Annotated in this window: 803 protein-coding genes, 20 tRNA genes, 3 rRNA genes, 1 other RNA gene, 77 pseudogenes and 5 CRISPR repeat arrays (2 of these 909 only partly in view); of the genes and pseudogenes, 481 read left to right on the top strand and 423 right to left on the bottom strand. The window is 37.3% G+C overall.

Annotation, left to right across the window (positions count from 1 at the left end; genetic code table 11):
• From E4O00_RS08175 to aroC, 5 genes and pseudogenes are all read left to right on the top strand, one after another.
• Positions 1-134 carry the 3' portion of a tetratricopeptide repeat protein gene (locus E4O00_RS08175; RefSeq protein WP_253676895.1) on the top strand. Its footprint begins 280 nt before the window's first position, so the window shows 134 of its 414 coding nt (coding positions 281-414); its start codon lies beyond the left edge, outside the window; its stop codon occupies positions 132-134.
• 84 nt (positions 135-218) lie between these two features.
• A pseudogene (locus E4O00_RS08170) lies at positions 219-1,389 on the top strand (hypothetical protein).
• 24 nt (positions 1,390-1,413) lie between these two features.
• Positions 1,414-2,127 carry a hypothetical protein gene (locus tag E4O00_RS08165; protein WP_253676894.1) on the top strand — a complete coding sequence of 238 codons (714 nt, stop codon included), beginning with the start codon at positions 1,414-1,416 and terminating at the stop codon, positions 2,125-2,127.
• 9 nt (positions 2,128-2,136) lie between these two features.
• The gene (gene trmB, locus E4O00_RS08160; protein WP_253676893.1) at positions 2,137-2,862 is read left to right on the top strand and encodes a tRNA (guanosine(46)-N7)-methyltransferase TrmB; all 726 of its coding nucleotides are present in this window, start codon (positions 2,137-2,139) and stop codon (positions 2,860-2,862) included.
• An 8-nt stretch (positions 2,863-2,870) separates the two neighbouring features.
• Positions 2,871-3,980 carry a chorismate synthase gene (aroC, locus tag E4O00_RS08155; protein WP_253676892.1) on the top strand — a complete coding sequence of 370 codons (1,110 nt, stop codon included), beginning with the start codon at positions 2,871-2,873 and terminating at the stop codon, positions 3,978-3,980.
• A 77-nt stretch (positions 3,981-4,057) separates the two neighbouring features.
• Here the strand turns inward: aroC and E4O00_RS08150 are convergent.
• The 8 genes from E4O00_RS08150 to E4O00_RS08115 form a co-directional block, all read right to left on the bottom strand.
• A tRNA-Met gene (locus tag E4O00_RS08150) sits at positions 4,058-4,130 on the bottom strand.
• Between the two features lie 67 nt (positions 4,131-4,197).
• Entirely contained in the window at positions 4,198-4,947 is a 750-nt protein-coding gene (locus E4O00_RS08145) for a hypothetical protein (RefSeq protein ID WP_253676891.1), read from the bottom strand.
• A gap of 181 nt (positions 4,948-5,128) precedes the next feature.
• Positions 5,129-6,763: a chaperonin GroEL gene (gene groL, locus E4O00_RS08140; protein ID WP_253676890.1), complete on the bottom strand. Its 1,635-nt coding sequence runs from the start codon at positions 6,761-6,763 to the stop codon at positions 5,129-5,131.
• A 157-nt stretch (positions 6,764-6,920) separates the two neighbouring features.
• On the bottom strand, positions 6,921-8,357 hold the full coding sequence (locus E4O00_RS08135) for a ribonuclease E domain-containing protein (protein ID WP_253676889.1): 1,437 nt from the start codon (positions 8,355-8,357) through the stop codon (positions 6,921-6,923).
• A 10-nt stretch (positions 8,358-8,367) separates the two neighbouring features.
• Complete coding sequence (locus tag E4O00_RS08130) at positions 8,368-8,868, bottom strand: hypothetical protein (protein WP_253676888.1); 501 nt, start codon at positions 8,866-8,868, stop codon at positions 8,368-8,370.
• Between the two features lie 82 nt (positions 8,869-8,950).
• Positions 8,951-10,996: an NAD(P)(+) transhydrogenase (Re/Si-specific) subunit beta gene (locus E4O00_RS08125; RefSeq protein ID WP_253676887.1), complete on the bottom strand. Its 2,046-nt coding sequence runs from the start codon at positions 10,994-10,996 to the stop codon at positions 8,951-8,953.
• The gene (locus E4O00_RS08120; protein WP_253676886.1) at positions 10,993-11,295 is read right to left on the bottom strand and encodes an NAD(P) transhydrogenase subunit alpha part 2; all 303 of its coding nucleotides are present in this window, start codon (positions 11,293-11,295) and stop codon (positions 10,993-10,995) included. The genes E4O00_RS08125 and E4O00_RS08120 overlap by 4 nt, the downstream gene beginning before the upstream one ends.
• On the bottom strand, positions 11,292-12,449 hold the full coding sequence (locus tag E4O00_RS08115; RefSeq protein ID WP_253676885.1) for an NAD(P) transhydrogenase subunit alpha: 1,158 nt from the start codon (positions 12,447-12,449) through the stop codon (positions 11,292-11,294). Before E4O00_RS08115 ends, E4O00_RS08120 begins: the two co-directional genes overlap by 4 nt.
• A gap of 410 nt (positions 12,450-12,859) precedes the next feature.
• Here E4O00_RS08115 and E4O00_RS08110 point away from each other — a divergent pair, with 410 nt between their 5' ends.
• From E4O00_RS08110 to E4O00_RS08085, 6 genes are all read left to right on the top strand, one after another.
• The gene (locus E4O00_RS08110) at positions 12,860-13,117 is read left to right on the top strand and encodes a hypothetical protein (protein ID WP_253676884.1); all 258 of its coding nucleotides are present in this window, start codon (positions 12,860-12,862) and stop codon (positions 13,115-13,117) included.
• Between the two features lie 530 nt (positions 13,118-13,647).
• Positions 13,648-15,192, top strand: a 16S ribosomal RNA gene (locus E4O00_RS08105).
• Between the two features lie 108 nt (positions 15,193-15,300).
• Positions 15,301-15,374: transfer RNA gene (locus E4O00_RS08100), tRNA-Ile, on the top strand.
• A gap of 180 nt (positions 15,375-15,554) precedes the next feature.
• A 23S ribosomal RNA gene (locus E4O00_RS08095) occupies positions 15,555-18,510 on the top strand.
• A gap of 103 nt (positions 18,511-18,613) precedes the next feature.
• Positions 18,614-18,725, top strand: a 5S ribosomal RNA gene (gene rrf / locus E4O00_RS08090).
• Together the 16S, 23S and 5S rRNA genes with 1 tRNA gene alongside form the textbook arrangement of a ribosomal RNA operon.
• A gap of 85 nt (positions 18,726-18,810) precedes the next feature.
• Positions 18,811-21,390 (top strand): DUF2339 domain-containing protein, encoded by a 2,580-nt coding sequence (locus E4O00_RS08085; RefSeq protein ID WP_253676883.1) that lies wholly within the window; start codon positions 18,811-18,813, stop codon positions 21,388-21,390.
• Between the two features lie 78 nt (positions 21,391-21,468).
• Here E4O00_RS08085 and E4O00_RS14265 read toward each other — a convergent pair.
• Positions 21,469-23,527 (bottom strand): annotated as a pseudogene (locus E4O00_RS14265) (prolyl oligopeptidase family protein).
• Positions 23,528-23,720: 193 nt separating this feature from the next.
• Here E4O00_RS14265 and mraZ point away from each other — a divergent pair.
• The 26 genes and pseudogenes from mraZ to E4O00_RS07935 all read left to right on the top strand — a co-directional run bounded on the left by mraZ (position 23,721) and on the right by E4O00_RS07935 (position 49,725).
• Positions 23,721-24,155, top strand: coding sequence for a division/cell wall cluster transcriptional repressor MraZ (gene mraZ, locus E4O00_RS08070; RefSeq protein ID WP_253679689.1), 435 nt, complete (start codon positions 23,721-23,723; stop codon positions 24,153-24,155).
• Positions 24,156-24,161: 6 nt separating this feature from the next.
• A pseudogene (rsmH, locus tag E4O00_RS08065) lies at positions 24,162-25,110 on the top strand (16S rRNA (cytosine(1402)-N(4))-methyltransferase RsmH).
• Position 25,111: 1 nt separating this feature from the next.
• Positions 25,112-25,396 carry a cell division protein FtsL gene (locus E4O00_RS08060; protein WP_253676880.1) on the top strand — a complete coding sequence of 95 codons (285 nt, stop codon included), beginning with the start codon at positions 25,112-25,114 and terminating at the stop codon, positions 25,394-25,396.
• Positions 25,389-26,820: pseudogene (gene murF, locus E4O00_RS14260) on the top strand (UDP-N-acetylmuramoyl-tripeptide--D-alanyl-D-alanine ligase). Before E4O00_RS08060 ends, murF begins: the two are co-directional and overlap by 8 nt.
• Positions 26,821-27,964, top strand: a pseudogene (gene ftsW, locus E4O00_RS08045) (putative lipid II flippase FtsW).
• Positions 27,957-28,814: a cell division protein FtsQ/DivIB gene (locus E4O00_RS08040; protein ID WP_253676876.1), complete on the top strand. Its 858-nt coding sequence runs from the start codon at positions 27,957-27,959 to the stop codon at positions 28,812-28,814. Before ftsW ends, E4O00_RS08040 begins: the two are co-directional and overlap by 8 nt.
• The gene (gene ftsA, locus E4O00_RS08035; RefSeq protein WP_253676875.1) at positions 28,807-30,051 is read left to right on the top strand and encodes a cell division protein FtsA; all 1,245 of its coding nucleotides are present in this window, start codon (positions 28,807-28,809) and stop codon (positions 30,049-30,051) included. Before E4O00_RS08040 ends, ftsA begins: the two co-directional genes overlap by 8 nt.
• 27 nt (positions 30,052-30,078) lie before the next feature.
• Positions 30,079-31,374 (top strand): cell division protein FtsZ, encoded by a 1,296-nt coding sequence (gene ftsZ, locus E4O00_RS08030; RefSeq protein ID WP_253676874.1) that lies wholly within the window; start codon positions 30,079-30,081, stop codon positions 31,372-31,374.
• A gap of 1 nt (position 31,375) precedes the next feature.
• Positions 31,376-32,290, top strand: a complete 915-nt coding sequence (locus E4O00_RS08025) for a site-specific tyrosine recombinase (RefSeq protein ID WP_253679687.1) — start codon at positions 31,376-31,378, stop codon at positions 32,288-32,290.
• The gene (locus E4O00_RS08020; RefSeq protein ID WP_253676873.1) at positions 32,287-32,976 is read left to right on the top strand and encodes a tetratricopeptide repeat protein; all 690 of its coding nucleotides are present in this window, start codon (positions 32,287-32,289) and stop codon (positions 32,974-32,976) included. Before E4O00_RS08025 ends, E4O00_RS08020 begins: the two co-directional genes overlap by 4 nt.
• A 37-nt stretch (positions 32,977-33,013) precedes the next feature.
• A complete protein-coding gene (dprA, locus tag E4O00_RS08015) occupies positions 33,014-33,946 on the top strand; it encodes a DNA-processing protein DprA (RefSeq protein ID WP_253676872.1) in 933 nt (310 codons plus the stop codon).
• An 18-nt stretch (positions 33,947-33,964) separates the two neighbouring features.
• Positions 33,965-36,131: pseudogene (gene topA, locus E4O00_RS08010) on the top strand (type I DNA topoisomerase).
• Complete coding sequence (gene xerC / locus E4O00_RS08005) at positions 36,124-37,041, top strand: tyrosine recombinase XerC (RefSeq protein ID WP_253676870.1); 918 nt, start codon at positions 36,124-36,126, stop codon at positions 37,039-37,041. Before topA ends, xerC begins: the two are co-directional and overlap by 8 nt.
• A 10-nt stretch (positions 37,042-37,051) precedes the next feature.
• On the top strand, positions 37,052-37,588 hold the full coding sequence (gene hslV / locus E4O00_RS08000) for an ATP-dependent protease subunit HslV (RefSeq protein WP_253679685.1): 537 nt from the start codon (positions 37,052-37,054) through the stop codon (positions 37,586-37,588).
• Positions 37,588-39,052: pseudogene (hslU, locus tag E4O00_RS14045) on the top strand (ATP-dependent protease ATPase subunit HslU). The gene hslV and the pseudogene hslU overlap by 1 nt, the downstream one beginning before the upstream one ends.
• 51 nt (positions 39,053-39,103) lie before the next feature.
• Complete coding sequence (gene flgB / locus E4O00_RS07985) at positions 39,104-39,523, top strand: flagellar basal body rod protein FlgB (RefSeq protein ID WP_253676868.1); 420 nt, start codon at positions 39,104-39,106, stop codon at positions 39,521-39,523.
• Between the two features lie 23 nt (positions 39,524-39,546).
• A complete protein-coding gene (gene flgC / locus E4O00_RS07980) occupies positions 39,547-40,002 on the top strand; it encodes a flagellar basal body rod protein FlgC (protein WP_002671661.1) in 456 nt (151 codons plus the stop codon).
• A gap of 27 nt (positions 40,003-40,029) precedes the next feature.
• Complete coding sequence (gene fliE / locus E4O00_RS07975; protein ID WP_253676867.1) at positions 40,030-40,395, top strand: flagellar hook-basal body complex protein FliE; 366 nt, start codon at positions 40,030-40,032, stop codon at positions 40,393-40,395.
• 65 nt (positions 40,396-40,460) lie between these two features.
• Positions 40,461-42,164, top strand: a complete 1,704-nt coding sequence (fliF, locus tag E4O00_RS07970; protein ID WP_253676866.1) for a flagellar basal-body MS-ring/collar protein FliF — start codon at positions 40,461-40,463, stop codon at positions 42,162-42,164.
• Position 42,165: 1 nt separating this feature from the next.
• Positions 42,166-43,215 carry a flagellar motor switch protein FliG gene (gene fliG, locus E4O00_RS07965; protein WP_253676865.1) on the top strand — a complete coding sequence of 350 codons (1,050 nt, stop codon included), beginning with the start codon at positions 42,166-42,168 and terminating at the stop codon, positions 43,213-43,215.
• 20 nt (positions 43,216-43,235) lie between these two features.
• Positions 43,236-44,162 (top strand): flagellar assembly protein FliH, encoded by a 927-nt coding sequence (fliH, locus tag E4O00_RS07960; protein WP_253676864.1) that lies wholly within the window; start codon positions 43,236-43,238, stop codon positions 44,160-44,162.
• A gap of 10 nt (positions 44,163-44,172) precedes the next feature.
• A complete protein-coding gene (fliI, locus tag E4O00_RS07955) occupies positions 44,173-45,597 on the top strand; it encodes a flagellar protein export ATPase FliI (RefSeq protein ID WP_253676863.1) in 1,425 nt (474 codons plus the stop codon).
• Positions 45,597-46,061: a flagellar export protein FliJ gene (gene fliJ / locus E4O00_RS07950; protein ID WP_253676862.1), complete on the top strand. Its 465-nt coding sequence runs from the start codon at positions 45,597-45,599 to the stop codon at positions 46,059-46,061. The genes fliI and fliJ overlap by 1 nt, the downstream gene beginning before the upstream one ends.
• Positions 46,062-46,075: 14 nt before the next feature.
• Positions 46,076-48,508, top strand: coding sequence for a tetratricopeptide repeat protein (locus E4O00_RS07945; RefSeq protein ID WP_253676861.1), 2,433 nt, complete (start codon positions 46,076-46,078; stop codon positions 48,506-48,508).
• Positions 48,509-48,521: 13 nt separating this feature from the next.
• Positions 48,522-49,034 carry a glycoside hydrolase family 3 N-terminal domain-containing protein gene (locus tag E4O00_RS07940; RefSeq protein WP_253676860.1) on the top strand — a complete coding sequence of 171 codons (513 nt, stop codon included), beginning with the start codon at positions 48,522-48,524 and terminating at the stop codon, positions 49,032-49,034.
• Positions 49,015-49,725: a glycoside hydrolase family 3 N-terminal domain-containing protein gene (locus E4O00_RS07935; RefSeq protein ID WP_253676859.1), complete on the top strand. Its 711-nt coding sequence runs from the start codon at positions 49,015-49,017 to the stop codon at positions 49,723-49,725. Before E4O00_RS07940 ends, E4O00_RS07935 begins: the two co-directional genes overlap by 20 nt.
• Here the strand turns inward: E4O00_RS07935 and E4O00_RS07930 are convergent.
• Genes E4O00_RS07930 through E4O00_RS07910 form a run of 5 tightly spaced genes read right to left on the bottom strand, consistent with a single transcriptional unit; the run spans position 49,718 to position 54,170 of the window.
• On the bottom strand, positions 49,718-50,386 hold the full coding sequence (locus E4O00_RS07930) for a metal-dependent transcriptional regulator (RefSeq protein ID WP_253676858.1): 669 nt from the start codon (positions 50,384-50,386) through the stop codon (positions 49,718-49,720). The genes E4O00_RS07935 and E4O00_RS07930 overlap by 8 nt on opposite strands.
• A gap of 25 nt (positions 50,387-50,411) precedes the next feature.
• The gene (locus E4O00_RS07925; protein ID WP_253676857.1) at positions 50,412-51,512 is read right to left on the bottom strand and encodes a metal ABC transporter permease; all 1,101 of its coding nucleotides are present in this window, start codon (positions 51,510-51,512) and stop codon (positions 50,412-50,414) included.
• Between the two features lie 4 nt (positions 51,513-51,516).
• A complete protein-coding gene (gene troC, locus E4O00_RS07920; protein ID WP_253676856.1) occupies positions 51,517-52,431 on the bottom strand; it encodes a transition metal ABC transporter permease subunit TroC in 915 nt (304 codons plus the stop codon).
• Positions 52,428-53,198, bottom strand: coding sequence for a metal ABC transporter ATP-binding protein (locus tag E4O00_RS07915; RefSeq protein ID WP_253676855.1), 771 nt, complete (start codon positions 53,196-53,198; stop codon positions 52,428-52,430). The genes troC and E4O00_RS07915 overlap by 4 nt, the downstream gene beginning before the upstream one ends.
• A 27-nt stretch (positions 53,199-53,225) precedes the next feature.
• The gene (locus E4O00_RS07910; RefSeq protein ID WP_253676854.1) at positions 53,226-54,170 is read right to left on the bottom strand and encodes a metal ABC transporter solute-binding protein, Zn/Mn family; all 945 of its coding nucleotides are present in this window, start codon (positions 54,168-54,170) and stop codon (positions 53,226-53,228) included.
• 126 nt (positions 54,171-54,296) lie between these two features.
• On the opposite strand from E4O00_RS07910, the gene E4O00_RS07905 reads away from it, so the two are divergent.
• Genes E4O00_RS07905 through E4O00_RS07885 form a run of 5 tightly spaced genes read left to right on the top strand, consistent with a single transcriptional unit; the run spans position 54,297 to position 57,745 of the window.
• Positions 54,297-55,595: a YncE family protein gene (locus E4O00_RS07905; protein WP_371922689.1), complete on the top strand. Its 1,299-nt coding sequence runs from the start codon at positions 54,297-54,299 to the stop codon at positions 55,593-55,595.
• 42 nt (positions 55,596-55,637) lie between these two features.
• Positions 55,638-56,210 (top strand): GNAT family N-acetyltransferase, encoded by a 573-nt coding sequence (locus tag E4O00_RS07900; protein WP_253676852.1) that lies wholly within the window; start codon positions 55,638-55,640, stop codon positions 56,208-56,210.
• Entirely contained in the window at positions 56,203-56,730 is a 528-nt protein-coding gene (locus E4O00_RS07895) for a pentapeptide repeat-containing protein (RefSeq protein ID WP_253676851.1), read from the top strand. The genes E4O00_RS07900 and E4O00_RS07895 overlap by 8 nt, the downstream gene beginning before the upstream one ends.
• Complete coding sequence (locus E4O00_RS07890; RefSeq protein ID WP_253676850.1) at positions 56,727-57,314, top strand: MBL fold metallo-hydrolase; 588 nt, start codon at positions 56,727-56,729, stop codon at positions 57,312-57,314. Before E4O00_RS07895 ends, E4O00_RS07890 begins: the two co-directional genes overlap by 4 nt.
• Before the next feature lie 2 nt (positions 57,315-57,316).
• On the top strand, positions 57,317-57,745 hold the full coding sequence (locus E4O00_RS07885) for a hypothetical protein (RefSeq protein ID WP_371922688.1): 429 nt from the start codon (positions 57,317-57,319) through the stop codon (positions 57,743-57,745).
• On the opposite strand, the gene E4O00_RS07880 is transcribed toward E4O00_RS07885, so the two are convergent.
• From E4O00_RS07880 to E4O00_RS07870, 3 genes are all read right to left on the bottom strand, one after another.
• A complete protein-coding gene (locus tag E4O00_RS07880; protein ID WP_253676848.1) occupies positions 57,742-59,490 on the bottom strand; it encodes a hypothetical protein in 1,749 nt (582 codons plus the stop codon). The genes E4O00_RS07885 and E4O00_RS07880 overlap by 4 nt on opposite strands.
• An 87-nt stretch (positions 59,491-59,577) precedes the next feature.
• Positions 59,578-60,747 (bottom strand): glycosyltransferase, encoded by a 1,170-nt coding sequence (locus tag E4O00_RS07875; protein ID WP_253676847.1) that lies wholly within the window; start codon positions 60,745-60,747, stop codon positions 59,578-59,580.
• A 109-nt stretch (positions 60,748-60,856) separates the two neighbouring features.
• Positions 60,857-62,515, bottom strand: a complete 1,659-nt coding sequence (locus E4O00_RS07870; RefSeq protein WP_253676846.1) for a hypothetical protein — start codon at positions 62,513-62,515, stop codon at positions 60,857-60,859.
• 134 nt (positions 62,516-62,649) lie between these two features.
• On the opposite strand from E4O00_RS07870, the gene tpiA reads away from it, so the two are divergent.
• From tpiA to E4O00_RS07825, 9 genes and pseudogenes are all read left to right on the top strand, one after another.
• The gene (gene tpiA, locus E4O00_RS07865; protein ID WP_253676845.1) at positions 62,650-63,402 is read left to right on the top strand and encodes a triose-phosphate isomerase; all 753 of its coding nucleotides are present in this window, start codon (positions 62,650-62,652) and stop codon (positions 63,400-63,402) included.
• 138 nt (positions 63,403-63,540) lie between these two features.
• Positions 63,541-63,810 carry a hypothetical protein gene (locus E4O00_RS07860; RefSeq protein WP_253676844.1) on the top strand — a complete coding sequence of 90 codons (270 nt, stop codon included), beginning with the start codon at positions 63,541-63,543 and terminating at the stop codon, positions 63,808-63,810.
• Positions 63,779-63,913: a hypothetical protein gene (locus tag E4O00_RS13985; RefSeq protein WP_256483871.1), complete on the top strand. Its 135-nt coding sequence runs from the start codon at positions 63,779-63,781 to the stop codon at positions 63,911-63,913. Before E4O00_RS07860 ends, E4O00_RS13985 begins: the two co-directional genes overlap by 32 nt.
• A 67-nt stretch (positions 63,914-63,980) precedes the next feature.
• A pseudogene (gene secG, locus E4O00_RS07855) lies at positions 63,981-64,335 on the top strand (preprotein translocase subunit SecG).
• Positions 64,336-64,506: 171 nt separating this feature from the next.
• A complete protein-coding gene (locus tag E4O00_RS07850) occupies positions 64,507-65,448 on the top strand; it encodes a PhoH family protein (protein WP_253676842.1) in 942 nt (313 codons plus the stop codon).
• Positions 65,435-67,688 (top strand): annotated as a pseudogene (locus E4O00_RS07845) (HD family phosphohydrolase). The gene E4O00_RS07850 and the pseudogene E4O00_RS07845 overlap by 14 nt, the downstream one beginning before the upstream one ends.
• Entirely contained in the window at positions 67,681-68,148 is a 468-nt protein-coding gene (gene ybeY / locus E4O00_RS07835) for an rRNA maturation RNase YbeY (protein WP_253676839.1), read from the top strand. Before E4O00_RS07845 ends, ybeY begins: the two are co-directional and overlap by 8 nt.
• 2 nt (positions 68,149-68,150) lie before the next feature.
• Entirely contained in the window at positions 68,151-68,927 is a 777-nt protein-coding gene (locus E4O00_RS07830; protein ID WP_253676838.1) for a hemolysin family protein, read from the top strand.
• A gap of 11 nt (positions 68,928-68,938) precedes the next feature.
• Positions 68,939-70,906: pseudogene (locus E4O00_RS07825) on the top strand (tetratricopeptide repeat protein); the annotation flags it as partial.
• On the opposite strand, the gene E4O00_RS14255 reads toward E4O00_RS07825, so the two are convergent.
• On the bottom strand, positions 70,855-71,898 hold the full coding sequence (locus tag E4O00_RS14255; protein ID WP_371922687.1) for a hypothetical protein: 1,044 nt from the start codon (positions 71,896-71,898) through the stop codon (positions 70,855-70,857). The pseudogene E4O00_RS07825 and the gene E4O00_RS14255 sit on opposite strands and share 52 nt — an antisense overlap.
• Positions 71,899-72,019: 121 nt before the next feature.
• Between E4O00_RS14255 and E4O00_RS07820 the strand changes: the two genes are divergently transcribed.
• From E4O00_RS07820 to E4O00_RS07790, 7 genes are read left to right on the top strand one after another with little or no spacing between them, the layout of a single operon-like run.
• A complete protein-coding gene (locus tag E4O00_RS07820) occupies positions 72,020-72,964 on the top strand; it encodes a DUF58 domain-containing protein (RefSeq protein WP_253676836.1) in 945 nt (314 codons plus the stop codon).
• A complete protein-coding gene (locus E4O00_RS07815; protein ID WP_253676835.1) occupies positions 72,949-73,875 on the top strand; it encodes a hypothetical protein in 927 nt (308 codons plus the stop codon). The genes E4O00_RS07820 and E4O00_RS07815 overlap by 16 nt, the downstream gene beginning before the upstream one ends.
• The gene (locus E4O00_RS07810; protein ID WP_253676834.1) at positions 73,868-74,866 is read left to right on the top strand and encodes a VWA domain-containing protein; all 999 of its coding nucleotides are present in this window, start codon (positions 73,868-73,870) and stop codon (positions 74,864-74,866) included. The genes E4O00_RS07815 and E4O00_RS07810 overlap by 8 nt, the downstream gene beginning before the upstream one ends.
• Positions 74,863-75,831: a vWA domain-containing protein gene (locus E4O00_RS07805; RefSeq protein ID WP_253676833.1), complete on the top strand. Its 969-nt coding sequence runs from the start codon at positions 74,863-74,865 to the stop codon at positions 75,829-75,831. The genes E4O00_RS07810 and E4O00_RS07805 overlap by 4 nt, the downstream gene beginning before the upstream one ends.
• On the top strand, positions 75,815-76,429 hold the full coding sequence (locus E4O00_RS07800) for a tetratricopeptide repeat protein (RefSeq protein WP_253676832.1): 615 nt from the start codon (positions 75,815-75,817) through the stop codon (positions 76,427-76,429). Before E4O00_RS07805 ends, E4O00_RS07800 begins: the two co-directional genes overlap by 17 nt.
• On the top strand, positions 76,378-77,805 hold the full coding sequence (locus tag E4O00_RS07795) for an SH3 domain-containing protein (RefSeq protein WP_253676831.1): 1,428 nt from the start codon (positions 76,378-76,380) through the stop codon (positions 77,803-77,805). The genes E4O00_RS07800 and E4O00_RS07795 overlap by 52 nt, the downstream gene beginning before the upstream one ends.
• A 13-nt stretch (positions 77,806-77,818) precedes the next feature.
• Positions 77,819-78,328, top strand: coding sequence for a Smr/MutS family protein (locus E4O00_RS07790; protein WP_253676830.1), 510 nt, complete (start codon positions 77,819-77,821; stop codon positions 78,326-78,328).
• Here the strand turns inward: E4O00_RS07790 and E4O00_RS07785 are convergent.
• Positions 78,320-79,507 carry an HD-GYP domain-containing protein gene (locus tag E4O00_RS07785; RefSeq protein ID WP_253676829.1) on the bottom strand — a complete coding sequence of 396 codons (1,188 nt, stop codon included), beginning with the start codon at positions 79,505-79,507 and terminating at the stop codon, positions 78,320-78,322. The two genes, E4O00_RS07790 and E4O00_RS07785, sit on opposite strands and share 9 nt — an antisense overlap.
• A 52-nt stretch (positions 79,508-79,559) precedes the next feature.
• On the opposite strand from E4O00_RS07785, the gene E4O00_RS07780 reads away from it, so the two are divergent.
• The gene (locus E4O00_RS07780; protein WP_253676828.1) at positions 79,560-80,372 is read left to right on the top strand and encodes a hypothetical protein; all 813 of its coding nucleotides are present in this window, start codon (positions 79,560-79,562) and stop codon (positions 80,370-80,372) included.
• A gap of 45 nt (positions 80,373-80,417) precedes the next feature.
• On the opposite strand, the gene E4O00_RS07775 is transcribed toward E4O00_RS07780, so the two are convergent.
• Together E4O00_RS07775 and E4O00_RS07770 are read right to left on the bottom strand one after the other, a co-directional pair.
• Entirely contained in the window at positions 80,418-80,816 is a 399-nt protein-coding gene (locus E4O00_RS07775) for a GrdX family protein (RefSeq protein WP_253676827.1), read from the bottom strand.
• 62 nt (positions 80,817-80,878) lie between these two features.
• Entirely contained in the window at positions 80,879-82,303 is a 1,425-nt protein-coding gene (locus tag E4O00_RS07770; protein WP_253676826.1) for an alanine/glycine:cation symporter family protein, read from the bottom strand.
• Between the two features lie 235 nt (positions 82,304-82,538).
• On the opposite strand from E4O00_RS07770, the gene E4O00_RS07765 reads away from it, so the two are divergent.
• From E4O00_RS07765 to E4O00_RS07755, 3 genes are read left to right on the top strand one after another with little or no spacing between them, the layout of a single operon-like run.
• Complete coding sequence (locus E4O00_RS07765) at positions 82,539-84,326, top strand: phosphotransferase (RefSeq protein WP_253676825.1); 1,788 nt, start codon at positions 82,539-82,541, stop codon at positions 84,324-84,326.
• Complete coding sequence (locus tag E4O00_RS07760) at positions 84,316-85,881, top strand: BCCT family transporter (RefSeq protein ID WP_253676824.1); 1,566 nt, start codon at positions 84,316-84,318, stop codon at positions 85,879-85,881. Before E4O00_RS07765 ends, E4O00_RS07760 begins: the two co-directional genes overlap by 11 nt.
• Before the next feature lie 3 nt (positions 85,882-85,884).
• A complete protein-coding gene (locus E4O00_RS07755) occupies positions 85,885-86,688 on the top strand; it encodes a zinc dependent phospholipase C family protein (RefSeq protein WP_253676823.1) in 804 nt (267 codons plus the stop codon).
• Here the strand turns inward: E4O00_RS07755 and E4O00_RS07750 are convergent.
• The 16 genes and pseudogenes from E4O00_RS07750 to E4O00_RS07670 form a co-directional block, all read right to left on the bottom strand.
• Complete coding sequence (locus tag E4O00_RS07750; RefSeq protein WP_253676822.1) at positions 86,685-87,815, bottom strand: tetratricopeptide repeat protein; 1,131 nt, start codon at positions 87,813-87,815, stop codon at positions 86,685-86,687. The genes E4O00_RS07755 and E4O00_RS07750 overlap by 4 nt on opposite strands.
• Positions 87,812-88,975 carry a (E)-4-hydroxy-3-methylbut-2-enyl-diphosphate synthase gene (gene ispG / locus E4O00_RS07745; RefSeq protein WP_253676821.1) on the bottom strand — a complete coding sequence of 388 codons (1,164 nt, stop codon included), beginning with the start codon at positions 88,973-88,975 and terminating at the stop codon, positions 87,812-87,814. Before ispG ends, E4O00_RS07750 begins: the two co-directional genes overlap by 4 nt.
• 56 nt (positions 88,976-89,031) lie before the next feature.
• On the bottom strand, positions 89,032-91,128 hold the full coding sequence (locus E4O00_RS07740; protein ID WP_253676820.1) for a methyl-accepting chemotaxis protein: 2,097 nt from the start codon (positions 91,126-91,128) through the stop codon (positions 89,032-89,034).
• Positions 91,129-91,272: 144 nt separating this feature from the next.
• Positions 91,273-92,349 (bottom strand): phosphoribosylformylglycinamidine cyclo-ligase, encoded by a 1,077-nt coding sequence (gene purM, locus E4O00_RS07735; RefSeq protein WP_253676818.1) that lies wholly within the window; start codon positions 92,347-92,349, stop codon positions 91,273-91,275.
• Between the two features lie 47 nt (positions 92,350-92,396).
• On the bottom strand, positions 92,397-93,701 hold the full coding sequence (gene purD / locus E4O00_RS07730) for a phosphoribosylamine--glycine ligase (protein WP_253676817.1): 1,305 nt from the start codon (positions 93,699-93,701) through the stop codon (positions 92,397-92,399).
• A gap of 157 nt (positions 93,702-93,858) precedes the next feature.
• Complete coding sequence (locus E4O00_RS07725; protein WP_253676816.1) at positions 93,859-94,242, bottom strand: hypothetical protein; 384 nt, start codon at positions 94,240-94,242, stop codon at positions 93,859-93,861.
• 13 nt (positions 94,243-94,255) lie between these two features.
• Entirely contained in the window at positions 94,256-94,660 is a 405-nt protein-coding gene (locus E4O00_RS07720; RefSeq protein WP_253676815.1) for a hypothetical protein, read from the bottom strand.
• A 106-nt stretch (positions 94,661-94,766) separates the two neighbouring features.
• Positions 94,767-95,537, bottom strand: coding sequence for a DpnI domain-containing protein (locus E4O00_RS07715; RefSeq protein ID WP_253676813.1), 771 nt, complete (start codon positions 95,535-95,537; stop codon positions 94,767-94,769).
• Between the two features lie 43 nt (positions 95,538-95,580).
• A complete protein-coding gene (locus E4O00_RS07710) occupies positions 95,581-96,252 on the bottom strand; it encodes a hypothetical protein (protein ID WP_253676811.1) in 672 nt (223 codons plus the stop codon).
• 65 nt (positions 96,253-96,317) lie between these two features.
• Positions 96,318-96,746 (bottom strand): OsmC family protein, encoded by a 429-nt coding sequence (locus E4O00_RS07705; RefSeq protein WP_253676809.1) that lies wholly within the window; start codon positions 96,744-96,746, stop codon positions 96,318-96,320.
• 26 nt (positions 96,747-96,772) lie between these two features.
• A complete protein-coding gene (locus E4O00_RS07700; protein ID WP_253676804.1) occupies positions 96,773-97,744 on the bottom strand; it encodes an ABC transporter ATP-binding protein in 972 nt (323 codons plus the stop codon).
• Positions 97,734-98,721 (bottom strand): annotated as a pseudogene (locus E4O00_RS07690) (ABC transporter ATP-binding protein). The gene E4O00_RS07700 and the pseudogene E4O00_RS07690 overlap by 11 nt, the downstream one beginning before the upstream one ends.
• 51 nt (positions 98,722-98,772) lie before the next feature.
• Positions 98,773-100,368, bottom strand: coding sequence for an ABC transporter substrate-binding protein (locus E4O00_RS07685; protein ID WP_253676798.1), 1,596 nt, complete (start codon positions 100,366-100,368; stop codon positions 98,773-98,775).
• A gap of 17 nt (positions 100,369-100,385) precedes the next feature.
• Positions 100,386-101,303: an ABC transporter permease gene (locus tag E4O00_RS07680; RefSeq protein WP_253676796.1), complete on the bottom strand. Its 918-nt coding sequence runs from the start codon at positions 101,301-101,303 to the stop codon at positions 100,386-100,388.
• A gap of 9 nt (positions 101,304-101,312) precedes the next feature.
• Positions 101,313-101,540, bottom strand: a complete 228-nt coding sequence (locus tag E4O00_RS07675) for an ABC transporter permease subunit (RefSeq protein ID WP_253679676.1) — start codon at positions 101,538-101,540, stop codon at positions 101,313-101,315.
• 19 nt (positions 101,541-101,559) lie between these two features.
• On the bottom strand, positions 101,560-102,267 hold the full coding sequence (locus E4O00_RS07670; protein ID WP_253676794.1) for an ABC transporter permease: 708 nt from the start codon (positions 102,265-102,267) through the stop codon (positions 101,560-101,562).
• 244 nt (positions 102,268-102,511) lie between these two features.
• Between E4O00_RS07670 and E4O00_RS07665 the strand changes: the two are divergent.
• Together E4O00_RS07665 and E4O00_RS07660 are read left to right on the top strand one after the other, a co-directional pair.
• Positions 102,512-103,988, top strand: a pseudogene (locus E4O00_RS07665) (4Fe-4S dicluster domain-containing protein).
• Positions 103,989-104,049: 61 nt separating this feature from the next.
• Entirely contained in the window at positions 104,050-105,681 is a 1,632-nt protein-coding gene (locus E4O00_RS07660; RefSeq protein WP_253676793.1) for an ATP-binding protein, read from the top strand.
• A gap of 171 nt (positions 105,682-105,852) precedes the next feature.
• Here the strand turns inward: E4O00_RS07660 and E4O00_RS07655 are convergent, their stop codons facing one another.
• From E4O00_RS07655 to E4O00_RS07645, 3 genes are read right to left on the bottom strand one after another with little or no spacing between them, the layout of a single operon-like run.
• Entirely contained in the window at positions 105,853-106,428 is a 576-nt protein-coding gene (locus tag E4O00_RS07655) for a TIGR01440 family protein (protein ID WP_253676791.1), read from the bottom strand.
• Between the two features lie 35 nt (positions 106,429-106,463).
• Complete coding sequence (locus E4O00_RS07650) at positions 106,464-106,802, bottom strand: AIR synthase-related protein (RefSeq protein ID WP_253676789.1); 339 nt, start codon at positions 106,800-106,802, stop codon at positions 106,464-106,466.
• The gene (locus E4O00_RS07645) at positions 106,768-109,260 is read right to left on the bottom strand and encodes a phosphoribosylformylglycinamidine synthase subunit PurS (protein ID WP_253676787.1); all 2,493 of its coding nucleotides are present in this window, start codon (positions 109,258-109,260) and stop codon (positions 106,768-106,770) included. Before E4O00_RS07645 ends, E4O00_RS07650 begins: the two co-directional genes overlap by 35 nt.
• Before the next feature lie 290 nt (positions 109,261-109,550).
• Between E4O00_RS07645 and E4O00_RS07640 the strand changes: the two genes are divergently transcribed.
• The 7 genes from E4O00_RS07640 to E4O00_RS07610 all read left to right on the top strand — a co-directional run bounded on the left by E4O00_RS07640 (position 109,551) and on the right by E4O00_RS07610 (position 118,109).
• The gene (locus E4O00_RS07640) at positions 109,551-110,165 is read left to right on the top strand and encodes a TM1812 family CRISPR-associated protein (RefSeq protein ID WP_253676786.1); all 615 of its coding nucleotides are present in this window, start codon (positions 109,551-109,553) and stop codon (positions 110,163-110,165) included.
• A gap of 12 nt (positions 110,166-110,177) precedes the next feature.
• Positions 110,178-111,119, top strand: coding sequence for a hypothetical protein (locus E4O00_RS07635; RefSeq protein WP_253676784.1), 942 nt, complete (start codon positions 110,178-110,180; stop codon positions 111,117-111,119).
• Positions 111,120-111,205: 86 nt separating this feature from the next.
• The gene (locus E4O00_RS07630; protein ID WP_253676782.1) at positions 111,206-112,201 is read left to right on the top strand and encodes a CBASS cGAMP-activated phospholipase; all 996 of its coding nucleotides are present in this window, start codon (positions 111,206-111,208) and stop codon (positions 112,199-112,201) included.
• A gap of 3 nt (positions 112,202-112,204) precedes the next feature.
• Positions 112,205-113,134: a cyclic GMP-AMP synthase DncV-like nucleotidyltransferase gene (locus E4O00_RS07625; RefSeq protein ID WP_253676781.1), complete on the top strand. Its 930-nt coding sequence runs from the start codon at positions 112,205-112,207 to the stop codon at positions 113,132-113,134.
• Positions 113,122-113,766, top strand: a complete 645-nt coding sequence (locus tag E4O00_RS07620; RefSeq protein ID WP_253676780.1) for a hypothetical protein — start codon at positions 113,122-113,124, stop codon at positions 113,764-113,766. The genes E4O00_RS07625 and E4O00_RS07620 overlap by 13 nt, the downstream gene beginning before the upstream one ends.
• A gap of 47 nt (positions 113,767-113,813) precedes the next feature.
• Positions 113,814-115,703 carry an AAA family ATPase gene (locus E4O00_RS07615; protein WP_253676778.1) on the top strand — a complete coding sequence of 630 codons (1,890 nt, stop codon included), beginning with the start codon at positions 113,814-113,816 and terminating at the stop codon, positions 115,701-115,703.
• Between the two features lie 9 nt (positions 115,704-115,712).
• Complete coding sequence (locus E4O00_RS07610; protein ID WP_253676777.1) at positions 115,713-118,109, top strand: VWA domain-containing protein; 2,397 nt, start codon at positions 115,713-115,715, stop codon at positions 118,107-118,109.
• Here the strand turns inward: E4O00_RS07610 and E4O00_RS07605 are convergent.
• A pseudogene (locus E4O00_RS07605) lies at positions 118,106-118,808 on the bottom strand (DNA alkylation repair protein). The gene E4O00_RS07610 and the pseudogene E4O00_RS07605 sit on opposite strands and share 4 nt — an antisense overlap.
• Positions 118,809-118,894: 86 nt before the next feature.
• Between E4O00_RS07605 and E4O00_RS07600 the strand changes: the two are divergent.
• The 10 genes and pseudogenes from E4O00_RS07600 to E4O00_RS07550 all read left to right on the top strand — a co-directional run bounded on the left by E4O00_RS07600 (position 118,895) and on the right by E4O00_RS07550 (position 130,832).
• Complete coding sequence (locus E4O00_RS07600) at positions 118,895-119,197, top strand: BrnT family toxin (protein ID WP_253676776.1); 303 nt, start codon at positions 118,895-118,897, stop codon at positions 119,195-119,197.
• Positions 119,178-119,450 carry a BrnA antitoxin family protein gene (locus E4O00_RS07595; protein ID WP_253679674.1) on the top strand — a complete coding sequence of 91 codons (273 nt, stop codon included), beginning with the start codon at positions 119,178-119,180 and terminating at the stop codon, positions 119,448-119,450. Before E4O00_RS07600 ends, E4O00_RS07595 begins: the two co-directional genes overlap by 20 nt.
• 28 nt (positions 119,451-119,478) lie before the next feature.
• Complete coding sequence (locus tag E4O00_RS07590; protein ID WP_253676771.1) at positions 119,479-120,792, top strand: ABC transporter substrate-binding protein; 1,314 nt, start codon at positions 119,479-119,481, stop codon at positions 120,790-120,792.
• A gap of 67 nt (positions 120,793-120,859) precedes the next feature.
• Positions 120,860-122,923, top strand: a complete 2,064-nt coding sequence (locus E4O00_RS07585) for a methyl-accepting chemotaxis protein (protein WP_253676769.1) — start codon at positions 120,860-120,862, stop codon at positions 122,921-122,923.
• Positions 122,924-123,003: 80 nt separating this feature from the next.
• A complete protein-coding gene (locus tag E4O00_RS07580; protein ID WP_253676767.1) occupies positions 123,004-124,068 on the top strand; it encodes a flagellar motor switch protein FliG in 1,065 nt (354 codons plus the stop codon).
• Positions 124,069-124,132: 64 nt separating this feature from the next.
• On the top strand, positions 124,133-124,813 hold the full coding sequence (locus E4O00_RS07575) for a tetratricopeptide repeat protein (protein WP_253676766.1): 681 nt from the start codon (positions 124,133-124,135) through the stop codon (positions 124,811-124,813).
• A complete protein-coding gene (gene mfd / locus E4O00_RS07570; RefSeq protein WP_253676764.1) occupies positions 124,814-128,281 on the top strand; it encodes a transcription-repair coupling factor in 3,468 nt (1,155 codons plus the stop codon).
• Positions 128,282-128,306: 25 nt separating this feature from the next.
• Positions 128,307-129,306 (top strand): annotated as a pseudogene (locus E4O00_RS14250) (ATP-binding cassette domain-containing protein).
• Entirely contained in the window at positions 129,303-130,058 is a 756-nt protein-coding gene (locus tag E4O00_RS07555; RefSeq protein ID WP_253676758.1) for an ABC transporter permease, read from the top strand. The pseudogene E4O00_RS14250 and the gene E4O00_RS07555 overlap by 4 nt, the downstream one beginning before the upstream one ends.
• On the top strand, positions 130,059-130,832 hold the full coding sequence (locus E4O00_RS07550; protein ID WP_253676757.1) for an ABC transporter permease: 774 nt from the start codon (positions 130,059-130,061) through the stop codon (positions 130,830-130,832).
• Between the two features lie 19 nt (positions 130,833-130,851).
• Here E4O00_RS07550 and E4O00_RS07545 read toward each other — a convergent pair whose 3' ends face one another.
• From E4O00_RS07545 to E4O00_RS07475, 14 genes and pseudogenes are all read right to left on the bottom strand, one after another.
• Complete coding sequence (locus E4O00_RS07545; protein WP_253676756.1) at positions 130,852-131,427, bottom strand: HDOD domain-containing protein; 576 nt, start codon at positions 131,425-131,427, stop codon at positions 130,852-130,854.
• Positions 131,428-131,438: 11 nt separating this feature from the next.
• Positions 131,439-132,743 (bottom strand): TldD/PmbA family protein, encoded by a 1,305-nt coding sequence (locus tag E4O00_RS07540; protein WP_253676755.1) that lies wholly within the window; start codon positions 132,741-132,743, stop codon positions 131,439-131,441.
• Entirely contained in the window at positions 132,743-134,125 is a 1,383-nt protein-coding gene (locus E4O00_RS07535; RefSeq protein WP_253676751.1) for a TldD/PmbA family protein, read from the bottom strand. The genes E4O00_RS07540 and E4O00_RS07535 overlap by 1 nt, the downstream gene beginning before the upstream one ends.
• A gap of 14 nt (positions 134,126-134,139) precedes the next feature.
• Positions 134,140-134,407, bottom strand: a pseudogene (locus E4O00_RS07530) (HPr family phosphocarrier protein).
• Between the two features lie 12 nt (positions 134,408-134,419).
• Positions 134,420-135,409: an HPr(Ser) kinase/phosphatase gene (hprK, locus tag E4O00_RS07525; protein WP_253676750.1), complete on the bottom strand. Its 990-nt coding sequence runs from the start codon at positions 135,407-135,409 to the stop codon at positions 134,420-134,422.
• A 152-nt stretch (positions 135,410-135,561) separates the two neighbouring features.
• Positions 135,562-135,852 (bottom strand): HPF/RaiA family ribosome-associated protein, encoded by a 291-nt coding sequence (locus E4O00_RS07520; RefSeq protein ID WP_253676748.1) that lies wholly within the window; start codon positions 135,850-135,852, stop codon positions 135,562-135,564.
• Positions 135,853-135,971: 119 nt separating this feature from the next.
• Positions 135,972-136,856, bottom strand: coding sequence for a M23 family metallopeptidase (locus E4O00_RS07515; protein ID WP_253676747.1), 885 nt, complete (start codon positions 136,854-136,856; stop codon positions 135,972-135,974).
• Positions 136,856-137,389 (bottom strand): cyclic nucleotide-binding domain-containing protein, encoded by a 534-nt coding sequence (locus tag E4O00_RS07510; protein WP_253676745.1) that lies wholly within the window; start codon positions 137,387-137,389, stop codon positions 136,856-136,858. Before E4O00_RS07510 ends, E4O00_RS07515 begins: the two co-directional genes overlap by 1 nt.
• Positions 137,390-137,410: 21 nt before the next feature.
• Positions 137,411-138,608: pseudogene (locus E4O00_RS07505) on the bottom strand (HD family hydrolase).
• Entirely contained in the window at positions 138,605-139,414 is an 810-nt protein-coding gene (locus tag E4O00_RS07495; RefSeq protein ID WP_253676735.1) for a hypothetical protein, read from the bottom strand. Before E4O00_RS07495 ends, E4O00_RS07505 begins: the two are co-directional and overlap by 4 nt.
• An 11-nt stretch (positions 139,415-139,425) precedes the next feature.
• Positions 139,426-141,111, bottom strand: a complete 1,686-nt coding sequence (gene recN / locus E4O00_RS07490) for a DNA repair protein RecN (RefSeq protein WP_253676734.1) — start codon at positions 141,109-141,111, stop codon at positions 139,426-139,428.
• A gap of 61 nt (positions 141,112-141,172) precedes the next feature.
• Complete coding sequence (locus E4O00_RS07485) at positions 141,173-141,604, bottom strand: bacteriohemerythrin (protein ID WP_253676733.1); 432 nt, start codon at positions 141,602-141,604, stop codon at positions 141,173-141,175.
• A gap of 98 nt (positions 141,605-141,702) precedes the next feature.
• On the bottom strand, positions 141,703-143,010 hold the full coding sequence (locus tag E4O00_RS07480; RefSeq protein ID WP_253676732.1) for a hypothetical protein: 1,308 nt from the start codon (positions 143,008-143,010) through the stop codon (positions 141,703-141,705).
• 15 nt (positions 143,011-143,025) lie between these two features.
• A complete protein-coding gene (locus tag E4O00_RS07475; RefSeq protein ID WP_253676731.1) occupies positions 143,026-145,545 on the bottom strand; it encodes a hypothetical protein in 2,520 nt (839 codons plus the stop codon).
• A gap of 398 nt (positions 145,546-145,943) precedes the next feature.
• On the opposite strand from E4O00_RS07475, the gene E4O00_RS07470 reads away from it, so the two are divergent.
• The 5 genes from E4O00_RS07470 to E4O00_RS07450 are packed head-to-tail and all read left to right on the top strand — an operon-like array spanning position 145,944 to position 153,752.
• Positions 145,944-147,419 (top strand): hypothetical protein, encoded by a 1,476-nt coding sequence (locus E4O00_RS07470; RefSeq protein WP_253676730.1) that lies wholly within the window; start codon positions 145,944-145,946, stop codon positions 147,417-147,419.
• A gap of 18 nt (positions 147,420-147,437) precedes the next feature.
• Positions 147,438-149,465 (top strand): transketolase, encoded by a 2,028-nt coding sequence (gene tkt / locus E4O00_RS07465; RefSeq protein WP_253676729.1) that lies wholly within the window; start codon positions 147,438-147,440, stop codon positions 149,463-149,465.
• Between the two features lie 3 nt (positions 149,466-149,468).
• Positions 149,469-150,026, top strand: coding sequence for a signal peptidase I (gene lepB, locus E4O00_RS07460; RefSeq protein WP_253676728.1), 558 nt, complete (start codon positions 149,469-149,471; stop codon positions 150,024-150,026).
• The gene (locus E4O00_RS07455) at positions 150,014-151,876 is read left to right on the top strand and encodes a penicillin-binding protein (protein WP_371922686.1); all 1,863 of its coding nucleotides are present in this window, start codon (positions 150,014-150,016) and stop codon (positions 151,874-151,876) included. The genes lepB (E4O00_RS07460) and E4O00_RS07455 overlap by 13 nt, the downstream gene beginning before the upstream one ends.
• The gene (locus E4O00_RS07450) at positions 151,857-153,752 is read left to right on the top strand and encodes a motility associated factor glycosyltransferase family protein (RefSeq protein ID WP_253676726.1); all 1,896 of its coding nucleotides are present in this window, start codon (positions 151,857-151,859) and stop codon (positions 153,750-153,752) included. Before E4O00_RS07455 ends, E4O00_RS07450 begins: the two co-directional genes overlap by 20 nt.
• On the opposite strand, the gene E4O00_RS07445 is transcribed toward E4O00_RS07450, so the two are convergent.
• Positions 153,728-154,219 carry a CPBP family intramembrane glutamic endopeptidase gene (locus E4O00_RS07445; RefSeq protein ID WP_253676725.1) on the bottom strand — a complete coding sequence of 164 codons (492 nt, stop codon included), beginning with the start codon at positions 154,217-154,219 and terminating at the stop codon, positions 153,728-153,730. The two genes, E4O00_RS07450 and E4O00_RS07445, sit on opposite strands and share 25 nt — an antisense overlap.
• A gap of 32 nt (positions 154,220-154,251) precedes the next feature.
• Between E4O00_RS07445 and E4O00_RS07440 the strand changes: the two genes are divergently transcribed.
• Genes E4O00_RS07440 through E4O00_RS07425 form a run of 4 tightly spaced genes read left to right on the top strand, consistent with a single transcriptional unit; the run spans position 154,252 to position 158,712 of the window.
• On the top strand, positions 154,252-155,355 hold the full coding sequence (locus E4O00_RS07440; RefSeq protein ID WP_253676724.1) for a PilZ domain-containing protein: 1,104 nt from the start codon (positions 154,252-154,254) through the stop codon (positions 155,353-155,355).
• Positions 155,352-156,524: a hypothetical protein gene (locus E4O00_RS07435; protein ID WP_253676723.1), complete on the top strand. Its 1,173-nt coding sequence runs from the start codon at positions 155,352-155,354 to the stop codon at positions 156,522-156,524. Before E4O00_RS07440 ends, E4O00_RS07435 begins: the two co-directional genes overlap by 4 nt.
• Complete coding sequence (locus E4O00_RS07430) at positions 156,518-158,095, top strand: ComEC/Rec2 family competence protein (RefSeq protein WP_253676722.1); 1,578 nt, start codon at positions 156,518-156,520, stop codon at positions 158,093-158,095. The genes E4O00_RS07435 and E4O00_RS07430 overlap by 7 nt, the downstream gene beginning before the upstream one ends.
• Entirely contained in the window at positions 158,092-158,712 is a 621-nt protein-coding gene (locus E4O00_RS07425) for a YigZ family protein (protein WP_253676721.1), read from the top strand. Before E4O00_RS07430 ends, E4O00_RS07425 begins: the two co-directional genes overlap by 4 nt.
• Here E4O00_RS07425 and E4O00_RS07420 read toward each other — a convergent pair.
• The 3 genes from E4O00_RS07420 to E4O00_RS07410 are packed head-to-tail and all read right to left on the bottom strand — an operon-like array spanning position 158,671 to position 161,020.
• Positions 158,671-159,363 carry a FecR family protein gene (locus E4O00_RS07420; RefSeq protein ID WP_253676720.1) on the bottom strand — a complete coding sequence of 231 codons (693 nt, stop codon included), beginning with the start codon at positions 159,361-159,363 and terminating at the stop codon, positions 158,671-158,673. The two genes, E4O00_RS07425 and E4O00_RS07420, sit on opposite strands and share 42 nt — an antisense overlap.
• Before the next feature lie 21 nt (positions 159,364-159,384).
• Positions 159,385-160,569 carry a hypothetical protein gene (locus E4O00_RS07415; RefSeq protein ID WP_253676719.1) on the bottom strand — a complete coding sequence of 395 codons (1,185 nt, stop codon included), beginning with the start codon at positions 160,567-160,569 and terminating at the stop codon, positions 159,385-159,387.
• 10 nt (positions 160,570-160,579) lie between these two features.
• Positions 160,580-161,020 (bottom strand): hypothetical protein, encoded by a 441-nt coding sequence (locus tag E4O00_RS07410; protein ID WP_253676718.1) that lies wholly within the window; start codon positions 161,018-161,020, stop codon positions 160,580-160,582.
• Positions 161,021-161,179: 159 nt separating this feature from the next.
• On the opposite strand from E4O00_RS07410, the gene E4O00_RS07405 reads away from it, so the two are divergent.
• The 15 genes and pseudogenes from E4O00_RS07405 to E4O00_RS07335 all read left to right on the top strand — a co-directional run bounded on the left by E4O00_RS07405 (position 161,180) and on the right by E4O00_RS07335 (position 178,693).
• A complete protein-coding gene (locus E4O00_RS07405) occupies positions 161,180-162,943 on the top strand; it encodes an ATP-binding protein (protein ID WP_253676717.1) in 1,764 nt (587 codons plus the stop codon).
• A 144-nt stretch (positions 162,944-163,087) separates the two neighbouring features.
• Positions 163,088-163,549, top strand: a complete 462-nt coding sequence (gene nrdR / locus E4O00_RS07400; protein WP_253676716.1) for a transcriptional regulator NrdR — start codon at positions 163,088-163,090, stop codon at positions 163,547-163,549.
• Positions 163,550-163,573: 24 nt separating this feature from the next.
• Positions 163,574-165,701, top strand: a pseudogene (locus E4O00_RS07395) (ribonucleoside triphosphate reductase).
• Positions 165,702-165,750: 49 nt separating this feature from the next.
• Positions 165,751-166,707: an FtsH protease activity modulator HflK gene (hflK, locus tag E4O00_RS07390; RefSeq protein ID WP_253676715.1), complete on the top strand. Its 957-nt coding sequence runs from the start codon at positions 165,751-165,753 to the stop codon at positions 166,705-166,707.
• A 4-nt stretch (positions 166,708-166,711) separates the two neighbouring features.
• Positions 166,712-167,767, top strand: a complete 1,056-nt coding sequence (hflC, locus tag E4O00_RS07385) for a protease modulator HflC (protein WP_253676714.1) — start codon at positions 166,712-166,714, stop codon at positions 167,765-167,767.
• A gap of 44 nt (positions 167,768-167,811) precedes the next feature.
• A complete protein-coding gene (locus E4O00_RS07380; RefSeq protein WP_253676713.1) occupies positions 167,812-168,438 on the top strand; it encodes a periplasmic-type flagellar collar protein FlbB in 627 nt (208 codons plus the stop codon).
• A 21-nt stretch (positions 168,439-168,459) separates the two neighbouring features.
• The gene (locus E4O00_RS07375; RefSeq protein ID WP_253723787.1) at positions 168,460-169,950 is read left to right on the top strand and encodes an MBOAT family O-acyltransferase; all 1,491 of its coding nucleotides are present in this window, start codon (positions 168,460-168,462) and stop codon (positions 169,948-169,950) included.
• Positions 169,951-169,965: 15 nt separating this feature from the next.
• Positions 169,966-171,354: an SGNH/GDSL hydrolase family protein gene (locus E4O00_RS07370; RefSeq protein WP_253676711.1), complete on the top strand. Its 1,389-nt coding sequence runs from the start codon at positions 169,966-169,968 to the stop codon at positions 171,352-171,354.
• Between the two features lie 108 nt (positions 171,355-171,462).
• A complete protein-coding gene (gene ispE, locus E4O00_RS07365; protein ID WP_253676710.1) occupies positions 171,463-172,317 on the top strand; it encodes a 4-(cytidine 5'-diphospho)-2-C-methyl-D-erythritol kinase in 855 nt (284 codons plus the stop codon).
• 64 nt (positions 172,318-172,381) lie between these two features.
• Entirely contained in the window at positions 172,382-172,669 is a 288-nt protein-coding gene (gene spoVG / locus E4O00_RS07360; RefSeq protein WP_253676709.1) for a septation regulator SpoVG, read from the top strand.
• Positions 172,670-172,741: 72 nt separating this feature from the next.
• A tRNA-Gln gene (locus E4O00_RS07355) sits at positions 172,742-172,814 on the top strand.
• A gap of 70 nt (positions 172,815-172,884) precedes the next feature.
• Positions 172,885-173,496: a 50S ribosomal protein L25 gene (locus tag E4O00_RS07350; RefSeq protein WP_253676708.1), complete on the top strand. Its 612-nt coding sequence runs from the start codon at positions 172,885-172,887 to the stop codon at positions 173,494-173,496.
• A 105-nt stretch (positions 173,497-173,601) separates the two neighbouring features.
• Positions 173,602-174,969 (top strand): tRNA lysidine(34) synthetase TilS, encoded by a 1,368-nt coding sequence (gene tilS / locus E4O00_RS07345; protein WP_253676707.1) that lies wholly within the window; start codon positions 173,602-173,604, stop codon positions 174,967-174,969.
• Positions 174,970-174,978: 9 nt separating this feature from the next.
• Positions 174,979-177,015, top strand: coding sequence for a tetratricopeptide repeat protein (locus tag E4O00_RS07340; RefSeq protein ID WP_253676706.1), 2,037 nt, complete (start codon positions 174,979-174,981; stop codon positions 177,013-177,015).
• Between the two features lie 64 nt (positions 177,016-177,079).
• On the top strand, positions 177,080-178,693 hold the full coding sequence (locus E4O00_RS07335; RefSeq protein WP_371922727.1) for a S1C family serine protease: 1,614 nt from the start codon (positions 177,080-177,082) through the stop codon (positions 178,691-178,693).
• 11 nt (positions 178,694-178,704) lie between these two features.
• On the opposite strand, the gene E4O00_RS07330 is transcribed toward E4O00_RS07335, so the two are convergent.
• Together E4O00_RS07330 and E4O00_RS07325 are read right to left on the bottom strand one after the other, a co-directional pair.
• Positions 178,705-179,109 (bottom strand): S41 family peptidase, encoded by a 405-nt coding sequence (locus tag E4O00_RS07330; protein ID WP_253676704.1) that lies wholly within the window; start codon positions 179,107-179,109, stop codon positions 178,705-178,707.
• Positions 179,110-179,123: 14 nt separating this feature from the next.
• On the bottom strand, positions 179,124-179,534 hold the full coding sequence (locus tag E4O00_RS07325) for a hypothetical protein (protein WP_253676703.1): 411 nt from the start codon (positions 179,532-179,534) through the stop codon (positions 179,124-179,126).
• Between the two features lie 107 nt (positions 179,535-179,641).
• Between E4O00_RS07325 and E4O00_RS07320 the strand changes: the two genes are divergently transcribed.
• Positions 179,642-180,097 carry a PepSY-like domain-containing protein gene (locus E4O00_RS07320; RefSeq protein ID WP_253676702.1) on the top strand — a complete coding sequence of 152 codons (456 nt, stop codon included), beginning with the start codon at positions 179,642-179,644 and terminating at the stop codon, positions 180,095-180,097.
• Between the two features lie 203 nt (positions 180,098-180,300).
• Here the strand turns inward: E4O00_RS07320 and E4O00_RS07315 are convergent, their stop codons facing one another.
• Positions 180,301-181,074, bottom strand: a complete 774-nt coding sequence (locus tag E4O00_RS07315; protein ID WP_253676701.1) for an Rpn family recombination-promoting nuclease/putative transposase — start codon at positions 181,072-181,074, stop codon at positions 180,301-180,303.
• Between the two features lie 332 nt (positions 181,075-181,406).
• Here E4O00_RS07315 and dnaG point away from each other — a divergent pair, with 332 nt between their 5' ends.
• The 12 genes from dnaG (at position 181,407) to E4O00_RS14245 (ending at position 193,657) form a co-directional block, all read left to right on the top strand.
• Positions 181,407-183,194 (top strand): DNA primase, encoded by a 1,788-nt coding sequence (gene dnaG / locus E4O00_RS07310; protein ID WP_253676700.1) that lies wholly within the window; start codon positions 181,407-181,409, stop codon positions 183,192-183,194.
• Positions 183,187-185,052 carry an RNA polymerase sigma factor RpoD gene (gene rpoD, locus E4O00_RS07305; protein ID WP_253676699.1) on the top strand — a complete coding sequence of 622 codons (1,866 nt, stop codon included), beginning with the start codon at positions 183,187-183,189 and terminating at the stop codon, positions 185,050-185,052. Before dnaG ends, rpoD begins: the two co-directional genes overlap by 8 nt.
• A gap of 42 nt (positions 185,053-185,094) precedes the next feature.
• Positions 185,095-185,925 carry a zinc ribbon domain-containing protein gene (locus E4O00_RS07300; RefSeq protein ID WP_253676698.1) on the top strand — a complete coding sequence of 277 codons (831 nt, stop codon included), beginning with the start codon at positions 185,095-185,097 and terminating at the stop codon, positions 185,923-185,925.
• 14 nt (positions 185,926-185,939) lie between these two features.
• Positions 185,940-186,285: RNase P RNA component class A (rnpB, locus tag E4O00_RS07295), an RNA gene on the top strand.
• Between the two features lie 17 nt (positions 186,286-186,302).
• Entirely contained in the window at positions 186,303-187,238 is a 936-nt protein-coding gene (locus E4O00_RS07290; protein WP_371921874.1) for a tetratricopeptide repeat protein, read from the top strand.
• 17 nt (positions 187,239-187,255) lie between these two features.
• On the top strand, positions 187,256-188,290 hold the full coding sequence (locus E4O00_RS07285) for a rod shape-determining protein (protein ID WP_253676696.1): 1,035 nt from the start codon (positions 187,256-187,258) through the stop codon (positions 188,288-188,290).
• A gap of 5 nt (positions 188,291-188,295) precedes the next feature.
• Positions 188,296-189,159: a rod shape-determining protein MreC gene (gene mreC / locus E4O00_RS07280; protein ID WP_253676695.1), complete on the top strand. Its 864-nt coding sequence runs from the start codon at positions 188,296-188,298 to the stop codon at positions 189,157-189,159.
• Positions 189,160-189,163: 4 nt separating this feature from the next.
• The gene (gene mreD / locus E4O00_RS07275; protein ID WP_253676694.1) at positions 189,164-189,673 is read left to right on the top strand and encodes a rod shape-determining protein MreD; all 510 of its coding nucleotides are present in this window, start codon (positions 189,164-189,166) and stop codon (positions 189,671-189,673) included.
• Positions 189,670-191,523 carry a penicillin-binding protein 2 gene (gene mrdA / locus E4O00_RS07270; protein WP_253676693.1) on the top strand — a complete coding sequence of 618 codons (1,854 nt, stop codon included), beginning with the start codon at positions 189,670-189,672 and terminating at the stop codon, positions 191,521-191,523. The genes mreD and mrdA overlap by 4 nt, the downstream gene beginning before the upstream one ends.
• The gene (gene rodA, locus E4O00_RS07265) at positions 191,520-192,821 is read left to right on the top strand and encodes a rod shape-determining protein RodA (RefSeq protein WP_253676692.1); all 1,302 of its coding nucleotides are present in this window, start codon (positions 191,520-191,522) and stop codon (positions 192,819-192,821) included. The genes mrdA and rodA overlap by 4 nt, the downstream gene beginning before the upstream one ends.
• A gap of 76 nt (positions 192,822-192,897) precedes the next feature.
• Complete coding sequence (locus E4O00_RS07260) at positions 192,898-193,458, top strand: Panacea domain-containing protein (RefSeq protein WP_253676691.1); 561 nt, start codon at positions 192,898-192,900, stop codon at positions 193,456-193,458.
• Positions 193,451-193,657 (top strand): hypothetical protein, encoded by a 207-nt coding sequence (locus E4O00_RS14245; protein ID WP_371922685.1) that lies wholly within the window; start codon positions 193,451-193,453, stop codon positions 193,655-193,657. Before E4O00_RS07260 ends, E4O00_RS14245 begins: the two co-directional genes overlap by 8 nt.
• On the opposite strand, the gene E4O00_RS07255 is transcribed toward E4O00_RS14245, so the two are convergent.
• From E4O00_RS07255 to E4O00_RS07245, 3 genes are all read right to left on the bottom strand, one after another.
• A complete protein-coding gene (locus E4O00_RS07255) occupies positions 193,632-194,711 on the bottom strand; it encodes a tyrosine-type recombinase/integrase (RefSeq protein WP_253676690.1) in 1,080 nt (359 codons plus the stop codon). The genes E4O00_RS14245 and E4O00_RS07255 overlap by 26 nt on opposite strands.
• 196 nt (positions 194,712-194,907) lie before the next feature.
• Positions 194,908-194,980, bottom strand: a tRNA-Met gene (locus E4O00_RS07250).
• 53 nt (positions 194,981-195,033) lie between these two features.
• On the bottom strand, positions 195,034-196,029 hold the full coding sequence (locus E4O00_RS07245; RefSeq protein ID WP_253676689.1) for a phosphate/phosphite/phosphonate ABC transporter substrate-binding protein: 996 nt from the start codon (positions 196,027-196,029) through the stop codon (positions 195,034-195,036).
• A gap of 66 nt (positions 196,030-196,095) precedes the next feature.
• On the opposite strand from E4O00_RS07245, the gene E4O00_RS07240 reads away from it, so the two are divergent.
• Positions 196,096-197,151, top strand: coding sequence for an aldose epimerase family protein (locus E4O00_RS07240; RefSeq protein ID WP_253676688.1), 1,056 nt, complete (start codon positions 196,096-196,098; stop codon positions 197,149-197,151).
• Here E4O00_RS07240 and E4O00_RS07235 read toward each other — a convergent pair.
• Positions 197,148-198,524 (bottom strand): hypothetical protein, encoded by a 1,377-nt coding sequence (locus E4O00_RS07235; RefSeq protein ID WP_253676687.1) that lies wholly within the window; start codon positions 198,522-198,524, stop codon positions 197,148-197,150. The two genes, E4O00_RS07240 and E4O00_RS07235, sit on opposite strands and share 4 nt — an antisense overlap.
• A 182-nt stretch (positions 198,525-198,706) precedes the next feature.
• Here E4O00_RS07235 and E4O00_RS07230 point away from each other — a divergent pair, with 182 nt between their 5' ends.
• Positions 198,707-200,011: an NCS2 family permease gene (locus E4O00_RS07230; RefSeq protein WP_253676686.1), complete on the top strand. Its 1,305-nt coding sequence runs from the start codon at positions 198,707-198,709 to the stop codon at positions 200,009-200,011.
• A gap of 113 nt (positions 200,012-200,124) precedes the next feature.
• Positions 200,125-200,198, top strand: a tRNA-Arg gene (locus tag E4O00_RS07225).
• On the opposite strand, the gene E4O00_RS07220 is transcribed toward E4O00_RS07225, so the two are convergent.
• Positions 200,189-200,605 carry a cytidine deaminase gene (locus E4O00_RS07220; RefSeq protein ID WP_253676685.1) on the bottom strand — a complete coding sequence of 139 codons (417 nt, stop codon included), beginning with the start codon at positions 200,603-200,605 and terminating at the stop codon, positions 200,189-200,191. The genes E4O00_RS07225 and E4O00_RS07220 overlap by 10 nt on opposite strands.
• A 23-nt stretch (positions 200,606-200,628) precedes the next feature.
• Here E4O00_RS07220 and E4O00_RS07215 point away from each other — a divergent pair, with 23 nt between their 5' ends.
• From E4O00_RS07215 to E4O00_RS07205, 3 genes are read left to right on the top strand one after another with little or no spacing between them, the layout of a single operon-like run.
• A complete protein-coding gene (locus tag E4O00_RS07215; protein ID WP_253676684.1) occupies positions 200,629-200,895 on the top strand; it encodes a hypothetical protein in 267 nt (88 codons plus the stop codon).
• A 4-nt stretch (positions 200,896-200,899) separates the two neighbouring features.
• Positions 200,900-201,754: a hypothetical protein gene (locus E4O00_RS07210; RefSeq protein WP_253676683.1), complete on the top strand. Its 855-nt coding sequence runs from the start codon at positions 200,900-200,902 to the stop codon at positions 201,752-201,754.
• The gene (locus E4O00_RS07205; RefSeq protein WP_253676682.1) at positions 201,755-202,612 is read left to right on the top strand and encodes a hypothetical protein; all 858 of its coding nucleotides are present in this window, start codon (positions 201,755-201,757) and stop codon (positions 202,610-202,612) included.
• A 12-nt stretch (positions 202,613-202,624) separates the two neighbouring features.
• Here the strand turns inward: E4O00_RS07205 and pheT are convergent, their stop codons facing one another.
• The 4 genes and pseudogenes from pheT to E4O00_RS07185 form a co-directional block, all read right to left on the bottom strand.
• Positions 202,625-204,355 (bottom strand): phenylalanine--tRNA ligase subunit beta, encoded by a 1,731-nt coding sequence (gene pheT / locus E4O00_RS07200; protein ID WP_253676681.1) that lies wholly within the window; start codon positions 204,353-204,355, stop codon positions 202,625-202,627.
• Positions 204,356-204,607: 252 nt separating this feature from the next.
• Positions 204,608-204,679: transfer RNA gene (locus E4O00_RS07195), tRNA-Gly, on the bottom strand.
• Positions 204,680-204,793: 114 nt separating this feature from the next.
• Positions 204,794-205,781 (bottom strand): annotated as a pseudogene (locus E4O00_RS07190) (Gx transporter family protein).
• A gap of 71 nt (positions 205,782-205,852) precedes the next feature.
• Complete coding sequence (locus E4O00_RS07185) at positions 205,853-206,401, bottom strand: FKBP-type peptidyl-prolyl cis-trans isomerase (RefSeq protein ID WP_253679672.1); 549 nt, start codon at positions 206,399-206,401, stop codon at positions 205,853-205,855.
• 125 nt (positions 206,402-206,526) lie between these two features.
• Between E4O00_RS07185 and E4O00_RS07180 the strand changes: the two genes are divergently transcribed.
• The 8 genes and pseudogenes from E4O00_RS07180 (at position 206,527) to ruvB (ending at position 216,163) form a co-directional block, all read left to right on the top strand.
• Entirely contained in the window at positions 206,527-206,937 is a 411-nt protein-coding gene (locus E4O00_RS07180) for a hypothetical protein (RefSeq protein WP_253676679.1), read from the top strand.
• A gap of 3 nt (positions 206,938-206,940) precedes the next feature.
• Positions 206,941-207,300 (top strand): hypothetical protein, encoded by a 360-nt coding sequence (locus E4O00_RS07175; protein WP_253676678.1) that lies wholly within the window; start codon positions 206,941-206,943, stop codon positions 207,298-207,300.
• A gap of 27 nt (positions 207,301-207,327) precedes the next feature.
• A complete protein-coding gene (locus E4O00_RS07170) occupies positions 207,328-208,893 on the top strand; it encodes a spiro-SPASM protein (protein WP_253676677.1) in 1,566 nt (521 codons plus the stop codon).
• The gene (locus E4O00_RS07165) at positions 208,868-209,821 is read left to right on the top strand and encodes a glycosyltransferase family protein (RefSeq protein WP_253676676.1); all 954 of its coding nucleotides are present in this window, start codon (positions 208,868-208,870) and stop codon (positions 209,819-209,821) included. The genes E4O00_RS07170 and E4O00_RS07165 overlap by 26 nt, the downstream gene beginning before the upstream one ends.
• Positions 209,818-212,436 carry a cytidylyltransferase domain-containing protein gene (locus E4O00_RS07160; RefSeq protein WP_253676675.1) on the top strand — a complete coding sequence of 873 codons (2,619 nt, stop codon included), beginning with the start codon at positions 209,818-209,820 and terminating at the stop codon, positions 212,434-212,436. Before E4O00_RS07165 ends, E4O00_RS07160 begins: the two co-directional genes overlap by 4 nt.
• Positions 212,433-213,923, top strand: a complete 1,491-nt coding sequence (gene glpK / locus E4O00_RS07155) for a glycerol kinase GlpK (RefSeq protein ID WP_253676674.1) — start codon at positions 212,433-212,435, stop codon at positions 213,921-213,923. Before E4O00_RS07160 ends, glpK begins: the two co-directional genes overlap by 4 nt.
• Positions 213,924-213,943: 20 nt before the next feature.
• Positions 213,944-215,119: an iron-containing alcohol dehydrogenase gene (locus E4O00_RS07150; protein WP_253676673.1), complete on the top strand. Its 1,176-nt coding sequence runs from the start codon at positions 213,944-213,946 to the stop codon at positions 215,117-215,119.
• A gap of 11 nt (positions 215,120-215,130) precedes the next feature.
• A pseudogene (gene ruvB, locus E4O00_RS07145) lies at positions 215,131-216,163 on the top strand (Holliday junction branch migration DNA helicase RuvB).
• Between the two features lie 61 nt (positions 216,164-216,224).
• On the opposite strand, the gene E4O00_RS07140 reads toward ruvB, so the two are convergent.
• Together E4O00_RS07140 and E4O00_RS07135 are read right to left on the bottom strand one after the other, a co-directional pair.
• Positions 216,225-217,226, bottom strand: a complete 1,002-nt coding sequence (locus E4O00_RS07140) for a class I SAM-dependent methyltransferase (RefSeq protein WP_253676672.1) — start codon at positions 217,224-217,226, stop codon at positions 216,225-216,227.
• A complete protein-coding gene (locus tag E4O00_RS07135; RefSeq protein WP_253676671.1) occupies positions 217,227-217,859 on the bottom strand; it encodes a redox-sensing transcriptional repressor Rex in 633 nt (210 codons plus the stop codon).
• 399 nt (positions 217,860-218,258) lie between these two features.
• Between E4O00_RS07135 and dxs the strand changes: the two genes are divergently transcribed.
• The 5 genes from dxs to E4O00_RS07110 all read left to right on the top strand — a co-directional run bounded on the left by dxs (position 218,259) and on the right by E4O00_RS07110 (position 226,143).
• A complete protein-coding gene (gene dxs, locus E4O00_RS07130; RefSeq protein WP_253676670.1) occupies positions 218,259-220,193 on the top strand; it encodes a 1-deoxy-D-xylulose-5-phosphate synthase in 1,935 nt (644 codons plus the stop codon).
• Between the two features lie 3 nt (positions 220,194-220,196).
• The gene (gene cdaA / locus E4O00_RS07125; RefSeq protein ID WP_253676669.1) at positions 220,197-221,021 is read left to right on the top strand and encodes a diadenylate cyclase CdaA; all 825 of its coding nucleotides are present in this window, start codon (positions 220,197-220,199) and stop codon (positions 221,019-221,021) included.
• Entirely contained in the window at positions 221,011-221,961 is a 951-nt protein-coding gene (locus tag E4O00_RS07120) for a CdaR family protein (protein ID WP_253676668.1), read from the top strand. Before cdaA ends, E4O00_RS07120 begins: the two co-directional genes overlap by 11 nt.
• A gap of 6 nt (positions 221,962-221,967) precedes the next feature.
• Positions 221,968-222,339 (top strand): holo-ACP synthase, encoded by a 372-nt coding sequence (locus E4O00_RS07115; protein ID WP_253676667.1) that lies wholly within the window; start codon positions 221,968-221,970, stop codon positions 222,337-222,339.
• 447 nt (positions 222,340-222,786) lie between these two features.
• A complete protein-coding gene (locus tag E4O00_RS07110) occupies positions 222,787-226,143 on the top strand; it encodes a right-handed parallel beta-helix repeat-containing protein (protein WP_253676666.1) in 3,357 nt (1,118 codons plus the stop codon).
• A gap of 177 nt (positions 226,144-226,320) precedes the next feature.
• On the opposite strand, the gene E4O00_RS07105 is transcribed toward E4O00_RS07110, so the two are convergent.
• From E4O00_RS07105 to E4O00_RS07090, 3 genes and pseudogenes are all read right to left on the bottom strand, one after another.
• The gene (locus tag E4O00_RS07105; protein ID WP_253676665.1) at positions 226,321-226,965 is read right to left on the bottom strand and encodes an ABC-2 transporter permease; all 645 of its coding nucleotides are present in this window, start codon (positions 226,963-226,965) and stop codon (positions 226,321-226,323) included.
• Between the two features lie 40 nt (positions 226,966-227,005).
• Positions 227,006-227,475 (bottom strand): annotated as a pseudogene (locus E4O00_RS14240) (ATP-binding cassette domain-containing protein).
• A 5-nt stretch (positions 227,476-227,480) separates the two neighbouring features.
• A complete protein-coding gene (locus E4O00_RS07090) occupies positions 227,481-227,768 on the bottom strand; it encodes a GntR family transcriptional regulator (RefSeq protein ID WP_253679670.1) in 288 nt (95 codons plus the stop codon).
• 264 nt (positions 227,769-228,032) lie between these two features.
• Here E4O00_RS07090 and secA point away from each other — a divergent pair, with 264 nt between their 5' ends.
• From secA to purH, 3 genes are all read left to right on the top strand, one after another.
• Positions 228,033-230,789: a preprotein translocase subunit SecA gene (secA, locus tag E4O00_RS07085; protein ID WP_253676662.1), complete on the top strand. Its 2,757-nt coding sequence runs from the start codon at positions 228,033-228,035 to the stop codon at positions 230,787-230,789.
• Between the two features lie 31 nt (positions 230,790-230,820).
• Positions 230,821-231,399: a phosphoribosylglycinamide formyltransferase gene (gene purN, locus E4O00_RS07080; RefSeq protein ID WP_253676661.1), complete on the top strand. Its 579-nt coding sequence runs from the start codon at positions 230,821-230,823 to the stop codon at positions 231,397-231,399.
• A 67-nt stretch (positions 231,400-231,466) separates the two neighbouring features.
• Positions 231,467-233,065, top strand: a complete 1,599-nt coding sequence (purH, locus tag E4O00_RS07075) for a bifunctional phosphoribosylaminoimidazolecarboxamide formyltransferase/IMP cyclohydrolase (protein WP_371922726.1) — start codon at positions 231,467-231,469, stop codon at positions 233,063-233,065.
• 6 nt (positions 233,066-233,071) lie between these two features.
• Here the strand turns inward: purH and era are convergent, their stop codons facing one another.
• Together era and E4O00_RS07065 are read right to left on the bottom strand one after the other, a co-directional pair.
• On the bottom strand, positions 233,072-233,992 hold the full coding sequence (era, locus tag E4O00_RS07070) for a GTPase Era (protein ID WP_253676659.1): 921 nt from the start codon (positions 233,990-233,992) through the stop codon (positions 233,072-233,074).
• Position 233,993: 1 nt separating this feature from the next.
• A complete protein-coding gene (locus E4O00_RS07065; RefSeq protein WP_253676658.1) occupies positions 233,994-234,842 on the bottom strand; it encodes an RnfABCDGE type electron transport complex subunit B in 849 nt (282 codons plus the stop codon).
• A 144-nt stretch (positions 234,843-234,986) separates the two neighbouring features.
• Between E4O00_RS07065 and lepA the strand changes: the two genes are divergently transcribed.
• From lepA to E4O00_RS07030, 7 genes are all read left to right on the top strand, one after another.
• Entirely contained in the window at positions 234,987-236,792 is a 1,806-nt protein-coding gene (gene lepA / locus E4O00_RS07060) for a translation elongation factor 4 (protein ID WP_253676657.1), read from the top strand.
• A gap of 188 nt (positions 236,793-236,980) precedes the next feature.
• Entirely contained in the window at positions 236,981-238,369 is a 1,389-nt protein-coding gene (brnQ, locus tag E4O00_RS07055; RefSeq protein WP_253676656.1) for a branched-chain amino acid transport system II carrier protein, read from the top strand.
• Complete coding sequence (locus E4O00_RS07050) at positions 238,369-238,746, top strand: bactofilin family protein (RefSeq protein WP_253676655.1); 378 nt, start codon at positions 238,369-238,371, stop codon at positions 238,744-238,746. Before brnQ ends, E4O00_RS07050 begins: the two co-directional genes overlap by 1 nt.
• Entirely contained in the window at positions 238,736-239,377 is a 642-nt protein-coding gene (locus E4O00_RS07045) for a tetratricopeptide repeat protein (RefSeq protein ID WP_253676654.1), read from the top strand. Before E4O00_RS07050 ends, E4O00_RS07045 begins: the two co-directional genes overlap by 11 nt.
• Before the next feature lie 3 nt (positions 239,378-239,380).
• Positions 239,381-240,787, top strand: coding sequence for a tRNA (N(6)-L-threonylcarbamoyladenosine(37)-C(2))-methylthiotransferase MtaB (gene mtaB / locus E4O00_RS07040; protein WP_253676653.1), 1,407 nt, complete (start codon positions 239,381-239,383; stop codon positions 240,785-240,787).
• A 58-nt stretch (positions 240,788-240,845) separates the two neighbouring features.
• Complete coding sequence (locus E4O00_RS07035) at positions 240,846-241,988, top strand: hypothetical protein (RefSeq protein ID WP_253676652.1); 1,143 nt, start codon at positions 240,846-240,848, stop codon at positions 241,986-241,988.
• A 30-nt stretch (positions 241,989-242,018) separates the two neighbouring features.
• On the top strand, positions 242,019-242,945 hold the full coding sequence (locus E4O00_RS07030; protein ID WP_253676651.1) for a DMT family transporter: 927 nt from the start codon (positions 242,019-242,021) through the stop codon (positions 242,943-242,945).
• Here the strand turns inward: E4O00_RS07030 and E4O00_RS07025 are convergent.
• From E4O00_RS07025 to E4O00_RS07010, 4 genes are all read right to left on the bottom strand, one after another.
• Positions 242,938-244,221, bottom strand: coding sequence for a glycoside hydrolase family 1 protein (locus E4O00_RS07025; RefSeq protein WP_253676650.1), 1,284 nt, complete (start codon positions 244,219-244,221; stop codon positions 242,938-242,940). The two genes, E4O00_RS07030 and E4O00_RS07025, sit on opposite strands and share 8 nt — an antisense overlap.
• Positions 244,222-244,251: 30 nt before the next feature.
• Positions 244,252-244,794: a 16S rRNA (guanine(966)-N(2))-methyltransferase RsmD gene (gene rsmD, locus E4O00_RS07020; protein WP_253676649.1), complete on the bottom strand. Its 543-nt coding sequence runs from the start codon at positions 244,792-244,794 to the stop codon at positions 244,252-244,254.
• A gap of 21 nt (positions 244,795-244,815) precedes the next feature.
• Positions 244,816-245,259 (bottom strand): hypothetical protein, encoded by a 444-nt coding sequence (locus E4O00_RS07015; RefSeq protein ID WP_253676648.1) that lies wholly within the window; start codon positions 245,257-245,259, stop codon positions 244,816-244,818.
• A gap of 107 nt (positions 245,260-245,366) precedes the next feature.
• Entirely contained in the window at positions 245,367-246,233 is an 867-nt protein-coding gene (locus tag E4O00_RS07010) for an Rpn family recombination-promoting nuclease/putative transposase (protein WP_253676647.1), read from the bottom strand.
• A gap of 225 nt (positions 246,234-246,458) precedes the next feature.
• On the opposite strand from E4O00_RS07010, the gene ettA reads away from it, so the two are divergent.
• The 10 genes and pseudogenes from ettA to ruvA all read left to right on the top strand — a co-directional run bounded on the left by ettA (position 246,459) and on the right by ruvA (position 258,768).
• On the top strand, positions 246,459-248,207 hold the full coding sequence (ettA, locus tag E4O00_RS07005; RefSeq protein ID WP_253676646.1) for an energy-dependent translational throttle protein EttA: 1,749 nt from the start codon (positions 246,459-246,461) through the stop codon (positions 248,205-248,207).
• A gap of 3 nt (positions 248,208-248,210) precedes the next feature.
• On the top strand, positions 248,211-248,945 hold the full coding sequence (locus tag E4O00_RS07000; RefSeq protein ID WP_253676645.1) for an HAD family hydrolase: 735 nt from the start codon (positions 248,211-248,213) through the stop codon (positions 248,943-248,945).
• Positions 248,946-248,993: 48 nt separating this feature from the next.
• The gene (locus E4O00_RS06995; protein WP_253676644.1) at positions 248,994-250,490 is read left to right on the top strand and encodes a S41 family peptidase; all 1,497 of its coding nucleotides are present in this window, start codon (positions 248,994-248,996) and stop codon (positions 250,488-250,490) included.
• A 74-nt stretch (positions 250,491-250,564) separates the two neighbouring features.
• A pseudogene (locus E4O00_RS14040) lies at positions 250,565-251,258 on the top strand (16S rRNA (uracil(1498)-N(3))-methyltransferase); the annotation flags it as partial.
• Entirely contained in the window at positions 251,239-251,982 is a 744-nt protein-coding gene (locus E4O00_RS06980; protein ID WP_253676642.1) for a WecB/TagA/CpsF family glycosyltransferase, read from the top strand. The pseudogene E4O00_RS14040 and the gene E4O00_RS06980, both read left to right, overlap by 20 nt.
• A 9-nt stretch (positions 251,983-251,991) precedes the next feature.
• A pseudogene (locus E4O00_RS06975) lies at positions 251,992-253,120 on the top strand (hypothetical protein).
• A gap of 18 nt (positions 253,121-253,138) precedes the next feature.
• Positions 253,139-254,140: a hypothetical protein gene (locus E4O00_RS06965; protein ID WP_253676639.1), complete on the top strand. Its 1,002-nt coding sequence runs from the start codon at positions 253,139-253,141 to the stop codon at positions 254,138-254,140.
• Positions 254,141-254,561: 421 nt separating this feature from the next.
• Positions 254,562-257,603 carry an insulinase family protein gene (locus E4O00_RS06960; RefSeq protein WP_253676638.1) on the top strand — a complete coding sequence of 1,014 codons (3,042 nt, stop codon included), beginning with the start codon at positions 254,562-254,564 and terminating at the stop codon, positions 257,601-257,603.
• Positions 257,604-257,633: 30 nt separating this feature from the next.
• Positions 257,634-258,170, top strand: coding sequence for a crossover junction endodeoxyribonuclease RuvC (gene ruvC, locus E4O00_RS06955; RefSeq protein ID WP_253676637.1), 537 nt, complete (start codon positions 257,634-257,636; stop codon positions 258,168-258,170).
• Positions 258,163-258,768, top strand: a complete 606-nt coding sequence (gene ruvA, locus E4O00_RS06950; protein ID WP_253676636.1) for a Holliday junction branch migration protein RuvA — start codon at positions 258,163-258,165, stop codon at positions 258,766-258,768. The genes ruvC and ruvA overlap by 8 nt, the downstream gene beginning before the upstream one ends.
• A gap of 32 nt (positions 258,769-258,800) precedes the next feature.
• Here the strand turns inward: ruvA and E4O00_RS06945 are convergent.
• The 7 genes and pseudogenes from E4O00_RS06945 to E4O00_RS06915 form a co-directional block, all read right to left on the bottom strand.
• A pseudogene (locus E4O00_RS06945) lies at positions 258,801-259,512 on the bottom strand (Rpn family recombination-promoting nuclease/putative transposase).
• Between the two features lie 58 nt (positions 259,513-259,570).
• A complete protein-coding gene (locus E4O00_RS06940; RefSeq protein WP_253676635.1) occupies positions 259,571-260,527 on the bottom strand; it encodes a DUF4097 family beta strand repeat-containing protein in 957 nt (318 codons plus the stop codon).
• Positions 260,528-260,535: 8 nt separating this feature from the next.
• On the bottom strand, positions 260,536-260,724 hold the full coding sequence (locus E4O00_RS06935; protein WP_253676634.1) for a hypothetical protein: 189 nt from the start codon (positions 260,722-260,724) through the stop codon (positions 260,536-260,538).
• A 19-nt stretch (positions 260,725-260,743) separates the two neighbouring features.
• The gene (locus tag E4O00_RS06930; protein ID WP_253676633.1) at positions 260,744-261,274 is read right to left on the bottom strand and encodes a DUF1700 domain-containing protein; all 531 of its coding nucleotides are present in this window, start codon (positions 261,272-261,274) and stop codon (positions 260,744-260,746) included.
• A gap of 2 nt (positions 261,275-261,276) precedes the next feature.
• Positions 261,277-261,813, bottom strand: a complete 537-nt coding sequence (locus E4O00_RS06925) for a DUF4097 family beta strand repeat-containing protein (protein WP_253676632.1) — start codon at positions 261,811-261,813, stop codon at positions 261,277-261,279.
• Positions 261,814-261,835: 22 nt separating this feature from the next.
• Positions 261,836-262,477, bottom strand: coding sequence for an HAAS signaling domain-containing protein (locus tag E4O00_RS06920; protein ID WP_253676631.1), 642 nt, complete (start codon positions 262,475-262,477; stop codon positions 261,836-261,838).
• A gap of 9 nt (positions 262,478-262,486) precedes the next feature.
• Positions 262,487-262,801, bottom strand: a complete 315-nt coding sequence (locus tag E4O00_RS06915; protein WP_253676630.1) for a PadR family transcriptional regulator — start codon at positions 262,799-262,801, stop codon at positions 262,487-262,489.
• 183 nt (positions 262,802-262,984) lie between these two features.
• On the opposite strand from E4O00_RS06915, the gene E4O00_RS06910 reads away from it, so the two are divergent.
• Both E4O00_RS06910 and E4O00_RS06905 read left to right on the top strand, forming a co-directional pair.
• Complete coding sequence (locus E4O00_RS06910) at positions 262,985-264,277, top strand: SLC13 family permease (protein ID WP_253676629.1); 1,293 nt, start codon at positions 262,985-262,987, stop codon at positions 264,275-264,277.
• 38 nt (positions 264,278-264,315) lie between these two features.
• Positions 264,316-264,838, top strand: a pseudogene (locus E4O00_RS06905) (DUF2147 domain-containing protein).
• A gap of 2 nt (positions 264,839-264,840) precedes the next feature.
• Here E4O00_RS06905 and E4O00_RS06900 read toward each other — a convergent pair.
• Positions 264,841-265,584 (bottom strand): anaerobic ribonucleoside-triphosphate reductase activating protein, encoded by a 744-nt coding sequence (locus tag E4O00_RS06900; protein WP_253679602.1) that lies wholly within the window; start codon positions 265,582-265,584, stop codon positions 264,841-264,843.
• Positions 265,584-265,880, bottom strand: a complete 297-nt coding sequence (gene nrdD, locus E4O00_RS06895) for an anaerobic ribonucleoside-triphosphate reductase (RefSeq protein ID WP_253679600.1) — start codon at positions 265,878-265,880, stop codon at positions 265,584-265,586. The genes E4O00_RS06900 and nrdD overlap by 1 nt, the downstream gene beginning before the upstream one ends.
• A 379-nt stretch (positions 265,881-266,259) precedes the next feature.
• Here nrdD and E4O00_RS06890 point away from each other — a divergent pair, with 379 nt between their 5' ends.
• The 65 genes and pseudogenes from E4O00_RS06890 to E4O00_RS06575 form a co-directional block, all read left to right on the top strand.
• Complete coding sequence (locus tag E4O00_RS06890; protein ID WP_253679598.1) at positions 266,260-267,012, top strand: ABC transporter ATP-binding protein; 753 nt, start codon at positions 266,260-266,262, stop codon at positions 267,010-267,012.
• A gap of 15 nt (positions 267,013-267,027) precedes the next feature.
• A complete protein-coding gene (locus E4O00_RS06885) occupies positions 267,028-268,548 on the top strand; it encodes an ABC transporter permease (protein WP_253679596.1) in 1,521 nt (506 codons plus the stop codon).
• Positions 268,549-268,566: 18 nt separating this feature from the next.
• Positions 268,567-268,986 (top strand): ABC transporter permease, encoded by a 420-nt coding sequence (locus tag E4O00_RS06880; protein ID WP_253679594.1) that lies wholly within the window; start codon positions 268,567-268,569, stop codon positions 268,984-268,986.
• Positions 268,949-269,902 carry an ABC transporter permease gene (locus E4O00_RS06875; RefSeq protein WP_253679592.1) on the top strand — a complete coding sequence of 318 codons (954 nt, stop codon included), beginning with the start codon at positions 268,949-268,951 and terminating at the stop codon, positions 269,900-269,902. The genes E4O00_RS06880 and E4O00_RS06875 overlap by 38 nt, the downstream gene beginning before the upstream one ends.
• Positions 269,903-270,075: 173 nt before the next feature.
• Complete coding sequence (locus tag E4O00_RS06870) at positions 270,076-270,843, top strand: outer membrane lipoprotein-sorting protein (RefSeq protein ID WP_371922725.1); 768 nt, start codon at positions 270,076-270,078, stop codon at positions 270,841-270,843.
• A gap of 1 nt (position 270,844) precedes the next feature.
• Positions 270,845-272,281: a hypothetical protein gene (locus tag E4O00_RS06865; RefSeq protein WP_253679587.1), complete on the top strand. Its 1,437-nt coding sequence runs from the start codon at positions 270,845-270,847 to the stop codon at positions 272,279-272,281.
• A 643-nt stretch (positions 272,282-272,924) separates the two neighbouring features.
• Positions 272,925-274,067 (top strand): phage integrase N-terminal SAM-like domain-containing protein, encoded by a 1,143-nt coding sequence (locus E4O00_RS06860; RefSeq protein WP_253679585.1) that lies wholly within the window; start codon positions 272,925-272,927, stop codon positions 274,065-274,067.
• Positions 274,068-274,298: 231 nt separating this feature from the next.
• Complete coding sequence (locus E4O00_RS06855) at positions 274,299-274,613, top strand: hypothetical protein (protein WP_253679583.1); 315 nt, start codon at positions 274,299-274,301, stop codon at positions 274,611-274,613.
• Between the two features lie 478 nt (positions 274,614-275,091).
• Positions 275,092-275,322, top strand: a pseudogene (locus E4O00_RS06850) (tyrosine-type recombinase/integrase); the annotation flags it as partial.
• A gap of 190 nt (positions 275,323-275,512) precedes the next feature.
• A complete protein-coding gene (locus E4O00_RS06845) occupies positions 275,513-276,832 on the top strand; it encodes a restriction endonuclease FokI C-terminal domain-containing protein (RefSeq protein ID WP_253679581.1) in 1,320 nt (439 codons plus the stop codon).
• 164 nt (positions 276,833-276,996) lie between these two features.
• Positions 276,997-277,902 (top strand): leucine-rich repeat domain-containing protein, encoded by a 906-nt coding sequence (locus tag E4O00_RS06840; protein WP_253679579.1) that lies wholly within the window; start codon positions 276,997-276,999, stop codon positions 277,900-277,902.
• A 96-nt stretch (positions 277,903-277,998) separates the two neighbouring features.
• Positions 277,999-278,250: a hypothetical protein gene (locus E4O00_RS06835; protein ID WP_253679577.1), complete on the top strand. Its 252-nt coding sequence runs from the start codon at positions 277,999-278,001 to the stop codon at positions 278,248-278,250.
• 404 nt (positions 278,251-278,654) lie between these two features.
• A complete protein-coding gene (locus tag E4O00_RS06830; protein WP_253679575.1) occupies positions 278,655-279,305 on the top strand; it encodes a hypothetical protein in 651 nt (216 codons plus the stop codon).
• A 114-nt stretch (positions 279,306-279,419) separates the two neighbouring features.
• Positions 279,420-280,058 (top strand): hypothetical protein, encoded by a 639-nt coding sequence (locus tag E4O00_RS06825; RefSeq protein ID WP_253679573.1) that lies wholly within the window; start codon positions 279,420-279,422, stop codon positions 280,056-280,058.
• A gap of 156 nt (positions 280,059-280,214) precedes the next feature.
• Positions 280,215-280,499, top strand: a complete 285-nt coding sequence (locus tag E4O00_RS06820; protein WP_253679571.1) for a hypothetical protein — start codon at positions 280,215-280,217, stop codon at positions 280,497-280,499.
• On the top strand, positions 280,423-280,581 hold the full coding sequence (locus E4O00_RS14235) for a hypothetical protein (protein ID WP_371921894.1): 159 nt from the start codon (positions 280,423-280,425) through the stop codon (positions 280,579-280,581). The genes E4O00_RS06820 and E4O00_RS14235 overlap by 77 nt, the downstream gene beginning before the upstream one ends.
• Before the next feature lie 7 nt (positions 280,582-280,588).
• Entirely contained in the window at positions 280,589-280,864 is a 276-nt protein-coding gene (locus E4O00_RS06815; RefSeq protein WP_253679569.1) for a helix-turn-helix transcriptional regulator, read from the top strand.
• A gap of 117 nt (positions 280,865-280,981) precedes the next feature.
• Positions 280,982-281,239, top strand: coding sequence for a DUF3781 domain-containing protein (locus E4O00_RS06810; RefSeq protein WP_038107725.1), 258 nt, complete (start codon positions 280,982-280,984; stop codon positions 281,237-281,239).
• Complete coding sequence (locus E4O00_RS06805; RefSeq protein ID WP_253679567.1) at positions 281,236-281,808, top strand: SAP domain-containing protein; 573 nt, start codon at positions 281,236-281,238, stop codon at positions 281,806-281,808. Before E4O00_RS06810 ends, E4O00_RS06805 begins: the two co-directional genes overlap by 4 nt.
• 64 nt (positions 281,809-281,872) lie before the next feature.
• Complete coding sequence (locus E4O00_RS06800; RefSeq protein ID WP_253679565.1) at positions 281,873-282,562, top strand: hypothetical protein; 690 nt, start codon at positions 281,873-281,875, stop codon at positions 282,560-282,562.
• A 1,415-nt stretch (positions 282,563-283,977) separates the two neighbouring features.
• Positions 283,978-284,235: a hypothetical protein gene (locus tag E4O00_RS06795; protein WP_253679563.1), complete on the top strand. Its 258-nt coding sequence runs from the start codon at positions 283,978-283,980 to the stop codon at positions 284,233-284,235.
• Positions 284,235-284,621 carry a hypothetical protein gene (locus E4O00_RS06790; protein ID WP_253679561.1) on the top strand — a complete coding sequence of 129 codons (387 nt, stop codon included), beginning with the start codon at positions 284,235-284,237 and terminating at the stop codon, positions 284,619-284,621. The genes E4O00_RS06795 and E4O00_RS06790 overlap by 1 nt, the downstream gene beginning before the upstream one ends.
• A 185-nt stretch (positions 284,622-284,806) precedes the next feature.
• A complete protein-coding gene (locus tag E4O00_RS06785; RefSeq protein WP_145475200.1) occupies positions 284,807-285,181 on the top strand; it encodes a hypothetical protein in 375 nt (124 codons plus the stop codon).
• Between the two features lie 80 nt (positions 285,182-285,261).
• Complete coding sequence (locus tag E4O00_RS06780; protein ID WP_253679553.1) at positions 285,262-286,068, top strand: hypothetical protein; 807 nt, start codon at positions 285,262-285,264, stop codon at positions 286,066-286,068.
• 93 nt (positions 286,069-286,161) lie between these two features.
• On the top strand, positions 286,162-286,935 hold the full coding sequence (locus E4O00_RS06775; protein ID WP_024470199.1) for an EcsC family protein: 774 nt from the start codon (positions 286,162-286,164) through the stop codon (positions 286,933-286,935).
• Between the two features lie 84 nt (positions 286,936-287,019).
• Entirely contained in the window at positions 287,020-287,847 is an 828-nt protein-coding gene (locus E4O00_RS06770) for an exonuclease/endonuclease/phosphatase family protein (protein ID WP_253679551.1), read from the top strand.
• 237 nt (positions 287,848-288,084) lie between these two features.
• Positions 288,085-289,362, top strand: a complete 1,278-nt coding sequence (locus tag E4O00_RS06765) for an NHL repeat-containing protein (RefSeq protein ID WP_253679549.1) — start codon at positions 288,085-288,087, stop codon at positions 289,360-289,362.
• A 236-nt stretch (positions 289,363-289,598) separates the two neighbouring features.
• Entirely contained in the window at positions 289,599-289,781 is a 183-nt protein-coding gene (locus tag E4O00_RS06760; RefSeq protein ID WP_253679547.1) for a hypothetical protein, read from the top strand.
• A gap of 166 nt (positions 289,782-289,947) precedes the next feature.
• Positions 289,948-290,226: a BrnT family toxin gene (locus tag E4O00_RS06755; RefSeq protein ID WP_253679545.1), complete on the top strand. Its 279-nt coding sequence runs from the start codon at positions 289,948-289,950 to the stop codon at positions 290,224-290,226.
• Positions 290,168-290,458 (top strand): BrnA antitoxin family protein, encoded by a 291-nt coding sequence (locus tag E4O00_RS06750; protein ID WP_253679543.1) that lies wholly within the window; start codon positions 290,168-290,170, stop codon positions 290,456-290,458. Before E4O00_RS06755 ends, E4O00_RS06750 begins: the two co-directional genes overlap by 59 nt.
• Before the next feature lie 190 nt (positions 290,459-290,648).
• Positions 290,649-291,248, top strand: a complete 600-nt coding sequence (locus tag E4O00_RS06745; protein ID WP_253679541.1) for a hypothetical protein — start codon at positions 290,649-290,651, stop codon at positions 291,246-291,248.
• Positions 291,249-291,479: 231 nt separating this feature from the next.
• The gene (locus E4O00_RS06740) at positions 291,480-292,190 is read left to right on the top strand and encodes a hypothetical protein (RefSeq protein WP_253679539.1); all 711 of its coding nucleotides are present in this window, start codon (positions 291,480-291,482) and stop codon (positions 292,188-292,190) included.
• A 938-nt stretch (positions 292,191-293,128) separates the two neighbouring features.
• Positions 293,129-293,866 carry a hypothetical protein gene (locus E4O00_RS06735; protein ID WP_253679537.1) on the top strand — a complete coding sequence of 246 codons (738 nt, stop codon included), beginning with the start codon at positions 293,129-293,131 and terminating at the stop codon, positions 293,864-293,866.
• Between the two features lie 145 nt (positions 293,867-294,011).
• A complete protein-coding gene (locus tag E4O00_RS06730) occupies positions 294,012-294,650 on the top strand; it encodes a hypothetical protein (RefSeq protein ID WP_253679535.1) in 639 nt (212 codons plus the stop codon).
• Positions 294,651-294,763: 113 nt separating this feature from the next.
• A complete protein-coding gene (locus tag E4O00_RS06725) occupies positions 294,764-295,543 on the top strand; it encodes a hypothetical protein (RefSeq protein ID WP_253679533.1) in 780 nt (259 codons plus the stop codon).
• A gap of 92 nt (positions 295,544-295,635) precedes the next feature.
• Complete coding sequence (locus tag E4O00_RS06720) at positions 295,636-296,958, top strand: MATE family Na+-driven efflux transporter (RefSeq protein ID WP_253679531.1); 1,323 nt, start codon at positions 295,636-295,638, stop codon at positions 296,956-296,958.
• Entirely contained in the window at positions 296,958-297,626 is a 669-nt protein-coding gene (locus tag E4O00_RS06715; RefSeq protein WP_253679529.1) for a histidine phosphatase family protein, read from the top strand. Before E4O00_RS06720 ends, E4O00_RS06715 begins: the two co-directional genes overlap by 1 nt.
• A 149-nt stretch (positions 297,627-297,775) precedes the next feature.
• Positions 297,776-298,414 carry a hypothetical protein gene (locus tag E4O00_RS06710; protein WP_253679527.1) on the top strand — a complete coding sequence of 213 codons (639 nt, stop codon included), beginning with the start codon at positions 297,776-297,778 and terminating at the stop codon, positions 298,412-298,414.
• Between the two features lie 15 nt (positions 298,415-298,429).
• A complete protein-coding gene (locus E4O00_RS06705) occupies positions 298,430-298,576 on the top strand; it encodes a hypothetical protein (RefSeq protein WP_253679525.1) in 147 nt (48 codons plus the stop codon).
• 174 nt (positions 298,577-298,750) lie between these two features.
• Positions 298,751-299,386 (top strand): phosphoribosyltransferase-like protein, encoded by a 636-nt coding sequence (locus tag E4O00_RS06700; RefSeq protein WP_253679523.1) that lies wholly within the window; start codon positions 298,751-298,753, stop codon positions 299,384-299,386.
• A 112-nt stretch (positions 299,387-299,498) separates the two neighbouring features.
• A complete protein-coding gene (locus E4O00_RS06695) occupies positions 299,499-300,506 on the top strand; it encodes a reverse transcriptase family protein (RefSeq protein ID WP_253679521.1) in 1,008 nt (335 codons plus the stop codon).
• 142 nt (positions 300,507-300,648) lie between these two features.
• Complete coding sequence (locus E4O00_RS06690; protein WP_253679519.1) at positions 300,649-300,861, top strand: hypothetical protein; 213 nt, start codon at positions 300,649-300,651, stop codon at positions 300,859-300,861.
• A gap of 170 nt (positions 300,862-301,031) precedes the next feature.
• Positions 301,032-301,280 (top strand): AbrB/MazE/SpoVT family DNA-binding domain-containing protein, encoded by a 249-nt coding sequence (locus E4O00_RS06685; protein ID WP_253679517.1) that lies wholly within the window; start codon positions 301,032-301,034, stop codon positions 301,278-301,280.
• Positions 301,277-301,637 (top strand): annotated as a pseudogene (locus E4O00_RS14230) (putative toxin-antitoxin system toxin component, PIN family). Before E4O00_RS06685 ends, E4O00_RS14230 begins: the two are co-directional and overlap by 4 nt.
• An 82-nt stretch (positions 301,638-301,719) precedes the next feature.
• Positions 301,720-302,313 (top strand): tetratricopeptide repeat protein, encoded by a 594-nt coding sequence (locus E4O00_RS06670; RefSeq protein WP_253679511.1) that lies wholly within the window; start codon positions 301,720-301,722, stop codon positions 302,311-302,313.
• Between the two features lie 177 nt (positions 302,314-302,490).
• Positions 302,491-303,048, top strand: coding sequence for an HD domain-containing protein (locus E4O00_RS06665; protein WP_253679509.1), 558 nt, complete (start codon positions 302,491-302,493; stop codon positions 303,046-303,048).
• A 127-nt stretch (positions 303,049-303,175) separates the two neighbouring features.
• Positions 303,176-303,666: pseudogene (locus E4O00_RS14225) on the top strand (hypothetical protein).
• Between the two features lie 11 nt (positions 303,667-303,677).
• Positions 303,678-304,469, top strand: a complete 792-nt coding sequence (locus E4O00_RS06660) for a class I SAM-dependent methyltransferase (RefSeq protein WP_253679507.1) — start codon at positions 303,678-303,680, stop codon at positions 304,467-304,469.
• A 148-nt stretch (positions 304,470-304,617) separates the two neighbouring features.
• Positions 304,618-304,875: a hypothetical protein gene (locus E4O00_RS06655; protein ID WP_253679505.1), complete on the top strand. Its 258-nt coding sequence runs from the start codon at positions 304,618-304,620 to the stop codon at positions 304,873-304,875.
• 20 nt (positions 304,876-304,895) lie between these two features.
• A complete protein-coding gene (locus tag E4O00_RS06650) occupies positions 304,896-305,465 on the top strand; it encodes an HAD family hydrolase (protein WP_253679503.1) in 570 nt (189 codons plus the stop codon).
• Positions 305,440-305,634, top strand: a complete 195-nt coding sequence (locus tag E4O00_RS06645; RefSeq protein WP_253679501.1) for an HAD family hydrolase — start codon at positions 305,440-305,442, stop codon at positions 305,632-305,634. Before E4O00_RS06650 ends, E4O00_RS06645 begins: the two co-directional genes overlap by 26 nt.
• 26 nt (positions 305,635-305,660) lie before the next feature.
• Entirely contained in the window at positions 305,661-306,647 is a 987-nt protein-coding gene (locus E4O00_RS06640; RefSeq protein ID WP_253679499.1) for a DUF2087 domain-containing protein, read from the top strand.
• A gap of 2 nt (positions 306,648-306,649) precedes the next feature.
• Positions 306,650-307,270 carry a hypothetical protein gene (locus E4O00_RS06635; protein WP_253679497.1) on the top strand — a complete coding sequence of 207 codons (621 nt, stop codon included), beginning with the start codon at positions 306,650-306,652 and terminating at the stop codon, positions 307,268-307,270.
• Between the two features lie 33 nt (positions 307,271-307,303).
• The gene (locus E4O00_RS06630; RefSeq protein ID WP_253679495.1) at positions 307,304-307,909 is read left to right on the top strand and encodes a hypothetical protein; all 606 of its coding nucleotides are present in this window, start codon (positions 307,304-307,306) and stop codon (positions 307,907-307,909) included.
• Positions 307,908-308,724 (top strand): annotated as a pseudogene (locus tag E4O00_RS14220) (RHS repeat-associated core domain-containing protein); the annotation flags it as partial. The gene E4O00_RS06630 and the pseudogene E4O00_RS14220, both read left to right, overlap by 2 nt.
• 58 nt (positions 308,725-308,782) lie before the next feature.
• Positions 308,783-309,061: a transposase gene (locus E4O00_RS06620; RefSeq protein ID WP_210121237.1), complete on the top strand. Its 279-nt coding sequence runs from the start codon at positions 308,783-308,785 to the stop codon at positions 309,059-309,061.
• A gap of 26 nt (positions 309,062-309,087) precedes the next feature.
• Positions 309,088-309,633, top strand: coding sequence for a DDE-type integrase/transposase/recombinase (locus E4O00_RS06615; RefSeq protein WP_253679478.1), 546 nt, complete (start codon positions 309,088-309,090; stop codon positions 309,631-309,633).
• A gap of 61 nt (positions 309,634-309,694) precedes the next feature.
• Positions 309,695-309,964, top strand: a complete 270-nt coding sequence (locus E4O00_RS06610; protein WP_253678376.1) for an integrase core domain-containing protein — start codon at positions 309,695-309,697, stop codon at positions 309,962-309,964.
• A gap of 35 nt (positions 309,965-309,999) precedes the next feature.
• Positions 310,000-310,566, top strand: a pseudogene (locus E4O00_RS14215) (RHS repeat domain-containing protein); the annotation flags it as partial.
• 586 nt (positions 310,567-311,152) lie between these two features.
• Positions 311,153-311,437: a hypothetical protein gene (locus tag E4O00_RS06600; RefSeq protein ID WP_253679473.1), complete on the top strand. Its 285-nt coding sequence runs from the start codon at positions 311,153-311,155 to the stop codon at positions 311,435-311,437.
• Positions 311,438-312,070: 633 nt separating this feature from the next.
• Positions 312,071-313,918, top strand: a complete 1,848-nt coding sequence (locus tag E4O00_RS06595) for an RHS repeat domain-containing protein (protein ID WP_253679471.1) — start codon at positions 312,071-312,073, stop codon at positions 313,916-313,918.
• Between the two features lie 2 nt (positions 313,919-313,920).
• Positions 313,921-314,781: an SEL1-like repeat protein gene (locus tag E4O00_RS06590; RefSeq protein ID WP_253679463.1), complete on the top strand. Its 861-nt coding sequence runs from the start codon at positions 313,921-313,923 to the stop codon at positions 314,779-314,781.
• Positions 314,778-316,667: an RHS repeat domain-containing protein gene (locus E4O00_RS06585; protein ID WP_253679461.1), complete on the top strand. Its 1,890-nt coding sequence runs from the start codon at positions 314,778-314,780 to the stop codon at positions 316,665-316,667. Before E4O00_RS06590 ends, E4O00_RS06585 begins: the two co-directional genes overlap by 4 nt.
• Positions 316,645-317,298 (top strand): hypothetical protein, encoded by a 654-nt coding sequence (locus tag E4O00_RS06580; RefSeq protein ID WP_253679459.1) that lies wholly within the window; start codon positions 316,645-316,647, stop codon positions 317,296-317,298. The genes E4O00_RS06585 and E4O00_RS06580 overlap by 23 nt, the downstream gene beginning before the upstream one ends.
• Before the next feature lie 116 nt (positions 317,299-317,414).
• A pseudogene (locus E4O00_RS06575) lies at positions 317,415-318,068 on the top strand (RHS repeat-associated core domain-containing protein); the annotation flags it as partial.
• Positions 318,069-318,084: 16 nt separating this feature from the next.
• Here E4O00_RS06575 and E4O00_RS06570 read toward each other — a convergent pair.
• Complete coding sequence (locus tag E4O00_RS06570; protein ID WP_253677181.1) at positions 318,085-319,185, bottom strand: ISAs1 family transposase; 1,101 nt, start codon at positions 319,183-319,185, stop codon at positions 318,085-318,087.
• Positions 319,186-319,227: 42 nt separating this feature from the next.
• Here E4O00_RS06570 and E4O00_RS06565 point away from each other — a divergent pair.
• From E4O00_RS06565 to E4O00_RS06470, 20 genes and pseudogenes are all read left to right on the top strand, one after another.
• Positions 319,228-320,091 (top strand): annotated as a pseudogene (locus tag E4O00_RS06565) (RHS repeat-associated core domain-containing protein); the annotation flags it as partial.
• A gap of 4 nt (positions 320,092-320,095) precedes the next feature.
• Positions 320,096-320,644 (top strand): hypothetical protein, encoded by a 549-nt coding sequence (locus tag E4O00_RS06560; RefSeq protein ID WP_253679453.1) that lies wholly within the window; start codon positions 320,096-320,098, stop codon positions 320,642-320,644.
• Positions 320,645-320,694: 50 nt separating this feature from the next.
• Positions 320,695-321,468, top strand: a pseudogene (locus E4O00_RS06555) (hypothetical protein); the annotation flags it as partial.
• A gap of 58 nt (positions 321,469-321,526) precedes the next feature.
• On the top strand, positions 321,527-322,699 hold the full coding sequence (locus E4O00_RS06550; RefSeq protein WP_253679449.1) for an IS3 family transposase: 1,173 nt from the start codon (positions 321,527-321,529) through the stop codon (positions 322,697-322,699).
• Between the two features lie 35 nt (positions 322,700-322,734).
• Positions 322,735-323,307, top strand: a pseudogene (locus E4O00_RS14210) (RHS repeat domain-containing protein); the annotation flags it as partial.
• 875 nt (positions 323,308-324,182) lie between these two features.
• Complete coding sequence (locus E4O00_RS06540) at positions 324,183-328,385, top strand: RHS repeat domain-containing protein (protein WP_253679445.1); 4,203 nt, start codon at positions 324,183-324,185, stop codon at positions 328,383-328,385.
• Positions 328,386-328,494: 109 nt separating this feature from the next.
• The gene (locus E4O00_RS06535) at positions 328,495-328,881 is read left to right on the top strand and encodes a DUF3997 domain-containing protein (protein WP_170225398.1); all 387 of its coding nucleotides are present in this window, start codon (positions 328,495-328,497) and stop codon (positions 328,879-328,881) included.
• Between the two features lie 51 nt (positions 328,882-328,932).
• Positions 328,933-329,388, top strand: coding sequence for a hypothetical protein (locus E4O00_RS06530; protein WP_044979843.1), 456 nt, complete (start codon positions 328,933-328,935; stop codon positions 329,386-329,388).
• A gap of 74 nt (positions 329,389-329,462) precedes the next feature.
• Entirely contained in the window at positions 329,463-331,814 is a 2,352-nt protein-coding gene (locus E4O00_RS06525; protein WP_253679443.1) for an RHS repeat domain-containing protein, read from the top strand.
• 2 nt (positions 331,815-331,816) lie between these two features.
• On the top strand, positions 331,817-332,398 hold the full coding sequence (locus tag E4O00_RS06520) for a hypothetical protein (protein ID WP_253679441.1): 582 nt from the start codon (positions 331,817-331,819) through the stop codon (positions 332,396-332,398).
• Positions 332,399-332,484: 86 nt separating this feature from the next.
• Complete coding sequence (locus E4O00_RS06515) at positions 332,485-334,350, top strand: RHS repeat domain-containing protein (RefSeq protein WP_253679439.1); 1,866 nt, start codon at positions 332,485-332,487, stop codon at positions 334,348-334,350.
• 10 nt (positions 334,351-334,360) lie between these two features.
• A complete protein-coding gene (locus E4O00_RS06510) occupies positions 334,361-334,930 on the top strand; it encodes a hypothetical protein (protein ID WP_253679437.1) in 570 nt (189 codons plus the stop codon).
• 62 nt (positions 334,931-334,992) lie between these two features.
• A pseudogene (locus E4O00_RS14205) lies at positions 334,993-335,718 on the top strand (RHS repeat domain-containing protein); the annotation flags it as partial.
• Positions 335,719-336,357: 639 nt separating this feature from the next.
• Entirely contained in the window at positions 336,358-337,389 is a 1,032-nt protein-coding gene (locus E4O00_RS06500) for a hypothetical protein (RefSeq protein ID WP_253679433.1), read from the top strand.
• Between the two features lie 141 nt (positions 337,390-337,530).
• Positions 337,531-338,224, top strand: a pseudogene (locus E4O00_RS14200) (RHS repeat-associated core domain-containing protein); the annotation flags it as partial.
• Positions 338,225-338,301: 77 nt separating this feature from the next.
• On the top strand, positions 338,302-338,748 hold the full coding sequence (locus E4O00_RS06490) for a hypothetical protein (RefSeq protein WP_253679429.1): 447 nt from the start codon (positions 338,302-338,304) through the stop codon (positions 338,746-338,748).
• 112 nt (positions 338,749-338,860) lie between these two features.
• Positions 338,861-339,136, top strand: a complete 276-nt coding sequence (locus E4O00_RS06485) for a hypothetical protein (RefSeq protein WP_253679427.1) — start codon at positions 338,861-338,863, stop codon at positions 339,134-339,136.
• A 100-nt stretch (positions 339,137-339,236) separates the two neighbouring features.
• A complete protein-coding gene (locus E4O00_RS06480) occupies positions 339,237-339,635 on the top strand; it encodes a hypothetical protein (protein WP_253679418.1) in 399 nt (132 codons plus the stop codon).
• 19 nt (positions 339,636-339,654) lie between these two features.
• On the top strand, positions 339,655-340,404 hold the full coding sequence (locus tag E4O00_RS06475; protein ID WP_253679416.1) for a conserved oligomeric Golgi complex subunit 4: 750 nt from the start codon (positions 339,655-339,657) through the stop codon (positions 340,402-340,404).
• A 467-nt stretch (positions 340,405-340,871) separates the two neighbouring features.
• On the top strand, positions 340,872-341,399 hold the full coding sequence (locus E4O00_RS06470) for a hypothetical protein (RefSeq protein WP_253679414.1): 528 nt from the start codon (positions 340,872-340,874) through the stop codon (positions 341,397-341,399).
• A 28-nt stretch (positions 341,400-341,427) separates the two neighbouring features.
• Here E4O00_RS06470 and E4O00_RS06465 read toward each other — a convergent pair whose 3' ends face one another.
• The 3 genes from E4O00_RS06465 to E4O00_RS06455 all read right to left on the bottom strand — a co-directional run bounded on the left by E4O00_RS06465 (position 341,428) and on the right by E4O00_RS06455 (position 342,311).
• Positions 341,428-341,739 carry a HigA family addiction module antitoxin gene (locus E4O00_RS06465; RefSeq protein WP_253679412.1) on the bottom strand — a complete coding sequence of 104 codons (312 nt, stop codon included), beginning with the start codon at positions 341,737-341,739 and terminating at the stop codon, positions 341,428-341,430.
• A 19-nt stretch (positions 341,740-341,758) separates the two neighbouring features.
• Positions 341,759-342,028, bottom strand: a complete 270-nt coding sequence (locus E4O00_RS06460; RefSeq protein ID WP_253679410.1) for a type II toxin-antitoxin system RelE/ParE family toxin — start codon at positions 342,026-342,028, stop codon at positions 341,759-341,761.
• Between the two features lie 209 nt (positions 342,029-342,237).
• Positions 342,238-342,311: transfer RNA gene (locus tag E4O00_RS06455), tRNA-Val, on the bottom strand.
• 124 nt (positions 342,312-342,435) lie between these two features.
• Between E4O00_RS06455 and E4O00_RS06450 the strand changes: the two genes are divergently transcribed.
• From E4O00_RS06450 to E4O00_RS06395, 12 genes are all read left to right on the top strand, one after another.
• On the top strand, positions 342,436-342,822 hold the full coding sequence (locus E4O00_RS06450; RefSeq protein ID WP_253679408.1) for a desulfoferrodoxin family protein: 387 nt from the start codon (positions 342,436-342,438) through the stop codon (positions 342,820-342,822).
• Between the two features lie 93 nt (positions 342,823-342,915).
• A complete protein-coding gene (gene galE, locus E4O00_RS06445; RefSeq protein ID WP_253679406.1) occupies positions 342,916-343,953 on the top strand; it encodes a UDP-glucose 4-epimerase GalE in 1,038 nt (345 codons plus the stop codon).
• A gap of 143 nt (positions 343,954-344,096) precedes the next feature.
• Positions 344,097-344,408, top strand: a complete 312-nt coding sequence (rplU, locus tag E4O00_RS06440) for a 50S ribosomal protein L21 (RefSeq protein ID WP_253679404.1) — start codon at positions 344,097-344,099, stop codon at positions 344,406-344,408.
• Between the two features lie 5 nt (positions 344,409-344,413).
• Positions 344,414-344,803 carry a ribosomal-processing cysteine protease Prp gene (locus tag E4O00_RS06435; RefSeq protein WP_253679402.1) on the top strand — a complete coding sequence of 130 codons (390 nt, stop codon included), beginning with the start codon at positions 344,414-344,416 and terminating at the stop codon, positions 344,801-344,803.
• A 29-nt stretch (positions 344,804-344,832) separates the two neighbouring features.
• Positions 344,833-345,084: a 50S ribosomal protein L27 gene (rpmA, locus tag E4O00_RS06430; RefSeq protein ID WP_253679400.1), complete on the top strand. Its 252-nt coding sequence runs from the start codon at positions 344,833-344,835 to the stop codon at positions 345,082-345,084.
• 80 nt (positions 345,085-345,164) lie between these two features.
• Positions 345,165-346,313: a GTPase ObgE gene (obgE, locus tag E4O00_RS06425; protein ID WP_253679398.1), complete on the top strand. Its 1,149-nt coding sequence runs from the start codon at positions 345,165-345,167 to the stop codon at positions 346,311-346,313.
• A complete protein-coding gene (locus tag E4O00_RS06420; RefSeq protein ID WP_253679396.1) occupies positions 346,310-347,545 on the top strand; it encodes a nicotinate-nucleotide adenylyltransferase in 1,236 nt (411 codons plus the stop codon). Before obgE ends, E4O00_RS06420 begins: the two co-directional genes overlap by 4 nt.
• On the top strand, positions 347,542-348,783 hold the full coding sequence (locus E4O00_RS06415) for an LCP family protein (protein ID WP_253679394.1): 1,242 nt from the start codon (positions 347,542-347,544) through the stop codon (positions 348,781-348,783). The genes E4O00_RS06420 and E4O00_RS06415 overlap by 4 nt, the downstream gene beginning before the upstream one ends.
• Entirely contained in the window at positions 348,783-349,142 is a 360-nt protein-coding gene (rsfS, locus tag E4O00_RS06410) for a ribosome silencing factor (RefSeq protein ID WP_253679392.1), read from the top strand. Before E4O00_RS06415 ends, rsfS begins: the two co-directional genes overlap by 1 nt.
• 20 nt (positions 349,143-349,162) lie before the next feature.
• A complete protein-coding gene (locus E4O00_RS06405; protein WP_253679384.1) occupies positions 349,163-349,750 on the top strand; it encodes a chromate transporter in 588 nt (195 codons plus the stop codon).
• Complete coding sequence (locus E4O00_RS06400) at positions 349,750-350,313, top strand: chromate transporter (protein ID WP_253679382.1); 564 nt, start codon at positions 349,750-349,752, stop codon at positions 350,311-350,313. The genes E4O00_RS06405 and E4O00_RS06400 overlap by 1 nt, the downstream gene beginning before the upstream one ends.
• 50 nt (positions 350,314-350,363) lie before the next feature.
• A tRNA-Pro gene (locus E4O00_RS06395) sits at positions 350,364-350,437 on the top strand.
• Between the two features lie 113 nt (positions 350,438-350,550).
• Here the strand turns inward: E4O00_RS06395 and E4O00_RS06390 are convergent.
• Entirely contained in the window at positions 350,551-351,975 is a 1,425-nt protein-coding gene (locus E4O00_RS06390; protein WP_253679380.1) for a hypothetical protein, read from the bottom strand.
• 276 nt (positions 351,976-352,251) lie between these two features.
• On the opposite strand from E4O00_RS06390, the gene E4O00_RS06385 reads away from it, so the two are divergent.
• Entirely contained in the window at positions 352,252-354,102 is a 1,851-nt protein-coding gene (locus E4O00_RS06385; RefSeq protein WP_253679666.1) for an AMP-dependent synthetase/ligase, read from the top strand.
• Between the two features lie 126 nt (positions 354,103-354,228).
• On the opposite strand, the gene E4O00_RS06380 is transcribed toward E4O00_RS06385, so the two are convergent.
• From E4O00_RS06380 to E4O00_RS06330, 10 genes and pseudogenes are all read right to left on the bottom strand, one after another.
• Positions 354,229-354,311, bottom strand: a tRNA-Leu gene (locus E4O00_RS06380).
• Positions 354,312-354,373: 62 nt separating this feature from the next.
• Positions 354,374-356,954: pseudogene (locus E4O00_RS06375) on the bottom strand (penicillin-binding protein 1A).
• A gap of 202 nt (positions 356,955-357,156) precedes the next feature.
• A pseudogene (locus E4O00_RS06365) lies at positions 357,157-358,225 on the bottom strand (lipid II:glycine glycyltransferase FemX).
• A 46-nt stretch (positions 358,226-358,271) separates the two neighbouring features.
• Positions 358,272-359,180, bottom strand: coding sequence for a LysM peptidoglycan-binding domain-containing M23 family metallopeptidase (locus E4O00_RS06360; RefSeq protein WP_371922717.1), 909 nt, complete (start codon positions 359,178-359,180; stop codon positions 358,272-358,274).
• A complete protein-coding gene (locus E4O00_RS06355; protein WP_253679362.1) occupies positions 359,167-359,583 on the bottom strand; it encodes a hypothetical protein in 417 nt (138 codons plus the stop codon). The genes E4O00_RS06360 and E4O00_RS06355 overlap by 14 nt, the downstream gene beginning before the upstream one ends.
• Before the next feature lie 54 nt (positions 359,584-359,637).
• Complete coding sequence (locus tag E4O00_RS06350) at positions 359,638-359,808, bottom strand: DUF362 domain-containing protein (protein ID WP_002670897.1); 171 nt, start codon at positions 359,806-359,808, stop codon at positions 359,638-359,640.
• Between the two features lie 395 nt (positions 359,809-360,203).
• Positions 360,204-360,276, bottom strand: a tRNA-Phe gene (locus E4O00_RS06345).
• 90 nt (positions 360,277-360,366) lie between these two features.
• The gene (locus tag E4O00_RS06340) at positions 360,367-361,137 is read right to left on the bottom strand and encodes an exodeoxyribonuclease III (RefSeq protein WP_253679664.1); all 771 of its coding nucleotides are present in this window, start codon (positions 361,135-361,137) and stop codon (positions 360,367-360,369) included.
• Positions 361,138-361,158: 21 nt separating this feature from the next.
• Positions 361,159-361,905 carry a type I methionyl aminopeptidase gene (gene map, locus E4O00_RS06335; RefSeq protein WP_253679360.1) on the bottom strand — a complete coding sequence of 249 codons (747 nt, stop codon included), beginning with the start codon at positions 361,903-361,905 and terminating at the stop codon, positions 361,159-361,161.
• On the bottom strand, positions 361,892-362,728 hold the full coding sequence (locus tag E4O00_RS06330; protein ID WP_253679358.1) for a DnaJ domain-containing protein: 837 nt from the start codon (positions 362,726-362,728) through the stop codon (positions 361,892-361,894). Before E4O00_RS06330 ends, map begins: the two co-directional genes overlap by 14 nt.
• A 141-nt stretch (positions 362,729-362,869) precedes the next feature.
• On the opposite strand from E4O00_RS06330, the gene E4O00_RS06325 reads away from it, so the two are divergent.
• Genes E4O00_RS06325 through E4O00_RS06315 form a run of 3 tightly spaced genes read left to right on the top strand, consistent with a single transcriptional unit; the run spans position 362,870 to position 364,128 of the window.
• Complete coding sequence (locus E4O00_RS06325; RefSeq protein WP_253679356.1) at positions 362,870-363,334, top strand: glutathione peroxidase; 465 nt, start codon at positions 362,870-362,872, stop codon at positions 363,332-363,334.
• Positions 363,335-363,353: 19 nt separating this feature from the next.
• Positions 363,354-363,698 (top strand): cupin domain-containing protein, encoded by a 345-nt coding sequence (locus tag E4O00_RS06320; RefSeq protein WP_253679354.1) that lies wholly within the window; start codon positions 363,354-363,356, stop codon positions 363,696-363,698.
• A 13-nt stretch (positions 363,699-363,711) separates the two neighbouring features.
• Positions 363,712-364,128: an OsmC family protein gene (locus E4O00_RS06315; RefSeq protein WP_253679352.1), complete on the top strand. Its 417-nt coding sequence runs from the start codon at positions 363,712-363,714 to the stop codon at positions 364,126-364,128.
• Between the two features lie 41 nt (positions 364,129-364,169).
• Here the strand turns inward: E4O00_RS06315 and pcnB are convergent, their stop codons facing one another.
• Positions 364,170-365,315, bottom strand: a complete 1,146-nt coding sequence (pcnB, locus tag E4O00_RS06310) for a polynucleotide adenylyltransferase PcnB (protein ID WP_253679656.1) — start codon at positions 365,313-365,315, stop codon at positions 364,170-364,172.
• 162 nt (positions 365,316-365,477) lie between these two features.
• Here pcnB and E4O00_RS06305 point away from each other — a divergent pair, with 162 nt between their 5' ends.
• Complete coding sequence (locus tag E4O00_RS06305; RefSeq protein ID WP_253679350.1) at positions 365,478-366,509, top strand: hypothetical protein; 1,032 nt, start codon at positions 365,478-365,480, stop codon at positions 366,507-366,509.
• A gap of 61 nt (positions 366,510-366,570) precedes the next feature.
• On the opposite strand, the gene guaA is transcribed toward E4O00_RS06305, so the two are convergent.
• The gene (gene guaA / locus E4O00_RS06300; RefSeq protein WP_371922716.1) at positions 366,571-368,115 is read right to left on the bottom strand and encodes a glutamine-hydrolyzing GMP synthase; all 1,545 of its coding nucleotides are present in this window, start codon (positions 368,113-368,115) and stop codon (positions 366,571-366,573) included.
• A 92-nt stretch (positions 368,116-368,207) separates the two neighbouring features.
• Here guaA and E4O00_RS06295 point away from each other — a divergent pair, with 92 nt between their 5' ends.
• The 12 genes from E4O00_RS06295 to E4O00_RS06240 all read left to right on the top strand — a co-directional run bounded on the left by E4O00_RS06295 (position 368,208) and on the right by E4O00_RS06240 (position 377,196).
• On the top strand, positions 368,208-368,585 hold the full coding sequence (locus E4O00_RS06295; RefSeq protein WP_253679346.1) for a VOC family protein: 378 nt from the start codon (positions 368,208-368,210) through the stop codon (positions 368,583-368,585).
• A 28-nt stretch (positions 368,586-368,613) separates the two neighbouring features.
• On the top strand, positions 368,614-369,873 hold the full coding sequence (pgk, locus tag E4O00_RS06290; protein WP_253679344.1) for a phosphoglycerate kinase: 1,260 nt from the start codon (positions 368,614-368,616) through the stop codon (positions 369,871-369,873).
• A 5-nt stretch (positions 369,874-369,878) separates the two neighbouring features.
• Complete coding sequence (locus E4O00_RS06285) at positions 369,879-370,895, top strand: N-acetylmuramoyl-L-alanine amidase (protein ID WP_253679342.1); 1,017 nt, start codon at positions 369,879-369,881, stop codon at positions 370,893-370,895.
• 12 nt (positions 370,896-370,907) lie between these two features.
• Positions 370,908-371,366: a GerMN domain-containing protein gene (locus tag E4O00_RS06280; protein ID WP_253679340.1), complete on the top strand. Its 459-nt coding sequence runs from the start codon at positions 370,908-370,910 to the stop codon at positions 371,364-371,366.
• Positions 371,367-371,460: 94 nt separating this feature from the next.
• Positions 371,461-372,510: a flagellar filament outer layer protein FlaA gene (locus tag E4O00_RS06275; protein WP_253679339.1), complete on the top strand. Its 1,050-nt coding sequence runs from the start codon at positions 371,461-371,463 to the stop codon at positions 372,508-372,510.
• 143 nt (positions 372,511-372,653) lie between these two features.
• Positions 372,654-373,553: a (p)ppGpp synthetase gene (locus tag E4O00_RS06270; protein ID WP_253679337.1), complete on the top strand. Its 900-nt coding sequence runs from the start codon at positions 372,654-372,656 to the stop codon at positions 373,551-373,553.
• Positions 373,534-373,812, top strand: a complete 279-nt coding sequence (locus E4O00_RS06265) for a tetratricopeptide repeat protein (protein WP_253679326.1) — start codon at positions 373,534-373,536, stop codon at positions 373,810-373,812. The genes E4O00_RS06270 and E4O00_RS06265 overlap by 20 nt, the downstream gene beginning before the upstream one ends.
• 76 nt (positions 373,813-373,888) lie before the next feature.
• Positions 373,889-374,158: a 30S ribosomal protein S20 gene (gene rpsT / locus E4O00_RS06260; protein ID WP_010697461.1), complete on the top strand. Its 270-nt coding sequence runs from the start codon at positions 373,889-373,891 to the stop codon at positions 374,156-374,158.
• A gap of 60 nt (positions 374,159-374,218) precedes the next feature.
• A complete protein-coding gene (locus tag E4O00_RS06255; RefSeq protein WP_253679324.1) occupies positions 374,219-374,545 on the top strand; it encodes an HU family DNA-binding protein in 327 nt (108 codons plus the stop codon).
• The gene (gene lnt / locus E4O00_RS06250; protein ID WP_253679322.1) at positions 374,535-376,175 is read left to right on the top strand and encodes an apolipoprotein N-acyltransferase; all 1,641 of its coding nucleotides are present in this window, start codon (positions 374,535-374,537) and stop codon (positions 376,173-376,175) included. The genes E4O00_RS06255 and lnt overlap by 11 nt, the downstream gene beginning before the upstream one ends.
• A complete protein-coding gene (locus E4O00_RS06245) occupies positions 376,162-376,578 on the top strand; it encodes a bactofilin family protein (RefSeq protein WP_253679320.1) in 417 nt (138 codons plus the stop codon). The genes lnt and E4O00_RS06245 overlap by 14 nt, the downstream gene beginning before the upstream one ends.
• 21 nt (positions 376,579-376,599) lie before the next feature.
• Positions 376,600-377,196 carry a CinA family protein gene (locus E4O00_RS06240; protein ID WP_253679318.1) on the top strand — a complete coding sequence of 199 codons (597 nt, stop codon included), beginning with the start codon at positions 376,600-376,602 and terminating at the stop codon, positions 377,194-377,196.
• Between the two features lie 48 nt (positions 377,197-377,244).
• Here E4O00_RS06240 and E4O00_RS14195 read toward each other — a convergent pair.
• Together E4O00_RS14195 and E4O00_RS06225 are read right to left on the bottom strand one after the other, a co-directional pair.
• Positions 377,245-378,184, bottom strand: a pseudogene (locus tag E4O00_RS14195) (hypothetical protein).
• A 79-nt stretch (positions 378,185-378,263) separates the two neighbouring features.
• Positions 378,264-379,706 carry a hypothetical protein gene (locus E4O00_RS06225; RefSeq protein ID WP_253679312.1) on the bottom strand — a complete coding sequence of 481 codons (1,443 nt, stop codon included), beginning with the start codon at positions 379,704-379,706 and terminating at the stop codon, positions 378,264-378,266.
• A gap of 216 nt (positions 379,707-379,922) precedes the next feature.
• On the opposite strand from E4O00_RS06225, the gene gpmA reads away from it, so the two are divergent.
• From gpmA to rplI, 21 genes and pseudogenes are all read left to right on the top strand, one after another.
• Positions 379,923-380,666 (top strand): 2,3-diphosphoglycerate-dependent phosphoglycerate mutase, encoded by a 744-nt coding sequence (gene gpmA, locus E4O00_RS06220; protein WP_253679310.1) that lies wholly within the window; start codon positions 379,923-379,925, stop codon positions 380,664-380,666.
• 14 nt (positions 380,667-380,680) lie between these two features.
• Positions 380,681-382,162 carry a M81 family metallopeptidase gene (locus E4O00_RS06215; RefSeq protein ID WP_253679308.1) on the top strand — a complete coding sequence of 494 codons (1,482 nt, stop codon included), beginning with the start codon at positions 380,681-380,683 and terminating at the stop codon, positions 382,160-382,162.
• A 19-nt stretch (positions 382,163-382,181) separates the two neighbouring features.
• Positions 382,182-386,684, top strand: a complete 4,503-nt coding sequence (locus E4O00_RS06210) for a 2-hydroxyacyl-CoA dehydratase (protein WP_253679306.1) — start codon at positions 382,182-382,184, stop codon at positions 386,682-386,684.
• A 21-nt stretch (positions 386,685-386,705) separates the two neighbouring features.
• Positions 386,706-387,146: a hypothetical protein gene (locus E4O00_RS06205; protein ID WP_253679304.1), complete on the top strand. Its 441-nt coding sequence runs from the start codon at positions 386,706-386,708 to the stop codon at positions 387,144-387,146.
• A gap of 158 nt (positions 387,147-387,304) precedes the next feature.
• The gene (locus E4O00_RS06200; protein WP_253679302.1) at positions 387,305-387,931 is read left to right on the top strand and encodes a hypothetical protein; all 627 of its coding nucleotides are present in this window, start codon (positions 387,305-387,307) and stop codon (positions 387,929-387,931) included.
• A 10-nt stretch (positions 387,932-387,941) separates the two neighbouring features.
• Positions 387,942-388,700 carry an ABC transporter ATP-binding protein gene (locus E4O00_RS06195; RefSeq protein WP_253679300.1) on the top strand — a complete coding sequence of 253 codons (759 nt, stop codon included), beginning with the start codon at positions 387,942-387,944 and terminating at the stop codon, positions 388,698-388,700.
• A gap of 15 nt (positions 388,701-388,715) precedes the next feature.
• Positions 388,716-390,416 carry an ABC transporter permease gene (locus E4O00_RS06190; RefSeq protein ID WP_253679298.1) on the top strand — a complete coding sequence of 567 codons (1,701 nt, stop codon included), beginning with the start codon at positions 388,716-388,718 and terminating at the stop codon, positions 390,414-390,416.
• Between the two features lie 48 nt (positions 390,417-390,464).
• A complete protein-coding gene (locus E4O00_RS06185) occupies positions 390,465-392,747 on the top strand; it encodes a tetratricopeptide repeat protein (protein WP_253679296.1) in 2,283 nt (760 codons plus the stop codon).
• Complete coding sequence (gene aroA, locus E4O00_RS06180; protein WP_253679294.1) at positions 392,744-394,111, top strand: 3-phosphoshikimate 1-carboxyvinyltransferase; 1,368 nt, start codon at positions 392,744-392,746, stop codon at positions 394,109-394,111. The genes E4O00_RS06185 and aroA overlap by 4 nt, the downstream gene beginning before the upstream one ends.
• Before the next feature lie 103 nt (positions 394,112-394,214).
• Positions 394,215-394,859 carry a ligand-binding sensor domain-containing protein gene (locus tag E4O00_RS06175; protein ID WP_253679292.1) on the top strand — a complete coding sequence of 215 codons (645 nt, stop codon included), beginning with the start codon at positions 394,215-394,217 and terminating at the stop codon, positions 394,857-394,859.
• The gene (locus E4O00_RS06170; RefSeq protein WP_253679284.1) at positions 394,807-397,197 is read left to right on the top strand and encodes a ligand-binding sensor domain-containing protein; all 2,391 of its coding nucleotides are present in this window, start codon (positions 394,807-394,809) and stop codon (positions 397,195-397,197) included. Before E4O00_RS06175 ends, E4O00_RS06170 begins: the two co-directional genes overlap by 53 nt.
• Before the next feature lie 61 nt (positions 397,198-397,258).
• On the top strand, positions 397,259-397,795 hold the full coding sequence (locus tag E4O00_RS06165) for an adenine phosphoribosyltransferase (RefSeq protein ID WP_253679282.1): 537 nt from the start codon (positions 397,259-397,261) through the stop codon (positions 397,793-397,795).
• Positions 397,796-397,937: 142 nt separating this feature from the next.
• Positions 397,938-399,707, top strand: a complete 1,770-nt coding sequence (locus tag E4O00_RS06160) for a V-type ATP synthase subunit A (RefSeq protein WP_253679280.1) — start codon at positions 397,938-397,940, stop codon at positions 399,705-399,707.
• A gap of 1 nt (position 399,708) precedes the next feature.
• A complete protein-coding gene (locus E4O00_RS06155; RefSeq protein WP_253679278.1) occupies positions 399,709-401,004 on the top strand; it encodes a V-type ATP synthase subunit B in 1,296 nt (431 codons plus the stop codon).
• A 10-nt stretch (positions 401,005-401,014) separates the two neighbouring features.
• Complete coding sequence (locus tag E4O00_RS06150) at positions 401,015-401,629, top strand: V-type ATP synthase subunit D (protein WP_253679276.1); 615 nt, start codon at positions 401,015-401,017, stop codon at positions 401,627-401,629.
• Positions 401,626-403,482 (top strand): V-type ATP synthase subunit I, encoded by a 1,857-nt coding sequence (locus E4O00_RS06145; protein WP_253679274.1) that lies wholly within the window; start codon positions 401,626-401,628, stop codon positions 403,480-403,482. Before E4O00_RS06150 ends, E4O00_RS06145 begins: the two co-directional genes overlap by 4 nt.
• Positions 403,483-403,497: 15 nt before the next feature.
• Complete coding sequence (locus E4O00_RS06140) at positions 403,498-403,920, top strand: V-type ATP synthase subunit K (protein WP_253679272.1); 423 nt, start codon at positions 403,498-403,500, stop codon at positions 403,918-403,920.
• Between the two features lie 122 nt (positions 403,921-404,042).
• Positions 404,043-404,324, top strand: a complete 282-nt coding sequence (gene rpsF / locus E4O00_RS06135; RefSeq protein ID WP_253679270.1) for a 30S ribosomal protein S6 — start codon at positions 404,043-404,045, stop codon at positions 404,322-404,324.
• A gap of 12 nt (positions 404,325-404,336) precedes the next feature.
• Positions 404,337-404,843 carry a single-stranded DNA-binding protein gene (locus tag E4O00_RS06130; protein WP_253679268.1) on the top strand — a complete coding sequence of 169 codons (507 nt, stop codon included), beginning with the start codon at positions 404,337-404,339 and terminating at the stop codon, positions 404,841-404,843.
• A 40-nt stretch (positions 404,844-404,883) separates the two neighbouring features.
• Entirely contained in the window at positions 404,884-405,153 is a 270-nt protein-coding gene (gene rpsR, locus E4O00_RS06125) for a 30S ribosomal protein S18 (protein WP_371921897.1), read from the top strand.
• Between the two features lie 115 nt (positions 405,154-405,268).
• Positions 405,269-405,854 (top strand): annotated as a pseudogene (gene rplI, locus E4O00_RS06120) (50S ribosomal protein L9).
• Between the two features lie 470 nt (positions 405,855-406,324).
• On the opposite strand, the gene clpX reads toward rplI, so the two are convergent.
• The 5 genes from clpX to E4O00_RS06095 form a co-directional block, all read right to left on the bottom strand.
• A complete protein-coding gene (clpX, locus tag E4O00_RS06115; protein ID WP_253679262.1) occupies positions 406,325-407,572 on the bottom strand; it encodes an ATP-dependent Clp protease ATP-binding subunit ClpX in 1,248 nt (415 codons plus the stop codon).
• A complete protein-coding gene (gene clpP / locus E4O00_RS06110) occupies positions 407,559-408,158 on the bottom strand; it encodes an ATP-dependent Clp endopeptidase proteolytic subunit ClpP (protein ID WP_253679260.1) in 600 nt (199 codons plus the stop codon). The genes clpX and clpP overlap by 14 nt, the downstream gene beginning before the upstream one ends.
• A gap of 42 nt (positions 408,159-408,200) precedes the next feature.
• Complete coding sequence (gene tig / locus E4O00_RS06105) at positions 408,201-409,556, bottom strand: trigger factor (protein ID WP_253679258.1); 1,356 nt, start codon at positions 409,554-409,556, stop codon at positions 408,201-408,203.
• An 84-nt stretch (positions 409,557-409,640) separates the two neighbouring features.
• A tRNA-Gly gene (locus E4O00_RS06100) sits at positions 409,641-409,712 on the bottom strand.
• A gap of 34 nt (positions 409,713-409,746) precedes the next feature.
• Positions 409,747-409,826 (bottom strand) — tRNA-Leu (locus E4O00_RS06095).
• A gap of 232 nt (positions 409,827-410,058) precedes the next feature.
• Here E4O00_RS06095 and E4O00_RS06090 point away from each other — a divergent pair.
• Positions 410,059-410,607 (top strand): MarR family transcriptional regulator, encoded by a 549-nt coding sequence (locus E4O00_RS06090; RefSeq protein ID WP_253679256.1) that lies wholly within the window; start codon positions 410,059-410,061, stop codon positions 410,605-410,607.
• Between the two features lie 75 nt (positions 410,608-410,682).
• Here E4O00_RS06090 and E4O00_RS06085 read toward each other — a convergent pair whose 3' ends face one another.
• On the bottom strand, positions 410,683-411,870 hold the full coding sequence (locus E4O00_RS06085; RefSeq protein WP_253679254.1) for a cystalysin: 1,188 nt from the start codon (positions 411,868-411,870) through the stop codon (positions 410,683-410,685).
• A gap of 11 nt (positions 411,871-411,881) precedes the next feature.
• Positions 411,882-413,258 carry an APC family permease gene (locus tag E4O00_RS06080; protein WP_253679252.1) on the bottom strand — a complete coding sequence of 459 codons (1,377 nt, stop codon included), beginning with the start codon at positions 413,256-413,258 and terminating at the stop codon, positions 411,882-411,884.
• Between the two features lie 199 nt (positions 413,259-413,457).
• Between E4O00_RS06080 and E4O00_RS06075 the strand changes: the two genes are divergently transcribed.
• On the top strand, positions 413,458-414,516 hold the full coding sequence (locus tag E4O00_RS06075; protein WP_253679654.1) for a s-methyl-5-thioribose-1-phosphate isomerase: 1,059 nt from the start codon (positions 413,458-413,460) through the stop codon (positions 414,514-414,516).
• Here the strand turns inward: E4O00_RS06075 and E4O00_RS06070 are convergent.
• From E4O00_RS06070 to E4O00_RS06050, 5 genes and pseudogenes are all read right to left on the bottom strand, one after another.
• Complete coding sequence (locus E4O00_RS06070; RefSeq protein ID WP_253679250.1) at positions 414,506-415,408, bottom strand: hypothetical protein; 903 nt, start codon at positions 415,406-415,408, stop codon at positions 414,506-414,508. The genes E4O00_RS06075 and E4O00_RS06070 overlap by 11 nt on opposite strands.
• A gap of 121 nt (positions 415,409-415,529) precedes the next feature.
• Positions 415,530-416,567 (bottom strand): annotated as a pseudogene (locus tag E4O00_RS06065) (OmpL47-type beta-barrel domain-containing protein); the annotation flags it as partial.
• A gap of 43 nt (positions 416,568-416,610) precedes the next feature.
• The gene (locus E4O00_RS06060; RefSeq protein ID WP_253679246.1) at positions 416,611-417,105 is read right to left on the bottom strand and encodes an OmpA family protein; all 495 of its coding nucleotides are present in this window, start codon (positions 417,103-417,105) and stop codon (positions 416,611-416,613) included.
• An 82-nt stretch (positions 417,106-417,187) separates the two neighbouring features.
• Positions 417,188-418,526 (bottom strand): annotated as a pseudogene (gene dnaB / locus E4O00_RS06055) (replicative DNA helicase).
• A 64-nt stretch (positions 418,527-418,590) separates the two neighbouring features.
• On the bottom strand, positions 418,591-419,019 hold the full coding sequence (locus E4O00_RS06050) for a DUF2141 domain-containing protein (RefSeq protein ID WP_253679244.1): 429 nt from the start codon (positions 419,017-419,019) through the stop codon (positions 418,591-418,593).
• Positions 419,020-419,153: 134 nt separating this feature from the next.
• On the opposite strand from E4O00_RS06050, the gene E4O00_RS06045 reads away from it, so the two are divergent.
• The 4 genes from E4O00_RS06045 (at position 419,154) to E4O00_RS06030 (ending at position 424,231) form a co-directional block, all read left to right on the top strand.
• Positions 419,154-420,956 carry an alanine--tRNA ligase gene (locus E4O00_RS06045; protein ID WP_253679243.1) on the top strand — a complete coding sequence of 601 codons (1,803 nt, stop codon included), beginning with the start codon at positions 419,154-419,156 and terminating at the stop codon, positions 420,954-420,956.
• A 100-nt stretch (positions 420,957-421,056) separates the two neighbouring features.
• Positions 421,057-422,136 carry an MOSP complex formation periplasmic protein, TDE1658 family gene (locus E4O00_RS06040; protein ID WP_253679241.1) on the top strand — a complete coding sequence of 360 codons (1,080 nt, stop codon included), beginning with the start codon at positions 421,057-421,059 and terminating at the stop codon, positions 422,134-422,136.
• 13 nt (positions 422,137-422,149) lie between these two features.
• Positions 422,150-422,557, top strand: coding sequence for a transcription antitermination factor NusB (nusB, locus tag E4O00_RS06035; RefSeq protein ID WP_253679239.1), 408 nt, complete (start codon positions 422,150-422,152; stop codon positions 422,555-422,557).
• Positions 422,558-422,653: 96 nt separating this feature from the next.
• The gene (locus tag E4O00_RS06030; RefSeq protein ID WP_253679237.1) at positions 422,654-424,231 is read left to right on the top strand and encodes a tetratricopeptide repeat protein; all 1,578 of its coding nucleotides are present in this window, start codon (positions 422,654-422,656) and stop codon (positions 424,229-424,231) included.
• Positions 424,232-424,249: 18 nt separating this feature from the next.
• On the opposite strand, the gene E4O00_RS06025 is transcribed toward E4O00_RS06030, so the two are convergent.
• The 6 genes and pseudogenes from E4O00_RS06025 to E4O00_RS06000 all read right to left on the bottom strand — a co-directional run bounded on the left by E4O00_RS06025 (position 424,250) and on the right by E4O00_RS06000 (position 430,259).
• A complete protein-coding gene (locus E4O00_RS06025; protein ID WP_253679235.1) occupies positions 424,250-424,777 on the bottom strand; it encodes a putative signal transducing protein in 528 nt (175 codons plus the stop codon).
• 10 nt (positions 424,778-424,787) lie between these two features.
• Positions 424,788-426,587, bottom strand: a pseudogene (locus E4O00_RS06020) (oligonucleotide/oligosaccharide-binding fold domain-containing protein); the annotation flags it as partial.
• Between the two features lie 26 nt (positions 426,588-426,613).
• Positions 426,614-427,474, bottom strand: a complete 861-nt coding sequence (locus E4O00_RS06015) for an IS3 family transposase (protein ID WP_256484006.1) — start codon at positions 427,472-427,474, stop codon at positions 426,614-426,616.
• Between the two features lie 13 nt (positions 427,475-427,487).
• On the bottom strand, positions 427,488-427,769 hold the full coding sequence (locus tag E4O00_RS06010) for a transposase (protein WP_253679231.1): 282 nt from the start codon (positions 427,767-427,769) through the stop codon (positions 427,488-427,490).
• A 44-nt stretch (positions 427,770-427,813) separates the two neighbouring features.
• Positions 427,814-428,554: pseudogene (locus tag E4O00_RS06005) on the bottom strand (DEAD/DEAH box helicase); the annotation flags it as partial.
• Positions 428,555-428,637: 83 nt separating this feature from the next.
• Positions 428,638-430,259 (bottom strand): annotated as a pseudogene (locus E4O00_RS06000) (AAA family ATPase).
• A gap of 463 nt (positions 430,260-430,722) precedes the next feature.
• On the opposite strand from E4O00_RS06000, the gene E4O00_RS05995 reads away from it, so the two are divergent.
• The 10 genes from E4O00_RS05995 to E4O00_RS05950 all read left to right on the top strand — a co-directional run bounded on the left by E4O00_RS05995 (position 430,723) and on the right by E4O00_RS05950 (position 437,153).
• Entirely contained in the window at positions 430,723-431,124 is a 402-nt protein-coding gene (locus E4O00_RS05995) for a hypothetical protein (protein WP_253679229.1), read from the top strand.
• A 91-nt stretch (positions 431,125-431,215) separates the two neighbouring features.
• Complete coding sequence (locus E4O00_RS05990) at positions 431,216-431,839, top strand: biotin transporter BioY (protein WP_253679227.1); 624 nt, start codon at positions 431,216-431,218, stop codon at positions 431,837-431,839.
• 20 nt (positions 431,840-431,859) lie between these two features.
• Entirely contained in the window at positions 431,860-432,600 is a 741-nt protein-coding gene (locus tag E4O00_RS05985) for an ABC transporter ATP-binding protein (protein WP_253679217.1), read from the top strand.
• Positions 432,591-433,184 (top strand): CbiQ family ECF transporter T component, encoded by a 594-nt coding sequence (locus E4O00_RS05980; RefSeq protein ID WP_253679215.1) that lies wholly within the window; start codon positions 432,591-432,593, stop codon positions 433,182-433,184. The genes E4O00_RS05985 and E4O00_RS05980 overlap by 10 nt, the downstream gene beginning before the upstream one ends.
• A gap of 51 nt (positions 433,185-433,235) precedes the next feature.
• The gene (locus E4O00_RS05975) at positions 433,236-433,490 is read left to right on the top strand and encodes a type II toxin-antitoxin system RelE family toxin (RefSeq protein WP_253679213.1); all 255 of its coding nucleotides are present in this window, start codon (positions 433,236-433,238) and stop codon (positions 433,488-433,490) included.
• Positions 433,474-433,821, top strand: a complete 348-nt coding sequence (locus tag E4O00_RS05970; protein WP_253679202.1) for a helix-turn-helix domain-containing protein — start codon at positions 433,474-433,476, stop codon at positions 433,819-433,821. Before E4O00_RS05975 ends, E4O00_RS05970 begins: the two co-directional genes overlap by 17 nt.
• Before the next feature lie 59 nt (positions 433,822-433,880).
• The gene (def, locus tag E4O00_RS05965; RefSeq protein ID WP_253679200.1) at positions 433,881-434,390 is read left to right on the top strand and encodes a peptide deformylase; all 510 of its coding nucleotides are present in this window, start codon (positions 433,881-433,883) and stop codon (positions 434,388-434,390) included.
• Positions 434,387-435,352 (top strand): methionyl-tRNA formyltransferase, encoded by a 966-nt coding sequence (gene fmt, locus E4O00_RS05960; RefSeq protein ID WP_253679198.1) that lies wholly within the window; start codon positions 434,387-434,389, stop codon positions 435,350-435,352. Before def ends, fmt begins: the two co-directional genes overlap by 4 nt.
• A 26-nt stretch (positions 435,353-435,378) precedes the next feature.
• Positions 435,379-436,371, top strand: a complete 993-nt coding sequence (locus E4O00_RS05955) for a PASTA domain-containing protein (protein ID WP_253679196.1) — start codon at positions 435,379-435,381, stop codon at positions 436,369-436,371.
• A gap of 62 nt (positions 436,372-436,433) precedes the next feature.
• A complete protein-coding gene (locus E4O00_RS05950) occupies positions 436,434-437,153 on the top strand; it encodes a hypothetical protein (RefSeq protein ID WP_253679194.1) in 720 nt (239 codons plus the stop codon).
• A gap of 99 nt (positions 437,154-437,252) precedes the next feature.
• Here E4O00_RS05950 and rpiA read toward each other — a convergent pair whose 3' ends face one another.
• The 6 genes from rpiA to polA are packed head-to-tail and all read right to left on the bottom strand — an operon-like array spanning position 437,253 to position 443,705.
• On the bottom strand, positions 437,253-437,972 hold the full coding sequence (gene rpiA, locus E4O00_RS05945) for a ribose-5-phosphate isomerase RpiA (RefSeq protein WP_253679192.1): 720 nt from the start codon (positions 437,970-437,972) through the stop codon (positions 437,253-437,255).
• Positions 437,972-439,453 carry a type I 3-dehydroquinate dehydratase gene (locus E4O00_RS05940; RefSeq protein WP_253679183.1) on the bottom strand — a complete coding sequence of 494 codons (1,482 nt, stop codon included), beginning with the start codon at positions 439,451-439,453 and terminating at the stop codon, positions 437,972-437,974. Before E4O00_RS05940 ends, rpiA begins: the two co-directional genes overlap by 1 nt.
• A 2-nt stretch (positions 439,454-439,455) precedes the next feature.
• Positions 439,456-439,674, bottom strand: coding sequence for an SPOR domain-containing protein (locus E4O00_RS05935; protein ID WP_253679181.1), 219 nt, complete (start codon positions 439,672-439,674; stop codon positions 439,456-439,458).
• Positions 439,637-440,302, bottom strand: coding sequence for a hypothetical protein (locus E4O00_RS05930; RefSeq protein WP_253679179.1), 666 nt, complete (start codon positions 440,300-440,302; stop codon positions 439,637-439,639). The genes E4O00_RS05935 and E4O00_RS05930 overlap by 38 nt, the downstream gene beginning before the upstream one ends.
• A gap of 11 nt (positions 440,303-440,313) precedes the next feature.
• Positions 440,314-440,943 carry a dephospho-CoA kinase gene (gene coaE, locus E4O00_RS05925; protein ID WP_253679177.1) on the bottom strand — a complete coding sequence of 210 codons (630 nt, stop codon included), beginning with the start codon at positions 440,941-440,943 and terminating at the stop codon, positions 440,314-440,316.
• Complete coding sequence (gene polA / locus E4O00_RS05920) at positions 440,943-443,705, bottom strand: DNA polymerase I (protein WP_253679175.1); 2,763 nt, start codon at positions 443,703-443,705, stop codon at positions 440,943-440,945. The genes coaE and polA overlap by 1 nt, the downstream gene beginning before the upstream one ends.
• A 139-nt stretch (positions 443,706-443,844) precedes the next feature.
• On the opposite strand from polA, the gene E4O00_RS05915 reads away from it, so the two are divergent.
• The 15 genes and pseudogenes from E4O00_RS05915 to E4O00_RS05840 all read left to right on the top strand — a co-directional run bounded on the left by E4O00_RS05915 (position 443,845) and on the right by E4O00_RS05840 (position 462,569).
• On the top strand, positions 443,845-446,355 hold the full coding sequence (locus tag E4O00_RS05915) for a hypothetical protein (protein WP_253679173.1): 2,511 nt from the start codon (positions 443,845-443,847) through the stop codon (positions 446,353-446,355).
• A 205-nt stretch (positions 446,356-446,560) separates the two neighbouring features.
• The gene (gene citD, locus E4O00_RS05910; RefSeq protein WP_002669237.1) at positions 446,561-446,824 is read left to right on the top strand and encodes a citrate lyase acyl carrier protein; all 264 of its coding nucleotides are present in this window, start codon (positions 446,561-446,563) and stop codon (positions 446,822-446,824) included.
• Positions 446,814-447,683 carry an HpcH/HpaI aldolase/citrate lyase family protein gene (locus E4O00_RS05905; protein WP_253679171.1) on the top strand — a complete coding sequence of 290 codons (870 nt, stop codon included), beginning with the start codon at positions 446,814-446,816 and terminating at the stop codon, positions 447,681-447,683. The genes citD and E4O00_RS05905 overlap by 11 nt, the downstream gene beginning before the upstream one ends.
• Before the next feature lie 16 nt (positions 447,684-447,699).
• Positions 447,700-449,196 carry a citrate lyase subunit alpha gene (citF, locus tag E4O00_RS05900; protein WP_253679169.1) on the top strand — a complete coding sequence of 499 codons (1,497 nt, stop codon included), beginning with the start codon at positions 447,700-447,702 and terminating at the stop codon, positions 449,194-449,196.
• A gap of 67 nt (positions 449,197-449,263) precedes the next feature.
• A tRNA-Thr gene (locus E4O00_RS05895) sits at positions 449,264-449,336 on the top strand.
• Positions 449,337-449,400: 64 nt separating this feature from the next.
• Positions 449,401-452,313, top strand: a complete 2,913-nt coding sequence (locus E4O00_RS05890; RefSeq protein ID WP_253679167.1) for a restriction endonuclease — start codon at positions 449,401-449,403, stop codon at positions 452,311-452,313.
• A complete protein-coding gene (locus E4O00_RS05885; protein ID WP_253679165.1) occupies positions 452,310-454,328 on the top strand; it encodes a site-specific DNA-methyltransferase in 2,019 nt (672 codons plus the stop codon). Before E4O00_RS05890 ends, E4O00_RS05885 begins: the two co-directional genes overlap by 4 nt.
• A gap of 103 nt (positions 454,329-454,431) precedes the next feature.
• A pseudogene (gene lpdA / locus E4O00_RS14190) lies at positions 454,432-455,794 on the top strand (dihydrolipoyl dehydrogenase).
• A 181-nt stretch (positions 455,795-455,975) separates the two neighbouring features.
• Positions 455,976-457,049, top strand: coding sequence for a glycine cleavage system aminomethyltransferase GcvT (gene gcvT, locus E4O00_RS05870; protein ID WP_253679159.1), 1,074 nt, complete (start codon positions 455,976-455,978; stop codon positions 457,047-457,049).
• 60 nt (positions 457,050-457,109) lie between these two features.
• A complete protein-coding gene (gene gcvH, locus E4O00_RS05865; RefSeq protein ID WP_253679157.1) occupies positions 457,110-457,478 on the top strand; it encodes a glycine cleavage system protein GcvH in 369 nt (122 codons plus the stop codon).
• Positions 457,479-457,566: 88 nt separating this feature from the next.
• On the top strand, positions 457,567-458,871 hold the full coding sequence (gene gcvPA / locus E4O00_RS05860) for an aminomethyl-transferring glycine dehydrogenase subunit GcvPA (protein ID WP_253679155.1): 1,305 nt from the start codon (positions 457,567-457,569) through the stop codon (positions 458,869-458,871).
• A pseudogene (gene gcvPB, locus E4O00_RS05855) lies at positions 458,871-460,323 on the top strand (aminomethyl-transferring glycine dehydrogenase subunit GcvPB). Before gcvPA ends, gcvPB begins: the two are co-directional and overlap by 1 nt.
• A 94-nt stretch (positions 460,324-460,417) precedes the next feature.
• The gene (locus E4O00_RS05850) at positions 460,418-461,383 is read left to right on the top strand and encodes a COG2958 family protein (protein WP_253679153.1); all 966 of its coding nucleotides are present in this window, start codon (positions 460,418-460,420) and stop codon (positions 461,381-461,383) included.
• A 432-nt stretch (positions 461,384-461,815) separates the two neighbouring features.
• Entirely contained in the window at positions 461,816-462,085 is a 270-nt protein-coding gene (locus tag E4O00_RS05845) for a hypothetical protein (protein WP_253679151.1), read from the top strand.
• Positions 462,075-462,569 (top strand): PIN domain-containing protein, encoded by a 495-nt coding sequence (locus tag E4O00_RS05840; RefSeq protein ID WP_253679149.1) that lies wholly within the window; start codon positions 462,075-462,077, stop codon positions 462,567-462,569. Before E4O00_RS05845 ends, E4O00_RS05840 begins: the two co-directional genes overlap by 11 nt.
• 19 nt (positions 462,570-462,588) lie before the next feature.
• On the opposite strand, the gene E4O00_RS05835 is transcribed toward E4O00_RS05840, so the two are convergent.
• The gene (locus E4O00_RS05835) at positions 462,589-463,479 is read right to left on the bottom strand and encodes an Rpn family recombination-promoting nuclease/putative transposase (protein WP_253679147.1); all 891 of its coding nucleotides are present in this window, start codon (positions 463,477-463,479) and stop codon (positions 462,589-462,591) included.
• A 129-nt stretch (positions 463,480-463,608) separates the two neighbouring features.
• Here E4O00_RS05835 and E4O00_RS05830 point away from each other — a divergent pair, with 129 nt between their 5' ends.
• The 3 genes from E4O00_RS05830 to E4O00_RS05820 all read left to right on the top strand — a co-directional run bounded on the left by E4O00_RS05830 (position 463,609) and on the right by E4O00_RS05820 (position 465,996).
• Positions 463,609-464,577, top strand: a complete 969-nt coding sequence (locus E4O00_RS05830) for a D-2-hydroxyacid dehydrogenase (RefSeq protein ID WP_253679145.1) — start codon at positions 463,609-463,611, stop codon at positions 464,575-464,577.
• Between the two features lie 76 nt (positions 464,578-464,653).
• Positions 464,654-465,007: a hypothetical protein gene (locus E4O00_RS05825; RefSeq protein ID WP_253679143.1), complete on the top strand. Its 354-nt coding sequence runs from the start codon at positions 464,654-464,656 to the stop codon at positions 465,005-465,007.
• 14 nt (positions 465,008-465,021) lie between these two features.
• Positions 465,022-465,996, top strand: coding sequence for an SPOR domain-containing protein (locus E4O00_RS05820; protein ID WP_253679141.1), 975 nt, complete (start codon positions 465,022-465,024; stop codon positions 465,994-465,996).
• On the opposite strand, the gene E4O00_RS05815 is transcribed toward E4O00_RS05820, so the two are convergent.
• Both E4O00_RS05815 and E4O00_RS05810 read right to left on the bottom strand, forming a co-directional pair.
• Positions 465,969-466,607, bottom strand: a complete 639-nt coding sequence (locus tag E4O00_RS05815) for a tetratricopeptide repeat protein (RefSeq protein ID WP_253679139.1) — start codon at positions 466,605-466,607, stop codon at positions 465,969-465,971. The two genes, E4O00_RS05820 and E4O00_RS05815, sit on opposite strands and share 28 nt — an antisense overlap.
• A 21-nt stretch (positions 466,608-466,628) precedes the next feature.
• Positions 466,629-467,690, bottom strand: coding sequence for a uracil phosphoribosyltransferase (locus E4O00_RS05810; RefSeq protein WP_253679137.1), 1,062 nt, complete (start codon positions 467,688-467,690; stop codon positions 466,629-466,631).
• 166 nt (positions 467,691-467,856) lie between these two features.
• Here E4O00_RS05810 and E4O00_RS05805 point away from each other — a divergent pair, with 166 nt between their 5' ends.
• The 5 genes from E4O00_RS05805 (at position 467,857) to E4O00_RS05785 (ending at position 470,879) form a co-directional block, all read left to right on the top strand.
• Complete coding sequence (locus E4O00_RS05805) at positions 467,857-468,483, top strand: TetR/AcrR family transcriptional regulator (RefSeq protein WP_371922724.1); 627 nt, start codon at positions 467,857-467,859, stop codon at positions 468,481-468,483.
• 82 nt (positions 468,484-468,565) lie between these two features.
• The gene (locus tag E4O00_RS05800) at positions 468,566-469,099 is read left to right on the top strand and encodes an NUDIX domain-containing protein (protein ID WP_253679133.1); all 534 of its coding nucleotides are present in this window, start codon (positions 468,566-468,568) and stop codon (positions 469,097-469,099) included.
• 117 nt (positions 469,100-469,216) lie between these two features.
• Entirely contained in the window at positions 469,217-469,738 is a 522-nt protein-coding gene (locus tag E4O00_RS05795; RefSeq protein WP_253679131.1) for a nitroreductase family protein, read from the top strand.
• Between the two features lie 9 nt (positions 469,739-469,747).
• Positions 469,748-470,293: a radical SAM protein gene (locus E4O00_RS05790; protein WP_253679129.1), complete on the top strand. Its 546-nt coding sequence runs from the start codon at positions 469,748-469,750 to the stop codon at positions 470,291-470,293.
• 64 nt (positions 470,294-470,357) lie between these two features.
• Entirely contained in the window at positions 470,358-470,879 is a 522-nt protein-coding gene (locus E4O00_RS05785; protein ID WP_253679127.1) for a coproporphyrinogen III oxidase, read from the top strand.
• 22 nt (positions 470,880-470,901) lie between these two features.
• Here E4O00_RS05785 and E4O00_RS05780 read toward each other — a convergent pair whose 3' ends face one another.
• Together E4O00_RS05780 and E4O00_RS05775 are read right to left on the bottom strand one after the other, a co-directional pair.
• Entirely contained in the window at positions 470,902-471,279 is a 378-nt protein-coding gene (locus E4O00_RS05780; protein ID WP_253679125.1) for a type II toxin-antitoxin system VapC family toxin, read from the bottom strand.
• Positions 471,266-471,475 carry a hypothetical protein gene (locus E4O00_RS05775; protein ID WP_253679123.1) on the bottom strand — a complete coding sequence of 70 codons (210 nt, stop codon included), beginning with the start codon at positions 471,473-471,475 and terminating at the stop codon, positions 471,266-471,268. The genes E4O00_RS05780 and E4O00_RS05775 overlap by 14 nt, the downstream gene beginning before the upstream one ends.
• Before the next feature lie 174 nt (positions 471,476-471,649).
• Between E4O00_RS05775 and E4O00_RS05770 the strand changes: the two genes are divergently transcribed.
• The 7 genes from E4O00_RS05770 (at position 471,650) to E4O00_RS05740 (ending at position 482,869) form a co-directional block, all read left to right on the top strand.
• Positions 471,650-472,981, top strand: coding sequence for an MATE family efflux transporter (locus E4O00_RS05770; protein WP_253679121.1), 1,332 nt, complete (start codon positions 471,650-471,652; stop codon positions 472,979-472,981).
• Between the two features lie 131 nt (positions 472,982-473,112).
• Positions 473,113-475,260, top strand: a complete 2,148-nt coding sequence (locus tag E4O00_RS05765) for a hypothetical protein (protein WP_253679119.1) — start codon at positions 473,113-473,115, stop codon at positions 475,258-475,260.
• Positions 475,261-475,445: 185 nt separating this feature from the next.
• Entirely contained in the window at positions 475,446-477,020 is a 1,575-nt protein-coding gene (locus E4O00_RS05760) for an RNA-directed DNA polymerase (RefSeq protein WP_253679117.1), read from the top strand.
• A gap of 267 nt (positions 477,021-477,287) precedes the next feature.
• Entirely contained in the window at positions 477,288-477,914 is a 627-nt protein-coding gene (locus tag E4O00_RS05755) for a sister chromatid cohesion protein PDS5 (RefSeq protein ID WP_253679115.1), read from the top strand.
• Between the two features lie 127 nt (positions 477,915-478,041).
• Complete coding sequence (cbiD, locus tag E4O00_RS05750; protein ID WP_253679113.1) at positions 478,042-479,133, top strand: cobalt-precorrin-5B (C(1))-methyltransferase CbiD; 1,092 nt, start codon at positions 478,042-478,044, stop codon at positions 479,131-479,133.
• Positions 479,134-479,255: 122 nt separating this feature from the next.
• On the top strand, positions 479,256-481,085 hold the full coding sequence (locus E4O00_RS05745; RefSeq protein WP_253679111.1) for an NAD(P)-binding protein: 1,830 nt from the start codon (positions 479,256-479,258) through the stop codon (positions 481,083-481,085).
• A complete protein-coding gene (locus E4O00_RS05740) occupies positions 481,079-482,869 on the top strand; it encodes a [FeFe] hydrogenase, group A (protein WP_253679109.1) in 1,791 nt (596 codons plus the stop codon). Before E4O00_RS05745 ends, E4O00_RS05740 begins: the two co-directional genes overlap by 7 nt.
• A 90-nt stretch (positions 482,870-482,959) precedes the next feature.
• Here E4O00_RS05740 and E4O00_RS05735 read toward each other — a convergent pair.
• The 6 genes and pseudogenes from E4O00_RS05735 to aspS form a co-directional block, all read right to left on the bottom strand.
• Positions 482,960-484,613, bottom strand: a pseudogene (locus E4O00_RS05735) (ABC-F family ATP-binding cassette domain-containing protein).
• Between the two features lie 55 nt (positions 484,614-484,668).
• Positions 484,669-485,524, bottom strand: a pseudogene (locus E4O00_RS05730) (NAD(+)/NADH kinase).
• Between the two features lie 45 nt (positions 485,525-485,569).
• Positions 485,570-486,595 carry a DegT/DnrJ/EryC1/StrS family aminotransferase gene (locus E4O00_RS05725; RefSeq protein WP_253679107.1) on the bottom strand — a complete coding sequence of 342 codons (1,026 nt, stop codon included), beginning with the start codon at positions 486,593-486,595 and terminating at the stop codon, positions 485,570-485,572.
• A gap of 5 nt (positions 486,596-486,600) precedes the next feature.
• Complete coding sequence (locus E4O00_RS05720; protein ID WP_253679105.1) at positions 486,601-487,107, bottom strand: chemotaxis protein CheW; 507 nt, start codon at positions 487,105-487,107, stop codon at positions 486,601-486,603.
• Positions 487,108-487,183: 76 nt separating this feature from the next.
• A complete protein-coding gene (trpS, locus tag E4O00_RS05715; protein WP_253679103.1) occupies positions 487,184-488,242 on the bottom strand; it encodes a tryptophan--tRNA ligase in 1,059 nt (352 codons plus the stop codon).
• A 10-nt stretch (positions 488,243-488,252) separates the two neighbouring features.
• Positions 488,253-490,017: pseudogene (gene aspS / locus E4O00_RS05710) on the bottom strand (aspartate--tRNA ligase).
• 148 nt (positions 490,018-490,165) lie between these two features.
• On the opposite strand from aspS, the gene E4O00_RS05705 reads away from it, so the two are divergent.
• On the top strand, positions 490,166-490,669 hold the full coding sequence (locus tag E4O00_RS05705; RefSeq protein WP_253679101.1) for a hypothetical protein: 504 nt from the start codon (positions 490,166-490,168) through the stop codon (positions 490,667-490,669).
• Positions 490,670-490,705: 36 nt separating this feature from the next.
• On the opposite strand, the gene E4O00_RS05700 is transcribed toward E4O00_RS05705, so the two are convergent.
• Positions 490,706-491,449, bottom strand: a complete 744-nt coding sequence (locus E4O00_RS05700; protein ID WP_253679099.1) for an SIMPL domain-containing protein — start codon at positions 491,447-491,449, stop codon at positions 490,706-490,708.
• A gap of 147 nt (positions 491,450-491,596) precedes the next feature.
• On the opposite strand from E4O00_RS05700, the gene glgA reads away from it, so the two are divergent.
• From glgA to E4O00_RS05675, 4 genes and pseudogenes are all read left to right on the top strand, one after another.
• The gene (gene glgA / locus E4O00_RS05695; protein ID WP_253679097.1) at positions 491,597-493,072 is read left to right on the top strand and encodes a glycogen synthase GlgA; all 1,476 of its coding nucleotides are present in this window, start codon (positions 491,597-491,599) and stop codon (positions 493,070-493,072) included.
• Positions 493,073-493,112: 40 nt separating this feature from the next.
• A complete protein-coding gene (locus E4O00_RS05690) occupies positions 493,113-493,634 on the top strand; it encodes a TIGR03546 family protein (RefSeq protein WP_253679095.1) in 522 nt (173 codons plus the stop codon).
• Between the two features lie 2 nt (positions 493,635-493,636).
• A pseudogene (locus E4O00_RS05685) lies at positions 493,637-495,887 on the top strand (TIGR03545 family protein).
• Positions 495,887-497,302, top strand: a complete 1,416-nt coding sequence (locus tag E4O00_RS05675) for an NFACT RNA binding domain-containing protein (protein ID WP_253679089.1) — start codon at positions 495,887-495,889, stop codon at positions 497,300-497,302. The pseudogene E4O00_RS05685 and the gene E4O00_RS05675 overlap by 1 nt, the downstream one beginning before the upstream one ends.
• Here the strand turns inward: E4O00_RS05675 and E4O00_RS05670 are convergent.
• From E4O00_RS05670 to lipA, 6 genes are all read right to left on the bottom strand, one after another.
• Positions 497,297-497,956 (bottom strand): metallophosphoesterase, encoded by a 660-nt coding sequence (locus E4O00_RS05670; RefSeq protein ID WP_253679087.1) that lies wholly within the window; start codon positions 497,954-497,956, stop codon positions 497,297-497,299. The two genes, E4O00_RS05675 and E4O00_RS05670, sit on opposite strands and share 6 nt — an antisense overlap.
• 3 nt (positions 497,957-497,959) lie before the next feature.
• Entirely contained in the window at positions 497,960-498,169 is a 210-nt protein-coding gene (locus E4O00_RS05665) for a hypothetical protein (protein ID WP_253679085.1), read from the bottom strand.
• Positions 498,147-498,812: a hypothetical protein gene (locus E4O00_RS05660; RefSeq protein ID WP_253679083.1), complete on the bottom strand. Its 666-nt coding sequence runs from the start codon at positions 498,810-498,812 to the stop codon at positions 498,147-498,149. The genes E4O00_RS05665 and E4O00_RS05660 overlap by 23 nt, the downstream gene beginning before the upstream one ends.
• A 319-nt stretch (positions 498,813-499,131) precedes the next feature.
• Positions 499,132-499,989, bottom strand: coding sequence for a hypothetical protein (locus E4O00_RS05655; protein ID WP_253679081.1), 858 nt, complete (start codon positions 499,987-499,989; stop codon positions 499,132-499,134).
• Between the two features lie 26 nt (positions 499,990-500,015).
• Positions 500,016-501,371 (bottom strand): tRNA (N6-isopentenyl adenosine(37)-C2)-methylthiotransferase MiaB, encoded by a 1,356-nt coding sequence (miaB, locus tag E4O00_RS05650; RefSeq protein WP_253679079.1) that lies wholly within the window; start codon positions 501,369-501,371, stop codon positions 500,016-500,018.
• 1 nt (position 501,372) lies between these two features.
• Positions 501,373-502,224: a lipoyl synthase gene (gene lipA / locus E4O00_RS05645; RefSeq protein WP_253679077.1), complete on the bottom strand. Its 852-nt coding sequence runs from the start codon at positions 502,222-502,224 to the stop codon at positions 501,373-501,375.
• 121 nt (positions 502,225-502,345) lie between these two features.
• On the opposite strand from lipA, the gene E4O00_RS05640 reads away from it, so the two are divergent.
• Entirely contained in the window at positions 502,346-503,341 is a 996-nt protein-coding gene (locus tag E4O00_RS05640; protein ID WP_253679075.1) for a lipoate--protein ligase, read from the top strand.
• Between the two features lie 92 nt (positions 503,342-503,433).
• On the opposite strand, the gene E4O00_RS05635 is transcribed toward E4O00_RS05640, so the two are convergent.
• The 23 genes and pseudogenes from E4O00_RS05635 to E4O00_RS05525 form a co-directional block, all read right to left on the bottom strand.
• On the bottom strand, positions 503,434-504,384 hold the full coding sequence (locus E4O00_RS05635; RefSeq protein WP_253679073.1) for an ABC transporter ATP-binding protein: 951 nt from the start codon (positions 504,382-504,384) through the stop codon (positions 503,434-503,436).
• Complete coding sequence (locus E4O00_RS05630) at positions 504,381-505,355, bottom strand: ABC transporter ATP-binding protein (RefSeq protein ID WP_253679071.1); 975 nt, start codon at positions 505,353-505,355, stop codon at positions 504,381-504,383. Before E4O00_RS05630 ends, E4O00_RS05635 begins: the two co-directional genes overlap by 4 nt.
• A 12-nt stretch (positions 505,356-505,367) precedes the next feature.
• Positions 505,368-506,240: an ABC transporter permease gene (locus E4O00_RS05625; protein ID WP_371921853.1), complete on the bottom strand. Its 873-nt coding sequence runs from the start codon at positions 506,238-506,240 to the stop codon at positions 505,368-505,370.
• Between the two features lie 11 nt (positions 506,241-506,251).
• Positions 506,252-507,181, bottom strand: coding sequence for an ABC transporter permease (locus E4O00_RS05620; RefSeq protein ID WP_253679069.1), 930 nt, complete (start codon positions 507,179-507,181; stop codon positions 506,252-506,254).
• Between the two features lie 164 nt (positions 507,182-507,345).
• A complete protein-coding gene (locus E4O00_RS05615) occupies positions 507,346-508,881 on the bottom strand; it encodes an ABC transporter substrate-binding protein (RefSeq protein WP_253679060.1) in 1,536 nt (511 codons plus the stop codon).
• Positions 508,882-508,982: 101 nt separating this feature from the next.
• Positions 508,983-510,672: pseudogene (locus tag E4O00_RS05610) on the bottom strand (diphosphate--fructose-6-phosphate 1-phosphotransferase).
• Between the two features lie 11 nt (positions 510,673-510,683).
• Positions 510,684-511,271 (bottom strand): recombination mediator RecR, encoded by a 588-nt coding sequence (recR, locus tag E4O00_RS05605; protein ID WP_253679058.1) that lies wholly within the window; start codon positions 511,269-511,271, stop codon positions 510,684-510,686.
• Between the two features lie 18 nt (positions 511,272-511,289).
• Complete coding sequence (locus E4O00_RS05600) at positions 511,290-511,595, bottom strand: YbaB/EbfC family nucleoid-associated protein (RefSeq protein WP_253679056.1); 306 nt, start codon at positions 511,593-511,595, stop codon at positions 511,290-511,292.
• Between the two features lie 73 nt (positions 511,596-511,668).
• A complete protein-coding gene (locus E4O00_RS05595; protein ID WP_253679054.1) occupies positions 511,669-512,265 on the bottom strand; it encodes a ribonuclease HII in 597 nt (198 codons plus the stop codon).
• On the bottom strand, positions 512,265-513,551 hold the full coding sequence (locus E4O00_RS05590) for a hypothetical protein (RefSeq protein WP_253679052.1): 1,287 nt from the start codon (positions 513,549-513,551) through the stop codon (positions 512,265-512,267). Before E4O00_RS05590 ends, E4O00_RS05595 begins: the two co-directional genes overlap by 1 nt.
• A complete protein-coding gene (locus E4O00_RS05585) occupies positions 513,508-513,750 on the bottom strand; it encodes a hypothetical protein (protein ID WP_253679050.1) in 243 nt (80 codons plus the stop codon). The genes E4O00_RS05590 and E4O00_RS05585 overlap by 44 nt, the downstream gene beginning before the upstream one ends.
• Positions 513,751-513,772: 22 nt before the next feature.
• Positions 513,773-514,465 (bottom strand): chitobiase/beta-hexosaminidase C-terminal domain-containing protein, encoded by a 693-nt coding sequence (locus E4O00_RS05580; protein WP_253679048.1) that lies wholly within the window; start codon positions 514,463-514,465, stop codon positions 513,773-513,775.
• Entirely contained in the window at positions 514,462-515,064 is a 603-nt protein-coding gene (locus tag E4O00_RS05575; protein ID WP_253679046.1) for a phosphoribosyltransferase, read from the bottom strand. Before E4O00_RS05575 ends, E4O00_RS05580 begins: the two co-directional genes overlap by 4 nt.
• A 63-nt stretch (positions 515,065-515,127) precedes the next feature.
• Positions 515,128-516,241: pseudogene (locus tag E4O00_RS05570) on the bottom strand (glycosyltransferase family 4 protein).
• 73 nt (positions 516,242-516,314) lie between these two features.
• A complete protein-coding gene (gene mltG, locus E4O00_RS05565) occupies positions 516,315-517,340 on the bottom strand; it encodes an endolytic transglycosylase MltG (protein ID WP_253679044.1) in 1,026 nt (341 codons plus the stop codon).
• 15 nt (positions 517,341-517,355) lie between these two features.
• A complete protein-coding gene (locus tag E4O00_RS05560; protein WP_253679042.1) occupies positions 517,356-517,550 on the bottom strand; it encodes a hypothetical protein in 195 nt (64 codons plus the stop codon).
• Positions 517,547-518,509: an MBL fold metallo-hydrolase gene (locus tag E4O00_RS05555; RefSeq protein ID WP_253679040.1), complete on the bottom strand. Its 963-nt coding sequence runs from the start codon at positions 518,507-518,509 to the stop codon at positions 517,547-517,549. The genes E4O00_RS05560 and E4O00_RS05555 overlap by 4 nt, the downstream gene beginning before the upstream one ends.
• Positions 518,510-518,536: 27 nt before the next feature.
• Positions 518,537-518,983, bottom strand: coding sequence for a YkgJ family cysteine cluster protein (locus E4O00_RS05550; RefSeq protein WP_253679038.1), 447 nt, complete (start codon positions 518,981-518,983; stop codon positions 518,537-518,539).
• Between the two features lie 73 nt (positions 518,984-519,056).
• Positions 519,057-519,138 (bottom strand) — tRNA-Tyr (locus E4O00_RS05545).
• Between the two features lie 5 nt (positions 519,139-519,143).
• Positions 519,144-519,218, bottom strand: a tRNA-Thr gene (locus tag E4O00_RS05540).
• 78 nt (positions 519,219-519,296) lie between these two features.
• Entirely contained in the window at positions 519,297-519,824 is a 528-nt protein-coding gene (locus E4O00_RS05535; RefSeq protein WP_253679036.1) for a hypothetical protein, read from the bottom strand.
• 83 nt (positions 519,825-519,907) lie between these two features.
• A pseudogene (gene ligA / locus E4O00_RS05530) lies at positions 519,908-521,855 on the bottom strand (NAD-dependent DNA ligase LigA).
• A gap of 12 nt (positions 521,856-521,867) precedes the next feature.
• Positions 521,868-522,734, bottom strand: a complete 867-nt coding sequence (locus E4O00_RS05525; RefSeq protein WP_253679034.1) for an Rpn family recombination-promoting nuclease/putative transposase — start codon at positions 522,732-522,734, stop codon at positions 521,868-521,870.
• 129 nt (positions 522,735-522,863) lie between these two features.
• Here E4O00_RS05525 and E4O00_RS05520 point away from each other — a divergent pair, with 129 nt between their 5' ends.
• The 4 genes and pseudogenes from E4O00_RS05520 (at position 522,864) to E4O00_RS05500 (ending at position 525,695) form a co-directional block, all read left to right on the top strand.
• On the top strand, positions 522,864-523,898 hold the full coding sequence (locus tag E4O00_RS05520) for a polyprenyl synthetase family protein (protein ID WP_253679032.1): 1,035 nt from the start codon (positions 522,864-522,866) through the stop codon (positions 523,896-523,898).
• Positions 523,899-523,901: 3 nt separating this feature from the next.
• Positions 523,902-524,426 (top strand): tetratricopeptide repeat protein, encoded by a 525-nt coding sequence (locus tag E4O00_RS05515; RefSeq protein ID WP_253679030.1) that lies wholly within the window; start codon positions 523,902-523,904, stop codon positions 524,424-524,426.
• A 2-nt stretch (positions 524,427-524,428) separates the two neighbouring features.
• Positions 524,429-525,233, top strand: a pseudogene (locus E4O00_RS05505) (TIGR00282 family metallophosphoesterase).
• Positions 525,215-525,695 (top strand): annotated as a pseudogene (locus E4O00_RS05500) (SoxR reducing system RseC family protein). Before E4O00_RS05505 ends, E4O00_RS05500 begins: the two co-directional pseudogenes overlap by 19 nt.
• 7 nt (positions 525,696-525,702) lie before the next feature.
• On the opposite strand, the gene E4O00_RS05495 reads toward E4O00_RS05500, so the two are convergent.
• Positions 525,703-527,154 (bottom strand): hypothetical protein, encoded by a 1,452-nt coding sequence (locus E4O00_RS05495; protein WP_253679022.1) that lies wholly within the window; start codon positions 527,152-527,154, stop codon positions 525,703-525,705.
• A 132-nt stretch (positions 527,155-527,286) separates the two neighbouring features.
• Here E4O00_RS05495 and E4O00_RS05490 point away from each other — a divergent pair, with 132 nt between their 5' ends.
• Entirely contained in the window at positions 527,287-528,063 is a 777-nt protein-coding gene (locus E4O00_RS05490; RefSeq protein ID WP_253679020.1) for a hypothetical protein, read from the top strand.
• Positions 528,064-528,139: 76 nt separating this feature from the next.
• Here the strand turns inward: E4O00_RS05490 and E4O00_RS05485 are convergent, their stop codons facing one another.
• The 14 genes from E4O00_RS05485 to E4O00_RS05420 form a co-directional block, all read right to left on the bottom strand.
• Positions 528,140-530,257 carry a hypothetical protein gene (locus E4O00_RS05485; protein ID WP_253679018.1) on the bottom strand — a complete coding sequence of 706 codons (2,118 nt, stop codon included), beginning with the start codon at positions 530,255-530,257 and terminating at the stop codon, positions 528,140-528,142.
• A gap of 2 nt (positions 530,258-530,259) precedes the next feature.
• Positions 530,260-531,396, bottom strand: a complete 1,137-nt coding sequence (locus E4O00_RS05480) for a hypothetical protein (RefSeq protein ID WP_253679016.1) — start codon at positions 531,394-531,396, stop codon at positions 530,260-530,262.
• Positions 531,397-531,406: 10 nt separating this feature from the next.
• Positions 531,407-532,315, bottom strand: a complete 909-nt coding sequence (locus E4O00_RS05475) for a hypothetical protein (protein ID WP_253679014.1) — start codon at positions 532,313-532,315, stop codon at positions 531,407-531,409.
• 35 nt (positions 532,316-532,350) lie between these two features.
• Positions 532,351-532,776 (bottom strand): hypothetical protein, encoded by a 426-nt coding sequence (locus tag E4O00_RS05470; RefSeq protein ID WP_253679012.1) that lies wholly within the window; start codon positions 532,774-532,776, stop codon positions 532,351-532,353.
• On the bottom strand, positions 532,773-533,120 hold the full coding sequence (locus E4O00_RS05465) for a hypothetical protein (protein WP_253679010.1): 348 nt from the start codon (positions 533,118-533,120) through the stop codon (positions 532,773-532,775). The genes E4O00_RS05470 and E4O00_RS05465 overlap by 4 nt, the downstream gene beginning before the upstream one ends.
• Positions 533,117-533,416, bottom strand: a complete 300-nt coding sequence (locus E4O00_RS05460; RefSeq protein WP_253679008.1) for a beta propeller repeat protein — start codon at positions 533,414-533,416, stop codon at positions 533,117-533,119. The genes E4O00_RS05465 and E4O00_RS05460 overlap by 4 nt, the downstream gene beginning before the upstream one ends.
• A 3-nt stretch (positions 533,417-533,419) precedes the next feature.
• On the bottom strand, positions 533,420-534,712 hold the full coding sequence (locus tag E4O00_RS05455; RefSeq protein ID WP_253679006.1) for a hypothetical protein: 1,293 nt from the start codon (positions 534,710-534,712) through the stop codon (positions 533,420-533,422).
• Positions 534,713-534,771: 59 nt separating this feature from the next.
• Positions 534,772-535,470 (bottom strand): DUF2715 domain-containing protein, encoded by a 699-nt coding sequence (locus E4O00_RS05450; protein ID WP_253679004.1) that lies wholly within the window; start codon positions 535,468-535,470, stop codon positions 534,772-534,774.
• A 400-nt stretch (positions 535,471-535,870) separates the two neighbouring features.
• Complete coding sequence (locus tag E4O00_RS05445; protein ID WP_253679002.1) at positions 535,871-536,731, bottom strand: Rpn family recombination-promoting nuclease/putative transposase; 861 nt, start codon at positions 536,729-536,731, stop codon at positions 535,871-535,873.
• A gap of 69 nt (positions 536,732-536,800) precedes the next feature.
• Positions 536,801-538,132: a citrate lyase holo-[acyl-carrier protein] synthase gene (gene citX, locus E4O00_RS05440; RefSeq protein WP_253679000.1), complete on the bottom strand. Its 1,332-nt coding sequence runs from the start codon at positions 538,130-538,132 to the stop codon at positions 536,801-536,803.
• 13 nt (positions 538,133-538,145) lie between these two features.
• A complete protein-coding gene (locus E4O00_RS05435) occupies positions 538,146-539,165 on the bottom strand; it encodes an adenylyltransferase/cytidyltransferase family protein (protein ID WP_253678998.1) in 1,020 nt (339 codons plus the stop codon).
• A gap of 5 nt (positions 539,166-539,170) precedes the next feature.
• Positions 539,171-539,734 carry a Fe-S-containing hydro-lyase gene (locus E4O00_RS05430; protein ID WP_253678996.1) on the bottom strand — a complete coding sequence of 188 codons (564 nt, stop codon included), beginning with the start codon at positions 539,732-539,734 and terminating at the stop codon, positions 539,171-539,173.
• A gap of 15 nt (positions 539,735-539,749) precedes the next feature.
• Positions 539,750-540,595 carry a fumarate hydratase gene (locus E4O00_RS05425; protein WP_253678994.1) on the bottom strand — a complete coding sequence of 282 codons (846 nt, stop codon included), beginning with the start codon at positions 540,593-540,595 and terminating at the stop codon, positions 539,750-539,752.
• 80 nt (positions 540,596-540,675) lie between these two features.
• Entirely contained in the window at positions 540,676-541,347 is a 672-nt protein-coding gene (locus tag E4O00_RS05420) for a DUF2259 domain-containing protein (protein ID WP_253678992.1), read from the bottom strand.
• A gap of 125 nt (positions 541,348-541,472) precedes the next feature.
• On the opposite strand from E4O00_RS05420, the gene sdaAB reads away from it, so the two are divergent.
• Positions 541,473-542,135: an L-serine ammonia-lyase, iron-sulfur-dependent subunit beta gene (gene sdaAB / locus E4O00_RS05415; protein ID WP_253678990.1), complete on the top strand. Its 663-nt coding sequence runs from the start codon at positions 541,473-541,475 to the stop codon at positions 542,133-542,135.
• A 21-nt stretch (positions 542,136-542,156) separates the two neighbouring features.
• The gene (gene sdaAA / locus E4O00_RS05410) at positions 542,157-543,053 is read left to right on the top strand and encodes an L-serine ammonia-lyase, iron-sulfur-dependent, subunit alpha (protein WP_253678988.1); all 897 of its coding nucleotides are present in this window, start codon (positions 542,157-542,159) and stop codon (positions 543,051-543,053) included.
• 26 nt (positions 543,054-543,079) lie between these two features.
• Here sdaAA and E4O00_RS05405 read toward each other — a convergent pair whose 3' ends face one another.
• The 6 genes from E4O00_RS05405 to ppdK form a co-directional block, all read right to left on the bottom strand.
• Complete coding sequence (locus E4O00_RS05405; RefSeq protein WP_253678986.1) at positions 543,080-543,523, bottom strand: NfeD family protein; 444 nt, start codon at positions 543,521-543,523, stop codon at positions 543,080-543,082.
• Positions 543,524-543,589: 66 nt separating this feature from the next.
• Positions 543,590-543,793: a 50S ribosomal protein L31 gene (rpmE, locus tag E4O00_RS05400; RefSeq protein WP_253678984.1), complete on the bottom strand. Its 204-nt coding sequence runs from the start codon at positions 543,791-543,793 to the stop codon at positions 543,590-543,592.
• A 36-nt stretch (positions 543,794-543,829) separates the two neighbouring features.
• Entirely contained in the window at positions 543,830-545,380 is a 1,551-nt protein-coding gene (rho, locus tag E4O00_RS05395) for a transcription termination factor Rho (RefSeq protein ID WP_371922723.1), read from the bottom strand.
• A gap of 285 nt (positions 545,381-545,665) precedes the next feature.
• Positions 545,666-545,737 (bottom strand) — tRNA-Glu (locus E4O00_RS05390).
• 83 nt (positions 545,738-545,820) lie between these two features.
• Positions 545,821-546,198 carry a chorismate mutase gene (gene aroH / locus E4O00_RS05385; protein ID WP_253679650.1) on the bottom strand — a complete coding sequence of 126 codons (378 nt, stop codon included), beginning with the start codon at positions 546,196-546,198 and terminating at the stop codon, positions 545,821-545,823.
• 116 nt (positions 546,199-546,314) lie between these two features.
• Positions 546,315-549,086: a pyruvate, phosphate dikinase gene (gene ppdK, locus E4O00_RS05380; protein WP_253678980.1), complete on the bottom strand. Its 2,772-nt coding sequence runs from the start codon at positions 549,084-549,086 to the stop codon at positions 546,315-546,317.
• A 95-nt stretch (positions 549,087-549,181) separates the two neighbouring features.
• Here ppdK and E4O00_RS05375 point away from each other — a divergent pair, with 95 nt between their 5' ends.
• Complete coding sequence (locus E4O00_RS05375) at positions 549,182-550,318, top strand: CapA family protein (protein WP_253678978.1); 1,137 nt, start codon at positions 549,182-549,184, stop codon at positions 550,316-550,318.
• Between the two features lie 20 nt (positions 550,319-550,338).
• On the opposite strand, the gene E4O00_RS05370 is transcribed toward E4O00_RS05375, so the two are convergent.
• The 11 genes and pseudogenes from E4O00_RS05370 to E4O00_RS05320 all read right to left on the bottom strand — a co-directional run bounded on the left by E4O00_RS05370 (position 550,339) and on the right by E4O00_RS05320 (position 563,032).
• The gene (locus tag E4O00_RS05370) at positions 550,339-551,781 is read right to left on the bottom strand and encodes a lyase family protein (protein ID WP_253678976.1); all 1,443 of its coding nucleotides are present in this window, start codon (positions 551,779-551,781) and stop codon (positions 550,339-550,341) included.
• A gap of 73 nt (positions 551,782-551,854) precedes the next feature.
• Positions 551,855-555,106 carry an adenylate/guanylate cyclase domain-containing protein gene (locus tag E4O00_RS05365; RefSeq protein ID WP_253678974.1) on the bottom strand — a complete coding sequence of 1,084 codons (3,252 nt, stop codon included), beginning with the start codon at positions 555,104-555,106 and terminating at the stop codon, positions 551,855-551,857.
• A gap of 42 nt (positions 555,107-555,148) precedes the next feature.
• A complete protein-coding gene (locus E4O00_RS05360) occupies positions 555,149-555,460 on the bottom strand; it encodes a hypothetical protein (protein WP_253678972.1) in 312 nt (103 codons plus the stop codon).
• A 238-nt stretch (positions 555,461-555,698) separates the two neighbouring features.
• Positions 555,699-555,968, bottom strand: a complete 270-nt coding sequence (locus E4O00_RS05355) for an integrase core domain-containing protein (protein WP_253678376.1) — start codon at positions 555,966-555,968, stop codon at positions 555,699-555,701.
• Positions 555,969-555,984: 16 nt separating this feature from the next.
• Positions 555,985-556,572 (bottom strand): DDE-type integrase/transposase/recombinase, encoded by a 588-nt coding sequence (locus E4O00_RS05350; RefSeq protein WP_253678970.1) that lies wholly within the window; start codon positions 556,570-556,572, stop codon positions 555,985-555,987.
• A gap of 26 nt (positions 556,573-556,598) precedes the next feature.
• A complete protein-coding gene (locus E4O00_RS05345) occupies positions 556,599-556,877 on the bottom strand; it encodes a transposase (protein WP_210121237.1) in 279 nt (92 codons plus the stop codon).
• Between the two features lie 55 nt (positions 556,878-556,932).
• Positions 556,933-557,097 (bottom strand): annotated as a pseudogene (locus E4O00_RS05340) (DUF4469 domain-containing protein); the annotation flags it as partial.
• A 52-nt stretch (positions 557,098-557,149) separates the two neighbouring features.
• The gene (locus tag E4O00_RS05335; RefSeq protein ID WP_371922722.1) at positions 557,150-557,302 is read right to left on the bottom strand and encodes an SUMF1/EgtB/PvdO family nonheme iron enzyme; all 153 of its coding nucleotides are present in this window, start codon (positions 557,300-557,302) and stop codon (positions 557,150-557,152) included.
• Positions 557,303-557,486: 184 nt separating this feature from the next.
• On the bottom strand, positions 557,487-558,680 hold the full coding sequence (locus tag E4O00_RS05330; RefSeq protein WP_253678968.1) for a formylglycine-generating enzyme family protein: 1,194 nt from the start codon (positions 558,678-558,680) through the stop codon (positions 557,487-557,489).
• A 173-nt stretch (positions 558,681-558,853) separates the two neighbouring features.
• A complete protein-coding gene (locus E4O00_RS05325; RefSeq protein WP_253678966.1) occupies positions 558,854-559,564 on the bottom strand; it encodes a DNA-binding domain-containing protein in 711 nt (236 codons plus the stop codon).
• 18 nt (positions 559,565-559,582) lie between these two features.
• Positions 559,583-563,032 (bottom strand): InlB B-repeat-containing protein, encoded by a 3,450-nt coding sequence (locus E4O00_RS05320; RefSeq protein WP_253678964.1) that lies wholly within the window; start codon positions 563,030-563,032, stop codon positions 559,583-559,585.
• A 192-nt stretch (positions 563,033-563,224) separates the two neighbouring features.
• Between E4O00_RS05320 and E4O00_RS05315 the strand changes: the two genes are divergently transcribed.
• Positions 563,225-563,983 (top strand): helix-turn-helix domain-containing protein, encoded by a 759-nt coding sequence (locus E4O00_RS05315; RefSeq protein ID WP_253678962.1) that lies wholly within the window; start codon positions 563,225-563,227, stop codon positions 563,981-563,983.
• Positions 563,984-564,004: 21 nt separating this feature from the next.
• On the opposite strand, the gene bamD is transcribed toward E4O00_RS05315, so the two are convergent.
• Genes bamD through E4O00_RS05300 form a run of 3 tightly spaced genes read right to left on the bottom strand, consistent with a single transcriptional unit; the run spans position 564,005 to position 568,825 of the window.
• Positions 564,005-565,486, bottom strand: coding sequence for an outer membrane protein assembly factor BamD (gene bamD / locus E4O00_RS05310; RefSeq protein ID WP_253678955.1), 1,482 nt, complete (start codon positions 565,484-565,486; stop codon positions 564,005-564,007).
• Positions 565,483-565,899 carry a hypothetical protein gene (locus tag E4O00_RS05305; RefSeq protein ID WP_253678954.1) on the bottom strand — a complete coding sequence of 139 codons (417 nt, stop codon included), beginning with the start codon at positions 565,897-565,899 and terminating at the stop codon, positions 565,483-565,485. Before E4O00_RS05305 ends, bamD begins: the two co-directional genes overlap by 4 nt.
• Entirely contained in the window at positions 565,880-568,825 is a 2,946-nt protein-coding gene (locus tag E4O00_RS05300; RefSeq protein WP_253678953.1) for an AAA family ATPase, read from the bottom strand. Before E4O00_RS05300 ends, E4O00_RS05305 begins: the two co-directional genes overlap by 20 nt.
• Positions 568,826-568,943: 118 nt before the next feature.
• Between E4O00_RS05300 and E4O00_RS05295 the strand changes: the two genes are divergently transcribed.
• Entirely contained in the window at positions 568,944-569,564 is a 621-nt protein-coding gene (locus E4O00_RS05295) for a helix-turn-helix domain-containing protein (RefSeq protein ID WP_253678952.1), read from the top strand.
• Positions 569,565-569,593: 29 nt separating this feature from the next.
• On the opposite strand, the gene E4O00_RS05290 is transcribed toward E4O00_RS05295, so the two are convergent.
• From E4O00_RS05290 to E4O00_RS05275, 4 genes are read right to left on the bottom strand one after another with little or no spacing between them, the layout of a single operon-like run.
• Complete coding sequence (locus E4O00_RS05290) at positions 569,594-570,034, bottom strand: response regulator (protein ID WP_002668975.1); 441 nt, start codon at positions 570,032-570,034, stop codon at positions 569,594-569,596.
• Between the two features lie 21 nt (positions 570,035-570,055).
• Positions 570,056-570,520, bottom strand: a complete 465-nt coding sequence (locus E4O00_RS05285) for a chemotaxis protein CheX (RefSeq protein ID WP_253678951.1) — start codon at positions 570,518-570,520, stop codon at positions 570,056-570,058.
• A gap of 24 nt (positions 570,521-570,544) precedes the next feature.
• The gene (locus E4O00_RS05280) at positions 570,545-571,882 is read right to left on the bottom strand and encodes a CheR family methyltransferase (RefSeq protein ID WP_253678950.1); all 1,338 of its coding nucleotides are present in this window, start codon (positions 571,880-571,882) and stop codon (positions 570,545-570,547) included.
• 16 nt (positions 571,883-571,898) lie between these two features.
• Positions 571,899-574,292 (bottom strand): chemotaxis protein CheA, encoded by a 2,394-nt coding sequence (locus tag E4O00_RS05275; protein WP_253678949.1) that lies wholly within the window; start codon positions 574,290-574,292, stop codon positions 571,899-571,901.
• A gap of 123 nt (positions 574,293-574,415) precedes the next feature.
• Between E4O00_RS05275 and E4O00_RS05270 the strand changes: the two genes are divergently transcribed.
• From E4O00_RS05270 to gap, 4 genes are all read left to right on the top strand, one after another.
• Positions 574,416-575,516 carry an ISAs1 family transposase gene (locus E4O00_RS05270; RefSeq protein WP_253677181.1) on the top strand — a complete coding sequence of 367 codons (1,101 nt, stop codon included), beginning with the start codon at positions 574,416-574,418 and terminating at the stop codon, positions 575,514-575,516.
• 76 nt (positions 575,517-575,592) lie between these two features.
• Positions 575,593-576,750, top strand: a complete 1,158-nt coding sequence (locus tag E4O00_RS05265) for a hypothetical protein (protein ID WP_253678948.1) — start codon at positions 575,593-575,595, stop codon at positions 576,748-576,750.
• Positions 576,750-577,598 (top strand): hypothetical protein, encoded by an 849-nt coding sequence (locus tag E4O00_RS05260; protein WP_253678947.1) that lies wholly within the window; start codon positions 576,750-576,752, stop codon positions 577,596-577,598. The genes E4O00_RS05265 and E4O00_RS05260 overlap by 1 nt, the downstream gene beginning before the upstream one ends.
• An 87-nt stretch (positions 577,599-577,685) precedes the next feature.
• Entirely contained in the window at positions 577,686-578,735 is a 1,050-nt protein-coding gene (gene gap, locus E4O00_RS05255) for a type I glyceraldehyde-3-phosphate dehydrogenase (protein ID WP_253678946.1), read from the top strand.
• Positions 578,736-578,821: 86 nt separating this feature from the next.
• On the opposite strand, the gene E4O00_RS05250 is transcribed toward gap, so the two are convergent.
• The 5 genes from E4O00_RS05250 to E4O00_RS05230 form a co-directional block, all read right to left on the bottom strand.
• Complete coding sequence (locus E4O00_RS05250) at positions 578,822-579,565, bottom strand: YebC/PmpR family DNA-binding transcriptional regulator (RefSeq protein WP_253678945.1); 744 nt, start codon at positions 579,563-579,565, stop codon at positions 578,822-578,824.
• Positions 579,566-579,735: 170 nt separating this feature from the next.
• Positions 579,736-579,960, bottom strand: coding sequence for a hypothetical protein (locus E4O00_RS05245; RefSeq protein WP_253678944.1), 225 nt, complete (start codon positions 579,958-579,960; stop codon positions 579,736-579,738).
• Positions 579,961-580,061: 101 nt separating this feature from the next.
• The gene (locus E4O00_RS05240) at positions 580,062-581,819 is read right to left on the bottom strand and encodes an aminopeptidase P family protein (RefSeq protein ID WP_253678943.1); all 1,758 of its coding nucleotides are present in this window, start codon (positions 581,817-581,819) and stop codon (positions 580,062-580,064) included.
• A gap of 93 nt (positions 581,820-581,912) precedes the next feature.
• Positions 581,913-582,473, bottom strand: coding sequence for a hypothetical protein (locus E4O00_RS05235; protein ID WP_253678942.1), 561 nt, complete (start codon positions 582,471-582,473; stop codon positions 581,913-581,915).
• A 76-nt stretch (positions 582,474-582,549) separates the two neighbouring features.
• A complete protein-coding gene (locus E4O00_RS05230) occupies positions 582,550-583,050 on the bottom strand; it encodes a hypothetical protein (protein ID WP_253678941.1) in 501 nt (166 codons plus the stop codon).
• Positions 583,051-583,186: 136 nt separating this feature from the next.
• Between E4O00_RS05230 and E4O00_RS05225 the strand changes: the two genes are divergently transcribed.
• From E4O00_RS05225 to E4O00_RS05170, 12 genes are all read left to right on the top strand, one after another.
• Positions 583,187-583,606, top strand: a complete 420-nt coding sequence (locus tag E4O00_RS05225; protein WP_253678940.1) for a hypothetical protein — start codon at positions 583,187-583,189, stop codon at positions 583,604-583,606.
• A 69-nt stretch (positions 583,607-583,675) separates the two neighbouring features.
• A complete protein-coding gene (locus E4O00_RS05220) occupies positions 583,676-584,677 on the top strand; it encodes a DHH family phosphoesterase (protein WP_253678939.1) in 1,002 nt (333 codons plus the stop codon).
• Positions 584,678-584,749: 72 nt separating this feature from the next.
• A complete protein-coding gene (locus tag E4O00_RS05215) occupies positions 584,750-585,289 on the top strand; it encodes a hypothetical protein (protein WP_253678938.1) in 540 nt (179 codons plus the stop codon).
• Positions 585,290-585,419: 130 nt separating this feature from the next.
• Positions 585,420-586,280: a flagellin N-terminal helical domain-containing protein gene (locus E4O00_RS05210; protein ID WP_253678937.1), complete on the top strand. Its 861-nt coding sequence runs from the start codon at positions 585,420-585,422 to the stop codon at positions 586,278-586,280.
• 282 nt (positions 586,281-586,562) lie between these two features.
• The gene (locus tag E4O00_RS05205; protein ID WP_253678936.1) at positions 586,563-587,420 is read left to right on the top strand and encodes a flagellin N-terminal helical domain-containing protein; all 858 of its coding nucleotides are present in this window, start codon (positions 586,563-586,565) and stop codon (positions 587,418-587,420) included.
• A 200-nt stretch (positions 587,421-587,620) separates the two neighbouring features.
• Positions 587,621-587,992, top strand: coding sequence for a flagellar protein FlaG (locus tag E4O00_RS05200; RefSeq protein WP_253678935.1), 372 nt, complete (start codon positions 587,621-587,623; stop codon positions 587,990-587,992).
• A gap of 44 nt (positions 587,993-588,036) precedes the next feature.
• A complete protein-coding gene (gene fliD, locus E4O00_RS05195; RefSeq protein ID WP_253678934.1) occupies positions 588,037-589,998 on the top strand; it encodes a flagellar filament capping protein FliD in 1,962 nt (653 codons plus the stop codon).
• 9 nt (positions 589,999-590,007) lie between these two features.
• On the top strand, positions 590,008-590,598 hold the full coding sequence (locus E4O00_RS05190; RefSeq protein WP_253678933.1) for a hypothetical protein: 591 nt from the start codon (positions 590,008-590,010) through the stop codon (positions 590,596-590,598).
• Positions 590,599-590,611: 13 nt separating this feature from the next.
• Positions 590,612-590,872, top strand: coding sequence for a DUF4822 domain-containing protein (locus tag E4O00_RS05185; RefSeq protein ID WP_253678932.1), 261 nt, complete (start codon positions 590,612-590,614; stop codon positions 590,870-590,872).
• 1 nt (position 590,873) lies between these two features.
• Complete coding sequence (gene tsaE, locus E4O00_RS05180) at positions 590,874-591,305, top strand: tRNA (adenosine(37)-N6)-threonylcarbamoyltransferase complex ATPase subunit type 1 TsaE (RefSeq protein ID WP_253678931.1); 432 nt, start codon at positions 590,874-590,876, stop codon at positions 591,303-591,305.
• Positions 591,302-591,958 (top strand): tRNA (adenosine(37)-N6)-threonylcarbamoyltransferase complex dimerization subunit type 1 TsaB, encoded by a 657-nt coding sequence (gene tsaB, locus E4O00_RS05175; RefSeq protein ID WP_253678930.1) that lies wholly within the window; start codon positions 591,302-591,304, stop codon positions 591,956-591,958. Before tsaE ends, tsaB begins: the two co-directional genes overlap by 4 nt.
• Positions 591,959-591,985: 27 nt before the next feature.
• A complete protein-coding gene (locus E4O00_RS05170) occupies positions 591,986-593,152 on the top strand; it encodes an HD-GYP domain-containing protein (protein ID WP_253678929.1) in 1,167 nt (388 codons plus the stop codon).
• A gap of 3 nt (positions 593,153-593,155) precedes the next feature.
• Here E4O00_RS05170 and E4O00_RS05165 read toward each other — a convergent pair whose 3' ends face one another.
• Both E4O00_RS05165 and lepB (E4O00_RS05160) read right to left on the bottom strand, forming a co-directional pair.
• On the bottom strand, positions 593,156-594,361 hold the full coding sequence (locus E4O00_RS05165) for a coproporphyrinogen-III oxidase family protein (protein WP_253678928.1): 1,206 nt from the start codon (positions 594,359-594,361) through the stop codon (positions 593,156-593,158).
• A 3-nt stretch (positions 594,362-594,364) separates the two neighbouring features.
• Complete coding sequence (gene lepB, locus E4O00_RS05160) at positions 594,365-595,066, bottom strand: signal peptidase I (protein WP_253678927.1); 702 nt, start codon at positions 595,064-595,066, stop codon at positions 594,365-594,367.
• 73 nt (positions 595,067-595,139) lie between these two features.
• Here lepB (E4O00_RS05160) and smpB point away from each other — a divergent pair, with 73 nt between their 5' ends.
• Positions 595,140-595,604 carry an SsrA-binding protein SmpB gene (gene smpB, locus E4O00_RS05155; protein WP_253678926.1) on the top strand — a complete coding sequence of 155 codons (465 nt, stop codon included), beginning with the start codon at positions 595,140-595,142 and terminating at the stop codon, positions 595,602-595,604.
• Positions 595,604-596,470 carry a TP0183 family DNA metabolism protein gene (locus E4O00_RS05150; RefSeq protein WP_253678925.1) on the top strand — a complete coding sequence of 289 codons (867 nt, stop codon included), beginning with the start codon at positions 595,604-595,606 and terminating at the stop codon, positions 596,468-596,470. Before smpB ends, E4O00_RS05150 begins: the two co-directional genes overlap by 1 nt.
• Here the strand turns inward: E4O00_RS05150 and E4O00_RS05145 are convergent.
• Together E4O00_RS05145 and E4O00_RS05140 are read right to left on the bottom strand one after the other, a co-directional pair.
• The gene (locus E4O00_RS05145) at positions 596,467-597,021 is read right to left on the bottom strand and encodes an L-threonylcarbamoyladenylate synthase (RefSeq protein WP_253678924.1); all 555 of its coding nucleotides are present in this window, start codon (positions 597,019-597,021) and stop codon (positions 596,467-596,469) included. The genes E4O00_RS05150 and E4O00_RS05145 overlap by 4 nt on opposite strands.
• A complete protein-coding gene (locus E4O00_RS05140) occupies positions 596,996-597,445 on the bottom strand; it encodes a septum formation initiator family protein (protein ID WP_253678923.1) in 450 nt (149 codons plus the stop codon). Before E4O00_RS05140 ends, E4O00_RS05145 begins: the two co-directional genes overlap by 26 nt.
• Before the next feature lie 138 nt (positions 597,446-597,583).
• Here E4O00_RS05140 and E4O00_RS05135 point away from each other — a divergent pair.
• The 9 genes and pseudogenes from E4O00_RS05135 to E4O00_RS05095 all read left to right on the top strand — a co-directional run bounded on the left by E4O00_RS05135 (position 597,584) and on the right by E4O00_RS05095 (position 609,755).
• Positions 597,584-600,224, top strand: a pseudogene (locus E4O00_RS05135) (hypothetical protein).
• On the top strand, positions 600,224-601,162 hold the full coding sequence (locus E4O00_RS05130) for a hypothetical protein (protein WP_253678921.1): 939 nt from the start codon (positions 600,224-600,226) through the stop codon (positions 601,160-601,162). The pseudogene E4O00_RS05135 and the gene E4O00_RS05130 overlap by 1 nt, the downstream one beginning before the upstream one ends.
• Positions 601,146-602,684 carry a 6-hydroxymethylpterin diphosphokinase MptE-like protein gene (locus E4O00_RS05125; RefSeq protein WP_253678920.1) on the top strand — a complete coding sequence of 513 codons (1,539 nt, stop codon included), beginning with the start codon at positions 601,146-601,148 and terminating at the stop codon, positions 602,682-602,684. Before E4O00_RS05130 ends, E4O00_RS05125 begins: the two co-directional genes overlap by 17 nt.
• Complete coding sequence (locus tag E4O00_RS05120; protein WP_253678919.1) at positions 602,681-603,562, top strand: 6-hydroxymethylpterin diphosphokinase MptE-like protein; 882 nt, start codon at positions 602,681-602,683, stop codon at positions 603,560-603,562. The genes E4O00_RS05125 and E4O00_RS05120 overlap by 4 nt, the downstream gene beginning before the upstream one ends.
• Positions 603,513-604,205, top strand: a complete 693-nt coding sequence (locus tag E4O00_RS05115; protein ID WP_253678918.1) for a motility associated factor glycosyltransferase family protein — start codon at positions 603,513-603,515, stop codon at positions 604,203-604,205. The genes E4O00_RS05120 and E4O00_RS05115 overlap by 50 nt, the downstream gene beginning before the upstream one ends.
• Complete coding sequence (locus tag E4O00_RS05110) at positions 604,205-605,635, top strand: diguanylate cyclase domain-containing protein (RefSeq protein WP_253678917.1); 1,431 nt, start codon at positions 604,205-604,207, stop codon at positions 605,633-605,635. The genes E4O00_RS05115 and E4O00_RS05110 overlap by 1 nt, the downstream gene beginning before the upstream one ends.
• A 39-nt stretch (positions 605,636-605,674) precedes the next feature.
• Positions 605,675-606,268: an HD domain-containing protein gene (locus E4O00_RS05105; protein ID WP_253678916.1), complete on the top strand. Its 594-nt coding sequence runs from the start codon at positions 605,675-605,677 to the stop codon at positions 606,266-606,268.
• Positions 606,269-606,465: 197 nt separating this feature from the next.
• Positions 606,466-607,143, top strand: coding sequence for an ABC transporter ATP-binding protein (locus E4O00_RS05100; RefSeq protein WP_253678915.1), 678 nt, complete (start codon positions 606,466-606,468; stop codon positions 607,141-607,143).
• On the top strand, positions 607,140-609,755 hold the full coding sequence (locus E4O00_RS05095; RefSeq protein WP_253678914.1) for an ABC transporter permease: 2,616 nt from the start codon (positions 607,140-607,142) through the stop codon (positions 609,753-609,755). Before E4O00_RS05100 ends, E4O00_RS05095 begins: the two co-directional genes overlap by 4 nt.
• Here the strand turns inward: E4O00_RS05095 and E4O00_RS05090 are convergent.
• The 7 genes and pseudogenes from E4O00_RS05090 to E4O00_RS05060 form a co-directional block, all read right to left on the bottom strand.
• The gene (locus E4O00_RS05090; protein ID WP_253678913.1) at positions 609,752-610,837 is read right to left on the bottom strand and encodes a sensor histidine kinase; all 1,086 of its coding nucleotides are present in this window, start codon (positions 610,835-610,837) and stop codon (positions 609,752-609,754) included. The two genes, E4O00_RS05095 and E4O00_RS05090, sit on opposite strands and share 4 nt — an antisense overlap.
• 1 nt (position 610,838) lies before the next feature.
• Entirely contained in the window at positions 610,839-611,453 is a 615-nt protein-coding gene (locus tag E4O00_RS05085; RefSeq protein WP_253678912.1) for a response regulator transcription factor, read from the bottom strand.
• Positions 611,454-611,459: 6 nt separating this feature from the next.
• Positions 611,460-612,761 (bottom strand): hypothetical protein, encoded by a 1,302-nt coding sequence (locus E4O00_RS05080; protein WP_253678911.1) that lies wholly within the window; start codon positions 612,759-612,761, stop codon positions 611,460-611,462.
• The gene (locus E4O00_RS05075) at positions 612,758-612,955 is read right to left on the bottom strand and encodes a hypothetical protein (protein ID WP_253678910.1); all 198 of its coding nucleotides are present in this window, start codon (positions 612,953-612,955) and stop codon (positions 612,758-612,760) included. The genes E4O00_RS05080 and E4O00_RS05075 overlap by 4 nt, the downstream gene beginning before the upstream one ends.
• Positions 612,956-613,051: 96 nt before the next feature.
• Positions 613,052-613,315, bottom strand: a complete 264-nt coding sequence (locus E4O00_RS05070) for a type II toxin-antitoxin system RelB/DinJ family antitoxin (RefSeq protein WP_253678909.1) — start codon at positions 613,313-613,315, stop codon at positions 613,052-613,054.
• Positions 613,316-613,402: 87 nt separating this feature from the next.
• Entirely contained in the window at positions 613,403-614,767 is a 1,365-nt protein-coding gene (locus tag E4O00_RS05065; protein WP_253678908.1) for a glycoside-pentoside-hexuronide (GPH):cation symporter, read from the bottom strand.
• A 14-nt stretch (positions 614,768-614,781) separates the two neighbouring features.
• A pseudogene (locus E4O00_RS05060) lies at positions 614,782-617,110 on the bottom strand (alpha-galactosidase).
• A gap of 174 nt (positions 617,111-617,284) precedes the next feature.
• Between E4O00_RS05060 and E4O00_RS05055 the strand changes: the two are divergent.
• Positions 617,285-618,403: a transglutaminase-like domain-containing protein gene (locus tag E4O00_RS05055; protein WP_371922721.1), complete on the top strand. Its 1,119-nt coding sequence runs from the start codon at positions 617,285-617,287 to the stop codon at positions 618,401-618,403.
• Between the two features lie 53 nt (positions 618,404-618,456).
• Here E4O00_RS05055 and E4O00_RS05050 read toward each other — a convergent pair whose 3' ends face one another.
• Genes E4O00_RS05050 through E4O00_RS05030 form a run of 5 tightly spaced genes read right to left on the bottom strand, consistent with a single transcriptional unit; the run spans position 618,457 to position 624,253 of the window.
• Positions 618,457-620,886 (bottom strand): endonuclease MutS2, encoded by a 2,430-nt coding sequence (locus E4O00_RS05050; RefSeq protein WP_253678906.1) that lies wholly within the window; start codon positions 620,884-620,886, stop codon positions 618,457-618,459.
• 9 nt (positions 620,887-620,895) lie between these two features.
• Complete coding sequence (gene rsgA, locus E4O00_RS05045) at positions 620,896-621,843, bottom strand: ribosome small subunit-dependent GTPase A (RefSeq protein WP_253678905.1); 948 nt, start codon at positions 621,841-621,843, stop codon at positions 620,896-620,898.
• Between the two features lies 1 nt (position 621,844).
• Positions 621,845-622,684, bottom strand: a complete 840-nt coding sequence (gene murI / locus E4O00_RS05040; protein WP_253678904.1) for a glutamate racemase — start codon at positions 622,682-622,684, stop codon at positions 621,845-621,847.
• A 31-nt stretch (positions 622,685-622,715) separates the two neighbouring features.
• Positions 622,716-623,612: a tRNA (adenosine(37)-N6)-dimethylallyltransferase MiaA gene (gene miaA, locus E4O00_RS05035; protein WP_253678903.1), complete on the bottom strand. Its 897-nt coding sequence runs from the start codon at positions 623,610-623,612 to the stop codon at positions 622,716-622,718.
• An 11-nt stretch (positions 623,613-623,623) separates the two neighbouring features.
• On the bottom strand, positions 623,624-624,253 hold the full coding sequence (locus E4O00_RS05030) for a hypothetical protein (RefSeq protein ID WP_253678902.1): 630 nt from the start codon (positions 624,251-624,253) through the stop codon (positions 623,624-623,626).
• Between the two features lie 93 nt (positions 624,254-624,346).
• On the opposite strand from E4O00_RS05030, the gene E4O00_RS05025 reads away from it, so the two are divergent.
• From E4O00_RS05025 to rlmB, 3 genes are read left to right on the top strand one after another with little or no spacing between them, the layout of a single operon-like run.
• Positions 624,347-625,195 carry a hypothetical protein gene (locus E4O00_RS05025; protein ID WP_253678901.1) on the top strand — a complete coding sequence of 283 codons (849 nt, stop codon included), beginning with the start codon at positions 624,347-624,349 and terminating at the stop codon, positions 625,193-625,195.
• A gap of 60 nt (positions 625,196-625,255) precedes the next feature.
• The gene (locus tag E4O00_RS05020; RefSeq protein WP_253678900.1) at positions 625,256-626,668 is read left to right on the top strand and encodes an MBL fold metallo-hydrolase RNA specificity domain-containing protein; all 1,413 of its coding nucleotides are present in this window, start codon (positions 625,256-625,258) and stop codon (positions 626,666-626,668) included.
• Positions 626,669-626,674: 6 nt separating this feature from the next.
• On the top strand, positions 626,675-627,451 hold the full coding sequence (gene rlmB / locus E4O00_RS05015) for a 23S rRNA (guanosine(2251)-2'-O)-methyltransferase RlmB (protein ID WP_253678899.1): 777 nt from the start codon (positions 626,675-626,677) through the stop codon (positions 627,449-627,451).
• A gap of 65 nt (positions 627,452-627,516) precedes the next feature.
• Here rlmB and hisS read toward each other — a convergent pair.
• The 30 genes and pseudogenes from hisS to E4O00_RS04860 form a co-directional block, all read right to left on the bottom strand.
• Positions 627,517-628,864, bottom strand: a pseudogene (gene hisS, locus E4O00_RS05010) (histidine--tRNA ligase).
• Between the two features lie 42 nt (positions 628,865-628,906).
• Entirely contained in the window at positions 628,907-629,896 is a 990-nt protein-coding gene (locus E4O00_RS05005) for an NAD-dependent epimerase/dehydratase family protein (RefSeq protein ID WP_253678898.1), read from the bottom strand.
• Positions 629,897-629,913: 17 nt separating this feature from the next.
• Positions 629,914-630,678 (bottom strand): glycosyltransferase family 2 protein, encoded by a 765-nt coding sequence (locus E4O00_RS05000; RefSeq protein WP_253678897.1) that lies wholly within the window; start codon positions 630,676-630,678, stop codon positions 629,914-629,916.
• Between the two features lie 544 nt (positions 630,679-631,222).
• On the bottom strand, positions 631,223-632,188 hold the full coding sequence (locus tag E4O00_RS04995) for an EpsG family protein (protein ID WP_253678896.1): 966 nt from the start codon (positions 632,186-632,188) through the stop codon (positions 631,223-631,225).
• 70 nt (positions 632,189-632,258) lie between these two features.
• Complete coding sequence (locus tag E4O00_RS04990; RefSeq protein ID WP_253678895.1) at positions 632,259-633,233, bottom strand: glycosyltransferase family 2 protein; 975 nt, start codon at positions 633,231-633,233, stop codon at positions 632,259-632,261.
• A gap of 11 nt (positions 633,234-633,244) precedes the next feature.
• Entirely contained in the window at positions 633,245-634,378 is a 1,134-nt protein-coding gene (locus E4O00_RS04985) for a glycosyltransferase family protein (RefSeq protein WP_253678894.1), read from the bottom strand.
• Positions 634,379-634,381: 3 nt separating this feature from the next.
• Positions 634,382-635,548: a nucleotide sugar dehydrogenase gene (locus E4O00_RS04980; protein WP_253678893.1), complete on the bottom strand. Its 1,167-nt coding sequence runs from the start codon at positions 635,546-635,548 to the stop codon at positions 634,382-634,384.
• Position 635,549: 1 nt separating this feature from the next.
• Positions 635,550-635,705: a hypothetical protein gene (locus E4O00_RS04975; protein ID WP_253678892.1), complete on the bottom strand. Its 156-nt coding sequence runs from the start codon at positions 635,703-635,705 to the stop codon at positions 635,550-635,552.
• Between the two features lie 80 nt (positions 635,706-635,785).
• Complete coding sequence (locus E4O00_RS04970) at positions 635,786-636,031, bottom strand: hypothetical protein (protein ID WP_253678891.1); 246 nt, start codon at positions 636,029-636,031, stop codon at positions 635,786-635,788.
• Entirely contained in the window at positions 636,019-636,336 is a 318-nt protein-coding gene (locus tag E4O00_RS04965) for a hypothetical protein (RefSeq protein WP_253678890.1), read from the bottom strand. The genes E4O00_RS04970 and E4O00_RS04965 overlap by 13 nt, the downstream gene beginning before the upstream one ends.
• Before the next feature lie 9 nt (positions 636,337-636,345).
• Entirely contained in the window at positions 636,346-637,419 is a 1,074-nt protein-coding gene (gene wecB / locus E4O00_RS04960; RefSeq protein ID WP_253678889.1) for a non-hydrolyzing UDP-N-acetylglucosamine 2-epimerase, read from the bottom strand.
• 20 nt (positions 637,420-637,439) lie between these two features.
• The gene (locus tag E4O00_RS04955) at positions 637,440-638,828 is read right to left on the bottom strand and encodes a polysaccharide deacetylase family protein (RefSeq protein WP_253678888.1); all 1,389 of its coding nucleotides are present in this window, start codon (positions 638,826-638,828) and stop codon (positions 637,440-637,442) included.
• Between the two features lie 8 nt (positions 638,829-638,836).
• Entirely contained in the window at positions 638,837-639,781 is a 945-nt protein-coding gene (locus tag E4O00_RS04950; protein ID WP_253678887.1) for a hypothetical protein, read from the bottom strand.
• Positions 639,782-639,797: 16 nt separating this feature from the next.
• Complete coding sequence (locus tag E4O00_RS04945) at positions 639,798-640,262, bottom strand: GNAT family N-acetyltransferase (protein ID WP_253678886.1); 465 nt, start codon at positions 640,260-640,262, stop codon at positions 639,798-639,800.
• 114 nt (positions 640,263-640,376) lie between these two features.
• A complete protein-coding gene (locus E4O00_RS04940) occupies positions 640,377-641,600 on the bottom strand; it encodes an alanine racemase (protein ID WP_253678885.1) in 1,224 nt (407 codons plus the stop codon).
• Positions 641,587-642,423 carry an aldolase/citrate lyase family protein gene (locus E4O00_RS04935; RefSeq protein ID WP_253678884.1) on the bottom strand — a complete coding sequence of 279 codons (837 nt, stop codon included), beginning with the start codon at positions 642,421-642,423 and terminating at the stop codon, positions 641,587-641,589. The genes E4O00_RS04940 and E4O00_RS04935 overlap by 14 nt, the downstream gene beginning before the upstream one ends.
• On the bottom strand, positions 642,414-643,853 hold the full coding sequence (locus E4O00_RS04930; RefSeq protein WP_253678883.1) for a polysaccharide biosynthesis protein: 1,440 nt from the start codon (positions 643,851-643,853) through the stop codon (positions 642,414-642,416). The genes E4O00_RS04935 and E4O00_RS04930 overlap by 10 nt, the downstream gene beginning before the upstream one ends.
• On the bottom strand, positions 643,846-645,015 hold the full coding sequence (locus E4O00_RS04925) for a glycosyltransferase family protein (protein WP_253678882.1): 1,170 nt from the start codon (positions 645,013-645,015) through the stop codon (positions 643,846-643,848). The genes E4O00_RS04930 and E4O00_RS04925 overlap by 8 nt, the downstream gene beginning before the upstream one ends.
• A complete protein-coding gene (locus E4O00_RS04920) occupies positions 645,012-645,941 on the bottom strand; it encodes a branched-chain amino acid transaminase (RefSeq protein ID WP_253678881.1) in 930 nt (309 codons plus the stop codon). The genes E4O00_RS04925 and E4O00_RS04920 overlap by 4 nt, the downstream gene beginning before the upstream one ends.
• Positions 645,942-645,992: 51 nt before the next feature.
• The gene (locus E4O00_RS04915) at positions 645,993-647,270 is read right to left on the bottom strand and encodes an oligosaccharide flippase family protein (protein ID WP_253678880.1); all 1,278 of its coding nucleotides are present in this window, start codon (positions 647,268-647,270) and stop codon (positions 645,993-645,995) included.
• Between the two features lies 1 nt (position 647,271).
• On the bottom strand, positions 647,272-648,978 hold the full coding sequence (locus tag E4O00_RS04910) for an asparagine synthase-related protein (RefSeq protein ID WP_253678879.1): 1,707 nt from the start codon (positions 648,976-648,978) through the stop codon (positions 647,272-647,274).
• Between the two features lie 303 nt (positions 648,979-649,281).
• Positions 649,282-650,400 (bottom strand): DegT/DnrJ/EryC1/StrS family aminotransferase, encoded by a 1,119-nt coding sequence (locus E4O00_RS04905; protein ID WP_253678878.1) that lies wholly within the window; start codon positions 650,398-650,400, stop codon positions 649,282-649,284.
• Positions 650,401-650,415: 15 nt separating this feature from the next.
• Positions 650,416-650,670 (bottom strand): type VII toxin-antitoxin system HepT family RNase toxin, encoded by a 255-nt coding sequence (locus tag E4O00_RS04900; RefSeq protein WP_253678877.1) that lies wholly within the window; start codon positions 650,668-650,670, stop codon positions 650,416-650,418.
• 18 nt (positions 650,671-650,688) lie between these two features.
• Positions 650,689-651,096: a type VII toxin-antitoxin system MntA family adenylyltransferase antitoxin gene (locus tag E4O00_RS04895; RefSeq protein WP_253678876.1), complete on the bottom strand. Its 408-nt coding sequence runs from the start codon at positions 651,094-651,096 to the stop codon at positions 650,689-650,691.
• Between the two features lie 46 nt (positions 651,097-651,142).
• A complete protein-coding gene (locus E4O00_RS04890; RefSeq protein ID WP_253678875.1) occupies positions 651,143-652,231 on the bottom strand; it encodes a Gfo/Idh/MocA family protein in 1,089 nt (362 codons plus the stop codon).
• Complete coding sequence (locus E4O00_RS04885; protein ID WP_253678874.1) at positions 652,228-652,656, bottom strand: VanZ family protein; 429 nt, start codon at positions 652,654-652,656, stop codon at positions 652,228-652,230. The genes E4O00_RS04890 and E4O00_RS04885 overlap by 4 nt, the downstream gene beginning before the upstream one ends.
• A 2-nt stretch (positions 652,657-652,658) precedes the next feature.
• Positions 652,659-653,153 carry an acyltransferase gene (locus tag E4O00_RS14035; RefSeq protein WP_305880174.1) on the bottom strand — a complete coding sequence of 165 codons (495 nt, stop codon included), beginning with the start codon at positions 653,151-653,153 and terminating at the stop codon, positions 652,659-652,661.
• Between the two features lie 86 nt (positions 653,154-653,239).
• The gene (locus E4O00_RS04870; RefSeq protein ID WP_253678873.1) at positions 653,240-653,665 is read right to left on the bottom strand and encodes a hypothetical protein; all 426 of its coding nucleotides are present in this window, start codon (positions 653,663-653,665) and stop codon (positions 653,240-653,242) included.
• Positions 653,653-653,961 carry a nucleotidyltransferase family protein gene (locus E4O00_RS04865; protein WP_253678872.1) on the bottom strand — a complete coding sequence of 103 codons (309 nt, stop codon included), beginning with the start codon at positions 653,959-653,961 and terminating at the stop codon, positions 653,653-653,655. Before E4O00_RS04865 ends, E4O00_RS04870 begins: the two co-directional genes overlap by 13 nt.
• Before the next feature lie 417 nt (positions 653,962-654,378).
• Positions 654,379-654,549, bottom strand: coding sequence for a hypothetical protein (locus E4O00_RS04860; RefSeq protein WP_253678871.1), 171 nt, complete (start codon positions 654,547-654,549; stop codon positions 654,379-654,381).
• A gap of 182 nt (positions 654,550-654,731) precedes the next feature.
• Here E4O00_RS04860 and E4O00_RS04855 point away from each other — a divergent pair, with 182 nt between their 5' ends.
• Complete coding sequence (locus E4O00_RS04855) at positions 654,732-654,971, top strand: hypothetical protein (protein ID WP_253678870.1); 240 nt, start codon at positions 654,732-654,734, stop codon at positions 654,969-654,971.
• 22 nt (positions 654,972-654,993) lie between these two features.
• The gene (locus E4O00_RS04850) at positions 654,994-655,659 is read left to right on the top strand and encodes a DUF8091 domain-containing protein (RefSeq protein ID WP_253678869.1); all 666 of its coding nucleotides are present in this window, start codon (positions 654,994-654,996) and stop codon (positions 655,657-655,659) included.
• Between the two features lie 127 nt (positions 655,660-655,786).
• On the opposite strand, the gene E4O00_RS04845 is transcribed toward E4O00_RS04850, so the two are convergent.
• Positions 655,787-656,524 (bottom strand): flagellar filament outer layer protein FlaA, encoded by a 738-nt coding sequence (locus E4O00_RS04845; protein ID WP_253679648.1) that lies wholly within the window; start codon positions 656,522-656,524, stop codon positions 655,787-655,789.
• 21 nt (positions 656,525-656,545) lie between these two features.
• Positions 656,546-657,256 (bottom strand): flagellar filament outer layer protein FlaA, encoded by a 711-nt coding sequence (locus E4O00_RS04840; protein WP_253678868.1) that lies wholly within the window; start codon positions 657,254-657,256, stop codon positions 656,546-656,548.
• Between the two features lie 205 nt (positions 657,257-657,461).
• On the opposite strand from E4O00_RS04840, the gene E4O00_RS04835 reads away from it, so the two are divergent.
• From E4O00_RS04835 to E4O00_RS04815, 5 genes are all read left to right on the top strand, one after another.
• Positions 657,462-658,700, top strand: a complete 1,239-nt coding sequence (locus tag E4O00_RS04835; protein WP_253678867.1) for an HD domain-containing protein — start codon at positions 657,462-657,464, stop codon at positions 658,698-658,700.
• Positions 658,701-658,765: 65 nt separating this feature from the next.
• A complete protein-coding gene (locus E4O00_RS04830; protein WP_253678866.1) occupies positions 658,766-659,467 on the top strand; it encodes a late competence development ComFB family protein in 702 nt (233 codons plus the stop codon).
• A complete protein-coding gene (gene purQ, locus E4O00_RS04825; RefSeq protein WP_253678865.1) occupies positions 659,467-660,282 on the top strand; it encodes a phosphoribosylformylglycinamidine synthase I in 816 nt (271 codons plus the stop codon). The genes E4O00_RS04830 and purQ overlap by 1 nt, the downstream gene beginning before the upstream one ends.
• A gap of 22 nt (positions 660,283-660,304) precedes the next feature.
• A complete protein-coding gene (locus tag E4O00_RS04820) occupies positions 660,305-661,624 on the top strand; it encodes an SH3 domain-containing protein (RefSeq protein WP_253678864.1) in 1,320 nt (439 codons plus the stop codon).
• 4 nt (positions 661,625-661,628) lie between these two features.
• On the top strand, positions 661,629-663,623 hold the full coding sequence (locus tag E4O00_RS04815) for an ABC-F family ATP-binding cassette domain-containing protein (RefSeq protein WP_253678863.1): 1,995 nt from the start codon (positions 661,629-661,631) through the stop codon (positions 663,621-663,623).
• 56 nt (positions 663,624-663,679) lie between these two features.
• Here the strand turns inward: E4O00_RS04815 and E4O00_RS04810 are convergent, their stop codons facing one another.
• The 17 genes from E4O00_RS04810 to E4O00_RS04730 all read right to left on the bottom strand — a co-directional run bounded on the left by E4O00_RS04810 (position 663,680) and on the right by E4O00_RS04730 (position 680,454).
• Positions 663,680-664,957: an ATP-binding protein gene (locus E4O00_RS04810; RefSeq protein ID WP_253678862.1), complete on the bottom strand. Its 1,278-nt coding sequence runs from the start codon at positions 664,955-664,957 to the stop codon at positions 663,680-663,682.
• A 244-nt stretch (positions 664,958-665,201) separates the two neighbouring features.
• Positions 665,202-665,831 carry a DedA family protein gene (locus E4O00_RS04805; RefSeq protein WP_371922715.1) on the bottom strand — a complete coding sequence of 210 codons (630 nt, stop codon included), beginning with the start codon at positions 665,829-665,831 and terminating at the stop codon, positions 665,202-665,204.
• Positions 665,832-665,841: 10 nt separating this feature from the next.
• A complete protein-coding gene (locus E4O00_RS04800) occupies positions 665,842-667,797 on the bottom strand; it encodes an NAD(+) synthase (protein ID WP_253678860.1) in 1,956 nt (651 codons plus the stop codon).
• Positions 667,790-668,806, bottom strand: a complete 1,017-nt coding sequence (lgt, locus tag E4O00_RS04795; protein WP_253678859.1) for a prolipoprotein diacylglyceryl transferase — start codon at positions 668,804-668,806, stop codon at positions 667,790-667,792. Before lgt ends, E4O00_RS04800 begins: the two co-directional genes overlap by 8 nt.
• A gap of 11 nt (positions 668,807-668,817) precedes the next feature.
• Positions 668,818-669,567 (bottom strand): FapA family protein, encoded by a 750-nt coding sequence (locus E4O00_RS04790; RefSeq protein WP_371922720.1) that lies wholly within the window; start codon positions 669,565-669,567, stop codon positions 668,818-668,820.
• Positions 669,568-669,652: 85 nt separating this feature from the next.
• Entirely contained in the window at positions 669,653-671,005 is a 1,353-nt protein-coding gene (locus E4O00_RS04785; protein WP_253678858.1) for a flagellar assembly protein A, read from the bottom strand.
• Between the two features lie 11 nt (positions 671,006-671,016).
• Positions 671,017-672,159 carry a nucleotide-binding protein gene (locus tag E4O00_RS04780; RefSeq protein ID WP_253678857.1) on the bottom strand — a complete coding sequence of 381 codons (1,143 nt, stop codon included), beginning with the start codon at positions 672,157-672,159 and terminating at the stop codon, positions 671,017-671,019.
• A complete protein-coding gene (locus E4O00_RS04775) occupies positions 672,150-672,548 on the bottom strand; it encodes a hypothetical protein (protein ID WP_371922714.1) in 399 nt (132 codons plus the stop codon). Before E4O00_RS04775 ends, E4O00_RS04780 begins: the two co-directional genes overlap by 10 nt.
• 50 nt (positions 672,549-672,598) lie before the next feature.
• Complete coding sequence (locus tag E4O00_RS04770; RefSeq protein ID WP_253678855.1) at positions 672,599-673,300, bottom strand: alpha-amylase/4-alpha-glucanotransferase domain-containing protein; 702 nt, start codon at positions 673,298-673,300, stop codon at positions 672,599-672,601.
• Positions 673,281-674,483, bottom strand: coding sequence for a polysaccharide deacetylase family protein (locus tag E4O00_RS04765; RefSeq protein ID WP_253678854.1), 1,203 nt, complete (start codon positions 674,481-674,483; stop codon positions 673,281-673,283). The genes E4O00_RS04770 and E4O00_RS04765 overlap by 20 nt, the downstream gene beginning before the upstream one ends.
• A gap of 91 nt (positions 674,484-674,574) precedes the next feature.
• Complete coding sequence (locus E4O00_RS04760) at positions 674,575-675,114, bottom strand: hypothetical protein (RefSeq protein ID WP_253678853.1); 540 nt, start codon at positions 675,112-675,114, stop codon at positions 674,575-674,577.
• Complete coding sequence (locus E4O00_RS04755) at positions 675,111-675,704, bottom strand: hypothetical protein (protein ID WP_253678852.1); 594 nt, start codon at positions 675,702-675,704, stop codon at positions 675,111-675,113. Before E4O00_RS04755 ends, E4O00_RS04760 begins: the two co-directional genes overlap by 4 nt.
• A complete protein-coding gene (locus E4O00_RS04750; protein ID WP_253678851.1) occupies positions 675,705-676,196 on the bottom strand; it encodes a hypothetical protein in 492 nt (163 codons plus the stop codon).
• Positions 676,189-677,223, bottom strand: a complete 1,035-nt coding sequence (locus E4O00_RS04745) for an RnfABCDGE type electron transport complex subunit D (protein WP_253678850.1) — start codon at positions 677,221-677,223, stop codon at positions 676,189-676,191. The genes E4O00_RS04750 and E4O00_RS04745 overlap by 8 nt, the downstream gene beginning before the upstream one ends.
• A complete protein-coding gene (locus E4O00_RS04740) occupies positions 677,220-678,506 on the bottom strand; it encodes an SLBB domain-containing protein (protein ID WP_253678848.1) in 1,287 nt (428 codons plus the stop codon). The genes E4O00_RS04745 and E4O00_RS04740 overlap by 4 nt, the downstream gene beginning before the upstream one ends.
• The gene (locus E4O00_RS04735; RefSeq protein ID WP_253678844.1) at positions 678,503-679,960 is read right to left on the bottom strand and encodes a hypothetical protein; all 1,458 of its coding nucleotides are present in this window, start codon (positions 679,958-679,960) and stop codon (positions 678,503-678,505) included. The genes E4O00_RS04740 and E4O00_RS04735 overlap by 4 nt, the downstream gene beginning before the upstream one ends.
• 5 nt (positions 679,961-679,965) lie before the next feature.
• Complete coding sequence (locus tag E4O00_RS04730) at positions 679,966-680,454, bottom strand: divergent PAP2 family protein (protein ID WP_253678838.1); 489 nt, start codon at positions 680,452-680,454, stop codon at positions 679,966-679,968.
• Positions 680,455-680,515: 61 nt separating this feature from the next.
• Here E4O00_RS04730 and E4O00_RS04725 point away from each other — a divergent pair, with 61 nt between their 5' ends.
• The gene (locus E4O00_RS04725) at positions 680,516-681,430 is read left to right on the top strand and encodes an RluA family pseudouridine synthase (RefSeq protein WP_253678836.1); all 915 of its coding nucleotides are present in this window, start codon (positions 680,516-680,518) and stop codon (positions 681,428-681,430) included.
• Here the strand turns inward: E4O00_RS04725 and E4O00_RS04720 are convergent.
• On the bottom strand, positions 681,419-683,254 hold the full coding sequence (locus E4O00_RS04720) for a methyl-accepting chemotaxis protein (protein ID WP_253678835.1): 1,836 nt from the start codon (positions 683,252-683,254) through the stop codon (positions 681,419-681,421). The genes E4O00_RS04725 and E4O00_RS04720 overlap by 12 nt on opposite strands.
• Before the next feature lie 172 nt (positions 683,255-683,426).
• On the opposite strand from E4O00_RS04720, the gene E4O00_RS04715 reads away from it, so the two are divergent.
• Complete coding sequence (locus E4O00_RS04715; protein ID WP_253678834.1) at positions 683,427-684,677, top strand: DUF4026 domain-containing protein; 1,251 nt, start codon at positions 683,427-683,429, stop codon at positions 684,675-684,677.
• 2 nt (positions 684,678-684,679) lie between these two features.
• Here E4O00_RS04715 and E4O00_RS04710 read toward each other — a convergent pair.
• Positions 684,680-686,613 (bottom strand): annotated as a pseudogene (locus E4O00_RS04710) (heavy metal translocating P-type ATPase).
• A gap of 189 nt (positions 686,614-686,802) precedes the next feature.
• Positions 686,803-687,156 carry an ArsR/SmtB family transcription factor gene (locus tag E4O00_RS04705; protein WP_253678833.1) on the bottom strand — a complete coding sequence of 118 codons (354 nt, stop codon included), beginning with the start codon at positions 687,154-687,156 and terminating at the stop codon, positions 686,803-686,805.
• Between the two features lie 137 nt (positions 687,157-687,293).
• Here E4O00_RS04705 and E4O00_RS04700 point away from each other — a divergent pair, with 137 nt between their 5' ends.
• The 5 genes from E4O00_RS04700 to E4O00_RS04680 are packed head-to-tail and all read left to right on the top strand — an operon-like array spanning position 687,294 to position 689,805.
• Complete coding sequence (locus tag E4O00_RS04700; protein ID WP_253678832.1) at positions 687,294-687,911, top strand: V-type ATP synthase subunit E; 618 nt, start codon at positions 687,294-687,296, stop codon at positions 687,909-687,911.
• Positions 687,912-687,914: 3 nt separating this feature from the next.
• Complete coding sequence (locus E4O00_RS04695) at positions 687,915-688,466, top strand: DUF2764 family protein (RefSeq protein WP_253678831.1); 552 nt, start codon at positions 687,915-687,917, stop codon at positions 688,464-688,466.
• 51 nt (positions 688,467-688,517) lie between these two features.
• Positions 688,518-689,174 carry a YoaK family protein gene (locus E4O00_RS04690; protein WP_253678830.1) on the top strand — a complete coding sequence of 219 codons (657 nt, stop codon included), beginning with the start codon at positions 688,518-688,520 and terminating at the stop codon, positions 689,172-689,174.
• 48 nt (positions 689,175-689,222) lie between these two features.
• On the top strand, positions 689,223-689,405 hold the full coding sequence (locus E4O00_RS04685) for a type II toxin-antitoxin system HicA family toxin (protein ID WP_253678829.1): 183 nt from the start codon (positions 689,223-689,225) through the stop codon (positions 689,403-689,405).
• Positions 689,406-689,415: 10 nt separating this feature from the next.
• Complete coding sequence (locus E4O00_RS04680; protein WP_253678828.1) at positions 689,416-689,805, top strand: type II toxin-antitoxin system HicB family antitoxin; 390 nt, start codon at positions 689,416-689,418, stop codon at positions 689,803-689,805.
• A 262-nt stretch (positions 689,806-690,067) separates the two neighbouring features.
• Here E4O00_RS04680 and coaD read toward each other — a convergent pair whose 3' ends face one another.
• The 7 genes from coaD to E4O00_RS04645 form a co-directional block, all read right to left on the bottom strand.
• The gene (coaD, locus tag E4O00_RS04675; RefSeq protein WP_253678827.1) at positions 690,068-690,550 is read right to left on the bottom strand and encodes a pantetheine-phosphate adenylyltransferase; all 483 of its coding nucleotides are present in this window, start codon (positions 690,548-690,550) and stop codon (positions 690,068-690,070) included.
• A 613-nt stretch (positions 690,551-691,163) separates the two neighbouring features.
• The gene (locus E4O00_RS04670) at positions 691,164-691,505 is read right to left on the bottom strand and encodes a HepT-like ribonuclease domain-containing protein (RefSeq protein ID WP_253678826.1); all 342 of its coding nucleotides are present in this window, start codon (positions 691,503-691,505) and stop codon (positions 691,164-691,166) included.
• The gene (locus E4O00_RS04665; protein ID WP_253678825.1) at positions 691,495-691,818 is read right to left on the bottom strand and encodes a nucleotidyltransferase family protein; all 324 of its coding nucleotides are present in this window, start codon (positions 691,816-691,818) and stop codon (positions 691,495-691,497) included. The genes E4O00_RS04670 and E4O00_RS04665 overlap by 11 nt, the downstream gene beginning before the upstream one ends.
• Before the next feature lie 309 nt (positions 691,819-692,127).
• Positions 692,128-692,538 carry a putative toxin-antitoxin system toxin component, PIN family gene (locus E4O00_RS04660; RefSeq protein ID WP_253678824.1) on the bottom strand — a complete coding sequence of 137 codons (411 nt, stop codon included), beginning with the start codon at positions 692,536-692,538 and terminating at the stop codon, positions 692,128-692,130.
• Positions 692,535-692,783 (bottom strand): AbrB/MazE/SpoVT family DNA-binding domain-containing protein, encoded by a 249-nt coding sequence (locus E4O00_RS04655; protein ID WP_253678823.1) that lies wholly within the window; start codon positions 692,781-692,783, stop codon positions 692,535-692,537. The genes E4O00_RS04660 and E4O00_RS04655 overlap by 4 nt, the downstream gene beginning before the upstream one ends.
• A 320-nt stretch (positions 692,784-693,103) precedes the next feature.
• Positions 693,104-693,265 carry a hypothetical protein gene (locus tag E4O00_RS04650; protein WP_253678822.1) on the bottom strand — a complete coding sequence of 54 codons (162 nt, stop codon included), beginning with the start codon at positions 693,263-693,265 and terminating at the stop codon, positions 693,104-693,106.
• Positions 693,266-693,330: 65 nt separating this feature from the next.
• Positions 693,331-694,161: a hypothetical protein gene (locus E4O00_RS04645; protein WP_253678821.1), complete on the bottom strand. Its 831-nt coding sequence runs from the start codon at positions 694,159-694,161 to the stop codon at positions 693,331-693,333.
• Between the two features lie 227 nt (positions 694,162-694,388).
• Here E4O00_RS04645 and E4O00_RS04640 point away from each other — a divergent pair.
• The 8 genes and pseudogenes from E4O00_RS04640 to E4O00_RS04605 all read left to right on the top strand — a co-directional run bounded on the left by E4O00_RS04640 (position 694,389) and on the right by E4O00_RS04605 (position 704,505).
• Positions 694,389-696,258, top strand: a pseudogene (locus E4O00_RS04640) (hypothetical protein).
• A 32-nt stretch (positions 696,259-696,290) separates the two neighbouring features.
• Positions 696,291-698,162, top strand: coding sequence for a ribonuclease catalytic domain-containing protein (locus E4O00_RS04635; protein ID WP_253678819.1), 1,872 nt, complete (start codon positions 696,291-696,293; stop codon positions 698,160-698,162).
• Between the two features lie 13 nt (positions 698,163-698,175).
• On the top strand, positions 698,176-699,675 hold the full coding sequence (locus tag E4O00_RS04630) for an NAD(P)H-hydrate dehydratase (protein ID WP_253678818.1): 1,500 nt from the start codon (positions 698,176-698,178) through the stop codon (positions 699,673-699,675).
• Positions 699,672-701,660 (top strand): excinuclease ABC subunit UvrB, encoded by a 1,989-nt coding sequence (uvrB, locus tag E4O00_RS04625; RefSeq protein WP_253678817.1) that lies wholly within the window; start codon positions 699,672-699,674, stop codon positions 701,658-701,660. Before E4O00_RS04630 ends, uvrB begins: the two co-directional genes overlap by 4 nt.
• Before the next feature lie 18 nt (positions 701,661-701,678).
• A complete protein-coding gene (locus tag E4O00_RS04620; RefSeq protein ID WP_253678816.1) occupies positions 701,679-702,317 on the top strand; it encodes an ABC transporter ATP-binding protein in 639 nt (212 codons plus the stop codon).
• Positions 702,277-703,290 (top strand): hypothetical protein, encoded by a 1,014-nt coding sequence (locus E4O00_RS04615; protein ID WP_253678815.1) that lies wholly within the window; start codon positions 702,277-702,279, stop codon positions 703,288-703,290. Before E4O00_RS04620 ends, E4O00_RS04615 begins: the two co-directional genes overlap by 41 nt.
• A 159-nt stretch (positions 703,291-703,449) precedes the next feature.
• Positions 703,450-703,836, top strand: a complete 387-nt coding sequence (locus E4O00_RS04610; protein ID WP_253678814.1) for a thioesterase family protein — start codon at positions 703,450-703,452, stop codon at positions 703,834-703,836.
• A gap of 99 nt (positions 703,837-703,935) precedes the next feature.
• The gene (locus tag E4O00_RS04605; RefSeq protein WP_253678813.1) at positions 703,936-704,505 is read left to right on the top strand and encodes a DJ-1/PfpI family protein; all 570 of its coding nucleotides are present in this window, start codon (positions 703,936-703,938) and stop codon (positions 704,503-704,505) included.
• Positions 704,506-704,708: 203 nt separating this feature from the next.
• On the opposite strand, the gene E4O00_RS04600 is transcribed toward E4O00_RS04605, so the two are convergent.
• On the bottom strand, positions 704,709-704,963 hold the full coding sequence (locus tag E4O00_RS04600; protein WP_253678812.1) for a DUF6364 family protein: 255 nt from the start codon (positions 704,961-704,963) through the stop codon (positions 704,709-704,711).
• Positions 704,964-705,143: 180 nt separating this feature from the next.
• Between E4O00_RS04600 and E4O00_RS04595 the strand changes: the two genes are divergently transcribed.
• From E4O00_RS04595 to E4O00_RS04580, 4 genes are all read left to right on the top strand, one after another.
• On the top strand, positions 705,144-705,746 hold the full coding sequence (locus tag E4O00_RS04595) for a PadR family transcriptional regulator (protein WP_253678811.1): 603 nt from the start codon (positions 705,144-705,146) through the stop codon (positions 705,744-705,746).
• A gap of 29 nt (positions 705,747-705,775) precedes the next feature.
• Positions 705,776-706,363: a GNAT family N-acetyltransferase gene (locus tag E4O00_RS04590; protein ID WP_253678810.1), complete on the top strand. Its 588-nt coding sequence runs from the start codon at positions 705,776-705,778 to the stop codon at positions 706,361-706,363.
• Positions 706,356-706,793 carry a CPBP family glutamic-type intramembrane protease gene (locus E4O00_RS04585; RefSeq protein WP_253678809.1) on the top strand — a complete coding sequence of 146 codons (438 nt, stop codon included), beginning with the start codon at positions 706,356-706,358 and terminating at the stop codon, positions 706,791-706,793. The genes E4O00_RS04590 and E4O00_RS04585 overlap by 8 nt, the downstream gene beginning before the upstream one ends.
• 270 nt (positions 706,794-707,063) lie before the next feature.
• Positions 707,064-707,303, top strand: a complete 240-nt coding sequence (locus tag E4O00_RS04580) for a helix-turn-helix transcriptional regulator (protein ID WP_253678808.1) — start codon at positions 707,064-707,066, stop codon at positions 707,301-707,303.
• Between the two features lie 24 nt (positions 707,304-707,327).
• On the opposite strand, the gene E4O00_RS04575 is transcribed toward E4O00_RS04580, so the two are convergent.
• The 11 genes and pseudogenes from E4O00_RS04575 to E4O00_RS04525 form a co-directional block, all read right to left on the bottom strand.
• Positions 707,328-708,119, bottom strand: a complete 792-nt coding sequence (locus E4O00_RS04575; protein WP_253678807.1) for an ABC transporter permease — start codon at positions 708,117-708,119, stop codon at positions 707,328-707,330.
• 31 nt (positions 708,120-708,150) lie between these two features.
• Positions 708,151-709,173: an ABC transporter ATP-binding protein gene (locus E4O00_RS04570; protein WP_253678806.1), complete on the bottom strand. Its 1,023-nt coding sequence runs from the start codon at positions 709,171-709,173 to the stop codon at positions 708,151-708,153.
• Entirely contained in the window at positions 709,154-709,942 is a 789-nt protein-coding gene (locus E4O00_RS04565; RefSeq protein ID WP_253678805.1) for an ABC transporter permease, read from the bottom strand. The genes E4O00_RS04570 and E4O00_RS04565 overlap by 20 nt, the downstream gene beginning before the upstream one ends.
• Positions 709,943-709,996: 54 nt before the next feature.
• Entirely contained in the window at positions 709,997-710,917 is a 921-nt protein-coding gene (locus E4O00_RS04560) for a helix-turn-helix transcriptional regulator (RefSeq protein ID WP_253678804.1), read from the bottom strand.
• A gap of 67 nt (positions 710,918-710,984) precedes the next feature.
• Positions 710,985-713,700 (bottom strand): annotated as a pseudogene (locus E4O00_RS04555) (valine--tRNA ligase).
• A gap of 113 nt (positions 713,701-713,813) precedes the next feature.
• Positions 713,814-714,371: a hypothetical protein gene (locus E4O00_RS04550; protein WP_253678803.1), complete on the bottom strand. Its 558-nt coding sequence runs from the start codon at positions 714,369-714,371 to the stop codon at positions 713,814-713,816.
• Positions 714,346-714,876 (bottom strand): tetratricopeptide repeat protein, encoded by a 531-nt coding sequence (locus E4O00_RS04545; protein ID WP_253678802.1) that lies wholly within the window; start codon positions 714,874-714,876, stop codon positions 714,346-714,348. The genes E4O00_RS04550 and E4O00_RS04545 overlap by 26 nt, the downstream gene beginning before the upstream one ends.
• Positions 714,873-717,572: an FG-GAP repeat domain-containing protein gene (locus E4O00_RS04540; protein ID WP_253678801.1), complete on the bottom strand. Its 2,700-nt coding sequence runs from the start codon at positions 717,570-717,572 to the stop codon at positions 714,873-714,875. Before E4O00_RS04540 ends, E4O00_RS04545 begins: the two co-directional genes overlap by 4 nt.
• Positions 717,573-717,718: 146 nt before the next feature.
• Complete coding sequence (gene rpsD, locus E4O00_RS04535) at positions 717,719-718,339, bottom strand: 30S ribosomal protein S4 (RefSeq protein WP_253678800.1); 621 nt, start codon at positions 718,337-718,339, stop codon at positions 717,719-717,721.
• Positions 718,340-718,445: 106 nt separating this feature from the next.
• Positions 718,446-718,519: transfer RNA gene (locus E4O00_RS04530), tRNA-Arg, on the bottom strand.
• A 33-nt stretch (positions 718,520-718,552) separates the two neighbouring features.
• Positions 718,553-718,624 (bottom strand) — tRNA-His (locus tag E4O00_RS04525).
• Between the two features lie 142 nt (positions 718,625-718,766).
• On the opposite strand from E4O00_RS04525, the gene E4O00_RS04520 reads away from it, so the two are divergent.
• Positions 718,767-719,324, top strand: coding sequence for a hypothetical protein (locus E4O00_RS04520; RefSeq protein ID WP_253678799.1), 558 nt, complete (start codon positions 718,767-718,769; stop codon positions 719,322-719,324).
• Between the two features lie 38 nt (positions 719,325-719,362).
• Here the strand turns inward: E4O00_RS04520 and E4O00_RS04515 are convergent, their stop codons facing one another.
• From E4O00_RS04515 to E4O00_RS04485, 7 genes and pseudogenes are all read right to left on the bottom strand, one after another.
• Positions 719,363-719,689 (bottom strand): DsrE family protein, encoded by a 327-nt coding sequence (locus E4O00_RS04515; RefSeq protein ID WP_253678798.1) that lies wholly within the window; start codon positions 719,687-719,689, stop codon positions 719,363-719,365.
• Between the two features lie 24 nt (positions 719,690-719,713).
• Positions 719,714-720,745, bottom strand: coding sequence for a hypothetical protein (locus E4O00_RS04510; protein WP_253678797.1), 1,032 nt, complete (start codon positions 720,743-720,745; stop codon positions 719,714-719,716).
• Positions 720,746-720,768: 23 nt separating this feature from the next.
• Positions 720,769-721,701: an ABC transporter permease gene (locus E4O00_RS04505; RefSeq protein WP_253678796.1), complete on the bottom strand. Its 933-nt coding sequence runs from the start codon at positions 721,699-721,701 to the stop codon at positions 720,769-720,771.
• A gap of 2 nt (positions 721,702-721,703) precedes the next feature.
• On the bottom strand, positions 721,704-722,810 hold the full coding sequence (locus tag E4O00_RS04500) for an ABC transporter permease (RefSeq protein ID WP_253678795.1): 1,107 nt from the start codon (positions 722,808-722,810) through the stop codon (positions 721,704-721,706).
• A pseudogene (locus tag E4O00_RS04495) lies at positions 722,803-724,327 on the bottom strand (ABC transporter ATP-binding protein). Before E4O00_RS04495 ends, E4O00_RS04500 begins: the two are co-directional and overlap by 8 nt.
• Before the next feature lie 79 nt (positions 724,328-724,406).
• Positions 724,407-725,480 (bottom strand): BMP family lipoprotein, encoded by a 1,074-nt coding sequence (locus tag E4O00_RS04490; RefSeq protein WP_253678794.1) that lies wholly within the window; start codon positions 725,478-725,480, stop codon positions 724,407-724,409.
• A gap of 133 nt (positions 725,481-725,613) precedes the next feature.
• Entirely contained in the window at positions 725,614-726,540 is a 927-nt protein-coding gene (locus E4O00_RS04485; protein ID WP_253678793.1) for a ribonuclease Z, read from the bottom strand.
• 107 nt (positions 726,541-726,647) lie between these two features.
• Here E4O00_RS04485 and E4O00_RS04480 point away from each other — a divergent pair, with 107 nt between their 5' ends.
• Entirely contained in the window at positions 726,648-726,839 is a 192-nt protein-coding gene (locus E4O00_RS04480) for a hypothetical protein (protein WP_253678792.1), read from the top strand.
• 79 nt (positions 726,840-726,918) lie between these two features.
• On the opposite strand, the gene E4O00_RS04475 is transcribed toward E4O00_RS04480, so the two are convergent.
• Positions 726,919-727,626 (bottom strand): hypothetical protein, encoded by a 708-nt coding sequence (locus E4O00_RS04475; RefSeq protein ID WP_253678791.1) that lies wholly within the window; start codon positions 727,624-727,626, stop codon positions 726,919-726,921.
• A gap of 284 nt (positions 727,627-727,910) precedes the next feature.
• On the opposite strand from E4O00_RS04475, the gene E4O00_RS04470 reads away from it, so the two are divergent.
• Positions 727,911-728,876: a restriction endonuclease gene (locus tag E4O00_RS04470; protein WP_253678790.1), complete on the top strand. Its 966-nt coding sequence runs from the start codon at positions 727,911-727,913 to the stop codon at positions 728,874-728,876.
• A 353-nt stretch (positions 728,877-729,229) separates the two neighbouring features.
• On the opposite strand, the gene E4O00_RS04465 is transcribed toward E4O00_RS04470, so the two are convergent.
• Together E4O00_RS04465 and E4O00_RS04460 are read right to left on the bottom strand one after the other, a co-directional pair.
• Positions 729,230-730,057, bottom strand: coding sequence for a leucine-rich repeat domain-containing protein (locus E4O00_RS04465; protein WP_253678789.1), 828 nt, complete (start codon positions 730,055-730,057; stop codon positions 729,230-729,232).
• 119 nt (positions 730,058-730,176) lie between these two features.
• On the bottom strand, positions 730,177-730,569 hold the full coding sequence (locus tag E4O00_RS04460; RefSeq protein WP_253678788.1) for a type II toxin-antitoxin system HicB family antitoxin: 393 nt from the start codon (positions 730,567-730,569) through the stop codon (positions 730,177-730,179).
• 150 nt (positions 730,570-730,719) lie between these two features.
• Between E4O00_RS04460 and E4O00_RS04455 the strand changes: the two genes are divergently transcribed.
• The 6 genes from E4O00_RS04455 to selB all read left to right on the top strand — a co-directional run bounded on the left by E4O00_RS04455 (position 730,720) and on the right by selB (position 735,295).
• A complete protein-coding gene (locus E4O00_RS04455; protein WP_253678787.1) occupies positions 730,720-730,911 on the top strand; it encodes a hypothetical protein in 192 nt (63 codons plus the stop codon).
• A 131-nt stretch (positions 730,912-731,042) separates the two neighbouring features.
• Complete coding sequence (locus E4O00_RS04450; RefSeq protein ID WP_253678786.1) at positions 731,043-731,225, top strand: type II toxin-antitoxin system HicA family toxin; 183 nt, start codon at positions 731,043-731,045, stop codon at positions 731,223-731,225.
• On the top strand, positions 731,225-731,626 hold the full coding sequence (locus E4O00_RS04445; RefSeq protein WP_253678785.1) for a type II toxin-antitoxin system HicB family antitoxin: 402 nt from the start codon (positions 731,225-731,227) through the stop codon (positions 731,624-731,626). The genes E4O00_RS04450 and E4O00_RS04445 overlap by 1 nt, the downstream gene beginning before the upstream one ends.
• Before the next feature lie 445 nt (positions 731,627-732,071).
• A complete protein-coding gene (locus tag E4O00_RS04440) occupies positions 732,072-732,677 on the top strand; it encodes a hypothetical protein (RefSeq protein WP_253678784.1) in 606 nt (201 codons plus the stop codon).
• A 186-nt stretch (positions 732,678-732,863) separates the two neighbouring features.
• Positions 732,864-733,451, top strand: a complete 588-nt coding sequence (locus E4O00_RS04435; RefSeq protein WP_253678783.1) for a hypothetical protein — start codon at positions 732,864-732,866, stop codon at positions 733,449-733,451.
• 71 nt (positions 733,452-733,522) lie between these two features.
• Positions 733,523-735,295, top strand: a complete 1,773-nt coding sequence (gene selB / locus E4O00_RS04430) for a selenocysteine-specific translation elongation factor (protein ID WP_253678782.1) — start codon at positions 733,523-733,525, stop codon at positions 735,293-735,295.
• Positions 735,296-735,335: 40 nt separating this feature from the next.
• Here the strand turns inward: selB and E4O00_RS04425 are convergent, their stop codons facing one another.
• On the bottom strand, positions 735,336-736,985 hold the full coding sequence (locus tag E4O00_RS04425; protein ID WP_253679637.1) for a Na/Pi cotransporter family protein: 1,650 nt from the start codon (positions 736,983-736,985) through the stop codon (positions 735,336-735,338).
• 115 nt (positions 736,986-737,100) lie between these two features.
• Positions 737,101-738,357, bottom strand: coding sequence for a cation:proton antiporter (locus tag E4O00_RS04420; protein WP_253678781.1), 1,257 nt, complete (start codon positions 738,355-738,357; stop codon positions 737,101-737,103).
• A gap of 171 nt (positions 738,358-738,528) precedes the next feature.
• On the opposite strand from E4O00_RS04420, the gene E4O00_RS04415 reads away from it, so the two are divergent.
• A complete protein-coding gene (locus E4O00_RS04415) occupies positions 738,529-739,740 on the top strand; it encodes a S1C family serine protease (RefSeq protein WP_253678780.1) in 1,212 nt (403 codons plus the stop codon).
• 6 nt (positions 739,741-739,746) lie between these two features.
• Complete coding sequence (locus tag E4O00_RS04410; RefSeq protein ID WP_253678779.1) at positions 739,747-740,634, top strand: hypothetical protein; 888 nt, start codon at positions 739,747-739,749, stop codon at positions 740,632-740,634.
• On the opposite strand, the gene E4O00_RS04405 is transcribed toward E4O00_RS04410, so the two are convergent.
• The 9 genes and pseudogenes from E4O00_RS04405 to E4O00_RS04365 form a co-directional block, all read right to left on the bottom strand.
• A complete protein-coding gene (locus E4O00_RS04405) occupies positions 740,624-741,223 on the bottom strand; it encodes an RlmE family RNA methyltransferase (protein ID WP_253678778.1) in 600 nt (199 codons plus the stop codon). The two genes, E4O00_RS04410 and E4O00_RS04405, sit on opposite strands and share 11 nt — an antisense overlap.
• Positions 741,210-742,631 (bottom strand): sigma-54-dependent transcriptional regulator, encoded by a 1,422-nt coding sequence (locus E4O00_RS04400; RefSeq protein WP_253678777.1) that lies wholly within the window; start codon positions 742,629-742,631, stop codon positions 741,210-741,212. Before E4O00_RS04400 ends, E4O00_RS04405 begins: the two co-directional genes overlap by 14 nt.
• Positions 742,628-743,830, bottom strand: coding sequence for a two-component system sensor histidine kinase NtrB (locus E4O00_RS04395; protein ID WP_371922713.1), 1,203 nt, complete (start codon positions 743,828-743,830; stop codon positions 742,628-742,630). The genes E4O00_RS04400 and E4O00_RS04395 overlap by 4 nt, the downstream gene beginning before the upstream one ends.
• Positions 743,827-745,116, bottom strand: a complete 1,290-nt coding sequence (locus tag E4O00_RS04390) for a hypothetical protein (protein ID WP_253678775.1) — start codon at positions 745,114-745,116, stop codon at positions 743,827-743,829. Before E4O00_RS04390 ends, E4O00_RS04395 begins: the two co-directional genes overlap by 4 nt.
• Positions 745,117-745,125: 9 nt before the next feature.
• Positions 745,126-745,594, bottom strand: a pseudogene (locus E4O00_RS04385) (CvpA family protein).
• A gap of 4 nt (positions 745,595-745,598) precedes the next feature.
• Positions 745,599-746,031, bottom strand: a pseudogene (locus E4O00_RS14185) (putative toxin-antitoxin system toxin component, PIN family).
• The gene (locus E4O00_RS04375; RefSeq protein ID WP_253678773.1) at positions 746,028-746,276 is read right to left on the bottom strand and encodes an AbrB/MazE/SpoVT family DNA-binding domain-containing protein; all 249 of its coding nucleotides are present in this window, start codon (positions 746,274-746,276) and stop codon (positions 746,028-746,030) included. Before E4O00_RS04375 ends, E4O00_RS14185 begins: the two are co-directional and overlap by 4 nt.
• Before the next feature lie 61 nt (positions 746,277-746,337).
• Positions 746,338-747,513, bottom strand: coding sequence for an undecaprenyldiphospho-muramoylpentapeptide beta-N-acetylglucosaminyltransferase (murG, locus tag E4O00_RS04370; protein ID WP_253678772.1), 1,176 nt, complete (start codon positions 747,511-747,513; stop codon positions 746,338-746,340).
• An 86-nt stretch (positions 747,514-747,599) separates the two neighbouring features.
• The gene (locus E4O00_RS04365; protein ID WP_253678771.1) at positions 747,600-748,439 is read right to left on the bottom strand and encodes an Rpn family recombination-promoting nuclease/putative transposase; all 840 of its coding nucleotides are present in this window, start codon (positions 748,437-748,439) and stop codon (positions 747,600-747,602) included.
• A 176-nt stretch (positions 748,440-748,615) separates the two neighbouring features.
• On the opposite strand from E4O00_RS04365, the gene E4O00_RS04360 reads away from it, so the two are divergent.
• A complete protein-coding gene (locus tag E4O00_RS04360; RefSeq protein ID WP_253678770.1) occupies positions 748,616-749,782 on the top strand; it encodes a haloacid dehalogenase-like hydrolase in 1,167 nt (388 codons plus the stop codon).
• Positions 749,783-749,824: 42 nt separating this feature from the next.
• The gene (locus E4O00_RS04355; protein WP_253678769.1) at positions 749,825-750,361 is read left to right on the top strand and encodes a nitroreductase family protein; all 537 of its coding nucleotides are present in this window, start codon (positions 749,825-749,827) and stop codon (positions 750,359-750,361) included.
• Positions 750,362-750,363: 2 nt separating this feature from the next.
• Here E4O00_RS04355 and E4O00_RS04350 read toward each other — a convergent pair whose 3' ends face one another.
• Positions 750,364-752,448, bottom strand: a complete 2,085-nt coding sequence (locus E4O00_RS04350) for a hypothetical protein (RefSeq protein ID WP_253678768.1) — start codon at positions 752,446-752,448, stop codon at positions 750,364-750,366.
• 306 nt (positions 752,449-752,754) lie between these two features.
• On the opposite strand from E4O00_RS04350, the gene E4O00_RS04345 reads away from it, so the two are divergent.
• On the top strand, positions 752,755-753,633 hold the full coding sequence (locus E4O00_RS04345) for an Rpn family recombination-promoting nuclease/putative transposase (RefSeq protein WP_253678767.1): 879 nt from the start codon (positions 752,755-752,757) through the stop codon (positions 753,631-753,633).
• A gap of 178 nt (positions 753,634-753,811) precedes the next feature.
• Here E4O00_RS04345 and E4O00_RS04340 read toward each other — a convergent pair whose 3' ends face one another.
• The 4 genes from E4O00_RS04340 to E4O00_RS04325 are packed head-to-tail and all read right to left on the bottom strand — an operon-like array spanning position 753,812 to position 763,734.
• Entirely contained in the window at positions 753,812-757,867 is a 4,056-nt protein-coding gene (locus E4O00_RS04340; protein ID WP_253678766.1) for a right-handed parallel beta-helix repeat-containing protein, read from the bottom strand.
• Between the two features lie 21 nt (positions 757,868-757,888).
• The gene (locus E4O00_RS04335) at positions 757,889-759,103 is read right to left on the bottom strand and encodes a fibronectin type III domain-containing protein (protein WP_253678765.1); all 1,215 of its coding nucleotides are present in this window, start codon (positions 759,101-759,103) and stop codon (positions 757,889-757,891) included.
• Positions 759,093-761,870 (bottom strand): FecR domain-containing protein, encoded by a 2,778-nt coding sequence (locus tag E4O00_RS04330; RefSeq protein WP_253678764.1) that lies wholly within the window; start codon positions 761,868-761,870, stop codon positions 759,093-759,095. Before E4O00_RS04330 ends, E4O00_RS04335 begins: the two co-directional genes overlap by 11 nt.
• A complete protein-coding gene (locus E4O00_RS04325; protein WP_253678763.1) occupies positions 761,824-763,734 on the bottom strand; it encodes an adenylate/guanylate cyclase domain-containing protein in 1,911 nt (636 codons plus the stop codon). Before E4O00_RS04325 ends, E4O00_RS04330 begins: the two co-directional genes overlap by 47 nt.
• Positions 763,735-763,881: 147 nt before the next feature.
• Between E4O00_RS04325 and E4O00_RS04320 the strand changes: the two genes are divergently transcribed.
• Together E4O00_RS04320 and E4O00_RS14180 are read left to right on the top strand one after the other, a co-directional pair.
• Positions 763,882-764,292 (top strand): hypothetical protein, encoded by a 411-nt coding sequence (locus E4O00_RS04320; RefSeq protein WP_253678762.1) that lies wholly within the window; start codon positions 763,882-763,884, stop codon positions 764,290-764,292.
• A gap of 25 nt (positions 764,293-764,317) precedes the next feature.
• Positions 764,318-767,073 (top strand): annotated as a pseudogene (locus E4O00_RS14180) (hypothetical protein).
• Positions 767,074-767,102: 29 nt separating this feature from the next.
• On the opposite strand, the gene E4O00_RS04300 reads toward E4O00_RS14180, so the two are convergent.
• Positions 767,103-767,864 carry a lysophospholipid acyltransferase family protein gene (locus tag E4O00_RS04300; protein WP_253678758.1) on the bottom strand — a complete coding sequence of 254 codons (762 nt, stop codon included), beginning with the start codon at positions 767,862-767,864 and terminating at the stop codon, positions 767,103-767,105.
• A 25-nt stretch (positions 767,865-767,889) separates the two neighbouring features.
• Positions 767,890-770,017 (bottom strand): annotated as a pseudogene (locus E4O00_RS04295) (ATP-dependent DNA helicase).
• A 154-nt stretch (positions 770,018-770,171) separates the two neighbouring features.
• On the opposite strand from E4O00_RS04295, the gene E4O00_RS04290 reads away from it, so the two are divergent.
• Positions 770,172-771,050: an Rpn family recombination-promoting nuclease/putative transposase gene (locus tag E4O00_RS04290; RefSeq protein WP_253678756.1), complete on the top strand. Its 879-nt coding sequence runs from the start codon at positions 770,172-770,174 to the stop codon at positions 771,048-771,050.
• Between the two features lie 16 nt (positions 771,051-771,066).
• Positions 771,067-772,275 (top strand): OmpA family protein, encoded by a 1,209-nt coding sequence (locus tag E4O00_RS04285; RefSeq protein ID WP_253678755.1) that lies wholly within the window; start codon positions 771,067-771,069, stop codon positions 772,273-772,275.
• 1 nt (position 772,276) lies between these two features.
• On the opposite strand, the gene E4O00_RS04280 is transcribed toward E4O00_RS04285, so the two are convergent.
• From E4O00_RS04280 to cmr1, 8 genes are all read right to left on the bottom strand, one after another.
• Positions 772,277-773,677 (bottom strand): aspartate ammonia-lyase, encoded by a 1,401-nt coding sequence (locus tag E4O00_RS04280; protein ID WP_253678754.1) that lies wholly within the window; start codon positions 773,675-773,677, stop codon positions 772,277-772,279.
• 132 nt (positions 773,678-773,809) lie between these two features.
• Entirely contained in the window at positions 773,810-775,039 is a 1,230-nt protein-coding gene (csx2, locus tag E4O00_RS04275) for a TIGR02221 family CRISPR-associated protein (protein WP_253678753.1), read from the bottom strand.
• A 92-nt stretch (positions 775,040-775,131) separates the two neighbouring features.
• Positions 775,132-776,379, bottom strand: coding sequence for a type III-B CRISPR module RAMP protein Cmr6 (cmr6, locus tag E4O00_RS04270; protein WP_253678752.1), 1,248 nt, complete (start codon positions 776,377-776,379; stop codon positions 775,132-775,134).
• A 12-nt stretch (positions 776,380-776,391) separates the two neighbouring features.
• Entirely contained in the window at positions 776,392-776,775 is a 384-nt protein-coding gene (gene cmr5 / locus E4O00_RS04265; protein ID WP_253678751.1) for a type III-B CRISPR module-associated protein Cmr5, read from the bottom strand.
• A gap of 10 nt (positions 776,776-776,785) precedes the next feature.
• Positions 776,786-777,703 carry a type III-B CRISPR module RAMP protein Cmr4 gene (gene cmr4, locus E4O00_RS04260; protein ID WP_253678750.1) on the bottom strand — a complete coding sequence of 306 codons (918 nt, stop codon included), beginning with the start codon at positions 777,701-777,703 and terminating at the stop codon, positions 776,786-776,788.
• 18 nt (positions 777,704-777,721) lie between these two features.
• On the bottom strand, positions 777,722-778,717 hold the full coding sequence (locus E4O00_RS04255) for a type III-B CRISPR module-associated Cmr3 family protein (protein WP_253678749.1): 996 nt from the start codon (positions 778,715-778,717) through the stop codon (positions 777,722-777,724).
• Positions 778,714-781,494 carry a type III-B CRISPR-associated protein Cas10/Cmr2 gene (cas10, locus tag E4O00_RS04250; protein ID WP_253678748.1) on the bottom strand — a complete coding sequence of 927 codons (2,781 nt, stop codon included), beginning with the start codon at positions 781,492-781,494 and terminating at the stop codon, positions 778,714-778,716. Before cas10 ends, E4O00_RS04255 begins: the two co-directional genes overlap by 4 nt.
• The gene (gene cmr1 / locus E4O00_RS04245; protein ID WP_256484005.1) at positions 781,484-782,494 is read right to left on the bottom strand and encodes a type III-B CRISPR module RAMP protein Cmr1; all 1,011 of its coding nucleotides are present in this window, start codon (positions 782,492-782,494) and stop codon (positions 781,484-781,486) included. The genes cas10 and cmr1 overlap by 11 nt, the downstream gene beginning before the upstream one ends.
• Before the next feature lie 233 nt (positions 782,495-782,727).
• Positions 782,728-784,903: a CRISPR direct-repeat array (repeat unit 35 nt; unit sequence GTCGTAATCCCTTAAGTCAGGTCTAAAATTTATAC).
• A gap of 398 nt (positions 784,904-785,301) precedes the next feature.
• Between cmr1 and E4O00_RS04240 the strand changes: the two genes are divergently transcribed.
• Positions 785,302-786,216, top strand: coding sequence for an Rpn family recombination-promoting nuclease/putative transposase (locus E4O00_RS04240; RefSeq protein ID WP_253678746.1), 915 nt, complete (start codon positions 785,302-785,304; stop codon positions 786,214-786,216).
• A 570-nt stretch (positions 786,217-786,786) separates the two neighbouring features.
• Positions 786,787-787,700: a CRISPR direct-repeat array (repeat unit 35 nt; unit sequence GTCGTAATCCCTTAAGTCAGGTCTAAAATTTATAC).
• 272 nt (positions 787,701-787,972) lie between these two features.
• Here the strand turns inward: E4O00_RS04240 and E4O00_RS04235 are convergent.
• The 14 genes from E4O00_RS04235 to E4O00_RS04170 form a co-directional block, all read right to left on the bottom strand.
• Positions 787,973-788,530 carry a 4Fe-4S single cluster domain-containing protein gene (locus tag E4O00_RS04235; RefSeq protein ID WP_253678745.1) on the bottom strand — a complete coding sequence of 186 codons (558 nt, stop codon included), beginning with the start codon at positions 788,528-788,530 and terminating at the stop codon, positions 787,973-787,975.
• An 8-nt stretch (positions 788,531-788,538) separates the two neighbouring features.
• The gene (locus tag E4O00_RS04230) at positions 788,539-790,389 is read right to left on the bottom strand and encodes an AAA family ATPase (RefSeq protein ID WP_253678744.1); all 1,851 of its coding nucleotides are present in this window, start codon (positions 790,387-790,389) and stop codon (positions 788,539-788,541) included.
• A gap of 1 nt (position 790,390) precedes the next feature.
• The gene (locus tag E4O00_RS04225; RefSeq protein WP_253678743.1) at positions 790,391-791,563 is read right to left on the bottom strand and encodes a hypothetical protein; all 1,173 of its coding nucleotides are present in this window, start codon (positions 791,561-791,563) and stop codon (positions 790,391-790,393) included.
• 1 nt (position 791,564) lies between these two features.
• Positions 791,565-793,958 (bottom strand): PIN domain-containing protein, encoded by a 2,394-nt coding sequence (locus E4O00_RS04220; protein WP_253678742.1) that lies wholly within the window; start codon positions 793,956-793,958, stop codon positions 791,565-791,567.
• 123 nt (positions 793,959-794,081) lie between these two features.
• The gene (locus E4O00_RS04215) at positions 794,082-794,516 is read right to left on the bottom strand and encodes an AAA domain-containing protein (protein WP_253679633.1); all 435 of its coding nucleotides are present in this window, start codon (positions 794,514-794,516) and stop codon (positions 794,082-794,084) included.
• Between the two features lie 46 nt (positions 794,517-794,562).
• Positions 794,563-796,788 (bottom strand): DEAD/DEAH box helicase, encoded by a 2,226-nt coding sequence (locus E4O00_RS04210; protein WP_253678739.1) that lies wholly within the window; start codon positions 796,786-796,788, stop codon positions 794,563-794,565.
• A 113-nt stretch (positions 796,789-796,901) separates the two neighbouring features.
• Positions 796,902-798,233: a hypothetical protein gene (locus E4O00_RS04205; protein ID WP_253678737.1), complete on the bottom strand. Its 1,332-nt coding sequence runs from the start codon at positions 798,231-798,233 to the stop codon at positions 796,902-796,904.
• Between the two features lie 320 nt (positions 798,234-798,553).
• A CRISPR array of direct repeats spans positions 798,554-799,176; the repeat unit is 35 nt; unit sequence GTCGTAATCCCTTAAGTCAGGTCTAAAATTTATAC.
• Positions 799,177-799,469: 293 nt separating this feature from the next.
• Positions 799,470-799,868 (bottom strand): CRISPR-associated protein Csx20, encoded by a 399-nt coding sequence (csx20, locus tag E4O00_RS04200; protein ID WP_253678736.1) that lies wholly within the window; start codon positions 799,866-799,868, stop codon positions 799,470-799,472.
• The gene (gene csx2 / locus E4O00_RS04195) at positions 799,844-801,109 is read right to left on the bottom strand and encodes a TIGR02221 family CRISPR-associated protein (RefSeq protein ID WP_253678735.1); all 1,266 of its coding nucleotides are present in this window, start codon (positions 801,107-801,109) and stop codon (positions 799,844-799,846) included. The genes csx20 and csx2 (E4O00_RS04195) overlap by 25 nt, the downstream gene beginning before the upstream one ends.
• Positions 801,110-801,119: 10 nt before the next feature.
• Positions 801,120-804,440 (bottom strand): AAA domain-containing protein, encoded by a 3,321-nt coding sequence (locus E4O00_RS04190; RefSeq protein ID WP_253678734.1) that lies wholly within the window; start codon positions 804,438-804,440, stop codon positions 801,120-801,122.
• A 6-nt stretch (positions 804,441-804,446) separates the two neighbouring features.
• The gene (locus tag E4O00_RS04185; protein WP_253678733.1) at positions 804,447-805,103 is read right to left on the bottom strand and encodes a hypothetical protein; all 657 of its coding nucleotides are present in this window, start codon (positions 805,101-805,103) and stop codon (positions 804,447-804,449) included.
• Positions 805,104-805,119: 16 nt separating this feature from the next.
• Entirely contained in the window at positions 805,120-805,692 is a 573-nt protein-coding gene (locus E4O00_RS04180) for a GumC domain-containing protein (RefSeq protein WP_253678732.1), read from the bottom strand.
• Between the two features lie 4 nt (positions 805,693-805,696).
• Positions 805,697-806,254, bottom strand: coding sequence for a hypothetical protein (locus tag E4O00_RS04175; protein ID WP_253678731.1), 558 nt, complete (start codon positions 806,252-806,254; stop codon positions 805,697-805,699).
• 61 nt (positions 806,255-806,315) lie between these two features.
• On the bottom strand, positions 806,316-806,738 hold the full coding sequence (locus E4O00_RS04170) for a hypothetical protein (protein WP_253678730.1): 423 nt from the start codon (positions 806,736-806,738) through the stop codon (positions 806,316-806,318).
• 633 nt (positions 806,739-807,371) lie between these two features.
• Between E4O00_RS04170 and E4O00_RS04165 the strand changes: the two genes are divergently transcribed.
• The gene (locus E4O00_RS04165; protein WP_253678729.1) at positions 807,372-807,794 is read left to right on the top strand and encodes a hypothetical protein; all 423 of its coding nucleotides are present in this window, start codon (positions 807,372-807,374) and stop codon (positions 807,792-807,794) included.
• 53 nt (positions 807,795-807,847) lie between these two features.
• Here E4O00_RS04165 and cas2 (E4O00_RS04160) read toward each other — a convergent pair whose 3' ends face one another.
• Genes cas2 (E4O00_RS04160) through cas1 form a run of 3 tightly spaced genes read right to left on the bottom strand, consistent with a single transcriptional unit; the run spans position 807,848 to position 809,470 of the window.
• Entirely contained in the window at positions 807,848-808,135 is a 288-nt protein-coding gene (cas2, locus tag E4O00_RS04160; RefSeq protein ID WP_253678728.1) for a CRISPR-associated endonuclease Cas2, read from the bottom strand.
• A gap of 13 nt (positions 808,136-808,148) precedes the next feature.
• Complete coding sequence (cas2, locus tag E4O00_RS04155) at positions 808,149-808,424, bottom strand: CRISPR-associated endonuclease Cas2 (RefSeq protein ID WP_253678727.1); 276 nt, start codon at positions 808,422-808,424, stop codon at positions 808,149-808,151.
• Positions 808,421-809,470: a CRISPR-associated endonuclease Cas1 gene (cas1, locus tag E4O00_RS04150; RefSeq protein WP_253678726.1), complete on the bottom strand. Its 1,050-nt coding sequence runs from the start codon at positions 809,468-809,470 to the stop codon at positions 808,421-808,423. The genes cas2 (E4O00_RS04155) and cas1 overlap by 4 nt, the downstream gene beginning before the upstream one ends.
• Positions 809,471-809,614: 144 nt before the next feature.
• Positions 809,615-809,871: direct repeats of the CRISPR family, unit length 29 nt; unit sequence GTCGTAATCCCTTAAGTCAGGTCTAAAAT.
• Between the two features lie 565 nt (positions 809,872-810,436).
• A CRISPR array of direct repeats spans positions 810,437-810,837; the repeat unit is 35 nt; unit sequence GTCGTAATCCCTTAAGTCAGGTCTAAAATTTATAC.
• Between the two features lie 442 nt (positions 810,838-811,279).
• Between cas1 and E4O00_RS04145 the strand changes: the two are divergent.
• Positions 811,280-811,936 (top strand): annotated as a pseudogene (locus tag E4O00_RS04145) (Rpn family recombination-promoting nuclease/putative transposase); the annotation flags it as partial.
• Positions 811,937-811,967: 31 nt separating this feature from the next.
• On the opposite strand, the gene cas6 reads toward E4O00_RS04145, so the two are convergent.
• Genes cas6 through E4O00_RS04130 form a run of 3 tightly spaced genes read right to left on the bottom strand, consistent with a single transcriptional unit; the run spans position 811,968 to position 815,535 of the window.
• Positions 811,968-812,882 (bottom strand): CRISPR system precrRNA processing endoribonuclease RAMP protein Cas6, encoded by a 915-nt coding sequence (cas6, locus tag E4O00_RS04140; RefSeq protein WP_253678725.1) that lies wholly within the window; start codon positions 812,880-812,882, stop codon positions 811,968-811,970.
• A gap of 5 nt (positions 812,883-812,887) precedes the next feature.
• The gene (locus E4O00_RS04135; protein ID WP_253678724.1) at positions 812,888-813,457 is read right to left on the bottom strand and encodes an NUDIX domain-containing protein; all 570 of its coding nucleotides are present in this window, start codon (positions 813,455-813,457) and stop codon (positions 812,888-812,890) included.
• Positions 813,454-815,535 carry a hypothetical protein gene (locus E4O00_RS04130; protein ID WP_253678723.1) on the bottom strand — a complete coding sequence of 694 codons (2,082 nt, stop codon included), beginning with the start codon at positions 815,533-815,535 and terminating at the stop codon, positions 813,454-813,456. Before E4O00_RS04130 ends, E4O00_RS04135 begins: the two co-directional genes overlap by 4 nt.
• 156 nt (positions 815,536-815,691) lie before the next feature.
• On the opposite strand from E4O00_RS04130, the pseudogene E4O00_RS04125 reads away from it, so the two are divergent.
• From E4O00_RS04125 to E4O00_RS04115, 3 genes and pseudogenes are all read left to right on the top strand, one after another.
• A pseudogene (locus E4O00_RS04125) lies at positions 815,692-817,405 on the top strand (YifB family Mg chelatase-like AAA ATPase).
• 75 nt (positions 817,406-817,480) lie between these two features.
• The gene (locus E4O00_RS04120; protein WP_253678722.1) at positions 817,481-819,244 is read left to right on the top strand and encodes a phospho-sugar mutase; all 1,764 of its coding nucleotides are present in this window, start codon (positions 817,481-817,483) and stop codon (positions 819,242-819,244) included.
• Positions 819,244-819,897, top strand: coding sequence for a 3'-5' exonuclease (locus tag E4O00_RS04115; RefSeq protein ID WP_253678721.1), 654 nt, complete (start codon positions 819,244-819,246; stop codon positions 819,895-819,897). The genes E4O00_RS04120 and E4O00_RS04115 overlap by 1 nt, the downstream gene beginning before the upstream one ends.
• A gap of 82 nt (positions 819,898-819,979) precedes the next feature.
• Here E4O00_RS04115 and E4O00_RS04110 read toward each other — a convergent pair whose 3' ends face one another.
• From E4O00_RS04110 to E4O00_RS04100, 3 genes are all read right to left on the bottom strand, one after another.
• Entirely contained in the window at positions 819,980-820,138 is a 159-nt protein-coding gene (locus tag E4O00_RS04110) for a hypothetical protein (RefSeq protein WP_253678720.1), read from the bottom strand.
• A 119-nt stretch (positions 820,139-820,257) separates the two neighbouring features.
• Positions 820,258-821,232 (bottom strand): phytoene/squalene synthase family protein, encoded by a 975-nt coding sequence (locus E4O00_RS04105; protein ID WP_253678718.1) that lies wholly within the window; start codon positions 821,230-821,232, stop codon positions 820,258-820,260.
• Complete coding sequence (locus E4O00_RS04100; protein WP_253678717.1) at positions 821,222-822,751, bottom strand: phytoene desaturase family protein; 1,530 nt, start codon at positions 822,749-822,751, stop codon at positions 821,222-821,224. The genes E4O00_RS04105 and E4O00_RS04100 overlap by 11 nt, the downstream gene beginning before the upstream one ends.
• 281 nt (positions 822,752-823,032) lie before the next feature.
• Here E4O00_RS04100 and E4O00_RS14175 point away from each other — a divergent pair.
• From E4O00_RS14175 to E4O00_RS04060, 6 genes and pseudogenes are all read left to right on the top strand, one after another.
• Positions 823,033-825,429: pseudogene (locus E4O00_RS14175) on the top strand (RND family transporter).
• Positions 825,430-825,452: 23 nt separating this feature from the next.
• Entirely contained in the window at positions 825,453-826,232 is a 780-nt protein-coding gene (locus E4O00_RS04080) for an outer membrane lipoprotein-sorting protein (RefSeq protein ID WP_253678710.1), read from the top strand.
• A 45-nt stretch (positions 826,233-826,277) separates the two neighbouring features.
• The gene (locus E4O00_RS04075) at positions 826,278-827,732 is read left to right on the top strand and encodes a hypothetical protein (RefSeq protein WP_253678708.1); all 1,455 of its coding nucleotides are present in this window, start codon (positions 826,278-826,280) and stop codon (positions 827,730-827,732) included.
• 123 nt (positions 827,733-827,855) lie between these two features.
• A complete protein-coding gene (locus tag E4O00_RS04070; RefSeq protein WP_253678707.1) occupies positions 827,856-828,998 on the top strand; it encodes an OmpA family protein in 1,143 nt (380 codons plus the stop codon).
• Entirely contained in the window at positions 828,982-829,563 is a 582-nt protein-coding gene (locus tag E4O00_RS04065; RefSeq protein ID WP_253678705.1) for a hypothetical protein, read from the top strand. Before E4O00_RS04070 ends, E4O00_RS04065 begins: the two co-directional genes overlap by 17 nt.
• Positions 829,523-833,932, top strand: a complete 4,410-nt coding sequence (locus E4O00_RS04060) for a hypothetical protein (RefSeq protein WP_253678703.1) — start codon at positions 829,523-829,525, stop codon at positions 833,930-833,932. The genes E4O00_RS04065 and E4O00_RS04060 overlap by 41 nt, the downstream gene beginning before the upstream one ends.
• A gap of 107 nt (positions 833,933-834,039) precedes the next feature.
• On the opposite strand, the gene E4O00_RS04055 is transcribed toward E4O00_RS04060, so the two are convergent.
• Both E4O00_RS04055 and E4O00_RS04050 read right to left on the bottom strand, forming a co-directional pair.
• Positions 834,040-834,843, bottom strand: coding sequence for a DMT family transporter (locus E4O00_RS04055; RefSeq protein ID WP_253678702.1), 804 nt, complete (start codon positions 834,841-834,843; stop codon positions 834,040-834,042).
• Between the two features lie 189 nt (positions 834,844-835,032).
• Complete coding sequence (locus E4O00_RS04050; RefSeq protein ID WP_253678701.1) at positions 835,033-836,445, bottom strand: YfcC family protein; 1,413 nt, start codon at positions 836,443-836,445, stop codon at positions 835,033-835,035.
• Positions 836,446-836,553: 108 nt separating this feature from the next.
• On the opposite strand from E4O00_RS04050, the gene E4O00_RS04045 reads away from it, so the two are divergent.
• Entirely contained in the window at positions 836,554-837,234 is a 681-nt protein-coding gene (locus E4O00_RS04045; RefSeq protein WP_253678700.1) for a TetR/AcrR family transcriptional regulator, read from the top strand.
• Positions 837,235-837,261: 27 nt separating this feature from the next.
• A complete protein-coding gene (pepD, locus tag E4O00_RS04040) occupies positions 837,262-838,695 on the top strand; it encodes a beta-Ala-His dipeptidase (RefSeq protein ID WP_253678699.1) in 1,434 nt (477 codons plus the stop codon).
• A 133-nt stretch (positions 838,696-838,828) separates the two neighbouring features.
• Here pepD and E4O00_RS04035 read toward each other — a convergent pair whose 3' ends face one another.
• Positions 838,829-839,254, bottom strand: coding sequence for a hypothetical protein (locus tag E4O00_RS04035; protein WP_253678698.1), 426 nt, complete (start codon positions 839,252-839,254; stop codon positions 838,829-838,831).
• 53 nt (positions 839,255-839,307) lie between these two features.
• Positions 839,308-839,817, bottom strand: coding sequence for a hypothetical protein (locus E4O00_RS04030; protein WP_253678697.1), 510 nt, complete (start codon positions 839,815-839,817; stop codon positions 839,308-839,310).
• Positions 839,818-839,861: 44 nt separating this feature from the next.
• Here E4O00_RS04030 and E4O00_RS04025 point away from each other — a divergent pair, with 44 nt between their 5' ends.
• The 3 genes from E4O00_RS04025 to E4O00_RS04015 are packed head-to-tail and all read left to right on the top strand — an operon-like array spanning position 839,862 to position 841,040.
• Positions 839,862-840,140, top strand: a complete 279-nt coding sequence (locus tag E4O00_RS04025) for a transposase (protein ID WP_253678696.1) — start codon at positions 839,862-839,864, stop codon at positions 840,138-840,140.
• 26 nt (positions 840,141-840,166) lie between these two features.
• Positions 840,167-840,754: an IS3 family transposase gene (locus tag E4O00_RS04020; protein ID WP_253678695.1), complete on the top strand. Its 588-nt coding sequence runs from the start codon at positions 840,167-840,169 to the stop codon at positions 840,752-840,754.
• Entirely contained in the window at positions 840,711-841,040 is a 330-nt protein-coding gene (locus E4O00_RS04015) for an integrase core domain-containing protein (RefSeq protein ID WP_253677867.1), read from the top strand. The genes E4O00_RS04020 and E4O00_RS04015 overlap by 44 nt, the downstream gene beginning before the upstream one ends.
• A gap of 119 nt (positions 841,041-841,159) precedes the next feature.
• Here the strand turns inward: E4O00_RS04015 and E4O00_RS04010 are convergent, their stop codons facing one another.
• The 19 genes and pseudogenes from E4O00_RS04010 to E4O00_RS03920 all read right to left on the bottom strand — a co-directional run bounded on the left by E4O00_RS04010 (position 841,160) and on the right by E4O00_RS03920 (position 861,056).
• On the bottom strand, positions 841,160-841,561 hold the full coding sequence (locus E4O00_RS04010; protein WP_253678694.1) for a hypothetical protein: 402 nt from the start codon (positions 841,559-841,561) through the stop codon (positions 841,160-841,162).
• Positions 841,562-841,563: 2 nt separating this feature from the next.
• Entirely contained in the window at positions 841,564-842,661 is a 1,098-nt protein-coding gene (locus tag E4O00_RS04005; RefSeq protein ID WP_253678693.1) for a hypothetical protein, read from the bottom strand.
• 10 nt (positions 842,662-842,671) lie between these two features.
• Positions 842,672-843,421 (bottom strand): hypothetical protein, encoded by a 750-nt coding sequence (locus tag E4O00_RS04000; protein WP_253678692.1) that lies wholly within the window; start codon positions 843,419-843,421, stop codon positions 842,672-842,674.
• A 19-nt stretch (positions 843,422-843,440) separates the two neighbouring features.
• On the bottom strand, positions 843,441-843,839 hold the full coding sequence (locus E4O00_RS03995) for a hypothetical protein (protein ID WP_253678691.1): 399 nt from the start codon (positions 843,837-843,839) through the stop codon (positions 843,441-843,443).
• A 101-nt stretch (positions 843,840-843,940) separates the two neighbouring features.
• Complete coding sequence (locus tag E4O00_RS03990) at positions 843,941-844,333, bottom strand: hypothetical protein (RefSeq protein WP_253678690.1); 393 nt, start codon at positions 844,331-844,333, stop codon at positions 843,941-843,943.
• Between the two features lie 523 nt (positions 844,334-844,856).
• Positions 844,857-845,087 (bottom strand): annotated as a pseudogene (locus tag E4O00_RS14170) (RHS repeat-associated core domain-containing protein); the annotation flags it as partial.
• 217 nt (positions 845,088-845,304) lie between these two features.
• The gene (locus E4O00_RS03980; protein ID WP_253678688.1) at positions 845,305-845,610 is read right to left on the bottom strand and encodes a hypothetical protein; all 306 of its coding nucleotides are present in this window, start codon (positions 845,608-845,610) and stop codon (positions 845,305-845,307) included.
• Between the two features lie 529 nt (positions 845,611-846,139).
• Positions 846,140-847,081 (bottom strand): annotated as a pseudogene (locus E4O00_RS14165) (RHS repeat domain-containing protein); the annotation flags it as partial.
• Between the two features lie 27 nt (positions 847,082-847,108).
• On the bottom strand, positions 847,109-847,729 hold the full coding sequence (locus E4O00_RS03970) for a hypothetical protein (RefSeq protein WP_253678686.1): 621 nt from the start codon (positions 847,727-847,729) through the stop codon (positions 847,109-847,111).
• Positions 847,730-848,269: 540 nt separating this feature from the next.
• A pseudogene (locus E4O00_RS14160) lies at positions 848,270-848,830 on the bottom strand (RHS repeat domain-containing protein); the annotation flags it as partial.
• Between the two features lie 35 nt (positions 848,831-848,865).
• Complete coding sequence (locus E4O00_RS03960) at positions 848,866-849,195, bottom strand: integrase core domain-containing protein (RefSeq protein ID WP_253677867.1); 330 nt, start codon at positions 849,193-849,195, stop codon at positions 848,866-848,868.
• Positions 849,152-849,739, bottom strand: a complete 588-nt coding sequence (locus E4O00_RS03955) for an IS3 family transposase (RefSeq protein ID WP_253678684.1) — start codon at positions 849,737-849,739, stop codon at positions 849,152-849,154. Before E4O00_RS03955 ends, E4O00_RS03960 begins: the two co-directional genes overlap by 44 nt.
• Before the next feature lie 26 nt (positions 849,740-849,765).
• Entirely contained in the window at positions 849,766-850,044 is a 279-nt protein-coding gene (locus E4O00_RS03950) for a transposase (protein WP_210121237.1), read from the bottom strand.
• A 58-nt stretch (positions 850,045-850,102) separates the two neighbouring features.
• A pseudogene (locus E4O00_RS03945) lies at positions 850,103-851,305 on the bottom strand (RHS repeat domain-containing protein); the annotation flags it as partial.
• A gap of 163 nt (positions 851,306-851,468) precedes the next feature.
• Positions 851,469-852,032, bottom strand: coding sequence for a hypothetical protein (locus E4O00_RS03940; protein ID WP_253678683.1), 564 nt, complete (start codon positions 852,030-852,032; stop codon positions 851,469-851,471).
• Positions 852,013-856,515 (bottom strand): toxin TcdB middle/N-terminal domain-containing protein, encoded by a 4,503-nt coding sequence (locus tag E4O00_RS03935; protein ID WP_253678682.1) that lies wholly within the window; start codon positions 856,513-856,515, stop codon positions 852,013-852,015. Before E4O00_RS03935 ends, E4O00_RS03940 begins: the two co-directional genes overlap by 20 nt.
• Positions 856,499-858,574: a hypothetical protein gene (locus tag E4O00_RS03930; RefSeq protein ID WP_253678681.1), complete on the bottom strand. Its 2,076-nt coding sequence runs from the start codon at positions 858,572-858,574 to the stop codon at positions 856,499-856,501. The genes E4O00_RS03935 and E4O00_RS03930 overlap by 17 nt, the downstream gene beginning before the upstream one ends.
• Positions 858,575-858,665: 91 nt before the next feature.
• Positions 858,666-859,583 carry a hypothetical protein gene (locus E4O00_RS03925; protein WP_253678680.1) on the bottom strand — a complete coding sequence of 306 codons (918 nt, stop codon included), beginning with the start codon at positions 859,581-859,583 and terminating at the stop codon, positions 858,666-858,668.
• Between the two features lie 372 nt (positions 859,584-859,955).
• Entirely contained in the window at positions 859,956-861,056 is a 1,101-nt protein-coding gene (locus E4O00_RS03920) for a SpvB/TcaC N-terminal domain-containing protein (protein ID WP_253679631.1), read from the bottom strand.
• On the opposite strand from E4O00_RS03920, the gene E4O00_RS03915 reads away from it, so the two are divergent.
• Complete coding sequence (locus E4O00_RS03915) at positions 861,055-861,222, top strand: hypothetical protein (protein ID WP_253679771.1); 168 nt, start codon at positions 861,055-861,057, stop codon at positions 861,220-861,222. The genes E4O00_RS03920 and E4O00_RS03915 overlap by 2 nt on opposite strands.
• 318 nt (positions 861,223-861,540) lie before the next feature.
• Here the strand turns inward: E4O00_RS03915 and E4O00_RS03910 are convergent, their stop codons facing one another.
• The 17 genes and pseudogenes from E4O00_RS03910 to E4O00_RS03815 form a co-directional block, all read right to left on the bottom strand.
• Entirely contained in the window at positions 861,541-861,717 is a 177-nt protein-coding gene (locus tag E4O00_RS03910) for a hypothetical protein (RefSeq protein WP_253678670.1), read from the bottom strand.
• A 66-nt stretch (positions 861,718-861,783) separates the two neighbouring features.
• Positions 861,784-862,482 carry a hypothetical protein gene (locus tag E4O00_RS03905; protein ID WP_253678669.1) on the bottom strand — a complete coding sequence of 233 codons (699 nt, stop codon included), beginning with the start codon at positions 862,480-862,482 and terminating at the stop codon, positions 861,784-861,786.
• Positions 862,483-862,628: 146 nt separating this feature from the next.
• Positions 862,629-863,063: a hypothetical protein gene (locus E4O00_RS03900; RefSeq protein ID WP_253678679.1), complete on the bottom strand. Its 435-nt coding sequence runs from the start codon at positions 863,061-863,063 to the stop codon at positions 862,629-862,631.
• A 46-nt stretch (positions 863,064-863,109) separates the two neighbouring features.
• The gene (locus E4O00_RS03895; RefSeq protein ID WP_253678678.1) at positions 863,110-863,976 is read right to left on the bottom strand and encodes an NADase-type glycan-binding domain-containing protein; all 867 of its coding nucleotides are present in this window, start codon (positions 863,974-863,976) and stop codon (positions 863,110-863,112) included.
• 16 nt (positions 863,977-863,992) lie between these two features.
• A complete protein-coding gene (locus E4O00_RS03890; RefSeq protein ID WP_253678677.1) occupies positions 863,993-864,856 on the bottom strand; it encodes an RHS repeat domain-containing protein in 864 nt (287 codons plus the stop codon).
• Between the two features lie 322 nt (positions 864,857-865,178).
• The gene (locus E4O00_RS03885) at positions 865,179-865,802 is read right to left on the bottom strand and encodes a hypothetical protein (protein WP_253678676.1); all 624 of its coding nucleotides are present in this window, start codon (positions 865,800-865,802) and stop codon (positions 865,179-865,181) included.
• A 19-nt stretch (positions 865,803-865,821) separates the two neighbouring features.
• Positions 865,822-869,968, bottom strand: a pseudogene (locus E4O00_RS14155) (toxin TcdB middle/N-terminal domain-containing protein); the annotation flags it as partial.
• A gap of 148 nt (positions 869,969-870,116) precedes the next feature.
• Positions 870,117-871,604 (bottom strand): hypothetical protein, encoded by a 1,488-nt coding sequence (locus E4O00_RS03860; protein WP_253678673.1) that lies wholly within the window; start codon positions 871,602-871,604, stop codon positions 870,117-870,119.
• 46 nt (positions 871,605-871,650) lie between these two features.
• Complete coding sequence (locus tag E4O00_RS03855; RefSeq protein ID WP_253678672.1) at positions 871,651-873,717, bottom strand: hypothetical protein; 2,067 nt, start codon at positions 873,715-873,717, stop codon at positions 871,651-871,653.
• Between the two features lie 499 nt (positions 873,718-874,216).
• Entirely contained in the window at positions 874,217-875,233 is a 1,017-nt protein-coding gene (locus tag E4O00_RS03850; protein ID WP_253678671.1) for a SpvB/TcaC N-terminal domain-containing protein, read from the bottom strand.
• Positions 875,234-875,274: 41 nt separating this feature from the next.
• On the bottom strand, positions 875,275-875,451 hold the full coding sequence (locus E4O00_RS03845) for a hypothetical protein (protein WP_253678670.1): 177 nt from the start codon (positions 875,449-875,451) through the stop codon (positions 875,275-875,277).
• Between the two features lie 66 nt (positions 875,452-875,517).
• Positions 875,518-876,216, bottom strand: a complete 699-nt coding sequence (locus E4O00_RS03840) for a hypothetical protein (protein ID WP_253678669.1) — start codon at positions 876,214-876,216, stop codon at positions 875,518-875,520.
• Between the two features lie 249 nt (positions 876,217-876,465).
• Complete coding sequence (locus E4O00_RS03835) at positions 876,466-877,317, bottom strand: NADase-type glycan-binding domain-containing protein (RefSeq protein WP_253678668.1); 852 nt, start codon at positions 877,315-877,317, stop codon at positions 876,466-876,468.
• Positions 877,318-877,349: 32 nt separating this feature from the next.
• Positions 877,350-878,132, bottom strand: a complete 783-nt coding sequence (locus tag E4O00_RS03830; RefSeq protein ID WP_253678667.1) for an RHS repeat-associated core domain-containing protein — start codon at positions 878,130-878,132, stop codon at positions 877,350-877,352.
• A gap of 20 nt (positions 878,133-878,152) precedes the next feature.
• Positions 878,153-878,428 (bottom strand): hypothetical protein, encoded by a 276-nt coding sequence (locus E4O00_RS03825; RefSeq protein WP_253678666.1) that lies wholly within the window; start codon positions 878,426-878,428, stop codon positions 878,153-878,155.
• Between the two features lie 9 nt (positions 878,429-878,437).
• A complete protein-coding gene (locus E4O00_RS03820; RefSeq protein ID WP_253678665.1) occupies positions 878,438-878,620 on the bottom strand; it encodes an HNH endonuclease signature motif containing protein in 183 nt (60 codons plus the stop codon).
• Positions 878,617-879,072, bottom strand: a complete 456-nt coding sequence (locus E4O00_RS03815; protein ID WP_253678664.1) for a hypothetical protein — start codon at positions 879,070-879,072, stop codon at positions 878,617-878,619. Before E4O00_RS03815 ends, E4O00_RS03820 begins: the two co-directional genes overlap by 4 nt.
• Positions 879,073-879,379: 307 nt before the next feature.
• Between E4O00_RS03815 and E4O00_RS03810 the strand changes: the two genes are divergently transcribed.
• Complete coding sequence (locus E4O00_RS03810; RefSeq protein WP_253678663.1) at positions 879,380-883,468, top strand: FlgD immunoglobulin-like domain containing protein; 4,089 nt, start codon at positions 879,380-879,382, stop codon at positions 883,466-883,468.
• Between the two features lie 118 nt (positions 883,469-883,586).
• On the opposite strand, the gene E4O00_RS03805 is transcribed toward E4O00_RS03810, so the two are convergent.
• Positions 883,587-884,528, bottom strand: a complete 942-nt coding sequence (locus tag E4O00_RS03805; protein ID WP_253678662.1) for a TatD family hydrolase — start codon at positions 884,526-884,528, stop codon at positions 883,587-883,589.
• Positions 884,529-884,567: 39 nt separating this feature from the next.
• Between E4O00_RS03805 and E4O00_RS03800 the strand changes: the two genes are divergently transcribed.
• Both E4O00_RS03800 and E4O00_RS03795 read left to right on the top strand, forming a co-directional pair.
• Positions 884,568-884,651, top strand: a tRNA-Leu gene (locus E4O00_RS03800).
• A 106-nt stretch (positions 884,652-884,757) separates the two neighbouring features.
• Positions 884,758-885,504 (top strand): septal ring lytic transglycosylase RlpA family protein, encoded by a 747-nt coding sequence (locus E4O00_RS03795; RefSeq protein ID WP_253678661.1) that lies wholly within the window; start codon positions 884,758-884,760, stop codon positions 885,502-885,504.
• A 76-nt stretch (positions 885,505-885,580) separates the two neighbouring features.
• Here the strand turns inward: E4O00_RS03795 and E4O00_RS03790 are convergent, their stop codons facing one another.
• Positions 885,581-886,579: an omptin family outer membrane protease gene (locus E4O00_RS03790; RefSeq protein WP_253678660.1), complete on the bottom strand. Its 999-nt coding sequence runs from the start codon at positions 886,577-886,579 to the stop codon at positions 885,581-885,583.
• Positions 886,580-886,714: 135 nt separating this feature from the next.
• Between E4O00_RS03790 and E4O00_RS03785 the strand changes: the two genes are divergently transcribed.
• Complete coding sequence (locus tag E4O00_RS03785) at positions 886,715-887,989, top strand: glucose-1-phosphate adenylyltransferase (RefSeq protein ID WP_253678659.1); 1,275 nt, start codon at positions 886,715-886,717, stop codon at positions 887,987-887,989.
• A 15-nt stretch (positions 887,990-888,004) separates the two neighbouring features.
• Here E4O00_RS03785 and E4O00_RS03780 read toward each other — a convergent pair whose 3' ends face one another.
• The 12 genes from E4O00_RS03780 to E4O00_RS03725 all read right to left on the bottom strand — a co-directional run bounded on the left by E4O00_RS03780 (position 888,005) and on the right by E4O00_RS03725 (position 900,249).
• Positions 888,005-890,503: an ATP-dependent Clp protease ATP-binding subunit gene (locus E4O00_RS03780; protein ID WP_253678658.1), complete on the bottom strand. Its 2,499-nt coding sequence runs from the start codon at positions 890,501-890,503 to the stop codon at positions 888,005-888,007.
• A gap of 8 nt (positions 890,504-890,511) precedes the next feature.
• Positions 890,512-891,585, bottom strand: coding sequence for an ATP--guanido phosphotransferase (locus E4O00_RS03775; protein WP_253678657.1), 1,074 nt, complete (start codon positions 891,583-891,585; stop codon positions 890,512-890,514).
• On the bottom strand, positions 891,569-892,072 hold the full coding sequence (locus E4O00_RS03770; RefSeq protein ID WP_253678656.1) for a UvrB/UvrC motif-containing protein: 504 nt from the start codon (positions 892,070-892,072) through the stop codon (positions 891,569-891,571). The genes E4O00_RS03775 and E4O00_RS03770 overlap by 17 nt, the downstream gene beginning before the upstream one ends.
• Positions 892,069-893,406, bottom strand: a complete 1,338-nt coding sequence (locus tag E4O00_RS03765; RefSeq protein WP_253678655.1) for an ABC transporter permease — start codon at positions 893,404-893,406, stop codon at positions 892,069-892,071. The genes E4O00_RS03770 and E4O00_RS03765 overlap by 4 nt, the downstream gene beginning before the upstream one ends.
• The gene (locus E4O00_RS03760; RefSeq protein WP_253678654.1) at positions 893,403-894,083 is read right to left on the bottom strand and encodes an ABC transporter ATP-binding protein; all 681 of its coding nucleotides are present in this window, start codon (positions 894,081-894,083) and stop codon (positions 893,403-893,405) included. The genes E4O00_RS03765 and E4O00_RS03760 overlap by 4 nt, the downstream gene beginning before the upstream one ends.
• A complete protein-coding gene (locus E4O00_RS03755; protein WP_253678653.1) occupies positions 894,076-895,356 on the bottom strand; it encodes an ABC transporter permease in 1,281 nt (426 codons plus the stop codon). Before E4O00_RS03755 ends, E4O00_RS03760 begins: the two co-directional genes overlap by 8 nt.
• Position 895,357: 1 nt before the next feature.
• A complete protein-coding gene (locus E4O00_RS03750; RefSeq protein ID WP_253678652.1) occupies positions 895,358-896,062 on the bottom strand; it encodes a hypothetical protein in 705 nt (234 codons plus the stop codon).
• Positions 896,063-896,941: a signal recognition particle-docking protein FtsY gene (ftsY, locus tag E4O00_RS03745; protein ID WP_253678651.1), complete on the bottom strand. Its 879-nt coding sequence runs from the start codon at positions 896,939-896,941 to the stop codon at positions 896,063-896,065.
• Positions 896,931-898,514, bottom strand: coding sequence for a hypothetical protein (locus E4O00_RS03740; RefSeq protein ID WP_253678650.1), 1,584 nt, complete (start codon positions 898,512-898,514; stop codon positions 896,931-896,933). Before E4O00_RS03740 ends, ftsY begins: the two co-directional genes overlap by 11 nt.
• Positions 898,511-898,831 (bottom strand): response regulator transcription factor, encoded by a 321-nt coding sequence (locus E4O00_RS03735; protein WP_253678649.1) that lies wholly within the window; start codon positions 898,829-898,831, stop codon positions 898,511-898,513. The genes E4O00_RS03740 and E4O00_RS03735 overlap by 4 nt, the downstream gene beginning before the upstream one ends.
• A protein-coding gene (prfB, locus tag E4O00_RS03730; protein ID WP_253678648.1) for a peptide chain release factor 2 occupies positions 898,828-899,950 on the bottom strand; the annotation gives its coding sequence in 2 pieces (ribosomal slippage) (positions 898,828-899,883 and positions 899,885-899,950; 1,122 coding nt in all). Before prfB ends, E4O00_RS03735 begins: the two co-directional genes overlap by 4 nt.
• A 5-nt stretch (positions 899,951-899,955) precedes the next feature.
• Positions 899,956-900,249, bottom strand: coding sequence for a CRISPR-associated protein Cas2 (locus E4O00_RS03725; protein WP_253678647.1), 294 nt, complete (start codon positions 900,247-900,249; stop codon positions 899,956-899,958).
• Between the two features lie 124 nt (positions 900,250-900,373).
• Between E4O00_RS03725 and E4O00_RS03720 the strand changes: the two genes are divergently transcribed.
• Positions 900,374-900,691 (top strand): hypothetical protein, encoded by a 318-nt coding sequence (locus E4O00_RS03720; protein WP_253678646.1) that lies wholly within the window; start codon positions 900,374-900,376, stop codon positions 900,689-900,691.
• Positions 900,639-901,778: a TP0584 family protein gene (locus E4O00_RS03715; RefSeq protein WP_253678645.1), complete on the top strand. Its 1,140-nt coding sequence runs from the start codon at positions 900,639-900,641 to the stop codon at positions 901,776-901,778. The genes E4O00_RS03720 and E4O00_RS03715 overlap by 53 nt, the downstream gene beginning before the upstream one ends.
• Positions 901,779-901,821: 43 nt before the next feature.
• Here E4O00_RS03715 and E4O00_RS03710 read toward each other — a convergent pair whose 3' ends face one another.
• Positions 901,822-902,922 carry an ISAs1 family transposase gene (locus E4O00_RS03710; protein WP_253678644.1) on the bottom strand — a complete coding sequence of 367 codons (1,101 nt, stop codon included), beginning with the start codon at positions 902,920-902,922 and terminating at the stop codon, positions 901,822-901,824.
• A 216-nt stretch (positions 902,923-903,138) separates the two neighbouring features.
• Between E4O00_RS03710 and E4O00_RS14150 the strand changes: the two are divergent.
• The 8 genes and pseudogenes from E4O00_RS14150 to E4O00_RS03665 all read left to right on the top strand — a co-directional run bounded on the left by E4O00_RS14150 (position 903,139) and on the right by E4O00_RS03665 (position 911,343).
• Positions 903,139-904,624, top strand: a pseudogene (locus E4O00_RS14150) (peptide ABC transporter substrate-binding protein).
• A 108-nt stretch (positions 904,625-904,732) separates the two neighbouring features.
• Positions 904,733-904,806: transfer RNA gene (locus tag E4O00_RS03695), tRNA-Val, on the top strand.
• Between the two features lie 90 nt (positions 904,807-904,896).
• Positions 904,897-906,051 carry a tyrosine-type recombinase/integrase gene (locus tag E4O00_RS03690; RefSeq protein ID WP_253678641.1) on the top strand — a complete coding sequence of 385 codons (1,155 nt, stop codon included), beginning with the start codon at positions 904,897-904,899 and terminating at the stop codon, positions 906,049-906,051.
• A 434-nt stretch (positions 906,052-906,485) separates the two neighbouring features.
• Positions 906,486-907,226 (top strand): hypothetical protein, encoded by a 741-nt coding sequence (locus tag E4O00_RS03685; protein ID WP_253678640.1) that lies wholly within the window; start codon positions 906,486-906,488, stop codon positions 907,224-907,226.
• Positions 907,227-907,515: 289 nt separating this feature from the next.
• A complete protein-coding gene (locus tag E4O00_RS03680) occupies positions 907,516-907,860 on the top strand; it encodes a hypothetical protein (RefSeq protein WP_253678639.1) in 345 nt (114 codons plus the stop codon).
• Between the two features lie 63 nt (positions 907,861-907,923).
• Positions 907,924-908,388, top strand: a pseudogene (locus E4O00_RS14145) (Bro-N domain-containing protein); the annotation flags it as partial.
• A 364-nt stretch (positions 908,389-908,752) separates the two neighbouring features.
• On the top strand, positions 908,753-910,729 hold the full coding sequence (locus E4O00_RS03670; protein ID WP_253678637.1) for a terminase gpA endonuclease subunit: 1,977 nt from the start codon (positions 908,753-908,755) through the stop codon (positions 910,727-910,729).
• A 410-nt stretch (positions 910,730-911,139) separates the two neighbouring features.
• Positions 911,140-911,343 (top strand): hypothetical protein, encoded by a 204-nt coding sequence (locus E4O00_RS03665; RefSeq protein ID WP_253678636.1) that lies wholly within the window; start codon positions 911,140-911,142, stop codon positions 911,341-911,343.
• 58 nt (positions 911,344-911,401) lie between these two features.
• On the opposite strand, the gene E4O00_RS03660 is transcribed toward E4O00_RS03665, so the two are convergent.
• Complete coding sequence (locus E4O00_RS03660; protein WP_253678635.1) at positions 911,402-911,611, bottom strand: helix-turn-helix domain-containing protein; 210 nt, start codon at positions 911,609-911,611, stop codon at positions 911,402-911,404.
• A gap of 410 nt (positions 911,612-912,021) precedes the next feature.
• Between E4O00_RS03660 and E4O00_RS03655 the strand changes: the two genes are divergently transcribed.
• From E4O00_RS03655 to E4O00_RS03600, 12 genes are all read left to right on the top strand, one after another.
• On the top strand, positions 912,022-912,381 hold the full coding sequence (locus E4O00_RS03655; RefSeq protein WP_253678634.1) for a hypothetical protein: 360 nt from the start codon (positions 912,022-912,024) through the stop codon (positions 912,379-912,381).
• Positions 912,362-912,673, top strand: coding sequence for a hypothetical protein (locus E4O00_RS03650; RefSeq protein WP_253678633.1), 312 nt, complete (start codon positions 912,362-912,364; stop codon positions 912,671-912,673). Before E4O00_RS03655 ends, E4O00_RS03650 begins: the two co-directional genes overlap by 20 nt.
• Positions 912,674-912,780: 107 nt before the next feature.
• Positions 912,781-913,083 (top strand): hypothetical protein, encoded by a 303-nt coding sequence (locus E4O00_RS03645; protein ID WP_253678632.1) that lies wholly within the window; start codon positions 912,781-912,783, stop codon positions 913,081-913,083.
• Positions 913,077-913,814: a phage portal protein gene (locus tag E4O00_RS03640; protein WP_253678631.1), complete on the top strand. Its 738-nt coding sequence runs from the start codon at positions 913,077-913,079 to the stop codon at positions 913,812-913,814. Before E4O00_RS03645 ends, E4O00_RS03640 begins: the two co-directional genes overlap by 7 nt.
• Entirely contained in the window at positions 913,795-914,709 is a 915-nt protein-coding gene (locus E4O00_RS03635) for a phage portal protein (protein WP_253678630.1), read from the top strand. The genes E4O00_RS03640 and E4O00_RS03635 overlap by 20 nt, the downstream gene beginning before the upstream one ends.
• Entirely contained in the window at positions 914,702-915,190 is a 489-nt protein-coding gene (locus E4O00_RS03630) for a hypothetical protein (protein ID WP_253678629.1), read from the top strand. Before E4O00_RS03635 ends, E4O00_RS03630 begins: the two co-directional genes overlap by 8 nt.
• Before the next feature lie 4 nt (positions 915,191-915,194).
• A complete protein-coding gene (locus E4O00_RS03625) occupies positions 915,195-915,440 on the top strand; it encodes a hypothetical protein (protein WP_253678628.1) in 246 nt (81 codons plus the stop codon).
• A gap of 45 nt (positions 915,441-915,485) precedes the next feature.
• A complete protein-coding gene (locus E4O00_RS03620; RefSeq protein ID WP_253678627.1) occupies positions 915,486-916,310 on the top strand; it encodes a hypothetical protein in 825 nt (274 codons plus the stop codon).
• Positions 916,311-916,320: 10 nt separating this feature from the next.
• Positions 916,321-916,503: a hypothetical protein gene (locus E4O00_RS03615; RefSeq protein WP_253678626.1), complete on the top strand. Its 183-nt coding sequence runs from the start codon at positions 916,321-916,323 to the stop codon at positions 916,501-916,503.
• The gene (locus tag E4O00_RS03610; protein ID WP_253678625.1) at positions 916,500-916,868 is read left to right on the top strand and encodes a DUF4406 domain-containing protein; all 369 of its coding nucleotides are present in this window, start codon (positions 916,500-916,502) and stop codon (positions 916,866-916,868) included. Before E4O00_RS03615 ends, E4O00_RS03610 begins: the two co-directional genes overlap by 4 nt.
• Before the next feature lie 88 nt (positions 916,869-916,956).
• Positions 916,957-917,526, top strand: a complete 570-nt coding sequence (locus E4O00_RS03605) for a hypothetical protein (RefSeq protein WP_253678624.1) — start codon at positions 916,957-916,959, stop codon at positions 917,524-917,526.
• Between the two features lie 306 nt (positions 917,527-917,832).
• Complete coding sequence (locus E4O00_RS03600) at positions 917,833-918,348, top strand: SHOCT domain-containing protein (protein ID WP_253678623.1); 516 nt, start codon at positions 917,833-917,835, stop codon at positions 918,346-918,348.
• Between the two features lie 37 nt (positions 918,349-918,385).
• Here E4O00_RS03600 and E4O00_RS03595 read toward each other — a convergent pair whose 3' ends face one another.
• Together E4O00_RS03595 and E4O00_RS03590 are read right to left on the bottom strand one after the other, a co-directional pair.
• Positions 918,386-918,700: a BrnA antitoxin family protein gene (locus E4O00_RS03595; RefSeq protein WP_253678622.1), complete on the bottom strand. Its 315-nt coding sequence runs from the start codon at positions 918,698-918,700 to the stop codon at positions 918,386-918,388.
• Entirely contained in the window at positions 918,669-918,977 is a 309-nt protein-coding gene (locus E4O00_RS03590) for a BrnT family toxin (protein ID WP_253678621.1), read from the bottom strand. The genes E4O00_RS03595 and E4O00_RS03590 overlap by 32 nt, the downstream gene beginning before the upstream one ends.
• 328 nt (positions 918,978-919,305) lie before the next feature.
• On the opposite strand from E4O00_RS03590, the gene E4O00_RS03585 reads away from it, so the two are divergent.
• The 6 genes from E4O00_RS03585 to E4O00_RS03560 all read left to right on the top strand — a co-directional run.
• On the top strand, positions 919,306-919,665 hold the full coding sequence (locus E4O00_RS03585) for a hypothetical protein (protein WP_253678620.1): 360 nt from the start codon (positions 919,306-919,308) through the stop codon (positions 919,663-919,665).
• Positions 919,646-919,996, top strand: coding sequence for a hypothetical protein (locus E4O00_RS03580; RefSeq protein WP_253678619.1), 351 nt, complete (start codon positions 919,646-919,648; stop codon positions 919,994-919,996). Before E4O00_RS03585 ends, E4O00_RS03580 begins: the two co-directional genes overlap by 20 nt.
• A 456-nt stretch (positions 919,997-920,452) precedes the next feature.
• The gene (locus tag E4O00_RS03575) at positions 920,453-920,653 is read left to right on the top strand and encodes a helix-turn-helix domain-containing protein (RefSeq protein WP_253678618.1); all 201 of its coding nucleotides are present in this window, start codon (positions 920,453-920,455) and stop codon (positions 920,651-920,653) included.
• 360 nt (positions 920,654-921,013) lie between these two features.
• Positions 921,014-921,430 carry a hypothetical protein gene (locus tag E4O00_RS03570; RefSeq protein WP_253678617.1) on the top strand — a complete coding sequence of 139 codons (417 nt, stop codon included), beginning with the start codon at positions 921,014-921,016 and terminating at the stop codon, positions 921,428-921,430.
• Between the two features lie 10 nt (positions 921,431-921,440).
• Positions 921,441-922,535, top strand: a complete 1,095-nt coding sequence (locus E4O00_RS03565; RefSeq protein WP_253678616.1) for a head maturation protease, ClpP-related — start codon at positions 921,441-921,443, stop codon at positions 922,533-922,535.
• Positions 922,536-922,746 carry the 5' portion of a hypothetical protein gene (locus E4O00_RS03560; RefSeq protein WP_253678615.1) on the top strand. Its footprint extends 164 nt past the window's final position, so 211 of the gene's 375 nt are visible here — the first part of the coding sequence; it begins with the start codon at positions 922,536-922,538; its stop codon lies off the right edge, out of view.

Genomic DNA, 922,746 nt, shown 5'->3' with positions numbered 1-922,746 from the left:
ATTACGAATTAGGCAAGCTTTATATCAGCTTGGATAAAAAGGCCGATGCAAGACTTATTTTGGAAGGGGTATTGAATAAAAATCCGAATTACTCAAAGGCTCAGGAGATTCGCTCTATACTTTCTTCCCTTTAACTGGGCTATAGAATGTTTCATAAAATTATGTTAGAATTAAAAGTATAGTTGGATAGTACTTGATTATAGGAGATAAATGATTTTATGGCTGCAGGTGAAAAGAAAAGGATTTTGGATCTTCCTTTAAAGCTTATTTTGACTAGGGAAGGTTCTACTTTTTTTATAAAGAGAAATAAAAAACTCCTTAAATTTAAACTTGCCGGAAACATTGAAGAATACGGCATTTCTCTCGAGAAATTTATGCCTGAAACTATTCAACGCCTGCTTTTGGTCGATTACATCTCAAAGATTGAAATTTCAAAGCCCGAATTCGTATCTTCGAGGCAGGAGGTTATGGACCTTTCCAAGCTGATAGTTTATTCGGTTTTGTATAAACAATATGATGATTATATTTTTAAACAGATTTTAAATTCTCCTGTTATAAAAAAAATGGAATAGGCAAAATCCTGCAAGCATAATTGACGAAAAAACCCGCATAAACGAAAAATTTTTGGCCAATGTATTACAACAAAACGAAAAAATGATTTATGAGGCAAAACAAGAAATAGTAAAACCTCTTTTTTCTTTTATAACAAAGAACAATGCTCTTTCTCCCGAAGAAAAAAATATTCAGCTTTTTTTGGCTGAAAAATTTTTAAACATGATGAGGCCTTTTACTTGGTTTATTATTACCAAATTTAGGATGCACAAGGATTTTGATCTTATTCTAAAAACAATCCGTACCTCGCTTACCGAATACATGGACAAAACCAAGATAGCCGAGTACATAGCACTAATGCTTATGGAGCTTATTCTAAGTGCTGAAAACATGAATTTGCGTAAAGAAGCCGTAACCTTGTTCCCTGAGCTTGATGATCCTCAAGAAGCTCTTTTTGATCCGGAAATACGCCGAAGGCTGGTTGCCGAGCTTGAAAAAAAACAAGAGCTGGTATTTGTTTCTTGGAAACTTGGAAGCGGCGGCACAACCTCAATCGGTACACAGGGAAAACTTCAGATTACCCTTTACAGCAAAAATGAACAGTCGGATGCTGTCAGGGCTAACTTAAATGACTTAAAGATGGCCGATGTCGACAAAAATTCTTTAATCGATTTTTATCGAGATCTTCCTGAAGGATCTGAAGATTTGAATTTGGGTATGTACTATATTTCTTATCTAAATGATGCGTGCGAAAAGGTAAATGTCCGCTTTGAATCGAGTGCAAACCGCTTTGAAGATACGGACCTTACCGTAATGAATATGTCCTTTATGTTTTAACATGAAGATGATACCGGTATTTAAATGAATAAAAATGATAAAAAAAAACAGCTAAAAAGAATTTTGTTTTTTTCTGTTGCGGCTTTTTTTCTTTCGTGTTCATTCGATAAGCCGGAAATACCTGCACTTTCCGTAAAAATTCTAAAAATTGAAACGGATGCCGGAACAACCGAAGAAAGGCTTTCGGCATTTTTAATGTACAAGGATGAAAACGGAAGGAATGATTATTCTTCGATTCAGCTGGTTCATTTGGAGTCGGGATTTACATGGGTTTTAAACAGGGAATCTACTTCTTTTTTTTCTTCATCTCAGTTTAGATCTTCAGATGCCGAAAAAACTTTGTGGGCCGGATCCAACAAGATTGCTTCTCCATTTGGCAAAATTCCCATAGGCGAGTATTCCCTTGTTTTGGAAGATTTGTCCGGAAACAGTTCCATAAAAAAAATTACCGTAAAAGAGCCTGAGGCTGCCGAGTCTAAGCCCTTTGTTTTTCAGATTCAAGCCGGAAGATGGACGGTTGAAGGTATTGAAGATTCCTCATTTAAATCTTTTTTTCTTATTCTTTCGGGGGCCGATAAACAGCCTCTTTTTGTTCACGCCTTACCCTACGGCTCTAAACACGAAGACTCGATTTCTTCTTTGACCGAAAAATATCCTGATACCCGTTATATTCAATGTATGGCTCAAAATGCCCAAGGTAATACAGCCTATTTGACAAAGTACCATAGTTTGTATTAGTATCAAAGAATGAATACTACTGAAATTACTCAAAAGCCAGATGTTCCGTCTCATTTTAGATCTATAAAAACATTTGTCCTAAGGACAGGACGGATGACCGAGGGGCAAAAAAGAAATTACGAGTCTTTTTATCAAAAATGGTGTATTCCATATACAGAAACTCTACTAGACTTAAAAAATCTTTTTCAGAATGATAATCCTGTAATTATCGAGATCGGTTTCGGTATGGGAACGGCAACTGCTCAAATTGCCGAAGATAATCCCGATAAAAACTATCTTGGTATCGAAGTTTTTAAGGCCGGTGTTGGAAAACTTTTGGGCGAAATAGAAGAAAAAAAATTGAATAATTTACGGATTATAGAGCATGATGCAATTGAAGTTTTAGAAAATATGATAAGCGATGAAGGCGTTGACGGCTTTCATATTTTTTTCCCCGATCCGTGGCAAAAAAAACGGAATCACAAGAGGCGGCTTGTCAGAAGGCCCCGAACCGATTTGCTTTCAAAGAAATTGAAACAGGGCGGTTATGTTTATATGGTAACCGATTGGGAAAATTATGCCGATGATGCCTTTGAACAGTTGAGCGAAACTCCCGGTCTAAAATCCAAGTACGAAAAATTCGCTCCAAGTCAAAGCTGGAGGCCTACAACAAAATTTGAAAAAAAGGGCTTAAAAAAAGAGCATGTGATAAATGAGCTCATATTTGAAAAAAATCCTTGCAAAAAGTTTTTATAGGGGAAGTTATGGGTACAAATTCTTTTGGACGGTTTTTTTGTATAACCACATTTGGTGAAAGCAGGAGTGCAGGGGTAGGGGCCGTAATTGACGGATGCCCTGCCGGTATTCCGCTTTGTGCTGATGATATTCAAAAAGAGCTTAACCGCAGAAAACCTAAAAACTCTTTTGAGGATGACGGCAGCATAAAAAAAGTTTTTTCTACACGCCGAAACGAGGATGATCTTTGCGAAATTTTATCCGGAGTTTTTGAGGGTAAGACCATCGGAAGTCCCATCGCTGTTTTGGTCAGAAACAAAGAAACCTCTGCCGCGGATTATGAAGACTTAAAAGATGTGTACCGTCCCGGGCATGCCGATTATGCTTATGATGTAAAATACGGGCATAGGGACTATAGGGGCGGAGGCCGATCTTCCGGCAGGGAAACTATAGGCCGTGTAATAGGCGGTGCTGTTGCAAAAAAAATGCTTGAAGCCTTTGCCCTCATGGCAGATAAAAAACCTGTTGAGATTAAGGTAAGAGCCGAAGAAATTGCAGGTCTTAAAACGGGAATTCCTATTAAAGAAGATGATGAGCTCCCTAAGGCCGTTTTTCAAAAGCTGACAGACTTGGCTTCTACGGGAGACTCGGCCGGATGCGTTTTATCTTGTTCTATTTTAAATGTGCCTGAGGGACTCGGCTCTCCAGTGTTCGGTAAGCTTGATGCAGTTTTATCGCAAGCCTTAATGTCTATAGGTGCAGTTAAGGGTATAGAAATTGGAGGCGGTTTTTACTCGGCTTCTATCCCCGGCAGCGAGAATAATGAAATTGCAAAAAATTATTCGGGCGGCATTTTAGGCGGAATTTCGTGCAACATGGACTATGCATTAAACTCCTATATTAAAGACGAAAAAAAAGAGGCGCACACCTGTCAGATAGACCTTAAAATTGCCGTAAAACCCGTTCCTTCAATAAGAATGAGCCAAACCTCTTTTAATAAAAGAGGGGAGAAATGTATTCTTTCTGTAGGAGGAAATCACGACATCTGTCTTTTCCCGCGTATTGTTCCTGTCATTGAAGCAATGTGCTATATTGTGCTTGCCGATGCATTTTTAGCATCAAAGGTGGAAAGGTTTTAGAACTTAAAAAAATCTTGGGAATTCCGGAATAAAAAACAATAAAAAAAGGCACTCATTTGAGTGCCTTTGAAACAAGCTAGCGGCAATAGGGCTTGAACCTATGACCTAACGGATATGAGCCGTTTGCTCTGCCAACTGAGCTATACCGCCGTAAGAGCTTTGAGTATATAAAAAATATACATTTATGTCAAGCCCTAATTTACAAATTGTCAATAATTTAAAAATCTAAACTTAAAACTTTAAATATTGAGATAATCTTAGGATTTATACCCTCGTAGAGATAAATGTTTTTTCTGTCTTCGTTTTTTACTCCTTTGAGTTCTCTAAGTTTTTCTAGGGTTTCTTCATTTGTACTCTTTTTTGCATAAATTGCACCTATATCGACAAGCTTTTTACTGACGATGAGCTCTCCTCCGGATGCAAGGTTTTGAAGCCTACATGCGAGGTTGATACCGTATCCTACATAGTCTCTATACATTAACTGCGAAGCCTCCGCCGATATTTCATATTTATAGACCTTATCTAAAACTAAGGCTCCGCCTATGGATAAATTCTTGTGGTCTTTAAATAATTCTTCATCGGCAAATTCTATAAATGTGGTAAAAACTGTGACAGCTTCTTTTATTGCAACCCCATCCAATTTATCCCAGATGACTAGTGCTCCATCACCTAAAAGTTTATAATAGGAACAGTTGTATGCAAATTGATTAATACATGAAAGAAAATTCGATGAAAACGATTTAATCAAACTAAAAACTATAGGTTCATCATTATCACGCATAAAACTGCTGAAACCGCGTACATCAATACAAAGAATCAAAGAATTAGGTCTTGTTTCACCCAGGTATACATCGTTGAAAATATCTATCGGGCCCTTTTTTAGGGCATCCAATGTCAAAGAATCCAGCTCTACTGTTTCGCCTTTTGATTTTCCAAGTCCTAATTCCGACATAATATCATCAGTCATAAGTGTATTGTAATATATATTTAAAAAAATAGCAAGATAAATTTATTGTAATTTTAAAATAAAAAAAGCCTCGTATTATTAAATACAAGGCTCTTTTTTATGAATCTAAAGACTTAGTACATTCCCGCGCATAGGGTAAGCTTAAATTCTGGTACATACCCTCATAGGGTGAACTAAAATTCTAGTACATACCCATGCCGCCCATGTCGGGTGAGGGCATTGCAGGTCCGGCTGCTTTTTCGGGAACATCCGTAATTGCACATTCTGTTGTTAAAAGAAGACTTGCGATAGAAGCTGCGTTCTGTAAGGCAGAGCGGGTAACCTTAGCAGGATCAATGATTCCGGCCTTTACCATGTCTGTCCATTCCATCTTAGCGGCATCAAAGCCTATACCTTTCTTTTCTTTAGCTTTTTCTGCAATAACTGCTCCGTCCAAGCCTGCATTTTCTGCAATTTGGCGGATAGGCTCTTCAAGGGCACGCTTTACAATCTTAAAGCCTACTTTTTCGTCCTCTGTAAGAGAGCTCATGTCAGCCTTTTCTAGGGCTGCGATAGCCTGAATCATTGCAAGACCGCCTCCTGCAACAATACCTTCCTCGATAGCTGCCCTTGTTGCCGAAAGAGCATCTTCAACTCTGTGCTTTTTCTCTTTCATTTCAACTTCGGTTACGGCACCGATCTTTATAACGGCAACACCGCCTGAGAGCTTAGCCAATCTTTCTCTTAATTTTTCGCTGTCATATTCGGAATCTGTTGCTTCAAGTTGGGCCTTAATCTGTGAAACTCTGTCCTTAATGTCCTTGGATTTTCCGGCTCCGTCGATAATCATGGTGTTGTCTTTATCGATCTTAATGCTCTTGGCCTGTCCCAACATTGAAATTTGAGCGGCTTCAAGCTTAAAGCCTAATTCTTCAGAAACTACCTGTCCGCCGGTTAAAACGGCAATGTCTTCAAGCATTTCCTTTCTTCTGTCGCCGAAACCGGGGGCCTTAACTGCACAGGTCTTTAATGCTCCTCGGAGGCTGTTTACAACCAAGGTTGCGAGGGCTTCGCCTTCAACATCTTCTGCGATGATTAAAAGAGGGCGGCCTGACTGGGCTACCTGCTCCAAAAGAGGAAGGAGGTCTTTCATTGTTGAGATTGATTTATCGTGGATGAGGATATAGGGATTTTCAAAAACAGTTTCCATTCTGTCCCTGTCTGTTACAAAGTAAGAAGAAATGTAGCCCCTGTCGAACTGCATACCTTCTACATAGTCCGTAACGGTTTCCATTGTCTGGGCTTCGCCTACGTCGATAACTCCGTCCTTTCCTACCTTGGCGATAGCATCTGCGATGATCTTACCGATTTCAGAATCATTGTTTGCAGAAACTGAGGCAACATGGGCAACTTCTTCGGAACCCTTAATTTCTTTTGAATTTTTTTGGATATCTTCAACGGCGATAGCTACTGCCTTGTCGATACCGCGTTTTAACTCAAGCGGGGTCATTCCGGCAGCCACGGCCTTTAGGCCTTCTTTTACCATGGAGTATGCAAGAACGGTAGCCGTTGTGGTTCCGTCACCTGCAACATCATTTGTCTTTGTTGCAACTTCTTTTAAAAGCTGGGCACCCATATTTTCAAATTTGTTTTCAAGCTCGACTTCGCGTGCTACAGATACGCCGTCCTTTGTAACTGTAGGGGCTCCGAAACTCTTGTCGATAAGAACATTTCGTCCCTTGGGGCCGAGTGTAACCTTTACTGCATTTGAAATTTGTTCAACACCGGCAAGCAGGCTTTTTCTAGCCTCTTCATTAAACAATAATTGTTTAGCCATTTTAGCTCTCCTTAAGAATCTATATTAGTTTGTTAATTATCGTGGATATAAGATACAAAAAAAAGTGTAAAACGGCAAGTGGGTAGGGTAACTGGGAGTGTGTAATCGGTTTTATTACCAATTACACACTTTATACATGGTTGCAATTAATCAGATTTTATTTTCCCTTCTTGAGAAATGCGTCCTTAAAGCCTAATTGTTTAAAGCGTTCAAGAACAGCTCCGGTTTCTTGCGGTTTTAAGGGTCCTACAAATATGGTGTACTTGGTGTTGTTTTTTACAAAACTTTCTTCAACCACCATAGGATAGGTTTTTCCGTATTTTTTTAAGACCTCATCCCGATTATATTTATCATTATAAACAACGATTTGAACATAGGTTTTTCCGTTTTCCAGCTTGCCGGAAGCGGGCTTAATCTCATTTACTATAACCGTTGTTTCTTCTTCGGGTTTTTCTTCGTTTGCAGCATATATATCCGCATCGTTTTCTTCATAAGTTTCCGGATCTTCGGCTTCTTCTGAAGGGATCTCTTCGGCCGGTATTTCTTCATTAGGAGAAGGAACTTCCTCAACCGGAACGGGCTCTTCCTCAATCGGGGCAGGTTCTTCTTTAACAGGAGCCGGTTCTGCTTTGGGTAATATTGAAGCAATTACCTCAACCTTTTTTTCTTCATCAGGGGCTTCCTCAACCGGTTCCGATACAGGCTCTATGAATTCAACATCCTCTACGGTTTCTTTAGTTTTTTCAGGTTCTTGAGGTTCGTCTATTTCTGAAACCGCAGCCGTTGGTTCTTCTTTTTTTACTTCAGGCTCATTTATAGCGGCAACAGTTATAGGAGGATTCTCTTTTGCCGGTTCCATGTAGGTCTCGGTTTCGATAGGAGCAACTTCTTCCGGTGGAATAATTTTTTCTGCAACGGGTTTAACCGGAGGCTGCGAGATAACCTCTACGGGTTCTGTCTTAACTTCTTCAACCTCTTTAACAGATGATTCCGGAATAATTTCTACCGGTTCTGTCTTTTCTTCAGCGGCAGGAAGAAGAAGGGGCTCGACACTTGGAACAGTCTCTTCTTCAGCTTTTTTTTCTAAAGGAGCCTCAGGCGGAGGAAGAATTTCTATTAAGCCGTCAGCATTTTGCGGATCTTCAAGTTTTTCCGTAGTAGCCGATTCTTCGGCCGGGCTTTCAATATGAGAGGCTACAAAAAGAGCCGGATTGGTATCTAAGTCTTGAGATTCGGGGCCCGTCGCTGCAGAATTGTTTGCATCTTCTTCTTCGTTTACGGGACTAGGTGTAAGTACTCTTATTCTGATAACCTTACCTCTTGGTACAAGAAGTTTTTCTCCAAGTTCAGGTGAGAGACTGACGAGAAGTCCGGGAATTCCTGATGGGCCGATAACAACGGCTCTCGCCTTAATGCTTTTTTCAAGGTTTGTTATTTCTAAAAGTGTATGTTTAGGGAACATATCGCTCCTGACAAATAAGCCTCCCGAAGGGAAATCTGTAGGAGATCCGATTCCTCCGTTTCCTTCCCAAACCGCCCATATACATGAAAACGATATAATGAATATCAATGAAAATAAAACCTTTTTGTTCATATACCTCTCCTTATCTCCTGCTAATTGCCTCGAATATTTCTTTTGCTATTTTGTCCGCCAATTTTTCGGCCTTTTTTTCTACATCTCTTTCTTTTAATTTATCTATGTCTAAAGTTTTTTTGTATATCTCTTTTTCAGTCCCGAAATCTAACATTCGGATTGTCATTTTTTGCCAATCAGGCTCTTTTAACTCCGTTTTTTTATTAAAAACGAGCTCATCTCCATATTGCATATAAAAAATCATCAGATAGTTGGGGCTTTCTTCAAAAAATGATTTTATTTCTGCAAGCGAAATATCTTCTTCGGATTTTATTTCGCTTACCGGAATGCTTGTGGCAATAAAGCCTTCGTCAAAAAATTTGTCGAAAAGAGAATCTTCAAAAATTTCGGTAATGCTTCTGCATTTTTCGTGAGCATCCTTATTTTGAAAACAGGCAAAGGCTGCCGTGTCTGCAAAGGCAGAGCTTAAAAAAATGAAAAATAATATACCGCCTATGTATTTTTTTAACATAAATAGTCCTCAAGGTAGATTATCGGTATTCTAAAAGAAAGGTTGAGAGAATTTAAAAAGGGGCTTTTTAAGCCCCTTTAATTTATAGGTTTTCCAATATCTTGTTTAAACTATCCTTTGCATCGCCTAAGAGCATCATGGTGTTGGGATTAGGCTCATACAAGGGGTTGGGAACTCCTGCATAGCCGGGCTGGAGGTCGAAGTTGCAGATTATGAGCTTTTTAGCCTTTTCTGCAGCCAAGACAGGCATTCCGTAAATAGGAGTGCCTTCCGCCGTGTTTGCGGCAGGGTTTACTACGTCGCTTGCACCGATTATGATGGCTAAATCCGTCTTATCGAAGTCGGGATTTATGGTTTCCATTTCGTAGAGCTTGTCGTAGGGGATGTCAACCTCGCAAAGGAGTACGTTCATGTGGCCGGGCATTCTTCCTGCAACGGGATGAATGGCGAACCGCACATTTTTTCCCATTGATTCGAGCTTGTCTGCCAGCTGTTTTACCAAGCCTTGGGCCTGTGAAAGAGCCATACCGTAGCCGGGGATAACTATGATTTCCTTTGCTTCGCTGAACCAAGGGCCGATTTGAGCTTCGGCAGGTTGGTTACCGCTTGCAGCCTCACCTGTGTTACCGCCTCCTGTACTGACTGATGCTCCGCCGCTGGCACTCTTAGTTCTAAGAGAGTCAAGCATGGTGTTAATACTATCCTTTGCATCGCCTAAGAGCATCATAGTGTTGGGATTAGGTTCATACAAGGGGTTTGGAACTCCCGCATAGCCGGGCTGGAGGTCGAAGTTGCAGATTATGAGCTTTTTAGCCTTTTCTGCAGCTAAGACAGGCATTCCGTAAATAGGAGTGCCTTCCGCCGTGTTTGCGGCAGGGTTTACTACATCGCTTGCTCCGATTATGATAGCCAAATCCGTCTTATCGAAGTCGGGATTTATGGTTTCCATTTCGTAGAGCTTGTCGTAGGGGATGTCAACCTCGCAAAGGAGTACGTTCATGTGGCCGGGCATTCTTCCTGCAACCGGATGAATGGCGAACCGCACGTTTTTCCCCATTGATTCGAGCTTATCTGCCAGCTGTTTTACCAAGCCTTGGGCCTGTGAAAGAGCCATACCGTAGCCGGGAATAAAGATTATTTCCTTAGCATCGCTAAACCATGAGGGAAGCTGAGACTTATCGGCATGGCCTGTTGCCGTAAGCTCGTTTTGAGACGGTTTTGTTTCTGCCGATTGCGTATTTTGCTTCTCTGCGGCTTCTTTTGAGGCTGGTTCCGAAGGCTGAGCCGATAGTGCAGGCTTTGCCGATTTAGCGGGGGAAGCTGCTTTGCTAAAAAGAATTGAAGCGAGGCTTCTATTCATTGCCCTGCACATAATTTGTGTAAGCAAGAGGCCTGAAGCTCCGACTATGCCTCCAACCGAAACCAAAAGAATGTCTCCTATTGCCATACCTGCAATTGAGGCGGCAACACCCGATGTGGAATTTAAAAGAGAAATCGTAATCGGCATATCCGCTCCGCCTACGCGGATTGCAAAGAAAATACCGAAAAGAATACTTATAACAAGCCCTGCAACCGAAATGCTCATCATCAGTTCCGGCTTAATAGGAAGAAGAACAATAAAGACGAGCATTCCCAAAAAGCTGATTGTGGTCAAAGCCTGGTGTGCCGGTAAAACCGTAGGTTTTTGAGGAAGAAGCTTATGAAGCTTTCCTGCTGCAATTAAGCTGCCCGAAAAGGTCAGAGCTCCTACAGCCAAGGCTATTCCGCCCGTAATAACAGCGAAGATTCCGGTCTCGGCATTAACAGCTGCTAAGGTTAAGAGGGCTGCAACAGCTGAAGCTGCCCCTCCTAAGCCGTTAAGTAAGGCTACTGTTTGGGGCATGGTAATCATTTCTACTTTTATTGTGAGATAAATACCTATTGCCGCTCCTATTGCGAGTCCTGCCCACATCATTCCTGCAGAAAAGATCTGATATTTATACAGAGTTACGCATACGGCTGCAAGCATACAAAGGGCGCTTAAGCGGTTTCCCTTAACTGCCGATTTTACCTTACTCATCATGTTAATTCCTAAAAGAACCCCGATGCTGAGTACTCCGCAAATAATATAATAAACCGTATCCGTCATTTTGTATCCTCTTTAGATTCGTTGCCTGTTTTAAACATTTTAAGCATTCTGTCCGTAAGACCGAAGCCTGCAACAACATTTATTGTAGCACAAATGATTCCTATACAGCCGAAAACCTTGCTTCCTGTGGCAATTGCAGCTGCCGTCGCTGTCATTGTAGCCAAAATGGTAATACCGGACAAGGCATTCATCCCCGACATGAGCGGGGTATGTAAAAGGCTTGGTACGTTCTTGATCAGTTTGTAGCCTATAAGGGTTGTTACAACAAAGACAAGAACCAGTATCAATTCCAAACTCATATACCCATTGCCTCCCTGGCTCCCTTATGAACGATTTCACCGTCAATGGTGGTAAGAATACCTTTTACAATGTCATCGTTTCGGTCAAGCTCGATTTTTCCGTCCTTGATAAGGTAGCGGGTAAGATTGCATATATTTTGAGCAAACATCCATGTAGAGCTTGAGGGGAGAAGTCCCGGTATATTTTTGATACCTACAAGGTGTACATTGTGCTTTTTAAGAACTTCGCCCGGAGGTGTCAACTCGCAGTTTCCGCCTTGGTCGATTGAAATATCAACGATTACAGAGCCCGGTTTCATGGTTTTTACCATTTCTTCGGTGATGATAACCGGAGCGAGTTTTCCCGGAACTAGGGCTGAAAGGAAGATTATGTCCATATCCTTAATGTGGGGAGCGAGCATCTTTCTTTCGTTTTCTAATGTCTCTTTTTTAAGATGAAGAGCATAGCCTCCTTCGCCGATAGCTTCTTCTTCGGGAACGCCTAAGTCGATTATCTTTGCACCAAGGGACTGAGCCTGTTCACGGGCGGCAGGACGGATATCGGCTGCATAAGTTACGGCTCCTAGTCTTTTGGCTGTTGCAAGGGCCTGTAAGCCTCCTACACCTGTTCCTACGATCAAAACATTCATAGGCTTAATCATACCGACAGCACAGAAAATTTGAGGAATAAAGCGCGGCAAGAGGTTTGCGGCAATTAAAATTCCCTTGTAACCTGCGCAGGTGCTCATCGAAGTAAGAGCATCCATGTTTTGAGCTCTTGAAATTCTGGGTACACCGTCAAGAGTTAAAGAAATAACGCCTTGTTTTGCCATGTTTTTAACCATTTCGTGGTTAACCGGAGCTGCAGGGTGAATAAAGGTGATAAGATACTGTCCTTTGTGCATCATATCGATTTCGTGACAGCCCATTGCTTCATTATAAAGGGGTTCTTTTACCTTTAAAATAATTTCCGAATCGGCGAAAAGTTTTTTTACATCCGAAACAATTTCCGCTCCGGCCTTTTCGTATTCCGGATCATGGAAATAGGCGCCTTCACCGGCCCCTTTTTCTACTAAAACTTTGTGCCCATCTTTAACCAGAAGTTCACATGTTTCCGGGGTTGCGGCAACACGGTCTTCTCCATGCATGATTTCCTTAGGAATACCAATAATCATAAAATCCTCCTAGAGAGTACAGTTTTATAGATTTCTGAACTCTTAATGTAACTTGATTATACCATGGTAGAGACTTACCGTCAAGGATTGATTTATATGCTAAAGTTGACAATAATTCCGTTTATTTATGCTTTTATTATAAGGGCTCTTATATAGTTTTTGTAGTTATGATATAATAAAAATCAATGGTATTTGTATTTAATGCCGGCTAAATTAATTCATTAGGAGAAAGAAATGAAATTATCAAAAAAAATTATTCTTTTGGGTTTAACCCTATCAGTTTTGTTTGTTCATGTAAAACAAATGAAGTAAAAAGTAGTCCTGTTGCGGAAAATCCAGTAGGCAAATATGATGTTGTTGCAGATGCTGTAACAAAGCAATGTCCGATAAAGGTGGCAGACGGAATACAAATGGACAAAGTAGAATATAATAAAAGTTCTCATAGTTTGAAATACATATACACTTTTACTAAAATGGCAAAATCGGATAATAGTGAAGCTACTTGGAAGTTGATCGAAGCTGTAACAAGGGAAACTCTGGTTGCTGAATTTAAGTCGCAACCTGCCATCGGTCAATTTAGAAACGATAAGCTTAACTTAATTTTTGTGTGCAACGATAAAAATAATGTACACCTATTTACTGTAATGCTCAAGCACGGCGAGTATTAAAGGTTTAAGAATTGTGAAAAAAGCCGATTAATTAGGTTTTAAAAATGTAAAAAAAATATTTTTTTTTTACAAAAAGCACTTGACAAAAGTTTTAGAATGGGATATATTCCCTCTCACCGTCGGTTACGGCGGTGAGCTTTGAAAATGGTAGAAAATACCAGAAAAGTTTTGAAGAGTTTACCTTTTAACGAAGAATAAAACTCTTTAGTCTTTCAAGTTTTAACACTTACAAAAAGATTAAAAAAAATAAAAAAACTTTTAAAAAGCTCTTGACAAAAAGTGAGAAAATAATGTATACTCCTTTTTGCTCGCTGCATAGCTTTTTCAAAGCCTTGCAAGCGAATGATGTTTGAAACTAAGAGGGAAGGGAAAGAACAAAAATAGCCAAAGCGTAAAGCTTTTGGTAAGGAAAGTATCAAAAACCGATAGAGGTTAGCTGATTAACTTCTATCAAATTCCTTAACAATAATATGTAAGGGACAAACTTAATATTAAAATCAACCGCTCTTTAAGGGCGGATTGAAATAATAATGATGGAGAGTTTGATCCTGGCTCAGAACGAACGCTGGCGGCGCGTCTTAAGCATGCAAGTCGAACGGTAAGGGAGAGCTTGCTCTCCCCTAGAGTGGCGGACTGGTGAGTAACGCGTGGGTGACCTGCCCTGAAGATGGGGATAGCTAGTAGAAATATTAGATAATACCGAATGTGCTCATTTACATAAAGGTAAATGAGGAAAGGAGCTACGGCTCCGCTTCAGGATGGGCCCGCGTCCCATTAGCTAGTTGGTGAGGTAAAGGCCCACCAAGGCAACGATGGGTATCCGGCCTGAGAGGGTGAACGGACACATTGGGACTGAGATACGGCCCAAACTCCTACGGGAGGCAGCAGCTAAGAATCTTCCGCAATGGACGAAAGTCTGACGGAGCGACGCCGTGTGAATGAAGAAGGCCGAAAGGTTGTAAAATTCTTTTGCAGATGAAGAATAACCACAGGAGGGAATGCCTGTGAGATGACGGTAGTCATGCGAATAAGCCCCGGCTAATTACGTGCCAGCAGCCGCGGTAACACGTAAGGGGCGAGCGTTGTTCGGAATTATTGGGCGTAAAGGGTATGTAGGCGGTTAGGTAAGCCTGGTGTGAAATCTACGAGCTCAACTCGTAAACTGCATTGGGTACTGCTTGACTTGAATCACGGAGGGGAAACCGGAATTCCAAGTGTAGGGGTGGAATCTGTAGATATTTGGAAGAACACCGGTGGCGAAGGCGGGTTTCTGGCCGATGATTGACGCTGATATACGAAGGTGCGGGGAGCAAACAGGATTAGATACCCTGGTAGTCCGCACAGTAAACGATGTACACTAGGTGTCGGGGCAAGAGCTTCGGTGCCGACGCAAACGCATTAAGTGTACCGCCTGGGAAGTATGCCCGCAAGGGTGAAACTCAAAGGAATTGACGGGGGCCCACACAAGCGGTGGAGCATGTGGTTTAATTCGATGATACGCGAGAAACCTTACCTGGGTTTGACATCAAGAGCAATGACATAGAGATATGGCAGCGTAGCAATACGGCTCTTGACAGGTGCTGCATGGCTGTCGTCAGCTCGTGCCGTGAGGTGTTGGGTTAAGTCCCGCAACGAGCGCAACCCCTACTGCCAGTTACTAACAGGTAATGCTGAGGACTCTGGCGGAACTGCCGATGACAAATCGGAGGAAGGTGGGGATGACGTCAAGTCATCATGGCCCTTACGTCCAGGGCTACACACGTGCTACAATGGTTGCTACAAATCGAAGCGACACCGCGAGGTCAAGCAAAACGCAAAAAAGCAATCGTAGTCCGGATTGAAGTCTGAAACTCGACTTCATGAAGTTGGAATCGCTAGTAATCGCACATCAGCACGGTGCGGTGAATACGTTCCTGGGCCTTGTACACACCGCCCGTCACACCATCCGAGTCGAGGGTACCCGAAGTCGCTAGTCTAACCCGTAAGGGAGGACGGTGCCGAAGGTACGTTTGGTAAGGAGGGTGAAGTCGTAACAAGGTAGCCGTACCGGAAGGTGCGGCTGGATCACCTCCTTTCTATGAGAAAGGGCTTTTGAAGGTTACTTTTAACCTTCTATTCAAGTCTTGAAGTACACAAGACAACCGATACTTCCTTTTCGTTCTTTCCTGAAACTCTTTTTTATAGGGCCTGTAGCTCAGTCGGTTAGAGCACTTCTCTGATAAGGAAGGGGTCATTAGTTCAACTCTAATCAGGCCCATACCGATTGAAAAATCGGCTCAATAGCTTAGTTTTTATGAACTTAGGCGAACAGATATTTGACATAACTAGGGAAGGGAACGAAGGCGTTTAAAAGTTTTAAGACTTTTAGGCGTAAAAGAAAAATAAAAAAATACAAAACTTCTTTTTGAAAAGAGTAAGAAAGAAGGGACAATAATATGGTCAAGCGAATATAGGTTTATGGCGAATGCCTATGGAGCTAAGAGGCGAAGAAGGCCGTGGTAAGCTGCGAAAAGTTCCGTGTAGGAGCACACATCCTGTGATACGGAAATAGCCGAATGGGGTAACCCGTCAGTAGTGATACTGACATTACACTCTTGAATAAAATAGAGAGGTAAAGCGATACTGAGTGAACTGAACCATCTAAGTAACTCAAGGAAAAGAAATCAAGTGAGATTCCGAAAGTAGCGGCGAGCGAAATTGGAGGAGCCTAAACCCTTTAAGGGTGTTGTAGGGCTGCATCGGCGTAGGACCGACAAGTTACAAATTCGATTTATAGCAGAAAGGTTTTGGGAAAGCCTGGCGAAGAGGGTGAAACCCCCGTAAGCGAAATAAATCGGACTTGTTGATGCAGTACCTGAGTACGGCGGGGCACGAGAAACCCTGTCGGAAACCGGGTCGACCACGATCCAAGGCTAAATACTACTTAGCTACCGATAGTGAACAAGTACCGTGAGGGAAAGGTGAAAAGAACCCCAGTAAGGGGAGTGAAATAGAACCTGAAACCGTAAACCAACAAGATGTTACAGCCCGAAAGGGTGGTAGCGTGCCTTTTGTAGAATGAGCCTGCGAGTTACGATATGCAGCGAGGTTAAGGAATAGAAGTTCCGGAGCCTAAGGGAAACCGAGTCTTAATAGGGCGAATAGTTGCATGTCGTAGACCCGAAGCCGGAGTGATCTAGTCATGAGCAGGTTGAAGCAGCGGTAAAACGCTGTGGAGGACCGAACTATAATCTGTTAAAAAAGGTATGGATGACTTGTGACTAGGAGTGAAAGGCTAATCAAACCCGGAAATAGCTGGTTCTCCCCGAAATGCCTTTAGGGACAGCCTCATACAAAATTATCGGAGGTAAAGCACTAGTTGGACTAGGGGGCGTCAAAGCCTACCAAACCCAGTTAAACTCTGAATGCCGATAATCAACGTATGGGAGTGAGACTGCGTGCGCTAAGGTTCGTAGTCAAAAGGGAAACAGCCCAGACCGTCAGCTAAGGTCCCCAAATACTGCTTGAGTGTGAAATGAAGTGTGGATACAAAGACAGCCAGGAGGTTGGCTTAGAAGCAGCAATTCCTTTAAAGAGTGCGTAACAGCTCACTGGTCGAGTGTCCATGCGCAGATAATGTAACGGGGCTAAGCAGTATACCGAAGCTACGGGTCTTACGCGATTTAATGTGTAAGGCGGTAGGGGAGCATTCCATTAACTGATGAAGGAATACCCGCGAGGGATTCTGGAGGAGATGGAAGAGAGAATGCAGGTATAAGTAACGAAAAGGGAGGTGAGATCCCTCCCCGCCGAAAATCTAAGGTTTCCTGGGTAAAGGTAATCTCCCCAGGGTAAGTCGGCCCCTAAGGCGAGGACGAAGGTCGTAGTCGATGGGAAATCGGTTCATATTCCGATACCTTTTATAATTTCGATGGCAGGACGCATGAGGTGAAACCCGGCCGGCTAACGGATGCCGGTCAAAGTAAGCGAGCCGTTAAAAAGGATGATAGGCAAATCCGTCGTCCAAGGTAAGCTGCGACAGCGAGGGACACTACGGTGGAACGAAGCGGGCGTAATCAAGGTGCCGGGAAATACTGTCTAAGGCTAGGTTATAAAAGACCGTACCGTAAACCGACACAGGTAGATGGGATGAGAAATCTAAGGCGCTCGAGAGAACTCGCGTTAAGGAATTCGGCAAAATGCACACGTAACTTCGGAAAAAGTGTGACCTCCTTTTTTTAAAATGTGGAGGTGGCAGAAAGCAGGCCCAGGCGACTGTTTATCAAAAACACAGCCATCTGCGAACCAGCAATGGGACGTATAGGTGGTGACACCTGCCCGGTGCCGGAAGGTTAAGAGGAGAGGTTAACAGCAATGTGAAGCTTTGAATTGAAGCCCCGGTAAACGGCGGCCGTAACTATAACGGTCCTAAGGTAGCGAAATTCCTTGTCGGGTAAGTTCCGACCCGCACGAATGGTGTAACGATTCTGGGCACTGTCTCAACGCGAGACTCGGTGAAATTTATATACCGGTAAAGAAGCCGGTTACCCATAGTTAGACGGAAAGACCCCGTGAACCTTCACCGCAACTTATTATTGGGACTTGGTTTATCATGTGTAGAATAGGTGGGAGGCTATGAAGCTTGACCGTTAGGTTGGGTGGAGCCGAAATGTGAAATACCACCCTTGATAAATCAGGTTTCTAACCGCTGTCCGTGAAACCGGAAGCGGGACAGTGATAGGCAGGCGGTTTGACTGGGGCGGTCGCCTCCTAAAGAGTAACGGAGGTGCGCGAAGGTCTCCCTCACGCCGGTTGGAAATCGGCGCAGCGAGTGTAAAGGCACAAGGAGGCTTAACTGCGAGAGTGACAGCTCGAGCAGATACGAAAGTAGGTCTTAATGATCTGGCGGTAGCGAGTGGAAGCGCCGTCACTTAACGGATAAAAGGTACTCCGGGGATAACAGGCTGATATTCCCCAAGAGTTCACATCGACGGGAATGTTTGGCACCTCGATGTCGGCTCATCGCATCCTGGGGCTGAAGCAGGTCCCAAGGGTTTGGCTGTTCGCCAATTAAAGCGGTACGTGAGCTGGGTTCAGAACGTCGCGAGACAGTTCGGTCCCTATCTGCTATGGGCGTTGGATACGTGAGAGGAGCTGTTTTTAGTACGAGAGGACCGAAATGGACGAACCTCTGGTGTACCGGTTATCCTGCCAAGGGTAATTGCCGGGTAGCTAAGTTCGGAAGGGATAACCGCTGAAGGCATCTAAGTGGGAAGCCCGCCTCAAGACTACGTATCCCTGAGGGTTTAACCCTCCTAAAGACTCCTTGCACACTACAAGGTTGATAGGTTGGAGGTCTAAGCACAGTAATGTGTTCAGCCGACCAATACTAATAAGTCGTGAGGCTTGACCATATTATTGTTTCTTTTTTCAAACTTTATAATGTTCTTTCTTCGTTCTCATTCTTAGTACACTTAAAACTATCAAAGTTTTAAGTCCTTATTTTGTTTATTATTGCCAGGTGGCCATAGTGGAGAGGTAATACCCGTTCCCATCCCGAACACGGAAGTCAAGCTCTCTTACGCCGATGATACTGCTGATCAAGTGGGAAAGTAGGATGCTGCCTGGCTTTTTTTTATCCTCAATAGTTAACTTCTCCTTGCTTTATTTACTAAAAAATGTTAGTATCTAACTCTTTAAGACGGAGTTAGTTTATGGTTTTATTCTTGATTATTCTAATTGCTTTTTTACTTTATATTATTTTTCTGCCTATAAAAAATACCTTAGAAATAAAAAAGCAAAAAGAAGAGATTGTTAGGTTAAAAAGCAAGATTTCAGATTTGGAATTTAAATTTCGATCCTTCGATAATGTTTCCCCGGAAGTGGGGACTACGAATCTTGTAAATGAAGACGTTGAAACTGTAAATGCTGAACTTGAATCAGAAGAATGGATTAAGGCCGGTGAAGGCTCCAAAAATGAAGATAATGCAGCTTATTCTTTTATGGAAAAGTCTGAAAAATCTGTAGAAAAATCAGGTTCAAACGAAGGTCCGGCAAAAACTGAAGTTAAAGAAAAATATTCTACTATTTCTCCTTATATCAAAAAATTTTTTTCTATCGAATCCATTATCAGTAAGCTGGGAATTATCCTGCTCTTGATCGGAGTGGGTTTTATCTTTAAGTTAAGCTATGACAAGGGATATATAACGCAAGAAGTTGCCTTGTTTATAGGCGGTCTGATCGGCTTGGCTCTTTGCTTTTTCGGCTTTAGAACCTCGGCAAAATCCCGTCTTCTTTTAAGTCAGGTTCTATTCGGAGGCGGTATAGCCGTTTTTTATCTTACAGCCTACGCAGCCTATTTAAGATACGGTATTTTAGGTGATTTTTCTGCCTTTATATTTTTGAGCTTGATTACAGCCCTTTCTTACACCCTTTCGATTATGACGGCTTCTTCATCGATATCCATAATCGGATTGCTTGGTGCCCTCATAATACCCTTTGCCGTAGATTTGGGCTTTTTGGGCTTGACTGGCTTCGGCCTATATGTTCTTGCCGTTTCTGTTCTTTCATCGGCTGTTTACTTTTTTAAACGATGGAGGCTCTTACAGTTCACTTCCTTAATTTCATTTTTAGGAATTTTAACCCGGCTTTTACTTACTACGCCTTTAAATGTCGAGGATGCGGTTTTGTTTTTCGGCCTTATACTTTTGTTGATGGCCGTTCACACCATTCCCGATCTTTATTTTTATTTAAAGGATGATGAAACGAAAAAAGATAAAATTCTGTCACCTGCTCTTGCGGTTTTAAATTTGGGCTTTTCCTTATTTTTAACCTATAAACTCTCGGTTTATAAATTTGCACCTCAAAGTACTGCCTATCTTATTTTTTCTTTTTTTTATATAGTTTTAGCTTATCTTGCCTTTAGAAAAAAAAGAATGGATAACTTGGGACTTATCTACCTTGCAGGAGTCTTTGTTTCTCTTTATGTAACGGTAGTAGACAGATTTACCTATGATGTTCAGCCGGTTCTTATACTCAGCATGGCCTTTTTAGGATTTTGGCTTTTCCGCAAGCGCGAAGAAACTAAGGTGTTTGTCTTGCTGCATATTCTTTTTTCTGTAGGTTATATAATGTCTATACTTTCTCTCGGAAAATATTTTTGGCATTTTACACCTTTTAAAATTTTTCTTCAAGGAAGTTTTTACCTTGTGCCGATGAGTTTATCCGTATTTGTGCAAAAAGAGAAATTTAAAAGGGCTTATCAAGGTTTTGTTTTTCAAGCTTATGCCCTTATATTTTTGATTGCGGTCTTGTATAAGGTTGATATAGAAAGTACGGAATTTTTTGTTCAAGGTCTTATTCTTGTGCTCATAGTTGTTTATAACCTTATGCATCATAAACTTAAAAAACGATGGTACTATGAAAGGGCAATAGATGCTGAAGTTTTTATTCTGTTTATTTTTTCCCTTGCTTACACTTTAAATTACTTTTTTGGATTAAACCGCTCTTATTTATTTCTTTTTTTGGGAATTGAAGCGGCTATGAGTTTTTCTCTTTATGGTCTTTCTTTGATAAAAGAAAAAACCGAAAATGCCAGATTTTTTTACAGGCTTTGTTTTTTTATTTTTATGCTTAAAATCCTGCTGGCCGATTTTTCGATTGCAGCTGAAGAATTTAGATACGGAATTTTACTTTCGGGGCTTTTTATTTTGGCTTTGGATAAATTTTATAAAAATAAAATTAGTAAAGATAAATTGAGCTTAAACATAGGCCGAATATTTTTGATTGCCATTGCCTTTTTTTATTACGGATTTTTTTACAGCCGTATGCCTCACAGAGATGCTGTCCTCATCAAAATTTGGAATGTAGATATTCTTTCGGTTGTGATAAATATTTTAAATGCCCTTATTTTGATTGCTTTCTTTAAGATGTTAAAGCTGCCTCAAATCCTTTATTTTGCAGTTATCAGTCTTATATTTGTTTTTTTGAGCTTTGTGGATATTTACCTTCCCATAAACAACGGCGGAGTCTTAACCCTGCTTTGGGCTTTTTATTCTATAGCTTCTTTTATTTATTATTTGAGGAAGGGAAGGGCCAGGATGGTTTATATTTCGCTTGGACTCATAATCCTTGTTGCTGCAAAATTGATTGTAGTCGACCTAAGCACCTTAAACATTTTATCGAAGGTTATCACTTCCTTGGTTTTCGGTGTAGCCCTACTTTTATTGAGCTATGCAATTCAGCCCATGTTAAAAAAGTTCGGAAAAACGGATGCAGTTCCCGCTGAAAAATGAGTAGAGGACTGGAACTTATAGAATACTTGCAGCAATGCGAGCCTTAAAAGATAATTTTTAAGGCTCGCATTTACAGGCTTAGATTTTATGGCCTGTTTGCTTAAAGATGAAAGCGTAGATATCCGCTGTTTCTTCTATTATCTTTGCCGTGGGTTTTCCGGCACCGTGGCCTGCTTTTTCGGTTATACGGATTAGTATCGGGTTTTCTCCCTTGTAGGTGTCGTGCAAGACTTGAGCATATTTAAATGAGTGTGCAGGAACAACCCTGTCGTCATGGTCTCCCGTACATACCATGATGGAAGGATAATCGATTCCTTCTTTTACATTATGGAGGGGCGAATAGGCGTAAAGATATTCGAACATCTCCTTACTGTCCTCGCTGCTTCCGTATTCATCGACCCAAGCCCAGCCTATGGTAAAATGCTGGTAGCGGAGCATATCCAAAACTCCGACTTGAGGGATTGCAACTGCAAAGAGATCGGGGCGCTGATTTGTTACGGCTCCTATCAAAAGGCCTCCGTTTGAACCTCCTTGAATTGCAAGCTTTTTATTTGAAGTATACTTGTGTTCTATCAAATATTCGCCTGCTGCAATAAAATCGTCGAAGACATTTTGTTTTTTCATCTTCTTTCCGGCTGAGTGCCATTCTTCTCCGTATTCAAGCCCTCCGCGTAAATTTACGCAGGCAAAAATGCCTCCTTTTTCCAAAAAGGCCATCCGCGCTGCGGAAAAAGCAGGAGGAAGTGATATTGCAAAGCCTCCGTAACCGTACATGAGGGTAGGATTGTTTCCGTCGAGCTTAATATCTTTTTTTGAAACAATGTGCATAGGAATCTTCGTTCCGTCCTTGCTCTTAAAAAAAGACTTGTTCGCATTTAAAATCTTCCGTATTTACCGGAATAGCAGGAACAAAAAAATCTTGTAGGCTGTTTGTTTTTATATCATACCGTATGATTTTGTTGGGAGTTGTATAAGAAGTAAAGCTGAAAAATATTAGGTCTTCATTTTTTCGGACTCCCGAAAAACCTATGCTTCCGTTTTTGGGAAGGTTAACCCTTGTTTTATTTTTTCCATTAAGATCATGGATAAAAACTTCATCTTGAACATCCCTCATATAAACCGTAAGCAGCTTTCCTCCGCAAATGGCTGCACTCGATAAAAGGCAGTCTTGTTCGGGAATAACTTCTTCGGTATTTTTTTCATCGGCAGCATTTATGGGTGTCTTGACTATGCGGTAAAGGGGTGCTTTTGAATTTGTAAGCAAATATAAGAATTGATTGTCAGTTTCAAGCGGCCAAACACTGTCTTTAAAGTGTGTATTGTATTGTTTAAAGCATTTTGTGCACTTAGGGAGTCCTTTGCTTAAATCTGCAACAAAGAGCATACTGCCTTCATTTCCTACTTCAAAGGCTGTAACAAGGATGGTTTTCTCGTCTTCGGTTGTGCTTGCAGAAAAGGATCGGAGTGGCTGCTCCTTATCTTCAAATATAAGTATATCTTCGCTTTCGTTTGTTCCAAGCTTGTGGTATTTTAGCTTTTGAAATTCGTTTTTTTCGGTTAAGGCCTTGCCCTTATCGGGGGCATCATATGAACTGTAAAAAAAGCCGTCCTTGTACCATGCAATATTGGAAAATTTGACCCAGTGTATGTGGTCGCCGGTATCGGTCTTTTTCTCTGCATCGAAGACAAAGATTTCTTCCCAGTCTGAACCGCTTCCCGATACGGAGTAGGCCATATACTTTCCGTCTTTGGAAAAGGCAATATTTTTTAAGGCGATGGTTCCGTCCGTGCTAAGAGTGTTCGGGTCAAAAAAAAGTTCGGGATTGCTTTCCGATTTTTCGCTCCCTTTTTGGCGGTACATAACACTTTGGTTTTGCAGGCCTTCCGTTCTAAAAAAATAATAAAAGTCTCTTGCCTTAAAAAGACCGGATCGCTTTTCGTAGTCCCAAATTTCTTCGAGGCGTTTTTTTAATTCTGCCCGAAAAGGAATTTTTGATAAAAATCCTTCCGTTTTTTTGTTTTCTTCTTTTACCCAGGCTATGACCTCGGGGGCGTTATCGTCTTCAAGCCATCTATATGGATCTGCTACTATGGTTCCAAAGTAGTTATCTGACACATTTGATTGTTTATATTGCATAATAATCTCCTAAAGTTCCTTTAAAATATTGGCAAATAATAGAAGAAACTTGCTTTTTTTTCAATAGGTTTAAATAAATATTCAAAATATTAAAAAAATTAGTCTTTTTTCTTATAGACCGCTTGACAATCTAAATTTTTATGATACAATGGGTATAAGTGGGAGAAAGTAGTAAAAAGTGGGTAATTTTGCAATGACCGGAGAATATAAGAATACTCTTGATGAAAAAGGAAGGATTATGTTCCCTGCAAAGATCCGTGCAGAATTACCCGACTCAAATTTAGTTATTACACGCGGTGTAGGTAACTGTCTTTGGATTTTTACTGCGGATAAGTGGAAGAAGTTTTCGGATGAAATTATGAAGAAAACTTCTTTGTTTAAAGCTCAATCCTTGCTGGTTATGAGGCGTTTAATTGCCCCTGCCCAAGAAATCGAGATTGACAAGAACGGCCGTATATCTATTCCCCAGAGCCTTAGGGATTGTGCCGGGCTCGAAAAAGACTGCATTATTTTAGGTCTCGGTAAATGTTTTGAATTGTGGGACCTGAAACAATATGAACAATACTTAAAGGAGAGTGAGCCGGATTTTTCTGAAGCTGCCGAAGCTCTGGGGGAAATAGGTTTTTAAATTTTTATGCATCCAGTTCATACATCGGTGTTGCTTGAAGAGTGTCTTGATTTCTTAAAACCTGATGCTTCCCATAATCTTTTTGTAGACGGAACATTGGGAGAGGGCGGACATACTGAAGCTTTTTTAAAAAGATATCCTCAACTTAAGACTATAGGTGTCGATGCCGATGCTTCTATTCAAGAACGGGCAAGGGAAAGACTGAAGCCTTTCGGTGACCGTGTCCGGTTTCATTTAGGCTGGTCTGACGATTTTTTTAAAAACTATCCCAAAGATTCTGATCCTCCCAATTTAATTCTTTTGGATCTGGGTATATCGATGTTCCATTATGTAAAGTCGGGGAGGGGGTTTTCTTTTTCTTCGGATGAACCCTTGGATATGAGGTTGAATCCAGATCTTAGTTTAAGTGCAGCAGATATCGTCAATTCTTATAATGAAAAAGATTTGGCGGATTTAATTTTTAATTACGGTGAAGAGCGTTACTCAAGGAAGATCGCTTCCCGCATAGCGGAGCAAAGGAAGGTATCGGGTTTTACCAATGCAAAGGAATTGGCCGATTGTATTTACAAGGCTGTTCCGCAAAGCTACAGGCACGGAAAAAATTCATCCTGCGACAAAAACCTTCCAAGCCCTTAGGATTGCTGTTAATGGTGAGCTTGATAGGCTGCCTCGTCTTTTGGATCTTGCGTTTTCTGCCCTTGCTCCCAATGGTAAGTTTGGTGTTATTACTTTTCATTCTCTTGAGGATAGAATTGTAAAAATGTATTTTAAAGAATTGGGGAAAAGCTGTACCTGCCCCGAAAATGTGCCGATATGTAAGTGCGGGGGCAGGCCTAGAGCCGAAGTTTTAACAAAAAAAGCTGTTAAGGCTTCTGATGAGGAGATAAGGCAAAATCCTCCGTCAAGAAGTGCACGGCTTCGAGTTGTGCGTAAAATTGATTATCGGGAGAGTTAAAATGAAAAAAATACTTGCTGCGGTCTTAACATTGCTTATTCCTCTTTTCTTATTTGCTATGGTTTTGCAATCCTCACGCTATACAAGTGTCGAAAGAGATTTGGCTGATTATAATAAGGAACAGGCTAAAATTATTGAGGAAAATAAAAAGAAGATTTCCGGTATTTCGATTTTATCGAAACCTGAGCGTATCGAAAGAATTGCCGTAGAAGAATTAAAAATGAGAAAGGCTTTGTCGAGTGAAATTTTAAGGGTCTCAATTTCAAAGGAGAATAAGGATGGCTAAAGAAGAAGAAAACAAAGATTCAGATTATTCTCTTATGACTCTTGAAGAATTGCTTAGAAGTACTGATGGAAAACTTGTGCATGATGCAGATTCTTCTAAGAGCTTTTCATCTGTTGTTATAGATAGCCGAAATGTAAAAGATAATTCTCTTTTTATTCCTTTACGAGGAGAAAATCAGGATGGTCATATTTATATAGAGTCTGCTTTAAAGAACGGGGCTAAATTTTTTATTGCTGACTTTGATCATCTTAATCAAAATGAGGCAGGATTATTGTCCTTATGCAAAAAGTATAATGCTTCATGTGTTGCCGTAAAAAATAATTTAAAAGCCTTGCAGGATGCTGCAAGATTTTATTTATCGAAATTTCCTAATCTTTATAAGATAGGGATTACGGGATCGAGCGGTAAAACAACTACAAAAGAAATTTTGTCTTCGATATATTCTCAAAAATATAATACCATATCGACAAAGGGAAATTTAAATTCGGAAACAGGCTTACCGCTTTCAGTTTTTGAAGTGCGTCCTGAACATGAGGCCGGTATCTTCGAGCTCGGTATGAACCGCAGAGGCGAGATAGCCGAAATAACGAGTGTTCTTTTACCAAACGCCGCTATAATTACAAATATAGGAACCGCCCATATCGGTATTCTCGGCACAAAGCAGGCAATAGCTGAGGAAAAAAAAAGAAATTTTTTCCTGCTTTGATGATGAGGCTTTAGGGGTTATTCCTGATTGTGAGTTTACGGAATTTTTAAAAGATGTTTCTCACGGTTTCATTTTTACGGTTTCCGATAATGATTCTTCATTAGTTCAAAGAGTTGAAGATGCCGGTGTATCGGGTTCTAAAATTTTTTATAGAGAAGAAGAAATTTTATTTCCTTTACCCGGAGCGTATAATGTAAAAAATGCTCTTTTATGTATAGCCTTAGCAGAAAAAAAAGGTTTTTCGGCTAAGGAAATTAAATCTGGTTTAGAAGCCGTGCGGGCACTGTTTGGTAGATCGCAGGTTTTGCACGGCTTTGTAACCTATTTTTTGGATTGCTATAATGCAAATCCCGATTCAATGAAAAGTGCAATAGAGTTTTGTGATTCTATAAATACCGAATTTACAAAGCATTATGTTTTGGCTTCAATGCTTGAGCTCGGCACGGAGTCGGATTATGAACATAAAAAGATTATTGAAGCTGCTTTGAATTGCGATGCAGATAATTTATATTTTTTTGGAGATGATATTTTTTCCGCTTTTCAAGGTTTAAAACTGTCTTCTTCAAAAAAAATATATAAGTTTAAAACAAACGAATTTGAGTTATTAAAGGAGATGCTTAAAGAGAATTTATCTAAAGATGATTTTGTTTTATTAAAAGGTTCAAGATCAATGGAGCTTGAAAGATTGGAATCCGTTTTAAAAGAGGGGAATGTTTAAATGGTAAGACATATTATTGCAAAAAAAAATATTCATTCCGAAAAATATGACTTTGTTTTTGCAATGTCTGTTCTTCTCCTTTTCGGTGTAGGTTTTGCAACATTGTATTCTGGTTCTATTCATTACGCACAACGCTTTTTTGACAATCATCTTTATTTTGTCGGTAAGCAGATAAAACATTTTATCGCAGGCATTGCTGCAATGATGATTTTTCTTTTTATAGATTTTTCTACAATAAGAAAAATGCTGCCTGTTATAATGTTGATAACTCTTGTTTTGTGTTTGTTGCCATTTGTTCCCGGAATCGGTGAAGAAAGAAATGGTGCATCCCGTTGGGTAAATATTGCAGGTTTTATGTTTCAGCCGTCTGAACTTTTAAAACTTTCTTTAATTTTATTTTTAGCCAATTTTTTTGATAAGAAAAACGGTAACTATGATCAGCCGCTGCTTTCGGTTATTACGCCTTTTATAATAATATCCGGATTTTCTTTTTTGGTGTATTTGGAAAACGATTTTTCTTCTTCAATGTTTATTTTTTTTATAGGGGCATTGATGTTCTTTATAGCGAATGTTCCGATATGGTGGTTTATTAAAGGTTTTTTAAGTTTTGCTCCCATATTTATTTTGATGATTATAACAAAAGAATACAGGATGGAGCGTATCTTATCTTTTTTGGATCCTTCAAGAAGCCCTTTAGATTCAGGTTTTCAGATACAGGCTGCACTTAATGCCTTAACGAGCGGAGGTGTGTGGGGACTCGGATTAGGAAACGGTTTACGCAAGATAGCAAGTGTACCTGAAATATATTCGGATTTTATATTTGTTGTATGGGCTGAAGAGATGGGCTTTATCGGCGTGTTGTTTTATCTTGCGTTACTTGCTTTTTTTGCTGTTTTTGGATATAGAATAGCTTTTGGTTGTAAAAATAGATTCGGTGCTTATGCTGCTTTTGGAGCTGTCAGTTGTATCGTGTCACAGTCTTTGGTAAACTGTGCTGTTGTTTCAAAAATGATTCCGGCCACAGGAATTCCTCTTCCGTTTTTTTTCATCGGGAGGATCTTCATTGGTAGTTACTTTTTGTTTATGCGGTTTAATTTTAAATGCATCAGGATATGTAAATAAAAAGGAGAATATGGATGGCTGATATTTTATATACATGGAAAAAAGATGATTATTTGAATGATGCATGTTTTGATGATAATGTCATTATCGATAATAAACCTTCAAAACTTAAATCGAATGTAATTAGAGTTCTCATTATTAGTTTGGTATTACTTTTATTTGTAGAGGCAATATATTATGCAATAATTTTACCATATAGTTCGATTGCTGCAATAAATATTTCGGGTTGTTCAGATTTAAGTTCTATAGAAGTAAAAAAACTTGCAGGCCTAACTAATAATACAAAATGGCTTTCTATAAATTCCTCTGAAGTTTCTAAGAGGCTTGTGTCCTATCCAGGAATTGCATCTGCGACTGTAGAAAAAAAATTTCCGGATAAGGTTTTAATTAAGATAGTTGAAAGGAAGGCTGTCGCTTTAGCATTTACCGAAGTTGCCGGTAAAACAGTTCCAATGGAAATAGACGGATATGGTGTGGTGTTTAGAATAGGCTCTCCTATTATCCAATCTAATTTACCTATTATTACGGGATTGACATTTAAAAATCCTAGTGAAGGTATGCAGGTAAACGAAAAACTTTCACCGCTTTTTCTTCAACTTGATATTCTACAAAAAAAGCATCCGCTTTTATTAAACGAAATATCCGAAATAAAAATTCAGCCGAAAAAATATGGAGGATATGATTTAGTTTTGTATCCATTGAAAAGTAGGGTTTCGGTTATAACAAATAAATTTTTAACAGAAGAATCTTTACAATATATGATTCTTATTCTTGATGTATTAAAAGATGTAAATTTAGAAAAAAATATTGTCGGAATTGATTTTCGTGGTGGTAATGCCGTTTATATAAAAAGAGAGGCTAAAAATGAGTGATAATATAATTGTAGGTTTGGATATAGGAAGCAAAAATATTAGAGTTGTTGTTGCCGAAAAAAATGAAGAAGGACATGTACAGATTACAGGCATAGGCACCGCTGAGTCAACCGGTATGAGTAAGGGTATTGTTACTAATATAGCAAACACTGTTGAAAGTATAAATAAGGCAGTAGATGAAGCTGAGGTTATGTCCGGAGTAGATATTTTTAATTGTATTGTAGGATTGGGCGGTGTACATATAGATGGAATAAATTCCAAGGGGGTCTTTCCTATAAGAGATAAAGGAAAAAATAATAAGGAAATAGACCGTTCCGACATAGATGCCGTAATTAATTATGCTCAAACGCTTGCCTTCCCAGGTGATAGGGAAGTTATTCATGTTGTGCCTCAGTCTTATACCGTCGATAAGCAGCATGGAATAAAAGATCCTTTAAATATGATAGGTACCAGACTTGAGGCGGAGGTTCATGTAATAACAGGGTCAAGTACGGCAATAAAAAATATACCTAATTGTGTTGAAAGAGCTAACTTACATATAGACGGCTTAATGTATAACGGTTTGGCAGATGTAAGATCTGTTATGACAAATGATGAGCAGGAGCTTGGTTCTATTTTAATAGATATTGGAGCCGGTACTACAGATATCGTAGTTGTGCAGAATGGCGGTCCTATAATTACAACTTCTTTGCCTGTTGGAGGAATACAGGTTACAAATGATCTGTCGATAGTGAAAAGTATTCCATTTGACATGGCAGAAAAAATAAAAATTTCAAGCGGCTGTTGCTGGATGCCATTTGTTGAAAGCGACGAACAGGTTCTGATTCCCGCTTTTGGGGGGAGAGGTCCTGAAGAAGTATATCGAAGCGAAATATGCGAAATATTGCAAGCAAGAATGGCTGAAATTTTTGTAATGGTAAAGAACAAGGTTGATAGTCTTATGCAAGGTTCTCAGCTTGGCGGTTCTGTTGTAATATGCGGAGGAGGGGCTTTGTTAAACGGTATAACAGAGTTAGCTGATGAAATATTCGGTATGCAATCTGCCCGTCTTGGAATTCCGTCAACTATAGGAGGAGTTGTAGGTCAATATCGAAGCCCGGAATTCGCGACTGTTTTGGGATTAGTATTGCATAGATTAGATGATCTAAATAAGTTGAGAAAGGTTTCAAGTTCAGGAAAACAAAATTCGGGGCTTGTTTTTTCAAAAATAAAAAATTTTATAAAAGAATTATTTTAAAATTGCATACGGGAGGGTGTTATTAGTATGTTATATGAAGTAATGAAAGACAAGGTAAATGATGAAGTTGTTGAAGCAGGCACTCCGGCTATAATAAAAGTTATAGGTGCAGGTGGCGGCGGATCAAATGCAGTAAACAGAATGATGTCCAGCAGCATGAGGTATGTTGACTTTATAGTTGCAAATACCGATTTACAGGCTTTAAATCATTCAAATGCTCCTTTAAAATTACCTATCGGAACAAAAATTACAAAGGGTTTAGGTTCAGGAGGTGATCCCGGCATCGGAGAGAAGGCTGCTATTGAAGATCGAGAAATAATTGCAAATGCAATCAAAGATGCTGATATGCTTTTTATAACTGCCGGAATGGGAGGCGGCACGGGTACGGGTTCGGCTCCAGTTATTGCCGAAATTGCTAAGGAGCAGGGAATCTTAACGGTTGCTGTAGTTACAAAGCCCTTTGCATTTGAGGGCCGCAAAAGAATGGCTCTTGCAGAAGAAGGAATAAAAAAATTAAAAGAATCCGTGGACACCGTAATTACTATTCCGAATCAGCATTTATTGAAGATGGTAGACCCTTCAACTCCTGTTGTGGAAGCATTTAAAAAAGCGGATGATGTTTTGCGTCAGGCTGTTCAAGGTATCTCTGATTTAATTTATCAGCATGGAGAAATTAATGTTGACTTGGCTGATGTAAAAGCTGTTATGAAAGAACAGGGAAATGCTCATATGGGTGTCGGTATAGGTGAAGGCCAAAATAGGGCTGTAGATGCGGCAACAAATGCTCTTAATAATCCGCTTCTTGAAGAGGCTAGAGTTGAAGGAGCTAAAAATCTTTTGGTAAATATTTGCGGAAGCGAAAAATTAACAATGCATGAGCTTGCAGAGATCATGGATATTATTAATGCCGGTGCCGATCCGGATGTTGCAACTTTTTTTGGTGCGACTATAGATCCTTCTGTGGAAAATAAAATTGTTGTTACCTTAATTGCAACAGGTTTTAGATCAAACGATAAATTTCCTATTGATGAAGCTCAGCCTGCTCAAAAGCCTGTTCATGATAATGCAGAAAATTTGATGTTCTCTGATGATTCGTTTATGACTTCGAGAGAGTGGACTAAGGTTAATAAAACGACACCTCCTTCTCTTTCAGGTCTTGGTGCAAGAAATCGGCATGAGACTTCCCCTGAAAAAAACTATGAAGGCTGTTATGTTTCAGAAAGGAAGCCGTCTTTTAGTTCTATCGTTCCTCCTATGGAAAGTGATTTGGATACTCCTGCTTGGATTCGTAATCAAAATGTTTTAAGAGTAGGAGGAAAATAAACTGACAAAAATACAGCTTCGGGCTTTTTACGGATTTTTAATTTCAGCGGAATCTCATTCAAAAGCGACAGCTCAAACCTATATTAATACTTTGCAATTATTTCAAGAGCATATGTCAGACCGCTTAATTGAAAATGCAAGTGAAGCCGACTGTATTAATTTTATTTTGCATAGATCCGAATCCGGAATTATGGCCAAAACCATAGCCAAGGATATTGCAGCTCTTAATTCCTTTTTTAGATTTTTGATTATCGAAGGAGTTAGAAAAGATAATCCGAGTGAGGGTATAGAAAGACCAAAAAGAGAAAAAACTTTACCGAGAGTTTTATCTCCGGAGGAAGTAGACAGTCTTTTTGCTGCAATACCTTTGGATTCTCCGAATAATATTAGAGATAGGGCTTTATTTGAGCTTATTTATTCTGCAGGTCTTAGGGTTAGCGAGATTGTTAATTTAAAACTGGAAGATATTTTCTATGATGAAGATTTAATTAAGGTTACAGGAAAAGGAAATAAAGAAAGAATTGTTCCGTTTGGAAGTGCTGCAAAGTATTGGCTTAAGCAGTATATACTTGAAGCACGTGCCGAATTATTAAAACCTAAGCATCCTGAAAATACATTGACTTCAGGTTCCGTGTTTTTAAATAACCGCGGTTCCGTTTTGACCAGAAAGGGAATTTGGAAAAGAATAAATGAGCTTTCAAATTTTTCAGGTATTGAAACAAAGGTTCATACCTTAAGACACTCTTATGCCACGCATTTACTTGCCGGAGGAGCGGATTTGAGATCTGTACAATGTCTTTTAGGTCATTCCGATATTTCTACAACTCAAGTTTATACGCATATCGAGGATAAGTCTCTGCAAATGTATCATAATAAATTTTTTGATACTAAAAAATTAGAAAGAGGTATAAAATGAAAAAAAGTTTTTTTTCCGTAATAACTATTTTGTTGTTGATTATTATATTGGGTAGCTGCAATAAGGTTACGGGTATCCGCAGACTTCAGGAATTGGAGGAGGGAGTCAGCAATCCTAATACTGAAGCCGAATTGAAAGATGCTATAAGAAAATATGAAAAAAGAGTTGATGATATAATGATTGCAGAAGGAAGAGTCGGTATATGGTATAAAATACTCGGCTCAAGATACATGGATCAAAAAATGTATAAAAAAGCCTTGCAGGCTTTTCAATCTGCATTGGAATATTATCCTGAAAATCAAAATTTATTTTATCAGGTAGGGCTTGCTGCAAGTTTAACGGCAGATAATTCTTTAGATTTTGAATTAACCGGAACCGATATAGAGAAAAAAAGATATTTTTCTCTTGCCGTTTCGGCTTATACGCGTGCACTTGAAATAGATCCTAAACATTCAAAAGCTGTTTATGCCTTATCGGTATTGTATATCTTTGAATTAAATAGACCGGCCGATGCGATTCCCATTTTGGAAAAAATTGCCGAGTGGGAAAAGAAGCCTATAGATCATTTATTTTTACTTGGTGCGGCTTATTATATGACAGGTAAAAATGAAAAAGCAATTGCAATTTATGATCGAATTATTCAAATTTCAAGCAGTGCAGAAAAAAAGAGCTCAAGCGGAAAATAATATTAGGGAGATTAGGGCTTCGGGAGGAAGATAAAAAGTGAATATATCCGGAAAAGAAAGTTTATACATAGGATTATCTCATTGTTATTTTCTCAAAGGAAAAGAAAAACTTCTTCTATCTGAAAAGCTGGACTCCTTATCCTCTCTTGTATCGCTTTCTATAAAAGATATTTCGGAAACTATAGGCCGGCAGGTTAGACCAAAAAAATGGGATAAGGATTTACTTAATTCTCTTACGGATTCAAGTATCAAGGTTATGAATTCATATGATGTGAGAATGCTTTATTTCTATGATTCGGATTTTCCTCCGCAGCTTAGAGAAATTCCCGATCATCCCTTTACCGTTTTTTATCGCGGAACCTTGCCTTCTCAGGAGAAACCGATGCTTGCGATGGTCGGAACCAGACAGCCTACCGGAGAAGGAATTGAACAAGCTTTGAATTTAGGAAAAGAGGCTGCAGAAAAAAACATTACGGTTGTGTCGGGATTAGCCTTCGGTATAGATGCTTTTTCGCACAGGGGATGTCTTGAAGGAAAGGGAAAAACCGTAGCTGTTTTGGCTTGCGGGCCTGAAATGATTTATCCCCGTTCAAATAAAAAACTTGCGGCAAGTATTTTGGAATCCGGAGGATGTATCTTAAGTGAGTATGCTCCGGGAACGGAACCTCTTTCTTACCGCTTTCCTGAACGCAATAGAATTATTTCGGGACTATCCCGTTCTGTTTTAATTGTAGAAGCTCCGAAAAAATCGGGAGCTCTTATTACTGCAGATTTCGCATTAGAGCAGGGCAGGGATGTTTATGTATGTGAACCTATTTTACATTCTTTGCAAAACGCAGGCAGCCTTAGTCTTTACGAACAAGGTGCCTTTGCTATAAAATGTATAGATGATATTTTACATGATTGGAAATATCCTACGGAAAATAATTTAAAAAAAGATCAGCAAAATATGCTGTTTACCAATTTATAGATTATGAGGTGTTGATTTATGGAAAAAACATTGAGTGAAACAAAAAAAACTAAACGTACTGCAAAAAAAACAAAACAGCATTGCTTGGTTATAGTCGAGTCTCCTGCAAAGGCTAAGACTATCGAAAAATATTTAGGGAATGATTATATAGTAAGAGCCTCAATGGGGCATCTTATAGATTTGCCTAAGTCAAGATTGGCAATAGATATAGAAAATAATTTTACTCCTGAGTATATCACGGTTAGGGGCCGTGCTAAAATTTTAAAAGAATTAAAAAAGGAAGCGAAGAAATCTTCAGGTGTCTTTCTTGCAAGTGATAATGACCGTGAAGGAGAAGCCATAGCTTTTCATTTGCATGAAGCCTTGGTTGAAGAATGTTCTTCACCTATAAAAAGAATTGTTTTTAACGAAATTACTCCCATTGCAATTCAAGAAGCCGTAAAAAATCCGTTGGATATAGATATGGGAAAGGTAAATGCTCAAAAATCGAGAAGGGTTTTGGATAGACTTGTAGGATATAACTTATCTCCTCTTCTTTGGCAAAAAGTAAAAAACGGTCTATCGGCAGGCCGTGTTCAATCTGTTGCCCTCCGCTTAATCTGCGAGAGAGAAGAAGAAGTTGAAAATTTTATACCGGATGAATATTGGACTCTTGACGGAGACTTTAAATACAATAAAACTTCTTTTGAAGCCCAGCTTGTAAAATACAATGACAATAAACCCGAATTGAAAAATCAAAAAGAAGTTGATGCAATTATAAAAGAGTTGGGTTCATTGCCGGCTCTTGTCGATGATATTAAAATTACTGAAAAAAGTATCAAGCCTCGTCCTCCTTTTACGACTTCTACATTGCAGCAGGTTGCGGCAAATAGAATAGGTTTTACTTCCAAAAAAACAATGCAGGTGGCCCAGCAGCTTTATGAAGGAGTTGCAGTCGGTTCTACCCGTGTGGGTTTAATTACATATATGCGTACCGACTCTGTTAGAATATCGGATATCGCTATCGATGCCGTGCGTAAGTGGATAAGCGAAAATCATCCTAAAGAATTACCTGATGAGCCGAATGTATATGCAGCAGGGAAAAAAGCTCAAGATGCACACGAAGCGATACGCCCTACCTATGTTGAATATACTCCTGCATACTTAAAAGAATTTTTAACTCGAGATCAGTTAAGACTTTATTCTTTGATTTGGGAACGCTTTGTTTCAAGCCAAATGAAAAATGCAAAAACAAAAACATCGAGTTACGAAATAAAAGTGGGGAACGCAATTTTCCGTACAGCTTCTACAAAGATAACCGAAAAAGGTTTTTACACCGTTACAAAGACCTTGATTTCAAAAGATGAAAAAGGAACAGCTCTCCCCGCAATGAAGGCCGGTGATGCGATCAGCATTGAAACATTAAGACCTGAACAGCATTTTACTCAAGGCCCTGCCCGTTATACTGATGCAAGTATAGTAAAGATGCTTGAAGAAAAAGGAATCGGACGCCCTTCAACCTATGCTCCTATTATTTCGGTTTTGCTTGACCGCTATTATGTAACTAGAGCAAATAAGCAGCTTGTTCCGACTCAGTTGGGAAGAATTATAAACAGCCTCTTGGTAGAAAATTTTTCCGAAATAATCGACGTTAATTTTACTGCCGGAATGGAAAACCGCTTGGACGAAGTTGCAGAAAATAAAATAGAATGGCCTAAGCTTATGGAAAGTTTTTACGGCTCGTTTAAAGAAAAAGTAGATACTGCCTTGGAAAATGTAGAAAGCATTAAGGGCTCCTTGGATGAGGTTACCGACATTGTCTGTGAAAAATGCGGAAACAAGATGGTAAAAAAACTAGGCCGCTTCGGAGTATTTTTGGCTTGCAGTGCTTTTCCCGAATGTAAAAATACAAAATCGATTCCATTGGCAAAGTGTCCGCGTGAAGGCTGCGGCGGCGACATAATCGCCCGTAAATCAAAAAAAGAGGGGGAAGGAATTTTACGGATGTACTCATTTCCCTGAATGCGATTTTATTTCACACTTTAAACCCATCAATGCATCCTGCCCTAAATGCGGATGGTTTATGGTAGAAAAGTATGATAAGAAAAACGGAAACTATAAGGCCTGTATTAATCCCGATTGCGATTACTTACACAGCGTAGTCGAAGGTGTAGAAGATGTGGAGGTAGATAGAAGTAATGAATGAAATATTTGAAAACTACCTCACTTACAGTGCAGGAGTCAGGCAGTTTACAAAGGCAACAATAGATTCTTATAAAAACGATTTGACTATTTTTGAAGAATGGTTAAAAGCACTTGAGCTGAATGTTTTTGAATTAAAAGCTTCAGATGTTAGAATTTTTATCGCAGAACTTGCAGATAAAAAATTTGCTCCTGCTTCAATAAACAGGATTATGTCTACGCTCAGAGGTTTTTACAAATATGCTTTAAGATTTAATCTTACAAAAACAAATCCCATATCGTCTGTTAGGAATTTAAAACTTGCTCAAAAACTTCCCGTGTTCATGTTTCCTAAACAGGCTAAAGAATTTTGTAAACTGCCTTCAAATTCGGATATTCTTTGGGAGGTAAGGGATGCTGCCTTATTCGCTTCTCTTTATTCTACAGGCTGCCGTGTTTCGGAATTAGCCGGACTTGATATAAAAGATTTGGATAAAACTCTTTCTTATGCCATCGTTTTCGGAAAAGGAAAAAAAGAAAGAAAGGTGTTTTTTGCAGAATTTGCAAGGGATTATTTAAAGGCATATTTAGAAGAAAGAGCTGAACTTCTTGAAAAACAGAAGCTGCAAGCTCAAAAAGGTAACAAGGGAAAAATAAGGGATGCTCTTTTTATAAATCAAAAAGCACAACCCTTAACAAGTAGAGGAATTCGGTATATAATAAACAGGTATGTCGAATTATCTCCTGACTTAAAGCATCTTTCACCCCATGCTTTTAGACATAGTTTTGCATCTACTTTAATTACAAGAGGTGCGGATATAAGGGTTGTACAGGAATTGCTTGGACACGAAAGTGTTTCTACAACGCAAAGATATACGCATATTACGGCTGAGCAGCTTCAAAATTTATATAAGACTGCTCATCCTCATTCATAGGAGTTTTATGATGGATAAAAAAATACGAAGCACGACAGTGCTTGCCGTACGTAGAGACGGAAAAATTGTTATGGCTGGAGACGGTCAGGTAACTATGGGCGAAACCGTTATGAAAGGTAATGCCCGAAAGGTAAGAAAAATTTATGACGGAAAAATTATAACGGGTTTTGCCGGGGCAACTGCCGATGCCTTTACTCTTTTGGAAAAATTCGAAATCAGGGTAAAAGAATTTTCAGGCGATCTGACTCGTGCAGCTGTAGAGCTTGCAAAGGATTGGCGCACCGATAAGATGCTAAAAAATTTACAGGCCCTCTTACTTGTTGCCGACGCAAAGACTACTCTTTTGATTTCGGGTAACGGAGATGTAATAGAACCGGAAGAAGATGTTCTTGCAATAGGTTCCGGGGGAAATTACGCCTATGCTTCGGCCTTAGCCTTGATGCAAAACACAAATCTTTCCGCCCGCGAAATTGCAGAAAAGAGTTTACAGATTGCAGGAAAAATCTGCATCTACACAAACGGAAAAATAGTTATGGAGGAAATATAATGAACGAAGAATTAAAAGAGCTGACACCTAAACAGACTGTTGCAGAATTGGATAAATACATTATAGGACAAAACAAGGCTAAGAGAGCTGTTGCTATTGCTCTCCGTAATAGAATGCGCCGTCTAAAATTGCCGGAAGAAATAAGGGATGAAATAGCTCCTAAAAATATTTTGATGATAGGACCTACAGGTGTAGGTAAAACCGAAATTGCAAGGCGTCTTGCAAAATTGTCGGGAGCTCCTTTTTTAAAGGTTGAAGCTACAAAATATACCGAGGTAGGCTATGTCGGCCGAGATGTTGAATCTATGATCAGGGATCTAATGGCTGTGGGCTACACAATGGTAAAAAGCGAAATGCAGGAAAAACTAAAAGAGCAGGCAGAAAAGAACACCGAAGAATCCTTATTGGATTTGCTTTTGCCCGGTTCAAATAAAAAGAAATCTGCTGCATCGGCCGCCGCTGTGTCTGCAAAAGAGAGTTCTAATGCTTCTGCCGGAACACAGATAGCTCTTCCAGGCATGAGTAATTCTGTTTCTGCCGAAGAGGATAAGGCCCAAAATGAAAACGATATGAGCGGTACCCGCGAAAAAATTCCGTGTAATGCTCCGTGAGGGTAAGCTCGAAGATAAGATGGTTGAGGTTACGATTGCTCCTTCCATGGGGGCTCCTACATTCGAATTTTTTGCAGGCGGTTCAAATATGGAAGATATTGAATCTGCAATGTCCAATATTTCGAATCTGATTATGGGAGGAGCAAAATCAAAACGCAAAAATGTAAGCGTAAAAGAAGCCCGCGAAATTATAATGGCCGAACAGCTTGACCGAATGGTAGATCACGATAAGGTTACGGATGAGGCAAAGCAAAGAGTAGAGCAGATGGGAATTATCTTTATCGATGAAATAGATAAGGTCGCATCCCGCTCCGACCGCGGCGGAGGGCCGGATGTTTCCAGAGAAGGAGTTCAGCGCGACATTCTTCCCATTGTTGAAGGCTCTAAGGTTTCTACAAAGTACGGAGTTGTGGATACACGCCATATTCTTTTTATTGCAGCCGGTGCTTTCAGCGTATCAAAGCCTAGCGATTTAATCCCTGAGTTTCAGGGCCGCTTCCCCTTGCGTGTGGAGCTTGAAGCCCTTCATGCAGAAGATTTTAAGCGCATTCTCCTTGAACCGAAAAATGCTTTGACAAAGCAATATGCGGAACTTTTGGAAACCGAAGGCGTAAAAATAGAATTTTTGGATGAGGCTATTGATAGAATGAGTTTTTTGGCTGCCGATGTAAACAGCAAAAACGAAAATATTGGAGCAAGGCGGCTCCATACGATTATGGAGATGCTTTTAGAAGATATTTCGTTTAATGCAAGCGAGATGAGCGGTGAAACCGTAAAGATCGATGTGTCTTATGTTGATGAAAGATTAAAGGATATAGTACAGGATCAGGATTTATCCCGATATATTCTATAATATGGTTAAGGGGGATTTAAAATTTGCCGAAAATATGCTTAGGAGTGAACTATGGGTTTTAATAGTTTTTTAAGAACAACGGATATACTTCACAGAGCTTTGGATGTAAACTCTTTGCGTTATACCGTTACATCAAACAACCTTGCAAATTCTGATGTTCCTAATTTTAAGCGGACTGAGGTAAATTTTGAATCGGAGTTGAAACGAGCCTTTGATTCCGAAAAAAATGCAAAAGGCGCTTTTCAGCTTGCAACTACTCATCCCTTGCACATAAAATCAAATGAGCCTATAGATTATAAAACGGTTGAGCCTGTGCGTGTTTTGGATTATTTGACTGCCGAAAAGGCAAACGGAAATAATGTAAATCCTGAGGATGAAGCCATGAAAGTATTGAAGGTTCAAATGCAGTATCAGCTTTTAAGTATGATGGCAGGATTTCAGTACAATCAGGTACAATCGGTTTTAAAGTAGAATAAGGAATCGGAGGAAAAAACATGGGATTGTTTACAAGTATAAATATTGCAGCTACAGGAATGGGAGTAGAGCGTCTTAGAACAGATGTAATATCAAACAATATTGCAAACGCTTCCAGCTTGGAAACTCAAGAAGGCGGCCCCTTTAAAAGAAGCCGTGTAATAGTCGGTCAAAAGAAAAGCGGTATCGACTGGCAGACTCCTTTTACTCCTCAAAATGTGGAAAGAGGTGTAGGCGAGGGTGTTAAGGTTCTTTCGATAGAAAAAGATACTTCCGATACCCGCTGGGTCTATGATCCAACCCATCCTAAGGCCTTAAAGTACGGCCCCAAAGAAGGATATGTAGAGTATCCTAATGTAAACATAGTTACCGAAATGGTTGATTTGATTTCGGCTTCAAGGGCTTATGAGGCAAACCTTGCTGTTGTAAACGGCGCAAAGGATATGTTCCAAAGAGCCTTGGATATTGCACGATAAAATGAACAATAAAAATGGGAGGAAAAAATGGTAAACGCTGTAAATGTTGCAAATGTAAATTCGGTACCGGGCCTTTTAGATGTTCCGAAAATTAATGCCGTTGTTACCGATAACTTTAGAGCCAAGATGGTTTCAAATACGGACATGATTGAGCTTGCCGTAAATAAAGAAGCTGCAAGTTTTGAGCAGACAATTTTAAAAGCATTCGACAGCATGAATGCAAAGCAAACTAAAATGGACAAGTTGGGAGAGCAGATGATTGTCGATCCCGAATCGGTAGATGTTCATGATATAACGATGGGAATGGCCGAAGCGAGTTTGTCGCTTAAATTAGCACAAACTATAATCGACCGTTTGGTAAAAAGTTGGAATGATATTACCACAACGAGATAAAAGATAGCCTCGCAAGACTTTAAGCTTAAAATCTTGCAAAGCTCGTTCAGTACATGGGGGGAAACATGAACGAAAAACTTAACAATCTAAAAACAAAGTTTGGGACGCTTTGGGGAAAATGGACAAAGCTCCAAAAAGGCATCATCATCGGGGTAGTTCTTATTGCTCTGGTGCTGATTGTCGTTCTCAGTAGATGGTCTTCAAAGCCGACCTCGGTGCCGGTAATAGACATGGCGATAACCGATGTTGATCTGCGGGATCGAATTATCTTGCGCATTAATGAAGAAAACGTAAAAACTACAATCTCTTCCGATGGTATAATCTCTGTTGCAGATGAAAAAACCGCAAGAAGAATGCGGGCTATCTTGATGCGTGAAGACTTGATACCTAACAATACAAGTCCTTGGGCTTTCTTCGATGTTGAAAGATATTCACGTACCGATTTTGATAGGGAGATTGATTTACGCCGTGCCATTACCGAAGAAGTCAGAAGGCACTTAAAAGCCTTAGACGATATTGATGATGCAAATGTTGTCGTCCGCATACCCGAAAAAGCCTTATTCGAATCGGAACAGCTTCCTGCAACCGCAACCGTCGTTATTTATCCTGCACCCGGAAGCGATATATCTTCTAACCGCAAAAAAATAGAGGGCATTCAAAAAATGCTTAGGCTTGCGGTTCCTGGATTAAAAGATGAAGATATTACGATAACCGATAGCTCCGGTCTTACCTTAAATGATTTTGAAGGCAGGAAAGATGCTGATCGTTTAACTTTAATTGAAAAGCAGCAGAAATTTATTTCTAAACTTGAAAGACAATACGGAGCCAACATATTGATTCCGTTACAAAAAATATACGGTGAAGACAGAGTTAGGGATATAAACGTTAAAATTGATATGGATATGTCGGAGCGCTCTGCCGACACAACAGAAATACGGCCTATAGTTATCAAACCTGACAATCCTGAAACTTCTTATGACGACTCGGAAGTTGTAAAATCGGTTACTGTAAGCTCTGAAAATGCAACGACAATTTGGGAAGGCAGCGGAATCAATCCTCAAGGACCTACCGGTACTGAAGGACAAACGGCTCCTTCGTATCAGGATACAAGAAATATAGTCGGCCGTTCGACTCAGACAATTACAAAAGAAAATCATCTTGTAAGCTCAAGCCAGATAAAAGAGACCTTTCTTCCTAAGATGGGAAGAAGGACCGTATCCGTAAACATAGATGGCCTTTGGGTAAAGAAAAAAGATGTTAACGGAAAATATATTATTAAAAACGGAATGGTCGAGAGAGAATATAAACCTCTTTCAGCTGAAGATATAAAACAAGCCGAAAAAATAATAAAAGATGCCATCGGATTTGATGCAAGTAGAAAAGATTCTGTAAGCGTTTTGAATGTTATGGTTGATAGATCTTCACAGTTTGAACTTGAAGATAGAGAGTATTTTAAATCACAGCAAAGGCAGTTAATTTTCTTACTGTCACTTGCCGGTATTGCGTTGGTATTGCTTCTCTTTATCTTGTATAGAATCATAAGCCGTGAATTTGAAAGAAGAAAAAGGCTTCGTGAAGAAGAACTTTTACGCCAGGCTCAGCTTGAGCGTGAAAGAATGTTGTATGACCAGCAGATGGCAGATGCTGATGTTTCAATGACGGTTGAAGAAAGAAGACGGCAGGAACTTCAAGAAAATGCTATCAATATGGCTAGGGAACATCCTGAAGATGTTGCTCTCTTAATTAGAACTTGGCTCATGGAGGAATAATATGGCTGTAACACCTGCAAAAGAAAGAGGCAGTGCAAAAAAAGGTAAGGATATTAATTCACTTAGCGGAAGACAAAAGGCTGCTATATTTTTGGTATCTCTCGGAGGTGAAATCTCCGCAAAAATAATGGAAAGGCTTCGTGAAGATGAAGTCGAAAAAATAGTTTTTGAAATTGCAAGAACAGAAAGTGTTGAAGCCGAATTAAAAGATGCCGTTCTCCAAGAGTTTCAGGATTTAATGGCGGCTCAAAACTTTATAACAACCGGCGGTATAGATTATGCAAGAGATGTTTTGGAAAAAACATTCGGAAGTCAAAAGGCTATTGAAATAATTAATAGGCTCACGAGTTCTTTGCAAGTCCGTCCCTTCGATTTTATAAGACGTACGGATCCGGCTCACCTTTTGAACTTTATTCAGCAGGAGCATCCGCAGACGATAGCTTTGATTCTTGCCTATCTTGAACCGCAAAAGGCATCTGTTATTTTGCAAAATCTTCCCGATGAAATTCAAAGCGATGTTGCAAGACGTGTCGCAACCATGGATACTACTTCCCCCGATGTTCTCCGTGAAGTTGAACGCGTTTTGGAAAAGAAACTGTCTACGGTTTCAAGTGAAGACTATACGGCCGCCGGAGGTGTTGACAGTATCGTTGAGATTCTTAACCTTGTTGACCGCTCTTCAGAAAAATCTATTATCGAATCTCTCGAAGATGAAGATCCCGATTTGGCCGAAGAAATCAAGAAGAAGATGTTCGTATTCGAAGATATTGTTATGCTTGACGATAGATCCATCAGTAAGGTATTGCGCGAAGTTAATAACGATGAAATGGCGAAAGCTCTTAAACAAGTTGATGCCGAGGTTCAAGATAAGATATTTAGAAATATGTCCAAGCGTGCCGGTGCCATGCTCCGCGATGAAATGGAATACATGGGTCCTATACGTGTTAAAGATGTTGAAGAAGCTCAGCAAAAGATTGTTTCGATTATCAGACACTTGGAGGATAAGGGAGAAATTGTTATCGCCAGATCCGAAGAGGATGAATTGGTATAAAATAAAACGGAGAGTTGCTTATGGCTAAAACTATTTTTAGAGGTTTTGAGGTAAACAAAAACAATAGCGATGTAGTATTTTTACAGCTTAATAAAACTTTTCAAGAAGAGCCTGAAGAAATTATTGAAGAAGAGGTAGAAGTTTACGAAGGGCCGACCATTGACGATTTAAAAAAGCAAGCTGAAGATTTTAGACTTGAATGGGAAATGCAAAAAGAGAAAATGCTTTCCGATGCTAAAGCTGAAGCCGACAGAATTATTAAAGATGCACAAAATGCTGCCTTTGATGAAGTAAAGAGACAGACAGATGAAGCTCAAGTAATTGCTCAAAATGCAAAAAATCAAGCTGAGGATATTATAGCCGAAGCCGAGCAAAAAGCCAGAGATATAATAGCAGACTCCGAAAAAAATAAAGATTCAGTAAATCGTGATGCCTATAAAGAAGGTTTTAACCGAGGCCGTGAAGAAGGTTTTAAAGAAGGAAATCTTGAAGTGCAGCGTCTGACCGACCGTCTTCACACAATAATAAATAAGACAATGGATAGACGGCAGGAAATTCTTTCTGAAACGGAACAACAGATAGTTGATCTTGTGCTTTTAATGACAAGAAAGGTGGTTAAGGTTATTTCAGAAAATCAGCGAAATGTTGTTGTTTCAAATGTTGTTCATGCCTTGCGTAAAGTTAAAGGAAGAGGTGATGTGGTCATCCGAGTAAATCTTGCTGATGTTAAAATGACTACAGAGCATACTCAAAACTTTATATCGGCTGCAGAAAATATTAAAAATATTACTGTTGTTGAAGACTCCACTGTTGATCAAGGCGGTTGTATAATTGAAACGGATTTCGGAGCAGTTGATGCACGCATAGCAAGTCAGCTTAACGAACTTGAACAAAAGATTTTGGAAATATCACCTATTAAAACAAAGATAAAGACCGGAAATATTTAAGGTGCCGACTATGGTAGATCTTTTTGATAAATATACCGATGCTGTTTCAGAAACCGATCCGATAAAATTTACAGGGCATGTTGTACGAGTTCACGATAAATTGATTGAAAGTGAAGGCCCTGTTGCTTCCGTAGGAGAGCTTTGTCAGATTATTACCGATGATAATCCTGACGGGTTAAAGGCTGAGGTCGTAGGTTTAAACGGAGTTACAGTTCAGCTTATGAGTTATACCGATGTTCAAGGTGTAAAAATAGGAGACCGTGTTATTGCAAGCGGTGAAATTCTATCTGTACCTGTAGGAGATGTATTACTCGGCCGTATAGTAGATGCCCTCTGCAAATCTGCTGACGGCAAGCCTGAACCATATTCCGCTAAACGATATCCTGTTGTAGCTTCTCCTCCCGATGCTATGACACGCAAACCTATAAGACAAAGAATTGTTACAGGCATTCGTGCGGTTGATAGTCTTTTGGCTGTGGGACGAGGACAGCGCTTGGGAATTTTTGCCGGTACCGGTATAGGAAAATCTACCTTGCTTGGAATGATAGCTAGAAATACAAATGCCGATATAAATGTCATTGCTCTGATTGGAGAGCGAGGCCGAGAAGTTTTAGATTTTATTGAACATGATTTAGGGCCAGAAGGTTTAAAACATTCGGTAATTGTAAGTGCAACATCGGACCAAAGTGCTCTTGCAAGAATAAGAGGTGCATATACAGCTACGGCAATTGCAGAATATTTCCGTGATCAAGGAAAAGATGTTATGCTTCTTTTTGATTCGGTAACGCGTTTTGCTATGGCTCAGCGGGAAATAGGTCTTGCCATAGGGGAACCTCCTGCAACACGAGGATATACACCAAGTGTTTTTAGTTCGCTTCCTAAGCTGCTTGAAAGAAGCGGTACTTCCGAAAAAGGTTCCATCACAGGTTTCTATACGGTTTTGGTAGAAGGCGATGATATGAATGAGCCTATTTCGGATGCTGTACGAGGTATTTTAGACGGACATATTGTACTGGACAGAAACCTTGCCGAAAGAGGCCAATATCCTGCCGTCAATGTTTTAAAAAGCATTTCCCGTTTGGCAAACAGAGTGTCCGGACAAAATACAAAAGCCGCTTCAAAACGTATGCGAACCTTATTAAAAGACTATACCGAATCGGAAGATATGATAAACTTAGGTGCTTATCAAAAGGGAAGCAGTGCTGCAATAGATGATGCTATCGAACATTATCCCCGCATTTATGATTTTTTAACTCAAGAAGTAGATGATCCTGCGGAACTAAAGGATACGTTGCAAAAACTTTCGGATATTACCGGCATTGATATTCCTCCTGAAGAATTTGATGAAGCCGGTATAGGTGTGGGGGCTATAAAGAAATATGCTCAAAGCTCTGAAGCTGCTTCATTGTATAAATCTGATAGAGAGGTTAAATAATGAAAAGGTTTGAATTTCGGCTTGAAAAACTTTTGAGTTTACGTGAATTTTATGAACATCAGGCAGAAATTGAATTGGCTCATGCTATTGCTCATAAGGATTACATAGATATTGAGTTAAATCAAATTGCTAATTTAAAAATAAAAAACGGTGCCGAATTTAATCCTGAATCGGATAAAATAAACATAACGGATCTTCATAGTGCTCAAAACTATAGTATTTTTTTAGATAAAAAAAAAGATGAATTATTAGAAAAATTGATTATTGCAGAACAAATTATTGAAGAAAAAAGAAAAATTTATATTGAAGCAGCATCAAAACGCAAGGTTATTTCAAAACTAAAAGAAAAAAAACGTGAGGTATGGGAAAAGGAAAATATAAAATCCGAAGAAAACTATATCGATGATCTTGTTACATATAAATTCGGACAAAATAAAAATATTGCAGCTAAAAATTATAATTAGTTAAGGATGAGTACATGTTAAGTATTTTTTTGGAAATAATATATGAAAGGCAACTGCGTAAAATTAATTTAAAAATTCTTAACGATTTTATTAACCTGATAAAAGAAGAAGCACGATCGAATGGAGCAGAATTTTTACAGGTTCAAGGAGGTCTTTATTTTTTATTTAAAAAAAAATCTATTGCTTATTCTTTTTCTGCTGCAAGATTTTTATATAATATAAATAAAATATTAATTGCATATAAAAATAAAATTTCAGAAGTAAGATTTATTACTGACTACTATGAAGAAGAAATTTCAAATGATGAGTTATTTGATTCATTGGTAATGTATAAAAAGCAATTAATACCTGAAATCGGTATTTTTGCCTCAAAATATGCTGCCGATAAACTTGGAAAGTATATCGATTTTACCGAAACCGATTCTTCCATGCTATTATGTAATGTATTTAAATTTTTTGAAAACATTAATTTAATAAATAATAAAAAAAATGATACGCGGCCTTCAATTATATTACACAGAAATGATAGTTGTTTTTGGGCTGTATATAATTTTATTTTATTAAATCCATTAAACATTGATTCTTTAAAATCAATGAATGCTGAAGATAAAAATGCTTTTTTGTCTACAAAAAATGTTTATGTTTATTTAAAAAAACACAGATTTTCTAAGGAAATGCCCCAATATTTTGTAGATGCTTTTTTGACAAATGCTGCAATATACTTGAAGTATTATATAAAAAAACAAAATGATGGAAAATGTGTAAAAATTTTAATAGATAATATAAACGATAAAAAAAATTTAGAAGAAGCAGAAAAAATATATGCTGTTAATAAATTTATTGAGATAGAAGCTTTAGATTCTTTATTGCCTTCAATATATAATATTCCGGATGATTTATTGCAGATAATATATATTATCCTTGTTTCAAGTAAATATTTTTTCTATGATGAAATTATGGATTTTTTACTTTCACTGAATAAAAGCAAGAATTTTTTTGATGATATTTATGCTTGGATGTATTCAATGGGAATTATTTTGGTTGAAAATAATATTTATGCTGTGCCTTATGGATTACTAGAAATTATTGAAAGACGTATTAATCTTAGCAAAAGTATGGCTGATTCCAATATAACTGAATATTTATGGAAAAAATATAAAAACGGAATTTTAAATGCAAATGCTGATGCTGAAAAAATTTTTGATTCTTTGAATTTTAAGTGTAAGTCTGATTTTTTACTTGCTTCACTATTTCATAATTATTCCGATTATTCTATAGAAAGCTTGGATCTAAAAAAGTATAAAAGCGAAACTTTCTATGATGCATTAAAATATTATCAGAATTCTATTATTGCAAACACGGATGACAGCACTGCAAAGTCATATGCATATATAAAAACCGCTATAAGTTTTTTTCAAGAAAACAAATTGGAAGCTGGAGAATACAGAGGTTTTTCTTTGTTGGCTTTCTTTAATTTAACCGAAAATAAAATATCGGATGCTATTACTTATTTTTCTTATGCCCTTGAGAATGCAGAACATTCTCACGATACATCTTTTATTTGTGATGCATTATTTAATATAAGTATTGTATATTTTTTACAGAATAATTTAAAACAATCTATGGTGTTTTTAGATCGTTTAGCTGCTGCCGTTGATGAATATTTTGAACAAGATTGGAAGATTCCATACCTTTTTATGAAAGGCCGTGTTTATTTACAGATAGGCGAATTCAATAAAGCTTCAGAGAATTTTAAGACCGCATCAGATTTTGCTGAACTCTATTTTGATGAATTGTTGCCCTTATGTAAATCTTGGTATGCACGTTCTTTAGCATATATGGGACAAATAAAAAATGCTCAAGAACTTTTATTAAAATATATAGATTATACCGATGATGCATTATTATTTTTGCTTGAATCATTTTTATTTTATCCTATTTTAAAAAATGACTTTGAAAAATTGGATTTGGATATATCTTCAATTTATAGTGAGTATAATAATCCTGGACTCAGAGAATTCCGAAATTTAACATCAGGTTTTAGTATTGCCGAAGATTTAATTTGGTCAAACATTTATAGCATGTCGATTGGTAAAAAAATATTTGATGCTTTTTATAATTATTATAATTGTAAAATTAATTTTTCAAACATGTATGATAAGGAGGAATGTAAGCTTCTTTTATCAAATTTAGAAACTTCTGCTGTTGAGTCATTATATCAAAATGATCCGTATTCATCTTTATATATGTATCTATGTTATGATTTATCGGTTAAATTATATGGAGAGAGTTCTTCTCAAACAGTTGCCTATCTAAGCAAGGCATTTAAGTCGATGCAGAAAAATGTATTAGCTATAGGTGAAAATGATATACGTGATAAGTATATGCAAAATAATTTATGGAACTCAAGACTCTTTAAGGTTGCAAAAACTCAAAAACTTATATAGTATCGGAATGTTTATGAAAGTGTATTTTGCTATTGTTAGTATTTTATTTTCTATTAATTTAAATATTTTTGCCGATGATGCATATATTAGAACTTATATTTCAGAAATGAGTATTGAAGATAAGGCATCTCAAGTTTTAATGATGAGTATTGAAGGAAAAAAAACTTTTCCGCCTCATTTGAGTTCTTATTTTGATTCTTATACACCGGGTGCTTTTATTTTATTCGGCTATAATTTTTCTGATACCCCTGAAGCTTGTGCTTCCTATATAAAATCGGTTAAGCAGTCTATACAAAATTTATCTAAAGCAAAAACATTTATGCCTCCTTTTTTTGCGTCAGACTTTGAGGGCGGAAGAGTATATAGAATACGAAAAATCGGATCTCCTCTACCTTCTCCTAAAAAAATAGCAGAAACATTAACGGAGGAAGAAGCTTTAAATTTATATACTCATACTGCCGAACAGATCAATTTATTGGGAATACATTTAAACCTGGCACCAATTGTTGAAAAAGAAAAGATCTAATGAGTCTGGCTTTTTGGATGACCGTATTTTTTCTAATGATGAGGATGTTTTAATAAAGTATACTAAAGCTTTTATTTTAGGAATGAAAAAAGGCGGGATACTTTCTACAGTGAAGCATTTTCCCGGGAATACGGAAACAGATCCTCATTTTTCAAAAAGTATTATTGATGTCGATAAAGATATTTTTTATAAAGAATTTATTAATCCTTTTCGTAAAATTATTTATGCTTCCGAAGATCCTGTTTTAATTTCTCATGCTGAAGTTTCTTGTATAGACAAAAAGCCTTTTTGTTTTTCAAAAATAGGTATAGAAAAAATTTTGCGTAGTGAACTTAATTTTAAGGGTTTAATTATTACCGATGATATGGCCATGAAGGCCCTGAAAACGCATGGACGCTCTACAGCCGATAATGTGCTTTTAGCTTTAGCAGCAGGCTGTGATATGGTAATGTGTTCCGAACCTAAGTTTAAAGAACTTGTAGAGGTTATTTCAAAAAAAATGAAAACCGAGTCCGATTTTTTAAAAAGAATAGATGATGCGGTATTTAATATTTTAAAAACAAAAATAAAAATGGGTATTATTGATGAAGAATGTAAGCCCATCGAAAAATATAAATTTAATAAAGAAAAATTTTATAAAGTAAAAAAATCTGCTGAAGATGTTTTAAAAAATTCAAAGCAGTCTAAATAATAATTTTTTCGACGAAGATATTTTTTAAAATCATTGTGGAACACGATATTTTATTCCCATCTATTATTATTTCTACCAAACCGCTTTCTTCATTTTTAGTTTGAAGTATTATTTTAGAATTTAATTTTAAATTTATCTTTTTGTAATATTCAAATTGAGCTTCAGAACCTGTAAGCCTTGCTATCGAGTATTCTGTCCCGCATTTTACTTTTTCTATAGGTAAATCTATACTTGTATAGTCTTTTTGATTTTTTTTAGGTATAATGGCTCCATGCGGATCCCTTTTAGGGTTGCCTAAATACTCGTCTATTTTATCTATTAAAATATCTGAAGCGGCATGCTCTAAATTTTCCGCCTCATTATGAACATCCTTCCAATCCATTTTTAGAGTTTGAAATAAAAAAGTTTCAATTAATCGGTGCCTTCTTAAAATATTAAGACCGTATTTTTTGCCTTTCTCGGTAAGGCTGCATCCAATCCTGTTTTGATATTTAATGTATCCGTATTTTTCAAGTTTTTTTACCATCGATGTAGCAGTACCTGGGGTAACATGTAATAATTTTGCAAGCTCACCGTTGGTAATTATATCTTTATCGCTTGCAGATAAAAATTTTACGATCGATTTTAAATAATTTTCTGTTGCAATTTGCGATATTTGCACTCTTCCTCCTAAAAATTAATATAAATTAAATATTTGTAATTGATTTTTCAGCTTCTTCTCTGCCTAAGGGAGATAAAAGAAGTAATCCGTTTTCTTTTTTTATATATCCCAGCCGCTTTGCTGTAAGCACAACGGCTCGAGCCTTTTTTTCTGTCCAGTTAATATGCTCGCATAAATGTTCTTCTCTTGATTCTATCATCATATTTTCTTCACCTTGGTGATGTAAAAGATGTACAATCAGCATTTTAACTGCGAAATTTATTTTTATATTTTTTTGCTCGGCTCTGCGTTTTACCAATCCATCTTTTGGGGAGAATAGGTAAGCCAGTAAAAAGAATAATCCCGTCATAGCTGCCATTGAACCGGCAATACTTCCGTCGATTTTTACTGCAAGGTAAAAGCCGCTTATTGATGCTGCTGAAGCAATCAAAATTGAAATGATTATCATATAGAAAAGACTGTTTGTCAATAAGAGGGCTGCAGCAGCCGGTGCAATCATTAGTGCCGTAACTAAAACGGCTCCGACTGAGTCAAAGGCTCCGACACAGGTAAGGCTCACTGCAAACATTAATCCGTAATGCATAATTGCAGGGGAAAAGCCGAATGTTTTTGCTAAATTTGGATCAAAGGTTGTCAATTTTAGTTCTTTAAAAAATACTATAATAAAAAGCAAATCAAATAAAAGAATCCCGCTCATTTGAACCAAACTTTTTGGAAGAGAAATATTAAATAAATTTATTCGGTCAAAAGGTGCAAAGGCTAATTCTCCCAATAAGACGGAATCGGTGTCCAAATGAACATTTCCTGCATAAAGAGAAACTAAGATAACGCCAAGACTGAATAAAAACGGAAAAACAAGGCCGATTGCTGCATCGCTTTTTATAAGCTTTGTTTTTTGTAAGGCTTCTGTAAAGATAACAGAAGCCATTCCGGCTATAACTGCACCTATTAACGGTATACTTGAAGATAATGTTTTGCTGATAAAAAATCCCAATACTATTCCTATTATTATTGAGTGGCTTATTGCATCGCTCATCAAAGACATTCTTCTTAAAACTAAAAATACTCCGCAGAGAGCACATGAAGCGGAGACAATTATTGCAGTTAATATTATTTCCATATTCATAAATTTAATTCCTTACTTCTCTTATTGCTTTAAGTATTTTGATTTTTACATAAAGTTTTTTTATCTTTGATTGAATGATTCCTCTATGAGGACTAAATAAGATTGAAATAATTGTAAATGCAGTTAAAAAACAAACTATTACTGGGCCTGTGGGCATTTTTAAAACTTGAGAAGAAATTACCGCTCCGCCCATTCCGGATGCTGCTCCAAAAAACGCTGAAAGAATGCACATTATGCTCAATCTATCCGTCCATTGTCTTGCTGCAGCAGCCGGTGCAAGTAAAAGGGCACTCATCAAAATTACTCCGACAGATTGTATTCCTATAACTATTGTAATTACTATTAGAACTGTTAAAATTACTTCCAAAATTTTTGGAGAAAAACCTATTGATTGTGAAAATCCCGGATCAAATGTAGAAAGTTTCAGCTCTTTCCAGAAGAGAGCAACCATTATAAGAATAAATGCTTCGACCATAAAAATTATAATTACATCCTGCTGCGTGATAGTAGCCGCTTGTCCAAAGATAAATTTGTCAAGACCGCTTTTTCCGGCTCCCGGTAATTTTTGAACATAGGTTAAAAGTAAAAAGCCTAAGCCTAAAAATACACCCAACACAATACCTTGGGCTGCATCCGTGTCAACCTTTGAGTTATTTACAATGTTGTTTATAAAAAAAGTTCCTATAAGTCCCGTGATTCCTGCACCGGCTAAAAGCGGCAGAGTCATTTTAGATCCTGTAAGTAAAAATGCTATCACTACTCCGGGGAGAGCAGCGTGTGCAACTGCATCCCCTAGTAAGCTTTGTTTGCGTAAAACGGCAAAGCTGCCTACCACACCCGAACCTATGCCTAAAAGCATTGTTCCTAAAAAAACATTTCTCAAAGTATAATCGTTAAAAAAATTTATTATCTCGTTCATTTTTTTTCAGAATTGTAGGCGATCCTGCCTCCATAGGTTTTACGCAAGTTTTCTTCGGTAAAAACTTCTTCAACACTTCCCTCGGCTATTAATCTTACATTCAATAAGAGAACCCTGTCAAAGTAATCCTTTACTGTTTGAAGATCATGATGAACAACCAAAAGAGTTTTCCCTTTTGCTTTTAGCTCCTTTAAAAGTTTTACGATAGCCTGTTCGGTAGCTGCATCAACCCCTTGAAAGGGTTCATCCATAAAATAAAGATCCGCATTTTGAACAAGAGCCCTTGCCAAAAAAACTCTTTGCTGTTGGCCGCCTGAAAGCTCGCTTATCTGGCGTTTTGAGAATTCTGCCATGCCGACTTTTTCCAAAGCTGACATAGCTTCTTTTTTTTCTTTTTGTCCCGGCCTTTTTATCCATCCCAAATTCCCGTATGAACCCATTAAAACAACATCAAAGACGGTTGTAGGAAAATCCCAATCTACCGAGCTTCTTTGAGGTACATAGGCTATTCTTTTCCTTTGAGATTTATATGATTTTCCGAATATTTTTATTTCGCCTGATGCGGCTGGAAGAATACCCATCATTGCTTTAAGCAAAGTAGATTTTCCGGCACCGTTTGGGCCGACTACCGCTTCCATCGCTCCTTGGGGAACGCATACATCTATATCCCAGAGTACAGGTTTTTCGCGGTAAGCCAAGGTTAGGTCTTCAACGCAAAAAGCCGGAATTAAATTTTCTTGTGAATGTTCGGCACAGCAAGTGTTCATAAAGTCATCCTTGTTAGAATAAACCTTTTATTTTTTCAAGGCATCGATTATCGTGTTTATGTTATGGGTTAACATTCCTATGTATGTTCCTTCGAAGCTGCCTTCATCTCCCATAGCATCCGAAAAAAGTTCTCCGCCTATTTCAACATTATAGCCTCTGGCTTTTACAGCTTCCTGCAAGGCTTTTACATTTTTTTCGGGAACCGAGCTTTCGACAAAGACGGCCGGAAGTTTTCTTTTTGTGATAAAGTCTGCAAGCTCCTGAACGTCCTTTGCTCCTGCCTCGCTTACAGTACTGATTCCTTGTAAGCCCCTTACTTCAAAACCGTAGGCCTTGCTGAAATAATTGAAGGCATCGTGAGCTGTAACAATAACTCTTTTTTCTTGCGGAATTTCCGAAGTTCTTTTTTTGATAAATTCGTCAAGTTCATCTAGTTTTACAATATACGCCTCATAGTTTTTCTTGAAAGCTTCTTTTTTTTGCGGAGCAAATTCTGCCAATGCTTTATATACTGATTCAGTTGCGTGTTTCCAAAGGTTTACATCAAACCAAACATGGGGATCGAATTCTGACTCCTCAAATGGCAATAGATGTTCTTTCGGGATACTTTCGGCAACTGCTACAGTTTTACGGGTAGAAGATATTTTTTTCAAAACCTCGCCCATCTTTGCTTCAAGATGAAGCCCGTTGTAAAAAATAATATCGGCTTTTTGAAGCTTTTCCATGTCTCCTGCGCTGGCTCTGTAGAGGTGGGGATCGACCCCTGCTCCCATTAAGGCTTGTACATTTACCTCATCTCCGCCGACAACCTTTGCTATATCGGCAACCATACCTATTGTGGCGGTAACTTTTATTTTACCGGCATCCTTGGGTTCATTTTTTGTCTCTGTTTTAGAACATGAGAAAAATACCAAACTTGATAAAATAGTAAGTAGTGTTAAGCTTGAGCTTATTAATTTTCTTTTTGTCATTTAAAATCCTTTATTTTGATGTATCAAAATTATGATTCTAATATATCAAAATAAAGCAAAAAGGTCAAGCAAAATCTGAATTTAATCCCATTGACAAATTTCTATAAAATCATCAAAATAAAAATCATGAAATTGTTAATCTATTATTCGTGTTTTGTAAAAAAGTTTTTGTTGTTATCATGTTTTTTTCTTGTTTCGGCATTCGGTTTTGCAGATTTTACATTTGAGCTAAATCTTCAGCCTTTTAAAAATGCGGAATTCTTTGCTGATGATCAAAAAGTTGTCCCTAAGCTTCTATCTTCTGATAAGACCTTGGGCCTTTTGCAGTTTAGCTTAAAAGATTCGGCTCGTACTCTTGTTATAAAAAAGGAAGGCTTCCGTATTCAGACTTTGGATTTGACTTCAATTCAAAACAAAAAAGCCTTTTTAGTCCTTTCTCCGGTAAATTCAAAATACGATGTAGTTAAGGTTTTTCCTACAGGAAAAAAGCCTAAAAGCGTAACCTTTGTAAACAATAATACCGTTGCAGCAGCCCTTCTTGACGGTTCGGGCATCGATATTATAAATATTGAAACCGGAAATACAAAAAGAATTTCGCCTCCAAAAGAATATGCCGAAAAATTCGGCTTTGTAGAATCCCTTGTTCTAAAGCACAAAAACGAATTATGGGTCAGTCAGATGCCTACGGCTTCAATTCACATCTTTGATCTTACGTCTTTTGAATATAAAAGGACTATAAAGACTTCAGGCACTTGGAGTAAGGTCATGGCCTATAATGCCGCCCTTGACAAGGTATATTTGAGTAACTGGACCTCACAGGATATAAGCATCATCGATCCTTCAGCTTATAAAGAAGAAAAAAAGATAAAAACTAAGGCCGTACCGAGGGGGATGGCTTTTTCGCAAGACGGAAAATTTATCTACTGTGCCCAATTCGAAGATGCGGCCGGCAATTCCCAATGTAAACTTATCAAAAAATCTTTGTCCGATTATAAGACCGTTTACGAGGGCGGGGTAAGGGGAGCAAAGCGGCATATCGTTACAGACTATGAACGCAAACTCATCTATGTTTCCGATATGAGGAACAAGATTGTTGAGGTTTATTCAAGCGAAAAGGATGAACTTGTTGCAAGTATCAAGGTTTTTGATAATCCAAACACAATTCAGCTCTCACCCGATAAAAAACTCCTCTATGTTTCATGCAGGGGACCGAATAATCCCGATAAGGGCTATTTGTACAAGGGCTATGTCTTCGGCCGTCTCGATATAATCGACACAAAGACCCTTACCCGTATCGAAAGCATTGAAGCCGGAAATCAGCCTACAGGTTTGGATGTTTCTCCCGACGGAAAAAAAATAGTCTTATCCGATTTTTTGGATAATCGAATAAGGGTGTATGAACTAAGACCCTCACTACTTGAATAAGAAGTTTTTTTTAGTTTAGAATAGAATAAGCAAGGAGAACTTATGGAATATAGAAATGCTAATATCGATGATATTAAGATGGTTGCTGAGCTTCAAAAAAGGTATCATGTGTCTACCGTGAGTGAAGAAGATAAAAAAGACGGTTTTGTAACTACAGAATTTACCTATGAGCAATTTAAGGCTATTATCGAAAAAGAAAACGGATTGACCATAGCCTGCGACAATGGAAAGGTTGTTGCCTATGCTATGGCCGCTTCTTGGGATTTTTGGTCGGCTTGGCCTATGTTCCAATTTATGATTAAGGATCTTCCGAATGTAAGCTATCTTGGCAAGCAGCTTACAACGGAAAACTCTTTTCAATATGGACCTGTTTGTATAGACAAGGCTTATCGAGGAAAAAATGTAGTACGCAATTTATTTGAAACTTCCCGCCGCGAGATGAGTAAACGCTTTCCGATTTTAATTACATTTATAAACGAAGCAAATCCCCGTTCCTTTGCTGCCCACACAAAAAAGGTAGGCTTTGAAGTTATAAAAAAATTCGATTACAATAATAATCATTATTATGAGCTGGGTTACGATATGTCCAAACCTGTAGAAGAAGCTGATGTTTAGTTTTGATAAAAAAACGGAATATAAAGATTTTCTCGCTCTTTTAAAAAAAACGAATTCTTTGAACGGTTTAAATTTATCCGGTTTAGAATTTGAAGGTTTAGATCTTTCAAAAAAATCCTTTACAGGATGCAGCTTTTCAAACAGCAAATTTAAAAACTGTAATTGCAGTAATCTGCATCTTAGAATGTGTTTTTTTGATTTTTGTGAAATAGAGTCATGCAATTTTCAAGGTACCGATATTCAGTTTTCCTCCTTTGGGGGAGCAAAGATTATTGATACAGACTTTAAAAATTCCGAGCTTCTCCAAAATAATTTTAACGGAATCAATGCCGAAGAAGTTTCTTTTAATGATTCTGATCTTTACAGTTCGCGTTTTATGTTTTCTGTTTTAAAAAATGTTTATTTTCAAAACTGTAATCTTAAAAAGACCTCATTTTTAAATATAGAAGAAAACGGCGTTTCCTATAAGTCATCCAATACCCGTGAAGCTGTTTTTACTGAAGGAGACGAATTTGTATGAAAGTTTATCTTCATTTTTCGCCACAGCTTTTTGCAAACACCTATCTTATCGGGAACGAAATCACAAAGGATGCCGTTATCATCGATCCTGCAAAGATCACGGAAAAGATGATTCATCAAATAGAACAAAACGGCTTTAATCTTAAAGCCGTTTTATTGACGCACAATCCTGAAAGCCCTTATGAAACAGGGCTTAATACCATTTTAAAAATTTACAGCCCAAAGGTTTACGCCGGAAGCTGTTTTTCTGAAAATGTAACAATAAATACATTGCGAGGAGACGGAACTATAGATGTAGCAGGTTATCCTGTAAGATATTTTGCAATTCCTGCACATTCTTCATATTCTTACATGTTTCAAATTGAAAATGCTGTATTTACAGGAACATCCTTATCTGCGGGAATGATAGGCCAAACTTCAAATACTTATGCAGAACGGACTCTGCGTAATATTTTAAAAACAAAGCTCATGAGCTTGGATGATAATCTTATTATTATGCCGTTTTACGGCCCTCCTTCTTCTGTAGGAGTAGAGCGTAAATTCAATGCTTCGATTTTTCAGGATTTTGAAAACAAACCTTTTTAAGTATGACTGAAACTTGGCTTTTTTTACCTGATAATTTGATGACCGTTCTCTATGAGGAGCAAAAGTTGATTCAAAGTCTTTTGCCGTTTCCGTTCCGTAAGACAATCCCTTTTTTTAAAACAAAAGAAAAATTTGACAGCCTTACAATCTATCCGCCTATTTTGCATAATTCTTTAATTGTAAGACCTTGTAATTCTCTTAACTCGTTTGAACTGAATGGAGGCTTTGTGTTGGGAGATGCCGGAGATAAAGCCGAAAGCATAATTTTAAACCTTGAAAGCTTAAAGCAAAAAACAAAATCACCTGTTTTTTCCGAGCTAAGCTGCCGCAGCTGGTATTATGCAGATGTCGAATTTAATGAAGAAAAAAGCGGCCTCTGCACATGGAGCATCAAAAACAAGCTCTGGCAAAAGGCCGCAAAGAAGCCTTAATAAGAAATTTTTACACCTACTTTAAAGTAATGATTAAACTCTTTTCCGACAGCCTGTTCTCTCCAAGCTTTTAGCTGTTTATTAGCTTCTTCCATTATTTTAGCAGTGGTGTCTAAATTTGATTCACTAATTTTTCCATTGTATATATTCTTGTTCACCCCCGGATTTATATTTGCTTCAAAGATATAGCCCAATTTAAACTGCATTAGCCCGCCCGACTTTAAAATTGGGAGATTAACTACGCCCTCTAGTTCAAGTTGATTTACATATTGAATTGTCTGCTGGGTTAGGAAAGGAGTTGCCTTTAAGAAAGCATGATCTTTCCATATAGTTGCTCCCGTAGAACTTTCACCTGTTATTGTAGGATGATTAAACACCGAGCCATCAGTAGTATACTTTTTTGTAAGATAATCTCTTAATAGATTTGTATCTGTAATACTTTCAGTTGTATTAGCATGTCTAATAAAAGTGTTAGAAAAATTTATATCAAAACCATGTATTGGCCTAAATTTTACTTTAATTTTAATTCTATCAGAGTTGGGCGGTAAATTACTACCTATGGGTTCTCCGTGGTGAGTGTAATTCTGATAGTTCGGTTTATCATGGTTATGATGATCAACATGTGTATACATATAAGGCATAACAAAAGTGTATCCTAAGTCGATATAGGAAAACCAATGTGTTTTAGGCATACTGTATGAAACACCAAATTGCCCTGACATACGCCATAAAGCACTTTCAAATTTAATTATTTGTGTGAGACCGATATCATCAACATATATGGCTGAATCAAATCTCAAACCTTTTACCGGCTTAATAGTAAAACTAGCTCCTATCAAAGTATTGTCCGGAAATCTGTAAATACTTTGACCCAAATAAAAAACTGAAAAAGGAATTAGATAAATTGGTTCAAATCGTCCACCATATATCATTGTATCAATAAGTGAAAAAGTTACCCATGGCAGGGGACGGATATCAAGAGAATGTGAGGCAAGAAATTTACCGGGAAAAATATCGGTTTCTATATTATCCGGATTATCAGAAGTTGCTGCCAATAATAATAACATTTGATTGTATGCCCATTTTTCTTTATTTACAGTGAAAATAAATTGGCCTGAATGAAATGCATCTTTGGAAACAAAAATACTGTTATCATGAAATGGTCCATATGATGACCTGGCAAGACCGGCCGTAAGATAATATTCGGGTGTTCCTATAGTTACGGATGTATTAAACATATCTAACATTCTAAATTTACCTAGATATGTACCCATATCATCAGCAATGTCTTTATCGGATTGTCTATAAATAGGAAGTAATGTTTTGTTGTCTAATTTGTTAAATAATGTCAAGTCCATATAAGCTGAAACAGTAAGAAAACTAGATATTTGGTAGTTTAATTCAGCCAGCGGTGACAGAAAAAATTGATTTTGTTTTTGGTTGTTTTGTATAACAAATTTATAATGAGTACTACCACCAAAATGGAATATCCTTCCAAAGAAACGAGAGAGATGTTCTCTTGCTTTCCTTTGTTGACCTTCATCTCCATTTTCTATCACATGATTTAGAATTCTTTTTATTTCTTGTAGAGGATATGGACGAATGGAGGGTGTATCATTGATAAGACCTATATTTTCCCAAATGTTTAGATCTTCATAAAAAGGATCAAATAAATCGACAGCGGCTTGCGAAAAAACCGATAGACCCAAAATCATAAAAATGACAATAAAAATTTTATTTTTCATAAATTATTCCTTATCGTATAAAAATACATTATCACAAGTGAAAAACAGAATATAGGATACAAAATAAAAAGTCAATACAAGAAAGATTTAGTCTTCTATAGTTCCAGTGGAATTTATAGGTAATTTAAAATTCCATATAAAATCTGCTATATCATTCAGACCATTTCTTATATTCATTTTTTTTATTTGTTCTCGTACTTCTTCGAGATGCCTATTATCAGAAAATATTTCCGTTATTTTTTCTACTATGTGTTTAGGTTTGGGAATGTACCACCCAAGTTTATTTTGCGTAATATATAGCATATTTCCGAGTTCCTGTCCTTTTATATATGTGGAAATTATAACAGGTTTTCCAAGAGCCAGAGCCTCCATTGGTGTTGAAGCTCCACACTTTGTTATTACACAATCTGCAATATTCATTAGATCCGGTATAAACGAAACAAAGCCGAATATTTTAATATTTTTGAGATTGTAAAACTGAACTAAATATTCAAGACTGTGTCTCAGGGGGCGATTGTTCCCGCATACTACAATTAAGAAAATTTCCGATTTATTTTTGATAAAAGCTTGTACTATTGAGTTTGCATTTTTTAATCCTTCTCCCCCCCCGACTATCAATACGATTTTTTTATCTTTGGGAATTCCTAATTTGTCTTTTATTGAAGCTATTTGATCTTGAGTATATGGTTTATCAAATTTTTCTGAAAGAATCAAAGGAAATTGATGTAGTTTCTCGGCAGGAAATTTATGCTTAGCTAATCCTTCTTGAAGAGCTTTTTTTGAAAAAACAATGAGTTCGGTGTTTCTTTCAAAAAACCATATAGGATGTACCGTAAAGGGATCTGTTACTATACTGATTAGCGGAATATTCGGGTTTACTCTGTTTATGGCTTCTCTGCATATCGGGATAAGGGTATGATGTAAACATACGAGTTTTGTAATTTTGTTTGACTTTAAAAAATTTACTAAATTAGGAACAGTGTAAGGGGTTATTAATTTTTTTAAAAGATGGAGCATGGGGCTTAAAGCATATAGTTGGTAAAATGCAACATATCCGGGTTCAAAATAGTTTGTAGAGGCTAAATATCCCTTTTCAAAAAAGAATTTTAAAAACCAAGCACCCTGATCAAAGCCATCTTTTAAATGACATTCTGCCTGATCCGGGTATAAATCCATTAGTTTGGCTGATAGAGCTTTTGCTCCAGCTATATGCCCGGCTCCTGTTTTTAAATATATAAATCCGATTCTCTGTTTCACTATTCTAATATACGAAAAAATCAATAAAAGTGCAAGAACCCATTTATATCGTATTTGTATATTTAAAGTTGTAATAGACTCTCAATACTTACATTATAGTAATATCATCTTAAAAAATACTATATTCTAAAGCTAGCGAAAGGTCAATTGCATTTCCCTTTATTTTTCCTGAAGCATTTGTCCACGAAAAGGCTCCTCTCACAAGTAAATTATTGAGTATATTGTAGGAACCTGAGAGTTTAATAGTGTTAAAAAATGTTACATTTCCGCTGGGAGTTCTCCAGCTAGCCATTTCGGGATGGTTGTTCCCAGTGATATTTTTCGGGTAGTATACACCTGGTGCTGTTTCTTTATTGAAAAAATTATCTTCATTTTCTCCCTTGCATAACAGTCTATAAGTAAGCATTCCGGAATATTTTTTTGGATTTACAAGAGCAAATTGTGTTATCGCAGTAATTGTATCTGGACCATTAGGATTTGAAATCCATGTTTTTATTACACGATTTTCATGAGAGTTTCCTGAAGATGTTTCTTCCATCCTTTCCGCATAATAACTTATTTTTTTGTTTGAAAGTATATTATACCAGGGATTAGCGTATGTTCCTTCTAGTGATGAAACTAGATAGCCTATTTTTGTAGGATAAACATATTCAATACCCAATAAACCTCCTAAAGAATTTGGCGTAAGAGTCTTGTCTTCAGAAGGCAGTTGGAATTCATTCATACCAAATTGTCCATAAATTCTTAATCCTTTTACAGGGACTATATCCATGGTTATTCCTAGCTGGCTTCCAACTGTTCCACTCTCTGACTTAGGGGGGATTCCAGGAAGATAATCCTCCCTCCATGCAGCATGGTTATGAAAAATCATTGCCGGATTTAAAAATCTTGGATCAAAAAAGGAATTTACTAAAACACCTTCATGTAGGGTTATGCTGATTTGTTTTATAGGTCTGAAAGTTACTTCATGCATAAATAAAAATCGAGTTGGATTTAACTCTGCAATGGTTATATCAAGGCGTAAATTTTTTGTAAATACAGTCCCGGAAAAATAATCTAGACGGTCTGCCGTATCTGCCAATACTATGCTGCCTCCTAGGGTTTTACCTAAATTTAAGGGACCTCTGCCTATGTTTACATTAAAAAATGAGTTTCCTATAGCTGAACCTGCTTTTGTAGGAAAGTGAGCATCTGCATCATGTTGATTGAATGGAAAATTTAAATATTTATTTGGATTCATATTTGAAGATATATCTTTTTGATGAATTAATGAGATGTAAGCATAGAAATAATTTGAAATTAAAAAATCTATAGGAACAGCCAGAGGAGCCGGCATCTCATTGTAGGCTAAAAAATGGTCTATATGCGGACCGAATTCATTAAGTTTATGTGTAAAACGCCCTTGAAGTCCGAATTTTCCATTGATATTGAATTTAAGAAATTCTTGTTTAAGAAGATAATTAGGATTAACTAAGGTCTTTCTTGTATTTTCAAAAACTTTCAACCCTATATTACTCAAATTTGAGCTATCAATCAGCTTTAGAGTGCTATAAAGCTCTGCGGCCGATTGCGGGCGTTTATAGGAAAGAGGTGAGAAACCGTTTTCCATAGCCAAAAAATACAAGGAATCATAGATATCCGTATTTTTTTCGTAAAAAATTTTTGCATAAGGTATGTCTTGTTCTGATTTATTTTCAGATGCAAAAACATTTTGAACTATTCCGGTTATAAAGCATAGAAAAAACATTACTAGATATTTAGATTTCATAAGTACCTCTCATATTGCGAGCATTTTATCACAATAAAAAGTAAAATTCAATTATACTTCTTGACAACTCAGTCATAAAAGGATAACCTGTTTAGGATGAATGAGGGCTTTTGGCCTAAATTTTAGGAGGAAAAATGAAAAAGTTTTACATTGCAGCAAATTGGAAGATGAACATGAACAGGGCTGAGGCCAAGAGCCTTGCAGAGGAAATGAAGGCCGGTATAAAAGACGGAAAAAACAAGTACATGATAGCTCCTTCATTTACCCTTTTGCAGGATGTTGCATCCGTTCTTAAGGGGTCCAATATCCTGCTGGGAGCTCAAAATATGGGCTTGGAAGAAAAAGGTGCTCATACGGGGGAAGTTTCTGTCCTGCAGCTTTTGGATGTCGGGGTTCAAACAGTCATCTTAGGCCATTCTGAAAGACGGCATATATATAAAGAAACCGATGATCTTATAAATAAAAAGGTAAAACTTGCATTAAAGCACGGCTTGGAAGTTATTCTATGTGTAGGTGAACTTCTCGAAGAGCGTGAAGCGGGGCACGCCGAAGCCGTATGTGAAAGGCAGATAAAAAAAGGCCTTGCAGATGTATCTGTAAAAGATTTGGATAAGGTAACGATTGCTTATGAGCCTGTTTGGGCAATAGGCACAGGAAAAAATGCAAGTCCTGAAGATGCTGATGCTATCCATTCTTCAATAAGAAAGACCTTAGACGAGCTTTATGGTGAAAAGGCTGCTAAAGACATGATAATCCAGTACGGAGGCTCCATGAAGCCGGAAAATGCCGAAGGCCTTTTAAAAAAGCCTAATATCGATGGAGGCTTAATAGGCGGTGCCGGACTTAAAACTGAAACTTTTTTGCCGATAGCCTTGTTTTCCGAATAAAACCTTAAAATGACAGGCTTAAACAATATTTTTTTTCTACTTGAAAAAATGAGAATAAAATGCTAGTATCTTAATGACTGTAATAGTTGTTTAGCTTTACAGTATAATAAAATAACTTAAGTTTGGAGGGTTATTAACATGAAAAAGAAATTTTTTGCAATTAGTATTATGGCTTTATTGGTTTTGGCTGTTTTTGCCGAAAATCCTGCTCTTGTAAAGCCTAAAACAGAAAAAATTGAGATTAAAGATAGGCCGTCTGCCGTAATTTATTGGACAAAGATGGATATCCCCGGGTTGGAAAATCAGTTTGAATTTTATCTTACCTATGAAGAGAATAACGACAGCTTTGATGAAGCTATCAGCGAAAAAAATCATTATGGAATTTATCGCCGAATACAAAAGGACTAATGTTTTTTCAAAATTTGAAGTTGAAGATCTAAAGGCTGCTTCAAGAGGAAAAACAAAGACAACCGTCTTAAAAAGGGTTATTTTTAGAAAGGTAAAGGCTTAAGACCTCTTGAAACTTTTATAATTTTTTTGTAAATTATAGGGCATATTTTTATAATTGGAGTTAGATTATGGGTGGTTTAGGTATTGCTTTGTTGGTACTTTTTGTCATAATTTGTGCGATTATTATCTTTTTGGTTCTACTACAAAATGAGGAAGGAGATAGTTTGGGCGGCCTTTTTTCTGGCGGAAGCAACTCGGCCTTCGGTTCAAAATCGAGCAATGTATTAACAAGAGCTACTTATGTTGTTGTTGCCCTGTTTTTTGTAACGACCTTTTTATTGGCCCTTATTACAAAAAAGCCCGTCGGATTCAGGTTTATCCGAAGAGGCAATGAAAAAACAAACTGAAACATCAACTGAATGGTGGAAAACCGACAGCGGTACTGATAATGCCGACGGTGAAACCAAAAAAGACGGTGAGTAGTTGAAAAAGAGATACCGATAAATACGGTATCTCTTTTTTTTAAATTTGTGTATCCATACCTTATTTTGTGTATTTTATGCCTAATATTGAAAGAAAAAGTATTAAATAAGGTCTAAAGGCCTTGACGGAATTCCTTTTTTCCATTTACAATAGACTACTAGAGGTTTATATTTGGAAGACGCATATACAATAGTATTAAAAGATGAACAAGTGCTTTCCGCTCTTTGCGGTGCCAATGACAGAAACTTGGATTTTCTTGAGCAATATCTTGGTGTCCCTGTCGTTTGCCGAGGGAATGAGGTAAGCGTGCTAAGTGCCGATGATGAGGTTTGTAAAAAATTTCAGCATGTGGTTGATAAGGCTGTAAATTCATCTGAAATCAAATCCGGCAATTCATCGGAATATATCGAATCTCTCATATCAACCATAAATGTTGCGGATAAACAGGATCTTTCCTCCGGCTGTATTCATATTCCGCGGGGAATACGTTCGGTATATCCTAAAAATCCCCATCAGCTGGAATTCATCAGCTCTATCCGAAATAATGATATAAGTTTCGGCCTTGGTGCTGCCGGTACAGGAAAAACCTATTTGGCTGTTGCCTGTGCACTCCAGATGCTTATGTCGCGGCAAATGCGTAAGATTGTTTTTACTCGGCCTGTAGTAGAGGCAGGAGAGAGTTTAGGCTTTTTGCCCGGCGACCTTGTTCAAAAAATTACTCCGTATTTAAGGCCTCTTTATGATTCCATAGAGCTATTGATGCCTTTTGAGCTTATACGCCAAATGGAAGAGTCGAATATGTTTGAGGTGGCTCCCTTAGCCTATATGCGGGGAAGAACTCTTCACAATGCGGTAGTAATCTTGGATGAGGCTCAAAATACCACGAAAGAGCAAATGAAGATGTTTTTGACGAGAATGGGGGAGGGTTCCAAGCTGATTATAACCGGCGATCCTTCACAATCCGATATTTCATCATCTAAAAATTCCGGGCTGGTACATGCTGCAAATCTTTTATCTAAAATTCGGGGGATAGGTATAGTACAATTTTCTTCTGAAGATGTTGTGCGTCATTCCCTTGTGCAAAAAATAATTAAAGCTTATGACAAAGAATAAAAAAGAAAGTAAATTCAAAGAAAAAATATCTTCTCTCTGTTTGATATTTAAAAGAAATAAGGCCTTTGTGATTGCGGTTGCGGTCAGCTTTTTGGTTTTGGCTGTGATGGTTTATATCAACGCTTATGAGAATTCCGGCTTTTCCAAGTTGGCTATTTCTGATTTTGAAGTAGGAATGGTCTCTGATAGGGATGTAATTTCAAACCGCAGTATTACTGTCATTGATGAAAAAGCTACCGAAATAAGAAAGGAAGCGGCTAAGCATTCAGTCAGAGCTGTTTTTTATAGGGACAGCTTGGTTTCCGAAAAAATGATAAGAGACTACTCGGAATTTGCGGGTTATATAATACGTTTAAAGGATTCAGCAAAGAGTTTTACGGCCTTTAAATTTATGGTAATGGAAAAATATCCCGTTCTTCTTTCGGAACAGGATTTGGAAAATATATATAAGACTAAAGATTTCTATGAGATTACTTCTGCAGCCCTCAGTATGTTAAAACAGCTTTTTGATATAGGTATAATCGAGATGCCCCTCAACGGTATGGGAGAGCTGCATGATTCCGAGATAAGTTTAGGGTTGAGTCAAAATCAAAAGCAGTCTTATACAAATGTGTTTATTGCAAACCTTGTTTTATTCTACAATGTACGGGATCAAATTAAAAGTTTTCTTTCGGATGTAAAAAAATCAAAACTTGAATCCTATGTTTTGAGTATCGTTCTGCCCTTTGCCCAGCCCAATATTTTATTTGATGCTGAAGAAACCGAGAAAAGAGTTGAAGAAGCCCTAAAAAAGGTTGTTCCGGTAAAGATAAATATAGAAAAAAATCAAAAGATTATAAAAAGAGGCTTTATAATATCTGAAGATGCCTATACGCGTTTAAAAGCCTATGTCGGCGACGGAAGGTATATCGATTTTATGCAGATTGCTGCTGCCTTAATTTTTATAGGCTTATCGCTTATAATAAGTCTTTTTTTGTTTTCTGAAAGAATCATAGGGGAAAGTCTCGATTTTAAATTCAGCTTACTTATTTTAATCTCTTTCGATTTGGTTTATATATTGATTCTTTTTATTTCGAGACTTTCAATATTTTCTTATCCGCTTGATATTGTTCCCATATTGCCGGTAACTTTTTTAACTATGCTGATAGCAGCTTTAATCTCAAGAAAAATTTCGGTTTTTTCCGTCTTTGTCTTTTCCCTTGCAGTTTTCGGTGCAACAGGCTTTAAAATTCAGCCGACCTTGTTTGCCGTTCTTTCAGGGCTTGCTGGTGCCGGTATGGTAAATATTAAGGGCCGAAGGATGGATCTGATTAAAACGGCATCCGGGTTAATTTTGGTTCAGCCTATAATTTTGCTATGTATGTTTGCAATTTTCCCGGGCTCTGCAAGCGATAAATCGGTGCTTTTATTGGGTACTGCGGGCAGCGGCTTTATAAGCGGTATCTTGGTTTTGGGCTTTTTGCCTATTTTAGAAACCTTGATGAATGTTCCCACGAGTTTTAGGCTGATGGAATTGTCTGATCTTAATTCGCCCATTATGAAAAAAATGCTTATTACCGTCGGCGGAACCTACAATCATTCGATGATGGTAGCATCCTTGGCCGAAAGTGCCTGCCGTGAAATAGGAGCAAATTCGATTTTGGCAAGAGTTGGAGCCTATTACCACGATATAGGAAAGATGGAACAGGGCGAATACTTTGTAGAAAATCAGACAAATTATAATAAGCACATGGATATAAATCCCCGTCTTTCGGCTACGGTAATAAGAAGCCATGTAAAAATAGGTATAGAAAAAGCAAAGCAACTGCGGCTGCCTCAGTCCGTTATAGATATAATCGCCGAACATCACGGAAACAGCTGTATATCCTATTTTTATGCAAAGGCAAAAGAACTTGATCCCAATGTAGATATCGAAGATTTTTCTTATCCCGGAACGCCTCCGCGTTCAAAAGAATCGGCCGTTGTCATGCTGGCCGATATAGTTGAAGCAGCCTGCCGGACCTTGGAAAAACCGTCGGTTCCGCGTTTGGAAAAAATTTATAGATGAACTTGTTGCGGGAAAAATCAAGGCAGGGCAGCTTGATAACTCGGAGCTTACATTCCGCGAAGTCAGGATTATAAAGGCCGCCTTCGTCAAAATTTTAGCCGGCTACTATCATTCCAGAATAGAATATCCAAATCAAAAAACTGAGGCAGAAACTAATCAGGTTCAGCCTCAAAAGGAAAATAATAATGTCTAATTCGATTACTGTTTCATTTAACGATGAACCTCCGGGGTCTATAGACCCTTCAAGAGTTGAAAATTTTATATCTGAAGTTCTAAAAGATCTAAACTTGAAAAATTGGGATATTTCGTTGCTGTTTTGTGATGATGATTTTATTCAAAATCTGAATAAACAGTATAGGAATATCGACTCGCCGACAGATGTGCTTTCATTTGAGCAGGGGGACGAGTACTTTGACGAAGCCGGTGAAACAAGGTTTATGGCTGGAGATATAGTTATAAGTATTGACAGTCTTAAGTTTAATGCCGAAGAATTTAATGTAGAAATAAATGAAGAGCTAAAAAGACTGATTGTACACGGCATTTTGCATTTGAACGGGATGGATCATTCGGATAACTCTCCCGAGCAGGAGATGCTTAAATTTCAAGAAGAATTGCTTATGCAATATAAAAATATAGAGATTTATCGGGTATAGTTATGGGTATAATAGACTTATTTAAAAAGAAAGGCAATGTAAACAATATTCTAAAAGAAGGCTTAAATGATGAAAAAAGGGATATGATCCGCGGTGTTGTCGACTTATCCGATACGGCCGTAAAAGAGGTTATGATTCCGCGTATTGATGTTGATTTTTTGGCCCTTGATACGCCTAGCGATGAAATCTTAGACAGAATATCCGAAAGCGGGCACTCCCGTTTTCCCGTATACGATGAGTCCATCGACAATGTTATCGGAATCCTTTATGTTAAGGATATTATTAAGCTTCTAACAAAGAACCAAAAAATTGAACTTGATAAGATAGTGCGCCGTGCATTTTTTGTTCCGGAGTCAAAAAGGATTGATGCTCTTTTGGCCGAATTTAAAAGACGCCATGTTCATATTGCCGTTGCCGTTGATGAGTACGGCGGTGTTTCAGGCATTGTCTGTATGGAAGACATTATCGAAGAGATTGTAGGCGATATACAGGACGAATTTGACAATGAGGGAGAAGATATTACCGAAATTGCCTCCGGTGTCTGGCTTTGCGATGCCCGCGTCGATTTGGATGACTTAGCCGAAACCATTAAAAGCGAAGACTTGCCGGTAGACGAGTTTGAAACCTTGGGCGGCTTTGTATTCGATCTATTCGGAAAAATACCTGCCAAGTATGAAAAAACGGCATGGAATGACTACGACTTTATTGTTCAGGATATGGACGGCCACAAGGTAAAGACCGTCAAAATTGTTTATAACAAGAATTCTACACAAAATTAGGGAGAGAAGTTATGAAAAAGCCTTTTTTCGGATTTATATTTATTGCTTTATTTTCAGCTTCTTTATTTTGTAATCCTGCAGACCTATATCAAAAAGGTGCGGAATATCAGGCTAATGAAGATTGGTATGGGGCTATCGAAATGTACCAATCCGCTTTAAAGGAAAACCCCTCTTATAATTTGGTATATCAAGGGCTTGCAGAATGTTTTTATGCCCTCGACGAGTACGACCAGGCCCTATCCTTTGCAGAATCGGCGCGCAAATATAAAAAAGATGATCCCGATTTACAAAACCTCCACGGGTTTATTTTAGTAGGCCTTGGGAAAATAGATGAAGCCAAAGTTCTTTTTAATCAAGTCTTAAAAAAATATCCCAACAATCCCGAAGCCCGTTTCGGCTTGGCCGAAATAGAGGTTTCCCAAGGAAAGCTCTATCTTGCTTCAGAGATGTATAAGCAAAACCTTCAGCGTCAGGGTGAAAACAGAAAGGCCCTTCTTTCCTTAGCCCTCGTAAGCTATGAGGCCGGAAATGTTAAGCAGGCCGAAGACTATATAAAACGGGCCTTAAAATACCATGGGGATAACCCTCAAGTCCACTATTTTGCAGCCTATTTAAATTCCCTTGACGGAAGACTTGAAGAGGCAGAAGGCCGTATTTATTCGGCTCTTAAACTAAAAGAAGATTATGATGAGGCCTATGCTCTTTTAGCTTCAATTTTATATGCACAAAGACGTTATGAAGAAGTTATAAAGATTTCGGACATGAGGATTTCAAAAAAAAGGGACAGGGCAGATGCCTGGTACTTAAAAACCTTGAGTTTAAGGCGGCTTGAACGGTACGGGGATGCCATAAATGCCGCTAAGGTAGGCCTTTCCTTGGATGCCGATGATGAAATAATGCGCTGTCTTTTAGAAGAAATCGCCATAGAAAATTTAAATTTTGAAGATTCTTTCCGTATGGAGCTTTCAAAATACCATGCCGAAAGAGCCCTCGGCTTTTCCCGCAGGAATATGACCGATCAGGCCCTCTATGAGTACAGGCGTACCTTAAAAATATATCCTTATGATGTCGAAAGCAGGGAGGCTTATGCAGGTATCTTGCTCCGTCTGGGCTATCCCGAAAGATATTTGGAACAGATGCTCTTTATTCAGTCCATAGCAAAAAGCAATACAAGGGTAAATGATGCAGTTGAGGCCTATGAAAAATATCTTTTAGGTTCTATTCAATCAAAGTGGCGTATAGATCCGCTTTATTTGGATAAGGCACACATATCCATAGGCCTATTTTACGCCATGGAAAGCTCGAATGTTTTACATCCTGAGGCCGAGCGTATAACTCAAATCCTTACCTCGGATATTTTTTCTTATAATCCGAGACTGAAAATAACTTCTTATTCGGATAAGCCCGTAACTTACCGTGAGGCTTCAAAAAAATCGCGTACCGAAAATCAGGACTACTTCGGCATTATAAGGCTTAAAGAGAACAGAAGGGATATTCAAATCATATTGGAGCTTTATGTTTCGCGTACAGGTTCTCCTGCAAAAACATTTACCGTTTACCGTTCAGGCAATGACCGCTTTTCAAACGGCATAAGGCGGCTTTCTTCAATGCTTAATGAGGCAATGCCCATTGTAGGCAAGCTTATAAACCGCTATCAAAATGAGGCCGTAATCGATATCGGCAAACACGATTCTGATTTTAAGGATTTAAAAATTGCCGTTATACGAAAGGACTGCTTGGTTATCGAAAAAGAAGGTCTGGGTATGGTTTTTGATCCGTCTGATCTCTTGGGCTATTTTGAGCCTTCAAAATCAGAGGAAAATTTATCCGAGGGGATTTTAAAGAGAAACGGTTACTATGATAGAATGAATGCAGGAGATTCCGTAATTCTTTTTAGCGAAGAGACAAAACAAAAAGAGCTTGAAGATTATACGGATGTCGGCCAAAAAAATTCTTTGTTACTCTTACTTCTTCGAAAAAATTCGCTAGTTCTACAAGGCAATAATGCGCCCATTCTTTTGCCTGAGACGGATACAGGTCTTGGGCTGTCAAAAAATTCCAAGAGGGCCTCGTCATAAATGTTTTGGAAAAAGAGGGTCTGCCCTATATAAAAATGCGTCCTTGCGGAAACCCTGGAAGTCCTGCGTATTCTTAAAAAATTGCTTAGCTCAACCTTACATTTTTGCCAGTTTTTTGTATAAAAATGCTCATTCAGAATTCTTTGCAATTCCATACCCTCACCGCCGTCAGGCGTTTTTTTGTCGTCAGGAAAGATGTATGGTTCAAGTCTTTGAGAAGATATAATAAATTCCCTAAAATCCCTTTTTTCCGCCGTAAGTGCGTTTATAATGGTTTCGGTTTGAGAGGAAAAAAATTCCGTCCTTTTTTTTGTGTGCTTTGAAGGGTTTAAAAAGGGGAGAGGAATAGGGCGGTTTTGTACGGCAATATGTTTTTTTTCTTTTTCTTCGGAAGAACCGAAAACTTCGACAGGACTATTAATCGTGTTTATTCCGTTTATAAACTGAATCTTGCCTGAGGCTATTTCGTTTTCTTCGGCAATAGCGTAATAATAGGGTATTCCGGGAATCGGATAATCGAAAAAGGGAAGTCCGTCATCGGTTATGTTTGCAATCGGAACAGCTTCGGCAAGGGAGGTGATTGATGAAAAGGCCGTTGTTGACCTGTAAAGAATTAAATTTTTTCCCTCAGGTCTTGCTTTCCAGCTGATCATTACCGATTTTTCCCTTGTAAGAATAGAAAAGGACAGAAAGGCAAAGTTCTCATTTTGTTGCAGGGCTTGCGGCTTTTCGGAAAATTCTATTTTTTCGGAACCAGTTTTATCGGGCCTTACCTCGGGTACGAGCTGGGGTTGTTCATTTTCTCCGGTAATAGATTCTCCTGTAAGAGCTTGTTGTTCTGCAAAGCAAAAAGATGTAACAAAAAATAAAAATAAAATCAAACCTTTCTTCATATCTTATATTTTCGGTCTTTTTAAAAAAAAAATCAAGAGGCCGATGTTTGCTCTTATGGCTTTAAGCCGGCGTTTTTGCATATCTTGAATAAAACTCGTTTTAATACTAAAATATAAACTTATGAAAACCGGTTTTATCGCAGAAAGGGCAAAACAGCTTAAAATCTCTTCTCTTTCGATTTCTGAAGGCTTACGGTCCGGCGGGTTCAGTTCGGCTTTTCGCGGTCAAGGAATAGAATTTGACTCGGTACGGGAATATGAGACCGGAGATGATGTGCGTTCCATTGATTGGAACCTTACGGCACGCAGCGGTAAGACCTTTGTTAAGATGTACCGCGAAGAAAGGGATTTAAGCATTTTTATGTGCTTGGATTTTTCGCTTTCGATGGAGCCGGGGCTAGATAAAATCAGTCCTAAGGAAAAAGCTATCGAAACGGCGGCCCTCCTAGCCTTTGCAGGGAGACATATGTTTTCCCCTGTCGGAGCTCTTTTTTTTGACGGAGAAAAGGGGCCCTTATTCCTTCCTCGGACCGGAGAAGAGCATATTTTGGCCGTATTAAAATCTATGGAAGATTTTGCCTTTTACAAAAACCGAAAGCCTGTAAGGGGAACTCAGCTTGCTTCTTCAATGACGGCTGCTTCCAAGATTTTGCGGTCACGCTCCTTGGTGATAATCATTTCGGATTTTAAGGTTGAGGGCTATGAAAAGGAGCTTGGACTCTTGGCGGCAAAACATGATGTTGTGTGCGTCAGGATAAGCGGCTCCATCGATTCTTTTTTACCGGAAGCGGGTTCGATAAGATTTAAAGACCCTGAAAATAATTTTAGGATGCTCTTGCCTACGGGCTCTAAAACCTTTCAGATGGAATATAAAAAAAATTTTACTGAAGAAATATCGCGATGGGAAAATACATGTAAACATTCCCTTGCAAATCCTGTCTTACTCGATGTAAATGAAGATACCGTAAAAGTATTGGGAGACTTCTTTTTATCTAAACAAAGCAATCAGCGTATTTCAAAAAATAATTTAGCCAAGTTGGGAGCAGATGTATGGAAGGCATTTTAATTCCCCAACAGGTTTTTGTGGGGGACTCCGCAGAATTTTTATTTCCCATTGATGCCTTGCAATCTTTTGATCCTTCCGCTTTAATGTCGGGCTCTTTTAAGATTGATAAGATAAAACAAAATACTTTTATGGATGTAACCTCCATTCAAATTAAAAAACAGGAAAAAAAAGAATACATATCCATAAATTTTACTCCATGGGAAACCGGACCTATTTCTTTTCCTCCATTGACTGAGGCCGGTATTTATGATCCGATGCCTCAAGTTTTTATTTTTTCAATATTGGAAACGGCAAATGTTGAGGTTATCCAGCCTCCGCGTCCTCCTCTTTTACTGCCCGGTACAAGTTATCTGCTTTATCTTATCGCTTCAATAAGCGGTGTATTTATTTTTACTTCGATAATGATTTTTTCTGCGGTAAGAAAACATTTTTTTGTTTATTCTTTTTCGCGTGCTCAAAGGATAAGAATTAAGGCCTTGAATAAATCTTTGCGAAAATTAAAACGGCTTGTGTCTTCCGTTTCTTCTGCCGATAGTTTTGAGGTAATTACAAAACGAAAGGACTGGTTAAAGAAATTTGAATTTGCTTTTAGAAAATATTGTTTTAGTTTGACATCATCTGCAAAGGTGTTAAAATCGGAGGAGGGGGACTGTCTTACCTATTCGGAAATATTGGAAAACCTTAAAAATAAATTCGAAAATACATACGGAGTTTACTTTGAATTTGAAAAAATCTTTTTTAAACTTCAAGCTCTCCGTTTCGGAAATACGGAGCTAAAAGAAATTAATTTTGAAATGGAAAGTATGTATTTTTTAAATCAAACTTTTAAGCTTATAAAAATTGCAGAATCCGAAGTTCAAAAAATTATGAACTCAAGCCAAAAAGAAAAAGGGGAGGCTTCAAATGATTAGCTTTAACCATCCCCTTATGCTGTTATTGATTTTATTTTTTCCCTTGTTTTTTATATTAAAAAAAAGCGGTCTTATTACAAGCCCCGAGTTAAAATTAAATTTGGTTAATTGGAAGGGCTTTTTTCCTAAAAAAAATAAACTTATTGAATTCGGGAATCTATTATCTTATCTTCTTTGGTATTGCGGTATTATTCTTTTGATAATAGCAATATCCGAGCCGGTGATTTTTAAAAACAAACAGGTTTATACTGATGCTGGAAGTTCGATAATGTTTTTGCTGGATATAAGTCCTTCTATGGCTGCAAAGGATATGAACGGAGAAACTAGGATCTCAAGTGCAAAAAAAATTATCAGAAAGTTTGTTGCAAAGTATCCGGGGGATTCTTTCGGTTTGACTGCTCTTTCCAGTTCTGCAGCTTTGATTGTGCCTCCTACAATCGACCATAAGGTATTTTTATCCCGCCTTGATTCTTTGAGTATAGGAGAGTTGGGAGAAGGTACTGCAATCGGCATGGGTATTGCTGTTTCTTCTGCCTATATGACGCGGGCTAAGCTTAACTCTTCATACATTGTTTTACTTACTGACGGCGAAAATAACACGGGCGAAATTAATCCGAAAACGGCTGCAGAGGTTTTGGTAAATAAAAACATCGGCTTCTATGTTATAGGAATAGGAAACTCAGGCTATACAACCTTGGAGTATACAGACAGAAAAACGGGGAAGACATACTTGGGCTCTATCTTTTCCAAGTTTGACGAATTTGAATTAAAAAAAATAGCTCAATACGGAAACGGAAAATATGCATCGGCTTCCTCCCCCGAAATTCTTGAAGGAATCTTTAACACAATATCAAAACAGGTGCCTGCTGCCCAGTCGAATTTTACACAGATTATTGAAGATAATTTATATGACTATTTTTTATCGGCCGCAATAATTTCTTTTTTTCTTGTGTGGATTTTACGCAGAATTTTTATGAGGGTATATCTATGATAGCTTTTGAAAATTCGGGGTATATGTTTTTTATTTTATTTTTAATTCCTGCATGGTTCATTTTTTATATCAACCTAAAAAAAATAAAAAAGGCCTATTCGAGCTTGGAGAATACAAAAAAAATAATCAAAAAGGCTAAGATAAGAACCATGTTTTTTTCGGCTGCATGGATTTTTATGATCTTAGGTTTGGCCTGTCCCCTTTGGGGTTCAAAACCTGTTTCCGTAAGGAGGCGGGGGGTATCGGTTATGTTTGTTTCCGATATTTCAAAAAGCATGAGCCTTCAGGATATTAAACCCAGCCGTATTGCTGTGCAAAGACAGTTTTTAAAAGTCTTGCTTGAAAAAATGCATACAACCTCTCATGAGCCTGCTGTAGGACTTGTGCTTACAAAGGGTGAAGGCGTTTTATCGGTGCCCTTAAGTTTTGAAAAAAATGCCGTTTCATCCGCTATTGATGCCTTATCCCCTCTAATCCTTTCTGCCTCAGGCACTAACCTTGAAGCCGGAGTTTTACGGGCCTTGGATTCTTTTGGAGAAAACAGGGGAAACTCAAAAATAATAGTTTTATGCACTGACGGCGGCGAAACATCAGGCTCTCTTTTAAATGCTGCAGAAAAAATAAAAAAAACGGATGCGGTGCTTATCATTGCAGGCTTCGGTACTCTTGAAGACATTAAGATAAATGTCTTTGATGAAAAGGGAAATACTCAATTCAGGGAAGCAAGATTGGAAGAAAAATTTTTACAAAAGGCTGCAAATATAGCCGGAGGTGAAAGTATGTATATACCGGCATTAAGTTCCGGAGCTATAGAAAGCATTTTAAAAATAATAGATACAGGCGTAGAGGGGCTTGAAAAAATGGTTTATATACAGGAACCTGTAAAACGGAATTTTGAAATGCTTTTACTTTCTTTTATTTTTTTATGTTTGGGCGGTATATCCTTTTATGGCAAAAATAAATAAAGTCATCTTTATAATTGTTTTTATTTTTTTTATATCCTCATGCAGTAAAATCGATAAGGCCAGGCTTAATTTCCTTTCGGGATATCTTGCATGGAAACAAAATGATTGGAACACAGCTGCATCAAAATTTTTTAAATCGGTAGATTTAGGCAAAGAAATTAATGATGAAAAAATAAAAGACTATTCCGATTTTGCGATAGGCTCTCTTTATCTTATGCAAAATGAAGATTCCTCGGCTCTTGCCCGTTTTGAAAATATCAAGGAGAATACCGATAAAAGATTGGATTCCTATATTTACTATCAAAAAGGAATAATTTCATTTAAAAATCATGAATACGAAAAAGCCGTCATGTTTTTTAAAAAATCCCTTGAACTTAAGCCGGACAGTGTAGATGCTAAAATCAATTTTGAATTGAGTATGCGTTATCAAAAAAAACAAAAAGACAAGCCTGCAAATTCAAAGGGAGCTGCCGTTATCGAAAATAAACAAGACGATTTATCTGAAAAGACAATTTTAAATTTAATACGAAAAAAGGAGAAAGAGCAATGGCAAAAAAAAGAACAGGAAAACAAACAGCATCAGGCATTCGATTATTAATTCTTTTTCTTTTTTTGTTTTACCCAAGTATTCTCTATGCCGGAATAGAAGATGATATAGAAGTTTCTTTTTCTTCTGGGCCTTTGTTTATAGATTCCGTTTTTGAAATAAAAGTAAAATTGGATGACTATTCTTACAGATCTTCTGATGTGCCTAAGCTAATTATTTTGGATGATGATGAAGCTCTTGAATTTTTGGATTCCGGTATAAATTCCTTGTACGGCGGTATTTTAATTACTAATAAGTATAAATTAAAAAGAATAGGAAACTTTGAACTTGTTCCTTATTTGACGATAGGAAACTATCAAACTAAACTTAAAAATTTTTCCATTCAGGTAGAGCCTCCGGCCTTATCAAAGGATACAATGTTTAAATGGCAGATTTTGGATGTTTCTTCGTTTGCTCCCGTTGAAAAAATAATACAAGGGAAAAAATACCTCATTGTTTTAAAAGGATTTTTTTATGATTATTTTCAAGGCGAGGGAAGGCCTTCCGGCTTGGATATAAACTGTCAAGCTCCTGAAGCTTCAATTTTGGAAGATGCAAAGATTATTCAAGAATTGGAAGCATCTAAGATAGATAATGAAATTATAGACGAAACAGGATGGAAGACCGTTTCTTATTTTTTTTGGACACCTCTTAAATCAGGTACGGTAAGTCTTCCGATGCCGCAGATAAGCATTTCTTCCGACTCAAAAACTTCCCGCAAAGTTTACATTGAAGAGCAAACTGTAAATGTAATAAAAGGAAATCTTGGAAAAGAAGAAATAAGCGGTGACGAAAAAACAGCTTATGAAAGTTTAAGCCTAGCCTTAGATGCCGGTAAAAACGAACTCGGTCAAAGCAAATTGAAAAACAACAAAAACACTTTTGAAGAAAAAAAGGAAAAAGCTTCATTAATTGCAGAGCTTCGTAAAAAAGAATCAGGCCGTATTTTTGCCGGAAAAATAAAAAGTAAAAGACTTGAATACGAAAAAGATTTAAATTTAAAAGAAAGTTTCAGCGTCAGATCTTTAATTCTAAAAAAAATATTTTTGTCTTTATTCTGTATTTTATTTGCTGTATCAATCTACTTTATATTATATAAAAAGAAAAATATAGGAACTAAGATTTTTTTAATCTTAAGTTTGATTTTGGTTTTTGCCTTAATTTTTTTGTATTCAAGACAATATGAAAGAGCCGTTTATATACCGCTAAACAATGATGACCCTCATTTACTTTATCACATACCCGAAACCAGCGGAACTGTGGTAAGCTCATTGGAAATAGGGGAAACCGTTATTGTAAAGCAAAAGACTGCCGAATGGTTTTTTATCGAAAAAAAAGACGGTACCGGCGGTTGGCAAAAAAAATGCGAATTTATTATAACCGATTAGGATGGAAAGAACAATGAAAGATTTCGGATCAATCTTGGACGAGTGGGACAAAATAACCGGAAAGCCCTACGGGAAAAAGCAGATTAAAAAAGACGAACATTCAAATAAAAAAACTCAGGGAGTCAAGGCCAAGGAAGATAATTCAAAAAAGATCAATCCTATGGAGATGTGGTTAAGAAGATATGGAGTCCACGATAAGGATGCTCAAGAAGCCATGCACAATATCGATTATGCCAAGCAACGGAAAATGTTGCGAGAGATGAGATGTGAAGATGAAATAGATCTTCACGGCATGACCTGCGATGAAGCTGAAGCCGCTTTAAATGTTTTTTTTGAAAATTCCATACGTAGGGGCTTAAAGAAAATTTTAATTATTCACGGCAAGGGGAATCATTCAGGCGGCGGAGCCGTCCTTGCCCCCTTTGTCCGCATCTATCTTGAAAAACATAAGAGGGCAGGCGAGTGCGGCCATCCGAAAAATGCCGACGGAGGAACCGGCTCTACATGGGTAATCCTAAAATAAGGCCCCGGAGTTCCGGTCAATGCTCTTTAATTCTTCTTTTGATAACTGCCTTTTTACGGCGAGCTCTTTTGCCTTTGTCTGTACAGTTACGGGATCGCCCGTAGGAGTTGTTTCGCCATAGATCTGCACGATGGGAAATCTCGGATCATCGGGGTTTACATCTATTACCTTGGCTATTTTGCCGTTAGAAAGATGTACATACATTCCGACAGGATAAAAGGACAAAGAATAAAGCAGGGCTTTTAAGATAGTTTCATCATATTGTCCGTTTGTATTTTTTATCATTTCGACAATTCCGGATGAAGCATCTTGAGCTTCTTTATATGGGCGGGGAGCCGTGGCCGCCTCGTATGAACATGCTACGGCTATGATTTTGCCGTACATCGAAATTTTCTCTCTCGTAAGCCCCCTCGGATATCCGAGTCCGTTTTCTCTTTCATGATGCTCCAAAACGCCTAAGCATATGGGCAAAGAAAAAGAAGAGGTTTTTAAAATATTATAGGATAGAACAGGATGAGTAAACAAGGCTTTTTTGCCTTCTTCGCTTAAGGGTGCATCATACATATAATATTGAGGCGGAAGCCTGAACATACCTATTTCGTGCAAAAGACAGGCGGCTCCAAGTTCTATAAGCCTATGAGGCGGCATTTTAAGCTGAAGTCCTATAATAACGGCAAAAATTGAAGATCTCAAAGAATGCATAACCAAATAATTTGTCGGAGAGCTGTATTTTTGCATTTCGATGAGCATGATATTTTTTCTTTCGTTTTTTACAAAATCGCAAAGTTCCTTTATTTTATCAAAAACAAAGCGCGGATCCAGAATTTTTTTCATCGTATAATCGGTAAAAATTTTATCGGTAAACCTTAAAAAGTCCCAGAATTTATTTTCCGTTTCTTCCAGAATTTCCTTTTGTTTTTTTAGTTTTTCCGAAATTATTTCGCTTTCCTTGCTTGAGTCCAGAACATCTTTTCCTGCTGAAGTATCGGTTCTTACACTCATAAAACTTGAAGGTTCCCCGTCAGAATAAAGGAGAGAAAAGTCCCATTCGTTTAAAATAGCCTTTAGTTCGGCGGTAAGCGGAGTTTCCGGAATTAACAGCAAAAATTTCTTATCTAAATAGACATTTTTATTAAAAAATGATAAATCTTTTGTATGTTCTGCATTATAGGTATTCACTTATTTGCTCTCCTGTAGTACAATATATATATACCATTATAAAGGATTTTATATGAAATTAAAAGTACTATTTATTATTTTTAATATCGTCCTAATTTTTTTATTATTTACCGTTTTTTTTCTTCCTTTGTTTTATGCTGACGGTTCATTTATGAGAGAATTTTGGAAGACAAACTGGTTTTTCGGGCCGGTATTTTTGATTCTTATTTTGTTCGTAAATATAATGTTTGTAAACAACAGGCTTTTAATCAAATATATAGAATCCGAAGATTGGTCATCCCTTGCCTCTATGCTAGAGGTAAAAATCTACACAAAAAAACAAATAAGTTACAAAAACTCAAGGCTTTTAGCCGAATCCCTCCTCCTTTTAGGTGATTTTGCCTCAATGAATAAGTTTGCAGACTTTTTAAAAGAACATAAACCAAGTTATGTATCAAAACTTGGTCCCAAATTTGCGGCAGCTAAGATGATTTCGGGGAATTACCAAGATGTTTTTGAATTTACCTCCTATTTAGCCGGCTTAAAAACAACATCAAATGAATGGATTGAGTTTTATTCGGCTCTTTCCCTTCAGATGATGAAAAATTATGAAAAAAGTGCCGCCTTATTTACTAAGGTTTCTGATACTGCAAAAAATCCCTTAGTTAAGAGCTTAAGTACTTATTTTGTTGTTAATGTTTTAAAAGGATATTCTCATCTAAGCGATGAAGAAACAAAAGAAAAAGATCTTTTGTTGCGTTCAATTATGAATAAAAACTATACGCGCGATTCATGGAAGGCCTACATAGAGTCAGAAAAACAAGAAATACATATAATGATTTTAACAAAGATAATAGATGATGTTACAGCTTGGCTCTTCTTCTAAATTCATCAAAAATTATGCTTAATATAAATGAATTTAGAAGATATTTTAGAATTTGACAGAGCCTGAAAATAAATTATAGTCCAGTTCTTGGAAGTCTTCCAAGACATCATCCGGATAGGGCGGGGTTTTACCTCTTTTTACCCTTTCCATTGCCGATTCCCAAAGAAGAAGGGAGTTTGTATCAAGGCTTTCTTGTTCTTCCAAGGCCATACTGCGGTAAGGGTGCTTGTGAAGAGGAATATTTCCTGCCATAGCATGGTTTAAGAGCTTCCAATTAGAATGAATTAAATCCCTTACATTTCGAAAAACCTCATCCCTTGAGTCTAAAAACTTAAGCTCATATCGGTTTTTTAAGCCTGTTCTATCTTCTTCATAAAAGGCCTTGACCTTGGGATTATTTGTAATAATAAGTCTTTGATTATTTGTCTGTGAATCTTTTTGCATATTTGTGTTTCGGAATTAAAAGTAAAGATAAAAGGGCAGCTTGAGCTGCCCTATTTTATTGCTTATTTATACTGACTTGCGTCGTAGGGGAGACCCTTGTTGTAATCTTTTAAGATCTTAGCAACGGTTCCGCTTAATAATAGCAAGGCTATAAGGTTAGGTATAACCATAATTCCGTTAAAGAAGTCCGTCAATTCCCAAACCAAGTCGATCTTAAGCAAGCTTCCGATAAAGATAAAGATAACTACTAGGAGCTGATATGGGATAAGTCCCTTTGTTCCGAATAGGTATCTTATGTTTGTTTCGCCGAAGTAGTACCAGCCGATGATTGTTGAGAAGGCAAAGAAAAGAAGACAGATAGCGATGAAAAGGTAGCCGAATGTGGGTCCGAATAAGTGCTGTGAGAAAGCTTCCTGAACAAGCTTGATTCCCTTCATAGTAGCTTCACCGTTTTCAAATTTTATAACGCCTGAGCTTAAAACGGTAAATACAGTAACGTTTAAAACGATGAAAGTATCGATAAATACTGCAACAATACCTAAAACACCCTGTTCTACCGGGTGTTTTACATCAGCAACAGCGTGGGCATGAGGTGTAGAACCCATACCTGCTTCGTTGGAGAAAAGACCTCGTGCAACACCATATCGTACTGCACGTCCCATTCCGAAACCGAGGGCACCGCCCCAAACAGCTTTCGGATCAAAGGCTCCCTTGAAGATCATGGCAAACATTGCGGGGATCTGTCCTGCGTTGATAATAACAACGATAAGACCGACTACAATGTAAACGATAGCCATAAGAGGAACTACTTTTTCTGTAACTGAAGCAATTCGCTTAACACCGCCCATGAAGATAACACCCGCGATAACTGCAAGAACTGCACCGGTAATCCATGTGGGAACGTGGAAGGCGTTTTGGAAGGCATCGGAAATAGAGTTGGCCTGAACCATATTACCCATAAATCCGAGAGCAAGAATGATTGCTATGGCAAAGAATCCGGCAAGGAATTTTGCAAAGCCGTCTCCGACCTTGTTCTTTAAACCTTCTGAAATGTAGTATGCAGGACCTCCAACTGTCTGGCCGGAGTCATCCTTGGTTTTGTAGATCTGAGCGATAGCAGCTTCTGCAAAGTTTGTTGCCATACCGGCAAGGGCTGCAAGCCACATCCAGAAAATAGCTCCGGGACCGCCCATGATGAGGGCTGTCATAGCACCTACGAGGTTTCCTGTTCCAACCTGTGCAGCAATAGCTGTTGCAACAGCCTGGAAAGAACTCATACCGTGCTTTCCTGCTTCTTTACCGCTTAATGAAAAGTTGCTGAAAAGACGCTTCCAGCCGCTTCCGAATTTTGTAAACTGTACTCCACCTAACCGGATTGTAAAGAACAAACCGGTACCGCATAGAAGCGGAATGAGGAAGTAAACACCCCAAATAAATCCGTTAGCCGAAGAAACTAGGCTTGTAAGATTTTGTAAAAATTGTTCCATAGTGCGATTACACTCCTTTTACGCATATAGCGATATAACTTGTTGAACATTTTAAACAAGCGGCTTTAACTATACAATCAAAATTGCAACTTGTCAAGATATTGATGTATAAAATAAAATACTTTTATATAGAATTCTATCTGCAGAAATGGGGCCTAATATAGCTCACTCTCTATGTTCACTTTTTTATATTAAAAGACTTGACTTTGAACGCTTTTTTTGTATAATGTAAGATATGAAAAGAAGATATTTTCAAATTATAAAACTCATGCAAAAAGATATGGATATCTCTCAAAGAGATATAGCTAAGACCTTAAAAATATCGTTGGCCTATGTGAATAAAATTTTGTTCGATATGGAGCATGATAATTTTTTATATACCGAAGGGGTTCCGCCTTTCGGAAAAAAGAGGCTTACCGAAAAGGCTTTAAATGCCTTTGAAGAGTGCAGGGTTGATAATGCTATAGTTATGGCTGCCGGTTTCGGCTCACGCTTTGTTCCCTTAACCTATGCAACTCCTAAGGGCTTGTTGGAAGTTTTCGGCGAAAGAATGATCGAAAGACAAATTGAACAATTGCAGGCTGCCGGCATTAAGGACATAACCATAGTTGTAGGCTATCTAAAGGAAACCTTTGAATATTTAATAGATAAGTACGGCGTAAAGCTCGTATATAATCCCGATTTTAAGAGTAAAAATAATCTTTCCACCCTTTACCATGTAAGAGAGAAATTAAAAAGTACCTATATTCTTTCAAGCGATAATTGGCTTAGGGAAAATATGTATCATTCCCATGAGTATGATTCTTGGTATTCGGCCGTTAAGGTAACAGGTAAAACAAAGGAGTGGATTTTAAAAACAGGCTTACATGATAAAATCATGGATGTAAAGGTTGGCGGCCGAAACGGCTGGGTTATGTACGGTCCTGTTTATTTTTCAAAAGAATTTTCCAGCAAGATTCGGCCCTTGATTGAAGAAGCCTATAAAAGTGAAGATACAGATGATTGGTACTGGGAAGATGTTTATATGCGGAATATAAAAGAACTCACCATGTTTGCAAACAAACAGGGAGAGCATCAGGTATACGAATTCGAATCTCTTGACGATATCCGTCTCTTTGATTCATCCTATCTTCTTTCATCCCATGATAAATGGCTTGAGCTTATCTCAAATGTATTTAAGCGTCCTGAGCACAGTATCACAAATCTAAAGCCCTTAAAATTCGGAATGACAAATAAATCTTTTTTGTTTGAAGTTGAGGGGGAGGAGTATATTTTTAGAATACCGGGGGAGGGAACTGAAGCCCTTATAAATAGAAAAGAAGAGTACGATGTTTATAAGGCTATTTCTTCTTTAAATTTAAGCGATTCGATTATTTACTTCGATCCCGAAAAGGGAGTAAAGATAACCAAGTTTATTCCCAACTCGCATAATGCAGAAGCCCGCAATCCTGAAGATTTAAAAAAATGTATGAATGTTGCCCGCCGCCTGCATGAGTCAGGCTTAAAAGTTGACCATTCCTTTGATCTCCGTGAGCGGATGAATTATTATGAAAGGCTTGCACAGGAGAAAAATGGTATTTTCTATCATGACTACCATGAGGTAAGGCTTTTGATGAATGAGCTTTTGGAAATAATCGAAAAGATTGAAAAACCTCATGTTTTAAGCCATATAGATCTTGTTCCTGACAATTTTATAATCAATGAAAATGATGTGCATTTAATTGACTGGGAGTATGCGGCTATGTGCGATCCTCTTATAGATATAGCTATGTTTGCCATATATTCTTATTACGATAATAAGGAGCTTGAAAATCTTATGAACCTTTATTTTGAAAGACCTGCAAAAGAAGAAGAAAGAATTCGTATCTATTGCTATGTAGCTCTTTCAGGCTTTTTGTGGGCTCTTTGGACTTGTTATAAGGAAGCCCTGGGCGTGAGTTTTGGGGATTACGGTTTAAAGATGTACCGATATGCAAAGGATTATTATAAAAAAGTAAAGGAGATTATCGATAATGAACACTGAAGATGAATTAGGAGTAAAGGCTCTTGAATTAAAGGATAAAAACGAAATCGACTGGCTTATCACTGTGTTGCCCCTTGCAGTAATAATCTGTTTGACGGTCCTGGTTTTGTTTTTTCCTGTAGAGTCGATGAAGGCTGTAGATGCTCTTTGGTATGTTTTTGTAAATAAGTTAGGCTTTTTTTATATTCTGCTAGGCTTGGGCCTTGTTTTTACAGCCATAGGTTTAGCCTTTTCCCGCTTCGGAACGGTAAAGCTTGGAAATATGGAAAAACCACGTTACGGGAATTTTGCTTGGGGTTCTATGATTTTTACCTCGACTATGGCCGCCGATATTCTTTATTGGTCGCTTATAGAGTGGACATACTATTTTGGAGAAAGCCCCTTCGGTCAGGCATCGCTTTCTCTTGCAGAAAGGCAGGATTGGGCCGCGGCTTATCCCTTATTTCATTGGGGGATAACGCCATGGGCCTTTCACATAGTCCCTGCCGTTGCCTTTGCCTATATGCTTCATGTCAGGGGTAGAACAAAGCAAAAGCTATCGGAAAGCTGCCGTCCGATTTTCGGAGATAGGATTGACGGCCCCATAGGAAAGATGATAGATGTTTTTTCAGTAATAGGACTATTGGCAGGGACGGCTACAACATTCTCGCTTGCGACGCCTCTTTTGTCCTTGGCAGTGTCTACTATTTTTGGAATCCCTCAGGGAAAGATTTTAACCCTTGCCATTCTTTTGATAATAGCTGCGGTATACACGGCTGCCGTTTTATTGGGTTTAAAGGGAATCTCACAGCTTGCAAAGATTTCGGTTATTTCTTTTTGCGTTCTTTTAGGATTGGTTTTTATAGCCTCGCCTAAAATATACATAATCGAAACAAGCATAACAGGAATCGGAAAGGTTATCCAAAACTTTTTTTCCATGTCTACATGGATGGACCCTTTGCGTATTTCGGGAGAGGGCGGATCCGGCTTTCCTCAAAACTGGACAATATTTTATTGGGCTTATTGGATAGCATGGTTTGTTGCAACTCCATTCTTTATAGGAACAATTTCCGAAGGCCGCACAATAAAAAACACCATCATAGGAGGCCTTATATGCGGTATTGCAGGAACTTATTGCTCTTTTATAATACTCGGAAATTACGGACTTCATTTGCAGGCTCACGGAATTTTGGATGCCGCTTCTGCCATAAAAGATACCGATCCTTCTCATGTTATCCTGCAAATTCTTAATACACTCCCTTATGCAAAACTTGTTTTGGGGGTGCTGATAATTACTATGATAGCCTTTTATTCCAGTACATTTGATGCGATTACTCTTGTAATAGCTTCCTACTCTCAAAAGAATTTGGAAAAACATGCCGAACCTAAAAAAGGCTTGCGTGCTTTTTGGGCTATAGTTTTTATTATGCTGCCTGCAGCCTTAATACTTGTAGGTACCAATTTAAACCAGCTTCAAAGTCTTTCTATCATAGCAGCCTTTCCTTTAGGGATTATAATAATACTGATAGTTATAAGCCTTTTTAAAGAACTTAAGCACAATGGGGGATATAGGTAAGATATGCCTGATTTTTACGCACATTATATGCATGGACAAAAGGTTTTTGCCCTATTGTCTGAAAAGACGGCCGCAGAAATTTCAAATAAAAATTTATACAATCTAGGTTTGCAGGGGCCCGATTTTTTATATTTTCATAAGCCCTTTAAAAAGAACAATAATTCTGTTTTGCAGCTTGCAACTGAGATTCATAATAAAAACTGTAAAGATTTTTTTGATGCCGTATTGAAGGATATAAAAATTGAACCGAATACCGACGAGTTTTCATATATGATGGGTTTTATCGGTCATTTCGGCTTGGACAGCTGCTGTCATCCCTATGTAAATGATATGGTCTCCGAAATGAAAAGAGATCATGCAGAGATCGAAATGGAATTTGAAAAATTTTTGCTGAAGCATGAGGGGCTTCATCCTCTTAGGTACAAGGCTCATAATTATATAGATATAAATGAGAAAGAAGCAGAAGCCGTTGCCAATATTTACAAAGGGCTTTTACCCTCTATAACGAAAGAAGATATTTTACGTTCATTCCGTACATTTAAGATTGGTAAACGCTTTTTCTATGCACCTACAAGACTGTCACAGATTTTAAAACTATTATTGATTAGCGTCTTAGGTCTATATAATTTTTTGCAGGGGCATATTATTAGAACACGGGATAATGCCAAAAGTAAAATCACAAATCAAAAGCTTTTTTCTCTTTATAATAACTCGATAGAAATCACTGCCGGGTTAATGGAAAATTTTGCTGCAAGCATTAAAGATAATAAGCCGTTTTTAGAACGCTTTAATTATAATTTTTCTTAAAGAGATTTATTGTTTTTTGTAATCTCTTCTTTTTTATATAATGCTTCTTGTGCATACTTTATTGAAGGAATAGATTCTGCCAGCTTTGAGTAAAGATAAAATGCCTGCTCGTTGTTCCCGTTTTTTAAAAGCGAGTCTGCAAGGTTCATAAAAGCTCTCCAAAAATTTTGTTGCTCGGCCCACAAAACCACATCCTGTCTTCTATGAAGACGGTGAAGCAGATTTGCAAATTCGGTATATTCGTAGTTATAGTCATCTTTTGATATAACTTCATCAAGATTTGTTATGGTTATTATTGAACCCAGAACTGCCGTTGCAAGAGCTCTTCTGTTTTTGCCTGCTTCCAAATAAATGTCCGTTAAATCCATGTAGGCTTTTAAAGCTATCGGATTTTTATTTCTGTAAAGCAAAAAGAATTTTTCGGTTGTCTTTTCTGAAGTTATTGTTTTGATCATTGCTTGAAGCGGATCGCTTTCCAAATTTGTGGTTCCGTATATCGGATCTTCTGTTAAAACAAGTAAAAGATATTTTTCTTGTTCATCATACCTGTGTAAGAGTTTTGATGTGTCTGCAAGAGAATAGATTATGTTGAATCTTTCATCAGGGATTTCCAAAAACATACGTGCATTCCAAGCCTCTTTATAGTAGTGCATGGCTTGTTCATAGTCTCCTTCTGCAAAATAAATTTTTCCTGCCAAAAAATCGGTTTCCGGAAAGGCCTTGCGTTTTTCAAGCCAAGCCATCAGTTTTGAAATAGACTTATCAAAAAATACGGGAGGATGAGTTAAAAAAATATCATCCAAAATTTTACATGCATCGTAATCTTCTCTTTTATTTAAAATTGCATATACATCCGAAATATTGTCGCCTTCCAGTTTTACTCTTTTAGGTTTTAAGGAGTTGAACATATGGTTATATTTTTTTTCTGTCCGGGCCTTGTGTAGATCCCTGGCCTTATTGGTTAAATGGAGGGCAATACCGAACTCTCCTTTTTCTATTTGTATTTTTGCCTGTTCTAAAAGATGCCAAGGTTTTTCGTCTTCATCTATCGTATCCAAAGAAAACAAAACGGCCGAAAAATAAAAGATCAAAAATATAATAAAAATTTTCTTTAGTTGTTTTTTCATAAACTTTGAAGCTCCTCTTTAAAGGCCGTATCTACAGCCTCGATTTTTTCTTCTTCGGTTAAATTTTTTAAATCCAAACGCTTAGTTATTGATCCGTGTTTAAATATGATAACGGAGTCTTCCGCTCCGGTGATTCCAAGGTCGGCATGTTTGCCCTCTCCGGGGCCGTTTACCACACAGCCCATTACGGCAATGCTTATGTCTTTTTTTTCGGACAGGAGTTTTGTCTGCCAGCGTTTTACAAAACCTTGAACATCAAAGCCCTTTCTTCCGCATCGCGGACAGGATATGAGTCTTATTCCTCCCTGCCTTTTGCCGCATTCGGTTAATATTTCTCTTCCGGCGATGATTTCATTTTCGCATGAGTCTGAAAGGCTTACTCTTATGGTGCTACCTATGTTTTGCTCCAAAAGCCGGTAAAATGCTATTGTGGTTTTTACGATACCTTGAATAAGAGGGCCTGCTTCAGTAACGCCCAAATGCAGAGGATTATCGAATTTTTCGGCAAAGATTTCGTTTGCCGTAATTGTTTCGCGTACATTGGAAGCCTTCATAGATACAACGGCATTTTTAAAACCGGCTTTTTCAAATATTTCTATTTCTCTTGCCGCAGCCTCGGTTAGAGCTCTTGCTCTTAAAACGGAAATTTCATCTTCAAAGGCTCTTTTATCCTTATCGGGGTGCCTGCTCATTTTTGCTTCTTCTATTTGCTTTTTTAAGTCTGAAGGCAGAGACCCCGAATTTACTCCTATACGGATTGCGGTTCCCGTATCCTTTGCTTTTTGTATAACGGCTTCGGTCTTTTCTTTTGACCCGATATTTCCTGGGTTTATGCGTATTTTTGCCGTGTTCCCGTCCATGCATCTTAGGGCCAGCTTATAATCAAAATGAATATCCGCCACGAGGGGCATCGGAGTCAATCGGGTGAGTTTTACAAACTGCTCTGCGGAAGCCATGTCGGGAACGGCAAAGCGTACTATATCGCAGCCTAATTGCTCGAACTCGTTTAATCTTTTTGCGATAGAATGAAGATCCGCACCCAAAAGGCTTTCTTTCCACATGGTCTGAAGCAAGATTGGGGAAGTCCCGCCGAGAGTAAGTTTTTTAACCAGTCCTTTTCCGCCTATATGAATTGTACGCGGTATTTTTATAGAGTTCATATCAATCCATTATCGGCAGAAAAGTCTCTTTGTTTAGGTATTTGTTTTTAAGGTCTTTATACCTTGAATTTACTAACTTCTTTTACCAGAACATCAATGCTCATCTTATTTTTTTGGCTTATGCTGTTTACATCCTGTACGGCATTGCTTATCTGGATTGCTCCGGCAGCCATTTCATTCATACTGTCGGTAATTATACGTGTAAGACCGTCTAGCTTTTGCATTTCGCCATAGACATTTTCACCGCCTATCAGCATCTCGGACGAGCCGTCATTGACCTGATTTGTAATGTTATTTATATCTCTTATTGCTGTGAGAACCTCGCGGCTGCCGTTTTCCTGTTCACGCATCGCATCAATGAGGCTTTGACTCATTGATTTTACCTGATCTGAAAGATTGAAAATCGTATTGAATTTTTCTTCCGCTGTTTTTGCAGAAGCGGACAGGCTGTCTATTTCTCCTGAAAGGATTTTAAGGGTTTCGGTGATTGTTTTGCCTTGAGAGCTTGATTCTTCGGCAAGTTTTCTGATCTCGTCCGCAACTACGGCAAAACCCTTTCCGGCCTCGCCAGCATGGGCGGCTTCTATCGCTGCATTCATGGCCAAAAGATTTGTCTGGCTGGCTATGTGCTGAATAACATTTGATGCCTCAAGTAAGCCGCCTGATTCTTCCGCTATTCTTTGAGTTACGGTATTGGCTCCTGAAACCGTTTCTTTTCCGTCAGCAGTAGCTGTTGCGAGTGTTTTTATGACATCGTTTGTCTTGTCAAGAGTTTGGGTGATTGAGGCTATGTTTGAAACCATTTGCTCAATAGCTGATGATGATTCGGCGACGCTTGCAGCCTGACTTTCAATATTTCCATTCAGCTGTTTTATCGTTCTGATTATTTCTTCAATGGTTGCAGCCGTTTCGGTAACACTTGCAGCCTGAGTAAGAGCCTGTTGTTTTACGCTGTCAATGTTCGCACTTATTTGATGTACGGCACTTGCAGTTTCGGTCATATTGCTTGCAAGGTCTGAACCTATGTTTCTCATATCTGAGGCACTGTGCTCTACAGATTTGATTGAGGTTCCAATCTTACTTATTGTTTGATTAAAATATTCGGATAGCTCGGTTATCTCATCATTTCCTGTAACCGGAAGCCTGATGGTTAAATCTCCTTCTCCTTGAGCAATATTTTTTAGTGCGTCAACTACGGTTTTTACAGGTTTTACCATTTTTTTTGCAACAAAAAAGACTATTATAAGACTCAAAAATAGGATACTCAGGCCTATACCGAACATTGAAAACTGTAATTTGTCTACAGTGTCCATAAACTCTTCAATTGGGGCATTTATTACAACGGTCCATCCGGTGTTTTTCATCTTGGCATAAGAGGCAATTTTGCTTATTTTTCCGTATTTATAATATCCGATGGATGGCTTATCTTGTTCTATAGCGAGTTTTTCAAATTCTGCAAGTGAAGTAAATGATTTATCGGTTTTTGCTTTTTCTTGATAGTTTTGCAGATTATATACAAGCTCAAAGTCATTATGAGCAATAATGTTTCCTTTTAGACCCAGAATATAGCAGTAACCGGTTTGGCCTACCACGATATCGGCTATATCCTTTGAAAGCTGCTGCGCCATAACATCGGCTCCCAAGACTCCGATTAGATTTTTATCGTCATCATATACGGGGATGGCAAAGCTGATAAAGATTTTATTGTCGGCTGTAGAATCAATGTAAGGTTCTGCAGAAAATTCTTTTTCTTTTATGGCTTCCTTAAACCATGTATCCTCTGAATAGTCATCCTGTGTACCATCGGGATGATATTGAATTCCTTTTTTATCGACTATGTATAGCTCCTCCAAAAGATCATGAAACTTTAGCTCTTGCTTGAGCAGGGCACTTTTTTCGCTATATGAAATAGAAGCATCTCTGATTTGAGGAATTCTTGAAATTTCTTCAAGAATTTTAAAGAATCCTTCGATCCTCTCATCAATGAGAGCAGCAGTGTCCGAAGCCTTATCTTTTAGATGAATTTCAACTTTTTCGGTTACAGCTTTTCGTGCAATGCTGACACCTAAAAATGCAAGAGTAAAGCCGATTACTAAAATCAAACTTCCAAAAACAAGCAACAATTTTTTCCTAATAGAAAAACGTTTTTTCATAAAAGCTCCGTTATTATTAAATAGATTTCGTATTAGGCCTATAAATTAACAACCGAGATATAGACAAATCCATATCTCGGTAAAGGTCTTAGTACATTATAAGTATATCATAGGTAGATTTGAAATACAAGTTTTATTTTAAATTTATTCTAAAACGGTTTCGGCCTTGGCTTGAGGATTTTCTGCCTTTTCCAGTTTGCCGATTATCCATGAGTCTTCTCCGGCAAGGGAGCGGTATTTTTCGGCCATGTCGGGGGAAACAACGGCTATCATTCCGATACCCATATTGAAGACCCTGTACATTTCGTCCTCGCTTGCTCCTGTCAGTTTTTGGATTAAAGGATAAAGGGGCGGCACGGGCCACGAGCCTTTTTTTACCTTTATAACCAGTCCTTCGGGAATAACCCGCGGAATGTTTTCGATAAAGCCGCCGCCCGTGATATGGGCAAGGCCTTTTACGATTTCGGGATGCTCCTGCAAAATCGGATAGATTGCATTAAGATAGGAGCGGTGAGGCTTTAGCAAAACCTCATGTAAGGGGACCTTTAATTCTGGATAGACAGTATTAAGATCCACGCCTTTAAAGGCGTTTCTAATCAATGAGTAGCCGTTTGTATGGGGGCTTGCCGAGGCAAGACCTATGAGAAGGTCTCCTTCTTTTATGTTTTGTTTTGGTAAAATCTTGTCTTGGTCTACTGCTCCGACAATGGTTCCGGCTATATCGAATTCTCCTTCCATATAGACGCCCGGCATTTCGGCGGTTTCTCCGCCTATGAGGGCACAGCCCGATTCTTTACAAGCCTTTGCCATGCCTCCCACTATGTCGGCAATCATCTGCGGATCCAATTTTGAGCTTGCGACATAGTCCAAAAAGAAGAGGGGTTTTGCTCCCTGGACGAGGATGTCGTCAATGCAGTGGTTTACTATGTCTTGGCCTATCGTTGTATAGATACCGGCCTCTGCGGCAATTTTTACCTTTGTGCCGACCCCGTCAGTTGAGCCTACGAGGACAGGCTTTTTCATTTTAAAAAGCTCTTCGGTGCCGAAAAGCCCTCCGAAGGAGCCTACATCCGAAAGCACGGATTTATTAAAGGTTGACTTAACTGCTTGACTCATAAGGCGGACAGCTTCGTTTCCTGCATCAATGTTTACGCCTGAGGCGCTGTAAACCGAGCTCTTGTCTTTTGATTGCTCTTGGCTTTTATCTTTTGTTTCGTTCATTTTCTTTTTTCCTTTTTATTTAGTTTATTTAAATGCTAATTTTGAGTTTATTTTAAATGTTCCAGTCCGCGTTTTGCAATATCCTTTCTGTACTGCACCCCAGGAAAGTTTATGGTTTTTATTTTTGCATAGATCTTATCCATAGCCCTTTGTAAACTCTTATCGTTTGAGCTTATGCAAAGCACTCTTCCGCCTGCGGTAAAAATTTTTCCGTCTTGAAGGGCGGTGCCCGCATGTATTACGCTCACCTCAGACGAGCTTTCCAGTTCGGGAGCGGACAATTCTACAGGCTTTGATGAGGAAAGAGGGTAGCCTTCGCTTGCAAGCACTACCGTTGCCGCATAGCCTTCCTTCCATTTAGGCATTGCCGTTTCGAGCCTTCCTTCCGCGCAAGATTTCATAGTTAAGGCGAGGTCTCCGTCAAAAAGCTGCATCAAAACTTGAGTTTCCGGATCGCCGAAACGGCAATTATATTCAAGAACCTTGGGGGCAAAGCCCTTGCCTTCCTTTGTGAGCATGAGGCCTGCATAGAGGACTCCGATGTAGGGGGTGCCCCTCTTTTTCATTTCTTTTATAATAGGAAGAATCGTAAGCTCTGCATATTTTTGAGCCGTCTCGTATGAACAAATTGGGGCAGGGGCATATGCACCCATTCCGCCTGTGTTGGGTCCCTCATCATTGTCCTTTAAACGCTTGTGATCTTGAGAGGGCGGCATTACGGCTATCTTTTCTCCGTCCGAAAAGGCAAGGATGGAAACTTCTTCTCCTTCAAGGCGTTCCTCGATAACTACCTTGTCGCCCGATGAGCCGAATTGTTTTTTTACCATTATATTTTTAAGCTCGGCGATGCCTTCTTCTTTTGAGGCAGGGAGGATGACGCCCTTTCCCGCAGCAAGCCCGTCGGCCTTGATGACAAAGGGATGGTCTAAGCCTTCGATGTAGGTCCTTGCTTTTTCAAAATCCGTAAAGGATGAATATCTTGCAGTGGGGATGGAAAGGAGGCTCATCATTTCTTTTGAAAAATCTTTGGAGGCTTCCAATCGGGCACAAGCCTTTGAAGGCCCGAAAAAGGCAATTTTCTTGTTTTGCCTTTTCGCTTTTTCTTTTATAAGGTCTTCAAGGCCTAGACACAGAGGAACCTCGGGCCCTGCAATTACAAGGTCTATTGAAGAGCAAAGAGCAAAATCGGCAAGACCTTCGATGTTTTCGGCCTTTATCGGAACATTTTCCCCCAAAAGAGCCGTCCCCCCGTTTCCGGGCGCTATAAAAAGTTTACCGAGCGAAGGGGATTCTTTTAGCTTTAAAGCTATAGCGTGTTCCCTTCCTCCCGATCCGATAAGCAGTATGTTCATCTTTTCCTCCAAAATAAGGCACTGATGTTTTGAACTTTTAGTATATCAAAATAAGGAGCAATGAGCAAGGGGCGTGAAAAAGCAAAAAAACGCACCCTTACGGCATAGCCTAAAAGATGCGTTTTTGTAAATAATTTAAGGTTTTAATTTAAGAGAATTAATTTTTTTCCCCTGTGAAAGTTCCTTTCTCGTCAGAATTTGTGTACCAAGAACCGGAAACTTGTTTGAGTTTAATTTCTCCTTTAAATTTTATAGTGCTATCGCCGTTTTCCATGGTAGCGACTCCTGAAAGTATTCCTTTTTCGGTGACACTTCCTTTTGCGTGGTATCTGAAGCTGCCGGTATCAAAAATGCCTGAAAAGCTTCCTGAGGCATCTATCGTTCCTGACCAATTTCTTGTATATGTTTTATTAGTAAAAGTACCGCTATAATTTCCGGCATATTTTTTTATATACCATGACGTGGGGCATCCGGTCAAACTAAGCACAAGTGTAAATAAAACCAATGCACTGAGAATTAAACTTAATCTTTTTTTGTTCATAGTAAATTCCTTTTTACTTCTTCTTTCCTGTGAATACACCTTGAGCTCCTTCGTTTGGCATTTTCCATGCACCTGCAACATCTGCTACATTTATTTGAGCTTCAAATTCTATTTTAGTATAGAGAGTGCCTTTTCTGGTAGCAGAGCCTTTAAGTTTACCTATCTTACTTACTTCCCCTGTCATAGAATATTCGGCAAGAGTATTACTACCACTTTCATTTATTGTCATGTTACAGGTTCCTGAAAATGCACCTTTTTTATCGACTGTTCCTGACCATGTTCCTGTTAAGTCGCCGGTTATTGTTCCTTCATAGTTTCCTTGATATGCTTTGTAAACAATATCACATCCGGCTAGGCTTAGTGTAAATGTAACCAAAACCAATGCACCAATAACTAAACTTAATCTTTTTTTGTTCATATTAAACTCCTTTCTGCAAGATTTTGCAGATTTTACATATCTATAATAACATAATAGAGATATTTGTACAAGGGCAATAAAGCGGTATATCAAGAATTTATAGAGTTTATAATTTTTTGTAGTTTCCTCTTCCTAAAAATTGTATAAAACCCTTATCTCTTAAATATTGAAGCTGCTGTCTTAGTTTGTCTTTGATAAAATTATTTTCGGGATGCTTTAATTTCAACTCTTCTTCAAAGGCGTATATTTGACTTAAGGAAAATTCCGGTGAATTTATTTTTTCGATACAGGTTATAGTATCAAGAAGCCAGCCTCTGGATTCAATATTCTTCTTTTTTAGAGTTTTGATTTTTGCATATTTTGTTATTATTTCTTTGGAGTCTGTTTCTATTTGATTTTTTATTATAAATATTTTTCCTGAGTCGGGAATACGGGAAATATCTATATTGCATCCTACCCATCCGGCCCGTCTTGCCTTATTTGATAGAGGTCTTCGTTTTAAAATAATGGAAGGGGTAAAAAAATGATTCGGTATTAAAATGAAATTTGAAACCTCATATTCCTTATATGTCAGAAAAAGAAAGTTCGGATTTTTGGAAGATGTTATTCTTTCAATCATTGTTGTGTAGGCTCCGTCCGTAATTATATTCGGGAGTTTTCCGGAAGAGCTTTCTTTGCTTTTTAGCTCAAAATCCGATTTACAGTTTTTACAGAAAAAATCTCCGGCCGGATAGTTATTAGGGTATGCCTCGATTTTGGATTTCCCGCAAATGGGGCAATTAAAATTTCTTAGGACCCAGTCTTCGGTTAAAACTCTTATCTTTTGAGAATTACTGTGATAGTTTTTTATTAAAGAAAGATCAAACCGGTATATCATAATTGTCTCAAATAACTTTCTACTAACTCGTTCTATTTCCGGATTACTCCCTATCAAACACATCCTTCACCGTTTCTTTTTGAGCTTTCTCTTTTGCTTTTTCGTAGTCGCCTTTAAAAATAAACAAAAGGGAGCCTAGGTTAAAGCCTATATCGCAAAAGAAAAGGGGCTTCCTATCGGCATATCTAAAACCTGTTCTTGCACTTACAAGTTTTGATTTTAGAGGATATTTTCTCCCGGCAAAGGGATAGATTTCTTTTGTAATTGCAAACTCCAAGCCTGCATTTATTTGAAAGCGTGAAATGGTTACGGGATCGGCGGCATGAATACTTGTAAAGAGATTGAGTTCAAGGCTGTCGGATATGTAATTTAAGGTATTATAGCTTAATTCTGCATTTACTAAGGACATTATAAAAAGCCCTTGCTTAAAAAAAGCTGAGCCTTTAACGGATTCTCCATTGACTTTTTCTATTTCTTTATTGTCTCCTTTTATATCCATATAAAAGGGGTTCAAGGATAAGTTAAAGCCGGAATCCAAATCCTTAAAATAAAACTTAAAGGCAGAAATATTCAGATTGAAGGCTGCCTTAGGTTTTTGTGTTTGGAAAAGTCCTCCAAGTTTTACATCTCCTAAGGACCAATAAGAGCTAAGCTCAAAGGCATAGGAGGTGAGGGGGAGGCACATAAGAATAACGACAACTAGTTTTTTATACATCTTATCTTTTTATAGAATACTTATATTAAAACTAAAAAAACGATATTTTTTAGTTTTAATATAAATTATTGTATTATAATCTCACTTGTACATGGTACCTGATTGATAATAGTATTCCTTACAGGGCAACGAAGTTCGATATATTCTATAAATTTTTTAATTTCTTCTTCAGTATTATCTGCTAACACAGTGACTTTAGTATGAATACTTTTAAAAATCAAGGGTAAGCAATTATCTACCTTTTCCAAGGCTCCTATATCGCCCTCCATTTCAAATATTATATCTTTAAGATTAATACCGAATTGCTCAGCAAAAATCCAAGCATTTATACATTTACATGCTCCTAAAGATGACAGAAGAGCTTCAACAGGATTCATAGCTAAATCTGTTCCTCCGGCTTTTATCGGTTCATCCAAAAGCATGGTATGATTACCGGATTCGCATTTCATTCTAAATTTTTCCTCTTTTCTTACTCGAGCTTTAAAAATTGACATAAAACCTCCATAAATAATATAAATATTTATTCAGGATAAAAGCAGGCACATAAGTGACCATGGGCCAATTCTTTTAATTCCGGAATTTCTTCTTTGCATCGTTGTGTAACTTTCGGACATCTTGTATTAAAGCAACATCCTTTTGGCGGATCGTATGGGTTAGGGATATCTCCTTTTAAAATAATTCTATTTTGTCTCGTTTCTGTACTTGCGATGGGAACAGCAGATAAAAGAGCTTTTGTATATGGATGAAGAGCATTTTTAAATAACTCGTCTCGTTCTGCCAATTCAATTACATTTCCAAGATACATAACTGCTATTCTATCACTAATATGATTTACTACACTTAAATCATGAGATATAAAAATATATGTTAAACCTTTTTCCTCTTTAAGTTTTTTCATTAAATTTAAAACCTGTGCTCTTACTGAAACATCGAGTGCTGAAACGGGTTCGTCGCAAATCACCAGTTCCGGATTCATTATTAAAGAGCGAGCGATTACAATTCTTTGCCTTTGGCCTCCGGAAAATTCATGCGGAAAACGATTTAAATATTGTGATCTAAGGCCTACCTCTTCAAGCATTTCTATAGCTTTATCTTGCCTGTGTTTTTTATTTCCTTCTTTGAAAACATTTAGAGGTGCTGTAACAATATCTCCAACAGTCATGCGCGGATTCAATGAGCTGTATACATCTTGAAATATAATTTGCATTTTTTTTCTCAGCTCAAACATCTGTTTATTATTATATTTTAAAATATCATCACCCTTATATAATATTTTTCCGCTTGTTGTAGGCAATAGGCGGAGTATAGTTCTACCTAATGTACTTTTGCCGCAACCTGATTCTCCAACTAAACCAAGAACCTCTTTGGGTTTGACTTTGATATTCACATTATTTACAGCCTTTACTGATTTAGGGTGCCAGTTAAAAAGGCTCCTTGATTCAGAGAAATGTTTGTTTAAATTTACTGTTTCCAGTAGGTATTCAGAGCTCATTTTTATCCTCTTTTAAATTACTGTACAAAAAACATTTTACCCAACCATCTTCAAGATTGTATTCCTGCGGCTCATTTTTTGAACAGATATCCATCCTATTTTTACATCTTGGATAAAACCTACACCCTTTAGGCATATTCCCCGGGGTTGGTACAATTCCTTCAATCGACGGCAAAAAAATCAATATGTTTGTCTACAGGAGGTACTGATTTTAGCAATCCCTTGGTATATGGATGTTTTGGGGAGTTAAAAATTTTTTCTAAAGTATTATATTCAACTGCATGACCTGCATATAATACAAGCACTTTATCAGCCATCTCTGCTACAACACCAAGATCATGTGTAATAAAAACAATGGCTGTCCCTCTTTCTTTTCGTAATGATCTCATCAAATCAAGTATTTGAGCTTGTATAGTAACATCTAAAGCTGTGGTAGGTTCATCTGCGATTAAAAGCTTTGGCTGACAGGCTAATGCCATTGCAATCATAACTCTTTGCCTCATGCCTCCGGACAATTGGTGTGGATATTCATCCAATCTTTTTTCCGGATTTGGAATTCCAACGTCTTTTAACATTTTGAGCGCTTCAGCTCTGGCAGCCTTTCTTTTCATCCCCTTATGTATCATATATGGTTCAATCAGCTGTGATGCAACTGTTTTAGTTGGATTTAAGGAGGACATGGGATCTTGAAAAATCATGGAAATATTATTTCCTCGAATTTCGCACATTTCATCTTCGGTAAGAGTTGTTAGTTCTTGTCCATCCATGATAATATGCCCACCGGATATTTCCCCGTTTATTGATAATAATTGTAAGATTGACATTGCGATAGTGCTTTTACCGCATCCTGATTCCCCAACAACACAAAGAATTTCTCCGTTTTGAACATCGAAAGATACTCTATCTACAATTGTAGTGTATCCTTTTTTTTGTGCAAATCGTACGGTTAATTCTTTTACGGATAAAAGTTTCGGCATTTGGTTCCTTTTGTTGAAGTAACAGACTTCACAGTCTGTTACTTCATAGTATTATTTTACTTTCCATGTCCAAATTTTCCAATTGAGATTGGAAAAGTCGTCAATGATAATATTATCCAATTTTGGATTATAACCGACCAGATTATTTTTTGTAAATAAATATGCAATAGCAGACTCATCTTTCACAGTTTCTTGATATTTATCAAAAATAATCTTTCTTTCATTAAATTCTAGTTTATCATTTCCCTCATCAATTAAGTCGCTGAGTCTTGTATCCTTAATGTGTGAAAAGTTTACAGCGCTATCTATAGCAATCATTTCCCGGCTTTCTCCAGGATCCATTGATCCTCCGGAGCCTATTGTTCCGAAATCGTGAACCCCTTTTCTCATATCAGCCATTAATTTTGAAAAATCTGCCTGAAATATTTCTACTTTCAAACCAATTGCTTCCAAGTCTTGAACAATTAAAGCAGATAATCGTTGATTATCCCCTCCTGCTGATGTATAGAATTTTAATGTTGTATCAAATGGAAAATTTTCTTGGATTAAAATTTGTTTTGCTTTTTCTTTATCAAACCAAATACTTACATTTTTGTTGTAATATGGGCTAAGAGGTGAAATAGGTGTTACAATCGGTACTGCCTGCCCTTGATAAAGAGAATTAACATATATATCTCTGTTTAGCGCCATATTTATAGCTTGTCGGACTCTTTTTGTCATATATGGCTTTTGGGTGTTAATAATCAGCATAGTATAGTTTGTTGATGGAACAGAAGTTGTGTTTATATTTTTATCTTCTACAGCTGCACTCCAATCTTGTAAGGGAATAGCTCCCAATACATTTATATCTATATCTTTACTCATTAAGTTAGCCAGCAAACTTGTAGCACCTACAACCCTTATAACTAAACGCTCAATGTCAGGTGCTCCTTGGAAATAGGCTTCGTTTCGGACTAATTCCATCCTTTCACCGCTAATTTCACTTTCATATTTGAATGGACCTGTGCCTATAGCTTTTGCCCATAATTCAGGTGCATTTATTTCTTGTGGAGTTTTTCCTTCAAAAATATGTTTTGGAATAATAAATACCGTGTCTAAATCATTCATAAAACTTCCAAAAAACATAGGTTTTTTAAATTCAAATGTAACTTCGTAATCATTATTTGCATATACTGCTATGGATTTATCTGAAATTTGAACACCTGATGCATCAACACCCTTAATATATTGCAAATGATAACGGCTGAGAGCATCGACTTCCGGATTAGAATACATTTGGAAGCTAAAGACAACATCTGCAGCCGTAAATGGAGTTCCATCATGCCACTTTACGTTTTCTTGTAGTTGAAAAGTAATTGCGGAACTGTCTGCATTCAATTTCCAACTTTTTGCCAATCTCGGTTCATAATCACCGTTTGCCTTTGACATAAACAATCTATCATAGATCTGATCATAAACAAATCTGCTATAATTGCTGTTTGTATTAAGCGGCATCATTGAATCCCATGGTTTTGCAATAGCTACAGAAACAATTTTTTTTGTTTGCACATCTGCAGTTTCAGATTTTCCGCACGCCGATAGAATAATTGCGATTATGAAAAACATAGTACTCATAATCCATCTCATTTTCTTGTTTTCTTTTTTCATTTTAAAACCTTCCTTTTTTATTTTACATGGATCTTTAAACGCGGATCCAAAGCGTCCCTAATTCCATCACCAAAGAAGTTGATGCTTAATACTGTAAGTACGATGCATAATCCGGGAGGAAGCCATACCCAATAATATCTGGATAAGACAGTAATAGATTGAGCATCATACAGCATATTACCCCAACTTGCTTTTGGCGGTTGAACACCCATTCCAAGAAAACTTAAAGCTGACTCACTTAATATTGCTCTTGCAACATTAAATGTAACTGTGATTAAAATTGGAGGAAAAGCATTTGGTAAAATATATTTTAAAATTATTGAAAAATTGGAAGTGCCTATTGATTTTGCTGCTTCAATATATTCTTTTTCCTTTATACTAAGTACATTTGCATATATTAATCTGGCAAATACTGTCCATTGTAAAACTCCCAATACAATGGTAACAGACCATATGGATGGGCCTATTACAGATACTAATACTAAAATTAAAATTATTGAAGGAAAGGATAGGAAAATATCTCCCAATCTCATTATAAATACTTCCCAAATTTTTTTGTAATATCCTGCAATTAATCCTAACGGTACTCCTATGCTAAGCGATATGAAGGTTGAAACAACTCCTACCATTAATGATGTACGGCCTCCATATATTAACCTTGCAAATAAATCTCTCCCTATAGCATCAGTCCCAAGAATATGTGAACTTGTTGGTGCGGAATTAAATGCAGCCGGATCTGATGTGTATGGGTCTAAATTTAGAATAAAGGGTAAAATAATTACTAAAAGTGATAGGAGTAAAAAAAATATTAACCCCGCCATTGCTAATTTATTACTTAATAATTTTTCTACAACTTCATTGAAATAAGTGTTCTTTTTTTCTTCCAATATATTGTCTGAAGAATATATTTTATCTTCTGTTCTCTTTTTTTCCATAATTTACACCTACTTATATGAAATTCTAGGATCGACTAATCCATAAGCTAAATCTGTTATTAAATTTGCAACTAATACAGCGATTGATATATTTACTGTGATACCCATAATTACAGGATAATCTTTAGCGTTAATGGCTTGAACCATTAAAGTTCCTATTCCCGGCCATCCAAAAACTTGCTCTGTAACCACTGCGCCTCCCACCAATGAAGGAATAGACATGCCTACTACTGTTATAATAGGTATGAGAGAATTTTTAAGTGCATGTGTATAATAAACTTGATTTTTTTTTCAGACCTTTTGCTCTTGCGGTAGTGATATAGTCTTCTTGTAATACTTCAAGCATACTGCCCCGCATGTAACGCATCCAACTGCCTATCTGTTGAAATGATAGAACCAAAGTAGGTAAAATCATGTGTTTTAATAGCATAAGAGTGTTTTTTTGTCCGCTTGCATCAAACAGGCCTCCTGACGGAAGAACTCTTAATTTGATTGCAAAAAAATATATTAATATTAACCCCATAAAAAAATTAGGCGTAGCAACTAGAATAAATGAAAAAGCACTACTGGCATGGTCTCTAAAACTATTAGGCTTAGATGCAGAGAAAATTCCTAATGGAATTGAAATCAGTAAGGATAGAATTAATGAAGATCCTGCCAATAAAGCTGTAATACCCATTCTTTCAAAAATCATTTGTGTCACGGGCCTTTGTGATTGAAACGAAAATCCGAGATCCATGTTAAAAAAATTTTTTAGCCATATGAAATACTGAATGAATATAGGTTGATCAAGCCCAAGTGAATTTCTTTTTCTTTCAAGTTCCATTACTGTTATCCTTGGATCAGCCAAGTATGCATCAAGAGGACTTCCGGCCATAGAAAGGATTAAATATGTAAAAAAAGTTATACCAAAAAAAGTGGGAATGGCTATGAGTAATCTTTTAATTACATATTTGAATTTCATATTTTGCCTTCTATAAGTTGTTATAAAAAATACTGATTTTATAAAATTTTTGTTATTAAAACCAGCTAATACTTATGGTAACTGTATTTTCATAATTTGTCAATACTGATTTTTAAATTCATAAAACTAATAATTAAAATATTTAATACATAATACAATAATTTAATTTTCTTTCCTCCCCCTTGACTATATAGATATTTTTTTATATACATTTATCGTGCCTTTTTAAATCTTAGGGGAGAGTATGCTTAACATAAATAATAACACATCAAACATCAAACGGGAAATCCTTGTCCGCATTGCAAAACTTCAGTTTGAAGGGAAACTTGAGGAGGGTGTACACTATATTCCGAGGGAAATGGTTCCGCGAAACAGTACGCCTATAAGATGCTGTATTTTTCATGACAGGGAAATAATGCGGCATCGGGTAATTGCAAGGCTCGGCTGTTCATTAGAAAACTATGATGAAGAGAAGACCTTGGCAGAATTTGCAAAAGAAGCCTTGGAAAGAAAAAAAGCCGACATGGCCCATGCTCACCGTTTTAGATGAAGCCTGTAATGCCTGCGTAAAAAGCAAGTTTATGATAACAAACGCTTGTCAGGCCTGTGTTGCCCGTCCTTGTATGATGAATTGCCCCAAAACTGCAATAGCAATTTCGGGCGGAAGAGCCCGCATCGATGAAGAAAAGTGTATAAACTGCGGTATCTGTTTAAAAAACTGCCCCTACCATGCCGTTATAAAAATTCCCGTTCCTTGTGAAGAATCCTGTCCTGTTGGTGCCATCTCAAAGGACGAAAACGGCAAAGAAAGAATCGACTATCATAAATGTATCTTTTGCGGAAACTGCATGAGGGAATGTCCCTTCGGTGCTATGATGGATAAGGGACAGATTGTGGATGTCATAAAGCATCTAATGAGCGGTAAGAAGGTTTCCGCCCTATATGCTCCTGCTGTTGCTGCCCAGTTTAAGGCCGTTCCCGGGCAGCTTGAATCCGCCTTAAAAAAGGCCGGCTTCAATAAGGTTTGGGAAGTAGCTATAGGAGCCGACATAACGGCCGACCGAGAGGCTTTAGAATTTGAAGAGAGAATGGAGCACGGCCATATCTTAATGACTACCTCCTGCTGCCCCGCCTATGTTAGGGCCGTAAGAAAACACGTTCCTGCCCTTGTTCCCTGTATTTCGGATACGAGAAGCCCGATGCACTATACTGCCGAGTTGGCAAAAAAAGAAGACCCGGACTGTGTTACAGTCTTTATAGGCCCCTGCCTTGCAAAGAGGAGGGAGGGCTTGGAAGATGAGTTTGTTGACTATGTCTTGTCGATAGAAGAATTGGGAGCCTTGCTGACCGCCAAGGAGATAGACATTACCAAGGAAGATGCCCTGCCCGGAACAATAACGCCGACCTCGTCGGGAAGGGGCTTTGCAGCCTCAGGCGGAGTTGCAGAAGCTGTAAGAGTCCGCCTTAAAAGACCTGAAAACCTTCGGCCCGTACTTATAAACGGCCTTAACAAGGAAGGAATGAAACAGCTTGCCTCCTATGGAAAGATTCAAAGCGGAGAGCTTTCTCACGATTCTTCTACGCCCAACCTTGTAGAAGTCATGGCCTGCGAAGGAGGCTGTATAGGCGGTCCTTCGGTTATCACAAACCAAAAACTCGCCGCAAGCCAGCTAAAAAAATACGCAGAAGAAGGTCTTTCGTATTCGGGAGAAAAAGAGTAGCCTGTTTATTTTCCGGCAGCCTTGAATTGTCAGTTTCGTATTTTTTTGATATAATACAAGCATGAGTACAATAAGAAAAATGCCCATAGGCGTTCAAAGTTTTGAGGTTATACGAAAAGACGATTTTATTTATATCGATAAAACAGAAATCATTTGGAGACTAATAAGTGAGAGCCGTGTTCATTTTTTAAGCCGGCCGCGCCGTTTCGGGAAGAGTCTTTTGCTTTCAACTTTTAAGGCTTATTTTCTCGGCCAAAAAGAGCTCTTTAAGGGCTTAGCCATTGAGAAACTTGAAGAAGCTGAAAAGGGTAAAAGAGAAATTTGGCAGGTATATCCCGTACTCTATTTGGATTTTAACATAGGCATCTACGATACAAGTGAAGGGCTTTTAAACAGACTTGATTCTTTTTTAAAAGAGTATGAAAATATATACGGAAGTACCGGCCTTGATCTCCCTGACCGCTTTCAAAATTTGATAAGGACTGCCCACGAAAAAACAGGCAGGCAGGCCGTCATCCTCATCGACGAATACGATAAGCCCCTCCTTCAAACTATGTGGAAGGATGAAGCCTTAAACGAAATCTACCGCACAATATTGAAGGGCTTTTACGGCGTTATAAAAAGCGCCGATCAATATATCCGCTTTGCCTTTTTAACGGGAGTAACGAAGTTCAGTAAGGTAAGCATATTCAGCGATCTAAACAATCTGCGTGATTTAAGCCTTTTGCATGATTATTCGGCTGTCTGCGGAATTTCGCAAGAAGAACTTGAAGCGGATTTTCAGCCTGAAATTTCTACCCTTGCCGAAAAAAATAATTTGACTTATGAGGAAGCTCTTGCAAAATTAAAGCAAAGATATGACGGTTATAAATTTTCCGAGAACGGAAAAAATATGTACAACCCTTTCAGTCTTTTGAATGTTTTTGCGGACAGTACGATGAGAAGCTATTGGTTTGCAACAGGAACGCCGACCTTCTTGGTCGACTATTTAAAAAAAGCTTATTACAATATTCCGGATTTGGACGGAAATGTTCATCTGGACGAACATGGACTTAACGATTATCGAGCAGATCCGATTCTTCCGATACCGATACTTTTTCAATCGGGGTATTTGACAATTAAAAGCTACAATGAGTTTTCGCGTCTTTATTGCTTAGGCTTCCCTAACGACGAGGTGCGTTACGGCTTTTTGCATAACCTGATGCCGGCTTACACCTCGATAAGACCCGACAAAACAGGGCTTTCAATCTGGGAATTCTACGAACAAATTGAGGCAGGAGATGTAGACGGTTTTATGCAAAAGATGAAGGGAATAATTTCAGGCATACCTTACGATAATTTAACCGAAAAAGATTTAGCCCTCCGTGAACAAAATTATCAGACAGCCGTTTATCTTGTATTCGCTCTTATGAACCAATTTGTACACACTGAAGTTCATTGTGCAACAGGAAGGGCTGACTGTGTTGTAGAATTCAAAGATAAGGTTTATATCTTCGAGTTTAAACTTAGTGCAAACGGTACAGCAGAAGACGCTGCAGCAAACAATGCTGCAGCAAACAATGCCGTAAAACAAATCAAAGAGAAAAACTATGCAGGTAAATATTCGGGCAGCGGTAAAAAAATCATAGCCGTTGGTTCAAGCTTTGATGAAGAAAAAAGGACTATTGCAGAGTGGCAAATTGAGATTTTGTAAAGCTCGCTTTAGTTTTTATTAAATAGTTCTATATATAATTTTACAATATTTTTTCATATTTAAAAATCAAGATTTGATGATTCTTAGCCGTCTGTGTAAGTGGGGTATGAAGAAGTTTTTTGATCCAAGGCCAGAGAATAAGCAAAATCCGAATACTTATCAAAGTCTCTTTTATCGAGGTATTGTAACATTTGGATTTTCATACACAGCCCTTTCCCCTCCGATTAGTTTGGGGCGGCTTTTGAGGGCTGTGAGTCTTGCCGAGCCTATGTACTTGGTTTTAAGCCTTACGGGGACTTGCACAAACCTTACATGCATTCCTATTTCGGTGTCTCCTATGTCCATTCCTGCATGGGCTCTTACGTGCTCTATCATGACTGGGGACTTAAAAAGAGTGTAGGCCGCGAGGGAGGCGGCTCCTCCTGCGTGAAGGGCCGGAACTACCGACACCTCCTCAAAGCCGTATTTTTCTTGTGCCTCCTTTTCGATGACGAGGGCACGGTTTATGTGCTCGCAGCCTTGAACGGCCAAAAAGATTCCCTTGGGTTCAAGGATTGAAAGCAGGGCGGAAACTATTGTCTTTCCGGCTTCTTCATTTGAGGCCTTTCCGATAACTCCTCCCGAAACCTCGCTTGTGCTGCAGCCGAGGACCAGAATGTCCCCGGCTTTTAAGGACGAGGCTTCAAGGAGCTCGGTTAAGGCGGCTAGAGTTTCTTCTCTTATTTTTTCTAAATCGATCCCGCTCATATTTTCCTCACTTAATCTTTGTTAAAGTAAGCCCATTAAAGTTTAAGGCCTGCCTTTCCGCAAGTTTTTCCGATTTCGTAAATTGCCGAGCCTGCCATTTCCTTTTCAAAGGCTGAACGGTTTTCTTCTGCAATTTCTACAAGGAGGCAGCCTGTGGTTTCTCCAAAGAGGCTTGCAATCTTTGAAGCTCCCAGTTTTATGTGAAAGTCACTGCTCAGCTCGGCTCCTATTCCGCTTAAACACATTTCGTAGAGGGCGGCAGCCAAGCCTCCTTCGCTCAAGTCGTGGCATGAAAGCACCAAGCCCCTCATTATGCTTGAGTGAAGTTTTTTATAAAGCTCAGCCGCTTCTTTTTTTAAAGGGAGGAACGGCACCGCTTTCTCCTTGAGGAATGCCGAAAAGTTCTGCAAAGACCGAGCCGCCGAAAGAAAATTGGGGCTTACCCACAAGGTAGATACTTGAGCCTTCTTTTTTTAAATCGGAACCGGGAACCTTTCCTATGTCGGGAACTATTCCCATCGCAGATATTAAAAGCGAGGGCGGAATCGAAACCCTCTCTCCCTCCGAAGTGAGGTACTCGTTATTAAAGGAGTCCTTCCCCGAAATAAATGGGGTCTTAAAAACAAGAGCCGTGTCGTAGCAGGAGCGTGCCATTTCTATCAGAGCCCACATGGTTTCGGGTCGGTTGGGGTCGCCTAAGCAAAAGTTATCGAGGATGGCGGTTTTTTCGGGGTCAGCTCCGGCTGCAACGGCATTTCGGACAGCTTCGTCTATCGCACTTGCTGCAGCTGCATAAGGATCCAAGAGCCCCTGCCTCGGATTTAAGGCATTCGAGATTGCAACGGCTTTTTTTCCTTCCGTTTCCATAGGTTTTATAACGGCTGCATCCTGAGGAACATTTCCTTCGGGGCCGTCATAGGGACGGAGGATTGTGCCGCCTTGAACCTCATGGTCGTAAAGCCTTACTATATCTTCCTTTGAATTTACGGCGTGGTGATTTACCACAGCCTTTAAAGCCTCGTTTAGATCAGGCTCCTTGTATTCGGGATATTTTATAAGAGCCCTTCCTTCTTTGGGAGGAGCCGCTTTGAGCTTTCTTTGCGGCGGGCCCGAATGTAAAAAGCCGCATGAAAGATTTATTATTTCCTTTTCGCTGAAGCGCACCTTTAAAACTGCATCTCCGGTAAAACGGCCGAGGTCGGTTAATTCCACATCGTTTGCATCGCAAAGCTTTTGCAAGGTTTCGAGTTTGTCATGAGGAACGGCGATGACCATTCTTTCTTGAGCCTCCGAAAGCCATAGCTCCCAGGGAGCAAGACCCTGATATTTTACGGGGATTCTCGCAAGGTCTACATCGCAGCCGAGGGTAGAGGCCATCTCTCCTACGGCAGAAGAATAACCTCCTGCTCCGCAGTCTGTAATTGCAGAATAGAGCCCCTGATCTCGGGCATCGATGAGTACTTCTGCAACCTTTTTTTGAATTATGGGCTCGCCTATTTGAACGGAGGAGCCAGCAAAATCGCCTGTGCTTGCATCCATAACCATCGAAGAAAAGGTAGCTCCCCTAAGACCGTCTCGTCCGGTTTTTCCGCCTAAAGAAACAATGTGATCCCCTGCCGAGGGCTTTGTGCGGTGTTTACCTCTGGGGGCGATACCTGCACATCCGCAGTAGACTAGCGGGTTTGAAGCGTAGGCTTCGTGGTAGTGAACGCTTCCGTTTACGGTCGGAATGCCCATCTTGTTTCCGTAGTCCTTAACTCCTTCGATGACACCTGAAATTATGCGCTTAGGATGAAGGGTTCCCTTGGGAACATTTTCTGCCGGAGTGTCGGGATGGCCGAAACAGAGAACATCGGTTACGGCAAAGGGGCGGGCCGAAACGCCCATAACGTCCCTTATAACGCCGCCGACTCCCGTGTTAGCTCCTCCGAAGGGCTCAATGGCAGAAGGATGGTTATGAGTTTCTGCCTTAAAGGAAACTTCGTATTTGTCGTCAAATTCGATTATACCGGCATTGTCCACAAATGAAGAAAGAACCCAAGGGGCATTAATGTCGTCGGTGGCTTTTTTGATATAGGTTTTAATTATGCTGTTTACGCAAAGATCGGGGTAGGCTTTTTTTTGCTCATCGTTGAGAGATGCCCCGTCAATGTCTATTTTTGCCTTAAAGGTTTTATGAACGCAGTGCTCGCTCCAAGTTTGGGCTATCATTTCAAATTCCGCATCGGTGCAAGGCCTTTTTTCTTCCTTGTAGTACTCGCGGATAGCCCTCATCTCGTGGATATCCAGAGCTGCCCGTCTTTCGTTTGAAAGAGCTAAAAGTTCCTCATCGCTCATGGAGGCTATGTCTATGGTTTCAACGCTTGTGTTAGGCCCGTTTTTTCCGTCATGTTCATTGGCCCATGCCGGTTCTACAAAGCCTATTTTATACTGCTCTATAACGTCATTGCATAAAAGACTTTTTGCAATCTTTTCTATTTCGGCTTCGGTAAGCTCTCCCCGAATTTCGTAGGCTTTTCCGCTGGTAATTTCTTCAACGCCGTGAATGCCGAGTTCTTTTACAGCCCTCAAGGCCTCGCGTGAAGATGAGTCCGTAACTCCCGGCTTTAAGGCTGTTTCGATATGGAAAAGATTACTTTTTTCTTCTATCATAAAGTCTTCGGTTTGGCTATACTCGTAAAGCTCATCGCAAAACAAGAAGTCGGCTAAGGTCTTCTTTTCTTCATTTGAAAGATTCCCGCGTACAAAATAAAGGTTTTCCGTACTTATTTCTTTAACGGTCTTAAAGCCCAGAACATGGGCCTGCTTTAAGAGCTCCTCATTTTTGGGCATTTGAAAGTGTAAGTCCTTCTTACTTTTAACACAAAATCGGTAAATATTCATAGACAACCTCTTAAGTTCCGATGGATTTTAAATTAAGTATACTTGAAGATGGGGAAAAAATTCAAGATAGGGGGGAGAGGCGAGATCGGGATTTAACCTTTTAGACATAGTTATAACCTTGTTTTTTTCTTGAAACTGAACTATAATTCTTTAAGAAAAAATGTCAACTTTTTATTAAAATAAACTATATACTAACATTATGCTTTTATAAAATTATAGCATTTTAAAGAGGTTTATATATGAAGATTATTTTCACGACGATTCCTATGAAGGACAAAATCGAAAAACTTAAGTATCCGGTTCAAGGGTACAAGGATTTGGAATATGAGCATCCCGTAATATTCCCTGTAAATGCCGTTCTTGCAAAAACCTTGCAAAAAGGAGAGCGGGTTAAGGTTGTTCAGCTGATGAATGATTCGGGTTCAAGTAAAAAAAATGCAGAAATTTTTAAGACTGAACTTAAAGCTCTAAATGATAAAATAGGAGCTGACATTTCTTTTTTTGATGTGATCGAAGCCTTTGAAGAAAGCAAGGAAAAACACGAAAGCCGATTTAGAAAGCTGCTCGATTATCTTGAGCCTGATGCAAAAATAATTGCCGATATCACCTTCGGTCAAAAGACCTTGCCTATAGTACTTTTTTGCGTTTTAAATTTTGCCGAAAAATTTTTTAATGCCGAAATAAAACACATCATCTATGGGAAGGCTGAGTTTGAAAACGGAGAAATTAAAAAGGACAGTCAATGTATTTTTGATTTAACTCCTCTTTATTATTTAAATACTTTGACATCGGCTATGGAAGCTCCTGACGGAAAATCTGCAATAAAAACTATAGATAAATTCTTTGCTCTGTAGGAGTGTTTTTTAATGAGAGCAAGCAAAGAGAAAAAAGAAAATTTCGAGGCAGAAATTAAATACTTAGCAGACGAGTTTTTCTCAATTCCAAAAGAAGATAACTCTATTGCTTCAAAACGCAACACTTTAAAAGGAAAACTTTGGATTGCGTTATGGAGGTATTATAAAGAGATTCAATATACCAGAGTGGAACATGATGGTGAAATAACAGCCGAAAAGTACAGTAATGTCATAAATACTACAATAGCAAAAGTTATGGAAGCGTATAAGATTGAAAAAGAAACGCCTTTTTTACATTATGTTAATGCAGCCGTTAAAAATGAAATTTCACAGGAAAGACAAAAAAACTATTTACACGGATTAAAGGTACCGCAAAAAATATTCCGGCAATGGAATAAACTTGAGCAGATTGCACAATCACGCGGAATTGATAGCAGTAATATACAAAAAATGCGGGAGCTTGGTTTCATGCTCCATTATTCCGAAGACATATTGGAGCAAGTTTTGGACTTCGGGAAAGTGAAGATTATTCTCGGTACAATCACCCGTGACGGTAAAGAAGGTAGTGTATTTGATGGGCTGGAATCGGATATGAGCAATCCTGAAAAAGAATTTGAAAAAAAAGAAGTGATAGAAACCTCCGTTTATCAATTCCGCATTATTGATGAAATTTTTAAGAAAAAGCAGGAACGGGTAAAAAAATATTTATCGGCCCTTCTTACCTTTGAATTCTTTTCTGCACTCGATGCCTTAAATAAGATGATCGGTCAAAAGCAGAATTTTTCTTTTGTAGATTTAGAATTATATGCTGAGTTGGAGGAAATTGAAGTCAAAGGTTTCAAAGTACCGGCAAAACAGGATATTGCAGCCCGCTTCAAAAGAGATAAAACCGATGCAAGCAGAACTTTAAAAAACTTTTTAAAAGAAATAGAAGAAAAAGTGTCAACTTTGTGATAGAATGCAGTATAAAAATATGATAAAAATTTGCCGATACTATAAAATTTTATTATATTGATTAAATCTAAAATTGAGGAGGGTGCATGGAAAGTAATGATAGAATTGATAAGCATAAAACTTTTAACATACTTTCTATAGATGGCGGCGGTATTTTAGGTTTATATTCTGCTGAGCTATTAAATCTCATTGAAAAAGAACTATTTAAAAACAATAAAACATTTTCTGATAAATTTAACTTGATAGCAGGTACTTCAACCGGCGGTATTATCGCATTGGCTCTTGCATTAGGTTGCTCCCCGGCTCAAATATCCGAACTTTATAAATTTCATGGAGAAAAAATATTTCATAAATCTTATTTCAACTGTCTTTTTAAAAATTGGATAATCACAAATAGATACTCTTCTATTCCGTTACAAAATGCTCTTACCGAATTTTTTGGTGATAGAACTGTAAAGGATTGTAAAACAAATATTTGCATTCCGGCAATTGATGTATCTAATTGTCAGCCCATTATTTTTAAAACAAATCATAACGGAAATTTGACACGGGATATTGATGTAAAATTAGCAGATATTGCTCTTGCAACGTCTGCAGCTCCTACCTATTTCCCCTTGCATAGGTTCGGGTATTATCGCGGCTTAGCTGATGGAGGATTATGGCAAAACAATCCTGCACTATTTGCGGTAATAGAGGCGTGTACTTATTTTGTGGGAGAAGATAAAGCGTATGATAGTATAAATATACTTTCGATTGGCAATCCCTTATCTGCGATAAAAGAAACCGTTTCTGTAGAAACAAGAAAATCAGGTTTAATAAAATGGGCAGCAAAAATGGTTACCATGCCGATGAAAATATCTTCTTTTGGTGTACATAATATTATAAATTTCCTTTCTAAAAATGAAGCTCTGTTCATCAATAAATATTTACGTATTGAAAGTGAAAATTTACCGGATAAACCGGAATGTAAAAAACTATCTTTAGATTCTGCCAATAGGAAAACATATAGATTGTTATCGGAATTAAGTTTTAATGATTTCAACAAAAATAAAACAAATATAATTAATTTTTTTAAGGAGTAATGTATGGCAAATTTACATCAGGCATTTATTGATTTTGGCAAAACCGTTAAGCTCACCGAAGCTAAAAAAACCGATATTCGGCGAAGGCGTGATGTTGTCCGCAATAAAATACGGGTATTTTTTAAAGATGAATTGAAATACAACCAGCCGAAATTTCAATCACAAGGTTCCTTTACCATAAATACCGCCCTAAATCCGATTAACGGAAATGAGGTTGATATTGATGACGGAATTTACTTACAGCATGTTTCACAAAATGAAAATGAATGGCCGTCTCCTAAAGAAGCTCATAGGCTCATTGTTGAAGCACTTGAAGATCATACAAAAGATGGGTGTGAAGACAAAACATCTTGTGTAAGACTTATTTATTCAAATGACTTTCACATAGACTTTCCCATTTATATTATGAAAAACGAACATGCAAGATTGGCTAATACAAAAACCAATACATGGATTGAAAGTGATTCAAAAGATTTTAAAGACTGGTTTTATGCAAATAGAAAAAGTGAGCAAACAAACCGCATTATACGTTACCTAAAGTCGTGGAGAGATTTTACTAAAGCAGATTTTACCAGCATAGAATTAACAATCTTAGTCGTAAATAATTTTTACGGCGATGATCGTGATGATATAGCATTGTATCAAACATTGGAAAAATGTCTAAAAGCTCTTAATACAAACAGAGGAGTCAAGAAACCTGTTTCTCCATACGAAGATTTATGGGAGAATTATTCTGAATCAACGAAAAATATTTTAATACAAAAACTTTCTAAGCTTATGAATGATATAGAAACCGCAATCAATAATCACTCCGATAATCGAGCATCAATTATCATGCGGGAACAGTTTGGAGATAGATTCCCTAAGCTGAATGATAAAACTGCTACTCCTATTAAAGAATTTAGTATAGGAGCAAAACCGTGGCAATTATAGACGAAAGTATCGATTTTATACATCAGACATTTCCTGAAGTTTCCATATATCAAGAAGCCTCATCTGTAATTTTTGAAGGACGCTTTATTTTACGCGGCAGATATAAGGACTTTATTATGGAAGCAGCTCCGCGATTAAAGCTGGTGATGGATCATAATTATCCGCATGTATTACCGAAAGTTTTTGATGTGGACGATGCTGTTAAATATGATCACAAATTTCAAGATAACTCTCTCTGTCTTGCAACGCCCATAGATATTAGACTCAGATTACTATCTTCAAAAAATATTTCTGATTACATTGATGATTTTTTAATCCCCTATTTTATTTCTTATAAATATTGGGAACAATCCGGTAAAAAGATTGATATTTATGGAGACCGTAGTCACGGTAAAAAAGGAATTATTGAATCTCTCGCTGATTTTTTTAATCTTGATTGTAACGATGAAATTACAATACGGCTATTGTTTTCATGGGCTGCCAAGGTAAATAAATTTAAAAAATTGATTCCAAAGGAAAAACAATATGGTTTTATACAGAAATACAGTAATCAAATCTCAAAATTACGGAAATTAGGAATGATGGAATTAAAAAGATATTATAAATGTTTCATAAAAGTGTCAACTTTGTGATAGAATGCAGTATATTATATATATAACATTAAGAATAAGGAGATTACATGAACTATACAAAAGAAGAAGTAATTGAAAAGATTAACAAATCATTTTATGAATTAAAAGAAAAAATACCTGAAGGTGATATTTTGATAAATCGGGTGATTGAAAATGCCGGATTTAAAGGTGAAGAAAAAAATGAAATACTGGAATTATTTAGCGTAAATAAATATGCAGAGTTACTTCAAACACTTGAAAAATTTGAAGTATATACTCCTACCGGAAAAACAGATAAGGCTGTTAGAGAAAAAAAATCGGAAGAAAATATACATACTGCGGCAGATGGGGAAAAACCTATGGAAGATTTGCATAAAAGAATGGAAATATTGTTGAAGTTTTTAAATTCCGGTTTGTACGAAAAAGAAGAAGCGGTACGGCTTGCCCTGCTTTCAATTATTGCCGGTGAAAATATCTTTTTGTTGGGGCCTCCGGGAGTAGCTAAAAGTATGATTGCCCGAAAACTGACTCATATTTTAAAGGAAGATTCAAACGGCAAATCTGCATATTTTGAATATCTTTTAAACGAGTTCAGCACACCCGATGAGTTATTCGGTGCCGTTTCTCTTAAAGCCCTTGAAAATGATGACTACAAACGTAATTCCGAAGGTTTTTTACCTAAAGCGGTAATAGCCTTTCTTGATGAAATATGGAAAGCAGGACCTGCAATTTTAAATACTCTTCTTTCAATTACGAATGAAAAAAAATTTCACAACGGCAAAACAGTGGAATCGGTTCCGCTTAAAGGACTGCTTGCCGCATCAAATGAACTGCCGGCAAAGGGGAAAGGCCTCGAAGCCTTGTGGGATAGATTTGTAGTTAGAATTCTGGTAGAGCCTATCCATTCTGAAAATAGCTTTTTTACAATGATTACCAGCAGTTCCGCTGATACGGATGAAGCAGCTTTTGATGAAACCGTAAAAGCTCAATGTATTTCAGAAGAGGAGTTAAAGGAATTGAGACAGCTGATTGATTTAGTTGAAGTTCCTGAAAGTGTTAAATCAATTATTTCTGCAATCCGTAAAGAACTAATTCATAAAAATGCAGATACTCAGCGAGCCGATGAAGAAAAGTATTATATTTCTGACCGCCGCTGGAAAAGGATCATTCGCCTTTTACGCACCTGTGCTCTTTTAAACGGCAGAAATTTCGTAGACATAATGGATGCAAGTCTTATAGCAGATTGTATTTGGAGTACGGAAAAACAAAAAGAAGAGGTAACAAAAATTGTTCAGAAGCTGATCGGAGAATACGGCTTGGAGTGCAATACCGCCGTTGATGACATCAATGACCAAATAAAAGCATTCGACAATAAAATTTCTCAAACTTGGTATGAAAAAAAAGAAACAATAGCTCAAAAAGCAGGGCCTATTATTGTAAAAGAACCTGATTCCAATGACGAATATTATGAAGTAAAAGATGACGATGGTAATATGTACTACTTTGCTGTAAATCGATACGATGGAAACTATGGAGATCGGCATTATTATTATAATACAAATTGGAATTCACGCCGTATAGCAGAGAGGGTAAGTATCTCAGAAGATCAAAAAACAATTACATCTAATTATGGAATCTTTACTATCCAATGGACTGAGGAAATCAAAGGTAAATCCAAGTTACAAAAAAATAAGGTTTTATTTGATACACTGGCTGTATATACCGCAACAAAAGAAAAATTCGATAAGGAAGATTATCAGCCCATTGCAGATTCCATAAAAGAAGAAAAAGAAAAACTTGCAGCATATAAAACGGAGCAAGAGATTCCTTTTAAAGCCAATCTTTTTGCAGACCCTGAAATCGCCGATATTATCTTTGCAAAAATAGATTCGGCAATGGAAGAACTTGAAGATGCACAAGTTGTACTGGATAAAGCTCAAAACAGGTATACAAAATAGGATATGCTGATGAAAAACATATCTGAAAAATCAAGAAAGTCAACGGAAAATGCACTTGATATTTTGACAGGTATTATGAATAGATTTTCCGCTGCCCCAAATATTGCTTTGATTGATGAAACCGAACTTGGGTGGCTTGAATTAAATATTCAAAGATTGGGAGAATGTGTCAATAAGATACATTTTAAAAAAGGGTTTTCTCAGTTTAATAATTTGGTAAAAGCAAGAAATAATATTGCTCATTCACAAAAAAATGTGTACACTCTTGAAGAAAATCATAAAAGTTTAAAAACAATCTTTAACTATTTTCCGCAATTACAAAATGAACTAAAAGAAAATTTAAGTAGAGCATATTCACAAAATAAGATTATTCGGCAATTTGAAAAATTCGGAGCAAAAGAAGCCGGTAATGAATTTCAACGCTTGCAGCTTGTGGATGCTCTTGATGATAAATGCAATCCGAGCATAAAAGAAGATGATGCCGTTTCATTCCCTGAAAACAAGTTTTCAAAAGCAGCGGAAAAATTATTAAAACCTGAATCGCCGGCACAAAAAGATAGCCTTGCCTACGCTCGTGGGCATAATGGACTTCGCACATCAATTCTTACCGATATTGTAGAGTGGATAACAAAAACAAATAACCGCCTTACCAGTGAAAATCCGTTTATCCATGAAGAAGGCTTTATCAAAAATATTCAACCGCTTACCGCTGAAGCATTTACAGCCGGTAAAATAGATGAATTACGCAGTGAATACACGCAACTGCCTTCGGTAAATGAAAAAACACGGGGGGCTATTGGTCAATCGTCTGTTGATTTTCAGTTTTACAAAAATAAAATAGAACAGCCTGATAAGCTGCAAAAAGCTATCACTGAAAAAGAAAATACTCTAACAGCAATAAAAGAGCAGCTTGATAGTATAGAACAAGCTAATGCTGAAAAAGACAATCTGCTACAACAAGTGCAACATATTGAAGCGACTTTACAGCCGTTAAAATTGCAGATAAAAAACGGAAAAACAGAGGATTCTATCAGTAACGTTCCTGCTGATTCTCAGTTCTACAAAAATGAACAAGAGCAGGCGGAGCAACTGCAAGAAGCTATCACTGAAAAGGAAAATGCCCTAACAGCAATAAAAGGACAGCTTGAAAGCATAGAACGAGCCAATGCTGAAAAGGACAATCTGATACAACAGGTGCAACATATTGAAGCGGCTTTACAGTCGCTAAAATTGCAGATAAAAAATGAACAAGATATTATTACAGAAAAAAATATCTTATTGCGGAACTTTAAAAACGATATTGAAACCGCATATACTGAACGGAAAAATAACTGGGAACTTGAACAAATTGAAAAAAGCCGTAAAAGTTTTATGCAGGAGTTGTACGACAAAATTGCACGATTCAGAAAACTTGAAAATCTTGTTTCCCCGTTTATAGAAGATTTGGGGTATCTATGGGATTTATCCAATACTCCGTTTCAAGATAATGGTTTTGAGATTTTACAACAATATGCAAGTCTTCTTGAAAATGACGAGTTTTTAACGGAACTTGCAAAACTGCTCGGCAGACAGGGAAGGGAACAAAGCCGATACGAAAAGGAACTTCGTGATAAGATAGAAATAATTACGGAATATGAACCGAAGCCTGCTTATCGCGGTGAAATTTCAGGATTGCGGCTTTCAAACGAGATTTCCGCAGCCCTTCCGTCAGAGCTGGCTTTATACAAAAATAGTAGAACAAAAAAATATTTTATGCTTAAATTTGCACAAAAACAGCTTTTGTCGTATGCTTATGAACGGGATAATCCTATTTTACGTGAACAAATCACACAGGAAAAAATCTTAGTTGAAAAATCGGATAATGAACCCAAAGGCCCGATTATCATCTGTGTGGACACCAGCGGTTCTATGCACGGTGCTCCCGAGCAAATTGCAAAAACCGTTACCTTTGCACTGGCAAAAATTGCGATGAATGAAAAGCGCTCCTGTTATCTTATTTCGTTTTCCACCGGTATAGAAACATTGGATTTAAGCAGCTTTAAGGGAGCCGATGCACTTTCAAAATTAGTACAGTTTTTGCGTATGAGCTTTAACGGCGGAACCGATGCGGCTCCGGCACTCACACACGCGGTAAAACAACTACAAACAAATGAATGGAAAAATGCAGATGTTCTTATGGTTTCCGATTTTGTAATGGGCGAACTTCCGGCAGGACTTGAAGAAAAAATAAAAGCCGAACAGGAAAAAGAAACCGGTTTTTACTCGCTCGTTATCGGATCCGACGGAAATAAGCAAACGCTGAAAGCCTTTAACGAAAACTGGAATTACAATCCGGGCAATACGGATGCACAAAAAGAGCTGGTACGTCAGCTTGATTCATTGCGAAGAAGAAAAACTAAAAATTAGCCCTTCACCTTCATTCCTCTTAAAAGCTCTTTTACTTCCTTCGGAATGCGGTAGCTTTCGATGGCTTTTTGGATAGCCTTGTTGTGGGTGAATGTATCAAGCTTTTTGTTTTCGATGTAGGGGAGGGCTGTTTTATATTGCTTGATGAGAGCAAAGCTAAAATACCAAGCTATCATCATGTTTACATAGTACTCGTCTGATCTGATTTTTGAAACAAGCTCCAACATTTCAGGTTTAAAATATTCATCGAGATAATTAGATAATAAAAGTCCGATAGCGTATCTGACGGTATATGTATGCTTCGATCTTATCCATACCAAAATTTTTTTGTAAATTTCTTCATGGTGTTTTTTAAATATCTTAGGAGAAAAGCTGTCGCAGGTTGCCCAGTTGTCGATGTAGGGCAAAAACTTTTCAGTCTCTTTTACGGCTTCATTAAAATCTTTTATGTTTTCGATAAAAAAGCCGTGAAGGTTGTTTTCTTCAAAATACTTGTGCGGCACATCCTTCATAAAGTCCGAAACTTGTTCCGGCTCAGCCTTAAAAAACTCTTTTGCAAATTTACGAAGAACGGGAGTTCTGATGCCTATCATCGTATTTTCATCAATATTGGGAATCAGCTTTTTATTGAAGTTTTTGTACTTTTTATCTTCAAAGGAAAAAAAGTTTGGTTTGGATTAGTGTTTGTTTTGTTTTCATCGAAGCTATTATACCGCTTTTTTTAATTTTTGTCGAGGAGAATAGGCCGGACTTGACAAAATACTATTTTGTATATACAATAAAGCATGGTTAGAGATTGTTTTGAATGGGATACTACTAAAAATGATAATAATAAAAGGAAACATGGTGTTTCTTTTGAAGATGCTATCTTAATTTTTGATGATCCCTATTTGCTTGAAAAATATGATTCAAAACATTCCGAATATGAAGATAGATTTTTAGCAATTGGTTCTATATGTGGTCTGGTGCTTATAGCTGTAGCATATACGGATAGGGCCGGTATAACAAGGATTATATCTGCAAGATCTGCAACTAAGGCAGAAAAGGAATTATACTATGATAAAATCAATGAATATTACGGAAGCTAAGAAAAACTTAACAAAAGAAAAGATTGAAGAATTAAAAGCTTTAAATGATAGGCCGATAGATACTTCAGACATTCCTGAACTAACAAAAGCTGATTTTTTGGAAATGTACCGCCCTGTTAAAAAGCCTTTATCAATAAGACTTGATTCCGATATTATTGCTTGGCTTAAATCATACGGAAAAGGTTACCAAAGCCGTATAAATACTATTTTAAGACAAGCTATGAATACCGATAAAAAAGCAAATGTTTTTTAACGATTAATATTATACTGAGAGGTTTTATATGAAACTTTTAAAAAAGAAATCTTTATGTATTTGTTTTGTGATGTCTTTTTTAATTCTTGCAGGATGTATAAACAAAGAAAAGAAGCAGGTTACTGCCGAAATCGAATTTTGGAGTTTTCCTAATTTTACGTCTGAAACAGGAGAAAGCGGCGGTTTTGAAAAAAGCCTTATCGAAGCCTTTCAAAAAGAATATCCCGGTATTAAGGTTAATTTTACGCTTATAAGTTTTGCAGACGGGCAGGCAAAAATCGAAGCTGCAATAGCTGAAGGCAAGGCTCCGGATGTCGTTTACGATGCACCCGGCCGCATTCTTGCTTGGGCAGCAGCGGGCTTACTGGAACCGTTGGATGATATTCTTGCAGCCGAAAAACCTTATATTACCACAGGACTTTTGGAAATTTCCGCCGGTAAAGACAGGCGTTCGTACATGTATCCCATGCATGAAGGCCCTTTTTCCATGGCCTTCAATAAAGAGATGCTTGAAGATTTGGGACTTATAGATCTTTTACCTTATAAACGCTTGGATCGGCGCTGGACTGTAGCCGAATATGAAACGCTTCTTAGATCTTTAAGAGAAAAACTGCCTAAAGAAAAAACACCCGGAGTTTTTTATTATAAAACTATGGGAGGTGATCAAGGCACAAGGGCTTTTTTGGTAAACCTATTCGGAAATGCTAATCTTTTAAATGAAGACTACTCAAAATATATTTTTAATTCTAATCAGGCTGTAAAAAATTTGACATGGACTATAAATGCAATGAGAGAAGGCTTATTGCTTGACGGTGCAGAGCTTACTTCCAATGATGCAATTTCTATGTTTGCAGAGTCAAAAGCGGCTCACACTATTTTATATTCACCCCAGCTTAATAAAATGTATGACGGAAAACGAAACTATAAGGGTAAAGATTTTACTCCGATTTATATGCCTTTCCCAAATGATGCTTCTGCGCCTTTACTGGAATTTTTAGCAGGCGGAGCATGCGTGTTTAAAAGCTCCGATAAACAAAGAATAGAAGCCGCAAAACTGTTTTTAAAATTTGCTGCAACCGATGAAGTTTGGGCCGGTAAACTTGTAAAAGCTTCAGGAGGGTTTCCGGCTACATCTAAAATTCAAATTGAAACTTCCGATGACGAAATATTGTATAATTCCGTGCTTCAAAAATTTTTTGGGCAATATTATAATAATATAACCGGATTTTCAAAAATGCGGGAATATTGGAATAAGGCATTAAAGGAAGCTTCATCCGGTAAAGATATCCAAAATGTTCTTAACTCTTTTGTAAAAGATGCTGACCGTACTTTGGGAGAATAAAACCTTATGAAAAAACAAAACAAAAATTTAGATAAACAATTTAAATTATTTTCAATAAAAAAATAAAATGGTATCTGTTTTTATATTATTTGCCGTATCTCTTTTAACGGTAATATGTATAATATCGGTGTACCTTGCTTCTTTTTCTCTTATGCGTAATACCGAATATTTTATAAATGAATTAGCTGAAGGTTCGTCTAAAGTTTTAAATGAGAGGGCAGATTCAATATTCAAAAAGTTGGACACATTTTCAAATATGCCGATCATTCAAGATAAGGGAATTTCTTATTCACAGAAAATTGATTTTTTTAAAAATGAACTTCAAATGCTGAAGCAAAGCGGATGGCTTAGTTTCGGAATAAGCGGACTTGACGGTATTTTGTACACCACAGACGATAAAGAGGAAAACATAAAAAATGCCGAGTGGTTTAAATCCGTCATAAAAGGAAAATATGTAATTACGGAACCTGAAATGTCTTTAACAAAAAGAAAATATGTTTCTATAATTGCAATTCCCCTCCGTGATTTACAGGGAAAAATTGTTGGCACTATTAATGCTTCCATTTTAGGCGACTCTTTATCTAATTTAATAAGCGATATAATTGTCGGTAAAACGGGGCAGGCTTATCTTATAAGTCCTTCCGGAATTATTTTGGGAAGCCGCAGGCCGGAAATTTTATATAAAAATTTTTTTGCCGAAATATTAAATTCGAAAGAAACGGATTTTTCGATATTCTTAAAAGATATGCTCGCTTCAAAAAAATCGGCTGTAAAAGTTTCTAAAATAAACGGAATAAAACATATTTCAGCCCTGTCTACAATGAGATATTCGGGATGGAAATTATTGATAACGGCTCCTTCTTCAGAATTTATTTCGGAGAATGTATCCAACTTTTTAAATATTTTTATCCTTGTTGCCTTATGCGGTATACTTATTGCGGTACTTATAGGATTTTTTACTGCAAACAATATTGTTAAACCTATTAATAAAGTAATTGAAGTTCTTAAAAATATTTCTCAAGGCGAGGGTGATTTAACTGTCAGGCTTCCCTTAATCGGTAATAATGAAATTACGGAACTATCCGAATATTTTAATAGAACAATTGCAAAAATAGGAAATTCAATACAGTCTGTAGGGCTTAACAGCCGCTCAATGGCCGAAATCGGTTCTAACCTGGCTTCAAATATGAACCGGACAGCCGATTCCGTTCATGAAATTACTGAAAATATCAACGGCGTAAAACAACAGGCTTTGACACAAGCTGCCAGCGTTACGGAAACATCAGCAACGATTGAACAGATAATCAAAACAATTAAGCAACTAAATGCCTCAATTGAAAATCAGGCTGAAAGTGTTTCGCGCTCGTCGGCTTCGATAGAACAGATGACTGCAAATATTGCTTCCATCACTCAAACCTTGGAAAAGACCGATGGTCTTATTAAAACTCTTGCCGAATCAACTGAAGACGGAAAAGAAACCGTTTCTAAGTCAAATAGAGTAACTCAAAAAATTGCAGAAGAATCGGGCGGACTTTTGGAGGCAAGCAGTGTTATTCAGCATATTGCAAGCCAAACAAATCTCTTGGCGATGAATGCCGCTATTGAAGCCGCTCATGCAGGAGAAGCCGGAAAGGGTTTTGCCGTAGTTGCCGACGAAATCAGAAAATTAGCTGAAGAGTCAAGTGCTCAGGGAAAAACAATTACGGCGACTCTTAAAGCTTTAAGCGGCGAAATCGATTCCTTATCTGCATCTTCTAGAACGGCTGAAGAAAAATTCGGCTTAATTTTCAATCTTTCAGAACAAGTAAAATCTATGAGTGAATCTCTAACCCAATCTATGCGTGAGCAGGGAAATGCCGGTGTAGAAATTTTAAATGCCATAAGGAATATTAATTCGGTAACTTTTGAAGTAAGAAACGGTTCGGCTGAAATGTTGAGCGGCGGTGAACAGGTTGCTGAAGAAATGACGAAATTAGATGAGCTGACCCGAAAAATTACATTAAGCATGAATGAGATGGCTTCGAGTGCAGTTCAGATAAGTAATGCCATGCAAGAAGTAAATGAAATTACACAAAAAAATAAAACCAGTATTGAAAATTTGGCATTTGAGGTTAATAAATTTAAAGTATAGGATAGCTTGAAAAATGTGCGTCTTTTCGTTACTCTTGTTCTTTTAGGTTAATCTATGCTATAATGCCGTTCGAGGTTTTTATGAGCGATATTGAAAGTCAAATGCTGAAAAAGGGGCTTATAAAGGTTCCCATTACTGAAAGTACGGAAAAAGAAAGTTCCTATAAAAAGGTTGCAAAATTCCTTTTTATAATCGGAGCGGAACAGGCAGCCGATGTTTTAAGGCAGCTTACCAAGGAGCAAATAGACAAGGTTGTAGCCGAACTTGTTACGGTTCAATCAATAGATAAAAAAGAAGCCTACGATATACTAAACGAATTTAACGATATCTACAATAAAAACAAAAACCTTTTGGGCGGTGTCGATACGGCTAAGACAATTTTAACAGAAGCCTTCGGCGAGACCAGAGCCGAACAAATTCTTGAAGCCGCCGTTCCTCCCAAGATGCCTGTGCCCTTTGAATATCTTGAAGGTATGGATAAGGAACGTCTGACACGAATACTGCAAGGCGAGCTTCCGGCTACAAAGGCCATAGTTCTTTCACAGTTGGAGCCTAAGCAGGCTGCGGCTTATATAAGTTCCATCGAAGATGAGGACGAAAAAAAAGATATCATTTTACGCCTTGCAAAGCTTAAAAGAATAGATGTAGAAGTTCTCAATCAGGTAAGCGAGGCCTTAAAGAAAAAACTTGCCGATGTAAATTTAAACCGCACAAGCTCTGTTGACGGAGTTTCCGTCTTGGCCGATATTTTGCGTAAACTGGATTATGAAACAGGCTCCAATATCTTGGACTCTTTAGATCTTGAAGATGAAACCTTGACTGAAACTATCAAGCGTAAACTCGTTACTTTAGATGATGTGATAAACATGTATCCCAAGCACATTCAGTATCTTATCTCGCCCATGACCGATAAAGAATTGGCTCTTTTAATACATAATCAAAGTGAAGAATTCAGAAAAGTAATCTTGGCAAATATATCTAAGAGCCGCGCTTCTTTGGTTCTCGATGAAGAGCAGTACATGGGCCCTGTTCTTAAACGCGATTTAAACAATGCCGTCGACCTCTTCTTAGCCCGTGTCAAAAATGAGGCGGAACGGGGCAGGGTTTCCATCGTAAAAGACGAAGAAGATAAGTTCGTGTATTAGACAGGCTTGTGCTCCCCGATTGAATAAAATATAAATTTATGTAAAATACTATACGGAGAAAATTATGATAACCGGAAAACATTTTAAATTTATTCTATTAACTCTTATTTTTACTTCAGGCCTTTTTGTTATGGAGGCCGGAATTCTTTTTGCACAGGATAAGCCGGATGCATTAAAATTATATAGAAACGGCCGCAGCCTTGATTCTATAGGAAGACGGGATGATGCAAGAGAAGCCTATTTATCGGCTATTGAAATTTGCAGAAATGAATTAAAAGAAAATTCTAAAAATATGGATTCTTATGCCGTATACACATGGTGTCTTTTTCGATTGGGAAGATACAAAGATACGGAATTGGTATGCAGCGATGCCTTAAAAATAGGGAAGGATGCCCGAATTATCGAAACTTTGGCAGAGGCTCAATTTTTCCTTGGAAACTATAAGGACTCTTTGCGTAATATGGAAATGTATATCGAGATGGCTCCCAACGGCGAGCGTATAAGCGTTGCCCATTTTTTTGTCGGAGAGATTTACCGAAATACAAAAAAATATCACAAGGCCGATATAGCTTATTCTATTTCGGTTCACCTTGAGCCTTCCAATTCTCTTTGGTGGTACAGACTCGGAATCGTCCGTGAAGCGGCCGGGGAAAAAGAAGGTGCGGTTGCGGCTTATCAAACAGCCGTAAAGCTCCGCCCCGAATTCAAGGAAGCTGCCGAAGCCCTAAAACGGGTAAAAATTTAAATGCCTCAGCCTCTAATAGATTCCTTACAAAGTTCTATCCGCTCATGGAAGGATATGAAAAATGCCTTCGATGAGATAGATGAAAATTCTTACCCCTACAACCTCACGGGGATTTCGGGAGGCCTTTTCGGTTTTTTTTTAACTGAATATCTGTATAAAACCCGCAAGCCCGTTCTCGTGGTAGTGCCTACCGAAAAAGAAGCTGAAGCCGTAAGGGCCGATTTGGATTTTTCCGGAATAGAAAATTTTATTTTGCCTTGGTGGGGCTCTCTTGCCTATAGGCCGATTTCGCCGACAGCTCCCGTATTTTCCGAAAGAGCCGAAGTGCTTATCCGTTTGTTGGAATCAGGGAATGAATCTTATTCAAAAAATAAGCCTCCGGTTTTTATTAGCTGTCAGCGCTCTTTTTTAACTCCTGTTCCTCCGGCCGATTATTTAAAACAAAACAATGTAGAAATCGCTGCGGGTTCAAGTTTGGATATTTTAAGCGTTGCAGAGCTTTTAACCCTTTGGGGGTATACGAGGGTTCCGCGTGTAAGCGTAAGGGGGGAGTTCGCCCTGCGCGGAGAGGTCTTGGATATCTGCCTTGCTTCCAATTCGGGCTCCGAAAAAACGGCTTATCGAATTAAATTTGATTTTGACAAGGTAGAAAAAATAAAGAGCTTTGATATAGCAAGCCAGGGTTCTTTAGAAGAACATAAAAAGATTAACCTCTATCCGGTAAAAGAAGTTATCTGGAATGACGAGCGTATCGATTGCTTGGAAAAAAATTTAAAAACCTATTCGGAATTTTCCGAAAACATTTTAAAGATTATTGATGCCTTAAAAGAATATAAAACCTTTGAGGGAGAAGAAATTTTTTATCCGCTTGCGTTTGAAAAAAGTTCTTCAGTTTTGGAATATGCGGAATTAAATGAGATTCCTGTTTTTTACGCCGATTATGACAGACAAAAAAATTCTTCCGAAGTTTTACTTAGAGAATACATGGGGCTTTATAAAAAAACAAAAACTCAATTTGACGAAAACGAAAAACGAAAGGCCCTGATTTCCGAATATCCCGAACCTCAACGCATCTTACTTCAATTTGAAAGCAATGTACAAAAATATAATAAGTCGATTTATTTTAGAACTCTAGCCGAACAAGAAGAAAAAACAAAAACTCTTAAATTTAAAACCGATCCGCCCCGCAGCTTTTTCGGGAACATAGTTTATTTGCGGGAAGAGTTAAATAATCTTTTAAACGATAATTGGTCTATCTTTGTGTTTGCCGAAAGCGATAATCAAGCTCTCCGTATCGAAGAAATTTTGCATGAAGAGCGGATAAAGATTTTGCCCTATAACCTTTCAGGCGGCTTCGGGATTCCCGACTTAAAAATTTTGGTAATTCACGAAAACGAAATTTTCGGCCGCCGCCGAAGAATTCCAAAATCGGTAAAGACTGCAAAGAGTTCCGTTATCGATACCTTCATCGAATTAAATCCCGGGGACTATGTTGTTCATGTAAATTACGGCATAGGAAAATTCCGCGGTATCGAGCGTGTTAAAATTTTAGACACTGAAAGAGATTATATAAATCTTTTATATGCAAACGATGAAACCGTTTTTATTCCGATTGAGCAGGCCGACCTTGTTCAGCGTTATATAGGAAACGAAGGGGAAGCTCCCCACCTCGATATCCTCGGCTCCAAGTCTTGGGAGAACAGAAAAAACAAGGTAAAAAAATCGGTTGAAGATATAGCGGCAAAACTCATCGACCTTTATTCCAAAAGAAAGGCTAGCACAGGTTTTGCTTTTCAAAAAGACGATGAATGGCAGACGGCTTTTGAGGCTGCCTTTCCTTATGAAGAAACCGATGACCAGCTTACCTGCATAGCCGAAGTAAAAGAGGATATGGAAAAGCCTGTTCCTATGGATAGGCTTATCTGCGGCGATGTAGGTTACGGTAAAACCGAGGTTGCAATGCGCGCAGCTTTTAAGGCCGTTATGAGCGGAAAGCAGGTTGCCTTTTTGTCTCCTACAACTATTTTGACGGAACAGCATTTTGAAACCTTGGACAAGAGGTTTAAAAATTTCCCCGTAAAGCTGGCCCGTCTTTCCCGCTTTGTTCCAAAGGGAGAACAAAAAAAAGTTTTGGAAAAATTAAAAAAAGGCGAAGTTGATATTTTGATCGGAACTCACCGCATAATTCAAAAGGATGTTGTCTTTAAGGATTTAGGTTTGATGATTGTCGATGAAGAACAGCGCTTCGGTGTTAAGGATAAGGAAAGATTAAAACAGATGAAGCACAATGTTGACTGCCTTTCCCTTTCTGCAACTCCCATTCCGCGCACCCTTCACATGTCGCTTTTAAAAATAAGAGACATGAGCGTAATTGCAACTCCTCCTCAAAACAGAAAACCCGTCGAAACGGTAATCGCCGAGTTCAATGCCGAAAAAGTTGCCGAGGTTATAAGGCGTGAGTCTTCCCGGGGCGGGCAGGTTTTTTATCTTCATAACAGGGTTGAAAGTTTGGATGAAACTCTTTTTATGCTTCAATCTCTTTTGCCTGAGATTATGATTGAAACGGCTCACGGTCAAATGTCTCCAAATCAACTGGAAGAAATTTTTGAGCGGTTTAGTATGGGAGGTTTTCAGGTTTTAATTGCGACCACCATAATCGAAAACGGCATCGACATTCCGAATGCCAACACCATCATCATAGACAGGGCCGACATGTACGGCGTTTCCCAGCTTTATCAGTTGAGGGGAAGGGTAGGCCGCTCCGATAAAAAGGCCTATGCCTATCTTTTATATCCTGACGATAAGGCTCTTTCTGAAATTGCAATGAAGCGGCTTCAAGTTATTTCCGACTTTACCGAACTCGGTTCAGGTTTTAAAATTGCGATGAAGGATATGGAAATAAGAGGAGCCGGAAATCTTTTGGGCAGGGAACAATCGGGCGATATTTATTCCGTCGGCTTCGATTTATATTTGCGCCTCTTGGACGAGGCTGTTCAAAAACTTCAAAACCAAGATTATGAGCCCGTTCAAGAATCCGTTATCGAGCTTGAGTACTCGGGCTTTATTCCTGATTCCTATATTTCAAGTCCCGAAACCAAGATGGAAGTTTATAAAAAAATTGCAGCCGTTAAGGTTCAGGGAGACCTCGACCGTGTCTACTCCGAAATTCTTGACCGCTTCGGCCCCGCTCCTTCCGAAGTGGAAAGTCTTTTGGCCCTTTCCGAAATAAAAATTATCTGTAATCATCTTTCGATTTCGAGCCTAAAAGAAAGAAAGGCCGCCGTCCGAATAGAGTTTGCGCGCGTATCAAAAATATCGGTAGATAAACTTTTGCGCATGATAAAAGAATCCGCAGGCCGTGTAAGCCTTGACCCCAAGGCCCCGAATGTCCTCATCCTCCAAACCGGCAAGATAGGCTTAAAAGAAAAAAGCGAATTCATCCGCGAAAAACTCGGCAGCTTGATGTAGGGTAAACTTCAAAGGAAAAATAATTATGCTGGAACTCAAAGATATCAATAAAACATATAAAACTCAAGAAAGAAGATTCGGATTTTTAGGTATTGTAAAAGATATGTTTAAGGCCGATTATTCTGAGGTTAAGGCTTTAACGGATATTTCTTTTAAGATTGAGAATAATGAAAATGTTGCGATAGTCGGCAAAAACGGTTCAGGGAAATCGACCTTGATAAAAATTATTTCGGGTATTTTGCGGCCTACGAGCGGAGAAGTTTTATTTAATCAAAAAAATATTTATGAAAATCAAAAAGAATACAAACGGAATATAGGTGTTATTTTCGGTCAAAGAAGTCAGCTCTACCAAAATATGATTTTTAGAGAATCTTTAGAGCTTTTTAGGCTTATTTATAAAATCGAAAAAGATGAAGCAAATAAAAGGCTCGACAGTCTTATCGATTTGTTTAAGCTTGAAAACCTTTTAAAAAAAGCCCATTAGAGAAATGTCTTTAGGACAAAAAATGAAGTGTGAAATCGCTTTGGTTTTATTTCATAATCCTAAAATCCTTCTTTTAGATGAACCGACAATAGGTTTGGATCTTGAAGTAAAAGAACAATTTTATAATCTGATAAAAACTTATAAACAATCTAATGATATTATTTTAATTTTAATTTCTCATAATTCCGATGATATAATCAATCTGTCTGAAAGATTGTTGGTTTTAAACAACGGAAGATTACAAGAAGATATAAGAACTCATGAATTTATAGAAAATTATGATAAGTCTAAAATTGTTACACTTTTATATAAAAAGAATATTGATTTAACCGAAAAACTACAAAACAATTTTAATATAAGAGAAAAAGATCTTCAAAAAAACAGTATTTCATTTGAAGTTGATAAACAGGTTACAATGGAAGAAATTTTTAATTCTTTAGATGATAAAGAAAATATTTATGATATAAAAATTGAAAATGAAGATTTTTCTAAAATTTTATTAAACTATTACAGGGCTTACAAGGATAAAAAACCGGAATGAAATATTTACTTGGAATTATTTCTTTAAATATTAAACAGCACTTGTATTTTAAAATATCGGCCGTTTTTTCTATATTTTCCTTGTTGTTTTTATTTTTAATAAAATCTTCGATTTGGTCGCAAATAGGAAATACGGATTATATTTCTTATTTTGCAATTATAACTATAGTTGGTTCTTTTATCGGTGTAAATACCGATAGATATTTTCAAACTATCTATCAAACCGGTTCTATTTCTTTTCTTTTATTAAGACCTATTAATTTCGGTCTTAATATCTTTTTAAAAGATTTTGCGGCAGCTACTGCAAGGTTTATATTAAAATCTCTGCCTTTGCTTATAGTTTTAATTTTATTTTTTGACGTGAACATCTATTACGGTGCCCTAAATTTAAGTTTATTTATTTTTTCAGCTTTTTGTGCATATTTATTTAATTGGTTTACGGCTTATATTGTCGGTTTGTGTGTTTTCTTTTACGGTAATAATGAGGGCTTTATTCAAATTAAAAATATTTTATTTTTATTTTTTTCAGGTTCCTTGATTCCTTTTGATTTTTTTCCTAAAACTTTACAAAAAATCTTAAATTATCTACCGTTTCGAGTGTTGTATCAAATTCCCATTGAAGTTTTAAACAGCAGCAATTTAAAATCATTTAGTTTAATATCAAGGCAATTATATTGGATATTTTTACTTTTGGTGTTTACCTGTATTTTTCATAGAAGGGCAATAAAAAAAATAGAGATAATGGGCGGCTAGATGAATTATTGTTATAAACTTTTGGTCTTAAAAATAAAAGAACAGCTTTCTTTTAAAAACGATTCTGTTTTATGGTTAGTTGTTAGGGTCTTAAATTCTATAATGGGAATATTGGTTCTTGTTTTTATTTTCAATAAAACTCTTGAAATAAAAGGGTTTAACAGAGAAGAATGTTTGCTGATTTATTCTTTATATACAATTTCAGTTGATGTGTTTTATTGTTTTTTTGCTTGGACTCTTTGGTATTCAAATACTTATATGCTGCAAGGTAAATTAAGTTTGGTATTAAAACTTCCGGTTAATCCTTTTTTGTATATAACCTTTGATAATTTTTCCCTGTCTGAAGTTTTTGGAATTATTACAGGTTTATCAATTTTTATATATTCGGCTTATACTCTAAATTTAGGCATAGTAATAATCATATCCTTATTCTTATTTTTAATTGCAGGAACTCTCGGTATTATCGGTATATTTTTGATAGTCTCATCTTTTTCTATAAAATATCCTAAAATAGAAGAAGCTTTTTCACCCCTAATGGATATGCTCGATTTTGCTCAATACCCCATATCTATTTATAATGCGTTTATCAAGTTTATTTTAACATACATATTTCCTGTCTCAATGATAGCATTTTATCCTGCGGCTTTTAGCTTGCATAAATATTCATTTAATATTAAATTTATTCTTTTACCGATGTATTCCATAATTATATTTATAATCGGTTATCTATTCTTTATGAAAAGCATAAAAAAATATGAAGGAACAGGAGCGTAGGAGAAATTAAAATAAATCTCTACACTCCGATTCCGAGATTATCTATATCTAAGCCGGATTTTTGTTCAAAGTATTTTTTTAGTTCGATATGTTTGTCCCATTTGTCTTGGGGATAATAGCCGTGGCGTTTTTTGACATCGCTCATTCTTTCTTCTATTTTTGAGGAGCCTTGAGGCAGGGCAATGCTGTCGCATAGCTGGATGAGTCTGTCGTAATCGTCATATTCGTATTCGTCGATAAGCTTTTTTATTTTTTTATAAGCTTCCGGGCCGACATCATTTTTGCCTATGTAGGTTTCTATATCTTTTATGGAAAAGGAATGAGTTATACATACTCGGGCTGCTTCATCATAGCCTAATTTCATAAGATATTCATAACCGTCTATCACATGGGCTAGGGCGGTTACGCCCTCCTGCCGTCCTATATCGTGGAGAAGACCCAAGATATAAGCCTTGGCAGGATCCAAGTCCTTACAGGCTGAAGCGATTTTTTGTGCGCACTTGCCTGCAACGATGGAGTGTTCCCGCCAAGGTCCGGGATTTTTTAAACAAGCCTCTTCAAGTAATCTTTCTGCTTCTTCTTTAGAAGGTAACATTGTTTAAAATTTTACTTTCCTGAAATTGTAATACCTGTAGAATGCATCCACGGAACTATTGCATTTCCATAGTCTACCTTTTCTTTTGAAACCGAAATTATATCGCTGAACATTTTTACGATGTTTCCGGCTATCATCGTTTCGGAAAGAGGTTTTGTAATTTCGCCGTTTTCGATGAGGTAGGAGTTTTTTGCAACACCGGAAAAGTCTCCGTTTGCCGCAGGGCTTCCGCCCGAAAATCGGCCGAGTAAAATTCCTTTTTTGACGGCTTTAATCATATCTGTCTTTGCCGTATTTCCGCCTTCTATTATTAAACCCTCTCCTCCCGAGACGCAGCGGGGAAGTCCGGTTTTTTTGGAGCCGTAAAGCCCTAAAACGAAATCTTTTAAAACTCCCTTTTCGATGAGGGTTTCGTTTTCGGCCTTAAAGCCGTCTTGCGTGTAAAGGCTTTCAAGTTCGGTACCCGGCTTTCGCGGAAATGAATGGAGGGTAAATAAATCCGATAATACTTTTTGGTTTAATTTATCCTTCCAAATGGAGGTGCCGGTAATGAGAGGCATATCGCTCATAAAAAGCCCCAGCATGGTACCTGCAAAATCTATCATACTCATAGGCGTTATAACTATGTCGCCTACAAAGGAGCCTGAAAGAGGGGCGGTAAGAGTTTGATCGCAGTTTTCCCTCATAATCTCATCGAGGTTTCCCCAGTCCTTTAAGGGCTTATCCAAATTAAGGTGAGCGGCTCCGCTATAGTTAAAGCTGCTTGTTCCCTTGCCGTCTTTTGCAAAGAACATTGCAGAAAAATTATATATGCCTGAGCTTTGAGTAAAACGCACACCGTTTGAGTTTGCAAAGTTTTGTTCTCTTCTTGTAAAATCCAAAACGCATTGGTTTAATTGTAAATTAGGATAGGCCGATTTTGTATAATCCAAAAACTCTTTCAGCCTCTCATACATTTTTTCGTTATTGGGCTGCGTATCTCCGTAAGAAAGAGTTTCTCCCTTTTGCATAGGAGAAATATCGTTTCCATCATCCTTTTCGGAAGAGCGTGAAAGGGAAACTGCCTTTGCAGCGTTTTCTTTTAAGGCCTTTTCGCTTAAGTCGTTCCCCGCGATATAGCCCTTTTTGCTTTCTACAAGAGATGTCATAGAAACGGAAATATCCGTAGTAGTCCTGTAAAGGCTTAAACGGCCTGCATCAATATTCATTTCGCTTTTTACGCTTTTTGAAACCCTTGTTGCTGCCTTATCGGCACCCTCTTTTTTAATGGTCTCCAAGATAAATTCCGCATGTTTTATTCCGTCAAATCCGTTCATTATTCACGTCCTCCTACTCCGATTTTACACTTGATTGCAGGCCCGCCCATTCCTACGTTGATGAGCTGCTTTTTTCCGCACATGCCTGCATTGCTCCAACTCATATCGTCGCTTACCATAGTTACGGTTTTTAGCATGTCGAAGGCAACTCCCGCTATTGTGCAGTCCTTTACTGCTTTGCCGATTTTTCCGTTTTTAATTTCATAGCCTAAAACTACGCCGAACATAAATTCGCTTGTAGAATCGGCCTGTCCGTTTGAAGAGCGTACAAAATAATATCCGTCATCGATGCTCGCTATCATATCCTTGAGCTTATCTTTGCCCGGGAGGATGGCCGTGTTTCTCATGCGTACTAAGGGTTCATCCGAAAACTCGTTGGCTCTGGCATTGCCTGTCGGGTCTACTTTGAAGATTGCTGCCGATTGTTTATTATGCATGTAGGAGCGCAAAATTCCGTCTTTGATGATTACTGCATCCTTTGCCGCAACTCCCTCATCATCTATCCAAATCGGAACAGGGCAGAGTTTGCCGTTGTACTCGTATGCAAAGTCTACGAGGGTTACGAGAGGTGTTGCAACTTCCTTATTCATAAAATCTGCTGCGATAGAGCCGGACATTACAAAGTCGGATTCCGTGGTGTGGCCGATTGCTTCGTGGGCAAGAATGCCTGCAAGGTCGGGGCCGAGAACTACGTCGTGAATTCCCGGGCGGGCATAGACTCCGGCTGCCTTTTGTTTTAGGTTTTCGACCATTTCGTCTATCTTGGAATAGTAAAGAGAAGGTTTATCGAAAAGGTTTTTAAACTGGCCGTATCCGCCGAAAACTTCATAAAGGTCTACAGGTTGACCTTCAGCGATTAATTTTAATTGAATGAATAAGTTTGCTCTTGAAATATAGGTGCGGGCATCAGCCTTGTCGGAAGTAATAAGATATCTTTCTGTGCTGTTTGTTCCAATGTTGAACGCTCTTGATTGAAGTTCAGGATATTTTTTTAACGTATAGCTTTCAAGGTCTTTTATAAAATCGATGGCTTCCTTTTGATCGGCATCCTTGGAGGGGTCGTGCTTTCCGTAGGTTCCCTGTCCTGTAAAAGCCGGAAGTTCAGCTTGACTGCTTCCTGTTTTTTTAGCTAAGAATTTAACGTTATCGCTTGCTAATTTTATTGAAGAGGCTATAGCCTCGTCCGTTTGCTCAGGTGATGAGGCAAAGCCCCATACCCCGTCCTTAAAAGAGCGGGCACAAACCCCGGCTTTTTTGCTTTGAACATTGTTTACAAGATCTCCGTTTAGGGCCGTTACAGCCATAGACGTGTTTTCTTGAAGTCTAAGTTCGGTATACTCGGAAAAAAGTTTTGAATGTCTTTTTAAGTCATCAAATTTCATGGTCTTCCTCCATTTTAGTCTTCTTCAAATTTGTTGTTAAAAATAGTTTCGATTGCTTCGCAGGCTTCAGCTTCATCGGGGCCGTCACAGGTTAAGGTTATCTCTGTGCCGTAAGCGGCTGCCATCGTAATAATTCCTATTACCGACTTGGCATTGATTTTTGTATCTTCCCTGCACAAAAAAAATCTCGGAAGAGAAGTTATTCGATTTTTGTGCAATCAAAGCTGCCGGCCGTGCATGTATTCCGGCCCTGTTTTGAACCTTAATAATTTTTGAAATCATAATTTATTCCTTTTAATATGTATCATCATCAGTGTAGTAGGGAGCTCTTGCAGAATCGGTTTCGATCCATCTTAGCACATTTCTGCTGAATTCTCTTGCAGAAAAATATCCCATACTCTTGAGTCTTTCATTTTTAGCTGCCGTTTCCAAAATGATCGGCACATTCCTTCCCGGTTTGACCGGTATTTCCAGCATAGGAATCCTTACATCAAGAATTTCGGTTGTAAGTTGATCCGTTCCCAAGCGGTCATAAACTTTTTCGGCATCCCATTCTTCAAGTTTTGCAACAAGCTGAATCTGCTTTACCTCCCGTATTGCCCCTATGCCGTAAAGCCGGCGTATGTTTATAATTCCTAAACCCCTTATTTCCATGTGGTGACCTATAATCTTATTGGCTCCGCGGCCTACCAGAGTGTTTCCGTTTATACAGGAAATCTCGACTACATCATCGGCTACAAGGCGGTGGCCCCTTTCAATAAGCTCAAGGGCTGTTTCGCTTTTTCCTACGCCTGAGCTTCCCATTATGAGGATGCCGAGGCCGAAAACCTCGACCAAGACCCCGTGTATTGAAATTTTGGGTGCAAAGGTATTTGATAAGATTCGTAAAAGGCGTAAGGCCAGCTCATTTGATGAAAGGGTTGAAGTCAAAACAGGGCAATTATGCTTGTCGCTTATTTCTAAAAATTCCTCAGGCGGCTTTAAACCGTTTGAAAATAAGCAGCACGGAATTTTAAAAGAAAACATTTTTTCGATTGTGGATAAGTCTTTTTTTTCTGTAAGTGTGGCAAGATATGCATATTCTCCCCGCCCGAAAAGCTGTACTCTTTCATTTGCAAATGAATCGAAAAAGCCTGAAAGGGCAAGTCCCGGACGGTTTATATTAGGCTCGATAATCTTATTGGAAAGCCCCATTCTCCCCGATACACAGGTCAATTCAAGGGAGTCATGTTTTTTAAGGTCTAATTCCAAAAGGTTGAGCACCGAAAAGCTTATGTTAGCCATATTTTTACTATACACATTTACGGCCCTTTTGTAAACAGACCTTGACGGATTTTCGGGGTGTTTTCCTGCTTTTAACAATTTAAAATTGGGTGCTAAAATGAAAAAAGGGAGCCCCTTAGAGCTCCCCTAAAAATTAAAACCTTAACTAAAGTTTATTTCTTTTCTTGAACCTTGTCCTTTTCTTTTTTGACTTTTTGGTCGGCTATGTCCATCATTTTGTTGACACCGGCTTCAAACTCATAGTTTTCGGTTGAAACATGAGCCGTGCCCCCCCACCTAAAGTTAATTGTTGTGTCGTAGATAAACTTTTTATCCAGTTTGATAAAGCACTGAATGTCGGTAATAAGATTATCCGCATATTCAATTCTTTTAAACTTTTGATCAAGATAGTTTTTTTGATCCTCGTCCATCGTAAATTTTACTGCTTGAATGTTAATGTTCATAATTTCCTCCACACAATTTCATTGTACTTATAGGATACTACACTTTTGCCGAAAAGTCGAGCATTAAATACAAATAAATAGAAAAAATTTACAAAGGAAATTGTAATTTTAACAAGAAATTAAAGACCGCGGGGGGCCTTTGCAGGATCAATGGGCTTATTTTTATCGTAGACCATAAAGTAGAACCTGGCCTTGCCTGTAAACAACTCCACACCCAGCTCGCCCAATTTTTGGCCTACAGCTATAGTGTCGCCTTTTTTTACTATGACCTTCTCCATTCCGCCGTAAACATAGATATGTTTTGTCTTAGATTGAACAAAGACGACCTGCCCGAAGCCTCGATGAGGGCCTGTAGATACGACCTTGCCTGAACTTACGGCCTTTACCGCCTGTCCTTTTACCGAATCTATAACGACTCCGGTAATTTTCCCTGAAAGGTAGGATACCTTTGAGGCAGGAACGGGCCAAAGGAGCTTGGAATCGGCTTGCTTTGTAGAAGTGCTCGGTTTTACGGCTTGGGAACTCCTATCCTGATCCGGCTTTGTAATTGAAGTCCTGTCTTTCTTATCGGTTTGGGCCGAATCGGTCTTCTGTTCTTGGGCTTTATCTTTAGGAATTTTTAAAATTTGGCCTATTTTTAAGGGTGTTTTTTCGTTAAGGCCGTTTAGTTTAAGGATATCCGAAAACTTAATGCCGAATTTTTTTGCCAAGGCATAAAGGGTGTCTCCTTTTTGTACCGTATGGGAAATATAATCGTCAGATTTAGTTTTAGCATTGTTTTTTTCTGACGTTCCTAATGGAATTATCAGTTTTTGGCCTATCTTTATCTTTGAAGGATCGCTTAAGTTGTTTTTTTTAAGAATAAGATCTATGGGCGTATTATATTTTTTGCTTATAGAATAGAGGGTGTCGCCCTTTTCGATTGTATGGACTACATCTTCGGCAAAACATGAAAAAGAGAATAGAATAAAAAATAAAAGCCGTAATATGTTTTTTTTATACATTAAGCCTCTTTTGGAGGAGCAAACATATCAACCATAAAGGCTAAATCTTCCGGAGAGAATTCAAGGTTCTTTTCCTGTACCCTTTCTTCGTTTGTAGTATTGAGTTTTTGCAATAAACTAAAAACTATATAGGTTAGAATAACGTTTCCTGCCTTTGGATGGGCATTTATATATGCCGTAAATTGTTCTTTTGAAATGAGAAGAATTGTAGAAGGATCCAAGGCGTTTACTGTGGCTGTTGCAGGCTGATCTTTAAAGAGGGATGTTTCGCCGAAACTTGCATTGTTTTGTAAAATGCCGATTTTAACATCTCCCCATTTTCCGTTTTTTACTATTTCAAGTTTTCCGCTTAACAATACAAAAAAGCCCTTGTTTTCGGTGCCCTCGGTAATAATGCTTTCGCCTCGCTCATAAGAAATAATCTCGGAAAAATCGATTATCTGCATCAAATCGGAATCTTCAATGCACGAAAAAATAGCGGTTTGTTTTATTTCTTGAAAAAAAATCTCCCTATCCATTTCTACCTTGTTCATATCTGCTCCATTTTTTTGTTCTTATCGGTATGCATTAAAAAACACATCCGTGCTTAAATTATTTATCTTTGTCCCCACGGGGTAAGCCCCCAGTATGTTTTTGCGGCCTTCTTCCAAATGCTTGGAGGTAATGCCGTATTTGATCGAGCTTTCAGCCTCGACAAAGGCTGCAATCTGGTCGGCAACTCTTACCAAGCGGCCGTCAGTTGCCTTAAATTTCTTATCGGAATATTTTTGAGACAATTCTTCAAAACTTACTATTTTTACTTTTTTGTCCGCAATAACCCTGTTTTCAAATTCATCCGAAATATAATACATAATCTCATCTATAAAAGATTCATCCATTAGGGGTAAAAGCTCATCCTTGACAATACGCTCTTCAATTTCTTTTACGACGGACGGGAGGTGATCCGTTGCCTGTTTTACAGGTGAAATAATATCTCTTGTAACCGCTTCCGGCAGGTCGTGAAATAGGGCCGAAAAAAAGTTGTTGTATCTTCTTTCCCGATTTATGTTTAAGTCATAGCACATTAGGAGGGTTAGGGCTGCTACATAAAAGGAATGGCCCAATACCGTCGTTTGCGGAACCCTGGGCGTTTGATTCCATCTTACCTGAAACCTAAGTTTTTCGATTTCGGTTATAAATTTATGAGGATTTTGATTTGTAAGCAAAAGCTGAATGCCGGTTAAATCCATAAACTCGCAGATTTCTTCCTTTAAAAGTCCGTCAATCTTTGTCAGGCGGAAGGCTTCGTTTACGGGTTTTAGCATTTCGAATTCCCTTATTGTAGAATATTTATGAGCAGCTCGTGAAACCTTCCATGTTAGGTCATCATCATCCGGCTCTTCAAAAAGATAGGAATGAAACTTGCTCTTAAATTCTCCGTCGGGAAAAAAGGTCATTATATTTTTCGAAGATCCACTCGTTTATTTTTTTATATTCTTCAGGGTATTCTTTTCGGATCTTTCTTTGTACCGGAGCCTTGATGTCGCAAAGGGCTATCTTTCTTAATATATCGAATACGGAACCGTCGATTATCCTATCCCAGTCGATTTTTTTTCCTTTTTTTTCTTCGTATTTTCCGATTATGTAGGCTAAAAATGTTTTCTCGGCCGTTTTATCCATTTCGACTATTTCAAAGGGGCGGATAAGATCGTTCCACCGTTGGATAGAGAAAGCTTCAAATAATTTTAAAACCGTCTTTGTAGTAAAAATCATTTTTTAGGTCTATCCTTTTGTTTGATGTCCTTTTCCATCTTATCTTTCCAGATTTCGATTTTACGTTTGACTTCTTCAACTTCCCTATGCTCGTTTAAGACCATGTGAACCCTTCTTAATCCTTCCAAAAAAAGAATTGCGGTTCGGAAGTCGCTCACATTGTTTGTAACGATTTCGTATTTTTCGCGGTATTTGTCGGCAGCCTTTGTAAAAAGTTTTTTTACAAGGCGGAGGTGATAGATAACTGTGTCATAATCTTCCGCATGAGGGTTTAAGCCTGTTTTGCTTATTTCTTTTAAGTCCATTATGTTTTTTGCGACTACTGCAAATCGGGCTTCTATGTCGATAAAGGACCAACGCCATTTGGTGTTTTCTCCATAAGCGTCTATTACCAAATTGATTACTAGTCCTAGTTTTCGTATAAGATAGTATCTTTGCTTTTCGGTAATTTTTGAAATTTGGGCAACACCTTCTTCATATTCAGAAAAAGGGGCATCAATCATATCCGTTACAATTTCTTCAAGATAGATTATGGGCTTATATAGGGTTTTGCGTGCTTCGTTGAGGATGTTTTCGTTTTTTCCTCCGAGGAGGGCGACTGATAGTCTGAATTTTGCTAGATAAAGGGTTGCCAAGTAAATCATTTCGTCGGCAAGTACAAGCCTTTTATAAGCAGCACCGAAGGTGTCTTTTTTTATAAGCGAAAGAATATTTTGCTCATGTTTTAAAACTTGGTTTATTACTTGATCATATTCGTGAACCCGTTTTGTGTAAAGTTCCTTGTTTCCGCCTTTTTCCCCTTCCACAATAATCTCCTCTATCGGACATATTTTAATAGAAGCTCTTCAGCATGTCTGAGAGAAGCCTCGCTTAATTCGTCTCCCGCCAGCATTCTAGCTATTTCTTCAAGTCTGGCCTTGCCTGAAACAGCTGCCGCCGAGGTTTTGGTAGTTTGTCCTATCGTATTCTTTTCTATCTTTATGTGATTATCGGCATGAGAAGCTATTACCGCAAGATGCGTAATGCAAAGAATTTGCTTTTTTTTCGACAGCTTTTTCATGTGGGAAGCTACATTTACTGCAACTTCTCCGCCGATGCCGGTATCAATTTCGTCGAATATCAAGGTGTCCGCTTCGTCCCCTGCGGATAAAACGGTTTTTAAGGCCAGCATAACGCGGGAAAGCTCGCCGCCGGATGCAATTTTTGCAAGAGGTCTTAAAGGTTCCCCTGCGTTGGGGCTTATCATAAATTCTATATCGTCAAAGCCGTAAGGATTTGCCGAGAGTCTGTTCCCTTCAGGAATCCTAGTATCTACCCGCACCTGAAACTTTGTTTTAGGCATTCCCAAATATGAAAGGACATCTTCAACATCTTTTTGAAGTTTGGAAGAAGCTGCCTTGCGTTTTTCGGATAAGGCTCTTCCAAGTTTTAAGATTTTTGACTCCAAGATGCCTATGGCATTTTCAAGATCGGCCTTTCCTTCCTCCCGCTTGGTAAGCCCTTCAAGCTGCTCTTCTGCACTTTGGGCATAGTCTAAGACATCCTTTATTGTTGCCCCGTATTTTTTTGTCAGCTTGTATATTAAAGAAAGCCTTTCTTGCACTTGCTCAACCCTTTCGGGATTAAATGTCAGCTTTGAAAGATAGGAATCTATTGAGGAGCTTATATCATCCAGTTCGTAATATCCTGTTTCAAGCCTTTTTGAAAGTTCTTCAAGGCCTTCATCACAATTTTTTGCAGTTTCAAGATGATGCATTGCCTTTTTTGTAAGGCTGATAATTCCTGCTTCATCGGAAAAAAGTTGGGAAGCCGTATTTAGGGATTCAAAAAGTTTTTCGAATTGGCTTAATTTTTTTTCCTCCGTTTCAAGTTCTTCTTTTTCATCTTCCTTTAGTTTTGCCTTGTTTATTTCATCAACAGCAAACTGTAAAAGTTCCTGCTTTTCGGCAAGTTCTTTTTCTGAAATGTTTAAGCCCTCAAGTTCGGTTCTTTTTTCGGCAAGTTCTGCATAAAGAGAGGTGAACATTTTAACCTCATTGTTTATGCCTGCAAAGCTGTCCAAAAAACGGCGGTGTTCTGCAATTCTAAAAAGAGATTGATGGTCATGCTGACCGTGTATATCCACCAAAAGGGAGGTAAAGTCTTCAAGTTCGCTCCTTGTTACCGGTGTGCTTTGAATCCACGCATTGGATCGGCCGTTTTGCTTTAAATTTCTGCGGATAAGGATGCGGTTATCTTCAGGTTCGATTCCGTGCTCGGCGAGCCATTTTAAGGCCTCGCTGTGTTCATTTCCGATAAAAAAACTTCCCGATACTACGGCCTCATCTGTACCTGAGCGGATAAGGTCGGTAGATGTTTTTCCGCCAAGTAAGAGGGTTAAGGAGCCGATCAATATCGACTTACCCGCACCCGTTTCACCGCTTAAAACGTTTAAGCCGTTTTCAAATTCTACAAAGAGGCTGTCTATTAAAGCTATGTTTTTTACCGATATATTTTCAAGCATTTACTTTCCTTAAATTACAACATTTTTAAGTATAGACTAAAATGAAGCAAATTTCAAGTAATTAAAATTGGGCTTCGGGGTGTTCTTTATGTATATATTCCGACCATTTATGATCGGTTACAGCTATGTGTTCAACCAGCCACTTACCTAAAAAGTCATAGAATTGGCAGCCTGTTTCGATATTGCCTGAAGCCAGCGGAACAATAGCCTCCTGTATTTTTTTTATAAAAGAATTATGGATAGAGGCGTGTTCTTTTAAATCGGGATATCCGTATTCCTGCATAATTTTTTCTTCTTCGGTAAAATGGTAAGCCGTATAATCGGATAGACTCTTTACTATCTTCCCTATTTTAAGTTTATATTCTTCATGGGAAAGCTCAAATAAGGATTTAAACTGTCCCATTATCGATAAAAGTTTTTTATGATGCAAATCTATTGTATTATAACCTACGCTTAATGAGTCTTCCCACTCAAAACCTATAATCTCACTCATAGTGATTATTGTAATGTATTATTAAAAAATGTCAAGGGAGAATAGATATTATAAAAAAGCTGCCCTATAGGACAGCTTTTTTATGGATTATCTAATTTTTAGTATCCGAATACAAGGCCTAAGCCTACTTCAAGTCCTGAGCCTGTAAAACTTCCTAAAAAGGAGGGTGAAGCAGAGCTGATTGAGGTTTCAAGCCTAAATAATCTTAAATCGATAAAGGCGCCGCCCCTGTTTTTCCAAACGCGGTCTTCTAATGCAAGAGAATAGTATACACCAAAAACCTTTAAAAAGTTGGTTTCGATTTTTACGCCTGCGTCTACATAAAAGGGCTTCATCATATGAAATCCGATATTAGGCGAAATGATTAGATATCTGTTTGAAAAAGGAAAAATATCTGAACTTATATTAAGTTTTAAGGGTCTAAAAATTTTTCTTTCTTTCAGTAGTTTGCCTTCAGTATCAAAGACAAAGGGGTTCGGCTTTTGCTCTATCTCAGGGGCGGGTTTTCCTTCTATGATGGAGTTGAGATACGAAAATAGGGATTCTATTTTATAACCTGCATCAAGCTTAACTGTTACACCCTTATCCATGACGGCAGGTAAAATGGGAATGTTTGTTAAAGAAAAATTTAAATCAGCCAATGGTTTAAAACTGTATGAACCTGATAAGCTTAGATCTGCACCGCCTTTTTTAAATATTGAAGCAATATCGAAATTGCCGGTGCCTCCGAACATGAAAAAAAACGGTGTATATACGCTTAAAGTTCCTGATGCAGCTACATTTATTTTCCCGTCAGCACCATTAATCATTGTATATGTAAGCTCGTCATAAGGTATATAAAATGCAGGAATAAAATAAGCGGCACTCAATCTAAATTTAAAATCTTTGATTTTCATTCCGTAAAATAAACCTGTACCTGCAAATGCCGAGCCTGTTGCCGTAAGTTTCCCGGAAAGCACCTTATCGTCGGTATTACCTTTTGCAAGCAAGTTTATAATGCTTTTAGGCATATTTCCGAAAGCATAAGCATCAGCCGTTGTAAAAAAGCCGAATTCGGCCTTTGATTTGATATAAATATCAAAATATATTTTAAAATTCGCAAGGGAAGATACGGCAAATCCTGAACTGGGAAGCCTCTTTGACATTTTATCAAAATCGGCATCTACAGTGCCTTTCGGGTTAAATAAAAAGTCCTTTATAGTAAAATATGAGTTTGAAGCAGACGCACCAATATTGATGCCGAAAGCAAAGGCTGTTCTTCCCTTTTCAAAAAAGCCGTTTTTTTTCTCTTTGGGTTCATATTGAGCCGGCAGTTCGGGAATAACTTCCGGAGAAATATCTTGTGAATAAGAAGTCATTAAAACCAAATTTATAAAAATAAAAAATAAAAATATGCTTTTTTTCATTGAGTGCTCCTAAGGCTAAAAAATTTTAAATTCTTTGTTAATATCCAATTTTGAAGAAATATGGGCTTTTAGTTTTAAGGATGAACCGTTTGTTAAGGTATAATCCCCTTTCGGAAGCATAATCTTAAATTCTGTCAACAAGTTTTCTTGTTTTTTTAGCTTTTCCGCTTCTTCAGCATTTATTTCAAGCGTTAAGTTATTATTTCCGTTTAGCATTTTTAATTCTTTTTCAAGAATATTTGTGCCGCCCTTGTTTTTAAAAATTACCTTTGCAGCAAGCTGAAGCCCTGTTCTGTTTTCATATTCTATATGCATCTTTATGTTTCTGACTGCATTCATCACTTCATTGACAGGATCGCCTTGTGCCTGCGATATAGAGCTCAAGCTGTCATTCCTGGTAATTGTAAAAATATCTGTATCCTTATCAAAATTAATCTTGAGAGGTATCTCTAATAGCAGATCCAGATTCATTTTTTGGTTAGATGTATTTGTTAAGTCATTAGGTGTTATTTCAATTTCTTCAAGCTTTATTTCATACTTAATTTTTAAATCATTGGGTGCAGCATTTAAAATTTCGGATATATCTTTTGTTATCGATGCTTTCGGCAGTTTACCTGTATACGGTTTTGTTTTATCTCTATTATAAAAGCTGTCTGGTAGTTGTTCTATAAATTGAATATCCGATAAACCTGTATCGGCTGATCCCAAAATGTATTTAGATTGACTCGCACCTTCTTTTGTATATTCGGCATAAATTTTCCCCTTAATTTTGTTGTTCTGTCCTTTTAAAATTTCTGAGTTTGCATAAATGTAAAGATTAACATCTTTAAATTTCATGTTTCCCTTTGTAAATTCCTTTATTTTTGATAGATCTGTTGCTCCTTCTTTGGGGAATGTTCCTTTAAGCGTATTATTTGTTTTTGGTGTTATTTTAGCACTGTTCCAATCAATGGTAAGCTTTAATTCCCCTCCCATAGAAACTGGTGTGCCGGGTTCAACATTGTTGATTGTAAGAATCTTATTGCCTTCATCATAACCGCCGGGGAAGGTAATCTTGGTTTTCATGTCGATTTGTCCGCTGTCAACAGCTGCCGGTTTAAATGTAAAACCGTTTTTTTGTATGGTTTTAGTATTTTTACCTCCGGCCGGAAATGTAACCGTCGACTCCGAAAGCCCGAAGGCTGTGGAACTTATTGTTACGCCAATATCATTATCCGTAGGAAGCTGATTATCCATTGTAAGATCAATCTTTGAAATATAAATTTCTTTTACCCATTCTTTTAATGTCTCAGGAATCGGCTGTTCATAAGTATAGACAGGATTAAAAGTATCGGGCATCTTTACCTTTATGTACTTAAATTTTTGTATCTTAAAAGTAAATGCGAGATTTAATTTAGGATCGCCTACATCCTTATATGTTGCGTTATTTATTGTAAATTCGACATTGCCTTTAATTTTTACCGGATTGTTGTTTATTGTTGTACCATTTAAATTATTATCTCCTACAGTAAGAGCTTTATTTAGCCCTCCGTCTTGTTCTGCATTTATATTAAAGTTTAATCCAATATTTTCCCATCCGTATTCCGAAAAGTCGGGGCTTTTTGTTATAACTATACTTCCGGTTTCTATCAATGCCTCTTTAAAATCGCCTTCTACAGGAATTGTTTGTTCAGTGATATTCTGTGTTATTGTGCCGAGGTTAAGTCCTGTAGCTTCTTTGAGAGGTCCCGATATATCGGTAGAAACCTTTAAAATCGTACCGTTATGTGAGGGATTTCCATCAGAGGTGTTTAATGTCAGCCTCAGCTTCATTTTAGGGTAGAGCTTTTTATCTTCAATATTCAGCCTTACCGGTATGGAATTATCTGACCATGAACTTATGTTTTCTTCGCTTTCGGTTAAAAGCTCTATTTTTGTAAAGTTAAATTTAAAATCAGGGGAAGCGTTTTCGATTTTTGTACTTATGTCGAATGTTGCCCCGGATCCAAATGTTAAGCTTTCAAATTTACTTCCTAAGTTTAAATCACGGGTAATCGTTATACCGGCATTTCCGGAAGCTTCGTGTATCGGGGCAACGAATGCCGGAAAAGTAACGGCTTTATTTATTTCGTCTTTTATGTGAGATAAATCTACCTCATAGGATTGAGTTTTATTAATTTCCGGTATAGTAAATTCCTTGTTTTCTAAGGTTTTACTCAAGCCTTCCTTAAATTGTTTAAGGTTGTCTTCAATATTTGTCTTCATATTAAAATTAAGATCTGTTACCGGATAGTGGAACATAAATTTAAGTTCATTGTCATTTGCATCTTTTTTGTACCTAAAAAGATTTTTTAAAAGAGGATCGTTACCTGCCATTTCGGATATTTTTTTTTCGGATATAAATTCTTCAAAACTAAAATCCTTAGAACCTAAATTTAACCTTAGCTCAGGCTTTGCTTTTATCGTAATACCTTTAAAGATTGCAGGTTTGCAGGATAAAATTGCCGCTGCCAAAATAATCAGGGCTGCTAAAACATACTTATTAAACCTTTTCATAAAAACTCCTTTCAAATACTAAAAACGCTGCTGACTTTTTTGATTACGGACATATTAGCATATTTTTACAAAAAAAACAAGATTGTAACTTTTTATGCTCAGGGTAACCGCACCAGAGTTTCATCTTCGCAAAAAACATAGGCTGTTCAACCCGCCTTTCGCCGCTATGCGGCTGCAAGAGGGGTATTCACAGCCTATTTTTTTGCTATTTTGTTCCCCCTATGATGCGGTTCCCCTGTTTTTTTGAACAAAAGAGCGAAATTTTGTTTAAAATTTCGCTCAATAAGGAAGCCAACCGCTTCAGCAATCTGGTGCGGTTGCCGTGTTTTTCTGCTGTAAACTTTAGTTTATTTTCCCGATCTTGAAAAAAAAATATTAATATGCTAGAATGCATAACCATGTTTGACCAATTGGAACCCTTATTACCCGAAATTAACGTATTCTTGCAAAATGTTGGAGAAGTTTTTACTCTTGAAGAACTTAAAAATTTTATCGATCTTAAAGATATTGATGACTCTGTTTTGAGTGTCTTTTTAGTTGCTTCGGGGCTTGCGTATTTTCTTCCCGACCCCGATGAAGAAAACGGTGCATGGATTAGCAGGCACGGCTTTTTTACCGGTAAGGAATTTTCCGTTCAAATTTCCGATACCGAAGATGAAATGCGAATTTTTATACCCGGCTCAAGATTTTTACCCTTTTTGCCGGCAAATCAACAGGTTCATGAGGCAAAAATATTCTATAAAGGAAAAGAAATTCCCAAAAAAAAGGTTTATTTGAGCTTTAATAGAATTTTTTCATTTTATTTTTTGTATAGCGAAAGCGATCTTTCAAATGCTTTATGTGAAGATCATGCAGAAAATGTAGACACATTATCACGAATTAATGATAGCTTTAATCCTGAAGCCCGTTTTGCCGTAAGTGCTTGGGATTTTTCGGCCGTTTTTGATAAATGCAGTTTTAACCATCCAAGGCGTTTTTTGGTGCGTATAAAAGATTGGTCCAATGCAGAGTTTGAAATTTTAAAGGAAGGCAGTGAACTTTTAGAAGAAGATATTGAAAGCTGGTTCAGTGCTTTTGAAGCTTCTGTTCATTCTTCTTTAAAAATATTGCCTATGGAGGCTGCAACTCAAGAAGTGATGTCCTTTGCTTTCTTTTTGGGAGATGATTCTCTTTTTTATGAAAACGCAACTCCCATGGAGATGTATTTTGAACAAAAGGCTGTTTTCGGTGTCATTCCCTATGGTATCGACGAAAAATTTTGGATCTTAGATGAGCCTTTCACAAATCCCGAAGTCTGGTTTGATTATCCTTATGTCAAAAATGAAGAGGAAAGTTTTTTTAATTATATCGGAAGGCCTGTTACCGAGGATATTATAGACTGCTTTGTTTTGGATTTTTTATCCGAAAACTATATAACCCGTTTTAATGATGATGTAAAGAAGCGTTTTATAAAGAAAACTGCGGATCTGTTTGTTCCAAAGTTTATGAATGACCATAAAAATATGTATTCAAAGTGTAAAACTTATTTGGAGGATCATTACGATTACTGGGTTAATTTATACAATCCTTTTCAAGATGATATTTCAAAAGAGCTGCGTTACGGTCTGGTTGACTTGTATATGGACCTTGTAATTCTTTTTAATAATATTGACGAGAAAAAACTAAAACCGTCAGACTTTGATGGGCAATCGTCCTTAATTATATACCAGATTTTTGAAAAACTTTTTCAATTATGCGGCTTTATTTCTTACATAGAAGAGGAAAATGATTCTTTTTTTGAGTTAGTATCTATGTCTCTTGAAAATTTATCTTATATATATGCTGATGTGAAGGTCGAAATCAGAAATCAAATATCGTCCCTCTCAAAAAAATAACAACCTTGGAGGTTTTTTATGAACAATGCACTTGAAGCTATAGCTCTTTCTATCAGAAGTCTTTCGATGGACGCAATCGAAAAGGCAAATTCCGGCCATCCGGGGCTTCCTCTTGGGGCTGCCGAGTTGGGAGCCGCCCTTTATGCTAAAATTTTAAGACATAACCCTAAAAATCCGGATTGGAAGGATAGGGACCGCTTTGTGCTTTCTGCAGGCCACGGCTCGATGCTCTTGTATTCGGCCCTGCATATTTCAGGCTATGATGTTTCGATTGACGATATAAAGAGTTTTAGACAGCTCGGCTCCAAGTGTCCCGGGCATCCCGAATACGGCGACACTCCCGGAGTTGAAACTACCACGGGCCCCTTGGGGCAGGGTATTTCGACGGCTGTCGGCATGGCTGTTGCCGAAAAGATGCTTGCAGCCCGATTTAATACAAACGAACACAAAATAGTGGATCACTACACCTATGCCTTAGTCGGTGAAGGCTGTTTGATGGAAGGCGTATCTTCAGAAAGCTCCAGCTTGGCCGGCCACCTAAAATTAGGAAAACTCATAGTTTACTATGACGAAAATAAGATTACGATAGACGGTTCTACCGATCTCACATTTACCGAAAACATCGAAGAAAGATACAAGGCCTACGGCTGGCAGGTATTGAGGGGTTCAATGTATTCATTTGAAGATATTGAGCGGCTCACTCTTGAGGCCAAGAAGGATGAAAGACCTACCCTTATCATCCTAAAGTCGGTTATAGGGCAGGGGGCTCCGACCGTTGCAGGTAAAAACAAGGCCCACGGCGCTCCTCTCGGCAAAGACGGCCTTGCCGAAGCCAAGAAAAATCTCGGCCTCGAAGGCAAGGGAGACTTTTATGTTGCGGAAGAAGCCTATGCCTTCTTTAAAAAGAGAAACGAGGAATTAGCCCAAGCCGAGGCCGAATGGAACAAAACCTTTGAGGCTTGGTCAAAGGCCAATCCCGAAAAACGGAAAGAATGGGATCTTTCCTTTGCCCAAGGCGGAGCCGACGAAGCCCTTGTAAAATCGGTAAAGCTCCCCGAATTTAAAAAGGATGAGGCAATTGCAACCAGAGCTGCCTCAAAAAAGGCCTTAAACGAGTTTGCAAAGGCCCTTCCCAACCTTGTAGGAGGTTCTGCCGACTTGGAAGGCCCCAATGCCGTAGGCTTGGAAGGCATTTCTGCCTTTTCGCATGAAAATCCTTCGGGCCGCTACCTTTATTTCGGTATCAGGGAATTCGCAATGGGTACAATTACAAACGGCATCCAGCTTCACGGCGGTTTTAGGGCCTTTTGTGCAACCTTCTTGGTCTTTGCAGATTATTTAAGACCGGCCCTCCGTCTTGCAGCCTTGATGAAGCTTCCTTCAATCTATGTTTTTACCCATGACTCAATCTTTGTAGGGGAGGACGGCCCGACTCATCAGCCGATAGAGCTTTTAGCCTCCTTGAGGGCTATCCCGAATGTGCTTGTTTTACGCCCCGCCGATGCGGAAGAAGCCGGAGAAGCATGGAAAGAGGCTCTCTTACACAAGGACGGCCCCGTATGCCTCATCCTAAGCCGCCAAAATTTACCTGTCTTGGAAAAGGCCGATCTTTTTTGGAGGGAGTCGGTTAAAAACGGTGCATACATTGTAAAGGATGTTGAAGCTTCTGCCTGCGGCTGTAGCCTAGGTAAGCCTGAGAGGACTCCCGATGTAACGGTACTTGCTACAGGTTCCGAGGTCAGCATGGCAGTAAAGGCTGCAAGCCTTGTAAAGGATAAAAAGGTCAGGGTTGTCTCAGTTTTATCGAAAGAAAGATTTGAAACTTCTCCTAAGGACTTTAAACATTCCGTTTTGGGCGGATGTAAAAAGCATATCCGCGTTGTTACCGCCGAAGCCGGAGTTGCCCAAGGGTGGGAAGGCTGGACAGGCTGCAAGCACGACAATTTTTCGATTGAACGCTTCGGCACCTCGGCCCCCGGAGGAAAGGTTGCAGAACACCTCGGCTTTACGGCAGAAAACCTGGCAAAGCTGATAGAAAAGAAGTAAAATGTGCCTAAAAATCATAAGAGAAAATTCTTTTTTTTGATTTGTGCCGTATTTTTTCTTATTTTTCTCAAAACTTTTATAGTTGATATAAAGCGTGTTTCGGGCATTTCTATGGAGCCTTCTTTAAAGAACGGGGATTATGTACTTGTCTTTAAAGCTGCCTACGGCGTAAAACATCCCTTCAAAAACAGGTATGTTTTACGCCGTGCAATGCCTAAAGTTGAAGATATAATCGTCTACCGAAAAGACGGCCGTTTTACCGTAAAAAGATGCTTAGGTATTCCGCAAGAACCTATAGAATTTTCTAAAAAATTAGGGTACAATGGCTTTTACGATTATTCGATGAAGGTTTCCGGAAAAGATATACCCTTGACGGCTGTTCAATTTGCTAATTTGGGCGGAATGCTCCGGGGCGTGTCTTCCATGAAGGAGGTCTATCGTATTCCTGCCGGAACAGTTTTGGCCGTTGGGGATAATTTGGATGCTTCATGGGATTCAAGAGATTACGGCTTTGTCCTCGTTGACGGTATTTACGGTAAGGTTGTTGTATGGGAGAAGTAGATAGTTTTATTCCTAAAGGCAGATTTTTGGTTTTTATAGGTTTATTAATATTATTCACCGGTTTGCTTATACTCCAATTTGCAAGGTATATGATAATGAAAGAACCTATAGTTCTTAAGCCCAAAATTGTAACCGAACGCGGTACTATATATGACAGAAATAAAAAAATCCTTGCAGTGCAAACGACAGTCTACAATCTATATGCCGATAAAACCCTTATGAAAAATCCTGCCGATGCCGCGAAGGCCCTTGCTCCGGTTTTAATGCAAAACGAGTCTGTGCTCTTGGAAAAAATTCAAGATTCAAAATCCAATTTTTTATATTTAAAAAAAAGAATGAGCGAAAGCGAAAGAGATTTGGTTAAGACCGTTATAGAAGAAAACAAATTAAGCGGTATTCGGTTTGAGTCCGTATTTAACCGAACCTATCCCGAAAACACCTTAGCCTCAACTGTTGTCGGTTTTTTAGGCGATGACGGCAGGGGCAAAACCGGTATAGAATACTCCCTTCAAAATATCCTCTCTCCTCCGCCTGAAACGAAGGGATATACTGGTAAGGGCTACGATGTTTATTTGAGCATAGACGGAAACATTCAGTATATGCTCGAAAAGCTTATCTCGAAAACGATGGAAGAGACAAAGGCGGAATCTGCTGTTTTTCTTGCAGCGGATGCAAAGACAGGGGAAATTCTTGCCTATGTTAATTCTCCATCTGCTTCTCTTGCAAACTTTATTGAAAGCACGCCCGCACAAAGACTTGATCGTCCTGCAAACTATGTTTATGAGCCGGGATCGGTTTTTAAGATATTTTCAATGGCTGCTTTTTTGGAATTAGGATCTACCAAGGACGGACAAACCTATGACTGCAACGCCCTTTTTGAATTTAACAGGGCGAATGTAAGACCGATAACCTGTTTAAAAACTCACGGAAGGGTAAGCCCAAGGGATGTAATCCGCCTTTCGTGTAATGATGCAACAGCACAAATTGCCGATATTACCGAAAAAAATGCCTTTTATGAAAAGATTAAGCTTTTCGGTTTCGGCTCTAAGACCAATATAGAACTTCCTGGAGAGTCGGCCGGGCTTCTAGCGGCTCCTCAAAACTGGTCTATCCGTACAAAACACACAATTGCCATGGGGCAGGAAATAGGAGTATCTGCCCTCCAGCTGGTTGAAGCCGCAACAGCCTTTACCAATGGCGGTTCCACTATTCGGCTTTCTCTTATTTCGAAAGTTGCCGACAAGGAAGAAAACATTGTCTATCTTCATAAGCCCTCCGTTGTTAACAAGGTTATATCAGAAAAAAATGCCGATCTTCTTTTAAGTTATATGACAACAGGCTCCATAGAAGGAATAGCTTGGAGGGCTTCGATTAACGGTGTACCCATTGCCGTAAAAACCGGAACCGCACAAATGGCAAACGAAAAGGGAGGCGGTTACAGTAAAACCGATTTTATTTCAAGCTGTATAGGAATTTTTCCGGCTGATGATCCTAAGATTATTTTATATACGGCCGTCATAAAACCTGTGGGACAGATCTACGGCTCCGTTGTTGCCGCTCCCGTAATTTCCGAGGCCTCGAACGAGATTATAGACTATCTTGGTCTTGCAAGGGAAAACGCTCCTACGGTTGAGCACACGGGCAGGATTCCCATAAGCGAAAATAAGCCTGTCGTCTTAAAAGATAAGATGCCCGACTTAACTGGTGTTCCAAAAAAACTTTTGCTTGAGCTTCTTTTTCAAAAAGACTTTTCGGTAAAAATTTCAGGCGACGGATATGTTGTCTCTCAAACACCTCAGCCCGGAAATCCCCTTAAAAAAGGAATGAAAATTGAGCTCAATCTCGAATAAAGAAAATTTGATTTATAATGCAAAGCTTTTTTTTAAGCGTTTTCCTGAGCTCTGCACTGCCTTGGGCCTTGACTCCGAAACCGGTATTAAAAAATTTGCCGAAAGAATCCCTGAAAACTATACTCTCGAAGAAGCAAAATTAAAAGAGAAAGATAAAAAGATTTTTACTGCACGCATAAACGGAAAATACCTTCATTCAAAATATAATCCAATAAGTGAAGCCGAAAAAAATATCGCCCTCGATTTTTTTAAAGATAGGAGGGCTAAAGATGCTTGTGTTTTTTACGGTCTCGGCTTGGGCTATACTCAGGAGCTTTATGCAAAAAGCAATCCTCAATCTTCGCTTATTATAATTGAGCCCGACCTTTTTGTTTTTTTTCTTTTTTTACAAAGCCGCCCCTTGGATGATTTTTTTATGCACGAAAATCTGATGCTTCTTTTAGGCCTTTACCCAAAAGACATCTTGGATTTTTTTGAAAGCAAATCTTTTTTTGATATTCCTGTTTTTAAAATTCAGTCCTTGATTGATGTAAGCCCTTCTTGGTTTTCAGAGCTTGAGGCCTTAAAAAAAAGGCGGAACGAAAAGACAAATTTAAACAAAAATACATTAAAAAAATTCGGAAAACTTTGGCTTAAAAATTTTTTAAAAAATATCGGCCGAACCGAAAGTCTTTTAGGTATAAAAAAAATAGAAAATATTTTTTCTTCTTATCCCGCCTTGATAATTGCAGCGGGGCCGGGCTTAGACAATACAATAAATCTTGTAAAAGAAAATGAAGATAAATTTATAATCATTGCAGCTGATACGGCTGTAAGGGCCTGCCATAGACAGGGTCTAAAACCGGACTTTATTCTCTTAATGGATGCCCAATATTGGAACTATCTTCATCTTGCAGATCTTGATATTTCGGATTCGGTTCTTATTACCGAGTCTTCAGTATATCCCGCCGTTTTCCGTCTTAAAACGGCCGCCGGCTTTTTATGCACTTCCATGTTTCCTCTTGCTCAATACATCGAAAAAACTTTAGGAGAAAAGGGTAAGCTTGTTACGGGCGGCTCTGTTGCAACAGCATGCTGGGATTTTGCAAAGATTATTGGCTGTACCGAAATTATTTTTGCAGGTCTTGATTTGGCCTTTCCGGATTTTCAGACTCACTTTAAGGGGAGCCGCTTTGAGGAGGATGTAAATTCTTTTTCGAACCGTTTTTTCCCTTCTGAAACGGCTTCGCACCTAAGTCTTTATTCCGCCTCGCCTCAATTAAAAGAAGGCTATGATGGACAAGTTTTAAGCGACAAGAGAATGCAGATGTACGCTTGGTGGTTTGAAAGTAAGATTGCCGAATTCCCCGATATTAAAACCTATAATCTTTTGCCCCGCGGCTTAAAAATCCCGAACATGCCGGCACTAAAAATGGAAGATTTTTTGATTAAAGCGAAGGCTTCTCCGCTTTCAAAAAAAATAAAAATCGATAAGATGAAGGCTTTAATTAGTCTGACCTCTAAAAAAGAAAATGACGCAGCCGGTTCAAGCCTTTCCTCGGCCTTAAAAGAATTAAGCCGTGAGTTGGAAAGAACCATGAAACTTGCAAAAGAGGGTATGGATATATGCCGGAATATTTTAGACTCTTTACAAAACGGAAAACATCTTGAAGATTCTGTCATAAAAAAAAGTGTAGAAAAACTAAACCTGATAGACGAAAAAATAAAAACCGATAAGACCAACACCATAATAGGTTTTGACCTCTTGCTTGATGAAGATGAAAATAAACCCATTGACGGTAAATCTTTTACCTCGGTTTATGAAAAAAGTTTTTTAATATACAAGAAGATATATGATGCCTGTGCCGTTAATTATCCTTTAAAAATCAAAAGATAGATTATCCCGTTATGAACCGAGTGGAACAATATAATGCAAAGAGCCGCTTTTATCGATGCATTTGATAAGCTGCATTTTGCAAGAAATTTATTTTGTATAATAACATATAGACTTCTAAAAATTATTCCTGCCGCCGCTGCATAAAGCACATTAAAGATTCCTAAGTAACGGTGAGCCGAAGCAAAAAAAATGATGGGCAATATTTCTGAGACTGCCGCCAATTTGCAATTTTGGGAATTTTTTTCATAAAAACTTTTTATCCTGTAAGGCAAATATATTCGGTATAAAATTTCTTCGTAGGCTGCCAAAAAAACTATCTTTGATATAAAGATTAAAATATAAAAGAAGCCTTCAGGCTGAGGCGGCGGCGTAAAAGTCTTGTTATTTAAGATCGGCGGGAGAACAAAAATTACGAAAATAAAGATAAATTCAAATAAAATCTTGAGAGTCTTCTTATCAAAATACATAATTTATGGTATTATATCACAAAGAGATAAATATGTATATTCTTATAGTTTTTGTTATTGTGTTTCTTTTATTAATGGCTTTCTCGTTTACTCTTCCCGGAAGAAAATTTTTGGACTCAATCCGCTTTTTTACCGAAGGGAAGGATAGGGGCTTTTTGTTTTCCAATCTTTTATTGTTGTGGCGTACAGCCAACTATGTCGGACTTGAAGATAAGTCCCGTCTTTTTTGGTCTGTTGCTGCCTTGGACGAATGTATACGATTTATTGCCCGTCAGGTTGAAAACAAGCTGGATGCAGATGTTTCCCAAAAAATGCAAATTTTACTTAACAAACTCTATGATTACCGTACAAAGATTGAACTGGAAGAGGTTCAAAAAAAGCGAAGACTGGAATCGACACATGAGATCTATATAGGCCAAATTTGTATTCTCTTTGTTCCTAGGGAAACGACAGTTTACGGAAAACTTATGGCGAACACAAAGGATGAGCTTGTGTTTGCCCTCTTTGATGCATCTGCAGAAAGGGCCGAAAAGGTTAATTGGCAAAATAAGGCTATAAAGGTTTATTTTTGGAAACAAAATGATGCTGGATATGTATTTACTTCCGAATCTGTGAAGGCAAAAAAAATAGATGACCGCATAGAAATTTCTGTTAAACATTCAAAAAAAATGCTGCGTACACAAAAAAGAAAATCGGTTCGGGCTTCATGCGATATTGAAGGCTTGATGTTTCCTCTTCGAGCCGGAGATCCTTATAATGCCGATTATGAAACTCAAGGCGGTGTAAAATCAAATGTAAAGGATATATCCGAAGACGGGGCCATGTTTTTTGTACGCGGCAAGGCTGCAAAGGGTATACGCATGAAACTGCAATTTAAGTTAAAGAATACCGAAATAGTAATGTGCGGCAAGATTGTCCGCTTTGTGTATGATCAGCCTTCCAATAAATCCCGAATTCATTTTCAATGCGAATTTTTAGATCAAAGAATGAAAAATGCTATTTTATCGTATATATATAATATAGCCGTGGATGATAATACCGAATTTATAAGCAATATTTTGGAAGAAGAAAATAATGCTTTTTTAGACAAAGATGAAACGCTGTATGATATTGCAGAAGATAAGGGGGCTGTATGAAAAAAATAATTTTTATTTTCGCTTTTATCTTTTGTTTTTTTTCCGGATTTGCCGTAGATCAAGATGAGCTTTTGCAATTGCGTAAAGATTTTATTTCTGCAGGAATTGATATAAAGGTTGTTATTTTGCGTTCGCTTTTGCAGTCTGATGATAAAAGCTTAGTTCCGGTATATCAAGATGCTGTTGAATATGTAAAAAATTCTTATGCAATATTGCAAAATGATGAGAGGCTTTTAAATATAGGTATAATGGCGGTAACAAAGCTGGGAGAATTAAATGAGATAAAGTCTTCCGGAAATATACGCTACTTGTTCTCTACTGTTGAAAGCGAGGATTTTCAAATTGCCTGCTTAAAAAGCTTAAGTAAATTAGTACAAAAAGATTCGGCCTTTACTGATTATCTTAATTCTCTTTATGATTCAGGTTTATCCGATTTAATTGCAGGTAAGGCCTTTAATGTAAAGCTTTTAACGGTTTATGCCGAAGCCCTCGGGAATTTTGCCGATCCTTCGTCTTTTGACATCCTTGTGAAGACCTTATTTTATCCTGTAAATGATAGTTTAAAAAATACCGTAAAAACCGCATTAAATAATATTTCTTTTAATTATTTTGATGAAATTTTGGCTAAAACAATACAAAAAAACATACAATATATATGGACACTGTATTTATTGGCAAAAGAAAATAAGCGTATTGAAGGCCCTGAGCTTGGAAGGATTAGTGAGCTTGTAATAGATTACGGGCTTAAAAATCTAAAAGGCCCGGATCTTGAAAGCTCTGAAAATTTGATTGAAGAAACATTGCCTGTTTTATCCGCTTTAAAATGGAGTAAGGCTTCGTCTCAGGTCAATAAATTTTTTTACTATGCACAGAGCTTGCGTAAAACAAGTTCAAGGAGCGATGAATTGCTTATAAAGATCATTGATTGTATGGGAAATCTTGGTACAATCGAATGTTCTCAAAATTTGTCGATATTTTTAGGTGTGTTAAATTCGGAAACCGAAAAAACAAAGCAATACAGCGAGCCCTTAGTGCTCAGTGTAATTACGGCTTTGAGAAAGCTTGGCGACAAAACCGCATTTGACTATCTATTGTATGTTGAATACTTAAATTATTCTGAAACGGTTAAACAAGCTTCTCGAAATGCCATAGAGGAGTTAAAGTGGTAAATGAAAAAAAATTAAAATTCCCTTATAGGTTTTTTGTATTAAAACCGATTGTAGTATCTGCTTGTGCAGCCGTATTATCTTTTTATTTTTTTTGTGCGGTAGAAAATTATTTTAATAAGTTTTTAATAAGTTTAATTTTTATTTTAAGTCTTATAATCGGTTTTATATTTCGAAAAAAGAAGCGGTTTTTTATATTTGCAGGGATTGTTACAGGAAGCCTTGCGGTATTGCATCTCTTTTTTATTTATGCCGAACCCTGTTCTCTTGGGGAATTAAATAAGGTTAACAGTATTCAAGCAGAGCTTACAGGAGAAGCCTATCCTGCAGGCGAAAAATACTATGCTGCAAATGCTAAACTTATATCTTTTTCATATAAGAATGGTGCTAAATTTTCTTCAAGCGGAAATATAAAGATATTTTTTCCCTCGGAGATGGTCCTACAAAATAATGCTTACGGAGTTTCGGCCTATAAGGCCTTCGGTACGGCAGCCGCTGCTCATGCTTCTTTTTCTGTTCCAAGAAAAATTGCTCTTACCAATTTTTCCAAGGGAGTAAGATTTGAAGCTGCCGGGCATTTCGGTACAAAGAAAAGCAGCATAAGCCCCTTAGCCTTTTTTGCAGATAAGTCCGTGCCGGAATTTTTAGGCTGGAAATCTTCAGTTTTAAGGTTCAGGGCTTTTTTGCGTTTTTATCTCATGCGCTTATTGGCCGAGTGGGGAAGTGCCGGGGGCTTACTTTTAGCCCTCCTTTCCGCAAACAGAGATTTTTTAAGCAAGACTGTTTCAGATGCCTTTAGAAATGCCGGCCTTGCCCATGTATTGGCCCTTTCAGGAATGCATGTTTCGTTGGTCAGCTTAACAGCCTTGCAGATGGGATCAATATTCGGAAAAAAAAGCCTCGCAATAAAATTCTCATTAATTTCCATTATCTTCTTTGTTTGGTTTGCAGGGGCCGCTCCATCTCTTAATCGGGCTCTGGGAATGATGATCTTAATTATTCTCGGAAGATCTTTAGGCCTTCAGCCTTCGATGCTTCCGGTTTTATGTACAATGCTGATTTTTCATATTGCCGTAAAACCTGATGATGCTTTGAGTCTAGGCTTTATGCTTTCATATGGAGCCTTGGCCGGTATTCTTATCTTTGGAAGTGCCGTATTCGATATCTTAAACGGGAAAATACCTCCCAAAATCTTGGGAAGTTTTTCTGCTTCGATAGGGGCACAGACATTTACGGCACCTATTGTGATAACTAAGATAGGATCTTTGGCTCCTATAGGTATAATCGCCTCTGTGGTTATAAGTCCCCTTATATCGGCCTTTTTAATTTTCGGGCTTGCAGCAATTTTTATTTCGCTTTTATTCCCCTTTACCGGTTTTATTTTTTCTTATTTGCTGAATGGTTTTTATGATGTGATATATTTTTTTATTAAGATTTTTGCGATAGTCAAACCGTTTACAGCAATGACTTTTTTTGAGACCTTGGCATTTTGCCTTATCCCGTTTACGGCAGGATTGGTTTGTATGTTTTATGCCGATAAGATGTTAAAAATTAGGGAGAGCCTTTTAAGATGAAAATTTTAATGAGATATGTTTCGAGTGAGCTCAGCGTAAAAAATTCAAGATTTTTATCGGAAATTTTCCCTATAAATTCTGCGGCTGAGGCTAGGGAACTTTTAAAAAGCCAAAAAGAAAAATATGAGGATGCACGTCATGTGGTTCATGCCTTTATTGCAGGCGAAAACGGCGAAGTCTTAGGCTGTTCCGATGACGGAGAACCTTCCGGTACCGCCGGCCGGCCGGCTCTTGCCGTGCTCAAGGGTTCAGGTATTACGAACATAATGCTTACTATTACACGCTGGTTCGGCGGTACTCTTTTAGGAACGGGCGGTTTGGTAAAGGCTTATTCCGATTCTGCAAAACTTGTTTTGAAGGAAGCCGAAACTGAAGATCTTATCGAAAAGCTTATTTTCCGATTTGAATGTTCCTATTCCGAATGGGAAAATTTAAAGCGTCATCTTGATGAGTTTTCAGTTGAACATTTAGAATTGGCTTATGAAGAAAAGATAAGATTTAAAGGTCAAATTCCTGAAGAAAAAAAAATACCCTTTGAAGCCTTTATTGAGAATGCTTCAAAGGGCGGTATAAGTTTAGTCTTCCCAGCCGATATTAATGCTGACTTTTGTTACTAATGAAGCAACACTTGCCACATCTTCAAATGCTAAAGTCTGAGATGTAATTGTCGGAGAGTTAGCTTCTGCCTCTGCAAGAGTTTTTACAGTTTGAGGTAAAACCTCATTGGCCTTAATGTTTTGTGCCGGAGTTACCATACCGCTATCGTTAATGATAACCGAGTCCCCGATATTTACCCTAGTTTCAATTCCGTTATTGTTTACATAGGACCAAGAGCCGCTTGTTCCTATTAAAAGACCATCGGATCCGATTTCGCCTGAGGTTCCTCGAACGGAAGCCGTTGCAACAGGAGTTTTTACCTTAAACTCAACCTTCTTTGTTGATGCCGGTTTTATATCCGCTTTCACTGAGCCTACATTTAAGTAAACTTCGGAAGAGACGGCTTCATTCTTTTGTGTGATTTCTTCGATAGTAAGTCTTGTCATAGGCCTAACCGTAATAACTGAACCGTCAATCTTTAAAGTTAGTTCTGACTTAAATCCTGTTGAAATCATACTTCCGGCTTCGATTTTGTTTCCTGCTTTTGCAGGCAGCCAATTTCCGCCTTTTTTTATTTCTGCTTTTCCTTTAACGGCAATTACTTCACCATTCATTGCCGTAAGAGATAAGCTTAGACAAATAAGGCTGATAATAATAAAAATCTTTTTCATTGTTCTTCTCCTATAAAAAATTTAGAAGGAAATTATACCCTTTAATCCTATTCGGGCATCAATATTTCCATTTTTTTCTATGAACATACCCAGGTCTCCGCTTACCGCTATATCTTGAAGTATAGTGTAATTGACCGATGTCGACCATTCAAAGCCTTTAAGAAAGTTTTTTCCTTTAGGCTGAGTCATTCCGTGTGTCATAATGTTAAATTCAGTACTCAAGAATAGATCGGCTATAGGTTTTATGCTCCCATTTAATCCCGTTTTCCATAAGTCATTACTTTCAATAAACTTAACTTTTGAGGCGTTTGAAACTGTAAAAGATTTAAACTCTTGCTTTCCTCCAGAAAACCATTCACTTTTTAAACCTATTTTTGAACTATACTTTTTGAAATAATAATTAAGTTCGCCCAGTACAAAGAATCCGGCTTTTACATCTTTTTTATTCCTTGTTATAATTGAGCTGGTGACTGAGGCATTATAAAAGAGACCTTTTACTATCGGACCATTTAACGATATTGATATATAGTTATTGGTATCTTTCGGATTTGATGTTGCGATAAAAGAGTTCAAATCCAAGTTTGCTGTATGTCTCAATGAGGCAAATGGAATTTTGAATAATGCAGATATATGAGCAAATGATGGGGCTAGATTATAAATTTTTGCTTCTTTTGAGGATATAGCTTTTATATCCGGTGTATTTATTGGGTTTACATAAGTATTCAAAAGTCCGGTATATCCAAGGTTAAAAAATGTTGAAAATTGAGGCATTGTATAAGAAAGATAAATACCGTCAATATTTTGGTTAAGAATCGTTGCAGTAATATCTGATATGTTATATCTTCCTGCTTCAATATTGAAACTATTGCTGCCGATAGGGATTAGAAAACTAAACTTGAGCATATCCAAATTTGCGATATGCGTAATGTCATTTTTAGCATCAAATTTTTTTTGAGGTTTTATAGGTTTTTTTAAATTTAGCAAATATGAAGCCTGAATGGCAAAATTATAGTTTCCTTCTTTGTCCAAGTTTTGTTTAGCCCAAAGGGACAAACTGTCAAAATGAGAGAGTGAAAGATTCTGATTTTTATTCTTTTGGCCGACATCGAGGCCTATACCTGTTTTAAAAATTCCGCCTGCTTCAAAGGCTGAAAGGCTCAGCGAAATAATCAAAAAGAAAAATGTAAGGGTTCTTATTTTTTTCATGTATTTCTCCTTATCTGTCTGCTTTGGGCATTATCTTTGCTAACAGGTTAATCGCGGTAAAGGGCGTAATATTCGAAGAAGGTACCGTTTTTTGCGGTATCATCTTCATTATCTTGAGCTGCCTAAAAGCATAATGCGGATTTTTTGCGATTGAATACCATAAACCGTGTTTTATGGACGAATATTGTAAGGCCAGATTTGAAAATTCGTCAAACCGAATCGGCTCATCATGTTTTTTGTTCTCAAACATTTTAAGCCCCTTAAATTTGTCGAAAGCCGTCTGATAAGAATCAGCCTCCTTAACTTCTCCGATTGCTGTTCCTACGAGGTAACAGGCTTGCCCTCTTGTTAAATTTTTAGAGTCTAAAATCTCATCGACTTTTTCTGCCGATTGTGCAAAAATCAGAGTTCCAATACTTAAACATATTAAAATTAAGAACAATTTTTTCATATTTCCTCCTCAATTTCTCATAAACTTGTACTAAATTATAGCACAAAAATTAAAAAATAACAATCAAAACGATAAAAAAATACAATTATAAATTGAAATCGGTTTCTTCTTGAATTTTTATGCTTTTTGGTGTATTGTTAGTATAAGGCGGGAGGGATTATGGCCGCAGGAAAACAACTGATTAAAGAAAATAGTGCCTACATAGATATTTTGCCTGAGTGGGCACAGGAGCTTTCCAGAAAATATTGTTCAAAAACTGCAAACCTTTACTTTGTGCATGGAAATATCAGGGATTTTTTGCCCCATCAAATGGCTGAATATGGGCATAAATTTTTATTTGTAAGAATAAGGGACTATATTTCCGAAGTTCTTTTCGGGAATCAAGACATAATAGTATATTACGACAAGTCCGGAGGTATTTCCTTTTGTACTTCGGATATGGAAAGAGCCTACCTCGAAACAATGCACAGAAACTATCCAGATGTACCTCCTTCAGCCTTTTTATCCCGTGATCCGGAAGAAGCTTTTTCGTATCTTGAAAGATATTTTGTGCTCAACTTCGGGAAAAATTTGAGGATTGTGCTCATCGCAGATTATGCTGAAACTATAATTCCGGCCGACGAGATAGGAAATTTGGACGAAACCGACAGGTATTGTCTTGTTACCCTAAACAGGTGGTCTCATGAGCCTTCTTTTACGCGGGAAGATATATCCATAATAATGCTTACCGAGAACCTCACAGACCTAAACCCTAGACTTACAGCATCTCCTTCTACCATAAAGGTTCGTATTCCTCTGCCGGATGCTGCCGTGAGGGTTAATTTTTTGGAGCATTTAAGGCGGACAGAGGAAATCCTTTTAGCCGAGAGGGGCTTAAGCCCTGAAAGAATGGGAGCTTTAACCTCGGGGCTGAACCTTTTGAACCTGTACCAGCTTGTAGGGGAGTCCTACCAAGATGATAGGCCTATAAGTTTGGATTATTTGGCCGCCAAAAAGAGGGAAATCATAGAAAATGAGGCCGGAGGCCTTTTGGAATTTATAGATACCGATTATGACCTCTCCCTTGTTTCGGGCCATGACTTTGTAAAAAAGCGTTTTAAAATTGCGGCAAAGGCCTTAAAGGCTGCAAGAACCGATGTTCTCCCAATGGGCTATCTTATTTCGGGGCCAATAGGTACCGGAAAAACCTTTATAGTTTCGGCCTTTGCAGGAGAGATAGGCATTCCCATGGTTAGGTTACGCAATTTCCGCTCACAATGGCAGGGGGCGACCGAATCGAATCTTGAAAAAGTGCTTAATATTTTGCGGGCTATGTCGCCCGTGGCTGTAATGATAGATGAGGCCGATGTTGTTCTCGGAAACCGGACTGCGAACGATATATCCGGTACTTCAAGCCGTGTCTTTGCCCAGATAGCGAATTTTATGGGAAATACTGCATACCGTGGAAAGATAATCTGGTTTTTGATTACCTGCCGCCCTGACTTAATTCCTGTCGACTTAAAAAGGCAGGGCAGAGCAGAGGAACATCTGGCCCTTTTTTACCCGGAGACCGATGCCGAAAGGCTCGATCTTTTTGAAACCCTCCAAAAAAAGCTCCGTATCAAGCTCCATGAGGTAAATTTAAATTCGGTAATAAGGAAGATTAAATTCGATGTATCCGGTGCAGATATTGAAGCCATACTTGTGCGTGCAAAGATGAATGCAACCGTAGAAGGCAGGGCGATGGTTATACAAAAAGACTTGGAGGAAACTATAGCCGATTTTATTCCGCCTTCCTATCCCTACGAAATAGAATTACAAAATTTGGTTGCCGCAATCGAATGTACAAGCAAGGAGATGGTTCCGAAAAAGTACCAATCGATGCAGCGTTCTGCCATGTCCGCCGAAATTTTCGAGATAAAGCAGCTTTTGGGAGAAAAATAATTGAAAATCCATTGACCGCTGTTTGAAGAATTTGATAGCGGCTATTGACACACTATATATAGTGTGTTATCCTGTAGTATATAATTAGATACGCTATTTTTGGGAGGGAAGGATGCCTGCTTTTAGGTGTCCGTTAAGTTAAATATGAGATGTCCGCATTGCGGAAGCAGCGACGATAAGGTTATGGAGTCAAGAACCCTGGCTCAAGGGGAATGTATCCGCAGGAGGCGGGAGTGTCTTGCCTGCGGTTACCGCTTTACAAGTTATGAGCGTATTGAAGAAAAGCCCTTTATGGTTATCAAGAAGGACGGCCGGAGGGAACCCTTTGACAGAAAAAAGCTTGAAAAGGGCATTGAAAGAGCTCTTGAAAAGCGTCCCGTTTCCCTAAACACTATAGAAAATATTGTTACCGAAATTGAAGATCAGGCAATTGTAAATTCGGGTCTTAGCAAAGAAATTGAGACTACAGTCTTGGGGGAGATAGTTCTATCTCATTTGTACTCCATAGACAAGGTAGCTTATATCCGTTTTGCCTCTGTTTATAAACAATTCAGTAATTTGGATGAATTTGTCAGCGAGGTAAAAAAGGTGCGAAAAATAAAGTAAATATATGGGAGGTATTTAAAAATTATGGAGGAAAAAGCTACAAATCAAACGGTGTTTCCTGAGTGGAAGTCCTTTTTAGGTACTATGGAAAAATCGAAGCCGGAAATTTTGCGTTCGGTGGTAAAGCGTTCAGGAGATATTGAGGCCTATAACCGCAAAAAGATAGAGCAAGCAATCAACAAGGCTATAGCCGCCGTCGACGGAAGTCCTAACGATAAAAAAGCTGTTTTTTTAACCGATAAGGTCGAAGAAAAGCTTAAAGCCATTATGGCTTCACGCTATGCTCATTCTATCCCTGCAATCGAAGAAATTCAGGATGTGGTAGAGCTTGTTTTAATAGAACAGCAGGAAGCCCGTCTTGCAAAGGCCTATATTCTTTATAGGGCAAAGAGGGAGGCTGTGCGGGATGCGGAAAGCCTCATGCTCAATATCAACAGCACCATGGACGGCTATTTAAGCCAATCCGACTGGCGCGTAAAAGAAAATGCCAATGTCAATTTTTCATTGGGCGGTCTTATTCTTCATAACTCAGGAACCATTACGGCAAACTATTGGCTTAAAAATATATATACGCCTGCCATTGCCGAAGCCCATATAACGGCAGCCTTTCATATCCATGACCTTTCAATGTTTTCAGGCTACTGTGCAGGCTGGTCTTTAAGACAGCTAATCCACGAGGGCTTGGGCGGTGTTCCGGATAAGATTACCTCAAAGCCTCCAAAACATTTATCAACCCTTATTCAGCAGATAGTCAACTTTTTAGGCATTATGCAAAACGAGTGGGCAGGTGCACAAGCCTTCAGCTCCTTTGACACCTATTTGGCACCTTTCGTAAAAAAAAGACAATATGAATGAAACAAGCGTAAAGCAGTGCCTTCAAAGCTTTGTGTACGGTGTAAACACTCCCAGCCGCTGGGGTTCCCAAGCTCCCTTTACAAACATAACCTTGGATTGGGTATGTCCTCCCGACCTTGCAAACCAAAGGGCCGTTGTCGGAGGCGAAACTCAAGACTTTACCTACGGCGACTGTCAAAAAGAGATGGACATGATAAATAAGCTCTTTATTGAACTCATGCTTGAAGGGGATGCCGCAGGCCGAGGTTTTCAATATCCTATTCCGACTTATAACATCACTTCGGATTTTGATTGGACAAGCCCTAATGCAAAATTGCTTTTTGAGATGACTGCCCGGTACGGTACGCCTTATTTTCAAAACTTTATAAATTCCGACCTAAACCCTGGGGATGTGCGTTCCATGTGCTGCCGGCTTCAACTGGATAAAAGGGAACTGCGTAAAAGAGGCGGAGGTCTTTTCGGCTCGGATGAGTTTACTGGCTCCATAGGGGTTGTAACCATCAATATGCCTCAGATCGGCTACCTATCAAAAACTGAAAAAGACTACTTTGACCGCTTAGACTATCTTATGGATATAGCAAAGCAAAGCCTTGAGATGAAGCGTAAGGTAATCGAAAAGCTCTTGGAAGGCGGCCTATTCCCCTATACAAAGAGGTATTTACATCATTTAAATAACCATTTTTCTACAATAGGTATTTGCGGTATGAACGAGTCCTGCCTAAACTTTTTGGGAGAGGATATTGTGAGCGCAAGAGGTAAGGACTTTGCCGAAAAGGTTTTAACATACATGAGAAACCGCCTTGCAGATTTTCAAGAAGAAACAGGCAGCTTGTTCAACCTTGAAGCTACTCCGGCAGAGAGTACCTCTTACAGACTCGCACGCCACGATAAAAATCAGTTTCCCGATATAATTACTTCAGGAGATGCCGAGCCATATTACACCAATTCAAGTCAGCTTCCCGTTGCCTATACTACCGATGTTTTTGAAGCCTTGGATCATCAAGAAAGTTTACAGCGTAAGTATACGGGCGGTACGGTTTTTCATATCTTCTTGGGCGAGTCTATAAAGGATTGGGAATCATGCAGAGATCTGGTTAAGGCGGTTGCAAACAATTACCGTATTCCTTATTTTTCAATTTCGCCGACATTTTCGATATGCCCGATTCACGGTTATCTTGAGGGCGAGCATTTTGAGTGCCCTTATTGCAAGCGTGAAAAGCAGGCCAAGCTGGAAGCAAAACTGGCCGAGCTTGAAAAAGAAAGGGCCGAAGTATTAAAAGCCTCTTCTAAAATTTAAGCTTTTTAGAATGAATGTTAAAAAATAAATTCTTCATGGAGGAAAAAAAATGAAGCAAAAAAAGGTTGATCCTTCAAAGGTTTTGGGAGTTTTACGCACAATAATAATATTGATAGTGATTGCCCTTATAGCCTTTTCGGGAATAAAAGTTATCCCCACAACAGATAACGGAGTTGTTACCCGTTTCGGTAAATATACAAAGACCCTTGCTCCGGGGCTTAACTTTGTCATTCCATTTGTAGACCAGGTTTACAAGGTTCCTGTTAAGACAGTACAAAAGGAAGAATTCGGCTTCCGAACTTCAAGATCCAGTGAAAGAAGCGAATACCAAAATGCTATTTTGAATGAGTCTTCTATGCTCACAGGAGATTTAAACATTATCAATGTTGAATGGGTAATCCAATACAAGATTGTTGACCCCAAGGCCTGGCTTTTTAATGTTGAGGAAGCTCAAAGAAATAAGACGATCAGGGATGTTTCAAAATCCGTTGTAAACAGCTTGGTAGGCGACAGGGCTATAATGGACATAATCAGTTTAGACCGTGACAGTATTTCTATCTTGGCAAGGGACCAAATGAACGAAAAATATAAACAGGTAGGACTTGGAATTTCAGTTTCATCGGTACAGCTTCAAAATGTCGTACCTCCCAAGGAAGTTCAAGCCGCCTTTGAGGATGTAAACATAGCAATTCAGGATATGAATAGGCTTATAAACGAAGGAAAAGAAGCCTACAACAAGGAAATCCCTAAGGCAAAGGGTGAAGCCCAAAAAATGATTGAAGAAGCCAGAGGTTATGCCTCCGAAAGAATCAACAAGGCAAAGGGTGATGTGGCCCGATTTAATGCCGTTTATTCCGAATATGTAAAGGCTCCCGACATTACGAGAAGAAGACTATACCTTGAAACCCTCGATGCTATTTTTAAAAATAATGAGAACATAACCCTCATCGATAAAAATTTAAAAAACTTTTTACCTTTAAAAGAATTAAATAAGGGAGGAAATTAATTTTATGGAAAACTATGAAAATGTAAATGCTGAAGATGTTCAATACGAAAAAGATTCTTCTAAAAATAAGATAAAGCCTGAAAAAACAAAAAAAGATAAAAAAGGTTTGGGATGGTTTTTCTTTATAGTTATAATTTTTGTTTTGTTTTTTTTCTTAAAGCCTTTTTATACTTTAAATGAGGGCAATGTTGCTATTATCACAAAATTCGGTGCTGTCGTAAAGACCGAAAAAGAAGCCGGTCTTCATTTTAAAATGCCCTTGATTCATACCGTAAACAAGTATACGGCAAAACTCCTTCGCTTAGACGGTGATCCTCAAAAGATTCTTACCTTAGAAAAACAATACCTTGAGGTAAATACCACCAGCCGATGGCGTATAATCGATGTAAAAAAATTCTACGAATCCCTGACCACCTATGAAAGCGCTTATTCACGCCTTTCGGATATAGTGGACTCATCGGTACGGGATATTATTTCGGTAAACAGTCTTGATGATGTTGTAAGAAGTTCCAATATCATAAACGAGAGCCGAAAAACGGAAGAATTTAATATCGATAATGCCGAAGTTGACCTCGGCTCGATAAAGACCGAAAAGGTAAATTTCCCTGTAATAAAAAAGGGAAGGGAAGCCCTTGCGGATGAAATTTTGGATAAGGCAAACAGCCAGCTTGACGAATTCGGTTTGGAAGTTGTCGACCTTATCTTTAAGGAAATTAAGTATTCCGATGAGCTTGAAAACTCGGTCTTCAGCCGAATGATAAAGGATAGAAATCAAATTGCAGGAACATTTAGGTCAACCGGCGACGGCGAAAAACTTAAAATCCTCGGAGAGTTGGAAAACGAAAAGCGGACTATCTTGTCTCAGGCCTATGCCGAGGCAGAAAGGATAAAGGGTGATGCCGATGCCAAGGCTGTTGCAATCTATGCCGAAAGCTACGGCAAGTCCCCCGAATTTTACAGCTTTTGGAAGAGTATGGAAATTTATAAAAATTCATTGCCCGAAACCGAAAAAATCCTTTCAACCGATATGGAATATTTTCAGTATTTGTATAAGCATTAACCTTTAGAAAAATTTTTTCCGATATTGTATAGGGGGTAAAAGTTTTGAGAAGAAGCGGAACTATAGGACGAATTATTGTTCTTTTGATATTGATTGTTTTACTCGTTTTCGGAGGCCTATTGTGGTTTGATTATTTGGGGCTGATAAGCTCAAGGAGTCTATTTTCTCCTGTTTACTCCCTTTTCGGCTTAAAAACTGCGGAGGGAATTGCTCCTTTAGATGCCGATGAGATGGCTGATTTGGAAAATGACCGCTACGAAAAACGCTTGATGGCCTTAGAGCTGCGTTCTCAAGAATTGGACAAGCGTGAAGAAGATGTTCAATCGAAAGAAAACGAAAATAAACAGGTTGCTGAGGAGCTGGATGACCGCAGACTTGCCATAGAAGAAAAAGAAAAGAACTTTAATCTTTTGATTGTGGAAAGAGATGCCCGCGAGGCCAATATAATACAAATAGCAAAATATATAAACGGAATGCCGCCGGATAAGGCTGTTGCTAATCTTCTTTCGATGGATGATCAGGATGTGATAGATGTGCTTAGGGCTGTAGAAAAGATGGCAATAGAGGAAGGTAAAAACTCTTCGGTGGCTTATTGGTTTTCTTTGATGCCTGCCTCCAGGGCTGCAGAGATTCAGCGTAAGATGGCAAATAAGCCTGTTACTTTTCCGTAATAGATAATTTAAACTTAAACCATGTTTTTTCCGACGATTTCATTTGCCCTATTTTTTCTCTCGGTGTTTTTTTTATACTGGTATATTTTTAGGCAGGAAAAAGAACGGAAAATTCTTTTGACGGCTGCATCTTATTTTTTCTATGCGATGTGGGATTGGCGTTTTTGTATCCTGCTTTTTGTATTTACCATGATAAATTATTTTTACGGCTTTCTTATCGATAAAGAAAAAAATTACGCCCCCCGAAAAGCCATCGTTATCATTATTTGCATTCTCGATATTTTATATTTGGGATTTTTTAAGTATCTTTACGGTCTTCTGTCGTATCTTAATAATTTTTTCCCCGAAATGTATTCGGCCTCTCCTTTTTTAAGCCATGTGCGTTCTTGGACTCTCCTGCTTCCTGTTGGTATTTCTTATTATACATTCAGATGTATGAGCTATGTATTTGATATTTATCTATGTAAGATAAGGCATGTAAAATCTTTTTGGGATTTCTTGCTATATGTCTCGTTTTTTCCTCAGTTGTCATCAGGCCCCATTGTTCAGGCTGAATATTTTTTAAAAGACCTCCCTCGGGCTCTTAATTGCGACAATGAAAAAGGTGCAAAACCCATAGCCTTTGACCGTGCAATTTTACTTTTAATTTCGGGCCTTTATAAAAAAATGATAATTTCAAATTTTTTAACTATTCTTGTAACAGACAAAATTTTTGCAAATCCTTCATTTTATAATACATGGGAGCTTATTTTCGGAATACTATGTTATACGATAATTATCTATGCCGATTTTTCGGGATACAGCGATATGGCTATAGGTATAGGTCTTCTTTTAGGTTTTAATACGCCTGCAAATTTTAACAGGCCTTATATCTCAAAATCCGTTACCGAATTTTGGAGAAGGTGGCATATCAGTTTTTCTTCGTGGCTTCGTGATTACCTTTATTTCGGCTTAGGAGGATCCCGCTTCGGCCTTGCCAGAGCTCTCTTTGCTCTTTTTTTCACGATGCTGATTGCCGGCCTTTGGCATGGGGCTTCGTGGACCTTTTTAATTTGGGGAGCAATGCAGGGAACAATGCTTTGTGCCGAAAGAATTTTTTCTGAGATGAAAAAAAATAAAACCGTCTCCGGCGATTTTTTAACCGGCGGGATTTCAGCCGAAGAAAAAACCGGAAAAAAAAGTTTTGACTTTTTAAAAATTATACCGGTCTTTATATTTATAAACATCAGCTGGCTGGTATTTTTTTCGTCATCTCTTTCTGAGCTTGGTTTATATATAAAATCCTTAGGAAATATTATGCAGCCCTTTCAAATTATAAGCCCCTTTATCCTCTTAGTCTTTTTTGCCGGTCTTTTTTTACAGCTTCCTTCGGAAAGTGTAAGAAAAAAAACTTTTACAATATATAGCCGTTTCCCGATGATTGTTAAGGCCGTTATGACCGTGAGTTTTTTAGCCGCTCTTTATGCCGTTTCAACCTCGGGTATACCGCCTTTTATTTATTTTGCATTTTAGGTGAAAATTGAGAGTATGAAATTAAAAGAAAAAATAAAAAAAATAAGCGGTTTTTTTTCTCGTAAACACAAGGGGCCATCCCTTTATTCCGCCAACAAAAGTCTTTTATTTTTTATTCTTTGTATTTTTTTCTTTATGCTTCTTTTAGGCAAATCCTTAGACGATTTTTCATCTAAAATAAAAAATCCTTATGCAGCCTCCGTCTTCAAGGCTGCCGTTAAGCCTGTGTATGAGCTTTCTGAAAAATTAAAACTTGATAAACTCATTCCTTCTGCAAGGATTCTTTTCTTGCATCATGCAGGACTGGACGGATTAAGCGATTGGGATTCTTTTTATTACATGGATCCTGCAGAAATTATCAGTCAGGAAAGGCTTTTAGCCTTGGAAAATATCGGAGAAGATTTTGCTAAGTCTCATAATGAAAAAACTTCTATCAATGAGTTTGAAAAAGAATTGGAAACGGCTCAGGACGGTTTACCGGAAGGCATGACCGATTCCGGTTCAAAACCTGAAGATGCTGCGGCCTTTAAACAAATGGCAGACGAGCTTGAATCAAAGCTCGAAAATCTGAATACTCTTTTAGACAGATTAAAAATTCTCGAACAGCTGAGAATTTCGGAACTTGAAAAACTGAGGCTTGAGCAAAAAGAATTGGAGTTAAAAAAAGAAGATGCCTCTAAGGATGGGGATGCTGATTCTGAAAAGCCTGATGAGCCTAAAAAGGTTTACTCTTATAATGCAGAAAAACCCTTGCGAATCTTAATGATTGGAGATTCTCAAATGCACAGTCTTGCGGCAGGTTTTTTAAGACTTACGGGACAAAAGTCTTCTATCAGAGTAAAAGAGATTTCGGTGCATTCTTCAGGCTTTATAAGAAGCGATTACTATAACTGGCCTAAAAAGCTAAAAAATGTCTTTGAAGAAAGCAAAAATGAACCCTACGATATTGCCGTCATTTTTTTAGGAATGAATGATTATCAAAATTTTTATGCAGACAACGGAAAAGTTCTTGTAAAAGAAACGGAAGGCTGGGAGTCTGCTTATCGGGATAAGATAAAAAATCATCTGGATATTTTATTTGCAAACACAAAAAAAGTGTATTGGCTGGGTATGCCTATTGTTCGGGATAAGATATACAATGCTCAGTTACTTTATATTGAAGAACTGCATAAAAAAATAGCATCAGAGTATTCGTCCGTCCTCCTAAACAAATTCTCCCTTAGCAGCGTGGCACCGGGAATAGGAGTTCCTTATACCGATACCGTCAAAAATGCGGAAGGTAAAAAAATAAGGCTTATGAAAGATGACGGCCATCATTATACGGTTTCAGGCGGAGAATATATTATGAATCCGTTTTTGGAGCTTATTTATAAGGATTGGGATGTAGAACCTTGTACTCCATAATTATCTCTTTTATTTATTGAGAATTATTAAAATGACCTTATAAAAATTAGCTAAATTTCCTTTATTTTGTATTGACAAAACTTTATAATTGGATATAATGCTTAGGACATGATTAAAAGTGCGATTAGCCTTAAGGCTCATGCAAAAATTAATCTGCATTTAGAAGTTTTAGGAAAAAGAAAGGACGGATTTCACGACATTGTAAGTGTTTTTGCTCCGATTTCTCTTGCCGATGAACTTTTAATGCAAAGAATACCGGATAAAAAAGAGTGTAGGGTAATGTCGCCGTTGGCTGACCTGCCTGAAGAAAACACCATTACAAGGGTTTATCAAGAGTTTCAACATTTTACCGGTATTTCCGGCGGTATTTCCGTCAGGATCTTAAAAAGAATCCCTGAAGGAGCCGGATTAGGGGGCGGATCTTCCGATGCTGCTTCGGTTTTGCGGGGGCTAAACTATATGTTTTCTACCGGTTTAACGGAAGAAGACTTAAGGGCTATAGCTTTAAAAATAGGAAGCGATGTTCCGTTTTTTTTGGAATACGGAGCTGCGGTTGTAAGAGGCCGCGGAGAAGAAATAAAAAGAATTTCCGTTTCGTCAGATTATTTTGGGATCTTAATCTATCCCGGAGTAAAAAGTGCAACGCCTAGGGCATACAGCCTTTTGAAGCGTAATGAATCGGAAATACCGAATCCTGCTTTTAATCCTGAGCTTTTTTGCGGCAGAGATTGCCGTGAATGGCCTTTTTTTAACAGCTTTGAAGATGTTCTTTTTCTTGAATATCCTGCAATAAAAAAGGCAAAACTAGACCTTTTAACTTACGGGGCCGATTTTGCTCTTATGAGCGGTGCGGGTTCTTCGGTTTTTGGGCTTTTTAAAGATGAAAAAATAGTCAAAAATGCTTATTCTAAGCTTTTTGCGGAATATCCGCAATGTTTTTTCTTCTTGTTACTTGCGTTCTGATAGAAAGCGTAGTAAAATATTGATAGGTAAGACCTTACCAATATTATTATGCAAGGAGGACGGTATGGAAATTACAGAAGTCCGTGTTCAGAGAGTTAGTCCGGGGAATAGTTTAAAAGCTTATGCTAATATTACGTTCGATGATTGCTTTGTCCTTCATAATGTAAGAGTGATTGAGGGCAGTGAAGGTTTGTACATTGGAATGCCGAGCCGGAAGTTAAGTAATGGTGAGTTTAAAAATATAGCTCATCCGATCACTTCCGAGTTTAGGGAGAAAATGACAAAGGCTGTTTTGGAGGTTTACGAAAAAACGCCGCATATGCCTCAGCAAAATGCAGAGGAAGATATGTAGTTTAAGCAATCGGTTTTGATGTAGTAATAGTTTTTTGGATACAATTTAGCTTTTTGCTTTTTGTATATATTTTGGGACGTCGGCAAGTGGTAAGCCAACGGCTTTTGGTGCCGTCATTCCGTAGGTTCGAATCCTACCGTCCCAGTTTTAAGACCGCTTTTATCGGCGGTTTTTGTGCAAACTAAATAATTGGTAAATAGAGGAGTTCTGGGGTTATGGAACAGAGACTGTTAAATGCAAATGAAAGATCAACATTCGGTAAAAATGCCGCTGTAAAAATGAGAAGAGCAGGACGAATTCCTGCAGTAATGTATGACCGCCACGGCAAATCCGTTTCTCTTGATGTTGATGAAAGAGAATTTATGAAACTTTTTAAGCTTGTTACCGAAAGTACTATTGTAACATTAAATGCTGCCGGAAAGGATTACGAAGTTTTTATTAAAGATTTTCAGCATGATATTGTTACTGACAAGATTAAACATATCGATTTTTATGAAGTAGAACGAGGAAAGACCTTGCGTACAAAGGTTAAGCTCAGACTTGAAGGTTCTCCTGAAGGCGTACGCCACGGCGGTGTTCTTGAAACTGGTATTACCGAACTTGAACTTGAGTGTCTCCCCAAAGATCTGCCTCCCAGAATAGTCGTTGATGTTTCTGCCCTTGATGTAAATCAAGCTATTCATGTAAGAGACATTAAACTTCCTGAAGCTGTTACGGTTTTAACAAGTGATGATATAACTGTTGCAGCTATCAAGTTTGCCGGAAGCGACGCTCCGGCTGCTGCAGAAACTGAAGGAGATGAAGCCGCTGCTGAAGAAGCCAAATAATTTTATTTGATTTTTATAAAAAACCTTCCGTTTATTTAAATACGGAAGGTTTTTTTATTTTCTCTGATCGTTGACCATTTTTATAAATTATGTAAAATCTATCCTATGGCAAAATCGTTTTTAAAAGATGTGTTTCTTGGCTTTTCCTCAATTTCAGATAAAAAAATCGGTCAGCTTGCCGGCCATTATAATGCCCCTGTAAGGCTTTTGCTAGCCGTTTCCGGAGGCGCCGATTCTATGGCTATGCTTTCAGCATTTTTGGAATTACAGCACGATATAAATGCCGAAATCTTTGTCATAACCGTAAATCACAATATAAGGCCTGAAAAAGAAACATTAGGCGATGCCCAATTTGTTTTAGACTTTTGTAAAAATAAATGCCCGTGTATTTTATCAGAAATTCCTAAAAACAAGGTATTTGAAGAAGCTCGGCACCGAAAAACCGGAATTGAAGATGCTGCCCGCTTTTTGAGGTACAGCGAATTTGAAAAAACTGCGGATTCCTTAAATGCAGATTATATTTTGACAGCCCACAATAAAAACGATTATTATGAAACGGTTTTGATGAGGCTTTTTCAAGGTTCCGAACCTGAGGCCCTTATGGGAATCGCTCCAAAAAGGGGCAGATTTATTCGCCCCTTGCTGAACATTACACGCTCCGAAATTGAAGACTATCTAAATGAAAGGAATATCCCGTGGCGGGAGGATGCGACTAATTTTGAAACCTCTTATCTTAGGAATAAGGTAAGGCATAATCTTGTTCCGGCCTTGACTCTCTGCTTTGACGGCTGGCAAAGGGGCTTGGATAAAAGTTTAGCAAAGATAAGGGCTCAAAACGATTTTATTAACGCCTCTTATAGAACGAAAACAGAATCATGGATATTGTATAAAAACGAAAAAGGGGAAGCCTGCTGCCGGTGTAAATTTCTTTTTTTTGTAAGCCTTGACAAAGCTTTAAAACTTAAATTTCTTCAAGAGGGTATAATTCTTTTAAAAGGAAAAAGAAGAGTTCCGTATTCCGTCTTTGAAGATTTAATGAAGCTTTCAGATACAAAAAAAATAGTATTTTCGGGCGGCTTTTGCATAAAAAAAGAAGGCGAGGAGGTCTTTCTTTTTAAAGATTTAAATGATGAAAAACAAAATGAGCTTTTTTATTCCATTTGGATCGATAAGCCTTGTACATTTGATACACCGGCCGGAATTTTTAAGGCTGTAGAAACGGAAAGCGGCTTTTTTGTTGTGCATGAAAGCGATAAAACTTGCGGTATAGGCCCTTTTAAGCCGCCTTTTTGTGTTCGTTCACGGCTTTTAGGAGATGAAATTCAAACGGCTTCCGGCTCAAAAAAATCGGTAAAAAAAATTATAAATGAATGGAATATAGACTACGAAAATAGAAATATTTTGCCGATAATCGAGGAGGGCGGAGTGGTTAAAGGAATATACGGAGCCGCTTTCGGTAAAAAATTTTTATAGGGGTAAAAGATGACATCTTGTAAATTTTATGACTGTAAACTAAAATATAAGATTTTAGCCTTTTTTCTTTTGATTTTTACGGGGCTTTATGCTGATCAAAGTGACAGGGTAAATTTGTCGGCTGCTTTATCATGCTTACAGAATTCCTCCAAACTTTTTACTGAAGAAAAATGGAAAGATGCCTTGTTTGAAGCCCAACTTGGAGAAGTTTATGATCCTAAAACAGCCGACTTTTTATATATTCAGGCAATATGCAGTTTAAAGTTAAATTACCCTAATGAAGATATATTGCAAAAAGCCGATGCAGCCTGTGCCGACGGAATGATATGGCGGTTATACGACATAAATGCCGGCCGTTTATTGGCTGCCCAAGTCAATGCAAGAATGTTAAAATACGGAGAGGCTCTTAAGCTTATAAACCTATTGCCATTTGATTCTGCTGAATCGGACTATGTAAGGGCTGATGCTCTTTACGGCTTAGGACGGCATGAAGAAGCAAAAACTCTTATTTCGGAAGCCTTAGACCGATGGGCCTTTAATCCTAGTTTTGCAAAATTATTCTTTTTGCGGGAACGCGGCAAAAAGGTAAGTTTTTTCGGTAAAAAATTGGCCGAACACATAATTTCACGGCTTTATGCATGGCAGGATGAAGATCCGTCCCTTCTTTTACTTGCGAGCCCTTTTGAAACGAGGTCTGAGGATAATATTCGAAGACTTAAACTATACCGAGGGATGTATTTACCCTTTAGCGAGTCGCATGATATTAGCGGCCTATATAACCGTTCTTACTCTACCTTACTTTGTCTAAGATACGGTATAATAGACGAGCAAACGGCTGTAAACGAATTTTTATCGGCTAAGGTTTATTACTTTAACCCGATTCTAAAGGAATATATTTTGACTCAAGCTATGTATGAATCTCACCTGGTTGAGCTTTTACGCTTGGTAGTCAATACAAAATTAAGAAATGAGCTTAAAACTTTTTTATCGTCCTATGAAGGTTTGATTGTCGATGATGAAAATGGTGATCTTATTATCGATTCTCAAATTTATTACAAAAACGGCCGTCCTTGGTGTGCGGAATTCGATCCGCTTCAAACGGGATACCCGGAATACACTGTAGAATGTAATTTCGGTATTCCTTTAGTAATCCATGGTAAAAAACATTCTTATTCCGTTTCTTATGATTCTTATCCTGCCGTTAAAAATTTTATAAAAGACGGAAAAAGGTACACTATGAGACCTCTTGATCTAAACTGGGCTCCTATAGAGTTAAAAGAACTAAATCTCAAACTATATGGAATGCATCAAAAGGATCAAGCTTTTTTTTCTTTAAAGGCCGATAAAAATATAAGAAGTATTCATGAGGGTACACTGGTTTATTCTTCGGCCTTTTCCGAAGAAAATACGCCTTACATAGACGGCGGCATAAAAAAAATATTCTTTGATAAGGGTATTCCTATAAAAGCCGAGGTAACCGTGTCGGGAGAACTGTATTCTCAAACAAATTATAGAAACGGTTTACCTGTTTTTGAACACACCGATAAAAACGGGGACGGCTACTTTGAAACAAAAACCGAATATGACGCAAACGGCATCTTGAACCGGATATATATAGATTTGAATAAAAACAAACTATATGAGTATTCCGAATATTATGAAAAAAACGATACCGTTACAAAGACTTGGGACAGCAATGAAGACGGGGTCTCTGAAATTAAATATGTGCAATACGAAAACGGAGATGCTCAAACAGAATGGATTCATCCGAAATTTAATAAAATCGTACAGGTTAATTATAAAGAAGGCAAACCGTATCAATTATTAGACGGAAAAGAAAATGTTATTCTTATTCCTTCCGACAAAGGTAAATTGTTTTGGCTTAATAGAAATCCGGTAGAAATTGAAAAAATAAACGAAAAAATTGTGGAAATCTTTAACCAAACAAGTCTGCCGATTGTTTCTTATGTGTTTAGTATAAATAATATCGAAGTTTTTGCTGTTCGTTCCGGAGGTTTTGTTTTTGCTGAAATCGTCAATGAATAAAATAGTTTTTTTCCTTCTCTTTGTAATGATTTTTTCTTGTACTTCAAACAAAAATGTTTCGTATGTGAATTACTCCGATAGATCCAGCGTATTGTATCAGGTTGACTATGCCGAAAAGCTGCTTAAGTCAGGCAAAATAACAGATGCCTTAATAAGATCTCAGATTCTTCATCTTAATACAACAAATTTTGAAGAGGTTGACAAGATTAAGTCGGAATCGATAGAAAGAACTGAAGCCGCATTTTTGGAAAGCATAAGCGAAAAAAAATGGGATGATGCTGTCAGGTATTTTAGGTCTCTTACGGCAATAGGAAAACGCCCTTCAGGATGGACTGAAGAGCGTATCTTTGAAGAAAGGTCTGCCGTGTGGAAAAAGAATTCGGATCTTCCTCTTTTAAATTTACAAAATAAAAAAAATCCATTAGCCGGATCTTCGTCTTCCTTTCCTCAAAATATAGACGATATGATAAAGGGCTCCCTTACCGTTTGGGTGGACAGGGGAACGCGTGTCCAAAGAGGTTATGCCTCGCCCGATATTGTTATCGGTTCCGGCTTTTTTATAGATTCCCGAGGTTATTTTATTACCAATTACCATGTCATTCAAAGCGAGGTCGATAAAAAATATAACGGCTATTCTAGGCTTTATATTAAATCGCCCGATAATCCCAATATAAAAATTCCTGCAAGGGTTGTAGGCTGGGATCCCCTGTTTGATTTAGCCTTGGTAAAGACCGAGTACACACCTCAGTTTATTTTTAATCTGGGTTCTTCGAAGGACTTAGGGGTCGGAAGCCCCATTTATGCAATCGGCTCTCCGGCCGGTTTGGAAAAAACTCTCACATCAGGTATAGTATCGGCAAAGTACCGCAGGCTTTTTTCTATGGTAGATATAATGCAGATAGATGCTGCCGTAAATCACGGGAATTCGGGAGGCCCCATAGTGGATGATAAGGGCCTTGTTCAAGCCGTAGTCTTTGCCGGTCTTGAAAGAAACGAGGGCCTTAATTTTGCAATTCCTGTCGAGCTTTTAAAGGCTATCCTTCCCGATCTATATAAGGGCGGAGAAGTCAGACATTCTTGGCTGGGCTGCTACGGTCAAAACCAAAAGGGAGGCTCCAATACGGCTGAGGGTGTTCCCGCCGGGGTTCTTGTAAACTATGTTCTGCCAGACGGCCCTTTTTCGATTTCGGGTATAAATGAGGGGGCGATAATAAAAGAATTTAACGGTATTCCTGTAAATTCGGTTGAAGAAATACAGGCAAATTTATTATCGATTGCTCCAGAAACTATCGTCCTCATTAAAGGTTATCAAAAAAATAAAGCCGGTATTTATGAAGAAAAAACTTGGCCTGTTTTATGTGCCGAGCGGCCGCTCTATCCCGGTAATTCGGTTTTTAGAAAGGACAGCATAGCAAGATCGATGCTTCCCGTTTTCGGATTTAAACTTGAATCTGTGGGTAAAAGAAATTCCTACAGGGTTTCTGAAGTTATCCCCGGAAGCTTTGCATCCGAAAATGCCTTTGGTGTAAATGACTACATCGAGCTTAACGGAAAAAGATGGGATGAAGATAATGAAGAGATTATTCATGTGAATATCTATACAAAAAAGGTTAGGGCCGGTTATATGGACAGCTTTATGGTTTTAAGCGCCTACCTTGATAATCCCCTTTTCTTTTAAAAGGCTGTGTATTAATTTTTTTCGGATTTTTCTATTATTTCAAGACAGGCCTTTAAAGCATATTGTTGTTTTACAGGATAATCGGGGGCAGTGCCTGTTTCCGCATTGTTTGAGCCGTCAAGGTTTAAGGTGTAGAACATATCGTATTTGATAAGCATTCCGCTTTTGGGAAATTTCAGATAGACAGGATGTATCGGTAACAAGCCCGCTCCGCCTGTATTTTCGCCCATAAGAATTGCAAAGCCTGTTTGCTTACAAAAGGCTGCGAAGGCATCCGAGGCTGAATAGCATTTCCTATTTATAAGAACCCATATTTTTCCGTCAAATTGAAAATCGCTTTTTTTAGGCTCTACGGTATATTCTATATCATAGGATTCTTTAAAAGAAGCCGCCTCTTCTTTATTTAAATTTTCCAAGTGCGGCAAATTCTTTATCTTTGAAATTTTTGCAGGGAAAAGACCGCTATTCGTTTTTCTTTTAATGAAATTGTTTCAATATATTTTTTATATGAGCCGTAATCTACAATTCCTAGATGACCGAAAAAATGATTGTCGGTAATTCCTGAGCATATTATACCGTAAAATTTCATATAATCGATTTCGGTTTTTAAGGTTTTTAATTTTTCGGCATAATATGTTTTTATTGATTTTAAATCGGCTCCGTTTCTTATACATGTATTTTTATTGGGATAGCCCTTATCGATAAAGTCCCAAAAATATTCGTAATCGGCTTTCATTTCTTTTAAGGGGATAAAACGCTCTTCATCGCCCTTTGAATAATTTGAACAAGAAAATAACGAAATAGTAAACACAAAAAAAAGCACAAAATATTTTTTTATCATAGTTATATTATTAAAGATAATTGATTGATTGTCAAGGCGAATTTTCTTCTTGCCGTTTTGTCCTTATTTAATTATATTATTCATACCGTTTACACGTGGAGGTGTTTATGAAAAAACAATCTGTGATTTTTAGAAGGCATATTTTTTTGTTTGCCGTATTTTTGCTTCTTTCGTCTTGTATGCTATACGGGAAAGAGATGCTTATAAACTTTACCGATTTACCCGAAAAAGCTCAAAACTATGTTAAAACTCATTTTCCCGATGCAAAGCCTTTAAGGGCCGAAAAAGAAAAAGACGGTTTATCAGTTAAATACGAGATTAAGCTTGACAACATGATTGAGCTTGACTTTAACTCGAAAGGCGAAATCACCGGTATTGACGGGAACTCAAAACTCCCCGATTCGGTTATACCAAAAGAAATTTTAGACTATGTCAAAAAGCATTATCCCGATAACTATATCACCGATTGGAATCTTGAAAAAAAGACCCAGGAAGTTGAACTTGACAGCGGCCTTGAGCTTAAATTCGATTTAAAGGGAAAATTTTTGAGGATAGATAAGTAAAGGAGGAAATGGAAACTTGTTCAGACGCAAGTTTCCCTCTCCCCCTGTTACCCCCTCTCCCTTCAACGGCTGCTTAGGGGCGTTGCCCCTAAGAACCCCGCTTTCAGGCAAGTTTTGAGCTAATTTTTTAGTTGAGATAAAAACAGAGGTTTTTGGGAAATTTAATGGTTGGGATAGGGGGCTTAATAACAAAACTTATAAAACTACAGTTTTTCTATTTCCGCTTCAGAAAGCCCCGTAATTCTCATAATAAAATCATTATCACATTTTTCCATTTTCATAAGTTTAGCTGTTTCGCGTTTATTGTTATAAGTTCCTTCCGAAAATCCCTTATCCCTGGCGTCCATTTCAAAAGTAGATAATAACCTGTATTCTTGCCTTGCCTGCTCGTTTTGTTTTACTGTTTGTATCATTTCTTCTATCCCCCTTGTAAATTGATTTTTTGCCTTACCTGTTTTAAGGTATGTTAAAAAATCCTTTAATTCTTTGTCTTTCGTATTTTCAAAGGCTTCCGCATTTATTATAACTTTTTTTGTGCCGTCTTGTAAAGATATGTTTTTATCTTCAAGGCAGATATTTTCAAAGGTATAAATAGGCCTGTTTTTGCCTATAACATCAAATAAACAGATAAAAATTATAAAGCTGTCGTTTAAATTGTTATAAGAATTCCCCTTATCCAAAAAAGAAATATCTAGGGCAGCTTGGTAAAATCTCATTCTTTTGGGAATATTCCTTTCGTTGCTGACCTGCATTTCCACATCGTAAAATTTACCGTTTTCTGTTTGTACCAAAACATCAAACCTTACAGACTTTGCTTGTTCGTAGGTTTTAATATTATGCTGTACAGAAATATAAGTAATTCTGCCGATAGTATCGGATAGTATTATTTCGATAAGTTTTTTACAAAAATATGGGTTTTGCATAACCTTACAAAACATAAAATCATCCTGTAATGTTAAATCTTCAAATCTTTTCATTTTTTCTACCATTAATTTTTTTCAAATTCCCCCTCTCATTATATTTATACTTATTATTTGAAAAAAATAGTAAATTAGGAAAAGTTTTTGTAATCGATGCAGTTTAAACAAAATTTCGCACATTTTTCAAAGCAGGGCAAACGCATGATTTGGGTAAATAAAATAGCAAAAAAATAGGCTGTGAATACCCCTCTTGCAGCCGCATAGCGGCGAAAGGCGGGTTGAACAGCCTATGTTTTTTGCGAAGATAAAACTCTGATGCGTTTGTCTGTGCTTGATTTTTAAGCCTCTTTAGTGTACAATCACTTACCTACAAAAAGCGAGGAGTATTAATGCCTAAGATAAGTTCAAAAACAATCGATGCAGTAACCGAAATGACCGATATTGTATCCCTTGTCGAGAACTATACCCGGCTGGAAAAGCGGGGATCTAACTGGTGGGGCTGCTGTCCCTTTCATAACGAAAAAACTCCTTCATTTAATGTTGTTCCCGATAAAAGGATGTATTATTGTTTCGGCTGTCACAAGGGAGGCGGAACAATCAACTTTTTGATGGAGATGGAAAAACTTTCCTTTACTGAAGCCGTTGAGAGGCTTGCAAAAAATGCCGGCATTGAGGTCATCTATGAGGGCGGTTCCTATGTTCCCGATGAAAGTGCAAAGCTTAAAGACGAAATCTTGGATCTTTACGGCAAGGTTGCAGGCAGCTTTCACTATCTTTTAACCCAAAGTCCTACAGGAAAAAAAGCCCTTGACTACCTTCTTTCCCGCAATGTTTCTCCCGAAATAATCGGAAAATTCAATCTGGGATATTCTCCTAAAGACCGATACTGGCTTCATAAGTTTTTGTTGTCAAAAAATTACTCTGAAAGCCTTCTGGAAAAAACGGGCCTTTTTTCTAAAAACTATAAAAATATAGCTTTTTTTTCGGATAGGCTTATGTTTCCGATTTGCGACCGCCACGGAAAAACAATAGCCTTCGGAGGCCGTATTTTGGATGGGGAGGGTGCAAAATACTTAAACTCCTCGGATATGCCCCAATACAAAAAGGGAGAAACCGTTTTTGCCTTTCATCATGCTCTGAGCGAAATCCGCAAGTCCAAATCGGTAATTTTATGCGAGGGCTACATGGATGTTCTGGCCTTTTTTCAGGCAGGAATCGAAAATGCTGTAGCTCCCTTGGGAACGGCTCTTACCCCTGAACAGGTAAAACTTCTCAAGTCCTTTGCAGATACATTTTACCTTGCCTTTGACTCTGACAAGGCAGGGCAGGAAGCTTCTTACAAGGCTATAAAAATTTGCCGCAGTCTTGGTGTAAATGTGCGTGTTTTAAACCTTAAAGAAGGAAAGGACCCTGCCGAAATTCTACAAAAAAAAGGAAAAGAAGGCTTGAAACTTCTTTTGGAATATGCTATAGTAGACGATGATTATCTTATACAAATTGCGTCCATGAGATTTGATATAAGCAGTCCGGAGGGAAAGGCCGCAGCTATAGCCTTTTTGTTTCCGTATATTGAGGTCCTGGAATCCGATATTCAAAGGGAGTCTGCAATTTCTAAACTTTCATCGGCATTTGGTGTCAGTCAACAAGCAATTTTCGGCGATTATACGAACCGCGAAAAAAAGGCTCTAAGGCATATAGTTGACGAAGTAAAACAAAAGCCGGTAAATATAAGAATGAATGCCGAGTTACGATTGGTACTTGCCGTTGCGGCAAATACGGATCTGTTTTCCCGTTTGCGTTCCGAATTGAGCCCTGATGATTTTGAGGATTTTTATGCCAGACATTTGTTTATTGTTTTAGAAGAATGTTATAGAGATGGTGCCTATACGTATGCAAATCTGATGCACAGATGCGGGGAAGAAAAATTAAAAGAAATTGTTTCTCAAACAATTTCTAAAGGTGAATTCGCCGAGAAATCTGAAAAGGTAGTCGATGACGGCATAAATTTTATAAAACAAAATATTCTACAAAAACAAAAAGACAAAATCATAGGCAGATTAAGGTTATTACATGGAGAAAAGAATGCCGATACCGTAAACTTGACAAAAGAACTAATGGAAGAAAAAAAGAATATCGACATTCAACTAAAACAATTAAAGGGAAAGGTGTATGACTGATCTCGAAAAGAATCCTGCGATTATTAAACTTTTGGAATATGCCAAAAGAAAACGCACAATAGGATTGGGTGATCTTGATGATCTATTGCCCGAAGACTTAATGTCTCCGGAAACTATACCCGATATTCTGGATATTTTGGAAGCTGCCGGCGTTCAGATTAAAAATGAAGGAGTATCTGAAACAAATACAGAAGCCGATTCTGATTTTAACGGCGGCCATGATGAAGATTATCGATTGTTGGATGATGCATACGAAGAAGATGATGACGATGCGGATGTAAAGAATTCTTATTCCGATGACATCGAAACTCCGTATATCGAAAAAGATAAACCTAGAATCGAAACGGCAAAAAAACTTGTTAGAACTTCTCACGAAGCCGGGGTTGATGATCCGATTAAGCTTTATCTTCAAGAGATAGGTAAGGAAGATCTTTTAACTGCCGATGAAGAGGTGTCTCTTTCAAAAAGCATGGAAGACGGAGAGGCTATCATAAAAAAGGTTATAAAGAATTCCGGTATTTTGATCCCTGAATTTTTTGTAATCGGTCAAAAGGCCTTTTCAAAACTCGATCCTGCCGAGTCCAATAAGCCTCGCAAAGAGTTAAGTGAAGAAATGGCCGAAAAAAAGCGTCTTAAGCAGGTTTACGGCGACAGCTTACGGAACATATATTCCGAAATTAAGCAATATATTTCTTTAAAAAAGCACTGCTATGACAGGGAAACCTTGGAAAGCTTTTTGGAGAGCCCTGAGCTTCAAACTTTGCGTAAGAAAATTTTTAACAGTCTCAAGCGTATCCACATTGAATCGGAAGAAATAGAAAAAATTTCTGACCGCTTTATTGAGGCAACCGAAAAGGTTCAGGATTATCAAAACAAAAAAGAGAGAAAAGAAAAACAACTCGGTATTAAAAATTATGCCGATCTACGAAAGCTGGGTAAGCGCCTTGCAATTCCGCGGGAAAGGGAAAAACTCGAAAAAGAGCTTAATATTTCTGCCAATGAAGTAAAGGATATATACACTCAAATTCAGGTTTTAACTCGTAAGATACGCAAGATTGAATACGATTTTGAAGCTACGGTAGATGAGGTTATTGATCTTACTTTAGAAATAAAAAACGGCCAGAGAATGCTTAAAAACGCAAAAGATAAGCTTATAAATGCAAACTTGCGGCTTGTTGTTTCTATCGCTAAAAAGTATATCAATCGCGGTCTACAGTTTTTTGACCTTGTACAGGAAGGAAACATCGGTCTTATAAAGGCTGTAGAAAAATTTGAATACCGAAAGGGTTACAAATTTTCTACCTATGCTACATGGTGGATCAGGCAGGCTATTACGCGTTCAATATCGGATCAGGCCCGTACAATCCGCGTGCCTGTTCATATGATAGAGCAGATAAACAAGGTAAACAGAGAATCCCGCCAGCTTATGCAAAAACTCGGGCGTGAACCTAATGATGATGAAATAGCCTTGCAGCTCGGCTGGTCTATCGAAAAAGTTAAGCAGGTTAAAAATGTAGCACGGGAACCTATATCTCTTGAAACTCCGATAGGTGAAGAAGAGGATACTCTTTTGGGAGATTTAATCGAGGATAAGGGTGTTGAAAATCCTTCAAACCGAACGGAACTGACGCTTTTGCAGGAGCAGCTTGAGATGGTGCTTTCAAGTCTTCCTGAGCGCGAGCAGGAGGTTTTAAAAATGAGATTCGGTATTGAGGGCGGATATCCTCTCACACTTGAAGAGGTCGGCTTATATTTCGATGTAACTCGTGAAAGAATAAGGCAAATAGAAGCAAAAGGATTGAGGCGGCTTCGCCATCCTAAACGCAGTAGAAAATTAAAAGATTATCTTGATAATTGATTATGATAATCGTCTATCTTGATAATTAAAGGGGTGTAATTTATGGATAATGATGTATTGGAAAAATTGAGAGCTTTACAGGATATTCTTGCTCGAAAAAATGAACTTGAAACGGAGATTTTGGATGCACCAAAGGCTCTTACACAGCAGGAAGAGCTTTTGGAAAAATTAAAATCCGGTTATATCCAAATGAACAGCGAATATGAAGAGCTGCGTAAAGGTATTGCCGTTTTGAAAGCCGATCTTTTTGAAGCCGAACAAAAAAGAGAAAAGGCCGAAAAGGCAATGGACAATATCGAGACCCAGCGGGAGTATGAAATCTTGCAAAAGGAAATCGATGAGTCTACTACAAAGGCCGAAACTATAAGAAAAGATCTTCAGAGACTTGAAGGCAACTTTAAAATTTTAGATGCAAATATTAAGCAGGAAGAAGCTCTTATTGCACAAACTGAAAAAGAGCTTGAAGAACATAAACAGCTCTTGGATTCTGAAGTTTCCGAAAAGCAAAATAAATTGGAAGAGTTAAAGACTGAAGAAAAAAAACTTTCACCAGGTTTAAGCGATGAAACGATGTTTAAATTCGACAGGATTATTAAGAATAAACATGGTGTAGGTATTGTTTCGGTTCAGGGAAATGTCTGCATGGGCTGCCATATGATTCTTCCCGCTCAGTTTGTAAATGAAGTCAGGTCGGATCGGGATATAAAATTCTGTCCCTACTGCAGCCGTATTCTGTTCTATGAAGAATCCGAATTAACTACTGAACAGGAAGCATATTTTAATGATTCCGATATGGAAGGCTTGCTTGATATTGGGGATTCTGCAAATGAAGACTTCCTTGCAAGTTTTGAAGACGATAAAGACGAAGATTAAAAAAAAATAATTTTGGGATTAAAGGAACCGCTGCATTTGCAGAGGAAAGTCCGGACTCCTTCGGAAACGATGCCGGCTAACGGCCGGGGAACGGAAATGAAAGTTTCCGTTTACAGACAGTGCAACAGAAAGTAAACCGCCGCATTTTGCGGTAAGGGTGAAAGGGCGGGGTAAGAGCCCACCGCGTTTTCGGCAACGGAAACGGCAATGTAAACCTCATCGGGAGCAAGGTTAAGCAGTAAAGAATCTCCGATTCTTAATTTACGGGTTAACCGCGATAAAGGTCTGCTGTAAAGCTGACCTAAGAAAGATGGTTCCGTCTGTTTTACAGAAACAGAATCCGGCTTATTAATCCCTTTTTTTTAGGTATTGTAAAAATGGAATTTTCAAAAGGACGATCGCATAAAAATTTCTCAAAGAAAAAAAGAAGCTCAAAAAAAATTTTTGTAGTTTTGATTTTTCTTTTGTGCGCGGTTTCCGGAGGATATTTTTTATATATCTATAAAAAAAACTATGCAGGCATACCTTCCATGAAAGAGGTGTATGCCGATTGGGCTGAAAAAAATTACGAGAGCGTATACCAAAAAACAGAGAGTATTTTAAAAAGAAGGGCCTATGACGGAGAAGCCTTGGCTATGCACGGTTTTGCCGCTTATTATATTTTTGCCGAACAAACCGATTTTTCGGTAAGCTATTCGTATCTAAATGATTCTATATTGAATTTACGGCAGGCAATGTACCGTGTTTCAAAATCTCAGCAGGCGAAAATTGCCTATGTTTTGGGAAAGGCTTACTATCAAAAAGGTTATTATTATGCAGACCTTGCTCTAAAATACTTGGATATTGCATATAATTCCGGCGGGAAATTTTCCGATTTATCGGAGTTTAGGGGTATGTCGGCATCTCTTTTAGGCGAACCTGAAAGAGCTATCGAGGCTTTTTCGGATGCCCTTGCTAATAGTCCGTCAGACTTATTGTTCTTTGCCTTAGCCGAAAACTATATTAAGATTTCGGATAAACAAAATGCGAAACTTTATTTATTTGAGACAATAGATAAAACTAAGGATACACTTTTAGAATTAAAATGCCGATATTTATTGGGTAGTTTATTTATCGAAGAAAATAAGATAGATGATGCTGTAAAGGAATTTAATACCATTCTTGAAAAGGATATGACCTCTTCTGATGCTCATTACGGTTTGGGTGTTGTATACGAACTTCAAGGAGATTTGATAAAGGCTCGTGCCGAATGGCGGAAGGCTCTTAAATTTGATCCGCTCCATGCAAAAACACGGGCTAAACTAAATTTATAAAAATTTTGGGGGATAAAATGGGTTTTTTAAAAAGATTTTCAACAGATATAGGAATAGATTTGGGTACATGCAATACTATTATCTATGTGAATGGAAAGGGCATAGTTGTAAACGAGCCCTCCGTTGTTGCCGTTGAGAGGGGAACAAAAAGAGTGGTTGCCGTCGGCTCTGAGGCTAAAAGAATGCTTTGGAAAACTCCGGGAAATATTGTGGCTATTAGGCCCTTAAAAGACGGTGTTATTGCCGATATGGACACTACCGAAAAGATGATCCGCTACTTTGTTTCTAAAATTTTACCTAAGCACCGTTTTGTTAAACCCAGAATGGTTATAGGTATTCCAAGCTGTATTACTGATGTTGAAAGTAATGCTGTTTATGAAAGCGCCATGAAGGCAGGTGCCGGTGAGGTTAAGGTTTTGGAAGAATCCTTGGTTGCTGCCATCGGTGCAAATATTCCTATTCACGAGCCTGCCGGAAATATGGTTTGCGATATCGGAGGCGGAACGACCGAAGTTTCGGTTATTTCTCTTTGCGGCATGGTTGTAACAAATGCTATCCGTGTAGGAGGCGATGAGTTCGATCAAGCCATAATTAAGCATGTCCGTTCGGTTGATAATCTTATAATCGGAGAGCAGACAGCCGAAAGAGTCAAGATCAGCATAGGCAACGCTTCGCCCGAAAAAACGATCGAAAAGGTTGAAATTAAGGGTACCGATGCCATCACGGGACTTCCACGCCGATTGGAAATTGACTCTGTTGAGGTCAGGGAAGCTCTAAAAGAACCCGTTACACAGATTGTAGAAGAGATTAAAAGAACCTTAGCCCAGACACCGCCTGAACTTACCGCCGATATTGTTGAGAGGGGTATAGTAATGACCGGAGGAGGCTCTTTACTAAAGGGCCTTCCTAAACTTATAGCTAAGGAAGCCCGTGTTCCTGTAATCTTGGCAGAAAATCCTATGGACTGTGTTGCTATAGGTGCCGGAAGATATTATGAAGTGTTTAGGGATATGACTGTTGACCGCAGTCTATATGACAGCTTAAATAATTAGCTCCTATGAAGAAAAAACTTTCGCTTAAACTAAATCTTGAAGTTTTTCTTTTAATTTTATTCCTTTTAATCTCATCCGTTCTACTCTCTTTTTCAGGCGGCTCTTTTATTTTGGATTTTAAAAGATTGGCCTTCTCGGTAAGTGCCGGAACGGAAAAAGCTGTTTACAATGTTTCCTCCTTTGTGGGAGAAAGCGTTTCTTCCGTAAGGGAATTATGGGATTTAAAAGCAAAATATAATGAGCTTACAAAGCAGCTTGAAAAGTATGAGCTTTTAGAGCGTTCCAATGCCGACATAAAAAGAGAGAACAATGAGCTGCGTACTTTATTGGGCTTTACAGATAATATCCAAATTGCGAATATTCCTGCAGAAATAATAGGTTATGACCCGAACGCTCTTTATTCCGGGATGATTATTAACAGGGGTGTAAAGCATGGTGTTAGAAAAGATATGCCTGTCATTGCCTTTCAAAACGGAAACATGGCCCTTGTAGGTAAAATCTTGCAGGTAGGGAGAGGCTCTTCGATGGTTATACCTATCTATGATTATCAGTGCCATGTTGCGGCAAAGGTTGACTTGGTAAAACACCGCGGTGTTGTAAGCGGACAAGGATCGGAGGATTCTCCGCTAATTATGAAGTACATAAAAAAGAGGGCAGGGGATGACATTAAGATAGGGGATAAGATAATTACCTCCGGATTTGATGATGCTTCAATTTTTCCAAAGAATATTCCGATAGGTTATGTCTCTAAAATTAAGTCCCTTGATTATGAAACCTCGCTTGAGATCTATGTGGATCCGATAATAGATTTTTCTTGTTTGGAATATGTTTTTGTGCTTGATACTTCAAAAATAGAAAAGGAGTTTTAATAAATTGAAAAAAGTTATTTTGTGGACTTCTTTAAGCGTTTTTTTTATAACCCTGCTTCAAACAGCCGTGTTTTCTCATATATCTTTTTTTGCTGTATTGCCTGATTTGGTTTTGCTTACTGTTATTTATATTGCAATTTCTAACGGAGCTATCACAGGTTTGATTTGCGGTTTTATTGCCGGGCTTTTGGCCGATTTTTTGTCAGCAGCACCTATAGGTTTACATTCCTTTATTTTTACTTTGACCGGATATTTAATAGGAAAGTTCTACGGCTTTTATAATTTAAACAAGATAGTGTTTCCATGTATTTTAGGTACCTTAGGTTTTTTATTTAAAGTTCTCCTCTTATTTATTTTAAAAATACTCTTTGGGCAAAATATTCATACCTATGATATTTTTTCGGTAAACTTTGCCATAGAGGCAGCTGTCAATATTGTATTTACTCCATTTGTGTTTTTATTTTTTAATCTCTTTCCTCAAGCCTTTATATCGAAGGAGTATAGCACAATATGAAAAATAATGAAGACAGTTTAAATTCTCGGCTTAGACTATTTGTAATCTTCATATTTTTTATTTTGATAGCTTATACCTATAAACTGTTTTCGATGCAGATAATTTATGGGGATAAGTTTAAGCAAAAGTCCCAAAATATTTCAAAGAGAACAACCCTTATACCTGCTCAAAGAGGTGAGATTTTTGATAGAGAAGCAAATACGCCGATGGTTTTGAACATTGATTCTTTTGCTGTTGATATTGTTCCCGGTGAAGTCCCTCGTCAGGAATTTGATACCGTAATAAGCCGATTAAGCTCAATATTGAAAATTCCTGTTTCACAGATAGAAAAAAAATTGCCCTTAAGTGTCAGAAGGGATTTTAGATCGATAGAAATAAAATCCAATGTCGATTATTCTACCATTGTGCAGGTTGCAGAAAGTATCGATTCTCTTCCCGGTGTTTCATGGCACTCGAAGCCTGTTAGAAACTATGTTGATACCCGTTCCTTTTCTCACATAATAGGATATGTAGGAGATATTACCGCAGATGAGTTGACCCGTTTTTATAATAAGGGATATACCTCAAACAGTATAATAGGCAAGGCCGGAATAGAAAAACAATATGACGAAATTTTACGCGGTACGGATGGGGTGGAATACCGGACTGTAGATGCCAAGGGCAGATACATAGAAAATACTACGGTTGTAACACCGCCTAAGATGGGAAATAATCTTGTGCTTACCCTTGACAAAAGAATTCAAAAACTGGCGGAAGATGCATTAGGTCCCAGAATAGGGGCTGCCGTTGTGTTAAAGCCTACAACGGGCGAGGTCTTGGCAATGGTTTCCTATCCATACTTTGATCAAAACATTTTCGGTAAGGAAATTACAAGCTCTCTTGCAAAAGAATTATTTGAAAATCCTGATAAGCCTCTTTTGAATAGGGCTATAGATGCTGCCTATCCTCCGGCTTCAACATTTAAGGTTATAATGAACACTGCCATTTTAAATGAAAAAGCCTTTCCAACTGAAACGAAGGTTCCTTGTTTGGGTGAGATTGAATACGGAAACCGTGTATTCCGCTGTCATATACGAAAGCCCGGACACGGGAAACTGGCCTTAAATGAGGCTCTTGCGAAGTCTTGTGATGTGTACTATTGGACTGTTTGCCGAGACTACTTGGGAGTTGAAAAAATTGTAGATTATGCAAAACGCTTTGGTCTAGGTCAATCAACTGAGATAGATCTTCCAAGTCAATCCGAAGGCTTTGTTCCATCTCCTAAATGGAAGGAGCGCCGGTTCCATGAAAAATGGCTTAACGGAGATACTATGAATATGTCGATAGGCCAGGGCTATACCCTTGCTTCTCCTCTTCAGGTAGCAAACATGGCGTGTATGGTTATAAATAACGGAATAATCTATAAGCCTCATCTTTTAAAAGAAATAAGAGATCCTTCAAGCGGGGAGATTATCAAAACCGTTCAGCCTCAAATTCTTCATCAAGAAAATATAGGTAAGGAAGTGTTTGACCAGGTTAGATATGCGATGAATCTTGTTACAATTCAAGGAGAAGCCCGCTTCCCAATGAAAAATCCTATGTTCCGCTTTGCCGGAAAAACGGGAACAGCTGAAGTAGGCTTAGAGGATACCTGGCACTCATGGATGGTGGCTTACGGTCCATATGATGCTCCTCCTAAGGATATGATAGTTGTCAGCGTTATTGTAGAAGCTGTAAACGGATGGGAATGGTGGGCTCCGTATGCCGCCAATATAATACTGCATGGTGCTCTTGCAAATCAAACCTATGACGAAACTATAGACTATCTCGGATTTAGACAACTCCCTGCAGTCGTAAGGAGAAGCGAATGAACATACGCAAAATTACAAACTTCGATTATTTATTATTTTTAGCTGTTGTTCTTTTGACATTCATAGGTATTCTTTTTATTTATTCTTCAGGTGTAAATTCTTCAGGAGAGCTTGTTTCAAGAGAATATAGTAAGCAGATTTTATGGTCAGGTACAGGCATTGTTTTGCTCTTGCTTTCATGTATTTATGATTATAGACGGATAAAGGATAGAACATTTTTAATTTATTTGTTGGGTTTGCTTTTGCTTTTGTATACAGGGATTTTTGGAACTGTAAGGCATAATGCAAGAAGCTGGATAGGCTTAAAAAATCTAGGTATCCAGCCTTCAGAATTTATTAAACTCATTTTTATTCTTTTTTTAGCCTACTATTTGGAAAAATCTCAAAATGAAGAACCTCTAAAACGATTTATGAAGGCTATGGCAATCATGCTTGTACCTGTTGCCCTTATTTTAAAACAGCCCGACCTTGGAACAGCAAGCGTATATATTCCTATTTTTTTGATAATGTGTTTTATTGCAGGTATTCCGCTAAGGTTTATCCTTTATGTCTTTTTCCTTGGTGTATTAACAATAGTGTTTACTCTGATGCCTCTTTGGGAGAAGGTAATTTTAAAGACAAGTCATATTATGACAAATATTTTAAAACATTCCCAAGTTTCGATTATTATTCTGTTTGCGATGGGTATCTCAACCGTTATTGCAATGATAGGCAATGTGTTATTAAAAAGAAGATATTATTATTGGATAGCCTATGTTCTTTCTCTTATCACCATTGCTTTTGCGGGCTCCATAGCTGGGGTAAGGGCATTAAAAGAATATCAGATGATGCGTTTGATCATCTTTTTGGATCCTGAAGTTGACCCGTTAAAACACGGCTGGAATATAATCCAGTCAATCACGGCTATCGGTTCAGGGGGCTTAACCGGACGAGGTTATCTTATGGGTACTCAAAGTCATTACCGATATTTGCCCGAGCAAAGTACCGACTTTATTTTCAGTATTTTATCGGAAGAGTGGGGCTTTTTGGGCGGTGTTTTTGTTTTTTTCCTTTACAGTATAGTTTTTTTTAGATTTTTTCTTTCGATTAAGCGCTGCGATGACCTTTTCGGCAAACTTATTGTTTCAGGTATTCTGGCAATGTTCTTTTTCCATTTTTTTGTAAACGTCGGCATGGTTATGGGTATAATGCCGATTACGGGTATTCCTCTATTGTTTTTATCCTACGGAGGGTCATCTCTTTGGACAGCCATGATTTCCGTAGGTATAGTGATCGGAATAAACTTGCGGCAGTTGTAGAAAACCATTAAAAATTGTAAAAAAAGTATTGACAAAAGGCGGCCTAGGTGCTAGATTAAAATTAAGGGGGTATTTTATGAATATACATAAACTTATTGAAGTTGTAAATTATATGCTCAAAAAATATGAGTATCGGCTCAATTATACAAAGCTTCTTAAAATGCTCTACCTTGCCGATCGTCAATCCTACGATGATACCGGCTCTCCCATTACGGGCGATACTTATGCAGCCCTAAAAGCAGGCCCTATATTATCAAATACATATAATCTTATCCGTAATAAAGGTAATCAAAACGACCAGAGCCTATGGAATAGCCGCTTTTTAAAAGACGGTTACGATCTTGTTGCTTTAACCGATAAGATACCATGTAACACTTTATCCGACTACGAAAAAGAAGTTTTAGACGCTATCGACTCTAAATTTCATGATTACACCTTTACGGACCTTATCGAATATACTCATGCAAATTGCCCCGAATGGACTGATCCTAAAGACTCCGCCCTGCCGATAAGTATTGAATCTATCCTGCAAGCCCTGGGCAAAAGCCCCGATGAGATAGCCTTCCTTATCGAAGAAGAACTATCCTTTGCTGAAGAAGAAGCCGCCCTTGCTCAACTATCCGAATTAAATGCCTAAGAAAACCGCCTTTTTAAGCAAGCCTGAAAAATCTAAATCGGGCCAAGAGTTTAGACACTTACGTATTATAGTCTCCGATTCCGATAAAAATAACGAGCAAATAGTGGTATCCGATACCCTTCTAAAAAGAATACAAAATGCCCTAAAGCAATCTAAATTTGTATCGGCTGAGGTTAAATCTCTTTTTCCGTATCTGTAACAATCCCGTAATCAGGCAATAAGTCGATAGCCTCTTTTTTCTTCCTGTCCGTAACCTGTGTATACTGTGCGGTGGTGCTTATCTTGGTATGCCCCAAAAGTTTTTGGACCGTATACAAGTCTGCCCCGGACTCCAAAAGTAGGGTAGCGTGGGTATGTCTTGCCAAGTGCCAGCCTATTTTTTGCCTTACTCCGGCCCGCTTTCCCCATTCGATTAAGTACTGATTCATGTTAGTGCCGGTTGTTGCAACATGAGGGAATATAAAGTCCTCGTCCGTCCTGTTCGGGTTTTCTTCTGCAAGAAGATTCAAAAAGGCTATAGCCTCATCTTTGATAGGTAGATATACGGCCCTCTTTGTTTTTTGCTGAATCTTTGTAAGTGTCTTTTTTTCAAAAGATACGCCGCCCCATCTTAAGCTTTTTAAGTCGCTTATTCTCAAGCCCGTGCAGCAGGCAAACAAAAAAGCCTTTTTAACGTCTGCCCCTAAAATCCCGCCTATGGGTTCTGCAGCAAGTTTTCGGATATCTTCCGGCATTAAGAATTCTTTGATGCTTTCGGGGCAGGGTATGTGTTTAACTCCGTCTGACGGATCCTTGACTATCACTCCATCCCTTACGGCTTTTTTAAACAAGGCCCGTAAGGCCGATGCATAATTTTCGCAAGTCTTAGCGGCAAGCCCTGTTTTTTCTAACAAAGCCCTTTGGTAATCTTCAAACCATTTAGAAGTAATGGAAGACATTTTAATATCCTGAGTAAGTTTTTCAAGCCATTTAAAACCTTTGATAAGAGGGTGTTTTTTACTTTTGCCTTCCGATTCTTTTTTAACATATTCAAAAAGTGTAATTTTTACAAAAGCCGGATCGATAAGCCCCGATGATATAGCAACCAGCGAAGCTTCTTTTTTACTTCGCAAAATTTCTGCCATATCCATAACAGCCTTATTTTGTTCTTTATTCGGGCTAACCGTCAATCCCGTGCTTTCCCTCCACCTTTTCCCGCCGATATATATACTAAGATATATTTTATTGCGGTTAATCCATAGTTTTACACCCATAATTCTCCTTATTTAGTAAGTTTTTGAGCTTACATAGTGCTTACATTTTCGGCAAAAATAAAACAAAATATAAGGAAAATAAACAAAATAAAGTGAAATCCTGCTTTACTTTATGATTGTGTAAGTCTATATAAGCTATAGAAATGTGAAATAAACAATAAAAAAAGGCACTCAAAAGAGTGCCTTTTAATTTGGTTAGCAGGGAGAGGACTCGAACCTCCGACCTCCGGGTTATGAGCCCGACGAGCTGCCAACTGCTCTACCCTGCGATGTGGAACGGAGTATAGCATATAAGAAATATTATGTCAAGTCTTTTTCTAATTTATTTTGTCAAATTTCTGATTTTATCGTACCAAGAGTCTGTAGTTTTAACAAGTTTTGTTTTTTCAGAGTATTTGGGGTACATTCCCTGTTTATCCGCTCCCTTTATTTTAAAAATACCGGGATTATTTGCAGTTTTTTCTGATGTAAGGGCTTCCTGTATTTTGTGTTGTTCATCGGGGGAAAGTGTTTTTGTATTCATTACTATAGGGGCATTTAAGACCGGAATCGATTGAATTACGGTAATTTCGCTTCCGGGAAATTTACCGAAGGGGTCTACAGCACCTTCTGCAACCTTGTAAGATGCCCCCGTTTGATAGTCCTCTCCTTCAATTAAATCATATACTCCTATAGTTTGAGGAATTGCAAAGGCTGCGGCATCAGCGTCTTTTCTAAAAAGGTTGACTTGAGAGCCTTGATGAGAGCCTGCAAAAAGCACCTTAGAAAATACCGAGCTGCCATGAATAAGTTCATCGGTATTATTTAATCCGAATTTTTTTACGAGAAGATTTGCAGGAATTACAAAACCTGATGTAGAACTTGTGGAAACAAATGAAATGTTTTTCCCTTTTAAAAGAGTCAAATCATAATCGTTTCCGTTCTTGTATTGAGGAGCATCTTCAGTTCTTACTGCTATAAGGCTATAGTATAACGCATCTTCCAAGGTTCCGCTTGGGCCGGAATTGGTGGCCGCCGGTACAATGGCCGGATTTCTTTTATGGGCATTTATATAACCCTCGGCTCCTATGTAAGCCATATCTGCGTTTCCGGATATAATAGCTTCTAAGGCTATATTATAATCCGTGGTAGTTTTGATTTCGACGGGGCGGTCTACGGCTTCGCTTATTATTTCCATAAAAGCCTGCCTTGCATCCTTCATTGCCTCGCTTGATTCATTGGGTAAAAATACCATGGTAATCGGCTTTTGAACTTCTTCCTTAGTACATCCAAAAAATAGGAAGGCCGATGCCAACAATAATATAATCTTATGTTTCATAAAATTCTCCATGCCGCATTCTATCATATAATTCAATAATATGCTATACTTATTCGGGAGGTTGATATGAAGATAACTACAAGCGAATTCGGATCATTTTCAAACGGAAATAAGGCCTTATTATTTACTATTTTTAACGGAAAAATGGTGCTTTGCTGTACCAATTACGGAAGCTGTATTACCGGAATTCTTTTGCCTTCAAAAAACGGCGGTTTTGACGATGTTGTTTTAGGATACTCAAGTTTTATAGGATATGTAAATAATTTTCCACACTTCGGATCATTTATAGGGAGATACGCCGGCAGAATATCAAATGCCGAATTCACTTTGGGAAATCAGCAATATCTTCTAACCCCAAATGACGGAGGTAAACACTGTCTTCATGGAGGATACCCCTTTTACGATAAGATGTTGTATGAAGCTTCTACTTTTAAGAATAATCAAGAAGCTGGTGTCGTTTTTTCACGAACCTCACCGGATGGAGAGCAAGGTTTCCCGGGAAATCTGCAAACTGAAGTAAGTTATTCTCTTACCCCCGATAACGAGATTATTATAAGATATAAGGCTGTTTCGGATAAAACAACACCGGTTAATTTTACCAATCACAGTTATTTTAACTTAAATCCTGCCGGAATGCAGTCTAACGGTTCCTATGTTTCGGTTTTAAATCATGAGGTTCAAATATTTGCAGAGCAATATCTTGAAACCAATCAAGAGCTTATTCCGACGGGAAAGTTTTTAAATGTAGAAAATACGGGCTATGACTTTAGAAAACCTAGGCTTTTGAGCGAGGGTGTACAAGAAATAGGCGGAAGTTTTGACAATACTTGGGTTATAAAAAAAGAAGTCAGCGACCGTAAAACTCTGGCTGCAATAGTAAAAGAGCCCGTTACCAAAAGAACCTTAACCGTTTACTCGACACAGCCGGCTCTTATAATGTATACGGGCGGTTTTTTAGACAACGAACTTGGAAAAAACGGAGATGTCTATAATAAATTTGCTGGCCTTTGTCTTGAAAGTCAGGCCTTTCCGGATGCCGTTCATCATCCTCATTTTCCCAATACCGTAATTAAACCCGGTGAAGCTTACGAACACGAAACTCTTTGGCACTTTGCATTTTAAAAACTTATTTTGTATGCAAGACTTCCTTTTATAAAAGGTTTGGCGGTTTCAACTATTATTTCTCCCTTAAAAGAATTTGATGTAAGCCTTGTCTTTTTTATAAGTTCTGCCTGAGTTGAAAAACTAAAGATTCCTTTTTCCCAAGCTATAAATGTTTTCTTATTCTTTTTTAATAATGTATTTTTTTGCATAAAGGAAGCTGAAAGATTTATATTGAAGGCTTTGTTAAATTTTATTTTAATATTCGAGGAAAAAGAATAGTTTTTTACTATAAACGGATTTTTTAATTTGTCTTCCAGTTTTGTATTTCCTTTTATTGAAAAGAGTGTATTGGCAAAAAGTTTGATGGGAATTTTAATTTGACCTTTCAGATCCCACTCGGTATTATCATAATATATTTCGCTCTTTAATTTAAACCGCTTAAAACTAAGGTCCAAACCTATTCCTCCGGAATGTAAATTTTCATAAACTTTTTTCTTTTTAAAATACTTTCGCAAAAAATTATATGAAAGGCCGAGATCTAAAGCTCCAATCTCAATTTTCGGCTGAACAAAGGCCTTCAATGTACCGTCTCTTTCAAATAAGGCTCCGGTGTTAAGCATAAAATAGTCGCTTTGAATATTATACTCGGCCTTGCCAAAAAAATCTAAATTTGAATCGGATTTGTTTTTTTTATCCGGTACTCCATAAGGAATCTTTACTCCTAAGGCCATGGAAAATACCGAGTTTATCAATTCTCCTTGTTCTCCCAATATAAATTCTCCGGAATAAAATTGGTCATAATTAGATGCGGTAAGATTAAATTTAGAGTAGGCTGAATTTGTCAGTGAAGAAAGAATGCTGAAATTTAAAAAGTTGCTTTCATTCTCTTTTTTATAAGATGTACAAAATGAAAGATTCGGCCATATTTCCTTTTGTTTTTGTTCGGACAAAAAAATAAGATTAAAATTTTTTACTGCAAATTCTGTCCCGATGCTTACATCGAATTTTGATTTTGATATTTCAAGCAAATACTTGGGAGAAAGACTTATGCCTTTATAAAAAGGCTTTTTTTCAGAATCATTTTTAAAAAGCATCCTGTTTATAAAACTTGATTTTGTAATTCCGCCGTAAAAAAAGGACAGAGCCGGATAAAGCTTTTTCTTTTCCCGGTATAGGACCGGACTGAATTTTAAGCTGAAGCCTTGAGGTATAAGTGTAAATTTAGGAGTATCTTCTTGAGTTTTTGCTGCCGTATATACTTCAAAAAAAGGATTTTTTGCCTCGGCTTTTAGGTTATAATCAAGGTTAAGATCAATACTCTGTGTAATAGAAAAAAATTTTTTTTCTACAGGTATTTCCGCATTTAAACCAATGCTGAATATCAGCATCATTGAACAAATCCTAAAGAATTTAATAAAAATATTTTTTGTCTTCATACCTATATATAGCTTTTTTTTGTACCGAATACTAATATTGAAAGTTTTTTGATTAAAATTATCTAAAAAAAATAAAATCCGTATATTGCTGCAAATAAAAAATTATGCTACAATACGCCAAGGAGAATTTCTTAGTTATGGAAAGATTTTTTAAACTTAAGGAGCACAATACTACCGTGCGCACCGAAGTCATTGCTGGTATTACTACCTTTTTGGCAATGGCTTATATTTTGGCCGTAAATCCGGGAATTTTAAGTGAAGCCGGAATGGATAGAGGTGCCGTTTTTACTGCAACCGCTCTGTCCGCCGCTATTGCAACCCTCGCCATGGGCTTTTTAGCTAATCTTCCTGTAGCCCTTGCTTCAGGAATGGGATTAAATGCCTTTTTTACATACGGCGTTGTTATCGGTTTAGGTTATTCCCCGTCTACGGCATTAACTGCCGTTTTTTTAGAAGGCGTTCTTTTTATTTTGCTTTCAGTTGTAAATGTCCGTGAAGCTATCGTAAAATCCATACCTGTCAATCTTAAAAAGGCTGTTGCCGCAGGTATAGGTATCTTTATTACCTTTATCGCCTTTCAAAATTCAGGCATAATTGTCGATAATCCTACAACACTAGTAGGACTCGGAGAATTCACTTGGGGCTCTCCTGCTGTTTTAGCCCTTATCGGTTTAATTATAACCTGTGCCCTTTTTATTTTAAAAGTACCCGGAGCAATATTGATAGGAATTTTAGTTACAACCATCATTGGTATTCCTTTAAAGATTACCGTTCCATTCGGCGGTTGGGAAGGCTGGACTCCTTTTAGTCTCCCCTCAGCTCCTGCAATGTTCAATTTTGAGTTTTCAAATGTGCTTTCTTTTAAATTCTTTATTGTATTTGTTTCTTTCCTCTTTGTGGATATTTTTGATACGGTCGGAACCCTCGTGGGTGTTGCAACTCAGGCAAACCTTGTAGATAAAGACGGAAATATTCCCAGGATTAAGCAAGCCTTTTTATCTGATGCTATCGGAACAGTAGTAGGTGCCGCTCTAGGAACCTCAACAGTAACAAGCTATGTTGAAAGTACTGCCGGTGTTGCAGCCGGAGGAAAGACAGGTTTAACATCTGTTATAACAGCCCTTATGTTCATCGCTTCATTATTGTTTTCTCCGATTTTCTTGCTTATTCCTGCCGCAGCCACTGCTCCGGCACTTATAATAGTGGGCTTTTTGATGATGACCCAAGCCGGAGAAATAAACTATAAGGATCCTACTGAAGGAATTCCTGCATTCTTAACGATGATTATGATGCCGTTTACCTACAGCGTTGCTGAAGGTATTGTATACGGCGTTTTGGCCTATGTTATCTTAAAATCAATTAAGGGTAAATTCAAGGAAATACCGCTTATTACTTGGATCTTGTTTGTAATCTTCATGTTAAGATTCTTTGTTAAATTCTAAATTTTGTTATAGCCCCTTCCTGTTTTAGGCAGGGGCTTTCTTAAATTTATATATTATTTGAAAAACTACCTACTTGAACTTTTAAGCTCTTTCAGGTATAATACACATCATCTGATCCGTTAGCTCAGTTGGATAGAGCGGCTGCCTCCTAAGCAGCAGGTCGGACGTTCGAATCGTCTACGGGTCATTTTTTAATTCGTGCAGGGCATCGAAGGGGTATATTCCTTTAACATCTGTAAGAACTACATTATCAAGGGAAGAACCGAAGATTACCGGTATATCTCCTGCCATGAATTCCGAAATAACTTGTCTGCATGCTCCGCATGGGCTTACCGGGTAATCCGCATCTGGCGTTGCAATTGCGATTGCCTTAAAATCCGTTTTTCCTTCAGAAACAGCCTTAAATATTGCCGTACGCTCTGCACAGTTTGTAAGTCCATATGAGCGGTTTTCTACATTTACTCCTGTTACTGTAGATCCGTCTCCCAACAAAAGGGCTGCTCCCACATGAAAATTGGAGTAGGGTGCATAAGCTTTTTTTGAAGCCTCAAGGGCTTTTTTGAATAAATTCTCTAATTCACTTGAAATTTCCATAAAAGTAGTATATCATATTTTCTATGTTATTTAAAGGAAAAAATAAATTTATTTTTATTGGTGTAATTATTATTCTTGTTATATATATTTTTGCAGCCGCAGTTCCAATGCGGGAGGATGTCTATCTGATGCCTGATTGGGCTTCGCCTATACCGAAAGTCCAAAACGGACAAATCTATTCGGGGGAAGCGGCAGCATCTTTTGATGAGCTTAAACAAAGATTTGACGGAAAGTCTCCCATTGTTTTTTCCTTAGGTGAGTCTTTTCGGATATTTTACCGAAGACGGTAAAATTTTGCGGTCCGAAATTGCGGAAGACAGATTCACTGCCTCTTCTTATGCTTGGACAAAATATCCTCAAAAGCCTCTCTTTACAGATATTTACACGCCTGAAGAATTCGATTTGGAAAAACCTTTTTTGCGTATCGATAAGCCCGGCTATGTTTACTTGGATAATGATAGGATTTTTTTGTTTGAGCCTGAAGGTTCTTCACTTTCACAATACGACAATACAGGTAAAAAGCTCTGGCACTATACTCATACCTTTCCTATAACCGCTTTTCAGTCCTCCAAGGCCGGCTGTGTTATAGGTCATTCTGACGGGCTTTTAGTCTGCCTTGATTCCGATGGAAACTCTCTTTTTAGTTTTTACCCCGGGGGCAGTACCTATCAGTCAATAATGGGTGCTGCGATTTCCGAAGACGGAAAACAGGTTCTTTGTTTATGCGGACTCAACAAGCAAAGAGTTGTTCTTATAAATATTTCAGGAAATCAGCATAAAATAATCTACCATTCGTATTTCGAAAAAGATTTAAGAAGGCAGGCCTTTGCCTCTTTTGATAAGTCAGGGGATTTTGCCGTTTTTGAATCTGCGGAAGGTATAGGAATTGTAGACTGTAAAAACTTGACTCTTTCTATTATAAAAGAAGAAGGCTTTATTTCAGGCTTGGGCTTTCAAAATAAAAATAATCTGCTTACGGTGCTTCTTCAAAAAGAAGATGAATGTTCAATCTTGCTGATTGATCCTCCTAATTTTATGATAGGAAAAACTAAGTTTAAATCTAAAAATGCTTTTTTAATTCAAAAAGAGGATAAAATTTATATAGGTACAGACGATAAGATTGCTGCATTGGATGTAAGGGGGCTTTAAGTGAAAAAACATATTTCTAAGTTTTTATTTTTTATTACCTTTTTATGCTCTTACTCCTTTGAATGGCCTGTCGAAAATCCTTATCTTTTGCGTTTATTTGCCCAAAAAGATGGGGCTTCCGTTTCCCGTTCCTTGGTGTTTAAAGATGTTGAGCAGGTGAGGGCTTCGGGCTACGGTAAGAACTTAATAAATATAGACGGCAAAAGCGGCAGCCGATTTTTTCCAAGCACATTGGGAAATGCCGTGGTCTTCATTGATGATGAAGGTCTACAAAGTATTTATGCCAATCTTTCGGACACGGATATTTTTAATGCACGGAAAGAAACGGAATCGGGTTCCGTTTTGGGATATGCCGGAAAATCGGCATGGACAGAGGAAAAGACTTTGATTTTTCAGGTTGCAGATACCCGCAATAATGTTTTAATCAATCCTCTTTTATTTATGCCCGCCTTTGAAGACAAAACCGAGCCTCAAATTCAAAATACCGTTTTGATAAACGGAGATAAGCAGGTTCTTAACCCTGAAACGGTAAAAAAAATAAGGCAGGGGGCCTATGATCTTTATTCTTCAATCTTTGATTTAGCCGAAAAAGGAGGGCAGCCTCTCGCACCTTTTAGGGTGACGGTTTCGATTAACGGAATGAATATAGCAGATCTTCCCTTTGAGGTCTTGAGTTCGGACGGTAAGGATCTTTACCTGCAAAATAAAAAGGCTTCTCTTTCCCTTTTGTATCAAAAAGAGGGCATGATGCATTTGGGAAAGATAAATTTACCCGCAGGAAAAATTGAGCTTATAATTACCGCCCTCGATAAAAGCGGAAATGAAAAAAGGTCTTCTTTTATTTTTCAGGTAGAGTAAAAAAGTTTTGTCTTAGTTTTGAGTTTCCAAAATCTTTTCTATGTTTAATTCGCCTGCAAAGCAGGGAATGTTTATGTCCCAGTTTTCCAAGACTTGAGGATGAATCTCCCCGAATATTCCTATTTGTTCTCCCTTGTAAAGAAGGCCTGCCTGCCTTCCCGAAATAAAGCGCGGGTCATCGGTTTCGCAAACCTTGTATTCTATTCCGAGGTAATATAAGAGGTTTGCCGCCTCGCTTGCTGCCGTGTTAAAGTTGGCGTTTTGCTCTGCCGTCAAAAAGCCTAAACTTTGGGCTGTACCTGTGCCTGTGGAGTGGGCCTCGTCAAAAAAGGCAATTTTTCCCGTCTCAAAAATCTTGTGAGGGTAGACCGCATTTGCAGAGCCCATTTCGGCGTTTAAAAGAGAGGGGAGAATAGAGGGGCGGACAAACTGATAGTTTTCGGACATTGGGTTTGAAATCTCGATGACCGAAGATTCGTCGATACACATTCTTTCGATATAGTCTTTTTTTGATCCCAGATAGTTAAAAATCATTTCCTGATAGCCCATACCTATCATAAGGCCCTTTATTTTTCGGCTTAGCATGGTTGTAGGCAAAAGTCTTCCGATTGTAAATTCGTTGGGCGTTTCCGGAGTAAAGAAGTTAACCGTTTTACCCATCATTACATCTTCGATTATGTCTACTTCATGTAAAAAGTCGTTGCGGTATGGAGATGGTTTAAGCGTAATCTTATTCCCCGAAATTTCGGTTTCCGAGTCCATGCGTTTTAGGGCCTCGGCAATTTCTTCTGCCGTAAAGGAGGAACCTAAAAGCTTGTTGACGGCTTCTACTGTAGTTTCCGCATTTCCCTGAAAATAAAACGGGGTTGTGACGGTTTTTCCGTATCCGGTTTCATAAGGATGTTCTATTTTTACCGGAAGAATTGTGTATCCGCAGTCGGCAAAGTCGCAGGCGACTATATTGGCAGAAAGGAGGATGCTTGTCATGTCCGTACCGGTAAATTCTACAAAAAGATCGGCATCGCCTGCTTGGACGGCTCCTATCCTTGCACTGTTTATAACAGGCGGCATCGAAAGAACTTCTCCATTTGCATCCTTTAGAATAGGAAAAAGTTTTTTGTCTTCAAGTAAGGAAGCATACTCGATTCCCTTGGGATGTTCCTTTAGAATTTTTCGGCATGAAAGAGGATTTTCCATGTCGAGCGGAGTAAACTCTTGCTTATCGGGATCTACAGCCGTGTAATCAATCGGCCATTTTATAAGCTTTGAGCGGTAAACTCCCATTGAAACGGTCTTTCGTTTTCTTCCGAAGTTGCGGCAAAGTTTTTCTTGTGTTTGAATTATGTCTGCAAGCATGAGCTCATCTATGGGCTTACCCGAAATTACAAAGCCTGCTGCAAAGGGGCGGATGTCTTTAAGTTCGGGCGAAACCTTAACTATACGCTCGGCGGAGTTTTGAGTTTTTTCCTTTGATGAAAGAAAGTTTTGATAGCTTTTTGTATTTGATTCGCCTCCTGCATGAATGCGTAAAAGCCTTGTAAGGCCCGCGGTAGACCAAAGGTCGGGGCGGTTTGTGTCGTTTAATTCTATTTTAATAATCCTCTCTTTTTCAGGAAGCGAGGTATCGGGTTTTTCGTCAAGTTCTGCCTTGGCTGATGTTAAAATCTCTTCAAGTTTATCGTAACCGTGTGTTTCTCCCAGCATCTTAAAAAAAAGGCTTTCATTTACTTCAATTTTAGGCATTTTATCCTCCGCAGTTAAAAAAACTGAGAAAAATTATATCATAAATTGCGCCTTTGTGCTATAAGGGGAACTATGGAAAATTCCTTTTTATGTGATAAGTAATTTTTGTAACACTTACTCATTGCATAAAAAAACTGCCCATAAAATTCATGCGACATTTTATGCGACAGTCCAGCAAAAAGAAAAAATAATTGAAACTTTTTTAGGATTTGAAAATCTGTAAATAGAAACCTGATATAGACTTACAAAATAAGCGGATGATGGGAGTCGAACCCACGTCTCCAGCTTGGAAGGCTGGGGTAATAGCCGTTATACGACATCCGCAAGACTTTGGTATTATATAGATTTTTAAAATTTATGTCAATAGTTTTTTTAAAAAAAACATAAAAATTACAGGCGAATAATTTATAGATAAAAATAGATGAGCTTGGGAGTATTCTAAAGTCTGTTTATGCTTAAAAGAACGGAGTCTATTGTGGGGATTATCATTTTGGGTTTTATTTCGTGTTTTACGGATAACAGCTTGTAAAAGACTTCAAAGGCTTCCTCTATTGATTTTCCTATCCGGCTTTTAAAATTCATCCTTGCTTTAAGCATCCATTTCGATATGTATATCATGCCCGTCAAAACAATAGCTTTTTCAAATCCCCGTAACAGGGCTTGATGGGTTACATCGATACTGCCTATGCTGAAAATTATCTTTCCCATGGGCGGAAAAAGGTTAAAAACGGTAATGGCCGTAAACATAAAGATTAAATTTAAAAAATTAAGTTTTTGCCTGTCGGCTGCACAAAGAATCAGGGCTGCCCCCATGACAATGGCTTGTACCGGCAGAAAAGGCACAAAGAGCAAGATTAAAAAAAGGCTTATGCCTGAACCTATCCTAAGATATCTATCCCTTAAAGCTCTGCTTTTTGTTTGCTCGGATTCTTCTTTAGTCTTATACTTTCTGACCGCTTGAGAATTATCCGAAACAAAGTCGAATCTTTCGGCTTTTACTCTTTGGTACCAGACAGATTTTGTTTCGAATTCTGAAGCAAACCATCCTAAAGCAATTGCCGTTATTGCCCCCAAAGAAAATACGGGCGGAATTATATAGACAGCCGATTTTCCGAACATGAGCAGGACTGCCAAAAGAAATTGCAGGCTGTTTGAAACAAAGGCTCCTGCCAAGCTGATTCCTATAAATGAGACGGCTTTCCGCGGAATTTTTCTCATAGAATACATTAAAAGTCCTGAAGAAAAGGTTCCGATTGCAGAAAAAAGAAGAATGTACGAAAAAAGAGTTCCCGAAATTAGGGCTTGGCCTAAAACCTTTATAAGCAAAAGAAGCATAAAGGCCGGAAAAGAGAAGATATCGATACCTAAAAGAAGGGGCAGATTAGCCAAGCCTATCCTAAAAAAAAGGAACAGGCTTGGGAATCATTATTTCGATTGCCGAAAGAAAAAAACAAAATCCTCCGAACAAGGGAATAAGTGAATCTGCTTTTTTGTTTTTTAGCGGCAACCCGAGCACCCGCAGCCGCAAGCGTCTTCGTCATATTCATGACCGCATCCGCAGCCGCCTCCGCATCCTCCGGACATTTGCTGAACTAAGGCCTGCAATTCTTCTTCGGTGGTCTTTTTTACCGATAAGACTTTTACATCAAAATGGAGGGTTTCTCCGGCAAGCGGATGATTTGCATCTATTGTAATCTTATCACCGTCTATTTTTGTGATTCTTACAATCCGGGTGTGATGACCTTCACCTGCTTCAAATTCAAGTCCTACTTCCAACTCGGCACCTTCGGGGAACTGGGAGCGGTTTGTTTCAACTATAAGGTCTTCAAAGACCTCGCCGTAGGCTTCTTCGGGAGGAACAACTTGTTTAAACTCGGCTCCTTCTTCTTTGCCTTCAAGGGCTTTTTCCAAGCCTGAAATAATCATATTATATCCGTGGATATACTCCAACGGACCCATTACATCGGACGAATCAAGAACTTCGCCGTTAGCATCTTTCAGTGTGTATTCCAAACTGACTGTTGTATCTTTTTCTATTTTCATTATAAAGATAATACATATTTTATAAACAAAAATCAAGACTAATGTTACCTCTTGATTTTTTATATAAAATGACTTAAACTTAGTGTAATGCAGTTATTGCAAGTTTCAATAATGTACAGGAGGACAAAATGTTACCTTTTTATTTTCTTTCAATTACAACAAATTTGATTATGGGCCTTACTCTAGTATTTTTTGACAAAACTGTCAGAGGCGATGAGCCTGCTGACCGTGAAAATAAATATCCCGTTTTAAGGGATACAACCTTTTTGTTATTGCTTACAATTTTTTCAGGTTTTACGGCCATTTCAAAGATGCTTAGCCCTGTCGGAACGAATATAGTGATATTGGGAGATTTTTTGCCCGTAGTTGCAGGTCTTGCAGGTTCGGTAGTATTTTTGGGAAGATATTTGGAGTCTAATTCGAATATTACCTTGCCCGATTTTTTCGGTTTAATAAAAAATTATGACGAAATAATCGGCTATGTATGTTTAGCTTCTGCGGCCTTGCATCTTTTATTTTCAAAGGCTATCTTTCTTTAATATATGAAGCGGTTTGCTCTTCTTTTTTTTCTTTTTGTTTTTACAGGGATTCTATCCTGCACAAAGGAAGATCCTTTACAAACCTTGAATTTGCCGCCCGATTCGGCGATGAATGATGCAAACCGCTTTGCCCTAATAATCGAAACCTATGTTTCACTTTTAGACAAGCCGGGGAATGACGGCATAACCATCTCTCATGCCAGAAAGCTGGATGTCTTTCCGGTTGAAGGACTTGAAATAGTAAAAGAAAATGAAGATCAAATTCTTTGGGTAAACTTGGGGAAGGGCTGGATTCAACGATCCTGCGTTCAGCTTTATTCTTCCAAAGAAAAAGTATTGACTGCGGCTAAAAAATTAAAATAAAGTTCCTTTTTTGCCGATATAGGAGCTATGAAGTCTTTTGCTGTTTTATCCGCCTATGATATTTCGGAATATTCTTTTAAAAATTTGGAAAGCGGTATCATTCCGTTTGAAGCATCTTTCCGTGCTGCTGCCGCTCTTCCCGATTGTAAAAAAATCCTTGTTTTAACCTCCTGTTCATGTGAAGAACCTATCAATTCTATCTTAAAAAATATAAAATCTGAAGAGTTAAAAATAGATTGGAAGGTCTCAGTTCTGGAAAAAATAAGTCCTCAAGCCGTTTTTGAAGAGGCGGCAAAAGAAGCCGAATCTTCCGGTTTTGAAAATGTTTTTTTTCTGCATGGAGATGAACCCTTTATCGATTTAAATGCGGCGGAAAAACTTTTTAAGCAGCATATGGAGTACAGGGCCGAGTACAGCTTTGCGGACGGATATCCGGAAGGGCTTCTACCGGAAATTCTTACTTCGGGCCTTTGTCCTATTCTTGCAAAACTTTCCGAAAACGAAACCTCGTTTGAGCGTTCTTTTATTTTTGATACGATAAAAAAAGAAATAAACAGCTATGATATCGAAACCATGATAGCACCCTTCGATTTACGGCATCTGCGTCTCCGCTTTGCCGCCGACTCAAAACGCAATGCTCTTTTGTGCAGCCGTTTTGAAGGTATAAATGCCGAAAACTATGCAGAACTGATAAACAAAAAACAAGAAGAGCTTTTTACCCTTCCTGCATATTATAGCCTTGAAATAAATTCCTCCTATCCTCTTAAGTCGATATATAAACCCAACGAAATTTTATTATCTGAAGAAAAAAACGAAATGGATAAGACGGCACTTTTTTCTCTTATCGAAAAAATTGCGGAGTATTCGGATGATGCCGTAATTTCTCTTTCGGTTTTCGGCGAGCCTTCACTGTATAGCGATACTCTTTCTGTAATCGAAAAAATCTTGTCTTTTCCTAAGTTGTCCGTTTTGATTGAAACTTGCGGCTTATATTGGCCTTCATCATTTATAGAAAATGTCGAAAAAATTATTGCATCAGCTCCAAAAAGAAAAAATAAAATGCTTCCCGTCTATTGGATTGTATGTATTGATGCGGTAAGTTCGGGTATGTATGCTAAGGTTCACTGCCTTTGCGAAGATGAGGCAAACATTAAATTAAAACAAGCTCTTACATTTACAGACAGTTTAAAAAAAGTTTTTCCCGATGCCGTATGGGCTCAAATTATGCGTATGAAAGAAAACGAAGTAGAAGTAGAACCATTTTACCGTTTTTGGAAAAATTTAGGTGTGAATGTAATTATTCAAAAATACGATACATTTTGCAAATTGCTTGAAGATAAGAGGGTTGCAGACTTATCGCCTTTTAACAGGCATCCATGCTGGCATCTAAAAAGAGATTTGTATGTTTTAACTGACGGTTCGGTGCCTCTTTGTAAAGAAGATGTTAAAAGAAAAAATATTTTAGGCAATGCTTTTTCGGACAGCTTAGATTCAATCCGTAAAAAAGCATCTGAGGTATACAGACAACATTTGGAATGCAAATACGGAGATTTATGCGGATACTGCGATGAATACTATACCTACAATTTTTAATGAACGAAAAATCCCTTATACGGTTTTAGGAAAAAGCTCCGGGGATGTTAAAACGGCTGTTTCCGTTGTAGTCTTAAACAGGGGTGCAAGATATTATCTTTCTTCTCTTTTTCAAAATTTGATAGATTTAGGTTTGAGTTCCATTGTTTTTGTGGACAGTTCCCCGCGCGGCTTTGAGCTTGAATCTTTATCTTCTCAATTTCCTGAGGTAAAATTTTTAATTCCTCTCGAAAATGTAACCGTGGGCGAGATGATTAATTTAGGGATTTCGGAAACATCCTCCGATTATGTTATGGTTTTTTGGAACGATATGGTTTTGTCATCTTCGGCTCTCCCTGAAAATTTGACGGATATCCTTAATCAATCGGATGTAGTCTGTCTTGCACCCGTTTTAATAGATGAAAAAAATTCTCTCATCCCCGTACAAATTGTACCATCGGTTACTCACCGAGATTTTTCGACTGAACAATTTTTCTGCAGAAAAGATTTGACTCATACAATTTATATGTATGATTTTGTAGGTATTTATAATCGGGAAAAATTTATTGACATCGGAGGGTTTGATTATACTATAGAGAATCCGTATTGGCAAAATTTGGACTTCGGTTTTAGAACTCATTTATGGGGAATGGAAATTCTTATTTCAAATTTATATAAAATGAAATATGCAGGAGCTCCGCCTCTTGAAGATATTTCTGCAGATAATTCCTATATAAATTTTTATTTAAAAAATTTAGCCCCTCTTGTAGGTAAAAAAGGAGGGTGCTTGCCTTGGTATTTGTTTTTTTCTTATGCAGTAAGATCCGGCTTAAATCCTTTTCTGGCCTATAAACATTTTAAAGCAGTACAGGATTGGGTTCATATAAACAAATACCGTTTTGTACAATCACCTCAAGATTTAATTTATAAATGGGAGCCAAGTATATGATTGGTTTATATGAAGGAACGGCCGTAATTGTGCAAGCCCGCTTGAGCTCTAAGCGTTTGGTTAGAAAGGCCTTGTTGGATTTGGGCGACAAGCCTATCCTATACAGAGTTTTGGATTCGGTTAGGGAGCTTCCTGCCGAGCATTTTATTTTGGCCTGCGATACAAATTCAAAAAAAGAATTTCAGCCCATAGCGGAATCCTTAGGTTATCTTTGCGTTGACGGCTCTGAAGAAGATGTTTTAAAACGGTTTTGTGATGCGGTTGAGTTTGTAAATTCTAAGTTTTCAAAAACGCCTTTAAAAGCAATTATTCGGGTTACAGCCGATAATCCTTTTTTATTTGTTCAAGCGGCTGAAGCTTCTATCCGCCGTTATTTTGAATTGGGGGAGCCGGATTATTTTACCTATACAGGACTGCCTCACGGATCGGGAATAGAAATTATCAAGGCTGATTCTCTTTTAAAAGCAGCTTCCGAAACCGATGACGAATATGCTCATGAACATGTTTCACCTGCAATTTACGGTCATCCTGATAAATACAGATGTGTCAGAGAGACGGCTCCGCCTGCTTGGTATTATCCTGAACTGCGTACTACGGTTGATACTGCCGAAGATTATGAGAAGGCAAAAGAAATTTATAAATACTTAATCATCGGTAAAAAAAATTCTCCCTTTACGGCTGCCGATATAGTTGAGGCTTTAAGCTATGCCGATAGATTGGTGGTTTTTTGTCCTTCCGTTACTCCGGGACGAGGAAGCGGTCATCTGCACAGGGTATGCGATTTAGCTAGATCTCTTCTTGGAAAATTACGATGCTTGATTTATATACCGGAATCCGATTATCCTAATTTTTCAAAAGCTCTTTTAAATTCAATTCCATCGGATATAATCGTAAATGAGTTTCCAAAAAAGGCAGCCCTCATAGTTTTGGATAGATTTAAAACTTCTGAAGATGAGATGGCGTTTTTTAAAAATAAGGGACCGGTTCTGGTAATTGACGAGGGCGGTACGGGCCGACGGCTAGCCGATTTTATTTTGGATATATTGCCTTCTCTAGATAATGTAAGTTCTTCAGATGATGGGGCCATGTCGGAGTGGGTTCCCAATCTTTTTTCGCCTGAGCTGATTTCTCTTCCAGTGAATAGAAGAAAGCAGATTCCGGGTCACAGACTGCTTAAAAACAGAAAAATACATTTGGCTCCAAAAAAAACGAAGGTGCTTGTTGTTTGCGGCGGAGAAAATTCTTATAGGATGACCCTTCCAATTGCACAAATTTTGGCTTCTTTAAAATTTGATGTTTCTGCAATAGATATAAATTTAGGCTTTGAGGATATAAAACGATTTGATGGAAAGGTTAAGGCTTTTTCCAGAATAGATAATTTAAAGGAGAGGCTTCATGAATGGGATTTGGTTGTAACTCATTACGGGTTTATTGCTTTTGAAGCCTTGGCGGCAGGCTGTTATGTTCTTTTGGTTTCTCCTACCGATTATCATTATAAGTTAGGTTTGGCTGCGGGTTTTACATCTCTTCCCGCAGGAATACCTTCGGTTATAGATTTTGCTAATGTATTTTCTCATGGAATTAAGATACCTAATATAATTACGCCGTACTCAGAATCCAAGGATCTTCCTTCTCTCATAAAAAATTTGTCTTTCGGGTCAAGACACCTATGTCCTGTTTGCGGAGAAGACAGTACTTCGGAAATTATTGTACGAACTCCCGATAGGACGATGGGCCGTTGCTACCGATGCGGAATGTATCATATTTCTTTTATAGTAAGCCCTCCAAATAAATATACAAAAACATATTTTTTTGATGAGTATAAGGCCCAGTACGGTAAGACTTATTTAGAGGACTTTGAATCTATAAGAAAACAAGGGATGCGGCGGATGGAAATTATAGATAAGCTTTATCTGGATATTTTTTATCGAAAAAGGGAATACAGTATTTTTGACGGAGAAAAGAAACTTATTGATATAGGCTGTGCCTACGGCCCCTTTGTCCTTGCTGCAAAGTATTCGGGCTGGTACGCTGTTGGTACGGATATTTCGGAAGCCGCAGTAAAATATGTAACGGACGAGTTAAAACTGCCGGCCTTTGTTTCGGCCTTTCCTGCCTTGCCTGAGTCGTATGACTATATTTACCAAAAGCAAATGACGGGAAACGGATTTGAATCTGTTGTAACTCCTATCAAAGACGGAGGTTTTGCTGCCGTTACTATGTGGTTTGTTATTGAACATTTTCAGGACTTGGATTCCGTTTTAAAAAAGGTAAACGATCTTTTGATGCCGGGCGGCATTTTTGCTTTTTCTACTCCCAATCTTTCAGGAGTTACCGGAACATTTTCTCCTTATAAATTTTTTGCAGAAAGTCCGGCAGACCACTATTCCATTTGGGATGCAAAAACGGTTAGAGATCAGCTTGGTATGTACGGCTTTAAGGTTTTAAAAATTGTTTCTACAGGACACCATCCTGAAAGGTTTAGATGGTGTAAAAATCTTAAAAAGAACGGATTGCTTTGGAAAATAGTTTTGTCTATAAGCAAGATGTTTAAACTCGGCGACAGTATGGAAGTCTATGCAATGAAACAGGGAAGATTGGAGGATTTAAGATGAAAAAATATGTATTGGCTTTTGATCAGGGAACTACGAGTTGCAGGGCAATCTTGTTCGATAAAAACGGAAAAAAACTTGCAACTGCCCAGCAGGAGTTTTCTCAAATTTTTCCTAAGCAGGGCTGGGTTGAGCATGATGCCATGGAAATATGGGGAAAGCAAAGCGGGGTAGCCCGCGAGGTTTTGGAAAGAAGCGGAGTTTCCACCCAAGAGATTGCAGCAATCGGCATTACCAATCAAAGGGAAACAACGGTTGTATGGAATAAAAACACAGGCCGCCCCGTTTACAACGCCATAGTTTGGCAGTGCAGAAGAACTGCAGATATCTGCGATGCTCTTAAAGAAAAAGGCTTCTCCGATTCCATCAGAAAAAAAACCGGCTTGATAATCGATGCTTATTTTTCGGGAACCAAGATAAAGTGGATCTTAGACAATGTGCCTGAGGCAAGGTCTATGGCAGAAAAAGGCGAGCTCCTTTTCGGGAACATCGACACCTGGCTTATCTGGAATTTGACCCGCGGCAAGGTGCATGTAACCGATTACACAAACGCTTCGCGCACAATGCTTTTTAATATTCACACTCTTGAGTGGGATGAAGAACTTTTAAAGGCTATGGATATTCCTAGATCCATCCTGCCTCAAGTGAAGCCCTCAAGTCATGTTTACGGCTATACAGATGAACACACCTTCGGCGGAGCTAAGATTCCGATTGCGGGAGCCGCGGGGGATCAGCAGGCTGCCCTCTTCGGCCAAGCCTGTTTTGAAGAAGGTTCTGCAAAGAACACCTACGGTACAGGCTGTTTTATGCTCATGAATACGGGAGAAAAAATTATCGAATCCGAAAACGGACTCCTTACGACTATTGCCTTCGGCATAGATAATAGTGTAAAATATGCCTTGGAGGGAAGCAGCTTTATAGCGGGGGCCGCAGTCCAGTGGCTGCGGGATGAGTTAAAACTTATCTATAACGCCCACGAAACGGAATACTATGCAGGGTTTGTAGACGATACAAACGGAGTCTACTTTGTTCCGGCCTTTTCAGGTCTAGGTGCTCCCTACTGGGATATGTATGCAAGAGGAGCCCTTTTGGGCTTGACAAGGGGGGCAAAAAGAGAACATATTGTCCGTGCGGTCTTGGAAGCCATAGCCTATCAAACAAAGGATGTCCTTTATGCTATGGAAAGGGATTCTAAGATAAACTTAAAATCGCTTAAGGTGGACGGCGGGGCTTGTGCAAATAATTTTTTAATGCAGTTCCAGTCGGATATCTTAAACGTTCCCGTGTTGCGCCCTTACGAAAAAGAGACTACGGCCTTGGGTGCTGCCTATCTTGCAGGCCTTGCAGTCGGCTTTTGGAAAGAGCAGGGCGAGATAAAAAAAATACAGGACATCGAAAGGGAATTTAGGCCGGACATGGAAGAAGAAAAAAGAAGCTCGCTTTATGCCGGATGGAAAAAAGCTGTAGAACGCTCAATGAACTGGGCATAAAGTTTTTATGGAGGTAGAGTATGTATAATTTTGAATTTGAAGTACCGGTTAAAATTTTATTCGGTAAGGGCAGTATCGAGAACTTAACGCCTGAGATTCTCAAATACGGAAAAAGGGTTCTCCTTTGTTACGGCGGAGGAAGCATCAAAAAAATTGGGCTTTATGACACAATCACAAAAAAACTTGATGAAGCCGGAATCTTTTATAAGGAGCTTTCAGGTATTTCTCCTAATCCCCGGATAGAAGAGGTTGAAGAAGGAATAAAAATAGTCCGCGAAAACAAGCTGGATTTTATCCTGCCTGTCGGAGGAGGAAGCTCCATCGACTGTGCAAAGGCTGTTTCTGCGGGCGTAAACTATGAAGGAAGCACATGGGATTTGATCACGGGCAAGGCAGAAATTAAAAATGTTCTCCCGATAGGAACAGTCCTTACCCTTTCTGCGACCGGTTCCGAGATGAACTGCGGAGCAGTTATTTCAAACCTTAAAACCAAGGAAAAGCTCGGCTTCGGAGCTCCGCCGCTTCTTCCTAAATTTTCGGTTCTTGATCCCGAATACACCTATTCCGTTCCTAAAAATCAAACAGCCGCAGGTACGGCAGACATTATGAGCCACACCTTCGAGTGTTATTTTACCCTAAATGACGGAGCCTATCTTCAAGACAGGTTTGCAGAAAGCATCTTAAAAACCTGTATAGAGTACGGCCCCTTGGCTATTGAAAATCCCGAAAACTACGAAGCCCGCTCAAACCTTATGTGGGCAGGCACTTGGGCTATAAACGGCCTTTTAAGCAGCGGCAAAAAAACGGCTTGGTCGGTTCACCCTATGGAGCACGAGCTGAGCGCTTTTTACGACATCACTCACGGGGTCGGCTTGGCTATCTTAACCCCTCATTGGCTGCGTCATTGCTTAAACGATAAAACCGTAAAAAAGATAGCCGATTACGGCATAAATGTTTGGGGACTCCCTAAGGGAGAAGAAGTTTATAAAACAGCCGAAAAAGCAATCGAGTGTACTTCAGGCTTTTTTAAATCTCTCGGCATTCCGATGACCTTAAAAGAAGTAGGAATCGGTGAAGAGCATTTAAGAGAAATGGCCGAAGCAGCCGTTGCTCACCGAGGCAAAAACGGAGTTATCTACGGCTTTCAAGAGCTTAGAGCCGATGATGTTTATGCAATCTTTAAGGCTGCACTTTAAGCGATAAAATTATGAGCGATGATTTTGAGGTAGTGCGCCCCGAAGAGCAGGCCGGGGACGAAAAGGATAGAGCTCTTCGTCCCCGCTCTCTTGCAGACTTTCAGGGGCAGACAAAGGCAAAAGAAAATTTATCCGTCTTTATAAAAGCTGCCCGCGAAAGGGGCGAGAGCCTTGATCATCTTTTTTTTGATAGGCCCGCCCGGCTTGGGTAAAACAACCCTTGCCCAAATTACGGCCAATGAACTCGGTGTAGACTTTAAGGTTACGGGAGCTCCTGCCCTCGATAAGCCCAAGGACTTGGCAGGCATTCTCACCACTCTGACAGAACGCTCCGTATTTTTTATAGACGAGATTCACCGTCTAAAACCTGCCATCGAAGAGATGCTTTATATCGCAATGGAAGATTATGAACTCGACTGGATAATAGGGCAGGGGCCGGGAGCAAGAACTGTGCGCATTCCGATTCCGCCCTTTACCCTTGTCGGGGCGACCACGAGGGCCGGAATGGTTTCAAGCCCCCTCATAAGCCGCTTCGGCATTGTGCAGCGCTTTGAGTTTTACAGTCATGAAGAGCTTGCCTCGATTATAAGCCGTTCCGCTTCTATCCTCGAAATCAAGATAGAAAAAAAAGCCGCCCTTGCCTTGGCCCGCTGTTCCCGCGGAACTCCGCGTGTGGCAAACCGTTTGCTGCGGCGTATGAGGGACTTTGCTCAGGTTGCAGGCAAGAGCTCGATTGACGAGATGACAGTCGCCGCAGGTCTAAAGCAGCTTAACATCGACGGCCTCGGACTTGAAACCTATGACAGGCAGATACTCCGTTCGATTATCGAAAATTACTCAGGCGGCCCCGTTGGTGCCGAAACCCTTGCAATCTCGATAGGAGAATCTCAAGACACTCTGGAAGATTATTACGAGCCCTATCTCATCCAGTCGGGCCTTCTCCAACGCACTCCGCGCGGCCGCATGGTTACGCTCAAAGCCTATGAGCATCTGGGACTAAATCCGCCGAGGGTAGGGGATGGGCAAGAGGGGCTATTTGATTAGATATGGCCGGTCTATTCGATTAAACCTGAGACCTGTCGCTGTGATTAGTGTTTAGGCTGGTCTATTTGTCTTCCTCAATCATCCACATCTTGTGTATTTTTTGATTTCTAAAATCTTCGGGGATTGAGGCCCTTGTTATGTCCCTTACCCTTATCTTTTTTTTGGAAGAATTAATCAGCTCTTCTTCGTCGAATTTTATTTTTTTGGAATTGGTCGAAAAATAAAGTCTTCCATTTTTTGAAAGTACGTCGAGGCAGAGGAGGCAGAGTTTAAGCCAATCCCGGTTTACATCAAAAACATCAGCACTTTTCGAATTTGAAAATGTCGGAGGGTCGCAGATAATTAAATCCCATTTTTTTTCTTCTTCGATTGCTTTTTCCAAAAACCGGATTACATCGCTTTTTATAAGCCGGTTTTTTTCTTCATCGAAAAGCTTGTTTAGTTTTAAATTTTCTTTTGCCCAATTTAAGTAGGTATTTGAGAGGTCTACCGAATCTACTGAAACGGCTCCGCCTTTTGCAGCATGAACCGAAAAACTTCCCGTGTAAGAAAATAAATTTAAAACTTTTTTGTTCCTTGCTTCTTTAAAAATCATGGAACGGGCAGGGCGGTGATCCAAAAAAAGACCGGAATCCAGATAGTCTTCTACATTTATGTAGAATAAACATTCTCCTTCTTTTACCCTTATAAGATTTTTGTTTGAGTTAACCTTTTCGTATTGGTTTTTTCCTTTTTGCTTTTCCCTCAATTTTGTAAAAATTCTTTCCTTAGGTATAGAAAGGCTTGAAGACGCCGCTTCTTCAATTTCTAAAAGCCATTCCTTTTCTTCATCTTGGGATTTTTCGTAGGGTCTCTTGTAAAGATAGATAACCAAAAAAGCGGTCTTTTCCATTCCGTCTGTTTCGGCTAGGTAGAGGTCGACGGCAAGAGGAACTTCAGGAATATCCTTATCATACAGCCTGTAGGCAAAAATTCCTTCCCGTCTTGCCCATTTTGATAAATGTTTAAAGCGTTTTTGCAGGCGGTTTTTAAAAAGCTCCGCCTGATATTGATTTTTTTCCATTTATTTTTTTATGCTCATCATAACACCGAGCATGGCATATCCTGAGCTCAAATCTTCTTTTTGTACTACAACTCCGGCAGGTACATTGATTTTGATACTGGTAAAATTCCAAATTGCCTTGATACCGGCTTTTACCAATGTATTTGCAGCTTCTTGGGCATAGGCTGAAGGAACGGTTAAAATAGCGATTTCAGGGTTATATTCCTTGACTTTTTGATCTAATTCTTCAATTCTAAACACGGGAAGTCCGTGGATTTCTTTTCCTATTTTCTTTTTGTCGGAATCAAAGGCCGCACAAATTTCAAGCCCGAACTCTTTAAGTCCGTTATAGCCTGAAAGAGCTGTGCCCAAACTTCCGGCTCCTATTACAAAGGCCTTTTTTGCTTTATTCCATCCTAAAAATTTTTCGATGGCGGTTATTAGAGATTTAACCGGATAGCCTTTTTTTGGCTTACCTACAATTCCGGTAATTGTCAGGTCCTTTCTGACCTGAATGGGTTCAAGCTCCAATTCTTCGGCAATAACTGTTCCCGATATATATTCCAACTTATCGGCTTCAGCTTTTTTTACAAGCTGCAGATAAGAGGGAAGTCTCCGCACAGATGGAGCTGCAGGTACTTTTTGTTTTGTCATAGAATCCTTCTTAAAAGTAAAAGTATTTAATGATAGATATTACATTTAAATACTTGTCAATGTCAAGGTAACAATTATAGATTGTTTTGCATTTTTAATGATGTTTTTAAATTATCCTTAAAAAAATGGAGCTTTAGTATTGACAAGCTATCAATTTTGTAATATTATTGAGCCTATACTATTATTTAAGGAGAGCCGGAATGCCTTGCGGAAAAAAACGAAAACGAAAGAAGATGTCGACGCATAAACGAAAGAAGAAGCTTAGAAAGAATCGACATAAGAACAAGAAATAAATTAGGAGGGTTTACCCCTAATTGTTCAAATATCTATAGCTTTCGGTTAAACGGAAGGGGGGCTCAGATTTGAAGCCCCTTTTTTTTAGATTTCGGTGGAATATTAATGACAAAAAACACCTTGTTAAGTAAAATAAAAGGCCCCGAGGATATAAAGCTCCTTTCCTATGATGAACTTAAAGCCCTCGCTGTAGAAATAAGAAAAGAAATTCTCTCTGTAGTAGGCCGTAACGGCGGCCATCTTGCAAGCAATTTGGGAGTAATAGAGCTTACGCTTGCGATTCACAGGGTTTTTTCAAGTCCCCATGATGCCATTGTCTGGGATGTCGGCCATCAGGCCTATACTCATAAGTTGATAACAGGCAGACAAGCCCGTTTTTCTACCTTGCGCCTTTGGGACGGCCTTTCGGGTTTTCCGAAAAGAGAAGAAAGCGTCCACGATGCCTTTAATACAGGCCACGCCTCAACCTCCATTTCCGCAGCCCTAGGAATTCTTGAAGGTAAAAGATTAAACAATGATAACGGAAAAGTTATAGCCGTCATCGGCGATGGTGCCATGACAGGCGGAATGGCCTTTGAAGCTCTTTCCAATGCCGGAGAGTTAAAAAAAGATTTAATCGTAATTATCAACGATAATAAAATGTCTATCAGCAAAAATACCGGTGCTTTTTCCGAGTATTTGAGCCGTCTTACCGTTCATGCAGGTTATCAGCGTTTTAAGTATCTATTTGATAAGGCTATCGGTTCGATTCCCCTTGTAGGAAACAAACTTAATTCTGTAATTTGGCGTTTAAAAAGAGGAATGAAGGGGATTTTCTACAAGAATAACATCTTTGTTGACTTCGGTTTTGAATATGTCGGTCCGATAAACGGCCATAGCTTAAGAGAGCTTGAAAAGGTTTTAAAAAACATAAAAAAATTAAACAGTCCTGTTGTTATGCTTGTTGAAACTACCAAGGGTAAGGGCTATCCATTGGCCGAAATAAATCCTGCAGCCTTCCACGGAATCGGCCCCTTTAATATTGCCGACGGAAAGGTAGAAAAAAACGATGCTATTACCTTTACTCAAGCATTCGGAAAGTCCTTGATAAAGGCAGCCGAAAAGAATCCTAAGATCGCGGCCGTAACGGCAGCCATGGAGTCGGGAACCGGTCTTTCTATATTTCATAATAAATTTCCTGAAAGATTTTTTGATGTAGGTATTGCCGAAGGCCATGCCGTTACCTTTGCAGCAGGTCTGGCCTCTGCAGGGATGAAGCCTGTTGCGGCAATTTACAGCACATTTTTACAGCGGGCAATAGATCAGATTATCCACGACACTTCAATACAAAACTTGCCTGTGGTTTTTGCCATAGACCGTGCGGGCCCTGTTCCGGCTGACGGCGAAACCCATCAGGGGCTTTTTGATATAGCATTGCTTCGGCCCATTCCCAATATGACAATCCTTTGTCCTGCATCAGAAAAAGAGCTGGATCTAATGCTTTCGTGGTCCCTCATCCAGGATAACCCGGTAGCAATAAGGTATCCTAAGGCCGATTGTCCTAAGGAAATCCCCGAATTTTCTCATGGTATAGAAAAAGGCCGCGGAGTACTTATAAAGAATTCTGATAAGAGCCGCATTCTTATTGCCTGTACCGGAGGAATGTATAGTGAAGTTAACGTAGCTTCTGCAATTCTTGCTCATAAGGGTCTTTTTACTGATATATATAATTTGAGATTTGCAAAGCCCATAGACGAAAAATACTTTTTAAACATTACAAAAGATTATTCTCACATTCTTTTTGTAGAAGACGGTATGAAGATAGGCAGCCTAAGCTCGTATTTGGAATCTCGTGTTTTAAGTTCGCAAATTAACAAAGCCGGGTATCAAAATAAAAGAACCGAGGTGCTTGCCTTTGAAGATATGTTCTTCCCTCATGGAACCCGATCCGAAATTTTTAAGGGAGCAGGAGTATCCGCAGAACACATCGTTCAAGCCGCAGAATTACTGTTTACAGAAACTCATACATCTTCTACTGCTATTGAGATAAAGGAGCATTAAGATATGGAATTTATTAGAAACATTACGGCTTTTTATTATTCATATCTAAGGCCTGTTTTTGATGTGCTTTTACTGGCTTTTTTGATGTACAAGGCTTATCAAATTTTATTAAAAACTCAGGCAATTCAGCTTATAAAGGGTGCAATGTCGATATTGGTAATTTATGCCGTTGCCATGATTTTTAAGCTTGAAACCCTTTTATGGATTTTAAATACCCTAGGACCCGGCCTTGTCATAGGTGTCGCCATCGTATTCCAGCCGGAGCTTCGTAAAATATTTTTAAAGATAGGGCAGAGCAACTGGCTTAGAACCGGAAAGCACTCAAACCACAGCCATATCGATTCGGTTGTTACAGCTGCCGAAATCTTATCCGATAAAAGGCGGGGAATGCTGGTTGTTTTTATGCGCCGGAATAATTTAAAGGATATTATCGACACGGGAACAAAGCTTAATGCTGGGCTTTCATCCAGTCTTCTGGTTACGATTTTTGGGCATGACACTCCCTTACATGACGGTGCTGCAATTGTGCAAAACGGAATGGTTGTTTCGGCGGGATGTTTTCTTCCTCTTTCTGAACAGCAGGATATAAGAAAGAGCTTTGGAACCCGTCATAGGGCGGCAATAGGCGTTTCTGAAGAAACGGATGCCGTTGTTCTTGTCGTATCCGAAGAAACAGGAGCCTTGAGTCTTGCCTATGATTCCCACCTTTACTACGATTTAGATGCTGATGAAGTTGTCGCTCAGTTGGAACAGCTTTTGGAAATAAAAAAATATTTTGCTCAAGAAGAGTCTTTGGATTTAGCGGAGGCCTTACAAGATGAAAATTAAAAAAATAATTGACCGTTTAGCGGAAAACTGGCTTGCAAAGGTTATAAGTTTTGCACTGGCCATAGTTTTGGTGCAGTTATACAAGGGCAGCCTTTTAGAAAAAAAATATTTTTATGCTCCTCTTGTAATAGAGAATTCGGGAGATCTTGTTCCGGCTGTAAATATTCCGCGGTTGGTAAAAATTTCGGTCTGGGGAGATTCAACAGTTATAGCTCCGATTCGTGAAGAACATATTACCGCCTATATGGATCTATCTTTGATTACAAATCCTGGGGAATACCGAATTCCTATTCAGGCAAAATTAAAGGGCTTGGCTTCTGATGTAACCGATTTTGAGGTTGAGGTTGAACCCTCCGATATAAAATTAACTCTTGAAGAAAGTTTATCCAAGCGGGTTAATGTCCGTCTGAATTTGGGAGGCGTTCCTGCAGAAAATTATGAAGTTTATGAAAGAGATGTGGACCCTTCTACGGTAGAAATAAAGGGCCCTCGCTCTGCGGTTTCTCAAGTGGAAGAAATGCTTACCAACAGCATACAAATCGATAATCGTAAAACGGGTTTTTCTGGCTATGTGGAGGTATTTGCATCTAATCCCCTTGTTTCTGTAGCCGGTACTTCAAGGATTGCCTATTCGGTTAAAATTCGGGAAATAGTAAGCGTTCAAACCTATGGAGGGATCAATTTATTCTTTGATAATTTAGACGCAAAATTTGAGGCTGTTTCAGATATTTCTGCCGGTAACCTAACAGTAAGAGGTGCTAAGTCTGTTATTGCTTCATGGGTTCCGCCTGCAAATGTTTTGAGGGTAAACTGCGGCAATATAACAAAACCTGGCATATACAGTTTGCCGGTTCAAGCTGTTATTCCCGGAAAGCTTTCTCTTATAGATGCAAACCCGAAAAATATTCAGTTTGAAGTCAGGGAAAAGTCTTCCGAATAAAAAACTATGATACTCGGTCTCGGTATAGACATAGTTGAAGTTTCCCGTCTCGAAAAATGGCTGAGCGATAAAAAGCTCCTTGAAAGATTTTTTTGTAAAGAAGAAATTGAATATGTGCTTTCAAAGGAAAACGGAGCAGCCCGCTCCTTGGCCGTCCGCTTTGCGGCAAAGGAGGCCTTCGGTAAGGCTCTCGGAACAGGCTTGACCGGTATAGAGCTAAAAGATATTGCCGTTTCAAACGATAAGGCGGGAAAGCCTTTTTTAAAACTTTCAGGAACCGCCCTTGAAGCCTTAAATAAAAAGGGCGGGGCATCTTGTCATCTTTCGCTAAGCCATGAAAAAACTACCGCCGCCGCCGTTGTTATAATCGAGGCTTGAGATTAAGCGGTGCAGTTCTTGAAATCTGAAGATTTTCGGGGTTGATAATTTAAAGAAAAGGGTTTATAATTTATAGAGATGATAGAGAAATGTACCGATAGAAGATACAAATATTCTCACAAAAAAAGTGCAGAAAGTTTTGTAAACGTACTTGACACGAAACATCATATCGTTCAAACTTCACAACTTCACAACTTCACAACTTCACAACTTCACAACTTCACAACTTCACAACTTCACAACTTCACAACTTCACAACTTCACAACTTTGGGTTAGCTGTGCTCAAATAAATTTACCCTCAAAACGACACAAATTTTCTTACACGATCAAACTCATTAAGCCGGTATTACTGTCTTTGACGGAGGTTTTAAGGTGGAACCTTAAGCTATGTGGGGTGGAAAAAGAGGAGAAAAATAATCGGAAGTTTTCTCTTAAAAGGAGTTTTTATGAAAAAACATAATTTGAAAAAGATTTTTCTGATTTTAACAATTTCAACGGTATTATTGACAGCCGCCGTATTTACAGCCTGTAAACAACTTTTAGATGACCCTGAAGAATTTTTAGAGTACTGGTTGAGCGAAGTTATTCCTGCGGGTTTTGACATTGATAAGCCGGTCAAAACGATAGGCGGTGTTACATGCGTATCGTCTGCGGAAGATGTAAGGGTTAATGTCAAACTGCAAAATCCCAAAAACTTTAAGCTCTTTACACCGGCATCCTCCATAGATGCGGGAAAGGTTATAAGCTTTCCCGGTCTTTCAACACAGCCGGTATACGGCACGGATTATACCTTAAAGCAAACGGCAAACGATAAACTTGAGATCACGTATAAATCGGTCTTTTTACAGCAGCACGAATGGGGTAAGGATGCTGTAGGAGCGGAAATTACCCTTATCTCCGAAGACGGCAGAAAATTCAAGAAAAAGTTTAAGTTTAACCTTAAAGTAAACACACCTCCTCCCAAGCCGTCCGCCGTTCTTGCCGAGACAATTTCGTCTCCGGCTAACTACGTTTTGTGTCTGCAAATTCCCGACATGGACCTGGCGGTTCCGGGCGGGCTTCTCCACAAAGACATTGCACAAATCGAAATAAACGGAACTTCATACCCTCTGACGGTAAGCGGCGGAAACTTTGTAAAACCCGCCGATCCGCACTTTATCGAGTATTCGGCAGTAAAACAGCTTTCGGAAAGCGGTGCGGCTTACGTTCCGTCCGGTAACCGGGTTTTATACTACAATACCGGCTTAGCAGTCGGACAGCCTTACCGAGCTTACACAATCAGCCTCAAGGACAATCAGGGACTGGTCTCCGAAACGCTTGAAACGGGTACTGCCCTGCCCGTACCTCCGCCCGAAACCATTTCCATAACAATCGGAGAACAAGGTACGGGAAGCGGAATTTCGGCTGCCGACCCCGTCATTATAAAAGGGACTGCCGGTACGCCTGAAGCACGGATACAAATTGCGAACAGCGGTACGGGAACAACCGTTCACTGCACGGTAACGGACATCGCAGAGGACACAACGATACGGTATAAGGCAAATCCCGTTATAGCGCCGCTAAGCTTAAAAGGTGGAAACGAAAGACTCTACAAGGTAGAATATTACACGGACGGAACAGGGTATACTTCGTCTCCGTCTAAAACGGTGTATTACAAGGTTCTCAAGCAGTACCCCGTAACCTTCAGCGTAGAAGGCGGAAATGGAACCCTTACCGCCCAAATAAGCGGAAATTCGCCAACATCGGCTAGTCCTATTCAAGTACCCTACGGCGAAAACGTAACCTTTGTTGCACAACCTAATTCCGGCTGGGAAGTAGAAAAATGGACTGTAAACGGCACCCAGGTAACCGGAAACACAACATACGTCCTTAACAACGTAACCGCCGCTGCAACCCTAAAAGTCAAGTTTAAACAAAGTCAGGTTACCATAAACGGCACCGATCCCAATGCATGGGGAAAGCTAAAAGCAGCGGTAGAAGGCGGCACTGTGCAGGTTATTATCATAAGCGGTACAATAAAGGCTCCTAACGGATCAACTAAAATCGAGGTAAAAAGAACCGTTACCGTAGAAGGCGAAAATGAAAGTACCGATATCTTGAATGCCGATGAAAAATGTTTGATTTTCGATGTATGGAATAACGGGGACTTAACTCTTAAAAAACTCACACTCAAAAAAGGTAAAAATGAAGGGGCTACATTCGGCGGAGGTGCAATCTATTGCGGAGGCGGTACCGTAACGGTAGGGAATGTTACTATTACGGACTGCAAAGCCGACAAAGGCGGCGGCATATATATGAACGGCGGCACTTTCAATATGAAAAATAACTCTGTTATAGGCGGACAGGTGTCAACTGACGGCAATAAAGCTGTGGGCGGTTCCGGCGGCGGCGTTTATATGGCAGGCGGCACTTTCAATATGACGAGCGGAATAATAAAGTACAATTCAAGCAAAGACGGAGCAGGTGTTTATATTAAGAAAGGTGCTTTTATAATGAATGGAAGCATACTACAAAATCAAGCGGAAAGCGGAGGTAAAGGATCGGGCATTTATCTTGAAAATGATGCTTCTGCAAGTTTAACCATGAACAAATCGGCATCGGTTTCTACAACAATGTCTCCAAAAAACGACATCTATCTTAAATCAGGCGCAAAAATCACCCTTACCGAAGCATTTTCCTCCGCCGACACGGCAGCCTGTATTACACCGGAGTCACTCTACGACGAAGGCAGACAAGTGCTGGACGAAGCTATAATGTTAGGCGATCCTCAAAACTACAAAAAATTCGAGGTAACGCCGGAACCTAAAGACGGAAATACCATAAACTGGACAATAGATAATCAGGGAAAACTTAAAAAGGTTGGAATACTTATAACCGGCACCGATGAAAATCCATGGAAAAAGCTAAAAACAGCGGTAGGAGCAGCCAATGACGGCGACACTATCGTTATAAGCGGCGAAATAAAGGCAACAGATTTAGCCGGCAATAACGGCGAAATCTTAATCAAGAAAAAACTTACAATACAGGGTAAAACGGGCAAAACTACAGATATTCTTAACGCAAACAAAGATACAAACGGCAAATCTAAACACCGTATCTTTATAGTGAAAATCAGTGACCCTAATAAATCGCTCACCCTTGAAAACCTGACGCTTAAAGGCGGCATGGCGTATAAGAATGGCGGTGCAATTATGACCACCTCCAGCATCATCAATATAGCAAACTGCACCATTACCAAAAACACGGCTATGGATTACGGCGGTGCAATTATGAGCGACGGCAGCATCATCAATATAGCAAACTGCACCATTACCGAAAACACGGCTAAAGAAGGCGGCGGCATGTATATGAAAAACACTACTAGGTTTACAATGGAAAGCGGTGAAATAAAAAATAATACATCAACTTCAAAAGGCGGCGGCGTGTTTGTATATAACCATGGAACATTTACCATGAACGGAGGAGAGATAAGCGGCAACAGTGGAACAGAAGGCGGCGGCGTGTTTGTTGCAGATGTTATGTCCACCTTCCCCCCCTTAAAGATGAAAGGCAGCGCAAAAATAAATACAGACAACGAGATTTACCTTTCAAACGGTAAAACAATAACCATTGTCGGTACTTTAACCCCCGCAGACGGTATTGCAGGACGCATTACTGTACCGGCCGGCAACTATCAGCCGACTACGCAAGTGCTTACCGGCTCTGACGCTCTTTTAAACTCGGAACACAACAAATTTACCGTAACACCGAAAGACGACCAACAATGGAAGATTGACAATCGAGGTTACTTGCAGCAAAGGTAAGGAGGAATTAGGAATGGGAATGACAGATGATTAAATGCCGAATGATAAGTTTTGAGTACGGCAAAGATGGCTATTGAAGCAATCGGTGCAAATAGCTCTTTCCGCTTCAACTCTAAAAATAAAACTGCAAAGTATTATAAAAGAATGTCTTACAAAGATACATTTTAGATGCCTAAGTTAAAATTCCTTTTTCTCATATATTTTAATGCTCAAAAAAATCGAATAATAAATAGAGAAAATAATTATTCCTGCAAAGACTAGGGCCGGTGCAATCCCCTTAAGATTTATTATGTAATCGAAAGGTACACTTAAATTTTTTTTGCTGACAAAATAAATAGTTAGACCATATAAAATGCCCTTTATAGTATTTGCTTTTTTATTGTCAAAGTATTCCAAGGGAATAAATAAGATGTTATATATAAATTGGCAAACTATAAAAATGATAAAGACTTCTTTCGATATAACTATAGGTCTTTTTAATACGGCAGAAACCGTTATATGCGATAAAACTGAAAGAAGCATTGCCGATATCCCGAATAAAAAAATAATAAGATAGCGGCTGAGAACTATTTCTTTCCGGCTTACAGGTAAGGAATTTAATAGGATATCTTCGCCGATTCTAAAGCCTTCTATTCTTTCAATTTTTGTAGCAGCAGAAAAAATATGCATAGATACCACAAACGGAAAAAAGAATCCCAAAATACCGTATTTACTATTTCCCATAACCATAATGGGAGTTAGTATTATTATTGTGATAAGTATCACCATAAAAAACTTATTTTCTCTTGTTTTTCTAATATGTGTTAAAATCAATTGTCTCATAAAATTTCTCCTAACTGTTTATCGAATCTCCTATAAAAACTTAATTTGAAGCCTTTTCATAAAAAAACATGATGTCTTCTAAAGAAGGCTTTTCGATTATTAGGCTTGAAGGAAGACCTTGTTTTTCTTTTGTAAGGGCTTCAAAGCCTACTCCGGTTTTACGTATTCCGATAAACTTATTTTCTATTCCGTCTTTTAGCTCATCAAGACCTCCTTTTACCAGAGAGTATTCCGAAAAAACTATTTCTCCGTTTTTGATAAAGGTGATGTAGTCTGCAATGCGTTCCAAGTCGCTTGTAATATGGGTCGAAAAAAAGATGCTCGATTTTCCGTTTGCCCCGAATCTTTTTTGATTAGCTGCATGATGAGTTTAATCGTTGTGGTTTTTCCTGCCCCATTCGCTCCTATAAACCCCATCACCGTCCCTTTAGGGATTTGCAAGTTTATGTTTTTAAGACTAAAACTTTTATAATCCTTGTTTAAGTCTTTTATGTTTAAAATATAATCAATCATAATTAATCTCCATCAAAAAGAAGCTTTACTATCTGTAAAAATTCTTTTTCCGTTATCTTGAGCCTCTTGGCCTCATCGATGGCCTCGGCTATTTTTTCTTCTATCATACTTACTCCTGCTTCTTTAAGCCTTTCAGGATTTTGGTAGGCTACAAAGGAGCCCTTTCCTTGAACTGAGTCTATAAAGCCGTCTCTTTCCAATTCATCGTAAGCTCTCTTGGTTGTGATGACCGAAATTTGTAAATCCTTCGCCAAGGTTCTTATAGAGGGTAGGGGGACTCCTTCTTCTATTTCTCCGTTTAGGATTGCCTTTTTTATTGCCGAATATACTTGCTCGTATATAGGATCTTGAGATGAATTGGATATAATTATTTTTAAGATTTCCTTTACCTCCTTTAAAAAAAATAGCGGTACCTAATGTATATATAGTATATACTGTATATAAACACTTGTCAAGATCTAAAAAAGAAATTTTATAAAAATTTTTAATCGCAAAAGAACTTAAGCTGTTTCCCTCTTCTCTTTTTCCTTAAATTTTGATACATTATACATAATATGTTAGATTCTATAATTAAAATTCTTTTCGGCTCGAAGCATGAGCGGGATATTAAGGCCATGCTTCCGATTTTACACAAGATAAACGAAAAAGAGGCTTGGGCTCTCTCCCTCTCCGAGGAGGAGTTTAAGGCAAAAACGAATGAGTTTAGGGAACGCTATCAAAAAGGCGAATCCTTAGATTCCTTTATTCCTGAAGCCTTTGCCCTTGCACGCGAAGCGGCTAGGCGTATCTTGGGGGAGCGTCCCTACGATGTTCAGATTTTAGGCTCCCTTGTTCTCCATTCAGGAAAGATTGTTGAAATGAAAACGGGTGAGGGTAAGACCCTTATGAGCGTTGCCGCCGCCTACCTAAACAGCTTGACCGGAAAAGGCGTTCACATTGTAACGGTAAACGATTACCTTGCAGAGCGCGATGCCGACTGGATGAGACCTGTTTATTCTTACCTCGGAGTAAGTGTCGGAGTTATCCTTTCCAATATGGAAAACGATGCCCGCCGTATAGAATATAACTGCGATATAACCTACGGTACCAATAACGAGTTCGGTTTTGACTACCTACGCGACAATATGCAGATGAGGCTGAAGGATAAGACCCAAAGGGAATTCTCCTTTGCAATCGTAGACGAAATCGACTCTATCTTGATAGACGAGGCTAGAACTCCCTTGATTATTTCGGGAGCTGCCGAAGACGACACTCAGCGGTTTTTTGAGGTTGACCGTCTTATCGGCCAATTAAAAGAGGTCGAAAAAAATCCTGAAACGGGAGAGTATCCTAATGAGCTTGAAGGCGAAGAAGTTATCGGGGACTATACGGTAGACGAAAAAAGTAAGAGGGTTTCCTTTACCGATTCCGGTATGCTCCATATTCAGGACATCCTCCAAAGACAGGGACTTATCAAAAGCGGAAACCTCTTTGATGAAGAAAACTTTGAGTACATTCACTATTTTACCCAGTCGGTGAGGGCCCATATTCTTTTCCACATAGATGTAGACTATGTTGTTCAGGACGGACAGGTACAGATAGTAGACGAGTTTACTGGCCGTGTTTTAGAGGGCCGCCGTTATTCGGACGGGCTCCATCAGGCTATCGAAGCTAAGGAGCATATTAAGATTGCTCAAAGGAATAGAACCCTTGCGACCATTACCTTTCAAAACTTTTTTAGAATGTACGATAAGCTTTCCGGCATGACCGGTACTGCCGATACGGAAGCCGTAGAGTTTACAAAGATTTATAACCTCGATGTTGTAGTTATTCCGACTAACCTTCCCGTTGCCCGAAAGGACGAACACGACGTAATCTATCTAAACGAGAACGACAAATTTGAGGCCCTTTGTACCGAAATAAGCGAGGCCTATAAGAGGGGGCAGCCCGTCCTTGTAGGTACGGTTTCTATCGAAAAATCCGAGCTTATTTCAAAACTCTTGACTAAGAGGGGGGTAAGGCACGAGGTTTTAAATGCCAAAAATCACGAGAGGGAAGCCCTCATCATTGCAGAAGCCGGAGCAAAGGGCTCTGTTACCATAGCCACCAACATGGCAGGACGAGGTACCGACATTAAGCTGGGAGGAAGCCCCGAAATGCGCGCCAAAAAACGTACGGGAACAAATCCCAATCCCGATTACTACGAAAAAGTTCTTGCAGAAGAATATGCAAAATGGCAGGATGACTATAACGAGGTAAAATCTCTTGGAGGCCTTTATGTAATAGGTACTGAGCGTCATGAAAGCCGCCGAATCGATAACCAGCTTCGAGGCCGTTCAGGCCGTCAGGGAGATCCGGGCCGCTCCAAATTCTTCCTTTCTCTCGATGACGACCTCATGAGGCTTTTCGGAGGCGAAAATTTAAAGAATGTTATGTCCAAGGTCGGAATGCAGGCCGGAGACCCAATAGAGCATCCTTGGATAAATAAGAGTATCGAAAAGGCTCAGACAAAGGTCGAAACCAGAAACTTCGATATTCGAAAACACTTGTTGGAATATGACGACGTATTAAACGAACAGCGCTCCTTTATCTATGAACAGCGTAACGCAATCCTTGCAGACGAAAACCTCATCGAGCGTATTTATGCCACATTAGAAGAATTTATAAGCGAAAAATTCGATGAGTATAGTTCAAGCTCAAAGACCGAAAAGGAAGAAAGTGCGCGCCGTATAAAGGATATCTTTAGGGAAAAGTTTGCCTATACCCTGACCGAAGAAGATTTTGCAAACATCGATAAAAAGAATCATGAAGAAGAGATAAACGAATTTGTCGAGCATTTTACAAAAGAACTAAAAGAAAAAGAAGCTCTTGCAGGTAAGGAAAACTTAAACATGTTTATCCGCTATCAATATTTGCAGGCTATCGATAAAAAATGGCTCGACCATCTTGAAAATTTGGAATCCTTACGCGAGGCTGTTTATCTTCGCTCCTACGGCCAAAAAAATCCTTTGACAGAGTACAAGCTTGAAGGCTTCGATATTTTTTATTCCATGCTTGACGATATAAGAATCGAAATAGCCTCCCGTCTTGTCCGTGTTCAAATCAGCACGGAAGAAGAAGCCCATGCTTCACGGCAAATGCGTTCCATTCAAGGAAATGCCCAGCATAACTCGATGGGAAGTTTTTCAGGTGCAGGGCAGACAGCCCTTTCTTCCCGAAGCCGACCTGAAAATGCTCAGGTTGTGCGTACCGTTCCCAAGGTAGGAAGAAACGATCCATGTCCTTGCGGCAGCGGAAAAAAATACAAGCACTGCTGCGGAAGAAACGGGTAAGCTATATTTAATGGGTAATTGGTAGTTAGGAATGAAGAAAAAAAAACTTGTGGTATTGGTTTCGGGGAATGGGTCTAATCTTCAAGCCGTAATTGACGGAATAAAAATGAGTTCCATTGATTACACGATTGAGGCTGTCGTTTCAAACAAAAAAGATGCCTTTGCCCTAACCCGTGCCGAAAGGGAAGGAATTAAAACCCTTTATCTTCCCTTTAAAAAAGGATCATCCCGGAATGAATATGATGCCCTTCTTGCCGAAAAGGTTAGCGGATTTAAACCGGACTATGTTTTGCTTTTGGGCTGGATGAGAATTTTAACGGATAGCTTTATAGCTTCATTTAAGGATAGGCTTATAAATCTTCATCCTGCCCTGCCGGGGACTTTTCCGGGAACGGAGGCTATAGAGAGGCAGTACGAGGCTTTTATGAAAGGAGAAATTTCTCGTTGCGGAATTATGACCCACTTTGTTCCCGATGAGGGAGTAGATTCCGGGCCTATTATTTTTGCCGAGGAAGTTCCGATTTTTAAAAATGAGGGATTAGAAGATTTTGAAAAAAGAGTGCATGAGGCGGAACACGCCCTTGTAATAAAAACGCTAAAGGCTTTATGATGGAGGTTTGATAAACAGTTCGGCAGGAATTCTGCCTCACTGTTTATCGGTTTTTATGGAGGAAGTTATGGGATTGGTATTGGCATCGGTTTCGGATAAGACGGGTTTAAAGGATTTTGCAGCCCGCTTAAAAGCGGCAGGTTATGATTTTATTGCCTCAGGGGGAACTGCAAAGACCTTGGAAGAGGCTGGCATTAAGGTAAAAGAGGTTTCCGAATATACCTCTTCGCCTGAAATTTTAGGCGGAAGGGTTAAGACCCTACATCCCATGATTCACGGCGGCATTTTAGCCCGCGATACCGAGGAGGATAGGGCAGAGCTTAAGGCCCTAGGCTTTAGCGAAATCGACATTGTGATAGCCAACCTATACCCATTTGAAAAAACTATAAGCTCCCCGGATTCTACTGAAAGCGATTGTATAGAAAACATAGACATAGGAGGAGTCGCTCTTTTAAGGGCAGCCGCAAAAAACTATTCCCGCGTTGCAATTATCTGCGACCCGGCCGACTATGACGAAATTTCTTCCGAAATCGAAAAGACGGGAGAGATTTCTCTTGCTTTACGCAAAAGATTAGCAATAAAGGCCTTTGATCTTTGTACCCGCTACGATGCGGCGATAACTTCTTGGCTTAGCCGGCTAAGCACTCTAAGCTGCGATATGGAAGAAAAGACATCTTTTGCCCTATGTGCTTATCCCGGGCAGGATTTGCGTTACGGGGAAAATCCCCATCAAAGGGCATGGCTTTACACAAACGAGCCTAAGACCGGTCCCTTAGGAGGCAGGGTCTTGCAGGGAAAGGAGCTTTCTTATAACAATATCCTCGATGCCGATGCTGCATGGAGGGCTGTTTCCATGTTTACAAAACCTGCAGCCATTGTGGTAAAACACCTCACGCCCTGCGGCCTTGCCGAAATAAACGAGGAGCAATCGGACTCCTCCGCTTTTTCTCCCCATTCCGAAGTTTCTTTAGCTCTAAGAGCCGCCATCGACTGCGACCCTGTTTCAGCCTTTGGAAGTATAATCGCCTTAAACCGTCCTTTTGATAAGGCTGCGTTTGAAGAACTCGGTTCCTTGTTTGTAGAATGTATTATCGCCCCTCTTTTTACCGAAGAAGCAAAAGAGCTTTTGTCGGGCAAAAAAAACTTACGCCTCATCGAAGCTCCCTTCCCTCAAGAAAAAGAGCTTTATGAATATAAGTCGGTCTTGGGCGGCTTTTTAAAGCAGGAAAAAGATTTAGGCGAGCCTGAAAGCACGGAATATAAGGATGCGGCTTTAAGAAAGGCGACACCGTTGGAAAGGTCTCTTTTACAATTTGCCATGAAGGCCTGCACCATGGTTAAGTCCAATGCCATTCTCCTTGCAGCCCCGATAGATCCTGCAAATCCTCAAAAAGGCTTTTGCTCTGTCGGCATAGGCTGCGGCCAGCCCAACAGAGTGGATGCCGCCCGCCAAGCCATCGAAAGAGCAGGAGAAAAAGTAAAGGATGCAGTCCTTGCCTCCGATGCCTTCTTTCCCTTCCCCGACACAATCGAAGAAGCGGCTAAGGCAGGCATAAAAGCCGTAATCCAACCCGGAGGCTCAATCAGAGACGACTTAAGCATTGAAGAATGTAACAAACACGGAATGGCTATGCTGGTAACGGGAGTGAGACACTTTAAGCATTAGGAAATTCTAATACGAAATCTTCTGTATAATATTATCTTTTTGGCGCCAATTTTTGTTGACGCGGACTTGAAGATCCAGTTGAACCTTATAAGGAAATATTTTGCGCATTTCGGCCATGGATTTTATTCTTATGCTTTTAATGACGGCGGCTCCCTTGCCTATGAGCATGGCCTTCTGGCTTTCTTTTTCGACGTAGAGGAAGGCCCGTACCCAAAGTTCTTTGCCGTTTTTACGCATTTCTGCATCTTCTACCCCTGCATAGAGGGCGTGGGGAATTTCCTCTCTGGTGTGGGCTATGGCCTGTTCCCTTATAATTTCGGTAATCCTAAAGACGACATCTTGATCGGTGTAGATATCTTCGGGGTAGAGCGGCTCTCCTTCGGGAAGGAGTTCTATGAGGGATGAGAGAATCTCGTTTATGCCCTTATCCTTTAGGGCGGAAATTTCAACGATCCTTTCTTGGGGAATATCGGGAAGGAGCTTTGAGATTTCCTTTTTTGCAAGGTCAACTTTTGAGGTAGCAGGGGCTTTTGGTGCGCCGTCTGCCTTTGAGGCGGCAAGGTCGGCCTTGTTGAGTCCTATTACTGTTTTTCCCTGTAAGGAGCTGAGTAGAGAGCAGATGTTTTTTTCTTCTTCTCCGAATTCCCTCGAAAGGTCTATGAGGTATAGGACGGCATCCCCTTCTTCCAGACGGGTTTTTGCAATTTCTTGAAGTTTTAGGTTTAGTTTTTTTTCGGATTTGTGGTAGCCGGGGGTATCGATAAAAACTATCTGTCCTTTGGTTGTGTTTACGATACCCCTTATTGCATTTCGGGTAGTTTGCGGAATTGATGAGACAATCGAAACTTTTTCGCCCGAAGCAGTATTTAAAAAGGTTGACTTACCGGCGGAAGGGCGTCCTATTATCGTTACAATTCCGCTTTTCATTTTATGCGCTTTGGCAGCCCTCGCATGATGAGCAGGAATTAAACTTGACTTTGTTTTCTGTAAGCATTAGAACTTTTGTCGGGCAGCCCTCAACGCACTTATTGCATGAATCGCAAAGAGCATAATCGACCTTGGGTATTCCGTCTATTACCTTTATCGCTCCCGTAGGACAGTTCTTTTCGCACTTCATACACTTTATGCAGCCTCGCTTACAGTTTTTCATAATCTGAGGCTTACGCGGGTTTTTGCATGAACAGAGGGCTATGGCTCCCTTTTGATCTATAGGAACTGTCGTTAAAACATGCTGCGGGCATTGGGCAACACAGACAGCACAGCCTGTACACTTATCGTAGTCTACTTCAGGAAGCCCATTCTCTTTTATGTGAATTGCATCAAAGGGGCAGGCATTTTCGCAGTCGCCGAGACCTATACATCCCCAGTCGCAGTCTTTTGTTCCGTTAATCGAAATTTTTGCAGCCTTACAGGTTTTGACTCCTATGTAGTCGCATTTGTTTCGGCAGACATCGTGAGAGCCTTGGCAGGTTAAAACCGCAACTCTCGCAGAAGCCGAAGCATCGACTCCCATTATCTTTCCGATAGCTTGAGCTACAGGGGCAGCTCCTACAGGGCATCCGTTTACGGGTGCATCTCCTGCTGCAACTGCTGCAGCAAATCCGTCACAGCCGGGATAACCGCAGGCTCCGCAGTTTGCTCCGGGAAGAACCTCTCTTACGGCTGCTGCCGTCTTGTCCGGTTCGACATAAAATATTTTCTTAAAAAAGCCCAATAAAAGGCCCAACAAAAGAGACAACACCAGCGATACGGCCAAGGTCAATAAAATAATATTCATGCATACTCCAATAAAACTTTATTTCTCTTGTATAATGCCATATTTTCGGCTTTTGTGCAAGTGATGGGTTTTAAAAATAGATTAAGAAAATTGAAGTTAATTTGAAAATTGACATAATTCTTTTTTTTCATTATAATACACCCTATGTTAAATCCTGAAAATATACGCAATTTTTGTATTGTAGCTCACATAGATCACGGTAAGTCGACCCTGTCCGACAGGCTCATTGAAAAGACTAAGATAATAGATGAGCGCTATCACCGCAATCAGATGACAGACGATATGGACATAGAAAGAGAGCGGGGTATTACCATAAAAAGTCACGCAGTCCGCATTCCGTATACGGCTAAGGACGGTAAAAACTATGTTTTAAACTTTGTAGATACTCCAGGTCACGTAGATTTTTCCTACGAGGTTTCGCGTGCCATTGCTTCTTGCGAGGGGGCTATCTTAATAGTGGATGCCACTCAGGGAGTTGAGTCCCAAACCCTTTCAAATATGTATCTTGCTCTTGAACATGACTTGGAAATTCTCCCCGTCATAAACAAGATAGATCTGCCTGCGGCCGATGTGGACGCTGCAAAGCATCAGATAGATCACGATCTTGGGCTTGATTCAGATGTTGCCGTGGCCGTTTCTGCAAAGACTGGCGAAAATATCGATGCCCTCTTTGAATCTATAGTAACAACTTTTCCGCCGCCCAAGGGTTCAAAGGATAATCCCTTGCAGGCCCTTATCTTCGACTGCCACTATGACTCCTACAGAGGAGTTGTAGTCCATGTGCGTGTTTTTGAAGGAATGATAAGGCCCGGAATGACAATACGCTTTATGAATACCGGCGGCGAGTACAAGGTAGAAGAAACCGGAACCTTTGTCCTCGACCTTGTAAAGCAGGATTCCTTGCAGGCCGGAGAGGTAGGCTATATAATTGCCGGTATTAAAACCGTTTCCGATGTCGGAGTCGGAGATACCATCACCGATGCAGCCGCTCCCTGTAAAACTCCCTTATCCGGCTTTAAAGAGGTAAAGCCTGTAGTTTTTTCTTCAGTCTATCCCACTGACACAAATGACTACGAGGAGCTCCGCGAGTCTTTCGAAAAATTAAAACTGAACGATGCAAGCCTAACCTGGGAAAAGGACTCCTCCCTTGCCCTCGGGCACGGCTTTAGATGCGGTTTTTTGGGGCTCCTCCATCTTGAAATCGTACAGGAGAGGTTGGAAAGAGAATTTGATCAGGCTGTTATCTTTACGGCCCCCTCGGTACGGTATAAACTGACGATGCGTACGGGAGAAGAAATTATTTGCGACAACCCGGCCGATTATCCCGATGAGGGGCTTATAGCCTCCGCTGAGGAACCATACATAAAGGCAACCCTTATAACGCCTACAAATTATCTTGGAAATGTTATGTCTCTTTGTATGGAAAAGCGGGGAGTGCAGACCAATATGACCTACTTGGATGAAAAACGGGTTGAGATGACCTATGAGATGCCCTTGGCCGAGGTCTTATTCGATTTTTATGACAGGCTCAAAAGCATAAGCCGGGGCTATGCCTCCTTTGACTACGAGGTTATAGGAACCCGTCCCACCGACCTGGCAAAGATAGATATTTTGATCAACGGAAAGCCTGTTGATGCTCTAGCCCAGCTTGCCTATAAGCCGAGCGCCTACGACAAGGCCCGCCTTGTATGCGAAAAGCTTAAAGACGAAATACCGCGTCAGCAGTTTAAGATTCCGATTCAGGGTGCTATCGGCAGTCAGATAATAGCGAGGGAAACAATTTCTGCCCTGCGAAAAGATGTTCTTGCCAAGTGCTACGGAGGCGACATTACCCGAAAGCGGAAACTCCTCGAAAAACAAAAGGAAGGAAAAAAGCGCATGAAGATGATCGGCGATGTCGAGCTTCCGCAGTCCGCCTTCTTAGCCGTATTGAAGACCAAGGAAGATTAAGCCTTATAATAGGGGGACGGATGGCGGTGGTTCCACGCTTCGAGAGTTTTAGACGCAAGTCTAAAACTCTAAGCTGAAAATCAGACATGGATGTCTGATTTTCAGCGGACCCCCTTTTTCTTTTCTCCAAAGAATGATATAATCCATCGTTGCTTTAATAAATAATTTTATAAGGATGGAATTGACTTATGAGCAAAAAGACCAACGATATTATTGTTATAGGTTTTGCTTTATTTGCTATGTTTTTAGGAGCAGGAAACCTAATCTTTCCCCCTACCTTGGGTCACTTATCGGGAAAGGACTGGATTTTTTCCCTTTTAGGTTTTTTGGTAACCGGGGTTGGAATGCCCGTTTTGGGTATAATATCTATGGGAAAGTGTGACGGTCATCTTTCCAATTTTACCAAAAACATAAATCAATTATTCGGAACATTTTTTATAATCTTTGTTATGCTTATAATAGGTCCTCTTTTTGCTATTCCAAGAACGGCCGCCACTACTTATGAAATTGCCATCAGACCCAACTTCGGCATAAGCTCGGTTTTATCTTCCTTTATATTCTTTGCAATCACCTTGTTTTTTGTTCTAACTCCTAATGATGTTATTGACAGGGTTGGAAAATTTTTGACACCTGCCTTGATAGCTGTTTTAGGCCTTTTGGTTATCAAAGGTTTTGTTACTCCTATAGGAAAACCTTCCGAACCTTTGGTAGATAAGATTTTTTTAAGAGGCTTTAAAGAAGGTTATCAAACTATGGATGCTCTAGGCTCTATGATATTGGCAACCATAGTTATTTCGAGTATAAGTGCAAAAGGTTATACCGATAAAAAATCCCTTTTAAAGATGACTATTTGGACGGGACTTATTGCCTGTATCGGCCTGGGTCTTGTCTACGGCGGCCTTGTATATGTGGGTGCAACAGGAAGTGCCGTTTTACCCGATAATCTTTCTCGAACGGAAATTGTAGTTCAGTCGAGCGAAATTTTGTGGGGCAAGGCCGGACGGGTAGTTTTAGGTTTGGCAATAGGCTTGGCTTGTTTGACTACCTCAATCGGTCTTACTGCAACTGCCGGTGATTACTTTTCTAAGAGGTTTAAAGACGATATCAGCTATCGTGCCACGGTTATTATTATCTGTGTCGTAAGTTTTTTCCTTTCAAACTTCGGTGTCGATAATATTATCTCCATTGCAGGACCGATTCTTGAGGTTATCTATCCTGTAGCAATTGTTTTGATAGTTTTAAATTTATTTTCGGAATTTATACCGAACAAGTATTTCTTCCATGGTGCTGTAATAGGCACTCTTTCGATAAGTGTTCTCCAAGGCTGGGTTGCAGCACAGGATCTTATCAATAACCTTCTTGTCAAGCTTGAAGCCTTTCCGGCTATGGATCAAGTCGGTATGAGTTTTAATACCACAATTAATGTTTTAAAAACGCTTCCTTTTGAAGGCATAGGATTCCCATGGCTTCTTCCGGCTCTCGGTTTTTCTCTTTTATTAGGTTTCGGCTATATTATCATGCAAAAGACAGAAAAAGCTCCATCAATGAAGGACCAATCAGAAGGAAAGGATGAATAATGGCTGAAATAGAAAAAGTTAATTTACTGGATTTGGATGAAGAAGATTACGATACGGTTCTTGCTCCGGATATTCAGTTTAGCGGTAAGATAGAGTGCAAAAAGCCTTTTATGATTAAGGGGCATGTGGAAGGATTTTTGGTTTCTACAAGCGATGTAACTATTGATGAAAATTCTACCGTAAAGGCAAATATCAGGGCTGACAGGGTTGTGATTAAAGGATCTGTCGAGGGAAATGTTTTAGCCGACACTATGGTTCATGTCTTTTCTTGCGGAAGGCTTATAGGTGATGTTACAGCTCCTGAAGTTGTGCTTGAAAGCGGCTGTATATTTAACGGTATTTGTACGATGACAAAGGATAATCAGCTTGGAAGATAAAAAAATAAAGTTATATTTTATCTTTAAATTTTCTATCATTTTTTTTATGATTTGTGGGGCTCCTCTTTTTGCCCAAAGTAAGCCTGATGCTCTTGTTTTGTATAAAAACGGCCGTTATGCCGAGGCTGTTGCCGTATGCGAAGCAGAAATCAAACAGTCTCCTAATAATTTGGACAGCTATGTTGTAATGACATGGGCTCTCTTGGCTGACGGCCGATACCAAAAAACTTATGATATTGCCTTAGCCGGACGTAAAATTGCACAAACCGATCCTAGGCTTATAGCATCTCAAGCAGAGGCTTGTTATCATTTAGGTAAAAATTCCGAAGCCCTTAAACTTTTTCAAGATTATATTTCCTATGCTCCCAACGGAGTGCGTATTTCTTCTTCATATTATTTTATGGGAGAAATATATTTACGGATGGCAAAATACAGGCATGCAGATATTTCTTTTTCTGTAGCGGTTACCCTTGACTCCTTTAACAGTCTTTGGTGGGTTCGTTTAGGCTATGCCAGAGAACAGATAAAAGAATACCGCTATTCCCTTGAAGCCTACAACAAGGCCTTGAGCTTAAACAAAAACCTTGTTGATGCTCAAAAAGGGCGTGAAAGGGTCTTACAGCGTTTTTAATATATGAGCAATTTTTTTTCTGTTAGAATAGAAACGCTCGGCTGCCGCTTAAATCAAGTGGAATCGGATGCCCTTGCCGTCCGCTTTGCCGAGTGCGGTTTTGATGTGTTTTCAAAAGAAACGGAGCTTTCAATTTTACCCGTAAAACTTTGTATAGTAAATACCTGTACGGTTACCGGAAAAGCCGAACAAAAAGCGAGGCGGCTTATCCGCCTTTTATTAAAGGAGCATAATGAGGCTGCCATCCTTGTTACAGGCTGTTATGCTGAACTTGAAGCCGATTCTATCGAAAAAATAAATGAAAGAATCGTAGCCTTTTCCGGCAAAAAAAAGGATGAGCTTGACGAGCTGCCTCAATTTTTAAAAGAGGCTTGCCTCAAAAATACATTTGAAAAAAACGATGCGGTTAACCTCAAAAAAAATATTCTTTTTTTTAGAAATCAGGTATATTCAAAAGAAGATAAATCGGATAAATCTTTTTTGATAAAGGAAGCCGAAAAAAGAAAAGCAATGTTCAAATTAAGCTCTCCGGTTTTCTTTTTTTATTCGAGGGCCAGTTTAAAGGTTCAAGACGGGTGCAATAATGCTTGTGCCTATTGCAGAATAAGACTTGCCAGAGGCTATTCCGTTTCTCTGCCTGCAGAGGAAGCCGTCCGCAGGATAATTCAAATAGAAAAAAACGGATCTTCAGAGGTTGTGTTGTCGGGTGTAAATCTTTCCCAATATAGGGACGAAACTTATGGAGGCTTTGCAAACCTCTTGGCCATGCTTTTGGAAAACACAAAAAAAATAAGACTCCGAATTTCGAGTATGTATCCCGAATGTGTAGATGAAGACATCTTAAAAATTGTAGAGGACAAAAGGATTTGCCCTCATTTTCATCTTTCGGTTCAGTCCGGAAGCGATAAAATTTTAAGGGCGATGAATAGACCTTATAGGGAAGCCGATATAAGAAGAGCTGTAGATAATTTACGCAAGGTAAAGGATAATCCTTTTATAGGCTGCGATATTATTACGGGTTTTCCTTCCGAGACGGAAGATGATTTTTTGCAAACATTTAAGATGTGTGAAGACTTAAAAATTCCCGGCATTCATGTTTTCCCCTTTTCAGCCCGCCCCGGGACAAAGGCATTTTCGATGAAGCCTAAGGTTCCTGAAAGGGAAGCCGGAAGAAGGGCTGCTCTTCTTTCGGAGTTGAGCGAAAAAAACTACCAAAACTATCTGGCTTCATGTAACGGAAAAGTTTTTTTTGGTGTTACCGAAAGGCCTCAAAAAAATGAAGATTTGAGGATTGTAACCGAAAACTATTTGACTCTTCCTTTAAAAGTAAACAATAAAACCGAAAACTATAAGGGAGGAGAAGGAATTTTTGTTGTCATCAAAGGCGGATTTGCATATCTTGCGGATTAGTGTTTTTTATGATAGAATTAATTTACGCCGAATGTATGGAACTTGAGCGGAGGTAAAAATGAAGAAAGTAATTGTTTTTTTGTTCTTGTGTACTGCAGTTGTTTTTTTTGGTTTTGCACAGATTACTATGCCGGAACCTGTAGAACCCTCATATGTTTCTCCGCGGATAAGCGGATTGGGAATTCCTTTTACAACATATCAGGCCGGAACCGAAACATTGTTTACAAATCCGGCTCTCTTTCCTTTTTTGACCAAACGCTGGTCGGCCGGTAAGATTGCTCTGCATGCAAATGAAGACAGTTTTGGCGGTTTTAGTTCCATATTTGCACCCGAAAAAATAAAAGCTTTTACAGACTACCTTTATACAAGTAATAGCAAGTATATTGATTTTGCCGCTACAGGCCCGTTAGCTCTCAGCTTAGCCGATAAAAATTTTGCAGTAGGGATTTTTAACAGATCCATAGCTCATGCCGATGTAGAAAGTACGGTAACAAAAAAGCTGTTAATAGGCGAAGAGCTTTTGCTAACCGGAGGCTACGGTATCTGTGTTTATGACGATGATGTTAATAAGGTAGCTTTGGGCTTTCAAATGAAAGGCTTTTTTCAAACTTTTTCTTATGCTCTGAATAAGAGTAAGGCAGATATGGCTTTGGCTGTTAACTCTCAATTTAAAGATCTAAACATAGTTTTGGCCGGCGGTGTCGGTTTGGATGCAGGCTTTTTATATAAGTATGATAACTACTTTTTTTTAGGGCTTACATGTAAGGATGCTTATACTCCCGTTTTTTTAATTCCGTATAATAGTTTTGAAGATTATAAAAAAGCAGTCACAGCAGGTAAAACACAGTATAAAACGCTTTTACCTAACTTGAGTGTTGGTATAGGTTCAATGCCCATTTTTGAAGATATGTGGACTACAATTTCTTCGTTGTCTTTTTATCTTGATTATGAAAATATTTTGGAGCCTATTTTTAACAAAAATAAGAGTCCTCTTTTAAATATTGCTTTTGGAACCGAAATAGTTTTTCACAAGGTTTTAAGTTTTAGGCTTGGTATGCATGAGCTTTACCCTCATTTAGGGGTAGGACTTGATTTTACCTATTTTCAGATAGACTTTTCTGCCTTTTTAAACGAGCTTGGAAATAAACCGTGGGAAAAACACAAAATAGGTTTGGACCTTGCTTTTTCATTTGAATATTAATTTTAACGTAATTTATTTTTAGGAAATCTTATGTCTTTTGAAGTAAAATCGGGCAGCCGTACTAAAATTCTTTCGCGGTTAGCTCTTCTTTCAGCAACCCTTTTATGGGGAAGTACATTTGTTGCAGTCAGCAGTACAAACGATTTTTTTAAGCCCAACTTTTTATTGGCTTGCCGCTTTTTGCCTGCCTGTCTGATTCTTTGTGCCGTGTTTTTTAAACGCTTAAAAAAACTGGACAAGCGTTATTTACGAGCCGGAATGTTTATGGGGCTTATCATGTTTGCAGGTTATTCCTTGCAGGCTATTGCTATTACCACAGCGGGAGGTCTTCCGGGCAGGAGCTCTTTTTTGGTGGCTACATATTGTGTTCTTGTTCCCTTTGTAAATGCCGTAGTTTTAAAAAAGATGCCTGATAAATTCAATATTTTTGCAGCCTTTCTTTGCTTTGCAGGCATCCTTGCAATTTCTATGCCCGATTTGATTTTAGAAAGCTCAAAAGGTGTAAACTGGGGAGATGTACTTTCTCTTATAAGCAGCTTTATCTTTGCGGTGTACATAGTTCTTCTACCTAAATATATGGAAGAACTAGATGCCCCTCTTATTACTATAGCTCAATTTGCCTTTGCAGGAACCTACGCTCTTATTTTTTCTCTTTTGTTTGAAGATAATTCCGGCACAATTTGGAACTATCAATCCGTCTTCACTCTGGTTTATCTGACTGTTCTTTGTACGGCCCTCTGCGTCTTGCTTCAAGCTGTGGGACAAAAGAATACGCCTCCGACGACTGCGGCCCTTATTTTTTCTCTTGAATCGGTGTTCAGCATCTTCCTTTCGATAATGCTAACCGGCGAAAAATTCACGCCGGCCTTAGCTCTGGGCTGTTCCTGCATCTTTATTGCAATTATAATCTCCGAAACGAAGCTTTCATTTTTGAGGAGGAAACTGCTTATTACTTGACATTATACTTACAAGGCTCGACATATTTTTCCATCATGGATTTATCGACAGCTCTCTTTTTGATCATTTCGCTGTAGAAGTTTCCGCTTTTTTTGATTGTTCTTTCTTGGGTTTCATAATTACAGTGGACAAGGCCGAAACGGGCCGATTCTCCTTCCTTCCATTCGAAGTTGTCGATAAAGCACCAATGATAATAGGCTTCAAAGGGAAGGGGAGACTCGCTTATGAGTTTTAGGTGCTCGTAAATATAGCGGCATCTAAACTGGTCGTTGTTGTCGCAGGTTCCGTTTTCGCTTATGACTATCGGAAGGGGGAGGCAGTTATAACATTTTTGAGCACACTCTATTAGACCTAAGGGATAAATATCCCAGCCCAGATCGTTTTTAGGAGTGTTTTCAAAGGCCTTGTAAGAAAAGCCTCTTACAGCCTGCCTTGAATAATAGTTGACGGCTATAAAGTCAACATAGTTTTTCTTTTTTATGTTTAAAAGATTTTTAAATGGGAATGAAAACTCTCCCTTAAAACAGGCTTCCATGATTCCGTCTTGGAAGAGTTTGCTTATTCTTTTTGCTGCCTTGTGGTCGGCTTTTTTATTTTTATCCTTGGGATGGAAGGCCTGCATATGATGTGCAAAGCTTACCCTTGTGTCCGTGAATCCTTTTTCTTTGCGTATTGTATGGATTAAATCATAGGCCTTGCAGTGGGCGGCTATTAGGACGTTCATTACCTTTAGGGTTTTGGCAATTGATTTTTTTTCAGGCGGCCAAAGGCCTAAAAAGAAGGATTGCACGGCATAGACATTAGGTTCATTTATTGTAACATAGTCGCTGCAAAGACTGCTGAGCTCTCTTATGCAAATTTCTACATAGTTTAAGAAAACTTCAACATTTTCTTTTTTTGTAAAGCCTCCCGAATTTTCAAACCACATTGGATGGCTGAAGTGGTATAGGCTTATTAGAGGCTTGATACCGGCTTTTTGTAAAAGACTTAATTCCGCCTTATAGTGATCAAGAGCTTCCATATCGAATTTACCCTTTTCAGGTTCAATACGGGCCCATTCAAGGGACATTCGGTAAGTTTGAATACCCATCTTTTTTAAAAGCTTGGTATCCTCTTCAACCTTTTCGTAGTGCATATTTGCACGGGCTACATCTGAGCCGTCATTGGTCATCTTGCGGTCGCAAAAATCGTTCCAGTTGGAATTTACCCTTCCTCCCTCAATCTGTGTAGAAGCCGTTGCAACTCCAAGTAAAAATTTTTCCTTTAACTTAAACATATCTTCCTCCATAAAAACTTTTTGTAAGGATTATAAATCTAAAACTTCTTTGCGATAAAAGTCCACGATGGATCTTCCGTATATCCTTTCATCTCTCTTTGTTAAAGAGCCTATTGTTTCAGGCATTGCCTTTTCTGACGGCCTGTGCATCATCACTAGGCCGCCTTCTTTTAATATTTTTGATTCTTCTATTTTTTCTAAAAGTTCTATGTGAAATTTATAGGGGAAGGGCGGATCGAGGTAGATAATGTCAAAGGATTCCTTTGCACGTTTTATAAAGGTCTCTGCAGGCATCCTCTTGCATTCCAGTTTTTTAGCGGCCATGGAAACATTTTTTAATAGAACGGGAAATTTATCCGCATCCTTTTCGACAAGGTAAACAGGGTAGGCTCCGCGCGAGTAGGCTTCCAAGCCGCAGACTCCCGATCCGGTAAAAAGATCTAAAAAAGAAAGACCTGAAAGATCTCCAAGTATTGAAAAAATAGACTCCCTCATCCTGTCCATCGCAGGACGGATTATTCCCTTAGGGCATTCGACCTGCCTGTTTTTTAAACTGCCTCCGGTTATTCTCATAGGAATAATTATAACATAGACCTATCCTAAGTTCAATAACTCTGAAAGTTCATTTTGAGAGACTATATTGTAAGCTTCATTTTGAAAATTAGTGTCGGAAATATCTATATTTATTTTACCTAGAAAATCCTGATGCTTTTTATAAATACCTTCAAAGCGTGCTTTTTCCTGATTAAAAAAAGATTCTCTGCCTAGTTTTTCGGTAAGGATTATTTTCAATACCGCCATATATTTTTTGATACAAAAGTATAGACTGTTCATTGTATCGATATAATCCGGAAGATGTGATTGAGGCTCTATCTGATTAAAAAGTTTTTGGAGAGCAGCATCAAAAAATAAAATATCCCTTATCATCTTATCTGCAAAAATACTTTCTGAAAGTTCTAAATTAAGTCCGTCTTTTATTACATCCAACATTCTGGTTATCTGAAACAAATTATCCTGAAAAACAATCTTATGAAGCATCTTTTTTCCCCTCTTAAAAATAGATTAACTACGGTTCTATTTTATTTTCGGAAGATAAAAAAATGGCTTTAATTTAATTCGTAATTATGAATATCTTCATGTTGAGTTTATAAATTTTCTACTTCTGTTTTTGAAAGCCCTGTCATATGCATTATAAAGTCAAGTTCGCACTTGGCTTGTTTCATAAGCTTTGCGGTTTCAAGAGCTTTTTGGTGGACACCTTTATCAATACCTTGTTCAAACCCTTCTCGATAACCCTCACTTATACAAGAAGCCCTGTCATGTTCATATTTCATGCGGGATTCATACAGCCATTTATCTCTAGGACTCATTTCCATTAATTCTATCGTTGCATTCGCTTTTTTCATCATCGGTGATTCTTGTGATAACATGGTACGTACCTCCCTGTCATTTGTTTCGATAAATTTCAACCAGTTTAATAAGCGTTTCTTTTTATTATGACTATATTTACCTTCTTTTAAGAGTCTTGCTTTTTCAAGGTTTAATATATGAATCTCAAGTTTTGAAACTAAAGGCTCTTTTGTGTCTTGTTCAAGAATAACATACTTATTGTGTAAACGCCTATTCTTATTAAAGCCCTGACCTATCAAGTTTATTGTAATACATTTTGGAAGCTTTGTATAGTCTTGCCCTTCTTTTATACCGGCATTGTACATCTTAGACCAATAATACAAGGTTCTTTCAGGAAAATCAAAATGCCATCTGCTTTGAATTTCAATATCTACAAAGGTTCCGTTCTTTAGTCTTAGTTTGATATCCAAGATACCTAGCTTTTCACTTAAAAGCTCCTTATGAAACTCCTTATCCAAAAGTTCCAATCCTGCAATATTTTCAGATGGAATGTCTAAGATACATTCCAGAAAGTCCTGAAGAACATCCTTGTTTTCATCCACTCCGAATATTCTTTTAAAAGCATAGTCGTTACGAAGTGTTATTGTAAAAAGTCTTTCCATTTTTACCTCTTGAAATAATTTTTACGAAGAGAAAAAAATCCCTCTTTCATAATTATTGTATGAAGAGTCTGCAATAAATAGTAAAATTTAAAAAAGGAACTTTTGAAAATACGAATGATGGAAATGTCGAATGGTGAAAAACTGGAATCTCGAATGACAAATGCCGTCCTTCGCTCTTTTCTCTTCCCCTTGCTTTTTTAGCTGTTCTTTGATAGACTTAAGACCATGGCAAAAACAGTAGACGATAAAAAGATTATTTACACAATGGACAGGGTTTCAAGAACCCATGGAACAAAACAGGTTTTAAAGGACATAAGCCTTTCTTATTTTTACGGTGCAAAAATAGGCGTTATAGGTTCTAACGGCTCAGGTAAGTCAAGCCTCTTGCGCATTATGGCAGGGATTGACGGGGATTATACGGGCGAAGTTTCTTCGGCCCCCGGCTACACAATAGGCTATCTTGAGCAGGAGCCCCAACTTCAAAGCGGTAAGACGGTTCGCGAGGTCGTTTCCGAGGGGGTTCAGGAACTTGTAGACCTCCTTGCGGAATTCGACAAGATAAACGAGGCTTTCGGCGACCCCGATGCAGATATGGATAAGCTCATGGAAAAGCAGGCCAAGGTGCAGGAAAAGCTTGATGCGACCGATGCCTGGAATTTGGACAGCCGTCTTGACTTGGCAATGGAAGCCCTGCGCTGCCCACCCGCCGATCAGGTAGTCGATGTGCTTTCGGGGGGAGAAAAAAGACGCGTTGCCCTTTGCAGGCTTCTTCTTCAAAAACCCGACATTCTTTTATTGGACGAACCGACCAACCATCTGGATGCCGAAACGGTAGCCTGGCTTGAAAGGCATCTTCATCAATATGCAGGAACAATTATCTGTGTAACCCACGACCGCTATTTTTTGGATAATGTTGCAGGCTGGATCTTGGAGCTTGACCGCGGTGAAGGTATCCCGTGGAAGGGCAATTATTCAAGCTGGCTCGACCAAAAGCAAAAAAGACTTGCCCTTGAAGAAAAGGGAGAAACCGAACGCCAAAAGGCTTTAAAACGGGAGCTTGAATGGATAGGTATGAGCCCCAAGGGAAGACATGCCAAGAGCAAGGCCCGTATCAACGAGTACGAAAAACTTTTAGCCCAAGGCTCAAAAGAAAAAATAAAGGATTCTCAAATTACCATTCCGCCGGGACCGAGGCTTGGAAACTTGGTTATAGACGTTAAAAACATTGCAAAGCATTACGGCGACAGAATCCTCTTTGACAAACTTAATTTTTCGGTTCCTGCAGGAGCTATAGTCGGCATCATAGGCCCGAACGGTGCAGGTAAAACAACTCTCTTTAAGATGATAGTCGGGGCTGCCGGTTTTGAGACTCCGGAAGGGGCCGATCAAAAAAAGCAGATCGTAAAACCCGATGAGGGTGAAATCAAAATAGGGGAGTCGGTTAAACTTTGCTATGTAGACCAGACAAGGGAAAAACTTGATCCTAACAAGACGGTTTGGGAACAGCTTTCGGACGGGCTCGATATCATAAAGCTCGGAGCCGCCGACGGTTCTTCAGGCGTACGAGAGGTAAACTCAAGGGCCTATTGCTCTTGGTTTAACTTTTCAGGGCAGGATCAGTCACGCAAGGTAGGCGTGCTTTCGGGCGGAGAAAGGAACAGGCTTAATTTGGCTATGATGCTAAAAGAGGGCGGAAACGTTTTAATGCTCGACGAGCCTACAAACGACTTGGATGTTACTACCCTTAGAGCCTTGGAAGAAGCCTTAGAAAGTTTTGCAGGCTCGGTCCTTGTTATAAGCCACGACCGCTGGTTCTTGGACAGGGTTTGCTCCCATATTCTCGCCTTTGAAGCTGACGGCGAAGTCGTATGGTTTGACGGCAATTGGACGGAATACGCCGAATGGAGACGCGAAAAATACGGTAAGGATGCCGATACTCCTCACAGGGGCGTTTACCGAAAACTCGAAAGGTAGATTATGAAAAGCCCTAAGATGATTATCTTCGATTACGGGAATACTCTTATTTATGAAAAAGAGCTTGATTTGCACAGGGCTTATAGGGCACTCTATGCTCAAATCCATAAAAATCCCGATAAAATAAGCTTTGCTTCTTTTTACGAAAAGGGTATGGCTATTTTTGAAAAGGTAAAATCGAGGGCTTTGCAAAATGATTTGGAAATACACACCCATAGTTTTTATAATTGTCTTTTTCAAAGTCTTAATATAGAATTTGAACTTTCTTACACGGAGCTGGAGCTTCTTTTTTGGGAGGCTCTGGCGCCGTGTTGGGCTATGCCCAATATCGAAAAACTCTTGCTCTTTTTGGAAAGCAAAAATATAAGAACCGGCGTAATAAGTAATATTGCCTTTTCGGGGAAGGCTCTCACTGCCAGAATCAATAAATATCTTCCTCAAAACAAGTTCGAATTTATAATTGCTTCAAGCGAGTACGGCTTTAGAAAGCCCGATTCCCTTCTTTTTGAAGCAGCCTTAAAAAAAGCAAATCTTTCAGCCGATGAGGTTTGGTATTGCGGGGATAATCCTAGGGCTGATGTCATAGGTTCAGCCGCCCTAGGCATAAAGCCTGTTTTGTTTACAAGCAATTTGGCCTGTCCTTACGACAACGAAAGCCATGTTTCTCCCGATTTTGAATTTACCGAAATTACCGATTGGAATGAGCTTATAGACTTGCTTTCAAATATAGAATATTAAAATTCTTTACCCTATTGACAAATTCACAATATAGTTCAAAATAGAAAGATGAATAAAAGAATAACTTGGATAAATACTATTATCTTTTTAACTCTTCTGTTGGCGGCTGTTTTTTTTATGCCGCAAAAGGCTCCGGCTACATCCAATTCCGCTTCAGATCCGGAAGCAGCTGATACTAATTTAAAATATCTTGAATCCGTTTATAAACTGCTTCAGGAAAATTATGTTGATGAGATAGATCCGGCTGTTCTGTATAAAGGTGCTATGGAGGGAATGCTTAATTCTCTTGAAGATCCCTATACTTCATATATTTTTAAAGATACTACCGTAGGACATGATTTGGAAGATACTACAACAGGTGTTTTTTGCGGTATAGGTGTTCATATTACAAAATCGAATATATCCACACCCGAAAGACCTGCCTATGTAGAAATTGCAAGCCCGATTGAAGGTACCCCCGGCTGGAGGGCAGGCTTGCAGCCCGGAGATTATATTATCGAGATAGACGGTGTTAAGACCGAAGATATTACCCAAGAGGATGTTTTAAACATGCTTCGCGGAAAAGAAGGTACTCAGGTTACTATAAAAATTCTCAGGGGTAAAAACTTAACATTTGACCTTACCATAACTAGGGCATTAATCGAAGTTCCTACAATAAAATATACAAAAATCGGAAAGGATATTGCTTATATCCGCTTAATAGAATTTAATCCAAACTCGGCAAAAAGAATAACCGAGGCAATAGAAAACCTACAGGCGGAAGGATGCACAAAGCTCATCTTGGATCTAAAAAATAATCCGGGAGGTTTGATTTCAAGCTCCATAGATGTTGCAAGTATATTTTTGGATTCGGGCCTTGTTGTTTCGACAAAGGGTAGGGCCCGAGGCACCAGCGAAGCCTATAAGGTACGCAGGTTTGTACAAAAAGTGCCTAAAAATATGCCCATAGTTGTTCTTATAAATGAAGGTTCTGCCAGTGCCTCCGAAATTGTTTCAGGAGCCTTAAAAGATCATAAGAGGGCCTACCTTGTAGGAACACGCTCTTACGGCAAGGGCTTGGTACAAAGCGTTGTTCAGCTTAGCGAAAAAGAGCTCGTGAAGTTAACAATAGCCCGCTATTATTCTCCGAGCGGGGCAAACATAGATAAGCTCGGCATCCTTCCCGACTTGGAAGTAATTAGGCCTAATTTTACGCCTGAAGAAGAAAAGAGCGTGCTTGAGCTTTTAAAGACTTCAAAAATTGCAGACTTTACGAGGAGCAAGACTTCTCTAAAAAAGACCGAAATGATTGACTTTGCCAAAAAGCTGGGTGAAGAATACAATGTAAGGCATGAGCTTATTTTGCGTCTTGTAAAGGTAGAATACTACCGCTCCCATGAAAGTCCCGTTATAGATGAAGATGATGAGCAGCTTAAGGCCGCTGTAAATCTATTAACCACGAAGGATGTAAATGCTCTTTGTAAAACTACAAAGACTCTTTTTGAGATGCAGGAAGAAGAAAAGGCAAAGGCTGAAAATAAAGCTATAACTGAAGATAAAAACTGATGAAGCAGCTGATTGTTTCTGCAGAAAACGATAAGGAATTTATCCGGCTGGATAAAAAAAATTATAACTATCTTGTTTCCGTTAGGAGAGTTAAAGAAGGGCAGATCTTAAAGGTTTCTTTAAATGGAGTTAAACCTGCATCTGCTGAAATTTTAAAGATTAATACCGAAAAAAAATATATAGAGCTTAAGCTTTTAAATGAAGAAGATACGGATACCGCTCTTAAAAATGGTGCTGAAATTATTTTAATGCAATGGCTTATAAAGGGCAATCACATGGATATTGCCGTTAGGCAGGCTTCGGAGGCTGGATGTTCTTTAATTGTGCCGGTATTGGGAGAATTTTCTCTTATAAAAAAAAGAAAATATTAATCAAACCGAAAGACGGGAGCGTATAATAAGGGAGGCGAGGCAGCAGTCAGGTTCTCTTGTGAATACAAAAATATTACCCGCCCAAGAGCTGAAGTCTGCTTTAGATGCAGTTTTGGATCATACGGCAAATAAAGAGACCGCCTTTATAATGCTGAGTGAAAAAAAGACTGATTTCTTGAGTCTTTTTGACCGCTTATCGGCGAAGACCGAGGCGATAGTTCTTGCTATAGGATGTGAGGGCGGTATCAGTCCTAAAGAGATTGAATTTTTAAAAGAACATAAATTTGAAGAAGTACATTTTAATACGAATGTACTCCGTGCCGAAACGGCTGCAATTTACTCGATTGCGGCGGCTCAGGTTATAATGGAGGAAAAAGGTGGCTGTAAAAAGAATTAATTTTTTAAATGTTCCGCTTGATGTTTTGCATGAAGAAGATATCGAAGAAACCGTGATATCTCTTTTAAATAAAAAAGGGCCTCAACAGATTATATTTATGACCATTTGGGATATACTTCGAGCCCGCCGCAACGGAGAGTTTAGAAATATGGTTGAAGAAGCGGCTCTTTGTCTGCCTGTTTCAAAAAGCCTGATACGCGGAGCCCGCTTTTTAAAAAAAGATGTGCCTGTAAGACGGCAGCAGTTTTCTGTTGTTATCGATTTTTTGAATGTAATAGACTCCCATTATAAAAGCCTTTATCTTTTTGGAGGCCGACAGGAAAGCCTTGTAATTGCCGAAAAAAATGTACGAAGCACATTTCCGGGGCTGCGCCTGGTAGGACGCTTTGCAGGGTATTATCATAAATCGATGGAACCCCATATTATTTCTGCTATTTCGAAAGCTGCCCCATCCGTAGTGATTATAGGTAAGGGAGTTCCCGGAGGCAGAAAATGGATTTACCGGAATAAGGAGCATTTTAGTTCGGGGCTTTTTATAAGATATGCAAACCTGATAGATATTTTTTCCAAATTTAAAAAACGCCCCTCTGAAAAACTTTTCGATTCCGGATGGGATTTTATAGTTCCTGTGCTTAAAAATCCTTTTAGAATTTTTACCATTTTCGGCTATCTTTGGTATAATATTTTATTGGTTTTTTACAGACTGTTTAGAAAAAACGAGTAGGCAAAACTTATGGAAAATTTTTTGATGAATGTATCGATGTTTTTTTATAAGGTGCAGGATAAGGTCAGCATGACTATGTCGCTTTTTGTTATGGCTGCATGTATCATCGGCATTGTTCTTGTGCTTTTTATTGCAAGTACAAAGGTCAGAAAAATAAACTCGGTGCTTGCAATAGTATTGTCCGCCGTCATATCCTGTATTTTAATGATTCCTTTAATGACGGCTTTTAATTCCTTTGTAAGTAAAAAAATCGTGAATGAGGTAACTAACAGCCAGCTTGCAGAAATAGAAGCACGCAAGGCTCAAATAAAACTTCTTGCTGCAAATCAAGAGCTAAGAGAGAAAGAAAAAGAAATTCTTGACAATAAGATAAGCATGCAAAAACAATCCATCGAAATTGACAGCCTTGAGGAAAGTTTGAGAGTTTTGCAAAATACACAATTAAACATGCAGAGCTTTAAAGAGATATTGGAATTGGGACTATTGGAAGCAAATTTAAAACAGACAAATTTGTATCGAAAAAATTTAAGCGGTATTACAACCGGAATGGGATTAAAAGCCGATCAATACTATGATGAGGGGCTTGTAGTATTAACCCATGATATCGATGCAAAATTCGGTGTCGACTTAAAAAAAATTAAAATTACAGTATCAAAAGATTTTCCGAATATTCTTTGGATAAGGGATATTCAGCCTAAATTTTTGGGAGCAAGTAAAAATAAGCACATAAAAGAGGTTGCCGAAATAAGGCGGGTCGATATAAAAAATAATATTAAAACCTATAGTATCCTAAACGGTCAAGCCGAGGTAAAAAAAAGCAAACCAATATGCTGATTTATGTGAACAGGAGTATCAAACCAGACTTAGCCAAGGTTTTGAAACTAATTTTATGAACGATGCCGTTTTAAAACTTTCCGAAAATTTTATAAAACTTATTTTAAGCCCTCTAAAAAAAGAAATAAGATTTGCTGCGGCTTTGGATGGGACAACTCTTTCTTTGGAAGAATATATTGATGAAGAGTTAAAAAAAATTCGATCTAAGCGTTTAGAAATTGAAAATAATAATAAAAGTCTTGATGAAGAAAATTTAAAAAAAGAAAAAGAGCTTGAAAATTTAAAATCGAAGATTGGAGACTGATTATTTAAGGAGTTCTTTGTGCGAAAAGCTTTTGGCGGTTTTATAATTATACTTTTTTTATTCATTTTAACCTCATGTAAACAGTTTTTTTTAGATATTGACGATGCATTCGGATATTGGAGTTCAAGCATACGAATTGCCGATGTAGAAATATCTTCATTAGGAGTAGATGCTGAAGGTTATCCATGTATATCCAGTAACGGGGACAAGACTATAAAGTTGAAACTTATAAATCCTCAACAATATCAATTAAAGCTTCCCTCCGATCAAGATGCTCCCTCAGACATAATTAAATTTGAAGATGGTGTAAAAGGACAGGATGAAGGAGCTCCTCAATATCTTAAAGACTATGAAATCAAACAAGTAAGTTTGAATGAGCTTCATCTAATCTACAAAGAAAATTTTTTAAGGGTTTCCAAATTCGGTTTTCAAAATTTAAGTCCTACTATAAATCTTTACAATTGTTATGGAATAAAATTCGGAAGCCATACATTTAAACTGAGGTGTAATACTCCGCCGGCTATTGTTGAGTCTTACGATATAAAAATAGGAAAAACAAAGGGTGCCGCTGCTTATTATGTGTTTTGCTTTAATCTTACCAAATCCGTAGATGAGAATAAAGATGTAAATGCCGTCTGTTTTAAGGTTGGAGGAAAAGAATATGAACGTAAATTCTCAATTTCAAATGAAGGTGCTGTAACTCCGTATCCTGAATCGATGACAGGAGTTTATTCTTTGGTTGAAAAAGATAATGTTACCTTTTTACGTCCGGCCGATATGCCGTCTACAGCCGGTTCTCCCGATTCATTGCCTACAGGTAATGATGTAATTTTTTTAAAAACCGATATTCAGGTTGGGGCAAGCAGCATAGCTAAAAATAGTTTTGAAATTTGGCTTAAAGATGAAAAAGGATTAAAATCGGAGAAACGGCAAAAATCTACCTACAGCCGGGATTCATCTTCTGTCCTTCCGCCTCCTACTGGCTTTGCCGATGATTCTATGAAAGATCCTATTAATTGAATGGATGTTTAAGTATCTGAGACAACTGAAATAATTAGCAGTATAAGTCATTGCTTTAAAGGCTGTGAAAAACTGGATAGAGTTAAGCTTTTATGTGATTATAACATTGGTCACTTTTTATGGGTTTTTGAAAATTGTAAGAACTTACAAGATGGCGGTATACAGGTATACAAAACTCAGTATCCTACATATATACTATCACGACTAATCTTATATGTATTAAGTTGCCTGGTACATATGCTGATGATAAAAAAAGAAATTTAGTAAATTTGAACAGAAATATTTTTGTGGTTAACTAAGCTTATTGTATCGCAGTGCTATAATAATTGACACTTCCCCCTCTTTTCCTTAAAATAAGACTGCCTTCTAAGAATTAAAACTTTTTGGAAGGTTTACCTTAATCTGATTTTAGGAAGACCTTATGAGCAATCTTATTCACGGCTTTGAAATTATAAGCAAAAATCCCTTACCCGAATTTAATGCTGTAGGCGTTTATGCAAGGCATAAAAAAACGGGCTTAGAACTTTATCATGTTTTAAACGATGACGATGAAAATCTTTTTTCATATAACTTTATGACGAGCTCTCCCAATTCGACGGGAGTTGCCCACATTATTGAGCACACGGTTTTATGCGGTTCTAAAAACTATCCGCTTAAAGACCCCTTTATGGTTTTGGCAAAGCAGAGCGTAAATACCTTTTTAAACGCTATGACCTATCCCGATAAGACGGTCTATCCTGCAAGCTCCGTGGTTGAAGCCGATTATTTTAACCTTATGTCGGTTTATGGGGATGCCGTCTTTTTTCCCAATCTTGACGAATGGGCCTTTAAACAGGAAGGCCACCGCTTCGAGCTTGACGAAAACGGAAAGATGAGCGTACAGGGAGTTGTCTTAAACGAGATGAGGGCAAATTATTCCGACTTTGACGGAGTGATGTATGACTGGGCTGCTTCTTCCATTTGTCAGGGCAGCATCTATGCCGAAGATTCGGGCGGCTCTCCCTTGGAGATTCCAGATTTAACCTATGAAGAATACAAGGCCTTTCACAAAAAATACTATCATCCCGTAAACTGCCGAATTTTTTTGATGGGAAATATTCCGACCGAAAAGCAGATGAAATTTTTAGAAGAAAAATTCCTTTGTAAATTTGAAGCTGCCGAAAAGCCTCCCTTTGTTCCGCCGATTGAGCCTTATGCTGAACCCCGCTTTTTTTCGGTACCGGCCCCGTCCGGCGGCCCTAATACCGCCGAAGAAGAAGCTGCTCTCAAGGATGCAGTCATGCTTAACTGGCTTCTTCCCGAAACTTCCGATACCGAAAAACTTATGCAGGCCTATCTTATAGGAGAGGTTTTAATAGGGCACAGCGGGGCTTACTTAAATAAGGTGCTCCTTGAGTCCGGAATAGGGGAAGACCTGTACCCATATAACGGAATCGGAAAGAGCCTTAGGAACATAACCATCACAATCGGAATGAAAGGGATTGAAAAAGGAAAGCACGAGGATTTTAAAAAGCTTGTCTTTGAAGCCCTTGAAGAGCTTGTAAAAAAAGGTATCGATCCTAAAGAAATTGAAACGGCTGTCCACGCAATAGATTTTAGCAACAGGGAAATCAGGAGAAACTACGGCCCCTTCGGTATCAACCTTATGGAGCGGGCTATGGCCGGCTGGACCTACGGGGTAAGTCCCGAAAAAACTCTTCAATACACTCCCGTATTCGAAAAGATAAAAAAAGATCTTGCCTCCGATAAGCGGTATGTCGAAAAGCTGATTGAAAAATATTTGATAAAGAATAAGCATCATGCCCTTGTAAGAGTTTACCCTGATGCCGATTTTTGTAAACGCTTGGACGAAAGTCTCGAAAAAAGAGCCGAAAATTTTAATGCTGGTTTGACGGATGAGGATCGAAGGTCAATGCTTAAAGAGCAGGAGAAGATGAATGAGTTTAAGCAAAAAAACGACTCTCCCGAAATGCTCGCCCTCATTCCTCACTTGTCAAAAAAAGATCTGCCTCCTCTTCCGCCTCCAAGTCCTGAAGAACTTGCCCTTATCGGAAAGGTTCCACTTGTTATGCACGAGCAGCCTACAAACGGAATAGGTTATTTTCAATTAGCCTTTCCTGTGGATACATTAAGTCAAGAAGATTATAAATACCTGCCCCTTCTTTCAAGCTGTATCACGGGGATGGGAACTGACAAGCTTTCATGGAGCGAGGTTTCTTCTACGCTTGCAAATTTAATGGGAGGCTTTTCGGCAAGTGCCGCCGTTTTTACCGCAAACAAAAATATTTCTTTGCGTAAAAATACGGATAAGCTAAGGATTTCCGATATAGCCGGAAGGGATTGGCTTTTTCTTTCGGGGAAGATTCTCGGCGAATTGATTCCCGAAGCTGTTTCCTTTGTTTTACGCTTTTTAAACGAAATTTCTTTTGACGACACAAAACGCTTAAACGATTTGGTAACCCAGCGCAAAAACGATTTTGAAAGCCTCCTTGCCCTTGACGGAAACAGCCTCGCCCTTCTTAGGGCTAATGCTCCTCTATCCGAAAAAAATGCACGGAGGGAGATGCTTTCAGGATTAACCCAGCTTAACTTTTTAAGAAACCTATATGCAAAAATAAAGGGAGATAATTCCGAAAACGCTGTATCCGAAAACGGTAATTCCGAGCTTGATAAACTGTCAAAAAAACTGGCTTCAATATATAAATCGATTATGAGCTCTGGTTTGATTATCGAGCTTACGGGCACAAAAGAAAATCTTGCCTCTTTAAAAACCGCCCTTGAAAAAAACTTAAAAGATTTTAAGGCTCCCGATGAGGCAGATAAGATTGTCTTTGAAAATCCTTTTAAATTTGAGCAGGCGGAAGAAAATAGGCTGGAACTTATTCCGGCTTCCCTTCAAGTAGGCTTTGCTGTTTCGGTTTTTAAATCGGCTCAGTTCGGCTCAAAGGCGCAAGCTTCAGAGTCTATCTTGTGTAAGTGGCTTTCAAGCGGCCCGATGTGGGAAAAGATAAGAAGCATAGGAGGGGCCTACGGAGCTTTTACCGTTCCTATGTCCTTGGAAGAGCTTTTAGCCTTTGTCTCCTATAGGGATCCTAACCCGATAAACTCTCTTTTGGAATTCTTAAACTCTATCGACCAAACATTGAGCGAAGACTTTTCGGAAGAGCAAATCGAAAAACTCATTACGGGAAGATACAGCAGGGAGATAGTTCCGCTTACGCCTGCGGCAAAAGGAGCTGCAGCCTTTAGGGATCTTCTTTCAGGTATTTCTTATTCCGAAAAAAAGGAAATGGTTGAAAAGATGCTGGAAACTACGGCTGATGATTTGAGATCTTGTGCAAAAAAACTATCGGCTCAAAAGGATGCTCTTTCTTCGGTAGTGCTGGCTTCGGATACGGCTCTTTCTCAAAAAGAGGCTGTCAAAGAATTTTATCCTTCTCCCATTCTTTCAGAGAAGGTTTAAGAAGTACGAAATGGTTTTAAGGAATTGTCGATGGGTATTTTAAAGGCAGCTTCAAATAAAAAAAATCTCAAACCCTGCGTGATAGGGATTGATCCGGGCTTGGCAAATACGGGTTATGGGATTATAAGTTTTTCGAATAACCGCTTTGAGTGTATAGAATACGGTGCAATATGTACAGACTCTCATCTGCCTCAAGGGGAGAGGCTTTTAAAAATCTTCGATAAGGTTTCCGAGCTCATTGCAAAATACAGGCCGAAGGAGGCCGGTATTGAAACCCTATATTTTGCCAAAAATGCGACGAGCGCTATGTCCGTTTCTGAGGCCCGCGGCGTGGTTCTTTTGGCTTTGGCTAAGGGGGGGGTGAGGGTAGGAGAGTATGCACCCAACTCGATAAAGAAGGCTGTAACGGGAATCGCTCAAGCCGAAAAAAAACAGGTACAGGAAGCGGTAAAATTGATTTTAGGTTTAAAGGAAATTCCTAAGCCCGATCATGCAGCCGATGCCTTGGCCGCAGCCATTACAAAAATAAATTTGGGAGATGTAGGGGAGGTGCAAGCCTATGTTTAACAGTATTTCGGGACTTTTAAGCGGTAAGACTACCGATTCGGTCTATGTTGAAAATTCGGGCATTGAATGGGAAATCTTTGTTTCGGCCCTGGCCCTCGATGCTTTCGGCCCTGTGGGAAGGGAAGTGAAGGTTTATACATGGCTTTATCACAGGGAAGATCAGATGAGGCTTTTCGGTTTTCCCAACCAGGCCGAGCGCTCTCTATTTTTGGATCTTACAAAGGTTGAGGGGGTAGGACCGCGTCAAGCCTTAAAAATAATGTCGGGCTTAAATGCCTCCTCTCTTGAAAAGGCTTTGGAAGAAGGAGACCTTGACACCCTTCAAAAGGCTCCGGGAGTCGGTAAAAAGACAGCTCAAAAAATGATTCTTGCCTTAAAAGGAAAACTCACCAATTTAAATGAGACTTCCTCAAAGGGTCCGATTTTAGTTTCTTCCGAATATGAAGATATTGTAAGGGCCTTAACCGAAATGGGCTTTGAAAGAAAATCCGTCATCGCCCAAGTCGAAAAAATCGCCGAAGAAATGAAGGCTGCAGGCTCCGATCCTCTTAAAAACGAAGAAGAGCTTTTTAGGCGTTCAATCGTCGCTTTAAGCTGAAAGAGAAAATAGTTTTGGCGGATCCATTATGATTATAGTTTTTCAATTTCTGCTTCGGAAAGCCCCGTAACCTGCATAATTTTTTGTATCGAATCCCCTAACTGTTTTAAAATTTTAGCTGTTTCTCTCTTTGCATTGTCTTTAATATCCATTTCAAAAGTAGATAATAATCTGTATTCTTGTCTTGCCTGTTCATTATTTTTTACTGTTTGTATCATTTTTTCTATCTCCCTTGTAAATTCACTATTAACCTTACCTGTTTTAAGATATTCTAAAAATTCCTTTAATTCTTTGTCCTCAGCTTTTTCAAAAGCCTCTGCATTTATTATAACCTTTTGTGTGCCGTCATGTAAAGGTGTATTTTTGTCTTCTATACAAAGATTTTCAAAGGTATAAACAGGCCTGTTTTTGCCTATAACATCAAATAAACAGATAAAAATTATAAAGCTGTCGTTTAAAGCATTATAGGAATTACCCTTATCCAAAAAAAGAAATATCAAGAGCCGCTTGGTAAAATCTCATTCTTTTAGGGATATTCCTTTCGTTGCTTATCTGCATTTCCACATCATAAAATTTACCGTTTTCTGTCTGCACCAAAACATCAAACCTTATGGATTTTGCCTGTTCATAGGTGTTAATACTATGCTGTACAGAGGTATATGCAATTTTGCCTATCGTATCAAATAATATCATTTCAATAAGTTTTTTACATAGCTTCGGATTTTGCATAGTTTTACAAAACATAAAATCGTCCGTAAATGTTAAATCTTCAAATCTTTTCACTTTTTTCTCCAATTTTTGTTTAATCCTTAAACCTGATGCTTACCGAGCCTATTCCGCCTTTGACGGTGATTGTATTTTCGGCGCCTGTTTCCTTTTGTCTGTCGGCTAAAAAGGTTTTTGATTTTTTTCCGTTAATCAATACTTCGCCAAGACCGGCACTTACATCAAAGTTATAATCTGCTGCAGAGCCGTCTATTTTCAGGTCCGCTTCGCCTATGCCGCCCTTGATTGAGGTCTTACCAAGAGCCTTGCCTGAAAAACTAAAAGAACCCACACCGGATCTTACATCCATATTTTTTACGGCCGAGTCTTTAAAGTTTACTTCTCCAACCCCGGCTCTGATTTCGGCATCCTTTGAAATCTTTGCATCATAAATATTTACTTCTCCGACCCCGGCTGCAAGGATAAATTTTTCTACATTTATGTCTCTAATATCCAGTTCACCGACTCCGCTTTTAATTTCGAAATTATTAAATACTATGTTTCGCGGCAGACCTATGTATATTTTTGCCGAATGTTTTTTAAAGTTAAACCCCAGATTCTTAAAAAACTTTGAAGGAGTATTGTCTTCAAAGCTGATTGTGTCTCCTTTTTTTTCTACATCAAAATATTTGGGATTAATTCGGTAAATCTTATAATAAGCTTCATCTTCTTTATCGATTATTTCGATCCTGACTTCTGCAACTTCCGATTTAAGATAAAAATTCTTAATCCCGTTCAGGCTGATTGTTTCAGCCTTTTCGTATTCATCATCAAAATATTCATTCATATCATCCCCCCATGATTCAATATTGTCTGCCATATCATCTATATTTCCTGCTGCCGACATTATTTTATTATAAGCTCTGTCGATAAAATTCCTTTCACGGATTCGATGCTTAGATTTATAAAAAAATCTTCCGCCCAAACTATAACCTATACCTACAAAGATAAGTCCAAAAAAAATAATTAAAACCGTCTTTCCTATTTTATTCATATAAAACCTCAACTTAATAATTTAATAATTGCAAGTATTATCAAAGCCGGAATGCCCAAGATAATTGCACCTACAAATAAAACCGGTATCAGCCAAAAAACCAGTTTAAAGGCTAGAGCTAAAATTCCTCCGACAATCCCAAAGACCGCAGCAAGAATCCCAAAAATAAAAAACATAATTAAAAAAGTAACTAACATTTTCCCTCCATTAAAAACTTTAGATTCTTTTTACCAGCTGCGATATTTTTTTGATTATCGCAGTGACAAAAAAGTACAAAAGTCTTGTAAGACCTATAGCTATTAAAATCAGGCCTATCAAAAGAAGGCCGGATCCGAAATCCACAAAAAGAAGCCCGAAGGCAAAAACCGCTAAGATTCCTCCTCCGAAAACAAGGGCAACCGAGGCAAGGCAAAGCCCTACGCATAATAGGACTATTACTATCGTTAGCCCGACGGCCAGAGGTATGGCGATGGGAGCTGCAAAGATTCCGAGGATTGTAAACCAAAGGGCTCTAAAGCCGCCTCGTGCAGATTTTTTTGCTCCTTCGGCTTCTTTTACGGCATAGTCCGAAAGAATTTTTGAAGCAATGTGGGCCGGACTTCTAAGTTCATTTATTACGGTTTGCTCATTTTCACTTCCTGCTTCATCAAAATATTCTTCGTAGAATTTGACGGCCTCCTTCCTGTCCTTGTATGGCAGATGCCGAAGTCTGTCTTCAAGTTCCTCAATGAATTCCCGTCTTGTCATCTTTATTCTCCTTCCTTGGTTGTTAGTTTAATTGTTCCGAAACTTGTGTTGATTTTTATATTTGTGTTTGCGGATTTACTTCCAATATTTATTCTGTCGCCTCTTTTTTCTACATTTTCTCCGTTTAGTTTTATTCTGCCTTGGTTGGAAGAAATACTTATATCGTAATTTTCTATTCCATTCGGTAAATTAAGATCTATCGGCCCTATGGCAGAATTGATTTTAGCATAGCCGTGTAAATTGCCTTGGAAAATTATGCTTCCTGCTCCAGTGTTCAAAATAGTTTCTGAATTAAAATTACACTTTCGGAATCTATTTGTTCCGGCCCCGGTATTGAAGTTTACTCTGTCTGCGTTTACTTCATTTGCTGTTATATTTCCGGCTCCGGAATTTGCCTTGATGTAAGAGCTTTCTATTTTTATAAAATCAATTGCTCCGGCTCCTGTTGATGCAGAAATATTATCCGATTTTATGTTTTCGAATTTTATATAACCTGCTGAAGAAGAAAGCTTCATACTTTCAATCTCAGCATCTTTCATCTTTATAGCTCCGGCAGAAGTGTTAAAGTCTATTTTTTTGTGTAAACTTCCTTTTACCGAAAAAATTTCCGCAAGTTGTGTATCCTTCAATAATTTCGATATTTACATCTTCTATTTTTAAAGAACCCATTTGGGAATTAAATTCGAGTTTTACAAGATTTGTGTTTTTGGGAATGTTTATCGAGATTTCTCTGTTTGCTGCATTAAAAGAGGTATTGATGTTAAAGTTTTCCAAAAATGAAGCAAAACCTTTTTTACTGAAAAAGAAAACGGGTTTTTCTTTTATTATAAGTTTTCCGTTTTCAATCTTTGCCGAAAAATCATCATCTGCAATATTTTGAGTTGTGTACTCAATCTTTTCCTCTTGAGTGACCCTTATCAAAACGCTTGCAGCCGTTATGTTTAAGATAATTTCGGAAATGCTGTCATCTTGAGAAAATTGTTGAGAAACAACTTGATTATTTTCTCCTTTGTATGATGCCTTATGAAAATCGATAATTTCTTCTGCGAGCTTTTTCGGAGAGCCGAGTTCTTCAATTGCAGCTTCTTCGTTTTCGGCATCTTCAAAATATTCTTCATAAAATTCGATCGTATTTTTTCTATCTTCAGGTTTTAAAACCGAAAGGTAAGAGTTAAGTTCGGTTAAAAATTGATCCTTTGTCATCTTTTTCTCCTAGAGGGCAGTGCCCTTAAAAATTTTGTCTATCAAATCCTTGTATGACTTCCACTCTTCAATGTAAAGTTCGTGCTGCCTCAAGCCGGCCGGAGTTATCTTGTAGTACTTACGGTTTCGCCCGTCAATCGGCTGATCATAAGTTTCCAAATACCCGCTCGTTTGTAAGCGCTTTAGGACAGGGTATAAGGTAGATTCCGATATGGGAAGAAGGCTTTTGACATCCTGCGTGAGCTTGTAGCCGTAAGAATCAGAATCTTTTAAAAGGGCTAAAACGCAGGCTTCAAGTAAACCGGTGTTTATCGAAAAAATCATCCCATTAACCTCCTTGGTATATGTGATATGATATAATATGTTTTATTATATCATTTATGTTTATATATTATATAAAATATAATATTGTGTCAAGTATAAATATAACTTTTTATCAAAAAATTTGACAAATTTATGAATATATGATAGGATATTGTTATAAATTAATTACTACGGAGTTGCTTAATGATTAATCCCTTAATCCTGTCTGTTGTTGTTATGACTGTTCTCTGTTTGCTTCATGTAAATCTTTTGGTTTCGATTGTCCTAGCAGCAATTTTGGGCGGCTTTGTAGGAGGCTTGGGGCTTTCAGGGACAATGGAAGCCATGGTGTTGGGTATGGGAGATAATTCGGAAATAGTTCTTTCTTATGTTTTATTGGGGCTTATCGCTGCGGCAATTAACGAAACTCATCTTGTAGATTTTGTTGCCGTAAAAGCTTATAAAAATTTAAGAGGCAAGAAGTTTTTGCTTTTGTTTTTACTTACCTTTGTCGGAATTATATCTGAAACTGTAGCTCCTATACATGTTTCTTGGATTCCTCTGGTTGTTCCATTCCTTTTGGTTATCATGAACAGTATGAAACTCGATAGACGGGCGGTAGCCTGTAGTTTAACATTTTCATTAAAGTGGCCTTATTTGATTTTTCCCATAGGATTCGGCTTGGTTTTTCATACGATTATAGCAAGAGCCATGGCTCAAAACGGTCTTGAGTTTCAAATAAAAGATGTTTGGAAGTCTATGCTTGTGCCGGGAATGGCTATGGTTGTAGGCTGGTTGATTTCGGTCTTTGTTTCTTACCGTAAACCGCGTGAATATGAGCAAGACGGCTTTGAATTCGATATGGAGTATGAAGTCAAATTTGGAAGAAAAGAATGGGCTGCTGCTATTTCAATCGTAGTTTTGGCTGTAGTTCAGATAATAACAAAATCCATGGCCTGGGGATGTATAGCAAGTATAACCGTTTTGCTTGGAACGGCTACTGCCGATATACGGAAATCCAATGAGCGAATGAACTATAGTATGAGAATCATGGGTGCGATTGCCTTTATAATGCTTGTCGCCGGAGGTTTTTCAAAGATTATGGTTGCTACAGGCAGTATAGACTCTCTTGTGTCTCATACTGCATCCTTATTCGGAACAAATAAGCTTGCGGCAGCTTTTTTTATGCTTTTGATTGGTTTACTGATTACCATGGGGATAGGCACTTCTTTCGGCAGCGTACCGATAATTGCAACTCTTTATGTTCCTTTGGGTATAAAATTAGGCTTTAGCCCGGCTGCGATTGCCTGCCTTGTAGGAACAGCTGCTGCCTTGGGAGATGCAGGCTCCCCGTCATCTGATGTTACCTTGGGCCCGACCAGCGGTCTTATTACCGATCGCCAGCATAACCATATTTGGGATACCTGTGTGCCTACATTCTTACATTTTAATATCCCGCTTTTGATCGGCGGTGTAATCGGTGCTTTAATTCTATAAGAATTAATTCTATAAATATTGAATTGCGGAGGTAAAATATGAAAAAAACAATTTTTATTGCTTTCTTTTTTATTTGTATTTTGGCTATGGGCTTTTCCGAAGATCCTGTTGTAGGGTTATGGAAGAGCGTGGACGAAAAAACTAATGAAGTTACCGGAGTTTGGAACATCTATGAAAAAGATGGAAAGCTTTTTGGCGAGATGCTTGTAACAATAGGGCATGATCCTAAAGAAGCCGCCTCTTCATGCAAAGAATCATATAAAGATTTTCCTAAACCCGGAAAGGTAAATGAGATGCCTCTTGTAGGCACTCCTTTTATTTACAATCTTGTAAAAAAAGTCGGAGGGTTCATGGCATAAGGGGTATATTATAGATCCGGGTGACGGCAAGTATTATTATTGTAAAATAATATTTCATAAGGCTGACGGAAAAAAATATAAGTCCGATACCCTTGAAATGCGTGGTGAAATAGGCTTAGGCATAGGCAGAAGTCAGTATTGGCTTAGAACAGACCGGGCCGAAACCGATGAATTGATCAAAACTAATACGGTTAAAGAATAATATCAGCGGAGTTCCGTGTCGGGAATTAAGCTTTTAGCAAGGGCTGTAAGGCCTTGAGCCTTAGAAAGAGGATAGGGTTCTACCGAGTTCCACTCAGGGCTTAAGCAGACTCCCGGCACAAATTGGGCAAGCCTCCATCTTGCGTTTTTAGGCAGGATGGAGGCTATCTTTTTTATTTCTTCTTCAAATACAAGGGCGGGAGCCAGAACTGTTCTGTATTCTGTTTCCAAATTACCGCTGTTTGATTTTAAAATATCAATTGTTTTCAAAATAGAAGCTTTTGCTTTTTCTGCAGCTTCCTTTGTGTTAGTAGCTAAAAGTTCCCCATATCTTTCGGGAGAGGTTTTTACATCAAGGGCTATCATGTCGGGTTTTAACGAATCCGAATTTATGAGATCTTCCAGCCGTCCGGGGAAAAGGCCGTTTGTGTCTATTTTTACTGCAAGGTTTAAGGCTTTTGCTCTCTCAATTAGTTCAAACAAGGCTGGAGACATTAGAGGTTCGCCTCCAGAAATTACAAGCCCTGAGATAAGGCCCTTTCTTTTTTCCAAAAACATATAAATTTCGGAAAGTTCATAATACTCATTGGCACTTTGCGTATTTCCGTTGAAAGAAGAAGGCGAGGCTAGGGCTAGCTCGGCATTATGACAATAGGGACATCTCATATTACAGCCGGGCAAAAAAACCGCCGCAGCGACGCGGCGGGGAAAATTTACTAAGCTGGTTTTTTGTAAACCTGCAAGCATTAGGCTATGTGTTCTTTTTTTTCTGAAATATTGCAGGAACCTGAAAAGTCAGGGGTATGATTGCTGATGGGCGGGCAATCACAGTTACATCCTGATAGAGTTTTTTCGATCCTTTCGTTTTCGGATGAGAACATAATCCTGTGGTTATATTCTTCTCTCTTGCCCTTGTTCCAGTTTCTCACTGATCTGTAATAGCCTACAATTCTGGCATAAACTTCAGTGCCTGTACCGTGAACATTTTCAAGTTCCTTTTTTACATTTTCAATTTCTGAATTGATTTCTTCAATATTCCTCATTTTATTTCCTCCCGGTTTTCGGAATAAACCGTTATTTAGCGTTTTATTCCTTATATTGCCTATTCTAACACTATATATAGTGTTTGTCAAGCAAAAAAATCTAAAATTAGAGAATTTTTTTAAGTTTTTTTTTACATTGTATTGACAAGAGTTAGGATTTATGTATACTATCTAGCTAGATAACTCATTATATCCTTTGCGGTTAAATTACGTGAATGACTATTTACCGCTTAAAACATGACTTTTGTCACTGGTAAACTGACCGTAAAATATGTAAACTTACAAAAATGTAAGGCAAAAAATTAAAATGTAAGCTCCCGTAAATGCTCGTTTTAATTTTTATAAATATAATTATGTAGAACTTGTAATGGAGGTTTGTATGAATATTGTACAAGTTAAAAACTTAAAAAAGACTTATCCGTTGGGAAAAGTTTTGGTTGAAGCCGTAAAAGGCGTAGATTTTGCTATTGAGCAAGGAGAATTCGTTTCTATATCAGGGCCTTCCGGTTCGGGGAAATCTACTATTCTCAATATGATAGGTTTGATAGATACACCCTCAGGCGGAGAGCTTATCATAAACAATGAAAGTATTTATAAGGAATCTGATTTTGCGTCTCTTCTAAAGAAACAAAACAAAAAGGTTAAGATTCCTAACAGACTTGACAAAAAAATGACAACACTCCGCCACGAGTATTTGGGTTTTATCTTTCAATCCTTTAACCTTGTACCCGTTTTAAACGTATACGAAAATATAGAGTTTCCGCTTTTATTTGGAAGAGCAAAAGAGAGTAAAGCAAAACAAAAAGAGTGGATTAACTATTTGGTAGAAAAGGTAGGGCTTACGGAATGGAAGCACCATAAATCCAACGAACTTTCAGGCGGTCAAAGACAGAGGGTTGCAATCGCAAGGGCCTTGGCTACAAAACCTCAAATAGTTTTGGCAGATGAACCTACAGCGAACCTTGACTCAAAAACGGGTATCCAAATATTGGAGCTTATGAAAGAGGTAAACCGAGAACTTAAAACAACCTTTATCTTTTCGACTCATGATTCAAAGATTGTAGATATGACAAACCACCGCATTAAGATTTTGGACGGTCAAATCCTCGAAGATGTAAAAGCTTCGGCTTAAACTTAGGAAAGTATTATGAATAAGACGATTTTTAAAATGGCGGTAAAAAATCTTTTTGCAAATAAGGCAAAGATGATTATTACCTTATCGCTTATAGGAATAGGAACCTTTTTGGTTATCCTAGGTTTCGGTATCCTAAATTTTTCATTGCAGCAAACTCAGGATGTATGTATAAGCGATTTTTCAGGCGATGTTTTAATTACCGGTAAGCCTGAAAAAGACACTATAATGGTACAGCTTTTGGGAGTTTTTCAGACAGTCAGTGTCAGCATGGATAGGCCTAAGGTGCCTTATCTAACCCCCTTTGAAAAGGTTAGGTCTAAGGTTGAAAGCCTTCCTGAAGTAAGAGGTCTTACTAATTCCGTTTTTGCAAGCGGAATGCTTAAACCCGTTGATCTTCCTGATTCATGGGAGCCTGAGGACAAGAATAGGAGCTCTTTTCCGTATTTACAGATTCTGGGTATTGAGCCTGAAAGCTATAAAAATCTTTTCGATACGATTAAAATTTATGAAGGCGAATTCCCCAAATCTTCAAACGGAAAATTTGCCATGCTTCCCCGCGATAGAAAAGAGAGATTTGAAGATTACTATGGCAGAACTTTAAAACTCGGAGACGAAATATTGATTTCTTCCTTTGCAGGAAAAGCAAGGCAGCAAAAAGTCATAATCACCGGCTTTTTCGATTATGCTCATCCCGATACGGCGATAGACGGAATAGCTTACTTTGATGTAGACACAACCCGCATTCTTGCAGATATGACACTGGGAGCGAGGACTGCAGCGGCAATTCCCGATTCTGTCGATCTAAGCCTTTCAGAAAAATCGGAAGATGAGCTTTTTTCGGATGATTTCGATTCGGATATTATAGACACCGCTGCGAGCTCAAACACAAAGATTGATTATGAAAATCTTTTGGGAAGTACCGAGCTGCGCGATCAGCTCAACCTTGCCGATAATGAGGCTTGGCATCACATAGTAATAAAGCTTAAGGATTCTTCAAAAACTCAAAGTGTAATTAAAACATTAAACGACTGGTTTAAGGAAGAAGGAATAAATGCCCAAGCCTTGGACTGGACTCTCGGAATGGCTATGTATTATGGAGCTATAGAAGGCACAAGAACTCTTTTTATCACAATGCTTGTTATTCTTTCCGTAGTAGTTTTAATCGTTATAATGAATACGCTTGTTGTTGCCGTTATGCAAAGAAGTTCCGAAATCGGAACGATGAGGGCAATAGGTGCTAAAAAAGGCTTTGTAAGAAAGATATTTTTTGCGGAATCGTTTTTTATGTCCTGTGTAGGAGTTATTATAGGCTTGGTTCTTGCTCTTATCGGGGCCGCCGTAGTGAATGCTTTTAATATCAGGGTTGGAGAGATACTTGCAGCCATGTTCGGCGGAAAGCAAATAAGGGTAAGTATTTCTGCCGTTTCTGCTCTTTGGACAATGGCTGCAATGCTTTTAGCAGGCCTTGCCGCAAACTGGTATCCTGTAAGGCTTGCCTTAAAGATAAGCCCTCTTGAAGCAATCAACCGTTAAATTAAGGAAGAATAGATTATGAATATATTAAAAATAGCGTTTAGGAATTTAAACAGACAAAAAAGGCGAAGTATTCTTTTGGTTTTTGCAATAGCCTTTGCTTTCTTTGTCGTTATCTTTATGGACGGCATGACTTCCGGAGCCTTAAACAGCATGGCAGGAGAAATTTCAAAAATTGTAGGCGGTCATGTCTATATAATCGGTTCAAAAAAGGCAGCAGATAAAAATGCCGATGATCCGGCTCAGATTTATATGGATGCAAAAGATATAGAGTTTGTAGAAAAAACCGTGAAAGAATTGGGTATCGATACCGTGTACATCATAAAAAGAAGCCGCTCATCGGGTAAACTCATCTTTGAAGGAAAAGAGGTTACCTCTAAAATTGACGGCTGCAAATTTGATGAAGAAAAAATTTTGCATGACAGTATTCTTTTTTAAAGAAGGAAGCTGGGAAGCCATGAAAAAAGAAAATGCAATTCTTCTTTCCGAATCGGTAGCTCAAAGCTTAAATGTAGATTTACACGACATCGTTTTACTTGAAACCAAGACCTCGAAAGGTCAGCTTACTGTTATTGAACTTCAAGTAGAAGGCATTGCAGTAAACCGCTCTCCGTTCGGCGGAATCACAAATTACATCAATTTTGATTATTTGCAAAAAGTTACGGAACTTGAAAAAGACAGTATAGAAGTATATTCTCTTTTCTTAAAAAATTCCGACATGCAGGAAGCTTATGCTCAGATGCTCGAAAAAAAGTTCGGAGAAATAGGACCGACTGCAAGCAGAGCTCTTGCAAGACAGATAAGTCCTTCACAGCCGGCAAGCAATGTACTTAAACAGCTTGAAGAAGGAAAGTGGAAAGGAACAAAATTCGGTGTAGCGACTTTTTATGATTTTGCTCCTCAGATGGTTACACTGATGAATACCTTAAACGGTATAAGCTTCGGAGTTTTGGTGGTTCTTTTGGTTATTACGATGATAGGTATTTCAAACACCTTTAAAATCATCGTACATGAAAGAAGGGGTGAGGTAGGAACCATGCGCTCTTGCGGCATTATGAGAAGACACGTAAGACATCTTTTCCTTGCAGAAGCTTCATTCTTGTCCTTGTTTGGAGCTGTATGCGGCTTTATTCTTGCCGTTATTGTAATGCAGGTTATATCCTTTATTCCGATTGCCTCGGATTCTCCCTTTTCGGTCTTTACCAAAAACGGATACTTTACATGGAACCTATCGGTACTTTTAGTTTTATTAAAGTTTGCGATAATGTTGGGTTTGACTCTGCTTACAGTAAGGGGCTCAGCTTCAAGAGCCGCTAACATGATTCCTGCCGAAGCGCTTAGGTCAGGAAAATAATTTAAGGAAGTTTTTATAGGAGATTCGATAAATAGTTCGGCAGGAATTCTGCCTCACTATTTATCTTCGAGTTTTGTGCAAAGCACAAAACATCGTATTATTGTATGCGGTTTGTAAACAAACCGCGTGAAAAAACTTTTTTCGGAAGCTGAGGCTTCCTGCAAAAAGTTTTTATAGGAGAGTTTATGAACAAGAAATTTTTGATTGTGCTCATCGCTTTTTTTGTAAGCCTTGCTGCATTTGCTCAGGTTCCTTCTACGGAGGAAATGTATAAGATTATGGACAAAATTTTCGATACAGGGAATTTCGAAAAAGATTTTACCAGTACTCTCACGCTGATTGTCGAAAAACCTAATCAACCTAAGGAAGTTGTGCAGTTTAAACTTTTTAGACGAGATAAGAAAGACCAAACAACCCTTATTCAGCTCGCACCTGAGGCTGACAAGGGAAACGGTTATCTGCAAGAAAAGGACAACCTTTGGTTCTATGACCCAATTGCCCATCAGTTTACTCACTCTTCGCTTAAAAAGAATTTGGCGAACAGTGATACAAAATTATCGGATGTAAATAAAAAGTCCGAATTTAGACAGGCTTGGGAAATTCTTAAAATTGAAGAAGCTAAGATCGGTAAGTATGAAGTTTATGCGGTAACGGCTAAGGCTTTGCAAAAAGATGCAGCTTATGCCCAAGAAAAATTCTTTGTGCGAAAAGATGAACACCTTATTTTAAAAACAGAAAGTTACGGTGCAAGCGGAAAACACATGAGAACTACACTTATACCCAAGTATGCAAAGGTTGAAGGATTACCTCTTCCAGTTCATCAAATCTATATAAATGAACTTATAAAGGGAGAAAAAACAACGCAGATATTTCAAGATTTTAGCACTGCAAGAATTGATGATGTAGTTTTTACAAAGGCTTATTTGGAGAAGATAAACTAATATGAAAAAAATTATAATTTTTATTTTTGCCTTTCTTCCATTTTTTGTATTTGCACAAGAAAACTCTTCCAATTTGGAAGATGAACTTTTCGGCGGGGAGGAAGACACTCTTATTTCTGCAGAAGAAACTCGTTCCGACAGTAAGAGCAATTTAAAGTTTAAAGCCGACCTTGAAAAAGCGAGCCTTACTCTTGAAGCAAAAAAATTGAGAATAGGCGGAAGTTTAAGTTCTTCGATGGGAATAAATTATGCTTGGGAAGATCCTTATTCAAAGAAAGATGATTATTTAAAATCTTTTAAAGATGGAAAAGGTACTTTTAATACAAACTTAAACGGAAGTCTCTTTTTTGATGCCCGTCCTGTTGAAGACTTAAAGCTCTATGGAAAATTCCTTTTCGGTTTTCCTTTTGAGAAGAGTTTATCAGGTGCTCTTACAGTTCCAAAAGGAACGCTTTCATCTAATGAAATAGTCATTCCGGTAACTGTGAACGGGGCAGTAAACATCAAAATACAAGAGCTTTATACGGATTTTTCCGTCAAGGATATTGCCTTTTTCCGTTTCGGAAAACATGCGGTAAAATGGGGAACGGGTTATTTTTACAGCCCTGCCGACGTTATAAACATTTCGAGAATCGATCCTCAAGATCCTACAGCCGATAGGGAGGGCGGGCTTTCTTTAAGAACCCACATAATAATTCCCAAAACCCAGCACAATATCTGGCTCTACCTATTGCCTCCAGGGCAAGGAGACGGGTTTGATCCCAAATACACGGCAGGAGCTGCAAAGGGCGAGTTTGTTATCGGAAACTGGGAGTTGGGCCTGGGCGGCTGGTACAAATACAAAAAAGCTCCCCGGCTTGTTACAACCCTTTCAGGCAGCATAGCAGGCAAGGTTGCCGTCTTCGGTGAAGGTGTTTTTGCATGGGGAAGCGACTATACATATTATGAGACAGATATGACTCCTGCTCCTGAAAAAAGTAAGCCCTTCTTTCAGGCAACACTTGGCGGTTCTTACTCAAATGATGACACACACACAAGCATAGCCTTGCAATATTTTTATAACGGCTTCGGGTATTCAAATACGGATGCGGCTGTAAATATTTTGGATCAAGCAAAAAATCCTGCTTTGCTGTTTAATGCTGCATTTAGGGAAAAGGTACAAAATGTTTTAGCTATGGGAAATATCGGCCAACACTACATCGCTTTTAATTTAAGCCAAAATAAGCTGGGTACCGACAAGTTGAGCCTAAACCTATTTCAGCAATTTGCCGTGTCCGAACTTGAAGGTTTTTCAAAGCTCACTCTTAACTGGAAAATATATAAATTTGCAAGTATGAGCACAGGCCCTTCTTTTAGCTATCCCTTGAGTTCTAAATCAAAGACAAAGGGGGGAATAGGGTATACCTTATCATTCCGCCTAGGCGGCGGCACCTTCTAAGCCGTAAATATAGGGGCATCTACTGCGTTGCTGCGAAAAAATGAATGCTCGACGTATCAAAGATACGCCTCCGCTTCATTTTTCCTCGCGCCTTGTATCTGCTCCCTCTATTTACGGCTTGGCTGTATCTATCCCGCCACGGACGGCGTGTGGTTGGAACTTGAGAGTTTTGCTGCAAGCAAAACTCTAAGATCAAAAATGTACAGGACGTACATTTTTGATCGGCCTCCGGTTAATTTTTATTCGCTTCGCGTCCTCGACTCGCCTCTTGCCGGATTGGATTGATCTCCCGCCACGGACGGTGGGTGGTTCCTTGCTTTGAGAGTTTTAGACGTAAGTCTAAAACTCTAAGATGAACAATGTACACGGATGTACATTGTTCATCAAAATACTTGCATAATCCATAGAAATGTGCGATAATTAATCCGCACATGAGAAAATGGCTGCTTATAGTATGTTACGGCTGCATGATGCCGGCTTTTTCTTACAATGGTTTATGTTCAGGCCGTTTAGTTTATTTTAAATAGAATGGCCGTGCGTAAGTTTTTTGACTAGAGGTTTATTTAGGCGGTTTATCAATCGCCCTAATAAACCATGGGAAAGGTGTGTTATGTGTGTATCATGCAGTTTTAAGGAGGAGTGAATGTTTGTTGAAATACGGCCTTATGAAAATAAGGCTTTGTCGGTAAATTTTAACGCTCAAGGAGAGGATTTTTCTAAGGTGCTCCAAGCAATAAAAAAAGTGCCGGGAAGGGCTTGGCTGCCGGACAAACGCTTTTGGCTTATCCCGGCCGACCGTAATTCTTGTGACATTTTGTTAAACAATCTTTATTATAACGGAATCTGTATGGCAGATTCAGGGTTTACCCCTAAAAATCATACTTCTAACTATGCTGATGCTTTGAATACTGAAACTATTGGGGAAAATGATAGTCCGGCCTCAACTTATCTTAAATCTATTCTACAAAAGCTGGATGAAGTTATTGCTGCCAAACATTACAGTAAGCGTACAAAGGAAGCATACAGCTATTGGATAAGCCGCTTTATTAGCGAAAATAAGGATAAAAATCTTAAAGCTCTTTCCGATGATGAAATAAATTCTTTTGTTAGCCGTCTTGCAGTAAAAGAAAAGGCCGCTGCTTCAAGCCAAAATCAGGCTCTTGCCGCTATTTTATTTCTATACAAAAATATATTGGGCTTAACTATAAATACTCCGGAAAATATAGTCCGTGCAAAAAAGCCTAAAAAGCTTCCCGCTGTGATGAGCCGGGAGGAAACTGCAAAGATATTTTCTATTTTGCCTGACAATGATTATAGTCTTTGTATCCGCCTACTGTACGGAACCGGAATGCGGCTGATGGAAGCCCTGCGGCTAAGGGGGCAGGATATAGACTTTGATAAAAACGAGATTACCGTACATGACGGAAAGGGGGCAAAAGACCATAAAACTATGTTGCCGGTTTCCCTTAAATTTCCGCTGATTCCAGATAACTCCAAAGCACAAGCATTGTATATGGTGTTTGAAAATACAATTGGAACGGGACCTAAAGTAATCTCATCGCTTAGTAAAGGTTTAAGCGCCCATACAAATTATAAAATTGAACAAAAACTTTGCCATCGCTGGAAGGATGTAAATTCACATATTACTAACTATCATTTGCCAGTTGTTTCGCTTCGTTCTGGATGGTATGGAGATTGGGGATTCCATTATAGGCTTATCATTGGCACGCAAAAAGAAACTAAAAAAGAGTACCATAAATTTTCATGGTGGTGGGGACATTGGTGAACCAAGTATTGGACAAAAGACAAATATACGTATTGGTATTATATGCGAGACAATACGTCTGATAGTTCTAAATCTGCCTATCGTGTAGAAGGTGTAAATACAGATTTTTGGGAGCGTTTGGGACAAGTTTTTCAATCAACGCTTGGATTAGTTAAACATAAATAAACTATACTTTCACGACCTTCAACATACGCAATTGTGGGTCGTGAAATGCTTTTGGGAGTAGCATTTATGAAAAAAAAATTAGCATTACTTTTTGGGGCTTTGATTTGTTTTAGTATAGTTTCGTGTGCTGGCGGGATAGTGAATGTACCTTTCGTTATAAGTGTTTACATCGAAAAAGAGGATGGTACTAGATTTAAAGAAAATGAAGTTAGTTTACTAACATTGAATTCAAATGGCAGCATATATACCGATAAGTGTGATAAAAATAATATGCCGATATACAAAGATGGTGGTTTTCGAATACAATATGAGTTAGGCTATGCTCGTTCTATGCGGAAGATAAAGGAAATAGAAAATTCTTGGAAAAAAAAAGATGAATGAGTTTTGGTTTATGATTGATGGTACATCGATTGGTTATGAAGTGTTTACGATGAAACCTTTAGGGGAAAACTATGTCATATTATCAGAACCGAAAGAATCAAAAATAACGTATATCATAAAGCTAAAAAAGAAGTTGTAGTGTAGGTTTGAAGTTACCAAGTCTAACTAAATGTTAGGCTTGGTAATGGTTTTATGTATGGAAAGACAAAATGTAAAAATAGTGGTTATGCAAAAATATTAAATTAGACGCTGAAAAAATTAAAATTTTTAAGATGAGTTTCAATATTTGATAATATTTTGCTGACTTGAAATTTTATATTTTTTCATGTAAAATAAAATAGTAACCGCAAGAAAAGCGGCTATACGGCAAAAGGTATAACAACCGTTTCAAGCTGACATTTCCTTTGTCATGAAAATTGCTTATAATTTGGATGCAATTTTCACGCCAAGCCTACGGCACGGAAATGCAGCTTAAACGAATGTTATTCAGCGCACCCTGCATGAAGCTGTTTTAAGGTCAGGCATCCCGAAACCAATCGGCTGCCATACCTTCCGGCACTCGTTTGCAACGCATCTTTTGGAAACCGGTTACGATATCCGCACAATCCAAGAACTTCTCGGCCACAGCGATGTTAAAACCACCATGGTTTATACACACGTCCTAAACCGAGGCAGTCTGGGAGTGCAAAGCCCCATAGACAGGATGTGAATTTGTTTATTTATTCATTTAGTGAAGATAGGCCTAATCTGCCGACGGTGTTTTATATGGTTGGTTATTATGGTAGAAAAAGCTTATTTTTGTTTTGCGGCAGTTTAGATTGAAAATTATTGAGTTTTATGATATAGTGAGGAAGGGTCGAAGGGGTGTTAGACATACCCTTCGGGCAGAGGAGAAGTAAATGTTAGATAAAGTACAAATTGATAAGATATTGGAAATCTGGAATACATATGATTCATCATCAAAAATAGTAAAAGATACTAAGGGTAATCCAATCGATGATATCGATAAATTAAGAAGGGATTGTTTTCCAGAATTAACAGGTTATATAGAATCATTTTATAAGAATAAAATTACCATTGGAGAATTTAAAACTTTAATAGATAGCTTTAATAAGAGAAATAATTATTGGGGTTTTACCGCAACAAAAGGTCAAATGTTTTTTAATCAACTTGTAAAAGCAAGCAATGAAAGTGAAATAACAAAATTGTTACAGAAATTATTAACTGTACCAGATGATATAAAAGTAGCCGCTGAAAAAATTAATGAACTTGAAACATATTGTAATAAATACTTTTTAAAAGCTAATGATAAACGTAAAGTTCCAAATCCTAGATCAAGTTGTTATTTTCTTTCATATTTCTGGCAAATATTTGATCATAATAAATGGCCAATTATGTATACGTCATTAGTTGAAGCTTTCACTGAAATAGGTATTTGGTCTGAATTTGAAAGTCAAAGTTCAACTTATGAGTATTTTTATAAATTAAACGATAATATTATACTCACTATACAGACTGCCACTGGAAAAACTATTTCTTATTGGGATTTGGAACATGCGTTTTGGGATTTTTATGATAATAGAACAAAAAAAATACTTGGAAAAGAAAAAGATGATCGAGCTGACAAAGAATCACGTTCTGTTATTTCGGTTAACTTTGATATTAATGATTATATAATCCCAAAGATATCAAAGCTTATCGAATTAGGTGAAGATGATAGTAAAACGGCTGCAAAGAAGGGTTATGAATTTGAAAAGGTTGTAGCGGAGGTTTTTAAGCAACTTGATTTTGATACAGAAATATTAGGTCAAGGAACTGGACGGAATCCAGATGTTATAGCGAAAATACGCGAGGAAAATACAGCTTTTTTAATAGATGCAAAAGCATATAGTAAAGGATATAGTTTAGGACTTGATGATAGAGCAATTAGTGAATATATAAATACACATTGTCCAAAATTAGTAAAAGATGGTTACAAAAAAATTGGTTTTATAATTGTTAGTAATTCATTTAGGACAGATTTTGATGAATTTATAAATGAAGTAACTTGGAATACAGAAATCAAGCGATTCATTTTAATCACATCTGAAGCTTTGTTATATTTATTGGCCTATAGAACAAAAGACAAATTAGGACTTCAGGAAATAATTAATTGTTTAGTTTCATTGGGAAATCCAATTACTTCTGATAAAATCATTTCAAATTTCGAAGATGTCTAACACCCGCTTCAACCTGACATTGCGGAGTAGCCGCAAATGCAGGTTAAGCGAATGTTAGATTGACCTGCCTTAAAGGCAGGCAGGTGCGGAACCAATCAAAGCATTCTTTCGACCGAAAAAAAATAGTTGCAATGAAAAGGTCATTGCGAAAGGAAGGTTGCAAGATGAAACAAAAGAGATTGGTTTCACTGATTGGGATGTTGATTTTATTATTTATGCATACTAGTTGTGCTAAAAATGATAAAGTCATATTGTTAAATGCTTTAGATAAAAATGATCTTGATACTGTAGAAAAAATATTTTCTAATCTTGACCAAGATAATCTTAAACAATTGACAGATGAGAATTCATCACCCGGCGGAGATTTTTCATATACATTAAGTAATGATGAAACATGGCTTACTATCACAGGATACAACGGTCCTGGAGGTTTGGTTATCATACCTTCGGAAATAGAAGGGTATCCGGTTAAAATTATAGGTAAGGAAGTTTTTAAAGACAATGATCTGATAACTTCTGTAATAATCTCCTCTGGTATTAAAATTATTGGGGCAGCAAGTTTTTATAAATGTCATAACCTCGCAGCTGTTTTAATACCTTCGAGTATATTAGGTATAGGAGATCAAGCTTTTTTTGGATGTGATAGTTTATCTATTGTGAAAATGATGCATGGTGTTGAAACAATCAGCAGACAGAGTTTTTCACAATGTAATAATCTTACAAGGATTGTAATTCCAGAATCGGTTAAAGAAATTTCTAGTGCAGCATTTCGAGGGTGTGAAAATTTAACTGAGGTACGTCTTAGTGATACAATCGAATATCTTAGTTCAGAAACTTTTTCACAATGTAGAAATTTGCATACTATTAATATTCCAAAGAATATAAAATCAATTTCTACTAGATGTTTTAAAAACTGTATAGAGTTGTATAATCTTGAAATACCAGAAGAAATAAAAGCTATATCATTTTATCAGCCTTATGATAGCGATGCTATTTTCGAAGGATGTAAAAAATTACCGATTGCAACGAGAAAACGTTTAAAAGCGCTAGGGTACAATAAGCCATTGTAAGGTTTATCACTGCTATAATTAACTAGTATTATCATTAAGATGTGCAGATTTTATATGATTTGCTATTAAAATCTTCAAAAATACAGGAGTACTTTTATGGAAAAATTTTTTAATACACTTGCACCTATGCTTCAAGGGATTTGTCAGGCAATAGATTTAAATGAGTATTACAATAACTCAGAACCTTTAAAACATGCTGTAGTAATAACAGCTATTTTACATGATATTGCGCATACTACTGATAAACGCAGAATAGAACATTTAAAGGTTGATTTAAAGCACTATGTTAGTGGATATAAAGTAGAATTTGAGAAATTAGGTATCAACATAAATTTTGAAGTAAAATAATTTAATCTAACACCCGCTTCAACCTGACATTTGTTTTGTCACGAAAGTTGCTTAGGCGGTCGCCTATGGCTCCCTTTTTAATGCAACTTTCGCGCCAACTTTGCCTTAACTCTTCGATTCAGCAAAGGCACAAATGCAGGTTAAGCGAGAAGTTATACGGATGCCTGAAGGCACAATTAACTGCAACTTTGAAAAAGTAGGTTGTTTTTTGTAAATTTAAGGCTTAAAACTAAAATTAAAAGCTTAGGTTCTGTGAGTAAAGTTTTGTTTTATTATAATATCTACTTGGATAAGTAAAAATAAGCTTTCATCTGAGTATTTTAAACTCGTTTAGGAAATCAACGAAATAAAAGTCCTTCGGACGGTCTGGTAATTATAATAATTAACTTACTTAGGAAATAAAAATGAGTCTTATAATAATATTTTTTTTATTGATAATTTATATTCCGTTTCTTTTTATTAAAGATGAAAAGAGTAAATTATATTTCAGAATAATTGTGATAATATCAAATATATGTTTAATGCTTTTATCAATATTTTCTTTTCAATTATTAAGATGTTTAAGTGTTATTGGAGTACTTATATACTTTTATTTATGTATGCTAGTTATAATTTTAAACATCTTATTTGTTATAACAAACATTATAAAACTAAAAAAAATAAGGGGATTATTTTTTTTAATACCAATTGCGTTTTCTATTTTCTTTAGTTTTTTGATTATAAAAAATCAGTTATCGGAAAGAATTGCTTTAAAAATTGAATTTAAAAAATATAAAAATGAGCTTGATAGTTATATTACGAATAATGTAAAAAATGAAAGTATACGAATATTTGATAATTATGTAGGAATTATATGGGATCCTGGTTTTTTAGATACATATAGTGTTATAATTTATGATAAAAATAATAATTTAGATATTTTATATGATTCATCTGAAGATATGTTTGAGGATAAAGAAATGTATAATGAATTTAAAAAAGCTTTTGAATATGAAAAAATTGTTAATTTAATAAAAATTGAGGATAACTATTTTAGATGTAATATACATCAGTAAACGATTGCGTATAACACCCGCTTCAACACTGACATTGCGGACAAGCCGCAAATGCAGGTTAAGCGAATGTTAGCATTATTTATATAGATATTGTGAAACAAAGGAGTAATACTATTGGATGATGAAGAAACTTTTGTCGGATTACCTTTATATGAGGGAAGAAAATCTCTTAGAATTTTGAAAAAAGGTAATTTTAAAGAGAATTATTTATTGTTTATTACCTGCTTTCTTTTGGGTAAACATCATAAAATAATAGAAAGCAGAATAAGAAATAATTTTAAGAATAATATATATATTGTAGAATCATTTATGATGCTTGATGAAATATGCGGTTGCAATAATATCAACATATTTAAACTGGGGACACTTTTCGATTTATTTGAAAAAATAGATTATATAAAATATCAAAAAGAAATATATCATATATTTTGTCTTCAGCTGTGTTCAGGAAAATTTAATAAGAAAAAGAAATATCCTGTTGAATATAAACTTTACAAAGATTTTCAAAATAAAATCCTAAATTTTAATAGAGAACAGTATGATATATTTAAATTAAAAAATACTTCTATTAGATCTATATTTTTCCAAGCTTTAATTTATAAATATGCACAAGATATTTCTGAACAATTGTTTAAAATCGATAATTTTATGTGCATTCTTAGTAAAGAAGATATCATATACCTAAATAGTGAATATAACTCATCAATGTCTGAATTTAAGAAATTAGTAGAAGACTATAATGTAAAGTGCTAACCTCATTTTCAACGCTGATAACCGGGAGTATACCTGTTTATAGGTCAAGCGATAGTTAACACGACACCGCTTCCGCGGTGCAAAAAAAAGAATAGTTTTTATAAATTTTAGCATACCATGTATTGACATCGTATCATAAAAGTGGTCCAATATAACATGGATAAAGAAAGTTGCTTGATATATGAAGGTGTCTTTTTTAGAATTGAATGGTTTTATGATAGAGCAGGATATAGTCAAGCATTTGAATACTTTAAAAAAACATCGCCTTCTCAAAAACGAAAATTTCTTCTGTTAGTAAAGAAAATAGGTGATTTCGGTAAAATATTTGATAAAACAAAGTTCAGGTATAAAGGAGATGAAATTTATGCATTTAAACCTCAGCCTGATAGATATTTATGTTTTTTTAAGAAAGAAAATAATCGTAACAAATGTCTTTTGTAAACGAACAAATAAACTACCACCAGCGGAAAAAACAATTGCTTTAGAAAATAAACAAATATATGAACATTTATATGAGGAGTGATGTGATTATGGAAGAATCGACCTTTGATAAATACATAAAAAATGATATAAAACAAAAAAAGAAGTTTGATAAAGAGTATAATAATTTTCTATTGTCAGAATTTATACTTGAAAAGATGGAAGAAGAAAATATGTCTGTTAGAGAACTTGCAAGAAAGGCTGAAGTATCACCGACAATCATTCAAAAATTAAGAAATAATAAAACAGCCGATAAAATAAATTATCAAACTTTTTTATCTGTTGTAAATTCTCTCGGATACAGGGTAAACATAGAAAGAATATAAAAGTGCTAACACCCGCTTCAACCTGACATTGCGGACAAGCCGCAAATGCAGGTTAAGCGAATGTTAGATGGACATGCTGTCGCATGCAAATAAATAATATACGGATATAAAATCACTATGGAAAATAATGCGGAAATTCTGTATAAAAATGCAGAAAAAATTCATACGACTGAAATGGGTATTGAGCGAATAAAACGTAATCTTGATTTAGACACCCAAGATGTTGTTAAGTGGTGTAAAAATAAAATTCTTGATAAGAGAAGTTCAATAATCAGAAAAGGAAAAAATTGGTATATAAGTATTGATGACATTGTGATAACCGTTAATGCATACAGTTATACAATAATCACAGCCCATAAGAAAAAGGCTATATGACAATAAAAGAATTCGAGAATAAATATTGGTACATGAGTGAACTCAAAGCATTAGCAAAATCGCTTGAAATTCCTTTTGATACAAAAATACGAAAAGATCAGCTTGAAGAGGTGATTATTCAATTTTTAGAAACAGGAACTGTAAATAAAAAGAATAGTTATCAGAGTAAAAGCTGGAATAAAGACATATTGAATAATCATAGTTATGTTGAAAATTTTAGCAACAAAAAAGAAACATGGGAATTCATACATAGTGAAATGGATAGACGAGTTCGAGGATTAAAACCAAAATCAGGGGCGAAATATTGGCTTAATCGCTGGATTGAAAATCAACTTTCTCATGGTGAAAAAATAACGTATAATGATGTCATTTGTGAATATATTCGTTTAAATAAAACTGAAGGAAAACTTCCGCAAATTCCATCCTGTAAATTTAATAACTTTATAAGCGATTATTTAGCAAATGAAAAAAATGCAACACGAGAAGATGCTTTGCAAGCATGGAATAGGCTAAAAGATATGAAGGCAAAAAAAGATTATATAACATGGAAAAAAAATAAAAATACATAGAAAATTTCATCTAACACCCGCTTCAACCTGACATTGCGGAGGAGCCGCAAAGCAGGTTAAGCGAATGTTAGGCGGATTGCCCAATGGGCAACGAGAAAAAAATGAAAAAAATATATTCATTATAGGATTTATGTTTATGGGATTAATATCATGTTTTGTTAAAACAAGAGAAGAAAAATTTTGGAGTTGGTTTTGTAAAAAATCACAATTAATATATAATTATGAGGTAAGTCAAGAAGAAATTTTTGATGAACTTCAAATTCAATTACATAAAATAAATCCCGATCTAACATTTGAAATTAGTTCTGTAAAAAATGGAAAAAGAGAGTTTATAATTAGTGCAGATGGAATATTAGATGCATTTCCTGCAGTAGAAAAATTGTATTCATTAAAACCGGAATTATCAGAATGGACTTTTATTGAATTCCGCCCGAGAAGAAAAATAGAGAATTCAATTAAAATAGGAGATAAAGAACTTCATCCAAATGATGTAAGATTTATGTTTATAAACGATGAAGATAAAAGTAAAGTAGGGATTGTTCTTTTTTGCAATGGATATACTGAGAATGAATATGACATTTATAGTCGAATTGGTTTTTTATTTCTTGATGAATGTCTAGGAGAATATGATGTAGAAAAATTTATTGGAACAATAATAATACAAGGTTTTGATAGTGAATATTTTAACGATTCAATAAAAATAGATTTTTTAGCAACTGAGTTTGATAAAATAAAAGCAAATATAATTAAATAGTATCTAGTTCGATTTAAAAATAACGCCTAACACTCGCTTCAACCTGACATTGCGGATGAACCGCAAATGCAGGTTAAGCGAATGTTAGACAGATGCCTTACGGCACAATTAACTGCAATTTTGAAAAAAATGGTGTGTGTTTTTTGTAAATTAAAGTGTAAAACCCAAATTAAAAGCGTAGGTTCTTTGAATAAAGTTTTGTTTTATTATTTATCTACTTGGATAAGTAAAAATAAGCTTTTATCTAAGGATTTTAAAACTTGTTGAGAAAATCAACTAGTTAAAAGTCCTTCGGACGGTCTGTGTTTATAATAATTATTTTCTAAGGAAAATAAAGTTTTATCTGAGTGTTTTTAAACTTTTTAAGGAAATCGACAAAATAAAAGTCCTTCGGACGGTCTGGTAATTATAATAATTACTTGTTAATGAAAATAAAATTTTAGCTTTATAGTAAAATTGTTGATTTTTTAATTTAATGATGAAAAGCTGTATAGGTTAAAAAATAAAGTCTAATTGTTAAGAATAAGCTTATAATTTTAAGATAATATTATTTATAAAAGTTTAGTTTTGTAAATAATAAAGTTTTACAGTAAAATTTTAAGTTTATTTATTAAATATAGTAATAAAAAGCAAAATAGTGTAAAATTAAAAGCATAATTGTTAATATAAGCGATTAAATAAAATAAAAGTGTCTAACACTCGCTTCAACCTGACATTGCGGAGTAGCCGCAAAGCAGGTTAAGCGAATGTTAGACCGATGCTTTACGGCACAATTAACTGCAACTTTGAAAAAGTAGTGTGTATTTTTTTGTAAATTAAAGCGTAAAACCCAAGTTAAAAGCTTAGGTTCTTTGAATAAAGCTATGTTATAATATCTATAACTTGGATAAGTAAAAATAAGCTTTTATCTAAGGATTTTAAAACTTGTTAAGGAAATCGACGAACTAAAAGTCCTCCGGACGGTCATAGTGATTATAAGAATTACTTTTTAAGGAAAATAAACTTTCATCTTAGGATTTTAAAACTCGTTTAGGAAATCGACGAATTAAAAGTCCTTCGGTCGGCCTGGTAATTATAATAATTACTTGCTAAGGAAAAGAAAACTTTCATCTTAGGATTTTTAAACTTGTTCAGGAAATCTACGAGTTAAAAGTCCTTCGGACGGTCTGATAATTATAATAATTACTTGCAAAGGAAAAGAAAACTTTTATCTGAGAATTTTAAAACTGATTCAGGAAATCAACAAGTTAAAAGTCCTTCGGACGGTCATAGTGATTATAATAATTATTTGGAAAAAGATAAGAACATATAAAATAAATAAAAATTCTGAGAAAACGGCCGTTAATCCACTTGTTTTTTTTCATATTTTAGGTTATATTTTAATTGTGGGATTTCCCACTAAAAGGAGTTTTGTTATGCCTACAATAGCAGTAAAATCCTATGACGCAAAAATTGACTCAAAAAAAAGAATTACATTACGAAACGCATCTTACGAATATTTCCATGTAGAAGAGTATGACGACGGCAGAATCTTGCTTGAACCCAGAGAACTTACAAAGCCTTTTCAAGTTTCAGTAAGAACCTTAAAAGTGATGGATTTAAGCATGGAAAATTTCAAAAATGGTAATGTTTCTAACCCCATAGATATTTCTGCCTATGAGGATATTGAGTAATGTTCAACATCAGAATGGGAATTCCCGAAATGAAAGAATTTTGGGATGATCTGGAAAAGAAAATAAAAAATAATGTTGCTTCTAAAAAAGAAGTTATTTTATTCAAAAAACTGGTAAGTTGTTTTAAGAAACTTGCTTTAGATTCGAAATATCCAAGTCTTTGTACTCATGATATTGAGGTGCTGTCCAAAAGATATGGAATAAAAGTTTGGCAGTCATATTTAGAAAATAACAAACCTGCTGCTGGTAGGGTGTTTTGGGTATATGGTCCAAACAAGTCTGATATTACGATAATTGGTCTTGAACCTCATCCAAACGATAAAAAAGACGCATATCAAAAAATTACACTTTCAAGAAAACCAGAAGATGAGAAAAATAGTGTCTAACACCCGCTTCAACCTGACATTGCGGACGGAGCCGCAAATGCAGGTTAAGCGAATGTTATGTGGACGCCCTACTGGGGCGCATGGTGGAAAAAAAGAAAAATATTCGCTGCAAAAAAAAGTAATCAAAAAAAATGAATTGAACTTTAGGGCAAGGACGAAGAAGCATTTTACAATAGGTATGTTTAATGAAAAAAAGTATCATATTATTAAGTATATTTATATTTTCACTCTTGGTTTTATATGCAAAAAGGACTCCGCCTCCAGAAGTTCCATCGATAATTCATAATGGATACGAGTATATTGCAAATTATTCAGATGGAATTTTTAAGGGAACCGGTCAGATGATTATTAAATCTATTAAAGACTCAAAAATAAAGAAAACAATATCAATTTATTCAATCTGGTATAATCCGTTTTTAGAAAAAGATGTTCAATGGATTTTTATTAAAGAAACAGAATTGATTGATAATGATACGATTCGTATTTATAATGAAAATGATGAAATTTTTGATTTGGAATTAATTAACTATAAAGTTAAGAAAATAAAGAAAATCACATAACACCTGCTTCAACCTGACATTGCGGACAAGCCTTGTTGCAGGTTAAGCGTTAGTTAGATGGATAAAAATAGGATAAAATTTTGGAAAAAAATGAATTAATACAACGGGTAAAAGAATATACCTATTATCTTACAGATGACTATTTGGAAGAAGTATGCAAAGACTTGTTGCAAATTAAAGATACAAATCTTTTCTTCGAAAAATGTTATGAAAATAATGCTATTTATGCATCGGAAAGCCCTTGCCCATTCATTTGTGATTCGGTAACTCATTCACATAAATATCGAGAATTAATATTAAAAAAATATGAAAATGATTGTATTTATAAATTTTGTGAAAAAATGCTATTTGATTCTTCATATATCAGACGAAGAGAAGCATTAATTATAATCTGTGATACCTTAAATATTCATAGAATAACATGTAAAAAAGTACTGGAAGATTATTTTCTTTTTGTAATAGAAAATGATCCGCTTCTTTTATATGATTATATAATGGAATTTACGTGGTTATATGCTTATGAAATCAGAATTAAGAAAAATCTCTATTCAAAAATCTTAAAACTAAATAATGAATATGCTAATCTTATATTATTAGAAACTTTAGATGATTTATCCGTACCTTTTTTTAGTAAGAATGGATTATTAAAATACAAAATTTTATCAAAATTAGCAAGGAATCAAAGTAGATGTGTAAATTCATTTGCTAAAAAAATGAAAAAGAATATGATTATTAGAGATTATAAGAAACAAATTGAAACAAAAAAATATATTTTAGAAAATGGAAGATTGGAATTTAGTAATATAATGTTCATGAATAAAATTGTAAACTATAATAAAGATGATTTTATAAATTTTTATTTGGATTATGTAAAGAAAAACACCTAACACCCGCTTCAACCTGACATTGCGGACAAGCCGCAAATGCAGGTCAAGCGGTAGTTATGTGGACTGCCCTTCGGTCAGCAAAGGAGATTTTTGATGAATAATGAAAATATCTTATTACCTGTTTTAGCAGAAGCTATAAAGATTCCAGGAGTCAGAATAAATAGAAGTGAATTTTTACAAAAATATTTGGGTAAATATTATTCACAAGATAAAATTAGCCAAGCTATAGAAAAAGGTACTTTCCATGCTGGTATTGATGTTAAAGTCATCGATAAAATTGCAGGAAATATTATTGCACAAGAAACTTTAAAATGTACAGGTTCATCTTTTGGATTAGGTATTCCTGGAGGATTTGCGTTAATTGGAACAGTACCTGCAGATTTAGCACAGTATTATGCTTTTAGTATACGAATCATTCAAAAATTGGCTTATATATATGGTTGGCCCGATTTTAATTTGGATGATGCATCTGGAGAATCTATTTATTACATAGTTTTGTTCTTGGGTGTTATGTCAGGTGTAGGACTCGCTAATTCAACATTGAAATTCGTTTCAAATTGTTTATCAAAACAAGCTTTAAAAAAATTACCACAAATGGTACTTTCAAAAGGTATTGTTTACCCATTAGTAAAACAAATTGCAAAGATTCTTGGCAAACAAATGACAAAAGAAGTTTTTGCAAAAGGTGTCTCAAAAACTATACCAATTGTTTCAGGCTTTATTGCTGGAGGTTTAACTTTTGCGATGTTCCAACCTAGTTGCAAAAAATTAAAGAAACAATTGCAATCTGAATTTGGAAAAATATATAATGATGAAGAATTAAAAGATGAATTGAACTTATATAATATTTATGATGAAAACACATAACACAGTTTTCAAAGCCGACAGGCGGTCAAGCCGCCTGCGGTTTAAAACAATGTTAGATGGACACCTTCGGTGCAAGGAGAAAAAATGAAGATAGCTACTTGGAATTTAATGGCTGCAGAGTATTGGTGTAAATTTAAAAGTCAAACATTCATTGAAAAACAAATTGCCAGACAAAGACAAGCATTGGATTTTCTTAAAAATAACCTAAATGCGGATGTAGCTTTTTTACAAGAAGTTTTACTAAAGTCAATTGATGAAACAGAATTAAATGTTAATATTTTTTGGACAGAAAGTCATACATCAAAAAATGCCGGTTCAAAAAATAATGGTTCAGAATGGGGTACTGCAATATTTGTGAACGAAAAGTATTGTAACTTCACCAAAGATATTACTTTAGAAGTATTTCCAAATGAAAATAATAAATATAATAGCGAATATACAGGTAAAGTTAAAGTAGTGCAGGTCAATTTTAATAATAACCAAATACTGTTTTGTAGTCTTCATATAGATACTGATGAAAAAGGCTCCGGACAATTAAAAACTTTTTTTACTGAAGAGTTTGTTTCAAAAAAGAATCTTGTAATTGGAGGAGATTTAAACTGCGATAAGTATTATATACATGGAAATCCTGATGATAAAGTATTCTTTAATGAAACAATAAAGAATTCCAACTTAATAGAATGTGAACCTTTATACAAACAAACATTCTTTCGTGGTAATTTGAACGGTTATAATGATGTGGAAGTAATACAAGATGATCATATTTTTATCAGCAAAGAATTATATCAATTTGTAGAAACACAACACATGGATGATGTAAAGCAATATAAAGGGAAAAACTTCAATTATGGAAAGATCAAAACTTTAAGTGATCATTCAATATTATATATATCCTTAGATGTTAAGGAATAAAATTGCACCTAACACTCGCTCCAACCTGACGATTGTTTTGTCATAAAACTTGCTTAATATGCCTATACGGCACCGCAAGTTTTACGCCAACTTTGCCTTACGCTATACGCTTCAGGCAAAGACACAAATGCAGGTTAAGCGAATGTTAGATTGACCTGCCTAAAGGCAGGCAGGTTTGGAACCAATCGAAGCATTCTTTCGACTAAAATAAAATCATTGTGAAAGGAAGGTTTAAAGATGAAGCAGAGAAAAGTAGTTTCAATGATTGGAGCATTAGTTGTAATAATTAGTGTAGTAGCGTTCATTACCGGTTGTCAACAGGCTAATAGCAACACTATTAATTCTTCAATTAGAAAAGATGTATCATTCATTGATATTGTAGATGCGAAAGCTTTGTTGGTTATCCCTGAAAATAACTATATGAACAGGTCTATAACATCCAATAAAAAGTTTGCTAAAATGCTTTCTGATGGAAGTATATATGAAGTAAAAGTAAAAAATAGCAATGGTGATGAATTAGAAGTTGCAAGCCCAAGTCAAATTTATGATGTTAATGCAAAATACGTTATATTAATTATTGAGAATAATCCATACCTAGTAAGCAAAATTGATGGAAGTGCATTTGATTTATCTCCAATGGGATCTCCAGAAATGCTTCGAGCAAATGCTGGATATAAGGGTGAGTTACGAGAGAGTATTTTCAGTGATAAGTCAAATAATATCTACTATTTAAATGGAGGTGTCGTAAAAAAAATTGATGTGTCAGATCCTAATGTAATTACTGGAAAGAAAATAACACCAGATATTTATTCAATTAGTTGTGTAGATGAATTTGTTGTTGATAATGATGGCAATGTGTTTTTTTCATATGACGATAGAGGAAATGGTTCGTTGTCTTATGCTAAAATAAGAACAGCTAATAATGCTTTAAAAAATATTTTCACTGGAAGTTATAGTGGAGATCATATAACTATAGCATTTAGAGGACTGGATGGGAATATCTATTTTGCATCAAGAGAAGGAGCATTCAAGGTTCTTATTGACACACAATCAAATATCAAGTTTGAAGATTATAATGTTTCTGGGGTAAGCATGGGTAGTCAATATATGCATTGGCTATATTTTCCAGATCGAATATCTGTAATTTTTGATGGAAAAAAATATGAGGTATTTAATAAAAGCGGTGTATGCAGTAAATCAGAAAATTTGGAGTTTCTGAAAACAGGGATATTCAAATTACTAGCCTATAATGCACACAATTATTATGTTGTAACAACAGATGGCCGAATATTACGAGTTGACTTAGATACTGACAATCCAACAGTTTTACTAAATAATAGCGATTATGAATTCTATAAAATTGAAGTTACTGATAATAATCTGATAATTTTCAATGGTCTTAGATTATCAGATTCGAAGAAAGTTTTAGGAACTATCTCTGTGGATGGTAATGTTACTATTTTAGATGATGCACTGTCTGATAACAACGCTATTGTGTTGAAAAGAATAAAATGATTAATCTAACACCCGCTTCAACACTGACATTTGTTTTGTCACGAAAGTTGCTTGATGTGCCTATACGGCACCGCAACTTTCGTGCCAACTTTGCCGCTGCTATGCGCGACGGCAAAGGCACAAACGCAGGTTAAGCGAATGTTAGGTTGACAAGCTAACCGCTTGCGGAAAGACTTGTGCGGAACCGGCCTATAACATTTATTTCGATCTAAAAATAAATTTATAGGAGGCCAAGTATGGCATTTTGGGAAATGTTTGCAAATCAAAATTTTTACGATGGAAAAAAATGGCGGAATAAGGGTGAAAAGATTGAATTTACAACCCGTGGCGATCAAAGACCAACAGTCTTTGATATTTCTAAAGCAACTAGAGAAAAATATGGGAGAGATTTGAGTAATTATTTTAAGTTTCGTGATTAATTTTAGAAGATTATAATATTTTTTAAAATTTAATTATTTCTGCCACTTTTTTGATTTTAAGATAAATTAAAGTCAAAAAGTGGCAGTATAACTATATAAAATATTTTTTTATATAAAATAAAAATATATGTATTGAAAATATTGCAAAAAGTATGTATAATATATTATGACATTTGAATGGGATAAGAATAAAAATCAAATAAATATAAGAAAACATGGTGTTTCATTTGAAGAAGCTCAGGAAGCTTTTTTTGATAAAAATAGAGTTATATTATATGATGAAAGACATTCGGATAAAGAGAAAAGATATTTTTGTCTTGGTAAAGTTGAAGACAAAATATTGACGGTGCGTTTTACCTTACGTAATGAGAATATTAGGATAATAGGTGCCGGATATTGGCGAGAAGGAAAAAGAAGATATGAAGAAGAAAATAGAATACAGTGATGCTCCTAAACAAGTAGCTGAGTCAATGTCGTTATCGGAAAGGATTGATGATTTTCTACCACCACCGGACAGATTAATAAGAAAATCTGAAAAAGTAAAAATTACGATAACGCTGGATAGTGAAAGTATTGCATTTTTTAAAGCTTCAGCAAAGAAAAATAATGTAAAATATCAAACAATGATAAATGAAATATTAAGCAAATATGCTGAAAGATATAGTTATACTATTTGATAATTATAAAAATAAACCTAACACTCGCTTCAACCTGACATTGCGGAGTAGCCGCAAATGCAGGTTAAGCGAATGTTAGATTGACCTGCCTAAAGGCAGGCGGGTAACGGAACCAATCAAAATATTCTTTCGACTGAGAAATAAAAATAATTGCAATGAAAAAAAAACATTGCGAAAGGATGGTTGAAAGATGAAACAAAAGAGGTTAGTTTCAATGTTATTAGTTGCAGCATTATGTACTACATCATTGTTTGCAATTGATCTGAGTGTTGGTGGTGGTATTGATTTTACACATGCCACAAAAAAAGCAGAGATTGATACAGGGTGGTTTAAGGTTAGCCCTAAAGCAACTGGTAATTTTTTTGGTGTAAAATGTTTTTTTGATGCACAATATGTTTTGGGTACTCTCGGTTTTAGCTTTGGTAGTAGTGAAGTTACTCCTTTGGTATCTGGAATTAATATGAGTTACTTTAATATGGCTTTTTTTGGAAAATATCCATTTACAGTTGGTATTGCAAAGATTTATCCCCTGTTTGGATTTGATTTAAATTTTAATATTTCTTGTAAAAAAGATGGAGAAAATTATAAAGAGAATCTTGATTCAAGTTATAATTTTCATCGACATTATGTTGCATTTGGTGTTGGATCAGATGTTTATGTAAAAGAAAGATTATTTTTAAAGCCTAGTTTATTACTTGGATTTCAGATGAATAAAAATATGGGTTCAGCAGCAACGAAAGAGAGCGGTTTTATGTTTAACCTTGGTTTTAGTGTTGGATATAAGTTATAGTTATAACTTTACAGTTTTGCATATAAAAAGTTCCGTAAAATATGCAAAACTGTTTTTAATGGAAGTTTAATATAGTCAAAGTATATAAAGGAAATCGAAAAAATGTGTTAGTTTTTGTTGGAAAAATAAAATCTAACACTCGCTTCAACCTGACATTGCGGATGAACCGCAAATGCAGGTTAAGCGAATGTTAGACGGACGCTCCATAGGAGCGCTTGCTGGGAAAAAGAAATGTATAAAAAGAGTTGTTTAATTTATATTTTAATGGTAATTTTTATTGTATCGGGTTATACACATGAAAATATTTTATCCGTATTTAAAGATTCAAATGGAGAAACAAATTTATCTTTGTGTTTAAAAAATGGATTGATGAAATTAGAAGTAAATTTGGATGAAGAAATTCCAGAAGGAAATCTTTCCGCTATAAATTATATTTTAAAATATACTTATGAGAATCATATTCATAAAATGCGAGGAGAAGAAGATAATAAAGTTTATACAAAAGAAACAGGTGAAGAAGCTGTTTTCGATAAAGAAGGAAATCTTGTTACAAATAGTTGGAATAAAGGATCTTTTAATTATGGCGCATATAGTAAACCTATAAATAAATTTGAAGTAGATATATTGCCGTGGCTAATTTGGGGAAATACGAGAGAAGATCCAACAACTTTTGATGAAAGATTTTATCATTATATTATGGATTTGGATAATGGTATTCAATCTTATATATTTATGGAAGATAAAACTAAATTAGAAAAAATAAAATATTCAAATTTAAATGAAATGGATAAATTAATATATAAGTTTTTCAATTATTTGATATTTAATAATACTTATGAATTTGATTTATCAGAAAAAAATATAGTGAAGTATAAAGAGAATGCTAATAATTATTGGAAATATTTATCACAATTAGTAATATTGTCTGGATATGAAAAATAAAGAAGCGTCTAACACCCGCTTCAACCTGCCATTTGTTTTGTCACGAAAGTTGCTTAAGGCGGTCATTGCTCACGCAATTCCCTTTTTTATGCAACTTTCACGCCAACTTTGCCTTGCTATACGCGTCGGCAAAGACACAAATGCAGGTTAAGCGAATGTTATGTGGGCACCCCTTAGGGTGCAAGGATTAAAATAAGAAAAATGAAATTAGTTTTTTCAAATATTTATTTTTATTCCATTTTAGATGAAGAAAGTTTTGAATTTTATTTAAAAAATATATCAAATAAAATTGAACGAATTGGTTCTAAAATAATTATTCAAATAGAAAAAAATCTTTAACAAAAGAAAAGCTAAGAAATATTTTTGGTTTAATAGAAAGATATTGTATTACCGTTGACAATATAGAAGACTTAATTTCAAATAAAAATAAAGACTACATTCTTAATCCTGCTATGTTTTGGTATAAATATTTTACTAAAAAATAAACTAATGACTTAGATAATTAATATTTATTCTATTTCTATTATTCTATTGATTGTTTTATTTTGATTTTTTTATTAATTTTGTAATTTATTATTTACTAAAAAAATAAATAAATGTTGTATAGCTCAACAAGGTGAATTGCATAATATTAAAAGGCTAGAAAAAATAAAAAATACAATTATTATATTTTTATTATGTCTATGTGTAAAAACATATTTTATAGATAAAAGTAGTGAATTTAGAAAAATTCAAATATTATAACTAGTGCGTTAGAAGAATATAATGATTATATAGGAGAAGAAGTTTTCAATTATAGAGGAATTTGGAAAGGAGTTTATATAATTGAATATAATACGAAATAACACATAACACCCGCTTCAACCTGACATTGCGGAGTAGCCGCGAATGCAGGTCAAGCGAATGTTAGGTTGACGCTTCGCGCAATAAGAGAAAAAATGAAGAAATATAGATATTTAATTATATTATTTTGTATTATGTTGTTTTATAGTTGTTCTGCTAAAACTAAGTATTTAGATGAATATGGTGATATTAAAGGCGAGCACTGTAAGTCGTACTTTGCAATGATCAATGAATATATGTTAAAAAGTTCTGAAATTGATGAAAATAAACTTTTACCAGATATTCTTGAAAACGAACTTATTGAAAAATTACAAGGTTGGAATATTGGCGAGTTTTATTCACTTTCTGTTTATGACTTTGCAGACAACATTGTTGCAAACAATTATTTTGTTATTCAGTCTGATTTAAAACATGGCTTATATGAAGTACATATACCAAAAAGCTATGATACAGAAGAAGGTGGAAAAATATGGAAATGTTATATAAATGTAATCTTTTTAGTTAAGAATAACAAAATTGTAAATTATCATGTTTTGAGAGAAGTTACATACTGTAAATTTATTATAAAAAATAATGAACTTCACTATATAACTGTTGATTCAAGTTTTGGAATGAACTATACACAAATTTATTATCAAGTTTATGATATGAATGATTTAAGTCTTAAAGTCAATGAACTGGTCTTTTCTACAGGTTCAGTTGTTCCTTCCGTTATAGTGTTTTGGAAGCAGAATGGTAGAAAAATTCTTTTTGAAGGCTTTTCCCATAGTGAGAGTGAGTTAATGTTTGAAAAATACTATAAAGAAATTGACCTAACAAGTGTTTCAAGCTGACATTGACTTTGTTATCAAAATTGCTCATAATTTTGATGATAATTTTTAGGTCAAGCCCACTAGCTTCAGTAATTGAGATGGCTCTGGTGTGGCAATCCCCCTTAAGCGAATATTTAGTGGATGCTTTTGGTGAGCTGAGGAAAAAATGAAAGAACAAGCTTTTTATTGTCGCACAAAAGAAAGAAGAAGAGAACTTATTAAAAAATATGATATTTTTCCATTAGCACATTTAAAATTAGTTAATGGTCAAACTAAATTAAGTGCTGCTGTTGATACTATTACCGATCAATATTATTGTTTTACCTATAAAAATAGAATTAATGAAAATGATAAAGGCTCTTTTTTTTGTGGATTGTTTGTGGCAAATGATTTTCTGGATATACTTAATCTAAATTCTCTTCCTCTATTTAATCCGTTTCATTCAGGTACACATAATACAATAAATAAAATAGAAATTAATGTTGAAAAATCAAATAAAGATAATTCTTGGAATGCTTTAGCGAAAGAAGCTTTTATAGCGATAAATATTCTTATTATGGTTTGGAATATTGTTCCATATGGGAAATTAGAAAAAATCCTTAATGATATAGTGAAATATCCAAAATCAGAACCATATTCATGGAAAATAAAAGAGATTAATAGAATCATTGGGTTTGATATTTCAAAAAGAACACTTACAGAAATGATAAATGAACTCATTTCTATGGATAAAAGAATAAAACAATACCAGTTTCCAGAAATGAAAAAAGTTCTTCGAAATGAAGGTATGGATATTTATATATAAAAAACACCTAACACCCGCTTCAACCTGACAAACGGGACTGAGCCCGTTTGCAGGTTAAGCGAATGTTAGGTGGATGCACCTATGGCGCACGATGTTGAATTATAGGAAAATATATGGGTATATTTGAAATTTTTTCCAGCGAATTGTATAATGTAGAAAAATTTTATGAATATTTCTCTGAAGAAGATATAAAGAACATCCCGTTTGATTTATATAATTTAATTGATATAGAACAAAAATATGAAAATCAATTTATATTTCAAAATTTTGTTGAGTTTTTTTCTGATTTATATGTGAGTTTAAATATTAATGATAAAGATTTTAAATATATAGATTCAAAATTGGATGAAATTGATTTTTCTCAGAAGTTTTCATCGTATTTGTATTCTGATTTTTTAATAAAGAAAGAAGGTGCGATTTTTGTATTTGCAAAAATGAGAAAGAAAAGTAACTGTAAATACTTAGAAGCAGCATTTATTAATGACTATCATAAAAAAAATCCTATATTAACTTCTAGATGCCTTAAGGAATTATTCTGCTTGGGAAGCAATAAAGCAAATGAATATGAAAAATTACTTTTTGAAAATATTGATGTAATTAATTTTATTACAATTATTTTGCTTTATGATAAAGATCTTGGTGAAAGAGTATTAGAATTATATAAAAATGAAGAATTTTTAAAAAATATAAAAATTAGCGACATTGAAGATTTTATTATGAGTTTTGAAATATTCATATCAAATTTATTGGCTGTAAATAAGATAAAAGATTTTAAAAGAGATGAATATATAAATAGTTTTAATTACTATATAAAAATATATGGTTTTTATGAGGTAAAGGATTCTAATTCATTTTATAAAAAAAGTCTTCAGGAGTTGAAAATTAACACCTAACACTCGCTTCAACCTGACATTGCGGAGTAGCCGCAAATGCAGGTTAAGCGAATGTTATGTGGACGCCCGTACTGGGGCGCGAGGAGTTTAAAATGAATAAAATCGGTAAGTCATTAAAAAACTTAAATTGGAAATTATTTATTTCCCTTTTAATTATGGGATTGTGTCCTACAATTTATACAACATTAAGAGTGTTCTTTTTAGGGGCTTTACCTGGAGATTGGGCATTTTCAATCGCCGGGCAGCTTTCGTGGGTAAATCTTATTTACGAAATATTAAATGAAGCAATAGTTCTTCCATTATATTTCTTTATGGGAAAATTTGTTGCAGAGAAATCTGAATATGCAAACAGGATAAAAACTGGATTGATTATTTCATTTTGTGTTTATGCTGTTTGTTCTGTTTTAATTTGTTGTTTTACAAATCCTCTTTTGGCGATAATGGCTACAAGTAAAGATATTATTACAGAATCTGCTGTGTATATAAGAATAGAAAGTATTGCAAATATATTCTCTCTTCTGGCAACTTTTCTGCTCGTATGTTTGGTAACATTAGGAAAATCAAAATATGTATATATTCTCACAGGTACAAAACTTGTATTAAGTGTTATTTTTGATACATTCTTTGTTTCTACATTAAATATATCTGCAAATTTCGGTGTAAACGGAATCGGTTATAGTAATATTGTGGTAAATCTTATTCTGTTTATAGTTTCAGTTATTTTGCTCAGTAAAAAAGGTTACTTTATTTTCAGTAAGGAAAAACTTTCTTTTGAATGGGCTAAGGATTTTGTAAAAATTGGCGGTATCTCAGGAATAGAATCTTTTGTCAGAAATATTGCTTATATGCTTATGATAAGCCGTATGGTTAATATGGTAAATGAACAGGGTACTTACTGGGTTGCAAATAGTTTTATCTGGGGATGGTTGCTATTGCCGATTAATCAACTTGGAGAATTGATAAAGCAGGAAGTTAGTACAGATGAAAAGGCGATAAAAAATAATACGCTCGGATATTTTGCAGTTACAGCGATAGTTTGTCTTGTTTGGTTTATAACAATCCCCGGTTGGAAAGGATTTATGGCAAATGTGCTGCAATTTTCTGATGTTGATAAATTGTATAGCCTTGTTATGGTGCTTCTTGTCTTTTATGTATTGTATGCATTGCAAAATGTATTTGATTGCGAGTTTTACGGACTTGGAAAAACAAATTATATGCTTTTTGAATCGATAGTTACCAATTCAATTTATTATGGTATAGCATTTGCTTTGTATCTTGCAGGTAAATGGACTCCGACATTGATAAGTATTGCATTGTTATTCGGTATTGGAAATGCTTTTGACAGTATTGTTTCAGGTGGTGCTTTTGCATATCTTTTGAAGAAAAAAAAGATAAACATTCTGGATGTTGAATAATGAAATTAGTATCAATATATGAACACATGGAAAAAGGTGCTTCAAAAGTACCTGTCGGTCAAAATTGTAAAATCATTTTTCGTCACTCAATCAGAGGAAAAATAGAGTCTGGAGTTGAACGAGAAGTAGCTCTTACTGACGAAGGAATTGAACTCTGTAAAAGTTTTGGAAGAAATTTACAATATGACATCGGATATGTTGCCTCAAGTACTTGTTTACGAAATATTCAAACTTGTGAAAATATCCTTTTAGGGAAAGCCCAAAATAGGAATATTGTAAAAGCTCCTAATGAAATGGAATATCCACAAACAAAAGATATATTTCTAAGCGATAAAGTTTTCAAAGAGCTAAAATTTAATAATCAAGAAATCATTTTTAAATTAAAAAAGGAAGGTTTGGAAGGTTTTAATTCAATACAGGAATCCGCAAAAATAATGCTTGATTATATGTTTTCCAATGGCAATTTAGAGAATACTGTTGATTTGTATTGTACGCATGATTTTCAAATGGCTATTCTTTATGCATATTTATTTGACTTTGCTTCGACAAGGAGAAGTATTGAAAATAATAAATGGCCAATGATGCTAGAAGGTATGATTCTTTGGGGAGAAAAAAATCATTTCTGGTGTAGCTGGAGAAATGAAATTAGGGAGTTTGTAAACACATAACACAGTTTTCAAAGCCGACAACACGGGCAAGCCGTGTTGCGGTTTAAGACAATGTTAGATTGACCTGCCTTGAGGCAGGCATGAGCGGAACCAATCAAAGCATTCTTTCGATGAAAAATAAAGATAATTGCAAGAAGGAAGGTCGAAAGATGAAACAAAAAAGATTAGTTTCAATGGTTGGAGCATTAGTTTTAACAATTAGTGCAGTAGTTTTAATTACTGGTTGTCCGCAGGCTAATGGCGGAATATCAACAAAAAGTATAGTAGAGTTTGATTCTACAAGTGTAAAATGCAAAAAAATAAATTCATCCCCTTATACGGATGTAACAAATGAAAGCCAAATACAAGAAAAGGATGAATTGCTGTTTGAAGCGATTTTGTCTTCAGATAAAATTGTCGAGAATTGGTATATCAATGATGTTAAACAAGAACATAAAACTAATTCGGTAATGTCATATAGGGTAGAAGTTTCCGATATTATAAGTGGAAATCTTAAAGTTAGGTTTACAACTAAAAATCCTGTAAAAGGAAATATAGAATTTGATACTGCAAGTATAAAATGCAAAAAAAAGAATTCATACCCTTATATAGATGTAACAAGTGGAAGTCAAATACAAGAAAAGGATAAATTGATGTTTGAAGCGATTTTACCTACAGGTAAAGTTGTTGAAAACTGGTATATCAATGATGTTAAGCAGGAGTATGAAACTAATTTGGTAATGTCATATAGGGTAGAGGCATCCGATATTGTTGATGGAAAGATTAAAATTCGCGTTGTTTTTAAATAGATACGGAGGAATACTATGAGCAAAAATAAACCAATAAAACCGACTGATAATCAATCAAATATGCAAAATCCCAACAAGGGAACATCCGGAACAAATCGCCAGTATGACCAAAATCAAGGTAATCGTGGCGGGCAGCTTAATCCAAATAAAAAAGGGAAGTAATTTTAGTATATGTAGTAATAAGTGCCGTGATTATTACATATACCATTTATTTATTGGTTAATAATGAATCTAACACTCGCTTCAACCTGACATTGCGGAGTAGCCGCAAATGCAGGTTAAGCGAATGTTAGGTTGAATGCGAGAAAATAATCTAATGTAAAGATATAATACACTATGAATGCACTTATAGAAGCAAAAGAAGCAAAAAAATGGTTAAACCAATTCAGCCTAGAGAATAGAGCAACAGCACAATTACTCTTGGATAGTATCATTATCATTTCGAATGCAGAGTTGATAGAGAATTTAACGAAGACTCTTGAAGAATTCTCAAATAATATGGCTAAAGGGAAAATTGCACTTTTTGTAGTTCGAGAAGTTGAAGAAAATATGTATTTGTCAGAAAATTCTTCACCGAATCGAATAAATGGTCATTCTGGAGTTGGCAGTGAAGGGCTTTTTGCACATCTAATACGTGATATTTCAAGAAAAAATCCGAATTTTTTGGATCATCCTAGTATAACACAGATGCGGAAAGAAAAGTGTCGCCATATATTTTGTATCGATGATATAATTGGAAGTGGAAAAAGATCAAGGAGTTTTTGTAATTGGTTATATGATGATAAAACAATTAAAAGTTGGTGTTCGTTAGGGTATATTGACATTAATGTGTGTGCTTATGCTGTTACATTAATGGGTAAATCGATAATAGAGGAATTAAAATTTGTTAAAACCGTGCTATTTGTTCAAGCTATTGGAAGTGGTAGGTCGTTTTGGACTTCAGAACAAAGAGACAATATAATTTATTTATAATCACTGGTTACCCGCTCTTTATAAAAAGGAAGGACTTCGCAAAGGAATTTCGCAAACTATAATTGATAATGCTATATCCTCTATTAATAAAATACTTGATAAGCGTTTGCCATTGATCCTGACTCTAGGTCATTTAGCTTATCATACTGATATACCATATCATGAATTGCAATTATTTGTTGACAGAAGAAAATATTCATATCGTGATTTCAGAATAAAGAAAAGAAGCGGTGGATTTAGGATGATATCAGTACCTTCTCAAAAATTACTCCATGTCCAAAAATGGATTAATAAATTTATACTTAGTAAAGCTGAAGCAAATCCATATAGCTTTGCATTTATTGAAGGAAAATCTGTAAAACAGTGTGCGGAAACACATCTTGGATGTAAATGGCTAATAAAAATTGATCTTAGGCATTTTTTTGAGTCGATATCAGAAATACAAGTATATGAATATTTTCATTCTCTCGGTTATTCAAAACTTCTCGCATTTGAGCTTGCAAGAATTTGCACAAAGACATATAGATTAGATTCAATAAAATATGATAATGATTATTGGAGAACAAGAACTTATCGTACGTATAAAATATATCAAGATAAACGAATAGGTCATTTACCACAAGGGGCGCCAACAAGCCCTATGCTTGCAAATTGTATTGTTAAAAATCTTGATTATGCTATTGCTAAATATACGACAGAACGTGATATCATTTATACCAGATATGCAGATGATTTGATATTTTCAACAACTAATCCCAACTTTGGTATGAAAAATGCTAATACTTTAATTTCGTATGTATATAGATTATTGCCCAATTATGGCTTAAAACCTAATACCCAAAAGACTAACATACTTCATCCAGGTGCAAGAAAAATAGTTTTAGGTTTATTAGTTGATTCTGACAAATTGAGATTAACTAAAGACTTTAGAACTAGTCTTGAATGTCATTTGTTTTTTTCATGTAAAGACCCAATAGGACATTCGATACAAAGAGGTTTTAATTCTATTCTTGGATTGAAGAATTATATTAATGGATTGCTTTCATATGTAAAATACATTGATCAAGATTATTATTTGAAGCTCAAGAAACGAAAATTAATACCGACTTGGCCAATCTAACACCCGCTTCAACCTGACATTGCGGACAAGCCGCAAATGCAGGTTAAGCGAATGTTAGGTTGACCTGCCTACGGCAGGCAGGTGCGGAACCGACCTATAACATTTATTCGATCTAAAAATAAATATTATAGGAGTAATGATTATGAGTGATGGATTACGTTTTAGATTTAAAAACCTTGATACTGCATGGAACGCCAGAGAAGAGATAAACAAAATAATTAGCGGGTTGCCTGCCAGCGGGGGATATGTCTCAGATTCAGTTACGCTTGATTTGAATGAGATGAGTAAAAATTCTTCAGAGACGACAAGAAAGGTACAGACAATTATAGATCGCTATGGCGGTGAATCATGGTAAAGTACAAATGTTAATGTGCTAAAAACATAGAGTAATCTACATTCCTCCAGATAAACTCATCTAGAGGTTTTTGTTATATAAAACTGTGATTAAGAATATAAATATTTAATAAAAGTTATTGACAGCAAGTATGCATTATAGTATAAGTAAGGAAAGTAAGGAGATGTTTTATGGAACTTGCAAAAGTAACCTCAAAAGGTCAGATTACAATTCCTCTTACGATAAGAAATCTGCTTGGATTAAAAACCGGTGATAAAGTTTTTTTTGAAGAAAGGAGAGGAAAAATTTATATTACAAACGCTTCTCAGATAACTTTGTCAAATGTTCAAGATCAAATGCAAGGGGAAGCAGAAAAAGCAGGCTTTCAAACGGAAGATGATGTTATTACTTATATCAAGGAATTAAGGAAAGCACGTTGAGAGTTTTTGTAGATACAAATATCATTATTTCTACGATACTTTTTCCTAATGGTAAAACGGCTAGAGTTTTTTCCCATTTGCTTGCAAAGCATACGGTGATAATTTCTTCATACACAAAAGAAGAATGTGAGGAAGTTTTTGAAAAGAAATTTCCATTGAAAAAAGAATTGTTGAGTGTTTTTTTTTGATGGAATTAGGTTTGAAGAATTCAAAAGTCCTAAGAAAATTGATGAAAATCAATATCCAAAAATTCGAGACATAAAAGATTTACCGGTTCTTGTATCTGCAATTTTATCTGATTCTGATATTTTGATTACCGGAGATAAAGATTTTGACTTGATTGAAGAAATAACCTAACATCTGCTCAACCTGACATTGCCTTTACGGCAATGTCAGGTTGAGCAGATGTTAGGTTGACCCTTCGGGCGGAGGATTAAAAATGAGTAGAACACTGTGTTTAAAAATACTTTATGTTATAATACTTGCATTGCTGGGAATTATTGTTTATTGGATTATATCAAATACTAGCGAGGAGCATCGATTTATTACTTCTCTTTTTATTGCTCTATTTTTGCTTATACCCGGAAGAGTAAACCAATACTTTTATCAAGATTTCTACAGAGGTAGAAAGTATTTGGATAAAGATGATTTAGATAAAGCGTTATATTACTTTTTAAAATTTGAGCACTGTATTGAGGAAAAGCCATGGAAAAAAAATATTTTATGGATGACATGGTCTTTCTCTATCTATACTATAGATATCTTAGCCATGGTTAAAAACAATATTAGTACTGTTTATATAAGAAAAGAACAATATGAAGAAGCAGAAAAATATATTAACGATGCTTTAAATATTGATGGTAAATATCCACTTCCGTATTTTAATCTTTCTATCATTAATATGGTTAATGGTAAGAAAGAAGAATGTATGAATAACATTGAAAAGAGCAGAAAATTGGGAATGAATAATAGCAAAGTAGATAAGTTTATAAGAAATATGCAGTCTATGTATGCTGATAGTCAATCTGTTTGAAAGTAAAAATAAATCTAACACCCACTTCAACCTGACATTGCGGAGGAGCCATAAATGCTGGTTAAGTGAATGTTATGTGGACTTTGTATTGATCCAATTGTGCTACAAGGAAAATCCTCATATTGTCAAGGTAAAAGCCTTGTATAGAATTATGATAAATGAAGCAGGAGTATAATTTTGTTTAATCAACTCTCTCTCCCCGATGAAGTGGAGTGTATTTTTAGTGAGCTCCGAATTCCGCCACGATTATATGCTCATTTACTGCTTGTTCACGATGTTGCAAATAAATTAATTGATGCCATATCTGTTACTTGGAATACTCTGAACATTGATAAAAATCTTGTTGTGTCTGTTGCAGCTACACATGACATTGGAAAATGTATCCACACAAATGAGCTTTCAGAAGAAGGTCATAAACACGAACAGGAAGGAAAACGATTGCTAATCTCGCTTGGTGTACCGGAAGAAAAAGCAAAGTTCGCTGCTACACATGCAACATGGTCAGAAAAATCAACTATTGAAGATATTTGTGTTTCTCTTGCGGATAAAATTTGGAAAGGAAGTAGAATGCAGGATCTAGAAGATTTATTAATTGGAAAAATCGCTAGTAAAACAAAAACGGAAAGATGGGAAATTTTCAGCTTATTGGATTCTATCATTGAAAATGTTACAAAAGATGCAGATACGCGACTAGCTTTTCAAAATAGTTTTTCCACTATGTGTAGAATCATATAATAAAAAAATTATTTTATTCTGTATAAAAATTTAATAAATAAAAAACATCTAACACCTGCTTACTCTGCAAATGGTGCGTAATAAAAAATAATGTGAATTTTAATGCTAAAGATAAGGAGTATATAAAATGGCAATAGCGATAATATCAACTCTTATGTTGATGGTGTTTTATTTTCTTTTGTTGTATGGAGGAGTAGCTTTTGTTCAGAATAAGAAGTTTTTTCTTCAGCACCTAAAGAAGTTTATGATGCTGTTCCCGACAGAAAAGAAAGATTTCATGGTGCCCATATAATCGGTTGGATTATAATTGCAATTGCTTTTCTTATTTTTTTGAGTTCATTTATATTTGGAGCATGGAACGGAATACATAATAATTTTAATTTTATCGAATTCTTTATAAGATTTTTAATTATGCTTTATGGAATGGAAACTTTCGATATTGTGTTTTTCGATTGGGTGCTTCTATGCCATTCTGATTTCTTCCCTAATTTTTATCCTGAAGTTAAGGATATCGTAGGCCCCCATTTGTTTGGATTTAATTGGAAGCCACATATTATTCATTACATTGTATATATTCCGATTTGTGCTGCACTAGCGTGGTTATGCACTTTATTTTAAGGAACCTAGTTATGAGCAAGAGAATTGAAATATTAAATTCGTTTTATGCTGATACCGATGAAGACAGCCGATTAGACAGAAGCCGTCATGGACAATTGGAGTATATTACTACAATGAACTATATTCACCGATATGCAAAAGCCGGAGCTAAAATCTTAGAGATTGGTGCCGGTACAGGCAGGTATTCCATTGCACTTGCAAAAGAAGGATATAAGGTAACGGCTGTTGAACTGGTAGAAAGCAATCTTGAGGTGCTGAGAAAAAACGGCAGCGGTATTAAAAATATCGTTTCTTATCAGGGAGATGCCTTAAATCTTGATAGATTTGAAGATAATCAATTTGACATTACATTATTATTCGGGCCGATGTATCATTTATATGATAAAAAAGATGTACATAAAGCATTGGATGAAGCAATTCGCGTTACAAAAAAAGGCGGAATAATTTTGACAGCCTTTCTTTCGGTATATGCTATTATGAATAACAATTACCTTAAAGAAAATCTTGCCGCAGGCATAAAGATGAACTTTGATGATGATTATAAAGTTAAGCATTTTGAAGAACAGCTATTTACCGGCTATGATATTTCAGAATTTGAACAGCTTTTTGAGTCTCATCAGACAAAGTATCTGACTACGGCAGCTGTAGACAATATTTTGGAATCGGCAGAAGGTAGAACTGATTTTAAAATGCCGGATAGCGACTTTGACTTATTTGTTAAATATCACTTAGCGACATGTGAAAAACGGGAATTGCTTGGTACTTCCAGTCATCTATTATATATATGCAAAAAAGAAGATTGAATGAATATGCAAAATAATTTTCTATTGAGAAATAAAAATTATGCCGAATTTCTTGTTAAAAACTCATAAAAGTGATACAATAGTTGTAGTTATAATATTTTACCGGAGTTAAAAAATATACGGTAAAATATTATAAAAAGGAGTAAAAATGAATACTAAAAAAGAAGTGTATAAATCAATAGAAAATAATGAATGGGAGTCCGTAAAAAATTTTTATGATCTTAGTACCGGTTTTACAAGAGCTGCTGAAGATATGATTATGCAAACTGAAAAATTTGATATTGTACTGGATAAACAAGATATAAATAATTTAAAAGAAAAAGCTGCCGTAGCCGGTGTACAATATGAAGTTTTTGCTGCAAGTATTTTACATCAATACTTATCCGGAAAACTGATAGAAAAATGAAAGCTTAAATTATCCTCACTATGAAACAATATACATTTTACATTTTCGATATGGGTTCTACCTTATTGGAATTCCATAATCCAATATGGAATGAAGATGAAATACTTAAAACCGGCCATAAGCGCATGATAACCCATGTTGCAAATATTTATGGTCAGCCTATTGCCGATAAAATCAATAAAGAAGTGATTTTACCTTGGTATGACTATGTTGAAAATGAGAGTAAAATTAAAAGAATAGAATACCGTATCTGTGAAGCCTTGTTTTTAAAATTTTACGAATTGGGAATTCATATTTCTTATAAAGAAATTATCGAAATATTAAAAAAAGATTATCTTGATTTTTATAATTATGCCCATCCGAATGAAGGAGTAATTGATTGCCTTAAACTATTAAAGGCTAAGGAGTGTAAAATTGGTGTTGTTTCAAATATCATGTATCCTCAAGAAATATATATTGAAATTTTTAATAGGGTATGGCTTGACACATTTATTGATAATTATACTTTTAGCTATGAAAATACATATATGAAACCTAATCCTTCTATTTTTTTACGAAGCGCTTATGCAGCTAAATGCGAAAATTTCTGAAACGCTTATGGTGGGAGATAATGAAAAAGTCGATATTATAGGAGCAAAAGCTGTAGGATTAAAAACCTGTTTATATGACAAAGATAAAAAATATAAACAGCACCAAGCCGAATTTTATATTAATAATTTTATGGAGCTTATTGATTTTAAGGTACACTATGGATTGTAAATTTATATTTTTAAGGTAGGTATACAATGGATTCACAAATTATAGCTGCTGCAAGATTAGAATCAAGTGGGAACTATGAGGAAGCTCTAATTGCTTATGAAAAAATTATCGTCGAAAATTTAAGCGTTTCGGATGCATTGTATTTAAAAAGATCTATTGCAGCTTGTAAATATTATCTAAAAGACTATGAAAGTGCCGAAAAAGCATTTATTAAAATTTTGGAAGAAGACAAAATAAGTGCCGATGAAAGAGGTGATATTGAAGATTGCTTGTACCTATGCTGTTTATATGGAAATAAGATAGAAAAGGCTGAAAGATATTTTACTAATAAATTGAAATTATCTGAAAATAATTATGAAGAAAACTTGTGGAATTACTGGTATTTGGGTCAAATATATTATTTAAAAAAAGATTATTCAAAGTCAGAGCTTATGTATAAAAAGGCCTTGGATGCTGCAAAAAAATCTAATAATGCAAGAATAAAGTTCTTTTTAGCTCATTTACTCGGTATTCAAATTATTTTAAAAAAGTACGATGAAGCATGGCAAAATATCGAAAAAAATACCGGTTATGAAGATAAATCATCGGGTTTGTATAAAATAGTACTTGGGATATTGAAAAAATATACTTATCCCAATGATGATGCTTGGAAAAAAATATATGATGAAGGAATCAAAGAAGCTAAAAATGAAAAATTTGAAGAAAATATTGAGTTAGGAAATCGGTTATTGAAATATCTGGAGTTAAAACAAGAAATTTCTCAATTTCTTGATAAAAACGGCCGTATTGTAAGGTGGCCTAAAAAAAATTATGACAAAATAAATGTCTTAAAATATTTGCAAGAAAAATTCGATCCCGATAAAAAATACTCTGAAATTGAAGTAAATGAGCTTTTAAAATCTTGGCATACTTTTAACGACTACGCACTTTTAAGGCGTGAACTTTTTGATAAATTCTTATTGGAGCGGACTCCTGATTGTAAAGAATATTGGGTTACTAGGGAGAAAGTTTAGCTATGTTACAATTACGGTTTAAAAAACTTTATTTTATTTTAGCAGTTATAACTATTGGTTTAGCGATGGCTATATTTTTAACTGCCGGTTACTTGAACAGCAATAACAAGGCTAAATCTTATTTTATTGGCAGGATAGAAAATTTTGATGGTTATTTTGTAAATGACAATTATATCCTTGTCAATTTTTCCGGTAATGGAAGTTATCTTTATGGAGGAATAATACATAAAGATAAATTTCAAGATGGAAAAAACTTATCTGCTGAAAACATTGAAAGTTGTTTAAATGCTGAAAATATTTATAAGTTTAAATTAAATAATTATTCTGATAATGCTGTGATATATATCGGGAATTATGATTCGGATAAAAGTATAGAAGTGTTTTTTTATGAATTTATGGGTTGGGGCATTGAATTTCCTATAGAAATTACGCCCTCAGGTATAGTGCAAAAACACGGTATGTTTAATAATATAGTTGTTACTTTTTCGGTAATACTGCATACGCTTCCTGTTTATATTTTTGTATTTATATGCAGTATACTATTATTACTTGTTTTGATAATTTATATAGGTATAAAACTTTTAAGGTTTATAAAAAATAATATTTATTCATGGAAGCTTTAATTTTTAAAGCTTTGTTGTAAATCGGAGGTTTGAATGCGTGAGTATGTATATATTTGGAATAATCCAAATAAAAATTATATTATTGCTTCCGGTATTGAATTTAAAGATATTGTAAGCATAGATAAAAATAAAAATTACCTTTTATTATCGCATGAATCTGAAATTGCAGAATATGATTTAAATACCCGATTTGATTATATCAGGTCTAATAAAATAGACGGTTTATTAAAAGAAGATATATATAGTTTTGGAAATTTTTCTTGGGTCCCATATACGGGAGAAATACTTCCTATACTTTCAAAAAAAACTGTTGCGGAGCTGCTTTATTTTAACCATATTACAGAACCATTTGATAAAATCATTTTTGAGGAGCTATTAAATGAATATTTAGCCTTTGCACATGATGACGGCTGGTTTTTAAAAATGTATTATGATAATTTTCAGTTTATAAATAAAATACTTGAAAAGATAAATAAGAAATTTTCTTGTTACATTAACACATCAGAATTCCAAAAAGGACTTTATGCCTATTGGATAGATAAAAACGGTATAGAAACAGAAATTATATCTGATGATATAGATAAAATTTTAAATAAAAGGAAATGGAAGCATAGATGCCCGTATATTTTCAAAAGATGACGAACACGCACAGCGAGTGTATATAAAGTATGGAAACGGCGTAGAAACACGGTACAAATATGATGAAAAACGGCGTTGGTTAGATACATATAGAAACAAAGAATAACCAAACTCAAGACGTCTTTCAAAAAATAAAGTATAATTTTGATGCAGTAGGAAACGTCCTAGGCTATAATAATGACGCAAGCGCCTACGAAACAAAACAAGAATATAAATACGATAATCTTTACCAGCTTATAAACGTAGAAGGAACAAGTAACCAATACAAAACCAAAAAAAGCTTTGGTGCAACACCTGTAAGCATTGCAAAGTACAGACAAACCTTTGCCTTTGATGGCATAGGCAACATGAAAGAAAAACTAAGCACCACAAACATACCCGGTGCCCAAGGAAACTCCTATCCCAAAGCTGAACTTGATTATAGTTTAAATTACGAATACGACCCGGCTTATGCACACAAGTTAATAAGGGCAGCTAACCGTTATTACCGCTATGACGGTAATGGAAATATCACAGCCGAAAAAGACGGCCCCTTCACAGATGAAGAAGAGTTTGTATTTACATACTCTTATTTTGAAGAACAAGATGTTTATGGTGCAGATTATGGTTTCGGGCTTGACGCTCCTAAAGAAACGGAACAATCAAACCCGCAAGACCTATTTGCCTACAGGCGTAACTACACTTGGAACGAGCGCAACCTCTTAACCAAATCAAGCGACAGAAACTACACAGTACACTACCGCTATGGCGAAGACGGACAGAGAGCACTTAAATACACAGACGAGGGGCGAAGCGAAACCTTATACTTCAATAACTGAACCGTTATCATAAAAGTGCAGACCTAAAAACCCGAAAAATAAAGGAAGGGAAGATATGGTCAAGTACAATAAAGAATTTAAGGAACAGGCACTGCTATTGTCAGATGAGATAGGAGTGAAAAAGGCAGCCGAACAGCTGGGACTCAGTTATTACACGATTGCAGAGTGGAGGAAGGTGAGAAGCCGAAAGGCGAAGGAAGAGAGAATCGCATCGGACAAAACACCGTTAAACGAGAGAGAGCTTGCCATGCAGCGAGAAATACAGGAGCTGAAAAAAGCAAACGAAATACTCAAGGACGCTCTCGGTTTTTTCGTCGTAGACCGGAAGAAGTAAGTACGCAAGGGTTATTCAGCTACATTTTGGAAAATGCAAAAGAGAAAATGTGGTCAATTGTAAAGCTGTGTAGAACCCTAAAGGTGAGCGAAACGGGTTTTTACAAGTGGAAACGGAACCGTACAAAGATGAAACGCTGGCAACTTCTTCTGGTCGAAATACACAAGATTCTTTCACAAGATCCTGAAAACGATAATTATGGAATACAGAGAATGCGATTAGCACTTGAGCAGCGAGGCATAAAAGTTTCTCGCTCGACTATAATCAGAGCGATGAGGAAGGGGAATCTGCTTCATAAGAGCAGAAGAAGCCCTGATGGACTTACCAAAGCCGACAGAAAGGTGCAAAGGCCTGAAAATCTTCTTAAAGGGGACTTTAGCGCAGACGCTCCTAACAAGAAATGGCTGACCGATATAACGCAGGTTCCGTGCAAAGATGGAAAGCTGTATATTGCACCGATGATGGACTGCTTTGCAGGAGAGATAATCGCAGTAGCGATGGACGACAACATGAAAAAAGAGCTTTGTATAAAAGCTCTAAAGGAGGCATATGAATTAAGAAAGCTAGGCTGATGGGCTCATACATCACAGTGATGCCGGCTCTCAATACACGAGTGAGGCGTACAAACTTGAGTTGGCTCGCCGTCATGCAATTCAAAGCATGAGCGGTGTGGGAAAATGTTATGATAATGCGAGAATGGAATCCTTTTTTGCGACACTCAAGAAGGAGAAGCTATACCGCATAGATACAACAAAATTGAAAAGGGAAGAAGTAAAGAAAATCGTCTGGAGGTTTATTGTCTACTACAACCGACGAAGGATTACCACAATGAATCCGAAAGGTTATCCTCCTGCGATTTATCGGGAACTGTTTGAAACCGGTTTATCAAAACCGGCAGCTTAAACTATATTTTAGGGAATTTAGGGTATGCACTATTATTGACTTTTTCAAACTTCTTTACAATACACATACCAACACAAGACCAAAACAACCCTCAAGGGTTAAGAGTACACAAACACATATTCGTAGGGAATTCAAGATTAGTAACCGCCATGACCCACACAGATAACCACGGAGATAACGATGAGCAAAAAGTTAAAAGATATTATTACCACAGTGACCATTTGGGAAGTGCGCAATTTGTAACCGACTGGAAAGGCAGACAGTATGAACATATAGAGTACACACCTTACGGGGAACTCTGGATAGAGGAGACAGCTCCCGGAATTGATAAACTTCCTTTTAGGTTTACAGGTAAGGAACTTGACGAAGAGACAGGTCTTTACTATTATGGAGCGCGTTACCTTGATCCGAAATACAGTAGGTGGCTGTCAGGCGACCCTGCACTTAATGATTACATACCAAAAGCTCCGATAGATGATGAGGCAAAAAAGCATAATGAGAACCTACCCGGAATGGGCGGGGTGTACAACACAGTAAACTTGCATGTTTACCACTATGCGGGGAATAATCCGGTTAAATATACTGATCCGGATGGAAAAGTTTTAAGTGCTGCACTTATTTATGTTGGTAAAGCCTTGATTCAAGGTGGGATTAGTGCTACCGTGAATTATGGCTATCAGGTTGCTAATAATTTTTATGATGGGAAAAGAGGCGCTGCTGCCTTTACTGATGTAAATATTGGTGAAGTTGCTGCATCAGGGTTTTTAGGTTTTGTAAACGGATTAACCATGCCTGGTATTGCAAATACGGCAACTAAATTAGCTCCTAACCTTGCAAAGCGAGGATTTCAAGCTTTAGGTAGTGCATTCGTAAATTCTGTAGCAAGTGTACCTGCTACTGCTATATCGAATGGAGTTAACAATATGATCAATGATACCGATGTTCCTTTATTGGAAGGACTTGGTGAGAATATTCAAACAAATGGAGCTTCAGGTGCTATATCTGGATTTATACAAACTCCATTAAAATTTACAGAGAAACAAATAAAACAAATGATAACTGTTCCTGATGGATATTTATATAAACACTCAGCGGGGCGTGAATTAATAAAAGATTTCATAAATACTGCTAGAGATGAGATTATTGCTGGAGAAATTCAACATTTAATGAAGGAATGATTGAAACATAATGAGAAAAAGACTTGATGATATTATTTTTGAATTTCATGATAAAATAAATTTGATAGTGGTTCTTGCATATCTTATATTTTTTGCTTTATTTTTGTATGAAAAGAATATAATGAGATTTTTTATTGGTTGTATTATAAAGATGTTAAAAATTGAGATGCCTTTAAAATCAAAAGCTACATTTGCGGTATGCTGTTTTGCTGTTTTACTGCTTATTCTTTTAGAGATATTAGTCGCTATTATAGCATTGTGTAGATATTTTATTAAAAATAGAGGGGGGGAATAATACTGGGAATAGATTAAAGATATGTTATTGTTGTAATTAATTATATTTTTGAAGATGAGGATTAAATGCATTTAAAAGATATTTTATTTATTACTAAACAATTTTTTTGGGTTGGTAAAAAAAGATATGATATTATACAGAAAAACTGTGAGGCATTAAAAGAAAGACATGGCGAATGTTAAGCATATCATTATACTATGTTTCTTGTGGAATACTATAAAAAAATTATGAAAAGGCATATAATTCTTTTTATTGGCAGGTAAAAAATAATAGGGCAAAAAGAAAACTTATAGATTGGGGAATTGTACAGTTTGTAATGACCGAAGTTGCTCATTCTAAGCAATATGATATTGCAAGAAAAAGAGCTTACGATTTATTAAATTCAGAAAAATTGAATAAATTACAAATAAGTAAGTTGCAAGGTGTTTTGACATATTTAGATAGAATCAATAAATGATTTCCTCATTATAGTATAAATATTTAAGATACTAAAGGAGAAGACTGAATTTAATGAATATAATGGATTCTTGTTTGTTATCCTATAAGATAAAATATGTAAATGGTCGAAATATGATATTGTAGGAGAAAATTGAAAACTACTTGATAAAACTTTTAAGGTAAATAGAAAAAATAATGAAAACAAAATTTTGCATTTATTCACAAACCAACTATCTCATTTTTCGGACAGCGATTGAAGCAAAAATCCTTTTTGCGGTGTATTTAATCAAATGCGGTTTTTGGAGCGACAGCGTAAAAACACCGCCTGAAAAAAGCCCATGCAGCAAAAAGATTGGAGCGAAAAGCGCGATGCCGGTATTTGTGTACCTTTGCATAGTATTGATAGTACACAAATACCGGCAGTCCGCCGCTCAAAGCTGCTTACGCGAAAGCTTATTACTAAACATCCCAACTGACAGGACTTTTGGAAATAGACATGTTGGATGCAAGGAGCGAGAAAAAATTAACCGCAGGCGTACTATATGTACGTTGAGGATTAATTTTTTTGAAGCGACGCCGCAGGCGGCGTGTATATTTTCAAAAGAATACTACCGCTATGACGCAAACGGCAACATAACGGCAGAAAAAGACGGACCTTTTACCGACGAAGAAGAGTTTGTATTTACATACTCCTATTTTGAAGAACAAGACGTTTATGGTGCAGATTACGGCTTCGGTCTTGACGCACCTAAAGAAACGGAACAGTCAAACCCGCAAGACCTATTTGCCTACAGGCGTAACTACACATGGAACGAGCGAAACCTCTTAACAAAATCAAGCGACAGAAACTACACAGTACACTACCGCTATGGTGAAGACGGACAAAGAGCCTTAAAATACACAGACGAGGGGCGAAGCGAGACGCTTTACTTCAACAATTTTTTCACAATACACATACCAACGCAAGACCAAAATAACCCGCAAGGCTTAAGGGTGCATAAGCACATCTTTGTCGGTAACAGCCGCCTTGTAACCGCAATGACGCATACGGATAACCAAGGCGATAATGAGGAACAGAAGGTAAAGAGGTACTACTACCACAGTGATCACTTAGGCAGTGCACAGTTCGTAACAGACTGGAAAGGCAGGCAATACGAACATATTGAATACACACCCTATGGAGAACTGTGGATTGAAGAGACTGCACCTGGAATAGATAAACTGCCCTTTAGGTTTACAGGCAAAGAGCTTGACGAAGAAACGGGGCTTTACTACTATGGGGCGAGGTACTTAGACCCGAAGTATTCAAGATGGTTAAGTGGAGACCCGGCTCTAAATGACTACATACCGCAAGCTCCGGTAAACGATGAAGCAAAAAAACACAATGAAAACTTACCGGGTATGGGCGGTATATACAACACGGTAAACTTGCATGTGTACCACTATGCAGGGAATAATCCGGTGAAGTATACTGACCCGGATGGGAGAAATATGGAAGATGACTTAGCTAAGTCGTTGGGGGCTACTTCAAAAAAACAAGGTGTTGATTTAAACTTATTTACAGCTAATCCAAAACAAGATTTCTATGATGAAAGTAAACCTGAATTTGGTAATATGAGACAAGCAGCTTCAAGGGCATATAAGTATGCTGCTTTCTTTTATGTAGCAACTCATGGTAATAGAGATATTGCTTCGTCTTGTGGTACAGATGGTTCTTTAAACTATGACGATAGAGCTCCTTTATCTCCTGAAAAGCTTGCTGAAATGATAAAGTCGAATCCAAACTATAATGGTCAGCCTGTTGTATTATGGATTTGTAATAGTGGGCAAGACCCTCAAAATATTGATAATTCTCAAGATTGTTTTGCAAAAAAAGTTGCCGATGCTTTAGGAGAAGGTGCTCTTGTTATTGCATCGACAGGATTTGTCAATTTTAAATCCGGTATTTTCATACGCTCAAATATATCAGGTAATAGAAAAACTAGTATTCCATATACTTCTGTTGATACCGGAGAACAATATAAATTTATTGGAGGAAAATAATAATGAAAAAAATATATTTCTTTTTTTGTTTATTAAATATGTGTTTACTTTTTTCTCAAAATACTGATGATGTTTTCAGATATTTAAAAGAAAAACTGGGAAATATTGATGATGATATTCTCAGATATTTAGCAGAAGAGGTAGGAAATATTGATGATGATGATATCATATATCTAGAAGAGAGAGAACGTAATTCCAATTGTTTTGTTATAAAAGACAATATGGAGCTCTTTGAAAAAGAAAAACTTGCATTACAAGGAGACCTTCGTGCAGTAGATGCCTTAGTTGACCATTATGGGTACATTCAGAATATTAATAATGAATTACGAATATCAAAACTGAACTATTGGCTTGAAATTTTAGTTGAAAATAATACAACCCCTCGCGGACAATATATTTATTATACTATTAAGGAATGTTATAATTTAGGTAATCTAAAAAGAGGCTTGTTTTGGCTGTATATGAGTGCGGCAAGGGGGGTTGAACTGGCACTTTCGAGTGTGGAGTATAGTAGAAAAAAACAAATAGTTTTTACTATGGCAAATAATAGTGATTATCCGATAGAAAAATTAAAAGAAGAACAGGTGTTTTTTTATGAAGACGGAGCATTGAGAGGTTCCGGAACAGCAGCGTATTCGCTTGGAAAATATTATGAAGGGATAAATAAAAAAAATAAAGCTTCATATTGGTATAGAATAGGTGCTCAAAATGGAAATAATGATTGTATGTTGAAATATGCAAAAATGCTAAGAAACAGTGAAAGTGAATTTGATAAACTTCGCAGCAGTTTTTGGATAAAAAAAGCAGTAAATAACGGAAATACAGAAGCAAAAAAAACTACTAAAAGAAATAGGAGAAAATGAAAACTGGTTATCTATTAAAAGAACCCAAGTATCTCTCTCGGACAGCTATTGAAGCAAAAATCCTTTTTGCGATTTGCATAATCGAAAAGCAAGCTCTGACCGGAGGGAAGAGCCTTGCCTGTGAAGGCAAGTGCAGCAAAAAGATTGGAGCGGTATTGGTGCAGCAAGCCGATAGGCGCAGCTTCGAAGCAAGAGCGGTGCTCAATTTTGTTTTCTTCATACTGATAAAAAACAAAATTGAGCAGTCCGCCGCTCAAAGCTGCTTACGCACCTTTGAGCTTCGAGTTTTGCCATTCGGCAAAACATCGGGGATTAAAGTTTTAAATTTACTAAACAAGCCTACTGACAGGACTTTTGAAAATAGACATGTTGGATGCAAGGAGCGAGAAAAAATTAACCGCAGGCGTACTTTATGTACGTTGAGGATTAATTTTTTTGAAGCGACGCCGCAGACGGCGTGTATATTTTCAAAAGAGAATTATCGCTATGACGCCAACGGCAACATCACGGCAGAAAAAGATGGTCCCTTTACCGACGAAGAAGAATTTACCTTTACCTACTCATACTTTGAAAATGAAGACGTATACGGTGCCGACTACGGATTTGGTCTTGACGCACCTAAAGAAACGGAACAATCAAACCCGCAAGACCTATTTGCTTACAGGCGCAACTACACCTGGAACGAGCGAAACCTCTTAACAAAATCGAGCGACAAAAACTACACAGTCCACTACCGCTATGGCGAAGACGGACAAAGAGCCTTAAAATACACAGACGAGGGGCGAAGCGAAACCTTATACTTTAATAACTTCTTTACGATACACATACCAACCCAAGACCAAAACAACCCGCAAGGTTTACGGGTGCACAAGCATATCTTTGTTGGTAACAGCCGCCTTGTAACGGCAATGACACATACCGATAACAGTGGCGACAACGAAGAGCAAAAAGCAAAACGATACTACTATCATGCAGATCACCTCGGCAGTGCACAATTCGTAACCGACTGGAGAGGCAGACAGTACGAACACATAGAGTATACACCCTACGGAGAGCTGTGGGTCGAGGAAGTAGCAGCAGGGTTAGACAAATTACCGTTTAGGTTTACGGGTAAAGAGCTTGACGAAGAGACGGGGCTGTACTATTATGGTGCAAGGTACCTTGATCCTAAGTATAGTAGATGGTTGTCAGGGGATCCTGCACTTAATGATTACATACCTAAAGCACCCATTGACAATGAAGCTAAGAAACATAACGAGAATTTACCCGGTATGGGAGGCGTGTTTAATGTTGTTAATCTTCACGTGTACCACTATGCAGGGAATAATCCGGTGAAGTATATTGATCCGGATGGGGAGGCATCAATTTTATCTCGTAGGATTAATTCTAATGGAACTGTCAAAGCATATAAGATAGCCTCTAAGCTTGGAAAAATTTTTGAATTCGCCAAACATTCTTTGGTAGACTATGGTGAATTGAAAACGTTTAAGGACTCTTATGGAATGGTACATCATTTAGGTCGGAATCAAGGAATTAAGTATAATGAGCTGAAAAATGTTGAGGATAGACAGTATAGCATAAAATATACAAATATGGATGATAACATTACTAAGCAAGCTGTTGAAAATGCTTTGGATATGGAAAGATTTGGGGGTAAATTACCAAATGGTAAACATAATAATGACAGTGCGAAGCAAAAATACAAAATTCTGATAAATGATTGCAATGCATTTACAAGAACTGTATTCAAAGAATACAAAAAATTATGGAAAGAAAATTGGAAAAAAGAGAATAATTCTAATAGTAGATATCAAGCATGGAAAGCTTGGAGAGAGCATTATAAAGATATAACTAAAAGGAGAGGTGAAAAAGTTGAGATTAAATAGTAAATTAGGCATAATATTTATAATGTTGTTGTTTTTTTATTGCGATGCTTTTTCAATGGGAATCCTTTGGAAGCAGAGAGTTTCTCGAAAGAAAGAGAAAGAAGTTGAACAATATATGCAAGGTGTTATTGATAATATTAAAACATTAACTGAAGAAAAATTCATTTCATTATTTTATGAAAGCAAGGTTAGTGTTTGTATGGAAAAGCCGTACAGTGCCTATGAGAATCCCAATATAGGATCTTATTCTTGTATTCCTGATGATATAGAAGAAGTAATTTTTAAGAGCGACTCATTTGATACTGAATCTCCGGCTGTTTGTTTTAAATCATTGACTACAGTATTCTCTCTTGGAGATATTATTGGCAAAGAGAAGCCTGAGATGCATAGACCGTATGGGTTTGATCACGAGGCTATAGCTACATTACTACCATATAATCAGCTTATTGATTATTTTCAGAGTATTTTTATAGAATGTCACGAAAAAATACTTAGTATTTATTTTATAGCTTCATTGTATGATGATGGAAAAGGTAATTTTTATATATTGAATATTATTTGCAGTGTGAATGAACTCAGTTTTAACGAATATGAGCAGAGAAAAAAAGAAAATAATATCATCGGTTCCTAAGTATAAACAGTAGAAGTCATATTTAGATTTAGGGAAATGAGTTTCTTGAATAAAGCTAAATATAGTGATAATTTATTAGCAAACTATTTTTTATAGAAACTGATAAGAGAAAAACTATGAAACCAAAATTTTGCATTTATCCACAACCTAACTATCTCTTTCGGACAGCGATTGCAAGGGAGCAAAAGCAATTTATAAAAATTGCTTTTGCTGTACATCTTTCCGCAGTAATTTCTGCGGAAAGATACCGAAGCGAAAGCGGAGCCCTGAAAAGCGCGATGCTGACACTTGTGTACTTTTACATAATTATGATAATACACAAGTGTCAGCAGTCCGAAGCTCAAAGCTGCTTAGGCACCTTTGAGCTTCGAGTTTTGCCATTCGGCAAAACATCGGGGTTTAAACTTTTAAATTTACTAAACAACCCCACTGACAGGACTTTTGAAAATAGGCGGAGCAGATACAAGGAGTTAGGCAAAAAAGTACCGCAGGCGTATCGGGTATACGTCGAGGACACTTTTTTGCCGTGCGACGCAGTAGATGCCCGTATATTTTCAAAAGAGATGACGCACACAGATAACCAAGGCGACAATGACGAGCAAAAAGCCAAACGGTATTATTACCATTCAGACCACCTTGGAAGCGCACAATTCGTAACAGATTGGCGAGGTAAACAATACGAGCATATAGAATACACACCGTATGGAGAACTCTGGGTAGAAGAAGTTGCAGCGGGGTTGGACAAGTTACCTTTCCGCTTCACGGCACGGCTTACGCATGAATTCCTTAGCTAAATAAAACATTAAACCTAAATGAATCATCAAAAGTACAAAGCATTTTCTTCCTTTTCAGAGTTTTACCGTTTTGATACATTTTCATTCGATTAAAGCAAATCCTCCTTAAAATTGCTATGTTTTCAGCAGTATTTTTTTCTCGAATTTGACATTCATCGTCTCTAAATATTACATCCAGCGACCAGTGTAAGGTGTTTTCTATTGTCCAATGTGTTCTTACAGCTGTTACAAACTCATTTATATCCTCTATACTGCTAATAAAGTAACGCTTTTCACTGTATTGTTTGCCTTTGCACCTTACAGTGCTTTTGACCATTCCAAAACTCTTTAAATTTGCCCATTTATTCTTATCTGCAAACCAGTTTATATTAGAAGAAAGAAAGTATTCTCTTTTTTCTTCTCTGCCATGCCCTATATCCAAGGTTTCAAATCTTAAAAGTGTGTTTTGAAAGTCTTTATCTTCTATAGAAAAATAATCTTTTACATCATTATACGCTGCCGGTTGATTTTCTTTTAGAGCCAATACATAATCACATTTTTTCTTTGTGATTTCTTTTGCTATTTCTTTTTGACAACCCATGGCATCTATAGTAATTATCGAGCTTTTTAGTTTTAAAAGGTTAAGGAGTTCAGGAATTGCTGTGATTTCATTCGATTTTTCAGCACATTTTATTTGTCCTAGTACAACTCCCGCTTCGTGAGCAAATGCACTTACTAAATGAATGCCCTTGCTTTGTTCACTTGCACTTCCACGTAATGTTTTTCCATCAATGTGAATGTATGAACCTGCTGGAATATTAAGGGATTGTTCAATCCACGAGATAAAAAGGCTTTGAAATTGTTTGGGATTAATCATCGCAAGGACTCTTCCTATGGTGTCGTGCGAAGGAACGCCATTTTCTAACAAGAGTCCTACCTCATTTTTTAGCCAATCCTTTTTTACTTCGGCAAATTCCCCTATTTCAAATACAGTTTGAACTCCGCTACAAACAGCACACAGTGCTATTACCAATATTTCACTGATTAGATGTTTTACTTTGCCAGACTGACGATTATCATTAAGTTCGTTAAAATATTCTTTTAATGTTTTCATACTTTAAATATCGGCTATTTTTTTTCGTGCGTAAGCCGTGGCTTCACGGGTAAAGAGCTTGACGAAGAGACAGGATTATACTACTATGGAGCGAGGTATCTTGACCCGAAGTATAGTAGATGGTTGTCAGGAGATCCTGCATTAAACGATTACATACCAAAGGCTCCCATTGATGACGAGGCTAAAAAGCATAATGAAAACTTGCCGGGAATGGGAGGGGTGTTTAATACCGTCAATCTTCATGTGTATCATTATGCGGGAAATAATCCTGTGAAGTATACCGATCCGGATGGAAGGTTCCTGGAAGTCAGTGATAATGGAGATGGAACCTACACTGTATCTGGTGGAAAAGAAAATTCTGATAAAAATATATATTTAACTGTAAATGGCCAGCGAACTGGTGATATTATTGGAGTGATGTTTACAGAGCATTCATTTTTTGATGGAGGTAATGTAGTTGCAGGTGCTGTAATAAACCCTAATGATAGTTCAGGCCAAGAATTTCTTAATGATTTCAAAGAAAATACTCCTAGCTTATTTTCCTATATCTTTAATGAAGGAAAAACTGGCAAAAAATATGATTTTAAAAATATAGGAAGAAAAAATGAAGATAATAAGCTCATATATCATCATAGAGGAATGCCGCTTGGACTCGATAAAGATGGAAATAAAATTTTTGGTACAGCACGTGATGTAGGTAATTATGCCGCAGGTTATATAGCAGGTAGAAAAGGTCTTTCATGGTTTGGAACAAGAGTCGGTTTTGATTCTTATCAATTCTTGGATAATGGATGGCCGCCTAGGGAAGGACAAGAGTCGCAGGCTGCACAATGGAAAGGATTTAATGATGGACAGCATGAATATTTAAAAGCAAATCCATGGATATTTTTGTGGTTGGGAGAATAAATATATGAAAAAAAAGACTAGGGTTATTATTTTATTACTTATTCTATTACCAGCATCATGTACTTTTTATCTTTTGGAATGTAGATTTTATTGTACTATTGGAGAGACTACTTTTACATTTTGGAATACATCTAATGGTTGTTACATTATGCCATATAAATATAAAGGTTTATTATTTCCTAAAAATAATTATATGATAGTAGCGAATGGAGATTATGTCAGGATATTTGTCGGAGATAATGTTGTCTATATTTTTTCAGAAGATCCGTATAAAAGAACCGATTTGTACTTTAGTTCAGATAAAAGTAAATATAAAGTGTTTTCTGGTAGTGAGACTGATAGTGGTAGAGTCTCGGCTTTAGAGCATTGTAAAAAAATGGGGTATACAAATATTTCTATTCATACATTTACAATGAGTATTGATAATAATGAGTCGGATAACTTTACTTTTTATATCAACATTTTTAGGATGCCGATACATGTTTTTATTATAGGTATGAAGCAACCCAAAGCTTTTTATTACTGGTTGACGGATCATATATTTTTTTTATAAAACCCTTATTAGGAGATTGCAATTTGAGTAAATAAGCTAAGGACATAACAATGAACCCAAAACCTTGCATTTATTTACAACCTAACTATCTCACTCGGACAGCGATTGAAGCAGAAATCCTTTTTGCGCTGTGTTTAAGCAAATGCGGTTTTTGGAGCGGCAGCGTAAAAACACCGCCTGAAAAAAGTCCATGCAGCAAAAAGATTGGAGCGAAAAGCGCGATGCTGACACTTGTGTACTTTTACATAATTATGATAATATACAAGTGTCAGCAGTCCGCCAAAAGAAAGGTATTACTAAATAAAATTCTATTACCGGAGGTTTTTCCGCTTACGGATAGGATGGACGGAAGCGGAAAAACACTGCCTTTTGGAAATAGACATGATGGATGCAAGGAGCGAGAAAAAATTAACCGCAGGCGTACTATATGTACGTTGAGGATTAATTTTTTTGAAGCGACGCCGCAGACGGCGTGTATATTTTCAAAAGAATACTACCGCTATGACGCAAACGGCAACATAACGGCAGAAAAAGACGGACCTTTTACAGATGAAGAAGAGTTTGTATTTACATACTCCTATTTTGAAGAACAAGACGTTTATGGTGCAGATTACGGCTTCGGGCTTGACGCTCCTAAAGAAACGGAACAGTCAAACCCGCAAGACCTATTTGCCTACAGGCGTAACTACACTTGGAACGAGCGTAACCTCTTAACTAAATCAAGCGACAAAAACTACACAGTCCACTACCGCTACGGCGAAGATGGACAGCGGGCACTTAAATACACAGACGAGGGAAGGAGTGAAACCTTATACTTTAATAACTGAACCGTTATCATAAAAGTGCAGACCTAAAAACCCGAAAAATAAAGGAATGGAAGATATGGTCAAGTACAATAAAGAATTTAAGGAACAGGCACTGCTATTGTCAGATGAGATAGGAGTGAAAAAGGCAGCCGAACAGCTGGGACTCAGTTATTACACGATTGCAGAGTGGAGGAAGGTGAGAAGCCGAAAGGCGAAGGAAGAGAGAATCGCATCGGACAAAACACCGTTAAACGAGAGAGAGCTTGCCATGCAGCGAGAAATACAGGAGCTGAAAAAAGCAAACGAAATACTCAAGGACGCTCGGTTTTTTCGTCGTAGACCGGAAGAAGTAAGTACGCAAGGGTTATTCAGCTACATTTTGGAAAATGCAAAAGAGAAAATGTGGTCAATTGTAAAGCTGTGTAGAACCCTAAAGGTGAGCGAAACGGGTTTTTACAAGTGGAAACGGAACCGTACAAAGATGAAACGCTGGCAACTTCTTCTGGTCGAAATACACAAGATTCTTTCACAAGATCCTGAAAACGATAATTATGGAATACAGAGAATGCGATTAGCACTTGAGCAGCGAGGCATAAAAGTTTCTCGCTCGACTATAATCAGAGCGATGAGGAAGGGGAATCTGCTTCATAAGAGCAGAAGAAGCCCTGATGGACTTACCAAAGCCGACAGAAAGGCGCAAAGGCCTGAAAATCTTCTTAAAGGGGACTTTAGCGCAGACGCTCCTAACAAGAAATGGCTGACCGATATAACGCAGGTTCCGTGCAAAGATGGAAAGCTGTATATTGCACCGATGATGGACTGCTTTGCAGGAGAGATAATCGCAGTAGCGATGGACGACAACATGAAAAAAGAGCTTTGTATAAAAGCTCTAAAGGAGGCATATGAATTAAGAAAGCTGATGGGCTCATACATCACAGTGATGCTTACTCAATACACGAGTGAGGCGTACAAACTTGAGTTGGCTCGCCGTCATGCAATTCAAAGCATGAGCGGTGTGGGAAAATGTTATGATAATGCGAGAATGGAATCCTTTTTTGCGACACTCAAGAAGGAGAAGCTATACCGCATAGATACAACAAAATTGAAAAGGGAAGAAGTAAAGAAAATCGTCTGGAGGTTTATTGTCTACTACAACCGACGAAGGATTACCACAATGAATCCGAAAGGTTATCCTCCTGCGATTTATCGGGAACTGTTTGAAACCGGTTTATCAAAACCGGCAGCTTAAACTATATTTTAGGGAATTTAGGGTATGCACTATTATTGACTTTTTCAAACTTCTTTACGATACACATACCAACCCAAGACCAAAACAACCCTCAAGGATTAAGAGTACACAAACACATATTCGTAGGGAATTCAAGATTAGTAACCGCAATGACCCACACGGATAACCAAGGCGACAACGATGAACAAAAGGCAAAGCGTTACTACTACCACAGCGATCACCTTGGAAGTGCACAATTCGTAACCGACTGGCGAGGCAGACAGTACGAGCATATAGAATACACACCCTACGGAGAACTCTGGATAGAAGAAGTTGCAGCAGGATTGGATAAGTTACCGTTTAGGTTTACGGGTAAGGAGCTTGACGAGGAAACGGGACTGTATTACTATGGAGCTAGATACCTTGACCCGAAGTATAGTAGGTGGTTAAGCGGGGATCCTGCACTTAATGAGTATATACCCAAAGCACCGATTGATGACGAGGCACAGAAACACAACGAGAATCTGCCGGGAATGGGCGGTGTGTTTAATGTTGTAAACCTTCATGTGTATCACTATGCGGGAAATAATCCGGTGAAATATATTGATCCGGATGGAAGGGATATAATTTTATTGAATAGGTCATATGGTGCTTATAAAGAAGGTCATAATGCTGTGTTAATTGGAAATGATAAAACTGGCGGATGGTTGTATTTTTCTAAAGATGGTAAAAATTTAACTGGATCAATTAACAAGGCAGAATATTTTCCTACACTTGAAAGTTTTATTGAGCATAATAAAAAATTAGATACAGATGAACAATATGATAGGGCTTATCAAGTAAAAACAAGTGCAATGAATGACTCAAGAATGATAGCAGAAGGTCTTGACATTTACGATAAAAAATACTCACTTGATGAAAAAAGAAATGAAATAACCTTAGAAGTAATATCTCAAAACTGTGCAGATTTATGTGCAGACATTGGTAAGAAAGGAGGTGTTAATATATCAAAACCTAAACATTCTCGTTTCCCTGTTGGGACTTTTACAAAACCTAATTTCCAATATGAAGATTTTAAAAAAAATAATAAAGGAGAGGAAATTCAAATAAAATGATAAAAATTTCAATAACGAATTTTATATACAGTAAAATAGCTTTTATGCTTATTCTAATGATTTTTTATATTATCACCTCGGTTAAGGATAATAAATATTTTTTGCAAGTTGTATTTGTTCCAATAATAGTTGTTTTATTTATATTTTTAAATATACAAAAAATTGGATTGTACTTTTTTTTAACTTTATTAATAGTATTTTTTATATCGCATTTTTTAGGCTGTTTAATTGGTTTTTTTATTGAGATAGGATATTTTTTTATTGTTGAAATGTTAAGTGTTATTTTTTATTCTATTTTTCTATTCAATGGTATAATTATATTTATAATATCATATGCTGTTACTGTATTTATTTATAAGATAATACGATGGGTAATTTAGATTTAATTTATGAAAGTAGTAGTTAGATGTTTATTGAAAGAACCCAACTATCTTTTTCGGACAGCGATTGCAAGGGAGCAAAAGCAATTTATACAAATTGCTTTTGCTGTACATCTTTCCGCAGTAATTTCTGCGGAAAGATACCGAAGCGAAAGCGGAGCCCTGAAAAGCGCGGTGTTCAATTTTGTTTTCTTCATAATGCTAAAAAACAAAATTGAGCAGTCCGCCAAAAGAAAGTTATTACTAAATAAAATCATATTACCGGAGGTTTTTCCGCTTACGGTAGGAAGCGGAAAAACAATGGCTTTTGAAAATAGGCGAGGTAAGTACAAGGAGTTAGGCAAAAAAGTACCGCAGGCGTATCGGGTATACGTCGAGGAAACTTTTTTGCCGTGCGACGCAGTAATTGCCCGCATATTTTCAAAAGAAACTGTAAAAAACGGAAACAGAATCTACTCAATAAAAGAATACGAGGTAGACACAGCTCCCCATGCAAGAATAAAAAAAGAAGTAAACACAATACGAGAAAACTACAACGAAATAAAAACCGAAAGCGAATACGAGTACGACAAATACGGCAACGTAACAAAACTCTACGACAAGGGAGACGTAACAAACACAAACGATGACATCATAGCGGAAATAACATATTGGAAAGGCGGAAGAGAAGATAAATACTTTAAAGCCCACCCCGAAAAAATACAGGTCTTACACGGAAAGACCGGAACTCTCTTACGTAAACGGGAGGGTGCATACGACAGCAGAACAGGAGCTTTAACAGAATTAAAACAATACACGTCGCATGGAGCATATCTTGTAAACCGCATAGAATGGACTGATGAAGGGAACATAAAAGCAGTAACAAGCCCGACAGGTAAAAGAGCCGAATACAAATACCTTGACGGCATATACCCTATCGAAATAAAAGAGATAAGCTCTAAAGGAGATAAATCTTACACAAGTAAAATAGAATGGGATCGTATTTTAGGAGTAAAACTAAAAGAAACGGATGCTGCAAACAATACAATGAGCTATAAATATGACAACTTGGCAAGAGTAACCGAAGTACGCAGCCCCTACGACACAAGTGAAACTCCTTACGCAAAATACACATACATTACTCCAAAAGATTCCTTTTGGTACACCGTAACAGAAAACAAAATAAGCACCGAAGCAGAAGATAGCAATGTCATGAAAACAATAGTCCTTCACGACGGCTTAGGAAGAATAAGCTATACAGCAAAAGAAGGAGAAGTGTACATCGACGGAACCGCTGACCAAACCCAAACGGGCTGGAATATTTCAAGTGCAATAAACTATGATAATGTAGGACGAAAGATAGAAGAAGGAATGCCCTTCTTCTATGGAGGAGATTTAGAACAAGAACTATCAAATAAAAACTCTTATCAAGCCCTTGAATCCTTTTACGAACTAAACGATTTTACAAAGATAAGAAACGGAACAAAATACGAGTATGACGATATAGATAGACCTGTTGTAACTACACTTCCAGACGGGCACACACAAAAGACCGAATACTCGATAGATTCTTATTTACAAATAACAAAAAAAACCGACCCATTGGAAAACGTAAGCATAAGTAAAAAAGATGCAAGAGGAAACATACGGGAAGTAGAACGGCTTGATAAAAACAATAGCATCCTTACAAAAGCAAAATACGAATACTCTGTATTAGGAGAAATGCTAAAGGCCTACGATGCCAAAGACAACTTATTGGCCGTAAACTATGATATGCTAGGACGGCGGATAAGTTTAGAAAGTAAGGACACAGGCAAAAAAGAATGGATTTACGATGAGAAAGGAAGGCTGCAAGCAGAAACGGATTCGGTATTAAAAAACAAGGCTGCCGAAATAAGATACGAGTATGACGGCTTTGACCGCATACTAAAAACAGACTATCCTTTTAGCCATGACATAGAATATAAATACGGAGCGCCGGAACAAAATGGAGCCGGGCAAGTAATCTACAAAAAAGATGAAACGGGAGAAACGCACTATACTTACGGAAACTTAAACGAGGTAGTAAGCGAAACAAGAACCATAAACCGCTACGGAGCAGGAAGCAGTCCTGAAACTGCAAGCTTTGAATACCGCTCGGACTACCTCGGCAGAATGCAAAGTATGAAATACCCCGACGGAGAAACAATAACTTACTCTTACGACAAAGGCGGACAGCTAAGTGGAGTTAGCGGAGTAAAAACCTCATCAAAAGGTACAGCAGAATACTCCTATGTAGATAAAATACTCTATGATGAACACGCGCAAAGAGTGTATATAAAATACGGAAACGGAGTAGAAACAAGATACAAGTACGACGAGAAGCGGCGTTGGTTAGATACAATAGAAACAAAGAATAACCAAACTCAAGACATCTTTCAAAAAATAAAGTACTCATTCGACCCTGTAGGAAACGTCCTAGGCTATAATAATGATGCAAGTACTTATGAAACAAAACAGGAATATAAATACGACAACCTGTACCAGCTTATAAGCGTAGAAGGAACAAGTAACCAATACAAGGCTAAAAAAAGCTCTGGAACAACACCTGTAAGCATTGCAAAATATAAACAAACCTTTGCCTTTGATGGCATAGGCAACATGAAAGAAAAGATAAGCACCACAAACATACCCGGTGCACAAGGAAACTCCTATCCCAAGGCTGAACTTGATTATAGCTTAGATTACGAGTATGACCCTGCCTATGCACACCGCCTAATAAGAGCAGGCACCCGATACTATCGCTACGACGCCAACGGCAACATCACGGCAGAAAAAGACGGACCTTTTACAGATGAAGAAGAGTTTGTATTTACATACTCATACTTTGAAGAACAAGATGTTTATGGCGCAGACTACGGCTTCGGGCTTGACGCACCTAAAGAAACGGAACAGTCAAACCCGCAAGACCTATTTGCCTACAGGCGTAACTACACATGGAACGAGCGCAACCTCTTAACCAAATCGAGCGACCGAAACTTTACCGTACACTACCGCTATGGAGACGATGGACAGAGAGCCTTAAAATACACCGACGAGGGAAGAAGTGAAACGCTTTATTTTAATAACTTTTTTACGATACATATCCCGACACAAGACCAAAATAACCCGCAAGGCTTAAGAGTGCATAAGCATATCTTTGTTGGTAACAGCCGCCTTGTAACAGCGATGACACATACCGATAACAGTGGAGACAACGAAGAACAAAAAGCAAAACGGTACTACTATCATTCAGATCACCTCGGCAGTGCACAGTTCGTAACAGACTGGCGAGGTAAACAATATGAACACATAGAGTACACGCCGTATGGGGAATTGTGGATTGAAGAAGTTGCTGCAGGCTTAGATAAACTGCCGTTCAGGTTTACGGGAAAGGAGCTGGATGAGGAGACAGGTTTATACTACTATGGAGCGAGGTATCTTGATCCGAAGTATAGTAGGTGGTTATCGGGAGACCCGGCGTTGGGTGAGTATATACCTATTGCAGGTGAAGATAACTCTAAATTACCTGCCGGAGGAATATTTAATTTAATGTCTTTTAGTTTATTTAATTATGCAAATAATAATCCTATAAAATATATAGATCCTACAGGCAGAAATCCCGTATATGATATTGAAGGAAATTTGATTGGTGTAACAGAAAATTCAGGATTACAAGGGGAAGCCTTTATTATGAATAAAGAAGATTATGATGCAAAAATGAGCCTAGAGGATGCAAAGAATAAAAATTTAGGAATTGAAGGTTTGAACGGAGAAAGAGCCTTAAACAAATTTAATGATAGCTTTGCTGGTTTGAAGGACAGACCGGACTGGGATGGAAAATTAACACTTGAAGAAGCCAATGAGTGGTATAAAAATGGAAATGGACAAGAGTTATTTGTTGATATAAATCAAATAGATTTATCTATGCTTTATTCTTTGGGCGATAAATATATTGGAAAAAGATATGTATTTAATTTGTTTACACTAGGAAGCAAAGATGGTAAAGTTTATGGCTCTTTAACTTTTATTCGTTATCCTAATGATACTTGTAGGGCTTTTGCTGATAAATATGATTTTGACATGAAATCATGGAAAAATCCTCTAAATTGGTTTAGAAATATTGCTACTATTGCAGGAAGTGTCTATGCAGGGAAAGGGGTTCTTTATACTATCAATATTTATGGTAGTGCTCAGTTAAAAAGGAAAAACTAAGATGCGTATTTCGATGTCTTATTATTTTTTTGTTATTGCACTTATGATTCCTATATTAATTATTGTGTATATTACAAGACAAAGCAAATTATATAGGAGTATAAAAATATTGATTTATGGACTTCTTCTATCTTTTATATTTCTTTTATTTTTTACAGTGTTTGATGATGGTTTGTACGAACTTGGAGATGACTTTTGTTATTATGAAGATTTAGCGGCTGTTATGAATGATAATATAGATTTAACTGATATTCCGCCTAAAATACTTTCATATCAGTATGATGATAATTTTATAGTTGCAAAACAAAAACCTAGACGGTATAAGGAGTTCAATTATACTTATAATGAAGACTATAAATATTCTAAAGGCTTGGATTCGGAGTATTATTGGATTATTAAAAAAAAAGAGAAAAAAGTTTTCGGCCCATTGGAATATAGTCAGTTTATTAGGCTGTGTGATGAGTTTTATGTACCGGAAAATTTAAGATTAAATTAAATTTGTTGAGATGTGATTTTGAGTTTTATTACAGTTACAGGTATAAATAATATGGGAGATAAAGAAGTGAGAAAGAAATTTAGTTTGCTATTAATTGTTGTGTTAGGATTTATGATGGTTTCATGTTCTACATTTCCCCAAAGAAAAAAATATGAAAGTTTAAAGAAATACATGAAATCGCATGGATGGTCAGAAGTTAATTATAATCCTGATTTTTCTGATATTATTGAAACTGTATATTATCTTGTATATCAAGAGCCTTTAAAACGTGGAGTAATATCCTGTCATTACTATGAAGTTGATAATGTTACTTTGCGTCTTATAAGTGATAAAAGCAAACCTGATGATCCAAACTTTATGGTATGGATTCCAATAATGCATGAAGGAAAAAGACATTATTTTATGAAAATAAATTATATGTTAGAAGTTGTTGATACATATACTTCTGACTTATATGATATCAATGGTAATTTTATAAGGGAAGAGACACGTAAAATATTTTATTAAATTGTTGTATAAAATAGAATATACAATTTGATAATATTTTTACAAAAATTTATTGAATTGAGATAAATGATGAAATGAAAGTAGAGGTTTGCATTTATTCACAACCCAACTATCTCCCCCGGACAGCGATTGTAAGGGAGCAAAAGCAATTTATCAAAATTGCTTTTGCTGTACATCTTTCCGCAGTAATTTCTGCGGAAAGATACCGAAGCGCTAGCAAAGCCCTGAAAAGCGCGGTGCTCAATTTTGTTTTCTTCGTAATGCTAAAAAACAAAATTGAGCAGTCCGCCAAAATAAAGTTATTACTAAATAAAATCATATTACCGGATGTTTTTCCGCTTACGGACAGGGTGGACGGAAGCGGAAAAACAATGCCTTTTGAAAATAGGTGGAGCAGATACAAGGAGCCTAGTAAAAATAAAGCGGAGGCGTATCTGGTATACGTCGAGCATTTATTTTTGCGTAGCGACGCAGGAGATGCCCGCATATTTTCAAAAGATGATGAACAGGCACAAAGAGTCTACATAAAGTATGGAAACGGAGTAGAAACAAGATACATGTACGATGAGAAAAGAAGATGGCTTGACTCGATAGAAACAAAGAATAACCAAACTCAAGATGTCTTTCAAAAAATAAAGTACTCATTCGACCCTGTAGGAAACGTCCTAGGCTATAATAATGATGCAAGTACTTACGAAACAAAACAAACATACTCTTACGACAACCTTTACCAGCTTATAAGCGTAGAAGGAACAAGTAATCAATACAAGGCTAAAAAAAGCTTTGGTGCAACACCTGTAAGCATTGCAAAATATAAACAAGATTTCAGCTTTGATGGCATAGGCAACATGAAAGAAAAGATAAGCACCACAAACATACCCGGTGCACAAGGAAACTCTTACCCCAAAGCTGAACTTGACTATAGCCTAGCTTACGAGTATGACCCGGCTTATGCACACCGCCTAATAAGAGCAGGTAACCGTTATTACCGCTATGACGCAAACGGCAACATAACGGCAGAAAAAGACGGTCCATTCACAGATGAAGAAGAGTTTGTATTTACATACTCCTATTTTGAAAATGAAGACGTATACGGCACAGACTACGGCTTCGGTCTTGACGCTCCTAAAGAAACGGAACAGTCAAACCCGCAAGACCTATTTGCCTACAGGCGTAACTACACTTGGAACGAGCGCAACCTCTTAACCAAATCAAGCGACAAAAACTACACAGTCCACTACCGCTACGGAGAAGACGGACAGAGGGCACTTAAGTACACCGATGAGGGAAGGAGTGAAACCTTATACTTTAATAACTTCTTTACGATACACATACCAACCCAAGACCAAAACAACCCTCAAGGCTTAAGAGTACACAAACACATATTCGTAGGAAACTCACGTCTTGTAACCGCTATGACCCACACAGATAACCAAGGCGACAACGACGAACAAAAGGCAAAGAGGTATTATTACCACAGCGACCACTTAGGAAGTGCACAATTCGTAACCGACTGGAAAGGCAGACAGTACGAACACATAGAGTACACGCCGTATGGCGAACTTTGGATAGAGGAAGTAGCAGCAGGATTAGATAAACTGCCGTTTAGGTTTACGGGGAAGGAGCTCGACGAAGAAACAGGTTTATACTACTATGGAGCAAGGTACCTTGATCCGAAGTATAGTAGGTGGTTGAGTGGCGATCCGGCACTTAATGATTATATACCTAAAGCACCCATTGATGATGAGGCTAAAAAGCATAATGAAAACCTACCCGGAATGGGCGGGGTGTACAACACGGTAAACTTGCATATTTACCACTATGCGGGGAATAATCCGGTTAAGTATATTGATCCGGATGGGAGAATTTCTTTATCTGCAATTTTACTGGCGAATCCTGATTCTATGAGTAAAGAGGATGCTAGACTTTGGATAAAAGAGCAAGTTATAAATGATAATAGATTTCCCATATGTCAAAAATTATATGCTCTAGGAATGAATGGGGGGATAGATAAATATATTTTTGGTAAAACATCATTAATAGCTCAAAAAATGACATCTGTTTCAAATCACGCTAATGATACTATAAAAAGTCGGTTGAAAGCAGGTAAAATATTTGGAAAAAATGGAACCACTGCTTTTAGTATGTTAGACACAGACCTTTTTGCTTCTTTTGGTGGCGGGGTTCGTTTTGATTGGGACCTTACATCTGTCGACGAAAAGAATAATATTGCTACTGTTATAGTAAATATTGAAGATGTATTTGATTTTAATGATGGTAATGGAAACAGATCTAGAATCGCAGAAAAATTAACAAAAATTGGCGCAAAAGCTGAATTGAAATCTTTTACCCTATCTGGTGAATATGAGCTAAAAATAAAGTTAACTCATAAGGAAATTGAAGTTTTAAAGTCAAAATTGGAGTAAATATGATAGCTTTTTTTACTTCATGCTGCTGTTACGCGGTATGGAATATTTTTATTTATTTTTTATTTAACCAAGGAAAAGGAACAAGTTGGATTTACAATTTTAATCCAGCATATATGATAATTTCACTTATTATATATTTTATGATAAGAAAAATATGGGGGCAGAAAAACAATATAAAGTTGACGCTTTGTTATATTTTGGGATGCCTGACAGTTTTCGGCTTTACATTCTCTGTATGCTGCTTATTGTATTATGAAAGTTTACCGATAGGGCTTTTGCATTTATTTATGCTTTTGCTTTATTATCCAGTAGTGGCAGTGATCAATATATTTTTTTTGTATATTAACGATATCAAAATAACATTAAAAAAAATATTTTTAACTGCTTTGACTACTATATTTGTGATACCGTATTCATTTCTTCTTCCTATGCTGGTTTTCATTATAAATGGCGGTGATCCTTATATCTATATATTGTTTCTTATTTTGGAACCTATAGAATTAATAAAAAATGGAGGGGTAATTTCAGGACTTGCTTTTTTTGAAATTATTATGATGAAAATTTACATTCGGAAAGGATAACTTTTTACTTATTGTTTGTATTCATGGAAATAGCATATTTGATACAAAGCTAATTGATAAAGCTGTTAATGTAAATAGATAAAACTATGAACCCAAAACCTTTCATTTATTCACATCCCAAACATCTCACTTTTCGGACAGCGATTGAAAGGGAGCAAAAGCAATTTATAAAAATTGCTTTTGCTGTACATCTTTCCGCAGTAATTTCTGCGGAAAGATACCGAAGCGATAGCGTAGCCCTGAAAAGCGCGGTGTTCAATTTTGTTTTCTTCGTAATGCTAAAAAACAAAATTGAGCAGTCCGCCAAAAGAAAGTTATTACTAAATAAAATCATATTACCGGATGTTTTTCCGCTTACGGCAAGGATTGACGGAAGCGGAAAAACAATGGCTTTTGAAAATAGACATGTTGGATGCAAGGAGAGAGAAAAAATTAACCGCAGGTGTACTTTATGTACGTTGAGGATTAATTTTTTTGAAGCGACGCCGCAGACGACGTGTATATTTTCAAAAGAATACTACCGCTATGACGCAAACGGCAATATCACAGCCGAAAAAGACGGTCCATTCACAGACGAAGAAGAGTTTGTATTTACATACTCATACTTTGAAAATGAGGACGTATACGGTGCCGACTATGGATTTGGTCTTGACGCACCTAAAGAAACGGAACAATCAAACCCTCAAGACCTATTTGCCTACAGAAGAAATTACACTTGGAATGAAAGAAATTTACTCACTAAATCAAGTGACCGAAACTACACAGTCCACTACCGCTACGGCGAAGACGGACAGAGAGCCTTAAAATACACAGACGAGGGAAGAAGCGAAACGCTTTACTTCAATAATTTCTTTACGATACATATCCCAACGCAAGACCAAAATAATCCGCAAGGTTTACGGGTGCACAAGCATATCTTTGTTGGTAACAGCCGCCTTGTAACCGCTATGACCCACACAGATAACCAAGGAGATAACGATGAGCAAAAAGTTAAAAGATATTATTACCACAGTGACCATTTGGGAAGTGCGCAATTTGTAACCGACTGGAAAGGCAGACAGTATGAACATATAGAGTACACACCTTACGGGGAACTCTGGATAGAGGAGACAGGGCTGTATTACTATGGAGCGCGTTACCTTGATCCGAAATACAGTAGGTGGCTGTCAGGCGATCCGGCGTTAAATGATTACATACCAAAAGCTCCGATAGATGATGAGGCTAAAAAACATAATGAAAACTTGCCGGGACTTGGCGGTGTGTTTAATGTTGTAAACCTTCATGTGTATCACTATGCAGGGAATAATCCGGTGAAGTATGTGGATCCGGATGGGGAATCTGTTGTAGTAGTTACTGCTGTTGTGGTTTGGGGTGTAAATGCCTTATTATTAACAATAGGTATTATTGATGCTGCAGGGCCTTCGAAGGCTGAGCATTTAGCAAGAAATGACAATCAAGCAGGATTAGCACCTTCAGATAGAGAAACTATGGATAAATTGGTAAAGCTAGGGCTCTTTTCAGACTGGGGGAATACAGGTACTCATAACTTGTCTGGGGATGATACAGTAATGAACAGACTAGGAGGACTTGTGTTAGGTGCGCGAGGCTCCAATAAGGATTATAGAGGTGCTACAGGAACGGTATTTGAAGGATGCCAATTTGTTTATGATTCTAATGGTAAATTAGTTACTGATTCACTGAATCAAGGGACTTTTGATACAGCATCTCCAAGCGGTGTTTCGGGAGTCATCAAACATTCTGTAAAAGATGTTTCTCCATGGCTCAAGTGGGGAAATGGAACGGCAAATAACCAAGTAATGTCTGCTGAATTGGAAAACTCAATAAAAAATATTTATAATGACTTTGATGGGGGAAAGATTTCAAAAGATCAAGCAAAAAATGAAATTGAAAACCTTGTAAAAAACTATATAAAACACAATAACTTGGAATAGGAGATTAGATATGTTTAAACTATTAACTTCGATTGTATTGATTGGTGCAAAGATGATCTTTTTTGATTATGTAGTGGATAATCCTAAATATGAATTTGCTGATAAGGATACCGGAACTTCTGTAAATATGCAATTTATACCTACGTCATATAACTCTCTCTTTCGTATAGTTATGAAATCACCGTATGACCTATGGATACATTTTGAGATGCGTCATCGTTTATCTGGACGAAAAGTAGAGTATGTCAGAATAAAGGAACTGGAAATTATTTCAGATGCGGGTGAGAAAAAATCTCTTCTACCATTTATAATTGCATTTATTAGATACTTGGAAAAGGGTGACCCTGAAATTTATAATCCGCCTAACATTCCAAATCTCCTCCATGAAAAAATAAGTATTTTTAAAGACGGACTTAGTTTTAGGTTTTCAAAGATTCCTCTTGATGAGAAAATTGATAAAAAGATTCAAATACATATAAACATGGATATAATATACAAAGATGGAACGGAAAAAAATTATAATCATTATATTCCATTTAAACAAGAAATGCACTATAAGCGATGGATTCCGACGGTATAGTTGTATTCATTATATTTGTAACTTTTTAATGAGCGATTTAGCGGATAATATATTTTTAATTTATGAAAAATAGTCATTTATTTAAACAGTCTAATTATCTCTTTCGGACAGCGATTGAAAGGGAGCAAAAGCAATTTATAAAAATTGCTTTTGCTGTACATCTTTCCGCAGTAATTTCTGCGGAAAGATACCGAAGCGATAGCGGAGCCCTGAAAAGCGCGGTGTTATCAACATCCGTACTTCCTTGTACGGATGTTGATAGCAAGTTTTGCATAAGCAAAACTTGCAAGCTTGAACCATCGCCGTCCATGGCGGAGCTGATATTTGTTTACTTTTATATTATAATGACAAACAAAATTGAACAGTCCGCCGCTCAAAGTTGCTTAAATAAAAAACTGTCGCTATCTAAAATTCCCACTGACAGGACTTTTGAAAATAGGCGGAGCAGATACAAGGAGTTAGGCAAAAAAGTACCGCAGGCGTATCGGGTATACGTCGAGGACACTTTTTTGCCGTGCGACGCAGGAGATGCCCGCATATTTTCAAAAGAGGAGACAGGGCTGTATTACTATGGAGCGAGGTATCTTGACCCGAAGTATAGTAGGTGGCTGTCAGGCGATCCTGCACTAGGTGATTACATACCCAAAGCACCCATTGATGATGAGGCGAAGAAACACAATGAGAATTTACCCGGAATGGGGGGTATATACAACACTGTAAACTTGCATATTTACCATTATGCCGGAAATAATCCGATTAAGTATATTGATCCGGATGGAAGGGATATAATTTTATTGAATAGGTCATATGGCGCTGGTGGTTTTGGACATAATGCTGTGTTAATTGGAAATGATACCGATGGATGGTATTATTATAGTAAGGATGGTAAAGCGGATGGAAATCAGAATGGAATTCGATTTGATAATTTAAATGCTTTCAGACAAGCTAACAACAAGGTTGTGGGAAAAAATAATGAATATGGTGCTAGTTTTAATTATGATAAAGGATATCAGTTGAAAACAACACCCGAGGAAGATGCACAAATGCAAGCTTATGCAGCAGGTAGAGTTAATAAAGATTATTCGCTTTTTGCTGAAAATACAGAACAATTTCTTGATTTTTCTGGTGGATGGAAACAGAGACCCAGCTGGAAATCGATAGCACTTGAAGATAATAAAGCAGAAAATTGTGCCGATTTTTCCGGTAAAGTTATAGAATTTGGTAGTAAAGGGGCGTTTTTTCCGAGTATATTTGGAGCAACTATACCTAATACCCAATATAAAAATTTTAAGAACGCACATCCTAAAGGAAAAATCCTAAATTTTAACCCGCTTCCACCAGGAGAATATAACTATGAAAAAGTGGATCGTATGTATGAGTACATGTATGGATTGTAAATTAAACAATTAAGTATGAGGAATTATGAAATGGCGAAAAAGTCAAGGTTAGTATTATTTGTAGTTTTTGCTGTTATCATTGCTATCATAATTAGATACCAACTTGATAAATATATCATTGCAAAATGTAAAACAGAATATCTTAAAATAAAAGATAAATTTGTATATGCTAGATATCGAAATAATGAATATGAGCTATGGACTAGTGATGAGTATTTTGTTCTTTCTGAGAAAGAATTCATTGAAAAAAATAAATCTTTAGAAAAACTACATCCGCTTGAGTTTGGAACTTATGGATATCATACATTTATACTGCTTGATGATAATACCATTGTTGCAGGCGGATCCGGAAATATTTTTTATATTGATATCCGTACAAAAAAACTTTTAAGGCATTTACGGATGCCTGATAGGAAAGGTGTGTATTTTGATATTTACAATGATAAAGATCTTATATTTATATTTGAGGGCGATGTTTATATCTATGATTATGAATCTGATATAACTGAAAAACAAGAAAGTATAGATATTAAAATTTTTTTAAAAAAACATAAACTTTTCCTGTTTTCAAATAAAATAGCATATTCAAAAAAATATAATATTATGTTGTATCATGCAGAAACAACAGTAGACGAGACTAACCGCACCTTTGGTAATGAAATATTTGTTATCAATTTCAATACCGGTGAAACTTCTTTTCTCGGATATGGAAACCATCCCTACAAAGATGCTGCAGGAGAATTATATTATGCATCTAATAATATAATTTATAGATATGATCCTGAGGAGAATAAGACAATAGAATTTTTTACACATAAGAAAACACTTTTCGAATATAGTGCTGTTATTAACGGCTTTATTATTTTAGAGAACGCTCTTTTTATTTTTACTTCAGGGCATCCTGATTTTAAAGGATTTAAAGGCTGTGAATTAATTATTTATACCGATAAAAATCGTTTAAGATTAAAGAGTATTATTTTTACTGACGGTGCTTATGAAATGGAGAAGAAAAAAAGATTTCTATCTTCTTTTGCCGGAATTGATATAATTCGGCGTAGGTAAGCGAAATAGGACAATAAAACTAAAATAAGAATATGCAATAAAAATAATCATATAAAATAAATTGTGTAAATAGTTGAAATATGATATTATATGAGAAAATAAAAAACTTGGAGGAAAGAGTAACAAGTAATTGATAAAACTATGAACACAAAGCTTTACTTTTATTCACAACCTAACTATCTCACTTCTCGGGCAGCGATTGAAGTGTTACATGCAGTGAGGCAAAGCCGAACTTCCAGCCAAATCCTTTTTGCGGTGTGTTTAAGCAAAAAGCAAGCTCTGACCGGAGGGAAGAGCCTTGCCCGTGAAGACAAGTGCAGCAAAAAGATTGGAGCGGCATTGGTGCAGCAAGCCGATAGGCGCAGCTTCGAAGCAAGCGCGGTGCTGACACTTGTGTACTTTTACATAATTATGATAGTACACAAGTGTCAGCAGTCCGCCAAAAGAAAGTTATTACTAAACAGCCCAACTGACAGGACTTTTTGGAAATAGGCGGAGCAGATACAAGGAGTTAGGCAAAAAAGTACCGCAGACGTATCGGGTATACGTCGAGGACACTTTTTTGCCGTGCGACGCAGGAGATGCCCGTATATTTTCAAAAGAGGAGACAGGGCTGTATTACTATGGAGCAAGGTATTTGGATCCGAAGTATAGTAGGTGGTTTTCAGGAGACCCGGCACTAAATGATTATATACCAAAGGCTCCGATAGATGATGAGGCTAAAAAGCATAATGAAAACTTGCCGGGACTTGGCGGTGTGTTTAATGTTGTAAACCTTCATGTTTATCATTATGCGGGCAACAATCCGGTGAAGTATATTGATCCGGATGGAAGATTACAAAAAAATTCTGATGGAGGTATAGAAAAGACCTATGTTGGAAGGTTAAAAAAACATTTGGCGAGTCTAGTACAATGTATGAATATGATGTTTTCCTTTTGTATACAGATAAAGGTTCCATGATTTTGGGATTTGTTCCAGTCAAAAATACAAAAAAATCAGACATAGGCGGCGAAGTATTTGCAAATAAAGAATATATATTGTTTCCCAATAATGTATCAAATGATGGTTATGAAGAGATTTCGGCAGCTATTGGAGCTTCAATGAGTAAAACGGCAAATTTGAATACTCTTTTACAAGATGAGTGCACTGAAATAAATAAAAATGACGTTCGTAAAGGAGATTTGATTGTTCAAAATTTTAAAATAAATGATGAAGATGAAGCATTATTATTTGCAGAAGTTTCCGATGTGAAGAAAAATATTTTTGGAACAGCAATATATTATGAACGAAATGGACAGACATACAAATTTAGTGAAAAAAAATTTTATGGGGGAAATTATATTTTGGCGGAAAAATGAAGAATAAAATGTTTTTATTTTTTTTATTATTTTTATATCTTTTTTCTCTTGTAAAAAAGAAAAATGTAGTGTATGGGTTTGTTCCGATAGTTTGCAGGACGAAAAGATATATATGGAGCTAACAAATGAGAATAAAGTTATTCTAACTAGTGTTTCAAATTTATATTTATTGTTTTCTCAAAAAGAAAACATCCATAATTATGGAAATATTGAACAGGTAAATACTGATAAATTTTTTGGTGAGTATTTTGAATCACAAAAACTGATTAAGTTTATTGATTCAAAAAAATGCTATAATGTTTATATTATATACATGAACCACGATGTATTAGATTTATTCTTTGAAAATGGAATGATACTTCATTTTAAGAGAATAACTAAAAATTAATTGTCATTGTTTTTATAAAGAGAAGATGTTATGGGAAATAAAGTAATAATAGGAGAAACCTATGAAAAAGAAAAGACATAAATAAAGGGTGATCTAGGTAATGTTAAAAAATCTTATAAAAACAAAACTTTGCATTTATCCAAAGCCTAGTTATCTCTTTCGGACAGCGATTGAAGCAAAACTTGCAAAAAATCAAGCTTTGTTGTACATATCCATATTAAAAAAATATGGTGAAGGCAACGTGCATTTAGGTGATAGCAATGCAAAAGGTACTAGTGGCTTTTTTGCTCTGAATGATAATACGAATGTTTTTTTTCATAGTCCTGAACAAGGTGTTATTCTATATTCTAAGATTCCTGTACCTGATTCAAAGCCATCAAATGTTAGAGCCTTAGCTGTTACAGGACTAGCTCTATATGGCATATATAAAATTCTAAGGACAGCTGCCACAGCAGCAGTGTGTCCTCCTTTAGCAGTGGTGTCTGCTGTTGCACCATAATTTATGGAGGAATATTTAAATGAAAATACCAAGCATATTATTCGGGTCATATAACGAAGTTGTAAAAAGATTAAGGCCGTTGAAAAATCATAATATAGTTTTTATGAAGAATTTTATAAAAAAAATACAAGCTCCGGATAAAATGATGGAAGTTACGGAAGATACACCAATCGTAATGGTTGATGAATATACTACACGTGCAGTACCGAATGCGTTTTTTCCATCAGTTTTAAGTGATTATATTTTATATGAAGAAGTTTATACATCGGATGTGGTGTCGTGGTATATGAAAAAAGCAGTAGAAAATTCATGGTTGATATTGACTGCAGTAGCAAATTCTTACTCTGTAATACGTTTGTATCATCATTTTCATAATAAATTTCAAATACGGTTATTAAATGCTCTTGAAAAATATTGGGATGAACTTGTTAGTGTGGGATTCTGTTATTATAATGATGTTTTGGATGTCAGTCGACAACAAAAACGATTGTTTTTTGAAAATAATTTTGCATTATTAAAAATGTCAAGTATGGTTATGCATATTAGTGATGTGGAGCACATAATAGAAAATTGGAAGAAATTTAAAAGAAATAAACCAGTCATTCCATTTACTGAAAGTTCGCCTTTAGAAGAAGAACAAAAAAAAATAATGATTCAAATAATTAACTCAGGTGCATTAAAAAAAATGTCTAAAGAGCAGTTAGATGCTTTTAAAAAACTATACATAGATTATTTTAAAACATCGTTGCCGGATGATTTGCTTACATGAGAAAGATATTATGAAAATAAAGCCTTATTTGTATTCAGAACCTAACTATCTCATTCGGACAGCGATTGCAAGGGAGCAAAAGCAATTTATAAAAATTGCTTTTGCTGTACATCTTTCCGCAGTAATTTCTGCGGAAAGATACCGAAGCGATAGCGTAGCCCTGAAAAGAGCGGTGCCGGTATTTGTATACCTTTGCATAGTATTGATAGTACACAAATACCGGCAGTCCGCCAAAATAAAGTTATTACTAAATAAAATTATATTACCGGAGGTTTTTCCGCTTACGGTAGGAAGCGGAAAAACATTGCCTTTTGGAAATAGGCGGAGCAGATACAAGGAGTTAGGCAAAAAAGTACCGCAGACGTATCGGGTATACGTCGAGGACACTTTTTTGCCGTGCGACGCAGTAAGGCGCGATATAAATAATATATATTATTTACATACCAATAAAATATATTCCAATTTTGATGATCAATGGTATTAAAAAATATATTATTTCACTTGATTCCTGTTTTTTAAATATTGGGTTAATAACAACAGTTATATTTTTTGAAATAGCGGCTCTTGTAAATTCTTATTATTTGGATTTTGTTTTTATACCGATTATTATTTGGCTTTTCGGTGTGTTTTTTTTGATTTATCTTGTAGTGTGCGAATATAAAACCTATTCAAATGTACAAGAAATTATTGGCCATCTTACTTTGACAGGCAAGCACAAAGATGTTTGTGATACTTTGCTGGAAGGTTTTATTAAATTTGGTACAAGTATGCCTCCTCGTGGGTCGTTTAGATGGTATGGATCTGATGAATATTTATATCAAAAAGCTTTTCTGGAGTTTTCTAATTTGGATTTAACGGAAGAATCGGAAGATCTGATTAAATTCCAAAAACCTATTCGAAAATCACGAATTATAATAAAAATATGGATTGCATTTTTTATAGCTTTTGCCTTGCAAATAATTCCGGTAATAATCGGTATGAAAATACGGCGTTGAGTTTTTCTTATGACTTTTTATAAACTTTCTAGCATTTTGCAAGTACATACTTTTCAATAGGTTGTATTTTTTTTATAGCTTCTTTTGTTTCGATTTTCATAGTATCAAGATCATACTTATTTTGAATATTGAGCCAGAATTCAGGACTTGTATTAAAGACTTTAGCTAGTCGTAGTGCCGTATCTACAGTTACTGATCTTTTGCCTTTAATAATTCGCCCTATGTGAGTTTGTGATATTCCTGTAATTTGTGAAAGTTTATATTCAGTTAATTTATACGGTTGCATAAACTCTTCAAAAAGTATATCTCCTGCGTGTACAGGTTTTAATATATTTTTCATAGTACCCCCTAATGGTAGTCTACAATATCCACGATAATGACTTTTCCGGTGTTCCATTTAAACATATTCGCCATTGATTATTTATTCTGATGCTATATTGACCTTTTCGTTCATGTTTTAAAGCTTCTAAACTGTTTGAAGGCGGAGATTTTAAGTCATTTAATGAGGTTGCAGCATCTATCATTATTAGCTTTTGTCTAGCTCGTTGCTGTACATCTATTGGAATACGTCTCGACGTTTCCATATTCCATATTTTAAATGCTTCCTTATCTTGCCATTTAACAATCATAAGTATATACTATCATTTTTGGCAAGTACTGTCAAGTTGTAGGGATAGACTATTCTTTTTTAGCCATTCTTTCTCCCTTGAAATCAAAGACCTTTGCATAAAATTTTATGCGACACTTTATGCGACAGTCCATCAAAAAGAGAAAAAGAAGTTATGTTTCCAAGGGGATTGAAAACGTGTAAGTCTATATCAGTTATAAACTTACAAAATGGGCAATACTGGAATCGAACCAGTGACCCCAAGCGTGTCATGCTTGTACTCTAACCAACTGAGCTAATTGCCCCTAAAATTCATTAAGATAGTCAGATAATATCTTATTTTTCACTTTACGTCAAGCCCCTTTTTTGTTATATTATGTGTATTACGGATATTATTCTGTAAATTCATATATTTTAGGAGTATAACAAATGAACAAAGAAATAAGCTTTTTCTTATCAAAAGAACACAAGGGAACCGTTATCGGACTTGGCTGCTGCTCTGACGCTAAAGTTTCATGCTGCGGTGAACAGTTGTCTGCCGTAAAAATCGGAAGTGTTGATGCTGCAAAAGAAAAACATGTGCCTGTAATCGAAGTAAACGGAAACACCGTAAAGGTTAAGGTAGGCTCTGTTGCCCATCCCATGACTGATGAACACCACATCGCTTGGATATGTCTTAAAACCGAAAAAGGTCTTCAGTTTAAGGAGCTGCCCGTTACCGGTGCTCCCGAAGTTGAATTTGCTGTTACATCCGATGATAAGGTCATTGAAGCCTACGAATTCTGCAATCTTCACGGCGTTTGGTCAGGAAAATAAGGCTTAAGTTTTATCGGCCTCTAAAAATGAAAATTTTTAGAGGCTTTTTTGTGTATTAAAGTGTGTCTAATCTTAAATTTTAGGGAGTTCAAATTGATTAAAAGAGTACTAGTTACAGGAGGAGCCGGTTTTATAGGTTCTCACATCGTTGCAGATTTATGCGAAAAAGGCTATGAGCCTATTATTTTGGATAATTTTTCTAATTCTTCTCCCAAAATAATTCCGGTATTGGAAAAAATATGCTCTAAAAAGTTGGAGCTTGTACAAATTGACATAAAGGATAAGGAAAAACTCTTTAATTTTTTTAAAGATACCTCTGTCGATGCGGTAATTCACCTTGCCGCTTATAAGGCTGTAGGAGAATCCGTCGAAAAACCCTTAAAATACTACGAGAACAATATTTCCGGGCTTGTCAATCTTTTATCCGCAATGCAGGAACACAAGGTCAAGAAGTTTATATTCAGCTCTTCGGCCACGGTTTACGGCGATGCAAAGGTTGTGCCAATCCCCGAAAATTCTCCCATTTCGGCAACAAACCCTTATGGAAGAACCAAACTGATTTCGGAAGAAATTTTACAGGATACCGCCTTTTCCGACAAGGATTTAAGCATAATTGCCCTGCGTTATTTTAATCCCATAGGTGCCCATAAAAGTGCCGATATAGGGGAGCTTCCTTCAGGTATTCCGAATAACCTTTTTCCATATATCGCTCAAGTTGCCTTGGGAAAACTGCCTCATCTAAACGTCTTCGGAAACGATTATGACACTCCTGACGGAACCTGTATCCGTGACTACATCCACATTTTGGACCTCGCATCGGGACACACCGCTGTCCTAGAGAAATTAGATTCAGGCTTTAAGGGTTTTGACGTATATAACCTCGGAACGGGAATAGGCTATTCTGTTTTGGATATAGTAAACGCCTTTAAAAAGGCTTCCGGTATCGATCTTCCCGTTAAAACGGCTGCTCGGCGTGCCGGAGACGTTCCCCGCTCTTGTGCAAATCCCGACAAGGCCAACAAGGAGCTCAACTGGAAGGCAAAATACAACCTTGAAGAAATGTGCAAAGACGGCTGGGCCTGGTACAAAAAAACACCCCGAGGGCTTTGTGTAAAAATAGATAAAATTTAAATTTTTAAGGCTATGATGAATTATTTCTCAAGCCTATTGACATTTTATACGGTTTTTTGCTATACTTCGACCCTAGTGTTTAAATTTGTTTGGTATAAACCCGTTAATATGCCGGCAAAAGATTTTTTTTATGAGGTATAAAGATGTACGCACTTATTGAGTATAAAGGCAAACAGTATAAGGCTGAAAAGGGCGCAAAACTCGTAGTTGATAAGCTTTCTGCAGAAAGCGGAAGCAAAATCGACATCGACACCGTTCTTTTGATCAGCGATGGCGATAAGGTTACTGTAGGAACTCCCTATGTAAGCGGAGCTAAGGTTTCAGCTACAGTAGGCGATTCTTTCCGAGAAAGAAAGATTATTGTTTACAAGCACAAGGCTAAGAAAAACTACCACAGAACCCAAGGACATAGACAGGCTCATACCTGCATTACTGTTGACGATATTATCGGGTAAGAAAAGTGGTAAAAATTCGGCTTTTTTCAAATGCTGAAAACTGTTTTTCGGCCTTTGAATCGTCAGGCCATGCTTTTCGTGGCGATCACGCGACGCTTGGCAGCCACGCAAGTGCTAATGATGAAGGAAAGCCGGAAAAAGGCGGTAACATAGTTTGTGCCGCCGTTACTATTTTGCTTAAAACGGCCGTGTTAAGCTTGAGCTCGGCGCAAAAAGAGAGTTCAAGCTTAAAGGCCGAGATAAAGGCAGACAATCCGGGTTATCTTTCGGCAAAGGTAACAGCTTTTTCGGACTACGATAGACCCGAATTGCAGTATTTACTGAAATTTTTAACAATAGGTTTAATGGCCATCGAGGCAGAATATCCCGATTGTTTGGATTTACAGATAGCTTAAAGATTTGATAATTTTTTTGGAGGATTATTATGGCACGTAAAAAGGGCGGCAGCGGTGCAAAAAACGGAAGAGATTCCAATCCTAAATATTTGGGTGTTAAGGTTTACGGCGGACAAGAAGTATCGGCCGGTTCAATTTTGGTTCGCCAGCGAGGTACTTCAATCCATCCCGGTCACAATGTAGGCTGCGGAAAAGACTATACATTATTTGCAAAAGCTGACGGTGTAGTTACCTACCATGAAAGAAAGGGTAGAAAGCTCGCCTCAATCGAAGCAAAATAATTTTGCTCTTCAAGCTTAGAATGTATAAATTTGAAAGCCGGTTTTTGCCGGCTTTTTTTGTAGGAAAAAAAGAATCAATTATGGTAAAATTTGCAGATGAATCTAAGATAAGGGTTTCCTCAGGAAAGGGCGGCAACGGCTGTATTGCCTTTAGACGGGAAAAATATGTTCCCATGGGAGGCCCGTCAGGAGGTGACGGAGGACGGGGCGGCGACCTTATATTTGAAATACGCCGAAACATGAGGACTCTGGTTCATTTAAGGCATAAAAGGGTCTATAAGGCAAAAAACGGCGGAGGCGGCGAAGGCTCGCAGCGTTTCGGTAAAAAAGGCGATGACTGCATAATTCCTCTCCCTCCCGGCTGTGTAATAAAAGACCCTGAGACGGGAAAAACTATCTTGGACTTCGGCGATGCGGAAGAAGGCCGCTTTGTTTTTCTCAAGGGCGGAAATGGAGGCTGGGGAAACTGTCATTTTAAGACCTCCACCAATCAAGCACCTAAAACGGCTCTTCCCGGACAAGAAGGGGAAACGAGGGAAATAATCGTAGAGCTTAACATAATAGCCGACATCGGCTTGGTAGGCTTCCCTAATGCCGGTAAATCCTCTCTTCTTGATTATTTTACAAACGCAAGGCCTAAAATCGCTCCCTATCCCTTTACCACTAAGATTCCGAACCTCGGAGTTTTGCGTGTGGATGAAGAAAGGGATGTTATCATTGCCGATATACCGGGAATCCTCGAAGGTGCTTCAGAGGGTATTGGACTCGGTATAAGATTTTTAAAGCACATATCCCGCTCGGCGGGTCTTGCCTTTTTAATTGACCTTTCGGACGATAATTATTTGAAGGCATACGATATTCTTTGCAAAGAATTGGAAAGCTATTCAAAAGAATTGGCCCAAAAGAAAAGGATAATAATTGCAACAAAATTGGATTTACCCGATACAAAAGAAAGATTGGCAGAGCTTAAAAATGCAATCCCCGATCAGGAAATTTTGGGTATTTCGCTTTACAATGAATGGGGATTGGCAGAGGTAAAAAAAGCCTTTATTAAGTTAGCCGATGAAATGCAAAAATCAAAGCCCAAAAAAGAAAGCCTTGACCCATATGAGCAAAATCAGAATTTTATGACGGCGGAACTTGATGATCTTTCTTATGAAGAACAAATCGATGATGAACACTTCGGAGCAACAGTCAGCCTAAGCCGCAAAAGGAAACCTAAAAAATGAGATTGGCAATCTTAGGCGGTTCTTTTAATCCCATTCATCTGGGACACTTAAATTTAGCTTTTGACTCTTATAAAGAATTAGCCTATGATAAGATTGCTATTGTTCCGGCCTATATTTCTCCCTTTAAAATTTTTTGTAATGATACTCAAGTTGAAGACAGGCTCAAGATGATAGACCTTGCCATTGCAGATAAGCCCTGCATGTACTGCGAGCTTTATGAGATTGAACGCAAGGGCGTTTCTTACACAATAGATACAATAGACTATCTCTATCAAAAATTTCCCGATATCGAAGGAAAAATAGGTCTTATTATCGGGGACGATTTAAAAGAAAATTTTTTCCGCTGGAAGGATGCGGAAGAAATTATAAAAAAAACCGACATAATTATCGGTAAAAGAACAGGGGGTAAAGGTTCTTTTAATCTCTCGGATATCGAGCCTGAAAAGGCTTCTATCAAAGAATTAAATAACGAAATTTTAAATATTTCTTCAACCCAAATAAGAGATGCAGTTTTAAAAAATGAAGATTTTTCTTCTCTTGTTCCAAAAGCAGTTTACGATTATATTATAGGACACGGCCTTTATAAGAAAAAAGAAATTCCTGTTTCGGATATTAAAGGCGGTATTTCTCGATTAATCAATGCCGCCGATATACAAGCCAAAATACGGGAAATAGATAGTTTTGCAAAAAGCGTTTTAAATGAATCCCGCTATGCTCATTCGGTGCGTGTCGCAGAATATGCCCGTCATCTTGCAGAAGAGTATAAAACCGAAGGCGTTCCTCCGGCTCTTGCTTATTTTACCGGCCTTGCCCACGACATCTGTAAAAAATGCTCCGATGAAGAGCTTGTAAAACTTGTAGAATCCGATAATCTCGGAATTGATGAGGTTGAAAAGACCCGCTTAAATCTTTTGCACGGCAGGGCTGCTGCCGTGGTTTTGCAAAAAAAATTCGGCATCAATGACGAGTCTGTCTTAAAAGCCGCCGCCTTTCATACCTTCGGGTATGAAGATATCGATGCCTTAGGAAAAATTATTTATATAGCCGATAAGATAGAACCGGGCCGTCCCGATACCGAAAACTTTAGAGAGATGGTAAAATCTTCTTCTCTTAATGAGCTGATGCTTGCAGTCTTGGATTGGAACCTTGACTTTATCCAAAAAAAAGGTTCAAGCATTCATCCTGAAACAAAAAAAATGTATGAGCAAATACAAAAGGAGCTTAAAAAATGAAAATAAAACTCATGGATACCGGAAAAAATATTATTTTCCTCTTAGTAATTCTTATAGTTTTAATTACCTCCTTTGTTTTAGTTCTTTTAAAAATGCAAAGAGATACCGTTCAGGATTATCTTTCCTCCGATAAAATTTTAAAAGTTCTTCTAGTGGTTGAAGACAAGGGCGTGCCGATTTCCATAAGCATACTGGCCTATTATCCAGAAACGAAGAGGGCTGCCATGTTCGATGTACCTGCGAATATAGGTTTGATTATTCAATCCTTAAACCGCACCGATGCTATCGGAGCCGTATACACCGAAAAAGGTATATCGAGTTTTAAAGCCGAAATCGAAAAACTTGCAGGTATTTCCGTGCCTTTTTATCTGACGTGTAACTTGGATAATTTTTCTATGCTGACTGATATGCTTGGAGGGCTTTCGGTTTTTATTCCTTCGCCTGTGGATATAGAAATCGATAATAAGAGAATCCTTTTGCCTTCAGGTTCGGTTTCTCTCGACGGCGATAAAATAAAGGACTTTCTTTTTTATGAGGATGAGTTGGATACGGAAGGCGAAGCCGCTGCAAGAAAGCAAAAGGCCGTTCTTGCTCTTTTTAGGGCAATAAGCGATAACTCGCCTGAAATTTTTTCTAAAGAAAGATTTTCGGTTTTAAGCAATAATTTTAACTCTAATGTTAACGGCTCCGATTTGAAAAATTTAATTGAGTCTATAAGCCGTATGGATTCGGAGCGTTTAGTGCCTCAAAGACTCACCGGAGCTGTCCGTTTTATAGAAGACAAGCGTCTTTTGACCCCTTTCCGTGAGGGCCAGCAAATAAAAGAAATTATACGCCAAACTATTGCCGTATTGGCATCCGATGATTCTTCTGCCCTCGAGCGTGTCTATGCCTTGGAAATTTTAAACGGAACAAATGTGCAAGGACTTGCAAAGAGTACCTCCGAACTTTATCAAAGCTTTGCCTATGACGTTGTCAGCATAGGAAACTCAGAAAATCCTGTAGCTGAAACGGTTTTGATAGATAGAATCGGAAACCCTTCCGTAGCTAAAATTGTTGCAAAGGTTATACGATGTAACAATATTCAAACTACACAGCTTCCTGCCGAAGGCGAATACGGAAGCGAAACCAATGTTGACTTTACCCTGATTTTGGGTTCGGATTTTAACGGCTTTTTTGTCGTCGAAAAAAAGAGCGATAAAAAAGATAACGATGAAAATGATAAGGATAAAAACTGATGATAAAAGATTTTGACTTTTATGCTCCTGCCTTGGAGCTTGGAAAATTATTGCGTGATTTTAAGGGCGAAAATGTTGTTGCCTTGGATTTGCGTGATAAAAACATTTGGACCGATTTTTTTATAATTTGTACCGTAACAAGTGCTGCTCATTCAGGCGGTTTGGAAAAACGAGTGTACGAATTTTTACCCGAACACAACTTGGAAGAATATCACACCAAGCGTAAATCTCCCGACGGCGATGAGTGGAGGCTTATAGATTTGGGCGGTATTGTTGTTCACCTGATGACCGAAACTGCCCGAAATTTTTACAGCCTTGAAAAAATTTGGTTCGATTCAAAAAATATTCTTGAGGACTAAGTCCGATAAGAAGATTTAAAATGAAAAACTCTGATCGATTTAAAAACTATCTTTCGCTTTTTACAAGCTTTTTTAAGATAGGTCTTGTAACCTTCGGCGGAGGACTCGCCATGCTGCCTATCTTAAAAAGAGACTTGTTTGATTCCAAAGGCTGGGTAACCGAGGCCGAAATCTTGGATTATTTTGCAATCGGGCAGAGTACTCCGGGAATTATAGCAGTAAATGTTGCAACCTTTGTCGGGTATAAAAGAGGAGGGATTATCGGTTCAGTTTTTTCTACCGCCGGAGTCGTCTTTCCATCCCTTATAATCATTACTCTGATAGCCGCCTTCGTTTCAAATTTTAACGAATTAGTCTGGGTTCAAAAAGCTTTAAAAGGGATAAATGTCGCCGTTTCCGTATTATTGGTAAAGGCCGTTTTTTCTTTTGGAAAAAAAACGGTTTTGGATTTATGCACATTTTTAATTGCAGCCCTTTCCTTTGTGCTGATGTTTGTTTTTAAGGTGCAGGGTGTCTGGATAGTAATCGGTTCGGCATTTTTAGGCTGGCTTTTTCAAACATTCAAATCAAGGCAGCTTTTAAAAGAGAATAGGGGAGAAGAATCCTGATGAGTTTGATCGGTTTATTCTTTTTGTTTATGTATATAGGGCTTTGTACCATAGGCGGCGGCCTTGTAGCCATCAGCCTTATGCAGCAGGAACTTATTCCTCGCGGGCTAATAAGCTCGCAAGATTTTTTTGCAATGGTTGCCATTTCGGAATCTACTCCCGGCCCGATGGGGATTAATATGGCGACCTACATAGGTTATGAGCTTTACGGGGTTTTAGGAAGCGTGGTGTTAACTACCGGTATTGTTCTTCCTTCGCTTATAGTTATAGTTTTCATAGCACGCTTTGCTTCCGCCTTTCAGGAAAAGCCCTTGGTAAAAAAAAGTTTTTACGGCTTAAGAGCCGGTGCAGTCGGTATGATTGCCGTCGCCTGTTGGCAGGTCATAAATATTTCAGTTTTAAATTTATCTCTCTTTAAAGTAAGCGGTAAAATAACAGACATTGTACATATAAAACAGTTTGCTTTTTTTTGGCTCTTATTTTTTGTAAGTATTTTTTTTAAAAAACTTCATCCGATAGCTTTGGTCGCAGCCGGAGCTATATTCGGCATTTTGTTTTTATAGATAAACCCTATTGACATTTTTTGCATTTTACTATATTATACCTACCGTTACGGGCAATAGCGCAGTTGGTTAGCGTACAAGTCTGGGGGACTTGGGGTCCCCGGTTCAAATCCGGGTTGCCCGATAAAGAACTTCGTTTTAAAAAAACGAAGTTCTTTTTTTTGCCTACAAAAAAGTCAGCCTTATAAAAACCTGCCTTACAAAAAAAGCGGCCAAAAAGACCGCCTTTTTTAAGGTTTAATACCCGAATACCATTTTTATTGTTGCTTCAGCACCTGTCCCTTTAAAACTTCCTGTAAATGAAGGCGATGCTGCCGACACGGCTGTTTCAAGCCTAAAAATTCTTGTTTCCAAGAAAAGTCCTGCCGTGTTTTTCCATACCCTGTCTTCATAACTCATCCCTATGTAGGCCCCTAATACTTTTAAAAAGCGGCTTTCCACCTTTACACCGGCATCTACATAAAAGGGCTTATAGCAATGGCAGCCTAGACTGGGAGTAATAATCAAATAGTCATTAAAAAAAGGCCTTATATCCGAACTTACTGCGAGTTTTAAGGGGCGGAATATTTTTTTTGCAGGCAAATCATAGCTTAATTCCGTTTGGGTAAATTCGGTTGTTGGGGGAATAATATTTTGTTCATTGCCTGGAATCAAATTATCTAGATATTTGATGATTGATTCAATTTCAAATTTCCCTTGATAAGATTTTTCAATGCCTTTATTTAATTCTGATGGAACAATAGGAATATTTTTTATACCAAAATTTAGATTTGCCAGCTGATTAAATGTATATGTGCCTGTAAAACTAACATCAACTCCGCCTCTTGAGAAAATATCTTTTAAATTTAATTTATCGTTTGGATTGCCAAAAATAGGAAGATGTGAGTAAACTTTTAAATTAACAGACCCCTTTGCAAGAATTTTTCCAGTTATAGGATCATTTATAAATTCATAATCTCCTAAATCCGATACAACATAGGCTGCAGGAATAAAGTAAGATGGGCTTACTCTAAATTTAAAATTATTTAAATTCATTCCATAAAAGATACCTGTATCTGCAAATGCAAAAGTTGAGCTCGTTATTTTTCCGTTAAAACCTTGACCTGAAGGATTTCCTTCGGATATAAATTTCATTATACTTTTAGGAATGTTTGCAAATCCGTATACATCTGCTGTAGTAAAAAATCCGAATTCAGCTTTCGAATTTATGTAAATATCAAAATAAATTTTTGCCTTAGCTAAAGGCGATAAAGAAAACCCTGAGTTGGGCAGTCCTTTAGAAATTTTATTTAAATCTACTTCTAATGACTCTTTAAAAAAATCCATTATTTTAAAATAAGAATTTGAGGCTCCGGCTATTGCTTCTATACCAAATGCAAAGGCCTTTCTTCCTCCTTTAAGAAACGGCTCTTTAGGAGGACTAGGCGGACTTTCTTCTATTGCTATCTCTTCTACTACCTCTTCATTGGTTTGGTTATCCTCATTTTGATTATCTTGTTCTTCTATATAGTCGGTCTCACCTTTAGGCTCAAAATAGTCTATTCCGTTTCGTGCTCGAATTTCATGGAGCATAGTTTCTGTTTGCTCATCTATCACATCTTGAGAATTTACTGAGGTCAAAATAAATATGATCATTGGAAATATAAAAAAATATTTTTTCATTTTATAACCTCGAAAAAAGACATGCTTTATTTATAGTTATTTGAGGAAATGGTTAACATGGATATATAATTATTTATTTCCATTTTATTTCCTGCAAGCCTTAGCAATATATCAATTTTTTATATATCAATCAATAGGCTGCAAATATATTTTTTTCTTTATATATTGATATATTCTTATATTTATGATAGCATTTACGGTATGAAAACTCTAGACAAATCACTACCGTTATTATTAAAACGGATTTCTCACAAATATCCCAATATAAGGGCTCAGATGTTTAAGGGCGAAGATAAGGAATTCAAAAGCCTTTCTTATAAAGAACTGTACGGTATAACTCTTGATTTTGCGGCCGGATTGCTTTCCATTGGAGCAAAACCTAAAGATCACATAGGGCTTATAGCGGATAACCGCAAGGAATGGCTTCATGCAAGTTTCGGTATTATGAGTATCGGGGCGGCCGATGTTCCGCGCGGCTGTGATGCTACCGAGCAGGAAATTACTCATATTCTTTCCTTTGCAGAATGTAAATTTGCTGTTTTAGAAAATGAAGCTCAAATCCGGAAAGTTCTTACCCATATTGCAGAAATTCCCCTGTTGGAATCGATTATCAGCATCGATAATGCCGATTTTAAAAAACTTGAAGAAGAATTCGGCATTAAAGAAAGAAAAATCGAATTTCATACCTATGCCGATATTATTAATTTGGGGAAGGCAGCAAGAATTGAAGGTAAATTTAAGCCTGAAGAATATGCCGAAAATGTCGATACCGATGATTTGGCTTCGATAATTTTTACATCTGGAACTACAGGTAATCCTAAGGGTGTTACGATGACCCATAGGAATTTTATGACACAGCTTGTAGAGCTTCCCGATAGAATTATCCTCAAACCCGGTCAAAAAGCTATATGTGTTCTTCCTGTATGGCACTCATTTGAAAGAGCTTGTGAGTATGTTATAATGATTTCAGGCGGTACTATTGCTTATTCAAAGCCTATAGGAAGTGTTCTTTTAGCAGATATGGTAAAGATAAATCCGTCTCTTTTCCCATCTGTTCCCCGAATATGGGAAGCCGTTTATGACGGTATATTTAAGGCAATGAAAAAAAGAGGCCGCCCGCTTTATTATCTTTTCCTATTCTTTATTGATGTAGGAATAAAGACCATGCGTTTGAAGAGAAGAGTTACAGGACAGTGCCCTCATTTCCAAAGAAGAAGTAAATTTATATATCCCGTCTTGGCTTTGCTTCCGCTTTTATGTATAGCTCCTCTTTATTATATCGGAGACCTTCTTATTTACCGCACAATCCGCAAAAAGTTCGGTAAATGTTTTAGGGCCGGTGTTTCAGGCGGAGGAGCCTTGCCTCCCAATGTTGACGAATTTTTTTGGGCTATCCGCATAAATGTAATGGAAGGCTACGGTATTACCGAGACGGCACCGGTTATTTCGGTGCGTCCTATGCCGAGACCCGTGTTCGGAACACTGGGTAAACCTCTTGCCTGTTTTGAAACAAAAATCATAGACAAAAACGGAAAAGAATTGCCGCATAACCGGAAGGGTTTGCTTCTTGTAAGAGGCGATGCTGTAACAAAGGGTTATTATAAGGATCCCGAAAAAACGGCAGAGGTTATCGACAAGGACGGATGGTTTGATACAGGCGACCTTGCAATGAAGACCATTGACGGCGAGCTGATTCTTAAAGGCCGCAGGAAAAATACGATAGTTTTAAGAGGAGGCGAGAACATTGAACCTGTTCCGATAGAGGTAAAACTTCAAGAATCTCCCTTAATTTCTCTTGCTGTTGTTTTAGGTCAGGATCAAAGGGCGTTGGGTGCTTTGATAGTCGTACATAAAGAAAACTTGCAATCGTGGGCTGCAAATAACGGCTTACGGAATGTTCCTGTTTCGGAGCTTGTCCATGACTCCAATGTACAAAAAATGTACGAGGCTGAGGTTGCTGAGCTGGTAAATTCTAAAACAGGCTTTAAGCTCTTTGAAAGGATAAACAAGATTGTTCTTCTTCCCGAAGAGTTCCAAGCCGGAAGGGAATTATCTGCAAAGGGCGAGATGATGCGCCATAAGATAAATCAGCTTTACCGAAAAGAAATATACGAGCTTTTTAAATAAAAATTAAAAAATTTATCAATCTTTTAGCAAAAAGCCCTTATAAGACTCTTTCTTATAAGGGCTTTTTTGTGTGAGGAAAATCTATTATGCAAAAAAAAAGAACTCAAAACATTGAGTTCTTTTTTTTGCGGCGAACTGGACTTGAACCAGCACACCCGTTAAGGCATCAGCACCTCAAGCTGACGTGTCTACCATTCCACCACCGCCGCAACTGGAATGGATTTTATCAGATAATTAAAAAAAAGTCAATAGCAAGATAGTTAATTTTAATTTAAATCCATGGATTTTCAGTTTTATCTTCTTCTTCCTTTTTTTCTTCCTCGGTTTCTGATTCGGCCGATGTTTCTTCATCCTCTGCCGTTTCATTTATCCTTTCTTCATCTACAGGAGGATCCACAAAAATTGAAGGATCTATTTCTATAGGGGCTAGGTCTATTTTGATTTCTTCCTCACCTTGAGCCATTCCTGAGCCTTTCATCCGGTCTATACCTATGTCCCTTAATTTTATGCCGGCTGTATGTTCAGTACAAACTTCTGTAGGTTCTGTTCCGTATAAAAAGGGCAGGGTAATGGTTTCATCTGTGCAGTTCTCCGAAGGTATCATCCCCGATTTTTTGCAGACATCGACCATTATTACACCTTTTTCGGGCCTTACAAAATCTTTAAAGGGCTTATTTTTATGGACCTCACGCATAAAGTTTGCAGCTACATATCCTGAAAGTGCGGCTCCTGCATTATCGGTTCCAAGCGAGTAACTTCCGCGGTCAAAACCGTACCAAACAACTGCCGAGTAGTATGGGGAATATATAGCCGTCCATGAGTCTGCCCAGTTTTGAGTTGTTCCCGATTTTGCAGCCATCGGCATTCTAAATGTCTTTCCCGTTTTTTCGTTTTTATAATCGAATTTTCTACCGCCGGAAGAAGCTCCGTAAAGGGTTCCCAAAGTAAGTGTCTTTTTAAGAATTTCGGTCATAATAAAGGCATTGCTGGGGCTTATAACCTGCATTGCGGCTCCGCGTCTGCGCTGTTCAATTCTGAGATCTCTTTCTGGGTCCATAATCGTAATTCCATCCCTGTTTTCGATAGCTCTTACGGCTATGGGATCTACGGCCCGTCCCTGATTTCCGAAGACAGCAAAGGCTCTTAAAAGCTGAACGGGTGTTACGGCACTAATGCCTAAGGCCAAAGGATAAACCTTTTCAAATGTTCTATCTATTTCCACAGGGTCTGTGATACCCATAAGGCTTGAAATACGGTCTATTGCTCTATCAAATCCTACCAATTCCAGAGTTTTTATAGCCGGAATATTTAATGATAGAGGCAGTGCCTTATATACCAAAACAGTTCCGTTCCATTTTCCGCCATAGTTGTTCGGAATATACTGTACTCCGTCGGCAGATTCAAAAACTTGAGGTGTATCGTCCAGTCTTGTAGCGGCTGTGATTGCCTTTTCGTCAATGGCTGCAGAATATATCAAGGGTTTTATTGTACTTCCTACTTGAAGTTTTGATTGGGTTGCTCTTATAAGCTGATTGGTTTCACTATATTGGCTTCCGCCTATCAAGGCCGTTATATAGCCTGTTTCATTTTCTATCGAGATAAATGTGCCTTCTACGACTCTTTCCATCAATACTTCCTGCATTTTAGCTGTAGACTGTTTGGTAAGAGTTTTTAAGTTGTCGATTCCGCACATGAGGGCAAGCACATCTATCGTATTATTTAATTCGTTCCGGTAATAGGAGTGAGTTTTTACCTTGAGTTGTTTTTCTCCCACATTTAATGATTCTATTCCGAAGCAAAGGCTCAAAAGGGATGTTAGGTTGCTGTATTGTTCTGCCTGACTGAAGGAGGTTGAGGTTGAGGCTGATACCCTGTCATTAGCTATTGCTATGTATTTTTGAAACTCGCGATCCGCTATTTCCTGATGTCTTAAATCGCAGGTTGTGTGTACGGTATATCCGTCCTTATAAAGGTTCATTGTTCCGTACATCATATTGTCGGCTACTTCCCGTCTTACATATTCGGAAAACCATCTGGCCTTATCTTCTCTTGTAAGCCATGCAGATAGGGCAATACGGGTATAGTCAAAGTTAGCCCAATAGTCTTCAAAAGATTCCGTAGCCTCTTTTTTTTGAAAGAAAGCCGAGTCCTACCATGCCTTCAAGGACATTTTCCTGTCTTTCCTTTGCCCTGTTCGGGTAATTAAACGGATTGTACCTTGTAGGGTTCGAAAGCTGAATGATTAAAATTGCAGCTTCTGCGGGGGTCAGTTCGGCTGCAGAATGTCCGAAATAAAAGCGGGAAGCCGCACTTACTCCGTTTGTTCCGCCTCCAAAGTAGGCTTCATTTAGATATAGCATCATTATCTCGTCTTTAGAGTGCCTTCTTTCCATTTGGATAGCCCACCAAAGTTCTTTTATCTTTCTTTTTACACTTTTATCTGTTCTGTCGCAATAGAGAAGTCCTGCAATCTGCTGAGTGATTGTACTTCCGCCTCCTAAAGACCTTCCTGTAAGCTGTCCTATGACAGCCCTAAGGATGGATTTGATTCTAAAACCCTTATGTTCATAGAATAGGCGGTCTTCACGGGCTAAAAGGGCCGCAATCAGGTTAGGAGAAATATCTCCGTAATTTACAAGTTCCCTTTTTTCGTCCAATGAAAATTCCGTGATAAGATCTCCTCTTATGTCCAATATTCTTGAAGGAAGTGCCGGATTAAAGTCGACAAATAATTCGCTTTGTTTTATGTTTTTTGTAAGTGCCAGCATTTTTCCGAGGGCAAAGGCTCCTCCTGCAAGAATCAAAAAAATCACAATAAGATATATATATACTATCTTGCTTAGCTTATTCATAGCTTTATATAAGAACACAATTTTAAGTTTTTTACAAGTAGGTAGGTTTTGACGGTTGTAAAGGCAGTTATTTTTTTAGTTAAGGCAAAAAAAAGAGCCGGTTAAAAAACCGGCCCGCCCATCAGGCTATCGGCAGACGGTGGGTGGGAGGGGAACCGCCCGCCGATACTTATTTATCGGCTAAGTACGGAAAAACTTAAAGCTATCTTCGCTTATTTTTTAAAATAATCCATCTGATTTTATCTGCAATGTTAAACATTTTATACATAAAAGGTTTATAAACAAAATCGAAGGTACCTATGTATTCTACCAATTGAGGATTATATCCCGACTTAAATTTGTGAAATCCGTACCATGAATCATTTGTGTCCGGATTAGGACCCAAACAGCCCCAAAGATCAAAACTAGAGCAATTTAAATTTTTTCCGTATTGAATAGCTTTCCACATTATAAGGTTATTGGGCATCAATTCCCTATGGCTGTTGCTCGATGCTCCATAAGGATAGTAAAGTTTTCCGTTAAAATTAAAAAGAATCCATGCAGTTAAAACTTCATTATTGTATACTGCTTCAAAGATTCTAAGGGTACCTTTTGGAAAAATTTTGAACATCCGCCTAAAGTAATCACCATTATGATTAAAAAAGCCCTGTCTTTTTGTCGTTTCTTCCATCAGCCTTATATAATCATCCATGCCTTCTTCTGTGCTATTATCGATTATAGTAACTCCCTTTTTTTCTGCCAGACGGATATTGTATCTTGTCTTGGAATGAAAAGAAGCTAAAAGTTCTTCTTCCGTTTTTTCTATATCTAAAATAAAATTATATTTTTCAAAAAAAGGCTTTCCGTTTTTTGCTCCGTTTTTAAATAAAAAATTTTTATTTTCTTCGATAAGAATTTCTAAAGAATCTGCTTCTAAATAAGGCTCTTCTTTTATGGACTTATCTTTTTGTACCGGCTTAAAGATATCCGGTTCTATTTTTATAAAGACAGCCCTATGTTTTTTTGCAGCTTCTTTTAAAGCTTCGATGTGTTCTTGCTCGGGCATCAGGGTTTTTGAAGCTATACCGACCGTATAATTAGTTTTGGGTATTTTAGAAAAAATAATCTGAATTCCGCTCTTTAATTTTCCGTCTTCAAAAAAACCTATCCTTTCAGTAGCTGCTCCCATGCTTTTTTTTAAAGTCACCCCAAATCCATGATTGAATTGGATGACATACAAGCTTATCGAACTCGTCTTTATATTCATCTGTTAAGAATTTAGTTTCTTTCATGTATAATCTCCATAAAACATTTTTGCAGAACTATTTATCATATTTACTATTTTTTGTTGTGTACAAAATCAGCAGGATTTTTAGGTATACCTTGCTCATGTATTTCAAAATGAAGATGAGGGCCTGTAGACATTCCTGTAGAGCCCACAGCACCGATTATTTTACCCGATTTTACTGTTTCATTCAAGCTGACATAAACCTTGCTCAAATGGCCGTATAGGCTGGCTCTGCCGTCGGTATGGGATAAAATAATATAGTTTCCGTAAACATTGCTGTAAGATACTTCTTTTATCGTGCCTCCGGCACAGGCCATAACCGGACTTCCTGCGGGAGCTGCAAGGTCTATTCCCGGATGATAGCTTGCCTTTCCTGTAAATGGATCCTGCCTTTTTCCGAAGCCCGAAGTTAAAACCGCTTCTTTTAGAGGAAAACGGTAAAAAGGCATAAAGAAAAAAGCTCTTACGGTTCCGTCAAAAATTTCTCCGGGGAAGCAAAATATCTCCCGATTTTCTTCAAGGCCGTATATTTTTATTTTTAGAGGTTCTGTCTTATGCTTTTTAAACAGAGCTTCTGTCAGTTTTTCGATGTCTGTCAGACCTTTGTCGGGAAGATAAACTGCCGGCATTGTCGGAAGAAGAAGAACACGCCCTGCGATTTCTGTCTGCATCGATTCTATTCTGTTTAATGTTATAATTGCATCATAGGGAATAGAGCAACGGGCTGCAATTTTTATGATTGTGTCTTCACGGTTTGCCTTGTAGGTATAAAATCTGATAGGAAGTTCGTTCCCCGTTTTAGCTGCCGCCAAGGCTTTTCTGGCTTCTGCCACATCATCGCAATATTGAACAAATAGATAATCTTCTATATTCAATTTTTCGATTCGAGGGTAGGGGACTTGAGCGTTTAGTATTGTCTGTAAAAGGAAAAATAAAAGTAGAAATTTAAAAGCCTTCATTACCGTTGTTTTTTGATTGGCTTATGCCGAAGGCTAAAAAACCGTAGATGACAAAAATTAAAACGAGTACGATCATTGCCGGTATTTTATTGAATGTCAAAACCAAGTTGACACATAATATAATACCTCCGATTACCGTTATTTTTTTTAGGATTGAAATGATGAGTCCGCGAGGGCTTTTTTTATATGCCTTGATTGCTTTTTTTACCAAGAGGTAAAGAATCCCGCATACAAAAATACTTATGGAAATTATTGTGTATAAGCTCACATTTGTAGTAGCTAAGAGCCACAAGGGATAGGCTACCGCAAGACCTGCAAGCACACACACTCCGGCAATGGCCGAAAAGGTCAACAGTCCGAAAAAAACGGATCCGTATCCCTTAATAATTTTTCCAAAATTCATAAAACCCTCCGGACTCGTGTTAAGGTTTAATCCTTACTTAAAATTTAAGCCGGATTATTCCTCTGAGATTGCTTCAACAGGACAAACACCTGCGCAAGCACCACAGCTGATGCATGTATCTGCATCGATTACATGTTTGCCGCCGGCTTCGCTGATTGCGTTTACGGGGCATTCACTTTCGCACGCGGCACAGTTCGTGCATTCGTTAGAAATTTTATAAGCCATTTGCATACTCCTTATTGTAAATTTCCGTGATTCTATTATAACATTTACATATAAAAAAGGCAAGGTATCCTATTTTAAAAAAAAAGAGATTGGCACCTTTGCCAATCTCTAAATTAAACGTCCTTGAAGTAAGATTCAAAACGTATCATTATCGGTTATAAAAAACGGCATCCGGATGTCAAAATAATGCCGTCTGTAACCCCGACCGTTATTTATATTATCGGGTATGTGTAAAAAAAACTTAAATTTTTTATTTAAAATGTGATAAAAAGACAGCCGTTAATGATTATTTTTAATCAACAACCCCGACGCAGAGCTTAGCCGATAAACGGCAGGTATTAAATCCTCCGCACTAATAAAAAAAGGGATATAAGAAAATCTTATATCCCTTTGAGTGCCGTCGGACAGAATCGAACTGTCGACACAAGGATTTTCAGTCCTTTGCTCTACCGACTGAGCTACAACGGCGTAACACAGGCGATATTATCAGTTTTTCCAAATTATGTCAATAGATTTTTCAAATCTTTTTCCAATAAATTGCCTTGTTTTATAAATTAATTAATATATCAGCTTAACAGGGCAATGATCCGAGCCCATTACTCCGTCCAAAATAATAGAATCCTTTATCTTAGGCAAAAAAGAATCGTTTACGCAATGGTAGTCTATACGCCATCCGATGTTTTTCTCTCTAGCTCTAAAGCGGTAGCTCCACCATGTATATTTTGCAGGTTCTTGGCAAAAATGCCTGAATGTGTCCGAATAACCTGATGAGGTAAACTCATCCATCCAAGCCCTCTCTTCAGGAAGATAGCCGGGATTTTTTTCGTTGCTCTTGGGGTTTGCAAGGTCGATGGGTTTATGGGCTATGTTGTAGTCCCCGCAAAGGATTACATTGTTTCCTTCTTCTTGAATGGAATCGCAGAATTCGAGGATGGCTGCACAAAAGTCAAGCTTGTAGCCTAGGCGGGCTCCTCCGTCCTGCGAGTTAGGGAAATAAGCCGAAATAATAGAAACCTTGTCAAAGTCGGCAACCAAGACCCTTCCTTCATCATCAAATTCCTTTAAACCCATGGTTCTTACCTGCAAGGGTTCTTTTTTGGTAAAGATTGCGGTTCCCGAATAACCTGCCTTTTTTGCCGAAGCCCAATAGGCAAAATATTTTCCGTTCGGGAGCTCAGGTTCCGTAAGCTCCTTGCTGAGTTGAGGCTTTGCAGCCTTTGTTTCCTGTACGCAAAGTAAATCCGGATTTTCGGTATTAAGCCAATCCAAAAAGCCTTTTTTTTCTACGGCCCTGATGCCGTTTACATTCCATGAAATAATCGAATTCATCATCCCTCCATAAAACTTTTTTTATAACTGCGACAAAATTTCCGTGTGGTCTTCAAAGATGGCAACGGTATGCTCCATGTGGCATGAAACCGACCTGTCGGCAGTTACGACAGTCCATCCGTCTTTTTTTACCTCGACATCGGCCGTTCCCATGTTAATCATGGGCTCTATTGCGACCACCATTCCGGCTCTAAGGCGGGGATTCGGCCTCATTCTTTCGGGGACATTCGGAATGCTCGGATCTTCGTGTACACCTAGCCCGACACCGTGTCCGCAATAGTCGTAAACCACCCCGTAATTATGGGCTCTTGCCAGATTAAAGACTGCCTTCGAAATATCCGAAACTCTTTTGCCTGCCTTACATGCTTCAATTCCTGCGTAAAGGCACTGAGTAGTAACCTCTAAGAGCTTGAGGTTTTCCTTTGAAACATTACCGACAGGATAGGTTACACAAGAATCGCTTATGTAGCCTCCAAGGTCGATTCCTATATCCATAGAAACAAGGTCCCCGTCTTTTATGATTCTTTTGCCGGGAACTCCATGAATTACCTCTTCATTTATCGAAATACAGGCTGCCCCCGGAAAACCTTCAGAATACCAAGCAGGAACACCGCCGATTTTTTTTATATAGTTTACACAAAAATCATCAAGCTCTTTTGTAGTCATACCGGGTTTTATTACCGGTTTTAATTCTTCAAAAAGTTGGGCAAGGGCCTTACAGGACTTTCTGATGCCGTTAATTTGTTCTTCCGTTTTAATTATAATCATAGTGATTCTCCAATTGATTTTGAATAATTTTAATGCCCCTTAGTTTGGGGCTGAGCTGCATTGCCTCATTTAAACACTGTGAAGCTCTGTATGTATCTCCAAACCTATAATATATTTCGGACATACGCTTAAGAATGTTAGCTCTATCTATCTTTTTAAAGCCTAGTTCCATAGCAGCTTCATAACAGTCTAAGGCAAGCTCGTCTTCGGTATACCTATGCAGTTTATCGCTTATTATGGATTTTATCAAGTCAGTAACCTCAGGAAAAAAATGTTTAAAATAAGGCTTTTCTTTTTCCATATAAAAAATTTCTTCCAAAAGCAAAAAAGACTCATAATATTCTCCGCGGAAATAAAGTTCTTCTGCAAGGACAAAGCCGCAGTCCATAAAATCTTCCTTGTTAAAATATTTTGAAAGATAAAAGCCTCCTGCCTCGCTTCTTCTTTTATTATATTCTTCTACGGCCGACTGTTCCAATCCGTGAAAAAGATCAAAAAAGATGAGTTTAGCACGGCTTTCGTAATCCGTTTTTTTTAAAAGCCAAAGCCTGTAGTCAAAACTTTCCGCCGTATTTTTCTTTGAAAAAAAATCGAAATAATCAAATGGATTTTCATCGGCCGTTTTTTCTTTTAAAAGGTTTTGGTAGGCATTTAAAAGAAGCCTCATAGCCGATTCGGATTTTTCCTTTTCTTCTTTAGTTTTATTTTGAGTTAGGTCCGGATGGTGAAGCTTAGCTTTTTTTCTAAAAGCTGTCTTTATTTCGGCTGCCGAGGCTTTAGGTGAAACTCCTAAAATGGCATAATTATCGTTTTTTTTCATCATAGAACCCGTGATGATAGCATTTATTTAGGCCGATGTCTAGTAGAAATTGAAAATTAGCCGACAAACGAAGTCTTACCTAAAACTGCCAACTTATTGAATTTATTCACAGTCTTTTGTATAATTTGATTTAGGAGAAATCTAATGGGAATTTATGATTATACTGTTAAAGACAGCTTCGGAAATGACTTTTCTTTTACTGACTATAAGGATTATGTTATTTTAATAGTGAATACGGCTTGTGAGTGAGGCTTTACCCCTCATTTCCAAGGTTTGGAAGAATTATATCAAGAATATAAGGATAAAAAATTTATTGTTTTAGCCTTTCCATGTAATCAGTTCGGCGGGCAGGATCCGGGAACAAACGAGGAAATCAGAACATTTGCTCAAACCAAGTATGGTGTAACATTTCCTGTAATGGCAAAAATTGATGTAAAGGGAGAAAATGCCGAGCCTCTTTTTTCTTTTTTACAAACAGCTTCAGGGAACAAAAGCATTAAATGGAATTTCACCAAATTCCTTGTTGATAGAAGCGGGGAAAATGTTCAAGTATACGGCTCGCTTACGGCTCCCAAAAAGTTAAAAAAATATATTGAAAAACTCTTATAAAAATTTTTGAGGTGATTTTATGATAATAAACAAAAATGATGTGCCTAAAAAGCTGAAGCCTAATTTACGCGGCGGAACTGGCGAAATAAGCGTTATAGAATTTTTAAGTGTCAGAGAGGTTGAAAATTGCCGTATGTTTTCCGAAATGACTGTTCCGGTTGGAGCAAGCATAGGAGAGCACGTACATACAGGCGAAACGGAGATATATATTATACATGAAGGCAAAGGACTTGTTACAGATATGGGTAAAAAGCAGGAAGTAGGTCCGGGAGATGTGGTCATCACTGAGGATAATCAGCTTCACAGCCTTGAAAATACCGGCTCCGTGCCGATGGTTTTGACCACATTAGTAATTAAACATTAGATAGGAGAATTTTATGGCAAAAGAATTTAAGGCAAAGGCCGAAATCGATTTGGGCGAAGGTTTTAAAGTTGAGTGCGAGGCATCCGGCAAAAAGATTATTGTTGACGAACCGGTCAGCTTCGGCGGAACAGATTTGGGTATGAACCCTATCGAAGTTCTTTTGAGCGGCCTTGGGGCTTGCAAGTGTGTTATCTCGAAAATGCTTGCAAAGAAAAAAGGGCTAAAGCTTGATTATTTGGCTGTTGAATGTGTCGGTGCTTTTAGTGCAGGAAAGGTTGGGCTTTCCGAGATTGAAACGATATATCATATTAAGTCGGATGCTTCCGATGATGAGCTTGAAAAGTTTATGACCTTGGTTGACAATAATTGTCCCGTAAACGAGACACTCAAAAATCCCCTCCCCATAACACATAAACTTATTAGAGTTTAATTTTTATTAAATATTGTGAGTCTTGAAAGATACGGGTTTTATTAATCCGTATCTTTTTGTGTTTCAGGCTTTTTGACCTTTTTCTTTCGGCGGATATGCTTAACCTGTTTACCGAGTTTTGCCGGGCGGGCTTGAGTTCTTTCCATCGAAACCTTAATCCCCAAGTCATTTAAAATACTCTTTACTGCAAATTCCAATTCTTTTCTTTGAGGATTCATCGGAAGAATAAAATGTCTGCACTCTTTATAAACATAAGTGTATACCTCCTGCGGAAGACCTTCAGGATCGGCAATCAGCCTTGTATAATCTTTTAGCAAGGCCCTTAAACATTCTCCCTGTTTTATTTGATGTTTAGCATCTACTTCCTTATCCAAAAGAGTAAGATTTTCTAAATAAATCTTTTTAAACTTGGAAGACGAATCTATAAAAGCACAGGCTCCCGGCTGTATGTAAACATAGAGCTTAAAGTCTAAAAGTTTTTTTATAATATCGCTTGAGTGTCCGCTAAAAATAATCTTGTTTATTTCTTCGGTTATTCTTGAGGGCGACACAAACTCTAAAAGATGTGCATTTTTGCGTATTTGAAGCTGAACAAAAAACGGAATGCTTGAATCCGTCATTGCAGCATACTTGATCGCCCGTATCATTCTTACAGGATCTTCCGAAAATATCAGCTGAAGCGGAATAATGGGCCTGATTTTTTTTGACCTTATATCCTTAACGCCGCCAACATAATCTATCACAAGCTCATGGATGGGGTCATAGTAAAGAGCATTTAGTGTAAAATCCCTTCTGTGGACATCTTCATCGATTGTTCCGAATTTATTGCCTATACTTCCGTCTTCAGTCGAGCGGAAAGTGCTAACCTCATATATTTTTTCTCCAAAAAATATATGGACTAATCTGAACCGCCGCCCTATAATTCTTGAATTTCTAAATATTTTTCTTATTTTTGACGGCTCCGCAGAGGTTGCAATATCGAAATCCTTTGGAACATGACCTATCAAAAGATCCCTTACTGCTCCTCCTACTATGTAGGCTTCAAAACCTTGAGAATTTAAACGCTGTATAATTTTCACGGCTTCAATGTCTATTTTTTCGGGGGCAATGTGGTGCTCGTCCTTAGTATAGACTAAAGCCTGCCGAACCTGCTTTCCTTCGGCATTTTGACCGTATCGAACTAACATTTTTGAGTGAACATTTTGCATGTAAAGGGGCTTTATGTCAATGACTACCGATTATTTTTAGCAAAATTTTATGCTTTTATCTAAAAAAGCCCTTTTAAAATTCGGAATAATGTAGTACAATATTCATTCTATCAATTGCATATTGGAGAAGTTGCGGAAAATATGACAATAAATAATGCCGGACTCGGAACTATAATCTCTACGGATATCGTTGTTCTAAATGATCAAGAAAGAATTTTGGTCGAACATGCATTTGATCGTTTAAACGGTGAATACAAGGCTGCTGTTTTGGAAATAGGAAAAAAACTCATGGATTTGGAAAGAATGTCTGCCGCAATTTCCCGGTTTCCTTCCATTCATGAAACAAGCGTTCTTGCCGGAGAAAAACGGAGTCAGGATACGCTTATAGAGAATTTATGCAAAACCCCCTCTGATGCCCGCACTCTTTCAATGCCGACAAAGGCTGTTTTAGGCCGCGGTTTTCTTGTTGCAAAATTTCATATTTTTTCTGCCTTAAGCAAGGTTGCTTCAAGCTCTCATTTTTCTGAAGAAGAAATTGAAGAGCTTAGATCGGCTACCATGAATATAATGTTTACGATTATGTCGGAAGATGTGTATATTTCGATTTTGGACAGCAATATCCTGGATGAGCAAAAACAAGAAAAGGTGGCCAATGCCCTGATTTATCTTTGGGAACACCGCTTGGATCAAAATACTACTTCTTTTGCACCGGTTTTAACACGCGTTTGGACTGCCCGGGATAGAATAGCCCCGGTATTCGGTACTATGATGGGCACAAGCGAGCTTTTTTTGCTTTCTTCCAAACTTGATGACTCATGGCAAAGTTTTATGCTTGCAAAACTTTCCAATAAAATTGTCGGCCAATCACTTGAAGAATTTTTATTCGGCATCTCATACGAAGATATCCTCTATGTCCGAAATCAACTGGTAAGCTGTAAGATACCTGCAATGGGCAGGGATGATGTATCGAAACTATTAAATAAATCTCTTAATTTTGATAACTCGGATCCTCGTCATTTTTACTCTTCCTATGTGCAGCGCCGAAACAACGCCGATGCCCGTAAACGCCTCAACGCCGCCGGCCCTAAAAACACCATCGAAGACTACTACATCAGCTTCCTATTCGAAAAAGGCTTGGAGCTGAAAGACGGGAAGGCTGAAGGAAAAAAATAAAACCTATTCTCGTCAAGTATTTTTGGGGAGAACTAACGAGAATGGGGAGAATATTTTTAGACTACTCCCACTCAATCGTTGCAGGCGGCTTTGAGGTTATGTCGTAGACTATTCTGTTGATGCCCTTTACCTCGTTTATGATACGGGAAGAAACCTTGTCCAGTACCTCGTAGGGGATGCGTACCCAGTCGGCTGTCATAAAGTCCGAGGTTTTTACAGCGCGCAGGGCGAGGGTATAGTCATATGTTCTAAAGTCTCCCATAACGCCGACCGTCTTTGTGGAGGTAAGCACGGCAAAATACTGGCTTAAATCTTTTTTTATATCGGCCCTTTCAAGTTCGCTCCGCCAGATTGCATCGGCTTCACGCAGGATATCGAGCTTTTCTTCGGTTATCTCGCCCATAATTCTTATGGCAAGGCCGGGGCCGGGGAAGGGCTGGCGGTGCACCAGATAGTCGGGGAGGCCGAGCTCTGTGCCTAACTTTCTTATTTCATCCTTAAATAGGTTTTTTAGGGGCTCAATCAATGATTTAAAACTTATGTGATCGGGAAGCCCTCCGACATTGTGATGGCTTTTTATTACGGCTGAACCCTTGGCTCCGCTTTCAACTACATCGGCGTAAATTGTGCCTTGGGCAAGAAAGTCCACTGTTCCTATTTTTTTTGCTTCTTCTTCAAAAACGCGGATAAACTCTTCACCGATTATCTTGCGTTTTTTTTCGGGATCCGAAACGCCTTTGAGCTTTCCTAAAAAACGGCTTTCCGCATTTACGCGGATAAAATTCATCGGAGCGTCCCTAAAGGCTGCCTCTACCTCATCTCCCTCGTTTTTGCGCATAAGACCGTGATCCACAAAGATACAGGTCAGATTTTTTCCTACAGCCTTGTTTAAAAGGGCTGCAAGCACCGAAGAGTCTACTCCTCCTGATAGGGCTAAAAGCACCTTGCCGTCGCCTACAGTATTTTTAACCTCAGTGATTGCTTCGGTCAAAAAGCTTTTCATGTTCCAATCGCCCTTGGCTCCGCATACATTGTATAAAAAGTTTTTGATTATATTTTGACCTTCTTCGGAATGCTCAACCTCGGCATGGAATTGGATGCCGTAAAGCTTTTTTTCCTTGTTTGCCATGGCAGCATTTTTTGTATTTGCTGTTTGAGCTGCCGAGACAAAGCCCTCAGGAAGGTGTGAAACGCAGTCTACATGGCTCATCCAAACAGAAGATTTATCTTTTATGTTTTTAAAGAGCGGAAGAGCTGTATCGAATTTCGTTAATGTTTTGCCGAATTCTCTTTTTAAGCTTTTTTCGGCCTTGCCGCCGAGGCAATGGGCCATTGCCTGCATACCGTAGCATATGCCTAAAATCGGAATCCCTAATTCAAAAATTTCTTTTGGGGGCAGGGGTGCATTTTCTTCATAAACGCTGTTAGGCCCGCCCGTAAAAATAATACCTATCGGCTTATTTTCTTTTATATAATCAAGAGCCTTGGAGGCACCAACAATATCCGAATAAACATTTAGGTCCCGTACCCGCCTTGCTATGAGCTGGTTATACTGACCGCCGAAATCTACAATTAAAATCTTTTCCGTAATCTTCATAAAAAACATTTTAGCCTATGAGCCGTTTTTTTTCAAGATGTAAAACTTTTAATTGACTTATGGTAATGATTGTGTTATACTTTTTTTTAAGAGGTATACAAATGTTTTTAAACAGTGTAGCCATCCGCACGGATGAAATGGAAAAATCACTTGAGTTTTATGAAAAAGTACTTGGATTTACTTTTAATTATATGATGTCGGCAGCTCCCGGCAAAAGGATCGCTTTTTTGACTGAGCCTGACAGCGGAATGAATTTGGAGCTTATCAGCCATGATGTTCCAAAGCCCGATAACGGAAGCAGAATTTCGCTCACCGTTCAAGTAGAACAAATAAGCGAGGCTGAAAAGTACCTAAAGTCTAAAAATGTCCGCATTACGGCCCCTCCCAGAACCGTAAAAGACGGTAAAAAGATTTTGACTGCCGTAGATCCTAACGGAGTTGAAATAGACTTCATCGAATTCAAAAAAGAAAACGACTAAAGCCATATAAAAATTATCCGGAGGTAATATGATTAAAACAGTAAAAGATGTAAATTTAAAGGATAAACGCATAATAATGCGTGTCGATTTTAACGTTCCCATGAAAGACGGAGTAGTGCAGGACGATACCCGAATAAGGGCCGCCCTTCCTACCATAAACTATATACTTGAACAAGGAGCAAGATCCCTTGTTTTGATGAGCCATTTGGGTGATCCTGCAAAAGATACAAAAAAAGCCAAGGAAAAGGCAGAAAAAGACGGAAAAACCTTTGATGAGGCTTCATACATTAACGGAAAGCACAGGATGAAGCCGGTGGCCGAATACCTATCCGGTCTTCTCAAACTTCCGGTTGATTTTGCTCCTTCCTGCATGGGGCAGCTTGAAAGAGTAAAGGCCCTTCCTCAAGGCGGAATTTTAATGCTTGAAAACACCCGCTTCCATAAGGAAGAAACTTCAAAAGAAAAGGCCGAACAGCAAGTTCTGGCAAAGGAACTCAGCTTGTACGGCGATATTTATGTAAATGATGCTTTCGGCACAGCCCACAGAGCCCATGCTTCTACAGCCGAAATTTCAAACTTTGTCAATACAAGGGTTGCAGGCTTTCTCATGGAAAAAGAAATTAAATATCTTGAACCCATGTTAAATAAGCCCGAAAAACCCATGACTGCAATTATAGGCGGAGCAAAGGTTTCTTCAAAAATCGCAGTTTTAGAAAGCCTTTTAAAAAATGCTTCATCTTTAATAATAGGAGGAGGCATGGCCTATACCTTCTTAAAGGTTCAAGGAAAGAAAATCGGTAAGTCCTTGTTTGAAGAAGATTTTATGGATACTGCCAAAAATCTGTTGGATGAGGCTGAAAAGCAGGGTGTAAAAATCATCCTTCCTATCGATCATGTATGTTCAGAGACTTTTTCTCCAAATGCCGAAGCTGTTTTAGTCGAAAACACCGATATTCCCGATAATCTTATGGGAATGGATGTAGGGCCTAAAACCTTGGAGCTTTACAAAGACATCGTTTTGAAGTCAAAGTCCATCGTATGGAACGGACCTGTCGGCGTTTTTGAATTCGATGCCTTTGCAAAGGGTACCGAAAAAACGGCTTATCTTGTGGCGGAAGCAACCGGAAAAGGTGCTTTAAGCATTGTAGGCGGAGGAGACTCCGTTGCTGCGGTAAATAAGTTCAATCTTGCCGATAAGATGAGTCATGTTTCCACCGGAGGAGGAGCTTCTCTCGAATTCCTCGAAGGAAAAGTCCTTCCGGGCATTGAATGTCTTGACACTATTTAATTTTAATGAGAAATAGGGCAAATAAAAGAGCTTTTTTTTCTGTTTTTCTCGTAATTTTTCTTTATGTAAAAGCCTTTTCTGCAGGTGTTTCAGTTACCGATGCCGCAGGAAGGCTTGATTTGGATATTTCGTGGGATCCTCTTTCTCAAGAACTTATTTTTATGAAAAATAACTCTGAAGTTAGCTGCAAGGTTGGGGAAAGCCTTATAGTCTTCGATAACGAAAAAGCCGATTTTACTCCGCCTCCATATCAAAAAGACGGTCTGACCTTTATCAGCGGTGAAATGTACAAAAAACTTGAAGCCTTTTTTGCCGTACCTCAAAAAGAAGAAAATTATAGAGTAGGGGTTATCTTGATAGATCCCGGTCATGGAGGCAAGGACCCGGGCTGCGTCGGCTCCTATGTCGAAAATAAAAAAACTTTTGTCTTGTACGAAAAGGATATCGCTTTAAAGGTCAGCCTGGACCTATATAAGATGCTCAAAAAAGCCTATCCGGATAAAAAGATTCTTTTAACAAGAAACAAGGATGTCTATCCCACCCTCGAAGACAGGGTAAACATGGCAAATTCCGTAAAATTAAAAAAGAATGAAAGCATTCTCTATGTTTCAATTCATGTAAATGCCTCCCTTAACTCAAAGGCTTCCGGTTTTGAGGTCTGGTATCTTCCTCCCGAATACAGGCGTGAAGTAGTCGATAAAAAAACAGTGCCTAAAGAAATTCATTCCATATTAAATTCGATGATGGAAGAAGAATTTACGATGGAAAGTATCTTAATGGCTCAAAATATTTTGGACGGCTTGGATGCGCAAATAGGAAAAAAAAGTCCCAATAGGGGAATACGCGAAAATCAGTGGTTTGTGGTACGCAATGTAAAAATGCCCAGTGTTTTGATAGAGTTAGGTTTTATCAGCAATAAGACCGAAATTAAGCTGTTAAACTCTCCGGACTACTTGAAAAAATGTGCCTTGGGTATATATAATGGTCTTTCGGCTTTTATAAGCAATTTTGAAACTAATTGATTCGGAGTATTTATGAATCGGATAAAAACAAAGATTATTACGGCATCTTTATTGCTTGTAATAGTTATAGTTTTGAGTTTTACATCGGTTTTCAATAAAAAGTATGACCGGTATGTTCTTTTTTTTAAAAATTCTATAACAGGGAAGATTGATACGGAAATCCGCTATGTTCCTGTTCAAAATATAACGGAGCCGGAGGCTGCTTTTTTTGAAGAATTGATGCTCGGACCTGTAAACCATCATTGTTATTCTTTTATTAGAGCCGGCTCCAAATTGATCTCCTGTTTTGTAAAAGACGGTATTTTATATGCAGATTTACCTGTGGTTTTTACCGAAGATATAAAACAAGAATTTGATTCAGATCAAATTAAGGCTCTTTTACAAAAAAATATATTCACAAATTGTAAGGACTTAAAAGCTGCTTATATCTTCGTTGAGGGTATGGAGATTTACGAATTATTAAAAAAATAGCATTAAAAATCAAAAAAAGTGTTGACAAAATTGAATTATTACGTATACTTATAGTATACAGGGCATAAATTAAGTGCATAAAAGGAGTTTTTGAATGAAAAAAACATTTATACTTGTGGCTATGGCATTCCTCTTAATGGGTGCTGTTGCGGTTGCTGAGGAAGCGATTATTATTGATTTCGCGCTGTTGAATGCCGATATTGTCGCAGATCCCAATGGTAAGATGACACAAAACAGAAGAACTGTTATGGATTACGGTCAGGTAGCCGGAGCCTCTTACACAGATGAGCAAAAAGCTTTGATGAGAGCATCTTTGGCTCTTGAACAGTGGGAAGTTGATTTGAATTCTTCCTCACAGAATCCTGTTTCTGTTGATGTTTCAAGAGTTCAGGGGTCTAAAGTAAGAGATGAAGGCGATAAATTTGCCGGTCAAACACTAATGGGTGTACGCATTTTGTTCCCTGAATGGTCACACAATGCAAGTGCAAAAATTAGGCCCGGGTTTTTAATTCCTGCTTATGAAAAAATGGCTCAAGTTGATGATCAGGGCAATTTACAGGAACCCACTGCAGAAGATAAGGCTTCCGGTAAATCAAGATTTGAAGACGGTTATGGTGTTGTTCGAAATATCGGTGTTATCAAATCTATTGCTGTAAATACCTATGGTATGAACTTCCCCCATGGACTTTATGTTCTTCTTCGAGATCAAAACAACGTAGTTAAGAGATACTTCATGGGTTATCTCTTGTTTGACGGCTGGAGAGAAATGGTATGGAGCAATCCTGCATACGTTTCACATGTAAAAGCAAGAGAATTGAGACTTTATCCTGTTTATCCTGTAGCTCTTCCTCATGTAGCTTTTGACGGCTTCTTAATTACCCGAGATGCAGCTCATGACGGCGGAGATGCTATCGCATACTTCAAAGATGTTAAGATCATCTATGACAAAGCTGTTTTGACAACTGTACGAGACTTTGCTGATGAAGATCTCTGGGGTATTCAGACAGAAAGAGAAATGAAGAGAAAGAAGATTGAAGTTGAAAGATTCGGTCAAACACAGGTTTTACGATTCCTCGAGCAGGAAAAGTTGGCTACAGAAGAAGGTTTTAAACCTTCTGAAGGTTCCGAAAAGAAACAACAATAAGTTCTAGACTTTAAAGCGGTCGAGACGGCTCGGCCGCTTTTATTTGATGTCCCTGTACTAATGATTTTACCAAAATATGTTGTCTGAAGACTTGCCTTGGCTCCCTAAAAAAGAAAAAATTAAGGGATATTTATACTTCTTATGTGCCTCATTTAAATATTTTGATAGTGCGCATAGAGGAGTTTCTGCGTTCTATAGTAAAAATAACTTCTGCTCCCACATATAAAACAAGGGTTAAAAGTTTTAATAGTTATTATCTTAAACTTTTAAAATTTCCGCCTAAAAGCGATACATCGGATTTACCTGTTCTTACGGATATTTTGGGAGTAAGAATAATTTGCCCTTTTTTACAGGACATAAATGAAGTTGAAACAATTTTACTAAAAAACTTTACCGTAATAGAAGTAGAGCGTAAGGGATCCGAAAGAACTTTTAGAGAATTCGGATACGAATCGGTTCATTTTTTACTTGAAATACCTGAAGAATTTAGAGTAGGTCTTGTTTTACCAAAAAATTTAATTTTTGAAATCCAGCTTCGCACTATTCTTCAAGACGCTTGGGCAGAAGTTGAGCACGAACTGGTATATAAGTCGGAGTTTTCTCCATTTGATCAACCTTTAAAAAGAAAACTTGCTTCCATAAACGCAAGTTTAAGTTTGGCCGATATTATTTTTCAGGAAATTCGCGATTATCAAAACAAGCTTAATACCGAACTTGAAAAAAGACGCTTTGAGTTTTATTCGATGGCTGATGAGTATACAGCTCAAGTTTTGCCTGAAACTAATATTGTGCAGCATGATAGTGCAGAACATGGAGAGGAAGTAAAACTTGCCGAGACTATAGATGATTTGATTTTAGCTGCAATTGAAGCCCATAATCAAAATCTTTTTGATAAGGCTGAAAAGATTTATACAAAAATAATTGAGCAAAATCCTAACGATATAGTTTTGTCTGTTGTTTTTAAACACAGAGGTATGGCTTATTTTGCTCAAGCTAATTATCAAGAAGCCTATTCAGATTTTTTTGCAGAGCTGCAAATATAATCCTGCAAATTTTAGATCTCTATATTATGTTGGAATAGCTTTAACTCTCTTAAACAGAGATGATGAAGCCATTGAATATTTTACAAAATCGCTTGAAATAAATAAATTTCAAGCCCATGTTTATTTTAGACGCTCTTTGTCCTATTTTAAACTGGCTTTATATCCTGAAGCAGCCAAGGACTTGGATTCTGCCTCGGATCTTGGTTTAGCTGAAGAAGATGCAAAAAAATTGCGTATAGCTATTGCAAAAAAAAATTGATATGGTGTAATCTAAGCGGCTGTATTATGTCATATACAATAACTATAGTTTTAAATTAATTACGGAGGTACCTTAAATGAAAAATCGATCTGCGATTAAAAGACATAACCAGAGTGAAGTCCGCCGAATGCGAAACCGCTCTGCAAAGAGTGAAGTACGTACGACAGCTCGAAAGTATACTGAGGCTGTTCATGCAGCTAATGCGGAAAGTGCCGCTGCCTTACTTCGAGAGCTCTCAAGTCAGCTTGATTCTGCAGCACGAAAAGGAATTTTGACAAAAAATTCTGCAGCAAGAAAAAAGTCAAGAATGCAGCTTTTGTACAATGCTTCATTTGCAGCAAAATAAGAATGAAGAAAAAACCGCAAAACCGATTTGGGATTGCGGTATTTTTTTATATTTTACAAAATGAAAAAAAAACATTCCAAAATAGACATAATAGATTCCGTTTATCGAAACAATCCTCAATATCAGCTTAAGCAGATTAATTCTATAGCAAATCTGTTTTTAGATGAACTTTCTAAGCTTTTAAAGCAGGGAATTCCTGTAGAAATACGGGGTTTGGGGTCCTTTGATTTTACTGTTCTGCACGGGAAAAAAAATGCACGCAACCCTAAAACCGGAGAATCTGTTTTGACTTCCGATAGGTGTAAGATAAGATTTAAGCCGGGAAAGGAACTAAAAGATTCTTTGAGTAAAATAGAAGTGAAAGAGTTTTCAGGTAATGAAAAATAAATTGATGCTTTTTTCTTTAAACCTTTTACTTGCGGTTTTGGGTTCTGTTTTTTTTGCCTTATCTCATCCGAATTATTTTAACTTAAACGGTTTACAGATTTTGGCTTATGCAGCTCTTATTCCTTTTTTTGTATTGATTAAAAGAACTGATCTTAAATTTTCATTTTTATGGGGAGCCTTTTCAGGAGCTTTATTCTACTTTTTGTTTAATTTTTGGATAATATTTTTTCATCCGATTGCTATTTATATAATAATTGCAAAATATTGTGTTATTTATTCGCTATTATTTTTTGTTTTAAAGATAATCGATTCTTATATGTGTAAAAATGCCTTTGTTTTTCAAGCCGTAGCTTGGGTTGCTTTTGAATATTTGAATACTCTAGGCTTTTTAGGTTATCCTTACGGTATAATAGGATATACGCAATGGAATTTTCCTGTTTTAATTAGAGTATCTTCAATACTCGGAGTGTGGGGGATTTCTTTTTTACTGGTTTTCTTTTCCTCTTGCATGGCCTCTTTCCTTTTTGATTTTTATAAAGAAAAAAACATAAAAAATGTTTATAAAAGATATAAATTGCCTATGATGATTTGGATAGGTGTTTTTTTTGCTTTTATTTTTTATGGAACATTTACAAAGATAGAATTTTCAGGAAACTCAAAGGTAAAAATAGCCCTTGTGCAGCCTAATCATGATCCTTGGATTGGAAATTTTGAAGTTTATAAAAATAATTATGAAAATCTTAAATCCTTATCGGAAAAGGCTATCAAAGAGAATCCTGATCTTGATTTGGTAGTTTGGCCTGAAACAGCCTTTATTCCCAGAATAAGATGGCACTATAAATATTCGTCATCTTCTAATCCTTCTTCCGGTTTGGTCAGAGAGCTTCTTAATTTTTTAAATGAACAAAGAGTTCCTTTTTTGATAGGGAATGATGACGGAGAGATTAGTGAAAATCTTATGGATTCGGAAAATATAGATGCAGGTAGAATAGATTATAATGCCGCTTTGCTATTTATACCGGGGGAGAATGTTTTACCTCCTTCTCCTCAAATTTACCGAAAAATGCACTTAGTTCCGTTTACCGAACATTTTCCTTATCAAAAAATTTTTCCTCAAGTTTACGAATTTTTAAAAGAAAACGATACTCATTTTTGGGAAAAAGGAAAAGAATCAAACCTGCTTGAGTTTAATAATTTAAAAATAGGAACACCCATTTGCTTTGAAGATACCTTCGGTTATATTTCGAGTATTTTTTCAAAAAAAGGTGCCGATATAATTATAAATCTAACAAACGATGCTTGGGCTCAAAGTGCCGTAAGTCAGTATCAGCATTTATCTATGGCTGTTTTTCGTGCTGTTGAAAACCGTCTTCCTGTGTTAAGATCTACAAGTTCGGGGCAGACAGCCTTTATCGATCAAAACGGAAATATTCAAAAAATGCTTCAGCCCTTTATCAAGGACAATTTAATTGCTGATGTAACCTTATTGACAAAAGGATATAAAACCGTTTACTCTTATTTGGGCGATTTTTTTGGAATACTTTGCACAATAGTTTTAGTTTTTAATTTGTGCTTTATCATAATCAATAAATTTATTAAAAAAGATCGGAGGTCAAATGAAACGGAATAATAAATATAAGGAAAAGAATATTACGGTTTTAGGGAAGGAAACCGTTTTTGACGGGGTAATGAAATTCTCCGAAACCTTACAGATTGAAGGAAAATTTATCGGAGCCATTGATTCTCAAGGCTCATTGTATATTTCAAAAAATGCAGACTGTAGAGTTCAGTATGTTAAGGCTGCTTCGATAGTTGTTGAAGGAGCTGTTGTGGGTTCACTATCTGCCGCCGATAAAGTCGATTTAAAGTCAGGATGTTCCGTTAAGGGAAATATTACTGCCGGCCGTCTTAGGATAGCCGATAAGGTTTCGTTTGAAGGTTCTGTGAGAATGATTAAAAATAATAGCTTCCCCGAAAAAAACTTTTTTTCTATAAAGTCGGATCAGCTTAAAGAACAGCTTAGCCGTGAATAATGCTTTTTTTAGGGTGCTTAAATGATTGATTTTGAGCTTATAAAAAAAGTTTTTTTGCTTCTAAAAGAAAGGAACATTAAGCTTATAACTGCCGAATCTTTAACCGGAGGCTTGATAGCTTCAGAGTTTACAAAGATACCCGGGAGTTCAGAGGTGCTTTGGGGCGGATATGTTGTATATACACCGCAAGCAAAAATTTCGCTTTTAGGCATAGAGCCTGCTATAATCGACTCTTTCGGAGTAGTAAGCCTTCAAACTGTAGAAGCTATGACTTTCGGTGCTATAAAAAAATTCTTTGACTCTTCTTGTGGTAATGAGTCTGTTATTTCCATAGCAGTCAGCGGAGCTGCAGGCCCTTCAAGCCTTGAAGGAAATCCTCCGGGTACAGTATGTGTTTCTGCCGCTTTTTTTTATTGGAAAACTTTCGATTCGGAAAAATTAAATTATTCACAAGTTTTAAAAAAAGAAGACCTTGTTTTTAAAACTAATACTTATGTGTTTTCAGGTTCAAGAGATGAGGTAAGAGAGCAAACATTAAATAAAGCTTTTTTGCATGTTCTCTCCTTAATTGAAAGAACGGCAGTCCCGGTTGGGAACTGCCGTAATTTTAAGTGTTGAACCGAAATTAATATATAAACTGTTTTTCTTAAGACTCCTCCAAATCTTTTATTCGTATGGGATAACTTCGGTTCTCCACAAAATCATAAAATGAATAGCTGTGTCCTCGTACTTTGTTCCCTTGTAAACATCCAATATTGTAATCTTAACATCTTCTTGTTCCGGTAAAAAGCTTATATCGATAGTTTGAGGATGGGGCGTATCCTTTACGGTAAATTCTTTTTTCCTGCCGCTTTTAACACCTTCAACCAATATTTTTTTAATCCTTCCGTTTTCATCATAAAGCTTAGGGTTTGAAGCTGAAATATAGCCGTTCATTAAGAGTATGTATTTATCATCACTATTATCCCATGTTTTTATAACAAAGGACTCTCCTATACCCCAGCCGTCTACTCCTTCTACCCAAGGAGTGTCTTGATTCATATCACATAGGTTTTCTATCTTGTACTCTCTTTTTCCTGTTTTTGTTTCTTCGACAAGATGTGAACTTACATTTTCATAATAAAAGTAAGGTGTTTCTCCGGTTCCTCCTGTGGGAAATCTTGTAAAAAAAGTCTGATGCATTTTTTCCCTTGAGTGCGGGTAACATACCTAGGCCTATGACAGCATCCTTGTCTTCTGTCCAAGCTTTTTTTGCCAAGCCCGTTAAAAGCATGAACTTATTACCAAAATAGTTTTTTGAGGTAGGATTAAGGTTTGCATATAGGTCTTCAGGAATATCGGCATCCAATTCAAACAGGGGAAAGCGTCCTACGTACTTTTTTTTGTACTTGTAGATCTTTTTTATTTCTTCCTCTTTTGCATTATACCAGCTTATCTCGACTTTATTTCCTTTTTGGAATTCGATAAAATAAGCAAGAGGTGGTCCATCGCCATAGCTAAATCCCGTTAAATCAAAGTTTTGCCCTATTGCAAAACTGCCCATAATTAAAAAAAGACACAAAAGTGAACTTTTTTTTAATAAACCGATCTTTCTTTTTAAAAACATTTTCTTTTCTCCTTATAAAAGTTTAAGTTTTAAAACCGGACAGGTATTTACCTGTCCGGAAAATCTAAGCTGCAAATATTTAGATATCTACATGCCGTTTAGATGTTATGGTAGTGTGAATATTTTCTGGTGTTATACCTAATAACATATTCATAAATTCATCATGTACTGGTTGTCCTCCTGACTTGGACGAAGTACATCCTGCAGACCAAGGATTAATCCATATCCTATTACCTTCCTTAGGAATATATCCAGGTTTATATTCCGTTGCATGTGGTAAATAGTATTTTTTATTTATGTCATGACGAATTTTTTGGGGAATATTCGGGTCATCAGTTTGATAACGTAATGTATTCGCAAACTTTATTGAATTATATGTACCATCCGCTTGTTTTATCAAACCTTCTGCCGTAAAAAAATACTTACCGTCAGGCAGGGTCATACCGCTATGCTTGTCAGCAAAGGCCTTGCTTTCTGCATTAGCTCCGACCATATCCTTAATATTGCATTTTACAACCTGTCCGTTTGCCAAGCGAACAGTATCAATACTTCGAACCGAATCAAATTTGTTTCCATAACCGTCATGCTCACGTTTAATAGAAATGTTCATGCCGTCAACATTAAAATTATTCATTTCGATATACCTGCCATTTACATCGATAGCAATAATTGGGCTTGAATAGTCATTGAGCTGTTTATCTACGGCAACGGCTTTTCCATTTAACCAACTAGATTCAACTTGACTGGCAAAATCAGTATCCATTTTGGCTAGCAATGCTGCTTTTCCTCTCTCTCTTGGCGATAAAATGTCTTTATTCCTTTTATTTCCGGTATCGGGATCGGCAGATGATTTTGTGTTTTCTGGTAATGGAGTTGTTTGGTTCCCGGTATTCCCATTGTTGCCGGTGTTTCCGGCAGCAGGAGGAGCTTGATTTTCTCCGCTGTTGCTTGAGCCGGAGGAAATTCCATTGCCTGAATAATCATCGTCATCGTCATACTTGTCGTACCAGGAATCATCATAATCATGATCGTCATAATGATTGTTTCCGTTTCCAGTATTGCCGCCGCTGCTATCTCCGCTATTTGACGGACTGGGCGTTTCGTCTGCCGTATTAGAGGAATCATTCTGGTTTGTTCCCTCATTTACAGGTGCCGATTCTGACGGTGCAGGACGTGGGGCAGAATCAACTGGAGCCGGAGCTGTATTATTCGAATCATTTTGTATCGGTATGTTGTCTTTCGGATTAGGCTCAATCGGATTCATATCTGTATCTACAGGTTTGATATTCTTAACCGGATGGGTACTCGGATTAGGTTCAACTGGATTCGTGTCCTTGTCTATGGGGGGGGTCTTTCTAACCGGAGGGGTACTCGGGTTAGGTTCAACTGGATTAAAATCCATTGCCCTGCTCTGCGATGACCGTCCGGTTTTGGTGCCGGAAGTATTGCTTATTCCGTTACCCTTACCGATACTAAAATCATCAAAATTTCTTAAATAATAAGAATTTTTCCTACTTTCCATAAATTTCTCCTTGTAAAAAATATTTTTTCCATGCATAGAAAATATGGAAGCTTTCGGAAATCACTGCATTTTCCTCCTGCCTCCATTATATTATAGCTTTTAGTTAAAAACAATAGTACTTTTAAAAAAATATTATTTTTTTTAGCTTAAATTTTTTCGCTCTTGACACTATTTAGCATATTAGATAGTATCTTTATAAAAAAGGAGAAATTTAGTATGAAATTGGTTTTGGTCAGGCATGGCGAAAGTGAATGGAATAAGCTCAACTTATTTACAGGCTGGACAGATGTCGATTTAAGCGAAAAAGGTGTCGAAGAAGCAAAAGAAGGCGGAGTCTATTTAAAAAAAGAAGGTTTTGATTTTGACATCTGCTATACTTCTTATCTAAAAAGGGCAATCCACACCCTCAATCATATTTTAAACGAGATGGATAGAGAATGGCTTCCCGTCATAAAAACTTGGAAGCTTAACGAAAGACATTACGGGGCCTTGCAGGGCTTAAACAAGGCAGAAACGGCCGAAAAATACGGAGAGGATCAGGTAAAAATTTGGCGCCGCTCCTTTGATATTGCTCCTCCTGTTTTGGAAGAAGGAGATAAGCGTTGTCCCTATTTACAGGAACAATACAGGGGAATTGAAAAATCAGAGCTTCCCCTGACCGAAAGTTTAAAAGATACAATAGCCAGGGCAGTTCCCTTCTTTGAAGAGACTATAAAGCCCCAAATGCTTGAAGGAAAAAGAATTCTTATAACTGCCCACGGGAACTCCCTCAGGGCCTTGGTCAAATATTTTGAAAATTTAAGCGATGAAGAAATCATCTCTGTAAATATTCCGACAGGCGTTCCCTTGGTCTATGAATTCGATAAAGATTTTAAGGTTATAAGCAAACGCTATCTGGGAGACCAAGAAAAAATAAACGCAAAAATAAATGCAGTTGCAAATCAAGGAAAAAAGAAATAAGGTAAGAACATAAAATGAAGCGAATTTTAGTAGGATGCATAAATCACGAGTCGAACAGCTTTAATCCTATTATTACGGGTATTGAAGATTTTGTTATTTTTAAAGGAGAAGAAGTTTTAACAAAAGGTTTAAAACCCTATTACTCTTCTACCGGAATTATCGAAACCATTCAAAAATGGGGCTGGGATGTTGTGCCTGCCGTAGTTGCAAGGGCCGTTCCGAACGGCTTGGTCGATTATAATCTATATACCGAGCTTAAAAAAGAATTTTTAGCCTATATAGATAAGGCCCTTTTAGAAGCTCCGATTGACGGCATCTGCTTAGGCCTTCACGGTTCCTTAAAGGTGCAAAACATAGGCCCTGCCGAAGGAGACCTTTTAAAAGCAATCCGTGAAAAGCTTCCCCATATTCCTTTAACGACCGCCCTCGATATGCATGCTACCGTAACCGATGAGATGATTAAATATTGCGACGGTATCGTAGGTTATAAAACCGCTCCTCATATTGACTGCTATGAAACCGGTGTCCATGCAGCCGAACTTTTAAAAGCTGCCTTAGAGCCTTCAAATAAACTTTGTATAGGAAGGGTAAAAATCCCCATGCTGGTGGCAGGAGAAAAAAGCGAAACCGCCGCCGAGCCTATGAAAAGCTTAATCGCCTCATGCGTTGAGTCCGAAAAGGAAAAAGACTTACTTGCAGCCTCCGTTCTTTTGGGTTTCCCTTGGGCAGACAGCAAGGATAACGGCGTAAACATTGTAACAACAGCCTTAAACGACCAAGCCCTTGCAGACAGGGCAGCCTTAAAGATAGCCAAGGAATTTTGGGCCGAGCGTCATAATTTTAAATTTAAGGTAGAGCATTACGATTCCTTTACTGCAATAAAAACCGCAGTTGAATCGGTAATGCAAAATAAAGAAGGCCCCGTCTTTGTCTCCGATTCGGGAGATAATCCTACAGCCGGTTCTACGGGGGACTCCACCGAGTGCTTTGAAGCTCTTTTAAAACAAAAAGAAGCTTTAAAAGCTCTACCCACTAAGGTGCTTTATTCGGGATTTTTCGATAAGGCTGCCGTTGAAAAATGCTTTGAGGCAGGGGAGGGAGCTTCCTTAGAAATAACTATAGGCGGAACATGGGATAAAATCAACGGCAAAAAAATTCCTTGTTCCGTGAAGGTCTTAAAACTTGTAAAAAACTACGGCGTTTATGATTCCCGATTGGCTTTTGTCGAAATGGAAGACATAAGAATAGTTTTAACCTCAAATCACATAGGCTTCGGGGATGATGAGCTCTTGCCTGCCCTAGGCGTAAATGCAGAAGACTATTGTATAGTTATCGTAAAGCTGGGTTATTTGGAACCCTGTTTTCAAAAAATAGCAAAGAGGGCGATATTGGCGGAATCTAAGGGCTGTTCAAACGAGGTCTTGGAAACCTTGGATTACCCTCAAACTCCGCGTCCAATATATCCCTTGGATAAGGACATGGATATAAAATTATAATTTAAAATCGGTTGGTGTTATGAATAGAGAGAGTGTGCTGCGTTTCGGAATCGATGTCGGCTCGACAACCGTAAAGGTTGTTGTTTTAGAAGATAACGGAAAAATCCTTTTTAGTAAATATCAAAGACACAGGGCCGACATAAGAACGACAATTATATCCGTTTGCGAGCTTGCGGTAGAAGCTGTCGAAAAAAAATACGGAGAAGATGTAGAACTCTCCCTCATTGTAACGGGATCAGGTGGACTTGCCGTTTCGCACTGGCTCAATATTCCCTTTATTCAAGAAGTTGTAGCCTCAACTGCCGCCGTAAAAAAGATAATTCCCCAAACCGATGTTATAATAGAGCTCGGCGGCGAGGATGCAAAGATTACTTATTTTGAGCACGCCAATATCGAGCAAAGAATGAACGGTACCTGTGCAGGAGGTACGGGCTCCTTTATAGACCAGATGGCCGCCCTCTTGGAAACCGATGCCTTGGGCTTAAATGAGCTTGCAAAAAATGCTAAGACTATTTACCCTATAGCCGCCCGCTGCGGAGTCTTTGCCAAAACCGACGTTCAGCCCCTTATAAACGAGGGCGCAAAAAGAGAGGACATAGCAGCCAGTATCTTTCAAGCTGTAGTAAGCCAGACTATTTCAGGCCTTGCCTGCGGTAAACCCATAAGAGGAAAGGTCGCTTTTTTGGGAGGCCCCTTACATTTTTTGGATCAGCTAAGGCACAGGTTTATCGAAACCTTAAAGCTTAAAGAAAATGAGATTATCACTCCTGAAAATTCGGAACTCTTTGTAGCCATGGGGGCAGCCTTGAGTGCTGCCGGAGGCTTTAAGATACCTAAGGCCTCAAGCTCTCCCTTCAATCAGTCTGCTCTCTTGGACCTAAAAAAGGCTCAGTTTAAAACCTCTACAAAAAAGGACGAAAATAAATCGCCTCTTGTCTTTGAAGATGAGCCTGAGACAAAACCCCATTTTATAGCGCTTTCAAAATTCAAAAAAGATATTTATAAGATAGCTTCTTCCGAGATGCCCGAGGTTCAGCGCCTTCCTCCTCTTTTTAAAAATGAAGAAGAACTTGAGACTTTCAGGATAAGGCATGCAGAGGAAACGGCTCCCTCGGCCGATATTTCCTCTGCTTCCGGCCCCGTCTTTTTAGGGCTTGATGCAGGCTCAACTACCACCAAGGCCGTTTTAATCGATGGGGAAGGAAAAATTCTCTGGCGTTTTTATGACGTAAATGCCGGAAACCCTGTAGAGCTTGCAGTAAGGGTTTTAAAAGACCTTTACAAGATGTTTCCTCCAAAGGCCTATATAGCCCGCTCCGTTTCTACAGGATATGGGGAGGGGCTTTTTCAGGCTGCTTTGGGTGTAGATGCAGGAGAGGTTGAAACGATCGCACACTACCGTGCCGCAGAATTCTTTTTACCCGGAGTAGACTTCCTTTTGGATATAGGCGGTCAGGATATGAAGTGCCTCCGCATGAAAAACGGAGCCATAAGTTCTATTCAGCTGAATGAGGCTTGTTCTTCAGGCTGCGGAAGCTTTTTGGATAACTTTGCCCGATCCCTCGGAATGAGCATAAGCGAATTTGCGAGCCTGGCTCTTCTTGCCGAAAAACCCGTAGATTTAGGTACACGATGCACGGTTTTTATGAACAGCCGCGTTAAGCAGGCTCAAAAAGAAGGAGCCTCGGTAGGAGACATTTCTTCAGGTCTTTCTTATTCCGTTATAAAAAATGCCCTCTTTAAGGTTATTAAATTGCGCGATGCCTCCGAGGTAGGAAGCAAGGTAATAGTGCAGGGCGGAACCTTTAATAACGATGCCGTTTTGCGTGCTTTTGAGCTTGTTTCGGGAAGACAGGCTGTCCGCCCCGATGTTGCAGGCCTTATGGGTGCATACGGAGCTGCCTTAATTGCAAAAGATCAATGGCATGACCTTGACGAAGAAAATCTTTCCGAAGGAAAAATAAGATCGAACATTGCCGATATGGAAGGCTTGGAAAATTTTAAGGTAAAGCTTGATTTATTGCGCTGTCCCAAATGCCCGAATAACTGCCTTTTAACCGTAAACACCTTCGATATTTGCGGGGTAAAACGGCGATTTATTACGGGAAACAGATGTGAACGCGGTGCTGAACTTGATAAAAACAGCGGAATTGAAGAGTGTTCATCTCAAGTTTCCTCTAAAGATCAAGAAGCGGTAAACAAAAAAGATATACCGAACCTCTTTGACTGGAAATATAAGAGGCTTTTTAAATATAAGCCGATTCCTAAAAATGAAGCTCCACGAGGCGAGATAGGAATTCCGCGGGTTTTAAACATGTACGAAAACTATCCGTTCTGGTTTACCTTTTTTACTGAGCTGGGATTTTCGGTTAGAATTTCTCCCCGCTCAACCAGAGGAACCTACGAGATGGGTCTTGAATCTATTCCGTCCGAATCGGTTTGTTATCCCGGAAAGATAGCTCACGGTCATATTGAGGCCCTCTTAAAATTAGGCGTAAAAAATATTTTCTATCCCTGTATTCCTTACGAGAAAAAAGAAGATGACGGAGCCGGAAACCATTATAACTGTCCCATTGTTACAAGCTATCCTGAGGTTTTAAAAAACAATATCGATGTTCTAAGGCAGGATGCAAATATAATTTATTTAAATCCCTTTTTACCCTATTACGATAAACACCGCTTAACCGACCGTCTTTATGAAGAATTAGGTGCAAAGTTTTCAATAAGTTTGGAAGAAATAAAAAATGCCGTTAAGTCGGCATGGGCCGAGGAAGAAGACTTTAAAAAAGAAACGGAGGAGAAGGGCGAAGAGGTTTTACGCATAATTAAAGAAAAAAATCTTAAAGGCATTGTGCTTGCAGGACGGCCCTATCACCTTGATCCCGAAATAAACCACGGCATCCCTGAGATGCTCAATGGTCTTGGCCTTGCGGTTTTAACCGAGGACTCGGTTGCCCACTTAGGAAAGATAGAGCGCCCTTTGCGTGTTGTAGATCAGTGGACTTACCACAACCGCCTCTACAGGGCAGGAAACTTTACCTCAACTCAAGAGAATTTGGAATTTATACAGCTTACCAGCTTCGGCTGCGGTTTGGATGCGGTAACGGCCGATCAGGTTCAGGAAATAGTTGAGTCAAAGGGGAAAATGTACACCCTCATAAAAATAGATGAGGGTTCCAACCTCGGAGCCGTGAGAATAAGAGTACGTAGTCTTTTGGCTGCTGTCAAGGAAAGAAAGAGGCATAAACTTTCTTTAAGCAAAAAATCGGCTGCCTATGATAGAATTGTTTTTTCAAAGGAGATGGAAAAACGATACACTATTTTAGCACCGCAGATGTCTCCCATTCATTTTGACCTCATCGGAGCCGCTATTTCGCATTCCGGTTATAACTTTGAAATTCTTACCGAAATCGATCAAACTGCCGTAGAGTACGGCTTAAAGTATATAAACAATGATGCCTGTTATCCTGCCATCATAGTTGCAGGCCAGATGATAGCAGCCCTAAAATCGGGCCGCTACGATTTACGCACAACAGCTTTGGCAATTACCCAAACTGGAGGAGGCTGCCGGGCCACAAACTACATAGGCTTTATAAGACGGGCACTCATAGATGCAGGCTTGGGCTTTGTTCCGGTAATCGGCATCAGTGCCCAGTCCATCGAAAAAAATCCCGGCTTTAAATTAAAGCTCCCTGTTTTACACAGGGTTGCTCAAGCCATGTGCTTAGGCGACCTTTTGATGAGGGTACTTTACCGTACCCGTCCATACGAAAAGGTTGCCGGTTCTGCAAACGAAATATATAAAAAATATGCAGTCCTTATCAAGGATGCTTTGAAAAAAATGTCTACAAGAAAATATAGGGAAATAATAAACGGCATTGTAAGAGACTTCGATAATCTCCCCTTAAAAAATATCCGAAAACCTCGTGTCGGCGTAGTAGGGGAAATATTGGTTAAATTCCACCCCGCAGCCAATAACGATATTTTTAATACAATAGAAAGAGAGGGAGCTGAATGTGTCGTTCCCGACCTCTTAGATTTTTTCCTTTATTCTTCAGCGACAGGAATATATAAAAATACATATCTCGATTACTCGTTTAAAAAACGCTTTATTGCAAGTCTTACAATATGGATTATGGAACGATACAGGAAGCCGATAAAAAAAGCTTTAAAGAGGAGTAAGCGTTTTACCCCTCCTGAAAGTATATACAGACTAGCCGATTCTGTAGACGGAATTTTGCAGCTGGGTAATGTTACGGGAGAAGGCTGGTTTTTAACGGCAGAAATGATAGAGCTCATTCATTCAGGCGTTTCCAATATTGCCTGCGTGCAGCCCTTTGCCTGCCTCCCCAATCATGTAACGGGAAAAGGAATGATAAAGGAATTGCGCCGCCGTTACCCTGAAGCCAATATCTCTGCCATAGACTTCGACCCGGGAGCCAGCGAGGTAAACCAGCTCAACCGCTTAAAACTCCTCCTAGCCAACGCCAAGCCGGGCCTTCACCCCGATGAAACAAAGTGAGATTGGTATTATGGGGTAGTAATGATAAATAATATTAAAAAGAAATGGCTGTTTTTTTTGTCATTTGGTATGGCATTAATAGTAACATCATGGTTGTTATATACTAGTGTTTCCGATTTATATAAATTTAACCGTGAGGTAAAATTAATTTTAGAACAAAATAAAAGAGTTGAAGCTGTTGTTATTGAAAGTTATTACATACGAAGAGACCCTGTTACATATTGGTTTAGAACAGAACATGGGAGAAAATATTATGCCAAATTATTACCTTCTTTTAAGAATCCCGATATTGGAGAAAAATTAGTAATATTGATAGCGGACAATATAAAGTTATGTTTGATCGAAGATATAAAATATAAGCAGATTTTAGGTTATAAATACCATTTGTTGTACGATATTATTATTTCAAGTCTTTCTCTTGTTTTTTCTATAGTTATGCTAGTTATTACTGTTGAAATTTAAGACAAATAAACACTTCCCCCCCCCCTCAACCTTTGTCCTTTCACGGCATTCGTCATTTATAGATTGTCCTTTCTCCCCTTATTGACACTAAACTTGTTATTTTAGTATAATACAAAGTTATCATGGTATAATGCTATTATAAGGATAGCGTGCTATACATGATAGCCGACTATCAAAATGATAGAGATAAGGAGTTTACTTTGACAAGAGATTTAGGAATATTAAAGGGAATTTATCTTGCTCCTTACATGCAGGTTGCTACCGCCTTAATCGGAAAGGCCCGTCATGCAGGAGGCAATATGTTCCGGCACCAGGTAGATACTATGGGCATTCTGATCGACTACGGATACATTGACAGTGTTCTTTTAAAAGCTTCGTTAATCCATGATGTTATCGAAGATATTGAAGATTTCAATGTAAACGAAATCTTAAATATCGATTCAGAATCGGGGCAGGTTTATGAACTTGTTTTGGAAGTTACAAAGAAAAAGGGACAAGAAAAAACCGAGTATCTAAAAAACATAATCAAAAACGGTTCCGATAAGGCTAAAATTTTAAAATGTGCCGACAGGATAAGCAATATGATAAGTTTGGGCTTTGTGACGGATCCCGAATTTATTGAACGTTACTGCAATGAAACGGAACTCTATATTTTCCCCATTGCCTTGGAAGTTAATTTTGAAATGTACAAGGAACTTATGGCCTTGGTGGTTTCACGCAGACAGTATTTGGTTGAGTGCGGCTATCTGGAAGAAAGTGTAAGAAAAATGCGTCAGGCAAGGTAAGGTTTTATTTATGATTGAAATTTCAAATGTTTCAAAGGCCTACGGTTCTTCTAAAACAAAGGCTGTAGACGGTATTTCTGTAAATGTAAAAAACGGCGAAATTTTCGGCTTTTTAGGACCGAACGGAGCCGGAAAAACTACAACAATTAAGATGATAACCGGAGTTCTTAATCCGGATTCCGGCTCAATAATCGTTGACGGCATAAACATAGCTGAAGACTCTATGGAAGCAAAAAGAAGAATAGGCTATGTTACCGATAATCCTGAACTTTTTTCCCAATTAAAGGCGGCTGAATATTTAAATTTTGTCGGAGATGTTTATGGAGTTCCGGCAGATATAAGACAAGAAAGAATAGAGCGTTATACTAAACTTTTCGGAATAAATGAGGCCTTAAACGGGAGTATAGGAAGTTTTTCCCACGGAATGAAGCAAAAACTTTTGGTTACCGGAAGCCTCTTATCAGACCCTGCTGTTTGGATCTTGGATGAACCCATGGTAGGCTTGGATCCCAAATCTGCCTTTTCGTTAAAGGAAATTATGAGAGAAAGAGCTGATGCCGGAAAGGTTGTTTTCTTTTCTACCCATGTTATGGAGGTTGCCGAAAAACTTTGCGACAGACTTGCAATCATAAATTCAGGCAAAATTATGTTTGAGGGTTCTTTACAAGAATTAAGGGAAAAACGAGGAGAAAACGCCTCTCTTGAAAAGCTATTTTTGGAACTCGTTGACGATAAATCTTCTTTTGATTTTGAAAACGGAGAAGCTTAAGAGAGTTAAAAAATTATGAAAGTTTTTTTTAGATTGGTTAAAATTTATTTGGCTTCGGTTTTTAACTTTAAGAATTTTAAGGCTCAAATTCAAAAAAGAAAAAAGAGGGGAGAGCAAACCGTAACAAGAAATTCCAAGGCTAAGATAGCCGGTATTGCGGTCTTGTTTTTGGTGGTCTTTGCAGAGTTTTTGCTTATCTTCGGCTTTTTGATTTTCGGACTATACGGAACGGCGAAGGCTGTCAACAATATAAATATTCTGTTTGAGGTAACGGCTGTTCTTATCTCTTTTATGAGTCTATTATTCGGCTTTATGCTGACTATTTCCACCTACTACATCGGAGAAATTGAAGAACAGTTTTTGGCCATGCCCATTAAACCGCGTACCTTGTTTGCATCAAAATTTTTTGCAAACACAATTAATTCGCTTATTACCTCTGTTGCCTTTTTTGCTGTGTTGATGGGAATCTACGGCTATATGGAAGCCCCTCCTCTTATATTTTATCTATGGGCCCTCATCTGTGCCTTGGTAATCCCTCTACCCATGATTTCGGTCTGTTATTTTTTTAATATTCTTATCATGCGTTTTACTAGAATTTTTAAAAATAAAAATGTTGTCATGGCTGTCAACGGAATTGTAGGTATGTCTCTCGCTTTGGGATTTAATTATATAATCCAATCGGCTACAGGTTCCGACCCTGAGGCTATTTATACAATGGTGGGATCCAATGCTGCCGCCTTTCAATCTTATGGAGCATACTATCCTCCGATAAAACTTGTAGGGTATATTTTAAGTGCTCCGGATTCTGTTTTAAGCTTTTTATATCTCGTATTGCTGATTGCCCTTTGTGCTGTTTTCCCTGCCTTGATTATAGGTTTTATGTCAAAGCTTTACACCGAAAGCCTAATAGGTTTTAACGAAAAGAGCATAAAAAAACTTGAAGCAAAACAAGTTTCCGCTTATTTAAGCAAAAATATAAAAAGATCAAGTCCTTTTATGGCTTATTTGAAGAGGGAATTTAAAATGATGAACCGTACTCCGGTTTACCTTTTAAACGGCCCCTTTTCGATTATTTTTATGCCTGTATTGATAATCGTTATAAGCATTGCAAAGGGTACAAACTTAAATGATGTGCCGCCTCATGTACTTGATTTTATGCAGGGAAATGCAGGTTTTGTAATTACGGGCCTTGCAGCCGGTTTTTTAGGCTCAATGACCAATATTGCGGACACGGCTCTTTCACGGGATGCCAAATTTATTCCCTTTATTAAAAGTTTACCGGTTGATATTGCAGTTTATATGTATGCTAAATTAGCCCATGCTATGATTTTTGCTGTTTTTGCCATAGTGATAGGGGTAGGCTTTGCAAGCTTTGTATTTAAATTCGGCATCTTTCATATAGTGCTGTCATCTATGGTAGCTCTTTGCTTTTCGGCTTTGGTCAATCTAGTGTCCTTATTTTTGGATACTGCACATCCTAAACTGCATTGGGATAATCCTGTTGCCGCAATGAAGCAAAATACAAACATTCTTTTTATAATGTTTTTTAATATGATCATTTTGGCAATTTCTGCCGTTGCCGTATTTTTTACAATGAACTCATATTTATGGGTAATTTTAATTTACTTTTGCGGTATTCCTGCCGCAATTTTTTCAGTTTTAATTAAACCATATGGAATATATGCAGAAAACAAGATAGCAAGTCTCGAATTGTAATTACCTGCTAGACTAAAATGCATTTTTTTTGTAATCTTGTAAAATATTATGGAACGACTTAAGTTATATTTTTATTATTTTAAGAATAAATTTCTAAAAAGATCCGAAAGCAAAAAATCCCGTCTTGTGATTGATCCTGAAGAAATAAAGGAAGAAATATGGGAGGCAGATTTTTCGAAAAAAGAAAATGCCCGCTTTTTGGAAGAAAAAGGAGACGGTTACCAATCATTATTCGAAGAAAATCCAGAAGGTAATCCTTCTTACTTTTTGGAGCTTAAACGAAAGCATCTTTATGCTTGGACCTTAAACCCCGTATTTAGATATAAGGATTTTGTTCTTGATGCCGAAATTGATTTGCCCGGATTTAAAGATAACTTCATTCCTGAGCAAAACTCAAGTGCCGGTTATTGTGCCGCAGGCTTTGTATTCCGTCATATAAGCGATAAGGCTTTTTATTCTCTTCTTATTTCGGATAAGGGATGGATCAGGCTTGAAGCTGTCGTAAATTCCACACCAATGCCAATCTTAGGCTGGACAAAACCTTTAACGGATGTTGATAGTGCAAAATTTAAAATAAAATTAATCTGTGCAGGAACAAGTATCACTATTCTTGTGAACAATACTTGGCTTGGTAAGTTTGATTCCGATATTGTTCAGGCTGCCGGAAAAATCGGTTTTGCAGGGCAAAACTGGGAGACTCATTCAAAGGTAAAATTTTATCTTAACGAATTTAAAATTATTTCACAGCCTCTTCTTGTAGAAAACACCGATTCCGCCGCAAATAATCCTGATGCTATTTCGCCTGAGGCCTATATAAATCTTGCATCAACCTATTATGCTATGGGGCAATATGTTGCCGCTATTTATCAAATAAAACAAGCATGGAAGCTCCGTGAGCCCATTATTCAGGATCATATTTTGGCAGGAAGAATATATTTTGCTCAGCGTTTAAACGAAGAGGCTGAAAAGGAATTTTTGCAGGCCCTGGATATTGAGCATGATGATTATGAAATAATGGCTGAACTTGCAGGCCTTTACTATCAGTCAGGCAATATGAAAAAATTGGGAGATCTTTTAAAATATATTCCTAATGAAGAAATTGAAAAATCTGTCTTGCTTTGCTCTTTACAAGGACATTTTTTGAATTCTCAAGGGGAACATGAAAAATCGGCTGCCTCATATGCAAAGGCCTTTGCATTAAAACCTGATCAAGGTTTATTAAAGTATAATGAGGCAAACGAGCTTAATCTTGCCGGAAATAAGGCGGAAGCTGTAGAAGCCTATTCCGAGGCCGGAAGACTCTTTTTAGCTTCTGAAGAATATAACGAAATGGCCGATGTAATAAACGCCCTTGAGCGTATTGCTCCGGAAGATGAGCGTACTTGGGCCTTAAGCGGTAAATTTTATTATGCCGTAGAGAACAAATGGGAAGCTAAGATTAATTTTAAAAAGCTTTGTGATGCAAAAACAAGCGATTCTACGATATGGTATTTATACGGACTCCTTATTCACGACGAAAACCCTGAAGAAGCTATAAAATTCTTCAAAAAGGCTTGTAAGCTGGGGCCCGAGCACGGCCTTTATCACTTCCGTTTGGCCGAAGCTCTTTATCTGATAGGGGAGGATTGCACTGCTCCTCTTGCAGAGGCTGAAACTCTTGAGCCTAATAACGGCTGGATGTTTAATTTAAAGGCTCTTTGCGCCATAGATGAGGATGATTTTTTTGATGCCCAAATAGAAATTGAAAAAGCCCGCAGTCTTCTTCCTGATGAAATAGTTATTTTGGAAAACTATGTGGAAGTTATGCGTCTTCAAGGCCGATTAAAAGAATGTGCTCCTCTTTTTGATATAGAGGCAGGAACAGCCGACTTGGCGGCAGAAAGAAATAGGGCCGAAGCCTTTCATATTTATGCAAATGCCTTATTTTTTGATGAGCAATATGATGAAGCGGATACTTGGTATCAAAAGGCTTTAAGGCTGAACCCTGAAGATTCCGTTCTTTTAACGGATAAGGCAGAAAACTCGATACAGATAGGCTATCTAAATGATGCAGACGGCCTTTTGGTTAAGGCAATGGATATTGAGCCCACCGAAAGAATATACAGGCTAATAGCCCTTCTTGCGGTAAAAAAAGGCGATCACGCCCGTGCTGAAGTAAGCTTAAGGCAGGCTATCGAAGAATTCGGTGAAAGCGATGAACTTTTATTTGATCTTACAAACCTTTATATTCAGACAAACCGTAAAGAAAAAGCTAAGGAAACTATAAAGCTCTTGGCTGACTGTGAAGATCAAGAACGCCTAAAAGAACTAAAAGCTCTTTTAAAAAAATGATTTTAAAAATTAAAAAATCCTTACCTCTTTCTACATTACCAATAGAGGTTCCGCCATCAAAAAGTCATTCAATGAGGGCCTTGGTGTTGGCTTCCTTTGCAGAAGACTCTTCAGAGATTAAAAATTTTCTTATCAGCGGAGACACTAAAACTGCGATAACGGTATTTGAATCCTTAGGCGTAAAATTCCGAATAGAAAACAAAACAAAATCATCTGCCGATATAATTGTGTTTCCTCCAAAAGCTGGTTTAAAAAAAAGAATTAAAAGTCAACAATCCATAAAAATCGATGCAGGAAATTCCGGCACTCTTTTTTATTTTTTAGGCTCCATTCTTTCTTTAATTTCTTCAGACTTTGTTTTAACCGGAGATTTATCAATTTTAAAACGGCCTCTTGCACCCTTAACGGACATCTATGATGAATTCGGTTTAAAATACGAATTTTTTGACGGTCTTGGAAAAGCTCCGATACGTGTTTTAGGAGAACCAATCAGTATTCCTGAAGATGCATCTTTAATCAAAGGTCTTGAAAAAAAAGCAGTCCATCTTGAAGGAGATTTTTCTCAGGTTGTAAGCGGACTCTTGCTTGGAGCCGCTCTTAGTAATTATTTTTTGCAAATAAATTTACAAAGGGCAGGGGAACTTCCTTATTTAAAAATGACACTTCATTGGCTCCAAACTTGCGGTATTTCGTTCAATGTTTCAGGCGATTTTAAAACATTTAAAATTAATGGCCAGCAAAAAATTCCGGGATTTTCGGCAACTATTCCGGCTGACTGGTCAAGTGCTGCCTTTCCAATTGCCTTGGGCTTGATTACACATTCTGCTATCGGCATAAAAAACATAGATATAAATGATGTTCAAGGAGACTCCGGAATTATAAATATTCTAAAAAAAATGAATGCCGAGATTCACTTTGACGATAAAAATAAAATTCTAAAAGTTTTTCCTTCAAGTTTAAAGGGCGGAACATTTGATTGTTCAGAGATGCCCGATGCAGTTCCTGCTCTTTCTGCAATTGCTTGTTTTGCACAGGGAGAAACTCTTTTAACCAATATAGAAATATGCCGTTATAAAGAATGCGACAGGCTTTTTGCTGTTGCCTCAGAATTAAAAAAACTTGGGGCTGATATTACCGAGGGCAGAAACTTTTTACTTATCAAAGGAAATGACGGAAAAGACTTAATCCCTGCTCGAGTTTTTTCGCATGGGGATCACCGTATTGCGATGATGCTTGCCGTCATGGGGTTTGGTATTGATGGCAAAGATTCTTCAGATTTTATACTTCAAGATGCCGAATGTTTCGATATAAGTTATCCTTCTTTTTTGGATGACCTAAAAAAAATGGGGCTCAACATTGTTTAAGACACGGTTTAATGCTTTTAATAAATAAGCAGTTGACTTTTTCTTTTTAATGTTTTAGAATTTCTTGAGTCATTGCTGGCTTTTAATAATAAAGGATTTTTCAATGTATAATGCACATAAAAAAGTAATTCTTTTTTTGCTTGTTTTTTTTACTTTTAATTTATTTGCTGACGAGGATGTTTTCGTTTTTTACTCTCAGCCTTCATCAATTGCATCCAAATTTGTCACATCCATTTCTCAAGATTCATACGGCCGTATTTGGTTCGGTACTAAAGAAGGCCTAGGTTATTATGACGGTATTAAATATAAAAACTATGAATATATTCCTTTTTCTAAAGATTCAATTCAGTCTTCCCAAATTCAATCCTTGTATAAAGATCCGATAAAGGCAAAAAACGGAAGCGATGTTTTTTGGCTTGGCACCTTTGACGGAGTTGAAATGTTTAATGTTGATACTGAGACATTTACTCATTTCGATATGACTAACTCGATTGTATTCGGTTTTTTAAGGGATTCACGTGGCCGTTTGTGGATAGGTTCATTGGACGGTTTATATATCTTAAATGAAGAAGACGGTTCTGTTGTCGAGTTCTCTCAAACTTCAGAATTTTACATAGGGAATAACGGAATAGCCAATATCTATGAAGACTCCAATGGGCAGATATTTGCCTGCACACACGGCGGTTTATGGGAATATGACGAGTCAAATAAAAGATTTAAACCGTCACGGCTTTTTTGGAAACGATAGCGTTCTTATGGAATCCCTTGTTCATAATATTTTGGAAGAAGACGGTATATATTGGGTATCCGTTTGGAATACCGGATTATTTAGAATTGATCCTAAAAACGGAAAGAGAGACCTTTTTTCATTTTCAAACAATAAAATATCTTGTTTATCAAACGAATTTTCTGATGATGTACTTTTGGTAGGCACCTGGGGAGGAGGCTTAATCAGTTTCGATAAAAATACATATACTTATTCCGAATATACTTCAAGGCAGCGTTCGTTCAATCTTTCAAACGATTTTATTTTTTCGATACATGTAGATAGTTACGGCTCATTATGGGTCGGCACAAACGGCGGCGGTGTAAACATTTATGATACTAAACGTATGTGGTCAAAACTGATATTGCTGCATGAAAATAAAGTAAGCGGACGGGAAAATTCGGTTTCTGATCTGAATAAGGATAAAAACGGAAACTTATGGATAAGTCTTTTAAATAACGGCATAACTTATTATGACTTAAACGCCGGAAAAAAGAAACACTACCGTCATTACAAATCTTCAGAATCGAAAATTATTTCTAATGCCGTGTTTAAATTTCACATAGATAAAAACGAAGATATATGGGTTGGTACTGATCTCGGATTATGCAAGTACGATAAAAAGCTGGATGCCTTTATCGGTGCCGATTTGTACAATAAAAACATAATTGAAGACGGAGAAAGAATCATATACAGCATTATAAGCGATGATAACGGATTTTTATGGATAGGCACTTATGATGGAGGTCTTATCAAATTCTCGCCTTCATCAGGAATTATAAAAAGGTATAAAAATGATCCTAAAAATCCTAATAGTTTGTGCAGTAACCTGATTTTTAGCCTGCTGATAGATTCATCTAACAGACTATGGGTAGGAACCAACAAGGGCCTTGCAGAATATATGCCCTCAACAGACGAATTTACTATATACAGATACGATGTCAATAACAAAAACGGAATTTCTTCTGACAGAATAACCTCATTATTTCAGGATATTTCAGGTAAGTTATGGGTAGGAACCAGTGACGGAGGTATAAATATACTCAATACCGAAACAAAGCAGATCTTAAATTATACTTCAACAGACGGTCTATCTTCAAATTTTATTACCGGTATGACCCATATGGACAATGATTCTGTCTGTGTTGCCGCAATAAAAGGTATGACAATATTTAATCGAAATACCGAAATTATATACAGTTATACTTTTTATAACCATGAAAGACGGTTTACGACAAATCCTGTTATTATTGGACAAGATTGCTTTGTTGGAACACAGGAAGGCGTTTTAGGTGTGGACATTAACTATCTTTTATCCTTTAAAAAACAGGAGGTGCCTGTAAAAATCAGAACAATAGGCGTAAACGGAAATAATACTCCTGCATTTAAAATAGATTTTAAAAAGACTTCCAAATACAAATATTCAGAAAATAATATAAGTTTTGAATTTGCATCTATGGATTTATCTCCGCTTTCAAGACCTTATTATGTGTTTATGCTTGAAGGTTTTGATAAAAACTGGATTAATGCCAATATGAAAAACTATGTGCAATACACCAACCTTGATTCCGGAAAATATACATTCAAAGTAAAAGATATATCGAACCCATATCCTGAACCGGCTTCTTTTACATTTATTATCGAAAAGCCTTTTTGGTTGTCAATGCCTATGTTTGCTGCCTATATTTTAGTTTTGGCGATTATGACATTTTTGGTTTTCAGGCTTCGTCAGCTTTTTCAATATAAAATAGCCAATAAAAAACTCCAAGAAGAACAAAAAGACCTTATATCTGCTAACGAGCAGCTTACCGTTTTATCTACAGTTGACGAATTAACAGGTGTAGGCAACAGGAGGCTGTTGGACACTGTAGGAAAGGATTTATGGCGTAAGGGATTGGATAATAAACAGCAGGTCTCTTTAATCATGATAGATATAGATTTATTTAAACAATATAATGATTTATACGGGCATCAAGCCGGAGATAATGTTCTTAGAAGTGTAGCACAAACCTTACAAAAAAATCTTAGAGCAAAATATGATTTTGTAGGAAGATACGGAGGAGAGGAATTCTTAATTTTACTTTATAATAGCTCTGCCTGCGACACAATGAAGATTGCCGAAAAACTTCGTATTGAGGTTAAAAATTTAAATATTGAACATTCGGCTGCGAAGAATAAGATTTTAACTATCAGTTTAGGTGCTTATACATCTGTACCCACCAATGAGCTTTCATACGAAACAATGCTTTCCTTTGCCGATACCGCCCTATATAATGCCAAAGCAAGCGGAAGAGATATATGCAAAATGTATACGGAGTAATAATTATAAAATCTTACACTTCCTATTGACCATTGCAAAAATAAGGTGTAGACTGTTTCTTATGAAAGATAAAATAATAGATGAAGCCATAAGGCGTGTACCTGATTTCCCTAAAAAAGGAATTCTTTTTTATGATATTACCGGCATCTTGGTCAATCCTAAAGTTTTTAGTTATTGCCTTGATAAGATGACGGAAATGTATAAGGATGAAAAGATAGATGCTATTGCTGCCATTGAGGCACGCGGCTTTATTTTTGCCGCCCCCCTTGCATATAAAATGGGAATACCTCTTATTTTAATTAGAAAAAAAGGAAAACTCCCCGGAGAAACATACTCTGCCTCATATGACCTTGAGTATGGACAGGCCGCTGTTGAAGTTCATAAAACCGATGTGGTAAAGGGTCAAAAAGTCCTTTTATTGGATGATTTGATAGCTACAGGAGGAACATTAAATGCTGCAAGAACTATTATAGAAGAGGGCGGGGCTGAGGTAATCGGTTTTTGCGGGGTAGTGGGCTTACCGTTTTTAAATTATAACAAGGTTCTCAAGGATTTACCGGTAAAAACCCTTATAGAATATGACAGCGAAAAAATTTAGCTCTATTTTTAAGATTTTTGATTTTTTTTTTCTTGCATATTTTTTATTTATGTGATAAAATCTAATCGTTGTTTTGTAATTTTTATAAAACAGCTTTTAAAGTTAGGATTTATGCTTTATCTATAGTATTTGGAGTTATGATATGACTAAAACAAAAGGAAAGGTAGTCGGTATTAACGGTAACATGATAAGCGTTGCTTTTGAAGGCTTGGTTACCCTTAATGAAGTAGGCTATGTTGAAGTTGGTTCAAAAAAACTAAAAAGCGAGGTCATCCGTATTCGAGGTGATATAGCTCAGCTTCAAGTATTTGAAATTACAAAGGGAATAAAGGTTGGGGATGTTGTCGAATTCACAGGAGATCTTCTTTCTGTAGAGTTAGGTCCCGGTCTTTTAGGTCAGGTTTATGACGGACTGCAAAACCCTCTACCGGAGCTTGCAGAAAAAGCCGGCTATTTTTTGGAAAGAGGTATTTATCTAAATGCTCTTTCCCGCACAGCAAAATGGCATTTTACTCCTGTTGCTAAGGAAGGTGATGATCTTAAGCGTGCCGGCTTGCTTGGAACCGTACCTGAAGGCAGTTTTACCCACCGCATCATGATTCCTTTTAATATGTACGGATCTTATAAATTAAAATCTATAAAACCTGAGGGCGATTATACTGTAGATGACACAATAGCCGAGGTTACCGATGAAAGAGGTAATGTAATTCCTCTTACCATGAGCTTTAAGTGGCCTGTAAAACGCCCAATTGATTGCTATGCAGAGCGTTTAAAGCCTACTGAAACATTGGTTACAAAGATGAGAACAATGGATACATTCTTCCCTGTTGCTAAGGGCGGAACTTATTGTATTCCCGGTCCCTTCGGTGCAGGAAAAACCGTTTTACAGCATGCTACCAGCCGAAATGCTGATGTCGACATAGTAATTATCGCAGCCTGCGGCGAGCGTGCAGGTGAGGTTGTAGAAACACTTACCGAATTCCCGGAGCTTAAAGACCCCAAAACAGGCCGAACCCTTATGGAAAGAACGATAATCATCTGTAACACTTCTTCGATGCCAGTTGCAGCCCGTGAAGCTTCAGTTTATACCGGTGTAACTCTTGCAGAATACTACCGCCAAATGGGCTTGGATGTTCTTCTTCTTGCAGACTCTACAAGCCGCTGGGCTCAGGCTCTTCGAGAAATGTCGGGCCGCTTGGAAGAAATCCCTGGTGAAGAAGCCTTCCCTGCCTATCTTGAATCCTACATAGCCGCCTTCTACGAAAGAGCCGGTATTGTCCGCCTAAGCGACGGATCAAAGGGTTCCGTTACAATCGGAGGCACCGTATCGCCTGCGGGCGGTAACTTTGAAGAGCCTGTAACTCAGGCTACTCTAAAGGTTGTAGGTGCCTTCCACGGTCTTTCACGCGAACGATCCGATGCCCGAAAGTACCCCGCTATTCACCCGCTTGATTCCTGGTCAAAGTATCCGAGTGTTCTTCCTTCAGAACAAGTTAAGTACGGAAGAAGCTTTTTACGCCGAGGTACCGAGGTTGAGCAGATGATGAAGGTTGTAGGTGAAGAAGGAACAAGCATCGAAGACTTTATCATTTACTTAAAAGGCGACTTACTTGATGCCGTTTACTTACAGCAAAACTCCTTTGATAAGGTAGACGATGCAGTTTCGGTTGAGAGACAGCAGCATATATATAATATTTTGGTTGAGATTTTAGGTTCTTCATTCAAATTTATTTCTAAGGATGAAGCCCGCTCTTATTTCAGCAAACTTAAACTTATGTTTATCGACTATAACTACTCGCCTTGGGGCTCGGATGCATTTAAATCCCATGAAGACGGAATTAAAAAGCTCATCGCCGAAAAAGCGGATAGCTTAGAGGATAGAGCAAAAAAATTATTGAAGCAGGCGGTGTAAGATGAAAAAGGTATATAGCAAAATAGAATCGATTAACGGTTCGGTTATTACGGTTAAGGCCGACGGAGTTTCATACGGAGAATTAGCCGAGGTTCAAACCCGCTTTGGAGCCTCTCTTGCCGAAGTTAATAAGCTTGACGGAGACTTGGTTTCCTTGCAGGTTTTTGCAGGAGGACGCGGTGTTTCGACCGGAGACGAGGTCCGCTTCTTGGGTAAAGAAATGCAGGTAAGCTATTCCGAAGACTTACTCGGCCGAATATTTAACGGCTCAGGAGATCCCAGAGATTCGGGGCCCGCCCTAAAGGACAACATGATTCCTATAGGCGGTCCTTCGGTAAACCCCTCAAAGCGTATTCTTGCAAACAGAATGATCAGAACAGGTATTCCGATGATCGACGTATTTAATACCTTGGTCGTTTCTCAAAAGCTGCCCATATTTTCAAGCTCCGGCGAGCCTTACAACGAGCTTTTAGCCCGAATAGCCATGCAGGCCGAAGTAGATGTAATTATCTTGGGCGGAATGGGATTAAAATACGACGATTATCTTTATTTTAAAGATACCCTTGAAGAAGCAGGTGCTTTAAGCCGAACAGCCATGTTCGTTCATACGGCAGCTGACCCCACGGTTGAATGTCTTATGATTCCGGATATGTGTCTTGCAGTTGCAGAAAAATTCGCCATCGCAGGTAAGGACGTTTTGGTTCTTTTAACGGACATGACAAACTTTGCAGACGCAATGAAAGAAATTGCCATTATTCAGGAACAGGTTCCTTCAAACCGAGGTTACCCCGGAGACCTTTACAGCCAGCTTGCAGCCCGCTATGAAAAGGCTGTAGACTTTGCCGATGCAGGTTCGGTTACGGTCTTGGCCGTTACAACAATGCCGGGCGACGATGTAACACACCCCGTTCCCGATAATACAGGTTATATTACCGAAGGTCAGTTCTATCTTAAAAACGGACGAATCGAACCCTTCGGAAGTCTTTCACGATTAAAGCAAAACGTAAACGGTAAGACAAGGGATGACCACCGAGCTCTTATGGACAACATGATTAAGCTCTATGCTTCATATAAAGACACCTTAGAGAAAAAATCCATGGGCTTTATGATGAGCGAATGGGACGAAAAACTTTTAAAATACGGTGCAAAATTCGAATCGGGAATGATGGACTTGTCCGTAAACATTCCGCTTGAAGAAGCTTTGAGCCTAGGCTGGAAGATTCTTTCCGAATGCTTTACCCGTGAAGAAACCGGTATTAAATCCGACTTGGTAAATAAGTACTGGCCGGCAAACTAAAGGGTAGGCTATGGCAATAAAACTGACAAAGAATGAGCTGAAAAATCAAAAAGAATCTCTAAAAATGTATAGAAGATACTTGCCGACTCTTCAGCTTAAAAAACAGCAGCTTCAAACCGAAATCCGCACCATCGAAACTAGGGCCAAAGAAGTCAGGCTTCACAGAGATGCCCTTAATAAGGAATTCGAAGACTGGGTAGCAGTATTCGGCGAGCAAAATGTTTTTGTACCCTCTATGGTTAAGATAAAGGAGATTCTGACTTCAACCGGAAATATTGCAGGCGTAAGCATCCCCGTTTTTTCCGGTGCGGAATTTGAACGCTCTAAATATGATCTTTATAAGACACCTCTTTGGGTTGATACGGCTGCCGAAAAAATGCAGGAAGTTTTGAGCTTAGATCTTGAAGCAAAGGTTCTTGATGAACAAGTACGCCTTTTGAATTCAGAGCTTAGAACTACCACTCAGCGCGTGAACCTCTTTGAAAAGGTTAAGATACCTGAAACAAGGGCTAACATAAAGAAAATAACGGTTTATTTGGGAGATCAGCAGGTTGCAGCTGTTGTTCGCGGTAAAATTTCAAAGAAGAACCTTGAAAAGGTTCATGATAAGGATGAAGCTCTATGATTGTACCAATGAAAAAAGTAACTCTTTTAGTCTTAAAAAAAGAGCAGCGTCATGCCTTAAAAGATTTAAGAAAATTAGGACTTGTACACATTGAGGACCGCCCTGCAAACGGAACCCTCATAAACGAGTTACGATCCGAAAAAAATGATATAACTCTTGCTATGAGTCTTTTGACTGAATATCTTCCCAAAAAAGAGAAAAAAGGTGTAACTCCTCCCTCTCTTTTAAGCGAAGAAGATACTCTTACCTTTGTAGATTCAGTATTATCGCTCACATCTTCTTATAAGAGCAATATGGAAGAAGCTGCAAGGCTTTCAGGCGAAATAGCTTCTTATGAAGAGTGGGGTGAAATAGACAGGGCTGATTTTACCTTCTTAGCAGAAAACGGAATTTATATTTTTCCGGCAACAGCCCCGTTAAAGACCTATAATGCTCTTGCTGAAAGCTTAAAAACAATAAGGATCGGGCAAGGCAAGACAGGGGTTAGATTTTTAATCTGGAGCGAAACAAATGCTCTGCCTGACGATTTACCTCAGGATGTTATTCCTTTAAAGCTGCCGGAGACTTCAGTTAAGGCCTTAAAAGAAAAACTAAAGAGCTTGCAGGCAAAGATTGCGTCTTACAAGCAGGAAATGACAAAGATGTCAGCATACCTAAATTCTCTAAATGCCTTGGATGAGATTGTGAGCAAGAAACTTCAATTTGAGATTGTTCATGACGGTATGCAGACAATAGACTTTGGAAGTGAAGAAGATGGAGTCCAGCTTGTTTGGCTTACAGGTTATATTCCAAGTGAAGATGAAGCACAGCTTTCATCCCTTGCAAAGGAAAAGTCTTGGGCCTATCTTTCTCAAGACCCGCAAGAAGATGATCCTGTACCTACAAAGATAAAGAGAAATAAGCTTGTAAATCTTATTTCTCCCTTAATCGACTTTTTGGGTACTGTTCCCGGCTATACGGAACCGGATATTTCTCTTTGGTTCTTGCTATTTTTCGGCATTTTCTTTGCAATGATTTTCGGAGATGCCGGATATGGTGCCGTTTTGTTATTAATTTCAATCGGTTTGATTTTAAAAACAAAGGCAAAAAAACAAAAAGTACCTACAGCTTTTTATATGTTCGGCTATTTGGGACTTATGACTGTCATTTGGGGAGCACTTGTTTGTAACTGGTTCGGTATGCCTACGGAAATTGTTCCGGCCTTCCTTAAAAAGTTGGCTGTGCCGGCAATTGCAAACTTTACACCGGAGGATGTACGCAATCAAAACCAGATATTGCTTTGCTTTACTCTCGGTTTGGTCCAGTTGATGATAGCCCATATCGTAAGTTTATTTAGGAATATTAAATCTCCTAAATTCCTTGCCGATGTAGGCTCTCTTTCAATGCTCGGCGGAATGTATTTTGTGGTTTTAAACCTCGTTGTAGATTCCCAAAAGTATGCAATCAATAATGCCGTTCTTTTTGCGATAGGTGTAGGGTTTGCTTTAAACTTTATCTTTGTAAACTATTCTACAGGAATAGTACCGGCAATTGTTGAAAGCTTGAAGAATATTATAAATATGCTTTTGGGCGTAGTAAACGTATTTGCAGATATTATGAGTTATATAAGACTTTGGGCTGTAGGTCTTGCAGGCGGTGCTATAAGTGCAACCGTAAACGAGATGGCAGGTCCGGCCTTAGGCGGAGTAATAATCTTTGCAGGTGTTTTACTTTTATTGTTCGGACACGGTCTTAACTATATTATGAACGTGCTTTCCGTTATAGTCCATGGTGTTCGATTGAATACCTTGGAATTCTCTAATCATGTGGGCTTGACTTGGTCGGGCTTTAAATATGAACCCTTTAACGAATAAATTTGGAGGAAGGATATGACTTTTGGTTTTTTTGGTGCTGCTGCTGCGTTAGGTATTTCAGCTATCGGTTCTGCAATCGGTCTTGCCGTTGCAGGTCAGGCAACAATCGGTGCATGGAAGCGCTGTTATTTGAATAACAAGCCCGCTCCCTTTAGTTTAGTCGCCTTTGCAGGTGCTCCTCTCACGCAGACTCTTTACGGTTTCTTGCTTATGAACAGGATGCTTACCTCATCTCAGAGCGACTGGTTCTTATTGGGCTTAGGCCTTGTTTGCGGTGTTTCTATCGCAGCTTCTGCTATTGCTCAGGGTAAGGCTTCTGCTTCAGGTTCCGATGCTATGGCTGAAACAGGAAAGGGCTTTGTACAGTACATTACTATCGTAGGTCTTTGCGAAACCGTTGCTCTTTTCGTAATGGTTTTCGGCATGATGAAGTGCTAAAGACTTCAATATACCGGCATCTTATATGCCGGGTATTGACTAAGATGGTATTTTTTGCTATTCTATGAAAACTCCGGCTCGCAGAAAATGCGGGCCTCAGAAATGTGTCCATAGGAGGGAACATGAGAAACTATGAACTTATGACGGTTTTTCCGGTTGAAGAAGATCTTTATAAACCGGGAATAGATGCTCTACATTCAATTCTGGCGGATTTCGGTGTTCAGATCAAATCTGAAGAGCCTTTCGGCGATCGGGATTTGGCTTATGAAATCAAAAAGAAGACAAAGGGACGATATGTTCTTTTCAACATTGAAGCTGATCCTTCAAAGATGATTGAATTGGACAAGCGTTTTAAGCTGATCACTCAAATGTTGACCTATCTTTTTGTCCGTTTAGAGGACTAAAAAGGAGACTTTATGGCAGATATAAACCATGTAGTATTGGTAGGCCGCTTAACCAGAGATGCTGAGCTTAAATATACGTCTTCCGGTATTGCTGTTTGTAATTTTGCCGTAGCTGTCAACAGAAGACGGAAAACAGGCGATGACTGGAGCGAAGAAGCTAGTTTTTTTGACGTGGTTCTTTGGGGACGGCAGGGTGAGGCATTAAATCAATATCTTGTAAAGGGAAAACAGGTCGCTATCGACGGAGAGCTTAGGCAAAACCGTTGGGAGCAAGACGGACAAACCCGAAGCAAGGTTGAGATTGTTGCCAACAATATTCAACTTGTCGGAGGTTCTGCCGGTCAGGGCGGACAACCTCAGTCAGCTCCTCAGCGTCAAGGAGCATATCAGGGCAGTTCAAATAATTCGTATCATGATGGAAATCAGCCTCCTTCTGCTTATCAAAGAAGACCTGAACCTTCATATGACGATTACCAGCCGGATATGGGAAATTCAGATTTGGATAATATTCCATTTTAAGGAGATTTAAATGTCGGACGAAACAATGAATGATGTAGACATGGAAGCTAACATGCAGGAAAATATTCGCGATGGCGAAGATAAAAGAAAGGGTAGATCCTTTTATAGAAAAAAGGTTTGCCGCTTTTGCACACAAAAGTTAAAGATCGATTATAAAGAACCGGACGCTTTACGCCGCTTTATAACTGAAAGAGGTAAGATTCTTCCAAGAAGAATTACCGGAACTTGTGCAAAACATCAGCGAAAACTTGCCGTTGAGATTAAACGAGCAAGAGCTGTTGCCTTGCTTCCTTTCGTTATGAACGAGTAGATTTTTTAATGTAAGCATAAGCCGGCTGTCGGCCTGAGCCTTGCTTACATTAAATAAAACATTTAAGCCCTTTCCGACTCCCGGAATTGGGCCGATATTTTTTAGGAGCTTGTATATGAAAGTAATTTTGAATGAAGATGTTAAGTATCTTGGAGAAGAAGGAGATATTAAGAATGTAGCCAAGGGATATGCCAGAAACTACCTCTTCCCCAGAAACTTAGCCGTTCCTTGTAATGAGTTTACTCTGGCTCATTTTGAATCACGCAAAGAAGAAATTGAAGCTAAAAAAGCTGCAAAACGCCAAGATGCTGCAGGTCTCAAAGAAAGACTTGAAGCTCTTTCAATTAAGATTCTTATGCCCGCAGGACCTAACGGCAAACTTTATGGTGCAGTTACAACTCAAACTCTTTTTGATGAGCTGCAAAAACTTGATTTTGATATTGAAAGAAAGCGTATCGAAATCCCCGGTCAGACCGTTAAGATTACCGGTGTTCATAAGGCCGTTATAAAGCTTTATGAAAATACCTCTGCAGAAATTTCTTTTACTGTTGAGGCTCAGGTTACTGAAGACAAGCCTGTTAAACCTTCAGAGAAAAAAAGGCAGAAAGCCTCGAAAAGATGAAGAAGGTGCAGCAGAAGAAACTTCAGTTACAGAAGAATCCGTATCTGAAGAAGTTCAAAATTCCGAATCGGAAAACTAAAACTTTATAAAATATGCGGATATTTTTATCCGCATATTTGGAACTTAAAATAAAATTTATGGATAGTAAAGATTTAAAGCCTCTTCCCCAATATAATAGATTTACTATTCGCTTTCTAGACCGTTCAATAAGATTTTTGACGGCCTCAATCTCAGTGTTTCTTGTTTTTTATGTTTTAAGCAGCTCTCAGGATTTTTTGGACTCCAGTTTATTTTTCATATTAAATGTATTGATGAGTCTTTGTATCCTACTTATAATTTTTACCTTTGCCGCAATTTTAGTAAAAACTTTTTTTATGATACGATATAAAGAAATTAATCTTATGAGGTTTATTACGGATATTGTTTTATTGTTTTTATCGGTAGTATTGGCTGTTCTTTTTTCTTTTCTTATAGTAATTGCCAAGGGTAATGTATAAAAAAAGACTGCATTAGTACAGTCTTTTTAAGTTATTGTTACTTGATGCTTTTTTAAGCAGTTTTTTCGTCAAGAAGTTTTATCTTAGGTTTTGATGATGTACTTTCTACCATCTTTTTACTTATCAGAAGCTCCTTTCTTCCTTTTAAAGATGGGGCTTCAAACATGGCATCCAGCATTAGCTTCTCGACAATGGATCGTAAACCTCTTGCTCCTGTATTTTGGTCTATAGCTTGTTGAGCAATTGCCGTAATTGCATCTTCATCAAAGTGGAGCTCGACATCATCAAGCTTAAATGTTGCCTGAAATTGCTTTATTATAGCGTTTTTGGGCTCAACCAAGATACGTGTCAAGTCTTCTTTTTTTAGTTCATTTAATGCTACCTTTATCGGAATTCGGCCTATTAGTTCGGGTATAAGACCGAATTTTACTAAATCATCCGGTGAGACCTGATCATACAATTCCGTAAGATTTTTTTCGCTAAGTTTTTTTACCTCGGCTCCGAAACCTATGGGTTTTGTGGAGATTCGGGCTTCTACTATCTTGTCTAAACCAACGAAAGCTCCGCCGCATATAAAAAGGATATTTGTTGTGTCTATTTTAAGCATATCCTGATTAGGATGCTTTCTACCGCCCTGAGGAGGAACGGATGCTGAGGTTCCTTCTATTATCTTTAAAAGAGCTTGCTGAACACCTTCACCTGATACATCTCTGGTAATTGAAACATTTTCGCTCTTTCTTGAAATTTTATCTATTTCATCAATAAAGATTATACCTCTTTCGGCTTCTTTTATATCCCCGTTTGCATTTTGAATAAGCTTGAGAAGAATATTTTCGACATCTTCACCTACATAGCCGGCTTCAGTCAAGGTTGTTGCATCCGCTATAGCAAATGGAACCTGCATTTTTTGTGCAAGGGTTCTTGCTAAAAGGGTTTTGCCTGAACCGGTAGGACCCAATAAAAGAACATTGGACTTTTCGATAACTACATCATCTTCTAGCGGAGGATTCATTATCCGCTTATAATGATTATACACGGCAACAGATAAAACCCTCTTTGCCTGATCTTGGCCTATTACATACTCATCAAGATAATCTTTTAGTTCTTGCGGTGTAGGAATGGGGCCTGTACGGTCAATGGGTCTGACTGTCTTATAGGACTTTATATAGCTTTCACAAAGGTCTACGCATCTATCACAGATGGCTACTCCTCCGGGCCCCGGAACAACAAAACGATCCGAGTTTTCAGGCTTATTACAAAAAGAGCATATTAAAGCCCCATCCAATCTATTTCGAGCCATCTTTTCTCCTATTCATAACGGTATCGATAATACCGTAGGCTAAGGCTTCTTCAGCAGACATAAAGAAATCCCGCTCCATATCAGCTGCTACCTGTTTTTCAGTCTTTCCCGTATTTTCGGCAAAGTATTTTATTGTAAGTTTTTTTAGTCTCACAATTTCCTTTGCTTGAATATTAATATCTACGGCTTGACCTTGAACACCTCCCCACGGCTGATGAATCATAACACGGGAAGAGGGGAGGGCGTAACGCTTATTTTTTGCTCCTCCTGCTAGAAGCACGGCACCCATACTTGCACATTGGCCCAAGCAAATTGTTTGTACATCGGGACGGATATGCTGCATGGTATCGTAAATTGCAAGACCTGCCGTTACAGAGCCTCCTGGACTATTAATATATAGGCTTATATCCTTATCGGGATTTTGTGCTTCTAAAAACAAAAGCTGAGCTACAACCAAATCAGCCGACATATCGTTTATCTCTCCGTCTACAAAGATAATTCTATCCTTTAAAAGACGAGAGAAAATGTCATAGCTGCGCTCTCCGTTTCCTGTTTGTTCAATTACATAAGGTACAAGTGTACTCATTTTCCATCCTTAAAATAACCGGCTAAAAAGCCATCTTGAAATTTAGTCTTTTAAAAGTTCTTCAAAGGTAATTTTTTTGCCTGTCTTGATTGTAGATTTTTCATAAAGAGCTTTAAAAAGTTTTTCTTCTTTTAAGCCTTCGCTTAAATATTCTTTTTCGCGAGGGTTGGCATAATAGCTTTTTAACTCATCAAGAGCAATATCCATTCTTTCCGATAAGCGGACATATTCGGCTTCTATTTCATCATCATTTACTTCAATATTTTTTTCTTTAAGAAGGGTTTCGATTAAAACTCTTTCTTTTAAGTTCTTTTCGGAATCCTCTCTCCAGCCTTCCAAAAGAGCTGCTTTTGATTGGGGACCATTGCCGAACATTTTTTCAAGTTCTTCAGGTGTTGTTCTAAATTGATTGGCCATCATCATCCATCTGGATTCAAGCTCAGCCCTTACCATTGATTCTGGAAGGTCTATTGTGTGCTCCTTTACCATTTGTTCTGTTAAAGCATTTTTTTGTAAAGACTTGATTTTTTCTTCTACACTTATTTCAAACTTTTTCTTGATATCGGCCTTTAGTTCGTCCAAGTTTTTATACTTTTCGTTTATATCTTGGGCAAAGTCATCATCAAGAGCCGGCAAATCCTTGTATTTTAGAGCAGTAAGAGTTACCTTTATCTTCTTTGTTTTTCCGGCAAGCTCCTTGTTTGAGTCATCCTCGGGGAAGGTTTTGGTAATTTCCTTAGACTCACCTTTTTTCATACCAATGATGTCATCATCAATTTTATAGATATTTAGGCCTGAACCTATTGTAAATACAAAATCCTGTCTTTCTGTGCCTGAAATTGTTTTTCCTTCATCATCAAGTTCGCAGTAATTGATTGTGGCAATATGATCTTTTTCTGCTGTACTTCCTTCTTTGCAGGCTGTAACAAGGGCATTTCGTTCTTGAAGCCTTTCAAGCTCTTTTTTTATGTCTTCTTCAGAAACACTTACTTCCGGTACTTCAACAGTAAAGCCTTCAATTTTTTTAATTTCGACCTTGGGGAAAACATCATAGTGGACTGTAAAAGAAAAGTCTTCTTCAATTTTTAATTCCGGTTTTTCTTGAAGTTCGGGATATGAGTAGGGGAGAGGTCTTTCGTATTCGTCAAGAGATTCAAAAATTTCTTTTAAAGAGTCTTCAATAAGGTCGCCTGCCAGATCTCCCTTTATTGCATCGCCGTATTTTGTTTCAAGTACCGATACGGGAACCTTTCCTTTTCTAAATCCCGGTATTTGAAGCTCTTTTGAATATTTATTGAGCAATTTTTTATAGTTTTCTTGAACATCAGCCTGTTTGATTTTTACTGAAAGTTCCGCATGTGATTTTTCTTTAAGAGTTACGTTCTTTTCGTAGTCCATTTTTCCTTCCTTAGAGTTGATTTTAAGACAGCCCTTTTACAAAAGGGTAAAAAAAAAGCGATCCGTTCACCGAATCGCTTTAGAAGCGGGAAACGAGGATTGAACTCGCGACATCCACCTTGGCAAGGTGGCGCTCTACCACTGAGCTATTCCCGCAATTCTACTCCACTTTTTTGTTTTTGTGGAATTGTGCGAGAGGAGGGACTTGAACCCTCACGCCGAAGCACTAGATCCTAAGTCTAGCGTGTCTGCCAATTCCACCACTCTCGCTTAACAGTGAGCGTGTGTATAATATACATAAACCCAAAAAATGTCAAGTATTGCAATTTAATGAGCAAGTAATCTAGAAGCTCTCGCTCACGGGAGGGAGTATATTCTATTTTTATATTTTTGTCAAGACTTTTTCTAAAAAAAATAAAAATAATTGACTTTCGTTGTAAAAATTGATATCTTTGTAAATAAGGTTCGTAAAATTTTGAGCCTAGCTGCTTGGGAGTTTTGAATGCTTGAGGATATTTATAAAAATGAAATAGTTAATGCATGGGTAGAAGATAATGAGCCCATCGATTTGATTGAGAAAAGGTACAAAAATATAAGTTCTGTTGTTGATGGTATGTATGACTTTGTATTGTCGTTTTCTTATTATTATACCATAAGAAGAGATTATGGCACGGATAGGAAATATACTATGATTGAAATGCATATTTTAACGGATATTTACGATCATGAAAATATAACGGTTTCAGCCCTTGCAAAAAAATGGAATAGAACATCAAGTGCTATTTCTCAAATTGTGCATAGACTTATAAAATGGGGATTGGTCTATAAAGAAGTTAATGAATCCGACGGTAAAGTCTTTTTTTTAAGAACTACAGAAAAAGCTAAAGAAACGGTTTTAAAGCATAAAGCTTATGATAATAAAGATAATGTCAAGACTCGAAAAAAACTGTTGGAATCTTTTACTGTGGATGAAATGGCAGCCTTCGATAAAATTCTAAAAGCTTATACACGAATTCTTGAAAAAAATAACAGTAAAAATAAGCCTTTATAAAAACCCTCTTATGCTTCATGTATTAAGCACAAGAGGATCTAAATTTTACTCATCGTAAGATTTTATTTTTGAATGTCATTTTTTTAGATCTTTTAAAGCCTTACTTAGTCTTTCTAATGTTTCTTGAATAACGGATGAAGGAGCAGCCAGATTGATTCTTTCGAATCCTATTCCTCCGTCTCCAAAGATATAACCTTCATCAAAAAATATTTGAGCTTTGTGAATCATAAATTCTTCCATAGCCTTATGATCCATTTTCAATGCTCTAAAATCCATCCATTGTAAATAGGTGCCCTCAATGAGAGGAGCTTTTATTTCGGGATGATTTATTTCAAAAAATTCTTTTACGATTCTTTGATTTTTGTCTATGACCTTTATACATTCATCCAGCCATTTTCCGCATTCTTTATAGCAAATTTCGCAAGCTTTATAACCAAGAGTTGTAAAGGGCATTCCGATTGTAATATCCCGTGATTTTTTGAATCTTTCCCTCATATCAGGATTTTTAATTATTATGTTACTCATACCCATTCCGGCTATATTAAACGTTTTAGATGGTGCAGTAAAAGTAATCATCTTGCGGGCAAGTGCTTCATCAATAGATTGAAGTACTGTATGCTCATAGCCGGGCATAATTAAGTCGAAATGAATTTCATCTGACCAGAGCAGAAGATCACTATTTAAAACTATGTCCTTTATTTTTTGAAGTTCGTCTTTTTTCCAGACCCTGCCTACAGGATTGTGAGGAGAGCAAAAGAGCAAGGCTTTATTATTTTTATCCTTGGATAATTTTTCCAGTTTTTCAAAATCGATCGTATAGTACCCGTTTTTTTCAAGCAGTTCACATTCTACTATCTTGCGCTCCTGATCTTTTACAGCCATAAAGAAAGGATAATAGACAGGAGTTATTATAATAACTCCATCGCCCGGTTTTGTAAATTCCCTAACAGCATTGTACAATGCCGGAACGACTCCCGCCGTATTTATTATCCAGTCTGTTTCAATATTCCAGTTATGTCTATCCTTCATCCATTTTTTTACGGTTCTTTTATACTCTTCAGTTGGGCCTGTATATCCTAACACGGCTTCGTCAAGATATTTTTTTAAACCTTCAATAAGTTCCGGCGGATTTTTAAATTCCATGTCAGCCACCGAAAGAGGAACCACATCATTTCCAACTTGGGGATTTTGTGAATACATTAAGTCCCATTTGAGTGAACCTGAGTTTTTCCTTGAAATTTTTGTTGTAAAATCGTAAACCATTTTTTTTCCTCCTATTCTTCCGTTTCAGCAAGTAAGGCATCTTCTATAATTTGCCTTTTATTTGCTTCCAATTCTTCAATTTTTACATTTCCGGCTTTTAAATTGTAAATTGAGAGGATCGATATTATGACCATAATACCTATCATAAAAAGTTTTTCTTTTGTAGAAAGCATCATAAATAAGTTATAACAAACGATTGCCGCACAAAGTGCCGAGAGTATACAGATGATATCCATAATTATTCTAGGCATATGCAATACAGATTTTTTCCATTGCTCCGGATAGTCTCTTATTACCTTAATACATTTTATATTTGTATATAAATTTGTTAACATAGCAGGTATCATTACCAAAGAGACGATCGCATCTAATTTTAACCCAAGCAAAACCGGTAAAATTGACAGGATATAGTAAATACCGTAAACAGCCCATGGATAACCTGTTTTAGTTGTTTTTGTAAAAAATTTCGGCAGCCAACCTGCTTGTGCCACTTTTAGTATTGGATATCGAACCATTATTATACCGGTAATCATTGATGTTGCTATGGCAAAAACAGCTCCTCCCATTATAAAGAGAATAAAAATTGATCTTGGAAAAATCTCGGCGGCTACAAGTGAAAGATTTTGGCCTGCGACCTCGCTTATGGGAAGAACTCCTGCCGATACATAACCCATTAACCCATAAACAATAGCAATTGCTATTGTTACAAGGAAAATACCATAAGGTATATTTTTTTTAGGCTTCATTGTAACAGCCGATACCGATACCGGACCCATTGTTGTTCCCTGGCATGCCCATCCCATAATTGCTATTCCTGCAATAACTCCTTTAAATCCATCAGTAAAAAAATTAGGATCGGAGAAATATCCAGGTTTTACCTTTGGAATACCGAATACAATGTAAAAGACAATTGCTGCAATTAATACTACAGTCATTATATTGTTTATTGTGGATATAAACTTTGAGCCTCTTATTGTTGCCGCAAAAAATAAAGTAATAATTATGATTGCAATTAATTTTGTGTATGGTATAATTTGCGGTAGTACTATTCCTGCATAGTTTACCATCGCAAGACCATACATAGCGACAGAAAAACCATTAATAAATGTTATATATCCATTTACACCTGTAAAAAAAGGATTAAAAACCAATGCTTTTTGACTATAATCACCTCCTTCAAACATAAACATTGATGATAAAAGTACATTGTAAAAATATGCCAAAAGCATAAAAATACAACCAGCCATAATTGATACCAATATGGATTTGCCGGTAGCGGCAATACCCAATCCCGTTAGCACAAAGATCCCGGAGCCTACAGCTCCGCCAAAACCTAGCGAGAAAATGTTAAATAAATTTAAATTTCTCTTTTCTTTTGTTGTTTCCATACTACACTCCTTTCACTGATTTATAGTTAAGAGTATTTATTATTTATATACTTAACTATCATATATATTATAAAATAGGTTTTTAAAAAACGCAAGAGTTTTAAGTATTTTTTTATTTTATAGTGACTAAATTACAAAAAATGCTTATAATATTGTAAAACTTACAAGTGAATAGGGAAAATTGATAAAAGCTTTGAAAATACGGGAAGATTATAATTTAGGTTTTATTTTGCAATATGAAAATGTTGCTTGGTTTGATGAAGATTACGGCGAAGTACGTATTTTAGACAGGCGTATCTATCCTGCAAAAACCGAATTTTGTGTATGTAAAACTTATACTGAAGTGGCCAAGGCTATTGCCGATATGGTAACTCAAAGCGGCGGCCCTTTTGCGGCTGCGGCTATGGGAATGGCTCTTGCTGCCTATCAAGGAAAAAATCTTATAAAGGCAGAATATCTTGAATTTATGAAAAAAGCTGCCTATGCTTTATCCCATGCCCGTCCGACCACAAGCAAGGCAATGCAGTTTGTTACAGCAGAAGCATTGAACCTCTTTGAATCTCTAATAAAAAATGGAACCTCCTCGAATGACATTATTAAGGCCTTAAAGCAAAATGCCGTAGACCAAAATAATGACCGGTATAAAAAAAATACGGCAGCCGGCGCCATTTTTGCAGACTTGGTTCCTGACGGTTCTTCAATTTTAACCCAATGTTTTGGAGAAACGACGGTAGGGGGATATTTGCGTAGATTTAAAGAAACCAATAAAAAGATTAAAGTATTTTGTGCAGAAACCCGTCCATATTTTCAAGGTGCCCGTTTGACTGCTTCCTTGGCATACGATATGGGCTTTGACACTACCGTCATCACCGATAATATGATTTCCCTTCTTATGAGCGAAAAAAAAATTAACTTTTGTGTTTCGGCTTCAGATGTCATCACTCTTGACGGTTCAATTATAAATAAGGTAGGAACCTTACAGATGGCCATAGCTGCAAAATATTTTGATATTCCTTATTATGCAATAGGCTTTCCCGATAAAAACTATGTTTCGGCAAAAGATGTAAAAATAGAATATCGAGATCCTGAAGAAACTCTCTACGCTATGGGGATCAGAACTGCAATTTTACCTTCTGATTGTAAAAATGAACATAAGGGCGGTTCAATTGCAGGACTTTATCCGGCCTTTGATATCACGCCTTATGAACTGTGTGCAGGTATAATTACGGATAAGGGCTTTTTTAAACCTATAGTTTGAATATAAGACTGATTGCAACCGACTCAAAGAACATATCTATATTCTTTTTCGAGTTGATTATTTTTGTTGTAAAATGATATTCATCATTGTAATTATAGTAAATAGGGGCTGTCTTCCATAAGGCTTGCAGTTTTATTTGTGTTTTTTCAGAGGTTTTAAAAAAAAATTCATTTTTTAGTTCAAAGGTCCATAATTGTTCTGCTTTATTATTTGTAAAAGGAAGAGGCTTATATAGATTTTTATAGCTTATAAGCTCAATTCTTATTGTGTTTAAGTAAAGAGGCATATTGTATTCTATGGAGTAGGACCCGATATATCTAGCCCCATTTCTATTTTCACCTAAATCATTGTCAAAAAACCAAAAGTCGTTATTTTTTAAGAAAACTAGAGCCCTGTAATTTATTATATGCCGTGTTTTTAAAAGAAGACCTGCCCATTTGCTTTTTATTTGAGATCTAAGATCAAAGTATAGCTCAAATCCTCCATAAGTACTAAAAAAAATATTTGAAAAATAAAAAGGACTAATTACCTCTAAATTATTTATATTTTTATTCTGAGCCATACCGTAAAAATTAAGGGCAGGGTAGGCCCATCCTGTTCCCAAAACCGTATTGGTAATAAAATTTATAAACGGAATATAGGCTAGGTTTAAATTAAAAGATCCTAATATGTTTGCAGGTTTTAAACTTAGCTTAAAGCCGAGTTCCGTATATTTTAAGTTTGAGTTTTTATTATAAAATTTTAAAAAATGAGATAGTGAAATATTAAAATTTACCGGATAGTTTAATGCGGCCTCAATTTCGGTTTTTGATTTGTATAAATCTGTATGTGCAAAACCATATGAAAAATTTATGAGAAGAAAAATTAAACAACATATCTTTTTTAACTTCATAATCTTACAAAATAAAAAAGCCGAAGGCGGACTGTCCCGCTTTCGGCTTTTTTTACCTATTATTCGGAAACCGATGAATCTTTATATCGGAAGCCGATTTATCGGTGATGCCTCAATTTTTTTATTGGGCGTTTGCGGGGGTTGTGGCGGGAAGAAGATTCCCGGTTCTGTCAATGATATCAACCTCCGAATTGGGTGTAATCTGATCAACATAGAATGTATATAAAACGGGATCAGAAACATTGCCTACATTGTCGATAGCCTTAACTTCGATTTTGTAAACTGCATTTTGTGTAAATTTGATCGGCTCTACATATTTTGTGTATTCTCCGTCATTTACTTTTACATAAATTGCGTCAACACCTGAAATTTCGTCTTGTGCTGCAAATGAAACTGTTTCGTTTGTAGAAACAATAACTCTGCCTTCTTCATCGACAACATTATTGCTGGGGAATACCATGTATTCCTCATCCTTGTTGATAAGACGGTTAGAATTTGCAATAGTTACAACAGGAGCTGTTCTATCGATAGTAACTGCGATCAACTGAATGGGAGAAAGGTTTCCTACATTGTCGATGGCTGTATAATAAAGATTTACAGGGCCTTCAGCATCCAATGAAACATAGGTCTGCTCGGACTCTTTGCCGTTTCCTGACATTTTAAGGGCATTTAGATCTGTTCCCATATATCCGGCTGCTACACCTGCTCCGCCGACTGCATCGGCTGCAGAAACATACCATTTTGTATTTGCTGAGCAGTAAAGCACTACACCGTCATTGTACAAGGGTTCTGTTGTTTTGATCATTGTATCGGGAGCCGTATTGTCTACAATTACCGACAATGTTTTGGGCAATTCCAGATTTCCGCTGTTGTCAAATCCCCTGTATGAAATATCATATTTTCCTTCTTCAAGAAGTTGGAAGGGGTTTCTGTATCGCATAAAGGCTGCACCATTTAAGGCAAATTCTACAAAGTCAAGACCTGTGTCCTTATCGGTTGATCTGAGTTTAAAAAAGACATCGCTATTTACATAGTTTGTGCCTTCTTCAACATAGTGAATTGCGGGTCTAACATAGTCTGTTCCGACAATCGAAGGAGCCTGAGTCCAAGCTGAAACAGCTAAAACTGAACATACGGCTGCAAAAAAAAATTTTTTTAATCATTAGTTACCTCCAAAATGATTTTTTTAAATTTCATAGTGTTTACTTAACACTGTGAATTTCTACTCTTCGGTTTTTGAAGCGGTCAGTAATCTCAGAATGGCTTCGGGCCGGTTTGCGTGCTCCCTGACCTTCTACGATTATGTTGTTCGCATCAAACAACTTCATTTTTTGAAAATAGCTTGCAACAGCAATTGCCCGCTGTAATGCAATGCGATCTTCTTCCTTTTGTGAGTCGAGTTTTGCACTGTGACCTGAAACGACGATTTTCTTTACATTTTTTGCTTTTAGATCTTCGCCTATTTCTTTAAGTCTCTGTGCAGTAAACTGATCAATCTGATAAGATTGAGATGCAAAGTACACTGTATAAGATGTGTCTTCAGAATCCGCTGTCTTATCTGTTTCTTCTTTTACTGCTTCCTGCTCTTGAGTTTGTTCAGGTTCAGCCGGTTTTTCTTCCTTTTGTTTGGGAGCAGACTTACATGAAAACATAAAAAGAACAGACAAGAGTAAAAGTAATACTCTTACTTTTTTCAAAGAAACCTCCTTAAAAATAATCTTAAGTATATTATCCAGCTTTTTATACCAATAGTCAAGAAGATTTTATGATTTTTATGTATCATTTTTCTTTAGCTTCGGTAACAAAGGTCGTATATTGGGATAAAAATAAGAGAGGAACAGTACCTATCGGGCCGTTTCTTTGCTTTGCTAAAATTAGTTCTGTGGGAATGGGTTTTGCTTCGTCTTCGCTTGTGTCGGCCCTTTCACGGTGTAAAAACATGACCACATCGGCATCCTGTTCAAGAGAGCCGGATTCCCTTATATCGGCAAGACCGGGTTTTTTTCCTTCCGCATCCCTTGTTAACTGAGAAAGGGCGACTACCGGAATATCCAGCTCTCTTGCAAGACTTTTTAGAGATCTTGAAATTTCTGCGATTTGTTCATGGCGTGGTATGCTTGCATTTTCTCCCGTAATAAGGGTTATATAGTCTATAAAAATAATTTTTACATTATATGGCGGACTGCAAAGTTGGCGGGCTATTGCTCTTAAATCCAAAAGCTTCATATTAGGCATATCTACAAGGTAGAATGGTGCTTCATAGAGCAAACCGCAAGTTTCAGATACCTTTCCGAAGTCTCTTGCCGTCAGGTTTGCAGACCTTATTCTGTTTGAATTTATTTTTGCTCTTGAAGCTATCAAACGCTGTACAAGCTGCATATCCGACATTTCTAGAGAAAAAAAAGGCTGTAGGTATTTTTTCATCAATAGCTATGTGGGCAGCCATGGTCATTGCAAGGGCAGTTTTTCCTACGGAGGGACGGGCTCCTATTATGATAAATTCCGAATTTTGAAATCCGTAGGTCATATTGTCCAAATTACCGAAGCCTGAGGGAACCCCTGTGTATTCTCCCTTGCGTTCGTGTAGTTTTTGGAGAACCTCCAAAGTGGGCATTATGACCTCAGCCAAGGACTTAAATGTCGCCGAATTCCCGGCTTCAGTAAGGTCAAAGATGCTTTTTTGAGCCTCTTCCAAGACTGTTCGGCTTGATATACTGTCATCAAAGACATCTGCAGAAATTTTATTTGAAACTTTTAGCAAGTTTCTTCTTATTGCAGCTTCCAATACGATTTTTGCATAAAATTCGTAGTTTGCAGAGCTGGGAACCTCATCCGTAAGAGATGCTATGTAACTTGCTCCTCCGACCGAGTCCAGCTCATTTGTAGAACGAAGATAGTCCGTCAATATTAAAATATCGGCTTTTTGGGAGCGGGTGTCTAATTCCGAAATAGCCTTATATATCTTTTGGTGTTGAGGAGAATAAAAAGCCCCTGCATCTAAGATAGGTCTTACAAAGGTAAAAACATCAGGATCTATTAAAATAGCTCCTAAAACAGCCTTTTCTGCCTCCATATTGTGGGGCGGAAGCTTGTTTTTTAAATTTTTTGTACTATCCATTAAAATTCCTCTCAAGAAAGGGCATTTTAACAGATACTAAGATTAAAATCTAGCCTAAAAAATATTAAATTTTAAAAACTTTAATGCCGACGCTTTTATTTTCTTTGATTTCGACTTTTAACTTGTCAAATCCTTTTGGCTTTCCGCCCTTATGATTGCTGTATCCTACCGGTTCCTTAGGCATACCTAAAAAGTTTCTATCCAGCTTGTCGTTTTCATTGAGATCTTGATAAACAAAAAAAACATACTCGCCTTCAGGAAGTTTTTCCGTTATTGTCATATCCTTAGCTTCTACTTTAATGCTTAACGTCTTTAAAGGCTCTTTTTTCTTAAAAGACTTTGCATCTTGATAGATAGCCAAAAAGAGCTTTCCTTCCATAGTCTCAATGTTTGTAATATTAAGAGTAACCTCGAACTCAGGCTTTGTTTCTTCTGCATTTAAGCTTGTAAAAACCGTAAAAAGAATTGCAAAAGTAAAAATCAATTTTTTCATCTTAAATTTTCTCCCTATATTAACTCTTATTCGGCATTTGCCCGAAAAATCTTTACCGATCAAAAAAGTACACGTATGTACATTTTTGATCGACATATTGACAATTTTTTTCTTATTCTTTAATATATCTTCCTATGAATAAAAATATTACAGTTGATGAACTTCGTTCAAAATATATAGAATTTTTTAAATCTAAAAATCATGTAGAGATATCGGGACGCTCTCTTATACCTGAAAATGACCCAACGGTCTTGTTTACGACAGCCGGAATGCATCCGCTTGTTCCTTACTTGATGGGTGAGCCTCATCCGGCAGGAAGCCGTCTAACGGATGTGCAAAAATGTGTCCGCACAGGCGATATAGACGATGTAGGAGATGCCTCACACTTGACATTTTTTGAAATGCTCGGTAACTGGTCATTGGGAGATTATTTTAAAAAAGAATCCATCGCCTATAGCTTTGAATTTTTAACCGATGAAAAATACTTAGGTATCCCTGTCGATAAACTTTCTTTTACGGTTTTTGATGGAAATGAAGATGCTCCCCGAGATGAAGAGTCTGCTTCTATTTGGGAGAGTTTGGGAGTTTCAAAAGATAAGATTTTCTTTTTACCAAAGGAAGATAACTGGTGGGGCCCTGCCGGAGAAACCGGTCCCTGCGGTCCAGATACGGAAATTTTTATTGATACCGGAAAAAGTGCTTGCGGTTCAAATTGCCGTCCCGGCTGCCATTGCGGTAAATATGTAGAAATATGGAACAATGTTTTTATGCAATACCATAAAAACAAGGACGGCTCATATTCTCCATTGGCAAGAAAATGTGTAGATACCGGAATGGGGGTTGAGCGTACCGTTGCCATGCTTCAAGGAAAACCTTCAGTTTATAATACCGAGGCCTTTACATCGATTATTAAGTCCATCGAGGATTTGAGCGGCGTAAAATACGGAGATAACGAAAAAACCGATACCTCTATCAGAATTATAGCCGACCATATCCGGACGGCCTGTTTTATCTTAGGCGATCCTAAAACTACGCTTCCTTCAAATATAGGGGCAGGCTATGTTTTAAGAAGAATTATTAGGCGGGCCGTAAGACACGGCAAAAAACTCGGCATAGACGGCAGCTTTTTATCGGTTCCGGCTTCTGCCGTCATTGCTCAAAATTCAAAATTTTATACCGAGCTAAAAGACAACGAAAACTTAATTTTAACCGAACTCAAGGCAGAAGAGGATAAATTCCTTGAAACCTTAAAGAAAGGCGAGGCCGAATTCGAAAAAATGCTCCCTAATCTTTTAAAAAATCCTAAAAAGGTAATTCCGGGAAGGATGGCCTTTAAGCTCTATGATACCTACGGCTTTCCGATTGAATTAACTGAAGAACTTGCCTCCGAATCCGGCTTGACAGTGAATAGGGAAGAATTCGATGAGGCCTTTAAAAAACATCAGGAATTGTCGAGAGCCGGAAGCGAGCAGGTATTTAAGGGCGGCCTTGCCGACCATTCAGAACAGACTACAGCCTATCATACGGCTACCCATCTTTTACACAAGGCCCTAAGAACTGTTTTAGGCGATCATGTTCAGCAAAAGGGCTCAAATATAACGGCTGAAAGGCTTAGATTTGACTTTTCTCATCCGGAACCCATGACTGATGCCGAAAAGAAAGAAGTAGAGCGTCTTGTAAATGAGGCTATCAAGGCTGATCTACCCGTAACTATGGAGGTCATGCCCTTGGAAGAAGCAAAAAAAAGAGGGGCTATGGCTTTATTCGGTGAAAAATATGAGGATGTTGTTAAGGTTTACAAAATAGGGGACTTTTCTATGGAAGTTTGCGGCGGTCCTCATGTAGAAAAAACAGGAAACCTAGGAACTTTTTTGATAAAAAAGGAACAGTCTTCTTCTGCAGGTGTAAGACGCATTAGGGCCGTTCTTGAACATTAAATGTAACTTATTGCTTTACAATTTGTTAATATGGCAAAAGTTCGGCTTTGCCTTCTTTAAAATATATCATCCCTACTTGGGATAATAGGTGAGGATAATAATGAAAAAGAAAGTTTTTATTGCAGTGATGTTGGTTGGTTTTTTGGGGCTTTTGTTTGCCCAAAATGATTTGCAGGTTATCGCACAGGTCAACCTTTCAAAAAAGGAACCTATTACTCTGGGGCAGCTTAAAAAGCTTGTGAAGTTTGCCGAGTCGCAAGGCGGAGTAAATATAGTCGCAACTTCCGATAAAAAGCTTGTTTTGGAAAGTTTAATGAGAACTAAGCTTTTAGTTCAAGCTGCTGAAAAAGAGAATATTAAAGTTGCTAATTCTCAAGTCGATGCAGAATTTAATAATGCACTTTCTGCAATTGTAAACTCTCCTATAACCGAAAGTGAATTTGCAAAAATGATAAAACAAAAAGAAAATATATCTCTTGATGAGTTTATGAAAAAGCAAACAGGTAATACTGTTGAAGAAGTAAAGAAAATTATAAAAGATAATCTTATAATCCAAAATTATATAACTTCAAAAAATCAAGCGGAAATATTAAGAATGGCTACACCTACAGATGCTCAAATCCGTGCATACTATGAAATGAAAAAAGGTGAGTTAGTCAGGCCTGATATGGTTAAAATGCTTTTTGTAGCTGTCGAAAAGAAGGGAAAAGACAAGGAAGAACTTGATAAAATTAATGAATTACATAAGAAAATTAAAAAGAACATAAAAGAGATTGCTAATATTAAGAAAAATTCAGAAGCAGGTAATTATGTGGCCCAAGAAGGTTATATACCTAAAACCGCCGAGGGTGCTCAGCTTTTAAATGCTTCTCCTGAAGCCTTGATGGAAATTTTTTCCAAGGATGTAAATCACATATTTGACATACAAGATAGGGTTGACAGCAGGCAGTTTTTTGTTATAACAGAAAAACTTGATGCTAAGATTTTAACTTTAAGCGATGTTCCGGATCCCTCATCTACTATTACCATTTATGATCAGATAAAGGGGCTTATTTCTCAAAGCCTTGCATTAAATGCTTTTCAATCCATTATTCAAACTACATATGAAAGTTTACGCACTGATGATAATTGTAAAATTATAAAAACAGATTCTGAACTTGATAAACTTCTTAATTGGTAATAGATAGATTTTGATGAGTGTAGGCAGAAGAAGAGGACGGATCCTCGCTTTCCAAGCCCTTGCTGCTTGGGATATGGGCGGGGCCGTCCTTGACGATTTATTGAAATTCTCTTGGCAAAATGAAGACACCACTGACCCTAACAGGTATCTTTTTCCTAAAATGATGGTGTTGGGAACAATCGAGAATATAGCCGAAATAGATAAGGCGATTCAATCAAATTTGGATAACTGGGTTATAGAACGCCTTAATTCGGTTGACAAGGCTATTTTAAGATTGAGCGTTTATTCTCTTTTATACCAAAAAGATACCCCTCCGCCAATTGTAATAGACGAGGCTATCAACTTAGCCAAGGATTTCGGAACCGATGATTCTTATAAATTTGTCAATGCGGTACTTGACAGTATTAAAAATAAGTCTTAGAATTTAAAAATGAAGTTTAAAAAGAGAATTTTTAATATTGTTTTTTTACTTTTTCTACTTTTTTCTTGTTCTTTAAAAAACGATGAGCAATCTTTTTTGGAAGATCTTGATCGTATAGATGTGCAAATATCGGAAGGCAGTTCTGCCAAAGCATTGAAGAACTTAAAACGCCTTCAAAAAAAGGCTTCGAATTATATAAATTATGTCAGCATCGTTAAAAGACAGTTAAAGCTTGGAGCAGAACCGGATGCCTTAATGTCTTTACAGGAAGGCATCAAAAAGTATCCCGATTCTGTTGAGCTTCCTGCCTTATTAACTTCTATTCTTATTGATACGGGAAAAGCCGGCGATGCCCTGCCTTATTGCGGAATGTTAAAAGACTCTCCTTATGCCTCCCTGGGGGCTGAGGCTTCTATTTTGGCCGATATTAACTTTAATTCTTTTAACTCGGATTTCAGCCTTTTGAGGGCCGCTTATGATAAAACCGGCAATCAGATTTTTTTAAAAAATGCTGCTGTTGTTTTGGCTTCTCAAGGAAGATTAAGGGAGGCCTCGCATTTACGCTACGTGATTCCGAAAGATATTGCTCCTGATCATCCTTTTTTTTGGAGCTGTATTGTTTACGATTTAGGTGTATTTGATTCAATCTTTGGAGAGTTGTATTTTTCTCTTTTGTATGCAGATAAGGATGGAGGAAAGGGGCCTGCAGCTGAAAATGCAAGGCTTCATCTGATGCTTGCAGCCGATGCGGCTTTTGGTATGGGTGATACTGAAAGAGCCAGAGCCTTTTGGCAGGCGGCTGCCGATAGAAGTCCGGAAGCCTCTCCCATAGTGTTTTACGACTTAGCCTTAACTGCTCCCGATGAAAGAGAGCGTGTGGATCTTTTAATAGAATGTATTGAACTCTATCCCGATTTTTATCCTGTTATAGCACGTTATGTGCGTGAAGACCTTGCCTTGCGTGAGTTAAATGCCCAGGATGAAATTACTGCCTATCTTGAATCTAAGGGCTTTTATTCAATGAAGATGGAGGAGCTTTATTTTACATCTCCCAAGATGACCTATGCATCCGAAGAACTTTTAGAAAGAGCTATGAAATCTTCCGGTTTTGATCCCAAATTTATTTTGGAGGAATTTAGATACAAGCAAATAAAGGATAAAACTTATTCTTCTAAGGTCAAGGGAAAGGCCGAGCTTTGGAAAATTCTTGAAAAATATGGGAAAGAACCTATAATCAGGGAATATGCAAAATGGTATTTTGCTCAATCAGGAGATTTTAATGCTTGTCTCAGCGTGAGTGAAATAGGCAAAAGATATGAAGATTCTTTTTATGCGGGGATAAATTATGCATTGAGCGGAGACTTTGAAAATGCGATTTCTTCTTTTGCGGCAGCTGCCCAACTTCCTGCTTATGCCTATGCGGCCACAGTAAATTCCGCTTATATGTATTATATGTCCGGTTATACCCAAGAAGCTTTAAATGCATATAGCCTTGCCGCATCTATGACGAATGATAAAAAAAGGCAAAGTATGCTGCAGCATGAGATTGCATCAATTTTTTACGAAAGAAAAGCCTATGATAAGGCAATTACCGTTTTAACTTATGCCTTGGAATTAGATTCTAAAAATTATAATGCTGTATCTCTTTTAAAAAAAATAAAAGATATTAATTAAGAGCTTCAAGTTTCAAATTTAATCTTCTTCAAGCTTAAAAACTACTATGCCTGAGGTTTCATTTTTATCGGGAATAAAACTTGATGCAAGCAAAACGGTAATTACGGCTCCTGCTTTTTCGGCCATCGCTGAGGACTTTCCTGATAATCTTTTATTTTCTGCGTATTCCTTTACAATTTTAAATGCATCATCGTAGTCTTCACGAAGAATATAAAGGTCTGTGTGATTAAAGCCTGTAACACCATATCCGACAAGAACCGAAGCTACATGTTCGTTTTCAATCCTATACGGAATATGCTCGCTTTGAAATAAGGATTTTATCATCATCAAGTCTTCTTGATAAAATAAGTGCATAAATTTAACAGCCTTTTTCCCTGATTTAACAGCCTCAAAAAAAATGTCTTCCATTTCTACTATGTTCTCTAAGGCCTTGTCTTCTGCAGCTGTTCCGTCATTTAATCTGACTCCTTGCGAATTTTCTTCCAAAGATTTCTTTAAAAATAAAAACAAAAAAATACCAGCTAAAACGGCAACAAACCACCACATAAACACCTCCTTAGATCATCTTATTCATTTTTCCGTAGATATTGCGGACAATTGTTTTTTGCTCTTCGCTAAAATTTTCTCCTGCAAGGTCAATAAGGCTTTGAAGAGAAACAAGGCATTCGTGCAAGGCTGTATGAAAGCCTCTTGATGTTTTAAACCAAAAATGCCCTGTTCCGTCGCAAAAGAGGGTTATAAAGCCTAATTGCTTTGTAGTTTTTTTTGCGATTGTAGTTCTAAATAAGAGGCTTAAAGAATTTATAAGCACTTCTAAGTCCTCTTCGAAAAAATAGTTTTTATTTTTATCAAAGCGTTTTTCGTCTGCGGTTTTTTCGATTGGCTCAATATTAAAATTATTTACTACATTTAAAATCAAATCCATCTTTTCTCCGGATAAAAGCTCGCTTTTGCCGATTTCGATTTTTCCCCTCAAACCCTTTAACTGCTCCAAGGCTCCGTTTTGGTTTTCCTCTGTATATTTTTGCCTTATAGCCTCGGCCGTGATTTTAAATTCCTTCCAAGGCAGGATGAGATGTTTTTTGCCTTTTATCTTTTTTATAAGATAGCGGGTTCCTTCGATTAGAACACTTTCTTCTTCGCTCTTTTTCTTTTCTTCTTTTGTTTCGGCCCTCTGTTCTTCTTTTCCTGTTTTTGATCTCTTATCTTTTTTTTCTAAAAGGGCAGGGGCGACCTCTTCGATTATCTTTTTTGAAAGAGGGGATACCGACATGGCATACATACGCGAGGTTCTAACTATTTCGCCTGCAACTATAAACTGCTCTTTTTCCTTGTACATGCAGGAGCCGGGATGAATAAAAATCTTTTCTGTGGTAAGGGAGCGGTAAGAATCCCTTCCCTGAGCCGAGCACACAAACTGAATCATTCCCTTGGCTATAGCCGTAAGATAGTGCTCCATCTTTCCGCCGGATAAAATCGGCACGCCCATATCGGAAACGATGAGCTCAAGCTGTTCTTTTATGTTGGCTATTTCGGCCATGACCCTGTCATCAAGATAGTGAATCTTACAAAACCTCTCCTTATCGAGGGCTTGAGAGTACATTCTAAAGGCCTTTAAGAATGAAGCAAAGTCTCCCAAGGGCTCATCGAAGAGGGCATGTGCCTTGCGGGCTTCAATTTCTTCACCCTCGGGGAAGATGACCGGGCTTCTCGCCGATAAAAAGGCTGCAGCGATTAAAACCTCTTCTACAAGGTCGGGGTATTTTGTGATAGCTTCAACTATAATTCTTGACTGCCTCGGAGCCAAGGGAAAAAGACACATCATCTTTCCTATGCTGCTTAAAGAGCGGTCGCTTTCGAGGGCATCTAGCATGTTAAGGGTGTCTATGGCCCCTATGATGCCTTTTTTACCGGGAGGCGAAATAAAGTCGAAATTTTCAAAGTCGAGGATGCCGAGTTCCGCCATGCGCATAACAACCTCGGATAGGTCTGTGCGGTAGATTTCTTCGAGGGTATAAAGCTGCCTTGTTTCAAAATCTTTACGGGTATAAAGGCGGTAGCATACGCCTTCCTGAGTTCTTCCGGCTCGTCCTCGTCTTTGGTTACAAGAGGCCTTCGATATGAGGGTCTCATCCAAGCTTGAGGTAAAGGTAAAAGGATTATAAAAGTTAAGCTTTGCAAGGCCTGAGTCTATGACGGCCGCGATATCGTTTATGGTAATTGAGGTTTCTGCTATGTTTGTCGAGATAACAATCTTTTTTTTGCCGAAGGGAGGAGACTTAAAAACCCTTTCTTGTTCTTCCTTGCTTAAGCGGCCGTAAAGGGGAAGGATAAAAAGTTTTCTGTACCACGGTTTGAACTGACCCCATATTTTAGGACAGTTTAAGCAGATTTTTTCGACTGGCGGCTGCCAGCCGAGATTCTTTGAATACGCTCATTATTGTAATATTTTATAAAATTGTCAATCAGTGCTATCACTTCTTGTTCTGTCGGAGTTCTGATTTTTATTAGCTCGTTATATCCGCTTTCGACTTTGAGAGTTCCGAAAAAATGTTCCATACAGGCATTATCCCAGCAGTTTGCCCTACGGCTCATACTTTGAATGATTTTCTTTTCCCTAAGGCGATTTGTATATGCTTTGGAAGTATATACTGCGCCTTGATCGGAATGAAGAAGTGCTCCGGGTTCAAGGCATGGAAGTTTATCCAACATATCCATAACCAGTTTTTCATCATTATGAGTCGACATGTGGTAGGCACTAATTTGATTTCTATATAAATCAAGCACAGGACTTAGATACAACCATCCTTTTGTAGTACGAAAATACGATACATCTGTACAGAGTTTTGTAAGCGGTTCTGCTGCACAGAATTGACGATTCAGAATATTATTGGGCAGATTTTGCTTGTTTTGCTTTTGTTGCTCGTAATAATGTTTAGGAAACTTTCTTCTCCTATTCTTCGCAAGAAGGCCGTATGCACGGCAAATGCGCTCTATGCGCTTGTGATTTACAATTACACCGAATTTTTGTCTGAGAATGATTGCTTTCGCCTTGTTTCCTCGTCGTAATATGATTTCCTTGGGCAGTTTCTTAAGCAAAGTTATGATTTGTGCATCCTTTTGTGCTTGACGGTCATTGTTCCGGTTATAATAGAATGTTGACTTTGAAACTTCTGCAACTTTACACAATTTCCGTATCTTCGTCCGCGGTGTTATTGATAGGCAGTCCTGAATCGTTTTCAAAACGAGTTTTTTTTTACCTTGTTTTGCAAGTTCCTCTTCGATATTCTTTGCGTACGTTTCCCAAAAAAAGAGCTGCCGTTTTATAATATTCAAGGTCGTGCTCTTCGTTGTTAATTTTCTTTTTCCGAGCCATAGTTGTTATTTCATGCAGACGTGGATTTAGACACCAATCGCGTACGGTATCTCGAGAAAGCCCATATGTTCTGGCGAGTCTTTTGTAGCCGCATGTTCCTCGTTCATATTTTCCTACAACTTCTAGTTTGAAGTCAATACTGTACTTCTCTATTTTTCCCATCTGTACACCTCCAAAAGGTGTCCTAATTTATGGGGTCAGTTCAGTTCCTTTGAAAGCCTTTCGATACAGTCCTTGATTGCCCTTTCCCCGGGAAGAAAAACAAGGATGGCTCCGCTCCGTCCCTCGCTTAAAATGCGCCCTACAATCGAGGCTATCTTGTCCATCAGGGCCGTTTCCGCCTCTTGGGTATCGGTAGAGGCCTTGATCGCGGGAGGGTCAAAGATAAGGGTAACGGGGTAGGTTATGGCATCTATTTTGATTACCGGGCATCCGTCAAAATACATCGAAAATAGATCGGTGTTTATAGTAGCCGACGAAATAATTACCTTAAAGTCCTTGCGTTCGGCTATTATCCGCTTTAAAAGCCCCAAGATAAAGTCTATGTTTAAACTGCGTTCATGGGCCTCATCAACCAAGATTACGGAATACTTACTGAGCCAAGGATCAAGCTTCAGTTCCTGTAAAAGAATGCCGTCGGTCATTATTTTTATCTTTGTATCGCTTGAGGTCTTATCTTCAAACCTCATCTTATATCCGACAAGGCCGGGCATGGGCTCTTTAAGCTGTTTTGAAATAAATTCGCTTACCGAAAGGGCCGCAATACGGCGCGGCTGAGTAACACCTATCATACCTGAACGGCTATAACCTGCTTCATGTAAAATAACCGGCAGCTGGGTAGTCTTGCCTGAGCCTGTGGGGCTTTCTACAACTATTACCTGATTGTGCTCAAGCATTTCCAATATTCTGTCTTTTTGTTCGTATACCGGTAGATTTTTATATTTCATATAGTGAGCATTATAGCCTATTTTTGAGGAGGCTTCAAGTATGGGGCTTTTAGGGTAAATTAGTCAAAATCCTGCATTGAGCTTTAAGATAAATCGCAAGATTCCCAAGTATCGGCCGTTTCCTCGTTGATACCGTCGGCAAAAACAGCACCGATGAGAACTATCTTTTTTCCGCTCATCTTGTAGGGCTCTGCGTAGCCCTTTTCTTTTATCTGTTGGATGGCTTCTTTTGGTGTGCCTGAGCCCATCAGCTTAAACTCAAAGATGTAGATTGTATCATCGGTGTGAACCACACAATCGGCTCTTCCTTTTGAGCTGACTACCTCGGTTTCAACAAACTGCCCCATAAGTGTAAAGATAATATAAAAGGCTATTTGGTAATCCCTTTCCCTCATCTTTACATTTTCCTTTGAAGCAAGGCTGTAAGGAAGGCCTGCACAAGCAGTGTACATTCGCTTCATAAAAGATTCGGTGTTTCCTTTTTCGATATCCCTTATAAAATTACCGATAAATAAGCCGCTTGCATCCTTTGCAATTGAAGTGTAAGAGGGAATAAGGTTATCCAAAAAGCCGTACTTTACCTCGTCGTTCGGAAAGCCTAGTTTATATAAGCCAAGCCTTTCATCATAATCTTTTATGGTTAAGTAACCTGATTGGAAGAGGATAGGAACAGGATTATTTATATCGGGCCTGTAGTCCTGCAATGAGTTTTCATCCATTTCCGCATTTTCTAAAATATCGCGGATGCAAATTTCTTTTTGATTTTGCAAGGTTCTGACCAAAAAGGTAGGGGTTCCTGTTGCAAACCAATAAGAGCCGATTTCTTTTTTTGTAAAGGCATTGAGCAAACTAAACGGATTATAAACACTTTCTCCTTGAGGATGAAAAAGGTAGCCGTCATAACGCTTTTTTAACAAAGCAAGGGTTTCTTCATAGTTTAGTTTACGCTCTTCTGCCAAGGCTTCAATTTCGGGCTTAAACACTTTCTTCAATTCGTTTTCGGTAATACCGCAGATTCCCGAATAATTTTTTTCGAGAGAGATGTCCCTCAAATTGTTTAAATCGCTGAATATACTGACCTTACTGAATTTGGTAACGCCCGTTAAAAAAAGCAAAACGGATATACTCATCGCAAGACTTAATTACCCCGTAAAAACCTTTTAAGATACGCCTATATTCTTCGTTTAAGGGCTCATTTATAATCATGGTTTCAAGGAGGGGCTTATCATATTCATCGACAAGAATAACGACCTGCTTTCCTGTTGTTTCGTATATCTTTTTTATAAGGTTTTTAAAACGGTCCGGGATATCGAGACCTGTGCTTTTGTATATTTCTTCATATTCGTTAAAAAATGAAAGAAAGCGGTTTAAAAGTCCTTCCTTTGAATCATAAATCCCGGCATTAAAATCCAAGTGGAGAACGGGATAATTTATCCAAGCTTCACGGTTTTCAACTTCTGCCAGTTTTTGCTCCGCCTCTTCAATATAGAGCCCTTTAAAAAGCTCCTTTTTGCCTAAAAAGTAAGCCTTTAAGGTAGAAAGAAAAAGACTTTTCCCAAATCGCCTCGGCCTGCTTAAAAAAAAACACGCGGCTTTCAGCGGCAAGTTTCAATATATATTCCGTTTTATCTACATAAACAAAGCCTTCATTACGCAAGACCTCAAAACTTTGAAGGCCTATAGGCAGCCTGCGGATATCGGTCATTTTCTACCCCCTCGCAAATTAATTCTTAATTAGGAATTATAAATTAATTATAGCATATTTTTTTAACTTTTATAATGGGTAGAGCAGGGCAATCACGGAAATCAAGTTTGCTAAAAACTGCCGATAATAAAGGTATGGAAAAGCGAAAATATATTTGATTACTTTAGCGACATCAAAATAATCAGCAATCACGACGGATATTTTTACAGCGTAAACGAAGCTTTAAAAATATTATTACTAGGTCTTCTTTGCGGACGTAAAAACATTAGAGAAATACACGAGTGAGCAACTGAAGATATTATAAAAGAAAAACTTAGCAAAGAATTCGGCATAGAGAAAATACCTTGCTATTATTGGCTTACCTGTCTACTTAAATTGATAAACATAGACTCATTAAATGAATGTTTTATGAATATGGCTTCAAGCTCTTATAAAAACTCTTAATATAAAAGGACATATAATCGTGGCCGATGCCTTAAATTGTCAAATACTAAAAACGGATATTGAAGAATATGTTCAAGATGAAATTTTAAGAAAACAAATGGACACGGCTTGTACGAGTGAAAAAAATCGTGAAAGAGTTGAAAAGCGAACAGCATTCTGTACAACTAATTTAAATTGGATGGATAATAAAGAAGAATGGGCTGTAGAAACCATGCATTGGTTATTGGATGTTCAGTTTAAAGAAGATTTTTGTCGGCTTTTAGATAAAAATCTACAACAAGCCTTGAACATAGGACGAAAAGTAGCATTGAATTTGATATCCAGATACAAACAAAAAAATGCACCTAAAGCTTCTTTGTCACACATTATGTTTAAAGCTCTCATGGATATATCTTTTATCAAAAAGATATTACAAAATTGATTTCCGTGAAGGCAATACGGGCCTTGACATAAGCTCCTTAAATTGTTACCCTATTTTGGTTTAATGGTTATCAATTTGGCTTGGAGAAAATATGAATGCAAATTTTAAGCCCTCGATTGTTACAGTTTTTGTTCCGCTTTTTGCAGCCCTTATTGCCGTAAGCGGTTTTATTGCCTTTCCTCTTCCCGGAACTCCGGTTCCCATAGTGCTTCAAAACATGATGCCTATTTTGGCATCGGGACTTTTGGGAGGGCTTTATGGGACGGCTTCAACTGCAATTTTTTTAGCTGCCGGCTTATTAGGGCTTCCCGTTTTTTCGGGGGGAAGAGGCGGTTTAGCCCATCTTTTAGGGCCGACGGGAGGTTTTTTAATAGGCTACCTTGCAGCAGCCGCTTTTTTAATTCTTTTTTTTCGAAAGCCGGGTGCCAAGGACTTAGGTTTTTCAGGTAAGAATACCGGTAAGAATACCGGCACTTTTATCGATTTTAAGTTTATAAACTACTTAAAAATACTTGCAGCTTCTTTTTCGGGCTTTGCCCTTATCTATGTTTTTGGAATAGCAAGATTTATGCAGCTTACTCAGAGGGGGCTTTTTGAGGCTTTGAGTCTTGCCTGCCTTCCTTATTTACCGGGGGATTTTATCAAGATGATCTTGGTTTCCTTTTTGATTTACAAGCTAAGACCAGTTTCTGCAAGGTATTTTTCAAACACCTAATCTTAAACTTAGATAAAATTATGAGTGAAGAAATTATAAGCTTAAAGAATATAACAAAGACCTTTGTTCAAAATTCCTTTGACGGGGTGTTTAATTTTAAGGCCTTGGATGATGTTTCTTTAAGCGTTTTTAAGGGGGAGCTCCTTCTTATTTCGGGTGCAAACGGTTCGGGAAAGACCCTCCTCATGTCGATTATTGCAGGACTTGTAAGGCCTTCATCGGGGCTTGTTGATGTAAAAGAAAGATGCGGCATAGTTTTTCAAGATTCCGGCTTGCAGATTTTGGGCGAAACACCTGAAGAGGATATTCTCTTCGGGTTAAAAAATATAAAACTTCCGAAAGAGGAAAGAAACAAAAGGCTGGAGGAGGCTTTAGAAAAAACAGGCCTAACAGATAAGAGGTATTATTCTTCCCGCTCCTTGTCGGGAGGAGAAAAAAGGCGGCTTTGCGTTGCAGGAATTTTGGCGATGAAGTTTCCCGTTATCATCTTTGATGAACCCTATGCGAATTTGGATTATGAGGGGGTAGTGCAGGTTAATGCTCTTATTAAAGAATTAAAGGCCGAAAATTATACAATTCTTCTTTTAAGTCATGAGCTTGAAAAATGCTATGCCCTTGCCGACAGGTTTTTGGTTCTTCATCGCGGAAAAAAAGTTTTTGACGGGCTGCCTGATGACGGCCTAAATCAAAACTTAAAAGACTGGAGCATAAGACATCCTCTTTTTTCATACACAAAGAGGGAGGATCTAATTTGGATATAAGACCCTTATTTTCTTATAGGAGGGGAACGAGCTTTTTACATAGGATGTCCCCCCTTTTAAAATTGCTTTTTCTTTTCGGGTTTACAGCCCTCATTTTTTTCTTTCCTAATTATGTGCAGGTTTATTCGGTCTTTTTTATTTTACTTGCCCGTTTTATAGGTTTTTCGCTTTTGGATCAATTAAGGGATTTAAAACCCATCATACCTTATTGCCTGCTTCTGGTAAGCCTTCATATTTTTTCTCTCCTCATAAAAGCGGAAAGCGACATAAAGGACTCAGGTTTTCTTATTTTAAAACTCATTGCCCTTATGCAGTTAAGCTCCCTTTTTTTTAATACCACAACTTCGCTTCAATTAAAAGAGACACTGGAAAAAATTCTACCCTTTCGGACGGCCGCTTTGCTTTCGCTTTTTTTGTTTTTTATTCCTCTTTTGTTTTCCATTTGGACAAAGCTCGACTATGCATGGAAGGCAAGGGGAGGAAAAAAAGGCCTTTTAAAATTTTTTAAACTCCTTCCGATTTTTATCTCTGAAGCTATGTACAAAGGAGAAAAGCTGATGTATGGATTGAAAAATAGAACATAATCGAATACAAAAATGATTGACAGAAACTTATAATTATCTTATAATAAAACAATGATATCGATTCGATGGAGCCGTAAAGCTTCAAAACAACTTGATAAAATACAAAAAACCGATAAGAAACAGATTCTTGAAGCTGTTGATACTTTATCCGGTTTTCCTTATGTTTTAAATGTAAAAGCATTAAGTAATCACAAATATGATTATCGGTTGCGTGTCGGTAGATATAGGATTCTGTTTAATCACATTGAGAAAATACATATACTATCAATCGAGGAGGTAAAAAAAAGAGATGACAACACCTATTGATGTTCAATTTATAGCGGGAAAAGACGGAAAACCTGAGTATGCGGTTATCCCTTTTAAAGCTTTTCAAGCATTATGTAATCATAAGGTAAGAGAATTTAACGAAAAAGAAACAATCCCGCATGAAGTAATAAAAAAAATACATTTGGAAGATATGAGTTCTATTCAGGCATGGCGTGAATACTTAAACTTTACACAAACTGAAATTGCCGAAAAAATGGGAATAAGCCAAGCTGCTTATAGTCAAATGGAAACCTCCAAAAAGAATCGAAAAGCAACTCTGGAAAAAATAGCACAAGCGATGAATATTGACTATTTGCAATTACGAATATGATTTTTATGTATTTACTGCATAGTTGACGGCTTAGCTCTTATTTTGTATAATTATATTCTATGAAAGTATTACATTTAGGTGAAGAAACTTTGAGAGAGGTGTCTAAGCCGGTTGAAAAAATAGATGAAAATATTAGAAGCTTAATAGACGAAATGTTTGTTACCGTCAAAAAAGAAAACGGTATAGGCTTGGCCGCTCCTCAGGTAGGAGAAAACATACGGCTTTTTATAGTATTTATAGATGATCAAAAATATGTTTTTATAAATCCCGAAATTATCGAAACTTCTCAGGAAATGTGTGTGATGGAAGAGGGCTGTTTGAGTATACCAAAGGTCTACGATGATGTTATGCGCCCGTCTTCGGTAAAGGTTCAGTTTTTAAACATTGACGGCAAAATAAAAACCATAGAGGCTTCAGGCCTTCTTGCAAGGGTAATTCAGCATGAAAATGACCACTTAAACGGGGTTCTTTTTATTGACCGTTTAAGCGAAGAAAAAAAAGCCGAAGCTATCGAAAAGTTTGAGCACAAAAAAGCTCTTTTTTCAAAAAAGAGGATCCGCCTGAGATGAGAATCCTTTTTGCAGGAACTCCTTCCTGTGCTGTGTCGGCATTAAATCTTCTTGCTCGCGAATTTGACCTTTGCGGAGTTTTGACTAATCCTCCTGCTCCGGCAGGGCGGAATAAAAAAATGCAGGATTCTGACGCAGCTCTTGCTGTAAAGGAGCTTATAAAAGAAGGTATTCTGCCTGAAGATTTTCCTATTTTAACACCTCAAAAACTAGATGATAATTTTAGAAAAGAACTCGCAGCTTTAAAGCCTGACCTTTTAGTGTGTTTTGCCTATGGTAAAATTTTCGGGCCTAAGACCATGGCTCTTTTCCCGATGGGCGGAATAAATATTCATCCGTCCCTTTTGCCAAGATGGAGGGGCTGTGCTCCCGTTCCTGCCGCTATTATGGCCGGCGATAAACTTACCGGAATTACTATTCAAACTCTTGCCCAAAAAACCGATTGCGGCAATATTTTGGGACAGGTTGAAATTCCTTTAAATAATTCGGAAACTACAGAGAGCCTTTTAGCTGATTGTTCGAACAAGTGCTGTCCTCTTTTGAGGGAAGTACTTTCAGATTTTGAAAATAAATTAAAACTGGCGGCACCTCAGGATGAGTCAAAAGCTCTTTATTGTTCTATGCTTAAAAAAGAGGATGGACTAATAGATTGGTCAAGATCGGCTCAAGAAATAGAAAGAAAGATAAGGGCTTTTACCCCATGGCCGGGATGCTTTAGTTTTAAAAATAACGAAAAAATAAATATAATTGAAGCTCATGTATATGATGAGTCAAACGAAATGACAAAAGATAAAAAATTTGGTACAATACTTGGTGCCGATAAAAAACACGGTATTTTAACTCAAACAGGAAACGGAATATTGGCAGTTTCGGTATTACAAAAACAAGCCAAGAAAAAGCTTGCATGGAAAGATTTTTTAAACGGTTCTCCAGATTTTTTGGAAGGCAGTTTTGAAACATAAATTTTAATATATGGATGGTGTAATCAATGGGTCTTGGTAATCTTGCAGACAGTATAGAAAGTAACGGAAAAGTCATAATCATCACTTCTTTAGTAATGCTTGTGTTTTTTGTTCTAATTTCTACAATAGTGTTTTTTATATCGGTAAAAACTGCCGATCAAGTTTTAGTTCCAAATATTGAAGGTGAAAAATTTGAAGATGCGGTTCTTAAACTTCAAGTTAAAGAACTCTATCCCCGCCTTCAGTTAAGGTTTTCGGATAATCCCGAAGATGCCGGAAAGGTTTTGGAACAAAGCCCTCCTGCCGGAACTATAGTTAAAGCCGGAAAAAGAATCAATTTGATTGTAAGCAGCGGAGCAGTTTTAGATAGGGTAGAAAACTATGTGGGAAAAACCTTATCCGATGTGCAGCAGCATTTTGCATCCTTGTTTACGGCAGGCCGTAAACAGTTGATTTCGATAAAAGAACCTATTATGTACAAATCGAGCTCAATTCCTGCAGGAACGATTTTGGAGCAAAATCCTGCTCCGGATACAAAGATTTCGGATGGCGTTTTTATAGAATTCATTGTAAGTAAGGGGCCTGAGAATGAAAAGATTTCTGCTCCAAATATGGATGGGGCTAAACTTAAAGACATTTACTCCGCAATATCTCAAAGTAAAATTTTGTTTATAATAAAAACAGAAACAAACTCGTCTATTGATGCTCCTTTAGTTGTAAGCCAAAGCATTCCTCAAGATTCATCTGTAGACGCTTATTCTCAAATAGAATTAGGTATGCAATTTCCGGAGTCGACAGAAAAGGTAATCTACGGTGTTTATTCGCCTGTTTTACCTAAATATCCTTATCCCGTAAAAGTTGTAGTTGATGCCGTATATCCCGACGGAAAAAGAACGGAGCTTGTAAGTTTTGATCATCAGGGGGGAAGGTGCGATATTCCTTACGGCCTTCCTCAAGGTACGGTACTTGTTCTTACCGTATTAAATAAACAGGTTCAAATGTTTGAAGTAAAACAGTAAGTCTTGTAACTAAGGCAGAATTTTTATTTTTGATTATTATATTTAAATAAAGGAGATATAGAATGAATAGAAAAGTTTTAAGTATTTTAAGCATAATTATGTTTTTAGTTTTTTTGGGTTCATGTAAAACTATACCAAAAAATGATCCTAATTTTTTAGGAGATTTTTCTCCTGTGGAACTAGGAACTCTTATAGGAGGTTCAGTTAAACGTACGAAGGAAGAAATAAAACCTACGGATTTTAAATTTATTTTTTTCCCTCGTACAAATATTGTATCAATCAATCATCAATTTATGATGATTGACAAGGTTGAAATATTTTTAGATCAAGAAGATAGAGAAATTTTGATTAAGGCAATGGAAACATATTTATCGTCTTTTAATGATCAAAATTTAAGTGTTGCTAATGCTAAAAAGCAAGCTTTTTTCGGAAAGACTAAAATATTTATGACATGGGGGCTTTTCGGAGGAGGAGCTCATGAAGCAGAACCTACATTAAGAGCCGAATATCAATTATTATCCGAAAATAGACCTTATTTTATTTTGGCAAATGCAACTACTAAGGCTATAGGTGAAAATGATGATGCTAATAGCCCGGCTTTACGATTAGCCTTTTCTCCGGCTCAGTGTGAGGACTTTATTGAGCTTTTAAAGCAAGAGAATCTTGTTAAAATTGTAGAGAATATGCAACAAGACTTTGAACGTTTTGAACCTGCAAATAAAAATGAAACCGAAGACGATAAAAATTCTGAAAAAGATAAGGTAAACTACGGCGGGTTTTAAATAATACTTATTTTTAACTAAAAAGGCCGCAAGAAAAATTACAAAAATTTTTTCTTGCGGCTTAGTTTTATATTACAATGACTTAAAGACTTATATATTTTATAAGTCTTCTATATTACCGTCTTTGTCTACAACAAATATTCGAGGTGTATTTTTGGTAAAAAAGCCGTTTTCTACCACACCTGTTATTTTGTTTAAACTTTCTTCTAAGGCTTTGGGATCTACAACCGCATTATCAAGCCACCTTACATCGATTATAAAATTTCCGTTATCGGTAACTACCGGCCCCATTTTTTTTACACCCTCACGCAATATAATAGTCAAGCCTTGAGCTTCAAGAGTTTTTGAAATGCTTAAACGGGCTTCAGGTATTATTTCTATCGGAAGCGCAAATCCTTTTCCCATTGACTTTACTTTTTTTCTGTCATCGGCAATGACTACAAATTCTTTTGAATTATATGCTATGATTTTTTCTTTTAGCAGGGCTGCTCCGCCTCCCTTTATTAGATTTTTATCTGGATCAATTTCGTCTGCTCCGTCTATGGCAAGATCTAAAGAGCCTCCTATTTGCCGGGAGCTTAGAGAATATATAGGGATGCCTAATTTTTCGCACTCTATTGAGGTTTGAAAACTTGTGGGTACGGAGTAGATATTTTTTAACTTACCTGATGATAATAATTGTGAAATACGGTGTACTGCAGGCATGGCTGTAGAGCCTGTGCCGAGTCCTATTTTCATTCCGTCAAAAATTTTACCTTCCGAAAAAAGAGTGTCTACTGCATGATAAGCAACTCTTTCTTTTAATTGTAATGTATCCATTATAAATACTCCTTTCCTGCAAAAGCTTTAAATTGATGATAGGCTTGATATTCCAGCATCTTATATCCATTACAAACCCGGCATCCTGCGGTTCTTGCTCTTTTTAATAATTTGGTTGTTTCAGGTCTATAGATCAGCTCAAATACCTTTTCTTTTCCAGTAAAGGTATAAAAGCTAAGCGGATCTACATCTAAGTTCGGTTCCATGCCTGCATTTGTTGTTTGAATGATCAATTCCGAAAAATTATACAGCTGCTTTATATTTATTGGATCCAAAAGAGCCCATTTAAAATTATATTTTTCTGCAATATTTTGAGCCTTCTCCGCAGTGCGGTTAAAAATACAGGCCTTTCCATGCAGAGCTTTAACCACTTGAGCAACAGCCCGGGCAGCTCCTCCTGCCCCTATAATAGCAACCTTATATCTGCGTAAATCTTTTTCATTTAAAAATTCTATCAGGGCCTGTTCAAATCCGTCAACATCAGTATTGTATCCGAACCATTTTTTGTTTTCGTTTACAAGGGTATTTACGGCTCCGATAAATTTAGAGGCCTCTGATATTGAATTGACGAGCGGTATTATTTCACCCTTAAAAGGGGCTGTAACCGAAAGACCTTTTATGTTAAGAAGATTTGCAAAGTCCAAGGCATCCTTTGGAGATACTGCCGATATAGGAAGGTAAACCGAATTAAGATTTTTTCTTTTAAAGCCTGTGTTATGAATCTTTGGACTTAAACTTGTGTTTACATCCTTACCTATCACTCCGTAAATAGTTGTTGCATTATCTATTTTTGAAAATCCGTATAAATCTTCCAATTTTTCCGGATCTATAAGTTCTTGTTCAAGTTTATTTTTTTTAATATATTCATGAGTAAATGTATATACGATTTGTGAATTTAATTTCTTGGATAGAATCCGTGAAGCAACTCCGTATGGTCCCATAACCGATACGATATATTCCTGATTTTCTATCAGCTTTGATGCTTTAAAAAGTTCTGAAACATCGTTTAAAGAATTTGCTCTGAAGGCAAATTTAGGAATGTCTGTTTCGAAGCGTCGTAAGCCTTCCAATGTTTTTACTATGTTTTTTACAGGAGATTTAGCATGTAGACTTCTAATTATTTTAATATCAAAGGCTCTTGCCGCTTCTTCGATTCCGGATGAATCAAAATCGCTTTCCAAATCTATATAAGAAAAATTTTTTATCGGGTTAGTACTTGCAAAGGCAAGTCCTCGTGCAAAGATTGTCATCCTTGCTCCTTCGCCGCCCATAAAATTGCCGCCGTCAGATTTTCTCCTAACAGTTAAAATGCATGGTATTCCTGCACGCTCGGGAAAATTTCTTAAATATAGAATTTCACTTTGATTTAGATAATCAACTCGCAACTCTGCAATATCAATAAGTTTTTTATATTTTTCTAAGGCGGAAAGATTTTTTTCGATTGTTTTTTCCGTTAAAACAAGACATACCTTTGTAGACATAATCAGCTTTTTTTTCGGTCTTGGGTTACATAGCTTCCTTCAAAGCCTTTAATTTCTTTTATTTTTTTAAGCCAATATTCAGCCTCGGTTTTATTTTTAAAAGGTCCGACTCTTACCCTGTGCGTAAGACCTGTTGCCGTTTCTTTGGTAAAAATTTCTGCCTTCATGTGTTTTGCAGTCAGTTTATCCCTTGCGGCTTCGGCATTTAACCGGCTTGTCAAAGAAGCTGTTTGAACCCAATATATGGTCGAAACCGTTTTTTGAGCCGGGCTTTTTTTTGACGGCAGGTTTTTCCGGTTTTTTGGTTGTCTTATTTTCTGCTTTAGTTTTTTGAACCGGAGTCGCCGGCATTCCTTTTATGGAAGCTGTGCCTGTGTTTTGAGTCTTTGTATCTGGCGCATCTTCTTTTTTTTCGGGCTCGGAAGATTTTTTATTTTCTTGTTGATTTGTTTTTGATTGATTAGTATTTAAATTCGATTCAAGATTGTCAGGTAAACTTGCCGTTTTTTCGTCTTTTTGAGTGTTTGTAAGATCACTTACATTGATTGAGGTTTCGGTTGTTCCTTTTTGGCCTTCACCGTTTACAACAGTTATATTGTTTGCAATATTTACAAGGGTGGTAGAATCAGGCTCAAGCGGAGGAATAGATTCGGGATTTCGTGTCCATTCAAGAGGATCAACATTCGTTTCCGGTTTATCGGCTTCGATTCTGCCTAAATCGGATATCTCTACGGCAGTCATTGTGCTTTTATTACGGAATGGAGCATAGAGGTATAAACCTACTCCGAAGATAATTAGAGCAAACAACGAAATAAACAATACTATCCATAAAATTTTTTTCTGTTCCATAAAAATTAACCTCAAAAGCCTCTTTTTTTGACTTCCTGTAAGAGCTTATCTTTTAGCTTTGCAGGAGACCAAGAGTTCTTTACTACTACAGTATCGGCATTTAAAAATAAGTATTGAGAAAAGAATTCCTTTTGTTTTGAAAATCTTAGCCGAATATTTTTAAAAGGAAGCCTGTCTCTTTTTTTTGCCCTTATAAGACGCAAAATAAAGGGGGCATCTATATAAAGGATAAAAGAACACTTTTTTATAAGGCTTGTCTTGTGAAGGGTAGGGGCGTTTAAAAGAATGGGCCGCTCAGGCTTTTCTGCAAAAGCTTTTTTAATTTCTTCCCATATTTTTTCTTCTATTATGGGAAGAATAAAGTCTTCGTGTTTTTTTAAGAGCGCTTCATCCGAAAAGATAAAGAGGGCAAAGGCTTTTTTATCGATTCCTTTTTCTTTTTTTAAATCTATTCCCAGCTTTTCGGCTTCGGCCTGAAAGAGATTAAAAATTTCGTTTTCATACTCTACAAAGACCCTTCGTGAAACGGCATCAGCATCAATACAATAAAAGCCGTACTCCTCTAAGATGGAGCTTGCCGTGTTTTTCCCTGAGCAAGAGGGGCCTGAAAGCCCTATCAAAATCGGTTGAGAATTGTCCATTAGTGGAATTCTCCCCAGCTCATTCCCGATTCTATGCTTACCCTTAAGGGCACTGAAAGTTTGATTACGCCCTCCATTTTTTCTTTTACGAGGGCCATGACTTTTTCTCTTTCACTTTCGGACGTCTCTATTATAAGCTCATCGTGAACCTGTAAGAGTATGGCCGCATCAAGTTTTTGCTTTTTTAAGGCCTTATCGACTTCAAGCATGGCAAGTTTTACTATGTCGGCGGCCGAGCCTTGAAGGGGGGTGTTTACTGCAATGCGTTCAGCCCCTGCCTTTTCTATCTTGTTTTTGCTGTTTATAGCCGGAAGATAACGCCTTCTTCCCATAATTGTTTCAACATAGCCTCTTTTTTCGGCCTCTTGGCAGACTTGGGCCATAAAGCCCGACACTCCCGAATAGGTGGCAAAATAAGCCTTTATAAACTCGTCAGCTCTTTTGCGGGGAATTCTCAAAGAGGAGGCAAGGCGGAAGGCGCTCATGCCGTACATTACCCCGAAGTTTATGGTCTTTGCGATGCGCCTCATATCCTGTGTTACATCATTTATGTCTACTGCGAAGATTAAACTTGCAGTTTTGGCGTGAACGTCTATGCCCTTATTAAAGGCTTCTACAAGGTTGTGATCCTTTGAAAGATGGGCAAGGATTACAAGCTCAATCTGAGAGTAGTCGGCAGAGATAAGAATCCGCCCCTTTTCTGCCTGAAAGGCCTCCCTTATCCTCCGCCCCTCGTTTCCGCGTATGGGAATGTTTTGTAAGTTTGGGTCACGGCTTGAAAGACGGCCTGTGGCGGTTCCTGTTTGAATAAAACTTGTATGGATTCTTCCGTTTTTGTCCGTCATCTTGGGAAGGGTATCGGTATATGTGGATTTTAATTTTGCAAGAGCCCTGTAATCCAAGATTTTTGCAGGCACTGGGTCTTCTGAGGCAAGATTTTCAAGTACCGAGGTATCGGTAGAGTAGCCCGTCTTAGTTTTTTTGCCCGGGGTCAGTTTTCTTTCTTCAAATAATACTTCTTGAAGCTGTTTGGGCGATGCTATATTGAACTCATGGCCTACGAGTTTATAAATATCCTTTTCGCATTCTTCAAGTTCTTTTCCTAATTCTTTTGAATAAGCGTCAAGTTCTTCTCCCTTTAAAAAGATGCCCTTTATTTCCATCTCGGTTAAAAGTTTTGTAATGGGCATTTCAAGGTCAAAAAAGAGCTTTTCCAAATTATTCTTTTTTAAGAGGGGTAAAAATTTATTATAAAACTTAAGTGTTATGTCTGCATCTTCGGCAGCATAGGGACAGGCTTCCTTTAGCGGAACATCCGAAAAGTTTTGCCCGGCCCTTACAATGTCCTTAAACCTTATTGTTCTTAAACCCAAAACGCTTTCGGCAAGCTTATCCATTCCGTAAGAAGAGCGGGCAGGATCTAAAAGCCATGCGGCTATCATTGTGTCAAAAAGATTTGCCGAAATACCCTTTGCAAGTTTTGACGAAAGGGCTGCCTGAATGTCGAATTTGCCGTTATGCATTATGAGGGTCATCTTTGACTCAAATAGCTTTGATACGGCCTTTTGGGCATCCTTAAAGGCTATGAGCTTGGGAGCCTCCTCCCCAAGTTCAGGGATAGGGGCCTTCAATGGAAAGTAGTAGGCCTCTCCTTCTTTTAGAGCAAGGGAGAAGCCGGATATTTCGGCGTTTAGAGGATCTTCGCTCGTGGTTTCGCAGTCGTATGATGCAAGGCCTTGTTTTACGGCCTCGTCTACTATTTTAAAAAGCTCATCCGCCTCGTCCACAAGTTTGTAATCGCCCTTGTTTTGAGGCAGGGAGATTTCTTCACCTGCCCCTAATTCTTGCGGAAGCATCTCGAGAGGTGCTTTTTCGATAGTAGTTTTTTCGGTAATAATTTTTTCGGAATAGAGCTTTGCAATATTGGGAAGCTCTTCGTTTATAAAAAGACGGGCGGCTGCTTCATAGTCCATTTGGGAAGTAGAGTAGGTGTTTAAATCTTTTTCGATAGGAACATCGAAGCGGAGTTTTATGAGCTCTTTAGAAAAATAAGCCGCTTCCTTTCCTGTTTCTATCTTTGTTTTTAAGGCTCCTTTTAAGTTTTCTGTATTTGCATAAATGCCGTCGAGGGTCTTATAGTCTTCAAGGAGCTTAACGGCCGTTTTCGGGCCTACCCCCTTTACTCCCGGAACATTGTCGGCCGTGTCGCCTATGAGGGAGAGCAGGTCCAACATTCCGGCAGGATAAACTCCCCATTCTTCTTTTACATTTTCGGCTCCTAAGCCTTCCCATGCCTTAATCTTTCCCGGCTTTAACATGGTTGTGGTTTTTGAAACCAGCTGCATTAAGTCCTTATCGCCCGAAATAATCACACATTCACGCCCTTCCTTTTCTGCGAGGGCCGCTATTGAAGCGATTACGTCATCTGCCTCAAAGCCGTTACAGCGGACTGCGGGCAGTTTAAAGATTTTTAAAATTTCTTCTATTTTGTCGATTTGAGCATGGAGGTCATCCGGCGTTTTATCCCTTGTGGCCTTGTATTCTTTGTACATCTCGTGCCTAAATGTGGGAGTAAGGGAATCCAGAGCCGTAACAAAGAGTTTAGGATTATATTCGGTAAATATGGAATGAAGGCTTTTAAAAAAGCCGAAGACAGCCGAAACGTTTTCGCCCTTACTGTTTGTAAGAGGTCTTGAAATAAAGGCAAAATAAGAGCGGTAAATAAGAGCGTAGGCATCCAAAACATAGATTGTATCTTTCATAAATTAAGACCTCCGTTAGAGAGGGATTATACTATGTAAGAGCCATTAAATGCAAGCTCTATTGTTTTTTTTATATTTTTGTGCTATTATGATAAAGGTTGTTTTTATAGATAAAAAAATATCAGTCTTAGAGGTTTTTATGAAAAAGATATTATTACCGGTCTTGTTTTTTGCTTTGATTTTTAGTTCATGTTCTTTGTTTTTTCAAGATGAATACGGAACCGTTACGATAGATTTAGAAGGCGGAAATGCCCGCTCGATCAATTCTTCCACAGGGCTTCCAAATATTGCAGATTCTGAACTTGAAATAGAAATTGCAATGGGCGGCACTCGATCCCTTTACAAAAAAATCCTTGCTTCGGAGCCTAAGTTTTTTCAAGCTAATTTTCCTATAGGTGCAAGGCTGGAAATAAATATAAAATTAAACGGGCCCTCTGCATTGTGGTCGGCTAATGCAAAGCACACCGTAAAGGAAGGCAATAACGATATACAGCTTCTTTTAAATAAAAATGCTTCAGCCTTGGCAACGTTGAGTTTTTCTGTAAATGATGATGAATCAAATGAGTATGAATTTAACATAGCCGGAAGAACAATTGAAATCAGTTCAGCTGATCTGCCTGTCTTTACAAGAGACAGCCGAGGCCGCTTATACATTGCTTATAAAAAAGACAACGATTGGAAGCTAAACCGCTACGAAAGCGATGGAACACTTAATAACTTTGCATCTTCTTCAGATATTTTAACCAAAATTGCCTCTGTCTCAAGTGTAAAACTCGCCTCCGATCCCATAACCGGAAAGGTTTATGCTGCATCAAATTCAAAGCTCTATCTTATAAAGGATGACGGTTCTACAATTGAAACACAGTCCGGAGGAGCCGCCATCCCTGAGGGGCTTATTGCCGTTTATAATAATAACTTATTTGTATTAGATTTAACTCCTGCTGCTCCTAATAATAATTTAAAGATGTTTACTATAACGGAAGGCGGGCGTGGGCTTACACTTATACCAGTCGGCAGCCCTATTTCCATTTTAAAACAACAAATAAAAATTAACTCTTCTCCTCCAATTATTAATCCCATAAAGGTAAATTTTATAAATATCCTTATAAAAAACAATAGTATCTATATTTTATTTGAAGCAAAAACTATACCCGGAACCTCATCAGTTTCTCCCTATTACTCCTTAGGAGGTATGCTTGAATACAATTATGATAGTAATGGACTAAAAGATAATCCAAAAGACTATGGGTTTGACAAAGAAATAACCTATAACCTAAATGATTCAGTAATAACAACATCTCAAGATAACTTTTACGGTGCAGTATCCTTTATCGGCTATGATGAGCAAAACATCTATATTGCCGATGACGGCTGTACATTAAAAAAAGAAAGCAATAATGTAAAAATAGATAAAAACGTAAACCGCATATTTTCGTTTAACACCTCAACCAAAACCCTTTCGTATTCCGCAACAGAAAACAAATGGTTTGAAGAACACAAATCGCTTGTCAGCCCTCCGCCGTCCCCTATTACAGGCAAGGTCTTATTGTGGGAAAAGAATAGTAATCCGAATTTGGGTATGGTTTATTATCAGGTTAATTACAAGAATGATGAGGGTAATTATGATAATTTGCTTGAAGCTTTTATTAAAGGAAAGGGTTCAAGCTCCCTGTCATCGTATAAACAGATACCTACAGATATTTTTTCGTATGATAATCTTGGTAATTTATATGCTGTTTGGAAAATTGAAGGTTCTCCTACACACAAGTATGTTGTTAAACAATATTTATGGGACAGCAGTACTAGTAATTATGTTTACGACAAGGAAGCCAATTTATACTTTAAAGGTAATCAGGGGCTGAATATTGAACCGGATGCTATAGCGATAATATCGGATACGAATAATTATTTGTATTACACTTACAAAGCTAATAATAATACCTTTTTGCTAAGATTGAAATGGAATACTAATTTCGCCGCGGCTTTAAAAGATCCTTCTTTTGAACAGAAAATTAAAGACGCCGGAGGTTCAAAATCTTTTTGTACTGCATTAGCTGTAAATGAGAACGGTATATTTGCAGCAGTAAAAAATATTGCTGGAAGTGATATCAATTATCCCGATAATTATAGTGTTAATATAAAAAAATATAAACATACAAATAGTGCAGATGGAGAAACTTTAGCAAATAATATTGTACCGCAAATTGATGCCGATAACTATACTTTAGAAGACATTTGTGATTTACAAATAAAAGGCGGGGTTTTATACGGCATAAAAACTAAAAAAACAGGTAAACTAAAAGAAGGAACAACTTCTAAGGTGTCTACATCAGGAGAATTATTTAAGATAGAAGCTCTTGATTCTTCATTTTCAAGTTCAACAGTTGTAACATCTCTTTGGTCATCATCATCTCAAACCGACGGCTACGCCCCATACAGGTTCATAGGTACGGTTCCAAGTAAACTATTAATCGCCTCCGACGGTTATTATGTAAAGAAGACACCTAATCAAATTGAAAATAAAAACAAGGTTTTGAGTTTTGACATCAATACAGCTTCAACTAATTGGACCGTTACACCTAAAGATACCAATGCAACATTTTCACGGGAGTTAATGTATACTAACGGAACAGGATTTGACTGGAAGTAGAGTAAAGTACGAAGTACATATTTTAAATGTAAAAAGATAAGGAGTGCAAAGGAAAATTGAGGAAGCTCTTACAAAGACTCCTTAAAATTCCTTTGCGCTCTTTGCGATCTCCGCGGTTAAATCCAAAGCCCGCCCTTCCCCAAGATTGACTTATTCCTTTGATATTGATATAATACTTTCCATATCAAATTTTTAAGGGGTATCTATGCAAATAAAACGAGAAGCGGTTTGCGGAACACTCCAATCAAATGATTGCCTTGTCCGTATTGTTCCTTCCGAAAAACTTGAACTTGATTTAAAAAGCTCGGTTTTAAACGAATTCGGTGCACAAATCAAAAAAACTGTGCAGGAAGTATTGGATGAGTTTGAAGTAAAAAATGCCAAACTCTTTATAGAAGACAAGGGCGCCTTAGATTGCACAATCAAGGCCCGTGTAGAAACAGCATTGAGGCGCGCAAATGAAAAATAGAAGAAGTATGCTCTTTATGCCCGGCAATAATCCGGGAATGTTGGTGTCGGCCGATATTTTGGGTGCCGACTCCATAATTTACGATTTGGAAGATGCCGTTTCATTGGATGAAAAAGATTCGGCCAGAACCTTGGTGCGGAATGCTCTTTCCTTTTTAAATTTTACCCATTCCGAAATCACTGTCAGAATAAACCCTATCGATTCTCCCTATTGGGAAAAAGACCTGGAAGCTATTATTCCCGTTCTTCCCGACGGAATCGTAATTCCGAAAGCCTCTGTCGATGCAGTTCACTCGGTAGAACAAAAAATAAACGAGATAAAAAGTGAGCATAAGATAACAAAAGATTTCAGCTTTCTTATGCTTGTAGAATCGGCCCGCGGAATTATGGATGTAAATTCGATAGCCAAGGCATCCCCGCTAATTCAAGGCCTTCTTTTAGGCGGAGAAGACTACTCCGTAGATATGGGAATTCAGCGTACCCGTCTTTCAAAAGAACTGGAATATGCCCGCTTTAGTTTGACGACTGCCGCCCATGCCTACGGCTTGGACTCCCTCGACACCCCCTTTACCGATGTAGAAGACTTTGAGGGCTTAAGGCTCGATACGGCCTTTAGTAAGAGCATAGGCTTTTCGGGCCGCTTGGTTATAAATCCCCGTCAGGTCGAAGATATTCATAAAATATTTTCTCCTTCCGCTGCCGAAATTGAAAGAGCCCAAGCTATTTTACAGGCAGCAGAAGAAGCCAAACAAAAGGGCTTAGGCGTATTCAGCTTTAAGGGAAAAATGGTTGACTTACCGGTTATCAAGAGGGCTCAGGCTCTTTATGATTCTGCCAAAAACTGGGGCTTGATAAAATAAATTTGAGGAAAAAGATATGAATAACATACTTGGAAGAGAAGGCTTGGATAATCCTTTTAAGGGAGCCTTTGTAAATAAAAAAAATGCAAAATACGAGCTTACAAAAAACGTAAAGCCCGTATTCGGGAAGACCTTATCCTCCGCCCTTGATGAGCTTAACATCCATGACGGCATGACTATAAGTTTTCATCATCACCTTAGAAACGGTGACTATGTTCTTGACATGGTAATGAGGGAAATCCAAAAAAGAGGAATCAAAGATTTAACCGTAATGGCTTCTTCAATTTTTCCCTGCCATGAAATTTTGGTTGAACTTATGGAAGACGGAACGGTTACTCAGCTTATGACCTCTTATATGTCAGGCCCCGTTGCCAAGGCTGTAAGTTACGGGAAGTGTAAAAAGCCCGTAATTATGACCACCCACGGCGGCCGCCCCAGAATGATTCTGGAAAAAGAGGTTACGATAGATGCTGCCTTTTTGGCATCTCCTTGTGTAGACGATCAAGGAAATATTTCGGGCTCTGAAGGAAAGTCGTTTTGCGGCTCCCTAGGTTATGCCGCAGCCGATGCTCAGATGGCAAAAAAGACTATAGCCGTTACCGATACAAGGGTTTCAAAGGTTAAAAGACCCGACATTGAAGGCCGCTTTGTAGACATGGTTGTTGAGGTAGATAAAATAGGAGACCCTGCAGGCATCGTAAGCGGAACAACTCAGATTACAAAGGATCCTATCGGCTTGAAGATAGCCCGCGACTGCCGCACCTTGATTGAACATTCGGGGCTTTTTAAAAACGGATTCAGTATGCAGACAGGGGCAGGCGGTATTTCTCTTGCAGTTGCAGATGAAATGCACCGGGCAATGAAAGAAAAAAATATAAAGGGAAGTTTCGGCTGCGGCGGAATTACAGGCTATTTTGTAAAGATGCTTGAAGAAGGGCTTTTTGAAGATCTTTATGATGTTCAGTGCTTCGATCTTTCAGCCGTAGATTCTACCGAAAAAAATGCAAATCATCACAAGATTTCGGCCGATCTTTATGCAAACCCCAATAATCCCGATCATGTTGCAGGAAAGCTCGATGTCGTTATCCTCGGTGCAAGCGAAATAGACTTGGACTATAACGTAAACGTAACCACAGGTTCTGACGGCATAATATTGGGAGGTTCGGGAGGACACGCCGATACTGCAGCCGGAGCTAAGCTTTCGATAATAGTTTCAAAGCTCTTTAATGCCCGAATTTCTTGTCTTGTAGACAAGGTCCGCACGGTAACCACGCCCGGCGAAACAATAGATGTTTTTGTTACGGATAGAGGTATTGCAATTAATCCGCGCCATGCAGATTTAATTAAAAAATTAAAGGCTGAAACAAACCTTGAAATTAAAACTATCGAAGAATTAAAGGAAATTTCAGAATCCTTTACAGGCAAGCCTCAAGTTAAGCCCCGCTCTGCTGAGGTTGTAGGAATAAGCACCTACCGCGACGGCACTGTTTTGGACGTAATAAACAAGGCTTAAGCTAAAAATTCTTCCTATTGACTTTTTTGTTGATTTTTGGTAAAGTTTCTTTATCAAAAATCAACATGCCAACTTAGCTCACCCGGCAGAGCAGCACCCTCGTAACGTGCAGGTACTCGGTTCAAGTCCGAGAGTTGGCTTTTCTTTTAAAATAGTTTTTTTCTTTCTATAGAATTACTCGTCATTAGCTTGAATGGAGAGGATATGGCAAATTCACAAAATAAGCAGTTTCAATATGAAATACAAGATTATCAAGAAGCTTGTGTAAATAATATTGTTAGTATTTTTGAAGCTTTACGCTGGAAGAAAAACTTTGTTGAAGTGCTTACGGAACACAAAAATAAACACAAATATAATTTTCCGGTGCAAGACACTAAAAACATAGATATAATGATGGAAACGGGAACGGGAAAAACCTTTACTTTTATCAAAACGATTTTTGAGCTGAACCGTCATTATGGATACAAAAAATTTATTATTCTTGTTCCTAGTGTGCCTATCCGTGAAGGAACAAAAACCAACTTAAACGACACAAAAGATTACTTCAAAAGTTTTTATGCCAACGAACAAGAAAAAGAAATTGAAAGCTTTGTTTACGAAAGTGGAAATATTTCAGCGGTGAAACAGTTTATCGGTACTGCACATTTATCGGTTTTGGTGATGACACCAAGTTCTTTTAACAGTAAAGACAATATTTTAAACCGACCGTTAGAAAGGGAGATGAATCAACCCGAACTGTTTTTTAATACCGATAAACCTCCAATGTCTTATTTGGAATGCTTAAAACGCTTAAATCCGGTTGTAATAATGGATGAACCGCATCGGTTTGAAGGGGATGCTTTTAAAACTTATTTTGACGGGTTTGACAACTATTATTTGCGTTTTGGTGCCACATTTCCCAAGGATAAAGATAGCTTACCCCTATCAAATGTCGCATACATATTAGACAGCATTTCTTCGTTTCGACAAAATTTGGTTAAGAAAATTGTGGTGTATACTCAAGATGTAGTTGAGAATACAGACACTCTTATTGGTATTGAGAATAAAAAGGCTATTGTCAGCACTTTAACTAATGGGCTTGTTATACGGCGTGAACTGGGCAACGGTGCAATTTTTAACGGTAAAAGCATAAAAAAAATTCTCAAAGACCAATTGGTCTTGTCGGATGACAGTATTGAAAAAGTTGATTACTCTTTGTCTGATGAATCCCTTAGAGCCATGATACGCCAGACAATCAAGATTCATTTTGAAAAAGAAAAGATTTTATTTGATCAGGGGATAAAAGCTCTCACACTTTTTTTTATGGAAAGTAATATCGGTTTATTCCGAGGTGAAAATCCAAAAATCAAAAACTTTTTTGAAGAAGAATACCAAAAAGAGCGTGTAAGGATTATAAAAAATATAGACAAATCAAGCGAGTATTATAAATATTTGCAAAATGATTTTGACAATGACGGTAATTTGAAAGTTCATAAAGGGTATTTTTCAGGAGATAAAGGAAAAGCCGATGAAAAAGTACAAGCAGGAGTTGACGAGATACTGAAGGATAAAAAGAAGCTGCTTTCTTTTGAAAGTTCTACCCGCTTTATTTTTTCGATTTGGACTTTACAAGAAGGCTGGGATAACCCCAATGTTTTTACCATTTGTAAACTTTCCAATCAAGGAAGCGAAATATCAAAATTGCAGCAGATTGGGCGGGGCTTACGCATTTGTGTCAATCAAGATTTACAGCGATATACGCTTAAAAAGTTGCATGATGACCAAGAGGCTTTTTGGAAAATCAATAACCTTGATGTGGTCGTTTCAAATAAAGAAAGTGGCTTTGTTGAGGCTATACAAAATGAAATTTTGAGTAATTCATTCCTTGTCTCCGAAACATTTACGGAGCAAGAACTCATTAAGACTCTCAAAGAAAAATCAGAATTTGATGATTATACTGTAGTTTATTTGGTTGATGATGTTTTAAAAGATAAGAGAATGATTGTCCGCAAAGCAATTGTTGACGGACAAAGAGTTTATGCAAAATCCCCTGATTTTTTTGCAATTCTGAAGGCACAAAATTTACCCGAAAAACAAGAAAAAGCTCTTAAGGACTTATTCGCAACAGATACTGTCAATTATGTTCAGAAAGCAGAAAATAAAAAAGATAAAAAGAAAGTATTTATTAAAGCAACGCATTTGGAAGAATTTAAAAACCTATGGAACGCTATCAATAAAAACGCTTTTTATGTTTTGGAAGATTTGACCGACGACCAAGAGAAACAACTGATACAAAATATTAAAACACAAATTGAAGAGCTCAATATAGAACAAATACTACTTCAGACAACAAGGGCAGAGCTTGATGTAAATAATCTTGGAGGACAAGGTGCAATTACAGAAACACTTATCGATACGGTTTCGTACAAAAGTAAGGTCGATTATTTGGAATTAGTTCGTACTTTATCAACCGTTACAAAAACACCAATTTCATTTGTTGTAAAAGTGTTCAATGTTTTAAGTGATGATTTCAAGAGCAAAATGCTCACAAATAATCCGGAACAAGCAGTCAGAGAAATTTCCGAAACAATCAAAAAGAATTTAATCGCAATGCTTAAAGCAAATATCACATACGATGGTATTGACGGGGTAGGCTTGCCGAATGTATTTAAAATCGAAGAGGAAAAAACTTATTTGGATACGGGAAGTACCGGAAAATTTCAAAAAGATATTACAAGCGATTTTTCTTTAAAAACGAAATGGGTATTTGAGGAAGTAATAGAATATGATAGTGATTTTGAATTGGAAATTGTAGAGCAAGATCCCGATATCGAAAAGATTGAAATATTCGGCAAACTGCCGCGTTTAAAAATCAAAACGCCTTTGGGCGACTATAACCCCGATTTTTGCTATGCAATCAAAAGTACGGAAGGGAAAAAGGTTTTTCTTATTGTAGAAGCAAAAGGGTATAAAACATCTACAGAGATACCTGCAGATGAAAAAACTAAAATAGATTTTGCCAAAAAGTATTTTGAAGTTTTAAACGAATGCCATAAAGATAAAAACATCAAAATCTCATTTAAAGAACGAATCGGCACAACGCAATTAGCGGCACTTATAACGGAGGATAAAAAATGAATAAAGAAGAATTTATACAAGAAGGATTTACGGTTGTTGCAACCGACAATAATGAGAACAAATTATTGCGTTTTCTAAAAGAAAATTATCCGAGTATTATAAAAGACAATGAAATAGACCTTAACGAACTAAAGGCTATTGCAGGTTTGCCGATCGACGAAAAGGTAAACGGTTACGGATTAAACTTTGTAGGCAGAAATTTTGCACGTGGAAAATATGCACAGAAGACCACAAAAGAATTAAAGCTCAATACACAATTAAGTAAAAATCTTGATACAACCCAGAACTTAGTGCTTAAGGGCGATAATCTGGATAGCTTAAAGATACTTAAAAACCATTACACAGGTAAGATAAAATGTATTTATATAGATCCGCCTTACAATACCGCAAATGATGAATTTGTATATCCCGATAAATTCGACAAAGAAGAGGCTGAAGTATTGGGATTGGTAAATTTAAGCGAAGATGACTTTGCCCGTATGGATTTTAGTTTTAAAACTAAAAAGAGCCATAACGGCTGGCTGAGCTTTATGTATCCCCGTTTACTTTTGGCAAGAGATTTATTAAGTAATGACGGTGTTATTTTTATAAGCATTGACGATAATGAACAAGCAAACCTAAAACTGCTTTGTGATGATGTATTTGGGGAGGAGAATTTTGTTGGAACTATATCTGTAGAAAATAATCCGAAAGGAAGAAAAAATTCTGACTTTATTTCTGTTAGTTCAGAATACCTTCATATTTATGCAAAAAGCAAATCAAATGCTTACTTTATAGATAATATTCCTAAAAATGCAGACGATATGGTCGAGGATGAGGATGGAAATTTTGTTCACAATAGTGGTAAAAGAGTTTTAGTTGGGGAAAATAGCTTTAATAAGATTGTTTTAGATGAAGCTTCTGATAAAAACTATTCAGTGTATTACCGTAAAAAAGATAAGCTCCTAAAAATATTAAAAGAGTCGTTTGGTCAAGTAAATTCAAAATTAATCAATGAAGGTTTTACAAAATATCACTCATTCAATGGAAAACAATTAGTAGAAAATACATATACAGTGACAAAATTTGAAAGTCTATTTGCTAAGGGTGCATTAGAGTTTACAGAGAAAAAAATCTTTGAAAAGAATTTTAATGATACAATAAGAATAAAAAGTCAATTAATCAATAAACGCTATGACGCAATAATAAATGGCAAGAGGCTTAATTATAGTTTAGAACTAACAACAACAGGTGCGGGAACAATTTTAAAAAAACTTTTTGCAACTGATGAACTATATTTTGATGCCCCTAAAAATGTCGGATATTTAAAATTATTAATCTCATTATTCGAAGATTCTGAATATACTGTACTCGACTTTTTCGCTGGTTCCGGCACTACAGGACACGCTGTTATGCAGCTCAATGCAGAAGACGGAGGAAACCGCAAGTTTATTCTTTGCCAAATAGACGAGCCTATCAAGGAAAATAAACCCGCTTACCAGTTTTGCCTTGATAACAACCTGCCGCCCGTAATTTCCAGTATTACAATAGAACGCTTAAAACGGGCAGGTGAAAAAATATCCGAGGAAATAGAAGAAAAAAATAAGAAAAAAGGAGGTGAAATAGATTTTGATATGGTAGCAGAGAGTAGTGTAAGCTATAACAAAAATAAAAGTTTAGATCTTGGCTTTAAGGTCTTTGACAGTGTCGATGCCCCAAAATTGGACGTAGACGAAACAGGTCAGATTTCAATTCTTTTTAATGACAATGACACATTAAGCCGTATTTACAATATAATCTTTACTGTAGGTTTAGATGAGCCGACTCAAGTTCCTGAAGAAGTGATAAAAGATTGTATTTATAAAATCGGCAATCACTATTACATAACCAACAGTGAAAAAATAAGCAAAGAGGATTATTCCGCCGCCATTAAAAATGCATTAAAAGGCTCAGGAAAAGTTTTTATCGACGGTTGGACAGCAAGTCTAAATGGAACTTTGCAAAATTATAAAGAAGACGTGAAGATTGTGTTTTAATATAAATTTCTTTCCCCTTGCTTTTATTAAGGTCATCGTGTATACTTTACAAGATAACAACTATAATGCTTAAAAATTTTTAAGCTGTTTTAGGGAGATTAGTATGTATGATTTAATTGTTTTGGGCGGAGGCCCGGGCGGTTATGTTGCTGCCATAAAAGCAGGAAGGGCAGGGTTAAAAACCGCTCTTATCGAAAAAAAAAGGCTCGGAGGAACCTGTCTAAATAAGGGCTGTATTCCTACAAAATACCTTCTTCATACAGCCGAAGTTTTTGGAAGCTTTGCCGAAAACGACCTGGGTCTTTCAGGTGAAAACTTAAAATACGACATAAACTCCATCTACGAGAAAAAAAATGCCGTTATCGATAAACTTGTAGGCGGAATTGAAAAAATAATTGAAAATGCAGGGGTTGATTTTTTTAATGCAGAAGGCAAAATCACTTCAAAATCTTCAGTAAATGTAGACGGAAAAGAACTTGAGTTTAAAAACCTTATAATCGCAACAGGATCTTCCGTATTTGCTCCTCCCATAGCCGGAATCGAAACTGCTATGACCTCTGACGATATTTTGGGAAAAGAGCCTGTCGATTTTAAGAGTGTCATCATAATCGGCGGCGGCGTTATCGGTATTGAGTTTGCTACAATGTACGCCAATTTAGGAAAAGAAGTTACCATAGTCGAACTTGAAAAAACAATCCTTCCTCCCTTTGACAGGGATATAGCCATGCAGCAAGCCCTTGTTCTAAAAAAAGAAGGGTGTAAAGATAATAAACGGTGCCATGGTAACCAAAATCGAGAAAACCGGCTGTACTTTCACGCTTAAAGAAAAAGAAGAACATATTACAGCTGATGCCGTAATCGTATGTATCGGCCGAATTGCCGAAATAAAAGACATCGGCCTTGAGGCTGCCGGAATTGAGCATGATAAGAGAGGTATAATCACAGATGCCTGCATGAAGACAAATGTTGACGGTATCTATGCTATTGGAGACGCTGTAAAAGGAAACGTAATGCTTGCCCACAATGCCGAAAATCAGGGCCATCTGGTTGTAGAAAATATTGTAAACAATACCAAACATGAAAAGCAAGATGTTATTCCTTCCTGTGTATACTCCACACCTGAGATTGCAGGTGTAGGTCTTTCGGAAAAAGAGGCGGAAGCCAAAGGTATAACTGTAAAAATCGGTAAGGTTCCCATGGGTTCAAACGGAAAATCGGTGCTTTCCGGCTTGGATGTGGGCTTTATTAAGGTTCTCTTTGATCAAGAAGACAGGCTTGTAGGCTGTCAGATGATGTGCGATTCGGCTACAGATATGATAGGAGCTATCGGAACTCTTGTAACAAACAAGGCGAAGAGGGAAAATATCTTAAAATCCATGTATCCTCATCCGACGGTAGTCGAAGCATTCTATGAGGCCGTAGAAGATGTCGAAAAGTCGGCTACACACATGATTTATAAAAAATAATCATAATAGATTTTTAGAAATAACCTAACGGCAAGGCTTATTTTAGCTTTGCCGTTTTTAATCAAAACAATATTTTTTTATATATTTTCCTATTGCTTTTATTGAATATCTGGTATACAATATAATCGGTAATTGATAATGGTTAATTATCAATTATAAATTAATAAAATTGGAGGATGAGATGAAAAGAACACCTTATTATGAAACTTTGCTCGCCAAAGGCGGCAAGTTTGTTGAGTTCGGCGGATATGAAATGCCTATTCAATTCGCCGGTATCTTAAAGGAGCATCTTGCAGTTCGCAATAATGTAGGACTTTTCGATGTTTCGCACATGGGCGAGTTTTATATTGAAGGCGACAATGCCGAAGCTGCCGTAAATGCTCTTATTACGAACGACATTAGGGGAATGGCTGACGGAGATGTCCGCTATACTCTTATGTGCAACGAAAAGGGCGGAATTGTCGATGACTTCCTTGTTTACCGCTATAATCAAAAGAAATTCCTCTTGGTTGTAAATGCAGGAAACCACGACAAGGACTATGACTGGGTAAAAAAATATTTGGATAAGAGCGTTACCTTTACAGACCGCTCGCCTGAAATTGCCCAGCTTGCAATTCAGGGCCCCAATGCTCCTGCCTTGGTAAAAAAGTTTATTGATGCTTCAGCAATGCCCTCCGCTTATTACACATTTAAAACCTTCCAATGCCCCAAGGGAGAAGTAATCGTTTCTCAGACAGGCTATACCGGCGAAGAAGGCTACGAGATCTACTGCCCCAAAGAATGGGCTTTAGAGCTTTTTGATCAGGTTATGAAGGCCGGAGAAGAATTCGGAATTGAGCTTTGCGGTTTAGGCTGCCGGGACACATTACGCCTTGAAGCCGGAATGCCCTTGTACGGACATGAAATGACTGAAGAAACCTTGGCTACCGAAGTAACCTTAAAACCCTTTATCAAACTTGAAAAAGAAGATTTTATCGGTAAAAAAGCTCTCGAAGCCAACGAAGCTAAAAAAATCAGAAAAGGCTTTAAGATGATTGACCGCGGTATTGCACGAGATCACGACAAGGTTTTCTTAGGAGATAAGGAAATCGGTTATGTTACCACAGGAACTTCTTCGCCCTCATTAAAAGTCGGTATCGGACACATGAGAATTGACCGAGGAATTAAGGATGAAGAAGTATTTATTGAAGTACGCGGTAAAAAGCTCAAGGCTAAAATAGTACCTACAAGTTTCTTAAAAGAAATTAAGGGCTAATTAAAAAGGTTTTATAAGTTTTTATTAAAAACTTAAAATATACAAAAATAGGAGTTATATATGGAAATTAAAGAAGATGTAAAGTATTTGGAATCACATGAATGGTTCAAGAAAGAAGGAAACATCGGTCTTATCGGTATCAGTGATTATGCTCAAAGCGAAATGGGCGATGTCGTCTTCATCGAACTTCCGGAAGTAGGAGATGAGGTAACAGCCGACAAGGCCTGTGCTACAGTAGAATCTGTAAAGGCTGTTTTTGAAATTATCAGTCCCATGACAGGAAAGGTTGTCGAAATAAACGAAGAACTTTTAGATGCTCCCGAAAAAATCAATGAAGATGCCTTCGGTTCTTGGTTCTTTAAGGTAGAGCTTTCCGGAGAATCTTCAAAGTTGATGGATGCAGGTGCATACAAAGGTCTTTGCAAGTAATTAAAAATAGGCTTTATAAACAGTTGGGCAGAAATTCTGCCTTTCTGTTTATTTTGAGTGTTGACTTAAATTTTAATTAGGAGGGTTTATGTCAAATTATATTCCTCACTCAGCTGAGGAAACAAAAGAGATGCTTGATCTCATCGGTGTCAAATCTATTGATGACTTATACGGTTTTGAATGTAAGGACTGTAAAACGGTTGATGTAGGCGAGGGCAGAACTCAAGCAGAAGTTGAAAAGTTTTTTCAAAATTTAAGCAGTGAGAACACTGTTTTTAAATCGATATTAAGAGGAGCCGGTGCTTATAACCACTATGCTCCCGCAGCCGTAAGACACTTGGCTTCAAGGGAAGAGTTCTTAACGGCATACACACCTTATCAGCCTGAAATGAATCAGGGCGAGCTTCAAGCAGGTTTTGAATATCAGTCAATGATCTGCGAGCTTACCGGAATGGATGTTTCCAATGCCAGCGTTTATGACGGAGGCACGGCAGTCGCAGATGCTATAGTTATGTCCTTAGGACGAAAACAAAACAAGGTTTTAATTTCCGAATGTGTTGAACCCAGCTCAATCGAAATTGCTAAGACCTATTTAAAACACAGCGGTGTCGAATTTGTAATGATTCCGAAAGACGGTTATAAAACCGATGTTTCAAAGATTAAGGATCTTTTGGATGAAACAGTCGGAGCCGTTATTATGCAGCAGCCCAACCGCTTCGGTACAATCGAAGACTGTGAAGCTGTAGGAAAAATGGTAGAAGGCACCAAAACCCAGTTTGTAATGAGCTGTAACCCCGTTTCTTTGGCAATCTTAAAAACACCGAAAGAATGCGGTGCTTCAATTGCTTTGGGTGAAGGACAGGCCTTAGGTCTTCCTCTTGGAGCAGGCGGCCCCTATCTAGGCTTCCTTTCTACAATCGAAGCCAATATGCGAAAAATCCCCGGAAGAATCATCGGACAGTCAACCGACCATGACGGAAGAAGAGCCTTTGTTTTAACTCTTCAAGCCCGCGAACAGCATATCAGACGCGAAAAAGCAAGCTCAAGTATCTGTTCTAACCAAGCTCTTTGTGCTTTGAGGGCTTCTATGTTTATGACAGCCTACGGAAAAGAAGGATTAAAAACCGTTGCAAATGTTTCTTTAAGCAATGCACACTATTTTGCAGATGAGCTTAAAAAAATCGGCTTAACCGTAAAAAATAACGGCGAGTTCTTCCATGAGTTCGTAACGGACGGAAAGGGAAAGGCTGATGCAATTCTTTCAAATCTTGAAAAAAACGGTGTTTTAGGCGGTTTAAAGATTTGCGATGATGCCATTCTTTGGTGCACAACCGATGTTCTTTCAAAATGCGAACTTGACAAGGCCGTAAAAATCATTAAGGAGGTATTGTAATGAGCGAATTGATTTTTGAAAAAATCCGTAAAGGGTCATAAATTTGCCGAAGCAAAATTAACCGTACCCGAATACAAACTTGATTCAAAATATTTAAGAGCAAGCGATGCAAAACTTCCTGAAGTTTCGGAACTTGAATTTGTTCGCCACTATATGGAATTAAGCAAGAGAACTCACGGCGTAGATAACGGCTTTTATCCCTTAGGTTCTTGTACAATGAAGTATAATCCTAAGCTCAATGAAGAAGTTGCCGCTCTTCCGAACTTTACCAATATTCACCCCTTGCAGCCTGAACACACAATGAAGGGCTGTGTTGAAGTTATGGGCGATTTAGGTAAAAAGCTCGGTGAAATTACCGGTATGGATGCCTTCTCCCTCCAGCCCTCAGCAGGTGCTCACGGAGAATTCACAGCCCTTTTGGTAATCCGAGCTTATCACGAAAAACGCGGCGATCATGCCCGAAACAAGATTTTGGTTCCCGATTCTGCACACGGTACAAACCCTGCCAGTGCTGCAATGGTCGGATGCGAAATCGTAAACATTCCTTCAGATAAAGACGGAAACGTCGATATCGAAGAATTAAAAAAGACTGTAGGAAACGATACGGCAGCCCTCATGCTTACAAACCCGAACACCCTCGGTCTCTTTGAAACCCATATCAAAGAAATTGCCGAAATCGTTCACAAGGCAGGCGGCTTATTGTACTATGACGGTGCTAACCTTAACGCCATCATGGGAAGAGTAAGACCCGGAGACATGGGTTACGACATAGTTCACTTGAACTTGCATAAAACATTCTCAACTCCCCACGGAGGCGGCGGTCCGGGAAGCGGCCCTATAGGTTGTAAAAAGTTCCTTGAAGAATTCTTACCCGTTCCTGTAGTTACAGGTTCAGACGGAAGCTACAAGTTAGACTATAACCGCCCGTATTCAATCGGAAGGGTTAGAAACTTCTATGGAAACTTCCTCGTATTCTTGCGTGCCTATGCCTATATCTTAACTCTCGGAAGCGAGGGCATAAGGGAAAGTTCAGGCTATGCAGTCTTAAATGCAAACTATCTAAAGAAAAAGCTTGAAAAAGAATATGAAGTTGCCTTTGACAGAACCTGTATGCACGAGTTCGTTCTCACCCTTGACAAGATCAAGGAAGAGACAGGTGTAAGTGCCCTTGACATAGCTAAGGGCTTAATCGACGACGGTATCCATCCGCCGACGATGTACTTCCCGCTCATCGTACACGAAGCCTTGATGTTTGAGCCTACGGAAACGGAAAGCAAGTCCACATTGGACTTCACCGCTGACGTTATGATCAAACTCAAAAAAGAAGCTTATTCAAATCCCGAAAAGCTTCACGGCTATCCCTACACACGCCCCATCGGCCGCGTAGACGAAACAAAGGCAGCCCGAGAACCTGTTTTAAGGTACAAGGCTTGCTGCTGTGACTGTAAATAAACAGTATTGAAGCTTTATCCCCCTCTAAAACTGATGTTTTTAGAGGGGGATTTTGTATGCTATTAGATTTATTTGATTATGGAAAAGGAATAAGATGGAGAAACAATATACTTTTTTTGATTTGATTATAGAAGTTTTTGAAAAAGTAAAAAAACCAATGACGCCGGAAGAAGTTTGGGAAAAGGCAGTTGAGTTTTCTTTCGATAAAAAATTAAAAAGCTCCGGTAAAACTCCGGCTGCTACATTAGGCGCAAGATTATATGTAGATGCCAAAGAAAAGGGCGAAAAAAGTACTTTTGTTCAAGTTTCAAAGCGTCCTTCAAGATTTATTTTAAGAAGTTTAAATATAAGCGGAACCGAAATAAAAAAAGAAATCGAGAAAAAAGAAAATTTAGAATTAAAACAAAATAATGAAAGTAGTTTTAATGAGAGAGATTTACATCCTCTTTTAGTTAAATATGTTTATTCAAATCCGCATTTTAATTGTTATACAAAAACTATTTATCAGGAAAATTCGGTAAAAAGAGTAAAAGGAGCTAATGAATGGCTTCATCCTGATTTAGTAGGTGTTTATTTTCCGTTTAAAGATTACTCAAAAGAAACAATGAAACTTCAAACATCATTGAATGTAAATTCTATAAAATTATTTTCTTTTGAAATGAAAAAGCATGTAGATTATTCTAACTTAAGACAGTATTTTTTTCAGGCTGTTTCAAATTCAAGTTGGGCTAATGAAGGGTATTTAGTTTGTTTGAAAATAGATGAAGATCCCAATTTTAAAAATGAACTTCAAAGATTATCTAATGCTTTTGGAATTGGAGTGATAAAGCTTAATACAGAAAGCATAAGTGAATCCGAAATAATTTGTAATGCTAGATATAATGAAAATATAGATTGGGATACTTTGGAAAGGCTTTCAGAAGATAATCCTGATTTTAATAAATTTATATCTGATTTAACTGAAGATATTGCTTTAGGAAAAGTAAAAAGTTCCTATGATAAAGTAATACCTGATGACAAATTGGAAAACTATTTGAAAGAAAAAAATATTATTTACTAAATTACCAAAATCGGTAAAGAACTGTCATAATTTTTTATGAATAAATGATTAAGAAACTTTTGTAGACAAACTCTACCGCAAAACCGCCTTTTCCTACGATGCCGCCCGCACCGCTTTCCTGTTTGAATTATACTTACAGAAAACCGAAGGACTGCTTGCAGGGAAGAAGCGGGGACGGGGGTAGAGGAATAAAAATCGTTTTTAATAAAAAGCTATCCTAATGCTCTGTATGAGATCAAGGTTATCGTTATGTACAATTTACGTCCGTGCTAGGGCATCTATTACGGCTACAATAGGACACCTATTACGGCCGTAATAGATGACCTGTTTCAGCACTACACTAGACGGTCTCGTGAAAATACACTTTCTCCAACACATAGACTTATCTACTTTTTTATGATATAATATTCGGTGTAATCAGGAGGATGTTTTATGAAAATAAAAGACATCTTACCCATAGTTGAACAAGAATTACGCGATGAATATGGTTTTAAAATCTATGACTTTCGTCTGGAAGAACTATATCCTCTTGAAAGCTCTTATATTCAGCCTATGACGGTTTCATTCTTAATACCTGAAAAAAAACCTAAAAATTTATTTACTGCAACGGCTTTAAATTTACCATATACCCGTATTTATAAAAAAATTGATTTTAACATAGATGCAGGAAAAATAGCTCAAATGAGAATGTTTGCCGAATAGAGTTATGCATGTTCCTAAAAAAATTATTTTAGATACAAATGTCTTTCTCTTATATTTAATAGGTATGATAGCTCCGAATAAGATAAAAACTCATAAGCGTACTTCCATTTATTCTGTTGAAGATTATAACTTTTTAATAAGTACTATGAATAACATTGGCTCTGATTTAGAGCTTATAATCTGTCCCAACATAACAACAGAAGTTGATAATCTTTTAAATAATACATTTCAAGGTTATTATAAAGAGAAATATGTTAATGTATCAAAAGAAATATATAAGAAAAGTGTAGAGGTTTATATAAAAACTATAGAATCTATTGAGCAGTATACTTATTATGACTTAGGTATTACCGATTCTGTAATTTTACTGATGGCAAAAAACTGTGATGTGCTTATATCAGGCGATAGCCGCTTGTGTGATTATGCTCGTTCTATGGATATTCCTCTGTTGGATTTTAAAGGTATTATAAATCAGTGCTGTTGATTTTGCTATGAAATCGATTTTATAATGCTTCTATTTCTTTTAAGCTTAATCCTGTTCCTTCGGCTATTTTAGCAATATCAAAACCAAGCCGTTTAAATGCTGCCGCTGTTTCAAGAGCTTTTTGGTATGAGCCTTGTTCAATACCTTGCTCAATGCCTTGTTCAATTCCCTCAGCAAAGGCGATTTCTCGTTCTTCGGCACGCTGTACGGCTATATCGGTTTCATAATCATATTCGACTAGTAACATATTTAATACCTCCTTAGTTTTGCGTTTTAAATAATCACGCAAGATATTGTTTGCTATACATTCTTCAATGGCTTTTTGAAAGCCGTTTTGAGGATCAGTTTTTTTCCATTTCCGTACCGTTTCTACAAATATGGTGTATTCATACATTGTTTTGCAGTTTTTTAATACAGGATGGCATTTTTGATGATTTATGTTTATTACCTTAACTATCAATTCAAGATTAGGTTCTTCTGTTTTTTCAATAAAAGCATCCGATAATTTTAATGTCTTATCACAAGGAAAAGTTTCTTCTCCATTGTAAAATACATAGAATTCCGGAATTGGAATATACAGCAATTTACGGCTATATTTTTCTTTTGACTCAAAGAGTGTTTCATATAATCGAGTAACATATTCAAGGCAGCGTAAAGGCATATTGGGATTGATAGTGGACTGATGTTCCGCCAGAACTATGATTTTATTGTCTACGAGATAAGAAACATCATTATAAAATGTCATATACAAGATTTGGTCAAGCCTTATACTTTTCAGTTGCTCTTTATCGCTAAGAGCAGTATTATGCAACGCATTATATAGCGACAAAAAATTCTCTTTTGCTTTTTCATCTTCACTAAAAAGGTCAACAAAAACCGAGTCTTTGTATTTTCTGTTTGAAGTGCTCATAATTATCCGCCTCTCCTAACTGTTTGTATTATAGCATATATTATAATTTTTTGTAAGCTGTGTTATGCCAAAACTAGCTCTTGACGAATTCGGAAAAATATGGAATTATAAATATACTGAGGTGCTTTTATGAGTGAAAAATTAAATTTGGTTATTCTTGACGGGTTTACTTCCAATCCCGGAGACCTTTCTTGGGAAGAGTTAAAAGCTGTTTCAAATCTTACAATATACGATAAAACAAGTGCAGATGAGCTTATTGAAAGGTGTAAGGAGGCAGATGCCGTTCTTACAAATAAGGTTGCTTTTTCTAAAGAAATAATGGACGCCTTGCCTCGTCTTAAATATATAGGAGTTTTGGCTACAGGATACAATATTGTCGATGTCGAAGCTGCGAGGGCTAAAAATATCTGTGTAACGAATATTCCGTCGTACAGCACGGACAGTGTGGCCCAACTCGTTTTTGCCCTTATTTTTCATTTTTATTGGCATGTAAAAGAGCACAGTGATGAGGTTATGGCCGGAAAATGGACTTCTTCTCCTCATTTTTGCTATCACAGTTTCGATATAAGGGAGCTTTCAAATAAAACCCTTGGGATTGTAGGCTTCGGCAACATAGGTCAGGCTGTTGCAAAAATTGCCATTGCCATGAACATGAAGGTAATCTACTTTAACCGTTCGGCAAAAACCGTCAAGGGCTTTGAAGGAGCAAAACAGGTTTCACTCGATGAGCTTTTTTCTTCTTCCGATATCATAAGCTTAAACTGCCCTTTGACTGAAGAAACAAGGGAAATCATAAATGCAGATTCTTTAAAAAAAATAAAAAAAACTTGTATTATAATCAATACGGGAAGAGGACCTCTTATAAACGAAAAAGATGCAGCTGAGGCTTTAAAAGAAAAGAGGCTTGCAGGACTTGCCTGCGATGTTTTGAGCTCAGAACCTCCGGCTAAGGATAATCCCTTGTTTAGAGCTCCTAATTGCATTATAACGCCACACATGGCCTGGCAGACCTTTGAGGCAAGGGAAAGATTGATAAAAATAGCTGCCGATAACGTAAAAGCCTTTATTTCCGGTAAAGAGATAAACAGAGTAAATTAGATTTTATTCCCCTGTTGTCTTTATTGAAAATTTATGTTACTGTTCTTTTGAGCGAAGCTCTTATAAGGATTTTTATATGAACTGGAAACTTATTTATTTTTTATTGATAGTATTGTTTTTAGGCTTGTTTGCAGGCTTTAATATGAAGAATTCTTGCGATGTTTCTTTGATTTTTTATACATTTGAAAACATACCTGTTTATGTAAGCAATATTTTTTCGTTTTTAATCGGGCTTATATTAACCATTCCTTTTTTCTTCGGAAGCAAAAAGAAAAAAAATAAGCAGCCTAAAGATGTAAAGGAAACCCTTACAGCAAGTGACGGAACCGGAATAAATACCGTAGATTTAAAAAAGCCTAAAAAATCATGGTTTAAGCGCAAAAAAGAATCTAAACCTTCAATGAGCGATACTAATTCTGAAATTAAATGAGGTAAAAAGGGCTTATGAAATTTAATGTAAAAAAAATATTGTTCTTTTTATGCTCTCTCTTTTTTTTACATAGCCTTATAGGTCAAGACTCCTTACCTCAGAACATTCAAAAGATTATCAAAAACGGTTTTACAAAAAAAAATCCTATTGAAGTTTCTTCATTTATTGAAGCCGAAATAAAAAAGATTCCTTCAAAAGATGAAAAAATTATAGCTCTATCTGTTTTGGCCGATTATGAAGAAAGATTCGACTTATTTTCACGAGCCGGCAAACACTATCTTGAAGCTGCAGAGCTTTCCCCTGCTATCGGGGAAAAAACTATTTTAACAAAGGCTCTAGGAGCCTTTCTTTTAGCAGATAACATAACCGAGGCTTCCGAACTTTGCAATAGCCGCTTATTACCGGCGGTTAAAGAACCTTTTTCAAAAGAAGATATAAAAATCCTCACTTTTTTTGAATGGTTAAAACTAAAATCTGATGAAGAAGCCTCTCTTACAAACATCAGAAAATATGTTATCGACTCCAGATTTAAAGAATTTCATCCGGCTCTTCTTTTAAGCCTTTGGTGGATAGAAGGAGATAAAAAGGCTGAAAATACCCTCATAAAAAAGTTTCCTAACAGTATTGAAGCCGGTGTTGTAAGAGGCGATACGATCTTAAGTCCTAAAACTTTTTGGTATTTAATGCCGAAAAATATTTCGTTTAAGGAACCTGATGCTGAACATGAAGAGATCTCCTTAGGCCAAGTTCATTCACAAAGTACAGAAAAATTTTCCGCAAGATTTTATCAAACCGGTTTTTTTAAAACCGAAAACTTTGCAAAAGGCCTTTCTGATGAGCTTAAAAAGAAAGGCTTTACCGTAACAATAAAAAAAGAAGAGCGCGGGGATGAAACCTTTTTTTCGGTTTTAGTTAAAGAGGACGGCAAGGGAGATATGGTTATACGCTTAAAAAGCGAAGGTTATGAGGCTGTTCCTGTTTTTGATTGATCTGCTTTATCTTTTTCGGTATTTGATTTATTTTCATCTTTTTTTAGTTCAGGCGGATTTAAAAGTTTTTCAATTTCCTGCTCAAGTGAATTGATAGTTTTTTTATCATCTTCTTGTGTAAACTTTTCTTTTGATTCGGCGAGAAGTTCTTTTGCTTTTTCATATTTTTTTATGATAATTAAAAGCCTTACATAGTTAAAAAAATATTCGGGAGTTTCCTTGTTCTCAAAATAAATTTTTTCATAAACCGATAAAGCCTTTTCTTCTTTTCCCGCTGAGGCAAGAGCATAGGCGTAGGCTGTAGATAGCTTTATGTTTTCCGGTGATTCTTTGTAAAGAGGTTCAATATATTTTAGACAAGAATTCCAATCTTTTTGAAGGGCATAAACTTGAGCCAAATTATATTGGACCGCATTTTTATATTCTTCAGATTTTTCGGCTTTAAGGTAAAAATCTACAGCCTTAGAATAGTTTTTCAGCTCTGCATAGCTTTGGGCTATCGAAAAATACTCTCCTGCGAGGTCTTCTTCTACAGCCCCTTTTGCAAAAGCTTTTGTAAAAGAGGCAAAAATTAAGATACTAAAAAAAACGATATAAATATTTTTTTTCATTTTTTACCCCTATGAGAATTTTCAGTTTCCTAAAACGGTTTTTTCTATCTGTCTTAACTGAGACCTGTAAAGCCCTGCAATATTTGAGCCGTAATCTGCAAGAAGCTGGATAATATTTCGAGGAGTTTCATCATTATCGCTTCCGTTGATTCTGTCTCCTGCGTCTCCAAGACCGGGCATTATGTAAGCAGAAGCATTTAAGGCTGGATCCATCCAAAGAGTATAAAGGGTACAGTTATCCAAGGCCCGTACAATTCTCAAAGCACCCTTTAATGCCGAAATTACATGGAAGCAGCTTATGGATTTCGGTTTGATACCCAATTTTTTTAGGTGCTTTACAACAGTTACAAGGCTTCCTCCGGTTGCATTCATAGGATCTGCAAAAATAAGGTCCTTGCCGTCCAAGTCTTTTAAGTTAAAATAGGACTTATCCAAATCAAGGATGTACTGCATATCGTCTTCTTTGCGGGAATCATCCCTTTTTATCTTAAAGAGGGCAAAGGGGGTTACATAACCGTGAGAAGAATATTCTTCGATTTCTTTTGAAAGAATCATTGAAGGGAGGAGTGCCCCTCTTAGCATGACGCACATAACGGTATTTTCTATTTTGTGGTCAATGTCGGTTATCTTGTGAACGGCATAGTTTTGCACCGGATCGGTAACAGGGGTTTTTACTACAAGATAATTTTTCTTATCTTTTTGATGCCCCTTATAAGCCAATTTAAAAAGCATTTCAAAGGAACGCTGGGTATAGTATAAGAATTCGCTGTGGTCTGTTTTTATAGAGCGGAGCTTTGCAATAACTCTTGAAGCCTCTGCATGACTTTCGTGTTCCGTATCAAAGGAAAAGATTTTAAGCTGGGGTATTTCCTTGCAGATATTCTGCATAAGATGCCCCATCTCGGTATAGAGCCTTATAACCTCCTCCTTTGCCTTTTTCTTATTTTCGCCGCCTTCCTTTTCCAAAATCGTAAAATTGTCAATAGCTTCCTGATAAAGAGCATTCATCTCATTAAGATGCCTTATATCGTCCTCAGTTAAATATCCGTCAAGAGCTTCTGCTCCCATAATTACCTTACCCATATCGGCTCCTCATTTAAAAATCAAAGAAGTATAAAAGAAAGAAGATAAAAATTCAAGGGGCTAAGTCGAAGTGACACGGCAAATGTCGAAGTACAAAGTACTTTTATATTGACAATTTTTTTTCTTTTAAATATACTGATAACATAGTTACCAAAGAGGCAAAAAAATTAGTACGGGAACTTACGCACAAACACACGAAACGATTCTCAACAGGGGAAAAGAACTTTTTTTAAAAGAAGGCTTTGAGCGTGCCAACTTGCGTGAAATATGCAGGCTTTCAGGCGTTACTACAGGCGGATTTTACCGGCACTTTAAGGATAAGGCCGACCTTTTTTCCGCATTGGTGGAACCTGCAATTCAAGGATTACAAGCACAGTATTCCGCCTCTGAAAAACTGTGCTTCAGCGTGCTTGAAGAAGGCGGCATAGATGAAATATGGAAAGTATCGGTCGAAGCTCTTGAACATTTTGTCTCTTATATTTTTGATAATCTTGAATCCTTTAAGCTGATTCTCTGTTGTGCCTCAGGTACAAAATATGCCGATTTTACCGATTGGATGGTAAAGCGGGAAATGAAGGATATGTATAAAACCTACGAACTGCTTGAAAAAAAAGGCATTGCCGTCCGCCGGCTTCCCGAAAAAGAATTGCACATGCTTACCCATGCGTATTTTTCCTGTATATTTGAAACCGTGCTGCACAACTTTTCAAAAGAAGATGCTTTGCAGTCGATGAAAACCCTCGCCGAATTTTTCTCCGCCGGCTGGAGAAAAGTTTTCGGGGTGGGGGATTAAAAGGACGGAATACCGATTAACAAATTGTTTCCTAAAAACAGAAACATAGAAGGAAAGAGATAGTACTTTGAGACAAAACTTTATGAATAATGAATTTGAAATTGAACTGCAAGATACTGAATGGCAGTTTTCTTATATCGATCATGATAGAGAAATTGTAAGAGCTATTGTAATTGATAATAATGAAAATTATTATTTTGTAAGAGTGCAAAGAGACGATGATTTTGGTAAAGTAACACTGATTGAAACTGCAGGCGGCGGTGTTGAACCTAATGAAAATTTAGAAGATGCAATTAGAAGAGAACTTAAAGAAGAATTGGGTGCGGAAGTTGATATTCTTTCTAAAATAGGAGTTGTCAGTGATTACTATAATTTAATTCACAGGCATAATCTGAACAATTATTATCTTTGCAGAGTAAAATCTTTCGGTGATAAGAATATGACGCAAACAGAAATTGATGACTTTCATTTATCTACCTTAAAGTTACGTTATGAAGAAGCTGTAGATGAATATAAGAAATACTCAAACAGCAGGTTAGGAAAACTCATTGCAAATAGAGAGATTCCGATTCTTATGAGAGCAAAAAAGATGATTGTTGAAAATCCCATATTTTGATAAACAGGATATTTTTATTACAAAACATTTTCCCATCCTCTTGACTTTTTTCTTATCTTAGATAACATTGTTAGCATATAATGCTATCATAAATGCTTTTATATAAGGAGGTGTTGTATGAACACATTTTTGGAACTCGCCAAAAGCAGGCATTCGGTGAGGAGTTATGAAAGGAGAGCTGTTGAGGCGGAAAAGCTTAACAGTATTTTGGAAGCAGGGCGTATTGCTCCTACGGCGGCAAATATGCAGCCCTGCCGTTTTCTTGTTTTAAATGACGAGGCGGCAATGAGTAAGCTGCAAAAAGCATGTACTCCGCACGGGGCACCGCTTGCTATCGTGGTATGTGCCGACACAAAAGCGGCGTGGGTTCGCCCCTTTGACAAGGCAAGCATGACGGATATTGATACGAGTATCGCTGCCGACCACATGATGATGTGCGCTCAGGACATGGGGCTTTCAAGCTGTTGGATTACTTATTTTAAGCCCGATGTAGTGCGTGCCGAATTCAATATCCCCGATGATTTGATTCCGATAAACATTTTGGTTATCGGTTACGGAAAAGAAGCGGCAAAATCGCCTGACCGCTATGACGATGAGCGGAATCCGATGGACATGATAGTTCAATACTCATCATTTTAGAAAAACAAGATGATAGATGTTGAACTCGGTCCTATAAGACCGCCGTCGGAACATCAAAGCCTCTTGTTGCGTTTGACAAGAGGCTGTTCTTGGAACAGATGTTTTTTTTGCGGATTGTATAAGAGGATGCGCTTTTCGGTGCGTTCTACCGAAGAGGTTATAGGCGATATAAAAAAATATGCCGCTTATTACGGGGAGCGCGCAAGTTTTTTTAAATCCTGCTTTTTGCAGGACGGAGATGCCTTTAATATTCCGGCAAAGGATTTGCTTTCGATATTGCATACACTTAAAAAGTATTTTCCGGCACTGCAAGCGGTTACTACCTATGCCCGTTGCGACAGCATCTTGAAAAAGACCGAAACCGAATTACAAGCTCTTTGTGAGGCGGGCTTAAATCACTTGTACCGAGGAATTGAAACAGGCTCGGACACGATATTGCAAAAAATCAACAAGGGAATCAACAACTCCGACGCTCGCATCGGAGTTGTTGTTCTCATAAGGTGGTTGCAGTCGGCTTTAATACCCCTGTTACGACACAGAACGTCTGGGTATTAAAGCCTCCGCACGAATAACCGCAGAGCAAATTGTAAAATCGGGCTTGGCAGCTAAGAAAGCCGGCATGACATTATCGGAATTTACCTTGCTCGGAATCGGAGGTAAATCTCTTTCCGAAGAAAATGCAGTGGAAACGGCTAAGGTAATCAATGCCGTTAATCCCGAATTTATCCGCGTACATCACACGGCATTTAAACCGGATACAAAATTGGGGCGGGATGTCGAAAAAGGATTGTTCGATTTGCAATCGGAAGAGGAAATGGTTTGTGAGCAAAAATTTTTTATCGAGCAGCTTACCGATATTACAAGTTATTATGTGAATGAGCATATTGTAAACTTACTATTGGAAGTGCGGGGAAAACTGCCTGAAGATAAAAATACAATGCTTGCAATTATCGACTCGTACCTTTCGATGAGTGCGGAAGATAAACTTAATTTTGCCGTCGGAAGAAGATTGGGATATTACTATTACCTCAAAGATATGCAAAACGAAGCCGAAAACACCGCCGTTACAAAGTACATAAAAGAAAACCCTAATACCGACTTTGCCTTATTTTGTAATGAGTGCAGAGCCAAGATGATATAGAAAAAGGGAATTGGAAAAATATTTAAATGATGACAGGTTTTATTAAAACTAAATTTAATTCTTTAATTTGTTCAAAAGCTTTATCTGCTGTAATCAACGGAATTTGATTTACTATTGCCGTTGCTGCAATAATTGCATCCGGTAATTTTGTTTTATAGTGTTTACGGATTTCAATAGTTTTTTCTTTGACTTCTTTTGTTAATTGCAGCTCTGAACATTCAGATAAAAAAGCTTTTATATTATTTTGTTCTTGATGACTTATTCCTGAAAACGACAAAAGTTCCATTTCCGAAATTATTGAAAATCCGATTTTTTTGGAAATATAAGGTTTCATACAGGGATTACCGGCAAGCAGATAAATTAAAGCATTTGTATCAGCTAAAAAATCAGTTCCACTCATTCCGCATTTCCTTCTGTATTTTCAATGCATCTTGATGAAATTTTAGTGAACCGAAATATTTTGATAAATCCGTATGTTTTTCTTTTTCGGCTGATTGATTATATCTATAAAGAATATATTGGACATAATTCTGTATATCGGCAAGGCATTCTTGCGGAACCGTTTTTATTTGTTCAACTAATGTTTCATAAACCATATATTTCTCCCTAATTAAGTATATCAAAGGAAGTTTCTTCAAACTACATTATTATATCATTTATTGCCGAATATTTCTACTACTACAAAGTCCCTCCATCCTCTTGACTTTTTTCCTGTTTTAGATAACAATGCCAGCATACAATGTTATCTAAAAATCATGAGGGGGAATAAAATGAACCAAGATATGAAAACACAATTATTGACAAAAAGCCCGATGGAACTTCTTTTTAAGCTTGCGTTTCCCGGAATAGCCGGTATGGTTGTTATCGGGCTGTATCCGTTTATGGACGGGGTATTTGCCGGAAGGATTATCGGAGACTATGCGATGTCCGCAATCAGCATTTCTATGTCGTTGACGCTGATAAACGGAGCGGTGTCTGCACTGCTCGGGGTCGGAAGTGCGTCCATTTTGTCGCGGGCAATCGGCAAGGGAGATGCGGAAACGGTAGATAAAATTTTCGGCAATGTTTGTTATTGGGTGCTGCTTTTCTCGGCAGTGATTACGGCGGCGGGTGTGCTTGCTGCTCCGTATTTTTTGGAAATGGTGGGAGCAAAAGGAGCGATTAAAGATTTCGGCGTACGGTATTTGCGGATTGTGTTTTTAGGTTCGGTATTCGTAAACTTTGCACAAGCCGGAAATATGACCATGAGAGGCGAGGGTGCTCTAAAACAATCCATGTTCATTATGGGAGCGGGGGCATTGCTCAATATTGTGCTGGATCCGATTTTTATGCTTCTTATGGGAGACTATGCTATTGAGGGAGCTGCGGTTGCTACGGTGCTGTCGCAAATTGTGCAGGCGGTTTTGACCCTGCGGTATTTTGCTAAAAAAAGCCCCTTTGTCAAAATACACAAAATTAAAAAGTATAAAGAAATTTACCGTGAAATGTTCGGCATCGGAAGCTCGGCAATGCTTATGCAGCTTTTGTTTGCGGTGCAGCAAACGGTTTTGTTCAAGCAGGCGTTTACCTTCGGCGGCGATAACTGGGGGATTTTGATGTCCGCCACAATGCGCCTTTATATGTTTTCGTTTATCCCGCTTTGGGGCATGAGTCAGGGCTTGCAGCCGGTTATCGGGGCGAACTACGGAGCCAAGCAGTACGGCAGGGTGCGCGAAACGATGAAACTTTTTATGTACGGCGCAACGCTTCTTGCCGCTCTCTCGTGGGTGCCTGCAATGCTTTTTTCAGAAAGCCTCTTATCAATCTTCAATGTGCGCCCCGAAATCATTGCAGCAGGCCGTATCAACTTCAAACTGTTTTATTCCACCTTCATTTTATACGGAATTATGATTATGACGCTTACCTTTTTTCAATCCATCGGCGATGCCAAAAAAGCCGGAGCGATTGTCCTCTTACGCCAGCTCATTCTCTTTGTGCCTGCAATGCTGATTTTTCCTCACATCTTCGGAATCCTTGCCGTCTGGTGGGCTGAACCTGCCGTTGATTTTACAATGATACTTATCGGTCTTATCATGCAGCAGAGAGTGTTGAGGAGGTTGTGATATAGTGTCATTTATTGAGTATTTCATAATAAGAAGGTACCTAGTTGGAAAATGTGAACACTTGTGGTATAATACATATTATTAAGTATAATTTAAATGAAATTGCAGTATCTGACAAAAAGGAGAATAGAATGACTATTTCAAAATTAAAACGAGAAAATATTTTTTGCAATGATTTCAAAGATTTAAAAGTAAATAACGAAATTCAATTTAGTAAAAATGGTGTTGCAGTAATTTATGGACCAAACGGAACAGGAAAGACTAGTCTTGCAATGGTTTTGGCTCAAGAAAAAAATACTGAATATACAGTTCAATTTAACGGTAAAATGTATACGGAACAAGATAATTCATTTGTTCATATAATCCATGATCAAAATGGAAGAAACATAATCGAAGGATCAACCGAAGATTTTATTCTTGGAGATAATATAAAAAGAGAGTATGAGTTAAAAAAAGATCTAGATAGCGGTTTTGACTCATTGTATTCTAATTTAATTAATATTCTCAAAGAAAGATATGGAATTTCAATAAAATCATCAATTTTTTTAAATTTTATATCTGATAATTTATTAAAAAATTATATATCCGACTTAGCAAATAGCAAACAAAAAGGAAAAAATATTTCAAGAGATGAATTTTTAAATCATTTTTCAAGTAAAAACTTAAAAGAAATTAATAAATCTTTTGATGAAGAAAAATTTTCTTTTTTTGTTGAAGATCTAAGAAGTAAGAATTCTTGTTTAAAAGCACTTGAAAAAGTAGTAATCGATTCTTTCTGCAAAGAGGATGAATATGAAAAAATTGAACAAACCGATGATGCTGTAAGAATTCTTGAAAAATATAAAGAAATTCATAATTGTATTGTTTGTGATACACAGATTGACTATAATATCTTATTAACCAGAAAAAAAGAACAAAATAAGCATATCCTTGCATCTTTATCCCAAAATTCACGCAATATAATTGAAAATATTATTAATATAATTCCTATAACAGATAAATTTAATATCAAACAAATCCTTGTAGATGTTTTCAAAACCGGCAATCTTGATGAATTACATGCACTAATTTCAGAGATAAATTTATATAAAAACTATTATAACACTCTCCTTGAAAATACTTTTATTGAAAATATAAAAAATTCAAAATTGTTAGACATTCATACGGAATACTCTCAAATAATTTCGGAAAAACTTGAATTTGAGGATGAAGATGTTCTTTTTATTGAAAAATTCCTCAATAGTTGCCTTGAAAGAAAAATATCTTTATCACGTGATGAAAATAAAAATATTCGTTTATTGCTTGGCAACGAAGAATTTCTAAACCAATCACGTACTGATTTAATGTTAAGTAATGGGGAACAAAATTTTTTATCACTTTCATTTGAACTTCTGAAAGCAAAAAAAACAGATAAAGAATTAATAATTTTAGATGACCCTATTTCAAGTTTTGATTCCATTTATAAAAATAAAATTGCTTATGCAATACTTAAATTTCTCAATAATAAGAAATCACTGATATTAACTCATAATACTGATTTAATAAAATTATTGGAACACCAAGCAAAAGCCTGTTTTACTTTATATTATATGAACAATACGGTAGGAGAAAATAATGGCTTTTTACACATAAATGAAAATGAAATAAAAATATTATTATATATTCCTAATTTAATAAATGTTTTCAGGACAGAGATTAAACAAGAAATTATAGATGAAAAAGCGTTTCTCATATCTATTATTCCTTTTATGAGGGGGTATTGTTTGTTAATAAATGACAATGAAAACAAAGACAAGCTTACAAAATTAATGCATGGGTACGAAACTGAATGTGAAGAATTATCAAAAATATATAATACCGTATTTTCAACCGAAATAATTGAAAATAAATACACAATATCAGCTTGTGATATTCTTAATTATGATGTTAACAATTTACAAATAATAAAAAATGATAATTACCCACTTCTTTCTAAAACATTAATTCATTCCTTTACATATCTGTATTTACGAATGGTTGTAGAAAAAAAACTTGTTGATAAATTTTCTATAAATGTAAAAAAATATGATATGCTTAGCAGCATAATTAATTATTCTTTTTCTGAAAATACAAAGGTTAATATTGAAAATAGAGTTTTCTTTTTATCAAAAAAAACACTATTAAATGAATTTAACCATTTTGAAATGGATATGAATATTTTTCAACCTGCTATAGATATTACAAATTTTGCATTAAAAAAAGAAAAAGAAGATATTATTACAAAACTTGCATCGTTATAAGCAAAGATAGTTTAATTTTCTTTGAGATTTGATTATAAAAACTGATAGAGCTGACTATTGTAAATAACTACTTTTTGATGTAAGTTTTGTGATTATTTTTAAGTAAATGTTAATAGATATAAATGCAGTTTAAAATTCTGCGTGGTATAGTATTAAATAATGATATATGTGGTAGGAGCTATAATATGGAAATACATGAGGCTATAAACCTAGCAATTGATAACATTATTATTGAGGGGCTTAATGATATTTATCCAAATGTTTTTGAAGTGTCTTTGCTCAAGGATATTAATTTTAGAGAAAAGATAATTGAAGCTACTATTCATAAAATAAAAAAAAGTACAATAACAGAGATGGATTTTCAACCTCTTCAATATTCATATTTTCCTAAAAAAGAAGCTTTTGATTTTCGAAAAGCTGCTTCCATACAACCGTGGGATTTAATAAAATATATGTCTCTTGTGCTTTTATGTGCAGAGGAAATTGAAAGTAAAAGACCTGCAAAAGATAAGAATATTGTTTTTTCTTATCGGTTTTATCCCAAAGATGGACGATTGTTTGATACAAATTATGATTATAAAGCATTTCAAAAAAATCTTTCTGATAAGATAAAAGAAAAAAGATATAAGATTTATATAAAGGCTGATATTGCAAATTATTATGATAGACTTAATCTACATCGTCTTGAAAATATTCTTTTATCTTATTGTAGCAATAAGACAATTGTTAAGTTGATAAATCAGTTGTTATTATTTTGGTCTAACAGAGATTCTTATGGCTTGCCCGTTGGTTCAAATCCAAGCAGAATTCTTGCAGAGGCGGAATTAATTGAAGTCGACAATTATCTTTTATCAAAGAAAATAGATTTTATAAGATTTGTAGATGATTACAGAATATTTGCAAATGATGCAAAAGAAGCTCATTACTATTTAAATTTATTTATTGCACGTTTATCATTGGAGGGATTATCTGTAAATACAGGGAAAACCTCAATTGAAAAAACAAAAGAATATCAAGGAGAAACTAAGACGGTATCTACCATTGAAGTAATTGATACCTCTCATGTAAAAAAAAATAAGGGCGAAAATCCAACTCGATTAATTGTAGGTTATTCCGGCCTAATCCCTACGAAATATCGGCAACCAACTCAATCTGAAATAAGTATGTACCAAACAATGGAAGTTACAGAAATTAAAAGTAAAATAGCAGGGGAAGAAATTATAAAACCAGAAATTATTAGAGATTTCGTAAAATATATAGCTATTAACAATGCTTGGAAATTATTAGACACATTATTGGATATAATGGATAAATTTCCTCAGTTTATCCCGTATATTTGTGATATGATAATAAAAAAACAGAATACATTATCAGAAAATGCAAAACATAAAATTAAAGATAAATTTTTGTCTATAATTCAAAGTTCAAAATCTTATCCGGAATATATTTATTTATCTGCTGTAACAATATTGACAGAAAAACAATTTCTTTCTAAAAATGAAGTATTAAATTTTTATAGAGACTTAAGACGTTCAACTGGTGCATTCATTGGTAGATATACAATAGATAGACTTGAAAAATTCTTAACACGAGGCGAAATATTGGAAATAAGGAATGAATTCCATCAAGTTGGATTGTGGGAAAAACGTTCTATTATTAAAATATCAAAGGAAAAATTGGATGAAGAAGAAAGCAGGCCATGGTTGAAAAATATCAAAAGTTCAATAAAAATCGATCCGTTTTCAGAGTTTTTGCTTTGATTTATTACTTTTAACAAAATTTTCCAATCAAATATTATAATTTATGCAATATATTTTAAATGTCAATAATATTTACACGCTCTCATGTGTTGAAAAAGGATAAATTCATCAAATGGATTATAAAAGAAAATCTAAAAAGAATAGACTGATAACATTAGATAGAGCATTAATATAAAATATTAAAATCTGTCTATCTTGATTTTATTAACTTAATGTACAATAATTTACTAAACAAATACAATTTTAATAAGAACAAGGATATCTCCCATGCCCACAACCAACCTCACTCGCTTAAAAGAAATATCCAGAAGACCCAAAGAATCACTTGAAGCAATCAGCACGAACGACATTGCTTTCATACAAGACTGTCTTACTTCTGCCGACGATGAAATTGTTGCTTATGCCTATTGGACGATTGGGCAGATAGGTATTGTAAACCCGAATGCTGTCGCTTCACTTATCAATCAGGCTTTTGCGGATTTGCAATCAGCCTCGGAAAAGGTACGCGAAAATGCCTTATTTGCAATTGGACGGACGGGAAGAGCAAAAATCGATGTTGTTGCAAACAGAATTGATGAAATATTAAGTCTGCATACCGATACCGCCCCAAGAGTAAGAATGTCCATGATTTGGGCGTGCGAGAACATTGCCAATACGGATGCGGAACTTTTTAAAAATCATATCGAAGTATTTGAAAAACTCTTGGATGATCCGGATGAAAAATATGTAAGACCGGAAGCCCCTGAAATTTTTAGAGTCATCGGAAAATACAAACCGGAAATAGTCGCACAATCGTTAGCAAAGCTAAAAGAAAAATTAAATGATACCTGTAAAACAATGCGTATTCACAGTGCCGGAGCCATCAGAATAATAGAAAAGAATTTGACCTTCTAACTTTGATATTTTACATTTGAAGTTTGCCATTCGAACTTCAAAATGTAACATTTGACCTTCTACATTCGACATTTGTACTTCCCCTTCTTTTCTAAACCCCTTTTTAATGCTATAATCCTATCCGTAAATGAAACTGGATTTATATATCGACAAAGACGGACAAAAACTAAGATGCGGATATACTACGGGGAGCTGTGCGGCGGCGGCAGCTAAGGCGGCGGCTTTGATTTTGGGCGGACAAACTTTGACCTCTGTTAAGATAGATACGCCTGCAGGGGTCGTACTTGACCTTCCTGTAGAGCATTGCCGCTCCTATAAAGACGAAAGCGGTATTCTTTTTGGTGAGGCAGCTGTTCAAAAGGATGCAGGGGACGACCCCGACAGTACCGACGGCATCTACATACACGCTAAAGTTTCTTATCGAAATGATGGAAAAGTTATCATCGACGGGGGAGAGGGTATAGGTCGAATCACCAAAAAAGGTCTTTTCGGGGAAGTAGGGGAGGCTGCCATTAATCCGGTACCTCGTCAAATGATAGAAAAAGAAGTTTTAAAAATTTCCGAAAAGGGCTTTAATGTAGAAATTTTCAGTCCGCAAGGAGCCGAAATCGGCAAAAAAACCTTTAATAAAAATATCGGTGTTGAAGGCGGTATCTCTATCATCGGAACAAAGGGTATAGTCTATCCTATGAGCGAGGATGCAATCAAAAAAACCATCTATCTTGAAATAGACGCAATATCACAAAATTCCGAAAAAAAAGAACTCCTCTTGGTGCCGGGAAACTACGGGGAAGGTCTTAAAGAAAAACTAAACACCATAATCGACCTTCCCACCGTAAAAATGTCAAACTATATAGGGGATAGCCTAAGCTATGCCTATTCTAAAGGCTTTAAAACCATGACCTTGCTCGGCCATATCGGTAAATTTGCCAAACTTTCCATAGGTATTTTTAACACTCATAACCGCAGTGCAGATACCCGCATGGAGGCCTTTGTATACTACCTTGCCATGCAGGGGGCAGACAAAAAAACAATCGAAACCGTCAATTCCTTTTTAACGGCTGAAGAAGCCTTCAATTTTCTTGTTGAAAACAAGATGGAAAACCTCATCAAAGCCATGGAAAGAGGGGCCGAAGAAAGAATCAAAAAATATCTCAAGGATGAAAGCCTTTCAATAAGGGTTTTAATCTACTCGATGAAATACGGTCTGGCGGAATAAAAAATTATCAAAATATTTCTTATAAGTTATCAAATTAAAACTTGCTATTTTTATAAACATAGTGTACAATTGATTATGTGTAAAGCGGATTTAACTTAAGTTTATAGAAAAGGAGTATGCATATGAGCCGACTGGAGATATTTTCACAAAACCAATCGCAAATGATAGTTGAAGAGCTTTACAAGAACCTTCAACATCGAATAGAAGCAAGTCCTCCCGGACTTTGTCCTGTTTATATAACACGTGCCTTTATCGAAATGTGTCATGCCCAAACTTGCGGAAAATGTGTGCCTTGCCGTATAGGCCTTTTACAGTTAAAGCATATTTTAACTGATGTTCTAAACGGAAAGGCTGAGATGGAAACAATCAAGCTTATTGAAGAGACTGCAAAATCGATAAGAGAGACAGCAGACTGTGCTTTGGGATATGAAGCTGCCGATATGGTTTACAAAAGCATAATCTATTGCCGCGATGACTTTGAAGAGCATATAAAAAACGGCAGGTGCGGCTGTATAACTACCCAGCCTGTACCCTGTGTAGCTCTTTGTCCTGCAAATGTGGATATTCCGGGATACATTTCTCTTGTAAGGGATGAAAGGTATGCCGATGCCGTTCGTCTTATCAGGAAGGACAATCCATTCCCTTCTACATGTGCCTTTATATGTGAACACCCTTGTGAACATAGGTGCCGTCGAAACATGGTGGATACTGCAATAAATATAAGAGGTTTAAAAAGAGTAGCCGTCGAATTTGCAGGCAAGGTTCCGCCTCCTCCATGTGCTCCTTCTACAGAAAAAAATATAGCCATAGTCGGAGGGGGGCCTGCGGGGCTTACCGCCGCTTATTATCTTCAGCTTATGGGGCATCAAACAACCGTATACGAAATGCTTCCTAAATTAGGAGGTATGCTCCGTTACGGAATACCTAATTACCGTCTTCCTAAAGACAGATTGGATGAAGATATAGATGCAATTCTTGAAACCGGAGTTAAGGTCGTTTACGGTAAAAAAATAGGAACTGATATTGGACTAAATGAGCTTATAAAAGATAATGATGCAACTATTATCGCAATAGGAGCCTCAACCGACAAAAAACTAGGCCTTGAAGGAGAAGAAGCAGAAGGAGTTATTTCTGCCGTTAAGTTTCTCAGAGATGTAGGTATGAATAGAGGTATTGATTTAACCGGTAAAAAAACAGCCGTAATCGGAGGCGGAAATGTTGCCATGGATGCGGTGCGTACGGCAGTACGTCTAAAGTCCGAAAAAGTTACCTGCCTTTACCGAAGAAGGGTTGCCGATATGACGGCCCTTCCTGCAGAAATTGAAGGAGCCCTAGCCGAAGGTGTCGAAATGATGACCTTAAAAGCCCCTTCAAAACTTGAGATAAAAGACGGAAAACTCTCCGGTGTTTGGGTTACCCCTCAGATGATTTCAAAAATAAAGGACGGTAGGGCATCCGTAGTTGCTACAGGAGACCCCGATATTTTTATTCCTTGCGAAGTTCTTGTCGTTGCAATAGGTCAGGATATCGAAACTCAGCATTATGAAGAGTCGGGTATACCTGTTGATCGGGGGAAACTTTTTACCATGCCCAGCGGAGGATTCAAAGGAATGCCGGGCTTATTTTCAGGCGGAGACTGTGCTTCAGGCCCATCGACGGTTATAAAAGCCATTGCCGCCGGGAAGGTTATGGCTGCAAATATAGACGAATACTTAGGCTACAGCCACATTATAAGCTGTGATGTTGAAATTCCCATTCCCAATATTGATGACCGCCTTGCTTGCGGAAGAGTTGAACTTGGAGAAAGGGAGGCCTCTGAAAGAATTAAGGATTTTGAAGGTGTAGAATTCTGTATGAGCAAAAAAGAAGCTTGTCAAGAATCAAATCGCTGTCTTAAATGCGATCACTTCGGCTTTGGTATATTTAAAGGAGGGCGGGAACGATTATGGTAAACTTGACGATAGATAATATAAAAATATCGGCGAATGAAAACATGACTATTATGGAAGCTGCAGAAAATGCCGGCATTCCTATACCCAGACTTTGCTTTTTAAAGGGAATAAATGAAATTGCAGCCTGCCGTGTATGTGTTGTTGAGTTGGAAGGAAAGGAAAAACTTATAACTGCTTGTAATAATTCCGTCGAAGAAGGAATGGTTGTATATACCAACAGCCCTAAGGTAAGACTTGACAGAAGAAGAACAGTTCAAATGATTTTGTCACAGCATGATTGTAAGTGTGCAACCTGTGTAAGAAGCGGAAACTGTACCTTACAAACTCTTGCAAACGAGCTTAATATTCAAGATATATTATATGAAGAACAGCTTGAATATCAGCCTTGGGATAAAAAATTTCCTCTCATAAGAGATTCAAAAAAATGTGTTAAGTGTATGCGATGTATTCAGGTTTGCGACAAGATTCAAAGCCTGAACATTTGGGAATTGGAAGGAACGGGAGCTAGAACCACAATAAATGTTTCAGGCTCAAGAACTATAGCCGAAGCCGACTGCTCCTTATGCGGTCAGTGTATTACGCATTGTCCTGTGGGAGCCTTACGTGAAAGAGACGATACCGAAAAATTCTGGAGGGCTGTTGCCGATCCTGATAAGGTAGTCGTTGTACAAGTGGCTCCTGCAATACGCACGGCTTGGGGAGAGCATCTAGGGCTTGATCTAAAAGATGCTTCAGTAAACAAAATATTCGATGCTCTAAAACGCATGGGTGCGGACTATGTATTTGATACAAGTTTTTCGGCAGATTTAACCATAATGGAAGAAGCCTACGAATTCCTTGAGCGTTTTTCTAAGGGAGAACTAAAAGATAAACCGATGTTTACCTCCTGTTGTCCCGGATGGGTTCGTTTTATAAAAAGCCAATATCCTCATTTGGTTTCTCATCTATCTTCTGCGAAGTCTCCCATGCAAATGTTCGGTGCGGTTATGAAGTCATATTTTGCAGAAAAAATCGGTAAAAAACCTGAGGATATTTTTTCTGTTGCTATTATGCCCTGTGTTGCAAAAAAAAGCGAAATTGATATGGAACTTTTCTATGGCGAGTATGCAGGACATGATATGGACTGTGTTCTTACTACCAGAGAATTTGTAAGAATGATTAAGTCTGCTCATATCCTCCCAAAAACCTTAAAAGAAATAGAGCCTGATAATCTTTTTAGCGATGCTTCAGGCGCCGGAATTATTTTTGGAGCTACGGGCGGTGTTATGGAAGCAGCCTTGCGTACAGCCTATTATGCAATAATGGGAGAAAATTGTCCGCCGGAAGCTTTTAAGGTTGTAAGGAATTCCTCTCAAGAAGAGTCAGGTGTTATTGAAGCCTCTTTTACCTTAAAGGAGAATAATTTGAATATTGCCGTAGCCAGCGGCCTTGCAAATACAAGACGGCTTATCGATTCTATAGAAGCAGGTGAAAAACATTATGATTTTGTAGAAATTATGGCTTGCCCCGGAGGCTGCGTAGGAGGTGGAGGTCAACCCATACATGAAGGCTGTGAATTAGCCTTTGAGCGTGGCCAAAATCTTTATTTTATTGACAGTAATTCAAAATTACGGTATTCCCATGAGAATAAGGATATCAAAGCTCTTTATGAGAATTTCTTTGAAAAGCCTAACAGTCACAAAGCTCATAGTCTTTTACATACGGATCACTTTGTATGGGAAATGCCGCGAAGTCCAAAGCGGGATCGAAAAGGTTATGTAATAAACGAAAAATTTCAATCGTAAGGTTTGATTTTTGTTAAACAGGGAATGTCTATAATAGAAATTATAGCAAGACTATAAAGACTATTTACATTCCCTGTTTTTTATAGATTTTTAAATCTGCATTTTTTTGTCGTTGCCGTATAATTCTTCGCGCAGTTTTTTAACGTGTTCGTCTTTTATATAGTCATCAAAATTCATCATCCTGTCGATTATGCCGTTGGGCGTAATTTCGATAATCCTGTTTGCGATTGAAGAAATAAATTCGTGGTCATGGGAGTTAAAAAGAATAACTCCGGGGAATTCCACGAGGGCATCGTTTAAGCTTGTAATGGCTTCAAGGTCAAGGTGGTTTGTAGGCTCGTCGAGGATTAAAACATTAGCTCCCGAAAGCATGAGCTTACTCAATATACAGCGCACCTTTTCTCCTCCCGATAGAACATTTACGGGCTTTAAGGATTCGTCGCCAGAAAAAAAGCATTCGGCCTAAAAAGCCTCTTACATAGGAATCATCTTGGTCGGGAGAATATTGTTTAAGCCATTCAGTAATATTTAAATCGTTATTAAAATACTCGGCATTGTCCTTATTAAGATAGGCATGGGTTACTGTCTGTCCCCAATAAACATCTCCTGAGTCGGGAGTTAATTTTCCGGTTAAAATATCGAAAAGGGCTGTTTTAGAATTATGCTCTTGTCCTACAAAGGCTATCTTATCGGTTCTGTTTACCGTAAAAGAAAAATCGTTTAAAAGTTGAATTCCTTTTTCTTCTGCAGTGTCAGGTGTTTTATAAGAAATTTTTTCGGTGCGGACAACATTGTTTCCGATTTCCCGATTGGGTTTAAAATGAACATAAGGGAATTTTCGGCTTGTAACTTCTATTTCTTCTAAGGCAAGTTTATCGTATACCTTTTTTCGGCTGGTTGCCTGACGGCTCTTTGCTGCATTCGAGGCGAAGCGTAATATAAACTCCCTTAAATCTTTCATCTTTTCTTCCCGTTTCTTTTGCTGATCCTTGGCCTGTCTTTGCATAATCCTGCTCATCTGATACCAGAAATCGTAGTTACCCGAATACATGCGGATTTTGCCGTAGTCGATATCGCAGACATGGGTACAAACCGTATTTAAAAAATGCCTGTCGTGAGAAACAACAATTATAATATTGGGGAATTCGATTAAAAATTCTTCAAGCCAGGCTATGGATTCAAGGTCTAAACCGTTTGTCGGTTCGTCCAAAAGAAGAATATCGGGTGTGCCGAAGATAGCCTGTGCAAGCAAGACCCGAACTTTTTGACCTTCGTCGAGTTCGCTCATCATTCTGTCATGGTAGTTTTCGTCAAGGCCCAAACCTGAAAGAATCTGCTCTATTTGATTTTCAGCTTCCCAGCCGTTTAAATCGGCAAATTCGGCCTCCAACTCCGAAGCCCTTATTCCGTCTTCTTCACTAAAATTTTCTTTTGCATAAATGGCTTCTCTTTCATTTCGAACATTGTAGAGCTTAGGATAGCCCATAAAAACTGTGTCTTTTACGCTGTACTCATCAAAGGCAAAGTGATCCTGTCTTAAAACTGCCATACGTTCTCCGGGGGTGATACTGAACTCGCCCGAATCGTGCTCCAATTCTCCCGAAAGAACCTTTAAAAAAGTAGACTTCCCGGCTCCGTTTGCACCGATAATTCCGTAGCAGTTGCCCTTCGTAAATTTTAAATTGACATCCTTAAAAAGCGGCCTGTCGCCGAACTTTAAACTTAAATCGCTTACTGTAATCATAAGCTATCATAATACAATAAAGGGGATAAAATGTCAATCAATTCAATTTTTGGTATTAAGTCAATTTTGAAGATGAAGAGCCCGACCAGCCGAGTTTAGACCTTAGGGCCTTGTAAAAATTGTCGGGAGAGCAGCCGGCCATTTTTACCTTATTGGGAGACTCGCTTATTATGATTTCATCATCCTCTTGTAATGAAACCATCTCTTGTCCATCAATTGAAACGATGGTGTCTTTTGCCCTTGTGGGAAGAACTTTTATCTTCATCTGACCGGATGAGGGGAGAACCAGGGGGCGGTTCGACAAGGAAAAGGGAGAAATAGGAGTTAAAACAAAGGCCGATACATCGGGATCTAAGATGGGGCCTCCTGAGGCTGCCGAGTAGGCAGTTGAGCCTGTAGGAGTCGAAACTATGACCCCGTCAGCCCTAAAAATCCCGAATGAAATTCCGTTAAACGAAATATCCAGGTTTATCAGCTTTGCTATGCCGGAACCTGAAACTACAATATCGTTTAAGGCCTCATATTTTACAATTTCTTTATTTTCCCGCCTTATCGAAGCCGAAAGGAGCATTCTTTCATGTAAATCCTCTTTTCCGTTTAAGAGGCGTAAAAGTTCGCCTTCCCATTCCTTGGGTTCAATATTGGCGATAAAGCCGAATCTTCCTAAGTTTATAGGAAAAACCGGAATATTCCGTGGGGCACTGTAACGGGCTGTAAATAAAACCGTACCGTCTCCGCCGAGGCTTATTGCAAGGTCATAGTCTTCATTTAATTCGGGAGAATGGGAGATGCCGTCATATTTGTATACAAAAGAACCGATTCCCCTTGCCGACAAAAAAAAATTCGATTTCTTTACAAATCTTTTTTGCATTGGGTTTTTCGACACTTAAAACTATAAGGGCCTTTTTCAAAATTCACATTCCTTAAAACTTTGCAAGCCTAATTTTATAAAAAAATTAGGGCAGGGTAGCCAGTACTCTTGCAATCTCGGCCGACCTTTTTGCTCCCAATCTTGGATAGAGCGGAAAAAGCACGCATCTTAGTAAAAGAGAAGAAGCATTTATAAGGCTTTCCTGATTTTCTTTTAAATACTCGACAGCCGAATTTTTAAAAGCAAGCTCTATATCTATATCTTTTTTTGCTGCATATTTTTGTACATCCGAAACTCCGGAATTTAAAATCACCGGAAAAGAATAAACAGGATTTACTGTGTCCTCTTTTTGAGCTATCGTTTTATGCTTTCCCTGCATTAAAGAGCGTACATAGGACTCGTGCATTTCCCTACGCTGTTCCATGTTCTTTGCCATCTGTTTTAGCTGAACAAAGGCCAAGGATGCATTTATATCGGGTAATTGGTCTGTAATAGGAGCTTCATCGTAGAGTTTTTTTAAAACTATTGCGTTCCTTCTTTCGGGAGCCAATAATACGGCACCGCCCCCTCCGGTTAAAATATCTTTTTCTTCAAGTCCCAAGATAGAAAAAATACCCATGCTGCCTGCAAATTTTTCCTTATATGCCGCCCCTGCACTTTGCGAAATATCTTCTATTACGGGAATATTTAAGCTTAATATCTTTTCCATGTCGGGTAAAAAACCCAAGGTTTCGTGTAAGATAAGTGCCCTTCCGCCTGTTTGTACGGCATTTTCAAGGCTTTCAAAGGACGGAAAAACGGAGTCAGCTTCTACATCAAGTACAATGGGCTTATATCCTTGGCGGCTTAACTCGACATACTGCCAAGAGGGCGCCAAACTTGAGATAATAACCGATGAGCCTGATTCAAGGTTTAATGCCTTTAAGGCGTATGTTAAGGCGATGGCAGGGCTTCTTAAAGCAGCTGCTCCGGCAACCTGAAAAAACTCGCAAACCTGTTTTATAAGTTTTTGATTCATCTCGCCGGGCCCTATTTTTTCCTCGACCATACATGTAAGAACAGCATCCATTTCGGAGCGTCTTATAGTGGAACTGTAAACGGGTATTTTCATAGTGTTTATAAATTGGTAATCTTCTGTAATTCTTTAGGATTAAACAGCCGGTGAATATCCAATATTATTAGGTAACCGGGATCTCTCCTTACAACGCCGTTAATGTACTCAGCACCGATACCTGCTATCATTTGAGGCGGAGGCTGTATTTCTTCTTTTTTTACATCAACAACGCGGGCAACCCTGTCTATAATAATACCGATCTTGTTGTCTTCAACTTTTATGATTATAAATCCGCCTAAAAATTCATCGCCTTCATCCAAGGATGCTTTTTTTATGTGAAATCTCTTGTGAAGACTTATCACTGGAATAATTTCGCTTCTTAAGTTGAAAATTCCTTCAACATAGTACGGAGCATTGGGGATTGGCCTTACATCCTGAACCCTGACTATTTGGTCAACATCCATAATTTCTACACCGTAAAGTTCTTCGCCAAGTTGGAATGTAACTAATTTTAAAAGGTTATCATTTTCAACCTTGACCTTTTTATTAAGGCTTCCTGCATTTGCCATATAGTTCCTTCCTCCAATATTCTTAGATATTACCACACATACATATAAAATTCAAGGGGAAAAGGAGTTTATGTTATCAATTTTTTATCATTTCCTCAAAATAGTTTATTTTCATTGCAGAGCGTACCGAATGGGTTGTAGCTGCGGCTTTTTCCCTTGCTTTTTTTGTGCCCTCAATTAGGATTTGATATACCGAAGGGAGGTCTTTTTGAAAGGCCTCCCTTTTTTCCCTGATGGGTCTAAGTTCTTCCTGTAAAATGCTGTTTAAGAATTTCTTTATCTTAACATCGCCCAAGCCGCCTTTTTGGTAATGCTCCTTAACCTCATCCAAGCACGAATAATCGCTCCAAAATTCGGGGAAGTGCTCGTTTCGGGCAAAGGCATCGAGATAGGTAAAGACGGGGTTTCCTTCAACCTTTCCGGGATCTTCCACTCGGAGGTGATTCGGGTCGGTAAACATTCCCATTACCTTTTTTTTGATTTCTTCGGGACTGTCAGAAATATATATACAGTTACCAAGGGACTTACTCATCTTAGCCTTTCCGTCCGTTCCGGGAAGCCGTCCGCAGGTCTTGTTAGAGGGCAAAAGTTCTTTCGGTTCTACCAAGGTTTCCCCGTAAAGGGAATTAAAGGAGCGGACAATTTCCCGCGTCTGCTCAATCATCGGCATTTGGTCTTCGCCTACGGGAACGGTATTTGCCAAAAAGGCGGTAATATCGGCTGCCTGACTGATAGGGTAGGTTAAAAAACCTACAGGGATACCTGCATTAAAGCCCCTCATCTTAATCTCATTTTTTACCGTCGGATTCCGCTCAAGGCGGGCGAGGGTAACGAGGTTCATATAATAAAAGGTAAGCTCACAAAGCTCAGGGATTTGAGTCTGCACAAGGATTGTCGATTTTTGAGGATCTATTCCGCAGGCAAGATAATCAAGGGCTACCTCAATTACATTGGATCTAACCTTTTCAAGATTATCTGCATTGTCGGTCGTAGCCTGTGCATCCGCAATCATAATATAAATTTCATCGTATTTACCCGAATTTTGCAAGGCTACCCTGTTTTTTAATGAACCGACATAGTGCCCTATATGAAGTTTTCCTGTGGGCCTATCCCCGGTCAAAATAATATTTTTCATTAAAAAGTCCTTACCTCTTAATAGCCAAATGCAATTCATCCAGCTGTTTTTGGTCAACTTCGCTGGGGCTGTCGTCCATGGGGCTTACTGCAAAGGAGTTTTTCGGGAAGGCGATTACTTCTTTTATCGAACTTTCGCCTGCCATAATCATAACTATGCGGTCAAGGCCGGGAGCAATGCCTCCGTGGGGAGGAGCTCCGTATTTAAAGGCTTCGGTTAAAAAGCCGAATTTCTTTTCCGCCTCGCTTTCATCAAAACCGACAATCTTAAAGATTCGCTTTTGCAACTCAGGGTTATGAATTCTTATTGAACCTGATGCTACCTCATATCCGTTTAAAACGAGGTCGTAAAGGTCTCCCTTTACGGGTTCGGGGTTTTCTTCCATTGTCGGAATATATTTTTCCTGAGGGGCCGAGAACATATGATGAGCCGGATCCCACTTGTTTTCTTCCTCGTTCCATTCAAAGAGGGGGAAGTCCACAATCCAAACGAATTTAAATTCGGCAGGGTTTAAAAGTCCCAAATCTTTTCCTAGCTTGCTTCTGACTGCCCCTAAGGCTGTGCAGGCAATCTTGTATTTGTCGGCTACAAAGAGAATTAAGTCGCCTTTTTCGGCTCCCAGCTTTGAGCAAACCTCTTTTTCCTTTCCTTCAAAGAATTTGGAAATGCCTCCTTCGAATTTTGCTCCTGTTTCCGTTACCTTAATCCAAGCCAAGCCCTTAGCCTTGTATATTTTGGCGGCGGCTTCAAGCTCTTCAATCTTTTTGCGGCTGTAGGCTTCGGCCTGCCCCTTTACTACCAAGGCTTTGACTGCTCCGTCTGAAGAAACGGCATCCTTAAAGACTGCAAAGTTTCCTATTTCTGCCATAAAGGCTGCATCCTGCATCTTCATTTCAAAACGCAAATCGGGCTTATCCGTGCCGTAAATATCGATAGCATCGTCATAGCTGATGCGTTCAAAGTTTTTAGGAAGGTCTACATTTATGCTCTTTTTAAAAGCATACTGCATCATGCCCTCGGTCAAACTTAAAACATCTTCGCGGGAGGCAAAGCTCATTTCAAGGTCAATTTGAGTAAACTCAGGCTGCCTGTCGCCGCGGGCATCTTCGTCGCGGTAGCAGCGTGCAATCTGAAAATATTTATCGAAGCCCGAAACCATTAAAATCTGTTTATAAATCTGCGGAGATTGGGGGAGGGCATAGAATTTTCCGGGATAAAGACGGGATGGAACGAGATAGTCGCGAGCTCCTTCCGGCGTGGACTTAATAAATGTCGGTGTTTCAATTTCCAAAAATTCCTTTGAGGTTAAAAATTCACGAACAGCAAAGGTGAATTTTGATCTAAGAATGATATGCTCCTGCATCGCCTTTGAGCGTAAATCCAAATACCTGTATTTAAGACGTAAATCTTCGTTTGCGTTTGTTTTTTCGTCAATTTGAAAAGGAAGTACCTCGCTTTTTGAAAGCACTTCAATCTTTAATGCCTTAACTTCGATTTCTCCGGTTGCCATTTCCCTGTTTATCATAGAATCGGGGCGCAGCCGTACAAGCCCCTCAACGGCTATACAAAATTCCTGTTTGAGGCTTACTGCAAGGGCCTTTAATTCTTCGCTTGCATCATCATCCACAACAACTTGGGTCAAACCGTAACGGTCGCGTAAATTTAAAAAAAGTAATACCGCCGTGATCCCTTTTTCTGTGAATCCAGCCGTTTAAAACAACAGTTTTTCCTGCAAAATCCTTATTTAAGCCGCCGCAGGTTACGGTTCTTTGCATTTTTTCCATAATTGGATATTATAATTAAAATACAAATGGTATGCAATAGGGAGAAAATTATAAAATTTTTAGGTCTTGTAAAAGCTTTTTGTTTAGTTTATTATGTGAAAACTGCTGTTAACCTTATTGGACTTTTAAGGAGACGTTTATGAGTAAGCTGATGATCTTATTTATTATCTTAAACCTGTTATTTTATATTTTTATAATTTGTTTTCACATTTTCCCCTTATTTAATTTAGGAAAACCGATAAATAGCTCAAAAAAATATTTTGGAAAAAAAATAATTTCGTTTACAAAAAAGAAAATTATGAATAAACAAAATATTTCCCTTTCGCTTTTTACCTTACCTATAATGTATATTTGTTTTACGGTACAGGATAATATGCTCATCAAAATTATAGGTTTTGCTCTTCAATCATTGACCTTACTCTTTGTAGTATATAAGTACTCTAACTCGGCCGGTGTTTACGAAAACGGGCTTATTTACGGCGATTTTTTAACATGGGACAAGATTCATTCTTGGAAGACTGAAAGTAACGGAAAAATCTCCTTGCTCTTAAAAAACGGCTTTAATATAACTATCGAAGAAGAAATCGATACCGAAGCCTTGTCTAAAATCTTAGAGGAAAAACTGGGATTTTCCAAAGGGTAGTTTTGGAAGTATATTTTTAAGCTTCCGGAACTAAGACTATTCCAACTCAAAAACAATGCTTATTTCTGCAGAAACCTCAATTTGTCCCATGGGCGAAAAATTTCCGCCTGCAGCCTCATCGTAGGCGGCTTCTTTTAATTTATTGGCAATATAAGCTCCCGTATAACCGCGGGGTGACATTCCTGACGGATTTTCGCTTATGCTTATTATCTTTCCTAAAGAAAGAGGTTTTCCTCCGTTGGGAGCAGCCTTACAAAGGAGGAGGGCTTTTTCTTCGGCGGCTTTTACGGCCTCAGTCCTTGCCTCATCCATAAGTTTTTTCATGTCGGCAACAGAAAAACCTACATTGTAAATTCTATCTACGCCTGTATTTAAAAGATCAGTTAAAAAAACTTCATAATCTTCAATCCTTGTAAGAAGGACTGCTATATTTTGTACAACCTCGTAGCCGTCAAAATCCTGATAACCGTTATCTCTGTATCTGTATCTCGGGTTAATATTTACGCGTTCAATGCTGATATTCTTTTGCTCAATCTTATACTTTTCAAAAAGCTCTTTTAATTTTAAAATAGAATCATCGTTTTTATTTTTTGCTTCAGATAAGTCCTTATCCTTTGAAAAAACCGAAAACGAAATAGAAACCTGATCCGGAGATCTTAAAATTGCTGATCGTCCTGTAACGCTTATAAAACGAGGTTCGCTTGATGATGGACTACATGAAGTAAATAGTGAAAAACAAATAAACAAAATACCAATACTTTTAACAATAAGATTTTTCATAAAGCCTCCAAATATTTCAAGTATTTAAAATACAATAAAAACAACAAAATTTTGACCGATAAAGTTACGATTTTTTGTTTATAGTCTTTAAAAATCAATAAAACTATGCTATCATACTATATAGAAAAAGTTTTTCTGGAGGAAATTATGAAAATAATGATGGTTACGAGCGAGCTTGTTCCATTTGCAAAGGTAGGCGGTCTGGCTGATGCCGTAACAGCCTTATCAATAGCTCTTTCAAAAAAAGGACATGATGTCAGAATAGTAATGCCTCGTTATTATAAGATTGATAGAAAAAACTTAAAACAAATTCCGGGAGCTATGGCAGTTCATCTCGGCCCTTACGAACACTGGGTAGGAGTTTATGAGTCGCAGCTGCCTTCTTCAAAGGTAAAAGTATATTTTATTGACCATGAGCAAGCCTTCGGCAGAGATGGTGTCTACGGGTCATATTTAGAGCCTGATTTTTCCGATAATACAAAGAGATTTTCACTTTTAGCCCATGCAGCGTTTCAAGTTTGCAGAAAACAGGCTTGGATTCCTGATGTTGTACACGCCCATGATTGGGCTACAGGCTTAGTACCCGTGCTTTTACGCTTTACCGAAAAAAATACCGAATTTAAAAATACGGCAAGTGTTTTTACTATTCATAATATGGGCTATCAGGGGGTGTATTCAAAGCAATCCTTCCCCGATACCGGTCTTGATTGGAGTGATTTTTACAGTACGGGCTTTGAAGATTGGGATAGAATAAATTTTTTAAAAGCAGCCCTTGTTTCATCGGATATGCTTACCGCAGTTTCTCCTACTTATGCAGAAGAAATTAAACGCCCCGAATTCGGTTTTAGAATGGACGGTATTTTGCGTTACAGGGAAAAAGAACTGATAGGAATTTTAAACGGTGTTGATACCTCAATATGGAATCCGTCAAAAGACGAGTACATTCCTTACCGTTATAATTCTAAAACACTTGATGAAAAAGAAAAAAATAAGGCTGTGTTACAGGAAAGGCTTAGCCTTGAAATTGACCCTTCTATTCCGGTTTTTGGAATGGTGAGCCGATTGGTTGATCAAAAAGGAATTTCCGAGCTTTTCGGCCCGATGTACGGTTCGGCCTTTAAAATATGCTCCGATATAAAACTTCAGATGGTTGTATTGGGTGCCGGAGAATCTTGGTGTGAAAAAGAACTTGGATTCCTTTCGCAAAAACTTCCGAATTTTAGAGCTTACATAGGTTATAATGAAGAATTAAGCCATCTAATCGAAGCAGGAAGCGACTTTTTCTTGATGCCTTCAAGGTATGAACCCTGCGGCTTAAACCAAATGTATTCACTCCTTTACGGAACCCTGCCTATAGTCAGAAAAACAGGAGGTCTTGCAGACACTGTAGAAAACTATAATGAAGAAACAGGAGAAGGAACCGGCTTTGTTCTTGATTACCTTAGTCCGCAAAGTATCTATGATACAGTCGGATGGGCAACTTACGCATGGTACAATAAAAAAGATCATATAAAAAAGATGAGAAAAAAGGCCATGGGAAAAAAATTCGGCTGGACAATCTCTGCCGAAAAATACTTAAAAGTATATGCTGACGCTATTGAAAAAAAAGTGTCCATGCTATAGACTAAAAAAAAGGAGGTAAGAGGTTTAAACCTTAGTTTTTATGATACAACATATAGCTTCATTTTTTAGAGCGATTAATGCAAATTCGCATCCCGGGGATATAGCCCATGCTGCAGCCCTAGGACTTTTTTTGGCAATATTACCTAAAAATAATTTGACATTTACGTTCTTATTTTTCTTGTCGATTTTTATCCGCATAAATAAAGGCGCTTTTTTTATATCTTTTATTTTATTCGGATTCATAACTCCGTTTATGGATGTTCTTATAAATAACATAGGTTTTTGGGCTGTACAGCTGCCGTTTTTACGCCCAATATTTATTATGCTGGAAAATATTCCCTTTGTAGCTCTTTTTAAACTTTCAAACACAATGGTTTTAGGCGGTATAATTTGGGGATTAGCACTGTATACTCCTGTATACATATTAACAAGAATTATAACAGCAAAATACCGAAAATATATGCAGCCTTCTGTAGGAAATGTAAAAGGTGCAGGTATTTTGGGTAAGATACCGCTTCTTAGGCACTTAACAAAAATTTCTGAGATAAAGGATAATTTCTAGTTATGGAAGATAAAAATAAAGAATCATTACAAAAAGATGAACTAAAAGCAGCCAAAAAGGCCGCTAAAGAAGCAAAAAAGCTTGAAAAGGTAAAACGGCTTTTTCAAAAGAGGTATACAAAAAGATCACTCAACAGAAAAATTTATAAAAAGATTTTTGTACCGTCAGACAAAGAATTTATCCAAGGCTTTATAGTTTCAAGTATCGATGAAAAAACAAACAAAGAATACTTTGAATTCGATAAGACAAAGATTAACGACAAGGCTCAACTGCAAAGAATAAATAAGATTGCTGCCGAAATAGGCAGACAAAAGGGCAGAGTAAATTTTCCTGCTGTCTTAGCTGCCTTGGCCTGTGTTTTTGCAGTTTTGTTTTTTGTATATATTTTTAGGAATGTATTGGCTAAAAAAATAGTTATAGGAGCTTCAGAAGCCGCCTTCGGTGCAAAATGCGAGGTAAGCCTTGTAGACTTTGACCTATTTAACACTAGGTTTAGAATTCAAGGATATAAGGTTGCAAATAAAAATCAGCCTATGCGTAATTTATTCGAGATTAAAAATATCGACTTTTATTTTAATCTTTTAGAATTAAGCCGCGGAAAATTTGTTGCAGAAAATATGGCTATAGAAGGTTTTACATGGAATACGGAAAGAAAGACCGCTGGAGCCTTACCGCCCAAAAAGCAAAAATCTGTAGATCCAAATAAGAAGCCTAACCCCATTACTCAGCTTATAAACGATGAGGTTAAAAAGGTTCAGTCCAAAATATCGGTTGATAGCGGCTTAAAAGCAGTTCAAGATCAAGTAGATCCAAGAAAAATTCTTGAACGCGAAATGGCAGCTTTTAAAACCCCTGAAGCCGCAGAAAAAATAATAAGCTCTGTAGAGCCGATGGCTGAAAAATGGATTAAGACTAAGGATGATGTAGAAAAACAGGTTGTAGACACGGTTGAAGCTGTGCAAAAACTCATCGGTATAGATGTAAATAAGATCAATGATGTAAAACAGATTCAAGAATTGATTGAGATTATTCAAAAAGTTGTTAAAACGGGACAGGATGATTTTAATTTGGCTAACCGTCTTTTTAACGATGTACAAAACGACATTAAAACGGTTGACCGTATGGCTAGGGATGCAGATGCGGCTCTTAAAAACGATTTAAGCCGCTTAAATAATATTGCAGGTCAAATAAAGTCAATAAATGTCGATACGGGAAAAAAACTTGTTGCCGATCTTATAAATACCTTTATAGTAAAAACATTGGGGGCTTATTATCCTTATTTTGCACAAGGGATGGAGCTTTTACAAAGCTCTCAAAAACAGCCTAAACAAGAAAAAGAACTTACATTGGCTCAAAAATCAAAGGCTATGGAACGCCTTCCTGGTAAGACTTTTATATTCGGTAAAAATTCTCTTCCGACTTTCTTGATACGAAACATTTCGCTTTCAGGTCATCATCCCGAAAAGGATGTTTTTGCAATAGGAGGAACAGCCAAGGCTATAACTAATGATTACGATAAGCTAGGTATTCCTCTTAGGATAAACTTAAACGCTGCCCAAGGCAAACTAAAAGAAAAAGCTGAGGGTATAATCGATTTAAGATCTTACACTAAGGAGCTTGTAGATACGGATTTTACATTTGAAGGCTTGGATATGGATATTCCGTCTCCGGCAGATGCAGTTCCTGCTCTTACAGGTATCTTAAAAACAGGCGGCGGTGTCAAGGTTTCAAAAAATAAGGATGTCGTCATAGATGCAAATATGGAAATCATGAAAAGTGTTCTTGCAGTTCAAAAATTTGAACCGGCCTTTGTTTTTGAAATATACCAAAATGTCTTATCAGATATTAAAAAGATTAATGTTAAGACTCTGCTTACAATTAATAAGGGTGAAAAATTTAAGCTTGATGTAGACACGGATGTCGATAATCAGATAGCAGCCGCATTAAAAAAAAGAATTTGCAAGACAGGTTGAAAAAGTAAAAGCAGAACTCATAAAACAGGGTCAAAAATGGCTTGATGAACAAAAGCAGATTTATAAAAAAGAAATAGATACATTTATGTCGGCCGCTAATCATGCAAAAAAACTTCTTGATGACATTAAAAATTACGAAAAAATATTGGAAAAAAAGAAGGCTGAAGCCGAAAAACGCGTAAAAGAAATCGCTGCAGGGAAAATAAAAGAAGTTCAAAACGAGGTAAAAAAAGAGGCCGAGAATAAGGTTAAAGATATATTTAAAGGGTTCGGCTTCTAATGTCTTTAAACAATAAAGAAATTGATCTCATCCTTGAAGAGCTTAAATTAGAGGGCTATTTTATTCAAAAAATAATTCAGCCCTCTTATACGGCCTTAGTCTTTTACCTATACAAAGATAAACCTCTTACTCTTTTTATTTCTCTTGATGCCGGATCATGCAGACTCCATTCTACACGTCAGAAGATTCCAAAATTCGATAAACCGATGCGTTTTATGGAACTCTTAAAATCCCGTATCAAGGGAGGAAAGATATTAAAAGCAGAACAACTAAACGAAGACAGAATCATACGCTTTCACATTGCAAGCGGAGTAGGGTCGTTTTTTTTATACTTAAGGTTATGGAGCGGGGCAGCAAACATAGTTTTAACCGATGAAAAAGATCTTATAATAGATGCTTTTTACCGCCGTCCTAAGAGGGGTGAAATATCAGGCGGAATATGGCTTACACCTGATCCTCAAAAAATCAAAAAACAGGATTATTCAGTTCGCGAATATGATAAAACAAAAAGTTTTAATGAGGCTATCGAAGAGTGGTATATTAATAATTCTCCCAAAGCCTCAAAACAAGCCTTGACGGATGAGGCTGAAAACATTTACGGAACAAAAATATTAAAAATAGAAAAAGCTCTTGCAAAACTTAAAGCAAAAAGAGAAGAATTTTTAAATGCTCAAAGTTTAAAAAATGCAGGGGATTTGATTTTTTCAAACCTTCATATAATAAAAAAAGGAATGAAATTTGCCGAGCTTGAAGATTACACAAAAAACGGAGCAAAAATCAGTATCAGCTTAGATCCTTTAAAAACGCCTCAAGAAAATGCAAATCTCTACTACGAAAAATATAAAAAAGCAGTTTCAGGGCTGGAGGCATTGGAAGATGATATTCTATCAGCAGAAAAAGAAATCGAAAAGTTAAAGACAAAGATAGAAGAAATAAAAACCGAAGAAAACCCTTATTTAATTCAAAAAATTATTCAAAAAGAAAAAATTCCGGTACAGCAAAAAGCTAAAAATACAAAATCGGCTCCGGGATTAAAATTCTTTTCGGAAGGCTGGACAATATTGGTAGGCAGAACAGCAGCCGAAAACGATGAACTTTTGCGTCATTTTGTTAAGGGGGCCGACCTCTGGCTGCATACAAGGGATTATGCAGGCGGTTATGTTTTTATAAAGGCTAGGGCAGGGAAGAGCATCCCATTGCCTATTTTGATTAAGGCCGGAAACCTTGCAGTTTTTTATTCAAAAGCAAGAAAAAATGCACAAGCCGATCTATATACCACTCAGGTAAAATACTTACGCAGAGCAAAAAATGCACCAAGGGGTACGGTACTTCCTACTCAAGAAAAAAATCTTTCAATAAAAATGGATGAAAAAATTTTAAAACAATTGGAAGAAGAAAAAATATCGGCTTTATAAGTTTTTAAATTCCATTATCGGATTTGCATTTTTACTCATTGTCAAAATTCCGTAACTCTTGTTTGAACCCATCCGCGGCCTTGAAGCGGAACCGGGATTTACCAAAAATATCCCGTTTACTTCTTTTATTAAAGGTACATGTGTATGACCGAAGGCCGCAACCGAACAGGATTGCTGATGTGCAAAATTTAAAAGAGTATTCAGTTCAAAATCTACATAGAACTCATGACCGTGAGTTAAAAGAATTTTTTTTCCGCAAACTTCTAAAAAAATAATTTCAAAAAATTCCAAATACTGTTCGGGATTTTTTTTAAAGCCGAAGCCTGACCCTGTTTTTCCTGCATCCAGATTTAACACATATTTTTTTGAATCACAATTTCCCATAACAAGGGCTGCTACAGGGGGAATGCATTCCATAAGTTCTTTTTCATATTGTGAAATTGTTATATAATTTAAAAAATCTGCAAGCCCGTCTCCTGAAAATAAAACGGCATCGGATTTTGTTCCTTCACGGTCTAAGATATTAATTATCGTATCTTCATTACCGTGTGTGTCCGAGATCAAAATAAGGCGGGCTTTTTCGGCAGATTTTAGCTTTTCAAGATCTTCAGCCGATGCAAAAATTCCTTTATTAAAGTAATCTAAAGAATTCATTGTTTAAGCACCTCCTTCAAGTTTATCCGGATTGATAACCCCTTCGGAATCAGTTTCGCTTTCTGCCGAGTTTGACTCATCATCAGGAACATCCTTGTCATGGTCACCATCAAAATCTTTATAAATTAAAAGATATCTATGAGATTGAAGTCCCGTATCCGAATCGGTGTACGGTTTAATTGTGTATTGATTAGGAAAAAGATCCTTTCCCAATACTGTTTGTGCAGTAAAAAAAGCCTGTCGAAATTCCTCTATGGGAAAAAATTTTTATGTCTTTTTTATGGGCATTTATATCCTCTCCGGCAAATATAGCTGACACAAGCAATAACATTACCTCATTATCGCTTATAACAAAGTCTTTTTCTTCACTCAATAATTGTTTAGGAATTTGAAAATCAACTACAATATCGGAAGCCGCTTCCAATGGGAGAATTTCGTCCATCGGTAAAAGACTTATTACGGCAAGATTCCGATTATTTTCCGCAGCCTGAATCAAGTAACGGCCGCCTCCCTCAGGTATGCCTATTGAAATAAGAATTGTCGTGTTTTGTTCTTCAATCTTATCGTTAATCATTCTAAGACGCGGAAGTCTGCTTCTTTTAACCATATCTGAATAGGTTAAAACTTGAACATGAGAATCAGGTTTTCCAAGAGCATATTCACTTTCAAGATATTTTAAAATATCTTTCCGCTCATAATAATCTTTTCCAAGAATAATTAGGATATTGTTTTTTATAATTCTTTTAGGTTTTATCTTCTCATAAACAACTTCATTTTCCTTATTGTTGCTGCAAGAAATAAAAGCAGCATGGAGGACACTTATAAAAATCAAAAAAATTAACAGTCTTTTTTTCATAATAAATTGTTCCTGTTTTCCTTTTGAAGAAGGAAATTAATCGGAAGTATACTAAAATTTTAAAATAAAGAAAAGAGGAGAAGATAAAGTTTGAGAATCCGCTTTATAGCTTAAAACACCTGGATAAGTAGACAGAACATACATTATAGGAAGTTTTATAAAAGCCTTTTTACAAGAAGTTTAACTTATGTGTTTTTGTAATTTTTACTTTAATATTTTCCCATTTAAAAACCTAATACATTTTATTAAGATGTATACTTTTTATATAAATAATTTAATAACTTAGTATAAAAATATATACATGTTTATAAAAGCTATACTATATCTGCTTTACAATCCAATGTTTTGAATATTTATTTTTTAAGTTTTTATATTTTTGTTCTTTTATTTTTTTATCCTTTTCCAGCTGCCAAAAGTATACTTGAAAAGGAATAAAATCAGGATATATATCTACAATATTGTCGACTAATTCTGAAGCCTGTTCAGAATTACCCATATTTATAAAAGTTTCTATCATCCATAAAAAAATTAATGGATGAGCAAGGTCTTTATTAAAACGCGTTAAGTATGTGTTTAATACAATCTGTAAATTTGTAAAATCAATAAGGGGATTCTTTATTGATTGAAGACCATAATATAAAAATATTCCGTAAATAATATCCCTGTTTTCATTTTTTATATCTGTACTTGCCTGCATTGTTTTATTAATTAATTTGTTTAACTTATCACTTGTATACGGATTTTCATTACCATTAAAAAGCTTGTAAAAATCTTCCAAATATTTATCGATATTATTTTTAGAGCTTTTTTTATTATATTTTGAATCCGTTATTACCCATGCCGGCAAGATTGGATGAGGCGCACTAATATTTATTTTTCCGTCACCATTCATATCGTATAGATAGATTTCCTTTCCGTTTACATATTGGGTAACACCAACCAACTTATTTTCGGATGCCAAAAATTTTGTATCTTCTTTTGTAACAACTTCCTTATACCCTATTATTTCTTGAAACCCGTCAGGCATTTTTATTAATTGAACCCTGCCGATAAAATACCCGGGAGGATTTTTTTTTGTAAAAGCTGCTATGTCATCTTCTACTTCAAAAGAATAATTTTGAGAATATATCCCAAAAACACAAAAAATAAATAAAATCGATATAAAATATTTACGCATATTTTTCCTCCATGCTTTTTATTTTATTATACAAGATTTGCCCTAAAAGTTTTGCCCTTTAATTCTTTTAATTCTGCATGGGCAAAATTCCCTATTAAACTTTCAGGCGGATTGCCTTGGATTACAGCCATTTCACCTTGTTCTGTGTGCCCGAAAAGCTCGGAGCTGTCATTCCTCGAATGTGATTCAACCAAGATATCGGCCTTTTTACCGAGCTTAGCCTTCATTTTTTTTGCAGTAATTTTTAGCTGTAAGTCGATAACTCGTCCGAGCCTTTCTATTTTTACTTCTTCAGGAATCCTGTCAGGATAATTAAAAGCCCTTGTTCCTTCACGCGGATTATAGTGATACATAAAGGCCGAATCGAATTCTATTTCCTGCATCAAGTCTAAAGTAGCCTTTACATCATCTTCAGTCTCGCCGGGGAAGCCCATCAAAATATCTGTACTCAAGGCTATGTCGGGAATGGTTTCTTTTAGGCGTTTTATTCTGTTTTTATAGTGCTCTATAGTGTAAACCCTGTTCATTCTTTTTAAAATTGCATCGGAACCGTGCTGAACGGGAAGATGAACAAGTTTGCAAAGTCTTTTTTCGGCAGCAATTGTATCTATCAAGGCATCGGACATATCCTTAGGATGACTTGACATAAAGCGTATCCATCTTATGATCTCGGTTTTGTCGGCCTCCCTTGCTATAAGGCGTAAAAGCTCGGGAAAATCTATCAGCCTCCCCTCCCCGTATTCTCCTTTGTACGAGTTTACATTCTGACCGAGCAAGGTAATTTCCCTCACCCCCCTTGATGAAAGTTCGGTAATTTCATGCAAGATCTCATTTACCGGACGGGAAACCTCTCTGCCTCTAACATAGGGCACGATACAATAGGTGCAAAAATTATTGCAGCCGTTCATAATCGGTACATAGCTTTGAAAGGATTTAGGTGAATGAGAAAGAGGCGCAAAATAATAACCTGATGAAGGTTTTTCTTCAATATTGTTATGAGCAAATTCTGCCATATAATTATCATCTTTAAGACGGGCTTTGATTTCATCAAAAATTTGCGGCAGCAAATTTCGCTCAAACATTCCGACAACATAATCGATAAGAGGAAATTCTTCCTGTATTTCGGTATAAAGCCTTTCCGCCATACAGCCTATCAAAAGCACAAAAAATTTTCTCTTTTTTTTCAAGCCGGAAAAATGCCCAAGCCTTCCGAGAACCCTGTTTTCTGCGGTTATACGCACGGAACAGGTATTTATTATAAGGAGATCGCAGTGCTCTGCATCGGATGCTGCAGTCCAGCCCTTCTCAAGCAAAACCTGTTCCATTGAGGAGGATTCAGCCTGATTCATCTGGCAGCCGTAGGTTTCAAAAAAGTAAGTCATATTAGCTCAGTACATGCCTTTCAGCGTGATAGCTGGAACGAACGAGAGGTCCGCTCTCCACAAAAGAAAAACCTTTTTGCAAGCCTATTTGTTTATATTCTTCAAAAACTTCAGGTCGTACATATTCTTTAACCTCAATATTTTTTACAGAGGGTCTAAGATATTGACCTATGGTCATTACCTTACAATTTATCTTGCGTAAATCATCCATGGTTTCTAAAATTTCATCCCTTGTTTCGCCAAGCCCCAACATAATACCTGACTTACATACCAAGCCGGAATCGGCAATTTGTTTTAAAACCTTAAGAGAGGTCTCGTATGTGGCCCTGCTTCTGACATGGGGTGAAAGACGGCGTACGGTTTCAAGATTATGAGAAATAACCTCAGGTTTTGCTTCGATAATCATAGCAACCAAATCTTCATGGCCTTGAAAATCGGGGATTAAAACTTCCATAGTAACATTAGGAGTTCTTTCTTTTACAGCTTTTATAACTTCTACCCAATGAGAGGCACCGAAATCTTTGATGTCGTCCCTGTCTACCGAGGTTAATACGACATGTTTTAATTTTAAGGCCTCAACGGATTTTGCAATTTCCATAGGCTCATTAGGATTCAGCGGCAACGGATGACCGGTCGGTACATTACAAAATTTACATGCACGCGTACATATATTCCCGCAAATCATAAAGGTTGCAGTTCCGCATCTCCAGCATTCTCCCTGATTAGGGCATTTGCCGCTGGTACATATGGTGTTTAATTTATGCATTTTAATCGTGTTCGATACTTCTTGTGAAAGTTCTCCACCGGGAAGTTTAATTTTTAACCAATCAGGTTTTCTTTGAGTACAAGTCATAGCTACGCCTTAAAAATTATTTTTTCAATTATATGTTAAAACAATAAAAAGGTCTAGGAGGTGTAAAAGATGTTTTCAAAAACTATTGAATAAAATTTGTTTTTTATTATAATACATTTTCATGAAATACATAGTGAATAATTCGCATGATCCCGAATATAATATGGCCTTTGAAGAGTATTGCTTTAGAAATCTTCCTTTGGAAGATGAAGAATATGTTTTTTTGTGGAGTAACAGCCCCACAATTCTTTTAGGTAAAAATCAAAATACCTATCAGGAAATAAACGAAAAATATATAAATGAAAACGGTATAAAAGTAGTCAGGCGCATTACGGGCGGAGGAGCCATCTATCAAGACCTCGAAAACATAAATTTTTCTTTTGTTACAAAAACAAAGGGAAACGAAAAGATCGATTTTAAAAAATATTATATTCCTATTGTAAACGCTCTAAAAAAAATCGGAGTTGATGCAGAACTTTCAGGAAGAAACGATGTTACTATTGACGGGCAAAAATGTATAGGAGCCTCTCAATCTGTATGGCAGGGACGAGTTTTAAGCGACGGATCCATTCTTTTTAATGTTGAAATGGAGGCTCTTTCCAAGGCTCTCACAGTCAGAAAAGAAAAACTGGAATCGAAGGGTGTAAAAAGCGTCCGCTCAAGGGTTACAAATATAAAGCCCTATTTAAAACGGGATATTACCGTAGACCAGTTCAAAGATGAACTTTTAAAAGCAATCTTTGAAGTTGAAAATCAAGAGCCTGTAGAATATAAACTATCGGAAGAAGAACTTGAAGGCGTGATGAAGATTTATAAAGAAAGATTTTCCCGTAAGGAATGGAACTACGGAGCTTCCCCCAAGGCAGAATACTCTCACTATGAGCGTTTTCCTATAGGCAGTATCGAAGTATTTTTTAATGTCGAAAACATGAAAATAAATTCTTTAAAAATTCACGGGGACTTTTTCGGAACAGCCGATAAGGGAGAGATTGAAGAACTTTTAAACGGCTGCGAATATTCTGAAAGTATTTTAACACAAAAATTATCGGATGTCGATTTAACCCCATATTTCGGAAACATAGAAAAAGAAGCATTTATAGGAATGTTTTTTAAGTAAGCCTTATATTTAAAACAAAAAGAGATTAAAAATTTGATTTTTCAAAAAAAGCACCGATTAAAAACCGGTGCTTTTTTACTTAAAACTAAACCTTATTTTAAATGACAGGCTACAAAGTGACCGTTTCCTCTGTCTTCAAGGTCAGGGCGGACTTCGGAACAGATGGGCATCTTATGGGCACATCTTCCGCAAAATACGCAGCCCTTAGGCGGATCGATGGGACTTGGAACATCTCCCGGGAGAATTATTCTTTCCCTCTTTAAACCGTACTTCGGAATAGGAATTGCAGAAAGAAGAGCCTGTGTATAGGGGTGGATAGGGTTTGAAAATATCGATTTATAATCGGTTATTTCGACTATTTTTCCCAAATACATAACGGCTATCCTGTCGCTTATGTGTTTAACTACACTCAAATTGTGGGATATAAAAAGATAAGTAAGGCTGAATTCTTTTTGAAGCTCGGCTAAGAGGTTCAAAATTTGTGCCTGAATACTTACATCCAAGGCAGAAACAGGCTCGTCCATAACGATGAATTTGGGCTTTAGGGAGAGAGCTCGGGCAATACCGATGCGCTGTCTTCTTCCTCCATCCAATTCATGAGGGTAGGAGTCTTCAAGACGCTCTTCCAAACCTACAATGCTCATAACCTCTTTTACTCTTTTTTGTACTTCGGCCTTTGTTTTATAGGCCTTGTTTACATAAAGGTAGTCTGCAATGAGCTCAAATGTGTTTAATCGAGGATTTAATGAAGAATAAGGATCCTGAAAAACAATCTGCATATCCTGTCTCATCATCCTCTTATCTTTACGGCTCTTATATTCAAGGGTATTATTCCCTTCAAATATTACCTCGCCTGCTGTAGGTTCATGCAATCTTAAAATTGCCCTGCCTGCCGTAGATTTTCCGCAGCCTGACTCGCCTACAAGGCCGAGAGTTTCACCCTTGTTTATGCTGAAACTGATATCGTCTACAGCATGAAGGAGGCCTTTTTTTGTGGTAAAATATTTTTTTAAGTTTTTAACTTCAAGAATCGTACCGCTCATTTTTCACCTCCCTTGTCAAATAAAAAGCATGAAACGCAGTGGGAATCATCCAAATTAATCATATTAGGAACTTCACATTTACACCTTTCGGTTGCAAACTCGCACCTCGGATGAAATTTACAACCTGAGGGAAGGTCTACAGGGTTAGGCGGAGCCCCCTTGATAACATGCAAGCTCTCTTCATCGGCATCCAATGTCGGAATTGAAGCAAACAAGCCCTTTGTGTATGGGTGCTTCGGATCGGTGTAAAGTTTTTCGACAGTACCGTATTCGATAACCGAACCTGCATACATAATTGCAACATGGTCGCAAATTTCGGCAACAATTCCCAAATCGTGGGTTATCATAATCATCGATGTATTGTACTTATTTTGAAGCTCAATCATAAGTTCCAAAACCTGAGCCTGAATTGTAACATCCAAGGCGGTTGTAGGCTCATCTGCAATGATTAACATCGGGTTACAGGCAAGGGCCATGGCAATTACAACCCTCTGCTTCATTCCTCCCGAAAACTGATGCGGGTAGTCATTGATTCTTTCTCTCTTTATGCCTACAGTTTCAAGCATCTGAGCCGTTTTTTCTTTTAGTTCTTCTTTTTGTAAATTCTGATGAAGGGCTAAAACTTCGGCAATCTGCTCGCCTACAGTCATAACCGGGTTTAATGAGGTCATCGGATCTTGAAATATCATCGAAATTTTATTTCCGCGTATTTCCTGCATTTCTTTTTCGGTTTTGCTTAAGATATCTTCTCCGTCAAAAGAAATTTTACCGCTAACTATTTTTCCCGGAGGATTGGGTACAAGCCTCATAATTCCTAAGGCTGTGGTGGTTTTTCCCGCTCCCGTTTCGCCTACAAAGCCAAGAGTTTCTCCCCTTCCCAGCTTTAGATTGAGATTGTTTACAGCCCTTGTTTCTCCGGCTTCAGTTACATAGTAAATACTTAAATCTTCAATGTTTAATAATTCTTCCATAAAAAGCCGTCCTTATCGTTTTAGTTTTGGATCAAGAGCATCGCGCAAACCGTCACCCAAAACATTGAGGGCAAAGATTGTAATAACGATGGCAAGTCCGGGGAATAAGGTTAGATGAGAATAGCTTCTTATATAAGCTCTTCCTCCTGAAAGCATGGCTCCCCATTCCGGAGTCGGAGGCTCAAGACCTAAGCCTATAAAGCTCAAACCGGCTGCATTCAATATTGCATAGGCAACACCCAAGGTTGCTTGAACAATGATAGGAGCCATACAGTTGGGAATTATGTGTTTAAAGATAATTCTAAAATCTGAAGAGCCCCCTGCCCTAGCCGCTTCTATAAATTCCATGTCTACGATGGACATAACAGCCGAACGGACTATTCTGGCATATCCCGGAATTGCTGAAATACCTACGGCAATCATTAAGTTTCCAAGACCCGGGCCTAAAGAAGCAACTATAGCTATTGCAAGCAAAATATTCGGGATAGCTTGAAGAACATCAATAAATCTCATTAATATTGTGTCGACCTTACCTCCGAAATAACCTGTAACAGCTCCGATAAAAGCACCTAGTACCAATGCTATACCTACCGAAATAAAACCTACTTTAAGAGAAATTCTTGCACCGTAAATTACCCTGCTAAGAATGTCTCTTCCAAATTCATCTTGTCCAAAAGGATGCTGCAACGAGGGCGGAGCAAACTGACTGCTCAAATCGGTTTCCGAGAATCCATATGGAGCTATAAAATCTGCAAAAACTGCAGCAACTGAAAGAGCAATTATTATAAAAAGACCGACCATAGCCAGTTTATTTTTCTTCATTCTATGAAAAATTCCTGCAAAACCATGAGGTGTTCTTCTCTTTAATTTTTTCATATTTTCCATTTGTATACCTCCTATGTATATTGTGTTTTAAGCCGAGGATCAACATATGTATAAAGTATGTCTACGACTAAATTAACTATTGCAAATGCTACAGCAACAAATAAAACACAACCTAAAACTACAGGAGCATCTCTTAATTTAATGGAATCAATCATAAGACGGCCTATTCCGGGTATGGAAAAGATAATTTCGGTCATAACTGCACCGCCCATGAGTTGTCCGAATTGGATACCTACTACAGTAATTACAGGTATTAAAGAATTCCCAAGGGCATGTTTAAAAACAACTATTTTTTCTTTTTGCCCCTTTGCCCTAGCCGTTCTTATATAGTCCTGGCGTATTGTTTCAAGCATACTGGAACGCGTCATTCTTGTTAAAACTGCAACAGATTGAGCTCCAAGAGCCAGGGCCGGCAGTATGATATGTTTAAAACTTGTAAACCCTGATGAAGGTAACCAAGCCAGTTTAACTGAGAATAGTAAAATCATCAATAATCCAAGCCAAAATACAGGCATTGATAGTCCTATAAGGGCAAATACCATTGTGATATGATCAAAAACAGAATATTGTTTAATTGCAGAAACTATTCCGAGAGGGATTCCAAAAATAATTGAAACAAGAGTTGCGGCTATTGCCAATTTTATTGTAGAACCTACTCGTGTGCTTATTTCAAGAACTACAGGTTGCTCAGTGATATAAGACTCTCCTAAACTTCCGTAAAAAACGAAATTTTTTAAATATCTTCCAAATTGAACAATAAAAGGATCATCTAAACCCATTTTTTCTCTTAACTTAAGTACTTCTTCAATAGGTGCATTGGTCCCAAGTTTATTTCTTGCCGGATCTCCCGGTGTAAAATACAACAAGGTAAACACAATAAGTGCAACTCCAAGCATAACCGGAATCAGTAACAAAATTCTCCTTATTATGTACTTAAACATAATACCTCCGTATATTGAAAATAAGGCAGGATTTCACGATACGATGACACATCAAATACCCATGAAAACCTGCCCGGCACATTATATATTCAACATTATGCCATAATAGCATAAGAAAATAATATTTTATTTTCTTATGTTTTAATTGCAAAGCAATTTAATTTTTACTTACCTTCAGGTTTAACAGTATGCAAGAAGTGATATCCGTAGGGTGACAATCTCAAGCCTGTAATGTGCTTTCGTACACCAACAGCATCTTCACCATTATACTGGAAGACGGCAGGAGTTAACTCTAACATTCTTTCCTGTATTTGTGTATATACAGCGGCTCTTTCAGGACTATCAAGCATTCTTCTACCTTTCAAAATAAGAGCATCCAATTCAGGATCACTGCACCATGTATAATTGGCTCCTCCGCCTATGGCATCTGAATGGAAACAAGGATAGAATACCATATCGGGATCAGAAGCATCGGGAGTCCATCCAATTTCAAAAATTTCATGCTCTCCCTTGCTTAGCATCTCAAGATATTTACTCCATTCGAGTACTTCAATTGACAAATCAATACCTACTTCTTTGAGCTGTTCCTTCATAATAACAGCCATATCTATTCGCTCTTTTCTTTCGTTAGTTGATAAGCGTAATTTTAGGCCGTTCTCATACCCGGCTTCCTTAAGTAATCTTTTGGCTTTTTCAATATCTCTAGGTATAGGCTTTAGTTTGTTTGCAATTGAATATCTAATTGTAGTTGCAGCAGGTCCTGTAGCAGTTCTACCCAAGCCCTTCCATACAGCCTGTACAATTTGATCGGTATCGATTGCACATGCGATAGCTTGTCTTAAAAGCATATTATTTAGAGGAGGCTTACCGCAGTTCATACCCATGTACTGGGTCATATAGTTATAACTTCTAATAAGTTTGATTTCGTTATTCCCATTAAATCTATCCAAATCATTGGGAGAAACATCGTATACGATATCGGCTCCGCCGGATTCAAGTTCGATTATTCTGTTAGTGGGTTCGGGAATAATTCGGAATTCAAGGTATTTGTAATAAGGCTTTTTGCCCTGATATTCTTCATATCTTTCAAATTTAACCTTATCTGACTTTGTATGACTTACAAATTTATAAGGACCGGTTCCAACAGGTGAGTTTTTGTATTTATCTCCTGCAGCTTCAACAGCTTTTTTGTTCAATATATGACCGCCTGTATGGCACAAAGCTGTTACTATACCTGCATAGGGATTTTTCATGGAGAATTGAACTGTATACTTATCTACAGCCTTAATGCTTTCAGCATCAATATCAGAGAAAATATGTGCTACGTTTGGTGCAGCAACAGCTCTCTTATAACTGAAAACAACATCTTCAGATGTAAGTTCTTCACCATTGTGAAATTTAACTCCCTTTTTTAGATGAAATGTGTAATTCATTCCATCATCGGAAATATCCCACTTTTCTGCCAACATGGGCATAACCATACCATCAGGTGACAAGTAAACAAGGCCTTCATACATTTGCTTCATAGCATTTGAAGAATAAACATCATTTTGAGCTACGGGATCCATACTGATGATATCACTAGACATAGCAACAATCAATGTCTGAGATCGAAGATCATTAGCTTCTCCTCCGCCGCAAGAAATGATGAATGATGAAAGCATCACCATCAAAACAATAATACCAAAAAATTTCTTCATTATACACCTCCTAAGTGCGTAACAAATATTTCACAATTCTAACACGCTGTTTTTTATTTGTCAAGTTTAAATTATTTTTTTATTAAATTTTCAATAAAAATTTATTTTTTAGCCTTTTTCCTTTTCTCTTTTAAATTGCCTTTTTCAAGTAACAGAGTTTTTGTAGGTATATCGCAAACTTCCAGATCTCCGAAATATTGAATAGCTCCCGGGAACCTATAAACGGTTTCAACAGCCCACTTGTCCCTATTTTTTTCGTATGTTTTAAAAGGTTTGCCCTTTAGATCGACTACGGATTTTTTTATAACAGGGGTCATCTTCCCTTTTCTCCTTTCCAAATTCATCATCATTGAAAGAGGTACACCGCAGGGAAGCCAATACTCTACAGCGTCAGTAAGGTTTCTAACCGAAGCTATATAACCTGAAAAGCCGTTAATGGCTAATAAAAAGGCTGTAAATCCCAATGTATAGCAATAGTCCGAATCGAAGTTTGAAGGAAATGCAGAGCGTCCCTCATATCCGAAAAAAGTGAGCATAGGTGCTGAATTTTCCATTATAAGTTCCTTCTTTTTTCATTTCAGTCAATTTTCGGCCGACCAAGTCTATCAAAAGTTTTTCCGTTTCAATACGGGAAACTTGAACATTTCCGTGAGGATCGCGGTCCATTAAAAGCTGTAAAGAAATGTTTTCAGGGAGGCTGTCAAAAAGTGTAAAGGATTTTTTGGACAGGTGTTTTTGAAGCCAAGATTTTTTTCCTGTAAAGGTCTTAAGCTTTGAAAAGGCAGAAGCCTTTCCGGCCATAAGATCGTTTATCTCTTCAATCAATTCATCCATTTCAGGGATAAATTCTATAATTCCTTCCGGAACTAAAACAACCCCGAAGTTTTCTCCCTTTTTGGATCTTTTTACAATTATATCTACAATATAATCCGTAACCTGCTTTAAGGTAACTTTTTTTTCTGCCAACTCTTCACCGATTAAACAGACATTCGGCTGGGTTTTTAAGGCACATTCAAGGGCGATATGACTTGCAGAGCGGCCCATGAGCTTTATAAAATGCCAATATTTGCGTGCCGAATTTACGTCTCGGCAGATGTTTCCGATAAGCTCAGAATAAAGTTTTGTTGCAGTGTCAAAACCGAAGGAGGTTTCGATGTATTGGTTTTTTAAGTCTCCGTCTATTGTTTTAGGAACACCGATAACCTTTGTATCTAATTTAGCCTGAATAAAGTACTTTGCCAAAAAAGCGGCATTTGTATTGGAGTCATCTCCTCCGATTATGATAAGGGCATCCAGTTTTAATTTTTTTACATTTTGGATTGAACTTTCGACCTGTTCCTCGGTTTCAATCTTCGTTCTTCCGGAACCGATTATGTCGAAGCCGCCTGTATTTCTATACTTATCGATTAAGGCTTTTTTTATTTCAACATATCGACCCTTTACCAAACCTTCAGGCCCGCTTAAAAAGCCGTAAAGTTTTGAATTTGGATTTCCTTTTTTTAAGGCATCAAAAAGACCTGAAATTACATTGTGTCCTCCGGGGGCCTGTCCTCCTGAAAGGATTACACCGAATTTTAAAGGCTTGTGTTCTACTTCGGACTTTCCCTTTACAAATCTGATAATCGGCATTCCGTAAGTATTAGGGAATATTTCTTTTAATTCCGCCTGGTCAGATTGTGCATGTGTAGCCTCGCCTCGTTCAGGCTTAATCAAACTCAAAGGTTCCGCAAATACTTTTGGGATTTTCGGTTCGTAATGATAGCGCAATCTCTGCATCGTGGATTCATTCATTTTTTACTCCTTTAAAATTTAATACGGCCGTTTAAACTTCTGGCAAGTGTTAAGCGGTCGGCATATTCCAAATCTCCTCCGACAGGTAAACCGGAAGCAAGTCTTGTTATATTGACAGGAAGATCCTGTAATATTTTTTGAATATATAGGGCTGTGGTATCGCCCTCGATTGTGGGATTTGTTGCAAGAATAACCTCAGTGATTTTGCCTTCATGAATGCGTCTAATAAGCTCGCTTATATGTAATTGATCCGGCCCTACCCCTTCAAGCGGAGCTATCAGCCCGCCCAAAACATGAAACAAACCTCGGTATTCCGGAATTGAAGAAATTGTATTCACATCTTGCGGAAAACCTACGACACAGATAGTACATCTATCCCTTGTTTCGTCCGAACAAATAGAGCAAATCTCATCTTCGGTATAAGAACCGCAGACCTTACAAGGGTGAATCTTTTCATGCAAACTTGATACGGCTTCTGCCAAACGCACGGCATCTGCAGTGCCCTGCTTTAAAAGATGATAAGCAATACGGGCGGCACTTTTATGACCGATACCGGGAAGACGGGAAAATGAATCTATAACGGCATCAATAGCATTCATTAAACTTAATCCCCATTTTTAAAAAGGTAAACCGCCTGCAAGATTTGCAAGGGGCCCCAGTTTATTTTGTAAAAGTTCTTTTAGCTTTGCAACGGCATCGTTATGAGCAGCCCTAATTAAATCCTGAAGCATAGGAACATCACGGTTATCTACAGCTATCGGATCGAGGAAGATGGATTCAACTTCAAAACTGCCTTTTAAGCGGATTTTTACAAGACCTCCGCCAGATACACCTTCTACGGCTTCTTGATCAAGATCGGATTTAAGATTAGCAATTTTCTCCTGGATTTCTTTTGCGTTTTTCATAATATCAAAAGGATTCAATTTGCACTCCTCTACTTTTGTATTTTAATAACTATAAACAGATTAACATTTTTTTTTAAATAATACAAGAGCGTTATATTTTTTTAAGAGAAAAGGATTTCCTTTGAATAGGACTTGGACCGTTACTTCTAATTGCTTCCATGTGTGTTTTTGTACCATAGCCCTTATTTTTTTCATATCCGTATTCGGGATAAAGCCAAGAATACCGTATCATCATTCTATCTCTTGCTGTCTTTGCTAAGATAGAAGCTGCCATAACCTCGTAAACGGAATCATCAGCCTTTACGATGGCTTTAATTGAAGAACAATTTTTAATATTCGGGATGCCGTTACCGTCAACAATAATATCCGGTTCTTCAAATTCGGCATTATTTATTTTACATAATTCTTGAAGTTTTAAATAAAGGCTTTGATAGGCCCGCTCCATAGCCAAAAAAGTTGCCTTTAAAATATTTATTTCATCTATTTCATCATTGGATGCCCAGCCTATAGACCAAATAACATTAGGGTCGGCATATAGAATTTCACGCACTTCTTCTCTTTTTTTTTCTGTAAGTTTTTTTGAGTCTTTTAAAATTGAAACATCAAAACCGGTTGGGATAATAACGGCGGCTGCCGTAACAGGACCGGCAAGAGGGCCTCTTCCTGCCTCATCTATACCGCATAACATTACGGTTCTCTCTCAATCGAATTGGAAAAGCCCCTTACAATGGGCTTATCTTTTATATCCATTCTTGAGTTTTTATTATACCAAACAGCGGTATCCCTATTTTGTAAACTTTCAGGTAAACGGATAATGTTAAGCCTTCCTAAAGATATTTCCGAATTCCAAGCCTCCAGAAATCTTGCAGTAAAATTAGGACTAAGAGCAGCTTTTAAATTATCAAGTTCAATAATCGAATTTGAAGACGATATTGCAGCAACCGAAAATCCTTTTCCGGTAAAATCAATATTTTGAAACACAGCCGAAGAATTGTTTATGTTAAAAATAAGGCAGTACTTTGTCTGCTCCGAATATACCTTAGTATCCGATATATCCAAATGAGAAGAAAAGGAGCTCAAAACAGGGCCGCCTTCAAAGGCTTGAATACTTACATTATTAAGTTTTATACCTGCCTTATCTGCATAAATTATCGGCACTTCACGAGGTTCCTCAGTTCTTTCCCTTCTAAAAATATTGCAGTTTTCTATTTCAAAATTTGCACCGATTACAACAAAGCCCGAATTTTTAGAAAAATGAATTGAAGATTTTTGAGCCGCCGAGGTAATTTTTATATTTCTCGTAATAAGCACCGCTTCATTTAAAATGCAGTCACCTCTTACATAGATCTTCCATTTTCCGGTACCTAACTTATTTTTCTGTGAAAGAGATATCTTATTTATATAGTCGACAGCCTCATATATGGTTGAAAAAGGTTTTGAGGGATTGCCATTGGAATTTTTAATCTTGTAATTATAATCTACATATACCGCATTTTTATCTATTACAAATTCTTTTTTAATATTTGCACTTTTATTTCCGGCTTCGTCCTGATTATAAATATTTACGGAATAAATAGTTTTTTCTCCAGCTGATCCGGTTAAAATAATTTCGTCTTTTGAAGATGAGGTAAAAATGGGCGGTTCAATTTCAATTATTGTATCAGCAGATAAGGATTTTATCTTTATTTTTACATCGGAATTGGTAGGCGATACAGGAGGCGTAAAAGAAACATCAGGCCTTTCGGGAGGCAGTTTATCTATGGTAAAACCGGTTTGAAATTCGCCTTGAAAAAGGCCTCCATAAAACGCTCTTATCTTAACATCAAAAAAACGTTCTTCTTTTAGTCCCAAATCAAAGATATATGAAGCATCTTTTTTAAACTGCTGAGAATTTTTTGATGGGAAAATATAAGTATTGCCGTCACCGATTTCAAAAAAAATAGGTGTAACGCTCATCATCAAATTTAAGTTCAATATTTATGTTTACCGGAGCAGTCGGTACAGATGATAACACCGGTTTTTTAGGTAAAAAAATTTTATTTATTTTTTCTTCATTTGCTTTTACCCAGTATACTATTATATCTTCAGCCCTATCAAAAAAAACAGGTCCGTCATAAATATTCACAAGCTGAGAAACATCCAAAACAGGATCTTCATCTTTAGTTTTTGGCAAATAATAAATAGGTTCATCCGGCTTAAATTCCAAAAAAATACCAGTTGAAAATATTGTACTCAAAATCTTTATCAAAGTGATATTCCTTAAAAGACGGCTTAGATATTTTAGGAGAAGGGATGCCTTCGGGAGATACTTCATATTTTATTATCTTTTCGGAAATATTACCCGATTCGGATACAGCCTTTATTCTAAGTTCTATTTTTCCTTCTTTTTCAAGCTTTATAGGTCCTGTATACACAAGTCCGAAATCCAACGGATCGCTTCCATCCACGGAATATATAACTTGAGTTTTGGGCGGAGCTTGAATTATAAGTTTTTGAATCTCATTCCAAGAGCCTTCTTGGGGACTTAAAACATTTAAAAGTTTTTTTTCTTCGACCTGTTCAACAATGAGATGAGAAGGTTTACCTAATTTTCCGGATGAGGCCTGTATCCAAACGCAGAGCTCCGTACCGAAGTTAAAAAAAGGTTTTTCGCCTTTTTTTAATATGCCGCCTGCATACAAATTAGTAAGAGGATTAAAAGATCTATAAAAAACAAAATCATCTTTATTTTCAGGATATTTTATATCAAGGATTACACCGTCTTTTTTATAGTACTGTCTTATATCAACTTCATCAAATTCATAGCAGTTTAAATCGAAAGCAACAAAAGCAAATAATGCTATAACAAAGCCGATTTTTAAAATGCCATAAATCTTATTTTTTTTCAATCTATTATTCCTTTAAATACATTTCTTAAAGCAGGATTCTTTGAATAATAATTTTCTTCAAGTTCGGAACCTGAAAGACCTACCAATTCATGGCTCATATAATGAATCCACAAATTATCTTTTTCGGTATAAATATCATGCTTTCTGCACCAATAATCGGGATGATATTCATATTGTTCTTTTTTATCATGAAAATATTTATAGTCGTGGACAGCAATTTTTATATTATCTCTTTTTAATCCTTGTTTAATCAAGTCGGATACTAGATAGTTGATTGTAGCACCGGAATCGAAAATATCGTCGACCAATAAGATTAAAGAATCGGCCGACAATTTGCTTGGATGGAGTGTCCAACCGTCTAATACAACTTCCGAGTTATTATGAACTCCGGAATAAGAGTGAGCTACAACTGTTGAATACAAAATCTTTTTTTCATTCTTATAAGCTATTTTAAAAAATTCGCTTATTACATTTGCCAAATAAGCTCCGCCCCTCATAGAGGCATAAATAACATCAGGAATATATCCTTCATCATACATCTTTCTTGCAAGAATGAGTCCGTTATCTCTTACCGTATTGTAATTTAAAAATTCTTTCATAAAATCCTCGTAATATTAGAAGATTATATCATTTTACGGTATATTTTTCAATATATTTTTACCTTATTTTTTTAACAGAGAATCTAAGTATTCGATGGTTTGATTAGCTGTCGTTTCCCAATTATATTGTTTTACCCAGTTAAAACCTTTTTCGATCATTTCTTCTCGTTTTAAAGTATTTTTATCGCAATCAATTAAAGAAGAAATAGCATCAGCAATTTCCTCCGGCTTTTTTGAGTTAAAAAACAGGGCTGAATCTCCCGCAATTTCGGGAAGAGCTCCGGCCCTTGCACAAGCTACCGGAACACCGCATGCCATGGCCTCAATAACGGGTAGGCCAACCCCTTCTATCATTGAAGGAAAAACACAAAGATCTGCCGAGGAATAAAGCTGAGGTAAACTTTCATGGGGAAAATAACCTGTAAGCAAGATATCCGAAGAAAAGCCCGATTGTATTACCGCATTATGAACAGCTTCGGAATTATCCCCGTCAGAACCTGCAATAACAAGACGATGAGGAGAACTTGTCTGTTTTTTAAATAGTGCAAAGGCCCTTATTAATTCTACATGGCACTTTTGAGCATGAGTTATGCGGGAGGCATAAATTATATAAGGCCTTTGAATTGCAAAGGGTTGTATTAAAACCCTATCCTCATCATTTGTTATAGGTTTAAAAAGAGAGCCGTCAATACCGTTATATATTACTTTTATGTCAGAAGCATTAATCCCAAATTGAGTCAAATCGTTTTGAATGTATTTTGTCGGACTTATGATACCTGCCGCATTTTTAAGAGTCCGCTTTAAGCCCATTTGTGCAAGAGTTCCTAAATCTGCAGATAAAAGACTTTGAATGACCAAAATAGAAGGTACATTAAAAATCGGAGGTAGAAGCTCTACTCCGGCAGGATAAATGACGGCATCATATCTTTGTTTTTTGATAAAAGAGTTTAAGTTTTTAAAATGCCAAATTTTTTCCGAAAGTTTTGTATCCGAAATATCTATACCTGTAAAAGAAACATAATCTATATCGGATGTATATGTATACTTATCAAGTTCGGGACCAAAAAGCTCGAATTCGTAATCATTTTTAGGCAAATTTTTTTACAAGAGAAAGTATATAAGAGCCTATGCCTGAGCGGCCGTGATCACATCCGAATGCGTCAACTCCAATTTTCAAAATAAATTCCTCCGAACGCGAATAATTATATCACAAATGATAAATTTGTTCTACAAGTATAAGAATTTTAGCCTTATTGTCCGGCAGCTTTTTTTAATAAAAGACCTTCGCCTGCCTTATTGTGCTCATTTATGGTCTTTGTAAAAATATGCTTTCCTGTATCGGGATCTATCAATCTAAAATAAAAATAATCCGTATTTGCAGGATTGCAGGCAGCATTTAAGGCTGTAAACCCCGGATTTGAAATAGGTCCGGGAGGAAGACCTGCATGAATATATGTATTGTAAGGACTCGGAATTTCCAAATCTTCATAAAAAAGCCTCTTCGGATGCTTTTTATTTTTGATTTCGGTAATTATATATTCAACGGTTGCACATGACTGAAGTCCCATGTTTATTTTAAGCCTATTGGTAAAAACGCTTGAAATTATAGGAGCTTCTTCAGGAATTTGGTATTCCCTTTCGATAATGCTGGCCAAAATTACCTTGTTATAGATTTCGTTAAATTCTTTAGGAAAATTCGGAATAGATGCAGTTTTTTCAAAAAAAGTTTTTATGATCATTTTTATCATCATCTCAGGGCTGTCTTCTTCTCCGAAAAAATATGTATCGGGGTATAAAAAACCCTCGGCTGTTTTTGCTTTTATTCCGTTTTTTTCTAAAAATTCTTGATCTGATGTTATCAAAATAAACTCTTCAGCCTTTATAAGTCCTGCATTTTCAAAAATCTGAGCCGTTTTTTTTAGTGTTAAGCCTTCAGGAATGGTGAGTTTTTTAAGGGCTTGAGAGCCTTGTGTCAGCTTATTCAAAATATCCCGTGTCGTCATTTCAGGCTTTATTTGATATGTACCGGCTTTTAAGTTAAGTTTTTTTAATCTAAGATAAGCATAGGCATAAAGTTCCGAGCGTATAAGATTTTTTTCCTTTAAGCCGCTTATAACCGTTTTTGCGGCAGTTCCGCGGGCTACTTTAAATGTAACAATGGGCTCAGAAAATTCCAAAGGCGGATTATCGAGCGAGAAAACAAAAAATATAGTACCGGCAATAATAAGACCGGCACAAATTAAGATCGTAATGATAATCTTTGATTTATTTTTCATAAAAAAAATCCTTTTTTATTGTACGGACGCTTGTTCAAAAAAAGCCTCTGCTTCTCCTATAGTCATCTTTCCGTAAACATAAGATTCTGCAAAATCCGATAAGGGCTCTAAAACTCCGGGAAGTGAGTAGGCATTTTTTCTTAGATATAGGGCCAATTGTTTTAATTCGTTATCTGAAAACAAATATGATACGGACTCTGTTTCACTCATATTAAAAATGACCTTCCTTCTTGAGCAATAAAAATTTCAATATCTTGTGCACGGGAACAATCCCTATACCAGTCGGCTGTTTGTTTTAATGAAAAAACTTTTTTATCCTGATATGTAGGTTCATGATGAAAAAGAGCAATGCTTTTTATCTTCCAACCGGCTGCAAAGTCTATGGCTACAGAAAATGTAGAATGCCCCCAACCTTCTTTTTGAATAGAATCGGTAAGAGTATACTGAGCATCGATTATAAGCATCTCGGCATCCGTATAAAATTCCGTATTTTGTTCGTTTCTTTCAAAATCCTGCGGACGAAGTTCAGTATCGGTAGAATAAATTATCTTTTTTCCGTTTTCTATTACCGAGTAGGCAGTGCAGCCTCCGGGATGGCGTACGCGATGCCATCCTATCTTTGCATCACCTATTTCAACATATTTTTGATCAGGTTCAATATATTTAAATTCAAAGGAAGCACCAAAACCGTCTTCTCCCAACATTGATATAGGAAAATATGGGTATTTCATTTGATCTTCTAAAAATTCTTTTGCTTTTTTTCGGGTGCTGTAAACAATTATCTTATTTCGGGGGTCATAGGCAGGATTAAAAAAAGGAAGCCCTTGTATATGATCCCAATGAAAATGAGAAAAGAATAAATGATAGGTAGTATTTTTCCCGTAGTCAGGCCTTTTCATCAAATCGATTCCTAACTCCCTAATTCCCGTTCCGGCATCAAAAATTAGATGTTCTCCATCCTTGGTTTCAACCTCAACACAGGAGGTATTGGAACCTATTGTACCGAAGAGCCATTTAGGAAGAGAGGCTAAGAACCTCTCCCTTGAATCCTGACTTTCGAGGTCTTTTAGAGTTATCCTTTGAACTACAGCTGCAATCTTACTTTGCACTTGTTCCGGTGTAAGCGGAGCCGGAAGCGACCCCCTAACACCCCAAAATTTTACAAGCATAAATACTCCAAAATTCTTAATTGAATCTTAATTTACTCTCCGTTTAATACAAGGTTCAGCCTTTCTCCTTGTAAGAATATTTTCAATCTTTTCGGCAGAATAAAATTCACCCTTTCCCATACCCGGACAATATTGGGCATTTATATCCCACATATCCTTTGAACTTAAAATAGAATTCCAAAACGGAAAATCCGAGCATTGACGAGGTCTGGCAGTATAAGCCGTACACCCCTGATTCCAAAGTATACAGTCATAATTGGATTTTTCTTTTAAAGAGAGGTACTCAAAACCGTCATCCTTAGAAACCCAGCGGCAATACACTTTTATAAATTCATCTTTAGGCATAGTTGACCATTCCAATAATCTCGAAAGATCATTTTCGGACAAAAATACAAATCCCGGATCAAATCGGCAGCAGGCCGAACATCTTGTGCATGAAAAATTTAAACCGTTTTTCCAGAATTGACTATTCATGCCTAACAGTATAAAACAAAAAAGGGATTGTTTCAAGCTCTTTTAATAAAAAGACTTAAAACAATCCCAAAAATGGGGAGTCAAGGATTCGGACCTTGGAAGGCATAGCCAACAGATTTACAGTCTGCCCCCTTTGACCGCTCGGGAAACTCCCCATAAAAGCCAACTTAGGGATTCGAACCCTAGACCCCGAGATTACAAATCACGTGCTCTGGACCAGCTGAGCTAAGTTGGCATAGACAACGAAGCTGAGTTTACTCGATATACCGAATTTTGTCAAGAGGTTTTATCTAAAATTTAGATAATTTTTATCTTAATTTTTTATAAATTTGATTTCTCCGTCAGATCCGGCATACAAAAGATATTCGGTATCGGGTTTAAAGTTGCGTAAATTTACGGTTTTAAGTTTTGCATAAGAAAAAACTTTTAAAAGATATGGAGAAAAAACTGCATATCCGTAAAGGCTTTTTATAAGCTCTCTTTCTTCCTTCGAAAAAAAAGAATAATCGTAAATTGCAGGATACCCATTTCGGTTATAATAATCAAAAAGTTTTACACCTGTGCCGTACTTTGACTCATTCGAAAAAAGGCGGTAAGGAAATACTACCGAACCTGACTCAAAGGTAAAAACAATGCATTCAAGATTAAGCTCCCACCCATGCCAAGCCCTTTCGTAACTGTTTATAAGAGCTCCCTTAGGCGTAAAAAAAGAAATAACGGCACTGACCGTTTCGGTATTTTGACCGAATGTTTTTATCACTGTTCCCGTATTATAAATACTTAAATTCGATTTGGAAAGTTTTTGTTTGATAGAACTTAATTTGTAATTATAAAAGTCCATTAATCCGAAGATTAAAAAAAATAAGAGAGAAACTGATAAAAAAATAATTAAAAATCTTTTTTTTCTCTTTTTTAAGAGCAAAATTACACCTTCCCAATAAGTTTTAAAAAAGCCTCTTCGGTTATGATTGCCGTTCCCAATTCTTGGGCTTTTTTGTTTTTAGATGAACCCGAGTCGGGGGTATTGGTTACAAGATAACTTAGGCCCTTTACAACGGAGGATTTTACTGTTCCGCCCTTCTCTTTTACCAAGACTTCAGCTTGGGCCCTCTTCATCGTGTTAAGCTCCCCTGTAAAGCAAAAACTTAAGCCCTTTAAAACGGCCCCATCTTCTGGCGAAGGGGGGGGCTTAATTTTTATATAGCCCTTACCAATCAATCCTGTCATCTCATCTTTTAAGATCGAAAGATTGGTTACCAAGGTACGGGATAGGACTTGCCCGAACTGATAAACATTTGCAAAATCTTCTTCTGAGGCTTTAAGAAGTTTATCCAAATCATCGAAACCTGCTTCTTCAAGTTTTTCGACCATGGTTTCGCCGATTCCTTCTATATCGAAGCCCGCAATAAATTTGGGTAAGCTTATTTCTTTTTTGGAATGAAGAGCCTTATATACCTTTTCGGCAGAGAGCTTTCCCATACGGTCTATAGCCGCCAATTCTTCAACAGTGAGGGTGTATAGGTCCGTAATGGAATTGACCCGTCCCATATCAAAAAAGTCTTTTTATGAGGGTAATTCCGAAATCCCTTATGTCGAGAACGTTTATCCATTTTTCGATTCGGTGATGAATCAGCTTAGGGCAGCTCATGTTGGGACAATAAAGCCTGGTTCCCTCATTGGTAAGGAGGGTGCCGCAGGCAGAGCAGGTATCGGGATATTCTATCTCCTTAGCATCGGGAGGGTTTTCTGCAAGAGCTTCTATTTTAGGAATTATTTCCCCCCTCTTGGTTACCACTACCCGGCTTCCGATTTTCAAGTTGAGGGCCTTGATTATGTTCGGGTTTGCAAGGCTTGCTCTTTTTACGGTAGTGCCTGCAAGACGTACAGGCTCTATAAGAGCTATGGGGGTATAGGTTGCCCCCGACTCGCTCCATTCGATTTCTTTTAAGACGGTAACCGCTTCTTCGAGGCTGAACTTAAAGGCGATCTGTTTTTCGGGGCGGGCCCTTTTCATATCATCGGGATCGATTGTATCGTTTTTTATTACAAGGCCGTCTATATCGTAATCCAAGGAAGGGCGTATATCCATAACATGGGCCCTATATTCTATTACCTCATCGATGCTTTTACAGTATTTTACTTCAACACAATTAAAGCCCGCTTCTTTAAGCCAATCGAGTTTGTCGGATTCGGTTTTAAAGGGGGCTTCTCCCGTAAAGGGGCGGCCTATGCTTCCTTGGACGGCATCATAGGCAAAGAGGTTTAGGTGCTCGCACATTTCCCCGGTCTTTTTTTTCATAAGTCCGTTTGCGGCATTTCGGCAATTAGCCTTATCCTTAAAATATTTTTGATGAACGGAGCGGAGCATTATAACCTCGCACCTTATTCCTCCCGAAAAAGGTTTAGCCCAGTCGGCTCCAAAACCGTCTTTTACCGCGATGTTTTTTATTAGCCCCTTCATTTTAAGAACGTTTTCGGTTATATCGTCTCCGATTTTTCCGTCGCCTCTGGTAACGGCGCGCACAAAGCGGCCTTCTTCGTATTGAAGCTCAAGGCTGGCTCCATCCATTTTATATTGGACGATATATTCTTTAAAGGGCATCTTTAAGGCCCAGGCTTCAAAAGAAGGCGGATCGGCAGCCTTTTCCTGACTTCCCATAGGAATAATGTGTTCGGACTTTGGAAAGCCGTCAGTAGATTCTAAAGGAACGGTAAAAAAAAGTTTATTTTGAGGATCCAGTTCCCTTAACTCATCCCAAAGAGCATCGAATTCCGCATCCGAAATTTCAGGCTGAGCATTATAATAAAGGTCTTGATGCCTTTTAATAGTTTTTTCAAGGTCTAAAATTCTTTTTTCTTCAGTTGTTACCATATTGCTCATTTTTTATAGTTTTTCTATTTCCATTGCGGAAAGGCCTGTAACTTGTATAATTTTCTGAGTTGAATCCCCCAGTTGTTTTAACAACCGCGCAGTTTCAAGTTTTGTTTGATAAGATCCGTCAGCAAAGCCTTGCTGTATTCCAATCATTAGGCTTTCTTGTCGTTGAGCTGCAATATCTGTGTCATAATCATATTCTGCAATTAACATATTGATTACCTCCCGTGATTTTCTTAGTAAGTATTCCTTTAAGATACCTTTTTCTATACATATTTTTACAGCATTGGTAAAGCCGTTTTCCCTATCTAGCTGTGTTCGGACTCTCACCTCTTCTACAAACAAACTATATTCTTCCAGAGTCTTACAGCGGCTTAATACTTCTGCTCCTTTGTTTTTATTTATGTTATATACTTTTACTTCAAGCTCTAATGGAAGAGCATTAGACTTTTTAATAAATGCATCCGACAATTTTAACGTTGTAGATTCAGGATAGTTGTCCGTACCATTATAAAAAACATAAAATTCCGGTGTCGGTATTTTTGATAATTTTCTTAGATACCTATCTGTCGGTGCTTGTAGTTTTTCATACAACCTTGCGATATACTGTAAAAAGCGTAAAGGCATATTTTCATTTATAGTCGACTGATGCTCCGCAAGAACAATAATTTTATTGTCAACAAGGCAGGAAACATCATTTATTATGTTCATGTACATAACATTATCCAACCTTATATTTTCAACGGGACATGAAAGTTTTAAATTCGTGCCATGCAAAGCATTATATAGTGATAAAAAATTTTCTTTTGCGTTTTCATCTTCTGCAAAAAGGTCGACAAAAACCGAGTCCTTATATTTTCTGTTTGCCGTACTCATATCAATTTCCTCATTATTTGCATTATAGCATAAATTTAAGGATTTTAAAAGATATAGGTATTAATTTTAAATAAAGTATACTTTAAAATCAATTGCCAATTTTATGCTTTTGTGATATATTGTGAAGTGATGAGTGAATTAAACAAACGGCTTGAAAATATTGAAAAGACTCTTGACTTATTTTTACCCGAAAAGATAACTTCTTCTTGGATTTCTCAAAGTTTCGGCGAATTAAATGCAAATTTGTCCGATGATTTTTTTTTAAACATAATCAATCCTGTAAGGGATTTGGTAAAGAGGGGCGGAAAAAGGTGGAGGCCCCTTCTATGCGTACTTTCATGTGAACTGGCCGAAGGCGATCCGGAAAAGGCCTACCCCCTTACCCCCCTCATAGAGTTTTGCCATACGGCAAGCCTTGTCCATGACGATATAGAAGACAAGTCGGACACCCGCAGAGGGGCTCCGGCCGCTCACATAAAATACGGGCTTGACACGGCCTTAAATTCCGCCTCATGGCTCTATTTTGAAGCCCTTAATCCCCTGATCAATTATAAAACATCTGAATCGGTAAGGGCCGGAATATATTTGCTTTATTCTCAAAATTTAAGAAGGCTTCACTTAGGACAGTCGATGGATATAGGCTGGCATTCAAATCCCGATATCATTCCGTCCGTCGATGAATACATCACCATGATAAGCCTAAAAACCGGCTCGCTTGCAAAGCTGGCAGGAGAGTTGGGATTTACAGCTGCCGGTAAGGCTATGAATGAGATTTTGGAATACGGAAAACTTATGACCGATATGGGAATAGGTTTTCAGATCTTGGACGATGTTAAAAATATTACCGACGGAAATGCGGGAAAAAAACGCGGAGACGACATAGTTGAAGGCAAAAAAAGCTTACCGGTAATTTTTTATGCAGAAGAAAATCCTAAAGGTGCCGAAAAAATAAAACTTTTATTTAAACAGGCAGCAAAGGAAGGAATAGAATCTCCGGCCGTAGAAGAGTGTATTTCGGCTATTTCTTCTTCAAAGGCCGTAAAAAGGGCCGAAGATTACGGTAAAAAGATTGTAGAAGCTTCATTGATAAAGCTTCAAAATAATTACAAGCAAAACGAAGCAAAAGAACTTATCTTCGATTTGTTTAACACAATATTGAGGTAGAAAATGCAAGAATCGGCTCAATTTTTTAACGATACGGGAGTCAGTATGTCAATTCAAGGCTTTCATAACGAAGCCATAGCCTGCTTAAAAAAAGGACTAGCCCTTGAACCCGACAACAGCCTCATGTGGCTTAACCTCGGCTTAAGCTACTACGCGGCAAAAAGACAAAACGACAGCAAATTTGCCCTTTTTCAATCTTTAAAATACAATCCCTATGAGGCCGATGCTTGGGATTCTTTAGGCCTCGTTCTATTTGAAACCGGAGACATCGATCAGGCCGAAAGAGCCTTTGAAAGTGCCTTAAAACTTGAACCCGAAAACGGCCGCGTTTGGAACAATTACGGAACTGTGCTTTTCAATAAGGAAAACTATAAGGCTGCAAGAAGAGCCTTTGAATCGGCCATTACACTTGATCCTGAAATGGGAGATGCAGTGTTTAATTTGCGTGACACCTATCTTGAATTGGGTATGGATAATTTGGCCGAAAAATGCAATAAAATTTTGAAAGAAATGGATTATCAAGAATAAAAATGAATATTTTATATATTGCCGAAATTACAGGCAAAGCCGGAGTTTGGCTTGTAAAGACACAACTTTCAAATCTAAAAGAAAAATATAAGGCCGACTTTGTTATAGCCAATGCAAACTCTGCTACAGGTTCAGGAGGTCTTGGAAAGCAGCATGCCGTCTATTTAAAAAAATTGGGAGTTGACTGCATAACTTCGGGAGATTTGATCTTTCAAAAAAAAAGACTTGGTGGATGACCTCCATAAAACACCTCATGTACTCCGCCCCTTTAATCTTCCGTCAGAATCTCCCGGTCAAGGATGGAAAATTTTTAACTTCAATAAAAATAAAAAAATAGCTGTAGTTTCAGCAATAGGAAGAATAGGTCATCACAAGATCATGGCAGAAAATCCCTTTACGGAAACCGAAAAACTTATCTCTCAATTAAAGGAAGAAGCTGACCATATTTTTGTAGATTTTTCTTCATTTGCAACTGCCGAAAAGCAGGCCCTAGGCTTTTTACTTTCGGGAAAGGTTTCAGCCCTTATAGGATCGGGTACACGGGTACAGACGGCCGACGAGTGTATTTTAGAAAATAAAACGGCCTATATAACGGATGCAGGCAGAACAGGAAGCCTTAACTCGGTCGGGGGATATGCTATTGAAGATAAGATAAGGGAATACCGAACCTGTCTTCCCGATTTTGGAAAAGACGCCTGGGCCCGCCCCGCCCTCCAGGGCCTTTTTATCAAAACCGATGATGACGGAAACACGATAGAAATAAAAAGAATTTTTGAGGAGTCGGAACTTTGCAAAGACACGGAATAGTTACCTCAGTATTGATCGATAAGAATACGGAAAAGATAAACATAGATTTGGATAATTCACAGACTGAAGACTCATGCTCTATAAAACAAAAAAACTGCTATGCGGTAAAAAACTGTGCAACATGCGGGGGCTGCGGCTTTGCCGGAAAAAACAAGGAAACGGGTCTTTTTGCCGTAAGCGGAAATAAGATTACGGCCTTAAACAAGAGCGGCAGAAATTTAAAAAAAGGAGACAAGGTTATTGTCGAAATTAAGGAAAATCAAACAAGAATTCAAGCCCTTTCTTCGGTTATCCTTCCTATCCTCCTCGCATTTATTTTAAGTTTAAGCTTCTATTTCTTTTTTTTACACCGAAAAAGCAATTGTAGGCGGGCTTTTTTTGGGTCTCATAACGGGAACAGCCCTAGCCTTTCTATTAAAAAATAAAATGGGAGATAAGGCCCTGCCTCAAGTAATAGGTTGATTTTTACTTACGGATTAAATACTCCAGGCTGGGGAGCCCTGATTCTTACCAAGGCTGTAAAGGCATCGGAGTTTAGGTTTATAAATTCTTCTATCGAAGTTTCTTCCCCGCTTTCATACACATCGATATGAAAATTCCCGAAAACGTCAAAATAAGGAAAAAAGGCAGCAATATGATGATACTGACGCAAGGGGGGATTTCCTTTTTCGCGGCTTACAGCACCAAGATAAAAATGCCCTGGCTCGCTTATTGCAAGATAATAAAGAAGGGCTTGTAAATAGGAAGTTTGATAACCTGCATTTTTTTCGTATCCTTTAAACGAAGCAAAATCCTGCTTCACATTATTTTGTCTTATGGGAGGCACAAGGGCAAAGGGTTCAATTGCAACATCGATGCCTGAACCGATTGGTTTTATTGTACGCTTTACGTTTAGACTTAAAGCCGCAGCGGCCAAGTTTCGTATCCATTCAAGCCCGAAATGTAGTTCTTTATCCTTATATGGTTTTGTGAAATATGTATCAGGTACATCGGTTTCGGTTTTAAGGCTTTTAATAAAAATTCCCTGCCCCGCTATCGGCCGAATCATTCCGTCCACTATCCACTTTGCAAAACCTGAGCAGTTTACCCCGCCCCTTATATCTTTAAGTCTTTGATCGGGGCGAATGGCTTTAACAATATCGTCTTCGCTTTGAGGTCTTCCGTCCATCAGATGAACAGGCTTACCGAATTCATCAAAGGCCCCGTCTTCCACATAGACCAAGGTTTTTAATCTATCCCGAACGGTATCGGAAGCGGTTTCTACACCATTATAAAAAATAGGCGGATTAAATATGTCCCAAGGAAGCATATCTTTTGTAATGTCTTTTAGTTTTAAAAGAGGCAGATAATATAAATTTTCAAAGGGAATACCGACAGATATATCTTTTCGTACATAGGCGTTAAAAAGACAGATACTTATTAAGGACTTGTTTTTTGAAGATGAGGGTCTTATACTCAAATAAAGCTCAGGGTTTTCGCGAGGATAAATTTTAATACAGTCAGGAGCTCCGGTTTCATAATTCCTATATAAAATCCATGTCCCCTGCGGAACTTTTTCGAGGTTTGAAAACTCTGTGTCTACAGGGCTTACAACTACAGCTAGGAGATTTTTTTCTTTTAGATACACAGACCTCACCTTAAAAAGATTACCTTGAGAGTCTATTTCAATCTGCAAGTGCTTTAGGGCTATTGTCCCAGGAGAATCAAGCAGCCAATCTCTTGCAATATCCCTTCTCAACAAGGCTGAATCGGGAACTCTGTCCAGGGGAACAAGAGGAATCAGTCCGTCATCGGCCTTTAAAAACTCACTGCCGTATGACTCCTTAATCTCGTCATCAGAATAAACCGAAAAAACCAAAAGAGAAAAAAACAAGATAAAAATATATCTTTTGAACTTAATGTTAAGACTGCCCATGTTCATAGTATCGGATAAATTGAGAGAGAACTTAACTTAGTTGATTCTTGCTTCTTGAATATTATAAGTTAAAAAAACGCCAATAGACTTATTATCACGGGCGGAATATGTTATAATCTTTACCGTTGGAGGTTATTTATGGCAACAGGAAAAGTACATGATGAACATATTGCAATGGTCTTTGGAGAGGAATTTTCTTTAAAAAGGCCGGAAGATTTAAGGCTGATTCAGGATGCGGTCTATGCTTTAATGGATGCAACAGTAAAGGATAAAAACGGAAAAAGGCTGACAGAGGCCTTACAGCGTTTTCGAGATAGGCATATAGCCGACTTAAGCCCCGATGAAATCGTTGCTCCCGAAAGCTCGGCAAGCACCCATCAATACTATGCTCACAGGGGCTGGGATTATAATTACGAGGTTGAAGGGCTTGCCGAACAACAAGTTACCCAAGAATGGCAAATATGGAACAATAAACAAAAAGAGGAATTTAAAACTCATCTTTATAAGAGCCAAGTGCGTTTTAAGCTGGGTAAGGAAATTCTAATTAAAAGCATAAAGGATGTCTTCCCTTCTTTTAACACAAAAAAAACGGAGGCCCTCGCCCGTATATTTTATTATACCCATATTTACGGAGACCTCCGCTGGAATTCCCGCTTGGATTATTTGATAGATGTCCGCGATTTCCGAGACGGCCTTATCAGCGGTTTAAGAGATTTTGCAAGAGCTGAGGATAGAGAAAAAATAAATACGCTCATAAATAAAATTATGAAGGAATTACCTGATGGGCTAAAATTTACAATTCCTCCCCAAGGAGACAATGCCCCAATCGAGGAATGGAAACACTGCCTCCCCATGGATAGAGCTATGGAGGCGGTGTTTGAGTATTTTAGGAGTTGTCAAGTTTTTAAAAATTAACCGCGACGGGCGCAAAGCCGCTTGCCGTTTAGGCGGCAAGCTACGCAAAGGGGGGATTGGAAGTAATTTACTATTATTATGTAGTAAGAATATTTTCTACAATTTGATTTACAAAATTTGTAAATTCTTCAAAATTAAGATTTGAAGACACTTTGCCAAACATAGACTTTTTTTCATTGTAGTTACAAACATCCGTTATTGAATAACTTAAAATTTCCTTCAAATTATTTTTTATATCAGATATTTCAGAATCATCTCCATTGGACGTATTAGAAAAAAGAGTATAAAAATTTAAAATAGTATCTAGAGATTTGTCTATATTCTTACCATCATCACAAAATATACAGACTGAATTAGTAGTTGTTTTTGAAGAAATGGAATCATTTATAATTCGTTTACTATAATCGACCAGTTTATCAAAATCCATTTTTTCAGTTGTAATATCAAAATATTTTTCTCTCATAGTCCTATCAATGCCATAGGTTCTATGAAATATAAATTTTGAAATATTTCCATCTAAAAAATCATGAATATCACTAAATTCTTTCGCGATATTATTATCAATTCGAGAAAAAAGCTCAATGATGCGTATCGAATTGTTTACTGTATAATTATCAGTATTCGACTTACAAAAAGCACAATGACAGTTTTGTTCTTTTTGAGTATTTACCAGCTGATCTATACAGTCTTTTGTAAGTTTTTTTAATTTTTTAATATCTTTTTTTCCATTAGTAATTGCATTTTCAATAAAAAGATCAAAAACTTCGTTCCTCTTTTCTTTTGAAATTTGAGTATCATCAGCATATATTTTTTCTTTTAGCATAGCTACTAACTCATTTTTTTTATCTATAAAATCCTGATCTTGATTATTGCGAATAAGCCTATATATTTTTAATGCTAAATTTAAAGAATCAACAGTTTTTTGATTTTTACATACAATACATTCTTTTTTTGTAGTCAAATTTCTACTGGACTCCAAGAGTTTATTCACAATGGTAGACATAAATTCTTTTTTCTTATCTTCTTCAGGAATAACTGCTAAAAAATTTTTATATGCTTTTTTTCTTAACTCAGTGTCTTGAATCTCGTCTATTATAAATTCCTGAATACAATCTCTAATTATCGGTTTAGAGTTTTGATGGTTTATATTTTGATAAGCTTCACATACATAATCAATACATCTTTCTTTTAATCCATTGAATTGATGGTTATCCGATAGAAGTTTTTTAACTGTATCATAAGGAAAAAATTTCAAATTATCTACTTCATTAAACACCTTATATTTAAACTCATTTGATGAATGATATGCTGATAGTAATTTAAAAATAGTAGATGATTCACAAAAATTTTCAGTAAAAGAATATATCACATTTTTATTCTTTATTACAAAAATATAATATTCAACTAAAGATTTTAATACCTTATCAATTTCAGTCTTTGTATCAGGATATTTTGATATAGATTCTATTATATCATTAACATCATGGATAAGAAGATCAAAAGGCTCAAACCACCTGTTTTTAGTAAATAAATCCAATATATCTTTTACTTTTTTTATGGAGTAGTATATAGCCTCATTTTTTTGCTTTTCAAAATTATCTAGTTTTTTACCGCCTAGATCAAAAAAATAATTAGCTTGGGCATCATTAATTCCTTTAATAAGTTCTTTACAAGTCTGAATAGATTTTCTGGAACAATTATTTTCTATAATGTTCATTAATACATCTATCATGTTGTTTGATATAATATCATTTACTTTGTTATTAAAATATTTTATTACAACTTCATCAATACTTGTTAAATGAGGATATTTTCTATTTTGCAATATTACAGCTAAATGTCTAACAATTTGGTTTTTTTCATAAATTTCATCAAACTTTATATTTAATTCGTTTATAAAAAATAATGATAGATTTTTTTCATCTTCCATGATTTTAAGTTTTTTCCTAAAATCCAACTTCTCAAAATCATTTTTTAAAACAATTTTTTGTTTTTCATCATTAAAATCAGCATCATCAATTTCATCGATTTCAATATCTCTGGTATAATGTATTATATATTTATAATCATCATCTTCTAAAGTATAACCTTCTATCATTGGCTGAGCAATAATAATCTCGGTATTGAAGTTATTAGGCAGTGGTATATTATTTTGTTCTGGAACTATCTCATATTGATTTTCTAAATTAGTCATAATTATTGAATCCTCTCAAAATTAGTTTTTGTATTAGCTTCAAGACATTTCTTTTTATATATGTCGTATTTTGTAAGAAATAAAATAGAATTATTTCTACTATCGTAGTCTATAATTTCTTTAAAATCTACACTTAAATCGCTTCTCTTTGTTATCCATTTGGCTTTTTTATTCGCTACTTCTATAGCTTTTTTTCTTAAATTAAAATAAGACAATAATTGATGAAATAAAATAAGCACAAAAGAAATCATTTGAAAAACTTGATATAAATTGCTTATCTGAACTTTGTTTTCTCCTGTAGTAAGTATTTTTTGAAGAAATGGTTTTAATAAGTTAACAATATCATTTTTAATACTATCAATCGAAAAAAACACGCTTATACCACTTACAGCAATAATGGCAAGTAATACAATAGGAGAGCATATGCTAAGCAAAGTCTGTACAACATATCCAAATAATCTAGCTAATAAACTAATGATCTTAGCAAAAAATTTACTTGCAGCTTTTGTAGTACCAAAAACACGCGTTTTTAGCTGAGAAAGTAACAAAATAATAGCTCCTCCGCCCATAATAGCTATTAGCCATCTCGCTGTTGCATTACCTACAAATACTTCATTATACATATCATCAGGAAAAAAATAAAAAACAAAAATTTTAATTAAAAACAATAGCACGCCAAAACTAAGCACGGAAATAGGTATTTGGCCAATAGAAATTTCAAAGTTTTTTCTCTTTGGAAAGAGCTTATATAAAAAATCGGAAAAAATTACTATTGCTACGATTGCATATTCAACAATGCCAATCCCAGATATAGGAAACAGCACAATACTATAAAATGAAGTATAAATTAAGCTATCTGCTATCAATCTAATATATGAAATATAGGCAGGTTCTTTAAATCCTTTATGATTTGTATACTCTTCATTTACAACTTTTTTTATCTCATAAAAATTATAAGCTTGAAAAATGCCGAAGATTATAAAAACCATATTTTGAGGAAAGAGTAAAATTGAAAATTTTATACTTCCTCCTAATGATCTATATGCACTTGATAAATATAAAAACCAAACGCCTATAACAAGAGACCAAGAAACCTTATATAACTGTTTTTCAGTTTTTTCAAAGGTATAAAAATCCATAAAAACTCCTTTATAATTCAGGTATCGTTTCATCAAAACGATATTTTTTCCAAGCATTTCCTCCAAAAGCTTTTGTTATTTTCCAACTATTGCGTAAATTTTCAAGGTGCTCATAAAAATTTTTAAGGTATTCTGCCTGTGCACGATATCGGCCATTTTCGCCTAATTCATTTTTAAAATCTACCTCACGCATTTTTTGAATATGTTTTTGTAAACTCTTCCATTCAGACTCATTTGAATTACGCGTTTCATATAAACTTCTTATTTTTATGCAGGCAATTATAGCACCTTCTTTGGATAATACACCGCCATTAGGTTCGGTAATATTTTTAAAATACAAATCACATAATTTTGCAGTTTTATTATTATATAATTCATACTTGCTTATACAGTAATACGGTATTATTTCAGAAAAAGCGTATATATCCGTTTTACTTAAATTTATACTTTCAAGATATGAAGTAATATCAATTAAATGCTCTAAAAAATATTCCGGATTATTATATTCTTCAGGTTTTACAGTATCATTTTCAAAATACTTTCCAATCTTAGGTATATTACTGGCTATATCAGCAGCTTTATCTATAATCGTTTGATCTGATTCGTATTTTTTATATTTATAATATGCAGAAAACAATAATAAATATTTACGAGTTTCAGGAGGTATATTATCATCTAAATTTGTATCGATTTTATATATAGCTAAATCTAGTTGCTTATTTTTTATATCGGATAAAATGGATGTAACCTCACTCTTATTAGCTGTTTTTCCATCTAATTGTTTATTTACTGATCCTTCAAATTCTACAAGATCACTAGCATACTTAAATAATGAGTATGCAGGCATAAAAATAAAAGCAAGCAACAGACTCCATTTTATTATCATTATTATCAGTTTTTTTAATTTTTTTTCCCTCATCTTCCAAATTATCCCCTTTTAAACTATTGATAACATCAATTAAAAAATTTTATAACTTTTTTAAAGAAATCCCCTTTTTGACTTACATAGTCTGTTTTCTCGACTATTACATCCGTATTTCCTTTTTCGGTAGCTTCGAATATTTTTTCATATCGAAGACCGTAATGATCTATTAAGATAACTTTAAACATTCTTTCATTTTTAAAAGCTTTCTTACTGTCAAAATTTTGCAAAACAATATTTTCATCCTTTACTTCTTTCACTGTATCTACCAAAGATCCATCAGCGGTAGTCAACCGGCATTCTTTTATTAACTTTTCATCAGTTTTATTAATAATTGTTACAGAGCGATAGTCTTTTTTTCTTGCTTCTGCCACTTGCTTTTCCGTACTCTTATTGCAGCTTGAAATAAAAACTATAATTATAAGCAAAAAAAAGATATATTTTTTATCAATTTTCATTTTTCATCTCCGTGATTCTCAATATTTTTATTCTCATTTAATACAGCCTTTACAGTTTTTTTAGGTTTCTTTATGTCATTTATATCAGAAACAACGTTATTCATTGACTTTGAAGTAACCGCCTTAAAGGAGTTTATTATTAACTTCCCCTCATACTTTAAGTAAAAAACAAACCCGTTAAACGATGATAATATAAAAACTGCTCTGGTGTACTCTCCCATAATATTTCCGGATGTTACTAATTGAAGTATACCTAATCCTGCTATTATTACCCAGATAATACCCGCAACCGATTTCATACCAATCCATGACAATATTGCAACACCAACAAACCAATCCCTCATCTTCCTATTCCTCCCCTCTTATACCAAGTCATACCCCTGTTAAGCGAATAAAAAAGGCCGTTTTCGGTTGCGGCTAAGAGCTCTTTTCCGCCGTCTACGATGTCGTAAAATACTCCTGTTTGATAGCCTTGAAAACGCAGATACCAGGTTTGACCATTATTAAGCGAGTATTCAATGTGTTTGCCGTTTTTTGGGCTTATTCTTATAAGCTCTTTTTCAAGATTAAGCATCATCGGCATCCAAAAACTCCTCATCCCCATCCGCCTGCTCATCACAGGCAGAGGGACTTTTTTCAAAACCTATTTATACTCATCCTTTACATAAGAATCGGGAGAGTCTTTTCTTTGCTCCATCAAAGATTTGAACCAATCAGGGGCATTCGATAAATCGACCATATTGGGGAGCTTAGCCTGATAGACATTTAAAAAGTCGGCAAGATAGAGGATCCAGCGGACATTACCGCCCCAATCGTTTATTTCTGCGGAAGAATAAGGGTAGTTTTTGCCGTAATTTAATATTTTATTAAGTCTAAGCCAAACCCATTGAGTACTTTTCTTTTTCTTAAAATTTGTTTTTTCCCTATCTGTATATTTGAATAAATCTTCGCTATCTTGATAAGACGGAAAAATTATATTACACTCGTTATCCTTATTATAAAAATAAATCTTATTTATTTTTTTCGAATCTGTTCTATAACCTATTTTATATTTCGAATTAAGAAGTAAATCGGCCTTCTTATTTATAAAAGCCGAAGGTTTATCGACAAAATTTTCCGGAATATTTGAACCAACGGTTACAAAAATCCATTTTCTCAACACACGCTCATCTTTATCATCAAATCCTTCTATACCAAAACTATATTGTTGTAAATTCTCCAAGTTTTTTACCTTAAATTCTGTGGAGCCATCTTCAACAGCTTTTAAAATTTCAAAACCCTCATCTCCTATACCTTTTTTTATAATAAATTTTTTAATTGCCGGAATATTTATCCAAGAAAGACGAACTGACTTATCTCCGGGTTTTGCAGTAAATATAAATTTATCAAGTTCAAAATCCAGATCACTTTTACCGTAGTTAGGAACTGTTTTGCGGTATGCCAATACTTCTTTAAACCAGTCTGGAGCATTTGTCATATCGACCATTTCCGGAAGCTTTGCCTCATACATATTTATAAAATCTGCAAGATATAAAATATAAAGGACATTGCCTCCCCAATCATTAGCAGCGGCGGCATCAAAAGGCATTTGTTTTTTATTGGTATTTAAGACCTTATTCATCCTTGTCCAAAGCTTGTTACCGGAATCAGAATTTAACCGTTCAATTTCTTCTTCATCAAATCCAAAAACCTTTTCGGCCTCTTGGTAAGAAAAAGGAAGCATAAGCCTTTTACCGTCTTTTGTGAATTGGATTTTTTCTGAAAGCCCCTCGGTTGTAAATCTTATTTTTTGATTCGATTTAAGAAGTTTTTGCTCATTTTTTTCGCTAAAATAAGGTTCTTTTCCTTCTTTTCCGCTTCCGGTTGTCTCGCATCCGGCAAAAAAAAGACTTACAATAATTGTAAATACAACCAAATTAAAAAAATGTTTTTTCATTTAAAAACTCCTTTTGCGGTAATTTTAACCGCGTATAAAATATTATATCAATTTTTAGTTTAAAATCTAAAAACAGGTCCAAATTTTAAGAAAAAACCGTTAATAAAACCGGTATAAAAACCATCAAGCCTGTTTGTAGAATTTATCATACCAAAAGAAAGTACTTCAGTAATTGAAGCTTCAATTCCAATCTTCTTTGTAAAAAAATATTTGATCCCGACATGAAGAGGAAGTCCAAAATTAACAAACGTAATATTATGCGTAAATCCGTCATTGTTGTGTTCCGTGCTATTGTTAATTTTATTTATTTTAGGAAAACCGACACCTAAAGTTAGACCCGCTGCAGCTGTGACATGAGTATTTTTTATATTCTTATAAGTATACCCAAAAAGAGCACTGCCTTCCCATAATGCTCCTTTTAAATTCAAAACAGCATCATCATAAATATATCCGTCTACATAACTATCATATCTTACAGGATAATCCGTAGCTTTTACTTTTCCGTTTAATAAAAAATATTCACTTAACATAAAAGTAAAACCGTTTTTGGTATTAAGACCTAAATTAAAACCAATAGTAAATGCAGTCCAATTTTCTTTTAAATATGTCGCCGAAGCAATGTTCCCAAAACCTATGAGCGGTGATACGGTAAATTCAATCGGTTTTTCCGGTTTGTTTTGCTTTTCTTCAACATCATTAGAAAATGCCATTCCAAAAACAAAAATAAATAATACGAAAATAACTACTATTTTCTTCATACAAAAACTCCTTTTGCGGTAATTTTAACCGCGCAAAAATATCGGTTTGCAGAAGAAATTTTGTTCTTCTGAAAAAAAAAAGCTTTTTTGTAAAATTTGAGGCAATGCCCATGAAATACAAAAAAGCTTATTATTTAATATTATGTAGATATTATTGAATATTAAGATATGAATAAAATTATATAGATAAAAATTTATCGGGGGGGGGGGGTAAATTTATACATCATTTTATTAAGAGCATTTTTAATAAATTTCATATAAAATACCTCCTCCTTGCCTTTAATTAGGCATAATTATATCCATTTTTATAAGTCTTGTCAAGGAAAAATTTATCTATTGGAGTAATTTAGTTATTAAGTACATATATGAAAATTAATTATTACTTAAAATTAAACAGTATTTAGGACTTAATTTTAAGTTTTTCTATTTCCCCACAGCTTAAACCTGTAGCTTTCGAGATATTTTCAACAGACAAACCTATATCAATTAAGTTTTTTGCAGTCTGCATTACACCATCTTTAAACCCTTGAGCTAAACCTTCTTGTCTGCCTTCTTGTCTGCCTTCTTGTCTGCCTTCTTGTCTGCCTTCTTTCCAGCCTTCTTGTCTGCCGTAGTGATGAGCATCCATTTCAAAACCTGAGATAAAGCGGTATTCGCTGCGAGCTTGTTCGTTGTTTTTTAATTTTTCTATCATCTTTTCTATCCTCTCTGTAAATTCTGTTGTAACCTTACCGGTTTTTACATATTCCAAAAATCCGCTTAAGTTCTTATTTTCTGCTTTTTTAAAAGCATTTGCATTTATTATTATTTTCTTTGCTCCGTCATTTAGAAGCGTTTTTCTGTCTTCAAGGCAAATGTTTTCAAAGGTATAAAGGGGTATATCTTTCCCGACCGAATCAAAAAGACAAAGAAATATTATATAGCTGTCATTTAGGCTGCTATAATGTTCTCCCTTGTCTAAAAATAAAATGTCTAGTGCTGCCTGATAGTAACGCATACGCTTAGGAAGATTATGCTCATTAACTGCCTGCATTTCAATATCATATGATTTACCGGTTTCATCTTTGACTAAAATATCAAGACGTATAGACTTAGCTTCCGAGCCGGTACTTATTGCATTTTGAGATGATAAATATGAGATTTTACCTATTTTATCGGCTAAAGTCAGTTTGAGAAATGTTTTGCAAATTTCTTCATCTTGCATAATTTTGCAAAACATAAAGTCGTCTGCAATGGTTAAATCATCAAAGTTTTTCCTCATTTTTACCTTCCCACAGATATATTATAGCACATAGTATAGATTTTTTCAATTCATAAACGGGGAATTCAATTAAAACACTCCGACAATCCACTCTATCAGCTCCAGATTATACAAAATGATAATCTTGTCTGCTGTTCCGCCTGTAGAGATATTGTTTTTTTCACACCATGCAGAAAATTCGGTAACAGCAGTTTCTTGAGCCGGCCCTTCCTCTATGGAAAGGAGGCTGTTAGCTTTTTTTTGTACTTCAAGTAAGGCCTTTTCCCCCTTACGCTTTACAATTGTAGTGTCGCAAGTTTTTTCAATCATCTTGACAATAATTTTTACAAAACTCTCTCCCTCTGAGGAAGTTTTTTTATAAAGTGGAAGCCAAGCTTGAAAGTGTTCGGCAAAGCCTGAGAGAGCCAAGTCCCTCACTCCCCCGCTCCCTAAATTATTAAAGGCTTGCAAAGAGGCAGGGGAGCATTCTTTAAGTTCAAAATCTTTTTTTAAGGGAAGAGAAAAGGCTGCTATTTCCCTGCTTAAATCGGCAAAGGATTTTTTTTCTTTTATTATGCGGAAGGTGCAGGCATTCAAAATAAGAAGCAAAAATAAAGCCCCCTTGTAGGTGTTTACTCCTCCCGTAAAATCGAAGAGGCATTCTTCTTGTTTTTTTCCGTATTCGCGCAAGGCTTCAAAGGAAGCACAATCTTTTGCACTTAAATTTTTAATTGCATTCCCGATTAGGGGAATACATTCAAGCATGAGTAAAAAATCCATATCCTTGTGAGAGCCTTGGGAATTTGCCGTAACACAGCCGAAGCCCAAGGGACGGCATAGCTCTGTAAGGAGGGAGCTCTCGGTTAAATTACCTAAAAGTTCAAAAAGCTCTTTATCGGAAAACTGCCCGTGGTAAGAGGGCTTGCCGTAAGACCAATCTTGATGAACCTTATCTAAGATAAAATCCATTATTTCTTTTTTGGAATGAGTGCGGCTTCTTGCACAGATAACGGCATCTTTTTCGCACAAAAAACATTTCCGCCTCTGATTATCTTTGGGAAAATCGCTGCGCGAAAAAAGTTTTTCTGAATTTAAAACATCAATATCGGCAAGGCGGCCTAAAGCTTCGGTATTTTCAATTTGTATGCTTAAAGCCTTTACTTCCAATGGAGGAGAGTTTACAATCAAAAAAAAGATTAAGCCCTCTTCATCGGTATAGGAATGAAAAATTTTGACAGGGTTCATCTTTTTTTTACATTCCAAAAAAATGCGGTATACAATCCAATTCGATTCGATTGAGCCTTTTTTTTCACCCGGAATATTTGCCCTTATCACTACAAGGCTTGAAGACGGAAAACTGTGTAAAAGCTTTTTTTCAAATTTATCGGTCTTTTCTCTTTTTTCCAATAAAGACAGGCTCATCTTTTCTCCGGTATTAATTATTTTTTTCTTTTAAAGAACTTAGAAAATTATATGTCGCTTCCGGTAAAAATGAGCGGACTTCTTCAAGACTGTTATTTTGAAATGCACTTCTTACTTGAGTTGCAGAAATGACTTTGTTGTTGTGAGTTTTTTTCCTCTCAATTATTTTTACTTCGCATTGGGGCGGGAGTTCTTTTAACAGAGTTTGATTATATATTTCAGTACTCGGATCCAAGGGTTCCTCTCCCAAAAAGCGGGTTTTAATATTAAATAGAGGTACAAAATATTTTAAAAATATCCTTGCATCGAGCTGGGTTTGATTTTTGCTAATCAAAGTTTTTTCTTTTAAAAAATAAGACGGAAAGGTTGCAGAACTTATTAAAAATTGAGATGAAGGAAGCACTATTACATTTTTTAAGTCTTCAGTATTTTTTTTGATAAGCATAAAGCGGTCTTGAAAAGAAAAAAAACTTTTATCTGTTTCAACCGCAAAAACTAAAAGGCGTTTATCGGTACCGCAATGCTCTAAGGCCTTTTCTATTAAATACCTATGCCCAAGGGTAAAGGGATTTGCATTCATAACGATTGCAGCGTTTTCGGTTGCTCCTATATCGCCGGGGCAAAGGGGAAGAAGCTCATTCTTTAAGACCTCTTCTACAGTTTTTTCTCCACGATACAATAAGGCAGAATCATCCGATGAGGCTAAACTTATAAAACCGGCCCCTGTAAAAAATGAAACGCTTGATCTTTTTGTAAATATAAAGAAAGACTTATAGCCCTCGCCGTAGGCTTCTTTTAAGAGGGCCGAAAGAATTTCATCGGTAAGGCCGATGCCCTTAAATTCATTCTTGACGGCAAAGCATTTTAAGATATTTTTTTCCCGCCCGCCGCAGGCGGCCAAATTGCCGGATTCGTCAAAGATGCCGTAAACGCTTTCAAGAGAATCTGCAATGAGGCCGTTTTCATTTAAAAGAGCTGTAAATTTTTCTTTTTGACTTTTAAGTTCTAAGTTAATTTTTTGTAAATTAGTCATTTAGCTTAGTTGAGGCTTTTTAAATATTCTTCACGGCCCAGCTTGTAAAGGTTATTCCCCTTAGAATCGATGATGCATGTTACAGGGAAGTCTTCAACATAGAGCTTACGGACAGCTTCAGCTCCCAAATCTTCATAGCAGATGACCTCAGCCGATTTTATTCGGCTTTTGATTAGGGCGGCAGCTCCTCCGATAGCGGCAAAATAGCAGGCTCCATGCTCTATTATTTTTGCAACCACCTCATCGTTTCTTTTTCCCTTTCCGACCATGGCCATGAGTCCCTCATCTAAAAGCTGAGGGGTATAGGCATCCATGCGGTAGCTGGTGGTGGGGCCTGCAGAACCTATGGGTTCTCCGGGCTTTGCAGGACTCGGTCCTACATAGTACATGACAGCTCCCTTTACATCTATCGGGAGTTTTTCACCCTTTTCCAAAAGCTCGCACAAGCGTTTATGAGCTGCGTCGCGCCCTGTATAAATATAGCCCGTTAATAAAACGATATCTCCGGCCTTAACATCTTTTAAATCTTCCCTTGTAAGGGGTGTTGTAAGTTTTTTCATTTCAGACATTTTCATCATCCTCCCTTATAAAGTAACTTCCTTATGGCGTGTTGCATGACAGTTTATATTTACACAAATAGGAAGACCTGCAATATGTGTAGGATAGGTTTCAATTAAAACACGCAAAGCTGTAGTCTTTCCGCCGTAACCTTGGGGGCCAATTCCTAAGGCATTTACTTTTTCAAGCATTTCTTTTTCTAAATCTGCATAGAAGGGATCGGGGTTATAACTATCCATCGGTCTCATCAAGGCTTTTTTGGCTATTAAGGTTACCTTATCTACAGTGCCGCCTATTCCGACTCCTACAACAATGGGAGGACAGGGATTGGGGCCTGCAAGCTCTACAGTTTCCAATATGAATTTTTTTACACCCTCAAGACCGTCGGAAGGTTTAAGCATTGCAAGGCGGGACATATTTTCGGAGCCGAAGCCCTTGCCTGCAAACATAATATGAAGTTTATCGCCGGGAACAATATTATAATGAATTACGGCAGGCGTATTATCCTTTGTGTTTACCCTGTTGTAAACCGGATCGGCAACAACGGATTTTCTTAAATAGCCTTCCGTGTAACCCTGCCTTACCCCCTCATTGATAGCGTCTTCAATGTAGCCGCCTTCAATGTGTACATCTTGTCCGATCGTAACAAAGATTACGGCCATTCCCGTATCTTGGCACATGGGCGAATTCGTTCTTTTTGCAATATCGGCGTTTTCTATAATCTGATCGAGAGTATCACGGGCCAGACTCCATTTTTCGGCTTCCCGCGACATCTTTAAACTTGTTAATACATCTTGCGGAAGATAATAGGCAGCCTCTATGGCCATCCTTTTAACTTCTTCCGTAATTTTTTTTGCTTCTACAATGTGCATACTCAAAAATACCCCCAAAGTTATTCTTGGGGGTAATTATAGAACATTAAAAGATTACTGTCAATTGATGAGGAATAGGCTTACAGCTTAATTGTCTCCACCATATATCTGATGGAATTTCCTGTTTTATCGTATTGATTTTTTTCGATTACAAAGATGAGGCTTGTGTTTGTATTATCGATAATTACTTTTTTAATTGCATAATCGCGCACACCGGATCTCGTTTTACCTTTTTGACCGGCTGACTTTTTTATCTTATTTCCGTTAGGCTTTACAATTTCAACTTCAATATAAAAGGATGCTTCTAAATTGGATTTTTTATCCTTGTAGATCATAACCTTATATTCGTCATTGGTTTCAAAGTCTTTAAACATCAAGGTTGTTTCATTTATTGTAGAATCCGTAGCTGCATAAACGGATCTTCCCTCATTTTTATCGCTTATTTTCCATTTTAGAAGAGAAGGTTTTGCCCTGTCTAAAAGGCTTAAAAATATATTCTTACTGTCCTTATCGGCTGTCTCTGAGGTAGGGCTTGTTATAAAGCGGCCTGAAGGCAAAAACTTATTTTCTGCTACATCTACTCCATAAATTTCTGCATAAGCACGGTAGGTTTGATCTGTTAAACCGTATTGTCCGAAAGAAAATTTGCTTCCGTCAGGTGAAAAACCTAAATTAACAAAGGTAGCAATATCGCCTGCAAAAAGAAAAAAAGCACAAAAAATAAAACAAAAAGAAATCAGAGCTTTACGCATAATAACACCTCTCATCTAGCTAAAGTATCGGCTTAAAAAAAAAGAACTTAAGAATAGTACAAAAAAACGAATTGGCTTTTTTCATATTGACCTCGATAATTTTTTTTTATATAATACCGTCCATTATGGATATCTTCGATATTATAGGCCCCATTATGATAGGGCCGTCCAGTTCGCACACGGCTGGAGCCGTAAGAATAGGATATTTAACAAGAGTTCTTCTTGCAGAGCCGGCTATAAAGGCAAGAGTGTATTTACACGGTTCATTTGCCTATACCTATAAGGGGCACGGCACCGACAGGGCTATAGCTGCCGGTATTATGGGAATGAAACCGGAAAATGAGCGTATAAGAAGCAGCCTTACCCTTGCAAAAGAGCAAGGTTTGGACATTACCTTTGAACCTATAGACATTCCTAATGCCCATCCTAACACTGCCTTAATTGAAGTAACCGGCATTGACGGAAAGGAGCTTTCCGTTCAAGGTTCATCCATAGGCGGAGGAAACATCTTAATTACAAAAATAAACGGAAAACCTGTAGAGCTAAGCGGTAAAAATCCTACACTCGTAGTAGAATATCAGGATATTCCAGGAAGAATAGCCGCCATAACAAGTGTAACGGCAAAATACAAGATAAATATTTCTCAAATTCATATCGGAAGGGATTACCGAGGAGGAACCGCCACAATGTGCCTTCAAATGGACGGTTTAAGCGTCGGCCCCGAATTAAAGGAAGATATTTTAGATATTGATCACATACACAATGTCATTCTAATTCAGCCGGTATAAAATTTTAAAAGGGTATAAATCATGAAAACAAAAACAATAGACTATAAAAAAATTGAAGACCTTATAAAAAAAGCTTCAGAAAAATCTGTAAGAATTTCGGATATTATTTTGGAAGATCAAAGCACTTCTCTTGAAGAAAGCAAAGAACATTGTTTCGAAAGAATGCATAAGCATTTAACTGTCATGCTTGAAGCTATCGATAAGGGAACAAACCCTGATATAAGATCGACAAGCGGTCTTACAGGCGGAGACGCCTATAAAATATACGAAAGAGCAGAAAACGGCAAAGCCCTCTGCGGCCCTCTCCTTGCAAACGGCATAAGAATGGCAATGGCAGTTTCGGAATTAAACGCTTCAATGGGAAAGATAGTTGCAGCCCCAACTGCCGGCTCTTGCGGTATCCTTCCCGGAGCAATCGGAGCTGTTCTTAAAACAAAGGATGTAAAAAAAGAAGATGCCGTTATGTCTCTTTTTACGGCAGGAGCTATAGGCATGGTTATAGCTAATACTGCCTCCATTTCGGGAGCTGAAGGCGGATGTCAAGCAGAATGCGGCTCAGCTTCTGCAATGGCAGCAGGTGCCATAGTAGAAATGTGCGGCGGCACCCCTGAAATGGTAGGACATGCAACGGCCATTGCAATTAAATGTATCCTAGGCCTTGTCTGCGACCCGGTGGCTGGCTTGGTTGAAGTTCCTTGCGTAAAAAGGAATGCTTCAGGCGTAAGTTTAGCTTTTACGGCAGCCGAACTTGCTCTTGCAGGAATTAAAAGTGCTATCCCTGTAGATGAGGTTATAATAGCCATGAAAAAAATAGGGGATTCCATGCCTTCATCCTTGCGTGAAACAGCAGAAGGCGGCCTTGCCTGCACAGCTACAGGCAAAAGACTCCAAAAAGAAATCTTCGGACAAAACTTATAAAAATATTAATTTTTAAGATTGTAAGGTTATTTTTCATCCTTTTCTACAATATAGGTAAGCCCCTCTCGTCTAAGGACTCTTACCCTTGAGCCTTCAGGGATTTCTTCAGACATAGAGCGGGCACTCCAAGTTGTACCCTTATACTTTATTCTGCCCTCCTTGTTATGAAAAACAATCTCAACAACATCGGCAAACTCTTCCCCTGCTTTATCGCTTTTTTTATCAGAATAAAAAACAGTTCCCTTAAAAATAGGGGTAAATTTTTTACGCAAAAAAATCAAAGAAAGAACTGAAAATAAGACAAATAAAATTATCTGTAACCAAAGAGCTTGGTTAACGAAAGGAATCAATGTAACAGCAGAAGTAAAAACAGCTCCAAGGCCGAAAAAGATAATGACAAGACCCGGAATTATAAGCTCTAAGCCTATACAAAGCACACCGATCAAAAGCCATATAGACCACCACGCCATAACTACCTCCATAAAAACAAAAAAAGCATAAGCACGAGAAAACCCGTGCTTAGCTTATAAAGACAATCAGTCTTTGATGTTGTATCGTTTCTTAAAGCGATCAATTCGTCCTGCAGTGTCAACAAGCTTTTGCTTTCCTGTAAAAAAAGGATGACACTGTGAGCAGATTTCAACCTTGATATCTTTTACTGTGGAACGCGTATTTATTACGTTACCGCAAGCACAAGTAATGGTTGTTTCTTCATATTTCGGATGAATATCTTTTCTCATACAAACCTCCCAAGGTAGTGTTATAATATACAATATTTAGTCTTTTTGTGCAAGACCAGCATTCATAGATTTTAAAAATGCCTCATTATTTTTTGTTTTATTCATTCTATCGATTAAGAATTCGATAATATCGGCATCATCCATCGAATTTATAAATTTACGCAAGATCCACATAAGCTGCATTTCTTCTTCGGTCAATAAAAGCTCTTCTTTTCGAGTTCCGGATCGTTTTATATTGATAGCAGGGAATAAGCGGCGGTCTGAAAGTTTTCTGTCTAAGTTTACTTCCATGTTGCCCGTTCCCTTAAACTCTTCAAAGATAACCTCGTCCATCTTGCTGCCCGTTTCAATAAGGGCAGTAGCAATGATGGTCAAGCTTCCGCCTTCCTCTATATTTCTTGCAGCACCGAAAAAGCGTTTGGGTTTATGAAGAGAGTTTGAGTCGACACCTCCGGATAGAACCTTACCCGAAGTAGGCATTGTCTGGTTATAAGCTCTTGCCAAACGGGTGATTGAATCTAAAAGAATAACGACATCCATTTTGTGCTCAACAAGGCGTTTTGCCTTTTCAAGCACCATTTCGGCAACTTGAACATGGCGGGTTGCCTGCTCATCAAAGGTAGAAGAAATAACTTCGGCATTTACCGTCCTCTCCATATCGGTAACTTCCTCAGGACGCTCATCTATCAAAAGAACTATAAGATAAACTTCCGGATGATTGGCCTTGATTGCATTGGCTATTTTTTGAAGCATTATGGTTTTTCCGGTTCGCGGAGGAGCTACAATCAATCCTCTCTGCCCCTTTCCTATAGGGCAAAACAGGTTCATGATTCGGGTAGAAATTTCCTGAGTTGCAGTTTCAAGATTTAGCTTTTCCCTCGGATAAAGGGGGGTGAGGTTATCAAAGGGAATGCGGCGTTGAGACTTTGCAGGCTCATCATAGTTGACCGTTTCAACCCTTAAAAGAGCAAAATACCTTTCACCTTCTTTTGGAGAGCGGATTTGACCGTAAACCGTATCTCCGGTTTTAAGATTAAAAAGCCTTATCTGACTGGGTGAAACATAGACGTCATCGGTTCCTGTCAAATAACTGTTTTGCGGAGAACGCAAAAAGCCGTATCCGTCAGGAAGAGTCTCTAAAGAGCCGGAAGCAAAGATAGTGCCTCCCTGATTGGTATGATTTTTAAGAATATGGTAAATCACATCCTGTTTTTTCATTAATGAAAGCTCATCCTCGGGTACACCGTATTTTATAGCCATATCCCTCAAATCATGCATACGCATCTTTGTAAGATCGTTTATAATAATTTTAAAGGAAGTATCAGATACAGGAGCAATTTCTTCTTTTTCCTCCTGAATATCTTTAGGTATGCGTTTTTTTGCAGCTGCACCGCTTTTTTTGGTAGGTGCGGTTTCAGCTTCATCCGAAGAGCTTTCTGCTTTTTTTCGTCCTCGAGAACGGACAACAACTCTTTTTTCAATAATTTCATCAGATGCATCCCCGTCAATTTGTTCTACGGCAGCCTGAATTTCGTTTGCTTCGGCAGCATTCTCTTCAGCATGAGTTTCAGAAGGACTAAGACTCACATCCTCATCAGAATTAATCCCCGTATCAAACAAGGTCTCCTCAGAGGTTTGCGGCAAAGTTTTCCTTTTTCTTATTGTCATCGGATTTTTCTCCTATGCTTGTAACTTAACATATCATTCTAAAATTCAGTATCCGTCTCAAGAGACCGAAAAAGATATGTAAAAATGATGAATTGTTAATGTTGAATAGATTTTTAGTCTAACAAATTTATTTTATTTTGTCAAGTAAAGCATTGTTAGCTTTAAGATTAATAAAAAAATACCCTCGATCAAATCGAGGGTATCCATCTCCTAGGGGAATTGAACCCCTGTTGTCGGGATGAAAACCCGATGTCCTAACCACTAGACGAAGGAGACATGGTCAAAAGCACATTGTGCTGACAAGAATGGAATATATCATATTTCTATAATTGTGTCAAGTAAAATTATAAAAATTCTTTTTATTTATCCTTGTTTTTTATTAAATCAGGCCTTAAAACCTCGGCTCCGCCTATATAAACATGAATCGGTTTTCTCCTAGAATAATAATAAATTAAAATTCGAATAGTTTTAGGTAAGCTGGCTTCTATGCAAGGCTCCAAAGCACAAAAAAGCGGAGTATTTTTCGCAAAACCGTTCTTTCTTAAGGCTGAGGCTGGGTTTAAAGCCCTTATATCATCGGTAACAGTAAACTGTATTGAAACTATATTTTTTTCGGATAAGGAATTTTCCTTTAATATTTGACTGTAAAGACTGACAACAGCCGAAGATATGCTTTCTTGACTGTCTTCACAGCATACAGCTCCGCGCAAAGCTCTTAATTTTTTTATCAGGCTCATTTTTAACAAAATATTTAAATCAACAACCCCGACGCAGAGCATCGGGGTATTAAACCCTCCGCACGAACAAAAACACTGCACCCTGTTTTTACAATGGTACAGTGTTTTAAAATTAATTATTTTTTAGCAGACTTTTTAGCGGTTTTAGACTTTGTTTTTTCGGAAGTCTTAGTCGGCTGTTTTACCCCAGCCTTGGCTTTTGAAGCTTCAACTTCAGCCTGAGCTGCGGCGAGTCTTGCTATAGGAACGCGTAAGGGCGACGCGGAAACATAGTCCATTCCTGCTCTACAGAAAAACTTAACCGAATTCAAGTCGCCTCCGTGTTCACCGCAAACACCTATTTCAAGGTGCTTTTTAACTTCCCTACCCTTTTGAATAGCTGAAGCTACCAAGATACCTACACCTTCTTGATCCAATGACTGGAATGGATCGGCCTTAAAGACACCGGCCTTGTTTTCATCTACATATTCAGGTAAGAATTTACCGGCATCATCACGGCTTATACCTATTGTCATCTGTGTAAGGTCGTTTGTACCGAAGGAGAAAAACTCTGCATATTCTGCAATCTTGTCGGCCAGTAAGGCTGCTCGAGGCGTTTCAATCATTGTACCTACCATGTACTTAAGTTTTTTATCCTTAGCCTTTTTCTCGATTATATCGTCTGCAACAGCTCGAATCCTCTTTTCCAAAATCTTAAATTCTTTTGGATCAATTGTAAGAGGAATCATTATTTCGGGTAAAACATCAACACCTTTTTTTTGAACTGTGCAGGCGGCATTGATAATTGCAGTAACCTGCATTTCAAGAATTTCAGGATAGGTTATGCTCAAGCGGCAGCCCCTGTGTCCCAACATGGGGTTTGCTTCGGTAAGCTGGTCTACGCGGTTTTTAACGCTTGCAAAACTTATATTAAGCTTTTCGGCTAATTTTTGCTGACCTTCTTTGTCATGAGGCACAAATTCGTGTAAGGGCGGGTCAATCAAGCGGATTGTTACGGGATAACCATTCATGGCCTTAAAGATACCCTCAAAGTCCTTTGTCTGATAAGGAAGAAGTTTTTTTAGAGCCTTTTCCCTTGCTTCTTTGTTTTCAGCAATAATCATTTCACGGATGGCCTGTATCCTGCTATCATCGCTAAAGAACATATGTTCGGTTCGGCAAAGGCCTATTCCCTGTGCTCCGTGGCCGATGGCAATCTTTGCATCTTCAGGAGTATCGGCATTTGTTCTTACTCTTATTTTTCGGATTTGGTCAACCCATTCCATGATTTTTTTATAGGCTGCAGGAGGCTTGGGTGTAATCAAGGGTAATTCGCCCTTATAAACAGCTCCTTTTGAGCCGTCCAAGGTAATATAATCGCCTTCTTTTAAGACTATGCCCTTGGCCGAAATTTCTTTTTTCTCGTAATCGATTCTTAAATTTTCACAGCCGACGATACAGCATTTTCCCCAACCTCTGGCAACTACGGCAGCATGGCTGGTTTTTCCTCCGGTTGCGGTTAAAATACCCTCGGCAGCATGCATACCGCCTACATCTTCGGGGCTTGTTTCATGGCGGACTAAAACAGCTCTTTTGCCCTCTTCTGCCGCTGCTTCGGCAGCTTCTGCAGAAAGACAGATAATACCGCAGGCTGCTCCCGGAACGGCAGGAATACCGTCTACAAGATGGGCGGCTTTTAAATCGGCAGCTTTGGAATAATCCAAGGCCTTGTAGAAGACACCTTCAATATCCGAAGCCTTAATGCGGCTGACAGCTTCTTCTTTGGTTATAAGTTTTTCTTCAACCATATCTACAGCCATCTGAAAGGCAGCGGCAGGAAGTCTCTTACCTGTTCGGCACTGAAGCATGTATAATTCACCTTCTTCAACAGTGAATTCCATATCCTGCATATCTTTGTAATGTTTTTCTAAGATTTTTCGTGCATCGCAAAGCTTTTTATAGGCAGCCGGATCTTCTTTTGCAAATACATCGAGCTTAATGGGTGTTCTAATTCCTGCAACAACATCCTCACCTTGGGCATTAAAGAGGTATTCACCATAAAAGTCGTTTTTACCGGAGTTAGGATCCCTTGTAAAACAAACTCCTGTTCCGGAATTATCACCCTTGTTTCCGAAGACCATCTGCATAACATTTACAGCCGTACCTCTGATACCGACAATGTTTTCAACCCTTCGGTAAGTAACGGCCTTGTCTGACATCCAAGAACCGAAAACGGCTCCGATAGCACCCCAAAGCTGTTTTATAGGATCTTGAGGAAATGGAGCTTTTATTTCTTTTTCGTAAAGTTTTTTAGACCTATCGATAACTTCCTGCAATTCAGGTTCATTTACATCGGTATCGGAAACCTTTGCAGTTTGAGCAAGATTAAGACGCTTCTTTGTTCTTTTTTCTTTTACATCATCAAGAATTTTATCGAATTTTTCACGTTCAATGTTCATTGCCGTGGAACCGTACATTAAAATAAATCGGCGATAAGCATCAAGGGCAAATCTTAAATTACCTGTCTTTTCGGCTAAACCTTGAACAGATTGATCATTTAACCCTAAGTTTAAAATTGTTTCCATCATTCCGGGCATCGAAACGGGAGCTCCGGATCGAACCGATACCAATAGAGGATCTTTTTTGTCCCCAAGTTTTTTCCCGGTAATTTTTTCCAGCTTTGAAAGATAAGACTCTACTTGAGCTGTTAGTTCGGCAGGATACTTTCTGTTATTTTTATAATACTCTTCGCAAACCTCGGTTGTAATAGTAAAACCCGCAGGAACAGGAAGCCCTATAGCCGTCATTTCGGCCAGGCCGGCACCCTTACCTCCCAATACTTCCTTCATCGTACCATTACCCTCAGCGCTACCGCCGCCAAAAAAATATACATATTTTGACTTTGCCATTGCATTGTCCTCCTTGAACATTGAACAATTATTACAATATATTGGTATATTGTATCTTGTATAATATCAATTGTCAATGTATAATCACAGTAATTATGAAAAAAAATCTTAAGTTTTATTATTTTTTATTTGCCTCGGCCGTCATATTATTCTCTTGTGCATCTATGTCAAAAGATGTTCCAAATACAGAATCAACTGTGAGCGAAATAATATTGAGCTTTTCAGGCGATATTATGGCCCATGATGTTAACTTTAATATGAAAAATTATAATCGAATTTATGAGGATATAAGGGATATACTGTTAAACGATGACTTAACATTCGGAAACATTGAAACCCCTGTATGTGACGAAAAGCCGCTTTCATCATTTCCGTTTTTTAATGTACACAGTGATTATTTAAGAGCAGCAATAGATGGGGGCTTCGATGTTTTTTCCTTTGCCAATAATCATACCAACGATCAGGGCATTAAAGGAATAGACGGAACTATTAAAAGTTTTAACTCATTAAAAGAAGAATATAAGAATAAAGAGCTTTTTTCTTCCGGTTTAAAAAATAAAGAAGATGAAGATTTTAAACCTTTATTAATCGAAAAAAAAGACTGGAAAATTTTATTTTTATCGGTAACGGAACATATCAATTCTCATGACAAATCAAAGAATCGGCTTTACTACTCTGCACCTTCAAAAACAGGAAGGAAAAAGCTTATTTCAGCCATAAAAAAAATGAAAGAAGAAAATCCTTGCGATATTTTTATTCTGTCTCTTCATTTAAGCGAGGAGGAATACGGCCTTAAGGTTTTAGAAAGCAAAAAAACATGGTTTAAAGCCTTAGCTGATGCAGGAGTTGATATAGTCTGGGCTCATCACCCCCATGTTTTACAGGATTGGGAATTTACCGATACGGAATCCAATAAAAAGGCTTTTTTTATGTATTCCATGGGAAATTTTATTTCGGGTCAAAGGTGGAAGGTAAACTATGCCGATCCTGCTTATTACAGGGAATATACGGGAGACTCAATAATAATGCAGTTAAAACTAAAAAAGATTGACGGCATCTTGCAAAACGAAACGGAAGCAAATCCCGTTTTAATTACAAACTATAACGAAAAAAACGCTCCCGTTATAAAACGCTTTACTCAAGAATGGGCCGAAACCCTCTCCGAAAAGGAAAGGGTCTATTATCTTAAACGCCTTGAACTTATGAAGGCTTATTTACCTAAGCTAAAATAAAAAGCTTAAGGTAATAATTTTTACATTAGGCTCTTGTACTTTTCGGCCAAAGCTTTTGCCTTTACGTTTGCAAGGCCTCGGTAGCGTTCGGGGTTTGCAAAAAACTCTTCGGGCTTATCAAAGTTAAGTTCTTTTAATCTTTCCGTAACAAGGGCAAAGACCTTTTCTTCGGTTTTTAAGGCCTCATAAAAACTTAGCTTTTGATTTTCGGCAGCAAGGGTAATTTTGCGTATTACCTCGTGGGCATCGGAAACGCCGCATTCTGCCAAAAGAATGTAGGCCGGCTCGGCCATAACGCCTCCCCTCACCTTTCCTCCACCCTGTAAAAGGTTTTTAAGCATATTTTCCCTATCGGCCTGTAGCCCATTTAAAATGGAATTCATGCGGTTAAAGGCCAAGGCAAGCCCTGTCAAATAATCGGCTATAAACCTCTGGCTTGCAGAATTGGACAGGTCTCTTTGATGCTCCGAGATTTGATCCATATAAAAACTCATCACTCTTGGCGAAAAGGTCTTCCACAAGCTTTTTACGTGTTCGGAGTTCCACGGGTTCCGCTTTTGAGGCATGGTCGAAGAACCTACCTGAGTTGCACTAAAGTGTTCAAAAACCTCCCCTATCTCGGTTCTTTGCAGATTACGTAAATCGTCTGCAAGGTTTGCAATTATGCCGAAGGCAATATTTGCTTCAAGAAGGAGGCGGAGCATGTATTCGGGCTCAACCAGCTGATGCGAATATTCGGAAGGCTTTAAGCCTAGATAATCAAGATAGATTTTTTCGAATTTCATCGGGTCGGAAACTATTAAAGACGCCGCATTATAAGAGCCGACAGCTCCTGCAAATTTTCCCCGTAAATCCTTTACAAGCTCTTCCAGCCTTAAAATAGACTTACCTAAGCGGGCTACATATTCGGAAACTGCATACCCGAAGGTAATCGGAACGGCGTGCTGACCGTGGGTTCGCCCCACCTGAGGGGTTTCAGCCTCTCTTTCGGCAATATCGCAAAGTAAGATTTCTGTTTTCTTTAAAAGGGGAATTATCACCTTTACGACGGCATCTCTTATCCTCATGGAAAAAGCCGTGTCAAGGATGTCGGCACTCGTGGCTCCTAGGTGAACCAAGGGGGCTGTTACTTCGGGTACCTTTTTCTTTAGAACATTTACCAAGGCCCTTATATTGTGCTGGGTTTTATGCTCTTCTTCGTAAACTTCGGAAGGATCTATATTTAAGGCAATATCGTCCAAGGTTTTCTCAAGCTCGCTGCTCAACTTGGGAAGTAAAGAGCTTTTCTTTTCTTCTGCGATTTTAAGATGGGCCTTTACAAGGGCCATTTCGGCCATGGCACAATAAACGATGCCTGCTTCTTCAGATAAAAAAACCGAAAGTTCATCATAAATCCCGCCTTGCGGAAGGGAATAGCGGTGATCTATCGGCGATATGTTTTTAAAAATACTTCTTGTTTCCATATTCAATATAATGACCTAAAGAAGCTGTTTAGTCAAGCGGTTTAAAAGACAGTGATTTTGCCCTGCCTCGGCTTCAATTCATAGATAGAAATCTTTCAATTTGCCTAATATTGTTTGCCATTTCAGGTTCCAAAACCGTCTTATCAAAAAGATTAAGAGTCTTACGGCAGCCGTCAAAATCTTTTTCCTTAAAGGCTTGTATCAGTTTTTCGTATAATTCTTTAAGCTCTGCAAAAGTCTTTATATTGCCTGTATTTTTATAGCGCACATAATAAGTTGTTACACTTCCTTTTCCTTTTAACTCCCTAGCTGGACGTTTAAAAAGAGGATACCTATCGCCTATTATTGCAGCCGTTTTTTCGGAAACGGTACAGGCCATAGGAGCCGTTGCCGCTTCAAGCCTAAAGGTAGTATTTACTACATCTCCGAAAATATCGAAAACATACTTATGAACACCAACGATGCCTCCCGTTATCTTTCCCGAATCGATGCCTATTTTTACCTGAAAATGAGATTTATTCTTTTTGTTGATGTCCTCAATCACAGAGAGCATTTCAATCGCAGCATCGGCCAAACGGAAGGCGTGATCTTCTTCTCCTCTAAAACCGCAGCAAGCCATGTAGCCGTCTCCCAAGGTCTTAATCCTTTCACAGCCGAATTTATCCATAATGCGGTCAAAATGCGTAAATATATTGTTTAACTCCGAAATAACGGTTTCGGGCGAGTTGGCACTTGACCATTTTGTAAAATTGACAAGGTCGGCGAATAAGACACTCACGGCAGAATAAACTTTCGGCTTTGAGGTTCCCGTTTCAATTAACTCGTCAATAATGGGAAGGGGCAGGGTGTTTCTTAAAAGCTTATCGCTTTTTTCTTTTTCTTCTGCCAGTTCCTTAGTCTTCTCTTTTACCTTTCTGTCAAGCTCCTTGGCTCTTTTATTTAAGGCTCTAAACCTTATCCGTACTCCCGAAAAAATGAGACCGCCTATAAAAAGAATTAAAAAAATATCGAACCAAATCGTCTGATAGAAAAAGGGTTCTTTATAAAATTCTATACCTGTGCCGTTTTCGTTTATAATTCCGTCATTATTGGCGGCTCTTACCCTGAACACATATTTTCCCGGAGAAAGGTTTGTGTAGGCTATTTCGCGTGTTGTTCTTGAGGACTTCCATTCGTTGTCGTAACCCTCCAGCTTGTATTCAAAACGGACTCTTTCCGGTACGGTATAACTGAGGGCGGTAAATTTAAAAAGAATACGTTTAACTTGAGGTTTTATAATAAAGTTATTTTCTTTTAAGTCAAAATCATTGCCGTCCAAAATAACGTTTTCTATAACGACGGGAGGGGAATGTTTATTTGTAACATAATAAGACGGATCGCAGACGGCAACACCTTTTAGGGTCGGAATGTATACGGTATTTTTATCGGTTACATGAGCCCAAGCATTTGCAGATAACTGCCCCGTAAGCCCGTCCAGCCTGTTATATCGGACAAGACCCTCAGCAGGATGCCGGTTTAAAACAGCCTGCAAAAATTTATCGGATTTAACCAAAATAAGTTCCTTGGGTGCCACAATCCAAAGGTTTCCCTGAGTGTCATAGAGGACGTTATATACACTGATAATTTTTTGACCTATTGCAATATTTGCATCGTAAAAAATGCCGTCCTTATAAAGACTTAAACCCTCACTGGTAGAAAACCAAATATTTCTGTCTTTATCTTCGACAATGCGGAAAACAATGTTTCCTATAAGCCCTTCTTCCCTTGTTAATAGTCTCTCCACTTTAATTTTAGGTCTATCTTCCAAAAGAGAAACCTTAAGTTCCGCTGCACCGCTTCCGTCCGTGCCGAGCCAGATACTACCATTCCGGCTTTCCAAAGCACAGAGGATAAACAGGTTGGTCAGGCCATCTTTTTTGGTAAAATTCGTGATTACACCATTATGATAAACGGCAGGGCCCGAGGTGGTTCCTATCCACAAAAGCCCATTGGAGTCACGCAACGTAAAACGTACACTGTTACCCGAAAGGCCGTCTTTTTTTGAAATGCTTTTTATACTGCCGTCCTTAAAAAAAATAAGGAGCCCCTTATCCGAATAGGTAGAAAAATATAAAGAGCCGTCGGCTTCTTCCCGTATTTGTCTTATGCGGTTACCCTCGGTCATTTTAAGAAGATTATCAATATCATCGGAACGCTTTTTTGAAAGTGAAGAGCTTTTTAAACATACGGCACCGTCATCCTTGGCTATCCATATATTTTTATCCATATCTTCCAAAACGGAATTTGAAGCAGTGGGCGGCAGGGATTCCGCACTGGCAAGATCGATAAAACGGCCCTTGCTGAATTTTGCCAAACCGCCGCGCTCCATACCTGCCCAAAGGTTTTCTTCAAAATCGGAACATAAACATGAGACGATATTATTGGGTAAGCCGTTTTCTTCCGAGAAGAATTCGGCCTCTTTGCCGTTAAGCGTTATAATACCCTTATTGGTGGCAATGTACATATTACCGTCTCTGGTACGCAAAAAACGGTTTATACCGATACCGTCAAGGGTTTTAATATCTATGATTTCTTTTATGGAGTTGTTTTTTATCTTGATAATTTTTCCGCTGAGTGTACCGAACCAAAGGGTACCATCGGTATCGACATAGGCTGTCGAAAAGGTATAATCTTTTATTTCCTGTAAATACGGAAGGCTTATTATTTTGCCGTTTTGAATGACCGTAAGACCTTCTATATTGGAACCTACAAAGATTTTATCGTCTACAGGCATAATAAAAAAGACAATACCTATGTTCTTACCGCCTTCATCTAAATGCTCAAATTGTCCGTCAGCTTTACGCCGAAATAATCCTCCTGCCGTACCTACCCACATTACATTGTTTTTATCGAATCTGATTGTACGCACCGAAAGATTGGAAAGGCCGCTTTCAAGCCCGTATTTTTTAAATTGTTTGTTTTTATATGAATATAAGCCTGTAGAGTTTGTGCCTATCCAAATAGTTCCTTCTGCATCTTCATACAAGAAACGAGGTGCAAGTCCTGTAAAGCCATGCTCTTCTTCGGTAAATTCGGTATAGTTATTACCGTCAAAGCGCATAAGCCCGTCATAAGAAGCCAGCCAGATATAACCTGTACTGTCCTGCAGGATATCCATTATCCTGTTTGACGGCAAACCGCTTTTTTCGTCAGCCCAAAAGGTCTGTACCGAAGAAGCCAAATTGTTAAAAGAAATTTCGGCAGCAACCGAAAGCATCATAAAAATTGCCGTGATAGTAAATAATACTTTTTTTTGTACAATTACCCGTCTAATACACTTAACCATTAATTCCACCTCCTCAGCCGATTGTATCATAAAACATGGAATTTATTCAATGCAAAATATTGTCAATTCTTGGACATAGTAATAAGTACCGGAACAGGCATCTGCATAGTCCGCAGGCAACCGTTCGGCCTTGTCCAAAAAACTGTGTATATGTCCCACCATACCCTCTGTTACGGCGAGGATGTTTTTCATTGTAAATCTGACACTGCCGACCGCATAGGTTTTATCGGAAGGTACGGCCCGATTTGTTTCGACGCCCTTGCCTTGTCCGGCATTGAGACAGGTAGAGAAAAGTATCATCATCATAATTGCCGACAGCAGTACCGCTATAGCCGTTAATTTAAATTGTTTCATTTAATCTAATTTGTAGTTTAATGTGTAATCAATGTTTAATTGGTAATGTGTAATTGCCGAAACTTGCCAAGTATTAGTATACAAGTTAAATTGTTAATTTATTATAAAAATCATTCCTCACTACCAATTACCCATATATCCATTATCCATATCCTTATGCGGTAAGTGCGGCTTACCCTATAAGGTAAGCCTGAAAAAGTCAATAATAGTGCATACCCTAAATTCCCTAAAATATAGTTTAAGCTGCCGGTTTTGATAAACCGGTTTCAAACAGTTCCCGATAAATCGCAGGAGGATAACCTTTCGGATTCATTGTGGTAATCCTTCGTCGGTTGTAGTAGACAATAAACCTCCAGACGATTTTCTTTACTTCTTCCCTTTTCAATTTTGTTGTATCTATGCGGTATAGCTTCTCCTTCTTGAGTGTCGCAAAAAAGGATTCCATTCTCGCATTATCATAACATTTTCCCACACCGCTCATGCTTTGAATTGCATGACGGCGAGCCAACTCAAGTTTGTACGCCTCACTCGTGTATTGAGAGCTTAAGCATCACTGTGATGTATGAGCCCATCAGCTTTCTTAATTCATATGCCTCCTTTAGAGCTTTTATACAAAGCTCTTTTTTCATGTTGTCGTCCATCGCTACTGCGATTATCTCTCCTGCAAAGCAGTCCATCATCGGTGCAATATACAGCTTTCCATCTTTGCACGGAACCTGCGTTATATCGGTCAGCCATTTCTTGTTAGGAGCGTCTGCGCTAAAGTCCCCTTTAAGAAGATTTTCAGGCCTTTGCGCCTTTCTGTCGGCTTTGGTAAGTCCATCAGGGCTTCTTCTGCTCTTATGAAGCAGATTCCCCTTCCTCATCGCTCTGATTATAGTCGAGCGAGAAACTTTTATGCCTCGCTGCTCAAGTGCTAATCGCATTCTCTGTATTCCATAATTATCGTTTTCAGGATCTTGTGAAAGAATCTTGTGTATTTCGACCAGAAGAAGTTGCCAGCGTTTCATCTTTGTACGGTTCCGTTTCCACTTGTAAAAACCCGTTTCGCTCACCTTTAGGGTTCTACACAGCTTTACAATTGACCACATTTTCTCTTTTGCATTTTCCAAAATGTAGCTGAATAACCCTTGCGTACTTACTTCTTCCGGTCTACGACGAAAAAACCGAGAGCGTCCTTGAGTATTTCGTTTGCTTTTTTCAGCTCCTGTATTTCTCGCTGCATGGCAAGCTCTCTCTCGTTTAACGGTGTTTTGTCCGATGCGATTCTCTCTTCCTTCGCCTTTCGGCTTCTCACCTTCCTCCACTCTGCAATCGTGTAATAACTGAGTCCCAGCTGTTCGGCTGCCTTTTTCACTCCTATCTCATCTGACAATAGCAGTGCCTGTTCCTTAAATTCTTTATTGTACTTGACCATATCTTCCATTCCTTTATTTTTCGGGTTTTTAGGTCTGCACTTTTATGATAACGGTTCAGCCTGATTTTAGCGTTTTAAGCTGTTTTGTAGCGTTGGCATACTTCGTTTTTACCTCGATGTACCAGCTGCCTGCCGGCAAGTCCGCAGGGATTATTGCCATGAGGCGGGCGGGTTTGTTTTCGGCGATGACGGCAGCTCGGACGGCTTCTCCCGTTTCGGGCGGCTTACGCTGCGCCCTGCGCTGCTCAACCTCTCCGGCAAAATGTGTGAGCTCAAGGGCACCAAGCCAGCCGGAAGCCAAGATTGTTGTTCCTGTTGTCAGGACTGTTGTTGTTCCGTTTGCCTACAGTGCAGTTGTTCGCGTTGTTGTTCCAACTGCCGCCACGTTTGACGCGGTTAGTACCCGACGCGGCCCCTAATAATATCCATACCGTTTTTTAGCCAAAAAATTTTCGAGCCGCTAAAGCGGCTGACACAGTGCAGTTTCATCTTTGCTTCAAAAAATGTACTGCACCGCATCTACGCATTTGTGCTTTGGCAGGTGCGCCGCTTCGGGCGGCTTACGCTGCGCCCTCCACTGCTTACCCGCCTACGCACAAATGCGTGAACTCAAGGGCACCAAGCCAGGCGGAAGCCAAGATTGTAGCCCCCGTAGTCAGGACTGCTGCCGTACCGCGAGCCTACAGCGCAGCCGCCCGCGTCAGAGTACCAGCTGCCGCCGCGTGAAACACGGCTAGTACCCGACGCACCACCCTGAGGATCGGTAACAATACCGCCTTGCATATAAGCAGCATCGTTTGATGCAGGGTCATCCTTATACCAATCAAAACACCATTCCCAAACATTTCCCGACATATCATATAAGCCAAGAGCATTCGGATCTTTACTTTTTACCGCAGCCGTCTTAGTTGTAGCAGGGGTTTGATCTACCCAATCGGTTCCGTTCCACCATTCATCATACACGGCAACTCTTGTAAGTTCATCCCGTAAAGTTTCCCAAGTTTCTCCTGCGGGTAAAGCAAGTCCTGAAAAGCCTATGGGCTTTTTTGCTCCGCTTGCACTGTTTAATTTGGTAAGGTATACATCGCCGTATTGTGCTGCATTTGTTTTATCGCTTCCCTGCCAACGGGCAGCATATTCCCACTCGGCTTCAGTCGGAAGTCTAAAGCCTTTTTTACTCATATCGGCATAAGCGGCATCGCAAGAAGCTGTATCAGTCGCATTTTTTAATACCGCAATATCGGTTTTGCTTTTGCGGTATACGCATTCTCCCTCGCCCATCGTCTTTGCTGTATACGCATTACACCACACAATGCAGTCCCGCCAGCTTATAGTTGTTACAGGCTCTTTTTTTCCTGCTTCTGTGGGAGCGGCTCCTTCGGTTCCGTCGCTGCCTTCTTTTCCCTTATTAGCAAAGACGTAGCCATTACTTTCTGCCCATGTCAGTACCTCGTGCCATACCTCGTACGTTACCTCTGTTTTGCCGAGCTTGTAGGGGCTTAATTTTACCTTACGGCCTGCATGGAATACGCCTTTCCAATAAGCTTCACTTCCGGGTAAGGTGTAGCCAGGGTCAATGCCTACAATGCCTGTTGTCGTAGGTATTATTTTTATAAAGCCGTCGCCTGTATCTTCAAAAAAACCTACATCGGGCGGCGTGGGCGGTGTTCCGCCTCCGCCCGAACCGCCCGCGCTGTTGGGGCAGGCGGTAAAGATAAGTGCGATGAGCAGCACAAAAGCCGCTCCCAAAAAGGCATGTGCCTTGGCAAATGCCTTGGGCTTGTTGTTTGTAAACTTTGTCATATATTCCTCCTGTCAAAGTTTTTTTTAATGTGTAATGTGTAATTGGTAATTTATCGAATTACCGTTCCGGATACCCTCGAACGCTGCTTCGAGACAGTCTCGAACGCTGTTTCGAGATACTCTCGAACACTGCTTCGAGGATGCGTCGAATTATGCTTCGATGTACCGGCGAATTATGCTGCAACAGTCAACGCTTTATTGAACCTTCCGCTTTTAAGCGTTTTGCCGGACTTGTTGCCTTCCAGTATCTTCGTTCGCACTTCTACATAGTAGCTGCCTGCCGGCAAGTCCGCAGGGATTATTGCCATGAGGCGGGCGGGTTTGTTTTCGGCGATGACGGCAGCTCGGACGGCTTCTCCCGTTTCGGGGACGAAGAAGATGCCTTGAGCCGTATCTTTCGGGTCAAACTTGAGCCGGGAACCTACCAGTTGGACAACGCCGCCTGCGGTCAGTACTTCGTTTACCTTGCCCGATACGATGTCGGTAACTTCGGTAATGTAGGGGTTGGTGTCGGAGGCTTCGACCTTTTCGCACTTGATTTTACCTACGGCTTCTTTAAGCAGGGTGCCTGCCGAAAGGTTTAAGTGCACGGTGTGCCGTTTTTTGTCGAAGCTGTCGGCTGCCCCGTTAAAGGTGCCCGATATGCTTAGAGAGGTGTTAAGTAAGGGCGTGTTGAGCGCAGCACCGTCTTTTATAAGGGTGCATACCACCTCTGCGTACACTTGCAAGGCCGCCTTTGTGTCAGCCTTGGTGAGTGTTGAACCTTTTTGCATCATAAGGTCAATGATTTCGTCAAGGGAAAACGAGCGCACTTCGGCAGTTTGTGCCATGTAGTCGTTTTCGTCGGCCGTGAGTAAGTTCTCACGCAAACAATACTTTAACATTTGTTCCTCCCCATTACATTATTCATCTATCCATTTTATTTTCATCGTAACATCGGTGTCGCCGTCGCTGTGGCGGTATTCTTCCGTAAATGACTTTTCCTGACCGTCATTTATCTCAATACGGTGATTTTTCCCTTGGTTTCCGTTTTCCAGACTACCGTCATATGTCCATACCCATCGGTCATTATCATAATCATATGTTACCTTTGCCTTGGTCGTACCGATATGATCATCACCGCCTGCCTCATTGTCATCTTCCCAGATTTCGATATTTACCGGTATTTGTGCAGGGACGTAGCTGAATGACCGTGTAAAGCTTTTATTGATGGAAAGCGTATCTCCGTCTCCTGCCCTCCATAGGTTGCTCTCCGGGCGTTCGTGTATTATCTGTCCGTCAACTTTCATCGTCCAATAATATTCACCTTGATTGCTGGCATCATGTTCTGCTACGCATTTTATCTTCACAAAGGTAACCGTCAATTCCGCTTTTACAAACTTTATAACGTCGCCCTTCTTTTTATACCGCCAATATTCGGTGCCGTTTTTGGGTGTTACTTTAAAGTTATCTCTTTCGGCAGCGGCACCCGTTGCAAGGACTCTGCCGTCGGTATACTCGTTAGGCGTTATCCGTGCGGCAGGTGTGTTTGTCAATGCTTTGGTTACGGTAATGGTTTTTCCGGGTTCCAAATATACTTCGTTGTTTTCGTCAACTTTTGCACCGCCTTGCATTTTAAAGGTACCGTTTACGTATACTCCACTGCCTTTACCTGCACTACAGCCGGTGATCGTGCTTGAGCCTTTCATAATAAGCGTACCCCCATCGACATATACGCCGCCGCCGGCACCTGCGCCCTCATTGCCGTTCTTAAGCGTTATGTTTTCAAGGGTGAGTGTTTTACCGCTTTCCACTTTGAAGATGCGCGACTTGCTGTTTGCGTTCAAAACGGCGGAAGTGTTTTTGCCCCTTATGGTAAGGTCTCTGCCGAGTTTAATTTCGCCTGCATCGTCTCCGCTAGTCGCTTTTATTTCCCCGTTGATAATGATTGTGTGGGCACCGCTCGTCTTTGCCGCTTCTTCTTTAAGCTTTTTCCACGCATCGTTGCCGCCCATTAAATTGAATTCACCCGGTTTAAACTTTACCCTTACGGTTTTTTCGGCAGTTACGTTGGAGAGGGTTGCGGTAGTGCTGTTAGACGGACTTGCCGTTACACCCGTCCAGTTTTCTATATCCCAGCCGTTATCGGGCGTTGCGGTAAAGGTTACGCTTTCGCCGTAGAGTACGGTAAAGCTTGGGCTGTTGCTTCCGCTTGCTGTTTGATGGGAGCCGTTATACATACCTTTAAGGCTTCCGCCCCGTCCGTCTTGTACGCTGAACCTTACGGTATAGGTTTGGCGTTTTACGGTAAATCTTATAGTTTGTGTTGTACTGCCGTTTTGAGCTTTTACTGTAATGATAAACTGCGTTCCACCGTTTGCGGATATGTTTGCGTTTCCGCTAGGACTTACGCTTGCCGTTGCTCCCGTGCTGTTAGCGTCAAACATAAAGTCCGTTACTCTTGCCGTAGTTGAAGCCACCGTGTATTCGGAAGTAAAAGGAGCTGTTTTAAGTTCTCCGTTCAGCTTAAAGCTCGCCAAATTTGCAACGTCGTTTTGTGCACGGGTTACACTTACCGTTTTTGACCATGCAGGATAATTTCCCGGACTTGCTGCAACATTTATGGTAAGATTTTGGGGAACTCCTTCCGTTAAGGTAAGCCCATTAGCAGGTTCAAGTGTAAAGTCAATACCCGTCTGTCCGTTAAACTCAAGGACTATGTGCTCTTTTTTGACCTTATCTTTAGCATACGGCAGGGTAACGGAACCGCCGAGAGCATTTTGTCCGTGTATGGTAAGCGTTTGCAGTGTTAAGGCACTAAGCTGTACGAATTGTACGCTTACCTCTGTATTTGCCGTTACGGTAAGAGAGGCTGAGGCTTGACCGTTCTGTCCGTTAAAACCGTCGGAAGGCGTACATATCCAGTTTCCTACTTTGTATTGGTTCAAGTCGCCCGGTGTTGCGGTAAAGGTTACTCTACCGTTATACGGTACGGTGAGGGTTTGGCTGTTGTCTCCGCTCGCCGTTTCGGTGTTTCCGTTATAGGAACCTTGAAGGCTTCCGTTTCCGCCTACTACACGGAATCTTACAACGAATTCTTTAACCAATTTGACAAAGAAGGTTTTCGATTCGCTTTCGTTGTAGCCCGCAGCACTTGCTTTTAAGGTGATTTTATATATGGCTTCGTTTTCGCTGTCTCCAAGAGCCGGTAAATTAAAATCGGCAGTTGTTGTGCCTGAAACAGTACCTGCAGAAGTCCAGCTGTTTGAACCCAACACCTTTTTTTCTATAGTTCCGGTTATGCTTGCCCCTTCTTTTGCCCGTGCCTGTAAAGTAATTGCCATATTGGTGTTTATTTCATACGGAGAATTCTCGGAATTTTCCGTTATCGGGCTATTGTTGTGATACAGCTCAACGGGCGACAGTTTGCTTGTTGCCGTACTTTTCGTTATTTCGGGGGAGCTTAAGCCTTTTTCGTCGGTCAGTTTAAGTGTGTATTCTTTTGCGGCACCTACTTTTACTTGTACATCGGTTTTTAAATAGATTATCCACTTTTCTGTCGGCGTGTCATCTATGGTAACTCCCTGGTTTACATCGCCGGCTTCCAGTTTTTTCACGCTTGCGACAGGTAAAAGAATGCCCGAATTGCCTATATTAAAGCCGCTTTTATCCGGCTTTACGGTAAGGGGAAGGGTTCGAGGCGCTTCGCTCTGCGGGGTAACGGTAATTGATGCTATGTCTTTGTGCAAAAGCCCCGTACCGTTCGGGCCCGCGTTTTCATTCATATCTTTTACTTCAAAGCAAAGTACGTAGTACCATTTGTTGCCGTCTTGCGTTTTGCACAGGGCCTTGTATTTTAAGGCGGGAGGCGGGGTATTGGCACGCAGTTTAAATGTGTATTTTTGCTCAAACTTTCGGCCTTCTTTATTGTAAAGGGTGATTGTAGGGCTTAAGTTTTGACTGCCCCACTCGGAATATTTTAAAAAGGCTTCCTTATATATCAATTCGATGCGGTCGGAAGATGTTTGTCTAAAATAGTAATCTATTTCTGCCCTAGGCGCATTCATACCGTCGGTACCTTTTACGCCGTTTTCAAAGACTACAATGTCCGAAGGCGAGCCTTGAGCACCGGGGATTTTAAGTATGTATTTTTGAGGATTTGTAAGTTTTAAGATTATGGTTTTATCTCCGGCACTCGGCAAACAAGGATACCCCTCGTTGTCCGTTCCAGCTGCGGGAATTTCGTTTCCGGTAATTAGCACGGTAGATGACCAATATTCAAGATCTCTTTCAATATCCGAAAAAAAGTGATCACAGGCACTTAAAAGCAGTAAAACCGTAATTACAATCAAAAAAGCTTTAAACTTATGCATAAACTCACTCTCCCTAGTCTTTTGAATTATACCCAAAAATACAACAAAATTATATAAAAAACAGGGGGTAAACGCCAAAAAGAACCATGGTGACCCAAAAAAGAACTTTGGTTACCTGCTCAAAATCGGACATCCGTGTCCGATTTTGAGCAGGTATTGCTATTTTTTTTTAATACTACTATAATCAAAAGTATGAAGAAGTTTTTTAATGCCGGCCGTATTATGTATTTGTTGGGAATTTTTGTATTAAGCACTGCAATAGTGATGAATATTACCAATCAATTTCCGCTGGCGGGGTTTCTTCCCGTAGTTATTAGGATTGACTTTGTTATAAATTGCATTTGTCTGTTTTTTTGCCTGATTCTTTTTATAAAACCCAAAAATAATATTCTTACATATATGATGTTTTTTATGGAAGCCGGAGTTACTGCACACATGGGATTCGTGGGTATCGGCACTCTTCTTTTTGCGGCAGGCTGTGTTATGGTTTTTGTAAACGGGGATTTTAAAACCTATTATAAACAAAAAATTGCGGCTCTTACAATTTATTGGCTTCTTATCAGCATCGGTTTGTATTTTTCTTTCAGTATAAGATATTTTATTTTTGAAATTACTTTGACCGGTTTTTATTTTGGGCTTCTTGTATGCCTATATAAAAAGCTTGAAGCAAACCTCTCATATCTTTTGCCTCCGACCGAAATAGTTTCTACCGAAATAAATCTTCCGCCCAAAGGCAGTGTTTTAGAACTGGAAGAATACGGTATCTCAGAACGCCAAAAGGACTTTATTTTAGGCTCGATTATGAACGGAAAAACTTATGAAGAACTGTCGGCCGAATTCCACGTAAGTACTTCTGTCGTAAAAAAAGATATGGCTTCGGCCTGTAAAAGTTTGGGAGTTGCAAACCGGGAAGCCCTGCGTATTCTTTTATTACAGTACAGAATAGAATAATATTTTGTTTATTAAATCCGCCTACTTTATATCGATATAAAATTTCTTAATATACCGTATTCTTGCATCTGCCTTATCCCAAAATTTACTTTGAGGATAGGCTTTTGTTAAGGTTTGATAGGCTTCCAGGGCTTTTTTTACGTTTTTATTCGGTCCGTTTAGCTCGTAAGCCTGCCCTCGCAAAAACAAGGCCTCGTCCAAATTTTCAGAATAATTTTTAAAAAAATTATCTGCTGAATTTATGGCATCAGACGAATTTCCTTCAGAAATATAGCCTCTTATCATACCCAGAAGTTCTGAAGCAGATTTAAATTCTTTTCCGGCTATTTTAGATTCAGGCTTTTCGGTTACCGTTAAAATATCCGGAGAATCATAAACCTTTTCATTCTCATTTTTTTTAATTGAAGAGTCAGGCTTTACAGGTGTTCCGGCTGAAACCGCATCCGATTTATTGGATGAATATTTCTTTTCATTTTTAACATCGGACTTTTTTTCCATCTGAGTATTTACAGGCCCCTTATAATCCGGAGCTTTAACGGTATCGCTTAACTTTGTCTTCGCCTTTTCTACATGAACAGCAATCGAATCCGAAATAAAATTATCAGAAAAAACATCAAAATGAGAAAAATTAAGAATATAAGAGCCTTCATTTAGTGCACCAAAATGAAATGTTGAAGTACCGTTTTGAAGTTTTCTTTGCTGATATTTTATGCCCTTTTGTGCAGAGGACTCTCCTAAATAAACCCATCCTTCTCCCGGGTACACAACTTCAAGCCTCTGACCGGTATAAACATTTACTGAGCGTGAGGCCTTTTCCTCTTTCGTTTCATCAGGTTCGGTGCTGGGAAACTCGGAAAAAACTCTTGCAGGATCGGTATCCTTAATTTTTTCTTCATTTACAGCATCATTATTAATAGGAGCCTTAGCAATATCTGTATCAGGCTTTACCGCTTGCTTTTTCTCGGGCATAGTTATAAGCGGCTGATTAGGAGCCGGAAGAATCGGTCTCTCAAGTTGTTTTTCTTTAGGCTCAGTTAAGGGATAACCGTTAATTACGGAAGGCAAATCCGCAGCATAATTATTACTCAAAGCTGTGTCATTGTCATCTTCGGTATCAATTATAAGCTCCAAGGAAGGCTTATCGGCAACAGGCTTGGGATCAGAAACCGACTTTTCAGAATCCGCTTCAAGCATTTTTTCGGAATCATTATACTGTTCGGAATCCTTATCCTGTAAAATAGAGTCTTCATTTTTTTTAGGTAAAATACCTTTAGCTTTTTGAGTATTTTCAGGTACTTTCATAACAATAATATTCTCGGACTTTTTTACATCTTCAGTCTCTTCGAAAGACTTAGGTTCAATATCATTAGTAACAGAAACTTCAGGTTTTCTATCTTCGGATAAATTTAAATTTTCATCCGAATTTTTTTTTGTACTCGCACAGGAATTAAAAAAGATAAAAATCAAAAATACAATTAATGTAAAGCGTATTGAAAATTTCATGGAGCAGCCTCCAATATTTTATCGGCAATTTTTTTGTTCTGTTTATGCAGTTCCTCCATGTCCTTTTCAGTAGGAGGTTCATACCAATAGTCAACCTCTTCTTTCTCCCATATTTTACGCTGTTCTCTTGAAAACTGAATAGGAGGCAGATAAAGAGGTTCGTCTATAATTTGAAGTTTATCTGTGTTAATCTTACCTGATTGAAAATCCGAATTCTTAGATGATAAGACAGCTCTTTTTGTTTCAGAATATGATGTATCATCTTTTTTTTGTAAAACTATAATCAATAGGAGACTTAAAATTAAGATAAAAATCAAGATGCATACAATTATAATAACCGTCTTTTTTTTATAAGAAAAAAAATCCCGACTGTTTTTTAAAATATCGCTTATCTTACTCTTCAGATCTATCATCTTTTTCTGAAACGTCCTCCTCACCATTTACGGTTTTTATCCTCTTAGGCGGATGAGGCGGAATATAAACTCCTTCCTCAGGCTCTACTTCTTCTTCGACAAATGGCTCATCCACCAAATCTATAGTTTTTGATTCAAGGTCAGATTCATTATCAAGCCTTATGGCGATAACCTTTGAAACACCGGATTCTTCCATGGTAACACCGAGCATGGCGTTTGCCCCCAAAACGGTCTTTTTATTATGAGTAATAACTATGTACTGGCTGACATTTGCAAATTCACGGAGCGTAGTAACAAATCTGGTAACGTTTTGCTCATCGAGTGCAGCATCAATTTCGTCAAGAAGACAGAAAGGAGAAGGCTTAACCATATAGGTTGCAAACAAAAGGGCTACAGCTGTCATTGATTTTTCACCTCCCGATAAGAGGTTTATATTTTCAAGTTTTTTACCCGGCGGCTGAGCAAAGATTTCTATTCCCGACTCAAGAACATTTTTAGGATCGGTTAAGCGTATTTCGGCCCTTCCTCCTCCAAAAAGTCTTCTGAACATATTGTGAAAATTCTTTTTAATCTTATTGTAGGTATCCAAAAAGAGCTCGGTGGATTCGGCCGTTATCTCGTCGGTAATACGCTGCAAGTCGGCACGGGCCTTATCAAGATCGCTTATGTGCTTATTTAAAAATTCATAGCGTTCTTTAACGCTTTCGAATTCTTCAGGAGCCATAAAGTTTACTCTTCCCAAGGAATCAAGTTTTTGCTTAATCGAAGCAAGTCTTTCCCTAAGATCATTTACAGATTCCGTAATAGTAAACATCCTCTCTTCAAATTCCATAAGCTCTCTGGAGTGTTTTTCCCGGAAATTTTCTTTTGTATTACGGATATCGGCTTCAATCCCTGCAAGATCAAAGTGGAATTTTTCCAAAAGAGAGTTTGCCTTCGAAAGCTCTGCAGTGAGTTTATCAACCTTACCCCTCTTGCTGGCAAGATCTGAGTTCTTTATCGAGATTTCGTTTTCAAGCTTTTCAAGCTCGTCACTTATCTTTCTTCCCTCATACTCCAAGGAATTTATCTCGCCTTCAAGTTCCGAAATATCTTCTTCAGTTTGCTTTAACTGTTTTTCCTCTGTAAAAAATTCGTTTTCAAGGTCATGGAGCATTTTTTTCTCGGAAGAAAGCTGCCGTTCCAAAAGTTTAACCTGATCCTCGGCATTTTTTGCCTGAGCATCCACCCTTGCTCTGTTTACACGCAGGTCTTCAAGGGTTTTGCGGTAGTCATTTATCTTGACGGAAAGTTCGTTATTTTCTTCTATCAGAGCGGCAATCTTATTACGGTTATTTTCGATAGATTGCCTGTTTTCCAAGATAGCCGTATCCACGGCTCTTTTTTTGGTAATGATACCTTCGGGAGCCAAAAATTCGTCAATAAAGCCTGCCGAGGATTTTTTATATTTTTCAAGAGCATTTTGAATTTCATCGCTTATAGACAAAAGGGATGTAAAACTTTGAACGGAATCTTCTGCAAATTTCTTTACATCAGAGCCTGAATGATTTTCTATCGAGGCAAAGTCTGAAAATATAGCTTTTTTCCCGGTAATCAAAACCCTTAAACGGTTCAAGGCTCCATCCAAATCTTTTTCGGCCTCCAATCTGCTTGCCGAAGAATAACCTGCAGATCTTAAATTTTTATCAAGCTCGGTAACGATATCCTCTGTTATGGACTTTAATTCAAGCTCCATAGCACCTCTCATATCGTCAAGTCTTCTTATATCGTCTTCAAGTCTTTTTACTTCTTCTTTGTTTGAAGTAATCTTATGGCTTGCCAAATCAATGTTTTTTTCAAATTCTTCGGCATTTTTTTCTATTGCAGAAACCTGTTTTTTAAACTCAAAAACATCGGCATTCTTTTCGGAAATATCGTCCTCAAGACCTTCAATATTTTCCTTGGTCGAAGAAGTCTTAGCCTCAAGCTGATTTAATTTTAGTTTGAGTTCGGAACGGCGTTTATTGTAAATTTGAACCTGCTCCTGCTTACCTTTTTGCTCGATAGCTAGGTTTAATACCTTTGTGCGGTAAGTATTAAACTTTTCTTCCATCTCGTTTACAATATCCATGTTTTCTGAAAGAATTCCGTGAATACCGTCAATTTGTTCCTGTATGGAGTCTCTTTTTTCGGAAGCCTCTTTTAAGCTTTGTTTTTTTGCGGCAAGACCGTCTACAAAGCTTTTTAAACGTAAAAGCTGAATATCCCTTTCATGTTCAAAAAGAGAATCCTTTAGCTCACGGTACTTAATCGTTTGTTCAGACTGAATTTTTAAGGTATCATAGGATCTGCGTACCTCGGCCAAGGCAGCTTCAATCTGTTTCATATTTTCTTGTGTTTTTTCAAGCTTTCTTTCAGCATCCTGCCTCTTTACCTTAAATTTTGTGATGCCGGCAGCTTCTTCAAAAAGATAACGCCTTTCTTCAGGCTTACTGGAAAGAATCTGGTCGATTTTTCCCTGCTCCATAACGGAGTATGCTGCTTTACCTACACCTGTGTCCCAAAAAAGCTCTCTAATTTCACGCAGCTTTGCCGGCTGATTATTTATAAAATACTCACTTTCCCCGGATCTATAAAGCCGCCTCTTTATAGCTATTTCGCTTAACTCTAAATTCAAAAGCCCCTTTTCATTGCTTATTGTCAATGTTACTTCTGCAATATTGAGCTGATTTCTTTTTTCGGTACCGTTAAAGATAACGTCTTCCATCTTGTCGGCCCTTAAAGTACGGGATGACTGTTCTCCCAATACCCACTTTACGGCATCTACTACATTGCTTTTACCGCAGCCGTTGGGTCCGAGAAGGGCTGTTATACCATCTGCAAATTCAATTTTTACTCTATCGGGAAATGACTTAAATCCGAAAATTTCAAGACTCTTAAGAAACATAGTCCGAACATCCTTTTAACATGTACATATACAAGATTATACAATTTATTTGCTTGTTTGTCATTAGGAATTGAAAAAATTTTAAAGGATAGAATAATTTTTCCGATAAGAAAGTATTATGAAAGTTTTGGTTTTTGATAGAAAAATAGACACGCTCACCTTTTTGTGTGAAAAATTGGAAAATCATGGAATTACAACAATTGCTGCTGAAAACGGCAGTAAATTTATATGTAATTATTTGAATCCGGAATTGGATGCCATCATTGTGGCAAAAAAAGAACTGACTCATTATACCTTAAATGAGGCTCAACTGCTAAAAAAGATATACAAAGATATTACAATTTGCAGTTATTTCCACGAAGACTGCTATAATATCAAAAAAATCAATATAGTGAGCTCTTCTGCAATAGCCAAAAATATAAAGGCTAATGAAAAAATACTAAAAATAATTCTTTTAAAATGCAGAAGAAAGCCCGATTTAAATAAGGACTATATTTACAGTCTGCCTAAAAAATCCGGACTCCTATTAAAACATTTGCTTATAAATAGAGAAAAAGGGTTAAGTGACGACGAGATCAGCACAATATTTTGGGGAGAAAAACTACCCTCAAAACGAAACAGCATCTATAACCATGTTTATAACCTAAAACAATCTCTCAAAAAAAGTTTTGACAATAGGTATACAATTTTAAAAACAAACAAGCGTTACAGACTGATAAAGTTAAAAAAAGAGGCTTAAACAACAATATTTAAGCCTCTTTTAAAAAGTTAGGAAATACCTAAAACGCCTGCAACACGCTCCAAAACCTTTTTGCGGTCAAGCGGCTTTACGATGTAGTTTTTTGCTCCAAGCAAAAGTGCTTTTTTTACAAGCTCTTCCTTTCCGAGAGCACTTATCATAACTACCTTGGCATTCTTATCAAAGGCCATGATCTGCTCCAAGGCAGTCAAGCCATCCATTTTAGGCATCGTAATATCCATTGTTACCAGGTCAACATTGGGACATAATTCTTTATATTTTTCAACGCCCTCAAATCCGTCAACAGCCGTAGCAACAACTTCATAACCTTCACTATTCAATATCTGTCCGATTTGTTTTGTAACAAATATAGAATCATCAACAACCAAAATCTTGTAAGGTGTTCCATCCGGTTTTTTTCCTTCAGGTGCCCTCTCGTTAATATTGGGAAAGTCCTGTTTTGATATCATCATAAAACTCCTTTAATTTTCTTATACTCGATCACGAATTGCAACGTTGATTTCTACTTTACCCTGAGGGGCAGACATCGGAACTATTAAGGCTTCAATATCATTATTGGATATCTTCATGTTTTCGCCCGTAAATAGAGCAGGAGGAGTTAAGTCAAACTTAAATCCTAAATCATGAAGCTTAGTTACAGCCTGTGCCGTAATAAGATTAGCCAATTCAGTAATTGTTGCACGAGCAAGCTCATCAAATTCAGTCAACTCTTCACCGTTCATTGAGGATGCAATCTTTAAGGCAGTATCCAAGGTCATATCAAATATGACACGGCCCTCAACATCACCGGCAAGACCGACAATTGCTGCGACACCCATAACCGGCATACAAGTCGATTTTAGGTATAAATCTCCGCGTTTGACTTCTTCATTTAACACTTGTGAAAGAATGTTATACGCGGCTTCACTAAACGGATTAATATACTCTACACGCATTTATTTCTCCTTATCCTTTTATATTTATTCTTTTGTAAAAATTACAATATCACCGGAGCTGTTTCTTAGCCAACCGTCTTGCTTGGGCATAGCCTCATTATGACCCAAAATGATAATTCCAGAATTCTTTAGTTTTTCCCTAAATTCTTCTATCATGGTTCTTTGAACATTGGGATTCATAAAAGAAAGCACATCCCTTGCAACAATTATGTCCATATCGGGAACGGCATTTTGATGAGTACAATCATGATACTCAAAAAGAATCATGTCCTTTATCTCTTTTGAGAATGTCAAACTGCCTGAAGCTGTCTTTGTAACATAAGACTCATAAAGACCTGAAGCAATATCATCAGGAACGGCAAGCATAGGAGCATTTGATATAGCAAGCAAATCCGAATCATTTGCAAAAATCTTTATATGTGCACGCGGATAACGCGTTCTCAATAGAACTGCCAAACTGTATGCCTCATATCCTGGACCGCATCCTATACACCAAACATTGATCACTGCAGAAGTATTTTCCGGAAGCATCTTATAATAAGCATTTATATAAGCCTCGCTCCAAAAACGCTTCGTAAAGGGCGACAAGAAAGAAGATAAAAACTCTCCCGCATCTTTTTCGGATTGAATTTGCAAGTTTCCTGAAGGACGCAGATCCTTCCATTCCAAATATCTCTCCTTGACCCAATTTTCATTAACAGCCGAAATATAGAATTTGCCCATAGCGGACAAGGTATCGCCTATAAATTTTATATCCAAATTTTCCGAAGATTGGCTTGTCTGCTGCTTTACAGGTTCTTTTACAACACTTGCCGCAACAGGGGCTAAGTCTTCTTTGACCTCTTCTTTTTGTTGCCGTGAAGCAAATATCTTATCTACATCAAGAAGAATATATAAGCGGCCTCCATTTTCTACAACACCGTGAATATATTTAATATTTATATCGCCGAAAATAGGATGAGGGGGCTGAATTGTACTGCTGGAAACACCCACAACCTTATCGATAAAGTCAACGACAACACCGAAGGTTTGATCTTGAACATTTATGATAACCATGCTTTCGGCCTGATTTTTTTTGCGGGCAGGTACGGGAATATTAAAGAAAATACGCAAATCGATTATAGGGATAATATCTCCTCGAAGATTATATACACCCAAGACAAACGGAGAAGTATTGGGTACATAAGTAAAGTTTCCCGCCTTTGCTATTTCCTTAACACGCATAATGTCTATTGCATAATCTTTACCGGCAAGGGAAAAAGTTACCATTTTAAAATCTACAACAATCATCTGATCATGTAGAGAGTCAGTATCGCCTATTCCTACGCCTGTATTTACCTTTAGTTCTTTCATTTCTTCCATATCGTTTTTCCTTAACCTACCAAATTGAAGCCTCGCGGCGCTCCCTAGCCTGCATTTCCTGCTTTAAGCCTAGCTCAAGCAGCTGTGCAACATCTATAATCAAAGAAACGGAGCCGTCGCCTAAAATAGAAGCACCGGCAATTCCCGGAGAGTTAGTAAACTGATCTTTCAAAGGCTTGATTACAACGGCCTCTTCACCAATAAGACTATCTACCATCAACCCTACTTTTTTCTCTTCAGTTCCGACAACAACTATATAATTATATCCGTCATCATCGGTTTCTGCCGATGTAATACCGAAAAGCCGGTTAAGCCTTAGAAGGCTGTACACCTCATCACGGACATTAAAAACTTCATAGTTATCTATGCGGTTGATTTCATCCGGCTTGACCCTGTGGCTTTCTATAACCGAAGTAATAGGAATCGAGTAAACCTCGTCCCCAACTCTGATTAAAAGCCCCTGTATGATGGCCAAAGTCAATGGCAATTTTATAATAAAACGGGTTCCGACATTGGGTTCGGACTCAACCATAACCGTTCCGTTTAATTTTTCGATATGAGTCTTAACTACATCAAGACCTACACCGCGGCCTGATACGCTTGAAATCGTTTTACTGGTCGAAAAACCGGGGGCAAAAACCAACTGAAAGGCCTCAACATCGGTAAGATTTTTATTCGGATGTAAAACGCCTCTTTCAACAGCTTTCTGCTTTACGGCTTCAACATCAATTCCGTGGCCGTCATCGGCAACTTCGATAACGATCATATTGCCCTCGTTGCTGGCTTTAAGAAGAAGAATGCCTTGCTCCGGTTTACCCAAGCTTTTTCTTTTTTCGGGAGATTCAACGCCATGATCAAGGGAGTTTCTTACACAGTGCATTATAGGATCAAGCAAGTCTTCTACAACCGATTTATCAAGTTCGGTATCTTCACCTTCGATTACCAATTGAACATTTTTGTTTAAGTCTCTTGAAAGGTCCCGAACTACACGCGGGAAGCGGCTGAAAATCTGACTGATGGGGACCATTCGTATTTTCATAACCCCTTCCTGAAGCTCGCCTGAAATACGGCCCAAGTTTTGGGATGAAGATTTAAACTTCGTTACGGCAGCCTTCATCGAAGAATCAAAATCGCCGAAAACTTCCAAAAGACTTGAGTATTCGTTTAAAACATCCTGCTTTATAGCATTAATATCATAGCCCTGCTGTATCTTTTCAAGATATTCGGGCATCTTATCCAAAAGTCTTCGCGTTTTATCCTTGTAAATTGTACTGGAATTTTGGAACTTATCGTAAAGTTCGGTAAATTCGATAGTGCTTTGATTTAAAGAAGCCTTAGTTATAACGGTCTCACTGACCAAGTTCAAAAGATAATCTATTCTGTTTGCATCTACACGCAGGATTGAGCCCGACGATGAGTGACCGCTTCCCTGCGGGCTTGCTTGAGACTGTTTTTTCTCAGGTTTAGGAGGCTGTTCTTTAGGTTTTTCAACAGCTTTTTCTTCCGTCTTTTCGGCGGTTTTTATCTCCGGAGCACTTACTGCAGGAGCAGCCTGTGCGGGCTGATGAATTTCGTGAGCATCCTCTTTAATTTCAAGCCTTTCGGCACTTGCAGAAAGAGTAACATCCCCTATAAAAGCAGCCTTTTCCAATATTTTGCTGTCCGATGCCGAGGATAAAAAATAAATTACCGTTTCATGGAATTCATCTTCATACAAGGCATCAAAATCGGGAACTGTTTTTAAGACACTGCCGTAGTCTTTTAAAGCGGCAAATACCTGAATACCGCCCACCGAATTCATCAAGTTTGATTCATCAAATTTTACTACAACAGCATACAGATCTTCACCCTTTTGTATTGTCTCAGCCAACTCAAGGATTTCATACTCTGAAAAATAATCTTTAACATCTAAACTGGAAGCAGGAGCCTTCACCTTCGGTTCTGAAACGGGAGGTGCCGAGGCCGGTACAGAAGCCTTTGGAGCAGCCGATTTACCGCTTTTTTTATCGGCCTTTGCCGGAATAAATGACCTAAGCTGATTTACAATACCGGATACATCATCCGAATATATAGAACCCGAAGCTCTGGCATCAAGCATCAGCTTAATTATGTCTATGGATTTTAAAAGCATATCTACCGTTTCTTCAGTTACGCTAACGGAACCGCTTCTAATCTCATCAAGAAGATCTTCCATTGCGTGAGTAAATTGAGACAGCTCAGTCATCTCTACAGTAGCAGAACCGCCTTTTAGAGTATGGGCAGCTCTGAATATCTCATCGACTGCATTGCGGTCCTCAGGATTTTGCTCTATAACCAAAACATTGCTCTCAAGTATTTCTACCTGCTGTTCGGCTTCACTGAAAAAATCTTTTAAAAGTTCTTCATTATTGATGTCAAGATAATCACTCATACATATATTCTATACTATTTACAATATTAGTCAAGAAGAAAATTGCTTTTTTTTATTTTTTTTATTTATAAGAGCTTTTTTTTCACGGCTTACGCACGAAAAAAAATAGCCGATATTTAAAGTATGAAAACATTAAAAGAATATTTTAACGAACTTAATGATAATCGTCAGTCTGGCAAAGTAAAACATCTAATCAGTGAAATATTGGTAATAGCACTGTGTGCTGTTTGTAGCGGAGTTCAAACTGTATTTGAAATAGGGGAATTTGCCGAAGTAAAAAAGGATTGGCTAAAAAATGAGGTAGGACTCTTGTTAGAAAATGGCGTTCCTTCGCACGACACCATAGGAAGAGTCCTTGCGATGATTAATCCCAAACAATTTCAAAGCCTTTTTATCTCGTGGATTGAACAATCCCTTAATATTCCAGCAGGTTCATACATTCACATTGATGGAAAAACATTACGTGGAAGTGCAAGTGAACAAAGCAAGGGCATTCATTTAGTAAGTGCATTTGCTCACGAAGCGGGAGTTGTACTAGGACAAATAAAATGTGCTGAAAAATCGAATGAAATCACAGCAATTCCTGAACTCCTTAACCTTTTAAAACTAAAAAGCTCGATAATTACTATAGATGCCATGGGTTGTCAAAAAGAAATAGCAAAAGAAATCACAAAGAAAAAATGTGATTATGTATTGGCTCTAAAAGAAAATCAACCGGCAGCGTATAATGATGTAAAAGATTATTTTTCTATAGAAGATAAAGACTTTCAAAACACACTTTTAAGATTTGAAACCTTGGATATAGGGCATGGCAGAGAAGAAAAAAGAGAATACTTTCTTTCTTCTAATATAAACTGGTTTGCAGATAAGAATAAATGGGCAAATTTAAAGAGTTTTGGAATGGTCAAAAGCACTGTAAGGTGCAAAGGCAAACAATACAGTGAAAAGCGTTACTTTATTAGCAGTATAGAGGATATAAATGAGTTTGTAACAGCTGTAAGAACACATTGGACAATAGAAAACACCTTACACTGGTCGCTGGATGTAATATTTAGAGACGATGAATGTCAAATTCGAGAAAAAAATACTGCTGAAAACATAGCAATTTTAAGGAGGATTTGCTTTAATCGAATGAAAATGTATCAAAACGGTAAAACTCTGAAAAGGAAGAAAATGCTTTGTACTTTTGATGATTCATTTAGGTTTAATGTTTTATTTAGCTAAGGAATTCATGCGTAAGCCGTGCTTTTTTTTAAACTTAACTAGATTTTTTTTAAAATTTATTGTAAAATATTAAAATATGAGAATCATAGGCAAAAAAATAAAATTTTTATTCTTTTTCGTTTTAATAAACACATCTCTTATTTTTTCGCAAGGTTTTTCTGTTCCTCATTTTGAAAATACCAATATTTTTTACGGTTTAAACACAAAGCCTTACATAACCGCTGCCTCTCTTTTAGAGCTAAAACTTAGGATGGGAGCATCGAACAAATTTTATTTTGATATGAATTTTGATGCAAATGTTGATAATCTCATAGATTTTTTTTCCCCAATTCAAGATCCGAAATTCAACGGTAAATTCCGCTTTTTAGGAGCCTCGCTAAATTTTCCTAAAATAAAAAATATACCGCTTTCTTTTGCAATATTTACAGGGATATACGATACCTTAGGATCAGACTCAATCCTGCAAGAACATCTTAAAGTAAAAATGCCTGACCCGCAATTTAGAAGCTATTATCCGGCATCTGCATTCCGCCCGCGAAATTTTATTGAAGGAACAGGATTCGGCATTTATGGAGCCTTTTCTTCAGGTTTTTATCTTGGAACTTATCTGAGTTGGAACGAAAAACTCAAAGATCAGCTGCAAATAAAATCTTATTTCAGACTGGGCGGAAACTTCGACTTTTTTATCTTCGATTTTTTTGCAGGTGCATCATTTCCAAAAAATGTTTTAAAGACCAAGCTAAGAACAGGAGCAGCAATGCTTTTTTTGGCGGATGACAATTATGATTTTTTTACGGAGATAGGTATAGCGGAAATCAAGGTTACAGATATGACGATGAAAGACTTTACCTCGAATTTTTATGCCTCTTTTGAAGCACGAATAAAAAAAGATCTGATAAAATCAAGCATATCAGCCTTTGTATCGCCTATTTTCCTACTTCCTCAAATTATCAATGATGCTTCTTTAAAAGACTCTTTTTTTGCAGGCCTAAGTGCCGATATAAGATTTGGGAATCTTGAAACAAAAAATATGGAAGGAGGAATTCATATTATGGGAACGGTAAATCCTTTAAAGCCCACAATTATAACTCCATTCTCGTTTTTAATCAGCCCTTTTTATACACTAAATGCAGATGGTTTTACACTGGATTTTCGTCTACCTGTAAACCCCTTGCTTTATAAGGATATATCAAAAATGATAACGGCACAAATATCAATAAAGGCGGTGTACTAATGAATTATCTAAAAAAGATACTCGGTATTTTATTTTTTTTTGTATGTACAGCTATTCTTTTTTCTCTTGATGTTACGACATCCATAAATGTAGGAAGAACACCATTTAACGCAACCGGACTTACAGGAAAAATGCCCGACTTCGGATTTAAGCTGATTTTAAATGAAAATTTAGGTAAAAATGTAAATGGAAAATTAGCTATCGAAAGACATATCGGTATAGGAAATGTAATTTGGGGAAGAATTGCTTATACAACAGAAATTATAAATATCTCGATAGGACCTACTCTCAGCGTATTTAATGCAGGCTTCGACAATAAAAATGTAAGCAGTATCTTTCAGCCAGGTTTAGGCACCTCCCTATACTTTAAATTACCCATAGGATTTTTTACCTCATTGGACACAAATTTTTCGATTCCGGTAGCAGCCAAAACTAAGAATGTATATCTGCAAGACGGACACTTTGATTTGGGTTGGAGATTTCCAAATATAATTGCATCAGTAAAAATAAGTCAAAAAAATAAAAGTATCATTGAAACTTCTGAAGAAACACATATTTCAATAACAGATATAGGATTTTATACTGTATCATATTCAAAACCATCAGGAATAAGACTTCCCTTAAATATAGTCTATAGACTAAATCATTTTCAAAAAGAAGGCTCTATGAATGAAAAAATAGCCAATATTGTATTGGAATCAGGTATCAATCATGCTATTTCAAGCGATATTGAATGGTTTATTAATTTTGAAGCTTCAGTATTTTCTTTTTCTTTAACGAAAAGCGGCAGTACGGTTAATAAGCTTTTTTTCAATGCTGAAGCCGGTATTATGCTAAACCTTAACTAACAACATAAATAAAATGAGTTTAAATAAAGTTGACATATGACCCAATATAGGTTAATATAGAAAAAAATAAAAAATGAGGAGTTTTTTATGAAAGTAGCTATCAACGGATTCGGAAGAATCGGAAGACTTGTTTTTCAAGCCTTGGTAAATCAAAATTTGCTTGGAAAAGACAAATTCGATGTTGTTGCAGTTGTTGACCTTTCAACAGATGCAAAATATTTTGCCTATCAACTAAAATACGATTCAGTTCAAGGTAAAATGAATGCCGAAATCGGCACTGACGGAGATGATGTTCTTGTAGTAAACGGTCACAAAATTAAATGTATATCGGGAAAGGGACTTACTCCTGCACAATTACCGTGGAAAGAACTCGGAATCGAGGTAGTAATTGAAAGCACCGGTATTTATACAAATGAAAAGGCCTACGAGCATATTGAAGCCGGAGCAAAAAAGGTTATTATTTCGGCTCCTGGAAAAAGCAGCGATCCTTCAAAGCCCATTAAGACCTTTGTTATGGGTGTCAATGAAAACGAGTATAAGCCGTCAGAGCATCATGTAGTTTCAAATGCAAGCTGCACCACAAACTGCTTAGCACCTGTTGTACATGTTCTTTTAAAAGAAGGCTTCGGCATTGAAACAGGTCTTATGACGACCATTCACGCCTACACAGCCACTCAAAAAACGGTAGACGGAGTTTCTCTAAAAGATTGGAGAGGAGGAAGAGCTGCAGCCGTAAATATTATCCCCTCGACAACCGGAGCCGCAAAGGCCGTAGGCGAGGTTTTACCTGTTACAAAGGGAAAACTAACGGGTATGTCCTTTAGAGTTCCTACACCTACAGGCTCTGTTGTTGACTTAACGATCCGCACCGAAAAAGATACCTCAATCGAAGAAATCGATAAGGCAATCAAAAAGGCCTCGGAAAGCTATCTAAAGGATGTTTTAGCTTATTGTGATGAAGAAATAGTTTCCACGGATATTATCCATGATCCTCATTCTTCAATATATGACAGTAAGGCAACATTACAAAACAACCTACCAGGTGAAAAGAGATTCTTTAAGCTTGTTTCATGGTATGATAATGAATGGGGTTATTCAAACAGAGTAATCGATTTACTTAAATTTATAACGAAATAAGATTGATAGATATTTAAGTAAAATAAAAAAGCCCTTGCAGTTTTATTCAAGCTGTAAGGGCTTTTCTTATAAAAAGTTTTTAAACCTTATTCCGGCATCTCAAATCCTTCAGGGATTTCGATATTTGTGGATACGGTCTGAACATCATCATCTTCTTCAAGCTTATCGATCATCTTTAAGGCCTTTTGAGTTGTATCGGCATCCAAGGATACATAGGTATCGGGAACCATCGAAACGGCAGCAGATACGGATTCAAAACCCTTTTCCTGCAAGGCTTCAAGAACAGAGGCAAAGTCGTTGGGATCTGTTGTTACGGTTATAACTCCGTCTTCAGCAGCAATATCTTCGGCACCTGCTTCAAGAGCGGCATCCATGATTGCTTCTTCACTTACAACTTCGGCATCATACTCGATAACACCCTTTCGGTTAAACATATAAGCTACAGAACCTGTTGCACCCAAGTTTCCGCCGCTCTTTGTAAAAATATTTCGAACACTGGCAGCTGTTCTGTTTTTGTTATCAGTTAAAACCTCAACCAAAACGGCAACTCCGCCCGGGCCGTAACCTTCGTATAAAAGCTCTTCATAGTTTACGGCACCAAGTTCGCCTGTACCTTTTTTAATAGCTCTTTCTATGTTGTCCTTAGGCATGTTTGCAGCACGAGCTTTTAAAACGGCTGTTCTAAGTCTTGGGTTTGTAGCGGGGTCTCCGCCTCCCATCTTTGCAGCAATTGAAATTTCTTTGATAAATTTGGTAAACAACTGACCTCTTTTGGCATCAGCTGCACCTTTGGCATGTTTAATTGTCGCCCATTTACTATGTCCTGACATGAAAACTCCTTACTCACTTATAAAAAACTAGAAATTAATTTTACACAAAAAAATAAAATATGTCAATGGAGCAAAAGAAAAAAGACCCGATTATAATCGGGTCTTTTTCTTAATCAACAACCACTACGCAGAGCATCGGGGTATTAAACCCTACGCACGAATAAACACTCTTATGCACGTCTTGCGGCAACACCTTTTTCAACAAGGGAAATGAACTCATGCTCATACCACTCCTGTGAATAGGGGAAATGCTTGCGTACTATAGGACGCAATTTAAACTCAATAGTTTCCTTACAAGCTTCACATACATCATATTCGCGGATATGCCAATAAGTCCTGTCGGTAATAGGATTTACCAGCTCTTTTCTACAAATATCACAATTTAATGTTTTCATAATAATACTCCTTATATTGTTTATTCAATATATAACATTTTATATCATTTTTCATACTTTGTCGAGTAAAAAAAACGATTTTTTTAAATTTAGAGATTATCTTAAATAGCCTTTGTTTTTTCGATCAAGAAAGCCTTATGCTCCTCATCTAAATAAGGACTAAGCCTATCGTGAACCTCTTTATGATAATCGTTGAGCCACCTTATATCCTCATCGGATAGAATTCCGGGAACGATGGGACTTGTATCAATCGGACACAGTGTAATTGTCTTAAACTGATAGAACTCTCCATCGTCGGTTTTTGTAAATTCTGTAGTAACGACCAAACTTTCAATTCGAATTCCATGACTTCCTGCAACATAGAGCCCAGGCTCATTGGAGGTAACCATACCGGGTTTCATTGGAACATCTAAAAACTTGCTTGAAATTGATTGAGGCCCCTCATGAACGGAAAGTACAAAGCCTACTCCGTGGCCTGTCCCATGTTTGTAGTCCCTGCCTCTAGCCCAAAGATGTTCTCTTGCGATTGTGTCGATGGCATGGCCTGTGGTTCCTACCTTAAATTTAGCCCTTGCAAGGGAAATATGAGCTTTTAGAACCAAGGTATAGTCGGTTTTTTCCTGCTCTGTCAGCTCTCCAAGTTTTATAGTACGCGTAATATCCGTTGTACCGTTTAAATATTGTCCTCCGCTATCCAAAAGCAAGAAACTTTTAGCTTCAAGTTTTGAAGAATTTGAAGAAGAAGGAGCATAGTGAATGATGGCAGCATTCGGGCCGTATCCGGAAATAGTTTCAAAACTCTCTTCAAAAAAATCTTTGCCTTCGGCTCTAAATTTCAATAGTTTTTCGCTTACATCCCATTCGGTAATACCCTTTCCGGCATTTTCTTCTACCCATTTTAGGATCTTAACCATTGCAGCCCCGTCTTTTTCCATAGCATCATCGAAATTTTTAAGTTCGACATTATTTTTTATTGCTTTAAGAGTTGAGGTCAGATTTAAACCCCTTTCAATATTTGCATTGATTTGAGTATACAAATAAACATTTGTTCTTGCAGGATCTATGTAAACTTTTCCCGCAAGTTTTGCAGTCTCAGCGAAAACATCATCATAGCCCATAACCGTGACGCCTTGGGAAGAAAAATATGACCTAACCTTATCGGTTAATTGTTTTGAGTCAATAAAAATAATAGCCCGAGCCTTATCGACTATAGCATAGGCAGTAACGACAGGATTACATCTTACATCCCTTCCGCGGACATTAAAAAGATAACAAACATCTTCAAGGGCTCCAATAACAGTAGAGTCTGCTTTTCTTTCGGCCAGCATGGAGCGGACTTCTTCAATTTTTTCTTTTGCAGATTTTCCCGTGTATTTTTCCTCTAAGATAAAAGCCTCGCTTAAAACGGCTTTGGGACGATTTTCCCAGATCTCGCCTATTAAGTCTATGTTTGTAATCAGCTCAATACCTTCAAGATCTTTTTCCATGGAATCAAATGTGGAAACGGCAACAACCTTTCCATCCATACCAAGTTTTTCACCTTTTTTTAAATTAGTCTTTAAAAACTCGTTTATGGTAGGCACTCCCGGTTCCAGCATCTTATATAATTCTACACCTGAACCCTCAAGCTGTTTTTCGGCCTGCAAAAAATATCGGCCGTCAGTCCATAAAATAGCCTTATCCTTGGTAACAAGGACGGTTCCTGCAGATCCGGTAAAACCTGAAATAAACTCTCGTGTTTTATAGTTCTCGGGTAAATACTCACTTTGATGCGGATCTGAAGAAGGAATTAAATAAGCACTTAAAGAATGCTCCTTCATTTTTTGTCTTAGAGCAGTAACTCTATCTCGTACATTCATATAAACCATCCTTAAAATATAATTTTATTTCCTTGAGTATACTCTTATTTACATTTTATGTAAACAGTTTAAAGTGCAAAGTATCTAAAACATTTATCGATTCAAATGGTATTGATAGATTCTATAAACTATATCCCTTTTGGCTCCGGTTTTTTCTATATCGGTAATCATAGGAATATTATACTCCCAAATAGTAGAGCCTTCTCCTTCCACATAACCTTTTTCGATTGCTTTTTCATATAATCGGGAATAAATAGCAGCAGAAACGCCCTTATTGTGATATTTCATGTCAACAAAAAGGACAAATGTTCTAAGACGCTTCATCTTGCGTTTGTAGTAAAGGAATTTAAAAATACCGAAAGGAAACAGTTTTCCATTGAGGTGTTTTAATACATCGTTGTAATCGGGTAAGGTAACATTAAAGCCTATGGGTTTACCGTCATCGGTTCTTGCAATAAAGATAAGCTCCTCATCGGCAAAGGAAATAAGTTGTTTTAATACCATATCTATTTCTTTGCGTGTCATAGGCATAAAATCTTCCCATTCTTCCGGTTCAGAGTTAAGAAGAATTGTATGTATATCGCCGGCATCTCTTGAAGCATTCTTTTTTAAATCTATATGATCTACATGAAATCCGTAGCGTTTTTCAACCAATGGAGCTAACCTCACATAACGGCTTGCATCTATATCATCAAAGCGGGCGTGATAGGCATAGCAATCCCAATATTTTTCAAAACCGTACTTTATAAAAAAAATCGTTATAATATTTTTTGTTATAGGTATTCATTATGTAAGTTCGTGTTTCGAAGTTATCGGTTATGAAACCTCGATTGTCTTCCCCTCCGGGAAGAGAAAGAGGCCCCTTAATTCTATCCATACCTTTTTCCAAAAACCAATTTTTGGCAGAATCAAGCATTTTCTCTGCAACGGCATAATCATCAATACACTCGAATTGTGAAATATAGCCGACCTTCATTTTTTTATATTCGTTCAATTTATCGTCAGTCCCGTACAAAATACGGCCTACAGTCTTTCCGTCGATTTGAGCAATCATCTTTACATGAGGGCCTACATCACACAAAGAATTACCGACTCCGGATACATATTTTTTATACTCGCTTATAATAGGCGGAACCCATGAAGTATCGTTCTTATAAAGCTCAAAAGGTAAAAGAGCAAATTCATGTAATAATTTTGAATTATTAACATCAAGTAAAACAATTTTGTCCATAATTTTGTCCTAAATTTTTATTTATATTAATAAAAAGAGAAAATACCATTTTTTATAAGTCTTTGTCAATATTGTAAATTTTTAGGGCTTGCAAAATTCATAACTTATGTGTATAATATGTTAACTGGAGGAATATATGAAGAAATCTATACTGGGATTGGTCTTTTTGGTTCTAATTTTTTCCCTTTTTGCAGCAGCTCCGGCTTTTTCGCAAAAGGTTGAGGAATCTGACGCTTATTATGTAAATGTTCAAATTTTGAAAATATTTGCACATTCAAAAGGGTTTTATGTTATTTACCGAAGAGCAGGATTAAAACATGCTGAAGTTTTTATTCCAAAATCTTGGCTTGAACCTAGAGACGGAAGAGCAAATTTGGAACTGGTAAACACAAGAGTTAATCCATATTTATCTTTCTATATTAAAGACGGAAAATTTGATCACATAAAAATAGCAGCTCCCAGAGATTTAGGAAGCTCAATATGGGGTGCATTAAAAGCACCAAACGATTATGATGGTAAATTTGACGGTGTAGAAAGTCTTGAACTAAAATTTTAACATCTAAAACAATCTAAGCTATTTATATCCTCTAAGGCCAAAACCTTAGAGGAATTTTATGAGGAATACATGCATAATATCAGCAGCTCAAAAATCAGCAAACCTTTAATTCCACAAAAATTGACGGAATTTTTAAATACTTACGAAAATTTTATAATTGCAGGTCATAAAGAGCCCGATGGGGATTGTATAGGAAGCTGCCTTGCAATGTCTTTCTTTTTAAAAAGAAAAAATAAAAACTGTATTTTAATGTCGGCCGGACCTTTTAAGCGTGTAGAGATAAAGGAATATGAAAATCTTTTTACAGACAAGCTGGAAATTTCAGATAAGATAAATCCTAAAACTACAGGTTTGATAATCCTTGACTGCTCAGGCTTTGACAGAGTAGGAGAAATAGCAGAGCTTATCAAAGGTTTTAATTACATTATAATCGATCATCATGCAACCAATACTGAAAAATCCGATGCATCGCTTATAATGACAGATGCACCTTCAACAACATATCTTATTCAATCAATAATTGAAGAAATGGAAGGAAGGCTGACAAAAGAAGAAGCAGAAGCTCTGTTTTTCGGTCTGTGCACCGATACCGGATTTTTTAGACATTTGGATGAGAGAAGTGCCGAAGTTTTTGCTCACGCATCCAGACTAATTAAAGCCGGAGCCAATCCGAAACAAACATTTATGAAGATGAACGGAGGTAAAAAATTTGAATCACGCCTCTTGATTTCAAGAATCCTAAATCGAATGAAGAGATATTATGACGGAAGACTTGTTATTTCTTACGAAACTTATGATGACCTACAGGAATTCGGCCTTGAAGGACGCGACTCGGATATAGTCTATCAGCTGATTCAGACAATAGAAGGAGTCGAAGCTATATGCATCGTACGCCAAGAGTCTCAAACACACTGCTCAGTAGGTTTTAGGTCCTTGGATAAAATTGATGTAAGCAAGATTGCCTCATCATTTGGAGGCGGAGGGCATAAACAAGCCTCAGGTCTGTACATAGAAGGAAAGATTGATGATCTAATCACAAGGTTTGTTGAAGCCTTTGGAGCACAAATGTAAAATTTGACATTGTTTTTTTTAAAATAATGTGATAGAATATTTTTTATAGTTAAAGTTTATGGGAGAATAGTCTTGAATAACGATGAAATTTTGTTTCCTTTATTGGAAAAAGGCGATATAAAACGAACAATGGAAATTGCCGCTGCTGAAAGCAAAAAACCTTTTGAAATTATATCTGAAGGCATGAACATAGTAACGGCATCTGTTTTAGCGGATATACCTTCTGTTTATAAAATGGATTTGATACGAAAAGTAGGAGCTCTTTTTTCTACTCAAGAATATTGTGAGCTGCTAAACCAAAAAATGTTTACCCTTAAGCCTGAAGAAAGGGATAAGCTAAAGGATCAGGGGATTCTTATAAATAAGGAAACAACCCTTCCCTATTGCCAATGGTTTAATATTTTTGAAATAGCCTTTCCTTGGCTGCCCCTTTCGGTGTTTGAAGATTTTGCAATTTATCTTAGGGACGAAAAAAAGCTCATTCTTGATAAAGATACCATTGAATTAGTAAGAGAGAATTTTTCAGTATCAAAACGCTATTCCGAAAGAGAACTTGCACGCCTTTTTGATTCAAATATCCTAAAAGATCCGGCAGACATAGATGAGGAATAAAAAATTAATTTTTTTTAAAAAAGATCTAAAGTTTTAGTAACATAAAACCGATATAGATAACGAGGGTTTTCTACTCTCAAAATAAAGCAAGGATGCTTTATAAAAACATTATTCCAGGGAGGAATATCTTATGATTATCAATCACAACATGAGTGCGATGTTCGCACAGAGAACGCAGGGTGTTACCAATGTACGCATCGGTAAAGACATCGAAAAACTTTCATCCGGTTTACGCATTAACCGAGCAGGCGATGACGCTTCCGGTCTTGCTGTTTCCGAAAAAATGAGAAGTCAGATTCGAGGTTTAAACCAAGCTTCTGCAAACGCTTCAAACGGTATCAACTTTATCCAAGTAGCCGAAGCATATTTGCAGGAAACAACCGACATCATGCAGAGAATCAGAGAACTCGCTGTTCAGTCTTCAAACGGTATCTATTCCGCCGAAGACAGGATGCAGATTCAGGTTGAAGTTTCTCAGTTGGTTGCAGAAGTCGACCGAATTGCTAGTTCAGCCCAGTTTAACGGTATGAATATGCTCACAGGCCGCTTTGCACGCGAAACAGGTGAAAATGTTGTTACAGGCTCTATGTGGTTCCACATCGGTGCAAACATGGATCAGAGAATGCGTGTTTATATCGGCACAATGTCTGCCGCAGCCCTCGGTGTTAGAGGAATCGGAGACGAAAAAATTATGTCGATTGAGACTGCAGAAACTGCCAACCGAGGAATCGGAATCATTGATGAAGGCTTGAAAAAGATCAACAAGCAAAGAGCCGATCTTGGCGGTTACCAGAACAGAATGGAGTTGACAGTTGTCGGTATCGATATCGCAGCAGAAAACCTCCAAGCTGCAGAGTCAAGAATCCGTGATGCAGATATGGCAAAACAAATGGTAGAATATACCAAGAACCAAATCTTGTCAAATACCGGTATTGCAATGCTCTCACAGGCTAACAACAACAGCCAGCTTGTAATGTCTCTTTTAAGGTAACAAATTTGTAAAATACTCTTGTATTTTTTTAATTATAAGAGTATAATATGTGAAGCGTCAGGGGCTATCCCCTGCACGCTTAAACGATCTTTGAAAAAATGCCCTTTATGGGCGGCCCTTATGAAGCCCTGTATTACAGTATTATTAGCAGTTTGAATAAAATTGTTAATAATACTGTCTTTATAATTTGTATAAAAGGCGCTAAATTTTATGCAATATTATAAAATACAGGAGTATTTTTCAGCAAAGGATGCTGAACTATAGGACTTCAGGGAGGGTCATATGATAATTAATCACAATATGAGTGCAATGTTTGCACAGCGACAGGGAGGAGTCAACGAACTTCATCTCGCAAAAAATATCGAAAAGCTTTCCAGTGCGGAAAGAATTAACCGTGCAGGTGACGATGCTTCCGGTTTGGCCGTATCCGAAAAGATGCGAAGCCAGATCAGAGGTTTAAACCAAGCCGGTCAGAACATTCAAAATGGTGTTTCTTTCATTCAAGCAACGGAAGGCTACTTAGGTGAAACTACAGATATAGTTCAGAGATTAAGAGAATTGGCTATACAGGCCGCTAACGGCATTTATTCCGCCGAAGACAGAATGCAGATTCAAGTTGAAGTATCACAGCTTGTTGATGAAGTAGACAGAATCGCAAGTCATGCTCAATTCAACGGAATGAACCTTCTCACTGGACGCTTCGCACAGGATTCCGCATCAGGACCCATGCAGCTCCATGTCGGTGCAAATATGGATCAAAGAGAAAAGATCTTTATAGGTACAATGACAGCATCAGCACTCGGTATTATCGGAGCACAACAAGGCGGAGAAGATAAGATTATTTCTATGTCTTCTGTAGACGGTGCCAATATGGCATTGGGAACCCTTGATAATGCTCTTAAGCAGATTAACAAGCAGAGAGCAGACCTAGGCGGATACCAGAACAGGTTTGAAATGGCATATAACGGTATAGCAATTGCTGCCGAAAATATGCAGGCTGCCGAATCAAGAATCCGAGATGCAGACATGGCTAAAGAAATTGTAGACTATACAAAGAACCAGATCTTGATCCAGTCAGGAACTGCTATGTTGGCACAGGCCAATGCACAGCCTCAGGCTGTTGTTAGGCTTCTTCAATAATGAAGCAGATCTTATAAGGGCCGATAAAAAGAGATAACCGGATGTCATCTCTTAAAATTGAAAGCCTTTAGAAATCTTTAGGAAGAAAGAAGATGCGCCCTTCTTCTTCCTTTTTTTTACTGCTAAGAGTTGATGCTTAAAACGTTATGACTATATTTAGATGTCACGGATGATGTCTATTTAAAGCCAAGGAGGTTTTTATGAGTATAGAAATAAACGGCATAGGGCACCAAGCAGGATTACAACCAAGACGTGATACAGCGATTAACGGCTCAATGAGGGCTGCAGCCGATGTAATAGTACAAAAGGAAGCCGCCGCACAAGCCGAAAATCAAAAAGTACTTGCTGACCCTAATGAAATATCAAAAACTGTTGCACAGATTCAAAAACTATGCGAAATCTGTGATCGAAAATTACAATTTAGAGTAAACAAAGAAACAAACCGCATTGTCGTTAAGGTAATAGATGCAAATACCGACAAGGTAATAAGGGAAATTCCGTCCGAAGAAATACAGAGACTGCAAGCAAGAATACTTGAAACAGTCGGTCTTTTATTCGATGAAACAATCTAGTCGGAATTTTTCCCTTTTTAGGTGTTAAAAAAACAGGGGTTTAAATGTCCGATTTAAGTATACCGGGAGTCAACAGTACATACGAAAAGCTCGTTGAAGCTTTAATGAAAAAGGAAAGAATTCCTCGAGACAGAGAAGCCGACAAACTCGAACGCCTGCAATTACAGGACGATTCGTGGAGGCAGGTCGGTAAATTTTCTCTTGAAGTGCGTAATGCGGCAAGAGAACTATACTCTTTTAATAATCCCTTTGTAGAAAAAATAGCAGAATCCTCAAATGAAAGATCCGTTACGGCTACAGCCTCCAGAGGTGCTAAGGATCAAAATATAAAAATTAATGTTATTCAAGTCGCAGAATCAGATAAATTTTTAACAAAAGAAGTAAATAAAGATATTGAAATAAAAAAAGGAAAATATACTTTTAAGGTAGGAGAAAAAAACGTATCGGTAAACTGGAAGGGAGGAAAATATAAGGGCTTTATAGATCTTGTAAACTCAAGAGCAAAAGACATTTTAAATATAACCGAAATAAAAATCAGCCCTGAAACAAAATCTTTGTTGTTTTCTTCAAATATGACTGGAGAAAAAAACAGATTGGAATTTGCAGATGATGCCCTACCCTTTGCCCTTGAAATGGGACTTATCAAAAAAAACGACTCATCGTCAATAAAAACTTCAGTTTCTTCAATTGAGGCTAAGCCTGAATCATCTCAAAAAATAGATTTTTCGGAATCGGTAAGGGCAAAAGGTCAATATGTAATGGAGCTTACAGTTTCAATTAAGGAACCTTCAGTTCCTGCTGCCGAAAAAGAAGATATGGGCGAAAAAGTTTATGAACAGTTAGGCTCAATCTCATACAGAGGGATTGTAATCCAAAACGAACCTTCAAATGCCGGACTTGAAAAAGCTCGGATGGAGCAGAAGGATAAGGCTGTTCCAAAGGTTGATATGAATATTTTAGCATTAGAATCAACAAGAGGAGTACTTATTCCCCTGCCGCCTCTTTCGGAAAATGCCGAAACGCAGACAATTACCATTCCGTTGGCAGAATACGGAGACGTAAAGGCCCTTGCAATCAACAATAATAATACCGAAAAGGCTGTCTTTATAGAAAACATCAGAATATTTGATCCTAAGGCTGCCGGAGACTATATACCTGTAAACCCTGTTTCAACAGCAAAGGATGCTATAATAAATTTTGAAGGAATTCAAATTAAAAGAGATAAAAACGATATTGACGATTTAATTCCAGGTGTTACCCTGCACGCTCATGAGTCTTCGGAAAAACAAGAAAAACTTACGATAAAACCGAATGTAGAAGCCGTTAAAAATGCAATTATCGAGCTTGTCGCAAAATACAATAGGTTTTTTGCTCAAATCAATATCCTTACACAAAATAAGCCTGAAATAATCGAAGAGCTTACCTATCTTTCAGAAGCAGAAGTTGAGGATGCTAAAAAAAAATTGGGGTTAATGTATGGAGACAGCACATTGATGAGCTTTAAATCGAATTTAAGACAAACAATAAATGCTCCATATAAACCGGCAGACGATTCAAAAATATTTATGCTAAGTCAGCTGGGGGTTTCCACAAAATCGGACAGCTCAGGCGGAGTAGATATGTCCCGTCTTAGAGGCTACTTGGAAATTGACGAAAAAAAACTTGATGAGGCCTTAAATAACAATATGGAAGAGGTTAAACTTTTTTTCGGCTTTGATTCGGATGGAGATATTTTGATAGACTCAGGCCTTGCACATGCAATGTATGAATATATTAATCCTTATACTCAACGAGGAGGTATTTTAGGAATAAAAAATGATGCTTTAAAACTCAAAATGGATGCTTCTCAAAAGAGAATAGAGAACTATGACAAAAAACTTGCCGAAAAAGAGTTAGCTCTTAAAAAGAAATACGGAATAATGGATGGGACCTTAAAAAGTTTGCAAAAACAATCCCAAACAATGGACAATTTTAACAAACAGCTTCAAAATCAAAATAAACAATAAGGGATAGCAATGAAAGTAAAATTAAATGGACAAGACATTGAATTAAAAATTGAAAAAGAAATAACTATAGGCGATGTTCTTGGAAATATAGAACAAGAATGCCGAACACGGAAAAACACTATAACTCAAGTTTGTGTCAACGGAAAAGAATTGACTTTAAGCGAGCTTGATGAGCTTTTTGAAAATCCTCATCAAATAGAAATAGACATTGAGCTATTTACAACAAGCGGAGATGACATAAGGGAGCTTTTAAAAAGCATTGGTGATGAATTTATAAAAAATTCGGAAGAAATTGAAAAAATTCCTGTAAAAGTGCAAACAGGAAGTGATGTAGAAGTTATCAAAGCAATCGAAAGTTTTTCTGTTAATCTTGCAAAATTATATGAAACAGCAAAATTATTCGATATTGCCGACATACCAGACGACTTAAAATTTGGCGAAATGACAATTAGGGAATATCAAACCGAAATATCGTCTAATTTGGATGCTATTATTAATGCAATTGAAGACACCGATACGGTAGAGATTTCCGATATTGCAGAATATGAATTAGCACCGCTTGTAAAAAAGTTGGGAAATGGTTTATTATCAATAACATAACCGGAGATTTAAGATGATTGTTTCTGAAATAAAAAATATTGAAAAAGAAGATACCCATATATATTACCGTCAAAAATATATCGGAACAGCCGTATATACTATATTGGGTAAAGAGCAAGAAGGAAAGGTAGAATTTTTTGTAGAACATAAGCCGACGGGTGAAACCGAAATACAGGTACAGATGATAGACAAGATAGACTATCCTGTTTTACAGATAATGATGGAGTTAAAGGCCTGTGTCCGCCGTTTAATTGAATCAAGGAAATTACCGTAAGATGGAATTTACAGTAAAAACCGAAGAAGATACTATTAGTTTAGGAAAAAAGATAGGAAAAAAATTAAAAAAAGGAGATGTAATCGCCCTTGACGGCTCTTTAGCAGCAGGAAAAACCTATCTGACAAAGGGAATTGCACAAGGCTTGGATATTGAAGAAGATATTACAAGCCCTACTTTTACCCTAATATCTGAATACTCAGGCCGTCTGCATCTATATCATATGGATGTATACAGACTGGACGGAGTTGAGGATTTTTTAGATCTTGGTACTGAAGAAATGTTATATGGAGATGGTGTTTGCGTAATTGAATGGAGTACAAAGGTAAAAGAAGCCTTACCCAAAAACACTATTTATATAGGTATAACTGTAAATGATGATAATTCAAGAAAAATTATTATCAGCAATAAAGACTTTGGTGAGGATTTATGAACATAGTTTGCATCGATACAAGTTGGAACTCTGTTGAAATAACGGCTCAAGGAAGTGAAGGAACATTTACCTCCGTTTTTACGCCGGCGAAAGCAAGACATTCAGCCTTGCTTATTCCTGCAATAGAAGAAGCAGTAAAGCAAGCAGGTTTTTCCGTAAACGAAACAGATGTTGTAATATGTCCTCAAGGGCCGGGAGGTTTTACAGGTCTAAGACTAGCCTACTCGACGGCAAAGGCAATTCAACTGCAAACAAATGCTCATTTTTTTTGTGTTTCTATTTTGGAAGCTCTTTGTTATAGATACGGAGATAAAAATCAATTTTTATCGGTTATTGATGCAAAACGCGACTGCTTTTATGTACAGGCATTTGAAAATAAAAAGCCGATATCGGAAGCCTTTGATATAAGTGCGGAGGATGCAGTTAAACTTATTGATAAAAATAAAAAAACAATTATTTGCGGTTTCGGAACGGAAAAATTTAATGAAGAAGCCAAAGCATCTATCGATTCAAATAATATCACTTTTATAGAAGCACACAAAGAGGCTTTTTCAAACATTTTACTCGATTGTTTTACTGCAAATCAGGCGTGTAAAAAAGTTGAAGATCATGAGGGACCGGTATATATAAGAAAGAGCGATGCAGAGTATTAGGTATTGTAACTAAAGGATTTTAAGCCTATGAAAAAAAAAGAAAAGAAAAGTAAATCTAAAAAAGGAATTAATGAAAAAAGTTTTTTAACTCTCGATGAAGTAGAAATGCTGGATGAGGTAGAAGAAGAATTGGAAGAGCTGGGGGATGAAATTTACCAAGAAGATCCTGACAGTTTACATCATCCGATAAATTTTAACAATACTGAAATTAAAACCGAAGTTTTAAAAACAGCTGTAGACTTACTTGCAACACCTACAGTTTGCTCCATGCTCCTTGATAAGAATTTTTTGATACTATACATAAGCGATGCAGTAAACCGTCTTTTTGAAGGTTATCACAGTATAGAAAAAAAGCCGTTTTTTAACATATTCGGAAGCACGCTTGAAAAATCCACTCTTGATGATCTTTTAGCCAAATTAAGAAATCCTAACCGTGGCTACTCTTGGTCCGGGGTTTTAAAACATAAAACAAGATACCGCAAAACTATGTATACAAAGACAAACATATTTCCCCTATTTGATAATAACTCTCTCAACGGCTACTGGGTTATGTTTGAAGATATAAGCAATTCCTATTTAAGTCAGTATAAAGATATGATGGAAAGCCTATTAAATGCATCAAAATTAAAGGATAACGATACGGGCTTTCATAATGAAAGGCTTAATTATTATTCAAAGGCCCTTGCCGAGACCCTATTTAGAGAAAATTTATTTCCTCAAATAGATGCAGACTTTATAGATAATATTTCATCTCTTGCAGCTATTCACGATATAGGAAAAATAGGAACGCCTGATTATATACTGCAAAAAAAAGGTTCGCTTAACGATGTTGAATGGGCTGTTATGCGGGAGCACACTATCAACGGAACACTCATCCTTGCAAACTACCCTATTCCTATGGCAAAGGAAATCACTCTTAGTCATCATGAGAGATGGGATGGAAGGGGCTATCCTTATAGGCTTGCAGGTGAAATGATTCCTCTATCGGCACGTATAGTGGCGATATCCGATGTTTATGATGCCCTGAGAATGAGGCGTTCTTACAAAGAAGGAATCCCTCATGAAGAAACCGTCGCCCATATTGCATTAGGAGCAGGGGCGCACTTTGACCCTACCCTAATTGAAGTTTTCCAAACTATACATAAAGAGTTCGATTATATCTGGGAACAAAACAAGGACCAAAATCAAGAGTAATTTTTAAAATAAGGTGTCAATCTCTTGAAAGAGATCCCGTAAAAATAAATTTAAATACAGAAAACCGTTTTCGGTTAAGTAAAATTTTTCTTCAGTCAAAACAACAGCCTTCTTATTCAGCCATTTTGAAATAGTATTTCCTGCAAATGCGGTAATATCAGTCCCGAATCGGGATTTAAAAAACGGCCTGTCAATTCCGTCAGTAAGCCGCAACCCCATCATAAAGGCTTCTTCAATAAATTCTTTTTCATTTACGGTTTCGTATTCATAAACCTCATCTCTATTTTGTAAGGTCATCCATTTTTCTATATTTTTAATTGCAGAAAATCTCAATGCGAAAACATTTGCTTGAGCATGTAAATGAACATCGGTATTTACAGAGGCGGATAAAGACTCTTTATCAAAAAAAATGGATCCGAAGGCACCGGGACCGACCCCTATATAGTTTTCCAACCTCCAATATTTCTCATTATGTATACTTTTATATAAATTTTTGTATGAAAAATTAGACACCTCATACTTATTATAGCTATTTTTCTCTAAAATATCCTTACCATAGTTCCATAGTTCGGCTATTTCATCATCTTTTTCATCCGAAATTTTTGTATTTGAACAAAGGGCATATAAAGAAAAATGTTCAGGTTTAAAAGTCAATAATGTTTCTATATCGTCCTTCAAAATAGCCGAGGTTTGATTATTCAGTCCTGCAATTAGATCACAAGAAAGCATCAGATTTTTTTGAGTGCGTAAAAGCTCAAGTGAGGAAAGGCTCATTTTTCTTCCGCCCCTCCTTTTACAGGCACTTAAAACCTCATCATTAAGGGATTGAATACCTACAGAAAACCTGTTAACACCGCCTTTTACCGCTGCTGATAAAAAGTCCTCGGCTAAATCTTCGGGATTAATTTCGACCGTAAATTCTTTGGGAGGATTTTTTTGAGCATCAATTATTTGTGATGAAAGATAATAAATATCATAAGGAGAAAGGAGCGACGGAGTTCCGCCTCCAATATAAACGGTATCCCATTCGCTTATACCGTATTTAGCGGCTTGAATTGTTATATCGTCAGTCAGTCTTAAAACAAAGGGACTTATGGGGCCGGACAAAATATCCTTAAAGCGGCCGGCCTTAACTGAAAAAAAATCGCAGTAATTACATTTTTGGAGGCAAAAAGGTATGTGAATATAAAGACCGGCATTTTTTTTCATCGATCAATAAAATTTAAACTCTTTAAGCGGCCAGTACTTAAGCATAATTTTACCGAATAGTTTTTTATCTCCTTTGACAGGCCCCCAAAGACGGGAATCATCTGTGATTATTCTATTATCGCATAATACAAAATATTCGCCTTCTTTTAAAACCGTTTTCGGATATGTTCCCGAAAAGGGCAATGATGAATCCCAATTTGCAGGAAGATCCTGAACTTCAATATCGTAGTTTTTTTGAGCCAGCTCAAATTCCGTTAAAAAATGATTCGAATCTTGAGTTTTTATGTGCAAAACAAAATTTTCCATGTAGAGGGTATCTCCGGGTAATCCTACAATTCTGCGGATGGAATAAGCATTTGCGTTTTGTATATCAAAGGGCCTTACAAGATGAAAGGTAAAAAAGCCTGTAACAGTATTTACAGCCGATTTAAAAAAGGGCTTTTTTTGTGAAGATGAGCTATTGATAACCACCAAGTCCCCGCGTTTAGCTGAAGCCGTAGAATAAATAGGAGTTGCCAAAACCATATCGCCTGTAGAAATTTCAGGGAACATGGTGTCCGTTTGCAGCCTATAAGTTTTTAGTATATATGATGTTATAAGTACATATGAAATAAAGGCAAACAGCACCAAAAAAATAATAAAAAATACCTTGTTGCGGTATTCCCTCTTCGCAGTATATGAAAAACTTCTGTATTTTGCAGCCATTATTAATCCTCAAGGCATAATATCATTTTCTGCTGTCGTTGACAAGTGTCTAATCTATGAATATAATATATATATGGAGAAAACACCTGTAAAAATAATAGCTAAAAACAAAAAAGCTTTTTTTAATTATACCGTCGAAGAAAAAATAGAATGCGGGCTTGTATTAAAAGGAACGGAAGTTAAATCTTTAAGAGAAGGCAGAATTTCTTTTCCGGATGCCTTTGCAGAAATTAAGGATAATGAGGTTTGGGTTAAAAATTTTCATATTTCGGAATATATTTACTCCTCCGTTTTTAACCATGACCCTGAGCGTCCCAAAAAACTTCTTTTAAAAAAGGACGAAATAAAAAGATTGAAACGAAAAGTTGAGGAAAAAGGCTATACCCTCATCCCCTTGGAATTTTACTTTAAAAACGGTATCGTTAAGGTGCTCTTAGGTGTTTGTAAGGGTAAAAAGACCTTTGATAAGAGGGCAGACATAAAAGACAGAGACCTAAAAAGAGATATGCAAAGGGAGATAAAGATAAGAGGTAAATAATGAAGATAAAAAAGTATTACGGATTTTTAATATTTTTGCTTTTGATGCTGCATATGCCGTTTTTTAGCTCAGTGGGTATGCTTTATGCAGCTCCCACAGTCGGCGTTTTTAAGCTTGAATCTAAAAACATAACGGAACAAACAACAGCGACAATCAGTAATGCTATTTTCAGTTTTGTAAAGGAGTTAAAAAGATACGATATTGTAGATATGCGTTCTACTCCGGTTACCGAAACGGATGCCCGTCAGCGTTTCGATTATGTTTTTGCAGGTAAGGTTACAGGGCTTGAAAACGGAATTCAGCTTGAACTTATGCTGAAAAATTCTTCGGATAATATAACAAGAAGAATATCAAAAATTTATCAAAGCGTTAATTTAATCCTATTGGATTCGCGGGTTCTGGTCTCGGATATTTTTGATAAATCTGTAAATTTATCGGTTACCTACAATTTGGAAGACTCCGAACCTAAAGAAGATGCAGAGGTAGAAGAAGTAAAAAACATAGATATTCTTTCAGGTTCATGGCAGGGAGAAGATGGTCTTGAACGGGTTGAAATTATGAGGGGCGGAAGAGGAATAGCCCTCCTTTCAAGCGGAATAACAATCTTACTTCAAATAAAGTTGAATGAGGGCTATTTGACAATAAATCAATCAGGCAAGGCATTGCCGAGACAATTTATTAACTTACCTGATGAGATAGCCAAAAAGGCAGCAGAGATGGGTAAAACACCATCATGGAAATTCCTTGTTTCCGCCGACAATAAGGTTTTAGCCGGTGAAAAAATAGATATCGAAATAGTGTATCATGGAAACACCCTTGTTTCGGTCAATGAAGTTATAAAAAAAGTACGCTGGGTAAAAAATTAAAGACTTATTTTTAAGGATCCTTGCCTGATTATAAACGGCTCCTTTTCAATTAAACTGACAATCGTAGACGATAATCCTTTTTGATCTCCTCCGTCAATTATCAAAGAAACCTTATCTTCAAACTCTTTTATTATATCCCGAATATCGCTTAAAAGCGGCTCTCCCGAATAATTAACGCTCGTAGAATAAATAGGAAAACCTGTCTTTCCTATTAAATTTCTAAGCCAGATGTCATCGGGGCATCTAAAAGCCGAAGTTCCGCTGCCTTCCTTATCCCTTACAATTAAACTCAAAGGTGCAGGCCAAAGATCTAGAAAGGCTTGAGGAATTGGCGTATCAGTATATTTATAAATGTCTTCCGGTTTTTCAATCAGGCTGATAAAACTTTTTTCAGCCCCTCTTTTTTTGATTTTAATGATTTTTTCTTTTGTAATGGGAATTATACCCGAAAAGCCGTAAACAGTATCGGTAGGAACTATTATGATATCATGATTTTTTAATGCTGAGGCAGCTAACTCTAAAGACTTAGGATCTTTTTTTAAAATAACCATCTTTTTTTACCGCCAGCAGCTGAAAAATGATAACAATGATTCCCAACGAAATAGCGATTGTTTTGCACATATAATCGGATAGAAAATAAGGAGTTTCAATTTTTAAGATTGTTCCGGGATTTAAGGCTTTTCCAAAGCCGGAGTTAAAGTTTACAAGCTTAATTATTCCCTCATTATTATATATATAACCTAATTCATGGGCATAAACGGCAATTGTTTCAGGGTCATATGTTAAATTCCTTATAAGGCTATCCAAATCTTCCCCTGTTTGCCTAAGAGATCGGACATGATTTACAAGTGCATCCCGCTGAATTTCTATAAAACGCTTTGCATATATTCCCTTAGGGCCCAAAAACACGGTCAAAGCAGTGTAAGCGAAAACGCCAATAAAAACGGGAATCATCACTCTAAAATATTTTTCCATAGCTCAAACTATATAACGGCATTTTATCCTTTTTTCTTGAATTTTTTGTCAAATTATTTAGGCTAAATAATTTAGGTTATTTACACATTCTGTCGATATATAGTATAATTATAGATATAAGTTATACGGGAGAATAGCATGGCATTAGATTTTAACAAAATTGAAGAACCGGATGATTCGGTTTTTCCGGTAAAACTTGAAGATGAGTCAAATCTTGATATGTACGGTGTATGGGTAAAAAAACGGCCTGAAAATAAAGAAAGTGATATATTGCCTATAGAAAATGACACTGCTGAGGATCCTTTTGAAAATGACATTCCGGAATTTGATGACCATGATGTCGTTAATTTAGATACTACCGACGAAGGCTTAGATTTTGAAGAATTAACTACATTGAATAATTTTGAAACCATAGAAACATATGAGTCTGATGATATTATTGAAGATGTATCTGTTACTTCTGAAGATGATATTTATGGTGACGAATTCGATATTTTTGATGACTCTGATACAGTAGTTGATGAAGAAGTTCAAGATAATTTTGAGACCGATCTTGCCGAAATGCCTATAGCTGAAGAAGAAGCTGTGCCGGATATAAACGAATTTGAAACTCTCGATTTAGAGGACTTCCTAAGTGAAGACGAGGCCTTTGAAACAGACAATAAAACAGAGGACGATAGCGAATCAGAATCCCCCGAACCTGATAACAATATAAAACTAGATCTTTCTTTTGATGAAGATTATCTAGAAACAAAGGAAAGTGATGCCATAGATTTTGAAGGAAACGATAACTTTGAAATAACCACTGATGAGCCGGAAACAAACGAAACTTTAGAGAAAGAAAAATCTTCGGATATTGAAAATTTAGCCGAAAGGACGATAGAAGATATTTCCGATTTTGATGATATTTTGGATGAGCTTGAGGCTAATGACAAAACTGAGGAAGAAACTAAAGAAGAACTGAAAGAAGATATTCCGCTTAATATTACAATAGACGAATACTCGGATATAACTTCTCTCGCCGGTGAAACCATGGGTAGTAATGATGACTTGGAAGATGTCGAAATATTCAGCGATATTTCGGAATTTGAAGAGGCAGAAGATATTGCAGATTCGGATAAAAAAGAAAAAACAGAGGACGATGGTTTAGTCATAGAGAGCACTATAATTGAAGCAGGAAATATAGACGAAATCCGAAAAGAAAATCAAAAAATAATGGCTAACTCTTCTCCGGCCGAAACGGCAGAAACAACAAAAGAAGTTGAAATAATAGACGATTTTGACTCAATGTTGGACAGTGTTATGGGCGAGGAGACCGAAGAAAAAAGCGATATGTTCTTTGACGATATTGAAGCCTTTGAAAACGATCTTTTGGATTCGGATAACAATGATGTTCCTGAAGAATTTATTGAACCCTCACAAGCAATTCAAGAAGATAAAAAAGCCGAAGAGGTTAAACCGGCTGAGGAAAAATCGAATGTACTTGCAAACGATAAGGCTACCGAAATATTAATTCAAATTGCAAGCGAATTAGTAAATATCAAAAATGAACTTGCAAATATGAAAATTGAAATGGCTCAAACCCAACAAAAATTGGAAGAGTCGCATATATCGGAACCTAAAGAAAACACTGTTACAGATAATATCTTAAATGATGTAACCGAGAGCGATAAGACCGGCTTCTTTAATGATGACGATGGAGATGAAACAATAGCTCTTACAGGTGATGAACTTAATAATATATTAATCACGGCTGATTTTACTGAAGAAAACACAGAAAAAGAATACGAAATCCCTGAAACATTGGACGAAATAAATGATACTTTTTTTGATGATGAGCCGGAAGATAAAAATCAGGCAGAAGAAGATAAGGACGAAGATGATGAAGTTTTTGCCGATGAAGATCTATTAAGTGCCGTACAGCCTGAACATATCAACGACCTAACTGACGATATCAGCTTTCTTGATGAAGATTTAGACTTAAGAATTGAAGAAGCTGAAAGCGAAGAAAAAACAGATACTCCGTTTGATACTGATGATACATCTTTTGATACTGTTGATACGATAGAAGAAAAATCGGACAATGAAGAAAAGGAAGATATTCTTCAAATAGAAGATTTTATTTCGGATGTGATAGCTGATGAGCCGGTTTTGGAAGAAGAAATCTTAGATACATCTGAAGAACAATCATCCGATGAGGAAGAAGGCAATACTATCGAAGACTTTGATCTAAAAATAACAGAACTGGAACTTCCCGACGGACAAAGCATTCCGCTTGGCGATGAATACAGTGATTTTGAAGCTATTACCGACAATATTGAAGAAGGTCATGACGAGGCTTCAGACTTTGCAGATTTAAAGTTTGATGAAAACTTAGAACAAGAAGAAACTCTTACTTCTGATGAACTACAGACCGATGAGATAGTTTGGGAAGATAACTCCGCATCTGCTGCAGCCGAGGAAGAATCAAACCTTTCTCAATATGATAATGTATCAGAGATAATGATGGATAACCATGCAGACTCGGTATTTTCAGCAGAAGAGCTTGATCAGGCAGCTCAAGATATTCCAAGGCTTGACCTTGATGAGAGTGCTGCCGAAGAGCAAAAAATACAGACAGAAACCTTGCCCATCCATTTAAAAGATGAGATTAAATCTGTTCTGACATATATGGATCAGCTTTTAGAAAGTCTGCCTGAAGAAAAAATTGAAGAGTTTGCAAAGTCGGAATACTTTGATACTTACAAACGGCTTTTTTGATGAGCTGGGGATATCCTAATGGGACTAAGGCAGAAGGCGGAGGCTGTAAGCATAAAAGCTTATCAGCCTCTAAAGCCGCATACTGATGAAAGCCCTTCTTCACCTTTTTTTGATGCAAAAAAACATTTTCAAATCTTACTAAAAAATCTGCAAATAGAAAAAGGCGGATTTTTGGTAAAAACAAATGAAGATTTTTATAATCTTTGTTTTGCTTCAGGTGTAGATATAACGACTTTTCATAGATGCATGATACCTTCAAACATTATAGATGGGTTTGAAGTTAAGCAGCATAATCTTTTCTCTCTCAAAAATGATGACTTAAAATCTCTAAAGAATTTTTTTTCTTCTCAGGAGTATGCAAGCATCTCGGAAATTATTTTGTTTTCTGTTGAAGAAAATAAGAGTTTTTTGTTTTTAATAAAATCTCAAAAAGATGTTTATAGGGAAGGCTTTGATTTTGAAAAAGCAGATAAACAAATAAGAGATTTTTTACCCTCGTATGATAAGTATAAAAATATTATAGAAACGGCAAGGCCTGTATATCCATTTCAATACGGTTCAGATACAATAATGCTCAAAATAAAATCGGCGCTCAACTTTAATAATACGGCTCATTTGCTGACAATTACATTTTTTCATGTTTTTATCGACACGGTAAAACTTCAAAGCGATTTAAATACTTTGAGTCTTTATTATTCTATAGCAAACAAAATTCTTAATCTAATGGGAAAATCCAATATGGCAATTTTGGGAATGGACAATAGCCTTTATGCGTCAATATTCTCATCAGAAAACCTGCCTATGGATATTTATACAAAAAAAATAACGGCAAGTTTATCCAATATTTATGGAGAAGAACTGTGTGCAAAAATATTAATTGAGTACAGGGGAAATTCAAAAAATATAACTGAGATAAAAAATTTTTTTAAGGCCGTAATAAATGATAAAACAAGTTAAATTACACTCTTCTTATAATCCTCAAAAGGAAGCAGAAAGATTTTCAGATACAATAAACGGAAATCCTAAAATTATCGTTATCACGGAACCCGGAGAATCTTATCTTGCATCGGTTCTGCGTAAAAAATTTCCTGAAAGTAAATTGATTGCAATGAGGTACACGGATAATTATTTTTTGGAGTCGGATAAACTTTGGGACAAGGTTTGGAGACCGGCTTCAGGAAATGCGTCTTTTTTTTTGGTTAATAATATTCCCGATGAATTTTTAGCTTCTACACTGTTTTTGCCTTGGAAGCCTGCAGAAAAGGTTTGGCCTGATTCCGCTTCATGGGTATGGAAGGAAATATCCCAAGCCGTAAAGATAATTCAAAGCGTAATAGCAACAAGAAGTTTTTTTGGAAAAAAATGGCTTAAAAACATGAGCGGTAACTTTATATTTGCAGAAAAAATTTTGAGCAGGAATTTTTTTAAAGAAATGAATTTGGGAATTGCTGAACCTTGTTTTTTTGCAGCTGCCGGTCCAAGTTTAGATGAGGTATTGGATAAATACACTAAGAATATAAACGGAATGTTTAATACGGCCGCAGCCTCTGCCCTGCCGGCCGTATTAAGCCGGAATATAAGGCTTGATCTATGTATATCGACTGACGGGGGATTTTGGGCTGCAAATCATCTAAAATATTTGCAGGATAAAAATTTTAAGGAAACCGCCCTAGCCTTTCCATTGGAAGCAAAAATTCCTTATAATATTTTAAAAAATAATAACTCAGTTTTTTTAAGTTACGGTTCAGCCCTTGAAAATCTTTTTTTTGACAGCTTAGGAATTGAACCCATTCCTGCAAAAAGAAACGGAACGGTATCGGGTACGGCAATAGAACTTCTCTTGGATAACACCGCGGGGAAAATTTTTATTGCAGGCTTGGACTTAAAAGAATCAAAAGGCTTTTCACATTGTTCACCGCATGAAAGTCAAAAACAAAAAGAAATTAAAGCAGACCGCTTAGATCCTATATCTAATTTTGCAGCTATATCCAACTTTGATCTGCGTTCATTAAAAACTTATGAAAAATGGTTTAGTCAAACACCTAAGAAAAGAGCTGAAAGACTTTTTAGAATAGGACAAAATCTTCCTATGCTAGGCAGTATAAAATCAATATGCGGGGAAAATTTTAAGACTGAGATAAAAATTAATGAAAATGCAAATAAAAAAAATATTCAGACAAAACAATCAAAAAATTCGGCATATAAATCTATCAATGAAAAAAAAGCTATCTTGTCAAAAATTTATCGAAACATAAAAGAAGAAATAAAACACAAAACTTTTTTTGATAAAATCAAAATAAGTGCAAAAGAAACAAGCTTAAGCAGCCCTCAAAAAGAATTATGCGAATTTATTTCTTTTCAAAATTATATGAACTTTTTAAAAGAAAAAGATACTCAAAATGAAGAAGAAATTAAACTAAACCTTGAAAATGAAATAAGCTCTTTTTTAGAAAATCAAATTAGAAGGCTTACACCATGAATTTTTTTGATAAGAATATAGAAGCATTAAAAAGAATAAATTTAAAACTTGCAGAAGATATTATAAATTCTACTGAAAGCTCGGATTACGCCTCCAATACGGAGATAGCGAAAACAGGACTGACTCTCCCCTTACTAAAAAACGGCAAACTCCTCCATTCAAAATATGACCCAATAAAAGAAGCCTCTCGTTTTTTTACGGGAAACGAAAACTTCGTTCTTTTTTGCGGATTGGGGGCCGGTATCCATATAGAATGTTTTTTGAACAATTTTAAATTGAAGTACTGTGCAATAACCGAAGCAAGTTTTGCAAATTTTAAAAGCTTATTTAAAATAATAGATTTTTCACATCTTATTCTAAATAAAAACCTATCTTTTTTACCGCCCTTAGAATCGGAAAATTTTGAAAAAGAATTTATCAATACCTATATTCCAGCCATCTACGGCAATTTTGAGATAAAAATCTTAAGGCCTTGGGAAGAATTTTATAAGGATAAAATACCGAAATTCGAAAAAAAAATTAGAGCCTCATTAGAGAATATACAGGCCGATATTTCGACACAGGCAGCCTTCGGTAAAATATGGATGCGGAACATTATGCATAATTTAAAAACGGCATCGATAATCCTCCCCGCAATACCGAAAATAGATCCCGATAAAAAAGCCTGTATTTTAGGTGCGGGCCCCGGCCTGGAACCGGCCTTGGAAAATATAAAAAGATACAGGAATTCTTTTGTGCTTTTTGCTTCAGATACGGCTTTTCCCATTTTAATAAAAGCAGGAATCGAAGCCGATTTTTTTGTGAGCATGGACCCGCAAAATATTTCTTATGCTCACTGTTTTAGGCCTTTTCCGCAAAAAGACAGTAGGTATTTTTGACCTTTGCTCAAACCCTATTCTTGCAAGGGAATTCTTAAAAAACGGCAACTCATTTTTTTTTACAAAAAGTGCACACCCCTTTGTTCAATATGCTTCCCTTTTTTCTCCATTCCCATATATGGAAACTTCAAGCGGCACTGTGGCTCTTGCGGCAAGATCGGCAGCCCTCTCCCTAGGATTTAAAGATTTGGAGTTCTTAGGCTTGGACTTTGCTTATACCGCAGGAAAGGCATATGCAAACGGAACATATCTTTCCAATCAGTTTGAAAAAAGAGCTTATAAAACTTCACCCTTAGAAACAAAATTTTGTGATTTGATGTTTAGAACAGAGGTAAAAAAAACGGAAAAAAACGGAAAAATAACTTATTCTACATCTCTTCTGGAGGGGTACAAAACTTTTTTTAAAAAGGAAATCAGTCTTAATTCGGCAGATTATAAATGGAAAAAAGAAGAATTTGCCATATTCCCATATGCCGATTTTATAAGTCATTTAAAAAAATCCGTTCATAATGATAAGAAAATGTTGACAACGGCTCTTTTACCTTATTTTGCATATTTAAGTAAAAGATTATCTAAAAATATCTCGGATTTTGCCGATTTAGAACTTGTACTATCTCAAATTCTGGAGTATACTGTAAGTTAATGAAAAAGATGTATATTGGCATATATGCCGCAATAGCCTTATTAGTTATATTAGTAACATTTTCATGGTTTGTGTATGGGATTATAAAGGATTCTGACGCAGGTGTAGAGGAAGCAAAATCTACATTCGCTTACTTTGCAAAACAGATTATAATCTCCTCTGAGAAGGAAGACTTTGCCAAAAGTGAATATAATCAAAAGTTGTATGCACTTGCAGATGAGCTTGAAATTAAGGCCTTTGTTATTTCAAAGCCGTCTAAAAGTATTATAATTTCTTGGCCAAAGGATTCCGGCTTAATAAACTTTGATGAAGGCGGTAATTTTATGGTAAAACCGGCTTCTTTATTTATAAAAAATCATAGCGGAAGAATTAATGTAAAGGCTATGAAAAGCTATGATACCGAGCTTGTACTGACAGCTTCTATTCCGACTTTAAAATCGACAGCAATCTATTTAAGAATCAGAAGTGCTTTTTTTATCATATTGACCGTAACAATTTTAACGGTAATTATAATTCTTTTTACAAGTCTTGCAACTATTAAAGACCGAGTATATGCAGATGTAAACAAAAGAACATTTGAGGACGATTTTAACGAAGATGAAGCGGCTGTAAACCATGCTTCAGAACAAAAATATTACGCCGAACCAAAAGAAGAAGTTTATCCTCATAATTACAGTGAAGCAAAAACAGAAGATGAATCAGTTTTGAAACCTGTAAAAGAAACTAAAAATAAAAACGATGAGAAAATATACAGCCTTGAAGATCTTGATAATTTAAAAATTACACAGCAATTTCCTTATGAATCAGGGAAGGATATAAGCGTTAAAGACGATAAAAACATTAAATACATCAGCTCCGATTCTGAGGAGTATAATAATATTAAGAATACGGCATCCTTCGATGCAGTAAATTCAGAAGCCATAGAAAAGGTAAGAGGCCTTTACTCCCCCATTACGGGAATAAGCTGGCAGGAATATTTACCGGAGTACTTGGAATCGGAATTAAGAAGAGCCGCATCATCAGAACAGGACATAGCCCTAGTGATTATGCAGCTTGACGATTTCAGCCTTGAAAGCATGATAGGAAAAAAGATTGCAGCGCTTTTAATCGACTTTATAAAATTCAGGGATATGATTTTTGAATTCGACAGTAACGGATTTGCGGCGATTCTTCAAGATACAAATTTGGATGAAGCCATGAAAAAGGCCGAGGAAATATACAAGGGAACCAAAAACATTTTAACCGAATACGATATATCTAAAGCAATTTCAATAGGTATTACAACCAGAACATCCCGTCTTATTTCTTCAGGCAGAATGATAGAAGAAGCCCAGGCTGCAGTAACAAGAGCTATCAAGAATAATGAAGATCCTATAGTCGCCTTTAGGGTAAACCCTGAAAAATATAGGGAATTTATCTCGGAAAATTAGCAAAGAGTTTTAGATCTATCTTTATTTTAAGGCAACAAAATGAGTGTTTCACGATTGGAAAAACAGATGGGCTTCATTTTTGAGCTCGAAAAATTAAAAACCGTTTACAGGCAAAACGGCATAATCGGAGGATTAAGGCAGGAAAACAGCGCCGAACATTCTTGGCATATTGCCGTTATGGCCCTTCTCCTCGCGGAATACTGTAAGGAAAAAATCGACCTTCTTCACACCCTCAAGATGCTTTTAATTCACGACATAGTTGAAGTTTATGCAGGCGACACCTTTTTGTACGATACTCAAAAAAGAGAAGAAGCTAAGACCGATGAAAAAATAGCTGCGGATAAAATTTTTTCTCTTTTGCCTGATGACCAAAAAGAAGACTTTATGAATACATGGCTGGAATTTGAAGAGCGTAAAACACCGGAAGCCCAATATGCGGCAGTCTTGGATAACCTACAGCCTCTTTTAAACCATTATTATACAAATAATCGAAATATAATCAAAAAGAATTTAAAAAAATCCCAAATCATCGATAAAAAAGAGTTTATAAAAGACTTTTCCGAGGAGCTTTGGGCCTTTGCCCTTGATATCATAGAAAAGGGAACGGCCTTGGGGCTTTATCAAAATCTTTAAAAATGTCACATAAATGTAAGGTTTCTATGTTATTGTTTTAACCGAAAAAAGAAATTTTTATTCGTGCGGAGGGTTTAATACCCCGACGCTCTGCGTCGTAACAAAGAGTATTAAAGCCGACTGCAACCACCTTATGAGAACAACATACCCCGATGCTTTGCGTCGGGGGTGTTGATTACTTTTAGTGTGAGGTTTTTATGGAAATTATACGGATTGAACATGTGTCCAAGGCCTACGGTACGGGCGATACGCTGATAAAAGCCCTTGATGATGTAAGTATTTCGGTTGACAGGGGCGAGTTTGTTGCGATTGTCGGTTCTTCGGGGAGCGGCAAAAGCTCCCTCCTTCATATTTTGGGCGGGGTGGATTCACCGGATTCGGGAAAGATTTTTATTCAGGGCGAAGATATTTCGAAGTACACGGAAGATGAACTTGCCCTTTTTAGGCGCAGGAAGGTCGGGCTTGTCTATCAGTTTTATAACCTTATCCCGAACCTGTCAATCGAAAAAAATATCGGCCTGCCGCTTGTGCTTGATAAGCAAAAGGTCGACAAGGATAAACTTATCAATCTTGCCGAAAAGCTCGGCATAAAAAATAAGCTAAGCAATTTTCCGCACGAACTTTCAGGCGGACAACAGCAGAGGGCGGCCATTGCGCGCAGCCTGATTTATTCTCCCGCCCTCCTTTTGGCGGACGAGCCTACGGGAAACCTTGACCGCAAAAACACCGACGCGATTATGAGCCTCCTTCAATATGCAAATAAAACCTATAATCAAACCGTTTTAATGGTAACTCATGACGATCGGCTCGCCCTTTCCGCGTCAAGGATTGTGGAATTGTCGGACGGTAAAATTGTAAAGGACGAAGCTCTATGAAAAAATTCGGTATAAAAAATTACGATGTGAAAAAAAACGGAGCCGTCCTCCTCGCCGTTACAATGACGGGCATATTTTTTTCGCTCTTTGTGAATATAGCTTATTCTTCATATTCAAGTAAGATTGCTTCTCTTAAAGAACGCTTCCCCTACGATGCCGTTACCCGCAAATCCTATACGCAGGAGGTGCGCAGCCTCATCGCCGCTCACAAAAAAGTCAAGGAAACCCGCATCATTCGGGACTTGATTTCGATTCGGCATGAAGGTGTTTTATGCACGCTTGAAGAAGCGGAAGGCAGTATGCTCACCCGTGATGCTCTGATTGAGGGGAACTTTCCGAAAGACGACACGGAACTGATAATTTCCATGGAATTTAAAGAAAGGTTCGGTTTTGGAATAGGCGATACAGTGAGCGTAACCGCGGGAAAGCGCATTGTGAGCAGTAAGAGAGAAGCAGCCGAAAGCGAAACTTCCGCCGAAACCGGCACCGAAGAAGGTAATGAGCGGATTGTGCCTGCGGGAGAATATCCTGCTCAAGGCGAAGTCTTCCGTCCTGAAGGAGAGCGCTCCTTTACCATTACCGGCATTTTTAAAAATAACAGGACTACCGTCGCGGCAAATCCGAATGTGAAGACTTCAGCCGTAGGCGATGCTTTTAAGGACGGAAGACATGCAAAAATAGCCCTTGTTTTTGCAAATAAATGGAAGGGCTATAAAACCGTAAAAGACCTCGCTTCTTTGATAGAGCCTGAAACAGAGGACTTCCGCAATGTCTTTTTTGTAAACGATCTTCTTCTTGCCGTATACGGAGCCTTTGACCGAAATGAAATTTCTATTGAGCAAATCCTTACGGTAACGCTTTTTCCTCTCTATCTTGCGGTGGGAACGGTTCTCGTCTTTGTGCTGATGCTTAAAAATATTTACGGCATTTGGGCCTTCAATAAGATACGGACGCTTGCAATGTATAAAAGTATCGGCTCCTCTCGTAAACAGCTCAAAAAACTCGTGGTAAAAGAAGCCTTAAAGCAAGCCCTGCCTGCGGCCTTCTTCAGCCTTATTCCGGGCAATATCCTTTCGTTTCTTATTATCGAGTTTATAAAGGGGACTTCTAAAAACGCTCAACATCAAATTATTTCGAGCTATAATTTCAGTATAACGATGAATCTTATTGCAGGAGTCTTTGTCTTTATCTGTGTTGCGCTCTCTGCAAGTATCCCTGCCCGTAAGCTTTCCCGCATGGGTATTATCGAAGCACTAAAAGGCGGCTTTGAGCTTAAAAAAGATAAACGGAAACAACAGGCAAAAAGCCTTGAAAAAGAATTGCGTAAAAACAACTTTGTTATTTTTAAAGCGAGCACAGCCCTTGTTACCTTTTCGCTTACCGTCAGCTTTTTTATTTTGCTCATGGAAACGGGACTTCATGTAGAGCGCAATTATTGGGAAAGAGAACGCTTTTACGATTTTAGTCTTTTTTTGCGCACCCACAGAAAAGGAATCCCCGAGCCCTTTCAGCGCCTGCAAGAACAGCTCGATAAAAAAGATTATTTAATTTACACGCAAAAATATGCATTTATGTATCCCGAAACTTTTTTGTCGGACGAGTTTAAAAAAAAGGGATTTTATAAAAAGGCGGAAGGTAAACTTTTTAAAAGAGAAAACGGTAAGGCGGTTATCTCGGTGTTCTTTACGGGACTTTTGCCTGAAGATTTTAAAAGATTAACGGGGCACAGCGATTACCGCGGTATTGTAGTGTTTAACGGTGTGAGGAAGAATTTTGAAGATGAGGTTTCCAAGGCTCAATACATTCCCTATTTTGACGAAGGCGTAAAAAGTCTTCCTATAACTCTGTACGGAATCGGCAGTACAGGCAGTGATATGGCGGAAAAAGAATTCGTTGTTGAAAAATACATTAGGGAACTTCCTCAAGATTTTTTATATGATATAAACGAAATTGCAAGCGGCTATGCTACAGTAGTTTTTATTCCGGCAGAAGAATTGGATCGGCTTTTGCATGAACATTTTACTCCAAAAAACGAATACGATTATACGTTTACTCAATATTTTATGAATATCCGCACCGAAGAACATAAAAACACTCCGCTTGCCGATGAAAACTATTATAACAATCTTTTAAAAAATTACATACAGGAGGAAGAACGGTTCAGTGTTGAAGGTGAACAATTGCGCTCGGCCAATAAATCGGCATCCGATGTGCTTTCCCTTTTATTGTATTCGGTATGTGCCGTCTGCACTTTGATTACCCTTGCTACCGTGTACGCTGCCGTAAACATGTTTTTTGCCCGCCGCAAGCGCGAAATATTTTTGCTCAAATCGTGCGGCATTCGGGAAGCTGAACTAAAAGCCTTACTTATGCGCGACTATTTTTATTTTATGCTTCGCTCGGTGCTGTATGCCGTGCCGCTTTGTACAGGCTTAACGCTTTGGTACGGAACATTGAGCATTTCGTTTACGTTTAAACGTTTTTTAATCTATATGAACTATCCTGTGCTCGCAGTTCTTACCGCCCTCATCGCCTCCGCCGTCTACCTCTTTTTCCGCCTTGGCGCAAAGCGTTTTCAAGGCATGAATATAGCGGAGGAGGTAAATAATTAGCTTTTATAAAACGTAAATTTAAATACGGCACCGTTTTCGTTGTAAGCGCAAAGGGTGCCGTTGTTTTTTTCGGCAATGGATTTTGCGATGTTTAAACCTAAGCCGAAACCTTTGGAATCGGGAGTTTTATAAAAGCGGTTAAAGACGGAGCGCAAGGCTTCTTTTTGAATACCGCTCCCGTCATCTTTAAAGATAACTTCCGTGTAAAGGGGCGTTTCGTTAAAAAAGACGTTTACAGTATTTCCCTTTGAAAGATAGGAAGCTGCATTTTTAAAAATATTCATAAAGGCTTCGGTTATCCAATAATAGTCGGCGCTTATAAGGATACCGGAAGATTCGATATGAACGGCAATACCTTTTTGTTCAAAAAGATGTTCGCAAGCCTCATAAGCTTCAAAACAAGCTTCATAAACGGAAAGCGGAGCTTTTTTCATCGGCACGGTTCCGGATTCAAGGCTTGCCGAATGAAGCAGCCTTTCGGTAAGCTCATTTAAGCGGTGCAGCGGAGAATTATCTGCGGACGGGCTTGAGTTTTCCAAAGAAAGGAGCATTGCCGTAATGGGTGTTTTTATTTGATGGGCTATATCTTCAAGATTTTTTTGAAATCTAAGCTTTTCGGCTTGAGCATTTTCCCGTTCAAAAATGAGTTCGGTATACAGCTTGTAAAGCCTATCGTAAAGAATCCCCCCGTTTTTAGGAATCAGTTTTCCCTCTCCTTTTTCAAGGGAATCAAGGTAGGAGGCGATGTTGTCCGTTTCTTTTTTATTCTGCCGCCTGTAAAAAAAACATTCTAAAAGAAAGGCACTCAAAATCAAAACAAAGACGGCACAGAGCATAAGATAAAAAAAGGAGTAGTCCTCCCTATACATGAGTTTTTCAAGGAGTTCCGTTTTTATGCCTTCCGTCCGTATGCTCTCCGTTTTTAGTTTTTGCAAGGCTTCAATCTTTTTCTCGTTGGGAAGATACTGTAATACGGCGGAAAGAGAAGCCGTATATTTTGCCTGAAAGTTTTTGTAAGCAAAAAAACTGAGAGCCGTCAAAATGCAAAAATAAACGGCAAAGCGTATTTTTAAGCCTCTCATGTTAACCCTTCCACCTGTAGCCTATTCCTCTTACGGTTTCTATCTTTGAGCTGCCTATCTTGTTTTTAAGGCGGCTCATCGTAACGGTCAGCGTGTTATCTTCTACAAATGCCTCGTCCTTATCCCAAATATGTTCCAAGATAAGGCTGCGCGTTAAAACCGTGCTCGAGTTATTTAAAAAAAGGCTCATTATTTGATATTCTTTTTTTGTCAATATAATTTCCTTTTTATCGATGAGAATTATAGGCTCTCCGTTTTTTATATTCAAATAAATATCCTGATTATTGTTCCGGCGTAAAATTGCGTTTATCCGCGCCTTAAGCACATTGAGACTGAAAGGCTTTGTTACATAATCGCAAGCTCCCTCTTCCAAGGCCCTGACAATCGTTTGCTCATCATCTTGAACCGAAATAACTATGCAAGCCGATTCTATTTTCGGGATAAGCGGTAAAGAAGATTCTCTGCCAAGGTTTAAATCGAGGAGTATAATATCGGAATCAAGATAGGGCAAAGCCTCTTTTATCGAGGCGGCTTCCGCAATATCGAAATCCGCCTTAAAAAAGGTTTTTATCTCTTTTCGTATCGCATCATCGTCTTCAATTATAAGGAGGGTCATAAGTTTTTACTCTTTTTTAGCCTTTGATTTTTCTGCCAATTCGCGTATATTTTTATTTGCATCGTATTGTATTTCACGGTATATATTGGCATCGGCGACACCATGTTCCATCATTTTTTCGAGCACCCGTCCGCGGCATATTGAACACTTTGTTTTGTGGTAGAGCAAGCGTAGAATATACTTAAAGATATCGTATTTTACCAATTCTTCCGACTCCAAAACGGAGACAACAATATCTTCAATATCGTACATATCGCAGGTATCAAGCAATCCAAGCAATTTCCATTCCCTATCTTCAGAATAAAATTGTACGCAAATTTTTAAAAAACCGGTTGCCGTGTTTTCATCGTAACGTTCAAGCAAAAAATCATATACATCGGGATTACGCATGAGAACGAGGGCTTCAACAAGGTTTGTACGGTATTTTCCGTCTTGAATCGAGTCAAAGGAATCGAATAAGGCTTGAATCGGAACCTGTATACACCGATTTATTGTAAATAAACGGATAAGTCTTTTTTTTAAAGTTTCATCCGCTTTAATAAAACAGGCGGAAAGTTTTTTTATATCCTCATCACTTGCCTGCTTGTCTACCCATCTTATAATCCTGTAAAGTTCAGATCTTTCATTAAAATCAGGTTTTTGTAAGGTTAAAATAACTTCATCTGCCGTATAAGTTTGAACCTTTCTCGGCGAGTGTTCCCGTTTTGTTTGAGCTATGCTCAAATAACGGTCTATAGCAGGATCGTGTTCTTCTTGAAGCATTGCCGTTATTGTTTCAGTATCGTAACCCGTATAGTCTTGGACACATAGGTTGTAAAAATAATATCCTGCAAATTCTTCTATATCCTTATCTTCAATATGAGAGCCGAAATAGCGGGCAAGATATACGACAGCTTCATACTTATCAAGTTTTATAAGTTCATCTATACCGATTATATAAAAAGGTAGCTTTTTTTTTGCATAGTATTCGAACTTTTTATACAAGGCATTTTTTTCAAAGCGTCCGTCCTGTGCCAGCCTGACAGCAAAATTAAATACTTGCTCATCACCCCTATCATCCGAATCCATTTTATTAAAATATGCAATAACCCTGCTGTCAACCTTTTTTCTTTCAGGGTACAACTCCAATAAATCGTATACATAATCGGAACGGCTTCCTTCAAAAGATGGACCGAAAGCTTTATTTTCGATAATATTTTGGTAAAAAATATCTTCTACAATTTCGGAGGGCTGAATACATTTATTTTGAAGCAAAATATACGGAACACCTGTTCCTTTTTCCAATTCCTGTTCAAAAACAGTTATCATATTTCCTGCTCCGGATTAAGTTTTTTTAATCGTTCTGTTTTTCTTTTACGGTTTACTTCCCTTTTATATTCCCCTTTTTTCCATAATTCCATCACTCGATAATCGGGATTTTCACTATCACACATTTTATGTACTTCATTTTTTGACACATTTTGAAAAACACTTTTTACGGTACAATGTATACTTCTCGACATTTTTTCTCCTTGAATACTCATAACAACCATATCATAATTCAAATTATTTTTCACCATAATGAGTTTTGCACTGAATTATTTGTATTTGATTACCGATTATTCTATATCTATCGTGTCATGCAAAATATATTTTCCCTGATTCATCCGTTCAGCTGCCGCTTTTAGTCTTTCCTGATTATATTTATTATAAAAACCTTTTTCGTCACTCATAATTTTAAACGGAATACCGCCGATTCTTAACGATTGACGAATAAAAATATTAAATGCTGTTGTCATATTCATTCCCAAACTATCAAAAAGCTGTTCAGCCTCTTTTTTTATATCAGCATCCATTCTTATATTGACATTTATTTGAGCCATAGAAAATCTCCATTGTCTTAAAATATATTTATATTATACATACGATTATTTACAATGTCAATATAATTGTTTACAAATATGATAAATTTACTCTTTCCTTACCAATTCTCCGCGCTCTTCAAGTTCCGTTAAAATGCGGGCATAGGTTTTTTCGTCGATTTTATAGCGGAGGCGGTAGAGGATGTAGCTGCCGACAATGCAAAAAAGAGGAAAGACGAGCATGGCGCTTTTCATCATCAAAAGGCCTTCTTTTGTAACCTCGGCGGCGGATGAAGCTTCTTTGATTCCCGAAAGGATGACGACTGCACTTACGATGCCGTTTCCGATAGCTCCCGAAAGCTTATTGATAAAGGGCTGAATCGAAAACGAAATGCTGTCATTCCGCTTGCCCAGCTTCCAATGGCCGTAGTCAACGCAGTCGGCAAGGAACATGAGCATCATAAGCTGAATAAAGGCTTGGCCCACAAAGAGCAAAACGCCCGAAATACCTATAAAAAGCATGGTATTTACAGGTGCAAAAAAGAAGATGAGGTAGCCCGCCAAGACCATTATTATGGAAGCCGTATATATGCTCTGCCTTACAAAAAATTTACTTAAAAGCGGAAAAATGATTAGGGCTGAAATTTGGGAAAGGCCGAGAATAACCGCAAATACGGAGTACATACCTTCATCGCCGTAAGCGTACTTAAAAAAGTAGAGGCCGAAACTTGTTGTAGTCATGTAGCCTATCATAAAGAGGGTCATGGCTATTGCCGTCAAAAGGAGCTGGTCGTTTTTTACGATAACGCTTAAAAGTTCTTTGAGGGAGGTATGTTTTTGAGGCTTTGTTATTTCGGGCTCTTTTACTCCGATTAAGGTTATAATTTGACCGAGCCACATAATCACGGTAACCATAATTGCAAAGAAAAAATATCCCTTGGCAAGACTTCCCGTCTTATTGCCCAAAGCGGTTGTAATGGGCACTATGCCTGCAACAACAAAGAAAAGCCCCACATTTGCACAAATACGGGCAATAGCGCCTATTTTTTCCCTTTCCTTTTGATCCACACTTAAAGAAGGCAGCATCGACCAATAGCTTATATCGTTTGTGGTAAAGGCAATTCCCCATAAAAGATAGATAAGGCCGAAGAAGGCAGCATAGGCACTTCCCTTAATCCCGAAATCGGTAAAAAGAAGTATTGTTAAAATTCCTGAGGTCAGGGCTCCGAAGGCTATCCAAGGCTTAAACTTTCCGTACTTGGTCTTGGTATTATCAACTATCAAGCCCATAATCGGGTCGTTACAGGCATCAAAGATGCGGGCTGCAAGGACAATAACCGTAATGCTCCACAATACGTTTGTAGGAACATAGATTACATCGGTCATGTAAAAAATAAGATACATGCTTATCAATGAGTAAACCATATCGCGGCCTATAGTACCCAGACCGAAGGTCCATCTATTTTTATTCATACTTCCTCCAAAATTTATTGCACGGCTTCCTTTGTTACAAATAAACAGGAGCCGAAATCCCCCCAAAGATGGGTCCTATTATTATAATAAGTGCCCATAAACTGATTATTTAAAAGAATACCGTAGTCCAATAGTTTGCCTGAGGCACGGTATTTTTCTACACAATCCCAAAGAGCATAATACTTGTTTACTGTTCTTAAAACAAGACCGTCAGGGTTTAAAGAAAAGGGAAGTACATGCTTAATCAAACCTCCGAAGCGTTTTATGTAGAGCCTTTGAGGTTTTGTTTCAACATCGTATAAGGCATTTTCTTTCATTCCCTTAACCTTTAAAATGCTGTGACCGTCGGCAGCCTTTGCCTTCATCTGAAAAAGGCCTGATACCGCAGTCCTTCCGTCAGAACATTGCCAATGTTTTTGATTATCTTTATGTGTTCCGATAACCGAAAAAGAGCCGAACTGAAAAACTTTTCTGTATTTTTTATAAAAAGAGATTTGCTCTTTTATTTCCTTTTTTTCGGCAGGGGTTAAAAATTTTAAATCCAATTCATAACCTAAAAGCCCGAAGCAGGCGGTATTAAAGCGGGTGCTTAAAGAGGTTTGCCTCAGGGTCTGTTGATGGGGAGAGGCCGAAACATGGGCTCCCATAGCCGAAAGAGGATATAAGAGGCTCAAAGCTCCCTGTATTTCCTGCCTTTCCACGGGGTCGGTATTGTCCGAAGTCCATATCTGGGGAGAAAAGCAAAGCATTCCAAGATCAAAGCGGTTTCCCCCTGAGGAGCAGCTTTCAAGCAGCATGTGCGGGCGGGGAGAAAAGATTCTAGCTAAAACCTCGTAGAGACCTAAAATATAGCGGTGATAAAACTCTCCCTGATTTTTTAAAGAAGGAGAAAAGGCTGCCGATATGTGGCGGTTCATATCCCATTTTACATAAGAGACACCGGCCTCATCCAAAATTTTACCTACATTTTCAACTATATAATCCCTTACTTCTTTACAGCAAAGGTCAAGGACGAGCTGATGTCTCCCCCTGACCGGCTCCCTTAAAGGCTCTTTTAAGGCCCAGTCGGGATGAGAGCGGAATAAATCGCTGTCCTCGTTTACCATTTCAGGTTCAAACCAAAGCCCGAAGTCAAGCCCGAGTTTACGCACCCTGTCGGCAAGGCTTTTAATCCCGCCGGGGAGCTTTTTTGTATTTACCCTATAGTCGCCGAGGCCCGCACTATCGTTATTCCGATCTCCGAACCAGCCGTCGTCAAGCACAAAAAGCTCAACACCTAACTTTTTTGCCTGACGAGCAGAGCGTAAAAGGCTTCGGCGGTTGAACTTAAAAAAATCGGCCTCCCAATTATTTATTAAAACAGGCCGCTCTTTTTCTTTCCATTCTCCCCTTACAATGCACTTATTTATAAAACCGTGCATATTTGAACGAAGCCCGTTAAAGCCCCTGTCCGAAAAAGAAAGAAGCGCTTCGGGCGTTTCAAAGCTCTCACCTTTTTTTAAATCCCAAGAAAAACAATGAGGGCTCATCCCGATACCGATACGGATTAAATCCAAATGGCTTTTTTTGCACAAAGCCGAAATGATTTCCGCTGTAGACAAGGTTAAAGCCGTAGACCTCTCCCCTATCCTCCTCTGCTCCGCGGGCTGCAATAAGAAAGCCCGGATTGTGACGGTTAGAACTTGCTCCTGTTGTTGACTCGTTTACCCACATCCCATAAGAAACTTCTTTTTTATGAAGATGAGCTTCCTTGATCCAGCTTCCGTCAAGGGTAAACATATCAAAGCCCCTGTCAGGAAGGTCAATCATCATACTCATAAGACGGCGTATTTCCAAGGGGTTTTCATTATTATTTGTCAAAACTGCACGCCTTGTTATAAGATTAAAGGAAAGAAAGACCGTATAGTAGAGATCGAGACTTACATCATTTATGTCTTTTAGATTTATGATAAGGGTTTCAGCATCTCCATTTCCGTCAAGAGCGGAAGGAAGAGTCTGCATAGGTTTTAAGCCCCTTTCTATCTTATGGGATTGATACACAAAGTCGTGTGTAAAAGAAGAATCGGGCATTCTGATTTCGCAAGGACTGTAACGGTAGTCTCCCCTGCCGTTTCCCGACCATTGCAGAGGAATGTTATCCAAGACATAGAGGGGGTCTTTTTCGTCATAGCAAACCGTAGAGCCGGTTTGGGCAGTCCGTTTTACAAGGAGACCTTCAAGATCACACCGCTCCATCTTTTTACCGTAATGCACGGTTTCCAAGTGGCCGTAGGGGCTTATGCGGAACCAATAGCTTGAATTTTCAGTTTCCAGATAAAAAACATTATTTTCAAATTGAATCATAGTTCGAATAGTATAGCACAATTTTTAAGGATGTGCAAAGTAAATTTAAGATTAAAACTATAGTATTATTATTAAAAATAAGTTATAATCTATAATAGTATGAAAAAAATTTTAAGATATGTTTTGCTTCTAAGCTGTTTCTTTTTTTTAAGTGTTTCTCTTGCAGCAGAACAAATGTATTCCCCTTCATGGGGCTATGCACTTGACCTCCCTGAAGATTTCGTTTTAGCCAATAGAGAAGGAAATGAAAGATATCTTTTTAAGCATGCAATCCTTCCCGTTGATCTGCAAATAGCCTTGTATGAAGAGCCTCAATTTAAAAACATAAAAGAAGCTGCCGAACATATTTTTAAGCAGTTAAAAATGACTCATAAGGATGTTCCTTTTATATGGAGGAATAAGGAGGCTCTTTTATCGTCAGTTTCTTTTTTATATTCTCCTTCCGAAAAATATAAGCCGAAAGAGCTTTCAGGCTGGGTTTTAACCCTTGCGCTCCCCAATAAAACAGGATGGCTCGTGCTTCTTACCTACACCGACAAGGATAAGGCCAAGGAGTGTGAAAACCTTATGATTTCTTCCCTGGATACCGTTTATACCGATACGATGTCTTATTTTGAACCGGGGCCGGTTACGGCAGCCCTATATCCTAAAACAAAAGAAAAAACTCTCGATTATGTTTTTAACAATAAAAACATTTCCTTCACGATAGATGAATCGGATGCTCAAGCAAACCAATCGGTGATTGACAGGGAGTTTTCGGTTTTGACTATGTATTTAAATCACGATAATTTAATTGCAGCTTGGCAGAGATTTTATAAGGTAATTTTTAGAGATGCTTGGAGCCGTATAGCACCTGCTTCCTTTGCGGTCTATACTTCAATTTTCGATGAAAACAACCAAAGCGGCTTTGCAGAAAAAGCGGCAAAGGAACTTCTCTTTTTAGTTCAAAATTTTAATTACGAAAGAGACAGAAAGGGAAGCGATTTTATGAATTTGCCTCAAGCACTTGCAGAAAAGAGAGGAGACTGCGACAGCAGGGCTCTTCTTATGGTACTCATGTTAAAACAGATGAACATAGATGCAGTTCTTTTGGTTTCACCGAATAAGTCCCATGCCATAGCCGCAGTGGACTGTCAGGGAAGCGGAACCTGTTTTACCCATAACGGCAGAGATTACCTGGGCTGCGAAACTACAGCCCATGTTCCAATCGGCGAAATAGCCGATGAGATAGCTGCTCCCGAAAACTGGTTTCCCGTCGACTTTTACGTAATAGAAGACCTTGAATCAAATTAATCTCAAGGCAGACAAAAGCCAAGGGCTTTTAATTATGCACGGCAAATCCATAGCTATCCCAGACTCACTATCGTCTTTCCGGAGCCGCCTTCCTCGGGCTTTGCAAAGCGGAAGTCTTTGACATAGGGACTTCTTTTTAAAAAATCGTGAGATAATTCTTGAAGAATTCCGTGACCCTTTCCGTGAATAATAGCAAATTCCGTAATGCCGTGCACCAAGACTAGATCCATCTGATCCTGCAAGGCCTTTTGAGCTTCTTCAGCCCTCATCCCTAAGAGGCGGAGCTCAAAAGAAGGGCGTGAGGCCGGGGCACTTGTGTCGCTTATAAGGCTTACAATGGGTTTAGAAAGTTTAAGCTTTTCTTGATTTTCACAAATCTCCATATCGTCCTCGGCAATAGTAAGTTTTAAGTTATCTACGGCAACCAGCCACTTACCTTTTTTTTCTTCACGGATAAGTTCACCGTTACGGCGGAGGCTTTTAATTATAATGCGGGTACCTTCTTGCAGTTTGGAATTTTGAGGAGCCTTGTTTTTTTCTTTTGAAGTATGAATCCTTTCGTCTATTTGCGATTGCTCAAGTTTTAAGGCCTCATGTTCTTTGCCCAAGTCTTTTTCAAAATCGTCAATCCATTTTTTAACGCTTAAAGTTTTTTCGCGGCTTAGTTCGCCCTCTCTAAGTTCACGCACAAGGTTTTCAAGAAATTTTCTTTTTTCTTCAAAAAAAAGATCAAGCCTTTTTATTCCGTCCCGTTTTAGTTCCAATTCTTTTTGCTTTAATTGAAGCTCTTTTAAATCGGAGCGGCGCCTATCCTCTTTTAGTTTTAATTCTTCTTCCTTTTTTTGAAGTTCGAATTCGTTTAAGTCTTCATGCTTTTGAATGAGTCCCTTGATAAGATCGGAAACATCGGCCCTGTTGTTACCCAAATAGGTGTGAGCTTTTTCGATTATATGTTCGGGAAGGCCGTTCCGTTTGGCTATGTCGACTGCATGACTTTCACCCGGAACTCCCATGAGAATCCGATAGGTTGGGCTCAATGTGTTTTGATTAAATTCGACAGATGCGTTTACACAAGAATCCTTGCTGTAGCCGTAATTTTTTAAGGCCCCATGATGGGTGGTAACAAAGACAAAGGCCTTCTTTTCTAAAAGGTCATCGAGGACAGCCATTGCGATTGCACAGCCTTCTTGCGGATCAGTACCGCTTCCAAGCTCATCAAGAATGATAAGACTTTTATCCCCTGCCCTTCGTATAATCTCTGAAACATTTTTCATGTGAGCCGAAAAGGTAGAAAGGGATTGGTCCATTGACTGCTCATCTCCTATGTCGCAGGCTATAAAATCAAAGTAAGGGAGACGGGTTAAGGGCCCTGCAGGGAGGGGCCAGCCTGTTTGATTTATAAGAGCAAAGAGGGCTGCCGTTTTTAAGCTTACGGTTTTTCCTCCGGTGTTAGGTCCCGTTATAATAAGTACCCTGTCGTCCTTAGATAGTTTTAAATCTATAGGAACTGCCGACTTTCCAAGCAGGGGGTGGCGGGCTTGATGAAGATAAAAGGAGATGCCTCCTTCATTTTCAGAGTGAGAATTTTTAGCGATGCTGCCTGCAAAGACACAATTATTGGAATGAGCCCAGCGGGAAGCGGCTGCAATACAATCCAATTTTGTAATTGCCTCACAGGCTTCTTTTATTTTTTCGGTATGCTCTGCAATTTGAGAAGTCAATTCTTGTAAAAGCCTCAAGAGCTCCCGCTCATATTCTGCATGGGCTGCAATCAAATCATTATTTTTTACAACTATTTCTTCAGGCTCAAGATAAAAGGTTTGCCCCGATTGAGAATACTCATGAATTATTCCCGGGATTCTTCCTTTAAAGTTGGATCTTACGGCTATAACCTGTCTTCCGTCCTTTACTGTAGGGAGATTGGATTGAAGCATTTGGCGGGTTGCATCGTTTGTAAAATAGTTCCGCATAGTTTTATCTATATCGTCCTCTATGGAACGTATCTTGCTTTTTATTGCCCGCAAGGAAGGAAGGTCCTGCAATTCCCCGTTTTCATCTATAAAAGAAAATACCAGCTTTTTTAAATGGAGCATATCGGGTATTTTTTTTACAAAGGAAACAATAGAGTTTTCATTCGGCTCTTCATTTTCCAAAAATGGACTTAACCATTCGTGTAAAGAAGAAACGGACAAGGCCAAAAGCCCGACCGAATAAACACCTTCTATATCAAGGGCAGCCCCTTCAATATCGATTCCTTCAAGAAAGGGAAGAACAGGCGGACGGTATTTTATCGGAGGAGCCTTGTATGCCCTTAAAAGATTTAAAAAATCAATCCCTAACTTTTTTTCTTCTTCTATTTTTTTTATATCGGTATCCGGATTCTTTTTTAAACAAAATTCTTTTCCTTCATCCGTTACACAATAGGATGCAATAATTTCTCTTATCCTCGAAAACTGTAAAACTTCCAGCGTATGCTCAATCATAAATCCTTCCTAATATTTTTTTACCGTTTCTTGTAATTCTTTATTTATAAGCTCAAAACTCGTGTACCTATCCTTATGAATATCTCCTTTTTTTAAGGCTTCTAAAAGGGCACAGCCGGGTTCATGGGTATGGGTGCAGGAAAGGCCGAATTTACATGAGCCTATGAGTTTTTCCATTTCGGGGAAATATAGGCCCGTATCCTCAGGCCCTATGCCGTAAATTGCAAAGTTCCTCACACCGGGTGTATCGATTATGTTTATCGAATGTTCTTTGCCCTTTGAGCTAAGGGCTTTTATTTTAAAGTATTCTCCCTGAGTTGTCGTGTGAGTGCCTCTGTCATACTTATCCGAAATTGCAGAGGTTCTTAAATTTAAATCGGGGGCTATAAAATTTAAAAGGGTACTCTTCCCCACTCCGGACTGTCCTACAAGGGCAGAAGTTTTAGCCGAGAGAGCCTCTATTAAGTTGTCCATTCCCCTGCCCTCTTTTGCCGAAACTTCAATCGTTTTATAGCCCAGTCTTTTCCAATCTTCCATCCTCTCTCTTACATCATCAGCTATTTTTAGATCGCACTTGTTTAAGACAATTAAAACCGGAATCTTTTGAATCTCGGCCTGAACTAAGACCCTGTCTACAAAGCGCGGGCGGAAGGGAGGATTTGCGGCAGAGGCGACACAAACAAGGAGGCCGATATTTGCGGCTAAAAGCTGAGGCATATTCAGTTTTTGGTTTAAACGCAAAAAAGAATTTTTTCTTTCGATCAAGCCTGTTACCAAACCCTCATTTTCCGAGTGAGTATCGGGCTCAATGTTTACAAGGTCGCCTGCAGCAAGAGGATTATAGTAAAGAGCAGAATCTTTTAAGACCTTTCCCTTAATGGAACAGTTTCTTAATTTTCCGTCTTCACATTCAACAAAAAAAATATTATTAGATCCTTTTAAAACCAATCCCTTCATTTTAAAAATACCCTAAAACCATATTAAAAAGATCCGCATAAGCGGAATATTTTTTTGTATTTTCTTCAGTTTCTTCCGAGGTGATATAAAAAATATCTTTTTGAATATTTTTTAATTTTGAGTTCTCTTCCTTTAATTTTGAGTTCTCTTCCTTTAATTTTTGAGGAGGAGATATTTTTAATGCCCGGTTTACAACCCCGTCCAATGAGTCCACAATCCTTATATCCGGTTCACAGACGGCCTTAAACTCATCCCTTAAATGTAAAAAGTGAGTACAGCCTAGGACAGCCGTATCGGTTCCTGCCGATTTAAAAAACTCAACCGCAGGCCGGATTGCAGCCTTTTTATCTTCTTCACTTCCCGAAAGCAGGGAGTTTTCTATTTTGCTGACCAAAACCGAATCGGCACGCATAAAAAATTTACAATCCGCTCCGAACTCGTCAATGAGGTTTTGAACATAGATATCGTTTACCGTTCTTTCGGTTGCAAGGACGGCTATCTTTTTATTTTTACTCGCCAAGACTGCGGGCTTTATGGCAGGAACCGTTCCCACAAAGGGAATGCCGAATTTTTTCCTCAAGTGAGAAAGAGCCGAAACAGTCATCGTATTACAGGCTATGATTATAACCGAAGGCCTCAGCTCTTCGATTATCTTTTTTACAAGATTTTGAGTATACTCTATTACTTCTTCAAGTGTTTTTTCCCCATAAGGAAAATGTTTTGTGTCTGCAACGTAGGCACAAGAACTTTGAGGCTCAATTTCTTTTAAGTGCCTTAGATAAGACAGGCCTCCTATGCCTGAGTCGATAAAAACATATTGAATATTTTTTTCTTTTGTCAAATTTTCTCCCCCAAAAATTATCTTAAAAAACTCACTTTAAAATCCAGCTTATTTTTACTCCGTTTTTTTCCATACGTCTAAACCAAGTTTCCTGCCTCTTTGCAAATTGACAAATAGCACGGTAAAGAGAATCAATGTATTCTTCTTTCTTTTCTATTTTGCCTTGAAGGTATTGGGCGGTAAATTTATATTCAAGCCCCAAGCTTTCAAGCCTTTCCCAGGAAAATCCCTCTTTGTGAAGCCTCTCAGTTTCTTCGATCATTCCGTCATTTATACGCTGAATGAGTCTAAGCCTTATCCTTTCCCTTAAAATTTCCCGCGGATATTTAAGGCCGATTATAAGGGGGCGGATATCGGGGCGGCTTGCGTTTAGTATCTCGGCTGCATCGGGATGGGTATTTTTATATTCGGCAATTTCAATAGCCCGCATAAGACGCTCCATGTTTTCAAGGTCGGTTTTATTATGCATCTGAGCCTTATAATCGAAAAAAACTTTTTGCAATTCACTCAAATCCTTACCGGCCAAGGACTCCCTCAGTTCTTCATTTTTCGGAACAGGAATTAGCTCATACTCCCTTATAAGGGCATCGAGATAAAGCCCCGTTCCTCCGGCAAAAATCGGAAGTTTTTTTCTCCTTTTTATATCCTCAAAGGCTCTGTAAGCATCATTTTGAAAATCGAAGACATTGTACTCCCTTTCCAATGTACAAATATCGATTAAGTGATAGGGCACCTCTCCATACTCGTCCAAGTCCTTTCCTGTACCGAGATCAAGACCCTTATAAACCTGCCTTGAATCTACAGAAATAATTTCGCCGTCAAGTTCTTTTGCAAGGCCCACGGCATAGGATGTCTTTCCTGTTGCTGTGGCTCCCAAAACAACGGCAGAATTATATTTATCGGATAAGGACAAAAAATCGAAATTCATAAAATCAAAACTTACAGCCTGCTCCTCAAAATATTTAAGCCGATACCAAGCAAAAACACGCCGCAAGAAACAAAAATATGCATACTTGAAGATTCGGATAAGAACCAAGAAGCAAGAGCATAGGAGCCCAAAAGGCTTAAAGCGAGAAAAGAAATAAAGGCTATCAGATAAACGATAAAATCCATGGAAATCGTTAAATTAGCCGCCAAAATATAGTAAGTAAAATCAAAAATAAGGATTGAGCCTATTATTATAAGGAGGAATAAAATAAGCTCTGTTGAATCAGGAGTATTAATATTCCTGTAAAATAAATAGGCAAAGACGGAGCTAAAAATACCGAAGAGAGACGATAAACTGTTACTCAAAACATCTTCGGAAAGCGACCATGAAATCAAAAAGAAAAAAGTTAATCCAAAAAGAGCATTTAAGAAGAAGTACTGAAAGAAAAACCGCCATAAATGGGAGCTCACGGAAGATGAAATTTGCAAGATCGAAAAAGGAAAAAAAGACACAATTATCAGCGATACTATTCCGCCCAAAATACCGAATAAAAAGGCAGAAAATTTACCGCCTTGCTCGTTTGAAAATAAGGCATATTGTAGAAAAACTAAGGGCAAAACTAAAATAAAAACGAAATTCATGGGAAGCATTTTACCATAAAAATACCAATATATCAAGTATTTTTGAATAATTGACCTTTACAAATATTTTTTTTATTGGTATACTGCTAAAATATGACAATTGCAGGCAGAAACAGAGCTCGTTTAGTTGCTATATCTATTGCAGCTTTAGTTCTTACATTATCCTTAATATCGCTTATCGGTATCGTACTTAACGGAAGTCTTAATAATTCCTTGATAGCAAATACAAAACCGGCCGGAAACTCAATCATTAATGATTTTTTATTCAATCTAGCAAAGAATAACTATGACAGCTATGCCGTATTAATAAGCATCTTAACCTTTCCCTTTTTGTCGCTAGGCTTTTTAATCTTCGTATACTTTACTTTCAAAAAAACTCATGCCATCGAAATATCTTTCTTTGCCATGTTTACACTGTGTATCAGCTTTGAAAGTATAAGACTTATTTTTCCTCTGTATAATTTTTCCAACATAGTACTGGATAGCATAGCTAACCTATCCCGGCTGGTATACTTTTTCAGACTGGCAGGCATTATGTCGCTTTTTATGGCAGGAATCTTTGCAAATAAAATAATAACCAGAAAAATATCGTCAGTATTTTTCTTTGTGTTTTTTATATCTTTTTTGATATGCTTATCGATGCCCATAAATAATTTTTATATAAGCAGATATTTTCTTTCGGATATTAAGGCCGGTCATTCATATATATACTTATTTTTAATAGCCGCAGTTTTAGCCTGTGTAAATTATTTTTTTGTATATATCACAAAAAACATAAAAGAATATCTGTTTGCAGCCTTTTCTCTTACAGGAGCCTTAATCGGCTATTCAATTCTCCTATACACATCATCATACCCCCTCCTCGGTATAGGAATTACATTTTTTGTTTTAGGAAATCTAAGTTTTATAAAATACATACATAGATACCATATATGGCAATGAGAGAAAAAAAATAATAACAAAAGTCTTGATTTTTCACTGATTATGATGTATTCTTAATTTATGGCAATTAAATTTTACTCACTCGGTGCTGCACAAGAAGTTACCGGATCAAAACACATTCTTGAAGTTGATGGGCATAAGTATTTGATAGACTGCGGGGCTTTTCAAGGAAAAAGAGCTGAAGCAGACAAGAAAAACAGGGATTTTAATGTTCCGGCTCCGGAACTGGAAGCTGTCATTTTAACCCATGCCCACTATGACCATTGCGGTCTATTACCCCTCTTGGGAAAACACGGCTTTAACGGCAACATTTATGCGACACCAGCCACAAGAGATATAGCAAATCTTGTTATGATGGATTCTGCAAGAATTCAAGCACGAGATAGGGAGTACTTATCAAAACAGGCCGCAAAAAAAGGAGAAATATTTAAATGGGTGCCTCTTTTTGATGAAAATGACGTAATTCAAACAGTTAATCAATTTGTAACAATTTCATATCATCGGCCGACATGGATAGGTCCAAATGTTCAGCTGGAGTTTTATGATGCAGGTCATATTCTAGGTTCATCAATGGCCTTAATTACCGCAAAGGATTCGGAAGGAAAGGAAGTAAAAATTGCCTTTACAGGAGACCTAGGCCGAAAAAACAAGGCCATTATCCGAGATCCGGATATAATTCCGCCTGTCGATTATATAGTTATTGAAAGCACCTACGGTAACAGGCGCCATGAAGACACTGACAATGCCTTAAAACTTCTTGCCGAAAAAACACAGGAACTTGTAGAAAACAAGGGAAAGATGATAATTCCGGCCTTTGCAGTAGAAAGAACTCAGGAAATCGTCTATTATTTTCACCTATTGGTCGACAAAAAAATAATTCCTGATATTCCGATTTATGTAGATTCGCCTATGGCTGTAAACGCAACGAGTATTTTTCAGGTGCACCCGGAATGCTATGATGCAGAAACCCATCAAGCCTTTTTAACCCATCATAAAAACCCCTTCGGTTTTAACTCGCTCAAATTTATCACCAGCGTTGCAGAATCCAAGGACTTGAATAACATAGACGGCCCCATGGTTATAATAAGTGCTGACGGCATGTGCGAATTCGGACGGATTACTCACCATCTTGCAAACAATATCGAAAAGCCCTCTACAAAGATAATGCTTGTCGGCTTTATGGCAGAAGATACCCTCGGCCGCCGCCTGCAAAACAGAGAACCGGAGGTAAAAATTTTCGGTGAATGGCATCAGGTGAGGGCAGAAATTTTACAGATAAACGCCTTCAGTGCCCATGCAGACTATTTTGAAGCTACGGAATGGCTAGACTCCTTGGAGAATCCTAAACTTAAAACAATCTTCTTGGTTCACGGGGAGCCCAAGGCTCAAAGTTATTTTACCCAATACCTAAACGAAAACGGTTACAAGGATGTAAAAACGGTAAAATACGATGAAACTTATAATCTGGATTAAACATTTATGAAAAAAACAATTACGGGTTTTCATGCAATAGAAGAGATTTTAAGGGCCGAAAAAATTAAAATCGAAAAAGAAAGGAACAGTAAGTCAAGCCTAGAAATTTTTTACTCCAAAGAAGGCCCACGGGTAAAAAAAATCTTGGAAGCCGGACGCAAGCTAAATTTAAAGATCGAAAAAAAAGAAAATAACTTTCTTGACTCTCTTACCAAGACCTTGCCTGAGCAGTTACGGGATCACAGGGGTGTTGTTCTTTTAACTGGGGTTCAAAATCAAAAAAGAGGAATGAGCCTCGATGAGTTTTCTGCAAAACTTGCAGAAAAGGACTCAGCCTTTGTAGTCATTCTTGACTCAATTACGGATCCTCACAACACCGGCTCAATTATAAGGAGTGCAGATCAGTTCGGAATAGACGGAATAATAGTTCCCGAAAACAAAAGTGCCGGAGGATTTGAAATTATAAGCAAGGTCAGTGCAGGGGCGGCAGCCTGGGTTCCCTATGTTGAGGCAACTAATCTGGTTCGCACTGTGGAAATGCTGAAAAAAGAAGGCTTTTGGATTTACGGAGCAGATGCAGGAGGTAAGCCCCTACCGGATCTCAAGTTTCCAAAAAAGACAGCTCTAATTATGGGAAGTGAGGGGAAAGGAATGAGCCGCCTTGTAGAAGAAACCTGTGACGAAATAGTATCGATTCCAACCAAGGGAAAACTCGACAGTTTAAATGTCTCCGTCGCAGCAGGTATTCTCCTATATGAGATCAGCCGGAAAAAAGAAAAATAAAAAAGCCCTGACAAGAAACATTAATTTCTTATCAGGGCTTTTATTGTTAATAACTGCGGAGCTTTTTAATTCTTATATTCTATAATCCTTTTTACGGCTTCGCTAAGAGGCATTTCATCCTCAGTCCTATTAGTCATATCCTTTAATTTGACCTTAAAACTTTGAATATTCTTATCAAATTCTTCAACACAAGAATTTTTAGTTAAGAAAAGTCCCCACCTTATATCTTTTTTTTTCGGCATAGGCGTACTGATGGTTCATTTTTTTAGGTTCAGGATATACTTCAGCATTTATTTTTTCGGTTTCAAAAAATTTAGCCACCTTATATGAAAGAACCTGATCATCCTCAGGTAAAGAAAATACGAGGAGGTCGGTAAAGCTGGCCTTTGTTTTTTGATGACCCAAAAGTTCAAGGGCAGCTAAAAGCCTGTCAAGTCCGATAGAAGTACCTACACCCGTAATACGCTCCTTCATATAAAGAGCCGTAAGGTTATCATACCGCCCTCCGGAACAAACGGAACCTATCGAGGGTAAATCGGTCAAAAATGTTTCAAATACAACACCTGTATAGTAATCCAAACCTCTGGTAATAGAAGGGTCCAAAACTATAGAGTCTTCAATACCCACAGCCTTTACCAAGGAGTAGATATCCCTCATGCGTTTTGTATCTTCATCAGGGCCTCCGGCAAGATTTTCCAAATGGGCAAGAGTTTTTTCAAAGTCCTCGCTGTTTAATTCCTTGCTCACACCGGAAATATAGGCCAATATTTTTTTTGCCTTATCTTCGGAGCTCAAGTCAGTAAGAAGTTTTAAAACCTCATCCTCTCCTATCTTTGCAAGTTTATCGACGGTACGCAAAATTTCTTCGCTGTCTCCGGACAAATCTAAAGACTTTAAGAAACGGTTAAATATTCCCCTATGCGAAACATGAATTTTAAAATTAGAAACGCCTAATTCATTCAAAGATTTTTTGATAAGGCGTAATATTTCAAAATCAACGGCAGCCGTATCTGAACCCAAAATATCAAAATCGCATTGCAAAAATTCCCGATAACGGCCGGCCTGAGGTTTCTCGCCGCGCCAAACCTTTCCTAAATGATAGCGTTTAAACGGAAAATATATTTCGGACTTATGTTCAGCAACAAAACGGGCCAAGGGAACAGTTAGATCAAAGCGCATAGCCACATCCCTTCCGCCGTTGTCATTAAACCGGAAAACCTGCTTTTCGGTTTCCCCTCCGCTCTTTCTCAACAGAATCTCGGAATATTCCAAAGCCGGAGTATCGATGGGCACAAAGCCGTAGTCCCTAAAAACCTTTACCAGCCTTTCCATAAGAAGAGCTCTTTCAATCTCATCCGCAGGAAGAAAATCCCTAAATCCCTTTAAAACTTTTGGTTGTATTAAATCACTCATAGGTCTATTTTACAATATTTTTTTAGATTGGACAAGGGTAGTTTATTCAGTATGGAAAACATGATCGTCTATCCTGTCTATGAATTCGTATTTGATGGTATTGTATAAGCCTTCTTTTAAGCTTACAGGAGGCTTAAACCCGGTTTTTAAAATATTTACAGAATCAAAAAGAGTATCGGCACAGAATTTTTTTACACGGATTGAACTGATTGCGAGCTTTTTCCCCGTTATCTTAGCAAGCAAATCAAAGCAAAGCCCGCCGAAATAGCCCAACCAATAAGGCCAGTGGAAAATTTTATGTTCCTGTTTACCAAGGATTTTATAAACCTCTTTTGTAAGAGAGTTCATATCGAAATCGGGTTTATCTATATAATTAAATAAGTGTTCCCCTGTTCCGTTATTTAAACAAAACTCGATAAAGGCGGCAACATTTTCGACATAGGCCATAGATTTTTTATTCTTTCCATTACCGACAAAGGGGAAAAAGCCTGAACTGATTTGCCTTAAAAGATTATAAACATTTCCCCTATTTTGCTCTCCAAAGACAACTGTAGGACGAATTATTGTAAGAGAATTTTCTTTATCCTTTGCAAGCCACTCACGGTATTTTCCTTCGGCAAGCCACTTGGTTCTGCCGTAATCGTTAAAATAATTTATTTCACCTGTTTCATTTGTGTTAAGAGGTGCAAAACCATAAACGGCAACAGAACTTGTAAAAATAATTTTTTTGATCCCCAACTCAGAGCAAACCTTGCATACATTTTCTGCACCGTCAACATTTACCTCATCATACAGACTTTTTGGTTCGACATCATCCCTATGCTCGGCAGCTAAATTGATAACGCAATCAACATCTGAGCATAACTCTTTTTTTAAAGAAGCCTCATCCCTTACATCGGCAAAGGTTCTTAATTCGGGATAATACTTGCTGTCCTGCTTATCGAGGATTTTAATTTTATGTCCTGATGAGATAAGTCTTTTTGTTAATCTTGTTCCTATAAAACCGGAACCGCCTATTATTGCTATGTGCATTGATATTTTCCTTTATGTTATTTTAAGTATTTAGATATACCTCTTACAGCATATATTGCATAATAATATAAAGAGCTAAAAAAATTCAATTTTAGAATTCGTCTGTAAATATGCCATGTCCATCTGGATGATCTTCCTTTGTCAGAAGATACGGAAGCGGATGAAACTCTATATTTTGCTTCTACTGAATTTGTATTCTTTGCAATAAATCCCTTTCTTAATATCATCAACCATAAAATGTAATCTTCATGCCCCTCATTCAAAAATTCTACTTTTCCAACTTTTGAAACATCATATATACCTGTCAGGTTACCTATTTGATTACCATACAGAGCACTCTCATAAGTAAGCTTATTTGCTGTAATTACCTTCCGATTAAAATTATTATTGGAACTAGTATCAAATTTTACATAATTTGAAAAAACAATAGCTACATTTCTATCTTCAAATAAAGGAATTTGTTTTTCAAGCTTTAAGGGGAGCCATACATCATCACTATCTAAAAAAGCAATGAATCTTCCGTTTGCATTTTTTAACGCAAGGTTACGCGGATAAAAAGGCTTTCCAAACGAGATGTCAGTATGAAACAGTTTTATACGAGAGTCTTTTCGAACATAACTATCTATAATAGAAACGGAATTATCAGTTGAACAATCATTAACAATTAAAAGTTCCCAATCTCTATACGTCTGAGCTAACACAGAATCAATCGACTCTGAAATAGTCTTACCAGAATTGTGAACAGGCATTATTATAGATACCAAACCATCAATATATTCCATAATTTAAAAACTCTTTTACAAAAGTAACAATATCACTATACTTTAAATTCTTCAACAGTATCTGTCCGATGTTCATTCTCAGACAGGAATTTCATATAATCAGATATAATTGAGTCAAATTACTTGTAATAATTAGCCAAAATAGAGAAATATTTCATTTTTATACACACTTTTAGACATACCACACCCTACACAAATATCCGTCGATTTTCATAATTTTCATACTACTATATAATTAGTACCTATTCTGGCTATTAGCTCTCCTGTGCAAAACGTTAATCCGTCATTCACAGCATAAACCAGTCAAGAATTATTTTCACAACCCACTACTTTCAATGGCAATATTTTTAGCCACTTACCCAATACCAAATGCAATTCAGATGTAAGATTTCCATCTTTTAGGCAAATGATTGCATCTGCCTGTCTACTTTGTTCAAGTAAGCTCCTAAAACATTCATCAAGGTAAAGAGGCTTTTCTTTATAGTAAACGGACATTAAAACAGATAAAGACATTTAATTCCCAAAAATATATAAAAATAAAAATTTATAAAAAAAGAATTGAACGATATGGTACTACACCTTGGGCACCTTGAATAAGTACCGTCAATATATAAAATAAAATAAAATATGTTAAAAAAACATACGCAACCAGACTTCTTTCTTTACGATCAAATTTTGAAATACATAATGGATAAAAAATAATTTCACTAACTAAAAAAATATAGTTTAATCTTATCAAAACATTCACTCCATGAGTAACATTGATACCGGCAACAGAAAATATAAATACATTTAACCAAAATCTATGTTCTTTTTGTTGAAAATAAGATAAATAAAAAAATAAAAAGAGGACAATTAAATTTGGAACAACGGATTTTAAAACAGCTAAACTAGAACTTTCAGTAAAAAAAGAAGTTGATAAGTATACTGAATATTTAAAAGATGCCGGTAACAATTTAAGCACTACAGCCTGTATTGGAACAAAAATAAAGACTAAAGAAATAAACCAAAAAACAAAAAAAATACCCGAACACTTTACTTTAAACATAACATATATTAAACCTATAAGTGCTGTATAATGAAAACTAGCTGCAAATAAAGTTATAAGTATAAATCTAAGGTATTTTTTATTTTCAATACTAGGAATCGCCTGTAAAAATATGGATATTGCTATCATTTGCCTAACAGCATTAAAGGCTATAAAGTAATAATTTAATAACACATATAACAATAAAGATAAAAATACGGAACTACTATACTTCTTAATAAATCTATAAAAAAGCAAATTAACAATAAACGAAAAAATAAATACAGTAAATGCATAAGAAAGCCCAACATATTTAAAAAACAAATTTATCAATCTATATCCGGGTTCAATATGTTGATAAGTATCAACCGACAGATTATCATATATGGTTCGATATGTCGGATAGTCCGTTCCAATCTCATAGCGTAAACCTGCAATAACAACAATTAATGTCATAAAAATAAATATCAAAACTTTAAACATTAATTTATCTAACTTTGAGAATACATAAATAAATAAAACGACTAAAATAAAATATAAATAAAACATCTTTCTATTTTAATAACTTTAATAAAAATTTAATTGGCAGAAATTTAGTAATATATATTACAACAGCAATTCTAAACTTTCCACTTGAAATAGGGCGGCGTAAGAGACCACATTCGCCAATTAATTTATTTGTAATATCCATGTCTTTAACATTTGAACGCAAATAATAAAAAATATTGTACAACAATATATTTTCAATCCAAAAATTGGAATATTTATGCAATTCTTTTGTCTGATAAGGAGCAGATAAAAGAATTGTCTTAAAATTTTGAAGAGAATTATACTGAGCCATAGTGTAAGTTTTATAGCCTTGCATTATCGAATCATCTCTAATCTGATATTTAAAACAGTATCTCGAACTATATATTACTTTTTTTGATTCTTTAAATACGCGAAGCAAAAAATTGAGATCTGCACCTATCTTCATTCCTTCAACAAAATATAATGAATTCATGGTAAGTAAACACTTAGACACTAAAACGGAACAAATATGACAATCTATCTTTTTAGATAAAAACTTAGAAAAAAAATCATAACCTTTATCAAAAATATGGTAATCATAGCGAGTATTTATATAATTTTTCTTTTTTTTACCTTTATAAAAAGTTCTATATGCAAATGCAAATACATCAATACCATTACTTTGCTTGATACAGTTAATATAATATTCAATTGTCCCGTTTTCAATGTTATCATCACAATCAAGGAAGTATAAATATTTACCGAGCGAGTTATCAATGCCTGTATTTCTTGCACCCGATTCGCCCTTATTTTCTTGATTTATTAATTTGATAAATGAATAACAATTAGTAAATTTTTCAACAATCTCTTTTGTTTTATCCTTTGATCCATCATTTACCACAATAACTTCACATTCCGAATTTTCTTTACACTGAAAAACAAGATTATTAAGCAAATTCTCTATAAATCTTTCAGCATTATAACTTGGAATAATAACTGATAATAAAATATCATTCATTTCCACAACCTTTAATTTATAAAATTATCTTGTAGAAGCTCAGAAATCACATTTACAACAGGCTTCATCACTACAGTCATATCACAACTATCTTCAGCAAATCGTCTTATATTACTAATTTGATTTGCACGACTTTCTAATTCTTTTAATTTGTTATAAAAATTGATAAGGGAATTAATATTAATGGCAGATTCATCTTCAGGTACATAATAAATATAAGGAAATCCAGCATCCAAAACATCAATTTTCGTTGATGAAATCATAGGTAACCCACGAGCCATATACTCACGGCTTTTTAAAAACGAACCTTTATAAATACCTATACGATGACACCCTAATGAACAAACAGCCATATTCGATCTATCAAATACCATATTTAGTTTTTGACCTGATAATAATCCATGAAACACAATGTAGCTACTCAAGTTATAATTAATAACTTTTTTCTTGTATGTTTCCAATTCCGGACCAGCTCCTACAAAATTTATAAACACTTTTCGTGATGGCTTACACTCATAATAGTTATTCAATCCTTCAATTAATCTGTCATAACCATGCCATTTACTAAATTGTGCTACAGCAATAAGATTTATATCTTCTGTACTACAAGAATTATTTATAGTGGGTATGCTTAAACAATCAATGCCGTTGGTAATTTTAATAGTAGGTATATTGAAAATGCTATTATCATCAGAGTATGTCGCAATATAATCAACATATCTATTTAAAAATTTTCTGAAAAACTTATCGATCAATAAAAATATAAAACCTTTAAAACCGGCATGTTCTTTATCATAAGGATAAGTAGGCACCTCATAAATAATTTTACAGTTATTCTTTTTAAGATATGACAACAACCCAATACAGCCTCTATTTATGGGCGAGAAATGTCTAATATATACAAAATCGACATCTTTAAGAAAATCATAGTTTTTGGATATATACTGCTTTTTATTAAACCAACTATAAAAAAATTTGCATATATAATTATTCTTTTTTTCGGCAACATTTAATAATTCAACATTAAAACCTAGTTTGTTAAAAGAATTTACTTGACCCAGTATTTTTTTTATAACCCCATCTGTATTTCTTTTCTCATCAGTAATCTTATACCCTAAATTTACAATATATAATCCCTTTTTCATATTTTATAACTTAAACACCTTATCACTTTCAATATGCACAGTTTTTACTGCATTCCGCAAATCAACTACCAAACTTGATTTTTCTACAATGTGATCCACATCAAAGCAACTATGGTTTGTAGTAAACACCACGCAGTCAGCCTTTTGTAAAAGCTCATCGTTTAACTCCGTTCCAATCCATTTTTTACCGTTATCATCAATACATTCTTTTATATAGGGGTCATGGTAGATAACATTAGCCCTCTTTTTTGCACATTCTTCCATAACGAGTAAAGCAGGACTTTCCCTAGGATCATCAATATCCGGTTTATAAGCAACCCCTAAAAACAGTATTGTAGAACCGTTCATTGATTTTTGTTTACGGTTAAGTGCATACATAATCTTATTCATCATCTTATGCGGCATTTGATTATTGATGTTTCCTGCCGTGTTTATCATTGTCAAATCAAAATTAAAACCTTTTGCAATGTGTTCCAGATAGAATGGATCGAGAGGTATACAGTGTCCTCCGATGCCGGGACCGGGATAAAAGGCCTGAAAACCGTAGGGTTTAGACTTTGCTGCATCTATTACTTCCCAAATATTTATATCCATCTTTCCTGCAAGAAGAGCAAGCTCATTGATAAGAGAAATATTGATTAGACGATAAGTGTTCTCTAAGATCTTTACCATCTCTGCAACACGGGGACTTGACACAGGATACAAATGCTGAATAGCCTTACTGTACAATGCCACAGCAATTTTTTGAGCATCTTCACCTAAAGCCCCTACAACCTTAGGAGTATTGTCGGTTTTATAATCCTTGTTTCCCGGATCAACCCGCTCGGGACTAAAACAAAGCCAGAAGTCTGAGCCCTCTTTTAAACCGGATTCCTTTTCGATAATCGGTTTCATAAAGTCTTCGGTAGTTGTAGGATAGGTGGTACTTTCAAGGGAAATAAAGGTTCCAGATTTCATGTACTTGCCTATATCGATACAGGACTGCTCAATAAATTTCATATCGGGTTTTTTAAAGTGATCCAAGGGAGTAGGAACACATATAATTGCAGCATCACATTCATTTATACGGGAAAAATCCGTGGTTGCACAAAGTTTTTTCGTCTCCTTTACAACTTTTAGTAAATCTTCATCTTTTACATCACCTATATAGTTTTTACCATTATTCACCATATCAGCCTTCCCTACACTTTTTTTCAAAGCCGAGGACTTGCACGCCTTTTCTTGCAAAAGAAACAGCAAGGGGTAAGCCTACATAACCTAAACCAATAACACCGACCACTTCGGTGTTATCTTCAATTTTTTTCATAATTGTTTCAAAATTTGACATACTGAACTCCTTAGTTCATTATTACATCTATGTTTAGTATAAACTGTTGAAATAAGTTTATACATTCCGGACAATTTCATCTATAATTTTTGTATATGTTTCATCAAAATCATGTAAAAAAGAGCTATAATTAACTTGATATGCTTTAATAAAGACCTTGGAAAGGTTTTTAAACGAATAATCAAATCATCAGAATATCTTTTTTCAAAATAAAATCTGCTTAAACAAGTTCCGCCAGTTAAATAAAATTCTCTTTCTGCTTTAAAAACAACTTGTAAAACTTTATCTTGAAGTCTATACAGTTCCTGATAATCTATACTGTCCAACTTAACTCCTCAATTGTTAAAGGCTTATCAAGAAAATAAGCCTCTACTAAATTTAAACGTCTTTTTGCAATATTTTTATTAAAAACCGGAAGTTTATAACCCTCTATCAGTTTTTCCAAGTCTTCTCTGTAAAATATTTTTAAGCTTGCAAAGAGCTTTGTACTGTTTAATAAAACTTTATCAAATAAAAAGTTTTTTGCTCTGAAGTCATTACCGTAAATTATATTAGAGACTTCATTAACGCTAAAATCCATATCCCAAAAGCAGTCTTTTATTATTTGTTCTATTATTTTTTCATCCGACATAATTATGCCTCAATTCCTCAAAACTGCCGCTATGTTCTCAGCTGTTTCCCCATTACCATAAAGTTCGGGATATTGCTTTGGAACTTTAATATTTTTAAGAGCAAATATTATCTTCTCTGTATCCGCACCTGTAAGGGTATTCCAACCTGAGTCAACCAGTTCAACCCACTCTGTGCTGTCCCGCATTGTGATACAGGGCTTTTTAAAGAAAAATGCTTCTTTTTGTACTCCGCCTGAATCGGTAAGCACGGCGGAGCAAGATTCTTCATACTTAAGCATTTCCAAATAACCAATAGGCTCAATAAGCCTAACATGAGAAGAAAATTGCAAACCTTGTTCCGTAAGTATTTTTTTTGTTCGCGGATGCACAGGAAAAATAAAATTCTTTTCAGAAACAGCGTTGATAGCACTTACAATATTTTTTAATCGTGCCGAATCATCCGTATTTTCAGCCCTATGAATCGTCAGCAAAATAAAATCATCAGGCACATCCGTTTTAACAGCTTTTTTACGATAATAAAGGGAGGCATCATACATGATATCACCCGTTTTACATACAAATTTATTATCAGCAGAAGGTTTTCCTGTAGAGGAAACAATTCCTTCATTTTTTAAATTTTCTACCGCCGTATCTGTCGGACAAAAAAGCCAAGTTGAAAGATGGTCGGTAAGACGGCGGTTTTGTTCTTCGGGCATTGCCATCATAAAAGAACGCAAACCTGCTTCAACATGGGCTACAGGAATATGGAGCTTACTTGCAGCTAAAGCACCGGCTAAGGTAGAATTAGTATCACCATATACAAGCACAAGATCAGGCTTTAAATTTAATAAAAGTTCTTCAATTTTTTCGAGCATGAGTCCAGTCATTTTCCCATGAGAACCGGATCCTATTTGTAAATTATAATCTGGATGAGGAATATCCATTTCTGTAAAAAAAATATCACTCATGTTTTGGTCATAATGCTGACCTGTATGAACAAGTGTTTCTTTTATACCCAAGTGAGGATTATCTTTGATATATCGGCTTAAAACCGCAGCTTTAATAAATTGAGGCCTGGCACCGATGATGGTTAGTATATGCATAAACTAATACCTTCATAAAATTAAAAATCCAAAACTGTTTTATAAAATTCTTTTTGTTTATCAGTTACCAATTCCGTGTTATGAAATAACAGAACAAAATTACCCTTATAAAACCTACACTTATCTTTTAATTGTTTAAACACCTCTAGAGCTTGGTCAGTTAAACCTAAATTCATATACCGCTCGGCAATAATTGAACACTCCATTGCAATAAGAGGCTTCTCTTTAAGCTTGAGCTTTTTACGTTCGATACAATCATAAACCGAATATTCGTAACAAGTACCGCAACGGAAGCCGGGCATATCTGCAAAACTTAAAGTTGAATCATATTCCATGCCTGCACTTTCCCAAACATTAAAAGTATCAGGATTTTGCCATTGCAAATAATGCTGTCTACCGCCCAGTATTTTTTGCTTAACTCCAAGAGAGGAACAAGTGTTTTGTAACAAAACAACATCATCACTAAAGGCTTTTTTATTTAAGTAAGTTCCATAAAAACCGTGTATCCCTATTTCATGCCCTCGTTTATCAATATCTTCTAACAGAGTTTTCATTTCAGAGATTGTTACAGGATACTTAATTTGCATTTCAGGGCTGCTTGAGGGTAAAAAATAAAACGCACTTTTTAGATTACGCTTTTCGCTTTCTGACATAATAAAATCAAAGGTATAGGCAGGATCAGCTTTACTATCTCCCGCTTTTATTTTTTTCCAATTTTTATAAGTGCTTAAAGCGACTTTAGGAGACATCCTTTTTAGAATATCCCCACCCATACATTTTATTATACGTGAAATCGGAGCATTTAAATATAAAAAAGGAACATCTACATCATGAGTAGGAGATATTCTAAACTGCCGTTCTTTTCTTTTAAGATTAGGCCATAAAGTTTTAAGCAAGGCATATAGCAGTTCCAAATATTCGTTTGCAATTGGGCGAAATAAAAATTCTTCTTTGTATGCTATTGAAGATTTTGCAGAAAAGCGGTTATGTTCATCTCTTTCTTTTACAACAATTTCTTCATAGCGGGAAAGCATAAAGAAAATACAGCCTAAGATATCTACTCCGCAGTCGATAGTATTTTCAGTAAATTTGATTTCCGGAATACCATATAAAACAGGGAACTCAGTTTCGCAAATATGAAGTTCATTTGAGAAAGTGTTTTTTAGCTCACTTAGATCATACCGTTTTAGAGGAAAGATCGGCATTGAAGTCTCACCAAGCCAATCGGATGAAGCCTTTATAAAAAAATCAGTATTCAGCTTAATTTGTTTTTCTGCATAAGAAATTAAAATATACTTATATTCCGAATGTGTGAGTTCGTATTCAACCTCGAGCCATTCGGTAAACACAACGTAGCAGGTATATTCAATTTCGGAAGTACAAAAATTAGGTATTTTTATTTTTAACATTATCGACCCTAGTTTCCTAAAAATTTTGACTTTAAATATGATTTACAAACACTTCCCAGATAACGTAAATTTTTAGGACGTATACAAAGATAAGGTACCAAAGGCATACCCCATGCAGATTTTGCAAGAGCTACAGGGGCTATATTAGCACCAACCCAATCAAATCCTATTGCACCAGCTTTTTTGGAATCTTGTAAAACAAAATCATAAATAAGTTGATTAACACCATTTTTTAAATGATCACGAATAGCACCCTGAGACCAATCTATTGTAATACCGTCTTTCAGTACTAATCTTAAACCACCGGAAACAGGTTTTCCATCTTTATCTTTTACCAAATATCCTCTAAAAACATCATTACCCAGTAAATCTGCACATTTTTTTAAATCTTGCACTGATGTATTATGTGAAAATCCTTTTATAACTTCGGTACCTAACAAACAATCAACAATAGCACTCCAATCAGTTGAACATTCAACAAAATATTCTAACCGAATAGCCTTATTAATTTTATTTGTGATTTTAGGAGATACGTTATAATTAAGCGAAAAATATTGAAAAAAAGTATATCTAGGTTCAACAATAAAATCACTCCACTGAAAAGGGCGAGCATCTGTGAAGCCGGGGGGAAGAGCAATAGTTCCACACAAACCTCTATTAAGTAAATCATCAACAAATAAATTCATAACATCTTGATAATCTACATATAACCTATCATTTTTATTTGTGGAGTCTGAAAATTGAAAAGGTAAATAAGGATTGCGAGGAGGCATAAGAACCTGTCCTTTTTTATTAGTATACAAAACTCCCTCAAGTCTGGGATATTCTTTTCCATTTTTTGTATACAAGACTCGTTCAGCTTTTATATTCCACTTATCTTCATTCCATTTAAGCCACCCATCCAAAGCCAACGGATAGTTATCATAAAATCCTATCTTATATATTTCAGACATTTATATTTCCTTAGTTTTAAAAAAAGCAAATCATATAATACCTATCCTCATTCATTGCGGAATCAAAATACTTTTCGATAGGTTCAAAACCTATATTCCTATTAGAAATCAATGAGGAGAAATTATTACATGAAACACGAGATGACATACCTTTCAGCGATGTTTTTGAAAAAATATCATAAGCATATTGCGTTAACGCAGTTCCCAATCCTTTCCCTTGAAACTCAGGTAAAATCCCTCGAAATCCTTGATGAATAGTAGATTCTTGTATATCTTTCTTGTTAAAGTAATAAAACTCGGTACCGATAATTTTTTGTTCAAATTTATCATACAATATAAATACCAATTTACTACCGCATAAGAAAAAAAGAATTTTATTTCTCCGCGACAGCGTATGTCCATTAGAAAGTTTAGAGTATATATAAGATACATCATGTAAATAGTTACGAGTCATAGGAAGTATCATAATATTTTCACTCACTGTTGCCCTTTTTATCTTTTTGAGTTTTAAACAACTAAAAATATTCCGCAAAATAAAAATAATTGTTCGACAGTACTTCATACTACGCACCCATAAATTCATAAAAATTCAAAATTAGTTATAACTTATCAGAATATCTTCCAAAGATTCCTGCCGTTTAATCTCAGTTACCTTATCATTATCAATCATAATAATGGGCACATTTGGTAAAATAAATGGAGGTTTAAAAACAACACTATATGAACCGACATTATTAAAGAGAACATAATCATTTACGTCTAGATTCCCATAAAATTTTCTATACAATACATCATCTTCAATGCAAGTATACCCTACAAAATCATACTCTTTTTTTTCTCCTATTTCTTGTTGTGCCGAATACACGTTTATAGGACGATTGATATTTTTAACAGACGGATTGATATTATAAGTAGACCCGGAAAGAGTTGCATAGTTTTTACCGCGAACAGTTTTTATGGAAATAACCTTAGTAAAAAAAGACATAGTGTCAGCAACTATTGCTGTACCGGGTTCCAATATTAATTCAGGCTTATTAACAATATTATCAAAAACTATGTTCATTGTACTGCATATTGGCTCAGCATAATCTGAAAATGATGGAAAATCTACATCTGATAAAAAATCCAGACTTTCCGTTTTTTTCCCATAAAATCCGCCGCCGAAACTTACATACTCCAAATCTTTTAAAAAGCCTGCTCTCTTTAACTTTAACAACAAAGCTTTCATCTTATCTGCACGATTAACAAAAGCAAACAATCTTCTTTCAGGAAAATGCGAATGTAAACCAGTAAGTTTAATATTAGGATGATTTTCTATTTTTTCAAGCATAATAAAAAAAGATTCATCCTCTACGTCAAATCCAAACCGAGATACTCTATCCAAACCAATATCAAAGTTACATCTTAATCCTATAGAATAAGGTTTACCATATTCAGAAGCTATTTTGCTTACATAATTAAATTCTTCATAGCTATCAAGATTAACATGTACACCTCCAACTATCATTTTATGAAGATAGTCAAACTTTTTATATGGGCCATTATAAAAAATATCCGCATCAGAGACATTATTTCTTTTCGCCATTTCATATTCCATCTCAGAGACAACTTCAGCCCTACCGCCCAGCATATGAATAGCTTTACAAATATGAGGAATATAGTTTGTTTTATATGAGTAAGCAATATGGGTATTCTCATATTTATTCAAAAACGCAGTTAAAAACAAGTTAAAATTGTTTTTAACTTCATTAATATCCAATATATAGAATGAATCTCCATACTGCAAATTCAACTTTTTTAATAAATCATATGTTATCACTTTTATTTTCTCCAAACATTGTATCTATCTTGCTTTTGACAAAACAAAAATTTTTTGTAAATTCTTCATCAGAAAAAGAAGAAACTTTAGCTTCAAAACTTCTAATCTCTTGTATTTTTTCGATAAATTTACATTCTACAATAGACCTATCCCTAATCACATCACCAAGATGAAAAAAACTTCGTGAAAGAATCGCACGAGTAGAACCCAGTCGATAATGCTCAGGTATTATATACTCAGATGGAATTATTCCCTGTCCGAGTCTTCCGATACCACCAAACCCATATGGAACTCCATATGGACGAATCTGATTACAAATACGCTCAACAACTCCATTACTAATTAATTGAAACATAAAATTTAACCCATAAGATAAAGACAAGTCATTTAAGCCTATATGAATTTCATCAAATAAATTATCATTTAAAATCTTACCAAGGAATTGCTCAATAGATTTTGTCTCCAACAATAATATAGTTTTCACCCTGCCATTTACATCATTAACAAAATTAAGGCAATCGATGTATGTTTTAGCCATAGGCAACATTATAATATCAGCACCGGCATCTATAACGCCATCAATCTCTAACTTTGAATCCTTATCATAAGGATTTACACGAACTAAAAGCTGAGATTTTTTCAACTCATTTTTTATTATGGAAATATCAGATATAGAATGAAAAGATTTTACGGTATCCTTATTTTTTTGTCTTTCTTCTTTCCCTTTATACTCTAAATCAATCCAAACTCGATCAACACCGGCTCTTTCACACACACGTGCAGTAAAAGGATCATTGGTAATATACATAAATTTTAATGACATACTGCCTCCCTAATCTCAGGATTATACTCGGGCACCATTTCTTTTACTTTTGAGATAATATGAGAGCTTTCATTATGAGCAAGCTCAATCAAGTTTTCAATCCTATTCAAAAAATCAATTGAGTTATTATTAAAGGGTTTAGCTATAAAGATTTTATTATTAAGAGTATTATTCAAACCTTCTTCATCCGTTAATAGTTCTTCATATAGTTTTTCACCGGGTCGCAATCCTGTTTCAACAATTTCAATATCAACATTCGGAACATATCCAGATAGACGAATTAAATTTAAAGCCATATCATATATTTTTACGGGCTCACCCATATTCAAAACAAAAATTTCCCCTCCTTTAGCAAAGGCACCTGCTTGTAAAACCAATGAAACCGCTTCTTCAATAGTCATAAAAAAACGTATAATATCTTTATGCGTAATTGTTACAGGACCTCCCGCTTCAATTTGTTTTTTAAATAATGGAATAACACTTCCATTACTGCCCAAAACATTACCAAACCTAACAGCAGCATAATTTGTTCTACTTTTACCAGCCATCCACTGTATAATTAGCTCACATAGCCTTTTCGATGCTCCCATAATATTGGTAGGACGTACAGCCTTATCAGTGGAAATTAATACAAAATTTTTACACTTATACCTATCAGCAGCCAAAGCAAGATTATAAGTTCCACCCACATTATTTTTTATTGCTTCATGTGCACTAGTCTCCATAAGAGGCACATGTTTATGGGCAGCAGCATGATATACAATCTCAGGTTGGTATGTTTCAAATATATAGTTTACACGATTTTGATCTCTAACCGAGCCTATTAAAACGACAAGATTTAGGTTAGGATATTTAAATTTTAACTCTTGTTCAATATCATATGCAGTATTTTCATATATGTCAAAAATAATCAACAATTTAGGATCAGCACTTGCAATCTGTCTACACAACTCACTGCCGATAGATCCCCCCCCACCTGTTACTAGAATAACTTTATTATTTAAATAATCAACACAAACACTTTCAATATTAATAGGAGGCCGACCTAATAGATCATTTAAATTGATATCTCTAATTAACCTAACCGAAATATCCGGATCAATAAACTCTTTACGAGACGGCAAAGACCTTAGTTTACACTTTGTTTTTTTACAAATATCTAAGATACTTTTTCGAGTATCAGGAGATGCTGATGGAATAGCAAAAACTATCTGGTCTATCGAAAATTTATTTGAGTATTTTAAAATATCATCTCGATTACCAACAATCTTTACTCCATTTATTTCCTTACCAAGGAGCATAGGATCATCATCAATTATACATAATACATTAAACACAGGATAATTTCTATGTATGTCATCTAACAACTCTTTTCCGGCTTGACCTGCACCAATTATCATTATCCGTACTAAATTTGATTTATCAATCATCACAAACTCCGTTTAAAACTTCCAGCCATTTTTTTCGCAAACTTTCCCATGAATACATAGAATAAATAGGATCGGCATTATTTTTTGCATAGTTATAATATAGAGAATAATCTTCAAAGATACGGGGAAATATATTATTTATATCTTCAAATTTATTATATGCAATATAAAATATATTATTTTTTTCAAGTTCAGGATAGTCTAGCCATACAGGATTTAATACTATAGCTCCGGCATATAAATATTCTACAAGTGAAGCGGAAAGAGCATCCGTAGTTTGTGAGTTGATAAAAATATCAATAGAAGATCTTAACTTTGCAGTAGTTTCTACATCAAAAAAGTCTATAAGAAAAGAATAAGAGATTTGACTCTTTTTCAATAAAACTATTAACTTATTTGCATAATCCGTTTTATCTTGGTTATTAAAAAAATGAAAAACAAGATGTAATCTTTTCTTAATATCATCGGGTAAAGACATAAGACAATTAACAACAGAATCATGCTGTTGCTGTGGAATACCATTATAACCTATAGCTACACATAATTTATTCAAAGGAAATTGAAAAAAAGACTTGACTTTCTCTTTATAATCATTACTTAGTTTTATATATTTTATGTTTGACAATGCTGAAATACCAAAATCTATAATATCATAATTATACCTAGGCATCCCATATTCTAGAGAATATTTTTTAAAAAGACTATTAGTTAAAAAAATAATATAATCAGCAAACTTAAGAAACGGCTTTATTAAAAATAGTATTTTTTTAGAAGCACGTAGTAAATCACTACCCCAATATACAAAAATCAACTTAGATCTTCGTTTTATAAGACATGCAAAAACAGCGGATAAGAAGTCAACATAATGGACACAAATTAAATCAGCTTTTTTTATTTTTTTTACTCGTCCATATAAAATTGCCCATCGTATAAATACATTTATAATTCTAACATTAGAAAAATAATTTAAAATTTTATTATTTGTACAAGAATCAATAACAGCAATGCTATTAGTTCCATAATAATCTTGATTTATATTATGTAGAATAGGATAAAGAGATATTATAGAAATATTTACATCCTTACTTAGATACAATAATACTTCATCAATGTATTTTGGTATGACAAAAGAATCTGGATTTGTAATAATTAATATATTCATAATGAGTATATAGGTGTAAGCCAATTTTTATAGTTTATATACTCACCCGAAACGACCTTCAAATATATTGAATGCAGTTTTTTAGTCAGTAAGCCTACTTGTCCATCACCAATAATCATTCCATCTACTTCCAATATAGGACTGACCTCTGCTGCTGAACCGCATAAAAAGGCTTCATCACATGTATACAGTTCTGTCCTTGTAATACTCCGCTCCTGGACTGTAAGATGTAATTCTTTTTCTGCAAGCTTAATAATTGTATCACGAGTAATACTTTCTAGAATAGAATCAGTAAGGCTTGGAGTTATCAACACTCCATTTTTTACTATAAAAATACAAGACCCAGGGCCTTCTGCAATAAATCCCAAGTTATTTAAAAATAAAGCAGAATCATAGCCACACAATAAAGCTTCTTGCTGTGCAAGTCGGCTATTAATATAATTCGCACCGCACTTCATCCTTGGAGATAGGGTATTATCATTTATACGTAACCATGAACTTATGTGACACCTAATACCGTCATTTAATGGAATAGTCTTTCTTTGTTTTGGAATTGGGGATATAAACATATTCACAGGCCCGGTTGAACTCCATGTCCCTGAATCGCCGTCAATAAAAACCGTTTGTCTGACAGCAATATCTTCCTTATACATATTAGCTTTAACAACATCAATCAAAGCATTCTTAAAAAAAGTTTCATCATGATCAAAATCCATACGAAACAGTTTAATTGAATTCAAAAGACGATTATAATGTGCTTGCAGTCGAAATGCATACAATTGCGACTCATTACCACTCCAATAACATCTTATACCTTCAAACACATTGGCTCCAAATTGTGCCATTGGAGACAAAACGCTAATTCTGGCATCAGAAAGCTTAACAATTGCACCATTAAACCAAATCAAACGTTCATTCTCATCCATAAATTACACCTCACAATATAACAAATTACTCTTACGTCAAAGTGAATTCATTTAGACAACGGTTTTCTTTAATCGATTAAGAACAAATAAGTACATACACATATCCATCAAACCGGAAATCAAAACAGTTAACAGGGTAGAAAAAGCCGCACCAAGTGAACTCCAAAATTTTATAAAATAATAATTCAATAGAATATTTAAAAATCCAATACAAATAGAGCTTATAAGATTATACTTCACATATCGAAGCATAGATAACAAATTTCCAATAGGCACTCTTAAAGTTGATGAAACAATATACGATAAAATTAGTACTTTAAAAATTGGCAGTATTGTTAGATATTTTTCGGTGTACACGATAACAATAATTTTTTCTGCAAAGAATATTAATATCAAGCCAATAATTAAATTCAATAAAAAATTACCTAGCAATAATTTAATAGTGTTAGTTTTTAACCAAATAAAATTCAACCTATTTCTAGCAAAATATGGATAAATAAATGTAATAATACTGAGTGGAACAAAATATAAGGAAAACGGAATCTGTGCTGCTATTTTGTAATCAGCTAAAATTGAAGCATCTGGACAAATAAGACCAATAACAAACACATCAACTAAATACAATGAATGACTTACAGTATTAGTCAGCATACATAATACTGAATATTTTAATATACTATTAGCCTCTTCAAACCATTTGAAACGCTGCCTTAATATCATCCAAATATCATTTTTCAAAAGAAAAAATAATAAAATAATAGAACTAATATAACCTAAATATTTCCCAAAAATATAACCATATAGACCAAAATAATAAGCACCAGCTATTGAAAACGAAACTAAGAAAAATGAAGAAGAATTTGATAGCAATGCAAAAGACTTATTCAAATCTTTTGATCTCAAGTATGAACTTCCCCATGCTATAACATAGCTTAAGGGTAACAGTCCTACTATATATCGAAATATATGATTAGCATTAGGAATCTTAAAATTAAAAACAACGCTAAAAATAAAACCGAACCCTATCAGTATTATATTAAAATAAGTACCAAGTTTTAATGAAAAAACAGCTATCATATTCTGTTTTTTTAAATCATTTGTTTCAGAGGCAAACTGCAAAATTCCATTACTTAAACCTATTCCTTGAAATAATATAAAAAAATCAAGAAAATTATAGCTATATCCGTAAACACCGTAATCGTTTTTTGACAATACCCGTGCAATAATAACTACTGAAAAAAAAGAAAAAAGTTTATTACAAGCACTGGACAAAAAAATATGTAATCCGCCTCTTGAAATAATTTTCTTAATGAATAAATACAATTGCATACTAAAAATAGCTATCTACTATACCTAATACAGTAAGTACAAAAAGTTTCTCCATACCAGAACCTTGTAAAAAAACTTTTTCACAATCATGCTTTATATTAGGATAATCATCCAATTTCATTATGTTTCCTATATAATACTCATCTATAAATTTTTTTAAACTATTATTTTCCAAATACCACTTGGAATAAGGATTCATATCCTCTTTCAGTTTTTTATTTTTAATATATAATTTTACAAGCCATTGCATATATGAAGAACTTTTTATATATCTTTTCATCCGTTGAGTATACACTTTAACACTATTAACATCTGTTATTTTTTTACCTATCTTTTCCCAAACATATTCAGCAGCGGAAGAATGCTTTTTTAATATCCATTTTTTATATATATAACTGTTATAACGCATCCTAATAGGTAATGAAAAACAAAAATCCATAAAATCAGGTTCAATAAATGGAGAAACTTCCTCTGTAAAATGCTGAGTAATTTGATGAGTGCTCATACAACCACAGAAAGCCCTTTCATACATATCTTTTTGTTCATCATTTTCATATATTGACCAGTCATTCAAAATGGGTCGAATTATAGTAGATTCTACACGCTCATCATTCGGAACACCTAAAATAGGATACTTAAAAAAAGATCCCCCTAAAATTGCATCGCCTATTTCGCCTGTATGCACTAATCCATAAGGTGAATCACAAGTATATAGATTTTTATATGCCCAAAACACTCCTCCTATTCCAGAATAGACAGCATTTCCATAATTTAATTTTATAATTTCTGACAATAAATATATCACCTCATGGTCATTTAAAGATCTATATAAATAACCTATACCTAAATCAGTTGCTATCTTTCGTGCTATACTTTCTTCAAAATAATTTGCATTAGAAAAATGAAAAGCAAGTATATCCGAATAACCTAGCTCATGAGCGACCATACAAGTCATTCTGCTATCCAGTCCGCCGCTTAATGTCACAAAATGTTTATACCCATATTGCTGATCTTTTTTAAACTCATAATTTACAGCTCTTATAAATAATCGATCTATTTCCTCAATCGCATCATCTTCAGATATATTAGGATTAATATTATGTTTAAAAACTTTATATTGCTCAAGCTGAAGTTCATTATTTTGAAAAACAAGATAGTATCCAGGACGTAAACGCTTAACTTCCGAAATAATTGTATTATCCAAAACTGTATGGTAATAGGTAATAAGTAAATTCATTGTACGCTCATTTAATGAATATCTTATACCATTTTTCTTTAAAATTTTTGATAAAATATACACACTTGAAGAAACCATGAAAAAATCTTTATTATCAAAATAATACACAGGTTTTTCGCCAGTCTGATTTGTATAAACCCAAATTGACCTACTTTTTTTATCAAATTGAAGTCCAGCAAAAGGACCATAAAAACTTGTCCAAAAAAGGCTAGATGCAGGTACAGTCACTCTATCAGTCAAATTATCTGAATAATTTAAAACAACCCCATCTTGTAAACAAAAACGATCTTGCAGATCAACATAGACATGATCCTTTTCAAATTTTTTAATAAAATTAGCATAAGCTAAAAATAAACTACTGGAGATACAATTATTTCTTTCAACCTCCAATGTATCATCAAGCATAAACTGGTTAGCAGCAATCTTTGATTTAAAATATACAAAAAACCAGCCAACATTTTCATTTTTCATCGGAATCTCCTAGGTAAAATTAATAATAAGATCAAAAAATACTCTATCTATATTCCTTTATATCGCTTCATTTAGTTTCCAAAGCAACATAGTTAAATTCGCTTGTATTTCTTTTTCAGCTTAAACTCAATAATATATACATTATCTTAAACTACAATACTCATATCACTACGCCCCTGATTTGTTCATCAATATGTCTTATCAAAGCTTTATGAGTCAACGTTGAATAAGCGACAAAGTGAAAAAAATAAGGTAATTTTGAAAGCGCTGCTTCCAACGGATCGGATTAGTCACATCCATTTCCTATCTTTTATAAAACTCCGCTATTTTCTCGCAAACATAACCTATCTCATCTTCCGTAAGCTCAGGATACATAGGAAGAGCCAAAACTGAAGCACATAATTTTTCGGCAACGGGGAAGTCGCCTTTTTTATAACCGAGATACTTAAAACACTCCTGTTCATGTAAGCACTTGGGATAATAAACGGTTGTACCGATTCCTTTTTCAGTAAGATAGGTTTGCAGAGCATCCCGCTTTTCAGCCAAGATATTAAAGACGTAATAAACCTCTTTTCCCTTGGTTTTTACAACAGGGATTTTTACCTGAGGTACATTTTTTAAAAGCTCACTGTATTGCTTAGCGTGTGCAGCTCTTTTTTCGATTGCTTCATCAATGTGTTTTAGTTTTACGTTTAAGACCGCAGCCTGCAAACTGTCAAGGCGGGAGTTATAACCTACATAATCATGATGATATTTTTTCGTAGCCCCGTGAACTCGAAGGCTTTTAGCTTTTAGATAATACTCTTCATTATTTGTAATTATAATTCCGCCGTCTCCGTAGCCTCCGAGAGTTTTCGTCGGGAAGAAGGAGTAAATTCCCATATCGCCTATAGTTCCGGCGGTATGTAAAGAACCATTATACAGTTCTTTCATACCGAAAGCTTCAGCCGCATCTTCAAGCACTTTAAGATTATGCTTTTTTGCCAAGGCCATACAGGAAGACATATCGGCAGTTTGTAAAAATAAATGCACGGGAAGAAGGCCTACCGTTTTTTGTGTAATACGCTTTTCGGCATCCTTCATGTCCATACAAAAGGTGTCTTCATCCACATCACAAAAAACGGGCTTACCGCCGAGCCGAGCTATACAAGAACTTGAAGCAAAGAATGTAAACACAGGTGTAATAACTTCAGCACCGTCTTTAAAACCTAAGATATCCGAAGCAAGTACAAGGGCATCGCTTCCGTTTGCAACACCTATTGCATATTTTGCTTTCGTATATGCGGTTATTTTTTCTTCAAACTCTTTAACGGCCTTTCCCAAAATAAAGTCGCCTGCTTCCAAAACTTCCGACAAGGCAGAATCGAATTCACCCTTATGATTTTTATATTCTCTCGTTGCAGTATAGAATGGAACATTCATGTATTCACCTCAAAATCAATCATTAATTATTTTTAACACAGCCCTTGCAAAATCATAAAAAATACTTAGATCTTTCGTTATAATGGCATACACAATATCCATATCAAGAGAATCATACTCGTGTACGGCAATATTTCTAAAACCTATAGATTTGGCAAGACTTAATGCTAGATTTTTATCAATTATTCCTCGTTCTGAAAGAATTAAAAAAACTTCAGCCATTGTCGAAGCCTTTTCATTCAATACCTCCGCCAATTTATCGACCGCCATTTATAACCCGCTTCTTTATTAAATAGTAAAAGCTTTTTCAATAATATATTTTTGTCCGCGCTTATAAAGCGGATAATAATCTTCATACCAATATAAGGCAGTCATAAAATTTTTATGAAATAAGGCCTGTCCTTCATTTTCGCACTTTTTTATACAAAAACCTTCAGTAAAAACCTTATAATGAATCAACCCCTTAATTTTATTTATATCCACCAGATCAATTTCTTTTTTTAAAAGAATTGAAAGCTCCAATTGAAGATTCAATCTAGTATCAAGACTCATAACTTCACTCATAGCCGCAGCAATATCCACATCACTTGTTTCAGTTTCAGTTCCTCTGGCATATGAACCATAAATAATTGCGAGGATAATCTCAGGTCTTGAGTCAAAAAAAGTTTTAAGCCTTTCTATAATATTTTTATTCATCTTAACTAGAAGTGAATTTTTAAAGAAACTCTAAAATTAAACTTAACTAGAAAATCCCCTTCATTTCCATGGTAGAAAAATCGCAAGGAAGATTTACAGGCTGTCCGGTTTTTTGGGACTTATAAATTGCAAGAATTATTTCTAAGGCTTTTTTACCCTTTTCGCCTGAAACTAAAGGCTCTCTACCTTGTTCTATTGCATCAATAAAATCATTAAAAAGAGCTGTGTGGCCGAAGCCATATACTGTAGGCGGATCTTTTTCATCGGGGTTTAAAACCTGTTCCTCAGTGTCTCCCATCTTTTCGGCATCAGCAAATCTCCAAGTTTCCATCTTGTTTACGGCAAGGCCGCCGATTACTACCGATCCTTCCGTACCGAAAAGACTCAAGGTTTCATTTAAGTTTTTAGGGTAAACATCGGCAGTACCCTCTATTATTCCGACAGCACCTGAAGCAAATTCGACTATGGCACAGCCGAAGTCCTCAGCTTCAATAGGACGCATAAAACGCCTTGTTTGAGCCTGAACTCTTACGGCATCCTCTCCCATCATCCACTGCAAAAGATCAATACCATGAGTACACTGATTCATAAGAGTACCGCCGTCCTGTTCCCATGTTCCCCGCCAAGGAGCTTGAGCATAATAAGCCTCATTCCTGTTCCAGCGCACCTGAATCATACCGTGAAGAATCTTACCGAAGCGGCCCATTTCCAAGGCATCCCTTGTCTTTACTACAGGAGCGTTAAAACGGTTTTGAAAGCAGACCGCTAACTTTTTATTGTTTTTCTTAGCCGTATCTATCATTTCTTGAGCATCGGAGGTTGAAAGAGCCATGGGTTTTTCACAGATAACATGGGTACCGTTTTTAAGACAGTGAACAGCTATATCCTTATGTTTTCCGGATTCGGTTGCAATTGTTACTACATCCGGTTTACATTCTTTAAGCATCTCCTTGTAGTCCGCAAAAATTTTTACATCAGCATTTGGAATGGATTTTTTATATTCAAACCGCTTTTCTTCAGCACGTTCTAAGATAGGATCGCAGGCTGCAACGAATTCAACCCTATCCTTCATAGCAACAAAGGCTTCTATGTGTTTAAAACTAATTCGGCCGCAGCCGATTAAGGCAATTTTCATACATGATTCCTTTTTAAAGTAGATTTTTTTATCAGTAAAAGCTTTAACCCCACAGCTAAAAAAGCACCGACAGTATCGGCTAACAAGTCATAAAAGGAAGAACTTCGATTAGGAACAAAATACTGATGCACTTCATCGCTTATACCGTATAAGGCAGTAATACAGACAACAAGTAAAGCATATTTTTGCATATTATTTATCCATTTCTCGGCGGTAAACCAAAAAGTCAGGGTGAAAGCAAAGGAACCGAAAGCTATTATATGTAAAATCTTATCCAAGCCGAAAAAGGGCTTGGAAGGAGACGGCAATTTTGACTGTGAAGATAAGAAAAATATTAAAAAGGCACAAATTATAAAAGATAGACGCATAAAAGCATCAGTCCTACTCAATCTCTTAAAATAATCAAAAAACATATTCTTCGGCAAACTTATGACTTCTCCCCTTCTTTATTTACTTTTCCGTGTACCCTAGCAGGGTTACCATATACAAGGGAGTAAGGCGGCACATCCTTTGTAACTACAGAACCGGCACCTATGAGAGCATATTCACCGACAGTAACACCGCATACAATAGTGGCATTTGCCCCTATTGAAGCTCCTTTTTTTATAATAGTTTTCTTGTATTCGTGCTTACGCTCAACAAAGGCTCTGGGGTTTATAACATTTGTAAAAACACATGAAGGACCGCAAAAAACATCATCTTCTATGATGACATCATCATAAACGGAAACATTGTTTTGGATTTTGACTCCGTTACCTATAACAGCCCTTCCGCCTATGTTTACGTTCTGACCGATCGAGCATTTTTTTCCGACCTTGGCACCGCTCATTATATGAGTAAAATGCCAGACCTTTGTACCCTCGCCTATTTCGGCTCCCTCATCGACATAACTTGACTCATGAACAAAGTAATTTTTTTCCATAAATTAGAATTTCTTAACAAATCTGCTTTTAAAATCAACCTCTAATTAAATCTTCAGCCTTTTTTATAAGAGGCTGATACAAGGTTCTAAAACGATCCCATGAAAAAAAAAAGCAGGTTAATAGCATCAACAACATCATCTTCCCGTTCGGGATACTCGTGAGCAAGATTATTACGAATAGCCCTAAAAAACTGCCAATCATTTACAGAAGATAATAAGCCTAATTTTTCAAGTCTATTAAGCACATCGATAAATGGGATAACTCTATCATCGTTTTCCAATACACTATATAGGGAAGGAATTAACCTTAAACCTATGCAATCCTGCAATTTTGCAAACCTATACAAAAACTGATCTAAAACCGCAATCGCCTCATCATCAAAAGAATTTATACTATTTTCAGTAAGAGGAAAAGAAGGTGTTAAAATTTCTAAGGCTTTTAAAATTCTTGCTTCGTGTTTTTCACATTCGTCTTTAGCAGAAATAAGCTTTAATCTTTCTACTTCTCCCATAAAACAATACCATCCCTATAGGCATTTTTCACAACCGGCCTTTTATCCCTTACTCCGCATGAAGTTATAAGATCAATTTTACGTTCTCCAAGTTTTGTTTGCATTTCGGCTAAGGCATTAATCTTTTCAATAAAAGCCGAAGTCATATCGGATGGTGTTTCAACTAGGAGGTCTATATCTCCGCCTTTTTTATCGTTATCAACACGGGAACCGAAAAGAATTATCTTAAACACTTCAGAAAAATTCTTACAAATGGCATTTATTATAATATCCTTAGAGCGTTCATCTAAACGCATAAAAACCCCATACCGTTTATTTAATTTACCTCTACAGACAGCCTGGAAGGATTTTGCATATAAAAAAAGCTATTTTTTTTCAAAAGAGCATAGAAAACCCTTGCTTTGTTATAATTTTTATAAAAAAGCTCACTTAAACCAAATGACCGGCCGCCTGCAAAAGATCGCCGAAACAGATTCCAATGCCGGAGAAACCTTAATATTCATATGATAATACAATAAAAAATAAAGATTTTCAATAGGTTATACAAATAAAATGAAAATCACCTAACATTAATCCGAACCATAGGCAGTTTTATGCAGCTCTATTATTTTTCTGTGTAAAAAATGATCTACGGTGTCTTTTTCAGCCATACCCAAGTGCCCGCCCTGTCTCCGGATGTAGGAACAGCGTAGGTATCTTTTTCGGTATAAAACTCATATAACTTTTAAGACTGTTTTTTCAGAGCAGACAATTTCGGCAGGCTGCATTATGTCCATGGCAAAAACGCAGTCATAAATCGCCGTCATCGTCAAAGTTTCTTTTAACTGATCCAAAATAATCACTCCTGCAAGCCTTCCGTCATCTACTTTGACAAGCCTTTCCATGAAACATGACATCTCCAATAGATAAAGAAGCGATTAAATCTTCTTCGGTAAAATCAAGACCGTATTCTCCGGATTATTAACAACAGCCCTATTATTATACCGATAACAACGTTATCTTAAAGACAAAAAACAAAATTTTTAATCAAATTGACAAGCTGGTAAAAAGAGTGTAAACTCCTCCCATGACCCTATATGAATATTATATGATTTACCCTAACGGAGAAAAACAAGAAATAGGCGGCCCCATATCCATAGGAGCCTTTTTGGACATCAACGGAAACGAGCTGCCTCAGAGACTTCCTACAAACAAGATGATAGTTTATCAGGTACAAAGTAAACGCACCATAGAAAACCGAGGAATAGTCCAAATTATTTATACTGTAGAACAGCTAGATTCCGAAGAACTTTTAGACTATGTTTAAATACTGAAATCAATTTTTATAAATGATAAATACATATAACGAAAGCGATTTACATAAAAGCCTAAAAGAGCACTTTTGCCCAAAAAACGGAAAAACGGAGCAGCCGCTTTTAGGAAGCATCTGCGATATTCTTTGCGATACGGGAAAGGTAATAGAAATACAAACTTCAAATTTAAGTTCCCTAAGAGTGAAGTTAGAAAAATTTTTACCTAAACACAAGGTTTTGATAATCTACCCTATAGCTTTAACTTCGTATATACAAGTTTTAAATGATGACGGTTCAATACGGCACAGGAGAAAAAGCCCTAAACACGGATCTTTTTTTCAAATATTTAAGGAACTTTCAGGCCTTTATCATTTGATAGACAATAAAAACTTAAGCTTTAAACTTGTATATATAAGCTCCGAGATTATAAAAATAGACAAGGAAGTAAAAAAGCGGAATCCCCTTAGGCCCGGAGTTATAAATAAAAAGCTCATCGAAATACACAGCTCCGAAGACTACAAAAACATGAAGGCTATATGCAAAAAAGTTTTAGATCTTATTCCGGAAGAATTTACAAATCAAGATATAAAAAATATCGGAGCAAAAGGCTATGCTTCATATACGAGCTGGTTTTTAAGCAAGGCAGAACTTATAAGCTCTGAGGGTAAAAAAGGCCGATTTAAACTTTACAAGAAGATTTAGTCAGTACTTATTTAAATTAAATAATTTGTTAAAGCATAAAAAAGGTTAAAAACATCAAACCTGAGTTTTTAACCTTTTTTAAGAAAAAAATAAATTTTGAAAGCTAAAACAACTTCAAAAGTAATTTTTACCAGTTGTCGGACATATCGTCCTTATCTCTCATATCAACTTCATACAAGTCGCTTACAACTCTCAAATCATCAAAGTAGATGTAGTAATGACCATAAGCTTCTTCAGGATCGCATTCAACACGGAAACCTACAATCTTAAGTCCCATGCTTGTTCCATAGTGATAATCTTTCTGGATAATACCTGTTTTTCCGGCAGAGTTCTGCGGAGGAATAGCAACAGTCATAAGTTTCCAGCCTGAGTGGTTTAGCTTACCTACATAGAGTTCAAACTTTTTACCCCAAAAATCTTCTACAATGAGTTTAATTGTATGGGGATAACTTCGTCCTACAACCCAGAAACTGGCTGTTTTAGCTATACCTTCAACAGGGAGAGCCTTTGTTGCATGAACCTCAAAGGAGTTATAACCGCGCCGATAAAAAGAAACCTTTACACCAAGAACCTTTTCATCTGCAAGCTCAAGACCTTCCTCTGCAGGAATGGGCTTTTTATTCAAAGGATTACCGTTAAAAAGCCTGGAGCGGATTACCCCCTCATCAGCCGACATCTTTGCAAACCAAGTACCTTCGCTTTCAAACTTTTCGATAGAAACTTCTTTAATTCTCTGCTCGGCAGAATCAATACCGATTTTATTAGGATCAGCGGCATCTACCGTAGAAAAGTCGTTATTTTGCTGTGCAAAAGAAAATGTCACAAAACCGACCAAAAACAAAAATATAGCAATACTCTTTTTCATCATCTAACCTCCACACCGAAACTATTCGGTTTTTTCACCTTCAAAAGATAGATCTGCCAATTCATAGCCGTCATAAGAATCGGCATAGACATCGGTTAAGGCCTTAAATTCATCAAAGAATATCTTAAATGAGTCTACTCTCTCAAAGGGAGCTGTTCTTATTCTAAACGCTACAAAAGTCATCTTGTTCTTATTTCCAAGGTATCTGGATGCCTGCGGAATGCTCGTAGGAACAGTTACATGCATATTTTTCCAGCCCTTAAAATTAACATAGCCTAGGGGCAATGTATGAGTTCTTCCTTCGCAGTCGCGTACAATGATTTCCAAGTTATAGTAATATCCTGCACCCCAAACCCACATATCCAATCTTTGAACATTTCCTTTAAATACCGGCTCAAAGGGTTTTCCGTCTTTTGAAGGAACAATATCAACCCAGTTGTCGCCCTTTCGGTTAAACTTAAATTCTATACCGATAAATTTAGCATTTTCCTTATCATCATTCATTACTTTTACGGCATGAGGCATTCCTTCCTTATATTGAATCTTAGGATAACCCTCAGTAATAAATTTACTTCCAACAGGCTGATAAGACCACCCCTGACCGTCAGGGTTGTCAAATGTATCGACCATATAAGTTTGATAATTAATCGAACCTTGCTGCGCCGTTAAAGGTGCAAATGCGAACAACAACATCAAAGTAATGCCCGCAAAAACTAAACCGCCATGTTTCATGTATAACTCCTTTTGTTTCGTTTCAAACTCTGTGTTGTATTATATTGTAAAAAACATTATTTGTCAAACAAAAAACAATATTTTCTGCAAAATAAGTACACATAGTGAGTATCGGCAAATTCAATCCGTTTCTACAGGGGTTTTCAAATATAAAATCCCTGTTGTCGACATTATATCAAATTTATGTTATAATATCAATTGCCTTATGACCGAATTAAATGATTTTTCAAAGCCTATTCGAGATCCGATATGGAAACACATATGGATGAATGATGAATTATATGCTCTGACAAAGACGGCTTCGTTTATGCGTCTGTACAATATAAAGCAGCTGGGCCCTACGGAGCTTGTCTATCCGGGGGCAAGTCATACACGGGCAGGCCACAGCATAGGTGTTTACAATATTGCCCTAAAAATGCTCAATCTTTTGTTAAAAAAAGGAGCTGACAGCTGGGTTTCAAAACAGGGAGCCATGTCGTTTTTAGCGGCAGCCCTCCTCCATGACCTTGGGCATTTTCCTTTTACTCACTCCCTTAAAGAATTAAGATTAAAAGAACATGAAGATTTGACGGGTGAGCTTATTTTAAAGGAACCTCTGAGTTCTGCGGTAGCCAGAACAGGGGCAAATACTGAGCAGACAGCAGCAATTATTACCGGTAATGAAAAAAACGATACCGAAACCGTTTTTTTTCAAAAACTCTTATCGGGAGTTCTGGATCCGGACAAGCTCGACTATCTTAACAGGGATGCTTTTTATTGCGGAGTGCCTTACGGCATTCAGGACACCGATTTTATTCTTTCACAGCTCATTCCGGACAAAAAAAACGGAATAAAGATAGAATCTAAAGCTATCTTAAGTGTTGAAAGTATCTTGTTTTCAAAATATCTTATGTATAAGTCGGTTTATTGGCACAAGGATGTTAGGATAGCAACAGCCATGATGAAAAAGGCGATATTTACCGGAATCGAAAAGGGAAGAATCTATCCCGAGGACCTATATCATCAAGATGATGAAGGAATTTTCCGGCTGTTGGAAAAGGCTGACTACCCTGAAAAAAAGCCTGCCGAAGACCTGCGGCTCGGAAAGATCTATCATATAATAGCAGAGAAAGACTTTGAAAGCGGTAACCAAAAGCATATTGACTTAGAAGATCTGAATAAACGCCTAATGGCGGAAGAGGCTTTGGCCGAATATTTTTCGAACCAAACAAAAAGCAGAATAGGCAGTGAAGACATTATTATAGATATACCCGAGAGAATTTCTTTTGAATCGGACTTATTTATAGAAGATGAACAAAAGGTATTCAGCGAAAGCTCTACAGTTTTTTCAAAAGAATTTATCAAAACTCTTGTTCCTTCTTTAAGAAAAATAAGGGTAGCTGTTTCGGATAAAATTTATAAAAAAAGCATAAATCTTAATCAAACAATCTTGCCGATTTTTTAAATATCGGATAGAATAAAATGTCTATGTTGACAATATGAAGAGCAATTAACCTAAGGAGAGTATTTATGATCATTCATAATGTTATGGAAGACTTGGTATACACCGAAGTCAACAAACTATTTGATGAAGCTGAAGAAAAAAAAGAAAGCTGGCTTACATGCAGTTGTATGCAATGCAGAGTCGACACCATGTGCTATGTACTCAATCGGGTTAAACCCCGCTACATTAAATCTGGCAGGGGCCTCGCTCACTTTTTGAAATTCGAAAAAAACGAAAAAATTCAGATTATGGCAGATATTACAAGTTTAGTGATTGAAGGTATGCAAAGAGTTCTTTCTACCAAAAGACCCCATGACCATGATCCGGTAATCGAAGTTGAAAATTCTCCGGTTTTTAATTTTCCTGCAATAACAGGTAATGTTTTAAACGGCAGTAACTTTAAACCGATGGAGGATGCTGTTGTCAGCCTTAAAATGAACGGAGAAATTGTACCTCAGATGAGTATTCTTTGGGATAATCCTTATAAAATATCTGATAAGACCCCAGGAGCTTACACATTTTGCCCCAGACCAATACCGGCAGAAAAAGAAGGCGATGTTCAAAAATTCATTTTTGTACTTAGGGCCGAAAAAGAAGGCTTTGACCCGACAAATTTTTCATTCGATATTGAGCTAACTGCAGATGCTAACACTAAGTCCCCCTTGGACAGTTCAAACTTTTATAACATTAAAAATTTGTTCTTATGCGAACACAGTGAGGAAGAATAATGATGAAACCTAAAGCCCTAGTATTACATGCAACAGGTACCAATAGGGACGGGGATGCGGCCAGAGCCTTAGAGCTTGCAGGTGCTGAACCCGAAATTGTACATATAAACAAGCTAAAAGCCAAAGAAAAAAACTGGAAGGATTATTCGATTCTTGTAATTCCCGGCGGCTTTTCTTATGCAGATGCCCTTGGTGCCGGTAAACTCTTTGCCCTCGATTTAAGCAACTACTTTTTTGATGAGGTAAGCGAATTTGTATCGGCAGGAAAGCCTGTTATAGGCATTTGTAACGGTTTTCAGGTTTTGGTAAAGTCCGGAATCCTTCCCGGAAAAGAAAAAGACGGAAAGGTTATTTTGGATAAGGACGGATATAAAAATAGGCAGGCCACCCTGACCCACAATAAACAGGGAAGATTCGAATGCCGCTTTACAACTATGATTCCTCAAAAATCAAGCTGTATCTGGACAAAGGACCTGAAAGGCAATATACACTGCCCAATAGCCCACGGCGAAGGACGCTTTTTGACAGATTATCAAAAAACTCTCGATGACTTATTCGAAAAAGGGCAGGTTGCCTTGGTTTACGGAGGAAAGGATGCAGCAAAAGGCATACCCGCAAACGGAGAGTATCCCTTTAATCCTAACGGGTCTCTTGCAGATATAGCCGGAATATGCAATGCACGAGGAAATGTGTTAGGCCTCATGCCTCATCCCGAAAATAATGTGGTTATAAGAGAAAGGGATTCGGAAGAAGAAAAGGAACGCACAAGACTCTGCCTGGATATGTGGAAGGCCGGAGTCAACTACGTTCTATAAAAAATTTTCTTGAGGTATTTGCATGAATAATTCTTTTCAAAACAGGAAACTGCTCATTTTTATTGCAGCAATCCTTATATTATCGTCTGTTTTTTTTAGCTCGTGTTCCAAAACGCTAGGCTACGGTGTAGTAAACTGGTCGATTCCCGAATATAATCTTACCGCAGGGGATATAATACCGGTTTATGTAAAATCCAATATCGAAAAGGTTTATATTGTCGGCCTAAACGAAAAAACGGCATTAAGGGTTGAAATTCCCCTATGGCAGCTTACCTTTTTTGAATCAAAAAAAGATGCGGGTAAATTTCAGGCAAAGCTAATCGAACATAAACACTCTTATGCAAGGGTTAAGCTGGACGGTCTCCCGATGCGCTCAAACCCGGACAATACTTCAAATCAGGTTTACCGCCTAAAACTAGGACAGCTTGTAAAAATTCTTTGGTTTGGAGAAGGGGTTCCCGTTTTAAAGGGCGGAAAACCCATGGACGGTCAATGGTATGAGGTTCTGACCGAGGATGGAGTAAGGGGCTGGTGCTTTTCATATAATCTAAACATCTATGATGAAAGAAAAATCGACTCACCGGAAACAACAAATTTAGCACAAGAGTCAGATACGGAACTTGAGGCCGTTCTAAATGAATTTTGGTATCCCGAACATTACCGAAAAATGATAAATAACAGGCAGGTTGACCTAGATAAGATAAGCCTTACATGGGGCTTTTTCCCGGGTTTACGCTCAGGTATTGCAAGAGTAGAACTTGAAAACACAAGGCTTTCTTTCCCATATACGAAGGTTATAAAAATCGGAAACAAGTATCTCTTTGAAGGATCTAACCTTTCAATGCAGATAAGGGGTAAGGATATTATTACCCTAGAATTTTCAGATAAGAGCGGTAAACACAGACTGGAAAACTTTATCACTTTAAATGCAACAACTGAGGATATAATCAATAATGAGATAAAAAGAAGAGAAACCCTAATAGAAAAGATAGCCAAAACTTCATCCGAATTTACATCGGAAAATTTCGGTTCTTTGAAGATTCTTCCTGACGGTCAATTTATTTGGAGCGGATATAACCTACTCTCCCCCTCCATTATACCTTCCGGAGCAGGCTCTTCCGGGAGGGTAAGTTTAAAATATTTTTTGGATAAAAAACTTTTATCCGACTATCAGGGAGCTTTAAGTTTTAGATTCGAAAAAACGGCCGAGCCGGTTGTCTTTATGTACAGTATTTCGTCCAAGGGACTCCGCCTTGAAGCAGTAGAGTCTTCAAGTATACAGGATAATCTTGTAACACGCCGAAGTCTAGATCCGGTAATTCTGTTCTTTGCAGCAAACTAAAGCCATGCCGTTTATACAGCTTTCAAAGATTTCCCTTGCCTTTGGGGACAGAGACATTTTAAAAGATATTACCCTAATTTTAACGGCCGGAACAAAGGCTGCCCTTACGGGAGCAAACGGCTGCGGCAAGTCTACCCTGATGAAGATTGTTGCAGGTCAAATAAAAGCCGACTCAGGGGAGATAGCCTCGGAAAAAGATACATCAATAGCCTACTTACCTCAGTCGGGGATAGTCCACAAGGGAAAAACCTTGGCAGAAGAAGCCGAAACAGCCTTTGCTTACGGCTATGATATTATCAAGGCCATGGATGAGACGGGCGAAAGGATGAAAACCGAAAAGGACGAGCAAAAACTCCTCGCCTTGGCAAACGATTATCATGCCTTGCAGACAAGGCTTGAAAATTCGGGCTGGAATGCAAAAAAAGGCCTTATTGACGAAACCTTGCGCGGCTTGGGCTTTTCTTCTTCCGATTTTAATAAGAACACGGAAGAATTTTCAGGCGGTTGGCAAATGCGCATAGCCTTAGCAAAGGTTCTTTTACAAAATGCCGACATAATTGTTCTTGACGAGCCTACGAACTACCTAGATATTGAAGCCCGCTCTTGGCTTGAGCTTTGGCTTAAAAAATTTAAGGGAGGCTTTTTACTTGTAAGCCATGACCGCTACTTTTTGGATCAAACCGTAAACGAAACTTACGAACTTTTTAAGGGAAACCTAAAAAAATATAAGGGAACTTACAGCGATTATGAAAGAATAAGGACTGTTGAAGTTGAGGGGCTTATAAAGGCCTATGAGCAGCAGCAGGAAGAAATTGCCAAAACAGAAGACTTTATCCGAAAATTCAGGTATACCGAAAGCCGGGCAGCCTTGGTTCAGGACAGAATAAGACGGCTCGAAAAAATGGAAAGGATTGAGCTTCCCGAACACCTAAAAAAAATCCGCTTCAGCTTTCCTCCGGCCCCTCATTCGGGTAAAATTGTCTTACAGGCAGAAGGAATAAGCAGGGCCTACAGTACGGCATCCGGTACTCACAGGGTAATAGAAAATTTGGATTTAACCGTCGAAAAAGGAGAACGCCTTGTTTTGGCCGGAAAAAACGGAGCAGGAAAGTCAACCCTCTTGCGTATTCTTGCAGGAGAAGATAAAAACTTTACAGGCAGCTTAAAAGAAGGAGCCGGGGTTAGAATGGGTTATTTTTCTCAAGACGAATCGGAGACCATTACGGGAAGCGAAAGCATCATAGACCTCCTCGAACGCTCGGCCCCTACCGAACTTGTTCCTAAACTTTACGATATGCTCGCAGCCTTCTTATTCAGGGGGGACGATATTTATAAAAGCCTTTCGGTACTATCGGGAGGAGAAAAATCTAGGCTTGCCCTCCTCCTTCTTCTTTTAAAGCCCTTGAATCTTTTAATCTTGGACGAGCCCACAAACCACTTGGATTTACACTCCAAAGATGTGCTCTTAGATGCCCTAAAACGCTTTGACGGAACCGTAATCTTTGTATCTCACGACAAGGGCTTTATACAAGACCTTGCAACAAGGGTCTTGGAGCTCAAAGCCGATGAAGAGGGATTACAGCCTTCAAGGGTAAGAAACTTTCCGGGAACATACGATTATTATCTTTACCGGCTTGAACAAGAAAAAGCCGATGACGATTCCAAAACTTCCGTAAATGTAACAAAACCTCAAACAGCAGCTAAGCCGATAAACTCGTCCCAGCCGCAAAAATCGGCCGCACTTTCCTATGAGGAGCAAAAAAAACTCCGATCGGAAAGAAGAAAATTAGAAAAAGAAGAAGAGCGGCTCTTAAACGAAATAGAAAAATGCGAAGTGGAAATAGCCGAAAATGAAGCCCTCCTAGCCGAACCCGAAGTCTACTCCAACGGCGAAAAAAGCAGGGCTGTGCAGAACAAAATAGAAGAGCTTAAGGCAAGAGCTGAAGAGCTTTCGGAAAGCTGGGCGGAAGCAGCCTCTAAATTGGAAAACGCTCTTTAAAAGATAAAAAAACTTAACCGTTTCTTAAAAAGAGGGGTTAGCACTGTAAGGCACCTTTACCACTTTAACGAAGTTATCGGGATTACAAGAACTCCGTCTTTACGGCAGTACGCAGCATTTGCCAAGCCGCATATAACACCCATAACTTTCGGATAATTTGCATCCTCGGCTTTTAAACTATCCCTTATATTAATCAAATTTGCGGCAGCCTCATCTATTTGATTTGCTCCAAGCTTAATTTCAAATGCAGCCCAAGAGCCGTCCTGCATTTCGATGACCGCATCGATCTCCCTATTTTTATAATCCTGATAATGATATACTGTAGCATCAAAGGTATCGGCATACACCTTTAGGTCTCGTTCACACAAGGCCTCAAACAAAAAGCCCAATGTAGCCAAGTCGGATAAAAGAGTTTTTTCTCCGGCTCCCAAAAGAGCACAAGCCAAAGACGGATCTGCGAGGTGCCTTTTTTCCATCTGTTTAATACGAACGGACGACCTCATATTATGAGAAAAAGGCCTTTGATTATCGGTTAAAAAGAGCCGGTCAAAGATATTAAGATAGGTTGCAGTAGTTTCTATATCTATATTCTCGTAATCGGCGGAGTTAATATCGTTTTTGAGTGTACGGTTTGATGCCGTACTGCTTTCATTTCGGGCAAGGGATTTAAGGAGAAGCTTCATTTTTGAGGTATCTCGTTTTATACCGTCAATTCTAAACACATCATCTTCTAAAACTGCATGGAGGTATTCTGCAGCCGTTTTTGATGAGCTTTTAGCACTACTGCCTATATTTGCCGGCCAGCCGCCCCTGATTATAAGATTTATAATATCAAGTAAATCGGTTTCTTTTATCGGGGAAAAACAAGGTTTCCCCTCACAAACCTCTTTTAGCGAAACCTCTCCCGTAGAATCCTTTGACTCATACAAGGACATAGGTCTCATCCTCAATCGGCCTATCCGCCCGGCACCGCTGTGTAAAATCCCCTTGTGATTGGGAGTTGCAGAACCCGTAAGAATAAATTGCCCTTTTTTGTTCCTCTTATCCACTTCAAAACGTACCGCATCCCACAAAAGAGGAACATCCTGCCATTCATCAATAAGTCGCGGTGTTTTTCCTTCAAGTACAATATCGGGACTCATTTCAGCCATCTTTCTGTTTTGAAAAGCACCCTGCGGTGAACCCAGGTAGAACGAGCTTTTACTGTGATAGGCTGAAGACCACGTCTTACCGCACCATTTAGGCCCTTCTATACAGACGGCACCAAAAAGAGTCAAATATAAATCTATTTTGTCATCCACAGCACGTGGGATATAATTTTGAACCTTCATCATATAAAATTCCCTACGAATAAATTATATACCAATCCGACATATTTTGCAATACTAATACGATAGATTTTATAATAATAACCATATATATTTTTAAATATAAATCATACATATTTTATAATATTAACCAGATAAATTTTAAAATACTAATCCTATATATTTAGGAATATCAATCATATAAATTTTGAATATACATAATCTAAAATTGTCATAGAGAAAAATAGAGGGGAAAATTAAAAAAAATAGCTTATTTCTGTTTTTTGTCTTGATCGAGTTTTTTGTCGGCGAATTGAAAGAGCTTTCCGGAGCTGACAAGATAGGCACCGGCAGCCAAGAAAAGAATAAACATTACGATTCCGAATATCTTCATAAAATCGCCGCCCTTACTGCCGAAAAAGTAAACGAGGCTGTATAATACGGTAATATTACATATTGCAGCAATTAAATCATAAAAGAAAAATTTATAGAACGGATATTTTACAAAGCCGCTGGTCATGGATACGGCATTCCTTACTCCGAAGGGGATAAAACGGCAAATTATAAAGGTAAAAACACCGTGCCTTTGAAGGGCCTTTAAGAGACGGTATGTGTTTTCCTTTGTTATAATCTTTGAAAAAAGACCCATCGATATGGAACCCTTAGAAATTAGCCTCCCCCAGCCGTATACCATACAATCACTAACAACAGCACCAATATAAAGAGCCGATAAAAAATGAGGAATAGAGGCTTTTTCGCCTTGAGAAAGGATAGCCGACATTGCAACAAGAACATCTTCAGAAATAGGTATATTAAATCCGCCAAGAAGTAAGCCTAAAAAAACCACCAAGGGAAAATAAGTTATATAGTTACCTATCCAGTTCAAAAATGCCGTCAACATAGGCTGTACTTTACATTATTTTAAGCAAAAATTCAAGCTCTGTCAGCCATATTTTTGCCGATATTTCGGACGGCATAAGCCAACTCCCACGCGGTGAAAGAGAAAAACCGGTAACGGAAGCCCCTTCGGGACTGCATGATCTTTTAAACTGCTGCGAGAAAAACCTCTTATAAAACATATTCAGCCATTTTAAAATTTCGGCCTCGGAATATGTTCCATCCTTAAAGGCTTCAAGGGCAAGAAAATAAACCTTTTTAGGAGAAAAACCGTTCCCTATTGCATGATAAATAAAAAAATCGTGAAGTTCATAGGGGCCTATTATATCCTCGGTTTTCTGAGCAATTTCTCCGTTTTTAGGCGGAAGAAGCTCAGGGCTTACAGGCGTATTTATTATATTGGATAGAAGCTCAACAAATGCGGTATTTTTCTTTTCATCTTCAAAGAAAATCTTATTTTCGGCGAAGGCAAGTATACAGTCTTTTAGCAGGGTCTTTGGAATTGCAGAGTTGACCTCGTACATCGACATTTGGTCGCCTCCGTAGGTCATCCATCCCAGAGCAGCTTCAGACAGATCTCCTGAGCCGACCATAATTCCGCCGATTTGGTTTGCCTTATCCATCAAAATTTGAGTTCTTTCACGGGCTTGGGCATTTTCATAAGCAATATCGTGATTACCTATATTCTGCCCTATATCCGAAAAATGCTGAACCATAGCCTTTTCTATAGGAATTTCCAAAAGAGTACAGCCTAAAATTTCTGCCAGTGCCGAAGCATTGTTTTTTGTTTTTTTGGTTGTGCCGAAACCCGGCATGGTAACGGCATAGATGTTTTTAAAATCAATGTTTAAAAGTTTAAGTGCATAGGCAGATGCAAGAAGGGCCAAAGAGGAATCCAAGCCGCCTGAAATACCTACAACGCATTTTGAACAGCCTATAAACTGAAGCCTGCGTGCAAGGGCTGAACCTTGGAAAAAAATAAGCTCCGAAAAGAAGTTATTATATATAAAATTTTTATGAACGGCATCGCAGTCAGGTAAAAAAGGATTTTTTTGTACATGATAATTTAAGTTTTTTTTAGTATTCGAACTTTCTTGTTCTATTAAAATTTCCCAACCGGAATCAGTCTTTTTTGAAAACTTTGAATTCAATTTTTGCATTTTCAAAATTTCAACATCGATGTCTGAATACAAATATGGCGATTCTTTTGAACATTGAATAAACTTTAGTTCTTTTCCGTTTTCAAATATACCGCACTCTCCTGCAAAAATATAATCCGAAACAGACTCCCCCATTCCGCAGTTTGCAAAGGCAAGGGCCGATTTTTGTGCAGATGAAACGGCCTTATAGCCTTGCCTGATAGCAGAAGCACCAAGAGGTTTTGAAGGTTCAGCAAGAGGGGATAAAATAAGATCTGCAGAATAAGAAACATCAAACGAAAACGAAAAACCCTTACCTGGATTATAATAAGCCTCATTGTTTACAATAAATTTAAAATCTTTTCCAAAAGGAATATTCTCTCCGCAGAGAGAAATCAGGCAGGGCTCATCTTCCAAATCGTAAAAATGCGGACCTAGAAATTCCGAAGGAAGATGCGGAACAAGGGCTATGAGTTTTCCGCTCCCGATTACTGCCGAGCAAGAATAAAGTATATTTTTATATAAAAAAGGAAGACCTACAACGGACAAGACGGCAAATTGCTTAGTCTTTTCGGCTATAATTCTTACTGCATCAAAGGCTTTTTCAATTACAAGAGACTGTTTAAAAACGGAACCTAATGAGGCCCCAGTAATTGAAAGCTGCGGAAAAAGAATCAGGTTTACACCATCTTTATCGGCTTTTTTTATTTCTTGAAGATGAATACTTAAATTTTCATCTATGTCCGCAAGAGAAATTTTAGGCGAAGAAACCGCAATACGGTAAAAACCAAGATCTTCAATACAAAAGATAGAAGCTTTTTTTTTATCCATCTTTTTTCCTTTTTTTCTCTTTGGAATTTTTGTCCCGCAAATACAGAAGGAGCATCGCAGCAAGAGAACCCAAAATCATCAAGCTGCATAGTATCTGCCCTGTAGATATATTTTTCCAAGATTCGTAAACATAAATATTTGCAGCCCCATCTCCAAACGATATTGGATAGCCCTTGTTGGCATCCGGCTGGCGGAAATATTCGATAAAAAATCTAAAAAAGCCGTAGCCCAATGTATAAACACAAACAAGAAAACCGTCAAAGGGCTTTTTTTTGCGGATAATCCACAAGATAAGCCAAAGTACAATTCCTTCAAAAAATGCTTCATAGAGCTGGCTTGGATGGCGTGGCAGATTTATCATTGAAGCCCCCTCTTGCACAGCAATACCGGCTTGTTCCGCAAAATTCCTTACCCAGCCTTCGGCCAAATAAAACCGGTCCGAAATAGGAGCTTGAGGAAAAATCATGCCTATCTTGCTCGTAGTTATGCGGCCGTAAAGCTCTCCGTTTGCAAAATTGCCAAGACGGCCGAATGTGTAACCTAGAGGAATTGAAACAGCCATAATATCTGCAACTGCCGCAAATTTAAATTTATATTTTTTTGTCCAAAGAACGGTTCCTAAAAAACCGCCTATAAAACCGCCATGATACGACATACCTTGAAGACCTACAAAGACCAGCTTTCCGGCTCCATCCCTTGCAAATGGCCAAAAAATCAACCAAGGGGCTTTTAGATAGGTTTCAGGATTGTAGACCAGTGTTCCGAAAATCCTGGCACCCAAAATTAGTCCAAAGATTCCCCAGATAAAAAGATCGGCAATGTCATCTTGTGTCATAGCCTTTTGACAACCGGAATATCTTTCAAATTCACCTTGTTTTACCTGATAAGAAAATAAAAAATAGGCAATTCCAAAGGCAACAAGATACATAAGACCGTACCATCTCAAAAAAGGCAGTCCCGGAATAATTTCGGGATGAAGCCACGAAGGATATTGTATAGCTAAAAGCATCGTCAAACCCCTTATTGTTCTAATTCAACTTCTTTAATAGGCGAACATATTATTTGTCCGGTTTTTTCATCGAACTCAAAAAATACATTATGATGAGTTTCCATAACTTCAAAATAACGGCCGTGACTTTCAAGCACAACCCCCGGATAAGCCGAACCTGTAACTGTTATTTTTGAAGGAATGTGAAATTCAAAATTTTCTTTTAGATTAAATATGCGGACTGTAAGAGCACTGTTTCTTTTTAAGAGCTTAACCTTTTTTTGACGCAGAGCATCAATATTCGAAGGATTTTTTTGTAACTCTTTTTCGATTCTTGCAAGCTCGGCATTATTATCTTCTATTTCTTTTTCTCGTACCTCGATTTCGTCCTTTATTAAATAATCCTGTCCGAACGAGATAATTGTCCTTATTGTTTTTTCGGCACCCAAGTCATGTACCGCAACTCCCTTTGCAGCATGAATGCTTCCGCCTAGCAAGACACCTGGACTTCCGGTCAAATGTACCGTACCGTTTGTTTTGACCAAGCACTTAAAACAGTAAGAGGATATGCTTATATCTCCGCCTGAAAAAACTCTGGCATTTTCTGCATATTGGAGATTGGTCTGATTCTTAGCCCAAACAGTTCCCCTGCCCTTTCCGTTTATACCTCCGTTTAAGGTAAGGGAATCCTCCGAATAGATGAGGGCCTTTTCTACAGTGCCGGTAATTGTCAATTTTCCCTTTGATTTTACCTTTACATCATCTTTAATATCGCCGGTAATAATCAGGTTACCTGGAAAACTTATATCGCCGAATTTGGTGTCTATATCGCTTTGAATAGTTTTAAGCGAAGATATTGAAAGAGCATTATTGAATAAAGAAAGCTCGCCTGACTCTGCAGCAAAAAAATTTGATAATATGCTTTTCTTCGGTAACCTTTATAGTTTCGTCATTGGCCGGAAGATCTGTGGGTTCGGCACTTTTTGGATCAATGGGTTCGCCAAAAACATTTTTGCCCTTTTCTCCCTTAGGTAAAAGGCGGGCTGTCAAGATGAGAGCATCTTTTTCAACAGTTGCGATACTTAGATCCTCACTAAAATTTACAGCCCATTCAAGTTTATATGATTCGGGTGCAATGGGAGGCGTTCCGCTCAATATTACAAACTCGCACTCATCGTTTGCCTTTCGTGCAGAATCTATAATTTCGTTTATCCTTGCTTCCGAAATAGAATCTAAAAGATTAACCTCGTTTAATGCCGTTTTTACGCCGATAACCGAAAGTCTCTCACCGGCACCTAAGCCTGACTGCAAAATAAGAGAGGCTTCCATTTTATCGCGGCTTATTACGGCCCTTACCTTAGCATCCCTGTATGGAACTATACGGATTTTCAAACCGCGTTCCGTATTTGCAATTAAGAGAAGACCGGTAACTCCCGCACGCAGCTCGGAATGGTTTTGTACTATGTTTCGTAAATCCAAGAAAAAAGGATCATTGCCGGGAAGGCCGGGAATTGTTTGACCGTATACATCTACACCGGCTTCTCCCAAGCCTGCATCTTCAACCTCGTAAAGCAAATCACCCTTTGTTACAACTGTAAGAGTTTCAGCCTCGGAAAGCGGGTAGTCTTGGTCGGTTGTAGGATTTTCAACATTTGCAGTGCGTAAATCGGGCCTTTTTAAACGGTCTGCCAAACGCTGCACCTCATGGTCGGGAATCTGCTCAAAATGGGTAATAAGTTTTTTGTCCGGGCCCCTTTTAGGAGGAGCTCCTTCAGCAATCAGCATGGAAAATTCCATCTCGGAAGAATTTATAAAATTACTTAACCCTTCTTTTACTTTTGCATTATCTATATTTGCAATATTACTTCTTTGCAGAAGCCTGCTGATTGTAGACATATCGACTTCGTTAGCAGAGTCGGCAGCTTTTCTTACATAGAGGTAGGCCTCAGTTTTATCGGTGTTTGCCGTAATTCTAGCATCAAAGTTCGGATCAAGTTCCAAAGCCAACGGAACCGGTTCTATACCTGACCCAGTATGTTTTTTTAAATAGTCTTCAATAGTTTTTTTGCTTACAAGGGATGCACTTTTGATGCCGTTTCTTTTTGCCTCAAGATAAATAGCATCGGCTGAAGGACAATTTTTGGTATCAAGCAAAGAGCCGAATGTTAAAAACCATTTTCCGCTGTTATTTTTCTTTAATGTCCACGACTTATTTTCCATATACTTTTTTCCTATACTTTAAAGCCCTGCTTAAGAGCCTTTGCTATTTTTGTTTTTAACAATAAATTTTCATTCCTAAGAACATTTATCTCAAACTGCTGAGATTTTATAATTTCACTCATTTCACCCGACGATAAGACCTCCCCTCCGATCAAATCGTCCAAATATTCCATCTTTGACTTAAAATCGGTTTCAGCCTCGGCTTCTGCCGACATAAAAGAATAATCGGAAAATTCCTGAAATTCTTCTACCGTATAATTTTCGGCTTCATATTGAATAAGTTTATCGGCTATGCGGTAGATAGCCTGAGATATCATAGATTGAGGTTTATACCTGATTACGGGAAGTCTTGAAGAAAGAGCCTTATCCTGCACGGCATCCGTGTATATTACCCCGAGATGTTCAAGGTCAATATTCAAATATTGCTTTGCAGAGCGGCGTATCTTCATGGCCTTTTCCGCATCCTTGGGATCATCCATCATGTTCATTATAATGCGGGGCTTAAAGTGAGAAAATTTGCTTAAAAACTTTTTTGTATTGTCAGGGTCAATAGTCATTAGCTCTTGGGTTATTGTCGGAATATAAAGACGCTGCATTCCCGGAACATCATTTTTTAGTTTTTCAAAAAACATTCCGCCCTTCGACTTAGCAGGAAATGATGAACACATCATCCTGAACACTATATTCTTTAAAAAAACATAGGCATCAAGGGTTGAAGTTACTGATGGAGAAGTTATGATAATTCCTTTGGGCGAAAGTAAAAAAAAGTCGAGAATACCCAGATGCGTTCCGGCCCCTAAGTCCAATACCAAAAAATCGGCCTCAAGTTTTAACAATTCTTTTACCAAAGAGTTGCGCTGATATATTTTTAAGGCTGCAAATCCGGGAATTTCGGAATCGCCGGGGATGAACCTTACATTTTCATACTCTGTTTCGATTATTATATCTTTAAATTCGGCAGCTTTCGTTAAAAAAGTACCTATGCCGTTTCTTCGTCCTTGGATACCTAAAACTAAGTGGAGGTTTGAAGCTCCCAAATCAAGATCGGCCAGTACAACCTTCTTACCGGCCTGTCCCAAAGCAATTGCAAGATTTGCAGCTATAAGGCTCTTACCGACACCGCCCTTTCCGCTGGCTATAGGAATTATTTGCATAAAGACCTCTCCCTTTTTAAGCATAAAACTAATATTACAGTATCAATATACAAAAACAATCTTGTTATCCGAGTCTGTAAAATAAACATATCGGCAGTCCAGTCCGTTATACTTACAAAACGGGCTGTTTTTATCAAAAAAAACCATGCCGCAATGATGGATAAAAATTTAATGACGGCAATCATCCTTAAAAGCCGATGAAAATATTTTTCTTGCTGTAATAATAAAAAGAAAAATACAGCCGGTATACATAAAAAAACAAAGGCAGCCCAGTCAACAATACTTAAGGGCCAAGGCTGAGCCTTTTCTATATAAGTAAACAAGAGAACTCTAACTATTTCTATCGCCAATGCTAATATATAAAGTATATAAGGCAAAATGCGTCTCATACTTACAGTTTACGTATGTAAAGCCTTGCGGTCAAGAGGGATAGAGGGCTTTATTTTTCTTTTCCCGATTTTTTTGCATCGACCTTAAAGAAAAGCATCTTTTCGGTTTCAAAGCCGGAATTTAAATCAACCTTCCAAAAAAACAGATTTCTTATTCCCATAATCGGATTTTTTGCCTCAAGAATTTTTTCGTATATGGGAAGAATAATACACTCTGCCACCTCATTCGATTCTATGGTAAAAACCGTTTTTCCTTCGGGTTCATCTATTTGAATCCAAGACATCTTTGAGAAGATATTTTTTTCTTTAGAAGCCTCATATTTTTGATCATCTGCGTATACTGAAACGCTCGGAAGTTTTTTTTCAATAGGGCTTACAGACAGATCTATTTCAACCATAAAATAAGCAGAAAGATTAAAAGGACTTTCGTTTTTTAAGATATATTGAACTTGAACACCTCGATCATTAAAACTGTATTGTTTGCGCAAGGAAACTAATTGATTAAAACTGCGGAAACTTCCTTCGGTTTTCATAAAAAGCTCAAATTTGACCCTGTCGACTTTTACATCCTGATAAAGATTTTCGCAAAAAACGGGCTTGGCAACAGCAGTCTTAAAATCACCCTTTTTAATTATATCAAGTTCATCCGAAGATATAAGATGATCCACAAACAAGCCGGTTTCTTCGGAACATATATCTGCATAGTTTTTATAGGCTGAAAATACATCAAGCTCAAAAATTTTTTCCGCCAAGGGCGTGAATATACATGTTAAGATGCTCCCGCTGGGATATAAACTCCTTAACGCCATCCAAATCAAAATCCAAACTAGTTAAAGAATCTGTAAAAGCACCGGGAATTCGAGTCTGTTTTTCGGCTAAAAGCAAATTTCGGTAGCAGTACTGTCTTAAATACCTGTTATATTTTTTATGCTTACAATCCAAATTAAAAAGAATACCGCTTTCAGCCTTCCACAAATCCAATGAGGAGTTATTTTTACGGGCCTTATCGCCCCGGACCTGATTGACAAGACTATGCACATAAATCATCTTTGCATACATGGCATAAACATTCTGCTTGTTGGCCAAAAGCTGTTTTACCGAAGTTTCTACAAGCTGATTCGAAAATATCGCATTTGAGGCTATAAAACCCTTTTGATATATTCTTTTATTTTTAATGATTTGTCCGGTATGAGTAAGCGAAATCACAGATTCAGTAGCGGAAACACGCTCATAAAACTCCTCCATCCATGATTGCTTGTCCTTCGATTTATCTAAAAATCTAACCGCTGTTTCCCTTGATAAGAAAACTACAAGACTTGTCTCGGTAACAACGCTTGCATAATTACATAAGCAGTCATAAAAGGCGGACGGCTGTAAATCGGTATTTTCAAATTCATATGTCGCAGGAATACCGAATAAGATTTTTCCGCCGTCCTCCATACAAACAGGAGCAAAGGCATTTAAACCGGCTTTGCTAAAAAAACGGGAGTCAAGCAGGCAATATTCCACTCCGCATTTTTGTAAATTTGAAATAACATTGGGATTCCATGCAAAATAGGGAAGATACATTCCGCGAGGTCTTTTATACGAGTGCTTACGCAAAGTGTCCGTCATGTACTCTATCTGACCTATGAGGTCTGCAGAAGGAATCATCGAAACAAAGGGCTCATAAAAGGGATTTCCCAATATTTCTACTTGTTTTCGGCTATGCATTTCGTAAATCACATCAAAAAAAGAGGTGTTTTTACGCTGTATCCATTCCAAAAACCTGCCGTTAAATGCAAGGGTAAATGGAATAGATGGAGAAGAATATAAATTTGAAAAAAAATCTTTATAGTCTTGGGTATAATCTTCTTTTGAAAACTCATCAATGATATTATAGTCAGCGTGAACCGCAAAACATATTTCCAGTTTTTTTTTACCGTTTTTTTCCACAAAAACCCCTTTACACTTTTGCAATATTTCGATTATAAATTATAAGCAAAGCCTTGTCAATCATATGCCCCATTTCAAAAACAAGTGAAAACTAAAAAAATGGCGATAAATCAGTAAGATAAAAAGCCGTCAACATTAGCCCCATGCTTATCAAAAAAAATGAGGCCTTTTTCCATTCGGTAAAAGATTCATTATCTGAAGTTTTTTGTTTTATTGCATTTATGACAAATACAAATACAAAAAGACTTAAAAAACCCGAAATAATCAAATCCATACACTCTTGGTATGCCGAGGCCTGATAGAGGCAAAAAAACACCAATCCCCAACTGAAAATTTTTTCTTCAGGTTTCAAAACACTAAATTTCGGTAATGTAAATTTTAAAATCAAGTTTAAACCTTCTAAAAAAATTATTGTCAAAACAGGAAGTAAAAAACCGGCCCCAAGAGTGTTTAAAACATACCTGCTTGCTCCCCAAAGCACACTTACAGCAATCAAAACCGTTATTAAGTTTTTGATAAAAAATATATATATTTTTTTTGGGCTGTCAAGATAGATATATATACATTCCAAGCCTATTCCGTAAACAAAAACAATCGACGATACAAAAGTATAAAATATAATTAGGCTCATTCTTCTTCTCCCATCTTAATGGTAGGTAATTCTTTAGTAATGGAAAAATAAATCCAGATTATCAAACCGAGGATAATAAAGGCTCCGGCAGTCGTTCCTAAAAACCGGAAAGGCGGATGGCTTGAAAAATAAGGCAGCCTTAGCGATAAAAAGCCGGATGAAACGGGAAAAGAAAGAGAGCCGAAAGCAAAAAACTCCCTTAAGGCTGACAAACCCAAAATCAAGACGGAATACCATATAGGTATATCCAGTGATTCGGAGTCTTCGTAATATTGTTTTAAACCTAAAAAGATGATATATGAAAATGTTAATATATATGTATATACTTGAATAGGTCCATAGACTATAGGTAAGATACCTTCAAGCAAGGCATTAACCAAGGCTGTACCGCTAATCATAAAAACACTTACAAAAACAGAGCTGAACTTGTTAATATCCATGAGCTTTGCTGCATAGTTTCCCAAAAGACCCAAAAATAATATAACCCATAATAAAACGGCTAAAACAATCCCGTACGCAAAATTTGAGGCCGCTGGAATGATGGGACATAGGCCTAAAACAAAGACAATCAGTTTTTTATTGCCTGCCAATTATTTTTCCTCCTCATTGTTTATCTCAAGTTTTTCAAAGGCAGATTCCAGTTTATGTTCGGCGATACTGATAGTCAATGGAGTTATTCCGTAATAAACGGCAGGTTTATCGGCAATTCCTCCTCCCAGACCGCAAAAAAAACATTGCCGTTCCCCTTTAAAGTAAAGAAACAAACCTTGATACATACCATACTTTCCGCTCATATTAAAAAAAGCGGCATAACCTTTTTTTTCTTTCATTTCGACTTCAAAAACCGCATTACAAAAATTCATATTTAAAGAGGAGGGGCTTAAATTTTTTACAAACTTGACCTCCTGATATTCCGAGGTAATAGGAGATTTTTTTATGATATATACAGCTTCCTGCAAGTAGGCATCATTTTTAAGTCCTGAAACTATATAACCGCTTCCCCACAATATAAGCCCTGCAGCCGTAAAAAAAGCAAAAAGGAGAAGGTACTTTTTTATTTGTTCTAAATTAGAGTTATTCATAAATACTCCTTTTTTTCGCCTGTATCTTTATCTCAAGTATTTCGATAAGAGGAGAAATAAGGTTACCTAGGATTACGGCAAAGAAGACTCCTGCAGGGGATGCTCCATGTGCACAGATAAAAAAGGCAAAAACCCCGGTAAAAAATCCGCTCATCGCCTTTCCGTATTTTGTTTTGGGAGAAGATGCAGGATCGGTCATAACAAAAAAAGCTGCAAATAAAACGCCTCCCGTTAAAACTGCCGACAGTATATCGCCTGCAAAATAAATATTTGAAACAGGAACCATTCCGAAGGTCCACACTAAAAATGCATAGGTTGCCAAAAAAACAGAAGGCAGAATATAATCGGCAGCCCTGATAGAAAACAAAATTATTGAAGCTGCCAATGTAACTATATTGTAACGGAAAGCAGGAATTGATGATGTCGAGTTTAAAAAAAGGCTTATATAACCTTCGGGAAGAGTTACACCTACACCATGCAATAAAAGGGAATTAAGGGCAGAAGTAACGGTAAAATCCGTTTGAAGCTTTACAAGACCGTTTGCTTCCATCACTGCAAAAATGCTGCCTTTTTCACTTAAAAGAGCGAAGTCCGAAATCATAGGGGGAAAGGCTTCAGGTCTGGAAATATATGCAGCACATACGGCAAAGGCAACCGGATTTATCCAATTCCGTCCTGTCCCGCCGAAGATGGTTTTTACTATAAATACCGAAAAAGCACTTAAAATAAACACAAAGATAAAGCCTATACCAGCCGGCATAAAAAAGCCTATCAGAAGACCTGAAATAATCAGTTCAAGAGATACAACAAATTTTGAGGAAGCTAAGTATCTAAGTAAATTTTCTACAAATAAAACTCCCATAACTGAAATGACAATATTTAAAAGAGCATAAAAGTCGCCGGTTATAGCCAGAATTAAAATTTGAATACCTAAAAGAGATAAAACTGCAATATTAATCCCTAAAACCGGAAGACGCGTATACACAAAGGGAGCCGCAGTCAAAGACAGGTTCGAGTAAGATTTCATAGAAAACTTCCTTTTTTAATTTTTTTTGACATCTCTAAAATAATGGAGCATAATGGAATACGGGACGGGCAGCAGGCGGAACAACAGCCGCAGCCGCTGCAAATCTTTATTTGCTTTAAAATATCCTCGTTTAAGTCTTCGGCTTCAATCGCTCTGACTATTTTTTTAGGCTCCAAATAAAGAGGGCAGGAACTAAAACATAAACCGCAATTTATACATGCCTCGATAGAATGTTTTTTTATACTGTCCTTGCCCGGGACATGGATAGATTTTAGGGTACTTGTTACTGGAATATCCAAGCTGTCCGCCGACAAACCGCCGATCAGTCCGTTCAAGATAATTTTTGCAGGCATCGTCTTAAAACCGCCGCATTCTTCTATAAGGCTTCCGATGGGGGTACCTATCTTAACTTTTAAGACCTTAGGCTCATTTATAGCCTTTCCTGTTACAAGAACATAAACTGAGGTAATAGGATTATTTGTTCTTACAACCTCATATGTATAGATAGCTGTAGGAATATCTACCAAAAAAGGATTTTCCTTATTTTCAAAATATTTATTTTGAACAAACGGATAATCATTTGAGGCATTTATAAATTTTACCTTACAAAAAGGCTCGCAAGTTTCCGAAATTTTTTCTAACTTGTAAAGCTCTTTTTTATTAAATTTATGAATACAGGTTACAGATGCCGCATTTAAGATTTTAGCCAGTATCCCTATTCCCTCTGCCGTTTCTTCAAAAAAGTTATCGAACAAGATCGAATCAAGACCGGAAGAAGGATCTTTATCGAATAGGTTGATATAAATATCCGTCTCTCCTTTTTTTAAGGCATTTCTTATTTGATAAATAAGGGGTACGGCCGAAATATTTACAGTGTTTAAGATCCCTGAATAACCTATTGCCCTGATAATTTCGGAGTAAGAAGAAGTTCTCCAAGGATAATCAGGCAAGGGACGGCCCAGAATATCAAAAGAGCCTTCAAGTTTTATTGCGGCAGTATGAATAAGACTTCCATCAGGAAGGGTAAAGTCGACAAAATCATACAAAATTCCCGGAATGGAAGAAAATATGCCTACAGAAAAAGGCTCTTCAGTCCTTGCAATAATTTGACCTTCCTTTACGGTTTCTCCCCGCATTACAAGGGTTTCCGGCTGCTTTTTAGAATCAAAAGCTATAGGTATAAAGGCTCTTTGGGGTAAAAAGGCATTCCCTTCAAACGCGGCCGGAAGTTTAGGATATTCTAAAAGCTCTTTACCGCGTTTAAATCTTAAAAATTCCGTCATTTTTCAAACACTCTCAATAATATAATCATCAACGGCATTATAGCCGAAACAAGGGCAACAAGCAATGCCGCACTATTATAACGGTTAAGCGGAAATTTCTTAGGTGCATAAGAAGCGGTTATAAACCGTCCCTGACTGTAAAGCAAGTCCTCAATAGAAGGACTAGGCCTAAAAGAAATAACGCTTTTTATAAACTCATCATCAAAATTGAACACAAGGCCGTCTTGCTCGGTTACTACTCCTTTTTCATCTACAGAAAAATCGCTAAAACTTACCCTTTCGATTTCTTGAGGAGAATGGTCAAGCCGCACAAAGGGCATAACCTTTGCATTCCATGTATCCGAAATAAGGTTTCCCAAATCGGGAAGTTCATCGCCTGTCCTTATCTTTTTTAGTTCATTAAAGGCCTCTTTTGAAAAGCCTGAAATACCAACCTCAGTTTCAGGCACAGGCAAATATAGGGTATTTTGATAAGCCTTCATGGTTTTATTAAAACTAAAATGCAAAAACAAGGATGAAAATACAATAAAAAAAAGAGCACAAGAAGATATTATCAAAAGATGCCTTGTATGCCAAAATTTTGCAACCGATTCCGGATTCATTACATAGGCCCTTATTGTTTTATGAATTTTTTGTGTATCTATCTTTTCTTCTACAAAAAAACTAAACCTTTCAATGATATATGTAAAAGAAGCTCCGGCCGACAAGGCAAAGATAAAAAGAACAAGAGAAATATTACTGTTAAATTTTGCAATTATCAAGGCAACAAAGGGAAAAAAAACTAAAAGAGGATTCTTTTTGATTCTGAACAAAAGTTGCTCCCTGGTAAACTTTAAAGATGAGCCTATCGCTTCAATCCAAAACGCAACCGTATACATGATTAAAATTGAGGAAGAAAGAGCTAAAATGCCTCGTTGAAAGGCTGCATAAAGGACAAAGGGAAAGGCAGCCGAAAGATAATTTTTTTTACGGCAGGTATAGAAAAAAGATACTGCAAAAAAAACAAGAGCAATGCAAAATTGAAACAATGAAAAAGGCGTATCATTTTCTATAAAAAAAGATCCGGTATTTTGCTTTAAAAACCTAAAAAAAGACTTGGTTATCTTCTTATCTGACGGAATATACATATATCTGATATTTTCTTGGTCATTTAAAAACCATTGGGAATACCTCTCCTTATCGGTAAAAGGATATCCTGTATAACCTTGTTCTTCAAAATCCGAAAAGCGGCTCTCAGCAGTTTGGGAGGAAATAACCCCCGTAATCCCGTTTTCTTCCGCTGCCTGCAAAATAGCAGGCTCATTTACATCCATAGGCACAAAAAGAATACGGTAGTCCTTCCACAATGTAGACCTTGAACTCATCGGAACAAAGATCAACAAGAAAAAAGAGAAAATCAGTAAAAAACCTGCAACAATATCAAGACCGAAGATGTATTTTTTAGGTTGATTCATGACTCTTATCCAAAATAAGAAAATAATATTGATGTTATTATGCCTAGAATAATGCCTGCAACAGCTTCAACGGGTTTATGGCCTTGAATTTCCTTTACGGCATTAAAGTTATATCCCTCATTGTTTTCTGCAAACTTTGAACCTAGGTCATTTAGAGCCTTAGCCTGTAAACCGCTGGATCTTCTTACACCCACTGCATCCCTTATAACGATAAGAGCCATAAAACTTGCAAAAATAAAAAGATCCGAGTCAAAGCCCTGCCTTATACCTATGCTGACGGTTAAAGATGCTACAAGAGCGGAATGACTTGAAGGCATTCCGCCGGTACGCCAAAACACAAGTTCTACAAAATCGAGAGGAGTTTTTATTGAGGCATTAAATAATGCAAAAATAGTCTTTATAACCTGACTCATCATCCAGCTTGTTATAGCGGACAAGAAAATCGGATTAGAGCAAAACATAATCCATTGCATTTTATACATCGTTTCCAACATATCCTTAATTCTCTACAAAATAGCTCTTTTGTCAAGTCTGTAAATGGTATATAATATAGAAATGAGTAAAGAAAATAAGATTTTTTATATAGGTGAAGACGATTCCGGCAGACGGCTGGACCGTGTAGTACGCAAATTTTTAGGCAAAATGCCTCTTTCGGGCGTATATTCGGCAATGCGGAGAGGAAAGATACGGGTAAACGGAAAAAAAGAAAACGGTGCCTACATGACCCAAAAAGGCGATGAAATTTCAATGGATTTTAGCCTATTTGCCTTAACGGATTCCGTTTCTGAAGAGAAAAAAAAATATTCGGTTTCAAAACCTGATGTCCTATTAAAAACAAACGATTTAATCTTTATAAACAAAAAAAGTGGAGAGCTTGTACACGGAGAAAAAAGCCTTTGCGAAGCTGTTGCAAAATATTTTCCGCCTAAAGAACAAAGTCTTTCATTTAAAACAGGAGCCCTTCATAGGCTGGACAAGGACACAAGCGGAATTTTAGCCTTTTCTCAAAGCCTAAGGGGAGCCCAAGGCTTTTCAAAGGCCCTTCAAGAAGGAAAAATCGGTAAATTCTACATAGGAATAACCGAGGGAAAACCCTCACTAAAAGAATTTAAAAGCAAAATAAACGGAAAAGAATGTCTTTGCCTAATAAAAATACTTGATTTTTCAAAAGAAGAAAATTTAAGCCTTGTGCTTTTTAATCTTATAACCGGAAGAAAGCACCAAATAAGAATACAATGTTCCCAATTCGGTACGCCCCTTTTAAACGATAAAAAATACGGCTCAAAACAAAAAAAACTATTTTCTGAGTATGTATCACCAAATAAATATTTTTTACATGCTTATAAATTGATTTTTAAAGAAAAATTCTTGGATGAATTACCGAAAGAAATTACCGCCCCGCTTCCAGAAAATTTTAAGAGGGCGGTTAATAGCGTATTCAAGATCGATTTGACAAACCTAAAAACTTAGCTGAGACAGGTACCTCATAACCTTGGCAACAGCCTCCTTATTTTTTCCGCTTATTTCGCTTACCTTGGTTATGATTTCATTTATTTGTCCGGTGTCGCTTCCTATACCGCTCATACCTTGGTCTATCATTTGAGAAATTTCCACTAGCTTGCTAATTTCTTTACTGACATCAGTATTACCTTTAAGTATTGCCAAGGAGCCGTTTTTTACATCGTAAGTTATTTCGCTTATTTCTTTTATCGCATCCAAAACTTGGCTGCTTCCCGAACTTTGCTCTGTCATAGCACTCATTATAGTATTGCTTCCGTTATTTACGGTTGAAAGAATTTTCATTATTTCGGCAAATTGAACTTCCGTAGTTTCAGCGGCGGAACTAAGTTCTTCAATCTTGGTTTTAAGATTATTTAATACGGTTGTAATTGTTTTTCCCTGAGTACTCGATTCCTCAGCCAGCTTTCTGATTTCGTCTGCAACTACGGCAAACCCCTTTCCGGACTCTCCGGCATGAGCCGCCTCAATAGCCGCATTCATTGCAAGCAGGTTTGTTTGACTTGCGATATGCTGAATAACATTGGATGCTTCCAAAAGGCCTTCGGAATCATCTGTAATGTTTTTTGCTATTGTGTGTGCTGTCGAAACAGCCTGATTACCTGATTCTGCAGAAGCGTTTAGTTTTTCGATTGAGTCCACATTCTCTTTTACGGTTCTTGTTACGGACTGAATATTGGAAACCATTTCTTCTATCGTTGCAACAGATTCCGTAACGGCTGCAGATTGGCTTTCAATATTTTTTCCTAATTTTTCTATACCTGCGGCCATTTGTTTTAAAGTTCCCTGCATCTTTACAACACCTGAAGATTGATCTTGTATATGATTTCTGGCAGAAGAAATATTATCGGTTATCTTTCTGACAGCCTCAGAGGTTTTATCCATGTTTGAAGAAAGAAACTCGGCCGTGTCTCCTGAAAGGCCTACACTCTCATTAAGATCTCTCATAAATGTTTTGTTAAATCGTAGAAGCTTCCCGATATCTACCAGTAAAAGAGCAATCTCATCCCTGTTCCAGCTTGCAATAGACTCTTGTTTATAATTTCCGTCAGCCAAATCCTTTATTATTCTTTGAATCAAAAAAATTCGGACCTCGATAGATTTTACTATTATTCCCAAGCTTAGTATGGATAAAACTAAACCGTAAATAAACAGGGGTAAAACGGAACTTATAAGTCTTTCATAAATGTTTTGATTTTCATAACGGACAATGGGAGCAAGCACAAGGAGGATGACCGCAACAATACAGGTTAGACTTGCAATAGTAATTTTTTTTATCATCGAAAAAGATAGGTATTTTTCTTCGACAGGAATAAAGGAAACCCATCTTTCAAAAGCTCTAATAGTGCTTGAAGAAAATATAGTGCCGAGCAAAAATATATTCCCTATGGTGCTAAAAAGGGATGATAGAAACAAACCGGTTTCACCAATAATGCCCACTTCCAAAGAGATAAGAGGTACGGCAGCGGTAAACAGCAAGGGGATAACCAATAAAAATGTCTCATACCTTAGGATGTTCTTTTTTGCTTTTTCGGGGTTTTCTTCCCAATTTATAATTGCAGGAAAAAACAGTTTTTGTTTTATGATAGGACTTAAGACGGCAATCAAAATACCTGCGATGAAGGCTTTGGAACTTACAACAGCCCTCAAATTAGCTGAACTTCCAACAAAAATTGAGGTAAAAAAATTACCTGCAATCCAGCCAATATTGGTAAATAAATCTAAAACTAAAATTTTTTTTGGCGGCGGGGGAACAATTACATTAAGTTTTTCCATAAAATTATCTCCTTTATATGTTAATTTTAAACCTTTTATTTAAATTCCGCAAGGTGAAATTTGATTTATCTTAAACATAAAAAATAATACAATTTAAAATTTTATCTTGCAGTATAAAAATTTTTATTGTATAATTTATCTAAGGTGGGGATGATCTTTTAGGAGGAAAAAGATGGAAAACAAAAAAGTATCATGTATGTATGCCATCCCCTTAATTCCTTTACACTGTGAAAAAGGATTAGAGGAGCTTGATGAAATTGAAATTAAGCTGCATCATAATATAGGTTTTAAAATTTTAGAATTACACAAAACAGAACACAGACTTGATGTTAGAATTTTTTATAAAGACAGTGAGTATAATCTTTCAATAAGCATTACGGACTTTTCATCGGAAAAATTAAAAGATTTTATGTACAATCATATTTTTACGGAAAACGAAAAAGAATTTATAAAAAAGGCAAAAAATGCCGTTTTGACCGAGATGGTATGTAACGGAAACCCTCTAAACTCTTATCATCTTCAAATAAAAATTATAGCCGAGATTTTACATAAAAATCTTATTGCAGTTTATGACTCAAATTCTATCAATGTTCTTTCGGGAAGATGGGTTGAACACGCTGCAAAATCCTCCGTTCCGCCTTGTCCCTTATATGCTTTTTCTATTCATGCTGTTCCCGATAAAAAAGGAGATTTTATATGGCTTCACACTCACGGCTTATCGCGATACGGCTTAAATGAGCTTGATATTTTGGACTCAAAGCCTGACTTTTGTATAGAACACTCCCATTTGCTTCAAAATTTGGCATTAAACTTAATATGCGGAGCCGACAAAAATTGTGCATACATAGGAATACTGCAAGACCATACACCTATTATCTGCTCGCTTGTAATGTACAAAGATGCATTAAATTACTACCAAAATAACAATGTTGCAATTCCTGAAGCCCTTTCTCCCGATAATAAACATACCGATGACAGCCACCTTGCAGTATTTTTATTTACTTCAGCCGCCGAATACAAGGAAAAACATTACCGTCACATAAGTGTTTTTGAAAAGAAAAGGTTTGAAAACCCAATTTATTTTATATCGGAAACGGAAATGCATAGGAGAAAAATTTTGGCAGAAGAACGCTTCGGATTTGTAAAATCTCATTTTGAAAAGAAGGCTTCATCTGTTCTTATAAAAATCTCTATTCCTGTCGATAAGGAATTTTACTCTGAAGAAAACAAAATAGAATATATTTGGTTCGAGCTCCAAAAAATTGCGGAGACTGAGCTTACATTAAAATCTATTCAAGATGCATATTACGTAGAAGGCATAGAAAAAGAAACCGTCACAAAATACAATATCGAATACATGAGCGATTGGATTATTTATACCGGTAAAGAGATGATAACCCCCGATGATGTATACCGTTTATAAGCCTATCTTTTTGCTCTTAAAGAATTAAATACCGCCAATAATGCAACTCCTACATCGGCAAAAACAGCAGCCCAAAGATTGGTAAGGCCTAAGGCACCCAAGGTTAAAAAGCCTAACTTTATACCGAAGGCTAGAGCTATGTTTTGCCAAACGATTTTTCGGGTAAATCTTGCCTGTTTTACGGCAGCGGCAACAAGCCGAGGATTATCATTCATAAGAACAACATCAGCCGCCTCGATAGCAGCATCGCTGCCTATGCCGCCCATGGCTATACCTACATCGGCACGGGCCAGAACCGGAGCATCGTTTATACCGTCCCCGACAAAGATGACAGAGGCCTTTTTATTCTTAGCCTTAACTTCATCCGAAATTTCTTCAAACCTTACAACTTTTTCATGGGGTAAAAGCATTGAGGTATAGTTATTTATACCTAAATCTTCTGCAATTTTTTTGGCAGCCTTTTCGTTATCGCCGGTCAGTATTTCAATTCTTGAAAGACCCAGCTTGTTTAAGTCTGATACAGCTTCTTTTGATTCGTTTTTAAGAGTATCGGTTAGGATTAGACAACCCATGTATCGGCCTTCATAAGCAACATAGACTTGGGTTCCGCCTATTTCGTCTCCGTATAAAGAAACACCGCTTCCTATAGATTCTCTTATAAAAGAGTTCTTACCTGCCAAAAGAGTCTTGCCTTTGTAGTTTACCGAAATACCCTTTCCGGCCTTTTCGTAATAATCGGTAAGCTCTGCATTCGTAAAAGTCTTTGTTTCTTCCTCAGGCAAATTAACCAGAGCACAATCCTGCACAGCCTTAGCTATCGGATGATGGGAGTTAAATTCTGCAAGGGCGGCTAATTTTAAAAGCTCGTCCTTTTCTACATTGTCTGCAGGCATTAAGGCTAAGACCTTTAAAACGCCCTTGGTAAGAGTTCCGGTTTTATCGAAGACTACACTATCCGCCTTTGAAAGAGCGTCAATATAATCCGCACCCTTAATCAAAATACCTCTTTTTGCAGCTCCTCCTATTCCGCCGAAATAGCCTAGAGGAACAGAAATTACAAAGGCACAGGGACATGAAATAACCAAAAATACAAGACCGCGCGAAACCCAAGGAGCAAAACTTTCCCAGCCGATAATCGGCGATGAAAAAATGAGGGCATTTACTATGGGCGGTAAAACAGAAAGAAGAACAGCACCTATCGTAACTATCGGAGTGTAAACCTTTGCAAAGGAAGTAATAAAGCGCTCTACCCTAGCCTTTCTGTTTTGTGCGGATTCGATGAGTTCAAGCATCTTTGAGGCGGCCGTATTTTCCAGTGAGGCGGTTGTTTTTACCGTTATAACTCCTGTTAAGTTTACAAAACCTGCAAGGACGGAGCTGCCTTTTTCGGCAGTACGCGGAAGGCTTTCACCTGTCATAGAAGATGTATCAAGCTCGGCACTTCCTTCATAGATAATTCCGTCCAAGGGGATTTTTTCTCCGGCTTTTACAAGCACAAGGGAACCTACCTCTACTTTTGAAGGGTCTACAAGCCTTTCTTCTCCACCTGGTTTATAAATGCGGGCAAAGTCGGGACGGAGATCCATAAGCTCGATGATTGAACGCCTGGATTTTTTCGACAGCCGAGTGCTGAACCACCTCGCCTAAATTATAAAAAAGCATAACTGCGGCACCCTCGGTCCAATCTCCCAAAATAAAGGCACCTATGGTTGCAACCGTCATTAAAAAGTTTTCGTCAAAGACCTGCCCCTTTAAAATATTTTTTTACTGAGGTAAGCAATACCTTGTAGCCTGCAGTAAGCCAAGCTATAACAAATAAGGGTGTTGAAAAAGCAAGGTAAAAATTTTGAATTCGAATTCCCGTTTTAGGAAAAAAAACATGAGTAAAAATACCTAATACAAACAAAAGGGCCGAAATACCGAACTGAATTATCATCTCTTTTGAAGAGCCGTGATTATGTTCACAGCCGCAGCCTGAATGTTCATGATGGCCGTGTCCGCACCCGCAGCCTGAATGCTCATGCGAGTGATGATCGTGCGAGCAGCCGCAATGTCCGTGCTCATGATGTCCGTGATTGTCATCATGGTTATGACCGTGGCGTTCATGTTCTTTTTTATAATCCATTTACTTACCCTCCCTGATGTGTTCCAAACCGACGGAATATAAGATTCCGACGTGGTTATCGTCTATTGTGTAATAAACCTGTTTTCCGTTACGGCGGCTTTTTACTATTTTAGCCTGCCTTAAAATTCTAAGCTGATGAGAAACGGCTGAAGCGGACATTTCCAAAACTTCAGCAAGATCTGCCACACAAAGCTCTCCCGAAATCAAAGCGGAAACTATTTTAATCCGCGTAGAATCGCCGAAGTTTTTAAAAAAATCACCTAAGTCACTCATAGTCTGTTCGTCGGGCATCTTAGCCCGTGCATGAGCCACAGTTTCTTCATTAGAAATACCTATCTCTTCATCTTCTATCATAATTTTATCACCTATTCATATGAACAACTGTTCATTTATCATTATAATAAATTTAAAAAAATTGTCAAGTCCTATCTTGCTAAGAATTAAATTTTCTGTTACAATATTGAAAGCATAACTTTGTTAAGGAGAAACATATGGAAGTTCAATTGCAAGAGCTTGTTGATAAGATAAAAAAAGAAGGAGTTGCTGCTGCAGATGAAAAAGCAGCAGAAATTATCAGGACTGCAGAAGAAAAAGCAAAGAGTATCATCGAAAAGGCAGAAGCTGAAGCACAAGAAAGCATCAAAAAGGCAGAAGCTGAAGCACTCAGATTTCAAAAAGCTGCAGAATCTTCAATAGACCAAGCCAGCCGAAATACACTCATTTCATTCAGACAAGGTCTTTTAAATGAACTAAATGCAATTATAAAGGCCGAAACAGCCAAAAACTATGACTCATCAGTTCTTAAAAACCTTATTCCTGAAGCAGTCAAGGGCTGGGTAAAGGCCAACAACTCTGAAGATTTATCTGTTATTCTTTCAGACAAGGATCTTAAAGAGCTTGAATCATCCTTGAGTGCAGCATTAAAAGAGCATGTTTCTAAGGGATTGGAGCTTAAAGCCGACAGCAAAACAGCCGGCGGATTTAGGATCGGTACTAAGGATGGAGCCGCCTATTATGACTTTTCGGCAGAAGCCGTTGCAGACTTATTCTCGTCATACCTCAGCCCCAAAACAGCTGAAATCTTAAAAAATGCGGCAAAGGAGCTGTAAAAGGTGGCATCTTATTATTATTTGACGGCTCAACTGCCTTCAATTTTTCCTAATCTCCAGCCTCCTATGAGCTTTAAGGCTTTTAAAGAACTTGCCCTACGCTCTCTTTCAGAAAAGGATGCTCAAATTTTGGAAACACTCTCTCTTGAACCGCCTAGAGAAGATATAAGCACCGGCTCGGCCTATTTGGATAAGTGGTACGAGTTTGAACGCTCCCTCAGAATAGCTCTTGAGCAGGTGCGTTCGGCAAAGCTAAAATGGGAAGTTCCTATTTCCTATGATGAAAGAGTCTTGCTTTCGTCGGCATTTACACCTGTACAAATTGCAAGAACAGCAGCTTCAATGCAAAATCCGCTTGAAGCCGAAAACTTTTTGGACAATGCAAGATTTCAGGCTGCCGACACGGTAAGAGGAGCAGAAGTATTCTCGTCGGATGGAATTTTTTCGTATGCGATTAAACTTCTTTTGAGGGAAAGAGCCTCCAAATTCGATACCGGAAAGGGAAAAGAAGAGTATTCTTCGCTATATAACTCAATTCTTGATGAAGAAAAATAAGCAGACTAGGCCCGGTTTAAAATTGCCGGGTTTTCTGCTGACAGGTTAGCTATGTCCGGTAAATTAAAAGACTTGCGGTTTAAAGTATGGATAGCCTTTTTAACCATCTTGTCGGGGTATATAAATGCAGGGGCTATTCGCAGCTTTTCTTTGCCGGTAAGCCATCATACGGGGAATGTGAGTCATCTCGCCCTTTCAATCGGAAATAAAAACAGTGAAGAGGTTTTAGCCCTTATCTTTATTATTCTTGCCTTTTTTGCAGGAGCCTTTTTGTCGGGCCTATTGTTCCACGAAAGAAAATTTGCATTAAAAAAAAGATACGGCATCTTATTGATGGGTCTTGCCTTAATATTTTTCAACTTGGCCTTTTTCAAAACCCAAGTGCCTCAAAACCTCAAAACATCAGCCCTAAGCTTTGCTGCCGGAGTTCAAAATGCCATGTTTATCTTTTACGGAGACATCCTTGTAAGAACCACCCACATAACGGGCTACCTCACAGACGCAGCCTTTGCCTTAGCTATGTGCATCCGGGGCAAAAAAGACAAATTCCGTTTTTTTATCTTTTACAGCCTTAACATTCTCTTTTTCTTAGGCGGAGGAATTGCAGCAAGCCTTATCAAAATCGACTCATTTTTTATAATCTCAGCAGGTCTTTATTTTATTGCAGGCCTTTACTATTTTGTGATGAGGAAAAAAGGAAAGATTTAAAATAAATTTCCCATTGACATACGTATTTTTTATACGTATAATTAAAATATGACAGCAAAGGAAGTGTTAAAGCTTTTAAAGCAAAACGGCTGGTATATTTGTGAAACTAAAGGTTCACATTATCAATTAACACACTTAAAAATAAAAGGAAAAATAACGATTCCCTTTCATGACGGAGATCTAAAAGCAGGAACATTGAATAGTATTTTAAAACAAGCAGGATTAAAATAAGAGGTATAAAATGAAAAATAAAACATATTTAGCTGTTTTTGAACCGGCAGGAGATGGTGCATATAGTGTGTATTTTCCTCATGTTTTAGGTTGTGTAAGCTATGGAAAAAACTTTATCGATGCACAAAAAATGGCAAAAGAAGCGTTAGAACTTCATATATATGGAATGGAAAAAGACGGCGATAAGCTGCCGGTTGAAGACTTTTCAGATATTCAAACAAACGATGGAGATATAGTTTGTGCTATTACTATTTACCCTGACCTTGTAAAAAATGAAATAGACAGCAGGCGTGTTAGGACAAACTGTACTATTCCCTATGGTTTAAAGTTAAAAGCAGAACAACAAGGTATAAATTTTTCTCAAGTCTTGGAAACGTCATTAAAAGAATTGGTATTATAAGAAGTCCAAAACCAGCCTTTTGAGCAAAAGGACTTGTGTATATTTATTCATTTTAGAATAAATATAAGCATAAAATTAAGAAAAAACAGGACACCGGCTATCGAAATATATAAGCGGAATGGTTTTAGTAAGAACCAAAGGCTATCAATAACCAAGCTTATAGGTGCAAAGAGCCTAAAAAATCTTAGCCGCAAGCCGGAAAAGAAAAATGGGAACTAAAATTTCTATAACAAACATAGCACACCCTTCAACAAAATCAAGTTTAAATTCTATCCATTTTTTCGTTTAAGGCCTTTTCGACTATGGGAGGAACCATCCCGGAAAGGTTGCCCTTGAAGGCTGCCAATTCCTTTATGGAGCTTGAACGCAATACAAAGTACTTTGTGTCGGGAACCATAAAAACGGTTTCTATCTTTTGATTTAAGCCCTTATTCATCACGGCAAGATCGAATTCGTAGGAAAAATCGGAAACGTTCCGCACTCCGCGGATTAAAACATTTGCCCCGATTTTTTCGGCATAATTTACTATCAGCGAATTCCAAGTATTTACAAAAACATTATCCCATTTTTGGGTAAGTTCTTCCATCATATTTTTACGCTCTTCGCCCGAAAACAAGTAGTTTTTGTTGTTATTTACGGCGATTACTACATGCACCTCGGTGAATATCTTTTGAGCTCTTTCAATTACGTTTAAATGCCCGAAGGTGGGCGGATCAAATGACCCTGCAAAAACAGCTTTTACCATTGGCCTACTCTAACATATTATGGGGGCTTTAATCAAGGTATAAATTATTTTTCATAGTGGTATCTATCGGTAAGGTTGAATATCAGCATACATAGACTGCATATTTCTTATAAACTTATCTACTTTGCTATTACTCATCTCCAATTTTCTGCTTCTTCATATTGTTCTTTTCTTATATAAACAGTGATAATATTGTTTTTAACCATGGTAAGACATCTATGGTATATATAGACCATGCCATCTAGAAAATAATTTTTCCATGGTTTTTCCTCAATACAGTGCTCAAATTTTAAAAAAGTAATATAACGCTTTATCTAAATCATCTTTATCCAAATACTTTCTGCCTATGTAGAAATCCTGATAAAAGTATTGGCTATTCTTCCGGCTATAAGCAAAAGTAACACAATAAAAAGCGAAGTAATAAATCGATGGTCCTCGCTAGTACTTGATACATTCCAACAAACAAGAATCCCCGGTAATACAAGTAGTATAACATAAAGCATTTTTAAACAAAGTGTTCTACTCATTTTCTATCCTTAGTGTCAAAGCCGTAAATCCAACATTGTTTTAAACCGGAACACGGCTCCTCCGCAATATCAGGCTGAAACGGGTGTTAGATGAAATTTTTTGATTTTATTTGATCCATTAACTCAGGAATTGATTGAGATGCAATCAGCCAAATTCGATCCGTTAGAATTTCCCCATAGTCATGAACAATTTTGTTTCTTAATCCAATAATTTTCTTCCAAGGAATATCCGGATTTTCTTGCATAAAATCTTTGGACAGATGATTTGCCGCTTCTCCAATTATTTGTATTAATCGTTCAATTGCTAATCTTTTTATACGATTATTTACAAAACTATTATGATTTTCGTCTTTTAAAATATCAATCACTTCTTGTGAATATTTTAATATATCGTAAATATAACTTTTATCACGCTCATTATGAAACATAAAGAGGCTCCCGAGAATTCATTATTGCTTCTCTTCTATATGGATTTACTAAAGCTGCAGGTTCCACTATATCAATATTTCTTTTTGTAATATTTTGAAGATAATCTTGTATATCTAATATATCAAAAAGCGATATTTTCTCAGAATTTCTAAACTCTATAAGAAAATCAACATCACTTTCACTCGTAAAATCATTTCTTATTGAAGAGCCAAAGACAGATATTTCTTTAATATCATACTTAGAAATTATATACTCTAAATCTTTGTGAGTTACATAGATTCCATTGTTTGAAAGCTTCTCAAATACAGTCATTTCTATTTCCCTTCTAAATATACTATATTTTTATCAAAATTTCAAGATAAAGTTAATTTCTTGCTTTAATAGCAATTAAAAAAGCTTAGTATTTGCTTAGATAAAATATTCCTTTATATTTTTTAATTATTATGTGTTAATTTATTTCTGTAATTATCATTTTTATAATATTACCACTTCAAATATCATATAATTAAAGAAAATCATAATTATTAGATTTCATTTATTTTTCTACCGCCAAAGGCTTCCATCTAACATTGTTTTAAACCGGAACACGGCTTCTCCGCAATGTCAGGTTGAATATGAGTGTTAGGTTATTTCTTCAATCAAGTCAAAATATTTTGTTGGCGTAAAAATTAATGGTTTATCAATTTTTATATATTCAAAATCTTTGTCTCCGGTAATCAAAATATCGGAATCAGATAAAATTGCAGATGCAAGAACCGGTAAATCTTTTACATCCCGAATTTTCGGATATTGCTTTTCATCAATTTCATCAGCATTTTTAAATTCTTCAGAATTAATTCCATCAAAAAAAATATTCAATAGTTCTTTTTTTAATGGAAATTTCTTTTCAAAAACTGCTTCGCATTCTTTCTTCGTATATGAAGAAATTATCACCGTATGCTTTTCAAGCAAATGGGAAAAAACTCCAGCCGTTTTACCATTAGGAAAAAGTATCGCAGAAATAACGATATTTGTATCTACAAAAACTCTCAACGTGCTTTCCGTAATTCCCTGATATAAGTAATAACATCATCTTCTGTTTGAAACCCTGCTTTTTCAGCTTCTCCTTGCATTTGAGCTTGAATATTTGATAAACTTATTTGAGACGCATTCGTAATGTAAACCTTTCCTCTATTCTCCTTAAAAAAAACTTTATCACCGGTTTTTAATCCAAGCAGATTTCTTATCTTAAGAGGAATCGTAATCTGACCTTTTGAAGTTACTTTTGCAAGTTCCATAAACATCTCCTTACTTTCCTTACTTATACTATACCGCAATTAGATACTTGTCGTCAATCCAAAAACCAAAAAAAAGCGGAAAATGCGTGAGATTAAAGCTAAATATAAGCTCTGTCAAAAATTACAGATTGAATATGACTGTTAGATTTGCACTTGTATTATTATTTCGTATTGTTTGGATTAAGTTGTCTTCCACGATTACCTTAATTTTAGTTATACCGGCGGTTTGTTCCGGATGTTCCCTTATTAGGATTCTGCATATTAGGTTCATTATCAGTCGGTTTGATCGGTTTATTTTTGCTCATAGTATTCCTCTGTATCTATTTAAAAACAACACTAATTTTAATCTTTTCGGCTACAATGTCGGAAGCCTCTAACCTATAAGCCATCGTTGGAATAGTTTGATGTTCCTGTTTAACATCATTGATATACCAATTCTCAAAAATTTTATTTAGAGACAAAATCGCTTCAAAGTCTAACATGCGCTTGACCTACAACAAAGCTTGTTCTTGTTGTCAGCGTTGAAGCGGGTGTTAGGTAATTTTCTCTAAAACTTTATTTCTTCAAAGTTATTTTCACTGACTACAATTGTACCATCTGGTAACATAAACACAACCTCATCCCAATATTCTTTTTTACAGGTATGTTCTTTTTCGACATATACAAAATAAATAATCCATTTTTTATTTACCTCATCCAGAGAATGCAATTCATATGAGGAAAAAAATAATTCCCGTTTACATAATTCTCTTATATAATAATCGGCAATTTCTTTTAGCTTTTCTTTCTTTATATGTTTTTTTAATTCTTTTTCAGTAAAGTTGCTTTGTATATCAATAAGTTCTTGTCCAATTTTCCATGTGCAATGCATTTTACCTAAATTTTTACTTGAAGAAAGTCCTTGAATAAATTTTAAATTTTTCCTTGAATAATTTACCTGATACAAGCGAACATCCCGAGTCTTTACTTTTACCATTTTTTCTAAGTAAAGCGGAAATTCATTTTCCATAATAAAAAAAGAATTTATCAAAAGCTTCAAATCAGATTCAAAATCATATATCGCCATAGTTCCAAATTGTCCCAAGGTCTTCCCATTTGTCATAAAAGAAATATTTTTATCATCATATATGATAGTAACGGTATATGGAAACCAACACTTACCCCAATCTCTGCTTTTTACAACATTCAAATTATTAATAAACGCTTTTTTTTGATTCTCATCTAATTTTATGGTAACTTCCATTTTAATATTTTTAACAATTACTTCCTGAGCTGTTTTTATTTTGTTTAATACAAGATAGTCTATTTTATCTTGAGTATAAGCTGAATAAATTATAGCATTAAAAAAAATAATTGCAAAACATACTTTATTTTTCATTTACTCTCCTGCGCCAAAAGCGTCAATCTAACATATTTTCTCACTTTTTTCATTATACTCCCCACCCCCTTTTTTTGTCAATCTCATTGACATTTTTTTATATTTTTAAAGGAATTCGGAATGGCAGCCGAAATCCGAATCGAAAAGCTAAAAAAACTGCACATAATCAAAGATAAGGGGCTCGGCTAAATCTTGCTAAAAATCCTATATTGTGCTATTATATGCAAATGATGAAAAGAAAATTTGTACAAAAACTTTGTTGTTTTATTCTTATTTTAATATTTTCTCAAGGCCTAGCCCCTGTTTTTGCCCAAGAAAATGACAAGTCAATTAAAGAAATAAGATCCGATGCCATGGATTTTTATAGAAACGAAATCGCAGCAGCCTCACTAAACGAAATTTCTGCCGAAAATTTAGGTGTTTGGCAGGAAGTGCTCAATGCCTCTCTTTTTATGCTCATAAGGAATAACGAGCTTTACCGAGGTAGGATGCGCCTTATTATTGAAGAAAGTCAAATAATCAAATGTAAAATTTACCCTGACGGAACTATCCTTGTAAGCACCGGTTTATTAGACTATATTGAAGCGAAAATTGCAGAAAATTTGGTTGCCTCGCCAAGAAGAATAAAAAACTTAAACATTGAAAGAGAAAAAATGCTCTCTGCCTTTTTAGCCCATGCAGCGGCATCTTTTGCCCTTGACAATAAGCCGGTCTATTTTTCCGATCCGAGAAGAAGCGGAGAAAAAAACGGCGAACTTTTAAAAGCATATAATTTAACGGCAGACAGCTTTACCCTGATTCTTTTAAAACTTGCAGGATACGATTCAAACATTTTTTATAATCATCTTGAAGAACTAAAAAGAATTCAAACGGATCCTAATTACGCAAAAAGATTTGAAACTTTTTTTACCGAAAATTTTTCACCGCAACAGCGTATAAGTAATTTGCTTAAACACAAGGATGAAGCAGAAGCAATTGCCGATGAAATTTTCTATGTGCTTGATGCCGTTAGAAGCGATGATGAAAATGCCGTTGAAGATGCAAAACAAAGAATCTCAGCCCTGCGGACTTCCTTCCCGAACAATATGTATTTTAAAAGACTGGCAGCAATAGCAGCCCATAAAAAATGGGAGGCAGGACTTTCAAAAGAAAACCTTTTGACTGCCTACCCTGCAGGAATGAAGACTTCAAAAAAACTAAACACCAAATATGAAATTTTAAATTTTGACCCGAAAAGCCTTTTGATAGACCAAATAAAAAAAGATGAAACGGGCATTCCCGGAAATATAAACGATTATGATGAAGCAGTAAGGGCTTATAAAAGCTATCTCAATTCAATCGGAGAATCGGGGATGGAGTCATCCTATGCAATGCTTCTTTTTTATTCTCCCAATATCAACGATAAAGCCGAAGCCCTTTCTCTTGCAGAAAAAGCGTACTTAAGCGAAAGCGGAACGGAAAGTATGATTGCAAGCACAAACTATGCTTCGCTTTTATACCTTTCACAAAAAGATTATACCAAGGCAAAGCTCCTTTTGGAGCCGATGATAAAAAATACGGCAGCAAATGCAGACAGCCTGTTTTTAATTACGGGAAGCATGATAGATAAGAGAATTATTATTTTTAATTATGCAAGAATGCTTTTTGGTTTAGGCGAAGTGAACAAGGCCTTAAAGGCAAGAGAACAATTACGCAATTTAATTTTCTCTATGGAAAAATACACGCCCATTATCTTAAAAAAGATTAAACTCGAAGACACCACAGATGATCTGATTGAGCATTGGGGAAAACCTTCAGGAATAAAATACAATTATTTTTCCGAAAAATGGTTCTATGATTTTTTTAAATGCCGAGGTTTCGATTTCGACTTCAACAAACAACAATATAGAAAAAATTTCGATTTTTACAGGCTCTACTTTGTCGTTACCGAATGACTTAAGAATAGGTGAAAGCAGAAAATCTTTTGAAAGTTTTTTCGGTCCTTCTCTTTATATATCAGGAGATTTGGAAAACTATTTTTATAAGGCAAATAAAATTCAGGTTCTCTATTTAAACGGCTTTATAAGACAGATTTTTATCACAAAACTTGAATCCTAATTATTTGCCATAGTTTATTTTAAGGAATAAAAATGAATACAAATGCAATCGTCCTATATAAAAACCGTCCGGCACTAATAAAAGGACAGACCGACGGTAAATTTGAAATAGAAACGGAAAACGGAATCAAAAAGGTGCGCGAAAAAGATTTTTCTCTCTTAACCCCGAATAACTCCGCATCCTTAAAAACAGTTTTGGCAGCAGTCTGCCCTGCTCCGGATTTTGCGGAAGCTGCCGAGTTTTTTGAAGAAGGTTCAGCCCTATTTTTGGAGATAGCAGAACTGGTTTGGGAAGATCTAAAACCCGAACAAATGTGGGCTGCATGGCTTTTGGTATCAGCCTCTCCTCTTTTTATTGCAGAAAGCCCTGACCTTCCGATTAAGATAAGAACAAAGGAAGAAGCCGAAGCAATCGCCGCTGCCGCAATAAAAAAAGAAACCGAAAAACAGGCGGAAGAGCAAGAAAGAAAAGATTTTATAAACGATTTATCTAAATTTATAAAAGAAAAAAAAGGAGAAACTTTCGACTTAAAAAAATATTCTCACTTTTTGCAGGAAATAGAAGCCCTCGCCTTGGAAAAAACCGACAAGTCAAAGCTCTTAAATGAAGCTCACTTAAAAGAAACTCCGGAATCGGCTCATAAGATTTTAATCCGGACAGGCTATTGGAAGATCGAAAAAAATCCTTACCCCACCCGCTTTAAGCATCCTTTAAATTCTCCAAAGCTGGACCTGCCTCCTATCGAGCATAACGAAAAATACGAAGACCTCACACATCTTACAGCCTATGCAATCGACAATGAAGGCAGCACCGATCCCGACGATGCCGTCTGCTTTGACGGAGAACACTTATGGATTCATATTGCGAACCCTGCCGACATAATTACCCCCGATTCCAAAAGCGATATGGATGCAAGAAAACGGGGAGCCACCCTCTACATTCCTGAAGGAGTGTCCCGAATGTTGGGAGAATCGGCAGTAGATGCCTTTGCCCTCGGTCTCCACCCCGATTCCTATGCCCTGTCGTTTAAACTAAAATTAAACGAGGCGGCGGAAATTCTCGACGTAGATATTTTGCGTACCAAGATAAGGGTGAGCTGTATAAGTTTTGAAAAGGCTGATGAAGAAAAGACGAGTGCAAGCCTAAAGTCTCTTTTTGAAATAGCGGAAAAAAACAGAAAAAAACGGGAAGCAGCCGGAGCAGTTTCGATAGACATGCCCGAAGTTCAAATAAAGGCAGAAACCGAAAATGAAACTCAAAAAGTTTTTATAAACCCCTATAATTTTACCGAATCTTTTTTGATGATAAAGGAAATGATGCTCCTTGCAGGAGAGGCAGCTGCCCGCTTTGCCTTTAAAAACAATATTCCGTTTCAGTTTGTAAGTCAGGAGGCTCCGGAGCTTCCTAAAAAACTACCCGATGGGCTTGCAGGAGAATACAGAAAACGAAAGGCGATGCGGCCGAGAAATGTCGGCACAATTCCTGCAATGCACTCGGCTCTCGGAATTGCAATGTACAGCCAAATTACAAGTCCCCTCCGCCGCTACGGCGACTTGGTTGCCCACCAACAGCTTTTAAAATTTATCGACGGAAAAGAGGTGATGAAAACCGATGACCTTCTTATGCGTATAGCGGCAGGAGACATTGCAGGCAAAAATTGTTCCTATGCCGAAAGAGCATCCCGCCAACACTGGACCTTGATCTATCTTTTACAAAATCCTGACTGGCAGGGAGAAGCCGTAATCCTCGAAACAATAAAAAACACGGCCCGCATTTCAATTCCGTCTATCGGCTATGAAACCGAGATGAGATTAAAAAAAGAATTATCGATTAACGAGCGCATAAATGTAAAAGCGGAGGATATAGATATTCCGAATCTGGCTGTAAGATTTGTGCAAGTGTAAAAGGACAAAACTTATGCAAAATGTTTTTTATTCTTTAAGAGAATTGGATAAAAGAGCCGAAGAAGATTTTAATTTAAAAAACGGAATCTTAATGGAAAATGCCGCCCGCGGTTCCGCAGAAAAAATTAAAAATCTTTTTCCCCTAAAAAAAGGAGAAGCAAAAAAAACTTTACAAATTCTTTGCGGTTCAGGCGACAACGGCGGGGACGGTTTAGCCCTTGCAAGAATCTTGGCCGATGATTTTAATCTTCATGTTGTACTTTTAAAAGAACCTAAGTCGGAACTGTGTAAGCTCCAACACGAAAGATTAAAAGCCTTGAATATTAAAACAGCAAAAAACATCTTGCCCGAATCGGATCTTCTTTTTGATGCATTTTTAGGAACGGGCTTAAAAGGATTTTTAAAAGACGAAGATAAAAAAACAATAGAAAAGATAAATAAGGTCAAGGCTTTTAAAATTGCCTGCGATATACCGAGCGGCTTAAACCTTGACGGAGAAGCAAGTCCCGATGCTGTTGTATGTAACAGTACATTTTCGATGGGAGCCTTAAAGGAAGCCTTTTACTCCGATGAGGCAAAGGATATTACGGGAAAAATAGAGGTGATAGACCTTGGCCTCCCCCGCTCCTCCTACGAGCAAAACGAAAGGCCCGATGTTTTTTTACTCGAAAAAGAAGACTTAAAGCTCCCTTCAAGGAAAAAACAAAACACCCATAAGGGAATTTTCGGCCATGCAGGAATAATTATGGGAGAAAAAAGCGGAGCCTCTCTTTTGGCAGCCTCTGCCGCCTTGGAGTTCGGCTCAGGCCTTGTAACATTGATAGGTGAAAATCCGGAAAGGCCTAAAAACCTAAAGGCCGATTTTATGTATGACAGAAAATCTGAAGCCTGCAAATCAGGCATAAATAAATTTACAAGCCTAGCCATAGGTCAAGGCCTTGGAAGAAAAAACGACGAGCTTTTTTCTATTCTAAAAATAAAGGAAAACCGATCAATGCCTATGGTGCTCGATGCAGACATTTTTTATTATAACGAATTAAAAGAAATTTTACCCAAATTAAGCTCGGCAGTTTTAACTCCTCACCCAAAAGAATTTTCCTCACTTTTAAATATCGCAAATCTTGGAAATTTAAGCATTGAAGAAATACAAAAAAAACGCTTTCCCTTAGCCTTAACTTTTTCAAAAAAATTCCCTAAACTTGTCCTCGTATTAAAGGGGGCTAATACCTTAATCGCTCATAACGGAAAAATATTTATCAACACGCTGGGCTCTCCGGCTCTTTCAAAGGCGGGCTCGGGCGATGTGCTCACAGGTCTTATATGTTCCCTCTTAGCCCAAGGGTACAGCCCCCTCGATGCCGCAATTACCGGAAGTCTCGCCCACAGCCTTGCTTCTCAAAATACAAAAGCAAGCTACAGCTTAACGGCAAGCAAGCTCATCAAAAATTTGGAAAAATTGGAAGGTGAGCAATTAGAAGAAAACAAAATAATCGGATCAGGTAAAATAAAATGAAGCAGTTTAAACTTATTTCGGATTATAAACCCTCAGGAGATCAGGGAGAAGCCATCAAGGCTCTTTCAGAAGGGATAATTGCAGGCGATAAATTTCAAACCCTTAAAGGAGTTACGGGCTCGGGGAAAACTTTTACGATGGCAAATATAATTCAAGCCGTGCAAAAACCGACCCTCATCATAAGCCACAACAAAACCTTGGCAGCCCAGCTGTACAGAGAATTTAAAACCTTTTTCCCGGAAAATGCCGTCGAATACTTTGTCTCTTATTACGACTACTATCAGCCCGAAGCCTATGTGCCTGCCCGCGACCTTTATATAGAAAAAGACGCTTCAATAAACGACGAGATTGACCGCCTCCGCCTTTCGGCAACTTTCAGCCTTATGGAAAGAAAGGACGTTATAGTCGTTTCTACAGTTTCATGTATTTACGGTTTAGGCCTTCCCGAATCGTGGAGGGATTTACGCATAACCATAGAAAAGGGCGTGAACACCGAAATCGAAAAATTAAAAAAACAGCTTATAAGTTTGCAGTACGAAAGAAACGATGCAGTCCTCGAACGGGGCCGCTTCCGCGTCAAAGGCGACGTTATGGAAATTTTTCCGGCCTACATGGAAGATGCCTACAGGGTCGAATTCGATTGGGAAGAAATCGTACGCATAAGAAAATTTAATCCGATTTCCGGAGAGGTGCTTCAAGAATATGAGGAGCTTTCTATTTATCCTGCAAAGCACTTTGTAATGCCCGAAGATGCCATTCCCAATGCCCTTGAAAGAATAAAAAAAGAATTGGAAGAAAGGCTGAAAGTTTTGCACAAAGAAGGAAAACTCCTTGAAGCCGAAAGGTTAAAAACCAGAACCGAGTACGATATAGAAATGCTTTCGGAGATGGGCTATTGCCCCGGCATCGAAAACTACTCGGCTCCCATAGCAAACAGAAAACCCGGAGAGCCTCCAGCAACCCTCTTTCATTATTTCCCCGAGGACTTTTTATTGTTCATGGATGAAAGCCATGTTACCTTTCCGCAGGTAGGAGCTATGTATGAAGGAGACCGGAGCAGAAAACAAAACCTTGTAGACTTCGGCTTCCGTCTTCCCTGCGCCTTAGACAACCGCCCTTTAAAAATCGGCGAGTTTGAAAAGATGCTCAATCAGGCAGTCTTTGTTTCCGCAACGCCTGGCCCAAAAGAAATAAAATATTCTACACGCATTGTCGAACAAGTAATACGCCCCACAGGCCTTTTGGATCCTATCATCGAAATTCATAAAAGCGAAGGACAGATGGAACATATCTATGATGAGGTTATGAAGCGCATTGCAAAAAAAGAAAGGAGCTTGATTTTGACCCTCACAAAAAAAATGGCTGAAGACCTCACCGATTATTTAACCGGCCTTGCCTTAAAGGTAAAATATATTCACAGCGAGGTTGAAACAATAGAGAGGGTCGAAATCTTAAAGGGACTGCGTGCAGGGGAATTCGATGTGCTTATAGGAATCAACCTTTTAAGAGAGGGTATCGACCTACCCGAAGTTTCTTTTATAGGAATTCTCGATGCGGATAAGATAGGTTTTTTGCGCTCCACTACGAGTCTTATTCAGATTGTAGGACGGGCCGCCCGAAACGAAAACGGCAAGGTTGTTATGTATGCCGACAGAATAAGCGATGCGATGAAAGAAACAATCGAAGAAACAAACCGCCGCCGCTCAATTCAGGAAGCCTATAACAAGGAACACGGTATAACACCAAAGACAATAAAGAAAGCCATCGAAGATATTTTAACCAGAGAAAACGAAATCAAAAAAGAAGCAGCCCTTGCAGAAGCCGGCCCCCTTATCAGCAGTCTAAATATTTTAAACCCTGCCGACAGAAAAAAACTTATCAAAAAACTCGAAGCCCAAATGGCAGAATACGCCGACATGCTCATGTTTGAAGAGGCTGCCGTTATAAGAGATAAGATAGAAGAAGTAAGAAGAATAGGAAGCTAGGAAGCCGGGGGGGAATTTATGGATATAAAAATTTTAAATGTAGGGAAAAAATACGGCACATCGCATATTACAAAGGCTCTTGACTCTGTAAGCTTTACGGTAAAAAGCGGTGAGTTTATTGCGATTATGGGGCCGTCGGGTTCCGGAAAAACGAGCCTTTTAAACATCATTGCTGCAATCGATACGGCTTCGGAGGGAAGCGTTCTTTTCGGAGATTTTGAGCTTACAAAAGCTTCAGCTGCAAACCTTGCCGAATTTAGAAAAAACAACTTAGGCTTCGTCTTTCAAAATTACAATCTCCTTGACACCCTAACCTTAGAAGAAAACATCCTGCTTGCCTTGAGCCTTAATAAGCAAAGCAAAAAAGAAATGTTGGAGCGGGCAAAGGAATTGCAAGAGAATTTCGGGATTTACGGACTTCGCAACAAATATCCGCATGAGGTTTCAGGCGGAGAAAAACAGCGTTGTGCCTGTGCGCGGGCTATTGCAAATAAGCCTGCCCTCGTTTTGGCAGATGAGCCGACCGGAGCCTTAGATTCTCATTCGGCACAAATTCTTTTAGAAACCTTTCAAAAAATGAACAGCGAAATGCACACCAGCATTTTGATGGTAACACATGACGTATTTTCAGCTTCTTATGCTAATTATCATTTATAATAAAGCGGCTTATTATTCTTTTGGCGAGTATATTAAGCTGATTGAAAAAAAATTAACTATAACCGAAAGAATTACGCACACGATTTACACCGATGGTCAATCGGCTTTACCTCTCTTTTTAAAAAAAGAAATGGAAATGTCCGATACGGGATATAAAAGATATTATTACCCGACCCACACCTTTTTGCTTTTAAGCGATTATAATGAACTCCGCTCGTCCTTAGACTTAAAACCTGTAAATATAGCACAAGGAGAATATATTCTTCACACCAAAAAAGTACTTTTAAAATTTTTGGATAGCTTTAATAAAGATAACAGCATATCACTGAATGGAAACTTTTTAAAATGCAAGGCCGTTTATGATGAAGGCATTTCGCAAAACGGACACTACGGAAGCGACTACATTCTTGTAGTTGCCGATTCATATAAAAAAGATTTAAACCCATTTTATTCCGTTACGGCTTTGCGTTTTGATAATGAACTTTCCGATTCATTATTAAAGGAACTGAAAAACCTAGATAAAACGGACGGAGAAGGTTATGCACCCGGTAATAATCAAATAATGACGATGGCCGATGATTATTTGGTAAGCCGCCGATTTCTTTTTACTGAGGTACTCCCGATTATCACCATGATTTCCTTTGTGCTTTTTTACATTGCAGCAAGTTTTATGTGTGCAGTTTTAACCGTGCTTTCCATACAACAACTTTCAGATGCAGTAAAATACCGCTTCCGCTACACAATTCTTTTTCAATTAGGACTTTCGCCTTCAGACTTAAAAAAATTGATTTTAAAACAGCTCGCCTTTTATTTTTGTATTCCGGCGCTTTTAGGTATTCTATTAAGCGGAATGATTACAGTTTTTGTAGGTAACTTCTTTTGGTTTCATACAGGTCTTCTTGCCTCAGGTTTTATTCATTTTATATTCAGCCTCATTCCGTTTTTGTCATATACGGAAGTTATTTTTGTATAACTTATAGGCTTTTTATAAAGAATACGGAATTAATATGAAAATAGCATTTTTAGATAGAGACGGCACCATCAATGCAGACTATCAAGATAAATTTTTAGAAACACTCAAGTGCTTGAAAAATTAAAACTTATAATATAAAATACCAAAAAAGGAATTATTATGTTAAAAACAGGTATTAAGGGAAAAGAAGAAATTATCGTAAATGAAAATCATTCAGCTGAAAGTTTGGAAAGCGGAACACTGAAAGTATTCGGCAGTCCTGCGATGATTGCATTAATGGAAAAAACTGCATGGAAAAGCGTGCAGGATTATTTGGAAGAAGGACAAGGATCTGTCGGCACCTCATTGGAAATAAAACATGTTTCCGCAACGCCGCTCGGTATGAAAGTTTATTGCGAAAGCGAACTTACAGACATAGACGGAAAAAGACTTATCTTTTCGGTAAAAGCCTATGACAAAACAGGTTTGATCGGAGAAGGAACACACGAGCGCTTTATCGTCAACAATGAAAAATTTCAAAAAAAAGCAAATGAAAAGATGAAGTAAATATTGGGGAGATGACGGCGTACCTCCGCAATGGAGAATTGATATGAAAATAGGAACTAAGATTGGGTAAATGATGATAATTTATGAAGGAGAAAATAAATGAAAAAAACGGCTTTATTAATTTATGAAACCTATTGTAACTTTGAGATTAGTGTTGCTCTTGAAGGTTTAGCTTTAAAAAATAAAGAGGTAGTAGTATTTGCCAAATATAAAGACTTAATTAAAAGTGAAGAAGGTTTAACAGTATTAGCAGATAGATCAATTGATGAAATAATTATTGATGAATATGATAGCCTTCTATTGCCTGGTGCAGCCGATATTAGATCTGCAATAGAAGATAAAGATATTTTAAATTTTATAAAAAAATTTAAAGATAAAATAATTGGCGCAATATCAATTGCTCCTATCTTACTAGTAAAAACCGAAATGCTTAATGGAAAACCGTTTATGGCAGGAGTAAATAAAGAAGATTTATTTGAAGAAGGATTTACAAACGAAGATCTTAATAAAATGAAAGGATGGGACGATTGTATAAAAAATCCTATAGAAGATGGATATATTGTAACAGATAAGATAGTTACATCTATTGCATTTAATTTTGCAAAGTTTGGACTTCAATTTTGTAAAATGCTTGGCCTTGACATACCGCCCCAAACCTTTGGGCTGTAGTAAATCTTTTATATATCAATTGGTCTTAACTCAATCATCTAATGCCCTAAGATATAGTATAAAACAACACAGCAACATTCTTTATTCCTTTACCTGAATAGCTGTATAAAATTTTCAGGCGAACATACGCGTAATTGAGCCGCTTTATAGTCGGTAGTATTTCTCGTTATAATGTATGCCTGTATCTATAAACACTTTTTTTATCATAAATACTTATCCGATAAGGCTTCAGTTAAAAGCTCATTATAGGGCTTTCCATTATCAGTGAACATACCGGATAATGACTCAGTCAAGGGAGCATTTAAGTTATTAACTGTAAGAAAAGTTTTTTTTGCACCGGAAATATGTTCTAGATACTCACTTACAAGTTTGGAAATACTGCGGTTTTCTTTTTTTGCGTATCGTTTTGCACTTTCCACTATATCCTTATCTATCGTCAGTGTCAATTTTGTAAGCATTAAAAACCTCCACATATGTAGTATATACCAAAAAACACATATCCGTCAAGATTTCCGGTTATTAATTTTTCCCATATATAAGGCATCATAAAAATTATTTTAAAAATAATATAGTAAAAGCATTGACAATACCTAAAAGGTATGTTACTATAAGATATATAGAAAATCGATAGGTGTCTTATGGATAAAATAATTTTAGGAATTTTACTGCTACGCAGGATGACTGCATACGAAATTAAAAATGTTATCAAAAATAATTTTAAGTCTATGTGCAGTGATAGCCTTGGAAGCATTCAGGCAGCTCTTAAAAAATTGCTTGAACTGAATATGGTTAGTTTTGAAGAACTGGTCGAAAAAGGAGTAAATAAAAAAAGATACTCAATAACCGACATCGGGCAAAAGGCATTAATAGATTGGATAAAGGTGCCGCTTAATACTTCAAAAACTAAGAATATGGATTTTGCAAAACTTCTTTTTATGGGTTATGTTCCGAAGGAAAACCGGAAATATTTGATCAATCAAATTATTATCTCCTTAGAAAAAGACTATGCAGCATTAAAATCCGTAAAAGAGTCAATAAATGTTGAAGATGAAAGAGCTGCTTTAAAGAATTATTTACTTACCGATAAAGAGTATCAAAAAAGAATTAAAGCATTGCATAAAAAAAATATATCCAAAAGCATCGAAGACATCGGTACATTCACGATGGCTGCCTTGGACTATGGAATCGACATCGCTGCTTTTAATATAGAATGGTTTAAAAAATTAAAAAAAAGAATATAAAGAACAAACAGGCATTAAAGGAATTCCGTATGAAAAAAATAAGACAAGCACAAGAATCTGATAGAAACAAAATTGTCGATTGCATTCTCGATGCATTTCAAAAAGATTTTTCCGAATTTATAAATAAAGTCGGAAAGAATAAAGTAGAAAGTTTTCTTACAGAATGCATAAGAATAAATTGTTTTTATCTGATAGAAACTGAACAGGAAATTATCGGAGTTTTAGCACTTTCAGATATTAAAGGAAGAGCTATAAATGGAGCAAAAAAAGCAGCTCAAAAATATTTCGGAGCCTTTGTCGGCCGGATTTTATACATGGCAAATTTCAAAGACTTTGAAATTAATTACTGTAAATCGGAAACTATAGGCTTTATAGAATTTGCAGCTGTCAGACAAAAATTTCAAGGCCGAGGTATCGCTTCTTTTTTGATAACAAAAGTAATATCCGAAACAAGTTATACAAACTATCTTTTGGATGTGGTAGATACAAATTATGCAGCAATTAATTGCTATACTAAATTAGGTTTTATAGAAATAAAACGAGATAAAGTTATGTTCGGCAAGCAAAAAGGATTTAAAGAAAAAATATTTATGGAGTATAAAAAAGAAGATGAATAACACAAATAGAACTAAACGAAATATAATTATTTTTACAATTTTCAGTACCCTTTGCGGCTGGATAGGATATTTTGTCGATAAATTATATTTAATAAGTTTTTTGGTATATCCGGTCGTTACTATAATTGTTATTTTACTGGGCGTAATAACAAAAGGTATCAGATTTTCCAATATGAGTATAGGTCTTACGGCCTATTTCGGAATTTTGTTTACACAGATTACAATTCAATTTATAAAAAATATATTTGAAGAATCCGTGTGGAGAGCTTATCTTACAAATCAATTATTAAAGTTAAAATTATCCGATTTAAAAATATATTTGCTTATCGGATTTATATGGCGGCTTTGGCATTTGCCTTATATTATGATATTTCTTTCCGAAAGTGAAATACAAAATACTTTACCTGTTGGAAGATTGACATTTTTTTGATAGGAACAATCGTAGTTACAGTTTGGACGATAATGTATACGGAAATTTTCAGAATTACAAAATCCGTATGGCCGTTGGTTATTGCTCATACCATGGAAGACGCGGTAATAAATCCGTTACTTTTATTGGGTATTGTCTCTATAGAAAAAAATCAAGCATTTCTTTTTTCTCTTTCAGTTGGTTTGATTCCGACAATTCTTTATCTGATAGTGGGATTATCCATTCGAAAATGGAGAACTAACCCAAAATTTTTCTATCAATCAGCAAAAATTGGTAACGGGTTTTAAAGATTGTTTTAACACGACAATAAATGAATACACGCAAAAGGTAAGAATGACAAGGGCGCTTGAATTGCTTTATAATGATGAATTATCCATTGTAGAAATAGCACAGGCGGTCGGCTACTACGGGGACGGCTATTTTCAAAAAGCGTTTAAAGAAACCTACGGCATCAGTCCCGGCCCGGATGCGGAAAGATTTGTAAGACACCTTTTAAAAATCTATACCTAATTTTTTAGAAGGGACTTTATATATTTAGCCCCCATAAGCGGAATATTTTTTTAAGCCTTTTTTCCATACTATTGCACAAAAAACACTTAATACCGCTATCCAACAAGCACCTTTAAGTAAATGGAGAAAAGCTCCATAAAACGGTTCGTTATCAAGCAAAAAACTTACGGGGATATGGGAAATAAAGGCAAAGGGTAAGTTTTTTAAAACCTTAAATACCGGTTCGGGCAAAAGGACAAGAGGAAAAATAATACCGGCAGAAATATTTTTAAGTACCCTTATCGAAGTGTAAAGTGAAGAAACACGCGAAAAGTAAAAGCTGTAGAGGGCTATCAAAAAATCGATCAAAAAATTGATAAGATAACCTGAAAATAAAAAGAGCATAAAAAATACAATCTTCCATGTAAAAAAATTAAACACAAAATATTTTTGTAATAAAAAATATAAAATCAAAATAGGAAGAGCATTCATCGTAATAAAAACAAAACGATGCGGTAAATCGGAAGCAAGTTGGTAAATTGCATAATTATACGGTTTTATAAGATAGGTATTTAAGGTACCGAGCCTTATGTCATCCGAAACTTTAAATATAGAACCGGTTGAGGTGATATTGTATGTTATTAAGGTTAAAAAATAATAAGAAACAATTCCGCCTGCTTCAAGAGGCATATCCGTACTTTGATAACTGACGGCAAGCCATAAAAGCACATTAACGGTAAAAGGAAAAAGCGAAAATAAAAATCCCGAAATAAAATTAACCCTGTACTCCAATTGATTAGCTAAACTTGTCTTAAAAACTTTATAATAGATATTCATAATCTTTCCCTTAAAATAATTAAATAAAAAATCAGCCGGCCGCCGTATATAATTTTCTGATAACATCTTCCATCGATATATTTTCAATGGTAATATCGCTTAGGTCTTCGATAAAATCATTGGAAATACTTTTTAATATATCCAAACTATCTGAAGCATCGGCAGAAATTTTAACGGTATCTTCTCCTCTTTTTTCTGCAAAAAGCCCTTCCCTTTCGTGCAAGATTTTTATAATTTTTTCAGCGTTTGGGAATTTTAATTTTAGTATAAAGTATTTTTTATTTAAAAACTCGTTTTTAAAATGAACAAATGAATCGGAATATATTTTTTCACCGTTGTTTATTAAAATCAATTCGCTGCAAAGAGAAACAATGTCGTTAAAATTATGACTTGTCAATATAAGCGTGGAATGATATGTACTGCAATACTGTTTTAAAAAATCCCGTATAGCATATTGTGTAATAATGTCGAGTCCTATTGTAGGCTCATCAAGAAAAATAAGTTTCGGTTTATGAATGAGGGCTGCTATCAGTTCCATCTTCATCCGCTCTCCCAAAGAAAGCCGCCTCACTTGAACATTCAGCTGTTTTTCGACACCGAGTATTTCGATCATCGTGTTAAGCGTTTTTTTATAATCGGCATCTTCAAGTTCGTAAATAGTTTTATTCAATTCAAAAGAATCCACAGCCGGCAAGTCCCACCAAAGCTGACTCTTATTTCCCATCACCATTGAAATTTGACGCAAATATTCTTTTTTCTTTTCAAAAGGATTGAAATTCAATGCGGAAATCTTTCCTTCCGTCGGAAATATTAAACCCGACAGCATTTTAAGCGTTGTCGTTTTTCCTGCACCGTTTAAACCGATTAAACCCGTTATCGAACCTTGATGAATTTGAAAAGAAAGATTTTTAACGGCAGACTTATAAAGTTTTTCCCGCTTAAATATATTTTTAATGCTTCCTTTAAGACCTGCTTCCTTTTTATAATAAGCATAAGTCTTGCAAATATTTTCTGCAACAATACTGTTCACATTATTAACTGCCTGATCCGACATAGTGCCTTACTCCTCTTTTAAAAATAAAATTTGACAATATAAAAAAGAAAAAACTCGAAACAAAAGAAACCCCGATGTAGTACCTCGGTAATTTTTCTACGGCAAATAAAATCGGAAAATTAAAACAAATAAAAAGCGGAACAACAAATATGAGTATTTTTTGAATCAAGCCGGGATATATCTGCATGGGTTTATTTCCGATTGTAATAAGTTCCGAGCCTATTCCCATAACAATATCCATTCTCATAAACCAAAAAGCTAAGCTCATCAATATAAACATAATCGAATAAATTAAAAAAAAGCCGTTAAGCGAAAGCAAAATATAAAGCGATAATTTTAATGGCGTCATTTTTATATCGAGTTCGATAAAACAATAAATTAAACCTGCAATATTTATGAAGATATTTTTTATTTGAGGAATATCGAATTCGTTAAACGAAATAGTAAAACGCGGCGGCAATGGCTTTAGTAAGATAAAATCCAAGGTGCCGGTATTTATCATTTCGGGTAATCTTTTTAATCCCGGTACTATCAAAAAAGTAAAAAGTGAATCCATAAGTCCGCCTTGAAAGGTAAGCATCAGCATTCGGTACTTATCCCAACCGTTCACCGTTTTTGTGTGAATAAAAATAGTGTTTATAAAAATTAGATACATCAGCATCCATACAAGTTCAAAGGTTCCGCCGCTTATAAAATTGAATTTATATTCCATTAAATTCATAAGGGAACCTTTAAAATATGCTTTCGATATTAAAAAATATTTTTTCATTAAACTGTATCCGTCTCAAAATTGATAACGAATACTATCACAAGAGAGCGACAACTATATGTCGTAATTAGATAAAAAACTTTTTGCGGTTTTTATAAGTTCTTCTTGGTAATCTTTTGGAGAGATAACCTTTACTTTGTCTCCGAAGCTGAGGAGGAGAGCCTTCCATAAGCGCTCCCTTGCAGGAACACGAATATGGGTTTTGCATTTTTGAGAAGAAATTTTTTCGATTACGGAATCGGGGAAGTATTCTTCGATGAGAGGAACATCTGTTTCATCAAAAGCGATTTCTATATCGATGCAGGTTTTATAATAGGCAAGCTCGGCTTCTTTCATTTTTTGTTGTATGTCGCCGTGTTTTATAAAAGACCTTTCTTTTGAGAGAACAAGATTTTGCATCCGTGCAACCTTAAAGGTTCTATATTCTTTTTTTTCTTTGATGTATGAAAATAAATACCATGCATACCATTTATAATGAATGGCAAGAGGCTCCGCGCAAACATGGGAGCTTTTCCCTTCGGAATTGCGGTAATCGAAAACAATATAGTTTTTACTGTTGATAGCCTCTTCTAAAAGCATATTGGAACCCTGCACTTTTTTATTTTCTTTTGTAACGCTAAAATCCCAAAATACTTTTTGCCCGCCCTCTTTTTCGATAATTGCATTGTATTTTTGGATTAAAGAATTGAGCTTATCGTTTGTGTATGAGGTCGCAAGACTTTCCAAGGCGTTTATAATAATCTGCTGTTCGCTGTTTTTGATGTTGATGTTTTTTATTTTATAATTTTCCAAGACAGCATAGCCGCCGTATCTTCCGCCCAATGTATACACAGGGATTCCGGCTTCTGCTATGCTTACCATATCGCGCTGAATAGTTCTAACCGACACATTAAAATAGTCGGCTAAATACTTTGCCGAAACTTTTTCGTGGTTTAATAAATATATAATAATTTCAAGAATGCGTTCAAGTTTCATTTTTTAAATCAGCAACTTTGCGCTCTTTGCACCCCTTGCGGTTTAAAAAGAGTTCAGTATCCCCTGCTTACATTCCCTGTAAATACCCCTTTAGTTTTTCGATACGGCGTAAAAATTCTGTAAGCTTTTCTTTTTCACCTTCGATGACTTCGCTCGGAGCGTTTTTGACAAAATTCTCGTTTTTGAGTTTTAAATCTATCTTTGAAGCATTTTGCTCATTTTTTTCAAGCTCTTTTTCAAACCTCTTTTTTAGCTGTTCGATATCGATTGAGTCTCCCGTTATCAAAAAGGCTTCAAAGCCTGCTCCCACTACACCTATTGAAGAGGCCGGTTTTTCATTAAGCGAAGAAATAAAGCTTAAGTCGGAAAGACCTGAAAGCATTTTAATTATTTCGGCATTTTCGCGGGCAGCTTCTGCAGGAGAATCTTTTTCGATATAAAGAGAAACTTTAAGCTTAACTTGAGGGTCTATACCGCATTCGGCGCGTAAGGCTCTGATGTTGCGGACAATTTCCTGCATGGTTCTAAAGCGGATGGAAGCGGCCTCGTCTATGCGCTCTTTTTTTTCTTCCGGGTAATCGGAGGTCATCAAAATCTCGGCACGGGCCAAGGCACCTTCAGCACAATTTTTAGGCAGTTTGGAATAAATCTCTTCTGTAACAAAGGCTAAAAAGGGGTGAAGGAGGCGTAAGGATTCTTCCAAGACGGCAAGGAGCACCGAGGCTGCCCTATCCTTCTCTTTTTCATCCCCGTATTTAAACGAAAGCTTGGTTCCTTCAACATACCAATCGCAAAAATTATTCCAAAAGAATTCGTAAACCTTTTGAGCCGCCTCATTGTAGCGGTAAGAATCAAGGCTTGTCCTTACAACTTGGGCAGCCTCGTTAAGCTCGTGATAAATCCAGCGGTCAAGTTCTTTTAAAGCATCTCGGCTTACAGGCACAATGGTTCTTCCTGCAAGGTTTCCTAAAATATAGCGCGAAGCATTCCAAACCTTGTTTGCAAATTTCGAGCCGAGCTTAAAGCTTTCCATGTCGATTAAAAAATCCTGACTTTGGGAGCCGCACATAAAGGTAAGAGTAAACTTCATGGCATCAGCCCCGAACTCTTCGATGGCTACAAGGGGATCAATTCCGTTCCCTAAGCTCTTACTCATCTTGCGGCCCTGTTTATCCCTAACCAAGCCGTGGATAAAAATATCTTTAAACGGAGCCTTTCCCGTAAACTGTAAGGAAGCCATAATCATCCTGGCTACCCAAAAGAAGATTATATCGTGCCCCGTAACAAGGGCCGAGGTTGGGAAAAAAGCGTTCGAGGTCTTCGGTTTTTTCTGGCCAGCCGAGGGTCGAAAAGGGCCAAAGCCAGCTTGAAAACCAAGTGTCTAAAACGTCTTCATCTTGTTTTATGTTTTTTGACTTACAGTGAGGACATTCCGTAATATCTGTGCGGCTTACTATTGTTTTGCCGCAATCGGCACAATACCAAACAGGAATACGGTGTCCCCACCAAAGCTGACGGGAAATACACCAGTCACGGATATTATTCATCCAGTGAGCATAAGTGTTCTCCCATTTTTGAGGATAAAAAACAACATCGCCTTTTTTCCATGCGTCTAAGGCTTTTTCTGCCAAGGGCTGCATTTTTACAAACCATTGTTTTGAAACATAGGGCTCTATAGTTGTGTGACAGCGGTAGCAGCAGCCTACAGCGTGCTTTATTTTTTCTTCATTTTTAAAAAGCCCCAAGGCTTCCAAGTCTTCGATCACGGCCTTGCGGGCTTTTTCAGGTGAAAGGCCGCGGTATTTTTCTGGAACAGCCTCGTTCAAGGTTCCGTCGGGGTTTAAGATATTGAGAACCGGAAGATTATGCCTCTTTCCTACTTCCCAGTCATTGGGGTCATGGGCAGGAGTTATCTTTACAACACCGGTTCCGAATTCCCTGTCAACATAAGAATCGGCAATAACAGGAATCTTTCTATTTGCGAGAGGAAGAATTACTTCCTTTCCTATGATGGACGCATAGCGGGGATCTTCGGGGTGAACTGCAACGGCTGTATCTCCCAAGAGGGTTTCGGGACGGGTGGTCGCAATTTCAATTCTTGTTATTCTTTCGCCTTGCTCATTTTGTAAAACAGCCCCGTCAGCCAATTCGTAATAAATATGATACATGCCGCCCTTTCTATCTTCATGTTCAACCTCATCATCGGAAATTGCCGTACCGCATGAAGGGCACCAGTTTACAAGATAGTTTCCCTGATAGATGAGCCCCTGTTCATAAAGAGAAACAAAGACTTCCCTTACAGCCTGAGAGAGTCCTTCATCCAAGGTAAAGCGTTCTCTGTCCCAGTCAACCGAAACGCCCATTTTGCGGAGCTGTTTTGTTATTATCGAGTGATGCTCATCTTTAACTTCCCAAACCTTTTCTACGAAGGCTTCCCTTCCGAGGTCGTGCCTCGTCTTGCCTTCAGCCTTTAGCTTTTTTTCTACAACGGATTGGGTTGCAATACCTGCATGATCGGTTCCGGGAATCCAAAGGGTTTCGTCTCCTTTCATGCGGTGATAGCGTACAATTACATCCTGCAAGGTTTCATCAAGGGCATGGCCTACATGGAGAACGCCCGTAACATTGGGAGGCGGAATGACGACCGTAAAGGTGTTTTTGGTGTTTTTCTTTTTTACCGGGCTAAAGCACTTATTTGCTTCCCAAAAAGAATAAATACGCTCTTCAAATTCTTTAGGATTATAAGATTTTTCCAATTCAATCGCCTGCAATTTTTCGCTCATTGTTTTCTCCATTTATTTTTAAAATACGAGGAAAGATTATAATATGAAAGCGGGAAATTTACAAGTAGGGCTAAAAGCCTGATAGAATTCTTTCAGTGAAGAGCTTTTGGAATCTACCTCAGACTATCGGCTTTTTTGAGCCATTCGTAAAAGTCAAGACCTGAAACCTCGCCGTCGGGAACAAAGAGACGGCCGTCGATCAGGGGGATTATATCTTCTTCTACGGTACCTATGATTGCATCAAAATAAACTCCGTCTATGGCAACATCCTGTATAGGGCTTGGCTTTCCGCTATAGACATAGTGTCGGCTGTATTGGGTAAGGGCCTCATTATCGTTGCCTATAAGAAGGTGCCACAAAAAAAGAGCCGCATCCTTTCTTGTTGCCGTTCCTTTAGAAATGTTGACAGACTCGTCATACCAGCCCGCCGCCTTTAGCCTGTCGGCGAGCATAGGAGACCGCCAAAAGGCAGTACCCGTAATTGAATCGAGGGCATGGGTATTATCCTGAGTCAGGGCTGTCATTTCTATCAGGCTTATCTTAGTTTTAGTTAAAATCTGTGCTGTACTATTTTTTAAATCGGAATCAACCTTGTAAAATTTGCGGCAATATTCCCTCTTTTCACCGTAAAGAAGGCCGTACTCTTCATGCAAAAAAATCCAAGGAAGCATCAAAGGCAACAAGTGCCCGGGTATAATCTTCCAAAAGATAATATACAAAGCCCAACTCAGATTGAAGCCTGTATGCTCGCGGGTTTAATTTAATCATCGAAATCAAATAATCCCTTTTATCTTCGAGTTTTTCGGTTAAGCGAGCTTTGACAAGATATACATACTCTTCGTGAGGGTTATAGTTTTCAGCTCTTTTAAGCATTCTTTTAGCCGAAGACCTATCCCTGACGAGCAAAAAATAGTCCGAATAAAGGGCATATACAAGAGCAAGATATGAACTGTCAGATGACGGAACAGATAAAAGAGTATTTAAATCCTGCCTTATCTGTAAAATCTTTTCCTGATTATTTTCGCGGTACTGCCTGACTATGTTCACCTCAATGTTTTCTATATTACGAATATTATCCTGAGATGAGGCAGTAGAATAAATAGAATCTTTTTGCATTGTCGAACAAGAGACAAAAAGTATAGAAGCGATAAGCATTAAACATAAAAATTTTTTCATTTTGAAACTCCCGTATAAGAATGGATTCGGTTATCTATGCCGCAGCTTATCAATTCAGACTTTCCGTTTCCGTCTACATCGATAAGATACGGAACTCCTGTTCCTGCAATAGGGAAGCCGTTTAACGGCGAAAAGTTCGCGTTATAGGCATAGATGGAATTTCCGCCGCCGGAAACAAGCACATCATCATAGCCGTCCGAATCAAGATCGATTAAACTTATAAGATAATCTGCGGCATTTTTTTGCTTTAAAGGAATTTTGTCGATTATATTACATTCCGTATCTATCTTATATAAAAAGCCGTTATCCGTAATCAAAAAGAACATTTTTAAGTTTTCGGAATAAACCGGCTGCGTCTTACAAGAAGAATTAAGATCTATCGAGTAAGTCTCTCCATCGTTTCCGGATAAAATACTTGAAGGCCTAAGAGTAAACAATCCCTTCTCAGTTAATACAGCTTCATACGAATTATTTTTATATAGAATAGGCTGAACTGCGGAGATGCCGTCAAGAGCCTTGGGATAGCCGGACACAATTTTTCCCTTATCATCAAAAACGTACATATAACTGTCAAAAGAACGAGGAATAGCCGTAATAAATTTTCCGTAAACTGCGGGCGAGCTCCTTAAACGCGTATTCATATCATCCGAATAATAAAAAGATGCAGAACCGTCTACATATAAAAGCACCGGTTTATTTGCAACAGGAACAACAATCTTATCCTGTATAACAGCAGGAGAAGAATTTAATTTTTCTCCGGTCAAAATCGGAAAGCCTGAAGCCACAGTAAGATTATAATCCGTTTTGTAAACACTTCCGCGTGCAGATACGGCCCAAACGGAATTCACAATACCGTTTTTAGTCTCAAGGTTTAAATAGGCCTTATCATCGAGTTTTATCGATTTTAATTGCTTATCAGCGAGGTTTAGGGCATACAGGTTTACCCCGCTTGTCCAATATGCAAAAGGAACATTGTTTACCCCTTTTCCGCAGTATAGATAAGAATTCAATTTGGTCTTATTTTCATACGGAAATGCAGCAAGCTCTCCCAAGGAATGAGCCTCGGTTTTTTGGGCATAAACTTCAAATTTAAGAGTCTTGTCTTTTTCAAAGCGTATTGAAACCAGCCCGCGTCCGAAGCTTTGCAATACAGATTGTAAGGCTTCATTTGTTCTTAAAAATGAAGGAATTTGGTTTTCCAAATTATAATAAACAAAGACAGAAGTTTCGGGAGAAACAGACCTTGTTATGTTTTTCCAGTTTTCGGTTTTTACAAGCAAATTTCCTCTTTTAACATCATTCATCATGGAGGCGAGGGCTTCCGCACTTTGAGAAAGATACAGATAACCGCCTTCGATAAAATAGAAAGGCGAAGGGAGCTCTACATCAAAGCTGCGTAAAAGAGAGGTTAAAATATCAGGGAAATTTATACGAGGTATTCTTATACCGTCAACAAGGGCCGATATATTTCTGTCTACAAAGAATGAGGTATAGATTAATTCGAAGGCCTGTCTGCATAGTTTTTCGTCTTTTAAAGAAACAAAAAAGATGGGAACCTCGGATTGCTTTACTTCAAAAACACCTATTTCTTCTCCCATCCACGAAAAAAGCAAGTCATCTATGCTCTTTTTAAAAACAAATCTTGCAGCCCTATTTGCCGAGTTATATGATTGTAATACGGATGATCCTAAAATATCCTTTCCGTTTTGAAACAAAAATTGAGGATCTCCCATATTTATCAAGCTTATATAATCGGTAGATTTCGGAAGCCTGTTCAATATCCCGGGAATGAAGGCTTGTTTTTTAAGAACCGTACTCAAGCCTTCAAGCTCAGTGTCCCACTTACAAAGCCCCGAAATTCCAATATCCTTATAATCCAAGGTAAGATCAACTTTTGCAGGTTCAGGAAATTTAAGAGCTCTTACAACATTATTGCTTATAGAATCATCTTTTGGTGTGTCTTTGGTAAAATAATTTACATCGCTTAATACGCTTAAAGTTCCGCCTTTTTTTTCTTTAAGAAATTTACGCAATGTTTTAATGTGTTCATCTTCATTCTTTTTAGACAGTCCGGAAAAAAATAAATCCTTGGATGTAGAAACTATTACGGAATCTTTATAGCTTACTGCGTATATGTTTTGACCGCCTCCCAAGTCATACTGCCAAAAGTTTATGCCGTTTTCTTCAAGCTGTTTAAGCTCTTTTAAATCTTCAAACAAATCGGCCTTAAATTTCAGTATAAAAGGTAATAATCTAGTGCCGGCCGATCGGAATCCCAATTTGGCAAAAACCAAAAAGTTATTGCCCGGATAGGCCGCTATGTCTAAACTAATATTAGATGCAGTGCCGAACCACCATGAAGAAAGAAACGGCGATGCCCTAAAGGAACGGATAGCCCCCTGAAGCTGAGCCGTTTCAGGCGAGCTTAAAACGGAATCAAGAGTCTGAACCGAAAGAGTTTTTTGTAAAAGCTGCCCTGCCGACTCAATATTCACATAGGCATAATGCCCTTCAGGTATATATTCGATGGGATTAATGCCGTCAATTGCAGAATAAATAAGAAATACGGCAATAGGTAAAATCAATACGAATAAAATGACTAAAATAACCATTCCAAGCTTAAAAAAAATGCCGTGCTTCTTTTTTGCTTTTACTTCTTTTTTTTGATACAATGATGTTTCGGGATTATCGCTCATTTCTGCTCTCCAAATTTCAAATATGTTTAATATTATAGAACTAAAGAAGCAAAAAATCAAGCATGATGAGTATAATAAAAAAACGGCCCATTCTTTTGAATGAGCCGTTCTCTGCAAGAACTTAAAACCAAATTTAAACTTAAGGCTTAAGCGTTTCTTGAATAGTATTCAACAACGTTCTGAATATTTCCTACAGGCTGAATATCTGTTGTAACAGGTAAAATATTTACTGTAGCAGAAAGTTTTTCGTCATCAACTGTGAGCCAAGAACCTCTAGCACTCTGAGAAGCACTCATATTATGACGGATAAGGGCTTGAATACCTTTTTTATTTTTTGTTGTAATAACATCGTTTACGCTTACGCACATCGAGGGAATGTTTACGGGCTTTCCGTTAATAAAGAAATAAGCATGCGTGACCATTTGCCTGGCCTGTGCACGGCTGATAGCAAAGCCCATTCGATAAATCGTATTATCCAAACGCTGTTCCATCAAGGAAATCATATTATCACCGGTAACACCGGGCATTCGGCTTGCTTTTTTATATAAATTTCTAAACTGGCGTTCCGAAATTCCATAAGCAAATCTGAATTTTTGTTTTTCCTTTAATTGTTCACCATAAACAGAAGTCTTGCCCCGTTTTCTTGCGCCGCGTTCTTTTCCGGGACCATTCGGCTTGCGATCCAAAAGCTTGTCGTATTTCGGATTACCATAGATATTAACGCCGAGTCGTCTAACTGTTTTTCCCTTAGGCTGTTTAATCGCCATTTGTCACCTCTTATAACAATAAAATAGATTATTAAGCCTATCAAAATCAGACTGTTTTGTCAAGTAATTAAAAATTATGGAAACAGTAAAATAGGCGGCAAATCCATGCGCCCGACACGATTCGAACGTGCGACCTGCGGATTCGAAGTCCGATGCTCTATCCAGCTGAGCTACAGGCGCAAAAAGATGCGGAGCCTTATAAGCTCCGCAGAGGGTGGGTAGTGGGATTTGAACCCACGACAACCAGAACCACAATCTGGCGCTCTACCCCTGAACTATACCCACCAAGTATGAGGCATATTATGCTAAAAAATCCAAAAAATGTCAAGCTCTTTTTTTATAAAATTATACAAAGTTCAAGTTTAAGCCTTGAAGACTTAAAAAAAATGTTGTATAATTCAATTTAATAAATCAAAAGGAGATTTTTATGGCGAATTTAAAAGCAATTGACCTTTTTGAAGCTTACGCTCAAAACAAACTTCCGATGGATCATGGATACATCGTTTCATCCTTCTTTAAGGAAGATTCAGCCTACAGTGTTTATGAGGTAATTTCATATTCTACCGTAAAAGATATTTATATGTCAGGCAGCGGATTAACCTTCCAAACAAACGGAAAAAAGCTTTTCCTATTGGTAGAACCGGCAAACTTCCCTCATAAGGCAACAGAACCGGTATTTAGAGATAAGAATTTTCAAGTACCTTTAAGGTTCAAAGAATCCAATGTTTATACTGCAAAAAATCAGTCAAATATAATTTACAGCAAAACTCCGCAAGATGCCATTTCGGCTTTTACCGTAGTAAAACCTGTAGGCATTAACTTTGCATTTCTCTTTTATCCTCTTCCCGATACATTTCAATCTATGGAGCTGTTTTTTGAGAAGACCTTGAACCAAGAAGCAGTTATACCCGTAAGCGATGCCAAGAAGGTTGCAAAGGATTTTGCAGCTCTTTGCGAAAAAATGCTTACATGGCCTAAAGACTAAATTTTATCCGATTAAGCCGGATTGAGTTAAGGTTTTACTTATTCGATAGTGTATTCGATAAAACCTTCAGCTTTCCGGCTTATTATTTCGCCTATTCCGGCCCTGACCGTTCTTATGTTTTTGTAGTTTATATCAGGCATATTTTGACCGGTTAGAGCATTATGGCAAAGGGCTATATCTAAGCCTGAGCCGGTGAAATTATTTTCGATATTCTCAAAATATTTTACAACATCTCCTGCAAAAACAACTTCAATTTCGGCAGTGTCCCCCATTTCTTCGCAATATCTTTTGTAATTAGTTATCTTGTGAATCAGCTTGTCGATTAAATGAAATTTTTCAATCCTGAATAAAACCTTGTAATGCATAGTTCCTTCCTTATATTAATAGTTTTATAAATCTTCAATAGGTATAGACGGTTCTGGCGGAGGCCTTCTTTTTGAATTATGAGTTCTAATTTCGGCATCAAGGTCTTTTACCTGCGACCTCATAAGAAAAGGCTCTCCAATGGAGAATAGTTTTCCGTCATCCGTTATATAAAGAGGCAGATTTTCTAAAACCGAAAACTGAGATTTGGGATAGGTATCGGCTACGGCATGGGAGCCGGGACCTGCCCCAAGAGGCTTAAAAGTCAAAAATAAGCCCTTAGTTTTTTCTGCATCTGTATCCGAAGCAATTATGAACTTTCCTGTCTCATAATTGCGTAAAATGCTGCCTGTGTTAGTTACGCAGGAATATACAAGGCTTCCTCGTTTTAAAAGCCGAGGGAATATGTAGCCTGTTCCGTCATTTCCCTTTACAATAACCTTTTTATCGTTATATTCAAGGTCATCCAGCCAGTAGCGGAAACGGATATAATCGTCTCCCATGAAAAAATAAGCATCGACAGATTCGGGAGGGGCTTTGGGATAAAGGAGGATTCCGTCGGGACTGCCTTGTTCTATCCAAAAACCGTCTAAAGCAATTTTTTTATTGCCAAATGAGTTTTGAGAATTTTCATCTTTTGATTCCGAAAAATCGTCAAGATCTTCTTTTTGTACCTCATATGGAATTTTTTTATAAAATGAAGTAAAAAAGAAGTCATTTTCTACACATACAGGAAAAACAATGGTGTTTTTTACATAGGGATATCTTATTTTTAAATAAAATAAGCTTTTAGAATCTTCCTGTGTTTCCAAGGATGCGGAAAAGGTTCCCGTTTTTTCGTAAACAAAGCGGTAATATGGTTTTAAAACTATCCTCATATCAAGCAAGGAGTCATCTTTTTTTGAAAACTCTATAAACCGGCAGCCGTTTTCCCATAAGCCTTCTATATTAGATACTCTTTGAGATAAGGGAATATCGGAATTTTCTTGCCCAAAGAGATTAAAGGCGATAAAAAAGCTTAATACAAGGCTAAACTGATGAAAAAATCTTTTTTTCATAGGCTCTTCCGTATTAGGAAGGCTTAATAAGGCTGTCCGTCAGCCTTGGGTGCTGCAGAATTTTTGCTGAAAAGCACAAGAGCTATCAGGGTTACCGCATAGGGGAAAATCTTAAGCCAAATCGGCGGTATAAGGCTTAAAGACGGAATCACCTGAGAGACGTTTGCGACAGTTCTGGCAAAACCGAAAAAGAATGTTGCACCCAAAATACCCAAGGGCTTCCATTGTCCGAAGATTAAAGCTGCAAGGGCTAAAAAGCCGAGGCCGTCAACACTTCCGTTAAATTCTCCGGAATAGGTTACAAGGATAACGGCTCCGCCTAAACCTGCCAAGGCCCCGCTCGCACATACGGCAAAGTAGCGCATCCTATGAACATTTACACCTGCACTGGCTACAGCCGAAGGATGCTCTCCGCAGGCCCTAAGCCTCAAACCGAACGAAGTCTTATACAATAAAAACCAGGAAAAAACCAAGATAGCCAAAACCAGCCAAGTGCTCCAATAGCTTTGAGAAAAGAATAAGGGGCCTAAAACGGGAATGTTTGCAAGCCCCGGAATATCTTTTCGGATTATACTGCTTACTCGGACATTTCCTGAACCTAAGATGGCCCTTGCGGTATATACTGTAAGGGCTGCAGCCAGCATATTTATGGCAGTACCGCTTATAATCTGATCTGCTTTTAAGGTAATTGAGGCAAAGGCATGTAAAAGGGAGTATAAGATTCCCATAATTACGGCAGCTAAAAGCCCTATGGGAATAAGAAACCCTGCGGGCACTAAGCCTTCCAAAAGATTTATGGTAATAGCTGCGGCAAAACTGCCTACAAGCATGAGGCCTTCAAGCCCTAAATTGACTACCCCGCTCCTTTCGCTATAAAGACCGCCTAAGGAAGTTACTAAAAGAGGAATCGTATATGCTATAACATAGGGAAATATCGAAGTTAAAGTATGCCACATAATTAGTCAGCCTCCTTGACCGTTTTTTTCTTATATTTTTGTAATTTAGACCAAAAGCGCTTTAACAATAAACTTGTAGCCGTAAAATAAATGATTACGGCAATTATGGTATCTGCTATTTCCGGCGGAACGGTTGTATTAGCACTCATAAAGCCCTTCCCTACATGGAGCACACCGAAAAAGAGGGAGCTCAAGGCAACGCCTACCGAATTTCCGGCTCCTAAAAGAGCGACGGCTATGCCGTCAAAGCCCTGCGAGGGTAAAACGCCTATCTGCATATTTAAGGAATAACCTGCATAGTAGGTTAAGCCTGCAAGCCCCGAAAGAGCACCTGCTATCATCATCGAAAAGATAATGTTTCTATTTACCTTTATACCTGCATATTCGGCACCGCTCTTATTATAACCCGCAGCCTTTAACTCAAAGCCCAGGGTTGTCTTGTCCAATATTATTTTTACAAGAATCATTCCTAAAACACCTAGGAATATCCCGTAGTTTATATACTCGCTTCCGAAGATTTTACTCAGCCATTCCGCCCTCAAGGTATGCTCTACGGCAATGGAGCGGCTTTCGGTTTCTATAAACTCTGCCTTTAGATAACCTTGAACCGAATAATAAACTATCCAATAAGCTATCCAGTTCATCATTATGGTAGAAACTACCTCATGCACATTAAATACGGCCTTTAAAAGCCCTGGAAGAGCCGCCCAAACGGCACCTCCTATCATAGCGGCTATTATTAAAACAAGCAATAAAAGAGGACGAGGCATTGAGCTGTTTAGGGCTATAACTGTAGCACAAAGGCCTCCGATCAGCATCTGGCCTGAAGCACCTATATTAAAAAGCCCCGTTTTAAAGGCAAAACTTACAGAAAGACCTACAAATAGAAGAATTGTAGCTGTTGCAAGAGTATTTCCGATCCGTTCTATATTCATAAGCCCGCCCCGGAAAAGATAGGAAAATGCCGAAAAAGGGTTTGTACCCAATACGGCTATAAAAACGGCTCCCGCAATAAGGCCGAGCAAAACAGCCGAAAAACTGATAATAAAATTGTTTTCGGCTACGTTAAAGTCTTTAAAATTAAGGCTTTTTATTTTAAGCTTACTCATTCTTTCCTCCCATACCTGCCATCATAAGCCCGACCTCTTCTGCAGTAGTCTCTTCAGGGCGTACAATTCCGCTTAAAGCCCCCCTGTGCATGACGGCTATCCTGTCGGAAAGGTTAAAGATTTCGTCAAGCTCAAAGGAAATTAAAAGAACAGCCCTTCCGTTATCCCTGTGTTTTACCAGCTCCTTATGGATGGACTCTATAGCCCCGACATCAAGCCCCCGTGTGGGGTTGACGGCTATTAAAAGAGGAGGATCAAGGGTTATTTCCCTGCCCAAAATCGCCTTTTGCTGATTGCCTCCGCTCAAATCTCCCGCCTTGGATTCTATACCGGAACCTGAGCGGACATCAAAGGCTTCGCTGACCTTTTGAGCAAAGGAGTTTATTTTCTCCATATTTAAAAAAGCCGTGTTTTTGAAAATCTTTTGTGTAATAGGATTTTATGACCATGTTTTCGGCAATAGAGTACTGCAAAACAAGGCCGTGCTTTTGTCTGTCTTCAGGTACATGACCCAGGCCCGATTCGGCTCTTTTTCTTATAGAAAGGTTTGTAATATCTTTTCCTTCCAAAACTATGCTGCCCGATTCGGAAGGCATGAGCCCTGAAAGGGCATAGACCAGTTCGCTTTGACCATTGCCGTCTACACCGGCTATACCTACGATTTCTCCGGCTTTGACATCCAAGGAAAAATTGCTTACGGCAGGAAGTTTTTTTTCTTTTAATACGTTTAAGTTCTTGATTTCGAGAATCGGAGCACCCGGATTTGAAGGGCCTTTCGGAACCTTAAAGTCTACAGGCCGGCCTACCATTTTGGAGGCAAGCTCGTTTTTGGTTGTAGAAGCCACATCGACAACATCTATGAGTTTTCCGCGTCTTATAATCGTGCACTTGTCGGCCGCATCCAAAATTTCCTGCAATTTATGGGTGATAAGGATTATGGCCTTGCCTTCTGAGGCGAGGTTACGCATAATCTGCATAAGTTCGCTTATTTCCTGAGGAGTCAAAACTGCCGTGGGCTCATCGAAGATGAGAATGTCTGCATTCCTGTAAAGCATTTTTAGGATTTCAACCCTTTGCTGCATACCTACAGTTATATTGCTTATAACGGCATCGGGTTCAATAAAAAGGCCGTATTTATCGCTTAATTCTTTTATGCGTTTTTCGGCTTCTTTCCGGTTTAGAATAAAACCGCCTTCTTTACCTAAAATAATGTTTTCGGTAACGGTAAAATTATGGATGAGTTTAAAATGCTGATGCACCATTCCGATACCTAGATCATTAGCATCGTTGGGGCTGTTTATTTTTACCTTCTTCCCCTTCACAAAGATTTCTCCCCTGTCGGCATGATAAAGCCCGAAGAGGATACTCATAAGGGTAGACTTACCCGCTCCGTTTTCTCCCAAAATTGCATGAATCTCTCCGCGTTTTACGCGTAGAGTTATGTCATCATTTGCCACAATTCCGGGAAATTCCTTACGGATATTTCTCATTTCAATCACATAATCAGAATGGGACAATTTGAACTCCTCAAAAAATAAGAAACAGCCCATTCCTCCCGTTTTGAATAACAGGAAAAATGGGCTTTAAGATAGTTGTTTATTTAAAAAGGTCTCCTCGAGTTGCACTTACTACAATCTCGCCCTTTTTGATTTTTTGGTAAATGTCGTTTACCGTCTGCTGTACACTCTCAGAAAGGTTGGGGTTTTTGGCAGGAATTCCTACTCCGTTTTCCTTTGCAGAGAACAATAATGAGCGGCCGCCTGTGAACGATCCGTTTAATTCTTCCTTGATCATATCGTAGGAAGCCTTATCAAGATACTTCATGGCAGATGTAAGAATTACTGAAGATCCGCCGCTTATAATGCCTTCTGCATATTGGTCAACATCAACACCTACAACCCAAACTTTTTTTCCGGCCTGAGTTCTGGTTTTAGCCTCGTTGATAACGCCTACACCTACACCTCCGGCTGCGGCATGAATTACGGTAACGCCCCTGTCATACATAGATGCGGCGATCTGCTGACCTGCAGCAATGTCGGAAAAGCCGCCCTGATATATAAAGTTTTCAGGGTAAATCTCAATTTTGGTGCCGAGCTTTTCGTTTGCATACTTAATGCCCTGCTGCCATCCCCAGTTAAACTTTTGTACTGCGGGAATTTCCATACCGCCGATAAAACCGAAGTTTCCGGTCTTTTGCTGCAAGGCTGCTGCAACACCGGCCAAGAAACCGGCTTCATTTTCTAAAAAGCTGATACCGATTGTATTGGGCCCGTTTTGTGGATCCCAAGAATCTGCAGGATGAGCATTTCCGTCTATTATTACAAATTTAGCATCTTTGTATTTGGACTGGGCCTTAAAAACGGCAGTCTCAAATTTAAAACCGGGACAAATGATGAATTTATAACCTGAATCATAGAGGTTAGATATTTCTTTGATATAATCTGCCTCAGTTGTTCCGACGGGTTTTAGATACTTTACCTTTACACCAAGCTCTTTTTCGGCCTTTTTAATGCCTTCCCATGTTCCCTGGTTAAAGGATTTATCGTCTATAGTTCCGGCATCCGTAACCATACCAACCATTAAAACTTTTTTTCCTTCTTCCTTACTGCAAGAAGCAAATAAGGAAAAAATCAGAAGGAAACCGATAAAAATTTTAACAATATTCTTCATAAAAACTCCTTTTTGCATGTTAAAAGCTGAAATTAAACCTTTTTAATAATCGGCCTTTAACTAACAAAGCAAGTAAATTATACACTGTTTTTAGATTTATGTCAAATTGTAAGAAGCGATATTAGGCCGAGCTTTAATATTCATATTCCAATTGAATATTCATTCTGTCCTTTGAAAGAATAGTGTTTGGGAAGACCTCTCGGGCATGATCCAAAAGAACCTTAAGCTCGTTATCGGTGTAACGCGGACTGTAGTGGATTAGAGCCATCTTTTTAACCTCGGCATCCTTAGCGATTTGGGCAGCCTGAGTGCAGGTCATGTGTTTTTTTTCGGCAGCATCTTTTTCCATGCCTTTTTCAAACATACCCTCACATACAAAAAAGTCGGAATGCCTTACTTCTTGAGCAATGGAAGGCAGGTACTTTGTATCGGTGACAAAGCTGAATTTTCTGCCCTTTCTTTTAGGCCCCATAACATCTTCGGGCCGGATAGTTTTTCCGTCGGCAGAGACTACATCATGTCCTCCTTGGAGCTTGGACCAAAGAGGCCCGCAAGGAACATTTAAAGCCTTTGCAGCTTCGGGATTAAATTCTCCAGGCCTCTCAAACTCTTCAAAGGTGTATCCCATGCATGGCTTTGTATGATCCAGCCAAAAGGAACGCACTTGAAATTCATCGGTAGAATAAACAACGCCCGGCTCCCTTATTTCCTTTACAATAATATCGTAATTGATATACATATCCAAAACCTTCCGGCTGGTTTCCACATATTCGGCAACCTTTGGAGGGCCTATTATGTAAAGAGGCTCTTCCCTGTCAACCTGAGACGAAAGCATGAGGAGCCCGGGAAGGCCGGTTATATGGTCGGCATGGGTGTGGCTTATAAAAATCGCATTGATTCTTTTCCAGCGCAAATTGAGGCGGCGCAAGGCAACCTGAGTACCCTCCCCGCAATCGAATAAAAACAAATCGCCCTCACGGCGAAGTAAAACCGATGTTAAATGTCTATATGGAAGCGGCATCATCCCGCCGCAGCCTAAAATAAAAGCTTCAAGATTCATTGGAAACCGATTATAAGCGATTTTTTACAAAAAAAGCAAGGCGGGGAAATATGCTTATATTAATAAATATGATTGACAAAATAATCAGTATCATAATATAATAAAATATGGTAAAAGAGGTTTCAAAAACAGATAATATTTCAATCAATCAGTTCATAACGGCTGCAATAGGCGAAAAGTTGACTGCATTACAAACCGAAAACTATCTTGAAGACAGGGCAAAAAAAGGCTCCAAAGAAAAGTTTTTAGCAGTTTTAAATAAAGCTCCCGATATTGAGCCGGAAGAATATGATATGTAATTAATTGTTTTTCTACACCCCAACCTGCAATTTTGCTTTTTTCGCGTTAGAAACAATAACTTCAACATCCATAATTCACTCACTTATCACAAAAAATTAATATAACTTTAATTTTTTCAGATGTAAAAACATCAGGCATTTCTGTGCAGCCAGCCAATAAACAATCAGCATCTTCAGCCATGTATTCGCCAAATGCTTCACAAATTTGCTCATAATCATGAATTCCATCTTCAAAATCTTTATCTTTTGTCATTGCAGAAATCATACATCTGTTGCATTTAGCTGAATTATTTTTAAACAAATAATTTATTTTCGTTTTTAGTACATTAATTAGATTCTGTATAGTGTCTGCTTCTACAGAAATGACTTGTATTTTAGTATCAGGCCGATATTTTATGTCATGCAGACTCACAGTCATGTCGTTACCTATTTCTATTGAAATACAAAACTGTATGAGGTTTTCAAAATCAAAATCCGTAGCGGAATCCAGATGAAGATCAAACTTGCTTGTTAAGTTTTTAAATGAAGAATAAACTTTATCATCCGTATAATCAATTACCTCATCAAGACTTTTAATACAACCGATTATACAAGTTTCAAAACCATTACTTCTGTATTTGTCTATCAACTGCTCTACACTATTATGTGTCTGATTATTGTAACAGAAATACATAATTACGAAATCGAGGTTTTCATATTCATATGAAAATTCTATTTCAGCAATAAAAATGTCACCTTCATTCTTCCTTGTAATCTTATATCCCGATTCTTGATCTTTCTGATTCATAATTTGCATCTCCATGATACCGTTATATTTTATCAGAATACTCAATATTAATCTACTATCTCACAGAAATCAATTTTTTAACATGTTTTTAATAAAAGGCTATCCATGAGAGCTATCTTATTTAAACTATATTTATGTTGACACCTATCTGAGTTTCTGATATAGTAAAAAAGGGTCAGAATGAATATTAGGTAGACAAGCTAGCACTTGCAGAATGTTTTGTTTAAACCAACCTAATAATTTTTGACCAAAATAAAATTTTCTATAATTATAGAGGAAAAAAAATGACAATATGGGCATTTGCAAAAATTGATGATACAGAAGCGAGAAAAGCAGTATACGAATCAATCAAAAACGGAAAAAGTAGATTTGGATGGTCTTCTAATGATAAAGATAATTTAAAGAAACACTGGAATGGAAAACACGCTTTCTTATTAAGTATTAAACCAGGAGATTGGATCGTACATGTTAATATGCCAAAATGGGGAATTTGTGTTGCAGCAAAGGTAGTAGGAGAATATGATTTTGATGATGGAGTAAAATGTAGTCGTGGAAATAATTTTAGACATAATATACCTATAGATGTTGAGACAATTGTTGAATTTAATAGGAGATCCGTGGAGATATTGCCGACAGTGAACTTAAATCCTCGACAGAGATATCAAAGAGTATATGCTGTTGCTGATTTTTTGCAATCGATAGAAAATATTAAAACGAATGCTGTTCAAAATAAAAAAACAGAAGATGAAACAAAAGGAATATTTTTCTTAAAAGAAAAAAGTAATGATATTTTAAAAAAAATAACAACTCTTATTCACGAAAATCATAAAGGGAAAAATCTTGAAAGATATTTTGCAAGAGTATTTAGGCAAATACCAAATGTAGTAGATGTAAATGAAAATGGCTTTGGCTGGAAAACAGATTATGGTGCAGATTTAATTGTAACAACCAGCACAACAATATCAAATATTCAGTTTGAAAATAAAATTGTTGTGCAAATAAAATCATATACTGGCGCACATTATGATTTAAAAGCTGTGAAACAAATTGAAACAGCAATAGAAAAATTTGATGCATCTGCAGGAATTATTATCACAACCGCAACAAGAACAAAAGAACTTGAAAAAAAAGTTGAAGAAGCATCTCAGAACATTGATAAACCAATTGAATTAATTGCCGGTGAGGATGTTGCAAAGTTTGTTATTAAATATGACAAAGAACAAAGTCTGATATTTGACTTAAATTATTAAAAGCCTAATACCTATTTCAACACCAGCAAACTGGAGTACCCCATTTGTAAGTTAAGCAGCTGTTAGGTAAACACACTAATCATTTACAGAGATACTTATGCAAAATTTACCTATAACATTTATTTCGAATGAAAAATAAATTTATAAGAGGCCAAAGTATGGCAAAAAAATTGTTTATTATGAGGTTATAAATTCTTATAAAGGAATTCTAAAAGAGACAAGATTTTAAGTAACTAAAGATTCTTCAAAGCATATTGATGCTTGTATAAAAGAAGGTCTTGTTGAAGAAACAGGAGTTTCTACAAACGAAATCAATCTATAAGTGCTTAATTCTCTGTGAGCTGATCCTAATTTTATCCACAAACTTGTGCAACCGTAATCTGCTCATCCCGTATACTGCTGCTCTTTTTCAGCAATGCTTTTACTGCATCGGTTTTCACGGTAAAATGCACATCGGCATTTACATTTTCAAAAGCACTGTCTTCGATATTCATTAAAATGACAGAGTCGATTATTACCGTTTTTAGCTTACTACAGTCTAAAAATGCACTCTCGCCAATCTCAGTAACAGTATTAGGAATCACAACATCGGTTAAATTGGAACAGGCGGAAAATCCCAACGAGGGAATCTCAGTAACACCGTCAGCTATAATAACAGACTTCAAACCACTTGCTGCAGCTATCAGTTTTTTCTTATCTTTTGTATAAATAATATTCTTCTCACTACAATAAACAGGATTTTCACTATCAACACTAAGATGCGTTAAACGAGTGCAGTCGAAAAATCCCCATCCGCCAATATCGGTAACACTACCGGGTATAACAATATGCTCCAAACCGGCAGCCGCAGCTATCAGTTTTTTCTTATCTTTTGTATAAATAATATTCTTCTCACTACAATAGACAGGATTTTCAATATCAACAATAAGCTTTGTTAAACGAGTACAGCCGTAAAATGCAGACTTAGCGATTACAGTAATACTATTAGGTATTCTAACACTTGTTAAACCTGTGCAGCAGTAAAATGCTCTCCTACCAATCTCAGTAACACTATCCGGCAGCACAAGACTACCTATGAGCTTATTGGAATCAGTTACTCTTGTTAACATCCCGTCCGTTATTTCCAGCAGCTGCAAATTTACTTTCTCTTCTGCTGTGAGCAGTGTTTTTATCTGTTTCATACTATAAGACACCTTGTACAGCGGTATGTACACCGCTTAAAATAAATATTTTATTATTGTACATCATTTCCTATATATTTACTACCCGTTCGTAAAGTTAGCTGTATTACATTCTCTTGCTACACCCCAACCTGTAATTTTGCTTTAAGGGCATTTTGCAATTCTTGCGAAAAATTAAGGTTTGCATTTTCGGCCTTGTAGTTTAACCATGCCGGAATGGTAACCGTCTTTTTCACCGATTTTTCTGAAAATTGCCTGCGCCATTTATCCGTATCGGCTATAACATAGTTTACAAATCCGTCTTTTATTTTTACGTCCGATATATTACTGGCTTTTGGTATTGCTTGATTGTTATCTTCATAATGGGCAAGCATCATAGCTATGGCATCCTCTGCCATTTCTATAGCTTCAGTTACTGTGTCTCCGAATGTAAAGCAGCCGGAAATATCGGGAACTCTTACCCCTATTTTTCCGTCATCATTTTCAAAAATAACAGGATATGTATATTTCATTTTTGCCTGCAAGGGCATTATAGCACGTATTAACACGTATTGTCAATCGTTTTTTGTGGAGTTTATCTTGTTGGCTAAATTGCAAAAAATATGCAGGTATTAAACAAAGTAGATTGACAAAGAAATAAGCATCATATATGATACCATACAATGGTAAAAGAAGTTTCCAAATTCGATAACATTTCAATCAATCAGTTTATAACGGCTGCAATAGGCGAAAAGTTGACTGCATTACAAACCGAAAACTATCTTGAAGACAGGGCAAAAAAAGGCTCCAAAGAAAAGTTTTTAGCAGTTTTAAATAAAGCTCCCGATATTGAGCCGGAAGAATATGATATGTAATTGCGGGTGCTTAATTTAATTTTAATGGGTTATTTTTTATTTAGATTTCTAAACTCTAATCTTAATTTCGAAACATAAAAAACTTATTCTCATATCTTGACAATACAACTTATATATTGTATTATTTAAATATGACAGGTAAAGAAATAACCAAAATATTAAAGAAAAATGGATGGACTATTGATAGAATAAAAGGGTCACATCATATCTTCATTAAAGACGACAAAACTATTCCTGTGCCTGTTCATGGAAACAAAGACTTACCTATAGGTACCGTAAAAAATATTTTCCGCCTTGCCGGAATTAAGGAGTGATGATGAAATACTACTGTACATTAAAAAAAGAAGACGGAGTTTATTATGTTGCTTTTCCTGATCTGCCGCATGTATTTACCTTTGGCAATACAAAAAAAGAAGCCTTAGAAATGGCGGAAGAAGCATTAAACGGAGTTTTAGAAAGTGAAATATCACGAGGAATAAAAATAGACCTTCCCAATTTTGTTTCAAAATATGCAGTTGAAGTTGAGCCTAATATTGCATTTGCTATTATGCTGCGTAAAAACCGAGGAAATAAAACACAAATTGAAGTAGCCGATAAACTAAATATATCATATCAGCAATATCAGAATTTAGAGAACCCTAAAAAAACAAATCCGACTCTAAAAACAATAGCAAAATTGCAAAAAATATTTGACTATAAATTTATAAATTTTTAAGATATAAAAAACTTCCCCTCAAAATTCTCAAATTCAATGCTTGACAAATCACACTTTATACACTAGTATTATGCCTATGGTAAAACTAATTATAAACGGCTTGCAATTTAATTTTTCTCAAAATTCAAATTTAGTTGTTAAAAGAGAAGAGAAAAATGTTAGCCAAAGTTTACCCCCCCCCACTTTCTCCATTAGTTCTAATATCTCTAATCGGTAGAGTTTTAGTTTTATTCTACTTAAAAGAATTCTGTCTAAAGAATAGTGTTTTTATATCTTTAAATAGATTTCCTAATTATCAAAATGTTTCTTCACGAATAAATAATAAGTCGGCTAAAATATGTTTGATTGACCTGCCTTTAAATAGACTGGTAATGGAACCGATCGGCATTTTAGATAAAAATTCAATTGCAATGGAAAGGGATATTGCAAAAAGGAAGGATTAAATATGAAAAAAATATTGATAGTTTTTTTCTGTATTATGTTGATTTCTGTAAATATTTTTGCAGAAACTAATGATTTATCAACCGGAAACGGTAACGGAGGAAAGAACAAGATAGGAGCTTGGCTGGGATTTCCTTTTATGGGTTTATCTTACTCACATGAATTTAATGATTTGATGGAGTTGGATTTACTTGTAGGAGTAACAGGACTTTTTCCTCTAAGCCAAAAGTTAAATTTTAGAACAGGACTTCTTTTTACTGTATGGGAACCTGTAATCAAAGGGCAAAAATGTCCTCTTACAATAGGACCTGCTCTTGATGTTCACAGTAACAATGGATTAATTTACCGTAAGGAGGGATACCCTAGAGGATTTTTCTCAGCCGGAGTTCAAGTATTATGCCCTGTACGTTGGGAAATAAATTTCCAAAGAGCACCTTCATTTAACTTATTTATTGAAGCTGCTCCTTCTGTAGGATTCACTTACTATTTTAAAGATATGGATAATACACAAAATGCATTACTACAAAAATGGATAAACAATAGAATGGCTATTGAATTGATACCTCACATAGGACTTGGACTTAGATACCGCATTCCAAATAAAAAATAAAAGTAACCATCTAAGCATATTTTTAAGTTCCATAAAAATATGCTGAACAGTTTATAAATCTATTACGCAGCTTACCTAAATTTATTCTATACCCCAACTTGCAGTTTTGCTTTAAGGTAGTTTTATCTGATGATTGACAAATCAAAGTTTATCAACTAATATAGGTCTATCAAGGAGTGTTGAAAGATGAAAAAATTATTAGCTGTTTTTTTCTGTACATTTTTGATTTCCTCAACTATTTTTGCTGAATCCGATTTATCGGGAAACGGTAATGGAGGAAAGGACAAAATTGGAGCATGGCTTGGCCTACCTTTTATAGGCTTATCATATTCACATGAAATTAATAATTTTATGGAATTTGATTTACTGATAGGCTCAACCGGAACGCCGTTTTTTGCCAGAATTGTAAATATACGCAGCGGACTTCTTTTTACTGTATGGGAGCCGGTAATTAAAGGCCAAAACTGTCCCCTTACAATTGGACCGGCTATTGATATTAACAGTTGGATGACAGTCTATATGCCTGCCAGTATTGGGATTTCATTATTATGCCCAATAAGGTGGGAAGTAAATTTTGAAAAAGTACCTGCATTTAATTTATTTATTGAAGCAGCCCCGGCTATAGGTTTTAGTTATTATTTCGGCGATAGGAATCACAGCTTTGCCCTAAACAATGAATCAAAATGGTTTAACAAAAAAATAAATGATCAAATGTCCATAAACTGGATACCGCATATAGGGCTCGGACTTCGATATCGTATTCAGAATAACTAAACCTCTTCCCCTAATCGCCTAGTTATGATAAAATAAGCAGCCGATAAATATTTATTGACTTGGAGGGAATAATGCCGTATATTTTGGGAACAGCGGGACATGTGGATCATGGAAAAACAGCCTTGGTAAAAAGGCTTACAGGTATTGAAACGAGTCACTTACCTGAAGAAAAAAAACGGGGAATGACAATAGAGCTCGGCTTTGCTTCGCTTGAAGATCCCGTTCACGGCACTGTCGGCATAGTCGATGTTCCCGGCCATGAGCGTTTTATCCGCAACATGGTTGCAGGTACTTGGGGTCTGGATGCGGCTCTTTTAATAGTGGCCGCAGATGACGGCTGGATGCAGATGTCCTCCGATCATTTGCGTGTACTAAAGGCCATGAAGATAGACTCCATCCTTCTTGTAATCACAAAATCGGACCTTGCCGAAAAGGACATGCTTGAGCTTCTTATCGAGGATGCCAATGCCCAATGCGAAAAAATAATCGGAAAGACGCTTCCTGCCGTTGCAGTATCTTCTCTTACCGGAAGCGGAATCGAAGAACTCAAAGCCGAAATTACAAAACTTCTTTCTTCATCAAAAAAGCAAACTCCCCCTACCCCCTTTTTATATGTCGACAGGGTCTTCATCCTTAAAGGTATCGGAACCACAGTTACGGGAACATTAAGAGGGAAGGGATTGCACACCGGAGACAGTTTACAAATCTATCCTTCAAACGAAGAGTGTAGAATTAAGTCGATTCAAAACCATCATAAGGATGTAGAAAAAATAGAGCCCGGCACAAGGACAGCCCTCAACTTAAAGCTGGGCGAAAAAACAAATCTTGAAAGAGGAATGCTCTTAGCCCAAAAAGATTCAAACTTTATTTTAAGCGGAAAGGAACTTTTGGTACGCATCGATGAGGTCTTTACAAACAAGGAGGGCGGCTTAAAAAATCACGCCGAAATCGAGATAGCCCTCGGAAGCGCCCATGCAATAGGCAGCATTCACTTAAACCAATTCGACAAGAGCTTGGGCCGCCTTTCTTTGAATGAACCCATAGCCTCAGCTTGGAATCAAAGGGCGGTTTTAATCAGGCACGGCGGAAGCGAAATTATAGCCTCGGTCAGGGTGCTCGCAAGTTTTCCGTCCTATAAAAGAATGCAGTTTAAGGAAGCCTTTGAGGTTTACAGGGATAAGGAGCTTCCTTCGATACACAGCTATCAGTTTAACATCGAGGGCTTTGTAGAAGATCCTAAGATCAAAACCGAGGAGCTTACCTCGGATAAGAGCGAGGTCGCAGAATACGGCTCTTGGCGTTTTCTAAAAAAACGGCTTGAGTTTTGGGAAAAGAAAATTTTAAAAACTGCTCAAGAAAGTCAGGCGGGCTTTACCCTAGAAGAAGTAGATTTACCTATTCCTCAAAAGGTAAAAACAATAGTCTTTAAAAAACTTTGCGATGAAAGGAAGATCGAAAAAGAAGCCCACATCTATAAATTAAGCGGAAGAACGGGAGATGACCTTTCTAAAAATGCTAAGGACCTTTTGGATGCAGCCTTTAAGGCAGGCTTTGAGGGCATCGAAATCGACAAGATAAAAATTCCTCAAGCCAGAAAAGAAGCCCGCGATCTTATAAAGCTGGGTAAGCTCATCTGCCTTGAAAACTTTTTACACTACCATACCGATTTTTACAAAAAGACAGTAAACTCTCTACTTGCAAAATACAAGCCGGGCGATAAATTTTCGATAGCCGATGCACGGGATGTTACAGGACTTTCACGCAAATACATTCTACCAATTCTTAACCTTCTCGAAAAAGAAGGCAAGTTAAAAAGACAGGAAAACGACAGAATCGTATTGTAAGCCAAGCCCTATATATAAAAGCTCGGCTCGGTTTAAAGCTCTACTCGGTTTCGGCAAGGGCTCGCGAAATACTAAAGGCGTAGTCTCCGATTTTTTCCAGGTTGCGTACCATATCGATATACAAAAGCTCGGCCTTTACGTTTGCACCCTTTTCCAAGCGGGTACGGGCAAGGTGTTTTAAGTTTTGCCTCATGGCATCAATCGATTCTTCCATTTCGTGAGCCATGGCCAGCTGTTCTGCAGCAAGGGGCTTATTTAAGTGTTCATGAACAAAGTGAATAAACTGATTTACAATTCCCATATAAGGTAAAAGTTTATCCATATCGTCCTGACTTATAGGCATCTTTAATTCTATACTTCGGTTGATAAAAAGCCCCAGCTCAAAAATCTGATCGGTCATATTTTCTATATCGTCTACAATGCCCAGCATAAGGCGCACGTTCTTCCTGTTTTTTTCGGACAAAGAAAGCTGAGAAGTTTTAATAAGATACAATGAAAGCTCTTCCTGCATCTGATCGGTATAATCTTCCTTTTCGGTTAACTGCCTTATCACAAACTCTCTTGAAACATCTTCTTCCTTACTTAAAATGGAACGCAATAGAGTAAACATTTCCCTAACTATATTCGACATTTTAAGAATTTCAACCTCGGCTCGAAGTACATAGGCCTCGGTATTTTCTTTCATACTTGGAGCCTGAAAGTGGAGAACATAGCGGGCAGGCTCCTCATCTTCCCTCGGTTTAATAAGCCAGCACACAAAGTTTGCTATTTGATTTACAAAGGGCAAGGCGACAAGAGTATTTATTACGTTAAAAAGAGTATGGAAAACAGCAATCTTTGTTGTAAGGCTGCTTCCCGGAAAGAGAAGTTCTACAAGAGCCAAAAAAGGAGTAAAAAGAATAAGGGCAAAAATACTTCCCGCAACATTGAATAAAACGTGAACAGCCGCGGCCCGCCGCGCATTTAGTTTTGTTCCTATCGAAGCCAAGACGGCATCTACGGTAGAGCCTACATTACTTCCCAAAACTACAGCCGCAGAAAATTCCCAGCCGACTACCCCTGTATGAGCCATCGTCAAAAGAACGGCAGTTGTGGCACTCGATGAGTGAAGAAAAACGGTAAGCACCAAACCGAGGATAACTCCGATTATGATACTTTGAATTCCTGTCTGCTTAAAAATCGAAAAAAGAGCTATCTGCTCGCCTGAAATATTCGGAACGGCAGAAGCCAAAAAATCCAAACCTGTAAAAAGGAGGCCGAAGCCCATAACGGCCTCGCCCAGATTGTCTTTTTTTAGCTTTTTAAAAAAGGTTAAAAAATAGCCTATTCCGAAGGCGGGAATTGCAATACTCGCTATCGAAAATTTAAAACCGATGAGCGAAACTATCCATGCCGTAACGGTCGTACCTATGTTTGCTCCGAAGATTACGCCTATAGCCTGTTGAAGACTCAGCATTCCTGCATTGACAAAGGAAACAGTCATAACTGTGGTAGCACCCGAGGATTGAACAATGCCGGTAACAACTATACCTGTCAAAACGGCTAAAAACCTGTTTCCGGTCATAAAATTGAGCGTACGGTGCAAACTCTCTCCGGCACTTTTTTGGATACCGTCGCTCATCATCTTCATTCCGTATAAAATTAAACCTAAACTTCCAAGCATTTGGAATACAAGAGAAACTACAGACATATCAAGGAGTATAACAAAAAGAATAAGAATTTTCAATCCATGCTTGACAAATAGGGGAATTTAAAAATAAGAAATCAAAACTGCAATTAGATCAAGGCGGATTGAAGTCAAGATGCTACACCTGATCTTTCATTGGAGGTTCAAAAGTCCTATCCGAAAATGCTTTTCCCAACAAAATAGGCACAATCATGGAGGAAACGATAATCAGCAAAATGACCGGTGCAAAGTATTCGGCTTTAACCATCCCTACCGCAAGTCCCTTTTGAGCTACGATGAGGGCTACTTCACCGCGCACCATCATTCCCAGCCCTATCTGGAGCGATTCCTTCCGCTTAAAGCCCAACGTCAATGCTGAACCGCCGCAGCCGATTATTTTGCTGATACAACCGACAAGCACAAAGGCTATCGAAAACCATAGTAAGCTCATATTCAGTCCGCTAAAGTCCGTTTTAAGTCCGATAGAGGTAAAAAAGATAGGACTAAAAAACATATACGAATTAATGTCTATTTTCTTTTCCATATAGGAAGCATCATTCAAGTTGCATAATACAACCCCTGCAACATAGGCACCGGTAATATCGGCAATACCGAAAAATCGTTCGGTACAATAGGCAAAAATCAACGCAACCCCTAGCCCGTAAATCGAAATACGGTGAGTATGAGGATGCCTCTTATCATACCATTTGAAGATTCGGTAAATCACATAGCCTACTACCAACGAAGCGGCAAAGAACGCTGCCGTTTTTATAATAAGTGCGAGGTAGTCGCCCTTACCGGAACTTGCACCGAGTACAACCGTTAATGCAATAATGCCTAAGACATCATCGATGATTGCAGCACTGATAATTGTTTGCCCGACTTCCGAATTTATCTTTCCCATCTCTTTCAATGCGGCAACGGTAATGCTCACCGAAGTCGCCGTTAAAATAGTCCCGATAAATAGGGCTTGATAAAATACGGGCGTTCCAAAACCGTCGAAACCCCAAAAGCCTAAGGCCATAGCCGTACCTAAAACCAATGGAACAATAACGCCGAAAGCAGCGATCACTGTGGATTTGATACCGGATGCAACAAGTGATTTTAAATTAGTACCCAATCCGGCAGAGAACATAATCAGGATAACGCCGATTTCCGACATATATCCGATAAACTGATTGGTTTCGGCATAGATAATATTCGGTTCGACTCCGCCGAAATTACGAAAAAAAGGCAGGTAGCGTAATAAAAGCCCTGCAACAATTTCACCCGCAACTTGCGGAATATTCAATTTTTTTACAAGAAGGCCGAGGTACTTTGCAACAATAACGATAATTCCAACGGAAAGGACAATTTGCAAAGCAATTTCGCCAATAGGTATTTTACCAGCAGACATAAACAGCTCCCATTTTTAGTCCATTATATCACAGTATCATTTATTCGTATAGTGCCGGATTTGCCTCACCTTAAATCTAATATAAAATAGACACTGTGAGATTTTACGTCCACGCTTGACAAATAGGGGGTATTTTTAATAGACTATAATTATAGGAGAATTTTAAGCATTATGAAACTTTATAGTAGAAGACAGACCCTCGTATTTTCGCTCATTGCAGCGGTTATTTTTGCAAGTGCCGGTTTTTATGCCGGAATTAAATTTAATTCAAATAAAGATTTTAAAGAAGTACAGGCTGAAACAATGCCTGAAAATCTTAATTTAACTGCACAAAAAAATGAATCGATAGCTATCAATACATCAGCAAATACGGATTACAGCCAAGCAGAGGCTCAAAATATTTATGTATACGCTTCCACCAACGAAAGCGTAGTAAACATTACAACCGAAACCATGGGGGTCAACTGGTTTTTTGAGCCCGTACCAGTTGAAGGCGGCTCAGGTTCAGGTTCAATAATAGATGAAAGCGGACTTGTTCTTACAAATACCCATGTTATAGCAAATGCTTCAAAGATATTTATTTCGCTCTATGACGGAAGCCAATATGAAGCTCAAGTTGTAGGTATGGATCCCGAAAACGATTTGGCGGTTTTAAAATTCGATCCGCCTAAGAACATCAAACTTACGGTCATAAAATTCGGAGACTCTGCCAATTTAAAAGTAGGCCAAAGAGTTTTAGCTATAGGAAACCCCTTCGGCTTGGAAAGAACTCTTACGGACGGAATAGTTTCGGCCCTAAAGCGCCCTATTCAAAACGACAAAAACATCATAATCAAAAACATGATTCAAACCGATACGGCTATCAATCCCGGAAATTCGGGCGGACCTCTTTTAGATACTCAGGGGAGAATGATAGGAATAAACACCATGATTTATTCCACATCGGGAAGCTCGGCAGGGGTCGGCTTTGCAGTTCCGGTAAATACGGCTAAAAGAGTTGTCGCAGATATTTTAAAATACGGAAAGGTTATCCGCGGTTCTATAGATGCCGAATTGGTTCAAGTATCGGGAAGACTTGCCTCTTACGCAAAGCTGCCTGTTGCTTACGGACTCCTTGTTTCCGAAGTCAAAAGAGGAAGCAATGCTGCAAAGGCCGATCTTCGCGGAGGAAATGAAGCCGTACGCTCAGGCATAGGAAGATACAGCTCGGTATTTTACATAGGAGGAGATATAATCGTCGAAATAGCAGGCCAAAAGATAAACAATATAACCGATTATTATTCGGTCTTGGAGGATAAAAAGCCGGGAGAAACCGTTGATATTAAGGTTATAAGAGGAAAAAAACTCATAGATCTGCGCTTAACCCTGTCGGAAAGAAATTAAGAGCCGATGATCGATTTTAAAAAACTTTTTAAAAAAATTTCATGGAAGTTTAAAGGAGTCTCGGTTTATGCCCTTGTCGGTGAAAGCGGAACGGGAAAGAGTTTTAGAGCAAAGCTCCTTGCCGAAAAATACGGCATTAAGCTCATCATCGATGACGGGCTTTTAATCTGTAACGATAAGATAATTGCAGGCCAATCGGCAAAGAGGGAAAAAACTTTTTTGGCTGCTGTCAAGGTAGCCTTGTTTGACGATAAAAAACACAGGGACGGTGCTGCAAAGGCTTTACAAACTCATAGCTTTAAAAAGATTTTAATATTGGGCACTTCGGAAAAGATGGTAAACAAGATTGCTGCCCGCCTTCAAATTCCTCAGCCTCAAAAAATAATAAAAATAGAAGATATTGCAAGCAGAGAAGAAATAGAGGCGGCAATGAGATCTAGGCGGGTTGAAGGTAAACATGTTATACCTGTTCCCTCAATCGAAGTACAGCGCACCTACCCCCAAATCTTTTACGACAAAATTCGCCTCTTTTTTAAAAATAAAAAAACACCCTTTGTAGGAACTGAACAATCAAGGCTCTTTGAAAAATCCGTAGTCCGCCCCGAGTTCTCAAAGGTCGGTACGGTTGAAATATCCGAATCGGCTTTAAGCCAGATGGTATTTCATTGCCTTGAAGAGTATGACAAAGAAATCGTCATAAAAAAACTAAGCATAAAAAAAGCAGAGGACGGATACCGCTTGGATTTGACTGTGGATATTCCCTTCGGAACCCAGCTTACGGGAAAGATACATCAGCTGCAAAAGTATATAATCGAGCACATAGAGAGGTACACAGGCATATTGATCTTGCAGATAAATATTATTATCGACAAGATTAGAGAACCTAACCCTTAAAATCCAAACCTATCAAGTAAGTTTCAAAACTTGAGCTGCGGCAGGCCTCGGGCTTAAAGGCCCTCGCCGTCTTAAAACATTTCCGCAAGTTGTTTAAGTGGATTTGCTGATCCCCTCCTTGGAATATCTTCACGACAAAAGAACCGCCTTGTTTAAGCTGTTCTTGGGCATAATAAATTGCAAGCTCTACCAGGCCTGAGGAGCGGGCTGTATCGACGGTCTTGTTTCCTGTGGTTGCAGGGGCAGCATCGCAGATGACTGCATCATAGGGCCCAAGCTCTTTTACCGATTTTATAATCCCCTTATCGAACATATCGCCTTGAAAAAAACTAAGACGCTCATCATAGACAGAAGAATCTAAAGGCTTTAAATCGACGGCAGTTACCCTTCCCTCCTTATTTAAAAAGCGTAAAACATAGACAGTCCAGCTTCCCGGAGCAGCACCCAAATCCAAGACCTTATCGCCTGGCGAAAAAAGATTGAATTTTTTGTTCATCTCTTCAAGCTTGTACACAGAGCGTGCAGGATAGTTTTCCGAAAAAGCTTTTTTTGACCAATAGTCCGGTTCGCTGTATTTATTTTTTGCCATTCGATTTTTCCTTTTTGGATTGAGCTTCTTTTTCTTCCAACATCTGAGCCGTATCTTCTGCAATTTCGGCCGCATATTCATCGAGTTTTCGATGGAGGGTTCTGCGTCCTATCCCCAAGATATCGGCAGTCTTGGACTTATTGTTGTTTTGGTTTGCAAGGGTTTGCAAAATAATTTGCTTTTCGGCTTCCGCCATATTTACACCCATGGGAATTCGGATTGAAGAAGCCTCGGCCTTTTCGCGCAAGGTTGCCGGTAAGTCGTCAAAATGAATTACATTATCCGAGCTCATTACAACGGCACTTTGAATACAGTTTTGAAGCTGCCTGATATTTCCCGGCCAGTCGTAATTATAAATAGCAGTTCTTGCACGAGGCTCCATAGAATCTATTTTTTTATCGTTCTCTTCGGCGAATTCTTTTATAAAGGCCGCAGCCAAAAGAGGAATGTCCTCTTTGCGTTCACGCAAGGGGGGGACATGAATATGCACAACATTCAATCTAAAGTAAAGGTCTTCCCTGAAATTTCCTTTTTTGATTTCTTCTACCAAGTCCCTGTTGGTGGCGGCAATTATCCTTGTATCGACACTAAGCGTTTCGGTTCCGCCTACCCTTTCAAACTTTTTTTCTTGAAGAACCCGCAAGAGCTTTACCTGTATCATTTGGTTGACCTCGCCTATCTCATCCAAAAAAAGAGTTCCGCCGTTTGCAATTTCAAAACGGCCTCGGGTACGCTGAACGGCTCCCGTAAAGGCTCCTTTTTCGTGACCGAAAAGCTCGGATTCCAAGAGGCTTTCGGCAAAGGAAGCACAGTGAACCTGCACAAAGGGCTTATCCTTCCGGCTTGAAAGATTGTGAATAGCCTGAGCGATCAGCTCTTTTCCTACTCCAGTTTCTCCGGTAATTAAAACGCTTGCCTTTGTGGGAGCAACTTTTTTTATATCCTCAAAAACTTTTTCCATGAGGGGACTCTTCCCTATGATGTTTTCAAAACTTTGCTTTGTTTCGATGTCATGTAAAAGAGCACGGTTTTGAAGAACAAGGGCACGGTTTTGTAAGGCTCTTTTTACCAAAAGAAAGAGGCGTTCCAAATCCAAGGGCTTTGTCAAAAAATCATAGGCCCCCAACCTCATGGCTTCAACGGCAGTCTCTACCGTGCCGTGACCGGTTAACACAATTACGGGAACTCCGGGAGTTTTTGAAATAACCTCACGGAGCACATCTTCGCCGCTAAGCTCGGGCATTTTTAAATCGGTAATTACAAGGTCGGCATCTTCTTTTAAAGCGAGCTCCAAGCCTCTTTTTCCATTGTCGGCCGTGATTACCTCATAACCCTCATCTTCCAAGGCAATAGCAAGACCTTCACGGATATTTTTTTCGTCATCTATAACTAAAACAGTAAATTTCATTTTATATCCTTTACCGAATCAAAATCGGAAGTTTTATCGGAAAGTAAAAGCATTGCACCCTTACGCTCTATCGGGAGAGAAAATTTAAAAGTTGTTCCCAAACCGTAATCGGAATAAACATTGATTTCGCCCCCATGTTCCTTTATAACCTTATAAGTCATGGTAAGCCCCAATCCTGTTCCGTCATGCTTTGTAGTAAAATAAGGCTCAAAGATTTTATGAAGATCCTCAGGCAGAATCCCTTGCCCAGAATCCGATATGCTGACAAGAAGAAGATCATTTTCGTTCTTTGTCGAAATATCCAAAAAACCTCCGTCCGGCATTGCGGATTTTGCGTTTGTCAGTACATTCATAAAGGCTTGCCGTAAAAACCTTTCATCACCTTGAATTTTAGGAAGCTCCTTTGAAAAGTTAAGCGAAATGGTTATGCCCTTATCGTTAAACTCGTCAAAAAAGGTATCGTACAAATTCTTTAAAAGAGCATTTACATCTACAGGAACAAATTCGAATTTTAAGGGACGCACAGCAAATAAAAAATCCACTACGATTTTATTGAGTCTTTCAATTTCTTCTTCGATAACGCCTATATGTTTTTGAGCCTTTTGGTTTATGGACAAATTGCAGACTGTAAAATTTTTCTTTAAAAGCTGTAAGTGGATACTGAGCGCTGCAAGCGGATTTTTAATTTCGTGAGCAACGGCGGCTGCAACATTTGTAAGGCTTGCAAGATTTTCAAGGCGGCGGTTTTTAATTTCTTCATTTCTTTTTTCGGTAATGTCCGCAATCATAATTATCGTGCCTTGGATTTTTTTTTCTTTTACCAAGGGAAGAACAGAAACTTCAATGTATTTATTTTTACCTTCGGGCAGGTCGGCCTTAAAATTAAACTCTTTTGAAGTTTGTCCGCTTTCATTTTCAATTACATAAGAAACAAAGTCCGCAATATCCTGAATCTTTATATGCTCCCATACGTTTTTCTCATGGCTCTCGCCAAGAGGAGTGCCTAAAATTCTTTCGGCGGCCCTATTCGATTTTATAATCTTATTTTCGGAATTCGCAACTATAACGCCGTCATTTAAAGAATCCATCACGGAGTCCAAAAGAGAATACTCGTTTGCAAGCAGCTTTACAAAGGTGCGGAGCTGGGCCTCATTCATGTTCGGGGATTTTTGTATTCCCCTTCTCATAAACTCTCTCATATAAGTTTTTCCTTAATACCTTCCGCCAAATTTTCCAAGGCAGCTTGAGGCGAGATATTAAAAATATCTACGGCAGTTTCGGCATTTTTTATCAAGGCCGTTATCTTAAAATAAGACTCAAGTTCCAAGGCGGAACATTCTTCATTTTTTAGGCCTTTCTGCAAAAAAAACAAAAGGCTGTTTAAAAACAAAACATAAATCGTATGAGGCTTACACTTATTTAAAATGTTTACAATATTCGACACCGTACAATTTGAATTGTCGTAATGATTTTCGTTTTTATAATTAGAGACCGAATTATAAAGAGCAGAGGGAAGAATTTTATTTTGCCTGTCTATGAGTAAAAAAATATACTCGTAAAATAAGGAAGCAGCATTTTGAATTGTCCTAAAACTTACCGGTAAAAAACCGTAAAGGTAAGAGCTTAAAAGATTAAATTTTCCGAAAGGTTCATGGGAAACCTCTCCCTTAAAAACCCTTCTTATAACTTCTTCTTGAGATTTTTCATCACGCTCTTTAAAATTATATGGCCTTACCCTCGATAAGATGGTCGGCATAATCGCTCCTCGATGAGCGGTAGTCAAAATAAATATTGCATATGAAGGCGGCTCTTCCAAAATTTTTAAAAAAGCATTTCTCGCTCCTTCCTGCATCTTATCGGCATTTTCGACAATCAAAACTTTTTTTATTCCCGAAGGCATCAGGCGCACCCATGATGAGGCTTTTCTAACCTGATTGATGGGAATCGTATCATACATACACTCGTCTTGAAGCTTTGTGCTTTTTAAAACAAGGCTTTCCGTAATTTTGCTCAAAGTTTTTTCATCCATGGTTTCGATAGGAACAGAGCATAGATCGGCTAAGAGTTCTTCAATCTCCGCAATGACGGGGGCGGCTTTAACAAAACGAGTTTCATCCGTATCCCAAAGACGGGGATCGAATCGGGAGGTAAGTTTTCTGATACTACGCAAAAACAAGTATCGGGAAGAAATAGTTTTTGTCTTTAACAAGGTTTCGCAGGCAGCCTTGATTTCGGGGCTGTGATCGCGTGCACCCAAAATAAGAACATCGGGAGAAATCATCTCTTTTTGCCTCAAGCATGAGGAACAGGTACAGGTCCAGTGCCCCGATTCGGTACATGAAACGGAGCGGGCAAGCTCAAGAGCCGCGGTCAGCTTCCCCGAACATTCAGGCCCCGAAAATAAAATCGAAGGCGGAAGTTTTTTTTGTTCTATATCTTGAATGAGCCTAAGCCCTGCTTCCTGATCTATCAGATTTTCAAACATCACCATCTCCTATAACTGCTTAGTTATATCTAAAATAAACGGAGAAAGTATTTTAGCAAAAATACTTTCGCTTAATATCTTATCAAATGAAATAAAGGTTTGAATATTGATAAGCATTAGGATAACGCCTATCACAATCAATCCCTCGACAAGACCTAAAAAAAAGCCCAATGACCTGTCCAAATTTTTTAATGACTCGTTTGAAAAAAGGGAGCCTAAAAAAACTTGCACAAGTTTTATAATCAAATAGACAGACAAAAATAAAATTAAAAAGGCTATAACAGCCGATAAGGATTTTTCTCCAAGAAGCTCGGTAATTACGGGAGTAAGCAATTTATAAAACAAAAATGCTATAAGACCTCCGGCAATGACGGCAGCTTTTGAAAAAAACTCGTCTATAAAACCCGTTACCGTTACCTTGACGGCAAAAAAAAGTTAGTATAATCAAAAAAACTATATCGGCACTGCCTATCTGCATTTAATTATTCTCCATTCTTACACTTATATAATTTTGCTTCAATTAATTCAAAATATCTTGTCGGTGTAAAAATTATCGGTTTATCAATTTTTACGTCTTCAAAATCTTTATCTCCCGTAATCAAAATATCCGAATCAGATAAAATTGAGGACACAAGAACAGGTAAATCTTTTATATCTCGAACCTTAGGATATTTATTTTTATCGATTCTGTTAGGAGTCTTAAATTCTTCAAAGCTGATTCCGTCAAAAAAAATATCCAACAACTTCTTTTTTTAGCGGAAATTTATTTGCAAAAACTTCTTTGCATTCTTCCTTTGTATATGAAGAAATTATTACCGTATGCTTTTCAAGTAAATGGGAAAAAACTTTAGCGGTTTTACCCTTAGGAAAAAGTATTGCAGAAATAATGATATTTGTATCTACGAAAACCCTCAACGCTCTTTCCTTAATTCTTTGATATAAGCAATAACATCATCTTCTGTTTGAAAGCCTGCTTTTTCAGATTCTCCTTGCATTTCGGCTTGAACTTTTGATAAAGTCATTTGAGAAGAGTTTGTAATATACACTTTTCCTCTGCTTTCCTCAAAGAAAACCTTATCGCCGGTTTTTAATTTGAGCAGATTTCTTATTGTAAGAGGAATTGTAATCTGACCTTTCGATGTTACTTTTGCAAGTTCCATAAAACACCTCCTTACTTTCCTTACCTTATAATATATACTAATTAGACCTTTTCTGTCAATGCTATAATTTAGCTCTCGGAAAATCTATAAAGCTTTTTAAAAAATCGGCAATTACAAGAACAGGTTTTTCGCCTGCAAGAGCTGCCGAGGCCTTAGCCATGCTTTTAAGCCTATCGTTTCCGCTTGACTTTTCTTCAAAACCAAGATTACGCAAAAGGCTTATAAAAACATCGGGCCTTACATCTTCGCCCAAAAGAATTTCTGCTGCTCCCTTTTTCTTAAAGAATTCGGCATTTTCTATTTGATCGCCGCGCGAGCTTCCCTTTTCGAGAGGAACCAAGATCATAGGCTTACCGGCAGCAGCCGATTCCCAAACCGTATTGGCCCCGGCCCTCGACACCACAATCGAGGAAAGGCTTAAAACATCAGCCATCTCATTTTTTATAAAGGGATAGGGTTTATAGTTTTCTGCAAATTGAGGAGAGGCGTTTAAAAGGCCTTCTTTAATTTTTTGCCCCTGATCCATGTTGGCTTCCCCAATCTGATGGACTACAACAAAATGCTTTACAAGGTACTCGATCGAATCGGAAATCAAATCGTTTAATTGCCTTGCACCGAGGCTTCCGCCCAATACAAAGAGAACGGGTAAGTCCTGCTGTATATTTAAAAAGGCCCGCCCCTTTTCAGGCTTGCCCGAATAAAAACTTAAGCGGACGGGATTGCCCGTACAGATAACCTTTGGGCGGATAGAAGCCGGTAAAAGCTCAGCAGTTTCTTGATATGAAACCATGATGTGATTTGCAAATTTGGAATTGATCCTTGTTGCAAGGCCGGGCGAAAAATCGCACTCGTGAGTGATAACGGGAATTTTTAAAAGCTTTGCCGCAGCACAGGGAGGAACCGAAACAAAGCCCCCCTTAGAAAAAACAAAAACAGGTTTTAACTTTAAAAGAATAAAAAAAGACTTTATAAAGCCTGCGGCAACCTTAAAAACATCTATGAAATTTTGAAAACTAAAATACCGCCTTAATTTTCCGGCAGGGATCCCTTTAAATTCGAGAACTGAAGGAGATGCCGAATGAAGAGCCGAAGATTCGACTATTTTGCGGTCAAGGCCCTTAGCAGAGCCTATCCAAACTATCCTACATTCCGAAGAAGAGCTTAACACCTCGGCAACGGCCAGTCCCGGGAAAATATGGCCCCCTGTTCCGCCTCCGGTAAAAACAACACATTTCATAGCCGTAAGTGTATCACAATGACACAATTTTGAAAAGGGGCTGTGTGTAAACTATCAAGAGCAAATCTGTGGATTTTGATTGTGTCCTAAAGAGTCTCTACTTCTTCCCTGCTTAAGCCTGTCCCTTCAACTATTTTGGCAATATCTACACCAAGCCGCTTAAAAGAAGCCGCTGTCTCCCTGGCTTTTTGATATGCACCATCAGCTAAACCTTCTCTTCTGGCATCGGCTCTTTCCGCTTCTAAGAACATCTGATATTTTTCTTTGGACAATTCTCTAGCCATTTGTCTTTCTTCTTCAGTTACACACAGGAGTGTTTCTTCAGCCATTTTTATCCCCTCCTCTAACTCACATAATTTTTCCAACATTCCGCTTTTTTTATCTTCTTCATACTTAGTTAAAAACCTTATCCAAAAATCTTTTGGGGTATACTCTGTTATGCTCTTTTTCATAGTATAACCTATTAACTTGTTTAATTCAACATAAATATATTGAATTACCGATGTTTTTGACATTTGTACAAGCTCTACATTTTTCGGTATATCACAACCGAAAACGGAAAGACTTATGGCAAAAAACGGATCCGTTTCTTTTGGTTCCATTTTTAAAAAGCGTGAGGCAATACGGAGCAAATACATCTGATTTCGTATCGGGTAATTGTTTTTCCAAAACTGCTGCATCTCAAGATCTATAATGAGACCTGAATCGGTTTTAATCAGAAAATCAAGATGATAAGTTTCTCCATTGGGGGCATCACGGGTAAGCTCGGTATTTAAAATATCGGCTTTTTTAATTTTACCGTAAGAATCTTCCAAAAAGGCATTTAAAAAACCAACAAGAGCCTTGTTTCCTTTTTCTCCTTTTGAAAACATCAATTTGAATACCCAATCAGTTTTGGGATTTAAACATTCTTTTTTTTTCGTCATAAAAGACCTCCATAAAAGACTATTTTGCCGCCTTCACTATTATTGTATATATTTCTTACAGTAAGTAGTAAAAATAAAAAAAATTAATATTTTATTTGACAAACTAAAACTCATTTTTTAATTAATCCCCGCCCCTTCCGATTGACTTTATTTTACGATTACTTCATAATGGCCTTATGCTTAAAGATGATGCTTTAATTTTAAAGACGGGAAATTGGGAGCCTCAAAATAAAAAGAGGCTTGAAAAGCTGATAAGAGAAAAGGCTTTTAACGGAAACTATGCAGTTTTTGACTGGGATTTTACTTCGATTTTTTATGACACACAGGATAACCTCTTTGTATACCAGATTGAAAATCTTAAGTTTAATTTAACCCCCGAAGAATTTGATCAAACCATAAGGGCAGGAATTCCTCAAGATGTGATTTTGCCGCATACGGCAAACCTTGAAGGGAAGGCCTTAACTGCAGGCGAACTTTCCGACGATTTAAACGAGCGATACGATTTTTTATATAAAAATTATTCCGGCTTCGGCGGAATAATGAGCCTTGCAGAAATTACCTTAACCGAAGAGTTTATAGATTTTAAAGCGAAGATGCTGGTTTTGATGCGCGGAGCGGCCTCGCTTTGCGGAGTAGACATCGGCCAATCGGTAAGCACAGGCATGACGATAGAAGAACTTTCAGGCCTCACCGAGACGGCAATAGACCAAGGCTTAAAGGACGAAATAAAAACCTATACCGTAAAATCCTCATCGGTTTTAAAAGGAAGGGCCGGAGAGGTAGAAGGCGGCTATAGAAAGGGCTTGCGCATTCAGGAAGAAATGCAAAACCTCTTTTCGGCTTTAAGGGAAAACGGAATCGAAGTCTATATTTGCTCGGCATCCCAAGAAGACAATGTCCGCGTATTTGCTTCCTACCCAAAGTACGGGTATAATCTTGACGCTGAAAACGTTTTCGGAAGGAGAAGGCTTTTTGATGAGAATAAAAAGCTTACGGTTATGGACGACACTTCTATCCCTGCAACAAGGCGGGAGGGAAAGGCAGAAGCAATAAAAAAACTGATTGCCCCCAAGCACCAAAACAAGGCTCCCGTTTTAATAGCAGGCGACGGGGACGGAGACTTTTTTATGATGGACGCCTTTAAGAATGAAGCCTTAATACTCATCTTTAACCGCAGCCCCAAAAAGGAAGCAAAAATATTTCCGCTTTTAATGAGAGGGATTAAAGAAAGAGAAAAAAGCGAAACGGGAATAATTGTTCAGCACAGAGATAACGGGAAAGGCCGGTTTATTTCAAAGGCCCCGGAAGAAGAAAGGCCCTTAGACAGCCTGCCCGAAAAATAATTCGATATTTGCTTGGCAAAAAGTTTTTTTATGGAGGAAAAGATGAAGTTTGACGATTTTTTTGAGCTTATGAAAAAGAGGCAAAGCTGCAGGAGCTTTGATTATTCCAAACCTGTCTCAAAGGAAGACCTGGTTTCTATTTTAGAAGCAGGAAGGCTTTCGCCCTCGGCCTGTAATTCCCAGCCCTACGAGGTCTTCGTTGCCCAAGGCGAAAACGCCAAAATAATAGCAGAGGCTAAGATGGTTTCATTTAACAAGTTTATTGACGAGTGCAATACTTTTTTGATAATAGCAGAAGATAATTACAGCCTTCCTGCAAAGATAGGTTCAATGATAAAGAAGGTCGATTTTAAGGCCATCGATATAGGCATCTTAACGGCCAACCTTGTAAATGCCGCCTCGGCCTTAAATTTGGAAACCTGCATCCTCGGTGTTTTTGACGAAAAACGCATCCAAAAACTCATAGAGCGAAGAAAAAGAATCCGCCTTGTCATTGCCCTGGGCTATCCTAAAGAAGGATACCCTTTAAGGGAAAAGACAAGAAAGGACTTTGACGATAATATGCACTTTTTAGTCTAAGTTTAAGGTGCTTCGGTCGTAAGAGAACCGTCAGAGCCTACATACCATGGTGTACTTCCATTACTTTTTACTTTAAACTTTTTGTAGTTTTCATCAGTAGATATATCGCCTGCAAGCACCTTTATATTCTCGCCGCCTGAAGGATAGCTTTGAGGATTTATCAAGGCCGCAGTTCCTCCGGCAGGAGTAAGTTCACCCGAAATATTTATAGTCTTATTTGTAGGAAGATATACATCATTGTTTTTATCGACTTTTGCACTGCCTCTCATTGTAAATAAGCCGTTTTCGGCAATATATAAGGCATCTCCCAATGCAGCCTTATTGTCCTTTATAACGCAATCAATCAAATTGACTGTGCCATCAGTATAAATTGCACCGCCTTTTTCGCTACCGCTGTCAGCACCCTTGAGGGTAAGATCTTTGATGGTAAGATTCTTTGAGTTTAATACCTTAAATATTCTGTGTTTATTATTATTTTGCCCTGAACTTGTTCCGTAATTTGCATTTAAGATGTCATCTTGCGAGCCCTTACCGCCCCTTATGGTAATATCTTTATTTATTTCTATCTCCCCGTGATTACCGGCTCCGCCTGAAGAATTCGTTGCCTTAATTTCACCTCTTACAATAAGCATGCCGCCTGAGCCGGTCTTTTTTACGGCTTTTTTTAAAATTCCCCATACGGGTACATCATCGGCAGTATTACCGTTTACACCTTTTATTACCTTATAGTATTTGACAAAGGATTCACTGTCATCAAACCATGATAAAAATGCGTATGATTCAAGTCTGTAAACAACTTCCTCTGATTTTGCCGATAATTCAACAGAAGTTTCGTTTCCTCCCGATGAGTTATCATTAGAAATCAATTGAAATCCCGATTCGGTTTTTCTGTAAATCAACGTCTTAATTTCAAGCCCTGCCGTAACAATAGGGGCATGTATATTAACCTTTATCTTAAGCCGTATATCGTTTCCGTATGCAGTATATATGGGAATAGCATTTTCTGCACTTGAACCGTCAGGCTGTCCGTATTGAGTTCCGTTTATCCAATTAGCACTTATATCGGGTCTGCCTACAGGCGTGTACACACCGGACTCAAACACATTGTTCATATCATTGGAAAAGCTAATCTTAGGATCCGGAAGTTTAAATTTGTTTGTGGTTTTTGTGCCGGGCAGAGAAAAAAGGCCTTTTTCATCCTTAAGCCATACATTATAGGTTGTCTGAGGGCTATTTGTAGATACCTCCACATCGGTTTTTAAGCAAATTACCCAAGGACCTGCAGGTAGAGGGTCGGGAGACATTCCCGCGGGAACCTGGTCATTTTTTAAGCTATTTGTTTTGCCTAAGGATATTAAAACTTCCGAAGCTTCCGAAATATCAAAGCCGGTATTAGAGCTATTAAATTTAAGAGGATAAGTAGCAGTCGGCTCATTCCCTTTTTTTATGTATATTTCCGAAAGATCTTTATGGAGCAGCTCAGTATTATTGTTTATCTTTTTATCGATACCCTCAGGTTTAAAACACAAAACATAGTAGTCCTTTCCGCCATCAGAATACTTAAGCAGGGCTATGCCTTTCGGTTCAGGAAGTATGCTGTTTGCCCTCAGTTTAGAACTGCGAGAGCCGAATTTTCTTCCTTCTCTATTGTAAAGCGTTATTGAGGCACTTAAATTTTGACTGCTCCATTCAGATTTTTCCAAAAAAGCCTTTTTATATATGAGCCGGACTTCGTTAGTTTGTGTTTGCTTAAACTCGTAATCAATACCGTGTACCGGAACAGCTCCGCTGCTTCCTTGAACACCGTCTTCAAAGACAACTATGTCTGAAGGAGCTCCCAAATCTGCCGGGGTTTTAAAGGTGTAATTTTGAGGATTCACTAGTTTTAAAGTTATGGCTGCATCATCATTGCTTGCCACACAGGGATAACCGTCTATATCATTGGATGATGAGGGCAATACGATATCAATAATATGAGCACTTGAAGACCAATACTCAAGGTCTTTTTCGATATCGGCTACAAACTGCTTACAGCCTGCAAAAAGGATAAATGAAATTCCTGTAATTAAAAATAATTTTTTACGCATTTTTATCCCCATTCAAAATATTAATTTTCAAGGGTAATTTTTTAATTTAACCGCAACGAACGCAAAGGCCGCAAAGATTTTTTTAAACTTTACTTTTAAATTCATTGCAGTTTAATGCCTCTGCCTTTATTATAATCCGTTTTGTTCTATTTTGTAAAGGGGAAGCACGCTATACTTACTGCCGATAAGCGAAAAAGGGGCCAAAAATATTTTTCAATTTATTTACTATATATTGCAAACAATCCCTACAATAATTATGAAAGGGGAATTTTTTCTTCTTTTAAAAAATTATTAGAGGGATTAAATATGGAAAAAATCTTTAAAATTACGCTCCGCAACGACTACGCATTTAAGCGTATATTCGGCACTGAGGAAAACAAAGATGTCTTGCAGGACTTACTGGAATGTATTTTAGATATTCCAACTGAAAATATCGCGGGCTTGGAACTTATGGATAAGGAGTTTCATAAGGATTCAATAAGCGATAAAAGCGGTGTCTTAGACGTAAAACTACGCCTAAAAAACAACACAATTATCGACATCGAAATTCAAAACAGGTGGAACAGTGAATTTGTCCGGCGTACTATATTTTATTGGGCTAAAATGTACACGGAAAACTTAAAAACAGGTGAAGTGTATACAAAACTGCCTAAATGTATTACAATAAACATAGTGGGTGAAGGCTTTGATTTAAACAATCTTATTCACAGCGAGTATAATGTAGTTGAAAAACACTTAAACGATAAGCTTTCCGATGAGCTTGAAATCCACTTTTTAAACCTTGCCAAGATTAAAGAACAGGATAAAAATATTGAGCAGGATGAAAAGAAAAAGAAACTTTATAATTGGCTGAAATTTATTGAAACCGATGACTCGGAGGTGAGAAAGATGTTGGCACAAGAATCGCCTGTGATGGCAAAAGCAAATAAAACGATAGAAGTCATGATGCAAGACCCAAAAGAAAAATGGCTTTATGAAAACCGAATGAAATACGAACATGACAAAGCTTCGTGGAAGTATGTAGGCTATCAAGAGGGTATAGAAGCAGGAATACAACAAGGTCTTGATAAAGGAGCTTACGAAGCCAAACTTGAAACTGCCAAGCTGATGAAGTTGAAAAATTTGGATTTAAGTTTAATAAAAGAAATATCGGGCCTTTCAATTGAAGAAATCGAAAAACTATAGCAAGGCGGCGAAGCGCTAAGGCCTTATAGGTGTGAACCGTCCACCATTATAGGGGTGAACCGTCCACCATTATAATGGTGGACGGTCTTACCCTATGGGGTAAGACCTGCTTACCTTATGCACCCTCGTTCCGAGCGATACGAGGGGTTCGAATAAGGCGATGCGGGGCCGCCTGCAATTAAAAGCCGCTAAACCTATTTGCCGTTGTTCCCATTGTATCTGCATTGTCCTGATAAGTGACAAGCTGCCCTTGAGGAACCTTTATGCCTCTGTTGACCAAAGCGTTACAGTCGGAAAAGGCATTATGAAACGCCAGGGAAATGCTAATGACGTCCGGATTGTAGTTACAATAAAGCTTAACGCTTCTCATACTTGTACAGTTTTGAAAACAATTCTGCATATTATTAACATCTCTAGGAATATCGGGACCTATGGTTAAAGCCGTACAGCTGTAAAAACAGAAACTCATATTCGTAACCTTTTCAGGGATAACGGGGGCTTGGGTTAAACTCGTACAGCCTGAAAAACAAGAATACATACTCGTAACTCTTTTTGCCTGGATAATGGGAGCTTGGATTAAACTTGTGCAGTCTCTAAAACAGTTACTCATATCCGTAACGCTTACAGGAATATTGGGAGCTTGGGTTAAACTCGTACAGCCGTAAAAACAGCTGCCCATATTCTTAACGCTTACAGGGAGAACGGGGGCTTGGGTTAAGCCGGAACAGCTTTTAAAACAGCTGCCCATATTCGTAACGCTTGCAGGGATACCGGAGACTTCGATTAAACTTGTGCAGCCGTAAAAACAGAAACTCATATCGTCAAGATCCTCTACCCTTTCGGGCAGTATCAATGAAACCTGTTTGTCAGAGTTGCCATTTAAGACCACTCCCAAGTCGCTCGGACTACCCGGAGTAGGTGCGGGGCTTCCTTTTAAGTTTTCATTTGTTAGTCCTGTTACTTTTATACGGTTTACCTCAGCAGCGGAAGCGTTATTTTGCAGATAGTTGTGCAAATTTGCAAAGGAGACCTCTACGAAGTCTTTTTTTAGTTTTCCCTCATCGGTTATGCTCCACTCCGCACTATTGCCGTCTCCTAAATCCTGCGGTGTTACGGTGAATTTGGTGTTGTTTTGCACTGTGCCTGCTGTTATATCGCCTGCAAGCACCTGTACATCATTACCGCCTGTAGGATAGGTTTCAGGCGTTATGCATCCTATCGGGCTTGAGCCGGTTAAAGAGCCTGTAACGGTTATTTTTTTGCCGTTTTTAAGGTAGATGTCGTTATTTTCTGCAATTTTTGCATTGCCTTGTATGGTGAAATTTCCGTCTCTCACATATACGCCGCCGCCGTTGTTTTCTGCCGTGTTGCCCGTAAGGGTGCAGTCTTTTATGGTAACGGTTGTGCCTTCGATATTCATACCGCCGCCGTTTTTTTCTGCCGTGTTGCCGGTAAGAGTACAGCCTGTCATGTTGAGTGTTCCTTCGTTGGTATACACACCGCCGCCGCCTGAATCGACGTGGCTGCCTTCCGCCCTGTTTTTGGTAATGGTGCAGCCTTTTATGGTAACGGTTGACCTATTTGCACGTATACCGCCTGCTCTTCCTGCCTTGTTGCCTGTAATCTGCACATGCTCAAGAGTTAAGGAGCAGCCGTCATTTACATAGATGCCGCCGCCGAAGCTATACTGATTTGTTGCTTTGTTTCCGTCTGTGCCCTCTCCTCCGATGGTGCCTCCTTTAATTGTTATATCGGCGGGGGTAGTGCCGTCTTTTTCTGCACATACTGCACCGCCATTTTCTTTTGCTTGGTTACCTTTAAGGTTGCAGTTTTCCATTGTTACAGTTGCGCCTTTTGCATAGACGGCACCGCCTGAACCGTAGGTATCGGTTATTGCTTGGTTACCGGTAAGGTTGCAGCCTGTCATGGTTACGGTTGTGTTGTTATTGGCATATATGCCGGCGCCGTTTTTTGTTGCCGTATTGCCGGTTAAAACGCCGTTTTGCATTTCCAAATTGGATTCGTTTATATAAACGCCGCCGCCTTCTGCTGCTTCATTTTCTTCTATCGTGCAGTCTTGGAGTTTGAGCGTTGCTTTATGAACTTTTATTCCGCCTCCGAACGACTTAGTTTTATTTTTGGTAATGGTACACTCTTTTAAAGTAATTACATTGGTATTGTCGTATGTTAAAATTAACATACCGCCTCCGCCGTAATTCTGATAGTAAGAATCGGTAAGTTCATTTTTCTCCAGCGTAACACTTGTTAAAACAACCGAATCGGCGGTTGTTTTTGCTGCCGGACTTAAGCCCAAATAAAGCCCTGCCGCCCATTTATCCGCCTTATTTTTTTCGATTTTTACATTAGTCATCTTTACATTCATCAGGCAGTCGTCTCCGCTAATGAGCACACCGCCGCCTATTCCATTGCCCGGAGATAAAACTTTACAGTCCGTAACTTCCGTGTTTTCCATAAGGAATTTACGTTCATCGGTATTACTTGAGCCTGCCATTTTGCAGTAAACACCGCCGCCTTCATTTTTTGCTTCGCATTCGGTAATGAGTACATGGCTTATTTCAAGCTCGCCTTCCGAGTAAACAGCCCCTCCTTTGCCTTTGGGATTGGGAGAGCCGTCCGGATCCTGTTCGTCATTTTTGCCGTTTTTAAGGGTAAGGTTTTTAAGGGTGAGCTTTTTCCCTTTTTCCACCTTGAATATGCGGTGCGGTGTTGCTGGGGCATTAGTGTCAGGCGTTTTACTGTTTGCGTTTAAAGTATCTGTAGCTTTGCCCGTTTTACCCTCTATTGTAAGATTTTTGTCGATGACAATTTCACCGTTATTATCTGACGCAATTGTTGCCTTTATTTCGCCGTCTATTATTACGGTGCCGCCGTCGGGCATCGCATTGACAGCTTCTTTTAATTTTTTCCAGGCATCGTTTGAGCCGCCGGTTACGCTTATTTCGTTTTTGACTTTTACATAAAACTCTGACAAAATACTGTCGTTAAAGGCGTGGGCCAAGGCTTTTAAGCTTATTTTGTATAAGGCCTTTTCGTTACCGGCCAGGCTTATTTCGGTTTCCTTCCCGGCCGATACCTCGCTTATCTTAGTCCAGCCGCTTGACGTCTTTTTTTCTATAGTGCCTCTTATGTAAGCTGTCTCTGTTGTAGTCTTTGCTTTTAAGGTGATGGAAGCAGAACCTCCCAGTATTTCTTTGGGGCTGCTTTCGCTTGTTCCCCTTATCTGAGCTGAACCATAGAAAAGGCCGACAGGAGCAGCCTTGTTTGTCGCAGTTGTTACCTTTGTTTCGGTAGATCTTAAACCTTTATCGTCTATCAATTTAAAAGAATATTCTTTTACACCGCCTTTTACTATTACATCAGTTTTAAAATATAGTATCCAATTTCCCGGCGGGATATCATCCGGATCCGCTAAGTTCGTGTCCATATCTTCTGAAGCGAGTTTTTCGACCTGTTCTTTCGGCAAGAGTAAGCCGTTTGAAGCACTTATGTCAAAGCCGGTTCCGGTTCCGTTTACGGTAAGAGGAATGGTTTGTAATGACCATCCTGTCTTAGCAAAGTTAAGAGCCGCTATGTCTTTGTGCAAAAACTCGGTATCACCCGGCCCTGCTTTCTTGTCCATATCCTTTACCTCAAAGCATAAAACATAGCGATGCTTACCGTCTGAATCGGGATCTTTTGTTTTTACTATAGCTATGTATTTTAAAACGGGAGGAGGAGTGTTTACTTTGAGCTTTATGTCGTGAGAGCCGAAATCCCGCCCTTCTTTATTGTAAATGGTAATCATAGGGTTTAGTTCGGTATTTCCACATTCGTTTTGCTTTAAAAAATTTTCCTTTAAGGTAAGAACAATTTCGTTAGGGCCGTTTCGGCTAAGTGTATAATCCGGGCCGAGTAAAGGTCTTCCGCCTCCGGAACCTTTTACTCCGCTTGCAAATCTTACTATATCATAAGGAGCACCTGCCTCTCCGGGCATCTTTATTTCATATTTTTGCGGATTTATAAGTTTTAACTTTATGGTCTTATCTCCATCGCTTGTAATACATGGATAGCTGTCTTTATCGGTTCCGATAGAAATAGAAGCTATATTATTCTCGGTAACAAAAACATTTGCTGACCAATATTTAAAATCGTTTTCTATATCTTTTAAAAGCTGACTGCAGCCTGTAAAGAAGATAGACAAAACACCTATAATCAAAAATAATTTTTTACGCATATTATCTTCTCCAATAAAAATTTAAAATTCCCAACCCACTGAAAGCGACGGCTGTATTATATATTTGGGAAAACCTGTTCTAATAGGAATAATATGATCGACATTTAATTCGAAATATAATTTTTTATAAGCATAAACCTGTAGTGCTGTTCCAAAATTTATAGCCGGTCCCCAGTACCAATATGACGGACTTTTAAGCTCAGGGAAAACAAATTTCGTGTTTACCATAAATGCGGCCCCAAGGCCTACATGAGCATCAAAATTAAGAAGGCGTCTTATTATGGGCTTCATGTAAACTGCCTGAATGCCTGTCAAAATAAAGCCCGAAGAGAGGGTATATACCTCTTCTTTGTTTTTTAAATACATTCCGGAGCCTGTAATGTTAAAGCCGAAGTTTCCGTATGAACGCTTTATAGGCACAAAGCTCGCCCTTAATATACCGCTTAGGGCGGCAAAGTCTTTTTTTAAATATTGTTTAAATAATTGATTCCCGGCAAAACCGGTAAATGCATAACCGCCTGAAAGATATATATCGATAGGTTTTTGAAATCTAAACACAAGTGTTTGTTTTGAATCTTTTAATCCGCTCGGATCGGTAACAACTACATGATATTGCCCGGGACTTATTCTCAACATATTAAAACTTATCTTGGCCGTGGTTCCGTCAGGGCTTAGCTCTACAATTTTTCCCTCAATAGGCGATGAACCTTCTTTTTGGAGAGTAAATGCCGTTTCTTCCCTAAAATTCTTACCGGTCAAGCTTATAATATTGGTGTATTCTTCATCAAAATATATTGCATCCGGCGACACGGAAGAAGTTTCAGGCTGATAAGCTGCAAGAATATCAAAGTATCTGTCTGCACTTACGGCATCAACCTGACCCAAAAGGTTTATGACCTTGATCCTGTATCGGTAATTACCGTGAGGCAAAGAAACTTCTATCGAATTTTTCTTTAGTTTCTTTTTATTTACAATGAGCCACTTCCCGTTTTTTTCTTTTTTTTCAAGCTCAAACTCAAAGTGCATAATTCCTTCTACGCTTTCCCAAGAAAGTTTTTGATAGAAGACGGTCTTTTTTCCTTCAGTTTCAATAATATAATTTTTCTTTACTTCTGTATTTACCGATTTATCAGCTTCATTTTTAAGTTTATCTTCTTGACCAAAAAGCCCTAAAGAAAACAAAAGTATTAAAAATAAGAACAAATACTTTTTACTTAAAAATTTTTTATCTGCCATACATAACTCCCGTTTCATCGGTTTCTACATTATCTTTTTTGGGCAAATCTATGTCGAACCTTTTTGTTGAAACATTACCGGTTTGAAAAGTCAAACCGCTATCCAGTCTTCTTTCTGCAATAACTTCAACGAAAAAAGCCCCGCGGGACAAACGCTGAATGTCCTTAAATTCATAAACAAGATCTTTTCCTTGTTTGGCAGGAATTTCAGTTTTTACAACCGTTCTGTTTTTTTCGTTGTATATTTTTAAAATATAATGTGTCGCCTTATCAATATGTTTCCATTTAAAAGCTATGCTTCTGTTTGATGAAAAGAACGGAATGCCCAAGACTTCTTTATCCCCAGGGAATATAAATTGAGCTTTGGGTAACGGAGGAATAGGCAAAACAGTAAAGGCTGAATATTCCTTTGCTGAAATATCGAAGCCGTCTTCGGTTTCGGCCCTTACCTTCCAGCGGTATCTTCCTGCCGTTAAAGGAGGCAGCTGAACCTTATAGCCGGCATCTTTTAATTTAAAAACAGGTGCGGCAGTGCCTACCTTTTCCAAGATAAATTCTACCCCTAAAGGAGGATGAGCCGAAGACCACTCTGCCTGCGAAGGACTAAGAGCGGCTTCTATGCCGTCAATCTTTTCAGCCGGAGCCGGTTTTATAAGCTGAACAGGCTGTAGGTGTTTTGCCGTAAATGTATGAGCTTGAGATAAGCCGAATCTTCGGCTGGAATTTAAACCTGCATTTGCAAAGGCCTGTATGTTCAATATATATTCTCCGTCCTTAAATTTACCCATATCTATTTCAATCTCGGTATTTAAAGCAAAAAGATCTTCATATAAGGGAACGGAATCAGAAGTCCTGTCGGTAAGTTTTACCTGATAATAATCTGCTCCTTCTACCGGCTTCCAGGTAAATTTGCTTTTATGCTTTGGAACGATAACAACATTTTTTCTTATATCGTCCAAATCAGGCTTATCGAGAAGAGGTACAATGTTCAGTTTTTTTACATCCGACATGTACTGCTTACCGTCCAATTCGCTGTAAACGCGCCAATACCATTCGCCTTCGGGTAGGTTAATTCCGTCAGTACCAAGTCCATTGACAAGTTTGTTTACCTTAAGTTTTTTAAAATCCTTAGTATTTGAAACTTGCACAACCTGATCCGCATCAAAGTTACTCTTCCATGTAAAAAATGTATCTCCCGTTAATGCATCAAGTAAGTTATACTCATCGGGCGGAAAAACCGAACGCAAAATAATCTCCGAATCCATTGTCTTAAATGAAGCTACATCGCTGATGCCTATTTCGTTATCCTTAGCATCAAGAGAGGCAACCGTCATAAAATACTCGCCGTTAGGTAAAAGATGCGAAGCTTCCTTTAATTCCAAATAGCTTGTTATAACAATGTTTTCCAAAAGAATATCGGTCATCGCCTTATCTCGGGCTATCTTTACCCTGTATTTTGAGGCATCAAAATTAGGCTTCCAAGAAAATGTAAGCCCCTTACCCTTTGAGGTATCCATAATTTTTTTAAGATGAATCAGCTCAGGCTTTTCCCCTTCTTCGGTCTTTTTGATATAAAAAACATAAACATCGGAAGCCTGTGCCTTGAAGGAAGAATCAAATCCGTATTTTGGAACTACACGCCAATACCATTTTCCTTCTGTCAACTCGGCCAGGGTAAAAGATTCTGTACCGGAATTTTTGGTGATTACGGGATTTTTCATTTCTTTATTATCTGCAATCTCAACCGTGTAGAATGAAGAAAGCTCGTTTCCCTCCCATAAAAATCTTATATGCGGCGGATTAGTATTATAGGCAAATGTCTTTTCCGCTTCAGGTAAAAGGCCTGCAGGAGCCGGGGCCTTGATGACAGTCAGCTTTCCCGATAAGGTATCTTCACTTTGAACTCCGTCCTTGCCGGAATATAAACGCCAATAAAGAACACCTGAATCATGTTTAACAGAAAACTCCTTTAATCCCTTAACCTCATATTTTTTTACATCGACACTGAAATTGCTTAAAGGAGAGGTTTCAAGAAAAACTTCTTCATTATTTGCAAAGGAAGATTGCCACTTAAATTTAATATCAAGCCCTACATTATCCCTTGACTGATTTAAGAGTCTGGTATTTTTGCCCGGACTTATCATCACGAATTTTGTCTTTTTTCCCTGCTGCAAAACGGAGCCGGCTTCCAAGACTTCTTTTTCACCGGCCTTATCGCCGGTAAACGAAACGGAGCCTTCTTCTACAGCCAGCTGAAGACCGGCTTCTCCTTCTTTTTGAACATGCAAGACGGAGCCTTTTTCGATACTTATATCCGCATTATCCGATTTTAAGCGTAAATTATTGTTGGCGGTTTTTGCCGACACAGAACCGGAATTTAGATTCACCTCGGACTCTTTGTTTTTGCCGAAAATCTGCACCATCGTATTCGAGTCTACCTCGACTACATTGCTTGTTTCTTCATCTCCCAAAAAATGAATGGTTGCAGAGGCCTCATTAGCCGTTCTTATAGTATCCCCGTCATAAAGATAAGAATTTTGAACGGGACGGTCCCATACTGCCCTGTCGCTGAATTTTCTCTGAACGGTTTTATATTTGTAATTAACTATTGCTATAGGCGTATCCAGACGCTCAAATGTTCTGTTCAGCTCCTGTACAAATAAAAACAAATCAAAAAATATAACAAGAAGAGAGACCGCAACAACAGCGAGGTCTAAGAGCTTATTGTTTGTTTTGGGCTTGAATGTTGTATTTCTTTTCGTCTTCATTTACATCTACCTTATTAAAATCGGGAGTAGGTATTCCTAATTTTTCTCTGATTTGAGAAAGAGTTTTAGGTCCTTTTTCTCCGGCACCGGGAATGCCTGTTTCTTCAGGCATATTTATAACAGCAAACATTCTTAAAGGAGCGGACTTTCCTTTAACCGTAACCGACGGCATTTCTTCAACCGTAACCTTATCTTTTACCAAATTGTAGGTGTTTTCGGTAATAAGAATATCCGTGCCTAAGGGTTTATTTAACGATTCCGTTCTTGAGGCAAGGTTTACGGCATCGCCTATTACCGTATACTCCATCCTCTTTTTTGAACCTATCTGGCCGGCAACAACAGGGCCTGAGTTAATACCGCAGCCTATACGGATAATCGGCTTTTTGTCTCCGCCTCTTCCTTGATTGAAGATAATCAGGGCAGCACGCATTCTCAAAGCTGCCCTGATACAGTTAAGTGCATCCTCCCTCGGACTTCCTGCACTTGTGGGAGCACCCCAGACGGCCATAACGGCATCGCCTATAAATTTGTCTACAACACCGTGGGTATCGTTTACACATTCTACCATCTGCGTCATGTACTCGTTTAAGAACTCAACAACCTCATTCGGTTCAAGTTTTTCGGAAATAGCCGTAAAGGATCGGATGTCTGAGAAGAATATGGTCGTTTCCTTTGTTTCGCCGCCCAGTGCAAGTTCGCCCTTCATGGCAAGCTCTGCAATTTCTTTATTGATAAAGCGGCCGAAAGAATCTTTAAGCCTTTCTCTTTCAGCCAAGCCCTTGCCCATTCTGACAAAGCTCTTGGTTAAAAGGCCGATTTCATCCTTTGTTTTTGCAGTTAGGTCAAGCTCGTAATTGCCCTGCTCGATTTCGCCCGCAGCGGCGGCAAGCACCTTAACCGGCGAGCTGATCGATTTTGAGAAAAACCAGATAAAAAGGATTGCAAGGGCCAAAACTGCGACGCTCAAGGTAACATTCTTAAATGTTGATCTGACTACGGGTTCCAAAACCTTATCGGCCTCTGCAGTGGTCAAAACAGCAAGATCGGCTATCGAAAGTTTTTTGTAGGCTCCGAACTGTTTTTTTCCTTCTTTGTCAGTAAAAAGGATTTGTCTGTTCATATCCCCTTTTTCGCGCATTTCTATAAAAAGTGTCGAATCCCGAACATTGATTCCGTTTTTTGTAAGCTCAAAGTCGGGATGAATTAAAATATCGCCCAAGTTGTTTACAAGATAGGTAGTTTGGAGTTTTCCCGTACCTATGTGTTCGGACAAGGTTTCGGCAGAAAAGAAAACGATTAAGCCCTGATCCAACCCGCGTTCTTTGTACGGATAAAAAAGAACAAGAATAGGTTCACCGAAAAAAGGAGAGGCGTTTATCACCTGACTTATGCCCTTTTCCGCTTGAACAGCCGTATCCATTTCTTTTTCGATAAATTCGTCTATTACGGAAGGTTCAAGCTCGCGTGAAAGGAAAAAATTGGTACTGATAAGTTTTCTGTAAAGCCGCTTATCCATTCTTGCATCGGTAACTGCAATTGCCGCAATCTGAGGATTCCGTTCAAAATAAAAATTTGCAGTCTGCTTTGCTATGCCTGAACCTGTTTCAGTCGAGTTAAGAACATCCAAAAACAAGAAAGCATTTGCCTTTATCGAAAAAAGCTCTTTTTCTGCCGCTGCTCCGGCCTGAAAATTAACTGTTCTATTGCTTTCTTCGGACATGGTTTGAATATCCTCGCCTACAAACCAAGACACGAGTCCCGTTATGGTTCCAAGGGAAAATATAACCAAAATCGAAATAATGGTTATCAGTTTAGCACCGATTGAGAATTTTACCTTTTCGTTTGAGCTTTCGTTTTTCAACATAATTTTCTCCAAAAATCATCCTAATTGTACATACAGTTTATCACACAAGTGCAAAATTTTCAATGATTATATGTATAAAAAAATATTGTATCTAAAGCGAATTTTAAAACTTCCGATAATTTATATAGATTTATGGAGGAATTATAGATGGTTTCAAACAGTTCGCCGCTTCAAGCCCTTTCTCAAATTGCCATGCCTAAGATTTCGGCAGGCGGAAGAGCTTATGTGCCCGTCAAGCCAAGCCAAGTCCTCTATGCCCATTTTAAATATGTTTCCGGTTTTGCTCAAGCTCAAGGGCAATCGGGTATGAGTATCGACAAGCTCAGAATTTTAAACTCGATAATCGATCAGCTCGTATCCATGAAAACAAACGAGGCACAAAAAGCAAAACTTACAGAATCTTTTGCAGCACAAATCGAGTCGGAAATTACCGAAAATCAAATAGACGGACTTTTGGATTATTACCACAATCAAATCAAAAACACGATGATACAAACCGAAAACATCGGCTATGGAGGTGCCCCTCTTCCTGCAGCCGTACTAGACTTGACAGCCTAAGTTTTTTTACGCATAATTGCTTAATATGCAACACAAGACAAAATTCGTTTTTTTTATTTCCTTATTTTTGATAGTTGAACTCATACACTTAAATGCAGAAAATCTTTTTGTTCAAAAAACAAAATACTTCGATATTATTTACTCTTCAAGCTCCGAAAAGACGGCTGCCCTGATTTCGGAATATGCCGACAATTATGCCGAAGATATCTCGCAAAAACTGAACCGTAAAATTCCAAAAAGAATGCCCATCTATATTGAGGGCGGCAGGGAAGCCCTAAACGGATATTATACTTTTTTTCCTTACCGCAGGATTGTTCTTTTTGATACCTTACCTGAAGAAGGACAGCTAAGCAATCTAAGAGATATAATTTTAAAAGTACTCTACCATGAATTGACCCATGCAATTTCGCTCACATATTTTTTACCTCTCCTGCCAATGTCCTTTACCGAGGGAGTTGCCGTTTCATATGAAAGTGCAGAAGAAGATCAGGGCAGACTAAACGATCCTTTAATCATGCACCATCTAATGCAGGCAAGGATTGAAAATGCAAGTCCTTCATGGAAGGAGGCTGCGGGTGCGAGAGATGTTTATCCCGGAGGGCTTTGGCCTTATATTTACGGCGGAGCCTTTGCCCAATATCTTCAAAAAAATTTACGGGATGGAAACCTATGTAAAATACTGGGCAAATCCTCTTTCTTCTTTTCCGCGAGGAAAAACAAAAAAGATTTTTAATAAAGAACTTGATAAACTTTGGAACAATTTTTTAGAATCGATTCGATTTCCCGAAAACTCACTCTCCCCTCAAAACCCGATTAAAGAGATGTCGGGTTTTAGCCTTCTTGCAAGCTCTAAAAACGGATTTGCCTGTTTTGATTTTACAACCAAAAATGTAATTTTTTTTAACGGCTCAGGAAAAGAAGAAAAACTTTTTAAGGCAGAACCTACTCTTTCTTTTTTAAGTTTTTCGCAAGACGGAAATTTTCTTTTGGTCAGCGATTTAGTGAACTCGCCTCTCGGCGAAAACAACAGGGCAAGAATCTTTGACATTCAGAAAAAGAAATTTTTAAATAAGGAGTTTAAGTCTTTAAGATATGCATCCTTTTGCGGGGAAACGCTTTGCGGAATAGAAATAAAAAGTCAGTTCTCAGAGCTTATTTTAATCGATAAAGAATCTTTCGAAAAAAAAGAAGCCCTATTAAAGGCTGGGCCGGGACTTCCCTATTCGGCTCTTTATAACCCCGTCTTTGCAGGTAAAAACAAAATTGCACTACTTGCAGCCGACGGAATAAACCGAGACATATTGATCATAGATACCGTTTCAAAAGAAATAAAAAAAATCGAATTTGAAAAACCTCTTTCTGCAATAAGATACTTACAAAGCAATAATTCGGAGGAAGATCCTGTTTTAAGTTTTTCATGGGCAGATAAAAATACCCTTTACCGATCGGCTTTCTTTAATTTAAAAACAAATGAATTAAAGGTCTTGGAAAAAGATATTTCGGGCGGCACGTTTTTTCCGATTGTAAAACAAAAAAATGAAACTAACAATTACGAAATTATCTATGCCGGAGTTTTTACAAAATACAATTCGCTTTATAAAATAGATTCTTCTTTTTTTACCGAAAGAAAGGCAGCTTTAAAAACGATTGAACTGTCAGCTCAAGAAATAAAAACAAAAATTCCTAATACGGATATTTTAACAAAGAGTAAATATAATTATTTTTCATGGATGCATAAACCCTTTCCCCTGCCCGTCATCGATTTTTTCGGGACTTTTGGGAGAGCACAAAAATATACCGATCGGGATTAAATTATATTGGAATGATCCTACAAATTTCTTATATTTTGAAACCCTTTCTCTTTTTTATTTTAAGCCGTTTTTTTATGAAACATCCATTTTATTAAAGGCGGAAACAAGACCGGCAAATATTCAAATTAAATTTTATGATGAAAATAAATTTTTTAAATTTAGAAAAATAGGCAGCAGCATAGAAAGCGAATTATTTTTGCCCTTAAATTCTTTTTATCACAATGTATCGGGAAGGGCGGGTTTGTCTATTGAGGGATTCAGTTTTTTTACTGATAGCTATTTTCAAAAAGCAAAAACTCTTTACGGACAAAAATTAGGAAATCCTGTTTTATCGGAAGAACTATCCGCCGTTTATACTTATCAAAAATCTTCTCAAAGATTAAATACAAATTTTTTTACAAAAGATTTTATAATGTTTCAGGCGGCAGGCGGATTAAAACACGGTTTTCATTTTCCTTCAAAAATAAATGCTTTTGCACTACAGACTTTCGCATCCTTTAGGCCTCCCATTGTTCCGGTCAAATTGAAATTGAGCTCGTATTTCGGCTGCAATGCCTTTGCCCTCCCTCACACCGGCAGCTACGGATTTTTTAGAAGCACGGCCTTGATGGGCATGGCATCCTATCTTCCGAATATGAGTGAATATGAAAATGTAAAAAAAATTATCCGCCCGGGAAAAATAAATTACGGCTTCGGCTTTGAAGGAGAACTGACTCTTTTAAGCTATGATATTCAAACAGGAAGTTCGTGGCTTCCCATATTTTTTAACAGGCTGAATATCAAAACCGGATATAGAGCTTTATTTAATTTTTTGGATGCAGAAAAAAACAGGGCAGATATTTATCAATCTGTTTACGGTAAGATATATATGACAATCAGCTCTGTTGCAAACATAGGAGTAGAATATGCTCATCCGATCGAAAATATCAAGATAGGAAAATTCAAGGCAATTGTACAAATAAAATTTTAAGTTCAGCTTTTTTTAGCCGAGATTAATTTTTATTTTTGTTTATCGGCTAAACGCCACTCGTCAAGCTGTGCCTGTATAAGGGCCTTTCCTTCTTCAAGAATTTTAACCTGATCTTCCTTGGTTTTGGGGGCATCATAAATTTTTAAAAGCTTAACTCGATAAGTTTCGTTTTTTAAGTTTTTTGCAAGTCTGGTAAGCGAAGATATTTTCCAGGCTCCGTCAAGAGCACAGACTGCAACAGGCATGGGAGCCGCATTTAAAAATCTTCTAAAACCGGCAGCATGAAATGATTTTAACTCGCCGTCCTTAGATCGGGAGCCTTCGGGAAAAATAACGGGAATAAGATTATTCTTTACGACATACTCTGCAAATTTATCGACAGCCTTCATCGCCTGTGTCGGGCTTCCTGTTCTTTTTACCAAACAATGTTTTCCGCTTTTTAACATTGGAGAAACCAGAGGGACATTATGCCCCAACTCTTCCTTAGCAACAAAGCGGAGCCTTGTGCCGTTATAGTAGTTCATGTGTGCTACAATATCCAATAGACTTTGATGGTTTGATATAACCAGATATTGCTCAGGGAGTTGATCCGTAAGGCTATAATCTCCTTCAAACTTAAAACCTGTATATTGCTTAAAAACAGCAAAAAGCAGCCGAGGAGCAGGCCTTACTATTACTTCGCTATTAACCCAATCACAGCCCCGTCTGTAAACGGCATGAAATACACCGATGAGTACAGCTCTCCAAGTCAAAAGAACCAAACAACATAAAATCGCAATAAGAGCACCCATTTCCTTCTCCTATAAAAACTTTTGATTAATTATACAAAAAATCTTCTATTTTGTTCAATATGGTATTTGTTTCCGAAAAACATTGAATCGTCGGAGGAATGCTTTGAATAAATATTGAACCGTAGCGCTTTACTAAAATTCTTTTATCCAAGACAGTAACTATGCCTCGGTCGGTATTGGATCTCATAAGACGGCCGAAGCCCTGCCTGAATTGTACAACGGCTTCGGGAACGCTCAGCTGCATAAAAGAATTTCCGCCTGATTTTTCGATTAAGTCTGCACGGGCCTTAAATATGGGCTCCGTCGGAACTGCAAAGGGGAGTTTAACCAAGATTACATGGGAAAGGGATTCTCCCGGAACATCCACTCCTGCCCAAAAGGAAGATGTTGCAAAAAGGCAGCTTGTAACATCGTCTTTAAATTCGTATAAGAGCTGCATCCTGTCAGCCTCGCCCTGTTTTAAAATTTTTATTCCTTCTGCAATATGCTCTCTCACATACTCACAAGTTTTTTGAAGAGAATCGTAAGAGGTAAACAAAATAAGGGTCTTGCCTTGGGTTATTTCCAATAAGGCGAGGACGGTCTCGTTTACCGCATCTTGAAAATTATTTTCATCCGGCATCGGGATGTCGGTCGGAATATTGAAGACAACATTTTTTTCATACGGAAAGGGAGAAGGAAAAAAGTCTTTGATGATTCTTTTTTCGGTAAAATTATAAAGACCATTTCTGTTAAACCAAAAATTAAAATCCTCCCCGATCTTTAAGGTAGCTGAAACACAGATTACGGTTGCCATGGGCATAAAAACCGAACGGCGCATTATCGGAGCCAGGTTTAACGGAGTTTGAATAAAGCGGACGGCCTCCCCTTGCGACGTTTTTATTTTTTCAAACCAAAAAACATCATTCGGGAATTCGCTCCTCGCTAAAAAGTTCTCCATTACGGAAGCCATTTTTTTTAAGCGCCTGAGGATTACAAGGCCGTCCCTTATACAGCCTTCTTCGTCTTCCTCCCCATCGGCTGCGTTTATAAGATTTTCAAGTTTTATGTTAAGGTTGTTTATGTTTTTAAAAAAATTATCTACGCATGATAAGAGCTTTTCCGTTTCATCACTTGAAGTTTGAGTGAGGCTCTTTGATTGATAGGTTTGAAGAATCTGCAAGGCTTGTTCTTCAAGGATATTAAAAGAAGAGGCAGAAACTTCAAGTAGGTTTATGATTTCGGTAAAGAGTTCCGCCTTTTTGGAGATTGAAACTATGCCGCTTAAAATACCGGACTGCTTGCCGCGCCTAAAGCGGTATAGTAAATTGATTTGCTTGTGTAAGGCAAAGCGGGAAATCTCGCTTGAAAAAAAACTTTGAGCGGCATCTTCAATTCCGTGAGCTTCGTCTATTATTATATTGTCATAAGAAGGAAGAACAGCCGTTCCCTGATACCCGAAGCCTTCGGCCCGAACTGAAAGGTCGGCAAATAAAATATGATGGTTTGCAACCAATATTGATGAGTTTTCGGCCTCGCGTTTTAGCTTCATAACAAAGCAGCCCGAAAAATAAGGGCACTTGTTCATAGGGCAATTATCGGGCTCGGAACAGACAGTAGACCAAACCTTTTCCGACGGCATAAAATCAAGATCGGAGCGGCTGCCGTCCTTTGTTTCAGTTGCCCATTCTTTTATCTTTTCAAGTTCTTCCTGCCCTTCAGTAAAAAAATCGTTTTCCCTCAATGCCTGAGTCATCCGCCGAAGGCACAAAAAATTATGCCTCCCCTTTACAAGGGTTGCCTTCATATCCTGAAAACTCTTTCCCAAAATTTTTTTTGCAGTAAGGACATCTTTTTCTATGAGCTGCTGCTGCAAGTTTATGGTTCCCGTAGAAATTACAACGCGTTTTTTATTTTGTTTTGCCCACATCATTGCAGGCAAAAGATAGGCAAGACTCTTTCCTACCCCCGTACCTGCTTCAAAAACGCCTATAGCCTCTTCATTAAAGCAGCGGCAAATAGATTTTGTTAGTGCAAGTTGAGGTTTGCGGGCTTCATATTTTTCAAAAAAAAGAAGCAAGGGGGCCGTCCTCATCCAAAAGAGAAGAAACATTTTTAGGGTCGAGGAGCTTTATCTGTTCGTCATCAAAATAATCATCGTCAAAGTATTCCATTTATTTAAAAGACCTATCACTCAAGACGCCGATTTTATCATATTTTCCGGCCGATTTCAAGGCCGGATTTTACTATTTATTACAAACTATTTTGATAATAATTATGAAAGGGGAAATTTTTTTTCTTTACAAAATAATTTTTATGGAGGTTGATATGACACAACCGTTTAAAATAACCCTCCGAAACGACTATGCATTTAAGCGAGTATTCGGAGTGGAGGAAAACAAGGATGTACTACAGGATTTATTGGAATGTATACTGGATATTCCGCCTGAGAGCATCGCAGAGCTGGAACTTCTGGATAAGGAGTTTCATAAGGAGCTTTTAAGCGAAAAGTTAGGAGTTTTGGACATAAAACTAAGACTAAAAGACGGGACTTTTATTGATATTGAGATTCAAAACAGATGGCACTTTGATTTCCCTGAAAGAACCTTGTATTATTGGTCTAAGATGTATAATGAAGGTGTAAAACAAGGCCAAGACTATACAAAACTTCCAAAGTGTATTACAATAAACTTAATAGGGGAAGGCTTTAATAAAAATAAGCGTTTGCATAATAAGTATGTTATTCTTGAACAAGACACAAAAGAGCCTTTAGTTTCAAAACTTGAGATACATATATTAAACCTTGAAAAGGCAAGGCTATTAAAAGAAGGTCAATGCAAAGATAATAAAAAGAAACGCTTATTAAACTGGTTAAAATTTATTGAAACTGATGACAGGGAGGTAAGAAAAATGTTGGCAGAAACTTGTAAAGTAATGGCAAAAGCAAATGATAAAATTATAGTAATGGAAATGAGCCCAAAAGAAAAATGGCTATATGATTCTAGAATGAAGTATGAACACGACAGGGCATCCTGTATAAGTGAGGGTTATCGAGAAGGCGTTACACAGGGTATTCAGAAGGGCTTTGCTGATGGGGCCTACCAAAACAAACTCGAGACAGCTAAACTATTAAAGCAGCTGGGAGATTCAAGCCAAAAGATTGAACAGGTTACAGGACTTAGTAAAGAAGAAATAGAAAAACTGTAGAAAGGCAAAAAAGCTAATGACATTTTGGAATTTAAAGGCAAAACACCCCTTCACAAAAAAGTTCTTCTTAATTTGTCTCATTTTGATTTTTTATTTAAACCTTCTTTTGGCCCAAGAAAATTTATCCGGAGGAAAAATAGTAATTACTGAAAGAGCCGATTACTCGGTTTATGTTGACGGAAAATATGCAGGGCTTACTTCCAGAGAAACGCGCCTTTACATGAGCGAAACAAATCTCGGTACCGGAGCCGGCTATCTTTACGAAGGAGAAGCCTTTGTTCTTCAAAAAAGCCGAAAAAACGGACATAAAGCTGCCTTGCCTATAGATTCAATCTTACCTATTTCTTTTAAATTTATTCCGGAACAAGATGAAAAAGATATAGAAAATCCTTATCAGCCCCAAATGTTTACGGAAGATGAAGGCTATCCCCTTTTAAGGAATTTTCCTATTTTGCCCGAAAAAAACTTTACTCAGGAGGATATCGGAAAAACATGGGAAGGAAAATGCACTATTGCCGTAAAACCCAAACCGGAAAAACATGCTACCCGAATTCCTGTAAATGCCGGTTTTAAATATAAGGGAAAAACTATTTTTAACGGCAAAAACGTTCACCATGTAGAAGCAGCCTTCGGTCTCCGGTATAAGGGTACCGATATGCTTGGCGATGAAGAACTTATAAAATCGGAAGGCGGAAGAAAGGCAGACATCTACCTTGACGATACAAAGAGGCCTATTTTTATACGCGAAAAAATAGATGAAGAGTTTTTTTATTCCGGCGAAAAAAAAATAAAACACCGCGGCTTTTTGCTTCATTTTTATTCTTACACTGTACGAGCGGAAATTACTCCCAATAAAGATTTTGAGGTAAGCAAAACAAAACGGGGCACAATGCTGAGGCTTAAAAATCTTCAATTTGAACCTGATAGGGCTATTCTTTTAAAAGGAGAAGAAGCGAAGCTTGACGAGATCGCAAAAATTTTAAAGGAGTCGGACGGCAGTTTCTTTTTTGTAGAAGGACACACAGCAGATGCCGGCAATCCTGAAGAAGAAAAAATTCTATCTCAAGAAAGGGCTAAAACCATAATCGAAAAACTTACAAAAAAGGGAATATCGGCGGAAAGGTTTATTTATCAAGGTGCCGGCGGAACAAGGCCTCTTGCTCCGAACGGCACCGAAGAAGGTCGCGCCCAAAATAGACGCGTCGAAATAACGATTATAGATTAAACTAAATCTTTGACATGTTCTTGGGTCTTGTCATATTTTCGGGTTTTAAAACCTCGTCCAATTTTTCTTTTGAAAGAAGACCTCTTTCCAAAACAAGCTCGTAAACGCTGCGGTTATCGCGCAAGGCTGTCTTTGCAATATCGGAGGAAGCCTCATAGCCGATGACGGGGTTTAAGGCAGTAACCAAGCCGATGCTTCGGTGAACGCTCTCCTTACAATGCTCATAGTTTCCTATAATGCCTGTAACGCATCTTTCTCTCAAGGTCTTCATAGCATTTATAAGAAGCTTAATAGACTCGAAGACAGAATAAATCATAACCGGTTCAAAAACGTTGAGCTCGAGCTGGCCCGACTCGGCAGCCAAAACAACGGCAGTATCGTTTCCGATAACCCTGTAGCAAACCTGATTTACAACTTCAGGTATAACGGGATTTACCTTTCCGGGCATGATAGAAGAACCGGGCTGCATCGGAGGAAGGCTTATATCGTAAAGTCCTGTTCTGGGCCCTGAAGAAAGAAGGCGTAAGTCGCTCGATATCTTTGAAAGCTTTGCAGCAAGGCGCTTTAATTGTGAAGAATAGGTTACAAAGTCGGAGGTGTCGTTTGTGGCGGCGATCATGTTCTTTGCAGCCTTTAAGTCAAGCCCCGAAATCTTTGCCAAATGAGCGGTAACTTTCGGCGTATAGTTAGGATCTGAGTTGATACCTGTTCCGATAGCCGTAGCTCCCATGTTTATGGTGTGAAGATTTTCTCTTGCAAATTGAATCTGAGGAATTTCATTTTCCAAAGAAGCGGCATAGGATTCAAATTCTTGGCCGAGGGTCATGGGAACAGCATCTTGAAGCTGAGTCCTTCCCATCTTTATATTGTCGCCGAGCTCTTCGGCCTTTTTTCTAAACGAAGACACAAGGGCTTTAAGTTCATCGATAAGAGCCGGTGTATTTAAAGAGATGCCCAACTTTGCACCTGTAGGATAGGCATCGTTTGTGGATTGGGCAAAGTTTACATGATTATTGGGATGACAGGGTGAATAAGATCCCTTAGCCTTTCCTAAAATTTCGTTTGCACGGTTGGCGATAACTTCGTTTGCGTTCATATTGGTAGAAGTTCCGGCACCGCCTTGAATCATATCGACTACAAATTCCTTGTCGAATTTACCTTCGGCAACTTCTTTGCAAGCCTGAACCATAACCTTGTAAACTTCATCGCTCAAATAGCCGAGCTCGTGGTTGGCTTCGGCTGCTGCCTGCTTTGTATAAGCAAGCCCCTTAATAAAATCGGGAAAATCACAGAGCCTTAAGCCCGTAATTTGAAAATTCTCAACACTTCGAAAAGTCTGAATGCCGTAATAAGCATCTTCCGGAATATCCAACTCTCCGAGTAAGTCATGTTCCCTTCGCATAAAAAACTCCTGTTTTATTGATAATAAAGCTATTATAGTACTAAAACAAAAAAGGAACAAGGGGCTGAAGGCTATTACTACACATTATAAATATTATCAACAATACAGTAAACTTTATTATAACTAAAATAACTAATGCCTGATTGTATTATCAGCAAATTTAAAAAAACTCAATACCGGTTTTTGTACACTATAAAAAATCTTTTCCGTGTTTACAGCCTGAGGGGAACCGCCTTGATATCTAGAAATTGAACCTCCATGAGCTATTTGGTTGCGTAATTCTTCAAGACGATTCAATTTCTTTTTATATTCAAATTTTTTACGTAGGTTGTGATACTCCTTTTTATAGGTATCCTGCCATTTCTCATAATTTCCTATATAGTCGCTATCCTCTTTATCAAATAGTGTAATTATCTTTACTTCAACCGAAATCTGTAAGGCAATTACAGCTTGAACAAAGAGCTTCTTCTCTGCAAGAAAGGAAGCATAGTTATATAGAGTTTTGGCAAGGGTTTTATCACTTACCTTTCTTTTAAATTCTTCTAAAAAGGTTTTTATATCCTCTATCCAAGATGGAGATTCAGGAGCATCCTTTAAAACATTTCCGATCTGATTTAAAATAATAGGAATTTGAAGGGCAAAATTACACTCCACAATACCCGATAAGGCCCTTATACATTTAGCCCCCTTTGGCCAATGACTATCAAGTTTTTCTGCAATTAATTTACCGTCAAGCTGCATAAAAAATCTGTTTTTTGCTTCAGTGATTTGTGAAAGCTCCCAATAGGATGAAAGATCACGAACATAAGATATTTGATCGCTTTTAATGAACTCTCCATAAATTATTTGAATATGACGGCTAGTGTGCGAAAATTTAAAAAGAAGAGACTGATACATAAAAATCGGCATTGACCGGAAGCCGTGAGTTATATCAAGGAGTATATCATCATCTTCCCCAGCTTGATCAATTGCATTTATGTAAAGAGGAAAGAGTTCATCAATAGTATCTTTACAGATAACAGGATTGTGAGCCGACAATAAAACCGGAAAATTATAAAAATCGGTCAATAAGTTTTGCAAACTATTAAGAGATGCATCACTTATTCCCTGTGAAGAACATTCATCCTTTAGCTGCATCCAAAAGTCGGTATCTCCTAAGTCTTCAGCAAGAATATCCCATGAGGAGGTTCTAGTCCCTATGATAATTATCTTCCCGATATCATAGAGTTTTGAATCTAAAACAGCACGCAAAAACATATTGTTTTCACGCTGAATTCCGCTTGCAAAATGATATATCGTCTGCCTATAACCTTCTTTACCGTACATTCCGGTACCTAGAGAAGTGATTAGAGTTGTATTCATAAATAAAAATTTCTCATCATTGTATTATATACCTTAAAAGCATATTTGATTACACATGGACAAATTTCAATAAATAGTACTACTTATAAGTCTTAATCCGGTGTGTATTTACAATTAAAACCAGTAGCCAGTTTTGCTAAAATCTCTACTTTAATCAAAGAGCCGTCTTTGGCATCTATAATCTCTTGAAAATTAACTATCGAACCAGAACAATTTGGAAAATCAATGAATTGGATCTTCCATTTTTTTTTCCCCTTTGCATCTACTTGTTCAATTAGCTTTGCATTATAAATTTTATGAAGCTCAGGACTTAAATTATTAGTTACATTCACTTCAGTGATTTCTGCAGGTGAAGAATATGTGATAATTGAATATTCCTCGGCTTCTTCTTTTTCAATCTCTTTGAAGCGGCCATAGCCGATTGAGGTTTTTCCTCCAAATCCTATCACAGAAAAAGCTGTTTTAAAAGCTGAATGTAATGCTATTTTATCTTTTTCGGAAAACTCGTTGTATTCAATTTTCAGAGTTTCATTGGTATTACTATCTTTATCGGTTTTTTCAACCTTTTTTTGCAAGGGCAAAAAAAAGGCTCTAAAGACAAATACCGATTTTTCTTGAACTGTCAAAAAATTTATGGGAACAGGAGATTCTGTTTCAACAGGTAAAGATACCTTATCATCGGTATAATATTTGTTAAAATGCGGATTCATTATATCGGTTCTTATTTTAGGCACCTTATAAGGATAGGCATCCAAAAAAACAACTTGTCCTCTTACAGCATTTTTAGTATCGGTACTTCCAAAATAATATAATAATTCACTATCAGGAACTTCTTTTCTGCCGTTTGCAATATTAACTGCATAAGCAAGCCGCAAAACACCCTTTATACTGCTTGCAGGAAGATATGGTAAGCCTGTATTACGATCAAGAATCATTCCTGTTTCAGTAGGATGCCCTGAGCCAATACCAGTAATAAAGGGAGATATTGACTGTGCATAGATCGTAAGAGTTTTAAAACCTTGCTCCTCAAGAGATTTAAGATAAGATTCCTGTCTCTTATGGTATGAATTAAGTATATTGTCGGCAAAAGGCATATTAGAGTTAGCAAGGTTTCCTAAAGATTCAATAGTACCAACGATTCCTTTTTTTTTATCTGTTTCACTTTTTTTTATATCAGAGTCCCTTTGAACCCATTGAGTCAATCTAGGAAAGCAAAGTGAAAAGTTAGCAGTCTGCCTTTTCAAAAGTTTAACAGTACCTTCAGGTATGGGATAAAAAGATTTAAAATCTACATTATTTCCAACAGATGATTTAGCATTTTCTTTATTGTTGTTTCCCATATTGCAGCCTCCCTATTTGTCTTCTGAAAAGGCACGGGCATAACGCTTCAGCCACTCCAATAAACGCAGGCACTCATGCTGGGCATCAAGATATTCCGGCTGGGAAATACTGTTAAACTTTCGCAAAAACTTAATGTTATCTTCAATATGAGGAAATTGTTTAGGCATCTGCTGCTCAAGCCAGTCTTTCATAATATCGAAAACCCTTCCCATCTTACTTTTTTTCTTTGACAGTAAAAAAGCAAAGGTTTGTCCTATTCCGTTTGAAAGGATCATATTAGGAACGCCTATAATAAACTGTGCCAGTTCCTTATCCACTTTTTCATTTCCATTTGGCAAAAGTTTATCCAAAGCAAAGGCAGCTCTTTTTTGCTGTATTGTTTGATTATTGCTCATCCATTTCCTCCTATATCCATGATAATTCAAAGATACCGCGGCCTAATGTTTCATCACCGGCAATTTGAATATAATTGGCAATGACCTCTTCACAGATAAATTTTTTAATCGTCTCAGCTTTTAAATTTTCTTCAACAGTATTCTTACTATCACCCCAACAAATAATGCTGTACATTATAGTATCTGAAGGCAATTCCTCCTGATAACGCAGAGAACCTTCCATAGTTGTCCCCGTTTTAGAATCAATGCTTATCTTTGCAGATACTTGGGTGCAATCCGTAACTCCGTAATTAAAAATCTCATCCGAAACCAAGAGGAGCCTTTCAGCCTTTTCCAAATATTTTAAAATAATCTCTGTTAAACCTGATACCGAATCATTATTCTTATTTATGCTGACCTGATAATCTTCAATTAACACACCTTTATCACCTTCAAACAATAAATCTTTATTATCTTTTTTCGAAAGAACAAAGGAGATATTTTTATTTAATTCTAACTCTACATTTGTCCAATCAAATTCGGTAGTTGGTTTACCTATAAATTTTAAATCTTTTATCAAGCGTTTTAAAACAGAGGGACAGGTTATCCATACAAAGGGAGCTATGTTTGACCTCATAGGGTAGGCAAGAATTTTCGCATCAGAAATAGAAAATGAACCGGCATAGCCTGTATCATCTGAAGAACCGAAAATACTTTTTGTTATATTTTCAAAGTCCTTAATCCTATTTTTGTCGTTTTCAGGTATCCTATTTCTGAATTTTTCAAAATTAGCCCTAAAAGCACCCTTTACGCCGGAAGCTTGAATTACAGGCCAGTTGGTATGCCTCTCTCTCTGGATAGGCAAATCCACAACCCCCATCGCAGATCCGCTGCCTGCATGACAGGGTGTTAAACCATACATAACTACAATAGAATTTTGATTAGACATCTTACTCTCCTTATAAGTTTACTGCCCTATTAAAGGCAATGAAATACATGCTTCATTTATTTTTTCAGTAAATACGGAACCTGCAGGAATCCATGTTTCCGAAGGCTTATGAAAACCCTTGTGCAAATCCCAACCGGCTATTTCAACTAATTTTTTTGATGAAAACAATTTTAAAATATTATTTTCAGCATTAACAGGATCGGCAGCTTTGACAGGTGCCGTTGAAAGGTAAAAACCTGAATTATGCTCTTTAAAATCAAAAGAGGGGGCAATTTTATTATAAGTGCATATACGGTTTTCTCCTCCAAGCGACAAAATTCCTTTTTCTTTTAAACCTGTTTCTTTAGAAACACCTACACCAAAGGTGATTCCATCTAGCAATCGAATATGGGCTGCAGTATAAAGTTGACCTTCAACTGTATGGCGTTTATCATCTAAGCCCACTCCTGTCCTGTTTTCGATAGTATAAACTTCAGCATTTAAAAGAAAGTCTTTCTCGGCTAAATGTTTTTTAGATGTGCTAAAAAAATCTATATCTATCCAAAGGGATGAGATAGGATAGGCTTCATGGTCTGCTTTTACAAAGGGGAGATCATGCTCAGAGGAAGTAACCTTAAGTTTAGAAAAATAATCATCAGCTAAAAAGGCCTGAGTCAATCTTCCTTCAGTATAATCTGCTTTAGATACCGGTTTTTTATCTGAATCCAGATACCAAGAAGAAGGAGCCTGAATAAAAAAGCGTCCGTCTTTTTTTATAAAAAACAGGGTAACATAAAAAGGAGCAGGTTCTCCGGCCTTACCTATCAGATTTATTATTTCGCTGTTGCCGTCATTTCCATTTTTATAATTAACAAAGGAAATATTATTTTCCTTTAAGACAGCAGTACGAATAGCTCCTGTAAAAACGGAAACGGGAGGCGGAAATAAGGAAACAGCCGTAAGCTGACCTGCCTCCATCGGCACGGTACCCCTGAAGAAGAGGGTGTCAAGCGGAGAAAACTCATAATATATCATTTTTTACCTCCCCTAGGGTTGCCTAAAAAGGCTGCAATAATTGCAGCTTCAGGAATAAATTCAAGGCCCGTATTCTCTTTATTTTTTATAAAACAAATGCCTGCAAGGTCGCGTACATAGTTTTCAATATTCTTATCCTCAGAGGATGTACCTGAATGAGAAAGCTCATATTTTAAAAGTCTGCATATTCTTTCTTTTTCATCCACTGTTTTGAGAAGAGGAGCAAAAAAATTACTAAGCGATTGCAGCTTATATAATAAGGTAGTACTGATTTTGTCCTCAATTACGGCCTTTTGAATGGAATTAAAAGCTTCATATATTGATGCAGAACCGAAACCTGAGTCGGCAAAGATATTTTGAGCATCCCACTTAAAGAAAAAGTCTCTATCGCCGCCCGATCTTTTACTCAGTCTAATGGCAAGAGCATTCCGTCCTGCCCTATCCTTTGCCGTACCATCCAACAAGCGGTGAGCTGCCTGTATAACTTCCCTAAGGGGGGCCTTATGATGGGCAATGACAATGGCACCTGATAAGGAAATTCCCTGAGCACCCTTCCCAAGATGTAAACCTATCTTTTTCATTTCAGGAGTACCTTCAGAAATTGAGTGTACTCCATCTTTTGTATATTCGGCAAAAGACAATCGATATGCTTCTTGAATCTTATATGCAGCATTTAAGGCTTGCTCAAGCGGTAAGACGGCACAAACATCATCCCCTCCCGCATAGATAAGCCTTCCTCCGGCAGCTTTTATTGCAGGCTGCACACCGAATCGCGCAAAATTGTTTAAAGCATCGGATACCATCGCATGAAGTGCCGGATTCATTGTCCGTTTTTTAGGCAAAAATTCTTTAAGGTGAGGAATTTCCAACTTGCCATTTTTAATATTCTTTACCAAATCTTCATGGATAACATCTTGCCAACAAGCTTCAATTGTTTCTCCGTTGATAAGGTCTCCCATCTTATCTCCATCCATAAGGAGAACGGCATAATACTTATCCTTATCGGTAAACTTAATTTTAGCTTCTTCCTCTATCTTTTCTAAAATTTCCTTGCTTGAAGTTTCATCTATATCATTGATAAAAATATCTGCATTATGAAGATAATCAATCAAATCTTTATGGTTTGTTATTTGTATGCCGTTTTTTTTCATATAGTTATCTAACTCACTCAAAAATGAGTTCGCAGCCATTTCAGTTGTTGATGGAAAGTTTTTGGCAGAGTTAAATATCTGTGCTAAAAGTGAATCTTTAAGCTGTATTGTCGGCAAAAATCTTTTTACCGAGCATACTGCACAAAGACGCTCATGTTCACCTACTTGGGTAAATGATGAAACATCAAGATTCCTTTTTTCTCTCATCTTGTCCCAAAATTTTTTTACTGCTTCAGAATAGTCTTTTGAAGAACTTGTACCTGTATACTTAAAATTATGCAAGACCTCTCTTTCACCGCATAGCGGACATTTTTCACCATTTTGAGAACGCCGGATATTCGATGGTTTCATTTTTCCTGCCGCTAGAACACTTTGAATAAGCGAATGAGTAGAAGAATAAAGACGGGCAGTTCCGTTATCAAAATTACCGGATCGGCTTTCTTTAAATGCTTTAATAAGTTCATATTCGCCTAAGATTCGGTCTGAAGGCAAAAGTTTATCTAAGACATCCTTATCATCAAGTTCAGTTAATTTTGAAGATGCCCATGAAAACTTCCAAAAGTCTTCTATTTGTGTATCCCATAATTTTGTAAACACATCATTTTCTTCAGACTGCATAAAAGTTTTAACCGAGTCGGCAATCTTTATCCATTCACTTTGAATTCTTTTTTTTATGTTTTTACAAACATTTTCTACCTTATCGTCTGAACACAAAAATACAAATTTATTAGGAAAGGCAGCAATGCCCTTAGTATCGTCTATTAAGTTTTTTAAGTCGGCATCATTTTCTTTTAGGAATGAACCAAGATGGTATTCTTTGTCAAGCCAGCTGTCTACTAAGGGTTGGTTATGTAATGAGGGATAAACAATATGATCAGGCCCCATATTTTTCATTACATAGGTAATACCGGTAAAAGAAAGATAGGATAAAAGAACCGAGCCTGTCCAATAATCTCGAAGTTTTCTGGCCTTTGAAATAAACTCCTGTACCGGTGTAAGAGAAAATACCACAAGACTTATATCTCCTTTCTTGTCTAGATCGCTATTCTCCCCCATGCTTGAACCGATAGCAGATACTAAGCCAAGATGAGACCAAAGAGAATGATCGGGAATTCGGGTATCTGCAGGCAGAATATCCCAAATAGCCCCAAGCCTTCCTATATTTTCATTGCGAAGCCTGCGTTGAAAGGCAAAGAAAAGATAATTATAAACTACCTCTGCCCATTTTTCGCTATCTTCACCAATATTATTAGCAGCTTTTAAGTCCCCTATATCGGTATTAATAGTATCTTTTATTTCCTCTAACAATTTTTCAGAGTTTATATTTATATTAGACAAGTTCACATTCATTTTGCCGTTTTTTACCAGAGGATGAGTAATATACTGTTGTTCAGCCGATTTAAAATCAATATTGCCTCCCTTGTCATAATCAGGAAGAATAGAACGGGTTAAAGAAACGGCTATTGAATCGGAAATTTTATAAAAATGACTATCAGAGCTAAGTCCGAATAAGCTTGCAATTTCGTTTGCAGTTTTTGTATGATTTGGAATATCAAATACCTTACAAACCGGATCATGAAGCCAAAGAGATATTTTATTTTGCCAATAATTTTTTTTATCTTCCATTTTTTTGGCCTCCTAAAATCGATGCGGTGTTATTTTGCCATAATTTATTTTTATCCAATGTATCATATAAGATCTTTATCATATTTCTATATTCTGACGAACCGTTACTTTCATCAGGATAAAGCTTGGTAAATTGAACAGGTAAGATAAGAATCTTTCCATAAAGTCCAGTTTCTTTTTCGCTAACACTTAAAAGAGTACACTTTGGATGTCTTCCTTTTTTGACATGATCAGGTACAGATCTATCTCTTGTAATAATCGGACGAGCAAGACAGCCTCTAAGATTATATATATGCTTTCGATCCAATCTTTCTCGAATCTCCATATAAACCTTGGCCAATTCAGACAAAGCCTCTTCCCAAGATTTCTTTGTAGAATTTTTTTCTATATACAATCTTGATTCAGATGAAAGGGCTGAAAACCCAACATGATTTTTGTGAATATGCCATAATGCAGGATTTAATTTATGATTAGATTTATTTTCGATAATCTTCATAGAGCCGAAGCCGTTTCTTGACTTTGAACCCACACCACCATACTCTATCATAAACAAAAAGGCTTGGAACACTTCTTCAGAGTATTTTTTTAAAGCTGTAATTTTAATATTAAAAGAACTATTGGCTTGTATAACAGTATGAATATATTCATTCATACGTTTTTCTTTTTTATATTCGTGATGCCCATAAGCAAGATAATCCAATACATTTATCTTCATCTCCTTTGAATTATGGAATACGGTCTTTTTAGCTCCATTTTTATTATCAAATTGACCGATTCTTATGGAGATATTATCAATACTTATATGAACTTGCGACTGTCCAAAATCGGAACCTTTTGCACCGGATGTACCGAAAATTTCAGCCTCTTTTGCCTTTAATGATTCCTCTCCGGCATTTATATACCGTGCACCGTATAAAACACGCCACCAATAACGCAAGAGCCCCTTAAAAGAGGCAGAACGAAGTTCGGCATTTCCATCCGCACCGCCTAAAAAAAGCAGGGGTAAGAAATTGAAGGGTTAATTCTAAGGAGTCAACCTCTGTATATCGGCCAACATACATAATTTTAAATTTTCCTCCCTTAAAAACATTTTCACTAATCTTAAATATATTTATTCATTTTTTAGTTTTGGAAGCCGGCGGAATCGAACCGCCGTATCAAAACCATTGCTCCCTTAACAATCCTTATTTAAATTAAACCTTGGAAAATTATACAATACAAATTCAGATTTGTAAAGAACTATTTTGAATTTTGTCTAAAATTTATACTATATAAAAAGTCTTTTTTGACATTCTCAAAGATAAATGGTCGTAATCCCTTAAGTCAGGTCTAAAATTTATACATGAATTAAAACTCGCTACTAAAGGTTACGTAGCTTAGTCGTAATCCCTTAAGTCAGGTCTAAAATTTATACATGAATTAAAACTCGCTACTAAAGGTTACGTAGCTTAGTCGTAATCCCTTAAGTCAGGTCTAAAATTTATACCCAATTACCACCAAATACAAACTGTACCCTCTGTCCTAGTCGTAATCCCTTAAGTCAGGTCTAAAATTTATACTTTAAATTTGATGATGTTGTTGCAAAACTCGAAAGTCCGTCGTAATCCCTTAAGTCAGGTCTAAAATTTATACACATTACAAACTGAAGTTAAAACCTGATAAGGCCATTGAGTGTCGTAATCCCTTAAGTCAGGTCTAAAATTTATACCGATACATATTTCAGCAAACTGAACGATGTTGTTCAGTTTAGTCGTAATCCCTTAAGTCAGGTCTAAAATTTATACTCAAGGGCTTTTCTTCCATTGCTCTTTTTTCGATCTCGTCGTAATCCCTTAAGTCAGGTCTAAAATTTATACTAATTAAATAATAGAACTGGGATTATTACCCAGTTCTGTCGTAATCCCTTAAGTCAGGTCTAAAATTTATACATGTTAATATTTTATATAACAAAAGATTTAGACCTATATAGTCGTAATCCCTTAAGTCAGGTCTAAAATTTATACACGATGAAAAGATCGAAAACGGGCAAATCGTTCCAAAGTCGTAATCCCTTAAGTCAGGTCTAAAATTTATACAAGTAATTTATTTAGTTGTTCTTCTAATAATAGATAACCAGGTCGTAATCCCTTAAGTCAGGTCTAAAATTTATACAAGAAAATAATGTAACTCATTTATATATAGCTGGAGATACGTCGTAATCCCTTAAGTCAGGTCTAAAATTTATACCAGAAAGATTACCTATAGACAGAATCACGGGAAAAACTGGTCGTAATCCCTTAAGTCAGGTCTAAAATTTATACTAATCTAAATCTTCTAGCTTCTAATTCTTTTTCATCACGTCGTAATCCCTTAAGTCAGGTCTAAAATTTATACGTGCTAATACGGATACTTTTATAGAAAGTAAATCTACGGTCGTAATCCCTTAAGTCAGGTCTAAAATTTATACTGAATGAAAAACATCAAAAAATTTTAGATACTTTTAAACGTCGTAATCCCTTAAGTCAAGTCTAAAATTTATACCCTACCATATTGGAAACACTATCTGGTAATCGTTTTCTAGTCGTAATCCCTTAAGTCAGGTCTAAAATTTATACGCATCCGACTCCCCTATAAGAGAGTTTAATTCTATGCAAGTCGTAATCCCTTAAGTCAGGTCTAAAATTTATACACAAATTGAAATGATACTTGCCAATGAACTGGCAAGGTCGTAATCCCTTAAGTCAGGTCTAAAATTTATACTAATCTGGCAATTAAAAGTTAATATTGCTAGTATAGTCCTGTCGTAATCCCTTAAGTCAGGTCTAAAATTTATACAAGTTAATATTGCCAAGTTAGTCCTGAAAGGAACTAGTCGTAATCCCTTAAGTCAGGTCTAAAATTTATACCTTATTAGATTTGACAGGTTTTAGGTTTGAAAATGTACCTAGTCGTAATCCCTTAAGTCAGGTCTAAAATTTATACAGTATGAGTAAAGAAATCAAAGAGCAGATCGAATTGAATGAGTCGTAATCCCTTAAGTCAGGTCTAAAATTTATACATGAGGAACTAGCCGACATGATAAATAAATATGCTGCTCGTCGTAATCCCTTAAGTCAGGTCTAAAATTTATACGTAAGTTAAATACAAACATTCGAGGTTCGTATACTTGTATTCGTCGTAATCCCTTAAGTCAGGTCTAAAATTTATACTCGACTTCATTATCGTGTCTATGCTGTTTATCGCATCGACGTCGTAATCCCTTAAGTCAGGTCTAAAATTTATACCTTGAAGAAGCTTTGAGACAACGTGCCGTAGAAGAATGGTCGTAATCCCTTAAGTCAGGTCTAAAATTTATACCATTTCGGAACGGATTCAGTATCTGACAATAAGAATGAGTCGTAATCCCTTAAGTCAGGTCTAAAATTTATACTCTACCCATCGTAAGTCTATAACAGATATAGACTTAGAAGGCCGTTTTCGCAAACCTCCCTCGAATTTCTGTTGTCAAGCCGAAAAACGGCTTAAAATCCTTCCCTATAATTGTGTAACTCTATATCCAGTATAGACTTACACAATTTCGCAAACCTACCCCAAAAAACGGGGGTTTTGGCACTTTTGGGAGGTTTGCGAATTTTGTCAAATATCTTGCAAAACCTTATTTCTAGTATACAATATTATATGTGTTTTGTATAGCCCCCTGCGGTTTTAAATTTTTTTGCAATAAAAACTTTTCTCAAATCTTATTAATTATGTAAACAAAATTTCTATAATAATTATGAAAGAGGGAGAGAATTTTTCTCCTTTAAAATTTATTAATGAGGCTTAACTATGCAAAGACTTTTTACGGTAACTCTCCGAAACGACTATGCCTTTAAACGAGTCTTCGGATCGGAAGAGAACAAAGATATTCTACAAGATTTTCTGGAATGTATTTTAGACATTCCGCCTGAAACTATCTCAGGATTAGAACTTATGGATAAGGAGTTTCATAGGGAACTTTTAAGTGAAAAGCTAGGTATCTTAGACATCAAGCTGCGATTAAAAGACGGAACCCTTGTCGATATCGAAATTCAAAACAGATGGCATTTTGATTTTCCTGAAAGAACCTTGTATTATTGGTCTAAAATGTATAACGATGGTATAAAACAAGGCCAAGACTATACAAAACTCCCAAAGTGTATTACAATAAACTTGATAGGACAAGGTTTTAATAAAAATAAGCGTTTACACAACAAATATCTTGTTCTAGAAAAAGATACAAAAGAGCCTTTGCTTTCAAAGCTTGAGATTCATATACTAAACCTTGAAAGGGCTAAACTCTTAAAAGAATCTCAATGTAAAGACAATAAAATGAAACACTTGTTAAACTGGCTGAAATTTATCGAAACAGACAATCGGGAGGTAAGAAAAATGTTATCACAAGAATCGGCGATGATGAGAAAAGCCGACACAACTATTGAGTTAATGGAAATGAGTCCTAGAGATAAATGGCTATATGAGTCCAGAATGAAATACGAACACGACAGGGCATCATGTATAAGTGAAGGTTATCGGGAAGGAGTTGAAGCCGGAATATTGCAGGGTGAAATAAAAGGCAGACAACAAGGCATAGAGCAAGGATTTGCTGATGGAGCATATCAATCAAAGCTTGAAACAGCTAAAATGATGAAGTTAAAAGGATTTGATATAAACTTAATTAAAGAAATATCAAGTCTTTCTATTGAAGAAATTGAGAAGTTATAATCTAATCTCTTAGGGGAAGGAAGCCCCCTTTTCGGAAGAAAGGTGTATGACCTCGAAACTTCGTTGGTTGTACCTCCCCTATAACCCCTTCCTTCTCCAAAATTCCGCTTAGGGGCACTGTCCCTAAGAACCCGCCTTTTTACAAAGTTTTTAGTCTATACTTTAGTCGAGATGGAAAGTAAAGAAATGATAAATTCAAAAGTTGGGCAATGCAATAGCATTAACCAACCAAGCAAAGAATTCGACATAATTCCCAATTCTCCAATTATAAATTACACATTAAAACAACTAATCCCTTAAGTCAGGTCTAAAATCTTTTAGGGGAGGAACACCCCTTTTTCGGAGAAAGGTGTATGACCTCGAAACTTCGTTGGTTGTACCTCCCCTATAACCCCACCTTTCTCCAAAATGCCGCTTAGGGCTTGGATTGCTACGCCGGCTTGCAATCGCTAAGAACCCGTCTTTTTACAAAGTTTTAAGTCAATTCTTTAGTCGAGATGGAAACAAAAGAAATTCATGAACTAACAGGTTAGGTAAATTATTGATATTCAACACAATTACACATTAAAACAACTAATCCCTTAAGTCAGGTCTAAAATTTATACGGGGCTGAAACTCTTTGTATTATAAAATTAGCAGAGGATGTCGTAATCCCTTAAGTCAGGTCTAAAATTTATACTTGAAACTGTAGTTGATGAAGTTTCTGAGGATAAACTTGAGGTCGTAATCCCTTAAGTCAGGTCTAAAATTTATACTTTATGAACTTCATTATGGGAAGGAGGAAAATAACCTCTGTCGTAATCCCTTAAGTCAGGTCTAAAATTTATACCAGGTTATAATGTCACTTTTATTAAAGATGATTTAGTTGTCGTAATCCCTTAAGTCAGGTCTAAAATTTATACTAGAAATGATGTATGAAACTTTGCAACAGTCGCGAGAAGGTCGTAATCCCTTAAGTCAGGTCTAAAATTTATACGGCGCTGCCCCTCGGCAAAGATGGTATCAAAGGCAAGGTCGTAATCCCTTAAATCAGGTCTAAAATTTATACAAATCCCCGAGGAGAGTACTATGACATGTTATATGAGCGGTCGTAATCCCTTAAGTCAGGTCTAAAATTTATACTATGTAGGGATGGTATTAACGTTATCGATAGTCGTCATGTCGTAATCCCTTAAGTCAGGTCTAAAATTTATACACACAAAATAGTACACCAATCAATATACGGAATGAAATTGTCGTAATCCCTTAAGTCAGGTCTAAAATTTATACCATACACATCCACAATGTATTCTGACTTATTCAACGTGTCGTAATCCCTTAAGTCAGGTCTAAAATTTATACACTTATATAAAAGTGGTTGGAATTCCTGACCCATTAGTCGTAATCCCTTAAGTCAGGTCTAAAATTTATACAAAAATGGAGTACGGCTTATGAAAGAACAAGAATATCGTCGTAATCCCTTAAGTCAGGTCTAAAATTTATACTCTACCCATCGTAAGTCTATAACAGATATAGACTTAGAAGGCCGTTTTCGCGAACCTCCCTCGAATTTCTGTTGTCAAGCCGAAAATCGTCTTAAAACCCTTCCCTATAATTGTGTAACTCTATATCCAGTATAGACTTACACAATTTCGCAAACCTACCCCAAAAAACGGGGGTTTTGGCACTTTTGGGAGGTTTGCGAATTTTGTCAAATATCTTGCAAAACCTTATTTCTAGTATACAATATTATATGTGTTTTGTATAGCCCCCTGCTTTAAAAAGGCCAACCGTTTCTAAAAATATGTTTATCCGAAACTAATATCTCCATTCGATGGTTGTTCCCATTAAATTCGATACCGGATTTATAGAAGTCCGATAAAAAATAAACTTTTTGATTTTTAGAGCCTATCCAGCTTCGTTTATCGTCATAGTTTTCAATTTCAAATAAACCGTCAACAAGCACATCGGTATATTTAAGTAATTTATTAACATGAGCATTATTCATTGAGATAAGCTCTTCATAAACATATCCGGAAAACAGTAAAACCGATAAAGAATTAAGACGGCACCAATGAGCGATCTCTGCAAAACCTTCCGCTTGGAGAATAGGCTCGCCTCCTAAAAAAGTCACACCTTCAATACCGTTTTCTTTTTTGGATTTTTCTATTAAGGAAATAAGATCTGAAACTTTTACAATTATCTTCTCGGTGAATTCCTGCATGTGCGGATTACAACAACCAGGGCACCGTTTTGCACATCCTTGACACCAAACGGCAAAACGCTTTCCCGGTCCTTCCGACTCCGTACACTCTCTTATAGCTGCTAAATTCAAAAAACTCATCATTGAATTTCAATAGAAAATATACAGCGTTCAGGATTCAGCAATTTAATAACAATCGTTTGTCCCTCCAAATCGTCTTCGTTTTTAAAGGTAAAGTCTGCAAGCAAGTTCACAATTTTTGATTCTATCACATTTAATAAACCGCGCCCTCCGTTTTCTTTTCCTGCCGCATTTGCAATTACTGAAAAGGCTTTTTCCTCATCTTCAAAAATAATATTTGCCTTATAACGCTCTTTCATAAAATTTATGACGGGTTTAAATTTAATTCTTGCAATTTGATTAAAAACATCCGCATCTTTTATAAAATTAAAAACAACAATATTATCTCCGATCCTGTTAAGAAGCTCTGGTCTATCAATATCCATAAACTTTTCTTTTACCGCTTCAATAAACATTTTTTTCGATTCATCGGCAGGAAGATCGGATGAAATTTTTGAGGCACCTATATTCGAGGTAAAAATAATAATCGTTTCGGAAAAATAAACGGTTTCCCCCTTGCTGTCTGTGAGACGGCCGTCTTCCAATATTTGAAGAAACTTATCGAGAATTCGGGAGTGAGCTTTTTCTATTTCGTCAAACAAAAGAACACAAAAAGGCTTTTCTTTTACGGCATTGGTAAGCTGCCCGCCCGCTTCGTATCCCACATATCCGGGAGGAGCACCTATCAGACGCTGATCACTGTGCTCTTGACTGAATTCGGACATATCAAAACGAATACAGGCATTTTCATCTCCGAAAATAAATTCGGCGATAGCCTTTGCCAATTCTGTTTTTCCAACTCCTGTAGGCCCTACAAAAAACAAGGTACCTTTAGGTTTTTTTTGTTTACTTGAATGTTGCAAACCGGCAAATCCCGTATATGCACGGAGAATAACGGCTCTTGCTTTTGCCACTGCAGAATCCTGTCCTTTTACTCTGGCTGAAAGACTCTCAGTAAGTGTCTGAAGTTTATCTTTAGACAGCTCTTCCCACGGGCTTATTTTTTCTCCGTACTTATAAAGATTTATCAATTTTTCAAATGTCATTTTACCGCTATCCGGCAATCTCGACAATTTCATAATTTGTGCAATTTCTTTTAATGAAAAGCCGTCCAACGAATCAATAAAATCATCTTTTTTTATTTTATCGCCTGCAATATTTTGAGAAAGATTAAAGCAGTTTAAATATGTATCTATAAACCGTTCTCTTTCATTTCTTCCCGGTAATGGAACATTTATTGAACTGACAAGAGGGTTATTGCGATAATACAGAGTAGGTATCATAGACTGATTTCTTGCAATAATAATTATAATATTACCTAAATTGAAAAAATCTTCCACACCGGGATTATAAGGCTGACATTGCAATGCTTTTCCTGCTTTAAGAAGTAAATTTCTTTCCAGCTCGCTTAAAGAATTTTCATTCCCAAAAACATAATCTGAATAATCCAAGATAAATGCGTTTTTTCCCGTACCCTTTTCTAAAACATTAAGCATGTATGAAAAAAAATCGTTCGGATCCAAATAAGTTTGATTTACTTCGTTGGTTATGTCTGAAAACTCATCCCCTAAATCATACTCTGATACATTTTGGGAAGTTTCAGATGCGGTGATTTTAGTTTCGCTCTTATATTGCGGAATATCTTTTGATATATTTTTATTTATTCCATCGGCCCTATCCCATACCACAATATTTGTGTAACCCTTACTTTTGATACAGGCTACAACATTATTAAGCACGGTTTCGTACCTTCCTTGATTATATTGATTATACATAATGTCAAGGGTATTCCCATAAATAATTACGGAATTTTTTATACTTATATCTCGATAAAATCTATCCATCCATAAATCATACATTTTTTTTGCCATATTAATAACCTCCTACTCTTCCCGAAGAAACGGGCATCTTATCTGCTTCTTTGCCTATCCTGTCAGGATTACTCCAAAGTATTTTTTCATCAGAAAGTTTTATCGAATAAATTTTTTCAAGGTCAACATTGAATTTTTGAATATCTTTAAGGCATGTCATTCCTTCATAATTATCAAACTTATAATTTAGCCTGCCGTCATCGGTAATATTGCAAACAACCCGTTTACCGCTGGGCATGGATGCCGTAATTTTTACAAAGTCTCCATTGTCATTTTTTATAAGCTGAATATTCCGATCAACTTCAAAACCTTGACTTGATAACTGTCTGATAATCGACTTTACAGCGAACCGTCTTACTTCTTCGCTTATCGCAGTCTCTTCTACCTCATTTTGAATTTCGATTAAATCTTTTTGAATATCTTCTTGAGATATATTTTTGTCGGCCGATTTACCGAATAAATCGTCAAGTCTTTTTAGCATTACCGATTTTTTTTCTGAATCTTCCAAATTTTCGGCTTCAACTTTGGCTTTAACAGTTTCTATCTGCTGACGAAGAGCATCTTCTTTAAAAGCTTTAGCTTGAGCAGCCTTCCATTCCGAAAGTTTTTTTTCTGCAGAATGTAAAGCCTCATCAAAAACATTTGTCATCTGTTTTAAATCTGTAAAAACACCGTTTGTTACATCTTTTTTTATTTTTGACAATGCTTCCTCTGCAAAATTTCGTATAGCAGGATTAGTAAGACCTTGCATTCTTTTAAAAAATTCGCTTACAATAGCAGCCTGTCTTTCATCTCTCTCTTTTGCTTCTTTTTCTAAACGGATTCTTTCAGCTTCTTCTTCAGCTTCATGCTTCATTTGTTCTGCAAGTAAAAATCTATTTTTGGCTGATTCACCAAGTCTGTTCATTGTATATATATAGCTTTGAACCTGAAAACTAATATCCCGTGCAGCAACTGGATTATTTTGCTGATTGAGCTTAATTTCCTTTAAATCATTTTGCAGCCGGCTCATTTCAGCCGGAATAAATTTTTGAAAACCAGCTCCCAAAAATTGTTCATACATCCTCATATAGTTTTCATAAAATCCCGCAGTAGTCTTACGCAACCTCTCATTAAAGATTTCCTGTTTTTTTTGACGCTCAAGTTCATAAGCGTACTCATCGTGTCTGCTCATATTAACTCCTTTTGTTTATACCGAGAAAATTCTCAGCATAAATAGTTTTTATTTTTTGTGAATAAGCAATAATCCCTGCATTTTTATCGGCCGTTATAATAATAGGATTTTTTTCAATATATTTAAGAGCTGTGGATAAAATTAAACTGTCATTTTTATCTTTTTTAATATCAAAAGGTAAAAGCTCAGGATAAGATTTTCCTATTATAAGCCATGGAGATTTTTTTTCGGAATAATATTCTATCTTTTTACTGGCAAGTCTTGATTTTTTAGCTCTCTCAGTTAAACCTTGTTTATTTGTATCATCTTTTATTGTATCCAGCTCATTTATAACTACTATAGGTATTACTAAAGCCGATTTATTATCATTGAATTTATCGATAATTTCAGGATAATCAATTAAGGCATTGGTATCGGCAATATATACTCTATTGTATTTTAATATCTCATCATTAAAGAAAAAGTTAAGAGCGTCTAAAAAAACATCATTTAAAATTTCTATTTTTGTAAAAATCTTTCCTATCTGGGCGTTTTTACAAAAAAATTCTTCAAAGAAATCTCTTTCAGATGATTTGCCTAAATTAAGCTTTTGGTTAATAGTCAAATTAATTTTATTTTTATTTTCTTTATACAGCTTAAGAATTTCTTTTAAGCTATTTATTTTTATATGCTGATTATCTAAAAGTTTTTTTATAACGGTTTCTTTCGATGGGATATCCGATAAAGAAATTGATATTTGTTTGGAAATAAACATCAAGTTTTTGATATTTTTAATAAATCTTTTCAACAAAGGTTCAATATCAGTATATTCAGGTATGTTATCAAAATTAGGTTCCAAACATCTTGCACATATCGATTTTATTATATCTTCATTAAAAAGAGCTTGTACATATTGATTTTTTTTAAGCCACGAACTTGATCCGAAAAGTTTTTCTATATTTTGAAGCAGAGCAAATAATTTATCCAAGTCATATATTTTTTGAGTGCTAAGTAATTTTTCAAGATAGTCTTGTTTTAGATTTTCATTCTTAGTAAAAAAAGAAATCTGAGTCATTTCCCGTATTCTTTTAAGTGCTTCGTCATAATCAACATCAAAAAAAGCTTCCGCTAAAAATACTTTACCGATAAAAGCATAATCAATTATCTGTTTATAATTTGGAAAATATCTTTTTGTATTTTCAATAATCTCATTTAAATATTCGGCTTTATTTATGAGAGGTTCAATTTTATCGGCCTTATCTTTGACTATACTTAAAAAAAGTTCGGAACAATCAAAAGAAGGAAGTATATAAATAAGATCATTATTTTTATCTTTATAACTTAAAACCAGTTCTTGGGCAATTTTTTTTAAATTAACATTATGAATATCGGATTCGGCAATTAAAGCCGCATTTTGTGAATACAAATCGGCTTTCAACTCAAAATTTCCAATCACAAGAGAAGATGTTTTGTTTGCAAAAAAAACTCCATCAGGTAAAACGGCATAATTATAAGGCAGCATAACCATTAAATGGCTTTTTGAATATGGAGACTCTTTTTTAACAAGAATATCCTCACAATCTTCTCCGCAGATAATTGCAACTTTAGGTTTATCAGGTTCATTTTCAAATAGAGCTTCAAAATCATATTCGAAAAAAGATTTATTTAAAATCATGGAAGCATTTTCTTTTATTTTTTTTAACAATATCGAATCAATACTGTTACGCGAAACAAAAGAAACATATTCAGAATTTACATCTTTTACATTCACAGTTGATATGGTTGTTTTTATATCAGAGTGCATATCATAGAAACTTAAAATTTCATCCAAAATAATTTTCTTTTCTTCACTATCCATTCCATTAACATAAACTTGCATATCTTTTTGTAATTCTATTTGAACCTTTTTCTTATTCCATAATACGGAATAAGAATCTTCATTTGACGAAAGAGATATATCATTTATAGTTGATGTAGGACTGAGATATTTATTTTGTAAAATAAGGTTTTCTAAAAAAGATTTAATTTCAGATATTGGCAAAGGAATATTGTCTATATCTATATTAGGGTCATATAATTTAATACCGGCTGCTTCTTTAGAAAGATTTTGAGATTGATTTAAAATAAAAGTTCTATCTTTTAGGTTAAAAATAATTTTTGCGGTATCGGCAATATCTTTTCCGGGAAGTCTTCCCTGACCATGCATCTGCAATCCGGCAGGAGTAAGCCTTAGGTTTTTTGCAGGAAATTCGGTTAAATCGGTATTATCATAAACAACATTGTTCATTTCAATTGCCTGTAAATTGCCCTGAAGTTCTATTATACAAGGTTTTACCAATAAATTGGAATTATCTATTTTAAAAATGTGTGAACAAAGATCATCGATTGAATATTCACCATATTCAGGATTTTGCATTGCTTTCTTTATTATTTCTAGTATACACCATTCAATAACGGTTGAATGCCGAGAAGTAAAATGTCTTATATCGACTTTATAACATACAAAGGGTTCACAAACGGATATGCTCATTAATTTCATTTAAGCTTTCACCTCTCTATTATTATTTTTATGAAATCTTTTATTGTTATTATAATTCTTTTTTCCTCGATTCTGATTAGCTTCTTTATATTCTGCTTTTATTTTTTCAGCAGTTGGCTCATCAATCAAACAAGAGCTAGGAAAAAAACATCCCTTTTGATTCAGTCTGGACATAATACCGGAATATACTTTAAGTTTTCGTGTATCGGCTGAATCCATCGCTCTAAGATTAACAGGAACTTTAGAGAATAAATTCTGTGCACCGACAACTACCAGTAAATTTTGAGCACGAGAAAAAGCAACATTAATTCGTTCAAATGAAGTAATGTGAGTGCTCATCCTATGACTATCCTTAGAATTCCAGTTGCGTACCAAATTTGCAATAATTATATTTTTTTCTTGACCTTGAAACCTATCAACGGTATTCACCGAAATTTTTATTGCAGAAAAATCATCTTTATATTCTTTACTTTGACGAAGTTTACGAACCTTTGACCTTAAATTTTTTTACAGACTGAAGATAAAAACTGATTACTCCAACGGTAATTTCTTTTCCTTTACCGAAACCCATCTTTCTATATTCATGTGCAATCTTTTTTAAAAGCTCACAGGTTATGGCTTCTTCAAGAAAGTTACATGAAGAAGTACCCATACCTATTTTACTTTCATAAAATGGAGAGCCGTCAGGGAGGGTTGATGAATCTATCCAATACGCATGTTTTTGAGGGATAATAAAATCCGTCATATTTAAAGATTTTATATTAAGCAAATGTTTTCTGGTTTCATTTTCCGTCCCTTTGATACCGCAGATAAGACGATTTTCATAAAACTGATTTATAATATCCATAATGTCGGAATGCATTCGATATTGTGTAAGCAATGTAGCCTTTATACTTCCATCAGCTTTTTCAAAATAATCTTTAAAAAGAGAAGCGGTTACCATATTTTGGAATTTTTTAAAATTTTCGGCACTGATAAGCTCCTTTTCTACTTGTGAGTAATTATCACTTTCTTGAACTTCGTTTACTAGCTCCATATATGATGATTCGTTTTCTCCAAAGGCTGGAGGCAGCTGCCGATGATCCCCTACGAGGACAGTTTTTCTCCCTTTCATCAAAGGAATTAAAAGCTCCGGTGGAGTAGCTTTACTTACTTCATCTATTATTACTACATCAAAATCATTAAAATCCTTATCCGATAAAGACCTAGGGTCGGCAGTACATGATATACCTACAACATTACAAGCCGTAAGATAGGTTGACATAAAATATTCTTTGTCATTTTCAATGAGCTGTTTATCTGAAATATGTTGACCGAGTTTATTTTGAAAAGCTTTTAAACTGTCTCCCCAGTCATCACGTAATTTTTTATCTTTTTGTTGTAAAGAGGAGTTTAGGGATTTTAATGAGTTAATTTTATTGATTATCGCTTTTACATCATCAGCCGTTTCAAGCTCATATTTTTTAGAAAGATTAATAACGGTATTTCTTTTTTGATTTATATCTTTTTGAATTTTTTTATACTCTTCATCATTTACAATTATTTTTCCTTTAATCGATTTTAATTGTCTATCTATATCATTAACATCTATAATTGTTCTTGTACTTATTTCTTCTTCTAAATTTTTTATTATTCTATTCAATGTCTCATTTGATTTAACAATAAAGTATTTTATTGTTTTAATTGCATTCTCTTTATTGTTAATAATATCAGAGCAAACAAATTCTCCTAAAATTCCTTTTTGATTTTTGTCAGGTTCAAATATCTTATTTATACCTTTACCGAGATCACGAATTTTCTTTGAAATATCCATAAGCTCGACGGTTAGCTTATTTGCATCATCTTCCGATATACTGCTGTCTTCAAGTTTTTTAGATATTTCATCCTTTTTTCTTTTTAAAATATCAATTTCGGGACTTCCCTGTGTAGTCTGAGATTTTACATTTTTAGTTAGTTCATCGTAAATAGGGCTAAGAGCTCTTATATTCATAAGAGCCAACTTTATGTACTCATTTTTTTCCTTATTCGAAGATTCTAAAGGAATATTAGGAATTAGGTTCATCCATTGTTTTGAAGCTTCGGAATTAAGTTTTTTAAATTCAATATTTATAAGATCAATCTGGGATTCAGAAAGAAAAAATTGTTCATCTTCACCGTTTATTAATGTTTGTTTAAAAATTGTTAAGTTTCGTTTGTCATCATTTAAAGACAAATTGAGATCATTGGCTTTTTTTAATTCTTCTTCAAAATAATTTTGTTTTTCTGAATAACTCATCCTTTCTTTAGTTTTTTCTTCAAGCTCTTTGATAAGAACAGCTATATCACGCTCAAAAAAATTTAAGTTACGCAAATCAGCATCATAATCTGAGGCTTCTTTTTCTAAATTGCACCAACCAGCCTGTTGATCATTAATTTTTGAACTCAAAGATTTATAATAAAATTGGATGGCCGTATCTTCAGAAAGTTTCTCAGCATTTTCTTCATCCTTTTCGTTTATAAAATCTTTCCTTCTTCTCGGATCAAGCCTTATCGCACGTATTTCGGGAGTTGAAGCCAAACGCTCAAGGGCATTATCAACAGCATCATTCGATTGAGAAGCAAGTAAAACCCTCATCCCTCTAATAATAAATTGATAAATTGCCTCTGCAATTACGGTAGTTTTTCCGGTTCCCGGCGGTCCTTGTAAAAGAAAAAATATCGGGAGCATTTAACATTTTTTCGATAGCTTCTTTTTGATTTTGATTAGTTTCAATATTGGAATTAAGCCATCGTTCAACTTTTAAATTACTATTCTTATCGGGCAATCTAGCTTTTGTAATATCAAAAAGCCAATCCCCAAGACGAGGCGAAAAAATTTTCGCCGTTTTTCATCGAGTTTATTGTACGCCTAAATCTATTTATAAGAGCAAAACTGCCTACTTCAGAGCAAGCTAAAAAACCTAAAGGCTCATATGATGTAATAATTTCATCGATTAAACTATGCAATTCGCTAATATTTTCAGGGTCAATATCTTTTAGCCGTTCCTCATCATCCTGATTCATTTTGTAGGCAAGTTTCACAAAAAAGGCATTCTCTCCATATTTTTCTTTTAAATCAGCCAAGCTTATTTGATAATCTTGATTATTTTTTCTATATTGTTTGTTAAAAATAAAATTAAGTTTATCGCCGATCTCATTAATGGAAAATTTTTCTATCTCACCCATACAGTTGCCTAGATCGACACCTTTTATACGCCTTTTAACCTCTTTAGGATAATTAAATACCCATTCATCAGTAGAACAGTTATTGTCGAATGCTTGCACATTTCCTTTTTTTAAATACCTAAGAGTTTCATCAAAATATTCTTTGTTATGTGCAGCAAGGGTAAAGATAAGTTGATATTTGTTTGCATCAACTTCAATACCTATATATTTACAACCTTTAATTCTTTGGCGGGCAAGATTTTCACTCCAGTCAAGATAAGATTCCCATTCGGTCAATTTTTTTTCTGTATATTTAAATAGAGATTCGGCTTTTGATACTACATAATCAAGAAAGGGTCTTCTTACTTCTTGTGGAGAAGAGTAATTGAAAGCTGTAACATCTACTTCAAAATCCAGTTTTTCATCATCATTACCGATAAGCGAAATTTCATTTATCGACAAATCTCTTCCATGAGATTCTCCAATAAAAAGAAGGGTTTTTGTAAGAGGGAGGTTTAAAGATGTATCAAGCCAATCTCCGCTTTCTCTTATATAACGCAAGCCGACAATCTTGGATTCAAATCCGTTTTTTTTATTAAAAGAAAGGTTACGGGCATAAAAATGAAGCTGAAATCCTGTCGGAAAAAGTTTATTTATTAAAAAAAATGCTTTATCATCTTCGTTTAAGATTTTTTCTTTTAATAAAGGAATAAAGGCTTCAAGTTCTTTAATACTCTTATTAAGTTTATTTACCGCCCATTTGCGCTTTTTGTCATCATCCATAATCACAGGGTGAATATAAATACCTTTATTTTCTTCTTCATCAACGGAAACGCCGGAGTTGTCAATTGATTGGTCATCAGTATCGTCATCAAAATCTTCACTATCTGTAAATTTAAGACGATTACCAAACATCTTCGCAATATTACCGGCTATTCTGTTAATTTCATTGCCATATAGATCCGACATATTTTCTTTTCCTTAGATTATTATTGAGGATATTATATATGATATTTGAAAAAAAGGCTATACTGTTTAGGGGAAGGACTCCCCCATTCAGAGCGGTGGTTTTTCACCTCGAAACTTCGTTGGTTATACTTCCCCTATAACCCCACCTTTCTCCAAAATGCCGCTTAGGGCTTGGATTGCTACGCCGGCTTGCAATCGCTAAGAACCCGCATTATTGACAAAGTTTTAAGTCAATTCTTTATTCGAAACGGAAACAAAAGAAATTCATGAACTAACAGGTTAGGTAAATTATTGATATTCAACACAATTACACATTAAAACAACTAATCCCTTAAGTCAGGTCTAAAATTTATACATGGATGAAGAGGAAAAGGTTGGAGAGAAAATGTTAAGTCGTAATCCCTTAAGTCAGGTCTAAAATTTATACGTTCAAAGGAGTTTAACATGGAAAATAATGCAAATTTGAATCGTCGTAATCCCTTAAGTCAGGTCTAAAATTTATACCGATTAAACAATGAAACCAATCGTGAAGCGATTGGCGTGTCGTAATCCCTTAAGTCAGGTCTAAAATTTATACTTTTATACGTCTCCGCGTCTATTATTGGTTCATTCTCGTCGTAATCCCTTAAGTCAGGTCTAAAATTTATACACTTCCTCAGTTTGTTGAGGACAACACCATTGACGGTGTGTCGTAATCCCTTAAGTCAGGTCTAAAATTTATACTGGAAAGTTTAGAAGACTATGGTTATAAAGTAGTCAAGTCGTAATCCCTTAAGTCAGGTCTAAAATTTATACAAAATTTAAAAGATCATGTCGAAACTTTTGGCTGTTCAGTCGTAATCCCTTAAGTCAGGTCTAAAATTTATACCTATTGATACTGCGTTACGTACAAAACACATTTGAATATCGTCGTAATCCCTTAAGTCAGGTCTAAAATTTATACTCTACCCATCGTAAGTCTATAACAGATATAGACTTAGAAGGCCGTTTTCGCGAACCTCCCTCGAATTTCTAGTGTCAAGCCGAAAATCGTCTTAAAACCCTTCCCTATAATTGTGTAACTCTATATTCAATATAGACTTACACAATTTCGCAAACCTACCCCAAAAAACGGGGTTTTTGGCACTTTTGGGAGGTTTGCGAATTTTGTCAAATATCTTGCAAAACCCTACTTCTAGTATACAATATTATATGAGTTTTGTATAGCCCCCGCGGTTTAAGATATAAAGACTAATATCAATTCTTATAATAGCAATATTTTCTAAAACAGATATGTTCAAAAACATAAAATCTTTTTACTATTTCTCCATCAATAGTTTCTTTTGCAATACGCTTTGTAACAGAGTGAATCGGTATCAAGTTTTTTTTAAGAGCATAATCAATAAGATAAAAAGAGTAACCGGCTTCTCCTTGCAATATTATTACATCGTTTTTTTTTACATTCTTGCTGCACAGCCAATTTCTTATTGTATCAATAGTTTCAGGAATTATTTTATCTGTAGTAGGTAAATTACTCCACAGCTCTTTGATACTATCGGGAGGATATTCTATAGTCTCTGTTCCGAATTTTGTTTTTAGTTCATTTATTTGATTAGCTGTCAAAGAATGATTTAAAAGGCAAAACACTTTTTGCATATATCTTCTACCTCTTCATAATGTTTTTTTACATTATTTATTATTTTGGATGCAGCACTTGAACTTTTATTATAGCCGCCGTGATTTATATCATTCCGTAAACCGGTAAGCTTGTCAAAAATCTCCGAAGATATAACTTCGGCAAACAAAGATGATTGTTCCAAACTTTGTATTAATTTTTTTTCGTCATCAGTTAAAAGCCACGGCTTTGTTGTATGATTCCGTTTTTCTATTATTTTTTGGTTTATATACTTACTTGTTATTTCTCTTACACCTCTATCCTCAAAATTAAATTTTACCTGCTGTAAAATTGCAGTTATTATTCCTTCTTGTAAAAGAGTGATGGCTTGCTGTTCCCGCCCGTGTTCTAAATGTAATTTTGCTGCATATAAAAAATTCAAAGGATCTTCCGCTTTAAAACCTGAAAAAACATCGTTTATCTTATCAAAGAGAGGCTCAAATGCAGGATGAGCGGAAAATTTATCGTTGGTTCTTAAATCATTAATATTTGTGATACACTTACTAAAAACTTTCCCTTCAGTTATTTCTTTACCGCGCACGGTATTTAAAGTATTTACAGCATCTTTTAAATTATCTCCGGCTTTTTGTGAGCCTATATAGTTTCGAGCTGTCTCTTTTATTAAACCGAATAGTTTATCCGAATAGCCGTAGCTTACAAAAGCATCGGCAGCACTTGACCATCGCAATAAAGAATAAAATTCGGTCAAATTAAAAATCGGAGCATTTTCATTTTCTTTTGCTTCATAGGCACCGTAATAAATACCTTCAAGTTTAATGTTTTTTAAAAATGAGGCATAATTTAAGACTGCAAAAGCAAGCATAGGCAAAGATCTAAAGCCGTGGGTTATGTCAAATATTACGGAGTCATCTTCATTTAATAAATCAGTTATTTTTTGAAAAATAAACCAAATTTCTTCCTCGCTCTTGCCGTCAGGTATATCGATTACGGTAATTTGCGGTTTATCCGCCTTATCTTTATATACATCATTTACAATATCTTCAAGATTTTTAATATCACCGCCGACTGCCTCCCAATGCTTTTTTTTAGCAGCTGCTGTCAACATAAAACATAAGCTGTCTTCAGCCGAGAAGTCTTCACATAAAATTCTTATCAAAGCCTCTTGAATAAATCTTACATTATTTACAGTGATGTTATTTAGTGTATAACTGCAATATTTGTAATCACTTGTACCTAAAAACGAAATAAATTTACGAGCCATTTTATTCCTCCTATTTTTTTCCTTTAACAAAAACAATCTTACCGTGTTGTTTTATGTAATCTGCCAGTTTGGGTAAAACACTTTCCTCATTTTTAAATTTATAAAAATATTTTGAAGAACCTATTATTATAAGCTCATTTTTTGCACGGGATAATGCAACATTTATTCTTCGATAATCGGAAAAATACTTTGTGGGCTTATTGGCCCTTGTCGTGCAAAAAATAACTATCTCGGCTTCATCACCTTGAAATGCATCTACCGTATTTATATCTATACCATACTTATTTATATCGATTTCGCAATCTCTAAAAGCTTTTAATATGCTGAGCCTTTGTCCAAGATAAGGTGTAATTACTGCAATACGAATTTTTTGAGAATAATTCTTTTTTAAAATATCCAAAATAATATTCATAAGAATTTCAACTTCTCTTTCATTTATTACCGAATTAGATTTTTTTTCATTTTCATGATAAGTTTTATCATTCGACATATCTATCAAAGTTAAATTGGAATCAAAATATAAAGGTTTTTTATCAAAGGTTGAAGCTCCGTTTTTTACTTTTCCATCATAAAATAACTCGCTTACCAAAGAACCTATAAGAGCGGGCATTCTATATTGAGTTGTAAGCATTGTCTTATTTGTATCTGGTGCCGCTTCAAACATTCTATAAAAAAAACTTAATTCAAATAATTCTTGGGCATAAACGGATCTATCTTCAATTTCAACTTTTTCATCATCATAAAGAGCTGTATTTATTGTAGGCGGAAGCTGTTTATGATCTCCGATCAAAATAACCTTTTTTGCTTTGATATATGGTATCAGTATTTCGGCAGGAAGAGCTTTTCCAGCTTCATCGATTATAACAAGATCAAAATTTATTCTGTCAAGTCCTATCTTTTTCTTGGCAAGCCCCAAACAGGTAGCACCTATAATTCTATGCCCTTTCATAATCAGCTCGCCTATATCCGGATTATAACCTTTTTCGCTGTCGATAATTTCAATCCATCGGCTTAAAATATTTTTATCGCAGCCGCTATTTTGTTTTGCATGTATTTTTTCGACATAATCATTATAGCGTTTTTCAAAACCTATATCCCTTATTTCATAATCTATTTTTTCGTTTTGTCCGCATCTTATAATTTTTGCCGGTACTTTATTTATAATCTTTTTTAAAACATTATCAACGGCAACATTTGCCTGAGAAACTATCAGTATATTGGAAAATTTATTATTAGATATATACTGCATTATCATTTCTACTATAACCGTAGTTTTTCCCGTTCCCGGCGGCCCCTGTATCATAAAAATATTTTCTTCTGCAAGAACATCTTGTACCGTCTTTTTTTTATGTTCATCTTCTGCCAAGTCTTTATTAAAAAAATTCTCAATATTTAAAGGATTTTTTTTCTCAACTATATTTTTACCGTCCAAAGCACAAATTTGCAAATAAGAATTTACAAGTTTACCCGTCATAAATTGATGGAGAGAATAACTTTGTTTATACTCGGTATACGGAAATTCTTTATTAAAAAGCAAAACCGCCGAATGAGGCACTTGAAAAAATTCATCCGTTCCCTTACCGTACACATACATAGAGCTGCAATCATGACTGATTTCTACAGGGGCATAAGAGCCTCTTTCCATTTCAATATAAAACTCTATAGCATGATAATTTTTATGAGCTCCGTCATAAATACCTTCAATATATTTTTTTATTGATTCGGGATTTGTAAAATGTACCGTATATCCTATACCGCCTATTTTACGGTCATATCTTTCCCCGCGATTTACACCTGAGATTTCCGCAAAGATAGTTTTTCCTTTCATCAAAAAAGTGATAAGCCTATCTGTAACTTCAGCCCAACGCTTATAATATTGAAGTCCGTTTTGGCTTAATTTTATTTGGTGCTGCAATTTAAATTCATTGAAGACCATGATTGAAAGATTACACATATTTTGATATGTCTTTTCATCAAGTTTATCTCTTTCAGAAATTAAAACATTATTTAAGCTGCACTCAATACCAAGAAAAACATCGTCCGGTTTTATCGAATACTCTTTTCCTAAAAGACCATTATAAGAAAAATAAGCATTATTATGACGGTCTGTTTTTATATCGGCTGAAAATACAAGCTCGGTTCCCAACTGCATCTTTATTTTTTTTACATTAGGAATTTCGGCCTCATCAAAAGGAGCTATCTTCCACTCATCTTCACTATCCGTTAAATTGTTTTCAATTATGTGGTTTTTAAACTCCTGCCAATTTTCTTCGGTAAAAATTAACGGAATATCATCGAATTTATAATTTAAAAGGCTGTCGGCAGCTCTTTCACTTACCTCCACAGGAAAGCCGGACGACAAGGTAAAATTCCATCTTATAGGGAAGACTCTAAGCTCTGCACCTATGGGCGGAGTCCTTTTCGGATTTGCAAGATTAGCTTTTGGCAGCCTAAGCTCTATGGAGTTATTATATGTAAGTTGAATCACACCCCTTTCCGTATATCCGGTTACATCAGCGAGGATTCCGACTCTGGGGCTATTGATTATTACATTTTTAAAAAAGCCCTTTGATGCCGACAGCTCCATTTGATAAGTTTCTAAATTAAAATTGTCAACCATTAAAGGAATAAGGGAATCATCGTCATAGTCTTTTATAAAATCAAATTCTTGAAAGCTATAATTTTGATAGTTTGCATTATGAATACGAACTGTACCTTTTTCCCGTATTTCGGATTTTTTCCAAAATACAAGTTTTCCCTTATATAAAAAATTATCGGGTAATAATGAGGAATAAGGCTCAGGTTTTGTTTCGTTTTTAACGGCATATTTCAAATTTTTTATATATTTTTTTAAATAAATAGTATAAGAACGTACTTTTTCATGACCTTCTTGCATCTCTCTCATAAGCTGGTTTTGAGCATTTATCCTTAAATTTGTATTTGTTGTTCCCGATTTTTGAGATTGTTTCAGCGTCTCTATAACCCCTTTTATTTCGGCAAGATAAGATTCTGCTTCTTCAAGACGCTTACATGCACTTTGTTCATAATAATTTATTAAATCTTTTAATTGAGCTACACATCTTTTTTTATTAGCGGCTTCCAGATTATGTAATTCTTCATCATAAGCTGCATGTAGACTTCTGATTCGTCGGTTCTTGTATTCATTTATCTGCTTGATACCTCTATTGACTGAGCGTTCATACTCTTCATATTTAGCACGCATCTCATTTTGCTTTTTTATCTCGCTCTCAGATAAGGTATTACATAAAAATGAAACGAGTCCGGCACCTACGGCAACAACTCCTGCACCAACTAAAAGACCGACACTCATATAAGCTTAACCCTCATAATGTTGTATTAAAGTATTGTCTCTGAAGGCATTTGCAAGCAATCCGCTTAGATTTTTAATTGAATTATTCATATGGTCTAAAAGATCTAAATTCACGCCCATGTGTTGATCGGCTGCAAACTCTGTTCTATATTGGTTATACAGCTGTAAGGACGAGTCTACTATTTTTTCGACCATATTTAAAAACTTCATACGGGCTTCATGGTTTTGTCTGTTCAATTCCATTTCGGCATCAATTGATTTCATATTCTCACGATGACGAGCCTTTATTTCGAGCATATCTTTTTCGATTTTCTTTAACTCGATTTTTCCATGCATCAAAATTTGCTTTGTTTCATTTTCTCTTTGACTTATTCTGTCCCTAATTTCAGCTTGAACTTTTATACCTTCCAATTTCAGAGCCTCGGTTTTGCGTACTTCCTCTCCTATAGTTGTTATCAAACTAACAATATTGTTTATGGAAGAAATACCCGCATCTACAAGACCTATTACATCAGGAAGTTTTGTTCCCATCTTACCCATAGGCGGATTTTTGATAACTGAAACAGAATCCAAATCAGCACTTATCTCGGCAAGCCTAATATTTTGAGGTGTAGCAATTTTTTTTACCTCAGGTGTTTCAATATTTTTAAAAGCCTTACTCATTTCTTTCTCCTTATAATCAACAATATTCCTTTATCATCTTTATATATGCACCGGTTGACACTCTGATCTGTTCCTGCAAAGCCGCAATTTGTAATCTGTTTTTATCTTGGTCTTGAAGTAAAATTTCTAATGCCGACTCGGCAACCGTTAAAGAATCTTTAATCATATAGCGGATTTTTTTGAAGTTTTCATTTTTTTTGTTTTCAAACTCCATCCTTTGCGAAAGGTCTTCCTTACGGGCTTCAATCATTCTACAAAACTCTTGATATTCAGAATCAAGCTTCAATCTTACTTTTTCCAAGGATTTTGCCAAAAGCCTTGCTTCTTGTCTAACTTCAGCTTTTGCAGAGCGTACTGCAGTCTCATACAAACTATCAAGCATAATCCGGCTTTCATAAATTTGATTTTTTAAAATACGTGTACGGTTATGTTCAGAAATGCATGAAATTACATCCGTAGTAACTCGGATAAGAGATGATGCAGCATCAATGCAGCTTCCGACAACATTTCCCGAAGCAATATTTAATGCTGTCCTAGACACATCTTGTGAAAGCCTGCCGATAAATTTAAACGCCGTACCTCTGCCCATGTAACTAGTCCTCACATTCCTTAAATGCCGAAAACGGAATAAACCTTGATATGATAATTTCATCTGTTGAAGTTTTTGAAGCCTTTAGATAATTCATTTTTAAATTTAAAACGGACTTAACATCTTGATCAGATATTTGATATTCATATTTGGGAAGTTTTATTTTAATCTTTGCATATTCTATTTCTTTATTATCAAAAGAAGGAAAAACTTTACAGTTCAATGAGTCAACATATACGGCATTATTTTTTGAGTTAAGTTTTTTTTCTTCATCAAGTAAATTAAGAATTCTCATAGAATCGAATGATAAGTGTTTTTTATCAGAGTTTTTTTGATCTAAAAGGCTTGGAATAAGATGACGATGTTTATCCAATCTTGTGTCTATTATATTATATCGAATACGGTCTATAGGCTGTTCAATAACTACATTTATATCATCCATATTTTCCAATGAATATTTTTGGTTTATCGGCAATACATCATCCAAGCGGTATTTGACAAACTTAGGTTCTCGTGTTATTTCGAGTTCTACATATAAGGATTCGATTTGTACATCATTCAAATGTTCAAAGACTTGATTATAATTTTCGATAACAAAGTCTTTAGAATTACCGTAGTTTTTATTATAAAATAATTGCCATGAAACAATAGAAGGAAATTTTTGAAAATCTTTTTTTTAGGGCGGATGATTCTATATTATTATTAAATCTTTGGATTTTTCCTGTGGTACAATTAATATTAACCATCTGTTTTGAGGAGTTAAAAATTTCAATTATTTCCATAAGATATAAAAAAGATCTTCCTTTTTCTCTCAAGGAAAAAATTCCATCATCTTCTTTTACAAAGCCTATTCCGCAAAGGTATGTTAGTTCTTCACCGATAACATTTTCACCTATCTCGATAACACCATCAATTTCTTCTATAGTATAACCTTTACCGAGACACCATAAAATAAATTTAGTAAATTGCCCTACATCGTCAATAATTGAAGATTTTATACGCACCACAGCCTCGCATACCGGACAATAAACTTCAACAGCTTGCATCTTTGCTCCCAAAAGAAAAAATCAGATAAATCTAAAGTTTATCTATAACCTAATATTTTAGTATTATAGTGGATTTTTGAGAGTTTGTATAGGGTAAAATTTATTTTTATTATACAGAGAAGAGAGATGGTATCCCCCTTGCCGCAACCGTAGCGGTTGGGCAAAATGTAATAAGCAAAATTCACATCAAAGGAGATACCATCGCAATGGATTATTACGCATTTTACAAAAACAGTAAGAAAATGGAGAAAACGCTGGGAAGAAAAAAAAAGCTGTGGGGCTTAAAGACCTGTCTAAAAAACCTAAAAAAACTCCCGCTATGATGAAACCGTATTGGCAATTCAAAATCAAAAGCATTGCAGAAAAAGCGACAGCCGATAACAAGCGCATTAACGGGGCTTTTGAATTAAACGTGAGTACAGCATCCCGTACTCCGTTAAGACCGTAGTCAAATACTTGGACGATATTCCTGAATTTTATCACGATTTTGTGCGCTTTCATCTCCCGAAATACCAAATAACCGCTCGGTGCGTTAGAACCGGAGCTTTATTTATCGGGTATACCCAAGAACACAGTACGACAAGTACCGCCATTTTCATATACCTGCTTTTATCTCATTTAAAACAATATGGCGTGCTTTCTGTTGAAATAACTATCCAAACCGATAACGGTACTGAGTTTACCTCGCCTTGGAATAGTTTGAAAAAGACACTGTTTACAAAGGTCATCGAACTTTCTTTCGGCTGTTCGCATAAGACGATTCCCGTCGGTGCTAAGACGTATCAAAGCGATGTAGAAAGTTCTCATCGACTTATTGAAGATGAGTTTTATGCGTGCCGCTATTTTTCCGGTGCTCAAGACTTTTTACAAAAAGCACATCGGTATCAAAACTATTTTAACTTTAAGCGTTTTAATACCTACAAAAAAGGCTCACCGGTGCAGCTGTTACAACAGGCCGCTTCTCATATTGACCCGGCTGTTTTGGACTTTAAACCGGTGCTTGTTGACAAATTTTTTAATTTATATAAAAATGAGTTTAGATTGCTTGCTTCTTAACATAGGGGGGACCATCTCTCTTCATATCCCTAGTTTCAGAATTTATGTAAAATTTATACTACAATATAATCTCCATCCATAGGATTTTCACCCCTAAGGCCGTATATTTTTCTTTTAATGCGGTCGTCTTCACACACGGGAATAATCAATATAGAATCTTCATCTTTTATGATTTGCTTTAATCGGCTTTGCATTTGCAAAATGGTCAATTTATCGGCATGAGCTTCAAAAATAGATTTTTGCATTCGCCAAGCATAGGAAGAAACTGTTTTTGCGACACGGTTCAATCTTTTTCCGTCCCTGATGTCATAGGCGATTAGCCAATAGCTTTCTTTTTTCAATTTAACTCCTCATTCATATTATTAAATATTGCTGTTCCTCATGTACTTTATTTTTACCTAATATTATTTTTAAATTTAAGCAATCCTTACAAACAGGAAAAATTTGTAAGCTGTCAGACTCAGGATCAATAAATCTTTTTAATTTAGAAAATAATTCTTCCATTGTTTTAGAATCAAGTTCACATTGAAAAAAAGAATATTGTACTCTCACGCCATAGTTTTCCAAAAGAGATGCAGTACGGCATCTTTGTTCAGAATCGCTTATGTCATAACCTATAAAGTATGTCATTTAAAATAGAACGGTTTGTAGTTACTGCGTTCACCGTTTAGCATCTTTTTATAAGAACCTATTTGTCTGTAAATAAGTTTTCCATAAGATAAATTTTTACCCGATTTTGTACGGATGCTGTCTTTATACATTTTTTCTTCAAAAGCATCAACAACCTTTGTAAGTCCGTCTTCAGTTAAAAGAACAGCATCGTCTTCTTTTTCTTGTGAAGGATAATCATAGTCATCAGAATTGAAGAGTTTACTTTCAAAGTCGGTCTGCTTTAAAATACCGAGATTAAAAAGATTACAGCAAACAGTATCGGCAATAGGCACTCTGAATTCTTCGGTTAGATCAAATACCAAGGACGAAGCACCGTAGCGGCTTGCATGAAGGGTTCCGGCCATCGTATCAAGACCATGACTTTCAATTGCAGTTTCAACTCTGGTCATAAGAATTGTATACAAAAAACTTAATACGGCATTTACATTAGAGCGAGGAGGATTTTTACTCCGGCATGGAAAGTCAGCCCATTCAGGAGAAATATTACACTTAAAAACGCTAAAATAATTTTTTGATGCGTTTCCTTCAATTCCTCGTAAGACATCAATACTTTCAACCGTTTCTGCTTTTTTAATAAGCTCTTTGGTTTTTAAAATTGCATTTTTAATTCTTTCAAATTCGAAATTATTTTTCCGTTTGATTCGATGCATAAAACTGATTTGATTTTTAATTTTACCGATAACGATGTCTTTTGCAATTTGCAAAGATTGTTCGGCATTGTCCATTATTCGGTATTGAGCCTGCCTCAAAAAAACATTTTTTTCATTTGCATAAACAAGACGGGAATTAAAATACCCGTTTGCAGAAATAAAACTTACAGGTATTCTATTTTTTGCAAGAATTCTAAACGCATCTCCGCTGATAGATATTTTTCCTACCAAAAGAAGCTGTTTAATTTTAAACGGATACAAAATCTGTTCCGTTCCATCCGGTTTATAAAAAACAAGACTTGTATCCCGTTTACCCAATTTACCGATAGATGATAAAATATAAACTTCCGCCATTTTTTTTCCTTATAAAATATTATCGCATATTATGTAGTATTATAGAATATTTTATAAAGCGTTATTAGGGGAAGGGGAAAAACCCGTTCATAGCAGAGGTTGTACCTCGAAACTTCGTTGGTTGTAAGCCTAGAAACTTCGCCGGTTGTACTTCCTTAAATCAGGTCTAAAATTTATACGAGACATGATTTATACAACTCTGACTCTTGCGGAGTAGTCGTAATCCCTTAAGTCAGGTCTAAAATTTATACAAAGCTCAGAGTGGATTATGAGCGAGGGAGTTACGGCCCAGTCGTAATCCCTTAAGTCAGGTCTAAAATTTATACGTTGCAAGCTGCCGCAGTTGAAGCCGGAATTGAAGTTGCGTCGTAATCCCTTAAGTCAGGTCTAAAATCTTTTAGGGGAGGAACACCCCTTTTTCGGAGAAAGGTGTATGACCTCGAAACTTCGTTGGTTGTACCTCCCCCTATAACCCCACCTTTCTCCAAAATGCCGCTTAGGGCTTGGATTGCTACGCCGGCTTGCAATCGCTAAGAACCCGTCTTTTTACAAAGTTTTAAGTCAATTCTTTAGTCGAAACGGAAACAAAAGAAATTCATGAACTAACAGGTTAGGCAAATTATTGATATTCAACACAATTACACATTAAAACAACTAATCCCTTAAGTCAGGTCTAAAATTTATACGAAAGAAAGAATTGAGGACATTCTACCTGACATATCTTAGTCGTAATCCCTTAAGTCAGGTCTAAAATCTTTTAGGGGAGGAACACCCCTTTTTCGGAGAAAGGTGTATTCCTCCCCTATAACCCCACCTTTCTCCAAAATGCCGCTTAGGGCTCTGCCCTAAGAACCCGTCTTTTTACAAAGTTTTAAGTCAATTCTTTAGTCGAAACGGAAACAAAAGAAATTCATGAACTAACAGGTTAGGTAAATTATTGATATTCAACACAATTACACATTAAAACAACTAATCCCTTAAGTCAGGTCTAAAATTTATACAAGAGCTCAATGCAGAATTTGATATTGCCTTTTCAATGGGTCGTAATCCCTTAAGTCAGGTCTAAAATTTATACAAGTTTATACTATCCCGAAAGACACTATCCAGGATTTGTCGTAATCCCTTAAGTCAGGTCTAAAATTTATACGAAAGAAAGAATTGAGGACATTCTACCTGACATATCTTAGTCGTAATCCCTTAAGTCAGGTCTAAAATTTATACCGGACGATACTCAGACAATTCTGTTTATTACAGACGAGTCGTAATCCCTTAAGTCAGGTCTAAAATTTATACGTTTGATTTACAATTGCAGCAAATCCTGTACAAAGTCTAGTCGTAATCCCTTAAGTCAGGTCTAAAATTTATACTCTACCCATCGTAAGTCTATAACAGATATAGACTTAGAAGGCCGTTTTCGCGAACCTCCCTCGAATTTCTGTTGTCAAGCCGAAAATCGTCTTAAAACCCTTCCCTATAATTGTGTAACTCTATATCCAGTATAAACTTACACAATTTCGCAAACCTACCCCAAAAAACGGGGGTTTTGGCACTTTTGGGAGGTTTGCGAATTTTGTCAAATATCTTGCAAAACCTTATTTCTAGTATACAATATTATATGTGTTTTGTATAGACCCCTCTGTTTTAAATTTTTTTGCAATAAAAACTTTTCTCAAATCTTACTAATTATGTAAACAAAATTTCTATAATAATTATGAAAGAGGGAGAATTTTTCTCCTTTAAAATTTATTAATGAGGCTTAACTATGCAAAGACTTTTTACGGTAACTCTCCGAAACGACTATGCCTTTAAACAGGTGTTTTAGATGTAAAACTACGCCTAAAAAACAATACCATTATCGACATCGAAATTCAAAACAGGTGGAACAGTGAGTTTGTCCAACGGACTATCTTTTATTGGGCTAAGATGTACACTGAAAACTTAAAAACAGGCGAAGTGTATACAAAACTGCCTAAATGTATTACAATAAACATAGTGGGTGAAGGCTTTGATTTAAACAATCTCATTCACAGTGAATACAATGTAGTCAAAAAGCACTTAAACGATAAACTTTCCGACGAACTTGAAATCCACTTTTTGAACTTAGATAAGGTTAAATACCAAGAAAATATTGAACAGGATGAAAAGAAAAAGAAACTTTATAACTGGCTGAAATTTATCGAAACTGATGATAGGGAGGTACGTACCATGCTGGCACAAGAATCACCGATAATGGCAAAAGCAAATGCAACTATTGAAATAATGGAAATGAGTCCTAAAGAAAAATGGCTTTATGAAAACCGCATGAAATATGAACACGACAAGGCTTCATATATACATGAAGGTTATCAGCAAGGAGCCTACCAAAAAGCTCTTGAAACTGCAAAGGTTTTAAAGCAATTGGGAGATAGTTCAGAAAAAATATCAAAAGCAACCGGATTAAGTTTGGAAGAAATCGATAAGCTGTAGTCAGCATAGATACTGCAAGTATTATAATGCTTTATAAAAGTTCAATGTTTCCCAATCCGAAATTTGTGTTTTTGCCCGCACCGAAAATATCTGCAAAATTCAATAGATGATTTTCGTAGTCGGTAAAGCCACCTTTCATAACAAAAGAGCCTTCTATACCGCCGAGGCTGATTATTTTTTCTTGGCGGTGTGAATGATAGCTATAATCCTTCCAATTCAAATCAGCTTCCGATATTTTTATATCGGGTGAGGGTGTATAAACTTCTTCAAGCTCATATTTTCCGTAAAGAGAAGAAAGAGTAATAAGACGGCGCTCTATGCAAAGTAAAAAATCTTGAGCGGAAAAATCTTTTTTGTACTTACCGCCTACTTTAAATCTTAAAGGTGTTTTTATACATATTCTTTGAGCTTTTTCGATTATATCCTTCTTAACTTCATACTCCCAAGAATTTACAGGAAAGTCCGTATTCAAATTGCCGTCGGTTTTTAATATATTTTCATTATGCACCCTGACAGCTTTAATTTTATAAACGGCTCTTTCTTTAAAAAGTCCCCTGTCTCCGGCTTGCTGTAAGGCGTAAAAAATATAGGGAAGATATTGAATAGCAAAACCGTAAAGTTGAACCGTTAAAAAGATACGTGAAGAAGGATTATCCGGGCGAAATGCTTCTTTTATTTTTATCCTAAAAGGATGAGAGCCCTTATCCCGTCCGGGTAAAAATGCCGTAGTTTTATCAAGTATGGTTTCAAAAATGGTAGAGTAGATACATGATTTGTTGAATTGGCAGTTCCGGCATGTGTTTTGACGGGAAATACAGGCTATACTGTGAAGCCGGCTCCCTAGAATACTTCTAAATACAATCGAAGGCAGAGTCAAAAATAAAAAAGGCTTTTCAAATTCAATTTCAAATTCGGCATCTACATATTCTACATATATATTTTTCATAAAAGCTAAATAAGACCTAAGGCCAGATCCGACCAAAATTCCTTTTTTAATTTTTTTATTTCGTCAATAGACTTCCATTCAAGACCTGCTAATTCGTCAGCCGGTTCTGGCAGATACCCTTCAAGACAGCGGGCAAAAAAAACTAAACCTATATGTACAAGCCCGACCTTTGTTTTTACCTCGTTAATTATTCCGCGATACTCAAGGCTTATTTTTTCCTTTTGAAAGTTTTTTAATTCTTCGGAAAGCTCTCGGTACATTCCGTTTTTTACAGTTTCCATTATAGTGCCGGCCTTGTCAACCTCATCTATATGACCTCCTATCCCGCAAGAATATAGGCCGTGCAATCTCTTTTCATTCCCATGCCGTGGATAGCAGGCAAAGCGGCCGTGTCCATCTGTCATCATTATATACGGAATAAGCTGCTTATAGTTTTCATCGGTTTCTGCCTGAGATCTTTCAATCCAATATATTTTTTTGTTTTTAAAAACATTTTCAAAGGGAAGCAAAAAAGAACCTGTTGTCTTAACTATTTTTTCATCAAGGTCTTCAGTTTTTACGCAGCACACATTCATATAATTTCTCCTTGCTCACAAAGCTTAAAAATCTCATCTTCAAACAAACGCATAAGGGTAGATTTTGTTTTCTTATCCAAAAAAGAGATGCTCAAACTATTGCGTATAAGAACGATACAATCCCACAATGTTAAAAATTTATTACAGCCCCGCTTCACCAGACATGAAGCCTTATAAAATTCATTTGAAAGCTCAGTACGCGATATACCGCAATCATCGGTATTTACCGTCACCTTTAAACCTTCTTCCATATATTTCTTTAAAGGATAATAAGCATCCCCTTCTTGGGAAAAGCCGACAATTTGGTCATTACTTGAAGGGCACATTTCTATACCGATGTTTTTATAAAGAAACCTTTCCATAAGCTCAGGCTTACTTAACAACTTTAAACCGTGCCCTATTCTATCTGCACTTAAATGGTAGACAGCCTGCCAAATACTTTCAACAGCCTCAGTTTCACCGGCATGTATGGTAATACTCAAGCAATTTTCCAAAATGGGCATAAAGGCTTCCCGCAAATTTTTTGGAAGATTAGCTTCTTCGGTTCCGGCTAAATCGATTCCTGCAATACGCTTTGAAAATTTAGTATTTCTATTATAAAGAGCCATAATTTGCTCAATGCTATTTTTTATTTCAGCCTCATTGGAATCCCGCCCCACAATCATAATAAGTCTGTATTCTATTTTTTTATCTTGAGGTAATTTTTCTATTGAATCATCCATAGCTTTGATTACGGCTTCGGTAACTTCCTCAGCAGTTAATCCCAAATTGCAGTATTTATATGGCGAACAGCGTATTTCGACATACCTTATATTATCTTCTGAAAGTTTTTTTACATATATTTCAATAGCCTTTGTAATGGTGTGTTTTGTTTGTAGTAAAGAACTTCCTTGAAGGTCTCCAAGTTTTTGATATTCTATCAATCCTATTTTATAAAATTTTTTAGGATTCGTATATTCACCAAAAACTATATCATCAAATAAAACCTTATTTATCTGAAAAGCCTTTATAAAAGTTAAAAGTTTTTTATAAAAATTCTTAAAATCTTTTCTTTTCAATTTAAAAATATCATCTTTAATTTGTTTTAAATCATCTGTCTTTCCGTCGTTTACAAGAAGAACTATCTCTTTATAAAAATTCTCATCAAAGAATTCTTTATCGTTTTCAGAAACGGCCGTTTCAATAATTTCTTCGGCCGAAAGAATACCGCCCAAATGAGAATGAAGATCGGCCTTAGGAAGTTTTTTTATCAGTGCTAAATCTTCAGCTTCATTTTCTCCTATGGTTCTTAATTTAAGTCGGGCTATAAAATCGGGTTTCAGAAAATATAGTTTATGAAAAACGGAACGTTCAAGACTATCCGAGTTTATAAGAGAATCTGAAAAATTAGATAACAGATTAGATGATTTATTTTTTAATTCCTGAATTTGTAAGGCAAACAGTCCTTTATCATCAAACTTACATATGCCGTTTTCAAATTTTAATTCGGGATAGTTTATATCGTCATTTAAAATAAAATTTCTTTGAATATTTTGGTTTATAACTACAGGCAAAAAATAATTTGCATAGCTGCCGTCAGTTTCATTCAATTTATCTTTTTTAAATTTATCTCTTATAGCGTCATCTTCTTTCGTAAAGATATCGATTATATGTATCATGGCCTTACAGCCGAATAAATACCCTGCATCCTGCATATCGGCACTCATTGTTTTTCTTCCGCCTGTAAGAGACAAATACAAAAAGCCTTTTTCCGTTACCAAATTTGAGGCCTCAGCAACTGCCGCATATATACAAGAACGCATTGCGAGAATTTCATCTTCAGTTTTAAATTCGTTTACTCCCTCACATATTATTCTTTTTATTTTGACAGGATAGGCTTTTGCCCAATCAAGAACTTGTTGAACAGCAGCCTCATTATTTTCGGGACTTAATAGCCAAAGCTCATCAATTTTTTCGATAGAATATTTTTTTGCGGTATCTTTACAAATTTTATTTTTTTCAAAAAAGGAAAAATCATCTGGATTAGTAAAGCCGAAAAGCTCAGGAATAATCTGCCAAGATGTTCCGAATGTGGTCACCAAAATATTCATAATTGTAAGAAGAATAACATATTTCTATAATAATATCAACCATCCCCAAAATTCCAAAAACTTTCTTTTAAAATTATGCTACATAAAGTCTTTTTTTTCTAAAATAATAGTAAAAGGGCATCAAATTTTACTATGGAGGAAACAATGGAAATTTTAAGTTTTTCGTCATTCGGGTATGAAGGAGAGTTGATTAAGGTTGAGGCCGATCTAAGGCGGGGTCTGCCGGTTATAGACATAGTGGGGCTCCCCGGTTCTGCCGTAAAGGAGGCAAGGGATAGGATGAGGGCTGCTATAAGAAATTCGGGGCTTGAATTTCCTTTAAACAGGATTTTGATAAATTTAAGCCCTGCCGATCAAAAAAAAGAAGGGAGCGGCTTCGATCTTCCTATTGCAATAGCCGTCTTAACCGCAAAAGAGGAAGCAAAAAATTCGGACATCTCTAAACAGGAAGCTCAAACTATCATTCCGCAAGATGACAGCCTAGCCGAAAAGTCCGTGATGATAATGGGTGAGCTTGAGCTTTCAGGCAGGGTAAGGCCTGTACGCGGACTCATAGGAGCCATCTCGGCTGCCCGCTCGCAGGGCATCAAATACTTTATAGTTCCGAAAGAAAACGAGGCCGAGGCCCTCATCGAAGAAGGCATCAGCGTATTCGGAGTGTCAGACCTAATTGAAGCCCTGGAATTTTTTTACCAAATAGAAAGCGGCAGCCTTGCAGCAAAGCCGACCTTCTTCAAAAAAAAAGAACACCACCGATAAAGGGCCTGCTCCTCTTTTTGTGTGGAGCGATGAAGATAACGATGCACACAAAATAGAAAATTTTGATTTTCAAAAAGACGAAAAAAAAGGGCTCGGCTTGGTCAGGGGCTTTGAGGATATCCGCGGGCAGGACGGTCTAATCCGTGCACTCGAAATAGCGGCGGCAGGAGGACACAACCTCATAGCCTATGGGCCGCCCGGCTGCGGTAAAACCCTCTCCTTAAGCCGCTTTCACCTCCTCCTCCCCGACATGGACGAAAAAACTGCAATGGAAACAACCCGCATTTACAGCATCGCGGGGCTTTTGCCCCAATCGGCGCCGAGCTCCCGTCTTTTAAAAAGACCGCCCTTTAGGATGCCCTCCCAAAATGCAAGCATGGAAGGCATAATAGGAGGTGCCGGAAAATGTATGCCGGGTGAGGTTTCCCTCGCCCACGGCGGAGTTCTTTTTTTGGATGAGGCGGCTCAGTTTAAAGCAAGCGTTTTGCAGAGCCTACGCTCTCCATTGGAAACGGGAAGCGTAACCTTGAGCCGTGCCGGAAGATCAAGCACCTTTCCGGCCCGCTTCCAGCTCCTCCTTGCCGTCAATCCCTGCCCCTGCGGAAACTTCGGGGCAATGGGAAAAATATGCACCTGCCTCCCCTACGAAATCGAAAAATATTGGAAAAAACTCACCGCTCCCCTATTGGACAGAATCGACATAAGGGTTCCCGTCCTTCCGCCCAAACCTGAAAATATTTTGGCAGAGGCAAAATACTCTACCCAAACGATGAGGCAAAAAATAAAGAACGCAAGGCTCATTCAATGGGAAAGATTAAGATTTATAAATAAGGAGAAAAAAGTGCAAAACACAATTTATGAAAATGCAAAACTCTCACCCCAAGAGACGGCAGAAGTTTGCAAAATGAGCGGCGAAGCGGAAAGATTTTTTTCTGCAATCGTAGAATCAAAAAAACTCTCAGGCCGGGGAAGCCACGCCCTCTTAAAAATATCCCGCACAATAGCCGACATCGAATCGAGCGAAAATATTTCCTTGGCCCATATCGAAGAAGCGGCAGCATTGAGGCAGTGGATAAAGTATCTTCCGGATTTTTTGTAAACGGTTTTAGTGCTGCCCTTGAAGAATTCCGCTGAACTGTGATATAATTATAGAGTTATAAACGGAGGACTTTTTATGGACAAAAATGAAATTTTAAATAGGGCAAAAAAATATATTTCCGAAGAAACGGAAGTAAAATTTGCCGATGAGGTTAAGGCCTTAATCGAAAAAAACGATGAAAAGGAATTGTATGACCGCTTTTACAGGGACTTGGAATTCGGAACGGCAGGTTTAAGGGGCATTATAGGGGGAGGCACAAACCGAATGAACCCCTTAGTAATAAAAAATGCAACTCAGGGGCTTGCCGATTACTTAATAGAAGCAAAGGCGGACAAGGCTAAATCCGGTTCTTTAAGTGCCGTAATTGCCTACGACTCAAGGCGCTTTTCGGATGTCTTTGCAAAAACTGCAGCCCTCATCTTTGCGGCAAACAATATCCGCTGCTATCTTTTTTCGAGTTTAAGACCCACGCCTGAGCTTTCCTATGCCATACGGGAACTCGGCTGCGATACGGGAATTGTAGTAACCGCCTCACACAATCCTCCGGAATATAACGGCTACAAGGCCTACTGGTCGGACGGAGCCCAGATTACCCCGCCCCATGATTCCGGCATCATCAAAAAGGTAGGCGAAGTTTCTTCCGTCAAAATGATGAGCGAAGAAGAAGCTCTTAAAAAGGGCAAGCTCGTAATCATCGATAAAGAAATCGACGAAAAATATTGGGCCATGCTTAAAAATAAAATCAGCCGTCAAGAAATAATTAAGGATATGGCTTCCAAGGTGAAGATAGTTTACACTCCCCTTCACGGAACAGGAGCCGTACATGTCGAAAAGGTACTGGGCGAAATGGGCTTTAATGTTATAAGCGTTCCCGAACAGCGCGAGCCTGACGGCAATTTCCCGACAGTAAGCTATCCCAACCCCGAAGACCCGAAAGCCTTGAAGATGGCTATGGACTTGGCTATAAAGGAAGGAGCCGATATTTTAATGGCCACCGATCCCGATGCCGACCGCTTTGCCTGTGCAGTCAAAAACGCCGCGGGCGAAATGCAGCTTATAAGCGGCAACCAAATGGGTGCCCTCTTTACGGATTATATCTGTTTGACCTTAAAAGAAAAAAATAAGCTCCCTCAAAACGCGGCGATAGTACGCTCCATAGTAACCTCTCCCTTAAGCGATTTAATCGCCGCCAAATATAATGTTAAGAGTGAAGAATGTCTCACGGGCTTTAAGTGGATCTGCGGTGTTGCCGAACGTATGGTAAGCACAGGTTCCCACACCTATCTTTACGGATACGAAGAAAGCTTCGGCTACAATTTCGGAACCGAGGTAAGGGATAAGGACGGAATTGCCTCTTCTGCAATTTGTGCAGAGATGACCCTCTATTGGAGGAGCAAGGGCAAGAGCCTCTTAGACCGATTAAACGAAATCTTTTCGGAATTCGGCTTTTACGGCGAAAAGACCATCAACATGGTATACCCGGGAGCGGAAGGCTTGAAGATTATGCAGGATATGATGGTCAGGGTAAGAGAAAGAAATTTAAGCGAAATTGCCGGAGTGAAGGTAAAAACCATCAGGGATATTCAGGAAAGCACGGAGTACTCTCCATTAGAACCTGCCAAAAAAACTACAGTTTCCTTACCTAAGAGCAATGTTCTTCAATACTATTTGGAAGACGGCTCGATAATCTGCATAAGGCCGAGCGGAACCGAACCCAAGATAAAGATCTACATAATTCATTCAGAGAAGGTTGTTTCGTCTGTTGAAGAAGCTAAAAAACAATCGGATAAAAAGATTGCCGAATTCGAAAAAGAATTTAACGGAGTACTAAACGCATAATGAGCTCTTACGATTGGATTAGCGCCGTCTACGATAAGGCGGTTTTTACGGCCTTCGATACCGAAACAACGGGAACGGAGGCCAAGGCTGAAAGAGTGGTCGAAATCGGCTGCGTAAAATTCGATATCCGCGGAGTTATTGCCCGCTACAATGTTTTGATAGACCCCGAAAAACCCATGCCTCCCGAGGCGGGAAAGGTAAACCAGATAACCGACGAGATGCTCGCAGGTCAGCCTAAATTCGCCGAAGTCTTACCCGACTTTTTGGACTTTATCCGCAACACTGTTCTCGTTGCGCATAATGCAAACTTCGACATAAACTTTATAAACTGCGAGCTTGAAAGGTGCGGAAAAACAAAGCTCACAAACAAGGTCTTTGACACCCTCACCTTTGCACGGGAAACCCTGCCTGGTTTACAAAGCTACGCCCTTCAAAACCTTGCAGTGCAGTTCGGCGTTCAAGCCGTAAATGCCCACCGTGCCGAAGACGATGCCAGAGTCTGTATGGAATTCTTTAAAATAGCCGTAGACCGCTTCTTTGAAAAAAACAAGGATATGCTTGACTATTATAAAAAGGATGTAGACATTTCGGACTACCTTAGCACCAAAGACCCTGAAACGGACGGCGGCAAATTGGTTCAAAATTTATTTTAAATGAGCTCAAACTTAAAAGGCCGGATTAGTTTTAGAATATGTCAAAAACATAGTCTGCAAAAATAATGGGCAGCTAAATATCCTAAAACCGAAATAATTCTTCAGCCTTGCGTAGAGAAGCAAACAAAGCGGATCCTATAGGAAGAGATAAATTATCGGCACCGTTTTTTCCGCTAATTTCGACAAAGGCTGAAAAGAAGGCTGTACACAAAGCAATAAGCACAATACTAAACAAGCTCAATTCCCGGCCTATTTCCGAGGGAGCAAAAACATAAATACAGGAGGCCGCAATTATAAAAGAAAATATAACAAAATGAAATAAGAATTAACAAAATATCTTTCATTTAAAATCCCCCAAAATTAAAATCTAATACAGTGCTTGATTACATCCGCTTCAGCGATGACGGCTCTTCTTATCCTTTCAGGCGTATAGCATCTTTTTGTAAAGCAATTATACGAAGCCTCTCTTACGGCATCAGCGATTCCTCTGTACATTCTTGCAGCCGCAAAAACACTTGCAACACAATCAGTATGAAAGTAAGAAAGTTTTTTTTCAAATGAAGCATAGTAATCATCGGCAATCGAAGCAAGCTTTTCCCAAAGAGAAATAAAATTTGACGGAATAAGATCTTCAATTCTTTCTTCGGTACTGTGTTTTGAAAGAGATTCGAGTTCAGTCCTCGTTATACCGTATTCTTCCATTAAAGAAGCCGGAAGATAGAGCTTATTTTTTTCGCGTAAATCCTCGCCGACATCCCGCAAGATATTTGTAATCTGCATTGCTATTCCCAGATCTTCACAAGATTTAACAAAGGACTCATCCATTTCCTTATCGGGCTTGACCAAAAAGGGAAGCATCATAAGGCCTACCGAGGAAGCAACAAGACGGCAGTATTCTATAAACTCATCAAAGGTTTTAATGTCATCAGGGGAAAGATCCATACGCTGCCCCTCTATCTGCATTAAAAAACTTGTCTGAGGAATATTAAATTTTTTTACAGTATCTTCAAAGGCAGGCCACCAGATTTGATGAAAAACACTGTTATCACAGGAAAAAGAATCTGAAGTATCTTTTTCTGAATAAAGAAATTTAAGGGCATTTTCAAGATCGAGTAAACTTTTCAATATGGTTTGCTCATCACGCTTTGTATGACTCTTATCTACAAGATCATCCGCATATCTGCAAAAAGCATAAACGGCAGCGACGCCCTTAAACCTTTCAGGCGGAAGATTTGAAAAGGCCCGATAAAAATTGACAGCCCTTTCTTTCATAATCTTTTCCGCCTGCCTGTAGGAATTCTTTAAGCGGAATTTCGCTTTTAATCTACTTATCACTAAAATTATCCTCAGAATTATCCCGGCGTAATTCCTCTGCACAGATCTTACCGCTTTGCATAACAATAGGAACTCCTGCCCCCGGATGGGTGCTGCTTCCGCAAAAATAAAGGCCCTCGCAGTTTTTTGCCTTTGCCTGAGGTCTTAAATGATTGCTTTGAGTTAATGTCGGCTGAAGCCCGAAGGTCGCCCCCCTATAGGCGCTAAAGTTTTTTTCAAAATCTTTGGGAGTAAAAACTTTTTCTACTGAGATTGAATTTTTTAAGTTTTCAAGGCCGGGCAGTTTTGAAAGAGAATCAATAGCTTTTTGCCTATAATAATCTACAGTTTCTTCGTTCCATTCATATTGCGAAGTTACAACTTCGGAAACAGGAATTAAAAGATAAAAGCTCGACTTACCCTCAGGCGCCATTGAAGGATCTACATTGGACGGAATATGAAGATAAACGGACGGATCCTTGATTCTTCTTCCGTCAAATATGCTTTTAAGATTATCATCAAGGTCTTCGGATACTACAAAGGCATGAGCAGGGAGCTCAGGATAGGTTCCATCCACACCCCAATAAAAAACAAGGCATGAACAAGAATAGTCCATCTTGTTTATTTTTTCGGGACTATATTTTCCTCTCACCTTTTCATCATCAATTAAATTTGTCATGGCATAGGGAAAGTCTGCATTGCACACAACATAGGGAGCTTCAATTTTTTCTCCGCCTACCAAAAGCCCCTTAACGGTTTTTCCTTCGGTTAATATTTTATCGACTTTAGAGTTATAATTTATCTTACCTCCAAGCTCTTCAAAAAGTCTTGCCATTTGAGAAGCCATCGTATGCATTCCGCCCTTGATAAACCAAACCCCGTACAGAAGCTCAATCATAGGAATTATATTGTAAAGAGAAGGACCTTTTTTGGGAGAAACTCCTATGTAAAGGGTTTGAAAGCTCAACATTCTGTGTAAATCACTGTCCGGCATAAAGGAAGCCATCATCTTGTCTGCACTGTCAAAGGTCTTTAATTTAAGAGCTTGAAGAAGCATAAACGGATTATATATATCTGACCATTTTCTAAAGGGTCTCGTTATAAAATGATCCAGAGCAATTTGATATCTTTTATAAATTTCGGAAATATATGAAAGAAAACCTCTTGCATTATCGGGTCCTTTTTTTTCGGTAATCTTCATTAAATCTACAAGATCCGAGTTCAGCACATAATGCCGATAGTCCTTAGACTTATCCTTATCTTTAAAGTAAACCTCATACATTGGATCAAGCTTTGTCATAGGAATATAATCGTCCGCATTCTTTCCTGCAAGCTCGAAAATTTCTCTATAAACGGAAGGCATCATAACAAGGGTCGGACCTACATCGAAACTATGCCCATCAGCCTCAATCCTGTGCATCTTTCCGCCGGGCATAGCTCCTTGCTCAAAAATTTCCACCTCATATCCTGCATGCCTTAATCGGATAGCGGCAGAAAGTCCTGCTATACCGGCACCTACTACCAATACTTTTTTATTCATATAAAACTCCTTTTAGTTAAAAAAATACGATGGGATTAAAACAGTTTTTCTAAAAGATAGGCTGAATAATTATCATAGTTTTTATTTAACTTATGACATTGTATCATATTCATAAAATATATACAATACATCGAAAAGATATAGTTAATTTATAAAAACAAATCTTTTCTTACTTGACAAGCATAATATGTAAGCATATACTTACAGGAGACATTCTTTAGCTAAAAATATTATAGGTACATAAACCTATCGGCTTATGAACTTAAAAGGAGAAGCATAAAATGAAATTGGAAGGAATACACCGTTTTTTTAAAAAAATCGGAGAATTTCAGATAAGGCACCGCTTTCTTTTAATTGCGGTTTTGGCAGCCTTAACCCTGTTCGGAGTACTTGGCTTAAAAAAGTTTAAAGCCGCATCAATGACGGAAGAGGTCTTTGTAAACATTACAGAAAATATGAAAGAACACGAAGACCGGTTTAAAACCCTTTTCGGAAGCAATGACAACATAGTCTTGCTCATAGAATCCGACGATGTTTTTAAACCTGAGGTTTTAAAAATGATTAAGGAGATCGGCAACGAGCTTTTAGAAAAAATTCCGTATGCGGATTCGATTACCTCAATCACCGATATCGATATAAGCGTAGGAACGGACGAAGGTATCGAAATAAAAAATCCCTTTAAAGACGGAATACCTGAAAACCCTGCCGAATTAAAAAAAAGCAAAGGACTTTATTTTATCGAGAAAATCCATAGTAAATAAACTTGTTTCAAGCGATGCAACCGAAACATGGCTTGTGCTTTCGTTTAAAGCAACTCCCAGCAGAGAAGAATGGATGAAAACTTCGGATAAGGAACTTATGTATACCATGGGAGAAAAAGCCATAGATATTGTTACAAACCCAAAATACAAAAGCCCTGCCTACACAATAAAGGCCGCCGGACTTCCATATACCGAAACGGAAGAAAAAATTGTAATGAATGCAGATATCAAAAAATGTGTAAGCCTTAGTTTTATGTGCATGATAATTCTTCTTGTTATTTTTGCACGTTCATTCCGCGGAACCATTGTACCTATAATCGCCACAGTAGGTGCAATAGTTTCGGTTTTGGGCTTTATGGGGCATTTAAATATTCAGGGAAGTTCCGAAATGCTTTCAATTCCCATCATCCTTGCGATGGCCCTTTCTGTAGGCTACTCCATTCACCTTGTAAATTCTTTTAGAAACAGTTTTTATAAAATCGGAAAAAGAAAAGAAGCAATTGTAGATTCAATAGAAAATACGGGCTGGCCTTTATTTTTTACCGTAGTTACCACAGCCGTTTCGCTCTTATCGTTCCTGACGATAGATCTTCAGCCCATGCACTGGGTGGGAGTTGCAAGTGCAGCAATGGTATTTGCCGTGTATGTTTATGTAAGCATCTTAATTCCTATTTTGATGAGCTTCGGAAAAGACTGCCTTCCCGAAAAAAATAAGAGTGCAATAAGATATCAAAAACTGGATTCTTTTTTTTGAAAAGCTCGGAAAATCGGTATTAAAAAACCGGAAAGCAATTTTGCTTGTTTTTGCACTTGTAACAGTTCTTTGTATTCCGGCGATTTTTATGATAAGCGTAAACATGGACAGCTTTAACTTTATGGGAACAAGAATTCCTTATGTAAAACGCATTTACGAAATTACACATTCCAAGCTGGGGTCTTATTTCAATTACAATGTGATGATAACTTTTAAAGAAGAAGATGCGGTAAAAAAGCCTGAAAACTTAAAAAAGCTGGAAGAATTAAGCCGGCTCATAGGCGGTTTTAAATTAACAAAATTAAATAACGGAGTGCCTAAAATATTTTCGATTATAGATATCATAAAAGAAATGAATCAGACAATGCACGCCGACGATCCCGCTTTTTATAAGATACCGGAAGATGAAGAGCTCTTAGCTCAGCTTTTATTTTTATACGAAATATCGGGAGGAGAAACTTCCCGCTGGGTTGATGACGAATTCAGAACCATCCGCATAACCGTTGATGTTGCCGCCTTTGACGGAAACGAAGTTGCAGCCAATTTGGAAAGCGTATATAAAAAATGCGCTGAACTTTTTCCCGATGCGGATACCTTCTTAACCGGTGCTGCAGCCCATGCAGCAGAGATGAATAATAAAATAGTATACGGGGAAATCTATTCTTTCTTTACCTCCCTTGGAGCAATAGGTATTTTAATGATGATTGTTTTCGGAAGTTTTAAAATGGGACTCATAGGTCTTATCCCGAACATTATGCCGATTATTACAACCGGAGCGATTATGGGCTATTTCCGAGTTCCGCTTGACATGGTAACAATGGCTATCATGCCTATGATTTTAGGTATCGCAGTTGACGACACAATTCACTTTACCAATCATACAAAATTCCTTTTTGAAAAAGAAGGTTCCTATCATAAGGCCATTGTAGGTTCTTTTTTATTCGATAGGAAAAACACTCGCCATGACAACGATAATTTTGTCGGTTACTTTTTTAATGTATATGATAAGTCAAATCGATGCATTTTTGCGTTTAGGAATTTTAGCTGCTGTCGGTCTTTTCTCGGCTCTGATTGCCGACTATTTGATGACACCTGTTTTAATTTATATTTCACAACCTTTCGGAAAAGAAAGAGATGATACTTCTATCCGAAAGGAAGCATAGAAAAGTTTTTATGGAGGAAAAAGATGAAAAAGATTGTTATGATTTTATTGGCTGCAGTAATTGCATTAGGTTCAGGCTTTGCACAAGAATTGACGGGAAGAGATATTATGCAAAAAGCAAGCAACAGGGAAAAGGCCGTTACGGATTCTTTTAAAATGAGAATGACACTCATAAACTCAAACGGAAAAAAAAGGGTGCGTGAAGTTACAGCCTATTCAAAAGATTACGGAAAGGAAGAAAAGACCGTCATGGTATTTTTACTTCCGGCAGATGTAAAAGGCACAGGTTATCTTGCATACTCCTATGATGACACTTCAAAAAACGATGACAGATGGCTTTATATTCCGGCATTAAAAAAAGCTAAGCGCATAAGCGGCTCATCAAGCCAAGATGATTTTATGGGAACGGAATTTACCTATGAAGACATGGGCAGCCGCAAGGTAGACGATTATAAACACAGTCTTTTAGGTGAAGAAAAAATCGATTCCAAAGACTGCTGGAAAATAGAATCGGTTCCGGTAAAAAAATCCATGTACTCAAAATTTATTTCATGGATTGATAAAGAATCTCTTTTAAATGTAAAGGCGGAATTTTATGATGAACAAGGAGAGATTTTAAAGGTGCTTACCGTCAGCGGTATCGAAAAAAAAGACGGCTTTTGGACTGGCAATAAAATGGAAATGAATAACCTTCAAAAAAAGCGTAAAACGGTAATTGAAATTTTAAAGCACGAATTCAATAAAGAGATACCGGATTCTTATTTTAGGGTAAACTCTCTTGAAGCGGGAAAAATCAAAAATTAAACTTTTATGGAGGCGTGATAAAAAGTTTTTATGGAGGAAGGAATTATGAAAGGTATAAAAAGAATTATTTCAGGTTTGATTTTTGTTACAGTATTATTGTTTTCGGCCTATACGCAAGAAAATGAACCCGAAGAGCCTCAAGAAGAAATAATTGAAGAATCAAACGGAATAGAATTTAACTTCGGAGGAAAACTGGAAACAGCCCATGGGCTTAGATGGAATAAGGGGGCCGAGTACAGCCTTTCACGCTCCATTGCTCAGATAAAAGGAGAAGTTCTTGCAGGTTCAGCCTATGCCTTTCTATCTGCTGCGGCGGAATATAATTACCGCAATCCTTTGCGTACGGGTTTTAAACTCAATGAAGCCTATTTCCGATATTCCGGCGAAATTTGGGATTTGAGTTTAGGAAGGCAGATTATAAGCTGGGGACAGGCAGACGGCTTTACCCTAACAGATGTTCTGAGTGCAAAAGATGCTTCCGCCTTTTTAGCCCTTTCTTCAGATGATACAAAACTCGCATCGGACAGCATCCGCCTAAGATTTTTTCACGACATCTTTACCTTTGAAGTTATCGCAATTCCTTTTTTTACTCCGAACAAATTACCTCCGTTTAGTTTTGAAGAAGGAGCGAAGGATGCTCTTTTTTATATTGAGCTTCCCGATGAACACACTGAAGGCGGCTTTACCATTCCTATAAAATACACAAAAACCGAAAATGAAAAACCCAAGATGTTTACGGACACGGAAGCGGCAGCCCGTCTATCCTTCTTTTTACCCGGCATAGATTTTTCGCTTTCAGGCTTTTACGGTTGGGATAAGAATCCTAAATTTACAAAAACCGGATACATTGAAAAAAAACTTAAAAAACCTTGCTTAGATCATAATCCTATAACAAATCCTTATATTCCAACATTAATTTATACAAAACTAAGCCAAGAGTATTACCGCATAGGCATGGCAGGCCTTGATGCCGCAATACCGGCAGGAGATGTAACCATTAGATTGGAAGGTGCATGGATAGGAGAGCGATATTTTGAAGCGAAAAAAACATTAAAAAAAGAACCTTCTCCGGTAGAAATATTTCAACAAACACCCGATAATATAAACTTAATCTTTGAACAGCCTAAACCCAAACATCAATTTTTAATGCTGGCAGGGCTTGATTGGAACAAAAGTTCGTGGTTTATAAGTGCCCAATATTTTGAAGACCTTATTTTAAACCACAAAGACGATATAGAGCGGCCCATGCACAAAGGTTTTGTGAGCTTAAACATAAGCAAAACTTTTTTGAGGGAAACGCTTAAACTTTCTGCAAGCGGAGCAATAGACATTAATTACGGAAGCACATTCAGCACTTACGCCGTTGATTACTCTCTTACCGACAACATTCATGTAATTTTGGGAGGAGATATTTATACAAAAGGTTATGAGGACAAGGGAGACTTTGCACAATTAAACAAGATAAGCTCTATCTGGATTAAGGGGAGATTTAGCTGGTAAGATGAAGCTAAGTTCTAAAATAAATAATCTCGAGCTTGACAACTCCAATATTTATCTGATATAATTTTATAAAATATTTTATATAAAATTCCCAAAAGGAGTCTTGACATAAATGAAAAAAATGTGTATATTACCCCCCCCCCGAAATTTTCTCTTTTCTTTAGAAGTTTTTATATTTTACGGATATTCCTTACATTAACCGTTTTTCTTGTTTTTAATTTTACCCTGTTTTCTCAAACCGGAGACAATGTCTTACCTACCGATAAATGGTATCATAATTTTTTTGTTGCGGGAGAATTTCAATCTTATTTGCCTATTCCTGTCTTAAAAGATTATACGGAGCCTAAACCCGGATACAGACTTTCTTTGGGCTATACCTTTTTGCACTCCAAACAACATAATATCCCATTATTTATCGAGGGAGGACACAGCTTTATATCAGGTACCAATCCCTTGGTAAGAAGCTTTGACATTTATCCCATAAACTTAAATATCGCTTATGAATGGACTCCGGTAAAATATTTTTCGATAGGTGCCTTTACAGGGGGCGGAATACATATTTCATCGATAAAACACTATCCCACTGTAGTCGATATGCTTGAAAACAAGCTTAACAAAGCCAAAGAAGCCGGAGGCCTTTTAAAGGCAGGCCTCATACTGGGAAGCAATATAAGCGAAAAAAATATAGAATTCCGCATTTCTTTTTCGGCCGACATTATTTTGGAAAAGCCCAAACTCATACCTCTCCCTTCTTTTCAAGCGGGAATAAGATTTTATCCCATGGGGCTTAGCACCTATGCAAAAAAACTTAAAACTCAAAAAAATGAAAATACCGCCAAACTTCCCTTAAAAGAATTTGATGCAATTTATGTATTTTTTAATCCCGATAGTTATGATCTTGATGTAAATGCAAAAGCCGAAATAAAAAAAGCGGCAGAAATTATAAAACAAAACAGCGATATCTTTGTGGTTATGGAAAGCTCCACAGCTCCTTTAGGCTCAAAAACAGAGCGGCTCATCCTAGAAGAAAATCGTATAAGGACTATAGCAGATTATCTAAAAGAAAACTGCCGAATCGATGCAGAAAAAATAATATATACCGAATTATTGCAACATGAAAATACGGATCAAAAAAAATCCGAAAGTGAAGAGTTTTACACCCAATACAGATACGTTAAAATCCGTTTTGTAAGAATTAAGTTTAACTCGCAAGACGGCAAAAATATCTATAAAATCGATGGAGAAAAAAATGAAAAAAACAATTAAAAGATTCTTTTTTTGCGTAGTTTTTTTAAGCTTACTTGTTTCCTGTAAAAATACCTACAATAATTTATTACCCAAAAACGAACAGCAGCTTTTAAAATTGGAATTGGAAAATGTCGAAAGAAATACCGTCGGCAACGCATCCGGCATAAACAAAAAATATGTCATAATCAAGGTACCTAGAGGAACCGATGTTACACGCCTTATTCCTCAAGCAGTTGTTTCAGAACAGGCAACTCTTTTTCCCGTTACCTTACGGTACATGAAGGAAGCCTTTCCCGAAATTGATGCGGTAAAAATTGCAGAAAAAATAGCCCTATCGGAAGAAATAAAATCAATAAAGGAGCTTTTCTTTGATTTATATTCTGCAAACCCTAAATTTAAGGTGCCTCCCTTAATTTTCCCCATCAACTTTTTAAGCCCCGTACATTTTGCTGTAATGGGAGGCATGGGAAATATCGAAATATACACAGTAAAGGTTTTATACGAGGACGGCACCGACCCCGGAACGGGTGTCCTGCCCCCGGGTGTACCGGCCGAAAAAAAATATTTTAAGGTTTTCGGTTGAGAATGTTCAAATAGGAGAGAGCCTAATAAAAGAAAAAACGGTAGACTTTACCGTAAAAGCCGATACCGAAGTTAGAGCCTTGATTCCTCAAGTCGAAGTTTCCGAAGGAGCGGTACCCATACCGGTAAACGAATACTATCTTCAAAAAACGGCCGAAAAAATGGGGCTTGATTATTTAAATGTCATTACCGGCCTAATGACAGCACAAAATCAGGAGGCTTATTTAAAGGCACTCATTGCACCCATAGATATTTCAAACTTCAGCCTCCCCCTCGATAAACCAATAGACTTTACAAATCCCGTTTCCTTTGCAATCCTCGGCAAGGACAAGGATGTAAAACTATACAGGGTAACTTGTACCCGCGATAAAAATGCAGCCGAACTTACAGGTTTTAGTTTTTCCAAATTTAATAATCCCGGTCTTGTAAAAGACGGAATAATAAGCCTAAACAAAGAAGCTAAAACAATCTGTGCCGATGTTTTTTATCCCGTCGAATATTCCGCAACGGAAGGATTCAGCCTTTCCTGCAGTCTTGAGTTTATCGGGGATGAAGCAAAGATAGAATATAAGGGCACGGTTTATGACCATAAGGATAAGGTGCCCTTTGTTCCCGAAAACGGGCAAGGACAATCCGATCTTGGATCGGCTCAGGCAAAACTTACAATAAAATTCGGAGCCGAAACTGCCGAATATGATGTTTCTATTAACTTTAAAGAAGACCCCGATACTGTAAGAAGCATTACCGATTTCCGTTTTGAAAAATTCCTCAATGCCGAAATCAAAGCCGATTCAATGGCTTCAATTTCAAATGACGGACATGAAGGAACAATAAGTGCAACCGTATTGTATACCGGAGCAGAAAGGCCCGAAAGCCTCGTTCCTTCTTTTATAAGCGGAGGAAAGGTCAGCCTAAACGAAATCGAACAATCTTCGGGAAGCACCCCTCAGGATTTTAGAAAGACCCTAAGCTATCTTTGCACCTCGAAGGACGGACACTACACAAGAAGTTACAAGGTAAAAATTACCTTTATTAAAACCGAAAATGCACAAGCCGTATTAAAAAGTTTTAAATTCCCGTCTCATCTAAACCCCGCTCTTTCAAAAGATGCCGAAGGAAAAATAGACGAACTTACAAATTCAGTCTATCTTACGGTAAACTACTCACAAGGAAGCGAACCCGAATACTTAACACCCGAATTTTCATCTACCGGAATAGTTACCGTAAACGGAATAACCCAATCAAGCGGCTTTAGCGGTCATAATTTTAAGTACAGCGTATACTACAAGGTAAGCGCACCTGATGACCCTGCGGTCAATAAAACATATGCGGTTCATGTAAACTTTATTTTTTCTCAAGACTCAGGCTGCGAACTATCGGCCTTTTCGATAAGGGCGGCCGACAACCCGCCGCTAAGCCGGGACATCGAAGCCTACATAAGCAGCTCAAACAAGATATACGCCCTAATCCCCAAGGAGGCCGATATTACAAATATTATACCTTCCTTTACGGCAAGAGGAAAGGTAAGCATAGGCGGTATTGAGCAATCAAGCGGAGTAAGCCCCGTAAACTTTTCCGATACGGTAGAATATACCGTAACAAGCGAAAACGGTTTTTACACCAAGGTTTATTTTGTTACCTTGCAAACGGCAGGAGACGTAATTTATGTAAACCCCTATGCTCAGGGCAGAAACAACGGAAGCACATGGCAGGATGCTTTTACAAGTCTTGACCTTGCCTTTCAAAAAATAGCCGAGCTTCCCGCCGGAAGCACAGCGGAACTTTGGCTTACAAAGGATGTAAGGGTACAAAACAAGAACTTTGAAACCGCCTCTGCCCTCATCGTACGCGGAGGCTTTGAAGGGTCTGAAGCCCATCATTCCCTTAGAAACAAGGGCAACAAAACCCTTTTTGAAGATTTAAGCCTTTCTTCTATTCAAAGTTTAAGAGGAACCTTTATTTTTGACCAGATAAATTTTAGTACGCACATTCAAGACTTTGAACCGCTTGCAGGGCTTAACTTAGAAGAAGGAGCGGAAACCGTCATTGAGTTTGAAAACTGTCTTTTTAATGGTACCCGCATAAGCATAGATGACGGCAGGGTAAAAATGCTTAAGCTAAAGAATATTGAGCTTAACGAAGAGAGCACCTTAAATCTTAAATACACATCAAGTACACCCCGCCTAAATGTAAAAATAGAAAAGGCCGCCTTTAAGGGCAATTTATTAAATGAAGGAAACTTTGCAGAAAGTATCGAAATTGCGGATTCGGTTTTTAAGAATCATACCGGTTTAAAAACCCTCAAATGCCTTGCACAAAATATCAAGGCAGAAAACCTTATGGTTGAGGGAAGCACCCTTCAGGGCGGCCCTATTCAGATAAGCGGGGAAAATATTTTTACGCTTAAAGATAGTCCCCTCCCATTAACATCTTCAATCAGGGTAAAAAATTTTAACGAAGGAAGCATAAAAATAGAAAACAGCCTCTTAGGTTCTTTAAACCTTGAAAAAGAAGGAAGTGAAATTATTAAATTAAAAAATTTTGACCTTAAAGATTCTTATATCGGTACTATAGAAACGGGAGCCGGAATAATAAGCGAAAAACTTGCCGTAAATGGAAGATCAGTTTTTACCGGTAAAACCGGTAAAAGTCTTACCCTCCCCGCCTGTAGTCTTACAATTAAAGATGCCTTTTTTGAAGGAGACATAGACACCTTTTGCTTGGCAAAAGACTTTCGGCAAATAATGGAGACAATCCCCCTTCACACCGAAGTAGATAATCTTACAGCCTCAAGCCTAAGCTGCGGCTACATCGAAATGCGGAAAAAATTATTAATCCCTCCTTTTCTTGAATTAGACCTTCGTAATCATTATAATGATTCGCAAGGTTATGATAACGAACCCGACGACTTCAACCAGGACGGAACTCAAAGTATAACAAACTGTAATTTGGAGCAGTTTTTTATAATGAGCGGCCACGATATAAATATAGACCGCATTAAACTGCGGGGAAAAAGAGAGGACGATATAATGTATGAGAAGCGTCGTTATAGTAGATCAAAAAAGATAGCACAGTTTTTTATTGTAAAAAACGAAAAAACCGAAAACAGTACCCTCAGCATAAAAAACATCGATACCGAATGCGGCTGGCTTAGGTGCATAAGCAATGACGTAATTGCAGAAAATATAAGCTGCCCTTCAATGTCCGAATTTTACGGCTTTGAAAGGGCAAGCGTTCAAAACTGTAATTTTAAAAACTTACCCTATATTGAATATAGATTTCATGACCCTGCGTACGGTGGACCTTACCGAGTAAATTCTGCAGCCGTATATATAATGGCAAAGGAGGTAAGGTTTAAGGATAATACATTTGAAAATTCAGGTTACTTTTATCAGGCAAAAAATAGATGTGTAAGGATATCGGTATGCGATAAACTCGATATTTCGGGCAATAAAGGCCTTAGTCTTTCTTTAATGACTAAAAACAAAATCCGCCTTGAAAACCAAAAATTTATAAACTTCTTTTTAAATTCCGACTTTATTCATCTTCACGACGGATGTTTATTTAGCATAGATTTTAGTTACAACCACAGCCAACGGGTGGATAAAGCCATAAAAGACATGAACAGACCGGATCTAAACTATCATGCTTTTTCTAAACGTTATGAAAAAAAAGACTTTGTCTCCTCTGCCCATTTAAAAAATTGCACCTTTAAAGGAGCGGTAATGATTGATGATCTGCGTCTTTCTTCTGATCAGTCTGAACTGCCCGATAAAAAAATAGTATTCGAAGACTGTGAGATAGACAATTATATCTATAATCAACAGTATGATACCTATTTATTGACACAAAAGCAACATCAAATAAGAACAGCTATTGATACCGAAATAATACGTTTAGAAACAGAGGCCTACATAAGCTTTAATATACACCAAGGATTTGGTAAGTTAACAATAAAAGATTCAACTTTTGGTAGTAAGGTCTTTCCCAATTCTGTAAAAGAGCCTTTTATATACAGTAAGAATTTGGAAGTTACAAACTGTACTTTTACCTTAGCGAGACATGTACAGGTTATCCATCAAGGCCAATACCATTATCCCTCAGTTTTAAGAATGGAAAACTGCACATTTAAATTTATGGGTTATAGCGACCCCTTTCCTACGGAACACGACAGCATAAACAGCCCCTGTATAAACCTTCCGCAAAACGCCCAAAATAAGATTTCAATTACAAAGTGTACGTTTAAGACTGATGTACCGTCAGACTCACAGCCAAAGATAAAAAAAATGATCAAAGGCTGGCAGGATGACGGCAATAACGGTAATCATTATGACAGCAATCTTTTAAAAATATTCGAGGCTCTTTTTTAAAGAGGCTTGATAAGAGTATTTTATGAAGAGAGGGCTTTTTTTAAAAAGGCCCTCTGCTTAAAATCATTATTTTCCGCCTCTTTTTTTAAAGTAATTTTAAATCGTTTTTAAGCTTTCTTTAACTTAATGAGCACAAGGGCCGCAAGCACAATCAAAACGGCAGCAAAAAATTGGAGGAGAGTCATGTTTTCCTTTAAAAATAAAAGCCCTACCGCAAGGCTTGTAACAGGCTCTAATGTGCTCAAAATTGAAGTATATTTCGCCCCAATCTTGGCAACCGCTTTTTGATATAAAAAGGTCGCACCTACCGTTAAAATACAGGAGTAGAAAATAAGCAGACCAAACTGCGGAAGCGTAAAATCAAAAGGAATCCTTTCAGGCTGGGATAGAGAAAAGGCAAAAATCATCAGACTGCCGAAAAAATTAACATAAAATAAAAGCTTAATAGGATGAATTTTTTTTGTTCTTTCCAGAATAAATGAATACACGCTGTACACAATAGCCGACATAAATGCATATATTATTCCCGGAGCACTTGAAACCTCTTTAAAATCGGCTATAAAAAATAGCCCCATGACTGCGGCCGCAATACAAAGTATCTCATATATTGAGGGTCTTTGTTTTAACATAAAAGCCGAAGCCGTAAAAATTATAACCGGATATAAAAAATGGATGGATGTAGCACTTCCCGAATTTATATATTTATATGAGGCAAACAAACTTATACTGTTGAGGGTAAAAAACAGAGCAGCTAATAAGACAAGCCGAAATTCTTTTTTATTTAATTTCATATCAATTTTTAAAAATTTTGAATAAATAAAGATAAAAATCAAGGCTAAGGACATCCTGTAAAAACTGGAACCTATGGGGTTTAAACCTAAATCGAATAAAATCTTTGTAAAAAGCGGCATAAGCCCGAATATAAAGGCAGAGGCCGCAGCATCTATAAAACCTGATATTTTAATTTTGGATTCCTCTTAATACAAAAAAATATGGCATCGTTAACCTTAAAAAAGTTTATCGATGCCGTTGATGTTTGAACAAATATGCCGCTTAACGGTTACAACCAATTTATACGGCATACAATAATTAGCAATTTTTTATACGGGACCGTACCCGATAATTGTAGCTATTATTAGAATTACGGAACAAGCGATATACCAAAGCCCCATAAGCTTCCAAAACCATTTAAACCATTTGCCGTACGATATACCTCCTATAGCTATAGCCGCCATAAGATCGCCTGCAGTAGGCGTAAACAAATTCGTAATACCGTCGCCGAACTGAAATGCCAATACGGCAGTCTGCCGCGTCAGACCTATGACATCCGCCAAAGGAGTCATTATAGGCATACTTATAACCGCCTGACCTGTTCCTGAAGGAATAAAAATATTTATAAACGACTGTAATACAAACATTCCGACAGCACTGATTTGCAACGGCAGCCCCTGAACCATATTTGAAAAGCTGTGGACTATAACATCCAAAATTTTTCCGTCCATCATTATAACGGTTATAGCTCTTGCAAAGCCTACACAAATGGCAGCATAAACAAGATTTTCCGCACCTTTTACAAAATGACGTACTGTCTCATTTAAACTAAGCCCGCCTACCAAACCGCAAATAATACCGGTTCCGACAAAGACGGCCGCAATTTCGGTCAAATAGAAATGATGCACTACAACCCCATAAACAAGAACAACAATCCCTAAAACAAAGATTGCCAAAGAAAGTTTTTGCTTAAGAGTAAATACAATATCTTTCGATAATAAATCGTTTTCCCGATAAGGACTTTTCAAATCTTGCTCATACATAGGACTTAATTTAGGATTTTTTTGAATTTTTCCTGCATAAATGTATATGTATACTATCGTTATCGCCATAAGAACAATAAAAGAAACTATCCTAAGCTCGATACCGCTCAATATAGGAACATCCGCTATTTTTTGTGCCGTAATGATGGTAAAAGGATTTAAAATAGCTCCTATGTAACCGACACCTACACCGCACATACCCAGTGCAACACCTGTAATTGAATCAAATCCTAGGGCAAGACAAAGCGTTATATGCAAAGGTAAAAAAGCCAAACACTCTTCAAAATTTCCTATTATAGCTCCGCCCAATCCCCAAAATATAAGAATAACCGGAATAATAAGTCTTTCCCTGCCTTTAAGTTTTACCATAGCCATCTTCAACACAGAATCAAGAGCTCCTGTTCCTTTTAAAATGCCGAAAATACCTCCAATTATCAACAAAAAGTTAATTATTTCGGCTGACTCATTTAGCCCTCTGGGGACTGCCTGTAAAATACCCCAAAATGAAACAGGATTCCTTTCAATAGGATGATAGCTGTAAGGGTCAACTACATTTACCCCCTTAGCCGAATCCAACACACGGGTATATTCTCCTGTAGGAAGAACATACGTAAAAATCGATGCAAGGATGAGCAAAACCAGAATGAGAACAATCGCATCGGGTGCTTTTAGCTTAAACCGTTTAACTTTTAAATCCATAAACGAACTCCTTAACTTGATTTATAATCGCGATTATGTTATAATTATAACCGCGGTTATAAAATTTGTCAAGCAAATTATTTTAAATTTTAAAAGGAAATGTTAGATATGAAAGAAAGGAAAAAACAACTTATGACTGAATACATCGCTGTAACAAAAACCTTAATAAACGAATTAGGAATAGAAAAAGTCAGCATAAGAAAAATTGCAGAAAAAATAGGTTATAATACGGCGACCCTTTATAATTACTTTGAAAATCTGGATATCCTCCTTTTATATGCTTCTCTAGGCTATTTAAAAGATTATATAGCAGAACTTAAAGTAAAAACCAAACCTATAAGCGATCCCGTCTTAAAATATATTAGAGTATACGAAGTTTTTAACGGTTTTTCATTTAAAAATCCCGATATTTATTTTAATATGTTCTATGGAATCTATTCGGAAAAACTCCCCAAAATAATAGCCGATTATTACGAAATTTTTCCCGAAGAATTGGGTGAAAAATATCATGACGATATAGACAATATGCTTAAAGAAGGCAATATAATCCGGCGTGATATTGAAATAACAAAAGCCATAGTGAGTCAAGGTATACTGTCTCAAAAAAATACGGATTTTCTCATACATACTGTTACAAAGGTACATGCATACTATCTATACAAAGTAATTATAGATAGAAATATAGATATACAAAAACATTCAAAAGAATTTATGAATTTTCTGGTAGAAACATTAGAACTCATGGGTGTATCTATTCCCGACAAAAAGGAAATACAAGATACACAATAAAACACTAAAGGGTATAGGAGGTAAAATATGCAAGATGTGTTAAAAGAATTCGAAGCAATATGCAAAATTCCAAGACCGAGTTTTCATGAAGAAAGGATAAGGGATTATTTGTATGATTGGGCAAAACAAAGAAATATCTATGTTGAAAAAGATAACTTTAAAAACGTTTTTATGAAAAAACCGGCAACAAAGGGATATGAAAATTGCAAACCAATAGCACTCCAAGCTCATACCGATATGGTATGCGAAAAAGCCGAAGGAATAAATCACGATTTTTTTAAAGATCCGATTAAATACTACATAGACGGAGATATTGTTTCTACGAGGGAAACGACAACGCTGGGAGCCGATGACGGACTTGGAGTAAGTATCATACTTTCGGTGCTTGCCGATAACACCATTTCACATCCGGAAATTGAAGCAGTATTTACAAGTGCTGAAGAAGAGGATTTTTCCGGAGTAGGAAACTTCGATATGAGTAAATTAAAAAGCCGATTTTTGATAAATTTAGATCATTGCTGCGATAACGAAATAGTAATTTCAGCCGCCGGAGGAATTACATTTACAGCTAATAAAAAAATAGAAAAAATTAAAGTAGATGAAAATTATAAATGCTATGATATAAAGCTATCAGGGTTGGAGGGAGGACATTCGGGAGAAGATATACACAGGGGAAAAGGAAACAGCAATATATTGCTATTCCGATTTTTAGATGAGCTTGAAAATATAGATTTTTATTTACAAGATATAAAAGGCGGAAATTTCAGACTTGCAATTCCAAGAACAAGCAATGTATCTTTGATGGTTGCAAAAAAAGACTTAAAAAACTTGGAAGATGAAGTTTGCAAATTTAACTCCATCCTGCAAAAAGAATTTCCCGCCATTAAAGACAGCATAAAGATTACTATGGTTGAAAACTCAAATAAAGACAGCTCATGTATAAAACGTGAAATTTTTTCCGATTTAAAAGATTACATTCTGACATCACCTTCGGAAATTCAAATAATGAGTAACGGTTTTGAAAATTTTGTTGATTGTTCTTGCAATTTAGGAGAAATATATATCAATGATTCCCAGATTATAGTTATTACCGATGTCAGAGCAGGCTATGAATCTCAAAAACAATATATAATAAAAAAACTAAAAAAAATTGCAAACTCTTATAATATGCCTTATAACGTGTGGGGCTCTTATCCCGGCTGGGAATATAAAAGTAATTCAAAACTCGGACAACTGATCAAAGAGGTGTATGAAGAAAGAGGCGGAAAGAATGTTCATTTTTTAGCTATACATGCAGGTCTTGAATGCAGCTTTTTTGACAGCAAAATTGATAATATGGATATAGTTTCGATAGGTTCCAACGCATGGCACTATCATAGCCCTAAAGAATGTTTTAGTTTAAGCTCTTTGGAGTATTTTTATAAGTGCTTTATTGACATACTTAAAAAAGCAAAATTTTGATTCAAAATAAACAAGTAAATTGAGTACAATATTTGCTTTGAATTTGTTTTTATCAATTTTTTTATAGTTACCTCAAGTTGCATATAAAAATTAACGGATTTACTACAGCCGCCTTTCACGTATTCATCCGTTGCTATATCTTTTTCCTAAAAAAAACTAGAAGATCTGCGAGTAAATCCATTTTCGTTTTCATCGAAAATCCATCGAGACCGCCTTTCAATTTTATTTTATCTCCATTTTTTTTATAAATAATATATTTATTTTTTATTATATCTGCATCACAAAGACTTCGTGCAAAATCTACTTCATCTTTTCTAATAACAACTCTAATAAATACTTTTTTATATGTAAACACATCTTCTTGAAATTCTATCTTCGAAAATACATAATCTATCAAAGCCCATGCATTAATAGATATAATCGTCATCATAACTATCCATATGGATATGCTTATATCTTCTTGAGTCAAAATCGTAATAATTGCAGCATAAAGAAAAAAAATAAGTGTTAAAAAAAATAAACATCTAAGTATAAGTGATTTACGATATACAGTTTTCATAATTCTTCTCCATTAAACAATCTCGGGCATAATAATACAGTCTTGTTTCTTCGTCAAGCTCTTTTGAAACGGCGGGCATCTCCTGCGTCGCTGCGCAAAATGAGCTCGACATATACTCTTTCCCCGCCACGGATGGCGGTGGTTTTAGCTTTGAGAGTTTTGCGTATGCAAAACTCTGAGATGAAAAAGGTACAAGGACGTACTTTTTTTATCGGCCTATTTTCAAAAGTCCTGTCAGTGAGGAGGTTTAGTAAATTTAAAAGTTTAGTTCCCGATGTTTTGACGAATGGCAAAACTCGAAGCTCAAAGGTGCCTAAGCAGCTTTGAGCGGCGGACTGCTGACACTTGTGTACTATCATAATTATGTAAAAGTACACAAGTGTCAGCACCGCGCTTTTCAGGGCTCCGCTATCGCTTCGGTATCTTTCCGCAGAAATTACTGCGGAAAGATGTACAGCAAAAGCAATTTTTATAAATTGCTTTTGCTCCCTTGCAATCGCTGTCCGGGGGAGATGGTTGGGTTGCGGATAAATGCTAAGTTTTGCTTTCTGAACCGTTATCATAAAAGTGCAGACCTAAAAACCCGAAAAATAAAGGAAGGGAAGATATGGTCAAGTACAATAAAGAATTTAAGGAACAGGCACTGCTATTGTCAGATGAGATAGGAGTGAAAAAGGCAGCCGAACAGCTGGGACTCAGTTATTACACGATTGCAGAGTGGAGGAAGGTGAGAACCCGAAAGGCGAAGGAAGAGAGAATCGCATCGGACAAAACACCGTTAAACGAGAGAGAGCTTGCCATGCAGCGAGAAATACAGGAGCTGAAAAAAGCAAACGAAATACTCAAGGACGCTCTCGGTTTTTTCGTCGTAGACCGGAAGAAGTAAGTACGCAAGGGTTATTCAGCTACATTTTGGAAAATGCAAAAGAGAAAATGTGGTCAATTGTAAAGCTGTGTAGAACCCTAAAGGTGAGCGAAACGGGTTTTTACAAGTGGAAACGGAACCGTACAAAGATGAAACGCTGGCAACTTCTTCTGGTCGAAATACACAAGATTCTTTCACAAGATCCTGAAAACGATAATTATGGAATACAGAGAATGCGATTAGCACTTGAGCAGCGAGGCATAAAAGTTTCTCGCTCGACTATAATCAGAGCGATGAGGAAGGGGAATCTGCTTCATAAGAGCAGAAGAAGCCCTGATGGACTTACCAAAGCCGACAGAAAGGCGCAAAGGCCTGAAAATCTTCTTAAAGGGGACTTTAGCGCAGATGCTCCTAACAAGAAATGGCTGACCGATATAACGCAGGTTCCGTGCAAAGATGGAAAGCTGTATATTGCACCGATGATGGACTGCTTTGCAGGAGAGATAATCGCAGTAGCGATGGACGACAACATGAAAAAAGAGCTTTGTATAAAAGCTCTAAAGGAGGCATATGAATTAAGAAAGCCGGCTGATGGGCTCATACATCACAGTGATGCTTACTCAATACACGAGTGAGGCGTACAAACTTGAGTTGGCTCGCCGTCATGCAATTCAAAGCATGAGCGGTGTGGGAAAATGTTATGATAATGCGAGAATGGAATCCTTTTTTGCGACACTCAAGAAGGAGAAGCTATACCGCATAGATACAACAAAATTGAAAAGGGAAGAAGTAAAGAAAATCGTCTGGAGGTTTATTGTCTACTACAACCGACGAAGGATTACCACAATGAATCCGAAAGGTTATCCTCCTGCGATTTATCGGGAACTGTTTGAAACCGGTTTATCAAAACCGGCAGCTTAAACTATATTTTAGGGAATTTAGGGTATGCACTATTATTGACTTTTTCATTCATAGTTTATTATACTTCATATATATTTTTTAAACTATAACTATAAATTTCACAATGTTTATATATCCCTTTAAACAAGAAAAAAAGTTAAAACTATTGTAATTAAGCATAACAAAATCCATAATAAAGATAATGGAAAACAGAGCAACTGCATCATATTCAAAATAAAAAATTTTCGTTTTATCGATTTTATTTGTATTGAATCCTCTTTTGCATATTCCAGTTTTAAGCACCATCTTATAATAAATCTAGTTCTATCCCACGAAGATGATAGAAGACCGTCATTGTATACAGCGTTTTTGGAAAAAAATACATTTTCTTTTGTAGCCTCTTCATAAAATGAAACAGCAAGGCCACTACGATGAAAAGAGATCTGAACAAAAATGGCAAGAACCATCATCACTATTGTGGCGAGCCCTGGAAATATAAAAATCATAATTACAATTCCTTCTATAATTTTTACTTCTTCCATTTTTACACCTCCAGAGGTAATAAATTTTTATCTTTAAGATAATTTAGTAATCCATCAATATCTTTATTTTTTAAAAATTTTTGAATATCTTTGTAAATCTGTTTTATTTCTCTGTAGGATTTGCTAATATTTAGTTCAGAAGTTTTTTGTGTATAGGCCATCCATGTATGAGCTTCACCAGGTGAACCTCCAGGAATACCGATAGAAAAAGCACCTGCAATGGTGATACTTTGAATCTTTTCTGAAAAAGTTTTTGCAGTAGGGTTATAGCCAACTTCTAATCCAGCACCTGCAGTGCCCCAAAAACTAAAACTTCCTCCTCCAACTAATGAAAAACTTTCTATATCACTAAATTCCTCAGCAAAAGGAGCAACAGTAAATTCAATTCCAGATGAAACGCCTAAGCCTACATAAGCCCCGGTCTGATATATAGTATATGATCCAACAGAAATATCTTTTCCGTTTAAAGGAATTGATATAAATACACCTGTATTATTTGATACACCAGTACCTGCACCAGCTGTGTTTGAAAGTCCTAGCATTAAAATGAGTCTTCCATCCGGATCAGTATACTTCACCGGATTATTCCCTGCATAGTGATACACATGAAGGTTTACAACATTATACACCCCTCCCATTCCCGGCAAGTTTTCATTATGCTTTTTTGCTTCGTCATTTATCGGTGCTGTCTTTAGGGGAGGGAAGACACTTTTGTCAGATAAAACTTTCTTCCCTCCCCTATAACCCCTCCTATCTTCAAAATTGCTGCTTAAGGGCTCTGCCCTTAAGAATCCCAAACCTTTCTTAATATTGCACAAAATATAAAAATAAACGACTATCAACTCCGCCATGGACGGCGATGGTTCAAGCTTGCAAGTTTTGCATAAGCAAAACTTGCTATCAATATCCGTACAAGGAAGTACGGATGTTGATGATACAGCTCTTTTCAGGGCTCCGCTTTCGCTTCGGTATCTTTCCGCAGAAATTACTGCGGAAAGATGTACAGCAAAAGCAATTTTTATAAATTGCTTTTGCTCCCTTTCAATCGCTGTCCTGGGGAGATGGTTTGGCTGTGAATACAAATAAGGCTTTATTTTCATAATATTTTTCTCATGTAAGCACATCATCCGGCAAATGTGTTTTAAAATAATCCATGTATAGTTTTTTAAAAGCATCTAACTGCTCTTTAGACATTTTTTTTAATGCACCTGAGTTAATTATTTGAATCATTATTTTTTTTTGTTCTTCTTCTAAAGGCGAACTTTCAGTAAATGGAATGACCGGTTTATTTCTTTTAAATTTCTTCCAATTTTCTATTATGTGCTCCACATCACTAATATGCATAACCATACTTGACATTTTTAATAATGCAAAATTATTTTCAAAAAACAATCGTTTTTGTTGTCGACTGACATCCAAAACATCATTATAATAACAGAATCCCACACTAACAAGTTCATCCCAATATTTTTCAAGAGCATTTAATAACCGTATTTGAAATTTATTATGAAAATGATGATACAAACGTATTACAGAGTAAGAATTTGCTACTGCAGTCAATATCAACCATGAATTTTCTACTGCTTTTTTCATATACCACGACACCACATCCGATGTATAAACTTCTTCATATAAAATATAATCACTTAAAACTGATGGAAAAAACGCATTCGGTACTGCACGTGTAGTATATCCATCAACCATTACGATTGGCGTATCTTCCGTAACTTCCATCATTTTATCCGGAGCTTGTATTTTTTTTATAAAATTCTTCATAAAAACTATATTATGATTTTTCAACGGCCTTAATCTTTTTACAACTTCGTTATATGATCCGAATAATATGCTTGGTATTTTCATTTCAATATTCCTCCATAAATTATGGTGCAACAGCAGACACCACTGCTAAAGGAGGACACACTGCTGCTGTGGCAGCTGTCCTTAGAATTTTATATATGCCATATAGAGCCAGTCCTGTAACAGCTAAGGCTCTAACATTTGATGGCTTTGAATCAGGTACAGGAATCTTAGAATATAGAATAACACCTTGTTCAGGACTATGAAAAAAAACATTCGTATTATCATTCAGAGCAAAAAAACCTCTAGTACCTTTTGCATTGCTATCACCTAAATGCACGTTGCCTTCACCATATTTTTTTAATATGGATATGCACAACAAAGCTTGATTTTTTGCAAGTTTTGCTTCAATCGCTGTCCGAAAGAGATAACTAGGCTTTGGATAAATGCAAAGTTTTGTTTTTATAAGATTTTTTAACATTACCTAGATCACCCTTTATTTATGTCTTTTCTTTTTCATAGGTTTCTCCTATTATTACTTTATTTCCCATAAACATCTTCTCTTTATAAAAACAATGACAATTAATTTTTAGTTATTCTCTTAAAATGAAGTATCATTCCATTTTCAAAGAATAAATCTAATACATCGTGGTTCATGTATATAATATAAACATTATAGCATTTTTTTGAATCAATAAACTTAATCATTTTTTGTGATTCAAAATACTCACCAAAAAATTTATCAGTATTTACCTGTTCAATATTTCCATAATTATGGATGTTTTCTTTTTGAGAAAACAATAAATATAAATTTGAAACACTAGTTAGAATAACTTTATTCTCATTTGTTAGCTCCATATATATCTTTTCGTCCTGCAAACTATCGGAACAAACCCATACACTACATTTTTCTTTTTTACAAGAGAAAAAAGATATAAAAATAATAAAAAAAAATAAAAATATTTTATTCTTCATTTTTCCGCCAAAATATAATTTCCCCCATAAAATTTTTTTCACTAAATTTGTATGTCTGTCCATTTCGTTCATAATATATTGCTGTTCCAAAAATATTTTTCTTCACATCGGAAACTTCTGCAAATAATAATGATTCATATTCATCATTTATTTTAAAATTTTGAACAATCAAATCTCCTTTACGAACGTCATTTTTATTTATTTCAGTGCACTCATCTTGTAAAAGAGTATTCAAATTTGCCGTTTTACTCATTGAAGCTCCAATAGCTGCCGAAATCTCTTCATAACCATCATGTGATACATTATTGGGAAACAATATATATTCTTTATTTGCAAATACTTCGCCGCCTATGTCTGATTTTTTTGTATTTTTGACTGGAACAAATCCCAAAATCATGGAACCTTTATCTGTATACAAAAGGAAAACATCATATTCATACATTGTACTAGACTCGCCAAATGTTTTTTTTAACCTTCCAACATAGGTCTTTTCTATACCTCCATCAGAATTTTTTTGTAATCTTCCATCCGGATCAATATACTTCACCGGATTGTTGCCCGCATAATGATAAACATGAAGGTTTACAACATTAAACACACCGCCAAGTCCCGGCAAGTTTTCATTATGCTTTTTAGCCTCATCGTTGATTGGAGCTTTTGGTATGTAATCATTTAGTGCCGGGTCGCCTGACAGCCACCTCGAATATTTCGGGTCAAGATACCTCGCTCCATAGTAATACAGCCCTGTCTCCTCTTTTGAAAATATGCGGGCATCTCCTGCGTCGCACGGCAAAAAAGTGTCCTCGACGTATACCCGATACGCCTGCGGTACTTTTTTGCCTAACTCCTTGTATCTGCTCCGCCTATTTTCAAAAGGCCGGTCAGTGGGGAGGTTTAGTAATAACTTTCTTTTGGCGGACTGAGAAATGAAGTTGATGGGTAATTTCCAATTGCAATTGAATTTCATAATTCTAAAACCAACCTTTTTTCTTTTTTCCTCTATCTTCTTCAATCAAAAGCCCAGAAATAAATCCTAAAATTATCATACAAACATATGTTATTAATTTGGTTCCTAAAGAAACAATTAAATAACATGCTATGAATCTCAAAATAAATTCAGAAATTTCTTTAATTTTATATATTCGCTCTCTGAAATCTGTATCAGGATCATATATATACAAGTATTTGTTATTAAACGGACGTATTAACCATCTACCTAAGAAAAAAAAAGTAAAAATCAATAAACTACAATTTATTAGAACTAACAATATTTCCATAAATACCTCATCAATAATTTAAATTTTCCGTACATGTAATAATTGGCTTACCATCACTATCTTCTCTTTCACGTTTATATACATTGGTAGTTCGATTCCCAGAATTTATCACACCAGAACTATCACTTACAACTTCTAACTCTGTATTTGTTTCTATTTTCATTCCTGATTCATATTTAAACACATATTTAGAACCTGTATATGAACTAATTCCTGCCAAAATACCATTTATAATTTTCGCTATATTATTGCCATCAATTTGTTTCATTGTAAAAGCAATTAATATGGATGAAATTAAAGTATAACCCATATCTATTCCTACATTCATGTCATTAGCCAATTTTGTACCGGCTTCAGTATCCTTAATCAAAAAAGAAGAATTGATGGAATACTGTTCAAAAATCTTTCCATTATCCATATAACTTGTATAATTTATAGTAGTAGTATACTTATATGCATCAGTTTCTGCATTAGTTACAGTTATTTGAATAAAGGGTTCATCAATAGTGCCTTTACCAGACTGCTTAGTTTCTCTACCATCCGGATCAGTATACTTAACAGGATTATTTCCAGCATAATGATACACATGCAAGTTTACAACATTAAACACGCCTCCCATGCCCGGCAGGTTTTCATTGTGCTTTTTAGCTTCGTCATTTACCGGAGCTTGCGGAATATACTCACCCAGTGCCGGATCCCCTGACAACCACCTACTATACTTAGGATCAAGATATCTAGCACCATAATAGTACAGTCCGGTCTCCTCGTCAAGCTCCTTACCCGTGAAGCGGAAAGGTAACTTGTCCAACCCCGCAGCGACTTCTTCAATCCAGAGTTCGCCATACGGCGTGTACTCTATGTGTTCATATTGTTTACCTCGCCAGTCGGTTAAGAATTGTGCGCTTCCTAAGTGATCGCTGTGGTAGTAGTATCTCTTTGCCTTTTGTTCGTCGTTGTCGCCTTGGTTATCGGTGTGCGTCATCTCTTTTGAAAATATACGGGCATCTCCTGCGTCGCACGGCAAAAAAGTGTCCTCGACGTATACCCGATACGCCTGCGGTACTTTTTTGCCTAACTCCTTGTATCTGCTCCGCCTATTTTCAAAAGTCCTGTCAGTGGAGTTACTTAGTAAATTTAAAAGTTTAATCCCCGATATTTTGCCGAATGGCAAAACTCGAAGCTCAAAGGTGCCTAAGCAGCTTTGAGCGGCGGACTGCTGACACTTGTGTACTATCATAATTATGTAAAAGTACACAAATACCGGCATCGCGCTTGCTTCGAAGCTGCGCCTATCGGCTTGCTGCACCAATACCGCTCCAATCTTTTTGCTGTATTTATCTTCACAGGCAAGGCTCTTTCCTCCGGTCAGAGCTTGCTTTTTGTTTAAACACACCGCAAAAAGGATTTCTGCTTCAATCGCTGTCCGAAAGAGATAGTTGGGCTTTGGAAAAATGCAAGGTTTTGGTTTCATAATATTTTTAACACTTAGCTATTTTAACTAAATAGTTTTTGATTTTTCCTCCAAGTTTTTTATTTCAAAAAAAATATATGCCAAAAAAATATTTTCCTCATCAACATATAATAGAGCAGTTGCCTTTACATTAAACCTTTCTTTGTTAATTACCAAAAGCAAATCTTGATCAAAGCTACAGCAATTTTCATTGGGGATATCAAAAGCTGCAACTCCTACATCAAATCCTGAAAACCATACTATTTTTGCTTTATTTTTTTCTATAAACATATCAATATTTTCAAACTGCTTTATAAACTCTCGAGCATTCTTTCCATTACCAAATAAAAAAATTTGCTCTAAAGGCTGTTCTATTTCATTAGTTTTTTTATTTTCAGGTAAAGCGGTACAATCTAAAAATTTTTTAAATACAGCACCACCCCCATTAACGCCATCATAACAAAAAGAAATAGAGACTAATTTTTTATAAAAAATATCTTCATATTCTTCAGCAGATAAATCAAAGATTCTTGTATAAAAATTTGACATAAAATTTTCTATTCGTTTTTTATTATTATCATCCATTTCTATTTCAACACAACCATAGCAAAATAGCTGCAATAGGTGAAAAGATAATAATAAAATTACAAAAAATAGTATTTTTTTCATGTTACAATATCTCCTTTAATGTTTAATTTGAATTTCTTCATTGCGTCTGGCAGAAATTTCTTTATAATGTCTTCTCCACGCTTTCCATGCCTGATATCTACTAGTAGAATTATTCTCTTTTTTCCAATTTTCTTTCCATAATTTTTTGTATTCTTTGAATACAGTTCTTGTAAATGCATTACAATCATTTATCAGAATTTTATATTTTTGTTTTGCATTGTCATTATTATGTCTTCCATCTTCTAGTCTCACTCCAAACCTTTTCATATCCAAAACATTTTCAACAGCTTGCTTAGTAATGTTATCATCCATATTTGTATATTTTATGATATATTCATCATTTTTTGTTACTTCTCTCTTTAATATTCCTAATTTTTTTCCTAGTTGATGAATTAGTCCATACGAATCTCTAAATGACTTTAAACTGCCATAATCAATTAATGAATGCTTTGCAAAATCAAAATATTTCCCAAGAGCATGTCCCGAATCATATTTTGCATTTAATCCAGCATCTATCTGTCGCATAAGAATTGATGCATTCCCATCCGGATCGGTATACTTCACCGGATTATTCCCAGCATAATGGTACACGTGAAGATTGACGGTATTAAACACGCCTCCCATTCCCGGCAAGTTCTCATTATGCTTCTTCGCCTCATCGTTTATCGGTGCTTTGGGTATATAATCATTTAACGCCGGATCCCCGCTCAACCATCTACTGTATTTAGGGTCTAAGTACCTCGCCCCGTAATAATACAGCCCGGTCTCTTCGTCAAGCTCCTTACCCGTAAAGCGGAAAGGTAACTTGTCCAACCCCGCAGCAACTTCTTCAACCCAGAGTTCGCCATACGGCGTGTATTCAATATGCTCGTACTGCCTGCCTTTCCAGTCGGTTACAAATTGTGCACTTCCAAGGTGGTCTGAATGATAGTAGTACCGCTTTGCCTTTTGCTCATCGTTGTCTCCATTGTTATCCGTGTGCGTCATTGCAGTTACAAGCCTTGAGTTACCTACGAATATGTGTTTGTATACTCTTAAGCCTTGAGGGTTGTTTTGGTCTTGCGTCGGTATGTGTATCGTAAAGAAGTTTGAAAAAGTCAATAATAGTGCATACCCTAAATTCCCTAAAATATAGTTTAAGCTGCCGGTTTTGATAAACCGGTTTCAAACAGTTCCCGATAAATCGCAGGAGGATAACCTTTCGGATTCATTGTGGTAATCCTTCGTCGGTTGTAGTAGACAATAAACCTCCAGACGATTTTCTTTACTTCTTCCCTTTTCAATTTTGTTGTATCTATGCGGTATAGCTTCTCCTTCTTGAGTGTCGCAAAAAAGGATTCCATTCTCGCATTATCATAACATTTTCCCACACCGCTCATGCTTTGAATTGCATGACGGCGAGCCAACTCAAGTTTGTACGCCTCACTCGTGTATTGAGTAAGCATCACTGTGATGTATGAGCCCATCAGTAAACTTTCTTAATTCATATGCCTCCTTTAGAGCTTTTATACAAAGCTCTTTTTTCATGTTGTCGTCCATCGCTACTGCGATTATCTCTCCTGCAAAGCAGTCCATCATCGGTGCAATATACAGCTTTCCATCTTTGCACGGAACCTGCGTTATATCGGTCAGCCATTTCTTGTTAGGAGCGTCTGCGCTAAAGTCCCCTTTAAGAAGATTTTCAGGCCTTTGCGCCTTTCTGTCGGCTTTGGTAAGTCCATCAGGGCTTCTTCTGCTCTTATGAAGCAGATTCCCCTTCCTCATCGCTCTGATTATAGTCGAGCGAGAAACTTTTATGCCTCGCTGCTCAAGTGCTAATCGCATTCTCTGTATTCCATAATTATCGTTTTCAGGATCTTGTGAAAGAATCTTGTGTATTTCGACCAGAAGAAGTTGCCAGCGTTTCATCTTTGTACGGTTCCGTTTCCACTTGTAAAAACCCGTTTCGCTCACCTTTAGGGTTCTACACAGCTTTACAATTGACCACATTTTCTCTTTTGCATTTTCCAAAATGTAGCTGAATAACCCTTGCGTACTTACTTCTTCCGGTCTACGACGAAAAAACCGAGAGCGTCCTTGAGTATTTCGTTTGCTTTTTTCAGCTCCTGTATTTCTCGCTGCATGGCAAGCTCTCTCTCGTTTAACGGTGTTTTGTCCGATGCGATTCTCTCTTCCTTCGCCTTTCGGCTTCTCACCTTCCTCCACTCTGCAATCGTGTAATAACTGAGTCCCAGCTGTTCGGCTGCCTTTTTCACTCCTATCTCATCTGACAATAGCAGTGCCTGTTCCTTAAATTCTTTATTGTACTTGACCATATCTTCCCTTCCTTTATTTTTCGGGTTTTTAGGTCTGCACTTTTATGATAACGGTTCAGTTATTAAAGTATAAGGCTTCACTTCTTCCCTCGTCTGTGTATTTTAGGGCTCGCTGTCCGTCTTCTCCGTAGCGGTAGTGGACTGTGTAGTTTCTGTCGCTTGATTTGGTTAAGAGGTTTCGCTCGTTCCATGTGTAATTACGCCTGTAGGCAAATAGGTCTTGAGGGTTTGCTTGTTCCGTTTCTTTAGGTGCGTCAAGACCAAATCCGTAGTCGGCACCGTATACGTCTTCATTTTCAAAGTATGAGTATGTAAATACAAACTCTTCTTCGTCTGTGAATGGACCGTCTTTTTCGGCTGTTATGTTGCCGTTTGCGTCATAGCGGTAGTAACGGTTGCCGGCTTTTATTAAACGGTGTGCGTAGGCAGGGTCATACTCGTAATTTAAGCTATAATCAAGTTCAGCTTTGGGGTAAGAGTTTCCTTGTGCACCAGGTATGTTTGTGGTGCTTATCTTTTCTTTCATGTTTCCTATGCCATCAAAGGCAAAGGTTTGTTTATATTTTGCAATGCTTACAGGTGTTGCTCCAAAGCTTTTTTTAGCCTTGTATTGGTTACTTGTTCCTTCTACGCTTATAAGCTGATAAAGATTATCGTAAGAGTATGTTTGTTTTGTTTCATAAGTACTTGCATCATTATTATAGCCTAGGACGTTTCCTACAGGGTCGAATGAGTACTTTATTTTTTGAAAGACGTCTTGAGTTTGGTTATTCTTTGTTTCTATTGTATCTAACCAACGCCGCTTCTCATCGTATTTGTATCTTGTTTCTACTCCGTTTCCGTACTTTATATACACTCTTTGTGCGTGTTCATCATCTTTTGAAAATATGCGGGCATCTCCTGCGTCGCTACGTAAAAATAAATGCTCGACGTATACCCGATACGCCTCCGCTTTATTTTTACTAGGCTCCTTGTATCTGCTCCACCTATTTCCAAAAGGCATGTCAGTGGGGCTGTTTAGTAATAGTTTTGTTTTGGCGGACTGCTGCATTTTGTTTATTATTATCATGAAGAAAACAAAATGCAGCACCACGCTTTCCGCTCCAATCTTTTTGCTGTATTTGTTTTCACGGGCAAGGCTCTTCCCTCCGGTCAGAGCTTGCTTTTTGATTAAACAAACCTCAAAAAGGATTTCCGCTTCAATCGCTGTCCGAGAGATAAAATGGCCAAGTTGTAGATACAAATAAAAAGGGGCTTTCATCATTTTCTTTTCTTTTACATCCAAGTCTTCTATTTTTTTCTTCTGTCTGTGATGCAACATATTACTTTAATTGTTTACATTTTTTTATGACATGATCATAAACCTTCATTTTTTCATCCAAATTTTCCTATTTTATAATAATATTTGTTATTCCAATTCTAATTTAAAAAATATTATACTCTTTTTTAACATATTCATAACTATTGGGTAAATATAATGTTATTGTTGTAGAATACCCGTGTTCAATTAAAATTAAAAAGTCATAATTGTATTGGGCAGCAAAAAATATAGGAGATAAAAATTCATCTTTAGGTGTAAATATATCATAATTTTTATAAGATATACTATAGCTGTTATCATCATTTTTTATTAAATATTTATTAATAAAATCATCAAGGCTCATATTTTTATCGGCTATATCTGTAGATAACTTGTTGATATTTTTATCAACTTTATAATCAAAAAAATATCTTTTAGTATCTATTACCTCATATTTCATCTTTGTTTCATATAAAAAATAATAACCATCATAACAATAAACAATAATAACAGGAATAGTTGCATTATCTTTTTTTGAAATATTTTCCAAAAAATAGTTTTCAATTGTTATTCTATCAATGTTCTTTTCAAGACGTTTTTCAGTATTTTCTTCTGCAAAACAAAAAATAGATAATAAAAATAAACAATTTAGCATAAATATTTTATTATTAATGTGTAAGCCTTTCATTATACTTCAATTGCCTCCTTAATGCATTTTCTGTTATTGGATCATTAGAAAATTCTCCAACACCTATCGTTCTAGCTTCTTCTCGCGGATATTTATCATGGAATAAACCACCCTTAAATACGACCTCTCCAGACTTATATTTACCATCTTGAAATCCTGAAGTAATAAATGTATAGTCATCGGTGCTATTATCTCCAGTTCCATCCGCATAATGTAATCCATGAATAAGTTCATGTCCAAGTACAATTTCTGCTGGAGTATGTTTAGCTTTTTCTATATTTCCATTTTCGTCTCTTATAAAATAATCATTACTCAATTTTACATTAATTGAAAAATAAACAATTGAATCTGAACCTATACCTGGAGTCTCAGCTTTTTCTCTAGATTTTGGTGCTGTACCTATTGAACTATCATTCATTATTGTGACTGTATTTTTACTGACCTGCAAATTTCGTATCAATTTTGCTCCAGCAGAATTATTAGTACTGCTAGTCGTTACTATTCCTGTTCTCATATTTATCTTTACATTAGGATCAAGCTTTTTTAATACACTCATCACTTGATTTTTATAACTGTTGCTTCCAGCAATTCTTAATATTTTTCCATCCGGATCGGTATACTTTACCGGATTGTTGCCTGCATAATGATACACATGTAAATTTATCGTATTATATACTCCACCCACACCGGCAAGTTTATTCGGTTCTGTCCCAGGAGAAGGTATATACTCCCCTAACGCCGGATCGCCACTCAGCCACCTCGAATATTTCGGGTCAAGATACCTCGCTCCATAGTAGTATAAACCTGTCTCCTCGTCAAGCTCCTTACCCGTGAAGCGGAAAGGTAACTTGTCCAACCCCGCAGCGACTTCTTCAATCCAGAGTTCGCCATACGGCGTGTACTCTATGTGTTCATATTGTTTACCTCGCCAGTCGGTTACGAATTGTGTACTACCAAGGTGATCACTGTGGTAGTAGTATCTCTTTGCCTTTTGTTCGTCGTTATCTCCATGATTATCCGTATGTGTCATCGCTGTTACAAGGCGGCTGTTACCCACAAAGATGTGTTTGTGTAATCTTAAGCCTTGCGGGTTATTTTGGTCTTGTGTCGGGATATGTATCGTAAAGAAATTATTAAAATAAAGCGTTTCACTTCTTCCCTCGTCTGTGTATTTAAGAGCTCTCTGTCCGTCTTCGCCGTAGCGGTAGTGTACTGTGTAGTTTCTGTCGCTTGATTTGGTTAAGAGGTTGCGCTCGTTCCAAGTGTAGTTACGCCTGTAGGCAAATAGGTCTTGCGGGTTTGTTTGCTCGGTTTCTTTAGGAGCGTCAAGACCGAAGCCGTAGTCGGCACCGTATACGTCTTCATTTTCAAAGTATGAGTATGTAAATACAAACTCTTCTTCGTCTGTGAATGGACCGTCTTTTTCGGCTGTTATGTTGCCGTTTGCGTCATAGCGGTAATAACGGTTACCTGCTCTTATTAGGCGGTGTGCATAGGCAGGGTCATACTCGTAATTTAAACTATAGTCAAGTTCAGCTTTGGGGTAAGAGTTTCCTTGTGCACCGGGTATGTTTGTGGTGCTTAGTTTTTCTTTCATGTTTCCTATGCCATCAAAGGCAAAGGTTTGTTTATATTTTGCAATGCTTACAGGGGTTGATCCAAAGCTTTTTTTGGTTTTGTATTGGTTACTTGTTCCTTCTACGTTTATAAGCTGGTAAAGATTATCGTATTTATATTCCTGTTTTGTTTCGTAAGTGCTTGCGTCATTATTATAGCCTAGGACGTTTCCTACTGCATCAAAGTTATATTTTATTTTTTGGAAAACGTCTTGAGTCTGGTTATTCTTTGTTTCTATTGTATCTAACCAACGCCGTTTTTCATCGTATTTGTATCTTGTTTCTACTCCGTTTCCGTATTTGATGTAGACTCGCTGTGCGTGTTCGTCATATAGGATTTTATCGACATAGGAGTATTCTGCCTTTCCTTTGTTTGTAGTCTTTACTCCGCTAACGCCCCTCAGCTGTCCGCCTTTGTCGTAAGAGTAAGTTATTGTTTCTCCGTCGGGGTACTTCATGCTTTGCATTCTGCCAAGGTAATCGGAGCGGTATTCAAAGCTTGCAGTTTCAGGACTGCTTCCTGCTCCGTAGCGGTTTATGGTTCTTGTTTCGCTTACTACCTCGTTTAAGTTTCCGTAAGTATAGTGCATTTCTCCCGTTTCATCTTTTTTGTAAATTATCTGACCTGCACCTTTTTGTTCAGGCTCTCCGTATTCGTATTCGATATCAATGCTAAAAGGATAGTCAGTCTTTATTATGCGGTCAAAGCCATCATACTCGTATCTTATTTCGGCTGCCTTGTTTTTTAATACCGAATCGGTTTCCGCCTGTAATCTTCCTTTCTCATCGTAAATCCATTCTTTTTTGCCGGTGTCCTTGCTTTCTAATGCGGTTCTTCTTCCAAGCAAGTCATAACTTACCGATAAAAGGTTTTCGTTTGCGTCATATGCTCTAAGCATTTCACCTAATACGGAGTATTCGTATTTTGCCTTGGTAAGAAGAGTGTTGTTTTTATCTTGCCTCTGTACTTCCCGTATGTTTCCTCTTGCATCTTTTTTACTTATGTTTATGTTTTCTAGCGGGTCAGTTGCCTTTGTTATTTGAAGCGAAGCGTCTATCGAGTATTCATTTCTTTGTGTGTGTCCGTCAGGCAAAACCGTTAATATGTTTCGGTCTATGTCGTCATACTCGTATTTTGTTCCGTTTCTTATCGTTGTAAAATCGTTAAGCTCATAAAACGCTTCAAGGGCTTCATAAGAATTTTTATTTACCAGTTCTTGTTCTAAGTTCCCTCCGTAAAAGAAGGGCATTCCTTCTTCTATCTTTCGTCCTGCTTCATCATAGTTTATTGCACTTGAAATATTCCAGCCTGTTTGGGTCTGCTCATCGGTTCCGTCTACGTATACTTCTCCTTCTTTTGCTGTATAGCTTATGCGTCCTAAGCCGTCGTGGGTTACTATTGTTTTCATAACCGCCGTATCTTCGGCTTCGGTGCTTATTTTGTTTTCTGTTACGGTGTACCAAAAGGAAGATGATGGAGTAATGTATGTGTATTTTGCGTAAGGAGTTTCACTTGTGTCGTAGGGGCTGCGTACTTCGGTTACTCGCCCAAAGTTGTCATAACTGTAGCTCATTGTATTGTTTGCGGCATCCGTTTCTTTTAGTTTTACTCCTAAAATACGATCCCATTCTATTTTACTTGTGTAAGATTTATCTCCTTTAGAGCTTATCTCTTTTATTTCGATAGGATATATGCCGTCAAGGTATTTGTATTCGGCTCTTTTACCTGTCGGGCTTGTTATTGCCTTTATGTTTCCTTCATCTGTCCATTCTATGCGGTTTACAAGATATGCTCCATGCGACGTGTATTGTTTTAATTCTGTTAAAGCTCCTGTTCTGCTGTCGTATGCACCCTCCCGTTTACGTAAGAGAGTTCCGGTCTTTCCGTGTAAGACCTGTATTTTTTCGGGGTGTGCTTTAAAGTACTTATCTTCACTAGCCTCCTTCCAATATGTTATTTCTGCTATGATGTCATCGTTTGTGTTTGTTACGTCTCCCTTGTCGTAGAGTTTTGTTACGTTGCCGTATTTGTCGTACTCGTATTCGCTTTCCGTTTTTATTTCACTGTAGTTTTCTCGTATTGTGTTTACTTCTTTTTTTATTCTTGCATGGGGGGCTGTGTCTACCTCGTATTCTTTTATTGAGTAGATGGTGCTTCCGTTTTGTACTATCTCGCGTTTTACCATGCCTTTTCGATAGTAAGAGTCGATATAATATTCCGTTTCTGTTACCTTGCCTACGGCGTTTTTACTTCTTACCGTTTTAAAACCATAGAATTCTTTTTCTATTCTATTATAATAGCCGTCTTCGTAGGTGTAGTAGGTTCTGTATTCTTGGCTGTTACCTGTTTTATTTTTTAATCCCGATTTGGCAGTTACTTCACTTAATACGTATTTACTTTGTGGAAGCTCTACCGTGTTTCCTACCCTCTCATATTTTAATTCGTAGCTTCCGCCTTGGGGTAACTTTATCTTTTTTAATAAGCCTACCTTGCCTAAAAGATTACGCTGGACGTAAAGTTTATTATCTCCTCCTATGTTAAATACTCTGTCTATTAATCCGTCTCCGTCTATGTCGAATAATCTTAAGCTTACCTCAGACTCGCTGTAGTTTCCGTTACCTCCGCCTGAAAAGTTTGCGACTATAGATACGGGAGGCCATACTAGAAATCCTATTTGTCCCGATAAGCTGCCTGTGATTCCTATGCTCCTGCTTGTATTAAACTCAATAGAAGAAGGAGTCTTTAAGAGTTCTTTTATTCTTTCTTTTGAAAAAGTCCTATCTATACTTTGCCTGTTATATGGGATTTGTATTACCTCAGATTTATCTGCAATAGCATCGATACTGTTTTCAAAAAAAATCGGCATATTCGTTGACTTGAAAAGTTCCTATGGTAACGGTTTTTTCTTCAGCTGAAAAACCTCTCCCCGTATTTATTCTTATTTTATAATTTCCGTTTTCTCCGGTACTCAACTTATCGGGAAGGCCGTCACCGTTTAAGTCGGTTAAAATTTCTTCGGTTGTAGTACGGCTTATATTGGCACTAAGCCCGAAACTTACTCCTCCGGAAAAAATAGAATATGTTGCATTAAGACCGCCTCCTATACTTCCTCCGCCGCTTTCTACTCTTCCGGAGGATATTAAGCCGTTTTTCCATCTACCTGCTCTTTTAAATTCATCCCCCAGATTTAAGCTTGTATCCCCCTTATTTTGATAATCGGGAAGTCCGTCGCCGTTTACATCTATTAAGCCGCCTTCTTGACTTTGACTACCTTTGGAATAATTAATGCCGGCATTGCCCGAAACACTGCAAGATGTATCACCGGATGGGGCAACAGTTACGCTTTTGATCTTTGCCTTACTATCCATAATGGTATTTAAAGAACCTGAAAGACCTACCCCCGTGCCGAATACTTTTGAAGAGTTTGTATTTGAACTTAAACCGGCTCCCATTAATCTTCTTTCATTACTAAAATGAAGATTTTCTTGTCCATCCTGAACATAAAGATTCCCATTCTCCGTTTTTAATATATCGGGATATCCGTCTCCGTTTATATCCTGATAGCCTTGCGTTTGTCCGCTTGTACCGGAATTATAACCCACACTGACATTTACGTTACCTGCTGAAGCTCCTATATTTCTGTCAAAACTTTCACTTACTGTTTTACTTAAAGCAAACGATACTCCTCCTGCTTCCTGCACCCAAGGAAGTGCCTTATAGGCTGCACCCGTTATTCTGCTTGCGTAAATTATATTATCATCAATATAAGAAGCATAATGGTTTACTTCGCTTTTTATTTTCCCTTCTCTGTCAAAACCGTTATTTACATGAACAGATACAGAGCCGAGCAAACTCTTATCGCTAAATGTAAAATCGCTGTTATTTTCTACCTCAGGGGCTTGTCCGCTTTTATCCCTAAAAGCATGATATGTTTCTATTGGAATATAACCGCCAAGCTTTCCTTCGCTTATCTTTTTGTTTACTTCATTTTTTATATCTTTTTCACTACTATCTTCATTTTTATTTTTTTCCGCATCTATTTCTCCTTTAACTCTATCTCTTTCTTTCTTTACATCTTCTTCGCTTTTTCCTTCATATTCATTAACCTCAAAAAGTTTATTCTCACTGAATTTTTGCTCTCCATACCTTGAATATAATCCGTAGTACCACAGATTTGCTCCTCCATAAAGCCTTTCATACCGGCTTATTTTTTCCAAACCTTTTTCACTCTCATATATTCCGCTTTCGTAGTTTTCGTTTCCTTCATATTTTTTTATTTCTTCATATTCTATAACAAACTGTCCGTCTTTTATCTTGGCAACTTCTATCTCTCCGTTTTTTACAGGATACAAACTGCTTGAAGGATATTCTATTATAAGTTCTACTTTTTCATAATAATAACTTTCCAAATATTCTAAAAAGTTTTTTACTTCTTCTTTTGCTAAGTTTTCTCTTTTTGTCTTATACTCTTTTTTTAACCCGTCATATTCAAAATATGCAAAATCGTATTTATACCCTTCATATATTTTTAAACTTTTTATTAACTTCTCTTTCTCTTCTTCCGATATATCTCTTTTTATTTGATATCTTAGTTCATAATCGGCTTCAATTCTTTCAAAATATTCTTTTCCTATTTTTTCGGCTTCTTCTTCTGTAAATATACATATTTCTCTTAATCGTCTTTCTCCGGACGATATGCTTTCTTTTATATATATCTTTCCTTCTTTTCTTACATCAATTAAAGCTTCAATTATCCCCAGTACACTTTCTTCTTCTACATCATTTTTTATCTTATATCCGTCTTCATATCTTTCATACAATTCTTTTATTTTTACATATTTCCCTTTTTTAAAGGCTAGTCTTTCTTTTATTCTTTCATAAACTTCACCACTCAATATTTCTATACGGTTTAATCTATAATCCAAATCTTTTTGTATTACTTCAACTATTCCCTTCTCATACTCTTTTTCGCTTATTACACAGCCTATATGTTTATTAATAAGGTTTATATACGATTCATATCCCGCTTTTTTCTTTTCTCTTCAATAATACTTTTATGTTCTTAGTTTTTTTATCTACAATTACCTTAGCTTCTTCATTTTTTATTCCTTGTTCATATAATTTATATACCCCTTCTTTTCTTATCTCGTATTCTTTCCCTCTTATCTTTCCTACCAATATCTTTTCTTCCGATTCATATCCACCCTTTCTTTGCTCCCTTTCATTATTCTCCGACACTTTTAATATATCACGATAATATTTATCTCCGTTCTCATAAAATAAAGGATATCTTAATTTTTCGCTATCTTTATATCCTGTCAAGTTTTTTAAAGTTTGATTATCTGCCTGCGATATAAATTGACTCATTTCATATTGATTTAAATTTCCATTCTTGTCCCCTGTGTGAATATACTCTTTAAATCCTCCGTCATATTTTATTATGTTTTCAATACCGCTTTTATTCCCGTATTTTTCGTACAGCTTTTCAAACTCTCCTTTTTTTATTTCCTTGCCTATATATCCGTAATACCTTAAAGAAAGGGCTTTTTCGATCGCTTTCTCATCTATCAATGAAAGATAATCACTCTTTAAACTCCAAATACTTCTTTTCTTTGTGTTAAAATCCTCATCAGCATCTTCGTCTTCTATGAGTTCTTCATCATATAAATTTATGATTTCTTTTTCAGGCTCGTTATATGTTTTATTTGGAAAAAGATACTGTATATTTCTTCCAAGTAATTCATCCCTCATATACTTCTTATATTCAATCTTTATTGAAGCTTCTATTCCCGCTCCTATTTTAACCCTGTTATCCGTCTCACTTACAAAATATATATACTCCCCTCTTCTTATATCCGTTTCAAACTCATAAGTTTTTTTATCTGTGCATTCATAAAGTTTTTCGCTGTCAGCGTCTCTTTTACTCCTATACACACATAATTTTGTATCATCTGATTTTTTTACATCTATACTTATAAGAACTATTCCGCTTACAGGACTTCTCCAAGATTTTATTCCTTCCTGAAAATAATGGGCTTTTTCTATTTCTCTTTTTTCAGCTTCACTAATCTTGATACTTCCATTCTTTGCTCCCTTAAATCCTACTCCTTCTTTAAAACCTCGCCCTTGTTCATTTTCATAGTACTTTCCGTTCGATATAAAATCTATAAACCCATCACGGTTTACATCGCTGATTCGCTTTTACTTGTTCCTGAACTCCCCTGTTTTGTTAATCCTATATTTGCTCCTAATTCTTTTCCGCTTATATCTACTCTCCCTCCTATAGTCCAATTGCTGTCCTCATTTTCACTTAAAAAAAAAGCCTTCCAATGCACCAAAATCAAAATCTCGTCTTTCTGTATATATTATTTCTTCTTTTTCATTTCTTTTACCCTCATATAATCTTAATATTCCTTTTTCCCATTCAACTATATCCGCTAAACCATCTCCAGTTAAGTCTACAAAACTCCTTTTACTGTAACCGTATCCGCTGCCGGATGAGCCTGTTATTCCCCCGGTTATTGTTAAGTAATTACCTATATTTATCCTGCCTCCGGCCGATCCTGAACTACCCCCGGATATATGTACGCTCTCTGCTATACTTCCTCTTTTTGCCCAAGCTTCGCTTTCTCCAAAAGCTCTTATACTTCCATCTCTTTCTTTTTCCGCTTGTTCATATTCAAAATTATATGCGTACCGCCCTTCTTCTTTGCCTTGCCCCCTTACTTCTATACTCTCTAATATGCTTTCTAAAAAGGTATTCGCTTTATACTTAAACTCATATCTTTTTACTTCTTCCCCTCTAACTTCACTTTTTATTTCTCTTATCCTCTTACTTTCTTTCTTTAAATATCTTCCTCTCCCGTCTACTCTCTCATCTTCTCTTCCTTCATACTCTATCTTTATTCTTCGCTCTCTTTCTTTTCCATATACTATCTCTTTTAATAATACTTCTTCTCCTTCTTCATCTTTCTGTTTTTCATACCTATACTCTATTATGTTTCCAAAGCTGTCTTTTTTTTCATCCAAGTAATATATGTATTTTCTTCCTTCACTTTCTCCGCTCCAATTCTTCGCTCCGTATATTTTTACGCTTCCGTCCTTTTCTTTTATTTCAAAATAATTTTCGCTACCTCTGCCTTCAGCCCAATCATTCCTTATTGCAGCATAACTTTGCTTTCTCTCTTCTTTCCACTTCCCTCCTTCATGCCTTACCTTTATTCCGTTTATTAAATAAATATCTTTGCCGTTATATAAAGGTAAGCCGAGTCTTGTGTCTATGCTTATGCTTTCTATCCCGCTTAAACTAAAGCCTTTACCCAATAACCCGTACCCGCTTCCGCTTGAATAGCTTACCGAGAGTTCAGGCGTAAAGCCTCTTACTCCGCCCGGAACTTGAAGCCTCATGTTAAATGATGCGCTTCCTTCACTTCCTCCCTTTAAGCCTTCTATGCTTTCTATCCTGCCTACTGCATCGGCGGCTTTTAACTCTTTTATGCTGTTTAAGTTTATACTTACAGGACTAGGCGATTCAGGTAAGCTTAATGTCCCGTTTATCATATCCGTAAAATGATCTGTGTAAGATTCTATTACCTTCTTTTCTGTATCTACTCCCTTTCGCTTTAATGCTTCCCAACTTTTTTTCTTCTTATCATAATAATACGTATATACCTCTTGCGCATATTCTTCTTCTATTCGATCATCATATGCCATCTTTACAAGGCACTCTTTTTTAAATTTAATACCTGCAGGTTCAAACCTGTATCCTCCTAAGCCTGCCGTTACATTTTTTACTTCCCCTTCTTCTACCCTTATTAATCTGCTTATCTTTATTTCAACTTCTTTTCCAAGGCTCCTTTAGGTACTTCAAATATTACTCCCCCAGCTTCAATTACTCCTCCTTGCCTATTACCTTGCTTACCAATAAGATAGAGTTCTTGATTTTTATTTGCCCGGCATTTGCATCTTGCGCATATAAGTTTACAGGAAGTACTCCTACCGTCATATATACTATAAATAATATTATCGAAATGCTTTTTTCTTTTATTCCTTCCATTATCTTTTTCATTTACTTTTATCTCCACTCTTTTTATAAGACTTTATTTAAAATCTCTTTCTTTACCGCTTTAAACCTTTACTTTACCTTGTATTCTATCCAAACAAAATCATCGGGAAATTTATCCTTCGCTGATACTACTCCTATTAACCCGGCATCCCCTTCTCCAAGTAAATATTCACTTGAATCGTTTATCGTATATGACGGGCTTCCGGAATAACTTTCATCGTTAAAATATATTTCTATTTTTTTCCCTTCTTTCTTTACGCTTATAATGTTTTCTATTCCATATCCTTTATTTAATTTTTCGCTTTCTTTTTTCCACTCTATGTGTTTGTATAACCCGTCTACTACATACCCGACAGAATACTTTCCGTCTACATGTATCAATATTACAAGCATACTATACTTTTTCTGTCCCGCTTCAGTTTTTGTACTGTAGCATACTAATCCGTATCCCGCTTCACTTGCTCCTTCTTTTTTTATTAGCTTTATACTCGGAGCTTTTTTATCTATTTCTTTTCCTAAAAATTTCCATAAAGTATAACCCCGCACGCCCCAGTATTTTCCATTGTTTGTTTTTAATATTATTTTTTCTCCTTCCTTTTTAAATAGTTTATCTTCAAACGGATTTGTCCCGTCTTCCCCGCCTTCTTCTTTTTCTATTTCATTGCCCTCTTCAAAGGCTCCGCTTTCTCCTTCATACATGGGATTATGCGGATTAACACAACTGAATAACAAAAAAACTATTATAAATACACTTCCTATTTTCTTCATTCTTTATCTCCTTCTATGTATTTTTTATATAGCCTTAATAGCCTTTCTCCGCGTCTTTCTTTCTGCCCTTTTTCTCGGTGTAAATACGGTACTATGTAGACTCTTTTGAAAATATACACGCCGTCTGCGGCGTCGCTTCAAAAAAATTAATCCTCAACGTACATAAAGTACGCCTGCGGTACTTTTTTGCCTAACTCCTTGTACTTACCTCGCCTATTTTCAAAAGCCATTGTTTTTCCGCTTCCTACCGTAAGCGGAAAAACCTCCGATAAGTGGCAGCTTATAAAATTTAAAAGTTTAGCCTCCGATGTTTTGCCGAATGGCAAAACTCGAAGCTCAAAGGTGCGTGAGCAACTTTGAGCGGCGGACTGCTGCATTTTGTTTATTATTATCATGAAGAAAACAAAATGCAGCACCGCGCTTTTCAGGGCTCCGCTATCGCTTCGGTATCTTTCCGCAGAAATTACTGCGGAAAGATGTACAGCAAAAGCAATTTTGATAAATTGCTTTTGCTCCCTTTCAATCGCTGTCCGAGAAGATGTGAGGTAGTTTAATTGTTTCAATACACAGTTATTTTTCATATTATTCTAACTCTTTTCCTACAACTATTATCGGTTCATCATACTATTACAATTTACGTCCTACATAACTCCATATTTTACTTATACATAAGTCTGAATATCTTTCTCCTTTGTACACATCAAGAATAGTAATTGTAATTATTTTATCACTTATAAATTCTTTGAAACGTAATACTTGGGGGTTAGGAGTATCTTTTAAATCAAAGAAATACTCCTTTAAAATATTCTTTTGAGTATTACTTAATGTTACCTTTATCTTTTTAGGTCTTGCATTATCCTTATATAAATGAGACTTATTATAAGAAATAAATCCTGAACAAAGCATTAGAATAACATCATGCTTAGAATCTTCGTATTCAACTCTTTCATCTCTATCATTATAGCCTTTATATAATCTATCAATTATAATGGATTCGTTTATACCATTATTAGGAGCCGCCCAAAGTTCATCTATTTTCTTTGATACAATATTTTTTGCAGAATATTTAATATCACCTTCCATTACCTCCTTTGTTGCATATATTGATTCATCTTTATTTATCCAATCATGCGTATAAAATCCTTCCATATTGTTAAGCAGACTAATACCTGATTGATAAACATATCCGTCTTTCTCATAAAAAGCACAAAAATTCTTATTGTATAAAAATAAATATGTTTTAGGCTTTTTACTATTAAATATTGTTATAAAAGGAACTCCGCTTTTATATTCCAGCTTATAATCATAAATAGTTTTCTGGTTTGCTTCGTCTTTATCCAAATCATAAAAAAGTACCTTATTATTTTTTAAGAAAGTCATCGATAATGGCGGTGAAATAGCATATGTATAGCCTGCAGGAACTTCTGCTCCATATACCAAGCTACCTAATACAATAAAACATAATGTAATAAAAGACACAATCTTTTTTTTCATTCATTTTCTCCTTAATTTATATTTCATCACGCATAGGAAAAATATTAGGATCCAAAATAGGCAATGAATCCTTTATTATCATTTTAATTTTTGAGCCATATTTATCAAAGTCTCTATCATTAAGTGTTCCTTTATATTCAAAGCCCAATTTTTTGAAAAAGGAATTTATTTTATTAAAATCTTTCATTTTTAGAATTTGACAGCCTAAACCATAGGGCTGTAGCCAAGGCCCTCCTGTTTTTTCTGTAAACTGATCAGGATGTACTAAAAAGTTATCATCTAAACTAGCACCCAGTGCTTCATTTATAATATGCATCGGATTAGTATATGAATTAGACTTTTCAAGTAAATAAATGTTATACTCTCCTTCAGGTAAAGTCATTCCATTATATTGGGGATTTCCATTATTCAAATTAGGATGATCTGCAGTAGATTGAACAGACACAGTAATAATTGCAATATTATATACCCGTACTTCAAATGTTGATTTAAAATATTTATCAACACCCCTCCCCAAGTTACCATTATCTAAATAGCTTCTCTCAATATGTATAACCGTATTTTCTCTAATATTTTCAAAAAAAATTTTTACACTATCCCATAAAACTTTTCCATCCGGATCGGTATACTTAACCGGATTATTCCCCGCATAGTGGTAAACATGTAGGTTTACAACATTATACACCCCTCCCATTCCTGGCAAGTTTTCATTATGCTTTTTTGCTTCGTCATTTATCGGAGCTTTAGGTATGTAATCATTAAGTGCAGGATCCCCTGACAACCACCTTGAATACTTCGGATCAAGATACCTCGCTCCATAGTAATACAGCCCTGTCTCCTCTTTTGAAAATATACGGGCATCTCCTGCGTCGCACGGCAAAAAAGTGTCCTCGACGTATACCCGATACGCCTGCGGTACTTTTTTGCCTAACTCCTTGTATCTGCTCCGCCTATTTTCAAAAGTCCTGTCAGTGGGGCTGTTTAGTAATAACTTTCTTTTAGCGGACTGCCGATACTTGTTTATCATTATAATATAAAAGTAAACAAGTATCGGCACCGCGCTTTTCAGGGCTCCGCTATCGCTTCGGTATCTTTCCGCAGAAATTACTGCGGAAAGATGTACAGCAAAAGCAATTTTTATAAATTGCTTTTGCTCCCTTACAATCGCTGTCCGAGTGAGATAGTTGGGCTGTGAATAATAACTAATCTTCATTTTTTCCTTCTTCAGTTTTTTCCCTTATAACTATATAACTGGAATTACCAAATTCACCTCTTTTCAAGAATTTTTTATATTTTTGATCGATATCAATTTCTTTCTTCAAATTGAATACGGTAAAGTATATATTTTTCTCATTCAAAATATCTTTTTTGGTATATAACAATTCTTTACCACTTTCATTAGGTACAATCTTATACACATTCATTTCAATAAACACCGTATCTAATGCTTTAATAATTTTATCCATATCTATAAATTCTTTACCATCTTCATCTCGTGAAATAGACATACCAAACCCCATACTATACAGAATATCAGAATTAGCCGGCCTCCAAAACAAGCAGGCAAATCCGGAAGGTTTAATAACTATCGGCGCCAATGCTATAGAGGGGCCAAAGGAACTTTCTTCTTTGTACTTAAAAGCCATTAGTCCGTCATAAGTAACGTCAACATCATATAGTTTATCAGTTGACACTTGATAGATAGTTTTTACTTCCACTAAAATAGGTCCACCTGTTGCATTAAGTATGTAAAGCCTTGCACTAGGAAGACATGATGTTAGACTCATCGTTATTACGGCTATACATATTATGTATATTTTTCTCATACAGCACTCCTTATTTCAATTATTTTTTTTCTTCTTTATTCTTTTCTTTATTGTATTTTTCAGCCCATTGCTCCGTCCAAAAATGCTTATAAGGATCGTCGTCTCCATTTTCTCTAAGTTCATTGCATCTATTACATTTATTTGTATTATGCATCGCCGCATGAATAATACTTGGAATTCCTATGACAAATAAATATAACGGCCCCAATATCCACGATTGGTAATAATGTCCTTTTTCATGCGATTTGAATGAAGGATGTCCCATACCAATGCTCCCTAATGTTATTCCATCCTTACGGTTTGGGAGGTTTACATATTTAAAACCGCCATCCCAATCAACAGTTCCCCCCGATCCAAGAATAAAACCATATCCTAATAATAATCCAAGAATTTCTTGTGGTGCAAACCACAGGGTCTGCGGCAACATTGCTATTGAATGACCTATCAATTTCCATGTATTAATAAAATTAGATTTAAATTTCTCTCCAAAATTTGACCAATTATTATCACGAATTGATTGAATTACCGCCCCTATTAAATCATCAATGATAAAAAACTTACCGGTAGGATCAGTATACTTCACCGGATTATTCCCCGCATAGTGGTACACGTGCAGATTGACTGTATTAAACACCCCGCCCATGCCAGGCAGGTTTTCATTGTGCTTTTTCGCCTCATCGTCAATGGGCGCTTTAGGAATGTACTCACCCAACGCCGGATCCCCACTCAACCATCTTGAATACTTCGGATCAAGATACCTCGCACCATAATAGTATAAACCTGTCTCTTCGTCAAGCTCCTTGCCGGTAAACCTAAACGGCAGTTTATCCAATCCTGCAGCAACTTCTTCTATCCACAATTCCCCATACGGTGTGTATTCTATGTGTTCATATTGTTTACCTCGCCAGTCGGTTACGAATTGTGTACTACCAAGGTGATCACTGTGGTAGTAGTATCTCTTTGCCTTTTGTTCGTCGTTATCTCCATGATTATCCGTATGTGTCATCGCTGTTACAAGGCGGCTGTTACCGACAAAGATGTGCTTATGCACTCTTAAGCCTTGCGGGTTATTTTGGTCTTGTGTGGGTATGTGTATCGTGAAAAAATTGTTGAAGTAAAGCGTTTCACTTCGCCCCTCGTCTGTGTATTTTAGGGCTCGCTGTCCGTCTTCGCCGTAGCGGTAGTGCACTGTGTAGTTTCTGTCGCTTGATTTTGTTAAGAGGTTTCGCTCGTTCCAAGTGTAATTTCTTCTGTAGGCAAATAGGTCTTGCGGGTTTGACTGCTCGGTTTCTTTAGGTGCGTCAAGCCCGAAGCCGTAGTCCGCGCCATAAACATCTTGTTCTTCAAAATAGGAGTATGTAAATACAAACTCTTCTTCATCTGTGAATGGACCGTCTTTTTCGGCTGTTATGTTGCCGTTTGCGTCATAGCGGTAGTATCGGTTGCCGGCTCTTATTAGGCGGTGTGCGTAGGCAGGGTCATACTCGTAATTTAAGCTATAATCAAGTTCAGCTTTGGGGTAAGAGTTTCCTTGTGCACCGGGTATGTTTGTGGTGCTTAGTTTTTCTTTCATGTTTCCTATGCCATCAAAGGCAAAGGTTTGTTTATATTTTGCAATGCTTACAGGTGTTGCACCAAAGCTTTTTTTGGTTTTGTATTGCTTGCTTGTTCCTTCTACGTTTATAAGCTGGTAAAGGTTGTCGTATTTATATTCTTGTTTTGTTTCGTAAGTACTTGCATCATTATTATAGCCTAGGACGTTTCCTACTGCATCAAAATTATACTTTATTTTTTGAAAGACGTCTTGGGTTTGTACGTTTTTGGTTTCTATCGAGTCAAGCCATCTTCGTTTTTCATCGTACTGGTATCTCGTTTCTACTCCGTTTCCGTATTTGATGTAGACTCGCTGTGCGTGTTCGTCATATAGGATTTTATCGACATAGGAGTATTCTGCCTTTCCTTTGTTTGTAGTCTTTACTCCGCTAACGCCCCTCAGCTGTCCGCCTTTGTCGTAAGAGTAAGTTATTGTTTCTCCGTCGGGGTACTTCATGCTTTGCATTCTGCCAAGGTAATCGGAGCGGTATTCAAAGCTTGCAGTTTCAGGACTGCTTCCTGCTCCGTAGCGGTTTATGGTTCTTGTTTCGCTTACTACCTCGTTTAAGTTTCCGTAAGTATAGTGCATTTCTCCCGTTTCATCTTTTTTGTAAATTATCTGACCTGCACCTTTTTGTTCAGGCTCTCCGTATTCGTATTCGATATCAATGCTAAAAGGATAGTCAGTCTTTATTATGCGGTCAAAGCCATCATACTCGTATCTTATTTCGGCTGCCTTGTTTTTTAATACCGAATCGGTTTCCGCCTGTAATCTTCCTTTCTCATCGTAAATCCATTCTTTTTTGCCGGTGTCCTTGCTTTCTAATGCGGTTCTTCTTCCAAGCAAGTCATAACTTACCGATAAAAGGTTTTCGTTTGCGTCATATGCTCTAAGCATTTCACCTAATACGGAGTATTCGTATTTTGCCTTGGTAAGAAGAGTGTTGTTTTTATCTTGCCTCTGTACTTCCCGTATGTTTCCTCTTGCATCTTTTTTTACTTATGTTTATGTTTTCTAGCGGGTCAGTTGCCTTTGTTATTTGAAGCGAAGCGTCTATCGAGTATTCATTTCTTTGTGTGTGTCCGTCAGGCAAAACCGTTAATATGTTTCGGTCTATGTCGTCATACTCGTATTTTGTTCCGTTTCTTATCGTTGTAAAATCGTTAAGCTCATAAAACGCTTCAAGGGCTTCATATAATTTTTATTTACCAGTTCTTGTTCTAGTTCCCTCCGTAAAAGAAGGGCATTCCTTCTTCTATCTTTCGTCCTGCTTCATCATAGTTTATTGCACTTGAAATATTCCAGCCTGTTTGGGTCTGCTCATCGGTTCCGTCTACGTATACTTCTCCTTCTTTTGCTGTATAGCTTATGCGTCCTAAGCCGTCGTGGGTTACTATTGTTTTCATAACCGCCGTATCTTCGGCTTCGGTGCTTATTTTGTTTTCTGTTACGGTGTACCAAAAGGAAGATGATGGAGTAATGTATGTGTATTTTGCGTAAGGAGTTTCACTTGTGTCGTAGGGGCTGCGTACTTCGGTTACTCGCCCAAAGTTGTCATAACTGTAGCTCATTGTATTGTTTGCGGCATCCGTTTCTTTTAGTTTTACTCCTAAAATACGATCCCATTCTATTTTACTTGTGTAAGATTTATCTCCTTTAGAGCTTATCTCTTTTATTTCGATAGGATATATGCCGTCAAGGTATTTGTATTCGGCTCTTTTACCTGTCGGGCTTGTTATTGCCTTTATGTTTCCTTCATCTGTCCATTCTATGCGGTTTACAAGATATGCTCCATGCGACGTGTATTGTTTTAATTCTGTTAAAGCTCCTGTTCTGCTGTCGTATGCACCCTCCCGTTTACGTAGAGAGTTCCGGTCTTTCCGTGTAAGACCTGTATTTTTTCGGGGTGTGCTTTAAAGTACTTATCTTCACTAGCCTCCTTCCAATATGTTATTTCTGCTATGATGTCATCGTTTGTGTTTGTTACGTCTCCCTTGTCGTAGAGTTTTGTTACGTTGCCGTATTTGTCGTACTCGTATTCGCTTTCCGTTTTTATTTCACTGTAGTTTTCTCGTATTGTGTTTACTTCTTTTTTTATTCTTGCATGGGGGGCTGTGTCTACCTCGTATTCTTTTATTGAGTAGATGGTGCTTCCGTTTTGTACTATCTCGCGTTTTACCATGCCTTTTCGATAGTAAGAGTCGATATAATATTCCGTTTCTGTTACCTTGCCTACGGCGTTTTTACTTCTTACCGTTTTAAAACCATAGAATTCTTTTTCTATTCTATTATAATAGCCGTCTTCGTAGGTGTAGTAGGTTCTGTATTCTTGGCTGTTACCTGTTTTATTTTTTAATCCCGATTTGGCAGTTACTTCACTTAATACGTATTTACTTTGTGGAAGCTCTACCGTGTTTCCTACCCTCTCATATTTTAATTCGTAGCTTCCGCCTTGGGGTAACTTTATCTTTTTTAATAAGCCTACCTTGCCTAAAAGATTACGCTGGACGTAAAGTTTATTATCTCCTCCTATGTTAAATACTCTGTCTATTAATCCGTCTCCGTCTATGTCGAATAATCTTAAGCTTACCTCAGACTCGCTGTAGTTTCCGTTACCTCCGCCTGAAAAGTTTGCGACTATAGATACGGGAGGCCATACTAGAAATCCTATTTGTCCCGATAAGCTGCCTGTGATTCCTATGCTCCTGCTTGTATTAAACTCAATAGAAGAAGGAGTCTTTAAGTTCTTTTATTCTTTCTTTTGAAAAAGTCCTATCTATACTTTGCCTGTTATATGGGATTTGTATTACCTCAGATTTATCTGCAATAGCATCGATACTGTTTTCAAAAAAATCGGCATATTCGTTGACTTGAAAAGTTCCTATGGTAACGGTTTTTTCTTCAGCTGAAAAACCTCTCCCCGTATTTATTCTTATTTTATAATTTCCGTTTTCTCCGGTACTCAACTTATCGGGAAGGCCGTCACCGTTTAAGTCGGTTAAAATTTCTTCGGTTGTAGTACGGCTTATATTGGCACTAAGCCCGAAACTTACTCCTCCGGAAAAAATAGAATATGTTGCATTAAGACCGCCTCCTATACTTCCTCCGCCGCTTTCTACTCTTCCGGAGGATATTAAGCCGTTTTTCCATCTACCTGCTCTTTTAAATTCATCCCCCAGATTTAAGCTTGTATCCCCCTTATTTTGATAATCGGGAAGTCCGTCGCCGTTTACATCTATTAAGCCGCCTTCTTGACTTTGACTACCTTTGGAATAATTAATGGCATTGCCCGAAACACTGCAAGATGTATCACCGGATGGGGCAACAGTTACGCTTTTGATCTTTGCCTTACTATCCATAATGGTATTTAAAGAACCTGAAAGACCTACCCCCGTGCCGAATACTTTTGAAGAGTTTGTATTTGAACTTAAACCGGCTCCCATTAATCTTCTTTCATTACTAAAATGAAGATTTTCTTGTCCATCCTGAACATAAAGATTCCCATTCTCCGTTTTTAATATATCGGGATATCCGTCTCCGTTTATATCCTGATAGCCTTGCGTTTGTCCGCTTGTACCGGAATTATAACCCACACTGACATTTACGTTACCTGCTGAAGCTCCTATATTTCTGTCAAAACTTTCACTTACTGTTTTACTTAAAGCAAACGATACTCCTCCTGCTTCCTGCACCCAAGGAAGTGCCTTATAGGCTGCACCCGTTATTCTGCTTGCGTAAATTATATTATCATCAATATAAGAAGCATAATGGTTTACTTCGCTTTTTATTTTCCCTTCTCTGTCAAAACCGTTATTTACATGAACAGATACAGAGCCGAGCAAACTCTTATCGCTAAATGTAAAATCGCTGTTATTTTCTACCTCAGGGGCTTGTCCGCTTTTATCCCTAAAAGCATGATATGTTTCTATTGGAATATAACCGCCAAGCTTTCCTTCGCTTATCTTTTTGTTTACTTCATTTTTTATATCTTTTTCACTACTATCTTCATTTTTATTTTTTTCCGCATCTATTTCTCCTTTAACTCTATCTCTTTCTTTCTTTACATCTTCTTCGCTTTTTCCTTCATATTCATTAACCTCAAAAAGTTTATTCTCACTGAATTTTTGCTCTCCATACCTTGAATATAATCCGTAGTACCACAGATTTGCTCCTCCATAAAGCCTTTCATACCGGCTTATTTTTTCCAAACCTTTTTCACTCTCATATATTCCGCTTTCGTAGTTTTCGTTTCCTTCATATTTTTTTTATTTCTTCATATTCTATAACAAACTGTCCGTCTTTTATCTTGGCAACTTCTATCTCTCCGTTTTTTACAGGATACAAACTGCTTGAAGGATATTCTATTATAAGTTCTACTTTTTCATAATAATAACTTTCCAAATATTCTAAAAAGTTTTTTACTTCTTCTTTTGCTAAGTTTTCTCTTTTTGTCTTATACTCTTTTTTTAACCCGTCATATTCAAAATATGCAAAATCGTATTTATACCCTTCATATATTTTTAAACTTTTTATTAACTTCTCTTTCTCTTCTTCCGATATATCTCTTTTTATTTGATATCTTAGTTCATAATCGGCTTCAATTCTTTCAAAATATTCTTTTCCTATTTTTTCGGCTTCTTCTTCTGTAAATATACATATTTCTCTTAATCGTCTTTCTCCGGACGATATGCTTTCTTTTATATATATCTTTCCTTCTTTTCTTACATCAATTAAAGCTTCAATTATCCCCAGTACACTTTCTTCTTCTACATCATTTTTTATCTTATATCCGTCTTCATATCTTTCATACAATTCTTTTATTTTTACATATTTCCCTTTTTTAAAGGCTAGTCTTTCTTTTATTCTTTCATAAACTTCACCACTCAATATTTCTATACGGTTTAATCTATAATCCAAATCTTTTTGTATTACTTCAACTATTCCCTTCTCATACTCTTTTTCGCTTATTACACAGCCTATATGTTTATTAATAAGGTTTATATACGATTCATATCCCGCTTTTTCTTTTCTCTTCAATAATACTTTTATGTTCTTAGTTTTTTTATCTACAATTACCTTAGCTTCTTCATTTTTTATTCCTTGTTCATATAATTTATATACCCCTTCTTTTCTTATCTCGTATTCTTTCCCTCTTATCTTTCCTACCAATATCTTTTCTTCCGATTCATATCCACCCTTTCTTTGCTCCCTTTCATTATTCTCCGACACTTTTAATATATCACGATAATATTTATCTCCGTTCTCATAAAATAAAGGATATCTTAATTTTTCGCTATCTTTATATCCTGTCAAGTTTTTTAAAGTTTGATTATCTGCCTGCGATATAAATTGACTCATTTCATATTGATTTAAATTTCCATTCTTGTCCCCTGTGTGAATATACTCTTTAAATCCTCCGTCATATTTTATTATGTTTTCAATACCGCTTTTATTCCCGTATTTTTCGTACAGCTTTTCAAACTCTCCTTTTTTTATTTCCTTGCCTATATATCCGTAATACCTTAAAGAAAGGGCTTTTTCGATCGCTTTCTCATCTATCAATGAAAGATAATCACTCTTTAAACTCCAAATACTTCTTTTCTTTGTGTTAAAATCCTCATCAGCATCTTCGTCTTCTATGAGTTCTTCATCATATAAATTTATGATTTCTTTTTCAGGCTCGTTATATGTTTTATTTGGAAAAAGATACTGTATATTTCTTCCAAGTAATTCATCCCTCATATACTTCTTATATTCAATCTTTATTGAAGCTTCTATTCCCGCTCCTATTTTAACCCTGTTATCCGTCTCACTTACAAAATATATATACTCCCCTCTTCTTATATCCGTTTCAAACTCATAAGTTTTTTTATCTGTGCATTCATAAAGTTTTTCGCTGTCAGCGTCTCTTTTACTCCTATACACACATAATTTTGTATCATCTGATTTTTTTACATCTATACTTATAAGAACTATTCCGCTTACAGGACTTCTCCAAGATTTTATTCCTTCCTGAAAATAATGGGCTTTTTCTATTTCTCTTTTTTCAGCTTCACTAATCTTGATACTTCCATTCTTTGCTCCCTTAAATCCTACTCCTTCTTTAAAACCTCGCCCTTGTTCATTTTCATAGTACTTTCCGTTCGATATAAAATCTATAAACCCATCACGGTTTACATCGCTAAATTCGCTTTTACTTGTTCCTGAACTCCCCTGTTTTGTTAATCCTATATTTGCTCCTAATTCTTTTCCGCTTATATCTACTCTCCCTCCTATAGTCCAATTGCTGTCCTCATTTTCACTTAAAAAAAAGCCTTCCAATGCACCAAAATCAAAATCTCGTCTTTCTGTATATATTATTTCTTCTTTTTCATTTCTTTTACCCTCATATAATCTTAATATTCCTTTTTCCCATTCAACTATATCCGCTAAACCATCTCCAGTTAAGTCTACAAAACTCCTTTTACTGTAACCGTATCCGCTGCCGGATGAGCCTGTTATTCCCCCGGTTATTGTTAAGTAATTACCTATATTTATCCTGCCTCCGGCCGATCCTGAACTACCCCCGGATATATGTACGCTCTCTGCTATACTTCCTCTTTTTGCCCAAGCTTCGCTTTCTCCAAAAGCTCTTATACTTCCATCTCTTTCTTTTTCCGCTTGTTCATATTCAAAATTATATGCGTACCGCCCTTCTTCTTTGCCTTGCCCCCTTACTTCTATACTCTAATATGCTTTCTAAAAAGGTATTCGCTTTATACTTAAACTCATATCTTTTACTTCTTCCCCTCTAACTTCACTTTTTATTTCTCTTATCCTCTTACTTTCTTTCTTTAAATATCTTCCTCTCCCGTCTACTCTCATCTTCTCTTCCTTCATACTCTATCTTTATTCTTCGCTCTCTTTCTTTTCCATATACTATCTCTTTTAATAATACTTCTTCTCCTTCTTCATCTTTCTGTTTTTCATACCTATACTCTATTATGTTTCCAAAGCTGTCTTTTTTTTCATCCAAGTAATATATGTATTTTCTTCCTTCACTTTCTCCGCTCCAATTCTTCGCTCCGTATATTTTTACGCTTCCGTCCTTTTCTTTTATTTCAAAATAATTTTCGCTACCTCTGCCTTCAGCCCAATCATTCCTTATTGCAGCATAACTTTGCTTTCTCTCTTCTTTCCACTTCCCTCCTTCATGCCTTACCTTTATTCCGTTTATTAAATAAATATCTTTGCCGTTATATAAAGGTAAGCCGAGTCTTGTGTCTATGCTTATGCTTTCTATCCCGCTTAAACTAAAGCCTTTACCCAATAACCCGTACCCGCTTCCGCTTGAATAGCTTACCGAGAGTTCAGGCGTAAAGCCTCTTACTCCGCCCGGAACTTGAAGCCTCATGTTAAATGATGCGCTTCCTTCACTTCCTCCCTTTAAGCCTTCTATGCTTTCTATCCTGCCTACTGCATCGGCGGCTTTTAACTCTTTTATGCTGTTTAAGTTTATACTTACAGGACTAGGCGATTCAGGTAAGCTTAATGTCCCGTTTATCATATCCGTAAAATGATCTGTGTAAGATTCTATTACCTTCTTTTCTGTATCTACTCCCTTTCGCTTTAATGCTTCCCAACTTTTTTTCTTCTTATCATAATAATACGTATATACCTCTTGCGCATATTCTTCTTCTATTCGATCATCATATGCCATCTTTACAAGGCACTCTTTTTTAAATTTAATACCTGCAGGTTCAAACCTGTATCCTCCTAAGCCTGCCGTTACATTTTTTACTTCCCCTTCTTCTACCCTTATTAATCTGCTTATCTTTATTTCAACTTCTTTTTCCAAGGCTCCTTTAGGTACTTCAAATATTACTCCCCCAGCTTCAATTACTCCTCCTTGCCTATTACCTTGCTTACCAATAAGATAGAGTTCTTGATTTTTATTTGCCCGGCATTTGCATCTTGCGCATATAAGTTTACAGGAAGTACTCCTACCGTCATATATACTATAAATAATATTATCGAAATGCTTTTTTCTTTTATTCCTTCCATTATCTTTTTCATTTACTTTTATCTCCACTCTTTTTATAAGACTTTATTTAAAATCTCTTTCTTTACCGCTTTAAACCTTTACTTTACCTTGTATTCTATCCAAACAAAATCATCGGGAAATTTATCCTTCGCTGATACTACTCCTATTAACCCGGCATCCCCTTCTCCAAGTAAATATTCACTTGAATCGTTTATCGTATATGACGGGCTTCCGGAATAACTTTCATCGTTAAAATATATTTCTATTTTTTTCCCTTCTTTCTTTACGCTTATAATGTTTTCTATTCCATATCCTTTATTTAATTTTTCGCTTTCTTTTTTCCACTCTATGTGTTTGTATAACCCGTCTACTACATACCCGACAGAATACTTTCCGTCTACATGTATCAATATTACAAGCATACTATACTTTTTCTGTCCCGCTTCAGTTTTTGTACTGTAGCATACTAATCCGTATCCCGCTTCACTTGCTCCTTCTTTTTTTATTAGCTTTATACTCGGAGCTTTTTTATCTATTTCTTTTCCTAAAAATTTCCATAAAGTATAACCCCGCACGCCCCAGTATTTTCCATTGTTTGTTTTTAATATTATTTTTTCTCCTTCCTTTTTAAATAGTTTATCTTCAAACGGATTTGTCCCGTCTTCCCCGCCTTCTTCTTTTTCTATTTCATTGCCCTCTTCAAAGGCTCCGCTTTCTCCTTCATACATGGGATTATGCGGATTAACACAACTGAATAACAAAAAAACTATTATAAATACACTTCCTATTTTCTTCATTCTTTATCTCCTTCTATGTATTTTTTATATAGCCTTAATAGCCTTTCTCCGCGTCTTTCTTTCTGCCCTTTTTCTCGGTGTAAATACGGTACTATGTAGACTCTTTTGAAAATATACACGCCGTCTGCGGCGTCGCTTCAAAAATTAATCCTCAACGTACATGAACAAATTTTTCCTATCACTGCGGATGTGGCTGTCATCATATTATTCTAACTCTTTTCCTACAACTATTATCGGTTCATCATACTATTACAATTTACGTCCTACATAACTCCATATTTTACTTATACATAAGTCTGAATATCTTTCTCCTTTGTACACATCAAGAATAGTAATTGTAATTATTTTATCACTTATAAATTCTTTGAAACGTAATACTTGGGGGTTAGGAGTATCTTTTAAATCAAAGAAATACTCCTTTAAAATATTCTTTTGAGTATTACTTAATGTTACCTTTATCTTTTTAGGTCTTGCATTATCCTTATATAAATGAGACTTATTATAAGAAATAAATCCTGAACAAAGCATTAGAATAACATCATGCTTAGAATCTTCGTATTCAACTCTTTCATCTCTATCATTATAGCCTTTATATAATCTATCAATTATAATGGATTCGTTTATACCATTATTAGGAGCCGCCCAAAGTTCATCTATTTTCTTTGATACAATATTTTTTGCAGAATATTTAATATCACCTTCCATTACCTCCTTTGTTGCATATATTGATTCATCTTTATTTATCCAATCATGCGTATAAAATCCTTCCATATTGTTAAGCAGACTAATACCTGATTGATAAACATATCCGTCTTTCTCATAAAAAGCACAAAAATTCTTATTGTATAAAAATAAATATGTTTTAGGCTTTTTACTATTAAATATTGTTATAAAAGGAACTCCGCTTTTATATTCCAGCTTATAATCATAAATAGTTTTCTGGTTTGCTTCGTCTTTATCCAAATCATAAAAAAGTACCTTATTATTTTTTAAGAAAGTCATCGATAATGGCGGTGAAATAGCATATGTATAGCCTGCAGGAACTTCTGCTCCATATACCAAGCTACCTAATACAATAAAACATAATGTAATAAAAGACACAATCTTTTTTTTTCATTCATTTTCTCCTTAATTTATATTTCATCACGCATAGGAAAAATATTAGGATCCAAAATAGGCAATGAATCCTTTATTATCATTTTAATTTTTGAGCCATATTTATCAAAGTCTCTATCATTAAGTGTTCCTTTATATTCAAAGCCCAATTTTTTGAAAAAGGAATTTATTTTATTAAAATCTTTCATTTTTAGACAGCCTAAACCATAGGGCTGTAGCCAAGGCCCTCCTGTTTTTTCTGTAAACTGATCAGGATGTACTAAAAAGTTATCATCTAAACTAGCACCCAGTGCTTCATTTATAATATGCATCGGATTAGTATATGAATTAGACTTTTCAAGTAAATAAATGTTATACTCTCCTTCAGGTAAAGTCATTCCATTATATTGGGGATTTCCATTATTCAAATTAGGATGATCTGCAGTAGATTGAACAGACACAGTAATAATTGCAATATTATATACCCGTACTTCAAATGTTGATTTAAAATATTTATCAACACCCCTCCCCAAGTTACCATTATCTAAATAGCTTCTCTCAATATGTATAACCGTATTTTCTCTAATATTTTCAAAAAAAATTTTTACACTATCCCATAAAACTTTTCCATCCGGATCGGTATACTTAACCGGATTATTCCCCGCATAGTGGTAAACATGTAGGTTGACAGTGTTATATACTCCGCCCATTCCCGGCAAGTTTTCATTGTGCTTTTTAGCCTCGTCATCAATGGGATCTTTTGGTATGTAATCATTAAGTGCGATGACCATCGTCAACCAGTACGATGCTTTAGCGTCCATGTAGTAGGGTCTCTTATTATCTAGTTTGAATATTTGTTCCATGTGCCATCAGCATTTTTTTCGGCAATCCATCCTAATGGTAAATCATATAATGTCATTAAAGATGAGTCTAATAAAATTATTTCTTCTAAGCTGACTACAGCCGCGGACTCTTCAGTTAGTTCTCCTTTATCAAGAAATTGCCATATACCGTCATCAGAATCATGTGTCACAATAGATACTTGGCTAATTTTATTTATAACACGCTTCGTTGTAATTACCATCGTTGTTTTTTTATCGTCAAAAAGCCATTTCATTTTTTATTTCTAGTTATCCCATTTTAATCTGTTTTCTTGCCTTGACAATACTTGTGCATTTGAATAACTATTTGTACCTCCTTTACTCTTAGGAATAATATGATCTATCTGCCATTCATCTTGGCTAGGAGTTACACCAGCTTGAGTTTTAACAGGTTTTGTTAATATTTTTCCAGATGAATCAGATTTCACAACCCCATTATTTCTATCTTTATAGATCTTTCAAGCAATTCTTCTGCCCTTACATATTCTTTTTCATCTATGTCTGTTTCAGCTTTTTTTATTATCTCTTCTCCGCTTTCCATCTTTATATGCAATAGGCTCATCGGCTCATAATAGAAGACTTCTTCTATTTTCTCATAGCCTTCTTTTTCAAATTCTATTTTTTGCTCTTTTTTATCTTTTATGTCTGCATATAAAAATTTCAAGATAAACCGCCCCTGTCCGTCAGAAACAGCCTTTAACCACCCGTTCACTTTTACGCTTACAGTGGAAACACCTTCTTCATTCTCGTCGTATATCATCCCGTACATTACACCGGCATCGTCTTTGTATTTCTTACTCCACACACTTGAGCAGCCGCTTGTAAATATTAAAACAGAAAACAATAAACAAAAAACAGATTTAGTGCTTAAGTTTTTCATAAAAACAACTTTCCTAAAAATAAAAGTATTAGCCGTTAAATTGAAGGGAAAAAATGACACGCACACAAAAACGGCTGATTTATAAAAATTATCATACATATATTAGTTTGTCAAGACTTAAATTCTTAAAAAATATTTTTTTCACTTTTTTGAGATATTAGGTAAATATTATAAAATTGAGTACACCATAAGCTTAATTTCAATTTTCTAGAATTTATTTATAGATTAAGGAATTGATTTTCGTAACAGTTTTACTATAATATATGTTTTAATAAAAGGTTATATTTGCTTTTAAAGGAGCTCTAATATGTTTTTTTTAAAATTCGGTTTAAAAGCGAAAGTTTTTTTTGTTTTATGCTTTTTTTTGATCGGAACGGCGGTTTTTGCCTATGATCCCCTCCCGGGAGGGGAAGAAAAGCCTACACTTCAATCCCCGGCAGTTGCCGGAGGACAGGGCTCGGTTACTGGAGGCCCCTTCGGAGATACGGTTCCGGGCAGTCTGGCTGTCAACCCGGCCTTAGGCGGGGCCGAACAAAGGCCGGTTCTCGATGTTTCATACTTTTTGATTGCGGGGCTCGGCAAAGAAAAGGGCTTCGGCCATGCAGCCAATGCAGCTCTCCTCTACCCCTTTAGATGGGGAAACATTGCGGGAAGCCTTCACTTTTTAAATGCAGAATTTAACTCCTTAAAGCTTGGAACAATGGGCGGCTTACGCTTTTCATACTCGAAGGATGTAACCGAAAAACTTTTAGTAGGTGTAGGTTCCTATGCCGACTTCGGAAAGGACTGGGGACTGGGCCTTGATATAGGCGCCCTTTATATGTTCGGCGATCTCGGATTTTTAAAAAATTCCAAGCTGGGCCTTTCAATAACGGGCTTAGGCAAAACCTACAATCCCAAGGCAACAGGAATAAAGGGAGGAGCTTCAAGCGGAAGCCCTGCAATAATCACTCCGAGAGCAGGCTTTGCTGCAGCCTTGGTCGATATTGACGGTTTCCAACTTGGAATGCACACAGATCTTTCAGCACCCTTTTTCCAAAACCTTGTCATAAATACGGGACTTCACCTACTCATGGCCGACATGATATCCTTTAAAACAGGCTTTGTCATCAACACACTTGAAGCAATCCATAAAAAACAAAGCTTTATCCCCTCTTTCAATATAGGGGTCAATATAAAAATCAAATCTCAAGGAACAAAGGATTCCTTTTTAAATAAAAACGGCTGGGAAGAAAACGAAATCCGCCCCGAATTTGCTGCAAAGCCCTTCCATAACGGAATTTGGGCCTTCGGCGGAGGGGCCAATGTTCACTTCGGTCTAAAAGACAACGAAGGACCTAAAATTCAAGCCGAAATGCCCGAAAGCGGAACAATCTACTTTTCTCCCAATAATGACGGAGAAAACGATGCCATGGAAATTCCTTTAAAGATTACCGATAAGCGCTATGTAACGGCTTGGAGCTGCGAAATAAAGGATGAAAAAGGAAACACTGTCCGCACAATTTCGAATAAAATCCCCTTACGCGAAATGAAGGATGCAGCCTCGTTCTTTAAGCTTTTAGGAAAATCCAAAGAAGGCGTTGAAGTGCCCGGCACCCTCCGCTGGGACGGACGCACCGATTCGGGCGAAACAGCCCCGGACGGAAAGTATACCTTCGTAATCAATGCCGAAGACGACAATAAAAATAAATCGGTTTCTCAAAACTTTACAGCCTATGTGGATAAAACAGCCCCGGAACTTAAATTTAATAAGCCTCAAGGGCAAGAAGCTTTAATATTCAGCCCTGACGGGGACGGAAACAAGGATGCCTTTGTTTTCGACAACACAGGTTCAAATGAAGAACTTTGGACTGCAAGTATCAGCAACGCCCAAGGCAAGGTTATCAGAACAATTCAAGTTAAGGATAAGACTCTTTCTCCCTTAAGCTGGGACGGAAAAGACGATGCAGGGATTTTTGTACCGGACGGAGTTTACAGCTACAAAATAGAATCCGTGGACAGGGCAAAAAATAAAACGGTATCCAATCTTTCAAACATCATTGTGGATACCTACAAGCCTTCGATTAACATAAATATCGATAAAAACGCTTTTTCTCCTGCAAGCAAATCGAATAACAAGATAAAATTCATTCCTTCTATTCCGGTTACTAAAGGTCTTGAAGAATGGAAGATCGAAGTAAAAAATCAGGCTGGAACAGCCGTAAAAACATACACAGGCAGCTCCTCAAAAATCGAGCCTAAAACCTTTGACGGGAAGGATGAGGCCGGAAAGCCATTACCTGAAGGCTCTTACAAGGCCTTTATTTCAGCAAGGTATATAAACGGACATAAGCCTTTGGCTCAAACACCTTCCTTTACCTTGGACATCACACCGCCCAAGGCCGAAGCCTCTGCATCGCACAAACTCTTTTCTCCGGATGGGGACGGAGAGCTCGATACTCTCATTTTTACTCACAAGGAAGAAAAACCGGGAACATGGATTGCAGAAATATATAGGACCTCAAGTGAAGACAGCCTTGCTGACAATACTGCCGGCACACCGATTTTTACAAACAGCTTCGGCGATAAACTCCCGCCTCAATTTGAGTGGAACGGAAGAAAAGCCGACGGCAGCTTTGCCGAAGACGGTAAGTACATCTATGTATTAAGGGGAGTTGACGAAGCTCAAAACGAAGCTCTTTCAAATGCCGTGCTTGTAGAACTTAATACCGAAAAAGCCGATATAATTCTTCAATCAAATTATACGGCCTTTTCTCCCAACAACGACGGGGTAAAGGACAGCATAGAATTCTATCCTATCGTAAAATCAAAAACTAAGGTAGACTCATACACGGTAAACATTAAGGATTCAAACGGAAAAATTATCAAGGCCTACAAAGGCAATACCCCTCCAAAGAAAATAAGTTGGAACGGTCAAGCTGATGAGAAACCGATAGTACCTGACGGCCTTTACTCTGCCGAATTTGAAGTTGAGCTTGCAAATAAAAACAAGGCAAAATCAATTATTTCTTCAATAAAGATAGACACGGTTTATCCCGAAATTCAGATTTCGGCTCCCTATTTGGCCTTTTCTCCTGTACAAGGAAACAACAAGCCCGACCTTCCCATAGATCAAATTTCTTCTTCCGAAAACGAATGGACAGGCCGCTTTGTCGATTCCAAAAACAAAACGGTAAAAACCCTAAGATGGAAGGATAAGGCAGATAATTTTATCTGGGAGGCAGATGACGACACCGGCAATAAGGTGCCTGACGAAAAATACACCTACATAGCCGAAGCCGAAGACGAGGCCGGAAACAAAACCGTCAGAAAACTTGAAGGCATCATTGTAGACCGCCGTCAGGCCAAGGGCTACATAACCGCCGAACATAAGGTATTTTCTCCCACAGGCAACGGAACAAGGGATGTTCAAAACATTTCAGTTCTTACCAATATTGATGCCGAAATAGACAACTGGAATATACAGGTTTCGGATGTAGAAAGCGGAAAGGTTTTTGCCGAATGGAGCTCCAAAAAAGAAGAAAAGCTGCCTAAAAAACTTGTATGGGACGGCAAGAGCGGAAACTCTAAGGCACCGGATGGAAGGTATCTCGCAACCATGTACGTCGAATACAAAAAGGGCGACATTGTAACGGCCTTTACCGATGCCTTCATCCTTTCAACTCAAGCTCCCAAGATAGGTGTTATAACAAGTCCCAAGTACTTTAGCCCGGATAATGACGGCACCGATGACGATCTATACATAAGCCTAAAAGCCGAATCAAAGGCCGGTATCGAAAGCTGGAAGTTTGAAATTACCGAGCCTGAAGAAAACGGAGGCAAACTTTTCTGGCAAACTTCCGGAAAAGAAAAGATAACAAGCGAACTCATCTGGGACGGACGCTCCCTTTCGGGCGAAACCGTTCAGTCGGCAACCGACTATCCTTTTGCCTTTACCGTAACCGACAAGGTAGGATTAACTTCGGTTTATAGGGGATATATTCCTGTAGACATCCTTGTCATAAGAGACGGGGATAAGCTTAAAATAGCCGTACCTTCGATTATCTTTAGAGCAAATGCTGCCGACTTTGACGGTCTCGAAACGGTTATTGTAGAAAAAAACAAAAATATCCTAAAGCGTATTGCCGTCATCCTAAACAAATTCCCCGAATATCAGGTTCAGGTTGAAGGACACGCCAATACTACAACAGGTACCGAAAAAGAAGAAACAACAGCCCTGCTCCCCTTATCAAAACAGAGAGCAGACGCTGTGCGTCAATTCCTCATAAAGGAGGGAGTAAGAAGTACCCGCCTTTCTTCTGTCGGAATGGGAAGTTCAAAACCTGTAGCTTCTTTGAGCGATAGAGACAACTGGTGGAAAAACCGCCGAGTAGAATTTATTTTAATTAAGCAGTAACAAGTAAAACTTAAAACTCTTTTTACGTAAAGAAAAAAGGCTGTCCTTCCGTCACGGGAGGGCAGCCTTTTTTTAGATTCACAAGAGACCATTTATAAAAGAAAAAGCTTTACACTTTTCACTTTACCAAAAAACAGGAGCAGCAGTTTTGATAAACCTGCTCGGCCAAGGTCTCCATAGACTTACCTAAAATTTCTGAAACGGCTGCATAGGTGTATTCTATCAAAAGAGGGGTGTTTATCTTTCCTCTAAAAGGAACCGGAGCTAAATACGGAGCATCGGTTTCAAGCAATAGCTTATCGGCAGGAATTGCCCTCACAAGCTCGGCAATCCTGTCCTTATCGGCCTTTTTCTTTGCATAGGTTACATTTCCGGGAAAGGAAATATACCAGCCTCTTTCCAAAAAGGAATAAGCTTCTTTAAGGCCGTAGGAATAGCAGTGAATTATCCCCTTGTGATGGCCTATCTCATCAATACATTTTAAGGTATCTTCATAAGCATCCCTTGAATGAACTATCACCGAAAGATTTTTTTCTTTTGCAATTTTTAACTGTTCTTTAAATAAAAACTCCTCTCCTTCTATGTCGGTAGTTCCTCTTTCATCGGGATTTAGATCCCCTCCTCTTTTTTCGGCAGCAGCCCCGTTCCAAAAACGGTCAAGCCCGCATTCTCCTAAAGAAAAATAAAAGGGCTTACCGGGATAAACCTTTTCCGATTCGGCCTTCTGCAAAAAAAGAGTATCAATATCGGCTTTTAAGGCCTTGAGAGACTTTTCAGGCTCGGCAATGCTTGAAGCATGGGGCCAAAGACCTGCCGCAAAGTGTAAAAATGATGGCAAATGCAAATTCGAATATACGGGCAAAGAAATCGGCATTTCACCTGATATTTTTCCTTCAAAAACTTGCGAAATAAACCTTTGCCTCGGCTCTAAATCTGCGGGCTGCGTTCCTATATCCATAGCAAACCTGAATTTTTGTTCTGCCATTGTATGTAAAAACGAAGGATCACCTTCATTTCGTTGAAAAATCATAAAAAAATGTGCATGAGAGTCAGAAAACATCTTGACCTCCTTTAAAATTTATGATAGTATACCACATCTGCTGAAGTGGTGGAATAGGTAGACACTAGGGACTTAAAATCCCTTGGCAGTAATGCCGTACGGGTTCAATTCCCGTCTTCAGCACAAAGCCTTAAACCGAACCGGTTTAAGGCTTTTTTGTTTTTATCCTAATCTTCTTTTTTTTTATTCCGATACTGAATATATGAGATTTTAATTCGGGAGGAATTAAATGAAAAAAGCAATCCTTATGTTAATTTTGTCCTTATCGTTTACTCTTTTTTTAACTGCACAAGGAGGAATTATAAGCGAGGAAACTTATGCTTCGTACTACGGGGAAGCCTTTAACGGAAGGCCTACCGCAAGCGGAGAAATTTTCGATATGTATTCGTACACAGCAGCCCACAAAACTCTTCCCTTCGGTACCCTTGTTGAAGTTACAAACTTGGAGAACGGAAGAAGAGTTATCGTTAGAATCAATGATAGAGGCCCCTTTGTAGAAAACCGGGAAATAGATGTTTCAAAGGCTGCAGCAACTGCCTTGGATATGCTTTCCCATGGTGTTGTCAGGGTGAGACTAAGAAAGATAGACCCTAATGATATGGGCTCATTTTCAGATGTTACCGCAAAAGAAAATGCAGACTATCAAGCAAAGAGCTTGGTAAGAACAAAAGAACATGATTTTCAAGCTTCAACTGACAGTGCAAAAAATAAAAGCCTCGTTTACACACCCGCCAAGGCTTCAGAAACGGAAGGCGTTTTATGGAGAATTCAGCTAGGATCATTTAAGCGTGAAGAGAATGCCCTGAGGCTTGTCAAAAAATTAAGAAAGATAGGTTTTGAACCTGCTTATGAAAAAACGGAAACTTCTACTAGAGTAGTTTTATACGGTATAAGACCTCACGATCTCGAAAAAGTCAAAAAGGTGCTTGAGCTCAATTCTTTTAATGATTATATCTTACGCCAAGAAAGTTGGTAAAACATAGAACCTCCTAAAATAATTTTACCCGGGCTCCAAAAGGGCTCGGGTTTTTATTAAATCATCCCTTAAAATTTTATTTTAATATATGAATTTTAATCCCCAAATTAATACGGGTATAATGCAGTGAAGCTCCGGAAGATCCTGTAGCAGAAACATCCTTTAATAATCCTGATTTAATAGAATAAACAAAGGATTTTCCGTTATAAGCTATAACTGATGTATAATCAACAGAAGAAAAAAAAGAAAAAAACTTTGAAAGCCTTTTTTCTGCAGAAAGATATAAGTAAAAAGATAAGTTCTTCTTTTTAAAAACATCTACGAATTTTAAGCCCCCATACTCTCTCATATAATGAAAATCCTCTGCAAAACCAATAACACTCGGGCAAAGTTGAGTCGACAAATCAATCTTCCAAGCTCTCGGAAACTCAAATCTAAACAGAATTCCTATACTAGGCAAAATAAAGGTTTGGCTATATCTGATTCCGAGTCCTGTCATAGGAGTTATAGGAGTATCAGGTAAAACCGGACTTGGAGGCTCTGTTTTAGGCGGATACTTGGTATACCCGTCCACAGCATCCCATGAATTTAAAATATATCTTATTCCTATAGAAGGAGAACAATCTATTTTTATTTTTTTATCCGAATATGTTTTATACACAACAAGAGGTTTCATAAAACCCAGGTTTAAACTTAAATCGATGCCTTTTTTAACATAGGCCTCATGCTCCGAAAAATGAGTCATCATCAAAGGCTGATACGGATTAAGGTAGTCATAGTCAAACATTCTACCCGAATAAGATGGTATTATAAAAGAAGAAAAAAAGGAAAGGTAAAAGCCGTTTTTAAGTTTAAATTCGGTACAGGCAGTAAGCCCTCCGGCAGGTAAAAACGGCCAATCAAGCCGGCTTTTAATTAACGAATCACTGCTAAAAACATACTCAAATCCCGACCCCGTAAACAAAGAAGGATAAACAGAAAAATTAAAAGAAGTTTTCCCTTCTTCTGATGAGGCAGAGTAAGCACTTATAAAGAGAAAGATAAAAACAATGATTCGTCTGTAAAAAACGCTCATATTGGTATTAGTTTAGTTAGACTTATAACCTCTGTCAAGTATTGCAAAAAAAATAGAAAAAATTTATAAAGAATTAATAAATTAGTCTGGTAAAATTTTAAAAAGCATTATATAATTGTAGGCAGGAGGATGCCTATGGCAAAAGTTCTTTCCATAATACTGGGAGGCGGAAAAGGAACACGTCTTTATCCGCTTACTATGCATCGGTCTAAACCGGCTGTACCTTTCGGGGGCAAGCATCGAATTATCGATATCCCTCTTTCGAACTGTATAAATTCCGGTTTTAGGAACATTTATATTATAACACAGTTTAACTCGGCTTCTTTGCATATTCATATTGCAAAGGCCTATACCTTCGACAGCTTTTCAAACGGCTTTGTCGAAATTCTTGCAGCCGAGCAAACTTTTGATAATACGGGATGGTATGAAGGCACGGCTGACTCCATCAGAAAAAACCTTCACCACTTTCGGCATCAAAATCCCTCTCATTATCTGATCCTTGCAGGCGATCAGCTGTACCGCATGGATCTAAAGAAATTTTTAAATTTTCATAAGGAATCGGGATCCGATATTACCGTCGCCTGCACTCCTGTAACACGGGAAGATGCCTCAGGCTTCGGTATTATGAAGGTGGATTCAGACTCGGTGATTACCGAGTTTATGGAAAAACCGGGGACCGACAAAAATATAGATGATTGGAGAATCCCTGAAAAATCCCTTATCAAACCGGATGATCCTAATAAACAATATCTTGCCTCAATGGGAATTTATATTTTTAGTGCAAAGGTTATGGAAAAATGTTTAGAGAGCGATCATACCGACTTCGGAAAAGAAGTTATACCGGATGCAATCACTAAGGGATTTAAGGTTTCTGCCTTCCCGCATAATGGTTATTGGTCCGACATAGGAACCATAAAATCTTTCTATGATGCAACCCTTGACCTTACGGAAATAAAACCGAAATTCGACTTTTATGATGCGGATAGTCCTATATATACTCATAACAGAAATCTGCCTCCGTCAAAGGTAAATTATGCACATTTGAGCAGGTCTATGTGCAGTGACGGCTGCGTTATCACAAATGCAACCATAAATCACTCGGTAATCGGAGTCCGTTCAATTATTGAGTCAGGCAGTTTTGTAGAAGACTCTATCTGCATGGGTGCCGACTATTATGAAACCCATGAAGAAAAAGAAGCCCGCTTAAAAGAAGGCGGCCCTAACTTGGGTATAGGCAATCATTGCCGGATACGATCTGCCATCATCGACAAGAATGTGCGTATAGGCAATAATGTTTCCATAGGTATGGATCAAATTCCGCCCGACGGAGACTACGGCTTCTATCATGTTGTAGACGGAATTTATGTTATAGTAAAAAATTCGATAATTCCGGATAATACTTCAATATAAAAATCATAAAGCACATCAGTTAGATTCTGCTTCACATTTAACCGGTGTGCTGTATGAGTCTTCGTAATCGGCATTCTCTTTAATTCTTATAATAACATCGCCTTCCTCTGCAGAAAAATCTATAAAAGCAGTTTTACCCTTTGCAAACTCTCCGCTTATTATTTTAACCGATAAGGCATCCTCTATCTTATTTTGAATAAGCCTTCGCATAGGACGGGCTCCGTAGGCCGGATCATATCCCTTATCTGCAAAGAAATCTTCAGCCTCTTTTGAAAGTTCAATATATAGGTCCAGCTTTGCAATTCTATCTTCAAATTTTTTAAGCTCAAGTTTTAATATCCGTTTAATGTCATCCTTATCGAGAGGTCTAAACACAAGCATCTCATCAATTCGGTTGATAAACTCAGGAGATAAGAATTTTTTTATTTCGTTGAGAGCACTAGCCTGTATTTCTGAATAAGCCATAACTCCCTCTCCCGTAGGATTAAAGCCCAACTGATTTTCCTTTATGATGGACTTTGAACCTGCATTGCTTGTCATAATGATAACCGTATTTTTAAAATTTACGATATGACCGAGGCTGTCTCTAAGCTCCCCTTCTTCTAAAATTTGCAAAAGAATATTAAAGACATCGGGATGAGCTTTTTCGACCTCATCCAAAAGCAAAACGGAATAAGGATTTCGCCTTATTTTTTCTGTTAAAAATCCGCCTGAATCAAAACCTATATATCCGGGAGGTGCTCCTATGAGTTTGGCGGCATTATGTTTTTCCATATAATCACTCATATCGACTCTGATCAAGGCTTCTTTTGTACCGAATAAAAATTCGGCTAGGGTTTTTGCAAGAAGGGTTTTTCCGACACCGGTCGGTCCTAAAAATAAAAACGAACCTATGGGCCTGTCAGGAGATGAAATACCTGCGCGGGACCTTCTGATTGAATTGGATAAAATCGATATGGGTTCGTCTTGACCTATAACAGATTTTTTTAATTCCTCTTCAATGTGAAGCATCCTTTCAGCTTCATCCCGGCTTAATTTATTTACCGGAATATCGGTCATCATTGCAATAACTTCGGCTATATCGTTTTCGTCAACATAGGATATAGGATTTTGATACGAAGTCATCCACTTATTTTTAATTTGATAAATATCGTTTTTTAGATCCATTACTTCATCCCGAATTAAGGCTGCCTTTTCATAATTTTGCAACTCGACCATCTCGGCTTTTTCAAGCATCAAAACTTTAATCTTGTCCTCTATTTCAAAAAGCTCGCCTGGCTTTTTATCAAGGACAGTTTTTTTCATTGCCCCGGCTTCATCCAAAACATCAATAGCCTTATCAGGGAAAAATCTATCCGGAATATACCGCTTTGCATATTCAATTATCTTGGTTACAGTCTCAGGTTCATAAATAACATTGTGATGTTCTTCATATTTATGTTTTATACCGCATATTATATCAAATGTCTCTTCAGGATTAGGTTCTTTTACTTGAATTAATTGAAAGCGGCGTTCAAGGGCTAAATCGTTTTTAAAATATCTGCGGTATTCGTCAATTGTTGTAGCACCGATACATTGTATTTCACCGCGGGCCAGGGCCGGCTTTAAAATATTGGCCGCATCCATAGCACCCTGAGAGCCTCCCGTACCTATAAGGGTGTGAATTTCATCTATAAACAAGATTATATTTTTATTTTCTTTTATTTCGTTTATGATTTGCTTTAGCCTTTCTTCAAACTGTCCCCTGTATTTTGTTCCTGCAATTACAGAGCCGAGATCTAAGGAGATAATACTTTTGTTAAGCAAATCGTGAGGCACATTTTCATTTATTATGGCAAAAGCCAAGCCTTCAACAATGGAAGTCTTGCCTATTCCAGGTTCTCCTACAAGGATAGGATTGTTTTTTGTACGGCGTGAAAGAATCTGGATGAGTCTTCTGATTTCTTTTTCGCGGCCTATTACAGGGTCAAGCGAGCCGGAGCTGACAATATCGGTTAGGTTACGCCCGAATTCGGAAAGAGCCGATGGTTTTGACCTTGACATATCGGCTGCCCTAGCCGCTCTGGCAGACTCCATCTGATCCGTTATTTTTAAGATTATCATCCTTATGTCTTCAGTCAAAATATTATACCGCATAAAAAAATCGGATATAATTGAATTTTCTTCTCTGACAAGGGCTATTAAAATATGCTCGGTACCGACCACATTTTGCCTCATCGTTCTTGCTTCTATTGTTGCAATATCGACAAGGCTTTTAATTCTCCGCGAAGGAGGAATTTCCCCGATTATTCTATCCCCCGTGCGGATAGGAGTATTTTGCTCGATAAATAATTGCAAATTCAAAATATCGATATTAAGCTTTTGAAGAATTATATAACCCCTTCCCACCTTATTGCGGATTAGGGCAGACAAAATATGCTCGGGCTGAAACAAATCGGCATTAACCCTTCTGGCTTCCTGCTGACCGAAAAGGGTTAGCAGTTTATGAGCATCCTGAGAAAGACCTTGACACATATAACACCTCACATTATAATTCGGACTTTTGAGCACACTTCTTGAATGGTACGAGCTCTGTATTCTTCTATAGAAAAATCATTTAAGTTTTTATCGGACAGCCCCATATGACTGTTCAGCAGTAAAAAAGCAAGATGCCCCATTTGAGACTTAAAAACCATGGAGTTGCATTCCTCATTAGTGATACCTGTAACTAAGCCCATATTTAGGCCGAACTTTATTTTAAACACTATATCGGCAGCTTCCTTAAAATCCATGAGTTTTGCACTTTGGGAGATTGCAAGAGACCTACGGAGCATATCTTCAACCTTCAATGTATTTTCGTTTAAATATGTCTGTCTTTTTTCTCTTTCAATTTCAATTACGCTGTTCACTCCCGAAATAAAATCCGCAGTTTGAGTTTCCTCATTATCGCCCGCCGATACGGCACTCGAAATCGAAAAAAGGGCACCTATTGAATTTTTGGAATTAGGCGAATAGTAACCGGCAACGTTAAGATTGCTTTGTTTTGTTAATTCCAAAACCGAGCTTAAACAGCCGGAATAAAGCACTCCCGGCAAAGAACACAAAACGGAAAATTTTACTCCGGTACCGACTCCCATAAGATTTGAAGTTAAAAAGCCTAAGTCCTTATCTTCGGCAAATTTAATTTTTTCCTTCATTTTTTGTTCCATAAAAGAAGCTCTTGCATACACTTCTTCAGGATCCATTCCGGCTGCAAAAGAAGTTATATTGATATGATCTTCAAGGTTCAAGCCTATATAAAGCGAGCCGTTCTCATGCACCAAAACAGCCTTTTCTATTTTTTCTGGCATATCGGGCATGATAATTCCTCTCTCTTCAAGTAATTTGAGAGAAAGCGGATCTATTGCCCTAAGTTTTAATTTTTTAAAATAAGCGGAATCTCCCAATGAACAAAAAAAAGAAAAAACAAGCGAAATAACATCAACAGAATCGGCAAGGCTAATTTTATTTGGAAACAAAAAACCGGATATATTGCGGGCTATATCGCAGCGGCTATATAGAACTATGTCGGTATCGGGACCGCTTCCTGTATACCAGCCGTCAAATTTTGTTATCATGTTTTTTCTCCAAAGCTTTTATCTCGTCCCTCAAAGCAGCGGCACGCTCATAATCCTCGATTTGAACAGCCTTTCTTAGTTCTTCAAGTAATTCTTCAGAGTTATTATTTTCAAACAAGTTTTTGGGGGAAGAATTATCAGATTCAAAACATGAACATTTTAGATTTTTCTTGTTTTTTCTCAATATTTCCACAATTTCAGATCTAAAGTATGACAAACACTCCATGCATCCTATCATTTGTTTAGATTCTATGTCTTTAAAACTTGAGCCGCATATAGGACACCGATCATATGTTTTGTAGTCAGTGTTATTAATATCATTAGATCCGGCGAGTTTTGTTATGGAAATATCGATAGTTTCAGAAAACATCCCAAAGCCCAGCCTTCGAGAGCAAGCCGGACACAGATAAATATTTTTTGTAATCCCGTCCGCAACTTGTTCCACAGAAACCGAAGCTTCATTTAATTTACACATATCGCAAATCATAATTTCCTCATAATCTCTATCGGCTTTTCCCTTCCCGCACGCACTGCAGGAACCAAACACACTACTACTGATAATATTAACATACAAACAGCTATTATGTAAAGATCAAAAAAATTTAATTTTACCGGAATATGCTCCAAATAATAGGCAGGGTCTAAAAGATGAATTTCAAGAGGTTTTCCTGTCCCATGGAAGAAGGAATAAACAAAATTTTGGAGATAATTTAAAATCTTCTCGGCATAGGCAAAGATTTCGTTTATATGCAAGGCAGTTAAAATCCCCAAGGGCATTCCTAATATGATTCCGCCCAAACTTGTAAAAAGGCCGGCAAGTAAAAAAGCAAGACTTATGGAGGCCGGATGGGCTCCGGCAGCCTTGAGGATGGCTATTTCCCGCCTTCTTTCCATTACGAGCATAACAATTGCAGAAGAAATATTTGCAGAGGCAACCAAGACTATCAAAAACATGATAAAAAGCAAGATATTCTTTGTGGTTTTAAAGGAGGTAAAGGCCGGCCGGTTTAAGTCGGCCCAAGAATATATAGAAAAAGTTTCCGGTAATATTGAACTTAGTTTTAATTCAAGGGCATTCATCTTATCTTCATCAAAGGGATCTTTTGTCGAAACGACTATTGAGGTTAAAGAAGAATTAAGAGGCATAATCTTTAAACCTTCAGATAATGGAATAAAAACCCATAGTGCATCCAATTCCTGATAGCCTGAGGATATAAGGCCGGAAATTTTAAATGCACTTACCCGCGGAACGGTTTTGCCTTTTTCGTTTTTATTTATGGTTATGATTCGGCATGTGTCCCCTACTTTTAAGCCGAGCTTTTCAGCTATAGCGGCTCCCAAAATTGCCGACTTACTATTTTCAAATTGAAGCGAACCCGATATTACCCTGATAAGATTGAGAGCCCTTATATTTTGAGTAAAAAATTCCGGCTCAACTGCACGGATGGTTCCGCCGCTTCTTCCGTTTTTGCCGATAACCAAACCGTTGCCCTGTCTTTCTATCCAAGCATTTTCGACAAAGTCATCGGCATCAAAATCCAGAATGAGTGAGCGGACATTTTTTTCCGTTTCTGCATTTTTATAAGTTGAGATAGGCCTCATATCTATGGCTTGAAGATGGCCTGTTCCAAGCTCTATTGTACGCGAGGTTATTCCTTGAATCATACCGTCAGATACAACCAAAACGACAATAAGAGGAATTATACTTATGCCTATCCCCAACACGGCACCGAACAAACTTTTGCGGGCATTGGAAACCGTCTTTCCCGAACCTATGCCTAAAAACCTAAATGCCATTTTTATAAAGACTAAATTTTTCATACTTCTTCCAAATTGCCCTTATAAAGCTTATAAGAAATATCCGTCATTGAGGCTATTTTTTTATCGTGTGTAACAAGCACCAAGGTCTTTTTGTGTTTATCTACTACAGAAAATAAAAGGTTTTGAACGGTCTCGGCATTGGCCGGATCTAAGTTTCCTGTGGGCTCATCTGCAAGGATAAGAGAGGGGCCGTTTATCAAGGAGCGGGCAACTGCGGCCCTCTGTCTTTCGCCTCCCGAAAGCTGGGAAGGAAAATGCCCCTTACGCTCAGCTAATTTTACATCTTCCAAAAGTGACAGGGCTTTTTCTTTTGTTTCTTTTTTAGGTCTGCCTGCGATGAGAGCCGGAAGCATTACATTTTCAAGGGCAGTAAAATCTTTTAACAAATAATGGAATTGAAAAACCAAACCTAAAAACGCACTTCGGTACTCGGTGAGTGATTTTTCATCGAGGGAATGAACCTTATAAGAGCCCGCAAGAATCTCGCCGCTGTCAGCCGATTCAAGTCCGCCTAAGATATTTAAAAATGTACTCTTACCCGAACCGGACTCTCCAGTAATCGAAATCTTTTTTCCTTCTTCAATAGAAAAATTAAGTTTATCGAATATAACAAGTTTTTCGCTTGCCGAAGAAAATGTTTTGGTTAAATTGGAAATTAAAACAATATCATTACTCATAGCGTAATACCTCCGCAGGCCTTAGTTTTAATATACGCCTCGCAGCTGCCATGGCGGCAGCGGATGACGAAAAAACACCGAATAAAAAAATGAGCAAAATTTCATTAAAAAATATTCTGACAGGAACCTCATCCATGTAAAAATAGACAGGACTGAATACTGCAAAATCCGCATCGGACGAACTTTGGAATACGATAAACACAAAGCTCAAAAACGAGTTGACTATATTTTCTATTAATGTAAAAATTGAATTGATTTGCACTGATAATAGAAGCCCTAATAAAAGGCCGGCACTTGCTCCTATCAAACCTATCGTAAAACCGTTTGCAATAAAAAGAGCCTGAATGTGTTTTGAATATGCACCGAGAGAAGACAAGACCGAAATCTCTTCCCGCCTTTCATAAATTGAGCGTCTCATTCCGTTATAAATATTAACCGATACAACCAAGAAAATTAAAAACACCAAAAGCATCATCATATTTTTTTCTACCCTTAGAGCCCCGAAAAAAGCATGATTATAAGAACGCCATGATTCCGATTTTAAGTTAATATGTGTATCATTGATTGAAGATATATAGGCTGCATCATTGTTTTGGTTTTGTAATTTGACAGAGGCATAAAGCTTAGATTCTTTTCCGAATAGTTTTTCTCCGTTTTTTAACGACATAAATGCAAAGGAAGAATCGACCTCATAATATCCGGTCTTAAAAATACCCGTAACAATTAAGTTTTGATTTTCAGGAAAAAGGCTTGTTTCGGATGATCCTGATACAGCTATAATGTTTACATTATCCCCGGTCTTTACACCAAGCTGTCGGGCCAGTTCATTCCCCAAAATAACGGCATCTTCTTTCAAAAGATTAAAAGAGCCTGAAGATATTGTTAAGGCTTTAGAAAAGCCCTTATCTTTTTGCATTATATCTTCTTCAACTGAGCGGATTAAAACTCCGTGCTGCCTGCCGTAATTTCCCTGCATAAGAGTTTGCGATTCTTGAAAAATAAAAAACGCTTCATGTAGTTTTAAATTTTCGGCTTTTTTTAAATCTTCTTTTTCGCCGTACAATCTTATATGGCCTGAGCTTACCTGCATGATCGTATCGATATAACCCATTTGAAGGCCGTTCATTATCGAAAGGATAACAGTCAATACCATTACTCCGAAGGCAATCCCCAAAATAGAAAAAAGAGTCGATATTGAGGAACGGCCCTTTGTATCTGCAGAATTAAATCTATGTAAAACAAAAAAAATCCATCTATAATTATTTTTTTTCATTTTATGTTTCTTCCTCTACAACACCGACTTCTGTTCCGTATTCGAATAAATGCACTATCTTTTTATCGGTCATGTATTCCGTGTAAGAAATTTTATTTCCGTTTACAAAATCGGTTTTTGATGTTACTTTATTTTTAGGCCCGTATTCATATTTTGAAATATACTCAACTCCGTCTTTTTGAAAAAACGATTCGGTTAATAAATTGTTTTCATCGTAGGTATAAATATTTTTTTCAAGTTCATTTTTACCTGCAACATCGTAAACGATTTTTTCGGTTTCCATTCTTTTTTTATTATATTTTATTTTGATAAGCTTATCTGATAAAATAACTTCGCAAGATTCGGGATATCCGTCTTTGTAGGTATAAGTTTTTTTTTCGATAAGTTTATCCTTTTCATACAAAACGGAAAAAAGAGGTCTGCCGTCATCGTTCAGTTTTTCAAAAAACCATCGATCTTCAAAACCGGCCGTAAGCCCGGAGCTTTGAATAGAGTAAAAACCATTATCAGGTTCTTCATCATCTTTTTTATTATCCTCTTTTTTTAAGTCGGCAGCATATCCTTTTTTTTCGATAGTTTCTGTTTTTTTTTCAGTAGTTTCTACAGGAATTTCATTTTTGGCCTTATCAGCATTTTCAATTCCGTCTGCAAAAATAAAAAGAGAAAAGACAAGAAAAACAAAAGATAATATTTTTTTTAGACTCATTTATATTTTTCCGATAAATTCCTTTACATAATTTTCGGCCGAAAAAGGGGATATATTTTTGTATTGTTCTCCGGTGCCTACAAAGAGCATGGGAAGGTTAAGCTCCTTTCCTGCCGTAACGGCAACACCTCCCTTTGCCGTAGAGTCATACTTTGTTAAAAAAACGGCATCGACCCCTATAGCTTCATGGAAAACTTCGGCCTGCCTTAGACCGTTTTGACCTGTAGTCGCATCCAGCACCAATATTTTTTTATAGCAGCCTTCGGAGGCCTTTGTCTTTGCAATCCTGTCTATTTTTTGAAGCTCTCTTACCAAGTTGTCTTTATTGTGAAGTCTTCCTGCCGTATCTGCAAGAACAAGCCCTCCGCCTGAAGCAGCCATGGCATCTCCCGCATCAAAGATAACTGCCCCGGGATCCCCTCCGTGCTGGTGAGCAACAACCCTCACACCATTCTTTTCGCCGTGAAATTTTAATTGCTCGATAGCCGCAGCCCTAAAAGTATCTCCGGCAGCCAAAATAATTGGAACATTATAGTTTTGCTTATAATAAGATGCCATCTTTCCTATTGAGGTTGTTTTACCGACTCCGTTTACACCAAGAACAAGATAAATGGAAACCTTACCCGGCTCAGGAACTAAAGAAGTAACCTTTACATGGGGTAATAAAATATTATAAAGACCGTCTAAAACATCATCCTCAGAAACAAGTTTCTCCTTTTTACATAACTCTCTTAAAGAAGTTTCAATTTCGAGGGCTGTCTTTGCACCAATATCTCCCTCTATCAGAGTATCCGTTAAATCTTCAAAAAAAGATTCATCAGGCCCCTTATATAAACCGAATAGTTTTTTTAATCCGTCGGCAAAACTTTTATTCTTCATTTTTATTCTCCTCATCTTTAATAACTGTATCTTTATCTTTAGCTACATTATCCTTAACAACAATATCTTTATCGGTCTTAACTTCCTCATAAAAAGGAGAGGCATAGTTCGGCTTTATTTTTCTTGGTAAGGCCCGATCCGCTTTTACAAGATAAATTATCAACTGTATAAAATAATTTACCCCCAAGGCAATCGTAATTCCTTGAAAAACATTCTGAATTCTTCCAAGCCTGTTTATTCGGTCTATCTCGGATTGAGTGTAAGGGAGCTTTCTATTTTTAAAAGCATATACCTGATCATCTACCGTCGATTGTAAAATCATTGTTACCGGTAAACTTACATAAAGAGCTCCCAATGACCAATATAAAATTTTTCGTTGAGTTTCTATCGAGTCTTTTACATTTTTTTTGTTTAATTTGATAATCATATTTTGAACATTTTGAGGAGAAAATTTATTATTCTGAGGCTCAAGAATACCGAAGGTATGCACGCCTTTTTCCTCAAATTCAAAAATTGATTTAAGCTTCGGAATCGTTATGATACCGGGAATCCGAATAGAGTATTGTGATTTAAAAAACAAATTTGGAGAACCGCTTTTGATAGTAAAGCCGACTGTTGAGGTTTCTTGTTTTTTTAAATTAATTTTTAAGGTATAGGCATCTTTATTTTTTAATTCTATTTTTATTGACTCATCTAGATAATCTTGGGCAGATGCTCCTATCTGATAAAAACCTTCACGCAAACTTATAGGTTTAGAAAAATCCCTTATCAGTTTACCGTCAATATAAACCTTTGCATCTTTAGGACTAACATCAAAAAAAACTTTGACTTCTTTTGTGTTTTGAATAATCGTATATATTTGCCTAACCATCATTTCGACAACTTTTTCGACATCGTCATATCTTCCGGCCCCTGAAAATTCGTGAATTTTCACTCCGGGAAGGCCGGTATCCAAATAAGCAGTTATAACCATATAACCCGAAATATCTTTTACCGAACCGTAAACAATGGCCGATATATTTTCTTTTTTTAAACTTTCGGCCAAGTCAGTATGTTCAGAAAGTTTATATAAAGATTCCCCGTATTTCCATAAGGTTATATTTTTAGGATGGTCTAAAGTAAAAAAACGGTTGTATTCTATTTTTATATCTATATCGGCATCATAAATGCTTTTTTCTTTTTTTATAATCTCTTGCGTAATTTTTTTTTCTTTTTGGTCCTTAGTTTTTTTGTCTTCAACCGATAGAAAAAGCTCGTCCCTTTCTCTAACAAGTTTTGCCCTTTCTTTTATAAGATTCAGTTTTTTATTTGAGGCCTCCATCACAGCCCTCATTTTTTTTTCTTCAAAAGGAACTATTCTTTTTGCTCCGGAATCCATATAGATTAAAAACATTTCGGGCACTATCGTTTTATAGCTTTGATAAGAGGCCGGAAGTCCTTCGGTTTTAAATTCTGAAACAGCAATAGTCCAGCCGGAATTTTTATCTTCATTCTTTTGTGAGAATAAAAAAGAAACTATAAAAAAAAAGACCGATAAAACAATAAGTTTTTTCAATTTAAAGGAGAATATCATAAGCAGTTTACAACTCCTTTTTCGGTAAATGGACATAATAAAAAATCAGAGGCACCGCATATAAGTGCTTTTTCAGCAAGATCTTCATCCCCGATCGAAGAAATAACGACAAAGCGGGTATGCGGACTTTCTTTTCTAAAAGAAGCCGTATCCGTGAATAGGCTTGAATCAAAAAACACGAGGCGGACATTTTCATTTGTTAATGTATGCAAAAGAGAAACTTGAGGCAAAATCTTAATAGTTTCGTTTACATGAGAAAGACAGATTGCCCTTATATCGGCTGCCAAAAATTCGGATTTGCATACAATACATATCATAGAGCATCGTCCTCATCAATACTCATATCTTCAATCTTTGTATTTAAAAAGCTGTTTATAAATTCGTCTATATCTCCGTCCATTACAGCCTGAATGTTTCCCGTTTCATACTTTGTTCTGTGATCTTTTACCATTGTGTAAGGCTGAAAAACATAGGAGCGGATTTGGTTGCCCCAGGAAATGCCTTTTTTCTCGGCAGCAAATTTCATGTTTTCTTTTTCTTTTTGCTCTTCATAATAATTATAAAGCCTCGATTTTAGAACATTCATTGCCGTGGCCTTATTGCTGATTTGACTCCTCTGGCTTTGACAGGCAACAACTATACCTGTGGGAATATGGGTAATGCGTACGGCCGAGTCGGTTTTGTTTACATGCTGACCTCCGGCACCGCCTGCACGGTAGGTGTCGATACGCAGATCTTCAGGGCGTATATCGACTTCTATCGTGTCGTCAAGAACAGGAAAAGAAAATACTGAAGTAAAAGATGTATGCCTTCTGCCGTTGGAATCAAAGGGGCTTATGCGCACCAAGCGATGGATTCCCGTCTCGCTTTTTAAAAGCCCGAAGGCAAACTCCCCGGAAATCTGAAAAGTTGCCGATTTTATTCCGCCCTCCGCTTCAACCAAATCGATTGTTTCGGTTTTAAAGCCTCTGGATTCACACCAGCGTAAATACATACGCACCAGCATACTTGCCCAATCGCAGGCCTCGGTTCCGCCTGCTCCTGCGTGAATGGTAAGATATGCATCGTTTTTATCAACCTCACCTGAAAGGAGGCTCAAAATACTCAGTTTTTTGTACTTTTCATAAATTGAATTATAGCTTGAGCTTATCTCTTCGGAGAGCTCTTCATTGCCTAACTCTTCTGAAAGTTCCATTAAAACTTCCAAATCGGAAACCTCATCCATAAGCTCCTGCCAAGGATAGATCCTGTTTTTAAGAGCCTTTATCTCGCTCATAATTTTTTCGGCTTTTTTACTGTCATTCCAAAAATCGGGAGCTAAGGTTATAGCTTCTTTTTCGGCTATCTTTGATTTAACAGCATCAGGGTCAAAGACGCCCCCAAATATCGGATATTCCGTTTTTTAATTCTTCCAAATTCGATCTATAGTCTTCCATAAGGTTTAATTCTCCGTTTTTTTTGCAGGCGGGCGTACAAGCACCCTCCTCCACTTTTTTTTATAAAGCGTAGTGATTGCCAATACATCCTGAATAGGATATTGGTAGAGACGAACAATATCATAATAGTCGGTAACCCGGTCTATATCCTGCTTTAATGTAACAAGTCCTTCATCATTTATTGTTACCGATTCCCAGCAAGCATGCTGAACCCGTTCAAAGCCGTTGGCCGTTAGAACTTCTGCAAGATTAGAAGCAGATTCCCTTCCACCCGGATCTATAACAACTGAAACAAACATATACACAGAATACGACAAAAGAAGAACTTTGTCAAACCCCTACGAAGGCGTAAAAATTTTTACCGATAAAAATCTTTACATATTATAACTTATAAAAAAAAGCAAAAATGCCGATAAAAATGGTATGGAAAATATAAAAAATTTTGTTGAGGAGCTTTCGGTAATCCTTGAAACAAAAAGAAATGAATTTAATTCTCAAATTCTCCCAAAGGTAAGGGAAAACTACAATATTCAAAGCAGTGCCCTACATGCAGTTAGAAACACTCTCTTAAAAAAACGGGTTATCCATGATGATCCTTATAAATATGACAGCAAAATGACAGAGGTTGAAATTCCCAGCAAAGAAAACTTTGCAGATTCGGAAAAAAGCCAGCGTAATAGGAACCCGCTTGGCACACTACGAAACAATGCTGGAATTTGTCAACAACTACTATCAGTTTAATACCGAGTTTTTAACCCCCAAAAGAATTTCCATTCTGCTTGAACTTAACAGTACCTTTATTTGGTCTGATTTTACAAATACATCGAATCATACAAATACTCGTGCGATAGCCGATATAATAAACAACCTTTTAAAAGGCCCGGATCAACTATCAAGCAGTCTTTTACGGGACTCTGTTACCCACCTTGCAAAAAGCGAAGCCTATATTAATACCCAGCTTAAAAGCCTTTCTATCTTTCATCGGGAAGAATATAAACTTTTAATACGCAGAGAGATTATACCGTCAGTAAAGATAACCAAGGCCGACTGTGCAAATCCTTCAAATGTATTAAGAGAAATAAAAAAGATTTTCACACTAAAACTCAAAAAAAAGCCTTTTTATACGGATCTTATAGTCGAAATAATCAGAGAAGATTATGGGGACGATTCGGCCATCTTACAGCAGGAAATTTTATCCAGGCTTGAGGTTAAGGCAAAGGAAAGTTCTTTTGCAAATCAAGAAGTCAATCACAGACCTATCCTGATATCCGGTTTAAGGGTTCTTTCAAATTCTGCCCCTCACTTAAAGGCTGCTCTTGAAAAAATAAAAGCCAATCAGGAACTTGTCTATAAATCGGAAAATACTATATTTAGAAAAATAGCCGAGGCTTTAAGACAGCTTTTCAAAATAGAGCCTCCCGAAAAGCATATAACGATCATCATAACAGATAATATTAACCAAAACACAAAAAAACAAACCCTAAACTATTCGGTTTTTGAAAAAGAAGTGCTTCAAAAAATCGCCTTGTTTCAAAATATTATGATGCCTCATTCGGCCGTAAATCAAAAAATCAAAACAATGCCTGATGAACTTCTTTTTAACAGCCTCACAAAATACATAAGCGACAGCAATGAAATGCTGAAACAGCTTGGCGGTCTTGATGAATTTTATAAAAGCGTAAAACCTGAACTAAGAAGCAAAATAAGAGGTATCAAGATAGAAATTACCACAATCACAAATTCGATTATAAAGGCAAACCAATACCGAGCCGAATATCAAGCTCTGGCAGAAGAGGTAAGCCACATGAAAAAACTCGGAGTCATCTAAAATAGCAGGAAAATACTCGGATCACGGCTTACGCATGAATTCCTTAGCTAAATAAAACATTAAACCTAAATGAATCATCAAAAGTACAAAGCATCTTCTTCCTTTTCAGAGTTTTACCGTTTTGATACATTTTCATTCGATTAAAGCAAATCCTCCTTAAAATTGCTATGTTTTCAGCAGTATTTTTTTCTCGAATTTGACATTCATCGTCTCTAAATATTACATCCAGCGACCAGTGTAAGGTGTTTTCTATTGTCCAATGTGTTCTTACAGCTGTTACAAACTCATTTATATCCTCTATACTGCTAATAAAGTAACGCTTTTCACTGTATTGTTTGCCTTTGCACCTTACAGTGCTTTTGACCATTCCAAAACTCTTTAAATTTGCCCATTTATTGTTATCTGCAAACCAGTTTATATTACTTGAAAGAAAGTATTCTCTTTTTTCTTCTCTGCCATGCCCTATATCCAAGGTTTCAAATCTTAAAAGTGTGTTTTGAAAGTCTTTATCTTCTATAGAAAAATAATCTTTTACATCATTATACGCTGCCGGTTGATTTTCTTTTAGAGCCAATACATAATCACATTTTTTCTTTGTGATTTCTTTTGCTATTTCTTTTTGACAACCCATGGCATCTATAGTAATTATCGAGCTTTTTAGTTTTAAAAGGTTAAGGAGTTCAGGAATTGCTGTGATTTCATTCGATTTTTCAGCACATTTTATTTGTCCTAGTACAACTCCCGCTTCGTGAGCAAATGCACTTACCAAATGAATACCTCTACTTTGTTCACTTGCACTTCCACGTAATGTTTTTCCATCAATGTGAATGTATGAACCTGCTGGAATATTAAGGGATTGTTCAATCCACGAGATAAAAAGGTTTTGAAATTGTTTTGGATTAATCATCGCAAGGACTCTTCCTATGGTGTCGTGCGAAGGAACTCCATTTTCTAACAATAGTCCTACCTCATTTTTTAGCCAATCCTTTTTTACTTCGGCAAATTCCCCTATTTCAAATACAGTTTGAACTCCGCTACAAACAGCACACAGTGCTATTACCAATATTTCGCTGATTAGATGTTTTACTTTGCCAGACTGACGATTATCATTAAGTTCGTTAAAATATTCTTTTAATGTTTTCATAGTTTAAATATCGGCTATTTTTTTTCGTGCGTAAGCCGTGTACTCGGATTGAATAATAATGCAAAAAACAATATAATATGCTCCTATAAAATTTTCATAGGAGATGACATGAAAAAAAGGCTTTCAGCATTATTTTTTATTTTAATATCTTTTTGCCTGTTTTCGCAAAACAATCAATATAGGGAACTTAATCTTTCGATAAGCTCAGGGATTCCCATACTGCATCCGCATACAGCCTTTGATGCAAGTGAAGCCCAGATTTTGACAGCCCTTTATGAGGGACTTTTTGTATACGATCCTTACACATTACAGCCTGTGCCCGGCCTGGCCGAAACATATTCCGTTTCCGGAGGAAGAACATGGCGTTTTACTATTAGAAAAGAAGCCAAATTCGAAAACGGCAAGCCCATAACGGCCCAAACCTTTGCCGACTCATGGCTTAATCTTTTAAACCCGGCCGGGAATCACCCTTATGCTTCTCTTTTAGACTGCATAGACGGAGCTTCCGATTATCGTAACGGAAAATTAAAGAATAAAAATCAAGTCGGAATAAAAGCCGAAAGCGAGCAAGTTCTTTTGGTTTACACAAATACCGAAATTGAGCACCTCCCCAATATTTTATGTCATCACGCCTTTTCGGCCGTTGAGCACTCCCAGCTTGCAGACGCATTAAAATTTTCTAACATAGAAAAAATAGAAAAAATCAAAGACAGCTTTAAGCCTACAGCAAGCGGAGCCTATAAAATAAAGAAATTTTCCGAAAAAGAGCTGATTTTGGTAAAAAACGAAAACTATTGGGATAAAGAAAAGGTCGAAATTCCTCAAATAAATATCTTCCTTGACTTAAGTAAAGAGGCTGCTATCGAAAAAATTTAATAAGGGAGAAATGGACTGGCTTTCGAGAAGCGATGTGATTTCGAAAATAGGAGATCAACGCAGTGTCAACATAGATCCTCTTTTTTCTACGAAGTATTTTTTCTTTAAGGCATCATCCACAAATGTGAAAAATTCCGAATTACGAAAGGCCCTTCTTTTAGCTATTCCATATGAGGAATTACGCAAGGGCTATCCGATAAAAGCTGAAACCCTTATTTTTCCCCTTGCAGGCTATCCCAAAATCAAGGGTGTGAGCGAGTACAATCTTCAAAAAGCCCAAGAAATTATAAATAAGCTTAACTTAAAAGAAGAACAAAAAAAACTCGTTATAAAAATCCCTGAAGACACCTACTATCAAGAGCTTGCCGAAATTTTATCGTCTGCATGGTCAAAAATCGGCATAAAGACCGAGGTTAAAAGCCTACCTTTCACCAGCTATTACGGCAGTTTGAAATTAAACGATTACGATTTGGGAACAATCACATGGATAGGAGACTTTGCTGATCCTACAGCCTTTTTGGAGATGTTCCGCCCGGCTTCAAGCCTAAATGATTCCGGCTGGAAAAATGCGGAATTTGAAAGAATAATCCTAAAATCCCATTCAGAAAAAGACTTTAAAAAAAGGTATGAAATGTTAAGCAAGGCAGAGGAGCTTTTATTGGGAGAGAGTATCGTTCTTCCCATATCCTATGGATTAAGCGTAAATATTATAGACACTTACTCCGTAGGCGGCTGGTATTCAAACGCAATAGATATTCATCCCTTTAAGTTCATAAAATTTATCAAGCCCCAGCCGGTCCCCGGTCTTGTAAAATTAAATAAATAGGCTAAAACCGGCTTTTCCAAAACCGATACCTGTTTTACAAAAAAAATTCATTTTTTTATGAAACAGGTATTGACATTTTTTGTGATTTGTAATATTATCCATCTCATCGGGCGCTTAGCTCAGCTGGTACGAGCGTCTGGTTTACACCCAGAATGTCGGCGGTTCGATCCCGTCAGCGCCCATTTCTAATTCCTTGCTATATATAGACTTATCGAATTTCATTTATTACTTGACTTTTAAAAAGTCAAGTAAAAGTCAAGTCGGAGGTTTATATGGAGTATCATGTTTTTAAAAAGCCGAGAATTAAAAACGGCAAAAAAATCTACAAATGGTATTATTATTACACTTTAAACGGAAAACAGATTCAAAAAGTTTGTAAAAACTGTTTGAACCGTTCGGATGCAGAATCCTACATACGTTCTTTGCCGCCTTTAACCGAATTTAAGCGTGAAATAACGGTTGCTGATGTTGCTGAAAATATGTTTTTACCCAAAAGCAACCATTTAGAGCGTAGAATTCAATTAGGAAAATCTATTGATTTAAAAACTATAATCGGCTATCGATCTTACATTGAATCTATTATAAAAAAATGGGGAGATTATTCTATTGAAAAAATTACGGCTAAAGAAATTTTAGAATATCTTTTTAAAGTTGAACGTTCCGGAAGTTGGAAAAATTCATATATTTACACTTTCAATGAAATTTTTAACGAGGCACTATGGCATGATTGTGTTTTTGTAAAGCCAATTCTCCCTAATTTTGTTAGAAATTCCAAAAAAGCCGATATTTTTTCAACCGAAGAACTTCAAATGCTATTCAAAGAAGAAAATTTTCCTAACAAAATGATGTATTTATTCTTTTTGCTTTGTCTTTCGGCGGGCATGAGATTAGGTGAAATACGGGCTGTCAGGGCTAAACAATTTATTTTTGATAAAGAAATTATTGTAATTGACGGTTTTTGTAAACAGAACGGTGTTAGAACCGTTTATAATAAGACAGGTTCGGTTGATAAACCTAAATTTAGGCTTACTTTTCTACCAGAAACGACTTTATCGGCTATGAAAGATTGGATTGAAGCTAACGGCTTGGCTGAAGACGATTTTTGTTTTACTCAAAACGGAAAACCTATCAGATCGGAGTATGCCGAAGCCGTTTTTTATAGACTATTACAAAAAACAGGTTTAATCCCTTTTGGTAAAGGAAAAAAGCGCCTCCCTGCGTCAGATGGAAGGCGGTTGATACCGCATTCTCTTCGCTATACTTATGTATCACGTATGCGGCGTATGATGACGGCCGAAGATTTAAAAAACTATACCGGACATACTTCTACCGCTATGGTTGATTATTACAGCCGCCGTTCTTTGGAGTTGTTGCTGAAAAGTTTACCTGAAAGTGGAAAACAAGCTGCAAATACTATTTTTATTTAGTTTTTTTTAATGAAAAAAACATAAATTTAATTTTTTTTCAATTTTTTTTATTTTTGTGAATTTTGTATCTTTTTTATATGTTAAAAAGCTGTAAGTCTTTATCTGATATAGACTTACAGCTTTTTTTATTATTTTACCGGTAAAGTAAATTACTTTACCTATAGATAGAAAATATAAGAAAAAAAATCAATAAAAATAATATTTTTATTACAATAAAAAAAGAGTTACAGGGTAAAGTAATTTACAATACTTGATTGTTTAGGTAAAGCATTTCTTTTTATGTGATTATTAAAAGGTACTGTCAGGGGCTATACCCCCTATGCAATTATTCGGCGACGAGTGCAACTTGTAAAATGCCTGTCAAGTTTTTAAAAAGACTTACAAATATTTGACAGTTAATAGCTTTTAATTTGTAAGTCTTTTACAATTAAGCTATGGAAGTATTACCGGCAGAATTTGCACGGCAAGCGGGGGTTACCCGTCAATCAATAAGTGCAAAAATTAAAAATGGAACTCTCATTCTTAACTCAGCGGGCAAGCTTGATACCGAAAATCCCGTAAATGCAGGTTATTTAAACATGAAGCGGCAGCAAACGGAAGTTGTTCATGTTATAAAGGCTGAAAATACCGGCGGACAGGTTAATGTTGCAAGCAGGATAGGAATACCAAGTGTGCGAAATTATACGGACGAAATGGCTGCTCAAAGGATAGGCGCTCCTGCAGAACTTTTAGGGTTAAGTCTTAAAGATTTGGTTTTAAGATACGGAGGAATTTTGCCGCTTGAAAAACATGCGAAGGTTTTGAAGATTTTAACGGAATCGGCAGAAAAAGATTTAAAAATGAAAGAACGCCGATTAGCTCTTGTTGATAAGGACTTTGTTATTTCAAGATTATTTCAATATGTTGATAATTTAATGATACAATTTTTAGAATACCCCGAAAGTGTTGCTGATGACCTTGTTGCTCGTGTACTTGCAGAAAGAGAAGATTCAAGACAAACAATAATTGAAACAATGAAAATGGGCTTTTCAAAAATAATAGGTGGGGCAAAGGAGCAAATTATAAGTGAACTTAACGGATTAAAACATAAATACCACGATGACAGCACCGCTCTTACCCTTTCGGAGTTAAAACAAGAGATAAAAAGTGAACTGGAGGCTGAAAGAGATGAATAAACTGTATAAAAATGCAGAATTTTGCATAAAAATGCTTGACTTTTTTGCAAAAAAAGCGATAATAAAAGTACCACAAACTACAAGCGGATGCCCGCACCGTCATATTTTCGGGCTTTTTTTATGTCTTTTTGATATTTTATTAAGAAGACACACTATAATTATGCTAATAATAGCCGAAACTGTCCGAGATTCCGTGAGGACTCGGGCTCCTCTTGTAGGGAGTGGTAGCAGTTTCGGCTTTTTTTTATTTATAAGGCTGAAAATACCAATATCTACAAGGAGGCGTTATATGAAAAACGCAGGAAAAGCCGTTAAAACGGCAGCCGTAAAGACGGCAAGAAGAATGAGAACCGTAAAAACAGCGGTTAAGAGTAAGAATCACGAGCTTAGTCTTGACGAATTGGAGGCAAGGACTGATTCAATAGCCCGAGATGTTTATGATACGGCGTTGATTTATAAGGATGATGCCTTAGGGCTTTACGGGGCTATAATGTATGCCGCTATCAAGATTCTTGTAAAAACTGAAAGACTTGCAGAGCCTAAGACTGAAGCAGAAAGGCTGCTGAGGGAAAAGCAGGTTTCTTTTATTACGGATTTGATTTGCAGGGAACATGAGCGAAGGGGACTTGCATGAGTAAAAAAGCTGATGTAGAAATTTCCGACATCAGCTCAAAAGGTAGGGGATTTTTTGCTAAATTTGGCAAAAAACCCTATTGAAGCAGAAAAACAACAAAATTTTTTTGTATCAGATCAAAATGATGATGAAAAGGGTGTCGGAAAAACCGACACCCTTGGCGGCGAAAAAAATATAATAATGAGGGGTAAGCTTATGAAAAATAATGAAATTGTACCGTTCGGATACAATGATCAGCTGGTACGCACGGTTATGATAGACGGTGCGCCGTGGTTTGTTGCAAAAGATGTATGTGCAGCGTTGGATATTAAAAATCCAAGCGATGCAATTAAGATTTTGGATGATGATGAAAAGAATACCCTAGAAATTTCCGAGGGTATTCCCAATCGAGGTAATCCGAATATGAATATCATCAATGAATCGGGTTTGTATACTCTTATTTTGCGTTCCAATAAGCCGGAGGCTAAAAAGTTTAGAAAATGGGTTACTTCCGAAGTTTTGCCTAATATACGCAAAAACGGGGTGTATGATATTACAGGGGCTTTTAATGATAGGCTTGAACGAATGGAAAAGGCTCTTGAGGATATTAAAAAAGGACAATTACAGATTTCTGCACAGCCCGAAATAACGGATCCTGAAACGGCTATGCTTTGTTTCGGGGGTAAATTTCTTGAGGTAACGGGAAAAGAGAGTGATATTGTTGAAGCGTGGACGCTTTATAAGGTTTTTAAAAGAATGTATAAAGTCAAAATGGATTCGCATACATTTATGAATGAAATGCCTTATGTTTTTACGGATATTTATCTTGATACAAGGCGGAAATATAAGCCTCTTTTTAGGGGGTGTCTGCTGAAGTAGCGGAATGGAGTATCGGTAGATAAGGACGCAGGCTATGGAATTTACGGAATACGAATTAAGCGATATTGATTTTCTCATTGAGCGGTTTGGGGCTTTGACGGAAAGGCAAGTTTATGAGCTGCCGTCGGAGTTTGCCGAAAGAGTTAGGTATTTATCGGCAGACCTTACGCCTTTTCCGGGGAGGTTCAGTTGGGAGAGGTTTCCGTATTTTAAAAAGATTGTTGACTGCATGGCTCCCGATAATCCGATTCGTGAAGTTGTGTTAATGAAAGGTAATCAGCTGGGAGGTACAACGGCGGTTATCGAAACAATTATTCTTTATAACATAATGTCGAACCCTACGGCGCAAGCGTATATTACGGCGGATGCAGGCTTGATGAAAACTTCAATGCAGACAAAAATTGAAAAGATGATTGATAATGCGGGGGCGAGGGATTTAATTTTTTCACAAAACAGAAAACAAAAAGGGAGCCGTGATACGGGAGACACGGCGTTTTCAAAAGAATATCCGGGCGGTTATTTACATTGCTTCGGAAGCCGTGCCCCTGCCCGCTTTAGGAGTATGAGCTACCGAAACATTCTTGCCGACGAGGTGGACGCTTTTCCCGATGCGATTAAAAAAGAGGGCTCGGTTATAGACTTAGTTAGGAATAGAACCGATGCTTATTCTACGAAGAGAAAAATATTTTGGGGAAGTACGCCGCTTATTAAACAGACAAGCAAGATCGAAAGACTGTATGAAGCCGGTAATCAACAAAAGTATTTTGTTCCGTGTAAACATTGCGGAAAAATGCAGGAGCTTATTTGGCACGGCAAAAATGAAGACGGTACGGAATTCGGTATCGTTTGGGAAAACGATAAAAACTTCTTGCCGATTATTGAAACGGTTGCTTACAAGTGTAAATTTTGCGGCGGGTTAATGAAGAACTACGATAAGGCTTCAATTATTAAAAAAGGCGAATGGAGAGCGACCGCCGAAGCTCTTAATCCCTTTACGGTTTCTTTTCATTTATCGCCGATTTACAATCCGCCGGGGATGTACAGTTGGGAAGATATGGTGCTGCAATGGGCAGAGTGCTGGGACATTAAAAATAATCGAATTAGGGATAAGGAAAAATACCGCATTTTTAGAAACACAAAACAGGGTTTGACTTTTGAAGAAATGGGTAAACAGATTCGGTATGAAAGAGCTGTGCAATTCCGCAGGGCGGGCTTTGTGCGGGGTAAGGTGCCGAACGATTTAGCTGTGAGGGATTCAGGCTCGCCGGTGCTGATTGTGTGCTGTTCCGTGGACGTTCAAAAAAAGAATTTGTTTGTGGATGTGAAAGGCTATTCGGATAGGGGCGTTACTTGGACGCTGGATTTTTTTAGTATTGACGGAGATACGGAAGACTTTAACGGGCCGTGGGATGAACTTTATAAATACATTGAGGAAACTCGCTTTGTGGGTGATGACGGAAAGGTTTATAAAATTATGATAACGCTTGTCGATTCGGGGCGGTATACGGAGTATGTATACGCTTTTGCGGGACGATATTATGCAGGCGTGTACCCTTGTAAGGGTGCGGAATATATTAAGGCGGGCGAAACTTACCGCATTTTTGACCGAAGCACTTTACAGAGGATAGGATTACCGCTTGCCTATCATGTGAATACAACAAAGATGAAAGATCGAATAAGCAACAGCATGAGTGTTTCGATGTGGAACGAGGGGCAGTTCCAGCCGGATTGGTATCCTAATTTTCCCGATGATTTTAGGGACGATTATTTTAAAATGTTTGAAGCCGAAACTAAGGTTGATATTATCGACAAATTAACAAACAGATACCAAAAGACTATTTGGAAACAAAGACCGGGGGCGGATAATCACGCCTTCGATACTTACGGCTATAATATGGCAGGGCTTGAAATATTTGCCGATGCCTATTGCCGTGAGGCCTTGGGCTTACCGGGGTTGAGCTGGGCACATTTTTGGGAAGAGGCAAAAAGAGGGGTTTTTATTGAACCTTAAAATAATTTTTAATTAGGAATGCGTAATTGGGATTTTCCGATTACGCATTTTTTTTGAAAAAATACCTTGATTAGTATTGACAAAATAATCAAAATATTATATTATATAGTTATGGAGGTTGATATGTGAAACATAAAAAGAAAAAAGCATGGTCAAGAACAGAAATAATCGCTTTGCTGGTTTTTCTGCTTGAGCTGATAAAGTTTGTTCTCGACCTGCTTTCTAAGTTGATTACTTAGTTTTCTTCCGTCCTAAGGTTACTAGCGATAACCTTGGGACGGTTTAAATATAGATTAAATTTCATAGGAGGTCAATATGTCGAGGGTTGAAAAAATACTTATTGCAATTTTAGTGTTGGAGTGTTTGCAGATAGGGTTTGCTTTGATTAAGTTTTTTTTGGGAGGAATTGTATGACGGAAAAAAATACTCACGGAGGATCAAGAGCCGGTGCAGGAAGAAAAAAAGGGAGTACTACAAATAATACCGGTTATAAAAACGGGCGGATTGTTATATCATGTTTAGAGTCGGAGGAGGTATTGATTAAGCAAAAAGCCGCCGAATCGGGTAAAACTTTAAGCCGTTATATTTTGGATGCAGTGTTACAAATATCTTGACGATTAAGAATAAAAGAGACGGTTAATTTTTAAGCGGGGTGCATTACCCCGCTTTTTTTTACATAAATTCTTTTTTTGTATCTCTAGTTATAATTTTAACATCACATCCTAAAATATCTGCTATTTTTACAACTTCTTCATACGAGAATGTATCCCTATATATTTTATTACTCATTGATTGAGGAATTATATTCATTTTTTCAGCAAGATCTTTAACAGACATATTTCTTTCCAAAAGTAACTGTTTTATAATTTTTCCAGCACCCATTATTATTTCTCCTAATTAGGGATATATTATCATTTTTGATTAAAAAATGCAATATTTGATTATAAAATAATCAAAATTATTATATTTTGTATTACTTGTCAAGCCTTTTTCTTTATTTTCTTCAAAAAAAATTAAAAAAAACTAAAAAACCGCTTGACTTTTTTTGGTGAATCGGGCGATAATAAAGATACCAACAAACAAACAGCGGATGCCCGCACCGTTATCTTTTTCGGGCTTTTTTTATGCCTTTTTGATTTTTTAAGGGGCGTAAAATGGATTATTGTTAATAATAGCCGAAACTGTCCGGGGACTCGTGAGAGCCCGGGCTCCTCTGTTTGGGAGTGGTAGCAGTTTCGGCTTTTTTATTTTTAAAAGGCTGAAAATACCAATATCAAACAGGGAGGCGTTATATGAGAAACGCAGAAAGAGCCGTTAAGACGGCAGCCGTTAAAACGGCAAGGAAGACGGGGCCTTTAAAAAAGGCGGTTAAGGGTAAAGATCAAGAGCTTAGTCTTGACGAATTGGAAGCAAGGACTGATTCAATAGCCCGTGATGTTTATGATACGGCGTTGATTTACAAGGATGATGCCGTAGGGCTTTACGGGGCTATAATGTATGCCGCTATCAAGATTCTTGTAAAAACGGAAAGACTTGCAGAGCCTAAGACTGAGGCAGAAAGGCTGGCGAGGGAAAAGCAGGTTTCTTTTATTACGGACCTGATTATCAGGGACCATGAACGAAGGGGCTTACATGAAAAGAAAATATCTTGATTTTGAAAACAACAAAATAGTTGACGGCGTTTTTGATGACGGGGATTTTTTTAAAGCCGAAGGAAAGGATAATAAGGCAAGGGCACTTTTTAAGGAAGTGGGGCTTTTTTGCCAAGTGTCCTATACGGACGGGGTGCCGGTGCCTTATTTGGACAGGTTCCGTTCTTCCCTTTTGGAGCTTGAAAAGGAACTTGAAAGTTTGGAGCAAAGTACACTGCCCTTTTTGTACGATGCAGGAAAAGATGATTTACCTTGCGAGGCTGCGGAAAAGGAAGTTGAGTATGGTGTTTAATGGGTAATTGTTAATGGGTAATGCGTAATTGGGAGTTATCCGATTACGCATTTTTTTTTTTTGATTTGTTAATAGCTTTTTTATTTTTGTAATTTATAATTTTAAACATGGCATTGTTAGACCTTGATTTTAAAAAGGAAAGTCAAAGGCGGTTTTGGCTTGACGAATTAGAAAATGCAAAAAGACTTTTGCATGAGATTGAAAAGGCAATTTTATTTTTAACTCAAAAAACTATTGAAGCGGGCGGTGTTCAAGAGTACACAATCGACACGGGGCAGGATAGGCAGACCGTGAAGCGTGCGGATTTATCGTCTTTGTATGTCAGACAAAAAGAGCTTTTGAGTTTGATTGATATGTTGGAAAGCCGCTTGCGACCTGCGGGCGGAGCTGTGAGGATAGGCTTATGGTAGAATTTGAAAGTGTTATGCCGGCTGTTTCTGTTGAAATAAAACAAAACGATGCTCTTGCTTATTTTGTGAGAGATATTTTTCAGGATGTTTTTACAGGCGATAAATACCCTGATAGTTTCGGAATTACAAGAGACTATATATGGAATTACGGAGTTGATTATTACACTTTGCGGAAAAGGTCGCTCCAGTTGTTTACAGAAAATTTGTATGCTGCAGGAATTGTAAAGCGGATTTTACGAAACGAAATATTTACAGGGATGATGCCTGAACCTACTCCGTTAAGTTCGGTTATTTGGCCCGATAAAAACGATGACGAAAGGGAAAAACTTGCGGTTAAGTATGCCGAAAAAATGAGTGATATGTTTGGACTTTATGCCGCCGATTATAACGCTTTCGATTATAAAAAGCAGTTGACATTCGGAGAGTTTCAAAATCAAGTAAGACTTGAAGCTATGTTGTGCGGGGACGGTATTGTTGTTGCACGGATAAACAGACAAACGGGATTGCCTTGCTGGGATTGGATTAACGGGAATAGTATTGTTACGCCCTTACAAGGAAAGGCTAAAGAGGGAAACAGAATTCTTCACGGGGTGGAACTTGATAAACACGGAAGACATGCAGCTTATTGGGTGCGTGAAGTTATTGATACGGAAATTAAGGAAACGAGGATTCCCGTTTACGGAGAAAAAGTCGGGAAGGCAGATAAGCTGGATGGTTTATTCGGGCGATAAACTTTTAGATCAAGTGCGGGGTATGCCGATTTTGGCAAACACACTATACATGATGAAAGACTTAGACCGTTACAGAGATGCCGAAGTAAGGGCTGCGGTGGTTAATGCTCTTTTACCTCTTTTTATAAAAAAAGCTCCTTCAACTACTGTGGGTACCAACCCTATTTTAAATATCACACGGGCTGCGGCACAAGCAGGAACGCCCGCTGCTATTGACGGCAAGGAAGGAATACCTTCAACAATTCCGATGTCTCCGGGGACGGTGCTTGACGGATTGGCACCGGGGGAAGAACCTATCAGCTTTAACACAAACAGACCTAACGTTAATTTTAAAACTTTTGAAGATGCAATTATTTCGGCTATTTGTTGGGCCAATGAAATACCTCCCGAAATTGTAATGCTTAAATTCGATTCAAGTTATTCGGCTTCAAGACAAGCGAATAATGAGTTCGATATTTTTTTAAAGTATAGAGCTTTTAAAAATGCTAAAGATTTTTGCCAGCTGATATATTCCGAATTTATTATTCAATCGGTTTTAATCGGGAATTTGAATATTCCCGAATTTGAAAAGGTTATTTTTAAAAGCGAATTTTGGCAGCAAAAAGGGGCGTGGTTAAAATGCGAGTGGTCGAGCATTTCACGGCCTAGTGTGGATATTCAAAAAGAAGCAAATGCGATGCGGGTTCTTTTAAGTTTGGGTGTTGTAACTTTCGATATGGTTGCACGCAAATTTAGCGGAATGGGCTTTAAGAGCGTTCAATATAAACTTGCACAGGAAAGAGATTTGATGAAACGCTTAGGTTTTGTTTCGGCGGTTGATGAGGATAATAACGGTAAGCCCGTTTATTTGACGGAAGAACAAAAGGAAAAACTTCAGGAGGCGGTAGATGAGTGATGATGTTTCTTTAATGACACAAAAAGAAATAATGAGACAGCTTTATACTTTGCAAAAAGAAAGTGTTGAAAACGATGCAGAGTTTAGAACTCAAATGAACGAGGTAATTAAAAGGCTTGATCATCGAGAAAAAACTTTTGAAAAGATAAGTGAAGAGATTGCAATCCAAAAAAGAGTCTTTTCAGAAATAGATGGAGTAAATAAAAAATTATCTGAACTAAACGAAAAAATTGAAGGTATTATTGAGTGGAGAAATGAAGAAGAAAAAAAACACGCTGTTGAAAATAAGGATGATGAAATTTTAGGTTCTAAAATTAAGGGCTTGATCGAATGGCAGGGTGTTACAAATAAGAGGCTTGATGTTTTGGAAAATAAGACGGCAAAGACGGCTTTTGCCGTTTTGAAAAAAATAGGCGGGATAGCTTTAACGGTTATCGTTACGGCTATCATAGGATTTTTAATCGGTAAATTAAAGGGGTAATTTTATGAGCGATGAAAAAACCGTTTTGACGGAAGAAAAGAAAAATAGGAGCACGGCAAAAAGAAGTTCGCTTGCTGCTCAAATTTTTTCGGCGGGCTGGATTGCAATATTGACTATTTGCAAAGGTTTCGGATTTGTCGGGTTGGACGAATCGGATATTATTTATTCGGGGATTGCGATTGCAGGTGTTTTTTCGCCCGTATATTTTTCAATTTGGCTGGATAAAATAAAGGATATTAAATTGGGTTAAGACTTGCACTAGTGCAAGTCTTAAAAAGTTAATAGTGAGGTAATTATGCTTAGAATAAAAATTTTGCGTTATAAAAAATCTTATGATTTTAAAGCGTTTCCTGAAAAGGAAGACGGCTTTCAAAATAACTGGAAAAACAATAGTCTTGACGATTTGATTTTATTAAATAACGGAGAAGAAATTTTTAAGGCAAAATGTCAGACGGTTGCGAATTATTGCTTCGGCGAAATGTTCCGTGCGGGCGATGTTGCTTTTGGAGCGAGTGTAAGTGAGGGGGAGTTTACAATAAAGACTTTTGTACCGCCTAGAAAGTTTAACGGAGAGATTCATGCGATCATAAAAACAAAAACGGTTGACGGGGGCGTGATTGACCGTAACGCTATGCAGACTACAAAGGACGGATTTCAAAACGGCCGATGGTTAATTCATAATAAGTATTCTTTTAAGTTGGGGAAAGATACTAATTATGCGTGGAGCGCAGGATGTTTTATTCTTTCGTCAAAAGATTTAGAGCGGTTTAATTCCGTTTTAAAAAAAATACGGGGTAAAAGCCGGAGACGAAATAAGCGGATATTTGACGGAGGTGTAGAAGTGTCGGGGGTATTTGTTATTTTAGGATTTGGGATTGCTCTAACTATAGGCTTACTTTCTTTTATTGCAGGGTGGAAAAGCGGAAGGGCAAGACTTGAAGAAGAAATTGCCGAAGATGCAGAAAGAAAGGCGGCGGATAAGGCTTTGTATGATGCCGAAAAGATAAAAATAAAAAGAGAGGTTTTTAAGAGTGCAGAGGATAAAAAAAAGAAGATGTCTAATAATAGCGGGCGTGATAAGTTTAATGCTGTTAATGACATCTTGCGTAACAAGGACTAGAGTTGAATATGTGTATGAGAATTACGATGTGGTTTTTCCGCAGTTTCCCGATCCTCTTCCGGTGGAGTTTAACGAAGAAGACGGAACGGTGAAAATGCCGTTGTGGTATTGGGAGAAAATTGCGGAATATAAAATCGAAATTGATGCAATCGAGAAATATTTTAGCGAGGCGGAAAAATTAAAGAAAGAATGATTGTGTATATTTCGGGGCCGATTACGGGGGTGCAAAATAATAATGCAGGGGCTTTTTTTAAAATGGAAAAGGAATTGAAAAAGAGTTTTGAGAAACTGCCTTATTTGAAAATTGTAAATCCTCAAAGATTGGCAAAGAGGGTGAACGCTTATTTTGATGATGTTTCTAAAGTTTTAAACAAAAAGAAAAAACCGAAGTGGGAGGATTATATGAGGGTATGTATTGCAGAATTGGCAGGATGCTCTCATGTGGTGGTTTTGGAAAATTATAAAAAATCAAAAGGCGTGAAAGTGGAATTGTTTATTGCGAGGATGTTGGGGATTCCTGTTTTTTTTAGTTTGGAAGATTTAAAAAATAATGTGTAATTGGGATTTTTCCGATTACGCATTATTTTTTAACATTCGGGAGAAACTTGCGCCGGGGTAAGTTTATAAAAGTTAATCGGAGGTTGGTATGAAAGGGTTCGGGCAGTATGTTATTAACAATCCTGAAGATTTTGAATATTTTAGTAAGGATGTAAAAAGGCAGATTACAAGGGCTGCGATAAATACGGTTAATATTGAAGCAGCATACGCTCGTAAAAATCTTGTGGCTAAAACTCAAACAACTTTTATATTAAGAAATAAATTTACTACAAGAAATTGTCAATTTGAGCAAATGCAGTTTAGAGATGTTAAGACGCTAAATGAAATTCAAGCTCGAGCCGGATTTTTAGATGCGGTTGATTATATGAGACGGCAAGACGAGGGCGGTGTTCACGCTCCTAAGGCGGGTTCGAGGCTTGCGGTTCCTACAGACAGGGTAAGGTCGGGTAAGAGTAAATATAAACTTGTAGGAAAAAGGTATAGGTTAAATGAGATTATAGCTAATAAAATACAGGGACCTATCACTAATAGAATTGTTTTAAGAAGTAATTCAAAAAAGGCCCGTTCAGTAGCAAGGGCTATTGTTGCTTCGGGAAAAAATGCAGAGGGCAAGAAAAAGTTTGTGCACTACGGGAAAAAATTTATTTCAGGTAAATAATTTTAGGAAAAAGGGTAAGGATATTTCGTTTAAGATCGATATGCTTTATATAATGGATAGGCCGCAGACACGCACTAAGCCTACCGGCTTTTTTTTACCGGAATGCGAGAGGCCTATGCAGGCAATGCAAAGTATTTTTAATTCGGAGATGGATAAGGCTTTTGGGAAGTAAGGGTGTGTTAATGCTTAATTTGTAATGGGTAATGCGTAATTGGGATTTTGCCGATTACGCATTTTTTTTGTTCTGGTATTTTTTTTAAAATTGTGATATACTCGAATAAATAATCAAGCTAGGGGGTTGATTTTATGGATTATGCTAAATTTGAAGCAAGAATAAAAGAGTTAGGGGTTAAACCGAATTTTCTTTCAAAGCCGGTTTATATGAATTTAGCTGAAATGATTTCTAATGATGAAAGTGTTGTAGCTGTTTCCTCATGTTTGGGGAAGATGGGGCAGGGAGGTTTAGTCGTTACCGATAAAAATTTTTATTCGGTAGTTTTCAATAAAGCATTCGGTGGTGCTGATAAGGTACTAATGCCTTTATCGAAAATATCCAGTTTTACTGTCTCCGGTCTTACGGGTATGAAATTAACGATTATAGAGGGGGCTGTGAAATATCAATATGACGGTGTTAGTAGTTCAAAGGCTATTGTAGATGCACTGAAAGAAAAAGATAATAACAGTTTTGAACAAGAAAAAATTGAAAAACCTGCAACTTCTGATCCTGCCGAAGAATTAAGAAAATATAAACAACTTCTTGATGACGGTATAATCACGCAAGAAGATTTTGATAAAAAGAAAGCGGTGCTATTGGGTATTTAATGTATGTTGTTAAGCGGGGTACACTACCCCGCTTTTTTTATAAGCATTTCTGCAAGAGGTCGGGGTTGCGGAATGCTTCGTCTATAATGCGGCTTAATACGGAGCTGTAGCCTTTACCGAGTGCTTTGACTTTTTCGGCGGTTTCGGGTGAAAGGCGGATTGCTACGACTTGTTTTTTTCGGAGTTTACGCTGTTCTTTGGCTATGCGTGCAAACTCTTTTATTTGCTCTTTGGTTAAGGGCGGGCAGTATTCATCGTATACAAGGGGCATTTTTGCGGCTCGCCTAATTTCTTCAATTTGTTCTTTGGTGGGTTTTTCATCACCGTGTAAGACCGATGTAACTATTGCCATAAAGTCTCCTTTCCGCTTTTGTGGCGGCTCTTGCGGATATAATCCGTGTTTTTTCTCCTCTTTCGGTGTAAACAACGAACAGTACCTTGTCTACTTTTCCTATTGTGATAATGCGGTCTTCGGTGCCGCTGTGGTTTATATCGAATAATTCGATTCGATTGTTATCATTGAAAACGAATTTTGCGGTTTCAAATGAGATTTTGTGTATTTTTATATTACGCTGTTCTTTTTCATAGTCCCATTCAAAAAGATGCTTTGTTGTGTTTTCGTTTTCCATATTTTTATTATACAAAATGTATTACTTTTTGTCAATCTTATTTTTTTTTAAAAAATTTATTAAAAAGGGCTTGACTTTTTTGGTGAATCGGGCGATACTAAAGACAGCAACAAACAAGAAGCGGATGCCCGCACCGTTATATTTTCGGGCTTTTTTTATGCCCTTTTGATTTTTGATTGAAAGGGTGTAGTGTTCTTATGTGAATATTTGCCGAAACTGTCCGGGAACTCGTGAGAGCCGGGCTCCTCTTCTTGGGAGTGCTAGCAGTTTCGGCTTTTTTATTTTTAAAAAGGCTGATAAATAGCAATAACAAGAAGGGAGGCGTTATATGAAAAACGCAGAAAGAGCCGTTAAGACGGCAGCCGTTAAAACGGCAAGGAAGACGGGGCCTTTAAAAAAGGCGGTTAAGGGTAAAGATCAAGAGCTTAGTCTTGACGAATTGGAAGCAAGGACTGATTCAATAGCCCGTGATGTTTATAATACGGCGTTGATTTACAAGGATGATGCCGTAGGACTTTATGGGGCTATAATGTATGCCGCTATCAAGATTCTTGTAAAAACGGAAAGACTTGCAGAGCCTAAGACTGAAGCAGAAAGACTGGCAAGGGAAAAGCAGGTTTCTTTTATTACGGACTTGATTATCAGGGACCATGAACGAAGGGGCTTACATGAAAAGAAAATATCTTGATTTTGAAAACGGCAAAATAGTTGACGGCGTTTTTGATGACGGGGATTTTTTTAAAGCCGAAGGAAAGGATGATAAGGCAAGGGCGCTTTTTAAGGAAGTGGGGCTTTTTTGCCGAGTGTCCTATACGGACGGGGTGCCGGTGCCTTATTTGGACAGGTTCCGCTCTTCCCTTTTGGAGCTTGAAAAGGAACTTGAAAGTTTGGAGCAAAGTACACTGCCCTTTTTGTACGATGCCGGAAAAGATGATTTGCCTTGTGAGGTTGCAGAAAAGGAAGTTGAGTATTCTGCCGAAATAAACTGCAAGGGGCGCAAAGAACGCAAGGGTATTTAAATTTTAAGCTTATTGGTTATGCGTAATCGGAATTTGTTCGATTACGCATTTTTTTTGAAAAAAAAATTAAAATTTTTATAAAAATGGGTTGACAAAAATATACATCTTGATATATAATATAATCATCTTAGAGATAAGGAGGTTAAGATTTATGCGAAAGCATAAAAAAAAGCCGCATAAGCGCAGGGCTAAATGCGGCGGTTGGTTCTTACAGTTGCTATCAATCCTTGCAAATATTGCAGCAATTGTAGAATTCATCCTAAGCCTAATTAAAAAATAATCGGGCGGAGTTGGAGGGGTAAAACCTTCCAACTCTTATTATAACAATTTTAAGGAGATTTGTCAAATGGAAATTAGATTAAAGGGTTTTAAGGCTTATTTATATATTGCAATTTTGGTACTGGGAGTTATCAATCTAGGTGTCCGTATTTTTGAATATTTTTTGGGAGGTTAAAAATGGCAAAAAAACTTTTGACATCAAAGGATATAGCCGAACGATGCGGATGCGAGGTTCAAACTGTTTCCCGTTGGGCTTCGGTTAATGATGTAGATTATGTCGGGGAAGATCGGCGGAAAATTTATGTTTTTACCGAAGAAGACTACGAGCGGTTTTTGAAAAGACCTAAGCCGGGGAAAAGGGCTAAGAAAAATGGGTAATTGTTAATGGGTAATGCGTAATTGGGATTTTGCCGATTACGCATTTTTTTTTTTTGTTGGTTGACTTTTTTTTGTTAAAAAAATATAATTATTTTTAATATTATAAAAGGAGGTGTAATGAGTTTTATCAAACTTTGTGGTTATATGTTTAATTTCATATCAATCACAGCATCAGTTTTGACAATTTTGGATCATGTATTCAAAAAAAAACGTTAAATAATAACTCTATATACTAAACTTTGTAATATTTTGGGGTGCTAAGGTTTAATCTTGGTGCCCCTCTTTTTTTTATTTTTTTTCAAAAAGTTAATAGCTTTTTGGTTTAGCCTCCTGTATAAATGTATACAGGAGGCTTTTTTTATGCGCGATAATATTCAATCTTTTCTTTTGGCGGCGGGAAATTTGGGGTCTGCGGCTTTTTGTATTATAAAGTTGGCAGAGAAAAAGGTAAAGAGCGGAATAGATGTTATGTCTGCTCTGCAAGCCGGTATCGATAAAAAATATTTAAAAGTAGATGAAAAGAATTTATCATCGCTTGATAATTTTCAAGTTAAAGAGCCTGCTTTGTATTTGGAATATTTATCGGGGTGGAATTGCGGTATAAAAGAAGAGGCGGCCGATTATAAACCGAAAGACGGAGAATTGATTGTGGAGTGTTGGAAGCGAGGTAAGAATAAGCATTTTAAATTGCCCGATTGGGATCCGCTTGAAAATTCTTTTACAGTAAAATACGGAACTATCGAGTCTGTGAGGGTTTTTTATCCTTTAAAAAAATAAGAGGTCTTAAATGAAATTTGCGATTGATAAGTATATCGGCGGTTGGGACGGGTTGACCGAAAAAGAGATAAGAGAAAGTTTAGCTTCACTTAAAGAGGGTGAAGATTTGGAGCTTGCGATAAACAGTCCGGGCGGAGATGTTTACGAAGGGATTGCCATTTTTAACACAATTCGTGAAACGGCAAAAACTCATAATGTTATTGTTACGGTGAACGGATTAGCGGCAAGCATGGCGACCTATATAGCTCTTGCGGCTAGGACGGTTAAAGCCGATTCGGTTGTTAGGGTTTCGGAAAATTCTATTTTTATGATTCATAATCCTTGGACATTTTCATTCGGGGATTATCGGGATTTTGAAAAGACGGGAAATTATTTAAAACAGTTAGCCGGAGTTTTATGCGGGGTTTATTCTTTTGTTTCCAAAAAAGAAAAAGCCGAAATCGCTTCCCTTATGGATGCCGAAACTTTTTTTGTAGGAAAAGAAATAAGCGAAAACGGATTTGCAAACGAGTTTGAAGAAATAACAAAAGAAGAGGAATCGGGCGAGGCGGAAACGGGCGGAATTGAAAGCAGGGATTCGCTTATTGTAAATGCTAAGTTAAAAATTAAAAATTGTTATGAGAGTTTAAAAAAGGCTTATGAAGAGACGGAAGAAAAATCGATTGATAAGGCGGCCGCTTTGTTGAAGATTGAAAATGTAAATTTTGAAAATTCTATAAATGAAAATAAAAATCAAAATACGGATGGAGGTTCTATGAAGGGCGAAGAGTTGAAGGTTAAGGATGCAGCTTGCTACAATGAAATTTTTGCATTGGGAGAAAAAACTGCAATCGAAAAAGAGAGGGAGCGGGTAAGTGCGCATTTACGCCTTGCGGAAAAATGCGGGGGCTATGAACTTGCCGCTAAGTTTATTGCGGAAGGAAAGAGCACGGCCGATGCCGATGTACAAGGTGCTTATATGGACTATGCAATGAAGCAATCGAAAATTCAAAACAGGGCCGATGATGATCCGCCTGCTACTCAAACAGAAGGCGGAAACAAGGATGCGGACGAAGCGGTTTTAATAGCCGAATTTGACAAAGGTTTTTTCGGCAAGGAGGAATAGATGAAGAAAGTTGAAACTACTGTTATTGAAAACGGGCTTTTCGCTTTAGGCGATAATGTGTACGAAGCGGGGCTTTTGAAAAATGCTAATGCAGGTGCGACAATTAAGGCCGGAACTTTTTTAAAAAGAGACGGAACGGATTTTGCCGTTTTAACAAATACAGGCACCGAAAAAGTTGCGGGGCTTGTTCCCGTAGATTTAACGAATGAAA

It is taken from the genome of Treponema sp. OMZ 788, assembly GCF_024181245.1.
Taxonomy (GTDB): domain Bacteria; phylum Spirochaetota; class Spirochaetia; order Treponematales; family Treponemataceae; genus Treponema_B.
The sequence above is the reverse complement of the archived record's forward strand: the minus strand, read 5'-3'. Positions and strand labels throughout refer to the sequence as shown.

What these genes read in the sequence shown, in the direction of transcription:
- E4O00_RS07740 (WP_253676820.1), bottom strand. Translation starts at nt 91,128, where the DNA reads ATGAAAAAACGTTTTTCTATTAGGAAAAAATTGTTGCTTGTTTTTGGA.
- E4O00_RS05285 (WP_253678951.1), bottom strand. Translation starts at nt 570,520, where the DNA reads ATGCGTGTAGAGTATATTAATCCGTTTAGTGAAGCCGCGTATAACATT.
- E4O00_RS04475 (WP_253678791.1), bottom strand. Translation starts at nt 727,626, where the DNA reads ATGAATCAGAAAGATCAAGAATCGGGATATAAGATTACAAGGAAGAAT.
- E4O00_RS06915 (WP_253676630.1), bottom strand. Translation starts at nt 262,801, where the DNA reads ATGATTTTTTCGATAAACACCGGTTTACTTGAAGCCTGCGTTTTAGCC.
- E4O00_RS05420 (WP_253678992.1), bottom strand. Translation starts at nt 541,347, where the DNA reads ATGCGTAAAGCTCTGATTTCTTTTTGTTTTATTTTTTGTGCTTTTTTT.
- E4O00_RS05940 (WP_253679183.1), bottom strand. Translation starts at nt 439,453, where the DNA reads ATGTCTACAAAGGTATGTCTTGTTTTAACGGAAAAAACAATCGAAAAA.
- E4O00_RS07895 (WP_253676851.1), top strand. Translation starts at nt 56,203, where the DNA reads ATGTTTAGTTTTGATAAAAAAACGGAATATAAAGATTTTCTCGCTCTT.
- E4O00_RS06585 (WP_253679461.1), top strand. Translation starts at nt 314,778, where the DNA reads ATGAAAACTGGTTATCTATTAAAAGAACCCAAGTATCTCTCTCGGACA.
- E4O00_RS04025 (WP_253678696.1), top strand. Translation starts at nt 839,862, where the DNA reads ATGGTCAAGTACAATAAAGAATTTAAGGAACAGGCACTGCTATTGTCA.
- E4O00_RS05490 (WP_253679020.1), top strand. Translation starts at nt 527,287, where the DNA reads ATGGCAACAGGAAAAGTACATGATGAACATATTGCAATGGTCTTTGGA.
- obgE (WP_253679398.1), top strand. Translation starts at nt 345,165, where the DNA reads ATGGTAAAATTTGCAGATGAATCTAAGATAAGGGTTTCCTCAGGAAAG.
- pcnB (WP_253679656.1), bottom strand. Translation starts at nt 365,315, where the DNA reads ATGTTAGTTCGATACGGTCAAAATGCCGAAGGAAAGCAGGTTCGGCAG.
- E4O00_RS05220 (WP_253678939.1), top strand. Translation starts at nt 583,676, where the DNA reads ATGCATAATATCAGCAGCTCAAAAATCAGCAAACCTTTAATTCCACAA.
- E4O00_RS05915 (WP_253679173.1), top strand. Translation starts at nt 443,845, where the DNA reads ATGAAAAAGATATTATTACCGGTCTTGTTTTTTGCTTTGATTTTTAGT.
- E4O00_RS04985 (WP_253678894.1), bottom strand. Translation starts at nt 634,378, where the DNA reads ATGAAAAAGGGATTATATATTGTAAATTTAGGGTATAAGATTACTGAT.
- E4O00_RS06480 (WP_253679418.1), top strand. Translation starts at nt 339,237, where the DNA reads ATGTTAAAAAATCTTATAAAAACAAAACTTTGCATTTATCCAAAGCCT.
- E4O00_RS04360 (WP_253678770.1), top strand. Translation starts at nt 748,616, where the DNA reads ATGCTTAAAGATGATGCTTTAATTTTAAAGACGGGAAATTGGGAGCCT.
- mfd (WP_253676764.1), top strand. Translation starts at nt 124,814, where the DNA reads ATGCCTCAGCCTCTAATAGATTCCTTACAAAGTTCTATCCGCTCATGG.
- E4O00_RS07010 (WP_253676647.1), bottom strand. Translation starts at nt 246,233, where the DNA reads ATGGAAAGACTTTTTACAATAACACTTCGTAACGACTATGCTTTTAAA.
- E4O00_RS06140 (WP_253679272.1), top strand. Translation starts at nt 403,498, where the DNA reads ATGACTTTTGGTTTTTTTGGTGCTGCTGCTGCGTTAGGTATTTCAGCT.
- gcvT (WP_253679159.1), top strand. Translation starts at nt 455,976, where the DNA reads ATGAAAAGAACACCTTATTATGAAACTTTGCTCGCCAAAGGCGGCAAG.
- E4O00_RS07790 (WP_253676830.1), top strand. Translation starts at nt 77,819, where the DNA reads ATGAAAGATTTCGGATCAATCTTGGACGAGTGGGACAAAATAACCGGA.
- hflC (WP_253676714.1), top strand. Translation starts at nt 166,712, where the DNA reads ATGGAAAACTATGAAAATGTAAATGCTGAAGATGTTCAATACGAAAAA.
- E4O00_RS05720 (WP_253679105.1), bottom strand. Translation starts at nt 487,107, where the DNA reads ATGGCAAATGCAGGAAGCCTTAATAAAAAGGTCAAGGTTGAAAATGAT.
- E4O00_RS03910 (WP_253678670.1), bottom strand. Translation starts at nt 861,717, where the DNA reads ATGAAAAAGATAATGGAAGGAATAAAAGAAAAAAGCATTTCGATAATA.
- E4O00_RS06810 (WP_038107725.1), top strand. Translation starts at nt 280,982, where the DNA reads ATGGAAAATAATGCGGAAATTCTGTATAAAAATGCAGAAAAAATTCAT.
- E4O00_RS03670 (WP_253678637.1), top strand. Translation starts at nt 908,753, where the DNA reads ATGGAATTTACGGAATACGAATTAAGCGATATTGATTTTCTCATTGAG.
- E4O00_RS06725 (WP_253679533.1), top strand. Translation starts at nt 294,764, where the DNA reads ATGGGTATATTTGAAATTTTTTCCAGCGAATTGTATAATGTAGAAAAA.
- fliG (WP_253676865.1), top strand. Translation starts at nt 42,166, where the DNA reads ATGGCTGTAACACCTGCAAAAGAAAGAGGCAGTGCAAAAAAAGGTAAG.
- E4O00_RS05405 (WP_253678986.1), bottom strand. Translation starts at nt 543,523, where the DNA reads ATGGCGTGGTGGTCTATATGGCTTTTGATCGGTGTGCTTTGTATAGGC.
- E4O00_RS07445 (WP_253676725.1), bottom strand. Translation starts at nt 154,219, where the DNA reads ATGTATTTTGATAAGAAGACTCTCAAGATTTTATTTGAATTTATCTTT.
- E4O00_RS06350 (WP_002670897.1), bottom strand. Translation starts at nt 359,808, where the DNA reads ATGGCTTATAAAATTTCTAACGAATGCACGAACTGTGCCGCGTGCGAA.
- E4O00_RS07000 (WP_253676645.1), top strand. Translation starts at nt 248,211, where the DNA reads ATGAAAAGCCCTAAGATGATTATCTTCGATTACGGGAATACTCTTATT.
- E4O00_RS07540 (WP_253676755.1), bottom strand. Translation starts at nt 132,743, where the DNA reads ATGAACGGATTTGACGGAATAAAACATGCGGAATTTATCTTGGAGACC.
- E4O00_RS07065 (WP_253676658.1), bottom strand. Translation starts at nt 234,842, where the DNA reads ATGAATATTATTTTATTGACCTTGGCCGTATCGCTGGTGTTGTCTCTT.
- rpmE (WP_253678984.1), bottom strand. Translation starts at nt 543,793, where the DNA reads ATGAGAAAAGATATTCATCCGAAATATGAAGAAACAACCATTACTTGT.
- E4O00_RS06420 (WP_253679396.1), top strand. Translation starts at nt 346,310, where the DNA reads ATGAGATTGGCAATCTTAGGCGGTTCTTTTAATCCCATTCATCTGGGA.
- E4O00_RS05850 (WP_253679153.1), top strand. Translation starts at nt 460,418, where the DNA reads ATGGAGAAACAATATACTTTTTTTGATTTGATTATAGAAGTTTTTGAA.
- E4O00_RS04680 (WP_253678828.1), top strand. Translation starts at nt 689,416, where the DNA reads ATGAAAAATAAAACATATTTAGCTGTTTTTGAACCGGCAGGAGATGGT.
- E4O00_RS04425 (WP_253679637.1), bottom strand. Translation starts at nt 736,985, where the DNA reads ATGTCTGTAGTTTCTCTTGTATTCCAAATGCTTGGAAGTTTAGGTTTA.
- E4O00_RS03565 (WP_253678616.1), top strand. Translation starts at nt 921,441, where the DNA reads ATGAAATTTGCGATTGATAAGTATATCGGCGGTTGGGACGGGTTGACC.
- E4O00_RS05475 (WP_253679014.1), bottom strand. Translation starts at nt 532,315, where the DNA reads ATGAGGGAAAAAAAATTAAAAAAACTGATAATAATGATAATAAAATGG.
- E4O00_RS04845 (WP_253679648.1), bottom strand. Translation starts at nt 656,524, where the DNA reads ATGAAAAAGAGTATTGCTATATTTTTGTTTTTGGTCGGTTTTGTGACA.
- E4O00_RS03590 (WP_253678621.1), bottom strand. Translation starts at nt 918,977, where the DNA reads ATGGAAAACGAAAACACAACAAAGCATCTTTTTGAATGGGACTATGAA.
- E4O00_RS04415 (WP_253678780.1), top strand. Translation starts at nt 738,529, where the DNA reads ATGAAACTTTATAGTAGAAGACAGACCCTCGTATTTTCGCTCATTGCA.
- pheT (WP_253676681.1), bottom strand. Translation starts at nt 204,355, where the DNA reads ATGCCTAAAATTGAAGTAAATGAAAGCCTTTTTTTTAAGATGCTGGGA.
- purM (WP_253676818.1), bottom strand. Translation starts at nt 92,349, where the DNA reads ATGAACGAAACAAAAGATAAAAGCCAAGAGCAATCAAAAGACAAGAGC.
- E4O00_RS06515 (WP_253679439.1), top strand. Translation starts at nt 332,485, where the DNA reads ATGAACCCAAAACCTTTCATTTATTCACATCCCAAACATCTCACTTTT.
- E4O00_RS07025 (WP_253676650.1), bottom strand. Translation starts at nt 244,221, where the DNA reads ATGTTTAAGTTAAAGGAAAAATTTTTACTTGGAGTTGCAACGGCTTCT.
- rodA (WP_253676692.1), top strand. Translation starts at nt 191,520, where the DNA reads ATGAACATACGCAAAATTACAAACTTCGATTATTTATTATTTTTAGCT.
- E4O00_RS05225 (WP_253678940.1), top strand. Translation starts at nt 583,187, where the DNA reads ATGAAGAAATCTATACTGGGATTGGTCTTTTTGGTTCTAATTTTTTCC.
- E4O00_RS05300 (WP_253678953.1), bottom strand. Translation starts at nt 568,825, where the DNA reads ATGTTTCTTAAGAGTCTTGAAATTTTCGGATTTAAGTCATTTCCCGAT.
- rpsT (WP_010697461.1), top strand. Translation starts at nt 373,889, where the DNA reads ATGAAAAATCGATCTGCGATTAAAAGACATAACCAGAGTGAAGTCCGC.
- E4O00_RS04460 (WP_253678788.1), bottom strand. Translation starts at nt 730,569, where the DNA reads ATGAAATATACATATCCTGTTATTTTTGAAAATGATGACGGAAAAATA.
- mltG (WP_253679044.1), bottom strand. Translation starts at nt 517,340, where the DNA reads ATGAAAAATAAATCAAAGATTATCATTACGATCTTAATTTGTGCCGGT.
- E4O00_RS07685 (WP_253676798.1), bottom strand. Translation starts at nt 100,368, where the DNA reads ATGAAAAAAGAAAACAAGAAAATGAGATGGATTATGAGTACTATGTTT.
- coaE (WP_253679177.1), bottom strand. Translation starts at nt 440,943, where the DNA reads ATGGACAATTCTCAACCGATTTTGATAGGGCTTTCAGGCCCCTCTTGC.
- E4O00_RS06405 (WP_253679384.1), top strand. Translation starts at nt 349,163, where the DNA reads ATGAAAAACTCTGATCGATTTAAAAACTATCTTTCGCTTTTTACAAGC.
- E4O00_RS05140 (WP_253678923.1), bottom strand. Translation starts at nt 597,445, where the DNA reads ATGGAAAAATATTTTAGAGTGATGATTCCCGTTTTTATTGGCGTTTTC.
- E4O00_RS05050 (WP_253678906.1), bottom strand. Translation starts at nt 620,886, where the DNA reads ATGATTGAGCATACGCTGGAAGTTTTACAGTTTTCGAGGATAAGAGAA.
- E4O00_RS04055 (WP_253678702.1), bottom strand. Translation starts at nt 834,843, where the DNA reads ATGCCGCTTTTTACAAAGATTTTATTCGATTTAGGTTTAAACCCCATA.
- E4O00_RS07915 (WP_253676855.1), bottom strand. Translation starts at nt 53,198, where the DNA reads ATGAACACTTGCTGTGCCGAACATTCACAAGAAAATTTAATTCCGGCT.
- cas1 (WP_253678726.1), bottom strand. Translation starts at nt 809,470, where the DNA reads ATGGCGGAAGTTTATATTTTATCATCTATCGGTAAATTGGGTAAACGG.
- E4O00_RS07880 (WP_253676848.1), bottom strand. Translation starts at nt 59,490, where the DNA reads ATGAAAAATAAAATTTTTATTGTCATTTTTATGATTTTGGGTCTATCG.
- E4O00_RS07600 (WP_253676776.1), top strand. Translation starts at nt 118,895, where the DNA reads ATGGTTAGAGATTGTTTTGAATGGGATACTACTAAAAATGATAATAAT.
- E4O00_RS04950 (WP_253678887.1), bottom strand. Translation starts at nt 639,781, where the DNA reads ATGTCTGAAATATATAAGATAGGATTTTATGATAACTATCCGTTGGCT.
- E4O00_RS06705 (WP_253679525.1), top strand. Translation starts at nt 298,430, where the DNA reads ATGAGCAAAAATAAACCAATAAAACCGACTGATAATCAATCAAATATG.
- E4O00_RS04800 (WP_253678860.1), bottom strand. Translation starts at nt 667,797, where the DNA reads ATGGATAAAAAAAAAGCTTCTATCTTTTGTATTGAAGATCTTGGTTTT.
- E4O00_RS07900 (WP_253676852.1), top strand. Translation starts at nt 55,638, where the DNA reads ATGGAATATAGAAATGCTAATATCGATGATATTAAGATGGTTGCTGAG.
- ftsZ (WP_253676874.1), top strand. Translation starts at nt 30,079, where the DNA reads ATGTTATATGAAGTAATGAAAGACAAGGTAAATGATGAAGTTGTTGAA.
- aroA (WP_253679294.1), top strand. Translation starts at nt 392,744, where the DNA reads ATGATTTTAAAAATTAAAAAATCCTTACCTCTTTCTACATTACCAATA.
- E4O00_RS07340 (WP_253676706.1), top strand. Translation starts at nt 174,979, where the DNA reads ATGACATCTTGTAAATTTTATGACTGTAAACTAAAATATAAGATTTTA.
- ftsA (WP_253676875.1), top strand. Translation starts at nt 28,807, where the DNA reads ATGAGTGATAATATAATTGTAGGTTTGGATATAGGAAGCAAAAATATT.
- E4O00_RS07625 (WP_253676781.1), top strand. Translation starts at nt 112,205, where the DNA reads ATGGCAAATTTACATCAGGCATTTATTGATTTTGGCAAAACCGTTAAG.
- E4O00_RS08135 (WP_253676889.1), bottom strand. Translation starts at nt 8,357, where the DNA reads ATGAACAAAAAGGTTTTATTTTCATTGATATTCATTATATCGTTTTCA.
- E4O00_RS05725 (WP_253679107.1), bottom strand. Translation starts at nt 486,595, where the DNA reads ATGAAAATACCCGTTTACAGTTCCACTATAAGACGCTCCGAAATGGAT.
- E4O00_RS07470 (WP_253676730.1), top strand. Translation starts at nt 145,944, where the DNA reads ATGTTTGACCAATTGGAACCCTTATTACCCGAAATTAACGTATTCTTG.
- clpP (WP_253679260.1), bottom strand. Translation starts at nt 408,158, where the DNA reads ATGAGTACACTTGTACCTTATGTAATTGAACAAACAGGAAACGGAGAG.
- E4O00_RS03920 (WP_253679631.1), bottom strand. Translation starts at nt 861,056, where the DNA reads ATGAGGCTTCAAGTTCCGGGCGGAGTAAGAGGCTTTACGCCTGAACTC.
- E4O00_RS05775 (WP_253679123.1), bottom strand. Translation starts at nt 471,475, where the DNA reads ATGGTTTATGAAACATTAGTTGAACAAATAAAAACGGTTCCGCAAGAA.
- E4O00_RS06525 (WP_253679443.1), top strand. Translation starts at nt 329,463, where the DNA reads ATGAAAGTAGAGGTTTGCATTTATTCACAACCCAACTATCTCCCCCGG.
- E4O00_RS04000 (WP_253678692.1), bottom strand. Translation starts at nt 843,421, where the DNA reads ATGAAAATACCAAGCATATTATTCGGATCATATAACGAAGTTGTAAAA.
- E4O00_RS07550 (WP_253676757.1), top strand. Translation starts at nt 130,059, where the DNA reads ATGAATTATTGTTATAAACTTTTGGTCTTAAAAATAAAAGAACAGCTT.
- E4O00_RS06550 (WP_253679449.1), top strand. Translation starts at nt 321,527, where the DNA reads ATGGTCAAGTACAATAAAGAATTTAAGGAACAGGCACTGCTATTGTCA.
- rpiA (WP_253679192.1), bottom strand. Translation starts at nt 437,972, where the DNA reads ATGGATACATTACAATTAAAAGAAAGAGTTGCTTATCATGCAGTAGAC.
- E4O00_RS06865 (WP_253679587.1), top strand. Translation starts at nt 270,845, where the DNA reads ATGAAAAAAATTATAATTTTTATTTTTGCCTTTCTTCCATTTTTTGTA.
- E4O00_RS05660 (WP_253679083.1), bottom strand. Translation starts at nt 498,812, where the DNA reads ATGAAAAAAAGACTGTTAATTTTTTTGATTTTTATAAGTGTCCTCCAT.
- E4O00_RS06225 (WP_253679312.1), bottom strand. Translation starts at nt 379,706, where the DNA reads ATGGAAAGTAGGAAAAATTCTTATTATTTAAGAAATTTTGATGATTTT.
- E4O00_RS06795 (WP_253679563.1), top strand. Translation starts at nt 283,978, where the DNA reads ATGCCTACAATAGCAGTAAAATCCTATGACGCAAAAATTGACTCAAAA.
- E4O00_RS07520 (WP_253676748.1), bottom strand. Translation starts at nt 135,852, where the DNA reads ATGAACATTAACATTCAAGCAGTAAAATTTACGATGGACGAGGATCAA.
- E4O00_RS07480 (WP_253676732.1), bottom strand. Translation starts at nt 143,010, where the DNA reads ATGAAAAAAAGCATATTTTTATTTTTTATTTTTATAAATTTGGTTTTA.
- E4O00_RS03640 (WP_253678631.1), top strand. Translation starts at nt 913,077, where the DNA reads ATGGTAGAATTTGAAAGTGTTATGCCGGCTGTTTCTGTTGAAATAAAA.
- E4O00_RS07630 (WP_253676782.1), top strand. Translation starts at nt 111,206, where the DNA reads ATGGAAAGTAATGATAGAATTGATAAGCATAAAACTTTTAACATACTT.
- mrdA (WP_253676693.1), top strand. Translation starts at nt 189,670, where the DNA reads ATGAAAAATAATGAAGACAGTTTAAATTCTCGGCTTAGACTATTTGTA.
- E4O00_RS05755 (WP_253679115.1), top strand. Translation starts at nt 477,288, where the DNA reads ATGCCCACAACCAACCTCACTCGCTTAAAAGAAATATCCAGAAGACCC.
- E4O00_RS04100 (WP_253678717.1), bottom strand. Translation starts at nt 822,751, where the DNA reads ATGAATAAAAAAGTATTGGTAGTAGGTGCCGGTATAGCAGGACTTTCT.
- E4O00_RS08040 (WP_253676876.1), top strand. Translation starts at nt 27,957, where the DNA reads ATGGCTGATATTTTATATACATGGAAAAAAGATGATTATTTGAATGAT.
- E4O00_RS03755 (WP_253678653.1), bottom strand. Translation starts at nt 895,356, where the DNA reads ATGAAAAAAAATAATTATAGATGGATTTTTTTTGTTTTACATAGATTT.
- E4O00_RS05030 (WP_253678902.1), bottom strand. Translation starts at nt 624,253, where the DNA reads ATGAATTTCGTTTTTATTTTAGTTTTGCCCTTAGTTTTTCTACAATAT.
- E4O00_RS04870 (WP_253678873.1), bottom strand. Translation starts at nt 653,665, where the DNA reads ATGGGAGAAGTAGAAAGATTAAAGCTTATTTCTGCTAAAGACGAATGT.
- E4O00_RS06855 (WP_253679583.1), top strand. Translation starts at nt 274,299, where the DNA reads ATGAAAAAAAAATTAGCATTACTTTTTGGGGCTTTGATTTGTTTTAGT.
- tig (WP_253679258.1), bottom strand. Translation starts at nt 409,556, where the DNA reads ATGGACTACGAAAAGAACGTAACTCTTAAAGAAAAATCACATGCGGAA.
- E4O00_RS05830 (WP_253679145.1), top strand. Translation starts at nt 463,609, where the DNA reads ATGAGTGAAAAATTAAATTTGGTTATTCTTGACGGGTTTACTTCCAAT.
- E4O00_RS05780 (WP_253679125.1), bottom strand. Translation starts at nt 471,279, where the DNA reads ATGAGTGGAACTGATTTTTTAGCTGATACAAATGCTTTAATTTATCTG.
- rpsD (WP_253678800.1), bottom strand. Translation starts at nt 718,339, where the DNA reads ATGGCGATTAAACAGCCTAAGGGAAAAACAGTTAGACGACTCGGCGTT.
- E4O00_RS14255 (WP_371922687.1), bottom strand. Translation starts at nt 71,898, where the DNA reads ATGAAGAAAGGTTTGATTTTATTTTTATTTTTTGTTACATCTTTTTGC.
- E4O00_RS07475 (WP_253676731.1), bottom strand. Translation starts at nt 145,545, where the DNA reads ATGAAAAGGTTTAATAAGTATGTTTTAGCAGCCCTGATTATTTTGGCA.
- rlmB (WP_253678899.1), top strand. Translation starts at nt 626,675, where the DNA reads ATGAAAAAAACAATTACGGGTTTTCATGCAATAGAAGAGATTTTAAGG.
- E4O00_RS04590 (WP_253678810.1), top strand. Translation starts at nt 705,776, where the DNA reads ATGAAAAAAATAAGACAAGCACAAGAATCTGATAGAAACAAAATTGTC.
- gcvPA (WP_253679155.1), top strand. Translation starts at nt 457,567, where the DNA reads ATGTCAAATTATATTCCTCACTCAGCTGAGGAAACAAAAGAGATGCTT.
- E4O00_RS04345 (WP_253678767.1), top strand. Translation starts at nt 752,755, where the DNA reads ATGGAAAAAATCTTTAAAATTACGCTCCGCAACGACTACGCATTTAAG.
- E4O00_RS04285 (WP_253678755.1), top strand. Translation starts at nt 771,067, where the DNA reads ATGACATTTTGGAATTTAAAGGCAAAACACCCCTTCACAAAAAAGTTC.
- E4O00_RS06740 (WP_253679539.1), top strand. Translation starts at nt 291,480, where the DNA reads ATGTATAAAAAGAGTTGTTTAATTTATATTTTAATGGTAATTTTTATT.
- spoVG (WP_253676709.1), top strand. Translation starts at nt 172,382, where the DNA reads ATGGAAATTACAGAAGTCCGTGTTCAGAGAGTTAGTCCGGGGAATAGT.
- E4O00_RS04500 (WP_253678795.1), bottom strand. Translation starts at nt 722,810, where the DNA reads ATGAGTAAGCTTAAAATAAAAAGCCTTAATTTTAAAGACTTTAACGTA.
- E4O00_RS07905 (WP_371922689.1), top strand. Translation starts at nt 54,297, where the DNA reads ATGAAATTGTTAATCTATTATTCGTGTTTTGTAAAAAAGTTTTTGTTG.
- E4O00_RS05065 (WP_253678908.1), bottom strand. Translation starts at nt 614,767, where the DNA reads ATGAATAAAAATAGATGGACCTTCGGTCTGGGTACTATAGGCCGCGAT.
- E4O00_RS03650 (WP_253678633.1), top strand. Translation starts at nt 912,362, where the DNA reads ATGAAAAGAAAATATCTTGATTTTGAAAACAACAAAATAGTTGACGGC.
- E4O00_RS05240 (WP_253678943.1), bottom strand. Translation starts at nt 581,819, where the DNA reads ATGAATGTACGAGATAGAGTTACTGCTCTAAGACAAAAAATGAAGGAG.
- E4O00_RS06925 (WP_253676632.1), bottom strand. Translation starts at nt 261,813, where the DNA reads ATGAAAGATGCTGAGATTGAAAGTATGAAGCTTTCTTCTTCAGCAGGT.
- E4O00_RS06660 (WP_253679507.1), top strand. Translation starts at nt 303,678, where the DNA reads ATGAGCAAGAGAATTGAAATATTAAATTCGTTTTATGCTGATACCGAT.
- E4O00_RS06470 (WP_253679414.1), top strand. Translation starts at nt 340,872, where the DNA reads ATGATCAATGGTATTAAAAAATATATTATTTCACTTGATTCCTGTTTT.
- E4O00_RS04630 (WP_253678818.1), top strand. Translation starts at nt 698,176, where the DNA reads ATGCAAAATGTTTTTTATTCTTTAAGAGAATTGGATAAAAGAGCCGAA.
- E4O00_RS03720 (WP_253678646.1), top strand. Translation starts at nt 900,374, where the DNA reads ATGGAAAATATAAAAAATTTTGTTGAGGAGCTTTCGGTAATCCTTGAA.
- E4O00_RS06785 (WP_145475200.1), top strand. Translation starts at nt 284,807, where the DNA reads ATGAAAAAAAGTATCATATTATTAAGTATATTTATATTTTCACTCTTG.
- aroH (WP_253679650.1), bottom strand. Translation starts at nt 546,198, where the DNA reads ATGAGCCTGATAAAAAAATTAAGAGCTTTGCGCGGAGCTGTATGCTGT.
- E4O00_RS07910 (WP_253676854.1), bottom strand. Translation starts at nt 54,170, where the DNA reads ATGACAAAAAGAAAATTAATAAGCTCAAGCTTAACACTACTTACTATT.
- E4O00_RS07595 (WP_253679674.1), top strand. Translation starts at nt 119,178, where the DNA reads ATGAATATTACGGAAGCTAAGAAAAACTTAACAAAAGAAAAGATTGAA.
- E4O00_RS04925 (WP_253678882.1), bottom strand. Translation starts at nt 645,015, where the DNA reads ATGAATATATTAATTATTACAAATCCAGATTCTTTTGTCATACCAAAA.
- E4O00_RS07235 (WP_253676687.1), bottom strand. Translation starts at nt 198,524, where the DNA reads ATGATGCTGATATTCAGCATTGGTTTAAATGCGGAAATACCTGTAGAA.
- E4O00_RS05145 (WP_253678924.1), bottom strand. Translation starts at nt 597,021, where the DNA reads ATGGTTATTTTAAAAAAAGATCCTAAGTCTTTAGAGTTAGCTGCCTCA.
- E4O00_RS07220 (WP_253676685.1), bottom strand. Translation starts at nt 200,605, where the DNA reads ATGGAAATTTCAAGTGAATTAGAGAATTTATTCAAAAAAGCCCTTGAG.
- E4O00_RS04350 (WP_253678768.1), bottom strand. Translation starts at nt 752,448, where the DNA reads ATGCGTAAAAAATTATTTTTAATTACAGGAATTTCATTTATCCTTTTT.
- E4O00_RS05165 (WP_253678928.1), bottom strand. Translation starts at nt 594,361, where the DNA reads ATGAAAAAAAATGCCGGTCTTTATATTCACATACCTTTTTGCCTCCAA.
- E4O00_RS06935 (WP_253676634.1), bottom strand. Translation starts at nt 260,724, where the DNA reads ATGTTAGTTACTTTTTTAATTATGTTTTTTATTTTTGGGATTCTTGCT.
- E4O00_RS06360 (WP_371922717.1), bottom strand. Translation starts at nt 359,180, where the DNA reads ATGAAGGCTTTTAAATTTCTACTTTTATTTTTCCTTTTACAGACAATA.
- E4O00_RS06355 (WP_253679362.1), bottom strand. Translation starts at nt 359,583, where the DNA reads ATGAATTTTGGAAAAATTATTAAGGGATACGGATCCGTTTTTTTCGGA.
- E4O00_RS04255 (WP_253678749.1), bottom strand. Translation starts at nt 778,717, where the DNA reads ATGATATATTATGAGTTTTCTCCGCTTGACACCCTCTTCTTCAGGGGT.
- E4O00_RS07870 (WP_253676846.1), bottom strand. Translation starts at nt 62,515, where the DNA reads ATGAAATCTAAATATCTAGTAATGTTTTTTCTATGCTTTATAACCGGA.
- E4O00_RS04340 (WP_253678766.1), bottom strand. Translation starts at nt 757,867, where the DNA reads ATGCGTAAAAAATTATTTTTGATTATAGGTGTTTTGTCTATCTTCTTT.
- E4O00_RS04575 (WP_253678807.1), bottom strand. Translation starts at nt 708,119, where the DNA reads ATGAATATCTATTATAAAGTTTTTAAGACAAGTTTAGCTAATCAATTG.
- E4O00_RS06485 (WP_253679427.1), top strand. Translation starts at nt 338,861, where the DNA reads ATGGAGCTAACAAATGAGAATAAAGTTATTCTAACTAGTGTTTCAAAT.
- tkt (WP_253676729.1), top strand. Translation starts at nt 147,438, where the DNA reads ATGAACAATGCACTTGAAGCTATAGCTCTTTCTATCAGAAGTCTTTCG.
- E4O00_RS05115 (WP_253678918.1), top strand. Translation starts at nt 603,513, where the DNA reads ATGCTCACTGTTTTAGGCCTTTTCCGCAAAAAGACAGTAGGTATTTTT.
- E4O00_RS05110 (WP_253678917.1), top strand. Translation starts at nt 604,205, where the DNA reads ATGAAAAAGATGTATATTGGCATATATGCCGCAATAGCCTTATTAGTT.
- E4O00_RS03725 (WP_253678647.1), bottom strand. Translation starts at nt 900,249, where the DNA reads ATGTTTGTTTCAGTTGTTATAGATCCGGGTGGAAGGGAATCTGCTTCT.
- E4O00_RS04650 (WP_253678822.1), bottom strand. Translation starts at nt 693,265, where the DNA reads ATGTTAGACTTTGAAGCGATTTTGTCTCTAAATAAAATTTTTGAGAAT.
- E4O00_RS05345 (WP_210121237.1), bottom strand. Translation starts at nt 556,877, where the DNA reads ATGGTCAAGTACAATAAAGAATTTAAGGAACAGGCACTGCTATTGTCA.
- E4O00_RS04615 (WP_253678815.1), top strand. Translation starts at nt 702,277, where the DNA reads ATGACGTATTTTCAGCTTCTTATGCTAATTATCATTTATAATAAAGCG.
- E4O00_RS06640 (WP_253679499.1), top strand. Translation starts at nt 305,661, where the DNA reads ATGGATTCACAAATTATAGCTGCTGCAAGATTAGAATCAAGTGGGAAC.
- E4O00_RS06385 (WP_253679666.1), top strand. Translation starts at nt 352,252, where the DNA reads ATGTTTAAGGGCGAAGATAAGGAATTCAAAAGCCTTTCTTATAAAGAA.
- E4O00_RS03630 (WP_253678629.1), top strand. Translation starts at nt 914,702, where the DNA reads ATGAGTGATGATGTTTCTTTAATGACACAAAAAGAAATAATGAGACAG.
- E4O00_RS07725 (WP_253676816.1), bottom strand. Translation starts at nt 94,242, where the DNA reads ATGAACAAAAAAAGATTAAGTTTAATTCTCAGTGCATTGGTTTTATTT.
- uvrB (WP_253678817.1), top strand. Translation starts at nt 699,672, where the DNA reads ATGAAGCAGTTTAAACTTATTTCGGATTATAAACCCTCAGGAGATCAG.
- E4O00_RS04700 (WP_253678832.1), top strand. Translation starts at nt 687,294, where the DNA reads ATGGAAGTTCAATTGCAAGAGCTTGTTGATAAGATAAAAAAAGAAGGA.
- E4O00_RS08130 (WP_253676888.1), bottom strand. Translation starts at nt 8,868, where the DNA reads ATGTTAAAAAAATACATAGGCGGTATATTATTTTTCATTTTTTTAAGC.
- E4O00_RS05970 (WP_253679202.1), top strand. Translation starts at nt 433,474, where the DNA reads ATGACAACACCTATTGATGTTCAATTTATAGCGGGAAAAGACGGAAAA.
- E4O00_RS08115 (WP_253676885.1), bottom strand. Translation starts at nt 12,449, where the DNA reads ATGATTATTGGTATTCCTAAGGAAATCATGCATGGAGAAGACCGTGTT.
- E4O00_RS06090 (WP_253679256.1), top strand. Translation starts at nt 410,059, where the DNA reads ATGCTTGAGGATATTTATAAAAATGAAATAGTTAATGCATGGGTAGAA.
- E4O00_RS06875 (WP_253679592.1), top strand. Translation starts at nt 268,949, where the DNA reads ATGAAGAAAAAATTTTGCATGACAGTATTCTTTTTTAAAGAAGGAAGC.
- trpS (WP_253679103.1), bottom strand. Translation starts at nt 488,242, where the DNA reads ATGAAAAATATTATTTTGACCGGGGATAGGCCCACAGGAAAACTTCAT.
- E4O00_RS06500 (WP_253679433.1), top strand. Translation starts at nt 336,358, where the DNA reads ATGGCGAAAAAGTCAAGGTTAGTATTATTTGTAGTTTTTGCTGTTATC.
- E4O00_RS06530 (WP_044979843.1), top strand. Translation starts at nt 328,933, where the DNA reads ATGGGAGATAAAGAAGTGAGAAAGAAATTTAGTTTGCTATTAATTGTT.
- E4O00_RS07230 (WP_253676686.1), top strand. Translation starts at nt 198,707, where the DNA reads ATGGAAAGATTTTTTAAACTTAAGGAGCACAATACTACCGTGCGCACC.
- cdaA (WP_253676669.1), top strand. Translation starts at nt 220,197, where the DNA reads ATGGAATTTATTAGAAACATTACGGCTTTTTATTATTCATATCTAAGG.
- cbiD (WP_253679113.1), top strand. Translation starts at nt 478,042, where the DNA reads ATGAAACTGGATTTATATATCGACAAAGACGGACAAAAACTAAGATGC.
- E4O00_RS04355 (WP_253678769.1), top strand. Translation starts at nt 749,825, where the DNA reads ATGAAGTTTGACGATTTTTTTGAGCTTATGAAAAAGAGGCAAAGCTGC.
- E4O00_RS05280 (WP_253678950.1), bottom strand. Translation starts at nt 571,882, where the DNA reads ATGGAAGAAATGAAAGAACTAAAGGTAAATACAGGCGTAGGAATAGGC.
- E4O00_RS03950 (WP_210121237.1), bottom strand. Translation starts at nt 850,044, where the DNA reads ATGGTCAAGTACAATAAAGAATTTAAGGAACAGGCACTGCTATTGTCA.
- lgt (WP_253678859.1), bottom strand. Translation starts at nt 668,806, where the DNA reads ATGCTTTTAGCTATACAATATCCTTCGTGGCTTCATCCCGAAATTATT.
- E4O00_RS05620 (WP_253679069.1), bottom strand. Translation starts at nt 507,181, where the DNA reads ATGTTTAAGTACATAATAAGGAGAATTTTGTTACTGATTCCGGTTATG.
- E4O00_RS05480 (WP_253679016.1), bottom strand. Translation starts at nt 531,396, where the DNA reads ATGGATTTTTATACCTTTGAAAAAACTGAAAAACAGTTATATAAGGTT.
- E4O00_RS05375 (WP_253678978.1), top strand. Translation starts at nt 549,182, where the DNA reads ATGAAAAAAAATCTTAAGTTTTATTATTTTTTATTTGCCTCGGCCGTC.
- E4O00_RS05630 (WP_253679071.1), bottom strand. Translation starts at nt 505,355, where the DNA reads ATGGAAGAATTATTAAACATTGAAGATTTAAGTATTTACTATGTAACT.
- E4O00_RS13985 (WP_256483871.1), top strand. Translation starts at nt 63,779, where the DNA reads ATGGAATTTATCGCCGAATACAAAAGGACTAATGTTTTTTCAAAATTT.
- E4O00_RS06885 (WP_253679596.1), top strand. Translation starts at nt 267,028, where the DNA reads ATGAATAAGACGATTTTTAAAATGGCGGTAAAAAATCTTTTTGCAAAT.
- E4O00_RS06465 (WP_253679412.1), bottom strand. Translation starts at nt 341,739, where the DNA reads ATGAAAAATATATTAAAACCTGTACACGCAGGAGATATACTTTTTGAA.
- purH (WP_371922726.1), top strand. Translation starts at nt 231,467, where the DNA reads ATGGGATTGGTATTGGCATCGGTTTCGGATAAGACGGGTTTAAAGGAT.
- E4O00_RS04995 (WP_253678896.1), bottom strand. Translation starts at nt 632,188, where the DNA reads ATGTTTAAAGTTTTGATATTTATTTTTATGACATTAATTGTTGTTATT.
- E4O00_RS04585 (WP_253678809.1), top strand. Translation starts at nt 706,356, where the DNA reads ATGAATAACACAAATAGAACTAAACGAAATATAATTATTTTTACAATT.
- E4O00_RS07410 (WP_253676718.1), bottom strand. Translation starts at nt 161,020, where the DNA reads ATGAAAAAATTGTTCTTAATTTTAATATGTTTAAGTATTGGAACTCTG.
- E4O00_RS05425 (WP_253678994.1), bottom strand. Translation starts at nt 540,595, where the DNA reads ATGCACATTGTAGAAGCAAAAAAAATTACGGAAGAAGTTAAAAGGATG.
- E4O00_RS07800 (WP_253676832.1), top strand. Translation starts at nt 75,815, where the DNA reads ATGGCAAAAATAAATAAAGTCATCTTTATAATTGTTTTTATTTTTTTT.
- rpsF (WP_253679270.1), top strand. Translation starts at nt 404,043, where the DNA reads ATGAGAAACTATGAACTTATGACGGTTTTTCCGGTTGAAGAAGATCTT.
- E4O00_RS05700 (WP_253679099.1), bottom strand. Translation starts at nt 491,449, where the DNA reads ATGAAAAATCTTATTGTTAAAAGTATTGGTATTTTGTTTATTTGTTTT.
- E4O00_RS06845 (WP_253679581.1), top strand. Translation starts at nt 275,513, where the DNA reads ATGTTAGATAAAGTACAAATTGATAAGATATTGGAAATCTGGAATACA.
- E4O00_RS05205 (WP_253678936.1), top strand. Translation starts at nt 586,563, where the DNA reads ATGATAATTAATCACAATATGAGTGCAATGTTTGCACAGCGACAGGGA.
- E4O00_RS07680 (WP_253676796.1), bottom strand. Translation starts at nt 101,303, where the DNA reads ATGGAAAAAAAGAGAACAGAAGATAAAATATATTCTTCAGACAATATA.
- E4O00_RS06520 (WP_253679441.1), top strand. Translation starts at nt 331,817, where the DNA reads ATGATAGCTTTTTTTACTTCATGCTGCTGTTACGCGGTATGGAATATT.
- E4O00_RS03810 (WP_253678663.1), top strand. Translation starts at nt 879,380, where the DNA reads ATGTTTTTTTTAAAATTCGGTTTAAAAGCGAAAGTTTTTTTTGTTTTA.
- gpmA (WP_253679310.1), top strand. Translation starts at nt 379,923, where the DNA reads ATGAAATTGGTTTTGGTCAGGCATGGCGAAAGTGAATGGAATAAGCTC.
- citD (WP_002669237.1), top strand. Translation starts at nt 446,561, where the DNA reads ATGCAAATAAAACGAGAAGCGGTTTGCGGAACACTCCAATCAAATGAT.
- E4O00_RS07245 (WP_253676689.1), bottom strand. Translation starts at nt 196,029, where the DNA reads ATGAAACATAAGATTATATTATTGTTGGCATCGGCCTTCCTATTTTTT.
- recR (WP_253679058.1), bottom strand. Translation starts at nt 511,271, where the DNA reads ATGAATGCTATTGATGCCGTTATAGATTCATTTTCCCGTCTTCCCGGT.
- E4O00_RS04685 (WP_253678829.1), top strand. Translation starts at nt 689,223, where the DNA reads ATGACAGCAAAGGAAGTGTTAAAGCTTTTAAAGCAAAACGGCTGGTAT.
- E4O00_RS04005 (WP_253678693.1), bottom strand. Translation starts at nt 842,661, where the DNA reads ATGAAAATAAAGCCTTATTTGTATTCACAGCCAAACCATCTCCCCAGG.
- flgC (WP_002671661.1), top strand. Translation starts at nt 39,547, where the DNA reads ATGGGATTGTTTACAAGTATAAATATTGCAGCTACAGGAATGGGAGTA.
- lepB (WP_253678927.1), bottom strand. Translation starts at nt 595,066, where the DNA reads ATGGCTGCAAAATACAGAAGTTTTTCATATACTGCGAAGAGGGAATAC.
- E4O00_RS06460 (WP_253679410.1), bottom strand. Translation starts at nt 342,028, where the DNA reads ATGATTGTTAAATGGCAAGATAAGGAAGCATTTAAAATATGGAATATG.
- E4O00_RS04335 (WP_253678765.1), bottom strand. Translation starts at nt 759,103, where the DNA reads ATGGCAGATAAAAAATTTTTAAGTAAAAAGTATTTGTTCTTATTTTTA.
- E4O00_RS03665 (WP_253678636.1), top strand. Translation starts at nt 911,140, where the DNA reads ATGACGGAAAAAAATACTCACGGAGGATCAAGAGCCGGTGCAGGAAGA.
- rplU (WP_253679404.1), top strand. Translation starts at nt 344,097, where the DNA reads ATGTACGCACTTATTGAGTATAAAGGCAAACAGTATAAGGCTGAAAAG.
- ruvA (WP_253676636.1), top strand. Translation starts at nt 258,163, where the DNA reads ATGTTTAACAGTATTTCGGGACTTTTAAGCGGTAAGACTACCGATTCG.
- E4O00_RS07325 (WP_253676703.1), bottom strand. Translation starts at nt 179,534, where the DNA reads ATGATAAAAAAATATTTTGTGCTTTTTTTTGTGTTTACTATTTCGTTA.
- E4O00_RS06160 (WP_253679280.1), top strand. Translation starts at nt 397,938, where the DNA reads ATGACTAAAACAAAAGGAAAGGTAGTCGGTATTAACGGTAACATGATA.
- E4O00_RS04435 (WP_253678783.1), top strand. Translation starts at nt 732,864, where the DNA reads ATGAAAAAATTATTAGCTGTTTTTTTCTGTACATTTTTGATTTCCTCA.
- E4O00_RS03740 (WP_253678650.1), bottom strand. Translation starts at nt 898,514, where the DNA reads ATGATATTCTCCTTTAAATTGAAAAAACTTATTGTTTTATCGGTCTTT.
- E4O00_RS07585 (WP_253676769.1), top strand. Translation starts at nt 120,860, where the DNA reads ATGGTATCTGTTTTTATATTATTTGCCGTATCTCTTTTAACGGTAATA.
- E4O00_RS05595 (WP_253679054.1), bottom strand. Translation starts at nt 512,265, where the DNA reads ATGTTATGCGGTATAGATGAGGCAGGAAGAGGCCCTCTTGCCGGTCCT.
- E4O00_RS04410 (WP_253678779.1), top strand. Translation starts at nt 739,747, where the DNA reads ATGATCGATTTTAAAAAACTTTTTAAAAAAATTTCATGGAAGTTTAAA.
- E4O00_RS05080 (WP_253678911.1), bottom strand. Translation starts at nt 612,761, where the DNA reads ATGATAACTGTTTTTGAACAGGAATTGGAAAAAGGAACAGGTGTTCCG.
- E4O00_RS03660 (WP_253678635.1), bottom strand. Translation starts at nt 911,611, where the DNA reads ATGGGTGCTGGAAAAATTATAAAACAGTTACTTTTGGAAAGAAATATG.
- E4O00_RS06960 (WP_253676638.1), top strand. Translation starts at nt 254,562, where the DNA reads ATGAGCAATCTTATTCACGGCTTTGAAATTATAAGCAAAAATCCCTTA.
- E4O00_RS07660 (WP_253676793.1), top strand. Translation starts at nt 104,050, where the DNA reads ATGAGTACAATAAGAAAAATGCCCATAGGCGTTCAAAGTTTTGAGGTT.
- gap (WP_253678946.1), top strand. Translation starts at nt 577,686, where the DNA reads ATGAAAGTAGCTATCAACGGATTCGGAAGAATCGGAAGACTTGTTTTT.
- E4O00_RS07545 (WP_253676756.1), bottom strand. Translation starts at nt 131,427, where the DNA reads ATGTTACCTTCTAAAGAAGAAGCAGAAAGATTACTTGAAGAGGCTTGT.
- E4O00_RS04595 (WP_253678811.1), top strand. Translation starts at nt 705,144, where the DNA reads ATGGATAAAATAATTTTAGGAATTTTACTGCTACGCAGGATGACTGCA.
- E4O00_RS07510 (WP_253676745.1), bottom strand. Translation starts at nt 137,389, where the DNA reads ATGAACAAGGTAGAAATGGATAGGGAGATTTTTTTTCAAGAAATAAAA.
- E4O00_RS06835 (WP_253679577.1), top strand. Translation starts at nt 277,999, where the DNA reads ATGGAAAAATTTTTTAATACACTTGCACCTATGCTTCAAGGGATTTGT.
- E4O00_RS07700 (WP_253676804.1), bottom strand. Translation starts at nt 97,744, where the DNA reads ATGAGCTCTGAATACCTACTGGAAACAGTAAATTTAAACAAACATTTC.
- E4O00_RS05760 (WP_253679117.1), top strand. Translation starts at nt 475,446, where the DNA reads ATGGAAATACATGAGGCTATAAACCTAGCAATTGATAACATTATTATT.
- tpiA (WP_253676845.1), top strand. Translation starts at nt 62,650, where the DNA reads ATGAAAAAGTTTTACATTGCAGCAAATTGGAAGATGAACATGAACAGG.
- gcvH (WP_253679157.1), top strand. Translation starts at nt 457,110, where the DNA reads ATGGAAATTAAAGAAGATGTAAAGTATTTGGAATCACATGAATGGTTC.
- E4O00_RS06595 (WP_253679471.1), top strand. Translation starts at nt 312,071, where the DNA reads ATGAAAACAAAATTTTGCATTTATTCACAAACCAACTATCTCATTTTT.
- citX (WP_253679000.1), bottom strand. Translation starts at nt 538,132, where the DNA reads ATGAGCCTGTCTTTATTGGAAAAAAGAGAAAAGACCGATAAATTTGAA.
- E4O00_RS06590 (WP_253679463.1), top strand. Translation starts at nt 313,921, where the DNA reads ATGAAAAAAATATATTTCTTTTTTTGTTTATTAAATATGTGTTTACTT.
- E4O00_RS04900 (WP_253678877.1), bottom strand. Translation starts at nt 650,670, where the DNA reads ATGGCGGTCGATAAATTGGCGGAGGTATTGAATGAAAAGGCTTCGACA.
- E4O00_RS05260 (WP_253678947.1), top strand. Translation starts at nt 576,750, where the DNA reads ATGAATTATCTAAAAAAGATACTCGGTATTTTATTTTTTTTTGTATGT.
- E4O00_RS03995 (WP_253678691.1), bottom strand. Translation starts at nt 843,839, where the DNA reads ATGTTAAAAAATCTTATAAAAACAAAACTTTGCATTTATCCAAAGCCT.
- E4O00_RS03790 (WP_253678660.1), bottom strand. Translation starts at nt 886,579, where the DNA reads ATGAGCGTTTTTTACAGACGAATCATTGTTTTTATCTTTCTCTTTATA.
- E4O00_RS14035 (WP_305880174.1), bottom strand. Translation starts at nt 653,153, where the DNA reads ATGGAAAAAAATTACTTTGTTCATGAGTCAAGTTATGTCGATGAGGGA.
- E4O00_RS06050 (WP_253679244.1), bottom strand. Translation starts at nt 419,019, where the DNA reads ATGAAAAAATTGATTTTTACTTTTGCAATTCTTTTTACGGTTTTTACA.
- E4O00_RS06040 (WP_253679241.1), top strand. Translation starts at nt 421,057, where the DNA reads ATGAAAAAGAAAGTTTTTATTGCAGTGATGTTGGTTGGTTTTTTGGGG.
- E4O00_RS07720 (WP_253676815.1), bottom strand. Translation starts at nt 94,660, where the DNA reads ATGAACAAAAAAAGATTAAGTTTAGTTATTGGTGCATTGGTTTTGGTT.
- E4O00_RS04915 (WP_253678880.1), bottom strand. Translation starts at nt 647,270, where the DNA reads ATGCAATTGTATTTATTCATTAAGAAAATTATTTCAAGAGGCGGATTA.
- csx2 (WP_253678735.1), bottom strand. Translation starts at nt 801,109, where the DNA reads ATGGCTCGTAAATTTATTTCGTTTTTAGGTACAAGTGATTACAAATAT.
- E4O00_RS05315 (WP_253678962.1), top strand. Translation starts at nt 563,225, where the DNA reads ATGAAGAAGTTTTTTAATGCCGGCCGTATTATGTATTTGTTGGGAATT.
- E4O00_RS05085 (WP_253678912.1), bottom strand. Translation starts at nt 611,453, where the DNA reads ATGACCCTCCTTATAATTGAAGACGATGATGCGATACGAAAAGAGATA.
- E4O00_RS05120 (WP_253678919.1), top strand. Translation starts at nt 602,681, where the DNA reads ATGAATTTTTTTGATAAGAATATAGAAGCATTAAAAAGAATAAATTTA.
- murG (WP_253678772.1), bottom strand. Translation starts at nt 747,513, where the DNA reads ATGAAATGTGTTGTTTTTACCGGAGGCGGAACAGGGGGCCATATTTTC.
- E4O00_RS04520 (WP_253678799.1), top strand. Translation starts at nt 718,767, where the DNA reads ATGGCGAATTTAAAAGCAATTGACCTTTTTGAAGCTTACGCTCAAAAC.
- E4O00_RS06600 (WP_253679473.1), top strand. Translation starts at nt 311,153, where the DNA reads ATGAGAAAAAGACTTGATGATATTATTTTTGAATTTCATGATAAAATA.
- cmr5 (WP_253678751.1), bottom strand. Translation starts at nt 776,775, where the DNA reads ATGAGCAATAATCAAACAATACAGCAAAAAAGAGCTGCCTTTGCTTTG.
- E4O00_RS07810 (WP_253676834.1), top strand. Translation starts at nt 73,868, where the DNA reads ATGATTAGCTTTAACCATCCCCTTATGCTGTTATTGATTTTATTTTTT.
- E4O00_RS07405 (WP_253676717.1), top strand. Translation starts at nt 161,180, where the DNA reads ATGGCCGCAGGAAAACAACTGATTAAAGAAAATAGTGCCTACATAGAT.
- fliJ (WP_253676862.1), top strand. Translation starts at nt 45,597, where the DNA reads ATGAAAAGGTTTGAATTTCGGCTTGAAAAACTTTTGAGTTTACGTGAA.
- E4O00_RS07240 (WP_253676688.1), top strand. Translation starts at nt 196,096, where the DNA reads ATGAAGATAACTACAAGCGAATTCGGATCATTTTCAAACGGAAATAAG.
- E4O00_RS03750 (WP_253678652.1), bottom strand. Translation starts at nt 896,062, where the DNA reads ATGAGTCTAAAAAAAATATTATCTTTTGTTTTTCTTGTCTTTTCTCTT.
- E4O00_RS06210 (WP_253679306.1), top strand. Translation starts at nt 382,182, where the DNA reads ATGAATAGAGAGAGTGTGCTGCGTTTCGGAATCGATGTCGGCTCGACA.
- E4O00_RS06070 (WP_253679250.1), bottom strand. Translation starts at nt 415,408, where the DNA reads ATGAAGTTAAAAAAGATATGTTGTTTAATTTTTCTTCTCATAAATTTT.
- E4O00_RS07160 (WP_253676675.1), top strand. Translation starts at nt 209,818, where the DNA reads ATGATTGGTTTATATGAAGGAACGGCCGTAATTGTGCAAGCCCGCTTG.
- E4O00_RS05950 (WP_253679194.1), top strand. Translation starts at nt 436,434, where the DNA reads ATGAATAGAAAAGTTTTAAGTATTTTAAGCATAATTATGTTTTTAGTT.
- secA (WP_253676662.1), top strand. Translation starts at nt 228,033, where the DNA reads ATGTTAGATTCTATAATTAAAATTCTTTTCGGCTCGAAGCATGAGCGG.
- E4O00_RS06255 (WP_253679324.1), top strand. Translation starts at nt 374,219, where the DNA reads ATGAAAAAAAAACATTCCAAAATAGACATAATAGATTCCGTTTATCGA.
- E4O00_RS05455 (WP_253679006.1), bottom strand. Translation starts at nt 534,712, where the DNA reads ATGAAAAAACATTTTTTTAATTTGGTTGTATTTACAATTATTGTAAGT.
- E4O00_RS14235 (WP_371921894.1), top strand. Translation starts at nt 280,423, where the DNA reads ATGCATTTAAACCTCAGCCTGATAGATATTTATGTTTTTTTAAGAAAG.
- E4O00_RS06340 (WP_253679664.1), bottom strand. Translation starts at nt 361,137, where the DNA reads ATGAATTCGATTATTTCATGGAATGTAAACGGCATCAGGGCCGTAGAA.
- E4O00_RS05295 (WP_253678952.1), top strand. Translation starts at nt 568,944, where the DNA reads ATGAAAGTTTTGGTTTTTGATAGAAAAATAGACACGCTCACCTTTTTG.
- E4O00_RS04290 (WP_253678756.1), top strand. Translation starts at nt 770,172, where the DNA reads ATGACACAACCGTTTAAAATAACCCTCCGAAACGACTATGCATTTAAG.
- ybeY (WP_253676839.1), top strand. Translation starts at nt 67,681, where the DNA reads ATGTCTAATTCGATTACTGTTTCATTTAACGATGAACCTCCGGGGTCT.
- E4O00_RS05000 (WP_253678897.1), bottom strand. Translation starts at nt 630,678, where the DNA reads ATGGAATATATTGATGGTTTGGTATCTATAATAATGCCTGTTCACAAT.
- E4O00_RS05270 (WP_253677181.1), top strand. Translation starts at nt 574,416, where the DNA reads ATGAAAACATTAAAAGAATATTTTAACGAACTTAATGATAATCGTCAG.
- E4O00_RS03770 (WP_253678656.1), bottom strand. Translation starts at nt 892,072, where the DNA reads ATGATTTGCGATATGTGTAAATTAAATGAAGCTTCGGTTTCTGTGGAA.
- glpK (WP_253676674.1), top strand. Translation starts at nt 212,433, where the DNA reads ATGAAAAAATATGTATTGGCTTTTGATCAGGGAACTACGAGTTGCAGG.
- E4O00_RS07115 (WP_253676667.1), top strand. Translation starts at nt 221,968, where the DNA reads ATGATACTCGGTCTCGGTATAGACATAGTTGAAGTTTCCCGTCTCGAA.
- E4O00_RS07945 (WP_253676861.1), top strand. Translation starts at nt 46,076, where the DNA reads ATGTTAAGTATTTTTTTGGAAATAATATATGAAAGGCAACTGCGTAAA.
- E4O00_RS04180 (WP_253678732.1), bottom strand. Translation starts at nt 805,692, where the DNA reads ATGGGCAGAGGTACGGCGTTTAAATTTATCGGCAGGCTTTCACAAGAT.
- E4O00_RS07580 (WP_253676767.1), top strand. Translation starts at nt 123,004, where the DNA reads ATGAGCGATATTGAAAGTCAAATGCTGAAAAAGGGGCTTATAAAGGTT.
- E4O00_RS04840 (WP_253678868.1), bottom strand. Translation starts at nt 657,256, where the DNA reads ATGAAACATGGCGGTTTAGTTTTTGCGGGCATTACTTTGATGTTGTTG.
- E4O00_RS05790 (WP_253679129.1), top strand. Translation starts at nt 469,748, where the DNA reads ATGATAGATGTTGAACTCGGTCCTATAAGACCGCCGTCGGAACATCAA.
- E4O00_RS06155 (WP_253679278.1), top strand. Translation starts at nt 399,709, where the DNA reads ATGAAAAAGGTATATAGCAAAATAGAATCGATTAACGGTTCGGTTATT.
- E4O00_RS04300 (WP_253678758.1), bottom strand. Translation starts at nt 767,864, where the DNA reads ATGGGTGCTCTTATTGCGATTTTATGTTGTTTGGTTCTTTTGACTTGG.
- E4O00_RS05445 (WP_253679002.1), bottom strand. Translation starts at nt 536,731, where the DNA reads ATGAGGAAAAACTTTGATGATTTAACCATTGCAGACGACTTTATGTTT.
- E4O00_RS07815 (WP_253676835.1), top strand. Translation starts at nt 72,949, where the DNA reads ATGGAAGGCATTTTAATTCCCCAACAGGTTTTTGTGGGGGACTCCGCA.
- E4O00_RS06165 (WP_253679282.1), top strand. Translation starts at nt 397,259, where the DNA reads ATGAAAGATAAAATAATAGATGAAGCCATAAGGCGTGTACCTGATTTC.
- E4O00_RS06710 (WP_253679527.1), top strand. Translation starts at nt 297,776, where the DNA reads ATGAAACAAAAAAGATTAGTTTCAATGGTTGGAGCATTAGTTTTAACA.
- E4O00_RS06245 (WP_253679320.1), top strand. Translation starts at nt 376,162, where the DNA reads ATGAAACGGAATAATAAATATAAGGAAAAGAATATTACGGTTTTAGGG.
- E4O00_RS07765 (WP_253676825.1), top strand. Translation starts at nt 82,539, where the DNA reads ATGAAAAGAAGATATTTTCAAATTATAAAACTCATGCAAAAAGATATG.
- E4O00_RS07260 (WP_253676691.1), top strand. Translation starts at nt 192,898, where the DNA reads ATGAATATACATAAACTTATTGAAGTTGTAAATTATATGCTCAAAAAA.
- cas6 (WP_253678725.1), bottom strand. Translation starts at nt 812,882, where the DNA reads ATGAAAAATATATATGTAGAATATGTAGATGCCGAATTTGAAATTGAA.
- troC (WP_253676856.1), bottom strand. Translation starts at nt 52,431, where the DNA reads ATGAACGAGATAATAAATTTTTTTAACGATTATACTTTGAGAAATGTT.
- E4O00_RS05230 (WP_253678941.1), bottom strand. Translation starts at nt 583,050, where the DNA reads ATGGACAAAATTGTTTTACTTGATGTTAATAATTCAAAATTATTACAT.
- E4O00_RS04930 (WP_253678883.1), bottom strand. Translation starts at nt 643,853, where the DNA reads ATGATTGATAAATCAAATTTAGTACGGATAATGATAATTGGTGCAGGT.
- E4O00_RS03570 (WP_253678617.1), top strand. Translation starts at nt 921,014, where the DNA reads ATGCGCGATAATATTCAATCTTTTCTTTTGGCGGCGGGAAATTTGGGG.
- E4O00_RS07300 (WP_253676698.1), top strand. Translation starts at nt 185,095, where the DNA reads ATGGATAATGATGTATTGGAAAAATTGAGAGCTTTACAGGATATTCTT.
- E4O00_RS04835 (WP_253678867.1), top strand. Translation starts at nt 657,462, where the DNA reads ATGACCGAATTAAATGATTTTTCAAAGCCTATTCGAGATCCGATATGG.
- E4O00_RS07350 (WP_253676708.1), top strand. Translation starts at nt 172,885, where the DNA reads ATGGAACAGAGACTGTTAAATGCAAATGAAAGATCAACATTCGGTAAA.
- E4O00_RS07320 (WP_253676702.1), top strand. Translation starts at nt 179,642, where the DNA reads ATGAAAAAACAATCTGTGATTTTTAGAAGGCATATTTTTTTGTTTGCC.
- E4O00_RS07455 (WP_371922686.1), top strand. Translation starts at nt 150,014, where the DNA reads ATGGGAGAAGTAGATAGTTTTATTCCTAAAGGCAGATTTTTGGTTTTT.
- E4O00_RS07135 (WP_253676671.1), bottom strand. Translation starts at nt 217,859, where the DNA reads ATGACAAAACAAAAAGTACCTGCAGCTCCATCTGTGCGGAGACTTCCC.
- E4O00_RS07635 (WP_253676784.1), top strand. Translation starts at nt 110,178, where the DNA reads ATGAGAGCAAGCAAAGAGAAAAAAGAAAATTTCGAGGCAGAAATTAAA.
- E4O00_RS03600 (WP_253678623.1), top strand. Translation starts at nt 917,833, where the DNA reads ATGGATTATGCTAAATTTGAAGCAAGAATAAAAGAGTTAGGGGTTAAA.
- E4O00_RS06940 (WP_253676635.1), bottom strand. Translation starts at nt 260,527, where the DNA reads ATGAATAAAATAGGAAAGACGGTTTTAATTATTTTTTTTGGACTTATC.
- E4O00_RS06690 (WP_253679519.1), top strand. Translation starts at nt 300,649, where the DNA reads ATGAGTGATGGATTACGTTTTAGATTTAAAAACCTTGATACTGCATGG.
- E4O00_RS06510 (WP_253679437.1), top strand. Translation starts at nt 334,361, where the DNA reads ATGTTTAAACTATTAACTTCGATTGTATTGATTGGTGCAAAGATGATC.
- E4O00_RS14245 (WP_371922685.1), top strand. Translation starts at nt 193,451, where the DNA reads ATGCCTAAGAAAACCGCCTTTTTAAGCAAGCCTGAAAAATCTAAATCG.
- E4O00_RS04910 (WP_253678879.1), bottom strand. Translation starts at nt 648,978, where the DNA reads ATGAAAAATGAAAATGTTGGCTGGTTTTTTGTATATTTTAAATCAAAG.
- E4O00_RS03815 (WP_253678664.1), bottom strand. Translation starts at nt 879,072, where the DNA reads ATGAAAAACTTAAGCACTAAATCTGTTTTTTGTTTATTGTTTTCTGTT.
- ruvC (WP_253676637.1), top strand. Translation starts at nt 257,634, where the DNA reads ATGGGTATTTTAAAGGCAGCTTCAAATAAAAAAAATCTCAAACCCTGC.
- E4O00_RS05130 (WP_253678921.1), top strand. Translation starts at nt 600,224, where the DNA reads ATGGGACTAAGGCAGAAGGCGGAGGCTGTAAGCATAAAAGCTTATCAG.
- E4O00_RS04490 (WP_253678794.1), bottom strand. Translation starts at nt 725,480, where the DNA reads ATGAAGAATATTGTTAAAATTTTTATCGGTTTCCTTCTGATTTTTTCC.
- E4O00_RS05670 (WP_253679087.1), bottom strand. Translation starts at nt 497,956, where the DNA reads ATGAATTCTTTAGATTACTTTAATAAAGGAATTTTTGCATCGGCTGAA.
- E4O00_RS06775 (WP_024470199.1), top strand. Translation starts at nt 286,162, where the DNA reads ATGAATAATGAAAATATCTTATTACCTGTTTTAGCAGAAGCTATAAAG.
- E4O00_RS03680 (WP_253678639.1), top strand. Translation starts at nt 907,516, where the DNA reads ATGAAAAACGCAGGAAAAGCCGTTAAAACGGCAGCCGTAAAGACGGCA.
- E4O00_RS06475 (WP_253679416.1), top strand. Translation starts at nt 339,655, where the DNA reads ATGAAAATACCAAGCATATTATTCGGGTCATATAACGAAGTTGTAAAA.
- E4O00_RS03575 (WP_253678618.1), top strand. Translation starts at nt 920,453, where the DNA reads ATGGCAAAAAAACTTTTGACATCAAAGGATATAGCCGAACGATGCGGA.
- aroC (WP_253676892.1), top strand. Translation starts at nt 2,871, where the DNA reads ATGGGTACAAATTCTTTTGGACGGTTTTTTTGTATAACCACATTTGGT.
- E4O00_RS05495 (WP_253679022.1), bottom strand. Translation starts at nt 527,154, where the DNA reads ATGAACATGGGCAGTCTTAACATTAAGTTCAAAAGATATATTTTTATC.
- purD (WP_253676817.1), bottom strand. Translation starts at nt 93,701, where the DNA reads ATGAACATACTGCTTATCGGATCGGGAGGAAGGGAACACGCTATAGCT.
- E4O00_RS04240 (WP_253678746.1), top strand. Translation starts at nt 785,302, where the DNA reads ATGCAAAGACTTTTTACGGTAACTCTCCGAAACGACTATGCCTTTAAA.
- tsaE (WP_253678931.1), top strand. Translation starts at nt 590,874, where the DNA reads ATGGAATTTACAGTAAAAACCGAAGAAGATACTATTAGTTTAGGAAAA.
- E4O00_RS03580 (WP_253678619.1), top strand. Translation starts at nt 919,646, where the DNA reads ATGAAAAGAAAATATCTTGATTTTGAAAACGGCAAAATAGTTGACGGC.
- E4O00_RS04405 (WP_253678778.1), bottom strand. Translation starts at nt 741,223, where the DNA reads ATGGCAAAAAATAAATACAGCGAACCGGACTATTGGTCAAAAAAAGCT.
- E4O00_RS06820 (WP_253679571.1), top strand. Translation starts at nt 280,215, where the DNA reads ATGGATAAAGAAAGTTGCTTGATATATGAAGGTGTCTTTTTTAGAATT.
- E4O00_RS04540 (WP_253678801.1), bottom strand. Translation starts at nt 717,572, where the DNA reads ATGAGCGATAATCCCGAAACATCATTGTATCAAAAAAAAGAAGTAAAA.
- csx2 (WP_253678753.1), bottom strand. Translation starts at nt 775,039, where the DNA reads ATGAATACAACTCTAATCACTTCTCTAGGTACCGGAATGTACGGTAAA.
- E4O00_RS07770 (WP_253676826.1), bottom strand. Translation starts at nt 82,303, where the DNA reads ATGGAACAATTTTTACAAAATCTTACAAGCCTAGTTTCTTCGGCTAAC.
- E4O00_RS06910 (WP_253676629.1), top strand. Translation starts at nt 262,985, where the DNA reads ATGATTAATCCCTTAATCCTGTCTGTTGTTGTTATGACTGTTCTCTGT.
- E4O00_RS06650 (WP_253679503.1), top strand. Translation starts at nt 304,896, where the DNA reads ATGAAACAATATACATTTTACATTTTCGATATGGGTTCTACCTTATTG.
- E4O00_RS06635 (WP_253679497.1), top strand. Translation starts at nt 306,650, where the DNA reads ATGTTACAATTACGGTTTAAAAAACTTTATTTTATTTTAGCAGTTATA.
- E4O00_RS04185 (WP_253678733.1), bottom strand. Translation starts at nt 805,103, where the DNA reads ATGAGTAAGGCTTTTAAAAATATTGAAACACCTGAGGTAAAAAAAATT.
- E4O00_RS04365 (WP_253678771.1), bottom strand. Translation starts at nt 748,439, where the DNA reads ATGACGAAAAAAAAAGAATGTTTAAATCCCAAAACTGATTGGGTATTC.
- E4O00_RS06995 (WP_253676644.1), top strand. Translation starts at nt 248,994, where the DNA reads ATGAATAAAAGAATAACTTGGATAAATACTATTATCTTTTTAACTCTT.
- E4O00_RS05005 (WP_253678898.1), bottom strand. Translation starts at nt 629,896, where the DNA reads ATGCACATAGCAATAATAGGCGGTTCCGGTTTTATAGGAACAAGATTA.
- E4O00_RS07640 (WP_253676786.1), top strand. Translation starts at nt 109,551, where the DNA reads ATGAAGATTATTTTCACGACGATTCCTATGAAGGACAAAATCGAAAAA.
- E4O00_RS04760 (WP_253678853.1), bottom strand. Translation starts at nt 675,114, where the DNA reads ATGAGCCTAATTATATTTTATACTTTTGTATCGTCGATTGTTTTTGTT.
- E4O00_RS04600 (WP_253678812.1), bottom strand. Translation starts at nt 704,963, where the DNA reads ATGCTTACAAAATTGACACTGACGATAGATAAGGATATAGTGGAAAGT.
- E4O00_RS07830 (WP_253676838.1), top strand. Translation starts at nt 68,151, where the DNA reads ATGGGTATAATAGACTTATTTAAAAAGAAAGGCAATGTAAACAATATT.
- E4O00_RS04565 (WP_253678805.1), bottom strand. Translation starts at nt 709,942, where the DNA reads ATGAAAAAATATTTTTTAATATCGAAAGCATATTTTAAAGGTTCCCTT.
- E4O00_RS04990 (WP_253678895.1), bottom strand. Translation starts at nt 633,233, where the DNA reads ATGAATGATATTTTATTATCAGTTATTATTCCAAGTTATAATGCTGAA.
- E4O00_RS06415 (WP_253679394.1), top strand. Translation starts at nt 347,542, where the DNA reads ATGAAAATAAAACTCATGGATACCGGAAAAAATATTATTTTCCTCTTA.
- E4O00_RS04455 (WP_253678787.1), top strand. Translation starts at nt 730,720, where the DNA reads ATGGTAAAAGAAGTTTCCAAATTCGATAACATTTCAATCAATCAGTTT.
- E4O00_RS03655 (WP_253678634.1), top strand. Translation starts at nt 912,022, where the DNA reads ATGAGAAACGCAGAAAGAGCCGTTAAGACGGCAGCCGTTAAAACGGCA.
- E4O00_RS07750 (WP_253676822.1), bottom strand. Translation starts at nt 87,815, where the DNA reads ATGAAAAAACAACTAAAGAAAATTTTTATTATATTTTTGATCTTTTAT.
- E4O00_RS04815 (WP_253678863.1), top strand. Translation starts at nt 661,629, where the DNA reads ATGCCGTTTATACAGCTTTCAAAGATTTCCCTTGCCTTTGGGGACAGA.
- E4O00_RS07105 (WP_253676665.1), bottom strand. Translation starts at nt 226,965, where the DNA reads ATGAGACAATTGATTTTAACACATATTAGAAAAACAAGAGAAAATAAG.
- E4O00_RS06735 (WP_253679537.1), top strand. Translation starts at nt 293,129, where the DNA reads ATGAAGAAATATAGATATTTAATTATATTATTTTGTATTATGTTGTTT.
- recN (WP_253676734.1), bottom strand. Translation starts at nt 141,111, where the DNA reads ATGCTTGAAAATATATCGGTAAAAAACATAGCTTTAATAGACAGCCTC.
- E4O00_RS05365 (WP_253678974.1), bottom strand. Translation starts at nt 555,106, where the DNA reads ATGGTTAAGTGTATTAGACGGGTAATTGTACAAAAAAAAGTATTATTT.
- E4O00_RS04775 (WP_371922714.1), bottom strand. Translation starts at nt 672,548, where the DNA reads ATGAGACGCATTTTGCCTTATATACTTTATATATTAGCATTGGCGATA.
- E4O00_RS04850 (WP_253678869.1), top strand. Translation starts at nt 654,994, where the DNA reads ATGATAAATACATATAACGAAAGCGATTTACATAAAAGCCTAAAAGAG.
- rsmD (WP_253676649.1), bottom strand. Translation starts at nt 244,794, where the DNA reads ATGAGAATAACCGGAGGCAGTTTAAAAAACAGGCAGGTCGAATGCCCT.
- E4O00_RS07435 (WP_253676723.1), top strand. Translation starts at nt 155,352, where the DNA reads ATGAAAAAAATAATTTTTATTTTCGCTTTTATCTTTTGTTTTTTTTCC.
- E4O00_RS08060 (WP_253676880.1), top strand. Translation starts at nt 25,112, where the DNA reads ATGAAAAAAATACTTGCTGCGGTCTTAACATTGCTTATTCCTCTTTTC.
- E4O00_RS05525 (WP_253679034.1), bottom strand. Translation starts at nt 522,734, where the DNA reads ATGAGTACGGCAAACAGAAAATATAAGGACTCGGTTTTTGTCGACCTT.
- E4O00_RS04440 (WP_253678784.1), top strand. Translation starts at nt 732,072, where the DNA reads ATGAAAAAAATATTGATAGTTTTTTTCTGTATTATGTTGATTTCTGTA.
- E4O00_RS04620 (WP_253678816.1), top strand. Translation starts at nt 701,679, where the DNA reads ATGGATATAAAAATTTTAAATGTAGGGAAAAAATACGGCACATCGCAT.
- E4O00_RS06085 (WP_253679254.1), bottom strand. Translation starts at nt 411,870, where the DNA reads ATGGTTTACGATTTTACAACAAAAATTTCAAGGAAAAACTCAGGTTCA.
- rsgA (WP_253678905.1), bottom strand. Translation starts at nt 621,843, where the DNA reads ATGAAGGGATTGGTTTTAAAAGGATCTAATAATATTTTTTTTGTTGAA.
- E4O00_RS04805 (WP_371922715.1), bottom strand. Translation starts at nt 665,831, where the DNA reads ATGTTGACGGCATTTTTGAACTGGATAGGTAACTATATAACTTATTTT.
- E4O00_RS04980 (WP_253678893.1), bottom strand. Translation starts at nt 635,548, where the DNA reads ATGGTGAATAATGGTAAAAACTATATAGGTGATGTAAAAGATGAAGAT.
- E4O00_RS06800 (WP_253679565.1), top strand. Translation starts at nt 281,873, where the DNA reads ATGTTAGGCGGATTGCCCAATGGGCAACGAGAAAAAAATGAAAAAAAT.
- E4O00_RS06195 (WP_253679300.1), top strand. Translation starts at nt 387,942, where the DNA reads ATGATTGAAATTTCAAATGTTTCAAAGGCCTACGGTTCTTCTAAAACA.
- era (WP_253676659.1), bottom strand. Translation starts at nt 233,992, where the DNA reads ATGAAAAGCGGAATTGTAACGATAATAGGACGCCCTTCCGCCGGTAAG.
- E4O00_RS04690 (WP_253678830.1), top strand. Translation starts at nt 688,518, where the DNA reads ATGTCCGGTAAATTAAAAGACTTGCGGTTTAAAGTATGGATAGCCTTT.
- E4O00_RS05890 (WP_253679167.1), top strand. Translation starts at nt 449,401, where the DNA reads ATGGCAAATTCACAAAATAAGCAGTTTCAATATGAAATACAAGATTAT.
- E4O00_RS07485 (WP_253676733.1), bottom strand. Translation starts at nt 141,604, where the DNA reads ATGAGTGAGATTATAGGTTTTGAGTGGGAAGACTCATTAAGCGTAGGT.
- E4O00_RS06715 (WP_253679529.1), top strand. Translation starts at nt 296,958, where the DNA reads ATGAAATTAGTATCAATATATGAACACATGGAAAAAGGTGCTTCAAAA.
- E4O00_RS04895 (WP_253678876.1), bottom strand. Translation starts at nt 651,096, where the DNA reads ATGAATAAAAATATTATAGAAAGGCTTAAAACTTTTTTTGACTCAAGA.
- E4O00_RS05955 (WP_253679196.1), top strand. Translation starts at nt 435,379, where the DNA reads ATGGGTCTTGGTAATCTTGCAGACAGTATAGAAAGTAACGGAAAAGTC.
- E4O00_RS05560 (WP_253679042.1), bottom strand. Translation starts at nt 517,550, where the DNA reads ATGAGTGAAACAGAGTCCGTATCATATTTGTTTTCAGATAACGAATTA.
- E4O00_RS05430 (WP_253678996.1), bottom strand. Translation starts at nt 539,734, where the DNA reads ATGTCTGAAATGAAAAAACTTACAACACCCCTTACAAGGGAAGATTTA.
- E4O00_RS06320 (WP_253679354.1), top strand. Translation starts at nt 363,354, where the DNA reads ATGATAATAAACAAAAATGATGTGCCTAAAAAGCTGAAGCCTAATTTA.
- E4O00_RS06570 (WP_253677181.1), bottom strand. Translation starts at nt 319,185, where the DNA reads ATGAAAACATTAAAAGAATATTTTAACGAACTTAATGATAATCGTCAG.
- E4O00_RS03635 (WP_253678630.1), top strand. Translation starts at nt 913,795, where the DNA reads ATGGTTTATTCGGGCGATAAACTTTTAGATCAAGTGCGGGGTATGCCG.
- fmt (WP_253679198.1), top strand. Translation starts at nt 434,387, where the DNA reads ATGAGAATCCTTTTTGCAGGAACTCCTTCCTGTGCTGTGTCGGCATTA.
- E4O00_RS05690 (WP_253679095.1), top strand. Translation starts at nt 493,113, where the DNA reads ATGATACAACATATAGCTTCATTTTTTAGAGCGATTAATGCAAATTCG.
- E4O00_RS03645 (WP_253678632.1), top strand. Translation starts at nt 912,781, where the DNA reads ATGGCATTGTTAGACCTTGATTTTAAAAAGGAAAGTCAAAGGCGGTTT.
- E4O00_RS04645 (WP_253678821.1), bottom strand. Translation starts at nt 694,161, where the DNA reads ATGAAAAATAAAGTATGTTTTGCAATTATTTTTTTTAATGCTATAATT.
- E4O00_RS06305 (WP_253679350.1), top strand. Translation starts at nt 365,478, where the DNA reads ATGACAATAAATAATGCCGGACTCGGAACTATAATCTCTACGGATATC.
- E4O00_RS03960 (WP_253677867.1), bottom strand. Translation starts at nt 849,195, where the DNA reads ATGGGCTCATACATCACAGTGATGCTTACTCAATACACGAGTGAGGCG.
- E4O00_RS03970 (WP_253678686.1), bottom strand. Translation starts at nt 847,729, where the DNA reads ATGAAAAAAATACTATTTTTTGTAATTTTATTATTATCTTTTCACCTA.
- E4O00_RS08145 (WP_253676891.1), bottom strand. Translation starts at nt 4,947, where the DNA reads ATGACTGATGATATTATGTCGGAATTAGGACTTGGAAAATCAAAAGGC.
- glgA (WP_253679097.1), top strand. Translation starts at nt 491,597, where the DNA reads ATGAAAATAATGATGGTTACGAGCGAGCTTGTTCCATTTGCAAAGGTA.
- E4O00_RS03735 (WP_253678649.1), bottom strand. Translation starts at nt 898,831, where the DNA reads ATGATATGTATTGTATGCAAATCCGAATTTTTGGCAGCCGATATAAGG.
- E4O00_RS05615 (WP_253679060.1), bottom strand. Translation starts at nt 508,881, where the DNA reads ATGAAGAAATTTTTTGGTATTATTGTTTTGATGGTGATGCTTTCATCA.
- pepD (WP_253678699.1), top strand. Translation starts at nt 837,262, where the DNA reads ATGCAAGATGTGTTAAAAGAATTCGAAGCAATATGCAAAATTCCAAGA.
- E4O00_RS05305 (WP_253678954.1), bottom strand. Translation starts at nt 565,899, where the DNA reads ATGATAGATCTGAAGAGTAAGATAAGCGATATTTTAAAAAACAGTCGG.
- E4O00_RS03780 (WP_253678658.1), bottom strand. Translation starts at nt 890,503, where the DNA reads ATGTGTCAAGGTCTTTCTCAGGATGCTCATAAACTGCTAACCCTTTTC.
- E4O00_RS05185 (WP_253678932.1), top strand. Translation starts at nt 590,612, where the DNA reads ATGATTGTTTCTGAAATAAAAAATATTGAAAAAGAAGATACCCATATA.
- E4O00_RS04550 (WP_253678803.1), bottom strand. Translation starts at nt 714,371, where the DNA reads ATGCTTCCTTGGATTTTTTTGCATGAAGAGTACGGCCTTCTTTACGGT.
- xerC (WP_253676870.1), top strand. Translation starts at nt 36,124, where the DNA reads ATGAATGAAATATTTGAAAACTACCTCACTTACAGTGCAGGAGTCAGG.
- E4O00_RS07715 (WP_253676813.1), bottom strand. Translation starts at nt 95,537, where the DNA reads ATGATATACCGGTTTGATCTTTCTTTAATAAAAAACTATCACAGTAAT.
- E4O00_RS07780 (WP_253676828.1), top strand. Translation starts at nt 79,560, where the DNA reads ATGAAATTAAAAGTACTATTTATTATTTTTAATATCGTCCTAATTTTT.
- E4O00_RS06400 (WP_253679382.1), top strand. Translation starts at nt 349,750, where the DNA reads ATGAGTTTGATCGGTTTATTCTTTTTGTTTATGTATATAGGGCTTTGT.
- fliF (WP_253676866.1), top strand. Translation starts at nt 40,461, where the DNA reads ATGAACGAAAAACTTAACAATCTAAAAACAAAGTTTGGGACGCTTTGG.
- E4O00_RS06745 (WP_253679541.1), top strand. Translation starts at nt 290,649, where the DNA reads ATGAAACAAAAGAGGTTAGTTTCAATGTTATTAGTTGCAGCATTATGT.
- E4O00_RS04780 (WP_253678857.1), bottom strand. Translation starts at nt 672,159, where the DNA reads ATGCAAATAATTCCTATAGCCAGCGGAAAGGGCGGTGTCGGTAAGAGC.
- rpmA (WP_253679400.1), top strand. Translation starts at nt 344,833, where the DNA reads ATGGCACGTAAAAAGGGCGGCAGCGGTGCAAAAAACGGAAGAGATTCC.
- guaA (WP_371922716.1), bottom strand. Translation starts at nt 368,115, where the DNA reads ATGTTTTTTATGAAGATTACGGAAAAGATTTTAATTGTAGATTTCGGC.
- E4O00_RS05370 (WP_253678976.1), bottom strand. Translation starts at nt 551,781, where the DNA reads ATGGAAACAAGAAGTATTTTTAAAAACATATCGCCGATAGATCACCGC.
- E4O00_RS04705 (WP_253678833.1), bottom strand. Translation starts at nt 687,156, where the DNA reads ATGATAGAAGATGAAGAGATAGGTATTTCTAATGAAGAAACTGTGGCT.
- E4O00_RS04035 (WP_253678698.1), bottom strand. Translation starts at nt 839,254, where the DNA reads ATGAAAACTGTATATCGTAAATCACTTATACTTAGATGTTTATTTTTT.
- E4O00_RS05090 (WP_253678913.1), bottom strand. Translation starts at nt 610,837, where the DNA reads ATGAGAGGCTTAAAAATACGCTTTGCCGTTTATTTTTGCATTTTGACG.
- E4O00_RS05105 (WP_253678916.1), top strand. Translation starts at nt 605,675, where the DNA reads ATGAGTGTTTCACGATTGGAAAAACAGATGGGCTTCATTTTTGAGCTC.
- ppdK (WP_253678980.1), bottom strand. Translation starts at nt 549,086, where the DNA reads ATGGCAAAGTCAAAATATGTATATTTTTTTGGCGGCGGTAGCGCTGAG.
- E4O00_RS03840 (WP_253678669.1), bottom strand. Translation starts at nt 876,216, where the DNA reads ATGAAGAAAATAGGAAGTGTATTTATAATAGTTTTTTTGTTATTCAGT.
- E4O00_RS04905 (WP_253678878.1), bottom strand. Translation starts at nt 650,400, where the DNA reads ATGAATGTTCCATTCTATACTGCAACGAGAGAATATAAAAATCATAAG.
- E4O00_RS05675 (WP_253679089.1), top strand. Translation starts at nt 495,887, where the DNA reads ATGTCTTTAAACAATAAAGAAATTGATCTCATCCTTGAAGAGCTTAAA.
- lepA (WP_253676657.1), top strand. Translation starts at nt 234,987, where the DNA reads ATGTTAAATCCTGAAAATATACGCAATTTTTGTATTGTAGCTCACATA.
- E4O00_RS05360 (WP_253678972.1), bottom strand. Translation starts at nt 555,460, where the DNA reads ATGAAACAATTTAAATTAACGGCTATAGCGGTACTGCTGTCGGCAATT.
- E4O00_RS05465 (WP_253679010.1), bottom strand. Translation starts at nt 533,120, where the DNA reads ATGAGGGATTGGTTTGTTGGTGTTGCAATATTGTCATGGATTGGTATG.
- bamD (WP_253678955.1), bottom strand. Translation starts at nt 565,486, where the DNA reads ATGAAATTTTCAATACGCTTTACATTAATTGTATTTTTGATTTTTATC.
- wecB (WP_253678889.1), bottom strand. Translation starts at nt 637,419, where the DNA reads ATGCATATACTAACCATCATCGGTGCCAGGCCTCAATTTATTAAAGCT.
- pgk (WP_253679344.1), top strand. Translation starts at nt 368,614, where the DNA reads ATGATTAAAACAGTAAAAGATGTAAATTTAAAGGATAAACGCATAATA.
- E4O00_RS06010 (WP_253679231.1), bottom strand. Translation starts at nt 427,769, where the DNA reads ATGGGAAAAATAGAGAAGTACAGTATTGACTTCAAACTAGAAGTTGTA.
- E4O00_RS08120 (WP_253676886.1), bottom strand. Translation starts at nt 11,295, where the DNA reads ATGAGTTTGGAATTGATACTGGTTCTTGTCTTTGTTGTAACAACCCTT.
- E4O00_RS03885 (WP_253678676.1), bottom strand. Translation starts at nt 865,802, where the DNA reads ATGAGAAAAATATACATAATATGTATAGCCGTAATAACGATGAGTCTA.
- E4O00_RS03895 (WP_253678678.1), bottom strand. Translation starts at nt 863,976, where the DNA reads ATGAAAAAAAAGATTGTGTCTTTTATTACATTATGTTTTATTGTATTA.
- citF (WP_253679169.1), top strand. Translation starts at nt 447,700, where the DNA reads ATGAATAACATACTTGGAAGAGAAGGCTTGGATAATCCTTTTAAGGGA.
- E4O00_RS04740 (WP_253678848.1), bottom strand. Translation starts at nt 678,506, where the DNA reads ATGACGGAATTTTTAAGATTTAAACGCGGTAAAGAGCTTTTAGAATAT.
- cmr6 (WP_253678752.1), bottom strand. Translation starts at nt 776,379, where the DNA reads ATGGGAAACAACAATAAAGAAAATGCTAAATCATCTGTTGGAAATAAT.
- E4O00_RS04170 (WP_253678730.1), bottom strand. Translation starts at nt 806,738, where the DNA reads ATGCAAGCTGTTGAAGTTTATTGTCCGGTATGCGAGGCTGTGGTGCGT.
- purN (WP_253676661.1), top strand. Translation starts at nt 230,821, where the DNA reads ATGAAGAAAAAAAAACTTGTGGTATTGGTTTCGGGGAATGGGTCTAAT.
- E4O00_RS06170 (WP_253679284.1), top strand. Translation starts at nt 394,807, where the DNA reads ATGACGAGTCAAATAAAAGATTTAAACCGTCACGGCTTTTTTGGAAAC.
- E4O00_RS03765 (WP_253678655.1), bottom strand. Translation starts at nt 893,406, where the DNA reads ATGAAAAATTTAGTCTTTATAAAAATGGCATTTAGGTTTTTAGGCATA.
- E4O00_RS04010 (WP_253678694.1), bottom strand. Translation starts at nt 841,561, where the DNA reads ATGGAAGAAGTAAAAATTATAGAAGGAATTGTAATTATGATTTTTATA.
- E4O00_RS05975 (WP_253679213.1), top strand. Translation starts at nt 433,236, where the DNA reads ATGATATCGATTCGATGGAGCCGTAAAGCTTCAAAACAACTTGATAAA.
- E4O00_RS06185 (WP_253679296.1), top strand. Translation starts at nt 390,465, where the DNA reads ATGGAACGACTTAAGTTATATTTTTATTATTTTAAGAATAAATTTCTA.
- E4O00_RS04050 (WP_253678701.1), bottom strand. Translation starts at nt 836,445, where the DNA reads ATGGATTTAAAAGTTAAACGGTTTAAGCTAAAAGCACCCGATGCGATT.
- E4O00_RS04230 (WP_253678744.1), bottom strand. Translation starts at nt 790,389, where the DNA reads ATGGCAAAAAAAATGTATGATTTATGGATGGATAGATTTTATCGAGAT.
- nrdD (WP_253679600.1), bottom strand. Translation starts at nt 265,880, where the DNA reads ATGAGGAATATTGAAGAAATCAATTCAGAAATTGAAAATGTAAAAAAG.
- sdaAA (WP_253678988.1), top strand. Translation starts at nt 542,157, where the DNA reads ATGAAAACAAAAACAATAGACTATAAAAAAATTGAAGACCTTATAAAA.
- E4O00_RS07820 (WP_253676836.1), top strand. Translation starts at nt 72,020, where the DNA reads ATGAAAACCGGTTTTATCGCAGAAAGGGCAAAACAGCTTAAAATCTCT.
- E4O00_RS06620 (WP_210121237.1), top strand. Translation starts at nt 308,783, where the DNA reads ATGGTCAAGTACAATAAAGAATTTAAGGAACAGGCACTGCTATTGTCA.
- E4O00_RS03620 (WP_253678627.1), top strand. Translation starts at nt 915,486, where the DNA reads ATGCTTAGAATAAAAATTTTGCGTTATAAAAAATCTTATGATTTTAAA.
- E4O00_RS06645 (WP_253679501.1), top strand. Translation starts at nt 305,440, where the DNA reads ATGCAGCTAAATGCGAAAATTTCTGAAACGCTTATGGTGGGAGATAAT.
- dnaG (WP_253676700.1), top strand. Translation starts at nt 181,407, where the DNA reads ATGCCTAAGATAAGTTCAAAAACAATCGATGCAGTAACCGAAATGACC.
- E4O00_RS05905 (WP_253679171.1), top strand. Translation starts at nt 446,814, where the DNA reads ATGAAAAATAGAAGAAGTATGCTCTTTATGCCCGGCAATAATCCGGGA.
- E4O00_RS04450 (WP_253678786.1), top strand. Translation starts at nt 731,043, where the DNA reads ATGACAGGTAAAGAAATAACCAAAATATTAAAGAAAAATGGATGGACT.
- E4O00_RS06295 (WP_253679346.1), top strand. Translation starts at nt 368,208, where the DNA reads ATGTTTTTAAACAGTGTAGCCATCCGCACGGATGAAATGGAAAAATCA.
- ettA (WP_253676646.1), top strand. Translation starts at nt 246,459, where the DNA reads ATGGCAAAAACAGTAGACGATAAAAAGATTATTTACACAATGGACAGG.
- E4O00_RS05515 (WP_253679030.1), top strand. Translation starts at nt 523,902, where the DNA reads ATGCAAGAATCGGCTCAATTTTTTAACGATACGGGAGTCAGTATGTCA.
- E4O00_RS06900 (WP_253679602.1), bottom strand. Translation starts at nt 265,584, where the DNA reads ATGCTTGCAGGTTTACAAAAAACCAGCTTAGTAAATTTTCCCCGCCGC.
- E4O00_RS04135 (WP_253678724.1), bottom strand. Translation starts at nt 813,457, where the DNA reads ATGAATGTGTGCTGCGTAAAAACTGAAGACCTTGATGAAAAAATAGTT.
- ispE (WP_253676710.1), top strand. Translation starts at nt 171,463, where the DNA reads ATGATTAAAAGTGCGATTAGCCTTAAGGCTCATGCAAAAATTAATCTG.
- E4O00_RS04190 (WP_253678734.1), bottom strand. Translation starts at nt 804,440, where the DNA reads ATGAGTGTCGGTCTTTTAGTTGGTGCAGGAGTTGTTGCCGTAGGTGCC.
- E4O00_RS04015 (WP_253677867.1), top strand. Translation starts at nt 840,711, where the DNA reads ATGGGCTCATACATCACAGTGATGCTTACTCAATACACGAGTGAGGCG.
- E4O00_RS05250 (WP_253678945.1), bottom strand. Translation starts at nt 579,565, where the DNA reads ATGTCAGGACATAGTAAATGGGCGACAATTAAACATGCCAAAGGTGCA.
- E4O00_RS05470 (WP_253679012.1), bottom strand. Translation starts at nt 532,776, where the DNA reads ATGAAAATTGATAAAAAATATATCTTTTTTTTGCTTATAATTATAGTT.
- cas2 (WP_253678727.1), bottom strand. Translation starts at nt 808,424, where the DNA reads ATGACATACTTTATAGGTTATGACATAAGCGATTCTGAACAAAGATGC.
- E4O00_RS04080 (WP_253678710.1), top strand. Translation starts at nt 825,453, where the DNA reads ATGAAAAAGATTGTTATGATTTTATTGGCTGCAGTAATTGCATTAGGT.
- E4O00_RS04820 (WP_253678864.1), top strand. Translation starts at nt 660,305, where the DNA reads ATGAATAATTCTTTTCAAAACAGGAAACTGCTCATTTTTATTGCAGCA.
- E4O00_RS04390 (WP_253678775.1), bottom strand. Translation starts at nt 745,116, where the DNA reads ATGTTTGAAAATCTGATAGATCAGGAAGCAGGGCTTAGGCTCATTCAA.
- E4O00_RS05275 (WP_253678949.1), bottom strand. Translation starts at nt 574,292, where the DNA reads ATGAGTGATTATCTTGACATCAATAATGAAGAACTTTTAAAAGATTTT.
- E4O00_RS05985 (WP_253679217.1), top strand. Translation starts at nt 431,860, where the DNA reads ATGAGTGAAGAAATTATAAGCTTAAAGAATATAACAAAGACCTTTGTT.
- E4O00_RS04860 (WP_253678871.1), bottom strand. Translation starts at nt 654,549, where the DNA reads ATGGAAAGGCTTGTCAAAGTAGATGACGGAAGGCTTGCAGGAGTGATT.
- E4O00_RS07885 (WP_371922688.1), top strand. Translation starts at nt 57,317, where the DNA reads ATGACTGAAACTTGGCTTTTTTTACCTGATAATTTGATGACCGTTCTC.
- E4O00_RS04785 (WP_253678858.1), bottom strand. Translation starts at nt 671,005, where the DNA reads ATGGAAAATAAGTCGTGGACATTAAAGAAAAATAACAGCGGAAAATGG.
- csx20 (WP_253678736.1), bottom strand. Translation starts at nt 799,868, where the DNA reads ATGCAAAAAGTGTTTTGCCTTTTAAATCATTCTTTGACAGCTAATCAA.
- E4O00_RS04465 (WP_253678789.1), bottom strand. Translation starts at nt 730,057, where the DNA reads ATGAAACAGATAAAAACACTGCTCACAGCAGAAGAGAAAGTAAATTTG.
- E4O00_RS03935 (WP_253678682.1), bottom strand. Translation starts at nt 856,515, where the DNA reads ATGCCGATTTTTTTTGAAAACAGTATCGATGCTATTGCAGATAAATCT.
- E4O00_RS03825 (WP_253678666.1), bottom strand. Translation starts at nt 878,428, where the DNA reads ATGAAATGGCTTTTTGACGATAAAAAAACAACGATGGTAATTACAACG.
- flgB (WP_253676868.1), top strand. Translation starts at nt 39,104, where the DNA reads ATGGGTTTTAATAGTTTTTTAAGAACAACGGATATACTTCACAGAGCT.
- E4O00_RS03785 (WP_253678659.1), top strand. Translation starts at nt 886,715, where the DNA reads ATGGCAAAAGTTCTTTCCATAATACTGGGAGGCGGAAAAGGAACACGT.
- E4O00_RS05740 (WP_253679109.1), top strand. Translation starts at nt 481,079, where the DNA reads ATGGTAAACTTGACGATAGATAATATAAAAATATCGGCGAATGAAAAC.
- E4O00_RS04485 (WP_253678793.1), bottom strand. Translation starts at nt 726,540, where the DNA reads ATGAATCTTGAAGCTTTTATTTTAGGCTGCGGCGGGATGATGCCGCTT.
- hflK (WP_253676715.1), top strand. Translation starts at nt 165,751, where the DNA reads ATGAAGCAAAAAAAGGTTGATCCTTCAAAGGTTTTGGGAGTTTTACGC.
- E4O00_RS05325 (WP_253678966.1), bottom strand. Translation starts at nt 559,564, where the DNA reads ATGTTAAAGTATTGTTTGCGTGAGAACTTACTCACGGCCGACGAAAAC.
- E4O00_RS05635 (WP_253679073.1), bottom strand. Translation starts at nt 504,384, where the DNA reads ATGAGCGGTACGATTCTTGAAGTTAAAAACTTAAAAAAATATTTTACC.
- E4O00_RS06200 (WP_253679302.1), top strand. Translation starts at nt 387,305, where the DNA reads ATGATAGCCGACTATCAAAATGATAGAGATAAGGAGTTTACTTTGACA.
- E4O00_RS04210 (WP_253678739.1), bottom strand. Translation starts at nt 796,788, where the DNA reads ATGCTCCCGATATTTTTTCTTTTACAAGGACCGCCGGGAACCGGAAAA.
- E4O00_RS07515 (WP_253676747.1), bottom strand. Translation starts at nt 136,856, where the DNA reads ATGTATAAAAAAAACATATTACGGCTTTTATTTTTTATTCTATTCTCT.
- E4O00_RS05550 (WP_253679038.1), bottom strand. Translation starts at nt 518,983, where the DNA reads ATGAATAGTCAATTCTGGAAAAACGGTTTAAATTTTTCATGCACAAGA.
- brnQ (WP_253676656.1), top strand. Translation starts at nt 236,981, where the DNA reads ATGAGCAAAAAGACCAACGATATTATTGTTATAGGTTTTGCTTTATTT.
- E4O00_RS06670 (WP_253679511.1), top strand. Translation starts at nt 301,720, where the DNA reads ATGAGTAGAACACTGTGTTTAAAAATACTTTATGTTATAATACTTGCA.
- E4O00_RS06920 (WP_253676631.1), bottom strand. Translation starts at nt 262,477, where the DNA reads ATGACAAAGGATCAATTTTTAACCGAACTTAACTCTTACCTTTCGGTT.
- E4O00_RS04515 (WP_253678798.1), bottom strand. Translation starts at nt 719,689, where the DNA reads ATGCATTACAAGGTTTTATTCAGGATTGAAAAATTTCATTTAATCGAC.
- E4O00_RS03775 (WP_253678657.1), bottom strand. Translation starts at nt 891,585, where the DNA reads ATGATAACAAAATTTGACGGCTGGTATACAGGAAGCGGTCCCGATACC.
- E4O00_RS08020 (WP_253676873.1), top strand. Translation starts at nt 32,287, where the DNA reads ATGAAAAAAAGTTTTTTTTCCGTAATAACTATTTTGTTGTTGATTATT.
- E4O00_RS06560 (WP_253679453.1), top strand. Translation starts at nt 320,096, where the DNA reads ATGAAAAAAAAGACTAGGGTTATTATTTTATTACTTATTCTATTACCA.
- E4O00_RS05825 (WP_253679143.1), top strand. Translation starts at nt 464,654, where the DNA reads ATGAACTGGAAACTTATTTATTTTTTATTGATAGTATTGTTTTTAGGC.
- E4O00_RS07370 (WP_253676711.1), top strand. Translation starts at nt 169,966, where the DNA reads ATGAAATTAAAAGAAAAAATAAAAAAAATAAGCGGTTTTTTTTCTCGT.
- E4O00_RS04560 (WP_253678804.1), bottom strand. Translation starts at nt 710,917, where the DNA reads ATGAAACTTGAACGCATTCTTGAAATTATTATATATTTATTAAACCAC.
- E4O00_RS07655 (WP_253676791.1), bottom strand. Translation starts at nt 106,428, where the DNA reads ATGAGCGGGATCGATTTAGAAAAAATAAGAGAAGAAACTCTAGCCGCC.
- E4O00_RS03845 (WP_253678670.1), bottom strand. Translation starts at nt 875,451, where the DNA reads ATGAAAAAGATAATGGAAGGAATAAAAGAAAAAAGCATTTCGATAATA.
- E4O00_RS04120 (WP_253678722.1), top strand. Translation starts at nt 817,481, where the DNA reads ATGGACAAAAATGAAATTTTAAATAGGGCAAAAAAATATATTTCCGAA.
- hslV (WP_253679685.1), top strand. Translation starts at nt 37,052, where the DNA reads ATGGATAAAAAAATACGAAGCACGACAGTGCTTGCCGTACGTAGAGAC.
- E4O00_RS05095 (WP_253678914.1), top strand. Translation starts at nt 607,140, where the DNA reads ATGAAAAAATTCGGTATAAAAAATTACGATGTGAAAAAAAACGGAGCC.
- E4O00_RS07555 (WP_253676758.1), top strand. Translation starts at nt 129,303, where the DNA reads ATGAAATATTTACTTGGAATTATTTCTTTAAATATTAAACAGCACTTG.
- E4O00_RS05100 (WP_253678915.1), top strand. Translation starts at nt 606,466, where the DNA reads ATGGAAATTATACGGATTGAACATGTGTCCAAGGCCTACGGTACGGGC.
- mraZ (WP_253679689.1), top strand. Translation starts at nt 23,721, where the DNA reads ATGACCGGAGAATATAAGAATACTCTTGATGAAAAAGGAAGGATTATG.
- E4O00_RS04510 (WP_253678797.1), bottom strand. Translation starts at nt 720,745, where the DNA reads ATGAAAAAAAGATTTTTTCATCAGTTTAGCCTTGTATTAAGCTTTTTT.
- E4O00_RS06190 (WP_253679298.1), top strand. Translation starts at nt 388,716, where the DNA reads ATGAAAGTTTTTTTTAGATTGGTTAAAATTTATTTGGCTTCGGTTTTT.
- fliI (WP_253676863.1), top strand. Translation starts at nt 44,173, where the DNA reads ATGGTAGATCTTTTTGATAAATATACCGATGCTGTTTCAGAAACCGAT.
- E4O00_RS07645 (WP_253676787.1), bottom strand. Translation starts at nt 109,260, where the DNA reads ATGCCCAAAAATGAGGAGCTCTTAAAGCAGGCCCATGTTCTGGGCTTT.
- E4O00_RS05435 (WP_253678998.1), bottom strand. Translation starts at nt 539,165, where the DNA reads ATGACTAATTTACAAAAAATTAACTTAGAACTTAAAAGTCAAAAAGAA.
- E4O00_RS03690 (WP_253678641.1), top strand. Translation starts at nt 904,897, where the DNA reads ATGGAGTATCATGTTTTTAAAAAGCCGAGAATTAAAAACGGCAAAAAA.
- E4O00_RS06630 (WP_253679495.1), top strand. Translation starts at nt 307,304, where the DNA reads ATGCGTGAGTATGTATATATTTGGAATAATCCAAATAAAAATTATATT.
- ispG (WP_253676821.1), bottom strand. Translation starts at nt 88,975, where the DNA reads ATGAACTCTATAAAAATACCGCGTACAATTCATATAGGCGGAAAAGGA.
- E4O00_RS05845 (WP_253679151.1), top strand. Translation starts at nt 461,816, where the DNA reads ATGAAAATAAAAGACATCTTACCCATAGTTGAACAAGAATTACGCGAT.
- E4O00_RS05815 (WP_253679139.1), bottom strand. Translation starts at nt 466,607, where the DNA reads ATGAAAAAAAATATTTATATCGTTTTTTTTAGTATCTTAATTTTTGCC.
- mtaB (WP_253676653.1), top strand. Translation starts at nt 239,381, where the DNA reads ATGAGCAATTTTTTTTCTGTTAGAATAGAAACGCTCGGCTGCCGCTTA.
- E4O00_RS04545 (WP_253678802.1), bottom strand. Translation starts at nt 714,876, where the DNA reads ATGAAAAAATTTTTATGTTTAATGCTTATCGCTTCTATACTTTTTGTC.
- E4O00_RS05265 (WP_253678948.1), top strand. Translation starts at nt 575,593, where the DNA reads ATGAGAATCATAGGCAAAAAAATAAAATTTTTATTCTTTTTCGTTTTA.
- E4O00_RS07030 (WP_253676651.1), top strand. Translation starts at nt 242,019, where the DNA reads ATGTCTTTTGAAGTAAAATCGGGCAGCCGTACTAAAATTCTTTCGCGG.
- trmB (WP_253676893.1), top strand. Translation starts at nt 2,137, where the DNA reads ATGAATACTACTGAAATTACTCAAAAGCCAGATGTTCCGTCTCATTTT.
- E4O00_RS05320 (WP_253678964.1), bottom strand. Translation starts at nt 563,032, where the DNA reads ATGCATAAGTTTAAAGCTTTTTTGATTGTAATTACGGTTTTACTGCTT.
- E4O00_RS03605 (WP_253678624.1), top strand. Translation starts at nt 916,957, where the DNA reads ATGAAAGGGTTCGGGCAGTATGTTATTAACAATCCTGAAGATTTTGAA.
- E4O00_RS03585 (WP_253678620.1), top strand. Translation starts at nt 919,306, where the DNA reads ATGAAAAACGCAGAAAGAGCCGTTAAGACGGCAGCCGTTAAAACGGCA.
- E4O00_RS07290 (WP_371921874.1), top strand. Translation starts at nt 186,303, where the DNA reads ATGGAATTTTCAAAAGGACGATCGCATAAAAATTTCTCAAAGAAAAAA.
- E4O00_RS07140 (WP_253676672.1), bottom strand. Translation starts at nt 217,226, where the DNA reads ATGGAAAAAAATCAATATCAGGCGGAGCTTTTTAAAAACCGCCTGCAA.
- E4O00_RS05745 (WP_253679111.1), top strand. Translation starts at nt 479,256, where the DNA reads ATGAGCCGACTGGAGATATTTTCACAAAACCAATCGCAAATGATAGTT.
- E4O00_RS04830 (WP_253678866.1), top strand. Translation starts at nt 658,766, where the DNA reads ATGATCATTCATAATGTTATGGAAGACTTGGTATACACCGAAGTCAAC.
- tilS (WP_253676707.1), top strand. Translation starts at nt 173,602, where the DNA reads ATGGCAAAATCGTTTTTAAAAGATGTGTTTCTTGGCTTTTCCTCAATT.
- E4O00_RS07420 (WP_253676720.1), bottom strand. Translation starts at nt 159,363, where the DNA reads ATGAAAAAGATTTTTATTATTATCAGCCTTATTTGTCTAAGCTTATCT.
- E4O00_RS05575 (WP_253679046.1), bottom strand. Translation starts at nt 515,064, where the DNA reads ATGAAAGAATTTTTAAATTACAATACGGTAAGAGATAACGGACTCATT.
- E4O00_RS06240 (WP_253679318.1), top strand. Translation starts at nt 376,600, where the DNA reads ATGATTGATTTTGAGCTTATAAAAAAAGTTTTTTTGCTTCTAAAAGAA.
- E4O00_RS07150 (WP_253676673.1), top strand. Translation starts at nt 213,944, where the DNA reads ATGTATAATTTTGAATTTGAAGTACCGGTTAAAATTTTATTCGGTAAG.
- E4O00_RS06025 (WP_253679235.1), bottom strand. Translation starts at nt 424,777, where the DNA reads ATGTGGTGGTTTGTTGCCGTTTTAGCTGGTATTTTTTTGTTTTTATTT.
- E4O00_RS04920 (WP_253678881.1), bottom strand. Translation starts at nt 645,941, where the DNA reads ATGGATGAGAATGAACGTTTGATTTGGTTTAATGGTGCAATTGTTAAG.
- E4O00_RS06765 (WP_253679549.1), top strand. Translation starts at nt 288,085, where the DNA reads ATGAAGCAGAGAAAAGTAGTTTCAATGATTGGAGCATTAGTTGTAATA.
- E4O00_RS04715 (WP_253678834.1), top strand. Translation starts at nt 683,427, where the DNA reads ATGGAAAACAAAAAAGTATCATGTATGTATGCCATCCCCTTAATTCCT.
- E4O00_RS04955 (WP_253678888.1), bottom strand. Translation starts at nt 638,828, where the DNA reads ATGTTAAAAATAAAAATACCTAATTTTTGTACTTCCGAAATTGAATAT.
- E4O00_RS04855 (WP_253678870.1), top strand. Translation starts at nt 654,732, where the DNA reads ATGACCCTATATGAATATTATATGATTTACCCTAACGGAGAAAAACAA.
- E4O00_RS06315 (WP_253679352.1), top strand. Translation starts at nt 363,712, where the DNA reads ATGGCAAAAGAATTTAAGGCAAAGGCCGAAATCGATTTGGGCGAAGGT.
- E4O00_RS06450 (WP_253679408.1), top strand. Translation starts at nt 342,436, where the DNA reads ATGAACAAAGAAATAAGCTTTTTCTTATCAAAAGAACACAAGGGAACC.
- E4O00_RS06840 (WP_253679579.1), top strand. Translation starts at nt 276,997, where the DNA reads ATGAAACAAAAGAGATTGGTTTCACTGATTGGGATGTTGATTTTATTA.
- E4O00_RS05795 (WP_253679131.1), top strand. Translation starts at nt 469,217, where the DNA reads ATGAACACATTTTTGGAACTCGCCAAAAGCAGGCATTCGGTGAGGAGT.
- E4O00_RS03905 (WP_253678669.1), bottom strand. Translation starts at nt 862,482, where the DNA reads ATGAAGAAAATAGGAAGTGTATTTATAATAGTTTTTTTGTTATTCAGT.
- E4O00_RS04745 (WP_253678850.1), bottom strand. Translation starts at nt 677,223, where the DNA reads ATGAAATCTTACTCGAACCTGTCTTTGACTGCGGCTCCCTTTGTGTAT.
- E4O00_RS05655 (WP_253679081.1), bottom strand. Translation starts at nt 499,989, where the DNA reads ATGCGTAAATATTTTATATCGATTTTATTTATTTTTTGTGTTTTTGGG.
- hprK (WP_253676750.1), bottom strand. Translation starts at nt 135,409, where the DNA reads ATGGCTAACATAAGCTTTTCGGTGCTCAACCTTTTGGAATTAGACCTT.
- E4O00_RS05170 (WP_253678929.1), top strand. Translation starts at nt 591,986, where the DNA reads ATGAAAAAAAAAGAAAAGAAAAGTAAATCTAAAAAAGGAATTAATGAA.
- E4O00_RS03900 (WP_253678679.1), bottom strand. Translation starts at nt 863,063, where the DNA reads ATGAAAAATAACTGTGTATTGAAACAATTAAACTACCTCACATCTTCT.
- E4O00_RS04280 (WP_253678754.1), bottom strand. Translation starts at nt 773,677, where the DNA reads ATGCGAAGGGAACATGACTTACTCGGAGAGTTGGATATTCCGGAAGAT.
- E4O00_RS04890 (WP_253678875.1), bottom strand. Translation starts at nt 652,231, where the DNA reads ATGAAAATTGCCTTAATCGGCTGCGGCCGAATTAGTTTTAAACACATA.
- E4O00_RS07890 (WP_253676850.1), top strand. Translation starts at nt 56,727, where the DNA reads ATGAAAGTTTATCTTCATTTTTCGCCACAGCTTTTTGCAAACACCTAT.
- E4O00_RS04075 (WP_253678708.1), top strand. Translation starts at nt 826,278, where the DNA reads ATGAAAGGTATAAAAAGAATTATTTCAGGTTTGATTTTTGTTACAGTA.
- E4O00_RS05785 (WP_253679127.1), top strand. Translation starts at nt 470,358, where the DNA reads ATGACATTATCGGAATTTACCTTGCTCGGAATCGGAGGTAAATCTCTT.
- fliE (WP_253676867.1), top strand. Translation starts at nt 40,030, where the DNA reads ATGGTAAACGCTGTAAATGTTGCAAATGTAAATTCGGTACCGGGCCTT.
- E4O00_RS07175 (WP_253676678.1), top strand. Translation starts at nt 206,941, where the DNA reads ATGAAGCGGTTTGCTCTTCTTTTTTTTCTTTTTGTTTTTACAGGGATT.
- E4O00_RS04735 (WP_253678844.1), bottom strand. Translation starts at nt 679,960, where the DNA reads ATGAATCAACCTAAAAAATACATCTTCGGTCTTGATATTGTTGCAGGT.
- E4O00_RS06540 (WP_253679445.1), top strand. Translation starts at nt 324,183, where the DNA reads ATGAAAGTAGTAGTTAGATGTTTATTGAAAGAACCCAACTATCTTTTT.
- E4O00_RS06930 (WP_253676633.1), bottom strand. Translation starts at nt 261,274, where the DNA reads ATGACAAGACGGGAATTCATTGAGGAACTTGAAGACAGACTTCGGCAT.
- E4O00_RS06285 (WP_253679342.1), top strand. Translation starts at nt 369,879, where the DNA reads ATGAGAAATAGGGCAAATAAAAGAGCTTTTTTTTCTGTTTTTCTCGTA.
- E4O00_RS05770 (WP_253679121.1), top strand. Translation starts at nt 471,650, where the DNA reads ATGAACCAAGATATGAAAACACAATTATTGACAAAAAGCCCGATGGAA.
- groL (WP_253676890.1), bottom strand. Translation starts at nt 6,763, where the DNA reads ATGGCTAAACAATTATTGTTTAATGAAGAGGCTAGAAAAAGCCTGCTT.
- E4O00_RS05555 (WP_253679040.1), bottom strand. Translation starts at nt 518,509, where the DNA reads ATGCTTGTAAAATTTTGGGGTGTTAGGGGGTCGCTTCCGGCTCCGCTT.
- E4O00_RS07590 (WP_253676771.1), top strand. Translation starts at nt 119,479, where the DNA reads ATGAAACTTTTAAAAAAGAAATCTTTATGTATTTGTTTTGTGATGTCT.
- E4O00_RS05450 (WP_253679004.1), bottom strand. Translation starts at nt 535,470, where the DNA reads ATGAAGAAAATAGTAGTTATTTTCGTATTATTTATTTTTGTTTTTGGA.
- lipA (WP_253679077.1), bottom strand. Translation starts at nt 502,224, where the DNA reads ATGACTTGTACTCAAAGAAAACCTGATTGGTTAAAAATTAAACTTCCC.
- E4O00_RS05520 (WP_253679032.1), top strand. Translation starts at nt 522,864, where the DNA reads ATGAGTGAATTAAACAAACGGCTTGAAAATATTGAAAAGACTCTTGAC.
- E4O00_RS04045 (WP_253678700.1), top strand. Translation starts at nt 836,554, where the DNA reads ATGAAAGAAAGGAAAAAACAACTTATGACTGAATACATCGCTGTAACA.
- E4O00_RS06730 (WP_253679535.1), top strand. Translation starts at nt 294,012, where the DNA reads ATGAAAGAACAAGCTTTTTATTGTCGCACAAAAGAAAGAAGAAGAGAA.
- E4O00_RS05055 (WP_371922721.1), top strand. Translation starts at nt 617,285, where the DNA reads ATGTATTCCCCTTCATGGGGCTATGCACTTGACCTCCCTGAAGATTTC.
- E4O00_RS07165 (WP_253676676.1), top strand. Translation starts at nt 208,868, where the DNA reads ATGAATACTATACCTACAATTTTTAATGAACGAAAAATCCCTTATACG.
- nrdR (WP_253676716.1), top strand. Translation starts at nt 163,088, where the DNA reads ATGAGATGTCCGCATTGCGGAAGCAGCGACGATAAGGTTATGGAGTCA.
- E4O00_RS03625 (WP_253678628.1), top strand. Translation starts at nt 915,195, where the DNA reads ATGAGCGATGAAAAAACCGTTTTGACGGAAGAAAAGAAAAATAGGAGC.
- clpX (WP_253679262.1), bottom strand. Translation starts at nt 407,572, where the DNA reads ATGGCTCGAAATAGATTGGATGGGGCTTTAATATGCTCTTTTTGTAAT.
- E4O00_RS03980 (WP_253678688.1), bottom strand. Translation starts at nt 845,610, where the DNA reads ATGGAAATATTGTTAGTTCTAATAAATTGTAGTTTATTGATTTTTACT.
- E4O00_RS05245 (WP_253678944.1), bottom strand. Translation starts at nt 579,960, where the DNA reads ATGAAAACATTAAATTGTGATATTTGTAGAAAAGAGCTGGTAAATCCT.
- E4O00_RS07180 (WP_253676679.1), top strand. Translation starts at nt 206,527, where the DNA reads ATGTTACCTTTTTATTTTCTTTCAATTACAACAAATTTGATTATGGGC.
- E4O00_RS06390 (WP_253679380.1), bottom strand. Translation starts at nt 351,975, where the DNA reads ATGAAAAAATATTTTTTTATATTTCCAATGATCATATTTATTTTGACC.
- E4O00_RS06280 (WP_253679340.1), top strand. Translation starts at nt 370,908, where the DNA reads ATGAATCGGATAAAAACAAAGATTATTACGGCATCTTTATTGCTTGTA.
- E4O00_RS07575 (WP_253676766.1), top strand. Translation starts at nt 124,133, where the DNA reads ATGATAACCGGAAAACATTTTAAATTTATTCTATTAACTCTTATTTTT.
- E4O00_RS04445 (WP_253678785.1), top strand. Translation starts at nt 731,225, where the DNA reads ATGATGAAATACTACTGTACATTAAAAAAAGAAGACGGAGTTTATTAT.
- E4O00_RS04670 (WP_253678826.1), bottom strand. Translation starts at nt 691,505, where the DNA reads ATGTTTCATAATGAGCGTGATAAAAGTTATATTTACGATATATTAAAA.
- E4O00_RS07425 (WP_253676721.1), top strand. Translation starts at nt 158,092, where the DNA reads ATGAAAATTTTAATGAGATATGTTTCGAGTGAGCTCAGCGTAAAAAAT.
- E4O00_RS07860 (WP_253676844.1), top strand. Translation starts at nt 63,541, where the DNA reads ATGAAAAAGAAATTTTTTGCAATTAGTATTATGGCTTTATTGGTTTTG.
- E4O00_RS06330 (WP_253679358.1), bottom strand. Translation starts at nt 362,728, where the DNA reads ATGATGAAAAAAAACGATAATTATGCCATTTTAGGAGTTTCACCTAAA.
- E4O00_RS06890 (WP_253679598.1), top strand. Translation starts at nt 266,260, where the DNA reads ATGAATATTGTACAAGTTAAAAACTTAAAAAAGACTTATCCGTTGGGA.
- rpsR (WP_371921897.1), top strand. Translation starts at nt 404,884, where the DNA reads ATGGAAGCTAACATGCAGGAAAATATTCGCGATGGCGAAGATAAAAGA.
- selB (WP_253678782.1), top strand. Translation starts at nt 733,523, where the DNA reads ATGCCGTATATTTTGGGAACAGCGGGACATGTGGATCATGGAAAAACA.
- purQ (WP_253678865.1), top strand. Translation starts at nt 659,467, where the DNA reads ATGATGAAACCTAAAGCCCTAGTATTACATGCAACAGGTACCAATAGG.
- E4O00_RS04610 (WP_253678814.1), top strand. Translation starts at nt 703,450, where the DNA reads ATGTTAAAAACAGGTATTAAGGGAAAAGAAGAAATTATCGTAAATGAA.
- E4O00_RS06760 (WP_253679547.1), top strand. Translation starts at nt 289,599, where the DNA reads ATGGCATTTTGGGAAATGTTTGCAAATCAAAATTTTTACGATGGAAAA.
- E4O00_RS04205 (WP_253678737.1), bottom strand. Translation starts at nt 798,233, where the DNA reads ATGTCGGATCTATATGGCAATGAAATTAACAGAATAGCCGGTAATATT.
- E4O00_RS07050 (WP_253676655.1), top strand. Translation starts at nt 238,369, where the DNA reads ATGGCTGAAATAGAAAAAGTTAATTTACTGGATTTGGATGAAGAAGAT.
- E4O00_RS04635 (WP_253678819.1), top strand. Translation starts at nt 696,291, where the DNA reads ATGAATACAAATGCAATCGTCCTATATAAAAACCGTCCGGCACTAATA.
- E4O00_RS04395 (WP_371922713.1), bottom strand. Translation starts at nt 743,830, where the DNA reads ATGAGAGAGTTTATGAGAAGGGGAATACAAAAATCCCCGAACATGAAT.
- E4O00_RS05190 (WP_253678933.1), top strand. Translation starts at nt 590,008, where the DNA reads ATGAAAGTAAAATTAAATGGACAAGACATTGAATTAAAAATTGAAAAA.
- E4O00_RS05075 (WP_253678910.1), bottom strand. Translation starts at nt 612,955, where the DNA reads ATGTCGAGAAGTATACATTGTACCGTAAAAAGTGTTTTTCAAAATGTG.
- def (WP_253679200.1), top strand. Translation starts at nt 433,881, where the DNA reads ATGAAAGTATTACATTTAGGTGAAGAAACTTTGAGAGAGGTGTCTAAG.
- E4O00_RS04065 (WP_253678705.1), top strand. Translation starts at nt 828,982, where the DNA reads ATGAAAAAAACAATTAAAAGATTCTTTTTTTGCGTAGTTTTTTTAAGC.
- E4O00_RS08110 (WP_253676884.1), top strand. Translation starts at nt 12,860, where the DNA reads ATGGACAAAGTAGAATATAATAAAAGTTCTCATAGTTTGAAATACATA.
- E4O00_RS04665 (WP_253678825.1), bottom strand. Translation starts at nt 691,818, where the DNA reads ATGACTGTATTTGAGAAGCTTTCAAACAATGGAATCTATGTAACTCAC.
- E4O00_RS06860 (WP_253679585.1), top strand. Translation starts at nt 272,925, where the DNA reads ATGTTTGTTGAAATACGGCCTTATGAAAATAAGGCTTTGTCGGTAAAT.
- E4O00_RS04935 (WP_253678884.1), bottom strand. Translation starts at nt 642,423, where the DNA reads ATGTCATTAAAATTTATGTATATTACCAATGATCCTTTTACTGCACGT.
- E4O00_RS05200 (WP_253678935.1), top strand. Translation starts at nt 587,621, where the DNA reads ATGAGTATAGAAATAAACGGCATAGGGCACCAAGCAGGATTACAACCA.
- E4O00_RS07760 (WP_253676824.1), top strand. Translation starts at nt 84,316, where the DNA reads ATGAACACTGAAGATGAATTAGGAGTAAAGGCTCTTGAATTAAAGGAT.
- E4O00_RS07440 (WP_253676724.1), top strand. Translation starts at nt 154,252, where the DNA reads ATGTATATTCTTATAGTTTTTGTTATTGTGTTTCTTTTATTAATGGCT.
- E4O00_RS04505 (WP_253678796.1), bottom strand. Translation starts at nt 721,701, where the DNA reads ATGTGGCATACTTTAACTTCGATATTTCCCTATGTTATAGCATATACG.
- E4O00_RS04030 (WP_253678697.1), bottom strand. Translation starts at nt 839,817, where the DNA reads ATGATAACGGTTCAGAAAGCAAAACTTAGCATTTATCCGCAACCCAAC.
- E4O00_RS04320 (WP_253678762.1), top strand. Translation starts at nt 763,882, where the DNA reads ATGGTTTCAAACAGTTCGCCGCTTCAAGCCCTTTCTCAAATTGCCATG.
- E4O00_RS07120 (WP_253676668.1), top strand. Translation starts at nt 221,011, where the DNA reads ATGAAAATTAAAAAAATAATTGACCGTTTAGCGGAAAACTGGCTTGCA.
- E4O00_RS07925 (WP_253676857.1), bottom strand. Translation starts at nt 51,512, where the DNA reads ATGAATATGGAAATAATATTAACTGCAATAATTGTCTCCGCTTCATGT.
- E4O00_RS06045 (WP_253679243.1), top strand. Translation starts at nt 419,154, where the DNA reads ATGAATAAAAATATTACAGTTGATGAACTTCGTTCAAAATATATAGAA.
- rpoD (WP_253676699.1), top strand. Translation starts at nt 183,187, where the DNA reads ATGACTGATCTCGAAAAGAATCCTGCGATTATTAAACTTTTGGAATAT.
- E4O00_RS07215 (WP_253676684.1), top strand. Translation starts at nt 200,629, where the DNA reads ATGTTATTTAAAGGAAAAAATAAATTTATTTTTATTGGTGTAATTATT.
- E4O00_RS04730 (WP_253678838.1), bottom strand. Translation starts at nt 680,454, where the DNA reads ATGTTGGAAACGATGTATAAAATGCAATGGATTATGTTTTGCTCTAAT.
- E4O00_RS04570 (WP_253678806.1), bottom strand. Translation starts at nt 709,173, where the DNA reads ATGTCGGATCAGGCAGTTAATAATGTGAACAGTATTGTTGCAGAAAAT.
- dxs (WP_253676670.1), top strand. Translation starts at nt 218,259, where the DNA reads ATGACAAAAAACACCTTGTTAAGTAAAATAAAAGGCCCCGAGGATATA.
- E4O00_RS05705 (WP_253679101.1), top strand. Translation starts at nt 490,166, where the DNA reads ATGAGTAAGCTGATGATCTTATTTATTATCTTAAACCTGTTATTTTAT.
- cmr4 (WP_253678750.1), bottom strand. Translation starts at nt 777,703, where the DNA reads ATGTCTAATCAAAATTCTATTGTAGTTATGTATGGTTTAACACCCTGT.
- E4O00_RS05070 (WP_253678909.1), bottom strand. Translation starts at nt 613,315, where the DNA reads ATGGCTCAAATAAATGTCAATATAAGAATGGATGCTGATATAAAAAAA.
- E4O00_RS03610 (WP_253678625.1), top strand. Translation starts at nt 916,500, where the DNA reads ATGATTGTGTATATTTCGGGGCCGATTACGGGGGTGCAAAATAATAAT.
- E4O00_RS06175 (WP_253679292.1), top strand. Translation starts at nt 394,215, where the DNA reads ATGTATAATGCACATAAAAAAGTAATTCTTTTTTTGCTTGTTTTTTTT.
- E4O00_RS06805 (WP_253679567.1), top strand. Translation starts at nt 281,236, where the DNA reads ATGACAATAAAAGAATTCGAGAATAAATATTGGTACATGAGTGAACTC.
- E4O00_RS03830 (WP_253678667.1), bottom strand. Translation starts at nt 878,132, where the DNA reads ATGGACGCTAAAGCATCGTACTGGTTGACGATGGTCATCGCACTTAAT.
- E4O00_RS08125 (WP_253676887.1), bottom strand. Translation starts at nt 10,996, where the DNA reads ATGACGGATACGGTTTATTATATTATTTGCGGAGTACTCAGCATCGGG.
- E4O00_RS06880 (WP_253679594.1), top strand. Translation starts at nt 268,567, where the DNA reads ATGAATATATTAAAAATAGCGTTTAGGAATTTAAACAGACAAAAAAGG.
- E4O00_RS03595 (WP_253678622.1), bottom strand. Translation starts at nt 918,700, where the DNA reads ATGGCAATAGTTACATCGGTCTTACACGGTGATGAAAAACCCACCAAA.
- E4O00_RS07170 (WP_253676677.1), top strand. Translation starts at nt 207,328, where the DNA reads ATGAAGTCTTTTGCTGTTTTATCCGCCTATGATATTTCGGAATATTCT.
- E4O00_RS06700 (WP_253679523.1), top strand. Translation starts at nt 298,751, where the DNA reads ATGAATGCACTTATAGAAGCAAAAGAAGCAAAAAAATGGTTAAACCAA.
- E4O00_RS06720 (WP_253679531.1), top strand. Translation starts at nt 295,636, where the DNA reads ATGAATAAAATCGGTAAGTCATTAAAAAACTTAAATTGGAAATTATTT.
- E4O00_RS07610 (WP_253676777.1), top strand. Translation starts at nt 115,713, where the DNA reads ATGAAAAACATATCTGAAAAATCAAGAAAGTCAACGGAAAATGCACTT.
- E4O00_RS06685 (WP_253679517.1), top strand. Translation starts at nt 301,032, where the DNA reads ATGGAACTTGCAAAAGTAACCTCAAAAGGTCAGATTACAATTCCTCTT.
- E4O00_RS03940 (WP_253678683.1), bottom strand. Translation starts at nt 852,032, where the DNA reads ATGAAAGGCTTACACATTAATAATAAAATATTTATGCTAAATTGTTTA.
- E4O00_RS06770 (WP_253679551.1), top strand. Translation starts at nt 287,020, where the DNA reads ATGAAGATAGCTACTTGGAATTTAATGGCTGCAGAGTATTGGTGTAAA.
- E4O00_RS07110 (WP_253676666.1), top strand. Translation starts at nt 222,787, where the DNA reads ATGAAAAAACATAATTTGAAAAAGATTTTTCTGATTTTAACAATTTCA.
- E4O00_RS03760 (WP_253678654.1), bottom strand. Translation starts at nt 894,083, where the DNA reads ATGAGTAATGATATTGTTTTAATTTCCAATTTAACCAAAACATTTTCT.
- E4O00_RS06080 (WP_253679252.1), bottom strand. Translation starts at nt 413,258, where the DNA reads ATGGAAACAACAAAAGAAAAGAGAAATTTAAATTTATTTAACATTTTC.
- E4O00_RS04655 (WP_253678823.1), bottom strand. Translation starts at nt 692,783, where the DNA reads ATGGAACTTGCAAAAGTAACTTCAAAAGGTCAGATTACGATTCCTCTT.
- E4O00_RS07315 (WP_253676701.1), bottom strand. Translation starts at nt 181,074, where the DNA reads ATGAAAAGATTTGAAGATTTAACATTACAGGATGATTTTATGTTTTGT.
- E4O00_RS06150 (WP_253679276.1), top strand. Translation starts at nt 401,015, where the DNA reads ATGGCAATAAAACTGACAAAGAATGAGCTGAAAAATCAAAAAGAATCT.
- miaA (WP_253678903.1), bottom strand. Translation starts at nt 623,612, where the DNA reads ATGAATTTCGATTTTTTGTCCTTATCCGATAAATATAATTCTGCCGTT.
- E4O00_RS07705 (WP_253676809.1), bottom strand. Translation starts at nt 96,746, where the DNA reads ATGTCAATTTTTAAAGCTCGAGTAAGAAAAGAGGAAAAATTTAGAATG.
- E4O00_RS05640 (WP_253679075.1), top strand. Translation starts at nt 502,346, where the DNA reads ATGAAATACATAGTGAATAATTCGCATGATCCCGAATATAATATGGCC.
- fliD (WP_253678934.1), top strand. Translation starts at nt 588,037, where the DNA reads ATGTCCGATTTAAGTATACCGGGAGTCAACAGTACATACGAAAAGCTC.
- E4O00_RS07415 (WP_253676719.1), bottom strand. Translation starts at nt 160,569, where the DNA reads ATGAAAAAAATAAGAACCCTTACATTTTTCTTTTTGATTATTTCGCTG.
- coaD (WP_253678827.1), bottom strand. Translation starts at nt 690,550, where the DNA reads ATGGTAAAAGCTGTTTTTGCAGGGTCATTTGATCCGCCCACCTTCGGG.
- E4O00_RS04115 (WP_253678721.1), top strand. Translation starts at nt 819,244, where the DNA reads ATGAGCTCTTACGATTGGATTAGCGCCGTCTACGATAAGGCGGTTTTT.
- E4O00_RS05150 (WP_253678925.1), top strand. Translation starts at nt 595,604, where the DNA reads ATGAAGATAAAAAAGTATTACGGATTTTTAATATTTTTGCTTTTGATG.
- E4O00_RS06755 (WP_253679545.1), top strand. Translation starts at nt 289,948, where the DNA reads ATGACATTTGAATGGGATAAGAATAAAAATCAAATAAATATAAGAAAA.
- E4O00_RS03685 (WP_253678640.1), top strand. Translation starts at nt 906,486, where the DNA reads ATGGAAGTATTACCGGCAGAATTTGCACGGCAAGCGGGGGTTACCCGT.
- E4O00_RS05330 (WP_253678968.1), bottom strand. Translation starts at nt 558,680, where the DNA reads ATGACAAAGTTTACAAACAACAAGCCCAAGGCATTTGCCAAGGCACAT.
- E4O00_RS05930 (WP_253679179.1), bottom strand. Translation starts at nt 440,302, where the DNA reads ATGGAACAGAAAAAAATTTTATGGATAGTATTGTTTATTTCGTTGTTT.
- E4O00_RS05810 (WP_253679137.1), bottom strand. Translation starts at nt 467,690, where the DNA reads ATGGGTAAGGTAATTATGGGAGCAGAAGCTCTTGACGGATATTTAACT.
- E4O00_RS07805 (WP_253676833.1), top strand. Translation starts at nt 74,863, where the DNA reads ATGATAGCTTTTGAAAATTCGGGGTATATGTTTTTTATTTTATTTTTA.
- smpB (WP_253678926.1), top strand. Translation starts at nt 595,140, where the DNA reads ATGGAGAAAACACCTGTAAAAATAATAGCTAAAAACAAAAAAGCTTTT.
- E4O00_RS05800 (WP_253679133.1), top strand. Translation starts at nt 468,566, where the DNA reads ATGAATAATGAATTTGAAATTGAACTGCAAGATACTGAATGGCAGTTT.
- miaB (WP_253679079.1), bottom strand. Translation starts at nt 501,371, where the DNA reads ATGACTTACTTTTTTGAAACCTACGGCTGCCAGATGAATCAGGCTGAA.
- E4O00_RS04225 (WP_253678743.1), bottom strand. Translation starts at nt 791,563, where the DNA reads ATGAGCAGACACGATGAGTACGCTTATGAACTTGAGCGTCAAAAAAAA.
- E4O00_RS04605 (WP_253678813.1), top strand. Translation starts at nt 703,936, where the DNA reads ATGAAAAAAACGGCTTTATTAATTTATGAAACCTATTGTAACTTTGAG.
- E4O00_RS04325 (WP_253678763.1), bottom strand. Translation starts at nt 763,734, where the DNA reads ATGTTGAAAAACGAAAGCTCAAACGAAAAGGTAAAATTCTCAATCGGT.
- E4O00_RS06655 (WP_253679505.1), top strand. Translation starts at nt 304,618, where the DNA reads ATGAATACTAAAAAAGAAGTGTATAAATCAATAGAAAATAATGAATGG.
- E4O00_RS07035 (WP_253676652.1), top strand. Translation starts at nt 240,846, where the DNA reads ATGAAGAAAGTAATTGTTTTTTTGTTCTTGTGTACTGCAGTTGTTTTT.
- E4O00_RS08165 (WP_253676894.1), top strand. Translation starts at nt 1,414, where the DNA reads ATGAATAAAAATGATAAAAAAAAACAGCTAAAAAGAATTTTGTTTTTT.
- nusB (WP_253679239.1), top strand. Translation starts at nt 422,150, where the DNA reads ATGAGTGTAGGCAGAAGAAGAGGACGGATCCTCGCTTTCCAAGCCCTT.
- E4O00_RS07795 (WP_253676831.1), top strand. Translation starts at nt 76,378, where the DNA reads ATGGCAAAAAAAAGAACAGGAAAACAAACAGCATCAGGCATTCGATTA.
- E4O00_RS07710 (WP_253676811.1), bottom strand. Translation starts at nt 96,252, where the DNA reads ATGTATAAAAAACTAGTTGTCGTTATTCTTATGTGCCTCCCCCTCACC.
- map (WP_253679360.1), bottom strand. Translation starts at nt 361,905, where the DNA reads ATGATTATAATTAAAACGGAAGAACAAATTAACGGCATCAGAAAGTCC.
- ftsY (WP_253678651.1), bottom strand. Translation starts at nt 896,941, where the DNA reads ATGAAGAATAAAAGTTTTGCCGACGGATTAAAAAAACTATTCGGTTTA.
- E4O00_RS04220 (WP_253678742.1), bottom strand. Translation starts at nt 793,958, where the DNA reads ATGCAAAATCCTGAATATGGTGAATATTCAATCGATGATCTTTGTTCA.
- E4O00_RS07615 (WP_253676778.1), top strand. Translation starts at nt 113,814, where the DNA reads ATGAACTATACAAAAGAAGAAGTAATTGAAAAGATTAACAAATCATTT.
- E4O00_RS03710 (WP_253678644.1), bottom strand. Translation starts at nt 902,922, where the DNA reads ATGAAAACATTAAAAGAATATTTTAACGAACTTAATGATAATCGTCAG.
- E4O00_RS07755 (WP_253676823.1), top strand. Translation starts at nt 85,885, where the DNA reads ATGCCTGATTTTTACGCACATTATATGCATGGACAAAAGGTTTTTGCC.
- E4O00_RS04470 (WP_253678790.1), top strand. Translation starts at nt 727,911, where the DNA reads ATGACAATATGGGCATTTGCAAAAATTGATGATACAGAAGCGAGAAAA.
- E4O00_RS04965 (WP_253678890.1), bottom strand. Translation starts at nt 636,336, where the DNA reads ATGTCGGATGAAAAAATAATAGAACAAATAATAAAAGACTGCTTTTGG.
- E4O00_RS07775 (WP_253676827.1), bottom strand. Translation starts at nt 80,816, where the DNA reads ATGCAAAAAGATTCACAGACAAATAATCAAAGACTTATTATTACAAAT.
- E4O00_RS03795 (WP_253678661.1), top strand. Translation starts at nt 884,758, where the DNA reads ATGAAAAAAGCAATCCTTATGTTAATTTTGTCCTTATCGTTTACTCTT.
- E4O00_RS04810 (WP_253678862.1), bottom strand. Translation starts at nt 664,957, where the DNA reads ATGATGAAGGTTCAAAATTATATCCCACGTGCTGTGGATGACAAAATA.
- E4O00_RS06215 (WP_253679308.1), top strand. Translation starts at nt 380,681, where the DNA reads ATGAAGCGAATTTTAGTAGGATGCATAAATCACGAGTCGAACAGCTTT.
- E4O00_RS04720 (WP_253678835.1), bottom strand. Translation starts at nt 683,254, where the DNA reads ATGGAAAAACTTAATGTAATTGTTCCCCCGCCGCCAAAAAAAATTTTA.
- E4O00_RS07535 (WP_253676751.1), bottom strand. Translation starts at nt 134,125, where the DNA reads ATGAAATTTGATGACTTAAAAAGACATTCAAAACTTTTTTCCGAGTAT.
- polA (WP_253679175.1), bottom strand. Translation starts at nt 443,705, where the DNA reads ATGAAAGATACAATCTATGTTTTGGATGCCTACGCTCTTATTTACCGC.
- tsaB (WP_253678930.1), top strand. Translation starts at nt 591,302, where the DNA reads ATGAACATAGTTTGCATCGATACAAGTTGGAACTCTGTTGAAATAACG.
- E4O00_RS03805 (WP_253678662.1), bottom strand. Translation starts at nt 884,528, where the DNA reads ATGTTTTCTGACTCTCATGCACATTTTTTTATGATTTTTCAACGAAAT.
- E4O00_RS07670 (WP_253676794.1), bottom strand. Translation starts at nt 102,267, where the DNA reads ATGAAATTCAAATATGTAATTAAAAGATTACTCATAGCCATTCCCACT.
- E4O00_RS06275 (WP_253679339.1), top strand. Translation starts at nt 371,461, where the DNA reads ATGAAAAAAACATTTATACTTGTGGCTATGGCATTCCTCTTAATGGGT.
- E4O00_RS04750 (WP_253678851.1), bottom strand. Translation starts at nt 676,196, where the DNA reads ATGAATAACTCTAATTTAGAACAAATAAAAAAGTACCTTCTCCTTTTT.
- E4O00_RS05020 (WP_253678900.1), top strand. Translation starts at nt 625,256, where the DNA reads ATGGCAATTAAATTTTACTCACTCGGTGCTGCACAAGAAGTTACCGGA.
- E4O00_RS04330 (WP_253678764.1), bottom strand. Translation starts at nt 761,870, where the DNA reads ATGAAGACGAAAAGAAATACAACATTCAAGCCCAAAACAAACAATAAG.
- E4O00_RS07255 (WP_253676690.1), bottom strand. Translation starts at nt 194,711, where the DNA reads ATGGGTGTAAAACTATGGATTAACCGCAATAAAATATATCTTAGTATA.
- E4O00_RS04420 (WP_253678781.1), bottom strand. Translation starts at nt 738,357, where the DNA reads ATGTCTGCTGGTAAAATACCTATTGGCGAAATTGCTTTGCAAATTGTC.
- E4O00_RS05535 (WP_253679036.1), bottom strand. Translation starts at nt 519,824, where the DNA reads ATGGACTTTTATAATTACAAATTAAGTTCTATCAAACAAAAACTTTCC.
- E4O00_RS05885 (WP_253679165.1), top strand. Translation starts at nt 452,310, where the DNA reads ATGAATAAAGAAGAATTTATACAAGAAGGATTTACGGTTGTTGCAACC.
- E4O00_RS08085 (WP_253676883.1), top strand. Translation starts at nt 18,811, where the DNA reads ATGGTTTTATTCTTGATTATTCTAATTGCTTTTTTACTTTATATTATT.
- E4O00_RS07940 (WP_253676860.1), top strand. Translation starts at nt 48,522, where the DNA reads ATGAAAGTGTATTTTGCTATTGTTAGTATTTTATTTTCTATTAATTTA.
- E4O00_RS07375 (WP_253723787.1), top strand. Translation starts at nt 168,460, where the DNA reads ATGTTTTTTCCGACGATTTCATTTGCCCTATTTTTTCTCTCGGTGTTT.
- E4O00_RS06490 (WP_253679429.1), top strand. Translation starts at nt 338,302, where the DNA reads ATGTATGAATATGATGTTTTCCTTTTGTATACAGATAAAGGTTCCATG.
- cas10 (WP_253678748.1), bottom strand. Translation starts at nt 781,494, where the DNA reads ATGGAAGATAAAAAAAATTATTGGCAAAATAAAATATCTCTTTGGCTT.
- E4O00_RS04865 (WP_253678872.1), bottom strand. Translation starts at nt 653,961, where the DNA reads ATGCGTTTAGATGAACGCTCTAAGGATATTATAATAAATGCCATTTGT.
- E4O00_RS05290 (WP_002668975.1), bottom strand. Translation starts at nt 570,034, where the DNA reads ATGATATCAAAACAGGACTTTCCCAATATTAACGAGAGGGCACCTGAA.
- E4O00_RS06205 (WP_253679304.1), top strand. Translation starts at nt 386,706, where the DNA reads ATGATAAATAATATTAAAAAGAAATGGCTGTTTTTTTTGTCATTTGGT.
- E4O00_RS05485 (WP_253679018.1), bottom strand. Translation starts at nt 530,257, where the DNA reads ATGACTAATTTAGAAAATCAATATGAGATAGTTCCAGAACAAAATAAT.
- E4O00_RS06830 (WP_253679575.1), top strand. Translation starts at nt 278,655, where the DNA reads ATGAGTCTTATAATAATATTTTTTTTATTGATAATTTATATTCCGTTT.
- E4O00_RS04975 (WP_253678892.1), bottom strand. Translation starts at nt 635,705, where the DNA reads ATGTCAAATTTTGAAACAATTATGAAAAAAATTGAAGATAACACCGAA.
- E4O00_RS05835 (WP_253679147.1), bottom strand. Translation starts at nt 463,479, where the DNA reads ATGAGCACTTCAAACAGAAAATACAAAGACTCGGTTTTTGTTGACCTT.
- E4O00_RS05025 (WP_253678901.1), top strand. Translation starts at nt 624,347, where the DNA reads ATGACAATTGCAGGCAGAAACAGAGCTCGTTTAGTTGCTATATCTATT.
- fliH (WP_253676864.1), top strand. Translation starts at nt 43,236, where the DNA reads ATGGCTAAAACTATTTTTAGAGGTTTTGAGGTAAACAAAAACAATAGC.
- E4O00_RS05625 (WP_371921853.1), bottom strand. Translation starts at nt 506,240, where the DNA reads ATGGAAAATATGAAAAAATTAAAGAGAAGAACACCTCATGGTTTTGCA.
- sdaAB (WP_253678990.1), top strand. Translation starts at nt 541,473, where the DNA reads ATGGATATCTTCGATATTATAGGCCCCATTATGATAGGGCCGTCCAGT.
- E4O00_RS05765 (WP_253679119.1), top strand. Translation starts at nt 473,113, where the DNA reads ATGACTATTTCAAAATTAAAACGAGAAAATATTTTTTGCAATGATTTC.
- rsfS (WP_253679392.1), top strand. Translation starts at nt 348,783, where the DNA reads ATGATAAAAGATTTTGACTTTTATGCTCCTGCCTTGGAGCTTGGAAAA.
- E4O00_RS06790 (WP_253679561.1), top strand. Translation starts at nt 284,235, where the DNA reads ATGTTCAACATCAGAATGGGAATTCCCGAAATGAAAGAATTTTGGGAT.
- E4O00_RS07285 (WP_253676696.1), top strand. Translation starts at nt 187,256, where the DNA reads ATGGGTTTTTTAAAAAGATTTTCAACAGATATAGGAATAGATTTGGGT.
- E4O00_RS06145 (WP_253679274.1), top strand. Translation starts at nt 401,626, where the DNA reads ATGATTGTACCAATGAAAAAAGTAACTCTTTTAGTCTTAAAAAAAGAG.
- E4O00_RS04375 (WP_253678773.1), bottom strand. Translation starts at nt 746,276, where the DNA reads ATGGAACTTGCAAAAGTAACATCGAAAGGTCAGATTACAATTCCTCTT.
- E4O00_RS04400 (WP_253678777.1), bottom strand. Translation starts at nt 742,631, where the DNA reads ATGAAATTTACTGTTTTAGTTATAGATGACGAAAAAAATATCCGTGAA.
- E4O00_RS05820 (WP_253679141.1), top strand. Translation starts at nt 465,022, where the DNA reads ATGAAATTTAATGTAAAAAAAATATTGTTCTTTTTATGCTCTCTCTTT.
- E4O00_RS04480 (WP_253678792.1), top strand. Translation starts at nt 726,648, where the DNA reads ATGGTAAAAGAGGTTTCAAAAACAGATAATATTTCAATCAATCAGTTC.
- E4O00_RS05210 (WP_253678937.1), top strand. Translation starts at nt 585,420, where the DNA reads ATGATTATCAATCACAACATGAGTGCGATGTTCGCACAGAGAACGCAG.
- mreC (WP_253676695.1), top strand. Translation starts at nt 188,296, where the DNA reads ATGAAGAAAAAACTTTCGCTTAAACTAAATCTTGAAGTTTTTCTTTTA.
- E4O00_RS03915 (WP_253679771.1), top strand. Translation starts at nt 861,055, where the DNA reads ATGTTAAATGATGCGCTTCCTTCACTTCCTCCCTTTAAGCCTTCTATG.
- E4O00_RS05990 (WP_253679227.1), top strand. Translation starts at nt 431,216, where the DNA reads ATGAATGCAAATTTTAAGCCCTCGATTGTTACAGTTTTTGTTCCGCTT.
- E4O00_RS06815 (WP_253679569.1), top strand. Translation starts at nt 280,589, where the DNA reads ATGGAAGAATCGACCTTTGATAAATACATAAAAAATGATATAAAACAA.
- E4O00_RS04725 (WP_253678836.1), top strand. Translation starts at nt 680,516, where the DNA reads ATGAGTAAAGAAAATAAGATTTTTTATATAGGTGAAGACGATTCCGGC.
- E4O00_RS03990 (WP_253678690.1), bottom strand. Translation starts at nt 844,333, where the DNA reads ATGAAGAATAAAATATTTTTATTTTTTTTTATTATTTTTATATCTTTT.
- E4O00_RS05125 (WP_253678920.1), top strand. Translation starts at nt 601,146, where the DNA reads ATGATAAAACAAGTTAAATTACACTCTTCTTATAATCCTCAAAAGGAA.
- E4O00_RS06130 (WP_253679268.1), top strand. Translation starts at nt 404,337, where the DNA reads ATGGCAGATATAAACCATGTAGTATTGGTAGGCCGCTTAACCAGAGAT.
- E4O00_RS07015 (WP_253676648.1), bottom strand. Translation starts at nt 245,259, where the DNA reads ATGCTTCATAAGATTGTTTTTCAGGATAATTTGTTTCAGATAACCAGA.
- lnt (WP_253679322.1), top strand. Translation starts at nt 374,535, where the DNA reads ATGAAAAATAAATTGATGCTTTTTTCTTTAAACCTTTTACTTGCGGTT.